The 672648-nt window shown below is 62.8% G+C and carries 557 protein-coding genes, 7 tRNA genes, 4 rRNA genes, 3 pseudogenes and 1 riboswitch (2 of these 572 cut by a window edge); of the genes and pseudogenes, 298 read left to right on the plus strand and 273 right to left on the minus strand.

Features of this window, described 5'->3' with window-relative positions; all coding sequences use genetic code 11:
• Window positions 1-418 carry the end of an LLM class flavin-dependent oxidoreductase gene (locus V5F23_RS00520; RefSeq protein WP_123579328.1) on the plus strand. Its footprint begins 584 nt before the window's first position, so the window shows 418 of its 1002 coding nt (coding positions 585-1002); its start codon lies beyond the left edge, outside the window; its stop codon occupies window positions 416-418.
• A 53-nt stretch (window positions 419-471) separates the two neighbouring features.
• Here V5F23_RS00520 and V5F23_RS00525 read toward each other — a convergent pair whose 3' ends face one another.
• Both V5F23_RS00525 and V5F23_RS00530 read right to left on the minus strand, forming a co-directional pair.
• Window positions 472-696, minus strand: coding sequence for a DUF1161 domain-containing protein (locus tag V5F23_RS00525; protein WP_338497249.1), 225 nt, complete (start codon window positions 694-696; stop codon window positions 472-474).
• A 114-nt stretch (window positions 697-810) separates the two neighbouring features.
• A complete protein-coding gene (locus tag V5F23_RS00530) occupies window positions 811-1026 on the minus strand; it encodes a dodecin (RefSeq protein ID WP_042730551.1) in 216 nt (71 codons plus the stop codon).
• Window positions 1027-1179: 153 nt separating this feature from the next.
• Between V5F23_RS00530 and V5F23_RS00535 the strand changes: the two genes are divergently transcribed.
• Window positions 1180-1506, plus strand: coding sequence for a DUF883 family protein (locus tag V5F23_RS00535; RefSeq protein ID WP_042730550.1), 327 nt, complete (start codon window positions 1180-1182; stop codon window positions 1504-1506).
• Here V5F23_RS00535 and V5F23_RS00540 read toward each other — a convergent pair.
• Window positions 1479-2396, minus strand: a complete 918-nt coding sequence (locus tag V5F23_RS00540) for a LysR family transcriptional regulator (RefSeq protein ID WP_123579329.1) — start codon at window positions 2394-2396, stop codon at window positions 1479-1481. The two genes, V5F23_RS00535 and V5F23_RS00540, sit on opposite strands and share 28 nt — an antisense overlap.
• Before the next feature lie 113 nt (window positions 2397-2509).
• On the opposite strand from V5F23_RS00540, the gene trpB reads away from it, so the two are divergent.
• Window positions 2510-3742, plus strand: a complete 1233-nt coding sequence (gene trpB / locus V5F23_RS00545; protein ID WP_047739317.1) for a tryptophan synthase subunit beta — start codon at window positions 2510-2512, stop codon at window positions 3740-3742.
• A complete protein-coding gene (gene trpA / locus V5F23_RS00550) occupies window positions 3742-4548 on the plus strand; it encodes a tryptophan synthase subunit alpha (RefSeq protein ID WP_042730547.1) in 807 nt (268 codons plus the stop codon). Before trpB ends, trpA begins: the two co-directional genes overlap by 1 nt.
• Before the next feature lie 87 nt (window positions 4549-4635).
• Here the strand turns inward: trpA and V5F23_RS00555 are convergent, their stop codons facing one another.
• From V5F23_RS00555 to V5F23_RS00600, 10 genes are all read right to left on the minus strand, one after another.
• Complete coding sequence (locus tag V5F23_RS00555; protein ID WP_042730546.1) at window positions 4636-6597, minus strand: DUF4105 domain-containing protein; 1962 nt, start codon at window positions 6595-6597, stop codon at window positions 4636-4638.
• The gene (locus V5F23_RS00560; protein WP_003187020.1) at window positions 6594-6914 is read right to left on the minus strand and encodes a DUF2388 domain-containing protein; all 321 of its coding nucleotides are present in this window, start codon (window positions 6912-6914) and stop codon (window positions 6594-6596) included. The genes V5F23_RS00555 and V5F23_RS00560 overlap by 4 nt, the downstream gene beginning before the upstream one ends.
• Before the next feature lie 26 nt (window positions 6915-6940).
• Entirely contained in the window at window positions 6941-7249 is a 309-nt protein-coding gene (locus tag V5F23_RS00565) for a DUF2388 domain-containing protein (RefSeq protein ID WP_212803230.1), read from the minus strand.
• Window positions 7250-7355: 106 nt separating this feature from the next.
• A complete protein-coding gene (locus V5F23_RS00570) occupies window positions 7356-7673 on the minus strand; it encodes a DUF2388 domain-containing protein (protein WP_042730544.1) in 318 nt (105 codons plus the stop codon).
• 337 nt (window positions 7674-8010) lie between these two features.
• Window positions 8011-8226: a DUF1127 domain-containing protein gene (locus V5F23_RS00575; protein WP_042730562.1), complete on the minus strand. Its 216-nt coding sequence runs from the start codon at window positions 8224-8226 to the stop codon at window positions 8011-8013.
• A gap of 318 nt (window positions 8227-8544) precedes the next feature.
• On the minus strand, window positions 8545-10038 hold the full coding sequence (locus V5F23_RS00580) for an acetyl-CoA hydrolase/transferase family protein (RefSeq protein ID WP_042731841.1): 1494 nt from the start codon (window positions 10036-10038) through the stop codon (window positions 8545-8547).
• Between the two features lie 201 nt (window positions 10039-10239).
• Window positions 10240-11676 (minus strand): NAD(P)(+) transhydrogenase (Re/Si-specific) subunit beta, encoded by a 1437-nt coding sequence (locus tag V5F23_RS00585; protein WP_042731840.1) that lies wholly within the window; start codon window positions 11674-11676, stop codon window positions 10240-10242.
• A complete protein-coding gene (locus tag V5F23_RS00590; protein ID WP_003187010.1) occupies window positions 11676-11999 on the minus strand; it encodes an NAD(P) transhydrogenase subunit alpha in 324 nt (107 codons plus the stop codon). The genes V5F23_RS00585 and V5F23_RS00590 overlap by 1 nt, the downstream gene beginning before the upstream one ends.
• A gap of 15 nt (window positions 12000-12014) precedes the next feature.
• The gene (locus V5F23_RS00595) at window positions 12015-13136 is read right to left on the minus strand and encodes a Re/Si-specific NAD(P)(+) transhydrogenase subunit alpha (protein WP_042731839.1); all 1122 of its coding nucleotides are present in this window, start codon (window positions 13134-13136) and stop codon (window positions 12015-12017) included.
• 430 nt (window positions 13137-13566) lie between these two features.
• On the minus strand, window positions 13567-14466 hold the full coding sequence (locus tag V5F23_RS00600) for a LysR family transcriptional regulator (protein ID WP_123579331.1): 900 nt from the start codon (window positions 14464-14466) through the stop codon (window positions 13567-13569).
• Window positions 14467-14622: 156 nt separating this feature from the next.
• On the opposite strand from V5F23_RS00600, the gene V5F23_RS00605 reads away from it, so the two are divergent.
• The 15 genes from V5F23_RS00605 to pgaD all read left to right on the plus strand — a co-directional run bounded on the left by V5F23_RS00605 (window position 14623) and on the right by pgaD (window position 32193).
• The gene (locus V5F23_RS00605; protein ID WP_039593369.1) at window positions 14623-15804 is read left to right on the plus strand and encodes an acyl-CoA dehydrogenase; all 1182 of its coding nucleotides are present in this window, start codon (window positions 14623-14625) and stop codon (window positions 15802-15804) included.
• Window positions 15805-15817: 13 nt separating this feature from the next.
• Entirely contained in the window at window positions 15818-17038 is a 1221-nt protein-coding gene (locus V5F23_RS00610; RefSeq protein WP_212803231.1) for a CaiB/BaiF CoA-transferase family protein, read from the plus strand.
• A 146-nt stretch (window positions 17039-17184) separates the two neighbouring features.
• Window positions 17185-17364, plus strand: coding sequence for a hypothetical protein (locus V5F23_RS00615; RefSeq protein WP_212803232.1), 180 nt, complete (start codon window positions 17185-17187; stop codon window positions 17362-17364).
• 300 nt (window positions 17365-17664) lie between these two features.
• Window positions 17665-19201 (plus strand): 16S ribosomal RNA (locus V5F23_RS00620).
• 123 nt (window positions 19202-19324) lie between these two features.
• Window positions 19325-19401: transfer RNA gene (locus V5F23_RS00625), tRNA-Ile, on the plus strand.
• Window positions 19402-19431: 30 nt separating this feature from the next.
• A tRNA-Ala gene (locus tag V5F23_RS00630) sits at window positions 19432-19507 on the plus strand.
• A gap of 246 nt (window positions 19508-19753) precedes the next feature.
• Window positions 19754-22645: ribosomal RNA gene (locus V5F23_RS00635) — 23S ribosomal RNA — on the plus strand.
• 137 nt (window positions 22646-22782) lie between these two features.
• A 5S ribosomal RNA gene (gene rrf, locus V5F23_RS00640) occupies window positions 22783-22898 on the plus strand.
• Between the two features lie 105 nt (window positions 22899-23003).
• Window positions 23004-23119 (plus strand): 5S ribosomal RNA (rrf, locus tag V5F23_RS00645).
• The 16S, 23S and 5S rRNA genes sit together here with 2 tRNA genes alongside, the layout of an rRNA operon.
• A gap of 183 nt (window positions 23120-23302) precedes the next feature.
• A complete protein-coding gene (locus V5F23_RS00650; RefSeq protein WP_042728961.1) occupies window positions 23303-23938 on the plus strand; it encodes a hypothetical protein in 636 nt (211 codons plus the stop codon).
• Window positions 23939-24096: 158 nt separating this feature from the next.
• Window positions 24097-25602 (plus strand): YdgA family protein, encoded by a 1506-nt coding sequence (locus tag V5F23_RS00655; RefSeq protein WP_042728962.1) that lies wholly within the window; start codon window positions 24097-24099, stop codon window positions 25600-25602.
• Between the two features lie 240 nt (window positions 25603-25842).
• Entirely contained in the window at window positions 25843-28323 is a 2481-nt protein-coding gene (gene pgaA, locus V5F23_RS00660; RefSeq protein ID WP_123579719.1) for a poly-beta-1,6 N-acetyl-D-glucosamine export porin PgaA, read from the plus strand.
• 12 nt (window positions 28324-28335) lie between these two features.
• A complete protein-coding gene (gene pgaB / locus V5F23_RS00665; RefSeq protein ID WP_047736264.1) occupies window positions 28336-30333 on the plus strand; it encodes a poly-beta-1,6-N-acetyl-D-glucosamine N-deacetylase PgaB in 1998 nt (665 codons plus the stop codon).
• A gap of 1 nt (window position 30334) precedes the next feature.
• Window positions 30335-31690 (plus strand): poly-beta-1,6-N-acetyl-D-glucosamine synthase, encoded by a 1356-nt coding sequence (gene pgaC, locus V5F23_RS00670; RefSeq protein WP_047736263.1) that lies wholly within the window; start codon window positions 30335-30337, stop codon window positions 31688-31690.
• A complete protein-coding gene (gene pgaD, locus V5F23_RS00675; protein WP_042728966.1) occupies window positions 31687-32193 on the plus strand; it encodes a poly-beta-1,6-N-acetyl-D-glucosamine biosynthesis protein PgaD in 507 nt (168 codons plus the stop codon). The genes pgaC and pgaD overlap by 4 nt, the downstream gene beginning before the upstream one ends.
• Window positions 32194-32322: 129 nt before the next feature.
• Here the strand turns inward: pgaD and V5F23_RS00680 are convergent, their stop codons facing one another.
• Entirely contained in the window at window positions 32323-33855 is a 1533-nt protein-coding gene (locus V5F23_RS00680) for an FAD-dependent oxidoreductase (protein ID WP_212803234.1), read from the minus strand.
• Between the two features lie 138 nt (window positions 33856-33993).
• On the opposite strand from V5F23_RS00680, the gene V5F23_RS00685 reads away from it, so the two are divergent.
• From V5F23_RS00685 to V5F23_RS00695, 3 genes are all read left to right on the plus strand, one after another.
• The gene (locus V5F23_RS00685) at window positions 33994-34554 is read left to right on the plus strand and encodes a YbhB/YbcL family Raf kinase inhibitor-like protein (RefSeq protein WP_042728968.1); all 561 of its coding nucleotides are present in this window, start codon (window positions 33994-33996) and stop codon (window positions 34552-34554) included.
• Window positions 34555-34685: 131 nt separating this feature from the next.
• Complete coding sequence (locus V5F23_RS00690) at window positions 34686-34853, plus strand: hypothetical protein (protein WP_199925084.1); 168 nt, start codon at window positions 34686-34688, stop codon at window positions 34851-34853.
• Window positions 34854-34887: 34 nt separating this feature from the next.
• Window positions 34888-36201, plus strand: coding sequence for an MFS transporter (locus V5F23_RS00695; RefSeq protein ID WP_042728969.1), 1314 nt, complete (start codon window positions 34888-34890; stop codon window positions 36199-36201).
• Between the two features lie 35 nt (window positions 36202-36236).
• Here the strand turns inward: V5F23_RS00695 and V5F23_RS00700 are convergent, their stop codons facing one another.
• Window positions 36237-37115, minus strand: a complete 879-nt coding sequence (locus V5F23_RS00700; RefSeq protein WP_338497262.1) for a LysR family transcriptional regulator — start codon at window positions 37113-37115, stop codon at window positions 36237-36239.
• 107 nt (window positions 37116-37222) lie between these two features.
• On the opposite strand from V5F23_RS00700, the gene V5F23_RS00705 reads away from it, so the two are divergent.
• From V5F23_RS00705 to V5F23_RS00725, 5 genes are all read left to right on the plus strand, one after another.
• A complete protein-coding gene (locus V5F23_RS00705; RefSeq protein ID WP_338497265.1) occupies window positions 37223-38224 on the plus strand; it encodes a zinc-dependent alcohol dehydrogenase family protein in 1002 nt (333 codons plus the stop codon).
• A gap of 176 nt (window positions 38225-38400) precedes the next feature.
• Window positions 38401-38982: a hypothetical protein gene (locus V5F23_RS00710; RefSeq protein ID WP_338497268.1), complete on the plus strand. Its 582-nt coding sequence runs from the start codon at window positions 38401-38403 to the stop codon at window positions 38980-38982.
• 140 nt (window positions 38983-39122) lie between these two features.
• A complete protein-coding gene (locus tag V5F23_RS00715) occupies window positions 39123-40793 on the plus strand; it encodes a VWA domain-containing protein (protein ID WP_338497269.1) in 1671 nt (556 codons plus the stop codon).
• Window positions 40794-40897: 104 nt separating this feature from the next.
• Window positions 40898-41470, plus strand: a complete 573-nt coding sequence (locus tag V5F23_RS00720; RefSeq protein ID WP_123579724.1) for an RNA polymerase sigma factor — start codon at window positions 40898-40900, stop codon at window positions 41468-41470.
• Window positions 41467-42081 carry a hypothetical protein gene (locus V5F23_RS00725; RefSeq protein WP_123579725.1) on the plus strand — a complete coding sequence of 205 codons (615 nt, stop codon included), beginning with the start codon at window positions 41467-41469 and terminating at the stop codon, window positions 42079-42081. Before V5F23_RS00720 ends, V5F23_RS00725 begins: the two co-directional genes overlap by 4 nt.
• Window positions 42082-42144: 63 nt before the next feature.
• Here the strand turns inward: V5F23_RS00725 and V5F23_RS00730 are convergent.
• Window positions 42145-42221, minus strand: a tRNA-Arg gene (locus tag V5F23_RS00730).
• Window positions 42222-42570: 349 nt separating this feature from the next.
• On the opposite strand from V5F23_RS00730, the gene gabD reads away from it, so the two are divergent.
• The 3 genes from gabD (at window position 42571) to V5F23_RS00745 (ending at window position 46806) form a co-directional block, all read left to right on the plus strand.
• A complete protein-coding gene (gabD, locus tag V5F23_RS00735) occupies window positions 42571-44013 on the plus strand; it encodes an NADP-dependent succinate-semialdehyde dehydrogenase (protein WP_042731650.1) in 1443 nt (480 codons plus the stop codon).
• Between the two features lie 171 nt (window positions 44014-44184).
• Window positions 44185-45462, plus strand: a complete 1278-nt coding sequence (gene gabT / locus V5F23_RS00740) for a 4-aminobutyrate--2-oxoglutarate transaminase (RefSeq protein ID WP_042731651.1) — start codon at window positions 44185-44187, stop codon at window positions 45460-45462.
• Between the two features lie 129 nt (window positions 45463-45591).
• Window positions 45592-46806 carry an HDOD domain-containing protein gene (locus tag V5F23_RS00745; RefSeq protein ID WP_042731652.1) on the plus strand — a complete coding sequence of 405 codons (1215 nt, stop codon included), beginning with the start codon at window positions 45592-45594 and terminating at the stop codon, window positions 46804-46806.
• 23 nt (window positions 46807-46829) lie between these two features.
• Here the strand turns inward: V5F23_RS00745 and V5F23_RS00750 are convergent, their stop codons facing one another.
• Complete coding sequence (locus tag V5F23_RS00750; RefSeq protein WP_042731653.1) at window positions 46830-47819, minus strand: sensor domain-containing diguanylate cyclase; 990 nt, start codon at window positions 47817-47819, stop codon at window positions 46830-46832.
• A 319-nt stretch (window positions 47820-48138) separates the two neighbouring features.
• The gene (desA, locus tag V5F23_RS00755; protein WP_338497273.1) at window positions 48139-49323 is read right to left on the minus strand and encodes a delta-9 fatty acid desaturase DesA; all 1185 of its coding nucleotides are present in this window, start codon (window positions 49321-49323) and stop codon (window positions 48139-48141) included.
• A gap of 146 nt (window positions 49324-49469) precedes the next feature.
• On the opposite strand from desA, the gene dibA reads away from it, so the two are divergent.
• From dibA to V5F23_RS00790, 7 genes are all read left to right on the plus strand, one after another.
• A complete protein-coding gene (dibA, locus tag V5F23_RS00760; RefSeq protein WP_047736257.1) occupies window positions 49470-51377 on the plus strand; it encodes a phosphodiesterase DibA in 1908 nt (635 codons plus the stop codon).
• Window positions 51378-51616: 239 nt separating this feature from the next.
• Window positions 51617-51799: a sulfur starvation response protein OscA gene (gene oscA, locus V5F23_RS00765; protein WP_042732574.1), complete on the plus strand. Its 183-nt coding sequence runs from the start codon at window positions 51617-51619 to the stop codon at window positions 51797-51799.
• A 108-nt stretch (window positions 51800-51907) separates the two neighbouring features.
• The gene (locus V5F23_RS00770) at window positions 51908-52921 is read left to right on the plus strand and encodes a sulfate ABC transporter substrate-binding protein (RefSeq protein ID WP_042732573.1); all 1014 of its coding nucleotides are present in this window, start codon (window positions 51908-51910) and stop codon (window positions 52919-52921) included.
• A 146-nt stretch (window positions 52922-53067) separates the two neighbouring features.
• The gene (gene cysT / locus V5F23_RS00775) at window positions 53068-53886 is read left to right on the plus strand and encodes a sulfate ABC transporter permease subunit CysT (protein ID WP_013692011.1); all 819 of its coding nucleotides are present in this window, start codon (window positions 53068-53070) and stop codon (window positions 53884-53886) included.
• 12 nt (window positions 53887-53898) lie between these two features.
• Window positions 53899-54768 carry a sulfate ABC transporter permease subunit CysW gene (gene cysW, locus V5F23_RS00780; protein ID WP_123579732.1) on the plus strand — a complete coding sequence of 290 codons (870 nt, stop codon included), beginning with the start codon at window positions 53899-53901 and terminating at the stop codon, window positions 54766-54768.
• Between the two features lie 3 nt (window positions 54769-54771).
• Window positions 54772-55761 carry a sulfate ABC transporter ATP-binding protein gene (locus tag V5F23_RS00785; RefSeq protein ID WP_042732007.1) on the plus strand — a complete coding sequence of 330 codons (990 nt, stop codon included), beginning with the start codon at window positions 54772-54774 and terminating at the stop codon, window positions 55759-55761.
• Between the two features lie 271 nt (window positions 55762-56032).
• Complete coding sequence (locus V5F23_RS00790; protein WP_042732006.1) at window positions 56033-56551, plus strand: hypothetical protein; 519 nt, start codon at window positions 56033-56035, stop codon at window positions 56549-56551.
• 10 nt (window positions 56552-56561) lie between these two features.
• On the opposite strand, the gene V5F23_RS00795 is transcribed toward V5F23_RS00790, so the two are convergent.
• Window positions 56562-57086, minus strand: a complete 525-nt coding sequence (locus V5F23_RS00795) for an Mpo1-like protein (protein ID WP_042732005.1) — start codon at window positions 57084-57086, stop codon at window positions 56562-56564.
• An 87-nt stretch (window positions 57087-57173) separates the two neighbouring features.
• Between V5F23_RS00795 and V5F23_RS00800 the strand changes: the two genes are divergently transcribed.
• Window positions 57174-57860, plus strand: a complete 687-nt coding sequence (locus V5F23_RS00800; RefSeq protein WP_042732004.1) for a Crp/Fnr family transcriptional regulator — start codon at window positions 57174-57176, stop codon at window positions 57858-57860.
• Window positions 57861-57993: 133 nt separating this feature from the next.
• Here V5F23_RS00800 and V5F23_RS00805 read toward each other — a convergent pair whose 3' ends face one another.
• Window positions 57994-58998, minus strand: coding sequence for an AraC family transcriptional regulator (locus tag V5F23_RS00805; protein ID WP_212803238.1), 1005 nt, complete (start codon window positions 58996-58998; stop codon window positions 57994-57996).
• Between the two features lie 101 nt (window positions 58999-59099).
• Here V5F23_RS00805 and V5F23_RS00810 point away from each other — a divergent pair, with 101 nt between their 5' ends.
• Entirely contained in the window at window positions 59100-60173 is a 1074-nt protein-coding gene (locus V5F23_RS00810) for a fatty acid desaturase (protein ID WP_042732002.1), read from the plus strand.
• A 192-nt stretch (window positions 60174-60365) separates the two neighbouring features.
• Here the strand turns inward: V5F23_RS00810 and V5F23_RS00815 are convergent, their stop codons facing one another.
• From V5F23_RS00815 to V5F23_RS00825, 3 genes are all read right to left on the minus strand, one after another.
• Window positions 60366-62870: a TonB-dependent siderophore receptor gene (locus V5F23_RS00815; RefSeq protein WP_042732816.1), complete on the minus strand. Its 2505-nt coding sequence runs from the start codon at window positions 62868-62870 to the stop codon at window positions 60366-60368.
• An 86-nt stretch (window positions 62871-62956) separates the two neighbouring features.
• On the minus strand, window positions 62957-63952 hold the full coding sequence (locus V5F23_RS00820; RefSeq protein ID WP_338497279.1) for a FecR family protein: 996 nt from the start codon (window positions 63950-63952) through the stop codon (window positions 62957-62959).
• Window positions 63942-64442, minus strand: coding sequence for a sigma-70 family RNA polymerase sigma factor (locus V5F23_RS00825; protein WP_053148977.1), 501 nt, complete (start codon window positions 64440-64442; stop codon window positions 63942-63944). The genes V5F23_RS00820 and V5F23_RS00825 overlap by 11 nt, the downstream gene beginning before the upstream one ends.
• A gap of 254 nt (window positions 64443-64696) precedes the next feature.
• On the opposite strand from V5F23_RS00825, the gene V5F23_RS00830 reads away from it, so the two are divergent.
• The gene (locus tag V5F23_RS00830) at window positions 64697-66577 is read left to right on the plus strand and encodes a methyl-accepting chemotaxis protein (RefSeq protein ID WP_047736252.1); all 1881 of its coding nucleotides are present in this window, start codon (window positions 64697-64699) and stop codon (window positions 66575-66577) included.
• 234 nt (window positions 66578-66811) lie between these two features.
• On the opposite strand, the gene V5F23_RS00835 is transcribed toward V5F23_RS00830, so the two are convergent.
• From V5F23_RS00835 to V5F23_RS00855, 5 genes are all read right to left on the minus strand, one after another.
• The gene (locus tag V5F23_RS00835; RefSeq protein ID WP_338497284.1) at window positions 66812-67276 is read right to left on the minus strand and encodes an SRPBCC family protein; all 465 of its coding nucleotides are present in this window, start codon (window positions 67274-67276) and stop codon (window positions 66812-66814) included.
• Window positions 67277-67306: 30 nt separating this feature from the next.
• Entirely contained in the window at window positions 67307-70843 is a 3537-nt protein-coding gene (locus tag V5F23_RS00840; RefSeq protein WP_123579736.1) for a non-ribosomal peptide synthetase, read from the minus strand.
• Window positions 70844-70853: 10 nt separating this feature from the next.
• Entirely contained in the window at window positions 70854-71786 is a 933-nt protein-coding gene (locus V5F23_RS00845) for a diiron oxygenase (protein ID WP_042730637.1), read from the minus strand.
• Window positions 71783-72559: a DUF3050 domain-containing protein gene (locus V5F23_RS00850; protein ID WP_042730636.1), complete on the minus strand. Its 777-nt coding sequence runs from the start codon at window positions 72557-72559 to the stop codon at window positions 71783-71785. The genes V5F23_RS00845 and V5F23_RS00850 overlap by 4 nt, the downstream gene beginning before the upstream one ends.
• Window positions 72560-73246: 687 nt before the next feature.
• A complete protein-coding gene (locus V5F23_RS00855; protein WP_042730635.1) occupies window positions 73247-73939 on the minus strand; it encodes a GntR family transcriptional regulator in 693 nt (230 codons plus the stop codon).
• A 200-nt stretch (window positions 73940-74139) separates the two neighbouring features.
• On the opposite strand from V5F23_RS00855, the gene lapG reads away from it, so the two are divergent.
• The 3 genes from lapG to V5F23_RS00870 all read left to right on the plus strand — a co-directional run bounded on the left by lapG (window position 74140) and on the right by V5F23_RS00870 (window position 77906).
• Window positions 74140-74832: a cysteine protease LapG gene (gene lapG, locus V5F23_RS00860; protein WP_042730634.1), complete on the plus strand. Its 693-nt coding sequence runs from the start codon at window positions 74140-74142 to the stop codon at window positions 74830-74832.
• 14 nt (window positions 74833-74846) lie between these two features.
• Window positions 74847-76796 carry a cyclic di-GMP receptor LapD gene (lapD, locus tag V5F23_RS00865; protein WP_338497289.1) on the plus strand — a complete coding sequence of 650 codons (1950 nt, stop codon included), beginning with the start codon at window positions 74847-74849 and terminating at the stop codon, window positions 76794-76796.
• Between the two features lie 756 nt (window positions 76797-77552).
• Window positions 77553-77906, plus strand: coding sequence for a DUF6124 family protein (locus V5F23_RS00870; protein WP_123579738.1), 354 nt, complete (start codon window positions 77553-77555; stop codon window positions 77904-77906).
• A 221-nt stretch (window positions 77907-78127) separates the two neighbouring features.
• On the opposite strand, the gene V5F23_RS00875 is transcribed toward V5F23_RS00870, so the two are convergent.
• Window positions 78128-78466 carry a hypothetical protein gene (locus V5F23_RS00875; protein ID WP_042730632.1) on the minus strand — a complete coding sequence of 113 codons (339 nt, stop codon included), beginning with the start codon at window positions 78464-78466 and terminating at the stop codon, window positions 78128-78130.
• Between the two features lie 118 nt (window positions 78467-78584).
• Window positions 78585-95126 (minus strand): immunoglobulin-like domain-containing protein, encoded by a 16542-nt coding sequence (locus tag V5F23_RS00880; RefSeq protein ID WP_338497294.1) that lies wholly within the window; start codon window positions 95124-95126, stop codon window positions 78585-78587.
• Between the two features lie 361 nt (window positions 95127-95487).
• Between V5F23_RS00880 and V5F23_RS00885 the strand changes: the two genes are divergently transcribed.
• From V5F23_RS00885 to V5F23_RS00945, 13 genes are all read left to right on the plus strand, one after another.
• Window positions 95488-96837: a TolC family outer membrane protein gene (locus V5F23_RS00885; protein WP_047736250.1), complete on the plus strand. Its 1350-nt coding sequence runs from the start codon at window positions 95488-95490 to the stop codon at window positions 96835-96837.
• Window positions 96838-96873: 36 nt separating this feature from the next.
• The gene (locus V5F23_RS00890; RefSeq protein WP_042729578.1) at window positions 96874-99030 is read left to right on the plus strand and encodes a type I secretion system permease/ATPase; all 2157 of its coding nucleotides are present in this window, start codon (window positions 96874-96876) and stop codon (window positions 99028-99030) included.
• Window positions 99020-100387, plus strand: coding sequence for an HlyD family type I secretion periplasmic adaptor subunit (locus V5F23_RS00895; RefSeq protein WP_042729577.1), 1368 nt, complete (start codon window positions 99020-99022; stop codon window positions 100385-100387). The genes V5F23_RS00890 and V5F23_RS00895 overlap by 11 nt, the downstream gene beginning before the upstream one ends.
• Before the next feature lie 352 nt (window positions 100388-100739).
• Window positions 100740-101651: a TauD/TfdA family dioxygenase gene (locus tag V5F23_RS00900; RefSeq protein ID WP_047736248.1), complete on the plus strand. Its 912-nt coding sequence runs from the start codon at window positions 100740-100742 to the stop codon at window positions 101649-101651.
• Between the two features lie 37 nt (window positions 101652-101688).
• Window positions 101689-102714: an ABC transporter substrate-binding protein gene (locus V5F23_RS00905; RefSeq protein ID WP_047736247.1), complete on the plus strand. Its 1026-nt coding sequence runs from the start codon at window positions 101689-101691 to the stop codon at window positions 102712-102714.
• Window positions 102715-102719: 5 nt separating this feature from the next.
• Entirely contained in the window at window positions 102720-103580 is an 861-nt protein-coding gene (locus V5F23_RS00910; RefSeq protein WP_042729581.1) for an ABC transporter ATP-binding protein, read from the plus strand.
• Window positions 103581-103591: 11 nt separating this feature from the next.
• Window positions 103592-104458 (plus strand): ABC transporter permease, encoded by an 867-nt coding sequence (locus V5F23_RS00915; protein WP_042729574.1) that lies wholly within the window; start codon window positions 103592-103594, stop codon window positions 104456-104458.
• Window positions 104459-104608: 150 nt separating this feature from the next.
• Window positions 104609-105085: a cell division protein gene (locus V5F23_RS00920; RefSeq protein ID WP_338497297.1), complete on the plus strand. Its 477-nt coding sequence runs from the start codon at window positions 104609-104611 to the stop codon at window positions 105083-105085.
• A complete protein-coding gene (locus tag V5F23_RS00925; protein ID WP_338497299.1) occupies window positions 105078-107552 on the plus strand; it encodes an alpha/beta hydrolase in 2475 nt (824 codons plus the stop codon). Before V5F23_RS00920 ends, V5F23_RS00925 begins: the two co-directional genes overlap by 8 nt.
• A 50-nt stretch (window positions 107553-107602) precedes the next feature.
• Window positions 107603-108523 carry a LysR family transcriptional regulator gene (locus V5F23_RS00930; RefSeq protein ID WP_042729571.1) on the plus strand — a complete coding sequence of 307 codons (921 nt, stop codon included), beginning with the start codon at window positions 107603-107605 and terminating at the stop codon, window positions 108521-108523.
• Window positions 108524-108662: 139 nt separating this feature from the next.
• On the plus strand, window positions 108663-110186 hold the full coding sequence (locus tag V5F23_RS00935; protein ID WP_338474103.1) for an MFS transporter: 1524 nt from the start codon (window positions 108663-108665) through the stop codon (window positions 110184-110186).
• Window positions 110187-110201: 15 nt separating this feature from the next.
• The gene (locus V5F23_RS00940) at window positions 110202-111272 is read left to right on the plus strand and encodes an HlyD family secretion protein (protein ID WP_338498842.1); all 1071 of its coding nucleotides are present in this window, start codon (window positions 110202-110204) and stop codon (window positions 111270-111272) included.
• A complete protein-coding gene (locus V5F23_RS00945; RefSeq protein ID WP_338497302.1) occupies window positions 111269-112762 on the plus strand; it encodes an efflux transporter outer membrane subunit in 1494 nt (497 codons plus the stop codon). The genes V5F23_RS00940 and V5F23_RS00945 overlap by 4 nt, the downstream gene beginning before the upstream one ends.
• Here V5F23_RS00945 and V5F23_RS00950 read toward each other — a convergent pair.
• Window positions 112743-113432 carry an NYN domain-containing protein gene (locus V5F23_RS00950; protein WP_338497304.1) on the minus strand — a complete coding sequence of 230 codons (690 nt, stop codon included), beginning with the start codon at window positions 113430-113432 and terminating at the stop codon, window positions 112743-112745. The two genes, V5F23_RS00945 and V5F23_RS00950, sit on opposite strands and share 20 nt — an antisense overlap.
• A 439-nt stretch (window positions 113433-113871) precedes the next feature.
• On the opposite strand from V5F23_RS00950, the gene V5F23_RS00955 reads away from it, so the two are divergent.
• Genes V5F23_RS00955 through V5F23_RS00970 form a run of 4 tightly spaced genes read left to right on the plus strand, consistent with a single transcriptional unit; the run spans window position 113872 to window position 118566 of the window.
• The gene (locus tag V5F23_RS00955; RefSeq protein ID WP_042729566.1) at window positions 113872-114651 is read left to right on the plus strand and encodes an efflux RND transporter periplasmic adaptor subunit; all 780 of its coding nucleotides are present in this window, start codon (window positions 113872-113874) and stop codon (window positions 114649-114651) included.
• On the plus strand, window positions 114648-115967 hold the full coding sequence (locus tag V5F23_RS00960) for an HlyD family efflux transporter periplasmic adaptor subunit (RefSeq protein ID WP_338497306.1): 1320 nt from the start codon (window positions 114648-114650) through the stop codon (window positions 115965-115967). The genes V5F23_RS00955 and V5F23_RS00960 overlap by 4 nt, the downstream gene beginning before the upstream one ends.
• A 1-nt stretch (window position 115968) precedes the next feature.
• On the plus strand, window positions 115969-118065 hold the full coding sequence (locus V5F23_RS00965) for a biotin/lipoyl-binding protein (RefSeq protein WP_338474106.1): 2097 nt from the start codon (window positions 115969-115971) through the stop codon (window positions 118063-118065).
• Window positions 118066-118074: 9 nt separating this feature from the next.
• Window positions 118075-118566: a GNAT family N-acetyltransferase gene (locus tag V5F23_RS00970; RefSeq protein WP_042732400.1), complete on the plus strand. Its 492-nt coding sequence runs from the start codon at window positions 118075-118077 to the stop codon at window positions 118564-118566.
• A 128-nt stretch (window positions 118567-118694) separates the two neighbouring features.
• On the opposite strand, the gene V5F23_RS00975 is transcribed toward V5F23_RS00970, so the two are convergent.
• From V5F23_RS00975 to V5F23_RS00985, 3 genes are all read right to left on the minus strand, one after another.
• Window positions 118695-119282, minus strand: a complete 588-nt coding sequence (locus V5F23_RS00975) for a tail fiber protein (RefSeq protein ID WP_042732399.1) — start codon at window positions 119280-119282, stop codon at window positions 118695-118697.
• A 240-nt stretch (window positions 119283-119522) separates the two neighbouring features.
• A complete protein-coding gene (locus V5F23_RS00980; RefSeq protein WP_042732398.1) occupies window positions 119523-119834 on the minus strand; it encodes a hypothetical protein in 312 nt (103 codons plus the stop codon).
• A 46-nt stretch (window positions 119835-119880) separates the two neighbouring features.
• Window positions 119881-120468 (minus strand): tail fiber protein, encoded by a 588-nt coding sequence (locus V5F23_RS00985; RefSeq protein WP_047736239.1) that lies wholly within the window; start codon window positions 120466-120468, stop codon window positions 119881-119883.
• Window positions 120469-120767: 299 nt separating this feature from the next.
• Here V5F23_RS00985 and V5F23_RS00990 point away from each other — a divergent pair, with 299 nt between their 5' ends.
• From V5F23_RS00990 to V5F23_RS01010, 5 genes are read left to right on the plus strand one after another with little or no spacing between them, the layout of a single operon-like run.
• The gene (locus V5F23_RS00990) at window positions 120768-121613 is read left to right on the plus strand and encodes a sulfotransferase (protein WP_042732396.1); all 846 of its coding nucleotides are present in this window, start codon (window positions 120768-120770) and stop codon (window positions 121611-121613) included.
• A 52-nt stretch (window positions 121614-121665) separates the two neighbouring features.
• Window positions 121666-128904 (plus strand): Ig-like domain-containing protein, encoded by a 7239-nt coding sequence (locus V5F23_RS00995; RefSeq protein WP_338497310.1) that lies wholly within the window; start codon window positions 121666-121668, stop codon window positions 128902-128904.
• A 40-nt stretch (window positions 128905-128944) separates the two neighbouring features.
• Window positions 128945-130456: a TolC family protein gene (locus V5F23_RS01000; protein ID WP_042731897.1), complete on the plus strand. Its 1512-nt coding sequence runs from the start codon at window positions 128945-128947 to the stop codon at window positions 130454-130456.
• 15 nt (window positions 130457-130471) lie between these two features.
• Complete coding sequence (locus V5F23_RS01005; protein WP_042731898.1) at window positions 130472-131254, plus strand: aspartyl/asparaginyl beta-hydroxylase domain-containing protein; 783 nt, start codon at window positions 130472-130474, stop codon at window positions 131252-131254.
• On the plus strand, window positions 131242-132183 hold the full coding sequence (locus V5F23_RS01010) for a sulfotransferase family protein (RefSeq protein ID WP_123578500.1): 942 nt from the start codon (window positions 131242-131244) through the stop codon (window positions 132181-132183). Before V5F23_RS01005 ends, V5F23_RS01010 begins: the two co-directional genes overlap by 13 nt.
• A 172-nt stretch (window positions 132184-132355) precedes the next feature.
• Here the strand turns inward: V5F23_RS01010 and V5F23_RS01015 are convergent, their stop codons facing one another.
• Both V5F23_RS01015 and V5F23_RS01020 read right to left on the minus strand, forming a co-directional pair.
• Complete coding sequence (locus V5F23_RS01015) at window positions 132356-133117, minus strand: slipin family protein (RefSeq protein WP_042730291.1); 762 nt, start codon at window positions 133115-133117, stop codon at window positions 132356-132358.
• A gap of 1 nt (window position 133118) precedes the next feature.
• Window positions 133119-133643, minus strand: a complete 525-nt coding sequence (locus tag V5F23_RS01020) for an NfeD family protein (protein WP_042730290.1) — start codon at window positions 133641-133643, stop codon at window positions 133119-133121.
• A gap of 148 nt (window positions 133644-133791) precedes the next feature.
• On the opposite strand from V5F23_RS01020, the gene V5F23_RS01025 reads away from it, so the two are divergent.
• The 4 genes from V5F23_RS01025 (at window position 133792) to V5F23_RS01040 (ending at window position 136814) form a co-directional block, all read left to right on the plus strand.
• Window positions 133792-134037, plus strand: coding sequence for a DUF2789 domain-containing protein (locus tag V5F23_RS01025; protein WP_042730289.1), 246 nt, complete (start codon window positions 133792-133794; stop codon window positions 134035-134037).
• Between the two features lie 126 nt (window positions 134038-134163).
• On the plus strand, window positions 134164-134745 hold the full coding sequence (locus V5F23_RS01030) for an alpha/beta hydrolase (protein ID WP_042730288.1): 582 nt from the start codon (window positions 134164-134166) through the stop codon (window positions 134743-134745).
• 70 nt (window positions 134746-134815) lie between these two features.
• Window positions 134816-135751 carry a sigma 54-interacting transcriptional regulator gene (locus V5F23_RS01035; RefSeq protein WP_053148900.1) on the plus strand — a complete coding sequence of 312 codons (936 nt, stop codon included), beginning with the start codon at window positions 134816-134818 and terminating at the stop codon, window positions 135749-135751.
• A 280-nt stretch (window positions 135752-136031) separates the two neighbouring features.
• Window positions 136032-136814: a MetQ/NlpA family ABC transporter substrate-binding protein gene (locus tag V5F23_RS01040; RefSeq protein WP_042730286.1), complete on the plus strand. Its 783-nt coding sequence runs from the start codon at window positions 136032-136034 to the stop codon at window positions 136812-136814.
• A gap of 294 nt (window positions 136815-137108) precedes the next feature.
• Here V5F23_RS01040 and V5F23_RS01045 read toward each other — a convergent pair whose 3' ends face one another.
• Window positions 137109-138269 (minus strand): AAA family ATPase, encoded by a 1161-nt coding sequence (locus V5F23_RS01045; protein ID WP_042730285.1) that lies wholly within the window; start codon window positions 138267-138269, stop codon window positions 137109-137111.
• Window positions 138270-138374: 105 nt separating this feature from the next.
• On the opposite strand from V5F23_RS01045, the gene V5F23_RS01050 reads away from it, so the two are divergent.
• The 3 genes from V5F23_RS01050 to V5F23_RS01060 are packed head-to-tail and all read left to right on the plus strand — an operon-like array spanning window position 138375 to window position 143583.
• Window positions 138375-139478: an efflux RND transporter periplasmic adaptor subunit gene (locus tag V5F23_RS01050; RefSeq protein ID WP_042730284.1), complete on the plus strand. Its 1104-nt coding sequence runs from the start codon at window positions 138375-138377 to the stop codon at window positions 139476-139478.
• Complete coding sequence (locus tag V5F23_RS01055; protein ID WP_042730283.1) at window positions 139475-140539, plus strand: efflux RND transporter periplasmic adaptor subunit; 1065 nt, start codon at window positions 139475-139477, stop codon at window positions 140537-140539. Before V5F23_RS01050 ends, V5F23_RS01055 begins: the two co-directional genes overlap by 4 nt.
• Complete coding sequence (locus tag V5F23_RS01060; protein WP_212803251.1) at window positions 140536-143583, plus strand: efflux RND transporter permease subunit; 3048 nt, start codon at window positions 140536-140538, stop codon at window positions 143581-143583. Before V5F23_RS01055 ends, V5F23_RS01060 begins: the two co-directional genes overlap by 4 nt.
• Window positions 143584-143840: 257 nt before the next feature.
• Here V5F23_RS01060 and V5F23_RS01065 read toward each other — a convergent pair whose 3' ends face one another.
• On the minus strand, window positions 143841-146060 hold the full coding sequence (locus V5F23_RS01065) for a heavy metal translocating P-type ATPase (RefSeq protein WP_212803252.1): 2220 nt from the start codon (window positions 146058-146060) through the stop codon (window positions 143841-143843).
• Window positions 146061-146146: 86 nt separating this feature from the next.
• Here V5F23_RS01065 and cadR point away from each other — a divergent pair, with 86 nt between their 5' ends.
• Window positions 146147-146593: a Cd(II)/Pb(II)-responsive transcriptional regulator gene (cadR, locus tag V5F23_RS01070; RefSeq protein WP_042730280.1), complete on the plus strand. Its 447-nt coding sequence runs from the start codon at window positions 146147-146149 to the stop codon at window positions 146591-146593.
• 126 nt (window positions 146594-146719) lie between these two features.
• Here the strand turns inward: cadR and V5F23_RS01075 are convergent, their stop codons facing one another.
• From V5F23_RS01075 to V5F23_RS01085, 3 genes are all read right to left on the minus strand, one after another.
• Window positions 146720-147691, minus strand: coding sequence for a thymidylate synthase (locus V5F23_RS01075; protein ID WP_042730279.1), 972 nt, complete (start codon window positions 147689-147691; stop codon window positions 146720-146722).
• A 50-nt stretch (window positions 147692-147741) separates the two neighbouring features.
• Complete coding sequence (lgt, locus tag V5F23_RS01080; RefSeq protein WP_042730278.1) at window positions 147742-148551, minus strand: prolipoprotein diacylglyceryl transferase; 810 nt, start codon at window positions 148549-148551, stop codon at window positions 147742-147744.
• A 68-nt stretch (window positions 148552-148619) separates the two neighbouring features.
• Complete coding sequence (locus V5F23_RS01085; protein WP_042730292.1) at window positions 148620-149402, minus strand: sulfite exporter TauE/SafE family protein; 783 nt, start codon at window positions 149400-149402, stop codon at window positions 148620-148622.
• A 263-nt stretch (window positions 149403-149665) separates the two neighbouring features.
• On the opposite strand from V5F23_RS01085, the gene V5F23_RS01090 reads away from it, so the two are divergent.
• Entirely contained in the window at window positions 149666-150418 is a 753-nt protein-coding gene (locus V5F23_RS01090; protein WP_047736230.1) for an NRDE family protein, read from the plus strand.
• Between the two features lie 237 nt (window positions 150419-150655).
• Here V5F23_RS01090 and ptsP read toward each other — a convergent pair whose 3' ends face one another.
• Together ptsP and V5F23_RS01100 are read right to left on the minus strand one after the other, a co-directional pair.
• On the minus strand, window positions 150656-152935 hold the full coding sequence (gene ptsP, locus V5F23_RS01095) for a phosphoenolpyruvate--protein phosphotransferase (RefSeq protein ID WP_042732692.1): 2280 nt from the start codon (window positions 152933-152935) through the stop codon (window positions 150656-150658).
• A 22-nt stretch (window positions 152936-152957) separates the two neighbouring features.
• Window positions 152958-153437 carry an RNA pyrophosphohydrolase gene (locus V5F23_RS01100; RefSeq protein WP_003186867.1) on the minus strand — a complete coding sequence of 160 codons (480 nt, stop codon included), beginning with the start codon at window positions 153435-153437 and terminating at the stop codon, window positions 152958-152960.
• Between the two features lie 143 nt (window positions 153438-153580).
• On the opposite strand from V5F23_RS01100, the gene V5F23_RS01105 reads away from it, so the two are divergent.
• Window positions 153581-154237, plus strand: coding sequence for an HAD family hydrolase (locus V5F23_RS01105; protein WP_042732691.1), 657 nt, complete (start codon window positions 153581-153583; stop codon window positions 154235-154237).
• Window positions 154238-154330: 93 nt separating this feature from the next.
• Here V5F23_RS01105 and V5F23_RS01110 read toward each other — a convergent pair whose 3' ends face one another.
• Complete coding sequence (locus tag V5F23_RS01110) at window positions 154331-154759, minus strand: DUF2269 family protein (RefSeq protein ID WP_042732690.1); 429 nt, start codon at window positions 154757-154759, stop codon at window positions 154331-154333.
• Window positions 154760-154931: 172 nt separating this feature from the next.
• Window positions 154932-156446, minus strand: coding sequence for a threonine ammonia-lyase, biosynthetic (gene ilvA / locus V5F23_RS01115; protein WP_047736228.1), 1515 nt, complete (start codon window positions 156444-156446; stop codon window positions 154932-154934).
• Window positions 156447-156715: 269 nt separating this feature from the next.
• Here ilvA and rpiA point away from each other — a divergent pair, with 269 nt between their 5' ends.
• The gene (rpiA, locus tag V5F23_RS01120) at window positions 156716-157387 is read left to right on the plus strand and encodes a ribose-5-phosphate isomerase RpiA (RefSeq protein WP_047736227.1); all 672 of its coding nucleotides are present in this window, start codon (window positions 156716-156718) and stop codon (window positions 157385-157387) included.
• A 174-nt stretch (window positions 157388-157561) separates the two neighbouring features.
• Here the strand turns inward: rpiA and V5F23_RS01125 are convergent, their stop codons facing one another.
• From V5F23_RS01125 to V5F23_RS01140, 4 genes are all read right to left on the minus strand, one after another.
• Entirely contained in the window at window positions 157562-158479 is a 918-nt protein-coding gene (locus V5F23_RS01125; protein ID WP_212803255.1) for an SdiA-regulated domain-containing protein, read from the minus strand.
• Between the two features lie 112 nt (window positions 158480-158591).
• The gene (locus tag V5F23_RS01130) at window positions 158592-159524 is read right to left on the minus strand and encodes an SdiA-regulated domain-containing protein (RefSeq protein ID WP_047736225.1); all 933 of its coding nucleotides are present in this window, start codon (window positions 159522-159524) and stop codon (window positions 158592-158594) included.
• A 172-nt stretch (window positions 159525-159696) separates the two neighbouring features.
• Entirely contained in the window at window positions 159697-160362 is a 666-nt protein-coding gene (locus V5F23_RS01135; protein WP_053148856.1) for a fumarylacetoacetate hydrolase family protein, read from the minus strand.
• Between the two features lie 38 nt (window positions 160363-160400).
• A complete protein-coding gene (locus V5F23_RS01140) occupies window positions 160401-161795 on the minus strand; it encodes an FAD-binding oxidoreductase (protein WP_042731435.1) in 1395 nt (464 codons plus the stop codon).
• Window positions 161796-161996: 201 nt separating this feature from the next.
• Between V5F23_RS01140 and serA the strand changes: the two genes are divergently transcribed.
• On the plus strand, window positions 161997-163226 hold the full coding sequence (serA, locus tag V5F23_RS01145; RefSeq protein ID WP_042731434.1) for a phosphoglycerate dehydrogenase: 1230 nt from the start codon (window positions 161997-161999) through the stop codon (window positions 163224-163226).
• A gap of 131 nt (window positions 163227-163357) precedes the next feature.
• Here serA and V5F23_RS01150 read toward each other — a convergent pair whose 3' ends face one another.
• Window positions 163358-163783 carry a DUF4399 domain-containing protein gene (locus tag V5F23_RS01150; protein ID WP_042731433.1) on the minus strand — a complete coding sequence of 142 codons (426 nt, stop codon included), beginning with the start codon at window positions 163781-163783 and terminating at the stop codon, window positions 163358-163360.
• 133 nt (window positions 163784-163916) lie between these two features.
• Between V5F23_RS01150 and V5F23_RS01155 the strand changes: the two genes are divergently transcribed.
• Window positions 163917-164483, plus strand: a complete 567-nt coding sequence (locus tag V5F23_RS01155; RefSeq protein WP_042731432.1) for a transporter substrate-binding domain-containing protein — start codon at window positions 163917-163919, stop codon at window positions 164481-164483.
• A gap of 39 nt (window positions 164484-164522) precedes the next feature.
• Here the strand turns inward: V5F23_RS01155 and V5F23_RS01160 are convergent, their stop codons facing one another.
• The 12 genes from V5F23_RS01160 to V5F23_RS01215 all read right to left on the minus strand — a co-directional run bounded on the left by V5F23_RS01160 (window position 164523) and on the right by V5F23_RS01215 (window position 176895).
• Window positions 164523-165149, minus strand: a complete 627-nt coding sequence (locus V5F23_RS01160; protein ID WP_042731431.1) for a class I SAM-dependent methyltransferase — start codon at window positions 165147-165149, stop codon at window positions 164523-164525.
• A 121-nt stretch (window positions 165150-165270) separates the two neighbouring features.
• The gene (locus V5F23_RS01165; RefSeq protein WP_042731430.1) at window positions 165271-165915 is read right to left on the minus strand and encodes a methionine ABC transporter permease; all 645 of its coding nucleotides are present in this window, start codon (window positions 165913-165915) and stop codon (window positions 165271-165273) included.
• Window positions 165905-167029 (minus strand): ATP-binding cassette domain-containing protein, encoded by a 1125-nt coding sequence (locus V5F23_RS01170; protein ID WP_338497313.1) that lies wholly within the window; start codon window positions 167027-167029, stop codon window positions 165905-165907. The genes V5F23_RS01165 and V5F23_RS01170 overlap by 11 nt, the downstream gene beginning before the upstream one ends.
• A gap of 2 nt (window positions 167030-167031) precedes the next feature.
• Window positions 167032-167841, minus strand: coding sequence for a MetQ/NlpA family ABC transporter substrate-binding protein (locus V5F23_RS01175; RefSeq protein WP_338497315.1), 810 nt, complete (start codon window positions 167839-167841; stop codon window positions 167032-167034).
• Between the two features lie 175 nt (window positions 167842-168016).
• Window positions 168017-169375 carry an LLM class flavin-dependent oxidoreductase gene (locus V5F23_RS01180; RefSeq protein WP_338474112.1) on the minus strand — a complete coding sequence of 453 codons (1359 nt, stop codon included), beginning with the start codon at window positions 169373-169375 and terminating at the stop codon, window positions 168017-168019.
• Window positions 169375-170568, minus strand: coding sequence for an SfnB family sulfur acquisition oxidoreductase (locus tag V5F23_RS01185; RefSeq protein WP_047736218.1), 1194 nt, complete (start codon window positions 170566-170568; stop codon window positions 169375-169377). The genes V5F23_RS01180 and V5F23_RS01185 overlap by 1 nt, the downstream gene beginning before the upstream one ends.
• A gap of 24 nt (window positions 170569-170592) precedes the next feature.
• Window positions 170593-171834 carry an SfnB family sulfur acquisition oxidoreductase gene (locus tag V5F23_RS01190; RefSeq protein WP_123578511.1) on the minus strand — a complete coding sequence of 414 codons (1242 nt, stop codon included), beginning with the start codon at window positions 171832-171834 and terminating at the stop codon, window positions 170593-170595.
• 331 nt (window positions 171835-172165) lie between these two features.
• Window positions 172166-172936 carry a hypothetical protein gene (locus tag V5F23_RS01195; protein WP_042731574.1) on the minus strand — a complete coding sequence of 257 codons (771 nt, stop codon included), beginning with the start codon at window positions 172934-172936 and terminating at the stop codon, window positions 172166-172168.
• Between the two features lie 492 nt (window positions 172937-173428).
• A complete protein-coding gene (tcyN, locus tag V5F23_RS01200) occupies window positions 173429-174190 on the minus strand; it encodes an L-cystine ABC transporter ATP-binding protein TcyN (protein WP_042731573.1) in 762 nt (253 codons plus the stop codon).
• A gap of 3 nt (window positions 174191-174193) precedes the next feature.
• On the minus strand, window positions 174194-174859 hold the full coding sequence (gene tcyL, locus V5F23_RS01205) for a cystine ABC transporter permease (RefSeq protein ID WP_042731572.1): 666 nt from the start codon (window positions 174857-174859) through the stop codon (window positions 174194-174196).
• Window positions 174859-175659 carry a cystine ABC transporter substrate-binding protein gene (gene tcyJ / locus V5F23_RS01210; protein WP_003196665.1) on the minus strand — a complete coding sequence of 267 codons (801 nt, stop codon included), beginning with the start codon at window positions 175657-175659 and terminating at the stop codon, window positions 174859-174861. Before tcyJ ends, tcyL begins: the two co-directional genes overlap by 1 nt.
• Window positions 175660-175902: 243 nt before the next feature.
• Complete coding sequence (locus V5F23_RS01215; RefSeq protein ID WP_042731571.1) at window positions 175903-176895, minus strand: D-cysteine desulfhydrase; 993 nt, start codon at window positions 176893-176895, stop codon at window positions 175903-175905.
• A 350-nt stretch (window positions 176896-177245) separates the two neighbouring features.
• Here V5F23_RS01215 and betT point away from each other — a divergent pair, with 350 nt between their 5' ends.
• Window positions 177246-179207, plus strand: a complete 1962-nt coding sequence (gene betT / locus V5F23_RS01220; RefSeq protein WP_185057646.1) for a choline transporter BetT — start codon at window positions 177246-177248, stop codon at window positions 179205-179207.
• A gap of 141 nt (window positions 179208-179348) precedes the next feature.
• Here the strand turns inward: betT and V5F23_RS01225 are convergent, their stop codons facing one another.
• Window positions 179349-180089, minus strand: a complete 741-nt coding sequence (locus V5F23_RS01225; protein ID WP_338497323.1) for an SDR family oxidoreductase — start codon at window positions 180087-180089, stop codon at window positions 179349-179351.
• A gap of 123 nt (window positions 180090-180212) precedes the next feature.
• On the opposite strand from V5F23_RS01225, the gene V5F23_RS01230 reads away from it, so the two are divergent.
• Entirely contained in the window at window positions 180213-181103 is an 891-nt protein-coding gene (locus tag V5F23_RS01230) for a LysR family transcriptional regulator (RefSeq protein WP_042731568.1), read from the plus strand.
• Window positions 181104-181219: 116 nt separating this feature from the next.
• Window positions 181220-182257 (plus strand): L-glyceraldehyde 3-phosphate reductase, encoded by a 1038-nt coding sequence (gene mgrA, locus V5F23_RS01235; protein ID WP_042732959.1) that lies wholly within the window; start codon window positions 181220-181222, stop codon window positions 182255-182257.
• A gap of 59 nt (window positions 182258-182316) precedes the next feature.
• Here mgrA and tauD read toward each other — a convergent pair whose 3' ends face one another.
• The 7 genes from tauD to V5F23_RS01270 form a co-directional block, all read right to left on the minus strand.
• Window positions 182317-183159, minus strand: coding sequence for a taurine dioxygenase (tauD, locus tag V5F23_RS01240; RefSeq protein WP_042732960.1), 843 nt, complete (start codon window positions 183157-183159; stop codon window positions 182317-182319).
• 49 nt (window positions 183160-183208) lie between these two features.
• Entirely contained in the window at window positions 183209-184048 is an 840-nt protein-coding gene (gene tauC / locus V5F23_RS01245; RefSeq protein ID WP_047736214.1) for a taurine ABC transporter permease TauC, read from the minus strand.
• Complete coding sequence (gene tauB, locus V5F23_RS01250) at window positions 184045-184839, minus strand: taurine ABC transporter ATP-binding subunit (protein WP_042732974.1); 795 nt, start codon at window positions 184837-184839, stop codon at window positions 184045-184047. The genes tauC and tauB overlap by 4 nt, the downstream gene beginning before the upstream one ends.
• A gap of 21 nt (window positions 184840-184860) precedes the next feature.
• Window positions 184861-185838 carry a taurine ABC transporter substrate-binding protein gene (gene tauA, locus V5F23_RS01255; protein ID WP_123578513.1) on the minus strand — a complete coding sequence of 326 codons (978 nt, stop codon included), beginning with the start codon at window positions 185836-185838 and terminating at the stop codon, window positions 184861-184863.
• A 305-nt stretch (window positions 185839-186143) separates the two neighbouring features.
• The gene (gene gshA / locus V5F23_RS01260) at window positions 186144-187727 is read right to left on the minus strand and encodes a glutamate--cysteine ligase (RefSeq protein ID WP_123578514.1); all 1584 of its coding nucleotides are present in this window, start codon (window positions 187725-187727) and stop codon (window positions 186144-186146) included.
• A 272-nt stretch (window positions 187728-187999) separates the two neighbouring features.
• A complete protein-coding gene (locus V5F23_RS01265; protein ID WP_047736211.1) occupies window positions 188000-188383 on the minus strand; it encodes a PaaI family thioesterase in 384 nt (127 codons plus the stop codon).
• On the minus strand, window positions 188383-190707 hold the full coding sequence (locus V5F23_RS01270) for a Tex family protein (RefSeq protein ID WP_042729418.1): 2325 nt from the start codon (window positions 190705-190707) through the stop codon (window positions 188383-188385). The genes V5F23_RS01265 and V5F23_RS01270 overlap by 1 nt, the downstream gene beginning before the upstream one ends.
• Window positions 190708-191066: 359 nt before the next feature.
• On the opposite strand from V5F23_RS01270, the gene ompR reads away from it, so the two are divergent.
• Window positions 191067-191807, plus strand: coding sequence for a two-component system response regulator OmpR (gene ompR, locus V5F23_RS01275; protein ID WP_047736209.1), 741 nt, complete (start codon window positions 191067-191069; stop codon window positions 191805-191807).
• 113 nt (window positions 191808-191920) lie between these two features.
• Window positions 191921-193234 carry an ATP-binding protein gene (locus tag V5F23_RS01280; RefSeq protein ID WP_042729420.1) on the plus strand — a complete coding sequence of 438 codons (1314 nt, stop codon included), beginning with the start codon at window positions 191921-191923 and terminating at the stop codon, window positions 193232-193234.
• A gap of 132 nt (window positions 193235-193366) precedes the next feature.
• Here V5F23_RS01280 and rimK read toward each other — a convergent pair whose 3' ends face one another.
• Complete coding sequence (rimK, locus tag V5F23_RS01285) at window positions 193367-194272, minus strand: 30S ribosomal protein S6--L-glutamate ligase (RefSeq protein ID WP_042729421.1); 906 nt, start codon at window positions 194270-194272, stop codon at window positions 193367-193369.
• A complete protein-coding gene (locus V5F23_RS01290) occupies window positions 194269-194691 on the minus strand; it encodes an ATP-dependent zinc protease (protein ID WP_234408002.1) in 423 nt (140 codons plus the stop codon). The genes rimK and V5F23_RS01290 overlap by 4 nt, the downstream gene beginning before the upstream one ends.
• Window positions 194692-194977: 286 nt before the next feature.
• Here V5F23_RS01290 and V5F23_RS01295 point away from each other — a divergent pair, with 286 nt between their 5' ends.
• The 3 genes from V5F23_RS01295 to V5F23_RS01305 all read left to right on the plus strand — a co-directional run bounded on the left by V5F23_RS01295 (window position 194978) and on the right by V5F23_RS01305 (window position 198330).
• On the plus strand, window positions 194978-195382 hold the full coding sequence (locus tag V5F23_RS01295) for a S4 domain-containing protein (protein ID WP_047736208.1): 405 nt from the start codon (window positions 194978-194980) through the stop codon (window positions 195380-195382).
• A gap of 322 nt (window positions 195383-195704) precedes the next feature.
• Entirely contained in the window at window positions 195705-196607 is a 903-nt protein-coding gene (hslO, locus tag V5F23_RS01300) for an Hsp33 family molecular chaperone HslO (protein WP_042729424.1), read from the plus strand.
• Window positions 196608-196785: 178 nt separating this feature from the next.
• Window positions 196786-198330 carry a phosphoenolpyruvate carboxykinase gene (locus tag V5F23_RS01305; RefSeq protein WP_053148785.1) on the plus strand — a complete coding sequence of 515 codons (1545 nt, stop codon included), beginning with the start codon at window positions 196786-196788 and terminating at the stop codon, window positions 198328-198330.
• 175 nt (window positions 198331-198505) lie between these two features.
• On the opposite strand, the gene V5F23_RS01310 is transcribed toward V5F23_RS01305, so the two are convergent.
• Together V5F23_RS01310 and V5F23_RS01315 are read right to left on the minus strand one after the other, a co-directional pair.
• Complete coding sequence (locus V5F23_RS01310) at window positions 198506-198634, minus strand: hypothetical protein (RefSeq protein WP_272913997.1); 129 nt, start codon at window positions 198632-198634, stop codon at window positions 198506-198508.
• An 84-nt stretch (window positions 198635-198718) separates the two neighbouring features.
• A complete protein-coding gene (locus V5F23_RS01315; RefSeq protein WP_338497328.1) occupies window positions 198719-199783 on the minus strand; it encodes a S8 family peptidase in 1065 nt (354 codons plus the stop codon).
• 371 nt (window positions 199784-200154) lie between these two features.
• Between V5F23_RS01315 and V5F23_RS01320 the strand changes: the two genes are divergently transcribed.
• From V5F23_RS01320 to V5F23_RS01335, 4 genes are all read left to right on the plus strand, one after another.
• Window positions 200155-201465, plus strand: a complete 1311-nt coding sequence (locus V5F23_RS01320; protein WP_123578518.1) for a colicin E3/pyocin S6 family cytotoxin — start codon at window positions 200155-200157, stop codon at window positions 201463-201465.
• Window positions 201413-201667 (plus strand): colicin E3-like toxin immunity protein, encoded by a 255-nt coding sequence (locus V5F23_RS01325; RefSeq protein WP_338497331.1) that lies wholly within the window; start codon window positions 201413-201415, stop codon window positions 201665-201667. The genes V5F23_RS01320 and V5F23_RS01325 overlap by 53 nt, the downstream gene beginning before the upstream one ends.
• Window positions 201668-202445: 778 nt before the next feature.
• Window positions 202446-203672, plus strand: coding sequence for a 3-hydroxyacyl-CoA dehydrogenase (locus V5F23_RS01330; protein ID WP_047736204.1), 1227 nt, complete (start codon window positions 202446-202448; stop codon window positions 203670-203672).
• 44 nt (window positions 203673-203716) lie between these two features.
• Window positions 203717-204136: a thioesterase family protein gene (locus V5F23_RS01335; protein ID WP_338497334.1), complete on the plus strand. Its 420-nt coding sequence runs from the start codon at window positions 203717-203719 to the stop codon at window positions 204134-204136.
• A 79-nt stretch (window positions 204137-204215) separates the two neighbouring features.
• On the opposite strand, the gene V5F23_RS01340 is transcribed toward V5F23_RS01335, so the two are convergent.
• From V5F23_RS01340 to V5F23_RS01355, 4 genes are all read right to left on the minus strand, one after another.
• Window positions 204216-204692, minus strand: a complete 477-nt coding sequence (locus V5F23_RS01340; RefSeq protein ID WP_042729430.1) for a glycine zipper domain-containing protein — start codon at window positions 204690-204692, stop codon at window positions 204216-204218.
• Window positions 204693-204936: 244 nt separating this feature from the next.
• Window positions 204937-207285 carry an FdhF/YdeP family oxidoreductase gene (locus tag V5F23_RS01345; RefSeq protein ID WP_338497336.1) on the minus strand — a complete coding sequence of 783 codons (2349 nt, stop codon included), beginning with the start codon at window positions 207283-207285 and terminating at the stop codon, window positions 204937-204939.
• Complete coding sequence (fdhD, locus tag V5F23_RS01350; RefSeq protein WP_123578520.1) at window positions 207282-208121, minus strand: formate dehydrogenase accessory sulfurtransferase FdhD; 840 nt, start codon at window positions 208119-208121, stop codon at window positions 207282-207284. Before fdhD ends, V5F23_RS01345 begins: the two co-directional genes overlap by 4 nt.
• Before the next feature lie 92 nt (window positions 208122-208213).
• Complete coding sequence (locus V5F23_RS01355) at window positions 208214-209101, minus strand: LysR family transcriptional regulator (RefSeq protein WP_042729433.1); 888 nt, start codon at window positions 209099-209101, stop codon at window positions 208214-208216.
• A gap of 133 nt (window positions 209102-209234) precedes the next feature.
• Here V5F23_RS01355 and lysM point away from each other — a divergent pair, with 133 nt between their 5' ends.
• The gene (gene lysM, locus V5F23_RS01360) at window positions 209235-209675 is read left to right on the plus strand and encodes a peptidoglycan-binding protein LysM (protein WP_047736200.1); all 441 of its coding nucleotides are present in this window, start codon (window positions 209235-209237) and stop codon (window positions 209673-209675) included.
• A gap of 126 nt (window positions 209676-209801) precedes the next feature.
• On the opposite strand, the gene yrfG is transcribed toward lysM, so the two are convergent.
• A complete protein-coding gene (yrfG, locus tag V5F23_RS01365) occupies window positions 209802-210464 on the minus strand; it encodes a GMP/IMP nucleotidase (RefSeq protein WP_042729435.1) in 663 nt (220 codons plus the stop codon).
• 88 nt (window positions 210465-210552) lie between these two features.
• Here yrfG and nudE point away from each other — a divergent pair, with 88 nt between their 5' ends.
• Together nudE and cysQ are read left to right on the plus strand one after the other, a co-directional pair.
• Window positions 210553-211119: an ADP compounds hydrolase NudE gene (nudE, locus tag V5F23_RS01370; RefSeq protein ID WP_212803263.1), complete on the plus strand. Its 567-nt coding sequence runs from the start codon at window positions 210553-210555 to the stop codon at window positions 211117-211119.
• A complete protein-coding gene (gene cysQ / locus V5F23_RS01375) occupies window positions 211116-211943 on the plus strand; it encodes a 3'(2'),5'-bisphosphate nucleotidase CysQ (protein WP_212803264.1) in 828 nt (275 codons plus the stop codon). Before nudE ends, cysQ begins: the two co-directional genes overlap by 4 nt.
• Window positions 211944-212069: 126 nt before the next feature.
• Here the strand turns inward: cysQ and V5F23_RS01380 are convergent, their stop codons facing one another.
• Genes V5F23_RS01380 through V5F23_RS01390 form a run of 3 tightly spaced genes read right to left on the minus strand, consistent with a single transcriptional unit; the run spans window position 212070 to window position 215768 of the window.
• On the minus strand, window positions 212070-212525 hold the full coding sequence (locus tag V5F23_RS01380; protein ID WP_123578524.1) for a YiiD C-terminal domain-containing protein: 456 nt from the start codon (window positions 212523-212525) through the stop codon (window positions 212070-212072).
• A gap of 46 nt (window positions 212526-212571) precedes the next feature.
• Entirely contained in the window at window positions 212572-213963 is a 1392-nt protein-coding gene (locus V5F23_RS01385) for a sigma-54 dependent transcriptional regulator (RefSeq protein ID WP_047736196.1), read from the minus strand.
• The gene (locus V5F23_RS01390) at window positions 213960-215768 is read right to left on the minus strand and encodes a cache domain-containing protein (RefSeq protein ID WP_042730491.1); all 1809 of its coding nucleotides are present in this window, start codon (window positions 215766-215768) and stop codon (window positions 213960-213962) included. Before V5F23_RS01390 ends, V5F23_RS01385 begins: the two co-directional genes overlap by 4 nt.
• A gap of 229 nt (window positions 215769-215997) precedes the next feature.
• Here V5F23_RS01390 and V5F23_RS01395 point away from each other — a divergent pair, with 229 nt between their 5' ends.
• From V5F23_RS01395 to V5F23_RS01435, 9 genes are all read left to right on the plus strand, one after another.
• Complete coding sequence (locus tag V5F23_RS01395; RefSeq protein ID WP_338497344.1) at window positions 215998-218910, plus strand: aminotransferase; 2913 nt, start codon at window positions 215998-216000, stop codon at window positions 218908-218910.
• A 218-nt stretch (window positions 218911-219128) separates the two neighbouring features.
• Window positions 219129-220235, plus strand: a complete 1107-nt coding sequence (gene aguA / locus V5F23_RS01400) for an agmatine deiminase (RefSeq protein WP_047736194.1) — start codon at window positions 219129-219131, stop codon at window positions 220233-220235.
• A gap of 243 nt (window positions 220236-220478) precedes the next feature.
• Window positions 220479-220679, plus strand: coding sequence for a hypothetical protein (locus V5F23_RS01405; RefSeq protein WP_047736193.1), 201 nt, complete (start codon window positions 220479-220481; stop codon window positions 220677-220679).
• Window positions 220680-220880: 201 nt separating this feature from the next.
• Window positions 220881-221552, plus strand: a complete 672-nt coding sequence (locus V5F23_RS01410) for a DsbA family protein (RefSeq protein ID WP_338497347.1) — start codon at window positions 220881-220883, stop codon at window positions 221550-221552.
• Window positions 221553-221802: 250 nt separating this feature from the next.
• A complete protein-coding gene (locus V5F23_RS01415; protein ID WP_053148739.1) occupies window positions 221803-223089 on the plus strand; it encodes an OprD family porin in 1287 nt (428 codons plus the stop codon).
• 338 nt (window positions 223090-223427) lie between these two features.
• A complete protein-coding gene (locus V5F23_RS01420) occupies window positions 223428-224174 on the plus strand; it encodes a 2OG-Fe dioxygenase family protein (protein WP_042730486.1) in 747 nt (248 codons plus the stop codon).
• A 13-nt stretch (window positions 224175-224187) separates the two neighbouring features.
• A complete protein-coding gene (locus V5F23_RS01425; RefSeq protein ID WP_172679742.1) occupies window positions 224188-224625 on the plus strand; it encodes a GNAT family N-acetyltransferase in 438 nt (145 codons plus the stop codon).
• Complete coding sequence (locus V5F23_RS01430; protein ID WP_042730487.1) at window positions 224622-225335, plus strand: AzlC family ABC transporter permease; 714 nt, start codon at window positions 224622-224624, stop codon at window positions 225333-225335. The genes V5F23_RS01425 and V5F23_RS01430 overlap by 4 nt, the downstream gene beginning before the upstream one ends.
• Window positions 225314-225631, plus strand: coding sequence for an AzlD domain-containing protein (locus V5F23_RS01435; RefSeq protein ID WP_042730488.1), 318 nt, complete (start codon window positions 225314-225316; stop codon window positions 225629-225631). The genes V5F23_RS01430 and V5F23_RS01435 overlap by 22 nt, the downstream gene beginning before the upstream one ends.
• Here V5F23_RS01435 and V5F23_RS01440 read toward each other — a convergent pair.
• Both V5F23_RS01440 and V5F23_RS01445 read right to left on the minus strand, forming a co-directional pair.
• Window positions 225548-226474 carry a LysR family transcriptional regulator gene (locus tag V5F23_RS01440; protein WP_042730489.1) on the minus strand — a complete coding sequence of 309 codons (927 nt, stop codon included), beginning with the start codon at window positions 226472-226474 and terminating at the stop codon, window positions 225548-225550. The genes V5F23_RS01435 and V5F23_RS01440 overlap by 84 nt on opposite strands.
• 323 nt (window positions 226475-226797) lie before the next feature.
• Entirely contained in the window at window positions 226798-228405 is a 1608-nt protein-coding gene (locus tag V5F23_RS01445; RefSeq protein ID WP_338497349.1) for a methyl-accepting chemotaxis protein, read from the minus strand.
• A 592-nt stretch (window positions 228406-228997) separates the two neighbouring features.
• On the opposite strand from V5F23_RS01445, the gene V5F23_RS01450 reads away from it, so the two are divergent.
• Entirely contained in the window at window positions 228998-229873 is an 876-nt protein-coding gene (locus V5F23_RS01450) for an alpha/beta hydrolase (protein ID WP_237614159.1), read from the plus strand.
• A 74-nt stretch (window positions 229874-229947) separates the two neighbouring features.
• Window positions 229948-230895 (plus strand): ADP-ribosylglycohydrolase family protein, encoded by a 948-nt coding sequence (locus V5F23_RS01455; RefSeq protein ID WP_042730243.1) that lies wholly within the window; start codon window positions 229948-229950, stop codon window positions 230893-230895.
• Window positions 230896-231017: 122 nt separating this feature from the next.
• Here V5F23_RS01455 and V5F23_RS01460 read toward each other — a convergent pair whose 3' ends face one another.
• Genes V5F23_RS01460 through V5F23_RS01470 form a run of 3 tightly spaced genes read right to left on the minus strand, consistent with a single transcriptional unit; the run spans window position 231018 to window position 233459 of the window.
• On the minus strand, window positions 231018-231533 hold the full coding sequence (locus V5F23_RS01460; protein WP_123578530.1) for an SMP-30/gluconolactonase/LRE family protein: 516 nt from the start codon (window positions 231531-231533) through the stop codon (window positions 231018-231020).
• A 40-nt stretch (window positions 231534-231573) separates the two neighbouring features.
• Window positions 231574-232047, minus strand: a complete 474-nt coding sequence (locus V5F23_RS01465) for a DMT family transporter (protein WP_212803268.1) — start codon at window positions 232045-232047, stop codon at window positions 231574-231576.
• Window positions 232048-232058: 11 nt separating this feature from the next.
• A complete protein-coding gene (locus V5F23_RS01470) occupies window positions 232059-233459 on the minus strand; it encodes an amidohydrolase family protein (RefSeq protein WP_123578532.1) in 1401 nt (466 codons plus the stop codon).
• 143 nt (window positions 233460-233602) lie between these two features.
• Here V5F23_RS01470 and V5F23_RS01475 point away from each other — a divergent pair, with 143 nt between their 5' ends.
• The 3 genes from V5F23_RS01475 (at window position 233603) to V5F23_RS01485 (ending at window position 237335) form a co-directional block, all read left to right on the plus strand.
• Window positions 233603-234496, plus strand: a complete 894-nt coding sequence (locus tag V5F23_RS01475) for a LysR family transcriptional regulator (RefSeq protein WP_123578533.1) — start codon at window positions 233603-233605, stop codon at window positions 234494-234496.
• Window positions 234497-234647: 151 nt separating this feature from the next.
• Window positions 234648-236021 carry a transposase gene (locus V5F23_RS01480; RefSeq protein WP_123578534.1) on the plus strand — a complete coding sequence of 458 codons (1374 nt, stop codon included), beginning with the start codon at window positions 234648-234650 and terminating at the stop codon, window positions 236019-236021.
• A 381-nt stretch (window positions 236022-236402) separates the two neighbouring features.
• Window positions 236403-237335, plus strand: a complete 933-nt coding sequence (locus V5F23_RS01485) for a LysR family transcriptional regulator (RefSeq protein ID WP_123578535.1) — start codon at window positions 236403-236405, stop codon at window positions 237333-237335.
• Window positions 237336-237354: 19 nt separating this feature from the next.
• Here the strand turns inward: V5F23_RS01485 and V5F23_RS01490 are convergent, their stop codons facing one another.
• A complete protein-coding gene (locus V5F23_RS01490; protein WP_047736185.1) occupies window positions 237355-237816 on the minus strand; it encodes a Rid family hydrolase in 462 nt (153 codons plus the stop codon).
• Window positions 237817-238089: 273 nt separating this feature from the next.
• Between V5F23_RS01490 and V5F23_RS01495 the strand changes: the two genes are divergently transcribed.
• Window positions 238090-238776 carry a hydrolase gene (locus V5F23_RS01495; RefSeq protein ID WP_042730239.1) on the plus strand — a complete coding sequence of 229 codons (687 nt, stop codon included), beginning with the start codon at window positions 238090-238092 and terminating at the stop codon, window positions 238774-238776.
• Window positions 238777-238960: 184 nt separating this feature from the next.
• A complete protein-coding gene (locus tag V5F23_RS01500; RefSeq protein ID WP_259697625.1) occupies window positions 238961-239449 on the plus strand; it encodes an NAD-dependent DNA ligase in 489 nt (162 codons plus the stop codon).
• Window positions 239450-240012: 563 nt separating this feature from the next.
• Here the strand turns inward: V5F23_RS01500 and V5F23_RS01505 are convergent.
• From V5F23_RS01505 to V5F23_RS01525, 5 genes are all read right to left on the minus strand, one after another.
• Window positions 240013-240813, minus strand: a complete 801-nt coding sequence (locus V5F23_RS01505; protein WP_338497362.1) for a hypothetical protein — start codon at window positions 240811-240813, stop codon at window positions 240013-240015.
• The gene (locus V5F23_RS01510; RefSeq protein ID WP_338497363.1) at window positions 240810-243803 is read right to left on the minus strand and encodes an N-6 DNA methylase; all 2994 of its coding nucleotides are present in this window, start codon (window positions 243801-243803) and stop codon (window positions 240810-240812) included. Before V5F23_RS01510 ends, V5F23_RS01505 begins: the two co-directional genes overlap by 4 nt.
• Window positions 243800-244255, minus strand: coding sequence for a DNA-binding protein (locus V5F23_RS01515; RefSeq protein WP_338497364.1), 456 nt, complete (start codon window positions 244253-244255; stop codon window positions 243800-243802). The genes V5F23_RS01510 and V5F23_RS01515 overlap by 4 nt, the downstream gene beginning before the upstream one ends.
• Window positions 244256-244544: 289 nt before the next feature.
• Entirely contained in the window at window positions 244545-244820 is a 276-nt protein-coding gene (locus V5F23_RS01520) for a hypothetical protein (protein WP_338497367.1), read from the minus strand.
• Complete coding sequence (locus V5F23_RS01525; RefSeq protein WP_338497369.1) at window positions 244817-245797, minus strand: integrase domain-containing protein; 981 nt, start codon at window positions 245795-245797, stop codon at window positions 244817-244819. Before V5F23_RS01525 ends, V5F23_RS01520 begins: the two co-directional genes overlap by 4 nt.
• Before the next feature lie 1127 nt (window positions 245798-246924).
• Between V5F23_RS01525 and V5F23_RS01530 the strand changes: the two genes are divergently transcribed.
• From V5F23_RS01530 to V5F23_RS01540, 3 genes are read left to right on the plus strand one after another with little or no spacing between them, the layout of a single operon-like run.
• Window positions 246925-248403 (plus strand): GNAT family N-acetyltransferase, encoded by a 1479-nt coding sequence (locus tag V5F23_RS01530; protein WP_338497372.1) that lies wholly within the window; start codon window positions 246925-246927, stop codon window positions 248401-248403.
• A complete protein-coding gene (locus tag V5F23_RS01535; RefSeq protein WP_338497374.1) occupies window positions 248363-248830 on the plus strand; it encodes an ASCH domain-containing protein in 468 nt (155 codons plus the stop codon). The genes V5F23_RS01530 and V5F23_RS01535 overlap by 41 nt, the downstream gene beginning before the upstream one ends.
• Entirely contained in the window at window positions 248827-249363 is a 537-nt protein-coding gene (locus tag V5F23_RS01540) for an ATP-binding protein (protein ID WP_338497377.1), read from the plus strand. Before V5F23_RS01535 ends, V5F23_RS01540 begins: the two co-directional genes overlap by 4 nt.
• Before the next feature lie 182 nt (window positions 249364-249545).
• On the opposite strand, the gene V5F23_RS01545 is transcribed toward V5F23_RS01540, so the two are convergent.
• The 20 genes from V5F23_RS01545 to V5F23_RS01640 form a co-directional block, all read right to left on the minus strand.
• Window positions 249546-250868, minus strand: coding sequence for an integrase arm-type DNA-binding domain-containing protein (locus V5F23_RS01545; RefSeq protein ID WP_338497379.1), 1323 nt, complete (start codon window positions 250866-250868; stop codon window positions 249546-249548).
• Between the two features lie 172 nt (window positions 250869-251040).
• Window positions 251041-251116, minus strand: a tRNA-Thr gene (locus V5F23_RS01550).
• Between the two features lie 75 nt (window positions 251117-251191).
• Window positions 251192-252016 carry an FkbM family methyltransferase gene (locus V5F23_RS01555; RefSeq protein WP_047736180.1) on the minus strand — a complete coding sequence of 275 codons (825 nt, stop codon included), beginning with the start codon at window positions 252014-252016 and terminating at the stop codon, window positions 251192-251194.
• A 332-nt stretch (window positions 252017-252348) separates the two neighbouring features.
• Window positions 252349-253581, minus strand: a complete 1233-nt coding sequence (locus V5F23_RS01560; RefSeq protein WP_338497382.1) for a methyltransferase — start codon at window positions 253579-253581, stop codon at window positions 252349-252351.
• Window positions 253562-254251: an ABC transporter permease gene (locus V5F23_RS01565; RefSeq protein WP_123579377.1), complete on the minus strand. Its 690-nt coding sequence runs from the start codon at window positions 254249-254251 to the stop codon at window positions 253562-253564. The genes V5F23_RS01560 and V5F23_RS01565 overlap by 20 nt, the downstream gene beginning before the upstream one ends.
• Window positions 254248-254943 carry an ABC transporter permease gene (locus V5F23_RS01570; protein WP_123579378.1) on the minus strand — a complete coding sequence of 232 codons (696 nt, stop codon included), beginning with the start codon at window positions 254941-254943 and terminating at the stop codon, window positions 254248-254250. The genes V5F23_RS01565 and V5F23_RS01570 overlap by 4 nt, the downstream gene beginning before the upstream one ends.
• 78 nt (window positions 254944-255021) lie before the next feature.
• Window positions 255022-255777, minus strand: a complete 756-nt coding sequence (locus tag V5F23_RS01575) for an ABC transporter substrate-binding protein (RefSeq protein ID WP_042728138.1) — start codon at window positions 255775-255777, stop codon at window positions 255022-255024.
• 13 nt (window positions 255778-255790) lie between these two features.
• Window positions 255791-256564 carry an ABC transporter ATP-binding protein gene (locus tag V5F23_RS01580; RefSeq protein ID WP_042728139.1) on the minus strand — a complete coding sequence of 258 codons (774 nt, stop codon included), beginning with the start codon at window positions 256562-256564 and terminating at the stop codon, window positions 255791-255793.
• Window positions 256565-257030: 466 nt separating this feature from the next.
• Window positions 257031-257435: a tRNA(fMet)-specific endonuclease VapC gene (gene vapC / locus V5F23_RS01585; RefSeq protein ID WP_042728141.1), complete on the minus strand. Its 405-nt coding sequence runs from the start codon at window positions 257433-257435 to the stop codon at window positions 257031-257033.
• A complete protein-coding gene (gene vapB, locus V5F23_RS01590) occupies window positions 257435-257665 on the minus strand; it encodes a type II toxin-antitoxin system VapB family antitoxin (protein ID WP_047736177.1) in 231 nt (76 codons plus the stop codon). Before vapB ends, vapC begins: the two co-directional genes overlap by 1 nt.
• 89 nt (window positions 257666-257754) lie before the next feature.
• Complete coding sequence (locus V5F23_RS01595) at window positions 257755-258201, minus strand: hypothetical protein (RefSeq protein WP_042728143.1); 447 nt, start codon at window positions 258199-258201, stop codon at window positions 257755-257757.
• Window positions 258202-258241: 40 nt separating this feature from the next.
• Window positions 258242-260476 carry an ATP-binding protein gene (locus V5F23_RS01600; RefSeq protein WP_123579379.1) on the minus strand — a complete coding sequence of 745 codons (2235 nt, stop codon included), beginning with the start codon at window positions 260474-260476 and terminating at the stop codon, window positions 258242-258244.
• Window positions 260473-261078: a biliverdin-producing heme oxygenase gene (locus tag V5F23_RS01605; RefSeq protein WP_042728145.1), complete on the minus strand. Its 606-nt coding sequence runs from the start codon at window positions 261076-261078 to the stop codon at window positions 260473-260475. Before V5F23_RS01605 ends, V5F23_RS01600 begins: the two co-directional genes overlap by 4 nt.
• Window positions 261079-261151: 73 nt before the next feature.
• The gene (locus V5F23_RS01610; RefSeq protein WP_047736174.1) at window positions 261152-262210 is read right to left on the minus strand and encodes a PDDEXK nuclease domain-containing protein; all 1059 of its coding nucleotides are present in this window, start codon (window positions 262208-262210) and stop codon (window positions 261152-261154) included.
• Window positions 262211-262462: 252 nt separating this feature from the next.
• Window positions 262463-262870 (minus strand): hypothetical protein, encoded by a 408-nt coding sequence (locus tag V5F23_RS01615; RefSeq protein ID WP_042728147.1) that lies wholly within the window; start codon window positions 262868-262870, stop codon window positions 262463-262465.
• Window positions 262871-262934: 64 nt separating this feature from the next.
• The gene (locus V5F23_RS01620) at window positions 262935-263264 is read right to left on the minus strand and encodes a DHCW motif cupin fold protein (protein ID WP_042728148.1); all 330 of its coding nucleotides are present in this window, start codon (window positions 263262-263264) and stop codon (window positions 262935-262937) included.
• 126 nt (window positions 263265-263390) lie between these two features.
• Window positions 263391-263466, minus strand: a tRNA-Phe gene (locus V5F23_RS01625).
• 102 nt (window positions 263467-263568) lie between these two features.
• Complete coding sequence (locus tag V5F23_RS01630) at window positions 263569-263841, minus strand: oxidative damage protection protein (RefSeq protein WP_042728149.1); 273 nt, start codon at window positions 263839-263841, stop codon at window positions 263569-263571.
• Window positions 263838-264905 carry an A/G-specific adenine glycosylase gene (mutY, locus tag V5F23_RS01635; RefSeq protein ID WP_042728150.1) on the minus strand — a complete coding sequence of 356 codons (1068 nt, stop codon included), beginning with the start codon at window positions 264903-264905 and terminating at the stop codon, window positions 263838-263840. The genes V5F23_RS01630 and mutY overlap by 4 nt, the downstream gene beginning before the upstream one ends.
• Window positions 264902-267130, minus strand: a complete 2229-nt coding sequence (locus tag V5F23_RS01640; RefSeq protein ID WP_338497389.1) for an AsmA family protein — start codon at window positions 267128-267130, stop codon at window positions 264902-264904. The genes mutY and V5F23_RS01640 overlap by 4 nt, the downstream gene beginning before the upstream one ends.
• 371 nt (window positions 267131-267501) lie before the next feature.
• Between V5F23_RS01640 and V5F23_RS01645 the strand changes: the two genes are divergently transcribed.
• From V5F23_RS01645 to V5F23_RS01675, 7 genes are all read left to right on the plus strand, one after another.
• Entirely contained in the window at window positions 267502-269163 is a 1662-nt protein-coding gene (locus V5F23_RS01645; protein ID WP_042728152.1) for an OFA family MFS transporter, read from the plus strand.
• 294 nt (window positions 269164-269457) lie between these two features.
• A complete protein-coding gene (hisB, locus tag V5F23_RS01650; RefSeq protein ID WP_024778052.1) occupies window positions 269458-270051 on the plus strand; it encodes an imidazoleglycerol-phosphate dehydratase HisB in 594 nt (197 codons plus the stop codon).
• Entirely contained in the window at window positions 270051-270689 is a 639-nt protein-coding gene (gene hisH / locus V5F23_RS01655; RefSeq protein WP_212803287.1) for an imidazole glycerol phosphate synthase subunit HisH, read from the plus strand. The genes hisB and hisH overlap by 1 nt, the downstream gene beginning before the upstream one ends.
• On the plus strand, window positions 270689-270943 hold the full coding sequence (locus V5F23_RS01660; RefSeq protein ID WP_042728153.1) for a DUF2164 domain-containing protein: 255 nt from the start codon (window positions 270689-270691) through the stop codon (window positions 270941-270943). Before hisH ends, V5F23_RS01660 begins: the two co-directional genes overlap by 1 nt.
• A 42-nt stretch (window positions 270944-270985) precedes the next feature.
• Window positions 270986-271723 (plus strand): 1-(5-phosphoribosyl)-5-[(5-phosphoribosylamino)methylideneamino]imidazole-4-carboxamide isomerase, encoded by a 738-nt coding sequence (gene hisA, locus V5F23_RS01665; protein ID WP_047736169.1) that lies wholly within the window; start codon window positions 270986-270988, stop codon window positions 271721-271723.
• Between the two features lie 9 nt (window positions 271724-271732).
• Window positions 271733-272503: an imidazole glycerol phosphate synthase subunit HisF gene (hisF, locus tag V5F23_RS01670; protein WP_042728155.1), complete on the plus strand. Its 771-nt coding sequence runs from the start codon at window positions 271733-271735 to the stop codon at window positions 272501-272503.
• 224 nt (window positions 272504-272727) lie between these two features.
• Window positions 272728-273474, plus strand: coding sequence for an ABC transporter substrate-binding protein (locus V5F23_RS01675; RefSeq protein WP_042728156.1), 747 nt, complete (start codon window positions 272728-272730; stop codon window positions 273472-273474).
• Between the two features lie 193 nt (window positions 273475-273667).
• Here V5F23_RS01675 and V5F23_RS01680 read toward each other — a convergent pair whose 3' ends face one another.
• From V5F23_RS01680 to gpmI, 4 genes are all read right to left on the minus strand, one after another.
• The gene (locus V5F23_RS01680) at window positions 273668-274450 is read right to left on the minus strand and encodes a divergent polysaccharide deacetylase family protein (RefSeq protein WP_042728157.1); all 783 of its coding nucleotides are present in this window, start codon (window positions 274448-274450) and stop codon (window positions 273668-273670) included.
• Between the two features lies 1 nt (window position 274451).
• Window positions 274452-275768, minus strand: coding sequence for a S41 family peptidase (locus V5F23_RS01685; RefSeq protein WP_042728158.1), 1317 nt, complete (start codon window positions 275766-275768; stop codon window positions 274452-274454).
• Between the two features lie 32 nt (window positions 275769-275800).
• Entirely contained in the window at window positions 275801-277087 is a 1287-nt protein-coding gene (locus tag V5F23_RS01690) for a murein hydrolase activator EnvC (protein ID WP_047736166.1), read from the minus strand.
• A gap of 262 nt (window positions 277088-277349) precedes the next feature.
• Window positions 277350-278879: a 2,3-bisphosphoglycerate-independent phosphoglycerate mutase gene (gene gpmI, locus V5F23_RS01695; protein WP_042728160.1), complete on the minus strand. Its 1530-nt coding sequence runs from the start codon at window positions 278877-278879 to the stop codon at window positions 277350-277352.
• A gap of 151 nt (window positions 278880-279030) precedes the next feature.
• On the opposite strand from gpmI, the gene V5F23_RS01700 reads away from it, so the two are divergent.
• The 3 genes from V5F23_RS01700 to secB are packed head-to-tail and all read left to right on the plus strand — an operon-like array spanning window position 279031 to window position 280219.
• Window positions 279031-279444, plus strand: a complete 414-nt coding sequence (locus V5F23_RS01700; protein WP_042728161.1) for a rhodanese-like domain-containing protein — start codon at window positions 279031-279033, stop codon at window positions 279442-279444.
• A gap of 1 nt (window position 279445) precedes the next feature.
• Window positions 279446-279700 carry a glutaredoxin 3 gene (gene grxC / locus V5F23_RS01705; RefSeq protein WP_042728162.1) on the plus strand — a complete coding sequence of 85 codons (255 nt, stop codon included), beginning with the start codon at window positions 279446-279448 and terminating at the stop codon, window positions 279698-279700.
• Between the two features lie 39 nt (window positions 279701-279739).
• A complete protein-coding gene (gene secB, locus V5F23_RS01710) occupies window positions 279740-280219 on the plus strand; it encodes a protein-export chaperone SecB (RefSeq protein ID WP_042728163.1) in 480 nt (159 codons plus the stop codon).
• Between the two features lie 123 nt (window positions 280220-280342).
• On the opposite strand, the gene V5F23_RS01715 is transcribed toward secB, so the two are convergent.
• Window positions 280343-280798, minus strand: coding sequence for a tRNA (cytidine(34)-2'-O)-methyltransferase (locus V5F23_RS01715; protein ID WP_338497390.1), 456 nt, complete (start codon window positions 280796-280798; stop codon window positions 280343-280345).
• On the opposite strand from V5F23_RS01715, the gene V5F23_RS01720 reads away from it, so the two are divergent.
• Complete coding sequence (locus V5F23_RS01720) at window positions 280797-281237, plus strand: hypothetical protein (RefSeq protein WP_080964290.1); 441 nt, start codon at window positions 280797-280799, stop codon at window positions 281235-281237. The two genes, V5F23_RS01715 and V5F23_RS01720, sit on opposite strands and share 2 nt — an antisense overlap.
• A 548-nt stretch (window positions 281238-281785) precedes the next feature.
• Here V5F23_RS01720 and ntrC read toward each other — a convergent pair.
• The 6 genes from ntrC to glnA form a co-directional block, all read right to left on the minus strand.
• A complete protein-coding gene (gene ntrC / locus V5F23_RS01725; RefSeq protein WP_042731317.1) occupies window positions 281786-283222 on the minus strand; it encodes a nitrogen regulation protein NR(I) in 1437 nt (478 codons plus the stop codon).
• Window positions 283219-284304 (minus strand): nitrogen regulation protein NR(II), encoded by a 1086-nt coding sequence (glnL, locus tag V5F23_RS01730; protein ID WP_042731316.1) that lies wholly within the window; start codon window positions 284302-284304, stop codon window positions 283219-283221. The genes ntrC and glnL overlap by 4 nt, the downstream gene beginning before the upstream one ends.
• 231 nt (window positions 284305-284535) lie before the next feature.
• Window positions 284536-285156 carry a DUF4124 domain-containing protein gene (locus V5F23_RS01735; protein ID WP_338497392.1) on the minus strand — a complete coding sequence of 207 codons (621 nt, stop codon included), beginning with the start codon at window positions 285154-285156 and terminating at the stop codon, window positions 284536-284538.
• Window positions 285153-285671 carry a DUF4124 domain-containing protein gene (locus tag V5F23_RS01740; RefSeq protein ID WP_042731314.1) on the minus strand — a complete coding sequence of 173 codons (519 nt, stop codon included), beginning with the start codon at window positions 285669-285671 and terminating at the stop codon, window positions 285153-285155. The genes V5F23_RS01735 and V5F23_RS01740 overlap by 4 nt, the downstream gene beginning before the upstream one ends.
• A gap of 185 nt (window positions 285672-285856) precedes the next feature.
• Window positions 285857-286414: a chorismate mutase gene (locus tag V5F23_RS01745; RefSeq protein WP_042731313.1), complete on the minus strand. Its 558-nt coding sequence runs from the start codon at window positions 286412-286414 to the stop codon at window positions 285857-285859.
• Between the two features lie 120 nt (window positions 286415-286534).
• Window positions 286535-287941 (minus strand): glutamate--ammonia ligase, encoded by a 1407-nt coding sequence (gene glnA, locus V5F23_RS01750; RefSeq protein ID WP_024778072.1) that lies wholly within the window; start codon window positions 287939-287941, stop codon window positions 286535-286537.
• A 329-nt stretch (window positions 287942-288270) separates the two neighbouring features.
• On the opposite strand from glnA, the gene thiI reads away from it, so the two are divergent.
• Both thiI and typA read left to right on the plus strand, forming a co-directional pair.
• The gene (gene thiI / locus V5F23_RS01755; protein WP_042731311.1) at window positions 288271-289725 is read left to right on the plus strand and encodes a tRNA uracil 4-sulfurtransferase ThiI; all 1455 of its coding nucleotides are present in this window, start codon (window positions 288271-288273) and stop codon (window positions 289723-289725) included.
• Window positions 289726-289863: 138 nt separating this feature from the next.
• On the plus strand, window positions 289864-291684 hold the full coding sequence (gene typA / locus V5F23_RS01760) for a translational GTPase TypA (RefSeq protein WP_042731310.1): 1821 nt from the start codon (window positions 289864-289866) through the stop codon (window positions 291682-291684).
• A gap of 192 nt (window positions 291685-291876) precedes the next feature.
• Here the strand turns inward: typA and V5F23_RS01765 are convergent, their stop codons facing one another.
• Window positions 291877-292314 (minus strand): YkgJ family cysteine cluster protein, encoded by a 438-nt coding sequence (locus V5F23_RS01765; protein WP_042731318.1) that lies wholly within the window; start codon window positions 292312-292314, stop codon window positions 291877-291879.
• A gap of 254 nt (window positions 292315-292568) precedes the next feature.
• Between V5F23_RS01765 and V5F23_RS01770 the strand changes: the two genes are divergently transcribed.
• From V5F23_RS01770 to V5F23_RS01790, 5 genes are all read left to right on the plus strand, one after another.
• Window positions 292569-295019, plus strand: a complete 2451-nt coding sequence (locus tag V5F23_RS01770) for a glycogen/starch/alpha-glucan phosphorylase (protein WP_047736161.1) — start codon at window positions 292569-292571, stop codon at window positions 295017-295019.
• Window positions 295020-295312: 293 nt separating this feature from the next.
• Complete coding sequence (locus tag V5F23_RS01775) at window positions 295313-298942, plus strand: DUF2339 domain-containing protein (RefSeq protein WP_123579386.1); 3630 nt, start codon at window positions 295313-295315, stop codon at window positions 298940-298942.
• The gene (locus V5F23_RS01780; protein ID WP_042730855.1) at window positions 298939-300315 is read left to right on the plus strand and encodes a DUF3999 domain-containing protein; all 1377 of its coding nucleotides are present in this window, start codon (window positions 298939-298941) and stop codon (window positions 300313-300315) included. Before V5F23_RS01775 ends, V5F23_RS01780 begins: the two co-directional genes overlap by 4 nt.
• A 258-nt stretch (window positions 300316-300573) precedes the next feature.
• Window positions 300574-301584, plus strand: coding sequence for a class 1 fructose-bisphosphatase (locus V5F23_RS01785; RefSeq protein ID WP_042730856.1), 1011 nt, complete (start codon window positions 300574-300576; stop codon window positions 301582-301584).
• Window positions 301585-301587: 3 nt separating this feature from the next.
• Window positions 301588-302184, plus strand: coding sequence for a DUF924 family protein (locus V5F23_RS01790; protein WP_042730857.1), 597 nt, complete (start codon window positions 301588-301590; stop codon window positions 302182-302184).
• Window positions 302185-302307: 123 nt separating this feature from the next.
• Here the strand turns inward: V5F23_RS01790 and V5F23_RS01795 are convergent, their stop codons facing one another.
• A complete protein-coding gene (locus V5F23_RS01795) occupies window positions 302308-304200 on the minus strand; it encodes a methyl-accepting chemotaxis protein (protein ID WP_199925083.1) in 1893 nt (630 codons plus the stop codon).
• Window positions 304201-304483: 283 nt separating this feature from the next.
• Between V5F23_RS01795 and V5F23_RS01800 the strand changes: the two genes are divergently transcribed.
• Window positions 304484-304738: a lipoprotein gene (locus V5F23_RS01800; RefSeq protein WP_042730859.1), complete on the plus strand. Its 255-nt coding sequence runs from the start codon at window positions 304484-304486 to the stop codon at window positions 304736-304738.
• A 48-nt stretch (window positions 304739-304786) separates the two neighbouring features.
• Window positions 304787-305356 carry a lipocalin family protein gene (locus V5F23_RS01805; protein WP_042730860.1) on the plus strand — a complete coding sequence of 190 codons (570 nt, stop codon included), beginning with the start codon at window positions 304787-304789 and terminating at the stop codon, window positions 305354-305356.
• Window positions 305357-305476: 120 nt separating this feature from the next.
• Here the strand turns inward: V5F23_RS01805 and V5F23_RS01810 are convergent, their stop codons facing one another.
• On the minus strand, window positions 305477-306841 hold the full coding sequence (locus tag V5F23_RS01810; protein WP_338497396.1) for a formimidoylglutamate deiminase: 1365 nt from the start codon (window positions 306839-306841) through the stop codon (window positions 305477-305479).
• A gap of 143 nt (window positions 306842-306984) precedes the next feature.
• Between V5F23_RS01810 and hutC the strand changes: the two genes are divergently transcribed.
• The 16 genes and pseudogenes from hutC to mdoH all read left to right on the plus strand — a co-directional run bounded on the left by hutC (window position 306985) and on the right by mdoH (window position 326712).
• Entirely contained in the window at window positions 306985-307695 is a 711-nt protein-coding gene (gene hutC / locus V5F23_RS01815; protein ID WP_172679745.1) for a histidine utilization repressor, read from the plus strand.
• A complete protein-coding gene (locus V5F23_RS01820; RefSeq protein WP_338497398.1) occupies window positions 307692-308261 on the plus strand; it encodes a HutD family protein in 570 nt (189 codons plus the stop codon). The genes hutC and V5F23_RS01820 overlap by 4 nt, the downstream gene beginning before the upstream one ends.
• 438 nt (window positions 308262-308699) lie before the next feature.
• A complete protein-coding gene (gene hutU / locus V5F23_RS01825; protein ID WP_042732200.1) occupies window positions 308700-310388 on the plus strand; it encodes a urocanate hydratase in 1689 nt (562 codons plus the stop codon).
• 12 nt (window positions 310389-310400) lie between these two features.
• A pseudogene (locus tag V5F23_RS01830) lies at window positions 310401-310490 on the plus strand (metal ABC transporter ATP-binding protein); the annotation flags it as partial.
• Between the two features lie 46 nt (window positions 310491-310536).
• Window positions 310537-312003 (plus strand): cytosine permease, encoded by a 1467-nt coding sequence (locus tag V5F23_RS01835; protein ID WP_042732199.1) that lies wholly within the window; start codon window positions 310537-310539, stop codon window positions 312001-312003.
• Between the two features lie 70 nt (window positions 312004-312073).
• Window positions 312074-313042 (plus strand): ABC transporter substrate-binding protein, encoded by a 969-nt coding sequence (locus tag V5F23_RS01840; RefSeq protein WP_053148595.1) that lies wholly within the window; start codon window positions 312074-312076, stop codon window positions 313040-313042.
• 71 nt (window positions 313043-313113) lie between these two features.
• Window positions 313114-313965 (plus strand): proline/glycine betaine ABC transporter permease, encoded by an 852-nt coding sequence (locus V5F23_RS01845; protein ID WP_042732197.1) that lies wholly within the window; start codon window positions 313114-313116, stop codon window positions 313963-313965.
• Entirely contained in the window at window positions 313962-314792 is an 831-nt protein-coding gene (locus V5F23_RS01850; protein WP_052497403.1) for a glycine betaine/L-proline ABC transporter ATP-binding protein, read from the plus strand. The genes V5F23_RS01845 and V5F23_RS01850 overlap by 4 nt, the downstream gene beginning before the upstream one ends.
• 200 nt (window positions 314793-314992) lie before the next feature.
• Entirely contained in the window at window positions 314993-316516 is a 1524-nt protein-coding gene (gene hutH, locus V5F23_RS01855) for a histidine ammonia-lyase (protein ID WP_338497403.1), read from the plus strand.
• Between the two features lie 126 nt (window positions 316517-316642).
• Window positions 316643-318175 (plus strand): histidine ammonia-lyase, encoded by a 1533-nt coding sequence (hutH, locus tag V5F23_RS01860; RefSeq protein ID WP_042732475.1) that lies wholly within the window; start codon window positions 316643-316645, stop codon window positions 318173-318175.
• A gap of 207 nt (window positions 318176-318382) precedes the next feature.
• Window positions 318383-319585, plus strand: a complete 1203-nt coding sequence (hutI, locus tag V5F23_RS01865; protein WP_042732474.1) for an imidazolonepropionase — start codon at window positions 318383-318385, stop codon at window positions 319583-319585.
• Between the two features lie 11 nt (window positions 319586-319596).
• On the plus strand, window positions 319597-320400 hold the full coding sequence (gene hutG, locus V5F23_RS01870; RefSeq protein WP_338474152.1) for an N-formylglutamate deformylase: 804 nt from the start codon (window positions 319597-319599) through the stop codon (window positions 320398-320400).
• Window positions 320401-320652: 252 nt separating this feature from the next.
• Complete coding sequence (pip, locus tag V5F23_RS01875) at window positions 320653-321624, plus strand: prolyl aminopeptidase (RefSeq protein WP_042732670.1); 972 nt, start codon at window positions 320653-320655, stop codon at window positions 321622-321624.
• The gene (gene dtd / locus V5F23_RS01880; RefSeq protein WP_047736147.1) at window positions 321621-322058 is read left to right on the plus strand and encodes a D-aminoacyl-tRNA deacylase; all 438 of its coding nucleotides are present in this window, start codon (window positions 321621-321623) and stop codon (window positions 322056-322058) included. The genes pip and dtd overlap by 4 nt, the downstream gene beginning before the upstream one ends.
• Before the next feature lie 351 nt (window positions 322059-322409).
• On the plus strand, window positions 322410-324149 hold the full coding sequence (locus V5F23_RS01885) for a glucan biosynthesis protein G (RefSeq protein ID WP_244868258.1): 1740 nt from the start codon (window positions 322410-322412) through the stop codon (window positions 324147-324149).
• Window positions 324142-326712, plus strand: a complete 2571-nt coding sequence (mdoH, locus tag V5F23_RS01890; protein ID WP_212803296.1) for a glucans biosynthesis glucosyltransferase MdoH — start codon at window positions 324142-324144, stop codon at window positions 326710-326712. The genes V5F23_RS01885 and mdoH overlap by 8 nt, the downstream gene beginning before the upstream one ends.
• Before the next feature lie 335 nt (window positions 326713-327047).
• On the opposite strand, the gene V5F23_RS01895 is transcribed toward mdoH, so the two are convergent.
• The 13 genes from V5F23_RS01895 to ubiE all read right to left on the minus strand — a co-directional run bounded on the left by V5F23_RS01895 (window position 327048) and on the right by ubiE (window position 338511).
• Entirely contained in the window at window positions 327048-327230 is a 183-nt protein-coding gene (locus tag V5F23_RS01895; protein ID WP_338497409.1) for a hypothetical protein, read from the minus strand.
• A gap of 47 nt (window positions 327231-327277) precedes the next feature.
• Window positions 327278-327619 carry a DUF6124 family protein gene (locus V5F23_RS01900; RefSeq protein WP_123579398.1) on the minus strand — a complete coding sequence of 114 codons (342 nt, stop codon included), beginning with the start codon at window positions 327617-327619 and terminating at the stop codon, window positions 327278-327280.
• Window positions 327620-328361: 742 nt separating this feature from the next.
• Window positions 328362-330278: a methyl-accepting chemotaxis protein gene (locus tag V5F23_RS01905; protein ID WP_338497410.1), complete on the minus strand. Its 1917-nt coding sequence runs from the start codon at window positions 330276-330278 to the stop codon at window positions 328362-328364.
• Between the two features lie 133 nt (window positions 330279-330411).
• Window positions 330412-332328 carry a methyl-accepting chemotaxis protein gene (locus V5F23_RS01910; RefSeq protein ID WP_338497412.1) on the minus strand — a complete coding sequence of 639 codons (1917 nt, stop codon included), beginning with the start codon at window positions 332326-332328 and terminating at the stop codon, window positions 330412-330414.
• A gap of 145 nt (window positions 332329-332473) precedes the next feature.
• Window positions 332474-333181, minus strand: coding sequence for a 16S rRNA (uracil(1498)-N(3))-methyltransferase (locus V5F23_RS01915; RefSeq protein WP_338497414.1), 708 nt, complete (start codon window positions 333179-333181; stop codon window positions 332474-332476).
• A complete protein-coding gene (gene tatC, locus V5F23_RS01920) occupies window positions 333178-333972 on the minus strand; it encodes a twin-arginine translocase subunit TatC (RefSeq protein ID WP_042730521.1) in 795 nt (264 codons plus the stop codon). Before tatC ends, V5F23_RS01915 begins: the two co-directional genes overlap by 4 nt.
• Complete coding sequence (gene tatB, locus V5F23_RS01925) at window positions 333969-334388, minus strand: Sec-independent protein translocase protein TatB (protein ID WP_338497416.1); 420 nt, start codon at window positions 334386-334388, stop codon at window positions 333969-333971. The genes tatC and tatB overlap by 4 nt, the downstream gene beginning before the upstream one ends.
• A gap of 10 nt (window positions 334389-334398) precedes the next feature.
• On the minus strand, window positions 334399-334686 hold the full coding sequence (locus tag V5F23_RS01930; protein ID WP_042730519.1) for a twin-arginine translocase TatA/TatE family subunit: 288 nt from the start codon (window positions 334684-334686) through the stop codon (window positions 334399-334401).
• Window positions 334687-334710: 24 nt separating this feature from the next.
• Window positions 334711-335043, minus strand: coding sequence for a phosphoribosyl-ATP diphosphatase (locus V5F23_RS01935; RefSeq protein ID WP_003186671.1), 333 nt, complete (start codon window positions 335041-335043; stop codon window positions 334711-334713).
• On the minus strand, window positions 335036-335434 hold the full coding sequence (gene hisI / locus V5F23_RS01940) for a phosphoribosyl-AMP cyclohydrolase (RefSeq protein WP_042730518.1): 399 nt from the start codon (window positions 335432-335434) through the stop codon (window positions 335036-335038). Before hisI ends, V5F23_RS01935 begins: the two co-directional genes overlap by 8 nt.
• An 81-nt stretch (window positions 335435-335515) precedes the next feature.
• A complete protein-coding gene (gene ubiB / locus V5F23_RS01945; protein WP_338497422.1) occupies window positions 335516-337120 on the minus strand; it encodes a ubiquinone biosynthesis regulatory protein kinase UbiB in 1605 nt (534 codons plus the stop codon).
• A gap of 3 nt (window positions 337121-337123) precedes the next feature.
• A complete protein-coding gene (locus tag V5F23_RS01950) occupies window positions 337124-337741 on the minus strand; it encodes an SCP2 sterol-binding domain-containing protein (RefSeq protein WP_123579403.1) in 618 nt (205 codons plus the stop codon).
• A complete protein-coding gene (gene ubiE, locus V5F23_RS01955) occupies window positions 337741-338511 on the minus strand; it encodes a bifunctional demethylmenaquinone methyltransferase/2-methoxy-6-polyprenyl-1,4-benzoquinol methylase UbiE (RefSeq protein WP_042730516.1) in 771 nt (256 codons plus the stop codon). The genes V5F23_RS01950 and ubiE overlap by 1 nt, the downstream gene beginning before the upstream one ends.
• Before the next feature lie 155 nt (window positions 338512-338666).
• On the opposite strand from ubiE, the gene V5F23_RS01960 reads away from it, so the two are divergent.
• From V5F23_RS01960 to V5F23_RS01970, 3 genes are all read left to right on the plus strand, one after another.
• The gene (locus tag V5F23_RS01960) at window positions 338667-338942 is read left to right on the plus strand and encodes a polyhydroxyalkanoic acid system family protein (RefSeq protein WP_338497425.1); all 276 of its coding nucleotides are present in this window, start codon (window positions 338667-338669) and stop codon (window positions 338940-338942) included.
• A 260-nt stretch (window positions 338943-339202) separates the two neighbouring features.
• Window positions 339203-339625 carry a phasin family protein gene (locus tag V5F23_RS01965; protein ID WP_047736138.1) on the plus strand — a complete coding sequence of 141 codons (423 nt, stop codon included), beginning with the start codon at window positions 339203-339205 and terminating at the stop codon, window positions 339623-339625.
• A 10-nt stretch (window positions 339626-339635) separates the two neighbouring features.
• Window positions 339636-340541, plus strand: coding sequence for a phasin family protein (locus V5F23_RS01970; RefSeq protein ID WP_042730513.1), 906 nt, complete (start codon window positions 339636-339638; stop codon window positions 340539-340541).
• 165 nt (window positions 340542-340706) lie between these two features.
• On the opposite strand, the gene V5F23_RS01975 is transcribed toward V5F23_RS01970, so the two are convergent.
• From V5F23_RS01975 to V5F23_RS02020, 10 genes are all read right to left on the minus strand, one after another.
• The gene (locus V5F23_RS01975; RefSeq protein WP_042730512.1) at window positions 340707-341327 is read right to left on the minus strand and encodes a TetR/AcrR family transcriptional regulator; all 621 of its coding nucleotides are present in this window, start codon (window positions 341325-341327) and stop codon (window positions 340707-340709) included.
• Between the two features lie 60 nt (window positions 341328-341387).
• Window positions 341388-343070, minus strand: coding sequence for a class II poly(R)-hydroxyalkanoic acid synthase (phaC, locus tag V5F23_RS01980; RefSeq protein WP_042730511.1), 1683 nt, complete (start codon window positions 343068-343070; stop codon window positions 341388-341390).
• 112 nt (window positions 343071-343182) lie between these two features.
• A complete protein-coding gene (gene phaZ, locus V5F23_RS01985; protein WP_042730510.1) occupies window positions 343183-344040 on the minus strand; it encodes a poly(3-hydroxyalkanoate) depolymerase in 858 nt (285 codons plus the stop codon).
• A 258-nt stretch (window positions 344041-344298) separates the two neighbouring features.
• A complete protein-coding gene (phaC, locus tag V5F23_RS01990; protein WP_042730509.1) occupies window positions 344299-345978 on the minus strand; it encodes a class II poly(R)-hydroxyalkanoic acid synthase in 1680 nt (559 codons plus the stop codon).
• Between the two features lie 270 nt (window positions 345979-346248).
• Window positions 346249-346626 carry a DUF971 domain-containing protein gene (locus tag V5F23_RS01995; RefSeq protein WP_042730508.1) on the minus strand — a complete coding sequence of 126 codons (378 nt, stop codon included), beginning with the start codon at window positions 346624-346626 and terminating at the stop codon, window positions 346249-346251.
• Between the two features lie 88 nt (window positions 346627-346714).
• Window positions 346715-348052 carry an ATP-dependent protease ATPase subunit HslU gene (hslU, locus tag V5F23_RS02000; protein ID WP_047736137.1) on the minus strand — a complete coding sequence of 446 codons (1338 nt, stop codon included), beginning with the start codon at window positions 348050-348052 and terminating at the stop codon, window positions 346715-346717.
• A 54-nt stretch (window positions 348053-348106) separates the two neighbouring features.
• The gene (gene hslV, locus V5F23_RS02005) at window positions 348107-348637 is read right to left on the minus strand and encodes an ATP-dependent protease subunit HslV (RefSeq protein WP_007968352.1); all 531 of its coding nucleotides are present in this window, start codon (window positions 348635-348637) and stop codon (window positions 348107-348109) included.
• A gap of 270 nt (window positions 348638-348907) precedes the next feature.
• On the minus strand, window positions 348908-349603 hold the full coding sequence (locus V5F23_RS02010) for an SPOR domain-containing protein (protein ID WP_042731501.1): 696 nt from the start codon (window positions 349601-349603) through the stop codon (window positions 348908-348910).
• Between the two features lies 1 nt (window position 349604).
• Complete coding sequence (gene argS / locus V5F23_RS02015) at window positions 349605-351341, minus strand: arginine--tRNA ligase (protein ID WP_042731500.1); 1737 nt, start codon at window positions 351339-351341, stop codon at window positions 349605-349607.
• Between the two features lie 269 nt (window positions 351342-351610).
• Entirely contained in the window at window positions 351611-353830 is a 2220-nt protein-coding gene (locus tag V5F23_RS02020; protein ID WP_042731499.1) for a primosomal protein N', read from the minus strand.
• 288 nt (window positions 353831-354118) lie between these two features.
• Between V5F23_RS02020 and rpmE the strand changes: the two genes are divergently transcribed.
• The 3 genes from rpmE to V5F23_RS02035 all read left to right on the plus strand — a co-directional run bounded on the left by rpmE (window position 354119) and on the right by V5F23_RS02035 (window position 356616).
• Window positions 354119-354340, plus strand: coding sequence for a 50S ribosomal protein L31 (rpmE, locus tag V5F23_RS02025; protein WP_042731498.1), 222 nt, complete (start codon window positions 354119-354121; stop codon window positions 354338-354340).
• 41 nt (window positions 354341-354381) lie between these two features.
• A complete protein-coding gene (locus V5F23_RS02030; protein ID WP_047736136.1) occupies window positions 354382-355167 on the plus strand; it encodes a thermonuclease family protein in 786 nt (261 codons plus the stop codon).
• Between the two features lie 180 nt (window positions 355168-355347).
• Window positions 355348-356616, plus strand: coding sequence for a malic enzyme-like NAD(P)-binding protein (locus V5F23_RS02035; RefSeq protein WP_042731496.1), 1269 nt, complete (start codon window positions 355348-355350; stop codon window positions 356614-356616).
• Window positions 356617-356757: 141 nt separating this feature from the next.
• Here V5F23_RS02035 and V5F23_RS02040 read toward each other — a convergent pair whose 3' ends face one another.
• Window positions 356758-359205, minus strand: a complete 2448-nt coding sequence (locus tag V5F23_RS02040; RefSeq protein ID WP_042731495.1) for a penicillin-binding protein 1A — start codon at window positions 359203-359205, stop codon at window positions 356758-356760.
• 204 nt (window positions 359206-359409) lie between these two features.
• Here V5F23_RS02040 and V5F23_RS02045 point away from each other — a divergent pair, with 204 nt between their 5' ends.
• The 24 genes from V5F23_RS02045 to gspM all read left to right on the plus strand — a co-directional run bounded on the left by V5F23_RS02045 (window position 359410) and on the right by gspM (window position 386989).
• Window positions 359410-360474, plus strand: a complete 1065-nt coding sequence (locus V5F23_RS02045; protein ID WP_123579405.1) for a pilus assembly protein PilM — start codon at window positions 359410-359412, stop codon at window positions 360472-360474.
• On the plus strand, window positions 360474-361040 hold the full coding sequence (locus V5F23_RS02050) for a PilN domain-containing protein (RefSeq protein ID WP_042731989.1): 567 nt from the start codon (window positions 360474-360476) through the stop codon (window positions 361038-361040). Before V5F23_RS02045 ends, V5F23_RS02050 begins: the two co-directional genes overlap by 1 nt.
• Entirely contained in the window at window positions 361037-361660 is a 624-nt protein-coding gene (gene pilO, locus V5F23_RS02055; protein WP_042731988.1) for a type 4a pilus biogenesis protein PilO, read from the plus strand. Before V5F23_RS02050 ends, pilO begins: the two co-directional genes overlap by 4 nt.
• The gene (locus V5F23_RS02060) at window positions 361657-362202 is read left to right on the plus strand and encodes a pilus assembly protein PilP (protein WP_047736133.1); all 546 of its coding nucleotides are present in this window, start codon (window positions 361657-361659) and stop codon (window positions 362200-362202) included. The genes pilO and V5F23_RS02060 overlap by 4 nt, the downstream gene beginning before the upstream one ends.
• Window positions 362199-364295, plus strand: coding sequence for a type IV pilus secretin PilQ (gene pilQ, locus V5F23_RS02065; RefSeq protein ID WP_123579406.1), 2097 nt, complete (start codon window positions 362199-362201; stop codon window positions 364293-364295). The genes V5F23_RS02060 and pilQ overlap by 4 nt, the downstream gene beginning before the upstream one ends.
• Window positions 364296-364299: 4 nt before the next feature.
• Window positions 364300-364818 (plus strand): shikimate kinase AroK, encoded by a 519-nt coding sequence (gene aroK, locus V5F23_RS02070; protein ID WP_042731985.1) that lies wholly within the window; start codon window positions 364300-364302, stop codon window positions 364816-364818.
• Between the two features lie 144 nt (window positions 364819-364962).
• Complete coding sequence (gene aroB, locus V5F23_RS02075) at window positions 364963-366063, plus strand: 3-dehydroquinate synthase (protein ID WP_042731984.1); 1101 nt, start codon at window positions 364963-364965, stop codon at window positions 366061-366063.
• Window positions 366064-366073: 10 nt separating this feature from the next.
• Window positions 366074-367651: an AAA family ATPase gene (locus V5F23_RS02080; RefSeq protein WP_212803300.1), complete on the plus strand. Its 1578-nt coding sequence runs from the start codon at window positions 366074-366076 to the stop codon at window positions 367649-367651.
• A gap of 351 nt (window positions 367652-368002) precedes the next feature.
• Window positions 368003-372451, plus strand: a complete 4449-nt coding sequence (gene gltB, locus V5F23_RS02085; RefSeq protein ID WP_042731562.1) for a glutamate synthase large subunit — start codon at window positions 368003-368005, stop codon at window positions 372449-372451.
• A 33-nt stretch (window positions 372452-372484) separates the two neighbouring features.
• Window positions 372485-373903 (plus strand): FAD-dependent oxidoreductase, encoded by a 1419-nt coding sequence (locus tag V5F23_RS02090; RefSeq protein ID WP_338497433.1) that lies wholly within the window; start codon window positions 372485-372487, stop codon window positions 373901-373903.
• A gap of 246 nt (window positions 373904-374149) precedes the next feature.
• Window positions 374150-375217, plus strand: a complete 1068-nt coding sequence (gene hemE / locus V5F23_RS02095) for a uroporphyrinogen decarboxylase (protein WP_047736129.1) — start codon at window positions 374150-374152, stop codon at window positions 375215-375217.
• 336 nt (window positions 375218-375553) lie between these two features.
• Window positions 375554-377020 carry an N-acetylglucosamine-binding protein GbpA gene (gbpA, locus tag V5F23_RS02100; protein ID WP_042731565.1) on the plus strand — a complete coding sequence of 489 codons (1467 nt, stop codon included), beginning with the start codon at window positions 375554-375556 and terminating at the stop codon, window positions 377018-377020.
• 64 nt (window positions 377021-377084) lie between these two features.
• A complete protein-coding gene (locus tag V5F23_RS02105; RefSeq protein ID WP_311197327.1) occupies window positions 377085-377636 on the plus strand; it encodes a cytochrome b/b6 domain-containing protein in 552 nt (183 codons plus the stop codon).
• Window positions 377633-378154 carry a type II secretion system protein N gene (locus V5F23_RS02110; RefSeq protein ID WP_212803301.1) on the plus strand — a complete coding sequence of 174 codons (522 nt, stop codon included), beginning with the start codon at window positions 377633-377635 and terminating at the stop codon, window positions 378152-378154. The genes V5F23_RS02105 and V5F23_RS02110 overlap by 4 nt, the downstream gene beginning before the upstream one ends.
• An 8-nt stretch (window positions 378155-378162) precedes the next feature.
• Entirely contained in the window at window positions 378163-380079 is a 1917-nt protein-coding gene (gspD, locus tag V5F23_RS02115) for a type II secretion system secretin GspD (RefSeq protein WP_042731802.1), read from the plus strand.
• Window positions 380076-381548, plus strand: coding sequence for a type II secretion system ATPase GspE (gspE, locus tag V5F23_RS02120; protein WP_042731801.1), 1473 nt, complete (start codon window positions 380076-380078; stop codon window positions 381546-381548). Before gspD ends, gspE begins: the two co-directional genes overlap by 4 nt.
• 4 nt (window positions 381549-381552) lie before the next feature.
• A complete protein-coding gene (gene gspF, locus V5F23_RS02125) occupies window positions 381553-382761 on the plus strand; it encodes a type II secretion system inner membrane protein GspF (protein WP_042731800.1) in 1209 nt (402 codons plus the stop codon).
• Window positions 382762-382764: 3 nt separating this feature from the next.
• Entirely contained in the window at window positions 382765-383220 is a 456-nt protein-coding gene (gspG, locus tag V5F23_RS02130) for a type II secretion system major pseudopilin GspG (RefSeq protein WP_042731799.1), read from the plus strand.
• Between the two features lie 2 nt (window positions 383221-383222).
• On the plus strand, window positions 383223-383690 hold the full coding sequence (gspH, locus tag V5F23_RS02135; RefSeq protein ID WP_338497443.1) for a type II secretion system minor pseudopilin GspH: 468 nt from the start codon (window positions 383223-383225) through the stop codon (window positions 383688-383690).
• Window positions 383683-384069: a type II secretion system minor pseudopilin GspI gene (gspI, locus tag V5F23_RS02140; protein ID WP_042731797.1), complete on the plus strand. Its 387-nt coding sequence runs from the start codon at window positions 383683-383685 to the stop codon at window positions 384067-384069. The genes gspH and gspI overlap by 8 nt, the downstream gene beginning before the upstream one ends.
• Entirely contained in the window at window positions 384062-384595 is a 534-nt protein-coding gene (locus tag V5F23_RS02145; RefSeq protein WP_042731796.1) for a type II secretion system protein GspJ, read from the plus strand. The genes gspI and V5F23_RS02145 overlap by 8 nt, the downstream gene beginning before the upstream one ends.
• On the plus strand, window positions 384592-385437 hold the full coding sequence (locus V5F23_RS02150; protein WP_042731795.1) for a type II secretion system protein GspK: 846 nt from the start codon (window positions 384592-384594) through the stop codon (window positions 385435-385437). The genes V5F23_RS02145 and V5F23_RS02150 overlap by 4 nt, the downstream gene beginning before the upstream one ends.
• The gene (gene gspL, locus V5F23_RS02155; RefSeq protein WP_042731794.1) at window positions 385437-386543 is read left to right on the plus strand and encodes a type II secretion system protein GspL; all 1107 of its coding nucleotides are present in this window, start codon (window positions 385437-385439) and stop codon (window positions 386541-386543) included. Before V5F23_RS02150 ends, gspL begins: the two co-directional genes overlap by 1 nt.
• Window positions 386540-386989, plus strand: a complete 450-nt coding sequence (gene gspM / locus V5F23_RS02160) for a type II secretion system protein GspM (protein ID WP_042731793.1) — start codon at window positions 386540-386542, stop codon at window positions 386987-386989. Before gspL ends, gspM begins: the two co-directional genes overlap by 4 nt.
• 162 nt (window positions 386990-387151) lie before the next feature.
• Here the strand turns inward: gspM and V5F23_RS02165 are convergent, their stop codons facing one another.
• Window positions 387152-388327 carry an MFS transporter gene (locus V5F23_RS02165; protein ID WP_212803304.1) on the minus strand — a complete coding sequence of 392 codons (1176 nt, stop codon included), beginning with the start codon at window positions 388325-388327 and terminating at the stop codon, window positions 387152-387154.
• Window positions 388328-388548: 221 nt separating this feature from the next.
• On the opposite strand from V5F23_RS02165, the gene V5F23_RS02170 reads away from it, so the two are divergent.
• Window positions 388549-389454: a LysR family transcriptional regulator gene (locus V5F23_RS02170; protein ID WP_042727944.1), complete on the plus strand. Its 906-nt coding sequence runs from the start codon at window positions 388549-388551 to the stop codon at window positions 389452-389454.
• A 55-nt stretch (window positions 389455-389509) separates the two neighbouring features.
• Here V5F23_RS02170 and V5F23_RS02175 read toward each other — a convergent pair whose 3' ends face one another.
• From V5F23_RS02175 to V5F23_RS02280, 22 genes are all read right to left on the minus strand, one after another.
• Window positions 389510-393508 (minus strand): DUF6543 domain-containing protein, encoded by a 3999-nt coding sequence (locus tag V5F23_RS02175; protein ID WP_338497452.1) that lies wholly within the window; start codon window positions 393506-393508, stop codon window positions 389510-389512.
• A gap of 151 nt (window positions 393509-393659) precedes the next feature.
• The gene (locus V5F23_RS02180) at window positions 393660-394106 is read right to left on the minus strand and encodes an excinuclease (RefSeq protein WP_338497455.1); all 447 of its coding nucleotides are present in this window, start codon (window positions 394104-394106) and stop codon (window positions 393660-393662) included.
• 41 nt (window positions 394107-394147) lie between these two features.
• Window positions 394148-395374 (minus strand): beta-ketoacyl-ACP synthase, encoded by a 1227-nt coding sequence (locus V5F23_RS02185; RefSeq protein WP_042727941.1) that lies wholly within the window; start codon window positions 395372-395374, stop codon window positions 394148-394150.
• On the minus strand, window positions 395374-396102 hold the full coding sequence (fabG, locus tag V5F23_RS02190; RefSeq protein WP_042727940.1) for a 3-oxoacyl-ACP reductase FabG: 729 nt from the start codon (window positions 396100-396102) through the stop codon (window positions 395374-395376). Before fabG ends, V5F23_RS02185 begins: the two co-directional genes overlap by 1 nt.
• Entirely contained in the window at window positions 396099-396566 is a 468-nt protein-coding gene (locus tag V5F23_RS02195; protein ID WP_042727939.1) for a hotdog family protein, read from the minus strand. Before V5F23_RS02195 ends, fabG begins: the two co-directional genes overlap by 4 nt.
• Complete coding sequence (locus V5F23_RS02200; protein WP_042727938.1) at window positions 396563-397759, minus strand: beta-ketoacyl-[acyl-carrier-protein] synthase family protein; 1197 nt, start codon at window positions 397757-397759, stop codon at window positions 396563-396565. Before V5F23_RS02200 ends, V5F23_RS02195 begins: the two co-directional genes overlap by 4 nt.
• Complete coding sequence (locus V5F23_RS02205) at window positions 397756-398253, minus strand: hypothetical protein (RefSeq protein ID WP_042727937.1); 498 nt, start codon at window positions 398251-398253, stop codon at window positions 397756-397758. The genes V5F23_RS02200 and V5F23_RS02205 overlap by 4 nt, the downstream gene beginning before the upstream one ends.
• Window positions 398250-398978 carry a class I SAM-dependent methyltransferase gene (locus V5F23_RS02210; RefSeq protein WP_042727936.1) on the minus strand — a complete coding sequence of 243 codons (729 nt, stop codon included), beginning with the start codon at window positions 398976-398978 and terminating at the stop codon, window positions 398250-398252. The genes V5F23_RS02205 and V5F23_RS02210 overlap by 4 nt, the downstream gene beginning before the upstream one ends.
• Window positions 398975-400222: an NAD(P)/FAD-dependent oxidoreductase gene (locus V5F23_RS02215; RefSeq protein WP_042727935.1), complete on the minus strand. Its 1248-nt coding sequence runs from the start codon at window positions 400220-400222 to the stop codon at window positions 398975-398977. The genes V5F23_RS02210 and V5F23_RS02215 overlap by 4 nt, the downstream gene beginning before the upstream one ends.
• The gene (locus V5F23_RS02220) at window positions 400209-401366 is read right to left on the minus strand and encodes a hypothetical protein (RefSeq protein ID WP_042727934.1); all 1158 of its coding nucleotides are present in this window, start codon (window positions 401364-401366) and stop codon (window positions 400209-400211) included. Before V5F23_RS02220 ends, V5F23_RS02215 begins: the two co-directional genes overlap by 14 nt.
• Window positions 401363-403699: a hypothetical protein gene (locus tag V5F23_RS02225; protein ID WP_338497460.1), complete on the minus strand. Its 2337-nt coding sequence runs from the start codon at window positions 403697-403699 to the stop codon at window positions 401363-401365. Before V5F23_RS02225 ends, V5F23_RS02220 begins: the two co-directional genes overlap by 4 nt.
• Window positions 403683-404276 carry an outer membrane lipoprotein carrier protein LolA gene (locus V5F23_RS02230; protein WP_042727932.1) on the minus strand — a complete coding sequence of 198 codons (594 nt, stop codon included), beginning with the start codon at window positions 404274-404276 and terminating at the stop codon, window positions 403683-403685. The genes V5F23_RS02225 and V5F23_RS02230 overlap by 17 nt, the downstream gene beginning before the upstream one ends.
• The gene (locus V5F23_RS02235) at window positions 404273-404698 is read right to left on the minus strand and encodes an acyl-CoA thioesterase (RefSeq protein WP_053148485.1); all 426 of its coding nucleotides are present in this window, start codon (window positions 404696-404698) and stop codon (window positions 404273-404275) included. The genes V5F23_RS02230 and V5F23_RS02235 overlap by 4 nt, the downstream gene beginning before the upstream one ends.
• Window positions 404691-406235 (minus strand): aromatic amino acid ammonia-lyase, encoded by a 1545-nt coding sequence (locus V5F23_RS02240; RefSeq protein ID WP_042727930.1) that lies wholly within the window; start codon window positions 406233-406235, stop codon window positions 404691-404693. Before V5F23_RS02240 ends, V5F23_RS02235 begins: the two co-directional genes overlap by 8 nt.
• Complete coding sequence (locus V5F23_RS02245) at window positions 406216-407160, minus strand: glycosyl transferase (protein ID WP_042727929.1); 945 nt, start codon at window positions 407158-407160, stop codon at window positions 406216-406218. Before V5F23_RS02245 ends, V5F23_RS02240 begins: the two co-directional genes overlap by 20 nt.
• Window positions 407157-407891, minus strand: coding sequence for a glycosyltransferase family 2 protein (locus tag V5F23_RS02250; protein ID WP_042727928.1), 735 nt, complete (start codon window positions 407889-407891; stop codon window positions 407157-407159). The genes V5F23_RS02245 and V5F23_RS02250 overlap by 4 nt, the downstream gene beginning before the upstream one ends.
• A 161-nt stretch (window positions 407892-408052) precedes the next feature.
• Complete coding sequence (locus tag V5F23_RS02255) at window positions 408053-409732, minus strand: AMP-binding protein (RefSeq protein WP_042727927.1); 1680 nt, start codon at window positions 409730-409732, stop codon at window positions 408053-408055.
• Window positions 409729-410274, minus strand: coding sequence for a membrane protein (locus V5F23_RS02260; protein ID WP_042727926.1), 546 nt, complete (start codon window positions 410272-410274; stop codon window positions 409729-409731). Before V5F23_RS02260 ends, V5F23_RS02255 begins: the two co-directional genes overlap by 4 nt.
• Window positions 410271-410525, minus strand: a complete 255-nt coding sequence (locus V5F23_RS02265; protein WP_030140951.1) for an acyl carrier protein — start codon at window positions 410523-410525, stop codon at window positions 410271-410273. The genes V5F23_RS02260 and V5F23_RS02265 overlap by 4 nt, the downstream gene beginning before the upstream one ends.
• Before the next feature lie 9 nt (window positions 410526-410534).
• Window positions 410535-410792 (minus strand): phosphopantetheine-binding protein, encoded by a 258-nt coding sequence (locus tag V5F23_RS02270; protein WP_042727925.1) that lies wholly within the window; start codon window positions 410790-410792, stop codon window positions 410535-410537.
• Window positions 410773-411582 (minus strand): lysophospholipid acyltransferase family protein, encoded by an 810-nt coding sequence (locus V5F23_RS02275; protein WP_042727924.1) that lies wholly within the window; start codon window positions 411580-411582, stop codon window positions 410773-410775. Before V5F23_RS02275 ends, V5F23_RS02270 begins: the two co-directional genes overlap by 20 nt.
• Window positions 411558-412277, minus strand: coding sequence for a beta-ketoacyl synthase chain length factor (locus V5F23_RS02280; protein ID WP_042727923.1), 720 nt, complete (start codon window positions 412275-412277; stop codon window positions 411558-411560). Before V5F23_RS02280 ends, V5F23_RS02275 begins: the two co-directional genes overlap by 25 nt.
• A gap of 361 nt (window positions 412278-412638) precedes the next feature.
• Here V5F23_RS02280 and V5F23_RS02285 point away from each other — a divergent pair, with 361 nt between their 5' ends.
• Window positions 412639-413409 carry a ParA family protein gene (locus V5F23_RS02285; protein ID WP_042727922.1) on the plus strand — a complete coding sequence of 257 codons (771 nt, stop codon included), beginning with the start codon at window positions 412639-412641 and terminating at the stop codon, window positions 413407-413409.
• A gap of 117 nt (window positions 413410-413526) precedes the next feature.
• Here V5F23_RS02285 and trxC read toward each other — a convergent pair whose 3' ends face one another.
• Together trxC and ycaC are read right to left on the minus strand one after the other, a co-directional pair.
• The gene (gene trxC / locus V5F23_RS02290) at window positions 413527-413949 is read right to left on the minus strand and encodes a thioredoxin TrxC (protein ID WP_042727921.1); all 423 of its coding nucleotides are present in this window, start codon (window positions 413947-413949) and stop codon (window positions 413527-413529) included.
• A 173-nt stretch (window positions 413950-414122) separates the two neighbouring features.
• Complete coding sequence (gene ycaC, locus V5F23_RS02295) at window positions 414123-414749, minus strand: isochorismate family cysteine hydrolase YcaC (RefSeq protein ID WP_042727920.1); 627 nt, start codon at window positions 414747-414749, stop codon at window positions 414123-414125.
• A 149-nt stretch (window positions 414750-414898) separates the two neighbouring features.
• Between ycaC and V5F23_RS02300 the strand changes: the two genes are divergently transcribed.
• The 3 genes from V5F23_RS02300 (at window position 414899) to V5F23_RS02310 (ending at window position 416702) form a co-directional block, all read left to right on the plus strand.
• Complete coding sequence (locus V5F23_RS02300; protein ID WP_202595557.1) at window positions 414899-415804, plus strand: LysR family transcriptional regulator; 906 nt, start codon at window positions 414899-414901, stop codon at window positions 415802-415804.
• 203 nt (window positions 415805-416007) lie between these two features.
• Window positions 416008-416304 (plus strand): type II toxin-antitoxin system HigB family toxin, encoded by a 297-nt coding sequence (locus tag V5F23_RS02305; protein ID WP_047736099.1) that lies wholly within the window; start codon window positions 416008-416010, stop codon window positions 416302-416304.
• Window positions 416301-416702 (plus strand): transcriptional regulator, encoded by a 402-nt coding sequence (locus V5F23_RS02310; protein WP_042727917.1) that lies wholly within the window; start codon window positions 416301-416303, stop codon window positions 416700-416702. The genes V5F23_RS02305 and V5F23_RS02310 overlap by 4 nt, the downstream gene beginning before the upstream one ends.
• 37 nt (window positions 416703-416739) lie before the next feature.
• On the opposite strand, the gene V5F23_RS02315 is transcribed toward V5F23_RS02310, so the two are convergent.
• The 4 genes from V5F23_RS02315 to V5F23_RS02330 all read right to left on the minus strand — a co-directional run bounded on the left by V5F23_RS02315 (window position 416740) and on the right by V5F23_RS02330 (window position 425316).
• Window positions 416740-418203 (minus strand): YdiU family protein, encoded by a 1464-nt coding sequence (locus V5F23_RS02315; RefSeq protein WP_042727916.1) that lies wholly within the window; start codon window positions 418201-418203, stop codon window positions 416740-416742.
• 37 nt (window positions 418204-418240) lie between these two features.
• Window positions 418241-421603, minus strand: coding sequence for a mechanosensitive channel MscK (gene mscK, locus V5F23_RS02320; protein ID WP_042727915.1), 3363 nt, complete (start codon window positions 421601-421603; stop codon window positions 418241-418243).
• 34 nt (window positions 421604-421637) lie between these two features.
• A complete protein-coding gene (locus V5F23_RS02325; RefSeq protein WP_042727914.1) occupies window positions 421638-423380 on the minus strand; it encodes a potassium/proton antiporter in 1743 nt (580 codons plus the stop codon).
• 310 nt (window positions 423381-423690) lie between these two features.
• Window positions 423691-425316: a methyl-accepting chemotaxis protein gene (locus V5F23_RS02330; RefSeq protein ID WP_042727913.1), complete on the minus strand. Its 1626-nt coding sequence runs from the start codon at window positions 425314-425316 to the stop codon at window positions 423691-423693.
• 255 nt (window positions 425317-425571) lie between these two features.
• Here V5F23_RS02330 and V5F23_RS02335 point away from each other — a divergent pair, with 255 nt between their 5' ends.
• Window positions 425572-425802 carry a hypothetical protein gene (locus V5F23_RS02335; protein WP_042727912.1) on the plus strand — a complete coding sequence of 77 codons (231 nt, stop codon included), beginning with the start codon at window positions 425572-425574 and terminating at the stop codon, window positions 425800-425802.
• On the plus strand, window positions 425799-426101 hold the full coding sequence (locus V5F23_RS02340) for a cell division protein ZapA (RefSeq protein WP_042727911.1): 303 nt from the start codon (window positions 425799-425801) through the stop codon (window positions 426099-426101). The genes V5F23_RS02335 and V5F23_RS02340 overlap by 4 nt, the downstream gene beginning before the upstream one ends.
• 135 nt (window positions 426102-426236) lie before the next feature.
• On the opposite strand, the gene V5F23_RS02345 is transcribed toward V5F23_RS02340, so the two are convergent.
• Both V5F23_RS02345 and putA read right to left on the minus strand, forming a co-directional pair.
• A complete protein-coding gene (locus V5F23_RS02345; RefSeq protein WP_123579425.1) occupies window positions 426237-428039 on the minus strand; it encodes an acyl-CoA dehydrogenase in 1803 nt (600 codons plus the stop codon).
• Window positions 428040-428282: 243 nt separating this feature from the next.
• A complete protein-coding gene (putA, locus tag V5F23_RS02350; RefSeq protein ID WP_338497475.1) occupies window positions 428283-432236 on the minus strand; it encodes a trifunctional transcriptional regulator/proline dehydrogenase/L-glutamate gamma-semialdehyde dehydrogenase in 3954 nt (1317 codons plus the stop codon).
• Window positions 432237-432696: 460 nt separating this feature from the next.
• On the opposite strand from putA, the gene putP reads away from it, so the two are divergent.
• The 4 genes from putP (at window position 432697) to rlmJ (ending at window position 438164) form a co-directional block, all read left to right on the plus strand.
• Window positions 432697-434181: a sodium/proline symporter PutP gene (gene putP / locus V5F23_RS02355; RefSeq protein WP_042727908.1), complete on the plus strand. Its 1485-nt coding sequence runs from the start codon at window positions 432697-432699 to the stop codon at window positions 434179-434181.
• A gap of 303 nt (window positions 434182-434484) precedes the next feature.
• Entirely contained in the window at window positions 434485-436542 is a 2058-nt protein-coding gene (locus V5F23_RS02360; protein WP_123579427.1) for a type VI secretion system tip protein VgrG, read from the plus strand.
• Window positions 436539-437276, plus strand: coding sequence for a DUF4123 domain-containing protein (locus tag V5F23_RS02365; RefSeq protein ID WP_042730819.1), 738 nt, complete (start codon window positions 436539-436541; stop codon window positions 437274-437276). The genes V5F23_RS02360 and V5F23_RS02365 overlap by 4 nt, the downstream gene beginning before the upstream one ends.
• A gap of 48 nt (window positions 437277-437324) precedes the next feature.
• Window positions 437325-438164 carry a 23S rRNA (adenine(2030)-N(6))-methyltransferase RlmJ gene (gene rlmJ / locus V5F23_RS02370; RefSeq protein ID WP_123579428.1) on the plus strand — a complete coding sequence of 280 codons (840 nt, stop codon included), beginning with the start codon at window positions 437325-437327 and terminating at the stop codon, window positions 438162-438164.
• 75 nt (window positions 438165-438239) lie between these two features.
• On the opposite strand, the gene V5F23_RS02375 is transcribed toward rlmJ, so the two are convergent.
• From V5F23_RS02375 to aceE, 7 genes are all read right to left on the minus strand, one after another.
• Window positions 438240-438932 carry an RES family NAD+ phosphorylase gene (locus tag V5F23_RS02375; protein ID WP_123579429.1) on the minus strand — a complete coding sequence of 231 codons (693 nt, stop codon included), beginning with the start codon at window positions 438930-438932 and terminating at the stop codon, window positions 438240-438242.
• Window positions 438926-439330, minus strand: coding sequence for an antitoxin Xre-like helix-turn-helix domain-containing protein (locus V5F23_RS02380; RefSeq protein ID WP_047736091.1), 405 nt, complete (start codon window positions 439328-439330; stop codon window positions 438926-438928). The genes V5F23_RS02375 and V5F23_RS02380 overlap by 7 nt, the downstream gene beginning before the upstream one ends.
• A gap of 124 nt (window positions 439331-439454) precedes the next feature.
• On the minus strand, window positions 439455-440117 hold the full coding sequence (msrA, locus tag V5F23_RS02385) for a peptide-methionine (S)-S-oxide reductase MsrA (protein WP_042730827.1): 663 nt from the start codon (window positions 440115-440117) through the stop codon (window positions 439455-439457).
• 78 nt (window positions 440118-440195) lie between these two features.
• Window positions 440196-442889: a GGDEF and EAL domain-containing protein gene (locus V5F23_RS02390; protein WP_042730823.1), complete on the minus strand. Its 2694-nt coding sequence runs from the start codon at window positions 442887-442889 to the stop codon at window positions 440196-440198.
• 194 nt (window positions 442890-443083) lie between these two features.
• Window positions 443084-444475, minus strand: coding sequence for an alkaline phosphatase D family protein (locus V5F23_RS02395; RefSeq protein WP_338497477.1), 1392 nt, complete (start codon window positions 444473-444475; stop codon window positions 443084-443086).
• A 316-nt stretch (window positions 444476-444791) separates the two neighbouring features.
• Window positions 444792-446435: a dihydrolipoyllysine-residue acetyltransferase gene (gene aceF, locus V5F23_RS02400; protein ID WP_338497479.1), complete on the minus strand. Its 1644-nt coding sequence runs from the start codon at window positions 446433-446435 to the stop codon at window positions 444792-444794.
• Between the two features lie 11 nt (window positions 446436-446446).
• Entirely contained in the window at window positions 446447-449092 is a 2646-nt protein-coding gene (gene aceE, locus V5F23_RS02405; protein ID WP_047736087.1) for a pyruvate dehydrogenase (acetyl-transferring), homodimeric type, read from the minus strand.
• Window positions 449093-449474: 382 nt separating this feature from the next.
• Between aceE and glnE the strand changes: the two genes are divergently transcribed.
• The 15 genes and pseudogenes from glnE (at window position 449475) to V5F23_RS02480 (ending at window position 467751) form a co-directional block, all read left to right on the plus strand.
• A complete protein-coding gene (gene glnE / locus V5F23_RS02410; protein WP_338497481.1) occupies window positions 449475-452414 on the plus strand; it encodes a bifunctional [glutamate--ammonia ligase]-adenylyl-L-tyrosine phosphorylase/[glutamate--ammonia-ligase] adenylyltransferase in 2940 nt (979 codons plus the stop codon).
• Window positions 452415-452714: 300 nt separating this feature from the next.
• A complete protein-coding gene (gene waaF, locus V5F23_RS02415) occupies window positions 452715-453749 on the plus strand; it encodes a lipopolysaccharide heptosyltransferase II (RefSeq protein WP_042731221.1) in 1035 nt (344 codons plus the stop codon).
• Between the two features lies 1 nt (window position 453750).
• Window positions 453751-454809 carry a lipopolysaccharide heptosyltransferase I gene (gene waaC / locus V5F23_RS02420; RefSeq protein ID WP_042731222.1) on the plus strand — a complete coding sequence of 353 codons (1059 nt, stop codon included), beginning with the start codon at window positions 453751-453753 and terminating at the stop codon, window positions 454807-454809.
• Entirely contained in the window at window positions 454809-455933 is a 1125-nt protein-coding gene (locus tag V5F23_RS02425; RefSeq protein WP_042731223.1) for a glycosyltransferase family 4 protein, read from the plus strand. The genes waaC and V5F23_RS02425 overlap by 1 nt, the downstream gene beginning before the upstream one ends.
• Entirely contained in the window at window positions 455930-456736 is an 807-nt protein-coding gene (gene rfaP / locus V5F23_RS02430) for a lipopolysaccharide core heptose(I) kinase RfaP (protein WP_042731224.1), read from the plus strand. The genes V5F23_RS02425 and rfaP overlap by 4 nt, the downstream gene beginning before the upstream one ends.
• Window positions 456736-457470, plus strand: a complete 735-nt coding sequence (locus tag V5F23_RS02435; RefSeq protein ID WP_047736085.1) for a lipopolysaccharide kinase InaA family protein — start codon at window positions 456736-456738, stop codon at window positions 457468-457470. Before rfaP ends, V5F23_RS02435 begins: the two co-directional genes overlap by 1 nt.
• The gene (locus tag V5F23_RS02440; RefSeq protein WP_042731226.1) at window positions 457467-458219 is read left to right on the plus strand and encodes a lipopolysaccharide kinase InaA family protein; all 753 of its coding nucleotides are present in this window, start codon (window positions 457467-457469) and stop codon (window positions 458217-458219) included. The genes V5F23_RS02435 and V5F23_RS02440 overlap by 4 nt, the downstream gene beginning before the upstream one ends.
• Complete coding sequence (locus V5F23_RS02445; protein WP_047736083.1) at window positions 458219-459679, plus strand: lipopolysaccharide kinase InaA family protein; 1461 nt, start codon at window positions 458219-458221, stop codon at window positions 459677-459679. Before V5F23_RS02440 ends, V5F23_RS02445 begins: the two co-directional genes overlap by 1 nt.
• Before the next feature lie 327 nt (window positions 459680-460006).
• The gene (locus V5F23_RS02450) at window positions 460007-461764 is read left to right on the plus strand and encodes a carbamoyltransferase (RefSeq protein WP_338497483.1); all 1758 of its coding nucleotides are present in this window, start codon (window positions 460007-460009) and stop codon (window positions 461762-461764) included.
• Window positions 461748-462878, plus strand: coding sequence for a glycosyltransferase (locus V5F23_RS02455; protein ID WP_042731096.1), 1131 nt, complete (start codon window positions 461748-461750; stop codon window positions 462876-462878). The genes V5F23_RS02450 and V5F23_RS02455 overlap by 17 nt, the downstream gene beginning before the upstream one ends.
• A complete protein-coding gene (locus tag V5F23_RS02460) occupies window positions 462878-463774 on the plus strand; it encodes an antimicrobial resistance protein Mig-14 (protein ID WP_042731095.1) in 897 nt (298 codons plus the stop codon). Before V5F23_RS02455 ends, V5F23_RS02460 begins: the two co-directional genes overlap by 1 nt.
• An 8-nt stretch (window positions 463775-463782) precedes the next feature.
• Entirely contained in the window at window positions 463783-465186 is a 1404-nt protein-coding gene (locus tag V5F23_RS02465; RefSeq protein ID WP_042731098.1) for a PIG-L family deacetylase, read from the plus strand.
• An 84-nt stretch (window positions 465187-465270) separates the two neighbouring features.
• The gene (locus V5F23_RS02470; RefSeq protein ID WP_042731094.1) at window positions 465271-466227 is read left to right on the plus strand and encodes a glycosyltransferase; all 957 of its coding nucleotides are present in this window, start codon (window positions 465271-465273) and stop codon (window positions 466225-466227) included.
• 128 nt (window positions 466228-466355) lie between these two features.
• A pseudogene (locus V5F23_RS02475) lies at window positions 466356-466599 on the plus strand (glycosyltransferase family 2 protein); the annotation flags it as partial.
• A 48-nt stretch (window positions 466600-466647) separates the two neighbouring features.
• Window positions 466648-467751 carry a glycosyltransferase gene (locus tag V5F23_RS02480; RefSeq protein WP_042731093.1) on the plus strand — a complete coding sequence of 368 codons (1104 nt, stop codon included), beginning with the start codon at window positions 466648-466650 and terminating at the stop codon, window positions 467749-467751.
• On the opposite strand, the gene V5F23_RS02485 is transcribed toward V5F23_RS02480, so the two are convergent.
• Window positions 467737-468342 (minus strand): toluene tolerance protein, encoded by a 606-nt coding sequence (locus V5F23_RS02485; protein WP_042731092.1) that lies wholly within the window; start codon window positions 468340-468342, stop codon window positions 467737-467739. The two genes, V5F23_RS02480 and V5F23_RS02485, sit on opposite strands and share 15 nt — an antisense overlap.
• Window positions 468343-468449: 107 nt before the next feature.
• Between V5F23_RS02485 and V5F23_RS02490 the strand changes: the two genes are divergently transcribed.
• The 5 genes from V5F23_RS02490 (at window position 468450) to hldE (ending at window position 474519) form a co-directional block, all read left to right on the plus strand.
• A complete protein-coding gene (locus V5F23_RS02490; protein ID WP_047736078.1) occupies window positions 468450-469622 on the plus strand; it encodes an O-antigen ligase family protein in 1173 nt (390 codons plus the stop codon).
• Window positions 469623-469637: 15 nt separating this feature from the next.
• Window positions 469638-471443, plus strand: coding sequence for a lipid A export permease/ATP-binding protein MsbA (gene msbA / locus V5F23_RS02495; protein WP_042731090.1), 1806 nt, complete (start codon window positions 469638-469640; stop codon window positions 471441-471443).
• Window positions 471444-471653: 210 nt separating this feature from the next.
• Window positions 471654-472358: a sulfotransferase family 2 domain-containing protein gene (locus tag V5F23_RS02500; RefSeq protein WP_047736077.1), complete on the plus strand. Its 705-nt coding sequence runs from the start codon at window positions 471654-471656 to the stop codon at window positions 472356-472358.
• Complete coding sequence (gene cysC / locus V5F23_RS02505; RefSeq protein WP_042732487.1) at window positions 472351-472953, plus strand: adenylyl-sulfate kinase; 603 nt, start codon at window positions 472351-472353, stop codon at window positions 472951-472953. The genes V5F23_RS02500 and cysC overlap by 8 nt, the downstream gene beginning before the upstream one ends.
• 144 nt (window positions 472954-473097) lie before the next feature.
• Window positions 473098-474519 carry a bifunctional D-glycero-beta-D-manno-heptose-7-phosphate kinase/D-glycero-beta-D-manno-heptose 1-phosphate adenylyltransferase HldE gene (hldE, locus tag V5F23_RS02510; RefSeq protein WP_042732486.1) on the plus strand — a complete coding sequence of 474 codons (1422 nt, stop codon included), beginning with the start codon at window positions 473098-473100 and terminating at the stop codon, window positions 474517-474519.
• A gap of 147 nt (window positions 474520-474666) precedes the next feature.
• Here hldE and V5F23_RS02515 read toward each other — a convergent pair whose 3' ends face one another.
• From V5F23_RS02515 to V5F23_RS02530, 4 genes are all read right to left on the minus strand, one after another.
• Window positions 474667-475632 carry a hypothetical protein gene (locus V5F23_RS02515; RefSeq protein WP_042732485.1) on the minus strand — a complete coding sequence of 322 codons (966 nt, stop codon included), beginning with the start codon at window positions 475630-475632 and terminating at the stop codon, window positions 474667-474669.
• A 33-nt stretch (window positions 475633-475665) separates the two neighbouring features.
• On the minus strand, window positions 475666-476478 hold the full coding sequence (locus V5F23_RS02520) for an aldo/keto reductase (protein ID WP_042732484.1): 813 nt from the start codon (window positions 476476-476478) through the stop codon (window positions 475666-475668).
• Entirely contained in the window at window positions 476475-477650 is a 1176-nt protein-coding gene (locus tag V5F23_RS02525) for an FAD-dependent oxidoreductase (RefSeq protein ID WP_338497484.1), read from the minus strand. Before V5F23_RS02525 ends, V5F23_RS02520 begins: the two co-directional genes overlap by 4 nt.
• 207 nt (window positions 477651-477857) lie before the next feature.
• Window positions 477858-478190 (minus strand): multidrug efflux SMR transporter, encoded by a 333-nt coding sequence (locus tag V5F23_RS02530; RefSeq protein WP_047736074.1) that lies wholly within the window; start codon window positions 478188-478190, stop codon window positions 477858-477860.
• Window positions 478191-478292: 102 nt separating this feature from the next.
• Between V5F23_RS02530 and V5F23_RS02535 the strand changes: the two genes are divergently transcribed.
• Window positions 478293-479183, plus strand: coding sequence for a LysR family transcriptional regulator (locus V5F23_RS02535; RefSeq protein ID WP_338497486.1), 891 nt, complete (start codon window positions 478293-478295; stop codon window positions 479181-479183).
• A gap of 22 nt (window positions 479184-479205) precedes the next feature.
• Window positions 479206-480486, plus strand: coding sequence for a lipid IV(A) 3-deoxy-D-manno-octulosonic acid transferase (waaA, locus tag V5F23_RS02540; RefSeq protein ID WP_042731419.1), 1281 nt, complete (start codon window positions 479206-479208; stop codon window positions 480484-480486).
• Between the two features lie 159 nt (window positions 480487-480645).
• On the opposite strand, the gene V5F23_RS02545 is transcribed toward waaA, so the two are convergent.
• Window positions 480646-482085 (minus strand): TolC family outer membrane protein, encoded by a 1440-nt coding sequence (locus V5F23_RS02545; RefSeq protein ID WP_047736072.1) that lies wholly within the window; start codon window positions 482083-482085, stop codon window positions 480646-480648.
• A gap of 156 nt (window positions 482086-482241) precedes the next feature.
• Window positions 482242-482347: riboswitch (TPP riboswitch) on the plus strand.
• A gap of 174 nt (window positions 482348-482521) precedes the next feature.
• Here V5F23_RS02545 and thiC point away from each other — a divergent pair.
• On the plus strand, window positions 482522-484411 hold the full coding sequence (gene thiC / locus V5F23_RS02550; RefSeq protein WP_338497487.1) for a phosphomethylpyrimidine synthase ThiC: 1890 nt from the start codon (window positions 482522-482524) through the stop codon (window positions 484409-484411).
• Window positions 484412-484581: 170 nt separating this feature from the next.
• Window positions 484582-485874: a putative hydroxymethylpyrimidine transporter CytX gene (gene cytX, locus V5F23_RS02555; RefSeq protein WP_042731422.1), complete on the plus strand. Its 1293-nt coding sequence runs from the start codon at window positions 484582-484584 to the stop codon at window positions 485872-485874.
• Here the strand turns inward: cytX and V5F23_RS02560 are convergent.
• On the minus strand, window positions 485843-486589 hold the full coding sequence (locus tag V5F23_RS02560) for a DUF3298 domain-containing protein (protein ID WP_212803319.1): 747 nt from the start codon (window positions 486587-486589) through the stop codon (window positions 485843-485845). The genes cytX and V5F23_RS02560 overlap by 32 nt on opposite strands.
• 213 nt (window positions 486590-486802) lie before the next feature.
• Here V5F23_RS02560 and V5F23_RS02565 point away from each other — a divergent pair, with 213 nt between their 5' ends.
• The 10 genes from V5F23_RS02565 to V5F23_RS02610 all read left to right on the plus strand — a co-directional run bounded on the left by V5F23_RS02565 (window position 486803) and on the right by V5F23_RS02610 (window position 497631).
• Window positions 486803-487420, plus strand: a complete 618-nt coding sequence (locus V5F23_RS02565; protein ID WP_042731424.1) for an NUDIX domain-containing protein — start codon at window positions 486803-486805, stop codon at window positions 487418-487420.
• Window positions 487411-487863 (plus strand): DUF1249 domain-containing protein, encoded by a 453-nt coding sequence (locus tag V5F23_RS02570; RefSeq protein WP_338497490.1) that lies wholly within the window; start codon window positions 487411-487413, stop codon window positions 487861-487863. The genes V5F23_RS02565 and V5F23_RS02570 overlap by 10 nt, the downstream gene beginning before the upstream one ends.
• A gap of 110 nt (window positions 487864-487973) precedes the next feature.
• Complete coding sequence (gene cpdA, locus V5F23_RS02575) at window positions 487974-488789, plus strand: 3',5'-cyclic-AMP phosphodiesterase (protein WP_338497492.1); 816 nt, start codon at window positions 487974-487976, stop codon at window positions 488787-488789.
• Between the two features lie 790 nt (window positions 488790-489579).
• Window positions 489580-489936, plus strand: coding sequence for a DUF6124 family protein (locus V5F23_RS02580; RefSeq protein WP_042732741.1), 357 nt, complete (start codon window positions 489580-489582; stop codon window positions 489934-489936).
• Between the two features lie 473 nt (window positions 489937-490409).
• On the plus strand, window positions 490410-491018 hold the full coding sequence (locus V5F23_RS02585) for a YqiA/YcfP family alpha/beta fold hydrolase (RefSeq protein ID WP_042732742.1): 609 nt from the start codon (window positions 490410-490412) through the stop codon (window positions 491016-491018).
• Window positions 491019-491060: 42 nt separating this feature from the next.
• On the plus strand, window positions 491061-492965 hold the full coding sequence (gene parE / locus V5F23_RS02590) for a DNA topoisomerase IV subunit B (RefSeq protein ID WP_047736068.1): 1905 nt from the start codon (window positions 491061-491063) through the stop codon (window positions 492963-492965).
• Complete coding sequence (locus V5F23_RS02595; RefSeq protein ID WP_042730542.1) at window positions 492965-493951, plus strand: esterase-like activity of phytase family protein; 987 nt, start codon at window positions 492965-492967, stop codon at window positions 493949-493951. Before parE ends, V5F23_RS02595 begins: the two co-directional genes overlap by 1 nt.
• Window positions 493948-494469 carry a TIGR02281 family clan AA aspartic protease gene (locus tag V5F23_RS02600; protein ID WP_047736066.1) on the plus strand — a complete coding sequence of 174 codons (522 nt, stop codon included), beginning with the start codon at window positions 493948-493950 and terminating at the stop codon, window positions 494467-494469. Before V5F23_RS02595 ends, V5F23_RS02600 begins: the two co-directional genes overlap by 4 nt.
• Before the next feature lie 10 nt (window positions 494470-494479).
• Complete coding sequence (gene parC / locus V5F23_RS02605) at window positions 494480-496744, plus strand: DNA topoisomerase IV subunit A (protein WP_042730540.1); 2265 nt, start codon at window positions 494480-494482, stop codon at window positions 496742-496744.
• 179 nt (window positions 496745-496923) lie between these two features.
• Window positions 496924-497631 carry a PqiC family protein gene (locus V5F23_RS02610; protein ID WP_042730539.1) on the plus strand — a complete coding sequence of 236 codons (708 nt, stop codon included), beginning with the start codon at window positions 496924-496926 and terminating at the stop codon, window positions 497629-497631.
• 252 nt (window positions 497632-497883) lie between these two features.
• Here V5F23_RS02610 and V5F23_RS02615 read toward each other — a convergent pair whose 3' ends face one another.
• The gene (locus V5F23_RS02615) at window positions 497884-499401 is read right to left on the minus strand and encodes an AhpA/YtjB family protein (protein ID WP_042730538.1); all 1518 of its coding nucleotides are present in this window, start codon (window positions 499399-499401) and stop codon (window positions 497884-497886) included.
• 133 nt (window positions 499402-499534) lie between these two features.
• Here V5F23_RS02615 and serB point away from each other — a divergent pair, with 133 nt between their 5' ends.
• Window positions 499535-500749, plus strand: a complete 1215-nt coding sequence (serB, locus tag V5F23_RS02620) for a phosphoserine phosphatase SerB (protein WP_042730537.1) — start codon at window positions 499535-499537, stop codon at window positions 500747-500749.
• An 85-nt stretch (window positions 500750-500834) separates the two neighbouring features.
• Here serB and V5F23_RS02625 read toward each other — a convergent pair whose 3' ends face one another.
• From V5F23_RS02625 to V5F23_RS02640, 4 genes are all read right to left on the minus strand, one after another.
• Entirely contained in the window at window positions 500835-502595 is a 1761-nt protein-coding gene (locus V5F23_RS02625) for a hypothetical protein (RefSeq protein ID WP_042730536.1), read from the minus strand.
• A 192-nt stretch (window positions 502596-502787) separates the two neighbouring features.
• Window positions 502788-503648: an archaetidylserine decarboxylase gene (gene asd, locus V5F23_RS02630; RefSeq protein ID WP_042730535.1), complete on the minus strand. Its 861-nt coding sequence runs from the start codon at window positions 503646-503648 to the stop codon at window positions 502788-502790.
• A 19-nt stretch (window positions 503649-503667) separates the two neighbouring features.
• Window positions 503668-504483, minus strand: a complete 816-nt coding sequence (locus tag V5F23_RS02635) for a rhodanese-like domain-containing protein (RefSeq protein ID WP_042730534.1) — start codon at window positions 504481-504483, stop codon at window positions 503668-503670.
• Between the two features lie 42 nt (window positions 504484-504525).
• Window positions 504526-506064 (minus strand): HDOD domain-containing protein, encoded by a 1539-nt coding sequence (locus V5F23_RS02640; protein ID WP_042730533.1) that lies wholly within the window; start codon window positions 506062-506064, stop codon window positions 504526-504528.
• Between the two features lie 166 nt (window positions 506065-506230).
• Here V5F23_RS02640 and motA point away from each other — a divergent pair, with 166 nt between their 5' ends.
• The gene (motA, locus tag V5F23_RS02645) at window positions 506231-507082 is read left to right on the plus strand and encodes a flagellar motor stator protein MotA (RefSeq protein WP_042730532.1); all 852 of its coding nucleotides are present in this window, start codon (window positions 506231-506233) and stop codon (window positions 507080-507082) included.
• Window position 507083: 1 nt separating this feature from the next.
• Complete coding sequence (gene motB / locus V5F23_RS02650; protein ID WP_042730531.1) at window positions 507084-508124, plus strand: flagellar motor protein MotB; 1041 nt, start codon at window positions 507084-507086, stop codon at window positions 508122-508124.
• A gap of 162 nt (window positions 508125-508286) precedes the next feature.
• On the opposite strand, the gene rsgA is transcribed toward motB, so the two are convergent.
• The gene (gene rsgA, locus V5F23_RS02655) at window positions 508287-509318 is read right to left on the minus strand and encodes a small ribosomal subunit biogenesis GTPase RsgA (RefSeq protein WP_047736061.1); all 1032 of its coding nucleotides are present in this window, start codon (window positions 509316-509318) and stop codon (window positions 508287-508289) included.
• A 107-nt stretch (window positions 509319-509425) separates the two neighbouring features.
• Between rsgA and orn the strand changes: the two genes are divergently transcribed.
• Window positions 509426-509968, plus strand: coding sequence for an oligoribonuclease (orn, locus tag V5F23_RS02660; protein ID WP_047736060.1), 543 nt, complete (start codon window positions 509426-509428; stop codon window positions 509966-509968).
• A 266-nt stretch (window positions 509969-510234) separates the two neighbouring features.
• Complete coding sequence (locus tag V5F23_RS02665) at window positions 510235-510849, plus strand: trimeric intracellular cation channel family protein (RefSeq protein WP_172679744.1); 615 nt, start codon at window positions 510235-510237, stop codon at window positions 510847-510849.
• Here the strand turns inward: V5F23_RS02665 and queG are convergent.
• On the minus strand, window positions 510831-511910 hold the full coding sequence (gene queG, locus V5F23_RS02670) for a tRNA epoxyqueuosine(34) reductase QueG (protein WP_042732965.1): 1080 nt from the start codon (window positions 511908-511910) through the stop codon (window positions 510831-510833). The two genes, V5F23_RS02665 and queG, sit on opposite strands and share 19 nt — an antisense overlap.
• A 63-nt stretch (window positions 511911-511973) precedes the next feature.
• On the opposite strand from queG, the gene V5F23_RS02675 reads away from it, so the two are divergent.
• The 12 genes from V5F23_RS02675 to V5F23_RS02730 all read left to right on the plus strand — a co-directional run bounded on the left by V5F23_RS02675 (window position 511974) and on the right by V5F23_RS02730 (window position 527061).
• Window positions 511974-513473: an NAD(P)H-hydrate dehydratase gene (locus V5F23_RS02675; RefSeq protein ID WP_338497496.1), complete on the plus strand. Its 1500-nt coding sequence runs from the start codon at window positions 511974-511976 to the stop codon at window positions 513471-513473.
• The gene (gene tsaE / locus V5F23_RS02680) at window positions 513461-513931 is read left to right on the plus strand and encodes a tRNA (adenosine(37)-N6)-threonylcarbamoyltransferase complex ATPase subunit type 1 TsaE (protein WP_042729511.1); all 471 of its coding nucleotides are present in this window, start codon (window positions 513461-513463) and stop codon (window positions 513929-513931) included. Before V5F23_RS02675 ends, tsaE begins: the two co-directional genes overlap by 13 nt.
• The gene (locus tag V5F23_RS02685) at window positions 513931-515361 is read left to right on the plus strand and encodes an N-acetylmuramoyl-L-alanine amidase (RefSeq protein WP_042729512.1); all 1431 of its coding nucleotides are present in this window, start codon (window positions 513931-513933) and stop codon (window positions 515359-515361) included. Before tsaE ends, V5F23_RS02685 begins: the two co-directional genes overlap by 1 nt.
• The gene (mutL, locus tag V5F23_RS02690) at window positions 515358-517271 is read left to right on the plus strand and encodes a DNA mismatch repair endonuclease MutL (protein ID WP_042729513.1); all 1914 of its coding nucleotides are present in this window, start codon (window positions 515358-515360) and stop codon (window positions 517269-517271) included. The genes V5F23_RS02685 and mutL overlap by 4 nt, the downstream gene beginning before the upstream one ends.
• Window positions 517271-518242 carry a tRNA (adenosine(37)-N6)-dimethylallyltransferase MiaA gene (miaA, locus tag V5F23_RS02695; protein ID WP_338497497.1) on the plus strand — a complete coding sequence of 324 codons (972 nt, stop codon included), beginning with the start codon at window positions 517271-517273 and terminating at the stop codon, window positions 518240-518242. The genes mutL and miaA overlap by 1 nt, the downstream gene beginning before the upstream one ends.
• Before the next feature lie 91 nt (window positions 518243-518333).
• Window positions 518334-518594, plus strand: a complete 261-nt coding sequence (gene hfq / locus V5F23_RS02700; protein ID WP_003186419.1) for an RNA chaperone Hfq — start codon at window positions 518334-518336, stop codon at window positions 518592-518594.
• A 12-nt stretch (window positions 518595-518606) separates the two neighbouring features.
• The gene (hflX, locus tag V5F23_RS02705; RefSeq protein ID WP_042729515.1) at window positions 518607-519908 is read left to right on the plus strand and encodes a ribosome rescue GTPase HflX; all 1302 of its coding nucleotides are present in this window, start codon (window positions 518607-518609) and stop codon (window positions 519906-519908) included.
• Window positions 519909-519993: 85 nt separating this feature from the next.
• Window positions 519994-521172, plus strand: coding sequence for an FtsH protease activity modulator HflK (gene hflK / locus V5F23_RS02710; protein WP_042729516.1), 1179 nt, complete (start codon window positions 519994-519996; stop codon window positions 521170-521172).
• Window positions 521172-522041, plus strand: coding sequence for a protease modulator HflC (hflC, locus tag V5F23_RS02715; RefSeq protein ID WP_042729517.1), 870 nt, complete (start codon window positions 521172-521174; stop codon window positions 522039-522041). Before hflK ends, hflC begins: the two co-directional genes overlap by 1 nt.
• A gap of 401 nt (window positions 522042-522442) precedes the next feature.
• Window positions 522443-523630 carry an ATP phosphoribosyltransferase regulatory subunit gene (locus V5F23_RS02720; protein WP_042729518.1) on the plus strand — a complete coding sequence of 396 codons (1188 nt, stop codon included), beginning with the start codon at window positions 522443-522445 and terminating at the stop codon, window positions 523628-523630.
• 54 nt (window positions 523631-523684) lie between these two features.
• A complete protein-coding gene (locus tag V5F23_RS02725; RefSeq protein WP_042729519.1) occupies window positions 523685-524977 on the plus strand; it encodes an adenylosuccinate synthase in 1293 nt (430 codons plus the stop codon).
• A gap of 149 nt (window positions 524978-525126) precedes the next feature.
• Entirely contained in the window at window positions 525127-527061 is a 1935-nt protein-coding gene (locus tag V5F23_RS02730) for a methyl-accepting chemotaxis protein (RefSeq protein ID WP_042729520.1), read from the plus strand.
• A gap of 194 nt (window positions 527062-527255) precedes the next feature.
• Here V5F23_RS02730 and V5F23_RS02735 read toward each other — a convergent pair.
• A tRNA-Leu gene (locus V5F23_RS02735) sits at window positions 527256-527342 on the minus strand.
• Between the two features lie 177 nt (window positions 527343-527519).
• Window positions 527520-527606, minus strand: a tRNA-Leu gene (locus V5F23_RS02740).
• A gap of 227 nt (window positions 527607-527833) precedes the next feature.
• On the opposite strand from V5F23_RS02740, the gene rnr reads away from it, so the two are divergent.
• The 14 genes from rnr to V5F23_RS02810 all read left to right on the plus strand — a co-directional run bounded on the left by rnr (window position 527834) and on the right by V5F23_RS02810 (window position 546801).
• On the plus strand, window positions 527834-530443 hold the full coding sequence (gene rnr / locus V5F23_RS02745) for a ribonuclease R (protein ID WP_042729521.1): 2610 nt from the start codon (window positions 527834-527836) through the stop codon (window positions 530441-530443).
• The gene (gene rlmB, locus V5F23_RS02750) at window positions 530440-531201 is read left to right on the plus strand and encodes a 23S rRNA (guanosine(2251)-2'-O)-methyltransferase RlmB (RefSeq protein ID WP_042729522.1); all 762 of its coding nucleotides are present in this window, start codon (window positions 530440-530442) and stop codon (window positions 531199-531201) included. Before rnr ends, rlmB begins: the two co-directional genes overlap by 4 nt.
• Window positions 531202-531492: 291 nt before the next feature.
• Window positions 531493-531921 (plus strand): 30S ribosomal protein S6, encoded by a 429-nt coding sequence (gene rpsF / locus V5F23_RS02755; RefSeq protein ID WP_003186395.1) that lies wholly within the window; start codon window positions 531493-531495, stop codon window positions 531919-531921.
• 28 nt (window positions 531922-531949) lie between these two features.
• Window positions 531950-532180 (plus strand): 30S ribosomal protein S18, encoded by a 231-nt coding sequence (gene rpsR, locus V5F23_RS02760; RefSeq protein ID WP_002551829.1) that lies wholly within the window; start codon window positions 531950-531952, stop codon window positions 532178-532180.
• A 37-nt stretch (window positions 532181-532217) separates the two neighbouring features.
• Entirely contained in the window at window positions 532218-533108 is an 891-nt protein-coding gene (locus tag V5F23_RS02765; RefSeq protein WP_042729523.1) for a hypothetical protein, read from the plus strand.
• Between the two features lie 18 nt (window positions 533109-533126).
• On the plus strand, window positions 533127-533573 hold the full coding sequence (rplI, locus tag V5F23_RS02770; protein WP_003186385.1) for a 50S ribosomal protein L9: 447 nt from the start codon (window positions 533127-533129) through the stop codon (window positions 533571-533573).
• Between the two features lie 133 nt (window positions 533574-533706).
• The gene (gene dnaB / locus V5F23_RS02775) at window positions 533707-535104 is read left to right on the plus strand and encodes a replicative DNA helicase (protein ID WP_042729524.1); all 1398 of its coding nucleotides are present in this window, start codon (window positions 533707-533709) and stop codon (window positions 535102-535104) included.
• Between the two features lie 232 nt (window positions 535105-535336).
• On the plus strand, window positions 535337-537637 hold the full coding sequence (locus V5F23_RS02780) for a YgiQ family radical SAM protein (protein ID WP_047736052.1): 2301 nt from the start codon (window positions 535337-535339) through the stop codon (window positions 537635-537637).
• A 202-nt stretch (window positions 537638-537839) separates the two neighbouring features.
• On the plus strand, window positions 537840-538769 hold the full coding sequence (locus V5F23_RS02785) for a hypothetical protein (RefSeq protein WP_042732909.1): 930 nt from the start codon (window positions 537840-537842) through the stop codon (window positions 538767-538769).
• On the plus strand, window positions 538766-539227 hold the full coding sequence (locus tag V5F23_RS02790) for a hypothetical protein (protein WP_047736050.1): 462 nt from the start codon (window positions 538766-538768) through the stop codon (window positions 539225-539227). Before V5F23_RS02785 ends, V5F23_RS02790 begins: the two co-directional genes overlap by 4 nt.
• 167 nt (window positions 539228-539394) lie before the next feature.
• The gene (locus tag V5F23_RS02795) at window positions 539395-542688 is read left to right on the plus strand and encodes a transglutaminase family protein (protein ID WP_338497499.1); all 3294 of its coding nucleotides are present in this window, start codon (window positions 539395-539397) and stop codon (window positions 542686-542688) included.
• A gap of 225 nt (window positions 542689-542913) precedes the next feature.
• Entirely contained in the window at window positions 542914-545400 is a 2487-nt protein-coding gene (locus tag V5F23_RS02800; protein ID WP_042731292.1) for a circularly permuted type 2 ATP-grasp protein, read from the plus strand.
• A complete protein-coding gene (locus V5F23_RS02805) occupies window positions 545400-546293 on the plus strand; it encodes a transglutaminase family protein (RefSeq protein ID WP_042731291.1) in 894 nt (297 codons plus the stop codon). Before V5F23_RS02800 ends, V5F23_RS02805 begins: the two co-directional genes overlap by 1 nt.
• A 130-nt stretch (window positions 546294-546423) precedes the next feature.
• Window positions 546424-546801, plus strand: coding sequence for an NUDIX domain-containing protein (locus V5F23_RS02810; protein WP_042731290.1), 378 nt, complete (start codon window positions 546424-546426; stop codon window positions 546799-546801).
• Between the two features lie 53 nt (window positions 546802-546854).
• On the opposite strand, the gene V5F23_RS02815 is transcribed toward V5F23_RS02810, so the two are convergent.
• Together V5F23_RS02815 and V5F23_RS02820 are read right to left on the minus strand one after the other, a co-directional pair.
• Window positions 546855-547037 (minus strand): hypothetical protein, encoded by a 183-nt coding sequence (locus V5F23_RS02815; protein ID WP_042731289.1) that lies wholly within the window; start codon window positions 547035-547037, stop codon window positions 546855-546857.
• Between the two features lie 67 nt (window positions 547038-547104).
• The gene (locus V5F23_RS02820) at window positions 547105-547692 is read right to left on the minus strand and encodes a TIGR00730 family Rossman fold protein (RefSeq protein WP_042731288.1); all 588 of its coding nucleotides are present in this window, start codon (window positions 547690-547692) and stop codon (window positions 547105-547107) included.
• Window positions 547693-548042: 350 nt separating this feature from the next.
• On the opposite strand from V5F23_RS02820, the gene azu reads away from it, so the two are divergent.
• Window positions 548043-548489, plus strand: a complete 447-nt coding sequence (gene azu, locus V5F23_RS02825) for an azurin (RefSeq protein ID WP_042731287.1) — start codon at window positions 548043-548045, stop codon at window positions 548487-548489.
• Between the two features lie 230 nt (window positions 548490-548719).
• Here azu and nadE read toward each other — a convergent pair whose 3' ends face one another.
• The 3 genes from nadE to gcvA form a co-directional block, all read right to left on the minus strand.
• Window positions 548720-549547: an ammonia-dependent NAD(+) synthetase gene (nadE, locus tag V5F23_RS02830; protein WP_042731286.1), complete on the minus strand. Its 828-nt coding sequence runs from the start codon at window positions 549545-549547 to the stop codon at window positions 548720-548722.
• Window positions 549548-549551: 4 nt separating this feature from the next.
• The gene (gene pncB / locus V5F23_RS02835; RefSeq protein ID WP_042731285.1) at window positions 549552-550778 is read right to left on the minus strand and encodes a nicotinate phosphoribosyltransferase; all 1227 of its coding nucleotides are present in this window, start codon (window positions 550776-550778) and stop codon (window positions 549552-549554) included.
• Between the two features lie 133 nt (window positions 550779-550911).
• Complete coding sequence (gene gcvA / locus V5F23_RS02840; RefSeq protein WP_042732627.1) at window positions 550912-551820, minus strand: LysR family transcriptional regulator; 909 nt, start codon at window positions 551818-551820, stop codon at window positions 550912-550914.
• A 166-nt stretch (window positions 551821-551986) separates the two neighbouring features.
• On the opposite strand from gcvA, the gene V5F23_RS02845 reads away from it, so the two are divergent.
• The 8 genes from V5F23_RS02845 (at window position 551987) to V5F23_RS02880 (ending at window position 562018) form a co-directional block, all read left to right on the plus strand.
• Window positions 551987-553477 (plus strand): aldehyde dehydrogenase family protein, encoded by a 1491-nt coding sequence (locus V5F23_RS02845; RefSeq protein WP_338497502.1) that lies wholly within the window; start codon window positions 551987-551989, stop codon window positions 553475-553477.
• Window positions 553478-553646: 169 nt separating this feature from the next.
• Window positions 553647-554930, plus strand: a complete 1284-nt coding sequence (locus V5F23_RS02850; protein ID WP_123579452.1) for an FAD-binding oxidoreductase — start codon at window positions 553647-553649, stop codon at window positions 554928-554930.
• A gap of 370 nt (window positions 554931-555300) precedes the next feature.
• The gene (locus V5F23_RS02855; protein ID WP_047736046.1) at window positions 555301-556437 is read left to right on the plus strand and encodes a branched-chain amino acid ABC transporter substrate-binding protein; all 1137 of its coding nucleotides are present in this window, start codon (window positions 555301-555303) and stop codon (window positions 556435-556437) included.
• Between the two features lie 180 nt (window positions 556438-556617).
• Entirely contained in the window at window positions 556618-557532 is a 915-nt protein-coding gene (locus tag V5F23_RS02860; RefSeq protein ID WP_042732182.1) for a branched-chain amino acid ABC transporter permease, read from the plus strand.
• Window positions 557533-557534: 2 nt separating this feature from the next.
• Complete coding sequence (gene livM, locus V5F23_RS02865) at window positions 557535-558815, plus strand: high-affinity branched-chain amino acid ABC transporter permease LivM (protein ID WP_042732181.1); 1281 nt, start codon at window positions 557535-557537, stop codon at window positions 558813-558815.
• Window positions 558812-559684, plus strand: a complete 873-nt coding sequence (locus tag V5F23_RS02870; protein WP_042732180.1) for an ATP-binding cassette domain-containing protein — start codon at window positions 558812-558814, stop codon at window positions 559682-559684. Before livM ends, V5F23_RS02870 begins: the two co-directional genes overlap by 4 nt.
• On the plus strand, window positions 559681-560397 hold the full coding sequence (locus V5F23_RS02875; protein ID WP_338497503.1) for an ABC transporter ATP-binding protein: 717 nt from the start codon (window positions 559681-559683) through the stop codon (window positions 560395-560397). The genes V5F23_RS02870 and V5F23_RS02875 overlap by 4 nt, the downstream gene beginning before the upstream one ends.
• Before the next feature lie 856 nt (window positions 560398-561253).
• Window positions 561254-562018: an SDR family oxidoreductase gene (locus tag V5F23_RS02880; protein ID WP_042732178.1), complete on the plus strand. Its 765-nt coding sequence runs from the start codon at window positions 561254-561256 to the stop codon at window positions 562016-562018.
• 132 nt (window positions 562019-562150) lie between these two features.
• On the opposite strand, the gene V5F23_RS02885 is transcribed toward V5F23_RS02880, so the two are convergent.
• The 7 genes from V5F23_RS02885 to V5F23_RS02915 form a co-directional block, all read right to left on the minus strand.
• Window positions 562151-563284 carry an AGE family epimerase/isomerase gene (locus tag V5F23_RS02885; RefSeq protein WP_042732587.1) on the minus strand — a complete coding sequence of 378 codons (1134 nt, stop codon included), beginning with the start codon at window positions 563282-563284 and terminating at the stop codon, window positions 562151-562153.
• Window positions 563285-563463: 179 nt separating this feature from the next.
• The gene (locus V5F23_RS02890; RefSeq protein ID WP_042732586.1) at window positions 563464-564036 is read right to left on the minus strand and encodes a HupE/UreJ family protein; all 573 of its coding nucleotides are present in this window, start codon (window positions 564034-564036) and stop codon (window positions 563464-563466) included.
• A 31-nt stretch (window positions 564037-564067) separates the two neighbouring features.
• Window positions 564068-564682 (minus strand): urease accessory protein UreG, encoded by a 615-nt coding sequence (gene ureG, locus V5F23_RS02895; protein ID WP_042732585.1) that lies wholly within the window; start codon window positions 564680-564682, stop codon window positions 564068-564070.
• A gap of 9 nt (window positions 564683-564691) precedes the next feature.
• A complete protein-coding gene (locus tag V5F23_RS02900) occupies window positions 564692-565366 on the minus strand; it encodes an urease accessory protein UreF (RefSeq protein WP_042732584.1) in 675 nt (224 codons plus the stop codon).
• A complete protein-coding gene (gene ureE / locus V5F23_RS02905; RefSeq protein WP_042732583.1) occupies window positions 565363-565863 on the minus strand; it encodes an urease accessory protein UreE in 501 nt (166 codons plus the stop codon). The genes V5F23_RS02900 and ureE overlap by 4 nt, the downstream gene beginning before the upstream one ends.
• Before the next feature lie 270 nt (window positions 565864-566133).
• Window positions 566134-566766, minus strand: a complete 633-nt coding sequence (locus tag V5F23_RS02910; RefSeq protein WP_042732582.1) for a TetR family transcriptional regulator — start codon at window positions 566764-566766, stop codon at window positions 566134-566136.
• Window positions 566767-566921: 155 nt separating this feature from the next.
• Window positions 566922-567431 (minus strand): hypothetical protein, encoded by a 510-nt coding sequence (locus tag V5F23_RS02915; RefSeq protein ID WP_047739447.1) that lies wholly within the window; start codon window positions 567429-567431, stop codon window positions 566922-566924.
• A gap of 385 nt (window positions 567432-567816) precedes the next feature.
• Between V5F23_RS02915 and V5F23_RS02920 the strand changes: the two genes are divergently transcribed.
• Window positions 567817-569892 carry an AsmA family protein gene (locus V5F23_RS02920; protein ID WP_338497504.1) on the plus strand — a complete coding sequence of 692 codons (2076 nt, stop codon included), beginning with the start codon at window positions 567817-567819 and terminating at the stop codon, window positions 569890-569892.
• 129 nt (window positions 569893-570021) lie between these two features.
• Here V5F23_RS02920 and V5F23_RS02925 read toward each other — a convergent pair whose 3' ends face one another.
• Entirely contained in the window at window positions 570022-570552 is a 531-nt protein-coding gene (locus tag V5F23_RS02925) for a ferritin-like domain-containing protein (protein ID WP_042731809.1), read from the minus strand.
• A gap of 190 nt (window positions 570553-570742) precedes the next feature.
• On the opposite strand from V5F23_RS02925, the gene V5F23_RS02930 reads away from it, so the two are divergent.
• The 3 genes from V5F23_RS02930 (at window position 570743) to V5F23_RS02940 (ending at window position 573213) form a co-directional block, all read left to right on the plus strand.
• Window positions 570743-571633 (plus strand): triacylglycerol lipase, encoded by an 891-nt coding sequence (locus V5F23_RS02930; RefSeq protein ID WP_042731808.1) that lies wholly within the window; start codon window positions 570743-570745, stop codon window positions 571631-571633.
• Window positions 571634-571698: 65 nt separating this feature from the next.
• Entirely contained in the window at window positions 571699-571980 is a 282-nt protein-coding gene (locus V5F23_RS02935) for a PsiF family protein (protein WP_042731807.1), read from the plus strand.
• Window positions 571981-572199: 219 nt separating this feature from the next.
• A complete protein-coding gene (locus V5F23_RS02940; RefSeq protein ID WP_042731806.1) occupies window positions 572200-573213 on the plus strand; it encodes an AI-2E family transporter in 1014 nt (337 codons plus the stop codon).
• Window positions 573214-573315: 102 nt separating this feature from the next.
• On the opposite strand, the gene V5F23_RS02945 is transcribed toward V5F23_RS02940, so the two are convergent.
• Window positions 573316-574581, minus strand: a complete 1266-nt coding sequence (locus V5F23_RS02945) for an Hsp70 family protein (protein ID WP_042731805.1) — start codon at window positions 574579-574581, stop codon at window positions 573316-573318.
• Between the two features lie 295 nt (window positions 574582-574876).
• Here V5F23_RS02945 and V5F23_RS02950 point away from each other — a divergent pair, with 295 nt between their 5' ends.
• A complete protein-coding gene (locus V5F23_RS02950; protein ID WP_042731804.1) occupies window positions 574877-575815 on the plus strand; it encodes a DnaJ C-terminal domain-containing protein in 939 nt (312 codons plus the stop codon).
• 107 nt (window positions 575816-575922) lie between these two features.
• Entirely contained in the window at window positions 575923-576222 is a 300-nt protein-coding gene (locus V5F23_RS02955) for a chaperone modulator CbpM (protein WP_042731803.1), read from the plus strand.
• A 149-nt stretch (window positions 576223-576371) separates the two neighbouring features.
• On the opposite strand, the gene ureC is transcribed toward V5F23_RS02955, so the two are convergent.
• The 23 genes and pseudogenes from ureC to cbiE form a co-directional block, all read right to left on the minus strand.
• The gene (gene ureC / locus V5F23_RS02960) at window positions 576372-578072 is read right to left on the minus strand and encodes an urease subunit alpha (RefSeq protein WP_042730007.1); all 1701 of its coding nucleotides are present in this window, start codon (window positions 578070-578072) and stop codon (window positions 576372-576374) included.
• A 124-nt stretch (window positions 578073-578196) separates the two neighbouring features.
• A complete protein-coding gene (locus tag V5F23_RS02965; RefSeq protein ID WP_042730008.1) occupies window positions 578197-578502 on the minus strand; it encodes an urease subunit beta in 306 nt (101 codons plus the stop codon).
• Complete coding sequence (locus V5F23_RS02970; RefSeq protein ID WP_338497506.1) at window positions 578499-579032, minus strand: GNAT family N-acetyltransferase; 534 nt, start codon at window positions 579030-579032, stop codon at window positions 578499-578501. The genes V5F23_RS02965 and V5F23_RS02970 overlap by 4 nt, the downstream gene beginning before the upstream one ends.
• Before the next feature lie 6 nt (window positions 579033-579038).
• Complete coding sequence (locus tag V5F23_RS02975; protein ID WP_042730010.1) at window positions 579039-579572, minus strand: GNAT family N-acetyltransferase; 534 nt, start codon at window positions 579570-579572, stop codon at window positions 579039-579041.
• Between the two features lie 8 nt (window positions 579573-579580).
• The gene (gene ureA / locus V5F23_RS02980; RefSeq protein WP_042730011.1) at window positions 579581-579883 is read right to left on the minus strand and encodes an urease subunit gamma; all 303 of its coding nucleotides are present in this window, start codon (window positions 579881-579883) and stop codon (window positions 579581-579583) included.
• A gap of 145 nt (window positions 579884-580028) precedes the next feature.
• A complete protein-coding gene (locus V5F23_RS02985; RefSeq protein WP_338497508.1) occupies window positions 580029-580871 on the minus strand; it encodes an urease accessory protein UreD in 843 nt (280 codons plus the stop codon).
• Between the two features lie 30 nt (window positions 580872-580901).
• Window positions 580902-581600 (minus strand): urea ABC transporter ATP-binding subunit UrtE, encoded by a 699-nt coding sequence (urtE, locus tag V5F23_RS02990; protein ID WP_047736036.1) that lies wholly within the window; start codon window positions 581598-581600, stop codon window positions 580902-580904.
• 115 nt (window positions 581601-581715) lie between these two features.
• A complete protein-coding gene (gene urtD / locus V5F23_RS02995; RefSeq protein WP_338497510.1) occupies window positions 581716-582588 on the minus strand; it encodes an urea ABC transporter ATP-binding protein UrtD in 873 nt (290 codons plus the stop codon).
• A complete protein-coding gene (urtC, locus tag V5F23_RS03000) occupies window positions 582585-583664 on the minus strand; it encodes an urea ABC transporter permease subunit UrtC (protein ID WP_338497512.1) in 1080 nt (359 codons plus the stop codon). Before urtC ends, urtD begins: the two co-directional genes overlap by 4 nt.
• Complete coding sequence (gene urtB / locus V5F23_RS03005; protein WP_123579458.1) at window positions 583664-585166, minus strand: urea ABC transporter permease subunit UrtB; 1503 nt, start codon at window positions 585164-585166, stop codon at window positions 583664-583666. The genes urtC and urtB overlap by 1 nt, the downstream gene beginning before the upstream one ends.
• A 158-nt stretch (window positions 585167-585324) precedes the next feature.
• A complete protein-coding gene (gene urtA / locus V5F23_RS03010; RefSeq protein WP_047736032.1) occupies window positions 585325-586590 on the minus strand; it encodes an urea ABC transporter substrate-binding protein in 1266 nt (421 codons plus the stop codon).
• 327 nt (window positions 586591-586917) lie between these two features.
• Window positions 586918-587928 (minus strand): iron ABC transporter permease, encoded by a 1011-nt coding sequence (locus V5F23_RS03015; protein WP_123579459.1) that lies wholly within the window; start codon window positions 587926-587928, stop codon window positions 586918-586920.
• Window positions 587925-588872 carry an ABC transporter substrate-binding protein gene (locus V5F23_RS03020; protein ID WP_338497515.1) on the minus strand — a complete coding sequence of 316 codons (948 nt, stop codon included), beginning with the start codon at window positions 588870-588872 and terminating at the stop codon, window positions 587925-587927. The genes V5F23_RS03015 and V5F23_RS03020 overlap by 4 nt, the downstream gene beginning before the upstream one ends.
• The gene (locus tag V5F23_RS03025; RefSeq protein ID WP_042730020.1) at window positions 588869-589657 is read right to left on the minus strand and encodes an ABC transporter ATP-binding protein; all 789 of its coding nucleotides are present in this window, start codon (window positions 589655-589657) and stop codon (window positions 588869-588871) included. The genes V5F23_RS03020 and V5F23_RS03025 overlap by 4 nt, the downstream gene beginning before the upstream one ends.
• Before the next feature lie 200 nt (window positions 589658-589857).
• Window positions 589858-591237 (minus strand): PepSY domain-containing protein, encoded by a 1380-nt coding sequence (locus V5F23_RS03030; RefSeq protein ID WP_042730021.1) that lies wholly within the window; start codon window positions 591235-591237, stop codon window positions 589858-589860.
• Between the two features lie 191 nt (window positions 591238-591428).
• Window positions 591429-593555, minus strand: a complete 2127-nt coding sequence (locus V5F23_RS03035; RefSeq protein ID WP_338497517.1) for a TonB-dependent copper receptor — start codon at window positions 593553-593555, stop codon at window positions 591429-591431.
• Window positions 593556-593635: 80 nt separating this feature from the next.
• Entirely contained in the window at window positions 593636-594034 is a 399-nt protein-coding gene (locus tag V5F23_RS03040) for a DUF2946 domain-containing protein (RefSeq protein ID WP_338498849.1), read from the minus strand.
• A gap of 56 nt (window positions 594035-594090) precedes the next feature.
• Window positions 594091-594570 (minus strand): copper chaperone PCu(A)C, encoded by a 480-nt coding sequence (locus tag V5F23_RS03045; protein ID WP_338474198.1) that lies wholly within the window; start codon window positions 594568-594570, stop codon window positions 594091-594093.
• Window positions 594571-594618: 48 nt separating this feature from the next.
• On the minus strand, window positions 594619-595017 hold the full coding sequence (locus V5F23_RS03050; protein WP_123579462.1) for a DUF2946 domain-containing protein: 399 nt from the start codon (window positions 595015-595017) through the stop codon (window positions 594619-594621).
• Window positions 595018-595309: 292 nt separating this feature from the next.
• A pseudogene (locus V5F23_RS03055) lies at window positions 595310-595437 on the minus strand (addiction module antidote protein); the annotation flags it as partial.
• Window positions 595421-596149: a cobalt-precorrin-6A reductase gene (locus V5F23_RS03060; protein ID WP_042730470.1), complete on the minus strand. Its 729-nt coding sequence runs from the start codon at window positions 596147-596149 to the stop codon at window positions 595421-595423. The gene V5F23_RS03060 and the pseudogene V5F23_RS03055, both read right to left, overlap by 17 nt.
• Entirely contained in the window at window positions 596146-597243 is a 1098-nt protein-coding gene (locus V5F23_RS03065; RefSeq protein ID WP_042730471.1) for a cobalt-precorrin-5B (C(1))-methyltransferase, read from the minus strand. Before V5F23_RS03065 ends, V5F23_RS03060 begins: the two co-directional genes overlap by 4 nt.
• Window positions 597236-598447, minus strand: coding sequence for a precorrin-6y C5,15-methyltransferase (decarboxylating) subunit CbiE (cbiE, locus tag V5F23_RS03070; RefSeq protein ID WP_338474199.1), 1212 nt, complete (start codon window positions 598445-598447; stop codon window positions 597236-597238). The genes V5F23_RS03065 and cbiE overlap by 8 nt, the downstream gene beginning before the upstream one ends.
• Window positions 598448-598946: 499 nt before the next feature.
• Here cbiE and cobG point away from each other — a divergent pair, with 499 nt between their 5' ends.
• Genes cobG through cobJ form a run of 4 tightly spaced genes read left to right on the plus strand, consistent with a single transcriptional unit; the run spans window position 598947 to window position 603340 of the window.
• Window positions 598947-600296, plus strand: a complete 1350-nt coding sequence (gene cobG, locus V5F23_RS03075) for a precorrin-3B synthase (protein ID WP_338474200.1) — start codon at window positions 598947-598949, stop codon at window positions 600294-600296.
• Window positions 600289-600915 (plus strand): precorrin-8X methylmutase, encoded by a 627-nt coding sequence (locus V5F23_RS03080; protein WP_338497519.1) that lies wholly within the window; start codon window positions 600289-600291, stop codon window positions 600913-600915. Before cobG ends, V5F23_RS03080 begins: the two co-directional genes overlap by 8 nt.
• Window positions 600912-601646 (plus strand): precorrin-2 C(20)-methyltransferase, encoded by a 735-nt coding sequence (locus V5F23_RS03085; protein WP_185057686.1) that lies wholly within the window; start codon window positions 600912-600914, stop codon window positions 601644-601646. Before V5F23_RS03080 ends, V5F23_RS03085 begins: the two co-directional genes overlap by 4 nt.
• On the plus strand, window positions 601646-603340 hold the full coding sequence (gene cobJ / locus V5F23_RS03090) for a precorrin-3B C(17)-methyltransferase (RefSeq protein ID WP_338497521.1): 1695 nt from the start codon (window positions 601646-601648) through the stop codon (window positions 603338-603340). The genes V5F23_RS03085 and cobJ overlap by 1 nt, the downstream gene beginning before the upstream one ends.
• 37 nt (window positions 603341-603377) lie before the next feature.
• Here cobJ and V5F23_RS03095 read toward each other — a convergent pair whose 3' ends face one another.
• Entirely contained in the window at window positions 603378-604028 is a 651-nt protein-coding gene (locus V5F23_RS03095) for a hypothetical protein (protein ID WP_047736022.1), read from the minus strand.
• Between the two features lie 231 nt (window positions 604029-604259).
• Between V5F23_RS03095 and V5F23_RS03100 the strand changes: the two genes are divergently transcribed.
• Together V5F23_RS03100 and V5F23_RS03105 are read left to right on the plus strand one after the other, a co-directional pair.
• Window positions 604260-605084, plus strand: coding sequence for a hypothetical protein (locus tag V5F23_RS03100; protein ID WP_047736021.1), 825 nt, complete (start codon window positions 604260-604262; stop codon window positions 605082-605084).
• A gap of 119 nt (window positions 605085-605203) precedes the next feature.
• Window positions 605204-612283 (plus strand): TcdA/TcdB pore-forming domain-containing protein, encoded by a 7080-nt coding sequence (locus V5F23_RS03105; protein ID WP_338497524.1) that lies wholly within the window; start codon window positions 605204-605206, stop codon window positions 612281-612283.
• A gap of 21 nt (window positions 612284-612304) precedes the next feature.
• On the opposite strand, the gene V5F23_RS03110 is transcribed toward V5F23_RS03105, so the two are convergent.
• The 8 genes from V5F23_RS03110 to prmA form a co-directional block, all read right to left on the minus strand.
• Window positions 612305-612901 (minus strand): MarC family protein, encoded by a 597-nt coding sequence (locus V5F23_RS03110; RefSeq protein WP_014336378.1) that lies wholly within the window; start codon window positions 612899-612901, stop codon window positions 612305-612307.
• Between the two features lie 61 nt (window positions 612902-612962).
• A complete protein-coding gene (locus V5F23_RS03115; protein WP_042729019.1) occupies window positions 612963-615737 on the minus strand; it encodes a hybrid sensor histidine kinase/response regulator in 2775 nt (924 codons plus the stop codon).
• A gap of 99 nt (window positions 615738-615836) precedes the next feature.
• Window positions 615837-617132 carry a phosphoribosylamine--glycine ligase gene (purD, locus tag V5F23_RS03120; protein ID WP_042729018.1) on the minus strand — a complete coding sequence of 432 codons (1296 nt, stop codon included), beginning with the start codon at window positions 617130-617132 and terminating at the stop codon, window positions 615837-615839.
• Window positions 617133-617287: 155 nt separating this feature from the next.
• Window positions 617288-618895, minus strand: coding sequence for a bifunctional phosphoribosylaminoimidazolecarboxamide formyltransferase/IMP cyclohydrolase (gene purH, locus V5F23_RS03125; RefSeq protein WP_042729017.1), 1608 nt, complete (start codon window positions 618893-618895; stop codon window positions 617288-617290).
• A gap of 83 nt (window positions 618896-618978) precedes the next feature.
• Window positions 618979-619299 (minus strand): DNA-binding transcriptional regulator Fis, encoded by a 321-nt coding sequence (fis, locus tag V5F23_RS03130; RefSeq protein WP_003186237.1) that lies wholly within the window; start codon window positions 619297-619299, stop codon window positions 618979-618981.
• Entirely contained in the window at window positions 619296-620303 is a 1008-nt protein-coding gene (dusB, locus tag V5F23_RS03135; protein WP_042729016.1) for a tRNA dihydrouridine synthase DusB, read from the minus strand. Before dusB ends, fis begins: the two co-directional genes overlap by 4 nt.
• A 186-nt stretch (window positions 620304-620489) precedes the next feature.
• Window positions 620490-621728 carry a DUF3426 domain-containing protein gene (locus V5F23_RS03140; protein WP_047736017.1) on the minus strand — a complete coding sequence of 413 codons (1239 nt, stop codon included), beginning with the start codon at window positions 621726-621728 and terminating at the stop codon, window positions 620490-620492.
• Between the two features lie 30 nt (window positions 621729-621758).
• Window positions 621759-622637 (minus strand): 50S ribosomal protein L11 methyltransferase, encoded by an 879-nt coding sequence (gene prmA, locus V5F23_RS03145; protein ID WP_042729014.1) that lies wholly within the window; start codon window positions 622635-622637, stop codon window positions 621759-621761.
• A 191-nt stretch (window positions 622638-622828) separates the two neighbouring features.
• On the opposite strand from prmA, the gene V5F23_RS03150 reads away from it, so the two are divergent.
• Window positions 622829-626779 (plus strand): DUF6543 domain-containing protein, encoded by a 3951-nt coding sequence (locus V5F23_RS03150; protein ID WP_338497528.1) that lies wholly within the window; start codon window positions 622829-622831, stop codon window positions 626777-626779.
• 63 nt (window positions 626780-626842) lie between these two features.
• Here the strand turns inward: V5F23_RS03150 and accC are convergent, their stop codons facing one another.
• From accC to V5F23_RS03175, 5 genes are all read right to left on the minus strand, one after another.
• Window positions 626843-628198: an acetyl-CoA carboxylase biotin carboxylase subunit gene (accC, locus tag V5F23_RS03155; protein ID WP_042729012.1), complete on the minus strand. Its 1356-nt coding sequence runs from the start codon at window positions 628196-628198 to the stop codon at window positions 626843-626845.
• Between the two features lie 17 nt (window positions 628199-628215).
• Window positions 628216-628683, minus strand: coding sequence for an acetyl-CoA carboxylase biotin carboxyl carrier protein (gene accB / locus V5F23_RS03160; protein WP_042729011.1), 468 nt, complete (start codon window positions 628681-628683; stop codon window positions 628216-628218).
• Between the two features lie 24 nt (window positions 628684-628707).
• Window positions 628708-629163, minus strand: coding sequence for a type II 3-dehydroquinate dehydratase (aroQ, locus tag V5F23_RS03165; protein WP_042729010.1), 456 nt, complete (start codon window positions 629161-629163; stop codon window positions 628708-628710).
• 591 nt (window positions 629164-629754) lie between these two features.
• Window positions 629755-631701, minus strand: coding sequence for a methyl-accepting chemotaxis protein (locus V5F23_RS03170; protein WP_338497532.1), 1947 nt, complete (start codon window positions 631699-631701; stop codon window positions 629755-629757).
• Window positions 631702-631753: 52 nt separating this feature from the next.
• Window positions 631754-633415, minus strand: coding sequence for a PleD family two-component system response regulator (locus V5F23_RS03175; RefSeq protein ID WP_047736014.1), 1662 nt, complete (start codon window positions 633413-633415; stop codon window positions 631754-631756).
• Between the two features lie 286 nt (window positions 633416-633701).
• Between V5F23_RS03175 and V5F23_RS03180 the strand changes: the two genes are divergently transcribed.
• From V5F23_RS03180 to V5F23_RS03205, 6 genes are all read left to right on the plus strand, one after another.
• Complete coding sequence (locus V5F23_RS03180; protein ID WP_042729007.1) at window positions 633702-634769, plus strand: DUF2333 family protein; 1068 nt, start codon at window positions 633702-633704, stop codon at window positions 634767-634769.
• A gap of 3 nt (window positions 634770-634772) precedes the next feature.
• Complete coding sequence (locus V5F23_RS03185) at window positions 634773-635330, plus strand: NUDIX hydrolase (RefSeq protein WP_212803352.1); 558 nt, start codon at window positions 634773-634775, stop codon at window positions 635328-635330.
• Window positions 635331-635498: 168 nt separating this feature from the next.
• Entirely contained in the window at window positions 635499-635870 is a 372-nt protein-coding gene (locus V5F23_RS03190) for a translation initiation factor Sui1 (protein ID WP_024781395.1), read from the plus strand.
• A 211-nt stretch (window positions 635871-636081) separates the two neighbouring features.
• A complete protein-coding gene (gene speA / locus V5F23_RS03195; RefSeq protein WP_042729005.1) occupies window positions 636082-637995 on the plus strand; it encodes an arginine decarboxylase in 1914 nt (637 codons plus the stop codon).
• Window positions 637996-638407: 412 nt separating this feature from the next.
• Window positions 638408-639721, plus strand: a complete 1314-nt coding sequence (locus tag V5F23_RS03200; protein ID WP_338497533.1) for a contractile injection system protein, VgrG/Pvc8 family — start codon at window positions 638408-638410, stop codon at window positions 639719-639721.
• Window positions 639718-640509 (plus strand): DUF4123 domain-containing protein, encoded by a 792-nt coding sequence (locus tag V5F23_RS03205; RefSeq protein ID WP_338497534.1) that lies wholly within the window; start codon window positions 639718-639720, stop codon window positions 640507-640509. Before V5F23_RS03200 ends, V5F23_RS03205 begins: the two co-directional genes overlap by 4 nt.
• 4 nt (window positions 640510-640513) lie before the next feature.
• Here V5F23_RS03205 and V5F23_RS03210 read toward each other — a convergent pair whose 3' ends face one another.
• Window positions 640514-641863, minus strand: a complete 1350-nt coding sequence (locus V5F23_RS03210) for an MATE family efflux transporter (RefSeq protein WP_338497535.1) — start codon at window positions 641861-641863, stop codon at window positions 640514-640516.
• A gap of 255 nt (window positions 641864-642118) precedes the next feature.
• Window positions 642119-642412, minus strand: a complete 294-nt coding sequence (locus V5F23_RS03215; RefSeq protein ID WP_042732630.1) for a hypothetical protein — start codon at window positions 642410-642412, stop codon at window positions 642119-642121.
• A 158-nt stretch (window positions 642413-642570) separates the two neighbouring features.
• On the opposite strand from V5F23_RS03215, the gene V5F23_RS03220 reads away from it, so the two are divergent.
• Genes V5F23_RS03220 through V5F23_RS03235 form a run of 4 tightly spaced genes read left to right on the plus strand, consistent with a single transcriptional unit; the run spans window position 642571 to window position 644843 of the window.
• Window positions 642571-642876, plus strand: coding sequence for a MazG-like family protein (locus V5F23_RS03220; RefSeq protein ID WP_338497537.1), 306 nt, complete (start codon window positions 642571-642573; stop codon window positions 642874-642876).
• Window positions 642873-643622 (plus strand): methyltransferase domain-containing protein, encoded by a 750-nt coding sequence (locus V5F23_RS03225; RefSeq protein WP_338497539.1) that lies wholly within the window; start codon window positions 642873-642875, stop codon window positions 643620-643622. Before V5F23_RS03220 ends, V5F23_RS03225 begins: the two co-directional genes overlap by 4 nt.
• A gap of 22 nt (window positions 643623-643644) precedes the next feature.
• Window positions 643645-644265 carry a DUF4136 domain-containing protein gene (locus tag V5F23_RS03230; RefSeq protein WP_338497541.1) on the plus strand — a complete coding sequence of 207 codons (621 nt, stop codon included), beginning with the start codon at window positions 643645-643647 and terminating at the stop codon, window positions 644263-644265.
• 20 nt (window positions 644266-644285) lie between these two features.
• Window positions 644286-644843 carry a DUF4136 domain-containing protein gene (locus V5F23_RS03235; protein ID WP_053147914.1) on the plus strand — a complete coding sequence of 186 codons (558 nt, stop codon included), beginning with the start codon at window positions 644286-644288 and terminating at the stop codon, window positions 644841-644843.
• Window positions 644844-645042: 199 nt separating this feature from the next.
• On the opposite strand, the gene V5F23_RS03240 is transcribed toward V5F23_RS03235, so the two are convergent.
• Both V5F23_RS03240 and V5F23_RS03245 read right to left on the minus strand, forming a co-directional pair.
• Window positions 645043-645897 (minus strand): MaoC/PaaZ C-terminal domain-containing protein, encoded by an 855-nt coding sequence (locus V5F23_RS03240; protein ID WP_338497543.1) that lies wholly within the window; start codon window positions 645895-645897, stop codon window positions 645043-645045.
• 1 nt (window position 645898) lies between these two features.
• Window positions 645899-647251, minus strand: a complete 1353-nt coding sequence (locus V5F23_RS03245; protein ID WP_212803354.1) for a 3-oxoacyl-ACP reductase — start codon at window positions 647249-647251, stop codon at window positions 645899-645901.
• Window positions 647252-647396: 145 nt separating this feature from the next.
• Here V5F23_RS03245 and V5F23_RS03250 point away from each other — a divergent pair, with 145 nt between their 5' ends.
• A complete protein-coding gene (locus V5F23_RS03250; protein ID WP_212803355.1) occupies window positions 647397-648674 on the plus strand; it encodes an acetyl-CoA C-acetyltransferase in 1278 nt (425 codons plus the stop codon).
• Here V5F23_RS03250 and V5F23_RS03255 read toward each other — a convergent pair.
• Window positions 648661-649689, minus strand: coding sequence for a bile acid:sodium symporter family protein (locus V5F23_RS03255; RefSeq protein WP_338474206.1), 1029 nt, complete (start codon window positions 649687-649689; stop codon window positions 648661-648663). The two genes, V5F23_RS03250 and V5F23_RS03255, sit on opposite strands and share 14 nt — an antisense overlap.
• 79 nt (window positions 649690-649768) lie before the next feature.
• Between V5F23_RS03255 and V5F23_RS03260 the strand changes: the two genes are divergently transcribed.
• Both V5F23_RS03260 and V5F23_RS03265 read left to right on the plus strand, forming a co-directional pair.
• Window positions 649769-650560 carry a helix-turn-helix transcriptional regulator gene (locus V5F23_RS03260; RefSeq protein WP_047736003.1) on the plus strand — a complete coding sequence of 264 codons (792 nt, stop codon included), beginning with the start codon at window positions 649769-649771 and terminating at the stop codon, window positions 650558-650560.
• Window positions 650561-650789: 229 nt separating this feature from the next.
• Window positions 650790-651683 carry a PA4780 family RIO1-like protein kinase gene (locus tag V5F23_RS03265; RefSeq protein WP_338497548.1) on the plus strand — a complete coding sequence of 298 codons (894 nt, stop codon included), beginning with the start codon at window positions 650790-650792 and terminating at the stop codon, window positions 651681-651683.
• 297 nt (window positions 651684-651980) lie between these two features.
• Here V5F23_RS03265 and cueR read toward each other — a convergent pair whose 3' ends face one another.
• From cueR to V5F23_RS03280, 3 genes are all read right to left on the minus strand, one after another.
• The gene (gene cueR, locus V5F23_RS03270; protein ID WP_042730142.1) at window positions 651981-652388 is read right to left on the minus strand and encodes a Cu(I)-responsive transcriptional regulator; all 408 of its coding nucleotides are present in this window, start codon (window positions 652386-652388) and stop codon (window positions 651981-651983) included.
• Window positions 652385-654580, minus strand: coding sequence for a heavy metal translocating P-type ATPase (locus tag V5F23_RS03275; protein WP_338497549.1), 2196 nt, complete (start codon window positions 654578-654580; stop codon window positions 652385-652387). The genes cueR and V5F23_RS03275 overlap by 4 nt, the downstream gene beginning before the upstream one ends.
• A gap of 104 nt (window positions 654581-654684) precedes the next feature.
• Entirely contained in the window at window positions 654685-655062 is a 378-nt protein-coding gene (locus V5F23_RS03280; RefSeq protein WP_047736000.1) for a hypothetical protein, read from the minus strand.
• Window positions 655063-655209: 147 nt separating this feature from the next.
• On the opposite strand from V5F23_RS03280, the gene V5F23_RS03285 reads away from it, so the two are divergent.
• Window positions 655210-655407, plus strand: a complete 198-nt coding sequence (locus V5F23_RS03285; protein WP_338497552.1) for a cation transporter — start codon at window positions 655210-655212, stop codon at window positions 655405-655407.
• A 95-nt stretch (window positions 655408-655502) separates the two neighbouring features.
• Window positions 655503-656705 carry a multidrug effflux MFS transporter gene (locus V5F23_RS03290; RefSeq protein WP_338497554.1) on the plus strand — a complete coding sequence of 401 codons (1203 nt, stop codon included), beginning with the start codon at window positions 655503-655505 and terminating at the stop codon, window positions 656703-656705.
• A gap of 1 nt (window position 656706) precedes the next feature.
• Here V5F23_RS03290 and V5F23_RS03295 read toward each other — a convergent pair whose 3' ends face one another.
• On the minus strand, window positions 656707-656877 hold the full coding sequence (locus V5F23_RS03295; RefSeq protein ID WP_172679735.1) for a hypothetical protein: 171 nt from the start codon (window positions 656875-656877) through the stop codon (window positions 656707-656709).
• 156 nt (window positions 656878-657033) lie between these two features.
• Window positions 657034-658047: a zinc-binding alcohol dehydrogenase family protein gene (locus V5F23_RS03300; protein ID WP_338497556.1), complete on the minus strand. Its 1014-nt coding sequence runs from the start codon at window positions 658045-658047 to the stop codon at window positions 657034-657036.
• A 112-nt stretch (window positions 658048-658159) separates the two neighbouring features.
• Here V5F23_RS03300 and V5F23_RS03305 point away from each other — a divergent pair, with 112 nt between their 5' ends.
• The 3 genes from V5F23_RS03305 (at window position 658160) to V5F23_RS03315 (ending at window position 661506) form a co-directional block, all read left to right on the plus strand.
• Window positions 658160-659089, plus strand: coding sequence for a LysR family transcriptional regulator (locus V5F23_RS03305; protein ID WP_042730136.1), 930 nt, complete (start codon window positions 658160-658162; stop codon window positions 659087-659089).
• Window positions 659090-659281: 192 nt separating this feature from the next.
• Window positions 659282-660016 carry a helix-turn-helix transcriptional regulator gene (locus V5F23_RS03310; protein ID WP_047735996.1) on the plus strand — a complete coding sequence of 245 codons (735 nt, stop codon included), beginning with the start codon at window positions 659282-659284 and terminating at the stop codon, window positions 660014-660016.
• 110 nt (window positions 660017-660126) lie between these two features.
• Window positions 660127-661506: an MFS transporter gene (locus V5F23_RS03315; RefSeq protein ID WP_338497558.1), complete on the plus strand. Its 1380-nt coding sequence runs from the start codon at window positions 660127-660129 to the stop codon at window positions 661504-661506.
• 120 nt (window positions 661507-661626) lie between these two features.
• Here the strand turns inward: V5F23_RS03315 and V5F23_RS03320 are convergent, their stop codons facing one another.
• The gene (locus V5F23_RS03320) at window positions 661627-662580 is read right to left on the minus strand and encodes an adenosine deaminase (protein WP_042730133.1); all 954 of its coding nucleotides are present in this window, start codon (window positions 662578-662580) and stop codon (window positions 661627-661629) included.
• 180 nt (window positions 662581-662760) lie between these two features.
• On the opposite strand from V5F23_RS03320, the gene V5F23_RS03325 reads away from it, so the two are divergent.
• The gene (locus V5F23_RS03325) at window positions 662761-663852 is read left to right on the plus strand and encodes a calcium:proton antiporter (protein ID WP_047735994.1); all 1092 of its coding nucleotides are present in this window, start codon (window positions 662761-662763) and stop codon (window positions 663850-663852) included.
• A gap of 124 nt (window positions 663853-663976) precedes the next feature.
• On the opposite strand, the gene V5F23_RS03330 is transcribed toward V5F23_RS03325, so the two are convergent.
• The 3 genes from V5F23_RS03330 to V5F23_RS03340 all read right to left on the minus strand — a co-directional run bounded on the left by V5F23_RS03330 (window position 663977) and on the right by V5F23_RS03340 (window position 666571).
• Window positions 663977-665335 (minus strand): 8-oxoguanine deaminase, encoded by a 1359-nt coding sequence (locus V5F23_RS03330; protein ID WP_047735993.1) that lies wholly within the window; start codon window positions 665333-665335, stop codon window positions 663977-663979.
• Window positions 665336-665508: 173 nt separating this feature from the next.
• Window positions 665509-666195, minus strand: coding sequence for an SDR family oxidoreductase (locus tag V5F23_RS03335; protein ID WP_042732590.1), 687 nt, complete (start codon window positions 666193-666195; stop codon window positions 665509-665511).
• A 25-nt stretch (window positions 666196-666220) separates the two neighbouring features.
• Window positions 666221-666571, minus strand: coding sequence for a MerR family transcriptional regulator (locus V5F23_RS03340; protein WP_042732592.1), 351 nt, complete (start codon window positions 666569-666571; stop codon window positions 666221-666223).
• An 80-nt stretch (window positions 666572-666651) separates the two neighbouring features.
• Here V5F23_RS03340 and V5F23_RS03345 point away from each other — a divergent pair, with 80 nt between their 5' ends.
• Window positions 666652-667098, plus strand: coding sequence for a hypothetical protein (locus tag V5F23_RS03345; RefSeq protein ID WP_042732589.1), 447 nt, complete (start codon window positions 666652-666654; stop codon window positions 667096-667098).
• A gap of 282 nt (window positions 667099-667380) precedes the next feature.
• On the opposite strand, the gene V5F23_RS03350 is transcribed toward V5F23_RS03345, so the two are convergent.
• The 3 genes from V5F23_RS03350 to V5F23_RS03360 form a co-directional block, all read right to left on the minus strand.
• Entirely contained in the window at window positions 667381-667962 is a 582-nt protein-coding gene (locus V5F23_RS03350; protein WP_047735991.1) for a YigZ family protein, read from the minus strand.
• Window positions 667963-667970: 8 nt separating this feature from the next.
• Window positions 667971-668621, minus strand: coding sequence for a TetR/AcrR family transcriptional regulator (locus tag V5F23_RS03355; protein WP_042732597.1), 651 nt, complete (start codon window positions 668619-668621; stop codon window positions 667971-667973).
• 105 nt (window positions 668622-668726) lie between these two features.
• The gene (locus tag V5F23_RS03360) at window positions 668727-669647 is read right to left on the minus strand and encodes a LysR family transcriptional regulator (protein ID WP_042732596.1); all 921 of its coding nucleotides are present in this window, start codon (window positions 669645-669647) and stop codon (window positions 668727-668729) included.
• Window positions 669648-669769: 122 nt separating this feature from the next.
• Between V5F23_RS03360 and V5F23_RS03365 the strand changes: the two genes are divergently transcribed.
• Window positions 669770-671119: an aspartate aminotransferase family protein gene (locus V5F23_RS03365; RefSeq protein ID WP_042732595.1), complete on the plus strand. Its 1350-nt coding sequence runs from the start codon at window positions 669770-669772 to the stop codon at window positions 671117-671119.
• 73 nt (window positions 671120-671192) lie between these two features.
• Window positions 671193-672648 carry the 5' portion of a CoA-acylating methylmalonate-semialdehyde dehydrogenase gene (locus V5F23_RS03370; RefSeq protein ID WP_042732594.1) on the plus strand. It continues 38 nt past the right edge of the window, so only the first 1456 of its 1494 coding nucleotides appear in the window; the start codon lies at window positions 671193-671195; its stop codon lies off the right edge, out of view.

Consider the following 672648-nt stretch of genomic DNA (forward strand, 5'->3'; position numbering starts at 1 on the left):
GCCGCGCTTCATGCACGAGGCGATTCGCATCTACCGCAACCACTTCAAACCGTCCGCGGTGCTCGACAAGCCTTACGTGATGCTCGGCGTGCCACTGGTGGCCGCCGACACGGATGAGCGGGCCGATTATCTGGCGACGTCGGTGTACCAGCGGATCCTGGCATTGATGCGTGGGCAGAGCCTGGTGCAGCGCCCGCCGGTGGAGTCCATGAACGGGCTCTGGCTACCTCATGAGAAAGAAGCGGTTGGCGACTTCCTTGGCCTGGCCATGGTCGGTGGCCCGCAGAAGATTCGCGCCAAGCTGGACGTGTTGATCGAACAAACCCAGGCCGATGAGCTGATTTTCACCAGCGACCTGTATGAACATGCCGATCGCCTGCACTCGTATGAGCTGCTGGCCCAGGTCATGAAAGGCTGAATTGCAGCCATGAAAAAGCCGACGCATTGCGTCGGCTTTTCGTATGCATCAGATCAACCGCGTTTGTAGGTAATCACCTTACTGCCGGCTTCGCAGGTGCCGACGACCTTGGCGTCAGCCGCTGCGCTTTTTTCGACAATTTCAAGGGTATAACCTGACACGCCCTTGGCATCCAGCTTCGCTGCGATTTCGCTTTTCAGCTCTTCGCAAGGCTTGCCGGCCGCAAATGCGCCACCCGCAAGGCTCAGCAAACCCACGGCCACCATTAACTTTTTCATCGCTTGCACTCCTTGGTCGGATCAAATAGGGCAGGTATTGGAAAGACGTGACACGCAGACAATAGCGCATCGCCAGTCCCTATGGCACTCCGCCAGCGCGCAAGTTCATTGTCCTCAGCTGTTGGCGATGCGGAATCCGACCTTGATGGTCACTTGAAAGTGCGCGGCCCGGCCGTTTTCGATGTGTCCGCGGGTTTCCGTGACTTCAAACCATTCCAGGTGCTTGAGGCTTTTGCTGGCCTCGGCGAGGGCGTTGTTGATGGCGTCCTCGATGCTGGTGGGAGACGAGCCGACCAGCTCGACTTTCTTGTACGTGTGATGATCAGTCATGACGTTCTCCTGTAGGGGTCTTTAACAGCCTAGCAGCGATTTTTCGCCTTACATCTGGCGCCGCTTGCCCCTGGAAAGTTCAGATTTACTGCACTTTCAGAAATGGCTGGAGTCCCAATTCACACCACTCAACCACTGCAGGAGAGAGCCACCATGGCCAGCAATTCGTTACGTAAAGCCTCGTTGCAAAGCATGGAAGCGGAGATCGAGAGTCTGCTCAAGTCGTTGGAAAGCTTGAAGGACGACGCCTCTGATGAGTCGCGCAAGACCCTCAAGACGCTCAAGGCGAATGCCGAAAGTGCGTTGAAACATTCTCGGCACCTGCTCAGCGATGCGTATGAAGAGGTCAAGGTGAAAACCCGCGAAACCGGGCTCGCCACTCGCGATTACGCGCAAGAGCACCCTTGGACCACGGCCGGTGTCGCGGTGGGGGCCATTGGCCTGCTGGCCGCTTACCTGTTGTGCAAACGCGGTGACTGAGCCGGTTGGCCCAACTCATGCCTGAGCCACTGGGCCAATTGACGAGCGCGCCCGTCCGCGGCGCGCTTGGGTAGCCACAACGCCAGTCGCGCCGGGGTTTCACCGAAGCCCCAGGGCGCGACCAGCCGCCCGGCACGTACGTCCTCGGCCACCAACGGCTCGGGGGCGATAGCGACGCCCAGTCCGGCGACGGCGGCCTCCAGCAAATAATACAAATGTTCGAAGCCTTGCCCGAATGTCAGTGCCCGGGATTCGAGGGCGTTTTGCTGTGCCCAGGTCGGCCACGCCTGGGGGCGGGACGTGGTGTGCAGCAGCGGCTCATCCAGCAGCGCATTGGCCGGGGCACCTTGCAGCCGGGCGAACCCGGCGTAGTGCGGGCTTATCACCGGGCCGATGCGTTCGACCGCCAGCTCATACACCTGCATGTCGGCTGGCCAGGGCGGTTCGGCGAAGACCAGCAAGGCGTCCAGGCCCGGTCGCCTGGGGTCCAGGTCGCCTTCACCGGCGGACAGGTGCAGGCGCAGGTCCGGCAAGTCGGCATTGAGCCGGCCCAGGCGGGGAATGAACCAGCGCGCCAGCAGGCTGCCCGAGCAACCCAGTACGAACGGAGCATCCGCCGTGCTTTGGGTCAGTTCCGCGCACACGCTGCGCAGGCGTTCGAAGGCGTCGCTGCTGGCGTCGCGCAGACGTGCGCCCGCATCTGTGAGTTTCAAGCCGCGCCCATCCTTGACGAACAGACTCACGCCCAAGTGTTCCTCCAGTGCTTTGAGCTGGCGACTGACCGCACCGTGGGTCACGTGCAGTTGTTCGGCCGCCTGGCTTACGCTGTTGAGTCGGGCGGTGGCCTCGAAGGCGCGCAGGGCGTTGAGCGGAGGAAGATCGTGACGCATTTTATCTGTGAGTTTTCCTGACAGGTTGTGGCGATCTTATCGGTTTTCAGCGGGCAATGTCAGGGGTAGAGTGAGCCTCATTGTCTCTCTACACATTTGCCTGGAGCGCCCCGATGACCCAGCCTACGACCCCTTTCAACCTGCGCAGTGGCCCCGACGCCAATGGCCTGTTCGGTGCATTCGGCGGCCGCTATGTGGCCGAAACCCTGATGCCGCTGATCCTGGACCTGGCCCGTGAATACGAAGCGGCGAAGGAAGATCCTGCGTTTATCGAGGAGCTGGCCTACTTCCAGCGCGATTACGTCGGGCGTCCGAGCCCACTCTATTTCGCCGAACGCCTGACCGAATACTGCGGCGGCGCCAAGATCTACCTCAAGCGCGAGGAGCTGAACCACACCGGCGCCCACAAGATCAACAACTGCATCGGCCAGATCCTGCTGGCGCGGCGCATGGGTAAAAAACGCATCATCGCCGAGACCGGCGCTGGCATGCACGGCGTGGCCACTGCCACCGTGGCCGCACGGTTCGGGCTCGATTGCGTGATCTACATGGGCACCACCGACATCGAACGCCAGCAGGCCAACGTGTTCCGCATGAAGCTGCTGGGCGCTGAGGTGATCCCGGTGGTGGCTGGCACGGGCACCTTGAAAGACGCGATGAACGAAGCGCTGCGCGATTGGGTGACCAACGTCGACAGCACGTTCTACCTGATCGGCACGGTGGCAGGCCCGCACCCTTACCCAGCCATGGTGCGCGACTTCCAGGCCGTCATTGGCAAGGAAACCCGCGATCAACTGCAAGCCCAGGAAGGCCGCCTGCCGGACAGCCTGGTGGCGTGCATCGGTGGCGGCTCCAATGCCATGGGCCTGTTTCACCCGTTCCTGGACGACAAGAGCGTCGACATCATCGGCGTCGAGGCCGCCGGCTATGGCATCGAGACCGGTAAACATGCGGCGAGTCTGAACGGCGGCGTGCCGGGTGTGCTGCACGGCAATCGCACCTTCCTGTTGCAGGACGACGACGGCCAGATCATCGACGCTCATTCGATTTCCGCCGGCCTCGATTATCCGGGTATCGGCCCGGAGCACGCCTGGTTGCACGACATCGGCCGCGTCCAGTACACCTCGGTCACCGATGCCGAAGCCCTGGAAGCGTTCCACAAGTGCTGCCGCCTGGAAGGGATCATTCCTGCGCTGGAAAGCGCCCACGCCCTGGCTGAAGTGTTCAAGCGCGCGCCCAACCTGCCCAAGGATCACCTGATGGTGGTCAACCTGTCCGGCCGTGGCGACAAAGACATGCAAACCGTGATGCACCACATGGAACAGTCCCAGCAGGAGAAACACTGATGAGCCGCCTGCAAACCCGTTTTGCCGAACTCAAGCAACTGAACCGCGCTGCCCTGGTGACGTTCGTCACGGCCGGTGATCCGGACTACGACACGTCGCTGGCGATCCTCAAGGGCCTGCCGGCGGCCGGTGCCGACGTGATCGAGTTGGGAATGCCGTTCACCGACCCGATGGCTGACGGCCCGGCGATCCAGTTGGCGAACATCCGTGCCTTGGGCGCCCAGCAGAACCTGGCGAAAACCCTGCAGATGGTGCGCGAGTTCCGCAAGGACAATAACCAGACGCCGCTGGTGCTGATGGGCTACTTCAACCCGATCCATCGCTATGGCGTTCAGCGTTTCATCGGCGAGGCGCTGGATTCTGGCGTTGATGGCCTGATCGTGGTCGACATGCCGCCAGAGCACAACGCTGAGCTGTGCGATCCGGCCCAGGCAGCGGGGCTGGACTTCATCCGCCTGACGACGCCCACCACCGACGATGTGCGGCTGCCCACCGTACTCAACGGCAGCTCGGGCTTCGTCTACTACGTATCGGTAGCGGGCGTGACCGGTGCTGGCGCCGCCACCCTGGAGCACGTCGAAGAAGCCGTGACCCGCCTGCGTCGTCATACCGATTTGCCCATCAGCATTGGTTTTGGCATCCGCACACCGGAGCAGGCCGCGGCGATCGCACGATTGGCCGATGGCGTGGTGGTCGGCTCGGCGTTGATCGATCATATCGCCAGCGCCGATACCCCGGCCCAGGCAATCGATGGTGTACTGAGTTTGTGTGCCGCATTGGCCGAGGGTGTGCGTAACGCGCGCTGAGTGTTTCAGCCAGCGGGATACGAAAAAGGGTTCAGAACCAGGTTCTGAACCCTTTTTTGTTGTGCATGACGTGGTCGGTGGCTGGCGTCAGGGCAACTCCAACCCTCCGCCTGCCTTGTGCAGTTTTCGCAGGTGCTCGCCGATCTCTTTGACGTTGGCCTCGCTCGCTGCAATTTCGGCGGCGCGGCTTGGCTCCAGTAATGCCCGGACTTCCTTGTCCAGGTCGCCGGTCAGCGTTTGCAACTGTTTCTGTCGCAAGTTGCTCTCCGATTCCAGGCGCTGCCACTCACTGGGTTGGGGCAGTCCGTAGCCGCTTGTGCCCAGCAACTCGGCGGGGCGGCTCAGAAAACCGCTGTTGGCGAGAATCTGTTGCAGCGTGGCATTCGCCCTTTCCATGCCGCCGTTTTGCAGCTCGCGGGCTCCGAGGTAGCGTTGCTTGACCTCGTCCTGGGCCAGCAGCAACTGCCGGCGGTAGCTGGCCTGCTCCAGCAACAGCAATGCCGCGCTGGTGCGCAGATCGGCCTGCTCGAACCAGACGCGGCGCTCGGCGGCATCCAGGGCCAGCCAGTCTTCCACGGTTTGTTGCTTGATGGGCAGGTACTTTTTCAGCACGTTGAACATGGCCTGGTAGCGTTCGCGGAACGAGTCGAAGCGGTAGCCCAGGCGCAAGGCTTCCTTGGGGTCGTCCAGCACGCTGGTGTCGGCCAGGCCCCGACCCTTGAGCACTTCCAGCAAACCATTGGGCATGATGCTGTCCAGGCCGGTGAGTTGCTGGTTGTTACTGCCGCTGCGCAGCAGTTTCAAGCTCTCGACTGCGCAGTTATTGGACAGGAAGTAATAGTTGCCGTCATAGCTCCAGTGCATTTCGGCGGCGTGTTCGACGGTTTCCTCGATTTCGCGGCGTGACAGCTTCAGTGGCACCGACGCCAGGCTGCGTAGTTCGGTCTTGGTGTACTCGTCGATCACCTGGGACAACGGCAATACGAACAGGCGCGACGGGTATTTGCCCACCAGGCCGTCCCAACTGGACAACTGCACATCGCCCACGAAAGCGCGATACGACAGCACCAGGTGTTGGTCCAGGTCCAGCCGGCAGTCGGGGCCACGGGGGCGGCCTGGAGCACAGATCACCAGTCGCAGCATGCTGTGGCCCCAGCGGCTGACCCAGTTCTGATTGGCTTCGGCCAGCAGATAATCGATGGCGTAGACTCGCTCCGGGTCGACCTTGCCCAGCGGGGTCTTCGCGAAGTCGTTGCCGGCGTTGAGGAAGGCGAACGACTTGGCGCAGGCGTCCTTGGCAGCGGGAGCCCAGCCGAAGTGTTCCTGATAATAACGGTACAGGGCGGGTCGGCGGCAGGCATAGCTGGAGTCCAGGAGGAAGTACTCCATGTTGACCGCGACGAATTCCTTGGGGCTGCTTGTTTCGTAGAGGTCCGGGCTGCGGGCGACCTGGCGATTGTGTTGTTCCCGTTCGCCGCGCCGACCTACGTACTGCGGCCAGCCGGCGAGGTCCAGCAAGCGTGGATCATCGCTGAGGGTAAAGCGGCGGCCGTTCTGACCGCGGCATTCGTCTGGAAGGCCGATCAGCCCGGCGCTGTCGTTGCGTCGGGTGCAGCGCTGGATCAGCGCGCGTTCGGCATCAGGCCATAGACGCGAACGGTCATAGATGTGGGTCAGTTCATGGAGCACCGTGGCGAGCATCTCTCGCCGCACAGTGCCGTGGGGGCGGTGGGTCTTTTGGGTCGCGGCGCTGCCGTCGGTGAGGCTGTCGAGCAGGTTGCTGTTGAGGTCCAGTTGCGACACCAGCGAAGCCTGGCCGTAAGCATTGGCTGGCATCTGGTCGGTCCAGCCGACATCGATGCGTCGGTCCAGACGTTCGATGAAGCGCGGCGGCAGGGCCTGCATGGCCTCATCGAGCAGCGCCTGGCTGGCCTGCTGTTGTGCGGGGCTGAGCCCTTCGGTGTTGAGGTGCAGTTGCAGGCCGGCCTGGGCCGTGCTGCCCATGAGCAACAGGACCCCGGCCGTCAGCCAGGCGGCGAGCCGCCTCACAATGCGAGGATGGCTTCGGCGAGAACCTGGTCGCTGGCGTCACGCGCTTCCGGCACGCGGGTGCGCAAGGTGTCGAAGGCTGCCTCGAGATGAGCGCCACGGATCTCGCCATTGCTGGCGACAAAACTAGCGGCATCGTCGTGGGCTTCGCGGACGATTTTCGAATCGCGGATCGACGTGGTGGTGTCGGAAGTGAAATCGATCGTGCGCTGGGAGGCGCGGACGATGATGTTACTGGTGGCTACCAGGGTATGTGCCTGGGCCACATCGGCCAGTACCAGCAGGCCTAGGGCGGCAGCAATCAGCGGGCTACGCATGGAACGACTCCGGAGAATAAAGATAACTATTGGACGAGAATTGCTTGTGCCAGTTCAAGGTCGCTGACGTGAAGGTTTGGTTGGGTCCGGCGCAGGTAGTCCAGGGCCGATTCCAGTTGTGCACCTCGCAGCTGTCCGTCACTGGCGACAAACGCCGCGGCGTCATCGTGAGCGGCGACGATCAGTTTATGGTCGAAGGGCGCAGAGGTCACCATGCTCGTGGCATAGCCGCTGGCCACCACTTGCTGCGTGGACACATCGAAGGCATGGGCCGGAACAGACCAGCACGCCGCTACACAGGCAATTGCTAAGAACAGATCTGAGTAAAAACGCATGGGGCTCGACGGTTGACGGTGGACCTGAAGGCTAGCGCAAACCCCCGGCCCAGAGCCAGCGTTGAAACATCGGAACATATTTTGAAGCCCGATGTTTCATGTTGCATCAGATAACCAGGATGGCCTGGGCCAACTGCGCGTCGGTGGCGTTCAACTGAGGTGCCTGGTGGCGGATGTAGTCCAGGGCGCTTTCCAGCTTCACGCCGCGAATGGCACCTTCGCTGGCCACGAAGCTGGCGGCGTCGTCACGGGCCGCCTGGACGATTTTGTTGTCCCGCAGTGACGAAGTGGCATCGGAGGTCGCGTCGGAAGTGGCCTTCAATGCGCCGACGAGGGAATCGGTCGTGACGATGAAGCTGCTGGCGTTGGACTGGGCGGCTACGGCCAGCAAGGCAACTGCGCTAAGCAGACGAAGACGGGTCATGATGGAACTCCTTGGGCATTGAGGTGATGTCGGTGCGTGTAGCTGGAGAGGAGACGCATGCTCGACTCGCTTCGCCACGGTTGCACCGATATTAGGGCAGAACGAGTCGGCTGGCAGCCCTGCATGACTGATCAGTTCTGATGTCATTGATTCAGTGCCGCCTCCAACATAACTGTGCTGGTAGATTTTTATTAATCTATAAACTGTTATGGTGCCGCTTTTTTACCCTATCGAGGACCTGAAACGACAAGACCCGTCGTGGTTTCCCACGACGGGTCTTGTTTGTTCAATTCAGTGCTGGCGGTGGACCCGGAGGGTCAGGGCCAGCGACGCTGAGTTAGCGCCAGAACGGCTTGCTCAGCTCTTCGTAGCGTTGTGCTTCGCTGATACCGGCGTCAGCCAGCAGGCGCGAATCCAGACGAGCCAGTTGATGGCGGCTGGCGATGCGGCGCTGCCACAGCATCAGGTTGGCAATAACGCGAAGAGGCAGGGAAGCCTGGTTTTTTGCAGCGTTGTCTTCGAAGAACAGCTCGGAACTGAGTGTACGTTCCATGGTGACATCCTTCCGCTTGTGGCGGGATTAGGTAGTGGTTTGACTGGTGCCCATGATCCTCTCGTTTGGCCAGTCTCTCTAGATACAGTTCACCTGTATTGTGAGAGACCAGTTAACTGTTAAACAGCGGTGTACTGGTCGATATTGAGGCAACTGTACCTATGTGCTCCAACTTGGTGCGAAACTGGAGGTCTGGCAAGTGTTTCTAGGAAAAGACTGTAAGAAAACACCGGTACAGCAGTACAGTTTTTGACGAGAGTGAGCTGAGTTGCCGAGCATGGCCAAAACTGTAATTGCCAATAGGCCGATCCAACTGTGTCAAACCGCCAACATGCGACCGGTTTCTTCCAGGTTCACGTGCCAACTCAGTGCATCACGCAGAATGTGCGGGGTATGGCCTCCCAGTTTGCATGCTGCTTCGAAATACTGGTTCAAGGCCTCGCGATAGCTAGGGTGCACACACTTGTCGATGACCACGCGTGCCCGTTCCCTTGGAGCCAGGCCCCGAAGGTCGGCGAGGCCGATCTCGGTCACCAGGATGTCGACATCATGCTCGGTATGGTCCACATGGCTGACCATTGGCACGACGCTGGAAATCGCACCGCCCTTGGCAATCGACTTGGTGACGAAAATGGACAGGTGCGCATTACGGGCAAAGTCCCCCGAGCCGCCGATGCCGTTCATCATCCGTGTGCCACAGACGTGGGTAGAGTTGACGTTGCCATACAGGTCGAACTCCAGCGCAGTGTTGATACCAATGATGCCCAGGCGGCGCACCACCTCGGGATGGTTGGAAATTTCCTGTGGGCGCAGGACCAGTTTGTCCTGGTAGCGCTCCAGGTTCCCGAACACATCGGCATTGCGCCGGCTCGACAGCGTGATGGAGCTGCCCGAGGCGAAGCTCAGTTTGCCGGCGTCGATCAAATCGAACGTGGAGTCCTGCAGGACTTCGGAATACATGGTCAGGTCTTCGAACGGAGAGTCGATCAACCCGCACATCACCGCGTTGGCAATATTGCCGATGCCGGCCTGCAGCGGGCCGAGCTTGTTGGTCAGGCGCCCAGCCGCCACTTCCTGCTTGAAGAACTCGATCAGGTGATCTGCAATGGCCTGGGTGTCGTTATCCGGTGGCGTGACGGTCGAGGGTGAATCGCCCTGATGGGTGATGACGATGGCGGCGATTTTTTCCGGCGGGATCGGGATCGCGGTACTGCCAATGCGGTCGTCGACCTTCACCAGCGGTATTGGCGTGCGGGTCGGCCGATAGGTCGGAATATAGATGTCATGCAACCCTTCCAGGTTCGGATTGTGGGCCAGGTTGATTTCCACGATCACCTGTCGGGCAAAGATGGCGAAGCTGGCGGAGTTGCCCACCGACGTGGTCGGTACGATGTGGCCTTGCTCGGTGATGGCGACGGCTTCGATCACGGCAACATCGGGCAGCTTGAGTTGGGCGTTGCGCAGTTGCTCGACGGTTTCCGAAAGATGCTGGTCGATGAACATCACTTCGCCTGCGTTGATCGCCTTGCGCAGCGTGCTATCGACCTGGAAGGGCATACGCCGGGCCAGTACGCCGGCTTCGGTGAGCTCTTTGTCGAGGTCGTTCCCCAGGCTCGCACCGGTCATCAGGCTGATCTTCAGCGGAGTGACCTTGGCGCGTTGGGCCAGCGCGTGAGGTACCGCTTTCGCTTCGCCGGCACGGGTGAAACCGCTCATGCCGACGGTCATCCCGTCCTGGATCAGCAGGGCGGCTTGCTCGGCGCTCATCACTTTGTTCAACAACGAAGGCAGGCGGATGCGATCACGGTACATGGTGTGTTATCTCGGGCTGGAAGCAAGGAGTGCGCAGTCTAGTGAATTCGCGCCATGCCCGACCCGCTACAAAAGTCGCATTTAAGGCGTCTATTACGGGGGTTTCAGGCAAAACATTATTACCGGATCGGTAACGCTGGGCCTTGATACAAATCAAAACGCCCCGACGAGGCGGGGCGTTTTGACGAAGCGAGGGAGTGTTTATTCCACGGCTTTGACCATGTCTTCGATGACCTTCTTGGCGTCACCGAAGACCATCATGGTCTTGTCGAGGTAGAACAGTTCGTTATCCAGGCCGGCGTAGCCGCTGGCCATGGAGCGCTTGTTGACGATGATGGTCTTGGCCTTGAAGGCCTCGAGGATCGGCATGCCGGCAATCGGCGATTTCGGATCGTTCTTCGCCGCCGGGTTGACCACGTCGTTGGCGCCGAGCACCAGCACCACATCGGCCTGGCCGAACTCGGAGTTGATGTCCTCCATCTCGAACACCTGGTCATAAGGCACTTCGGCCTCGGCCAGCAGTACGTTCATGTGCCCGGGCATGCGGCCCGCCACCGGGTGGATCGCGTATTTCACCGTTACGCCGTGGTGGGTCAGCTTCTCGGTCAGCTCTTTCAACGCGTGTTGTGCGCGTGCCACCGCCAGGCCGTAGCCCGGAACGATGATGACCGTGTCGGCGTTGGTCAGCAGGAACGTCGCATCGTCCGCCGAACCGGACTTCACCGGACGGGCCTCTTGCGAACCGGCCGGGCCTGCCGCGTCGGCGCTGTTGCCGAAGCCGCCCAGCAGCACGTTGAAGAACGAACGGTTCATCGCCTTGCACATGATGTACGACAGGATCGCACCGCTCGAACCCACCAGGGAGCCGGCGATGATCAGCATCGAGTTGTTCAGCGAGAAGCCAATGCCCGCGGCTGCCCAACCCGAATAACTGTTGAGCATCGACACCACCACCGGCATGTCGGCGCCACCGATCGGGATAATGATCAACACGCCCAGCACGAACGCCAGGGCCAGCATCAAGGCGAATGCGCCGAGGTTGCCAGTGAACATGAAGGTCAGGCCCAGGCCCAGCGTGGCCAGGCCCAGGATCAGGTTGAGCTTGTGCTGGCCACCGAACTGTACGGGTGCGCCCTGGAACAGGCGGAACTTGTACTTGCCGGACAGCTTGCCGAAGGCGATCACCGAGCCGGAGAAGGTGATTGCACCAATTGCCGCGCCGAGGAACAGCTCTAGGCGGTTACCGGCCGGAATCGAATCGCCCAGTTGCTTGACGATGCCCAGCGATTGCGGCTCGACGACGGCGGCAATGGCGATGAACACCGCTGCCAGGCCGATCATGCTGTGCATGAAAGCGACCAGTTCCGGCATCTTGGTCATCTCGACGCGTTTGGCCATGATCGAGCCGGCGGTACCGCCGATCAGCAGGCCGACGATGACGTAGCCGATGCCGGCGGTTGCCAGCTCAGCGCCCAGCTTATAAATGAGGCCGACGGTGGTGAGGACCGCCAGCGCCATGCCGAGCATGCCGAACAGGTTGCCGCGACGGGACGTGGTCGGGTGCGACAGGCCTTTGAGGGCCTGGATGAAGCAGATCGACGCGATCAGGTAGAGCGTCGTTACCAGGTTCATGCTCATTACTTGGGCGCCTCTTCTTTTACGGCTTTCGGGGCTTTTTTCTTGAACATTTCAAGCATGCGGCGCGTCACCAGGAAGCCACCGAACACGTTCACGGCGGCCAGGGCCACAGCGAGGGTGCCCATGGTTTTGCCCAGGGGCGTGACCGTCAGCGCGGCGGCGAGCATGGCGCCGACGATCACGATGGCCGAAATGGCGTTGGTCACCGCCATCAATGGCGTGTGCAGCGCAGGTGTGACGTTCCAGACCACGTGGTAACCGACATAAATAGCCAGCACGAAGATGATCAGGTTGTAGATACCGGGGGAGATAAGCTCTTCCATTGTCTGAATCCCTGCTTAGGCGTTTTTGCGGATGACCTGGCCATCGCGGCACATCAGGCACGCGGCGACGATGTCGTCTTCCAGGTTCACGTCGAACTGACCTTCCTTGGTGAAGACCAGCTTCAGGAAGTCCAGCAGGTTGCGGGCATACAGCGCCGACGCGTCAGCGGCGACCTCACCGGCCAGGTTGGTCGGGCCGACGATGGTCACGCCATGCTCGACCACCACTTGATCGGCCACGGTCAGCGGGCAGTTGCCGCCCTGGGCTGCGGCGAGGTCGATGACCACCGAGCCGGGTTTCATCTGCGCGACGGTGTCGGCGCTCAGCAGGGTCGGAGCCTTGCGGCCCGGGATCAACGCGGTGGTGATGACGATGTCGGCCTGTTTGGCGCGCTCATGCACGGCTTGCGCCTGGCGCTGCATCCAACTGGCGGGCATTGGCCGGGCGTAACCGCCCACGCCAACGGCGCACTCACGCTCCTCGTCGGTTTCGTAAGGCACGTCTACGAACTTGGCGCCGAGGGACTCGATCTGTTCCTTCACAGCCGGACGCACATCCGAAGCCTCGATCACTGCACCCAGGCGCTTAGCCGTGGCAATCGCCTGCAACCCGGCCACACCCGCGCCGAGAATCAGCACGCGCGCCGCTTTCACGGTACCCGCCGCGGTCATCAGCATCGGCATGAAGCGTGGGTAGTAGTGGGCAGCCAACAGCACGGCCTTGTAGCCGGCAATGTTCGCTTGAGATGACAGCACATCCAGGCTTTGCGCGCGCGAGGTGCGCGGCGCGGCCTCCAGGGCGAACGCGGTAATGCCGCACTCGGCCAGCTTGGCGATGGTTTCGTTGTTGAACGGGTTGAGCATGCCTACCAGAACGGTGCCGCGTTTGATCAACGTCAGTTCGCTGTCGTTGGGGGCGACCACCTTGAGAATCAGCTCGGCGCCGAATGCCTCGCTGGCGCTGCCAATGGTGGCGCCTGCTGCCTCGTAAGCACTGTCGATAACGCTGGCCTTGATGCCGGCGCCGCTCTGGACGGTGACTTTGTGGCCTTGGCCGATCAGCTTCTTGATGGTTTCCGGGGTAGCAGCAACCCGTGTTTCACCCGGTTGGGTTTCGAGGGGAACACCAATGTGCACGTCAAATCTCCTGCGTGATCTTATTGAGTAAACCCATGCACTTCGGATGGTGCGGTTGGGGCGGCGGATCAGCACGGCCCCACTGATTCAGGCGGGGCGCGGCATTTTGCAGGCGAAAATTCAGGCCTTCAAGGGATTATGACGTGTGACGGAAAATTAACTACAAGTCACCCTGTGACCGAATGTCGCAAGCGCCCCTGGACGTTCCTCTGAAACCCTTGCCCCGTAAGGCTTCAGGGGGTTTTCAAAGGTTTTGCCATGAATCAGGTGAATATGCATTGGTGAATATGGCGATATGGCTCAAAGCCACGTATTTAAACGCTTTCGAGACTACCGTACTGATTTCCAACAGATTGACTGAAAGCGACAAAAACTTATATCTGTAGCGCTTTTTATTAGCTGACTACCGGAGTCGGTTATCGATTTATGGCTATTTTTCAAGGTGATAGTCCTTGGCCTGATCCACCAGCCAATCACGAAAAGCACGGAGCGACGCCGACTCCACCTTGCGTTCCGGGATCATCAGGTAATAAGCCTTGATGCTCGACAGCGCGCTGCGATTGGCAATGACCAGGCGCTTTTCCGCCAGTTCGCGCTGGATCAGAAACGGCGGGATCAGGGCAATGCCCATGTCGTGCATGGCCGCTTGGGCCAGCATGGAGAATAGTTCATAACGCGGGCCTGTCAGGTCGCGAGCGATGTTCAGGTTCTGGGCGTTGAACCATTGGCGCCATGCATAAGGACGAGTGGTCTGCTGGAGCAGGGGGAGTTCGGCGATGGCTTCTGGCGTCAGACCTTTGCGGCCATCCAGTAGTGCTGGGCTGCACACCGGCATCGGATTCTCACCCATCAGTTTGTGGGACTCGGTCCCGGACCAGTCCGCATCACCGAAATAGATGGCGGCGTCAAATTCCGTGTCTGCAAAGAGAAAGGGTCGTGTGCGGTTCGTCAGGTTAACGGTGACCTCCGGGTGCTGCTGTTGGAAATCCTTGAGGCGGGGCAGCAGCCATTGGGTACCGAACGTCGGGACCACAGCCAGCTCGATCACGTTCGCACCGGTATGCCCCATCACTGACAGCGCATCTCGCTCAACGGCATCCAATTGAGCGGCCACCCGCCGACTGTAGGAAAGGCCTGCCTCGGTCAATTTGACTCCTCGCCGTGAACGTCGAAAAAGCTCGACGCTGAGGAAGTCTTCCAGGCCCGCGATCTGTCGGCAGATGGCACCTTGGGTCAGGGAAAGTTCTTGAGCGGCCTTGGTGAAGCTCTCATGCCGGGCGGCGGCCTCGAAGCTGATCAGGGCGGCGGTACTGGGGATTTTGCGGCGCATGTACGGCTACCTCACTCATTACCGTTGTAAACAGGGTATACGGCATTTACGGAGTGAGAAATTAGCACAAGAGGATGCGTAATCCTCGTTTGCCCTTGTAGGAAACCGCGCCTAGGATCAACCCACGATTTTCATCTAATTGGCGAGGACTCTTTCATGGCCGGTAAAGCGAGCTTCAACTGGATCGATCCATTGTTGCTGGACCAGCAACTCACCGAAGAAGAGCGCATGATCCGCGACACTGCCGAGCAGTTTGCCCAGCAGAAGCTGGCGCCGCGGGTGCTGGAAGCTTTCCGTCATGAAAAGACCGACCCGGCGATCTTTCGCGAGATGGGCGAAGTGGGGCTGCTGGGTGCAACCATTCCCGAACAATACGGTGGCAGCGGGCTGAACTATGTCAGCTATGGCCTGATTGCGCGTGAAGTGGAGCGTGTCGATTCCGGCTATCGCTCGATGATGAGCGTCCAATCCTCCTTGGTCATGGTGCCGATCAATGAATTTGGCACCGAAGCACAGAAGCAGAAGTACTTGCCCAAGCTGGCCTCCGGTGAATGGATCGGCTGCTTTGGCCTGACGGAGCCGAACCACGGTTCCGACCCTGGCGCGATGATTACTCGTGCGCGCAAGGTGGAAGGCGGCTACAGCCTGACGGGCAGCAAGATGTGGATCACCAACAGCCCGATAGCCGACGTGTTTGTCGTCTGGGGTAAGGATGACGCGGGCGATATCCGCGGCTTCGTTCTCGAAAAAGGCTGGAAAGGCCTGAGCGCTCCGGCCATCCATGGCAAGGTTGGTTTGCGTGCGTCGATCACCGGCGAGATCGTCATGGATAACGTGTTTGTCCCCGAAGAAAACATCTTCCCGGATGTGCGTGGCCTGAAGGGGCCGTTCACTTGCTTGAACTCGGCACGCTATGGCATTTCCTGGGGCGCGTTGGGTGCTGCTGAATTCTGCTGGCACACCGCTCGCCAGTACACGCTGGATCGCCAGCAGTTTGGCCGTCCTCTGGCGGCTAATCAGCTGATCCAGAAGAAACTGGCCGACATGCAGACAGAAATCACGCTGGCCTTGCAGGGTTGCCTGCGCCTGGGCCGTATGAAGGATGAGGGTTCGGCTGCGGTCGAAATCACGTCGATCATGAAGCGCAACTCCTGCGGTAAATCCCTGGATATCGCCCGCATGGCGCGGGACATGCTGGGCGGCAACGGCATATCCGATGAGTTTGGTATCGCGCGTCATTTGGTGAACCTGGAAGTCGTGAACACCTATGAAGGTACCCACGACGTTCATGCGCTGATCCTGGGGCGTGCGCAAACCGGTATCCAGGCGTTCTATTAATAGGAGAGCTGTCATGGGCGCGCTTTCGCATCTGCGGGTGCTGGACTTATCGAGAGTATTGGCCGGGCCGTGGGCCGGACAGATCCTGGCGGACCTGGGGGCGGAGGTTATCAAGGTCGAGCGCCCTGGCAATGGTGACGACACGCGTGCCTGGGGCCCGCCGTTCCTGAAGGATGCGTCTGGCGAGAATACGACCGAAGCGGCTTATTACCTGTCGGCCAATCGCAACAAGCAATCGGTAACGATCGACCTCACGCGCCCGGAAGGGCAGCAACTGGTTCGGGAGCTTGCGGCCAAGTCCGACATCCTGATCGAGAATTTCAAGGTGGGCGGGCTGGCGGCTTATGGCCTGGACTATGACTCGCTGAAAGCGATCAATCCGCAACTGATCTATTGCTCGATTACCGGCTTTGGCCAGACTGGACCTTATGCCAAGCGTGCCGGGTATGACTTCATGATCCAGGGGCTCGGCGGCCTGATGAGTCTTACCGGTCGGCCTGAAGGTGACGAGGGGGCGGGCCCGGTGAAGGTCGGGGTGGCGCTGACGGATATCCTTACGGGCCTGTATTCGACCGTTGCGATTCTGGCGGCGTTGGCTCATCGCGATCAGGTGGGTGGCGGGCAGCACATTGATATGGCCCTGCTGGACGTCCAGGTGGCTTGTTTGGCCAACCAGGCGATGAACTACCTGACCACGGGGCAGGCGCCGAAGCGGTTGGGCAACGCTCATCCGAATATCGTGCCTTATCAGGATTTTCCTACGGCTGATGGCGACTTCATTCTCACCGTGGGTAATGACAGCCAGTTCCGCAAATTCGCCGAGGTGGCCGGGCAACCTCAGTGGGCCGATGATCCACGGTTTGCGACGAATAAACTGCGGGTGGCGAACCGGACGGTGCTGATCCCCTTGATTCGCCAGGCGACGGTGTTCAAGACCACGGCGCAATGGGTGGCTCAGTTGGAGCAGGCGGGTGTGCCGTGTGGGCCGATCAATGATCTGGCGCAGGTGTTCGCGGATCCACAGGTGCAGGCCCGAGGGCTGGCGGTGGAGCTGCCTCATGCGCTGGCCGGCAAAGTACCTCAAGTGGCTAGTCCGATTCGTCTGTCCGAGACGCCCGTTGAATACCGCAGCGCGCCGCCTTTGCTGGGGGAACATACCCAGGAAGTGCTCCGGCGCGTGCTGGGGTTGGACGAGGCCGCGGTGACCGCACTCAAGGAAGCTGGCGTTCTTTGAAACCGTCCTTCTATATAGATAGGCCCCAATAAGGGTTTTCCGGGCTCACTTAACTTATTGATAGGAAAGTGAAATTAAGTGTTGACGGCAGATTCCAGACGTCTATAATTCGCCCCACTTCCGGCGCAGTCGAAACGAAAAACTCCTTGAGTTTCAATGAGTTAAACGATTTTAGGCAGTGCAGGGCTTCAGTTCATCGAAGTCCGGAAGCCGTGGATAAGGCGCTGTCGTTTGGCTTTATCAACGGTTCGATCCTCTCGATCGAAAGCGGTGAAAAAGAGGTGTTGACAGCAGCGAACAACGCTGTAGAATTCGCCTCCCGCTAACGAGAGATCGAAAGCGCAAGTGGTTGAAGTTGTTAGTGTTTCCCACGGGAAGCTTTGAAAAACTTCTTAAATAACCGCTTGACAGCAACACCAGGCGCTGTAGAATGCGCGCCTCGGTTGAGACGAAAGAATCAACCACCGCTCTTTAACAACTGAATCAAGCAATTCGTGTGGGTGCTTGTGGAGTCAGACTGCTAGTCAACAGATTATCAGCATCACAAGTTACTCCGCGAGAAATCAAAGATGTAACCAACGATTGCTGAGCCAAGTTTAGGGTTTTCTCAAAACCCAAAGATGTTTGAACTGAAGAGTTTGATCATGGCTCAGATTGAACGCTGGCGGCAGGCCTAACACATGCAAGTCGAGCGGTAGAGAGGTGCTTGCACCTCTTGAGAGCGGCGGACGGGTGAGTAATGCCTAGGAATCTGCCTGGTAGTGGGGGATAACGTTCGGAAACGAACGCTAATACCGCATACGTCCTACGGGAGAAAGCAGGGGACCTTCGGGCCTTGCGCTATCAGATGAGCCTAGGTCGGATTAGCTAGTTGGTGAGGTAATGGCTCACCAAGGCGACGATCCGTAACTGGTCTGAGAGGATGATCAGTCACACTGGAACTGAGACACGGTCCAGACTCCTACGGGAGGCAGCAGTGGGGAATATTGGACAATGGGCGAAAGCCTGATCCAGCCATGCCGCGTGTGTGAAGAAGGTCTTCGGATTGTAAAGCACTTTAAGTTGGGAGGAAGGGTTGTAGATTAATACTCTGCAATTTTGACGTTACCGACAGAATAAGCACCGGCTAACTCTGTGCCAGCAGCCGCGGTAATACAGAGGGTGCAAGCGTTAATCGGAATTACTGGGCGTAAAGCGCGCGTAGGTGGTTCGTTAAGTTGGATGTGAAAGCCCCGGGCTCAACCTGGGAACTGCATTCAAAACTGTCGAGCTAGAGTATGGTAGAGGGTGGTGGAATTTCCTGTGTAGCGGTGAAATGCGTAGATATAGGAAGGAACACCAGTGGCGAAGGCGACCACCTGGACTGATACTGACACTGAGGTGCGAAAGCGTGGGGAGCAAACAGGATTAGATACCCTGGTAGTCCACGCCGTAAACGATGTCAACTAGCCGTTGGGAGCCTTGAGCTCTTAGTGGCGCAGCTAACGCATTAAGTTGACCGCCTGGGGAGTACGGCCGCAAGGTTAAAACTCAAATGAATTGACGGGGGCCCGCACAAGCGGTGGAGCATGTGGTTTAATTCGAAGCAACGCGAAGAACCTTACCAGGCCTTGACATCCAATGAACTTTCCAGAGATGGATTGGTGCCTTCGGGAGCATTGAGACAGGTGCTGCATGGCTGTCGTCAGCTCGTGTCGTGAGATGTTGGGTTAAGTCCCGTAACGAGCGCAACCCTTGTCCTTAGTTACCAGCACGTTATGGTGGGCACTCTAAGGAGACTGCCGGTGACAAACCGGAGGAAGGTGGGGATGACGTCAAGTCATCATGGCCCTTACGGCCTGGGCTACACACGTGCTACAATGGTCGGTACAGAGGGTTGCCAAGCCGCGAGGTGGAGCTAATCCCATAAAACCGATCGTAGTCCGGATCGCAGTCTGCAACTCGACTGCGTGAAGTCGGAATCGCTAGTAATCGCGAATCAGAATGTCGCGGTGAATACGTTCCCGGGCCTTGTACACACCGCCCGTCACACCATGGGAGTGGGTTGCACCAGAAGTAGCTAGTCTAACCTTCGGGGGGACGGTTACCACGGTGTGATTCATGACTGGGGTGAAGTCGTAACAAGGTAGCCGTAGGGGAACCTGCGGCTGGATCACCTCCTTAATCGACGACAGCAGCGGCTCCATGAGCTCCCACACGAATTGCTTGATTCATTGAAGAAGACGATTAGAAGCAGCTTTAAGCTCCAAGCTGATAGCGCACGCTAACAGTTACAAGCTCGAAATTGGGTCTGTAGCTCAGTTGGTTAGAGCGCACCCCTGATAAGGGTGAGGTCGGCAGTTCGAATCTGCCCAGACCCACCAATTTTGTGTGGGAAACGCCTGTAGAAATACGGGGCCATAGCTCAGCTGGGAGAGCGCCTGCCTTGCACGCAGGAGGTCAGCGGTTCGATCCCGCTTGGCTCCACCACTACTGCTTCTGAGACTGAAAGCTTAGAAATGAGCATTCCATCGACGTGATGGTGAATGTTGATTTCTGGTCTTTTGACTGGATCGTTCTTTAAAAATTTGGGTATGTGATAGAAAGATAGACTGAACGTTACTTTCACTGGTAACGGATCAGGCTAAGGTAAAATTTGTGAGCGTTCTTAATTGAACATGCAAATTTTCGGCGAATGTCGTCTTCACAGTATAACCAGATTGCTTGGGGTTATATGGTCAAGTGAAGAAGCGCATACGGTGGATGCCTTGGCAGTCAGAGGCGATGAAAGACGTGGTAGCCTGCGAAAAGCTTCGGGGAGTCGGCAAACAGACTGTGATCCGGAGATGTCTGAATGGGGGAACCCAGCCATCATAAGATGGTTATCTTGCACTGAATACATAGGTGCAAGAGGCGAACCAGGGGAACTGAAACATCTAAGTACCCTGAGGAAAAGAAATCAACCGAGATTCCCTTAGTAGTGGCGAGCGAACGGGGACTAGCCCTTAAGCTTCTTTGATTTTAGCGGAACGCTCTGGAAAGTGCGGCCATAGTGGGTGATAGCCCTGTACGCGAAAGGATCTTAGAAGTGAAATCGAGTAGGACGGAGCACGAGAAACTTTGTCTGAATATGGGGGGACCATCCTCCAAGGCTAAATACTACTGACTGACCGATAGTGAACTAGTACCGTGAGGGAAAGGCGAAAAGAACCCCGGAGAGGGGAGTGAAATAGATCCTGAAACCGTATGCGTACAAGCAGTGGGAGCAGACTTTGTTCTGTGACTGCGTACCTTTTGTATAATGGGTCAGCGACTTATTTTCAGTGGCGAGCTTAACCGAATAGGGGAGGCGTAGCGAAAGCGAGTCTTAATAGGGCGTCTAGTCGCTGGGAATAGACCCGAAACCGGGCGATCTATCCATGGGCAGGTTGAAGGTTAGGTAACACTGACTGGAGGACCGAACCGACTACCGTTGAAAAGTTAGCGGATGACCTGTGGATCGGAGTGAAAGGCTAATCAAGCTCGGAGATAGCTGGTTCTCCTCGAAAGCTATTTAGGTAGCGCCTCATGTATCACTGTAGGGGGTAGAGCACTGTTTCGGCTAGGGGGTCATCCCGACTTACCAAACCGATGCAAACTCCGAATACCTACAAGTGCCGAGCATGGGAGACACACGGCGGGTGCTAACGTCCGTCGTGAAAAGGGAAACAACCCAGACCGTCAGCTAAGGTCCCAAAGTTATGGTTAAGTGGGAAACGATGTGGGAAGGCTTAGACAGCTAGGAGGTTGGCTTAGAAGCAGCCACCCTTTAAAGAAAGCGTAATAGCTCACTAGTCGAGTCGGCCTGCGCGGAAGATGTAACGGGGCTCAAACCATACACCGAAGCTACGGGTATCACGTAAGTGATGCGGTAGAGGAGCGTTCTGTAAGCCTGTGAAGGTGAGTTGAGAAGCTTGCTGGAGGTATCAGAAGTGCGAATGCTGACATGAGTAACGACAATGGGTGTGAAAAACACCCACGCCGAAAGACCAAGGTTTCCTGCGCAACGTTAATCGACGCAGGGTTAGTCGGTCCCTAAGGCGAGGCTGAAAAGCGTAGTCGATGGAAAACAGGTTAATATTCCTGTACTTCTGGTTATTGCGATGGAGGGACGGAGAAGGCTAGGCCAGCTTGGCGTTGGTTGTCCAAGTTTAAGGTGGTAGGCTGAAATCTTAGGTAAATCCGGGGTTTCAAGGCCGAGAGCTGATGACGAGTTACCCTTTGGGTGACGAAGTGGTTGATGCCATGCTTCCAAGAAAAGCTTCTAAGCTTCAGGTAACCAGGAACCGTACCCCAAACCGACACAGGTGGTTGGGTAGAGAATACCAAGGCGCTTGAGAGAACTCGGGTGAAGGAACTAGGCAAAATGGCACCGTAACTTCGGGAGAAGGTGCGCCGGTGAGGGTGAAGCACTTGCTGCGTAAGCCCACGCCGGTCGAAGATACCAGGCCGCTGCGACTGTTTATTAAAAACACAGCACTCTGCAAACACGAAAGTGGACGTATAGGGTGTGACGCCTGCCCGGTGCCGGAAGGTTAATTGATGGGGTTAGCTAACGCGAAGCTCTTGATCGAAGCCCCGGTAAACGGCGGCCGTAACTATAACGGTCCTAAGGTAGCGAAATTCCTTGTCGGGTAAGTTCCGACCTGCACGAATGGCGTAACGATGGCGGCGCTGTCTCCACCCGAGACTCAGTGAAATTGAAATCGCTGTGAAGATGCAGTGTATCCGCGGCTAGACGGAAAGACCCCGTGAACCTTTACTATAGCTTTGCACTGGACTTTGAATTTGCTTGTGTAGGATAGGTGGGAGGCTTTGAAGCGTGGACGCCAGTCTGCGTGGAGCCATCCTTGAAATACCACCCTGGCAACTTTGAGGTTCTAACTCAGGTCCGTTATCCGGATCGAGGACAGTGTATGGTGGGTAGTTTGACTGGGGCGGTCTCCTCCTAAAGAGTAACGGAGGAGTACGAAGGTGCGCTCAGACCGGTCGGAAATCGGTCGTAGAGTATAAAGGCAAAAGCGCGCTTGACTGCGAGACAGACACGTCGAGCAGGTACGAAAGTAGGTCTTAGTGATCCGGTGGTTCTGTATGGAAGGGCCATCGCTCAACGGATAAAAGGTACTCCGGGGATAACAGGCTGATACCGCCCAAGAGTTCATATCGACGGCGGTGTTTGGCACCTCGATGTCGGCTCATCACATCCTGGGGCTGAAGCCGGTCCCAAGGGTATGGCTGTTCGCCATTTAAAGTGGTACGCGAGCTGGGTTTAGAACGTCGTGAGACAGTTCGGTCCCTATCTGCCGTGGACGTTTGAGATTTGAGAGGGGCTGCTCCTAGTACGAGAGGACCGGAGTGGACGAACCTCTGGTGTTCCGGTTGTCACGCCAGTGGCATTGCCGGGTAGCTATGTTCGGAAAAGATAACCGCTGAAAGCATCTAAGCGGGAAACTTGCCTCAAGATGAGATCTCACTGGAGCCTTGAGCTCCCTGAAGGGCCGTCGAAGACTACGACGTTGATAGGCAGGGTGTGTAAGCGCTGTGAGGCGTTGAGCTAACCTGTACTAATTGCCCGTGAGGCTTGACCATATAACACCCAAGCAATTTGCGCTTAGAAAGCCAGATTGCGGTGTGGTGAAGACGAAACAAACCGAAAGTTTGCGGCTCACACCCGATCACATACCCGATTTGCTGGAACGCTGAAAAGCGCGCTGGCTCAAGAATTTCTTGACGACCATAGAGCATTGGAACCACCTGATCCCATCCCGAACTCAGAAGTGAAACGATGCATCGCCGATGGTAGTGTGGGGTTTCCCCATGTGAGAGTAGGTCATCGTCAAGATTAAATTCCGAAACCCCAATTGCGAAAGCAGTTGGGGTTTTGTTTTAGTAGAAGTTATCGATTTTCTCCGGCTCGTTGTTGTTGAACGGGCGGGACACAGAATTTCTTGACGACCATAGAGCATTGGAACCACCTGATCCCATCCCGAACTCAGCAGTGAAACGATGCATCGCCGATGGTAGTTTGGGGTTTCCCCATGTGAGAGTAGGTCATCGTCAAGATTGAATTCCCAAAACCCCTGTCTGCTGACGCAGACAGGGGTTTTGTCGTTTTGGGCCGGTAATCGGATCAAGCGTTGATTGTCCGTGATGCCCCGGCAAACCCCGTTGCCGTTGCTATGCTGTGATAGTCGGGGTACCTCGAACCAAGGGCCCGCGACGTCACTGGTCATGGGGATTCCAATAATGAAAAACCCTTATGCTCCTGGCTTCTGGTGCGCGATTGCGGCGTTGTTGCTGCTCTCGGCCACCTACTTCTATGGCGTCATGCTCACTCACCAGATCGACAAGGCGCTGCTCTTCCTGGACAGCGCGGCGGCGTTGATCGGTGTGATCTCCATCGCAACCGTGGCCTGGGCATCCTTGCAAGGCCAACGCATCAAGAAAAAACACCTTGAGCAAGGCAAGACCCTGGTGCTGATCTGGGACACCAAGGTGGCGCTGCGGCGAGTGGAAACAGTGTTCGACCGATACTTCTGGGGCAGCTACTGGCAGCCGGGCCGCACTTTTCAGGAGGTCATGGGAGAGCTCACCGGCACTCCGCTGGAAAAGAGTCTCGAAGCCCTGAAGGTCCAATGCGCCGCCTTGGACAAGCAAGTCACCCAGGACGGTTGGCATTGGCTCAATAACGCGCGTGAGCTGTGTGATGTCGCTAACGCCATGGCCCGGGAGCGCTACCAGCTGGATTTCTGCGATTCGCGGGCTGACTCATCTGGCGCCGCGGTGATCAACCGTGATTTCGAAGTGCTGGTCTACACATGGAGCGCCCGGCTCAAGACCTTCGACCATCAACTCGACGAAATTGAAGTCCAATATTCGTAGACCACCTCTCAAGAACAGGTTTTTACCCCTTTAAACATTGGGCCCGAAGGCCTGCGTGATGGTAATCTCCCCTCCACTTCACGGCGTCGAGCCACACCCCTTTGCGGGTCAGGGAAGACGACGGCTTTCTTCAACCATGGATATCAATCGGGTCACTCATGAATAAATCAGCAAGCGTACTTCTGGGTATCGTCGTGGCGGTCGGTGCGATCAGCGCGGGAGGCGCGTGGTACACCGGCACCAAGCTCGAAGGCGTGCTGCAAAAAGCGATTGTCGACAGCAACAAGCAAATGCAAACGGCCATGGCAGGTTCCAATAGCACCGCCGTCCTGGAGCTGGTTTCCATGGAACGTGGCACGTTCAGCAGCACCGCTCACTATCGTCTCAAGGGTGAGGGCGAGGTGTTTGGTGGTGAGCCGGTCGAGCTGCTGCTCGTCGACAAGATCGAACACGGTCCAATCCCGTTCTCGCGTTTGGTAACGCTCAAGTGGTTGCCAGTCATGGCCACCAGCCATACCGAGCTGGAGCCCAACCCGCTGACTGAAAAGTGGTTCGCTGCCACCCAGGGCAAGTCGCCGCTCAAGGGCGTGACCAACCTGGGTTATGACGAGTCCTTCAACGGCACCTATGAACTGTTGCCGCTGGACACCAAGCTGGATGAGAAAACCCAGCTGATCTTCTCTGGCCTGAAAATCGATATGGCCGCCAGTGCCCAAGGGCAGAAGGTCAAGGCTGACGGCTACATGGACAGCATCAAGCTGACCACGGTCAGCGAAGACCAGACACCGGTGCACGTCGAGGTAAACGGCCTGACGCTGGCCAGCAATCTGAGCAAAAGCACCTATGGCTACTACATGGGTGACAACACCGTATTGCTGAGCAACATCAAGTCCACCTTTGGCGAGCCGAAGTCGGTGCTGGGCCTGAAAAACCTGGAGATGAAGAACAGCAGCTCCGAAAACGGCACCAGTGCCTCCGGGCGCGCCGACTACAAGATCGGTGAGCTGTCGTACAACGACAAGACCATCGGTGCTGCGCAGATGGCTGTGAGCCTGAAGAACCTGGACATTCCGGCCACGATGTCGCTGATGCAGATCTACCAGACCAAGCTGCAACCCTACGAGAAAGCCGCCGCTGAAGCCGCTGCTGCCGGCGAGCCAACGCCTGAGTTGAACCTGACTGAAGCCGAGGAAGCGCAGGTCAAAGCCGATCTGGAGAAGATCCTGGCCGGCGCCCCGCAAATCGCTTTGGAGAACCTGTCGTTCAGTACCGCCAACGGTGAAAGCCGTGCGAGCCTGGTCGTCGACCTGGCCAAGCCGCAATCCATGGACCTGCCGCCTGATGAGCTGGGCCGCCAACTGCTCGCCCTGCTGGAGTTCAACCTCAAGGTGTCCAAGCCGATGCTGGCGGACCTGATCACTGTTCAGGCCCAGATGGAAGGCCAGACGGATGCCAAGATGATCGCCGACCAGGCCACCGCCACCAGCGATATGTTCAGTGCCATGGCCGTTGGCACGCAGCTGGCGACGCTTGATGGCAATGACGTGGTGACCAAGCTGCACTACGCCAACAATCAGGTTGATTTCAACGGTCAGAAGATGACAGTGGAGCAATTCACCGCGTTTGTGATGAATCAGATTGGCGGTGGCGTCGCGGTCCAGTAAACCGCCTCGCGCTGCATCCAGGCCGGCCCGTGCACTGCGCACGGGCCGGTTTTTTTTCGCCCGCGAAACCTTCGTTGAAATCTGTATCGATTCTGAAGAATTGTGGCGTTGCGAAAGATGACCGCTCGGACAGTGCAAAACTAAGCCCATTAGAGCTTGGCTGGATTCCTTTGATCCGGCTTCCTGTTTGATGGGCAAGGGGGCACTGCGACCCGGCTGGCCATGTAAGGATGCTGACGAATGCCGCGTACCGTGGGTCCCTTTATTCAACGTGGTTTACGCCCGCTGTTTCGCATGGCGCTGTGCGGTCAATTGTGCTGGCCGATGCTCGCGTTTGCCGACACGGCTTATGACCAGAAGGTGCTCGATGCCCGAGCGGGTCACTACACGCCCGCCTTGACCGTGTTGCGCCAGGTTCCGGCCGGCCAGGCCAGCGCCGGGCAAATCAGTGATCATCTGCAGATCGCCAGTTGGGCCGGCCTCGATGCCGAGGTGGTCGACGTCTATGAAACCCAAGGTCGTTATCGCGACCTGCCGGTCCAGGCACTGAGCGCAACGGCCCGCGCCTATCGCAATCTCAAACGCTGGGACGCGGCGGCGCAGGTGTATCGCCAGGCGTTGCGGATCGACCCACAGAACCCGGACCTGCAACTGGGCCTGGCCCTGACCCAGGCCGATGGCGGCAAACCCGATGAAGCCGTCAGCCGCGCCCGGGCTCTGGTCCAAGCGAAGCCAGCGGACCCGATGCGCCGAATGGCCCTGGGCTACGCCCTGACCCGGGCCAACAATCCCCACGAGGCGTTGTTCGAGTACGATCAGGCCTTCGCGCGCGCCGGCCACAACCCCGAAGTCGCCCGCGAATACATCGTCGCCCTGCAACGGGCGCGTTTGCCCGAGCCGGCGCTGCGCCTGGCCCGCCTGCAACCAGGGTTGATCGACCGGGGCATACAGCGCCGCCTGGAAGGCGATGTGGCGGCCGAACGGGTACGCCTGTCGGACATGACCAGCCGCGGCGAACAGGAACGCTTCGTCATTGCCGACCGCGCCCTGGCCGACTACGACAAGCTGCTCGCCACCTGGACCCCGGTGGCGGAGGCCCATGACGACGTGGTGCGTTGGCGGATCGACCGCATGGGCGCCCTCAATGCCCGTGCCCGCCGTGCTGAAGTCATTACCGAATACCAGAAGCTGCTCGCCGAAGGGGTGGGCATTCCGACTTATGCCCTGCGTTGGGTGGCCTCCTCGTACCTGGAGCAGCGGGAGCCGGAGATCGCCGTCGACCTGTACCGACGGATACTCGCGGCGCCGGATGCCGATCCGGCGGACCGCTTCGAAGACAGCACCGCGCTCTACTACGCGCTGCTGGAAAGTGAGCAGTCCGAAGAAGCCCGCGCCTTGGCCGAAGACATGGCCAAGTCCCAACGCCCGCGCATCGAGCTCAAGGGCTTGCCGATCGGCAACCCCAACGACGAATGGATGGACGCCCAGCAGTTGGCTGCCCAGGCCGGAACCTACGGGGCTGATCTGCCCTCGGCCGAGACTCGCCTGGAAAACCTGGTCAGCCAGGGCCCCGGCAACACCGGCATGCGCCTGGCCCAGGCCGATCTGTACCAGGCCCGTGACTGGCCACGCCGTTCGGAAAGCCTTCTCAAGGAAATCGAGGCGACGATCCCGCGCAACCGTGACCTGGAAATTGCCCAGGCCCGTGCCGCGATGGATTTGCAGGAGTGGCGGCAGTTGGATGCGCTGACCGACGACGTGGTCGCGCGCTACCCCGAAAACGCCCACGTCAAACGCCTGCAACGCCAGCGCGAAGTGCATGACATGGCCGAGCTGCGTATCGAAGCCTACACCGGCAAGAGTTATGGCGGCGGCAACGGTGACGCGGGGGCCGTCACCGGTAGCCGGGACTTTGGTATCGAAACGCTGCTCTACAGCCCGCCGATCGACGAAGACTGGCGGCTGTTCGGCGGCACCGGCTACGCCACCGGTGATTTCGAGGAAGGCACCGGCCATCACCGCTGGCAACGCCTGGGCGTGGAGCGGCGCGCGCGTGACATGACGCTGGAAGCCGAGGTGTCCAACCACGACTACGGCTCCGGCGACAAACAGGGCGCGCGCCTGGCGATGGCCCTGGACGTCAATGATCATTGGCAGTACGGCGGCGGCCTGGACTACCTCTCGGCGAACACCCCGTTGCGAGCGCTCAACAGCGGCGTCCGGGCCAATGGCGGCAGTGGTTTCGTGCGTTGGCGGGCCAATGAAAGCCGCGAGTGGCGACTGACCGTCAGCCCGTCTCATTTCAGCGATGGCAATAACCGCCTCGAGACCCAGTTGACTGGTCGCGAGGGCCTCTACAGCGCGCCGCGCCTGCAAGTGGAACTGGGCCTGGAGGTGGCGGCCAGCCGCAACAGTGGTTCCAACGAAGTGCCCTACTTCAACCCCAAGTCGGACTTGAGCGTCATGCCGACGGTGCTCGCCAACCATGTGCTGTATCGCCGTTACGAAACCACCTGGAGTCAGCAATTTCAGGTCGGCGCGGGGGCCTACAGCCAGCGTGACTACAGCACCGCTGCCACGGGATTGCTCAGCTACGGCCAGCGTTTCATCTGGAACGACGTGGTCGAGGCCGGTGCCGCTCTGAGCTGGCTCAACCGCCCTTACGACGGCGATCGCGAAAGCGACCTGCGCCTGCTTGTCGACCTCACCTACCGCTTCTAGAAGAGTTTGAAGATGCCTGTCATTTCGCGATTCATCCTTCTGCTGGGGGTCTTGCTGATCAGCGCTTGTGCCCAGCAGGCCCCGGCCTTCACGCCGCCCGCGCAACGTCCCGTGGCCGCCAACGATGCGCCGTGGCCGAAGAACCACGTGCTCGGCATCGCTTACCACGACGTCGAGGACCTCGACCCGGACCAGGCCCTGGTGGCGGTGCGCACCGAGCGACTGATCGAGCAACTGGCCTGGCTGCGGGAAAACAACTACCAGCCGGTGACCGTGGACCAGATCATCACCGCTCGCAATGGTGGCCCTGAACTGCCGCCGCGTGCGGTACTGCTGAGTTTCGACGACGGTTACTCGAGTTTCTACACCCGCGTCATGCCCATTTTGCGCGCCTACAACTGGCCGGCGATCCTGGCCCCGGTCGGCAGCTGGGTCGACACACCGCTGGATCAACCGGTGGATTTCGCCGGGGTGCCGCGCAAGCGTTCCGAGTTCCTGACCTGGGAGCAGATTCGCGAAGTGTCGAAGTCGGGCCTGGTGGAAATCGCCGCCCACACCGACGCCAACCACAAGGGCGTACTCGCCAACCCGCAAGGCAACCAGCAACCGGCGGCGACCACCCGCCGCTACGATCCAGCCACCGGTCGCTATGAAACCGAGGCCGATTTCCAGGCGCGCTTGCGCAAGGACGTCGTGGCCATTTCCGAAAAAATCCGCAAGGTCACCGGCTATAGCCCACGGGTCTGGGTCTGGCCTTACGGGGAAGCAGACGGCACTGCGTTGCAGGTGATTGGCAGCGAGGGCTATCAGATGGCCCTGACCCTGGAGGACGGACTCGACAGCCTCGATAACCTGATGAGCGGCCCGCGCTTTTTGGTGGCTTCCGACCCGGATGGCGCCCATTTCGCCGAGAGCGTGGTGTCCGTGCAGACGATGGACCCGATGCGTGTGGTCCATGTCGACCTCGATTACGTCTACGACCCGGACCCGGTGCAGCAGGAAGCCAACGTCGGCAAGTTGATCCAGCGCATTTCCGACTTGGGCGCCAACACGGTGTTTCTGCAGGCCTTCGCCGATCCGAAGGGCGACGGCCTGGTGCATTCGCTGTACTTCCCCAACCGTCACCTGCCGGTGCGGGCCGATCTGTTCGACCGGGTGGCCTGGCAACTGCGCACCCGGGCCAATGCCAAGGTCTACGCCTGGATGCCGGTGCTCAGTTTCGCCCTGGACGCGAAACTGCCGCGGGTGCAGCGTTGGAATCCCGAGACCGGCAAGACCGAGGTCGCTGCGGACCAGTACGTACGGTTGTCGCCGTTCGACCCGGCGGTGCGCAAAGTCATTGGCGAAATCTACGAAGACCTGGCGCGGATGAGCTCGTTGGATGGGGTCCTGTATCACGACGACGCGGTGTTCTCCGACTTCGAGGACGCCGGCCCCGCTGCGCTGAAAGTCTACGCGGCCAACGGCTTGCCGACGTCCATGGCGGCCCTGCGGGACGACCCGGCGACGATGCAGCGCTGGACTCGTTTCAAGAGCCGTTACCTGATCGACTTCACCCATGAACTCACCGCCAAGGTCCGGGCGATTCGAGGCCCGCAGGTTCTGACGGCGCGCAATATCTTTGCCGAGCCGATGCTCAACCCTTCGAGCGAAGCCTGGTTTGCCCAGAACCTCGACGACTTCCTCAATGCCTACGACTGGACGGCGCCGATGGCCATGCCGTTGATGGAAAAACAGACGCGCCAGCAATCCGGCCCCTGGCTGGAGCGCCTGGTCCAGACCGTCAAGTCCCGCCCCGGAGCCCTCAAGCGCACCGTGTTCGAATTGCAGGCGCGTGACTGGGACAGCCAGCCGGTGGCCGACATCGACGGCGAACTGCTCGCCGACTGGATGGGGCGCCTCAAGCGCCAGGGCGTGACCAGTTTCGGCTACTACCCGGACAACTTCATCGAAGACCAGCCCGCTGTGAAAACCGTGCGGCCGGCGCTCTCCAACAAGTGGAATCCTTGACATGCTCGACAGACTGCTCGCCCTGCTGGTGCTGGCGATCGTCCTTGGGGTGCCCCTGGGCCTGATCTTCCTGGTCACCGGGCAATTCCTGATGGACTTCGTGTTCTTCTATCCGTTGTTCATGTCCGGGCTGTGGATCGCCGGCGGCCTGTATTTCTGGCTGCACTGGGAGCGCCACTGGCCCTGGCAGGACGACACCTTGCCGCCGCCCCTGGCCGGCGAGCCGCTGATCAGCATCCTGATCCCGTGCTTCAACGAAGGTGACAACGTCGCCGACACGATTCACGCTGCGCTGGGCCAGCATTATCCGAACATCGAAGTCATCGCCATCAACGACGGCTCGAAGGACAACACCGCCCAGATGCTCGACCAACTGGCCGCCGAGGACCCGCGCCTGCGCGTGCTGCACCTGGCGGAAAACCAGGGCAAGGCCGTGGCACTGCGCATGGGGGCCATCGCGGCGCGCAGTGAGTACCTGGTGTGCATCGACGGTGACGCGTTGCTGGCGCCCAACACCTGCGCCTACCTCGTGGCACCGATGTTGGAGAACGCCCGCCTTGGCGCGGTGACCGGCAACCCGCGTATCCGCACCCGCTCGACCTTGATCGGCCGGGTCCAGGTTGGTGAGTTCTCCTCGATCATCGGCTTGATCAAGCGCACCCAGCGGGTTTTCGGGCGGATCTTCACCGTCTCCGGCGTGATCGTCGCCTTCCGTCGCACGGCCCTGCACCGGGTCGGCTACTGGAGCCCGGACATGATCACCGAAGACATCGACATCAGTTGGAAGCTGCAACTGGACCACTGGAGCATCTTCTACGAACCCCGTGCGCTGTGCTGGATCCTCATGCCCGAAACCCTGCGCGGCCTGTGGCGGCAGCGCCTGCGCTGGGCCCAGGGTGGTGCCGAAGTGCTGTTCAAGAACATCCGTGGCATCTGGCAGTACCGGCACCGTTACCTGTGGCCGTTGCTGTTCGAATACTGCCTGTCCACCGGTTGGGCCTTCACGTTCCTGTTGTCGGTGATCTTCTGGGGCGTTGGCAAGTTCGTGGCGTTGCCGGCGGCCATTGCCGTCGATCACCTCATGCCGCCAGCCTTCACCGGGCTGCTGCTGGCGGTGGTGTGCCTGATGCAATTCGGAGTGAGCATCCTGATCGATCGTCGTTACGAAAAAGGCCTTTGGCACATCATGTTCTGGGTGGTCTGGTACCCGTTGGTGTTCTGGCTGATCAGCCTGTTCACGACCTTGGTGAGCTTTCCGAAAGTGCTGTTCGGCCAGCATCAGAAGCGGGCGCGCTGGGTCAGCCCGGACCGCGGTATCAAGCCGTTCGATGATCAGGAAGAGGAAGTGATCCGATGAAAATTATCAGGACCCGACAGCGACCTTTTCTGGTGCTCATCGATGCGTTCATTACCGTGCTGGCGTGGGTCGGGCTGTTGTACCTGCTGGTCAACGGGCTCTGGCCGCTGTTCGACAGCCACGCCGGCCCGCGCCTGGGCGGCTCGCTGGTCGATACCCTCGCGACCTTGCAGGTGTATGGCTGGATCGCACTGGTCAACGCGGTGCTGCTGATCGCCTGGGCGCGGTATCAGCAGCGCAAGAGCCGCAGTTTTGCCCAGCGGCGGCTGCCGGCGCCGGTGGTGGACGACCAAGGCCTGAGCGACAGCTTCAAGTTGACTGACGAACGCCTGGAAACGCTGCGCCAGCCGGGCTCGAAGATCATCCACAACAATCAGGACGGCGATATCAGCCATGTCGTGCCGCATTTCCACCTGCTCGGCCCTGACCTGCAACCACCGCCCCTGGCCCCGCCGGAACGGCCGCGGGTCATTCACCTGCCGGCCGATCAGTCAGTGCACTGATACACGCTACAAAACGGTGGGCGCGAGCTTGCTCGCGATGGGGACGGCTCATCGATATTGACGTCCGCTGACCCACCGCTATCGCGAGCAAGCTCGCTCCCACAGGGATTGGGGTGGATGTGGGCAGGCCTACGACGAAAAATCCCGCACCAGTCGCCAGGCCTCGTCCACCGGCAACGGTTGTTTCATGCGTTGTGCCAATGCCGCCATGGCCCGGCCTTCGTCGCACGCCACGGCGGCGGCCACGAGGCCGTTCTTGCCCAACAGGGCGATGAAGGGGGGATGTTCCGGCGTGCCCTTGAATTCCACCTCGTCCCAGTGTTCGGCGTGGCCGAGGTAGTCATAGCGTTTGCCGAAGTGATAGGTCCAGAAGAACGGCACGTCCAGATAATGCTCGTCGCCACCGAGCATGTTCGCGGCAGCGATGCGCGCGTGCTGCTGGGCCAGCCGCCAGTGCTCGATGCGTTGGGGCTGACCGCTGAGAGGAAAGGTCGCGATATCACCGACGGCCCACAATCCGTCCGTCACCCGCATGCCCGCGTCAACGCTCAGTGACAGGTCCTGTTGCCGTGGCAGGTCGGCAAACGGTTCGGTAGCGGGGCGTACGCCGACACCGATGATCACCAGGTCGGCGGCCAGGCGCTGGCCGTTATCCAGCACCACGGCTTCGACCTTGTGCGCGCCCTCGATTCCGGCCGCTTCGCCGTCGGTACGATACACCACGCCATTGGCCTGGTGCAGGGCGAGGATCGCCTTGCCGACGCTTTCGCCCAACTGTGCGGCAAAGGGCACCGGATGCCGGGCCAGGACGGTGACCTCCAATTCGCGTTTGCGCAGGGCGGAGGCGACCTCCATGGCAATGAAACTGTCGCCGATGATCACCGCCCGCTGCCCGGGTCGGACTGTGTCGAGAATCTGCCGGGCGTGGGCGATCGAGCGCAGCACGAACACCTGCGGCAGATCGATGCCGGGCAGCGCGGGCGTCTTCGGCTCCCCGCCCGTGGCAATGAGCGCGGCATCGTAGTCCAGGCGCCGGCCGTCTGCGAGCTGGATCTGTCGGGCATGGGGGTCAAGATGGGTGACCTCGCCATGGAGCCGTTCGATGCGTTGCTGCGTGAAGTAAGTTTCATCGCGCAGCGGCACTGTCTCGTTGACGGCCATGTCGCCGGCCAACACGTACTTGCTCAGTACCGTGCGGTCGTAGCTGGCTTCGGCCTCTCGGTCGATCAACAGGATTCGGCCGCCAAATCCCTTCTCCCGCAACGCCGCCGCGCCTGCCGTGCCGGCTGCACCGGCGCCGATGATGACGAAGGTGCGAGGGTCGTCGGCGGGCGGAGTTTTATCGGCCGGCAGCGGTTGGTCGTCGACCCAGACATCGGCGCCGCGCACCTCGACGTGATAACGGGCCAGGCTGTCGAGGGCCGGCGGTTCGCACAGGGCGCCGTCTTCGAGGCGAAACGCCGCCTTGTGCCAAGGGCAGATCAGCCTTCCATGGCACACCGCACCTTTGGCCAGCGGTGCGCCGGCGTGCGGGCATTTGCCCTGGAAAGCCCGCACCTGATCGCCTGAGCGCAGCAGCAGGATGGATGTTTCTCCGAGTTTGACTTCGAGGCCGCGGTCTTCGCGCACATCGGCGAAGCGGGCGACTTGATGCATAGGCATGGTCGTTCTCCGGCAGGCATTTGCCGTTGGAGTCTCAGGATCTGAACGAGGTTCAGCGTAATTGTCACTGCAACCGGATGGGCGCTGCGGCTATAGTTCGCAGGCCGTCCATGGCCTGATCCGCATAAGGTGCCCGGTATGACCCGATTGAACTCCCTGACTCCCTGGCTGGCGGCCGTCGCCCTGGTGCTGTGCGCACAAGGCGTTGCCCAGGCCGAAGAGCGCTTCACGCTCAACATCCCCGGTGTGTCGGACGACCGCCTCTTCACCGCCGCCGCGGCCAGTGACGCCAACAACTGTGGCGGAAAGAACATTTCCCCGGCCCTGAGCTGGAACGCCGGCCCGCCCGGTACCCTCAGCTATGCCATCGTCATGTTGGACCCGGACGGTCAACGTGGCCAGGGCGTCGACCATTGGGTCCATTACGGCATCAAGGCCTCCACGCGGCAGATTCCGGCCGGCGCCGGCACCAAGGCCACGCTGGAAGGCATGAGCGGCATCAACAGCAAGAACACCCGTGGCTACATCGGTCCGTGCCCACCCATTGGTGACAGCGCGCATCATTACCTGATCCAGCTCTTCGCCCTGGACTTGCCGCCGGATGCCTTGCCCGCGGGCCTGACGCGCGCCCAGTTGATGGAAAAAATCAACGGCCATGTCCTGCGCAACAGCAGCGTCGTGCGGCGCTACCACCGCTGATCAGCCCGCACGAACCCTGTGGCGAGGGAGTTTACCGTGGGGCCAGAGCGGCCCCCCGAACCTCAACATTGGCATCACGGGCCAAAAGCGAGCACTATCGAGGCCCTGTTCACTCATGCCGGAGGATGGCGATGACGCAGAAACCCGACGGCATCGCCCGCCTCAAGAACTGCCCTACCAAGGGCGATGAAATACGCCGGGCCATCGCCCAGAGCCGCAAGGACTTCCTGCCCGCCGATGAGGCCGACGAAGTCGAAGAGGCCGCGCCGGCCCAACCCGTGGACCCTCGCGACAGCTGAGCCGTCGCCCTTTCCCAACTGTTCAAATCTGCCCATGACTGCCAACACTCATTTACCAGGCGAGCGATTCAGCCGATCCGACTACAAGACCCTAGGCCTCGCGGCCCTGGGCGGGGCGCTGGAAATCTACGACTTCATCATTTTCGTGTTCTTCGCCCTGACCCTCAGCCAGTTGTTCTTTCCCCCGGAAATGCCCGATTGGCTGCGCTTGCTGCAAAGCTTCGGGATCTTTGCCACCGGCTACCTGGCCCGGCCCCTGGGCGGCATTCTCATGGCGCACTTCGCTGATCGGCTGGGGCGCAAGCGGGTGTTCAGCCTGAGCATCCTGATGATGGCCTTGCCCTGCCTGCTCATCGGGGTGATGCCGACCTACGCGCAAATCGGCTATTTCGCCCCGTTGCTATTGTTGGCGTTGCGTATCCTGCAGGGCGCCGCGGTGGGCGGCGAAGTTCCCAGCGCCTGGGTGTTCGTGGCCGAGCACGCGCCGCTGCATCATCGCGGTTACGCGCTGGGCTTCCTCCAGGCGGGGCTGACGTTCGGTTACTTGCTGGGCGCCCTGACGGCCACCGCGCTGGCGCGGATCTACACACCGCAGGAGATTCTCGATTACGCCTGGCGTCTGCCGTTCCTGCTGGGCGGCCTCTTTGGCGTGATCGGCGTCTGGCTGCGCCGCTGGCTGAGCGAAACGCCAATCTTCATGGCGTTGCAGGCCAATCGCGAAGGGTCGGCTGAACTGCCGTTGCGCACGGTCCTGCGTGAGCACCGCCAGGCCTTGCTGCCCGCTGTCATCCTGACCTGCGTGCTGACGTCCGCCGTGGTGGTATTCGTGGTCATCACCCCCACCGTGATGCAGAAAAGCTTCGGCCTGACCCCCGGCCACACCTTCGCCCTGAGCAGCCTGGGCATCGTCTTCCTGAACATCGGCTGCGTCCTGGCCGGGCTCATCGTCGACCGCATCGGTGCCTGGCGCACCGTCATGCTCTACAGCCTGTTGCTGCCCCTGGGCATCGCCGTGCTCTACGCCAGCCTGATCAGCGGCAGCGCCTGGCTGGGCCTGGCGTACGCCATCGCCGGCCTGGGCTGTGGCGTGGTCGGTGCGGTGCCTTCGGTGATGGTCAGCCTGTTCCCGGCGAACATCCGTGTGTCCGGTATTTCGTTCACCTACAACATCGCCTATGCGTTGTGGGCCAGCATGACGCCGTTGCTGCTGATTGCGCTGGTGCCGTGGAGCCCGTGGGTATGCGTGGGGTATAGCGTGGTGATGGGGGCGGTGGGCGTCGCGGCGGCGATGTATTTCTCGCGCCGTCCCATGACGTCGGCGCAGCCCTCATTGGCCTGTGATGCCTAGTTTGCCCAGGTGCCTGCAGGTTGGGTGGCCGTCCTTCAAAGGCGTTCACGCAAGAAGTCCACGAAAGCCCGGGTGCGTGCCGAGCGGCGTCGATCCTGGCTGAAGACGGCATGGATGGGCAATGCCATTGGCAGATAATGGGTAAGCACGTTGGTCACGGTTCCCTGGCGAACGTCGGCGGCGAACAACCAGTGTGGCGAAAGCGAAAGCCCTAGCCCGGCAAGCACCATTTCCCGGATCGCTTCGCTGCTGTTGCTGGTGACGTTGCCCTTGATCGTCACGTGATGGGGCTCGCCAAGGTGGTCGAACTGCCAGACGTCATAATGCTCCAGCAGGGTAAACCCCAGACAGTTATGGCGGCTCAGGTCGGACGGTTCGAGTGGCGTGCCGTGCCGTTGCAAATAGGTGGGGGAGGCATACACCTGGCGCGCGCTCTCGCCGAGCTTCACGGCGACCAGCCCTTCGTGTTTGACCTGGCCGATACGAATGGCCACGTCGATATTTTCCTTCAGCACGTCCTCCTGTTGATCGCTCAGCCTCAGGTCGACCCGAACCTGTGGATGACGTGCCAGGAAGTCACCGATCAAAGGTGCAATGCATAACCGTCCGAAACTCACCGGCGCCGCCACGCGCAGCGGGCCGGCGACCTGCTCCTGTCCGCTGGCGAAACTGAGCCGGGCAGTGTCCAGGCTGGCGAGGATTTCCTTGCTTTGGGCATAGAAGCGCTGGCCTTGGTCGGTCAGCGCCAGATGGCGGGTGCTGCGAGCAAACAGCGCCCCACCCAGGTGTTTCTCCAATCCGCGGATCTGCTTGCTCACCGCCGGTTGACCCAGGTTCAGCTCCCTGGCGACGGCCGAGAACGAGCCGCGTTCCACCACCCGTATGAACACCCGCATTGCCTCGAACAGATCCATGGGATTTGGCCTTTATGAGGAATAAATCCTATCCATTATTGCTTACTTATCGGAATGCTTCGGCGCTCGCACTATAAACCTACCCACTCATTGGAGGTTTACCCGTCATGAACAACACCATGTCTGCTGCCATTGCCGAAGTTGCCCAGGCGCCGCTGGTCGTGCGCTCCATTCCCCGGCCTGTTCCGGGTAATGGACAGGTCCTGATCAAGGTTCAAGCTGTAGGAATAAATCCGCTGGACACCAAGATCGCGACAGGCGGTGGTGCCCATGCTCGTCAGCCGCTGCCCGCTGTGTTGGGAATTGACCTGGCCGGGACGGTGCTGGAGCTGGGCGAGGGCGTGGATGACTTTCTTCCCGGCCAGGAGGTCTTCGGCATGGCGGGCGGTATCGGTGGTGCCCAGGGTGCCCTGGCCGAATACATTGTCGTCGATGCTCGCCTGATCGCCCCCAAACCCGCTTCACTGAGCATGCGGGAAGCAGCGGCACTGCCGCTGGTCTTCATCACGGCTTGGGAAGGGCTGGTGGATCGTGCCAACGTCCGGGCCGGCCAGCAAGTACTGATTCATGGTGGCGCGGGAGGTGTCGGTCAAATGGCTGTGCAGATTGCCAGGGCGCGAGGTGCGCAGGTGTATGCCACCGGTTCGATCGGCAGCCTGGATTTCATTCGCGAGCTGGGTGCGACGGCCATTGACTACCGATCCGAGGACACCGACAGCTACGTACGCCTGCACACCAATGGCGAAGGCTTCGACATCGTGTATGACACGGTCGGCGGCTCGACCCTGGACGCGTCGTTCAACGCGGTGAAGACCTACACCGGCCATGTCCTCAGTTGCCTGGGCTGGGGACAACATAGCCTGGCGCCATTGTCGTTTCGTGGCGCGAGCTATTCCGGCGTCTTCACCTTGATGCCCTTGCTGACCGGCAAAGGCCGCGAGCACCATGGCCAGATTTTGCGGGAGGCGGCAAAGCTGGTTGAGGCCGGGAAGCTGCGGATCAAGGTCGATCCACGGCGGTTTGGCCTGGGCCAAGTCAATGACGCGTTTGCGCAAGTGGCCGAAGGGCGCGGGCAAGGGAAAACGGTGGTGGAAATCGACGCCGAATGATTGGCTCTCCCGTTGCGGGTCATGTGCCAGGAAAAGCTCCGGTCCCTGACGACCGGGGCCCTGGCCTCTGGGGAGGAGCGTCTTGGCAACACAGTCCGGTAAACAGCTTGAGAAGCCCTCCAGACTCCGTAGAATCCGCCGCGTTTACAATCCACTCTTCAAGGACGAGTCCTGATATGCGTTTTCTCGCCACATTCCTGGCCCTCTGCTTCCTGGCGGGCTGTGCCTCCACGCCTGATTACTACATTTCTCCCGCGCCGGTCGCGATCCCCAAGACAGCCACCTACTGGATCGACACCTTCAACGTTGAAGTCGTCGGCAGGAATGAACGCTTCCTGCCTGACGAAACCGTTCGCGAGCAATTGAACAGCGATCTGGTCCTGCGCCTGCTCGATGCCAATCGCTATGCCTCCAGCCGGGAAACAGCGGACTATCTGCTGGACGTGAACACCGTTTACGCGCGCCGCATCCAGGACACCCAGGGCGGCTTCATGAACAAGATCGTTGCCGACGGTACGTACCTTGCCAGCGTTGATTTCAGCTATCAGGTCAAGGTGAAGAAGGACGGCGCCGAGGTGTTGCACTTTGCCCAGGCCCGTGAGGGACTGATGCCGGCCGGGGCGATGGGGCAAATGCAAAACATGAAGAGCATGCTGGGCGCGCTGACCAACAAGGGGAACTCCGATGTAGAGGGGTACTATACCGGCGTGTTGAGCCGCTTTATCGTCGATGATCTGCAAGCCATTCCGTCTCGCTAGCCGCGTCTTGCGCCTGGACATCCTGGGTGACCAGGCGCTGCTGTTTCACCCCACAAAAAAATTTTGCCGTCCTTAACCCGAACCGAAAATCCTCCTCGTCTGAGCTTGTGAACGGATTATCCACTCACGAGGTTCTGCCCATGTCCCGTCCATTCCCCTTCCTGCGTCCTGCTGCCCAGGGCTTCGCCGTGACCTTATTGGTTTCGCTGGCCGGTTGTGGGTTGTCGTCACGGGAGAGCGCCGGCCCCATCTCCGCGGCCGACAAGCCCGAGCTGCAACGCGAGGCCGCCGCCGTGCAGCCCTCCGTGGCCAAGTACAGGATCGCGCCAGCCCCGATGCCTTCGCCGATGGTGGCGAGTGATGCCATGTCCCCGGACTACCGCAGCGAGCCGCGCGAACAGTATGAAAAACTGCCGGACAACCCGGTCCACAGCGTCGCCGAAACGCCGGTCTCGACCTTCAGCGTGGATGTCGACACTGGCAGCTACGCCAATGTGCGCCGTTTCCTCAACCAGGGCAGCCTGCCGCCGGAAGGGGCGGTGCGGCTGGAGGAAATGGTCAACTACTTTCCCTACACCTACGCGCTGCCCACCGATGGTTCGCCTTTTGGCGTGACCACCGAAGTGGCTCCGTCGCCGTGGAACCCGCACACCCGGCTGCTGCGCATTGGCATCAAGGCATCCGACCGCGCCGTGGCTGACCTGGCGCCGGCCAACCTGGTGTTCCTGGTGGACGTTTCCGGCTCCATGGACCGCCGCGAAGGCTTGCCGCTGGTCAAGAGCACGCTGAAGCTGTTGGTGGATCAACTGCGCGACCAGGACCGGGTCTCTCTGGTGGTGTATGCCGGCGAATCCCGAGTGGTGCTCAAGCCCACGTCGGGTCGTGAAAAGGCCACCCTCCGCAACGCCATCGACCAATTGAACGCCGGCGGTTCAACCGCAGGGGGCTCGGGCATCGAGCTGGCCTACCAGATGGCGCGGGAGAGCTTCATCGACAACGGCATCAATCGCATCCTGCTGGCCACTGACGGTGACTTCAACGTTGGCATCAGCGACTTCGACAGCCTCAAGCAGATGGCCGTGGACCAGCGCAAGAGCGGTATTTCCCTCACCACGCTGGGTTTCGGCGTGGACAACTACAACGAGCACCTGATGGAGCAACTGGCGGATGCGGGGGATGGTAACTACGCCTACATCGATAACCTGCTCGAAGCGCGCAAGGTGTTGGTGGACCAGCTCAGCTCGACCCTGGCCGTGGTGGCCCGGGATGTGAAGTTGCAGGTGGAGTTCAACCCCGCCCAAGTCAGCGAGTACCGCTTGCTGGGCTATGAGAACCGGGCGCTCAAGCGTGAGGATTTCAACAACGACAAGGTCGATGCCGGTGAGATCGGTGCCGGGCATACGGTCACGGCGCTCTACGAAATCGTGCCCAAGGGCGAGAAGGGCTGGTTGGAACCGCTGCGCTATGCCAACCCGCAGGCAAAGAAGGAAGGCACGGCCGGGGAAATGGCGATGTTGCGTGTGCGCTACAAGCCCGCTGAGGGCGGCAGCAGCCGGCTGATCGAGCACCCGATCGCCAGCGCGCAGGCCGAAGACAAGGCCAGCGATGACCTGCGGTTCGCGGCGGCCGTGGCGGCGTTTGCGCAGCAGCTCAAGGGAGATGGGCGCTACACTGGGCCGATGAGTTTGAAGGACACCGCGCAGCTGGCCCGTGCTGCCCGCGGTGACGACCCGTTCGGGTTGCGCGCCGAGTTCGTGCAACTGGTCGAGCTCGCCCAGAGCCTCAAGCCCGAGGTCAAGCGCGGCTCCTGAAGAGTCATGGTATCAACCTGTAGAAGCCGGGCTTGTCCGGCTTCTACAAAGGATCGGTGTTGTTTGCAGGATCGCATTTCAATTGGAAGGAGTCCGCCGCCCAAATGCCCACCCCGATCGACTCAGTCAGCGACGAATCGTTGCTGACCCGCTACCGCAACGGTGATGGCGCCAGTTTTGAGATCCTGTATGCGCGGCATCGGCAGGGGCTGTACCGTTTCCTCGTATCCTTGAGCAACAAGGCCGAACTGGCCGAGGAAGTGTTCCAGGACACCTGGCTCAGCCTGATTCGCAGCGCGACCCAGCCACAGGGCCGGGCGAGTTTTCGTACCTGGTTGTTCCAGATTGCCCGTAATCGCCTGATCGATCACTGGCGCAAGCATGGCGTTCATAATCCACTGCATGACAGCTACGACGAACAGCTACACGTCCAGCCCGACGACACCGCCAGCCCCGAGCGACAGTTGAGCCTGAGTCGCGACCAGGCGCGCCTGGAGGCCGCTTTGCAAGCCTTGCCCGAGGACCAGCGCGAGGTCTTCCTGCTGCGCCTGCATGGCGACCTTGAGTTGCCGCAGATCGCCGCCCTGACCGGCGTCCCGTTGGAAACGGTAAAGAGCCGTTTGCGTTACGCCCAGCAGAAGTTGCAGCGACTGCTGGCCGAGGAGGTACCCGCATGATCGATTCCCGACAGACCCCGGATCCCGCCGACGAAGCGCTGATCGAGCATTTCCGCCAACACACCCGCGGCGAGCCGCCCGCGTCCCTGGACGCCTTCATCCTGGCCACCGCCCAGCGCGAAGCCCCCGCGCCCCGGCCTGGTTTGTGGAAGCGCTGGTGGCTGGCCTGCCAACGACCGCGCTGGCAGATGGCGTTCGCCACGGTGGCAGGTGTCGCGCTGATGATCGGCCTGGTGCTGCGCTCGCCGGTACCCCAGCAAGAACTGGCCGCGCCGGCCTCGCTGGACGAGTCCGCAAGCCAGGCACCCGTCGTGGCCGCAGCGCCCGCGAAGCCGGCCCCCGCGCCGATGGCCCGCATCGCCCCCCAGGCAGAAATGGCCCTGGCACCAGCGCCGGCGAGCCCTGTGCAATCGCTGGCGGACGAGCCCAAGGCCCGGATGAGCAAGTCCGCGGCCGTTGCCCTACCGTCCCTGGAGCAAGGCCTGCAGGAAATACTGCGCCTGCGTCAGGCAGGGGACACCAAGGTGGCGGATGAGAAGCTGCTGGCACTGCACAAGCGCTTCCCCAAGGAAGACTTGCCGGCCCGGCTGGAGGCGTTGCAAAAGCGTTGAGTGACCCAAACGCCCACAAAAAAAGCCCCACGTCTTGCGACGTGGGGCTTTTGATCATCTGTATGGTGCACCAGGCGGGATTCGAACCCACGACCCCTGCCTTCGGAGGGCAGTACTCTATCCAGCTGAGCTACTGGTGCAGCGCGGGCGCCATGATACTCATATGCTGGGCGGGCGTCCATGCTGCTGATTTGCCGTTGTTTTCCCAAGGCTGCTCGGGCGTCGGCTACGCTGATCAGAAAAAACGGGCAAATGGCGGTTTTTCGTTCTTTTTTTCGAACAGCCTATTGTCCTCTCCCCCTATCGGCCCTAGGATTCGTTTGAGATTTCAAACGCTCTTGTCTGGGTGCTGAACCGCACGTCTATGCTTATGTGCGTTATTTCTGTGCTTCAGCCCGGTGGATGATTTCCCTGACGGCAGCCCATAAGGCGCCTTTCTACAACTCTAATTCGCTCCGCGTGCGCGCGGTGCTGTTAAGGAAAGCCGACATGCAGCTTAAAGACACCCAGTTGTTCCGCCAGCAAGCCTTTATCGATGGCGCTTGGGTCGATGCGGACAATGGTCAGACGATCAAGGTCACCAACCCGGCAACGGGCGAAGTGCTGGGCACGGTGCCGAAAATGGGCGCTGCCGAAACCCGCCGCGCGATCGAAGCCGCCGACAAGGCGCTGCCGGCCTGGCGTGCGCTGACCGCCAAGGAGCGCGCCAACAAGCTGCGCCGCTGGTACGAATTGCTGATCGAAAACCAGGACGACCTGGGTCGCCTGATGACCCTGGAGCAGGGCAAGCCCCTGGCCGAAGCCAAGGGTGAGATCGTCTATGCCGCGTCCTTCATCGAGTGGTTCGCCGAAGAGGCCAAGCGCATCTACGGTGACGTGATTCCTGGCCACCAGCCCGACAAGCGCCTGATCGTGATCAAGCAGCCGATCGGCGTGACCGCGGCCATTACCCCGTGGAACTTCCCGGCGGCGATGATCACCCGCAAGGCCGGCCCAGCCCTGGCCGCCGGCTGCACCATGGTCATCAAACCGGCTTCGCAAACTCCGTTCTCGGCCCTGGCCCTGGTGGAGCTGGCGCACCGTGCCGGCATTCCGCAAGGCGTGCTGAGCGTGGTCACCGGCAGTGCCGGCGACATCGGCGGCGAGCTGACCAGCAACCCGATCGTGCGCAAACTGTCCTTCACCGGTTCGACCGAGATCGGTCGCCAACTGATGGCCGAATGCGCCCAGGACATCAAGAAAGTGTCCCTGGAGCTGGGCGGCAACGCACCGTTCATCGTGTTCGACGACGCGGACCTGGATAAGGCCGTCGAGGGCGCGATCATTTCCAAGTACCGCAACAACGGCCAGACCTGCGTCTGCGCCAACCGCCTGTACATCCAGGATTCGGTGTACGACGCGTTCGCCGAGAAACTCAAGGCCGCGGTGGCCAAGCTCAAGATCGGCAACGGTCTGGAAGACGGCACCACCACCGGTCCGTTGATCGACGAGAAAGCCGTCGCCAAGGTCCAGGAGCACATCGCCGATGCTGTCGGCAAAGGCGCGACCGTACTGGCCGGTGGCAAGGCGATGGAAGGCAACTTCTTCGAGCCGACCATCCTGACCAACGTCCCGAAAACCGCTGCCGTGGCCAAGGAAGAGACCTTCGGCCCGCTGGCGCCGCTGTTCCGCTTCAAAGACGAAGCCGAAGTGATCGCGATGTCCAACGACACCGAGTTCGGCCTGGCCTCTTACTTCTATGCCCGTGACCTGGGCCGTGTGTTCCGCGTGGCCGAGGCTCTGGAATACGGCATGGTCGGCGTCAACACCGGGTTGATTTCCAACGAAGTCGCGCCGTTCGGCGGCATCAAGGCTTCGGGCCTGGGCCGTGAAGGCTCCAAGTACGGCATCGAGGATTACCTGGAAATCAAATACCTCTGCCTGGGTATCTGATCCTGCTGCAAGCGCAAAGGGCACGAGAGCGCTGTCCTTTGCGTGTTCCACCTGTTCTGTTTCTTGTGGCCGGAACGCTGCGGCAGTCGATCATCGCATGCTGTCGCAGTTGCCTCCCCGCCATGTATTCCTTGGACTACGCCGACCGATGAGCGGCGAATGAGGACTGTAATGAGCAAGACTAACGCTGACCTGATGGCCCGTCGTACCGCTGCCGTTCCACGTGGCGTCGGCCAGATCCACCCGATCTTCGCTGAATCGGCGAAGAACGCCACGGTAACCGACGTTGAAGGCCGTGAATTCATCGACTTCGCCGGCGGTATCGCCGTGCTCAACACCGGTCACGTGCACCCGAAAATCATCGCCGCCGTGACCGACCAGCTGAACAAGCTGACCCACACCTGCTTCCAGGTCCTGGCCTACGAGCCGTACGTGGAACTGTGCGAAAAAATCAACGCCAAGGTGCCCGGCGATTTCGCCAAGAAAACCCTGTTGGTGACCACCGGTTCCGAAGCGGTGGAGAACGCCGTGAAGATCGCCCGCGCCGCCACCGGTCGTGCCGGCGTGATTGCCTTCACCGGCGCTTACCACGGCCGCACCATGATGACCCTGGGCCTGACCGGCAAGGTTGTACCGTATTCGGCCGGCATGGGCCTGATGCCTGGCGGCATTTTCCGCGCGTTGTACCCGAACGAACTGCACGGCGTGAGCATCGACGACTCCATCGCCAGCATCGAGCGCATCTTCAAGAACGACGCCGAGCCGCGTGACATCGCTGCGATCATCATCGAGCCGGTGCAGGGCGAGGGTGGTTTCTATGTCGCGCCGAAGGAATTCATGAAGCGCCTGCGCGCCCTGTGCGACCAGCACGGCATCCTGCTGATCGCTGACGAAGTGCAGACCGGCGCCGGCCGTACCGGCACCTTCTTCGCCATGGAGCAGATGGGCGTTGCGGCTGACCTGACCACGTTCGCCAAGTCCATTGCCGGCGGCTTCCCACTGGCCGGCGTTTGCGGCAAGGCCGAGTACATGGACGCCATCGCCCCGGGCGGCCTGGGCGGTACCTATGCCGGTAGCCCGATCGCCTGTGCGGCGGCGCTGGCGGTGATGCAAGTGTTCGAAGAAGAACACCTGCTGGACCGCTGCAAGGCCGTGGGCGAGCGCCTGGTGACTAGCCTCAAGGCAATGCAGAAGAAATACCCGGTCATCGGTGAAGTGCGTGCACTGGGGGCGATGATCGCTGTGGAGCTGTTCGAGGACGGCGATTCCCACAAGCCGAACGCCGCCGCTGTGGCCCAGGTCGTGGCCAAGGCCCGGGACAAGGGCTTGATCCTGTTGTCCTGCGGCACCTACGGCAACGTCCTGCGGGTGCTGGTGCCGCTGACCTCGCCGGATGAGCAACTGGACAAAGGCCTGGCAATCATCGAAGAGTGCTTGCGCGAACTCTGATTGTGGCTTGATTCACAAAAAACCCGCTTCGGCGGGTTTTTTCATGCCCGCTAAACGGTGTGGCCGCTTTTGAGCTGTCTGGAACGGCCGTCATTGGCTAAGGTGAAAGTATGGCAAGGGAGATGCGCAATGACTGCTGTGGTGTTACCCGCTGTACCGCGAGTGTTGATTGCCGAGGCTGATCCAGCCTCCCGGGAGTTGTTGGAGGAGGTGTTGTCACACGTGCGCTGTGACGCCCAGGTGGACAGCTGTAGCGATGGCCGTGAGGCGTTGGAGCTGCTGGGGCGCAATCCTTACGACTTGGTGGTAGCCGACTGGGAGTTGCCGGGCGTCGATGGCCTGAGCCTCTTGCGCGGCCTTCGTCAGCAACCCCGTACGCCCGTGCTGCCGTTCATCCTGATGAGTCGGCGCAATGACAGCGCCAGTGTGCGTGAGGTCTTGCCGCTGGCACCGACGGCCTACCTGAGCAAACCCCTGAACCGGGAAAACCTGATCCAGCGTTTGCAGGGATTGCTGCTGGGCGGCCCTGAAGCGGCGGACGCCGCGCCCACCCTGGAACCGGGCCTGACCCTGGCTGCCTTTCTCGAGCGTCGCCGGGACCAGTCCCAAGGCGCGCCATTGATGACCGACGTGCAAGTGGCGGTCAAGCGCAGCCTCAACCCCAAGGGGTTGGACCTGAAACTGCTGGAAGAAGAGATCCGCACGGATCCGCAGATCACCGCCGCGCTGATCGCGGCGGCCAACAGCGCGGCCCAGCATCAGAGTGGCGGCCCGGTGCAGACCGTGGCCCAGGCGCTGCACCAGCTGGGCAGCGGCCCGAGCATGAACCTGATCCTCGGCTTGACCCTCAAGCGTTGCGCCCGGCTCAGCGTTCCCGGCCTGGCGCATTACGCCGAGCGCTACTGGCAATTGTCGCTGTACACGGCCGAATACGCCCGGACGATCGCGCGATTGCTGGATTTGGAGCAGGAGCGCTGCTATTGCGCCGGGCTCTTGCATCGCTTGGGTGACCTGGCGGTGCTGCGTTGCCTGGAGGAATGGAAGCAGGCTGGCGGCGAGTTGGACGAGCCGGAGGAAGTGGGGGATTGCCTGGAACGGTTCGGTGCCGGCTTTGGCTCGGCGCTGCGGACCCGTTGGCGCCTGCCGCTGGAATTGCGCGAGTTGATCGCAGCGGTCTACGGATTGGGAGGCGGGGTGTATTCGCGCGAGGCGCTGGTGATGAACATGGCCGCGCAAATGGCCCGCCTGCCCGCGCACGAAGGGCTTGAGGAACTGGCACGGGGGCGCACGGCGCGTTTGCTGAAGGTCGGTTTGCCGGAGCTGACGCGCTTGCGCAAAAAGTAGCCCGCCGGCTCGCTCCCACAGGGTCAGGCGGCGATGATGCGGTTCTTGCCCTGGTGCTTGGCTTCGTACATGGCGGCGTCGGCGCGGGCGAACAGGCTGTCGAGGCTCTGGTCTTCGGCCGTGATGCTGGTCAGGCCCTGGCTGACGGTGATGCCGAAGCTCTGCTCGCCGCTGCGGAACGTCAGGCGCTGGATTTCCCGTTGCAACCGCTCGGCCACCTGCAACGCCATGTCCGGGGCGCAGCCGGGAAACACAGCGGCGAACTCTTCTCCGCCGATCCGGCCGAACAGATCGCCACGGCGCAGCACGGAACGACCGCTCTCGGCGATTCGCTGCAGCACCGTGTCGCCTTCCTGGTGGCCGTAGGTATCGTTGATCACCTTGAAGTCATCGATATCCAGTAGCAGGAACGCCATGGGGATTCCCTGGAGCCGGGCCTGCTCGAACTCGCGGTGGGCACATTCGAAGAAGTGCCGGCGATTGCTGCTCTGGGTCAGCACATCGGTGGTCGCCAGGCGCTGCAGCTCACTTTCCAGCAACTTCTTTTCAGTGATGTCTTCGGCGATGCCGACCACGATCACCGGTTGCCCCGGTTCGGCCTGGCGACTGATGAAGCATTTGTCGCTCAACCAGCGAATTTGGCCATCGCCGGCGATGATCCGGTATTCGCGGTCCTCGACGGCGCCCTTGACCAGCACTTCGGCCAGGCTTCGCTCGGCGTATTCCAGGTCGTCGGGATAGATCGCGTCGCGCCATTCGTTGAAATCGGCCAGGACCAGGCCGGCTGGGCGGCCGAAGATCCGTTCGTAGGCGGGGCTGACGTACAGCACTTGCCGGGTTTCCCAATTGAACGCCCAAAGCACGGCATTGACGCTGACCAACAGCGAACTGAACAACTGCTCACGTTCGCTCAAGCGCGCCACTTCACCCTGGGCGTGCATCAGCGCCATGAGCGTCTGGGCCGCCTCGGGCCAGTGAGGTAGGGATGAATCCTGTAGGTTCTTGTCGACCATCGGCACAAATCTCAAAGAGCGTGCACTGCTGAAGGTTCGCACGCGCTTTCTCCAAAGCCCGCCTGGATGGCGAAGTGCTCTTTGAGATAGGGGATTGTGGTCGAAGTTCCTTTTCAGGCGACGAAGGGCGGGGTGTCGGGGCCAAATCTGTGGCGAGGGGATTTATCCCCGCTGGGCTGCGGAGCAGCCCCGAATCTCGACTGCGGTGCATCTGGCTCACCGAGTTGATTTCGTGGGGTCGCTTCGCAACCCAGCGGGGATAAATCCCCTCGCCACAACAAGCTCCTTGCTACTTCAGCAAGCGCTTACGGTTTGAATGTCAGGCCGTGGCAGGCCGCAGCGAATAGGTCTTGAGTTGGTCGGCAAAGTCGCGCAGGGACTGGATGCCGCTGGCCTCGGCTTCGTGGACCCAATCCTTGATGGCGGCGAGAATGTCGTGCCCGTTGCTGCTGGTCTTGATCCAGATCTGTTGCAGGGCCAAGCGTTTCTCGTAGATCACCTTCAACGCCTGGCTGTGTTCGAGCATGTTCTGGATGCGCAGGTGATGGCGGTCGTCCAGCAGGCTGGTTTCCCGCGACAGCAGGCGCTTGGCCCGGTGGAACTGGTGGCGCACGGAATGATCGACCTTTTCCAGCTCCTGCTTGACCAGCGGCGCGATGACCAGGCGACGGTACTGCGCCATGATCTGGAAGCGGTTATTGAGGATCGCCATGGCCGTGTCCATGTCCAGGTGCCCCTTGCCCTCGACCCGGTGGGCGATCGGCGCGACACGCTGGACCTTGGCCAGGCGCAGGAAACTGAAGACCTGGATCCAGGCCCAGCCCAGGTCGAACTCCCATTTGCGAACCGACAGCTTGGCCGAGTTGGGGTAGGTGTGGTGGTTGTTGTGCAGCTCTTCGCCGCCGATCAGGATGCCCCAGGGCACCAGGTTGGTCGCCGCGTCGCGGCATTCGAAGTTGCGGTAGCCCACGGCGTGGCCCAGGCCGTTGACCACGCCGGCGGCCCAGACCGGAATCCACATCATCTGGATGGCCCAGATGGTGATGCCGATAGTGCCGAACAGCAGCAGGTCGATGACGCCCATGATCGCCACACCCAGCAGCGGGAAGCGGCTGTAGAGATTGCGCTCGATCCAGTCGTCCGGGCAGTTCTTGCCGTAGATGCGCAGGGTTTCCGGGTTCTCGGCTTCGGCGCGGTACAGCTCGGCGCCCTTGCGCAGCACGGTGGACAAGCCCTTGATGACCGGACTGTGGGGGTCATCGACGGTTTCGCACTTGGCGTGGTGCTTGCGGTGGATGGCGGTCCACTCGCGGGTGTTCTGGGCCGTGGTCAGCCACAGCCAGAAACGGAAGAAATGCTTGAGGCCGGCGTTCAGCTCCAGGGAGCGATGCGCCGAATAACGGTGCAGGTAGACCGTGACGGCAATGATCGTGACATGGGTCATCAGCAGGGTGACTGCCACCAGCGACCAGGCTGACAAGCCAAGAAAACCTTCGTACCACATAGGCTGTAGGGCCCTCGATAAAGATAGAAGCAGCCGTTGCATTATCACCGGCCCCACGGATAAAACCAGTCGGCCTTTCAGATAAGAGTGGCAGGATGTTTCTTCCTCTATAATTCCCGCCTCTCTGTAGGGACATGGACGACCGAATGACTGCCCATCAACGCGGTGCCTTGCGTACGGCGCTGCTTTATCTCCTGTTTTCAGTCATCTGGTTGCAGCTCGTTGGTTATTTATTGAGCAGTTTCTTCGATAAATTCGTCGACAAGCAGCACTGGCTCCTGATCAACGGTTACGCCTGGGTACTGGTCAGCGCCGGGCTGATCTTCCTGGCGCGGGTGCGCATTGCGCGCTGTTTTGCAAAGACCGGGCAAAGCGCCGACCGCGAGCGCCTGCGCCAGGCCGCGGCGGTCTTCGACTGCACTCGCGAAGGGGTGCTGGTGACGGACCGTAACGGCCTGATCGTGCACGTGAACCGCGCCTTCATGGCGATCACCGGTTACGAGGAGGACGAGGTCCTGGGCCAGCGTCCCAATCTGTTCAAGTCCGGCCGCCATGGTGCGGATTTCTACCGCGCCATGTTCACCGCCCTGGCAGAGGTGGGCGAATGGAGTGGCGAGATCTGGAATCGGCGCAAAAGCGGCGAGATCTACCCGCAATGGCAGACGATCCGCGTGATTCGCGACGATGACGCCAAGGTCAGCCATTACGTCGCGGTGTTTTCGGACATCAGTGCGATCAAGGATTCCGAACACGAACTGGCGCACCTGGCCCATCACGACCCGCTGACCGGCTTGCCCAACCGCCTGCTGTTTTCCGATCGCACGGAACAGGCCCTGGCCTCGGCGCAACTTCACAAGCGCGGCTGCGCCCTGTTGCTGGTGGACCTGGATCATTTCAAGAACATCAACGACAGCCTGGGCCACAACGTCGGCGATGAGTTGCTCAAGCGCGTGGCCGAACGGTTTCGCGGGCTGTTCGCGCCGGGCGTGACCCTGGCTCGGTTGGGCGGTGACGAGTTCGCGGTCCTGGTGGAAAACTGCTCGCAACCCGGCCAGGCGGCGGTATTGGCGCGCCGGATCCTCGACGCCTTGAAAGAGCCGCTGCGGTTCGACGACCACGCCTTGTTCATCAATGCGAGCGTGGGCATCAGCCTGTTTCCCGGCGACGCCCGCAGCGCCGGGCAATTGCTGCGCAACGCCGATTCGGCGCTGTTCAAGGCCAAGAGCGCCGGGCGTGATGGCTACGCCCTGTACACCGAAGAGCTCACGGCCCACGCCCAGCAGCGGGTCGAAATCGCTTTCGAACTGCGCCGCGCCCTTGAGCAGCAAGAGTTGCGCGTCTATTACCAGCCGGTACACGACCTGGCGAGCAGCCGTCTGGTCGGGGTCGAGGCACTGGTGCGTTGGCAGCACCCCTCCCGTGGGCTGGTCTCGCCTGCCGAGTTCATTCCCATCGCCGAGCGTACTGGGTTGATCGCCCGGATCGATGCCTGGGTCATGGACCAGGCCTGTCGGCAGATGTGCCGCTGGCAACAGGCCGGCGTGGCGCTGGAGTTTGTCGCGGTCAACGTTTCGAGCCGGCTGTTCGCTCATCGCGAGCTGTACGACGAAGTCGCCCGGGTGTTGCATGACACGGGGCTGGACCCAGCTTGCCTGGAGCTTGAGGTGACCGAAAGTGCGGTGATGGAAGACCCGGAGGTGGCACTGGAGCAGATGTACCGCCTGCGGGAATTGGGTGTGCGGCTGGCCATTGATGATTTCGGCACCGGCTATTCGTCGCTGCTGCGCCTCAAGCGCCTGCCGGTGCAGAAGCTCAAGATCGACCAGGGTTTTGTCGCCGGGCTGCCATGGGACGAGGACGACGTGGCGATCGTCCGCGTAATTGTGGCCCTGGCCCGCAGCATGGGCATGCAGGTGCACGCCGAGGGCATCGAGCAGCGCGAGCAGGCGGCTTTCCTGCTCGAACAGGCCTGCGAGCTGGGGCAGGGCTACTGGTTTGGACGGCCGGTGCCGGCGCCGCAACTGGACTGGGCGCATGCCCCTGCAATCACCTGATGGTAAACCGTCGTGGAAATGAGCCTGCTCGCGATGGGGCTACCCTGATGAAAAGCCGGCTGCGCGGCGGTTTTCGCGAGCAGGCTCGCCTCGACGGAGACCAGCACCGATCGAATGTTATTTTGGTTATATAAAAATTCTTAAATAGTCTTTTTAAGAATATCTGGCTTTATCTAGTATTGCTCCCACGCCGCAAGCAGTGCCGCCCACTGCCAGGCATTCATTCAAGGAGCAGCAGCATGAGCGCATCCCTACGTAGCGTTGACGGCCAGGACGAAGCAACCATCTTGCGTGAAATCCAGAGCGCCTTGCGCGATCTGCGTTTCGGCGCGGTGGAAATCACCGTGCACAACGCCCAGGTGGTCCAGATCGAGCGAAAGGAAAAATTCCGCTTGCAGCAGCCGAGCCATAAACCGGGCTGAAGAACCGTTGGGGCTGTGGGAGCAAGCCTTGCTCCCACAGGGCGGGGATTTTTCAGGGCCGTTTGATTCTTGAAGCCATAAGAAACCAGAATTCCAGGAGCTTTCACCATGTCGTCGATTCGCCGTTATGCCTTGGCCGCCCTGGCCAGTGCTGTTTTTGCAGGTTCCGCGGTTGCCAAGGATTACGAACTGCTCAACGTGTCCTACGACCCGACCCGCGAGCTGTATCAGGACTACAACGCCGAATTCACGAATTTCTGGAAGCAGTCGCACCCAGGCGACAGTGTGAAGATCCAGCAGTCCCATGGCGGCTCGGGCAAGCAGGGCCGGGCGGTGATCGACGGCCTGCGTGCCGACGTGGTGACCCTGGCGTTGGCCGGTGACATCGATGAAATCGCCAAACTGGGTAAAACCTTGCCGGTGGATTGGCAGAAGCGCCTGCCGGACGCCAGCACCCCCTACACCTCGACCATCGTGTTCCTGGTGCGCAAGGGCAACCCCAAGGGCATCAAGGATTGGGGCGATTTGATCAAGGACGACGTGTCGGTCATCACGCCGAACCCGAAGACGTCCGGCGGTGCTCGCTGGAACTTCCTGGCCGCCTGGGCCTATGGCCTGAAAGCCAACGGCGGTGACGAAGCCAAGGCCAAGGCGTATGTGCAAACGCTGTTCAAGCACGTGCCGATCCTCGACACCGGTGCCCGTGGCTCGACCATTACGTTCGTCAACAACGGTCAGGGCGACGTGTTGCTGGCCTGGGAAAACGAGGCGTTCCTGGCGCTGAAGGAAGACGGTGGCGCCGACAAGTTCGACATCGTCGTGCCGTCGCTGTCGATCCTGGCCGAACCGCCGGTGGCGGTGGTGGACAAGAATGCCGAGAAGAAGGGCAACGCCGAGATCGCCGAAGCCTACCTCAAGCACCTGTACAGCCCGGCTGGACAGGAAATTGCCGCGAAGAACTTCTACCGTCCGCGTGACAAGGACGTGGCCGCCAAGTACGCCCAGCAGTTCCCGAAACTGGAGCTGGTGACCATCGACAAGGACTTCGGCGGCTGGAAAAGCGCCCAGCCGAAATTCTTCAACGATGGCGGCGTGTTCGACCAGATCTATCAGGCGCAGTAAGCTGGAGCGGGCCTGAACGGGGCTGATGTCAGTCGCGGATAAATCCCTTCGCCACAGGTTTTGTGGTGGGCTTTTAATGACTGGTATTGGCCTAACGGCCCCGATCCATCGTCGGGGCTTTTGCGCGTTTTCAACCAAGGACTTCTATGTCGCGTCGCATCTCACCCGTCATACCCGGCTTCGGGCTGACGCTGGGCTACACCCTGGTGTACCTCAGTCTGATTGTGCTTATACCCCTGGCGGCCATGTTCGTGCATGCCGCCCAGCTCACCTGGGAACAGTTCTGGGCGATCATTTCGGCGCCGCGAGTGCTGGCGGCCCTGAAGCTCAGCTTTGGCACCGCGCTGTACGCCGCGATCATCAACGGGGTGATCGGGACGTTGCTGGCCTGGGTGCTGGTGCGGTACACCTTCCCCGGTCGCAAGATCATCGACGCGATGATCGACCTGCCCTTCGCCCTGCCCACCGCCGTGGCCGGTATCGCCTTGACGGCGTTATACGCGCCGACCGGCCTGGTCGGCCAGTTCGCCACCGACCTGGGTTTCAAGATCGCCTACACCCCTTTGGGCATCACCCTGGCGCTGACCTTCGTGACGTTGCCGTTCGTGGTGCGCACGGTGCAGCCGGTGCTCGCCGATATTCCCCGTGAAGTCGAAGAAGCCGCCGCGTGCCTGGGGGCCAAGCCGTGGCAGGTGTTTCGCCACATCCTCGTCCCGGCGTTGCTGCCGGCTTGGTTGACCGGCTTCGCGCTGGCGTTTGCCCGTGGCGTCGGCGAGTACGGCTCGGTGATTTTCATCGCCGGCAACATGCCCATGAAAACCGAGATCCTGCCGCTGTTGATCATGGTCAAGCTCGACCAGTACGACTACACCGGCGCCACGTCCATCGGCGTGCTGATGCTGGTGGTGTCCTTCGTCCTGTTGCTGCTGATCAATTTGCTGCAGCGGCGCATTGAAACCCCATAAGGAGGCGCGAACATGTCCCAATCGTCCATTGCCGCCGCTTCCACCAATGCGGCCCGTCGCGGCAGCGCGAGCTCGCGGCGAATCCTGATTGGCCTTGGCTGGCTGATTTTTGCACTGTTCCTGCTGCTGCCCCTGTTCATCGTGGTGTCCCAGGGCCTGAAGCTCGGCCTAGGGGCCTTTTTCAGCGCGATCTTCGAGCCCGACGCGCTGTCGGCGCTCAAGCTCACGGTGATCGCCGTGCTGATCTCGGTGCCGCTGAACCTGGTGTTCGGCGTCAGCGCCGCGTGGTGCGTGAGCAAGTATTCGTTCCGTGGCAAAAGCATGCTGGTGACGCTGATCGACCTGCCGTTCTCGGTGTCGCCGGTGATCGCCGGCCTGGTCTATGTGTTGATGTTCGGCGCCCAGGGCCTGTTCGGACCGTGGCTGTCGGATCACGACATCCAGATCGTGTTCGCGCTGCCGGGCATTGTCCTGGCGACCATCTTCGTCACCGTGCCGTTCGTGGCCCGGGAACTGATCCCGTTGATGCAGGAACAGGGCACCCAGGAAGAGGAAGCCGCGCGCCTGCTGGGCGCCAATGGCTGGCAGATGTTCTGGCATGTCACCGTGCCGAACATCAAGTGGGGGCTGATCTATGGCGTGGTGCTGTGTACCGCCCGGGCCATGGGCGAGTTCGGCGCGGTGTCGGTGGTGTCCGGGCACATTCGCGGGGTGACCAACACCCTGCCGTTGCACGTCGAGATCCTCTACAACGAATACAACCACGTGGCCGCGTTCGCCGTGGCGAGCCTGTTGCTGATCCTGGCGCTCTTCATCCTGCTGCTCAAGCAGTGGAGCGAAAACCGAATCAACCGCCTGCGCGCCAGCGCCGCGGAGGAATAAGTCATGTCGATCGAAGTTCGTAACGTCAGCAAGAATTTCAACGCGTTCAGGGCACTGGACGACATCAGCCTGGACATCCAGAGCGGTGAGCTGGTGGCGCTGTTGGGCCCGTCGGGTTGTGGCAAAACCACGCTGCTGCGGATCATCGCCGGCCTCGAGACCCCGGACCAGGGCAACATCGTGTTTCACGGCGAGGACGTTTCCGGCCACGACGTGCGTGATCGCAATGTCGGTTTCGTGTTCCAGCACTACGCCTTGTTCCGCCACATGACGGTGTTCGACAACGTCGCCTTCGGCCTGCGCATGAAAGCCAAGGGCCAGCGCCCGACCGAAAGCCAGATCGCGACCAAGGTCCATGAGTTGCTGAACATGGTGCAACTGGATTGGCTCGCCGACCGCTACCCCGAGCAACTGTCGGGCGGCCAGCGCCAGCGTATCGCCCTGGCCCGCGCCCTGGCCGTGGAACCCAAGGTGCTGTTGCTCGACGAGCCCTTCGGCGCGCTCGACGCCAAGGTTCGCAAGGAGCTGCGCCGCTGGCTGGCGCGGCTGCACGAGGACATCAACCTGACGTCGGTGTTCGTGACCCACGACCAGGAAGAAGCCATGGAAGTCGCCGATCGGATCGTGGTGATGAACAAGGGCGTGATCGAGCAGATCGGTTCGCCAGGCGACGTCTACGAGAACCCGGCCAGCGATTTCGTCTATCACTTCCTCGGTGATTCGAATCGCCTGCACTTGGGTGAGGACCAGCACGTGCTGTTCCGCCCCCATGAGGTTTCGCTGTCGCGTTCGGAACTGGAAGACCATCACGCCGCCGAGGTGCGCGATATCCGGCCACTGGGCGCCACCACGCGGGTGACCTTGAAGGTGGAAGGCCAGAGCGAGCTGATCGAAGCCGAAGTGGTCAAGGACCACGACAGCCTGGTGGGCCTGGCGAAGGGCGAGACGTTGTTCTTCAAGCCGAAGGTCTGGCAGAAAGTCGCCAGCCTTTAAGCGCTTGGCGAGCAAGCTCGCTCCCACGATGGACCTGAGGTGGCCGCTCATTGCGCCGTCACCACAGTTTCCTCTATGGGCGCGAGCTTGCTCGCGAAGACGACCTCACCTTCACCCCATTCAAATCTGAATAACCGCGCGCAGTCTTGCGCCGATCGGTTCTACCCCCAGGCGTCTCCCTACCTAGACTCTGATGGGCCAGGAGGCGTTGTAAAGGTCCAATGACGGGCCGGTGTTATCTCCTGGTGTCTTGATGCCAAGGAGAGAAAGCATGAACAGTGACCTGGATAACTTCATCGGCCTGTCATCGGCCCTGACCGGTATTCCTTGCGAGCGATTGGCGCCGGCGATCGACCCGATGGGCCTGCCGCGTATCTTCCTCGAGTTCATCACCCCACGCGTCACGCCTGAAGTGCTCGACACCCTGTTGACGCAGTACGCCCGGATGGCGGCCGAACGCCGGCCGGCGGGTCAGATTGCCCAGGCCGTGTTGATGAACGGATCGCGCCCGGCCGTCACCCGGCCCGCACAGGCCGCGCGTTCGATCATGAAGTTGTGGCTGCTGGGCGTCTGGTACCAGCCTTATGCGGCCGGGCTCCACCAGCCGACCGATTCGACGGTGGTGTCCGACCAGGCGTACATCCAGAGCTGGGCCTGGAAAATTGCCCAGGCCCGTCCCAGGGATTACCGCGAGGTCACGCTCGGCCGCTGGGACCTGCCGTCGGCCCATCGACCCTCGCGCGCAGGCCTTGTACCCCGCGACCCCGAGCCTGGCCTCGGCCAGCGCTAAGGGTTGGGCCTCAGGCGGCCGAACGTTGCTGACGCACGGCCACCGGCCCGGCACGTTTCTCGATGGCGTGTTTCAGGTCATGCCTCAACCCCAGCAGGAACCCTGCCTCCGCGACCACGAACAACGGTCCGACGATCAACCCGGTGAGGTCATCGACGAACGCCGGTTTGCGGCCCTCGTAGTAATGGCCGACGAACTGGATCACCCAGCCCACCACGAACATTCCCAGGCCACTGGCCAACCACACCGAGGTGCTCTGGGCGGCCAGGAATTGGCCGAACCATACCGCCAGGCCCAGCAGCACGGTCATCAGCACCCCCAGGCGCAGTTCCAGGCGCAGGTAGAACCAGGCACTGGCGATGGCCACCAGCAGCGCCGGCGAGACCAGGACCGCACCCACTGGCCAGCCTGGCCGCGACAGCAGCACGGCCACGGCGACGAAGATCAGCGGAATGCCAATGAAATGGCTGGCGATGTTGCGCGGGTCGCGGTGGTAGGCGGCGTATTGACTGAGATGATCGACGAGGCTTTTCATTGTTGTTCCTCTTGAGGTGATGCCTGCATGATGCCCAGGTTCGACGCGGCGTTCTGTCAGCTAGCCGACACTTGTCCCGGAGTCTCCATGAATTCGCATCCCTGGCACTCGCACCTGATGGCCGGCCACTGGTACAGCCATCTGCCCGTCGAGTTGCAGCATAGCCTGCTGGACATGTCGCGGGTGCGTCGCGTGCCGGCGGGGCATGCGTTGTTCCGGCGCGGCGACCCGCCCTGCGGGTTGTACGCCGTGCTGGAAGGCGCGGTGCGGGTCGGCTCGGTGAGCGAGCAGGGCAAGGAAGCGCTGCTGAGCGTTATAGAGGCGCCCCATTGGTTCGGCGAGATCTGCCTGTTCGACGGTCAGCCACGCACCCACGACGCGGTCGGTGTCGGGCACTGTACGCTGCTGCATTTGCCTCAGGCACCATTGCTGGCGTTCCTGCAGGCACAACCGATGTATTGGCGGCACCTGGCACTGCTGATGAGCCACAAGTTGCGCCTGACTTTCATCAACCTCGAACACCTGAGCCTGATGCCCGCCCCGGCCCGCGTGGCCCATCGCCTGCTGCTGATCGCCGAAGGCTACGGCGAAATCGAACCGGCCCGCCGGGTCCTGCAACTGCCCCAGGAACAACTGGCGCTGATGCTCTCGCTGTCGCGCCAGACCACCAACCAGATCCTCAAGGACCTGCAGGTCCAGGGCATTCTTCACCTCGGTTATGGCGAGATCGAAATCCTCGACATCGAACGGTTGCGGGCGCTGACGGCGCCTTGAACGCCGCCCTGTCTGTTGACGGGCCTGGCCCCTTCGCGAGCAAGCCCGCTTCCACAGGGGGATCTGTGCCTGGCAAAAATCTCATGTGGGAGCGGGCTTGCCCGCGAAGGGGCCAGATCAATCGCCGCAAACGCTAGCGCAACCCCTCTCGAAACTGCCCGGGCGTCATCCCGGTCCAGCGTTTGAATGCTCGGCTGAAGCTGCTGGTGTCGGCAAAGCCGAGCAGGTAGCTGACTTCGCTCAGCGAGCAATGCGGGTCGCGCAGGTGCAGCAGCGCCAGGTTTTCGCGGCATTCGTTGAGCAGCGCGTCGAAGCGGCAGCCTTCGTCGGCCAGGTGCCGTTGCAGGCTGCGCAGGCTCAGGTGCATGGCTTGGGCGATGCGTTCGGCGCTGGGTTCGCCTTCGGGCAACTGGGCCTCGATGGCCGCACGCACCTTGCGCTCCCACGTCAGTGGCTTGAGCTGGGCAAGGGTGCGTTCAAGCACCGCTTCGTTGTGTTCGGCCAGCTCCGGATTGGCGTCGTCCAGGTGGCTGTCGAAATCATTGAGGTCGAACTCCAGGCAATCCTGGGCGGCGGCGAAGTGCACGGGGCAACGCAAGACCTTGTGCCAGGGGCCAGGGTCTGCCGGTTCCGGGCGCCGCAGGTACACCGCCAGCGGTGCGTAGTCGCGGCCCAGTCGGTTGCGGCAGGTGCGCACATAGATCGCGACGAACGCGTCGATGGCTTCGTAGGCCGGCGCCGGATTGCACGCTGGCACATCGAGGCTGAAGCGGTAGCGGTCTTCGCCGCGGCTCAATTGCAGGGTCAGGGCGTCGCTGACCACCGGGTGATAGCGCACGATCCGCTCGAACACTTCCCGCAGGCTGCCGCTGGCGACCAGGGCATAACCCAGGGCGTGAAACGTGGTGGGGCTGACAAAGCGCGACACGCGCAGGCCGATCGCCGGGTCGCCACTGGCCTGCACCGCCAACGTCCACAAGCGTGTTGTTGCCGAGAGCGGGTAACGGGCGTTCGGGTCGTCCATCAACTGCGGGTCGAGGCCGGCCTCCAGGCACAAGGCATGGCTGTCCAGGCCCAAGGCATCGAGCTGTTTGCGCAGGGCGCGGGTCCAGCTGGCGAGTGAGGTCGGTTCAGGCATGACGATTGGCGCTTGCGGTCAACAGGTTGGCGTATACGGCTACCACCCCATGGGACAACGCCCGGCAGGATGAGCACATCGATAACTAGAGGATGTAAGCCATGCACGGCCGTTGCGCAAGTCCCGAGCGATTGAATGCACAAGAACGATCCGCCCATATTCGCCAGGTGGTGTTGGCCCATGGCGAGCACTTGCGCCAGCGTTACCCGATCCTGCGGCACCAGGATGCGATCGGCGCGGGCATCCTGGCGTTCGCCCTGGCGGGAATGATCGGTTCGGCGCTGCTCTATCTCAACGGGGCGCTGCCCGGATGGGCGTGCCTGCTGCTCAATGCGTTCTTCGCTTCGCTGACCCACGAGCTGGAGCATGACCTGATCCACAGCATGTACTTTCGCAAGCAACGCCTGCCTCACAACCTGATGATGGGCCTGGTGTGGCTGGCGCGTCCGAGCACCATCAACCCGTGGATCCGTCGCCACCTGCACCTGAACCATCACAAGGTGTCCGGCAGCGAGGCCGACCTCGAGGAGCGCGCGATCACCAACGGCGAGCCCTGGGGCTTGGCGCGGTTGCTGATGGTCGGCGACAACGTGATGTCGGCCTTCATCCGGCTGTTGCGGGCCAAGAGCTGGGCTCACAAGCGCGGCATCCTCAAGCGCACGCTGAAGGTCTATTTTCCGTTGGCGCTGCTGCATTGGGGCGCCTGGTACGTGTTCCTCGGCTTTCACGGGGCCAATGCCGTTGCGGGCCTGCTCGGCGCCTCGATCGACTGGTCGGCGGACACGCTGGCGGTGATGCGGGTGATCGACATCGCGGCAGTGGTGATCATCGGCCCCAATGTGCTGCGCACCTTCTGCCTGCACTTCATCAGTTCGAACATGCATTACTACGGCGACGTCGAGCCAGGCAACGTCATCCAACAGACCCAGGTGCTCAATCCCTGGTGGCTGTGGCCGTTGCAGGCGTTCTGCTTCAATTTCGGCAGCAGCCACGGGATCCATCATTTCGTGGTGAAAGAGCCGTTCTACATTCGCCAGCTCACCGTGCCGGTGGCCCACAAGGTGATGCGCGAGATGGGCGTACGGTTCAATGATTTCGGCACCTTTGGCCGGGCGAACCGGTTTGTGCGGGAAGAGGGTGTGGCGCGGGAGAAGGTGAGTGCGGCCCAGGTTTGAGACGCACCACTTCAGGGACAAACACAGAACCTGTGGCGAGGGGATTTATCCCCGCTGGGCTGCGCAGCAGCCCCTTTGAGCTGCCGTCTCGTAATGTCAGGCTTGATTGCGTTCAACCTCTTTGGGGCCGCTGCGCGACCCAGCGGGGATAAATCCCCTCGCCACAGGTGCATGTAGGGCCTGAAGAATGAGTTAGAACCGATAACTCACCGTCGCCGCCACATTGCGCTCCTCACCCAGGTAGCAATAGCTCAGGCTGGCGCACGAGGCGACGTAGTTTTCGTTCGTCAGGTTGTTCGCATTCAGGCGCACATCGACCCCTTTGAGCCCGACCTTGCCCAGGTCATACCCCACCGAGGCATCGAACAGCGTATAGGACGGCACCTTCGTGGTGTTCTCCGCGTCGGCCCAGCTGTAGCCGACATAGCGCACGCCACCGCCCAGGCGCAGGCCGTCGAGCGCGCCGCTGTCGAACCGGTAGTCGGCCCAGAGCGAGGCCATGTGCCGCGGCGCTTGGGTCGGTGAGTTGCCTTTGTTTTCGATGATGTCGGTGGCGCTGCTGAGGGTGCTGATCATCGACTTCGAGTATTCGATATCGGTAAAGGTGTAGCTGCCCAGCACCTTGAGCTGCTCGGTCAGTTGCAGGTGCGCTTCCAGCTCCAGGCCCTGGGAGCGCACGGCCCCGACGGCGCGGTAGAAGTTTTCCTGGGGCAGCTTGGTCGCCAGGTTCTCCTGGTCGATGCGAAACAGCGAGGCCGTGTACAGGTCATCGGTGCCCGGCGGCTGGTATTTCAAGCCCAGCTCCCATTGCTTGCCGTCAGTGGGTGGCAGTGGGTTGCCGGCGCTGTCGGCGTAGGAGTTGGGGTTGAACGACTCCGAATAGCTGATGTACGGGGCCAGGCCGTTGTCGAACAGGTACAGCGCGCCGGCGCGACCGGTGAGCTTGGTGCGCTTGTCGTTGATCTCGGTGCCTTGCGGGCGACCGGATTCGGCGATGCGGTTTTCATCGGAGGTTTCGACCCAGTCCTGGCGCAGGCCCAGGGAAAAGCGCCACTGGTCCATTTCGATCAGGTCTTGCAGGTAGACGCCGGTCTGCTCCAGGCGCCGCAGGTAGCTGGTGGGACTGAAATAGGTAATGGCGGCGTTGCCGTAGGTCGGATCGAAGGCGTTGATCGGGGCCAGGCTGCCGCTGGTCCAGTCGACCACGGTCTTGCGGCGTTGGTAGTCGGCACCCATCAGCACGGTGTGTTTCGTCGCGCCGGTAAAGAACTCGGCTTGCAGCATGTTATCGACGATGAAGGCGTGGAGTTTTTCCTCGGCGCCGCTGTAGTAGCGGTTCAGCTCGTTGCTGGTGGGGGTGGTCCAGCCGTAGGCGTAGACCTGGTCGTTCTTGACCTCCGAATCCAGGTATCGGAAGTTCTGCCGCGCCGTGAAGACGTCGTTGAAGCGATGTTCGAACTGGTAGCCGAACGACTGCTGGTCCCGTTCATACCCATCGATGCCCGGCTCGCCCTCGAAAAAATGTTCGGAAATCCGCCGGCCGTTGCGCGAGTGCAATGTGCCGTCGGCCGGCATGCCGCCGTGGTAGCCGCCCTCCGGGTCATGCTGCAGGTAGGCCTGGAGTGTCAGCGAGGTGTCTTCGCTGAAGTCGATGTTCACCGTGGGGGCGAGGGCGAAGCGCTTTTCCTTGTTGTGGTCGAACTGGGTGTCGGAGGTGTCCGCCAGGCCGACCAGGCGATAAGTGATGCGTTTGTCGTCATCCACTGGTCCGGTGAAGTCAAAGCCCATGCCGCGCTGGCCCTGGGTGCCGACCGTGGCCTGGACCTGGCGATAGGCTTCGTACAAGGGTTTCTTGCTGGTGAGGGCCACCAGGCCACCGGGGGAGCTGCGGCCATAGAGCACCGAGGACGGTCCCTTGAGGATATCGACCCGCTCCAGGAAATACGGGTCGATCTGTATGGAACTGTAGGTCCCGCTGTCGCCCATGGATTTGAGGCCGTCGAGGTAGATGTTGTCTACCGAGCCGTCGTTGAAACCGCGCATGGCCACGTAGTCGTAGCGATGAGTCGCACCGTAGGGGTTGGTCAGTACGCCGGGGCTATAACGCATGGCCTGGGACACGGTTTGCGCGCCCTGGTCGTCCATTTGTTCGCGGGTAACCACGGACACGCTTTGCGAGGTTTCCCGCAGGGCGGCGCTGGTTTTGGTGGCAACCTGGCTGTGGGTGGCGTTGTAGCCTTCCATGCTGCCCAAGGCGTTGCCCAGCGCGAAACCCTTGATGTCCGTGGTGGGCAGTTCCAGGGCGTTGTCGGCGGGCGCGGCTTGCAGCACGTAGCTGCTGCCGTCCTGGCTGACCGCAACCAGGCCCGTTCCGCTGAGCAGGTGGCTCAGGGCCTGGTCGGGCGAATAGTCGCCCTTGAGTCCGGGCGATTGGACGCCGCTGGTGTGGGTCGGCGTGCTGGCCAGGGTGATGCCGGCCTGGCGGGCGAATTGATTCAAGACCTCGCTCAGCGGGCCAGCCGCGATGTTGTAGCGCTGATGGCTGGCCGTCACGCCATGGTCGGCGGCGACCGCCAGCAGCGGCAGGGCGCCGACGCCCAGCACGGTGCAGAACAGCGCGGCGTGGACCGCCTGGCACAACAGGCCCGGTTGCGCGCGCAGGCCTAAGGAATTGCGGTGAAGTAAGCGCTCAGTCATTGTGGGTTCCATTGGAGTCGCTGAAGGCAGATAAGCGTTGCTTACTGTCCTAGCCGGACACCGGCCCGAAACCCGCCAAAAAAAAATCAAGCCAGCCGTTCCACCGTGACCCACCACCGGGTTCGGTAGCGTATCTGCACCGGCAGCGTACGGGGCAGGACCGCCAGCAATGTGTCGGTGTCCTCCAGGCGAAACACCCCTGACAGGCGCAGGTCGGCGATGGACGCCGCGCACTTCAGCAAGCCCGGGCGGTAGCGGCCCACCTCACTGAGAAAGTCCTCCAGGCGCATGTCGCGCGTGACGATCAAGCCGTCCGCCCAGGCACTGGTGTCCATGTCCAGCGAGGCCGCCAGCGTCGTGGTCGACGGGGTGAGCACATAGCTTTGCCCGGCAGTCACCTGGAGGGGCGCACCACTGCCGCTGGAGTGGGAACGGATCGCCACCGTGCCGCGGGTGACGCTCAAGCGCGTGCAGTCGCTGTCCTGGCGCACGACGAAGCGCCCCTCGACGGTCTCGAACAGGCCGTGTCGGCTTTGTACCCGCAAGGGCCGCGCGGTGTCGCGGTTGCAGGTGAGCATGATTTCCCCGCGCACCAGGGTCACCCAGCGATGGTCGGCGTTGAAATCCAGGTTGGCGGCGCTGTGGGTATTGAGTTCGAGGCGGGAGCCGTCCGGCAGCTGGAAGCCGCGGCGTTCGCCCGTGGCGGTGGCGAAGTCGGCGCTCCAGGGTTGCCATGGCGACGTTTTGCCCAGCCAGGCGACACCACCCACCAGCACGAGGCCCGATAGCAGCTTCAGGGCCTGGCGGCGAGCGAGGCGCTGGGCGCTGTTTTCCAGGGTGTCGAGGGCCGTGTGGACGCCGGGCACTGCCCGCAGGTTCGTGGTCAGTTCGCTGTGCAGCGATTGCACCCGTTGCCAGGCCCGTTCGTGCGCCGGGTCGGTAGCGCGCCAGGCGTCGCATTGTTGGCTCAGGACAGGATCGGGGGCGTGGTTGCGCAGGCGTAGCAACCAGTTGATCGCTTGCCTGACGACCTGTTGCGACGGATCACTGGGGCGGGGGGTGTCCAGGGGTTCAGCTTTCATAGCGCAACACATAGCAGTGGTACAGCGCATCGGCGACATGACGCTCCACCGATCGCAACGAGATCCCCATCTGTTCGGCGATCTGTTTGTAGGTCAGGCCCTCGCACTGGGCCAGCAAAAAGGCCTTGCGCACTTTTGGCTTGAGGCCTTCGAGCATCCGTGCGATGGCTTCCAGCAGTTCCAGAATCAAGGCCTGGGCTTCGGCCCCCGGGGTTTCGGCGGGCGGCAGGTGGGCAATGGTTTCAAGGTAGGCGCGCTCGATTTCTTCCCGGCGCCAATGATCGATTACCAGGCCATGGGCGATGGTGCGCAGAAACGCCCGCGGGGCCTTGAGCTCCAGGCGTTCGCTGCGTTGCAGTAGGCGCACGAACGTGTCCTGGGCCAGGTCCGCCGCATCGGCGGCATTGCCCAACCGGGTGCGCAACCAGGTGTTGAGCCAGCCGTGATGATTGCTGTAGAGCGCCTGAACTGCAAACTCGGGAGACGACATGAACGCGACGGGCCTGGTATCACAAATGATAATAGGTCGCATTGTCATCATGGTCCGATGAATTTGCAACCACCGTTCGCCCCGCCATGGCCTTCCGTCGCCCATTTCTGTTAAGCGCTCATTTTTTTCAGGCGTTGGCCGACAGCCTGATATGTGTGCACCAAAGTGGAGCGGGCCACCTGTCCTGCCCGCGCTGTTACATGGATTGTTGCAACCGGAATGCACCCCCACTCCCTGCATAAGAAGCCTCGTCGATGAATCTGAAGTTCAGCCACAAAATCCTTCTAGCCGCCTCCGGTGTGGTGGTGCTGGCGTTTGCCCTGTTCACGTTCTACAACGACTATCTGCAGCGCAACACCATCGGCCGCAGCCTCGAGTCCTCCATCGCACAATCCGGCGACCTCACGGCCAGCAGCGTCCAGAACTGGATGAGCGGGCGCGTGCTGGTGCTGGAGAACCTGGGGCAGAACATCGCGCACCAGGGGGCTGCCGCCGACCTGGCGGGGCTGGTTGACCAACCGGCGCTGACTTCCAATTTCCAGTTCACCTATGTGGGCCAGGCCAACGGGGTCTTCACCCAGCGGCCCGACGCCAAAATGCCTGACGGCTACGACCCGCGCCAGCGCCCTTGGTACAAGCAGGCGGTGACCAGCGATAAAACCATGCTGACCCCGCCGTACTCGGCCGCCGTCGGTGGCCTGGTGGTGACCATTGCCCTGCCGGTGAAGAAAAACGGTGAACTGCTGGGCGTGGTGGGCGGCGACCTGAGCCTCGATACCCTGGTGAAGATCATCAATTCGGTGGATTTCGGCGGTATCGGCCATGCGTTCCTGGTCAGCGGCGACGGTCAAGTGATCGTCAGCCCGGACAAGGACCAGGTGATGAAGAACCTCAAGGACATCTACCCAGGCACCCCGGTGCGCATCGGCAAGGGCATCCAGGAAGTCGAGCTGAACGGGCAGGACCGGATTCTCTCGTTCACCCCAGTCACCGGCCTGCCGGGCGCCGAGTGGTACATTGGCCTGTCGATCGACAAGGCCAAGGCCTACGCGCCGCTGAGCCAGTTCCGTACCTCCGCATTGATCGCGATGTTTGTCGCGGTGGCGGCCATCGCCTTGCTGCTGAGCCTGCTGATCCAGGTGCTGATGCGTCCATTGACCACCATGGGCCGCGCCATGCAGGACATCGCCCAGGGTGAAGGCGACCTGACTCGCCGGCTGGTCGTGCAGGGCAAGGATGAGTTCGCGGTACTGGGGGGCTCGTTCAACCAGTTCGTCGAGCGTATCCATGCCTCGATTAGCGAAGTGTCTTCCGCTACCCGCCAGGTGCACGACCTGTCGCAGCGAGTGATGAGCTCGTCCAACGCTTCACTCGTGGATTCGGATGAGCAGAGTGCTCGCACCAACAGCGTGGCGGCGGCCATCAACCAGTTGGGCGCCGCCACCCAGGAAATCGCCCGCAACGCCGCCGATGCCTCGCAGCAGGCCAGTGGTGCCAGCGAACAGGCCGACGATGGTCGCCAGGTGGTGGAAAAAACCATCCAGGCCATGACCGAGCTGTCGCAGAAGATCAGCCTGTCGTGCACCCAGATCGAAACCCTGAACGCCAGCACCGACAACATCGGCCACATCCTGGACGTGATCAAGGGCATTTCCCAGCAAACCAACCTGCTGGCCCTGAACGCGGCCATCGAAGCGGCCCGTGCCGGTGAAGCCGGGCGTGGTTTTGCGGTGGTGGCCGACGAGGTGCGCAACCTGGCGCACCGCACCCAGGAGTCGGCGGAAGAGATCCACAAGATGATCACCTCGCTGCAAGTGGGCTCCCGCGAAGCGGTGACCACCATGAACGCCAGCCAGGCCTCCAGTGAAGAAAGCGTCGAAGTTGCCAACCAGGCCGGCCTGCGGCTGGTCAGCGTGACGCAGCGCATCGGCGAGATCGACGGCATGAATCAATCGGTCGCCGCCGCGACCGAGGAACAGACCGCCGTGGTGGAAACCCTCAACATGGACGTCAGCCACATCAACCTGCTGAACCAGCAAAGCGTGGCCAACCTCAATGAAACCCTGAGGGACTGCGACGCCCTGTCCCAACAGGCCAATCGCCTGAAACAGCTGGTGGACAGCTTCAAGATCTGATCCGGCCCTGTGGAGCGAGCCTGCAGGCGAAAGCGCAGTGTCAGCAAATGATTTGCTGACTGACACACGGCCTTCGCGAGCAAGCCCGCTCCCACAGTGGGATTGGGGTGAGTCTTTTTTTGCAGCCGCCCGTTAGCTTCTGTGGGAGCGGGCTTGCCCGCGAAGGCGTCAGCCCAGGCAACATCGCTGTCTCTGACGCACGGCTATCGCGAGCAGGCTCCCACAGAGAGGTACTTAGACGAACAGCCTCTGCACATTCCCCATCGCCTCGTCGGCGAAGCCTTGCAGGAAGTCCCTGAAGCCCGACGGGGTGTGGGCGTCAGTATGGTCGGCGATGATGGTCCAGGTGGCGCGGCAGCGGTTGTCCGCCAGGGGTTCGACGCGCATCGCCGCCCACAGGTTGTCGATGCCCAGGGTGTTGTAGATCAGTGTCCAGGTCATGTGCATGGCCTGGTCGTCGCGGCTGTTGAGCTGCTCCACCACCAGGTTCTGCCCATCGGCGAAGAACTTCTTGCGCAACGACCTCTCGCCCTCGCCCGTCATTTCGATGCGCGCCAGCGCCGGGATGAAACGGTTGAAGCCGCCAAAATCACCTACCACGTCCCACACTTGAGCGGCAGGGGCCGCTACGTCCACCGAGGTTTCGACCTGGCAGGCGTGGGGGTTCTTGATCAGGGTGTCGGGTTGTAATGCAGTCATGGTCTTGCTCCTTGCGTGAGTGAGGGTGGTTCAAATGAAATCGATGGCCTTGAGGTACTCGGCGCCGCGCCGTAGCAGGGCCGGGGATTTTTCCGGGTAGCGCGCGCCCATCTGCCGCACACCGGTGCGGGCGTTGTCGTGGCGGATCAGCGAGATATCGCCGATGTCTTCCTCGAACCCGTTGAGGTAGAACCCCAGTACGCCGAACAGCGCGTTGTCGGCATCGACCCGGCCCAGTTGCCGTTGCCAGTCGGTGACGCTCACCAGGGAAAACTCCCGGCCGCTGTCGCGGAACGACGCCACGTAGGCATCCCAGCTCAACGGCTCGGGGTTGTGCAGGTTGAACACCGCTTGCGCCGGCTGGTAGCGGCTGGCGTGGAAAGCGATGAAACGGGCCAGGAAGTCCACCGGCATCAGGTCGAAATTGAGCGATAGGTCGGGCACCTGGCCGAGCTGGATCGAACCCTTGAGCATCAGCATCAGGCGGTTTTTGTGGGGCTGGCAGACCCCGGTCAGGCTGTTGAAGCTGATGTTGCCGGGGCGAAACAGGTTGACCCACACCCCACGATCCCGGGCCCGTTGCAGGATCCGTTCGCCGACCCACTTGGACAGGTTGTAGCCGTTCTTGATGTAGATCGGCGGCGTGGGCGCGGCGGGTTGTTCCAGCACCTGGCCGTTGGCATCCAGGGCGCTGGACGCCGACAGCGTGGAAACGAAGTTGAAGATTTTCTTACTGCGCCCCTCGCACAGGCGCAGGCATTCGAAAATCGGCTCCACGTTGTCCCGCGCCAACGACTCGTAGTCGAGCACGTGGTTGACGTGGGCGGCGTTGTGCACCAGCGCGCCGAACGTGCGGTCGATGCGGGCGTAGACGTCGTCCGCCAGGCCCAGTTGCGGTTGGGTGATGTCGGCGGCGTAGACGCTGACGCGGCTCAGGTCCAGGTGGGTCAGGCGGTTGTCCTGCAAGGCCTGGGAAAAACGTTGCGCCGCACTTTGCCCGGCAGACGCGCGCACAAGGCAGGCGACTTCGGTGGCGCCCCAGGCCAGCAAGGCTTCGACGATGTGCACCCCGAGAAAACTGTTGGCGCCGGTCACCACGACTTTGTGCACGTCACCGCACTGGCTGATGGGCAGCGGGTCGAGGTTGAGCTCGGCTTCGGCGTCAATGAACGCCTGGGGACTGAGGGTCGACGTCTCGTGTTGTTCGGGGCTGTCGAGCAATTTTGCCAAGGTCAGCAAGGTGGGTGCCTCGATGAACCGGTTGATCGACAGGCTGCGCCCGAACGTCTGGCGAATGCTCAGCAACAGTTGCGACAGCAGGATCGAATGCCCGCCCAGGTTGAAGAAACTCTCATCCGTCGCGATGTCCTCGGCCGGCACCTCCAGCAGCTCGGCCCACAGTTGGCGCAACTGCGTTTGCAGCGGGGTCTGAGGTTGTCGTCGCTGGCCGCCGACCTGGACCTGCACCGACATCGCGAGCAAGGCGCGGCGATCCACCTTGCCGTTGCTGGTGTAAGGCAGGCTCGGCAGTTCAACGTAGGCCGCCGGGTGCATGTAGCTGGGCAGCGAGTCTTGCACATGTTCGCGCAGGGCCTGGAGCGCGGCGCCGGGGCGGTCCTCCTCGGGATGAACCAGGAAGGCCAGGATCCGTCGCCGCTCATCCACGCCCACCGCCACCTGGCGAAACAACTGGCGCTCGCGCAGGCAGTGTTCGATTTCCTCTGGCTCGACCCTGAAGCCGCGAATCTTCACCTGGTTGTCCCGGCGGCCGCAGAGCTCGATGCCGGCGGCGGTCCACTGAGCGATATCACCGGTGCGATAGACCCGCACCGTTTGCCCGCCGGGCAGCGCCAGGTCGAGGTAACGGGCGGCGGTCAGCGTCGGATCGTTGAGATAACCCAGGCCGACCCCCGGCCCGGCGATGTAGAGCTCGCCGGGCGTATCCTGGGGTACCGGTTGCAGCTGCTCGTCCAGGATCAGCACCCGAGCGTTGGCGATGGGCACGCCCAGGTTGCGGTTGCTGTCGCCGACCGCGAATGGCCGGGTGGTCACCAGCACCGTGGTTTCGGTCGGGCCATAGATGTTGTGGAACGCACATTGTGGGGCGAGACGTTCGATCACGAACGGCTCACAGACATCGCCGCCGGTGATCAGGTGCGACAGGCCCAGGGGCTCGTCGAGGGGCATCACGCTCAACAGCGCCGGCGGCAGGAAGGCATGGGTGACCTGCCGGGCGTGCATCAGCATGACCAACTGCTGCGGATCGCGGCGTTGGTCTTCGCTGGGCACCACCAGCAGGGCGCCGCGGATGAACGTTGGCAGGATATCCAGCAGCGATGCGTCAAAGTTGATGGTGGAAAACTGCAACGCCCGGCTGTCGCGCTGCAACCCGACGTAATCGCCGTACCAGGCACAGAAATGGCTGAGGTTGCGATGGCTGAGCAAGACGCCCTTGGGCTGGCCGGTGGTGCCGGAGGTGTAGATCGCAACGGCCGGCTCGTCGCCGTCCACCACGCGGCGGATCAGCGAGGTCGGCAAGCCTGGCTTGAGTGCCGGCAAGCGCAGCACATCCAGCGTCGGCAGCGCGAGCTCGCCCAGGTCACTGTCGCCGGCGTGCAACAGCAGGTCTGCCTGGGCGTTCTCCAGGATGAAGCGCCGACGTTGTGCCGGGTGTTGCGGGTCCAGTGGCAAGTACACCGCGCCGCAACCCAGCACCGCCAGAATCGCTGCATACAGGTGTGCGGATTTGGGCAGACATACCGCAATCACCTTTTGCGAGCTAGGCTGGTGAGAGCAAGGCTTGCCCGCGATAAACGATGACTTGGTCTGGTTGGGTACCGCTGTGTCTGTATCGCGGGCAAGCTTTGCTCCCACAGGGCTGGATTGCCCTGGGTCTGCATGTTCCAACCGCTCCAGCAGCGCCTGCTGCAGCCTCAGCGTCAGGCCGCGCAAGGCCTTGTAGTCGATGCATTGCCCATCGACCCACAGGGCCGGTTGCGTCACGTCGTCGAGCATGCGCTGTTCGATGTCGTGCATCACCGGCACGTCGGCGGCGGCCAGCAGCCAGGGCACCGGCGGCCGATTGAAAGGGTGCTCGAAAGCCAGCGGCTCCAACGCATCGAGCCCGTGCAGCGGCTCGGCAACTGCGTTGTCCTGCACCATGGGCCAATGCTCGAAGCAGGTTTCATCCCGCGAGAACTGACTGACCAGCTGCGCCAACTGCTCGACCACCACCGCCTGCGTGCGCAGCCGTAATGACTGGCCATTGCCGCAGCGTTGCGGGGCGATTGTCTCCTGGCATAACACCCTCTGGTCGCCGTCGCGAATAATCACGGTCGGTTGCGGCAAGGGTTCGCCGGGCAGCGTGCGCAGTGCCACGCGCACCTCAAGACGCATACGGGTTTGAACGGCGCACGGCTGCGTACCGTCGTCAATCAACAGGTCGAGCGCGGCAGGGACGGCCGATGTGTGCAGATCCACCACACCATGGCCGTGCAGTTCCAGTTCCTTGGCCAGTTCGGCCATGGCCTGGCTGCTGCCAGGCACTGCAATGTCGAGGCGTCTCATGGAAAGCTCCTCATGGGGTCAGGTAATCGGCGAGGGCATCGCGCACGCAGGGGGACGCGAGCATCGAGCTGCCGCGAAAGAACCGCGTGATGTTGCCCACCAGTGGATGGAAGCGATTGATGGGGTAGGCCAGTGCACTGGCGTCCTCACGCAGTGCCTGGCGTACCGACTCGTCGACGGGCAGGTGGGCGATCAGCTCGAAATCGAACGCCTGCTGCAGGTCGCTCGCCAGGTACTCGGCAATGAAGCCGGGCATCAAATGCGCGATCGCTTCGCGGTCTTCCTCGGGCGCGGTGCGCCAGTACATCTGCACCAGCCGTGTCCAGAACCCCGAGTGCCGGCCCTCATCGAGCAAGTGGTCGGCCATCAGCCCCTTGATCGAAGCCTTCACCGAATCGTCCCGGGCGAAGGCCGCGACTTCGTTGGTCACCGTGTTTTCGGCAATGGCGATGCAGATCAGCTCCACGGCGCTGAGCAAATGTTCCGGCGCCCGGGCCAGGGTCGCCGGTATCGCCCGGCTCAGCTCGATCTGCCCCGGCAACGGGATCGGCGCGATGCCGGTCATGTCGATGGTCTGTTGCATGAAGTCCATCGCCACCAGCGCGTGATAATCCTCGTCCACCACCACGGTCATCGCGTCGTAGCGGCACGGGAACGGGAACTCGATGCCGAAGCGATTCTTGGCGATGCGCCGGGCGGTGTGGTCCACAAGCTCGGTCTCGAAAATCACCACGTCGTTGATGAACTTGTACAGGCTCTGCACCAGCACGAAATCGCGCAGGGGCGCACAGTGGCTGAGAAAGGTCTGGCTGTGCACCAGCGGTTGGCGGCTCATGGGGAAGATCAGCTTGTCGTCGTCCTCGACCCGCCGGCGTGGCCGCGTGCGGATCGTGGCGCGGCTTTCCCAGGCGTCGGCGAACGATTGGTAGGCGAGGGCGTTCATAGGGTCACCTGCGCGGCCGGTTGGCTCATGCTTTCGCGCAGGCCGTCCCACAGGGCCGCGCGGCTGTGCACGGCGGCGAGTGCGGCGGCCAGCACTTCGGTTTCGCGCTGCGGATCGCCGTCGATCAGCCGCGCCAGCAGCTTCTCCGCGGCCGGGCCGTGGTCTTCGGAGTCGACCTCGATGTGGCGTTGCAGGTAGTAGCGAAAGGTGGGTGCCTGGTCCAGGCCAATGCCCCAGGCGTCCAGCATGCGTTGGAACATCTGCGGGATGACGCTCTCGCGGCCATGCACGAATGCGGCGGCCACACTGTGGGCCGGCGCATGCAGGGCGGTGTGCAGGGTCTGGCGAACGAACCGTGCCGCCGCCGGTTCCACTTCGACGCTTTCCAGCGCGGTTTCGGGGCTGACGCCTTCCTGTTGCAGGGTGATGAATCGCTCGATCGCCCGGGTGTCCGCGCCCACTTCGCGCATGGCGTCCAGGTACAGTTCGAAATGGCTGCAATAGCCCGCTCCAGGCCGATCATCCGACTCTTCGCCCAAGACGATTTCGTTGATCAGGCGAGCCGAATGTGGGTCGGCCGGCGGCAGCCAGGGCAGATGCACGCAGGTCAGTTCCCGTTGCAGGCGCTTGGTCAGGGACATGAAGTCCCACACGGCAAATACGTGGCTTTCCATAAACCGGCGCAGCAGATCAATTGATGTTATTTCGGAAAAAACCGGGTGTTGGCCAAGTTCGTGTTTTTTCAGAGATAGTTGTTCTTTGGTTGGCTGCATTGGAACGTCCTCATCAATGATATTTGTCCGGCAGGTGGCTCGAGTTTTTATATAGGCGAGCGGGTGCCTGAACCGGAATCCATGAATTACCCAAGTGGCTCAAGCATTCGCTTAATGTGCGTGTTTCGAGTCTGCGGTGCCTGTATTCAGGCGTTGTTGCGCTCTTTAAACAGCCGGTAACAATCCGGCGAATAAAAAACTAATACACGTATCAAGCGGGCGGCAAGTTATTTTTTAATTATTTAAAGTTGGGTATTTATTGGGCGCGAAGGAAGTTATTAAAACTTCTGGAGTAAGTTTTATTGAGGCGAAGAAGCTCCTTCCGATGGATAAGGATCAGAATCGAATCAGTCGAGTGAATGCCTCACTCGGAGCACTTCAGGGATCGGGAAGTTAAGAAGTCTTATGTTTAGGGGAGAGACGTCGGTCGGACATCCGATCATCCCGCCGGTTGGACGACGCTCCTTGCGTGTGGGCTTCGATTCGCCTGGTTTCAGCCAGGCACTGACTGCGACAGGTCTGTTTTTTCAATCGACAAGCGCAAGAGTGGGCCCAAATCGATGGCAGTGCCATTGGGCTTATGGGGCGGGGCGTCGCGGCCACGGCCGCGCCGCGCCGGGCAGGTAATTCGCTGGGTAGGCAGGATATGTAAGAAATTGATACGCCGGCCCGGACGCCGGCGCGAGGTCAGCGTTTCGACGTTTGTTCCAGGTATCGGCGTATGGTGACCGAGGCTTTTTCCAGGTGGTGTTCCAGCAGGGCAACGGCCTTATCGATGTCTCTGGTCGTCGCGGCTTCCAGCAGGGCGCGATGGTCGTCCTGGGTCAGCTTGCCCAGGCCCATGGACGATAGATGAAAACGCAGGAAGCGCTCTTCTTCGTTGAGTTCGCGTTCGATCAGGTCCAGCAGCTTGGCGTTGGGCGCCTTGTGGTAAAGCGACATGTGAAACAGCCGGTTGAGCTTGCCGATCTGGGCATGGTCGGTTTGCGCTTCCAACTGCTCGATATACTGGGCGGCGTGCGCCAGGTCGTCGTCGTCCAGCAACGGAATGGACAGGCGCAAGGCGAAGGACTCCAGGACCGAGCGCAGGGCGTAGGTCTCGACCGCGTTGTTGGTGATCAGTGGCGCCACCACCGCGCCCTTGTGCTGGACCACGTTGAGCAGTGATTGCGCTTCGAGCTGGCGCAGCGCCTCGCGCACCGGCATGCGGCTCACGCCGAACAGATCGGCCAATTCCTGTTGGCGCAGGGCCGTGCCACTGGGCAGGCGCCCGTCGAGAATGGCTTCGCGCAGGGATTCTTCGATGATCGAACGTGCCCGGTCAGCGGGAATGGGTCCGTTGACCTGGATGGTGCTGAGCGGTCTGGGCTTCTGGGTCACGACAACGCATCCTGACGAGTAGTAGAAAATGGATCCAGGCGAACATTAGTAACAGCTTTACGGGCCGTCAAAGACTTGTGGTGTCGGATCCTGAACTACAGTTTAGTCTGCTTGGAGTGATTGCATCCTGCCATTGTCTTTTGCCGGGCCAGGCTTCACCATCCAACGATTTCCAACGGCCCTTTTCGGACGTATTTCCCTTGGCTGCACCTTTCCCTGTTCCCAGGCCCTTGCGTTGGTTGTGTTCGGCAGTGTTGCTGGCCGGCCTCATGCTGGGCGGCCTGCAGGCCGACTGGGACTTCGCGCAGATCAGCCGACGGGCCCAGGCGCTCTACGGGCCCCTGGGGCAGGGGCAGCAGCGAATCGATGCCTGGCAGCAATTGCTGGCGACCCAGAAACAGATTCCCGAGCTGGAACAACTCAAGGTGGTGAACCTGTTCTTCAACAAACAGGTGCGCTACGTGGAAGACATCGACCTGTGGCACGAGGTGGACTACTGGGAAACCCCGATCCAGGCCCTGTGGAAAGGAGCCGGCGATTGCGAGGACTATGCCATCGCCAAGTACTTCAGCCTGCGCCATCTCGGGGTCTCCAGTGACAAGTTGCGCATCACCTACGTCAAGGCGTTGCGGCAGAACCGTGCGCACATGGTGCTGACCTACTACGCCACGCCCGAGGCGATGCCGTTGGTGCTCGACAGCCTGGTCGACGGCATCCTGCCGGCCAGCCAGCGAACCGACCTGTTGCCGGTCTACTCTTTCAATGCCGAAGGGTTGTGGCTGCCGGGCGCCAAGGGCAACAAGAAAGTGGGTGATACCAAGCGCCTGTCACGGTGGCAGGATGTGTTGAAAAAAATGCAGGCCGAAGGTTTTCCGGTCGAGACGACTAACTAGGAGCGCGCGCTCAGATGTCCTTGTTCAAACAGCTGTTGATCGCTATCTGTCTGTTCCTGGTGGTTGCCTTCAGCGGCAGCTTCATGGTCAGCCTCGAGAGCTCGCGGACCCAGTACGTCAACCAGTTGCGCTCCCATGCCCAGGACGCGGCCACGGCGTTGGCGCTGTCGCTGACACCGAACATCGACGATCCGGCGATGGTGGAGTTGATGGTCAGCTCGATCTTCGACAGTGGCTACTACGCCAGCATCCGGGTAGTCGATGTGGCCACCGACAAGACCCTGGTCGAGCGCACCGGCACGCCGGACGCCGGCAGCGTGCCGCAGTGGTTCGTCAAACTCATCGGCCTGGAGCCGGCCGGTGGCGATGCGATCGTCAATCGCGGCTGGGAGCAGGCGGCGCGGGTCGAAGTGGTCAGCCACCCGATGTTCGCCCTCGCCAAGCTGTGGCAGAGCGCGTTGGGCAGCCTGGGTTGGTTGCTGTTGTGCGGCGCTGTCAGCGCGGTGCTGGGGGCCTTGCTGCTGCGGCGTCAGCTCAAACCGCTGGATTACATGGTGCACCAGTCCCACGCCATCGCCCGGCGCGAGTTCCTCAGCTTGCCGGAGCTGCCGCGCACCCCTGAGCTGCGTCGCGTGGTCCAGGCGATGAACCAGATGGTCGAGAAGCTCAAGGCGCTGTTCCAGGAGCAGGCCGAGCGCAGCGAGAAACTGCGCGTGGAGTCTTATCAGGACAACCTCACGGGGCTGGCTAACCGGCGCTATTTCGAAATGCAGCTCAACGCCCGGGTGAGCAACCCGGAGCAGGCCAGCTCCGGTTACCTGTTGCTGTTGCGGGTCAAGGACCTGGCCGGTTTGAACCAGCGCTTGGGCGGCCAGCGCACGGACCAATTGCTTAAGGCGGTGGGCGAGCAGTTGCTGCGTGAAAGCGCGCGCTACCCGGAAACCCAGAACCTGGTGACGCGTATTCGGGGTGGCGAATTTGCTGTGTTGGCGCCGGGCCTGGTGCGTGAGGAAGCGCTGCAACTGGCACAGAACCTTGAAAACGCGCTGGCCAGCCTGCATGCCACCGGCGCGACCGACGTGGCGTCGGTGGCTTCCATCGGCCTGGCGCCCTTCGTCCATGGCGACTCACCGCAAGCAGTGCTCCAGCTCGGCGACCAGGCCCTGGCCCAGGCCGAAAGCCAAGGCGAACCGAGCTGGGCCTGCCTTGACCACAGTGCGGTCAAGCGTGTGGCCGACGATCACCATGCCTGGCATACGATGCTCGACCAGGCCCTGAACCAGCAGCGTTTCGAGTTGTACTTCCAACCGGTGGTAGCAGCCCAGGACACCGCCATGGTGCTGCATTACAAGGTCTTGTCGCGGCTGCTCGACGAGCAAGGCCAGACCATCCCCGCCGGGCGTTTCCTGCCCTGGCTGGAGCGTTTCGGCTGGACGGCGCGGCTGGACCGCCTGATGCTCGAACAGGTGCTCAGGCAAATGGCCGGGCACGATCAATCCCTGGCGCTGAACCTCTCTTCCGCCACCCTGGGCGACCCACAGGCGTTGAACAAGGTCTTCGAGATCCTGCGGGCCCACTCCAACTTCGGGCCGCGCCTGACCCTGGAGATCGGCGAGGAACAGTTGCCTGAGCAAGCGGTGCTGGAGCAACTGACCCGGCAACTGCGCGAGCTGGGGTTCTCGTTGAGCCTGCAGCGCTTTGGTGGGCGGTTCAGCATGATCGGTAACCTGTCGCGGTTGGGGTTGGCTTATCTGAAAATCGATGGCGGCTACATTCGCGCCATCGACCAGGAGAGTGACAAGCGCCTGTTCATCGAGGCGATCCAGCGTGCTGCCCACAGTATCGACTTGCCGTTGATTGCCGAGCGGGTGGAGACCGAGGGGGAGTTGGCGGTGATTCGGGAGATGGGGTTGTTTGGGGTGCAGGGGCGGTTGGTTGGGGAGCCTGGGCGTTGGGGGAATTGAATTGAGTGCATATCCGTTGCTGCGGTAACGGCGGCTTATGGTTCCGCCCTTACGGCGGCTCACTTTTTTTCAGGCGCCAAAAAAAGTAAGCAAAAAAGGCTTGCCCCACCACTCGGCACCTCGCTTGGGCGAGGTGTTCCCTCACTCCGGCATTGCTCCGTGGGCCCGCCGCGAAGGGCCATCCATGGCCCAGCGCGGCTAACCCGGCATCCATGCCGGGTTGCCCACTGCGCAATGCCTGCGTTCGGCCAGCGTGGTTAACGGGGCCTCAAGATCAAAAGCCAAAGCCAAAGCCAAAGCCAAAGCCAAAGCCAAAGCGAGGCGGTTTTACGGCCGACTTGTCTCTCTCGGGTGTAAGCCGATCCATTGTGGGAGCGGGCTTGCCCGCGAAGGCGGCGGCCCAGGCAATCCAGCTCTTGAAGATGCATAAAGCCAGCAAGTCCTAGGAGATTTCCTTCAAGTTGTAGCGAATTTGGTGAACTTGTCCGGTACCGGACTCGTGGCTAGTCTGGGTTTGTCACTGAAAAAACGGTGACACGGACGTGCAAGTCCGAACAAACTGTTTAGGATGCGACGCTACATCGCTCAGGGGCTTTTTTCTGCTCACTGGCTTTATGGCGGCTGCACGCAGGAGATCCTTGGATCTGCTGGGTGTCCTAAACAGGCCCGGTCTTGCACACCTGCGTACGGCCGCCACCCTCATTCGCGTGCAAGCGAACGGTGACGGTTTCCACTTAACTGTTTAGGAAATCTCTAATGTTCAAAGTAACTCCGAATCCGCCAGGAAGTCCTGGCAACGCCTCCAAAAAACTCGACGAAGCCGCCGAGCGCGCCCTCGACTACTACCTCAACCCCAAACCTACTGATGAAGCCTCGGGAAAACCCTCAACCGCCCAGCTCTTCATGGTCTCCCCAGACATCGACACCGAAACCCTCCTGGCCAACGCCTCCGAAGACTTGCTGTCCATCAGCGCCATTGCCGCCGACCTGGCCGATGACGTCGACGGCTCACGCCGCAGCGTGATCCTGGCGATCAGCCGAATGGCCGATGGGGTGCATTTGTTGGTGGAGCGGGCGATGGATCGGCTGGAAGCGCAAGCGCCGAGCTGACAGGTCTGTGGTGGATTGAAAACCGCCTTCGTCGGATCAGACACACCCCAAAGACCGTGGCGAGGGAGCTTGCTCCCGCTCGGCTGCGCAGCAGTCGCAAGATCGGACAGTGCGGTCTGCCTGGAGAAATGCCGGGGCCTGCTTCGCAGGCCAGCGGGAGCAAGCTCCCTCGCCACAGAGGCTGTGTACTGCCTGGAATGGCGTCAGCCTGAGAGTCAGGGCTAGATCAACCCCTTCTCATCATCATCGATCAACCGGCTCAACCCTCCCAATGCGACCCGTGCCTGGTTGCGGTCCATCAGTTTGGCCTGGGCCGCCGGTGGCAGGTCGGTGACGCGGATGACGCCTTTGCTGGTCAGCACCTGGATCAAGTCGTCGAGTACCCGGATCATCTCCAGGTCGCTCTGCTTGAGCTGCTTGAGACTGTTTTCCACCGCCTGGTTGGCAAACCAGTCCTGGATCTCGTGGTTGTCGGCCGGCAGGGTTTCGGTGGCTTCGGCATAGGCGATGGCTTCTACGCGCACCAGCAAGCCTTGTGCATCGCGTTGCACATAAAACATCGGGCATCCCTCATGTATGAAGCGGCGTCATGCTGGGCAGCATAGGCCAACTCTGCGGGAGTATGAACACTTATTGTGGCGAGGGAGCTTGCTCCCTCGCCACCGGTTTGTGTCAGGTTCAGCTGTTGTTGTGATCGATCTTGATGGTCGGGTCGCTGCCGGCGATCAACGAGTTCAGGTTGACGCTCGACCAGTTGTTGCCTTCCAGCTTGATCGTTACGTCCGGCGTCGCCGCGGCGTTGCCGGTGTTGAACTGGCCGGAGCTGCTCACTTGCAGCGACGACACGCCATCGACCGTGCTGATTTTCAGGAAGTGGTCGATGGTGCTGCCGCTTTCGCCCTGCAATAGATCCCGCAGGTCGATCCGGTCACCTTCAGCGGCCTTGAAGTCCTTGATCACGTCAGTGCCGGTGTCACCGGACTTCCAGACAAAGGTATCGCCGCCCAAGCCACCGATCAGGGTGTCATTGCCCTGGCCGCCAATCAGCGTGTCGTTGCCGGTGCCACCGAGCAGGATGTCGTTGCCCTTGCCACCGTCGAGCAGGTCGTTGCCGCCCTGGCCAAAGATGATGTCGTTGCCGGCGCCGCCGAGCAGGGTGTCATTGCCATCGTGGGCACCCGACACATCGAACGCGGTGTAGTGTTCGGTGATGTACTGGTGCACGTTGCTGGTGGTGACTTTGCTCACGTCCACGCCGTTCTGCTGGGCAACGAACGCCTGGATGGCCTGGTAACCCTCGCCGGCAATGCCGTTGAAGCTCACCAGGTCGCCGAACAGGATGTCGTGGCCATCGCCGCCATTGACGGTGTCGGCCCCCGGCAGGGTCGCTTCGGTGTGGCCGATGATCGAGTTGGCCAGGTTTTTCGGGTCGATGTTGGTCTGCGGCGTCTGGTCCGAGTCGTAGGGCTTGAGGTCGGCCAGGGTCACGCCCTGGTTCAGGCCGATGGCTTCCACGCCGGACACCGAGCTGAGCAGCGCAAAGGCACTCAGGGAGTTGCTGCTGGTGGCCGAGTCGGTGCTGTTGCCGGTGCCGCTGAGGTAGGACAGTTCATAGGTGCCGTCCCCTTGGGCGTGCAGGGTGCCCAGTTCCTCGCTGCTCCAGTAGCCGCCCCACGACTTCTGCCAGGTCTGCAGCGTGACGTTGCCGCTGCTATCGACCTGCACGCGGTGCTTGCTGTCCAGATCGGCGCTGAAGGTTTGCCCAAGCTTGTAGTTGTTGGTGGTGATGAGGCTGTCCAGCTTCACATCGCCATACAGGGTCGGGTTCGTCTGCTCGCCGGCCTGGTAGAACGTCGGCTGGCCGTCGGTGATGAAGTACGTCAGGTTCTTCGCGCCGGTGTTGGCCATGGCCTCGGTGCTCTTGAACCAGTTGGCCGTGGTCTTGAACACGTCCTCGTAGTTGGTGCCGCCGCCGGAAACCATGGAGTTCAGCACGCCCTTGAGCAGTGTCAGGGCATTCGGGTCGTTGAGGTTCACCGAAACGGTCTTGTTCACCTGGGCGTCGAAGTCGGCCAGGAAGATGTTCACCGTGCCGGAGTTGCTGCCCAGGCTTTGCTTGAGGGTGTTGAACACCGACGTCAGCGAATCCTTGGCCGCGGTGATGGACGAGGAACTCATGCTGCCGGAGCTGTCGACCATGAAGGCGATGTTGTAGTTGACGCCCGGTACCACGGTCAGGCCGCCGATGTCGGCGACAATGATGTCGTTGGCGTCGGTACCGACGACGTTGTCACTGGCGGAGGTCGCGGTGGTGGCGTTGTAGACGGCCGGGTACACGGTGACAGGGATCTGGGCCGTGGTGACTGCCGAGCCTCCCAGGGCCTCGGTGGCCGTCGACGTCACGGTCACGTTGAACTTGCCGTTGTAGTACGCCGGTGGCGTCAAGGTCAGGCTGCCCAGGTTCCAGCCGGTGATCGAGGCTTCGCCGCTGCTGCCCACGGTCGCGGTGTGGCCCGCGCCATCGGTCAGCACGCTGCCTTCAGGGATACCGCCGACTTTCACGCTCAGGCTTTCGGAGCCGTCGGTGTCGGTCAGGGCGGTGGTGATCTTCGACAGGTGCACGCTGGAGCCTTCGGCGCCTTCGTTGAGCTTGTAGCCGTCGTAGTAACCCTCGCCATTGCTGCCGTGCAGGTCGGAGACCGTCACGCCGGCATTCGCCAGGTCAGCCACGCCGGTGTACAGCGGTACGCCAGCACTGCTCAGGTCGACCGCCGTGCCGCCGTTGACCGACAGGTTCACGTCATAGCTGCCCGGACCGGTCTGGTTGTGGTGGTAGATGTCCAGGGTGTAGTAGCCGCTGGTGGTCGGCGTGAACGAGCCGTTCAGCTTGCCGCCCGCGCCCCAGGTAATCGCCGCCACGTCCTTGCCGCCGACGGTCACCAACAGGCTGTCGTCGCCGGTGCCGCTGAAGGTGTAGGTCTTGCCGGCTTCGAGGTAAATCAGACCGGAAGTTTTCGACGCCGTGCCAGGGTTCACGTTGCTGTCGGACTGCACGTTGGTCACGGTGCTGCTGCTGTTCGGCGTACCGGCAGCATCGATCACCGACTTGAGGGTGCCGGACGGCGCGCCGCTGCCATCGGTGCCCAGGCCAGACAGGCCGGTCCAGACTTCCTTGATCAGGCCGGTGGAGGTCACGCTGTTGCCGGCCACGTTGAGGGTCGGGGCGTCGGCAACGGGTGTGATGTCGATCTTCACGGTGCCGGTAGTGCCCAGCGCCTGGCCGTCGGTGGGCTGGAAGCTGATCTGTGCGTAATCGGCCTTTTGATCGCCCACGCCGGCCGGGTTGCCGTTGGCACCGGATTCGTTGGCGTCCGGCGTGAAGCGCAGCTTGCCGGCATCGATGTCAGCCTTGGTGAAGGTCTGGTTGTTGGCCACGTCCTTCCAGGTTGCGCCATCAAGGTACTGCAACTTGCCGTCGCTGGGCAGGCCGGTGATTTTCACACCCAGGCTTGCTGCCGGGCTGTCCAGGTCGCTGACGCCGAAGGTCGACCAGCCGAGGACCAGCGAAGTGTCCTCGGTACCGGTCACCGCACCGCCGGCGGCCACCGGTGCATCGTTGACCCCGACCACGTTCACGGTGGTGGTGGCGGTGTTGGAGTAACTGGTGCCGTCGGTCACGGTCACGGTGATGATGCGCGGGACGGTGCTTGGGTCATCGCTGCTGTTGGTGAAGCTGATGTTCTTGATCTGCTGCATGTAGTCGGCGAGCGTCGCGTTGCCGGACAGGGTCAGCGTGACCGTACCGTTGGTGCTGTTGGCGTTGATGCTGATGCCATTGACGCTGTTGCCCAGGTTCAGCGCATCGCCGGGCTGACGGTTGGTCAGCACGATGGTGGCGCCGGTCAGCATGGTGCTGTCCGGGTCGGTGATTTTCAGGTCAGTGTCGCCAATCGACACGCCCTGGCCAGGGGTGCCTTCGGTGAAGGTCACCTGATAGTCAGCGCCGGTCTTGCCGCTGGAGTTGTTGGCATCCAGGTCGAGTACCGGTGGCGCATCGTTGTCGATGATCGAGGTGCTGACGCTGCCATTGGTGCCGCTGATTGCCAGGTTCTCGAAGTTGCCGCCGGTGGCCGAGTCGATCTTGACCACGAAGTTTTCCGTGCCTTCGGTGATCTTGTCGTCCAGCGTGGCCACGTTGAAGGTGGCGCTGGTGCCGTTGGCCGGGATCTTCACGGTGTAGACGCCGGTGAAGTCCGAGCCGTCGGCGGCGGTGCCGCTGTAGACGATCTTGAGCGTCACCTCGGTTTGCGCCGGGTTCGTCAGGCTGACGGTGTACGTAGCGGTCTGGCCTTCGGTGACCGACGTGCTGCCGCTGATGCTGACAGTACTGGTGTCGATGGTGTCGGTGACATTGGTCACAGCTGGAGTGGTACTTGGCACCAGGTGCTCGAAGTTACCGCCTGTTGCTTTATCGATACTGACTTCGACCTTGCCGGCGTCTTTGTAGACGTCGTCTTTAGGCGCGTCGACAGTGACGGTGCCGGTGGTTTTGCCGGCGTCGATGTGAATGACGGCGCCATTGCTCAGGGTAACGTCGACAGGTGTACCGGCTGCGTTGGTCAGGGTCGCGGTGTAGGTGATCTGACCACCCTCGGCCACGGTACCGGTAGCGCTCAGGCTCAGGCCGGTGGTGTCCTGGGTATCGGTAACGGTGGTGTCAGCGGTTTTGCCGTCGATGGCGAGTTTTTCGTAGTTGCCGCCCTGTGCGTCATCGATCTTGACGCTCAGGTGGTTGCCGCCGGCGAGGGCGTCGTTTGGCGCAACGAAGTTCACCGACGCGGAGCTTGCGCCCACGGGAATGGTGATGGTCTGGCCGTTGCTCAGCGTGACGACCAGCGGCGCGTTGGTGACCGGGGCGTTGACCGAGGCGGTGTAGACCACGGTGCCGCCTTCGGCGACGGTCGAAGTGGCGGACAGGCTGACGGTCGATGTGTCGATGGTGTCGGTGACATTGGTCACGGCTGGAGTAGTGCTCGGAACGAGGTTCTCGAAGTTACCGCCAACCGCCTTATCGATGCTGACTTCAACTTTGCCAGCATCTTTATAGACGTCATCCTTCGGCGCGTCGACGGTCACAGTGCCGGTGGTTGCACCGGCGGCGATGTTGATGACCGCACCATTGCTCAGTGTCACAGTCACTGGCGTGCCAGCGGCGTTGGTCAGGGTTGCGGTGTAAACGATCGAGCCACCTTCGGCCACGGTGTCAGTGGCGCTCAGGCTAAGACCGGTGGTGTCCTGGGTGTCGGTAACGGTGGTGTCAGCGGTTTTGCCGTCGATGGCGAGTTTTTCGTAGTTGCCGCCCTGTGCGTCATCGATCTTGACGCTCAGGTGGTTGCCGCCGGCGAGGGCGTCGTTTGGCGCAACGAAGTTCACCGACGCGGAGCTTGCGCCCACGGGAATGGTGATGGTCTGGCCGTTGCTCAGCGTGACGACCAACGGCGCGTTGGTGACCGGGGCGTTGACCGAGGCGGTGTAGACCACGGTGCCGCCTTCGGCGACGGTCGAAGTGGCGGACAGGCTGACGGTCGACGTGTCGATGGTGTCGGTGACATTGGTCACGGCTGGAGTGGTACTTGGCACCAGGTGCTCGAAGTTGCCACCCGTGGCCTTGTCGATGCTGACTTCAACTTTGCCGGCGTCTTTGTAGACGTCGTCCTTCGGTGCGTCGACGGTCACAGTGCCGGTGGTCGCACCGGCCGCGATGTTGATCACCGCGCCATTGCTCAACGTGACGGTCACTGGGGTGCCGGCTGCATTAGTCAGGGTCGCGGTGTAAACGATCGAGCCACCTTCGGCGACGGTGCCGGTAGCGCTCAGGCTAAGACCGGTGGTGTCCTGTACGTCAGTCACCGAGGTTTCAGCTGGGGTTTTATCTGCAACCAGATTTTCGTAGTTGCCGCCCTGAGCGTCGTCAATTTTGACGCTCAAGTTGTCGCCGCCGGCGAGGGCATCGTTTGGCGCAACGAAGTTTACCGACGCGGAGCTTGCGCCCACGGGGATAGTGATGGTCTGGCCGTTGCTCAGTGTTACAACCAGCGGAGCATCAGTCACCGGGGCATTAACCGAGGCGGTATAAACCACGATGCCACCTTCAGCCACGGTCGACGTGGCGGTCAGGCTGACGGTCGACGTATCGATGGTGTCGGTGACATCCGTGACAGCCGGAGTAGTGCTCGGCACCAGGTTTTCGAAGTTACCGCCAGTGGCTTTATCGATGCTAACTTCAACCTTGCCGGCATCCTTGTAGACGTCGTCTTTAGGCGCGTCGACAGTGACGGTGCCAGTGGTTGCACCAGCCGCGATGTTGATCACCGCGCCATTGCTCAGCGTCACAGTCACTGGGGTGCCGGCGGCGTTGGTCAGAGTTGCGGTGTAAACGATCGAGCGGCCCTCAGCCACAGTGTCGGTTGCAGAAAGCGTCAGGCCGGTGGTGTCTTGAGTATCGGTAACCGTGGTGTCAGCGGTTTTGCCATCGATGGCGAGTTTTTCGTAGTTGCCGCCCTGAGCGTCATCAATCTTGACGCTCAGGTTATCGCCGCCAGCGAGGGCATCGTTCGGTGCAACGAAGTTCACCGAAGCAGAGCTTGCGCCGACCGGAATGGTGATGGTTTGGCCATTCGACAAGGTGACGACCAATGGCGCGTCAGTGACTGGAGCGTTGACCGAAGCGGTGTAAACGACAGTGCCACCTTCGGCCACAGTCGACGTCGCCGTGAGCGAAACGGTGCTGGTGTCGATGGTGTCGGTAACATCAGTCACTGCCTGAGCGGTGCTCGGAACCAGGTTTTCGAAGTTACCGCCCGTGGCCTTGTCGATGCTGACTTCAACTTTGCCAGCGTCTTTGTAGACGTCGTCTTTAGGCGCATCGACAGTGACAGTGCCAGTGGTCGCACCGGCCGCGATGTTAATCACGGCGCCGTTGCTCAGCGTGACGGTCACTGGTGTGCCAGCCGCATTGGTCAGGGTCGCGGTGTAAACAATCGAACCGCCTTCAGCAACAGTGTCGGTTGCGGAAAGCGTCAGACCGGTAGTGTCTTGGGTGTCTGTAACCGTAGTTTCGGCTGGAGTTTTATCTGCAACCAGATTTTCGTAGTTGCCGCCCTTGGCATCGTCGATCTTGACGCTCAAGTTGTCGCCGCCGGCGAGGGCGTCGTTTGGTGCAACGAAGTTCACCGAAGCAGAACTTGCGCCGACCGGGATGGTGATGGTCTGGCCATTCGACAAAGTGACGACCAACGGAGCGTCAGTCACTGGGGCATTAACCGAAGCGGTGTAAACGACAGTGCCACCTTCGGCCACCGTCGAAGTCGCGGTGAGCGAAACGGTACTGGTGTCGATGGTGTCAGTGACATCTGTTACCGCTGGAGTGGTGCTCGGCACCAAATTCTCGAAGTTGCCGCCTGTGGCTTTATCGATGCTGACTTCAACTTTGCCCGCGTCTTTGTAGACGTCGTCTTTAGGCGCATCAACGGTGACGGTGCCAGTGGTTGCACCAGCCGCGATGTTGATCACCGCGCCATTGCTCAGTGTCACAGTCACTGGCGTGCCGGCGGCGTTGGTCAGGGTTGCGGTGTAAACGATCGAGCCGCCTTCAGCGACAGTGTCGGTTGCGGAAAGCGTCAGACCGGTAGTGTCTTGGGTATCCGTAACGGTGGTGTCAGCGGTTTTGCCATCGATGGCAAGTTTTTCGTAGTTGCCGCCCTGGGCATCGTCGATCTTGACGCTCAAGTTGTCGCCGCCGGCGAGGGCGTCGTTTGGTGCAACGAAGTTCACCGAAGCAGAACTTGCGCCGACCGGGATGGTGATGGTCTGGCCATTCGACAAAGTGACGACCAACGGAGCGTCAGTCACTGGGGCATTAACCGAAGCGGTGTAAACGACAGTGCCACCTTCGGCCACCGTCGAAGTCGCGGTGAGCGAAACGGTACTGGTGTCGATGGTGTCAGTGACATCTGTTACCGCTGGAGTGGTGCTCGGCACCAAATTCTCGAAGTTGCCGCCTGTGGCTTTATCGATGCTGACTTCAACTTTGCCCGCGTCTTTGTAGACGTCGTCTTTAGGCGCATCAACGGTGACGGTGCCAGTGGTTGCACCAGCCGCGATGTTGATCACCGCGCCATTGCTCAGTGTCACAGTCACTGGCGTGCCGGCGGCGTTGGTCAGGGTTGCGGTGTAAACGATCGAGCCGCCTTCAGCGACAGTGTCGGTTGCGGAAAGCGTCAGACCGGTAGTGTCTTGGGTATCCGTAACGGTGGTGTCAGCGGTTTTGCCATCGATGGCAAGTTTTTCGTAGTTGCCGCCCTGGGCATCGTCGATCTTGACGCTCAAGTTGTCGCCGCCGGCGAGGGCGTCGTTTGGTGCAACGAAGTTCACCGAAGCAGAACTTGCGCCGACCGGGATGGTGATGGTCTGGCCATTCGACAAAGTGACGACCAACGGAGCGTCAGTCACTGGGGCATTAACCGAAGCGGTGTAAACGACAGTGCCACCTTCGGCCACCGTCGAAGTCGCGGTGAGCGAAACGGTACTGGTGTCGATGGTGTCAGTGACATCTGTTACCGCTGGAGTGGTGCTCGGCACCAAATTCTCGAAGTTGCCGCCTGTGGCTTTATCGATGCTGACTTCAACTTTGCCCGCGTCTTTGTAGACGTCGTCTTTAGGCGCATCAACGGTGACGGTGCCAGTGGTTGCACCAGCCGCGATGTTGATCACCGCGCCATTGCTCAGTGTCACAGTCACTGGCGTGCCGGCGGCGTTGGTCAGGGTTGCGGTGTAAACGATCGAGCCGCCTTCAGCGACAGTGTCGGTTGCGGAAAGCGTCAGACCGGTAGTGTCTTGGGTATCCGTAACGGTGGTGTCAGCGGTTTTGCCATCGATGGCAAGTTTTTCGTAGTTGCCGCCCTGGGCATCGTCGATCTTGACGCTCAAGTTGTCGCCGCCGGCGAGGGCGTCGTTTGGTGCAACGAAGTTCACCGAAGCAGAACTTGCGCCGACCGGGATGGTGATGGTCTGGCCATTCGACAAAGTGACGACCAACGGAGCGTCAGTCACTGGGGCATTAACTGAAGCGGTGTAAACGACAGTGCCACCTTCGGCCACCGTCGAAGTCGCAGTAAGTGAAACGGTGCTGGTGTCGATGGTATCGGTAACGTCAGTGACAGCCGGAGTGGTGCTCGGAACCAGGTTTTCGAAGTTACCGCCTGAGGCCTTGTCGATGCTGACTTCGACCTTGCCAGCATCTTTGTAGACGTCATCCTTCGGCGCGTCGACAGTTACGGTACCGGTGGTCGCACCAGCGGCGATGTTGATCACGGCGCCGTTGCTCAACGTGACGGTCACTGGGGTGCCGGCGGCGTTGGTCAGGGTTGCGGTGTAAACGATCGAGCCACCTTCAGCAACCGAATCAGTCGCACTCAAGGTCAGGCCTGTAGTGTCTTGGGTATCGGTAACGGTGGTGTCAGCGGTTTTGCCATCGATGGCGAGTTTTTCGTAGTTACCGCCTTGGGCGTCATCAATCTTGACGCTCAGATTATCGCCGCCGGCGAGGGCGTCGTTTGGCGCAACGAAGTTCACCGAAGCGGAGCTTGCGCCAACCGGGATGGTGATGATTTGGCCATTGCTCAGCGTGACAACCAACGGAGTGTCAGTCACGGGGGCATTAACCGAGGCGGTATAAACCACGGTGCCACCTTCAGCCACGGTCGAGGTGGCCGACAGGCTGACGGTCGATGTATCGATGGTGTCGGTAACGTCAGTCACAGCAGGGGTAGTGCTCGGAACCAGGTTCTCGAAGTTACCGCCTGTGGCCTTGTCGATGCTGACTTCAACCTTGCCGGCGTCCTTATAGACGTCATCCTTCGGTGCATCGACGGTGACGGTGCCGGTGGTCGCACCAGCCGCGATGTTGATCACCGCGCCATTGCTCAGCGTCACAGTGACTGGCGAGCCTGCAGCATTAGTCAGGGTCGCGGTGTAAACGATCGAACCGCCCTCGGCCACATTGTCAGTTGCGGAAAGCGTCAGCCCTGTAGTGTCCTGTGTATCGGTAACCGTGGTGTCAGCAGTTTTACCGTCGATGGCGAGCTTTTCGTAGTTGCCGCCCTGGGCATCGTCAATTTTGACGCTCAGGTTATCGCCGCCAGAGAGTGCATCGTTTGGCGCAACGAAGTTTACCGACGCGGAGCTTGCGCCCACGGGGATAGTGATGGTCTGGCCGTTGCTCAGTGTTACAACCAGCGGAGCATCAGTGACCGGGGCGTTGACCGAGGCGGTATAAACAACGGTTCCGCCTTCAGCCACGGTCGAGGTGGCCGTCAGGCTGACGGTCGACGTATCGATAGTATCGGTAACGTCAGTGACCGCTGGAGTAGTGCTCGGAACGAGGTTCTCGAAGTTGCCACCCGTGGCTTTGTCGATGCTGACTTCGACCTTGCCGGCGTCTTTGTAGACGTCGTCTTTCGGCGCGTCGACAGTGACGGTGCCAGTGGTTGCACCAGCCGCGATGTTGATCACCGCGCCATTGCTCAGCGTCACAGTCACTGGCGTGCCGGCGGCGTTGGTCAGGGTCGCGGTGTAGACGATTGAGCCACCTTCAGCAACCGAATCAGTCGCACTCAAGGTCAGGCCTGTAGTGTCCTGGGTGTCGGTAACGGTGGTGTCAGCGGTTTTGCCATCGATGGCGAGTTTTTCGTAGTTACCGCCCTGTGCGTCATCGATCTTGACGCTCAGGTTATCGCCACCTGCGAGTGCATCGTTCGGCGCAACGAAGTTCACCGACGCAGAGCTTGCGCCCACGGGAATGGTGATGGTCTGGCCATTCGACAAGGTGACGACCAATGGCGCGTCAGTGACTGGCGCGTTGACCGAAGCGGTGTAAACGACGGTGCCACCTTCGGCCACAGTCGAAGTCGCAGTAAGCGAAACGGTGCTGGTGTCGATGGTATCGGTAACGTCAGTCACCGCTGGCGTGGTGCTAGGCACCAAGTTTTCGAAGTTGCCACCCGTGGCTTTGTCGATGCTGACTTCGACCTTGCCGGCGTCTTTGTAGACGTCGTCTTTTGGCGCGTCGACAGTGACGGTACCGGTGGTTGCACCAGCGGCGATGTTGATGACTGCGCCGTTGCTCAGCGTGACGGTCACTGGTGTGCCGGCTGCATTGGTCAGAGTAGCGGTGTAAACGATCGAACCGCCCTCGGCCACTGTGTCAGTTGCGGAAAGCGTCAGACCGGTAGTGTCTTGGGTGTCTGTAACCGTAGTTTCAGCTGGAGTTTTATCTGCAACCAGATTTTCGTAGTTGCCGCCCTGGGCGTCGTCAATCTTGACGCTCAAGTTGTCGCCGCCAGCGAGTGCGTCGTTTGGTGCAACGAAGTTCACCGACGCGGAGCTTGCGCCCACGGGGATAGTGATGGTCTGGCCGTTGCTCAGTGTTACAACCAGCGGCGCTTCAGTGACCGGGGCGTTTACCGAAGCGGTGTAGACCACGGTACCGCCTTCAGCGACGGTCGAAGTCGCCGTGAGTGAAACGGTGCTGGTGTCGATGGTATCGGTAACGTCAGTGACCGCTGGAGTAGTGCTCGGAACGAGGTTCTCGAAGTTACCACCAACCGCTTTATCAATGCTGACTTCAACTTTGCCGGCGTCTTTGTAGACGTCATCTTTCGGTGCGTCGACGGTCACAGTGCCGGTGGTTGCACCAGCCGCGATGTTGATCACCGCGCCATTGCTCAGCGTCACGGTCACAGGGGTGCCGGCGGCGTTGGTCAGGGTTGCGGTGTAAACAATCGAACCGCCTTCAGCAACCGAATCAGTCGCACTCAAGGTCAGGCCTGTAGTGTCCTGCGTGTCGGTAACGGTGGTGTCAGCAGTTTTACCGTCGATGGCGAGTTTTTCGTAGTTACCGCCCTGGGCGTCATCGATCTTGACGCTCAAGTTGTCGCCGCCAGTGAGGGCGTCGTTTGGTGCAACGAAGTTCACCGAAGCAGAGCTTGCGCCCACTGGGATGGTGATGGTTTGGCCATTCGACAAAGTGATGACCAACGGAGCGTCAGTCACCGGGGCATTAACCGAGGCGGTATAAACCACGGTGCCACCTTCGGCCACGGTCGAAGTCGCAGTAAGCGAAACGGTGCTGGTGTCGATGGTGTCGGTAACATCAGTCACTGCTGGGGCAGTGCTCGGAACTAGGTTTTCGAAGTTGCCGCCAGTGGCTTTATCGATGCTGACTTCGACCTTGCCGGCGTCTTTGTAGACGTCGTCTTTTGGCGCGTCGACAGTGACGGTACCGGTGGTCGCACCAGCGGCGATGTTGATCACGGCGCCATTGCTCAACGTGACGGTCACTGGGGTGCCGGCTGCATTGGTCAGAGTAGCGGTGTAAACGATTGAGCCGCCCTCAGCCACAGTGTCGGTTGCGGAAAGCGTCAGGCCGGTGGTGTCCTGGGTATCGGTAACGGTGGTGTCAGCGGTTTTGCCATCGATGGCGAGTTTTTCGTAGTTGCCGCCCTGGGCGTCATCGATCTTGACGCTCAAGTTATCGCCGCCGGCGAGGGCGTCGTTCGGTGCAACGAAGTTCACCGAAGCGGAGCTTGCGCCGACCGGAATGGTGATGGTTTGACCGTTGCTCAGCGTGACGACCAACGGAGCGTCAGTGACCGGGGCGTTGACCGAGGCGGTATAAACCACGGTTCCGCCTTCAGCCACGGTCGAGGTGGCCGTCAGGCTGACGGTCGACGTATCGATAGTATCGGTAACGTCAGTGACCGCTGGAGTAGTGCTCGGAACGAGGTTCTCGAAGTTGCCCCCCGTGGCTTTGTCGATGCTGACTTCGACCTTGCCGGCGTCTTTGTAGACGTCGTCTTTCAGCGCGTCGACGGTCACAGTGCCGGTGGTTGCACCTGCCGCGATGTTGATCACGGCGCCGTTGCTCAGTGTGACGGTCACTGGCGTACCGGCCGCATTGGTCAGGGTCGCGGTGTAAACGATCGAGCCACCTTCAGCCACTGTGTCAGTTGCGGAAAGCGTCAGGCCGGTAGTGTCTTGGGTGTCTGTAACCGTAGTTTCAGCTGGAGTTTTATCTGCAACCAGATTTTCGTAGTTGCCGCCCTGGGCGTCATCGATCTTGACGCTCAGGTTATCGCCGCCAGTGAGTGCATCATTCGGTGCAACGAAGTTCACCGAAGCAGAGCTTGCGCCCACTGGGATGGTGATGGTCTGGCCATTCGACAAAGTGACGACCAACGGAGCGTCAGTCACTGGGGCGTTGACCGATGCGGTGTAGACCACGGTACCGCCTTCAGCGACGGTCGAAGTCGCCGTGAGCGAAACAGTGCTGGTGTCGATGGTGTCGGTGACATCAGTCACCGCTGGCGTGGTGCTCGGCACCAAGTTTTCGAAGTTACCGCCAACGGCTTTATCGATGCTGACTTCAACTTTGCCGGCGTCCTTGTAGACGTCGTCCTTCGGTGCGTCGACGGTCACAGTGCCGGTGGTTGCACCGGCCGCGATGTTGATCACGGCGCCGTTGCTCAACGTGACGGTCACTGGGGTGCCGGCTGCATTAGTCAGGGTCGCGGTGTAAACGATCGAGCCACCTTCGGCGACGGTGCCGGTAGCGCTCAGGCTAAGACCGGTGGTGTCCTGTACGTCAGTCACCGAGGTTTCAGCTGGGGTTTTATCTGCAACCAGATTTTCGTAGTTGCCGCCCTGAGCGTCGTCAATTTTGACGCTCAAGTTGTCGCCGCCGGCGAGGGCATCGTTTGGCGCAACGAAGTTTACCGACGCGGAGCTTGCGCCCACGGGGATAGTGATGGTCTGGCCGTTGCTCAGTGTTACAACCAGCGGAGCATCAGTCACCGGGGCATTAACCGAAGCGGTGTAAACGACGGTGCCGCCTTCGGCCACCGTCGACGTCGCCGTGAGCGAGACAGTGCTGGTGTCGATGGTGTCGGTGACATCAGTCACTGCTGGGGCAGTGTTCGGAACCAGGTTTTCGAAGTTACCGCCAACGGCTTTATCGATGCTGACTTCGACCTTGCCGGCGTCCTTGTAGACGTCGTCTTTTGGCGCGTCCACAGCCACGGAACCAGTGGTTGCACCGGCCGCGATGTTGATCACGGCGCCGTTGCTCAGCGTCACGGTGACTGGGGTACCGGCAGGGTTGGTCAGTGTCGCGGTGTAGAGGATCTGACCGCCCTCTGCCACTTCGGTGGATGCCGACAGACTCAGATCGGTAGTGTCCGTCGAATCGGTAATCGTCGTGACCGCTGGCGTGGTGCTCGGAACCAGGTTCTCAAAGTTGCCGCCGGTGGCACCGGTAATGGTGGTGCTGACGGTGCTGCCATTGTTGTAGACGTCGTTAGCCGGGGTGTCGACGGTGACGGTGCCGGCGGTCTGGCCCGCAGCGATGGTGATGACCGAGCCATTGCTCAGGGTCACGGTCACCGGCGTTTGAGCGGCATTGGTCAGGGTGGCGGTGTAGGTGATCTGGCCGCCTTCGGTGATGGTGTTGTTGGCGGACAGGGTCAGGCCGGTGGTATCGGCCGAATCGGTAATCGTCGTGACCGCTGGCGTGGTGCTTGGCACCAGGTTCTCGAAGTTGCCACCGGTGGCACCGGTAATAGTGGTGCTGACGGTGCTGCCATTGTTGTAGACGTCGTTAGCCGGGGTATCGACGGTGACGGTGCCGGCGGTCTGACCTGCCGCGATGGTGATGACCGAGCCATTGCTCAGGGTCACGGTCACTGGGGTCTGTGCCGGGTTGGTCAAGGTGGCGGTGTAGGTGATCTGGCCGCCTTCGGTGATGGTGTTGCTGGCGGACAGGGTCAGGCCAGTGGTATCAGCCGAATCGGTAATCGTAGTGACTGCTGGCGTGGTGCTTGGCACCAGGTTTTCAAAGTTGCCGCCAGTAGCCCCGGTAATGGTGGTGCTGACGGTGCTGCCATTGTTGTAGACGTCGTTGGCCGGGGTATCGACGGTGACGGTGCCGGCGGTCTGGCCCGCAGCGATGGTGATGACCGAGCCATTGCTCAAGGTCACGGTCACCGGGGTTTGAGCGGCGTTGGTCAAGGTGGCGGTGTAGGTGATCTGGCCGCCTTCGGTGATGGTGTTGCTGGCGGACAGGGTCAGGCCAGTGGTATCAGCCGAATCGGTAATCGTAGTGACCGCTGGCGTGGTGCTCGGAACCAGGTTCTCAAAGTTGCCGCCGGTGGCACCGGTAATGGTGGTGCTGACGGTGCTGCCATTGTTGTAGACGTCATTGGCCGGGGTATCAACGGTGACGGTGCCCGCAGTCTGACCTGCCGCGATGGTGATGACCGAGCCATTGCTCAAGGTCACGGTCACCGGGGTTTGAGCGGCATTGGTCAAGGTCGCGGTGTAGGTGATCTGGCCGCCTTCGGTGATGGTGTTGCTGGCGGACAGGGTCAGGCCAGTGGTATCAGCCGAATCGGTAATCGTAGTGACTGCTGGCGTGGTGCTCGGAACCAGGTTCTCGAAGTTGCCGCCAGTGGCCCCGGCAATGGTGGTGCTGACGGTGCTGCCATTGTTGTAGACGTCATTGGCCGGGGTATCAACGGTGACGGTGCCCGCAGTCTGACCTGCCGCGATGGTGATGACCGAGCCATTGCTCAAGGTCACGGTCACTGGGGTCTGTGCCGGGTTGGTCAGGGTGGCGGTGTAGGTGATCTGACCGCCTTCGGTGATGGTGTTGCTGGCGGACAGGGTCAGGCCAGTGGTATCAGCCGAATCGGTAATCGTAGTGACTGCTGGCGTGGTGCTTGGCACCAGGTTTTCAAAGTTGCCGCCAGTAGCCCCGGTAATGGTGGTGCTGACGGTGCTGCCATTGTTGTAGACGTCGTTGGCCGGGGTATCGACGGTGACGGTGCCGGCGGTCTGGCCCGCAGCGATGGTGATGACCGAGCCATTGCTCAAGGTCACGGTCACTGGAGTTTGAGCCGGGTTGGTCAGGGTCGCGGTGTAGGTGATCTGGCCGCCTTCGGTGATGGTGTTGCTGGCGGACAGGGTCAGGCGAGTGGTATCAGCCGAATCGGTAATCGTAGTGACTGCTGGCGTGGTGCTTGGCACCAGGTTTTCGAAGTTGCCACCGGTGGCACCGGTAATAGTGGTGCTGACGGTGCTGCCGTTGTTGTAGACGTCGTTAGCCGGGGTGTCGACGGTGACGGTGCCGGCGGTCTGACCTGCCGCGATGGTGATGACCGAGCCATTGCTCAGGGTCACGGTCACTGGAGTTTGAGCCGGGTTGGTCAGTGTGGCGGTGTAGGTGATCTGGCCGCCTTCAGTCACCGTGTTGCCTGCGGTCAGGGTGACGTTGGTGGTGTCGATGGTGTCGGTGATCTGGGTCACGGCTGGCGTGGTAGGCAGGGTCACGGCGATGCCGGTACCGCCCGTGGTGCCAGTAACGGTCACGCTGATTTGGGTGGGGTCGTTGTAGACCGTGTCGTTCGGCGCCAGCGGAACGTTGACGGTGCCGGTTGTCTGGCCCGCTGGAATCACGATCACGGAGCCGTTGGACAGTGTCACGGTCAGGGCGGTCTGTGGCGCCTGGGTCACGGTTGCGGTGTAGACCAACACACCACCAGCCTCTGTCAGGGTCGGCGTGGCGCTCAGGGTCATCGTCGCGTTGACCACCGCGTTGGCGGTGGTATTGGCATTGGCGTTGGTATCCAGGCCAGTGAGGTCGGTGGTGGTGGCGGCGGCCGTGCTCAGGCCTTCCGTTGGAAAACCGACGGTAGGGTCGACGCTGCCAGCGGTGGCGTCCAGCGCCACGAAGGTGTGACCGCCACCGGCGGCACCGCCCGTCCCCGCGGCGGTGGCGCCGGCAGCGGTGGCTTCCAGGGCTGTCGTCGGGTCGGCACCGGCGGCGATGGCCTGCTGCAGTTCTTCTACCGACGGCGCGGCCTGGGCAGTGGCGGCGGCGAGATCGGTGGAAGAGTCGGGTGCATTGGCGCTCCACTGGGTGTCGCGGCCCAGGTCGAGCGTGCGGCCGTCGGCCAATTCCAACGTGACGGCGCCCGCAGGGCCGGTGTCCAACTGGTCGCCCGTGTACAGGCGATCACCTTCAATGAGTACACGCCGAATGCCCTCGGGGGATACGACGAAAACCTGACCAACAATGCTTTTGACAACGGCAATAACACTGCTCATTGAAGACTTCTCCGGGTGCCACGCTCAGTAGACTTCCATGGACCCGACAGCCTGTAAGGCAGCAGCGGTCTGGACGTTCTTGTTTCGCAAATAGGGGTTGTTTTGACGCTCTACTATGTCAATATTTTGGCTGGTTTTTTCGAGCTTTTTGTTTATGCCAAACTATTGACCTTATGCCGGCCATCCTAAACAATCGCTTCGGTAATGTCACATTGATATTTAAGCGGCGACCTGTTAATTCGGTGCACGATTCGTTTCCTGTTTCGAACTTTCCGACATACGGTCATTCCGGTTGCCATCATCCGATGCAGCGCCACGTTTCGCTGTGATCCACGACAAGAGTTTCAGGAAAAATCCCACCATGCGTTCGCCTCTGTTCAAGGCTTTACCCTTCGCCCTCGCCGCCAGTTTCGTACAAGCACAAACCTTGCCGCAGGCCATGCAACAGGCGCTGGATGTTCATCCTGAAATTCAGGCTGGCGTTAACAGTCGTCTTGCGGCGGACTATCAACTCAAGGCGGCCAAGGGCGGCTACCTGCCTAGAGTGGACCTTGCAGCCGGGTACGGTCGCGAAGGCACCGACAGCGTCACCACCCGCTCGGGCAGCAACAATCACTGGGAAACCCTGAACCGTAGCGAGTCGAGCCTGCGCCTGACGCAAATGGTTTTTGACGGTTTTGCGACGTCCAGCGAAGTGGGGCGTCAACAAGCCACCGTCAACGCCCGCGCGTATTCGCTGCTGGACACCTCCGAGCGCACCGGCCTGACCGTCGCCCAGGTGTACCTGGACGTGCTGACCCGCCGCGAATTCGTGCGCCTGGCCGAGGAAAACCTCAAGAGCCATGAGCGCATCTTCGACCAGATCAAGCTGCGCACCAGCCGTGGCGTAGGCAGTGGCGCCGACCTCGACCAGGCGGAAGCGCGCATGGCCCAGGCCCGCAACAACCTGATCACCGAGCAGACCAACCTGGCCGACGCCGAGACCAACTACCTCAGCGCCGTGGGCCAACTGCCCGACCAACTGGAGCGCCCCGCCGATTTTATGGCGCTGCTGCCGGCCAACCTCAACGAAGCCCGCAATCAGATGTTGGAAAACAGCCCGGTGCTGCGTTCGGCCGAGGCGGACATCGTTGCCACCGAGAAGCAGTACGAAGCCGCCAAGTCGAGCTTCTACCCTCGCTTCGACGCTGAGCTGGGCCGCACCGCCGACAACGACCTGGACGGCCAGAACGGCCACAACAATGAATGGCAGGCCATGCTGCGCATGCGCTTCAACCTGTATGCCGGCGGCAGCAACAAGGCTGACCTGGAATCCAAGTCGTACCTGTCCAACCAGGCCTTGGACATCCGCAACAACGCCCTGCGCCAGCTCAACGAAGAGTTGGGCCTGGCCTGGAACGCCATGAACAACGCCAATGCCCAGGTGCCGATCGCCCAGCAGTACGTGGACCGCAGCACCAGCGTGCGCACCGCCTATCAGAAGCAGTTCAGCCTCGGCGAGCGGACCCTGCTCGACTTGCTCGACAGCGAAAACGAGCTGTTCACCGCCTCCCGGCGCCTGGTGGAAATCAAGAACGTGCAGCTGTTCACCCAGTACCGGATCAAGGCGACCATGGGCCAGTTGCTCAAAAGTCAGGGGGTCGTCGCGCCGTTGGCATCGGTTGTGCAGAACGACGTGAAACCCAAGGTCCAGTTGCCTGGGATGAATTAAGCTCCCCATCCGTTTTAACCAGCAAGAGTGCCGAGCGTGGAATCAGAAGTCAGTCGAGTCGAACTCAGCCATGATCCGCGCACGCTGCACGATGACCCGTTGCTGGACGGTCTGCTGGCGCTTTGCATGCTGCACCAGAAGCCGGCCAGCGCGGCGATGCTCACCACCGGCTTGCCGTTGCCCAAGCAGCGCTTGAGCGTCGAATTATTGTCGCGCGCGGCGGCCCGTGCCGGTCTGCAAGGACGGGTGCTGCAACGCAAGCTCGACCAGATTCCGACCATTGCCATGCCGGCCCTGTTGTTGCTCAAGGACGGTCGAAGTGCCGTGCTGCTGGGCTGGGTCGGTGATGACCAGGCGCGCTTGCTGCTCAGCGAAAGCGATGGCGGCGAAGTGACCATCAGCCGCGAACTGCTGGCGGACGACTACAGCGGCAAGGTCTTCTTCGCGCAGCCGCAACATAAATTTGACGTGAACCACGGCACGCTGATCCCTCGGGCACGCTCCTGGTTTCGCGACACCCTCAAGCGATCCCGCTGGCTGTACGCCGATGCTATCGCCGCCAGCCTGCTGATCAACATCATTGCCATGGCCGCGCCGCTGTTCGTGATGAACGTCTACGACCGCGTCGTGCCGAACCAGGCCGAATCGACCCTGTGGGTACTGGCCGTGGGTATCACCGGCGCCTATCTGTTCGACCTGATCCTCAAGATGCTGCGCAGTTTGTGCCTGGACCTGGCCGGCAAGAAAACCGACCTGATCATCTCGGCCACGCTGTTCGAGCGCATCGTCGGCATGGCCATGAAATACCGCCCGGCGCGCGTCGGCAGCTTTGCCCAGAACATCCATGAGTTCCAGAGCCTGCGGGACTTCTTGGCCTCGCTGACGCTGACCAGCCTGATCGATTTGCCGTTCACCCTGCTGATCTTCCTGGTCATTGCGATTCTCGGCGGGCACCTGGTGTGGATCCCGGTGCTGGCGTTCCCGATTGCCCTGTTGATCGGCTATGCGTTGCAGAAGCCGCTGGTGGCGACCATGGAGCGGACCATGGCCCTGGGCGCCGAGCGTCAGTCCAGCCTGATCGAAACCCTGGCCGGCCTGGACGCCGTGAAGGTCAACAACGCCGAGAGCGAGCGCCAGTACCAGTGGGAACAGACCATCGGAACCCTGAGCCGCCTCGAACTGCGGGTGAAGATGCTGTCCGGCCTGGCGATGAACATCACCTTGCTGATCCAGCAACTGGCCGGTGTGATCATGATCATCTTCGGCGTCTACCAGATCATCGCCGGCAACCTGAGCATGGGCGGCCTGATCGCCTGCTACATGCTCAGCGGCCGCGCCCTCAGCCCGCTGGCGTCGTTGTCGGGCCTGCTGACCCGCTACCAGCAGGCGCGGGTCACCATGACCTCGGTCGACCAGATGATGGAGCTGCCCCAGGAGCGCAATTTCGAAGAGCGGCCGCTGAGCCGCAAGGTCCTGCAGGGCGCCATCGAATGCCGCCAACTGGATTTCACCTACCCGAACCAGCAGAACCCGGCGCTGAAGAACATTAACCTGGTGATCAAGCCCGGCGAGAAGATCGGCATCATCGGCCGCAGCGGCTCGGGCAAGAGTTCCCTGGCGAAGTTGCTGGTGGGCCTGTACCAGCCCGATGCCGGTGCGTTGCTGGTGGACGGCGTGGACATCCGCCAGATCGACGTCAGTGAGCTGCGCTACAACGTCGGCTACGTGCCCCAGGACATCCAGTTATTGGCCGGCACCCTGCGTGACAACCTGACCTCCGGCGCCCGCTACGTGGAAGACGAGCTGGTGCTGCAGGCCGCCGAGCTGGCGGGCGTGCACGAGTTCGCGCGCCTGCATCCGCAGGGCTACGAGCTGCAAGTGGGGGAGCGCGGGCAGAACCTGTCCGGCGGCCAGCGCCAGAACGTCGCCCTGGCTCGGGCGTTGCTGCTCAACCCGCCCATCCTGCTGTTGGACGAACCCACCAGTGCCATGGACAACACCGGTGAAGAACGCCTCAAGCAGCGTCTGGCCGCCGTGGTGGAAAACAAGACGGTGCTGCTGGTCACGCACCGGGCATCGCTGCTGTCGCTGGTGGATCGCCTGTTGGTGATCGACCGCGGGCAGATCCTGGCCGACGGCCCGAAAGCGGTCGTGATGGAAGCGTTGAAGAAGGGGCAGATCAGTGTTGCTTAAATCGGGTTTCAAGGAGTCTGTCGGCCGTTACTTCAAAGGCTCGGCGTCGTTGCAGGGCCAGCCTCTGCCGGAGGTCAACAAGGCCCTGATCGAAGACGCCCCGCGGGTGGTGCGCCTGACGATCTGGGGGATCATCGGCTTCTTCGTGTTCCTGATGGTGTGGGCCAACTTCGCCGTGCTCGACGAGGTGACCAAGGGCGACGGCAAGGCGATTCCGTCGTCCAAGATCCAGAAAATCCAGAACCTGGAGGGCGGTATTGTCGCCGAGCTGTTCGTCAAGGAAGGGCAGATCGTCGAGGCCGGCGCGCCGTTGATTCGCCTGGATGACACACGGTTTGTCTCCAACGTCGGGGAAACCGAGGCCGATCGCTTGTCCATGCTGCTGCGGGTCGAGCGCTTGAGCGCCGAAGTCGACGACCGACCGCTGAATTTCCCGGCCGATGTGCTCAAGGCCGTGCCCGGCCAGGCCGCCAGTGAGGAGTCGCTGTACATCAGTCGGCGCCAACAGTTGCACGACGAGATCGGCGGCTTGCAGGAACAGCTGGTCCAGCGCCAACAGGAGCTGCGCGAGTTCGTGTCCAAGCAGGCCCAGTACCGCTCCGGCCTGGCGCTGCAACGCCAGGAAATCAACATGTCCGAGCCGCTGGTGGCCCAGGGCGCGGTCTCCCCGGTGGAAGTGCTGCGGCTCAAGCGTGCGGAAGTCGAAACCCGTGGGCAACTGGACGCGACGACGCTGGCGATCCCCCGTGCCGAATCGGCGATCAAGGAAGTGCAGCGCAAGATCGACGAGACCCGCGGCAAATTCCGCAGTGAGGCCCTGACCCAGCTCAACGAGGCGCGCACCGACCTGAACAAGGCCCAGGCCACCGGCAAGGCACTGGAGGACCGGGTCAGCCGGACCCTGGTCACCTCGCCTGTGCGGGGCATCGTCAACAAGATGCTGGTGAACACCATCGGTGGGGTGATCCAGCCCGGCAGCGACCTGGTGGAAATCGTGCCGCTGGACGACACCATCCTGGTGGAAGCGAAAATCCGTCCCCAAGACATCGCCTTCCTGCACCCCGGCCAGGACGCCACGGTGAAATTCACCGCCTACGACTACACCATCTACGGCGGCCTGAAAGCCAAGCTGGAACAGATCGGTGCCGACACCATCACCGATGAAGACAAGAAAACCACCTACTACATCATCAAGCTGCGCACCGAACGCAGCCACCTGGGCACCGATGAAAAGCCCCTGCTGATCATCCCCGGCATGGTGGCCTCGGTGGACATCATCACCGGCAAGAAAACCGTGCTCAGCTACCTGCTCAAGCCCATCATCAAGGCCCGGGCCGAGGCGTTGCACGAGCGATAGACGCTTGTCTGTCTGGATGAAGGCAGGATCGCTTTTTGTGGCGTCCACTTCTGAGTAGCTCCACATTCTTGTGGGAGCGGGCTTGCTCGCGAATGCGGTGTATCAGTCGACATAGATGTCACCGGCAGATTGCGTTCGCGAGCGAGCCCGCTCCCACAGGTTTTATGTGTTAACCAAAACTCCATATCGTTATTCGTTAACGGTATTTAAATTTCAATTCTTATAGCTATAAAGTCACTCCCCTGCGTACCTGCCGACCAATCGGCGCGCCGCACGACACGAACCGACACGGCAACGCCGTGAGTTTTGATCGACGCGCGCCATTGAAGCGCGCTGTGCGTGGGAGTGATGTATGCCAGCCGTTTCCTATTCTCCGGATCACCTTGCTTCAAGTGCCGCCGACATCGCGCCGCAGGCCTTCGATATCCGCCCGTTCGGCGACAGCGTCGGGGCCGAAATCGTCGGCCTGGACCTGTCCCGGCCGCTCAACGACCGCGACTTTGCCCGCATCCATCGCGCCCACCTGGATCACCACGTGGTGGTGTTTCGCGACCAGCACATCACCCCCGAACAACACATCGCCTTCAGCCGTCGCTTTGGCGTGCTGCAGATCCATGTGCTCAAGCAGTTTTTACTGGCCGGGCACCCGGAAATCCTGATCGTCTCCAACATCATCGAAAACGGCCAATCCATCGGCCTCGGCGATGCCGGCAAGTTCTGGCATTCCGACCTCTCTTATAAAGAACTGCCCAGCCTGGGCTCGATGCTGCATGCCCAGGAATTGCCGAGCGAGGGCGGCGACACGTTGTTCGCCGACATGCACAAAGCCTGGGAGGGCTTGCCCGAGGCCTTGCGCAAGGCCGTGGAAGGCCGTTCGGCGGCGCACTCCTACACGGCGCGCTACAGCGAGAGCAAGTTCGAAGGCAACTGGCGCCCGACGCTCACCCCGGAACAACTGGCCCAGGTCGCCGAAGTGGTGCACCCCATCGTGCGCACCCACCCGGAAACCGGGCGCAAGGCGTTGTTCGTCAGCGAGGGCTTCACCACCCGTATCGTCGGCCTGCCGGAGGATGAAAGCGCCGCGCTGCTGGCCGAACTGTATGCCCACAGCGTGCGGCCCCAGAACATCTATCGCCACCAATGGCAGCCCCATGACCTGGTGTTCTGGGACAACCGTTCGCTGATTCATCTGGCCGCCGGTTGCCCGAGCCATCTGCGTCGCAAGTTGTACCGCACCACCATCCAGGGCGATGCCCCTTTCTGATCGGCCGCGCCTCGCGCAAACAGCCCGGAGAATCACCATGTCCAAACGCATTGCCTTTGCACCGCTGGCCGCCGCCATCGGCCTGGGTTTCAGCCTGCTGGCCGGCAGCCTGGTGGCGCCCGCCAGCGCCCAGGCCGAGGGCGAGATTCGCATCGCCGAGCAGTTCGGCATCGTTTACCTGCTGCTGAACGTGGTCCGCGATCAGCAGTTGATCGAGAAGTACGGCAAGCAGGAAGGCCTCGACATCAAGGTCGATTGGACCCAGTTGTCCGGCGGCGCGGCGGTCAACGACGCGTTGCTGTCGGGCTCCATCGACATCGCCGGGGCTGGCGTCGGGCCGCTGCTGACGATCTGGGACCGCACGCGCGGCAAGCAGAACGTCAAGGCCGTGGCTTCGCTGGGCAACTTTCCCTATTACCTGTTGAGCAACAACCCCAAGGTCAAGACCATCGCCGACTTCACCGAGCACGACCGCATCGCGGTGCCGGCGGTGGGGGTGTCGGTGCAGTCGCGCTTCCTGCAATACGCCGCCGCCAAGCAATGGGGCGACAAGGAGTTCAATCGCCTCGACAAGTACACCCTGGCCGTGCCGCACCCGGACGCCACGGCGGCGCTGATTGCCGGCGGGACGGAATTGACCGGGCACTTCTCCAACCCGCCGTTCCAGGACCAGGCCCTGCAGAACCCCAATGTTCACGTGGTGCTCAATTCCTATGATGTGCTCGGGCCGAACTCGCCCACCGTGCTGTTCGCCACGGAAAAATTCCGCGATGAAAACCCCAAGACCTACAAGGCGTTTATCCAGGCCCTGACGGAAGCGGCGGCGTTCGCCCAGAAGGATAAAGAGGGGGCGGCGGATACGTATCTGCGCGTCACCCAGGCCAAGATCGACCGGGCCACGTTGCTGAAGATCATCGAGAATCCGCAGATCGAATTCACCGTCACGCCGAAGAACACCTACCCGCTGGCGGAGTTCCTCTACCGTGTCGGCGCGATCAAGCACAAGCCGGCGTCGTGGGAAGACTACTTCTTCCAGGACGCCCAGCCGTTGCAAGGGAGTTGATGGTCATGAACGCCCCCCTGCAAGGCCACGCGGCCAGCAACCTCAGTCGCACCGATGCGGCATTGCTCTCGGTGGACAGCGTCAGCCTCGAATACCGCACGCCACAACGGGTGGTGCGGGCGACGCACCAGGTGAGTTTCGAGGTCGACCCGGCGGACCGGTTCGTCCTGCTCGGCCCGTCCGGTTGCGGCAAGTCCACGCTGCTCAAGGCCGTTGGCGGCTTCATCGCGCCTTGCGAGGGCGAGATTCGCTTGCAGGGGCAACGCGTCAGCGCTCCGGGGCCGGATCGAATCGTGGTGTTCCAGGAGTTCGACCAGTTGCCGCCGTGGAAAACCGTCAAGCAGAACGTGATGTTCGCGTTGCTGGCGTCCCATACCCTCAAGCGCCGCGAGGCCGAGGAGCGAGCGTTGCACTATCTGGACAAGGTCGGGCTGGCGGCATTCGCTGATGCCTACCCACATACGTTGTCCGGGGGCATGAAAGCCCGGGTCGCCATTGCCCGGGCATTGGCGATGCAACCGAAAATCCTGCTGATGGACGAGCCCTTCGCCGCCCTCGATGCCCTGACCCGACGCAAGATGCAGGAAGAATTGCTGCTGCTCTGGGAGGAGGTGCGTTTCACCCTGCTGTTCGTTACGCATTCGATCGAGGAAGCGCTGGTGGTGGGCAACCGGATCCTGTTGTTGTCGCCCCATCCGGGCCGCGTACGGGCAGAAATCCACAGCCATCAGTACGACCTGCACAGCCTCGGGGGTGGGGCGTTCCAGCACACGGCGCGGCGGATCCACTCGCTGTTGTTCGAACCGGGCCAGTCGCCGCAGACCGAGCGTGAGCTGGATTTCGCCGACATTCGCATCGCGTACTGAGGGAAGCGTCCATGAACCATCTATCGCCTGTGCGCGAAGAATACGAAGTCGACCTGCAACCCTTGACCCACATCCCGCTGGAGCGGGCCTTGCCGTTGAGGCAGCGCCTCTGGCAGCAGGGGTGGTTGCGCAAAAGCCTGATTTTGCTGTTGCTGGCGGTGCTCTGGGAAAGCGTGGCCCGCTACCAGAACAACGACCTGCTGCTGCCGGGGTTCCTGCAAACCGCCAGCGCGCTGTACGGGGGCCTGGTCAGCGGCGAGCTGCTGGGCAAGGTCTGGATTTCCCTGGTGGTACTGCTCAAGGGCTATCTGCTGGGCATTGTCCTGGCGTTCGGCCTGACCACCCTGGCGGTGTCGACTCAACTGGGCCGCGACCTGCTCAGCACGTTGACGTCGATGTTCAACCCGCTGCCGGCCATTGCCCTGTTGCCATTGGCGTTGCTGTGGTTTGGCCTGGGGCAGAACAGCCTGATTTTCGTCCTGGTGCACTCGGTGCTGTGGGCGTTGGCGGTGAACATGTACGCAGGCTTTCTCGGGGTGTCCGACACCTTGCGCATGGCCGGGCGCAACTATGGGCTCAAGGGTCTGCGCTTCGTGCTGTTCATCCTGATTCCGGCGGCGCTGCCGTCGATCCTCGCCGGGTTGAAGATCGGCTGGGCCTTCGCCTGGCGCACGCTGATCGCCGCCGAACTGGTGTTCGGCGCCACCAGCGGCAAGGGCGGCCTGGGCTGGTACATCTTCCAGAACCGTAACGAGCTGTACACCGACAAGGTCTTCGCCGGGCTGGCGGTGGTGATCCTGATCGGCTTGCTGGTGGAAAACCTGGTCTTCGACAGCTTGGAACGGGTGACGGTCAAGCGTTGGGGGATGCAGCGTTGAGCGGTGCTGGCGAGCTGTTCGGATAAGCATTCCGGGCTTGGGCGACCGCCTTCGCACAGGTTTATTTATCGGCCGCCCCCCGTCGGCCGGGTAAAGCCCCGGCCTTTTCCTTTAGACTTGCAGCCCTCAAGCACGCCTTCGGGACACGGAATGCCAAGCCCTCGCCACACCCTTCGCAAAGCCCTGATCGCCTGGCTGTATGCCTTGGCGCTGTTGCATCTGCTCGCCGGTTTCATGCTGAGTTGGGCCGGGCATTCGGGCGTGTTCGATGACTATTTGCTCACCCTCGAACAAGCGTTCTGGGCCTCTGACGCGGCGCCTGCGGCGGCCAGGGCGCAGCAGGTCTGGTGGCTGGCGTTGTTCGGCGCGACGTTGCAGAGCTATGCCCTGTACATGCTCGCCCTGGTGCACATCGGCCATCGCATGAAACGCGCCGCGCCCTGGGGCTGGATCATCGCCGGCATCCTGCTCTGGGCGCCCCAGGACATGTTGATCTCCGCCCAGGCACGGATGTGGTCGCACCTGTGGCTCGATGGCGTGGCATTGCTCCTGCTGCTGCCGCCGCTGCTCTGGCTTTATCGCCACGACGGCAACGGCTGTGCAGCCCGGGAGGCCAGCCATGGTTGATCTGGCATCCGCAGGCAAGCCGTTGATGTACCTGCTGGCGGGTAACGGCAGCGCCGCCGATTGGTGGGATGACGTGCTCCCGTATTTTGCGCACTACCAGGTGGTGCCGCTGGAGTTGCCCGGTTTCGGTGACAACCCACAGGCGCCCTGCGAAGACCTGGCCGCCTACGCCGAGGCTTTGTTGGCGATGACGGCCAGGGGCAGCGCGATCACCGCGGTCGGGGTGAATGCGTTGTTGGTGCTGCACGCCTTGCAACGTCAGCCCGGGCACTTCCAGCGCAGCGTATTGCTGGCGCCGGTGGGGGCGTTCCTGTGGCAACGGCGCCTGCCGGCACTGATGTCGCCATTGCCGGTGCGCAAAACCATCCATTGGTTGCTGGCGAACAAACCGACGCTGTTTGCACGCAAATTCTCCAACCGGCCCTGGACGCCTGCGCAATACCGACGCATGGGCGCTGGCTACGCCCGCTGCCGAGCCTTCGTGCCGCACTGGGACCTGGTGCGGGCGGACACCGCGTTGCCGCTGCTGGAATGGATCACCGACCCGGTCGAGTTGGTCTGGGGCGACCAGGACAACATGCTGGGTGTCGAGCAGGCGGCGGCCTGGTCGGCGATTCTCGCCCGCGCCGACCTGACCATCAGCCTGAAGCCAGGCTGGGGCCATTACCCCTGGATCGACGCGCCGGCCGATTTCGCCGCCTGGCTGGAGTCGGGCGCCCGTGGGTTTGTCGCGCACACCAAGGGCGGGCGTTTGCGCCTGGCTGCGTTGGCCGGGCAAGCGGTGCCGCCAGCGCTGACCCTCAATGAGTGCCACGACCCGCGCCTGCCGGCGTTTCTGGCCAGCCAAGCGCACGCCACGTGGGCGGTCCGCTCGTCCAGTTATGGCGAGGATCAAGCCGATGCGGCGAACGCCGGCCTGAGCAGTACGTTCCTGCGCGAGCCGGCGAGCCAGGTGCCGGGGCGCATCGCTGAGTTGACGGCGATGGGCGTCGAGGAAGTGGTGGTGCAACGCTTCATCACGCCGCAGCTGTCCGGAATCGCTTTCGTGCGTCACCTGGCGGTCGAGCTGGAGTGGGTCGAGGGGCATCTCGAGTCGTTGGCCGATGGTCAGGTGAGCCCCCGGCGTGCAGTCATTTCCCGCCTGGGAGCGGCCTGGAACTGCGGTGCGTTCGAGCCCACCCACGGTCTTGACGCCGACCTGTTGTGGCGCTTCCTGCAAGGTGTGCTGCGGGTTTTCCACTACGTGCCCGGTGACATCGAATGGGCCTGGGACGGCCAGCAACTCTGGCTGTTGCAATACCGCCCGATCAGTGATTACGGCTGGCGTCGGCACCTGACCGCGGCCAACATCGCCGAAATTCTGCCGCCCCAACCCAGCGTGTTGGTGGAGTATGCCCAGCGTCGTGCGGCGGCGAGCATCCCGGCGATCATGGCGCGTTGGGATGCACGGGTGTTGCAAGACAACGAGCCTTTCACGGCCGTGTTTGGCGGCGCGTCGTACATCAACAATGACTTGTTTCTCGCCCGACTGGCCGACTGGGGTATCCGTTCCAGCAGCTACGCGGGGGAGGTCGGCGGGGCGACCCCGCGGTTGTCCTGGCGACCGGTGCGCCTGGTCCGATCACTGCCGTTGTTCCTGCGCATGCAGCACGTGGCCCGTGGGCACCTGTTGACGCTCGAAGCCGGTTTGCGCCGTTTCGATCATGAGCTTGCGCAACTGGCCGGGCAGGGCGCCGGAGGTCAGTCACTGGCCGATTGGTTCACCCGCTTCTATGTGTTCGTGGTGCAGGGCAACCTGTGCATCGCCACGGCATTGGCCAGCAGCGGTGGCGCCTGGCTCGGCCGGCCACCCACCGCCTATGACAACCTCGAGTCCGCCCCGCATCGGTTGCCCTGGGAAACCGACCCGGCCACGCCGCGTCCGGCCCCGACCGAGCTGCCCTTGCAAGCCTTTCCCCATTGGTCCCTGCCCGTACGCCTGGCGCATTCGGCGGGGCTGCCGGGGTTGCGTGGCTACTATCTGCAAGTGCGCGAATGGTACCGCGACAACCTGATGCGAATGTTCTTTCGCCTGCACCACGCCATGCCGCTGGCTGACCGCGCCCATTGGTTCGCGCCGCACCCGGACATTCGCAGTCGTGACGGCAGTTTTTGGCAGGACGGTCGCGAGGGCACCGAGCAGGCAGCGGGCTTCTTGATCTACCCGGGCCAGGCACAAGGCATCCTGGGCGCGGACATCCTGCTGGAAGACACCCTGGACCCCGGTCGCCACGCGCACTATCAGCGTGCCCGGGCCGTGATCGCGCGCATGGGCGGTCGCCTGTCCCACGGTTCGACCTTGTTGCGCGAACTGCGCAAGCCTTCGGCGGTACTGCCTCAGGTGGATGCCACGTGGCTCGGGCGGGAGGTGGTGTACCGCGACGGTGAGTTGACCTTGTTGGACGAGTCGCCAGCGGCCGGGGGGTGATCTGCTAGCATTGCGTCTGGATCAATGTTGATCTGTCACGAGTGCTCAGCATGCAACTCCCGGACATGAACCTGCTGGTCGCCCTCGATGCCCTGCTCGACGAGGGCAGCGTGGTCGGTGCGGCGCGACGGATGAACCTGAGCCCTGCCGCCATGAGCCGTACCTTGACGCGAATCCGCGAGGCCGTGGGTGACCCGATCCTGGTGCGCGCCGGCCGTGGGCTGGTGCCGACACCCAAGGCCCAGGCCCTGCGCGAGCAGGTGCGTGACGTGGTGGAGCAGGCGGCGCTGGTCTTCCGTTCGGCCGATGCGGTGGACCTGAGCACCTTGCGGCGGCGTTTCAATGTCCGGGCCAACGACTTCTTCGTCGGCGTCTATGGCGGCAAGTTGTTCGACACCCTCGAACGCAAGGCCCCGCATTGCGAGCTGCGCTATGTCCCGGAAGGCGACGGCGATGATGAGGCGCTGCGTGAGGGGCGGATCGACCTGAGCATCAGCAACACCCGGCCAGTGATGCCGGAAGTGAAGGTGCAGAACCTGTTTTCCACCCACTTCGTGGGCCTGGTGCGCGAAGACCATCCCTTGCTCGATGGCGAGATCACCGCTGAGCGGTTCGCCGGGTTTTCCCACATCAGCACCTCCCGCCGCGGCATTGCCCGCGGCCCCATCGACACCGCGCTCAACGCGTTGGGGCTGGAGCGGCGGGTGGCGGTCATCGCGCCGAGCTTTCATGCGGCCATGTTCGCCTTGCCCGATTCGGACCTGATCCTGCCGGTGCCCAAGGAAGCGTTGCTGAGCGTCAGGCGCCTGGGGCTGCACCTGCGCTCCTTCACGCTGCCGGTCCCGTTGCCCACGCTCATGCTGACCCAGGCCTGGCACCCGCGCTACGATAACGACCCGGCCCACCGCTGGCTGCGCGAAACCCTCAAGGCCTGTTGCGACGAGACCTGGCTGGAAGCGCAGACGGGTTGATCGCCAGGCTTTGACTTTGGTGGCAGAGGGTTTCAATTGCTGCGTTAAACGCACTTATAAACTGCCAATAAGTCACTTTTTGTCAGCACTGCGGCTTTTTAAACTGCTCCGGTATTTCTCACTGGAGTGTTAACCCCCAATGACATCCCTCACAACCACGGCGCTACCGACGGCAGCGGCCGCGCCGCCGGCGTTCGGCCCGAGGATCGTCATCGGCCTGGTGGGCGTGTTGCTGGCGGTGCTGGTGTCGGGGCTGAACGAGATGGTCACCAAGGTGGCCCTGGCCGATATCCGCGGAGCCATGGCCATCGGGTATGACGAAGGCACCTGGGTGGTGGCGTGCTACGCCGCGACGTCAGTGGCCGCCATGGCCTTCGCGCCCTGGTGCTCGGTGACCTTCTCGCTGCGCCGTTTCACGCTGTGGGCCATCAGCCTGTTCACCCTGCTGGGTGCGCTGTGCCCGTTTGCGCCGGACTACGAAAGCCTGCTGGTGATGCGCACCCTGCAAGGGCTGGCCGGCGGTGCATTGCCACCCATGCTGATGACCGTCGCCCTGCGCTTTCTGCCGCCGGGCGTGAAGCTCTACGGCCTGGCCGGCTACGCCTTGACCGCCACGTTCGGACCTGGCCTGGGCACGCCCTTGGCCGGCCTGTGGACCGAGTACCTCGGCTGGCAATGGACCTTCTGGCAGATCATCGTGCCTTGCCTGATTGCCATGGCCGCGGTGGCCTATGGTTTGCCCCAGGACCCGCCGCGCCTGGAGCGCCTCAAGCAATTCAACTGGCGAGGCCTGCTACTGGGTTTTCCGGCGATCTGCATGCTGGTGATCGGCATCCTGCAGGGCAACCGGCTCGACTGGTTCGAGTCGAGCCTGATCTGCACCTTGCTCGGTGGCGGGCTGGTGTTGCTGGTGCTGTTCCTGGTCAACGAGTGGTCGCAGCCGGTGCCGTTCTTCAAGTTGCAGATGCTCGGCATCCGCAACCTGGCCTTCGCCCTGATGACCCTGGCGGGTGTGTTGGTGGTGCTGCTGGCGGTGATCATCATTCCGTCCAGCTACCTGGCCCAGGTCCAGGGCTATCGTCCGGTCCAGACCGCTCCGGTGATGTTGTTGATGGCGCTGCCGCAGTTGCTCGCACTGCCGTTGGTGGCGGCGCTGTGCAATCTTCGCTGGGTCGATTGCCGCTGGGTGTTGGGCCTGGGCCTGGGCCTGTTGGCACTGTCCTGCCTGGGGGGTTCGCAGCTGACGTCGGCCTGGATCCGTGACGATTTCTACGTCTTGCAACTGTTGCAGATCTTCGGCCAGCCCATGGCGGTGCTGCCGCTGCTGATGCTGTCCACCGGGAGTATTTCTCCCCTCGAAGGCCCGTTCGCTTCGGCGTGGTTCAACACGGTCAAGGGCCTGGCGGCGGTGATCGCCACGGGCGTGTTGGACGCGTTGACCACCGCACGCCTGCATTTTCATTCGACGATGCTGGTGGACAGCCTCGGCAACGCCCCGCTGGTGGACAACGACAGCGCCGGGCTTGCCCATCGCCTGCACCAGCAGGCGGTGGTGCTGACCTCTTCCGATCTTTACCTGTGCATGGCGGGCGTCGCGCTCGCCTTGATCCTGCTTATTTTCTGGTTGCCGACGCGGATCTATCCGCCTCGTGCGCCGCGCTGAATCCTGAAGGTTTCCATCATGACTCAACTGAAAAAGCCCATAGCCCTGACCCTCGCGGCAACCCTCGTGCTCGGCGGGCTGACTTATCTGCTGGCACCGGGGCTGTTCGGTAAACGCGTGCAGCAGAGCACCAACGATGCCTTTGTTTCGGCGGACTACACCCTGGTGGTGCCGCGCGTTGCCGGTTTCATCAAAGAAGTGCTGGTGCAAGACAATCAGCAGGTCAAGGCCGGGCAACTGTTGGCCCTGATCGACGACCGCGACTTGCACGCCGCTGCCCAGGCCGCCGACGCGCAGACCCTGGTTGCCCGCGCCCAGCTGGAAAACGCGCGGGCGACACTGGAGCGCCAGGCGTCGGTGATTGCCCAGGCCCAAGCCAATGTGGTCGCGGCCAAGGCGCAGATGGCCTTTGCCGAACATGAGCGCAATCGTTATCAACACCTGGCCGGCGTAGGGGCCGGTACCGTGCAGAACGCCCAACAGGCCCAGACCCGGATCGACCAGGCCACCGCGCAGTTGGCGAGAGCCACGGCGGTGTTGGCGGCCGAACGCAAGCAGGTGGAGATTCTCACGGCCCAGCGTGACGCCGCCGAAGGTGGGTTGAAACGCGCCCAGGCGGCGTTGGAAATCGCCAGTTTTGAACTGTCGTACACCCGCATCGTGGCGCCCCAGGACGGCATGGTCGGCGAACGCGCGGTGCGGGTTGGTGCCTACGTGACGCCGGGCAGCAAGCTGTTGGCGGTGGTGCCGCTGGCCCAGGCCTATGTGGTGGGCAACTTCCAGGAAACCCAGCTCACCGATGTGCAGCCGGGCCAGCGGGTGAGCGTGCGGGTCGACAGCTTCGGCGGGCAAGCGTTGCTGGGCCGTGTGCAGAGCATTGCCCCGGCGACCGGCGTGACGTTCGCGGCGGTCAAGCCGGACAACGCCACCGGCAACTTCACCAAGGTGGTCCAGCGCATCCCGGTAAAGATTGTCCTGGACCCGGACCAGCCGCTGGCGCAGCGGTTGCGGGTGGGCATGTCGGTGGAAGCGAGTATCGATACCGCCCGTTCGGAGGGTGATGGGCGGGAGGTGGCGCAGCGATGAAATCGAGCCCCTTAGTCGCCCTGTGGCGAGGGAGCAAGCTCCCTCGCCACACAGGCCTGCTGGTCTGTGTGGCATCGGCGCTATGCGCCTGCACTGTCGGCCCGGACTTCCAGCGCCCCGTGGCACCCTCGCCGTCTCAATGGGCAACGCCGGCCAACGCCGCTGCCAGCCAGGTGGTCACCACGGACATGAGCGAGCGTTGGTGGGAGGTCTTCGATGACCCGGTGCTGTCGGCGCTAACCCGTCGTGCCGTGGCCGATAACCTCGACCTGAAACTTGCCGGCAGTCGCTTGCAGCAGAGTCGCGCGGCCCGCCAGGTCATCACCTCGGCGCAGTACCCCAACACCGCCGCCACCGGCAGTTATGGCCGTAAACGCAACAGCGGTGAAGGGCTCAATGACCCGTCGGGCCACAACGGCGATTCGGCTTTCAACCTGTGGGACGCGGGCTTTTCCGCGGCGTGGGAGCTGGATGTGTGGGGCCGGGTACGGCGTGAGGCCGAAGCGGCGGATGCCAACCTGGAGGTCGCGCGGGACGACCGTCGCGGTGTGCTGTTGGCGGTACTCGCCGAAACGGCTCACGACTACCTGCAACTGCGGGGTGTGCAGAGCACCCGGGCGGTCACCGAGCAGAACCTCGACGTGGCCCGCCACAGCCTGAAGCTCACCCAATTGCGCCTGGCCGATGGGGTCGCCACGGATCTGGACGTGGCCGAAGCGGCGGCCCAGGTCGCGGCCATCGAAGCGCGGCTGCCGACGTTGCAGCAGCGCCAAGCTCAACTGATCAATGCTCTCAGCCTGTTGATGGGCCAGCCTCCGCAAGCGTTGCAGGCCGAACTCGCCGCCGACGCACCGGTGCCCCAGGCGCCTCGCCAGGTCGCCATCGGCCTGCCCTCCCAGTTGGCTGAGCGGCGCCCGGACATCCGCCAGGCCGAGGCCCGGCTGCATGCCGCCACCGCAAGCATTGGCGTGGCCAAGGGCGATTTCTACCCGCGCATCACCTTGTCGGGCAACCTGGGCTCCCAAGCCATGCAACTCAGTGATTTCGGTTCCTGGGGCTCCCGTGCGTTCGGCATCGGCCCGCAGTTCAACCTGCCGTTGTTCGACGGTGGACGCCTGCGCGGCATGCTGCAGTTGCGCGAGGCCCAGCAGCAGGAAGCGGCGGTCGCCTACCAGCAGACCGTGCTCAAGGCCTGGCATGAAATCGATGACCAACTGAGCGCCTACAACGCCAGCCAGCTGCGTCGCGACAGCCTCGCCGAAGCCGTGCGCCAGAACCAGATCGCCTTGCGCACCGCGCAGCAGCAATACGTGGAAGGCGTGGTGGACTTCGTCACCGTCCTCACGGTCCAGGGCGCGCTGTTGGCCACCCAGGAGCAACTGGTGGAAAGCGCCACGGGCGTGTCGTTGGCGATGGTCGGGTTGTACAAGGCGCTGGGTGGGGGATGGGAGTCGGTGTATCCGGCGGGCGCTACCAATAATCCGGCTTGATGGCCGGCGCCTTGCGCGTGGGGACCCGGTCGGGGAACTGGTGGGATTGAAGCTCGTCGCAAGTGACGACGCGGCGCATCCAGTGGGCGTGTTCTCTCAAGGAGCCTGGCGCAAGGCGCTTGGAGCCGGTTCGGTAGGGAAGCACGACGCCGACTCTCAAATGGGGAAAGTCTTCTCGAATAGCTCGCAGTGCGGGCGCCATATCAGTGTCGCCCGATACCAGCACAAGCTGTTCGATACGCTGGTGCTTGGGCAGTGCTTTTTGTCTGGATGCCGTGCGATACATGCTGATTGCGATGTGGACATCGGTTTCCTTTTCTTCAAGCTTCCAGATAGCAACGGTGTCTTGGCGTGAAGCACTGATCTTTTTGCTGACGAAGCGGGGGGCGTTGGCACGCTCGAGCTGGTGACGTCCATAGTGGACAGTAACCTGATTGGCCTTTAATGCGCGGACATAAGCGTCCTGAGCCTCTTTGGATACGATTCCACGCGTTGCCAGTTCCGGTTTGACGGAGGACGTGAAGTAGTCGAGTGAAGAAAATGAACTGTGTGGATTCTCGACGCGGGCTATGTGTATCAGTAGCTGCGTAAGGTTCAGCCATTTATAGGGCGTACCGGCGAGCAGCCCATAAAAAACGTTATAGCCGTCAACAAAAAAAGCGGTACGCACAAGCTCAATCCCCAGAAACGAAAAAACCGGCCGAAGCCGGTGTTTTCACCCCAACGGCCAGCGAATTTAATCGCTGCGTACGAGGTTGAGCAGTGGACGAATCCTAATCCCAGGGTGTTCGTGCGTCAACCGTGGATAGGAAAGCTGCGGCACCGGCGGTTTGAGAGTTGTGTGCTTTTATGGCTTGAGGGCAAGGCGTTTTTGAACCGATTTGGCTAAGTGTATTTCAGGGCTTTTCCGTGTAAGTGACAGTGGCTGATGATTTGAGTAGTCCATCCTGCCTGGCTGATTTTGAGGAGTGTATCTGCCTAAATCCTTGTGGGGTTTGATACCTGCCGGTGTCAGTAAAAAAGCCGGCACCTTTTATCCCCAACTCCAGCCTTTTTGAAACCAGAGATTTCTTCTAGACTCCGCCCATCCGTCAGGGAGTAAAACGGTCATGCGGCGTTTGAGTAGTTGGGTTGTGGGATTGACCTTTGTAGCGTGCGGCGTTCAGGCGCAGACGCCTGATGCAGGCGATCCGTTGCTCGAGAGCAACGCGGCGGCCAGTGCACCGGCTGGCAATGAGGCGCGTGGGGTGCTTCGGGCGCGGGATCAGGCGGTGCTGGCGAGTGAATTGGCCGGGCGTATTGTCGAGTTGCCATTCAGTGAGGGCGAGTCGTTCAAGAAGGGCGATACCCTGGCGCGGTTCGATTGCTCGGCCTATCAGGCCCAGCTCAATGCGGCCCAGGCGGCCAGCCGTGGGGCCAACGAAGAGTTGGCGCATAACCGGCAACTGGAGGCATTGAAGTCGGTCGGGCGTTTCGAAGTGTCGCGGGCCGAGGCCCGGGTCAGCGAGGCGCAGGCGCAGTCCCAGGTGTACCAGGTACAGGTCAAGCGTTGCAGTGTCATCGCACCGTTCGACGGCCAGGTGGTGACGCGCAAGGTCCAGCGTTATGAAAGCGTGGCGGCCGGCGCGCCGTTGCTGGATGTGGTCGACAACCGCACCCTGGAAATCCATCTGCTGGTGCCGTCGCGCTGGATGGACCGGCTCAAGCCCGGCCAGCCGTTCACCTTCATCCCCGATGAAACCGGCAAGCCGTTGCAGGCCACGGTCAAGCGCCTGGGCGCGCGCATCGACGAGGGCAGCCAGACCTTGCTGTTGGTGGCGAGCGTGCCGGATGCCAGCGGCTTATTGTCCGGCATGAGCGGTACGGCGCGTTTTGCGGAGCCCAAGTGAACGCGCCGATAACGGGCAGCACCGAGCAGGTGTTCGCCCGCTTTCTCGACCTTGAGCGCCAGACGCGGGCAGCCCGCACCCCGGCGCAGTTGAGCTACAGCCTGGTCAACGACGGCCAGGCGTTGTTCGGGTTTCGCCATGCCGCGCTCTTGATTGCCGGCAAGGTGCACGCGGTGACGGGCGTCAGTGCCGTGGAGCCCAACGCGCCGTTCGTGGCGTTCGTCGAGCAGGCGGTGGCCCAGTTGTTCAAGCAGGGGCTACTGAACCAGGCCCGGGTGATCGCCGCCGACGGTGTCAGTGAATCCATCCGCGCGGATTGGCGCAGCCTGTCGGCCGGGCAGGTGTTCTGGCTGCCGTTGGTCGATCATCAGGGCCAGGTGTTCGGCGGCTTGTGGCTGGCCCGCGACTTGCCGTGGACCCCGTCTGAACAAGTGCTCTTGTCGCAACTGGGCGACACCTACAGCCATGCCTGGCTGGCTTTGCAACCGCGCAAGCCGTGGCGCCTGCGCTGGACGCGCAAGCGCCAGGTGGCGCTGGTCGCGGTGCTGTTGCTGGGCCTGCTGATCCCGGTGCGCCAATCGGTCCTGGCCCCGGCCGAAGTGGTGCCGCTGGGCGGACAAGTGGTGGCGGCACCGTTGGACGGCGTGATCGCCGAGTTCATGGTCAAGCCCAACCAGGCCGTGAAGAATGGCGACCTGTTGTTGCGTTTCGAAAGCACCAGCCTCAAGGCCCAGGCCGATGTTGCCGAGCGGGCATTGGGGGTGGCCGAAGCGGAGCTCAAGGCCAATTCCCAGCGCTCGTTTGCCGATGCAGAGTCCAGTTCCAAGGTGGACCTGTTGGCCGCCCGTGTCGAACAGAAACGGGCCGAACGCAACTATGCGATGGAGCTGCTCAAGCGCAGCGAGGTACGTGCCGAGCGCGACGGTATTGCCGTGTTTGCCGATGCCGAGCGCTGGCTCGGCAAGCCGGTGCAGACCGGCGAGCGGCTGATGGAAATTGCCGATCCGAACCAGGCCGAGTTGCGCATCGAGCTGGCGGTGGGCGATGCGATTGCCTTGGAGCCCGGCGCACAAGTGGCGCTGTTTCTCGACAGCGATCCGTTGCAGCGGCACCTGGCCTGGCTCGAGCGTTCGGCCTATGAAGCGCAGCCCACGGCGGGCGGCCAACTGGCTTACCGACTGGATGCGCGCTTCGACGCCACGGCGCCGCGCATCGGCCTGCGGGGTACGGCCAAGGTCTTTGGCGAACGCGCCCCGTTGGCCTTGTACCTGTTGCGTCGACCACTGGCCGGGCTGCGCCAGGGCGTAGGCCTGTAGCATGGACCTGCCGAGCCTGCGGCCAGACTTGCAATTGTCCCCGGCGGCTCCAGACCCTGACGGTTCGCCGCAATGGACCCTGGCCGACCCGGTGCGTGGGCGTTATTTCAAGCTGGGTGCGGCGGCGATGCGCATGTTGCGGCATTGGTCCCTGGGCGACCCGGAGCGGGTGCTGCAAGCGGCGAATCGCGAGCCGGGCCTGCCCCTCAACGGTGAGTCGCTGGAACAGTTGCTGGGTTTTCTGCGGGGCCATGATCTGATCAGCGCGATGGACCCGCAACAGCGCGACAGCTACCTGTTCAAGACAGCGGCCCGGCGCCAGAGCCTGTGGCAGGTGCTGCTGCACCAATACCTGTTTTTCCGGATTCCGCTGTGGCGCCCGGACGCCTTCCTCAATCGTGCCTGGCCCTGGCTGGCACGCTTTGGGCCCAAGCTCTTGCGTTATGGGCTGCCGCTGACCCTGGGGCTGGGCATTTTCCTGGTGTCGCGCGATTGGCAGCGGTTCCTGGCGACCTTTCCGCACCTGTTCAGCCTGGGCGGCGCATTGGCGTTCGGCGCGGCGTTGTTTTTTGCCAAGCTGTGCCATGAGTTCGGCCATGCGTTCATGGCCAAGCGCGCCGGTTGTCGGGTGCAGAGCATGGGCGTGGCGTTCATGGTGCTGTTGCCGATGTTCTATACCGATGTCAGCGACGCCTGGCGGATCAATGACCGGCGGGCGCGGTTGTTGATCGGCGCCGGTGGCGTATTGGCCGAATTGCTGCTGGCGTGCATCGCCCTGCTGGCCTGGTCGCTGTTGCCCGACGGGCCGGCACGCACCGCCGCGTTCATGTTGGCCAGCGCCACCTGGATCACCACGCTGGTGATCAACTTGAATCCCTTCATGCGCTTCGACGGGTATTTCCTGCTCAGTGATTTCTGGGCGGTGGATAATCTCCAGGGGCGTGCATTCGCCCTGTGTCGCTGGCGCTTGCGCGAAGCCTTGTTCGGCTATGGCGTGGCGGCCCCGGAACCCTGGTCGCCGAAGATGCGCCGTCGCTTGCTGGTCTGGGGATATGGCTCGTGGTTATGGCGGGCGGCGTTGTTTTTCGGCATTGCCCTGGCGGTCTATCACCTGTTTTTCAAGGTGCTGGGCATTTTCCTGATGATGGTGGAATTGGTCTGGTTCATTTTTATGCCCATCGTGAATGAGTGGCGGCAATGGTGGAGTCGCCGTGAACAGGCCCACGGGCCGCGGGTGCTATTGAGCGGCCTGGTCTTGCTCGCGCTGGTGCTGGCGTTGCTGCTGCCCTGGCGCAGCGCCGTGGAGGTGCCGGCGATGCTCGAAGCCGGGCGCGCCAGTGCGTTGTATGCGCCGGTGGCGGCGCGGGTCAAACAGGTGAATGTGCGCGACGGCCAGACCGTGGCCCAAGGCGACGTGCTGATTGAACTGGAGTCGCCGGACATGGCTTCGCGCCTGGTCATCGTGCGTCGGGAAATCGAGATCCAGCAGTTGCAGATGCGTCGTCAGGCCGGACGCAGCGAGACCGCCGCCGATGCCGGCATCGTCGAGCAGCAGTTGGCCGAAGCGGTGGCGGAGTACCGGGGCCTGGTCGCCCAGCGCGAGCGCCTGTTGCTGCGTGCGCCTCATGCCGGCCAGGTGCGCGACCTGCTGCCGCAACTTTCGGTGGGGCGCTGGCTGTCGCCCACGCAACCGCTGGCGCGGGTGGTGCAGACCGATTCTCGCTTGCGTGGGTACCTGACCGAGGCCGAGCTGTGGCGAGTCAGTGCCGGTGCCACGGGGCGGTTCATTGCCGACGATCCGATGCACCCTTCAATTGCCGTGCAACTGGATGAGATCGACACCAATGGCGTGGCCTGGGTCGAGCAGCAGGCGCTGACCTCCGATCATCACGGACCGATTGCGGTGCGCCGTGATTCGCAGCAGCGGGCCGAGCCAGTGCAGGCCCAGTACGGCGTGCGCTTGAGCGCGGTCGAGGACGGGGTTGCGCCGCTGCAACCGCTGCGTGGCGTGGTGGTGTTGCAGGGGCATGGCGAGTCGGTGCTGGGAGCGGCTTGGCGCCGGTTGGCGGCGCTGGGTGTGAGGGAAAGCGGATTTTAAGGAGCGAACATGAATTCAGTGGCGGCAGACGGATTGGTGGTGCGGCCATCGCGGGTCAGCGATGGTCCGTTCCTGCAGCGTCTTTACCAGGCGGCGCGTCCGGATTTGCAATGGATCGACGGCGAGCACGAGCAAGTGCAGCAGGTGATCGCCCAGCAGTTCCAGGTGCAGGAACAGGGCCTGGGGGAGAACTTTCCCAATGCCATGCATTACGTGGTGGAGAAGCTCGGCACCGCCATCGGCGCCCTGAGCACGGATTTTGGCCCGAATGAAATCCGCGTGCTGTACCTGGCCTTCATCCCCCAGGCGCGGGGGCAGGGTTACGGCAGGACGGTGCTGCAAGGGGTGCAGAAAGCCGCGCAACACATCCGCTGCCCGGTGGCCACCGTGGTCTGGACCAGCAACCCCCATGCCCGGCGGCACTACCTGGCGCTGGGCTTCGAGGTGCAAGAGCGCAGCCCGGCGGCTGAGCGGCTGGTGTGGTATCCGAAAGGCGACTGACAAAAACACCGACTTCTGTGGGAGCGGGCTTGCTCGCGAAAGCGGAGTGTCAGTCACCAGATTTTTATCTGAACCACCGCATTCGCGAGCAAGCCCGTTCCCACAAAAAGCACAGCTTTGCGGCGGCCTCAGTTACGCGAAGGGAAGAGCCCGTTCAAGGCGATGCTGAAGTTGATGGCCAGGAACGGGTTCATGATCGCCATCGGCAGGCCATTGCCCGTCGGGGCCACCGTTCCGCTGACCGTGGTGGTCACGCCTTTGAGCGGCACCGGTGTGGCGCCGACCTGGTCGGAATAGATATTCGCCGCACCCGGCCCGGTGCCCGAGGTGCCAATGAACGAATTGGTGGGCGTGGGCGCGTTCGCCGGGTTGCTGGCCGGGTTCGCCAACTGCACGGTGGTGGCAGCGGTGATGCCCGTGAGGGTGTGGGTGTGGGTGGGCAGGTTGTTCAGGGTCGCGGTGACGTTTTCGGTGCCGGAGACCTCGCCGATGACCCGCGGGGTCAGGCCCAGCCCGTTGCCCTGGCCCATCGGCAGGCGACCTTGCAGGTTGGGGAGCATGAAGTTGGTCTGGCCGTTGCCGCCGTAATAGGTGCCCAGCAGCGAGAACAGCGCCTGGTACTGCGAAATGGCGAGCGTCTGTCCATTGCACAACGCCCAGCCACTGGGTGCGAAGTTAAAGGCAAAAGACTGGATAGTGCCCATGAATACTTCCATAAATTCCTCATCCCTCAGGTTATTGGTCTGGTGTGGCCAGAGAAGAAGATTGCGTTCAGCCCGATTCCCTGTTCCCTGGCCTGATCACGCACGGCTTAGCGTAGACGCGGTTGTGGCACTCTGCCGGCGGCCTTGGCGGATCGCTGCAAGACCTGTGTACACCACAGATCCCACAGGGTTGCCCCCAACGCTAGTGGCCTGTGTGGCTAATTCGTTTACTCAAATTAACCGTACAGGCCACTAGTTGAACGCGATGTAGTAATAGCCCCGCGTGGGGTCACGGCCCATGGGGGGCACCCGTGACACGAACACCCCTTCGAGCCGGCCCAGTTCGGGCACGTCCAGCGCACACAGGCCATCGACGAACTCGGTGGCTTCCAGGCTGTTGAACGCCACGCTGAACGGCATGCGCTCGGTGTTCGGCATCTTGGCCCTGGGGGTTTGATCGAGGGTCTCGAACTGTATGGGCAGGCAACTGCCGTCGGGCAGGGTCAGGCGGCTGGTCTGGCCCAGCAAGGGTTGGAAATGGTGGCTATGAACCGCTTGCAGCATGTCGATACTCCAACGGACCGCCGGGCCATGGCCCGGCGGTAGGTCATCAATTGCGGGACGGGAAGTAACCTTGGAGGGCGATGCTGAAGTTGATCGCCAGGAACGGGTTCATGATCGCCATCGGCAGGCCATTGCCCGTCGGGGCCACCGTTCCGCTGACCGTGGTGGTCACGCCTTTGAGCGGTACCGGTGAGGCGCCGACCTGGTCGGAATAGATATTCGCCGCGCCGGGCCCGGTGCCCGAGGTGCCAATGAACGAATTGGTGGCCGTCGGCGTGTTCGCCGGGTTGCTGGCCGGGTTCGCCAGTTGCACGGTGGTGGCGGCGGTGATGGCCGTGAGGGCGTGGGTGTGGTTGGGCAGGTTGTTCAGAGTCGCCGTGACATTCTCGGTGCCGGCGATGGTGCCGATGACCCGTGGCGTCAGGCCCAGGCCATTGCCCTGGCCCATGGGCAGGCGGCCTTGCAGGTTGGGCAACTGGAAGGTGGTCTGGCCATTCCCCCCGTACGTCACGCCGATCAGGGCAAACAGTGTCTGGTACTGGGCCAGACTGAGCGTCTGCCCGTTGCACAGGGCCCAGTCCCTGGGGGCGAAGTTAAAAGCGAAGGGTTGGATAGTCCCGATGAATACTTCCATAAATGCCTCATTCCTCAGGTGATTGGTCTGGCGTGTGCCCGCCAGGCTGGGGAAGGGAGCGATCAGCCCGACGCCTCCATTCCCTGGCCTGTCAACGCACGGCTGAGCGTAGACGGGGATGTCTGATTTTGCCGGGGGAGGCACGAGGAAAATTCTCCTGGATCGGCTAAAACGATTCAGTGGCGCCAGCGCCTCTACCGCCCATCTTTTTTGTAGGACAAAGTTAATTTGATATCAAAGTACTACTAGGCGGCGTTTGTTTCCTAAGCTACGCTTCGGACACAAAAGGACTACACACGGTGAAGGGATTGTCGCAGTTTCACTTTATTTCCGGCCTGCCGCGCTCAGGCTCGACCCTGCTGTCGGCGATTCTGCTGCAGAACCCGCGCTTTCACGCCGGCATGACCAGCCCCGTCGGTTCGCTGTTCAGCAGTGTGCTGCAACAATGCAGCGCCGGCAGCGAGTTTGGTTCGGTGATCGACACGGACCTGCGCCGCCGCCTGTTGCGCGGGCTGTTCGACTCCTACTACGCCGACAAGGCCGACAAACCCGTCATCTTCGACACCAATCGCCAGTGGTGCGCGCGCCTGCCGGCCCTGCAAGACCTGTTTCCCCAAGCCAAGACCATCGCCTGCGTGCGCAACGTCGCCTGGGTGCTCGACAGCCTGGAGCGGCTGTATCGCGCCAATCCCTTCGAGAACACCAAGCTGTTCAACGACGATGACGAACGCAACACCGTCTACAGCCGGTGCGAAACCCTGGCCCAGCGCAACCGCCTGGTGGGGTTTGCCTGGACAGCGCTCAAGGAAGCCTATTACGGCGAGCACGCCGAGTCGCTGTTGATCGTCGATTACGACCTGCTGAGCCAGGCGCCCGAGCGGGTGATGCGGCTGGTCTACGAGTTCATCGGCGAGCCCTGGTTCGAGCACGACTTCAATCACTTGACCTACGACGCACCGGCCTTCGACCAGGCCTTGGGCGTTGCCGGCCTGCACAAGGTCAAGCCCCAGGTCGCGCCGCAAGTGCGGCGGACCCTCCTGCCGCCGGACCTGTTCGAAAGATTTTCCGAGTTGTCGTTCTGGCGCGATGGGTCTGCCAGCGCGGCCAATGTCATCCGTATGAAAACCGACGCCGCGCTCAGCTGATCGCGGTTTTTTTCATTTGCGTGTTCAAGCAGTTCGAGTCCAGGTGAACGTCATGTGGTGGAGCAAAGGTAAATCGCGGGTAATCGAGGGCACCCAGGCCCTGGCATCGCCAATGATCATGTCGCTGGAGCCGCGCATGCTGTTCGACGGCGCGGTGGCCGCGACCGTGGCCGAAGCCGCGCAGCCGGAGGCCCATCCCACGGCTGACGCCGCCAAGGCGCCGACGGCCGACCAGCCTGCCGATACCCACGCGCCCCAGGGCCAGGTGGATGCCACCGAGGCGGCCGTTCCGGGCAAGTCCGTGGTGTTCATCGATTCGCGGGTCAAGGATGCGGCCAGTCTGCTCGATGGCGTCGCGGCCGGTACCCAGGTGGTGCAGCTCGATGCGACCAAGGACGGCCTGCAACAGATTGCCGACTACCTGGACAGCCACCAGGGCGTGAGCTCGGTGCAAATCATCGCCCACGGCAACGCCGGCGACTTGTGGTTGGGCAACGCCTACCTGTCGGCGGACAACGTGCAGGCCCGCAGCGAAGTGCTGGCGCAGATCGGCCAGGACATGAACGTCGGTGGCGACATCCTGATCTACGGCTGCTACACCGCCGAGGGCGACCGGGGCCTGGCGCTGGTCGATTCGCTGGCGCAGTTGACCGGCCGCGACGTGGCGGCCTCCAATGATCGCACAGGCCTGGGCGGCGACTGGGACCTGGAAATCGCCACCGGCACTATCGAAAGCACCAACGTGCTGTCCGCCAGCGCGATGAGCCAATACCAGTGGGGCCTCGCCACCTGGACCGCCACCAATAACGCCAACACCGGCGTGGGTTCGTTGCGTGCGGCCCTGGCTTCGGCGCAGAACGGTGACATCGTGACCTTCAGCAGCGGCATGACCGTCGCGCTGACCCAGGTGCTGGTGGTCAACAAGAACGTGACCATCGACGGCGACCTCAATAACGACAACGTGGCCGATGTCACCCTCGATGGGCAGTTCCGCACCCAGGTCCTCAACGTGACGTCCGGTACGACGGCGACCCTCGATGGCCTGGTGATTACCCGCGGCATGGTGGCGGGCGACGGGGGCAATGGCGGCGTCGATGCGGCGGTCGCCAAGGCCGGCGGGATCTACAACGCCGGGACCCTGACCATGCGCAACGTCACGGTCACCGCGAACGCTGCGTCGGGCGGTGGCGGCGGTGGCGGCGTGACGCCGCAATATGCCGGTGGTGGCGGCGGTGGTGGCGGGGCGGTCGGCAGCGGAACGGGTGGTCGGGGCGGCGATACGATCAATGCCACAGGCTCCGTTGGGTCGACCGGACAGGGCGGCGCCGGCGGTGGCTTCTTCAATATGGGCGGGCGGGGCGGCAATTCCACCGGTGGCGCCGGTGGTGCGGCGTATCCGGGCTACAGCACCGGATCGGCCGGCGGCACGGCGGCCAGCGCAGGCCTGTCCATTGGCGGCGGCGGTGGCGGTGACGGCTACAACGCCGTGGGCGGTGCGGGTGGCGGCGCGGTCGGTGGTATCTACAACGACACCGGCGCGACCCTGCGCATCATCGGCAACTCGGTGATCTCCAACAACATCGGCGCCGGTGGCGGCGGCGGTGGCGGTGGCGCCGGCGGTGGCTACACCCACACCGGTGGTGCGGGCGGCGTCGGCGTTGGCGCCATCTGGAACAAAGGCTCGATCCTGATCACCGCCGCCAACTTCGCGGCGCTGTCGGGTAACGTCGGCGGCAGCGGTACCGGCGGTGGCAGTGCCGGCTCTGCGGGTACTTCGCCGGCCTCGGTGGCGAACGTCTATGGCGATGGCGGGACCATCAACACCAACTATGTGCCGGACGTCACGCCACCGACCGCGACTGTCGTGGTGGCCAACCCCAACCTGAACTCCGGTGGCACGTCGCTGGTGACCATCACCTTCTCCGAAGCCGTGACGGGCCTCACCGCGTCCGACCTGACGGTGCAGAACGGCACCGTAGGCACCTTGAGCAGCAGCGACGGCGGCATCACCTGGACCGGCACGTTGACGGCGGCCAGCAACATTGCCGACACCACCAACGTGATCACCCTGGACAACACCGGCGTCGCCGACCTGGCCGGCAACGCCGGCGTGGGGACCACCACCTCGAACAACTACGTGGTCAACGACACCGTAGCGCCGACCGCGACCATCGTGGTGGCCGATACCACGCTCACCAGCGGCGAAACCTCGGCCGTGACCATCACCTTCAGCGAGGCGGTGACCGGCTTCACCGCTGCCGACCTGACGGTGGCGAACGGCACGATCACCGGCCTGAACAGCGCGGACGGCGGCATCACCTGGACCGCGACCCTGACGCCGACCGCCGATATCACCGATACCACTAACCTGGTGGTGCTGGACAAGACCGGTGTCGCCGACCTGTCCGGCAACGCCGGCGTGGGCACCACCAACTCCAACAACTACGCCATCGATACCCTGCGCCCGACCGCCACCATCGTGGTGGCCGATCCGTCGCTGAGCATCGGTGAAACGTCCCTGGTGACCATTACGTTCAATGAAGCGGTGACCAGTTTCACCACCGCCGACCTGACCGTCGCCAACGGCACGGTGACCGGGTTGAGCAGCAGCGACGGTGGCATCACCTGGACCGCGACCTTGACGCCGACCGCCAGCGTCAGTGACACCACCAACGTGATCACGCTCAACAGTGGCGCCGTTGTCGACCTGTCCGGCAACGCCAATCTGGGCACTGTCGACTCCAATAACTATGCGATCGACACGGCGCGTCCGACCGCCACCATCGTGGTGGCCGACCCTACACTGTCGGCCGGCGAAACTTCACTGGTGACCATTACCTTCAGCGAGGCCGTGAGCGGCTTTACCCTGGCCGACCTGACGGTCGCCAACGGCTCTCTGAGTGGCCTGAACAGCAGTGACGGCGGCATTACCTGGACCGCGACGCTCACACCGACCGCCAGCATCACCGACGCCACCAACCTGATCGTGCTGGCGAACACAGGCGTGTCCGACGCCGCCGGTAATGCCGGCAGCGGTACCACCAGTTCCAACAACTACGCCATCGACACCCAGCGCCCAACCGCCAGCATCGTCGTGGCCGATTCGGCGCTTAGCATTGGCGAAACGTCGTTGGTGACCATCACCTTCAACGAGGCGGTGACCGGCCTCACCACGGCCGACCTGACCGTGGCCAATGGCACCGTGTCCGCGCTGAGCAGCAGTGACGGCGGCATCACCTGGACCGGCACGCTGACCCCGACCGCCAGCATCAGTGACGCCAGCAACGTCATCACCCTGGACAACACCGGCGTGAGCGATGCCGCGGGCAACGCTGGCACCGGTACCACCAGCTCCAACAACTACGCCATCGACAACGTGCGGCCTACCGCGACGATCGTGGTCGCCGACAGCACCTTGAGCATCGGCGAGACGTCCCTGGTGACCATCACCTTCAGCGAAGCGGTGACGGGCTTCTCCCTGGCCGACCTGACGGCGGCGAACGGTGTCTTGAGCGGCCTGAGCACCAGCGACAACATCACCTACATCGCGACCTTCACCCCAAGCGCGAGCATCAGTGACACCACTAACCTGATCACCCTGGATAACACCGGTGTCGTGGACGGGGCGGGCAACGCCGGCACCGGCACCACCGATTCGAACAACTACGCCGTCGATACCCTGCGCCCGACCGCCACGATTGTGGTGGCGGACAACGCGCTGAGCGTTGGCGAAACGTCCCTGGTGACCATCACCTTCTCCGAAGCGGTCACAGGTTTCGACAACTCGGACCTGATCGTGGCCAACGGCACGCTCAGCGCGGTCAGCAGCAGCGACGGCGGCTTCACCTGGACCGCCACCCTGACCCCGAACCTGGGCGTCAGCGACGCCAGCAACCTGATCACCCTGAACAACACCGGTATCAGCGATGCGGCGGGCAATACCGGCAGCGGCACCACCAACTCCAACAACTACCAGGTCGACACCAACGTGCCCACGGCGACCATCGTGGTGGCCGATACGTCGCTGAGCATTGGTGAAACGTCCCTGGTGACCATCACCTTCAACGACGCCGTGAATGGCTTCGACAACAGCGACCTGACCATCAGCAACGGCACCCTGAGCAGTGTGAGCAGCTCTGACGGTGGCGTGACCTGGACCGCGACGTTCACCCCGAGCGTCGGCATTTCCGACACCAGCAATCTGATCACCCTGGACAACACCGGCGTGCGCAATGGCGCGAACAACGCCGGGGTCGGCACCACCGATTCGAACAACTATGCCATCGACACCGTGCGCCCAACGGCGACCATCGTCGTGGCCGACACGGCCATTGCCGCTGGCCAGACCTCACAGGTAACCATCACCTTCAACGAGGCGGTGACCGCGTTCACCAGCGCCGACCTGACGGTTGCCAACGGTGTGATCTCCGGCCTGAGCAGCAGTGACGGCGGCATCACCTGGACCGCGACCTTCACCCCGACCGCGGGCGTCACGGACACCAGCAACGTCATTTCGCTCAACAGCGGCGCCATCGCTGACTTGGCCGGCAACGTCAACGTCGGCACCACCGACTCGAACAACTACGGCGTCGATACGCTGCGCCCGACCGCCACCATTGTGGTGGCGGACAACGCGCTGAGCGTTGGCGAAACGTCCCTGGTGACCATCACCTTCTCCGAAGCGGTCACAGGTTTCGACAACTCGGACCTGAGCGTGGCCAACGGTACCCTGAGCGCGGTCAGCAGCAGCGATGGCGGTATCACTTGGACCGCGGTGTTCACCCCGGCCCTAGGCATCCGGGACACGACCAACCTCATCGTGCTGGACAACACCAGCTTGAGCGATGGGGCGGGCAATGCCGGAACCGGCGCGACCAGCTCCAATAACTACACCATCGACACCCAGGTACCGACCGCCACCATCGTGGTGGCCGATCCGTCGCTGAGCATCGGTGAAACCAGCCAGGTGACCATCACCTTCAACGAAGCGGTGAGCGGTTTCGACAACAGCGACCTGACCATCAGCAATGGCACGCTGAGCAACGTGTCGTCTTCCGACGGTGGCGTTACCTGGACGGCTACGTTCACACCGAGCGCGAGTGTTTCCGATACCAGCAACCTGATCACCCTGGACAACACCGGTGTCGTCAACGTCTCGGGCAACGCTGGTGTAGGCACCACCGATTCCAACAACTACGCCATCGACACCGTGCGTCCGAGCGCCACCATCGTTGTCGCCGACACGACCCTCGCCGCGGGCGAGACGTCGCTGGTGACCATCACATTCAGCGAAGCCGTGAGCGGCTTTACCATTGCCGACCTGAGTGTGGCCAACGGTACGGTCAGCGGCCTGACCAGCAGCGATGGCGGCATCACCTGGACGGCGACCTTCACCCCGAGTGCCGGCATTTCCGATACCAGCAACCTGATCACCCTGGACAACACCGGCGTGGCCGACCTGGCGGGCAACGCGGGCAGCGGCACTACCGATTCCAACAACTACGCCGTCGACACCCAGTTGCCGACCGCCACGATCGTGCTCAGCGATACGACGCTCCGGCCGGGTGAAACCGCGCAGGTGACCATCACCTTCAGCGAGGCGGTGACCGGTTTCACCAACGCCGACCTGACGGTGGCCAACGGCACCTTGAGCGCCGTCAGCAGCAGCGACGGCGGCCTGACCTGGACCGCCACGTTCACCCCGACCCAGGGAGTGAGCGACGCCACCAACCTGATCACCCTGGACAACACCGGGGTGAGCGACGCGGCGGGCAACGCGGGCGCGGGCACCACCGATTCGGCCAACTACGCGGTCGAGACCCGCGTGCCCACCGCCACGATCGTGGTGGCCGACAACGCCCTCAGGGTCGGTGAGACCTCGCTGGTGACCATCACCTTCTCGGAAGCGGTCAGCGGCTTCGACAACAGCGACCTGAACGTGAGCAACGGCACCCTGAGCAACGTTTCGTCCAGCGATGGCGGCGTGACCTGGACCGCGACGTTCACGCCGGCGAGCAACATCACCGACACCAGCAACCTGATCAGCCTGGATACCGCCGGCGTGGTCAGCGTCTCGGGCAACAGTGGGGTCGGGGTGGTGAACTCCAACAACTATGCGATCGACACGGTGCGCCCAGGCGCCACCATTACTCTGGCCGATACCCGCCTGGGCATCGGCCAGACCACCACCGTGACCATCAGCTTCACTGAAGCGGTGACCGGTTTCGACCTGTCGGACCTCAGCGTCGCCAATGGCGTGCTGTCCAACCTTGCCAGCAGCGACGGCGGCCTGACCTGGACCGCGACCCTGACGCCTACCGCGGGCGTCAACGATGCCACCAACCTGATCCTGCTGGACGCCAGCACGGTGCAGGACATTGCCGGCAACGCCGGTGTGGGCGTCGCGATCTCCAGCAACTACGCCCTCGACGCGACCCGGCCGACCGCGACCATCGTCGTGGCCGACTCGAACCTGACCGTGGGCGAGACGACCCAGGTGACGTTCACCTTCAGCGAAGCAGTGACCAATTTCGACCTGTCGGACCTCAGCGTCACCAACGGTGAACTGACCAACCTGACCACCAGCGATGGCGGCAGGACCTGGACGGCGACGTTCACGCCGACGGTGAACCTCACCGACCCGAGCAACTTCATCGCCCTGGACACCAGCAACGTCAGTGACCAGTCCGGCAACGCCGGGGCCAGCGTGGCGGTGTCCAACAACTACGCGATCGACACCGTGGTGCCCAACGATGTGAAGCCGCCACCGGAGTTTCTGGTGTCGGACCCGGTCACCGTGGTGCCTCCGACCGAGGTGCCGTTGCAACCGGTGGTCTTCACCCCGCCCACCGGCAACCTGGGCTCGCCGCTGGGCTTCCCGCCGCTGTTCGAACAGCGGGATGTGGGCGGTGGGCTGGATCCGATAGGCGATATCTTCATCAATCGCGGTGAACTGGCGCCGAGCTACATCGCCCAGGTCTTCAGCAGCGACGCTGCCGGCGATGGCTCGGGCCATGGGTTCCTGGGCTTTGGCGGTGGCGATGGCGGAGTGTTCGGCAGCAGCACGCTGGCGACGCTGTTCAACCACGACTCTGTGTCCGACAGCGAGTCGATGAACGCCTTCGGCAGCTCATCGATGCAGGGTGGCGATGTGTCCCAGGGGCTGCGTGGAATGTTTGGCGCACCGACCTTGGGCCAGCAACTGCAACACCTCAAGGACACAGAACAACGTCAGGTGGATAGCCTGGCAATGGCTTTGCAACAGGTCGGCATCAGCCAGGTGCAGGCCTGATAAAACTAAAAAATTGGGGCAGCCAGGGGCAATCCAGGGAATGAATAGAAGTCAGAAGTTATTCGCAGTCAGTGCGCTGGCGTTGGTGGTCAGCGGATGTGCCGTCACCAGTGAGCCGATCGATCGAAGCGTCAGCGAACAGCGCGCCCGAACCGATCTGCAGAACATGTACAAGGACCAGGAGCCCCTCAGTGGCCCGCTGACCCTGCACCAGGCCATGGCCCGTGCGGTGAAGTACAACCTTGAAGGCCGCTTGAAGATCATGGAGGAGGCCCTGGCCAAGCGGCAGCTGGACCTCGCCAGTTTCGACATGCTGCCGCGCATGGCACTGGATGCCGGCTATGTGGGCCGCAACAATGTCAGCGCCTCCAGTAGCCAGAGCGTCGAAACCGGTACCCAGTCCCTGGAACCGTCGACCTCCCAGGACCGCGACCGTGAGGTGGCGGACCTGACCATGGTCTGGAACGTGCTCGACTTCGGCGTGAGCTACATCAGCGCCAAGCAGGCCGGCGACCAGCGCCTGATCGTCCAGGAACGCCGGCGCAAGGTGATCAACACCATCGTCCAGGACGTGCGCTCGGCCTACTGGCGCGCCATGGCCGCCGAACGGCTGCTCAAACAGATCGACAGCCTGATGGCGCGGGTCGAGTCGGCGCGCGGCAACAGCCAGAGCATGAGCGAGCAACGCATCGGTGACCCGGTGCAGGCCCTGGGTTACCAGCGCTCGCTGATCCAGGCGACCCGCCAGCTCGAAGAGCAGCGCCGGGCGCTGTCGTTGGCCAAGACCGAACTGGCAACCTTGATCAACCTGCCCCTGGGCACCGAGCTGACCCTGGCGACCCAGGATGAGTACGAGATTCCGGAGCTCAAGGTCGACCTGTCCCGTCTCGAACAGGAAGCCCTGGCCAGCCGCCCGGAACTGCGCGAGCAGGACTACCAGACGCGCATCACCGCCGCTGAAACCCGCAAGGCCATGCTGCGCCTGTTGCCTGGGCTGGAGTTCTCCGCCGGCGGGCACTACGACAGCAACTCGTTCCTGGTGGAACAGGGCTGGGCCGACTACGGCGTGAAGGTCACCTGGAACCTGTTCAACGTGATCTCTGCCCCGGCGGCCATCGACGTCGCCAAGGCGGGCGAGGAAGTCGCTTCGGCGCGGCGCCAGGCAATGTCGATCGCGGTGCTGGCGCAGTTGTACGTGGCCAACGCCAACTATCGCGAGGCCCTGCGACAGTTCAAGACCAGCCAGCAGCTGTCGGACATCGACGGGCAGATCGTCGGCCAATTGCGCAGCCGTCACCAGGCCGCGGGCATTGGCGAGCTGGACCTGATCCAAGGTGAATTGAACACCTTGCAAGCTGATCTGCGCCGGGACCTGGCCTATGCCGACCTGCGCAACGCCTACGGCCAGATATTCGCCAGCGCCGGCCTCGACCCACTGCCCAACGAAGTGCAATCGACTGAGGTCCAGTCGATTGCCACGGCGTTGGCCAGCCGTGAAGCGGCGTGGGCCCAGGGCAATATCGCCGTACCGACGGCCGCGGTGCCCAAGTAACGGCGCGCGCCCAGGATGCGCCCGGCGTTTTCCCGGCTGCCGCTGACGGTTGACCTGCCATTGCTGTTGCAAGCCTTGGCAGGTGTTGCCGAGACGCGCTGGCAGGGCCATTTCAACAGCGCTTACTACAGCGGTGACTGGAGTGGCGTGGCGCTGATTACGCCGGCGGATGCCTTGACCGAATTGTCGCCGGGGCGCGGCCAGCCTGTGATCCGCGAGCCGTGGTCCAGGGATGAGCGATGGCAGGCGGCGCTGGGCGATTGGCCGCTTCAGATCGTATCGGCCCGGTTGTTGCGACTGGGGCCCGGTGGCTGCATCCACGAACATCGCGATTATGACCTGGGCGGGCCGGACGCCGACCTGCGCCTGCATGTGCCGTTGCTCAGCGCGCCGGGCGTGGACTTCTGGCTGGAGGGGCAAATCATTCCGATGGCGGCGGGCGAGTGCTGGTTTCTCGACCTGGCGCGTCCTCATCGGGTGGTCAATCGCAGCGCTTGGCCGCGGGTTCACCTGGTGCTCGATTGTCGCCCCGGCCCCTGGCTGGAGCAGCAGATTGCCGATGGGCTGCCCACCACGCCCGTGCCGGGCAACGGGCCAAGCGACCTGGCCCGGTTCCAGCAATGCGTGGCGGGCGACCCGAACCTCGCCCAGGCCCTGCAAGGCGTGCAGGACGTCGAGGCGTTCATCGAATGCGCCCTCGCCCTGGGTGCCCGGCAAGGCTTGCACTTCTCCCGAGAAGAATTGCGCACGGCCATGCGCCACGGTCGACGGCAGTGGAGCGATCAATGGAAGGCCTGAACCTGCAAGGCTGGCTGCCGATCCGCGTGTGGCAAGAGGCCGGGCAGTGGTGGGTCGACTGGTGCTGGTTCGGCGACAAGCCCTTGTCGCAACCTTTCTTTGGCGATGCCGTGGAAGACGCCTTGCGCCTGCCCTTCAACCAGGCGTTCCGGCGCCAGACTCCCTTGCACGCACTCGCCCAGTGGCAGCACCAGAGCCCGGGCCTCGCCCCCAGTGCGTTCATCTTCCATGCCTCGCGCTGCGGCTCGACGCTGATCAGCCAGATGCTGGCGCAGTTGGACGATCACATCGTCATCTCCGAACCGCCACCGCTGGATCGGTTGCTGCGCAGTGACCTGCCTGCCGCCGAACGTTGCGCGGCGCTCAAGGGCTTGCTGTCGGCCTACGGGCAGCCTCGACGCGGTGTGGAGCGACGATTGGTGATCAAGCTCGACGCCTGGAACATTGGTGAGCTGTCGCGGCTGCGGGAATGTTTTCCCGACACGCCCTGGCTGTTCGTGTACCGCGATCCGCTGGAAATCGCCGTGTCTCACCTGCGCCGCCCCGGCATGCACATGGTGCCGGGGATGATCGGCCCGAGCGTGCTGGACGACGGCGTGCTGTACACCAGCCCGGAAGATTTCATTGCGCGCAGGGTCGGGAAATTGCTGCAGGTTGGGCTTGAGCAGTGCCAGGCATTGGCCGCAGTGGCCGTGAACTACACCGAGTTGCCCGAGGCCATGGCGGGGAGGCTGGCGGATTTTTTCCAGCTTGATGAGGCGCAGCGCAGGCAAGCGTTCGCCACCGTGGGGCGACACGCCAAGCAGCCGGCGCAGGGGTTTACCGGGGATAGCGAAGAGAAGCGCCGGGAAGCGTCGGCGCTGTTGCGCGAGCTGGTCATGCGCTGGGCGCAGGGGCCCTATGAAGCGTTGAAGTCACTGCCCCCGTAGCGGGGAATCAAACCCGCTTTTGTGGCGAGGGGATTTATCCCCGTTGGGCTGCGAAGCAGCCCTAAAGCAGCGAACTCAATCTTCCTGGCACACCGAGCTGGCCGATTCGGGGCCGCTTCGCAGCCCAGCGGGGATAAATCCCCTCGCCACAGGGGGATGCTTGCTCTGTGGGTCAAGGCTTGTTCGGTGACAACTCAGCCATGCCCTTGAGCAACTCGATCGGCAGGGGGAAGACGATGGTGGAGGATTTGTCCCCGGCGATCGACCCCAGCGTCTGCATGTAGCGCAGCTGCATGGCACCCGGTTGGCGCCCGAGCATTTCAGCGGCCTGCATGAGTTTTTCCGAGGCTTGCAGCTCACCTTCGGCATGGATCACCTTGGCCCGGCGTTCCCGTTCGGCCTCGGCCTGGCGGGCGATGGCGCGGATCATCGACTCGTTGAGGTCCACGTGCTTGATCTCGACGTTCGCCACCTTGATGCCCCAGGCGTCGGTCTGGGCATCGAGCACTTGCTGGATGTCGCTGTTCAACTGCTCGCGCTCGGCCAGCAACTGGTCCAGGTCGTGTTTACCAAGGACCGCGCGCAACGTGGTCTGGGCCAGTTGGCTGGTGGCCATGAGGAAATTCTCGACCTGGATGATTGCCTTCTGTGGGTCGAGCACGCGGAAGTACAGCACCGCGTTGACCTTCACCGACACGTTGTCCCGGGTGATCACGTCCTGGGGCGGCACGTCGAGCACAATCGTGCGCAGGTCGACGCGGATCATCTGCTGCACCACCGGAATCAGCAGGATCAGCCCCGGCCCCTTGACCTGCCAGAACCGGCCCAGTTGGAACACCACTGCGCGTTCGTATTCGCGCAGGATCCGGAAGGTCGAGGCCGCCAGTGCGATGACCAGCAACAGCAGCAGCGTAAAACCGATCTGCATACCCATCTCATGCTCCTTGTGAATCAGCCGGGGCCACTTCCAGCAGCAGGCCTTTGCGGGCCATGACCCGCACCGCCTGCCCGGTTCGCAGCGGCGTGACGCAGTTCACCTGCCAGCGTTCGCCTTCCAGCTGGACCCAGCCATGATGGTGGTTGCCGGCCTGCAACGCGGTCACCGTCGTGACGTTGCCCAGCAGCGCAGCATCGCCGGTGACCGCTTGGCGTGGTCGGGTTTTCAGCGCCCGGATCACCAGCGCCACCAAGAGCAGGGCGCTGATCACGCCCAGGCCCATCATCAAGGGCACCGGGACCTCGGCGTTGGTCAGGATCACCGCGCCGATCACGCACAAGACAATCCCGCCCAGTCCGGCAATGCCGTAGTTGGGCAGCGCCGCCTCGGCGGCCAGCAAGGCCACGCCCACTGCGATCAGCCAGAAGCCCAGTGGATCGATCCCCGACGGCACCAGGCCATCGGCACCGAACGCGGGCCCGCTGATCGCCAGCAGCGCAACCGTCAACCAGTGAATGTTCACGGGATCCTCCGCAACGTGTCGTTGTCGGGATGTTTATTCAAAGTCTAGTCGAGTCGGGGCTGATTGAATTTTGATCAGTCTGGCGGTCGGCGAGGGGCTAGACTGCGAAGAAACACCCCGCCATCCCCATGATGTTCAGGAGGCCCGTATGCACACCCCAATTCACCCTCTTTCCTCATTATTCAAGCAACTGGGCTTGCCCGATGACGCTCAGGGTATTGATCAATTTATAACCAGCCATTCACCCCTCAAGCCTGAGCTGCACCTGGCCGATGCGTTTTTCTGGAGCGAGGGTCAGCGGCAGATGCTGCGCGACGAGCTCCTCGAGGATGCGGACTGGGCGGAAGTGATAGACCAGTTGGATGTGTTATTGCGCAAGGGGCGCAGCGAGTGATGCAGAAAACCTGTGGGAAATGACAATTATTCTTTATGGTTATTAATAAATAGCTTCTTATTCCTTAAATAATATAACTCTCCTCCCTATACTCGTCCGGGAACAGACACGCAGGAGAGCATCCCCATGCGCAACGAATCGATTCGCTACCTGATTGTGCCGGGCTGGCAAGGATCGCCGGAAAACCATTGGCAAACCCACTGGCAGAACAGCCTGCCCAACAGCGCCAGGGTCGAGCAGGCCGATTGGTTGACGCCTCGGCGCGAGGACTGGGTCGCGGCGCTGGCCGAGGCCATCGCCAGCGACAGCACGCCGGTCATCCTGATTGCCCACAGCCTGGGCTGCATCACGGTCGCCCATTGGGCCGCCACCGCGCCAGCGCAGTACCTGCGGCAAGTGCGCGGGGCGTTGCTGGTGGCCCCGGCGGATGTCGAGCGGCCGGCCTGCACCCCGGCGTTGCGCAATTTCGCGCCGATCCCCATGGACCTGCTGCCGTTTCCCAGCCAGGTGGTGGGCTCTGACAACGACCCTGCCGTGAGTGCCTCGCGGGCCCTGGAACTGGCGCGCCACTGGGGCGCCGAAGCCGGGATCCTGGGCGGGGCCGGGCACATCAATGTGAAGTCCGGCCACCAGCGCTGGGAGCAGGGTTTCGCCTATCTCTATCGCCTGCAGAACCGCATGGAGCATCACGCCCTGCGTCGCGCCTGACGCTGCGTTGTATCTGCCCTGAATTCAAGAGTGCCCCTCCGTCTGCCGGCGGTATGGCGCGGAGACTGCCATGAGTTTGCATGAAACCTTCGGTCAGCCATTGCTGACCTTTCCCGAGGCGGAAAAAAGCCCCCTGAGCATCCGCGCCAAGGCGCTGGTGTTCGTCGATCCACGTTCGCGCCAGTTGCGCCAGGCCCTGGAGCAACTGGCGCCGCGGGCGATCTCGGTGCTGATACGCGGTGAAACCGGCACCGGCAAGGAGTTGCTGGCCCGGCACATCCATCGCGAAAGCGAGCGCGGCGGGTTGTTCGTGTCCGTCAACTGCGGCGCCATCAGCCCGACCTACGCCGATGCCGAACTGTTCGGCTATGCCGCCGGCAGCTACAGCGGTTCGGCCAGCAGCCGGGCCGGTTGGTTCGGTTCGGCCAACGGCGGCACCCTGTACCTGGATGAGATCGGCGATTTGCCGCTGCCGATCCAGGTCAAGTTGCTCGCCGCCCTGGAAAACCATGAAGTCACTCGCGTCGGTGCGCACCAACCCAGCCCGGTGGACGTACGCCTGGTCGCGGCCACCAGCATCGACCTGGCGCAGGCGGTGGAGGCCGGGAAATTTCATCAGCGGCTCTACCATTACCTCAGCGAAGGGCACCTGGAACTGCCGGCCCTGCGCGAACGGGTGGGCGATATCCTGTCCCTGGCCGAGTACTTCCTGGGCATCTACAGCCAGCGCCTTGGCCTGGCGGTGCCGCTGATCAGCGAGGCAGCCCAGCGCGCGCTGGAGCGACACAGTTGGCCGGGGAACACCCGCGAGCTGGAGAACGTCATTCATTTTGCGTTGCTGGTCAGCACCGGGGAGGAGATCCTGCCGGAACATTTGAACCTGCCGGCGCAGCCATCGGTGCTGGCGCTGATCGAGCAGCAGGTGGCGCAGGTCATTGCTCGTGGTACCGACACTGAACGCACGGCGCTCAAAGCGCTGCTCGCCCGGCTGGACCAAGCGTTATAAAACCTGTGGCGAGGGCGCTGGCGCCCGCTCGGTTGCGCAGCAGCCATAATATTTTCAGGGCCGCTTCGCCCCAGACGTCGGACCGTCCCAGCGGGAGCAAGCTCCCTCGCCACGGTCGGTTATTTATATGAGCAAAATGAATATGAACTTGAATAAAAGATATTGTTAAGGCATAAAAAATATCGGTATTGTCCGTCTCACGCCAGCGATAGCACTTCGCTGGCACTCTCACTTTCTGGCTGTCGCCGCGGGCGACGGTGATTCTCGATAAGGACACTGCATGAAAAAGGTTCTGTTGTTTACCGCATTGGCGGCAGCCCTGACTTCGGGCCTGGCCCAGGCGGCGGAAAAACTGGTCGTGGCCGCCACCCCGGTGCCCCACGCCGAGATCCTCGAACTGATCAAGCCGGCCCTGGCCAAGGAAGGCGTGGACCTGCAAATCAAGGTCTTCACCGACTACGTGCAACCCAACGTACAGGTCGACCAGAAGCGCCTGGACGCCAACTACTTCCAGACCCTGCCGTACCTCAAGAGCTTCAACGAAGGCAAAGGCACCAACCTGGTGACCGTTATCGGCGTGCACGTCGAACCCTTCGGCGGCTACTCGAAGAAAGTCAAAAGCCTGGCCGAGCTCAAAGACGGCGCCACCATTGCCATCCCCAACGAAGGCAGCAACAGCGGTCGCGCCTTGATCCTGCTGCAGAAGGCGGGCCTGATCGAGCTCAAGGATCCGAAGAACGCCCTGGCCACGCCGAAAGACATCGCCAAGAACCCGCACAACTTCAAGTTCAAGGAGCTGGAATCGGCCATGCTGCCGCGTGTGCTGGACCAGGTCGACCTGGACATGATCAACACCAACTACGCCCTGGAAGCGGGTCTGAACCCGGCCAAGGATGCTTTGGTGATCGAAGGTTCGGATTCGCCTTACGTGAACTTCCTGGTGGCACGTCCTGACAACAAGGACAGCCCGGCCATCCAGAAACTGGCCAAGGCCCTGACCAGCCCTGAAGTGAAGGCGTTCATCGAGCAGAAATACAGCGGCGCGGTATTGCCGGCGTTCTGATCGAGCCAAGCTGACGCGTTTGTGGCGAGGGGATTGATCCGCTCGCCACAATGGCACATCGATTCTGCTGCGCTACGCAGCTCTGTTCTTCAGCGCTCGGCGCAGGGCCACGAGCAGTTTGACCACGTCTTGCGGGGCGAGTGGTTGGGGGGCTTTCACGTTGGCCATTCAATTCTCCTTGTGTGTGTCGCCAGAGAAACTGGCGGTTGGCTGCGTTTCCTTGGCGGGCGATCAAACCCGTCCTGCAGCGCAAGGAAAATAGTCCCCCTGCAACGCTTGTGCAAATCCTGCCGGTCAATCCGGCCAGTTCCAGGCCGGCATATCCAGCATTCCCTGGCCCACCACTGCGGTCTGTCCCAGGTCTTTTTCCAGCACGATGCAATTGCAGTCCTCGTCTTGTTGCAAGGCGGCGATCAGGCGCGTGGCATGGGACACGACCCAGATCTGGCAATTGGCCGAGGCGCGGATGATCAAGCGTGCCAGGGCCGGTAGCAGATCGGGGTGCAGGCTGGTTTCAGGTTCGTTGAGCACCATCAGCGACGGCGGTCGCGGTGTGAGCAGGGCGGCGACCAGCAACAGGTAGCGCAGGGTGCCGTCCGACAGTTCGGCGGCGGACAGCGGACGCAGCAGGCCGTGCTGCTGGAACGCGATCGCGAAACGCCCACCTTGGAGTTTTTCGATGTGCAGCCGGGCGCCAGGGAACGCATCGCCAATGGTGGCGTGCAACGCCTCGACGTCGCCGATCTCAAGGATGGTCTGCAGGGCGGCGGCCAGGTCGCGGCCGTCGTGGTGCAGCACCGGCGTGCGAGTGCCCAGTTGTGGCTGGCGTACCGGGGCGTCGGCGTCGCTGCGAAAGTGGTCGTAGAAGCGCCAGCGTCGGATGAATTCGCGCATCTGGAACACCTCCGGCGAGGAGCGCAAGCTGCCGACCTGATCGAACAGGCTGTCGAAGGTGGGCGTGTGCTGGGCCAGTACATCCCAGGCGCGGCCTTCGCGGGCACGGATCATTGGCCCGTTGCGGTCCACCAGCAGGCTGGCGGGACGAAAGACCGGGCCGGCCCAGATGCATTCGCGCTTGATTTCAGGGTCCAGTGAAAACGCCGAGAGGCTGGGCTCCGGCAGGCCCAGGGCGATCGAATAGCTGAAGTCTTCCCCGGCAAAGCCCAGGCGCAGGCGCTTGGTGCCCTGGCGCACGATGCCCTGCACAGGCACATCGCCGCTGCGCATGCGTCGGCTGATTTCCTCCGGCCCGGCCCAGAAGGTCGAGTCCAGGCCACCTTCGCGGGCCAGGGCGTTGACCACGCCACCCTGCGCGGTTTCAGCCAGCAGGCGCAGGGCGCGGTACAGATTGGACTTGCCGCTGCCATTGGGGCCGGTGATCAGGTTCAGCCGCCCCAAGGGGATCACCAGCTTGTTGATGGAGCGGTAGTTGGCCACCGCGAGTGTTCTGAGCATGGGCGATTTCCTGCTGTCGGGTTAGCGTCTGTGCATCCGTGGAACCCTGTTCTAAGCTCACAGTCGTATCGTCACTGGCACGTTCGTGCAATGCAAGGAGTCTGCATGGCTGGTCCTCGAATCAAACGGGTTGTTGGCTTGGCCTTGTGTGCGTTGTTGGCGGGATGCGGTGATGAAAAACCTGTTGAAAAAGCCTTGCCACGGGTCTTCGTGCAGCAGGTCGTGCCCAGCGAATATGCGGCCTCGGTGACGCTGACCGGTGATGTCCAGGCGCGGGTGCAGACCGACCTTTCGTTTCGCGTTGGCGGCAAGATCATCGAGCGCAAGGTGGATGTCGGCGACCGGGTTTCGGCACGACAAGTGCTCGCCCGCCTCGATCCGCGGGACTTGCAGACCAACGTCGACTCCGCCGAGGCCCAGGTGGCCGCCGAGCAGGCGCGGGTCAAGCAGAGTGCGGCAGCGTTCGTGCGCCAGCAGAAACTCTTGCCCAAGGGCTACACCAGCCAGAGCGAATACGACGCGGCCCAGGCGCAGTTGCGCAGCAGCCAGAGTGCCTTGACCGCGGCCCAGGCCCAGTTGGCCAATGCCCGCGAACAGTTGAGCTACACCGCGCTGGTCGCCGAGGCGCCGGGCATCATCACGGCGCGCCAGGCCGAGGTGGGGCAGGTGGTGCAGGCCACCGAGCCGATTTTCAGCCTGGCCCAGGACGGCGCGCGCGACGCGGTGTTCAACATCTACGAATCGCTGTTGCGTGAACCACCCTCGGATCCGGCGATTGTCATCAGCCTGCTGGACAACCCGGCCGTCCAGACCACGGGCAAGGTGCGCGAAATCACTCCGGCGGTGTCCGCCCAGACCGGCACGGTGCAGGTCAAGGTCACCCTCGATGACCTGCCCGAAGGCATGCGCCTGGGGTCGGTGGTCAGCGCCACGGCCAAATCCGCGGGCCAGACCGCCGTCGAGCTGCCCTGGTCGGCGTTGACCAAGAACCTCAGCGAGCCGGCCGTGTGGCTGGTGGACGGCGAGGGCAAGGCGCAACTGCATTCGGTCACCGTCGGTCGTTACCTGACCGGCAAGGTCATCATCAGCGACGGGCTCAAGGGCGGCGAGAACGTCGTCACTGCCGGCGGGCAGTTGCTGCACCCCGGCGTTCGCGTCGAGATCGCTGAAAACACCGCCGCGAAACCCCCGACAGGAGCCCAGCCATGAAAGGTCCATGGACGCTCCTGATGACGCTGCTGCTGGTCGCCTGTTCGAAGGAAGAAGCCCCGCCCGAGCCGGTACGCCCGGTGCTGTCCGTTGAAGTGCAGGCCCTGGACCAACAGGCTCTCGGACGCTTTGCCGGGAACATCCAGGCGCGCTACGAGACCAACGTGGGTTTCCGCGTGCCCGGGCGAATCGCCAGGCGCAATGTCGATGTCGGCGCCGAAGTGAAGAAGGGCGACCTGCTCGCCACCCTCGACCCCACCGACCAGCAGAACCAGTTGCTTGCCGCCCAGGGCGACTTGGCGCGGATCGAGGCGCAGTACATCAATGCCCAGGCCAATGCCCGCCGCCAGCAGCAATTGTTCGACCGTGGCGTCGGTGCCCAGGCGCAACTGGACATCGCCCAGACCGACCTGAAGACCACCGGGGCCTCGCTAGAACAGGCCAAGGCAGCGGTGCAACAGGCCCGTGATCAACTCAACTACAGCGAGCTGCACACCGATCACGATGCGGTGGTCACGGCCTGGAATGCCGAAGCCGGGCAGGTGGTCACCGCCGGCCAGCAAGTGGTGACCCTGGCTCGCCCGGACATCAAGGAAGCGGTGATCGACCTGCCGGCCGACTTGGTCGACCGGCTGCCCGCCGGCGTCGTATTCGAAGTTGCCGCGCAGCTGGATCCGGCCACCCGCACCACCGCCACCGTCCGCGAGATCGAACCCCAGGCCCAGAGTGCAACGCGCACGCGTCGCGCGCGACTGACGCTGGCCGAGACGCCGCCGGGCTTTCGCCTGGGCACGGCCATCAGCGTCACCCTGAGTTCGGCCATTGAACCGCGGATCGAGCTGCCCCTCAGTGCGCTGCAAGAGGTCGATGGCAAGGCCCGGATCTGGCTGATCGACCCGCAGAACCAAACGGTCTCGCCTCGCGACGTGCGGATCATCGAGCGTTCGGCGGACTCGGTGCTGGTCGCCAATGGCATCAAGCCGGGCGACCGCGTGGTCAGCGCCGGCGTGAACAGCCTCAAGCCGGGGCAGAAAGTGAAACTCGACGAGGACGCACGATGAAAGGGCCTTTCAACTTATCCGAATGGGCCCTGCGGCATCAGTCGTTCGTCTGGTACCTGATGTTCGTCGCGTTGCTGATGGGGGTGTTTTCCTACCTTAACCTGGGGCGCGAAGAAGACCCTTCGTTCACCATCAAGACCATGGTCATCCAGACCCGTTGGCCCGGTGCGACCCAGGAAGAAACCCTCAAGCAGGTCACCGACCGCATCGAGAAGAAACTCGAAGAGCTCGACTCCCTCGACTACGTCAAGAGCTACACCCGTCCGGGGGAATCGACGGTGTTCGTGTACCTGCGCGATACCACCAGTGCCAAGGACATTCCCGAGATCTGGTACCAGGTGCGCAAGAAGATCAACGACATTCGTGGCGACTTCCCCGAAGGCCTGCAAGGCCCGGGGTTCAACGACGAGTTCGGTGACGTGTACGGTTCGGTGTATGCCTTCACCGGCGACGGCTTGTCGATGCGCCAGTTGCGCGACTACGTGGAGCAGGTCCGTGCCGAAATCCGCGACGTGCCAGGCCTGGGCAAGGTGGAGATGATCGGCGAGCAGGACGAAGTGCTGTACCTGAACTTCTCCACGCGCAAACTCGCCGCACTGGGCATCGACCAGCGCCAGGTGGTGCAGAGCCTGCAATCGCAGAACGCGGTGACGCCCGCCGGGGTGATCGACGCCGGTCCCGAGCGGATTTCCGTGCGCACGTCGGGGCAGTTCCAATCGGAAAAAGACCTGGCCAACGTCAACCTGCGGCTCAACGACCGGTTCTACCGCCTGGCTGACGTCGCCGACATCAGTCGCGGCTACGTCGACCCGGCCACGCCGATGTTCCGCTTCAACGGCACGCCAGCCATCGGCCTGGCCATCGCCATGAAGAAGGGCGGCAATATCCAGGCATTCGGCAAGGCCCTGCATGCGCGCATGAACGAACTGACGGCCGACCTGCCGGTCGGCGTCGGCGTGCACACCGTGTCGGACCAGGCCGAAGTGGTGGAGGAGGCCGTCGGCGGCTTCACCAGCGCGTTGTTCGAGGCGGTGATCATCGTGCTGGTGGTCAGTTTCATCAGCCTGGGCATACGCGCCGGACTGGTGGTGGCCTGCTCGATCCCGCTGGTGCTGGCGATGGTCTTCCTCTTCATGGAGTACAGCGGCATTACCATGCAGCGGATCTCCCTCGGGGCGTTGATCATCGCCCTGGGGCTGCTGGTGGACGACGCCATGATCACCGTGGAGATGATGGTCACGCGTCTGGAGAAAGGCGACAGCAAGGACCAGGCCGCCACCTTCGCCTATACCTCCACTGCGTTCCCGATGCTCACCGGGACCCTGGTGACCGTGGCCGGTTTCGTGCCCATCGGCCTGAACGCCAGCTCCGCCGGCGAGTACACCTTCACCCTGTTCGCGGTCATCGCCGTGGCGATGCTGGTGTCCTGGATCGTCGCGGTACTGTTCGCCCCGGTGATCGGCGTGCACATCCTGAGCACCAACGTGAAGCCCCACAGCGCCGAGCCGGGCCGGATCGGCCGGGCGTTCAACGGCGGCCTGTTGTGGGCGATGCGCAATCGCTGGTGGGCCATCGGCATTACGGTGCTGTTGTTCGTGCTGGCGGTGTTTTGCATGCGCTTCGTGCAGAACCAGTTCTTCCCGTCCTCGGACCGGCCGGAAATCCTGGTGGACCTGAACTTGCCGCAAAATGCCTCGATGGACGAGACGCGCCGGGCGGTCGATCGCCTGGAAGCGAGCCTCAAGGGCGACCCGGACATCGAGCGCTGGAGCACCTACATCGGCGAAGGCGCGATTCGCTTCTACCTGCCCCTGGACCAGCAGTTGCAGAACCCGTACTACGCGCAGCTGGTGATCGTCAGCAAGGGCCTGGAGTCGCGCACGGCCCTCACCGAGCGCCTGCAAAAGCGCTTGCGCGAGGACTTCGTCGGCATCGGCAGCTACGTGCAAGCCCTGGAAATGGGCCCGCCGGTGGGCCGGCCGATCCAGTACCGGGTCAGCGGCAAGGACATCGACCAGGTGCGCAAACACGCCATCGAACTGGCCACCGAACTGGACAAGAACTCGCACATCGGCGAGATCATTTACGACTGGAACGAGCCGGGCAAGGTGCTGCGCATCGACATTGCCCAGGACAAGGCGCGGCAACTCGGCTTGTCCTCCGATGACGTCGCCCGGCTGATGAACAGCATCGTCAGTGGCTCGCCCGTGACCCAGGTCGACGACGATATCTACCTGATCGACGTGGTGGGGCGTGCCGTCGACGCCGAGCGCGGTTCGCCGGAAACCTTGCAGAACCTGCAGATTGTCACCCCCGGCGGCGCCTCGATCCCGCTGTTGGCGTTCGCCACCGTGCGCTATGAGCTGGAGCAGCCACTGGTGTGGCGGCGCGACCGCAAGCCGACCATCACCATTAAGGCCGCGGTGCGCGACGAAATCCAGCCCACTGACCTGGTCAAGCAACTGCAGCCGGACATCGACAAGTTCGCCGCCGGCTTGCCAGCGGGCTACAAAGTCGCCACGGGCGGTACGGTGGAGGAAAGCAGCAAGGCCCAGGGGCCGATTGCCAGTGTCGTGCCGCTGATGCTGTTCCTGATGGCGACTTTCCTGATGATCCAGCTGCACAGCGTGCAGAAGCTGTTCCTGGTGGCGAGCGTGGCGCCCCTGGGCCTGATCGGCGTGGTCCTGGCGCTGGTGCCGACGGGCACGCCCATGGGCTTCGTGGCGATCCTGGGGATCCTGGCGCTGATCGGCATCATCATCCGCAACTCGGTGATCCTGGTGACCCAGATCGATGAGTATGAGCGCGACGGCTACGAGCCCTGGGATGCCGTGGTGGAGGCCACCGAGCACCGGCGCCGGCCGATCCTGCTCACGGCCGCTGCCGCCAGCCTGGGGATGATCCCGATTGCCCGCGAAGTGTTCTGGGGGCCGATGGCCTACGCGATGATCGGCGGGATCATCATCGCCACGCTGCTGACGCTGTTGTTCCTGCCGGCGCTGTATGTGGCCTGGTACAAGATCCGCGAGCCCAAGCGCGATTGAAGGGGCTGTTCTCGGCCCTTGTGGCGAGGGAGCTTGCTCGCGCTGGGCCTTCGCGCTGTAGGCAACTCGGAAAACTGTGGGAGCGAGCTTGCTCGCGAAGAGGGCGGGGCTGACAAATGGATGCTGACTGTCCGACGCCTGCGCGGGTAAACCCGCTCCCACAGGGGGCGCGGGCGGATGCAGAATCTGTATTCACACCACCGCCTTTGTGGGAGCGGGTTTACCCGCGAAGGCGTCCGCCCAGCCGACCGTGACCTTTACTTACGCAACAACCGCAACCCATTGAACACCACCAGCAAGCTCACCCCCATGTCGGCGAAAACCGCCATCCACATGGTGGCGAGGCCGGCGAAGGTCACGCCGAGGAAAATCGCCTTGATGACCAGCGCCAGGGCGATGTTCTGTTTCAGGATGCTGGAGGTTTGCCGCGACAGGCGGATGAAGGCCGGGATCTTGCGCAGGTCGTCGTCCATCAAGGCGACGTCGGCGGTTTCGATGGCCGTGTCGGTCCCGGCCGCTGCCATGGCGAAGCCGATTTCCGCGCGAGCCAGGGCCGGCGCGTCGTTGATGCCGTCACCCACCATGCCCACCCGGTGCCCCTTGGCGTACAGCGCTTCGATGGCTTGCAGCTTGTCGTTCGGCAACAGGTCGCCTCGGGCCTGGTCCATGCCCACCTGGGTCGCAATCGCTTCGGCGGTGTGAACGTTGTCGCCGGTGAGCATCAGGGTCTTGATGCCCAGCTCATGCAATTGCCGGATGGCTTCGCGGCTGGACTCCTTCACGGTGTCGGCCACGGCGAACAGCGCCAGGGGGCCCTTGGCATCGAGCAACAGCACCACCGACTTGCCTTGTTTTTCCAGGGCGAAGAGTTGCTCCTCCAGCGCCGGTGAGCACAGGCCCAGGTCTTCCACCAGGCGATGATTGCCCAGGTGGTAGGTCTGGCCGTCGATGTCGCCACGCACCCCTCGTCCCGCCAGGGCTTGGAAGTTATCCACAGGCTGCGCCGCCCGTTGCTTGTCCGTCGCCGCCTCGGCGATGGCGCGCGACACCGGGTGGTCGGAACGGGCGGCCAGGCTCGCGGCCAAGGCCGGGGCGGTGGTTTCCACGGTGGGGTCCAACACCACGCAGTCGGTCTGCACCGGTTTGCCGTGGGTAATCGTGCCGGTCTTGTCCAAGGCCAGGTAGTCGAGCTTGTAGCCAGCCTCCAGGTACACGCCGCCCTTGACCAGGATACCTCGGCGCGCCGCTGCCGCCAGGCCGCTGACGATGGTCACCGGCGTGGAGATCACCAGCGCACAAGGGCACGCCACCACCAGCAGCACCAACGCCCGGTAGATCCAGTCGAACCACGCCGCGCCCATGAACAGCGGCGGGATGACGGCCACGGCGAGGGCCAGGGCGAATACCACCGGGGTGTAATAGGTTGAAAATTGATCGACGAAACGCTGAGTGGGTGCCCGCGAACCCTGGGCCTGTTCCACGGCGTGGATAATGCGCGCCAGGGTGGACTGGTCCGCCGCGGCGGTGACGGTGTACTCCAGCTCGCCGGCCTGGTTGATGGTGCCGGCAAACACCTTGTCGCCGACGGTTTTCTCCACCGGCAGGCTTTCGCCGGTGATCGGTGCCTGGTCGATGGTCGAGCGCCCGGCTACCACGTCTCCGTCCAGGGCGACGCGCTCGCCGGGGCGAACCCGGACTCGCGCGCCCAGGGCGATGGCCTTGACCTCCTGCACCTGCCAGCTACCGTCGGGCTGTTGCACGGTGGCCTGTTCCGGGGCCATCTGCATCAGGCCGCTGATGGCATTGCGTGCCCGGTCCAGGGATTTGGCCTCGATCAGTTCGGCCACGGTGAACAGGAACATCACCATTGCCGCTTCCGGCCATTGGCCGATCAGCACGGCGCCGGTCACGGCGATGCTCATCAGCGCGTTGATGTTCAGGTTGCGGTTCTTCAGGGCGATCCAGCCTTTTTTGTAGGTGCCAAGGCCGCCGCTGAGGATCGACACCAGCGCCACCACGGCCACCACCCAGGTGGGGGCGGCGTTGGTGAAATGGATCACCTCGGCGCCCAGGGCCGTGACGCCGGACAACGCCAGCGGCCACCAGGGCTTGGCGGGGGCGGGTTGTGGGTTGGCAGGTTTCTCCTGACCCGGTGTCAGCGGCTCGGCCTGCATGCCCAGGGACTGGATCGCGCGGATGATCGGTGCGTCGTCGGGCAAGTCATGGGTGACGCCCAGCACGCGGTTGATCAGGTTGAATTCCAGCTGCTGCACGCCTTCAAGCTTGCCGAGCTTGTTCTGGATCAGCGTCTGTTCGGTGGGGCAGTCCATCGCCTCGATGCGAAAACTGCTCAACCGCGCGCCGTCCGTCGGTGCGTGGCCGAGGTTGACCACCGACGGCGCCGCTTCCGAGGCGCAGCAGGAATGCCCGTGGTCATGGCCATGGTTGGGCTTGTGGATGTGAAGGGAATCGCTCATCGGGTGACGTCCATGAAAAGTGCCTGTTGCACAGTAAAGACCCTGTAGCCACTATAGGGTCAAGCACCTATTTGGGAGACACCGCCATGAAGATCGGCGAACTGGCGAAAATCACCGACTGCCAGGTCGAAACCATCCGCTACTACGAGCGCGAAGGCCTGTTGCCGGAGCCGGCCCGCAGCGACGGCAACTACCGCGTCTATACCCAGGCCCATGCCGAGCGGCTGACGTTCATCCGCAACTGCCGCACCCTGGACATGACCCTGGAGGAAATTCGCAGCCTGCTGACCCTGCGCGACAGCCCCCAGGACCAATGCGAAAGCGTCAATGCCCTGATCGATGAGCACATCCACCACGTCAAGGCGCGGATCGATGGCCTGCTGGCCTTGCAGGCGCAACTGATCGACCTGCGCCATCGCTGTGGCGAAGGGCCGGACCTGGAGCAATGTGGGATTTTGCAGCGGCTGGAGGTCAGCGGAGCGGTGGTGCCGGAGACGGAGCCTTCGCATGTGGGGCGCAGTCATGGGCATTGAAGGTCATGAAGATCCAATGTGGGAGCGGGCTTGCCCGCGAAGGCGGTACATCAGACAAGATTCCTTTATCTGATAGGCCGCCTTCGCGAGCAAGCCCGCTCCCACAGGGATGGACAGTGGTGTGCTTCAGACCGCCATCGGCGCGGTCATCGGCGCATGGTGCTGGTAGCCTTCGAGGCTGAAGTCGCCCGGCTCCACGAGCTCCAGCCACTCCGGCTGGTACACGCCGGTCTTGGCGAACTCCGGCACGCGCTCGGAAATCACCAGCCTCGGCATCGGGAACGGCTCGCGGGTGAGCTGTTCGTTGAGCATGTCCAGGTGGTTTTCGTAGACGTGCGCGTCGCCGATGAAATAGGTGAACCAACGCGGGGTATAGCCGGTCAGGCGGCCGATCAGGCTCAGCAGCGCGGCGCCCTCGGTGAGGTTGAACGGCGTACCCAGCCCCAGGTCGTTGGAGCGGATGTAGAGGGTCAGGGAGATTTCCTTGGTCTCGACATTCGGGTGGAACTGGTAGAGCAGATGGCACGGCGGCAGGGCCATCTCATCGAGCTGGGCGCAGTTCCAGCCGTGGAACAGAATGCGCCGGCTGCCCGGGTCCTTGATGATGGTGTCGACGCACTGGCGGACCTGGTCGATGGCTTTGTACAGCACCACGTAGGCCTGGCCGTTCTCTTCGCCTTCGGCGATCTGCCGGTAGCCCTGGGCCAGGGTCTGCTCGATGGCCGCCCGGTTGGTCACCGGGATCTGCTTGTAGGCCGGCCACTTGCGCCATTGCACGCCATAGATCTCGCCCAGGTCGTCTTCGCCCTGGCGGAATGGGTTGGCCAGCCATTGGGCGTTTTCATTGGCGTTCTGATCCCAGACCTTGCAGCCCAACGCCCGGAATTCGGCAGCATTGTTGACGCCGCGCAGGAACCCGCACATCTCGCCGATGGCCGACTTGAACGCCATCTTGCGGGTGGTGATGGCCGGGAAACCGTCCTTGAGGTCATAGCGCAGCATCGCACCGGGGAAACTGATGGTGTTCACGCCCGTGCGGTTGGCTTGCTTGGTGCCGTTCTTGATGACGTGGGCCACCAGATCGAGATATTGCTTCATGGGTTACCTGTGTCCTTGAACCCGAGGCCGGGCCCCGGGGTTCGAATTTTTTAAGCCTTGGCCGCCGCAGCCGGCGCACGATGATAAGCCAGCCAGATCAGCACCAGGCCACCGACGATCATCGGCAGGCACAGCACCTGGCCCATGGTCAGCCAGTTCCAAGCCAGGTAGCCGAGCTGGGCGTCCGGTACACGGACGAACTCGACGATGAAGCGGAAGATTCCGTAGAACAGCGCGAACATGCCCGACACGGCCATGGTTGGCCGCGGCTTGCGCGAGAACAGCCAGAGAATCAGGAACAGCGCCACGCCTTCGAGGGCGAACTGGTACAACTGCGACGGGTGGCGCGGCAACTGCGCCGGGTCGCTGAACGGCGGGAAGACCATCGCCCACGGCACGTCGGTCGGCTTGCCCCACAATTCGGCGTTGATGAAGTTGCCGATGCGCCCGGCGCCCAGGCCGATCGGCACCATCGGCGCGACGAAGTCCATCAGCTCGAAAAACGACTTGTTGTTGCGCTTGCCGAACCACACCGCCGCGAGCATCACGCCGATGAAGCCACCGTGGAACGACATGCCGCCCTTCCAGACCTCGAAGATCAGCGTCGGGTTGGCCAGGTAGGCGCTCAGGTCGTAGAACAGCACGTAGCCCAAGCGCCCGCCGACAATCACCCCCATGGACAGCCAGAACACCAGGTCGGAGAGTTTTTCCTTGTTCCAGGTCGGGTCGAAGCGGTTGAGCCGGCGCGACGCCAACAGCCAGGCGCCGCCGATGCCGACCAGGTACATCAGGCCGTACCAGTGGATTTTCAGCGGGCCGATGGCCAGGGCCACCGGATCGATCTGCGGGTAAGGCAGCATTGATATTCCTCGTAAACGTCAAAAATACCCGGGCGACGCTGCCACCTCGGGATTAAGCCAGGATTGCGTCAGAGCAGGAAACTTGCGCCCACGCAGAACAGCAAAGCGGCGAACAGCCGTTTGAGCAAGCGCGGCGACAGGCGATGGGCCAGTCGCGCGCCGAAGCGGGCGAAGACCATGCTGGTCAGGGCGATGCCCAACAACGCCGGCAAATACACAAAACCGAGACTATGGGCTGGGAGCAGCGGATCGTGCCAGCCCAAAATCATGAAACTTAAAGCACTGGCCAGGGCAATCGGCAGGCCACAGGCCGATGACGTCGCCACCGCCTGCTGCATCGGCACGCTGCGCCAGGTCAGGAACGGTACGGTCAGCGAACCGCCGCCGATGCCGAAAATCGCCGACGCCCAGCCGATCACCGTGCCGGCCAGGGTCAGCCCGGCCTTGCCCGGCACCGTGCGGCTGGCCTTGGGCTTGAAGTCCAGGGCCAGTTGCAGCGCGACGACCATGGCGAACACGCCGATGATCTTTTGCAGGTTCGGGCCGGAAATCGCCTCGGCGGTGACCGCTCCGACGCCAGCCCCGACCAGGATCCCGACGGTCATCCAGGCGAAGATCGGCCAGCGCACCGCGCCCTTGCGCTGGTGCTCGCGCACGGCATTGACCGAGGTGAAGATGATCGACGCCAGGGAGGTGCCCACGGCCAGGTGGGTCAGGACCTGCGGGTCGAAACCCTGCAAGGTGAAACTGAACACCAGGACGGGAACGATGATCATCCCGCCGCCCACGCCGAACAGCCCGGCCAGCACACCGGCGCAGGCGCCGAGCAGCAGATAGAGCACAAATTCCACCAGCGTCTCCCCAGCCATCCCCGAAACAAGAGCGGCATGGTAACGGATCCATGGCCCCGGGCTCCACTGAAGGCGATGGATGCGAGGGCGATGTGTGGGTAGAGTGGGTTCGAACACCGATCGCTTTTGTGGCGAGGGAGCTTGCTCCCGTTGGGCTACGCAGTAGCCCAAAAATCGCCGGGGAGTGCTGCGCCCTCCAGCGGGAGCAAGCTCCCTCGCCACGGGTCTTCGCTAAATCCGTCTAACTGGCTGGGGACTACCTGATGTGCCTGATCGTATTTGCCTGGCGACCTGGCCACGCTTGGCCGTTGATCGTGGCGGCCAACCGCGATGAATTCTACGCCCGGCCGACCTTGCCCCTGGCTCAGTGGCCGGATGCACCCCATGTCCATGCCGGTCGTGATCTGGAGGCCGGTGGCACCTGGCTGGGCATCGGCGCCGACGGTCGCTTCGCCGCCCTGACCAACATCCGCGACCCGGGCCAGGGCCCGGCCTTCAAGTCGCGGGGAGAGCTGGTGGCGCGCTTTTTGGGCGGGAGCCTGTCGATTGCCGATTATTTCAGCGAAGTCGTGCCCCGTGCCGGCGAGTATGGCGGGTTCAACCTGTTGCTTGGCGACGGCGCTGAGCTCTGGCACTTCAACGCTCGCGACGCCCGTCCGCAATGCCTGGCGGAGGGCCTTTACGGGGTGTCGAACGCCGGGCTGAACACGCCCTGGCCCAAGCTTCTCAAGGCCCGGGCCGCGCTCGCCGAGGTGCTGGATGACCCGCATCCCCAGGCCTTGCTGGCACTGCTCAACGACCCGGAGCCGGCCCCGGTGGCCGATTTGCCGGACACCGGCGTGGGCCTGGCGACCGAGCGGCTGTTGTCGAGTGTCTTCATTGCCAGCCCCGCCTACGGGACGCGAGCGAGCACGGCGTTGATCGTCCATGCCGATGGGACACGGCACCTGGTCGAACGCAGCTTCGGGCCCCATGGGGGGCATTTGGGGGAGGTGGAGGTGGAGGTGCGAGCCTGAAGGGGTAGCGTCAACCCGTGGCGAGGGAGCTTGCTCCCGCTGGAGTGCAAGGCACTCCCGATTGCGGGGATATCGATAAGAACAGTGTCAGGGGGAGCTTGCGACTGCTTCGCAGCCGAGCGGGAGCAAGCTCCCTCGCCACAGATGCGGCGACTAGGCTCTGCCCGAAAAGCCTTGATACTCGGTGATGCTGCGTTAAAAACCGCCTCACTTCGTCTCAAGACTTTCAAACAGAACCTAGAGCGTCTTGTTCGAAGCCGGATTGATCATCCGCGCCAACCCGAGGTTCTTCAGCGCCAGTTGCAGGGAGCTGTGGATCACTTGCGGGTTGTCGATGGTCATGACTTCCGCCAGCAGTTCCTGGGCCTTGCTGAGGTTGATCTGGCGCAGCATCCACTTCACTTTCGGCAAGTTGGTGGCGTTCATCGACAGGCTGTCAAAACCCATCGCCATCAACAGGACGGCGGCTGCCGGGTCGCCGGCCATTTCGCCGCAGATGCTCACCGGCTTGCCTTCGGCATGGGCGTCGCGCACCACGGTCTGCAACGCTTGCAGCACGGCGGGGTGCAGATAGTCGTACAGGTCGGCCACCCGTGGGTTGTTGCGGTCCACGGCCAGCAGGTATTGCGTCAGGTCGTTGGAGCCCACCGACAGGAAGTCCACCTGGCGCGCCAGTTCCTTGGTCTGGTACACCGCTGCCGGGATCTCGATCATCACGCCCACCGGCGGCATCGGTACGTCGGTGCCTTCGTCGCGTACTTCGCCCCAGGCCCGGTGAATCAGGTGCAGGGCTTCTTCCAGCTCGTGGGTGCCGGAGATCATCGGCAACAGGATGCGCAGGTTGTTCAGGCCTTCGCTGGCCTTGAGCATGGCGCGTGCCTGGACCAGGAAGATTTCCGGGTGGTCGAGGGTCACGCGGATGCCGCGCCAGCCGAGGAACGGGTTGTCTTCCTTGATCGGGAAGTAAGACAGGGATTTGTCGCCGCCAATGTCCAGGCTGCGCATGGTCACCGGCTGCGGATGGAAGGCGGCCAGTTGTTCACGGTAGATCGCCAGCTGTTCCTTCTCGCTGGGGAAGCGCTGGTTGATCATGAATGGCACTTCGGTGCGGTACAGGCCTACGCCCTCGGCGCCGCGCTTCTGCGCCCGGGCCACGTCGGCCAGCAGGCCGGTGTTGACCCACAGCGGCATGCGATGGCCGTCCAGCGTCACGCAAGGCAGGTCCCGCAGCGCATCCAGGCCCAGGGCCAGTTGCTTTTCTTCTTCCACCACATCGGCGAACTGCTTGCGCAGCACGTCGCTGGGGTTGGTGTAGACCTCGCCGTGGTAGCCGTCGACGATCATCTGGATGCCGTCGACCTTGGAGTACGGCAGGTCCACCAGGCCCATCACCGTCGGGATGCCCATGGCCCGGGCCAGGATCGCCACGTGGGAGTTGCCCGAACCCAGCACCGACACCAGCCCCGCCAGCTTGCCTTCGGGCACTTCGCCGAGCATGGCCGGGGTCAGCTCCTCGCTGACCAGGATGGTGTTGTCGGGGTAGACCAGGGTCTGCTGGCGTTCCTGCTGCAGGTAGGCCAGCAGCCGGCGGCCGAGGTCCTTGACGTCGGAGGCGCGCTCGCGCAGGTAGGCGTCGTCCATCAGTTCGAAACGGTTGACGTGGTCGGTCACCACCTGGCGCAACGCGCCCTGGGCCCACTGGCCGGTCTTGATGACCGTGGTCACCTCGCTGCCCAGGGAGGCGTCGTCGAGCATCATCAGATAAACGTCGAACAGCGCACGCTCTTCGGGGCGCAGTTGCGTCGCCAGTTTGGCCGAGAGGGCGCGCATGTCGGCGCGCACGCCTTCGATGGCGGTCTTGAACAGCCCCAGCTCGGCGTCGATGTCGGTGATGGTCTTGTCCGGCACCACGTCGAGGTCGGCCGGCGGCAGCATGACCACCGCGGTACCCACGGCCGCTCCCGGTGAACCCGGCACGCCGACGAACTTGGCTTCCTGGATGCCCTTGCCCTGGCGACCCAGGCCGCTGATCGAGCCGGTGGCCTCGGCGTGGGCGATGACCCCGGCCAGTTGCGCGCTCATCGTCACGAGGAAGGCTTCTTCACCTTCGTCGAACTGGCGGCGCTCCTTTTGCTGGATGACCAGCACGCCGACGACGCGGCGGTGGTGAATGATCGGTGCGCCGAGGAACGAGGCGTAACGCTCTTCGCCGGTTTCGGCGAAGTAGCGGTAGCGCGGGTGGTCCGCGGCGTTCTCGAGGTTCAGGGGTTCTTCGCGCGTGCCGACCAGGCCGACCAGACCTTCATTGGGCGCCATGCTGACCTTGCCGATCGAGCGCTTGTTCAAGCCCTCGGTGGCCATCAGCACGAAACGGTTGGTCTCGGGGTCCAGCAGGTAGACCGAGCAGACCTGGCTGCCCATGGCCTCTTTGACGCGCAATACAATAATCCCCAACGCCGCCTTGAGATCCTTGGCGGAGTTAACTTCCTGGACGATCTTGCGCAGCGTATTGAGCATGGCTCGGGGTCGAACTCCGTCGTCAGTCGCGCGTCAGCAGGCGCGGGGCAAGCTCTTTGAGAGCGCGTCGATACACCTCGCGCTTGAATGTCACCACCTGGCCCAACGGATACCAATAGCTGACCCAGCGCCAGCCATCGAACTCCGGTTTACCGGTCAAATCCATCCGCACCCGCTGCTCGTTGGAGATCAGGCGCAGGAGAAACCATTTCTGTTTCTGGCCGATGCACAGCGGTTGGCTGTGCGTGCGGACCAGGCGCTGCGGCAAACGATAGCGCAACCAGCCGCGGGTGCAGGCGAGTATTTCGACATCTTCTCGCTCAAGCCCCACTTCTTCGTTCAACTCGCGGTACAAGGCCTCTTCCGGCGTCTCCTGGGGGTTGATCCCGCCCTGGGGAAACTGCCAGGCGTCTTGATTGATACGGCGAGCCCATAGCACCTGCCCTGCATCATTCGTCAGAATGATCCCCACATTGGGGCGGAAACCATCGGGGTCGATCACGGCAACAACCTCGCAAACGCATGTCGCCGCATTGTTCCACAAAGGTTGTGAAAGCAGCAACGCGCCGGCCTACCTTATGTGCACTCTTGTGAAAAGTCCGTATTCTGGACGCCTTTCTTCAGATTTTTCAGCGAGTAACTGCAATGCGGCTGGCTTTATTCGACTTGGACAACACCTTGCTGGGCGGCGACAGCGACCACGCGTGGGGCGATTACCTGTGTGAGCGCGGCTTTCTCGACGCCGTCTCCTACAAGGCGCGCAACGACGCGTTCTACCAGGATTACCTGGCCGGCAAGCTGGACAACGCCGAGTACCTGAATTTTTGCCTGGAAATCCTCGGCCGTACCGAGATGGACGTGCTGGCCCAGTGGCATCTGGACTACATGCGCGATTGCATCGAGCCGATCGTGTTGCCCCAGGCCCTCGACCTGTTGAAAAAACACCGCGATGCCGGCGACAAGCTGGTGATCATCACCGCCACCAACCGTTTCGTCACCGCCCCGATTGCCGAGCGCCTGGGGGTCGAGACCCTGATCGCCACCGAGTGCGAGATGGTCGACGGGCGCTACAGCGGCCGCAGCACCGACATCCCGTGCTTTCGCGAAGGCAAGGTGACCCGGCTGAACCGCTGGCTGGAAGAAACCGGGCATTCGCTTGAGGACAGCTATTTCTACAGCGACTCGATGAATGACTTGCCGTTGCTGGAGGCGGTGACGCACCCGGTGGCCGTGGACCCGGACCCGAACTTGCGGGCCGAGGCGCAGAAGCGGGGCTGGCCGGTGATTTCGTTACGCGGCTGAAACCGCTTTCGCGAGCAAGCCCGCTCCCACATGGGCGTGCACAACCCTGTGGGAGCGGGCTTGCTCGCGAATGGGGCCGCTCGGTCTCAAGGCTTAGACCGGCTTGGCCCCCATCAACCCGGCAATGGCGATAAAACAGACCACACCGAACAGCGCCAGGGCAAAGGTGAACCTGCCGTTGCCCGCCGTCGGTGCCTTGCGCGCTTTGTTCAGCCGTACCAACAGCCAGAACCCCGCCAGCGCCGCCAGGGTGTAGAGCACGCTGGAAGCCAGCAGCCAGGTCTGCCCCAGTGGCCAGCCGACCTGATGCACCATCCACCAGCCGGTAAACGGCAGGCTCGCCAGGGACAGGCCCATCACCAGCCAGACAAACAGCCGAGGGCGTTGCAGCGTGCGCGCCGCAGCCGTGGCATCGCCGTTACGGCGTGTCCGCCAGACCCAGATAGCCAGGCCCAGGACGCCTGCCAGCAGCAGTACCGTGGCAATGACGTGAGCGACTTTCAGGATGGTCAAGGTTTCCATGGTTCGATTTCCTTATGACTTGTCCAGCACAGCTTAGACCCCTCTGTGGCGAGGGAGCTTGCTCCCGCTGGGTCGCGAAGCGGCCCCAAAAAAGCAGTGAGCGCTTCGCATTCAAGCGGGAGCAAGCTCCCTCGCCACAGGTCCACCCAGTCCCCAGTCCAAACCGCGGGATTCACCCCAGAAACAGTTGATACGCCGGGTTATCGCTTTCATCCCAGTACGGGTAACCGATTTCCTCCAGCGCCGCCGGCACCAGATGGCGTTCATCGTGTGGCACCTGTAGCCCCGCGACCACCCGGCCGTCCGCCGCGCCGTGGTTGCGGTAGTGGAACATCGAGATATTCCAGCGCCCGCCCAGCTTGTTGAGGAAGTTGAACAGCGCGCCCGGGCGCTCCGGGAACTCGAAGCGCAGCACCACTTCGTCGATGACATGGGCCGCGTGGCCACCCACCATGTGGCGGATGTGCAACTTGGCCAGTTCGTTGTCGGTCAGGTCCAGCACCGGGAAGCCTTGCGCGGTCAGGCTGGCGATCAGCGCCGTGCGCGGGTCGTTCTCCGGGTGGGTCTGCACGCCAACAAAGATGTGGGCTTCGCTGCCGGTGTTGTAGCGGTAGTTGAATTCGGTGATCTGGCGCTTGCCGATGGCTTCGCAGAAGGCCTTGAAGCTGCCCGGTTTCTCGGGGATGGTCACCGCGATGATCGCTTCGCGACCTTCGCCCAGTTCGGCGCGCTCGGCCACGTGGCGCAAGCGGTCGAAGTTGACGTTGGCGCCGGAGTCGATGGCTACGAGGGTCTGGCCGCTGGTGGCGCGCGTTTCGACGTACTTCTTGATCCCGGCCACGCCCAAGGCGCCGGCAGGTTCGGTGATCGAGCGGGTATCGTCGTAGATATCCTTGATCGCGGCGCAGATCTCGTCGGTGCTGACGGTGATCACCTCATCCACGTAGTGCTTGCAGATATCGAAGGTGTGCTGGCCGATCTGCGCCACGGCGACGCCGTCGGCAAACAGCCCCACCGTTGGCAGCACCACGCGCTCGCCCGCCGCCAGGGCCGCTTGCAGGCAATTGGAGTCGTCCGGCTCGACGCCGATGACCTTGATGTCCGGGCGCAGGTATTTCACGTAGGCGGCGATCCCGGCGATCAGCCCGCCACCGCCCACCGGGACAAATATCGCATCCAGGCGCCCCGGGTGCTGGCGCAGGATTTCCATCGCCACCGTGCCCTGCCCGGCAATGGTATGGGGATCGTCATACGGGTGGATGTAGACGTAGCCCTTTTCGTCGACCAGTTTCAGCGAGTAGGCCAGGGCTTCAGGGAACGAGTCGCCGTGCAGCACCACCTTGCCGCCACGCGAGCGCACGCCCTCGACCTTGATTTCCGGGGTGGTCTTGGGCATCACGATGGTGGCCTTCACGCCCAGCACCTTGGCCGCCAGGGCGAGGCCCTGGGCGTGGTTGCCTGCCGACGCCGTGACCACGCCGCGGGCGCGTTCTTCGTCGCTGAGTTGGGTCAGCTTGTTGTAGGCCCCGCGAATCTTGAACGAGAACACCGGCTGCAAGTCTTCGCGCTTGAGCCAGATGTCGTTGCCCAGCCGTTCGGACAGCTGGCGAGCGGTCTGCAGTGGGGTTTCTACGGCAACGTCGTAAACGCGCGAGGTGAGGATCTTTTTGACGTACTGTTCAAGCATCGGAAAGCATCACTGGGCGGGTTGGGCAGGGCCAAGGAGTCTAACCCGGCTTTTGGCCGGGCGACCATACGAATTAAAGGGTTTCAAGGTACAAGGCCCCCTGTGGCGAGGGCGCTTGCTGTGGCGAGGGAGCTTGCTCCCGCTGGACTGCGAAGCAGGCCCAAGATTCTGCGACGGCTGCGCCATCGAGCGGGAGCAAGCTCCCTCGCCACGGTTTCTACGCCTATAATGCCGGCCTTTCGTTCACTCTCGGCACCTTCGGAGCCCGCATGACCCAGGATCAACTCAAACAGGCCGTGGCCCAGGCCGCCGTCGACCTCATCCTTGCGAAACTGGATGACAAGAGCATCGTCGGGGTCGGCACCGGCTCCACGGCCAATTGCTTCATCGACGCGTTGGCAAAACACAAGGGCGCCTTCGACGGCGCGGTTGCCAGTTCCGAAGCCACCGCTGCGCGGCTCAAGGGGCATGGGATTCCGGTCTACGAGCTCAACACCGTGAGCGACCTGGAGTTCTACATCGACGGCGCCGACGAAAGTGATGCGCACCTGAACCTGATCAAGGGCGGCGGCGCGGCCCTGACGCGCGAGAAAATCGTCGCCGCCGTGGCCAAGACATTCATCTGCATCGCCGATGCCAGCAAACTGGTGCCGGTGCTCGGCGCTTTCCCGCTGCCGGTGGAAGTCATCCCGATGGCTCGCAGCCACGTCGCCCGCCAGTTGGTCAAGCTGGGCGGCGACCCGGTGTACCGCGAAGGCGTGCTGACCGACAACGGCAACATCATCCTGGACGTGCACAACCTGCAGATCACCCACCCGGTAGAGCTGGAACGCCAGATCAACGCCATCGTCGGCGTGGTCACCAATGGCCTGTTCGCGGCGCGTCCGGCGGACGTGCTGTTGCTCGGGACGGCTGAAGGGGTGAAGACCCTCAAGGCTTGATCCGATGTGGTGACTGGCACTCTTGTGGCGAGGGGATTTATCCCCGTTGGGCTGCGAAGCAGCCCTAAAACCTGAGTTGATCGGTGTGCCAGATAGATTGAGTTCGTTGCTTTTGGGGGCTGCTACGCAGCCCAGCGGGGATAAATCCCCTCGCCACAGGATTTTTGATTCTTATCAATCGGGCTGCGGCTTCTTGAACACGTAGAACAGATTCGGCTCACTCACCAGGTACAGGGTGCCGTCGTCGTCCATGGCGAGGCCTTCGGCCTGGGGGACGGTCTGCTGCAAGCCCTGGCTGCCCTTGCTCAAGGACAGCGTGCTCAGCGGCCGGCCATTGATGTCCAACTCGATGATCAACCGCGATTCCTCGGACAGCGCCAGCAGATGGCCGCTGCGTTCATCGTATTGCAGGCTCGAAAGGTCGCGCACGAACAGCCCGGCATCACGCTTGGGGTTGTTGATGACATGGACCGCGTAGGACTTTTCTGGATTCTGATGGGGAAACCCATGCACTTCATAAATCAGCATCGGGTCGCGTTCCTTGGCCACGAATAGCCGTTTGCCTACCGAGTCGTAGGCGAGCCCTTCGAACCCCTTGTTGCTGCTCATGTGCACGCCAAGCGTCATCTGCTCGGCGTCGGCGGCGTCGAGGAACCGGGTGTCCTGGTCCAGATGGATCTTGATCAGTCGCTGCTGGCGCTCGTCGGTGATGACGTAAGTGTCTTCGCTGATGAATTCCACCGCTTCCGGGTCGCCGAAGCCCACCAGGGCGATGCGCCGCAGGATCCTGCCTTCGAGTGACAGCTCGACCAGCTCCGGATTCTGGTTGGTGACGGTGAACAGGCTCTTGCGTATAGGATCGAAGGTCAGCGCCGAGACATCGTCGGCCAGGCCGTCGATCGCCTGCGCTTCGACCGTGACCCGGTACTGGTCCAGCGCAATGGCCTGCTCGTGGGCGGGATTCCAGAAGCTGTTGACGTTGAACCAGGCGCGCTCGAACAGGCGCAGGCGCTGTCCCATTGTGATCGAAGCGATCAGGGCGATGGCCAGCAACATCAGGATCAGAGGTTTGGGACGGGCGAGTCGACGCATGTTGGGGGTGGGCTCGGATAAGAACAGGTGGCTGAAATATCACGACTACCTGAACTGAAGCTTAATGGCCGTGTGCCACACCCTACAGCGAAGGAGGAATAATCCTACAAGGTCAGCGTTGTTTTTCGAAACGATAGAACAGATTCGGTTCGCTGACCATGTACAGGTTGCCGGCCTCGTCGACGGTAACGCCCTCGGCACGCGGTATCGTGTCCTTCAGGCCGTTGAAGCCGCCCAGCAGGGTCATGAAGCTGACCTGCTCGCCTTTTTCGTCCAGCTCCAGCAGCAAGTGGGAGTCGGCCGAAAGCACCAGCATGTGACCGGTGCGAGGGTCGACGGCCAGCGCCGAGAGGTTGCGCAGGTCCAGCTCATTGCTGACATGGATCTGCTTGTCGCCCTTGAGCAGCTGGCTGCCGTCGCTTTTCCAGGTGTACAGCGCCGGCGGGCGTTCTTCACCCAGCACCAGCTGCTGGTTGCGCGGATCCCAGACGATGCCTTCGAAACCCTTGTTCTGGTTTTTCGATGCGCCAAGGTCATAACGAGGGAAGGCGGCGCTGTTCAGCTCGCGGGTGTTGGCATCCACCTGGATGATCGACAGGCTGTGATCGCGTTCATCGGTAATCGCCAGCAGGCCGTTTTCCATGTAGGTCACGCCCTCCGGATTGCTCCAGCCCACCAGCGGCATCTTGCGCAGGACCTCGCCCTGCAGGGTCAGCTCAACCAGGAACGGGTTTTTGCCCATGACGGCGAACAAGGTTTTGGTCTGCGGGTTGTAGGTCACATCGGAGGCTTCGTCCTTCTCCATGCCCGGCAGCGGCTTGGCGTCGATCACGGCATGGTAGTCCGGCAGCCAGACACTCTCCTGGCGCTGGGCCGGGCTTTGGAAGCGTTCCGATAGCCAGAGCAGGCCACGGTCGTCCCAGTGCATCGCGAACGCCAGGCCATAAGCGGCGGCCACGGCCAGCAGTGACCAGGCATACCAGGGCAGGGCAAAGCGAGAGCGGCGGGCGGATTTGGCAGGGGACAGCGCGTGGGGTTTGGCCATGGGGAGAATGCGTTCCAGGAAATTCGGGCTAAGGGAATGGCTGGCTCAGATGCCGCATTCGCCGGAATTATCCGGATGGCATGTGAAAAAAACGATAAATCACGGGATGGACTGCTCCCAAATCCTCTGTAGGAGCGAGCTTGCTCGCTCCTACAGAGGATGATGGCAGCTTTTAGCGAACGCTGCTTTCGAAGCGGCTCGCGCCCGGCAATTCCAGGACCAGTTCATCGCCGGCATTCAGCGGCCCGACGCCGGCCGGGGTGCCAGTGAGGATGACGTCGCCGGCCTGCAGCGAGAAGCAGCCGGCCATGTACTGGATCATCGGCACGATGGGGTTGAGCATCAGGCGGCTGTTGCCGTCCTGGCGCACCTCACCGTTGATGGTCAGGCGCACCGGGATGTCGGCCAGGTCGGTAAACGTGCTGCCTGGCACGAACGGGGCGATGACGGCCGCGCCGTCGAACGACTTGGCCACTTCCCACGGCAGGCCCTTAGCCTTGAGCTCGGCCTGCTTGTCCCGAAGGGTCAGGTCCAGGGCCGGGGCGAAGCCGGAGATGGCGTCCAGGATTTCCTCGGCGCTGGGCCGGGTCGACAGCGGCTTGCCGATCAGCACGGCGATCTCCGCCTCGTAGTGCACCGAGCCGCGCTCGGCCGGAATGCTGAACCCGCCCTCCAGCGGCACCACGCAACTGCCCGGCTTGATGAACAACAGCGGTTCGGTGGGCACCGGGTTGTCCAGTTCCTTGGCATGTTCGGCGTAGTTGCGGCCAATGCACACCACTTTGCCCACCGGGAAGTGGATGCGTGTACCGTCGACATACTGGTGCTGATAGCTCATTACCGACTCCTGTTCTGGGATTGGGGTGATTAAAGGGTTCAAACCGCGAAGATCTTGCCCGGGTTCATGATGCCGTTCGGGTCGAAGACCGCCTTCACGGCCTTCATGTATTCGATTTCCACTGGCGAACGACTATAGGCCAGGTAGTCGCGCTTGGTCATGCCCACGCCATGTTCGGCCGATATCGAGCCGTTGTACTTCTCGACGATCTCGAACACCCATTTGTTCACCGTGGCGCACTTGGCGAAGAACTCGTCCTTGCTCAGGTTTTGCGGCTTGAGAATGTTCAGGTGCAGGTTGCCATCGCCGATGTGGCCGTACCAGACGACTTCGAAGTCGGGATAGTGTTTGCCGACGATCGCGTCTATTTCCCTGAGGAAGTCCGGGACTTTGGAGACCGTCACCGAAATGTCGTTCTTGTACGGCGTCCAGTGGGAGATGGTTTCGGAAATGTACTCGCGCAGTTTCCACAGGTTCTGCAACTGGGTTTGACTCTGGCTCATCACGCCGTCCAGCACCCAGCCCTGTTCCACGCAGTGCTCGAAGGTTTCCAGCGCCTGGTTGGCCACGTCTTCGGTGGTGGCTTCGAATTCCAGCAGGGCATAGAACGGACAATCGGTCTCGAATGGCGCCGGTACGTCACCGCGCCCGAGGATCTTGGCCAGGGCCTTGTCGGAGAAGAATTCGAACGCGGTCAGGTCGAGCTTGCCCTGGAACGCATGCAGCACGGGCATGATCGAGGCGAAGTCCGGCGTGCCGAGCACCATCGCCGTGAGGTTTTTCGGCGCCCGGTCCAAGCGCATCGTGGCCTCGACCACGAAGCCGAGCGTGCCTTCGGCGCCGATGAACAACTGGCGCAAATCGTAGCCGGTGGCGTTCTTGATCAGGTCCTTGTTCAGCTCCAGCAGGTCGCCCTTGCCGGTGACGACCTTCATGCCCGCCACCCAGTTGCGGGTCATTCCGTAGCGAATGACCTTGATCCCGCCGGCATTAGTGCCGATGTTGCCACCAATCTGGCTGGAACCGGCCGATGCGAAGTCCACCGGGTAGTACAGCCCGTGTTCCTCGGCCTTGTTCTGCAATTGTTCGGTGATCACGCCCGGCTGGCACACGGCGGTGCGGTCGGTGAGGTTCACGTCGAGGATCTGGTTCATGTAGTCGAACGACACCACCACCTCGCCATGGGCGGCCACGGCGGCGGCGGAAAGCCCGGTGCGCCCGCCCGACGGCACCAGCGCGACCTTGCGGGTATTGGCCCAACGCACGATGGCCTGCACCTGCTCAATGCTCTTGGGAAAGACGATGGCGCTTGGCGCGGGGGCGAAATGACGGGTCCAGTCCTTGCCGTAAGCGTCCAGGGAGTCGGCATCGGTCAGGACCTTGCCCGGCTCGACCAGGGTCTTCAACTCAGCGATCAGTTCAGCAGTAGTCATCGACAGAACTCTCGAACAATTCATGGTCACCCTGAAGACGCTTCACGTCGCAGAATGAGTGTTTGAAGGTCGCATATGCTAGCATACGCCCCCCGCAGAGGCGTTCTAACAGGCCACGCTGCGGGCCGGCGACTACGCCGTGTGGGCAGCCTGACGTTGCCCATTTCCCTGCCATTTTTCTCCGGGACACAGGTTACGCAGATGAGCAAGACTTCTCTCGATAAGAGCAAGATCAAGTTCCTTCTTCTCGAAGGCGTCCACCAATCGGCTGTCGACGTCCTCAAGTCGGCGGGCTACACCAGCATTGAGTACATCACCAGTTCTCTGCCGGAAGCCCAGCTCAAGGAAAAGATCGCCGATGCTCACTTCATCGGCATTCGCTCCCGTACCCAATTGACCGAAGAGATCTTCGACCACGCCAAGAAACTGGTCGCGGTCGGCTGCTTCTGCATCGGCACCAACCAGGTCGACCTCGACGCGGCGCGCGAGCGCGGCATCGCGGTGTTCAACGCACCGTACTCCAACACCCGTTCCGTTGCCGAACTGGTGCTGGCCGAAGCGATCCTGCTGTTGCGCGGTATCCCCGAGAAGAACGCATCCTGCCACCGTGGCGGCTGGATCAAGAGTGCGGCCAACTCCTTTGAAATCCGCGGCAAGAAGCTGGGGATCGTCGGCTACGGCTCGATCGGCACCCAACTGTCGGTCCTGGCCGAGGGCCTGGGCATGCAGGTCTACTTCTACGACACCGTGACCAAGCTGCCGCTGGGCAACGCCACCCAGGTCAATGACCTGCACGAGCTGCTGGGCATGTCCGATATCGTGACCCTGCACGTGCCGGAAACCGCTGCCACCCAGTGGATGATCGGCGAGAAGGAAATCCGCGCCATCAAGAAGGGCGGGATCCTGATCAACGCCGCCCGTGGCACCGTGGTCAGGCTCGAAGCCCTGGCCGAAGCGATCAAGGACAAGCACCTGATCGGCGCCGCCATTGACGTGTTCCCGGTGGAGCCGCGCTCCAACGACGACATCTTCGAAAGCCCGCTGCGTGGCCTGGACAACGTGATCCTGACCCCGCACATCGGTGGCTCCACCGCTGAAGCCCAAGCCAACATCGGCCTGGAAGTGGCGGAAAAACTGGTCAAGTACAGCGACAATGGTACTTCGGTATCGTCCGTGAATTTCCCGGAAGTGGCCCTGCCGGCTCACCCTGGCAAGCACCGCCTGCTGCACATCCACGAGAACATCCCGGGTGTGATGAGCGAGATCAACAAGGTCTTCGCCGAAAACGGCATCAACATTTCCGGTCAGTTCCTGCAGACCAACGAGAAGGTCGGCTACGTCGTGATCGACGTCGATGCCGAATACTCGGACCTGGCGCAAGAGAAGCTGCAGCACATCAAGGGCACCATTCGGTCCCGCGTGCTGTTCTAAGCCGCGAGGCTGGCTGGCAATGAAAAACGGGAGCCCGAAAAGGCTCCCGTTTTTTGTGCCTGATATGATGCTGCACCTGTGGGGGCGGGCTTGCTCCCACAAGGGCCTATGTTCCGTCACCCCAGGCGGTGTTATTTCACGTTTACCGTGATTTTCTTGGAGACAATCGGCGGATCGAACGGCATGTGGCCACTGTCGCCCAGTTCCAGCTGCAAGGTGTGCTTGCCTGGGGCCAGCTTGATGGTGGCCTCGGTCTGCGCCTTGCCGAAGTGCATGTGGTTGGCGTCGGTCGGGATCGGTGCGCCCGCGGCAGGCAATTGGTCGACATCGATCAGCAGATGGTGATGTCCGGTATTCTTGGTCACGTCACCCGCCGGAGCCAGGGCGATACCCTTGACGCCGAACTGGACCTTGAATTCCTGGGCGACAGTGGCTCCGTCGGCCGGGGAAACGATGAATGCTTCTGCGCCCTTGGGTGCAGGGGTTGCGGCGGTTGCCAGCATCGAAGTGCCGAGCAACAGGCCGGCCAACGCGGCACGAGACATAACGCTTTTCATTTTTTTCTCCAGTTTTTTCATGAAATCCGCCCGGTCATGACAACTTCATGACCAATCGTTGTCGAAGCCTGCAACAACCATAGCAAAGCGAGCCTGAAACGAGCGTCGCTTGTATCGATACCAAGGAGTGACCATGCGTTTCCTGCCTGGCCTGATCTGCCTGCTACCCCTTTTGAGCCCTTTGGCCCATGCCGAATTGATCGATGACATCAACGACCGTGGTGAGCTGCGCATCGCCCTGGAGGCCAATACCGCGCCGTTCAACTTCAAGGAAGACGGCAAGCTCACCGGGTTCGAAGTGGAGCTGGGCCAGATGCTCGCCAGTGAACTCGATGTACGCGCCGACTTCGTGGTCACCGATGCTGCGGACCTGCTGACCGGTGTGGAGAGCGGCAAGTACGACGTTGCCATCAACCACATAGCAATGACCCCGGAACTGGCCGAACGTTTCGACACCAGTGCCGCTTACAGTCAACCGGATGCGCAATTGTTGGCGAAAAAGGATGAAACCCAGCGCCCGCTGATGATGGCGCAGTCTTTCCAGCCGGAAGAAAAGAGCGGCCCGGCGCCGCACCTGGTGATCCCCTTCCAGAAAGGCAACCCGGCGTTCAAGGCCAGCCTGGACAACGCCCTGACGCGGATCAAGGATGACGGGCGGCTGGAGCAGTTGTCCCAGAAGTGGTTGGGCAAGCAGCAATAGCGGGGTGAGCGCAGCTTTTGTGGTGAGGATTGCTGGGCTTCAAATCTTGCGCCAGACACTCGCCAACCACGGCTGCTGCTCGCGCGGCCGTCCCGCCGGTCGGTAGTAATGCTCCAGCTCCACGAAGCCGGCGTCGGTGAGCAACGCGCGCCAGGCCGCCAGGTCGTGGTAGGCGCCGAAACGCTGGCCGTTCCAGCCCTCCTGATTCTCGCCCCGGGGGTTGGAGCTGAACAACACGCCGTCAGCCTTGAGGGTGGCGTGCAGTTGCCTGAGCACCCGCGGCAACTCCTGTCGCGGAACGTGAAACAGCACGGCGTTGGCGAAGATCCCGTCGAAGCGTTGCGCCGGCAGGTCGAGTTCCAGGAAGTCCTGTTGCCACACCTCGCAGCCGCTGTCCTGGCGTGCCATGCGGACGAACTCGGCTGAGCCGTCCAGGCCGATCGCGACGTGGCCCAAGGCGGTGAACGCGCGCAAGTCCCGGCCCGGGCCGCAACCCAGGTCCAGGATGTGCAGCGGTGCGCTGGTCCGGATATGGCGCAGCAATGCGTCGATGTTCTGGCTCACATCATGGTCGCGGGTGCCTTCGCGAAAGTCTTCGGCGACGGCGTTGTAGTTGCCCAGGGTGGTGGCGGTGATGGCTTGCAAGTCTTCGGGGGAGTGTTTCATGGTCGTGGGCTTGGGTAGGGAGCGTGGGCGGACTATAGCGCACATCCCCAGCCTGGCCGTTCACTTAAGGACGACACGTGATAAACCTCAAGTGAACAGCACTGCCACAAGGGCCGGCCTGTCAGCGTTTGTTCAGCCCCCGCGCCAGGCGGTCCCCGCCGAGCTGAATCACCGCCACCAGCGCCACCAGCAGAACGATCACCGTGAGCATGATCTGGCTGTCGAAACGCTGGTAGCCGTAACGGTAGGCGATGTCGCCCAGGCCACCGGCACCGATGGCCCCGGCCATCGCCGAGGAGTTGATCATGGTCACCAGGGTGATGGTGAAACCGCCGACGATGCCCGGCAGCGCTTCGGGCAGCAGCACGTGCCAGACAATGTGCCAGCGCCGGCAACCCATGGCCTGGGCCGCCTCGATCAACCCATGGTCGACCTCCCGCAGGCTGACCTCGGCGATGCGGGCGAAGAACGGCGTGGCGGCGATGGTCAACGGCACCACCGCCGCCCAGACGCCGTACGTGGTGCCGACGATCAGCCGGGTGAACGGGATCAGCGCCACCATCAGGATCAGGAACGGGATCGAGCGGAACAGGTTCACGAACGCGCCCAGGGCCTTGTTCAAGGCGGGCGCCTCAAAGATGCCACCCTTACCGCTGGTCACCAGGATTACCGCCAGCGGTATGCCCGCCAGCAATGCGATCAACGACGACACCCCCACCATCAGGAAGGTGTCGATAAAGCCCTGCAACAACCGATCAAACCACATAGCCCAGCACCTCCACCCGTTGTGCCCAATCGCCTGCCCGTTGCCGCAGTTCCTCGGCGCCCCACGACGAGCCGCTTACCGCCAACAATAATTGCCCCAGCCCGTGGCCCTGGATCCGTTCGATGCCGCCATGGAGCAGCCGCACCCGTCCGCCGAGGGCGCTGAACAAGGCGGCGAGGTCGGGTTCGTCCTGCCCCGTGCCGGTGAACTGCAAGCGCAACACAGTGGCGGCCTCGGCTGAGGCCGGTTGCGCCTGCAAACGGCTTTTCAGTTCGTCGGGCAACGCGTGCTGCAACGGCGCGAGCAGGGTTCGGCTCACCGCGTGTTGCGGGTTGCCGAACACTTCCCAGACCGGTCCCTGCTCGACGATCCGTCCTTGTTCGAGTACCACCACCCGGTCGCAGACTTCGCGAATCACTGCCATTTCGTGGGTGATCAGGACGATGGTCAGGCCCAGGCGCTGGTTGATCTCGCGTAGCAGCCCGAGGATCGACTGGGTCGTCTCCGGGTCCAGGGCCGAGGTGGCTTCGTCGCACAGCAGTATCTGGGGATCATGGACCAGGGCCCGGGCGATCCCGACGCGTTGCTTTTGCCCGCCCGAGAGCTGCGCCGGATAAGCCTGGTGCTTGCCTTGCAGGCCGACCAGCTCAAGCAGCTCACGAACCTTTTGCTCGCGCTGCGCCTTGGGCACGCCGGCCACTTTCAGCGGCAGTTCGACGTTCTGCCACACAGTCTTGGCCGACATCAGATTGAAGTGCTGGAAGATCATGCCGATCCGTCGGCGCAGCTGCACCAACTGGTCTTCATCGAATTGGCCGATGTCCACCTGGTCGATCAGCACTCGCCCGCAGGTGGGCTGCTCAAGGCGATTGATGGTGCGGATCAGCGACGACTTGCCCGCGCCACTGCGGCCGATGATGCCGAACACCTCGCCGCGCTGGATCGCCAGGTCGATGCCTTGCAGGGCGGCCACCGGGCCTTGGGCGCCAGTGTAGGTCTTGCCCAGGCCGATGAAGCGCACGTGTGCGCGGTTCAGGTCCGGGTGCAGTTCGGTCGGGTCGGCGCCCTGGGGCGCGGCGGCTTCCTGTCGGAGCCTGGCGTTGACGGCGTTCATGATCAACCTTCCCAACCGGCCTGGTAGAGCTTGCCGTGGGCCTTGTCGAGGGCGGCACGGACGACGGGCGAATGCTGGTAGATGTCGACGAACTTGATCAGCCGTGGGTCATGCTGGCTCTTGGGCTGGATCACGAACTGAATCACGTATTCCTTGTGGTCCAGGCCGTCGAACAGCAGGGCCGAGCCGGCGTCGAAGGTCTTGGCCAGGCGGATGTAGGCGGGGTAGCCCTGCACCAGGTCGGCGTCATCGTAGGCGCGCACCAGTTGCACGGCCTCGACCTGGAGGATCTTCAGTTTTTTCGGGTTGGCCACGATGTCGTCTTCGGTGGCCTGGTAGCCCACCCCTGGCTTGAGGCTGATCAGCCCGGCCTTGGCCAGCAGTTGCAGGCCGCGACCGCTGTTGATCGGGTCGTTGGCGATGGCGACGCTCGCCCCTTCGGGCAACTCATCGAAGCTTTTGTACTTTTTCGAGTAGAGGCCGACGTTGTTGATAATTCCCGGTGCAAACGGCACCAGGTCAAACCCGGCGGCGGCCTTGGCGTTTTCCAGGAACGGGATGTGCTGGAAGTAGTTCACGTCGATGTCACCGGAGGCCAGGCTGACATTCGGTGCGATCCAGTCGCTGAACTCCACCAGCTCGACTTTCAGGCCTTGCTTGCCAGCCTCTTCGACGGCGGCTTCCAGGGGTATGGCGAAGGCGGCCGTGGTGCCGATCTTCAAGGGAGCATCGGCGGCGAACAGGGCCGAGCTGAACAGGCCGAGGGTCAGGGCCAGGGCTTTGACTGGCGAGGAAAGGGAGTATTTGGTCATAAAGTTCTTCCAGTCATTCATGGTCGGGTGCGTGTTTTTGTGGCGAGGGGATTTATCCCCGCTGGGCTGCGTAGCAGCCCCAAAGCAGTCAACTCCATCAGCCCGGGTGTACCGCGGCGTCAGATTCAAGGACCGCTGCGCGGCCCAACGGGGATAAATCCCCTCGCCACAGGGGTCAGTGTCGGTAGGTCGAACCAGTGTGTTGTTCGGGTAAATGAGCCGCTGCGCGAAACAGCTTTTCGCGCAGGGTGCCCTGGTCGTATTCGGTCTTGTACACACCGCGCTTCTGCAGTTCGGGGATCACCAGGTCGATGAAGTCCGCGTAGCTCTGGGGTGTCACGATGCGGGTCAGGTTGAAGCCATCGAGGCCGGTTTCGGCGATCCACGACTCCAACTCGTCGGCCACCTGCTCGGGCGAGCCGACCACGGTGATGTAGCGCCCGCCCAAAGCGTGCTGTTCGAGCAATTTGCGGCGCGTCCAGTCGTTGTTCTGCAGGGTCTTGGTCGCAGACTGGATGGCGTTGCTTTTCACGTACTGGATCGGCTCGTCCAAGTCGTACTCGGAAAAATCGATCCCTGTGGACGCGGAAAAGTGCGCCACCCCGGCCTCGGCGCTGGCGTAGCTCAGGTACTCGGCATGCTTGGCCCAGGCGGCGGCTTCGGTTTCGCCGACGATCACGTTCAGGCCCATGAACACCTTGATGTCGCCTGGGTTGCGTCCGGCCTCGACAGCGCTGGCGCGGACCTTGTCCACCTGGCGCTTGGTCGCCGGTTTGTTCTGGCCGCTGATGAACACGCATTCGGCATGCCGCCCGGCAAACTGTAGGCCACGCTCCGAACTGCCGGCCTGGAACAGCACCGGTGTGCGCTGGGGCGACGGTTCGCAGAGGTGATAACCCTCGACCTGGTAGAACTCGCCGTGGTGCCGGACCTTGTGCACCTTCTCCGGTTGCGCGTAGATCCGCTGCTCGCGGTCGTTGAGCACTGCATCGTCTTCCCAACTGCCCTCCCACAGTTTGTAGAGCACTTGCAGGTATTCGTCGGCCTGGTCGTAGCGCCGGTCATGTTCGACCTGCGCGCTCAAGCCCATGGCCTTGGCGGCGCTGTCCAGGTAGCCGGTGACGATGTTCCAACCCACCCGGCCGCGACTCAGGTGGTCGAGGGTGCTCATGCGCCGGGCGAACAGGTACGGTGGTTCGTAGGTCAGGTTCGCGGTGAGGCCGAAGCCCAGGTGCCGGGTGACGGCGGCCATCGCCGAGACCAGCAGCAGCGGGTCGTTGACCGGCAACTGGATCGACTCTTTCAGCGTGACGTCCACCGACTGCTGGTAGACGTCATAGACGCCGACGATATCGGCGATGAACAACCCGTCGAAGAGCCCGCGCTCAAGCAACCGCGCCAGGTCGGTCCAGTATTCCAGGGTGTTGTACTGGGTCGAGGTGTCTTGGGGATGGGTCCACAGGCCATGGTTGATGTGCCCGATGCAGTTCATGTTGAACGCATTGAGCAGGATCTTTTTCTTGCCGGCCGCCATCAGATCGTCCCCCGCAATGGCGGCTTCTCGTCGTTGAGATAGAAGTTGCCCACCGCGTGGTACTTCCAGCGCACCGGGTCGTGCAGGGTATGCACGCGGGCATTGCGCCAGTGACGATCGAGGCCGTGTTCGGCGAGTGTCGCCTGGCTGCCGGCCAGTTCGAACAGGGTGCTGCCGGTGGCCAGGGAAATATCGGTGCTGATGGCGCGCGCTTCGGCCACGGCGATCGAGGCAGCGGCGACGGTGTCGGCGTCAGGGGCGGCCTGGGCCTGGTCGAGAAACTCGCCGGCCCGCTCCAGCAGGGCTTCGGCGGCGTGCAGGCGCACGCTCAATTGGCCGAAGCGCTTGAGGGTGAGCGGGTCTTCGGTGGCGACGTCGCTGGTGGCGTCGATCCAGGGCCGGGTCTTGCTGCGGACGAACTGCAGGGCGTCTTCATAGGCCGCGCGAGCAATGCCGGTGTCGATGGCGGCGTGGAGAATCTGCGCCAGCGGCCCCACCGGGGTCGGGCGCTCGAAGGCGCTCTGGAACGGTACGATGTCTTCGGCGCCGACGTAAACGTCTTCGAACACCACCGAGCCGCTGCCGGTGGTGCGCTGGCCGAAGCCGCTCCAGTCGTCGATCACCGTCAGACCCTTGCTGTCGCGAGGCACGAACGCCAGTTGCTGCACACCGTTTTCATCCACCACCGAGGTGGGAATGCGCTGGGCGTAGAGAGCCCCGGTGGCGTAGAACTTGCGGCCGTTGATGCGATACCCCGCGCCGTCACGGCGCAGTTGGGTGGTGCGGTCGTGGGCGGTCTTGGTGCCCAACTCGGCCAGCGCGTTGCCAAAGCGCTGGCCGGCCAGCACCTCGGCGTACAACCGTTGTTTCTGCGCCTCGCTGCCGTTTACCCGCAGCACTTCCAAGGCGTAGTAATGGTTTTGCGGAATCTGTCCGAGAGAGCCGTCGGCCTGGGCGATCAGCGCAATGACCTTGGCCAGGGTGACATTGGAAACCCCGGCGCCGCCGTAGGCCTTCGGTACGCTGATGCCCCACAGGCCGGAACGGGAGAAGGCGTCCAGCTCCGGGTGCGGCAGGCGGCGCTCACGGTCGCGCAGGGCGCTGTCGCGCTTGAAGTCATCGGCCAGGTCGCTGGCCACGATCAGGGCTTGTTCATCGCTGGTGATCACCGCGACGTGTTGGGAAAGCGTCATGTGCTGCTCCAGAAAATCGGCGGGTCAGATCCAGGAATGCCGGGCCGGCAGGGTGCCGTTCAACCGGTAGGCGCCGATGGCGTGGTACTTCCAGCGCACCGGATCGTGCAGGGTATGGACGCGTGCGTTGCGCCAGTGGCGGTCGAGGTTGAACTCGGCCAGGGTGGCGCGGCTGCCGGCCAGTTCGAAGAGTTTTTCGCTGGCTTGCAGGGCGATCTCGGTGGTCAAGGCCTTGGCCTCGGCCACGACGATCGAGGCGTGGGCGGCCGATTGCGCGGTGATGGGGGCGGCCGTGACCTGGTCCAGTACCCGTCCGGCCTTGCGCAGCAGTGCTTCGGCCGCGTGCAATTCGATCTTCAGTTTGCCGATGTCGGCGATCACGTAGAGGTCGTCGCTGGCGCGCTCGACCTTGGCATCGATCCAGGGCCGAGCCCGCTCGCGAACGAAGGCGATGGCATCGTCGATGGCGCCCCGGGCGATTCCCGCATCGATCGCGGCCTGGATCAGCTGCGAAATCGCGCCCTGGACGTTCGGCACGTCGTTGATGCGCCAGTTGTCCAGGACGAGTTCGGCATCGACCCGCACATTGTTCAGCAGTACCGTGCCGCTGGCGGTCGTACGCTGGCCAAAGCCCGACCAGTCGTCGACGATGCGCAGGCCCGGTGTGCCGCGCCGTACGAACGCCAGCACCTGCCGGCCCTGGTCATTCAGCGCCTTGACCGCCACCCAATGGGCAAACAGCGCGCCGGTCGAATAGAACTTCTGGCCATTGATGACGTAGTCGTCGCCGTCGGCGGTGATCCGTGCCTTGAGTTCAAGGGTATTGCGAACGCCACGTTCCGGCCCGGCGTTACCGATGCGCGCGCCTTCGAGCACGCTTTGCAGCAGTATCTGTTTTTGCCGTTCGGTGCCCGTGCCGAGAATCAGCTGGAGCACGCCGAACTGGTTTTGTGGAATCTGCCCCAAGGCCGGGTCCGCAGCGGAGATGATCGCGAACACCTCGGCGAGGGTGACGAAGGATACCTGTGGGCCGCCGTATGCCCGGGGGATGGCGATGCTGCCCAGGCCACTGCGGGTGAACTGTTCGATTTCCGACCATGGCAGCTTGCGCTGCTGATCGCGGCGCGCGGCCTGCTGGCGGGCGACTTGCGCCAGTTCATGAGCGGCTTTGATCGCTTCGGCATCGTTGCGCAGCACTTGGGCGGGCAGCAACAGCGGGGCGATGTCCAGGTCGCTGTGGACGTTTGCCTGGGCCAGATCCGACATTACAGCCACTCCGTGGCTGCAGGCAGTGCCTTGGCGCACTGCGCTGGGGTGTTTGTGTTCCGTACCATACCCACCTCACCTGTGAAGAAAAAATCAGGAAATGTCCGGTGGTCCGGTGTATATACCCTAAACGCGTATAAATAATTTTCAAACTAACTTTTGGGAATATAAATAGAGAGATTTTTCCAGCGGGCTGTTGTGGCGAGGGGATTCATCCCCGATGGGGCACGGAGCGGCCCTGAAGTTTTGGGGCCGCTTCGCCCGAGACATCGGACCGTCCCAGCGGGAGCAAGCTCCCTCGCCACGGATAGATCCATTACCCGCGTATTTCTCAACGTATTTCGCGGCTGGGCTCGGCAGCCATGAGCGCCTCTCTCGGCGGGGTTTTCAGGTAGGGATTGGCGCAACCGATCTTCAGTGTCCGTGGTGGCGCCCATTGGGAGTTGTTGCCCACTCGGTCGAGGATGCAGTAGCTCACTTCCAGGCGCAGGTCCTCGCCGGCTTCCAGGATGAGCTGCGGCGGCACCCAGACATTGATCGGCTGGCCGACCTCGTTCGGCTTGATCCGCGGCAGGTCCATGCGTACGTCGCCCCAGCGCAGGGTGATCGCGTCGTCGGGGGCCATGTTCAGGTAGGGTTCGATTGTCAACGGCACGCCGCGTTTGATCTGGCTAGGGTTGACGCCCTTGCGGCGGATGGTCTCGGGGATACGCACCGGCGCCAGGCCCTGGTTTTCATCGCCGCTCAGGGCTGACGGCTGGCCGCCGGGGCAGTCGAGCTTCACCTGTATCCGGCGCGTGGCCGACAGCGCCGGCCCGCGCCCGACCTGCATCACCCGGTAGTGCAGGCACGCGGTGCCGTTGACGATGAAACTCTCCGGCACTCGCAGCGTGACGCTGCTTTGCACGTCCTCCGGCGACAGCAGGCGCGAGCCGACGTAGCAGTTGTCCCAGAACAGTTCGATCAGGTCGCCGGCGTCCATGCCGGGGTAGGGGGCTATGGCGACCTCCAGGCGGGCGGCGCTGGTGATATTGATGCCGGCGGGGTGGGCATTGGCCAGGGTCGGTGCGGCCAGCCCGGGAAGATTCGACGTACAGGTCATGGTGTTCTCCTTGATGCTTAAAACGAAGTCCGTTTCGGGAAGATCAAAGGCGCTTGTGTTCGCGACATACTTTTATGGGCGCTGTCATTGAAGTTAATGACGGTTAATCGCCGTGCAGAATTAAAAAAGTGTGCCTCGCCTGTGAGACAGGGCACTAGATAAGGGTTCATCAGTTTCAGTGTCAATAGAGGCACTTGCCTAATAAAACATTCAGTCAGGCTTCAGAATGTTCCTACGAACTGAAGTTAGGAATGCTCCACGGAAAATGCACTTTTCCTCGGTTTGTCGTGTTATGAGGCCTGAATGTCGGGGGCTGCGGGTTTCAATGATTGGCAACGGACCGAAAGGGAATATGTCACTGGGATGGGGCTGAGCGTCGCGGTGAATCCGCGTGAAAGTTGCAAGTTGTATCGGGTTAATACATTCAGAGACGGTGTGTAATTGTGCGGTTGTCACACTTCCTTCCCTGGAAGTGTGGAGAGGATGATTAACTTAGTGGCTGTCGTGTCCGGCGGAAAGGAACTTGCTGAGGAACTGCCGAGTGCGTTCTTCCCGGGGCGCTGCAAACAAGGCCTTGGCTTCGCCTTGCTCGACGATGACGCCCTTGTCGAAAAACACCACGCGGTTCGCCACGTCGCGGGCAAAACCCATTTCGTGGGTCACGATGACCATGGTGCGTTTTTCTTCGGCCAGGCCGCGAATGGTCGCCAGTACCTCACCCACCAGTTCCGGATCGAGGGCCGAGGTCGGCTCGTCGAACAGGATGACCGCAGGCTCCATCGCCAGCGCCCGGGCAATCGCCACGCGCTGCTGCTGGCCGCCAGACAGGCGCCGTGGGTAGGCGTCTTCCTTGCCGGCCAGGCCGACCTTGGCCAAAAGCTTGCGCCCCAGGGCCTCGGCGTCGGCCCGGGGTGTTTTCTTCACCACGATCGGACCTTCGGTGACGTTTTCCAGGGCGGTACGATGAGGGAAGAGGTTGAAGTTCTGGAACACGAAACCCACCTGCTGGCGCAAACGGCGCACCAGGCCTTGCTGCTGGTTCAGCGGGCGGCTGCCATCGATTTCGATGTCGCCGACCTTGATCCGGCCGCTGCTGGGCTCCTCGAGGAAGTTCAGGCAACGCAGGAAGGTGGTCTTGCCCGAGCCGCTGGGGCCGATGATCGCCACCACTTCGCCTTCTTCGATCTTCAGGTCGATGCCGTTGAGCACCACCTGACCCTTGAACTGCTTCGTCAGTTTTTCCACGACAATCATGGGTCAGGACTCCTGGTCATGCCGATTGACCCGGGCTTCCAGGACGTTCTGCAAGTGCGCGAGCACGCTCGCCAGAATCCAGTAGATCAGCGCGGCGGCAAGGTACATGGTGAAGATTTCGAAGGTTCGCGCGGTAATCAACTGCGCCTGGCGGAACAGCTCCGGCACCTGGATGGTCGCCGCCAGCGCGGTGTCCTTGACCAGGGAAATGAAGCTGTTGCCCAGCGGCGGCAGGGCCGTGCGCGCGGCTTGCGGCAGGATGGCCCGGCGCAGGGTCTGCGCGCGGGTCATGCCGATACTTGCCGCGGCTTCCCACTGGCCGCGCTCGATGGAGCTGATGGCGGCCCGCAGGATTTCACACGCATAGGCCGCCATGTTCAGCGAGAAGCCGATCAGGGCCGCCGGCAGTGGGTCCAGCTCGACGCCCAGTTGCGGCAATCCGTAATAGATTACGAACAACTGCACCAGCAACGGCGTGCCGCGAAAGAACGACACGTAGATGCGGGCGATCCAGCTCACCAGTTTGACGTGCGACAGGCGCATGAGCGCCAGGCCGAAGCCCAGCAGCAAACCGAAGAACATGCCACCCAGGCTGAGGAAGATCGTGTAGTACGCGCCCTTGAGCAGGAAGGGCGCGGAATCCAGTGCGAGTTGAAGAGCTGCTTCCATTATTGGGTAACGTCAGCGCTGAAGTATTTCTCCGAGAGCTTCTTCAGCGTACCGTCGGCGCGCAGTTTTTCGATGGCCTTGTTCACGGCCGCCAACAGCTCAGGCTCGCCTTTGCGCAGGGCAATGCCGGACTCCTGGCGCGAAAAGGCCTCGCTGGTGACGGTGGTGTCCTTGGCTTTCTTGGCGTATTCCAGCGCGGCCAGGCGGTCGATCAGGATGGTGTCGATACGGCCGACACGCAGGTCCTGGAACTTGGTGGGATCGTCATCGTAGGTCTTGACCTGGGCGCCCGGCACTTCTGCCTTGACCCACTGCTCGTAGTTGGTGCCCAGGCCCACGCCGACTTTCTTGCCGTCCAGGTCCGCGGCCTTCTTGATGTTCAACTCGTCGGCTTTCTTGGTCAGTACCAGTGCCTGGATCCCGGAAACGGTGTACGGCTCGGAGAAGTCGTATTTTTTCTTGCGCTCCTCGGAGATGGTCACCTGGTTGACCACGGCGTCCAGACGCTTGGATTCCAGCGCCGCGAGGATACCGGCCCATGGGGTGGTCTGCAGCTTGACCTTCACACCCAGCTCCTTGGCCAGGGCTTCGGAGAACTCCACTTCGAAGCCGGTCAGCTTGCCGCTGTCATCGACGAAGCTGAACGGTGGGTAGGTGCCTTCCAGGCCAATCTTGATTTCACCGGCATCCTTGATTTTCTGCAGTTGCTCACCGGCAACCGCTTGCCCCAACAGGCCGGCGCTCAATGCCAGGCCCAGCGAACCTACCAACAGGTTGCGACGTAGTGCGGAAAAATTCATGACAAGCCCCTGTGTTTTCTTATGAAGACATCAATCTGGATGGGAAAGGCGTAGACGCGATCCGAAAAGATTGCCACATCCTGCCCTAAAAGCAGCCCGGACGTCTCGCGGCAAATACGCCTGCGGCGGGACTATAGGGCGACCCTGTTAGATTGGAAAATAATATTAAATTAAACACATATATCTATTTGGAATGAGCTCTTGTGGGAGCAAGCTTGCTCCCACAAGGGATCTTCAGTAACCCTAAAATGCCCCGTCATAGGCAAACAACGCCGGGGCGCCGCCGGTGTGCAGGAACAGGATCGGACCTTCGTCGAAGCGGTCGCGACCGATGCCGTCGAGCAGGCCGGCCATGGCCTTGCCCGTGTAGACCGGATCGAGCAGCAGGCCTTCGAGGCTCGCCAGCAACTTGACCGCCGCCAGTGTCCCGGCGTTGGGCTCGCCGTAGCGGGGGGCAAAGTACTCGTCCCACAGGTTCACCTTGAAGGCCTGCGCAAGCGCCACGCCCAGCAGTTCGGCGGTGCGCTCGGCCAGGCCCTGGACTTTCGGGAACTGGTCTTCTTCGCTGCGCGAAACCGTTACGCCGATGACCGGCAGGCGGGGCAGTGCCTCGCTCAACGCCAGCGCCAGGCCGCTGTGGGTGCCGGCACTGCCCGAGGCCAGTACGACGGCGGCGAAATCGAGCCCGGTGTCGTTGATCTGCCCGGCCAGCTCCAGGCCTGCCCGGACATAGCCCAGCGCGCCCAAGGCGTTCGAACCGCCAATCGGCACCAGGTAAGGTTTTTTCCCGTTGCTGCGCAGGCGAGCGGCGAGGGCCTGCAGTTGCTCATCAGCGTTGTCCAGGTTGGCGACCAGCTCGACCTTGGCGTCGAACAATTCCAGCAACAGCCGGTTGCCGTTGCCCAGGTAATTGCTGTCCTCGGTGCCGATCGGGTTTTCCAGCAACGCCACGCAACCCAGGCCCAGTTTCGCGGCCAGGGCGGCGGTCTGGCGCACGTGGTTGGATTGGATCGCGCCGGCGGTGATCAGGGTGTCGGCGCCTTGGGCGATGGCATCGGCCGCCAGGTATTCGAGCTTGCGCAGTTTGTTGCCACCCAGTGCCAGGGGTGTCAGGTCGTCGCGCTTGATATAGACGTCGCGACCGAGCCAAGCGGAGAGACGCTCGAGTTTTTCCAGCGGTGTGGGGTGGCCGAGTAGTTCAAGGCGGTTAAAGCGGGCCAACTGTTGTTTGATCATTGCGCCGTACTGATTGCAGGAGATGCCTGGACTATAGGCATACCGATATTCAGGGGCAATCGCCAATCTGCCCGGTGTGTTGTTCGGGAGCGCTGAACGAATGTAGGTCAATCAGCGTCATACCCTCCCGTAGGCTAGTGTAGGAAACGTGCCGTCGGGCCGTGCGATTAGTTCTTAGCACCCTATTCATGTTTAACTTGAACGTTCATTCAAGTTAAACCGTCGGTTTGCTGCCCGCTCACAACAGGAGGCTTTCCTTTGCCGAGTCCGTTTTCGACCTTCGCTTTTTCGCCCTGCGGGACGCTCCGCCCATGAGCGCCTCGTCCCCTCCTTCCAGCGGCCTGGTCCGCGTGAATCCGCCGGTCTTTTACTTCGCCGCGACCGTCATCCTGCTGTTCGGCCTGGTGGTAATTACCCTGCCCGAGCAGGCCGGCGCCTGGTTGCTGGCGGCGCAGAACTGGGCGGCCAATACGGTCGGCTGGTACTACATGCTGGCGATGACCCTGTACCTGATCTTCGTGGTGGTGACGGCCTTGTCCGGCTACGGCAAGATCAAGCTCGGTGCCGATCACGACGAGCCCGAGTTCAGCTACCTGTCCTGGGCCGGCATGCTGTTCGCCGCCGGGATCAGCATCACACTGTTTTTCTTCTGCGTCTCCGAGCCGCTGACCCATCTGGTACAGCCGCCCCAAGGGGAAGCGGGCACCGCGGATGCGGCGCGCCAGGCCATGCAGATCCTCTTCCTGCACTGGGGCCTGCACGGCTGGGGCGTGTTCGCCTTCGTCGGCATGGCCCTGGCGTACTTCGCCTACCGACACAACTTGCCGCTGGCCCTGCGCTCAGCGCTGTACCCGCTGATCGGTAAACGCATCAACGGCCCCATCGGCTACGCCGTGGACGGCTTCGGCATCATCGCCACGGTGTTCGGCCTCGGCGCGGACATGGGCTTCGGTGTACTGCACCTCAACTCCGGTCTGGATTACCTGTTCGGCATTGCCCACACCCAGTGGATCCAGGTCGGCCTGATCGTGTTGATGATGGGCGCGGCGATCCTCGTGGCGGTGGCCGGCGTCGACAAGGGCGTGCGGGTCATGTCCGACATCAACATGCTGCTGGCCTGTGCCTTGCTGCTGTTCGTCCTGTTCGCCGGCCCGACCCAGCACCTGCTCAATACCCTCATCCAGAACCTGGGGGACTACCTCGGCGCCTTGCCGATGAAGAGTTTCGACCTCTATGCCTACAACAAACCCAGCGACTGGCTGGGCGGCTGGACGGTGTTCTATTGGGCCTGGTGGATCGCCTGGTCGCCGTTCGTGGGGTTGTTCATTGCGCGGATTTCCCGCGGCCGCACCATTCGCGAATTCGTGTTTGGCGTGCTGCTGATTCCCCTGGGATTCACCCTGGCGTGGATGTCGATTTTCGGCAACAGCGCCATCGACCAGGTGTTGAACCACGGCATGAGTGCCCTGGGCATGTCCGCCCTGGAAAACCCGTCGATGAGCCTTTACCTGCTGCTGCAAACCTACCCCTGGAGCAAGACGGTGATCGCCGTCACCGTGTTCATCAGCTTCGTGTTCTTCGTCACGTCCGCCGACTCCGGCACCGTGGTGCTGTCGACCTTGTCGGCCAAGGGCGGGAGCCCCGACGAAGACGGGCCGAAATGGCTGCGGGTGTTCTGGGGCGCGATGACGGCGCTGGTGACCAGTGCGTTGCTGTTTTCCGGCAGCATCGATGCCCTGAAGTCGGCGGTGGTGCTCACGTCCTTGCCGTTCTCGATGATCCTGCTGTTGATGATGTGGGGGCTGCATAAGGCGTTCTATCTGGAGTCCCAGAAGCAGATCGCGCAGTTGTATTCCCTGGCGCCGGTGTCGGGTGCACGCCGGGGCAAGGGGGGGTGGCGCCAGCGCTTGAGCCAGGCGGTGCACTTCCCGTCCCGGGACGAGGTGTACCGCTTCCTCGACAGCACGGTGCGTCCGGCCGTCGAGGAAGTGAAGGCGGTGTTCGCCGAAAAAGGCCTGGCGGTCGTGACACAGCCAGACCCGGCCAACGACAGTGTCAGCCTGGAAATCGGCCATGGCGAGCAGCATCCGTTCATCTACCAGGTGCAGATGCGTGGCTACTTCACGCCGTCTTTCGCCCGCGGTGGCATGGGGTCCAAGGAGCTCAACAACCGTCGCTACTACCGCGCCGAGGTGCACTTGAGTGAGGGCAGTCAGGATTACGATCTGGTGGGCTACACCAAGGAGCAGGTGATCAACGACATCCTCGACCAGTACGAGCGGCACATGCAGTTTTTGCATTTGGTGCGTTGATCGTCTTCGTGGGGGTGTATCGTGGGATTGCTGTTTTTTGTGGGAGCGGGCTTGCCCGCGAAGGCGGCCTGACAGCCAACCTGACTCTCGCGGTAGCCCCCAATCCAGCGGGTGATCGCGCCTGCCCGCGAAGGCGGTGGCTCAGACCAGTCCGCCGTTGGCCCGCAGGATCTGCCCATTCACCCAAGCGGCAGCCGGGCTTACCAGGAAGGCGATGATGTGGGCGATGTCCTCCGGCTGGCCGAGGCGTTCCAGGGGCGGCATCTTGGCGAAGTTCTGGATCTGTTCTTCGCTCTTGCCGTGCAGGAACAGTTCGGTCGCGACCGGCCCGGGGGCCACGGCATTGACTGTGATCTGGCGGCCGCGCAGTTCTTTGGCAAACACCTGGGTCAAGGATTCCACCGCAGCCTTGCTGGCGATGTACACCGAGTAGCCGGGCAGGTTCAGGCCCACGGTGCTGCTGGAGAAGTTCACGATCCGCCCACCGTCGTTCAGGCGCGTCGCGGCTTCGCGCAGGGTGTTGAAGGTGCCACGGGTGTTGATGGCGAAGGTCTGCTCGAACAGCTCGTCGCTGTGCTCCACGAGGGGCATTACCTTGAGAATGCCGGCGTTGTTGATCAACACATCGACCTTGCCCAACTGCGCTTCGGCTTCATCGAACATCCGACGCACATCGCTGGCCGAAGACACGTCGGCCTTGATCGCTATGGCTCGGTGACCGGCCTGGCGCAATTGCACCACCAGCTTCGAGGCTTCGGTGTCGCTGCTGGCGAAATTGATCGCCACGGCAAAGCCTTCGCGCGCCAACTGCTTGGCGATTTCGGCGCCGATGCCACGCGAGGCACCGGTGACAATGGCAACTTTGGAGGTTTGGGTCGTCATGGTGAGGTCCTTTGAAGTGGAGGTGCGTTAGGGTGACGCCAGACTCACATGTTTACTCCGGGCGATAAATATTCGAGAGTTGCCTTGGCTGTTCAATAATCACCAACAATCAGGGCATGTGGAATGGACCAGGTCAAGGCAATGAAAGTGTTCGTGCGCATCTACGAACGCAGCAGCTTCACCCTGGCGGCCGAAGACTTGAACCTGCCGCGTGCAACGTTGACCCACACCCTCAATCAATTCGAAGCCTGGCTCGGCGTGCGCTTACTGGAGCGCAGCACCCGCAAGGTGCGGCCGACCCTCGACGGCGAAGCCTACTACCCGCGTTGCGTGCACTTGCTGGCGGAACTCGAAGAGGCCGAGCTGGCGTTTCGCAGCGTAGCGCCCAAGGGACGCCTGCGCGTCGACATGCACGGCACCCTGGCCCGACACTTCGTGATCCCGGCATTGCCGCAGTTCATGGCGCGCTACCCGGACATCGAACTGTCCATCAGCGAGGCCGACCGCTACGTCGACCTGATCGCCGAGGGCGTCGATTGCGTGGTGCGCGCCGGCACGCTGGGGGACTCTTCGTTGATCGGCCGACGCGTCGCCAACCTGCGGCAGATCACCTGTGCCAGCCCCGCCTACCTGCGCCAGTACGGTGAACCGAAGACCCTCGCCGACCTGCATCACCACCGGGCGGTGAACTACGTCTCGCGGACCACGGCCAAGCTGTACCCCTTTGAGTTCATGGTCGATGGCGAGCTCGAGGAAGTCGCCATCGAAGGCGCGCTCTCGGTATTTGGCGCCGAAATCTACGCCGCCTCGGCCATCGCCGGCCTTGGCCTGATCCAATGCCCACAGTACCGGATGCAGACGCAGATCCAGCAAGGCCTGATCCAGGAAGTCCTGCCCGCCACCCCACCACCGCCCATGCCGGTCTCGGTGCTCTACCCGCACAACCGCCACCTGTCGCCACGGGTTCGGGTGTTTGTGGATTGGTTGGCGCAGGTGTTCGAGGGCGCGCGTTGAAAGGACGGATGGATGAATGGGCGGATAAGATGTGCGCGAACTTTCCACCTGAACGGCGCGTCTGTGAAGTGTCAGCTTCGCCATCCGCACCCGCCGTTCGCACAAGAGAGCTTTCCATGACCTACACCGCTGCCGAAAACCGCTACGAGTCCATTCCCTACCGCCGCGTCGGTCGCAGCGGGTTGGTGCTGCCGGCGCTGTCGCTGGGGTTGTGGCACAACTTTGGCGACAGTACGCCGATCGACACCCAGCGCTCGCTGCTGCGCACGGCGTTCGACCTGGGCATCAACCACTTCGACCTGGCGAACAACTATGGCCCTCCTTACGGCAGTGCCGAGATCAACTTTGGCCGGTTGTTACGTGAAGACTTCAAGCACTATCGCGACGAGTTGATCATCTCCAGCAAGGCCGGCTGGGACATGTGGCCCGGCCCGTATGGCCAGGGCGGTGGGTCGCGCAAATATGTGCTGGCCAGCCTGGACCAGAGCCTGCAACGCCTGGGGCTGGACTACGTCGACATCTTTTATTCCCACCGTTTCGACGCCGATACGCCCCTGGAAGAGACCGCCAGCGCATTGGCCACCGCGGTGACGCAGGGCAAGGCGTTGTACGTCGGCATTTCTTCGTATTCCGGAGTGAAGACCCGGGAAATGGCGGCGTTGCTCAAGGAGTGGAAGGTGCCGTTGCTGATCCACCAACCGGCCTACAACCTGCTTAACCGCTGGGTGGAAAAAGACCTGCTGGACGCCACCGAGGCACTGGGGACGGGCGTGATCGCGTTTACGCCGCTGGCCCAGGGCCTGTTGACCGACAAGTACCTCAAGGGCATCCCGGCCGATGCGCGGGTCAACCGTCCCGGCGGCGGTTCGTTGCAGGCTTCGCACTTGTCGCCGCAGAACATCGCCCACGTGCGCGCCCTCAATGAGATCGCCCAGCAGCGGGGTCAGAGCCTGGCCCAGATGGCCTTGGCCTGGACCCTGCGTGATCCGCGGGTCACCTCCGCCCTGATCGGCGCCAGCCGTCCCGAGCAGATCATCGAGAACGTCGGAGCGTTGAAGAACCTGGCGTTCAGTGCCGAGGAACTGGCACAAATCGACCAGTTTGCCCTGGAGGGCGGGATCAATCTCTGGGAGAAACCGTCGACGGCGGAGTAACGCCTAGCGGTTACGCAATACCCGTGGCTAGGGCGCTGGCGCCCTAGTCACGGGTGACCTTACTTGAAGAACGGTACGTCCCCCAGCACCGTTGCCCGGTGCATCACCCGCCGCGCAGGGCGGTAGTCGTCTACGGCGAAATGCTGGGTCACGCGGTTGTCCCAGAACGCCACGTCATTGGCCTGCCAGCGCCAGCGCACGGTGAACTCGGGGCGGGTCGCGTGGGCGAACAGCAATTTCAGGATCACCTCGCTTTCGGTTTCCGACAGCTCGTTGATGCGGGTGGTGAAACCTTCATTGACGAACAGCGAGCGCCGCCCGCTCACCGGATGGGTGCGGATCACCGGATGAGACAGCGGCGGGTTTTTCCGGCGTGCCTGTTCCCAGCGCGCCAGGTCTTCGGCGGTGTTGCCGAAGCGCTCCAAGGGGAAGGAACGCGTGAAATCGTGGGTTGCGGTCAGGCCTTCCAGTAGGCGTTTGATGGGCGTCGACAAGGCCTCGTAAGCCGCGATGCCGCTGGCCCACAATGTGTCACCACCGAACGCCGGCAAGGACTTGGCGCTGAGCACCGCGCCCAGGGCCGGCGTTGGCAGGAAGGTCACGTCGGTGTGCCACACGGCGTTGTCGCGAACATCGGTGACGGCCGTGTCGAGCACCAGCACCTCGGGTTGCTCCGGCACGTTGGGGTAGATCGGATGAATATGCAGGTCGCCAAAATACGCGGCGAAACGCGCCTGTTGTTGCGGCTCGATCGGCTGGTCGCGGAAAAACAGCACCTGATGCTCCAGCAGGGCCTGCTCGATGAGCTCGCGGTGTTCCGGGGTCAATGGCTGGCTGATATCGATCCCGTCAATCTGCGCGCCGAGGGCGATGCTCAAGGGAGTAATGGTCGGACGGCTCATCGGTAGATTCTCGAATTCGGGCGCCGAAGGGTCGGCGTGGTCGTTGGTTTCAGCGGGCCTGGCCGTGCCATGGCACCAGTTTGCGTTGCAGGGCGCGCAGGCTCAGCTCCATGGCGAAGGCGATCAGGGCGATGACCAGGATCCCCAGCACCACGACGTCGGTCACCAGAAACTGGGCCGCCGACTGCACCATGAACCCCAGGCCGCTGGTGGCGGCGATCAGTTCGGCAGCCACCAGCGTCGACCAACCCACGCCCAGGCCGATACGTATACCGGTGAGGATGTCCGGCAGGGCACTGGGCACGATGACATGACGAATCAACTGGGCCCGCGTGGCCCCCAGCGACTGTGCGGCCCGCAGTTTGGCCGGGTCGACGGTGCGCACGCCGGTGGCCGTGGCGATGGCAATCGGGGCGAAGATGGCCAGGTAGATCAGCAGCACTTTCGACAACTCGCCGATGCCACACCAGATCACGATCAGCGGCAGATAGGCCAACGGCGGGATCGGCCGGTAGAACTCGATCAACGGGTCCAGCACGCCACGGGCAACGCGGTTGGCACCGATGGCAATGCCCACCGGCACGGCCGTCAACACCGCGAACAACAGGCCCAGGCCGATTCGTCCGAGGCTGGCGCCCAGGTGCTGCCAAAGGGTCGCGTCCATGTAGCCACTGGTTGCCAGCAGCCAGCCTTTTTGCAGCACTGCGGACGGCGAGGGCAGGAACAACGGCTCGATCAGGCCGCTGGCGGTAATGGCCCACCAGGCGGCGAGCAACACGACCAGGGTCAAGCCGCTGATCCATCGGATACTCAGGTTGAACTTAGGGGCGATCGCCGGGCGCCTGGCTTCAGGCGTGCGGATCGCCGCTGGCACTTCATAACTGCTCATGGGCGCTCCTGTGTTCGAGTGGCGCTGCGCTGAGAGAACACCCTGGCAAGCACATGCTCGCGGGTTTCGATAAAACGTGGATCGGACTTGATCGACCGTGCCGACTCCCCGGCCCCGTAGCGCCGGCCGAAGTCCAGGCTGAGGCGTTCGACGACCTGGCCGGGGTCGGGCGCCAACAGAATCAGGTCGGTGGCGAGGAACACCGCCTCCTCGATATCGTGGGTGATCAGGAACACGGGCTTGGCGGTGCGTTGCCAGACTTGCAGCAGCAGCTCCTGCATCTGTTCGCGGGTGAAGGCGTCCAGCGCACCGAAGGGTTCGTCCATCAGCAGTACGCGTGGATCGGCCGCCAGTGCCCGGGCCAGGCCGACACGCTGCTTCTGGCCACCGGAGAGCTGCCAGACGCGGCGTTTCTCGAAACCGGCCAGGTCCACCAGGGCCAGCATTTCCCGGGCACGGGCTTCGCGCTTGTCCTTGGGGACGCCCGCCAGTTCCAGGCCGAAGCCGACGTTCGCCAGCACATCCTGCCAGGGCAGCAGGGCGTCGTCCTGGAACACCACGCCGCGCTCGGCCCCCGGCCCCAGGACCGGCACGCCGTCCAGGGTGATCTGCCCGGCACTGGGCTCGACGAACCCGGCGATCAGGTTAAGCAGCGAGGTCTTGCCGCTGCCGGACGGACCGAGGGCAACCAGCAATTGCCGTGGCCCCAGGGTCAGTGAAATATCCGCCAGCACGGGCGCCGGCGCGCCGGGGTACTGTGTGCTGATGCGCTCCAGCTGTAGCAAGGCCATCGCGGGGTCTCCCAAGGTTCTTCAGCGAGTGATGTACTGGGCGCTGACGTAAGGCGCGTAGTCCGGCAGCACGGCGTCGACCTTGCCTTGCTCCTTGAGGAACGCGGCGGTGTCGGTGATGGCCCGGGTGGTCGGCGCGCCGAGGCTCACGACCTGGTCGGCGGCCAGGGGAAAGACGTTGCCTTGCAGCAACAGCGGGATATCGCTGGCCTTGGCGCCGGAAAGTTTCACCAGCTTGTCGATGTTGGAGGCGTCGGCGATCCAGGCTTGTGGGTCCTTGCGGTACTGGGCGTAGGCATCCAGGGTGACCTTGGCGAAGGCCGTGACGATTTCAGGGTGCTTCTGGGCGAAATCCTTGCGCACGATCCAGGCGTCGAAGGTCGGCGCGCCGAACTGGGCGAGCTCCGCGGAGGTGATCAGCACCTTGCCGTTTTCCTTGGCCACGCCCAGGGCCGGGTCCCAGACGTAGGTGGCGTCGATGTCGCCGCGTTTCCAGGCGGCGATAATGGCTGGCGGCGCCAGGTTGAGTACGGTGACTTTCGACGGGTCGATGTTCCAGTGCTTCAACGCGGCCAACAGGCTGTAATGGCCGGTGGAAACGAACGGCACGGCGATTTTCTTGCCGATCAGGTCTTGTGGGGTCTTGATGCCGGAGCCGTCGCGGGCCACCAGCGCCTCGGCGGCACCGATCTGCGTGGCGATGAGGAACGTTTCCACCGGCACCTTGCGGGTGATGGCGGCGGTCAGCGGGCTGGAGCCGAGGTAACCGATCTGCACGTCGCCCGAGGCGATGGCGGTGATGACATCGGCGCCGTTGTCGAATTTGCGCCAGGCGATACTGGCCTGGGTGGCTTTTTCATAAGCGCCGTCGGCCTGGGCCACCTTGGCCGGATCGACGGTGGTCTGGTAGGCGACGGTCAGGTCGGCCGCCTGGGCAAACAGGCTGGTCGCGGCCAGCGTGGCGGCCGCGAGAAGGCGAAGGGAAACACGCAAAGTCATGGGAAAGCTCCTCAACAGGCCGCCGGATGTGTGGCGTGGGAGGAGACTAAATGATCTAAGAATTCAAAAATAAATAACTTTTTCGCATGAGCTTATCAGCGAAATTTTTTGCTCACTGGGTAGCTGGTGGCACCTGCGCCTTGTGGCGAGGGGATTTATCCCCGTTGGGTTGCGAAGCGACCCTAACAGATGACTGGCTGCGAAATCAGCTGAACAGGCACAGGGCTGCTTCGCAGCCCAACGGGGATAAATCCCCTCGCCACAACATCATTCCCAAATTAAGGGTGGGAATGATCAGGAAGTGATCAGTTGCTGATCGCCAGAATACTCGCCTGATAGGCGCCCACGAACACGTCGAAATCCCCCACTTCGTTCTGCTCCAGATCGGCTTGCTGGACCAGGGACTCGCGCGCGGCCGTTTCGAAGGCGACCTGTTCCTGGGCAGGCAAAGGCTCGGCACGGAAGTATTGAGCGTGAGCCTTGCTTTGGCGCAGGGAGAACTCGGCGAAGCTTTCCTGATGTTCGGCCATGGCGGCCAGCACCCGGGCTGAAGGGGTCAAGGATGGATCACGGACTTTCGCCCGTTGCGCGTCCAGTGCCTGGCGATGCGCGTCGCCTCCCTGGCTCTGGTCAAGCAGCGCGGCCAGTGGAGCGATTTTTTCCAGCAGCTCCATGGCCCAGGCCTGCATGTCCACCGATTGGCCCCGGCGCTGCAACTGCAGGCCTGGCTTGCGGCCTTCCTTGACCACGGTCAGGAAGTTGCTCGTGGCGTTGCCGCATTCGTTGTTTTCCAGTTGCGGGCTGTCATTGAGGCCGCAATACAGCAGGAATGCATCGAGGAACCGCGCTTCGGTGAGGTCGATGCCCATCGGCAGGAAGGGGTTGATGTCCAGGCAGCGCACTTCGATGTACTGGATACCCCGCGCCATCAATGCCTGGATCGGGCGCTCGCCGGTGTAGGTCACGCGTTTGGGGCGGATGTTGGAGTAGTACTCGTTTTCGATCTGCAGGATGTTGGTGTTGAGTTGCACCCATTCGCCGTTCTGATGGGTGCCGACTTCGACGTAGGGCGCGTAGGGGGTCGCCACCGCTTTGCGCAGGCTGTCGGTATAGCTTGCCAGGTCGTTGTAACACGGCGTGAGGCCGGCCTGGGCGTTGCTCTGGTAACCCAGATCACTCATGCGCAGGCTGGTGGCGTAGGGCAGGTACAGGGTGTTCGGGTCCAGTTGTTCCAACTGATGCGGGCGGCCGCGCAGGAAGCCTGCGTCCAGGGCCGGCGAGGCGCCGAACAGGTACATCAGCAACCAACTGTAGCGGCGGAAGTTACGGATCAGCGCGATGTAGGCCGAGGACTGGAAGTCGCGGTCGCTCACGTCGGCGGCTTCGGTCTGCCGCAGCAGCGGCCAGAGTTTTTCCGGCAGGGAAAAGTTGTAGTGAATCCCGGCAATGCATTGCATGGTTTTGCCGTAGCGCAGGGCCAGGCCCTTGCGGTAGACGTACTTGAGCCGACCGATATTCGAGGTGCCGTAGTAGGCGATCGGGATGTCCTCTTCCGCCGGCAACGGGCACGGCATCGAGGGGCTCCACAGGTACTCGTCGCCGAGCTTGCTGTAGGCGAACCGGTGGATCTTGTCGAGGCTGGCCAGGGTGTCGGCCGGGTTGGCCAATGCCGGGGTGATGAACTCCAGCAGCGACTCGGAATAGTCGGTGGTGATCTGTTCGTTGGTCAGCGCCGACCCCAACGCCTCGGGATGCGGGGTTTGGGCCAGGTGCCCGTTCTCCGTGACGCGCAGGCATTCACGCTCGATGCCATGCAGGCACTGTTCGAGCAGGGAGAGGTTGGCGCGCTCGCCGAGCAGGGCCAGGCGGCGGTTTAAAAGGTCGCTCAAGTTGAATTCCTTCACGCGTCAGTCGCCCCAATATGGGGGTGGGCAAGACGGTCTACAAGGGTGAAGTTAAAACTGGCGTTTTCGCCTGGTTTTTATGCTGTCATGGACTGATCACCGCAATGTCCTGTGGGAGCGAGCTTGCTCGCGATAGGGCAGTGTCAGTCAACACTCAGGTGACTGATCCGTCGCTATCGCGAGCAAGCTCGCTCCCACAAGGGGATTTCGTCGCCGCATTTGCAGCGCCGAAATTAACCCAAATCGATGACAGGGAGCTATAGCACAGCGAAGGTGCCTTGCGCTTTTGCGACCAACTTGTCGCCCTGGGTAACCTCGGCTTCGACCACCAGGGTGCGTCGCCCTGGATGGATGACCCGGGCGGTGCACATCACTTCGCCGTCGGAGACGGCGCGAATGTAGTTGATCTTGCACTCGATGGTCGCGCTCTGCTGGTCAAAGCCGTGAACACTGGAACAGGCCAGGCCCATGGCAATGTCCACCAGGCTGAACAGCGCGCCGCCGTGCAGTTTGCCGCCGCGATTGCGCAACGGCGGCTCAAGGTTCAGGGCGACCTGCGACACGCCGTCCCCGAGGCTGTGCAGACGGCAGCCGAGCAGTTTGAAAAACCCGCTTTCCACCAACCCGGCCGGCACGTCCATCAGCGTTTCTTCAATTGCTTGGCGTTGGCGAACAGCGAGGCCATGGCGTTGTTCGCCGGGGCGGCCGTGGCGGTTTCCTTGCGCGGTGCGGTGTTCTGCGACTGGCGCGGCGCCGAGCCCGGACGCGCGCCACGGGCCCCATCGATTTTCTCGCCCGGGGTGTCGCTCATGCGCATCGACAGGCCGACGCGTTTGCGCGGGATGTCGACTTCCATGACTTTCACTTTCACCACGTCACCGGCTTTCACGGCCTCGCGCGGGTCCTTGATGAACTTCTCGGACAGGGCCGAGATGTGCACCAGGCCGTCCTGGTGCACGCCGATGTCGACGAAGGCGCCGAAGTTGGTGACGTTGGTCACCACGCCTTCGAGGATCATGCCCGGTTGCAGGTCCTTGAGGTCTTCGACGCCTTCCTGGAACTCGGCGGTCTTGAATTCAGGACGTGGGTCGCGGCCGGGTTTCTCCAGTTCCTGAAGGATGTCGGTCACGGTGGGCAGGCCGAAGGTCTCGTCGGTGAACTTCTTTGGATCCAGGCGCTTGAGGAACGCGGCGTCGCCGATCAGCGAGCGGATGTCGCGATCGGTCTGCGCGGCGATCCGCTGCACCAGTGGATAGGCCTCGGGGTGAACCGCGGACGAGTCCAGCGGATTGTCACCGTTCATGACGCGCAGGAAGCCGGCGGCCTGTTCGAAGGTTTTTTCACCCAGGCGTGGGACTTTCTTCAATGCCGCGCGGGTCTTGAAGGCGCCGTGCTCGTCGCGGTGGGTAACGATGTTCTGCGCCAGGGTCGCGTTGAGCCCCGAGATACGTGCCAACAGCGCCACCGACGCGGTGTTCACGTCCACGCCCACGGCGTTCACGCAGTCTTCCACCACGGCGTCCAGGCCGCGGGCCAGTTTCAGCTGGGACACGTCGTGCTGGTACTGGCCGACACCGATGGATTTCGGATCGATCTTCACCAGTTCCGCCAGCGGGTCCTGCAGGCGCCGGGCAATGGACACCGCGCCACGGATCGACACGTCCAGGTCGGGGAATTCCTTGGAGGCCAGCTCCGATGCCGAGTAAACCGATGCGCCAGCCTCGGAGACCATGACCTTGGTCATTTTCATCGCCGGGTACTTCTTGATCAGTTCGGCGGCCAGCTTGTCGGTCTCGCGGCTGGCGGTGCCGTTGCCGATGGCGATCAAGTCCACCGAATGCTTGGCACACAGCGCGGCCAGCACGGCCAGGGTCTGGTCCCACTTGTTGTGTGGCACGTGGGGGTAGACGGTGGTGTGGTCCAGCAGCTTGCCGGTGGAGTCCACCACGGCCACCTTGCAACCGGTGCGCAGGCCCGGGTCCAGGCCCAGGGTGGCGCGCGGGCCGGCCGGGGCGGCCAGCAGCAGGTCGTGCAGGTTGTGGGCGAATACGTTGATCGCCTCGGTTTCGGCGTTGTCGCGCAGTTCACCCAGCAGGTCGGTTTCCAGGTGGGTATAGAGCTTGACCTTCCAGGTCCAGCGCACCACTTCGGCCAGCCATTTGTCGGCGGCGCGGTTCTGGTTCTGGATGCCGAATTGCTGGCCGATCATGCCTTCGCACGGGTGCATGGTGCCGGGCAACTCATCGCCGACTTTCAGCGCGGAGCTGAGGATACCTTCGTTGCGGCCTCGGAAAATCGCCAGGGCACGGTGCGAAGGCACGCTCTTGAGAGATTCGTCGTGTTCGAAGTAATCGCGGAACTTCGCGCCTTCCTCTTCCTTGCCGGCGATCACACGGGCGCTGAGGATGGCTTCCTGCTTGAGGAAGTTGCGCAGTTTTTCCAGCAGGTTGGCGTCTTCGGCGAAGCGCTCCATGAGGATGTACTTCGCGCCTTCCAGCGCGGCCTTGACGTCGGCCACGCCTTTTTCGGCGTTGACGAAACGCGCCGCTTCGGTTTCCGGCGCCAGGGTCGGGTCGTTGAACAGGCCATCGGCCAGCTCGCCGAGGCCGGCTTCCAGGGCGATCTGGCCCTTGGTGCGGCGCTTCTGCTTGTAGGGCAGGTACAAGTCTTCGAGGCGGGTCTTGGTGTCGGCCAGCTTGATATCGCGTTCGAGCTGCGGGGTCAGCTTGCCTTGTTCCTGGATGCTGGCCAGGATGCTGACGCGCCGCTCGTCGAGTTCGCGCAGGTAGCGCAGGCGCTCTTCCAGATGACGTAACTGGGTGTCATCGAGGCTGCCGGTGACTTCTTTTCGGTAACGGGCGATGAAAGGCACCGTGGAGCCCTCATCGAGTAGCGCGACGGCCGCTTCGACCTGTTGCGGGCGGACGCCGAGTTCCTCGGCGATGCGGCTGTTGATGCTGTCCATAAAACCACCTGACAAATGTGTGAAATCAGGCTCGCCACCACAGAGGTCGGGCTTGGCGAGACTGGTTGAGCGGGCGGGTGCGCGCCGCTGCCTGGGTCAAAAGGCTGCCTGTTGACCCGCGAAATTCAAAAAGTGCTGCCTGAGCCAGGGAAAAAATGAGTCGCCAGGCCATGATCCGGCCTGTCCTGGCACAAAAGGGCCGCGCATTATAACCAGCGTTCCAGGCTTGGGGGTGCGTCATGGTCTGTAGGCTTGTTGCCCGAATTTCTGTAGGCAGAGGAAAAATCTGCTAACAATGCACACGGGTGCGTATAACGGCAGCTAGGCCATAATGCGCGCCGAGATCAAAGGAGCTTCCTATGAGCAGCACCGCACAAACTGCTGAAGGCGAAAAAATTCTGATTGTTGACGACGATCCCGGGCTGAGCAGCCTGCTGGAGCGCTTTTTCGTCAGCAAGGGCTATCGCGCCCGCACCGTACCCAACACCGAGCAGATGGACCGTCTGCTGGCCCGCGAAGTGTTCAACCTGGTGGTGCTGGACCTGATGCTGCCCGGCGAGGATGGCCTGACCGCTTGCCGCCGCCTGCGCAGCGCCAACAACCAGATCCCGATCATCATGCTCACCGCCAAGGGCGACGAGCTGAGTCGCATCAAGGGCCTTGAACTGGGCGCCGACGACTACCTGGCCAAGCCGTTCAACCCGGACGAGCTGATGGCCCGCGTCAAGGCCGTGCTGCGCCGCCAATCGGCGCCAGTGCCAGGCGCGCCGGGCAGCGAAGACGAGAGCGTGACCTTCGGGGACTACGAACTGTCCCTGGCCACGCGCGAGCTCAAGCGCGGCGAAGAAGTCCACATGCTCACCACCGGCGAGTTCGCCGTGCTCAAGGCGCTGGTGATGAATGCCCGCCAACCGCTGACCCGCGACAAGCTGATGAACCTGGCCCGTGGCCGTGAATGGGACGCGCTGGAGCGTTCCATCGACGTGCAGATTTCCCGTCTGCGCCGGATGATCGAGCCCGACCCTTCCAAGCCGCGTTACATCCAGACCGTCTGGGGTGTGGGTTATGTCTTCGTGCCGGATGGTGCCGCCAGCAAGTGATCGGCGATTTGTAGGAGCGGGTGGCCTGGCGGGTTGAATGTATTCTTCCAGGCGACTCGCGGTCCGTCATTGTGCGAGCATCGCTCGCTCCTGCAAGTGTGTAGCGGTTATTCATGAAAACCCCCGTTTGGTTCCCCCAGAGTTTCTTTTCCCGCACCCTCTGGCTGGTGCTCATCGTCGTGCTCTTCTCCAAGGCGCTGACGCTGGTGTACCTGTTGATGAACGAAGACGTTCTGGTGGACCGGCAGTACAGTCACGGCGTGGCCTTGACCCTGCGGGCCTATTGGGCGGCGGACGAGACCAATCGAACCAAGATCGCTGAAGCGGCGACGCTGATCCGTGTCGTTGGTGCCGGTGTGCCGGAGGGCGAACAGCATTGGCCCTACAGCGAGATCTACCAGCGCCAGATGCAGGCTGAGCTGGGCGCCGATACCGAGGTCCGCTTGCGCATGCACTCGCCTCCGGCGCTGTGGGTGCGCGCTCCGAGCCTGGGGGATGGCTGGCTGAAAGTGCCGCTGTACCCGCATCCGCTACGCGGCCAGAAGATCTGGAACGTTCTTGGCTGGTTCCTGGCCATCGGCCTGCTGTCGACGGCCTCGGCCTGGATTTTCGTCAGCCAGCTCAACCAGCCGTTGAAGCGCCTGGTCTACGCGGCGCGCCAACTGGGCCAGGGTCGCAGCGTACGACTGCCCATCAGCGACACGCCCAGCGAAATGACCGAGGTCTACCGGGCGTTCAACCAGATGGCCGAGGATGTCGAGCAGGCCGGGCGCGAGCGCGAACTGATGCTCGCCGGCGTCTCCCACGACCTGCGCACGCCGTTGACCCGGCTGCGGCTGTCCCTGGAGCTGATGGGCGAGCACACCGACCTGACCGATGAAATGGTCCGCGACATCGAGGACATGGACGCGATTCTCGACCAGTTCCTGGCGTTCATTCGCGACGGTCGGGACGAGTCGGTGGAAGAGGTGGACCTGACCGAGCTGGTGCGCGAAGTCGCCGCTCCCTATAACCAGGCCGATGAGAAGGTGCATCTGCGCCTGGAGCCGATCCAGCCGTTCCCGCTGCGCCGGGTATCGATGAAGCGGCTGCTGAACAACCTGATCGGCAATGCCCTGAACCATGCCGGCACCGGCGTCGAAGTGGCGGCGTATGTCTCTGGCGACACCAATGCGCCTTACGTGGTGCTGAGCGTCATGGACCGTGGCGCCGGCATCGATCCGTCGGAGTTGGAAGCTATTTTCAACCCCTTCACCCGTGGTGACCGCGCCCGCGGTGGCAAGGGCACGGGCCTGGGCCTGGCCATCGTCAAGCGTATCGCCTCGATGCATGGCGGCAACGTCGAGCTGCGCAATCGCGCCGGCGGTGGGTTGGAAGCACGGGTGCGCTTGCCGTTGGGCTTGATGCTGCCTCGGGATGCGGTATAGCCATCTCTCTCAAGTAGGACAGATAGCTTGTGGGAGCGAGCTTGCTCGCGATGACGGTGTTTCAGTCAACATCAATGTGGCTGAGCCGACGCCATCGCGAGCAAGCTCGCTCCCACAGGGTTTTGTGTTGAGTTAACCCTTGCCCTTGGTGCGGGTCATGTTCGGCCCGCCATTCTTTTCCAGATGCTCGATGATGATGCCGGCCACGTTCTTGCCCGTGGTCGTCTCGATCCCTTCCAGGCCCGGCGAGGAATTGACCTCCATCACCAGCGGCCCGTGATTGGAGCGCAGGATGTCCACGCCCGCGACAGCCAGGCCCATGACCTTGGCGGCGCGCAGGGCGGTCATGCGTTCTTCCGGGGTGATCTTGATCAGGCTCGCGCTGCCGCCGCGATGCAGGTTGGAGCGGAACTCCCCGGGCCTGGCCTGGCGCTTCATCGAGGCGATCACCTTGTCGCCGACCACGAAGCAGCGAATGTCCGCGCCGCCGGCTTCCTTGATGTACTCCTGCACCATGATGTTCTGCTTCAGGCCCATGAACGCCTCGATCACCGACTCCGCCGCCGTCGCGGTTTCACACAGCACCACGCCGATGCCCTGGGTGCCTTCCAGCACCTTGATCACCAGCGGCGCACCGTTGACCATCGCGATCAGGTCGGGAATGTCGTCGGGGGAGTGGGCAAAGCCGGTCACCGGCAAGCCGATACCGCGCCGCGACAGTAGTTGCAGCGAGCGCAATTTGTCCCGGGACCGGGCGATGGCCACGGATTCGTTCAGGGGATACACCCCCATCATTTCGAACTGGCGCAACACCGCGCAGCCATAGAAGGTCACCGAGGCACCGATGCGCGGGATCACCGCATCGAAGCCTTCCAGCGGCTTGCCGCGGTAATGGATCTGCGGCTTGTGGCTGGCGATGTTCATGTAGGCGCGCAGGGTGTCGATCACCACCATTTCATGGCCACGTTCGGTGCCGGCTTCAACCAGGCGGCGAGTGGAATACAGACGCGGATTACGCGACAGCACAGCGATCTTCATGCAACACCTGTGGCAGAGGTAGTGGACACCGGGAATGCCGGCTTGTCTTGAACGTATTTGGTACCTGGATTGACCACCAACTGGCCGTCGATCAAGGCTTTGGAACCCAGCAGCAGGCGATAGCGCATGGATTTGCGGCAGGCCAGGGTGAACTCGACCCGCCAGACCCGATCACCCAGCGCCAACGTGGTGCTGATCACGTAGCGGACCTGGGCGTGGCCGTTGGAACTCTTGATGGTCTTGCGCGCCACCAGCGGGGCTTCGCAGCGGCGATGGCGCAACTGCACCACCGTGCCGAGGTGTGCGGTGAAACGCACCCACTTCTCGCCATCGCGCTCGAACGGTTCGATGTCCGTGGCGTGCAGGCTGGAGGTGCTGGCACCGGTGTCGATTTTTGCCCGAAGGCCCGCGACTCCCAGATCCGGGAGCGCGACCCACTCGCGCAGACCGACGACGGTCAAATGGTCAAAAGTCTTCAATAAAACAACCTGCGGTCAGTACATCGAATCGTGGACTCCGCGAATCGCGGTATTCACGCAGAATAATCACAAAATGGCGACAGTTATCTACCCGCCTGCGCGCTCACCGATTTATACATCCCGTCCGATGGAGCGGTCTGGCAGCATTCTATCCGTCGGGCCGGATTCGTGCGTCCGTCAAAAACGGTAGTACAGTTCTGACCATTGGCAGTGGAGAGGAATTGCAGTGGCACAAAAAAAGGAAGAGGACGACAAGGTCCGTCTCGATAAATGGTTGTGGGCGGCACGTTTCTACAAGACGCGCGCGCTCGCCAAGGCCGCGATTGAAAGCGGCAAGGTCCATCACCGCGGGGAGCGTTGCAAGCCGGGCAAGGAACCGCGTGTCGGCGATGAATTTGTCATCCGCACCGGGTTCGATGAGAAAACCGTGGTGGTCGAAGCCTTGTCGATCGTGCGTCGCGGGGCACCGGAGGCCCAGGCGCTGTATCACGAAACCGAAGCGAGCATCGCCAAGCGCGAAGCCGCGGCTGCGCAACGCAAGGCGGGGGCTCTGGGTGTCAGCACCGATGGCAAGCCAAGCAAGAAGCAGCGTCGGGACCTGTTCAAGTTTCGGGGCGACAATAGCGAGTAAGCACTGATGGGGTGCCAATCAGTGATGCGAATGGAGTGCAGATTGTGGCGAGGGGATTTATCCCCGTTGGACTGCGCAGCAGTCCGTTACATTTTTCGTCTGTTTGCCTGTTTGCGCTTGTTCCATTTTTGGGGCTGCTACGCAGCCCAGCGGGGATAAATCCCCTCGCCACAGGAGCGGGAGCAAGCTTCCTCGCCACGATGCTTATCAGCGATTGCGCCGACCTCTTCCCGTCAGCCAGGTCCTCACCTTGCTTGGAACCCACCCTGATTGCCCATAAAATGCCTGTCATCCATTGTCATCACCTCAGATACCAGACTCTATGACTGATTTACCGGACACCGATTACACCCAACGTTTCATCTTTGATGACAGCGACGCCCGCGGCGAGCTGGTGGCGTTGGAGCGTAGCTACGCCGAAGTCCTTGCCAAGCACCCCTATCCAGAGCCGGTCGCGCAACTGCTCGGCGAACTGATGGCAGCGGCGGCGTTGCTGGTCGGCACCCTGAAGTTCGATGGCCTGCTGATTCTCCAGGCCCGTTCCGAAGGCCCTGTGCCGCTGCTGATGATCGAGTGTTCCAGTGAGCGCGAGATCCGCGGCCTGGCGCGCTATGACGCCGAGCAGATCGCGCCCGACGCGACCCTGGCCGACCTGATGCCCAATGGCGTGCTGGCCCTCACGGTCGATCCGACCCAGGGCAAGCGCTACCAAGGTATTGTCGATCTCGACGGCGCGACCCTGGCCGAATGCTTCACCAACTACTTCGTCATGTCCCAGCAGACCAACACCCGTTTCTGGTTGTACGCCGACGGGCGGCGTGCCCGCGGCCTGCTGCTGCAACAATTGCCTGCCGACCGCATTCGTGACCCCGAGGAACGCGACGCCAGCTGGCAGCACATCACCGCGCTGGCCAGCACCTTGAGCGCCGATGAACTGCTCGGCCTGGACAACGAAACCGTGCTTCATCGCCTTTACCACGAAGAGGCCGTGCGCCTGTTCGACGGCCAGCCGTTGCGCTTCCAATGCAGTTGCTCCCGTGAACGTTCCGGCAATGCGCTGGTCAGTCTGGGTCTGGAAGATGCGCAGCAGTTGGTGATCGAGCACGGTGGCGCCATCGAAATCGATTGCCAGTTCTGCAACGAGCGCTACCTGTTCGACGCGGCGGACATTGCTCAATTGTTCGCCGGTGCGGGTGTCGACACACCGTCAGATACTCGTCACTAAAACGGTTCAGCGCAGGTAAATCTCCTGGCAAACGCCGGATTTACGCCGTACTGACGGGAGGGCCCTACTCTTTTTGGGCATTTCTGGCATAATCCGGCCCACTTTTTTCGGGTAGTAGTGCGCGACTTCCTACTACAAAACGTTTGGAGCACTCGGCCACGGGCCGACGGGGAATCTCATGACGCAAGCCAATAACGCCGTGTACACCGATCTGAGTGTCGATGAACTGGTCAAAGAAGCCCTGAATCGCGGTGAAGGCGAGCTTGCCGATACCGGCGCACTGGTTGTTCGTACCGGTCATCGTACCGGCCGTTCGCCAGTCGACCGTTTCATTGTTGAAGAGCCAACCACCCAGGACGCCATTGCCTGGGGCCCGATCAACCGCAAGTTCCCGGCCGACAAGTTCGATGCCCTGTGGAACCGTGTCGAGGCCTACCTGGGCGAGCGCGAGCGTTTTGTCTCCCACGTGCATGTAGGTTCCGATCCTGCGCACTACCTGCCGGTCAAGATGACCACCGAGACCGCCTGGCACAACCTGTTCGGCCGCTGCCTGTTCATCAACCCCGAGCAGTACAACGCCGGTGGCAAGGATGAGTGGCAGATCCTCAACGCGCCAAACTTTGTCTGCGAGCCTGAGCGTGACGGCACCAACTCCGATGGCACCGTGATCATCAATTTCGCGGCCAAGAAAGTGCTGATCGCCGGCATGCGCTACGCCGGTGAAATGAAAAAAGCCCTGTTCTCCGTACAGAACTTCCTGCTGCCGGCTGCTGACGTGCTGCCGATGCACTGCGCCGCCAACATGGGCGAAGAGGGCGATGTGACCCTGTTCTTCGGCCTGTCGGGCACTGGCAAGACCACCCTTTCCGCCGACGAAAGCCGTTACCTGATCGGCGACGACGAGCACGGCTGGGGCGTGGGCGTGGTCTTCAATATCGAAGGCGGTTGCTATGCCAAGTGCATCGACCTGTCCGAGAAGAACGAGCCGGTGATCTGGAAAGCCATCCAGCACGGCGCCGTACTGGAAAACGTGGTCCTGGACCCGGTCACCAAGAAAGCCGACTACGCCGACGACAGCCTGACCCAGAACAGCCGCGCAGCCTACCCGCGTGAACTGATCGAAAAACGCGCACCGAAGAACCTCGGTGGCGAGCCAAACGCCGTGATCTTCCTGACCTGCGACCTGACCGGCGTACTGCCACCAGTGTCGATCCTCAGCGAAGAGCAAGCCGCCTACCACTTCCTGTCCGGCTACACCGCACTGGTGGGTTCGACCGAAATGGGTTCGGGCAGCGGCATCAAGTCGACCTTCTCCACCTGCTTCGGCGCCCCGTTCTTCCCGCGTCCTGCCGGTGAATACGCTGAACTGCTGATCAAGCGTATCCGTGGTTTCGGCTCCAAGGTCTACCTGGTCAACACCGGCTGGACCGGTGGTGGCTACGGCGTTGGCAAGCGCTTTAACATCCCGACCACCCGTGCGGTGATCGCGGCCATCCAGAGCGGCGCGCTGATCGGTGCTGAAACCGAACACCTGGACATCATCAACCTGGACGTGCCGCTGGCGGTTCCAGGCGTCGAAACTGGCTTGCTGAACCCACGCAACACCTGGGCTGACAAGGCTGCCTACGACGAAGCGGCCAAGGCACTGGCCGGTCTGTTCACCGAGAACTTCAAGAAGTTCGACGTGAGCGACGCCATCAAGGCCGCTGGCCCGCAGCTGTAAGGCTCGGACAGCGTAAAAAAACCGCCCTTCGGGGCGGTTTTTTCATGGGGGTGATTTGTTCGAGAAGTGAAAGGCGGGCGCCATGGTTTCCTGCTCGCGCCTGGACAGTCCCAGGAAACCGCTGCGATAAAGCCTTCACCGACTTTCGAGCATCCTGGAAAAGTTAATCAGACTGTCAGGATGTTGCAGGTCCAGCCACTGGGGTTTCGATAGCCAGAATGGGCGGCTCTTCCGGGATTTCCATGCATCCGCCCAGCAGCAGGCACAGGATCAGGGTGGTGGGTAAGGCGAGTTTGTACGACATGGTCATTTCCTTTTTTCCAAGTTTGCGAGCCAAAGGCGTCTTGCCGTTGGCGGTTTCGGTGCAATGTGTTTGCTGGGTTTTTGTTCAGTCCGTCATGTGTTCAGGCCGGCGTAACGAGGCTGCCTCAAGGTCCATCAACCCTCTGCCATAGGCTTCGCTGTTGGCATAGATACCCGAGCGGTTGGCCGTCGCCAGGAGGTGCTCACGGACTTGTTGCGGGCTGAGTGCTGGATACAGGCCTTGTAGCGCCGCGAGCGCGCCACTGACTAACGCGGCGGCCGGCGATGTGCCGGCGGTTTGCACGTAGCGACCGTCCTTGCCTACGGTGAGCAGCCCGGCCTCTGCGCCTGTGTCGCCGCCGGGGACCGCGATGCACCAGGCGGCTGCAACGCCGCAATAGTTGGATTTTCCATTGATGGCACTGCCGTCGTTTTTCAATGCAACGACCGCGATCCAACCCTTCTCCAGTTCGGGGAGCGCCCGCGGCAATCCAGGTTCGGCAAGGGGCTCACGCTTGAGTTCGTTACCCGTCGGGAAGATAAATACGGCACCGTCGGATACCAGTTTCCGGGCGACCGCCAAGGCGTCGGGCATCACCTGGTTGTAGCGTGCCTCAGTGATTTCGGTTGCCGGGATGGCATTGGCCCAGGAGTTGTTGAACAGGCGAGCACCTTTGTCGAATCCGCTTTGCCAGGATTGGGCAATGTTGTTATCGAAGAAAAACGGCTCGTTGTCGTCGCCGAAACGAAAGGGTACCAACCGGGCATTGAAGGCGATGCCATGCATGCCTTGGCCATCCTTGTTGGCGGCGAGGATGCCGGCCATTTGCGTGCCGTGGCCGACTCGGTCAAGCGTGCCGGCGCGCCCCTCGACATAGTCGAACCCGGGGTCGGCCAGCCTGCCTTCGAACTCCTTCAGGTGGGTGTTGAGCCCCGAGTCGACCAGCGCCACCACGACGTCCTGGCCGGTGCCGCCGCGGGCGTATAAAGCCGAGGCCTTTACCACTGCCAAGCCTTGTTGGGCGAAATATTCCGGTGTTTCGAACGTGGTCGGCTCCGCGCCAGATCGTGCGGGAAGGGTCAGGCAACCGGCCAACAGCGAGGCCGACGCAAGCATAAGCGCGCGTAATGCGGTAGATGGATGTGGCATGGTTCAGTCCTTGAACAGAGTTCTGGGCGCCAAGCTTCCTGGCCCGACGCAACGTATGTAGACGGCGACCTTAACGCGCAAACGGAACGGGAGCGAAGCATCAAAATGCCCGAACTTGTAACGCCTCATGGCGAGGCGGAAGGCCCCTCACGCGGTATCTCCAGTAGCGTTTCTGCCCCCGACCTATTCTCGAGTCGCCGCTTTGTCCCGCAGGCTGAGGCAGCACGGCCGTCAAATTGCTGTTCATTGCAATAAGGAGGAACGATCCCACAACAGTCTAGGAAGCGTCTGCTAAGCGTTCTCTCGGTTGCTCGGTAAGGTTCGTCACACCCTTTCAAATCCGGGTAGATACGGCCGGGCAAGGACGAACGATGAGTAAAGGAAAACCCGGTGAGCCCCAGGTCTGGGAGCGCCATGGTGGCGACTGGGGCTATAGGAGGCTGCGGGATATGACCCCAGCCGAGCTGGCCAAGCGCGAAGTCGATCAACAACGCCACGACGCCATGCTCGGCAGGCAGGACGCTTACATGAAGGCGCGTCTGGCCCAACTACACCAAGAGCACGCTCCCGCCATACGAGGCTGCGTATTCACCAAATCCTGCAAGTTGCCCGATGCGGTTATCGACTACTGCAATCCAACCGGCTACATCCCTACGGAGCTTGTGAAAGAGTACGGCACGGTGACGCTGCTGGGTGGGCGCCAGGTAGATGAGTCGGGACGCGTACCGCTGAAAAGAATCACCGGTGCGTTGCCGGCCAGCTTCGGAACGTTCGCCTTGGGCGGGACGGCATTGAGCGCAATCGGTACAGGCACCAGTGCCGCTGTCGGCGCGATCTCCGCACCTGTGGCGGCGGGTACGCTGCTGGGCCTGGTGGGCTTGCTGGCGCCTACCAGCCTGGGTGACGGCTCACTCTACACCGAAGATCAATTGCGCTCCTTGGAACAAGCTCGCACCCGTGTGCGCTTGCATATCGAAACCCGAGCCGACGGGACGTTGAAAGGGTATGGCTACAACACCCAGGCGCGGCCCGACTGGGAAATGATTCCGGTGGTGACTTTCCAGGTTCGCGGCGACCTCTATGTCGCGGACTTTGGCGATGGGGTCGAATTGATCTGGACGCCAGCGCAGGATCCTTCGGCGACGCTGGGAATACCGGCCTTGGAGGCCGCTCCCCAGGCCCCACCTATCTGGATCTTTCCACCGACTCCTGCGGCGGACAGCATTATCGTCAATCCGATTTATCCACCGGAGTACAAGGATTTCATTCTTGTGTTTCCAGCGGATTCCGGGGTTTCGCCGCTGTACATAGTTTTTAGTGTTCGGCGTAAAGGGTTGCCGGACGTAGGGCATGATTACCATGTCGCACCCAAGGTGACGGAGATTGCAGGGTTCCCAGACTTAAGAGTTGTTAAAAAGAAGACTCCTCGCCAGGGAGGCGGCGGCTTTCGAGAGCGGTGGGCCGATAAAAAAGGCAGAATAATTTATGAGTGGGATTTCATGCACGGCGAACTTGAGGCATACCGTGCGAGCGATGGAAGTCATTTGGGGGCCTATGATTATTTAACGGGCGAGCAAATTGATGGTCCCAAACCAGATCGTAATATCAAAAAATATTTGTGGGGGAATGATGGGTTTAAAACTCAAATTGGATTGGTACGACAAGGAAACCGAGCTTGGTGAGGGGCGTGAGTACACCAAGGATTTTGGCGATGATCCTTGGGTGATGGATGCTCTCGGTGTTCCGGTCGAGGATAATATAAATGTAGGCGGTTTTAACGTGATTGACGAGTGGGTCGCAATATTGCAACCCCATTTTGAACACGTTCTTGATTTGTCTGGCTACGACTATCAAATGTCATTTGATTATCGGGATGTTTGGTGAGCATAAATTAAACTCTGTTCAGCTTGTTTGCATCACACGCTGTAAACAAACCAAGTTCACATTAAACCTGGGGCGTCGGGCCATGCTCTACACAGTTGAAGCTTTTTACAATAATACTGGGTTGCTCGCTTTTGAAGAGAGGGTTCCCGAGGGTTATGACGAGGTTCTGAGGGGGATTATGGGCTGGGCTACTGATCAGCAAGGGTGGGAGGGCTATGATTTGACAAGGTATCAGCTTGAAAGCTTAGAAACGATATTGGGGAAAAGTATTTATGATCCTGTTCTTCTTTTTCAAATGAGTTGTAGTTGTCATGCTTAGTAAGCTGCATGGTTGATGTTTTTTAAGGGATTAAGTGTCTGCTGAAAAGCTTTAGCAGATTAGGCGGGTGATGAAAATGGAAGAGAAGTTGGGGAGTGGGGAAAATTTCAGTGTGCTGGGTTTTTTCCAGGTAAGGAGGGTGTGGTATTTGAGCAATGCATCCACTTGTCGGTGGAACAGCTTATGCCTGTGATGCAATGGGGAGTTGCCGAAAATCACGTTGGCGCGGACTTTAAGCTTTCTGCAAAGCAAGTGTTGGAAAGTGAAACGGTTGGGAAGGATAACCTTCTCCAAGGAATTGGATCTTTACTTAACGTCGTATGGTTGACTATCTTCTGGTTATGGTAAAGCGAGGGTATCCATCTGATGAATGCCCGCCATCACACGAATAAATTTCAAAAAAAGTCTCACGCTGACTAAGGTGAAGGCTGTCTTTGGATCGCCAACAAGAGAGCAAACATGAGCCAGACACCCTTCGATATTCAGCGCGCCGCCGTGGTCGGTGCAGGCACCATGGGGCGGGGCATTGTGATGTGCCTGGCCAATGCCGGAGTGGCGGTGCAGTGGGTTGACAACAATCCACAGATGCTTGAGCAGGCTCTGGTCGCGGTGGCGGAGACCTACGCCCATGGTGTGCGTCAGGGACGTATTGACCAGGGCGAAGCCGATGCCCGGATCGCGCGGGTCACCCGCGCAGACGACTACACGGCAATCCGCGACGTGGACCTGGTGATCGAGGCGGTGTACGAAAACCTTGATCTCAAGCAAAGCATCTTCCGTGAGCTCGATAGCCTGCTCAAACCCGAGGCGATCCTGGCAAGCAACACCTCGGCGCTGGACATCGACGCCATCGCGGCCGTCACCGGCCGCCCCGGCCAAGTCCTGGGGCTGCACTTCTTCAGTCCGGCGCACATCATGAAACTGCTGGAAGTCGTTCGCGGTGCCCAAACGTCCCAGGCCGTGCTGGAGGCGGCGCTGGCGTTGGGCAAGCGCATGGGCAAGGTCAGCGTGGTCTCGGGCAATTGCCACGGTTTCATCGGTAACCGGATGCTCCACCCTTATGTGCTGGAGGCTCGCAAGATGCTGCTGGAGGGCGCATTCCCTCATCAAGTGGATGCGGCCTTGCAAGGCTTCGGCTTTGCCATGGGCCCGTTCCGCATGTATGACGTGGTTGGCATCGACCTGGAATGGCGGGCTCGCGAGTTGGCGGGCAAAGGTCAGGATGCGCCCGAGGTGCAAGTGGACAACCGCTTGTGCGAGCTGGGCCGGTTCGGCCAGAAAAGCGGCAATGGGTACTATCACTATGAACCTGGCAGCCGTCAGGCCGAACAGGATGTTGAGGTCGACGCGCTGGTGCAGGAGGTCAGCGAAGCACTGGGTTTCCAGCGTCGCGAGATCAGCCACGAGGAAATCCTGGAGCGCTGCTTGCTGGCGTTGGTCAACGAAGGGGCGAAGATCCTGCAGGAAGGCATTGCCGCGTCGGCCCACGACATAGACCTGGTTTACCTCAACGGCTATGGCTTTCCCGCAGACAAGGGCGGGCCGATGGCCTGGGCGGACAGCCAAGGGCTTGAAGACATTCATGCTCGCCTGCTGGCGCTCGAGACGAGGCAGGGCGACCATTGGCAGCCTGCACGCCTGATCGGCGAACTGGCCATGCAGGGCAAGGGTTTTGCCCAACGCTAGGCCGCCGCTCCCGTGAACCCTTCGACAATCGCAAAGGACACCTGATGCCGCAACGTAGCGAATACCCGCATCTGCAAGCCATCACCACGCGCTGGCACGACAATGATGTGTACGGTCACGTCAACAACGTCACCTACTACAGCTTCTTCGACACGGCGGTGAACACCTACCTGATCGAAGTGGGCGGCCTGGATATCCATGAAGGGGACGTGGTGGGGTTCGTGGTGAGTTCGGCCTGCGATTACTTTGCGTCGGTCGCCTTTCCAGACCGGATCGAAATCGGCTTGCGGGTGGGCAAGCTGGGCAGCAGTTCAGTGCAGTATGAATTGGCGGTCTTCAAGGTGGGCGAGGAGGAGGCCTGTGCGGCGGGGCGCTTTGTCCACGTGTTCGTGGACCGGGTGTCGAATCGCCCCGTGGCCATTCCAGACCGGTTACGCGGGGCGATGGAGCGACTGCTGGTCTGAAACGAAAAATCGCAGCGTGCGATCAGGCGCTGGGGGGCGCTGCGCAGGCTGCGATTTTTATCGCTGTAGCAATCAGCGATCAGTCGCGGTAGTGGTGGCGATGCTTGCGATGCCCGTAGGCATGGCCGCGGCCGGGGTGACCGTCACGGTAGTAGCGGCGATCGCCACGGCGCCCTTCATAGCGACGATCATCGTCGTCGTCCTTGCCCATGTAGTTACCCAGCGCGCCGCCGGCGCCACCGCCCGCTGCCGCGCCGATCAGGCTGCCGGTGCTGCCGCCGACACTGCGACCAACCACGTTACCGCCGGCTGCGCCCAGTGCGCCGCCGATGGCTGCTTCGCCACGGCTGTGTTTGTCTGCGCCAACTGCACTACCACCCGCGCCGCCCAGGGCTGCGCCGATAGTGGAGCCGGTGTTGCCGCCCAGGGACTGGCCGACGACCGAACCCAAAACCCCGCCCAATGCGCCGCCAACGCCTGCTTCGGCAGTACCGCCAGCAGAAGCGATGCCACTGACCAGGCCAAGGGACAACAAGAGAATGGAGGAGAACTTCATAGAGGAGCCTCAAAGGGATGACGGCGCGATCCTGAGGCTGGCTTCGCTGGGTGACAATCGAAATCCGACGAGTAGCACGACTTGTGCACAATTCTCTAAGTTATTGTTTTTAGGGCGGAACTTAAGGTGTTTTGGCCGGTCTTTAGCTACTTCGGACAGGCCGTTTTCTTAGGAAAACGGCCTTTTTCGTGGGCGCTGGAAAATTCCAGTGGCAAGGTCGCAGGCGCCCTCGCCATCGGTATGATCAGGCCGACTTGGCCAGGATCAGGCCATTCTCGCTCGCCGCTTCCAGGCGGATCGCCACGAACTTCGACGTCGGCGTGTGGCTGTCGTCACCGGTGCTTTCCAGCGGCACCAGGGGGTTCACTTCCGGGTAATAGGCCGCGGCCTGCCCGGCAGGAATGTCGAACGCGAGCAGGGTGAAGCCTTTGACCCGACGCTCGCGGCCATCATCCCAGAGCGAGACGATATCGGCCTTCTGCCCTGGCTTGAAGCCCAGGCGAATGATGTCTGCCTCGTTGACGAACAACACGTCCCGCTGGCCCTTCACGCCACGATAACGGTCGTCGAGGCCGTAGATGGTGGTGTTGTACTGATCGTGGGAGCGCATCGATTGCATGATCAGGTCGGGCTGTTGGCCGGTGGAGCGAGTGCGTTCATGCACCAGGTCGGCCGGCAGCAGGTTGGGTTTGAAATTGGCCCGGCCCGAGGCAGTGTTCCAGCGACGCGCGCCGGCGCTGTTACCCAGGTAGAAACCACCGGGGTTCTGCAGCTTTTCGTTGAAGTCCTTGAAGCCCGGCACCGTGTCGGCGATCAGCTCGCGAATGCGGTTGTAGTCGGCCGCCAGCCAGTTCCAGTCCACCGGACGGCTGCCCAGCGTGGCGGCGGCGATGCCGGCAATGATCCAGGGTTCGGAGCGCATCTGGTTGGACAATGGCTGCAACTGGCCCTTGGAGGCGTGGACCATGCTGAAGGAGTCTTCGACGGTGACCGCTTGCGCGCCTTCGGTTTGCAGGTCGATGTCGGTGCGGCCCAGACACGGCAGGATCAGCGCTTCTTTCCCGTGGGCCAGGTGGCTGCGGTTGAGCTTGGTGCTGATCTGCACGGTCAGGTCGCAGTTGGCCAGGGCCTCGAAGGTCCGATGGCTGTCCGGCGTAGCCTGGGCAAAGTTGCCGCCCAGGGCGATGAAGACTTTCGCCTCGCCGTTGGCCATGGCGTGGATCGCCTCGACCACGTTGTGGCCATACTCGCGCGGTACCTTGAACTGGAAGCGCCGCTCCAGCGCGTCGAGGAAGGCCGTCGGCGGGCGTTCGTTGATGCCCATGGTGCGGTCGCCCTGGACGTTGCTGTGGCCGCGTACCGGGCACAGGCCAGCGCCTGGCCGGCCGATGTTGCCGCGCAGCATCATCAGGTTGGCGATTTCCTGGATGGTCGCTACCGAATGGCGATGCTGGGTGATCCCCATCGCCCAGCACATGATCACGTTCTTGCTCTTGGCGTACATGCGCGCCGCTTGCTCGATTTCCACCAGGGACAGGCCCGATTGCTCGACGATCTGTTCCCACGGTGTGTCGTCGACCACGGCCAGGTAATCCAGCACGTTGAAGCTGTGTTCATTGAGGAACGCGTGGTCGAACACCGCTGGAGCGCCAGCCTTCTGGGCGTCACGCTCCCATTGCAGCAGGAACTTCGCCATGCCGCGCAGGATCGCCATGTCGCCACCCAACGCCGGGCGGAAATAGGCGGTGTTAGTCGGCTTGTCGCCGTTGGTGAGCATTTCGAACGGGTGCTGCGGATGCTGGAAACGCTCCAGGCCGCGCTCCTTGAGCGGGTTGATGCACACCACCTGGGCGCCGCGCTTTACTGCCTCGCGCAGCGGTTCGAGCATCCGTGGGTGGTTGGTGCCGGGGTTCTGGCCCCAGACGAAAATGGCGTCGGCGTGCTCGAAGTCATCGAAGGTCACCGTGCCCTTGCCCACGCCTACGCTCTGGGACAGCGCCACGCCGCTGGCTTCGTGGCACATGTTCGAGCAGTCGGGGAAGTTGTTGGTGCCGTAGGCGCGGACGAACAATTGATACAGGTAGGCCGCTTCGTTGCTGGCCCGGCCCGAAGTGTAGAACTCGGCCTGGTTCGGGTTGGAAAGCCCTTGCAGGTGCTTGCCGATCAGGGCGAACGCCGCTTCCCAGCCGATGGGCGTGTAGCGATCGGTCTCGGCGTCGTAGCGCATCGGCTCGGTCAGGCGGCCCTGGTATTCGAGCCAGTAGTCACTTTGCTCCAACAGCGAGGTCACGCTGTGCTTGGCGAAGAAGGCCGCATCGACGCGGCGCTTGGTGGCTTCCCAGTTCACCGCCTTGGCACCGTTCTCGCAAAACTTGACCATGCCGCTTTCCGGCGAGTCACCCCATGCGCAGCCCGGGCAGTCGAAACCACCGTTCTGGTTGGTCTTGAGCATCATGCGGATATTTTTCAGCGCGTTATCGCTGGTCAACCAGGCTTGGGCGACGCTGATCAGCGCGCCCCAACCACCGGCCGGGCCCTTGTAGGGCTTGTAGCGCGGAACGGGTTTCTGGTCGGCTTGTTGATGATTGCTCACGCGTGATTCTCCATCGCAGGGCTGTAGACCCGCGGCGCACTTTTTTGCGGCAGGTGGATAAGGTTGAGGTTGTGTTGACGGGCCCATTGCACGGCAAGGCCGGTGGGCGACGACAGGCTGACTAGGGTCTGGATGCCGGCACGCAGCACTTTCTGGATCAGCTCGAGGCTGCAACGGCTGGTGACGATCGCCACGCCACCGGTGACCTGGATCCGTTGCCGGACCAGGGCACCGATCAGCTTGTCGAGGGCGTTGTGCCGGCCAATGTCTTCACGGCCCAGCAGCAGTTCGCCCTGGGCGTTCATGAACAGCGCGGCGTGAACCGCACCGCAGTATTGGCCCAGTGGCTGGAACTGGCCGATGCGCTGACGCAGGCCTTCGAGCCATGGCGCGGGCGGCAACGCGGCGCCGGGCAAGGCCTTGAGGTTCGGCAGCGCCTGTTCCAGCGCTTCCACGCCGCATAATCCGCAGCCGCTGGTGCCCGCCAACTGCCGGCGTTGCTGCTTGAGATTCCAGAACGCGCGGTTGGCGATGGTCACCTGGGCAGACTGGGCCGAACCACTGCCGCTCAGTTGCAGGTCGTAGATGTCGGATGCGTCTTCGATGATGCCGCTGCCCAGGCTGAAACCGACGATGAAGTCTTCCAGGTCGGTGGGGGTGACCAGCATCACGGCCTGGCTGATGCCGTTATAGGCGATCGCCAACGCCACTTCCTCGGCCAGCGCGGCGCTGTCGGCTTGGGAGTGGTCCAGGTTGACGTATTGATAGCTCTGGCTCGCGGTGGGCACGGGTGCTTGCACCGCGGGCACCGGGCAGGCCGGAGGCTTGGTTTTCATGACATCACCGATGTGTGGAATAGTGACAAGACTAAATGCGGCAATCTGCCACGTCTAATCGCTATTACTGATCTATCAATAGATGACGTCGATCAAGAAGCTGTCGCTGATTTCTGATAGAGCGCGAAACAGGCTTCCGCCAGCGCCGAGCGGGGGGCGCCACGCCGCATGATCATCCCCAGCGGCACCAGGGTGTGCGCGCTGTCGATGGGTTGGATGCGCAAGTCTTCGGTGAGGACGTCCAGGCCGCTGTCCAGCGGCATTACCGCGCAGCACAGCCCGCCGTGCACCGCTTGCAACAATTGATGCACGGCGTCGGTTTGCAGCAGCGGTTGCGGCGTGAGGCCCCGGCTGTGGAAGTGGTAGTCGATGGACTGGCGAAAATGCATGCCGCTGGTGAGCATGCCCAACGGCAGTTCAATCAACGCTTGCCAGCTCAGCGCCTGTTCGCCGAAGAAGAAATACCGCTGGTCATACAGCAGGCCCATGCGGGTCTGGCTGAAGGGCAAGGCCTCGAAGCGTTCGTTGTCCAGGCGTTCCAGGTAGGAAATGCCCAGGTCGATGCGGTTGTTCGCCAGTTGTTCGAGAATCTGTTCGGAGCTCAGGGACGACAATTCGAAACGCAGGTTGGGGTGCTCGTCGTGCAGGCGCTGCATCATCGACAGCGGGTCGAAGTCCGACAACGGCACCACGCCCAGGCGCAGCGTACCCGCCAGGTTGCCGCGACAGGCCGCCGCCTCCGCCAGCAGGCCGTCATGGGCGGCCAGCACCGTGCGCGCCCAGGCCAGCACCCGCTCTCCCGGGGCGGTGAAGCCTTCGAAGCGCTGGCCGCGGTTGACCAGTGGCAGGCCGAGTTCTTCCTCGAGGCTGCGCAGGCGCATCGACAGGGTGGGCTGGGTGATGTGGCAGCGGGCGGCGGCTTGGCCGAAATGACGGGTTTCATCCAGGGCGATGAGAAATTTCAGCTGCTTGATGTCCATCTTCGCTCCAGCGCGCGGGAAGATTCGGATTCTAGCGCTTGTGCGTGACGGGGTCATTGGTCGGCTTGGCGTCGGGTTCGCCTGGCTTGGTCTAGTCTTTGGCGTCTGGATACCTAATCAAGGAGCGTGTGCCATGAGTCTTTTTAGCTTTGTGAAGGAAGCAGGTGAAAAGCTGATCGACCTGCTGACGCCTGGCAATGCTGATGCGAGCGAGCAGTTGAAAGAACACATCAACAAGGTCGGTCTCGGTAATCCGAATGTGCATGCCACCATCGAAGGCGATACCGTCACCGTCACCGGTGAAGTGGCAAGCCAGGAAGAGAAGGAAAAAATCCTGTTGGCGGTGGGCAATATCGCCGGTGTCGGCAGTGTCGACGACCAGATCACCGTTACCGGTCCGGTGGCCCAGGCGGCACGTTTCGTCACGGTGAAAAAAGGTGACACCCTCAGTGCGATCGCCAAGGCCGAGTACGGGGATGCGAACAAGTACAACAAGATCTTCGAAGCCAACAAACCGCTGCTGTCGCACCCGGACAAGATCTATCCGGGGCAGGTGTTGCGTATTCCTGAGTAACCGATACCTGTGGCGAGGGCGCTTGCTCCCGCTCGGCTGCGTAGCAGTCGCATTTTTGGAGAGCGCTGCGCATTGGAGCGCCAGCCCGGTCCAGCGGGAGCAAGCGCCCTCGCCACATTGATCGCGTCAGAGCCCTTCGATGAGCGTTCGGTAATCCACCAACGCCGCGAATTCACCCGTGTCCTTCGGCCCTTTGCGGCTGTCCGGTTCGCTGACGGCCAGCAGGTGCGCCACGCCGAAATCCCGGGCGCTTCGCAGCACCGGCAAGGTGTCGTCGATGAACAGGCTGCGGGCCGGGTCGAAGTTCAGGTCGGCTTGCAAGGCGTCCCAAAATTGCCGGTTTTCCTTGGGGAAGCCGTAGTCGTGTGAGCTGATCAGGCGCTCGAAGTAGGGCGCCAACTCGATGCGTTCCAACTTCAGGGACAGCGAGTCGCGGTGGGCATTGGTGATCATCACCACCCGCTTGCCCGCCTGCTTGATGGCCGCCAGGAAGGTATCGGCGTCCGGACGCAAGGCTATCAGGTGAGCGGTTTCCAGCTTCAATTCGCGCACCGGCAATTTCAGCTCGGTACTCCAGAAATCCAGGCAATACCACTGCAACTGGCCAGCGTTGCGCTCGAACAGCGGTTGCAGCTCCATCTCGGCCATCGCCCGGCTCACACCGTGCAGTTCGGCGTAGCGCTGGGGCAGGTGTTCCATCCAGAAATGGTTGTCGTAATGCAGGTCCAGCAAGGTGCCGTCCATGTCCAGCAGCACCGTGTCGATCTCGTGCCAGGGCAGCAAGGCCATAAAACTTCTCCAGCGGTAATCGGATATCCGACACAAACAATCAGAATAGGCCGGGTATAGTAGCCCGCTATCGCCCAGGGAGCCGTATATGCGCCAGAAACCCACCATACTCGATCGCCGCATCGTCGCCACCAGCCGTCTGTTCTGTGTGGAAGAGCTGAAGCTGCGTTTTTCCAACGGCGTGGAGCGCACCTACGAACGCCTGGCGAGCAAGGGTGCGGGTTACGGCGCGGTGATGATCGTGGCGATGCTCGACGCCGACCATGCGGTGTTGGTGGAAGAGTATTGCGGTGGCACCGATGCCTATGAGCTGTCCCTGCCCAAGGGCTTGATCGAGCCGGGTGAGGACGTGCTGGCGGCGGCCGAGCGCGAGCTCAAGGAAGAGGCTGGCTTTGGCGCGCGTCAGTTGGAACACCTGACCGAACTGTCGCTGTCGCCGGGCTACATGAGCCAGAAGATCCAGGTGGTGTTGGCGACCGACCTGTACGAAGAACGGCTGGAGGGCGATGAGCCCGAGCCGATGCGCGTGGACAAGGTCAACCTGCATGAACTCTCGGCCCTGGCGCAAAACCCGCAATTCACCGAGGGGCGTGCCCTGGCGGCGCTGTACCTGGCCCGTGACCTGCTGACCCAACGCGGAGCCTTTTTGTCATGAATTTCCCTCATCCCCTGATGGCTCCCGTGGTGGCGCTGGCGCTCAAGGCCGGCGAGGCGATCCTGCCGTTCTGGCGCGCTGACGTGCAAGTCACCCAGAAGGCCGACGAGTCGCCGGTGACCGCCGCCGACATGGCTGCCCACGATGTGATCGTCGCCGGGCTGGCGGCGTTGGCCCCGGACATTGCGATCTTGTCCGAGGAGGACGCCAATATCGCCCAGGATGTGCGCGCCGGTTGGCAACGCTGGTGGCTGGTGGACCCGCTGGATGGCACCAAGGAATTCATTTCCGGTAGCGAGGAGTTCACCGTCAACATCGCCCTGGTTGAGCAAGGGCGTGTGGTGTTTGGCGTGGTGTCGATGCCCACCACCGGCCGCTACTACGCAGGTGGCGCGGGCCTCGGGGCCTGGCGCGGCGACAAGGGCGATGACCCCGTGCCTGTCGCGGTGCGCAACTCGCTGGCGCCGGGCGAGGCCTTTACCGTGGTCGCCAGTCGTCGCCATAGCAGTCCGGAGCAGGAGCGCCTGTTGCAAGGCCTGAGTGCCAGCCTGGGTGAGTTGCAATTGACCAGCATCGGCAGTTCGTTGAAGTTCTGCCTGGTGGCCGAAGGCGCGGCGGATTGCTATCCACGCCTGGCGCCGACCTCTCAATGGGACACCGCCGCCGCCCAGGGTGTACTGGAAGGTGCCGGTGGCGAGGTGCTGGACTTGAGTGGCGAGCCGTTCTGCTACCCACCGCGGGAGTCGCTGCTCAATGCATCGTTCCTGGCGTTGCCGGCAAAGGCGGCCTGGCGGGCTAAATTGTTGGAGTTGGCGCGTTCCTAGCCGCTTCCATTCTTTGTGGCGAGGGGATTTATCCCCGTTGGACTGCGCAGCAGTCCCAAAAAGCAGGGCCGCTTCGCGCCCCAACGGGGATAAATCCCCTCACCACAGGGTTGCAGGGTGCCAAAGTCAGCGATGCAACACGTACTGCCCCTCGAACTGCACCGCCGGGTCCTTGCTCGCGGTGTTCAGCACCCGCGTCTGCAAGGCGATGCGCGCCCGGCCATGGCGGCGGTAGGTGGCGAGGAAGCGTTTCCAGGTGTTTTCCTGCGGCGCGTCGCAAATCACGCTCGCATCGCCGGTGACCGGCAGCGGATAGCTGATCTGCCCTTCCTGGATCACGATATGCCCGTCCTCGATGCCTTCCTCGCGCAGGGCCAGGTGCAGCCAGCCCCAGCCGCCGAGCACCGCGCCGCAATACAGGCTGCCGCCGAACATGGTGCTCTTGTGATTGACGTTGGCGTCCAGTGGCAGGAACAACCGCAGTTGCCGGGCCTGCCAATCGACGACTTCCAGGCCCATGTCCCGTGTCAGCGGGATGTCGTGGTGCAGAATCGATTCCAGGTAACGCGTGTCGCGGTTCATCGAGGGGCCTCTGGCGGGACAGGAAGGTGGCGGTAACGCCGATGTCTCAATCGGCTTCGTCGGCGGCGCCGTGGCTAGTGTCGCCGAAGCTCAACCCGTGCTTGCGCAGCTTGTCGTGCAAGGTCTTGCGCGGGATGCCCAGGGCTTCGGCGAGGCTGCGGACCGAGCTGTGGGGACGCGCCAGCTCGGCGGCGATCAGGGTCTTCTCGAAGTTTTCCACCTGTTCGCTCAAGCCGCCACTGACCATCGCGACCGGTTCGCCGGGACTGCCGTCCGGCGCGCTGTTGTCCAGGGCCAGTTCCAGGCCCAGGGCAAAGCGTTCGGCGGCGTTCTGCAGTTCGCGCACGTTGCCTGGCCAACTGTGACGCAGCAGCAGCGCCCGCTGCGCCGGCTGCAATTCGTGGGGCGGCAGGCCGTGGCGGGCGCTGGCCTCGTTGGCAAAGTGCTGGAACAGCACCAGGGCATCTTCGCCTCGCTCGCGCAGCGGTGGAATGCGCAGCGGCGCGACGTTCAAGCGGTAGTACAGGTCGGCGCGAAAACGTCCCTGGTCAGCGGCTTGGCGCAGGTCTTCCTTGGTGGCGGCGATAACGCGGATATCCAGCGGGATCTGCTGATTGCCCCCCAACCGCTCCACCATGCGTTCTTGCAGCAGGCGCAGCAGCTTGACCTGGACGTCCAGGCTCATGCTTTCGATTTCGTCGAGAAACAGCGTGCCGCCGTTGGCGAATTCAAACTTGCCGATGCGGCGTTTCTGCGCGCCGGTGAACGCGCCGGGCTCGTGGCCGAACAATTCGCTCTCCACCACCGATTCGGCCAGGGCTCCGGCGTTGATCGCCACGAAGGGGCCGTTGCGGCGTGCCGAGAGGTCGTGCAGAGCGCGGGCGACCACTTCCTTGCCGGCGCCGGTTTCACCCAGGATCAGCACGTCGGCGCGGGTGGCCGCCAATGCGCCGATCTGTTCGCGCAGGCGCAATATGGGCGTCGACTGGCCCACCAGCCGGGCGCTGAGCTCGTGCCGATCGCTCAGGGCCAGGCGCAGGCTACGGTTTTCCAGTACCAGCCGACGCAAGGACAGGGCACGGCGCACGCTGTCGAGCAGGTGGTCGCTGGCGAAGGGTTTCTCCAGGAAGTCGTAGGCCCCGGCACGCATCGCCTGCACCGCCAGCGGCACGTCGCCGTGGCCGGTGATCAGCAGCACCGGCAGCTCCGGATCCTGGGCGTGCAGCTCGCTCAGCAGTTCGAGGCCGTCCATGCCCGGCATGCGGATATCGCTGACCACCACGCCAGGCCAATCACGGGGCAATTGCCCGGCCACGCCCTTGGCCTCGGCCAGGGGCAAAATCTTCAGTCCGGCCAGGTCGAGGGTCTGGCTCAAGGCCTGGCGCAGGTGGGGATCGTCGTCGATCAGCACCACCTCAATCCGGTTATCGATGGTCATACACTACGGTCCTCGGACGGTTGCAGGCTCACTCCGGGCGCGCCGGCGCGCAGCTTCAGGGTGATCAAGGCGCCGCCCTCCTTGTGGTTGGCGAACGACAGTTCGCCCCCGAAGGCGCGCATCAAGGTGTCGCAGATTGCCAGCCCCAGGCCAAGGCCCTGGGTCCGGGTCTTGGTGGTATAGAAGGGTTCGCCGGCGCGGCCCAGGGCTTCCATGCAGAACCCCGGGCCGTTATCGCGGATGTACAGGTTGACGCCGGTTTCGGTGGCCTGTGCACTGAGCCAAAGTTTGCGCGGCGGGCCTTTCTCGGTGAGGGCGTCGAGAGCGTTGGCCAACAGGTTGCCCAGGACCTGGCGCAGGCGGGTTTCCCCGGCCTCGACCCAGAGCGTCGCGGCCGGCAAGTCGCGAATCAACTCCACCTCCATGCTGCGGCGGCGCTTGGCGAGCAGCGCCAGCGCGTCGTCCAGCGCCGGCTGCAAGGCAACGCTTTCCGGGGCGTGGCGGTCGCGGCGGGCGAACGCGCGCAGGTGCGCGATGATCGAGGCCATGCGCCCGGTCAGCTCGCTGATCAGCTTGAGGTTGCCCCGGGCGTCGTCGGTGCGCTGGTGGTCGAGCAGGATCTCGGCGTTTTCGGCGTAGCTGCGGATCGCCGCCAGCGGTTGGTTGAGTTCGTGGCTGATGCTCGCCGACATGGTGCCCAGGGCCGACAATTTGCCGGCCTGCACCAGGTCATCCTGGGCCCGCACCAGCTCCTGCTGGGCCTGCTCGCGCTCCAGCACTTCCTGCTTGAGCCGCCGGTTCAGGCCTTCCAGGTCGCTGGTGCGCTCGGCGACCCGACCTTCCAGTTGGTGACGCGCCTTGGCTTCGAAGGCGATCCGGTCCAGATAATGGCGCCGACGCTGCATCATCAGCCCAAGCAGCAGCATCAACACCAGCAGCGCCGCACCGCCGATCGTGAGCACTGTGCGCACCGGTCGGTCGATCAACGTGCGCGGGGCGAGGATGCTCACGCTCCAGCCCGTCTCCTCGATGGACTGGGTCTGGGTCAGCCAGGCGTTGTCATCCAGGTTCAGTGGTTTGGGATCGCGGGTCGGATAGGGCTGCACGGCGCTGATGGCCTTGCGTTCGTCCTCGCTCAAGGGACGCGTCGCGCGAAAGCGCCAGTCTTGCCGCGACGTGAGAATGACCACGCCGTTGTGATCGGTAACCAAGAGTTGTTCCGGGGTTTTGCCCCACAGGCTTTCGGTGTGGTCCAGGTCGACCTTGACCACCAGCACGCCAATGACTTTTTCGCGATCGCGCACCGCGGCGGCGAAGAAGTAACCGCGCTTGGCCGAGGTGGTGCCCAGGCCGAAGAAGCGCCCCAGGCGTCCGGCCATGGCCTCGATGTAGTACGGGCGGAACGCGAAGTTGCGGCCGACGAAGCTGTCGTGCTTATCCCAGTTCGAAGCCGCCAGGGTCTTGCCGTTGGCGTCCATCAGGTACATGACTTCGGCGCCGGTCTGGGTGCTGATGTTTTTCAGCAGCCGGTTGGCATTGCCTTGGGTGACCCCGTCGTCCGGGGCCGACAGCGCGGCGCGCAACGCCGGCAGGTCGGCGAGGATCTGCGGCAGTACCTCGTAGCGGTGCAGGGTGCCCAGCAGGTTGGCGACGTAGAGGTCCAGGGTCTGGCGGTTCTGCCCGGCCAGTTCGCTGCGGTAATAACGCTCGGCCAGATGCTCCAGCGGCCACAACAACGGCGCCAGGCACAGCGCAAGCAAGGCCAGGCTGCGCCAACGGGGTCTGCGGGGAAGGGTGGAGTTCATGAGCATCAGGCGCCTGTGGGGACAAGCGCATTATGCCTACGGTTGTCCAGCAAGACACTGTTGCAACGCGCTACGTCGCGCTCCCCCGGACATTCGCCTGGAGCGGGCGCCAGTCGTGAGGGGCTCTCGGGGCCTGGGAGCGCCGTCGCTTCAAATGCGATAGGGGTTGCTTATCCCCCGACTCAGTGGCGTGATAGGCATCCGATAAAACCACCTAAGGGGTTGTTGTATGCCGCTCGCTACGTTGGTTCACCGTGCCAGTTTGCCAAGCCCACAGATCAGCGCCGCACAAGTGTCGGTGCTGTTGCGCGCAAATTATGGACTCAGCGGTGACCTGCGACCCCTTGGCAGCCAGCAAGACCTCAATTACCGCGTCGACACCGGGCACGGGCGGTTCGTGCTGAAGATCTGCCACGGTGACTACGCGGTGCGGGAGCTTGAGGCCCAACACGCGGCGCTCAGGCATCTGGCCGACCACGGCGCGGTGAAAGTGCCGCAGGTGATTGCCGCCAACAATGGCCAGGACCTCCTGACGCTCGACGTCGAGGGGCAAGGGGTGCATGTCCGGTTGCTGGAATACATCGACGGCCAGCCACTGACGCAGTTCAAGCACCTGGAGCCCGGCTTGGTGAAAGGGCTGGGGCGTTTGTGTGCACAGATCGACCAGGCCCTGGCCACGTTCGACCACGCCGGCCTGGAGCGCACCCTGCAATGGGACGCCCGCCACGCCCACACGCTGATCGAACACCTGTTGCCGGTGATCCAGGATGACGCGCAGCGCAGCCTGATTGCCGACATCGCGCAACAGGCCGAGCGTCGCTTGCAACCGCTCAAGGCCAGCCTGCCGGTGCAGGCGATCCACATGGATATTACCGATGACAACGTGGTCTGGCAGCGGGATGCCCAGCGCCAGTGGCAATTGCAGGGCGTCATCGACTTTGGCGACCTGGTCCGCACCTGGCGCATCACGGACCTGTCGGTGACCTGTGCGGCCCTGCTGCACCACGCCGATGGCGATCCGTTTTTCATCCTGCCAGCGATCCAGGCTTATCACGCGGTCAACCCGTTGCAGCGCGAAGAACTGTTGGCGTTGTGGCCGTTGATCGTCTCGCGAGCAGCCGTCCTGGTGCTCAGTGGTGAACAGCAGGTCGCCATCGATCCGGGTAACCAATACAGCCGCGACAACCTGGCCCATGAGTGGGAAATTTTCCGCGTCGCCCACTCGGTGCCCCTCGACCTGATGGAGGCGGCGATTCTCAGCGCCGTTGGCCACAACCTGGCGCCCATCGCCAGCGAAGGCTTTGCGCCGTTGCTGCCGACCCTGGTGGGGCGTGAATTCGCGCTGATCGACCTGGGCGTGCTGAGCCCGCATTTCGAGGCGGGCAACTGGGAGCAACCGGGCATCGACCAGCGCCTGTTGAGCGAGGCTGCCGCTGTTCATGGGCTGGCTGCCAGCCGCTACGGCCAGTATCGGTTGTCCCGCACGCGGCCCGACAGCGCCGTCGAGCCGGATACGTATCCGTTGCACGTGGAGCTGAATGTCCCGCAGGGCTCGTCGCTAGAATCGCCGTTCGCCGGGGTCGTGCACCTCGGCGCCGACGGCCTCCTGCAATTGGACGGTGCATCGTTGAGCCTGCGGCTGTGGGGCGTGACCTCGCCGCTGCATGCCGGCGCGGCGCTGGTCAAGGGCCAGGTGCTGGGCGAGGTGAGCGGACCGTTGCGGGTGCAGTTGTGTCGGGGCGCCGGGTTGAATCCACCGCTGTTCTGCACGCCCTCCAGGGCGGCGGCCTGGCAGGCGTTGTGTCCTTCGCCGGCGGCGCTGCTGGGGCTGGCTTGCGATGCCGAGCCGGAGATCGATCCCGAAGCACTGCTGGCTCGCCGGGACGCCAGCTTCGCCCGTTCGCAAAAGCATTATTACGTCGACCCACCGCGCATCGAGCGCGGCTGGCGCAACCACTTGATCGACATGCAGGGGCGTTCCTACCTCGACATGCTCAACAACGTCGCGGTGCTGGGGCACGGTCACCCACGCATGGCGGCGGAGGCCGCGCGGCAGTGGTCGCTGCTCAACACCAACTCGCGCTTTCACTATGCGGCGATTGCCGAGTTTTCCGAGCGCCTGCTGGCGTTGGCGCCCTCGAACATGGACCGGGTGTTCCTGGTCAACAGCGGTACCGAGGCCAATGACCTGGCGATCCGCCTGGCTTGGGCCTACAGCGGCGGGCGCGACATGCTCAGCGTGCTGGAGGCCTATCACGGCTGGTCGGTGGCGGCCGATGCGGTGTCGACGTCCATCGCCGACAACCCCCAGGCCTTGAGCAGCCGCCCGGACTGGGTGCACCCGGTCACCGCGCCGAACACCTATCGCGGTGAGTTCCGGGGCCCTGACAGTGCGCCGGACTACGTACGCAGCGTCGAGCACAACCTGGCGAAAATCGCCGAAAGCCGGCGCCAATTGGCCGGTTTCATCTGTGAGCCGGTCTACGGGAACGCCGGCGGCATTGCCCTTCCGCCCGGCTACCTGAAGCGCGTCTACGAGTTGGTGCGCGAGCGCGGCGGGGTGTGCATCGCTGACGAGGTGCAGGTCGGCTATGGGCGCATGGGCGAGTTTTTCTGGGGCTTCGAAGAGCAGGGCGTGGTGCCCGACATCATCACCATGGCCAAGGGCATGGGGAACGGCCAGCCGCTGGGCGCGGTCATCACCCGCCGGGAAATCGCCGAGGCGTTGGAGGTCGAGGGTTATTTCTTCTCATCCGCCGGCGGCAGCCCTGTCAGTTGCCGCATCGGCATGGCCGTCCTGGACGTGATGGAAGAGGAAGACCTCTGGGAAAACGCACGGATGGTCGGCGGGCATTTCAAGGCGCGCCTCGAAGCCTTGATCGAGCGCTATCCGTTGGTCGGCGCGGTGCACGGCTCGGGGTTCTACCTGGGCGTGGAACTGATCCGCAACCGCGCCACCCTGGAACCGGCCACCGAAGAAACCACGGCGCTGTGCAACCGCCTGCGCGAGTTGGGAATCTTCATGCAACCGACCGGCGACTACTTGAATATCCTCAAGATCAAGCCGCCCATGGTGACCACCCGTCAGAGCGTGGATTTCTTCGTCGACATGCTGGAGAAGGTGCTGGATGAAGGGCTCTAGGCGAGTACGCCGGTAACCCTTGTGGGCGCGAGCCCGCTCGCGAAGGCAGCGCTTTTGCGAGCCGGCTCGCTCCCATGGGGTTTTCAGTTATTTATCGATTTTTGTCGACATTGAGTTGCGTTTATTTTGATATTTCAGATGGCTTACGCTTTTAAAGCCGATTTTTATCGTCTATAAAGTCCCCCATTGCCCTCGATGACTCAGCGGAGTCCTGATTCATGACAACTTTGCACAGCACGCCTCGCGCGGATGGTTTCCACATGCCGGCCGAGTGGGCGACCCAGACCCAGGTCTGGATGATCTGGCCCGAGCGCCCGGACAACTGGCGCCTGGGCGGCAAGCCCGCACAGGCGGCTCACATCGCGGTGGCCAAGGCGATCGCCCGTTTCGAGCCGGTGACCGTGGCGGTATCCGCGGCCCAGTACGAAAATGCCCGGGCGCGCCTCGACGTGCCGAATATCCGCCTGGTGGAAATGTCCAGCGACGATGCCTGGATTCGCGATACCGGCCCGACGTTCGTCATCAACGACAGCGGTGAAGTGCGCGGCGTCGACTGGGACTTCAACGCCTGGGGCGGCTTCGACGGTGGCCTGTACGCGCCGTGGAACCGTGACGCGCAAGTGGCCAGCAAGGTCCTGGAGATCGAACGCAGCCCGCGCTATCGCACCGAAGGGTTTGTCCTGGAAGGCGGTTCGATCCACGTCGATGGCGAAGGCACGTTGATCACCACCGAGGAATGCCTGCTCAACCGCAATCGCAACCCGCACTTGAGCCGCGAGGAAATCGAGGCGGTGCTCAGTGCGCAACTGGCTGTGGACAAGATCATCTGGCTGCCCGACGGCTTGTTCAACGACGAGACCGACGGCCATGTGGATAACTTCTGCTGCTACGTGCGCCCCGGCGAAGTGTTGCTCGCCTGGACCGACGACCCGCAGGACCCGAACTACAGCCGCTGCCACGCCGCCATGAATGTGCTGCAAGACAGCACGGACGCCAAGGGGCGCCCGTTCATCGTGCACAAGATGCCGATCCCTGGCCCGCTGTATGCCACCGAAGAAGAGTGCGCTGGCGTGGACGCGGCGCAAGGCTCCCAGGAACGCAACCCGACGGTGCGGCTGGCCGGTTCCTACGTGAACTTCCTGATCGTCAACGGCGGCATCATTGCGCCGAGTTTTGACGATCCGCAGGATGCCCCGGCCCGGGAGCTCCTGCAGAAGCTGTTTCCGCAGCACGAAGTTGTCATGGTGCCAGGGCGCGAACTGTTACTGGGGGGCGGGAATATTCATTGCCTTACCCAACAACAGCCCGCTGCGCGGACAAAATGAGTGGCGATGTAACAGCGCGGTGACATCCACCGCGCCGGCTCTAGACCGGCGCTTTTGGATCCATCCCGGCAAGCCCGCGGCCCGATTGGGGGCGCGGGCTTTTTTGTGCCTGTTTATTGGCACCGCGGATACATTGGCATACCTCTTGTATCAGTGCTCTCGCAGTTCTGGGGAGAGAACTGAGTTGTTTTGTCATAAACCTTGGATAAATTGGCCGCTCATCAACCAGGAGAGGGCGCTGGAATGAATATGATAAGCGAGCGCACATGCCATCCCTTGGCCGTCAATGGTGAGTCGCTTCAAGCGTTGGCGCAGTGGTTGAAGTCCAACGGAACGCGTCAGGTCAGGGAACCTGATCCACGCCGAATGATCGTGGAGCGCTACCCGGCCGGGCTTTTCAGCGAGGCCGAGCTGCAAGCGCTGTGGGATGTCATGCAAGGATAGAATTCGAAGGATTGATAAAAAGCGCTGGCCGGGATGGCAGCGCTTTTTTTGTGCCCGCCGTTTTTTACCCCACCACAGGTATCAGTGGATGGGGGGATTCGACCGATTCGTGAAACACACTGAAAGCCGTTTCGGCGTTTTTCCGCGAGGCGGTCCAGATTACGCTGCGGTCATTGAAACCACCCGTTGCGCGGAGTTGCCATGACCACCCTTCATTACCTTTACGACCCGTTGTGCGGCTGGTGTTACGGCGCCAAGCCGCTGGTGCAGGCGGCCCAGGCCGTGCTGCCGGTGATCGCCCATGGCGGCGGGATGATGACCGGTGCCAATCGCCAGCGGGTCTCGCCGCAGTTGCGCAATTATGTGATGCCCCATGACCGACGCATCGCCGAGTACACCGGGCAACCGTTTGGCGAGGCCTATTTCGAAGGCTTGCTACGCGACAGCAGCGCGGTGTTCGATTCCGCCCCGCCGACCGCCGCCATTCTCGCCGCGCAACAGCTGGAAGGCCGCGGCCTGGAACTGCTCGGACGGCTGCAAACCGCCCACTACGTCGAAGGCTTGCGCATTGCCGATGAGACTGTGCTGCTGGCGCTCGCTCAATCCATGGGGCTGGCCGCGCAGGCGTTCGAGGCGGCGTTTCATGACGTCGATGTGCAAGGGCATATCGAGGCCAGCCGAGCCTTGCTCGCCCAGGTCGGTGGCCAGGGGTTCCCGACCTTCGCCCTGGAGCAGGAGGGCCGCTTCACGGTGATCGACACCAGCCCCTGGCTCGGCAAGCCCGAGGCCTTTGGCCAGTGGCTCAAGCAAACCGTGCCAGCCCAGTCGGCGACTTCGGCACTGGTCTGCGGTCTGGACGGCTGTTCACCTTGAGTGGTTCTTAGACATTTTTTGCCTAATGACAGACGATTCACGAAATTGACACGTTGTCGAGGGCGCGACTAGGATTCGCCCCACGCCTGTGGCTAACAGCCATGACTCTTAAATAATAAAAAGGCCCGACACGTTGACGCGTGGGCGGGCCTTTTCATTATTTCAGGAGCAAGAGTCCGAAAAAGAGCGCAAAAAGCGCCGTTTCGGCTGCCGGTCGCAGTGCGTATCAACCCATACAAGGAAAATAATCATGTTGAACACGCGCATCGGTTTGATCGCACTGGGGATTTTGAGCACGACGCAGGCCATGGCCAACGACCAGGCCGAGTCCAAGGGGTTCGTCGAAGACAGCAGCCTGAAAGTGCTGCTGCGCAACGCCTACATCAACCGCGACTATAAGAACGGCAACCAGGACAAGGCCGAATGGGGCCAAGGGGTCATCGGTACGTTCTCGTCCGGTTTCACCCAGGGCACCGTGGGAGTCGGCGTCGATGCATTCGGCCTGTACGCCTTGCGCCTGGACGGCGGCAAGGGGCGCAGCGGCGCACAGGGCATCGACTTCTTCAAGCAGGGCGACAGCGGCAACGCCGCCGATGACCTGTCCAAGTTCGGTGCCGCGGTCAAATTCCGCGTCTCCAACACCGTGCTGGCCTACGGCGACCAGATGCCGGCCCTGCCGGTGCTGAGCTACGACAACGGGCGCCTGCTGCCGGAAAGCTACACCGGTACATTGATCACCTCCAAGGAGATCAAAGGCCTGGAACTCAATGCCGGCCGTTTCACCGCCGAGTCGCGCAAGAGCGCCGAAGGCCGCGACAGTGGCGGCTTGAAGTCGATCAACGTCTTGGGCGGCAGCTATCAGTTCACCGAACAGTTCAAGGCATCGCTCTACGCCTCGGACGTCGAGGACGTGTTGAAGAAGCAGTACGTGAACGCCAACTACGTGTTCCCGCTGGCCAAGGATCAGTCCCTGACCCTGGACTTCAACGGTTACCGCACCAAGTTGGACAACAGCTACGTGCGTGAAAACAACGTCACGGGCGATGACAACAAGATCTGGAGCCTGGCCGCCACTTTCGCCACTGGCCCGCACAGCTTCACCCTCGCTCACCAGCGCAGCACCGGCGACAGCAACCTCGGCTACGCCTATGGCGGCTACCAGCGCGGCCAGAACCGCGTGGGCGACGGCGGCAATACCATCTACCTGGCGAACTCCTACTGGTCCGACTTCAACGCCGAAGACGAACGCAGCTGGCAGTTGGGCTACGGCCTGGACTTCACCACCTTCGGTGTACCGGGCCTGAGCTACAACGTCGCCTACGTGCGTGGCGACAACATCACCACGTCCACCAGCGAAGGCGGCACCGAGCGCGAGATCTTCAACCAGTTCAAGTACGTGGTCCAAAGTGGCCCGGCCAAGGACCTGAGCGTGCGCTTGCGCAGCTCGGTGCTGCGCGTGTCGCAGAAGTCCAGCGAATACAACGTCAGCGGCAACGAGCTGCGGGTGTTCGTGGATTACCCGATCAACGTCTTCTGATGGCGTGACAAGGGCCTGATACCTGGGCCCGTAGCGTGGCGAGGGAGCGTGTTCCCGCCGATTTGCATCACCACCCCGTCTGGGGCGTCGTGCAGGCAGGCGGGAGCACGCTCCCTCGTCATTTTTATGGGTAAGCCCATTGTCGGGTTCGGGTGTTTTTGGGTGGGATCGGGTTAAAAAAACCCTTTAAAAGCGCTTTTTACCCGAGAAAAAGTCCTACTAATTTCATTTCTGCCTTCGTTTCAAGCACGGCTTGAAATGCCTCAAATTCTTTCTCATGGACGTAAATCCTGCACCTACTAGATTAGGCCGCTCAATGCAGTGGAGACCTATGAAAAATGATCGTTCTGAACAGGGAAGTGGGCGAAGCGCTAAGACGTGACAAATACGTCAATGTTCGCGGTGGCGACTTCAACCTCTACGGTCATTTCGGCGATTTTGTCCGGCTGACCAAAAGCTGGGAAAACATGGAGCCCGACAGCTACTACGGCCAGGCCGAGTCAGGCATGCGTTTTCGCCGCTACAGTGACTTTGAATACAACCCCACCACCCGCGAGCTCAAGCAGCTCGAGCACCGGGCTTATATCCAGTCCAAGGCCAACAACAGCTACGTCGGCGGCTTGGAGCGGCATTTCCAGGACTTCTCCAATGAAGTCATCAACTCGCCGGTGATGCGCAGCCTGATCGACACGGACTTCGAGGTGTACAAGAACGTCCTGCCCCCGGAGCTGCACGATGAAATCTGGCAATGCCAGATCCATCAGATCCGCATCGAGATCAAGCCGGGCAAGCAACTGGAAATCACCCCCGAAGGCATCCACTGCGACGGCTATCCGTTCAGCGGCGTGCACTTCTGGGGCCGGAACAATGTAGCGGGCGCCGAAAGCCGTCTGTACACCGCCCAGCAAGAACAACTGGCGGCGACGACCTACGAGGACATCCTCGACACGACGTTCTTCCTCGATCGCGACATGCGCCATTACGTGACCCCGGCCCGTAACGTCCACAGCCATGAAATGGCCTACCGGCAGATCCTGGCGATTTCCTTCTCGCGGCCCGGGACCGCTTTCGACATTGTTCGCTGAATGGCTGGAACCCATGGAGGATCCGGCGCAGCAGGTCCTGTTGCGCCGGGCCATGGTCAGGGATGCCGAACGAATGGAGCGGTTTTTTCGCGGGTTCGATGAAGTGTCGTTCTGCGAATGGCAGGATGCCCGGTTCCTGCGGGGGGTATTGCTGCAGGAAACCACCACCGCGTACCTGGCCGTCGATACGGCCGGCGAGGTCGTGGGCGCGGTGATCGGCGGCATGCTGGGCACCCGTGGCACGATCAATCACCTGGCGGTCAGCCCGTTGCATCGCACCAAGGGCCTGGGCCAGCGCCTGGTGGAAGCGGCTTCGGCCGACATGAAGCGGGTCGGCGTGCTGCGCATGTTCCTTTTTGTCGACGATGCTAATCTGGCCGGCAAGCGTTTCTGGGCGGCCCAGGGTTTTTGCGAACCCCGGGGCGAGATCACCTTCGAGAGGGATTTATGAACAAGACTTCCAGCCAGCCGCTGGCGGTCGAACCACAAGCCTCGCGTACCTTTGCTGAAGCCAGTCCGGTGGTAGCGGGTTATTTTACGGTTTCGTTTGTGTTCGGTCTGATGGCGGTCAACGCCGGCTTACCCTTGTGGCTGCCGGTGGCGATGTGCCTGTTCGTCTACGCTGGCGCGTCGCAATTTGCCGCGTTGGCCCTGATTTCCAGCGGTGCGTCACTCACCACCATCGTGCTCACCACCTTCCTGATCAACGCCCGGCACATGCTGATGTCGGTGTACATGGCCAAGGCGTTGCGTGCGCTGGGGCTGAGCCGTTTCGAGCGCTGGTGCTACGCGGCGGGGCTGACGGACGAATCGTTCGCCTTCCACAGCGTCAAGCTGGGCAGCGGGGCGCCGGTCAGCTTGCGCTACCTGATTGGCTTCAACCTGTTTTGCCACACCTCCTGGGTGTTGGGCGGCCTGTTGGGAGCCGTGTGCGCGCAGTACGCGGCGCATCTGATCAAGTACCAGCTCGACTATGCCCTGACCGCGATGATGCTCTACGTCCTGGTCTCGCTGTGCAACACCCGTAACAAGCTGATCGCTGCCCTGGCCGCCGTGGCCTGCATGGGCGTGCTGAGCCTGCTGGGCAGTTCGCCGTTCAATGTCTTCATTGCCACGTTCGTTGGCTGCGGGGTGGGCGTATGCCTGACCAAACGTTCCTGATCCTGGTCGTGGCGCTGATGATGGCCGTGACCTTCCTGCCGCGCGCACTGCCGTTGCAGGTCAATACCGAGCACTGGCCACCGTTCATCGCCCGTGCCCTTGAGTACCTGCCGGTGGCGATCGTCGCTGCCATCAGCCTCACCCCGCTGTTGATCAAGGATCAGCAGATACAACTCGACCGCCCGGAGTTCTACGCCGCGATTCCGACGCTGTTATGTGCGTACTTCAGCCGCAACCTGTTTCTCAGTGTGGCGGTGGGCACGGCGGCGTACATCGCGCTCGGTTCGTTCCTGTAGCGTCAGGTCGACCACGTCATGCAGCGCCTGGCCAGACAACTCGGGATTGTTCACCGCCAGGCGCACCTCGAGGAAATCCTCGAAGTCCGGGAAAATCGCCAGGCCATTGCGCAGCGCCGCTTCCCGGGACACCAGCCCCAGCCCATCCAACTGGGTGATCAACGACAGGGTCAGTGTTTCACTGCAGGAGTAGACCATGCGCTGGCTCGTCCCGTATTCGCCCAGGCCCGCGTCGAGAAAGCGCAGGAAACTGTGGGAATAGGGGCATTCTTCGGCCGGACGCACCTGAAACTTGTCGCCGAGCAAGCCAAGGGAGTCGTCTTCGTCGCCACAATGGGCGCCGACCACCCGCACCTGCACGTCCGGCATGGCGATGGTCGAGAAGCTGCTCTGTTGCGCGCCGATCAGGATCGCCAGGTCAAAATCCTCGTTCTTGAGCTTGCTCAGGTTCTCCATCGACTCCGCGTAGCTGAATTCCAGTTGGTACTGGGGGAACACGGCGATCAACCGGTCGATCATCCGCCGGTTGAATTCCGCCGGCAGGGTGGTATTCAGCGCCACTTTCAGCGTGCGTTGCCGGGGTTTTTTCAGTGCCGCGACCTTTTCCTCCAGCTGGCGCGTGGCCACCAGTACCTGATCCATGAAGGGGGTGAGTTCCGAGCCTTGGCTGGTCAACGTCAGGCCCTTGTTCGAGCGCCGGAACAAGCGGAAGCCAAATTGCTCCTCGACCTTGTTCAACTGCGCCGCCAGGGCCTGCACCGTGAGGCACGAATGTTCGGCCGCTGCCGACAACGAGCCGGTCTGCACGATGCGCATGAGGTTGCGTAGGGTTCTGCTATCCATGAGGTAATGCCCTCTGCTTAAGTGGGCTCGCTATTGTTGTGCACTCGGCCCGGGACAGGCAGTGCCTGCGGCGATCACCGCCTACCTTGCCACGGTTATCGCGGTTTTGCAGGGCAAGCCTGTGCCAGGCAATGGATAGAAGCTTACGCAGGATTTGGGTTTTTTGCCCGGATGATAGTGGGCGAGGCCAATAAATACGGTGGTGTGCCCTTGGTGCGACGAAACGTCCTGCGCTTGTTTCGTCGCGCTCCCAATGAGCGGGTTGATTGCTCCGATGTCCAACCCTGGGAAACCGGATGAAATGCAGCGATGGCCGCGAATGCTCAGATCTTGAACTGCTGCACCGAAGACTGCATCGACCCCGCGGCGTTGTTCAACTGATCTGCCGTTTGTGTCAGGTTGTGGATCGAACGGGTGTTTTCCCGGGACTGCTCGGCAATCGACTCCACTCGCTGGGCCATCTCGTCGCTGGCTTTGGATTGCTCGGCGATGGTCTGGGAAATCTCTTCCACCACCTCGGCGGCATGCCGGGCGCCGGTGCGGATCTCGCTGATGGACACCCCGGCCTGTTGTGCCAGGTTCACGCCCTCGTCCACGCGGCTCACGCACGCCTGCATGTTCGCCACGGCATCCCGGGCGCTGGACTGGATGCGCTCGATCATCGCCGTGATTTCCTGGGTGGATTGGGTGGTGCGCGCCGCCAGGTTACGCACTTCGTCGGCCACCACCGCAAAGCCGCGCCCGGCCTCGCCGGCCCGGGCGGCTTCGATGGCGGCGTTGAGCGCCAGCAGGTTGGTCTGCTCGGCAATGCTCTTGATCACCTGGATGATGGAGTGAATGTCTTCGGATGAAGCATCCAGCGCGGTGATCTTGCTGGAAGACTGGTTCACCACCTCGGCGATCCGGCTCATGCCTTCCACCACGCCCAGGATCACCTGCCCGCCACTGCTCGCCAGTTGTTCGGACTGCGCCGAAATCGTCCGCGCGCTGTCGGCATGTTGGTGAATCTGGCTGATGTTGGCCATCATCTGCTCCATGCTCGCGGCCATGCTGGTGGCGCTCAGGGCCTGTTGGTCGGCGCTGGAGACGATCTGCCGCGCCGTATCGCCCAAGGTCCGTGACGTGCCGTGCAGCTCGTCGCTCTGGTTGCGGATGGTGGCGATCATCTGCCGCAGGTTGATCTGCATCTGCTCGATCACCCCTTGCAACTGGCCGAGCTCATCCTTGCTTTGCGCGCCCATGGAGCGCTGCAAGTCCCCTTGGGAAATCGCCTGGGTGTTGAGAATGATCTTGTTCAGCGGCGTCAGCACCGCCTTTAGCAGGTTCCACGACAGCAGCGCCAGCGCCACGCAGGTGGCCAGCACGGTCATGATCAGCCAGTAGCCCGAAGACTGAATACTGTCATCCTGACGCTCACGCGCGTTCTGGGCCTGGTTCTCGATCAGCTCGCTGACGGCCTCGTTGCGCTCCTCCAGCACCGAAAACGCGGCGTTGAACTCCGTCCGCAACGCTTGCACATCCTGGGCACCACCCAGCACCTTGCCGATGATCTGCTTGGCCTTATCGATGTAGGTATCGACTTGGGGTTTCAACTCGACGATCGCCTTGGCGATATCCGCGGGCAAGTTCGCCTCGGCGTTCTCGGCAATCACCTTGCGCATCCGCTGCGAATGCTCGTCAAACCCTTCCAGGACCTCCTTGGCCCCCTGCGCATCCCCCGGCGCCACCAGCAACGCGGCCAGCACATCGGCACGAATGGCGTCATGCATCATGTCCGCCTCCATGTGCTTGCGCATGGCGGAAATACTGGTCTCGTTCTCCGCCAGGGACTCGGTCATGGAGTGATGTCCCCACAAACCGATACCGCCGAGCAACAACGCAAAAGAGAGACTGACCAACCCCGAACCTATGACCTTGGTGCGGATCTTCATCGCTAACTGCTCCTGGAGCGGGGATTTCTGGGCAAGTGTAGTCGAGCGCCAGCGGGGCCTAGGGCCAGACGAGGCTGTTATTAAAGGCTATCGGCGGGAGGAATGATTAGATGAGAGGACGCTGCATTGGGGAGAGCGCGCTTGGTCAGGCGAGGCCCCAATCGGTCCGAAGCCGCCATCGAGAGTGAACATAATCTGCCTGAAGTTAAGGAATTAACTCCAACTTTTTGCACACGGCTGTAAATACTCTTAGCCAGACTAACTTCTACCCATTCCGGTATGAGGCCTATCCCCCTGGCTGGAGTGATTATGTACACCATGTTCTTGTTTGGAAACGATACCCCTGCCGACAGTAAGACCCATGTCTGGTTGATGACGATCGGTAACGTCTCCTACTTCATACCTCGTCGATGATCTCAGTCTCCGACGGTCCTCGGGCCGTCGGAGCAACTGACGCTTCTTTGCCTTTCAGGCCACGACAGCGTTTGCCGATATCCGCTCGTCGCCCCTGTCAGCCCTGACAGTGGCGAGACTGTCGCAGATACGCCCACGCTAGCTGAAACGCCTGACCCTATTCATGGAGGGGTGCAACATGGTCATCGATGGTGAAGTGTTCAGAAGCGAATACGCGAATGTGAACGGCATTCGCATGCACTACCTGATCGGCGGCAACGGTGCGAAGCCGGTGCTCCTGGTACATGGCTTTCCGGGGAGCTGGAGGAGTTGGGAGCCCTTGATGGGACGGCTACTGCGTGCGGGGTACACCCCGGTCGTTCCTGACTATCGGGGCGCTGGAGAAACAGATATTGCGGCCACGGGTTATGACAAAAAGAACATGGCGCTGGATTTGCGCGAGCTGCTTAGATATTTGAATTTGAATCGGGTTGATATTGTCGGTCATGACATGGGATTGATCATCGCCTACGCCTACGGTGCGCTTTACCCCTCCGAAACCAAACACATGATTTTGATGGACGGATTCATCCCTGGCATTCCAGGCTGGGAGATCCCTTATAACGGCAACCCCTCAACCGGAGTTTCGAGCAAGTGGCATTTCCGCTTCTATGGCGCCACCGCTGCAAAAATGATTAAAGACAAAGAAAAAATCTACCTGGATATGTTTTTCGATGAGTTCGTCTACCCAGGTAACCATAAAGTGCCGACAGAAGTACGCGAGGCCCTGGTGAGCGACTACTCTCGCTCCGGCCGCATGGACGCGGCGTTCAAGCTCTACTCAGCCTGGATAGAGCAGGACGCCAATGACAACCAGGCCTTCGCTGCAAATAAACTGACTCTCCCGGTGCTCACCATTGGCGGAGACCATTCAAGGGGCAAGACATTGTCCGAGCAGGTGCAGCACATCACTTCACGCCCCCACTCCTTGATCTTGCAAAACACCGGGCATTGGGTGCTTGAGGAGAAGATGGAAGCGACTAGCCAGGCTATTTTGGACTTTTTACAGACGTGAGGAGGCAAAGGGGAGGCCGACCTCCGCCGTATACTGCACACTCCTGAATATTGGAAATGCTTCGGAGGTAGCCATTGACCCCAGAGAACAATCTGCTGGACCGTTATATCGGATGCCTACTAGGCCTGGCTTGTGGCGATGCTGTCGGCACCACCCTGGAATTTAGCGACCGCGACACCTTGAGCCCCATCACCGATATGGTCGGCGGCGGACCTTTCGCTTTGGCCCCCGGCCAGTGGACAGATGACACCTCGATGGCACTTTGTCTAGCTGAAAGCCTGCTCTCGAAGAACGGCTTCGATGCCAGAGACCAGATGACGCGGTATCTCAATTGGTGGCATTGGGGTTACTGGAGTGCGACGGGGCAATGCTTCGATATCGGGACGACAGTGAGACGGGCGTTAATGACCTTTCAAGAAACTGGGGAGCCGTTCGCCGGTTCCATTGATCCGGAAACGGCCGGGAACGGTTCGATCATGCGCCTGGCGCCGGTCATCCTTTTCTACTTTCCGGACCAGAGCTCGATGGCATGGGCCACCAAGCAAAGTTCCCGCACAACCCATGGCGCCCCCGAGGCAATCGAGTCGTGTCAGTTGTTGGCAGAGGTGGTTTCCAAGGCATTGGCAGGTCATAAGAAAGACGACGTGCTTGCTCTTTCTCCGACACAGTATTGTGAGCCGGCAATCAAAGAACTCGCTTCTGGCAGCTTCAAGCACAAGCACCGTGACCAGATCAGAGGAACCGGGTACTGCATTGCCTCGCTCGAGGCCGCACTCTGGTGCTTCTGGTCCACTGACTCCTTTGAGGCAGCAGTGCTGCAAGCCGCCAACCTGGGTGACGATGCCGACACCACCGCTGCAATCGTTGGCCAGATAGCCGGTGCGTTCTATTCGAAACAGGGTATTCCATCTCGATGGCTGGACAAGTTGCATCAGGTTTCGGACATTGAAGACATCGCCATCGCGCTGTTCAAGTCAGCCCGGTCCCGAATCACGGAAAGCCCGGACAGTCGAAACGAGTGAGCTTCAGTACGAAAAGTGGATATTGCCACCAACGACGAGCAGTCGAATGCTGAAAATCTCGGCTCCGTGGCGAGGGAGCTTGCTCCCGCTTCAGAACGATGTGCCAGACTAGAACCTGCTATTCAGTTCAGACGCCCCGAAAATCGCTCTTCAGGAAGTCCCACAGCGACAATAGCTTCGGCTTTCATCAGCGTGCCATCCGAATCTGTTGGCTTGACCAGCCCTATCCTTGCGCTAGTGCTGTAAAGCGTTTCATAACGAGGGCCTGCAAACACCGGGCAAGTGGTTTGTACGCAGGGGGACTCTATTACGCGGTCAACTTTGCCGTCAGGCGCGTAGCGCACCACTCTGCTGCCGCCCCATTCCGCATTCCAGAGAAAACCCTGCGCATCAATGCAAGAACCGTCTGGAGCTCCCTTGCCATCGACCAATCCCATCAGCAGCACGTCTTCGTCTGCCGTGAGGGCAAATGAGCATAGAGACTCGGGCAACGACCAGCGCTGCACTTCACCGCTTGCCGGGGCCAGGGCACGCAACTCGCAGCCGGGAATATCTGTCCAGAACAGGCGTTCGGTTCTTTCACACCATACGGGGCACTCGCCAAGAAGACTGGTGGTGTCGGTTAGGGCTTTAAACATGTTGGTGTCCTACGAAACAGGATGGGTGTAAACAAAGCAGTCAGTTGGATAAAGGCGCTGACCACCAATCACCGAACAGGGCAATGGCCAGGCCTGCGAGCATCACTATTGCCCCAGCCAACTTGACGAGAGACACCGGCTTTTCCAATGCCCCCATCAATCCGAAGTGATCGATAACCAATGACGAAATGATCTGCCCAGCGATAGCGAGGCCAAGCAGTGCCGACAGACCGATTTTGGGCGCAAGCACCACATAGCTGAGCAACGCACCGGCACCTAGCAGACCGCCCAGCAGGCTCCACAAGGGCTGGGTAGGGATTGCCGCGAGTGAGGCCGCTATCCCACCACGCATCAATGAAAAGATGCCCAGGCAGACCGCGCCAGCAGTGAAAGAGAAAAGCGCCGCCGCTACGGAGTCGCCCCCCACACCTTTAGCGAGCTGACCATTCAGCGTGGTCTGCAGGGTGATGCCAAGACCTGCTGCAATGGCCAGCAGGTAGTAGGTTACGTTCATCTCGAGCCTCCTTACTTGGCTAACTCAAGCGGCAGGAATGTCTCGGCAAAGATGTCCGGCTGGTAGCCTGCTGCAGAAAACAAATGCTCACGGGACTCGTCGATTGCCGCACGCAGTAGCTCGCTGTCTACGCCCAGTAACTTGCCACCCCGCTTGACGATGCGCCCGCCAATCATGACCGTATCGACATTACTGCGTTCGGCCGCATGTACCACGGTGCCGAAGGCGTTGCCTGACGGGTAAAGGTTGATGTCCTGCGCGTTGATAAGGATCAGATCCGCCTGTTTGCCGGGAACTAGGCTGCCGACTTTGTCCTGCAAGCCGGCGCAGGTGGCACCGTCAACAGTCGCGGCTTTGAGCAGGCCATGGGCAGGCAGGGTGACCATCGGACGATGGCCTTCGCCGCAGCAGCGCTGCTGGTGCATGCCCATGACGCGCTGCAGGTAGAACGCCACCCGCATCTCCATGAACATGTCGCCGCTGTAGGAGGTTTCGTTATCGACACTCAGCCCCGGGCTGATTCCGTGGCGCTGGGCCGACTGCATGGCGAACATTCCATCCTCAATGCCGTAGTGGGCATCTGAACGCGGGCATACGTTTACCCGCACGCCAGCCTCGCGAAGAATTTTCCAGCCTGAGTCCGGCAGCGCGGTACAGTGGTTAAAGATGTTGTCGGAGCGGAGCAGCCCCTCGTGATGCAATCCTTCCAACTCTGCCGCCATGTCTCCGCCAAAAAACTCAGTGATGATAGGAAGCCCTAGGCGTCGGGCCTCAGCCCACAGCTCAGGTTCCAACTGCGCCATCATCGCCAGTGAGAGCAGCGGGTTATCGCCGTTCTTGATGTATTTTTCCTGCAGGCGCTTCAGATTGCCCGGCCAGTGGGCTTTGTCCCACTCACCAGCAACCGGCGCCCCCGAGGCGTGTACGGCACGTATGCCTGCATCGAGCAGCGCTTCGATAGCTGCATCGGAGTGCTCACCGGTGCGGCTGTTATGCGAGTTGTCCACCAGGGTCGTGATACCGGCATCGATGCAGCCCAACGCGCTCAGGAGGTTGCCGATATACATGTCCGCTGGGCGATAGTATTTGGCGAACGAGAAGTGGGTCGCGTTGCAGTAATCCTCCAAGGTTTCGGCGTTCGGATTGATTCTCCGTAGTTGCCCCTCCCAGGAGTGGCGGTGCGTGTCGACCATGCCGGGCATGGCAATCATCCCGGATGCGTCAATCACTACAGCGTCGCCGGCCTCAAGGTTTTCACCAATGGCCGAGATGGTGCTGCCTTCGATAAGGATATCGCCGCGCGCCAGATTTCCGATGTCGCCGTCCATGCTAAGTACAGTGGCCCCGCGGATAAGTGTGCGGGCGGCCGAATCGGCCGGGGCATGCAGGATGCTGCGGTTGTATTCAGACATTTCAGTACACCTCTTCAAATTTCGTTGGAAGAAATGTACGTAGGGCGATACTGCGGGAAAAAGATGGTAAAACTGTTTTTATTATTCAAATTTTACGAATAGTAAATTCTTTACCTATCACTTCTTTGAGGCTGCCAGTAGTCATGGATCGTATTCAATCTATGCAGATCTTTGTCCGTGTGGCTGAGGCAGCAAGCTTCATCCAAGCGGCGCAGACGCTCGCTTTGCCAGCCTCGACGGTCACCAGCAGCGTTAAGAATCTAGAGAAATACCTGCAGGTGCGCCTACTGAACAGAACCACGCGGCGGGTCAGCCTGACGCCTGAGGGCGCTCGATATCTTGCGCAATGCCGGGAAATACTTGAACTGATCGAACACACGGAGACCAGCCTGACGGATTCCGTAAAACGACCTCAGGGGCGTTTGCGGGTCGATATGCCAGGCGGAATTGCACACTTCATCGTCATGCCAAACCTGCACGACTTTTACAAGCGCTACCCGGATATCTACCTGATGATCGGCGTCAACGATCGGCAGGTTGATTTGATTCAGGAGGGCGTCGATTGCGTTATTCGCACAGGTGAGCTAGGCAACTCAACGCTCGTTGCGCGCCCACTGGGCCGGTTTCGCTGGGTGACCTGTGCGTCTGCCGCCTATCTCGAAGAAAACGGTACTCCGCAAACACCACAGGATTTGTCGCACCACCAGGCCATCCATTACTTTTCGGGCCGCGCAAGACAAGCGGACGAAATGCAATTTGCACGCGGTACTGAAAAGATCTCAGTCCCGGTTAACGGTAGAGCCGCCGCCAACGAGACTGGGCTCTACATCAAAATGAGCCTTGATGGTTTCGGGTTGATTCAGCTTGCTGAGAACGTGGTCAGCGATCACCTGCTGGAGGGGCGGTTGGTCGAAGTGCTTGCTGACTGGCAGCCTGCCTCAGTTCCTGTTCACTTGCTATATCCGCATCAGCGCTTTCTTTCACCGGCTGTGAGCGCATTTGCTGATTGGGTAGCAGGGCTTGTCCGAGATGAGTAATCGAGAAAAAATCGTGAGTCCGCGCCCGTCTTCGCAGCCCATTACCGAAGGCTTTCTAAACGTCCGCTTCTGGCCGATTTTGTTGAAAAAGTAGCTCCCCTGTATGGCCTGCGGCAAAATCTCTGCATTGGCCAGCAGGGAAGCACACAGCATGATGGGACAGTTATCGAGTGGGCAGGATCGACTGTTTTACTCGTTCAACCTTGAAGATCACATCCCAGCCAATCACCTTCTGCGCAGCATTGATCAGTGTCTCGATCTGAACGACCTGCGCCATTACCTCGCCGATTTTTATAGCCCGATCGGGCGTCCGTCGATTGATCCTGAACTGATGATCCGCATGCTGATCGTGGGCTATTGCTACGGCATTCGCTCCGAACGGCGGTTGTGCGAAGAGGCCCATTTGAACCTGGCGTATCGCTGGTTCTGCCGGTTGAGCCTTGAAGATGAAGTCCCCAATCACTCGACCTTTTCCAAAAATCGACACGGCCGTTTTCGGGACAGCGATCTGTTTCGCTGGTTGTTCAACGAGGTGCTGCGTCGTTGCATGGATGCTGGCCTGGTCAAAGGCGAAGGATTTGCTGTGGACGCCAGCATCATCAAAGCGGATGCGAGTCGGCAGCGCGGCGTACCGGGTGATGAACAGGTCAACTGGAGCGATCCGGCCCTGAGCACCCGCGCCGTGCGTGAGTACCTTGAAGCCCTCGATGAAGAGGCTTTGGCCGAAACGCTACCGAAGCGTTTATCACTGACTGATCCACAGGCTCGCTGGACCGCTGCTCCAGGCGGCCCCGCGTTCTACGCTTACTCGACGAATTATCTGATCGATACCGAACACGGCGTCATCGTGGATGTGGAGCCTACACCCGCTCATCGAACGGCCGAAGTCGAGAGCACCAAGACGATGATCGATCGCGTTGAAGCGCAGTTCGACATCAAGCCGGAACGCCTCATCGGCGATACCGCGTACGGTACAGCGCCGATGTTGGCCTGGATGGTGGAGGAAAAAGACATCGAACCTCACGTGCCGGTGTGGGACAAAACCGAGCGCAAGAACGACAGTTTTTCGAGCAACGATTTCCACTGGAATGAAGAGATTGAGGAATACCGCTGCCCGGCCGGCAAGGCATTGCGCAGTGAATGGCGAGCCTTCAAGAACGAGCGTTCACACGTCACCAAGGCCAACACCATCATCTTCCGATCCCGGCAGACCGACTGCGCAACGTGTCCGATGAAAGCCAAGTGCTGCCCGAACACTGCGTTCCGCAAGATCGCTCGCAGCGTCCATGAGGCCGCTCGTGATGTGGCGCGGCGCATTGCAGCAACGCCGGCATATCAGCGCTCTCGCCACGAACGTAAAAAGGTCGAAATGTTGTTTGCCCACCTCAAGCGAATCCTGAAACTGGACCGCTTGCGACTACGTGGCATGAGCGGCGCGACCGATGAGTTCACGCTGGCCGCTGCGGTGCAGAACCTGCGCCGGCTGGCCAAATTTACCTCTCAAGGTCCACCGGTCACGGGATAGGTGCGCCTGCACTAAGCAAAAAACCTCAAACTAACCCACTAACTGAGCGGCAACGGTCAACGAAGGGCCGAAAAACCACTCAATGTGGTGAGTAGGTTCTCCAGTGGTAGTCGTGCCTGAGTTCAGGCGATCTGAAAAACCGACTTTTTCAACAGAATCGGCCAAAAGCGGACACTCTTGAATGACCGAAAGCAAGTCGTCATCGCTAGGTTATTTCGAAACGTGTTGCTTGCGTGCTACGGCTTGCGAACGATCCAAACGAATCCCAGCCCAATTACTTTGTTCCCCATTAGCCTTTTCGTATGATGAGCGAACATGCTATTTGGAATATCTCGCGTGAATACACCACCTAACATCGGTTCATCACGCCAGGCAGTGCAAATGGGGGGCAGATCGGATTTCAGTGATGCTGTGGCCCAGCTCTCATGGGACGACTTGCGCATTATCAAAGCGCTTAGTGAATGCGCCAATCGCACTGATGCTGCCAAAAAACTGGGGATCAACATATCCACGGTATCGCGCCGAGTGGCCCAGCTTGAGAAAACACTTGGAGTTGCACTCTTCGATCACCGCCGCTCGGGATACATGCTCACAGCGGAAGGCGTAGAGCTGCGAGAGCTCGCCGAGCGAGTCGAACTGGATATCGTTAGTGTTGCACGGCGTGTGTCACGGGCGGGTCAGGGGCCACTCGGAAAACTGCGCATCACCACCAGCGATTCGCTGCTGTTGTACTTCCTCACACCTATCATTGCGCAATTCAAAGCTCTGAATGAAGGGATAGCGATTGAAGTACTTGTAGGCAATCAGACATTGAGTCTTGCCCGCGATGAGTCGGATATTGCGGTGAGAGCGACCAATAAACCAGCTGAAAGTCTGGTTGGGCGCAAACTCGCGTCTATTGCCTGGGCGCCATACGGCAGCGATAAAAACGCACCGACCTCGACACCTTTCGCGGAAGGCCAGCCGTGGGTATCTTACTCGGCAGCTTTATGCGGCCTCAAAGCAACGAGCTACGTTGATAGCAGAGTTCACCCCGATTGCATTTCGTATCGTACCGACTCCGTCGCCGCTGCAAGCGCTGCGATTGTAGCGGGACTTGGTTTTGGGTTCCTTCCCTGCATGCTGGGTGACATTACGCCGGGATTGGTGCGTGTCGGCCCGGTTGTGCCTGAACTTCAGGATGGCCTTTGGCTGCTGACTCACCAGGACATTCGAAAGTCATGGCGAGTCAAGGCGTTCATGACGTTTTGCGCAGCGGCGGTTGCCGAACTCAAGCCTTTGGTCGAAGGCCAGCGAGCTCTCCCGGTTTCGTAGACGAAACCGGGAGCACGTCTTAACGGGTGCCGGAGCCAATGACCGCCTTGCAGACAATTTCGATCAACTGCGACCGCTGTGCGAGCCTCGATACGCCGATTATGTTGCTCGCGCACTGGGGCCGCTCGGTGCCAAACGCAGCCTTGCGAACATTGCCTACCACGGCAAACGCCGCGTCCATGTCCAGCACATAAAGCGTCTCTTCGACCACGTCTTCAAGCGTTGCACCATACAGTGCAAGCAACTTGGAGATGTTGTCGTATGAAGCGCGCATTTGCTCTCCCATCGAAGAGAAATCACTGGGCTTGCCTTCGCTATCGAGTGGGGCAGGAGCTACCAGGTTGCCTTCTTCATCATGGTTGAATTGGCCGGATATATAGATGTCGTTCCCGACTTGTCTGGCCTGCGGGTAGCCATAGCTTTCTTCCCATGCGACCCCCCAGTAAGCGGTTTTCTTTCCGAACGGTTGCGAAGCTGACATTGCATTCTCCTGGCGTAGAACAGACTGCTCGCACAGCGGCAGTCCAAGTTGTGGGAAGCCAGAGACTAGCACCGCAAATGATTTTATAAGGGCGCATTAATGCGCCTCTGGAGACGCATTAATACGCCCCTAAAATCGTGAGCGATCGGTTACCTTGAACTCGAAATCGGTGCCGCACCTACCGCCAAAAACCTTCCGTGATTTTCAGCGGACAAAAGATTGGCCGGCCCGCAAAGAGATTAAAAGACCATCATTTCACTAAAGGGAACCACCATGAACAATCCAAAAACCGAAGTCCTGACCCCTCAAAACAGCCAACTGATTTTCATTGATCAGCAGCCGCAGATGGCCTTCGGTGTGCAAAGCATCGACCGCCAGACGCTGAAGAACAACACGGTCGCTTTGGCGAAGGCCGCAAAAATTTTCAACGTGCCAACCACTATCACCACCGTCGAAACCAATAGCTTCTCCGGCCACACATATCCTGAATTACTCGCTGTGTTTCCTGACGCGCCTCTGCTGGAGCGCACCTCGATGAACTCGTGGGACGACCAGAAAGTACGTGACGCTCTGAAAGCCAATGGCCGCAATAAAATCATCGTCTCTGGCCTTTGGACTGAAGTGTGCAATACCACATTTGCACTTTCCGCCATGCACGATGCCGGCTACGAGATCTACATGGTCGCCGATGCTTCCGGTGGCACAACGAAGGAGGCTCACGATTACGCCATGCAGCGCATGATTCAGGCCGGCGTGGTGCCGGTCACCTGGCAGCAGGTGCTGCTGGAGTGGCAGCGTGACTGGAACAACCGCGACACCTACGACGCCGTCATGAATCTGGTGAAGGAGCACTCCGGTGCTTACGGCATGGGCGTGGACTATGCCTACACCATGGTGCACAAGGCTCCCGAGCGTGTAGACCACGGCCCGACCCTGGCACCTGTGGCCGCCTCTGTCTGAGCCTCACTGGCCCTCATCAAATGGGGGGCCAGTCCCTGAGGGATGCTGAAAAAGAGGACGAATTTATTTTCTTGACCCAAAAAAGATGACTCGTGCTCGGAAATGCTACGTTTCAATACAGCATCCACTTAGCCAGCAGTGTTCGTATCAACCCGAACCCCACCCCAAGGAGTGCCCTCCTGTAATGGACCTACACAACGAATTCGAAAACAGCAAATTCTTCCACCGCTCACGCATTGATCGGCGCGCCGCCGATGCCTTGGTGGGGCTGGCGGCTGGGATTACGGCGGACGGTGTCGTGAACACCGGCGAAGCGATTTTTCTTAAGCGATGGTTGGAGAGCAACCTCGTCCACCTGAATGACCCGGTGATCAATCTGCTGTATTCGCGTTTGGCATCCATGCTTCAAGACGATGCCCTGGACCCGGACGAGGCTCTTGAGCTGCTTAATATCCTGCGTAGTTTTTCTGGCGTGGATATTGAGAACTCGAAGGTTGGCGGGACTGTTGTCGTTGCGCCAACGGACCTGCCCTTCAATTCACCGGCGCCCGATTTGGTGTGGGATGGTCGGATGTTTGTCTTTACGGGCGTTATGGCCTTTGGGCCGCGTAAAGATTGCCAGGCATTGGTGGAGGAGCGTGGTGGTGAGGTAGAAAGGGCTGCGCTGTTCTGACTGGCAGATCGTCGGTGGAATTGGCGGCCTCATCGCGAGCAAGCTCGCTCCTACAGGTTTTCAGGGTGTAGGCGAAAAGTGGGTACCCCGGAAACAACAAAGCCCCGCATTTCTGCGGGGGCTTTGTTTTGTATGGTGCGGCACCAGGAGTCGAAGCAGATCCTAGTGAATTGATTTATACATAATTTTATATAATATGGCTATCCTCTTATCCCTATTTCTACCCTTTTGATTTGAAATGCCGATAAGGGCGCATGGGCTAAGAGATGGGCTATCTAGAATTGAAGTGCGTCAGTTTATAAATCAAAAAATTTGACTTAGTGTTTATAGCTGACGGTGTAGCAAAAAGTGTTGACGGACAGAATGGGCGTGGCTCCGATGCAGGCGGCATTTTGAATGCGAGCTCATAAATCAATGGTTAAAACGAATTTAGGTCTGAGTTGCAAGGCAGCATAGTTACGGCGCTTTCGTCAGATGGTGGCTTTGAGTATTGGGGCATGGAGCAGTTACAATATGACCTTCAATATAGAAGGTTTAACAACTGGACAGGAGAGCTGTGAGGTTCAGCTTGTCGATACATCTGCAGTTAGCGCTTTTGAGTGGCTTAATACTACTCTGCACCTGGAGCTTTCACATGGCTCTTCAGGATGGAGCCATAGGTGATTGATGTGAATTTCACCGGCTGCGCTGCTTGTACCTGGCAATACGAAGGCCCGCTTATGAGTTGACTGACAGACAATATCCCCCAATGCGCTGTTTGGCAGGGGGGCAAGCTTGCCACTTGAACCAAGCTCACTACTGAGTGCTGGATCTGCCAGAGCAGCAGCAAGTCCGTCTGGTAAAACGCATATGTTGCGTACGTAACCAACCATCATTGCGCGGTTAACAGCCCATGCATAGTCACCATTTACGAAGCGGATGAGTCCGGCTCGGCAGTACGTACTTGGTACTGGGTGGGTAGAATCGACAGGCTTGCACTCTATGAAAATTGCAGTTGGGACAGAGTTATTGGAGGGGATCTGACCCTTGATGGGGCGAAATGTAAGGTCAGGTTGCTTGTCCAAGTGCTCGCCATCAAAACTCCGGATGTTGCCCTCTCGAACTGGGGTTTGAAGTAGAGATAGTCCGGGAATCGCATCATCGTCTGCGGCATCTAATTCACCGAGGATCATATATAGCTTTTCGGTGATTTCATCTTCGGTGGAATGACAAATTGAGAAGTTACCCTCTCGGACTTCGTCTAGAAGATACTGCCATGCTAAAGATATCGCATTCTGGACAACGACTATGAGTGCTGTCGGAATTGCTTTTGGCAATTGGTCTGCAGGTGCTCTGCACCTGGCACGGGTCATCAGGCCGCTCATCGCTTGGATCGCTCCTCCAGCAATGCTCCGTGTTGCCAAATAATATCGGAAGCAAGAAGGCGAGCTTGAGTCTGGGTCCAGTAGCGATATCTATCTAATAAGCCAATAGTTATTGAGGCCTTTTGCTCGTCAATGATTGTCAATCGGCTGACTGCGAGATTATCTGCTTGATCTATCCAATCTGATGGCAGGGTGGGCAAACTTTCTTCACATAGAGAAATTGCTATAAACTTCCAAGGGAGCTTTGTTTTATTTGGTAGAAGTTTTACGCTGACTTTTTTATCGTTGGTTCCTAGCACATTGGCCAACTCATTCTCTACTCGAGTGCAAAAAAGTTTTCCCTGCTCAGCAGAGGCTGGAGTGAGAGCAATTTTCTTTGAAATTGGGAATGGAGATCGTGTGGACAAAGTGTCTCTGATCACCTCGGCATCACGTGTCCCAAGTCCGTATAGCGTTAGCACAGCTTTATCGAGTTCGTCCCAATTTGGCTGATCAATAGTCAAATTAGAGGCAGCGCTCTCAATCGAAGCACGTACAGCTTGGGACAAATTTTCTGGAGGGACAAATGGAAACTCCTCCACGTCTCGAACTTGGAGGGCCTCTCGTTCCAGGCCAAATTTCCCGCTCGCCATCAGGGTGAAGTATTCAAAAACTTGGCTATGAATCAAAACCAAGAGATATTGAGTCAGAAATTCGCCTTGTTCATGACCGGCGGCCGAGAAGCCATAATAGGACTCTGAGTAGGCGAGGTCTGTGTCAGATATTAATGCTCGCCCCCGCGATCGGTCTGCTCGATTGCCCTCTCGGACCAGTACGAGTGGTGCGCGATAAATTTCGGGCTGACGAGGCCGATGCAACCCGCTGGGTTGATAGGAAGGCAGTTCCAGTGTTTTAACAACAAAAGGGTGTCTTGAATAATGTGCGCCTATGTTAGGAAGATCCTTTAGGAAGGCGTCATCGTTTGAGCGGCTAGCAACCTGGTAGCCCTGACTGGAGTATAGGCCGCATTCGGAACTCCAATATTCTCCGATAGTGATTTTTGTATATTCGCGTATGCGCCGGATGATAGAGACATCCAGTGTTGATCCACGGTATAGAGTTTTGATGAGGTCAGGCTGTTCAGCAGCCAAGCTCAGCGAAACAGGTTCCGCATCATTTGCATCAATACGCATACGCCCTTTTGCATTGAGCTCAGGGTCCTCATCTGGGCTAACTAAAATAAACTGGTCGTCTATTTCGGCCAGCCGATTATCCGCAAATAATAGGCAAAAGGGCTGATCTACGTTTGGCCAAACTCTACTTTGTCGAAGGGATGCACCGTTAAGTATTCCTGTGACAGCCAGAGAATTGAAAATGGCCTTGCGAGCGGCGAAGCCTGCCGGGGACATCTTGAAGAGCCAGCGTCCTGCTAGGGCAAGGGCTATCCGACCCCCGGGTTTAGCCCAGTCCATTGCTCCCCAAACGAAGGGGAGGTCGGGGACACGATCTGGGTTCCGATATTTTTGAGCAATGTCAACTAACCCACGACGCAGAGCAATCTCTCGGCAGCGCTCGGTGAAGATATGATCAACTTCTTTGTAAGCAGGCGTAAGGCTAGTCCAAGGCGGGTTGCCAACGACAAGGTCAAATGCACCCCGGTAAATTTCTGGTACATGTTTCCCAAGACTACCAGCCATCGGCCTTATGGTTACAGTGTCAGCCTCTGGATCGGCGACATCAATTAGAACCCGGCCCTCTAGTTTCTCAAAGGTTAGTGCTTCTACTGGAGTAGGGGCGGGATCGAGCTCGAGTGCAGTTAGATAAAGAGCTAGGGCAGCGAGGGTTCTCGCGTGGGTATTTATGTCGAATCCGACTAACTGGTTGTTAAGTATTTCCCTCAGCACACGGCGGTCTGGGCGCGAGCCTGTCTCAGCAAAACGCTTTTCAGCTAGTTGACGGAAAGCCGCTACTAGGAAAACACCAGCTCCACATGCAGGATCCAGAACTCGTGCATGAGATCCTTTGCTATGGCCGTATAGAGCTTCCGTGACCATGTACTCGGCGATGTGGGACGGTGTGTAGTACACACTTGTATTGCGTCTAGCCTCAGCATCGAAGCGGTACATCAGTTCTTCGTAGGTTTCGCTGAGTAGTCCTACAGGAACGTGATCGAAATCCAGATCCCCCCAATTTAACGGTATTTGAGAGGCTCCAGGTCCGATAGGTAGGTCTAGCCCTAGGATTGCCTCAAGGGGGCGAACAGTCCTATTACCGAGTCGCTGTATTAGATCTCTGAAGTACTCAGGGTAGTTACGGGTAGGGAGCTTCAGAATATCGCCGTTGAATGTCCGATCTAGCCACGCATTTGTCTCAGCGAGACTCTCCGCACTACTGAAACATGCCTCTAGGGTCCGAGCGTTCAGAGATATATGAGGTAAATGGCGCTCATCAATGATTTTCCTTCCCATGAGGTAACGGAAAAAAAGAGCCCGTCCAGTTAGCGCAATGCTTTCATCAGTTGTAAGGCCGAGGTCTTTTAGCTCTTGTCCTGCGTCTGTCATAAGCCCAAACAGCACGTCTCGCAAGAGAATGCGGGAGGGCGTCGCTAGGTCCTCGCCTTGCGCAAGCCTTGGTAGCACGCTGATGGATTCTGGTTGTTCGACGCAGAAGATGGTCGGCTCAAGGTCAGGTGTTGGTCGTAGATCGGTCGAATAAATATCCAGTCTGCCAGGAGACAGGATGCCAAGCCAGGCAGGGTCGCCACGCATTGCCAGCTTTCGGCGAAGCTCAGCAATTTTTCCAATGGACTTGCGAGGGCCGGACAGACGAGTTGCGTCAATTACATACAGAAGAGGTTGCGACTGTTCCTCGACGATAGTATCGACCATCGGCATGCCGCCGTGACGTACAAGATCGACATAGCGCAGTACACGAGGATCATCTACCTGAGAAAGCTCAACGCAGTCGGCAGTTCTAGCGCCAAATTCGACCAAGCGCTCGGAAGTGCTCATCGGATTTTGGCCGACATGCTACCGACCAATGCCAGTTGACGCTGTGGGGGGGCAACTCCGAGAAAGACACTGATCCGTTCACGCTCTTCAGCTAGGTCGAGGACCAAGCCAGGTTCGCTAATCGTGGTAGAGGGCAGGCTACATACCGAACCATCTTTGAGTCTGATGAAGACCAGATCGTCCGTGCCGATTACTTTGGGCTCAATCAAATACCTGTGAATGCCAGCAGAGAGTTTAGACAACTCACGGCTTTTGATTCCGTAAATATCTTCTAACTTTTGCAATGTCGCCATGGTTAGAAGGTCGGCTACATTGAATCGACGGGCACTTCTTTCGGATGTTTCGATCAACGAAAATGGCGGCAGCCGAGTCCAGGCATGCACGCGCGAACGGCAAATCCCGCCCAGTGCTTGGCAGATGTCCTTGACTGTGAAGGAGATTGCGCCGGTCACAACTGCCTCAAAAAAAAACAAATCTGTTCTGATTCTAAGACAGATTGATCAGATTTCATAGAGAAGAATCCCCTAACCATCTGATGACTAGACTCTCTTGTATTTTCCTCAGCGCTCACTAGCCGCATGTCCACGCGCCGAGGTTTCGTAGAGTTCGCATTCTTAGACGCCGTGGTCGAGTTCAGGCAGCTCACCGACTGATTGCAATACGCTCTCTCTGGGTAGCTCCGGCGCTGGACCTTCCCACACTCACCTCGGATGCCCGCTCTAGGTTGATAGCTAAGTTCTCCTAACGCCTGAACTGCCAGGGTTTCCCTAAGCGAAGAGCGAGCAAGTTCATGGTCAGTTGATAGTAATAGCGTGTCGATTCCGCGTGATGGTTGACGTGCTGATTTAGAAACCAGTCAAGATGCTTTTGCTGCCATGCCCATGGATTATCTCGCTGCCAGCGTTCAGCGATTGCTGATTGGATAGCCTTCGCCTGACGCAGGTGGCGTTGGCGTGTGGTATGAGATCCACTCAGGACGCCGGCCAGAAACAGCTCCATATCGAATGCCTTACTCATGCTCGGGCCCCGATGTAAGCCGAAACTACATCGATACGACCGTGCCCCAGCTCATAGCTGATTTGTGCTCGGGCCTCCTGATCGAGGTGTCTGTCGAGCGGGTAGCAACTGCCGCCGTTGATGGGCGCAAGATGCTGGGTGATTTGCTCATAGCGTTCGCACGCATAGGTCGCCCGCAATTCGTGGAAACCCTTGAGGTTGTGCGTGTGGAGAATCTCCCGTGCGGGGCGAACGATTACTTGTTGGAAATCGAGGTAGCGTTCATTCGCTGCAAGCAGGTTGCGGCTACCGTCAGGCGAGACTTGAAGGGCGAATACCAGTGCGTCGCGGATGTGATCGTCTACCGTTATCCATCGAGGGGCCGAGGACCCCGAGCGGCCACCTTTGGTGCCGTCTTGGATGTTGATTCTCCCGAGTTGCTCGGCTTCCCGTTGCAGCCGAGGAAGGTCGGCTAAAATCGCCTCGCGTAAGCGCATGCCGGTAGCTCGGGCCAACTGCACGATTGCAGCCGCGCGCGGCAGTTGGTGTTCGTAAAGCGCCTCGACGATCCGCTTAACTTGTTCACGATCCTGGCCTTGCGGGGCTGCTGTGCGGACGGTTGTGCGCTGCATTCCCAGCGCCTTACTCGGGCTCTGCACTTTCACATACTGATCACCGCGAAGCGCGGCCATGGTGCGATTCACACTGGACAACCGGTTTTGCGCAGTGGCGATGGCCAGCTCACCTTGTTCAACTTGTTTGCGTAGATGTCCGGCGTAGTCCAGCAAGGTCTGCCAATTAATCTGCCGCGCATCGTTAAACCCCGGCCCATCCTCCGAGTGACACCAGCGCACAAACGCCTGCCAGCGGTCACTGTGTGCTCTGACCGTGCCGTAATGCCCGCCGCCAAATAGGTCGCGCAATGCCTGCGGCCCGGCATAGCTCAGTTGCCGGCCATAGCCAAAATTGCGCCCATCCCGCCTACCTACCAATGCCATGATCAAACTCCTCTTGAGGCCAAAACTTTTAAAACTTTCCCCACGTCATCCCGCCAAGAATGTTGAGTGTTATCAGGGATCAAGGTCCCTGCGACCTGTGAGGGTTGTCCACTAACGCGGGACTGACGGCTCTTTACGACCGGGAGCTTGGGCATCTCATGATCTGGCCTCCTGAACACTTCCGCAGAAGTGGGCGGGTGGAGGCTGCGCTGGCTGACGAGACCAATGCTGCGAGATCCTGAGTCGGGTGAAGGCAGTAAAGCGATGACCGGGGCATGCCTGACTGTCAGTCAGGTGCAGTCCATTCCGTGGGCTGCGGCACCATCATCTGCATCGCTGTTGCTGGTGACTTCGGTGTTTGTCACGCCGATTGTCACGAGGGGGAATGCCGCAAAGCCTTGTACGAGTTGGGCTGCAGCAGCGGTTGGAGCGCCCGTCTCTTTCCGGGAGAAAGAGACGGGCGCAGGTTGGCCCAATGAAATGGCCAAGCGGATAGGTTGCTGCAGGGCAGCTATGAAAGGGGATGAGTTGCCACAGTGGGCACACTGATAAAAGTAGGCATCCATCACATCACTGTGACCGTGCGAGCCACCGGATGCTAATCGCACTTTGGGAGAACCACCACGGTGTGGCGTAGCCTTAAAGGTTCTGGCTACCTGGGGTTGCTGTCAACGACAGCGCTTTGCCCGATCTTTTCTACGCCTGTGGATAATTCGGGTCAAGGCTCGAGTTCTCGGGAATTCTGCGGCTGTGGATGAATTTATCCACCGGTGGAAATCTGTGGTTTTCCACAGACAGTTGCATGGGCTTTAGATTTTTTAAGTGAGGTCCATCCAAGCAGGGCGGCTTTGCAGCCCTGTTTGGATGGACCCGCGTGGACAAGCGGATCATCTAGATTTCGAACGCTGTGTTATCCCGCCCCATCTGATCGGCTGCTTGTATTTTCTCTATTCAGGGCTCGGCAGCGATGTGCGTTGCGGTTTACCGGCTGTCTGCCTAGACTCCGTGGCTAAATAACATCAGTCCATCAGCAATGTCTTGGGTTGAGTGGCGAGAGTAGTCAACGGGCGTAACCTCGTGTTCGACAGCTAATGTCGTGCATTAGACCGCGCCACCTGGAGGGATCCTTGGCATTGCGTCTTCGTTTCTTGTTAGACACCAACATCCTGATCCCGCTTCAGGACTCCATGGTGGTACTGCAGCCCAGCCTTACAAACTTCGTGAGGTTGTGCAGTGCGCACGGCTACCAACTGCTTTACCACCCTGCGTCAGCCGCGGACATCAGGCGTGACACTGATGAGGCTCGGCGCGAGCGTACCCTGGCCAGGCTCGGTCAATACACTCAACTGCAGGCTGGGCCGGCTTGTCCATGGAACTCGCCAGAAACTTCGGTAAACGACGCTTGTGACAATGAAATTCTCTACGCGTTAGAGAATGATGCTGCGCACGTTTTGGTGACCGAGGATCAGGGGTTGCACCGTAAGGCGCGGGCACGCGGACTGAGTAGCCGCGTGTACTTCATTCAGACTGCCGACGACTGGCTGCGCCGGCTCCATGAGCCTGGTGAGGTGCGACTCCCACACATTGAAGACGTTGAAACCCATACGTTGACCCACCAACTGGCTGGGCCATTCTTCGACAGTATCCGTGCGGGCTACGATGGTTTTAACGATTGGTTTCGTCGTAAGGCCATGGAGGGGCGTCGAGCTTGGGTCTATCGTGAAGACGCTCATCAGGCTATAGCGGCTATCTGTATTTACGCTGTTCAGGCCGACCAGGCTGTAACGGACGATGGTGAGGTGCTTGTCGGCAGGGCATTGAAGCTCTGTACGTTCAAGGTCGGAGAAACCGTTCGGGGAAGGAAACTCGGAGAGCTGTTTCTCCGGGCTGCCTTTAAGTACGCGACAAACCACCAATGTGAGTCGATTTTCCTGCACGCTAACAACGTCCAGCAATCGCAACTGATCACTTTGATTGAAGACTTCGGTTTTCGCTACGAGGGGCTATACCAAGGGGACGCAGTTTACGTAAAAGCGCATCCTGTCGCCCCGCCTCCGCTACAGATGGACGCGTTCCAGTACGTCCAGCTCTATTATCCGCATTACATGGGCGGTGATGATGTCCATAAATTTATAGTGCCAATTCAGCCTCAGTACCATGACATTTTGTTCCCGGACTATCAGCGTCCAGGGCATGCATTGCCTGATAACCATCCGCAAAGGCATGTCAGCAATGCGATCAAACTCGCTTACCTTTGCCATACTCCCAGCAAACAGCCGCGTCCGGGCGATGTCGTAATGTTCTATCGCAGTGGCGACATGCGCGCGTTGACGACGCTGGGTGTTGTTGAGCGATATGAGTGGTCAGAAGCCGCCGACGAGATCGCTCAGATCGTGAGCCGTAGAACCGTGTACTCTGACCAGCAAATAGTGGAAATGGCCAGGGCTGAGACCAAGGTGATGCTGTTCCGTTTGATATGCCACTTCGAGCCCCCCCTTGATTATGCGCACCTTAAGCGCTTGCGGATTGTCAGAGGGCCTATTCAATCGATCACGAAAATAACTGATGAGTCTTTTTCCCGAATCATTCGAGCAACCCAGCGGTAGGGCGGTTCTGCTTTCGATTAAGCCCAAATACGCTGACCTGATCCTTGCAGGAACAAAGCGTGTTGAGTTGCGTCGCAGCTGGCCGTCCAACGATATTGGCGTCATGGTGTTGTATTCGTCAGCACCAAAGCAGAGGTTGGTAGGGGTAGCCTTTATCGACCGGGTCGAGGAGTGTGATTTCGAGAGTCTCTGGACCGTGGCGGATGCCAACGGGGGCGGCGTGACCTATGACGAACTCAAGGCTTATGTCAAAGGAAAGAAGACTGCGTTCGGTGTGATGATCCAGCGCATAAAGATCGCCGAAGTTCAGGTCGATCCAAAGGATCTTTTCGCGAACTTCACACCACCTCAGTCCTTTCTCTATCTAGGTCCAAACGATTTTCCACGCGTAATGCGCGCCATGTTTCCATCGGAGGGATCTGTATGAACATATTCGTCGCAGGTGTACACGGTGTTGGTAAGACTTTCCTAGCTTCTCAACTTCCTAAGGCTTTAGGTCTAACGCAAACCTCAGCCAGTAAGCTGATCAAGGAGGAGCGCGCGTTACCTGACTGGGGGACGGATAAACGGGTCGGTGATGTGGACGCCAATCAGATAGCACTGGCGAATGCTGTCACTCGTCACAATGAGGCTGGCACTCGGTTACTGCTGGACGGGCATTTTGTGTTGCTGGATGCTCAGGGTGAGTTCTCACCTTTGGCCGCGGACGTCTTCAAGGCTCTTCGTCTCGATGGCGTTTTGCTGCTGGAAACGGACGCTAATACAATTGCGACTCGCATACGAGAACGTGATAGCCGGGAAGTGGATATTGACCACACTATCAAGTTCTTGGCCGCGGAGCGCGCTCAGGCGGAGTTAGTGTGCAATGAACTCGGAATACCTCTTCACATTCTGGAGGCATGTGGCCCTGATACCTTCGCCGCAGCGGTCGCAGCAGTAACTTTGAATGCCGGACAGTAAGCAATTCTGCTCAAGTGATAAGGCGGGACGACGTGCACGATCCGGCCTATGTTGTGGGGATGCGTACGTTGGCTTCACTTCGACCGGCTAGGGGCGAATGAAGCCAGTCGCCAAAGGTCTTGAAGCGGTAATCAATAAAACCCCATATTCCTTGTGCGGAGTTGTGGACCGGAGCCGAGCGCTTAGTCTGTTGCGCCAAGTTTTGTCCTCAGCCGAGTGACATTTGTGCCGGTCTGGTTCGCAAATTCGTGCGGAGTGACATGCTCCTGCCGGTTGGCCTCCAGATACCGGCTCCACCAGTTCATGATCAGTCTGCGCTCCTCAATGAACTCGGCCTTGTGGATGTAAGCGGCGCGGACGTTGTTGCGCTCCTTGTGGCTCATCTGCCGTTCAATGGCTGTCCCCGACCACAATCCTGACTCGATCAGTGCGCTGCAGGCCATCGAACGAAAGCCATGGCCGCAGATTTCGGTTTTGGTGTCGTAGCCCATCTTTCGAAGCGCGCTGTTCACCGTGTTTTCAGACATGGGTTTCCAGGGCTTGGTATCGCCTGCAAACACCAGGTCGAATTTACCGGTGAGGACGTGGATCTGTTCGAGCAGGGCCACGGCTTGCGGCGATAAGGGTACAAGATGGATATCCCCGGCCATTTTTGTACCCCTTGTGGAAAAGGGGACGCCGTCCAACGCGGGACGGGTGTCGGGAATCTCCCAGGTGCCGCGCTTGAGGTCGAATTCGTTCCAACGGGCAAAGCGCAGTTCACTGGAGCGGACAAACACATGCAGCGAGAGCATGGCCGTCAGCCGGGTAAGTACGCGGCCGTTATAACCCTCAATGCGCTCCTGCAATTCAGGCAGACGCGATAAGGGTAACGCTGGGCGGTGAACAACCCTCGGGGCTTTGATCAAACCTTCAAGGTCGGAGGCAGGGTTTGCCGCGATCTGTCGAGCACGCTTCGCCTCGCGCATGATGCTTTGCAGGTAGTTTTGTACCCTTAAAGCTACGTCAATTGTGCCGCGCTCCTGGATCGCTTCCAGAGGTTGCATCAGGTCATGGGTGTCCAAATCGACAATGGAGCGAGCACCGATCAGTGGAAAGACATGGGTTTTGAGGCGGCTCAGAACCGTCTTGGCATGGCCCGGTGCCCATTTGGCAGACATCGCTTTGTGCCAGTCTAGGGCCGCGCTTTCAAAGGTTCTGCCTTGGATTGCGGCCTGCGTCTTAGCTTGGTGTTTGGACTCTATTGGGTCGATGCCTTCCGCTAGCATCCGCTTCACCTCCAGGCGCTTATGGCGCGCATCGGCGAGACCGACCACGGGGTAGTTGCCGAACGAAGTCAGTCCTTCGCGTCCATCAGGTTTGACATACCTGAGACGCCAGCCTTTACGGCCATTGGGTTGGACTAGGAGGTAGAGACCGTCGCCGTCGAAAAGCTTGTAGGCGCGGTCGGTGGGCTTGGCTGCGCGGCAAGCCGAATCGGAGAGTGGGGCAGTGGTGCGCGACATAAGGGTACTCCTCCCTTTATCGAATGACCTTACCCCTATATCTATCCCTAAAACGGTCGGTTTCCAACAGATTTTGACGGAATCCGACGGAACGCCAAAACGAAAAAACCCGCCAGAAGGCGGGTTTTTCGGGGGGTTCAGAGATTTTGAAAGCCTTCTCTGGAACCTTGGATGGTGCCGGCACCAGGAATCGAACCCGGGACCTACTGATTACAAGTCAGTTGCTCTACCAACTGAGCTATACCGGCGTGTGGGCGACGATTATAGCGGTTGGGCGCGTTCTGTAAACCCCTGAATTCTGACTATTTTTGCGCGAGGTTGGCTCAGGTGCGGTGCAGCACGTTGCGCAGTTTCTGCAAGGCTCGCCAGGTACGGCTGTTTTGGATGGCGTGGAGTTGGGCCTCGGCCTGTTCGGCGCGTTGCAGGGCGGCGGTCAGTTGGGCGTCGGTGTCGTCCAGGGGGTGGCTGAAGGGGTGGCCTTTGCGCAGTTGGAAGCCGTCGAGGTTGCAGGGTGGGATGTCGAAGGCCGGCTTGAGGGCCAGGTGTTCTTCGGCGAGGTAGTAGGTGTTGATGCCGTCGAACAGGATGGACTGGTAGCCGGCGCCGGTCACCAGGGCTTCCCAGGCCTGGTCGCGGGCCCATGGGGTTTCGATGAGGATGATCCAGGGGCGCCAGCGGCTGAAGTCCATGCCGCGCAGCACGGTTTCTTCGTGGCCTTCCACGTCGATTTTCAAGAAGTGGATGGGGCGGTCCTGCACATGCTCTTCGCAGATCGAGGCCAGGGTGCGGGATTGGACGGTTTGGGTGCGCACGTCCATGCCGGCGTCGCGGTGCTGTTGGGCGACGTTGGGTTCGACGGTGGACAGCCCGGTGTCGGCGATGGTGTAGAAGGTCAGGCTGTCGGCGTTGTCGCCGGCCACGCATTGCAGGTTGATGTCTCGGGGACGCTCCTGGCAGAGCGCGGCGTAGTAGGCCTGCACCGGTTCGATGTTGATACCCTGCCAGCCGTGGTCGTAGAAAGCCCGGGTAACGGAATCATCGGTCGGATGGTTGGCGCCGACGTCGAGGTAAAAGCCGTTCTCCACCTGTTGAAGGGCGCGCCACAGGCGTATGTCTTCGAAGTTTTGTGCGTAGGAAATGAACGTCACGACCAATCCTTGAATGTGTCGGCGGGGTGTCAATCAGGATACGTTCGGTTGTTGTATAGCACCGCCAGGCCGGGTGCAATGAGTGCTGTAAGGCAGCACTGAATTCGGCGGTTATGTCGTTTTGCTTAGATGCTTATGCACAACGGGATGGATGCAGCCGCTTGAACCTTGCCATTTTGTGAACACGTTCTCATTGGGTCGCAAATAGCTGTTTTCATGGTTTTTTATCCATGTGAACAAAAAATGAACACAGTGAATTCGGTCAACAAATCGCGGTTCCGTTGGATCCAGGCAGATTCCATCAACAGAGTTATCCACAGGCTGCGAGGGATTTAATGACGCTCTGCCAGCAGCATCAGGTTTCGCGGCGTCAGGGGTGTTTCGCAGAAGGTGCCGAGGCGCACGGTGTAGCCTTTGTGGCTGAGGAAAAGTGCCCGGTCCAGTACCAGCCAAAGCTCCAGCGGGCGTCGGAAAAGACCACGCACCAGTTCCAGGTTGCGCACTTCGGCCAGGCGTTGCTGGCCCGCGGCTTCCAGTGCGGCCCAATCGGGCCTGCCGACTGTGGATAGGTCTTTGAGGGCCGCCAGATCGATGCAGTACTGGGCGAAGGATTTTTCCAGCCAGGCGCTGGGCAAGGACGGGGTTGGCAGGTAGTCGTCGCACCCTCGGATTTGCCGTTGCAGCAGGTCGAAGCCCAGGCGGCGGGCCATGGACTGGTCTCGTTGCCTTCGCACCCGGGCGCCAGCGGTCACGGTTTCGGTCAGCGGCAGGCCGAGATCGTCGAGAGAAAGCTGTAGGGCGGAACTCTTGGCCGCGTCGGACAGCGGCTGATAGTGCTCGGCGCTGATGCGGTTGTAGCAACACGGGGCGATGGCCAGCTGCGCACACCCGGCCGCGCTGGCCAAGTGGAGCAAGCGCACATGCAGGTCGCCGCAGGCATGCAGGGCCACCGGTGTGTGTTCAGGGGCGATTGCCTGGGCGGCGTCTGCCGCTAGCACGTCTTGGCGCAGGTGCATGGCAGGCAAGTGGTGACGCTGGCTCAACTGCTGGCCGCTATCGACCAGCGTGGGGTCGTATTCCAGGCAGGTCAGGCGTTGCTCGCCGTGCAGCAGGCGGCGGCCGAGATGGCCTTTGCCGGCGCACCAGTCCAGCCAATGGCTGGGTTCGCTGGCAAAGCGCAGGCGGCTGGCGAAGGCTTCGATCTGCTGCCATTTACGCCCGGGCACCTCGACATTGAGGCGATGGGCTGGTGCGTCCAGCGTTCGTGCGGGCAGGGGGGCAACTGAACTCAAGGTGCGGGAAGCGGCCGCCAGTTCCGCAAAGGGAGCCGGCGCGTGCTCGATCAGCCAGGGCTGGTGATGGTCGTGTTCGGCGGCTTCCAAGGAGCGCTGGCGTAGCCAATGGGCCATCTGTGGGTAAGACGTTTCCCAGGGGAGCTGCAGATGGGTGAACGGCCGCGGTTTCCACAAGGCCTGGTGTGCGGTGAGAAACCCATCCAGCGCCGTGAAACGGGCGAGCAGCGCTTCGCCCGTCAGCACGCCGCCGTCAGCGTCCTTGGCAGGCATCGACGCGTAACCAGCGCTCCAGCTGCTTGAAGCCTTGCACCAGCAGGAACGCCATCAACAGGTAGAACATGCCGGCCGCGAAGAAGATCTCCACCGGCAGGTAAGTCCGGGCAATGATGGTACGGGCCATGCCGGTGAGTTCCAGCAGGGTCACGGTGCTGGCCAGGGCGCTGGCCTTGAGCATCAGGATCACTTCGTTGCTGTAGGCCGGCAGGCCGATGCGCGCGGCACGGGGCAGCATGATGTAGAACAGCGCCTTGGGCCGCGACATGCCCAGGGCCCGGGCGGCTTCGACCTCGCCACGCGGAATGGCCTGGATCGCGCCACGCAGGATCTCGGCGATGTAGGCGGCGGTGTGCAGGGTCATGGTTACCGTCGCGCACCAGAACGGATCGCGCAGGTACGGCCACAACGCGCTGCTGCGCACGGCATCGAACTGCGCCAGGCCGTAATACACCAGGAACAACTGGACCAATAACGGCGTGCCACGGAAAAAGAAGATGTAGGCGTAGGGTAACGCCCGCACGTACCACAGGCGTGAAGAGCGGGCGATCCCCAGCGGAATGGCCAGCAACAGCCCGGCGATCACGGCGATGGCCACCAGTTCCAGGGTCAGCGTCGCGCCCTGGGCCAGTTTTGGCAGCCACTTGATGATGACTTCCCAGTTCATTGGGTGCTCCTGATAAAGCCGCGCGCGGCGCGTCGTTCCAGCAGGTGCATGCCGGTCATGGCGAGTACGGTCAGGCCCAGGTACATGAACGCGGCCACCATGTAGAAGGTGAATGGCTGCTTGGATACGGTCACGCCGATCTGTGCGTGACGCATGATTTCTTCCAGCCCGATCACCGAGACCAGCGCGGTGTCCTTCATCAGGATCATGAACAGGTTGCCCAGGCCCGGCAGGGCGATGCGCCACATCTGCGGCATGATCAACCGGGTGAAGATCCGCCATTTCGACAGGCCCAGGGCGACGCCGGCTTCACGATGCCCCTTGGGAATCGCCAGGATCGCCCCGCGAAACACTTCCGTCGCATAGGCGCCAAAGCACAGGCCCAGGGCGATGACGCCGGCGGCGAAGGCGTCGAGGGCCAGGTCGGGATTGCCCAGGTACTCGCCCAGTGCACGCATCAGGTTGACGGTGCCGAAGTAGATCAGCAGCACCCAGAGCAATTCCGGAATACCGCGGACCAGTGTCGAGTAAGTGCCGCCAAGCCATTGCAGCGGCTTGTACGGCGAGGTCTTGGCCAAGGCGCCGAGCAGGCCCAGCACCAGCCCCAGGCACAAGGCCGAGAGTGCCAGTTTGACGGTCATCAGCGCGCCGGCGGCGAGCGCCGGGCCGAATCCGTAGAGGTCGATCATCATGGGTGTGTGTTCATATCGCGGCAGGCTTTGCAAAGGGCCGGCGCTGCGGTGCCGCAGCGTCGGCCACGCACGTCAGCATCAATAGATGTTGAACGGGAAGTACTTGTCGTTGATTTTCTTGTAGGTGCCGTCGGCGACGATTTCCTTGAGCGCGGCGTTCAGCTTGTTGCGCAGCTCGTCGTCACCCTTGCGCACGGCGATGCCGATCTTGTCGCTTTCCACCACCGGGTCGCCCTTGAATTCGTAGGCGCGGCCGGCGTCGGTTTTCAGCCAGTCATAGTTGACGTACTTGTCTGCCAGGATCGCATCGACGCGGCCGGAGGTCAGGTCCAGGTAGGCGTTTTCCTGGGTGTCGTAGAGCTTGGCGGTGATGTCGCTGCCCAGTTCGTCTTCCAGCCAGGTGCCGGCCAGGGTCGCCCGTTGTGCACCGATGACCTTGCCTTTGAGCGAGTCCTTATCGGTTTTGAAGTCGACGTTTTTCGGCGCGATGAACTGCAGCTTGTTGGAGTAGTACGGGTCGGTGAAGTCCACCGCCTGCTTGCGTTCCTCGGTGATCGACAGCGAGGAGATCAGGAAGTCGAACTTCTTGGCGTTCAAGGCCGGGATGATGCCGTCCCAATCGGAGGTGACCACTTCGCACTCGACTTTCATCTTGGCGCACAGGGCGTCGCCGATGTCCTTGTCGAAGCCCACGACCTGGCCGCTGGCGTCCTTGTTGTTGAACGGCGGGTAGGCCGCTTCGATGCCCATCTTCAGCTTTTCGGCCGCCATGGCATTGGCCGAGAGCACCAGGCTGGCGGCAGCGGCCAAAAGGAATTTCTTGTAGATCTGCATATGTACTGCTCCGTTAGCGGTTGCTGGACATGAATTGTTTGCAGCGCGCCGAAAGCGGGTTTTCGAAGACCTGCTGTGGCGATCCTTGCTCCTCGACCAGGCCCTGATGAAGGAACACCACTTCGCTGGAGACCTGGCGGGCGAAACCCATTTCGTGGGTCACCAGCAGCATGGTGCGGCCTTCTTCGGCCAGGGCGCGGATCACACTAAGTACTTCCTGGACCATTTCCGGGTCAAGGGCGGAGGTCGGCTCGTCGAACAGAATCACCTTGGGTTGCATCGCCAGCGTGCGGGCGATGGCGGCGCGCTGTTGCTGGCCGCCGGAGAGTTCGGCGGGGTAGGCGTGGCGCTTGTCGGCAATGCCGACCTTGGCCAACAAGGCTTCGGCGACTTCGATGGCCTCGGCCTTGCTCTGGCCGAGCACCCGGCGTGGGGCTTCGATGATGTTGTCGAGGATGCTCATGTGCGGCCAGAGATTAAAGTTTTGAAACACAAAACCAATCTCACTGCGCATGCGGTTGATCTGTTTGCCGTCGGCGGCCACCAACTCGCCGTTTTTCGCGGCCTTGAGCTTGAGCGCTTCGCCGGCCACCAGGATTTCACCCTGGTTGGGGTTTTCCAGCAGGTTGATGCAACGCAGGAATGTCGACTTGCCGGAACCGGAGGAACCCAGGATCGAGATCACATCGCCGTCGCGGGCGGTCAGCGAGACGCCTTTGAGCACCTCTAACTGTCCGTAGCGTTTATGCAGGTTGCGGATTTCAAGCGCGGGCGTGGCCTGGGCCATGTGCGGTCCTCATGGTGTGTGCTCCCTTGCTGTTGGCTGCCTTCCGTGGCGAGGCGGCCAAGCTAGCATGCGTCCGAATGGTCGCCAACAGCGCTACGGGGGGTAAATCGGTGATGTGCGGCAGGTTGTCGCATCGCCGCAGCAGACTGTCGCGCCATCAACAACCGAACGGCCGTTTGAACCGTGTCTACCGCTAAAAATCCCGGGGGAGTCGCGTAAAAAAAGGCGCGATGGTGCCAGCTTTGGACAGGGGTTGGAAGGGTTAATCGGATGAGCGTTACCGCAATCAGAAGTAACTTCGGGTTATTCGGGAGCGTCCTCAAGATCCCACAATATTTTGAGGACCTCTCTGAAGCTGGCGCGTGCTGTTTCGAAATCCGCCTGTACTTCAGGGCTGTGAAGCCAATGTTCCGCTGTTTCCTGAACAGGAGTTTTGATGGAGCTTTTTAACTTCAGGCAACCGAAGTTACATCCCTGTCCAATCCTCGATGCGCAGTCCGGGGACTCTTTCGAATTCTTTCAGATTATTGGTGACTACGATCAACCCGAGGGAGCGGGCATGGCCGGCAATCATCTGGTCGTAGGGGCCGATTGGCCTGCCAATCTTTGCCAGCTCTGCCCGGATCATGCCGGTATGGGCTGCGGCGTCATAACCGAAAGGTAAAACCTCAAGTCGGGCACAGAACCCTTCGATGACGCCGAGATTTTTCTCTGGGGCGGATGACTTTTCTGCGCCGTAGATCAACTCCATCAGTGTGACGGCGCTGATGCAGAGCTGGCCGTGATGACGATTGAAAGCTTCTCTGACGATCTGGGGCTTGTTCTTGATGGTGAAAATACAGACGTTGGTATCGAGCATGAACTTGATCATCAGAAAGACTCACGCTCCTGATCGGCAGGCTGTTCACGCTCTGCCATGAAGTCTGCCGTGGCGTTATCGCCATCGAACCAGCTATCCCAGGCTTCGCCAGCCGGCGTGATAATGCGCGTTCTGCCTATGGCGATCACGTCTACACGCTTTACGTCGCTTGGCATCGCCACTGCCTTGGGTAGCCGGACCGCTTGGCTGCGGTTGCTCATGAAAAGGGTGGTTTGTTCCATGTGCCGTCCTCCATTGGATGCAGTTGAAGCATAGGATAATGGAGGGATATGTCAATGGGATATACCACGGTGACGAATAGCCGGCCGGTTTATTCGCTGGCGGGTTCTTCCATCGACTGGCGATACCGATCCAGCGCCTCGCTGAAGTCCTTGATGAACTCCGGGGTGCTGAGCCAGCGTTGCGCCGCTTCACGGTCCATGTCGTCGGCCCACATGCGGTAGTCCACCAGCATGTCGGCGGCCAGGTTGGTGGCCGCCATGCTTTCGTTTTCGGCATTTTTCAGGTCGAGCAGGCCTGGACGTTCGCTGATCATCCCGCTCAGGGAGGAAAGCAGCGTGTCGAGCAGTTCGGCACGGCTGACGGCCTCGGCTTCGCGCAGCTTGGCGAACAGCTCCAGCACATACACCGGCGGTTGAGCGGTGGCGTAGGCGGGGTCGCCATACATCGGGATGGATTTACGCCCGCTCATGCGGATCTGCTTGGCTTTGTCCTTGGCGCGCTTGGCGCGTTTTTGCTGCTTGTTCAGTGAGGCCATTGGGCTTTCGGTTTCCAATTAGTCAGGGGATATGCCCGGCTCAGTCGATTTTTGGCACGGTAAAGGTGAACTCGCTGCCTTTGCCTGGCTGGCTTTCGGCGTGCAGTTTACCGCCATGGGCCTGGACAATCCCCCTGGAGATGTACAGCCCCAAGCCGGTGCCGTTCGGGTTGCCCTCCTTGATTGTCCAGTAGCGGTCGAACACGTGAGGCAACTGCTCTGCGGTAATGCCTTCGCCGGTGTCGCGAACACTGAACACGATCTCATTGCCTACCGACATCGCGCTGATGCCCACGCGGCCTTTCTGCGGCGTGAACTTGATGGCGTTGCCGATCAGGTTCGACAGCACCTGGAACAGGCGCTCGGGATCGGCGTTGATCTTCAGGTTGGGTTCGGCCTGGAAGGACATGTCGATGGCCTTGGCGATAGCCAGCGGCGACAACAGCGAGAAGGCGTCTTCGAAGATCTGGCTGACGGCGATCGGCTGGGGATTGATGGTGTAGCGTCCGGCGTCGATCTTCGAGGTGTCGAGCAAGTCTTCCAGCAGCGCGTTCATACGGCTGGTGGCTTGTTGCATGGTGTCGATGGCCGAGGAAATGCGCTTGGAGCTGTGGGAGCCATCGGAGCTGAAGGCCTTTTGCATCATGCCGCAGAGCATGGAAATGACCGTCATGGGGCTGCGCAGGTCATGGGAGACCACCGCCACCAGCTCGTCGCGAGCCTGCACGGCCAGGCGCTCCTTGTGGACTTGGCGGGCCAGGTCGTTCTCCAGGGCCGAGCGCCGCAGGTCATTGGCCGCGAACAGGTCGCCATGGCTCCATTTGGTGCTGATGCCGGCCATTTCGACTTTCCAGATTTCGAAAGACGTCCGGGGCCGCAGGCGCAGGCCGGTCTCGCTGTTCTCCAGGTCCAGGGGCTTTTGCGGATCGCCGCTCCACTGGAGGGTTTGCTTCACCTCGGGGCGGAACCACAGCACGCCATTTTCCACCGGCTTGGGCAGGTGGATCGCCAGTACGCCGCTGGCCACCTCCTGGTAAGCCTGGGCCGGCGCGAAAACGCTGCCCAGGTTGTGGTGGGCGAACACCGGCTGGCCGGTTTCCAGGATCCATTTGTGCAATTCGCGGATCTGCTCCGGTTCCGGGCATTGGCCTTGGCGGTGCAGCTTGTTGTCCTCCAGAATCGCCACGCCGCAGGCGTCGGCCAGGCCCATCAGCCGTTGCGGCTCGTGGGACAAGCCGTCAAACACGTTATGGGTGGACTCGGCCATGGCGGCGGCGAGCACCTTCAGGTTCGCAAGCTTGGCATCTCGTTGGCGCGTCAGTTCCAGGGCTTCCATGGCACTGATCTGCAACGACAGCACTTGGCCGATGGTCTGGCAGGCCATGCGCATTTCATGGGGGACCAGCAGCGGCTCGCGGTTGCCGCAACTGATCAGCCCCCACAAGCGCTCGCCCTCCATCAGCGAGATGCTCATGGACGACAGCACACCCATGTTCTTCATGTATTGGCGGTGGATCGGCGAGACGCTGCGCAGCGTGGCGAAGCTCAGGTCCAGGGGCGCCCCGGTATCGGGTCGTAACTCGGGGACCAAAGGAACCGGCGCATAGTCGGCGTGGGGGATGATGCGCAACCAGTTGGTGCGGTACAGCTCGCGAGCCTGCTCGGGAATGTCCGAGGCCGGGAAGAACAGGCCTTTGTAGAGCTCCATCGACGGCGCGCTGGCTTCGGCGATCACCTGGCCGTGGCCTTCTTCTTCGAAGCGATAGATCAATACGCGGTCGTAACCGGTCATCGCCTGGATTTCCCGCACGCTGATTTCGTACAGGGCCTGAAGGGTCTTCGCACTTTGCAGGCGTTGCAGCATGCGGCCCATGTTGGCCTCGCCGCTGACGCCTTCGGGGCGGTAGTCGCTCAGGTGCTGTTCCAGCTCGACGATCAGGGCGCCTTGATGGCGATGCACCAGGGCGTCGAAGCGCAACTGGTTCACGACGATAGCCACGGGCACGTTGTCGCTTTCAGGAGCGGCACGGCAGGCGACAAGAATGGCTTCGGCCTGCTCCAGCCCGAACAGGGCGTCCAGGGTCTTGCCCAGCAGCCGGTCGGGGTCGTGGCCCATCAGTTGCAGCACGTTGGCGCTGACCTGGCGGATCACAAAGTCAGGCTCAGACAGCATCAGCAGAACGCCATGAGGCTGGATGGCCCCGGGGAAGCGAATCGGTTCGTCTGCGCAATTGGCCAACAGTTCTTCGAAGGCTTCTTGGTTATCCGGGTTCATAACAGGACCTCCTGGCTGTCCAGCCAGTGTTCAAAATAGGTAAACGTCGCCTTGGCAGCGTTTGTGACTTCGAGCGTTTGGGCTTGGCCAAGGTTCCTGTCGTCCAGGTATTGGAGGAAGTCCTTCCAGCGTCGGCCGGTGAACTCACCATAAACGTTGAGAAACGCCGCGCCGCTGGAAGCATCGAGCCCCAGCTGCTCAGCCACCCGGCGCCGCAGAATCTGCCCGCCAAGGGTCGCGCCTTCCAGCACATAGGAAACACCCAGCGCCGCGGCGCGCGAGTCGATCCGGGGAAGCGCCTGGCAAGTCGGCAGGGCGTCGATTGCGGCGTCATCCAGGCCCAGCGCCGTGAGGTCCGCCCGCAGCACCGGGAGCTTGACACGCAGGGATTGGTCCAGCCCGGTCGGTATCAGCGCAAGCACATGAAGCCGTTGCTCCAGCGGCTGGTAAAAACCGTAGTAGGCCGCCATCAAGCGCCGATACAGCGCGAGATCCAGGCGCTCGGAGAAAAACGGCAGGCGTTTCTCCAAGGCAATGTGCAGGGTGGCGGTTTCGGTCCGCAATGCCTGGATCAGGGAAGGGTGGGGTGCGGCCGATGACATGCAGGAAAGAGCTCTTTGGTGGCGTGTTACGGAAAAAAATCCGCGTCAATGGTACACAGGATTTCTGAAAGGGTTATCCGCTTTTATCGCCCGTCTGGCGGTTGGCTTCTTCAAGCCGCGCCCGCTCGCGATCCAGGGCCTGGCGCAATTCTTCTTCCGATGGAAGGACGAGCTGATACTGGCTGGCAAACAGCTGTTCGTTACCGTGCAAGACGGAGTAGCGCACCACGGATTCGTCCTTCTGGGCGCAGAGGATGATGCCGACGGTGGGTTTGTCGCCGGGCCCGCGCTTCAGCTCGTCATAGAGGCGCACGTACATGTCCATTTGCCCGATGTCCTGATGGCTCAGCTCACCGCGCTTGAGGTCGACAATCACGAAGCACTTGAGCAGGTAGTTGTAGAACACCAGGTCCAGGTAGAAGTCCTTGCTTTCGGTGCTGATGCGCTGTTGGCGCGCAACGAAGGCGAAGCCCTTGCCCAGCTCAAGGAGAAAGCCTTGTAGTTGGTCGATCAAGGCCTGTTCCAGGTTGGTTTCCAACAAGGTGCCGGCATTCGGCAGCCCTAGGAACTCCAGGACGACAGGGTCTCTGACAATGTCCCTGGGGCCCAGGTCAATCTCCTTGAGCTTGGCCGCCGCTTCCTCTTTCACCGCAGGCTGGTCACGGCTTGCCAGCAGGCGTTCGTAGTAGAAGGTACCGATCTGACGCTCCAGGGCCCGGGTTGACCAGCCTTGTGTGGTGGCTTCGTGCATGTACCACTGGCGAGCTGCGTCGTTTTCTACGCGCAGGAGCGTGCGGTAGTGGGTCCAGCTTAATTCGGTACGCACTGCGTTCCAAATTTGGAATGTCTGATAAAAGTCGCGCATGTGCCGCAAATTTCTTTCATCAAACCCTTTTCCGAACTTCGTCGTAAGCTCGATGGCCAATGTCGGCAGCAATCGCGCGCCATAAGCAGCCCGCTCGGCACCGCCCTGTTCGAACTCGACGATATGCCGGCCGATCTGCCAGCAGGTTTGCACTTGAAGGGTATCAACGGCGCGCAGCACCTTCTGTCGTGCCTGCCGGATCAGGTCACCCAGCTCGCTGATCAGTGGGGCCAGTGTCGGGTCATCCTGGGGGAGAAGGGAGCTCATCGAATGTCTGCCAAAGGAGTGGGCGGACCGAAAGGATGCGCCACGCGGCGTTTCGATGATGCCGGACGAAGCTGATTGATCGGGAGGAAAAGAGTGGGAGTCACGCCAGACCGATTTGAGGACTGGCTAGGCCACGTGTCGCCGACATGTAGGACCTATCCGAGAAAGCTGTAGGCACACCAATAGAGGCGAATACGTGACGAAGAGGCTGCCCACCCGGCGTGAACAGCCTCTCATTGACCAGGCGCGAAATTAATCAGGATGCTGCGTCAGCGCCTGGGAGGCGGCGACATAGTCAGCCTGGAATTGCGGGCTTTCGACCCAGTCCAGGGCCGCTTGCTCATCGACACCGGTGGTCAGGCGCCGGTATTCGATCAGCGCGGTAAAGATGAAGTCAGTGGCTTCTTCCTCGCCCTCCTGCTCCAGGACGAGGGCCAGCAACGGATGCGCCAGGAAGACCGAGCACATGGCCTGCTGGCTGACCTTTTCGGCGGCGCGCATGGATTCGAACAGTTCCGACAGGTCTACCGTCTCCAGGTCGATGCGCTCATCGTTCGGGTCCAGAAAGTCGTTTGGTGCCGCGGCACGCTGGATGCGGTTCTTCTTGGCTTTCGCCTTGGCGCGCTGGGTGCGCTTTTGCTGCTTGTTCACCGATGCCATGGGCCGGGCTCCTGACGTAAAAATAAGGCTGCCCATGCTACAGCTTCGAGGCGCTCGCTTCGAATCAATCCACCACGAACAGCGTGGCACCTTGGGCGGTGGAAGAACGATGCGGTTCGGCCTGATCGGCCACCTGGTAGCTCATGCCGGGCTTGAGCACAAATTGCCGGCCGTCCTCCAGTTCGGTGTTCAACTCGCCTTTCAGGCAAAACAGGATATGGCCCTTGGTGCACCAGTGATCAGCCAGGTAGCCCGCCGTGTACTCCACCATCCGCACCCGGATGTTCCCGAACTGCCGGGTGCGCCAATACGCCGTTCCGGTAACGCCTTTGTGTACGGTGGGTTCGATGGTTGACCAATCGGTGGTGCCAAAGGGGATGCCGGTGATGTCCATGTCGACTCGTTTATTGGGGGAGGTGGAATGACGAGGGTCGAATGTAACGGAGTCGGTTGGGTGGGGGGAAGAAACCCCAGGCAATAAAAAACCCCGATCAATCACTTGATCGGGGTTTTCGGTATTTGGTGCCCAGAGACGGAATCGAACCGCCGACACGGGGATTTTCAATCCCCTGCTCTACCGACTGAGCTATCTGGGCAACGGGGCGCATTAAACGGGTTTTTCAGGGGGGCGTCAAGCACGTTATCAAAAAATATTTAATTATTACCGTCGCTTACGATTCGCCCCCGGTCGCTACAGCTTATTCGGACGGCGGTACGTAGCCTTCGGCCTTGGCGTAATCTTCGCCGGAAAAGAACTTGTCCATTTCGCCCTGAAGGTACTTGCGGTCTTCAGCGTTCATCATGTTCAGGCGTTTTTCGTTGATCAGCAGGGTCTGGTGTTTTTGCCAGTCGCCCCAGGCCTTGGCCGAGACGTGGTCGTAGATGTCCTGGCCCTTGGCGCCCGGGAACGGCGCACGTTCCAGGCCTTCGAGTTCTTCTTTGTACTTGCGGCACATGATGGTGCGGGTCATTGCAACTCTCCTGCGTTCAATACGGCGGCCGCGCGTTCGAGCAAGGTCTTGACCGGAGCGGCGAGGCCCAGGCGCGGCGGGGTGGCGAGGTTATACCAGAGCCAGTCGGCCTCGGCCACGTGATGGCCGGTTTCCCGGACCTGGACCAGCCACGGCTCGATGGCCAGCTGGAAATGGCTGAAAGTGTGCACCAGGCTCGGCAATTGCTGCTGGTTGCCCAGCTCCAGCGAGTGTTGCAGGGCCAAATGTTGCAAATCATCGAGGTCGTCGAGTTCCGGCAGGCTCCACAGGCCGCCCCACAGGCCGGTGGAAGGACGACGGTAAAGCAGGATCGCGCCTTCATGGTTGGCCAGCATCGGCATCAAGGTGCGTTTCTTGGGCACCTCTTTGCGTGGCTTGGGTATCGGGTAGCGAGTTTCCAGGCCCAGCATGTGCGCTTCGCAGCCCTTTTTCAGTGGGCAGAGCAGGCAACTGGGCTTGCTGCGAGTACAGAGGGTGGCTCCCAGGTCCATCATCGCCTGGGTGTAGGCGTTGACCCGGTCCTGCGGCGTGAAGCGCTCGGCGGTGGCCCAGAGCTGTTTCGCCACCTTGGGTTCGCCTGGGTAACCTTCCTGGGCGGTGAAGCGCGCCAGCACCCGCTTGACGTTGCCATCGAGGATCGGCGCGCGCAGGCCCATGCTGATACTGGCGATGGCGCCAGCAGTGGACAGGCCGATGCCCGGCAACTCGGTCAGTTTCTCCACATCCCGGGGAAACTCGCCCCCATACTGGTCGACGACGATCTTCGCGGTTTTCTGCAGGTTGCGCGCACGGGTGTAGTAGCCCAGCCCGGTCCACAGGTGCAGGACTTCATCTTCCGGCGCGGCGGCCAGGGCCTGGACCGTGGGCAGCGAGGCCATGAAGCGGTCGAAGTAACCGAGTACGGTGCTGACCTGGGTCTGCTGCAGCATGATCTCCGACACCCACACCCGATACGGCGTGATGCCCTGTTGCCAGGGCAGGTCGTGGCGTCCGTGGCGGTCGAACCAGTCCAGCACGGCGCTGGAAAATTGCTCGGCGGTCATCGCTTGAACAGCCCCTTGAGCGCGTTTTTCACCTCGGGGCTGACTTTGTCGCCCAGCTTTTCGTCGATCTTGTCTTCGAGGCGGTCACCGGCCAGTTTCGCCGCGACCTTGCCCATCCCTTCGCTGTCCAGGCGGCATGCCTTGGCGCCCAGTTCCAGCGGGCCACGGCAGCGCAACGGCCATTCGATGTCGACATAGCGCTCGTTGACCTGGCAGGCCGGGTCGGGCATGTCGCTCTTGTCGCCTTCGACGATGATCCCGACGCGATAGTCCATGCCCAGCACCCGCAGGTCGATATCGCCGTTGCCGTTGACCGTCATGCCGGGGATGCGCACCTTCAGGTCGGGGTTGCTGGCCACGCCGTTGTGGAACGTCAGGTTGCCGTTGAGCTGCTGGAACGGCGTGTCCTTGCCCCGGGGCTCGCCGCTGAGCGCCTTGCGATTGAGGGTGGCGATGCCCTTGCACAGCTGCTGTTCGAGATTGGCATTGAGCAGCACGCCATCGTTGATGACGAATCCGGCGTTGCCGTTGAGGCTCTCGATCAGGGCTTTCTGGCTGTTGCCGCTGGCGGTCACCGCGCTGTTGAGCGTCACCAGCCCCTTGACGGGCGCAGCCTTGCCCTGGCTTTCGATGATCTTCTCGGCCGGCACCCGGTTGATGCGGGTTTGCAGGTTCAATTGTGGCGTCGGCTGGCGCACGTCCAGGGTGCCCTTGGCCTCGAAGCTGCCGTTGTACAGATCGCCACGCAGGTTCTCCAAGGTCAGCAGCCCGCCCAGGCCTGTGGCCTTGAGTGTGGCGTTCTGGATCGGCAGCTTGTCGAGGGTCAGTTGGCCGAAGGTCAGGTCGGCGTCGAGGTCCAGCTTGCCCAGGCGTTCCACCGGAAACAGCCGGTCGTTGCTCCAGGCGCCCTGGGTCGGTGCATTCGGCAGCGGAGTGGTGCCGGCGCCCGCCATGGCACTGGCCTCGGTGCTGCTGACTTCGGCTTCGCGGGCGGCCTTGGAACTGTCGGCCTCGGCGGATTTGGGCGGCAGGTAGCGGTCGACGTTGAACGTGTCGGCCTTGAGCTGTGCACGCAGGGATTGCTTGGCGAAATCCTCCACGGCAATGCGGCCGCTGAAGCTGCTGTCGTCGACTTTCAGGTTGATATTGTTGAACTCGACACTGGTCGGCGTGCCGGCGACACGGCTGACCAGTTCGACCTTGCTCAAGCTGCCTTCGGCCATGGCCGGCAGTTTCTGCCCGACGCTGTCGACGAACTTCGCCAGGTCGAACTGGGCAATCGACAGGCCGCCATTGAGCTGCGGGGTCTTGTCGAGGTCGTTGACCTTCAGTTCGCCCAGGGCGCGCAGTTGGTTGAGCGACAGCTTGATGCCGGTCCACTCGGCAACGTTCGCTGCCTTGTCGAGGAACAGTTGGCCTTGGGCGGCAAAGTTCAGGGTCTTGCCCTGCAAGGGGTCGCCTGTGACTTCGCCGGACAGTTTCAGGTCTTCGAACTTGTAGCGCTGCAGGGCGCGTTCGAAACGCAGCTCGCCGGTGACCTCGGTGCGCACGCGCACGGCCGGCTGGTTGCTGGACAGGAACGCGGTGAGAGTGACCGGGATGTTGGTCGAGTCGTGGACCGCGCCGGTGCTCAGCTGGATGCTTTCGGCAGTGAATTGCTTGCCGGTCTGCTCATCGGTGTACTCGACCCGGGCGTTGTTCACGGTCAGGCTGTCGATGTCCAGGCGGGTCGGCTGGGCCGGTTTTTCGGGCGTGGTGCTGGCCGGCGTCGACGGCTGTTCGGTCGGTGCCGGAGTCGGCGCGCTCGCTGTCGTCGTGGCAGGCGCCTTGCCGATGTCTTCCCAGTTGCCGTGGCCGTTTTTGTCGCGGTTCAGGCGCAGGTTCAGGCCTTCGACCCGCACGTCGCTCATCTGCACTTCGCGGCGCAGCAGTGGCATCACCCGCACCGACAGGCCAAGCATCTGCAGGTCGGCGAACGGTTGTGTCGGGTTGGCCAGGGTCGCCACGCTGGCCTCGTGCAGTTCCAGACCCAGCCATGGAAACAGGCTCCAGCCGATGTCGCCATTGAGGGTCAGCTCAATGTGGGCTTTGTCGCGGGCTATCTGGCGGATTTCTTCCTTGTAGTCGTTGGGATCGAAGAGGTGGGTCAGGGCGAAGCCCAGGGCCACAATGATCAGCAACAGCCCGAGAAGTACCAGACCCAGGATTTTGCCGAACGCTTTCATGGGCGAATCCTTATAGGTTGAGTTCAAAATTTAGCCTGGGAGTATAACGCCGTGAGTGACGGCGCGTTGGCCGATCATGGGTGACGCCCGGCGCCCCAGCCCCTCAAGAAGGGGCGTGAAAAAAAATAAATGGTTAGCCCCCTACAGAAACCTGGCATCGGCGCGATAAGACAGATGACATGAAAAAGGTGATGTCACTTTGGTTTTTCTGTCACCTGCAAGTGGTAACCTTTCGTCCGTTCGCCGTCCTTCTGCGACTTGATGTCGCACTACTATGGAGCTTCACCAGAAAATACAGCCATGCCTGCGTGCAATGAAGGCTGAGGGTGATGCGTGGCTGGTGAACCATTCTAATAATTGGGGGATACACAATGAGCACGAGCATCACGGCCGGCGGCGTTGCCGACCAGCCTGCGTTCCTCTCCAAGGAACGCATCATCGCCAAGCCCGGTTTCAACCGTTGGCTGGTTCCACCGGCCGCGCTGGCCATCCACCTGTGCATCGGCATGGCCTATGGCTTCTCGGTGTTCTGGTTGCCACTGTCCAAGGCCCTGGGTATCACCAAACCGGTGGCCTGTGCGCCGGACATGAGCTTCATCTCGCAAGTCTTCTCGTCCCAATGCGACTGGCCGATCTCGATGCTCGGCTGGATCTACACCCTGTTCTTCATCTTCCTGGGTTGCTCGGCAGCCATCTGGGGTGGCTGGCTGGAACACGCCGGTCCACGCAAGGCCGGCGTCGTGTCGGCATTGTGCTGGTGCGGTGGCCTGCTGATTTCCGCGTTGGGTATCTATACCCATCAGATCTGGCTGATGTGGGTCGGTTCCGGGGTAATCGGTGGTATCGGCCTGGGCCTGGGCTACATCTCCCCCGTGTCCACGCTGATCAAGTGGTTCCCGGACAAGCGCGGCATGGCGACCGGCATGGCGATCATGGGCTTTGGTGGCGGTGCGATGGTGGGTGCACCACTGGCCGCGGCGCTGATGAACCATTTCGCTTCGCCAACCGGCGTGGGCGTGTGGCAGAGCTTCCTGGTCATGGCCGCGATCTACTTCGTGTTCATGATCGGTGGCGCCCTGTCGTACCGCGTGCCGCCGACCGGCTGGAAGCCTGAAGGCTGGACCCCGGCACCGAAGAAAGCCGCGAACGCGATGATCACCCATCGTCACGTGCACGTGAACGTGGCCTGGAAAACCCCTCAGTTCCGTCTGGTATGGCTGGTGCTGTGCCTGAACGTCTCCGCCGGTATCGGCATCCTGGGCATGGCGTCGCCCCTGTTGCAGGAAGTGTTCGGCGGCAAACTGCTCGGCAACGACCTGCCGTTTGGTCAACTGGACGCTGGCCAACTGGCCCAGATCGCGGCCATCGCCGCCGGTTTCACCGGTCTGTTGAGCCTGTTCAACATCGGCGGCCGGTTCTTCTGGGCATCGTTCTCGGATTACCTGGGTCGCAAGAACACCTATTTCGTGTTCTTCGCCCTGGGCTTTGCCTTGTATGCGCTGATCCCGAACCTGGGCCACCTGGGCAACATCGCGCTGTTCGTGGCGGCGTTCTGCATCATCCTGTCGATGTACGGCGGTGGTTTCGCCACCGTGCCGGCCTACCTGGCGGACCTGTTCGGTACGCAAATGGTCGGCGCGATCCATGGTCGCCTGTTGACCGCCTGGGCCGCTGCCGGCGTGCTGGGCCCGGTGCTGGTGAACTACCTGCGTGAGTATCAGTTGAGCATCGGCGTTGAACGTGCCGCGGCCTACGACATCACCCTGTACATCCTCGCCGGCCTGCTGGTGCTGGGCTTCCTGTGCAACCTGATGGTTCGCCCGGTCGCCGACAAGTACTTCATGACCGACGCCGAGCTGGCCGCCGAACAGGCGCTGGGTCATGACAAGGGCGCCGACAGCACCACTTCGCTGGAATGGAAAGCTGCACCAGGCACCAAGCTGCTGGCGCTCGCCGCCTGGCTGGTGGTGGGCATTCCGTTGGCGTGGGGTGTTTGGGTGACCCTGCAGAAGACGGCAGTGTTGTTCCACTAAGAGGGTTGTCTGAACCTTCAAGGTAAAGTCGATCTTTGTGGGAGCGGGCTTGCCCGCGAAGGCGGTGGGTCAGAAGCATTTATGTTTACTGACACACCCTCTTCGCGGGCAAGCCCGCTCCCACATTTGTGTCTGGGTGATGGCAAACATTTGCGTCCATGGCTTGTATGGACATGTCTAACCCCGACAGGACGGGCAACAACCCGTCAGCGATATCACCTCCCGTGTTTCTGTTTGCCGCTCACGCCCCTATAATGGCTGCCTTTTTCGCCCAATGATTTTGCGGAGCTGGTGATGGCCGAACGTAAGGCGTCTGTCGAGCGCGACACTCTGGAAACCCAGATCAAAGCCTCGATCAACCTGGATGGCACCGGAAAGGCCCGGTTTGATATCGGCGTGCCTTTTCTTGAGCACATGCTGGACCAGATCGCCCGTCACGGGCTGATCGACCTGGACATCGTCAGCAAGGGCGACCTGCATATCGACGACCACCACACGGTGGAAGACGTCGGTATCACCCTGGGGCAAGCGTTCACCCAAGCCATCGGCGACAAAAAAGGCATCCGTCGCTACGGCCACGCCTATGTCCCGCTCGATGAAGCGCTGTCGCGAGTGGTCATCGACTTCTCCGGCCGTCCTGGCCTACAGATGCACGTGCCGTATACCCGTGCCACCGTCGGCGGCTTCGACGTCGACCTGTTCCAGGAGTTTTTCCAGGGTTTCGTCAACCACGCCAACGTGACGCTGCACATCGACAACCTGCGCGGGCACAACACCCACCACCAGATCGAGACCGTGTTCAAGGCGTTCGGCCGCGCACTGCGCATGGCCGTGGAGCTCGATGACCGCATGGCCGGGCAGATGCCTTCGACCAAGGGCGTCCTGTAATGCAGACGGTCGCGGTTATCGATTACGGCATGGGCAACCTGCACTCGGTGGCCAAGGCCCTCGAACACGTGGGTGCCGGCAAGGTGCTGATCACCAGTGACGCCGATGTGATTCGCGAAGCCGACCGGGTGGTCTTCCCTGGCGTGGGCGCGATTCGCGATTGCATGGCCGAGATCCGTCGTCTGGGCTTCGACAAGCTGGTGCACGAAGTCAGTCAGGACCGTCCGTTCCTCGGCATCTGCGTGGGCATGCAGGCCTTGCTCGAACGCAGCGAAGAGAACGACGGCGTCGATTGCATCTCCCTGTTCCCGGGCCAGGTGAAGTTCTTTGGCAAGGGCCTGCATGAAGACGGCGAGCACCTGAAGGTCCCGCACATGGGCTGGAACGAAGTGAAGCAGACGGTGGACCACCCGCTGTGGCACAGCATCCCGGACCTGGCGCGCTTCTATTTCGTGCACAGCTACTACATCGCGGCCGGCAATGCCCGGCAGGTGGTGGGCAGCGGTCACTATGGCGTCGACTTCGCCGCGGCGCTGGCCGACGGCTCGCGATTCGCCGTGCAGTTTCACCCCGAAAAGAGCCATACCCATGGCCTGCAACTGTTGCAGAACTTCGCGGCGTGGGACGGCCGTTGGTAATGGCGCGCAAGAAACCGCCGATCCTCACCCTCACGCCTGAACAGGAGAGTGAGGCGAACCGCAAGATCCAGCGGTTCATGGAGGAGCGTTTCGAACTGGACCTGGGTTCGTTCGAGGCGGCGGAAATTCTTGAGCTGTTTACCCGCGAAATTGCTCCGCACTATTACAACAGGGCGATTTTCGATGTGCAGGCGCACCTTAAAGAAAGGTTCGAAAGCATTGAAAGCGACTTGTGGGCGCTCGAGAAAAACTGATTTTCGAGCCAAGCTGAATATTCGTATTTGAAGGTTTGCCAGATGCTGATTATCCCCGCTATCGATCTCAAGGACGGCGCTTGCGTACGTCTGCGCCAGGGCCGGATGGAAGATTCCACGGTGTTCTCCGATGACCCGGTGAGCATGGCCGCCAAGTGGGTGGAGGGCGGCTGCCGGCGCCTGCATCTGGTGGACCTGAACGGCGCCTTCGAAGGCCAGCCGGTCAATGGCGAAGTGGTGACCGCCATTGCCAAGCGCTATCCGAACCTGCCGATCCAGATCGGCGGCGGCATTCGCTCCCTGGAAACCATCGAGCACTACGTCAAGGCTGGCGTGAGCTACGTGATCATCGGCACCAAGGCCGTGAAGGAGCCCGAATTCGTCGCCGAAGCCTGCCGCGCGTTCCCGGGCAAGGTCATCGTGGGCCTGGATGCCAAGGACGGTTTTGTCGCCACCGACGGTTGGGCTGAAGTCAGCACTGTGCAGGTGATCGACCTGGCCAAGCGTTTCGAAGCCGACGGCGTGTCGGCCATCGTCTACACCGACATCGCCAAGGACGGCATGATGCAGGGCTGCAACGTGCCGTTCACGGCGGCCCTGGCGGCGGCCACGAAAATCCCGGTCATCGCCTCCGGCGGTATCCACAACCTGGGCGACATCAAGACACTGCTCGACGCCAAGGCGCCGGGCATCATCGGGGCGATCACCGGTCGCGCGATCTACGAAGGCACCCTGGATGTCGCCGAGGCCCAGGCCTTCTGCGACGCCTACAAAGGCTGAGGACTGACCATGGCGCTGGCCAAACGCATCATCCCTTGCCTGGACGTGGACAACGGCCGAGTGGTCAAGGGCGTCAAGTTCGAGAACATCCGTGATGCCGGCGACCCGGTGGAAATCGCCCGTCGCTACGACGAACAGGGTGCGGACGAGATCACCTTCCTCGACATCACCGCCAGCGTCGACGGCCGCGACACCACCTTGCATACCGTCGAGCGCATGGCCAGCCAGGTGTTCATCCCGCTGACCGTGGGCGGTGGCGTGCGCACCGTGCAGGATATCCGCAACCTGCTCAACGCCGGGGCGGACAAGGTGTCCATCAACACGGCGGCGGTGTTCAACCCGGAGTTCGTCGGCGAAGCGGCCCAGCATTTCGGCTCGCAGTGCATCGTCGTCGCCATCGACGCGAAGAAGGTGTCCGGTCCGGGCGAAACCCCGCGCTGGGAAATCTTCACCCACGGCGGCCGCAAGCCCACCGGCCTGGATGCCGTTGAGTGGGCCAGGAAGATGGAGGGCCTTGGTGCCGGTGAGATCCTGCTGACCAGCATGGACCAGGACGGCATGAAGAACGGCTTCGACCTGGGCGTGACCCGTGCCATCAGCGATGCCCTGGGCATTCCCGTGATCGCCTCCGGCGGTGTCGGCAACCTGCAACACCTGGCCGATGGCATCCTGGAAGGCCACGCCAGCGCGGTGCTGGCGGCGAGCATCTTCCACTTTGGCGAATACACGGTGCCGGAGGCCAAGGCCTACATGGCACAGCGCGGTATCTGCATTCGCTGACCGCTGGACACCATGGCGGGCCCAAGGCACTCTTGGGCACACCATGGATTGCGGTAGCTAGTGGCCTGTACGGTTAATTCGGGTGCTCAAGTTCGAGTGCCAGGACTTGCCAGGCAAGGCGCCATGACGAGTCGTAGCCCAGCTACGGCGAGGAATGGCAACGCAGCTTGGCGAGCACTGGCGCCGAACTTGAGTGCACGAATTAGCCACACAGGCCACTATACATGCTCAAACGCCTTGTTCTTGCCCTTGCCGGCGCCACTTTGCTGCTTGCAGGCACGGCCCGCGCCGCCGACACCTCGCTGGTGCTGCTGACGGAAAACTTCCCCCCGTACAACATGGCCAAGAACGGCAAGAACTTCGCTCAGGACGAGAACATCCAGGGCATTGCCGTGGACATCGTCCGCGAGATTTTCAAACGCGCCGACATCACCTACAGCCTGACGCTGCGTTTCCCCTGGGAGCGGATCTATAAGCTCGCCCTGGAGAATCCCGGCTACGGCGTCTTCGTCATGGCGCGGCTGCCGGAACGTGAAAAGCTGTTCAAATGGGTCGGCCCCATCGGCCCGGACGACTGGATCATGCTCGCCAAGGCGGACAGCACGATTGCCCTCGACTCCTTGGAGCAGGCGCGCAAATACCGGATCGGCGCCTACAAGGGCGACGCCATTGCCGAAACCCTGGGCAAGCAGGGGCTGAATCCCATTGTGGTGCTGCGTGACCAGGACAACGCGAGGAAGCTGGTCAACGGTCAGATCGACCTGTGGGCCACCGGCGACCCGGCCGGCCGCTACCTGGCCCGCCAGGAAGGTGTGAGCGACCTCAAGACTGTGCTGCGTTTCAACAGCGCCGAGCTGTACCTGGCGTTGAACAAGAACGTGCCTGACGAGGTGGTCGCGCGGCTACAGAAAGCCCTGGATGAGTTGCGCCGGGAAGGAGCGGTCGACGCGATCATGGCACGGTATCTCTGACCGCTGGAACAAACCTGTGGGAGCGGGCTTGCTCGCGAAAGCGGTGGGTCAGCTTGTAGAGATGTTGAATGTGTCGCCGTCATCGCGAGCAAGCTCGCTCCCACAGGGGGTCTGCTGTGAACGCCAATCTTGTGCCCGATGCAGAACCGTTGTGGGAGCGAGCTTGCTCGCGATGGCGGCGTCGCGGCTACCGCTATCGGTAGAGCCCATCCTTCCCATGCCCGGCCATCGCCCGGTTGCTGCGCAGGCTGATCATCGACTTGATGTCGATCCATTCGATGCCTTGGCCTTTGAGCCGTGGCAGTTCGCGTTCGAGCACGGCCAGGGTCTGCGGGTAGGGATGGCCGATCATCACCGCCGAGCCCTGGCGTCGGGCCAGGTCGATGGCGGTCTGGAGCTGGTGGGCGATGGCAGTTTCCGTGCGCTCGTCATCGAGGAATACATCCCGTGACACACTGGCCAGGCCGATCTTCTGCGCCTCGGCGGCCGCGACGGTCTGGGCGCTGGTGCGGCTGTCGACGAAAAACTTGTGCCGCTGCTGCAGGTTCGCCATCAGCCACGCCATGGCCTGGGGTTGGGCGGTCATGCGGCTGCCCATGTGGTTGTTGATCCCGCTGGTGTAGGGCACGGCCGCGAAGGCGGCGTCGAGGCGTTTGCCGAGCTCTTCGATGGGCAGGTCCGGATGCCAGGCGAACGGCCCGGTGGCGGGGTCCATGGGCATGTGCAACATCACGAGCTTGCCGGCGCGATGGGCTTCGCGGGCGAATTCGGCGGCATGGGGCGTGTCGGGCATGATCGCGGCGGTGACAGGGCCGGGGAGGGCCAGTACCTGGCGATCCCGGGGCAGGTTCTGCCCCAGGTCGTCGATGATCAGGCTCAGGTAGGCCTTGTGCGGTGAAGCGGCGGGCGTGGCGGGCGCGGCAAAGGCAACGCTCGCCAGGCAGCACACCAGGCCGAGGATCAAGCGCCGGCGCATCTCAGCGGCCGGAGGTGATGTTCAGTCCTTTGAGCAGGCTCAGGGCCTGGGCTAACTGATAATCGTCATCCTGCGGCATCGGCTTGGCCTTGGCACCGGAGCCGGTCGGTTTGTCGGCGCCACCGTTGCCGTTGCCCAGGTGGCCTTGCAGGTCGGCTTCCTTGAAGTATTCGCTGTCCTGCTCGTTGGTGATCTTGGCCTTGCGCACCTCGATGTCCGGAACGATGCCCTGGGCCTGGATGGAGCGGCCGTTGGGGGTGAAGTACAGCGCGGTGGTGATCTTCAGGGCGCGATCATTGTTCAGTGGCAGCACGGTCTGCACCGAGCCCTTGCCGAAACTGGTGGTGCCCATGACCACGCCGCGTTTCTGGTCCTGCAGGGCACCGGCGACGATCTCCGACGCCGAGGCGCTGCCGCCGTTGATCAACACCACCAGTGGCACGGCGTCGCTCAGGTCGTTGCCGGTGGCCGAGAAGCGCAGCTCGGAGTTGGCGATGCGGCCCTTGGTGTAGACGATCAGGCCCTTGGTGATGAAGTGATCCACCACTTCCACCGCCGATTGCAGCACGCCGCCGGGGTTGTTGCGCAGGTCCAGGACCAGGCCGTTGAGTTTCTTGCCGTTGTCCTTGCGCAGCTTGGCCAGGGCCTTGGCGACTTCTTCGCCAGTCTTGACCTGGAACTGGGTGATACGGATATAGCCGTAGCCCGACTCCAGCAACTGGCTCTTCACGCTCTTGACCTGGATGACCGCCCGCGTGAGGGTCACGTCGAACGGCGTGCCGCCGTCGCGCACCAGGGTCAGGGTGATCTTCTGGCCGATCTTGCCGCGCATTTTGTCCACGGCTTCGGTCATGCTCTGGCCGCGGGTCGGCTGGCCGTTGATCTTGACGATGAAGTCGCCCGCCTGGATGCCAGCCTTGGAGGCGGGCGTGTCGTCGATTGGCGAGACCACTTTGACGAAGCCGTCTTCGCTGCCGACCTCGATGCCCAGGCCGCCGAACTCGCCGCTGGTGCTTTCCTGCAGCTCGGCAAAATCTTCCGGCCCCAGGTAGGCCGAGTGCGGGTCCAGGTTGCTGAGCATGCCCTTGATGGCGTTCTCCAGCAGCATCTTGTCGTCCACCGGCTCGACATAGGCGGCCTTGATCCGGTCCATGACTTCGGCAAACGTGCGCAGCTCGTCCAGCGGCAACGGCGCCTTGGTGGTCGCCGCCGTGGTGGCGGGGGCCGAGGGGGCCGGTTCAGCGGCGAAAGCCAGGGGCGCGCCGATCACGAGGGCGATCGTCAGGGCCAGCGAGGTGAGACGGGACAAATGCAGCATGTCGAACGAACTCCTTAAGTGGATGGGTGCGCTTATCCTTGCGCACGACACCATTGGGCCGGGTCACTGGGGCGACCCTGCTGACGAATAGCGAAATACAGGGCTGGCGTATCCTGCCCACCACTGTTGCCGACCGTGGAGATGGACTCGCCGGCCTTGACCACATCCCCCGCCGACTTGAGCAGCGTCTGGTTGTGGCCATACAGACTCAGGTACCCGTTGCCGTGATCCAGGATCACCAGCAGGCCGGCGCCGCGCAGCCAATCGGCGAACACCACGCGCCCGCCATGCACGGCGTGCACCTGGCTGCCGGCGGAAGCGCTGATCATCACCCCATCCCACTTGGTGCGGGTGTCGTCGCCACGGGTTTCACCAAAGCGTGCCAGTAATCGACCATTGACCGGCCATGGAAGTTTGCCGCGCGCCGAAGCAAATGCGCCGCCGAAGGTTTCACCGTCACTGGAAACCAGCGCGCCGGGGCTGGATTTGGTCGCCTTGCGGGGCGCCTCGTCCGAGTCCGCCTCGGCCTCACGCAAGCGCTTTTTTTCGGCTTCCTGCTGGGCGATCAGCGCTTGCTGCCGCGCTTGCTCTGCCTCTCGCGCCTGGCGGGCCAGGGTTTCCTCGATGGTCTTGAGTACGTTTGCCAGCTCGGCCTGGTCTTGTTCACGGGCCTTGAGCTTGCTGTCGCGGGCCTTCACATCGTCATTGAGCTTGGCCAGGGCCACCTGGCGTTCCTTGCGAACCTTGTCGAGTTCATCGCGCTGGCTGTCGAGGCTGCTTTTCTGTACCAGCAACTGGGCCTGCTGCAATTCGATGTCCTTCTCGACGTTGGCGAGCTGGCGCAGGGTTTCGTTGAAGTTCTTCAGTTGCTCCAGGCGGGCCTGGCTCAGGTAATCGTAATAGGTGAGCGTGCGGGCGAATTTCTCGGGGTTCTGCTGGTTGAGCAGCAGCTTGAGGTACTCCTGGCGGCCGTTCTGGTAGGCGGCGCGGGCCTGGATGGCGATCAGGTGTTGCTGTTCAGTGCGCGCGCTCTGGAGTTTTTTTTTCTCACCATCGAGTCGCTGCAGCTCGGATTCGCTTTTCTTCAGCTCTTTCTGCAGGGCGTCCACCTGCTTCTCCAGCTTGCCCATCTCGGTCTCGGTGCCGCGCAGGTCTTTCTGGACGCTGGATTTCTCTTCCTGCAGCTTGCCCAGCAGTTTCTTCAGCTCGGCAATGTCCTGGCGCGTGGCCTCCAACTGTTGTTGGGTTTGCGCGCGCTCGTCGGCAAAGGCCGGTTGGAGCAGGCAGGTCAGAACGAGGGCTATCAGGACGCGAAGCATAGAGGCGGGTGATACCAGGGAAAGGGACGGCCTAGTATGCCCGCCCCACGCGGCAAAAAAAACGCCCATTTGGGGCTGTGTGATAACTGGCCGGCAAAACACTGAAAGCCGCCAGCCTGCCGTGGCGAGGGAGCTTGCTCCCGCTGGGCTGCGAAGCAGCCCCTCGACAGTTGAGCAAGCCAGGGCCCCTGCGATGGCTGCGCCATCGGGTGGGAGCAAGCTCCCTCGCCACAACAAGCCAATGCTCCGTGACTACGTGTCGTCACACCAGAATCGAAGTCCCGGTCATCTCCGCCGGTTTTTCCATGCCCAGCAGCATCAGCATGGTCGGTGCCACGTCAGCCAGCACGCCGCCTTCGCGGACCTTGAGGTCACGCTTGCCGACATAGATGAACGGCACCGGCTCAGTGGTGTGGGCCGTGTGGGCCTGGCCGGTGGATTCGTCGGACATCTGTTCGACGTTGCCGTGGTCGGCGGTGATCAGTGCTTCGCCGCCGACCTTTTCCAGGGCCTCGACGATGCGACCCACGCAGGTGTCCAGGCATTCCACGGCCTTGACCGCCGCCTCGAACACGCCGCTGTGGCCGACCATGTCGCCGTTGGCGTAGTTGACCACGATCACGTCGTAACGCTGGTTTTCAATGGCATCGACGATGCGGTCGGTCACTTCGGGGGCGCTCATCTCCGGCTGCAGGTCGTAGGTGGCGACTTTCGGTGAGGGGATCAGGATGCGTTCTTCGCCCGGGAAGGGCTCTTCGCGCCCGCCCGAGAAAAAGAACGTCACGTGGGCGTACTTCTCGGTTTCGGCGATGCGCAGCTGGGTCTTGCCGTTTTTCGCCAGGTAGTCGCCGAGCACGTTTTCCAGGCTGCCGGCGGCGAAGGCCGACGGGGCCGGGATGCTGGCGGCATATTGGGTCAGCATCACGAAGCCGGCCAGTTTTGGCTGGCGGGCGCGTTCGAATTCCTTGAAGTCGTCTTCGACAAACACGCGGGTCAGCTCGCGAGCCCGGTCGGCACGGAAGTTCATGAACACCACGGCGTCGCCGTCTTCGACCTTGACCGGTTCACCGATGGTGGTGGCCTTGACGAACTCGTCGCTTTCGCCGCGCTCGTAGGCGGCGTTCAGGCCTTCCTGGGCGGTGGCGGCGCTGAACTCGGCCTGGCCGTCGACGATCAGGTTGTAGGCCTGGGAGACGCGGTCCCAACGGTTGTCGCGGTCCATGGCGTAGTAGCGGCCGACGAGGCTGGCGATGCGGCCTTTGCCCAGGGCCTGGAAGGTGGCGTCCAGCAATTCGATCGAGGAGGCGGCGCTTTTCGGCGGGGTGTCGCGGCCATCGAGGAATGCGTGCAGGTAGATCTTCTCGGCGCCGCGCTTGAAGGCCAGTTCGGCCATGGCAACCAGGTGGTCCTGGTGGCTGTGCACGCCACCGTCCGACAGCAGGCCCATGAGGTGTACGGCCTTGCCGGCGGCCACGGCTTTATCCACGGCCGCGCAGATGGTCGGGTTCTCGAAGAACTCGCCGTCGCGAATCGACTTGGTCACGCGGGTGAAGTCCTGATACACCACGCGGCCTGCGCCGAGGTTCATGTGGCCGACTTCGGAGTTGCCCATCTGCCCGTCCGGCAGGCCGACGTCCATGCCGCTGCCGGAAATCAGGCCGTTCGGCACGGTGGCCCACAGACGGTCCAGGACAGGCTTTTTGGCCGAATACACGGCGTTGGATTCGTGGCTGTCACTGTGACCGAAGCCGTCGAGAATCATCAGGACCAAAGGTTTAGGCGTGGTAGTCATGGAATCCACTCGTGGCGGTTAAAAGAAGACGATGCAAAAGGGACGAGCAGTTTAAAGGTAAGTTCCGGTGGCGTCACCGCCGGGCGGGGTTTGGCCGGCCTTGCGTGCTGTGTATACTGGCCGACATTTTAACGCCCTGGAACCTCCTTCGATGGTTGCTCACCTGATTGAATTTGCCACTAACCACTACATTCTCGTCGGTATCTTCGTCGTACTGCTGGCATTGCTGGTGGCCCACACGATGCAGGGCGGCGGGCGCAGCCTGAGCACTGGCGAGCTGACCGCGCTGGTCAACAAGGATGCCGGCGTGGTGGTGGATATCCGTCCGAGCAAGGAATACGCCACCGGTCACATTGTCGGGGCGGTGAACATCCCCCAGGACAAACTGATCGCACGTATCGGCGAGCTGGAAAAACACAAGGCCAAGACCATCATCCTGGTCGATGCCCAGGGCCAGCACGCCGGCACCCATGCCCGTGAACTGATGAAGTCCGGCTTCACCGCGGCCAAGCTCTCCGGCGGCGTGGCCAGTTGGAAAGCCGACAACTTGCCCCTGGTGAAGTGAGATGACCCACGTCGTTGTCTATTCCAGCGATTACTGCCCTTATTGCTCGCGAGCCAAGTTCCTGCTCCAGAACAAAGGGGTGGCGTTCGAAGAGATCAAGGTCGACGGCAAGCCGCAACTGCGCGCCGAAATGTCCCGGAAGGCTGGGCGTACGTCCGTCCCGCAGATCTGGATCGGCAGCACCCACGTGGGCGGTTGTGATGATCTGTTCGCCCTGGAGCGCGCCGGCAAGCTCGACGCGATGCTCAAGGCCTGAATTCCCTACTCAAGAACCTGAAAGTAAGAAGGATCTGCGATGACTGACCAACAAAACACAGCTGCCAGCGAAGAAGAAGCCGCACCGCAATTCTCCTTGCAGCGCATTTATGTCCGCGACCTGTCCTTTGAAGCCCCGAAAAGCCCGGCGATCTTTCGCCAGCAGTGGGAACCGAGCGTCGGCCTGGACCTGAACACCCGTCAGAAAGCCCTGGAAGACGACTTCCATGAAGTGGTGCTGACCCTGTCGGTGACCGTGAAGAACGGTGAAGAAGTGGCGTTCATCGCCGAGGTGCAACAGGCCGGGATCTTCCTGATCAAGAACCTCGATGCAGCGTCCATGAGCCACACCCTGGGCGCGTTCTGCCCGAACATTCTGTTCCCGTACGCCCGTGAAACCCTGGACAGCCTGGTGACTCGCGGTTCGTTCCCGGCCCTGATGCTGGCACCGGTGAACTTCGATGCCCTGTACGCGCAAGAACTGCAGCGCATGCAGCAAGAAGGCGCGACCGTTCAGTAAGTCGGTCGACGCAAGTCCAATGTGGGAGCGGGCTTGCTCGCGAAAGCAGTGTGTCAGTTGACATCAATGTTGCCTGACACTCCGCTTTCGCGAGCAAGCCCGCTCCCACATTTGTTATGGGGGCTATTGAAAGCCATTCTGCCGCCAAGCCTCATAGACCGCCACCGCCACGGTGTTGGACAGGTTCAGGCTGCGACAGCCTTCGCGCATCGGCAGGCGCAGGCGTTGGTCCGATGGCAGGGCGTCGAGCACGTCGGCGGGCAGGCCACGGCTTTCGGGCCCGAACAGGAAGGCATCGCCGGCCACGAACCGGGCGTCATGGAAGGGCCGCGACCCCTTGGTGGTGAAGGCGAACAGGCGTGGATGCCCCAGGCTTTCCAGACAACTGGCAAGGTCGGCGTGGCGCTGCAAGGTGGCATACTCGTGGTAGTCGAGGCCGGCGCGGCGCAGGCGCTTGTCGTCCATTTCGAAGCCCAGCGGTTCGATCAGATGCAGGTGGCAGCCACTGTTGGCGCACAGCCTGATGACATTGCCGGTATTCGGCGGAATTTCCGGTTGAAAAAGGATGACGTAAAACATGCACGGCTCCGCAGATAAAGATGAGCAGCATTCTACGCCGCAAACCGATCGACGTTCGAAGCTAATGCCTCGGGTGATGGGTTCCCTGGCGATTTTCGGCATGATGGTCGGGCTGATGATCGGGCGCCTGACCACGCCCGAGCCGAATGTGCTGCAACGAATCGAGGTGAGCGAGGGGGCGTTGGTGGCCTGGTTCGACAGTGAGCCGAAACTGCACGGCGAAGTCATCGACGGTTCGGTAGCGCTGCTGTTCGAAGCCGAGGGAAGGTCGCAGAATGGCCAGCTCAAGCTCAATGGCAAGGATGTGAACTGGCGGGTGCGCTTGAGCGACAAGGGCTTGTTGCTGACGTTGGTGGCGGCGCGACCGTTGCGCGGGGAGTGGGCCGGCGGCGAAGTGGATGATCGCTGGCGGCTGGAGGTCCGTCTCCAGGAGCAATAAAAGAGGGAATCCCCGGCCTGCCTGTACCAGGGTCCCCAAAACGGGAGGGCGACTGCAAGCGTCAGCCCAGGGTGTAAAGAAGGGAAACCTTGACCTGCCTGTATCAAGGCCCCCAAAACGGTGGGCTCATCGAGCCCGGTAGAAAATGGGGAATCCCCGGCCTGCCTGTACCAAGGTCCCCGAAACTGGGTAGTGATGAAGTTATTGCAGGGCGCGTGCCAGCTTTAATGGTTTGTCACAAAAAAACTGCTGATGAGACGCAAAGCCCCGTATTCCGGGGCTTTTGCTTTTTTATGGCGGGTTTTTTCGAGGTGAATCGATCGGCCTGGGCTGGTATGACGCGCGCAGTTGCGGTTCGTGGTGCATTGGTGTGGTGCACGCAACTGAAGGATTTCAACCGGCGAGCTCATGCGACAGGCGCTGCAGCGTGACTTGTGGGAGCGGGCTTGCCCGCGAAGGCGGCATGTCAGCCAGCATTTAATTGGCTGATATACCGCTTTCGCGAGCAAGCCCGCTCCCACATGGGTTTTAAGCTGGGTTAAGGCTGCTCAGCCCTCATCCCCTTCATCATCATCCCCGCCATCAACCTTCATCCCCAGTTCCTTGATCTTGCGGGTCAGGGTGTTGCGGCCCCAGCCCAGCAGTACCGCGGCGTCGCGGCGGCGGCCGGCGGTGTGCTTGAGGGCGGTTTCGATCATGATGCGTTCGAAACTCGGGACGGCGCTGTCCAGCAGGTTGGACTGACCGCGGGCCAGGGCCTGGTCTGCCCATTGGCGCAAGGCCTGTTCCCAGTTGGTCACCGGGGCCGAATCTTGTGGCAGGCTCAACAGTTCCGGTGGCAGGTCGCTGATATGCACTTCGCGACCGGACGCCATGACCGTGATCCAGCGGCAGGTGTTTTCCAGCTGGCGCACGTTGCCGGGCCACGGCAGGTTCTTGAGGTATTCCTCGGTTTCGCTCTTGAGCAGCTTGGGCTCCACCGCCAGCTCCTGGGCGGCGCGGCTGAGGAAGTGCCGGGCCAGTGTCGGGATGTCTTCGCGACGGTCCGCCAGGCGCGGGATATGGATGCGAATCACATTCAGGCGGTGGAACAGGTCTTCGCGGAACTTGCCGGCGTGGACCAGGGTTTCCAGGTTCTGGTGGGTCGCGGCGATGATGCGCACGTCCACCTTGACCGGCGTATGCCCGCCCACCCGATAGAACTCGCCATCGGCCAGCACCCGCAGCAGGCGAGTCTGGGTGTCGGCCGGCATGTCGCCGATTTCATCGAGGAACAAGGTGCCGCCGTCGGCCTGCTCGAAGCGTCCGCGCCGCAGGTTGGCCGCGCCGGTGAACGCGCCTTTCTCGTGGCCGAACAGCTCCGATTCCATCAGGTCCTTGGGAATCGCCGCCATGTTCAAGGCAATGAACGGCGACGCGGCCCGTGGGCTGTGGCGGTGCAATGCGTGGGCCACCAGTTCTTTACCGGTACCGGATTCGCCGTTGATCAACACGGTGATGTTGGAGTGGCTCAGGCGCCCGATGGCGCGAAACACTTCCTGCATCGCCGGTGCTTCGCCGATGATTTCCGGGGTGCGGGCCAGGGCCGGCACCTCTTCCAGGCCTTGCTGCTCCTGGGCGTGCTGGTTGGCGCGCTTGACCAGCGAGACGGCTTCATCGACGTCGAACGGTTTGGGCAGGTATTCGAAGGCGCCGCCCTGGTAGGACGCCACTGCGCTGTCCAGGTCCGAGTGGGCGGTCATGATGATCACCGGCAGCCGTGGGTGTTGTTCACGGATGCGCGCCAACAGGTCGAGGCCACTGGCGCCCGGCATGCGGATGTCGGAGATGATGACGTCCGGTTGCTGACGCGCCAGGCGACTCATCACCCCGTCGGCGCTGTCGAAGCTCTGGGTGGTCATGCCTTCCTGTTGCAAGGCTTTTTCCAGGACCCAACGGATAGAACGGTCGTCATCGACGATCCACACAGTTTCACTACGGCTCATGTCGATGTGGCTCCTTGTTCCAGTGGCAGGAAGATCGAGAAGGTGGTGTGGCCGGGGTGGCTCTCACACTCGATCAAGCCCTGATGCTGACTGATGATGTTCTGGGTAATGGCCAGGCCCAGTCCGGTACCGTCCGGGCGGCCGCTGACCATGGGAAAGAAGATGGTTTCCTGCAGTTCAGCAGGGATGCCCGGGCCGTTGTCGATGATCTCGATCTTGGTCACCAGGCGGTGGCGCACATGGCCGATGGTGAACTGGCGCATGGCGCGGGTGCGCAGGGTGATGCGGCCCAGGCGCAGTTCGTTCTGGCTGCCGATGGCCTGCATCGCGTTGCGCACGATGTTCAGCACCGCCTGGATCATCTGCTCGCGGTCGATCAGGACGTCGGGAATGCTCGGGTCGTAGTCGCGCACCAAAGTGATGCAGCCCTGGGCTTCGGCTTCCACCAGGCTGCTGACGCGCTCCAGCACTTCGTGGACGTTGCACATCGCCAGGGACGGCAGCTTGTTCGAGCCGAGCATGCGGTCCACCAGGTTTCGCAGGCGGTCGGCTTCCTCGATGATGACGTTGGTGTAGTCCTTGAGGCTTTCTTCCGGCAGTTCCCGGGCCAGCAATTGCGCGGCGCCACGAATGCCGCCGAGAGGGTTCTTGATCTCGTGGGCGAGGCCGCGCACCAGCATCTTGCTGGTTTCCTGCTTGGATAACTGGGCCTCTTCCTTGGTGATGCGCAGCAGGCGATCACGGGGATGGACTTCCAGCAGCAACAGGGTGGCGCCGTTATTCAGGATCGGGGTGACCGCGTAGTCCACGGTCAGGGTCTGGCCGGTCAGTGCGGTCAGCATTGCCTCGCGCTTGGTGAACGGGTGTGCCTGCTCCACCGCCTGGCGCAGGGAATTGAGCGCTTCGGCCGATTCGGTGAACAACTCGCTGATGAACTGCCCATGGCTGCGCTGGCCGCTGACAGCCAGCAGCATTTCCGCCGCCGGGTTCATGTACTCGAGGCGCAATTCGGCGTCGAGCAGGATGGTCGCGGTGGTGAGGTTGTCGAGTAGCAAGCGGTGTAGTGCATCGCTGATGGTCATCGGGACCTCTTTTGGAGCGTAGCAGGCACGCGTATGACGCGCCGGTACGAGGAAAATGCAAAAACCAAACCAAGGCTCTGAAAAGAAGCGTTTAGAGCCCTAAAGAGGCCTTTTTGCGCCCTCTTGCGTGGCGTTCTGCCAGCTTCTACGGGTACTTTCGAACCAAAATGGGCTGGAATCCGGGAAGCGGGCAGATTGACGCACCAATATAGTGCGCCAACCTGAACGAGGTTAGAAGAACGGCAGGATGCTGCTTTCTTCTTCGGGTTTTTCGGCGAGCGGGCATTCCGGGCGTTGACCGTAGTCGGCCATGACGCACGGCTTGATGCGGCGCTTTTGCGCCAGGGACATGCGCTGCATGTGGAAAGGCTGGTTGGCCGTGCGTTCGAGGATGCGGTCTTGCTCGTCGAGGATCTCTACCGCCAGGTGATGGGTGCCGCGATCGACATTGTCCAGGGCGAACACCGGGCTCGTACCCGCGGCCCCGGTGGGCTGGCCGTCGAGCAGCAGGCGGTAGCGATGGCCTTTCTTCAAGCCGGGTTCGCTGGTGACGCTGACGATTAGCGCCCCTTCAGTGCTGCGTATCGTGGCGTCCGGCTCGGGGATCAGCAGGCGGAGCATTTCGTAATGAAACAGCGGCTCGGGCGAGGCTTCTTTGGCGGGCATCGCGGGCGTGCCCTTGGGTGGCGTGGGCATTCGGTTGCCGGGCGAGAGCTCGACTTTCCGGGCATTGCCGGGGCGGGGCTGGTCAGTGAAGACACGATTGCCTTGGGCGTCGACGTAGGTATAGACCTGCGCCATCCCCGGCAACGCGGCCAGCGCCAGGCCCAACGTGAGCCAGCCGCGAATCATGGCTGGTGAACCCGCTGCACAGTGAAGGTGACGGTGTCGCTCTGCTGCACGAGGTTGTCCCCGTCGATGACTTGCACCGCCAGGCTGTGCTCGCCCCGGTCGATGTTCACCACTTGCAGGCGTGGCACGTTGGTGGGCTGGCCATAGGGTTGGCCGTCCACCAGCAGTCGAAACAGATGCGGGCTTTGCAGCCTTGGCTGCGTCCGCACGCCCACGGTAAAGGTGCCGTTGTTGGCGCGCAGGGCCTCCTCGCTGGGGATGTCCGTCAGTTCAAGCATCTCGTAGGCATTGCGTGGCTCATTCCTCTGCGCTGGGGCTGGCGGTGTGTCCGGGCTGGCGGCGGGCTGGCGCTCGATGCTGTTGAGCGGCGGCAGTTCCACCGTCTGGGCCGGTACGCCTTGGGGCGGCTGGTTGCTGTAGGCGGTGTTGCCCTCGGCGTCGGTATATTTATAAATCTGCCCGACCGCCGGCAGTGTCAGCAGCCACAACAGCATTCCTGAAAAAACGCGCCCCATAAAACCAACCGAGAATTGAATATGTCGGTTAGCAGCATAGGTCAGGGAGGGCGGATGGCCCAAGTTGTTGTAGAGCCCTTGTGGGAGCGGGCTTGCTCGCGAAGGTGCAGTGTCAGGCAACGTGGATGTCAACTGACACACTGCTTTCGCGAGCAAGCCCGCTCCCACAGGGTAAGGGGTGTGTTTCAGGCTTTTGGGGCTGTACACAGCTCCCCGGTCGCCCGGATCAGGGCGAGTCGGTGCACTGGGTGCTGTTTGTCATTGTGGGTGGCGCGGGCCAGCCATTGCGGGCACTGCGGGTCGGTGCGGTAGGGGGCGAAGTCAGCCAGTTGTTGCAGCAGGCGCTTTTGCAGTCGATCGAGTTGCGGGCGGATCTCTCCCACCAGGTCAGGGCGCGGCAGGTCCGGTGCCTTGCCTGCCAGGGCCCAGTCGGACAGGTCGATGTATTGCACCATTTTGTTGGCTTCTATCTGGGCACTGAAGAACGCTTCCACGGTGTCGGCCGTGAGCTTGTAGGCCGGTGCCTGGGCGACGGCGGCGGCAATGACCTCGCGCTCGCGCTGGCGGTCTTCCACGGGTTTATGAGTGTCCCATTTGCTCAGCGCTACCTGATCGGCGATGGCGATGCGTTCGCCTATGGCATTGAGCAGCGGTGTAAGAGCATCCGGGGCGGGAGCGGCTTGGGCGGTGCTGGCCAGCACCACGGCGCAAAGGGCAAGGCCAAGCGTGAAGCGCAGCGTCATGGGCAGTCTCGTCTTGGAGGAGGGAGGTCAGCCATCATGCCCGTAATCTGCGCCCATAAAAAAGGCCTCCCGGAAGGAGGCCTCTTTTTATTTCACGCCGCGTGGGGCGACGCTACCGGATCAGCAGCTGTAGTACAGCTCGTATTCCAGTGGGTGTACGAAGGTGCGAACCTTGATTTCTTCTTCGCTTTTCAGTGCGATGTAAGCGTCGATGAAGTCGTCGCTGAATACGCCGCCCTTGGTCAGGAACGCGCGGCCCTTGTCCAGCTCTTCCAGGGCTTCTTTCAGGCTGCCACACACCTGTGGGATTTCCTTGGCCTCTTCAGGCGGCAGGTCATACAGGTTCTTGTCGGCGGCATCGCCAGGGTGGATCTTGTTCTGGATACCGTCCAGGCCGGCCATCATCAGTGCAGCGAAGGCCAGGTATGGGTTGGCAGCCGGATCCGGGAAGCGGGCTTCGATGCGGCGGGCTTTAGGGCTGTTCACGTATGGGATACGGATCGAGGCGGAACGGTTGCGAGCCGAGTAGGCCAGCATGACCGGTGCTTCGAAGCCTGGGACCAGACGCTTGTAGGAGTTGGTCGACGGGTTGGTGAAGCCGTTCAGAGCCTTACCGTGCTTGATGATACCGCCGATGAAGTACAGGGCGGTGTCCGACAGGCCGGCATAGCCTTCGCCAGCGAAGGTGTTCTTGCCGTCTTTGGAGATCGACACGTGGACGTGCATGCCCGAACCGTTGTCGCCGTACAGAGGCTTGGGCATGAAGGTCGCGGTGCGGCCGTAGGCGTCGGCTACGTTGTGGACGACATACTTGAGGGTCTGGACTTCGTCAGCCTTCTTGACCAGCGTGTTGAATTTCACGCCGATTTCGTTCTGGCCGGCAGTCGCCACTTCGTGGTGGTGAACTTCGACGGTCTGGCCCATTTCTTCCAGTGCGTTGCACATGGAGGTACGGATTTCGTGGTCGAAGTCGAACGGTGGTACTGGGAAGTAGCCGCCTTTCACGCCTGGACGGTGGCCTTTGTTGCCGCCTTCCACGTCCTGGTCGGACATCCACGAACCTTGTTCGGAGAAGATCTTGAACATGGAACCGGAGATGTCGGACTTGAATTTGACCGAGTCGAAAATGAAGAACTCAGGCTCCGGACCGAAGAAAGCGGTGTCGCCGATACCGGTGGACTTCAGGTATTCCTCGGCGCGGTGGGCGATGGCGCGAGGGTCGCGGTCATAGCCTTGCATGGTCGAAGGCTCGATGATGTCGCAAACCAGGATCAGGGTCGGCTCTTCGGTGAATGGATCCAGGACGGCGGTTTCGTCGTCCGGCATCAGGATCATGTCGGAGGCTTCGATGCCTTTCCAGCCGGAGATGGAGGAACCGTCGAACATCTTGCCGATTTCGAAGAAATCGTCGTCCAGGGCATCACGGGCCGGCATGGTCACGTGATGTTGAGTGCCTTTGGTGTCAGTGAAGCGCAGATCAATCCACTTGACGTCATGATCTTTGATGAGTTGAACCGACTTCGACATATGTCCTCCGGGTGGCTTCGGGCGGGTAATGGTGTGCCCTAAGATATGGGTGATGCCGGCGCGAATACTCTGCCAAGGCAACCTGCCTCACAAGGGAGCAATTTGCATGCCAGTGCCCCAGCAATGGGTTTTTTGCACCAAATCCACGCTTTTCCAGCCAGAAACCGCAGATTGTCCGACAATGATGCACCGCAAAGTGGCGTTTTAAGGAGGGCTTGACCTGTTTTGGTGCATGCAAAACCATCTTCACATTAACTGGTTAAACCTTGAGCAATTTCCGCTATAATCCGCGCCCCCCTTTTTCGGCTGGCCGTTCGCGCGCTGTTTTCATGAAACTAATCGTAAAAGTCTTCCCCGAAATCACCATCAAGAGCCGCCCGGTCCGGATGCGTTTCATCCGCCAGTTGGCCAAGAACATCCGTGCCGTGCTCCGTGACCTGGATCCGGCTGTGGTGGTGAATGGCGTGTGGGACAACCTCGAGCTGGAAACCCGTGTCAGCGAACCCAAGATCCTGAAGGAGATGACCGAGCGTCTGAGCTGCATGCCGGGCATCGCGCATTTCCTGCAGGTGGACGAATACCCGCTGGGGGATTTCGACGACATCCTCGCCAAGTGCAAGCTCCATTACGGTGATGCGCTGGCCGGCAAGATTTTCTCGGTGCGTTGCAAGCGTGCCGGCAAGCACCCGTTCAGTTCGATGGACGTGGAGAAGTACGTGGGCAGCCAGTTGCGCCAGCAGTGCGGCGCCGCCGGTATTTCATTGAAGGACCCGCAGGTCGAAGTGCGCATCGAGATTCGCGACCAGCGGCTGTTCGTCATCCACAGCCAGCACGACAGCATTGGCGGTTACCCGCTGGGTTCGCTGGAGCAGACCCTGGTGCTGATGTCCGGCGGTTTCGACTCCACGGTCGCCGCCTACCAGATCATGCGTCGCGGCTTGATGGGGCATTTCTGCTTCTTCAACCTGGGCGGACGTGCCCATGAGCTGGGCGTGATGGAAGTGGCGCACTTCATCTGGAAGAAGTACGGCAGCTCCCAGCGTGTGCTATTTGTGAGCGTGCCATTCGAAGAAGTGCTGGGCGAGATTCTCGGTAAAGTCGACAACAGTCATATGGGCGTCATTTTGAAGCGTATGATGTTGCGTGCCGCGTCGAGCATCGCCGACCGCCTGCACATCGATGCGCTGGTCACGGGCGAGGCGATCTCCCAGGTCTCCAGCCAGACGCTGCCGAACCTGTCGGTGATCGACTGCGTCACCGAAAAACTCGTGCTGCGCCCGCTGATCGCCAGCCACAAGCAGGACATCATCGACACGGCCATCGAGATCGGCACCGCCGATTTCGCCCGGCACATGCCGGAGTACTGCGGGGTCATCTCGGTCAACCCGAAGACGGCGGCCAAGCGCGGGCGGGTGGAGCATGAAGAGAAAGAATTCGACATGGCGATTCTCGAGCGTGCGCTCGAAAATGCCAGGCTGGTGCCGATCGATCGCGTGATCGATGAACTGGGCCAGGACATTCAGGTTGAAGAAGTCGGCGAAGCGCTGGCCGGTCAGATCATCATCGACATCCGTCACCCGGATGACGCTGAAGACGACCCGCTGGAGATCGCCGGCATCGAGGTACAAACGATGCCGTTCTATGCAGTGAACGCGCGTTTCAAGGAACTGGACCCTACTCGCCAGTACCTGCTGTATTGCGACAAAGGCGTGATGAGTCGCCTGCATGCCCACCATTTGCTCAGTGAGGGGCATGCCAATGTGCGCGTTTATCGACCGAGCTAAGTGCCCGGGGCTGTTTGCCTGTGGCCTGCGTCACCGGCCCCCCGACGCCGCCGGCAAGCTGTAACGGCTTTGTCGGACTCAACGTAAATCGCTGTCACGTCCTGTCAGCACACCGAATCCTCTGATCGAGATACACAAGTGATCGAAAATCTACGCAACATCGCCATCATTGCCCACGTTGACCATGGTAAGACCACCCTGGTAGACAAACTCTTGCGTCAATCCGGCACCCTGGAGCGCAACGAGCTCAACGACGAGCGCGTGATGGACTCCAACGACCAGGAAAAAGAGCGCGGTATTACCATCCTGGCGAAAAACACCGCCATCAACTGGAATGGCTACCACATCAACATCGTGGACACCCCGGGCCACGCCGACTTCGGCGGTGAAGTAGAGCGCGTGATGTCGATGGTCGACTCCGTACTGCTGCTGGTCGATGCCCAGGACGGCCCGATGCCGCAAACCCGCTTCGTGACCAAGAAGGCGTTCGAAGCCGGTCTGAAGCCAATCGTCGTGATCAACAAGGTCGACCGTCCGGGCGCGCGTCCTGACTGGGTCCTGGACCAGATCTTCGACCTGTTCGACAACCTCGGTGCCACCGACGAACAACTGGACTTCCAGGTCGTCTACGCCTCGGCCCTGAACGGCATTGCCGGTCTGGACCACACCGCCATGGCTGAAGACATGACCCCGCTGTACCAGTCGATCGTCGACAACGTACCGGCCCCTGCCGTTGACCGTGACGGTCCGTTCCAGATGCAGATCTCTGCCCTGGACTACAACAGCTTCCTGGGTGTGATCGGTGTTGGCCGTATCGCCCGCGGTCGTATCAAGCCGAACACCCCGGTCGTCGCCATCGACACCGAAGGCAAGAAGCGCAACGGCCGTATCCTGAAGCTGATGGGCCACCACGGCCTGCACCGTGTGGACGTCGAAGAAGCAGCCGCCGGCGACATCGTCTGCATCAGCGGCTTCGAAGAGCTGTTCATCTCCGACACCCTGTGCGACCCGACCGCTGTCGAAGCGATGAAGCCGCTGACCGTCGACGAGCCAACCGTTTCCATGACCTTCCAGGTCAACGACTCGCCATTCTGCGGTAAGGAAGGCAAGTTCGTGACCAGCCGTAACATCAAGGAGCGTCTGGACAAGGAGCTGCTCTACAACGTGGCACTGCGCGTTGAAGAAGGCGACTCGGCCGACAAGTTCAAGGTTTCCGGTCGTGGTGAGCTGCACCTGTCGGTACTGATCGAAACCATGCGTCGCGAAGGCTTCGAAATGGCCGTGGGCCGTCCTGAAGTGATCATCCGCGAAGTCAACGGCACCAAGCAGGAACCGTTCGAGAACGTCACCATCGACATCCCTGAAGAATCCCAGGGCAAGGTCATGGAAGAAATGGGCCTGCGTAAGGGCGACCTGACCAACATGTCCCCGGATGGCAAGGGCCGTGTACGCCTGGAATACAACATCCCTGCTCGTGGCCTGATCGGTTTCCGTAACCAGTTCCTGACCCTGACCAACGGTGCTGGCATCCTGACCTCGATCTTCGACCGCTACGACACCATGAAGTCCGGCCACATGTCCGGCCGTCAGAACGGTGTACTGGTCTCGGTAGAAACCGGCAAGGCGCTGACCTACTCCCTGGAAACCCTCCAGGCGCGTGGCAAGCTGTTCGTCGAACACGGCCAGGAAATCTACAACGGCCAGATCGTTGGCCTGAACAGCCGTGACAACGACCTGGGCGTCAACCCTACCAAGGGCAAGAAGCTCGACAACATGCGTGCTTCGGGTAAAGACGAAACCATCGCCCTGGTTCCACCTGTTCGCTTCACCCTGGAACAGGCCCTGGAATTCATCCAGGACGACGAGCTGTGCGAAGTGACGCCGAAGTCGATTCGCCTGCGCAAGAAGATCCTGGACGAAGGCGAGCGTACCCGCGCTGCCAAGAAAGCCAAGAACTGATCTTTTAGCCTCGGCTGAATGAAAAACGCCCCCGGTCGTGAGATCGGGGGCGTTTTTTTATGCCTGTGATTTTTTAGCGCCTATTCGGCCTCATCGCGAGCAAGCTCGCTCCCACAGGGTTCAGCGCTGTCCAGGTGGGAGCGAGCTTGCTCGCGATAGCGTCAGCCCAGGCACCGCTGAAACATCAGCGGATCAAAACCGATCCAGCGTCCGCGGATTACGCTCGCGCTCCACTTCCTTGGGCTTGTACGCGCAGTAACCTGGCCGTGGCCCGATCCGCGGATGGTTGCGGCAAGTGTCCGGGCGCTTGTCATAAATGGTGCACAGGCGGCTCTTGCGGTCCAGATAAAGGCAATCGTTGTTGCTCATGCGCTGGAGCGTGAAGATTTCCGATTTCTGGTTGTAGCGCTCGACGATCCCTTCCTTTTGCAGGCGTTTGGCGATGTTCTTCGGCGGATCGCCGAGCTCGAACTCGTCGACGATGCCAATCCGGATCAGGTCCTTGATCTTGACCTCCACCGGCAGCGTGCAGCAGCTCGATACGCAGGAACCGCACATCGGGGCGGAATACTTGGCCCAGGTATCGAGTCGGTCGATCTCCGCGGCGGCGATCAGGTTGGGCTTCATCATGAGGGTGTACCGGCGTGTATCAGGGCGCGCGATCATACCGGGACTGGTGAAATTTTGAACGACCATCTGCCGGTTTTTTTTCATTCGAGACGAGGCGCCCCAGACCGGCACGGCCCCTGCATTCATTCGTCCATCCGGCAATTCTCTGGCGGCGATTCTCCGGCACGGGAGGAAAAACCACCGAACCTGCGCCTGTGCCGTCTGTCAGACCGACTAGGCTCAGACAATTCCCTGCTCGTTCGAGGTCTTCATCAATGACTCAAGAACCACTTGTTCGCGAAGCCGAAGTGGCTGCATTTCGCGATGCCGTATTGACCAAACTCACTTACGCCGTCGGCAAGGACCCGGATCACGCGTTTGATCATGACTGGTTCGAAGCCATTGCCCTTGCCGCCCGCGACCACATGGTCGACCACTGGATGGACCATACGCGACAGATCTATCGCAAGGGCCAGAAGCGGGTCTATTACCTCTCCCTGGAATTCCTCATCGGCCGCTTGCTCTACGACAGCCTGAGCAACCTTGGTCTGCTGGACACCGCGCGTGAGGCCCTGACCGAGCTGGGCGTGGATCTGGAGCGCATCCGCCTGCTGGAGCCCGATGCGGCGCTGGGCAACGGTGGCCTGGGGCGCTTGGCGGCGTGCTTCATGGAAAGCATGTCGACCCTGGGCATCGCCGGCCATGGCTACGGTATTCGTTATGAGCACGGCCTGTTCCGCCAGGCGATGGTGGATGGCTGGCAGCAGGAACAGACGGAACATTGGCTGGATTTCGGCAACCCGTGGGAGTTCGAGCGGCCTGAGGTGGTCTATCCAATCGGTTTTGGCGGCAGCGTCGAGACCGTGACCGACGACACCGGCAAGACCCGGCAAGTCTGGTCCCCGGCCGAAACCGTGCGGGCCATTGCCTATGACACGCCGGTGGTCGGCTGGCGTGGCGCCAGCGTCAACACCCTGCGCCTGTGGCGGGCCCGCGCCATGGAAGACCTGCACCTGGAGCGCTTCAACGCCGGCGACCACCTGGGCGCGGTGGCGGAAGTGGCTCGGGCCGAAAGTATCTCCCGCGTGCTGTACCCCGCCGACAGCACCGAGGCCGGCCAGGAACTGCGCCTGCGCCAGGAATACTTCTTTGTCGCGGCATCGTTGCAGGATTTGCTGCGCCGTCATCGCAACATGCACACCTCGGTGCTGACCCTGGGCGACCACGCGGCGATCCAGCTCAACGACACCCACCCGTCGATCGCCGTGGCGGAGTTGATGCGCCAATTGGTGGACGTCTACGACGTGGCGTGGGACGCGGCCTGGCAAGTCACCCAGGACACGCTGTCCTACACCAACCACACACTGCTGCCCGAAGCCCTGGAAACCTGGCCGGTCGGGTTGATGGAGCGCATGCTGCCCCGGCACATGCAGATCATCTACCTGATCAATGCCCAGCACATCGATTCGCTGCGGGCCAAGGGCGTGCATGACTTCGATGTGCTGCGCTCGGTGTCGCTGATCGAAGAGGACAATGGTCGGCGGGTGCGCATGGGCAACCTGGCGTTCCTCGGTTCCCACAGCGTCAACGGGGTGTCCGGCTTGCACACCCAACTGATGCGCAGCACGGTGTTCTCCGAGCTGCACAAGCTTTACCCCGAACGGATCAATAACAAGACCAACGGCATCACCTTCCGCCGTTGGCTATTCCAGGCCAACGCCGAATTGACCTCGATGATGGTCGATGCCCTCGGCCCGAGCGTGCTCGACAACCCCGAGGAGCGCTTGATCGAACTGGAGCCGTTTGCCGATAAGCCGGCGTTCCGCAAGCAGTTCGCCGAGCAGCGCCTGCACAGTAAGAAGGCTCTGGCCTACCTGATCCACGAGCGACTGGGTATCGCCGTGAACCCGGCGGCGATGTTCGACGTGCAGGTCAAGCGCATCCACGAGTACAAGCGCCAGTTGCTCAACCTGCTGCACACCGTGGCGCTTTACCAGGCCATCCGCGCCGAGCCGGAAGTGGATTGGGTACCTCGGGTGAAGATCTTCGCCGGCAAGGCCGCTGCCAGTTACCACCAGGCCAAGCTGATCATCAAGCTCACCAACGACATCGCCCGGGTGGTGAACAACGATCCGACCGTGCGCGGCCTGCTCAAGGTGGTGTTCTTGCCCAACTACAACGTCAGCCTGGCCGAAAGCATCATTCCCGCGGCGGATTTGTCGGAGCAGATCTCCACCGCCGGTTTCGAGGCGTCGGGCACCAGTAACATGAAGTTCGGCCTCAACGGGGCGTTGACCATCGGCACCATGGACGGCGCCAATGTGGAGATGCATGAGCGGGTGGGGGGTGAGCACATGTTCATCTTCGGCCTGACGGCCGAGCAGGTGGAAGCGCGCAAGCGCAATGGCGAATTCAGCGCCGCGCCGGACATCGCCGCGTCCCATCGCCTCAACGATGTGCTGCAGGCGATTCGTGGCGGGGTGTTCTCGCCGGACGATCCGATGCGCTACACCGGGCTGGTGGATTCGCTGATCGACTACGACCGCTTCCTGGTCTGCGCCGATTTCGATGCCTATTGGGATGCCCAGGCCAAGGTCGAAGAGCGCTGGCACGACTCCAAACAGTGGTGGCGCTCGGCGGTGCTCAACACCGCGCGCATGGGCTGGTTCTCCTCGGACCGGACCATCCGTGAGTACGCCACCGACATCTGGAAAGCCCTGGAGTAGCGTTTGCTGTAAGAAATGTGAGCGAAGCCCAACGGCGACTGGGCTTCGTCGATATACTAGGCGCCAGTTTCGCCGGGCTGTGTGACTGGGCTCATCTATTGCAGTGTCACCCATCCAATGTGGGAGCGGGCTTGCTCGCGAAGGCGGTATGCCAGGCAACATCGTCATTGCCTGACACACCCCCTTCGCGAGCAAGCCCGCTCCCACATGAGATGGTGTGGTTTTCACTGGACTGAGCCAGGCACCGCATCGCCCCGGTTATGCCCGCAACGGGCCGCTTAGGGATATCGACCATGCAATGGATCTTGACGCTGTTAGGCCTGGCACTCGGCTGGGTGGTGGATGAGTCGTTCGCCGACGCGCTGATAGGCGCGCTGGTGGGGCTCGGCATTGCCCAGGGGTTTCGCCTGAGCCGCCTGGCAGCCCAGGCGGCCGAACAGCAGAACCTGCTGCGCAAGACCCAGCAGGCCCTCGACACGCTGGAGCAGCGCCTGGCCCTGTTCGAGCACCATCGCGCCCCGGGGCCGAGCGAACCGGCCACGGTGCCGGCGCCGGAAATCATCGTGGCCCGGGCACCGGAGCCCGAGGTTAAGGCCGAACCGGAACTGGTCTGGGAACTGCCGGCTGATCTCGAACCCATTTCCGCTCCCGCGATGGCTGCCGAGGCCAGCCAGCCGTTGCCCGACGATGTCTGGGCGCCTGCGCCCGTCAGTCGGCGGCAAGACCGCCCAGTGGCGTCCGAGCCCGTGGAGCCGGTCATCGCGCAACCGGCGGCGCCCCGTGGGCCGAATCTCATCGAGCGGGCCTTGGCGGGCGCGCGCAACTGGCTGTTCGGCGGCAACACGGTGCTGCGGGTTGGCGTGGTGCTGTTGTTCCTCGGCCTGGCGTTCCTGCTGCGCTATGCCACCGAAGGCATGGTGGTGCCCATCGAGCTGCGGTATGCCGGCGTTGCCGCCAGTGCCCTGGGCCTGCTGGGCCTGGGCTGGTGGTTGCGCCAACGCAACAATGGCTATGCGTTGATGCTGCAAGGCACCGGGATCGCGGTGCTCTACCTCACGGTGTTCGCCGCCATGCGCTTGCACCCGCTGCTCGACGCCAAGGCGGCCCTGGGCCTGTTGGTGGCGGTCACGGTGTTCTCGGCGATCCTGGCGGTGACCCAGAACGCCTTGGGCCTGGCGGCCGCCGCCGCGCTGGGCGGGTTTGCCGCACCGATCCTGACATCTACCGGCAGCGGCAATCACGTCGCACTGTTCAGTTATTTCATCCTGCTCAATGCCGGCATCCTGGCGATCGCCTGGTTCAAGGCCTGGCGCCTGCTCAACCTGATCGGTTTTGTCGGCACGTTCGGCATCGGCATCGCCTGGGGGCTGCGCTCCTATACACCGGAACTGCTCTTGAGCACCGAGCCGTTCCTGGTTGTCTTCTTCCTCATGTACCTGGCGATCGGCTTGCTGTTCACCCGGCGCAAACTCCTGGAGATGAGCGACGCCCCCGCTGACGGCAGCCGTGAAGCGTTGCTGCGCTGGTCGGCGCACAAGGGCGATTACGTCGATGGCACGATGCTGTTCGGCCCGCCGCTGGTGGGCTTCGGCCTGCAATTCGTGCTGGTCCAGCACCTGGAATTCGCCGCCGCTTTCAGTGCCCTGGCCCTGGGCATGATCTACATGGGCCTGGCGCGTGTCCTGATGGGCGGCCGGGCCTTGTTGCTGGCCGAGACGTGCCTGGCCCTGGGGGTGATCTTTGCCAGCCTGGCCATTCCCCTGGGCCTCGATGCCCGTTGGACATCGGCGGCCTGGGCGGTGGAGGGCGCGGGGATCTTCTGGTTGGGCCTGCGTCAGCAACGACCCGTCGCCCGTGCCTTCGCCGTGTTGTTGCAACTGGGCGCGGCGCTGGCGTTCGTCAGTGAACTGCGCGTCGGCGCAAGCAGCCTGCTCGACGGCGCGCCGTTGGGCGCCCTGATGTTGGGCGCTGCGTTGCTGTTTACCTTCTACCAATTGCGCCAGGCCGAACCACAGCAGGCCTCGCCCTGGGAGCGTCGAGGCTTGCCGGTGCTGGCCGTGCTGGGGCTGTCTTTCCTCTATCTGTTAGCGCCGCTGTTTTTCTTTGCCCACGGCACGGCCATCGCCTGGGCCCTGGCGGGGCTGGCAACGTTGTTCGTGGGCTTGCGCCTGCACTCGCGCAGCTTCCTGTTCACCGCGTTTGCCGTGCAACTGCTGGGCGGTGCGCTGTTCCTGATGCGCCTGCAAGGCGCCGAGGGTGATTCAACGGCGGTGTTCAGTGCCGGCTGGAGTGGTTTGCTCAGCGCCTCACTGATCGGCCTGGCCTTGATTGGCGGCATGTTGCTGGCGGCGCGTGACGACATGGTGCGCAACGATGTACGCCTGCTGCGTGGGTTGTCGGTGGTGTTGTTGGCAGGGTTGGTGTTGATCAACCTCGCCGTGCTGTTCGTCCTGCCGTGGCGAACGGCGAGCGGTGTGTGGGCCGCCAGTGGCCTGTTGATCATCTGGCTGAGCCTGTACCTGAAGCAGCGCGCCAGCTTTGTCTTCGGCCTGTTGTTGCAATTGCTCGGTGGCGCGGCGTTTCTCACGGCGGGGCCGGCATTGCTCGGGCCGCTCGACGCCGAGGGCCTGCGTCCCCTGGCCCATGGCGGGTTCTGGACGCCGCTGGTATTAGGGTTGGCGGCGCTGGTCGGCGCCTGGCGCTTGCAGCGAGGGCAAGCGGCGGCGGTGTTCGAAGCCTTGAGCCTGCGGCGTTTGTCCGAGCTGCTGCTGGTCTGGGGCGCCGGTTGGTGGGCGTTGGCTTGGGTCAGCGAAGTGCTGCGGTTCGCCCCGGCGCACCTGTCGGGCAACCTGCTGCTGGTGGTCGCGGCTGCCAGTGTCGCGGTGTGGGCCTTGTTGTCGCTGCGCTTGAAGTGGCCGGCGCTGGGCGTGCTCTGCACCTTGCTGATTCCGGCGGCGGGCTGTGTGCTGGTGGCGAGCTGGCACAACCGCTATCACCCAGCCGCGGAGTTTGGCTGGCTGGCCTGGCTGGCGGTGTTCGCCGTGCATTTCCTGTCTCTCAAGCGTCTGGCGCCGACGCTGCCGGCCCAGGTTCGCAGCACCGCCCATGTGCTCGGCGCCTGGCTGCTGATCGGCGTGCTGGCGCTGGAGTTGCGCTACGGTCTGCTGTTGCTCTCCGAAGCGTACAACGCCTGGCGTTGGCTGGGCTGGGCGATCCTGCCGAGCCTGTATCTGGTGCTGATGGCCTCGCCGCGGGCCTGGCCATGGCCGGTGGCGGCCCAGCCGCGTGAATATCGTCTCTATGCGGCGGCGCCCCTGGCGCTGTTGATGCTCGGTTGGTTCTGGCTGGCGAACACCTTCAGCGATGGTACGGCGCAGCCCTTGCCTTATGTGCCGCTGCTCAATCCGTTGGAACTGGGCCTGCTGTTTGCCTTGTTCGGGGTCTACGTGTGGGCGCGCAGCGCGGTGGCGCAATTGAAGCTTCGTTGGGCCCATGCCGAGCATGTCGCTCAGTTGCTCGCCGGGCTGTCGCTGTTCGCGTTCTTCACCGCCGTGGTGATGCGCAGCGCTCACCACTGGATCGGCGTACCGTTCGAACTGGACGCCCTGCTCGACTCCATGTTCGTGCAGGCCGGGCTGTCCATCGTCTGGACCCTGATTGCCCTGGGTCTGATGATCGGCGGGCACCTGCGGCATCGTCGCGAGGTCTGGCTGGTCGGCGCGGCGTTGATCGCGGTGGTGGTCGCCAAGTTGTTCTTTGTCGAGTTGAGTAACCGCGGCGGTCTGGCGCGGATCGTGTCGTTCATCGGTGTGGGCGTGTTGCTGTTGGTGGTCGGCTACTTCGCGCCGCTGCCACCCAAACGCTCGGAAGCGGTCGAATCGACCGAACCGCCAATACCTGTCAGTGAGGGAGTGTCATCTTGAGTCGCACGTTGAATCGGATCGGGCTGGGTGTGGTGGGGTTGTGGGTGGCCTTGTCGGCCACCGCCCAGGAGCAACCGGCGGATTTTGCCCACCAGGTGCCCTTGGCCTTGAGCGGTGAGGGGCCGTGGTATCGCCTGTCATTGCCCTTGGACGTGCAACTGCAGGCGCGGCAGGCCGACTTGAGCGACTTGCGGGTGTTCAACGCCGCCGGGCAGCCCCAGGCTTATGCCTTGGTGCGCGAGTCGGCCCAAAGCCGGGAAAACCGCACCCTCACCGACGTAAAGTGGTTCCCCCTGTACAACGCCGCCGATGACAACGAGCGCGCCCCCAGCGTGCGGGTGCAATCGAATGCCAATGGCACGCTGGTAGAAGTCCAGCCATCCAGCCGCCTTGAAGCCGGTGAGGAAGAACTGCGTGGCTGGCTGTTGGACGCCAGTGCGATCAAGGCACCGTTGCAGCAGTTGATCCTCGACTGGACCAGCGAGCGCGACGGTTTCCAGCGCTTCACCATCGAGGCCAGCGACGACTTGCAGCACTGGCAGTCCTGGGGTGATGGCCAGGTGGCGCGCCTGACCTTTGCCGATGAGCGGGTCGAACAGCATGAGGTCAACCTGCCGGGGCAACCGGCGCGTTACCTGCGCCTGTTGTGGGATTCACCGTCCTCCGCACCGGTGCTGACGTCGGCCCAGTTGCAGAGCACCCGCCACGAGAGCCTGCCGTTGCCATTGGTCTGGTCGCAGCCTTTGGCCGGCACCACCCTCAAGGCCGGTGAATACACCTGGCAACTGCCCATGGGGTTGGAGATCGAGGAGGTGCAGGTCGAGCTGAGCCAGGCCAACAGCCTGGCGCCGGTGACCCTGGCGGGGCGGCGTGAAAGCAGCCAGCCGTGGCAACCGATGGGCAGTGGCCTGCTGTATCGCCTGACCCAGAACGGCCAGGATGTGCAGCAGAACCAGTTGCAGTTCTCTGGCCAGACCGTGCAGCAATTGAAGCTGACGGTGGACGAGCGGGGCGGAGGCCTCGGCACCGAAGCGCCGGCCCTGCGTTTTGCCGTGCGCCCGACCCAGGTGGTGTTCCTGGCGCGTGGCGAGGGGCCCTACAGCCTGGCTCTGGGCAGTGCGACGGTGAAGGCCGCGAGCCTGCCGCTGACCACCCTGGTGCCGGATTATCGCCCCGCGCGCTTGGCCGCCCTGGGTTCGGCGACCGTGAGCGCAGTGACCACCTCCACCACGGTGGCCGCACCGGCCGCCGCGCCTGCGCCAGTCGACCCCTCCTGGAAGAAAATCGGCTTGTGGGCGGTGTTGCTGCTCAGTGTGTTGTTCCTCGGGGCGATGGCGTTCAGCTTGCTGCGCAAGCCGCCGGTCAAGTCCTGAGGATGGGCATGACTGAGCACCGAGTCGCCTGATTCGCGAGCGAGCCCGCCCTACATTTGGCCCTGTTCGACAGGACAATTGGGTCGCCTGTGGGAGCGGGCTCGCTCGCGAAGGTGCTCGCCCCGGCAGGCAGGCGATCTGCAAGCCATCGTCACCCTGTGAACTCAATCCTCCTTATCCCGTCTCATAGGAGGAATTAAGTCCCGACTCGCGCTAAACTGCGCTGGTTTTTCCGCCCCCTATTCTTCGGAGCCGTCCATGTCCCGCGTTACCTTGAGTCGCTATTTGATTGAGCAGACCCGCAGCAACAATACCCCTGCCGATCTGCGCTTTTTGATCGAAGTGGTGGCGCGTGCGTGCAAGGAGATCAGCCACGCCGTCTCCAAAGGCGCCCTGGGTGGTGTCCTGGGCAGCATGGGCACCGAAAACGTGCAGGGTGAAGTGCAGAAGAAGCTCGACGTGCTCTCCAACGAGATCCTGCTCGAAGCCAACGAATGGGGCGGTCACCTGGCCGGCATGGCGTCCGAGGAAATGGACAACGCCTACCAGATCCCGGGCAAATACCCCAAGGGTGCCTACCTGCTGGTGTTCGACCCGCTGGACGGTTCGTCGAACATCGACATCAACGCGCCGGTCGGCACCATCTTCTCGGTACTGCGTTGCCCGAACGAATACCTGAGCCAGAACGAAGCCCTGAATGAAAAGGCGTTCCTGCAACCCGGCACCCAGCAGGTCGCTGCCGGCTATGCCATCTACGGGCCGCAGACCATGCTGGTGCTGACCCTGGGCGACGGCGTCAAGGGTTTCACCCTGGATCGCGAAATGGGCAGCTTCGTACTGACCCACGAAGACATCACCATTCCTGAATCCACCCAGGAATTCGCCATCAACATGTCCAACCAGCGCCACTGGGAAGCCCCGGTGCAACGCTACGTCAGCGAATTGCTGGCTGGCGAGGAAGGTCCGCTGAAAAAGAACTACAACATGCGCTGGGTCGCCGCGATGGTCGCCGACGTCCACCGTATCCTGACCCGCGGTGGCCTGTTCATGTACCCGCGCGACAGCCGCGAGCCGTCCAAACCGGGCAAACTGCGCCTGATGTACGAAGCCAACCCGATGTCGTTCCTGGTGGAGCAGGCCGGCGGCGCTTCCACCGACGGCCACCAGCGGATCCTCGACATCAAGCCTGAAGGCCTGCACCAGCGCGTGGCGGTGTTCCTCGGTTCGAAGGAAGAAGTCGCCCGCGCCACGGCGTACCACAAGGAGTAAATCATGGCCGAGCCTTGGCAGCCGTTACTCGATTGGTGGTTTGGTTCAGCCCAGACGCCGGACGAAATAGCGGCTGACAAGGGCAAGCTGTGGTTTGGCAAAGGCCATGATCGCCAGGCGCAAGAGCGCTTCGGCGATCAGGTCGAGCAGGCACTGGCCGGCGGATTGGTCGACTGGGCGCAACGCCCGGAAGGTTGGCTGGCCCTGGTACTGCTACTGGATCAACTCCCGCGGATGATCTATCGCGACACCCCTAAAAGCTTTTCCGGCGATCTGCGTGCCCAAGCACTGGTAGCCCAAGGCCTGGCGGCGGGGTTCGACCGACAACTCAAGTCGATCCAGCGCGTATTCATCTATCTCGTACTCGAACACTGCGAAAACCTCGCGGTGCAGAACGAAGCCGTGTCACGGTTTATCGACCTGGTTCGAGAACAGCCTGAAGCGCAGCGGGCGGTGTTTGAAGACAACCTGGATTATGCCGAGCGGCACCAGAGGATCATTGCCCGGTTTGGACGGTTTCCCCATCGCAATGGGGTGTTGGGAAGAGAATCTACGGCTGAGGAAGTGGCGTTTCTGAAAGAGCCGGGGTCAAAATTCTGATTTTGCGGTGAGGCGGATGCCGCCTTCGCGAGCAAGCCCGTTCCTACAACTGATTGCGTTTCCTCTGACGGAACACGGTCAACTGTGGGAGCGGGCTTGCTCGCGAAAGGGCCCGCAAGAGCGCTAGATCCGGAAACTGCCCACCAACTGCTTGAGCCGCGCCGCCTGCTGTTCGAGGTCGGTGCAGGCCCGCAACGTGGCTTGCAGGTTTTCCACGCCTTCCTGGTTCAGCGTATTGATCTCGGAAATGTCGACGTTGATCGACTCCACCACCGCGGTCTGTTCTTCGGTGGCGGTGGCGACGGACTGGTTCATGCCGTCGATTTCACCGATACGCTGGGTCACGCTGCCCAGGCGTTCGCCGGCCTGGTTGGCGATGCCGACGCTGCTTTCGCTCTGGCGCTGGCTGTCGGTCATGGTCAGCACCGCCTCGCGCGCGCCGACTTGCAGTTCTTCGATCATCTTCTGGACTTGCTGCGCCGAGTCCTGGGTGCGGTGAGCCAGGTTGCGCACTTCGTCGGCCACCACTGCAAAGCCTCGACCGGCTTCTCCGGCCCGGGCGGCCTCGATGGCGGCGTTCAGGGCCAGCAGGTTGGTTTGCTGGGAAATGCTGGTGATCACCTCGAGGATTTGGCCGATGTTCACTGTGTTGCTGTTCAGGGTCTCGATGTTGCCGCACGAATCGCTGATCTTGGCGGACAACTGCTGCATGGCGGTGATGGTCTTGTCCACCACATGCTGGCCTTCTTCAGCCAGGTTGCGCGCGTCGCTGGAATGCTGCGAAGCGAGCGCGGCGTTCTGGGCGATTTCCTGGGCGGCGGCGCCGAGCTGGTTGATGGCCGCGGCGACGCTGCTGGTGCGCGAAGCCTGCTGGTCGGAGTTGAACATCGAGGAATTGGACGCACTGACCACGCGCAGGGCAACTTCGTTGACCTGGCCGGTGGCCGACGCCACTTCGCGGATCGAGGTATGGATGCGCTCGACGAAACGGTTGAACGACACGCCCAGTGCACCGAATTCATCGTGGCCGTGGATGGTCAGGCGCCGGGTCAGGTCGCCTTCGCCTTCGGCGATGTCATGCATGGCGCGACCCATGGTCAGCAGCGGTTGCATCAACACACGGATCAGCATGCCCAGCAGGGCGATGATGAACACCACGGCGATGGCCATGGCGATCAGCGCCGAGGTGCGGAACTCACTGAGCATCGCCAGGGCGGTGTCCTTGTCCAGTACCAGCGCCACGTACCAGTCTGCGCCCGGCACGCCATTGACGCGGGTGAAGGAGATGAACTGGGTCTTGCCGTCGAGTTCGACCTCCTTCATGCCGGGGCTGACTTGCGGTGCACCGTTAGGGTAGGCCTCGGCCAGGGTCTTGAGTACACGCTTGCTGTCCGGGTGGATCAGGATCTTGCCTTCGGCGCTGACGATGAACGCATGACCGTGGCCGCCGAAGTTCAGCGAGTTGATGATGGCGCTGACGCTGGACAGGTCGATGTCCGCCCCGGCCACGCCGATCATCTGGTTCTGGCGCTGCACCGGAGTGGCGACGGTGATCACCAGCTTGCCCGACGAGGCGGCGATGTAGGGTTCGGTGACGATGGTCTGCTGGGCGCTGTTGGCGGCCTTGTACCAGCCACGGGCGCGAGGGTCGTAGTCGGCGGGACGGTTGCCGGCCGGGACCGAGAACATCACGCCGTCGGTGCCGCCGAAATAGCTGAGCTGGAAGTTGCCCGTGTAGGCCGGCAGGTCGACGGCGCGCTTGAGGCTGGCGGCGCTGTTGCCGTCGATGGCTATCTGCTGGGCCAGCGATTGCAGCAACTGGATGCGTCCTTCGACCCAGGTCTGGATGTTGCGACTGGTCAGGCTGCCGAGTTCCTGCATGGTGGTTTCGGTGCTGCTGTTCAGGCTCTGGCGCTGACGGTAGTCGTTGAACAGGATGAAACAGGCGAATGCAACGGCTACCACGAGGGCGGCAGCCAGCAGGATTTTGTGGCTGAATTTCATGTTTCTGGTCATTAAGAGCGCTACCGCAGAGGAGCTGGTCAGGAAGGGAGGCAATTTGCCATAACGCAGGGCTTTGCGCTGCTCTTTTTATCGGCCGGCGGGCGCTAAGGATCAGCGCCCGGTGCCGCGATCCCGACGAAATGGCCAACACCGTCACAAACTGATTGATTTACCGACGAAACGGCGCATCCGAGGCCAATAAATACTGGGGTTGTCGGGGAACCAGAAGAGGGTTTTCTCTTCTAAGGTTCTGGTTGGCACCCTAGCCACCCCCTTCCGTTCCAGGAGTTACACCATGTCACTGCGCTCTATCGCCCTGTTGTTCGTGTGCGTCGTATTGACGGCATGCAGCAAGGTCAACCAGGAAAACTATTCGAAGCTGTCAGCCGGCATGCCCAAGGCCGAAGTCGAAGCGTTGCTGGGGAAACCGACCGATTGCTCGGGCGCGCTTGGCATGTCCAGTTGCACCTGGGGCGACCAGAAAAGCTTTATCAGCGTGCAGTACGCCGGTGACAAAGTGTTGATGTTTTCCGGCCAAGGCCTGAAGTAAACCGGGGCTAGTGGCCTGTGTCGGCCGCTAGGTGCCTGCGGGAGAAAAATAATGCGGTTATTGTTAGTACTTTTAGCCGGTCTGGTTTTGGCTGGCTGTGCCACTTCTGGCGAAGACCCGTTGGCGCCCAAGACTGTCCACAGCGTCAACCTCAAGCGTTACCAAGGGACCTGGTACGAGTTGGCCCGCCTGCCGATGTATTTCCAGCGCAACTGTGCGCAATCCGAAGCCCATTACACCCTCAAGCCTGACGGCAACGTGGGCGTGCTCAATCGCTGCCTGACCTCGGACTGGCAGTGGGAAGAAGCCCGTGGCACCGCCACGCCGCAGGTGCAGGGCAAGACCGACAAGCTCTGGGTCCAATTCGACAACTGGTTCTCGCGGATCGTGCCGGGCGTGGCGAAAGGGCAGTATTGGGTGTTGTACGTCAGCGACGACTACAAGACCGCCATCGTCGGCGACCCGAGCCGCCGCTACATGTGGTTGCTGTCCCGCACACCCACCGTCAACAGCGTCGTGCGCGAAGAGCTGCTGAGCAAGGCGCGCCAGCAGGGCTATGACACGACACGGTTGATCTGGCGAGCGTCGGATCGGCAGATGGCCAAGACGTCGGATTAACTGCTTCCGAATAGCCAATGTGGGAGCGGGCTTGCTCGCGAAGGCGGTGTATCAGTCAACGGTTATGTCGACTGATACACCGCCTTCGCGAGCAAGCCCGCTCCCACATGTTTATCCGTGTCAGCCCAGCAGGTCGCGTAACACCTGGGTAAACGCCTGGGCGCTGTCCTCTTGGGCGGCGTGACGACCGTCGCGCACCACCCATTTCCCGCCCACCATTACATCGCGAACCTGGCGATCCCCGCCGGCAAACAGCCACCGATTGAGGATCCCGTCGCCCTGCGCGGTGGCGAGATACGGGTCCTGGCCATCGAGTACCAGCCAGTCGGCACGCTTGCCGACTTCGAGGGCGCCGATCGGTTGCCCCAGCGCCTCGGCGCCGCCTTCCAGCGCGGCATCGAACAAAGTCCGCCCGACCATCGGCTGATCCGTCCGATACAAGCGGTTGCGCCGTTGATCCCGCAGGCGCTGGCCATATTCCAGCCAACGCAGTTCTTCCACCACGCTCAATGACACATGGCTGTCGGAACCGATGCCCAGCCGGCCGCCCTGGGCGAGGAAGTCCACGGCCGGAAAAATCCCGTCGCCCAGGTTGGCCTCGGTGGTCAGGCACAGGCCGGCAATCGCCTGGCTCCTGGCCATGAGGCTGACCTCGTGGGCGTTGGCGTGGGTGGCATGGACCAGGCACCAACGCCGGTCCACCTCGACGTTTTCGTACAGCCATTGCAATGGCCGGGCGCCGCTCCAGCTCAGGCAGTCGTCGACTTCCTTCTGCTGCTCGGCGATGTGGATATGCACCGGGCACTGGCGATCGCTCGCCGCCAGCACGTCGCGGATCTGCTCAGGTGTCACCGCACGCAGGGAGTGGAAGCACAAACCCAGGGCCTGGGTGGGTTGCCCGGCCAGGATCGGCTGCAAGCGTGACTGGAGTTTGAGGTAGTTCTCGGTACTGTTGATGAAGCGCCGCTGCCCGTCATTGGGCGCCTGGCCGCCGAAACCGGAATGGCTGTAGAGCACCGGCAACAACGTCAGGCCGATCCCGGCATCGCTGGCGGCCTGGCTGATGCGCAAGGCCAGTTCCGCCGGGTCGGCGTAAGGCGTGCCGTCGGTATCGTGGTGCACATAATGGAATTCGGCGACCGAGGTGTAGCCGGCCTTGAGCATTTCGATATACAGCTGCCGGGCGATGATGCCGAGCTGGTCGGGGCTGATTTTTCCGACGAGCCGGTACATCAGGTCGCGCCATGTCCAGAAACTGTCGTTGGGGTTGCCCGCCACTTCCGCCAGGCCGGCCATGGCGCGCTGGAACGCATGGGAGTGCAGGTTCGGCATGCCCGGCAGCAGCGGCCCCGCCAGGCGTTCGGCGCCGTCTGCGTGGGAATCGGCCTGGATATGGGTCAGCACGCCTGCCGCGTTGACCTCAAGGCGTACATCGTTGGCCCATCCACTAGGCAGCAGCGCGCGTTCGGCAAAGAAGGCGGACATGGTTCAACCTCATCGTGCGTAATTTGTATATACATATACAGACGTTTGCCTGGCCGGTAAACTCCGGCAAGCTAGCCTTCTTATTTGCAGAACAGGGAACCGCCGTGCCGACTCCGCCTGCCAAACCGCCGCTGGCCGCAACCATGGGTGACAGCCCGGCGCCCTTGTATGCCCGCGTGAAACAGATGATCACCCAGCAGATCGACAGTGGAAACTGGCCGCCGCACTACCGCGTGCCGTCGGAAAGCGAGCTGGTCAGCCAGTTGGGTTTCAGCCGCATGACCATCAACCGGGCCTTGCGGGAGATGACCGCCGACGGCCTGTTGGTGCGCATGCAGGGCGTCGGCACGTTCGTGGCCGAACCCAAGAGCCAGTCTGCCTTGTTCGAAGTGCACAACATCGCCGACGAGATCGCCTCCCGTGGGCATCGCCACACCTGCAAGGTCATCACCCTGGAAGAAGAGGCCGCCGGTTCCGAGCGGGCCCTGGCGCTGGACATGCGTGAAGGCCAGAAGGTGTTCCATTCGTTGATCGTGCATTTCGAAAACGATATCCCCGTGCAAATCGAGGACCGTTTCGTCAACGCGCTGGTGGCGCCGGAATACCTCAAGCAGGACTTCACCCTGCAAACGCCCTACGCCTACCTGAACCAGGTCGCGCCGCTGACTGAAGGCGAGCACGTGGTCGAGGCGATTCTCGCCGAGCCGAATGAGTGCAAGTTGCTGCAGATCGAAAAGGGCGAGCCGTGCCTGTTGATCCGCCGTCGTACCTGGTCGGGGCGTCAGCCGGTGACCGCGGCACGGCTGATTCATCCCGGTTCCCGTCACAGTCTGGAAGGGCGGTTTCATAAGTGAGCGACTTGAAGATCCTGCGCGCGGCGGATTATCCGCGCATGCCGTGGAAGAACGGCGGTGGCAGCACCGAGGAAATCACCCGCGATGCCGGCACCGGCCTGGAAGGTTTCGGCTGGCGCCTCTCGATTGCCGATATTGGCGAGTCTGGCGGTTTTTCCACGTTCGCCGGTTACGAGCGGATTATCAGTGTCTTGCAGGGTGACGGCATGACGCTGAGCGTCGATGGCCAGGCCACGCGGCCACTGCGGCCGCTGGATCCCTTTGCGTTCAGTGGCGAGAGCCATGTGCATTGCACCTTGCTCGGCGGGCCGATTCGCGACTTCAACCTGATCTACGCGCCACAGCGTTACCGCGCACGGCTGCAATGGCTGGGCGGCCAGCAACGGTTTTTCAGCGAGGCGCAGACGCTGCTGATATTCAGTGCGGCCCCGGGGCTGACGCTCAAAGTGGGCGAAACCACTGCGGGCCTGGGTCTTTACGACTGTTTGCAACTGAGCGGTAACACTGGGCTGATGGATGTCACTGTCCACGGCCAATGCTGCGTGATTGAGCTGACAGCTCACTGACATATCTTGCGACAGGGCTTTGGTGGCGAGGGAGCTTGCTCCCGCTGGGGCGCGTAGCGGCCCTGTTTTTTTTGGGTCTGCTGCGCAGCCCAGCGGGAGCAAGCTCCCTCGCCACAAAAAGCGTGTCTTCTGTGTGCACCAACTTGTTACCGAATGCCCCAGCGTGGCGCAATACCATGCCTGTATACCCACTGCTTTCCCGCCTGAAAACGCCCGGCCGAAAATTTAATCTGCCTTGGCAGCCCTTCAAATTCGCGCTTCCCAGCCATTTCTCAAAAGATTCCTGAACAGGCCCTGGATAAGTTGGCCGCTTGATTGCATATGCTTGTACATACAAGTAAAGACGTATGCGTATGAGTGACGACATTCAACGCGACGTTCGCAAAATCGCTGCCCGCTGCCGGGCTGGTCTGGATTGATCGCTGAGGAGTTTTTGCTGTGACCGACGCTACCCGCAAACCTGAAAAATACCGTGACGTTGAAATTCGCGCCCCTCGCGGTAACACGCTGACCGCCAAGAGCTGGCTGACCGAAGCGCCGCTGCGCATGCTGATGAACAACCTCGACCCGCAAGTGGCCGAGAACCCCAAGGAACTGGTGGTCTACGGTGGCATCGGCCGCGCGGCACGCAACTGGGAGTGCTACGACAAGATCGTCGAAAGCCTCACCCATCTGAATGACGACGAAACCCTGCTGGTGCAGTCCGGCAAGCCAGTGGGCGTGTTCAAGACCCACAGCAATGCCCCGCGCGTACTGATCGCCAACTCCAACCTCGTGCCGCACTGGGCCACCTGGGAACACTTCAACGAACTCGACGCCAAGGGTCTGGCGATGTACGGCCAGATGACCGCTGGCAGCTGGATCTACATCGGCAGCCAGGGCATCGTGCAAGGCACCTACGAAACCTTCGTCGAAGCCGGTCGCCAGCATTACGACGCCAACCTCAAGGGCCGCTGGGTCCTGACCGCCGGCCTGGGCGGCATGGGCGGCGCGCAGCCGTTGGCCGCGACCTTGGCCGGTGCCTGCTCGCTGAACATCGAGTGCCAGCAGGTGAGTATCGATTTCCGTCTCAAGACCCGCTACGTCGACGAGCAGGCCACCGACCTCGACGACGCCCTGGCCCGTATCGAGAAATACACCGCCGAAGGCAAGGCGATTTCCATTGCGCTGTGTGGGAACGCGGCTGAAATCCTGCCGGAATTGGTCCGTCGCGGAGTGCGCCCCGACATGGTCACCGACCAGACCAGCGCCCACGACCCGCTCAACGGTTACCTGCCGGCCGGCTGGACCTGGGACGAATACCGCGCCCGTGCCAAGACCGAACCTGCCGCCGTGGTGAAAGCCGCCAAGCAATCGATGGCCGTCCACGTCAAAGCCATGCTGGCCTTCCAGAAAATGGGCGTGCCGACCTTCGACTACGGCAACAACATCCGCCAGATGGCCCAGGAAGAAGGTGTCGAGAATGCCTTCGACTTCCCCGGTTTCGTCCCGGCCTATATCCGTCCGCTGTTCTGCCGCGGCATCGGCCCGTTCCGTTGGGCGGCGCTGTCGGGTGACCCGCAAGACATCTACAAGACCGACGCCAAGGTCAAGGAACTGATCCCTGACGACGCCCACCTGCACAACTGGCTGGACATGGCGCGCGAGCGCATCAGCTTCCAGGGTCTGCCGGCGCGTATCTGCTGGGTCGGCCTGGGTCAGCGCGCCAAGTTGGGCCTGGCGTTCAACGAAATGGTGCGCAGCGGTGAGCTGTCCGCGCCGATCGTGATTGGCCGCGACCACCTGGACTCCGGTTCCGTGTCCAGCCCCAACCGCGAAACCGAATCCATGCAGGACGGCTCCGACGCTGTCTCCGACTGGCCGCTGCTCAATGCGTTGCTCAACACCGCCAGCGGCGCGACCTGGGTATCGCTGCACCACGGTGGCGGTGTGGGCATGGGCTTCTCCCAGCATTCGGGCATGGTGATTGTCTGCGACGGCACCGATGAAGCCGCCGAGCGTATCGCCCGCGTGCTGCACAACGACCCGGGCACCGGCGTGATGCGTCATGCCGACGCCGGTTACCAGATCGCGATCGATTGCGCCAAGGAGCAGGGGCTGAATCTGCCGATGATTACCGGCAAGTAACGCAGGCTCCCTGTGGGAGCGGGCTTGCTCGCGAAGGCGTCATCAGATTCGACACCGGCATCGGCTGATACACCGCTATCGCGAGCAAACTCGCTCCCACAGGAAGCAGGCTCCACAGGATCTCAGAACAATCCACAGAGGTTGAACCATGGCCACCAGCAGCACAGGTGCAAGCAGCAAGCCGTTGATCGAGAAACGCTCGATCGACTACATCCCGGAAGCGGAGAGGCATGGTCGATTGTTGAGCCAGTTCACCCTCTGGATGGGGGCCAACCTGCAAATCACGGCGATTGTCACCGGTGCCTTGGCGGTGGTGCTGGGCGGTGATGTGTTCTGGTCGTTGATCGGGCTGCTGATCGGCCAACTGCTGGGCGGTGGCGTCATGGCGTTGCATGCCGCGCAAGGTCCCAGGCTCGGCCTGCCGCAGATGATCTCCAGCCGGGTGCAGTTCGGCGTCTATGGCGCTGCCATCCCGATCGTGCTGGTGTGCCTGATGTACCTGGGTTTCACCGCAACCGGAACCGTGCTGTCCGGCCAGGCGCTGGGCCAGTTGTTTGGCGTCAGCGACAGTGTCGGCATCCTCATTTTCGCCAGTGTCATCGTGCTGGTCACGGTGCTGGGCTATCGGGTGATCCATTTCATCGGCCGTGTCGCCAGCGTGATTGGCGTGATTGCCTTTGTGTACCTGTTCGCTCGCCTGATCAGCCAGGTGGACGTGGGTGCACTCTTGCAAATCCGTCATTTCAGCTGGAGCAGCTTCCTGCTGGCGGTGTCGCTCGCGGCGTCCTGGCAGATCGCCTTCGGCCCCTACGTGGCCGACTATTCGCGCTACCTGCCGAGCAAGACGTCCTCGGTGAAAACCTTTTTCGCCGCGGGCGCCGGCTCGGTCATCGGCGCGCAGGTGGCGATGATCCTCGGCGTGTTTGCCGCCGCTTCGGCCAACGGGCAGTTCGCGGGTCACGAAGTGGCCTACATCGTGGGCCTGGGCGGTGCTGGCGCCACGGCTGCGCTGCTGTACTTCAGCATCGCGTTCGGCAAGGTCACCATTTCCACGCTGAACTCCTACGGCAGCTTCATGTGCATCGCGACCATCATCAGCGGCTTTCGTGGCCACCTGAACGTAACGCGCTTGCAGCGCCTGGTTTTCGTGCTGGTCATCGTCGGCGCCGCGACCCTGATCGCGTTGCTCGGCCAGCACTCGTTCCTGGGTGCCTTCAAGTCGTTCATCCTGTTCTTGCTGGCGTTCTTCACGCCTTGGAGCGCGATCAACCTGGTGGACTACTACTGCATCACGCGCGAGCGCTATGACGTGCCGGCGCTGGCTGATCCAAACGGTCGCTACGGTCGCTGGAACGCCTTGGGTATCAGCGTCTATGCCTTGGGTGTACTGGTCCAGTTGCCGTTCATTTCTACCAAGTTCTTTACCGGCCCGCTGGTGGCCGCGATGGGGGGCGTGGACATCTCGTGGATCATCGGCCTGGTGGTCCCGGCGGCGCTGTACTACGTCCTCGCCAAGCGGTGGCACAGCGCAGTACCCGATCAATTGATCCTGCCGGTCGAGCAGGACGCGGTTGACGCACAACCGAGCAGGGCGGGCCGCGTTCACGCGGCCTGATGGGACGTTGACAGGGCTGGATGCCTCTTGACTGCCGTAAGCCAACTCAAATGATTAGGAGCGTCACACAATGAAATCGAACAAGACCCTGCTGACCACGTTGCTTTCCATGGGCCTGCTGGCCAGTGCCGGCGCCACGCAAGCGGCGGGTTGGTGCGAGTCGGGCAAACCGGTGAAGTTCGCCGGCCTGAACTGGGAAAGCGGCATGCTGCTGACCGACGTCCTGCAAGTGGTGTTGGAAAAAGGCTACGGCTGCAAGACCGACAGCCTGCCGGGTAACTCCATCACCATGGAAAACGCCCTGAGCAGCAACGACATCCAGGTGTTTGCCGAAGAGTGGGTCGGCCGCAGCGAGGTCTGGAACAAGGCCGAGAAGGCCGGCAAGGTGGTCGGCGTCGGGGCGCCGGTGGTGGGCGCCATCGAGGGTTGGTACGTGCCGCGCTACGTGGTGGAAGGCGATGCCAAGCGCAAGCTCGAAGCCAAGGCACCGGGCCTGAAGAACATTGCCGACCTGGGCCAGTACGCCGCCGTGTTCAAGGACCCGGAAGAACCGTCCAAGGGCCGCTTCTACAATTGCCCGGCCGGTTGGACCTGCGAGCTGGACAACAGCGAAATGCTGAAAAGCTATGGCCTGGAAAATACCTACACCAACTTCCGCCCTGGTACCGGCCCGGCGCTGGATGCCGCCGTGCTGTCGAGCTACAAGCGTGGCGAGCCGATCCTGTTCTACTACTGGTCGCCCACGCCGCTGATGGGCCAGGTGGACCTGGTAAAACTGGAAGAAAAACCGGGCGTGGACAAGAGCGTGAGCATCAAGGTCGGCCTGTCCAAGACGTTCCACGACGAGGCACCGGAACTGGTCGCGGTACTGGAAAAGGTCAACCTGCCCATCGATATCCTGAACCAGAACCTGGGGCGCATGGCCAAAGAGCGGATCGAGTCGCCAAAACTGGCGAAGATCTTCCTGAAGGAACATCCTGAAGTCTGGCACGCCTGGGTCAGTGAAGACGCTGCCAAGAAAATCGACGCGGCTCTGTAGGTCGAATTCTTCCCGGCCAACCATAGGGCTGGCCGGGACGTTCACCGCATCCCTTTGATCGAGAGTCTCTTATGTTTCCCGAAAGCTTTACCTTTTCCATCGCCGACTGGGTCAACGGTTGGGTCGATTCGCTGGTGACCAACTATGGCGATGTGTTCCGGCACATCTCCGACACGTTGCTGTGGGCCATCGTCAACCTCGAAGGCCTGCTGCGCCTGGCGCCGTGGTGGATGATGCTGGCCATCGTCGGTGGCATTGCCTGGCACGCCACGCGCAAGGTCGTGGCCACGGCGGTGATCGTCGGCCTGTTGTTCCTGGTGGGCGCGGTGGGCCTGTGGGACAAACTGATGCAGACCCTCGCGTTGATGCTGGTCGCGACGCTGATCTCGGTGTTGATCGGCATTCCGCTGGGCATCCTCTCGGCGCGCAGCAACCGCCTGCGCTCGGTGCTGATGCCGTTGCTGGACATCATGCAGACCATGCCCAGCTTCGTGTACCTGATTCCGGTGTTGATGCTGTTCGGCCTGGGCAAGGTCCCGGCGATCTTCGCCACGGTGATCTATGCCGCGCCGCCCCTGATTCGCCTGACAGACCTGGGCATCCGCCAGGTGGACGGCGAAGTGATGGAAGCCATCAATGCCTTCGGCGCCAACCGCTGGCAACAGCTGTTCGGCGTGCAACTGCCCCTGGCCCTGCCGAGCATCATGGCCGGGATCAACCAGACCACCATGATGGCCCTGTCGATGGTGGTCATCGCCTCGATGATCGGTGCCCGTGGCTTGGGCGAAGACGTGCTGGTGGGCATCCAGACCCTCAACGTCGGACGCGGCCTGGAAGCCGGCCTGGCCATCGTGATTCTCGCCGTGGTCATCGACCGCATTACCCAGGCCTATGGTCGCCCTCGGCATGAGGTGAGCAAATGAACAACACCGCCATCAGCAAAATCGAAGTCAAGAACGTCTTCAAGATCTTCGGCAATCGCCCCAAGGACGCCCTGGACCTGATCCGCCAGAACAAGACCAAGGACCAAGTGCTGGCCGAAACCGGTTGCGTGGTCGGGGTTAACGACCTGTCGCTGAGCATCGGCACCGGCGAAATCTTCGTGATCATGGGCCTGTCCGGCTCGGGCAAGTCCACCCTGGTGCGCCATTTCAACCGGCTGATCGACCCCACCAGCGGCGCGATCCTGGTGGACGGCGAGGACATCCTGCAACTGGACATGGACGCCCTGCGCGAATTTCGCCGGCACAAGATCAGCATGGTGTTCCAGAGCTTCGGCCTGCTGCCCCACAAGAGCGTGCTGGACAACGTCGCCTACGGCTTGAAGGTGCGCGGCGAAAGCAAGCAAGTCTGTACCGAGCGGGCGCTGCACTGGATCAACACCGTGGGCCTGAAGGGCTACGAGAACAAATACCCGCACCAGCTCTCCGGCGGCATGCGCCAGCGCGTGGGCCTGGCCCGAGCGTTGGCGGCGGACACCGACATTATCCTGATGGACGAGGCCTTCAGCGCCCTTGACCCGCTGATCCGCGCGGAAATGCAGGACCAGTTGCTGGAGCTGCAAAAGACCCTGCACAAGACCATCGTGTTCATCACCCACGACCTCGACGAAGCCGTGCGCATCGGCAACCGCATCGCGATCCTCAAGGACGGCAAGCTGATCCAGGTCGGCACGCCGCGAGAGATCCTGCACTCGCCGGCGGATGAGTATGTCGATCGGTTCGTGCAGCGCCGGGCGGCGGTGGTTTGAGGCTGTGCACTGATTTGCAGGTTGGTGTTGTTGTGGCGAGGGGATTTATCCCCGCTGGGCTGCGTAGCAGCCCCGACTATCTGTAACTCAGTTGTATCAGGTTGACTTCATTGCTTGGTTTGGGGCTGCTACGCAGCCCAGCGGGGATAAATCCCCTCGCCACAAATGTTATTGGCAACTTTATGTGTATGAGGCTTTAGATGTCCCAGGCTGAAAAAATCATCATCGCCGATGCCCCCCTGCGTTGGCAGGACGTGGTCGCCGTCGCTCGTTTCGGCGCTCCGCTCGAGCTGTCGGCCCAGGCCTGGGCGCGGATCGAAAATGCCCAGGCCATCGTGCAGCGCATCGTCGAAAGCGGCGAGCGCGCCTATGGCGTCAACACCGGCCTGGGGGCCTTGTGCAATGTCTCGCTCAAGGACGAACAACTCAGCCAGCTGTCGCGCAACACCTTGCTCAGCCATGCCTGTGGCGTCGGCGCGCCGCTGGCCGATGAGCAGGCGCGGGCGATTCTCTGCGCCGCCATCCTCAACTACAGCCAGGGCAAGTCCGGTATTCATCGCCGGGTGGTCGAAGCGTTGCTGGCGTTGCTCAATCGCGGCATCACCCCGCAAGTGCCGTCTCAGGGGTCGGTGGGTTACCTGACCCACATGGCCCACATCAGCATTGCCCTGCTGGGTGTTGGGCAGGTCAGCTACCGCGGGCAAATCGTTCCGGCGCAACAGGCCCTGGCTGCCGAAGGCCTGCAACCGGTGCAACTGGGGGCCAAGGACGGTTTGTGCCTGGTCAACGGCACGCCATGCATGACCGGCTTGAGTTGCCTGGCCCTGGCCGATGCGACGCGCCTGGTGCAATGGGCCGATGTCGTCGGCGCCATGAGCTTCGAGGCCCAGCGCGGACAGATTGCCGCGTTCGACGCCGAGATCATCGCCCTCAAGCCGCACCCCGGCATGCAGCAGGTCGGGGCCAATTTGCGCGCCTTGCTCGACGGCAGCGAAGTGATTGCCTCGAGCCTGGGCATTCGCACCCAGGATGCCTTGAGCATCCGCTCGATCCCCCAGGTGCACGGGGCCGCTCGCGACCAGTTGGCGCATGCCCGGCAGCAGATCGAAACCGAACTCAACGCGGTCACCGATAACCCGCTGTTGCTGGGTACGCCGGAAAACTTCCGGGTCATGTCCCAGGCCAACCCCCACGGCCAATCGGTGGCCTTGGCGGCGGACCTGCTGGCGATTGCCATGGCGGAAATCGGCTCCATCGCCGAGCGCCGCCTCGACCGCTTGATCAACCCACACGTCAGCGGCCTGCCGGCGTTCCTGGTGGCCAACCCCGGCGTGAACTCGGGGATGATGATCGTGCAGTACGTCGCCGCCTCTTTGTGTGCGCAGAACCGTCAGTTGGCGCAACCGACAGTACTCGATAACTACGTGACCTCGGGTTTGCAGGAAGATCACCTGAGCATGGGCACCAACGCGGCCTTGAAGCTGCACGGCGTATTGGAAAACTGCACCCAGATCCTTGCCATCGAGTACCTGCTGGCGGCCCAGGCCTTCGAATTTCTCAAGGGGCAACGCTTCGGCGCCGGCACCGGCGTTGCCTGGCAACTGCTGCGTGAACGGGTTCCGCCCTACGATCAGGACCGCTGGTTGGCGCCCGACATCGCCAGTGCCGCCGCGTTGCTGAAGGACCCCTACGTGCTGCATGACGCGTTACCGAATCTGAATTGAACACAACCGCCAGCGTGCCAAGGCACCTCTTGCCCACAAGGCATCGCCCACAAAGCGAAGGTGACGGATAACGGAACATTCCGGAGCGACTGGCGGATACATAAAAACTCTCAAAAGGAGCAGGAAATGACAGCGTTGAACTTGATCCCCGGCCAACTGAGCCTGGCTCAATTGCGTGACATCTATCAGCAGCCGGTGACACTGAGCCTCGACGCCAGTGCTTCGGCGCAAATCGAAGCCAGCGTGGCGTGCGTGGAGCAGATCCTCGCCGAGAACCGCACCGCCTACGGCATCAACACCGGTTTCGGCCTGCTGGCCTCGACCCGCATTGCCAGCGAAGATCTGGAAAACCTGCAGCGCTCGCTGGTGCTGTCCCATGCCGCCGGTGTGGGCGAGCCGATCAGCGATGCGCTGGTGCGGTTGATCATGGTGCTCAAGGTCAACAGCCTGAGCCGGGGTTTTTCCGGCATTCGCCGGCAGGTGATCGATGCGCTGATCGCGCTGGTCAATGCCCAGGTGTATCCGCACATCCCGCTCAAGGGTTCGGTCGGGGCTTCCGGTGACCTGGCGCCGCTGGCTCATATGTCCCTGGTGCTGCTGGGCGAAGGTAAGGCCCGTTATAAAGGCGAATGGCTGCCGGCCGTCGAGGCCTTGAAAGTTGCCGGTCTCGCACCGCTGACCCTGGCCGCGAAAGAAGGCCTGGCGCTGCTCAATGGCACTCAGGTGTCCACCGCGTTCGCCCTGCGTGGCCTGTTCGAAGGCGAAGACCTGTTCGCCGGCGCCCTGGCCCTGGGCAGCCTGACCGTGGAAGCGGTGCTCGGTTCGCGCTCGCCGTTCGATGCCCGCATTCATGCCGCCCGTGGCCAGAAAGGCCAGATCGACGCCGCCGCGGCCTACCGCGACTTGCTGGGCGAGCGCAGCGAAATCTCCGCCTCGCACCAGAACTGCGACAAGGTCCAGGACCCATACTCCCTGCGCTGCCAACCGCAAGTGATGGGCGCGTGCCTGACCCAGTTCCGCCAGGCCGCCGAGGTGCTGGTGATCGAAGCCAACGCCGTGTCGGACAACCCGCTGGTGTTCGCCGCCGAAGGTGACGTGATTTCCGGCGGCAACTTCCACGCCGAACCGGTGGCCATGGCCGCCGACAACATGGCCCTGGCGATCGCGGAAATCGGCTCGCTCAGCGAGCGCCGCATTTCGCTGATGATGGACAAGCACATGTCGCAGTTGCCGCCGTTCCTGGTGGGCAATGGCGGGGTCAACTCCGGCTTCATGATTGCCCAGGTCACCGCGGCGGCCCTGGCGAGCGAGAACAAGGCGCTGTCCCATCCTCATTCGGTGGACAGCCTGCCGACCTCGGCCAACCAGGAAGACCACGTTTCCATGGCCCCGGCCGCTGGCAAGCGTCTTTGGGAGATGGCTGAGAACACCCGCGGGATTCTCGCGGTGGAATGGCTGGCGGCGTGCCAGGGCCTGGACCTGCGCGGCGGCCTGAAGACCTCGCCGAAGCTGGAGCAGGCCCGTGGCCTGCTGCGTGCAGAAGTGCCGTTTTATGAGAAGGACCGGTTCTTTGCGCCGGACATCAATGCCGCCAGTGAACTGTTGGCGAGTCGTTGCCTGAACGAGTTGGTCACGGCGCAGTTGTTGCCGAGCCTGTAAGGACACCATCGCGAGCAAGCACACATGATGTTGATCCTACTCGATACCTGTGGGAGCGGGCTTGCTCGCGAAAGCGCAGGATCAGCTTGCATCAATGTCGAATGTGCCGCCGTCTTCGCGAGCAAGCCCGCTCCCACAGGTTCTGTGCAGTCCTTGTGGGAGCGAGCCTGCTCGCGAATCGATCTTGAATAATTCGAGGAAACCGGGATGAAAACCCTCTGGCAAAACTGCCACGCCGCGACCATGGCCCAGGGCGTCTACGCGATCATCGAAGACGCCGCCATCGTCACCCAGGGCGAACACATTCATTGGATCGGCCCGCGCGCAGAACTGCCGGCCGGCGACTATCCGGCGGTCAACGACCTCAAGGGCGCCTGGGTCACGCCGGGACTGATCGACTGCCACACCCACACGGTGTTCGGCGGCAACCGCAGCGGTGAGTTCGAGCAGCGCCTGCAAGGGGTCAGCTACGCCGACATCGCCGCGGCCGGTGGTGGCATCGCCAGCACCGTGCGCGCGACCCGCGCCGCCAGCGAAGAGGAACTGTTCGCCAGCGCCGCCAAGCGCCTGAAGAGCCTGCTGCGCGACGGCGTGACCACGGTGGAAATCAAGTCCGGTTACGGCCTGGACCTGGCCAGCGAGCGCAAGATCCTGCGGGTCATTCGTCGCCTGGGCGCCGAGTTGCCGGTGAGCGTGCGCAGCACCTGCCTGGCGGCCCATGCCTTGCCACCGGAATACAAAGATCGCGCCGATGACTACATCGAGCACATCTGCACCGTCATGCTCCCGGCCCTGGCGGCCGAGGGGCTGGTGGATGCGGTGGATGCCTTTTGCGAGTACCTGGCGTTTTCCCCGGCGCAGGTAGAGCGGGTGTTCATTACCGCGCAACAACTGGGGCTGCCGGTGAAGCTGCATGCCGAGCAGTTGTCGTCGTTGCACGGTTCGAGCCTGGCGGCCCGTTACCAGGCGCTGTCGGCCGATCACCTGGAGTTCATGACCGAGGACGACGCCATCGCCATGGCCGAATCCGGCACGGTAGCGGTGTTGTTGCCGGGGGCGTTCTATTTCCTGCGTGAAACCCAACTGCCGCCGATGGATGCCCTGCGCCGGCACGGCGTGAAGATCGCCGTGGCCAGCGATCTCAACCCTGGCACCTCGCCGGCGCTGTCGGTGCGCCTGATGTTGAACATGGCCTGCACCTGCTTTCGGATGACCCCGGAAGAAGCCCTGGCCGGCGTGACGATTCACGCCGCCCAGGCCTTGGGCATGGCCCGGACCCACGGTTCGCTGGAAGCCGGCAAGGTGGCCGACTTCGTCGCCTGGCACATCGATCGCCCGGCCGACCTGTCGTACTGGCTCGGGGGCGAACTGGAAAAACGCGTCGTGCGTCACGGCGTTGAAATCGATTGAGGAGAACGCTTGTGGAAAAGGTCCTGAATTTCACCCAGGGGCGCGTGCCGCTGTTGATCAGCATGCCCCACGCGGGCTTGCGCCTGACGCCGGCGGTGGAGGCCGGGTTGATCGCCGAGGCCCGGAGCCTGCCGGACACCGACTGGCACATCCCCAGGCTCTACGACTTTGCCGCCGAACTGGGCGCCAGCACCCTGGCTGGCGAGTATTCGCGTTTTGTCATCGACCTGAACCGTCCCGCCGACGACAAGCCGATGTACGTTGGCGCCACCACGGGGCTGTACCCGGCGACGCTGTTCGATGGCGTGCCGTTGTTCCGTGAAGGGCAGGAACCGTCCGCCGAGGAGCGGGCCCGGTACCTGGAGCAGGTCTGGATGCCTTATCACCAGGCCTTGCAACAGGAGCTGGCGCGGCTCAAGGCCGAGTTCGGCTACGCGTTGCTGTTCGACGCCCACTCGATCCGCTCGGTGATCCCGCACCTGTTCGACGGCAAGCTGCCGGACTTCAACCTCGGCACCTTCAACGGCGCCAGTTGCGACCCGAGGCTGGCCAGCCAGCTCGAAGCCATCTGCGCTCGTCATGACGCGTTCACCCACGTGCTCAACGGGCGCTTCAAGGGCGGGCACATCACCCGGCACTACGGTAACCCGGCCGAAAACATCCACGCCGTGCAACTGGAACTGTGCCAGAGCACCTACATGGAAGAGTTCGAGCCGTTCAGCTATCGGGCCGACCTCGCGGCGCCGACCCGGGTGGTCATCCGGGAGTTGCTCGAGGGCCTACTGGCTTGGGGGCGGGAGACTTATAAAAAATAAAGGTTATCGCGCTGCCTGTGTGGCGAGGGGATTCATCCCCGTTGGACTGCGCAGCAGTCCCAAATGGTGGGTGCGGCTCGTGCATTGTCGGGGCCGCTTCGCGACCCAGCGGGGATGAATCCCCTCGCCACAAGGTTCTCTATTGTTTGGGGCAGGGGGCATGCTCATTAAGGTCATTCGGGTTTATGATGCCGGACGGCAGACTAAATAGAAGTCCCCACAGGGATGACTCGACCCCTTACGGAGCGCGCAATGCAGACTTTGTACCCGCAGATCAAACCCCATGCCCGGCACGATCTGGCTGTCGATGAAACCCACACGCTCTATGTCGATGAAAGCGGCTCTGCCGAAGGCCTGCCGGTGGTGTTCATTCACGGTGGCCCGGGTGCCGGCTGCGATGCCCAGAGTCGTCGCTATTTCGACCCGAACCTGTACCGCATCGTCACCTTCGACCAGCGTGGCTGCGGGCGCTCCACGCCCCATGCCAGCTTGGAAAACAACACCACCTGGGACCTGGTCGAAGACCTCGAGCGCATTCGCAAGCACCTGGGCATCGAGAAGTGGGTGCTGTTCGGCGGCTCCTGGGGCTCGACGCTGGCCCTGGCCTACGCCCAGACGCATCCGGAGCGGGTCCATGGCCTGATCCTGCGTGGGATCTTCCTGTGCCGCCCGCAGGAAATCGAGTGGTTCTACCAGGCCGGTGCCAGTCGCCTGTTCCCCGACTACTGGCAGGACTACATCGCGCCGATCCCGCTGGACGAGCGCGACGACCTGCTGGGCGCCTTCCACAAGCGCCTGACCGGTAACGACCAGATCGCCCAGATGCACGCCGCCAAGGCCTGGTCCATCTGGGAGGGTCGTACCGCGACCCTGCGCCCGAACCCGTTGGTGGTCGATCGCTTCTCCGAGCCGCAACGCGCGCTGTCGATCGCCCGGATCGAATGCCACTACTTCACCAACAACGCCTTCCTGGAGCCCAACCAGTTGATCCGCGACATGGGCAAGATCGCGCATTTGCCGGGCGTGATCGTGCACGGTCGCTACGACGTCATCTGCCCGCTGGACAACGCCTGGGAACTGCACCAGAACTGGCCCAACAGCGAACTGCAGGTGATCCGCGATGCCGGGCACGCCGCTTCGGAGCCGGGCATTACCGATGCGCTGGTGCGCGCCGCCGGGCAGATGGCCCGGCGCCTGCTCGACCTGCCGCCCGAAGAAGCATGAAGGGGCTGTTGCAACGGGTTCGCGGCGCTCGGGTCGAAGTCGCCGGCGAGGTGGTAGGTGCCGTGGACCAAGGCTTGCTCGTGCTGGTGGCGGTCGAGCCTGAAGATACCCAGGCCAGTGCCGACAAACTGCTGCATAAGCTGCTTAACTATCGGGTGTTCAGTGACGCCGACGGCAAGATGAACCTGTCCTTGGCCGACGTGGGAGGTGGTTTGCTGCTGGTGTCGCAGTTCACGCTGGCGGCGGACACCAAGAGCGGTTTGCGCCCGAGCTTCTCGACGGCCGCGCCTCCCGCCCAGGGGGAAGCACTGTTCAAGTATCTGGTCACGCAGGCGAAACAGGTGCATGGCACTGTGGCATCAGGTAGATTCGGCGCCGACATGCAGGTCCATCTGGTCAACGATGGTCCGGTAACGTTCCTGTTACAGGTCTGAAAGCGTTTGAAACATCTTTTCAGGCCTTTTTCCAGGAAAAACTAGGAGTTTTCTCGATAAATACTTTGTTGCCCCTGATGCGTTGTCACGCGGCCTACTAGATAATCGCGCGCTACGGGGGACCGGCATTCGCTGGTCCATTTGACTTAGGTAGAGACTTGTCCTGGACCGTTTGGGGAATCATTTTCTTCCATCGGAGTCGGAACAATGCTCGCCAACTTGGCAGGAGTGGTCCGCGAGGTCGGTTTTTTCAAAGCCGATACCCAGCAGATACTTTATCTGGCCGTTGGTTTTTTGATCTGTTTTCGGCGAGGGTTGCTCGTGATTGTTAGTCCCTGTAATGCACCAAAAATGTCTGCCAAACGGTTTAGAAACGCTCTGGTAGCGGGCTCGGCCCTGTTGTGCCTGTTCGGCGCGGGCCAACTGTGGGCATTCAGCCTGGATGATGTATCGGCGAAGGCTCAAGAACTGGCCGGGCAAAAATATGAAGCCCCGCGCAGCAATCTGCCGAACGAATTCCGCGAAATGAAATTCGCTGACTATCAAAAAATCCGTTTCCGCACCGAAAAAGCCGAATGGGCCGACCAGAAGACGCCGTTCCGGCTGTCGTTCTATCACCAGGGCATGCATTTCGACACGCCGGTGAAAATCAACGAAATCACCGCCACGAACGTCGAAGAGATCAAATACGATCCTTCGCGCTTCGATTTCGGCGATGTCAAATTCGATCCAAAGGCCACCGAGCAGTTGGGCTATGCGGGTTTCCGCGTGCTGTACCCGATCAACAAGGCCGACAAGCAAGACGAAATCATGACCATGCTGGGCGCGAGCTACTTCCGCGTCATCGGCAAGGGCCAGGTCTATGGCTTGTCCGCCCGTGGCATGGCCATCGACACGGCACTGCCTTCCGGTGAAGAATTCCCGCGCTTTCGCGAGTTCTGGATCCAGCGCCCGAAACCGACCGACAAGCACCTGGTGATCTTTGCCCTGCTGGATTCGCCACGGGCCACGGGTGCCTACCGCCTGACCCTGCGTCCGGGCACCGACACCGTGGTCGACGTGAAGTCGCGCATGTTCCTGCGTGATCGCGTGACCAAGCTGGGCGTTGCCCCGTTGACCAGCATGTACCTGTTCGGCGCCAACCAGCCGTCCAAGGTGCTCAACTACCGTCGCGAGCTGCACGACTCCAGCGGCCTGTCGATCCATGCCGGCAACGGCGAGTGGATCTGGCGTCCGCTGAACAACCCGAAACACCTGGCCGTGAGCAATTTCTCGGTGGAGAACCCACGCGGTTTCGGCCTGTTGCAACGTGGCCGCGATTTCAGCCACTACGAAGACCTGGATGACCGCTACGACAAGCGTCCAAGTGCCTGGATCGAGCCGAAAGGCGATTGGGGCAAGGGCACTGTCGACCTGGTGGAAATCCCCACCGCCGACGAAACCAACGACAACATCGTTGCGTTCTGGAGCCCGGAAAAACTGCCTGAGCCCGGCCAACCGCTGGACTTCAGCTACCGCCTGCACTGGACCCTCGACGAAGCCAGCCTGCATTCGCCGGACAGCGCCTGGGTCAAGCAGACCCTGCGTTCCACCGGTGACGTGAAGCAATCCAACCTGATCCGCCAGCCGGATGGCAGCGTGGCCTACCTGGTGGATTTCGAAGGTCCTTCGTTGCAGGCCCTGCCGGAAGACGCCGAGGTGCGTAGCCAGGTCAGCGTCGGCGACAACGCCGAGATCGTCGAGAACAGCGTGCGTTACAACCCGGAAACCAAGGGCTGGCGCCTGACCCTGCGCATGAAGATCAAGGACGCCAAGCAGGCCACCGAGATGCGCGCAGCGCTGGTACGTCCGTTGACGCCTGTCGAGGCGCCGGCCGCGGCGCACACCGTCACCACGACGCTGGCCAAGGCTGACAAGGTCGCCAGGCAGCAGAGCGAAAAAGAAACCGCCAAGGAAAAAGGGCAGGAGGAAACCAAGGCCGTCAAGTCTGCTTCCGCTGCCGTTGAAGCGACCCCAACCCCGCAGGAACCGGAAGCGACTGAACAAGTCCTGACCGAGACCTGGAGCTATCAGTTGCCAGCCGATGAGTAATACGCCAGTCAAGCCAGAGTCACTCAGCGAGTACCTGGCTCATTTGCCCATGACCGACGAGCAGCGCGCCGAACTGGCGGGCTGCAAGTCCTTCAGCGAACTGCACGAGCGCCTTTCGTCGTCGACGTTCGACGCCCCTGAAGAGGCGGCGCAGGCTTCGGTGGGTCGTCGCTTGACCCTGAGCACCGCCGAGGAGCTTGCCGACGCCGAAATGCTGGGGCTCGACGCCAGCGGCCGGGTGTGCCTCAAGGCGACGCCGCCGATTCGTCGGACCAAGGTCGTGCCGGAACCCTGGCGCACCAACATCCTGGTGCGCGGCTGGCGGCGCCTGACCGGCCGGACCAACCCGCCGAAGCCGCCCAAGGACGAGCGTGTGCTGCCACACGCCCGTTGGCGTACGGTGGGGTCGATCCGTCGTTATATCCTGCTGATCCTGATGCTCGGCCAGACCATCGTCGCCGGCTGGTACATGAAAGGCATCATGCCGTACCAGGGCTGGTCGTTGGTGGACCTGGACGAAGTCCTGCATCAACCGCTGTCCCAGACCGCTACGCAGGTGCTGCCGTATGCCCTGCAAACCAGCATCCTGATCCTGTTCGGGATCCTGTTCTGCTGGGTGTCGGCGGGTTTCTGGACCGCATTGATGGGCTTTCTTGAGCTGCTCACCGGCCACGACAAGTACCGTATCTCCGGTGCCAGTGCCGGCAACGAGCCGATTCCCAAGGACGCCCGCACCGCCCTGGTGATGCCGATCTGCAACGAAGACGTGCCGCGGGTTTTCGCCGGCTTGCGCGCGACCTTCGAGTCGGTGGCCGCCACCGGCGACCTGGACCGCTTCGACTTCTTCGTGCTCAGCGACAGTAACGAAACCGATATCTGTGTCGCCGAGCAGCAGGCCTGGCTGGACGTCTGCCGTGAAGCCGGGGGCTTCGGCAAGATTTTCTACCGTCGCCGTCGCCGTCGCGTGAAGCGCAAGAGCGGTAACCTCGACGACTTCTGCCGTCGCTGGGGCAGTGACTACAAGTACATGGTCGTGCTCGACGCCGACAGCGTCATGAGCGGCGAGTGCCTGACCAGCCTTGTGCGCCTGATGGAAGCGACGCCGGACGCCGGCATCATCCAGACCGCGCCGAAGGCCTCGGGCATGGACACGCTGTATGCGCGCATGCAGCAGTTCGCCACCCGGGTGTACGGTCCGCTGTTCACGGCCGGCCTGCACTTCTGGCAGCTGGGCGAATCCCACTACTGGGGCCATAATGCGATCATCCGCATGAAGCCGTTCATCGAGCACTGCGCCCTGGCGCCACTGCCCGGTAAAGGCGCGTTCGCCGGGGCGATCCTGTCCCACGACTTCGTCGAAGCCGCGTTGATGCGTCGTGCCGGCTGGGGCGTCTGGATTGCCTATGACCTGCCAGGCAGCTACGAAGAGTTGCCGCCGAACCTGCTGGACGAACTCAAGCGTGACCGTCGCTGGTGCCACGGCAACCTGATGAACTTCCGGCTGTTCCTGGTCAAGGGCATGCACCCGGTGCACCGTGCGGTGTTCCTGACCGGCGTGATGTCGTACCTGTCGGCGCCGCTGTGGTTCTTCTTCCTGGTGCTGTCCACCGCGCTGCTGGCGGTGAACACGCTGATGGAGCCGCAGTACTTCCTCGAACCGCGCCAGCTCTATCCGCTGTGGCCGCAGTGGCATCCGGACAAGGCCATCGCCCTGTTCTCGACCACCATCGTGCTGTTGTTCCTGCCCAAGCTGCTGAGCATCGTGCTGATCTGGGCCAAGGGCGCGAAAGAGTTTGGTGGCAAGTTCAAGGTGACCTTGTCGATGCTGCTGGAGATGCTGTTCTCCATGCTGCTGGCGCCGGTGCGGATGATCTTCCACACCCGTTTCGTGCTCGCCGCGTTCCTTGGCTGGGCCGCGACCTGGAACTCGCCCAAGCGTGACGACGATTCCACGCCGTGGAGCGAAGCGGTCAAGCGCCACGGCCCGCAAACCCTGCTGGGCTTCTTCTGGGCCTTGCTGGTGATCTGGCTGAACCCGAGCTTCCTGTGGTGGCTGGTGCCGATCGTCGGTTCGCTGATGCTGTCGATCCCGGTGTCGGTGATCTCCAGCCGCGTCGGCCTGGGCCTGAAGTCCCGTGACGAAAACCTGTTCCTGATCCCTGAGGAATACGCGCCGCCACAGGAACTGGTGTCGACTGACCAGTACACCCATGAAAACCGTTGGCACGCGCTGAACGACGGCTTCATCCGGGCGGTGGTCGATCCACAACAGAACGCCCTGGCCTATGCGCTGGCCACCTCGCGGCACGGCAAGGCCGAGCCGATCGAGTGGCTGCGAGTCGAACGCGTGCGCCATGCCCTCAAGGTCGGCCCGTCGGGGCTGAACAACGGCGAGCGCCTGGCACTGTTGAGCGACCCGGTGGCCCTGTCCCGCCTGCATCAGCAGGTTTGGAGCGAGGCTCATCCGGAGTGGCTGGCAGCGTGGCGTGCATCGGTGAAGGCCGATCCTCATGCGCCGTTGCTACCGCTTCAGCCGTTGAGCACGCAGCCTCAATTGGCCTGATCCGCAAAAAGCCCCGCTTCTGCAAAGATTCGGGGCTTTTTGTTGGTCTGGGTATTTGGGGGATATCCGTTGCTGCGGTTACGGCGGCTTGGGGTTCCGCCCTTACGGCGGCTTACTTTTGAAAAGCGCAAAAGTAAGCAAAACGCTCTTGCCCCACCACTGGGCACCTCGCTTAGGCGAGGTGTTCCCTCACTCCGGCATTGCTCCGTGGGCCCGCCGCGAAGGGCCATCCATGGCCCAGCGCGGCTAACCCGGCATCCATGCCGGGTTGCCCACTACGCAATGCCTGCGTTCGGCCCTTGTGGTTAATGGGGCGCTCAAGATCAAGATCAAGATCAAGATCCAAAGCCAAAGCCAAAGCCAAAGCCAAAGCCAAAGCCAAAGCCAAAGCCAAAGCCAAAGCCAAAGCCAAAGCCAAAGCCAACGGCAACGGCTTTGGTATGGAAACAGGCTGCCCGTGGCGAGGGAGCTTGCTCCCGCTGGGTGGCGCAGCCGCCCCTTTTTTTATTGACGTCCACTGCGCGGTCGAGCGGGAGCAAGCTGCTTCGCCACGTTTTAGGTGCGCTCAAGGTTGTGTATTGAGTTCGTCCAGCATTCGATTCGTCAACAAACCGCCCAGCTCAATCAGTTGCTGAATGCCTAGGGCAAAATGACGCCGCGAACCATCCAGGTCGAATGCAAGGTTGTTGATCATGGTATTCGCTGAAGCCAGGGTTTCGCTTAGGTTGGCCAGCATGCTCTCAGTATCGACGCCGTCAACGACAGTAAATAACTGGCCCGAAGTCTGTTCGTCCTCGGGCTTGGTCTGTTTTGGGTTCAGGTAGTCATCGAGCGCACGATCAGTGGCTTCCTGAAGTTTTTTGGTATCGGTTTCTGGTTCTGGTGGGTTAGGTGTGACCTTGTACATGCTTGACGCTCCTAGGGTAATGGAGTCGCCAGACATCGCTGCTAAACGAGAAGGGTGGCGACTGTACGCGGGTTAGCAGACCGGGACCCTAGAACCCGGCAGACTCGAAAGTCTCCCACGCACAACCGCCATGACATAAATGAGTAGGCACCGAAGCCTGCTCACGCATGTGGAGAGCGCACGTCTAGGATTGTCCAGGCTGCTAAACCCGATCGCTAAGCCGATAGCGACCCGCAGACATTAGGCCTGGGGGGCCGAGACGCACAAGCCGGCGGATTCTGGCGTAGCTGTAGGCAATGGCGCAAGGCTGCGTAGCCTCGAGCTGACGGATTGTTGGCCTGGATATTGGCTGGGCCCGCTATGGGACCAGAGCTGGCTCGCAAGCCGGCTGTTAAGCCGCCTCGCTTTTGCTTTTGATCCTGCTTTTGATCTTGGGGCCCCATCAACCACAAGGGCCGAACGCAGGCATTGCGTAGTGGGTATCCCGGCATGGATGCCGGGATAGCCGCGCTGGGCCATGGATGGCCCTTCGCGGCGGGCCCACGGAGCAATGCCGGAGTGAGGGAACACCTCGCCTAAGCGAGGTGCCCAGTGGTGGGGCAAGGCGCTTTTGGTTACTTTTGGCGCCTTATCCAAAAGTGACCCGCCGTAAGGGCGGAACCGCCAGCGGCCGTAACCGCAGCAACGGATATACACACCACCCAGAGAGCACCACCCAGGGAGCACCACCAACAAGATCAAGCTAAACCCTGAACCGCCCCACCAACGTCTGCAAATGCACCCCCAACCGCGCCAGTTCAGCACTCGAAGCCGCAGTCTCTTCACTGGCCGCAGAAGTCTGCTCCGACACATCCCGCACATTCAGCACGCTACGGTTGATCTCCTCGGCCGTGGCGCTTTGCTGCTCGGCGGCCGCGGCGATCTGTTGGTTCATCGACTGGATCGCCGAGACGGTACGGGTGATGTTTTCCAACGAACCGCCAGCACGGCGTGTCAGTTCGACGCTGCTGTCGGTCAGGCCGCGGCTGTTGTCCATGATCGTGGCGACCTGTTGGGTGCCGTTCTGCAGGCCCAGGATCAGTTCCTCGATTTCCTCGGTGGACTTCTGGGTGCGTTGGGCCAGGCTGCGGACTTCATCGGCCACTACCGCGAAGCCACGTCCGGCCTCACCGGCGCGGGCGGCCTCAATGGCGGCGTTGAGGGCCAGCAGGTTGGTTTGCTGGGCCACGGACTTGATCACGTCGAGCACGCTGCCGATCTTGTCGCTTTCGCGCTTGAGGTCGCTCATGGCGGTGGTGGAGTGGCCGACTTCCTCGGCCAGGCGTTCGATCTGCGCGATGGCTTCGCCCACCACCCGCTCACCCTCGCGGGCCTGCTGGTCGGCGGCGACGGCGGCTTCGGACGCTTCCTCGGCATTACGTGCCACTTCCTGCACCGTGGCAGTCATTTCGTGCATGGCGGTGGCGACCTGATCGGTTTCCACTTTCTGGTTGTTGACCCCGGCGCTGGTCTGTTCGGTGACGGCGGAGAGTTGTTCGGCGGCGCTGGCGATCTGCGTGACGCCTTCGCCGATGCCGCCGATCAGTTGCCGCAGGCTGACCACCATCCGTTGCAGGCTGCTTTGCAACTGCCCCATCTCATCGCGGCGACGAACCTCGAGGTTCTGGCTCAGGTCGCCGGAGGCCACCCGTTCCAGTGCCACCAGGGTCTGTTGCAGCGGCACGACGATCTGCCGGGTGATGAGCCAGGCGGCCAGCAGGCCAAACGCCAGCGCCAGTACGGTGACGATGATCAGCGTGCTTTTTGCGCTGGCCGTTTCTTCATTGCGTTTCTCGGTCTGCGAGGTCGTCAACTGATTGCTCAGGTCATTCAGGCGGGTCTCCTCTTGTGTCATTTTCTTCAGAGCCGAGGCGGTGGCGACCTGGGAATCGCGGAACTGGCTGACCGCCGCGCGATAGGCTTTCATCGATTCGGTGGCCTGTTGCAGGTTGGCGGTGTGTTGCTCCGGCAGTTTGCCTGGCAAGCCTTCCAGGTTTTTCAGGACGTTGTCGATGGCGTCCAACGCCGGCTGTTCGGCATCGGCCTTGCCGCTGTAGGTGTAGCCGCGGACCTGGTAGCGGGCCTGCTGGATCAGCTTGCTCAACTCGACCACGTCGTTGAACGGGGCAATGCTATCGCCTTGGTGCAAGGCGTTCTCGACTTCAGTAACCTTGGCCACGGCATTGTCGGCGTTGGCGCCCAACTTGGATCGGGCCGACTCGCGATCCTGCGTCGCCTGGGTCATGTCGGCAAAAGCGCGCTTGTATTCGTCGAGGTTGGCCAACTGTTGGTTGAGCAGGTCGCGGTCCGCTGGTCGCACGAATCGATCGAGGGCCGCCTGGAGGCTCCCTTGAAGCTTGGCCAGGTAGTCGCTCACGGCTGCCGGCCCTTGTTCGCCGCGACGCATCTCGTAGTCGAGGCGGGCGACTCGAAGGTCCTTGGCCAACTCGTTGAGGCTGGAGATGGAGGCCTGCTTGTCTGCGCGGCTGATCACGCTGCTCAGGCTGTTCCAGCCGGCGAGGGTGCTCAGGAGGGTCATGAACAGCACCAGGCCAAAACCGACGCCCAGTTTGCGATTGACGCTTACATTTCCCAGCTTCTCGGTCAGCCAACTGAACATGTTGATACTCCCCTCGAACCGTTTTATAGGCCTTATGAGGAGAGTATCGACCATAGACGAGCGATCTGTAGGAAATAGGCCGGCGTATTTCCAGGGCGAAGCAATCCGTGCCCCGCCCTGGCTGTTGCCGGTGCTAGACCTTGAACCGACCCACCAACGTCTGCAAGTGAACGCCCAGGCGGGCCAGCTCGGCGCTGGAGGTGGCGGTTTCTTCGCTGGCGGCCGAGGTTTGTTCGGAGACGTCGCGCACATTCAGCACGCTGCGGTTGATCTCCTCGGCCGTGGCGCTCTGCTGTTCGGCGGCCGCAGCGATCTGTTGGTTCATCGACTGGATCGCCGAGACGGTGCGGGTGATGTTTTCCAGGGAACCGCCGGCGCGGCGCGTCAGTTCGACGCTGCTGTCGGTCAGGCCGCGGCTGTTGTCCATGATCGTGGCGACCTGTTGGGTGCCGTTCTGCAGGCCCAGGATCAGCTCTTCGATCTCTTCGGTGGACTTCTGGGTGCGCTGGGCCAGGCTGCGGACTTCATCGGCCACCACGGCGAAGCCACGGCCCGCCTCGCCGGCACGGGCGGCCTCGATGGCGGCGTTGAGGGCCAGCAGGTTGGTTTGCTGGGCCACGGACTTGATCACGTCGAGCACGCTGCCGATCTTGTCGCTTTCGCGCTTGAGGTCGCCCATCGCCGCGGTGGAGTTACCCACTTCGAGTGCCAGGCGTTCGATCTGGGAGATGGCTTCGCTCACCACCCGCTCACCCTCGCGGGCCTGCTGGTCGGCGGCGACGGCGGCTTCGGACGCTTCCTCGGCATTACGTGCCACTTCCTGCACCGTGGCGGTCATTTCATGCATGGCGGTGGCGACCTGGTCGGTTTCCACCTTCTGGCTGTTGACCCCGGCACTGGTCTGTTCGGTGACGGCGGAGAGTTGTTCGGCGGCGCTGGCGATCTGCGTGACGCCTTCGCCGATGCCACCGATCAACTGGCGCAGGCCCACGGTCATGCTGTGCATGGCGCGTTGCAGTTGGCCCAGTTCGTCGCGCCGATCTGAGGTGAGGTTATAGGTCAGGTCGCCAGCGGCTACGCGTTCGGCCACCGTCAAGGTCTGGCCGAGAGGGCCGACGATCTGACGGGTGATGAACAAAGCGGCGACCACACCCAACAGCAGCGCCAGCGCGGCGGCGACGATCAGGACGGTCTTGGCCTGGGCGGCGTCACGGTCACGCACGGCGGTCTGGGAGACGGTCAGTTTCTGGCTGGCGTCCATCAACACCTGGCCTTGCTCGGTCATGCGCTGGAGCGCCGCGGCGTTGTCGATCTGCGAGTCTCGGAACTGGCTGACAGCCGCGCGATAGAGGTTGAACGAGTCGTTGGCCTGTTGCAGGTTGGCCTGATATTCCTCAGGCAACTGCTCGGGCAAACGAGCCAGCAGCTTGAGTACGTTATCGATGGCCTCGAGGGCGGGTTGCTGGGCATCGCTCTTACCGCTGTAGGTATAACCGCGCACCTGATAACGCGCTTGCTGGACCGCTTTACTCAGGGTCACGATGCTGTTGAAGGACGAGATATCGCCCGATTGCAGCAGCGCCTTTTCAACGTCGGCGACGCGGGCCACGGCATTGTCGGCGTTGGCGCCCAGCTTGCTGCGGGCATCTTCGCGGCTGACGGTGGCGCGGGTCATCTGGGCAAAGGCGCCTTTGTATTCCGTGACGGCGGCCAGTTGTTTATCGATCAGCGCCACATCGGCCGGTTGTTCAATCAACTGGCGAGCGGTATTGAGCCCGGCTTCGAGTCGGCCAAGCAGGTCGTTGACCGGTTGTGGTCCTTTCTCGCCGCGTGTGGTGTTGTACTCGATGCTTGCCAGATTCAGGTCCTGGCTCAAGTCGTTGAGACTGGCGATGAACCCCAGCTTGTCGCCCCGGCTGATGACATTGCCCAGGCCGGACCAGCCGGTGAACGCGATCATCACTGTGAGAAACAGCACCAGGCCGAAGCCTGCACCGAGTTTGCGATTAACGCTTACGTTTCCCAGACCCTGGGCAAGCCATCGGAACATGCTGATACTCCCTTGGAGCGTTGAATTGGACTTGTGGGCGCTGTATCGGCGGCTCGGGTGGGATCTGTAGCCATGACGCTGACGAACTTAAGCGTGTGGGGCTTGTGGCGGGGCTCGCCACAGGACGTCAATCAACCGCAGGGCATCAGAACAGCCGTGCAAGCAGCGCCGTGACCGCGGTCTCGACCCGAAGGATCCGCTCGCCCAACTGCACCGGTTGCAGGCCTGCCTTGCTCAGCAGGTCGATCTCGTAGGGGATCCAGCCACCCTCCGGGCCGATGGCCAGTGTCACCGCCTCCGTCAGCGCCCGAGGGCAGGGCGGATGGTTGCCCGGGTGGCCCACCAGGCCGAGGGTGCCTTGGGTGATGGCTGGCAGACGGTCTTCGACGAAGGGCTTGAAGCGTTTTTCGATGATGATCTCCGGCAGCACGCTGTCCCGGGCCTGCTCCAGGCCGAGGATCAATTGCTCGCGAATGGCCTCGGGTTCGAGGAACGGCGTCTGCCAGAAGCTCTTTTCCACCCGGTAGCTGTTGACCAGCACCACCCGCGGTACACCCATGGTGGCGACGGTCTGGAACACCCGCCGGAGCATCTTGGGGCGGGGCAGGGCCAGCACCAGCGTCAACGGCAGCTTGGCCGGCGGCGGCTGGTCGAGGCTCACCTGCAGCTCGGCCTCGCGGGCTTCCAGGCGCAGTACCTGAGCCGTGCCCATCAAGCCGCCGAGGCGCCCGACCCGCAGGCTGTCGCCGACGGCGCTGCGGTGGACTTCCTGCATGTGGGTCAGCCGGCGATCACTCAGGATCACCCGGTCCGGCCCGATGAAGTCAGCCTCTTCGAGCAGCAACAGGTTCACGCTTGGGTCGCAGGCGGTTGGTCGTTGTGGTCGTCAACCGTCTCGTCTTCCGGGTGTTCGCTGCGCTTGCGCACCAGGCCGCCGAACAGCACGCCGATCTCGAACAGCAACCACATCGGCACGGCCAGCAGGGTCTGGGAAAAGATGTCCGGCGGGGTCAGGATCATGCCGACCACGAAGCAGCCGATGATCACGTACGGACGGATCTTCTTCAGGTACTCGACGTCAACGACGCCGATCCACACCAGCAGCACCACCGCCACGGGGATTTCGAACGCCACGCCGAAGGCGAAGAACAGCGTCATGACGAAATCCAGGTAGCTGGTGATGTCGGTCATCATCTCCACGCCCGCCGGAGTGGCGGCGGCGAAGAACTTGAAGATCAGCGGGAACACCAGGAAATAGGCGAAGGCCATGCCGGTGTAGAACAGCAGGATGCTGGACACCAGTAGCGGCACGGCGATGCGTTTTTCGTGCTTGTACAGGCCGGGCGCAATGAAGCCCCAGATCTGGTGCAGGATCACTGGGATCGCCAGGAACAGCGAGACCATCATCGTCAGCTTCAGGGGCGTCAGGAACGGTGACGACACGTCGGTGGCGATCATCGTCGCGCCGGCCGGCAGGTACTGGCGCAGCGGCGTGGAGACGAAGGTGTAGATCTGCTGGGTGAAGGCGAACAGCCCGGCAAAGATAATGAAGACCGCCGCGACGCAACGCAGCAGGCGCGTGCGCAGCTCGGTGAGGTGCGATACCAGCGGCATCGGCTGGTCATGCTCTGGGATATTGCTCATGGGGCTCGCGGCGGCAATGTAGGGTCGTTGGGAGCGGCTGGGGGCGTGGCCGTCGGGGCCGGCTCCACTGGTTTGGCTGGTTCGGCCGGTGCCTGCAACGAATCGGTCGCCGGCGCTTGCGGGGCAATCGTCGGCTCGACCGCAGGGGCGACCGGCGTCGGCTCCTGCTGGGTCGGCGTGAGGATTTTGCGCGCTTCCTGCTCCAGGGACAGGATGTGTTCGTTGTGCAGTTGCCGACGGATGTCGTCGGCACCGATTTCACGTTCAACTTCCTGTTTGATCGCGTTGAAGCTGCGCTTCAGGCGCCCGATCCACAGACCGGCGGTGCGCGCAGCACCCGGCAGGCGCTCGGGGCCCAGGACCAGCAGGGCAACGAGGCCGACGAGCAGCAGTTCAGTGAAGCTGATCCCAAACATTAGTCAGTGCTCACGAGTCTTTGCGGGTCGGCTCTTCGACTTTCTGGGCCTGCACGTCGATGGTGTGCGGCGCACTCACAGGCTGGGTCGCCTGGGGATGGACAGGTTGGGCCGGTGGAACCGGTTGGGCCGGTGCCGCGCTCGGGTCGGCGGGTTTTTCGTCATCGTTCATGGCCTTGCGAAAGCCCTTGATCGACTCGCCGACATCGGTGCCGAGGTTCTTCAGCTTCTTGGTGCCGAACACCAGCACCACGACGACCAGGATGACGATCCAGTGTTTCCAGTCAAAAATACCCATGTGGCTATTCCTCTCAAGAGTTGATCAGGCGGACGGACGCGAGGCTTTCTCGACATGCCCGGACAGACCGAAGCGACGGTCCAGTTCATCCAGTACGGCCTGTGGATGCTGCCCCAGTTGGGCCAGCATGACCAGGCTGTGGAACCACAGGTCGGCGGTCTCGTAGATCACGTCGCTGCAGTCACCGCTGATGGCGGCGTCCTTGGCGGCGATGATGGTCTCGACCGACTCTTCGCCGACTTTTTCCAGAATCTTGTTCAAACCCTTGTGGTACAGGCTGGCGACATAGGAGCTGTCGGCCGCGGCGCCCTTGCGCTCTTCCAGCACCTGGGCCAGGCGGGTCAGGGTATCACTCATGGGGATGTCCTGAATAAATGGCATGCGGGTCCTTGAGCACCGGGTCGACGGTTTTCCAGTCGCCGTTCTCGAAGACGCGATAGAAGCAGCTTTGACGGCCGGTGTGGCAGGCGATCTCGCCGACCTGTTCGACCATCAGGATGATGACGTCGCCGTCGCAGTCCAGGCGCATCTCATGCAGGTGCTGGACATGCCCGGACTCTTCACCCTTGCGCCACAGCTTGCCACGCGAACGTGACCAATAGATGGCGCGGTTCTCGGCGGCGGTCAGGGACAACGCCTCGCGGTTCATCCAGGCCATCATCAATACGCGCCCGGTCTTGTGATCCTGGGCGATGGCCGGCACCAGGCCGTCAGCGTCCCACTTGATCTCGTCCTGCCAGTTTTTCATCTTCGACTCCGACAATGGGCCGCGCACTTGGCGTCGGCGGGCCCAGCGTTGAAACAGTGTGCCAGTGCGAACCGGTGCTGGCTATCGGCGAACGACCAGATACAGACCCACCGCAACCATGACACCGGCCGGCCAGTGGCCCAGTTGGCTCAACGGCCCGCCGCTGGCCAGCACCGCGCCACCGCCCAGGTGGGCCGCGCCGAGCAGGCGCAGGAACCAGTCGTCCTTGCGTTTGTGCCAAGGCGGTGGCGGATCCTGGGCATGGGGCTGGGACATGCGTTCCAGCAGGTCGCGGGTCATGTTGGCCAGGTGCGGGATCTGCTCGAACTGGCTCTGCACGTTGCCCAGCAAGGTGCGCGGGCTGACGCGCTCGCGCATCCAGCGTTCGAGGAAGGGCTGGGCGGTGTTCCATAGGTCCAGGTCCGGGTACAGCTGGCGACCGAGGCCTTCGATGTTCAGCAGGGTCTTTTGCAGCAGCACCAGTTGCGGCTGGACTTCCATGTTGAAGCGGCGTGCGGTCTGGAACAGGCGCATCAGCACCTGGCCGAAGGAAATATCCTTTAACGGTTTTTCGAAGATCGGTTCGCACACGGTGCGGATCGCCGCTTCGAATTCGTTGAGCTTGGTCTCGGCCGGCACCCAGCCAGAGTCGATGTGCAACTGGGCTACCCGACGGTAGTCGCGCTTGAAGAAGGCGAACAGGTTGCGGGCCAGGTAGTCCTGGTCTTCCGGGGTGAGGCTGCCGACGATGCCGCAGTCGATGGCAATGTACTGTGGGCTCCACGGCTGCACGGTGCTGACGAAGATGTTGCCCGGGTGCATGTCGGCGTGGAAGAAACTGTCGCGGAACACCTGGGTGAAGAAAATTTCCACGCCGCGTTCGGCGAGCATCTTCATGTCGGTGCGCTGGTCGGCCAGGGTCGCCAGGTCGGTGACCTGAATGCCGTAGATGCGCTCCATCACCAGCACTTTCGGCCGGCACCAGTCCCAGTAGACTTGCGGCACGTAGAGCAGGGGCGAGCCTTCGAAGTTGCGGCGCAACTGGCTGGCGTTGGCCGCCTCGCGTAGCAGGTCGAGTTCGTCGTAGATGGTTTTCTCGTAGTCCTGGACCACGTCCACCGGGTGCAGCAGGCGTGCATCGGCCGACAGCCGCTCGGCGGCGCGGGCGAGGATGAACAGCCACGCCAGGTCCTGGGCGATGATCGGCTTGAGGCCCGGGCGGATCACCTTGACCACCACTTCTTCGCCGCTCTTGAGTTGCGCGGCGTGCACCTGGGCCACGGAGGCCGAGGCCAGGGGCTCGACGTCGAAGCGGCTGAAGACTTCGCTGATCTGCTTGCCCAACTGCCCTTCGATCAGTGCCACCGACACCTTGGAGTCGAACGGCGGCACGCGGTCTTGCAGCAGCATCAGCTCATCGGCGATGTCTTCGGGCAACAGGTCGCGACGGGTCGAGAGGATCTGCCCGAACTTGATGAAGATCGGCCCCAGGTCCTGCAAGGCCAGGCGCAGGCGTGCGCCGCGACTCAGGTCCAGGGTGCGCCGGGGCAGCCAGCGCCACGGCAGCACGAAGCGCAGCGCCAGGAGAAACCAGGGCAACGGCAGGGCGAACAGCAGGTCATCGAGGCGGTAGCGAATCACGACGCGCTGGATGCGCAACAAACGGCGGACGGCAAGCAGCTTCATGCGTTATCGCTTGGTTTCAAGGGATCGGGAAAGGCGCTCGAAACGCGCCTCGAGTCGTTCCAGGTCAAGCTTGACCTGGTCCAGTTCATTAAAGCGGGCCTGGGCTTCGCGTTGGCCGACGAGCGTACGCGATTCCTCGGCCAGGTACTCGCTCAGGTTCTGTCCCAGGCTGGCGAACCCTTGGCGGTACCAGCGGGCGCGGCTGCGCAGGTGGCCGCCGAGCAGTGGGGTGGCCACCGGGCCGAGCCATCGGGACACTTCATACTCCCAGTCCAGCTCCAGGTCCTGGAGGACCGCCGCCAGCTCCAGCAGCACGCCGCTGTCGCCGTCGAGCTCGACGTCGGGGCGGTGCAGGACCGCGGTCTTGTCCTTGCTCAAGGCCAGGCTCAACAGGCTCGACGCCGGGGCCCGCAGCGTACAGTCCGCCTCGGCTTCCCAGTGCGCGGCGAGCATCAGGCCTTCGTCGCTGGGCAGGAGGAACAGTTGCAGCGCCGGGCTGCGGCAGTCGACGGCAATCACCTTGCCGCTCAAGGGCGCCAGGCGCGCGAGCGCCGTGCTGTCCAGGCGCAGGACGCGGTTGATACCGAGTTCGACGCTGGCGAGCAGGCCGGTGAGCAGCATCAGGGCTTGATACCGCGGTGCAGGGCGACGATGCCGGCCGTCATGTTGTGGTAGGTCACGCGGTCGAAGCCGGCGTCCACCATCATCGACTTCAGGGTTTCCTGGTTGGGGTGCATGCGGATCGATTCGGCCAGGTAGCGATAGCTTTCCGAGTCGTTGGTGATCAGCTTGCCCATCAGCGGCATGAAGGCGAACGAGTAGGCGTCGTAGGCCTTGGACATCAGCGCGTTGGTCGGCTTGGAGAACTCCAGCACCAGCAGGCGTCCGCCGGGCTTGAGCACCCGCAGCATCGAGCGCAGGGCGTCTTCCTTGTGGGTGACGTTGCGCAGGCCGAAGGCGATGGTCACGCAGTCGAAGTGGTTGTCCGGGAATGGCAGCTTCTCGGCGTCGGCCTGGACGAACTCGACATTGCCGGCCACCCCCAGGTCCAGCAGGCGGTCACGGCCGACCTTGAGCATGGATTCGTTGATGTCGGCGAGCACCACCTGGCCGGTCGGCCCGACGATATGAGAGAACTTCTTCGTCAGGTCGCCGGTGCCGCCCGCGATGTCCAGCACGCGGTTGCCGCTGCGCACGCCCGACAGTTCGATCGCAAAGCGCTTCCACAGGCGGTGCATGCCGCCCGAGAGCAGGTCGTTCATCAAGTCATACTTGGCGGCCACCGAGTGGAAAACCTCAGCGACTTTTTCCGCCTTCTGGCTTTCCGGCACGTTCTTGAAGCCGAAGTGAGTGGTGGGTTCGGCATCGCTGCCTTTGCGCGGGTCAGTCATATCGCTGTCACCAAAAAAGAATGCGGGACATTCTAATCCCGGTGGAGGGCTTTGTCTTGGCAAGGCTGAAGGTAAGATGAGCCACCGCCAGGACGTTTTGACGCAGCCAGGGTCTGAAACGTTCAGGCAAGTCCCGATAAAACAGGAGTCACCCGATGGCCCGTATTACTGTTGAACGTGCCCATGACCTGGGCAAGGAAGCGGCCCGTGCCAAGGCCGACAAGATGGCGCAGAAGTTGTCCGAGAGCTACGGCCTGGAGCCGCAATGGGTCGGTGACACGCTCAAACTCAAGCGCTCCGGGGTCAAGGGCGAAGTGCTGGTCGGTGAGGACTCGATCCGTATCGACGTGGAACTGGGCATGTTGATGTCGGCGATGAGCGGGACGATCAAGACTGAGATTGAAAAGGCGCTGGATAAAGCGTTGGCCTGATTGATCGCAAGGAGGATACCGCCTCAAGTTCACCACCAAACGCTGTGGGAGCGGGCTTGCTCGCGAATGCGGTATGACATTCAGTATTGATGTTGACTGATCCACCGCATTCGCGAGCAAGCCCGCTCCCACCCGTGGTCAATCATCGCCCACTCTGTGTCAGTTGTTAGGGTGCCCTTTCTAATTATTGTCACTACTTTGTGCCTGAGCCCGTCCGTGTGCGGGCAGTTCCTCAAACCCATCTGCGAGTGAGGTGCACCATGGCCAAAGTTGTCCTGAAGAAAAAAACCGACGTTGAATCTTCCACGCTAAGCGACGTGAAAACGTACGCGCGCAAGATCTGGCTGGCTGGCCTGGGCGCCTACGCGAAGGTTGGACAGGAAGGCAGCGAATACTTCCAGGAATTGATCAAGGCTGGCGAAGTTGTTGAAACCAAAGGCAAAAAGAGCGTTGCCGGAAAACTTGAAGCCGCCAACAGTGAGTTGATGGAAGTCAAGTCCGACGTTAATACGTTCAAGGCCAGGGTTGAAGTTCAGCTCGATAAAGTAGAAAAGGTATTTGATGCTCGTGTTGCAAGTGCCTTGAATCGTATCGGCATTCCGTCTAAACATGACGTTGAGGCACTCTCTGTCAAGCTCGATGAGCTGACGGCATTGCTCGAGCGTGTTGCGCGTAAACATTAAGGAGAACGGGATGGCTGGTAAAAAAAGCACAGAAAAAGAAGGCAGCTCGTGGGCCGGGACGATTGAAAAGTACTCCCGCAAAATCTGGCTGGCTGGTTTAGGCGTGTACTCGAAGATCGACTCTGACGGCAGCAAACTCTTCGAGTCCCTGGTAAAGGACGGCGAGAAGGCCGAAAAACTCACCAAGACGGCGGTCAGCAAGCAGGTCGATGCCGCCAAGGGCTCTGCCGAGTCCGCCAAGTCGCGCATCGGCGGCGTGAAGGATCGGGCACTGGGCAAGTGGGACGAACTGGAAGGGGCTTTCGACAAGCGCCTGAACAGCGCGATCTCCCGTCTGGGTGTACCAAGCCGCAATGAAGTGAAGGCGTTGCACAGCAAGGTCGACACCCTGACCAAGCAGATCGAAAAACTCACCGGTGCCAAGGTGACCCCGGTGGCAGCCAAGCCTGCGGCGAGCAAGACTGCTGCGGCCAAGCCGGCCAGCAAGACAGCGGCCAAGCCTCTGGTCAAGGCCGCGGCCAAAACCGCTGCCAAGCCGGCGGCCAAACCAGCGGCGAAAACCGCGGCGGCCAAGCCTGCTGCCAAGGCTGCGGCTAAACCGGTAGCGGCCAAGACCACCGCGGCAAAGGCTCCAGCCAAGCCAGCGGCCAAGCCGGCGGCGAAAACCGCAGCGGCCAAACCTGCTGCCACCAAGACAGCCGCGAAGCCGGCCGCCAAGCCTGCGACCAAACCCGCGGCGGCGAAGAAACCTGCCGTGAAAAAACCAGCCGCACCGAAAGCCGCAGCCCCCAAGGCACCGACGGCGGCCGCCAAGCCAGCCCCTGTGGCGAGCACGGCGAACTCCGCCTCGGCACCGGCTCCGGTGGCCAACCCGACGCCAGCGCCGGCTCCAACGACGCCTACCAGTCAGTCCTGATTTACAGGGCAAATCAAAACGCCCGGCCTGTGAAGGTCGGGCGTTTTTGTTTGCGTTGCCACCCATCCAATGTGGGAGCGGGCTTGCCCGCGAATTCGATGGATCAGCCAGCATCGATGCTGAATGCCGCACCGCATTCGCGAGCAAGCCCGCTCCCACAGGTTGCTAATCGTGGTCTTCCAGGTATTGGAGCGCCAACTGTTCGGTGGCGGCTTTCACCTGCGGCAGCAAGTGCGCCGCCACCAGCATCATGATCTGGTAGACCACCAGCCGGACCTCGCCCTCGCGAGCGAGAATGCGTTGGTAATCCAGCGAGAACAGCAAGGTCATGGTGATCTGCTCCACCAGTTGCCCCAGGGCCTGGGTATCGCTGACCAGCAGTCCCTGGGCCTTCAGTTGCGCCAGCAGCGACGCGAGGGTGCGCTTGAGGGCGTTGAGCAACTGGCGGATGCCCTTGGCCAGTTTCGGCAGGCGCCCGGCCAGGTTCGACAGGTCCTGGAACAGGAACCGGTACTGGGCCAGGCGCTCGACGATCAGGTGCAGGAACAGCCAGTAGTCCTCCGGTGCCAACCGCACTTGTGCCGGTGGGTCCAGCAGCGGCGCCAGTTCACCCTGGAATCGCTCGAACAGGCCGAGGACCAGTGGCTCCTTGCCGTGGAAATGGTAGTAGAGGTTGCCGGGGCTGATGCCCATTTCATTGGCCACTTCCAGGGTGGAAACGTTCGGCTCGCCCTTTTCGTTGAACAATTGCAGGGCGCATTCAAGGATGCGGTCGCGGGTTTTCATCCGGTCTTCTTAATTGATCAAGTCGTGCCACGGCCATTGGTCGGCCGTGGCGTTGGGGCCTCAGCGCACGCGGACATAGGTACCGGGGGCCGCCTCCAGGGGCGGATAGTTCGCGTTGCCCAGGGTCATCAGGGTTTCGCGCTGGGCGCCGGAGCGTTCCTGGATCCAGCCCAGCCATTGCGTCCACCAGCTGCCTTCGACGTGCTGGGCGTCGTAGTACCAGGCCCGGGGATCGCTGCTCAGTTTCGGGCTCTCGATGTAGTTGGCCTTGGGGTTACCCGGTGGGTTGAGGATGCTCTGGACGTGGCCGCTGTTGGACAGCACGAAGCGTCGGTCGCCCCCCAGCAGCAGGGTCGAGCGGTACACCGCATCCCATGGCGTGATGTGGTCGTTTATTCCGCCGACGCTGAAGCTGTCCACCGTCACTTTCTGCAGGTCGATGGGCGTGCCGCACACCTCCAGGCCGCCGGGATGGGTCAGCGGGTTGTGCTTGAAGAAGTCCAGCAGGTCGCCGTGGTAGGCCGCCGGCAGCCGGGTGTGGTCGTTGTTCCAGTAGAGGATGTCGAACGCCGGCGGCTCCTTGCCCAGCAGGTAGTTGTTGATGAAATAGCTCCAGATCAGGTCGTTGGGGCGCATCCAGGCGAACACCCGGGCCATGTCACGACCGTCGAGGATGCCCCTCTGGTAGGAGCGGCGCTTCGCGGCTTCGAGGGTTTGCTCGTCGATGAACAGCGCGGCCGGGCTGTCCATCTGGCTATCCAGCAGGCTCACCAGGTAGGTGGCACTGGCGACCCGGCGCAGCTGGCGCTTGGCTTGCAGGTGGCCTTGCAGGGCGGCGATGGTCATGCCGCCGGCGCAGGCACCCATCAGGTTGACCTCGCGGGCGCCGGTGATGGCCCGGCAGACGTTCATGGCTTCTTCCGTGGCCTCGACGTAGCTGGACAGCCCCCATTCCCGGTGGCGGACGTCGGGGTTGCGCCAACTGATGATGAACACCTGCAAGCCGTTCTTCAGGGCGTACTGGACGAAGCTGTTGGAGGGGCTCAGGTCGAAGATGTAGAACTTGTTGATCTGCGGCGGCACGATCAGCAACGGCTTGGCGTACTGTTTTTCGCTCATGGGCCGGTACTGGATCAGTTCCAGCAGGTCGTTGCGAAACACCACCGAGCCGGGCGTGGTGGCCAGGGTCTTGCCGACCTCGAAGGCGTGGGGCGTGCTTTGCCGTGGCAAACCGTCGTTGTGCAGCAGGTCGTCCACCAGGTGGCTGATCCCGCGGACCAGGCTGCTGCCGCCGGAGTTGAACAGTTCCTTGACCGCCAGCGGGTTGAGCAAGGTATTGGACGGCGACACGGCGTCGTTGAGCAGGGCGAAGGCGAAGTGGGCGCGAGCCTGGTCATCCGGGTCCATGGTGCTCTCGTCGATCCAGCTCTTGACCTGTTTTTGCCAGCTCAGGTACGCCTGCAGGCTGCGCCGATAGAACGGATTGAGCTGCCAGGTGGGATCGGCGAAGCGCGGGTCGTTGGGGTTGGCGGCGTGCAGGGTTTCACCCAGCAACACGCGTCCCAGCTGGCCGCCCAGCCGCAACGCATGCCGGGCGCTGTGCACCGGGTTGCGCAGACCGTGGGCGGCCACGCTGCGCAAGGTGGACAGCAAGTCCCTGCCACGCAAGCCGGTGACCGCGCTCTGGGCGTTGATGAAGCTGGCAGGGGCGGGCATGGAATCCTTTGCCGGCTTGTCGCGCATGAGTCAACTCCTTCGTCATCAGGCTAAAAACAAACGCACCGAACCAGACAACATAGTCGCTGTTTCGGGTAGTTGCGCGATCCGGCGTCCTGCCAGGCGCTAATGGGCTGCGTCAGCCGCCGCCCAGCGGCGACGGATGCGGATGCATCACCGCGCGCTGACGTTCCTCCTGCAGGAACTTCATGATGATCGGCGCCACCGCCTCGGCCCGGGTGATCAGGAACAGATGGCCGTCATCGATGATGTGCAACTGGGCGTTGGGGATGCGCCAGGCCAGCATGCGCATGTTGATCAGTGGGATCAGCGGGTCGTCGTCGCCGGCCAGCACCAGGGTCGGCTGGTGGATCTTGTGCAGCCAGTGGATGCTGGTCCAGCCGAGGCCGGCGAACAGTTGCCAGTAGTACCCCAGCTTGCCGGCCGAGCGCACCTTGGCCGCGTGGCTGGCCGCCAGCCCCGGGTCGCGACGGAACGAGCCACCATAGATCAGCGGGGCAATGCGCATCACATGGGAGGGCTGCACGTAGCGTCGCGGGCTGGCCATCATCCACAGCACTTTCGGTTTGCCCGGCACCATCACCGCGCCGGCCGCCGTGGCCGCCAGCACCAGTTTCTTGCACCGCTCGGGGTAGTCGTAGGCGAACTGCTGGGCCAGTGCGCCCCCCCAGGACACGCCAATCGCGTTGACCTGGCCGTAGTCGAGGTAATCGAGCATCCGCGCGGTGAGCTTCGCCAGGCCCGGAAAACGATACGGCCGGCTGGGCGTCGATGAGCCGCCGACACCCGGCACATCGAAGGCGATGACTTCCAGGTCCGGGTCCAGGGCCTGGATGAACGGGAACACCAGCTCAAGGTTGGCGCCGATGCCATTGAAGATCAGCAGGGGCGTCAAGTGAGGCTTGCCGGGACGTACCGCGGTGCGCAAGGTCTGGCCATCCAGATCGACGGTACGGAAGATGTACGGTTGCGGCATGCTTCAAGCCCTGTGGGTTATGTCGCGATCTTTCATTTTTCCCGATTCCCTGTGGGAGCGAGCTTGCTCGCGATGACGGCGGCACATCCAACAGCCATGTAGGCTGACACACCGTCATCGCGAGCAAGCTCGCTCCCACATGGGATCCGCTGTGAACATGAGCTTTATGTTCGCCGGCGGTGCGGGCCTTGCATTAATGTCGGCTGGCGGGATGTATTCGTGAGCAGGTCCACTTCCGCGTCAGACGAGTTGCATCCATTACCGCTCATGCACATAAGTGCCGGGCGCCGCTTCGCCGGCCACATAGGTCTTGTTGCCCAGCACCGTGGGCGCCTTTTTCAGTTTGCCCGAGCGTTCGGCCTGCCAGGCTTGCCAGTGCAGCCACCAGGAGTCGGTGTGCTTGGTGGAGTTCTCCTGCCAGTCCTCGGCCTTGGCGGGCAGGTCATCGCCGGTCATGTAGCGCGCCTTCGGGTTGCCCGGTGGGTTGAGGATGCTCTGGATGTGGCCGCTGCTCGACAGCACGAACTCCACCTTGCCGCCAAACAACTGGGCCGACTTGTAGCAGGACTTCCACGGGGTAATGTGGTCGTTGGTGCCGGCCAGGGCGAAGATGTCGGCCGTGACCCGCTTGAGGTCGATGGGGGTGCCGCACACTTCCAGCGCGTTGGGCCGGGTCAGCGGGTTGCTCTTGAACATCTCGATCAGGTCGCCGTGGAACGCCGCCGGCAAGCGCGTGGTGTCGTTGTTCCAGAACAGGATGTCGAACACGGGCGGTTCGTTGCCCAGCAGGTAGTTGTTGACCCAGTAGTTCCAGATCAGGTCGTTGGGGCGCATCCAGGCGAAGACCTTGGCCATGTCGCGGCCTTCGAGCACACCGGCCTGGTAGGAATGGCGCTTGGCTGTTTCCAGGGTCTGCTCGTCGACGAACAGCGCCACGTCGGTGTCCAGGGTGGTGTCGAGCACGCTCACCAGCAGGGTCATGGCGTTGACCTTCTTCTCGCCGAGGGCCGCGTAGTGGCCCAGCAGCGCGGTGCAGGTGATGCCGCCCGAGCAGGCGCCGAGCATGTTCACGTCCTTGCTGCCGGTGATGGCCGTGACCACGTCCACCGCTTCCTTGAGCGCCTCGATGTAGGTTGAAAGGCCCCACTCGCGCTGTTCCTTGGTGGGGTTGCGCCAACTGATGATGAAGGTCTGCACGTTGCTGCGCAGGCAGAAGCGCGCCAGGCTCTTGTCCGGGCTCAGGTCGAATACGTAGAACTTGTTGATCTGCGGCGGTACCACCAGCAGCGGCCGCTCATGGACCTGCTCGGTGATGGGGCGGTACTGGATCAGCTCCAGCACGTCGTTGCGAAACACCACCGCGCCTTCGGTCACGCCCAGGCTCTTGCCGACCTCGAACGCGCCCATGTTGACCTGGCTCGGCATCCCGCCGTTATGCACCAGGTCCTTGGCCAGGTGGGACAGGCCGTCCAGCAGGCTCTTGCCGCCGGTTTCGAAGAAGCGCTTGACCGCGGCGGGGTTGGCCGCCGAGTTGGTCGGCGACATGGCTTCGGTCATCAGGTTGATCACGAAATGCCCGCGGCTGATGTCCTGGGGCGCGAGGTTGCTGTCGTCGATCCAGGCGTGCAATTCCTTGCGCCAGGCCAGGTAGGTTTGCATGTAGCGTTTGTAGAGAGGGTTCTGGCTCCAGGCCGGATCGTTGAAGCGACGGTCGTCGCTGGCCGGTTGCAACTCGGATTTGCCGAACAGGACGTTCTTGAGCTCGGCACCGAAGTGGGCGACGTGCTTGGCGCTGTGCAACGGTTGCTTGAGGGTCTGGGTCAGCACCATTCGAGCAGAGGCCAGCAGGTCTTTCCTGCGCAGGCCGACGACAGGATTCAACCCCAGGGTATTTTCCGAGGCCTGGTACTTCAGGTCATCGTTGTTCTTGTTGCTCATCTACGACGCTCCATTGTCAGACGAGTACCGGCGCCGTGCCGCAAGCCACAGCCAATACCAGTACGCTGCTCGGGTGACCGTTAATTCCGCATCGTGACCAATGAGGAAACATGTGCAAGGGAACTCGCCCGTTCCTTTGCAGGGAACTTGCCAGCTCCATTGGTTACCCGAGTTTAATTTTTTTCGCAAGCAGGCCAGTCATTGACCTCGCCGGGCGGACATTCAAGCAGATGAGTCTAGAAAATTCGCCCTAAAGCGCCAGCCCTTGAGCTAGAGCATCAGCTTGACGACGCAAGTGTTCGGGTCGCGGGTTTTTCCGGCGGCCTTGAGTTCGCCAAGATAATCGTTCCACAGGTCTTCCTGGCGCACCGCCAACTGGTAGAGGTAGTCCCAGGTGAACAGTCCGCTGTCATGGCCGTCGTCGAAGGTCAGTTTTAGTGCGTACTGGCCGGCCGGCTCGATCTTGGTCAGGCCGACGCCGAGCTTGCCGTATTGCAGGATGGGCTTGCCGTGGCCCTGGACCTCGGCGGAAGGCGAGTGCACCCGCAGGAACTCGGCGCTCAGGTGGTACTCCTCATCCGGCGCGTATTTCAGCGTCAGGGTCTTGGAGGCTTTGTGCAGGTTGATGGCGGTGGGGAGTTTGGTCATACAAGCAGCTTACAAGCTACAAGCTACAAGCTACAAGCTACAAGCTGGAGGTGACCTGCTTGCAGCTCGCAGCTTGAGGCTCGAAGCTCTAGAGGATATACCGCGACAGGTCTTCGTTCTGCGCCAGTTCGCCCAGGTGGCTGTTGACGTACTCGGCATCGATCAGGATCGGCGCTTCGTCGTGGGTGCTGGCCAGGTCGCCGGCGCTGAACGACACTTCCTCGAGCAAGCGTTCGAGCAGGGTGTGCAGGCGACGGGCGCCGATGTTCTCGGTCTTCTCGTTGACCTGCCAGGCAATCTGCGCCAGGCGCTTGATACCTTCGGGCGTGAACTCGATGTTCAGGCCTTCGGTCTTGAGCAGCGCGCAATACTGTTCCGTCAGGGACGCATGGGGCTCGCTGAGGATGCGTTCGAAGTCTTCCGGCGACAGTGCCTTGAGCTCGACACGAATCGGCAGGCGGCCTTGCAGTTCAGGTACCAGGTCGCTTGGCTTGCTCAGGTGGAACGCACCGGAGGCGATGAACAGGATGTGGTCGGTCTTGACCATGCCCAGCTTGGTGTTGACCGTGCAGCCCTCGATCAGCGGCAGCAGGTCGCGCTGCACACCTTCGCGGGACACATCGGCGCCGCCGACGTTGCCGCGCTTGGCCACCTTGTCGATCTCGTCGATGAACACGATACCGTGCTGCTCGACGGCCTCCAGGGCCTTGGCCTTCAACTCTTCTTCGTTGACCAGGCGGCTGGCCTCTTCCTCGCGCACCAGCTTGAGCGCTTCCTTGACCTTGAGCTTGCGGCTTTTCTTCTTGCCCTTGCCCATGTTGGCGAACAGGCTCTGCAACTGGTTGGTCATCTCTTCCATGCCCGGCGGCGCGGAAATGTCGACGCCGACCATCTCGGCAACTTCGATCTCGATTTCCTTGTCGTCCAACTGGCCCTCACGCAGGCGCTTGCGGAACAGTTGGCGGGTATTGGAATCCTGGGTCGCGGCGGAGTCGGCGTTGAAACCCATGCGCGCCGGCGGCAGCAGGGCATCGAGGATGCGCTCTTCGGCGGCGTCTTCGGCGCGGTGGCGGACCTTGGTGATCTCCTGTTCGCGCAAAAGCTTGATCGCGGCGTCGGCCAGGTCGCGGATGATCGATTCGACATCGCGGCCGACGTAGCCGACTTCAGTGAACTTGGTCGCCTCGACCTTGATGAATGGTGCATTGGCGAGCTTGGCCAGGCGGCGGGCGATTTCGGTTTTACCGACGCCGGTCGGGCCGATCATCAGGATGTTCTTGGGCGTCACTTCGACACGCAGCTCTTCAGGCAGCTGCATGCGGCGCCAGCGGTTGCGCAGGGCGATGGCGACGGCGCGCTTGGCATCGTCCTGGCCGATGATATGGCGGTTGAGTTCGTGGACGATTTCGCGGGGAGTCATGGACATAGTAATTGGCGGTCCTCAAGCAAAAATGAGCCGTGGCACGGGGCCGGGACAGGCTTATTCCGCGAGATCCTGCTCCTCAATGGTTTGGGTGTGGTTGGTGAAGACACAGATGTCGCCGGCAATGCCCAGGGCAGTCTCGACGATTTCGCGCGCCGACAGGTCGGTTTTTTTCAACAGGGCGCTGGCCGCTGCCTGGGCGTAGGCACCGCCGGAACCCATGGCGATCAGGCCGTCCTCGGGCTCGACGACGTCACCGTTGCCGGTGATGATCAGCGAAGCGTCCTTGTTGGCGACCGCGAGCATGGCTTCGAGGCGGCTCAGGGAGCGGTCGGTGCGCCATTCCTTGGCCAGTTCCACGGCGGCGCGGATCAGGTGGCCCTGGTGTTTTTCCAGTTGGCCTTCGAAACGTTCGAACAGGGTGAAGGCGTCGGCGGTGGCCCCGGCGAAGCCGGCGATGACCTGACCGTGATAGAGGCGGCGGACTTTCTTCGCGTTGCCTTTCATCACGGTGTTGCCCAGTGAAACCTGGCCGTCGCCGCCCATGACGACTTTGCCATGACGGCGGACTGAAACGATGGTGGTCAAGGGAAGAGTCTCCACGCAGCGGGGCGAAAATGCCCGGATGGAACTCATATGGGGGTGAGGTGGGGTTTTTCAACTGCGGGGTGAGGCAATGGACGAGTGGTGCGGTGGATGCTCAGCGCTCCTGTGGCGAGGGGATTTATCCCCGTTGGGCCGCGCAGCGGCCCCAAAGCTTGTCATCGGAGTGTCAGGCTAATTGCTTCAAGCTTTTGGGGCTGCTGCGCAGCCCAGCGGGGATAAATCCCCTCGCCACAGAGGTTGGTGTCGCCTGGTTCAGCGGCTCTGGCGTTGTTGTAACAACAGGTTGCTAAACCCGCTGCCAGCCAGTTGCTTCTGGGCCTTGGTCAGCTCTTCCCGGTTGCTGTACGGGCCTACCAATACCCGGTACCAGGTCTCGTCCTTCACGGTCCCCGATTCCACCGACACGGACTGGCCCAGCAGGATGATCTGCGCCCGGACCTTGTCGGCGTCGGCTTCCTTGCGGAACGAGCCGGCCTGCAGGAAGAACTTGGTCACCGGCGCGGCTTTCTGCACGGGCGGGGCCGGCGGTGGCGTGATGCCGGCCAGTGCCGCCTGGGCGCGAGCGGTGTCGATCTTTGCCGCTTCGGCCGGGGTCACCGGCGTCGTCGGCACTTGCGGCGTCGGCAGGGTTTTTTCCGGCACGGCGTCTGGCGGCACGATGACTTCCGATTCCGGCAGCAAGGTGTAGAAGTCGTATTTCGGCTTCACCGGTTGCGTCGGGCTCGGCGGGGTCTTGTTGGCCTCGGCGATGCGCGTGGCTTTCTGCTGCTCCTGGCGGACGCGCTTGACGTCATCGCCCTGGCCCGGCTCCAGCTTCATCAGGAACACAATGAACGCGCCGACGCTCAGGCCGATGGCCATCCACAACCAGCCTGGAATCGGCTTCTTGGCAGGAGGCTGGTAACGACTGGCGCCGCGTTTGGGTGCAGGTTTTTTCTTGGCGGCCAACTTACATGCGCTCCAGGGTTTCCAGGCCCAGCAATTCCAGGCCTTGCTTGAGCGTACGCCCGGTCAGCGCGGCGAGGCGCAGGCGGCTCTGCATTTGCTCCGGGGTCTGTGCGCTGAGGATCGGACAGTTCTCGTAGAAGCTGGAGAACAACCCGGCCACATCGTACAGGTAGGCGCACAGGGTGTGGGGCGTGCCCTTGTCGGCGACGTTGTTCAGCACTTCGCCGAACTGCGCCAGTTTCGCCGCCAGCTCCTGTTCGTGGGCGGCTTCAAGCACGATGCGGCCGTCCACTTCCTCGAAGCGTTTGCCCAGTTTGCGGAACACGCCGGCCACGCGGGTATAGGCGTAAAGCAGGTACGGCGCGGTGTTGCCTTCGAAGTTGAGCATCAGGTCGAAGTTGAAGCTGTAGTCGCTGGTGCGGTGCTTGGACAGGTCGGCGTATTTCACCGCATCGATGCCCACGACCTTGGCGATCTTGCGCAGCTCGTCTTCGGCCAGGTCCGGGTTCTTGCCCTTGACCAGTGTGTAGGCACGGTCCTGGGCTTCGGTCAGCAGGTCGATCAGCTTCACCGTGCCGCCATCGCGGGTCTTGAATGGGCGGCCGTCGGCGCCGTTCATGGTGCCGAAGCCCATGTGCTCCATCTCCATCGGGCGGGTCACGAAGCCGGCCTGGCGCGCCACTTCGAACACCTGCTGGAAGTGCAGTGCCTGGCGTTGGTCGACGAAGTACAGGACCCGATCGGCCTCGAGCACGCGGTTGCGATAGCGCACGGCGGCGAGGTCAGTGGTGGCGTAGAGATAGCCGCCGTCGGCCTTGACGATGATCACCGGCAGCGGTTCGCCGTCGGCGGTCTTGAACTGGTCGAGGAACACGCACTGGGCGCCGTTGCTTTCCACCAGCATGCCCTTGGCCCGCAGGTCGTTGACCACGTTGATCAGGTCATCGTTGTAGGCGCTTTCGCCCATCACGTCGGCCATGGTCAGTTTGACGTTCAGCAGTTCGTAGATTTTCTGACAGTGGGACAGGGAAATGTCCTTGAACCGGGTCCACAGCGCCAGGCACTCGGCATCGCCGGCCTGCAATTTGACCACCAGGCCACGGGCGCGGTCGGCGAATTCCGGCGACTCATCGAAGCGTTGCTTGGCGGCGCGGTAGAAGTTTTCCAAGTCCGACAGCTCATCGCTGGTGATGGGGTTTTCCTGCAGGTAGGCCATCAGCATGCCGAACTGGGTGCCCCAGTCGCCGACGTGGTTCTGGCGGATCACCGTGTCGCCGAGAAACTCCAGGACCCGGGCCACGCCGTCGCCAATGATGGTCGAGCGCAGGTGGCCGACGTGCATTTCCTTGGCGAGGTTGGGGGCCGACAGGTCGACCACGGTGCGCTGCAGCGGGCCGGCCTTGCGCACGCCGATGCGTTCGTCGGCCAGGGCGGCGTCCAGGCGCGAGGCCAGGGCCTGGGTGTTCTGGAAGAAGTTGATGAAGCCGGGGCCGGCAATGTCGGCCTTGCTGACGTTTTCATCGGCCGGCAGTGCGGCGATGATTTTCTCCGCCAGGTCCCGCGGTTTCATGCCGGCCGGCTTGGCCAGCATCATCGCGATGTTGCTGGCGAAATCGCCATGGGTCTTGTCGCGGGTGTTTTCGACCTGAATCGCCGGCGACAGGCCTTCTGGCAACACACCTTCAGTGACGAGTCGGGCGATGGCTTGCTGGATGAGCTGGCGAATGGTGTCTTTCATGGTCTTCTCTATCAACCGCAGGCGCGGCGGCGCTTCGAGGCGCAGGTGGAAAAACTGGGCATTATCCGTGGCCCAGGCGAGCTTGCCAACTGTAGCGGGTCGGTTGGGGCTGTGTGGTGACTATTCTTGCTGGCCTGGATGCACTCGGTCCACCTGTGGGAGCGGGCTTGCTCGCGAAAGCGGCGGCACAGCCAACATCACCACAACTGACCCACCGCTTTCGCGAGCAAGCCCGCTCCCACAGGGGGCAAAGCTTGCGATCTGCTCAATCAATACAAATCCACCGGGTCCACATCCAATGACCAGCGCACCGCGCGCCCGCTGGGCATCTGTTCCAGCGCCAGCAGCCAGGCACTCAGCAGGCGATGCAGCGGTGCCCGGGCATTAGCCTGTAATAAAAGCTGTGCCCGATAACGCCCAGCCCGCCGTTCCATCGGAGCGGGCACCGGGCCCAATAGTTCGATCCCGGTGAGATTCTGCTGCGCCAGCAGGTGCTCCGCCTCGCTGCAGGCTTCGTCGAGGAAGCCTTCGGCCTGCCCGGGCTTGTGGGCTTCGGCGCGCAACAGCGCGAGGTGGGCGAACGGCGGCAGGCCGGCACTGCGCCGTTCGCTCAAGGCTTGTTCAGCGAAGGCGAAGTAGCCTTGTTCGGTCAGTTGGATCAGCAGCGGATGGTCCGCCAGGTGCGTCTGGATGATGACCTTGCCTGGCTCTTCCGCCCGCCCGGCGCGCCCGGCGACCTGGACAATCAACTGTGCCATGCGCTCGCTGGCGCGAAAATCACCGGAGAACAGCCCGCCATCGGCATCGAGGATCGACACCAGGGTCACCCGTGGAAAGTGGTGGCCTTTGGCAAGCATCTGCGTGCCTACCAAAATGCACGGCTGGCCCTTCTGGATCGTGGCGAACAATTGATTCATCGCGTCCTTGCGCGACGTGCTGTCGCGATCCACCCGCAGTACCGGGTAATCGGGAAACAGGATGCCCAGGCGTTCCTCGGCGCGTTCGGTGCCGGCGCCCACCGGACGCAAGTCCACCCGGCCGCACTGCGGACAATGCCGGGGCACCCGTTCGCAGTGGCCGCAATGATGACAACGCAGTTCGCCAGAGCGCTGGTGCACGGTCATTCGCGCGTCGCAGCGCTCACAGCCGGACATCCAGCCGCAGTCGTGGCACAGCAGCGTCGGGGCGAACCCGCGGCGGTTGAGGAACACCAAAACCTGCTGGCCGGCGGCAAGCGTCTGGCCGATGGCTTGCTGCATGGGGCCGGAAATACCGCTGTCCAGCGGACGGCTTTTCACGTCCAGGCGCAGGAAACGCGGCTGTTTGGCGCCGCCGGCCCGTTCGTTCAGGCGCAGCAGGCCGTAGCGGCCGGTGTAGGCGTTGTGCAGGCTTTCCAGGGACGGCGTCGCGGAACCGAGGACAATCGGGATGTTTTCCTGGCGGGCGCGTACCAGCGCCAGGTCGCGGGCGTGGTAGCGCAGGCCTTCCTGCTGTTTATAGGAGCCGTCGTGTTCTTCGTCGATGATGATCAGGCCGGGGTTTTTCATCGGCGTGAACAGGGCCGAGCGGGTGCCGATGATGATGTCGGCCTCGCCATCCCGGGCGGCGAGCCACGCGTCCAGGCGTTCGCGGTCATTGACCGCCGAGTGCACCAGGGCGATCCGGGCGTTGAAGCGTTGCTCGAAGCGCGCCAGGGTTTGCGGGCCGAGATTGATTTCCGGAATCAGCACCAGGGCCTGCTTGCCGGCTTCAAGGGCCTGGCGGATCAGTTGCAGATAGACCTCGGTCTTGCCGCTGCCGGTGACGCCCGCCAGGAGAAAGGCATGGTAGCTGTCGAAGCCTGCGCGGATCGCCTCGCAAGCGGCCCGTTGCTCGGTGTTGAGCGGCAGTTCCGGCTGGGCTAGCCAGTGCTCATGGCGCAGGCCCGGGGCATGCCGGCGAACGTCTACCTGGACCAGGTCCTTGGCCAGCAACAGGTCGAGGCTGTCCTTGCTGAGCATCAGTTTGCTCAGCAATTGATGCGCCACGCCGTGGGGGTGCTGGGCCAGGGTCGCCAAGGCCTCGCGCTGGCGCGGCGCGCGGGCGATGCGTGGATCGTCCAGGCTCGCGCCCGGCGCCACCGACCAGAACCGCTCCTGGCGCGCCTCGGCCGGCTCACCCTGGCGCAACAGCACCGGCAATGCCCAGCTCAAGGTATCGCCGAGGCTGTGCTGGTAATACTGGGCAGTCCACAGGCACAGCTTGAACAGCGAGGCCGGCAGCGGCGGCGTGGCGTCGAGCAGCGCCAGGGCCGGCTTGAGCTTGTCGGCCGGTACTTCGCTGTGGTCGGTGACCTCCACCAGGATCCCGATCATCTCCCGTCGGCCGAACGGCACCCGCAGGCGCATGCCCGGCTGCAACTGGGCGCGCGGGACCCCGGCCGGAGCGCGGTAGTCGAACAGGCGGCGCAGGGGCGAAGGCAGGGCAAGGCGCAGAATGGCGTTGGGCACGCGGGGATCTCAATGACAGGCATGTTCAAAAGGCTGGGCGCAATTCCTGTGGGAGCGGGCTTGCCCGCGAAAGCGGTGGCACAGTCGGCATTACCGCAAACTGATTCACCGCCTTCGCGGGCAAGCCCGCTCCCACATTGGTATCGTGCATGAGGCCGGGAGCCTAGCAGACGGTTGGTACAAGGCATAGCTTGCGTGATTGGCGATGTCTGGTAGAATCCGCGGCCTAATTACGTGCGGTATTCAACAATAGTGTTGGGTGGCGGCACGCTAGCCTGAGGAAACACCATGAAAACCGATATCCATCCGGAATACCCAGAAATTGCCGTGACTTGCAGCTGCGGCAACAAGTTCGAAACCCGTTCGACCTACGGCAAAGCCCTGGCGATCGACGTTTGCAACGAATGCCACCCGTTCTACACCGGTAAGCAAAAGACTCTGGATACCGGCGGCCGCGTTCAGAAGTTCGCCGATCGTTTCGGCGCTTTCGGCGCTACCAAAAAGGCCTGAGGCTGATCATTTTGGAGGTTCGTCTCGACGGCTCCAGACTGATGAAAAAGGCGTCCCTTGCGGGCGCCTTTTTTGTGTCCGCGATTTGGCTGGGGCAAGCCCAGGCGTTCTGTCCGGCACCGGCGGGCCTTGCCCAGGCGACGGTCCAGCGCGTGGTGGACGGCGACACCCTGCGCCTGAGCGATGGCCGCCATGTACGCATGATCGGCCTCAACAGCCCCGAGCTGGGGCGGCAGGGGCGTTCCGACGAGCCCTTTGCCGTGGCGGCCCGGCGTCGGCTCGAAGCCCTGGTGGCCGCCAGCGATGGGCGCGTGGCCTTGCAGCCCGGCAAGGAAGGCAAGGACCGCTACGGCCGTACCCTGGCCCATGTCTACGGGGCCGATGGCCAGAACCTTGAAGCGCAGTTGCTCGCCGAAGGCTTGGGGTTCTACGTGGCGGTGGCGCCGAATGTGGACCTTGTGGCCTGTCAGCGTGCGGCCGAACGCCAGGCGCGTGAGGCAGGACTTGGTCTGTGGAAGCGCTCGCCGGTGCTCAAGCCGCAGCAAATCCAGGCGCCGGGCTTCGCCGTACTGAGCGGACGGGTGAGTGATGTCAGGCGCAATCGCGGCGGGATTTGGATCGAATTGCAGGATTCGGTTGTGCTGCGCGTTGCGCCCAATCTGCTGGGGCAATTCGACACGGCGAGCCTTGAACGGCTCAAGGGCCGGCAGGTCGAGGCGCGGGGCTGGGTGGTCGACCGTTCACGACGGGGCGGGCGCGAGCCCGGACAAGCCCGTTGGATGCTGCCGCTGACCGACCCGGCCATGCTGAACGTGACGACCGAATAAAAATTGTAGACATTTTTCGCGCTGATTGTATGCAGCTAGCCCTTATGTTTCGCGGCTCTTGGCCCAAAGTCGTAGGGCAGGGCGCTTGACAGGGGTGACCGGTCAGTCTTGTAGGGACTTTGCGAGGCGCGTATCCTCGGCGGTCCGTCTGTCCAACACAGTAAAAAGCGGAATGCCCACATGTCTGATCTGAAAACTGCCGCTCTCGAATATCACGCTAATCCTCGTCCAGGGAAGCTGAGTGTCGAGCTCACCAAGGCCACCGCTACTGCCCGCGACCTGTCGCTGGCCTACAGCCCCGGCGTAGCCGAACCAGTGCGCGAAATTGCCCGCGACCCTGAACTGGCCTACAAGTACACCGGCAAGGGCAACCTGGTTGCAGTCATTTCCGATGGCACCGCGATTCTCGGCCTGGGTGACCTGGGGCCACTGGCTTCCAAGCCGGTCATGGAAGGCAAGGGCGTGCTGTTCAAGCGCTTCGCCGGTATCGACGTGTTCGACATCGAAGTCGACTCCGAGAGCCCGCAAGCCTTCATCGACACCGTCAAGCGCATCTCCATCACCTTCGGCGGCATCAACCTGGAAGACATCAAGGCGCCTGAGTGCTTTGAGATCGAACGCACCCTGATCGAACAGTGCGACATTCCGGTGTTCCACGACGACCAGCACGGCACCGCCATCGTGACCGCGGCCGGCATGATCAATGCCCTGGAAATCGCCGGCAAGACCCTGCCGGAAGCCAAGATCGTCTGCCTGGGCGCTGGCGCTGCCGCCATCTCCTGCATGAAGTTGCTGGTGAGCATGGGCGCGAAGATCGAAAACATCTTCATGGTCGACCGTACCGGCGTGATCCACTCCGGCCGCGACGACCTGAACCAGTACAAGGCCGTGTTCGCCCACGCCACCGACAAGCGCACCCTGGCTGAAGCGCTGGACGGTGCCGACGTTTTCGTCGGTCTGTCCGGTCCTAACCTGCTGAGCCCGGAAAACCTGCTGCGCATGGCGCCGAACCCGATCGTGTTCGCCTGCTCCAACCCGGATCCGGAAATCTCCCCGGAGCTGGCCCACGCGACTCGTAGCGACGTAATCATGGCCACCGGCCGTTCGGACTACCCAAACCAGGTCAACAACGTATTGGGCTTCCCGTTCATTTTCCGCGGTGCCCTGGACGTTCGCGCCAAGCGCATCAACGAAGAGATGAAAGTCGCGGCGGCCAACGCCCTGCGCGAACTGGCCAAGCTGCCCGTACCTCAGGAAGTGTGCGACGCCTACGGCGGCATCAAGCTGGAATTCGGTCGTGAGTACATCATTCCGAAACCTATGGATGCTCGCCTGATTACCCTGATCTCCGACGCCGTGGCCAAGGCTGCGATCGAGACGGGCGTGGCGACCCTGCCGTATCCGAAGAACTACCCGCTCAAGAGCGTGGATGACGTGTTCAACGGTTAACAGCAGTCGCTCATAAAAAAACCTGGCCTCGGCCAGGTTTTTTTATGAGCTTCGAGCGGCAAGCTTCAAGCTGCAAGTAGAGGCGAAGCCTACCGTGCTTGCTTTGGCTTTACTTGAAGCTTGCGGCTCGCCGCTGCTTTCCTAGAACAGATCGATAGGCGCCGCTTCGTCCGCCGGCAGCGGGCTGCCCGGTGCAACGCCATTGCCCAGTTCGTTGACCGACGGCGGGATGTCTTCGCTCTTGAACAGCTCGAAGTAGGCCCCCGGGGTGCCCGGGGTGGCGGCACGGCCGCTGACCGGGTCGACGCGCAGGCTGAGGATGCCTTCGGGTTCCGGTTGGGTGTGGGGCGGCTTGTCCTTCAGGGCGGCGCCCATGTAGCTCATCCAGATCGGCAACGCCACGGTGCCGCCGAACTCGCGGCGACCGAGGCTTTCCGGCTGGTCGAAACCAGTCCAGACGGTGGTCACGTAATCGGCGTTGTAGCCGGAGAACCAGGCGTCCTTGGACTCGTTGGTGGTGCCGGTCTTGCCCGCCAGGTCGGTACGCCCCAAGGCCAAGGCGCGACGGCCAGTGCCGAGCTTAATCACGTCCTGCAGCATGCTGTTGAGGATGTAGGTGGTGCGTCCGTCGACGATGCGCTCGGCGACGGCCGGTGCTTGCGGCACCCCTGGGGCGGTCGTGGCTTCGCCCGGCAGGGCGTTGACCGTGAACGTCTCGGTGGACGGAGCGGCCAGTCCATCACTGGCCTGCTCGCCCGTGGGCACGCGTGGCGGGTTAGCCACGAACAGCGTCTCGCCGTTGCGGCTCTCGATCTTGTCGATGATGTACGGCGTGATCTTGTACCCGCCGTTGGCGAAGGTGCTCCAGCCCGTGGCGATTTCCATCGGGGTCAGGGTCGCGGTGCCCAGGGCCAGGGACAGGTTGCGTGGCAGGTCCTGCTTGTTGAAGCCGAACTTGCTGATGTAGTCGATGGTGCGGTCCACGCCGAGCGCTTGCAGCAAGCGGATCGACACCAGGTTGCGCGACTTGTACAGCGCTTCGCGCAGGCGGATCGGCCCGAGGAACGTGTTGGTGTCGTTCTTCGGCCGCCAGACCTTGTCCAGGTACTCGTCGACGAACACGATCGGCGCATCGTTCACCAGGCTGGCGGCGGTGTAGCCGTTATCCAGGGCAGCGCTGTAGACGAACGGCTTGAAGCTCGAACCCGGCTGGCGCTTGGCCTGCAATGCGCGGTTGTAATTGCTCTGCTCGAACGCGAAGCCCCCCACCAGCGAACGGATGGCACCGTCCTGTGGGTCGAGGGACACCAGCGCGCCCTGGGCGGCCGGGATCTGGCTGAACTTGAGGGTATTGTCCGCCTGGCGCTGCACCCGGATCAGGTCGCCGACCTGGGCCACGTCCGACGGCTGGCGAGGGTTGGCGCCCATGCTGTTGGTGTTCAGGAACGGCCGGGCCCATTTCATGCTGTCCCAGCCGACATGCTCTTGCTGCTCGCCGTTGCGGGTCAGGACTTTGAGCCCGTCCTTGTCCACCGAGGTGACGATGGCCGGCTCCAGGCCGCTGATGGTGCGTTGCTTGGTCAGCTCCAGGGCCCAGGCTTCCTGGGTCTTGCCGGGCAAGCGCGATTCCGGGCCGCGGTAGCCGTGGCGCTGATCGTAGGTCATCAGGCCTTCGTGCAGGGCGGTGTTGGCCATTTCCTGCAAGTTGCTGGGCACCGTGGTGGTGACGCGGAAGCCTTCGGTATAGGCGTCGCTGCCATAGCGGCCGACCATTTCGGCACGGGCCATCTCGGCGATGTAGGGCGCGTTCACCTCGGGGGTCGGCACGTGATAGCTGGCGTTCAAGGGCTCGTTGATCGCGGCGGTGTAGTCGCTTTCGCTGATCTTGCCGAGCTTGTACATGCGCCCCAGGATCCAGTCGCGCCGCTCCTTGCTGCGTGCCGGGTTGGCCAGTGGGTTGAAGCGCGACGGGGCCTTGGGCAGGCCGGCGATCATCGCCATCTGCGCCAGGCTCACATCGCGGATCGACTTGCCGTAGTACACCTGCGCCGCCGCCTCGATGCCGTAGGCGCGGTTACCCAGGTAGATCTTGTTCACATACAGCTCGAGGATCTCGTCCTTGGTCAACTGCCGCTCGATCTGCAAGGCCAGGAGGATCTCGGTGGTCTTGCGCGAGAAGCTGCGCTCGCTGGTCAGGAAGAAGTTCTTGGCCACCTGCATGGTGATGGTGCTGCCGCCGGACTGGATGTGTCCGCTCTTGACCAGTTGGCTGGCTGCGCGCATCAGGCTGCCGGGATCGACGCCGTAGTGGTTGGCGAAATTGTCGTCTTCAGCACTTAGTAACGCATTGATGAAATTGGGGGGAATGTCGGCGAAACGGATCGGTGTGCGGCGCATTTCGCCAAATTCGGCGATCAACTTGTTGTCGCTGCTGTAGACCCGCAGGGGAATCTGCAACTGAATACTTCTCAGAGCCTCCACGGACGGCAAACCCGGACTAAGGTAAAGAAACGCACCGCTCAGACCCAGGAGCAGTCCGCAGAAAACGGCGATGATGGACCATCCGAAAAATTTCAGCAGACGAATCAAGGCTTTTGGATATCCAGGCAAAGAATGAAAAAGGCGCCAGGTGCAGGGAAGGCCCCGTGCTTGCAACAAAGCGAAAAAAACGCTGGGCATTATAAGCATTTTTTTTCGCCAGGAATGCCATCCGGACGTCCGTCGGACCGGAGTGATTGAACGCAACGCATATTAGAGAGTCCGTAACTCACGGATAGTCATAGGGAATTGGTAGTGCTACGACTCTTCAATAAAAAAACCCATGCACTTCTGGGGATCGACATCAGTTCAACGTCGGTGAAGCTGCTGGAGTTGAGCCGCCAGGGCGAGCGCTACCGCGTCGAGTCCTACGCGGTGGAACCGCTGCCGGCCAATGCCGTGGTCGAGAAGAACATCGCCGAACTCGAAGGCGTAGGCCTGGCGTTGTCACGGGTTCTGGTCAAGGCCAGGACGCCCGTGCGCAGCGTGGCGGTGGCCGTGGCGGGGTCGGCGGTGATCACCAAGACCATCGAGATGGACGCCGGCCTGTCCGACGACGACATGGAAAACCAGCTCAAGATCGAGGCCGACCAATACATTCCCTATCCGCTGGATGAAGTGGCCATCGACTTCGAGGTCCAGGGCGTGTCGCCGCGCAGTGACGAGCGGGTCGAAGTGCTGCTGGCGGCCTGTCGCAAGGAAAACGTCGAGGTCCGCGAGGCCGCGCTGGCGCTGGCCGGGCTGACGGCCCGGGTGGTGGACGTGGAGGCCTATGCGCTGGAGCGTTCGTTCGGCCTGCTCGCCACGCAACTGGCTGCCTCCCAGGAGCGCCTGACCGTGGCGGTGGTCGACATCGGCGCGACCATGACCACCCTGAGCGTCCTGCACAACGGGCGCATCATCTATACCCGCGAACAATTGTTCGGTGGCCGCCAGCTCACCGAGGAAATCCAGCGCCGCTATGGCCTGACGCCCGAGCAAGCCGGCCTGGCGAAGAAGCAGGGCGGCCTGCCCGACGATTATGTCGGCGAGGTGCTGCAACCCTTTCGCGAGGCGCTGGTGCAGCAGGTGTCGCGTTCCTTGCAGTTTTTCTTCGCCTCGGGCCAGTACAACGCGGTGGACCATATCCTGCTGGCCGGCGGCACGGCCTCGGTCACCGGTCTGGACCGACTGATCGAACAGCGCCTGGGCACGCCGACCCAGGTGGCCAACCCGTTCACCAACATGGCCCTGAGCAGCAAGGTCAATGCCGGTGCGCTGGCCAGTGACGCGCCGGCACTCATGATCGCGTGCGGGCTGGCCCTCAGGAGTTTCGACTGATGGCGCGGATCAACCTCCTTCCCTGGCGCGAGGAACTGCGCGAGGAACGGCGCAAGCGTTTCCTGCTGGCGTTGGTCGGTGCGCTGGTCGGCGCGGTCGGCGTGACGCTGATTGCCGTGCAATACATCGACAGCGCCATCGACCATCAGGTGGCCCGCAACACCCATCTTTCGGAACAGATCGCCGTGCTGGACGAGCGCATCAAACAGATCGGCGACCTCAAGGCCCGTCGCCAGCAGTTGCTGGAACGCATGCGCATCATCCAGGACCTGCAAGGCAACCGGCCCGTCAGCGGGCGCATCTTCGACCAATTGACCAGGACGCTGCCGGACGGGGTTTACTTCACCGAAGTGAAGATGGAAGACGGCACGCTTTCCATCAAGGGGGCCGCCGAGTCCAACAACCGGGTCTCGGACCTGATGCGCAACCTCGATTCATCGGACCTGTTCGATACCCCCAGCCTGACCGAGGTCAAGGCCACCACGGCCGGTCAGCTTGACCAGGCCAACGTTTTCCAGCTGACGGTCCGCCAGACCCGTCCAGTCGATGCGGAGGACGCCCAATGAAGCCGGGGGAATGGCTGGAGGCCCTGCGCAAGGTCGATTTGCGCGAGCTCGACACCAATAACGTCGGTTCCTGGCCGGCACCGATCAAATGGCTGGCGGGCATCCTGCTGGTGGCCATGGTGCTGGGGTTGGGCTACAACTTTGCCTTGAGTGACCTGGAGAACCAGCTGCAGCAGGTGCGCGAGGAAGAAAACACCCTCAAGGAACAATTCGCGGGCAAGGCCCACATGGCGGCGAACCTTGAGCGTTACACCGAGCAGATGAAGCAGATGGAAGCGTCTTTCGGCGTGCTGTTGCGACAGTTGCCCAGCGACACCGAAGTGCCGGGCCTGCTGGAAGACATCACTCGCACCGGCCTGGGCAGCGGTCTGGAGTTCGAGGAAATCAAGCTGCTGCCGGAAGTCACCCAGCCGTTCTACATCGAGTTGCCGATCCAGATCACCGTCACCGGCGGCTACCATGACCTGGCGACGTTCGTCAGCGGCGTGGCCGGGTTGCCCCGGATCGTCACGCTGCACGATTTCGAGATCGCGCCCATGGAGCCCGAGGCGGGCGCCAAGCTGCGCATGAGCATCCAGGCCAAGACCTACCGCTATAACGAGCAGGAGGCGCAGCCATGAGCACGGCGTCTCGCGTTTGCCTGCTGGCGGGCCTGCTGGCATTGACGGGCTGCAACAACGACGACGGTTTCAGCGACCTGGATGCCTACATGAACGAAGTGCGCCTGCGTCCGCCCGGAAAGATCGAGCCGACGCCGACGTTCAAGCCTGCGCAAACCTTCACCTACAGCGCCGCCAACCTGCGCAGCCCGTTTTCCCGACAGATCCGGGTGGACCAGGCGGGCCGCCAGCAGGGCTCGCGCAACGTCCGGCCCGATCCCAACCGGGTCAAGCAGTACCTGGAAGGCTTCAATATCGAGCAATTCGAAATGGTCGGCACGATCTCCAATGCCAGCGGTTCCTTCGCGCTGCTGCGCGGCGCCAGCGGGGTGCATCGGCTAAAGGTTGGTGACTACCTGGGGCGCAACGACGGACGGATCGTCGCCATTACCGCCACTGAGGTCGATGTGATCGAAATCGTTCCCGATGGCGAGGGCGCCTGGCTGGAGCGACCACGGACCATTCCCTTGAAAGAGCACTCATTAGTGGAAACCCAACAATGAACAGGATTTTTTCAGCCTTTGGTGTTTCGCTAGGGATAGCGCTCTTATCACCGATGGTTCATGGGGCCGGCCTGAAGACCCTGGACGTGGCGGCGCTGCCGGGCGACCGCGTCGAATTGAAACTCTCCTTCGACGGGCCGCCGCCGACGCCGCGGGGCTACACCACCGAACAGCCGGCGCGGATCGCCCTGGACCTGCCGGGCGTCACCAATCAACTGGCGAGCAAGAGCCATGACCTGGGCGGCGGCAATGCCCGCAGCGCCACCGTGGTCGAAGCAGGGGATCGCACCCGGCTGATCATAGGGCTGACTCAGTTGGCGCCGTATAACACCCGCATCGAGGGTAACAACCTGTTCGTGGTGGTGGGCAAGGGCGCGGTTCCTGCGATAACCCCTGCGACAGTCCCCGCGCCGGCCGCCGCGGCGCCGCGCCCGGCGCTGGCCAGTGCGGCCCCGGTGAAGGCCCGCGCGCCGGCGGGCAAGGCGATTCGCGGGGTGGACTTCCAGCGCGGCACCCAGGGCGAGGGCAATGTCGTGATCGACTTGTCCGACCCCGCCATCGCGCCGGATATCCAGGAGCGTGAAGGCAAGATCATCCTCAATTTCGCCCGCACGCAGCTGCCCGAACCCCTGCGGGTGCGCCTGGATGTGAAGGATTTCGCCACCCCGGTGCAGTTCGTCAATGCCAGTGCCGGCACCGACCGGGCGACGATCAGCATCGAGCCCAGTGGCACCTTCGATTATTCGACCTACCAGACCGACAACAAGCTCACCGTCAGCGTTCGGCCCATGACCGTCGAGGACTTGCAAAAGCGCAATGCCGATCGCGCTGCCTACAGTGGTGAAAAGCTTTCCCTCAACTTCCAGGACATCGAGGTGCGCTCGGTCCTGCAACTGATTGCCGATTTCACCAACCTGAACCTGGTGGCGAGCGACACGGTGCAGGGTGGCATCACCCTGCGGTTGCAGAATGTGCCGTGGGACCAGGCGCTGGACCTGGTGCTCAAGACCAAGGGCCTGGACAAGCGCAAGGTCGGCAACGTGCTGCTGGTGGCGCCGGCCGACGAGATTGCGGCGCGTGAGCGCCAGGAGCTCGAATCCCAGAAGCAGATTGCCGACCTGGCGCCGCTGCGCCGGGAGCTGCTGCAGGTCAACTATGCCAAGGCCGCGGACATCGCCAAGCTGTTCCAGTCGGTGACCAGCGCCGAGGCCAAGGCCGATGAGCGTGGCACGATCACGGTCGATGAGCGCACCAACAACATCATTGCCTACCAGACCCAGGACCGGCTCGACGAGTTGCGTCGGATCGTCGCGCAGTTGGATATCCCGGTGCGTCAGGTAATGATCGAGGCCCGGATCGTCGAGGCCAACGTCGACTACGACAAGAACCTGGGCGTTCGCTGGGGCGGTTCGATACAGAACCAGGGCAACTGGAACTCTTCCGGGGTCACGTCCGGGACTTCCACGACCATCGGCACGCCGGGGAGTACGGGCACCAACCAGCCGTTCGTCGACATGGGTGTGTCAGGCAACACCTCGGGGATCGGCATTGCGTTCATCACCGACAACGTCCTGCTGGACCTGGAATTGACGGCGATGGAGAAAACCGGCAACGGCGAAATCGTTTCCCAGCCCAAGGTCGTGACCTCCGACAAGGAGACGGCGAAGATCCTCAAGGGCACGGAAATTCCCTACCAGGAAGCCAGCTCCAGTGGTGCTACCTCGGTGTCGTTCAAGGAGGCCTCGCTATCGCTGGAAGTCACTCCGCAGATCACGCCGGACAACCGCATCATCATGGAGGTCAAGGTCACCAAGGATGAGCCCGACTACCTGAACAAGGTGCAGGAGGTGCCGCCGATCAAGAAAAACGAGGTCAATGCCAAGGTGCTGGTCAACGACGGCGAGACCATTGTGATTGGCGGGGTTTTCTCGAATACTCAGAGCAAGGTTGTAGATAAGGTGCCATTTCTTGGCGATGTGCCGTATCTTGGCCGCCTTTTCCGGCGTGATGTGGTCTCGGAGAAAAAATCCGAGCTGCTGGTGTTCCTCACTCCGCGTATCATGAACAACCAGGCGATTGCTGTGAGTCGTTGATTCTGTGCGAAATTTGATTCTTGTAGGGCCGATGGGGGCTGGAAAAAGCACCATCGGCCGTTTGCTGGCCAAAGAGCTGCGCCTGCCGTTCAAAGATTCCGACAAGGAAATTGAATTGCGCACGGGCGCCAATATCCCATGGATCTTCGACAAGGAAGGCGAACCGGGCTTTCGTGACCGTGAGCAGGCGATGATCGCCGAGCTGTGCGCGTTCGAGGGCGTGGTGCTGGCCACCGGTGGCGGCGCGGTCATGCGCGAAGCCAATCGTCGGGCGCTGCATGCCGGCGGACGGGTGGTCTACCTGCACGCGTCGGTCGAACAGCAGGTCGGTCGCACGGCACGCGACCGAAACCGGCCGTTGTTGCGCACCGCCGATCCGGCCAAGACCCTGCGCGACCTGCTGGAGTTGCGTGATCCGCTGTACCGGGAGATCGCCGACCTGGTGGTGGAAACCGATGAACGGCCGCCGCGGATGGTGGTGCTGGACATCCTTGAGCGCTTGCAGCAACTGCCTCCCCGTTAATGCGCCTGGCGAAATGCGCTATCCTCGACGTCCCGTCGTGGCCCGCTTGGGGCGTGGCGTATGGCCATCGGGCGGCGTCGTATCACCGTGGACTTTCGTTAATTGCAGGCAGGACGCCTGATTCCATCTTCACTGTGGGGACACATGCAGACACTTAAGGTCGACCTGGGCGAGCGCAGCTACCCGATTCACATTGGCGAAGGTTTGCTGGACCAGCCTGAACTGCTGGCGCCGCATATCGCCGGGCGACAAGTGGCGATCATCTCCAACGAAACCGTCGCCCCCTTGTACCTGGAACGCCTGGCTCGCACCTTGTCGGCCTATTCGGTCATTTCCGTGGTACTGCCCGACGGCGAAGCGTTCAAGAACTGGGAAACCCTGCAACTGATCTTCGATGGCCTGCTGAGCGCGCGGCACGACCGCCGCACCACGGTCGTGGCCCTGGGGGGCGGTGTGATCGGCGACATGGCCGGCTTTGCCGCCGCCTGCTACCAGCGCGGCGTCGATTTCATCCAGATCCCTACCACGCTGCTGTCCCAGGTCGACTCCTCGGTGGGCGGCAAGACCGGCATCAACCATCCGCTGGGCAAGAACATGGTCGGTGCGTTCTATCAGCCCAACGTGGTGCTGATCGACACGGCCACCCTCAACACCCTGTCGGCCCGCGAGCTGTCCGCCGGGTTGGCGGAAGTCATCAAGTACGGGCTGATCTGCGACGAGCCGTTCCTGGGCTGGCTTGAAGAGAATGTCGACCGCCTGCGAGCCCTGGATCAGACGGCCCTGACCTACGCCATCGAGCGCTCCTGCGCCGCCAAGGCCGCGGTGGTCGGTGCCGACGAACGGGAGTCGGGCGTGCGTGCCACGCTCAACCTGGGTCACACGTTCGGCCACGCCATCGAAACCCACATGGGCTATGGTGTCTGGCTGCATGGCGAGGCCGTGGCGGCGGGGACGGTCATGGCCCTGGAGATGTCCGCGCGGCTGGGCTGGATCAGCGAGCAGGAGCGTGATCGCGGCATTCGCCTGTTCCAGCGTGCCGGGCTGCCGGTGATCCCGCCCGAGGAAATGACCGAGGCGGATTTCCTCGAACACATGGCAATCGACAAGAAAGTGATCGACGGTCGTCTGCGTCTGGTGCTGCTGCGCCGCATGGGCGAAGCGGTAGTGACCGACGATTATCCGAAAGAGGTTCTACAGGCCACGCTGGGAGCGGACTACCGCGCCCTGGCTCAGCTTAAAGGTTAATAAGATTCCGATGACTAGTTTGCATGCCGACGAGGCGTTCCTCGGCCATTTCCAGTTGAGTCACGACCCTTTTGCGCCACGGGTCCCGGGCTTCAAGTTCTTCCCTGCCCAGCGCAAGCCGGTGCTGGGCCAGTTGCATCACCTGGCGCGTTACAGCCAGTTGCTGCTGGTGGTCACCGGTCCCCAGGGCAGCGGCAAGACCTTGCTGCGCCAGGCCCTGGTGGCCAGCACCAACAAGCAGTCCGTGCAGAGCGTGGTGGTGTCTGCCCGCGGCGCCGGCGATGCCGCGGGTGTGTTGCGCCAGGTGGCCGAGGCGCTGAATGTGGCCCAGGCCGAAATCGGTGCGATTCTCGACCAGATCGTGCAACTGGCGCTGACCGGGCAGGAAGTCTACCTGCTGGTGGACGACGCCGAGCAACTTGACGAGTCGGCCCTCGAAGCCCTGCTGGCCCTGGCGGCCGGCGCGCCGGAAGGCCGTCCCCATGTGTTCCTGTTCGGCGAGTCGTCGCTGATCGCCGAGCTGGATCAGCTGAGCCTCGAGGAAGAGCGGTTCCACGTCATCGAACTGGCGCCCTACACCGAGGAAGAGACCCGTGAATACCTGGCCCAGCGTCTTGAGGGGGCTGGCCGGGGTATCGAACTTTTTACCGCCGATCAGATCTCTGAGATTCACCAAAGCGCCGACGGCTGGCCTGGCAACATCAACCAGGTTGCCCGCGATGCTCTGATCGAAGTCATGATCGCCAGCCGCTCCGCGGTGAAGCGTCCAAGTATGGGGTTCAACATGCCGAAGAAACACGTATTGGCGATTTCCGCCGTGGTCGTGGTCGCGGTCGCTGCCGCCTGGCTGATGCCAGGGCGCAACAAGGCGCCTACCACGGGCACACCTGCCAACGAACAGGCACAACTGCCCCTCGGCCAGGGCACGCCACAACCTAACGGCGGCGCACCGGCGGTGGAATTTGCCGGCAACACCCAGCCAATGCCGCTGCCGCTGGTCGGCCAGTCGCAACCGGTCATGCGTGGGCCCCTGGCCGAAGCCGCCGGCGGAATCACCGAGGGTGACGATGGCGCGGCACCGCCGATCGACGACAGCAGCGACACGCCGCCGACCGTGACCACCACCGCGCCGCCAGCCGGCGTGCCGGCCGGTCCGGCCCCGACGCCAGTACCGACCCCGGCCGCCAAGCCAACCCCGGCCCCGACCCAGGTGGCCACCGCCAAGCCCGCGCCGACGCCGGCCCCGGCCGCCAAGCCCGCCGCGCCGGCGGCCAAGCCTGCGGCACCGGCCAAGGCCGCTGGCGGCAACTGGTACGCCGGCCAGGCACCGAGCAACTACGTGGTGCAGATCCTTGGCACCAGCTCGGAAGCCACCGCCCAGAACTTCGTCAAGGAGCAGGGCGGCGAGTACCGCTATTTCAAGAAAGTGCTCAACGGCAAGCCGCTGTATGTCATCACCTATGGCAGCTTTGCCAACCGTGATGCGGCTGTTTCCGCCATCAAGGCCTTGCCAGCGAAGGTCCAGGCTGGTAAACCTTGGCCTCGCACTGTCGCCAGTGTCCAACAGGAACTGGCTGCAACTCGCTGAAGATTCGGCGGCCTTACCCAGGCCGCCTCTCCCGGCAACCTCAACATTTCCACAAGGGCGAGCGACCTTTCGGGCCGCGCGCCTTGTGGTGTCTGCGTCACAGTAGCGTTTGAGTCGTCGCGGTCGGAACCCAAAAAAGTTTTGACTAGCACAGCATATAGCTTTAAACCTTTCACAAATGCGACATGAATTTGCGACAGTTCGTCCTCAAATTTGTGGGGCTTCGTGTCGGTGTGTACAATGACCTCCCTTTTGCCCCCGCAAAGCTGGCGTACGTTCGGCGCGGCATGCAACTGGTTGAATTGAAAAGAAATTTGCCTCGATTAGAGGCAGCCTGGTGAGAAAGTGTCTATGAAAGCAGGTCTGTACCAACCAGATGAATTCAAGGATAACTGCGGTTTCGGCCTGATAGCCCATATGCAGGGCGAGCCCAGCCATACCCTTTTGCAAACGGCCATTGAGGCCCTGACCTGCATGACCCACCGCGGTGGGATCAACGCCGACGGCAAGACCGGTGACGGTTGCGGCTTGCTGATTCAAAAGCCTGATGAGTTCCTGCGTGCCATTGCCCAGGAAACGTTTGGCGTGACCCTGCCCAAGCAATACGCCGTGGGCATGGTGTTCTTCAACCAGGATCCGGTGAAGGCACAGGCTGCTCGCGAGAACATGAACCGCGAGATCCTGGCCGCCGGCCTGCAACTGGTTGGCTGGCGCAAAGTGCCGATCGACACCAGCGTCCTCGGCCGCCTGGCCCTGGAGCGCCTGCCGCAGATCGAACAGGTGTTCATCGCCGGCGATGGCCTGAGCGACCAAGAAATGTCGATCAAGCTGTTCAGCTCCCGTCGTCGCTCGTCCGTGGCCAATGCCGCCGACACCGATCACTACATCTGCAGCTTTTCCCACAAGACCATCATCTACAAAGGCCTGATGATGCCGGCGGACCTTACCGCCTTCTATCCGGACCTGAGCGACGAGCGCCTGAAAACCGCGATCTGCGTGTTCCACCAGCGCTTCTCCACCAACACCTTGCCGAAATGGCCGCTGGCCCAGCCATTCCGCTTCCTCGCCCACAACGGCGAGATCAACACCATCACCGGCAACCGCAACTGGGCCCTGGCCCGTCGCACCAAGTTCGCCAACGACCTGATGCCGGACCTCGAAGAGCTCGGCCCGCTGGTCAACCGCGTCGGTTCCGACTCCTCCAGCATGGACAACATGCTGGAACTGATGGTGACCGGTGGCATCGACCTGTTCCGCGGCGTGCGCATGCTGGTGCCGCCGGCGTGGCAGAACGTCGAGACCATGGACCCGGACCTGCGGGCCTTCTACGAATACAACTCCATGCACATGGAACCGTGGGACGGCCCGGCCGGGATCGTCATGACCGACGGTCGCTACGCCGTGTGCCTGTTGGACCGTAACGGCCTGCGCCCGGCGCGCTGGGTCACCACCACCAACGGTTTCATCACCCTGGCATCGGAAATCGGCGTCTGGAACTACCAGCCGGCGGACGTTATCGCCAAGGGCCGCGTGGGCCCGGGCCAGATCTTCGCCGTGGACACCGAGACCGGCCAGATCCTCGACACCGACGCCATCGACAACCGGCTCAAGTCCCGTCATCCGTACAAGCAATGGCTGCGCAAGAATGCCCTGCGCATCCAGGCGACCATGGAAGACAACGACCATGGTTCGGCGTTCTACGACGTCGACCAGCTCAAGCAATACATGAAGATGTACCAGGTGACGTTCGAAGAGCGTGACCAGGTGCTGCGTCCGTTGGGCGAGCAGGGCTACGAAGCGGTCGGTTCCATGGGTGACGACACGCCGATGGCCGTGCTGTCGCAGCGCGTGCGTACGCCGTACGATTATTTCCGCCAGCAGTTCGCCCAGGTCACCAACCCGCCGATCGACCCGCTGCGTGAAGCGATCGTGATGTCGTTGGAAATCTGCCTGGGCGCCGAGCGCAACATCTTCCAGGAATCGCCGGAGCACGCGTCGCGCGTGATCCTCAGCTCGCCGGTCATTTCCCCGGCCAAATGGCGCTCGCTGACCAACCTCGACCGTCCGGGCTTCGAGCGTCAGGTCATCGACCTGAACTACGACGAAAGCATCGGCCTCGAAGCGGCGATCCGCAATGTGGCCGACCAGGCTGAAGAAGCCGCGCGTGCCGGGCGCACCCAGATCGTGCTGAGCGACCGTCACATCGCTCCGGGCAAATTGCCGATCCACGCCTCGCTGGCGACCGGCGCGGTGCACCATCGCCTGACCGAAAAAGGCCTGCGCTGCGACTCCAACATCCTGGTGGAAACCGCCACCGCCCGCGACCCGCATCACTTCGCGGTGCTGATCGGCTTCGGTGCCTCGGCGGTGTACCCGTTCCTGGCCTACGAAGTGCTGGGCGACCTGATCCGGACCGGTGAAGTACTGGGCGACCTCTACGAGGTGTTCAAGAACTACCGCCGCGGCATCACCAAGGGCCTGCTCAAGATCCTCTCGAAGATGGGCATCTCGACCATCGCGTCGTACCGTGGCGCGCAATTGTTCGAAGCCATCGGCCTGTCCGAAGAAGTCTGCGAACTGAGCTTCCGTGGCGTACCAAGCCGCATCAAGGGCGCACGCTTCGTCGACATCGAGGCCGAACAGAAAGCCCTTGCGGCCGAAGCCTGGAGCCCGCGCAAGCCGATCCAGCAGGGCGGCCTGCTGAAGTTCGTCCACGGCGGCGAATACCACGCCTACAACCCGGACGTGGTCAACACCCTGCAAGCGGCCGTGCAACAGGGCGACTACAGCAAGTTCAAGGAATACACCGCACTGGTGGACAACCGTCCGGTGTCGATGATCCGCGACCTGCTCAAGGTCAAGACGCTCGAGGCGCCGCTGGACGTCAGCGAAGTGGAGCCACTGGAATCGGTGCTCAAGCGCTTCGACTCCGCCGGTATTTCCCTGGGCGCCCTGTCTCCGGAAGCGCACGAAGCCCTGGCTGAAGCCATGAACCGCCTCGGTGCGCGTTCCAACTCCGGCGAAGGCGGCGAAGACCCGGCGCGCTACGGCACCCTTAAGAGTTCGAAAATCAAGCAGGTCGCCACCGGCCGTTTCGGTGTGACACCCGAATACCTGGTCAACGCCGAAGTGCTGCAGATCAAGGTGGCCCAGGGCGCCAAGCCCGGCGAAGGCGGCCAGCTGCCCGGCGGCAAGGTCAACGGCCTGATCGCCAAGCTGCGCTACGCGGTGCCTGGCGTGACCCTGATCTCGCCGCCACCGCACCACGACATCTACTCGATCGAAGACCTGTCGCAACTGATCTTCGACCTCAAGCAGGTGAACCCGCAGGCGCTGGTTTCGGTGAAACTGGTGGCGGAAGCCGGCGTGGGCACCATCGCCGCTGGCGTGGCCAAGGCCTATGCCGACCTGATCACCATCTCCGGCTACGATGGCGGCACCGGCGCATCGCCGCTGACCTCGATCAAGTACGCTGGCGCGCCATGGGAGCTGGGCCTGGCCGAAACTCACCAGACCCTGCGCGGCAACGACTTGCGCGGCAAGGTCCGGGTGCAGACCGATGGCGGCCTGAAAACCGGCCTGGACGTGATCAAGGCCGCGATCCTCGGCGCCGAGAGCTTCGGCTTCGGCACCGCGCCGATGATCGCCCTGGGTTGCAAATACCTGCGCATCTGCCACCTGAACAACTGCGCCACCGGCGTGGCGACCCAGAACGACAAGCTGCGCAAGGACCACTACATCGGCACCGTCGACATGGTGGTGAACTTCTTCACCTACGTGGCCGAAGAAACCCGTGAGTGGCTGGCGAAGCTGGGCGTGCGCTCGCTTGAGGAACTGATCGGTCGTACCGACCTGCTGGAAGTGATCGAAGGCCAGACCGCCAAGCAGCATCACCTGGACCTGAGCCCGTTGCTGGGCAGCGACCTCATCCCGGCGGACAAGCCTCAGTTCTGCCAGGTCGATCGCAACCCGCCGTTCGACAAGGGTGAGTTGGCCGAGAAAATGGTCGAGATGGCCGCTTCGGCGATCAACGACCTGAGCGGTGCCGAATTCGCCCTGGATATCTGCAACTGCGACCGTTCCATCGGCGCGCGGATCTCCGGCGAAATTGCCCGCAAGCACGGCAACCAGGGCATGGCCAAGGCACCGGTGACCTTCCGCTTCAAGGGCACCGCCGGCCAGAGTTTCGGCGTCTGGAACGCCGGCGGCCTGAACATGTACCTCGAAGGCGACGCCAACGACTACGTGGGCAAGGGCATGACCGGCGGCAAGCTGGTCATCGTTCCGCCCAAGGGCAGCGTCTACCGGACCCAGGACAGTGCCATCATCGGCAACACCTGCCTGTACGGCGCCACGGGAGGCAAGCTGTTCGCCGCCGGCACCGCGGGCGAGCGCTTCGCCGTGCGTAACTCCGGTGCCCACACCGTGGTGGAAGGCACCGGGGATCACTGCTGCGAGTACATGACCGGCGGTTTCGTCTGCGTACTGGGCAAGACCGGTTACAACTTCGGCTCTGGCATGACCGGTGGTTTCGCCTACGTGCTCGACCAGGACAACACCTTCGTTGACCGGGTCAACCACGAACTGGTGGAAATCCAGCGGATCAGCGGCGAGGCGATGGAAGCCTACCGCAGCCACCTGCAACGCGTACTGGACGAGTACGTCGAGGAAACCGACAGCGAGTGGGGTCGTGAACTCGCCGAGAACCTCGATGACTACGTGCGCCGCTTCTGGCTGGTCAAGCCGAAGGCTGCCAACCTGAAGTCGTTGCTTTCCAGCACCCGTGCCAACCCGCAGTGATATGCGCCTGAAGAGTTTGATGAGGTTTTAACAATGGCTGAACGTCTGAATAACGACTTCCAGTTCATCGATGTCGGGCGCAAGGATCCGAAGAAGAAACTGTTGCGTCAACGCAAGAAAGAGTTCGTGGAAATCTACGAGCCTTTCAAACCCCAGCAGTCGGCCGACCAGGCCCACCGCTGCCTGGGTTGCGGTAACCCGTACTGCGAATGGAAGTGCCCGGTGCACAACTTCATTCCCAACTGGCTGAAGCTGGTGGCCGAGGGCAACATACTCCAGGCCGCCGAGCTGTCGCACCAGACCAACACCCTGCCGGAAGTCTGCGGCCGGGTGTGCCCGCAGGACCGCCTGTGCGAGGGTGCCTGCACCCTGAACGACGGTTTTGGCGCGGTGACCATCGGTTCGGTGGAGAAGTACATCACCGACACTGCGTTCGCCATGGGCTGGCGCCCGGACATGTCCAAGGTCAAGCCGACCGGCAAGCGCGTGGCCATCATCGGCGCGGGCCCGGCGGGCCTGGGGTGTGCCGACGTGCTGGTGCGCGGCGGGGTAACCCCCGTGGTGTTCGACAAGAACCCGGAAATCGGCGGCCTGCTGACCTTCGGCATTCCCGAGTTCAAGCTGGAAAAGACCGTGCTGAGCAATCGTCGCGAAGTCTTCACCGGCATGGGCATCGAGTTCCGCCTGAACACCGAGGTGGGCAAGGACGTGACCATGGAGCAACTGCTGGCCGAGTACGATGCGGTCTTCATGGGCATGGGCACCTACACCTACATGAAGGGCGGCTTTGCCGGCGAGGACCTGCCGGGCGTGTACGACGCGCTGGATTTCCTGATCGCCAACGTCAACCGCAACCTGGGCTTTGAAAAGTCGCCGGAAGACTTCGTCGACATGAAGGGCAAGAAGGTCGTGGTACTGGGTGGCGGCGACACGGCGATGGACTGTAACCGCACGTCGATTCGTCAAGGCGCCAAGTCGGTGACCTGCGCCTACCGTCGTGACGAGGCCAACATGCCCGGCTCGCGCAAAGAGGTGAAGAACGCCAAGGAAGAAGGCGTGAAATTCCTCTATAACCGCCAGCCGATTGCGATTGTCGGCGAAGACAAGGTCGAAGGCGTGAAGGTGGTCGAGACCCGTCTCGGCGAACCCGACGCCCGCGGTCGCCGCAGCCCCGAGCCGATCCCCGGATCCGAAGAAATCATCCCGGCCGACGCCGTGGTCATCGCCTTCGGCTTCCGTCCGAGCCCGGCGCCGTGGTTCGAGCAGTTCAGCATCCAGACCGACAGCCAGGGCCGGGTCATGGCGCCGGAGCAAGGCCAGTACAAGCACCAGACCAGCAACCCGAAGATCTTCGCCGGTGGCGACATGGTCCGTGGTTCCGACCTGGTGGTGACGGCGATCTTCGAAGGCCGTAATGCGGCTGAAGGGATCCTGGATTACCTGCAAGTCTGACCTCGGGTTGGCGTACAGTTAAACCTGTGGGAGCGGGCTTGCTCGCGAATACGGTGTATCAGTTGACAGAAATGTTGCCTGACTCACCGCATTCGCGAGCAAGCCCGCTCCCACAGTCGCTCTGTGGTGTAGGGAATACCAAGTCCACCGCGACAAATTGACCCGATAGACAAAAGGCTGACCTGCATCCGTGCCTTTTGCGTCGCGCTCTGAGAAAATGCCCGCACTTTTTTTCCGGATGCCGACATGACTGCCCTGAAGAACGACCGTTTCCTTCGCGCCCTGCTCAAGCAACCCGTAGACGTCACCCCGGTGTGGATGATGCGCCAGGCGGGTCGCTACCTGCCGGAGTACCGCGCCAGTCGCGCCAAGGCCGGCGACTTCATGAGCCTGTGCATGAACCCGCAGTTCGCCTGCGAAGTCACGTTGCAACCGCTGGACCGTTACCCGCAGCTGGACGCGGCGATCCTGTTCTCCGACATCCTCACCATTCCCGATGCCATGGGCCAGGGCCTGTACTTCGAGACCGGCGAAGGCCCGCGCTTCAAGAAAGTCGTCAGCACCCTGGCCGACATCGAAGCGCTGCCGATTCCCGACCCGCAGAAAGACCTGGGCTACGTCATGGACGCGGTCAGCACCATTCGCCGTGAACTCAACGGCCGTGTGCCGCTGATCGGTTTCTCCGGCAGCCCGTGGACCCTGGCCACCTACATGGTCGAAGGCGGTTCGTCGAAGGACTTCCGCAAGACCAAGGCCATGCTCTACGACAACCCGCAAGCCATGCACCTGCTGCTGGATAAACTGGCGCAGTCGGTGACGTCCTACCTCAATGGCCAGATCCTGGCCGGCGCGCAAGCGGTGCAGATCTTCGACACCTGGGGCGGCAACCTGTCGGCGGCGGCTTACCAGGAGTTCTCCCTGGCCTACATGCGCAAGATCGTCAGCGGCCTGATCCGCGAGCACGAGGGCCGCAAGGTCCCGGTGATCCTGTTTACCAAGAACGGCGGCCTGTGGCTGGAAAGCATCGCCGATGTTGGCGCCGATGCCCTTGGCCTGGACTGGACCTGCGACATCGGCAACGCCCGTGAGCGCGTCGGTCACAAGGTCGCCCTGCAAGGCAACATGGACCCGACCGTGCTGTATGCCAAGCCCGAGGCCATCCGTGCCGAAGTCGCACGTATCCTCGCCAGCTACGGCAGCGGCAGTGGCCACGTGTTCAACCTCGGCCATGGCATCACCCCGGAAGTCGATCCGGAACACGCCGGTGCCTTCCTGAGGGCGGTGCACGAGTTGTCGGCGCAATACCACCCGTAACAGTTGCAACGTTGACCCCAGCCTGTCCGGACCCGTGTCGGACAGGCTTTTTATTGCCCGTTGTTTATCCACTCAACATCAAACTCATTCACGTCTGATGTTTCTGTTTGTTTATGTTGGGTGGCTGTTTCTATGGGTAAGAGATTTCTTTTGTCATGTAAGGGGAAATCGATTCAGAGATCATTCCTTCCCCCTTGGGAGATTTGCCCTACATAGCGAGGTTTCGATTTTCTATAAGGTTTCGGCGCTTGCGAGGTGCGGCGCCAAACGATCCGGCGTGCCTTTCAAGATGACGGTTATACGTCTTTAAATCTCGATGACTAGTCTGGAACTTATATGAAAAACAATTTCAAAACGCGCAGCACATTAACGGGGTGTGCGTCGTCATTGGTTCTATTGTCGGCACTGGCCGCGTCCCAGGGCGTACTTGCCCACGGTTTTCTTGAAGTACCGCCTTCGCGTGCATTTTTGTGCCAGAAAGGTGAAAACAATCATTGTGGTGGCGCGCAATACGAACCTCACAGCACCGGTGAGACGTTCAAGGGTTTCCCGAATGGCGCAGGCGGTGGTCCGCTGCAAGGCCCCATCGACGGCAAGATCGCCAGCGGCGGCAATTCGCTGTTTTCCGCCCTGGATGCGCAGTCTGCTTCTCGCTGGCAACTGACCGAAATCAGGGATCGGGAGATCGACTTCCAATGGCAATACTCCGCCCCGCACCCGGCGACCAAGCACGAATATTTCATCACTCGCGACGGCTGGAACCCGAACGAGCCGCTCAAGCGTGCGTCGTTCGACAGCGCTCCATTCTGCACGATCGATGGCGCTCATCAGGTTCCAGTGAGTGGCACCAAGCACCACTGTGTGATTCCCGACAGCAAGTCGGGGCATCACGTCATCCTCGCGGTGTGGACGGTGGGCGATACCGACAACGCGTTCTACAACCCGGCGGATGTGAACATCCTCGCCGAAGCGGCATTGCCGGGCGGCTGGTCGCCGGTGGGCAGCATCGCGCCGTCGACCTCGCTGCTGGCGGGTGACAAGGTCAAGGCCCGAGCCTTTTCCGCGACCGGCGAAAACCCGCAGTACAGCGTCGAGATCAGCATCGACAACGCTGAAGAAGGCAAGCCTGAGAACTGGTCGTTCAAACTGGCCGAAGCCATCAACCAGGCCCATGCCCAGATTCGTGCCGGTATCCGCGATGAGGACGGCAACATCACGCCAGTCCAGGGCACCAACAAGCTGTACGCCCAGAAAGAAAGCGGCGTGAGCCGTTACGAAGTGCAACTGGACATGAAGGAAGACGCCAGCGCGAGCATGGCCATCGCGGGCTTGCAGCCGGAGTACGTCCTCGACAACGGGCGGGTCGGCATGACGTTCGCTGCGCAGACCAACCGCAGGATGAACGTCGAAGCCACGTTGTTCGACGAGAACAACAAGCAGGTCGGTGTCGTGAGCCAGACCGTTGGCGAAGGCAACACCGAGCTGCGTATCGACGTGCGCAGCGCGCCGGGCGCCCACACCCTGACGCTGGTGGGCACCACCGAAGACGGCCGGACCACTCGCCAGCAGACCCAGCCTGTCACCCTCGGCGGTGAAGGCGCGGGCATCGAGTACGACTTCGTCTTCCCGGAAGGCCTCAGTGACTACGCCGCCGGCACGAAAGTGCTGCAGCCGAAAACCGATGAAGTCTTCGAATGCAAGCCGTTCCCGGCCTCCGGCTACTGCAAGCAGTACACGCCGACGGCCAACGGTTTCGAGCCGGGTGTCGGTGCTTCCTGGCAAAGCGCCTGGGACAAGCTGTAAGTCCCGACAGGCATGGCCCCAGGCAATCCGGATGGGCTGCCTGGGGCCTTCAAGCGAGAACGCGATGATGCATTCCTCTCATTACTGTGCACGGCGGGTGCTGCTGCACTGGCTGTCCGCGGTCATCATTCTATGGGCGTTGGTGTCGGGCTTTTACGTGGCGTATTACCCGGTGTCGGCGGCCACCGAACATTGGGTCGGCTCGCTCAATGTGTCGCTGACCACGCTGTTCATCCCGTTGTTTGCCTGGCGCCTCTGGCTGTTTGTCGGCGCGCTGCAAACCCGGGAACCGACGCCTTCGGCGATCCACCGGCTGGCCCTGGCGGTGCATGCCTCGATCTACCTGGTCATCGGCGTCGTGCTGGTGACCGGGGTACTGATGATGAAAAGCGCCATCAGTGTGTTCGGGCTTTTCCAGCTCCCTCAGCCGCTGGACGATCCGGCGCTGATCGACTGGGCGAACGCGGCCCATGTCGTGTCCTGCGCGGTGTTGTCGCTGCTCATCGTGCTGCATCTTTGCGCCGTGGCCTGGCATGAATTTTCCGGGCGTCGGGTGGTGCGGCGCATGTCCTTTGCACGGCAGCCGGACGCGCCCGTGCAGCGGTCGCCGCGGTGAGCCTTGCCCGTTGGGCCGGCAGCCGTTCAGCGACGGCCTTGCTGGTGCTCGTGCCGCTGCTGTACGCAGGCTGGCTGGTGGAGCGCGAGTGGCGTTTTCGCCAGGCGCTGGGTCGGGATATGCCGGTGGTGGCTGCCGCGCCGGCCACTCGCGGCTTGCCCAACGTGCAGGCGGTGGCGACCGTGCTTGGCCTGGCCCCCGAAGGTGCCCACGCAGCCAGCGCGGAACCGATGACGTTGCAGGCCAGCTTCGTGGTCGACCAGGGCCTGTCGCGGGCGTTGCTGGCGGATGCGGCGGGGCCGCGCATCTACCAGGTGGGCGAACGCTTGCCCGGTGGCAGCGTGTTGCGCCGGGTCGAACCCGGCCACGTGATGTTGTGGCGCAACGGGCGCGAAGAACGCCTGGCCCTGCAACCGGCGACCCCGCCGCTGTTGCGCCAGGTGGCTGCCGAACCGCCGCGCCAGGCCACGCTGCCTTCCTCGCAATACCTACGCCCGGTCGTCGGGCAAACAGAGTGATCGAATTGATGAACAGTTTTATCCGGGGCCCCGTATCGCGCGTCCTGTTCTGCCTTGCCGTGTGCGGCCCGCTGGCCTTTGCCGGCTCATTGCGGGCCGAGGAAACCCATTGGCAACTGGCGATGAACAATGCCGAATTGCGTGACGTGGTCGAGGAAATCTCGGCAATCCTGGGCAAGACCGTGGTGCTTGATCCCAGAGTGTCCGGGCGCATTACCGTCATGTCGCGCCAGGCACTGGACCGCGAAGGCGTGCGCCGGTTGTTCTATTCGGTGCTCGATGCACACAACTTCACGGTGATCGATGAAGGTGAGCGGATCCTGATCACCCCGGTCGCCGAGGCCAAGACCCGGGCCGGCGCCAGCGACGCCAACAGCGCCACGCCATCGCAATTCGTGACCCGGGTCCTGGACTTGCATTCGAGCATTGCCGCCGATGTCGCCGGGTTGGTCCGGCCGCTGGTGTCGGTCAATGGCTACGTCGGGCCTTCGGTTTCCTCCAACGCGCTGGTGGTCACCGACACCGCCGCCAACGTCCAGCGCATTGCCGGGGTCGTGGCGCAGTTGGACGCCGGGCGTAACCGCAATCACGTGGTGCTGCCCCTGCGCCATGCCCAGGCCGTGGACATCGCGCCGGTAATGGAAGCCGCCACCGGCAAGCGCGACGGCGACACGGCGGGCCTGGTGATTGCCGACGCGCGCAGCAATCGCCTGGTGATCATCGGCGCGCCGGCGGTGCGCCAGCGCCTGGCGGACCTGGCCCGGACCCTCGACGTGCCAGCGGCCGCCTCCCAGGGCAACGCGCGGGTCATCCGCCTGCGCCACAGCGATGCCAAGCAACTGGCCCAGGTGCTGGAAGCGGTCGGCCAGGACCGGAAAACCACGCCCGCTCTGGCCGGCCAGCGGGAAAGCGCCGTCAACGGTGGCTTCATGATCAAGGCCGACGAAAGCCAGAACGCCTTGGTGCTGCTCGCCGAGCCGGCCCAGGTGCGCACGGTGGAAAACATCGTCCGGGAACTGGATCAACCGCGCGCCCAGGTGCTCATCCACGCGGCCATCGTCGAGATCACCGGGGACATCGCTGAGGCCCTGGGGGTGCAATGGGGCCTCAAGAGCGGCAGTGCCACAGGCTTCATCAATTTTCCCGGCACCAAGGTGCCGATCTTCGGCGGGCTGGATGCCGATGCACTGAAAAGCGCGCCAGAAGGCGCGGTCCTGCAGTTGGGGAGTGATCGCTTCGGCGCACTGGTCTCGGCATTGGCGAGCAATACCCACAGCAACCTGCTGTCCACGCCCAGCCTGTTGACCCTGGATAACCAGGAGGCGGAAATCATCGTCGGCCAGAACGTCCCCTTCAAGACGGGCTCCTACGCCACCAGCGGCAACGGCGCCGACAACCCGTTCACCACCGTGGAGCGCAAGGACGTCGGCATCAGCCTCAAGGTCAAGCCGTACATCAACGAAGGTTCCACCCTGCGCCTGGAGGTCCAGCAGGAAGTCTCGGACATCGCCCCCTCGGTCACCGGCGTGGACTCATCCGACCTGATCACCAACAAGCGCGCCTTGAAGAGCACGATCCTGGCGGACGACGGCGAGATCATCGTCATTGGCGGGCTGATCCGCGACAGCGTACGTACCGAGGAAAGCGGCGTGCCGTTGCTGCGCAGCATTCCGTACCTGGGCGCGCTGTTTCGCTGGACCCGCGACACCCAGACCAAAAGCAACCTGATGGTCTTCCTGCGTCCCACCATCGTGCGTAACAACGAAGACCTGGCCGATGTCAGCCGGCAGCGCTACGACGCGTTGCGTGAGCTGAGCAAGCCCGGCTCGCGGCAGAACAATTCGCTGTTGCTGCCCCGGGACGCGCGCCAGTTGTTCGAGGCGTCGGAGACGGCCGCGGGCACCGCGCAGGCGGGTGACTTGTGAGTGACCCGCAGGCCGTGTTGCCCTTTGGTTTCGCCAGGCGCTTCGGCGTGCTGCTGGAAGGCGCGGGGCCGACCTTGAGCCTGGTGATGCGCCGCGATGCGGCGCTGACCGCGATTGCCGAAGTGCGGCGCCTGTGTGGTCGGGAATTGCCGATCCAGGTGCTTGAGCCCGCACTGTTCGCGGTGCGCCTGGCCAGTGTCTACCGCCAGGGCCAGAGCGCCGCCGAGCAGGTTGCCCAAGGCCTGGACGAAGAACTGGACCTGCTCAGCCTGGCCGACCAGGTGCCACAGACCACCGACCTGCTGGAGCAACAGGGCGATGCGCCGATCATCCGGCTGATCAATGCCTTGCTCAGCGAGGCGGTTCGCGAGCACGCCTCGGACGTGCACCTGGAGACGTTCGAGCAATACCTGTCGGTGCGCATGCGCATCGACGGTCAGTTGCAGGAAATGCTGCGCCCGCGCCGGGAGCTGGCGAGCCTGCTGGTGTCGCGGATCAAGGTCATGGCCCGGTTGGACATCGCCGAGAAACGTGTGCCCCAGGACGGACGCATCGCCTTGCGCCTGGCCGGGCACGAAGTCGATGTGCGGGTCTCGACCCTGCCCTCGGCCCACGGCGAGCGCGTGGTGCTGCGCCTGCTCGACAAGCAGGCCGGACGCCTGGACGTGCTGCGCCTGGGCCTGCCCGACGACACCCTGGCGAGCCTGCGGCAATTGCTCGGCAAGCCCCATGGCATCGTGTTGGTCACCGGCCCCACCGGGTCGGGGAAAACCACCAGCCTGTACGCCGCGTTGAGCAGCCTCAACGACCAGAGCCGCAACATCCTCACCGTCGAAGACCCGATCGAATATCACCTGCCGGGCATCGGCCAGATGCCGGTCAACCCGAAGGTCGACATGACCTTCGCCCGTGGCTTGCGGGCGATCCTGCGCCAGGACCCGGACGTGGTGATGGTTGGCGAAATACGCGACCGCGAGACCGCCGAAATTGCCGTCCAGGCCTCCCTGACCGGGCACCTGGTGCTCTCCACGCTGCACACCAACACCGCCGTCGGTGCGGTCACGCGGCTGGTGGACATGGGGGTGGACGCCTACCTGCTGGCATCGTCCCTGGCCGGCATCGTCGCCCAGCGCTTGCTGCGCAGGTTATGCCCGTCCTGCAAGGTGCCCTACGTGGCCGATGCCGCCACCTGCCAGCGCCTGGGGCTGGCTGCAACGGCCGCGCCCCGGCTGTTCAAGGCCCGGGGCTGCGAGCAATGCCAGAAAGGCTATCGCGGCCGTTTCGGTATCTATGAGCTGGTGACGGTGAGCAGCCCGTTTTCGCAACTGATTCACCAGGGCGCCACCGAGCAAGCGCTGGCGAGTGAGGCGCGCAAGACCTCCCGCAGCTTGTTCCAGGACGGCCGCCAACGGGTCCTGGAAGGCCTGACCAGCGTCGATGAACTGCTGCGCGTCACCCAGGAGGATTAGCCCGATGCCGACCTTCGATTATCGGGCCGAAGATGCCCAGGGCCGACGCTGCAAGGGCCGAGTGGAGGCTGACAGCGCCCGTCAGGCCCGGCAGTTGTTGCGCGAACGCGGCTTGCTGCCCTGGGAACTGCACGAAGGCGGGGAACGGCGAACCTTGCGCAGCCGTTATGCCGGATCGCGCTTGAGCCCGGCCGAGCTGGCCTTGCTGACATTGCAACTGTCCACCTTGATCCAGGCCGGCCTGCCCCTTGAAGAGTCGCTGGCGGCGGTGGCGCAACAGAACCAGAAACGTCGTGTTGTCCAACTGCTGTCGGCGGTGCGTGGCCGGGTGATGGAAGGGCATGCGCTGGCGACGGCCCTGCGGGCGTTTCCCCAGGCGTTTCCCGAGCTGTTCTGCGCCACGGTGGCGGCGGGCGAGCAGTCCGGTCATCTCGGCCAGGTGCTGGAGCAACTGGCGAGCTACACCCAGGCGCGCCAGGCGTCGCGCCAGCGCATTCAACTGGCGTTGGTGTACCCGCTGATCCTGCTGCTGGCCTGCGTCGCGATCGTCGCCTTCCTGCTGGGCTACGTGGTGCCGGACGTGGTGAAGATCTTCATCGACAGCGGCCAGCCGCTGCCCTGGCTGACCCAGGCGCTGATCGCCGTGAGCGATGGCTTGCGCCGCCACGGCCTGTGGCTGTTCGCGGCGTTGCTCGGGCTCGTGGCGGTGTGGCGCTGGAGCTTGCGTCAACCGGCGTGGCGCCTGCGCTGGCATCGGTTGCTGTTGCGGCTGCCGTTGTTGGGCGAGGTGTTGCGGGCGATGGAAGCGGCGCGGTTCGCCAGCACCCTGGCGATCCTCAGTAAGAGCGCGGTGCCCCTGGTTGACGCCTTGCACATTGCCGCGCAGGTCATCGGCAACCTGACGATTCGCGCGCGCATTGCCGACGTCGCCCGCTCGGTCCGCGAGGGTGGGACGCTGACCCGCGGCCTGGAACGCGGCGGCGATATCCCGCCGCTGATGCTGCACATGATCGCCAGCGGCGAGCGGGCCGGTGAGCTCGACAGCATGCTGGCCCGCGCCGCCGAGCAACAGGAAGCCAGCCTCGCGGCGCGGATTGCCCTGGTGGTGAGCCTTTTCGAACCGGCCATGTTGGTGTTGATGGGCGGCGTCGTGCTGCTGATCGTCATGGCCATCCTCCTGCCTATCTTGAGCCTCAACCAATTGGTGAATTGACCCATGCACTCTCCAGACAACCGAGCGGTACCTCTTCAACGTGGCTTCACCCTGATTGAAATCATGGTGGTGGTGGTCATCATCGGCGTGCTCGGCGCCATCGTGGTGCCGCAGTTCATGAGCCGCCCCGACCAGGCCAAGGCCACGGCGGCGCGGACCGACATCCAGGCCATCGCCACGGCGCTGGAAATGTACCGGCTCGACAACTTCCAGTACCCCTCGACCCAACAGGGCCTCGAAGCGCTGAGCAAGCGTCCGGGAGGCACGCCCGCGCCGCGGAACTGGAACCCCCAGGGGTATCTGAAGAGCCTGCCGATCGATCCGTGGGGCACGCCTTACCAGTACCTCAGTCCGGGCCTCAGGTCGTTGGACGGCAGCTATGACCTGTATTCGCTGGGCGCCGATGGCGCACCGGGTGGCGATGGGCTGGCGGCCGACATCGGCAACTGGACCGAATGAACATGCGCGCCCGTGACCGGGGTTTTACCCTGCTGGAACTGATGGTGGTCGTCGTCCTGATCGCGATCGCGGCCGGCATGGTCAGCCTCGCCGTGGGCCCGAACCCGGCCAGGGAAGCGCGGCAGCAAGCCGGGGCGTTCATCCGGGTGGTGCAGCAGTTGCGCGAGCGGGCGGTGCTGGAGAGCGAGGAATATGGACTGCGCATCCACAAGCACGGTTATCAGGCGCTGCGCCTCGACGCCCAGGGCTGGACCGCGGTGGCGACCTTGCAACGCTTGCCGCAGCCACTGTCCCTTGGCCTGGAGCAGGACGGCCACGCCGTGGTCCTCGATGACACGTCGGGCGCGCCGCAGTTGCTGATGCTCAGCAGCGATGAAATCAGCCCGTTTCGCCTGTCTGTCCAGGTCGCCGGCCAGCGCTTGTCCGCGGTGTCGAGCGATGGCCTGTCGGAGCCCTCGATCGATGAGTAAGGCGAGCAGGCTGGCGGTCGATAGCCGCGGCTTCACCCTGCTGGAAGTCATGATCGCCTTGGCGATTTTTGCCACGGTGTCGGCAGCGGTGCTTTCGGCCAGCCAGTTCGTGCTCAAGCAGGGCGCCGGGCTGGAGGAGCGGCTGTTCGGCGCGTGGCTGGCGGACAATCAGTTGAGCGAGCTGCGCCTGCACCCGACCCCGGCGCCTGGGCAGCAACGGCTGGACCTGCGCCTGGGGCGTCGCGACTGGACGCTGCAACAGCGTATCGCCGCGGCCCATGATCCGCGCCTGCTCCAGGTCGAGATCCAGGTCAGCCGAGCCGGCAGTCCGGCGGTTGTGCACCGCACCCTGGGGTGGATCCGCCAGCGTGATGAATAGACAGTCGGGTTTCACCTTGTTGGAACTGGTCATCGCCATTGCCATTTTCGCCTTGCTCGGCCTGGCCAGTTGGCGGCTGTTCGACGGCGTCGTGCGAGCCCAGCAAGGCGCCGGTCATCACGAGCGAGACATCCGCGCCTTGCAACGGGCCGTGGGGGTGATCGAGCGCGATGCCTGGCAGGCCGTCCTTGGCTCGGTCGTGCTCGCGCCGACGGGCCTGCAATTGCAGCGCAGCCATTGGCGCAACCCACAGGATCTGCCGCGCAGCGAGCGGCAGGCGGTGGCTTATCGACTCGAAGACCGCGTGCTGTGGCGCGACAGTCGCGCAGAAGGCAGCACCGTTGTGCAGCAGCAGAAATTGCTCGACGAGGTGCGCGGCCTGAGCTGGCGGGTGTTCGATCCGCAGCGCGGCTGGCGCAGCGAAACCGTGCGTGAGGTCGCGCCGCTGGCACTGGAACTGGTGGTGTCGACCGGGCGTTTCGAACAGGTCCGTCGGGTGCTGCTGTTGCCGGGAGCGTTGCCGTGAGTCGACAGCGAGGGGTAGCGCTGATCAGCGTGCTGCTGGTGCTGAGCCTGGCGTTGCTGGTGATCGGTGGCATGTTGCACAGCCATCGCCTGTTGTTGCACAGCAGCGCTCAGCCGCTGCAACAGGTCCAGCTGCGCCAGCTCGGGCTGGCCGGGGAAGCCTGGGCGCAGGCGGTGCTGCAAGAGAGCGTGGCCGCGTCGTCCGGGGTCGTTGACCTGAGCCAGGACTGGGCGCGGCGCGAACCGGCCTGGGCGCTGGACGACGCCCAGGTCCACGTCGCGATCGAGGATTTGTCTGCGCGGCTGAACCTCACCCCGTTGTTGGCCCAGGGGCAAGTCGACCAGGTGACCCTGGGGCGATGGGCCCGATTGCTTGCCTTGCTGGATCTGCCGTCGATGTCGTTGCCTCAGGTCGGAGTGGTGCACGAGTTGAGCCAACTGCGCCTGTTGCCTGGCATCGATGGCCCGATGCTGCGGCGCCTGGCGCCTTGGGTGGTGCTGCTGCCCAAGGAGGCCCGGCTGAACGTCAACACCGCGCCGCCGCTGTTGCTGATGACCCTCGACGGCATGGAGGACGAGCCGGCCAGGGCGTTGGCCCAGCGCCGCCGGCAAACGCCCTACGCCAGTGTGCAGGCGTTTACCAATGATCCGCTGGTGACCGGCCTGGGCCTCAGCAGCCATGGCCTGGGCGTGACCAGTCGCTGGTTCCGCATCACCGTGAGCGTGACCCGCGCCGGCAACCGTCTGCGCCTGGCCTCGGACCTCGAGCGTGATGCCACGACCGGACGCTGGACCGTGCGCCAGCGTCGTTTCTTACCCTTCAGCCCTGGTGAGCTCCCCTGATGAAAACCTGGCTTTACCTGACCGCCGAAGGCCTGGGCGCGCCCTCTGCCAACTGGCCCTGCTGCATATGGTCGCCGACGGGCGAGCGACGCTGCTTGCCCCTGCACGAAGCGGCCCGTGAACTGCTCGGGCGTGAGGTCGTCGTGCTGTTGCCGATGGAACTGTGCAGTTGGGTGCGCAGCGACCCCTGGCCCTCTCGCCGCCCGCCGCGACCCCAGGCGTTGGCATTCGCCATCGAAGAGCAACTGAGTGAAAACCTGGAAGTGCTGCACATCGCCGTCGGCGCCCGGGACCGGCAGCACCGTTACCCGCTGCTGGTGACGCAACGGGACCGGTTCCGGGCGTTACTGGCCTTGCTCGACGAACAGGGTGTCGCCGTGCGGGCGGTGCACGTCGATGCCGACCTGTTGGCCGGTGACCAGGCGTTTGGCGTGCGCTGGTTCGGCCGCTGGTTGCTGGGCGGCGCGCTGGCGGCACGGGTGGCATTGTCGGGCCCGGCCCTGACGGTGCTCAAGCCGAGTCTTGGCGAGGACATCCACTGGCTGGACGAGGCCCGCGACCGTCCGGGCATCGATGAGTGGTTGCTGAGCGCGGGCGGACACCCCGTTGACTTGTTGCAAGGCGAGTTCCGGCGCCGCCGCCAGCGCTTGCCATGGCGCGGTGCGATGGCCGCGGCGCTGGGTGTGTTGGTGCTGAGCTGGGTGTTCAGCGAAGCCCGCGTGCGCTTTCTGGAAGGCGAAACGCGACGGCTGTACAGCCAAAGCGAGCAGCGGTTCCGGGCGCTGTACCCCGGACAAAGCCGCATCGTCGACCTGGCCGCGCAGTTCCAGGCCATGCAGGGGCGCGGCGGACAGGACCAGGACACCCAGGTGGCGCGCCTGGTTCATCTGGTGGAGCGTGTCGTCGGCGCCAGTCATGTCGAGGTGCAGCGCATCGACTTTCGCGCAGGCGAGGGCTGGAAGCTCCAACTGACGGCCAACAGTTTTGTCGAGCTGGAACAACTGCGCGAACGCGGCCAACAGAACGGTCTGCCCCTGATCCTGGGCAGTGCGAGCAAACAAGGCAATCGCGTGCAGGCCATCCTGACGCTGGAGAACGGTGGATGAACGTCAAGGCACTACAGAGGCTGAAACAAGCCTGGGCAGGCGTGTCGCGCCGTGAGCAAGGGTTGTTGCTGGGGACGGCCGGGCTGGTGCTGGTGACCGTGGGCTACACCTCGATCGGGCGCCCCATGGCGCAACGGCTTGAAGTCGCCGAGCGGCAGTACCGCCAACAGGCCGAACTGAGCGTGCGGATCCAGCGCGCGGCACCGGCCCGGGACACCGCGGACCGACCCTTGTCGGTGCGCGTCAATGACAGCGCCACGGCGGCAGGGCTAGACATCGCCGAGATGGAGGTCGATGGCGATGCGCTGCGACTCATGGTCACCGGTGACGCCAACCCATTGCTGCACTGGCTGGACCGCCACGAACGCGACGGCGCGGTGCTGCACGCGCTGACCCTGGAGGTGCGGGGGAAGGTGTTGGAGGCGCGGGTGGTGTTGGCACAATGATTGGTTGGAAAGAGGCGCCTGTGGCGAGGGGATTTATCCCCGTTCGAGTGCGAAGCGCTCGCCATTGGACTGCACTGCGGCGTAGAAACCGAGGCCGCTTCGCAGCCTGACGGGGATAAATCCCCTCGCCACAGGGACTGGGCCGATCCTGGCGGTGTCTGTCTAAACCGCCAGGTTACCTGGCAACACCGGCAACTTCGCCAGCTTCACCGCCACCCACAAGGCCACCACCAGCAACGCGCCGATGAACAGGCCGACCCCGTTCCAACCCCCCACGTGCCAGGCCACGCCGCCCGCCGTGCCGGCCACGCTCGACCCGGCGTAATAGCTGAACAGGTAAAGCGAGGAGGCCTGCCCCTTGGCGGTGAGGGCGCGGCGGCCGATCCAACTGCTGGCGACCGAATGCGCGCCGAAGAAGCCGAAGGTGAACACCAGCATGCCCGGGATCACCAGCATCAGCGACGTGGCCATCGTCAGTGCGAGGCCGGCCAGCATCAGCGCGATGGTTGCCCAGAGCATCTTGCGCCGCCCCAGCTTGTCCGCCAGCGCGCCGACTTTTGCCGAGCTGTAGATACCCGACAGGTACACCACCGACAGCAGTCCGACGAAGGCCTGGTCCAGGTGATAAGGCTCGGCCAGCAGGCGGTAGCCGATGTAGTTGAACAGGGTCACGAAGGCGCCCATCAGGACGAAGGCTTCAAGGAACAGCAGCGGCAGGCCGGCGTCACGAAAGTGCTGGGTGAAGCCGTCGAGCAGGCTGCGCGGGTGCAGCGAGCGGGGCCGGAAATTGCGCGACTCCGGCAGGATCCGCCAGAAGACCGCCGCGGCGATCAGGGCCAGGCCGCCAATCACCAGCATCGCGGTGTGCCAACTGACGAAGTCGATCAGCACGCCGGTGATCAAGCGTCCGCTCATGCCACCGATGGCATTGCCGGCGATGTACAGCCCCATCGCCAGGCCGATGTGCTTGGGGTGGATCTCTTCGCTCAGGTACGTCATCGCCACCGCGGCCAGCCCGCTCAGCGACAGCCCCACCAGCGCACGCAGCAGCAGGACGCCGTGCCAGGTCGGCATCATGGCGCTGGCTAGGGTGCACAGGGCGGCGGCGAACAGGGCGGCGACCATCACCGGCTTGCGGCCGATGCGGTCGGAAATCGGGCCGGTGATCAACAGGCCGATGGCGAGCAGGCCGGTCGCCACCGAAAGGATCAGGCTGCTTTGCGCCGCGTTGACGGCAAACTCCTTGGACAACAACGGCATCATCGGCTGCACGCAGTACAACAGGGCGAACGTCGCGAAGCCGCCGCAAAACAGCGCCAGCACCGTGCGCATGAACATCGGCGTGCCTTTCTCGATGTAGATGTCCTTCAGTTCAGTGACGACGTCATCCTGTACGCGGGGGGGAATTTCATGGGCCAGTGGCGCGACAGCAGTTTTCACGGTGGACCTCGCAGGAGCACGATCAGGCAGGCAGTGAAAAAAGCATATAGCCGGCTAATGTTTCTATCCAATATATTGTTCGACCTGTTTAAGACGTTTTGCGACTTGTTAGGTGGACCATGGAACTGCGTCACCTGCGTTACTTCATCGCCGTGGCCGAAGAACTGCATTTCGGCCGTGCCGCCTTGGCCCTCGGCATCTCCCAACCACCCCTGAGCCAGCAGATCCAGGCGCTGGAGCAGGAAGTCGGTGCGCGTTTGTTCGAGCGCACCAATCGCCGGGTCGAGTTGAGCGAGGCCGGCCGATTGTTCCTCGACGAGGCGCGGCGGGTGCTGGCCCAGGTCGACAAGGCCGCCGACGTGGCCCGTCGCGCGCAGTTAGGCGAGCTGGGCGAACTGAAGATCGGCTTCACCTCCTCGGCGCCGTTCAACTCGACGATCCCCCAGGCGCTGTTCACGTTCCGCCAGCGCTTTCCCGCCGTGCACCTGAACCTGCGGGAAATGAGCAGCACCCAGGTGGCCGACGGTTTGATGGAGGGGGAGATCGAGGTGGGCATCATGCGACCGTTGCCGCTGCCCGAGTCCCTGAGCGAGATCGAACTCAGCCGCGAGCCGCTGGTGGCCGTGCTCAGCTCCAAGCACCCGCTGGCCCAGGGCAGCGATGCCGGGCTGTTCCTGTCGGCGCTGGCCCAGGAGCCGTTCGTGTTCTTTCCTCGCAGCTACGGCAGCGGTCTCTACGCGCAATTGCTGAGCCTGGCCCGCGACGCCGGTTTCAGCCCGCACTTCGCCCAGGAAGCCGGCGAGGCGATGACCATCATCGGTCTGGTGGCAGCGGGGCTGGGCGTTTCGGTCTTGCCCGCCTCCTACCAGCGCATGCGCATTGACGGCGTCGTCTACCGCCCGCTGCTCGATCCGGCGGCGGTGTCGGCGGTGTGGCTGGTGCAACGCAAGGACCAGCGCTCGCCGATGGCGCGGGCGTTCGTGGCGTTGTTATGTGGCGATGCTGACAGCGGCCAGGCCCGCTAGAGCAAGTAAAGTCGACGGCCGTGGCGAGGCAGCAAGCTCCCTCGCCACGCATTGACTAGCCTTCCCAGACCGTCGCAGGTCCGTTGACGTGGTAGTCGTAGAACCCCTGGAGTGTCCAGGTATCGCCCTTGCGTTCAAACGCGGCGCGCCAGGCGCCCTTGCCGCCGCCCGGGGTCAGCTGGGCCATGGTGTACCAGTAGTAGCGGTTGATCTTCTTGGTGGTGATCCGTCCCGCACGAATATCTTCCGTGATGACGTTCACCCTGGTTTGAGCGGCCTGCGAGAAGGTGGCGTACGCCATCTGGGCTTCAGCCAATGGGCTGTTGGTGACGGTGAACTTGTCCGGTGCCGGCGACGGGGCGGGCAAGGCCGTGGAGGGCTCGGCGGACGTTGTGCCTTCCACTTTGTGGCTTCGGGCCTGGGTCACGAGCTCGATGTCGAAGGGTTCGTAGTTGGCCAGTGTCCGGCTGAAGTTGGTGATGTCTTCCCCGGTGAGCAGTGTGACGTCGCGTTGTGCCTGGCCTTTGTTGGCGATGATGTAGGGCACTCGATTGTTGCGGATCTCGGTCAGTAGCCCGGGCTTGTGCCTGCGCTGCTTTTCTTCGCGCAGGGCGGTGATCAGCTCGTTGTAGTATTGCGCCGAGTTCGTGTAGCTGTCCCGGGCCGACTGTGCTTCTGGATTATTGCCGGGCAATCGCGCCTGCACGTGGGCCTCCAGCCTGGCTTCCACGGCATTCAGCATCTCCCGGGTGTCGTTCGCGATCTTGTCCATGGCCGCTTTCTTCTTTCCGCCTTTGGAGGTGAACGTCATGAAGATGGCGCCGGTGATGTTGTCGGTGATGACCGTTGTATGGACCTGGATCCGGTCTTCGGTGAAGAAGATATTCTTGTGCGTCATTATCGTGTCGTAGATTTTTATTTTCTGGGCTTCGCTCAGGGTAACGCTGGAGACGTTGGTCTCGATGCTCTCGCAACTGAGCACGACGATGCTCCAGGTGTTCATCTTGTCCAGCAGGTCCCGCAGGCTGGCCCTGCGTTTGGCCAGATCACCCTGGCCGCGGGTCCAGTCGGTTATCTGGGTACGGTAAGCGTTGATGTCGGCGACACCGACGTCCGCCATGCTCTCGCGGAGTATGCGTTCGGCCAGCGCTTCGGGCATCGAGTCGAAAATGGCCTTTGCGGTGCTGACGGCTTCACGGGTGGGGTAGCGATTCATCACCAGTACGGCCTCCACCAAGGCGGCGCATGTACGCTGCTGCGGTGTTTCCGGCGGACGCCCGAACAGGCTCAGGAGCGGGCCGCCGCCCCTGAGCCGATCGCGCTCCACCACGCGCCAGCGGTCATTTTCCCAAACGACCGTTCGCTGATTCGAGCGGTTGTCCGGCGCATAGATGATCCGTTCGCCGGCCTGGACCGCCGTTTTGTAATAGCCATCCCCCAGCATCAGGTAGCCCTGGCCATCAGCGCCCCTGTACCGGTGGCGCCCCTCGGCAATCAACCCGTGCCCGTCGAAGCCGTTGAGGCGGAAGGGTTCCAGCTCCGGATCCGGTAGCCGCGGCAGGGACGACAGCGTCGGGCGTGCCTGCCGACGGCGCCCGGCGCGGGCCATGATCAGGTCCTGGCCGGCTTCGGCGATGACCTCGCCCAGCCCCGCGATAAAGTCAGTGGTCCATTGGTGAACGCTACCGCCTTCGTCATCGATGGCCGACACCGCGGCACCGCCCACCATGGTTGGCAGGATCGCGCGACCCAACAGACCGCCGAGCCGTCCCACCGGGAACATCGACATGGCGCCCGTCAGCAGCATGACGGCGTTCCGACGCCCTTGCTGTGCAAACGCGCTGTCGCGCTCGGCATTGCTCACCGTCAGCATCTGCGTGGTCTTGATCGCGTGGGTGATCTGCGTTTCGTGCAGCACCTTGAACAGGTCGGCCTCCACCGTGGGGGCGGCGATTTTCTTCGCGAAGTCATTCTGTGCCCGGTCCTTCGTCCAAGCGAAGACAGAGCGCGTGACTGTCTTGATTTTTTGCTCGAACGTCAGGTTTTCCGACAGCGGCACCAGGCTGGCAAGCTGCTCGGCCTGGTCCAGTAACGGCAACTGCGCAATCAGCCAGCGGGTCATCTGCGGTGTGGCGGTGAGGGTCTGCACCACGCTCGCTTCCAGCGTCCGGCTGCTCGCCGCGTCGACGTCCCTGAACACCTTGCCGTCGGGAGCGCCCGGTGTGTAGAGCGTCAGCGAAGGGCGACTGGCGAGTGACTTGACCCCGAACGCCAACACGTCTTTCAAGACGCTGTCGCCCCACTGCAGTTGACGAACCACCGCCTCATGCCCGCCGACCTTGCCACGGCCTTTCGCCGTGGGGCTGTCCAGCGCCGCCAGCACCAAATGGAGTCCGGTGTTGTCGCGGTCATGCCGCAGGTCGCCGGAAATGTGCGCCGCCCACACCTGTGCGCGCATCTGCTGCGCTTTCAGGGCCATCCAGGGCGCCTGGGTCTGCCAGGCGGCCACTTGCACTTCGGTCGGCAGGCGGGCGCCCACATTGGCCCTTTCGATGACCTCGACAATCTGCGCGAAGCTCAGCGGCCCATCCACGGTGGTGTGAGGCGCATTGCGTTCTTCCAGCGTCAGGTTGGACATTGCCCATTGCGTCAAGGAGCGACGATCATCGACGACGCCCCTGACACTGCCTTGGGATACTCCGGACCCAAACGGTGAGCCGCCGGTCGGGGCGTGGGGGTCGATCATCTCTTTGCGGATGCTCAGCGACACGTCGTCGGGGTCGACCGGCGAGTATTTCTCGCGAATGAAACCGGCCAGCAGGGCGCGGGTGCGGGCGCGAAGGGCATCCGGAGTGGCCAGTGCCACCGGGTCTGGCGCGGGCGGTTTGTCCGCCAGGGTGGTTTGCACGGCTTGGGTCGCTTCCCACCACGCCAGGCGATCGCCGCCGGTGACGTGAGGGTTGCCGTGCAACCAGTCGTCGAGCTTGTTCAGCCCCAGCCGCAATTCGCGTTCGTCCATGGCCGCGGCCAGGTCCAGCCGATTGCCCAGTTGCGCGGCGGCGTCCAGCCTGCCCAACCAGGTGCCGATCTCCTGTGTTTGTTCCGGGCCGCCGAGGAACACGCTGGCGACGGCGCTCTTTTGATCTGTCCGCAGTTCGCTGACCAGGCGGGCCAGGAAATTTTCGGTGATGGGGGCCGTTTCGATCTCGTCTCCGGGGTTGCCGTCTTCCTTCAGGCTGGCCTTGAGCGCCGCCAGGTCGTCGTGGATGTGCAGCGGCTCGCCGGGACGGTACAGCAGCGCGCCGCCCGACTCGTTGGGGTCTGCATGTTGGGTCAGCACCACGGCCATGGGCACCGGCACGCTGACCGCCCACCCGGACGGGATCACGCTCAGACTGTGGACGCCGGGACGTTGGTGTTCCGGCATCCGTGCCCGCGACGCTGCGTCCGGTGCCGGCAGCGTGCGCTCCGTCAACGCCTTGTACATCGACGGGCGCAACGTTGCGTCCAACTGGTGCAGGTCTGCCTGGGCCCTGAGTTGCAGGGCCAGCTCGGTGGCCAGCCATTGGCTGATGCTCAGGCCCTGGCTGAAATCGGCGGAGCTGGCCCAGAAGTCGTCCAAGGCCTGGGTCAGCAGTTGAATGCACGACGCCGGGGGTAGGCTGATCAGGTGCTTGAGGTCGGCCAGGGCTTGGGAGGTGGGCCGGGTGTGATGCTGATCGATGACGAGTTCGATGTCGCTGGCTTCGTCGAAGAATGCGCGCGTATCCAAGCGCCCGGCAATCGCCCGCTCGAACAGCGTATCGAGGCGGACCGTGGTCTTGATCCCGTCCTGCTGCCGGCAGACGAACAGGTCCTGGGCGGTGAGGTGCTCGGACAGCGTGGGCATTGCGCTGCGCAAACCGTCATCCAGGTGCCGGGCCAGCACTGTCGAGGCGCGTGGCGTGGCATTGTTCAGGCGGATCATCCGCTGCTGCGAGGTCTCCAGCAGGCTGGTCAACGGGGCGCTTGGGTCTGTCGGGCTATCGGCCCGCGAGGGGGTGGTGTCCTGCATGGGTTCTTCCTGAAATATGTTCGGAAGAACAACCTATTGAAGCGGGGGGCAAGCCGGGCGGTAGATAGATACCGCCCGGGGCGGCGCCAGGCAGGCTAGCAAGGGTCTTTGATCATTCCCACGCTCCTGCGTGGGAATGATCAAGGCTGGCTTACTGGACTTTTGCCAGGTCTCCTTTCAGCGCGACCCCGGCCATGATTGCGCCGGTGTGGCATTCGTAGGTCGTCGGGTCCTTGCGTTCGTTGCTCTTGTAGAAGCTGACGATGTTGGTCACGGCGTTGGCGCCAGCGTTCTTGGCCGCCTGGTGCAGGCTGATCAGGGCCGATTGCAGGACCCATTCGCACGCCACTTCGTCGGACTTGTTGAAGGCGTTGGTCTTCTTGTTGGTCACGGCACCGGGGCTGATCACGGTGACGTTGCCGGCCGGCTTGTTACCCGCCAGGTAGAACTTCACGCTGCCGTCGATCTTGCCGGTGCGGATGGCTTCGGCGACAACCTTGTCGAACGGCAGGAACAACGCGGTATCACGGGCCTGGCTGATGGCCGGCAGGGTGCTGAGCAATAGGGCGGCGGTAACGGCGATTTTCTTCAGCGACATCATGGTCTCCTTGACGGGGGTAACGGGAAGTTGAATCCGATTCAGCGCCAGCGGCGGAAAATCAGCGAAGTATTGACCCCGCCAAAGGCGAAGTTGTTGTTCATCACGTATTCATGGCTCATCGGCCGGAACGCGTCGCGCAGATAATCAAGCTTGCCGCATTCGGGATCAACCTCGTCGAGGTTGAAGGTGTGTACGTAGAGGTCGCGGTTGAGCATTTCGATGCTGAACCACGATTCCAGCGCGCCGCAGGCGCCCAGGGTGTGGCCGAGGAAGCTTTTCTGCGAGCTGATGGGCATGCGTTCGCCAAACAGGCTGCTGGTGGCCAGGGTTTCGGCGATGTCGCCCTGTTCGGTCGCGGTGCCGTGACCGTTGACGTAGCCGATGGCAGCAGGCGCCAGGCCCGCGTCTTCCAGGGCCAGTTCCATGGCCCGGCGCATGGTGCTCAGTTCGGGACGGGTGGCGTGCTGGCCGTCGGCGTTGCTGCCGAAGCCGACGATCTCGGCGTGGATCCGCGCGCCCCGGGCCAAGGCGTGCTCCAGTTCTTCGAGCACCAGCATGCCGGCGCCTTCGCCGATCACCAAACCATCGCGGCCCTTGTCGTAGGGGCGCGGGCTGGTTTGCGGCGCGTCGTTTTTCAGGCTGGTGGCGTAGAGCGCGTCGAAGACCATCGCTTCGGTCGGGCACAGTTCTTCGGCGCCGCCGGCGAGCATCAGTGGCAGGCGTCCGAACTTGATCGCCTCATAGGCATAGCCGATGCCATGGCTGCCACTGGTGCAGGCACTGGACGTGGGGATCAGGCGCCCGGTCAGGCCGAAGAAAATGCTGATGTTGGCCGCCGTGGTGTGGGGCATCATCCGCACGTAGGAGTTGGCATTCAGGCCTTCGGCCACGCTGTTGAGCAGCATGTTGCCAAACGCCTTGATCTCGTCGGTGCTGCCGGTGGACGAGCCGCAGGACACGCCCATGCGCCCGTCCTTGATCGACTCGTCGCCCAACAGGCCCGCATCGGCCAGGGCCTGTTCCGCCGCGGCCACCGCCAGGCGTGAAACCCGGCCCATGCTGCGCAGTTGCTTGCGCGTCCAGTGGGCCGGGACCTGGAAGTCGTCGATCGGCCCGGCCAGGCGGGTGTTCAGTTCGGTGAAGCGGTCCCACTCTTCCATGTGCCGGATGCCGCTGCGGTTGGCGGCGAAGTTGGCGGCGATGGTTTCCCAATCGCTGCCCACGGAGGTGATGCCGGCCATGCCGGTGACAACGACGCGCTTCATCAGCACAAGCCTCCGTTGACGGCCAGGACCTGCCGGGTGATGTAGCCGGCTTCGGCGGACATCAGGAAATTCACCGCGCCAGCCACTTCTTCCGGGGTGCCCATGCGCTGGGCGGGGATCATCTTCATCAGTTCTTCCACGGGTACGTTTTCATCGAGCATGGCCGTGTCGATCAGCCCGGGCGCGACGCAATTGACGGTGATCTTGCGCTTGGCCAGTTCGATTGCCAACGCCTTGGCCGCGCCGATCAAGCCGGCCTTGGAGGCGCTGTAGTTGACCTGGCCGCGATTGCCGATCAGCCCCGATACCGAGGTCATGCACACGATCCGCCCGGCAGCGCGCCGACGGATCATCGGCATCATCACCGGGTGCAGCACATTGTAGAAACCGTCGAGGTTGGTGCGCATCACCGTGTCCCAGTCGTCTTCGCTCAGGGCCGGGAAGGCGCCGTCGCGGGTCAGCCCGGCGTTGAGCACCACGCCGTAGTAGGCGCCGTGGGCCTCGACATCGGCCTCCAGGATGGCCTTGCAGGCGGCGCGGTCGCTGACGTCGAATTGCAGCACCCGCGCCTGGCGGCCCAGTGCCTGGATGTCGGCCTGGACGGCTTCGGCCTCGGCGCGGCCGCTGCGGCAATGCAGCACGATGTCGTGCCCGGCCTGGGCCAGGCGCAGGGCGATGGCGCGGCCGATGCCACGGCTGGAGCCGGTGACCAGTACGGATTCAGTCATGGCAGGTTTCCTGTTGCGGACGGTTCGTTGAGGTAATGGGCGGCCTGGGGTGGGCGGAACACGTTCAAGCGGGCGGTGGCATGGATGCCGGGCGCATGGATATGGCATTCGAACACGCCCATGCCGTTGTCGTCTTCCAGCGAGCGCACACCGTGGATGGCCAACTCGGTGCCGGCTGGAAAGTGCTCGACGTTGCACTCGAACTTGCGGGTGCCGAGCAGGAAGCCCAGCGCCACGGCATCGCCGCGCTGGCGCGCATGGCAGCCGGCAAACGCGGCCACGCTCTGGGCCATCAGTTCGATGCCGACCCAGGCCGGCAAGGCGCCGTCGTCGCGACTGAACAGGCCGCCAGGCTTGACCAGGGTACGGGTATGGATCTGCTCGTCATCGAAGGCGACGACCCGGTCGATCAGGATCATGTCGCCGGCGTGGGGCAGCAGTTCGGCGAGCGGCCAGTCAATCATGGGGCGTCTCCGATAATCAGGCTGACGTTGTTGCCACCGAAGGCGAATGAGTTGCTCATCAGGCGGCGCGGGAAAGTCGGGTTGAGGCGGCTGTCGGCCTGGGCCAGGTCCAGCGCCGGCAGCTCGGGATCGGCCTGGCCGTCCCAGACGTGCGGTGGCAGGGCCTGGGCGGTGTTGTCGGCGCTCAGGGCCAGCCAGCAGAACGCCGCTTCCAGGGCCCCGGCGGCGCCGAGGGTGTGGCCGGTCAGGGGCTTGGTGGACGAGCAGGGCACGCCTGCCGGAAACAGCCCGGCCACGGCCTGGCTCTCCATGGCGTCGTTGTGTTGGGTGGCAGTGCCGTGCAGGTTCAGATAGTCGATCTGGCCGGCGTCGAGGCCGGCGCTGCGCAGGGCTTTTTCCATGGCCTGGCGGGCACCGCGGCCGCTGGGCTCCGGGGCGGAAATATGGTGGGCATCGGAACTGGCGCCATCGCCCAGCAGGGCAATCGAGGGGCCAGCGCCGGGCGTCCTGCTCATCAGGAACAGCACTGCCGCTTCGCCAATGTTGATGCCGCTGCGGTTCACCGAAAACGGATTGCAGCGCTCGCTCGACACCGCTTCGAGCGCCGAAAAGCCGTTGAGGGTCAGCTTGCACAAGCTGTCGACCCCGCCGCAGATCACCGCATCGCACAGGCCCAGGTCCAGCAGGCGGCGCGCGCTCATCAAGGCGCGGGCACTGGAGGTGCAGGCGGTGGAAATCACGTAGGACGGACCGCCCAGGTCGAGCCAGTCGGACAGGAAATTGGCCGGCGCGCTGAGTTCCTGTTGCTGGTAGTCGTAGCCCTCTGGAAAGCGCTGCTCGCGCAGGTAATGGGCGATGCCCTGGCTGGCTTCGTCGATGCCCGAGGTGCTGGTGCCCAGCACAATGCCGATGCGCGCGCGACCGTAGGCCTCGATGGCCCGGTCGATGTCAGGGCGGATCTGCAAGCCAGCTTCCAGCAGCAGCTGATTGTTGCGGCTGTTTTGCGCGGCCAGTGCCGGGGGGATGGCCGCGAGCTCGCCCGTCACCGCGGCGACCGGCAATGCCCGTTCAGCGACCCAGCCGGCTTCGACGCGCACGCCCGAGCAGTCGCCGGCAAACAGGTTGCGCGCCACGGTGCGCTTGTCGCGGCCCAGGGCGCAGATCACGCCCAGGGCATTCAAATAGGCGGTCATGGCGCGTTCTCGGTCAACGGTGTGATGCGGTAGTGCAGGCCTTGGGGCAGGCTCAGGTCAAAAGCCTGCGGCTGCTGGTAGCGCACCTGCCAGCGAGGGTCGAGGCTGCGTTGCGCTCCCTGCTGCCGGGCGCTCGGGTAGTTGCCGGCCAACTCGGCGGCAGGCGTCAGGGCGAACAACAGGGCGGCGAACAGCTCGCGGGCCTCGGCGTTGGGCGGCAGCAGGCCGTCGGCTTGCCACGCGCCATCGACCAGGCGCTGACGGGCCACCGGAATGCCCAGCGGGTCCATCATCGACCAGCGAATGCCGGTGCCTTCGCGCTGGATCACCAGCAACCAGTCCAGGCGTTGCCCGGCCAGTTGCTGTTCGATGTGCAATTGCATCGGGAGGGCCAGGGTTGGCGTCTGCTCGGGCAGCGGCACACGGCTGGCGCAGGCGCCGAGCAACAGCAGGCAGCCGACCAGCAGGCCGTGGCGAAAGGCGGTGCGGATCATTCGCCGGCCCCTCCGAGCGGCTTGCGGGCTACCACGTTGACCAGGGTTTCCTCACGCTCGCCGAACGGCTTGGGGCGGCGCAGGCCAAAGCGCTCCAGCAGGCCGAAGTCCTTGGCGCGACTCCACCACAGGTACGGGTAGGAGACGTTGGCTGGCTCGAACTGGAAACCCTGGTGGCGGATCATGTCCAGGTATTGCGCGGCGCTTTTCTGCACGTGCATGGGGTGCCGGAACAACCAGCGGATCACCCAGGTGTCGATGTAGGCTTCGGTGGATTCGGCGAACATCAGGTAGCCGCCGGGCTTGAGCACCCGATGGAACTCGGCGAGGGCCTTTTCCTGTTCCACCAGGTGGTGGAAGGTCTGGTGGCAGAACAGCAGGTCGACGCTGGCATCCGGCACCGCCAGTTGCGCGCAGTCGCTGCCGATCAGCTCCACGGCCATGCCCTGGCGCGCGGCTTCCTCGGCACTCAGTGCCAGGCTGTGGGGGTCGGCGTCGACGCCGATCAGGCGCTGCGGCGCGAAGGCCTGGCGCAGGTACTGGAACGACTTGCCCTGGCCGCAGCCGGCGTCCAACAGCACCGGGGCGGTTGGCAGCGGACTGTTGAACAGGCCGCGCAGGTCATTGATCGCCACCCGCAGCACGTGGTGTTGCCAGGTGTGGCTGCGCAGGAACCAGAACCCGAAGCGGGTCTCTTCTACGTAGTTGTCGCTCAGGTAGTTCATGGTGTCGGGCTCGCGCAGATTTCCGAGAGCATGCGCAGGCGGCGCTTGGGCTCGCTGACGAACGGGTTGCGCTCATCCCAGGCATAGCCGGCCAGGATCGAGCTGATCATGCGGCGGATGTCGGCCGAGCCTTCGGTGTAGAAAATCACGTCCTGGAAGGTGCCGGCGTACCAGCCCTCGACATAGCAGCGGAAGGTGTCGACGCCGCGCTTGAGGGGCTCGGCGAATTCGCCTTGCCAGTCCACGGTTTCGCCTTGCAACTGGCGATGCAGCACGTCGGCGGCCATGCTCGCCGAACGCATGGCGATGGTCACCCCGGAGGAAAACACCGGGTCGAGGAATTCCGCCGCGTTGCCCAGCAGGGCGAAGCCCGGGCCGTGCAGGGCTTTGACATTGGCCGAGTAGCCGCCGATGGTCCGCGCCGGGGTGTCCCACACCGCGTTGTGCAACACGCCGGCCAGGCTCGGGGTTTCGTCGATGAAACCGCGCAGGCAAGCATCGAGGTCGTCGGTGCGGCCGGCGAAATGCTCCGCGGCCGCCACCACGCCCACCGAGCAGCGTCCTCCGCTGAACGGAATGGTCCAGAACCACACGTCGCGCTGGGTGGGGTGGGTGGTGATCAGGATCTTTTCCCGGTCGAACGTCGGCGCGTCGATGCGATCCTCGATGTGGGTGAACACCGCTTGGCGCACCGGGAAGTTCGACGGCGCTTCCAGGTCCAGCAGGCGTGGCAGGACCCGGCCGTAGCCACTGGCGTCGAGGACAAAATCGGCCTGCACCCGGTACTCGCTGCCGTCTTCGCGCTGCACCGCCAGTTGTGGCCGGTCGAGGCTGAAATCGGCCTGGGTGATGGCTTGGCCATAGCGGATCTCCACCCCTTGCAGCGCGGCCTGGTCGGCCAGCAACTTGTCGAAGTCGGCGCGTTGCACCTGGAAGGTCGTGGGTTTGCCGTCGCTGAACGTGTCACCGAAATCGAAGGCGCTGTAGCGCTCGCCCCAGGCGAATGCCGCGCCATTCTTGCGCTGGAACCCGGCGGCATTGACCGCCTCGAGCATGCCGGCTTCCTCGACGAAATCCAGGCAGTGGGACAGCAGGCTCTCGCCAATGGAGAAGCGTGGGAAATGCTGGCGCTCGATGACCAGCACGTCGTGGCCCTTGCGCTTGAGCAAGGCGCCGGCGATGGCGCCGGAAGGGCCTGCGCCGATGATGACGACCTGTCGACGTTCCATTTCAACTGTTGGCACGGGGGCTCCTGGCCGGGGCGGCAATCGAGGGTAGACGGTGGAAGCCGGCGACGGCCGGCAGCAATGTCGCGATCAGCCCCATCAGCATCAGCGTGAAGTACAACGCCGGGCTGATGAGCTGTTGTTGCAAGAGCAGGTTGAGGAACACGATTTCACTCAAGCCGCGGATATTCAGCAAGACGCTTTCACGCCAGCGACTGGCACCGGCGAACGACGCGCCGGCCCATCCCAGCCCCAGCCAGTTGCCCAACAGTTTGCTGGCAATCGGCAACAGCAGCAACGCCGCCAGTTGCAGGGCGCCGAGGCTGTCGAGGACGCTGTGGACGTTGATCTGGACGATGCCGAACGTAAGGATCAGCGGGATGGCCAGGTAGGTCTGCAAGCCCTGCATCCAGGCCGCGTTGAGCGGCAGCACCAGCGGCACCTTGAGCGCGGCCATGCACAGCAGGTAGCCGATGCCGACGATCAGCGCGTTGAGCCGGTAATGCTCAGCCACCACCAACAGCGCGAAGAACAGGCCGCTGTGCAGCAACGGCTGGCGCAAGCCCAGCAGGCGCAACACCAGCGGCAGGCAGGCACCGGCCAGAGGCAGCAACAGGCTGCCCAAGTGCAGGCTACCCTGGGCCAGGCCGAACAGGCTCCAGCAGGCCAGGTCGATGAGGATCGCCGTTTGCACCAGCCGCCGGGTGGCGGCAGGCGGGTAGTCGATGTGGCGCAGGTACAGATACAACACGGGGATCGCGGTGATTGCGAACAGCAGGCCCACGGCCAGGGAACTGATCCAGGGCTGGGGCGGCAATAGCCAGAGCGCCGTCGCCAGGCCGCAGGCAAACGGCACGGCGAAGCTCGGCAGGGCGATCTTCACGCTCTGACGGTCCAGGCGCAGGTCGATCACGTCGCTGAGGATGTGCCCCAGCAACACGGCAAACGCGAGGCTGTAGAGGTTCTTCAGCCACAACGGCGACACCAGTTGTGCGCCGCTGAGTTGCCAGCCGGGCTCGACCCAGAAATACATCAGCAACGGCAGGCCAAGGCTTGCCAGCAGCAACTGGCTGACGATCGGGATCAGCCCGAACCGCCGGCCCAGGCGCGTGGCGGCGGCAAACAAACCCAGGGCCATGAGCCAGAACAGCAGGATCATCATGACGCGGGCTCCAGGACGGCATCGTGGGCCCGGTGCCCGGCCCATGGCGCGAGCATGAAGCTGAAGGCCAGCCCCAGGCTTACCGCCAAGCCGAAATTGCTCACCGCCGGGGTGCTGGACAGCGCCAGCAGGCCGAACGACAGCCAGGTGGTGACCGCCGCCAGCAGGGTGCCCAGCAGGCTCACGGCGGCGCCACCAATCTGTTCGCGCATCAGGATTGCGTAGTCGACGCCGATGGCCGTCACCAGCAACAGGCCGAACAAGCTGAACAGGGTCAGCGGCTGCCCCAGCCAGCCGAGGCTCGCCAGGCTGCACAACGCCGCCAGCAGCGGCAGGGCGACGATGCGCAAGGCTGCGCCAAGGCCGAAGGGCCAGATCAGCACCAGCACGATCAGCGCGCAGGAGGCCAGTTTCAGCTCGGCGGCGCTGATCTGCGTGGCGGCAAAGACCCTATTCAGGTCGCCCAGGCGATCCACCAGTTGCACGCCGGGCAGGTCCACGGCCTGTACCCGCAACAGCGCGGCGTCGTTCAAGCCTTGCAGGCTGATCATGGCCGCCACGCCTTGGGCGGCCGGGCCGAGCCAGAGGGTGCGGTACGGCTCGGCCAACGGTCCGGTCAGCGCGGCGTCGATGTCTTGCACTGGCAGCGCCTGCAATTGCGCCAGCTCCGCCTGCAGTGCCGCGACCGGCACGCCGAGGTCCAGCAACGGTTGCCAGAACGCCGGCAGCCGGGCCAGGGCCTCGCGGACTCTCTGCTGTTCGGCCGGCGGGCTGACCAGTTGGTTGAGCGACAGGTAGCCCTGGAGTTTTTCCAGGCCGACGAGCTGGTCCAGCCGCTCATTGAGGGCGGTCTGGCGCTCCAGCAACTGGGCCTGGTTGTCGGCGCGAATCAGGAAGAACTGGCTGGTGGGTTGGAACCCGGTGATGCGCGCCACCTCGCGGGCCTCGTCAGTGAGGTGCTGGGGCGTGCCGATCCACTGGCGAATGTCGTTTTTCGTCGACAGGTGCCAGAGGCCGCCGGCACAAAAGACCAGCAGCAGCCCCAGCAGAATGGGCGTGGCTACCCGCGCCAGCAAGGCTTCGCGGGCCTGGAGCAGGCACTCGCACAGCCGCAGCGGCCATTGGGCGGGGCGCAGGTCGGCGCCCTTGAGCAGCGCGGGCAGCAGGCACACCGCGCTCAAGTAGGCACCGAGCAGCCCGGCGGCGGAAAACAGGGCGATCTGGGTCAGGGCCGGGAACGGTGTCCAGGCCAGGGCCAGGTAGCCGATGCAGGTGGTGATCAGGCTCAGGCTCAACCCTGGCAGGGTCAGGCGCAGGGCCGGCCAACTGCGCCATGGCTTGAGGCTCCAGCTCTTGGACAGGTAGTGCAGCGGGTAGTCGACCGCCACGCCGATCAAGCTGGAACCCAGCACCAGGGTCATGACGTGCATGCGGCCGAACAGCGCCACGCACGCCACGGTGCCGAACAGCATGCCCACCAGCACCGGCACGAACGCCAGCCACACCCGCAGGCGTCCGAAGGCGAGCAACAGCAGCAACAGGATGCCCACCGTGGCGCCACCACCGACCCAGGTGATTTCCCGGGAGGCCTGTTGCTGGCCGGCGGCGGCATACAGCAGGCCGCTGGCCGCCAGCAGTTGGCCCTGGGCCTGGGTCGCCTGGTCGCGGCTGCGTTGCAGCAGGTCGGCCACTTGCAACGGCAGGTTCATGTCGAAGGCGTTGCCGCGGGTGCGGGCCCGCAGCATCACCCAGCTTTTGCCGTCCGCATCGGCGACCAGCGCGCCGCTGCCCACGTCCAGTTGGATGGCGCCGCGCTGGGGTTGGCTGTTCTGGATACGGCCGGTCAGGCCCAGCCAATCGTCCTGGCTGGGCACCAGGCTGAAGCCGCTGAACGGGTCGAACAACGCCTGCACCCGTTGCTGGATGAACGCCTGGGGTTGGTCGATCAGTTGCTGCCGGTCCGCCGTCGACAGCATCGCCAGGCGTCCGTCCAGCAACTGTGTGCGCAGCGCAGGCAGGTCGGCCTGCAACGTCCACTGGACCTTGTCGAACAGGTCGCTGGCCTGCCACTGCTGGCCGAGCGCTTGCGCCAGGGCGATGGCGTGCGGGCGGTCAGCGTGACCGACCAGCACCAGCACTTCGCGGTTCAGCGGTTCTTGCATGCGTTGCTCGGCGACGAGCTCCAAGGCATCGGGCGAAACGCCCGGCACCAGTTCCATCAGGTTGGCCGACAGCGGCGCGCCGTGGCGCCATTGCCAACCGGCAAGCGCCAGCACCGCCAGCAGCAGGATCAGGAACAGCCTTGGAAGCCTGCGTTCACTTCGCAAAATCATGTTGCTCCGCTTCGCTCAAGGGTTGCGTGGCGACGCTGTCCTGCATGCGCAGCACCGTGCGGTCGCCCTGGGTCTCCATCAGCTCGATGCGCTGTACCAGTTCGCCGCCTTCGATGTTGATCTGGTTGAACACCTGCTTGAGCAACACCGAACGCGGGGTCAGGGTGAGCTTCCATTGCTGCGGCTCGCCCGCCAGGCTCAGTTCGAAATCTCGCAGCAGGCCACTGCTGTCGCCCTGCAGGACCGCCAGGAACAGCCGGTTCTGTTCGGCGCCAGCGCTCTTGTTTGGCAGCATCTGCCAGGCATTGCCGTCTCGTCGGGCGATGCCTTGGGCGGTGATGCGGTAGTCCTGTTGCAGCGGGGTTTGCAGCAGCCAGAGCAGGCCGTGGTTTTTCGCCAGGACGAAGCGGCCCTTGCTGATCAGCGGCTGGGGCAGGGCGCGCAGGTGTTTTTCCTGGATGAACGGGCCGTGGATTACTTCCGGGCGGGCCAGTTGCTCGCTCAACTGTTGCAGGTCGAACGCCTGGGCCAAAGGCGACAGGCAGCACAGCAACAACCAGGTGCACAGGCGTTTCATGGCAGCATCCTTTCAACGGCTTCGACGAAGACCCGCGGCGAGGCCAGCAGCATTTCACGGCTGGCGATCTCCACCGCCACCTGCACCGAACTGGCCCGCGTCAGGCGTTCGCCGGTGCTGGCGTCGCTGATCAGGTAATTGATCTTCAGACGGTTTTCCCATTCCACCAGGCTGGCGCGTACGGTCAGCGTCTGGCCGAACACCGCGCTGCGCACGTAGCGCAGTTGCAGGTCGATCACCGGCCACGCATGGCCGGATTCGAGCATGTCGTTGTAGTTGTGGCCGATCTGGTCGAGCAAGGCGCAACGGGCCACTTCCAGGTATTTGACGTAGTGGCCGTGCCAGACCACGTTCATCGAGTCGACGTCGAAAAACGGCACGACGACCTGTGTCTCTACGTGCAACACACCCTGACTACGCATGCAGCCTCCAGTGTTGCTCGGCGATGCGTTGCAGGCACAGGCGCAGTTCACCTTCCAGGGCACGGTCTTCAATCACCGGGGCGAAATCCTCGGCCAGTTCGGCGTGCATGGCGGCCAGGGCCGGCGGCAGCGGTCGTGCGTCTTCGGCACGGCTGCGCAGCCACACGCCTTGGTGGGCCGCCAGCAGCGTGGCGGCGGCGACCTGTTCGGTCAGTTCCAGTACCCGGATCGCGTCCCGGGCGGCGATGGTGCCCATGCTCACCTTGTCCTGGTTGTGGCATTCGGTGGAGCGCGAGAACACGCTGGCCGGCAGGGTGTTCTTCAAGGCTTCGGCGGTCCAGGCGCTGGTGCCGATCTGCACAGCCTTGAAGCCATGGTTGAGCATCGCCCGGTCGGCGCTGGCGCCCGACAGGTTGCTCGGCAGGCCATGGTTGTAGCGCTCGTCCACCAGCAGGGCGAGTTGCCGGTCGAGCAGGTCGGCGACGTTGGCCACCAGGTTCTTCAGGCTGTCCATGGCGAAGGCAATGTGACCGCCGTAGAAATGCCCGCCGTGCAGCACCCGCTCGGCTTCGGCGTCGATGATCGGGTTGTCGTTGGCGCTGTTGAGTTCGGTCTCGATGAACGCGCGCAGCCAGTTCAGGCTGTCGGCCAGCACGCCGAGCACGTGGGGCGCGCAGCGCAGGGAGTAGCGGTCTTGCAGGCGATGCAGCGGCGCGGTCGGTGCGTCGATCGCCAGGTCCTGGCGCAGCCACGCGGCGACCTGCATCTGCCCCGGGTGCGGCTTGGCGGCGAACAGGCGTTCGTCGAAGTGCTCCGGGTTGCCTTGCAGGGCGACGACGTTCAACGCGGTGATGCGGGTGGCCAGTTGCAGCAGGTAATCGGCCCGGGCGAAAGCCAGGCACGCTAGCCCGGTCATCACGGCAGTGCCGTTCATCAGCGCCAGGGCTTCCTTGGGGCGCAACACCAGTGGGGTCCAGCCCAGTTCGCGGTGCACATCGGCGGCCTGCCGACGTTCGCCCCGGAACATCACCTCGCGTTCGCCGGAGAGCGTCGCGGCCACGTAGGACAGTGGCGTGAGGTCGCCGCTGGCACCGACCGAGCCCTCTTCCGGAATCAGCGGCAGGATGTCGTGTTCGAGAAAGGCCTGGAGGCGCTCCAGCAATTCGATCCGCACCCCGGACACGCCGTGGCACAGCGACTGCAAGCGCGCGGCCAGCACCGCGCGGGTGGCCTGGGCGTCCAGCAGCTTGCCCAGGCCGCAGCCGTGGAACGTGTAGAGGTGACGCGGCAGGGCCTCGACGTGGTGCAGCGGCACCGCCACCACGCAGGAATCGCCGTAGCCGGTGGTCACGCCATAAATCACGCCTTCCTTGTCCAGCAGGGAGTCGAGGAACTGCGCGCCCTTGGCGATGCGCTGGCGGAACGCCGGGTCGTCCTGCAACTGCGTCGGCGCCTGACGGTTGGCCAGGGCCAGCACCTCTTCGATGCGCAAGGGGCGTTCGCCAAAGATTACCGGCTCAAGAGTGGGCATCGTCATCGGTCTTCCAGAAAGGGTAAAAGTTGAACCACTGTTGGGGCCCCTGGAGGCAGAATTGCGCCAGGCGCTCGGCGTAGCGGCCGGCCCAGTGGGCGATCACTTGCTCGCGTTCGCTGCGTTTCCACACCACGGCGTCGGCGAAAGGTTCGAGGGTGACGCGGTAACGCCCCTCGTGCTTGAGGCACATCAGCAGGTTGACCGGGCATTTGAGCAGGCCGGCCATCAGCCACGGTCCCTGGGGAAAGGCGGCCGGGTGGCCCATGAAGTCCACGGTCACGCTGCGTCCGCCGTGCAGGGGCACGCGGTCGCCGGCAATCGCCAGCCACTCGCCGCGCTCCAGGCGCTCGCTCAGTTGCAGCATCACGGCCGGGTCCAGCTCGCTGACCTGGATCAGGCGCAGGTGCGTGGCGCCGGCTTCGCCCAGCAAACGGTTGAATTGCTCGGCGTGCTTGGTGTGCACCAGCACGTTCATGGTGACCTTCTCGCCCAGCTCGGCCAGGGCCCGGCACATTTCCAGGTTGCCCAGGTGCGCGCCCACCAGCATCTGCCCACGGGCGTCACGCAGGTGATTGCGCAGCAGCGCGGTGTCGACGATCTCGATCTGCTCGATGCTCAGCTTGCCGTTCCAGACATCGAGCTTGTCGAGCAGGGAGTCGGCGAACGCCATGAACTGCCCGAACACCCGCCGGCGGGTCGGACGCAGTTCGGGGCGCGCGCTCCATTCGGCCAGGCGTTGCTGGTATTGCCAGGCGGCCTGGCGAGCGCTGCGGCCGAAAATGAAGAAGTACAGCACGATGCCGTAGAGCACCGGCGTCAGCAGGCGCCGGCCCAGGACCTTGGCGGCGAACGCGGTGAGTTTCATCAGCCAGAAGCTGCCGCGCTCCTGGCGGTCGGCCCAGTGTTGTTTGTCCGCGTCGAGGCTCATGCCCGCCACCGTCGCCAGAGAATCAGCGGCAGGCGCACCAGCATGCCGAAGAACAACCGGGTATGCATGCTGGAGATCAGCACGTTGTCGTGGAACAGGCGAAAGTGCGAGACACCGTCCTGGGGGTAATGCACCCGGGTGTGCAGCCAGCGCATCGGTTGGTTGCGCCAGGCCAGGCGCACCAGGATGTCCGAATCGAAATCCATGCGCTTGCCGATGTTGGCCGAGCCGATCAGCGCCAGCGTCGGGGGCAGCGGGTAGACCCGGAAGCCGCACATGGAGTCGCGGATTTGCAGGGACAGGCTGTTGATCCAGACCATCACGTGGGTCAGGTAGCGCGCGTACAGCCGGCCTTTCGGCACGCTGGCGTCGTAGTGGGGGTAGCCGCAGATCAGGGCGTCGGGGTAGGCGCGGGACTGCTCGATGAAGGTGTTCACGTCGCCGAGGTCGTGCTGCCCGTCGGCATCCACCTGCAAGGCGTGGGTGAAGCCCAGGCGCGATGCTTCCCGCAGCCCGGTCATGACGGCGCCGCCCTTGCCCTGGTTGACCGCCAGCCTGACCAGATGCACCCGCTCATCCTCGGCCAGGCGTTCCAGCACCGCCGCGCAGGACGGGCTGCTGGCATCGTCCACCAACACGCAGGGCAGGCCATGGGCGAGCAACGCCTGGACCACCGCCGTGAGGGCGGTTTCGTGGTTGTAGACGGGGATGACGGCGCAGGGGTTATGCATGGTTCCTGGCCTCCGACGTTCCCCTGTGGCGAGGGGATTTATCCCCGTCCGAGTGCGAAGCACTCGCCAGCGATTTGTGCAGGAACGCAAATTTTGGGGTTGCTTCGCAACCCAACGGGGATAAATCCCCTCGCCACAGGGGGGGCGTTCGAGCAGGTGGATTACTCATCAGCCGCCCCCAACACAATCCGCCCGCTGGAGCACGCCGCCGTATCGTTGCGGTAGGCGAAGTACAGCTTGCCGCGTTCACCGTCGAAACGCAGGTGCAGCTGGAGTTCATCGCCGGGGCGCACCAGTTGCTGGAACTTGAGCACTTCCATGCCGGCGAACCGGGGTGGCAGGTCCAGCAGTTGCCGGCCCAGGCTCATGGCCCAATCGACCTGCACCACCCCCGGCAGTACCGGTGCGGTGGGGAAATGGCCGCTGAAGTAGGCCAGGTCCGGCGGCACCCGCAGTTGCAGGTTCCACTCACCGTCGCTTTCGACCTGGGCCAGTACTTCCGGGGCCTTGGAACGGGGTGCCAGCAGCAACGCTTCGACTTCGGCCTGGGGCAGCTTGCCCTGGGCATTGAGCGGCATCTGCCGCAGCCAGCGCCAGCGCCGTGGCAAGGCCAGGGTTTCGCAATGTTCGCCCAGGTGGCGGCGCAAGCCTTCGGTCACGGCGCGGCGGCCCTGGTTGCGCAAGGTGCGCAGGCCGGTTTCGCTCAACACCACCAACGCGCCGAGGGAGGCACGATTTTCCTGCACCACCCCCAGCCGGGCTTCGCTGACCCAGTCGTGGGCCACCAGTGCCTGTTCCAGCATCGGCAGGGAGATGCGTTTTTCTTCGAGCTTGACGATCCGGTCCAGCCGCCCGAGCAGCTCGAAGCGTCCATCCTCGGCGATTCGCGCCGCGTCGGCGCTGTGTTCCACGTGCCCGGCCGGCAAGTAGGGCGAGGCGATCAGCAGGGCGCCGTCACTGTCCTGGCTCAGTTCGACGTCGGCGAAGGGTTGCCACAGCTCAGCGCCCTGGCGCCAGGCGATGCCGCCGGTTTCAGAGCTGCCGAAGATTTCCGTCGGCCATTGTCCCAGGCGCTGTTGCAAGCTGTGTGCGGCGTCGGACGGCAGCGCGCCGCCGGAAGAAAACACCCGGCGCACGGCGCTCAGGGCTGTCCAGTCGAGGTTGTCGCCCATGCGCTTGAGCAGCGCCGGGCTGGCGACCCAGGCAAAAGCCGGATGCTCGCGGCTGGCGCGTTGCAGGTCTTCCGGGAACGCCAGCTGTCGACGCACGAACGTGCGCCCGGCGCACAGTGGCCACAGCACGCGGAACAGCAAACCATAGATATGCTGGGCGGCGACGCTGCCGATCATGCAGGCCGGGCCGAGCTCGGCGCCCCACAGTTGCTCCAGGGCGTGGACCTCGTTGCTCAACTGGCGCAGGGTTTTCTCGATGCGCTTGGGCTCGCCGCTGGAGCCGGAGGTGCACAGGCTCAGCCAGCAGCGGTCCAGGTCCAGCGGGGCGGCGGTCATCGGCGCCTGTTGCACGTCATCGGGGTGAGTGTCGCCGGGCTGGTCGGTTAGCCACAGGTCGACGTCCGCCGCCCAACGCTGGCGGGTCTGCGCTTGCAGGTCGGCGGGCAACAGCACGCGCACTCCGGCGCGCCAGGCACCGAGCAGGGTGATGGCGAGGTCGGCGGCGTCCTCCAGGTGGACGGCCGCATGTCGCACGCCCCGGGCTTGCAGGCCAGCGGCCAGGCGCAGCGCGGCGTCGCGCAGTTGCGCATGATCCAGTGCCGGGGCGACCGCGACGGCACGCTCCGGCTGAGCCTCGAGCAGCATCTGCTCAAGTGTTATCCAATTCATGGGCGGCCTCTTACCCGTTGTCGTATGAGCCATTCAATGGCAAACAGCAGCCCCATCAATCCGTAGGAAATCAGGCCGGTGTACAACATCCACCAGCTCAGCGGCGCCCAGAGGGTCAGGGCAGCGGCGAGCAAACCGTTACACAGGAAAAACACGCACCAGGCCCACGTGACCTGACGCGTATACACCACGGCCCGGGCTGGCAACTGCGGCTCGCGCAGGCGGGCCAGGCGTTCGATCATCGGCGGACCGTACTTCAGGCTCAGGGCGAACAGCCCCAGCATGAACGCGCTGATCAGTACCGGGTACCAACGCAGCAGGGCCGGGCTGTCGAACCACGCGAGCAAGGCACAGAAGCCGATCGCCGTGGCCGCCATCCAATGGCTGCCGGGCCCGCCCCTGCCGAGCAGGGCCCGGGCCAACCATAGGCTACCCAGCAGCAGTCCGAACTGCCATGGGGCGAAATGCTCCATGCCGAAATACACCGCAAAGGGGTACAGCAGGCCCGCCAGCAGCAGGCCGAGGCCAATCAGCCGGGTCATGCGGCCGGTTGGACCAGTCGATAGACCGCCTCGACCACGTCGTTGACGGTGCGCACCGACTTGAATTCCTCGGCGGCAATCTTCTTGCCGGTCTGGCGCTTGATGTGATCGATCAGGTCGACCGCGTCGATGCTGTCGATCTCCAGGTCCTGGTACAGGTTCGATTCCAGGGTCACGCGCTCGGGGTCCAGCTCGAACAGCTCGACCAGAGCATCGCGAAGGGTGTTGAAAATGTCGTCACGAGTTTGCATGGTCCGGTCTCAGGGGCGTTTTGCAGTGACGAAGGCCGCAAGGCTTGCCACATTGCTGAAATGGTTACGGGTGTCCTTGGCGTCGGCGTCGATCTTGATGCCGTACTGTTTCTGGATCGCCAGGCCAAGCTCCAGGGCATCTACCGAGTCCAGCCCCAGGCCTTCGCCGAACAGGGTCTGGTGGTCGCCAATGTCGTCGATGCCGATGTCTTCCAGGCCGAGGGCGTCGATGATCAGCTGTTTGATGTCACGGTGCAGATCGCTCATCTTCGGCGAGCTCCTTGATGAAATAGTGATGCAGAAAATCGTTGAGCCTGCGCGACGCTTGCGGCGGCGGGCCGAGCGCGGCGAATGCCTGTGGGTCTATATCGGCACCAACCCGGAAACTGAAATGCACGCGGCGCGCGGGAATGCGATACCAGGGTTCGGCCTTGGTCAGGGTGGTGGGGCTGACCTTGATGGTCACGGGCGTGAGGATTTTCGCACCCCGCAGCGCGATGGCGGCCGCGCCCCGATGAAATGCCGGCGCTTCGCCTGGCTGGGTGCGGGTGCCTTCGGGGAAGACGATCAGGGTCTGGCCCTCTTGCAGGGCGTTGCTGGCGGCATCGAGCATGTCCATGCTGCCGTCGTTGCTGATGTACTGGGTCGAGCGCAGCGGGCCGCGGGTGAAAGGGTTGTCCCACAGACTTTGCTTGACCACGCAGTTGGTGTCGCGCACCAGCCCGATCAGGAACACCACGTCGATCAGCGACGGGTGATTGGCGATGATCATCTGCCCGGGCCGGCCGAGTCGTTCGGCTCCGTCGATCTGGTAGGTGAGCACCCCGGTGCGGGCCATGAAGCGGATAAAGCACCAGAACAATCGCCCGACCGTGCGGCGGGCTCTGTGCCGGTGGGCCTGGGCATCGCCGGGCAGGCAGGCGAGCAACGGGAACACTAGCAGGCGCAGGCACAACCCGCCAAACCCGAACAGGGCAAAGCTTGCGGCGGTCGCGACCAGGCGCCAATAGTAGGCGTCGCGTTGTTTACCGGTCACCGGTTGCGTTGCCAGGTCCATAGACGATTCTTCCAGGCATGTTGGCAGGTGGTTTGGTGGTTCAGCAGCGTACGCACCAGGTCCAGGGCATGGGGCCACTCGCTGCCCGGCGGTTGTCCGTCCTGGGCGGCGAGGTCCAGTTGCCAGTCGTCGCCGCGGGTCAGCAGCAGTGCCAGCGCGTAGGGGAACGGTACGTCGTCGACCCACGGCGCATAGACCTGCGGCGGTTGTTCTTCGGTGATCACCAGCAATACCGCCGGCGCCCCTTCGTTCAGCAACGCGGCGGCTTCCAGCACGCCGTGCTCCAGCCCGTCGCCAGTGGCGGCCAGGGCAGTCATTTCGCTGGTTTCGCCCCGCATGATCGACCACAGCCCGATCACGGCGTTGTGCACCGACAAGCTGAACTGGGTCGGCGACAAGGGTTGGTCGGCCGCCAGGTCCTTGAGAATCTCAAATGTGCGTGGGGTTTCGCCGTGGCGGGAAATAAAGACCAACGGCAGGTCCGGCCGGTCTTCGGCCAGGGGCCAGCCGACACTGAAGGCCATCCGCGCCAGGCGGCTGAGGCGCCGGCGCTGCATGGCGGGCAGGAACGACACGTCCGGGGCGGCATCGCTGGCGGCCAGCACGACCGGCTGTCGGCTCCACGCCTGCCAATCGTCCACGCTTTCGAGCCCAGGGGCCCACGCGCGCCATTGGGCGATGTTGAAGTTGATCAAAAGCGTTCACCCCACCCCTGCGGGCTTTTTATTTGTCACGGTCAGCGATCTGACCCGCGTCCAACCCTGCACGGTCCTGCGACCCAAGTGGCGCGCATTATCCCGGTGCGGTTGGCTTGTAGCAAATACTGGTTACATTTTGCCCAGCAAAATGTACCGGTTGGTCCGCTTAATGTGAGGGACGGCTCATTCTGGTGATCGGAGCCCGCCTGTCTGCCGGTGTTTTCTGTCATTCCCGGCGCTTATGGACGTCGCCTTGTTGGAAAAAGCCACTGATGCTGTAGTCCTTCTACGTAGAAGGTAGCGAAGCGGGGCTGCGGCCAACTACACTCGGGAATCTTTGATACACGGAGGTCTTGTCATGCGGCGTGTGGTGTTCAATCAGAAAGGTGGCGTGGGCAAGTCCAGCATCGCCTGCAATCTGGCGGCGGTCAGCGCCAGCGAGGGTTATCGCACGCTGTTGGTGGACCTGGATGCCCAGGCCAACTCCACCCAATACCTGACCGGCCTGACGGGCGACGACATTCCCATGGGCATCGCCGACTTCTTCAAGCAGACCCTGTCGTCCGGGCCCTTCTCGAAAAAGAACAAGGTGGACATCTACGAAACCCCGTTCGACAACCTGCACGTCATCACCGCCACCTCTGAGCTGACGGACTTGCAGCCCAAGCTCGAGGCGAAACACAAGATCAACAAGTTGCGCAAACTGCTCGAAGAGTTGGAGGAGGACTACGACCGGATTTACCTGGATACGCCGCCGGCGTTGAACTTCTATGCGGTTTCTGCGTTGATTGCCGCCGATCGTGTATTGATACCCTTCGACTGCGACAGCTTCTCCCGGCAGGCCTTGTATGGCCTGCTGGCGGAAATCGAAGAGCTCAAGGACGACCACAACGAGGGCTTGGAAGTCGAAGGCATCGTGGTGAACCAATTCCAGGCCCGCGCCAGCCTGCCCCAGCAGATCCTGGACGAACTGATTGCCGAGGGCCTGCCGGTGCTGCCGGTGTACCTGAGCAGTTCGGTGCGGATGCGCGAGTCCCACCAGGCCAGCCTGCCGCTGATCCACCTGGACCCACGGCACAAGCTGACCCAGCAGTTCGTCGAGTTGCATGGGATGCTGGAAAGCGCCTGAATCCGAGCATAACCCTCTGTGGGAGCGGGCTTGCTCGCGAATGCGGTGTATCAGCCACCCAAGCTTTGGATGACATAGCGTATTCGCGAGCAAGCCCGCTCCCACAATGAGGTGGCTTCAAATCCCCTGGCTGCGCAACCAGGCCATCAGTTGCGGCAACGGGAACGCCCCGCTCTGGCGCGCCACTTCCCGACCGTCCTTGAACAGAATCAGGCTGGGAATCGAGCGGATTCCCAATTGCGCCGATAACGCCTGGTTGGCCTCACTGTCGAGCTTGGCCAGCCGGCATTTGCCCACCAGTTGCGCGGCGGCTTGCTCGAACACGGGGGCGAAGGCCTTGCACGGCCCACACCAGTCGGCCCACACATCCACCAACAACGGCAGGTCGCCCTTGATCTGGCTGGCATAATCGCCTTGCTTGAGTTCGAACGGTTCGCTCGATAGCACGGGGGCCTTGCACCGCCCGCATTTGGGCTGGTCGCCGAGGCGTTCGGCGGGTATGCGGTTGAGCCCGTTGCAGTGGGGGCAGGGGATCAGCATCAGGTCAGTCTCCCGGAAAAATCATTGGCACAGATTGAACACTATATAGAAACCACCGAAAACCCATGTGGGAGCGGGCTTGCTCGCGAAGGCGATGTATCAGACACCTGGATGTCGACTGATACACCGCCTTCGCGAGCAAGCCCGCTCCCACATTGTGTACGACGTCGCTGTTATTTAGCGTTGGTCAGTGTGTTGTAGCTGGTCATCAGGTTGCGGTAGTCCGGGATGTGGTTGGAGAACAACGTCGCCAGCCCTTCCACGTCGTTGCGCCAGTCGCGATGCAGCTCGCAGGCCAGGCCGAACCAGGTCATCAATTGAGCGCCGGCGGTGGACATGCGGTCCCAGGCCGAGTCACGGGTCAGCTCGTTGAACGTGCCGGAGGCATCGGTGACCACGAACACCTCGAAACCTTCGGCCAGGGCCGACAGCGCCGGGAAGGCCACGCAGACTTCGGTGACGACGCCGGCGATGATCAGTTGTTTCTTGCCGGTGGCCTTGATCGCCTTGACGAAATCTTCGTTGTCCCAGGCGTTGATCTGGCCGGGGCGGGCGATGTACGGCGCATCCGGGAACAGGTTCTTGAGTTCAGGCATCAGCGGGCCGTTGGGGCCGGTTTCGAAGCTGGTGGTAAGGATGGTCGGCAGCTCGAAGTACTTCGCCAGGTCGGCCAGGGCCAGCACGTTGTTCTTGAAGCGGTCCGGGTCGATGTCGCGCACCAGCGACAGCAGGCCGGCCTGGTGGTCCACCAGCAGAACGGCGGCGTTGTCTTTGTCCAGGCGGTTGTAGGAAGTGGTCATGGTGAATCCTCTCAAGTTTGGGTGCCGATCGGTTCGGCGTGATTAACGGGTGTGAAGGTGTTCCTAAGCGATGGATATAGATTAAAAGCGACACCTTTGATGCGCTAGACTGCAAAAATCCGCCTTAGCGTTCTATTTGGAGAACGATCATCGAAGACCTCAACACGCTGTACTACTTCACCCAAGTGGTGGAGCACGGTGGTTTCGCCGCCGCTGGCCGGGCGCTGGACATGCCCAAGTCGAAGCTCAGCCGGCGTATTGCCCAATTGGAGGAGCGGCTCGGCGTGCGGTTGATCCACCGCACCAGCCGCCACTGCACGCTGACGGAGATCGGCCAGGCCTATTACCAGCGTTGCCTGGCAATGCGGGTCGAGGCCGAGAGCGCGGCCGAAGTGATCGAGCGCAACCGCTCCGAGCCCCAGGGCCTGGTGCGCATCAGTTGCCCGACGGCGCTGCTCAACAGCTGGGTCGGGCCGATGCTGACCCGCTATATGCTTCAGTACCCGCGGGTGGAGCTGTTCATCGAGAGCACCAACCGCCGGGTCGACCTGATCCACGAAGGGTTCGACATTGCCCTGCGGGTGCGCTTCCCGCCGCTGGAAAACACTGACATGGTCATGAAGGTGCTGGGCAACAGCACCCAATGCCTGGTGGGCAGCCCGATGTACCGCGAGCGCTTGTCGTCACCCGCTTCCCCGGCGGACCTCAACGGGCTGCCCAGCGTGCATTGGGGCTCGGCGCAGCGGGAATACCAGTGGGAGCTGTTCGGCCCGGACGGCGCCAGTGCGTTGATTCGTCACGCACCGCGCATGGTCACCGACGACCTGCTGGCCCTGCGTCACGCCGTGCTGGCGGGCGTCGGCATCGCCCACCTGCCCAACGTGGTGGTGCGCGAGGACCTGGCGGCCGGTCGCCTGGTGGAACTGGTGCCGGGTTGGACGCCCAAATGCGGGATCGTCCACGCGATCTTCGCCTCACGGCGCGGGTTGCTGCCGTCGGTGCGTACGCTGATTGACTTCCTGGCCGAGGAATTCAGTCGCAGTGACATGGCCTAGCGCAGAACACAGGGCGTGTTCGATGGGTTGCAGGTGTGCGCAAGTCTCACACCTGCTCACATTTTCAGCCGGAGGGTGGCGTCTGCGGTCGCTAGGCTGAAGTTGCACTTTGGCAACCGCTTGTCTACTCGGGATTATCGCGATTTGCGATGAGCTCGATCTATGTTTAACTCCTCTATAGCAAAGTGCGATAAGGACATTGCATGCATGTGATAACTGAGAAGCGTATCTGGGAGGCCAAGGAGCGATGGCCACATTCAGCCAGCGCGTTGGATCAATGGTATCGGTTGATCAAGCGCAACAATCCGATCGATTTTGCAGCGATGAAGTCGATTTTTCCTGCCATCGACAAAGTCGGGCCGCTCCATGTGTTCGACATCGGTGGCAATAAATTGCGATTGATCGCCGTGGTTCGCTATCGGGCCCGGCGTTTGTACATCAAGAGCGTGTTGGACCATCAAGCGTACGATAAAGGTAAGTGGAAGGAGGAAAAGGGATGAGTGCACTGATTGAGCAAGTCGCCGCCCATTGGGAGTTTGTGTCGCCTCTGCTGCGCAAACCCAGGAGTGAAGACGATTACGATCGGCTGGCCGGGGCCTTGGATGAATTATTGGAGCGGATCGGCGAAGACGAAACCCATCCACTTATGAGCCTGGTGGACATCATCGGCGAATGGATCGAGGCATGGGATCATCAGCATCGTCCCATGCCCAAGGCCAGCGGCGTCGAGACGTTGCGTTATCTGATGCGTGAACATGGGCTGAACCAGAGCGACCTGCCTGGGGTAGGTACCCAATCGGTGGTGTCGGAGGTGCTGAGCGGCAAGCGCCAACTCAACGTGCGGCAGATCCGTTGGTTGGCCGAGCGTTTCGGCGTCTCGGTGGAAACCTTTATCTGACGGGGTTATGTGATGCCGTTGCTACTGTGGAACGGCATCACGAAGAGCAACTGATCTCCAGGTGCTTGCCCCACTCCGGCGGACGTTGCGCGTAGCGGTCCATGCCCGGTTGTGCTTCGAACGGTTTGCTCAGCACCGTGTGCAGGCGGCGGACTTCGTCGTAGTCGCCGGCCTCGGCGGCATCGATGGCGTTTTGCGCCAGGTAGTTGCGCAGCACATACAGCGGGTTCACCGCGTGCATGCGGGCCTGGCGCTGGGCCTGGTCCGCCGCACCGTCACGGCCGACGCGGGCGACGTACAGTTCGCCCCAGGCGTCGAAGCCCTTGAGGTCGACGAAGTCATCACGCAACTGCGCGATGGCCTGTTCGGGGGCGTGCTCACCCAGTCGGCGGAAGAACAGGCTGTAGTCAACGCCGCTGTTCTGCATCAATTGCAGCAGGCGCTCCACCAGCGTCTGGTCGTCCTCTTCGGCGCAGGTCAGGCCCAGGCGGCGGCGCATCAGGTCCAGGTAGTGGGCCTGGTACAGCGGCAGGAACAGGCCAAGGGTTTCGCGCAGGGCTTCGACGCTGATGAAAGGCGTCAGGGCCTGGGCCAGGGCGCTGAGGTTCCACTGGCCGATGGGCACCTGGTTGCTGAATGAATAGCGGCCCTGGTCATCGGAATGGTTGCAGATGAAGTGGGCGTCGAAGTCATCGAGGAAGGCGAACGGCCCGAAATCGAAGGTGATGCCCAGGATCGACATGTTGTCGGTGTTCATCACGCCATGGCAGAAGCCGTAGGCCTGCCATTTGGCAATCAGCTCGGCGTTGCGCTCGACGATTTCGCGGAACATCGCCAGGTACGGCTCCGGCTGTTCACGGCATTCGGCAAAGTGCAGGTTCAGCACGTGCTCGGCGAGGGCCGCCTGTAACTCGGGCTTCTTGGTGTAGTAGAAATACTCGAAGTGACCAAAGCGCACATGGCTGGGGGCCAGGCGCAGGACCATGGCGGCGCGCTCCTGTTTTTCGCGCCAGACCGGGGTGTCCGAGCCAATCACGCACAGCGCGCGGGTGGTGGGGATGCCCAAGGCGTGCAGGGCTTCGGAGGCGAGGAATTCGCGGATCGACGAACGCAGCACCGCGCGGCCATCGCCCATCCGCGAGAAAGGGGTCTGGCCGGCGCCCTTGAGGTGCAGGTCCCAATGCTCGCCGGCTTCGTTGTACACCTCACCCAGCAGCAGCCCGCGGCCATCGCCCAGTTGCGGGTTGTAATGGCCGAACTGGTGCCCCGAATACACCATCGCCCGAGGCTCGGTCTCGGCCCAGAGCTTGTGCCCGCCGAACAGCTCGGCGAACAACGGTGACTGGGCTTCGGCCGGGTCCAGGTCGAGCAACGCCATGGCGGCCGGGCTGGCGACGACCAGCCGGGGATTGTCGATCGGCTCGGGCAGCACATGGGCCGAGAAACCGTCGCCCAGGCGGGCGAAGCGGTTGTCGAAGGTCAGGGTTTCCAGCGTTTTCATGGCCGTCTCCGGCGCGATGCCTCAAGGCACCCCGCGATCAGTCGAGTGTCTGTTGCGGTGGTTCGGGGACCGGCTTGATGCTGGCGACGGTCGAAGGCACGGGCGAAAGCGTCTTGTTGTCGGGCTCGGCCGGGACCAGCTTGTACTCCTGGCCGTGCAGGTTCTTCAGGTAGATCTCCATCTGCCGGAACGAAATGTTGATGTGCTCTTTCTTGAATTCGCGGTTGATGAAGCGGTTGATCTCGTCCAGCACCGGGTTGCGGTCACCGAGGTCGCGCACGTGCATGCGCAACTCGTGGTCCAGGGTGCTTTCACCGAAGTTCAGGAAGTACACGATCGGTTCCGGCTCCTTGAGCACCCGTGGGTTTTCGCGGGCGGCCTTGAGCAGCAGTTCGCGGACACGGTCCAGGTCCGAGCCGTAGTCGACGCCCAGTTTCAGGGTTACCCGGGTGACGGTGTCGGTCAGCGACCAGTTGATCAGTTGCCCGGTGATGAAGGTCTTGTTCGGGACAATGATGTCCTTGCGGTCGAAGTCGGTGATGGTGGTGGCGCGAATGCGGATCTTGCTGACCGTGCCCGACAGGTTGCCGATGGTGATGGTGTCGCCGATGCGCACCGGGCGCTCGAACAGGATCATGATCCCGGAAATGAAGTTGGCGAAGATTTCCTGCATGCCGAAGCCCAGGCCCACCGACAGCGCGGCCACCAGCCATTGCAGTTTGTCCCAGCTCACGCCGAGGGTGGAGAGGGTGGTGACGAAACCGACACCGGCGATCACATAGGACAGCAGCGTGGTGGTGGCATAGGCGCTGCCCTGGGCCAGGTTCAGCTTCGACAGCACGAAGACTTCCAACAGGCCCGGCAGGTTGCGGGCCAGGGCGAACGTGATGCCGATGATGATCAGGGCGCCGAGCATGTCGCCGATGCTGATGGGCACCATGCTCATGTTGGCGCCGGTGCCGCTGGTGTATTCGTAGAGGGTGATGTTGTCCAGGTACGAGAACACGCTGATCAGGTCCGACCAGACCCAGTACAGCGCGGCCATGAAACCGCCCAGCAGAGCCAGGCGAATCAGGCGCAGGGACTGTTCGTTGACCTTTTCGATGTCCAGCGTCGGTTCCTCGACCACCGCCTCGCCGTCGCCGGCTTCCTTGGCGGCCTGGCGCTTGGCCAGGGCGCGCTGGTAGGCCAGGCGCCGCGCCGCCACCGACAGGCCGCGCACGAACGTGGCTTCGATCACCAGCCAGAACATCAGCAGGTACAGGGTGTTGATCAAGCGGTCGCTGAGCTTCAGCGCGGTGTAGTAGTAGCCGAAGCACACGGCCACGAACAGCGCGATCGGCAAGGCCGTGAACATCACCCCGACGGCCTTGCGAAACAGCGAGGTGTTCTTGTGCGTCGGGCTGCTGAGTAGCAAGCGGCTGAGCAGCCACGCCATCAGCGCGTAGCAGGTCAGCACCACCGGCATGCCCAGCACGTCGTCGGCCAGGGCCGCCGGTTGCAACTCGGCCACCGCCACCACGGCCACTAGCGCCAGCACCACCAGCCCGAGGCGGCGGATCCAGCCTTGCAGGAATTCGACCTGGGGTTTCTCCCAGCGGAAATGCAGCTCGGCTACGCCGCCCGGCGCCAGCACTCGATAGGCGGTGTAGAACACCAGCCAGGCCTGGCCGATCTGCAACAGCGCCGCGCCAAGGTTGGCGTTCTGGCCGCGGGCGTCGATCTGCAGGGCGTAGCCGCACAGCGCCAGTGCCAGAGCCACCGGCATTGCCAGCAGAATGTTGATCAGGATCGCCTGGGGGGTATGCAGTTGGCTGTCGCGCTTGAAGTGGCCGACGTCCTGGTGAACCTTGTTCAGGCGCGCGTACAGGCTCTTGCGCCGCCACAGCAGGGCACCGATCAGCAACGCCAGGGGCAGGAACAGCAGCGGCCGTTGAGTCAGGCCGTCGGCCAGTTCGCTGAGGCTCGAGGCCCAGGGCAACGAATCGACCTGTTTTTCCAGCCGCGCCGGCACTGCGCGCAACCATTCCAGGTCCAGCGGCTTGTTGCTGGGGATCCAGAACATCTGCTCTTCGAGGGTGGCCCGCAGGTTCTGGGCGGTGCTGAGCAGTTGCTTCTGGTTGAGCTGCAAGGTGATGGATTCGTTGAGGACCGCGCTCAGCTCACGGTTCAGTCGCTCCAGCAGGTCCACGCGGGTCAGGGCCAGGTCCAGCAGGGTCTTGCGCAGTTGCGGCGTGACCTGCTCCGACGGTTGCGACGCCAGCAGGCTGTCGACATAGGCGCTGGGGTTGTTCAGCAACTCGCGCTGCTGGCTGACTTCGAACTGGTACAGGCGGATGTCGGCGATCTGGTCGGCCAGGTTCTGATCCAGCTTCAGCCGGGGCAGGGTCTGGCGCTGCTTGTAGAGAATCTTGGAGAGCAGCAGGCTGCCCTTGAGTACGCTGATCTGCTCGTCCAGGGCTGCGTCGGTCTGGGTGACACTGTCGAGCAGTTGCTTGGTTTGCAGGTTCTGCTGGGTGACTTCGTTGAGGCGGTCGGTGCTCTTGAGCAGGTAGTCGGAAAGCTTCAGGTTGGCGGCGCTTTCGGTGGCCAGCAGGCTGCTGCTCCCGGCTTTCTGGGCCTCGATGGATTGCTGGGTCACCGTCTCCTGGGATTGGGCCAGGCGCTTCTGGTTGATCAGGTTTTGCAGGTCCTGGATTTCCTGCTCCATGCGGTCGATCTTTTCCGTGAGCAAGTCATGCTGGCCGTTGCCCAGGTCCTGCAACTGGCTATTGCCGGCCAGTTCCTGGCGGCGCAACGGGATCAGGGCGTTGAGCGCGGCCAGTTCGGCATTGAGTTGGTCGCGCTGTTCGCCGCTCAGGGGCTTGCCGGCGTCCCGGCCGGCCTTGAGGATGGCGTTGATTTGCTGGATGCGGGTCTGGCTGCTGGAAATTTCAGCCTGGGCGCGCTCGGGGCGGGTCTGGGCGGTGATGATCAGGCTGTTGGCGTCGGCCAGGGCTTTTTGCAGATCGCCCTGCTGGGTGGAGCGCTCCGCGAGCATCTGTTCGAGTTGGGGGATCGGCAGGTTGGCGTAGCGTTGCGCCACCGGCACCACGCTGGTGCCCTTGAGCCGGGCCAGTTCGCGCTGGTTTTCGATGTTCTGTTTCGGCGCGTTGGCCAGTTGTTGCTTGAGGGCGTGCAGCTTCTGTTCGTAGTCCGCCTTGTTGTTCAGCTGGGTCAGGGTGCCTTGCAGCACCGCTTGCAAGGCCTTCTGGTCGGCTTCCGGCAGCTTGCGGTCGGCGATCTTGTCCAGGTTGGCCTGCACCGACTCACGGGCGGGCACTTCGGCAGCTTGCAGGGTGCAGACGGAGAGACTCAGGCCCAGCAGGGCGGCGGCGAAAAAGGAGCGCAGGGTAGGCATAGAGACCGGTCGAGCAAGTGAGAGTGGGAGCAGTTTAGAGGAACAAGCCGGGACCCGGGCGACTTCCTTCGGGGAATCTGACGCCCACTTTGCCGATCTTGTTCCCGTCCATGGCCGCGACGGTCCACAGGGTATTGTTCCAGTCCACCTGGTCGCCGACCACCGGCGCGCCGCCGACTTTCTGGGCAATGAAACGGCCCAGGGACATGTCCGGATCGATGCCGTCGAGCTTCAGCCCGTACAGCGCCGCAACCGCAGCCAACTGGGCATCTCCTTCCAGTACGAAGTCGCCGAAAAAGCGCAGATCCAGGCCCCGTTGCGGTGCCTGGCTGAACAGTTTGCCAAGGGCCGGCAAGTCGTGTTCGTGGCCGATGACACACAGCAAATCACCGACTTCCAACACCGTGCTACCCGACGGATGGAGCAGTTGCTGGCCGCGAAACAGCGCTGCGATGCGGGTGCCTTCGGGCATTTTCAGGTCTCGCAGGGGCGAGCCGATGCACCATTTTTCCTTGCCCAGGCGGTAGATGAACAGCTCCCACTCGCTGGTGACGTGGACTTCCAGTGCGGCCCGGGAAATCGGCAGCGGCTCGGGTGGGACAGTGACATGCAACAACTTGGCGACCCATGGCAGGCTGGTGCCCTGCACCAGCAGCGACACCAGCACGATGAAGAACGCCAGGTTGAAGTACAGCTGGGCGTGGGGCAGGCCGGCCATCAATGGGAACACCGCCAGGATGATCGGCACCGCGCCGCGCAGGCCGACCCAGGAAATGAACGCTTTCTCGCGACCGTGGAACGCCCTGAACGGCAGCAGGCCCACCATCACCGACAACGGGCGGGCGAACAGGATCATCCACAGGGCCAGGCCCAGGGCGGGCAGGGCGATCGGCAGCAGGTCGTGGGGCGTGACCAGCAACCCCAGCACCAGGAACATGCCGATCTGGGCCAGCCAGGCCATGCCGTCGAGCATGTGCAGGATGCCGTGGCGGCTGCGCACCGGGCGGTTGCCCAGCACCAGGCCACACAGGTACACCGCGAGGAAACCGCTGCCGTGCAAGGCGTTGGTCAGGGCGAATACGGCCAGGCCGCCGCTGATCACCAGGATCGGGTAGAGACCGTTGGCCAGGTGGATACGGTTGACCAATTGCAGCATCAACCAGCCACCGCCCAGGCCGAGTACCGCACCGATGCCGAACTCGCGCACCAAGTGTCCGAGCAGGCTCCAGTGCAGGCCGGTTTCGCCGCTGGCGAGCATGCCGATCAGGGTGACGGTCAGGAACACCGCCATGGGGTCGTTGCTGCCAGACTCGATCTCGAGGGTGGCGCTGACCCGCTCGTTCAGGCCCTTGCCGCCCAGCAGCGAGAACACCGCCGCGGCGTCGGTCGAGCCGACGATGGCGCCGATCAGCAAGCCTTGGATCAGGTTGAGGTTGAACAGCCACGCCGCCGCCAGGCCGGTCAGCCCGGTGGTAATCAGCACGCCCACCGTGGCCAGCGACAACGCTGGCCAGAGCGCCACGCGAAAGCTCGAGACCCGGGTGCGCAAACCGCCGTCCAGCAGGATGACAGCCAGGGCGAGGTTGCCGACCAGGTAGGCCGTGGCGTAGTTGTCGAACAGAATACCGGCGCCGTCGATACCGGCTGCCATGCCCACGGCCAGGATGATCACCAGGATCGGGATGCCCAGGCGGGACGAAAGAGAACTGACCAGAATGCTCGCACTCACCAGCAACGCGCCGATCAAGAACAGGCTGTTGATGGTCGTCGCAGTCAAAGGCAGTACTCCGGAAAAGCTTAAGGGCGGACACAGACTGACCATGCAGTCTGCGTGCCAGCGATTCTAACCTGTTGAAATGCGCTGCTGTCAAAAAAGCTTTTGAACGAGGGAGCGATGAAACCTTGGATAGCCATCTGCGGCCATGGGATTGGTACTGCCCTTTGTGGCGAGGGGATTTATCCCCGTTGGGCTGCGAAGCAGCCCCAAAATCTTTGCTGCCATACAAATCGATGGCGAGCGCTTCGCACTCGATCGGGGATAAATCCCCTCGCCACAGGAAGCTCTCGCCACAAAGGCAGATAGGGTCTTAAAGACTGAAGCGCCCCACCATGCTGTTCAGGTCGACGGCCAGGCGCGACAGTTCGGCACTGGCGGCGCTGGTCTGGTTGGCGCCGGTGGCCGATTGCACCGACAGGTCGCGGATGTTCACCAGGTTGCGGTCGACTTCACGAGCTACTTGCGCCTGTTCTTCGGCGGCGCTGGCGATCACCAGGTTGCGTTCGTTGATCTCGACGATGGCGGTGTTGATCGTGTCCAGGGACAGGCCGGCGCCACGGGCGATGTTCAGGGTCGACTCGGCGCGCTCGGTGCTGTTGCGCATCGAATCCACGGCCTGTTCGGTGCCGTTCTGGATGCTGCCGATCATGCGTTCGATTTCGCTGGTCGACTGCTGGGTGCGATGCGCCAGGGCGCGCACTTCGTCCGCCACCACGGCGAAACCACGACCGGCTTCACCGGCACGGGCGGCTTCGATGGCCGCGTTGAGCGCCAGCAGGTTGGTCTGATCGGCCAGGCCGCGGATCACGTCCAGTACTTTGCCGATGTCCCGGGATTCGTCGGCCAGGTTGCCGATCAGCGTCGCGGTACTTTGCACATCGGCGCTCATGCGTTCGATGGCACCGACGGTTTCCTGCACCAGGTCGCGGCCATCGCCAGCGGAGGTGGTGGCGTTCTTCGAGGCCTCGGAGGTGCTGACCGCATTGCGGGCCACTTCTTCCACTGCACTGGTCATCTCGTTGACCGCGGTCGCGGCCTGCTCGATTTCGTTGTTTTGCAGGGTCAGGCCACGGGCGCTTTCGTCGGTGACGCTGTTGAGTTCTTCCGCGGCGGAGGCCAGTTGCGTGGCCGAGCCGGAGATGCGCTGCAAGGTGTCGCGCAGTTTGTCCTGCATGGTCGCCATCGCCCGCAGCAGGCGACCGGCTTCGTCGCTGCCATCGACCAGCACGGGCCGGGTCAGGTTGCCCTTGGCGATTTCTTCGGCGGCTTGCAGCGCGCTGCCAATCGGCCGGGTGATGCTGTTGGTCAGCAGCCAGGCGAACAGCAGGGTCAGGCCGGTGGCGATGACCAGCAGCGCGACGACCCAGGTGAACGCCGTTGAATACTGTTGCACAGCGCTCTGGTTGAGGTGCTCGGCCTGCTGGTTGTTGATCTCCATCAGGCGGTTGATCACCACGTTGATGGCATCGGAATTGGTCAGCAGCTCAGTGTTGAGCAGCGTGCGCAGCTCATCGATCTGGTTATTGCGCGACAGGGTCTTCATCCGCTCTTCGAGCTGACGGTATTGCCCCAGCAGTTGCACGTATTGCTCGTAGGCGGCCCGTTCTTCCGGGGCGCTGATGAGCTTTTCATAGGTGGCCTGGGCGGCCCGGATCTGCTGGTTGCGTTGTTCGAACAGCTCGTAGGTTTTTTGCTGGATGTCCGGTTCGCGGTTCACCAGCAGACGATAGGACAGCACCCGCAGGCGCAAGGTGAGCTGGGTGAACTCGTCCAGGGCCTTGATGCTGGGCACGCTGTTCTGGACGATGTTCTCGCCGGACGTGCGGATCTTGCTCATCTGGGCCAGGGCAAACACCCCGAGGATCAGCATCAGGGCGCCGATCAGGGCAAACCCCAGGAACGCCCGCGGGGCGATATTCATATTACGTAGAGACATGGAAAGTACCGGATGGAAGCGCTTCCGTGCGGGCTGTGACGGATATACCGGACTTATCGGTCATGCACCTGAAGTCTTGAGGGCGCTGCGGGCTTTTGTCGCGGCTCAAGGGCGGTGGCGCGACGAAGGGTAGGAACCAGATCCCTGAATCGCAGTCTCTAAAACTCGTCAGCGAAGCACCGCTGCCCGTAACCGTGGCGTCGCCGATGACTTTTCTTTATCGTACGCGCCCCCTGAAAAACCCTGGAAATCAATATGTTGGAAACATCCCTCAGCCAGCTGGAGCAACTGGTCAATGACCTGGTGCAACAGAATCGCCACCTCACTGGCCTGAACGAAACCCTGAGCGCGGACCTCGCCAGGGCCAAGGATGAAAACGAGAGTCTGCAACTGAGCCTGATGGAGCAGGAAGAACTGCACGGCACCGCCGCCGCCCGCATCCAGGCCTTGATCGAGCGCGCTAGCGCCGGTCCTGTCAGCGCATGAGGCACGGCGCCGAGGGGGTGACGGTCATCTCGATCCTGGGAGAGGATTATTCGATCAAGGCGCCGGCCGGGCAGGAGCAGGCCTTGCTGGACGCGGCCGCGATGCTCAAGGCTGCGCTGGCCGATACCAAGCGCAAATACCCGACGCTGATCGGTGATCGTTTGTTGGTCCTGGCGGCCATGAATCTGTGTTCGCAGCAGATCGATATGCAGAAGCAGCATCAGGCGGAGCTTGAGCGGTACCAGGAGCAGGTCAGTGCCACGGTGGATGTCATTTCCAAAACCATTCAGCAGGCCTGAAGGGTTCGATGATTCCTGTGGGAGCGGGCAAGCCTGCTCCCACAGGGGAAATGCGTTCACTCAAGAACAGGTTGGCTTTAAGGCCACCTTCGTGAGCAGGCTCACTCCCCAGAGAATTGGAAAGCGCCCCCAGCCTCAGAACCACTCATCCCGCATTTCCAGGCAAGTCCCATCCCGCGCTTCAAGCAACGCCAATTCATGATGACAACCCGGCACCTCCCACGTCAGGAAGTAGCGCGCCGCCTGCAGCTTGCCTTTATAGAAGTCCTGGTCCACCGCACTGCCCCTGGCCAGGCCTTCCTCGGCGCGAATTGCCTGTTCCAGCCAGCGCCAGCCGATCACCATATGGCCAAACACCTTGAGGTACAGCGCCGAGTTGGCCAGGCTGCTGTTGACCTTGCCCTGGGCCAGGTCTGTCAGCAGCCCGAGGGTGACGGTCTGCAGGCGCGCCACGAGGGCTTCCAGTGGTTGGTGCAACGGCGTCAGCGACGGGTGTGCCTGGGCGCGCTCGGTGGTGTCGGCCACCAGGCGGATCAACTGCTTGAGACCGGCGCCGCCGTTCTGCGCCAGTTTGCGCCCCAGCAGGTCCAGGGACTGAATGCCGTGGGTGCCTTCGTGGATCGGGTTCAAGCGGTTGTCGCGGTAATACTGTTCCACCGGGTATTCGCGGGTGTAGCCGTGGCCGCCAAGAATCTGGATCGCCAGTTCGTTGGCCTTCAGGCAAAACTCCGAGGGCCAGGATTTGACGATGGGCGTCAGCAGGTCCAGCAATTCATGGGCCTGCCGGCGCTCGACTTCGCTCTTGAGGGTGGTGGTGTCGTCGAACAGCCTCGCTGCGTACAGGCCCAGGTCGAACGAGCCTTCGACGTAGGCCTTCTGGGTCAGCAGCATGCGGCGCACGTCGGCGTGCTGGATGATCGCCACCGGGGCGGTGGTCGGGTCCTTGCTGTCGGGGACCCGGCCCTGCGGACGTTCGCGGGCGTATTCGAGGGAATACAGGTAGCCGGCGTAACCGAGCATGACCGCGCCCATGCCGACGCCGATCCGGGCCTCGTTCATCATCTGGAACATATAGCTCAGGCCGTGGTGCGGTTTCCCGACGAGGTAACCGACGCACTCGCCGTTGTCGCCGAAGTTCAGCGCCGTGGAGGTGGTGCCGCGCCAACCCATCTTGTGAAACAACCCGGCCAGCAGCACATCGTTGCGTTGGCCGAGGCTGCCGTCGTCATTGACCAGGAACTTGGGCACGATGAACAGCGAGATGCCCTTCACCCCCGGCGGGGCGTCCGGCAGTTTGGCCAGGACCATGTGCACGATGTTTTCCGACAACGGATGATCGCCGCCGGAAATGAAGATCTTGTTGCCTTTGAGCCGGTAGGTGCCGTCGGCTGCCGGCTCCGCTCGCGTGCGAATATCCGCCAGCGACGAGCCCGCATGGGGTTCGGTGAGGGCCATGGTGCCGAAGAAGCGGCCGTCGATCATCGGTTGCAGGAAGCGTTGCTTCTGCTCCTCGCTGCCGAAGCTCTCGATCAGGTTCGCCGCGCCCATGGTCAGGAACGGATAAGAAGTGGACGCGGCGTTGGCTGACTGGAAATGCGCGAAGCAGGCTTGCGAGAGCAACGTCGGCAATTGCATGCCGCCAGCGTCGAAGCTGCGTGCGGCGTTCAGAAAGCCCGCTTCCAGGAACGCGTCCACCGCCGGCTTCACCTCGGGAATCAGCACGGCCTGGCCGTTTTCGTAACGGGGTTCGTTTTCGTCGTTCTTGCGGTTGTGTGGCGCGAAGTACTTTTCGGCGATGCTGCGGGCCGTGCCGATGGCGGCGTCGAAGGTCTCGCGATTGTGTTCGGCGAACCGCTCGCGCTGGGTCAGGCCCTCGGCATCAAGGACTTCATACAGCTCGAAAGCCAGATTACGGGAACTGAGCAACGTCTCGGACATGGCGGCCTACCTTGTTTGGAATGGGCCGAGTCTAGGTGTGGGAATAGAGGTTGAACAGGATGATTGATGACAGTGATGGAGGGGCGAGGGGGACACTAATCCCTGGTGGGAGCAGGCTAGCTCGTGAAGATGGTGTATCAGACGGATAGATGTCGACTGATACACCGACTTCGCGAGCAAGCCCGCTCCCACAGGGGATTTCGATGGCCAGGCACCCATTGCGGGCGCCTGGCTTGCAGCGGCTTAACCGATGGTCATCAGGCTGGCGTTGCCGCCCGCCGCCGCGGTGTTAACGCTCAGGGCGCGTTCGATCACCAGGCGTTCCAGCGCGATGCCGGTTTCCCCTTGTGACAGGCCATGAACCCCGACGATGGCGCCGGCACGCTTGGCCACTTGCTGGCAAACGCTGCGCAGTTGATCCGAGTCACCGTGGTGCAGGACGGCGTCGAATACCACATCGTCCTTGGTCCAGTCGGAAACCCGCTGGATGCGCGCCTGAATGTCCTTCGGCAAGCGTGCGAACAAGGCCTTGCTCGTGTCGGTTTCCGGCCACACCGCCGAGCCGCCCACCGCCAGCACGGCCGCCAGCTGCGTCAGCAGGTCGCCTTCCACGTCGGCCAGGCACAGCACGTGTTCGCGCGGCAGGATCGCGTAGCTGTTGCGTTCGCCGGTCGGGCCGGTCAGCTGGCGGGTAATGCCGCTTTGCGACTGGGCCGCGAACTGCACGCACAGGGCGCTCAGTTCGGCGAGCTTGTGGCTATCGGCCCAGGCTTGCAGGGCGGTCAGCGGCTTGCTCATGGCGTCGCGCAGGCGCAGGTCCGGTGCATTGAGGGCATCGCTGCGTACGAAGGACTGTTGGATCGCGTCGGTAGGACGAGTCGACAACAGGCGGTACAGGTACAACGGACCACCGGCTTTCGGCCCAGTGCCCGACAGACCTTCGCCGCCGAATGGCTGCACGCCGACCACGGCACCGACGATGTTGCGGTTCACGTAGACGTTGCCGGCGTGGACGTTGTCGATCACCTTGGCGATGGTCTCGTCGATGCGGGTGTGTACGCCCAGGGTCAGGCCATAGCCGGAGGCGTTGATCTGGTTGATCAACTGGTCCAGCTCCTTGCGCTTGTAGCGCACCACGTGCAGCACTGGGCCAAAGATCTCGCGCTGCAATTCGTCGAAGCTTTCCAGCTCGATCAGGGTCGGCATGACAAAGGTGCCACGCTTGCACTCGTCGCTGTCGGCGAGTGCCATCTGGTACACCGTGCGGCCCTTGTCGCGCATGGCCTGGATGTGTTTCTCGATGCCGGCCTTGGCCTCGGCGTCGATCACCGGGCCGATATCCACGCACAGGCGCTCGGGGTTGCCCAGGCGCGACTCGGCCATCGCGCCCTTGAGCATTTCGATGACGCGGTCGGCGGAATCTTCCTGCAGGCACAGGACCCGCAGGGCCGAGCAGCGCTGGCCGGCGCTGTCGAAGGCCGAGGACACCACGTCGATGACCACTTGTTCGGTCAGGGCCGAGGAGTCGACGATCATCGCGTTCTGGCCGCCGGTTTCGGCGATCAGTGGAATCGGGCGACCCTGGTTGTCCAGGCGACCGGCAATGTTGCGTTGCAGCAGGCGAGCGACCTCGGTGGAACCGGTGAACATCACGCCTTTGACCCGCTCGTCGCCCACCAGGCCGGCGCCGACGGTTTCACCGCGGCCCGGCAGCAGTTGCAGGACGCCTTCGGGGATGCCGGCTTCGAGCAACAGGCGCACGGCCTGTGCCGCCACCAGTGGGGTTTGTTCGGCGGGCTTGGCCAGGACCGGGTTGCCCGCGGCCAAGGCGGCCGCCACCTGGCCGCTGAAGATGGCCAGGGGGAAGTTCCACGGGCTGATGCAGACCACCGGGCCCAATGGGCGGTGGGCGTCGTTGGTGAAATCGTTGCGCGCCTGCACCGCGTAGTAACGCAGGAAGTCCACCGCTTCACGCACTTCGGCGATGGCGTTGGCGAAGGTCTTGCCGGCCTCGCGGGCCAGCAGGCCCATCAATGGCTGGATCTCGCCTTCCATCAGGTCGGCGGCACGCTCCAGGATCGCGGCGCGTTCGGCCGGTGGCGTGGCCTGCCAGATCGGCGCGGCGTTGAGGGCGCATTGGATGGCGTTGTCGACATCGGCGACGGTGGCTTCCTGGACATGGCCAACCACGTCGCGATGATCGGACGGGTTCAGCACCGGTGCCGGGGTCTGCTCGCTGGCGGCGCAACCGAGCATCGGCGCGGCTTTCCAGTCGTTATGAGCGGTGGCCAGCAGCGCGCAGGACAGCGAAGCCAGGCGATGCTCGTTGGCCATGTCGATGCCACTGGAGTTGGCGCGTTCACTGCCGTACAAGTCACGCGGCAGGGGGATGCGCGGATGCGGCAGGCCGAAACCACCTTCCAGGGTCGCCATCTGCTCGATGCTGACGACCGGGTCGGCCACCAATTCCTGGATCGAGATGGACTGGTCGGCAATGCGGTTGACGAACGAGGTGTTGGCGCCGTTTTCCAGCAGGCGACGAACCAGGTAGGCCAGCAGTGTCTCGTGGGTGCCGACTGGAGCGTACACGCGGCACGGACGGTTCAGCTTGCCTTCGGAAACCTTGCCTACAACTTGCTCGTACAGCGGTTCACCCATGCCGTGCAGGCACTGGAACTCATACTGCCCCGGGTAATAGTTCTGTCCGGCGATGTGGTAGATGGCCGACAGGGTATGGGCGTTGTGGGTGGCGAACTGCGGGTAGATGACTTCCGGCACCGACAGCAGCTTGCGGGCACAGGCAATGTAGGAAACGTCGGTGTACACCTTGCGGGTGTACACCGGGTAGCCTTCCAGGCCTTCGACCTGGGCACGCTTGATCTCGCTGTCCCAGTAGGCGCCTTTTACCAGGCGGATCATCAGGCGGTGACGGCTGCGGCGGGCCAGGTCGATCACGTAGTCGATCACATACGGGCAGCGTTTCTGGTACGCCTGGATCACGAAGCCGATGCCGTTCCAGCCGGTCAGTTGCGGCTCGAAGCACAGGCGCTCGAGCAGGTCCAGGGACAGCTCCAGGCGGTCGGCTTCTTCGGCGTCGATGTTCAGGCCGATGTCGTATTGCTTGGCCAGCAGGGTCAGCGACAGCAGGCGCGGGTACAACTCGTCCATGACGCGTTCGTACTGGGCGCGGCTGTAGCGTGGGTGCAGGGCCGAGAGTTTGATGGAAATACCCGGGCCTTCATAAATCCCACGGCCGTGGGACGCCTTGCCGATCGAGTGGATGGCTTGTTCGTACGAGGCCAGGTACTTCTGGGCGTCGTGCTCGGTGAGTGCCGCTTCACCCAGCATGTCGTAGGAATAGCGGAAACCCTTGGTCTCGAACTTGTTGGCATTGGCCAGGGCTTCGGCAATGGTCTCGCCGGTGACGAACTGCTCGCCCATCAGGCGCATAGCCATGTCGACGCCCTTGCGGATCATCGGCTCGCCGCTTTTGCCAATGATGCGGCTCAGGGACGACGTCAGGCCTGCTTCATTATGGGTGGCGACCAGCTTGCCGGTCAGCAGCAAGCCCCAGGTGGCGGCGTTGACGAACAGCGAAGGACTGTTGCCCAGGTGCGGCTGCCAGTTGCCGGTGCTGATCTTGTCGCGGATCAGCGCGTCGCGGGTGCCTTTGTCGGGGATCCGCAACAGGGCTTCGGCCAGGCACATCAGTGCCACGCCTTCCTGGGACGACAGGGAAAATTCCTGCAGCAAGCCCTGAACAATCCCGGCACGTCCGCCGGCACTCTTCTGATTGCGCAGTTTTTCAGCAATCGACGCGGCCAGCTTGTTGGTGGCCTCGGCCATTTGCGCGGGGAGGCGGGCCTGCTCGATCAGCATGGGCACCACTTCCGGCTCGGGGCGACGGTAGGCGGCGGTGATGGACGCGCGCAGCACCGATTGCGGCAGGATGCTTTCGGCGAATTCGAGGAAGCATTGGTGGGCGTGGTCGGCCTGGACCTCACCGGCATCGTCGCTGTCGGCACGGGTCGAACCGTTCAGCTCGGTCAGGGTTGCACCACCCTCGAGTTTCTCCAGGTAATTGAAAATTGCCTGCTTGATCAGCCAATGGGGCGTGCGATCAATCGAGGTTGCGGCGGCCTTCAGGCGTTCGCGGGTCGGGTCGTCGAGTTTGACCCCGAGGGTAGTGGTAGCCATATTTTTATCCTCATGTTTGCCACGATCGCGTGGCATCAGCTGGCGGCAAGATTAGCTGCGCGCCGAATGAGGTGCAACCGGGTGCAACCCTTTTTTGGATGAAATACTCGGCAGCTCATCAGGAAAGAATCTCCGATTTGCTGGTGTTGCACTTTATTGGTGCCCGATGCTCCGATTGCGCCGTCGCCTTTGCACTAAAACGGCGCAAAACCTGGTGTTTTTCCGATAAAACCGATCAGGTGCAACTTATTCGAGCGAAACTGGTTGCACCTAATTTCGTTTCTTGAATAGGATTCGCCGCCAAGGTGCAACCGGTTTCGACCGAGGAGCATCCGCCGATGGCTTTCCTGGGGAAACATCGGTCATACATTCGCGGGCCTGCCAATCGTCGCCATACTGTTCGTGTGGTCGACGCCTGCCTCTGCCACCGCAACATAAAAACAAAGCCAGGGCGTTATTCATGAGTGTTAGCAATCCAACCCTGATCACGTTCGTGATCTATATCGCAGCCATGGTCCTGATCGGCCTGATGGCGTACCGCTCCACCAACAACCTTTCCGATTACATCCTGGGCGGTCGCAGCCTCGGCAGCGTGGTTACGGCCTTGTCTGCCGGTGCCTCCGACATGAGTGGCTGGTTGTTGATGGGCCTGCCGGGCGCCATCTACATGTCGGGCCTCTCGGAAAGCTGGATCGCCATCGGCCTGATCGTCGGTGCCTACCTGAACTGGCTGTTCGTGGCCGGGCGGCTGCGGGTACAGACCGAACACAACGGTGACGCGCTGACGCTGCCGGACTACTTCGCCAGCCGTTTCGAAGACAAGAGCGGCCTGCTGCGGATCATCTCCGCCGTGGTGATTCTGGTGTTCTTCACCATTTACTGCGCTTCCGGCATCGTCGCCGGTGCCCGTCTGTTCGAGAGCACCTTCGGCATGTCCTACGAGACCGCGCTGTGGGCCGGCGCTGCCGCGACCATTGCCTACACCTTCGTCGGCGGTTTCCTGGCCGTGAGCTGGACCGATACCGTCCAGGCCACCTTGATGATCTTCGCGCTGATTCTGACGCCGATCATCGTGCTGCTGGCCACCGGTGGCGTGGACACTACGTTCCTGGCCATCGAGGCGAAAGACCCTGCGTCCTTCGACATGCTGAAGAACACCACTTTCATCGGCATCATCTCGCTGATGGGCTGGGGCCTGGGTTACTTCGGCCAGCCGCACATCCTGGCGCGCTTCATGGCCGCTGATTCGGTCAAGTCGATCGCCAACGCCCGTCGCATCTCCATGACCTGGATGATCCTGTGCCTGGGTGGCACCGTGGCGGTCGGCTTCTTCGGGATTGCCTATTTCTCGGCTCACCCTGAAGTGGCCGGTCCTGTGACCGAGAACCACGAGCGCGTGTTCATCGAGCTGGCCAAGCTGTTGTTCAATCCATGGATCGCCGGTGTCCTGCTGTCCGCCATCCTGGCGGCGGTGATGAGTACCCTGAGCTGCCAGTTGCTGGTGTGCTCCAGCGCCCTGACCGAAGACTTCTACAAAACCTTCCTGCGCAAGGGCGCTTCCCAGCTGGAACTGGTCTGGGTCGGCCGCGCCATGGTGCTGTTGGTGGCGTTGGTCGCCATTGCCCTGGCGGCCAACCCGAATAACCGCGTGCTGGGCCTGGTGAGCTACGCCTGGGCCGGCTTCGGTGCCGCGTTCGGCCCGGTGGTGCTGATCTCGGTGATCTGGAAAAACATGACCCGTAACGGCGCATTGGCCGGCATCCTGGTGGGCGCGATTACCGTGATCGTCTGGAAGCACTTCGAGCTGCTGGGCCTGTACGAAATCATCCCAGGCTTCATTTTCGCCAGCCTGGCCATCTATTTCGTCAGCAAGATGGGCTCGCCTACCACCGGTATGCTGCAGCGCTTCGAAGCAGCCGAGAAAGATTTCCGCCTGAACCAGTAAGGCGTTCGGCGAAGCCTTGATGGCTGGCTGAAGGTTGTATCGCAAAACGGCCCGTCTCTTGTGGAGGCGGGCCGTTTTTTATGGCGGGTCCAGGGGCGGTGCATGGAGCCGGGTTGAAGGGGGCGCCGCTTTCGCGAGCAGGCTCGCTCCCACCGTTGAAGAATGTCTATCGGAAAATACTGCCTGTCTCGCGGCTTTTTCTACGTCTAGGTCGTAGGGCAAATCTGTTTTTCCGGGTGAGGGGGTTGTTCACCCGATGGTTCGTGCAGAATCGCCAGCCTTCATTCAGCAGAGGGACATCGGATGGTCGCACCTGCCCACTTGCCCCGTTTCACCCTGACGCTCGACGGCGTGCCCCATGCGCTCAAGGTGCTGGAATTCACAGGCAAGGAAGCCATCAGCCAGCCCTATCGCGTTGACCTGGAACTGGTCAGCGAGCGGCCCGACCTGGCCCTGGAAGAACTCCTGCACCGCCAGGCCTTCCTGGAGCTCGACGATCATGGCCGGGGTCTTCACGGCCAGGTCTACAGTGTGGCCCAGGGCGACTCGGGCAAGCGCCTGACCCGTTACCGGATCACGCTGGTGCCGCGCCTCGCCTACCTGCGTCACCGCATCAATCAACGGATTTTCCAGCACCTGAGCGTGCCGACGATCGTCGCCCGGATCCTCGGCGAGCACGGTATCCAGGGCGATGCATTCCAGTTCAGCCTCGGTGGCCAGTACCCCGAGCGTGAGTATTGCGTGCAGTACGCCGAGAGCGACCTGGCCTTCATCGAACGGCTCTGTGCCGAGGTGGGCATCCATTATCACTTCCGGCACAGCCCCGGCGGCCATCTGCTGGTGTTTGGCGACGATCAGACGGTGTTTCCCCGTTTGCCCGAGCCGACGCGCTATCTGCCGGGCAATGGCATGGCGGCCAGCGAGCCGACGATCATGCGCCTGGCGGTGCGGCTCGAAGCCCGGACCACTGCCGTGACGTTGCGCGACCACGACTTTCGCAAGCCCGGGCTGGTGCTGCAGGCTGACGTCGACAGCCAGCAACTGCCGGCGCTGGAGGACTATCGCTACCCCGGCCAGTTTGCCGATCGCGAGCAGGGCCGGCACCTGGCCCAGCGTGCACTTGAGCGCCACGGCACCGACTACCAACTGGCGCAAGGGCACAGTGACCAGCGAGCCCTGGCCAGCGGGCACTTCTTGCACATCCAGGGCCATCCTCGCGCGCCGTGGAACGATCTCTGGTTGCTCACGGCCATCACCCATCATGGCCGCCAGCCACAGGTGCTGGAGGACGCGAGCGATGACGGCCTGGAGGATTTCCAAGGCTACCGCAACACCTTCCATGCCACGCCCTGGGATGTGCTCTACCGTCCGCCCCTGGCGCAGGAAAAGCCCCGTGCCCACGGTTACCAGTCAGCCGTGGTGACCGGGCCTGTCGACAGCGAGATCCATTGCGATGCGTTCGGGCGGGTCAAGGTGCAACTGGTCTGGGACCGCGAAGGCCAGGGCGATGAGCATGCCAGTTGCTGGCTGCGCGTGGCCTCCGGCTGGGCCCATGATCGCTATGGCGGGGTGATGATCCCGCGGGTTGGCATGGAGGTGCTGGTTGGGTTCATCGACGGTGACGTGGACAAGCCCGTGGTGGTGGGTTGCCTGCCCAACGGCGCCAACCCGGTGCCGCTGGACCTGCCGGCGGACAAGACCCGCAGCATCCTGCGCAGCCAGAGCAGCCCGGGAGGCGGTGGTTACAACGAATTGCGTATCGAAGACCGCAAGGGCGCCGAGGAAATCTATCTGCGCGCCCAGCGCGACTGGACCCAGCACGTCTTGCATGACCAGCGGGTGCAAGTCGATCACGAGCGCAGCATCGTGGTCACGGGGGCGTCGCGGCACGAGCTCAAGGCTGATGAGCTGCGCACGACCCACGGCCGGCGCCAGGTTGAAGTCCGTCAGGACGATCACTTGCGGGTGATCGGCGAACGGCATATCCACGTGACCAGCCAGGCCCTCAGTGCTGCCCAGCAATACCATGTCGGTGCCGGCCAGCAGGTGGTGCTGGATGCCGGCGTCAGTGCGACGATCCAGGCCGGTGGTCATTGGATCAATATCGGTGCCGGCGGGATATTCAGTAGCGTGCCCATCGAAGTGGGCGGCGCGCCGATGGCCGTGATGGGCGCGGCGCCTGGCGTTTCCCGCGGCCCTGAGAGCCCGCTCGCCGCCGCGGCTCCTCGGCTGAGTCTTGGGCAAATCCTGAGCTTGCAAGGCCAGGCGCCGTTCTGTGAAGAATGTGAGCGATGCCGGATGGGCGTTTGCAGCATGCCGCCGGACCTTCATGGGCCCGCTGTTTTCCAGGTGCGCCCATGACGCCCCGTGCCTGGCTCCGAGACCACCCGTTGCGGGCATCCGAGCAACTGTTCGCCATCGTCAGCAACGCCAGCGGCGCAGGGCCGCTGTCTGCCTGGAAGCGCTCGATGACCACGCCGGCGAGCCCGATCTGGGCGGGCACGCCGTACGCCGAGTGGGAATCGGTCATGCCATATGTAGGGCTTGTCACCCCGGACAGTGAGTTTCTTGATTGGATAGCGACCACCGATGCGCTCGATTGGGGCTGGCTGGCGGTGTCTTCTGCCAGCCAGCAAAGGGTTGCCGAACATCTGTGCGGGTTGACACAGGTGTTGTTGCCCGACGCCAAGGCGGTATTTTTCCGCTTCTGGGATGGGCGCTTCGTGCGGCCGATCCTGCAATCGGCGCACGTTGATGCCGCCGTGTTGCTGCCGGTGCTCAGCCGCTGCCTGATCAATGGCCAGCCGCTGGCGCTGCAAGGCAATGCCCGGTGTGAGGCCCGGGCGTTCCCATGGTGGACGGTGCCGGAGGCGTTGCTCAGGTCATTGGCTGATGAGTCGAGCGATTGCCTGCTGGATAACCTGCTCAGGTGGCTGGATGAAGCGCACCCGGACCTGTTCGAGCAGGTTGACGAGCGCATCCTGCGGCGCAAGGTTGCGCATTTCCTCAAGGCGCCCGGGCAACCGCTGAAGGCGGCATTGCTGCAATTTTTGGCGCTCGAACTGGGGGACCGCCCACTCGGCTGCGAACCCTGACGTTCGGCGCACTTCAAGGTAAACTCGTCGCCCTTCGCAGGAGCCGCCATGAATTATCGCCATGCCTTCCACGCCGGCAATCACGCCGACGTGTTCAAACACCTGACCTTGACCCGCCTCATCGCGCTGATGTCGCGCAAGGAGCAGCCCTTCGCCTACCTCGACAGCCACGCGGGCATCGGGTTGTACGACTTGCAGGGCGACCAGGCCAATCGTACCGGTGAATACCTGGAAGGCATCGCGCGGTTATGGGGCCAGGATGACCTGCCGCCGCTGACCGCCGATTACATGAAAGTCCTGCACGACATGAACCCGGACGGGCAGTTGCGCTACTACCCCGGTTCCCCGGAATTGGCGCGGCGCCTGACCCGTGCGCAGGACCGCGTGCTGCTCAACGAGAAGCACCCCGAAGACGGCGTGCTGCTCAAGGACAACATGAAGGGCGACCGTCGCGTGGCGGTGCACTTGGGCGAAGGTTGGCATGTGCCTCGGGCGTTGCTACCGGTCCCGCAGAAGCGCGCCCTGATGTTGATCGACCCGCCTTTCGAACAGCTTGACGAGATGCAGCGCTGCGCCGCCTCCCTCAAGGAAGCCATCGGTCGGATGCGCCAGACGGTGGCGGCGATCTGGTACCCGGTGAAGGATCAGCGCCTGTTGCGCCGTTTCTACCAGGACCTGGCTGGCACCGGCGCGCCGAAATTGTTGCGCGTGGAGCTGTTGGTCCACCCGCTCGCCACTCCCAACAGCCTGAACGGCTCCGGCCTGGCCATTGCCAACCCGCCGTGGGGACTGGAGGAAGAGTTGCGCGATCTGCTGCCGTGGCTGTCGAAAAAGCTCGGGCAGACCCAGGGTGGCTGGCAGATGGATTGGTTGATCGCCGAGCATTGATTCGTGTTGACGAGGCGCCAGGGCGGGCGCTTTCGCGAGCAATCTCGCTCCCACAAGGCCTTCCTGAAGCCCGGCTCAAGCCCCGGTGATCAGGTTGACGCTGGTGATCCGGCCGTTCCAGATCATCTCGTAGTGAGCGGCCTGAAGAATCGATGACACCGGGCGCGGGGTCATCAGCGCCCAGCAATGGCTACCCGGGTTGCGTACCGATCGGTAGCGCAGCCCCGGACAACCTTCGCGCTTGATGGCCTTGCCCAGCAGATGGGCATGGCTGTAGTCATCCGGGTCATAGATGGGGTCTGTCATGGGCAAGATCAGCGCATCTTTCATCGCTGCGTCCGTGAAGTGGCAGGAAAGCTCGCGGAAGACAAAGCGTTCATAGTTGAGGCCCTGCACCTTCGACCAGTAGTGGTTCTGGTGGTACTGCACTTCGGCCAGCGCCGTTTCGGCGGTGTCGGCCAGGTACAACACGCCGAAGCTGCCGTCGCTGAACCGCGAACCGGCGGGATTGACGTGGGTGAACGGCGCCGTCGCGTAGGCGCAGCCCGGAATGCCGAAGGGGATTTCCTGGCGGGCGATCAGTTCCAGGCGTCCCACTTCGTTCTGCAGCCTGGGGTTGGTCAGGGCCTGGATCCGATAAAGGACTTCGAACTCATCAGCGTCGGCCACATCGTCGAACAGGGCGATGGGCGGGAATTTGGAGTTCACCAGCCTATGGGCCGTCAGGGGCTCGCCGGGCCGTTCGGGCAGATCGCCGGCCTTCACCATTGCGCGCCTCGCAACGCGTCGATCCTGCGAAACGTCTCGTAGAGGGAAATCATGTCGCCCCGGGCCATGATCTCCAGCGGGGCGTGCCCATTGAAAAACTCGTTCTCATTGGGCATCGCCGCAAAACCATAGACGTTTTCGGGGTTGTCGAAAATGAGGCGCAAGGCGCCGTGGATATTCAGCACCAGGCTGATGCGTTGCAACTGGTCGGAGTCCAGGCTGACGGACCAGTTGGTTTCACGTTGCTTGGCGCGTGTATAGGTGCTGCGGGAAATACGCAGGATCCGACAGGCCTGGTCACTGGTTGCCTGCCATTTTTCCAGGATGCCCAGCACCGTCCGAAGACCGGTCACGCACTCGTCCTTGGTCAAGGCTTGGGCTGAAAGAGCAGGGGTCATGACGATTACCTTTTGGGTCTGTAGAGCCAAAAGTAGCAATATGCAGTCTGTAGATCAAGTTTGCGGTCAAGTGCAAGGGAAGGGCGATGACCGGACACCTTCTTCCCTTGCATCGGGCTGGGGCTCAGTTACCCGCGAGGCTCGGCGGCATGCAGACGCCTGTGCCGCCAATCCCGCAGTAGCCCTCGGGGTTCTTCGCCAGGTATTGCTGGTGATACGCCTCGGCGTAGTAGAACGTCGGCGCCTCGTCGATCTCGGTGGTGATGTCCCCCAGGCCAGCCTTGGCCAGCTCTGCCTGGAACACTTGCTTGCTCTTCTTCGCGGCTTCCAGTTGCTCGGGCGTGGTGCAGTAGATCACCGAGCGGTACTGGGTGCCGATGTCGTTGCCCTGGCGCATGCCCTGGGTCGGGTTGTGCAGTTCCCAGAACATCGCCAGCAGGGCTTCGTAGCTGACCTTCTCCGGCTCGTAGACCACCAGCACCACTTCGCTGTGGCCGGTCAGGCCGGAGCAGACTTCTTCGTAAGTCGGGTTGGGGGTAAAGCCGCCGGCGTAGCCCACCGACGTGCTGTAGACGCCTTCGCGTTGCCAGAAGCGGCGTTCCGCACCCCAGAAGCAACCCAGGCCGAAGATGGCGAATTCGACGTTGCCCGGGAATGGGCCGAGCAGCGGATTGCCGTTGACGAAGTGCTCGTCCGGCACCTTGATCGGGGTTTCGCGGCCGGGCAGGGCTTGTTCTTGAGTAGGGAGCACGTTTTTGTTCACCAGGATTTCCGAGCGCAAGACCATCATCAGTCCTCTCAGTCAGATTGAGTTGAGCGAGTTCACGCAATAAGACTGTCAGTGTGCCCGAGTGTTACATCGCTGTCAGTCAATTGGTCCGCGCGGGTAGCGCTTGAGCTTCTCGACCAGCTCGGCGCCGGGGATCGGCCGGTCGAACAGGTAGCCTTGGCCGACGTCGCATCGGTGGCGCCGCAGGAAGGCCAGTTGCTGGGCGGTCTCGATGCCTTCGGCCACGACCTTGAGCTTGAGGTTGTGGGCCATGGCGATCACCGCCGAGGTGATTTCCATGTCGTCCTGGTTGTCCGGGATCTCATGGATGAAGCTGCGATCGATCTTGATGATGTCGATCGGGAATTTCTTCAGGTAACTCAGGGACGAATAACCGGTGCCGAAATCGTCCATCGCCAGGGTCAGGCCCAGGCGCTTGAGCTGGTCGAGCTGCAGGTGGGTGTCTTCGGTGGCTTCCAGCAGCAGGCCTTCGGTCAACTCCAGTTCCAGCAGCCGGGCGGGCAGTTGCTCCTCCTTGAGGATGCTGGCGATGGAGGCGACCAGGTCCGGGTCGGAGAACTGCTTGGGCGACAGGTTGATCGCCACTTGCAGGTTGCCCAGGCCGGCGGCGGTCAGTTGCTTGCTCATGCGGCAGGCCTGGCGGGCGATCCACTTGCCGATGGGGATGATCAGGCCGGTTTCTTCGGCCACGCTGATGAACTGGTCGGGACGGATCATGCCCTTTTCGGGATGGTTCCAGCGCAGCAGCGCTTCCATGCCCAGCAGTCGACCGCTGCGCAGGCATAGCTTGGGCTGGTAGAACACGTCCAGTTCGTTCTGGGTCAGGGCTCGGCGCAGGTTGTTTTCCACGAACAGCTTGTAGCTGGCCTCGGCGTTCAAGGCCTCGGTGAAGATCTGCACCTGATGCTTGCCGTTGGCCTTGGCCTTGTGCAGGGCGAGCCCGGCGTTGCGCATCAGGGTCTGGGGATCGCGACCGTGCAACGGTGCGCAGGCCAGGCCCACGGAGCCGGTCACGCTGATCAACTGGTTATCGACGAACATCGGTTTGTCGAGGGTCATCAGCAACTGGCTGGCGACCTGCTGGCCGGCTTCCAGGTCCGTGTCGTCCAGCAGCACGGCGAACTCGTTACTGGCGAACCGCGCCAGGCTGCCGCTGGGGCTCAGGCTGTTGCGCAAGCGCCGCGCCAGGCTGATCAGCAGCTTGTCGCCGGTCTGGTGGCCGAGGCTGTCGTTGATGCGCTTGAAGTTGTCGATGTCCACCAGCAGCAGGCTGATGGGCGAATCGCTGTCCCGGGCGAAGCGTTCATCGAGGTTGCGGATGAATGCCGGACGGTTGCCCAGGTTGGTCAGGTTGTCGGTGTAGGCTAGGCGTTCGATGCGCTGCTGGGCCAACTTGGTCTGGGTAATGTCTTCGTAGATGCCGATGTAATGGGTCAGTTCGCGATTGTCGCCATAGACCTTGGAAATCGACAGCTGGCCCCAGTAGGGTTCCAGGTTCTTACGCCGGCTCTTGAACTCGCCTTGCCAGCTGTTGCTCTGGGCCAGGGCGGACGGTGCGTCGAACAGCAGCTCGCTGAGATTCTCCAGGGCCGGCAGCTCGGACAGGCGCTGGCCGTGGACTTCCTCGGTGGAGTACTGGGTGATCGCCGTGAAGCTCGGGTTGACGTATTCCACCACCCCGTCGCAATTGACCAGCAGGAAGGCGTTGGCGCTCTGTTCCACGGCGCGCTGGAACAGGTGCAGGGCGCTGGTGGCGGTGCGTCGGTTGTGGTTGTTGATCACCTGGGCGAACTGGTCCGCCAGCTCACCGGCAAAGGCGATTTCGTCGGACTGCCAGGCGCGGGTGACGCCCACCTGTTCCAGGCACAGCACGCCCACCACCTGGCCGTCGATGCGCACGCTGGCGTCGAGGATGGCGTTGACGTCGCGGGCGCGCAGGTTCTCCGCCAGTTCCCGGGTGCGCGGGTCACGCATGGCGTTGTGGGCATCGATGGCACGACACGATTGCAGCGCTTCCATGTAGTTGGGGTAGTCGCTGGCGTCGATGGCCGCTGGCAGGAAGTGCGCTTGGGAGGCTCGGTTGAAGGCGGTGATCGGCACCAGCTTGCCGTCTTCAAGGTTCCAGAGGCTGGCGCTGTCGATCTGATAGATGTCACAGGCACTGCGGGTGATGAGTTCGGCGGCTTCGAGCAGGGAGTTGTTAGCGCTGTAGCGTTGTCGGGTCAGCAGCAGGATCAGGTCCTGCTGGGCGCGTACCCGGTCCAGGTGCTGGAGTTGCTCCTGCTGGGCGCGCTGGTTCAACTCCAAGGCAATCTGCAGGCGCGAGTTCTGGGTTTCCAGGTCGACGGCCGGCAGGGACGGCTCGTCTTGCAGCAGGCTGTCCACCACCAGCAGGTAGCCGCGCAACAACTGACGATTGTGCTGCTTATAGGCTTCGCCCGTTTCCAGCAGGTTCATCGGCCCCTTGGCGGTGTGCAGCGTATAGCGGATCTGGTAATGCGAGTCTTGAGCCAGTTGTTCCTGGATGGTGTCATGCAACTGGTAGCGCGCTTCGGGTTCCATCAGGCTGGCGTAGGGCGCGCTGACCAGCGAACAGAGCTCCACCGCCGGCAGGCCGAAGTAGCGCTCGCAATTGGGATCGAGGAACAGCAGCGCCCAGCTCGCTTCATTCAGCCGTTCGAAACGCAGCATACCGAGCCGCGAGGGCACCGGTAACTGCGTCACTACCTCGGCCGCCATACGGCTGGCGGCATCGGGTTGGCTTTTCATGGGGAAACTCGCTTCGAAAATGCTGATCGCGCCGGGCTGACGCCCTCGTTCTTACGGACTGCCGCAAGGTTGCATCATTGCGGCACTGGCTGACAAGAGACATGAAGGCCAAGTGCTATAAACCTTTTATCGGCCGACGAAGGGATTTCTCCAGTCGCCAGCCGATCAGAGGGCACGCCAGGTGATGCCGTCCGTCACCGCAAGGGAATATCGACGGTCTGCACCGGGTTGCCGTCACGGTCATGGAACGTGGCCTGGACGCTCTGGGCCGTGATGTCCAGGCGTGCGAAGTTATCCTGACTGAGGACTTTGCTGGTCAGTTCGTAGCGATATTCTCCGTCGTCCGTGCGGGCCATGGGCTGGTCGAAGATAAAATCCGTGGCCTTGGCATAAGGCAGCAGCTTGCTGTTGCAGAACGGCGAGGCCACCAGGGTGTTGACTTCGAAATCAGGATCCTCGCTGTGTCGCAGGCGGCTGGTCATGGCGCCATGGACATCGCCCGAGATGAAGATCACGTTCCTGACCCGATGCTTGCGCAGGGTTTCCAGCAGCCGCAGGCGCTGTTGCGGGAAGGCCTGCCAGGCATCTCCATCATTGCGCTTGCTGTCGGGGTAGAACAGCACGCTGGTCACCACGAACTTGACCCGGGCGGGGCTGCCAACGAGCCATTGGAGCAGGGCCTGCTCCTGCTCTTCATCCAGGAGGCGGCGGTCATCTGCCGACAGGTTGCGTTGGGTACGGCTGTCGGTGACGAACCATCCGACGTCGCCGTGGGCAAACCGGTACCAGTAGCGTTTGAGCGACTTATCCAGCGTGCCGTTGGCCAAGCGTTCATGGGCCGGGCCATGGCTGGCCTGGTAAAGCGCGTACGCACTCATGGCGTTGGCATAGAGCACCTCGTCGTTGCCGGACCTGTTGGCGGGCCAGTTGTCTTCGATTTCGTGGTCGTCGAGGATCATGTAGGTGGGCACCTGCGCCATCAGTCGCCGGATGTGCGGCTGGGAGAATGCCGTGCGGTACTTGAAGAGAATGTCCTTGTAGGTCCGGTCAGGGGCCACCACGTTCAGGTCGTCGAGGTAGACCTGGTCCCCGGTCATCAGGACCGCGCTGATCGGCGGGTCGGCCTGGGCCACGACGCGGTTGATGCCGGCAAAGGTGCGGTCCCCGAGCGCGGGTCGTGAAGGCACGCCGGCGGTGATCCGCAGGTAGCGGCAGGAGCCGACGATATAGGCGCGCGGCAGGCCGGGCTCGTTGGTTGGCGTGCGCAGGCGATAGGTGTTCCTGGGCCATTGCAGCGGCAGTTCCTCAACGGTCCCTACGGTGTGGGTCGGGCTTAGCGGGCTGAACCAGCCTGCCTGGTATTCATAGGCCGTACCGGGCTCAAGGCCATCGAGCACGATGACATCGGACATGTCGCGGTAGGCCTTCAACTGGACGAAATGGCCCTTCGACCAGTGGGCGTCGCCCAGGCGCCGGTAGCGAACACCGGCGAATACCAGGCTGTTGTCATGATCGCCGCGCAAGAATATCCGCGCGTGATCCGTCGTGGTGTGGCCAACGATCGGGCCGACGGTGGGTATGAACATATTCGAATCCATTCGAAATGCAGCGTTTCAGTTAAGGAGGGTACGAGCGCAAGGGTGTCGCGCTGTGCCGATGCTAAGGCGCGAGGCGGGACAAATATCGACAGGCGAGGGGACGCAGGATGTGGGCAATGACTAACAGAGGGCGTAGTCAGTCAGGCGGGGAAGGGTAGGAAAGTTTGCCGGTGTACGGCGTGGCGCTTCAGCCCTGACGGCCAGGCAAAAAAAGCCCCGTCAAATGGACGGGGTTGAGGTACGAGCGTGGCGCTCGGAAAACAGCGGTGCGAGTGGCCCTTCCCTGGGGAAGGGCCACTCGGCGTTACAGCAGGATGGTACGAATGTCGCCCAACAGATCGCTCAGACGCTTGGTGAAGCGTGCAGCAGCGGCACCGTTGATCACGCGGTGATCGTAGGACAGCGACAGTGGCAGCATCAGCTTCGGCTGGAAGGCTTTACCGTCCCAGACTGGCTGGATGGTGGCCTTGGAAACACCCAGGATCGCCACTTCCGGCGCGTTGACGATCGGCGTGAAGCCGGTGCCGCCAATGTGGCCGAGGCTGGAGATCGTGAAGCAGGCGCCCTGCATGTCGTCGGCGGTGAGCTTCTTGTTTCGGGCTTTTTCAGCCAGGGCAGCGGCTTCGCCAGCCAGTTGCAGCAGGCTCTTCTGGTCGACGTTGCGGATGACCGGTACCAGCAGGCCTTCCGGGGTGTCGACGGCGAAGCCGATGTGCACGTACTTCTTGCGGATCACAGCCTTGCCGCTTGGGGCCAGCGAACTGTTGAAGTCCGGCAGTTCCTTGAGCAGGTGCGCGCAAGCCTTGAGCAACAGGGGCAGCACGGTCAGCTTCACGCCGGCCTTTTCCGCCACGGCTTTCTGCGCCACGCGGAAAGCTTCCAGCTCGGTGATGTCGGCCTGGTCGAACTGGGTCACGTGCGGAATGTTCAGCCAGCTGCGGTGCAGGCTCGACGCGCCGATCTGCATCAGGCGGGTCATGGCTACTTCTTCGGTTTCGCCGAAGCGGCTGAAATCCACCGCCGGGATCGGCGGAATGCCCGCGCCACCCGAGGCGCCTTCGGCCGGTGCGTTCTTGGCCTTCTGCATCATGGCCTTGACGTACACCTGCACGTCTTCTTTCAGCACGCGGCCGTGTGGGCCGCTTGGGCTGACAGCCGACAGCTCGACGCCGAACTCACGAGCCAGTTGGCGCACTGCAGGGCCTGCGTGAACCTTGGCACCGCTTGGCGCAGGGGCCGCGGCAGGGGCCGGTGCTGGCGCAGCCTCGGCCTTGGCGGCAGGGGCAGCAGCGGGAGCGGCTTCGGCCTTGGCAGCCGGCGCGGCGGCTTGAGCAGGTGCTGGCGCGGCAGGAGCAGCAGCGCCGGCCACTTTCAGCTTCAGGATCAGGTCACCGGTCCCGACTTCGTCTTCCAGCTTGATCTCGACGCTCTCCACCACACCGGCGGCGGGCGATGGGATTTCCATGCTGGCCTTGTCGGATTCCAGGGTGATTAGCGACTGGTCGGCTTCGACGGTGTCGCCGACCTTGACCAGGACTTCGATGATCTTGGCCTTGCCCGACGAACCGATGTCCGGGACATGGATGTCCTGGACAGACGCTTCGGCTGGCGCGGCCGCCGGTGCTGGGGCTGCTTCGGCAGCCGGTGCGGCAGCAGGCTTTTCAGCGGCGGCCGGGGCCGCTGCCGGCGCGGCCGCTTCAGGCGCCGCGGCGGCGCCCTCGACTTCCAGCTCCAGCAGTTCGTCGCCTTCTTTCAGGCGATCGCCCAGCTTCACTTTCAGGCTCTTGATGACGCCGGCCTTCGGCGCAGGCACTTCCATGCTGGCCTTGTCCGACTCGAGCGTCAGGATGCTCTGGTCGGCTTCGATACGGTCGCCGACCTTCACAAACAGTTCGATTACTTCACCTTCACCGCTGCCGATGTCAGGTACGCGAATGAGTTCGCTCACGAAAATTCTCCTCAGCAGTCCAGTGGGTTGCGTTTTTCTGGATCGATGCCGAACTTGGCGATGGCTTCGGCCACCACTTTCGGTTCGATATCGCCGCGGTCAGCCAGGGCTTCCAGGGCTGCCAACACAACGAACTTACGGTCGACTTCGAAGAAGTGACGCAGCTTCTTGCGGCTGTCGCTACGGCCGAAACCGTCGGTGCCCAGCACTTTGAACTCCTTGGAAGGAACCCACTGGCGGATCTGCTCGGCGAACAGCTTCATGTAGTCGGTAGAGGCAATGACCGGACCCTTACGGCCGCTCAGGCACTCTTCGACATAGCTCAGCTTAGGCTTCTGGCCAGGGTGCAGACGATTGCTGCGCTCCACGGCCAGGCCGTCGCGACGCAGTTCGTTGAAGCTGGTGACGCTCCAGACATCGGCACCGATGTTGAATTCCTCGCGCAGGATCTTCGCCGCCTCACGCACTTCGCGCAGGATGGTGCCGGAGCCCATCAGCTGGACGTGGTGCGCGGCTTCGCGGGTGTCTTCCTCGAGCAGGTACATGCCCTTGACGATGCCTTCCTCCACGCCGGCCGGCATGGCTGGCTGCTGGTAGGACTCGTTCATCACGGTGATGTAGTAGAAGACGTCCTGTTGCTCTTCGGTCATCTTCTTCATGCCGTCCTGGATGATCACCGCCAGCTCGTAGCCGTAGGTTGGATCATAGGTGCGGCAGTTCGGGATGGTGCCGGCCAGCATGTGGCTGTGACCGTCTTCGTGCTGCAGGCCTTCACCGTTGAGGGTGGTACGGCCGGCGGTGCCGCCGATCAGGAAGCCACGGGTGCGGCTGTCGCCAGCGGCCCAGGCCAGGTCGCCGATCCGCTGGAAGCCGAACATCGAATAGAAGATGTAGAACGGCAGCATCGGCTGGTTGTGGCTGGAGTACGAGGTACCGGCGGCAATGAAGGAGCTCATGGCGCCCGCTTCGTTGATGCCTTCCTCGAGAATCTGGCCCTTCTTGTCCTCGCGGTAGAACATCACCTGGTCTTTATCGACTGGCTCGTAGAGCTGGCCGACGGACGAGTAGATGCCCAGTTGGCGGAACATGCCTTCCATACCGAAGGTACGGGCTTCGTCCGGGATGATCGGGACGATGCGCGAGCCGATTTCCTTGTCCTTGACCAGTTGCGCGAGGATCCGCACGAAGGCCATGGTGGTGGAGATTTCACGGTCGCCCGAGCCGTCCAGGATCGCCTTGAGGGTGTCCAGTGGCGGGGTCGGAACGCTGAAGCTCTTGGCGCGACGCTGTGGCACGAAACCACCCAGCGCGGCACGGCGCTCGGCCAGGTAACGGGCTTCGGCGCTGCCTTCTTCAGGTTTGAAGAACGGCAGGTTTTCCAGCTCGCTGTCCTTGACCGGGATGTCGAAGCGGTCGCGGAACAGCTTCAGGCTATCGACATCGACCTTCTTGGTGTTGTGCGCGGTGTTCTTCGCTTCGCCGGCGCCGGTGCCATAACCCTTGATGGTCTTGGCCAGGATGACGGTCGGCTGCTCTTTGTGGTTGACCGCTTCGTGGTACGCCGCGTAGACCTTGTACGGGTCGTGGCCGCCACGGTTGAGTTTCCAGATCTCGTCGTCGGACAGATCGGCAACCATCGCCTTGAGTTCAGGCGTGTTGAAGAAGTGCTCACGGACGAACGCGCCGTCCTTGGCCTTGTAGTTCTGGTACTCGCCGTCGATGACTTCGTCCATGCGGCGTTGCAGGATGCCGTCGACGTCCTTGGCCAGCAGTGGGTCCCAGAAACGGCCCCAGATGACTTTGTTGACGTTCCACTGGGCACCACGGAACACGCCTTCGAGTTCCTGGATGATCTTGCCGTTGCCGCGAACCGGGCCGTCGAGGCGCTGCAGGTTGCAGTTGATGACGAAGATCAGGTTGTCCAGCTTCTCGCGGCCGGCCAGGGAGATCGCGCCCAGGGATTCCGGCTCGTCGCACTCGCCGTCGCCCATGAAGCACCAGACTTTCTGCTTGCCCGGCTCGATGAAGCCACGGGCTTCCAGGTACTTCATGAAACGTGCCTGGTAGATCGCCTGGATCGGGCCCAGGCCCATGGAAACGGTCGGGAACTGCCAGAAGTCAGGCATCAGCCAAGGGTGCGGGTACGAGGACAGGCCGTTGCCGTCCACTTCCTGGCGGAAGTTGTTCATCTGGTCTTCGGAGATACGGCCTTCCATGAACGCACGGGCGTAGACGCCGGGCGATGCGTGACCCTGGAAGTAGATCAGGTCGCCGCCGTGTTCATCGGTCGGGGCCTGGAAGAAATAGTTGAAGCCGATGTCATACAGCGTCGCGCTGGAAGCGAAGCTGGAGATGTGACCGCCCAGGTCAGAATCTTTCAGGTTGGTGCGCATGACCATGGCCAACGCGTTCCAACGTACCAGCGAGCGAATGCGGCGTTCCATGAACAGGTCGCCAGGCATGCGTGCTTCGTGGGTCACGGGGATCGTGTTGCGGTACGGCGTGGTGATGGCGTAGGGCAGTTGCGAGCCGCTGCGGGTCGCGAGTTCACCCATACGGGTCATCAGATAATGAGCACGGTCTTCGCCTTCTTTGTCGAGAACCGATTCCAGGGCGTCCAGCCATTCCTGGGTTTCGACGGGATCGAGGTCTTGCATGGCTTGCTCCAGGGCGGAAAGGCTACCAGAATCGGTTGCCTGAGTTTGCGACTGGCCTTGTGGGCAGACGATATAAATTCTTGGATTGCCGAAGGTAGATTCGACGGCGTGTAGTTTTACTACAAATCGTTGGCCGTTTCAGCTTTTCGAATGTATAGACGAGTAGTAAAACTACACAAGAGCGGCTTATGGCCCCTCGTTTCGTTGTGAGAATAATCGTTACTGTTGGTCTTTACCCAACTCGAACAGGTAAAAACTTGATGTCGGCTGCCAATAAAATCAGATTTTCAGCTATTTATCATCTTTGTTCGACAGTCGATCAGGTAGTGGTTTTTGAAAAAACACTACATCCAGCCTTCCCCGCGCCGATCAAGGATAGACCATGAGCCTGCCCTCGCTTGCCGAAGTACCGGTCATTCTCCAGTCATTGGTCAGTCGGGCCGAGGAGTCGTTCCGTGCGGCGGTCGCTTCGCTCGACGACGACCACGGCCTGTCGAGCTGGACGCCGCAGCACTGGGAGGCATTCCGGCGCGTCGCTGCCGCCAGTGACTTTGTCATCGAGCAAAGTGTGCGTGACCCGGCGATGCTGTTGGCGCTGGTGCGCAGCGGCGAGCTGGACCGCGGCTTCGCCCCCGGCGAGATGCGTGCGCAGATTGGTGCCGCGGTCCAGGCTGCCGAGACCGAAGACGAACTGGGCCGCGTCCTGCGTCGCCAGCGCACGCGCCAGCAGGTGCGGATCATCTGGCGCGACCTGACCCGCCAGGCCGACCTGGTGCAAACCTGCCGCGATCTCTCCGACATGGCCGATACCTGCATCGACGAGGCCTACCATTGGTTGTACCAGCGCCTCGCCCAGCAGTTCGGCACCCCCACCGGGCGGCGCAGCGGCGAGCCGCAGCAGATGGTCATTCTCGGCATGGGCAAGCTGGGGGCGGTGGAGCTGAACCTGTCGTCGGACATCGACCTTATCTTTGCCTACCCGGAGGGGGGCGAAACCGTCGGCGTCAAGCGGCCGCTGGATAACCAGGAGTTCTTCATCCGGGTCGGCCAGCGCCTGATCAAGGCCCTGGACCCGATCACCGTCGACGGTTTCGTGTTCCGCGTGGACATGCGCCTGCGTCCTTATGGTTCGGCCGGCGCACTGGTGCTGAGCTTCAACGCCCTGGAGCAGTATTACCAGGACCAGGGACGCGACTGGGAACGCTACGCCATGATCAAGGCGCGCGTGGTCGCGGGTGACCAGGTGGCCGGTGCGCAGTTGCTCGACATGCTGCGTCCGTTCGTTTATCGCCGTTACCTGGACTTTTCCGCCATCGAAGCGCTGCGCACCATGAAGCAGCTGATCCAGCAGGAAGTGCGGCGCAAGGGCATGGCCGACAACATCAAGCTCGGGGCGGGCGGGATTCGCGAGGTGGAGTTCATCGCCCAGGCGTTCCAGCTGATCCACGGCGGTCGCGACCTGAGCCTGCAGCAGCGCCCGCTGCTCAAAGTGCTGGGCACTCTCGAAGGCCAGGGGTATCTGCCGACCAAGGTGGTCGACGAGTTGCGCCAGGGTTATGAATTCCTGCGTTATACCGAGCACGCGATCCAGGCCATCGGCGATCGCCAGACCCAGATGCTGCCGGACAGCCCGCAGGACCAGGCGCGGATTGCCTTCATGCTGGGGTTTGCGCACTGGCCGGCGTTCCATGAGCGGTTGATGTATTGGCGCGAGCGGGTGGCCTGGCACTTCGGCCAGGTCATTGCTGACCCCGACGAAGACGAGGGCAGTGAGAGCGAAGTGGTGGTGGGCGGCGAATGGCTGCCGTTGTGGGAAGACAGCCAGGATGAGGAGGCGGCCTGCCGCCAGTTGGAGGCGGGCGGTTTCAGCGATGCGGCCAAGGCCCTCAAGGCCCTGGCTGTCTTGCGCGGCAGCCCGCAATTGCGAGCGATGCAACGCCTGGGGCGCGAGCGTCTGGACGCCTTCATTCCGCGCTTGCTGGCCCAGGCGGTGGAGCATGCCAACCCGGACCTGGTGCTGGAGCGCGTATTGCCGCTGGTCGAAGCGGTTGCGCGCCGTTCGGCTTACCTGGTGCTGCTGACGGAAAACCCCGGCGCCCTGCGGCGCTTGCTGACCTTGTGCGCGGCGAGCCCGTGGATCGCCGAGCAGATCACGCGTTTTCCTTTATTACTCGATGAGCTGCTCAACGAGGGGCGCTTGTTCAAGCCGCCGCTGGCGCCGGAGCTGGCCGCCGAGTTGCGCGAGCGCCTGACGCGGATTCCCGAGGATGATCTTGAACAGCAGATGGAGGCGCTGCGGCATTTCAAGCTGGCGCACCGCCTGCGGGTGGCTGCATCGGAAATCGCCGGCAGCCTGCCGCTGATGAAAGTCAGCGACTACCTGACCTGGCTGGCCGAGGCGATTCTCGAACAAGTGCTGGCCCTGGCCTGGCGCCAGACGACCGCCAAGCATGGCGTGCCGTTGCGCACTGACGGCAGCTTGTGCGATCCGGGCTTCATCATTGTCGGTTATGGGAAAGTCGGCGGCCTTGAATTGGGGCATGGTTCCGACCTGGACCTGGTCTTCATCCATGACGGCGACCCGCAGGCCGAAACCGACGGGCCGAAGCCGATCGATGGCGCCCAGTTCTTCACCCGGCTTGGCCAGCGGATCATTCACTTGCTGACGGCCCAGACCAACTCCGGGCAGCTCTATGAAGTGGACATGCGCCTACGTCCGTCCGGGGCGTCGGGGTTACTGGTCAGCTCCCTCGGGGCGTTTGCCCGTTATCAGGAAAATGAAGCCTGGACGTGGGAGCATCAGGCACTGGTGCGGGCCCGGGTGCTGGTGGGCAGCCAGGACGTGGGCCTGGCATTTGAAAATGTCCGCGCCCAGGTCCTGGGGCGCAAGCGTGACTTGTCGATGTTGCGCCAGGAGGTCAGCGAGATGCGCGCCAAGATGCGCGATAACCTTGGCAGCAAGGCCACCGCTGCCGGAACCGCGGCAAATGCCTTCGAGGCCACGGCGCCGTTCGACCTCAAGCAGGACGCCGGAGGTATCGTCGATATTGAATTTATGGTGCAATACGCGGCCCTGGCGTGGTCCGAGGAACACCCGTCGTTGCTGCGCTACACCGATAACATCCGCATTCTGGAAGGGTTGCAGGAGGTCGGGTTGATGCCGGCCGAAGACGCCACCTTGTTGCGCGAGGCCTACAAAGCCTACCGCTCCGCCGCCCACCGCCAGACCCTGCAGAAAGAGGCCGGGGTGATTGCAGGCGACCAGTTCGTGGATGAACGCCGGCAGGTGCTGCGGATCTGGCGGACGTTGGGGTTGAATTGAGTACTGATTGATGTGGGAGCGGGCTTGCTCGCGAAGGCGGAGTGTCAGGCGAAGTAGAGGCTGCATGTGCCAGCCTCTTCGCGGGCAAGCCCGCTCCCACAGTTGGATTGGCGGTGCTTCACCGCACTTGAGGCGAATGAAGACCCCTTGTGGGAGCGGGCTTGCTCGCGAAAGCGCAGTGTCAGGCGAAATAGATGTTGGATGTGCCGGCCCTTTTGCGAGCAAGCCCGCTCCCACGGTGGATTGCAGTGTCTTTAGGCGGGGAGGCGTAGGCCTCCCCGTAGCGTTTTTGGAAACCACATGAATATTCTGATCGTTGGGCCCAGTTGGGTCGGTGACATGGTGATGGCGCAGACACTGTTCCAGTGCCTGAAGCAGCGCCACCCGCAGTGCGAAATCGACGTCCTGGCCCCCGAGTGGAGTCGGCCGATCCTGGAGCGCATGCCACAGGTACGCAAGGCCTTGAGCTTCCCGCTCGGCCACGGCGCGCTGGAGCTGGCGACCCGGCGGCGCATCGGCAAGTCCCTGGCCGGCCAGTACGACCAGGCGATCCTGCTGCCCAACTCGCTGAAGTCGGCGCTGGTGCCATTCTTTGCCGGCATCCCCAAGCGCACCGGCTGGCGCGGCGAGTTCCGCTACGGCTTGCTCAATGACGTGCGCACGCTGGACAAAGAGCGTTATCCGCTGATGATCGAGCGCTTCATGGCCCTGGCCTACGAGCGCGGGGCCGAGTTGCCCACGCCGTATCCGCGCCCCAGCCTGGCCATTGACCCGGTGAGTCGCGCGCAAGCCCTGGCCAAGTTCGGCCTGAGCCTGGACCGCCCGGTGCTGGCCCTGTGTCCGGGCGCCGAATTCGGCGAATCCAAGCGCTGGCCGGCCGAGCACTACGCCCAGGTCGCCGAGGCGAAGATTCGGGAAGGCTGGCAGGTCTGGCTGTTCGGCTCGAAAAAGGATCATCCGGTGGGCGAGGACATCCGTTCGCGGCTGATCCCGGGGCTGCGCGAAGAGTCGGTGAACCTCAGCGGCGACACGTCCCTGGCCGAAGCCATCGACCTGCTGTCCTGTGCCGATTCGGTGGTCTCCAACGACTCCGGCCTGATGCACGTGGCCGCGGCCTTGAATCGCCCGTTGGTGGCGGTCTACGGCTCCACCTCGCCGGGCTTCACCCCGCCGCTGGCCGACCAGGTCGAAATCGTGCGCCTGGGCCTGGAATGCAGCCCATGCTTTGACCGCACCTGCCGCTTCGGGCACTACAACTGCCTGCGCCAGCTCATGCCGCAGTCGGTGAACGAGGCCCTGGAGCGTTTGCAGGGCACACCCGTGGAGGTCGAGTAACTTGCGGGTATTGCTGATCAAGACCTCCTCGCTGGGGGATGTGGTCCACACGTTGCCAGCCCTGACCGATGCGGCGCGGGCGATCCCCGGGATCAAGTTCGATTGGGTGGTGGAAGAAGGCTTCGCCGAGATCCCGACCTGGCACCCGGCCGTGGGCAAGGTCATCGCGGTGGCGATCCGTCGCTGGCGCAAGAACCTCTGGCAAACGATCAAGAGCGGCGAGTGGCGACGCTTCAAGCAGAGCCTGCGCGCCGAAAAGTACGACCTGGTCATCGACGCCCAGGGCCTGTTGAAAAGTGCCTGGCTGACCCGTTACGTCAAGGCGCCGGTCGCCGGCCTGGACAAGGATTCGGCCCGCGAGCCCATCGCCGCGCGCTTCTACGATCGCCGCCTGGCGGTGGCCCGCGGTCAGCATGCGGTGGAGCGCGTGCGCCAGTTGTTCGCCGTGGCGCTGGGGTATGATTTGCCCCGGACCCAGGGCAGCTACGGCCTGAATGTCGATCGCCTGGTTGAATTGCCGCGCAAGTACCCTTATGTGGTGTTCCTGCACGGCACGACCTGGGAATCCAAGCACTGGCCCGAGCTGTATTGGCGCCAGCTCACCGAGCGCATGGGGCAGTTCGGCGTGGTGGTGAAGCTGCCGTGGGGCAACCCGTTGGAGAAGGCCCGGGCCGAGCGTATCGCCAAGGGCCTGCGCAATGTCGAAGTGTTGCCGAAGCTGAACCTGGGTGGCATGGGCAAGGTGCTTGCCGGCGCCCAGGCCTGCGTGGCAGTGGACACTGGTCTCGGGCACCTGGCTGCGGCCCTGGACGTGCCGACGATTTCGCTGCTGGGCCCCACCAACCCGATTCTGACCGGCGCCTATGGCAAGGGCCAGGTTCACCTCGCCAGCGATTTTCCCTGTGCACCCTGCATGCAGAAGCAGTGCACTTACCCGCCGACCGCCGAAGATGCCCGTCGGTTTGACCTGAAACGCGAGCAGCCCCTGTGCTTCACGCGTCTGAACCCCGAGCGTGTGGCCAGCCACCTGAGCACGTTATTGGCTGAGGAGCCGCGCTGATGCAATTGGCTTTTGTCCTTTACAAGTATTTCCCGTTCGGAGGCTTGCAGCGTGACTTCATGCGCATCGCCCTGGAATGCCAGCGGCGAGGTCACCAGATCCGCGTCTACACGCTGATCTGGGAAGGCGACGTCCCGCCGGGTTTCGAAGTGCTGGTGGCGCCGGTCAAGGCGTTGTTCAACCACCGGCGCAACGAAAAACTCAGTGCGTGGATGGAGGCCGACCTGGCCAAGCGCCCGGTGGACCGCTTGATCGGTTTCAACAAGATGCCCGGCCTGGACGTGTATTACGCCGCCGATGGCTGCTTCGAAGACAAGGCGCAGAACCTGCGCAATTCCCTGTATCGGCGTTGGGGCCGTTACCGGCATTTCGCCGAGTACGAGCGGGCGGTGTTCGCCAGGGATGCCAGGACCGAAGTGCTGATGATCTCCGAAGTCCAGCAGCCGTTGTTCATCAAGCACTACGGCACGCCATTGGAGCGCTTCCACTTGCTGCCGCCGGGCATCGCCCAGGACCGCCGCCGGCCCGCCGATGCCGATGAGATCCGCGCCGCGTTCAGGGCCGAGTTCGAGTTGGCCGATGATGAGCTGCTGCTGGTGCAGATCGGCTCCGGGTTCAAGACCAAGGGCGTGGACCGCAGCCTCAAGGCCCTGGCCGCGTTGCCTGCCGAGTTGAGAAAACGGACCCGGCTGTTTGTAATCGGCCAGGACGACCCCAAGGTATTTCAATTGCAGAGTGCCGCGCTGGGGCTCGGTGACAACGTACGGTTCCTCAAGGGCCGTAGCGACATCCCGCGTTTCCTGCTCGGGGCCGACCTGTTGATCCATCCTGCGTACAACGAAAACACCGGTACCGTGCTGCTCGAAGCGTTGGTGGCCGGGTTGCCGGTGCTGGTCAGCGCGGTGTGCGGGTACGCCCATTACATCGCCGAGGCCGACAGCGGCCTGGTGCTGGACGAGCCGTTCGAACAGGCGCAGCTCACCGAATACCTGGGGCGTATGCTCAGCGATGCCGACGCCCGGGCGGCGTGGAGCCGCAATGGCCTGGCCTTCGCCGAGACGGCTGACCTCTACAGCATGCCGCAGCACGCGGCCGATGTGATATTGGCGGAGCAAGCGCAATGAAACTGATGCTGGCCGAACCGTTCAAGCGCCTGTGGGCCGGGCGCGATGCGTTCGTCGAAGTCGAGGCGCTCCAGGGCGAGGTCTATCGTGAACTCGAAGCCCGGCGCACCTTGCGCACGGAGGTGGACGGCCACGGTTTTTTCGTCAAGATCCACCGTGGCATTGGCTGGGGCGAGATCTTCAAGAACCTGCTCACCGCCAAGTTGCCAGTGCTCGGTGCGGGGCAGGAGTGGGCCGCGATCCAGCGCCTGCAGGAAGTCGGCGTACCGACCATGACGGCCGTCGCCTACGGCGAGAAGGGCCGCAACCCGGCTGACCAGCACTCGTTCATCGTCACCGAAGAACTGGCGCCGACCATCAGCCTCGAAGATTTCAGCATCGACTGGGTCAAGCAGCCGCCGCAACCGGCCCTCAAGCGTGCCCTGATTGCCGAAGTGGCGCGCATGACCGGCATGATGCACCGCGCCGGGGTCAACCACCGGGACTGCTACATCTGCCACTTCCTGTTGCACACCGACAAGCCGGTGACCGCCCAGGACTTCAAGCTCTCGGTAATCGACCTGCACCGTGCCCAGACCCGCGCGGCGATCACCCGACGCTGGCGCAACAAGGACCTGGCCGCGCTGTATTTCTCGGCGCTGGACATCGGCCTGACCCGCCGCGACAAGCTGCGCTTTCTCAAGGGCTATTTCCAGCAGCCACTGCGCGAGATCCTCACGCAGGAGGCGGCCCTGCTGAGCTGGCTCGAAGGCAAGGCCAACAAGCTCTATGCCCGTAAGCAGCGGTATGGGGACGCGCTCTGATGTCGGGTTGGAAACTGGAACCTTCCTATGCCGAGCTGGCGCAGGACTTCGGCAGCCTCGACGCGGTGTTTGCCTTGCAAGGGGAGCGGCTGACCCGCGACCCGCTGTCGGAAGTGATCCGGGTGCAACGCAATGGCGTGAACTATTACGTCAAGCGCTACGTCGGGGCTGGCAAGGGCTTGCGTCGTTACCTGGGCAAGCCACGGGTCAAGTCCGAATGGCAGAACCTCAAGCGTTTCGCCAAGTGGGGGATTCCCACCGCCGAAATCGTGGGCTGGGGCCTGGAGCGACATGGCGCCACTTACGCCCGCGGTGCGATGATTACCCGCGAGCTGCCCCGCACCGAGGACCTCTCGGCCCTGGCCGAGCGGCATGATCCGCGGCTGGGCGACCGTGCCTGGGTCGACGGCGTGAGCCGGCAACTGGCCGCCTATACGCGGACCATGCACGATCATCGCTTTACCCACAACGACCTGAAGTGGCGCAACCTGCTGATCGATGACCGCTCGCGGCTGTTCCTGATCGACTGTCCGAACGGCGATTTCTGGCGCGGCTTCTGGCTCAAGTACCGTATCACCAAGGACCTGGCCTGCCTGGACAAAGTGGCCAAGTATCATCTGTCGGCGACCCAGCGGCTGCGCTTTTACCTGCAGTACCGCCAGCGTGACCGGCTCGACGCGTGCGACAAGAAGCGCATTCGTCACGTGGTGAGATTTTTCGAGGGGCGTGAATGACTGATTTCCTGGCCGCTGAAGACCGTGCGCTGCTGCAGCGTCACGGCCTGGACAGCTTTGATGCGCTTTGGGCGCGGCAACTGGACGCGGTGGACGAACCCAACACCTCGGGCGAGGGCTGGAGCAGCGTGTTCCGGCTGGACCTGGAGGGCCAGGGGTATTACCTCAAGCGTCAGAACAACTACCTGACGCGCACGCTGTCGCACCCGTTTGGCGAGCCGAGTTTCTCCCGGGAGTTTCGCAACATCAGTCGTTATCGCGAGTTGGGAATCCCGGCGTTGCAGGCGGTGTTCTACGGTCAGCGCAAGGTTGACGGCCAAGTGCGGGCGATCCTGCTGACGCGGGCCCTGGACGGCTGGGATGACCTGGATTCTCTCTTGCAACGCTGGCCGAGCCTCACGGCAGCGCAGCGCACCACCATCCTGCAGGCTTGCGGCCAATTGGCGCGGCGCCTGCACGGCATGCGCCAGGTGCATGGCTGCTTCTACCCCAAGCACATCTTCCTGCAAGCCACCGCCAGCGGCTATCAGGCGCAACTGATCGACCTGGAAAAGACCCGGCCGCTGCTGTTTGGCCTGCGCGATCGGGTCAAGGACCTCGAACCTTTGCTGCGGCGCGCGTCCGTCTGGAATGAAGGCGAAGTTCGCCAGTTGCTGTCCACTTACCTGGATCAGCCCCAGGACGCCGCGCTGGTGGACAATTGGTTGACCCGCCTGACCGCCCGGCGCAGCCACAAGGAAACCCGCTGATGCAGTTGTCCGAATTGAAGAGCGCCGGTCGCCGCCCAGCCCTGCCTTTGAGCCTGGAACTGGCCGATGCCGCCGGCCCGGCGCAATTGCAGTTGCTGTCGTTGTTGCGGGTGCTGCCGGGGCAGCGCTACGTCGGCGCCGGTATCTGGCGCGGTCGGCCGGTGCTGGCCAAGCTGCTGGTGGGCAGCAAGGCGCCCCGGCACTTCCAGCGGGAACTGCAAGGCGTGCGCTTGTTGGCCGAGCAGGGGTTGACGACGCCGTTGTTGTTGGCCGATGGCCTGAAGGACGGCGAGGGCGGCTGGCTGCTGTTCGAATTGCTCGAAGGCGCCGAGAGCCTGGGGGACGCCTGGAAACAGGTCGAGCCACTGCCCTTGCTGGCCGACGAACAGGCGACGGTACTGGCCGAGGCCCTGGGTGCGATTGCGCAACTGCACGGCAAAGGGCTGTGGCAGGAAGACCTGCACCTGGACAACCTGCTGCGCCACGGCGGCCAGCTCTACCTGATCGATGGCGCCGGCATCCGTGCCGAAACGCCCGGGCAGCCGTTGTCTCGGCAAAAAGTGCTGGAGAACCTGGGGGTGTTCTTCGCCCAGTTGCCCAAGTCCCTCGAACCGTTCACCGAAGAGCTGTTGGTGCATTACCTGCTGGGCAACGCCGAACACGCGCTGCCCATGGAAGCGCTGCAAAAACAGATCGACAAGGTGCAGGCCTGGCGCCTGAAAGACTTCCTGGACAAGGTCGGGCGCGAATGCAGCCTGTTCAGTGTGCAACGCGGGCCCTTCGGCCTGCGGGCGATCCGGCGAGACGAAGAGGCGGCGATGCTGCCGGTGTTGGAGCGCGCGGACGCCTTGCTTGACCAGGGCCACCTGTACAAGACCGGTGGGGCGGCGAGCGTCGGCAAGGTCGAAGTGGATGGCCGGGTCCTGGTGATCAAGCGCTACAACATCAAGAACCTGGCCCATTGGCTCAAGCGCTTCTGGCGCCCCAGCCGGGCCTGGCATTCCTGGCGCGAAGGCCATCGACTGGCCTTCCTCGGCATCGCTACGCCCAAGCCCCTGGCGTTGTTGGAGAAGCGTTTCCTGTGGCTGCGCCGGGGCGCTTACCTGGTGACCGAGCACCTGTCGGGACCAGACATCATCGAACGCTTCGCCCCGTACATCGACAACGGCGACGCGCCCGAGCCCGAGTTGCTGGCGCTGGACCAGTTGTTCGCCAGCCTGATCCGCGAGCGCATCAGCCACGGTGACCTCAAGGGGCATAACCTGTTCTGGCAGCACGACCGCTGGGCCCTGATCGACCTCGACTCGATGTGCCAGCACCGCACCCACGCCAGCTTCGCCCAGGCCTACGCCCGCGACCGCGCCCGCTTCATGCGCAATTGGCCGCAGGACAGTGCGTTGCATCGGCTGATCGACCAGCGGTTGCCGCAGACGATCGATAGCAGCTCGCCCGTTCTGTAAACCAATGAACCAGTCGGCGAACCCGTGGCGAGGGAGCTTGCTCCCGCTGGGTTGCGCAGCAGCCCCAAAGCCAGTCGGCACGGTGCGCCAGAAAAAACTGGGCAGACTCTACGACTGCTGCGCAGCCGAGCGGGAGCAAGCTCCCTCGCCACGGATGCGACGCTTAGCCAGCTCAATAGGCTGGATGGACGCCTGCCATTCACCGCTAGAGGCTTACCCGCGCTTTTACGCTATAATCCCGCCCTTTAGCTGCCCTACGCCCCGGCGAGCGGCACATTCATTTTTCGCGGCGCTTGTCGCCCGTATGCAGAAAAGAGGCTAGACCCTGTGGCATTGACGATTCTTGGCCTGTCCGGCGCCCTTAGCCATGATCCTTCCGCAGCGCTGTACATCGACGGCAAGCTGATCGCGGCGGCCGAGGAAGAGCGCTTCGTACGCGATAAACATGCAAAGAACCGCATGCCCTACGAGTCGGCGAAGTTCTGTCTGGAACAGGCCGGTATCAAACCGTCCGACGTCGATGTGGTGGCGATCCCCTTCGCCCCTATCAGCCTGTTCGGCGAAGCGCGCTGGCACTACGCCAAACGCTACTGGTACGCCCCGGACCGTGCCCTCGACGCGATCCTGATGGGTAACCGTCGCTACAAGCGCTATCGCCGCAAGATCGTCTGGTGCCTGGAGCAACTGGGCTTCGATCCGAAAAAGATCAAGATCGAGCCGGTCGAGCACCACCTGGCCCACGCTTCCAGCGCCTATCACTGCTCGGGTTTCCAGGAAAAAACCGCGATCCTGGGCATCGACGGCAAAGGCGAATACGCAACCACGTTCTTCGGCTACGGCGAAAACGGCAAGATCCACAAGATCAAGGAATTCTACGACCCGGATTCCCTCGGCGGCCTGTATGGCGCGATCACCGAATTCCTGGGCTTTGAAATGCTCGACGGTGAGTTCAAGGTCATGGGCATGGCGCCGTATGGCGACGCCACCAAGTACGATTTCTCGCGCCTGGCCTCGTTCGAGAATGGCGAGCTGGTGATCAACACCGACTACGCCAACGTGATCGGCCTGCGCCGCTATAAAGAGAAGGGCAAGGGCTTCTACTTCTCGCCGAAGCTGATCGAATGGCTCGGCCCGAAACGTGAAGGCGACATCGCCGACGAGCCATATATTCACTACGCTGCCAGCATGCAGGCGCTGTTCGAGAAGCTCGCGCTGCAGATGATCGACCACTACTTGGGCGACGTGCTCAAGGAAACCGGCAAGCTGGCGTTCGCTGGCGGCTGCGCGCTGAACGTCAAGCTCAACCAGAAGATCATCGCCCGCGACGACGTCAAGGAACTGTTCGTGCAACCGGCTTCCGGCGACGCCGGCACCGCGGTGGGCGCGGCGGCGTACGTGTCCCATGCCCGTGGCGTGCCGGTGGAGAAGATGGAACACGTCTACCTCGGCCCGGCCTACAGCAACGAAGACGTGATCGCCGCGTGCGCTCGTCATCCGAGCAAGCCGACATGGCGCAAGATCGACAACACCCCGGAGCGCATCGCCAAGATCATGGTCGACGGCAACCCGGTGGCCTGGTTCCAGGGGCGCATGGAGTTCGGTCCACGGGCCTTGGGCGGTCGTTCGATCATCGGTTGCCCAAGCGCCAGCGGCGTGGCCGACCGGATCAACGAGCAGATCAAGTTCCGCGAGCGCTGGAGGCCTTTCTGCCCGTCGATGCTCGACACCGTTGCACCGCAGATGATCAAGGTCGAGCACCCGGCGCCGTTCATGACCTTCACGTTCGAAGTGGCCGAGGAGTGGAAAACCCGCGTGCCGGAAGTCGTCCATGAAGACGGCACTTCCCGGGCCCAGGTGCTCAAGCGCGAATACAACCCGCGCTACTACGACATGATGAAGGCCCTGGAAGTGCTGACCGGCAACGGCGTTTCCCTGAACACCTCGCTCAACCGTCGTGGCGAGCCGATGATTTGCTCGCCGACCGATGCGTTGAACATGTTTTATGGTTCCGACCTGCAGTACCTGATCATGGAAGACATTCTGGTGGTCAAAGACGGCGTGGACGCTTATGACACGCTCGGCTGAGCGACATGTGCTGCAGTTCTGCCACGGCTATGACGGGCCGTTCCTCGACTGTGCCCGTCAATACGCCAGCTTGTTCGCCGGCACCGGCTATCGCGTGACCACGGTGTTTCTGACGGGGGCGGCGGATGCACAGGTCGCCACCGGTTGCGCCTCGGACGAGGTGCTGTTCATGGAGTACAGCTCCAGCGCTGTTCGCGGCCTGAAGCTGGGCGCCATCGCCGACCTGCGCAAGATCGCCGCGTCGCGCAATTTCAGTTTCTGCATTGCCCATCGCTTCAAACCCATTTACATCGCCCTACTGGGCACCCGCCTGCCGGTGATCGGCGTGCACCACGCCTTTGGTGACTACCAGCGGCGTACCCGCCGGCTGTTCGCCCATCTTTTCCGCAAGCGCCTGAGTCTGCTCGGGGTTTCCGATGCGGTGCGTGACGACATGCGCCGCTGCTTGCCGGCATGGCCGGCGGCCCGGATCCAGACCCTCTACAACCGCATCGACCTTCAAGCCTCACAGGCAGCCCTGCTTGCCCGGGATGACGCGCGGCAGACCCTGGGGCTGGACAAGGACGCCTGGATTGTCGGCAACGTCGGTCGCCTGCACCCGGACAAGGACCAGGCTACGTTGCTGCGTGGCTTTGCCGCCGCGCTGGCGTATCTGCCGGCCAACAGCCAGTTGGCGATCCTCGGCAAGGGCCGCCTGGAGCAGGACCTCCGGGCGCTGGCGCTGGAGTTGGGCATTGCCGACCGCGTGCTGCTGCTTGGCCAGGTGCCCGAGGCGCGGCGTTATTTCCGTGCGTTCGATGTGTTTGCCCTGAGTTCCGACCATGAGCCATTCGGCATGGTGCTGCTCGAAGCCATGGCCGCCGGCGTCCCGCTGCTGGCCACCGCGTGCGGCGGCGCGAAGGAAGTGGTCGAAGGCGTGGGCATCCTGTTCCCGTTGGGCGATGCCGAGCACATGGCCCAGGGGCTGCAACACCTGGCGGCCATGGACGAGCACCAGCGTCGCCAGTGTGCCGAGTTGATGTTCGACCGTTTGCGCGAACGCTTTTCGGACCGCGCCGTACGCGACACCTTCTGGCGCTTGCCTCAAGTCATCGAACTGGCGCCGAGGGCCTGATGCTCAACCGATTCCAAGGCTGGCGCGAGCGCGGCTGGACGGCTGTAGACGCGTCGATCTACGCCCAGGCCTGGCACCGTTACGGCGGCAGCGTCGCCACTCATCCACTCGTGGTCGAACGCCTGGCAGGCCTGGCCGGGATTGCCGTGCGCTACCTGGCCTACGAACACGATGGCGACCTCAAGGCGGCCATTGCGACCTGGGGGCAAGACCTGGCGTTGTCCAAGGACGTGCTCAAGCGCAACGGCAAAAAGGGCCTGTTCGACCTGGGCAACGCCGAGCTGATTCTGCCGGCGGCCCCTGATGCCCAGGCGCCCCTGCGCCATCGCGCGCGCTATTTGTCGGCGCTCAATGAGGGCCGCTTCAGTGGCTTGAAGTTGCAGTCGGAACAGCTGGCCATGGCGCGCACGCCGGAAGAGCTGTCCAAGAAATTTCGCTACAACCAGCGCCGTGAGCTGCGTCTGCTGGAAGAGGCGGGCGGTGTGGTACGACCTGTCGAAGCGTTTTCCAGTGCGGACCTGGCCTCGATCTATTGCGATCTGTTCCTGCGTCGCTGGGGCTTTGCGGCCACCGGGGCCGAGCGCATGGGCGAGGTGATCGAGTTATTGCGCGAGTGGCTGATCGGTTCGGTGATTTTCCTCAATGATGCGCCGATCGCCATTCAACTGGTGTACCGCGTGGAAGCACCCGAGTGGATCAGCGTCGAGTACATCAACGGTGGCGTCGATCCGCAGACCCGTGAATTCAGCCCCGGCAGCGTATTGAGCTTCCTCAACACCCAAAGTGCCTGGGAACATGCCCGGGCCGCGGGCAAGCCGTTGCGTTTTTCCTTCGGCCGCGCGGACCGCGAATACAAGGATCGCTGGTGCAACCCTGTGCCGGTCTTTACCGTATGAACCCACCGATGAGTCGCAAGCAGCAGTTGCTCAAGCGTCACCGCCGCAACAAGCGCGTGGGGTTGCTGCTTGCCCTGATGGTGCTGGTCCTGCTTGGCGTGCTGGTGGCCTGGTGGTTGCCGCTGGTGCTGGCGGTGCTGGGCTGGGTCGCCCATGAGGCCTGGTTCGCCGACCATCTGTTCTACTCGCCCAAGGACGACTACCAGTACAACTTCCCGCCGTTCACCCAGCAACCGAAGGTGCACCTGAACGCCGGTCGGCTTCGGCTGGATGACGGGGTTATCCTGGATGATGGCGCGACGCTGGTCCTCGGCTTGCAGGTCAAGAGTGCTTGGCTGGGGCGGTTTTTCGACCCGGTCGTCGAACTGTCGGGCGGCGACTGCCCGGATCGGCAAACGTTCGAGCGCGGCGTCAACGGCCTGCGCTACCTGAACCTCAGCGAGCAGGGCCCTGCGCTGTCCCGCGGCGAGTTGCGCCTGCGCGGGCGTTTCTGCCGCTTGCTGGGCGAACCGACGCTCTGGTCGTTCACGCCGCCCGAATTGAAGCACCGGCGTGTCATGGTCATCGCCCCTCATGCCGACGATGCGGAGCTGGCGGCCTATGGGTTGTACAGCCGGGCCGACGAAGCCTGGATCGTGACGTTGACCGCCGGCGAAATCGAAGCCGAGCATTATCAGCAGATGGGGCTGGACCGTGTCGAGGCGGCGCGGCTCAAGGGGCGCCTGCGGGCCTGGGATAGCATCGCCGTGCCGCGCTGGGCCGGGGTACCGCAAGAGCACTGCGTGCAATTGGGTTACTTCTGCCTGCAACTGGCGGCCATGCAGGCCGCGCCGAGCCAGCCCCAGGGGTCTCGTGAGGCAGACCTGAGCGATACGCGGCCGTTGCGCCAGCTCAACCCTGTTGTCCTGCCCGGCGATACCGACGGTGCACCGACCTGGAACAACCTGCTGGCCGACTTGCGCGCGTTGTTGCTGATGGCGCGGCCCGAGGTCATTGTGTTGCCGCACCCGACCCTGGACCCACACCCCGACCATCTCTGCGCCCATCATGCCGTCCGGCAAGCCCTTGAAGGCCTGGAGTGGCAGCCCGGCACCGTGTTGGGCTACGCCAATCACCTGCATGACAATGATCGCTGGCCCATGGGCGATGCCGGTAGCGGCATTGCATTGCCGCCGTGTTTCGAGTCAGCCGGGCCAATGGAACCGGTCAGCCTGCCGTTGGCGCTGGCCGACCAGCGCGACAAGGCCATGGCGCTGGGCATGATGCATGACCTGCAGCCACGCGCGCCGTTCAAGCGCCGCCTGCGTCGTGGCATCCAACGCCTGTTGGCGGGGCGCAAGGGCTCCGTGTATGGCGAGAACGAATTCTTTCGCAAGGCTGTGCGTCGCCATGAACTGTTCTGGCGACTGTAAGGGCCCAACGCGGGGTGCCCGTGCGCGATGGCGCGCCGGTGTCCCCGGTCATCCATCAAGTCGTTCGCTGCCGCAAGGAAGACGATGAAAGTTCTATTTCTGGTGCAGAAAGAGCAGCGGGCCATCCTGGACCGACTCTACGAAGGCGTGGCCGCTCATTGCGAGTGTGACCTGCGCTGGCTCGACAGCCAGGAGCAACGCAACCTGCGCAAATACTTCCGCCACCACGTGGAGGTGTCGCGCTATGACCGGATCGTGTTTTTCCTGCGCTTCAAGCAGGAAATCCGCCAGGTCGCCTTCATCCGCACGATCCCTAACCTGGTGATCCTCGAACACGACGCCTACCAGAACTACATCCCGTGCAAGTACACCGGCAAGTTCAGTGCGCATTACCGGCAACTGCCCTGGGTGCGAGTGATCAGTTCCGGCTTCATGGTCGCCGAACGCTTGCGTGGCGAAGGCTTCGACGCGGTGTTCGTGCCCAAGGGCTACGATCAGGCGTTGTTGCAGGACCGGGGCCGGGAGCGGGATATCGAGCTGGCCTTCGTCGGCAGCACCAACAGCGTCGCCTACAGTGGCCGCAAGGCGCTGCTTGATGAGCTGGGACGCGTCGAGCCGTTGGTGGTGACCCGGACCAAATCCGGCGAGGAGTACTGCGAGACCCTCAATCGCATCCGCTTTTTCGTCAGTGCCGATGTCGGCATGGGCGAGTTCATGATCAAGAACTTCGAGGCCATGGCCTGTGGCTGCGTGCTGCTGGCCTTTGACCAGGGCGCCGACGAGGCGCGCGCGCTGGGGTTACAAGACATGCACAACGTGGTCTTGTACAAGGACATCCCGCAGCTCCAGGAAAAGCTCGCCCGGCTGCGCGCCGATCCCGAGTTGGCGCAACGCGTGGCGCGCAATGGCCAGCAGTTGGCGCTGGACCAGTTCAGTTTTGCCCGCATAGGCCAGAAAATCGTTGAAACAATGGAGCCGCCCCTGCGGCCTCGTGCACCCTTGAGCATGCTGGCAAAATGGCGCCTGCGGCTGGGCATTTGAGGGTGCCCGTTCTGTCATCCGGTTCGGGGCCCGCTCGTCCAGCCACGGGCGGCTTGTCTCGCTGTTCGCCGATCTGCGGCCAGCTCCAATGGCCGGGCTTGTTCTTCAGCCGGGACCTGCGGTGGAAGGAAGATCGGCGTTGCGCCCCCTTTGCCGGCTTCGTCGGCGAAAAGCCTGCCCACTTCGCTATGTGCAGCCGAACTTGACGGCGGTCATGCTGGAAGGGGATGCTGTTTTACACACCGGATTCGGGGTTCACGTGGAGTGCCCGCGGAGCGTCAATGCAAGGCACATCGCCAGCGCCGCGAGCAAGTCAAGCTGTCCCTGGTTCTCTTGCTCGGAGTCTGCATTGGCTGGCTTATCAATTACTGAACGCTGCAAAGCTCGAATACCGGTCCGTGATAAAGGGTTTCCGGCTTGATGAGCATTATCAATGTCATGTGGGCGGGCGGCGCGCCGTTCGCTTCGGTACACAAGGTTCATCATCAGATCCTTTCGCGAATGGAGCCGGCGATGCCTGTCAAGACCTGGCTCTTGCAGGGGTCGGCAGCGGCCTGCCAGGTCGACGTCGGCCCGGCGCGTGAATGGAGGCTGACCTCTGCGCGGCTCAAGGGCCGCCATATCTGGCGCCTGTTCAAACCCCTGATGCACAGCCGTTTCCGCCAGGCATTGCTCGACAGCGATGCCCGGGTGGTGTTGCTCGACGGGGTGGGCGTGGCCCGGGCGCTGTTGCCGGTTCTCAAGGACATGCCGCAGATCCGTGTGGTGGTGATCTTCCACGGTGCGACGCGCCTGAGCATCGCGGCCCGGGAGCTGCTGCGCGGGTTCCCGGTTTCGCGCCTGACCCTGGCGGCGGTCTCCGAGACCCTGGCGACGTCGCTCCAGCAAACGTTGGGCATCCCGGTGACGGCGCTGCGCAGCGCCTTCGACCCGGCGGCCTTCCGGTCCGCGCTCCTGTCGCGCGAAGAGGCACGTGCTCGGCTGGGGTTGCCTGGCACCGGAGGGCGGGTGTTCGGTGCGGTGGGGCGGTTGGTGAGCAACAAAGGGTTCGCCAGCCTGCTCGAGGCCTTTGGCCGGGCGGCGGCCGACCATCCGGACTGGCGCCTGGTCATCGTTGGCGAAGGTCCCCGGCGCCCTGCGCTACAAGCGCGGATGGCCCAGCCGGACCTGGCTGGCAAGGTCTTGCTGACCGGGCATCTGGAAGACGTCGCCAGGCTCTACAAGGCCTTTGATTGGGTGCTGATCCCGTCCCTGGACGAGGGCCTCGGTCTGATTCTCCAGGAGGCGGTGCTGGCCGGCACGCCGGTTTTGGCCAGCGAACTGGCTGTTTTCCGGGAGCAGTTGGGCGACACCGGCTGGTATGCGCCGATCAACGACGAGGGCGGGTGGAGCGAGGCGATCACCCGGGCTGCGCAGGTTCCGGTCGATAAGGTCGCGGCGGCCCAATACCAGGCCCTGGCGCCAGAGGAGGCCTGGCTGAGTTTCAGCCAGACGGCCCGGCAATTGATCTCAGGCGGCCAATAGGGCGTTTTCCAATGCCTGCATTGGAAAGCTCCCGTTCAGGTTCTCTCGGGCAATATAACGCGCGAAATGCTGCAAGTTGCGCCGCGCCAGGTAGCGAGGCAACGGCGAGCGCAGGAAGCGCATGTCAGCCACGTCGATCAATCCCCATTCGTTTTCAGGCGTCACGACGATGTTGCCCAGGTGCAGCGAGCGAAAGTAGATGCCACTGGTGTGCAGGCGGCGGATCAACTCGACCAGCGCCGGCAGCGCTTGTTGCCAGTTGAAATTTTCCTGGTTCGACAATTGCCGCAGGGTTTTGCCCGGCAAGGGTCGGTACAGCACGGCCGTCATGCCGGGCTTGTCCAGAGTGTAGGAGGCCAGCACCTGAAGTGTCGGCACGCCGAGTTTTTGCAGGCGCACGGCGTTATTGATGAATCGCGTTGAATACGGCCGTAAAAGAGCCGAAGAAAAAAGCCGCTTGCGGCGGAACAATTTGAGAATATTCCCATCCTGCAGCAGATAGACTTTTGGGCCGTAGCTGTCGGCCTCCAGAATGCTGGCGCCTTCAATCAATTGATTCAAAGCGGCTTGGGGAAGCCGTGAGGATTGCATCGTAGGGAAACCTTGTTGATAGAACCGGTGCCGTGGCGGGCCATGATGCCCAAAAGTTCACGTTTTAACCATGCCGGTTTGGCCGGCGGACCGTTTAGGAGCGATAGATGCACACAACACGTTGGGCTCAGGGATGGCTGGCCCTTGGCTTGTTATGGTTTTTGCTGGCGATAGCCCTGGCACCGACCAATAAAGTCTATCAACAGGGGTTGGTTGCGTTCGTCTGGTTGCCGGCGATCGTCTTCGCCTGGCCGGCCCGTCACCGGTTGTTGGAGGTGTGGCGCGCGCAGCGCCTGATGTACACGGCATTGCTGGGATTGATGGCCTGGGCGTTGATCAGCCTGGCCTGGTCCGAGGCGGCGGAGCCGGTGCGGGAAGTCAAACGGTTGCTCTATATCCTGGTGTTCCTGCTGTTCTTTCCGATTCTTGCCGATGGCCGGCCTGAGCGAGTGATGCGCCTGATGCAATGGGGGGGCGTGGGGCTTGCGCTGACGGCTTTGATGGCCATCGTCCAGTTCTACGGTATCAAGCACAATCCATGGAATACCCGTCTGGAAGGGCTGGGGGAGTTGTCCCATCCGATCCTGGGCGGCTACGTGATCGGTTTGACGGCAGTCTGGATGCTCCACTGGGTGCCTCGGCGTATCGGGCTGCAGGTGCTGTGGGCGGTTGCCCTGGCTTTGCTCGGGGTGTTCGTGGTGATGAGCCAGAGCCGTGGTGCGGCGCTGGCGTTGCTGCTCAGCGTCCTGGCCATGCCGATCTACTGCCGTGACCAGCGCGCCCGGGTGATCGCGGCGGCAACCCTGGTGCTGGCAATGTTCACCTTCTGGCTGCTCGAGCCGCTGGTGATGGCGCGCGGCGCTTCCTATCGGCCCGAGATCTTCATGTCGAGCCTGCACATGATCGCTGAACACCCATGGGGTGGGCTGGGAGCGGGGGCGGACTACCGGGTGCTCAGCAACGGCATGACATTCGATCACGCCCATAACCTGTTCAGTCATATCGCCATCCTGCTCGGTTTGCCTGGGCTGCTGTTGTGGTGCATCGTCTGGTTCGCCGTGCTGCGTGAAGCCTGGCGAACCCGGGACAGCCTGCTGGGCCGGGGCGTGCTTGGCATGTGGGTGTTCTCGTTCCTGGCGATGCAATTCGATGCCTCGAGCCTCACCGGAACGCCACGCGCCGAATGGTTCATCAGCTGGCTGCCGATCGGCCTGGCCGGCGTTTTGACCTGGGCGCGGGCCAAGTCCGGCGGCTGTGATAAAATTCCGCGTTCTTCCTAACCAGTGAGCTCGACGATGAGTGACGCACCGCCCAAAGCGGAACAGGATTCCAGCCTGAAGATCTATTTTCGGCTGCTGGGATACGTCAAACCCTACGCGGGCATTTTCCTGCTGAGTATCGTGGGTTTCGTGATATTTGCTTCCACCCAGCCCATGCTGGCCGGGATCCTCAAATATTTCGTCGACGGCTTGAGCAACCCCGATGCGGTGCTCTTCCCTAACGTGCCCTACCTCAAGGACCTGAAACTGCTGATGGCGGTGCCGCTGCTGATCATCCTGATCGCGGCGTGGCAGGGCCTGGGGTCGTTCCTGGGCAACTACTACCTGGCCAGGGTGTCCCTGGGGCTGGTCCACGACTTGCGGGTCGAGTTGTTCAACAAGTTGCTGGTGTTGCCCAACCGCTATTTCGACACCCATAACTCCGGGCACCTGATTTCCCGCATCACGTTCAACGTGACGATGGTCACCGGGGCCGCCACCGACGCCATCAAGGTGGTGATTCGTGAAGGCCTCACCGTGGTGTTTCTCTTCATGTACCTCGTGTGGATGAACTGGAAACTGACGCTGGTGATGCTGGCGATCCTGCCGCTGATCGCGGTCATGGTCAGCAGCACCAGCAAGAAGTTTCGCAAGCAAAGCAAGAAGATCCAGGTGGCCATGGGCGACGTGACCCATGTCGCGTCCGAGACCATCCAGGGCTATCGCGTGGTGCGCAGCTTCGGTGGCGAGGCCTACGAGCAAGAACGCTTTGCCCGTGCCAGCCAGGGCAATACCGATAAGCAGTTGCGCATGACCCGCACCGGCGCGGTCTATACGCCGATGCTGCAACTGGTGATCTACACCGCCATGGCGGCGCTGATGTTCCTGGTGCTGTTCCTGCGCGGCGACGCCACGGCCGGTGACCTGGTGGCCTACATCACCGCCGCCGGCCTGCTGCCCAAGCCGATTCGCCAGCTCTCGGAAGTCAGCTCCACCATCCAGAAAGGCGTGGCCGGTGCCGAGAGCATCTTCGAGCAACTGGACGTCGAGCCGGAAATCGATTCCGGTACGGTCGAGCAGGAGCGTGTCAGCGGTCGCCTGGACGTGCGCAACCTGAGCTTCACCTACCCCGGTGCCGACCGTGAGGTGCTCAAGGACATCAGCTTCACTGCCGCCCCTGGGCAGATGATTGCGCTGGTGGGCCGTTCGGGCAGCGGCAAGTCGACCCTGGCGAGCCTGATCCCGCGTTTCTACCACCACGAGGTCGGCCAGATCCTGCTCGACGACGTGGAGATCGAAGACTATCGCCTGCGCAACCTGCGTCGGCACGTCGCCCAGGTGACCCAGCATGTCACGCTGTTCAACGACACGGTGGCCAACAACATCGCCTACGGCGACCTGGCGGGAGCGCCCCGGGCGGACATTGAAAAAGCCGCCGAGGATGCCTATGCGATGGACTTCATCGCCCAGTTGCCCAATGGCCTGGACACCGAAGTGGGTGAAAACGGCGTGCTGCTGTCGGGCGGCCAGCGCCAGCGCCTGGCGATTGCCCGGGCCCTGCTCAAGAATGCGCCGCTGCTGATTCTCGACGAGGCGACGTCGGCGCTGGATACCGAGTCCGAGCGGCATATCCAGGCCGCGTTGGACCAGGTGATGAAAGGCCGTACGACCCTGGTCATCGCGCACCGGCTGTCGACCATCGAGAAGGCCGACATGATCCTGGTGATGGACCAGGGCCGCATTGTCGAGCGCGGCACCCACGGCGAACTGCTGGCCCAGAACGGCTACTACGCGCGTCTTCACGCCATGGGGCTGGATGCGCCAGCCCATAATATTGCCTGACCCTCAGGCCCGCCCCGGTGCCGATGTCGGTTGGCACCGGCCCACGGTGTAAGGGCGGGCTTGCCCCCTCGGGTTTGTATCGAAGCCGTTACCAGGCTTGACCAAACCACCATAAAACGGCGACCCGCGCTTGGTAAGGTTTTGCCCACAGAACTTTCCTGAACGCACTTCAGCGATCGAGGGGGCCATCCTTCTCGCGTGGGTATCCGAATGCTGCAACGCTATCTCTGGAAGCTGCTGCCCAAGGCGCAGCGGTCCTTTCTGTTGGGGCGCCTGTCGGTGGTCGACCGCCAGGTCGTGAACAAGTCGATGTCGGCCAACTGCCATTTCCCCGAAATCTTCGCCGAGCGCGCCTGCCTGTTCATCCATGTGCCAAAATGCGCCGGTAGCAGTGTTTGCGCCGGCTTGTTCGAAGGCTATACCCCCGGACACCTGCCGTTGTACTGGTACGAGCAACAGTTTGCGCGGCAGTACGCCGACAGCTTCAAATTCGCTTTTGTGCGTGATCCGCTGGAGCGGGCATATTCAGCCTATGCTTTCCTGCGGGGCAATACGCTGGGGCAACGCGATCACGCGGCGCAGGCAATGGTGAGGCATTACCGCGATTTCGATGACTTCGTCGCCCGCTGGCTGCACCCGGAAAACATCACCCGGCAACTGCATTTCGCTGCCCAGACGGATTTTCTCACCGACTCCCTCGGCCATCTGGCGATGGATTTCATCGGTTATCAGGAACACCTGGGGCGCGATTATCGCCAGCTATACGAACGTCTCGGCGGCCGTGCGACCTTGCCCCATGTGAACCGCTCGCAGCAGCGCGCCGCGGTGCCGGTACGGGACCTGTGCTCGGTGCGCACGCGCCGCCTGGTGCGGCGGGTGTACCAACGTGACTATGAGATGCTCGGCTATGAATGAAACGTCAAAGGTATTGCAGGCGCAGATACGTCCTTGCGCGCCGGCGCTCACGCCCCAGGATCGGGCCGCGATCAAGGCCCAGCGTCCACGCTGCATCTGGCTGACCGGGCTGTCCGGGGCGGGCAAGTCGACGCTGGCCAATGCCTTGGAAGTACAGCTCAACCGGCAGGGCCTGCACACGGCCCTGCTCGATGGCGACAACCTGCGCCAAGGGTTGTGTCGAGGCCTGGGCATGGATGCCGAGTCACGCAAGGAAAACATCCGGCGCATCGGCGAGGTGGCGCGGTTGATGGTCGATGCCGGCCTGATCGTCATCGTCGCGGCGATCTCCCCGTTTCGCGCCGACCGCGAGACGGCCCGGCAGTTGTTCCCGGAAGGCACCTTCGTGGAGGTCTACGTCAGCACTCCCCTGGACGTCTGTGCCCAGCGCGACCCCAAGGGCTTGTACCGCGAAGCCCGCGCCGGGCGAATCAAGAACTTCACCGGGCTCGACAGTCCCTACGAAGTTCCGCTCGCCCCGGATTGCCAGATCGACACCAGTGAAACGGCGCTCGCCCAGGCCTGCGAGCGGTTGTCGGCGTTGCTGCAACGCTGATCGGGCGGGCAAACCTGCATCGCATCGCGCCTCCGAATGGGGGCGCGCATCGACGAGTGAAAGCAGTGGCACACAGCCATGAATCAGCCTTCACCAACCCTGTGCTAATATCGCGCCCCTGTTCATTTTGTATGTGGGATCTCCATGAAGTTGTCCATGCCGCGATTCGATCAAGCCCCTGTATTGGTGGTCGGCGATGTCATGCTCGACCGCTACTGGCATGGCGGTACCTCACGGATTTCCCCCGAGGCACCGGTACCGGTGGTGAAGGTCGAGAACATCGAGGACCGCCCCGGTGGTGCCGCCAACGTTGCCCTGAACATCGCCGCGCTGGGCGCACCGGCTTCACTGGTGGGCGTGACCGGCGACGATGAGGCCGCCGACAGCCTGACCAACAGCCTCAAGGGCGCGGGCGTGCGGGCGACCTTCCAGCGCATTGCGCACCAGCCGACCATCGTCAAGCTGCGGGTCATGAGCCGTCACCAGCAACTGCTGCGCATCGACTTCGAAGAGCCGTTTTCCACCGATCCCCTGGCCCTCGGCGGGGAAGTCGAGAGCCTGCTCGATGGGGTCAAGGTGCTGGTGTTGTCCGACTACGGCAAGGGTGCGTTGAAAAACCACCAGGTGCTGATCCAGGCCGCCCGTGCCCGCGGCATTCCGGTCCTGGCCGACCCCAAGGGCAAGGATTTCTCCATCTACCGTGGCGCCAGCCTGATCACGCCGAACCTCAGCGAGTTCGAAACCATCGTCGGCGGTTGCGTCGATGAGCACGAGTTGGTGAGCAAGGGCGCCCAACTGATGCAGGATCTGGACCTCGGCGCCTTGCTGGTGACCCGTGGCGAGCACGGCATGACCCTGCTGCGTCCCGATCATCCGGCGTTGCACCTGCCGGCCCGGGCCCGCGAAGTGTTCGACGTGACGGGCGCCGGCGACACCGTGATCTCCACCCTGGCGGCGGCCATCGCCGCGGGTGAGGAACTGCCCCATGCGGTGGCCCTGGCGAACCTGGCGGCGGGGATCGTGGTCGGCAAGCTGGGCACGGCGGCCATCAGCGCCCCGGAATTGCGGCGTGCCATCCAGCGCGAAGAAGGCTCCGAGCGCGGTGTGCTGGGCCTGGAGCAACTGCTGCTGGCGGTTGACGACGCCCGAGCCCATAACGAGAGAATCGTCTTCACCAATGGCTGCTTCGACATTCTTCACGCGGGCCATGTGACCTACCTGGAACAGGCCAGGGCCCAGGGCGATCGTCTGATCGTCGCGGTCAATGACGATGCCTCCGTGAGCCGTCTCAAGGGCCCGGGCCGGCCGATCAACAGCGTCGACCGGCGCATGGCGGTCCTGGCCGGGCTGGGGGCGGTGGACTGGGTGATCAGCTTCAGCGAAAGCACGCCGGAAAACCTGCTGCGCCAGGTCAAGCCGGATGTGCTGGTCAAGGGCGGTGACTATGGGATCGACCAGGTCGTGGGCGCGGACATCGTCGCGGCCTACGGCGGCACTGTGAAAGTGTTGGGGCTGGTGGAGAACAGCTCGACGACGGCGATCGTGGAGAAGATTCGCAACAACTGATGCGTCAGGCAAAGCGCAGAACCTGTGGGGGCGAGCTTGCTCGCGATTGCGTTGGATCATTCAGCCTCGATTAGGCTGACACACCGCTATCGCGAGCAAGCTCGCTCCCACAGGGCCCATTGTCCAGCCAGAAAATGGGCATCAGGCTTAGCGAGCCGTCTTGCGCGGCACGATCTTCTTGAACAATTGCCGGGCCTTGCCCTTCAGTCGGGTCAGTCCCGATTCCTTGCCCGGTGGCGCCAAGCCTTGCTGGCGCAACCAGTCCTTCCAGCGAATCCGCTCGTCACGCACCAGCCAGCCGTCCTGCCGGGCAAAACTTTCCGCCAGGTACAGCCCCCGGGTGCTGGCCGGGTATAACTGGTCCTTCTTCAAGGTATACAGCTCCGGCAGCGGTTGCCCATCCTGCAGCGGCATCAGGTACAGATCCGGCCTTTTGCGGTCCAGGCGCGCCACCAACTGGTCGCCCTCCAGGCGCTCATCCACATGGAACAGGCTCAGGGACTTGGCTTCCTTGGGCACGTCCAGGCGCAGGTCATAGATCAATTGCAGGGACGCCGTGGGCAGGTGCACATAGGCCCGAGGCCGTTCGATCAGTTGCAGGTTCGCGCTGCGCACCGGCCTCGCGGAGCCCGACAGCGGCGTCAGGCGGAACGGCAGGGCTTCGCGATAGTGCAAGGCACTGGCGTAAGGGGCCGGCAGCCAGGTGTCGTTGAAGCGTCCGCCGAGCCAGCCTTCCGGGGTTTCCAGCAGGCATTCCTCGGCGATTTCGCTGATGGCGGTGAGCAGTGGCAGGTTCAGCTCGTGGGCCGGGACGTAGCCGGAAATCAACTTGAGCACCACATCGCCACGGTCCTGCCGGCGCTGGCGCACCAACACCCAATAGTCACGATTCTGCCAATGCACGGTCAGGCGCACCGAAACGCCCAGGTTGGCCAGCTCCAGGGAAAAGCGTTCGGCGTCGGCCACGGTGACAGGACGGCGGCGCTGCAGGGTCTGGGCGAAATTCATCGGCATCCCGACGCTCTGGTAAGCCAGGCCTTCGGGCGTCGCTTCGACAAACAGGGGCAGGGTCTTGAAGTTGCTTGGGTTCTTGCGGATGAGCGTACGCGGCATGTCGACTCCTTCTTCATGCCGCGTCAAGCGGCGTCAGTTCTCACGCAGGACCTTGGCAACGGTCGCGACGTTATGGGCGAGGTGCAGCGGATTAATGGTGCCGACAATAGCACTGGCGACCCCAGGATGTTCAAACAACAGTTCGAAGCTGGCCCGGACCGGGTCCACGCCGGGGCTCAGGCAGACATGGCCGCTGGCCAGGGCTTTCTTGACCAGGATCGCCTTGCCGTGAGCGTTGGCGTAGTCAATGACCGCCTTCTCGGCCTGTTCGTTCAGATTGTAGGTGACCATCGCGCAATCGCCTTGCTCCAGGGCTTTCAAGCCGCCTTCGACGGTCTTGCCGGAAAAACCGAAGCCGCCGATCTTGCCTTCGCGCTTGAGCGCCGCCAGGGTCGGGTAAACCTCGCTGTCGTTGAGAATCGCCAGGTCATTGCCGTCGGAATGCACCAGCACCAGGTCGATGTAGTCGGTTTCCAGGCGCTTGAGGCTGCGTTCCACCGAGCGTCGGGTGTGGGCGGCGCTGAAGTCGTGGCGCGACTGGCCGTCGCTGAACTCCTCGCCGACCTTGCTGACAATCACCCAGTCCTGGCGCTGGCCGCGCAGCAACGGGCCGAGGCGTTCTTCGCTCTGGCCGTAGGCCGGCGCAGTGTCGATCAGGTTGATGCCCAGGTCGCGCGCCAGCTTGAGCAACATGCGTGCCGCCTCGTCATCGGGGATCTGGAAGCCGCTGGGGTACTTGACGCCCTGGTCGCGGCCGAGCTTGACCGTGCCCAGGCCCAGCGGCGAGACCTGGGGGCCGTTATGGCCCAACGGCCGGTAGAGGTCGTGCAGGGTCGGTTGGCTCATGGCAGCAGTTGCTCCCACGCCGGGACGCCCATGGGCGGTTTCGGCAACGCCGGCAACGGCGCCGCTTGATGGGGTTCGACACCGTCGCGTTGCAGCGCGCTGATCACCCGGTCGGCGAAGTCCGGGGCCAGGGCCAGCTTGGTCGGCCAGCCCACCAGCAGGCGATCCTGCTCGGCGAGAAAGGCGTTGTCCGGACGGGTCAGGCCGGTTTGCAACGGTTCGGCGCGGTCGACCCGCAATGTGGCCCATTGCGCGGTGCTGAGGTCGATCCAGGGCAGCAACTGGCCGAGCTCTTTCTGGGCGGCGGCGATCTGCGCGGCGGGCTCGCGGGCCACGCCATCGCCTTCGGCGAGGTCGCCTCCCAGGTACCAGACCCACTGGCCGTCGGCGGCCGGGTGGGTGGTTACGGTGACGCGCGGCTTCGGCCCGCCTCCCAGGCAGTGGGCGTAGAGTGGCTTGAGGCTCGGTCCCTTGACCAGGACCATGTGCAGCGGTCGGCGCTGCATGGCCGGCTGGTCCAGGCCCAGGGCGCCGAGCAGGTCGGCGGTGCCGCCGCCGGCGCTGAGGACAATGCGCTGGGCGCGGATCTCGCGGTCGTCCACCTTCAAGCCCACCAGTGCGCCGCCCTCGCGCAACGGCTCGATGCGCTGCCCGGCCAGCAAGCCGTCGCCGGCCAGCTCCGCCAGGCGCTCGATCAGGCTGGGAACGTCCACCACCAGTTCGGCCAGGCGATAGACCTTGCCCTTGAAGCGCTTGTCTTGCAGGGCCGGCGGCAGTTGTTCGCCCTTGACCTGGTCGACCCGGCCGCGCACGGCCTTGCTGGCGAAGAAACTGGTGAGGTTGCCGGCCAGGGTGCCGGGGGACCAGAGGTAATGGGCATCCGACAGCATGCGCACGCCGGAGAGGTCCAGCTCGCCTTCGCCCTTGAGGGCTTCACGCCAGCGGCGCGGCATGTCGGCGATGGCCTCCGAGGCACCGGTCAGGGCGCCGTGCAAGGCGTACTTGGCGCCGCCGTGGATGATGCCCTGGGATTTGACGCTCTGCCCGCCGCCGAGGCTAGCGCTCTCCACCAGCACGGTCGAAAAGCCCAGGCGACGCAGGCGTGCATTGAGCCAGAGGCCGGCGACTCCAGCGCCGACAATCAGAACGTCGGTGGAAATAACGGATGGCATGCAGCGACCTCAGTGAACAAGACGAAGGCGCAGTATACAGACTCGATGCTATTGGGATTTGTTGAGCATCAACATCAAAGGCGGCTGCCCGTGGCGAGGGAGCTTGCTCCCGCTTGGGTGCGAAGCGCCCACCAGGAGGACCGCGTTGCGGCCCAGCGGGAGCAAGCTCCCTCGCCACAAAAAGCTGGTCACCGCAGGTTTGTGTGTTCAGTGCCCGGCTGTCTTGGAGAACAGTTGAATCACCACCACCCCCAACACAATCAGCGCCATCCCCAGCATCGCCGGTACATCCAGCTTCTGCCCATAGATGAACAACGCCGCCACGCTGACCATGACGATTCCCATCCCGGCCCACACCGCGTACGCCACGCCCACCGGCACCGTGCGCACCACCAGAGTCAGCATCCAGAAGGCAATGCCGTAGCCGGCGATCACCAGGATCAGGGGTAGAGGTGTGCTCAGGCCTTTCACCGCTTTCATCGAAACGGTGGCGATCACTTCCGCGCAAATGGCGATAGCCAGGTAGTAGTAAGCGTTCATGGGCAGTCCTCGGTCAGCGTTGCGTCTTTCGATGGCGCCATTCTAGAACCTGGACAGATGCGGTAAAGTCATTACCTATCTGTCTAAGAGATAGGTTGCGTTATGTCTGTGCAGTGGAATCTGGAACAAATACAGTTATTCGTGGAAGTCGCCGAGAAGCGCTCGTTTTCTGCCGTGGCGCGGGACCGGCGCAAAGCCCAGTCGGCCATCAGCAGCGCGATCGCCTGGCTGGAAACCGACCTGGGAGTGAGCCTGTTCGAGCGCAGCAGTGGCCGGCAGCCGACGCTCACCGAGGCCGGCGATGTCTTGCTGGAGGAGGCTTGGGAGGTCTTGCGTCAGTGCGAGCGCCTCAACGGCCGGGCACTGGCGCTGATGCGTGGCCAGGAAGCCTCCCTGCGTCTGGCCCAGGACGAAGCCATGCCGTATCAACCGGTCATCGACAGCCTGGCGGCGCTGGCCGAGCAATTCCCTACCCTTGAGGTGCAACTGGCCAGCGCCGCCCAGGGCGACGTGGCGCGCAAACTGGTGGAGCGCCGCGCGGACCTGGGGTTGTTGTTCTACCACGACCAGATCCCCGAAGCCCTGGAACGTCGCGTGTTGGGCAGCGTCGAGATGGTCACCGTGTGCGGCAAGGGGCATCCGCTGGCCAGTCACGCCTATGTGTCCTGCCGAGAGATGGCCCGGCACCGGCAGTTGCTGATGGCGACCCAATCCAGTGTCTACCCCGGCAGCGAGCAGGCCAGCCCGCAGGTCTGGCGCGCCGACAGTTTCTATGTGTTGGCCGAATGGCTGAGAAGTGGCCTGGGGTGGGCCTGGTTGCCACGGCACGTCGTGCAGTACCCGGCGTATCTGGGCGACATGGTGGAGCTCAACAGCGAGTGGACCCCGCCGGCCCTGGTGGTGGAACTGGTCTGGCGCCGCGACGAACCTCTGGGGCCGGCCGCGCGCTGGCTGGCGGAACGTTTTGCCGTGCAGTTGCAGGCGATCGGCTGAAAAACCGATAAACTCCGCCGCCATGAACAGAACTCTCTATAGCGCATTGTTTTATCTGGGGCTGCCACTGGTAGCGATTCGGCTGTGGCTGCGGGCTCGCAAGGCGCCGGCGTATGCCCGGCGCATTGGCGAGCGTTTCTCTCGGGGGCTGCCGGCGATGGCGCCGGGAGGGATCTGGGTCCATGCCGTTTCGGTGGGCGAGAGCATTGCCGCCGCACCGATGATCCGCGCCTTGCTGCAACGTTATCCACAGTTGCCGATCACGGTCACCTGCATGACCCCGACGGGATCGGAGCGGATCCAGGCGTTGTTCGCCAACGAGCCGCGCATCCAGCACTGCTACCTGCCGTACGACTTGCCGTGCGCGGCCAGGCGTTTTCTCGACCAGGTGCGTCCGTGCCTGGCGGTGATCATGGAAACCGAGTTGTGGCCCAATCACATTCACCAGTGTGCTCGCCGGGGCATTCCCGTGGCGTTGGCGAATGCACGATTGTCGGAGCGTTCAGCCCGAGGCTATGCGCGCTTCCCCGGGCTCACTCGGCCGATGCTCGCCGAGATGAGCCTGTTCGCCGTCCAGACCGAAGCCGAGGCCGAACGTTTCCGGCAACTGGGCGCCCGGACGGAGACCGTCGAGGTCACGGGCTCGATCAAGTTCGACCTGGCCATCGACCCGCAACTGCTGGAAAACGCCGGCGCCTTGCGGCGTCAGTGGCAAGCCATGGAGCGCCCGGTGTGGATCGCTGCCAGTACCCATGAAGGGGAAGATGAGGTGGTGCTCGACGCCCACCGTCGGTTGCTCGACAGTTATCCCGATGCGTTGCTGATCCTAGTGCCGCGTCATCCCGAGCGCTTCGACGCCGTGCACCAGCTCTGTGAAAGCCAGGGCTTCGCCACGGTTCGGCGCTCCAGCGCGCAACCGATCACCGCCCAGGCTTCGGTCTTGCTCGGCGACACCATGGGCGAGCTGCTGTTTCTTTATGCGTTGGCCGACAGCGCGTTTGTCGGTGGCAGCCTGGTGGCCAACGGCGGGCACAACCTGCTTGAGCCGGCGGCGCTGGCGAAGCCGGTGCTCAGCGGGCCGCACCTGTTCAACTTCCTCGACATCGCCGCGCAACTGCGCAGCGCCGGTGCGTTGCAGGAGGTCGAGGATGCCGAGAGCCTGGCCTTGGCGGTGCAACGGCTGTTCGAGCTGCCCCGCGATGCCCAGCGCATGGCCGAGGCGGGATTGAAGGTGATGCGGGCCAACCAGGGTGCGTTGCAGCGGTTGCTGGACGGGTTGGGGCGGTTGATTTCCGACCGGTGATCGTTGCCTTTGTGGCGAGGGGATTTATCCCCGCTGGGGCGCGAAGCGCCCCCTTTCAAGCCATCTGACACACCGAGTTGTCAGGTTTGGGGCTGCTACGCAGCCCAACGGGGATAAATCCCCTCGCCACAGGGGAACCGTTGCCTGTTAAACGGGTGGTTACTGCGCCGGCCGTGAACGCAACTGCTGCGCCGCGGCCTGCGCCAGGTCCGGCGGCAGGAAGTCCTTGTCCGGGTTGTAGTCGGGCTTGAGGTAGCGCGACAGGTCTTGCAGGTCGGCCGGGCTCAAGGTGCCGGCGGCCTGCTTGAGGCGCAGGTTGTCGAGGATGTAGTCGTAGCGGGCGTTGTTGTAGTTGCGCACCGAGGTGTACAGCTGGCGCTGGGCATCCAGCACGTCGACGATGTTGCGCGTCCCCACCTGGTAGCCGATCTCGGTGGCTTCCACCGCGCTCTGGTTGGAAATGATCGACTGGCGCCGCGCCTGGACCTGTTCCACGTCGGTGTTCACCGCGCGATGCAGGTTGCGGGTGTTTTCCACCACCTGGCGGCGCAAGCCTTCGCGCTGCTGCTCGGTCTGGGTGAGTTGTGAGTAGGACTCGCGCACCTGGGAGCTGGTCAAGCCGCCGCTGTAGATCGGAATGTTCAGTTGCAACGCCAGGGTGCGCTGTTCGACGTCACCGCCGTACGGTTGGCCGAACGCGTTCGGGTTGCTGAAGCCCAAGGCATCGTTGTCGCCTTTTTCGTACCTTGCCACGGCGTCCAGGGTCGGTGCGTGGCCGGCCTTGCGCTGGCGCAAGGTGTCTTCGGCCGCGGTGACCGCATAGTTGCTGGCCAGCAGGTTGAGGTTCTGCTTGGCGGCCGTGTCGACCCAGGCCTTGGCATCGTTCGGTGCCGGCGGCAGGATCGGCAGCGTATGGACGATGCCCTGGATCGAGTTGTACTGGCGGTTGGTCAGGGTGATCAACGCCTCGAAGGCATCCTCGACCTGGCGCTGGGCAAGGATCCGGTTGGCGCGCGCAGTGTCGTAGCTGGCCTGGGATTGCAGGACGTCGGTCTTGTCCGACAGGCCCACGTCAAAGCGTTCGTTGGACTGGTCGAGCTGGCGCTTGAAGGCGGCTTCCTCGGCCTTGGTCGAGGCCAGGTTGTCCTGGCTGCGCAGCACGTTGAAATAGCTCTCGGCGCTTTGCAGAATCATGTTCTGCTCGGTGGCCGACAGTTGCAGCGAGGCCTGTTCATTCACCGACTTGGCGGCCTGGAACTGGAACCAGCGATCGGCCCGGAACAGCGGCTGGGACAGCGTGGCCTGATACGAGCGAGCGCTGCGGGTGGCGACGGCGGCCGGCTGGTCGATGTCGGTGCGCACGTTGGCCACTTCGGCGCCACCGGACAGGTTGGGCAGCAACCCGGCACGCGCCTGGGGCACCACTTCCTTCTGGGCGCCATACTGGGCGCGGGCGGCGGCCAGGTCGGCATTGTTGTCCACCGCTTCCTGATACACGCTCACCAGATCGGTTTTGGTGGTCAAGGGCGCTTCGGCAGCCCAGGCCAGTCCATTGGACGCACAAGACACGGCGAGGGCCAGTGAGAGTTTGCGCAGCATGAGGCGATCCCTATTTCACGGATGAGTGCGCACTAAAGAGGCGCGGCGTAGCGAGTGTAGTTGCGCGCACGCACGGCAACAATCCTGTATATGCGCCATTCATCACGGCTTTTGCCCAGGTGATGGCGTTCCGCGGGAGTTGTGTCTAGACTGGCCAGGTTCTTGTCGGGGTGCCTTGCTATGAGGCTGAGATCGAATAATTTCGGATCCCGTTGAACCTGATCAGGTTAACGCCTGCGTAGGGAACAAGATTTCTCGTCACCCGGCGAGTCCTCTTGTGCTTCGTCCGGGATGTGGTTCGATCATCGGCTTTCGATCTTCGAGCACGCTCCGCAGCAAGCACAGCATCCGCACCGTCGTGCGCGATTGCGTCCATTCGCTACAGGTTCGCTCCGACAAAAATCCACTGCCTGGATGTGTGTCTGGAGAGCCCGTGATGACGACAAAATCAAAAAACGCGATCAACCTCAGTGATTCGGCCCAGGTCGATCAGCAATCGGTTCAGCCCTTTACCCGCTCGCAAAAAATCTATGTCCAGGGCAGTCGCCCGGACATCCGCGTGCCCATGCGCGAAATCAGCCTCGACGTGACCCCGACCGACTTCGGCGGTGAGATCAACGCGCCGGTGACCGTGTACGACACCTCGGGCCCCTACACCGACCCGAACGTGATCATCGACGTGCGCAAAGGCCTGGCCGACGTGCGCTCGCCGTGGATCGAGGCCCGTGGTGACACCGAGCGCCTGGCCGGCCTGAGTTCCAACTTCGGCCAGCAACGCCTGGCCGATCCCGAGCTGACCCAACTGCGCTTCGCCCACGTCAACAACCCGCGCCGGGCCAAGCCGGGCGCCAACGTCAGCCAGATGCACTACGCGCGCAAAGGCATCATCACCGCCGAGATGGAATACGTCGCCATCCGCGAGAACATGAAGCTGGAAGTGGCCCGCGCAGCCGGACTGCTGGACCAGCAACACGCCGGCCACAGCTTCGGCGCCAGCGTGCCGAAAGTCATCACCCCGGAATTCGTCCGCGACGAAATCGCCCGTGGTCGCGCGATCATCCCGGCCAACATCAACCACACCGAACTGGAACCGATGATCATCGGCCGCAACTTCCTGGTGAAGATCAACGGCAACATCGGCAACAGCGCGCTGGGTTCGTCCATCGAAGAAGAAGTGGCGAAGCTGACCTGGGGCATCCGCTGGGGCTCGGACACGGTCATGGACCTGTCCACCGGCAAGCACATCCATGAAACCCGCGAGTGGATCATCCGCAACTCGCCGGTGCCGATCGGCACCGTGCCGATCTACCAGGCCCTGGAAAAAGTCGGCGGCGTGGCCGAGGACCTGACCTGGGAGTTGTTCCGCGACACGCTGATCGAACAGGCCGAGCAGGGCGTCGATTACTTCACCATCCACGCCGGCGTGCTGCTGCGCTATGTGCCGATGACCGCCAAGCGCGTCACCGGCATCGTCAGCCGTGGCGGCTCGATCATGGCCAAGTGGTGCCTGGCGCACCACAAGGAAAACTTCCTCTACACCCACTTCGAAGACATCTGCGAAATCATGAAGGCCTACGACGTCAGCTTCTCGCTGGGCGATGGCCTGCGTCCGGGCTCGATCGCCGACGCCAACGACGAAGCGCAGTTCGGTGAGCTGGAAACCCTCGGCGAGCTGACCAAGATCGCTTGGAAACACGATGTGCAATGCATGATCGAAGGCCCGGGTCACGTGCCGATGCAACTGATCAAGGAAAACATGGACAAGCAGCTCGAGTGCTGCGACGAGGCGCCGTTCTACACCCTCGGCCCGCTGACCACCGACATCGCGCCGGGCTACGACCACATCACCTCCGGCATCGGCGCGGCGATGATCGGCTGGTTCGGTTGCGCGATGCTTTGCTACGTGACCCCGAAGGAACACCTGGGCTTGCCGAACAAGGATGACGTGAAGACCGGGATCATCACCTACAAAATCGCTGCTCATGCGGCCGACCTTGCAAAAGGTCACCCCGGCGCGCAGCTCCGCGACAACGCCTTGAGCAAGGCACGCTTCGAGTTCCGCTGGGAAGACCAGTTCAACCTCGGCCTGGACCCGGACACCGCGCGTTCGTACCACGACGAAACCTTGCCGAAGGACTCGGCCAAGGTCGCGCATTTCTGCTCGATGTGCGGGCCGAAGTTCTGTTCGATGAAAATCACCCAGGAAGTGCGCGAGTACGCGGCCAACCAGCGCATCGAGGCGGTGGATGTGGAAGTCGCCCAAGGGATGGCGGAACAGGCCGAGCGGTTCAAGCAGGAAGGCAGTCAGCTTTACAAGAAAGTGTGATGTGAGCTGGAGGCGGTGGTGTCCTTGCCGCCGCCTTCGCGAGCAAGCTCGCTCCCACAGTGGATCACTGGTGCACACAGATTTTTGTGCTTACCCCGATCCCCTGTGGGAGCGAGCTTGCTCGCGAAAGCAATCGCCAGAACAACAAGTATTCATCTGAGATAGCACCTTTGAACATCCAACCCAGCACCTACTCCCCCGACATCGCCGTCCCCCTGGACAAACGCGTCTTCGGCGCCCGCGATCTGTTTTCCCTGTGGTTTTCCCTCGGCATCGGCCTGATGGTCTTGCAGGTCGGGGCCTTGCTGGCGCCGGGCCTGGGCCTGAGTGGTTCGTTGCTGGCGATTTTCCTTGGCACGCTGGCGGGCGTACTGCTGCTTGCGGCGGTTGGGGTGATCGGCAGCGACACCGGCCTGTCGGCCATGGCCGCCCTCAAGCTCAGCCTCGGCAGCAAGGGCGCAAGCGTGCCGGCGCTGTTGAACCTGTTGCAGTTGATCGGCTGGGGGTCGTTCGAAATCATCGTCATGCGCGACGCCGCCAGCCTGCTCGGCGCCCGGGCCTTCAGCGAAGGCAGCCTCGGGGCGAATCCGCTGCTGTGGACCTTGTTCTTCGGTGCCCTGGCAACCTTACTCGCGGTGAGCGGGCCGCTGACGTTCGTGCGCAAGGTCCTGCGCAAGTGGGGCATCTGGCTGTTGCTGGCGGCGTGCACCTGGTTGACCTGGAACCTGTTCGCCAAGGCCGACCTGGCGGCGCTGTGGGCCCGGCCCGGTGACGGCTCGATGCCGCTGGCCGTGGGGTTCGACATTGCGATCGCCATGCCGTTGTCGTGGCTGCCGCTGATCGCCGACTACTCACGCTTCGGCCAACGCGCCCGGAATGTCTTCGGCGGCACCGCCCTGGGCTTCTTCATCGGTAACTTTTGGCTAATGAGCCTGGGCGTCGCCTACACCCTGGCGTTCGCCCCGAGCGGTGAGGTCAATGCGCTGTTGCTGGCGCTGGCGGGTGCCGGATTGGGTATTCCATTGCTGCTGATTCTGCTGGACGAGTCGGAAAACGCCTTCGCCGACATCCATTCGGCGGCGGTGTCCAGCGGCATGTTGTCGGGGCTGAAGGTCGAGCACCTGGCGTTGGCGATTGGTCTGGTCTGTACCCTGATCGCCTGCTTCGCGCCGTTGGCCCAGTATCAGAATTTCCTGTTGCTGATCGGCTCGGTGTTCGCGCCGCTGTTCGGCGTGGTGCTGGTGGACCACTTCATCCTGCGCAAACGCAGCAGCCAGGTGGCATCGGCCGCGTTGCGCTGGCCGGCACTGTTGGCCTGGCTGGGTGGGGTGAGCACGTATCACCTGCTCGCCAATGTCTACCCGGACATCGGTGCGACCCTGCCGTCGCTCATGCTGGCAGGGCTGCTGCAACTGCTGCTGGGCCGGGCGTTCAGCTACGGCCGGGAAACAGCTCGGGCTTGAGGATGCCGTTGAGGCGCGGGTAGGCGATCTTCAGCTCGATGTGGCCCAGGGCGTAGGGCGCGATGGTGCTGGTTTCATACTTGAGGATCACCCCGCCATAGGTCAGGGCGATGTGCGGGGTTTTCTGGAAGGACCACTGTTTCAGGAAGTCCGGTTCCTGATCCAGCTTGGTGCTGATCAACCAGCTGTTGTGGGCGACCTGGGCGGCTTTCCAGAATGCTTCTTCCTGGCCCGGCAGCAGCATGTCTGCCAGGGTCAGCACTTTGTGCTGCTGGCGCGAATAGTTGATGAAGCCGCGTCCCGGCGTGCCGTGGGCGCCGCCGGTGTCCAGGTAGCTGGACAATTCGATGATCACCAAGCCGTCATGCTGCTCACGTACCTTGGCCTGCAAATAACTGCTGGTGCGCGGCGCCGCGGTGCGCAGGAACTGCTCGCGGTAGGCGGCCAGCGTGGGCGCGACCGGGGCGTCCGGGGTGGTGCGGGTCATTTGCAGCAGGCGTTTTTCAATGAGGCTGTCCAAGGCCGGCTCGGCAGGAAAATGCACGGTGTCGATGTTCACCAGCGGGCAGTCGGCGCTGGCGCAGCCCGGCTGCAATTGTTCCGAGGCGTCGCGGGTGGTTTCCAGCGGGGCGCGGTAGTTGGGTTGGAACAGGCTTTGGCAGGCCCCCAGCGTCAGGGCAATGGCGGCCAGCGAGACAATTCTGAAAAGCGACATGGGCGTCCTTCGTGGAACAGGGAAAGGCGAAAAGTTACCCGCTTCGACTGTCAGCAGGGCAATCAGTTCGCCACTAAGCTCATTAGAGTGATTTTGCGCCTGGCCGTCCATCCCGATGACGGGAAAGGGGCTGCATCAAAGGGTACGGGCGCGTTAGGATGGCGCGAAGCCGAGGTTGGAACCTCGTATTGATCACCGCAAACGAGGACAGTCATGACCGATTTCGCCAACACCACCCCGAGCGCCGTGGACATCGTCAAGCGCGAGAACTGCTTCCAGGGTTTCTACAAGCTCGATCGTGTCCGCTTGCGCCATGAGTTGTTCGCCGGTGGCATGAGCCGTGAAATCAGCCGTGAGTTGTTTGTGCGCCATGACGCGGTGTGCGTATTGCCATATGACCCGCTGCGCGATGAAGTGGTGTTGATCGAACAGTTTCGCGTTGGCGCCATGGACAAGGCCGCCAACCCCTGGCTGGTAGAGCTGGTGGCGGGCTTGATCGACAAGGACGAGCAACCGGAAGAAGTTGCTCATCGCGAAGCGCAGGAGGAAGCTGGGCTGGTCTTCGCGGCGTTGTGGCCAATGACCAAGTATTTTCCCTCGCCGGGCGGCAGTGATGAATTCGTGCATCTTTTCCTGGGGCGCTGCGACAGCACAGGGGCCGGCGGCCTGCATGGCCTGGAGGAAGAAGCCGAAGACATCCGCGTGAAAACCTGGGCTTTTGAAGACGCCTTGCAAGCGGTGCGCGACGGGCGTATCTGCAACGCAGCCAGCATCATTGCCCTGCAATGGCTGGCCTTGAACCGCGATGAAGTGAGGGGGCTATGGTCCTGAGCAAGCTGCGCGATCGTTATCGCGTCGACCTGATAGGGCTGCAAGCAGCCTGCGAGGCCAACTACGCCCGCCTGATGCGCCTGTTGCCCGACATGCGCAACGACCCGGCGCCGCGGCGTATCGCGGTGACCCATGGCGACCAGATGCTCGGCGTGCTGGCCCTCGAGGTGCTGCAAACCTGCCCCTACACCACCACGCTGCAGGTGCGCCAGGAGCACAGCCTGCCGTGGCTGCCGGTGCCGCAACTGGAGGTTCAGGTCTATCACGACGCGCGCATGGCCGAAGTCGTGAGCGCCGAGCATGCACGACGCTTTCGTGGCATCTATCCTTACCCCAATGCCTCGATGCACCAGCCGGATGAAAAAGCCCAGTTGAACCTGTTCCTGGGCGAGTGGCTGAGTCATTGCCTGGCGCTGGGTCACGAATTCGAAGTGGTTCGCTAGCGGGTGTCCTGTCTGTGAACCGGTTCCGGTTCGCGGGTTTCCCCTTTCGATCAACCCCAGCATAATTGCCACTTCAGCCAATGGCGTGATCGCGCCTGGGAGCGAGCGATTTGCCGAGCGTATCCACCCTGACCGCCACCGACCCGGTGATGCTGGTCCAACTGTCCGACAGCCACCTGTTCGCCGAGGCTGATGCCTCGTTGCTGGGCATGAACACCCGGGACAGCCTGCGGGCGGTCATCGACCTGGTGCTCGAACAGCAGCCGGAGATAGATCTGCTGCTTGCCACGGGTGACTTGTCTCAGGACGGTACGCTTCAATCCTACGAAGCATTCCGCCAGATGAGCGCGCGGATCGACGCGCCGGCGCGCTGGCTGCCGGGCAATCACGATGAGCCGCAGGTGATGCTCCAGGCGGCGGTCCAGAGCACATTGCTCGATCCGGTGGTGGACGTTGGCAACTGGCGCGTGACGATGCTCGACTCCGCCGTGCCCGGATCGGTGCCGGGGTTTTTAGCCGAAGAGCAACTGATTCTGCTGGCCAATGCCCTGAGTGAGGCGCCACAGCGGCATCATCTGGTGTGCCTGCATCATCATCCGGTTTCGATTGGGTGTGCGTGGATGGAGCCCATCGGGTTGCGTAATCCTGAGGCGCTGTTTGCGGTGTTGGATCGGTTTCCCCAGGTGCGGGCGGTGCTGTGGGGGCATGTGCATCAGGAGATTGATCAGGTGCGCAATGGGGTGCGGTTGTTGGCTTCGCCTTCGACCTGTATTCAGTTTGAGCCTGGTTCTGTGGATTTTGCGGTGGGGGAGCAGGCGCCGGGGTATCGGTGGTTGCGGCTTTTGGCGGATGGGCGGTTGGAGACGGGGGTTGAGCGGGTGGTTGGGTTTGAGTTTGCGGTCGACTATGGGGCCAATGGGTATTGAGTTTTTCTGTGGGAGCGGGCTTGCCCGCGAAGGCGGCCTTGTGATTGGCTTGGGTTTTGTTGATTGAGTACATATCCATTGCTGCGGTAACGGCCACTTAGGGTTCCGCCCTGACGGCGGCTCACTTTTTTTCAAACGCCAAAAAAAGTAAGCAAAAAAGGCTTGCCCCTCCACTCGGTGCCTCGCCTAGGCTCGGCATCCCCTCACTCCGGCATTGCTCCGTGGGCCCGCCGCGAAGGGCCATCCATGGCCCAGCGCGGCTAACCCGGCATCCATGCCGGGTTGCCCACTGCGCAATGCCTGCGTTCGGCCGTCGTGGTTAACGGGGCCTTCAAGATCAAAAGCAAAAAGCAAAAAGCAAAAGCAAAGCAAGGCGGCCTTGTGGCCGGCCTGTTCTTGCGGCTGACCTTGGTTCCCTGTGGGAGCGGGCTTGCCCGCGAAGGCGGCTTTACAGTCGACTTACATCTGTGGGAATGGTCGGACCTCCGCGCAGATTTTTCCGACGAGCTCTGGCGGTTGCCGGGTGGGAAGGGTTATCGCTAACCTTTTCCGGTCGCTGCAATCAGCGACCGGGCCTGGAAAACCCGAAGAGTAAAAGGCGTAACAGCGCACCACGTGAGATACTGCCGTGCTTTATCTGTGCAGTTCTGCGTTATGGCGGCTGTGCGTGGGAGACTTTCGAGTCTGCCGGGTTTTCCTTTTACCTCGGTTTTTCCAGCCCTCGCATAGCTGCCACCTCTCGACTGGAAAACGAGACGTGGCGGTTCCACTTGGTAAAAGGAACCTCACCATGTTCAAAGTTACCCCCAATCCCCCAAAAACCGATCCCACCGCACCCCACACCGGCCTCGACGCCAAAAAACTCGACGAAGCCGCCGAACGCGCCCTCAACTTCTACCTCGCCCCAGAACCCCAGGCCAAAAAGAAACCATCCCCCGGTCAGCTATTCACCGTCGTCGAAAACCTCGATAGCGAAACCCTCCTGGCCAACCTCAGCGAAACCCTGGCCTCGGCCAATGCGATGCTCAGCGACCTGGCCTTCAATCTGGAAGGCCCCAACCGGCATATAGCCTTCGGCGTCCAGCAGATGGTCGAACTGAGTGAGCTGCTGGCAAACCGAGCACTTGATGTCGTCGATCCCCGATAGGCCAGACAACATTTGCTTTTGCTTTTGCTTTTGCTTTTGATCTTGAACGCCCCATTAACCACAAGGGCCGAACGCAGGCGTTGCGTAGTGGGCATCCCGGCATGGATGCCGGGATAGCCGCGCTGGGCCATGGATGGCCCTTCGCGGCGGGCCCACGGAGCAATGCCGGAGTGAGGGCACGCCGAGCCTAGGCGAGGTGCCCAGTGGTGGGGCAAAGCGTTTTTGGTTACTTTTGGCGCTTTTCCAAAAGTGACCCGCCGTAAGGGCGGAACCCTAAGCCGCCGTTACCGCAGCAATGGATATATACCCGGAAATCCAGGTCGACCACGACACAGCCATCGCGAGCAAGCTCGCTCCCACAATTGGATCGGAGTACAGCTGATAGAGATGGGCCGACGATACGGCCAAATCCCCCCAAACCGCCACAAACTCCCTGTAAACTCCGGCCTTTGCCCTCGACACAGGAAGTTGGCATGTCCGCTTCGATCCTCTACATCCACGGCTTCAACAGCGCCCCAGCCTCGACCAAGGCCCGTCAACTCATCGACGTGATGACCCGCCTGGGCCTGGGCGATCAGTTGCAAGTGCCAGCCCTGCACCACCACCCCCGCGAAGCCATGGCCCAATTGGAGCAGGCAATTGCACAACTGGGCCGTCCGCTGCTGGTCGGCAGCTCGCTCGGCGGCTACTATGCGACTCACTTGGCCGAGCGCCACGGCCTCAAGGCATTGCTGATCAATCCGGCCGTCAGCCCCCATCGGATGTTCGATGGCTACCTGGGCACGCAGAAGAATTTGTACACCGATGAAACCTGGGAGTTGACCCACGACCACGTCACGACCCTGGCCGCGTTGGAGGTGCCGGCGCCCCAGGATCCGCAGCGGTATCAGGTATGGTTGCAAACCGGTGATGAAACGCTGGATTATCGCCACGCCCAACAGTATTACCGCGCCTGTGCGTTGCGCATCCAGGCCGGCGGCGACCACGGTTTCCAGGGGTTTGCCCAGCAGCTGCCGGCGCTGCTTGGTTTTGCCGGCATTGGCGCCGATTTGTACCAGGCGATCGACTTCACCTCGCTGTGAACCATCGCCCCTTTTTCATTTGAACACTGACGACGAGACCCCATGGCCACTCCCAGCGCTAGCTCTTATAACGCAGACGCCATCGAAGTCCTCTCGGGCCTCGACCCGGTGCGCAAGCGCCCCGGCATGTACACCGACACCAGTCGGCCGAACCACCTCGCCCAGGAAGTCATCGACAACAGCGTCGACGAAGCCTTGGCCGGGCACGCGAAATCGGTACAGGTCATCCTGCACGCCGACCATTCGCTGGAGGTCAGCGATGATGGCCGCGGCATGCCGGTGGACATCCACCCCGAAGAAGGCGTGTCGGGCGTCGAGCTGATCCTCACCAAGCTCCACGCCGGCGGCAAGTTTTCCAACAAGAACTACCAGTTCTCCGGCGGTCTGCACGGGGTGGGTATTTCCGTGGTCAACGCCTTGTCGACCCAGGTCCGGGTGCGGGTTAAGCGTGACGGTAACGAATACCAGATGACCTTCGCCGATGGCTTCAAGGCCACCGAGCTGGAAGTGGTCGGCAGCGTCGGCAAGCGCAACACCGGGACCAGCGTGTATTTCGCCCCGGACCCGAAGTATTTCGATTCGCCGAAGTTCTCTGTCAGCCGCCTCAAGCACGTGCTCAAGGCCAAGGCCGTATTGTGCCCAGGGTTGTTGGTCAGTTTCGAGGACAAGGCCAGCGGCGAGAAGGTCGAATGGCATTACGAAGACGGCCTGCGCTCTTACCTGGTGGACGCGGTCAACGGTTTCGAACGCCTGCCCGACGAGCCGTTCTGCGGCAGTCTGGCCGGTAACAAGGAAGCCGTGGACTGGGCGCTGCTGTGGCTGCCCGAGGGCGGCGAGAGTGTCCAGGAAAGCTACGTCAACCTGATCCCCACGGCCCAGGGCGGGACCCACGTCAACGGTTTGCGCCAGGGCCTGCTCGACGCCATGCGCGAGTTCTGCGAGTTCCGCAACCTGCTGCCCCGGGGCGTGAAGCTGGCGCCGGAAGACGTGTGGGAGCGCATCGCGTTCGTGCTGTCGATGAAGATGCAGGAACCGCAGTTCTCCGGCCAGACCAAGGAACGCCTGTCGTCTCGCGAAGCGGCGGCGTTTGTTTCCGGTGTGGTCAAGGATGCCTTCAGCCTGTGGCTTAACGCCAACCCGGAAACCGGCCTGGCGCTGGCGGAGTTGGCGATCAGCAACGCCGGTCGTCGCCTCAAGGCCAGCAAGAAGGTCGAGCGCAAGCGCATCACCCAGGGGCCGGCGTTGCCGGGCAAGCTCGCCGACTGCGCCGGGCAGGATCCGATGCGTTCCGAGCTGTTCCTGGTGGAAGGGGACTCCGCCGGCGGTTCGGCCAAGCAGGCGCGGGACAAGGAGTTCCAGGCGATCCTGCCGCTGCGGGGCAAGATCCTCAATACCTGGGAAGTGGACGGCAGCGAAGTGCTGGCCAGCCAGGAAGTGCACAACATCGCCGTGGCCATCGGCGTCGATCCGGGCGCCGAGGACATGAGCCAGTTGCGCTACGGCAAGATCTGCATCCTCGCCGACGCCGACTCCGACGGCCTGCACATCGCCACGCTGCTGTGCGCGCTGTTTGTCCAGCATTTCCGTCCGCTGGTGGACGCCGGGCATGTCTACGTCGCGATGCCGCCGCTGTACCGCATCGACCTGGGCAAGGACATTTATTACGCCCTGGACGAAGCCGAGCGCGACGGCATCCTCGATCGCCTGGTGGCCGAGAAGAAGCGCGGCAAGCCACAGGTCACCCGATTCAAGGGCCTGGGTGAGATGAACCCGCCGCAACTGCGCGAAACCACCATGGACCCGAACACCCGTCGCCTGGTGCAACTGACCCTGGATGATTTCGCGGCCACGACGGAAATCATGGACATGCTGCTGGCGAAGAAACGCGCTGGCGATCGCAAGTCCTGGCTCGAATCCAAGGGCGACCTGGCCGAGGTGCTGGCCTGATGCGCAGCGGTTTCGCCCTGGCGTTGTTGCTGTGGGCGGGGGCTGTGGTCGCAGAACCGGCACCGGAATTGAAGTTGCTGTCCGAGCACGCCGTCGAAGGCATGCGCGGCGGCAACCTGTCCGGGTTGGCCCTGTGTGGCAATGAAATGTGGACGGTGTCCGATCGCGACGATGACCGCATTTATCGCCTGGACACCTCCGATGGGAAGGTCTGGCAGGCCCAGGCGTTGACCATCGACGTGCCTGAGGTGCCCGACAACGGTTTGCCCTGGGGCTTGCGTTCGCGAACCTGGGCTGCATCGTTCCTGCGCGGTGGCGCGCTGGATTTCGAAGGCATCAGTTGCGACAGCGCCGGCAATCGCTACGTGGTCAGCGAGGCCTACGCGGCGGTATTGCAAGTGCCGCCGACCGGCGAGGCGTCCTGGTTGAAAATCGCCCCGACAATGATTCGCCAGGCCCGGGCCAGCGGCATGTTGTTGCATTTCAATGCGCTGTTCGAAGGTCTGGCGGTGAGCCCGGCCGGCGATCAGCTATGGCTGGCGGCCGAGCGTGAACGTCGTGGCCTGTTGCTGATCAAGCGCCAGCAAACGGTGTGGGATTGCGATGACAACTGCGTGTTGTTGAGCGAAGCGGGACTGGAGATGCAGCCGGCGCAGTTCCCCAAGGCCCGCCCGGTTTCCCGGGATTTCGCAGATATTTCATTGTTCAATGGCAAGCTGTTTACCCTGGAGCGCAACGCCTTCCAGGTCTGCCGGCGTGATCCGCAGAGCGCCAGGGTGGAGCGTTGCTGGTCGTTCGCCGCCGAGGCCTTGCAGGACAATCGCCGCTATTCTCAGGACTACGGTCTGGCCGAAGCGCTCGTGGTGGATGCCGAGGGCGCCTGGATCGGCCTGGACAACAACGACGGGCCACGGGCCGACGGCGAAGAGCGTCCGATTGTCTGGCGCTTTGCGGCGCCAGACGGCGGCTGGGATGCCGCGCCATGAGCCAACAGGCGCCGGGCAAGCGCGCCGGTCGGGTGTTGATGATCCTGGCCTGGTGCGCGGCCCTGTTCCTGGCGACACGCTTCTTTGCCCAGGTAGAGCAGCGTCAGCAGAACCCCAACACCCAGGTGTATTCGCAACGGGGCGAAGGGTTTATCGAAGTGAAGCTGGTGGGCAATACCCAGGGGCATTTCGTCGCCAGCGGCCATATCAACGGCCAGCCGGTGGATTTCATGCTCGACACCGGTGCCACGGATGTGGCGATTCCAGTGGAGTTGGCCGAGCGCCTCAAGCTGGAAAAAGGTTTCGGCGTGACGTTGAGTACCGCCAACGGTTTGAGCGAGGGCTATCGCACCCGCATCGACCGGCTGCAATTGGGTGACATCGTCTTGCGCGATGTCCGTGCCCTGGTGGCGCCAGGCCTGGGTGGCACGCAGGTGCTGCTGGGCATGAGCGCCCTGAACAAACTTGAATTTACCCAGCGCGACGGCACCATGCTGCTGCGCCAGACAACGAACTGATGAGGCCCGCATGAGCGACATTCTTGCAGACAGCTTAGACGGCGTAGAGCGCCGGTCGCTGGCTGACTTCACCGAAAATGCCTACCTCAATTACTCCATGTACGTGATCATGGACCGCGCCTTGCCGCACATCGGCGACGGCCTGAAGCCGGTCCAGCGGCGGATCGTCTATGCCATGAGTGAGCTGGGGCTGGACGCCGATTCCAAACACAAGAAGTCGGCGCGCACCGTCGGCGACGTGCTCGGCAAGTTCCACCCCCACGGCGACTCGGCCTGCTATGAAGCCATGGTGCTGATGGCCCAGCCGTTCAGCTACCGCTACACCCTGGTGGACGGCCAGGGCAACTGGGGGGCGCCGGACGATCCCAAGTCTTTCGCGGCCATGCGCTACACCGAGGCGCGGCTGTCGCGCTATTCCGAAGTGCTGCTCAGCGAACTGGGCCAGGGCACCGCGGACTGGGGGCCGAACTTCGACGGTACCCTCGATGAACCCCTGGTGTTGCCGGCCCGTTTGCCGAATATTCTCCTCAATGGCACCACCGGCATCGCCGTCGGCATGGCCACCGATGTGCCGCCGCACAACCTGCGGGAAGTCGCCACGGCATGCGTGCGCCTGCTGGACGAGCCCAAAGCCACGGTGGAGCAGCTCTGCGAGCACATCCAGGGTCCGGATTATCCGACCGAAGCGGAAATCATCACGCCGCGCGCCGACCTGTTGAAGATCTACGAGACCGGTCGCGGTTCGGTGCGCATGCGCGCCGTGTACCACATCGAGGACGGCGACATCATCGTCACCGCGCTGCCGCACCAGGTCTCCGGAGCCAAGGTGCTGGAGCAGATTGCCGCGATGATGCAGGCAAAACCGTCGAAAGCGCCGCAAGTGGCCGACCTGCGCGATGAATCCGACCACGAGAATCCTTGCCGCATCGTGATCATCCCGATCAACAGCCGGGTCGATCATGAGGCGCTGATGCAGCACCTGTTCGCCAGCACCGACCTGGAGACCAGCTACCGGGTCAACATCAACATCATTGGCCTGGACGGCAAGCCGCAGCTCAAGAACCTGCGGGCGTTGCTGGTGGAATGGCTGGAATTCCGGGTCAAGACCGTGCGTCGACGCCTGCAATTTCGCCTGGACAAGGTCGAGCGTCGCCTGCACCTGTTGGACGGCTTGCTGATCGCGTACCTCAACCTGGACGAAGTGATCCACATCATTCGCACCGAGGAACACCCGAAGGCCAGCTTGATCGCTCGCTTCGATCTGAGCGAAATCCAGGCCGACTACATCCTCGACACCCGCTTGCGGCAGTTGGCGCGGCTGGAAGAGATGAAACTGCGGGCCGAGCAGGACGAACTGCTCAAGGAACAAGCCAAGCTGCAAGCCCTGTTGGGCAGCGAAGCCAAGCTCAAGAAGCTGGTGCGCGCCGAATTGCTCAAGGACGCCGAGACCTACGGCGACGACCGCCGCTCGCCGATCGTCGAGCGCGCCGAAGCCAAAGCATTGACGGAGCACGACCTGCTGCCGAACGAGAAAGTGACCGTAGTGCTGTCGGAAAAAGGCTGGGTGCGCTCTGCCAAGGGGCATGACATCGATGCCACGGGGCTTTCCTATAAGGCCGGGGACGGTTTCAAGGCCTTGGCGGCCGGGCGGTCCAACCAGTTCGCGGTGTTTGTCGACTCCACCGGGCGCAGTTACTCGGTGCCGGCCCATACCCTGCCATCGGCGCGTGGCCAGGGCGAGCCGCTGACCGGTCGATTGACGCCCCCGCCGGGTGCAACTTTTGAATGCGTGCTGATGCCTGATGATGACGGGCTGTACGTGATTGCCTCGGACGCCGGGTACGGCTTCGTGGTCAAGGGCGAGGATCTGCAAGCCAAGAACAAGGCGGGCAAGGCGTTGTTGAGCCTGCCGAACAACGCCAAGGTCATCGCGCCCCGCCCCGTGGCCGATCGCGAGAACAACTGGTTGGCGTCGGTGACCACCGAGGGCCGACTGCTGGTCTTCAAAATCAGCGACCTGCCACAATTAGGTAAAGGCAAAGGCAATAAGATCATCGGGATTTCCGGCGAACGGGTGGCGAGCCGTGAGGAATATGTCACGGATATTGCAGTGTTGCCTGAGGGCGCCACGCTTGTGCTGCAGGCTGGAAAGCGTACGCTCTCGCTCAAGGCGGATGATCTTGAGCATTACAAGGGTGAACGCGGTCGGCGCGGCAACAAGCTTCCGAGAGGGTTTCAGCGGGTCGATGCACTGCTCGTCGAAAACTTGAATTAGGCGTACTAGAGGGCTCGGTCTGCGATTAAAAGGCGCAGACCGACGCTTTGGCGCTGGAGTCGGAACGCATATTCACGGATGATAGGCCCTTTCAAGCGCCGGCGTGGCCGAGCGTTCTTCATAATGACCGAGTATTTTTTCACTGTGGCAGGCCTTGTGGCCGCCACCTGGATGGAACGATGACTGCTCTGCGCCTTCCTATTTTATGGCTCGCCGGCCTGCTTGGCCTGGCGGGTTGCAGCGTCCATCAGCCGGTGTCGCTGTATCAACTCGACAGCGGGACGCCCGCCCAGCCTGCGCAAAGCACAGGCATGGCGGTATTGCTGGGGCCGGTATTGATCGCCGATTACCTGCAACGCGAAACCCTGTTGCAACGCCAGCCAGACGGCAGCCTGCAGGCTGCCACGGACGGCCGCTGGGCCGGTAGCCTGTCTTCGGACATCGACCAATTGCTGCTGCGCCAGGTCGCCGGGCAACTGGACAGCCAGCGCGTGGTGCTGGCGCCGGCCACCCAGGGTTTCACCCCGGATGTTCAGGTGCTGCTGTCGATCACCCGCCTGGACTCGGGCAAGAGCCAGCCGGCGGTGCTCGATGCCCAGTGGCGGTTGATCGACCGTCGGGGCAAGGTTCGCGAGAACCGTATCGTGCATCTGCAAGAGCAACACGCCGGGACCACCGCGGCACAAGTCCAGGCCCAAGGTGTGCTGCTGCAACGCCTGGCCGAGCAGTTGTCCGTGTCCCTCAAGCCGTTGGCCAACCAGCCTCCGATCGTCGATACGCCGCGTAAAACCGCACCGACCCAGGCCAAGCCCGCTGCGCCGGAAAAATCGCCGAAGATCCCGATGGCCCTGCCGATTCGCACGGACATGGAAGTGTTCAGGTTCTGATGGCTGGATAGCCGTGAAGCAAAGCCCGCGTTGATGCGGGCTTTGTTGTTTCTGGGGGAGGGTGCTTCCGCGCTTGTGCTGGCCCCTTCGCGGGCAAGCCCGCTCCCACAAGGTCCTTCATGACCACAGAACCTGATCCTGCCGAGGATTAAATGTGGGAGCGGGCTTGCCCGCGAAGAGGCCGGCGCGGCCCAAAAAAAAGCCCGCAGACAATCACTCATCTGCGGGCTTCGTCATTCCAAGCGGCCGGGGTTAGGCCTGGCGCTCGTGCATCCGCGCCAGTTGCCGCTCCAGCAGCGACGGGTAAGGCTCCATCAGCCGTTCCACGCAGCATGCGCCTTCAGGGCTGGCGATGGGGCGGATACGGGCGCGTTGGCGGATCAGCGCGTCGTCGTTGATCTTGCGCTCCACCAGCAGCAGGTTGCGGCTGTGTTGCGACAGCGCCAGGGCGTCCTGCGCGGTTTCGGTCAGCAGCAGGTCGATCTGGCTGAGGCCGAACAGGCCGTCACCCAGGGTCAGGCCCAATTGCAGTTGCAGGGTGATACCGCTGTCCGCGACCTCGATCTGCAACTGGTGGCCCAGCGCCCGCAGCAACTCACCGCAGCAGATGGCGTTGGTCAGGTAGTCGTCACCACTGTCCTCGGTGTGGAACAGCATCAACGTGCTGCCGTCGTTCAAGGTGTGCAGTTCGCCCTGGTAGAGCGAGGCGGCCTGGTCGAGGCAGTCACGGTAGCGTTCGAGCAACTCCTTCAGGCGTGCCTGGGGCAGGCGTCGCAGTTGATCCTGGGCGCCCAGTTGCACGGCCAGTACCGCGCTGTGCTGGGGCAGGTTCGAGACGACGGGCTTGACGAGCGGCTTCGCTTCGCCGCCGATCGAATCGTCACGCAGGTCGGTGAAGGCGTCGTCGTCTTCATCGTCTTCGACCGTGCGCACCACATGGCGGGGCGCCGGCCTGGCGGCGGGCATCGGCGGGCTCTCGTCGAAGCCGGGATCGCGCAGGTTACGCACTTCGAAGCCCGGCTCGGCCTCGTCTTCGTCGACGTAGTCGAGCGCTTCGGGCTCGGGCACGGGGGCCGGTTCCGGAGCGAAGCTGGCGTGCAGTTGCCGGGCCAGGTCGCCGATTTCGTCCTGGCGCTGGGTGGCCGGGGTGTGTTCGTCGATGTCCCGCAGCCAGACGCGCAATTGCAACAGCGGCGTGGAGATGTGCCGGCCCAGGCGCAGGCTCAAGGCCAGGGCCAGGGCCAGCAGTATCGCGCTGAGGATGCCCATGCTTTGCAGGCTGATGGTCATCGGTTGCTGGAACTGGTCCATGTCCAGGCTGATGCGCAGTTGCCCGGCCGTCACGTCCTGGAAGGTGATCTTGCTCTGGTACATGCCGCCGGACTCGCCCAAAAGGCCAGGCTTGGGCCGCTGGCCGGCCTCGGCGAGGATGCGGTTGTCGACGCTGTAGATGGCCGCGTGGGCCACCAGCTTGTTCTTGGTCAGGTTGTTGAGCAGCACGTTGAGGCTGAGGATGTCGTTGGACACCAGCAGCTCGGTGGCGGACGTGGCGGTCTGGGTGGTCAGGCTCTCACCCAGGGCATCGGCCTGCTCGTGCATCGCCTGCTTGAACTGCAAGCCCATCACGCAGGCATAGATGACCAGGGCCAGGGCGACCAGGATCACGTTATGGCTGGCAATGCGCAATGCAATCGGCACGCGACGGTGGCGCAGTGCACGGAAGATCAGCAGGAAGAAATTGTCGGTTTTGACTGGCGTGGGCCGGTTCACTGAGCTCGGCTCTTTGTCCGTGAAATTGACGCGCAGTATAGCGACAGCCCCATGACCGGCAAAGCACTGGCGGTGCCCGATGGTCACTGAATGTGGGTAGAATGCGGTTTTTTTCCACCTGCGGGGGTGCGCCTTGCGCGAAATCGTCCTGATAAACATCACTGGCAGCGACCGTCCGGGTCTGACTGCGGCCATTACCGGCGTTCTGGCCCAGGGTGGTGTGAACATTCTCGACATCGGTCAGGCGGTGATCCATGACACGCTGTCGTTCGGCATCCTGGTTGAAATCCCGGACGCCGAACACAGCAAGTCGGTGCTCAAGGACATCCTATTCACCGCCTACAAGCTTGACCAGCAGGTTCGCTTCACCCCGGTTTCCGAAGCCGATTACCAGCACTGGGTCGCCGGCCAGGGCAAGAAGCGCCACATCGTGACCCTGCTGACCCGCAAGGTCACCGCCGAGCAGTTGCAGCGCGTCAGCTCGATCACCGCCAAATATGACTTGAACATCGACCACATCGACCGTTTGTCCGGACGCATGCCCCTGGACACCCCGGACGACAAGGGCAAGGGTTGCATCGAGTTCTCCGTGCGCGGCGAACCGGCCGATCCCCAGGCGCTGCGGGCCGAGTTCCTCAGCGTGGCCCAGGAGCTGAACGTCGACATCGCCTTCCAGGAAGATTCGCTGTTCCGCCGTAACCGGCGCCTGGCGGTGTTCGACATGGACTCGACGCTGATCGAAGCCGAAGTCATCGATGAGCTGGCCAAGGCCGCAGGGGTGGGCGACAAGGTCTCGGCGATCACCGAGCGGGCGATGGCTGGCGAGCTGGATTTTCGCGCCAGCTTCAAGGAGCGCCTGGCACTGCTGCAAGGCCTGGACGTCAGCGTACTGGACGCCATCGGCGCCTCCCTGCGCCTGACCGAAGGCGCCGAGACGCTGTTCGCCGAACTCAAGCGCCTGGGCTACAAGACCGCTATCCTGTCGGGCGGTTTCACCTACTTCGCCAAGCAGTTGCAGGCCAAGCTCGGTATCGACTACGTGTTCGCCAACGAGCTGGAAGTGGTGGACGGCAAGGTGACCGGCGTGGCCGTTGAGCCGATCGTCGACGCCCAGCGCAAGGCGGACCTGTTGCGTGAGCTGGCGCAAAAGGAAGGCTTGCGCCTGGAACAGACCATTGCCGTGGGCGACGGCGCCAACGACCTGCCGATGCTGGCCATCGCGGGACTGGGCGTGGCGTTCCGCGCCAAGCCACTGGTCAAGCAATCGGCCCGTCAGGCCATCTCGACCCTGGGCCTGGATGGGGTGCTGTATCTGCTGGGCTTCCGGGATCGCGACGGGCAGCTTTGAGACGGCGCTACACTGTTCCTTGTGCTGAGAGGATTTATCTGTGGTGAGGGGATAAATCCCCTCGCCACAGGGGCTGTGTCTGGCCTTAGAGCGACTTCCACAACGAATCGAAATCCCCCTCCGCTTCGCCGCCGCCCTGGGTGTCGCCTGCGTTCTCCTGGTGATAGGAAAACTGATTGAAGCTGTGAGTGCTGGTGATCCGGCGGTCCAGCCCGGCGCGGTGCTCCTGGCCGTTGGTGTTGATCAGCACGCGCTGGCCCTCCTGGAAGGGCAGGCGCGGGGCAATCATGGTGGGGGGCAGGTCGACGGCGCTGATCTCCGGCAGCAGCAGCCCGCGCAGGTAGTGGCCGTGCTCGTTCTCTTCGCGCACCAGTTGCAGGCCGCAGGGCTGGGCATAAGGTGCCACCAGCTCGATACCCATTTGCATGGCGCCGTTGCGCACCTGTCGGATCCAGCGCACGACGGCGATGCTCCAGGATTGATCGCTGGCGTCCCGGATACCGATCATTTCCCCGGCTTGCAGTTGCTCCGGCACCTCTTTCGGCCAGCCTAGGCAATACCCACCCGGGCTGTGGTTGATGATCGGCAGGTCATAGGTGGGAAAATGATGCTGGCGGTCGGAACTGCTGCTGTCCTCATCGGATGGATTGGCCGGGTACTCGATTTCCTCATAGGGCAGCAGTTCGTTGTCTCCGTTGGGTGCGGCGTCGAAGGCCTGGCCCCAAGTGTCGCTGTGCTTGGTTGGCGCGGCTTCGAACCGGGCCTTGCGCGTGGTGGGTTTCTTCAGGATTTCGCTGAACGAGCGTTCACCGCCGAGGTAGTAGTGCAGCGCACTCATGCCCACGCACAGCGTCAATGTCCCGTTGCCTTCCATGCGCTGGAAGCTTCGCTCGGCCGCCTCGCCCCAGGCCGCCTGCAAGTGATTCAAGGTGTCGGTGTTCATCCCGGCCGGTACCGACAGGGCCGGGGCGGCCGGCTGTTCCAGGTGGGTGGCGATCATGCGCACCAATGGCTGCGGATCGAAGCCCTGCAATGTCGGTTGCTGCTCGGCCCTGAACTTGGAGCGGTAGCGTGGCCCGACATCCAGTTCCGCGGCGACGGCGAACAGGCTGGTGGCGTTGCTGGCAGGGTCGAGCCTGACCCACTGGCTCCAAGCCTCCAGGGCTTCGGCCAGTCGCGCGATCTGGCCCTGGCGCAGCTGATTGCTGCGTGAGGCGCCCAGCAACAGGGCGACGATGTAGGTTTGCTCGGGGCTCAACTGGTGAACCTGGCTGGCCAGTTCGTCGCTCACGCTTTGTTGTTGCAAGCGGTGCTGGCAGGCAATCCGGTATAACTGGTGCAAATCGAGCCACAAGCCTTCAGGCACAGGGCTGTAGAGCTGGCTGGCGCGAATCAGCGGGCCATCGAGGGCGTGCATGGCGCGCTGCAATGCGGTGCTGAGCAGGCGGGCGCGGTCCTTGGTGTATTTGGATGCGATGCGTGCCACGATCTGTTTGTAACCCATCGCCAGCTGGGTTTGCAGGGCCTGGCAGAGGTTGACGATCTTGCGCGAGCGGTCATCCAGCACGATGGCCTGTTGCAGGAAGTGCCGCTCCAGGTGCTTGCAGACGTAATACACCTCGGGGCGCAGCAATTCGAGCAATTGCAGGCGATTGTCGCTGGGCGTGAGCAACTGGTTGAGTTCGCCAAGGGCCTGGTACAACAGGCGGGCGGTTTCGCCGATGTTGGCCTTGGGCAGGTCGGCGATCCAGCGCTTGAGGTCGCGCGGCGTGGCTTCGCAGAACGACAGGCGCGATTGCGTCGGGGACAGGACACGCAGCAACTGGAGAGGGCTGGTCTCATTCATGCCGTGGACGGGCTCCGGCGGGAAACAAACGTGATGTTCCAACTCTAGCAGTTGTAGCCGAAGGAGGTGCGCTATCTATGCTGGATACCCTGTGGGAGCGAGCTTGCTCGCGATGACGCCAGGACAGTCGCCATCGAGGTGACTGTTATATCGCCATCGCGAGCAAGCTCGCTCCCACATTTGATCTTTTACTCAGGCCTTTGGCAATGCCAGCCCCTGGCCCATCTGCACCGGCGAACCGGCCACCAGGCTTTCAACCCATTTCACCTGGTTCGGCCCGAACAGCACGATGGCGGTGGAACCCAGCTTGAAGCGCCCCAGTTCGGCCCCTTTTTCCAGGTGGATCGGTGCACGGGCCGCTTCGTCGTAGCGGAACGTCTTCAGTTCACGCTTGGGCGGCGTGACCAAACCGGCCCAGACGGTCTCGATCGAGGCCACGATCATCGCTCCCACCAGCACCACGGCCATTGGCCCGCGTTCGGTGTCGAAGATGCACGCCACGCGTTCGTTGCGGGCGAACAGCTCCGGCACGTTTTCGGCCGTGGTCTGGTTCACCGAGAAAATCCGTCCGGGAATGTAGACCATCTCCCGCAGGGCGCCGGCCAGCGGCATGTGCACGCGGTGGTAGTCCTTCGGGGACAGGTAGATCGTGGCGAAATCACCGCCCATGAACGGCGCGGCATTGGCCGCATCGCCGCCCAGCAGCTCCAGCACGCTGAAGCTGTGGCCCTTGGCCTGGAACACCCGGCCATGCTCGATCGGGCCAAGCTGGCTGACCGCGCCGTCGGCCGGGCAGAGGATCGCGCCCGGGGTTTCGTCCAGCGGCCGCGCGCCGTCTTTCAGAGCGCGGGTGAAGAACGCGTTGAAGTGTTCGTAGGCGGTCAGGTCTTCCACCAGGGCCTGGGACATGTCCACTTGATAGCGCTTGGCGAACCACGCGGTGAAGGCATTCTTGAACCAGCGCACGCGGCATTCGGCAATGCAACCGGCCAGCCGCGACAGCAGGTGGTGGGGCAGCAGGTACTGAGAGAGGATGAACAAACGGTTTTTCATTAACGGTCCTTAAGAGCCTTCAACGTTCGATGGGGGTGTCGGGGTGGTTGCCCCATTCGCCCCAGGAACCGGCATAGCCTTTGACCCTCGGATAACCGAGCGCCTTGGCCACAAGATAGGTGAAGCCAGAACGATGGTGGGTCTGGCAGTGGGTGATGATTTCTTTGTCGGGCGTGATGCCCAGTTGTTCGAGGATCTGCGGCATATCCTTGCGGATGCGCAGGCTGCGGGCCTGGTCCATGCCGGCCGTCCATTCGAAATTGACTGCGCCGGGAATGTGCCCGCCCCTGGCCGCGACGACTTTCTCGCCGGAGTACTCCAGTGGGCCGCGCGCGTCCCAGATGGCCAGGTCGGCGGCGCCGAGGCGGCTTTGCAGGTATTCGCGGGTGGCGGTTGGCGCGTCGTGCAACGTGAGGCTCACCGGGCCGGCGCCGGGCGCGGGTGCGTCGGTGGACACCGGCAGGCCCTCGTCCAGCCAGGCCAGCAGGCCGCCGTCGAGGTAGTGGTAATTGCCGTGGCCGATCACGTCCAACAGCCAGATGAACCGTCCGGCCCAACCGCCGCCTTCATCGTCGTACACCACGTACACCGCGTCCGGGTGGTGCCCGAGTTCGCCGAACAGGGCCTCCAGGTCGGCTTTTGCCGGCAACAGACCCGGCGCCGGTGGCTGGCCCAGTTGCGTGCGCTTGGGGTCGACGAAGCGGGCGCCGGGAATGTACCCGGTGCTGTAGCGGGCGGCGCTGGTCAGGTCCACCAGGATCAGTTCGCGGGCGTCGAGGCGCGGCAGCAGCTCGCTCGGCTCGATCACCAGCGGCAAGCCAGAGAAGTCAGGCATGTGAGGTCTCCAGGGGCGCAAAGGGAAAGGATTGTAGCAAGTTCAACGGCCCCGGTTGGTAAAGGTGTGCAGGGCCCTTTCGATGCATTGCACGGTTTTGCCGAAGGCCTGCACGGTGACGTCCGAGAAAGGGCCGCCGCCCTGGTCCACGACGACGAGCATGATCACCCGGCCGTTGCAGGTCAGTGAGCGCAGCAGCAGGTGCTCGCCCTTGAACAGGGCGCGCAGGCCCGGCGGCAGTAACGCGGAGAACTGGGCATTGTTGTCCGGGTTCAGGCGTACCTGGGCCTGTTGGGCCAGCAACCGCTGCAAGACCTTGCTCTGGGCGATGGGGAAACTCATCGCCGCGACCTCTTTCGCCAGGCCGGCGGTTTGGTGCACGCGCACGCTGGTCTGGCTGCGGTCGGCCATCAGGATCATCACCCGGCGCATGCCGCAGGCCACCAGCACATCGCGAGCCGAACTGGTCAGGTGCATGGCGTTGCTGAACGGGCTCGGTTCCACCAGCAGGGCCGAGCATTGCTTGCGCCACTGGCTCAGGTCCGGGGCGCTGGGCGGGGGCGTCGACCGTTGGCCGGGCTGGACGCGGCGACTGCCCCAGGGCCAGATCAGGGCCTCGGCCGGGTGCCAGAGGTCTGGCATGGCGTGTTGCCGGGCGCTGTTGGCGGCTTGTTGGTGCAGTTGCTGCTGGACATCGTCCATTGAAATTTGCAGATACAAACTGGTGAGGTATTGCCAGCGGGCGATGTGGGGGGCGTCCCAGGCCTGGTGCGCGGAAAGGGCCAGGCCGTTGGCCAGCAGCACGGTGTTGGCCGGCTGATTGAGCCAGCGCCGCAGGGTCGGGTCATCGTCCAGGCGATTCTGCTGGCGCAACGGGTGCTCGCTGTCCCGAGCGATACGCAGCACTTTCACCAATTCGCGCCGTTCGTTGAGCAGCAAGCGGTAGCCTTGCACCACCCAGATCGGCAGGCGCCAGGCTTCGACCACGCCCAGGCAGATCTCCAGCAGGCCGACGCCGAACAGTTCGTGCTCGACCTGGCTGGCCGACTGGCCTTTATGGATGACCCGCAGCTCCCACTCCCCGAGCAGCCGCGGGTGCGTCAGGGCCAGGGGCCAGAGCGGCGAGAGGAACAGCAGGCTGCCCCAGTGGATGTCCTGCCACAACCGCGCCAGGCGGCTGGAGAAAAAACCGTTGGCCTGTTGCGTGGCGTGCTGGCTGATCAGTTGCAGTTGGCGCAGGGTCACGGGGATCTGCTGCTCGGGCAGCGAAGGCAGGCGCGCGAGCAATTGCTCGGTGCGCTTGAGGCCGAGGCGGTTGAGGGCGACTTCAAGGTTTTCCGCCGGTTCGGCGAGGCTGCCATGGGTGTGATGGTTGGCTTCGCGGATGACGCTCAGGGCCAGGGCTGGGCTTTCCTGCATCAGCTCGGCGATGTCGCGCAACGAGCGGCGGCTGTCGGCAAGCGCCTTGCAGACCAGGTCGTGGCTGGCCTGGGGCACCGGCAGGTGGACACCCTGGAGCAGCTTTACCCAGCCTTCGAGGGTGGACGGTCTTGGAGTCGGGACGTTCGATACATTAGCCATGGTTGGACGCGATCATCCCATGAATTATCTACGCCCGGAACGGGGCAAATTGGCTTTTCGCCGGAACTGGCTATAGTCTGGCGCAGTTTTGCCGATAAGTAGAAGAAGAGATTTTTCAGCTTCCGAATATGACCTTGAACCCGACTTAAATAAGTACTTTCTATCTATGGCTAAAATTATCGGCATCATTGTCGTGTTCGCGAGCGTGCTCGGCGGATACGTGCTCTCCCATGGCAAGATTGCCGCCCTGATCCAGCCCTTCGAGGTGATGATCATCGGCGGTGCGGCCTTTGGCGCTTTCCTGCAGGCCAACCCTGGCTATATGACCATGCACGTGATCAAGAAATCCTTGACCATGTTCAGCTCGCGCTTCACCCATACCTTCTACATCGAGGTGCTGGGGCTGGTGTACGAGATCCTCAACAAAAGCCGCCGCGAAGGCATGATGGCGATCGAAGGCGATATCGAAGACGCCGCCGCCAGCCCGATCTTCGCCAAGTACCCAGCCGTGCTCAAGGACGCCCGCATGACGGCGTTCATCTGCGATTACCTGCGGATCATGTCCTCGGGCAACATGGCGCCCCATGAGCTCGAAGGGCTGTTCGACATGGAGCTCTACAACCTGAAGGAAGACCTGGAACACCCATCCCACGCGGTCACCGGCATCGCTGATGGCATGCCCGGCTTCGGTATCGTTGCGGCGGTACTGGGGATCGTGGTGACCATGGCGTCCCTGGGCGAAGGCGACCAGGCGTCCATCGGCTTGCACGTGGGTGCGGCGCTGGTGGGGACCTTCTTCGGTATCCTGGCGGCGTATGGCTTCTTCGGTCCCCTGGCCCATTCCCTGGCCCATGACGCCAAGGAAGAACTGAACGTCTACGAGGCCATCAAGGCCTCCCTGGTAGCGTCTGCCTCGGGCATGCCGCCGTCGCTGGCGGTGGAGTTCGGCCGCAAGGTCCTGTACCCGGCGCACCGTCCAAGCTTCGCCGAGCTGGAACAAGCAGTTCGCGGTCGCTGATATGGAAAATAACCAGCCGATCATCATCAAGCGTGTCAAGCGCATCGCCGCTGGACACCACGGGGGTGCCTGGAAAATCGCCTTCGCCGACTTCGCGACGGCGATGATGGCGTTCTTCCTGGTGCTGTGGCTGCTGTCCACGGCCACCCCGGAGCAGAAAATCGCCATCGCCGGTTACTTCAAGGACCCAATCGGCTTCTCCGAAAGTGGCACGCCCTACATCATCGACCTGGGTGGTTCGCCGACCCTGGCGCCGGACAATACCCTCAACCCTGAAGTCAAGTCCCAGCCACAGCCCGACAAGGTGACGGTGGACACCGATCAGGTCGAGGGCATGGCCGAGCAGGTCGAGCGCGAGCGCCTGGAATTGCTGCTGCAGGAGTTGCAGAACAAGGTCGACGAGAACCCGCAATTGCAGAAGTTCAAGGACCAGATCCTGTTCGAGATCACGCCGAACGGCTTGCGCATCCAGATCACGGATGCCGAGAACCGGCCGATGTTCGACTCCGGCAGCGCGCGCCTGAAGCCTTATTTCGAGGACATCCTGCTGGCCATGGCCGACACCATCAAGGCGGTGCCGAACAAGATCAGCATCAGCGGCCATACCGACGCCAAGCCGTACGTCGGCAAGGGTGACTACGGTAACTGGGAGCTCTCTGCCAACCGCGCCAACGCCGCACGTCGCGCCCTGGTGGCTGGCAGTTATCCGGATGAGCAGGTGGCGCGGGTGGTCGGTTATGCCTCCTCGGCATTGTTCGACCGCAAGGACCCGTTCAACCCGATCAACCGGCGTATCGACATCGTGGTGCTGACCAAGAAGGCTCAAAAAGCCATCGAAGGTTCGCAAACCAACGACCCGGCGCCAGACCCTGTCCAGGGTCAGGGCGCCCCCGGTGAAGCCCCGGCAACGCCGTCAGGCGCGGCGGTGGACCCGAACGCGTTGCCGGCGGACCAGCAACCGGTGCCGGCCCACGAACTGCGCGAACGGTTGAACCTGTTTGACGATGCGGCGCCCAAACCGCCCGCAACGCCTGGGCAGTGACCCATGAAAAAGCCGACATGACTGTCGGCTTTTTTTTATCTTTCGCAATTCCCGTGGCGAGGGAGCTTGCTCCCGCCGGGCTGCAAAGCAGTCCTTTTGGTGAGCGCTTCGCGCTCAAGCGGGAGCAAGCTCCCTCGCCACGGAAATTGTGTATTCCTACAGTCAGTAACTGCTGTCCGGCAAGCTGGCGATGATCGAGCGGTAGCTGTTCATCCGTTGTTGGTGCACGCGGCCTTCTTCCAGGGCCTTGAGCAGGGCGCAACCGGGTTCGCGGTCGTGCTTGCAGTCGCGGAAGCGGCAGGTACCGATCAACTCGTTGAACTCGATGAAACCGGCTTCCACATCGGCCCGGCTGACGTGGCCCAGGCCGAATTCGCGGATGCCCGGCGAGTCGATCAGTTCACCGCCGCCGGGGAAGTGGAACAACCGCGCGGTGGTGGTGGTATGGGTGCCCTGGCCGGACAGTTCGGAAAGCGGCCCGACCCGGGTCTCGACCTCTGGCAGCAGGCTGTTGACCAGCGACGACTTGCCGACTCCGGACTGGCCGACGAACACACTGATGCGCCCGTCCAGTTGCCGTTGCAACTGCTCCATGCCGTTGCCGTGGTGGGCCGAGACTTCCAGCACCGGATAGCCCAGATCCCGGTAGACCGACAGCAGGGCGTTCAGCGCCGGGGCGTTGTGCGCGTCGATCAGGTCGAACTTGTTGAGCAGCAACAACGGGCGGATGCCGGCGTGTTCGGCGGCCACCAGGTAACGGTCGATCAGGTTGGCGTGGGGCTCGGGCAGCGGGGCGAACACGATGACGATCATGTCGACGTTGGCCGCCACCGGCTTGAGCTGGCCGCGGCTGTCCGGACGGCACAGCTCGGTGTGGCGCGGCAATTGCGCCACGATCACGCCGATGCCCTGGTTGCCGGCGCGCCAGACCACCTGGTCGCCGGTGACCAGTGCCGGCAGGTTGGCCCGCAGGTGGCAGCGGAACACCTGGCCGGCCAACTCGCCTTCGCGGGCCTCGACCTCGACCTGCACACCGAAGTGCGCGATCACCAGGCCGGTCTGTTCAGGGCCCAGGTCGCCACCCTCCAGGGCCTCGACAGCGCTGGATTCGCGCTTGGCGGCGCGGGCGGCGCGTTCGCCCTGGATCTTTTCGATGCGCCAGTTCTGACGACGATTGAGTTGGCGTTTGGCCATGGGTGTTCCGTATGAAGAAATGCAGCGATTAGGTAAAACGGCCGCGAGTTTAGCACGCCCGAGGGCCGGCCTAGGCTAAACTGCTGGGCTACGCCGAGGAGCCCCCCATGCAAAATCCGCAGAACCTGATCTGGATCGACCTGGAAATGACCGGTCTGAACCCTGACACCGACGTCATCATCGAAATGGCCACCATCGTCACCGACAGCGACCTCAACACCCTGGCCGAAGGCCCGGTGATTGCGATCCATCACAGCGACGAAATCCTCGCCGGCATGGACGAATGGAATACCCGCCAGCACGGCGGCTCGGGCCTGACCCAGCGAGTGCGCGACAGCAAGATCAGTATGGCCGAGGCCGAGGCCCAGACCATCGCCTTCCTGGAGCAGTGGGTGCCGAAAGGCAAGTCGCCGATCTGCGGCAATAGCATCTGCCAGGACCGCCGCTTCCTTTATACCCACATGAAATCCCTGGAAAGCTACTTCCATTACCGCAACCTGGACGTCTCCACCCTCAAGGAGTTGGCGGCCCGCTGGGCGCCGCACGTGCGTGACAGCTTCCAGAAGGGCGGCAGCCACCTGGCCCTGGACGACATCCGCGAGTCCATCGCCGAGTTGCAGCATTACCGCAAGCATTTCATCAAGTTCTGACCGGCCCCCAGCGGGATTGCTGTTGTGGCGAGGGAGCTTGCTCCGCTCTTGTGGCGAGGGGATTTATCCCCGTTGGGCTGCGTAGCAGCCCCAAAAACCTGATACCCCGTGTGTCAGGTCGCTTGGTCAGGCGTATCAGGGGCTGCTGCGCAGCCCAACGGGGATAAATCCCCTCGCCACGGGTTCCGTGTTGGGGATGTCGGAGCTGCCCTCTTTTGGTGCCTGTCCGAAATGGCTAGACTGCGCGCCCTCCTGCAAGGACCGCCATCATGTTGTTGATGCTTTACCTGATCGCCATCACCGCCGAAGCCATGACCGGCGCCCTGTCTGCCGGGCGTCGCGGCATGGACTGGTTTGGCGTGGTGCTGATTGCCTGCGTCACCGCGCTGGGTGGCGGCTCGGTGCGTGACGTGTTGCTCGGGCATTACCCGCTCACCTGGGTCAAACACCCGGAGTACCTGGTGCTGACCACCGCGGCGGCGATGCTGACGGTTTTCCTGGCGCGCTGGATGCGCCATCTGCGCTCGTTGTTCCTGGTGCTCGACGCCCTGGGTCTGGTGGCGTTCACCCTGATCGGCTGCATGACGGCCCTGGAAATGGGCCACGGCATGCTGGTGGCCTCGGTCAGCGGGGTGATCACCGGGGTGTTTGGCGGCATCCTGCGGGACATCTTCTGCAACGATATTCCACTGATCTTCCGTCGCGAGTTGTACGCCAGCGTCTCGTTTGCCGCGGCGTGGTGCTACCTGCTCTGTGTCTACCTGCAATTGCCGAGCGAACAGGCGATCCTCATCACCTTGTTCGGCGGTTTCCTGCTGCGGCTCCTGGCGATCCGCTTTCACTGGGAAATGCCCAAGTTCGTCTATAACGACGAGGTCTGACGTTGCGCATGCTGGCGCAGCGCCCATTCGACATGTTCGCGCACCAATTCCGAGGGGTAGTCGCGCCGCGCTTCCAGCGCCTGCAACACCGGGATGGTTGAGGGGGCGTTGCCCAGGCCGACCGCCAGGTTGCGCAGCCAGCGTTCGTAGCCGGCCCGCCGCAGCGGCGAGCCTTCGGTGCTGCTGAGGAACGTTTGCTCGTCCCACAGGAACAGCTCGGCCAGGCCGGCGTTGTCGAGGTTATGGCGAGGCTTGAAGTCGCTCTCGCCAGAGGGGCGGGCGAAGCGGTTCCAGGGGCAGACGATCTGGCAGTCGTCGCAACCGAACACTCGGTTGCCGATCAACGGTCGCAATGCCTCCGGAATGGCGCTTTTGAGCTCGATGGTCAGGTAGGAAATGCAGCGACGGGCATCCAGCACGTAGGGCCCGACGAAGGCGTTCGTCGGACAAATGTCCAGGCAGGCGGTGCATTTTCCACAATGCTCGCTGGCATGGGGTGGATCTGTCGGCAGCGGCAGGTCGACGAACAGCTCGCTCAGGAAGAAGTAACTGCCGGCCTTGCGGTTCAGTACCAGGGTGTTTTTACCGATCCAGCCAAGCCCGGCCTGTTCGGCGATGGCTTTCTCCAGGACCGGAGCGCTGTCGACGAAGGCGCGATAACCGAAGGGGCCGATGACGGCCTGGATTTTTTCGGCCAGTTGTTGCACGCGCTTGCGGATCAATTTGTGGTAATCGCGGCCCAATGCATAACGCGAGACGTAGGCTTTTTCCGGTTGGCCGAGCATTTGCGCCATCTGGGTGTCGCCCGGCAGGTAGTCCATGCGCAGGGACACCACCCGCAGGGTGCCGGGCACCAGCTCTTCGGGGTGCGAGCGCTTGCTGCCATGGGCGCCCATGTAGTCCATTTCGCCGTGGTAGCCCGCTTCGAGCCAGCGTTGCAGGTGCCGTTCATGCTCGGCGAGGTCCAGGCCGCTGATGCCGACCTGCTGGAAGCCCAGCTCGCGGCCCCACTCCTTGATGGATTGGGCGAGGGCGGGGAGGTCTGTGGGGATGGCGGGCATGAGGCGAGAGAAACCGGAGCTGAGATGCGTATAATTCTGCCAGACATCGGAGCCCGAAGACGCATGCCGCACACTAAAGATGATTTTCCCGACGCGCTGTACAGCGCCGCGCAAGTGCGGGCCCTCGACGCGCAACTGATCGCGGCAGGCACCACGGGCTTCGAATTGATGCAGCGCGCGGCCCGCGCCACCTGGCGCGCAATCGTCCGGCGCTGGCCCGATGCCCGTGAATTGACCGTACTTGCCGGTCACGGCAACAACGCCGGCGATGGCTACCTGGTTGCGACCCTGGCGCGCCGTGCGGGCTGGACGGTGCGGGTGCTGGCGGTGGGCGAGCCCCGGCGATTGCAGGGGGATGCCGCCAATGCCCACGCCGAAGCCATTGCCGTGGGTGTACCGGTGGAGCCGTGGTCGGACGAATCCGCATTGCGCGGCGTGCTGCTGGACGCATTGCTCGGCACTGGCCTGAACGGCGAGGTTCGCGAACCGTATGTGCGTGCCATTGACACCATTAACGTCAGTGGCCTGCCGGTGGCGGCGGTGGACATCCCCTCGGGCTTGTGTGCCGACACCGGAAGAGTGCTGGGCACGGCGGTGACGGCCGACCTGACCGTCACCTTCATCGGTCTGAAGCTGGGGCTGTTCACCGGCGAAGCGGCGGACCGGGTCGGTGAGCCGGTGTTCAACGACCTGCAGGCCGACCCGGATCTCGTCGAGTCGGCGCCGGTCAGCGCTCGACTGCTCTCGGCGCACAATCTGCCACGCCTGGCATCGCGCGCCGCCACCGCCCACAAGGGCAAGTTCGGCCATGTGTTGCTGATCGGCGGCGATCGGGGTTTTGGCGGCGCGATCCAGATGAGCGCCGAAAGCGCCCTGCGCTGCGGCGCGGGCATGGTGTCCATGGCCACCCGCAGCGAGCATGTAGCGTCGGCCTTGACGCGCTTGCCCGAGGTCATGGTGCAGGGCACGCATTCGGCCAACCAATTGATGGGCCTGCTTAAGCAAGCCAGTGTCGTGGTGGTCGGTCCGGGCCTGGGCCAGGCCGCGTGGGGGCGCAGCCTGTTGTCGGCGGCGGCCAATGCGCCGCTGCCGCAGGTCTGGGATGCCGATGCGCTGAACCTGCTGGGCAGCGGCGCTGTCAGTCTGCCGGGGGATTGTGTCATCACACCGCATCCGGGGGAGGCGGCGCGGTTGCTGGGGATATCCACGGCCCAGGCGCAGGCTGACCGTCCGGCGGCGGCCCGTGCGCTGAGCGAACAGTACGCCGCTACGGTCGTCCTCAAGGGCGCCGGCAGCCTGATTGCCAGCCCGGACGGTCGCCTGGCGGTGTGCTGCCAGGGCCATCCAGCCATGGCCACCGCCGGCCTGGGAGATGTCCTGGCCGGGGTGGTCGGTGCGTTGCTGGCCCAGGGCATGGAAGGGTTCGAGGCTGCCTGTCTGGCGGTATGGCTGCACGCCAATGCCGGTGCCCAGGCCGGTCAGTTGGGCCGGGGGGTGGCAGCGACCGACCTGATCCCGGCCATTCGTCAGTTGTTGGAGGAGCATTCACCGTGTCTGAAGTAACCCTGTACGTGGCGGACGAAGACGCCATGACGGAATTCGGTGCGCGCATCGCACGCACCACGGCGGGCCATGGCCTGATTTTTCTCGAAGGTGATCTTGGTGCGGGGAAAACCACCTTGTCCCGTGGCATCATTCGCGGCCTCGGCCACGTCGGCTCGGTAAAAAGCCCTACGTTCACCTTGGTCGAGCCCTACGAGATCGGCGACATACGCGCTTTTCATTTCGACCTGTATCGGTTGGTGGATCCGCAAGAGCTGGAATTTCTCGGTATCCGCGATTATTTCGAAGATGACGCCTTGTGCCTGATCGAATGGCCCGACAAGGGTGCAGGCTTTTTGCCAAAGCCTGACCTGACCATTACCATTGGCGCGCAGAATGGCGGGCGTTCGCTGAAACTGACGCCGCAAGGCTCGCGTGGCGAGTCGTGGTGTGCCGCGTTGGCATTGGAAAACTATTGATGATGGGGTTTGGTATGCGCTTTCGCGCGGTGGTTGCTGTCGTAGGACTGTTGCTTACGGCACTGGCCGTCGATGCTGTGGCCGAGACAAAGGTCAACAGCGTTCGCCTCTGGCGGGCGCCGGATAACACTCGACTGGTGTTCGACCTGACGGGGCCGGTGCAGCACAGCGTGTTCACCCTGACCGCCCCCGACCGCCTGGTGATCGACATCAATGGCGCCTCCCTGGGCGCGCCGCTGAACATCGCCACTGCCAATACGCCGATTACCGCGATGCGGTCGGCCCAGCGTACGCCCACCGACCTGCGGGTGGTCATCGACCTGAAAAAGGCCGTGACCCCGAAGAGCTTCACCCTGGCCCCCAATGCCCAGTACGGCAACCGGCTGGTGGTGGACCTGTTCGACAACCCGGCCGACGCCGCGCCGCCACCACCACCGCCGACCAATGTCGCCACGGTGCCTGCGGTGCCGGTGACCCCGGCCGAACCTGCAATCAAGCTACCACCGGCACCGGCCGGCAAGCGCGACATCATCGTGGTGATCGACGCTGGCCACGGCGGCGAGGACCCGGGCGCCTCGGGCTCCCGGGGGCAGCGTGAAAAAGACGTGGTGCTGTCCATCGCCCGTGAGCTGCAACGCCAAGTCAACGGCATGAAAGGTTTCCGCGCCGAGCTGACCCGTACCGGCGACTACTTCATTCCGTTGCGCGGGCGTACCGAAATCGCCCGCAAGAAAGGCGCCGACCTGTTCGTCTCCATCCACGCCGACGCCGCACCTTCCGCGGCGGCATTTGGGGCGTCGGTGTTTGCCTTGTCCGACCGGGGCGCCACGTCCGAGACCGCCCGCTGGCTGGCCGACAGTGAAAACCGCTCCGACCTGATCGGCGGTGCCGGCAACGTCAGCCTCGATGACAAGGACCGCATGCTCGCCGGCGTATTGCTCGACCTGTCGATGACCGCCTCGTTGACCTCCAGCCTGAACGTCGGCCAGAAGGTCCTGAGCAACATCGGTCGGGTCACGCCGCTGCACAAGCAGCGCGTCGAACAGGCCGGGTTCATGGTGCTCAAGTCGCCGGATATCCCCTCGATCCTGGTGGAAACCGGCTTCATCTCCAACTCCAACGAAGCGTCGAAGCTGTCGTCGGCCAGCCACCAGCAGGCGCTGGCCCGTTCCATCAGCAGCGGTGTGCGGCAGTTCTTCCAGCAGAACCCGCCACCGGGTACCTACATCGCCTGGCTGCGCGACTCCGGCAAGATCGCCCAGGGCCCGCGGGACCATCGGGTCAGCCCGGGCGAGACCCTGGCGATGATCGCGGTGCGCTACCAGGTGTCGCCCGCCGCGCTGCGCAGTGCCAACAACCTCAAGAGTGACGAACTGAAGATCGGCCAGACCCTGACCATTCCCGGCAACGAAGTGGCGTCCAAGCAATGAGCGATGAAGTGATCGGCAGCAACGCCCGCATCGAGCTGCTCAGCCCGCGATTGGCGAACCAGATCGCGGCCGGCGAGGTGGTCGAGCGCCCGGCGTCGGTGATCAAGGAATTGCTGGAAAACAGCCTCGACTCCGGCGCCAAGCGGATCGATGTGGATGTCGAGCAGGGTGGCGTCAAGCTGTTGCGGGTGCGCGATGACGGCGGCGGTATCTCCTCCGATGACCTGCCGCTGGCCCTGGCGCGCCACGCCACCAGCAAGATTCGCGACCTGGAAGACCTTGAACGGGTCATGAGCCTGGGGTTTCGCGGCGAGGCGCTGGCGTCCATCAGCTCGGTGTCGCGCTTGACCCTCACGTCCCGTACCCGCGACGCCGACCAGGCCTGGCAGGTCGAGACCGAAGGCCGGGACATGGCGTCCCGAGTCCAGCCGGCCGCCCATCCGGTGGGCACGTCGGTGGAAGTGCGCGACCTGTTTTTCAATACCCCGGCGCGGCGCAAGTTTCTCAAGGCCGAGAAAACCGAATTCGATCACCTGCAAGAAGTCATCAAGCGCCTGGCCCTGGCGCGTTTTGACGTGGCGTTCCATTTGCGCCACAACGGCAAGACCATCCTCAGCCTGCACGAGGCCCATGATGACGCGGCCCGCGCCCGGCGCGTGGGGGCGGTGTGCGGCGCGGGCTTCCTCGAACAGGCGTTGCCCATCGAGGTGGAGCGCAACGGTCTGCGGCTGTGGGGCTGGGTCGGGTTGCCGACCTTTTCCCGCAGTCAGGCCGACTTGCAGTATTTCTACGTGAACGGTCGGGCGGTGCGCGACAAGCTGGTGGCCCACGCGGTGCGCCAGGCGTATCGCGATGTGCTGTTCAACGGCCGGCACCCGACCTTCGTGCTGTTTTTCGAAGTCGACCCGGCGGTGGTGGACGTCAACGTGCACCCGACCAAGCACGAAGTGCGCTTCCGTGACGGCCGCATGGTCCACGATTTCCTGTATGGCACCTTGCACCGCGCCTTGGGCGATGTGCGGCCGGAAGACCAGCTCGCGGCGCCGGCCGCGGTGGGTGGCATGGTCCGGCCCACGGGGCTGGAGGCGGGCGAGTTCGGTCCCCAGGGCGAAATGCGCCTGGCGGCCAATGCGCTGCTGGAGCAGCCCCAGCCCCAGCCAAGCTACAACCCGGCCGGCAGCGGTGCCGGCAGCGGCTATCAATACCAATACACACCACGCCCGCAATCGACTGTACCGGCAGCCGAGGCCCAGGCGGCCTACCGCGAGTTTTTCAAGCCGCTGCCTGAAGCCGGTGCCACGGCCTTGCCCGACGGCCAGGGCGACATTCCGCCCTTGGGTTACGCCTTGGCGCAGCTCAAGGGCATCTACATCCTTTCGGAAAACGCCCAGGGCCTGGTCCTGGTGGACATGCATGCCGCCCACGAGCGGATCATGTACGAGCGGCTGAAAATCGCCATGGCCAGCGAAGGCCTCAGCGGCCAGCCACTGCTGGTGCCCGAATCCCTGGCCGTCAGCCAGCGTGAGGCCGATTGCGCCGAAGAGCACGTGGGCTGGTTCCAGCGCCTGGGCTTCGAATTGCAGCGCCTGGGCCCGGAAACCCTGGCGATCCGCCAGATTCCAGCTTTGCTGAAGCAGGCCGAGGCCAATCGGTTGGTCAGCGACGTGCTGGCGGACCTGATGGAGTACGGCACCAGCGACCGCATCCAGGCGCACCTGAACGAACTGCTCGGCACCATGGCCTGCCACGGCGCGATTCGCGCCAACCGGCGCCTGGCCCTGCCGGAAATGAACGGCCTGCTGCGGGATATGGAAAACACCGAGCGCAGCGGCCAATGCAACCATGGCCGGCCGACCTGGACCCAATTGGGCCTGGATGACCTGGACAAACTGTTCTTGCGCGGTCGTTGATGAGCCAGTTGCCACCCGCGATTTTCCTGATGGGGCCGACCGCCGCCGGCAAGACCGACCTGGCCATCGAACTGACCAAGGTCTTGCCCTGCGAGCTGATCAGCGTCGACTCGGCGCTGGTCTACCGAGGCATGGACATCGGCACCGCCAAGCCGTCCAAGGCGCTGCTGGCCGAATTTCCCCACCGCCTGATCGATATTCTCGACCCGGCCGAGGCCTATTCGGCGGCGGATTTTCGTCGCGACGCGCTCCAGGCCATGGCCGAGATCACCGCGCGCGGCAAGATCCCACTGCTGGTGGGCGGCACCATGCTGTATTACAAAGCCCTGGTGGACGGCCTGGCGGACATGCCGGCGGCCGATCCCGAGGTCCGCGCGCAGATCGAAGACGAGGCTGCGCGCCTTGGCTGGCAGGCCCTGCACGCGCAATTGGCGCTGATCGACCCGGAATCGGCCGCGCGCATTCATCCCAACGATCCGCAGCGGCTCAGCCGGGCGCTGGAGGTTTATCGGGTCAGTGGCCTGAGCATGACTGCCCTGCGCCAGCGACAATCTGCTAAAAGTACTGAAGCAGCCGCTTCGGGACTGCAACAATTGCCCTATACTGTCGCGAATCTGGCCATCGCTCCGGCGAGCCGGCAAGTGCTGCACCGGCGAATTGAACAAAGATTCACATTAATGTTGGAACAGGGATTCATCGACGAGGTCGTAGCCCTGCGTAAGCGAAGTGACCTGCATGCCGGGTTGCCGTCTATACGTGCTGTGGGTTACCGCCAGGTCTGGGATTACCTTGACGGCAAGCTGACGTCAGCCGAGATGCAGGAGCGTGGGATCATTGCCACGCGCCAATTGGCGAAACGCCAGTTCACCTGGCTGCGCAGCTGGACTGACCTGCATTGGCTCGACAGTCTCGATTGCGACAATCTGCCACGCGCCTTGAAATACCTCGGGACCATCTCCATATTGAGCTGAGTCCTTGCAATTGCCGTCTATCCTTGGGGGTGTGACGGCCCAAGCCATCTGATTCCGATTTTTATTATTGATCCTTAAAGGAGTGCGGCACATGTCAAAAGGGCATTCGCTACAAGACCCTTACTTGAACACTTTACGTAAAGAAAAAGTTGGGGTGTCCATCTATCTCGTCAACGGGATCAAACTGCAAGGCACGATCGAGTCTTTCGACCAGTTCGTCATCCTTCTGAAAAACACCGTCAGCCAGATGGTCTACAAGCACGCGATCTCCACCGTTGTGCCAGTTCGTCCAATTCGTCTGCCTAGCGCAACCGAATCCGAAGGCGGTGACGCTGAACCGGGTAACGCCTGATAGGAGCCTCCTTTGTTCTTTGAGCGCCACGGTGGTGGTGAACGGACCATTCTCGTTCACCTGGATGGACAGGACCCTGAGGCGCGCGAAGATCCGCAGGAGTTTCAGGAATTGGCACTTTCGGCCGGCGCCGAGACCGTCGCGTTCTTCAACGTGCCGCGTCATCGGCCAACCGCCAAGTTCCTGATCGGCAGTGGCAAGGTCGAGGAGTTGCGCGACCTGATCAAGGCCGAGCACGTCGATTTGGTGATTTTCAATCACATCCTCACGCCTAGCCAGGAACGCAACCTCGAACGTGTCTTCGAGTGTCGCGTGATCGACCGTACCGGTCTGATTCTCGATATCTTCGCCCAACGCGCCCGCACCCATGAGGGCAAGCTCCAGGTCGAACTGGCCCAGCTTGAGCACATGAGTACGCGGCTGGTTCGCGGCTGGACTCACCTTGAGCGGCAAAAGGGCGGTATCGGCCTGCGCGGCCCGGGTGAAACCCAGTTGGAAACCGACCGGCGCCTGTTGCGGGTTCGCCTGCGCCAGATCAAGGGGCGCCTGGAAAAGGTCCGCAGCCAACGCGAACAATCGCGACGCGGCCGCAAGCGCGCGGAGATCCCGACGGTTTCACTGGTGGGTTATACCAACGCCGGCAAATCGACCCTGTTCAACAACGTCACCCAATCCGACGTCTATGCCGCCGACCAGTTGTTCGCCACGCTCGACCCGACCCTGCGCCGGCTCGACCTGGACGACCTCGGGCCGATCGTGCTGGCCGACACCGTGGGCTTCATCCGTCACTTGCCGCACAAACTGGTCGAGGCTTTCCGGGCTACGCTCGAAGAGTCGAGCAACTCCGACCTGCTGCTGCACGTGATCGATGCCGCCGAGCCGGACCGGATGCTGCAGATCGAGCAGGTGATGGTGGTGCTGGGCGAGATCGGGGCCCAGGACTTGCCGATCCTCGAGGTATACAACAAACTCGATTTGCTCGAGGGCGTGGAGCCGCAGATCCAGCGCGATGCCGACGGCAAGCCGCAACGGGTCTGGTTGTCGGCCCGCGACGGCAGCGGCCTGGACCTGCTCAAGCAGGCCGTGGCCGAGCTGCTCGGCGACGATCTGTTCGTGGGGACCCTGAAGTTGCCGCAACGTTTCGCCCGGCTGCGTGCCCAGTTCTTCGAGCTGGGCGCGGTGCAGAAAGAAGAACACGACGACGAAGGCACCTGCCTGCTGGCGGTGCGCCTGCCTCGATCGGAGCTGAACCGTCTGGTCAGTCGCGAAGGACTGCAACCGATGGAATTCATCGAGCAACACACTTTGCAATAAAAGCCTGAGAAAGCGGTGTCAGGCATTCTGTAGCATTGGTCGGCGCGCCGTGGGTGCGTCTTTGCTTTATCAGATGGAGAGCGCTATGGCTTGGAATGAGCCGGGTGGCAACTCGAACAATCAGGATCCTTGGGGTGGCAAGCGTCGTAACAACGGCGACCGCAAGGGGCCGCCGGATCTCGACGAGGCCTTCCGAAAGCTGCAGGAAAGCCTGAACGGTTTGTTCGGTGGCGGTAAAAAACGTGGTGATGATGGCGGCGGCCGTCCGGGCAAGAGCGGCGGTTTCGGCCTGCTCGGCATCGGTCTCGTCGTGTTGGCGGCTGTCTGGCTTTACAGTGCGGTCTATGTCGTGGACGAGCAGGAGCAGGCCGTGGTGCTGCGCTTCGGCAAGTACTACGAGACCGTCGGCCCGGGCCTGAACATCTATTTCCCGCCGATCGACCAGAAGTACCTGGAAAACGTCACGCGTGAACGTGCGTACAGCAAGCAGGGCCAGATGCTCACCGAAGACGAGAACATCGTCGAAGTGCCGCTGACCGTGCAGTACAAGATCACCAACCTGCAAGACTTCGTACTGAATGTCGACCAGCCGGAAGTCAGCCTGCAGCACGCGACCGAAAGTGCCCTGCGCCATGTGGTGGGTTCCACCGCCATGGACCAGGTCCTGACCGAAGGCCGCGAGCTGATGGCCAGCGAGATCAAGGAGCGCCTGCAACGGTTCCTCGATACCTATCGCACCGGTATCACGGTGACCCAGGTCAACGTGCAGAGCGCCGCGGCGCCGCGTGAAGTCCAGGAAGCCTTCGATGACGTGATCCGTGCCCGTGAAGACGAGCAGCGTTCGCGCAACCAGGCCGAAACCTATGCCAACGGCGTCGTGCCGGAAGCACGTGGCCAGGCCCAGCGCATCATCGAAGATGCCAACGGTTACCGCGATGAAGTGGTTTCCCGCGCCAAGGGTGAGGCCGATCGTTTCACCAAGCTGGTGGCCGAGTATCGCAAGGCCCCTGAGGTGACCCGTCAGCGCCTGTACCTGGACACCATGCAGGAAGTCTTCAGCAACACCAGCAAGGTCCTCGTGACCGGCAACAAGAATGGCCAGAGCAACCTGCTGTACCTGCCGCTGGACAAGATGGTCGAAGGGGGACGCAGCAGCGTCACCGCGCCACCTGTCGGCAGCACGTCGGCCGCCAGCAATGAAGCCAATGCCCGCGCGGCGGCGGACCTGCAGCAACAGCAAGCACGTACCAGGGAGAGTCGCTGATGAGCAATAAATCGCTGATCGCCCTTATTGTCGGTGTCGTCGTGGCGATCGCTGCCTGGAACTGCTTCTACATCGTGGCTCAGACCGAGCGTGCGGTGTTGCTGCAATTCGGTCGCGTGGTCCAGGCTGATGTCCAGCCGGGGCTGCATGTGAAAGTGCCGTACGTCAACAAGGTGCGCAAGTTCGACGCCCGCCTGATGACGCTGGATGCGCCGACGCAACGCTTCCTGACGCTGGAAAAGAAAGCCGTGATGGTGGATGCCTACGCCAAGTGGCGCGTGAAGGACGCCGAGCGTTTCTACACCGCGACCTCCGGCCTCAAGCAGATCGCCGACGAACGTCTGTCCCGTCGTTTGGAATCGGGCCTGCGTGACCAGTTCGGCAAGCGCACGCTGCATGAAGTGGTGTCCGGTGAGCGTGATGCGCTCATGGCCGACATCACCCGTTCGCTGAACTCGATGGCGGAAAAGGAGCTGGGTATCGAGGTGATCGATGTCCGGGTCAAGGCCATCGACCTGCCGAAGGAAGTCAACCGCAGCGTGTTCGAGCGGATGAGCACCGAGCGTGAGCGTGAGGCGCGTGAGCACCGTGCCAAGGGTAACGAGCTGGCGGAAGGCATTCGTGCCGACGCCGATCGTCAGCGTCGCGTGTTGCTGGCCGAAGCCTATCGTGAATCGGAAGAGGTTCGCGGTGATGGCGACGCCCAGGCGGCTGCGATCTACGCCAAGGCCTACGGCCAGGACCAGGAGTTCTACGGGTTCTACCGTAGCCTGCGTGCCTACCGTGAAAGCTTTGCGAACAAATCCGACGTCATGGTCCTGGACCCAAGCAGCGACTTCTTCCACTACCTGGAGAAGGCCAAGCCTTGATTCGACGTTGACCTGGGGGCTCCGCCCGGCGGCTAAAGCGTCGGGCGGGGTGATCCTTTGGGAAAACGTGTGTATGATGCGGCAGCCGGGAAATTCCCGGCTTTTTTGCGTCTGCACGTTCGATTGCGGTTTGAAGTGCAGGCGTCGGGTTGAACGACTCGACAGGTTTTTCGAGGAAAGTGCCGGACGAGGCTGCAATGCCGTTCATTCCAGGCGTCGATTAAAGTTCTGTGGCAAGGGAGCAAGCTCCCTCGCCACAGGATTCAATTGACCTTGACTGAGCGGCACGGCGCCATTCGTCACGTCGCCCTTGCGCGTGTTTTGCGCGCGGGCGGGGCATTTTCTGCTTCACTCAAGGCTTGCCCGAAGGCTGGCCGCCCGGACCATAGGGGAATGGCGTAATGGCAACGGTAGACCGCTGGCTGCTGCCAGATGGCATCGAAGAAGTACTGCCACCGGAAGCTGCGCGTATCGAAGTAGCGCGTCGGCAGGTGTTGGATCTGTTCCAGAGCTGGGGTTACGAGTTTGTCGTCACCCCGCATATCGAGTACCTGGAATCCCTGCTGACCGGCGCGGGCCAGGACCTGGATCTGCGCACCTTCAAGGTTATCGACCCTCAATCGGGCCGTCAGATGGGTTTTCGGGCCGACATCACGCCGCAAGTGGCGCGTATCGATGCCCACACCCTGCGCCGCGAAGGCCCCAGCCGCCTGTGCTATGCCGGCAGCGTGCTGCACGCCCAGCCACGTGCCTTGTCATCCTCGCGCAGCCCGATCCAGTTGGGTGCCGAGTTGTATGGCGATGCCAGCCCGAGCAGCGACGTGGAAGTCATCAGCCTGATGTTGGCCATGTTGCAACTGGCCGACGTGCCGGATGTCCACATGGACTTGGGGCATGTCGGTATTTATCGCGGCCTGGCCCGTGCGGCCGGCCTGTCTGGCGAAGTGGAGCAGCAGTTGTTCGATGCGCTGCAACGCAAGGCCATCGACGAAGTCATCAGCCTGACCGAAGGCCTGCCGGCCGATCTGTCAGGCATGCTGCGGGCGCTGGTGGACTTGTGCGGTGGTCGTGAGGTGCTGGCCGCGGCTCGCGAGCGCCTGGCCCACGCGCCGGCGCCGGTGTTGGCGGCGCTCGACGACCTGCTGGCGATTGCCGAGCGTCTGTCGGTGCGTTTCCCTGACCTGCCGCTGTATTTCGACCTGGGTGAGCTGCGCGGTTATCACTACCACACCGGTGTCGTGTTTGCCGTATTCGTGCCGGGTGTTGGCCAGTCCATCGCCCAGGGCGGGCGCTATGACGACATCGGTGCCGACTTCGGTCGCGCCCGTCCGGCGACCGGCTTCTCTACCGATTTGAAAACCCTGGTGACCCTGGGGCGTGCTGAGATCGAGCTACCGTCTGGCGGTATCTGGATGCCTGACAGTACGGATGCGGCACTCTGGCAGGCCGTCTGCCAGTTGCGCAGCGAGGGTCAGCGTGTCGTCCAGGCCTTGCCTGGGCAACCTGTGGCCGCCGCCCGTGAAGCGGACTGCGACCGGCAATTGATTCAGCAGAATGGGCTTTGGCAAGTATTGCCGCTGGCTTCTTGAGTTTTCTCGCCGGCCGCGGCCGGCACCAAGTTTGCGCGAATGAGGACAAGTGTTATGGGTAAGAATGTCGTAGTCCTGGGCACCCAGTGGGGTGATGAGGGCAAAGGCAAGATCGTTGATCTGCTGACCGAACATGCTGCCGCCGTAGTGCGCTACCAGGGTGGCCACAACGCAGGTCACACCTTGGTGATCGACGGTGAGAAGACCGTCCTGCACCTGATTCCCTCGGGCGTGCTGCGCGAAGGCGTCCAGTGCCTGATCGGCAACGGTGTGGTGGTTGCGCCCGACGCCCTGCTGCGGGAAATCATCAAGCTGGAAGAGAAAGGCGTACCGGTGCGTGAGCGCCTGCGTATCAGCCCGTCCTGCCCGCTGATCCTGTCCTACCACGTTGCACTGGACCAGGCCCGTGAAAAGGCTCGTGGCGAGCTGAAGATCGGCACCACCGGTCGCGGTATCGGCCCGGCCTACGAAGACAAGGTCGCGCGTCGCGGCCTGCGTATCGGTGACCTGTTCCATCGTGAGCGTTTCGCCGCCAAGCTGGGTGAGTTGCTGGACTACCACAACTTTGTCCTGGTCAATTACTACAAAGAGCCGGCCATCGACTTCCAGAAGACCCTGGATGAGTGCATGGAGTACGCCGAGCTGCTCAAGCCGATGATGCTCGACGTCACGGCCGAACTGCACGAGCTGCGTCGCGCCGGCAAGGACATCATGTTCGAAGGCGCCCAGGGTTCGCTGCTGGACATCGACCACGGCACCTATCCGTACGTCACCAGCTCCAACACCACCGCCGGCGGTATCGCCACTGGTTCGGGTTTCGGTCCGATGTACGTGGACTACATCCTGGGCATCACCAAGGCTTACACCACGCGCGTCGGTTCGGGTCCGTTCCCGACCGAACTGTTCGACGATGTCGGTGCCTTCCTGGCCAAGCGTGGCCATGAATTCGGTGCGACCACCGGTCGTGCCCGTCGTTGTGGCTGGTTCGATGCGGTCATCCTGCGTCGCGCCATCGACGTCAACAGCATCTCGGGCCTGTGCCTGACCAAGCTGGACGTGCTGGACGGCCTGGAAACCATCAATATCTGCGTGGGCTACAAGAACCAGGACGGCGCTGTCATCGACGCCCCGACCGACGCCGACAGCTACATCGGCCTGGAGCCAGTGTACGAGCAGATGCCGGGTTGGGCTGAATCGACCGTAGGCGCCAAGACCCTGGAAGAGCTGCCAGCGGCGGCCCGTAATTACATCAAGCGTGTCGAAGAGCTGGTCGGTGCGCCGATCGACATTATTTCGACGGGGCCTGACCGTAACGAAACCATCGTTCTGCGTCATCCTTTCGGCTGATAACTCGTTGATGTAAAAAGCAAAGGACCCTCATTTGGGTCCTTTGTCGTTTCTGCTGCCGGGCGGCATGACACTTGCTATGCAACTCCATTACAGGCAGCTCTTGATGAGTGCCATCAAATTAATGGCGTTTGGTAGAGGGATTTCACGTGTCGGCCGTTCTCTCACTGTTACAAAGCCGTTTACTGCGGCCCGTGTTCGTTACCCTCGGTATCGCCCTTTTGGTGCAGGTACTGGTGGCCGTCGCGCTGACCCGGAGCACTGTCACGGCGCTGGAAGCCGATCTCGGCGCACGGTTGGGCGTAGACAGCCAGAAACTTTCGGCAGAACTGGAGCAGGCCGGGCGTGAGGTCACGTCGAGCCTGGACAGCCTGTCCGCCAACACTCGCCAACGGTTGAATGCCGGGCTGTCCGCGCGTCTGAAGGACGAGCAGGCGCAACTGCGTGGGACGTTGGAGAAAGACTTGCGCGATTCCGCCAATGATATGGCGCAACTCCTGGCTTCTGTCGCGCCCCGCGCCATGTGGGACAGCGATGTGCCGACCCTTTCCGAATTCGCTCGCCGGGCCCAGCGCAACCCCAATGTTTTGTTCGTCATTTACGACGACGCTGCCGGTGAACACCTGACTCGCTACTTGAACCGGGAAAACCCGATCAACAAGGCGTTGCTGGAGAAGGGCAAGGGCGAGCGGGCGCTGGACAAGGTGTTGGATGCGGCGAAGAGCGATCCTTCGGTGTATTACCTCGAAGCGTCTATCAACCCCAATGGCGTGGAGATCGGCAAGGTATTGATGGGGGTTTCCACCGCGTCCGTCGAAACCGACCTGAAGGCGCTGGACCAGCGCTTTTCGGCGTTGATCGCCAGCAGTGACCAGTTGGTGGGCGATAGCCTGAAGGGCGCGGCGGCCGACAGTGCCACCGCCATGCGCGGTCGGTTGCAATCGGCCCAGGCCACGGCCACGCAAATGCAGACCAACACTTCCAGTACGGTGCAGGAAGCGGCAAGCACCTTGCGCTGGCGCATCGGTCTCGGCCTGGCGTTGGTGGGCGCTGGTGTCCTGTTGCTGCTGGCCGTGGTGCTGGGGCGTCGGGTGGTCAATCGCCTCAAGCTGCTGATCGCGGCGATGAATGACCTGGCGGCGGGCGAGGGCGACCTGACCAAGCGTGTGCAAATCAACAGCAAGGATGAGATCGGCGACATGGCCTCGGCGGTCAATCGCTTTGTGGATAAGTTGCAACCCATCGTGCGCGAGGCCGGCGACGTGGCCCAGCGTACCGGCGTGGAAATCGGTGCGATGACCTTGCGCAACTCCGGCGCCGATGCGGCAGCCGGGATGCAGCGTGATGAGGTGGCCGAGAGCTTGCGGGCGCTGTCGCAAATGGCCGACGAAGCTCAATCGGAAAGCCAGGCGATGCAGGCGGCCTTGCAGCAGGTGGTGGAGATTCGCCAGGCCACGGACGAAAACACGCGCACCTCGGCGAAGGTCAGCGGTTTGATCGAGGCGCTGGCCGGGCAAGTGGACACCGGGGCGAAGGTGATCGAGCGGCTGGCGCAGCAGAGCGAGCAGATCGAGGTGGTGCTGACGGTGATCCATGGCATTGCCGAGCAGACCAACCTGCTGGCCTTGAACGCGGCGATCGAAGCGGCCCGGGCCGGCGAGACCGGGCGCGGGTTTGCGGTGGTGGCGGATGAAGTGCGGGCGCTGGCGAGCAAGACCCAGAGCTCGACGGGTGATATTCAGGCGCACATCGTGGCGTTGCAGCAGGGTGCTCGTGAGGCCGTGGCGGCGATTGGTCTGGCGGGACGTCAGGCCAGCGAGGGGTTGTTGGTGTTGCGTGACAGTGCGCGCTTGCAGCAGACGGTGCAAACCTCTGTGGAGCAGGTGCATGCGGCCATTGGCCTGGCGACTCAGGCCGCAGCTCATCAGGCCCAGGGCGCGCAAGCGGTGCGCGGGCGCGTGGAAACCATCCATGTCCAGGCCGAGAAGGCGGCCCAGGCCGTGGTGGAGACCACCGCCAGCGGCAAGGTGCTCGACAGCCTGGCTGCGCAGTTGAAGGCAAGCCTGGGGCAGTTCCGGGCCTGATCTCGCGGCTGGGCTGGCCTCATCGCGAGCAAGCTCGCTCCCACAAGGATCGCAGTGAACAGAGATCCACTGTGGGAGCGAGCTTGCTCGCGATAGCGATTTCAGTGACTCGGATATTTCCAGGGCCCAGAAACGCAAAAACCCGCTTTCGCGGGTTTCTGTGAGGTTCAAGGCCATGACCTTGAAACTTGAATTGGTGCCCAGAAGAAGACTCGAACTTCCACGACCTTGCGGTCACCAGCACCTGAAGCTGGCGTGTCTACCAATTTCACCATCTGGGCAGCATCTTCAGCGTTGCCGCTGTTGATGTGGCGCACTATACGGAGCGCGTTTTGATCTGTAAACCCCTGTTTTTGTTTTAGTAATTGCCAGGGCGAATTTCAGGAGGGCAGAAATGCAAAAACCCGCTTTCGCGGGTTTTAGTGAAGCTTGCAGGCTGTTGGTCTGCAGCTTGAAATTGGTGCCCAGAAGAAGACTCGAACTTCCACGACCTTGCGGTCACCAGCACCTGAAGCTGGCGTGTCTACCAATTTCACCATCTGGGCAATATCGGCAACGTGTGTGCGTCGTCGATGGCGCGCACTATACGGAGCGTGTTTTTAACTGTAAACCCCCCTTGGTAAAAAAACCTGGAAATTTCACGAATGGCACGATCCTAAGCTGCAGCGCAGGGTCGAACGGCGTCGGAAACAGGATTCAGGTGCCTGAAATTTCCCGTTTCATTAAGCCTATGCCAAACTAACCCGCATATAGACAAGGTGAAAATTCTCTAATGGCCGATTGGCAGTCCCTCGATCCCGAGGCCGCTCGTGAAGCGGAAAAATATGAAAACCCTATTCCTAGCCGCGAACTGATCCTGGCGCATCTCGCCGATCGGGGTTCGCCCGCCAGCCGCGAGCAATTGGTCGAAGAATTCGGGCTGACCACCGAGGACCAGCTCGAAGCCCTGCGCCGCCGCTTGCGCGCCATGGAGCGCGACGCCCAGTTGATCTACACCCGCCGCGGCACTTATGCGCCGGTGGACAAGCTCGACCTGATTCTGGGCCGCATCGCCGGCCATCGCGACGGCTTTGGGTTCCTGATCCCGGACGACGGCAGCGACGACCTGTTCATGAGCCCGGCGCAGATGCGCCTGGTGTTCGACGGTGACCGGGCCCTGGCTCGCGTCTCCGGCCTGGACCGCCGCGGTCGTCGTGAAGGCGTGATCGTCGAAGTGGTGTCCCGCGCCCACGAAAGCATCGTCGGTCGTTATTTCGAAGAAGGCGGCATCGGTTTCGTCGTCGCCGACAACCCGAAGATTCAGCAGGAAGTGCTGGTTACCCCGGGCCGCAATGCCGATGCCAAGGTCGGTCAGTTCGTCGAAGTGAAGATCACCCACTGGCCTACCCCGCGCTTCCAGCCCCAAGGGGACGTGGTGGAAGTGGTCGGCAACTACATGGCCCCGGGCATGGAGATCGACGTCGCCCTGCGCACCTACGACATCCCACACGTCTGGCCCGATGCGGTCATGAAGGAAGCCTCCAAGCTCAAGCCGGAAGTCGAAGAGAAGGACAAGGAAAAACGCATCGACCTGCGTCACCTACCGTTTGTCACCATCGACGGTGAGGATGCCCGGGACTTCGACGACGCGGTCTACTGCGAAGCCCGGCCCGGCAAGCTGCGCCTATTCTCCGGCGGTTGGAAGCTGTACGTGGCCATCGCCGACGTTTCCAGCTACGTGAAGCTCGGTTCGGCGCTGGACGCCGAAGCGCAGGTGCGCGGCAACTCGGTGTACTTCCCCGAGCGCGTGGTGCCGATGCTGCCTGAGCAACTGTCCAACGGTCTGTGCTCGCTCAACCCGCACGTCGATCGCCTGGCCATGGTTTGCGAGATGACCATCTCCAAGTCCGGCGAAATGACCGACTACTGCTTCTACGAAGCGGTCATCCATTCCCACGCGCGGCTGACCTACAACAAGGTCAGCGCGATGCTGGAGACGCCGAAACTGGCCGAGTCGCGCAAGTTGCGCGGTGAGTACAGCGAAGTGTTGCCCGATCTCAAGCAGCTTTATGCGCTGTACAAGGTGCTGCTGGCGGCGCGCCATGTGCGCGGTGCAATCGATTTTGAAACCCAGGAAACCCGGATCATCTTCGGTTCCGAGCGCAAGATCGCCGAAATCCGCCCGACTGTTCGCAACGATGCGCACAAGCTGATCGAGGAATGCATGCTGGCGGCCAACGTCGCCACCGCCGAATTCCTGAAGAAGCACGAGATTCCCGCGTTGTACCGGGTCCACGACGGCCCGCCGCCGGAGCGTCTGGAAAAACTGCGGGCGTTCCTCGGCGAGCTCGGCCTTTCCTTGCACAAAGGCAAGGAAGGTCCGACACCCAAGGATTACCAGGCCCTGCTGGCCAGCATCAAGGATCGCCCGGATTTCCATCTGATCCAGACCGTGATGCTGCGTTCGTTGAGCCAGGCGGTGTACAGCGCCGATAACCAAGGCCACTTCGGCCTGAATTACGAAGCCTACACCCACTTCACGTCGCCGATCCGCCGTTACCCCGACCTGCTCACGCACCGGGCCATTCGCAGCGTGATCCATTCGAAGATGAACACTCCGCACGTCAAGCGTGCCGGTGCGATGACGATTCCGAAGGCGCGCATCTACCCGTACGACGAAGCCGCCCTCGAGCAGCTCGGCGAACAATGCTCGATGAGCGAGCGTCGTGCCGACGAAGCGACCCGTGACGTGGTGAACTGGCTCAAGTGCGAATACATGAAGGATCGCGTCGGTGAGTCGTTCCCGGGCGTGATCACGGCCGTGACCGGTTTCGGCCTGTTCGTCGAGCTGACCGATATCTACGTCGAGGGCCTGGTGCACGTCACTGCGCTGCCGGCGGACTACTATCACTTCGACCCCGTGCATCACCGCCTGGCGGGCGAGCGCACCGGTCGCAGCTTCCGCCTGGGTGATACCGTTGAAGTGCGGGTCATGCGCGTCGACCTCGACGAGCGCAAGATCGACTTCGAGATGGCGGAAAAGACCATCAGCGCGCCGATTGGCCGCAAGAAACGCGGTGCCGAAACCTCCGCGCCTGCTGCCAAGGCCGCCGAGCCGGCATCGTCCCGCTCCGGGCGCGGGTCGGCCAAGGAAAAAGCCAGCGAGGCCTATCGTCCGAGCGATGCGGCGGCGAAAAACGCCGAAGTGCGCAAAAGCCGTGAAATGAAGCAGGCGTTGCTGGCTGAAGCCAAGAACGGTGGCAAAGGAGCGTCGGGTAAGGCTGGGCGTTCGGCACCGGACAAGGCCGCCAGCAAACCGAGCAAACACCGTAAAGGCCCGCCAAAAGCGGGCTCGGCCCCGGCCAAGAGTGGCGGGGCGCGTAAACCCAAGGCCAAGTCATGAGTCAGTTGGAAAAAATCTACGGCGTGCATGCCGTGGAAGCGCTGTTGCGTCATCACCCCAAGCGGGTCAAGCAGATCTGGCTGGCGGAAAGCCGCAGCGAGCCTCGGGTGCAAACCCTGGTCGAGCTGGCCAACGAAAACCGCGTGGCAGTCGGCCAGGCCGAGCGGCGCGAGATGGACGCCTGGGTGGAAGGCGTTCACCAGGGCGTCGTGGCCGAGGTCAGCCCGAGCCAGGTCTGGGGTGAGGCCATGCTCGAAGAGCTGCTCGATCGCACCGAAGGCGCGCCACTGTTGCTGGTACTGGACGGCGTGACCGACCCGCATAACCTGGGCGCCTGCCTGCGTTCGGCGGATGCCGCCGGCGCGCTGGCGGTGATCGTGCCCAAGGACAAGTCGGCTACATTGACCCCGGCGGTCCGAAAAGTCGCCTGCGGCGCCGCGGAGGTGATTCCTCTGGTGGCCGTGACCAACCTGGCGCGCACCCTGGAGAAACTCCAGCAGCGCGGCCTGTGGGTGGTCGGCACGGCGGGCGAGGCCGAGCAGGACCTCTACCAGCAGGACCTGACCGGCCCGACGATCCTCATCATGGGCGCCGAAGGCAAGGGCATGCGTCGCCTGACCCGCGAGCATTGCGACTACCTGGTGAAATTGCCGATGGCCGGTAGCGTCAGCAGCCTCAACGTCTCGGTCGCCACCGGGGTCTGCCTGTTCGAGGCGCTGCGCCAGCGTAGCGTCAAGGCGGCTGCTAAGAAGTCTTGATTCAAACCCGAGCCTGAATGTGGGAGCGGGCTTGCTCGCGAATGCGGTCTGACAGTCGACAGTGATGTGTCAGCGACACCGCTTCGCGAGCAAGCCCGCTCCCACATTGGTTTTGCGGTGTTGTTCAAATAATCACCAATTGCCTTGCGCCGCCCTCGACCCTTCTCTACAATTGCGCCCCTTGCTGTGATGGCAGGCACTTATGTGTCTAGCGTCCACAAGTCCATAAGTGTCATTCACTCCTTGTCTGACCGTTTTTGAGCGGCAGGCTACAACCCGTAAGGAGCATTCATGCGTCATTACGAAATCATCTTTTTGGTCCACCCGGATCAAAGCGAGCAAGTCGGCGGCATGGTTGAGCGTTACACCAAGCTGATCGAAGAAGACGGCGGCAAAATCCACCGTCTGGAAGACTGGGGCCGTCGTCAACTGGCCTACGCAATCAACAATGTTCACAAGGCTCACTACGTGATGCTGAACGTTGAGTGCACCGGCAAGGCCCTGGCCGAGCTGGAAGACAACTTCCGCTACAACGATGCAGTGATCCGTAACCTGGTCATCCGTCGCGAAGAAGCCGTTACCGGCCAATCCGAGATGCTCAAGGCTGAAGAAAACCGCAGTGAGCGCCGTGAGCGTCGCGACCGTCCTGAGCACTCTGACAGCGCCGATGGCGATGACAGCGATAGCGACAGCGACAACAGCGATAACGCTGACGAGTAATCCACGGACCTTTTAAGGAGCCAATCACATGGCACGTTTCTTCCGTCGTCGTAAATTCTGCCGCTTCACCGCTGAAGACGTGAAAGAGATCGACTACAAAGATCTCAACACCCTGAAAGCCTACGTATCCGAGACCGGCAAAATCGTTCCAAGCCGTATCACCGGTACCAAAGCTCGTTATCAGCGTCAGCTGGCCACCGCTATCAAGCGCGCCCGCTTCCTGGCCCTGCTGGCCTACACCGACAGCCACGGCCGCTGAGACCAGGTTCGTCGACGAGTAGTAAGGGATTGAATGCATGCGCGCCTTAGCTGACTTCATCATGCGGGGACGTGTGCAGGCCACGCTGGTCGTGGCCGGATCCGCGGCATTGCCGCTGTTGTTCTGGTTGAGTGCCGCCGCCGGATGCCTTGTGCTCCTGCGGCGCGGTTCGGACGCCTTGAGCGTCCTGGGTATCGGGTTGTTGTCGGCGTTGGTGAGCTGGCATTTCCTGAAGGACCCGACAACGCTCCTGGTGTTGATCGGGGCTTGCAGCCTGGCGTTGATTTTGCGCGCCGGGCATACCTGGAACCGCGTGCTGCTGTGCAGCGTGGCCGTGGGGTTGTTGTGTGCGGTGAGCCTGGGGACTGTGTTCAGTTCCATCATCGAATCGCTGGCGCAGACGTTCAAGGACGTGTTGCCGCTGGCGATGGGTGGGGTCTACGAGACATTCTCGGCAGACCAAAAGGCGTTTGTCACCGCCATGACTGCTCCGCTGATGATCATTTCGATAGCGTCTTCGTTGCAGATCTTTAGCGTGCTGTGCCTGATGCTTGGGCGCTACTGGCAAGCTTCGTTGTACAACCCCGGTGGTTTCGGTCGCGAGTTTCGCGCCGTCCGATTCCCCAAAAGCGTGGCGCTGTCACTGCTGGCCGTCATGTGTGTGGCTCCGTTCTTCGGGCTGCATGCACTGATCCTGTTGCCGTTGTGCAGTGTGCCGCTGATCTTCGCCGGTCTGGCTCTGGTTCATGGGCTGGTGGCGCAGAAACGACTGGCCAGTTTCTGGCTGGTGGGGATGTACGTGACGTTGTTTCCTTTCATGCACTTGCTCGGTCCGTTGCTCGTGGTCCTGGCCATCGTTGACAGCCTGATTGATTTTCGCGGTCGGATGGCGTCGAAAGACGCCGACAACGCGAACGGTGAAGGTTAAAAGTTAGAGGATTTTCACATGCAACTGATCCTTCTGGAAAAAATCGCCAACCTGGGCAACCTGGGCGACAAAGTAAACGTTAAGGCCGGCTACGGTCGTAACTACCTGCTGCCTTTCGGCAAAGCCACCGCTGCGACCGCTGCCAACCTGGCTGCGTTCGAAGAGCGTCGCGCTGAGCTGGAAAAAGCCGCCGCAGACCGTAAGGCATCGGCTGAAAGCCGTGCTGCCCAACTGGCCGAGCTGGAAGTGACCATCACTGCCACCGCTGGCGACGAAGGCAAGCTGTTCGGTTCGATCGGTACTCACGACATCGCTGACGCACTGACCGCCTCCGGCGTTGAAGTCGCGAAAAGCGAAGTTCGTCTGCCGAACGGCACCATCCGCAACGTGGGTGAATTCGACGTCGCCGTGCACCTGCACGCTGAAGTTGAAGCCACCGTACGCGTTGTCGTGGTAGCAGCTTAAGCAGTACCTCTCGGCTGGCACCCTTGGGTACTAGCCGGTAACATCGGGCACGATCCTGTCTACAGGTCGTGCCCTTTGTCTTTCTGCAAGTCCGATTTTCATCACCCCTGCGTTTCCAAAGAATCAAGTGGCCATGAACGAAATCACCGCTCCCGAGCAATACGATCTGCAAACCGCTGCCCTGAAGGTGCCGCCGCACTCCATCGAGGCCGAACAGGCCGTGCTCGGTGGCTTGATGCTGGACAACAACGCCTGGGAACGCGTGCTCGATCAAGTCTCCGACGGCGATTTCTACCGGCATGACCACCGCCTGATTTTCCGGGCGATCGCCAAGCTGGCCGATCAGAACATGCCGATCGACGTCGTGACCCTGGCCGAACAACTGGACAAGGAAGGGCAGACGTCCCAGGTGGGCGGCCTCGGTTACCTCGGCGAACTGGCGAAAAACACGCCGTCTGTCGCCAACATCAAGGCCTATGCGCAGATCGTCCGCCAGCGCGCGACCCTGCGCCAACTGATCGGCATCAGCAACGAGATCGCCGACAGCGCCTTCAACCCGGAAGGGCGTACCGCCGAAGAGATCCTCGATGAAGCCGAACGGCAGATCTTCCAGATCGCCGAGGCGCGGCCAAAGACCGGCGGTCCGGTCAGCGTCAACGACTTGCTGACCAAGGCCATCGACCGGATCGATACCCTGTTCAACACCGACAACGCCATCACCGGGCTGTCCACCGGCTACACCGACCTCGACGAGAAGACCAGCGGCTTGCAGCCGTCCGACCTGATCATCGTCGCCGGCCGTCCGTCCATGGGTAAGACCACCTTCGCGATGAACCTGGTGGAAAACGCCGTGTTGCGCAGCGACAAGGCGGTGCTGGTGTATTCCCTCGAGATGCCAGGCGAATCGCTGATCATGCGTATGCTGTCGTCCCTGGGGCGCATCGACCAGACCAAGGTCCGTTCCGGCCAACTGGAAGATGACGACTGGCCGCGCCTGACGTCGGCGGTCAACCTGCTCAATGACCGCAAGCTGTTCATCGACGACACCGCCGGCATCAGCCCGTCGGAAATGCGCGCCCGGACCCGTCGCCTGGTACGCGAGCACGGTGACATTGCGCTGATCATGATCGACTACCTGCAATTGATGCAGATTCCCGGCTCCAGCGGCGACAACCGGACCAACGAGATTTCCGAGATCTCCCGCTCCCTCAAGGCCCTGGCCAAGGAGTTCAACTGCCCGGTGGTGGCGCTCTCCCAGTTGAACCGCTCCCTGGAACAGCGTCCCAACAAGCGCCCGGTGAACTCCGACTTGCGGGAATCCGGAGCGATCGAGCAGGACGCCGACGTCATCATGTTCGTGTACCGGGACGAGGTGTATCACCCCGAGACGGAGCACAAGGGCATCGCCGAGATCATCATCGGCAAGCAGCGGAACGGCCCGATCGGCTTCATCCGCCTGGCGTTCATCGGTAAATACACCCGGTTCGAGAACCTGGCGCCGGGTAGCTATAACTTCGACGATGATGAGTAAGACCTTCTTTTTTTGAAGGGCTGCAATACTCCTTGTGGGAGCGGGCTTGCTCGCGAAAGCGGTGGCTCAGGAGACATTGATGCTGAACGTCCGTCCGCTTTCGCGAGCAAGCCCGCTCCAACATTGGTTTTGCGATAAGCCCGACCATTTCCGACCATAGCCGTCGGACTTGATCATTTTTTGTGCTATATTTCGCCCCCGCGATTTTTCACCTTTTATACCGGTCATCGACATGCAAGCAGCCAAGCCGTTATTTGACTATCCCAAGTACTGGGCCGAATGTTTCGGCCCGGCGCCATTCCTGCCCATGAGCAGGGAGGAGATGGATCAGCTCGGCTGGGATTCGTGCGACATCATCATCGTGACCGGTGATGCCTACGTCGACCACCCGTCGTTCGGCATGGCGATCATTGGTCGTTTGCTGGAAGCCCAGGGCTTTCGCGTGGGGATCATTGCCCAGCCGAACTGGCAGTCCAAAGACGACTTTATGAAGCTCGGCGAGCCCAACCTGTTCTTCGGCGTCGCGGCCGGCAACATGGACTCGATGATCAACCGCTACACCGCCGACAAGAAGATCCGTTCCGATGACGCCTATACCCCCGGCGGCCTGGCGGGCAAGCGTCCGGACCGTGCGAGCCTGGTCTACAGCCAGCGCTGCAAGGAAGCCTATAAGCATGTGCCCATCGTGCTCGGCGGCATCGAAGCGTCCCTGCGACGCATTGCTCATTACGATTACTGGCAGGACCGGGTGCGCAACTCGATCCTGATCGACGCCAGCGCCGACATCCTGCTCTACGGCAACGCCGAGCGGGCCATCGTCGAGGTCGCCCAGCGCCTGTCCTATGGCCACAAGATCGAAGACATCACCGATGTGCGCGGCACTGCGTTCATTCGCCGTGACACGCCCAAGGACTGGTACGAAGTCGATTCCACGCGCATCGACCGTCCGGGCAAGATCGACAAGATCATCAACCCGTACGTGAACACCCAGGACACTGCGGCCTGCGCCATCGAGCAGGAGAAGGGTCCGGTTGAGGACCCCAGCGAAGCCAAGGTCGTACAGATCCTGGCCAGTCCGAAGATGACCCGCGACAAGACCGTGATCCGCCTGCCTTCGGTGGAGAAGGTGCGCAACGACGCGGTGCTCTATGCCCACGCCAACCGCGTGCTTCACCTGGAAACCAACCCGGGCAATGCCCGCGCCCTGGTGCAGAAGCACGGCGACGTCGATGTCTGGTTCAACCCGCCGCCCATTCCGATGACCACCGAGGAAATGGACTACGTGTTCGGCATGCCCTACGCACGTGTCCCGCACCCGGCCTACGGCAAGGAAAAGATTCCGGCCTACGAGATGATCCGGTTCTCGGTGAACATCATGCGCGGCTGCTTCGGCGGCTGCACGTTCTGCTCGATCACCGAGCACGAAGGCCGGATCATCCAGAACCGTTCCGAAGAGTCGATCATTCGCGAGATCGAAGAGATCCGCGACAAGGTCCCGGGCTTTACCGGGGTGATTTCCGACCTCGGCGGCCCGACCGCGAACATGTACCGCATTGCCTGCAAGAGCCCGGAGATCGAATCCGCGTGCCGCAAGCCTTCTTGCGTGTTCCCCGGCATCTGCCCGAACCTGAACACCGACCATTCCTCGCTGATCCAGCTGTACCGCAGCGCGCGGGCATTGCCTGGGGTGAAGAAGATCCTGATCGCTTCCGGCCTGCGCTACGACCTGGCGGTCGAGTCGCCGGAGTACGTCAAGGAGCTGGTGACCCACCACGTCGGCGGTTACCTGAAGATCGCCCCGGAGCACACCGAGGAAGGGCCGCTCAACCAGATGATGAAGCCGGGCATCGGCACCTATGACCGGTTCAAGCGGATGTTCGAGAAGTACACCAAGGAAGCCGGGAAAGAGCAGTACCTGATTCCGTACTTCATCGCCGCCCACCCGGGCACCACCGACGAAGACATGATGAACTTGGCGCTTTGGCTCAAGGGCAACGGCTTCCGGGCCGACCAGGTGCAGGCGTTCTACCCGTCGCCGATGGCCACCGCCACGGCCATGTATCACTCGGGCAAGAACCCGCTGCGCAAGGTCACCTACAAGAGTGACGGGGTGACCATCGTCAAGAGCGAAGAGCAGCGCCGTTTGCACAAGGCGTTCCTGCGCTACCACGACCCCAAGGGCTGGCCGATGCTGCGCGAAGCGCTGACGCGCATGGGTCGGGCGGACCTGATCGGGCCGGGCAAGCATCAGTTGATCCCGCTGCACCAGCCGGCCACCGACAGCTACCAGAGCGCCCGTCGCAAGAACTCGACGCCGGCCGGCAGCCACAAGGTGGGCAAGGACACCACCCGGATCCTGACCCAGCACACCGGCCTGCCACCGCGCGCCAGCGACGGCGGCAACTCGTGGGACAAGCGCGAGCAAGCCAAGGCCGCCGCGTTCGCCCGCAACCAGCAGGCCGCCAAGGAGCGCAAGGACGCGGCCAAGGGCAAGGGGCCGAAGCCGGCACGCAAGCCGGTCGTGCCACGCTGATCGCCACGTTGCACCGCAAACGCCAGCCTAAGTGCTGGCGTTTTGCTTTCTAGCGGCTGTGCTGCCCATTTGCTATCGTGGCCGCCGCCCCTGTTCCGGGCCATGAAGCCGGGTGATGCGCCGCGCCACAAGGTCTGTGCCGATCTTGCACAGAGGCTGTGTCGATAAGGCGCTCCCCCTCCGATCCTCAAGGACGATTCCCATGAGCAGCCCCTCAACCCCCGCCATTGGCATGGACTTCACGTTCTCCCAGTACATGGCCCGCCAACGCATCGAAGCCCAGATCAACCTGCCGCGCCTGTTCGCGGCCATCGATGCGGACCCCAATATCGCCGGCGCAGGGGTGGTGTATATCGACTCTGAGTACAACGTGGTGACCCTGCGCGAGTTCAAGCCGATCTGCAGCATCGCGCCCAAGCGCGTGATTTTGCGCGAGGCCAAGAAGTACATCGCCCCGCAGCAGTTCATCGACCAGGTGAAAAGCAGCCCGCGGGAGTCGAAGCTCGGGGTGGAGGCGACCAATGCCGGCTTGTCCTGCGTCGCCGCCGTCATCGGTTGGGTGGTGGTGTTCAGTGGCAGCGTCGCCGTGCCCTTTACCGCTGGAGCCAGTGCCTGGGTGGTGGCCCTGGGCGTAGCTGCCGCGACGGCGAGTACCGCTCAATGTGTGATTGGCGGCGCGCGGGTCGCCAACGAACTGAACAACCCCACCGGCAATGATGAGATGAACGACGCCGACTGGTACAACATCGTCTCGCCGATCCTGGATGCGGTGTCCCTGGTGGGCGTGGGTGGCTCGGCCCTGACCACGGTTCGCCTGCTCAAGGCCAACAAGGCAGCCGCTACCGGAAAGAGCTGGTACCAGTTGCTCAAGGGGTTGAGCCGGCAGGAACGCAGCAAATTGACCAAGGAGTTGCTGACGCTCAAGGACCCGAGCCTGACCGCCAAGCTGCTCAAGTTGCAGCAGCGGGCCGGGGCCCTGCCCAAACGTTATTCGTCCGCCGAAATCAGACACGCGACGCTGACCCAGATCAAGGACGCCTTGGGGGGTGCCTTGGGTGTCATCGGGAGTTACACCAGCGACGGCCATGTGAAAACCGTGGCTGTCGGCCTGTACGAGGAGTTCACCGAATGATCGGCGGCGGATCGCTGAAGGGCTTCCTGGCCCGCTACTTCCCGGTGTTCATGGGCACCCTTTTGCTGGGCTGCTTTTGCGGGTCGATGCTGCTCTCGCTGGCCGGGACGACCTACTGGCGGGCCTTGGAACCCTCCACCAGGGCTGACTATGTCGGGTTCGGGACATTGGCCCTGGTGCTCGTCCTGGTGGGGGCCAATCTCCTGATCGTACGTGGGCGGGCCTGGGCCGTCTGGGGGGTCGCGGGGTATTTCCTGGCGTGCCTGGCCGCCGTGCTGCCGATGTTTGCCTACCGGCCGCACCAAGGCGTCTACCTGTTCGCCGTGCTACTGCCTCTACTGGGGTTGTTGTTGCTCAACAGCCAGCGCCACCGGGAAATGCGCCGCAAGCTGGTGGAGATTCGCCGCCAGCGCGAGTTGATCATCCAGGCCGCCAAGGGCCCGCGCTCCCGCCGCTGAGCCCACGTCCTCGCCACATTTATGTGCGGCCCTTTGCGCGAGAAAGCGGGCAACGTTCGGTTTTAGTGCTCTACTGCCTTGAGTAGACGAAGAAAGTGTCCGGCCTGCCTGCATGGCATAAGTCTTGCGCCGCTTTCGATAACGCCCAGGCTCGCAGGAGACACGCCGTGTCGATCCATGTTGCTTTGCACCACGTCACGCATTACCGCTACGACCGCGCCGTCGAGCTCGGGCCGCAGATCGTTCGCCTGCGCCCGGCGCCCCATAGCCGTACGCGGATTCTTTCCTATGCGCTGAAGGTCTCGCCCGACCAGCACTTCATCAACTGGCAGCAGGACCCCCAGGGCAATTACCTGGCGCGGCTGGTGTTTCCCGAGAAAACCGAGGAGCTGCGGATCGAGGTCGACCTGCTGGCGGAAATGGCGGTGTTCAACCCCTTCGACTTTTTCCTCGAGCCTTATGCCGAGAAGATCCCCTTCAGCTACGCCGCCGATGAGCGCAAGGAGCTGGCCCCGTACCTGGAAACCCTGCCGCTGACGCCGCGGTTGCAGGCTTACCTGGAGGGCATCGACCGCACGCCGCTGCCGGCGGTGGATTTCCTGGTGGCGCTCAACCAGCGCCTGAGCGAAGACATCAACTACCTGATCCGCATGGAGCCCGGCGTCCAGACTCCGGAGCACACCCTGGAGCAGGCCTCCGGTTCTTGCCGCGACTCGGCCTGGTTGCTGGTGCAACTGTTGCGCAACCTCGGCCTGGCGGCGCGGTTCGTGTCCGGTTACCTGATCCAGTTGACGGCCGATGTGAAAAGCCTCGACGGCCCGTCCGGGACCGAGGTGGACTTCACCGACCTGCATGCCTGGTGCGAGGTCTACCTGCCGGGCGCGGGCTGGATCGGCCTGGATGCGACGTCGGGGTTGTTCGCTGGCGAAGGGCATATCCCGCTGGCGTGCAGCCCCGATCCGTCCTCGGCGGCACCGATCAGTGGCCTGGTGGAACCGTGCGAGTGCGCGTTCAGCCACACCATGTCGGTCGAGCGCGTCTGGGAAGCGCCGCGGGTGACCAAGCCGTACACCGACGCGCAATGGCTGGCGATCCAGGCCCTGGGCCGGCAGATTGACGTGGATCTGCTGGAGGGTGATGTGCGCCTGACCATGGGCGGCGAGCCAACGTTCGTGTCCATCGACGACCCGGATGGCGCCGAGTGGAACACCGCGGCGCTCGGGCCGGACAAGCGCAGGCTGTCTGCCGAGCTGTTCGCTCGGATGCGCGACCACTATGCCCCCAAGGGCCTGGTGCATTTCGGCCAGGGCAAGTGGTACCCCGGCGAACAACTGCCGCGCTGGTCGCTCAATTGCTATTGGCGCCGTGATGGTGTGCCGATCTGGCACAACAGCGCACTGATCGCCGACGAGCAGCAGGACTACCAGGCTGACGGCGAGCTGGCGGGGCGCTTCCTGACCCGCGTCGCCGAGCGCCTGAACATTCCCGCGCGATTCGTGTTCCCGGCCTACGAAGACAATTTCTATTACCTGTGGCGCGAAGGCGCGCTGCCTTCGAATGTCACGGCCCAGGACCCACGCCTGGAAGAGCCTTTGGAGCGCGCGCGGCTGCGCAAGGTCTTCAGCCAGGGCCTGGACAAGGTGATCGGTCAGGTCCTGCCGTTAGCCCGTACCGCCAAGGGCGATCAATGGCAAAGCGGCCGCTGGTACCTGCGGGATGAGCACTGCCGGCTGGTGCCGGGGGATTCGCCCCTGGGCTATCGCCTGCCGTTGGCGTCGCAGCCCTGGGTCAAGGCGGCTGAGTTCCCGTTCATCCACCCCACCGATCCGAACCAGGATTTTCCTGAGTTGCCCGACACTGAACGGTTGGCGCTGCACGGCGAAGCGGCCGTCGAACCGGATCGTGCGCCGCCGGTCGATGTCTCGGCCGATTGGCTGACCCGTACCGCCCTCTGTGCCGAGGCCCGCGACGGCCGGCTGTACCTGTTCATGCCACCGCTGGAGCGGGCCGAGGATTACCTGGAGCTGGTCAGCGCCATCGAGGCGACGGCGCAGGCACTGCACTGCCCGGTGTTGCTGGAAGGCTATGAGCCGCCGAGCGACCCGCGCCTGGGCAATTTGCGCATCACTCCCGACCCGGGCGTGATCGAGGTCAACGTGCAACCCTCGGCCTCATGGGACGAGTTGGTCGAGCGCACCGAGTTCCTCTATGAGCAAGCGCGGCAGACCCGCTTGACCACCGAGAAATTCATGATCGACGGCCGGCACACCGGCACTGGTGGCGGTAACCATTTCGTACTGGGCGGCGCGACACCGGCTGACTCACCTTTCCTACGGCGTCCTGATCTGCTGCGCAGCCTGATCAGCTACTGGCATAACCACCCGTCGTTGTCCTACTTGTTTTCCGGATTGTTCATCGGCCCGACGTCCCAGGCGCCGCGGGTGGACGAGGCGCGCAACGACGCGTTGTACGAGTTGGAAATCGCTTTTGCGCAGATGCCCCAGCCGGGGGAGGAATGCCCGCCCTGGCTGGTTGACCGGTTGTTGCGCAACCTGTTGATCGACGTGACTGGCAATACCCACCGCGCCGAATTCTGCATCGACAAGCTCTATTCCCCGGACGGTGCCACCGGCCGTCTCGGCCTGCTAGAGCTGCGCGCTTTCGAGATGCCGCCTCACGCCCGCATGAGCCTGGTCCAGCAACTGTTGCTGCGGGCATTGGTGGCGCGGTTCTGGCGCGAGCCCTATGCGCCGACGAGACTGGCGCGCTGGGGCACCGAACTGCATGACCGATTCCTGTTGCCGCACTTCATCGAGCAGGATTTTGCCGACGTCATCAATGAGCTGAACGCTGCCGGCTACCCGTTGCGCGCCGAGTGGTTCGCCGCTCACCTGGAGTTCCGTTTCCCCAAGGTTGGCGATTACGCGGTCAATGGCATCGAGTTGCAGTTGCGCCAGGCCCTCGAACCCTGGCATGTGCTCGGGGAGGAGGGCGCGGCGGGCGGCACTGTGCGTTATGTGGATTCCTCCCTGGAGCGCTTGCAGGTCAAGCTCAATGGCCTGGCACCGCAACGTTATGTGTTGACCTGCAACGGCGTGCCGGTGCCGCTGCACCCCACCGGTCGGGTCGGCGAGTTCGTCGCCGGGGTGCGTTTTCGCGCCTGGCAACCGGCCAACTGCCTGCAACCGACCATTCCGGTGCAGGCGCCGCTGGTCTTCGATGTGCTCGACACCTGGACGCAGCGTTCCCTGGGCGGCTGCCAGTATCACGTGGCGCATCCTGGCGGGCGCAACTACGAGAGCCTGCCGGTCAATGCCAACGAAGCTGAGAGCCGGCGGATGGCGCGCTTTTTCCGGCTCGGGCACACGCCCGGGAAAATTCCGATACCGAGCCTGGCCGTGGATGACGAATTTCCGCTCACGCTTGATCTGCGGCGTTTCCATGGGGCCCCGAAAATGTAACGCACATCTCCTGTGGCGAGGGAGCTTGCTCCCGCTGGCTGCGAAGCAGCCCCTTTTTTGTGAGCGCTTCGCACGGGTGCGCCAGCCCGGTCAAGCGGGAGCAAGCTCCCTCGCCACGATGGTTCAAGGCTGAAATAGGTTGCCTGGCCCAAGGCAACACACATCTATCCGCGCGTCATCTGCTTGCGCTAGTCTGATCCTTCATTGCCGTCTGCCGAGCTTTCCATGCCTGACCTGCTTGACCGTTACCCGCTGACGACGGGCACCTATCACGAATTGCTGGACGACAGCGGTGCGGTGCGCCCGCACTGGCGACGGCTGCTCGACCAATTGCAACGCAGCACGCCGGCCCAGTTGATCCAGCGCCAGGCCCTGCTGGCGCGGCAGATCCAGGAAAACGGCGTGACCTACAACGTCTACGCGGACCCCAAGGGTGCGGATCGGCCGTGGGAACTGGACCTGCTGCCGCACGTCATCGATGCCCAGGAGTGGAAGCACCTGTCGGCCGGCATCGCCCAGCGCGGCCGCCTGCTCAACGCCGTGCTGGCGGATCTGTACGGGCCACAGCGGCTGATCAGCGAGGGCCTGTTGCCGGCGGAACTGGTGTTCGGGCACAACAATTTCCTCTGGCCCTGCCAGGGCATTGCCCAGCCGGGCGCCAACTTCCTGCACCTGTACGCGGTAGACCTGGCGCGCACACCCGATGGCCGCTGGTGGGTCACGGCGGATCGGACCCAGGCGCCGTCGGGGGCCGGGTATGCGCTGGAAAACCGCATGATCGTTTCCCGCGCGTTTCCTGAGTTGTACCGTGACCTCAAGGTGCGGCACCTGTCCGGCTTCTTCCGGACCCTGCAGGAAACCCTGGCACGCCAGGCGCCCAGCGATGGCGAGGCGCCGTTGGTGGTGCTGCTGACGCCGGGGCGGTTCAACGAAAGCTATTTCGAACACCTGTACCTGGCGCGCCAGCTGGGTTATCCGCTGGTGGAAGGCAGCGACCTGACCGTCCGGGACGCCACGGTCTACCTCAAGACCCTCAGCGGCCTGCGCCGGGTCCACGCCATCATGCGTCGGCTCGACGATGATTTCTGTGACCCGCTGGAACTGCGCACCGATTCGGCCTTGGGCGTGCCGGGGTTGCTGGAGGCGGTGCGCCAAGGCCGGGTGCTGGTGGCCAATGCCTTGGGCAGCGGCGTGCTGGAGTCGCCAGGGTTGTTGGGCTTTTTGCCGCAAATCAACCAGTACCTGTTCGGCGAAGCGTTGTTGCTGCCGTCGATCGCCACCTGGTGGTGCGGTGAGCCACCGGTGCTGGCCCAGGCCTTGGAGAAGTTGCCTGAACTGCTGATCAAGCCGGCGTTCCCCTCGCAGAGCTTCAACCCGGTGTTCGGCCGCGACCTGAGCGAACAGCAGCGTAGCCAACTGGCGGCGCGCATGCAGGCGCGTCCCTACGCGTACGTCGCCCAGGAGCTGGCGCAACTGTCCCAGGCTCCGGTCTGGCAGGCCGAGGACGGGCAGATCCAGCCCCGGGCCATTGGCATGCGCGTGTATGCGGTGGCCGGGAAGGATGATTATCGGGTGCTGTCCGGTGGCCTGACGCGCGTGGCCGCCGAGGCCGACGCCGAGGTGGTGTCGATGCAGCGCGGTGGCGCCAGCAAGGACACCTGGGTGCTGGCGGAGCAGGCACCGGGCGGCGAGCAGTGGGCCGCCCAGCGGACCGTAGGCGTCCACGACCTGGTTCGCCGTGACCCGTACCTGCCGTCGCGGGTGGTGGAAAACCTGTTCTGGTTCGGCCGCTACTGCGAGCGCTGCGACGACAGCGCGCGGCTGTTGCGGATCATGCTCGCGCGCTACGTCGACGGCGATGATCCGCAGGCCTTGCAGTCGGCGGTGGCCCTGGGCGAAAGCCTGATGTTGCTGCCCGACGAGGGCCAATTGCCCGAGCGGCTGCTGGCGGCCCTGCTGGGCGAGGACTGGTCGTTCAGCCTGCGCTCCAACCTGCAGCGCTTGCAGTGGGCGGCGTCCCAGGTGCGTGGGAAGTTGTCGCGGGAGAACTGGCAGGCGCTGGTTGAGCTGCAGCGCGAGGCCATGGAACTGGACACCGCCGAGCCGGATTTCGGCGAACTGCTGGACTTCCTCAACCGGCTGGTGATGTCCCTGGCGGCGTTGTCCGGTTTTGCCCTGGACGACATGACCCGCGACGAGGGCTGGCGCTTCCTGATGATCGGCCGGCGTCTGGAGCGCCTGCAATTTCTCAGCAGCAGCCTGGCGGCATTCCTGCGGGGCGAGGCCGTGTTCGATCAGGCCGGGCTGGAATGGTTGCTGGAGTTGGGTAACAGCAGCATCACCTACCGCTCGCGCTATTTGGCGGTGGCGCAACTGATCCCGGTGCTCGACCTGCTGTTGCTGGACGAGCAGAACCCCCATGCGGTGCTCTTTCAGTTGAAACTGGTGGCCCGCACCCTCAAGCGTCTCAACGATGACTTCGGCGCGCCCCGTGACGTTGCCTTGCCGGACCTGGTGACGCGCCTTTCACGCTTCGATTTGCGTTGCCTGGAAAACCCGTTGTTCGGCGAAACCAGCCTGCGCGCGGCGCTCGACGGGTTGGCCGACCTGCTCCAGGAAGTGGCCGATGTCAGCGGTCAGGTGTCCGATCGCCTGGCCTTGCGTCACTTTGCCCATGTCGATGATGTCAGCCAGCGCACGGTGTCCGTCTGATGAGCGCCCATTACCAGATTTTCCACGACACCCATTACCACTACGATAGTCCGGTTTCCCTGGCCCAGCAGCTCGCGCACCTGTGGCCACGGCCGTGTGAGTGGCAACGTTGTACCGAGCAGCAGTTGTTGATCAGCCCGGAACCGACCACCCGCCGCGATGAGCAGGACGTGTTCGGCAACCCGCTGACCCGGCTGGCTTTCGAGCGACCGCACGATGAGTTACAGGTCAACGCACGGTTGAGCGTCGAAGTGCTGGCCCGTCCTGAGCTGGATTTCAATATGTCCCCGGCCTGGGAGTCGACCTGCCAGGCCCTGAGCTACAGTGGCCGGCCGCTCACGGCCCCGGTGCTGGAGGCGTGCCGTTACCGCTTCGAGTCGCCCTATGTGCACCTCAAGCGCAGTTTCGTCGAGTTTTCCGCAAGCTGTTTCCCGCCGGGCCGGCCGTTGATGCTCGGGGTCCGGGCGTTGATGGAAAAGATTTTCCAGGAATTCACCTTCGACGCCGAAGCGACCCAGGTGGCGACGCCGTTGGTGGAGGTGCTGGAGCGGCGGCGGGGCGTGTGCCAGGACTTTGCCCACCTGATGCTGGCCAGTCTGCGCTCACGCGGGCTGGCGGCGCGTTACGTCAGTGGCTACCTGCTGACCCAGCCGCCACCCGGCCAGCCCCGCCTGATCGGCGCCGACGCGTCTCACGCCTGGGTGTCGGTGTATTGCCCGGTGCTGGGCTGGGTGGATTTTGATCCGACCAACAATGTGCAGCCGGCCCTGGAGCACATCACCTTGGCCTGGGGCCGCGACTTTTCCGATGTGTCGCCGTTGCGCGGGGTGATCCTGGGCGGCGGCAACCACGATCCCGAGGTGCGGGTGACGGTGATGCCGGTTGAGTCATAGGACGATCACTGTGTGGGAGCGGGCTTGCTCGCGCAAGCGGGTTGTCAGTCGATGACGAGGTCGCTGGCACACCGCCTTCGCGAGCAAGCCCGCTCCCACAGGCAAGGTATTCAATCGCGAGGAAAGCGTCATGTTCCCGGTTTCCATCAAAGGCGTCCTGCAATCCCCCGAAGGCCTGGTCGTGCTGATGCTCAATGAGCGAGACGAGTGGGAATTGCCCGGTGGGCGGATCGAGCTGGGCGAGACGGCGCCGCAATGCCTGGCGCGGGAGATCGCCGAGGAGCTGGCGGTCGATGTGAGCGTGGGCGAGCCGCTGGACACGTACCTGTTCGAGGTGATTCCCGGCAAGCACGTGTTCATCGCCACCTATCGCTGCCAGCTACAGGGTGGTTTCGTGCCGACGATCAGCCATGAACACAAGGAGATTGGTCTGTTCGAGCCGAGCCGGTTGCCGGCCAACCTGCCGCAGGGCTATCGCCAGTCGATTGGCCGGGCATTGGGTTCGTAAGGCCGGCAGCGGGGCTGCCGACCCAGGACACAGGACCGGCGGGCCAGGAGGGATCAGGCGTCAGACGCCGGGTCTTTCGGTGCGTCACCTTCGTCGGTGGTCATGTCGCTTTCGGCGTCGTGGCTCAGTGCCGCTTCTTCAGCCGAGGCTTTCTTGCGCTGCAGCTTTTCCTCTTTCTTCTGCTCCTTGGCCAGGTCTCTCTGACGTTTGGCGAAGGAATAATTGGGTTTGGCCATGGGCGTTCCTCTGGGGTCGAAGGGAGGTAGAGCGGCGCGTATTCTGCCCTGTATCGGGGCCGAGCCGTTAGCGGGGTTTTTGTTCGGCCCACTTCGGCTGCACCGAGGGTTGCCATTCGTCCAGCGCGTCGAGCAGGTCATGGGCCGATTCGCTCACTTGCAGCATGTCACGATGCGGCGCCCGGACGAAGCCTTCGCCGACGATGTGGTCGAGGAAACCGGTCAGTTTGCTGTAGAACCCGTTCACTTCCAGCAGGCCCAGCGGTTTGCCGTGATAGCCGAGCTGGCCCCAGGTCCAGACCTCGAACAACTCTTCCAGCGTGCCGAGGCCGCCGGGCAGGGCGATGAAGGCATCGCTGAGTTCGGCCATGCGCGCCTTGCGGGCATGCATGCCGTCCACCACCTCCAGGCGGGTCAGGCCGGCGTGGCCGATCTCCTTGTCCTTCAGGCTTTGGGGAATGATGCCAATGACTTCACCGCCGGCCGCCAGGGCCGCGTCGGCAACGATGCCCATCAGGCCGACGGCACCGCCGCCATAGACCAGTGTCAGCTTGCGCTCGGCCAACGCCTTTCCCAGGGCCTGCGCCGCTTCACGGTAGGCGAGATGGCTGCCGGTGCTGGCGCCGCAAAATACACAAACAGATGCAATGGACATGCTTTACTCCGTGGGTCGATGACCGTTGCAGAGTAAAGCCTCGTCACGGGTGTGCAAAGGCGCTTAAGGTCTTAGCCTTCGCGCTGGGGTTTTTCGTAGGTGCCACTGGCGCCGCAGGCGTAGGCGGCGAGCAAGCTGCACAACAGGCTGTTGAGGTTCATGGTGGACGCTCCAGAGGTTGATGGAGCCGATCATAGGGCTGGCTCGTGCATCTGGCTGGTTGATTGTGTCCATCAGGCTGATAGCCTTAAGTTGTATACAATGTTTGATTCAGGTCATAGGAACTTGTCTGAAATTAAGGCAGTCTTCCCCTTTGAAGGAATTTTCTAACCATGCCTTGGAGATTCACGATGTTTGCCAAACTTGTTGCGGTATCCCTGTTGACGCTGGCCAGCAGCCAACTGATGGCAGCGGAGTGCAAGACCACGATCGATTCCACCGACCAGATGTCCTTCAGCAACAAGGCCATCGAAATCGACAAGAGCTGCAAGACATTCACCGTTGAACTGACCCATTCGGGCAGCCTGCCGAAAAACGTCATGGGCCATAACTGGGTCCTGAGCAAGGAAGCCGACATGCAGCCGATCGCGACCGATGGCCTGGGGGCTGGCATCGACAAGAACTACCTGAAAGACGGTGACGCCCGCGTCATTGCCCATACCAAAGTGATCGGTGCCGGTGAAACAGACTCGGTGACCTTCGACGTGTCGAAGCTCGATGCGGCTGAAAAATATGGTTTCTTCTGCTCGTTCCCGGGCCACATTTCGATGATGAAAGGTACTGTTACCCTGAAATAATTTCTGTGGGAGCGGGCTTGCTCGCGAAGGCGGCCGGACATTCAACATAGATGCCACAGATACACCGCCTTCGCGGGCAAGCCCGCTCCCACAAGGGATTGGCAGTGAACACAAATGCTGTGCACGCCGCAGCTTCCATGTGGGAGCGAGCTCGCTCGCGAAGACGGCGGCGCCATCACCGGGTGGTTGGCTGACCGCCCGCTGTCACGAGCAGGCTCGCTTTCACGCGATCATGGCGCGTACGGCAGAACCCGTTTGTGCTCGGTCTTGCGGTAGGTTTCGCAGATGATCCGGGCGGCGTCTTCGCGGATGGTCTTGCCATGCAGGAAGGCGTCGATCTCGCCGTAAGTCACGCCGTGGGCGGCTTCGTCGGGTTTGCCGGGGGAGAGGTCCTCGAGGTCGGCCGTGGGGACTTTCTCCACCAGCGATTCCGGCGCGCCGAAGTCACGGGCGATGGCCCGGACCTGGTTTTTCACCAGGCCGCTCAGCGGGGCCAGGTCGCAGGCGCCGTCACCGAACTTGGTGAAGAACCCCATCACGGCTTCGGCCGCGTGGTCGGTGCCGATCACCAGGCCATGTTCGGCACCGGCGATGGTGTACTGCGCCACCATGCGCATCCGCGCCTTGGTATTGCCCAGCACGAAATCCCGCGAGCCCGGTGCCTTGCCTTCGAAGGCCAGCACCTCTTTGGCCAGCGCCTTGACCGCCGGGCCGATGTTGACGGTGTGGCGTTCGTCCGGTTCGATGAAGTCCACGCAGGCTTGTGCTTCGTGCTCGTCGAACTGGGTTTCGTAGGGCAGGCGCACGGCGATGAACTTGTAGGCCGGGTTGCCGGTTTTCTCCCGCAGTTCACGCACCGCCCGTTGGGCCAGCAATCCGGCGGTCAGCGAATCGACTCCGCCGCTGATGCCCAGCACGAGGGACTTGAGCCCGGAATTGACCAGGCAATCCTGGATGAAGCCCACCCGCCGTGCGATTTCAGCCTTGAGGGCCGCGTCATCGGCGAACGGTGGCTGGACGTTGAGTTGTTCAGCAATCTCACGCTGTACGGCTTGCATGAATTCACTCCTTGCTAGAGGGGTCGATAAGGTCGGCAGGTACTTGGAAAACATGTCGCATGTAGGCGACGAAATTGGGGTCCTTGCAGTGGGTCTTGCCGGGCTCGTCGGAAATCTTGGCCACGGGTTGCCCGTCACAACTGATCATTTTAAGTACGATGCTCATTGGCTCTACACCTGCAATGTCGCAGGTCAGGTTGGTGCCAATACCGAAGCTGACATTAATGCGACCACGCAATGCGCGGAAAATCTCCAGGCATTTGGGCAGGTTCAGGCTGTCGGAGAACACCAGGGTCTTGCTCATCGGGTCGATGCCCAGCTTGTGGTAGTGGGCGATGGCCTTTTCGGCCCAGATCACCGGGTCGCCGGAGTCATGGCGCAGGCCGTCGAACAGCTTGGCGAAGAACAGGTCGAAATCCGCCAGGAATGCGTCCATGGTGATGCAATCGGTCAGCGCGATCCCCAGCAGGCCCCGGTACTCGCGCACCCAGCAGTCGAGGGCGGCGATCTGGCTGTCGATCAGCCGCGGGCCCAGTTGCTGGTGCGCCATGATCCATTCGTGGGCCATGGTACCCAAGGGTTTCATGTCCAGCTCCCGGGACAGGTGCACGTTGCTGGTGCCGACGAAACGTCCGGGGAAATCATGCTTGAGCACGTTCACCACTTCTTCCTGGACGCGGTAGGAAAAGCGTCGCCGGGTGCCGAAGTCCGCGACCTGCAGTTCGGACAACTCGTCGGCGCTGGCATTGGCGGTCAGCCAGTCGAACTTGCGGTACAGCTGCTCCCGCGCCTGTTCCAGGACTATTTCCCGGTAGCGATAGCGGTTGCGCACTTCGCTGACGATGGCCAGCAGCGGTACTTCGAACAGGATCACGTGCAGCCACGGCCCCCGCAGGCGGATGAACAGCTCGCCGTTGTCGATGCCGGTGTGCACGTACCGCAGGTTAAAGCGAAACAGGCCCAGGAAGCGCAGGAAGTCCGGCTTGAGAAAGCTGATGCGTTCCAGGAACCCCAATTGATCGGCGCTCAGGCTCAACTCGGCCAGGCGCTCGATCTGGAAGCGGATCTCCGCCAGGTAGGGGCGCAAGTCTTCGCTGTTGCGGCAACGAAACTCCCATTCGACTTCAACGTTGGGGTAGTTGTGCAGCACCGCCTGCATCATCGTCAGTTTGTAGAAGTCGGTGTCGAGCAGGTTCTGCACGATACGATCGGCAAATACACTCTCGCTCATGGCGGGTCTCCAGGCAGGTCGCTGCGTCGGGCAGCGGGGTGCAGCGGTTTGTTGAAAAGGTTAGTGGCGCATAACCTGGATGGGTATTGCCAGTGTTTTTTAGTCCCGCAGATCTTTGTGGCGAGGGATGCAGTTAATGTGGCAGATCCGGGTTGCCGATCTGTTCAAGCATCCATTCCACAAACGACTTCACCTTGGGCACCTCCGCCGAGTGCTCGGGGTAGGCCAGGTAATAGGCGCTGGTGCTGGGCATCGCGTGTTGCCAGGGGATGACCAGTTTGCCGTCGGCCAGTTCTTCTTCCACCAGAAAACGCGGCAGCAGCGCCACACCGCAGCCGACCTGGGCGGCGCGGATGCACATGTAGAAGGTTTCGAAGCGTGGCCCGTGATAGCTGTGTTCGGTGTGGTAGCCCTGGCTGTCGAACCAGTCGTGCCAGGCCTGTGGGCGGGAGGCGTTCTGCAGCAGGACCAGGTCGGCCAGTTGGGTCGGGTCGCTGAAGGGCCGTTCGGGCAGGCTGCCGGGGGCGCAGACCGGTACCAGTTCTTCGCTGAACAGTTTCAGGGATTCGGAACCGGGTCGTGAGCCCTGGCCGAAATAAAAGGCCAGGTCGCTGCGTCCTTGCAGCAGGTCGTCGGCTTCCTGTTCGCTGCACAGGTCCAGATGAATCGTCGGATGGCGCAGCCGCCAGCCCTTCAGGCGCGGGACCAGCCAGCGAGCACCGAAGGTCGGAGGCGTGGAAACCCGCAGGACTTCAGTGTCGCCGCCGTAGGAACGCAGGTAATGGGTGGACATCTCCACCTGCGTGAGGATTTTTCGCACTTCACCCAGGTACAACTCGCCGGCCGGCGTGAGTTGCAGGCGGCGGCGGACGCGCCGGAACAGCAAGTGTTGCAACAGTTCTTCCAGTTGCGCGACCTGCTTGCTGACGGCGCTCTGGGTCAGGTGCAGTTCTTCGGCGGCGCGGGTGAAACTCAAGTGCCGCGTCACCGCTTCGAAGCATTGCAGCGCCGTGATCGATGGCAAATAGCGTTTGTTGAGCATGGTGAGGCCTTGTTTCCGGTCGCTCTGCCTGGGCAGCATGAATAAACGGAATGATATCTCGCTTAATGGTCGTTTGTTGCCAAGTCTCGCGCCAGCTACAACTACAGTCCTGATCAGCCGTCTTCGTCCGGTTGCCGCCTATTGTCTTTTGCGTGAGGAATTTTCCATGGTTGCTGCATTGCTTGATCGTCTCGGTGTCGACTCGGCCCTGTACCAGAACGGCACCCAGCCGGTGCATTCACCTATCGACGGCAGCCGCATCGGCGCCGTGAACTGGGAAGGTGCCGCTGAAGTCGAGCAGCAGGTCAGCCGTGCCGAGCATGCCTTTGACCTGTGGCGCCAGGTGCCGGCGCCGCGCCGTGGCGAACTGGTGCGTCAATTCGGCGACCTGTTGCGCCAGTACAAGGCCGACCTTGGCGAACTGGTGTCGTGGGAAGCCGGCAAGATCACCCAGGAAGGCCTGGGTGAAGTGCAAGAGATGATCGACATCTGCGACTTCGCCGTCGGCCTGTCCCGCCAGTTGTACGGCCTGACCATCGCCTCCGAGCGCCCGGGCCACCACATGCGTGAATCCTGGCACCCGCTGGGCGTGGTCGGGGTCATCAGCGCGTTCAACTTCCCGGTGGCGGTCTGGGCCTGGAACACCACCCTGGCCCTGGTGTGCGGCAACGCGGTGATCTGGAAACCTTCGGAAAAGACCCCGCTCACCGCCCTGGCCTGCCAGGCGCTGTTCGAGCGCGTGCTGAAGAACTTCAGCGATGCGCCGCCGTACCTGAGCCAGGTGATCATCGGCGGCCGCGACGCCGGTGAAGCGTTGGTGGACGATCCTCGCGTGGCGTTGATCAGTGCCACCGGCAGCACCCGCATGGGCCGCGAAGTCGCGCCGAAAGTCGCCGCGCGCTTTGCCCGCAGCATCCTCGAACTGGGCGGCAACAACGCCATGATCCTCGCGCCGAGCGCCGACCTGGACATGGCCGTGCGCGCGATCCTGTTCAGCGCCGTCGGCACCGCCGGCCAGCGTTGCACCACGTTGCGCCGGTTGATCGCCCACGAGTCGGTGAAGGATGAAATCGTCACCCGCCTCAAGGCCGCCTATTCGAAAGTGCGCATCGGCCATCCGCTGGAAGGCAACCTGGTCGGGCCGCTGATCGACCAGCACAGCTTCGACAACATGCAGGATGCGCTGGAGCAGGCCCTGAGCGAAGGCGGGCGGGTGTTCGGCGGCAAGCGCCAGCTCGAAGACCAGTTTCCGAATGCCTATTACGTGTCGCCCGCCATCGTCGAGATGCCGGAGCAGAGCGACGTCGTGCGCCACGAAACCTTCGCGCCGATCCTGTACGTGGTCGGCTACAAGGACTTCGCCGAGGCCCTGCACCTGAACAACGCCGTGCCCCAGGGCCTGTCGTCCTGCATCTTCACCACTGACGTGCGTGAAGCCGAACAGTTCATGTCGGCGGTGGGCAGCGACTGTGGCATCGCCAACGTCAACATCGGCCCGAGTGGCGCGGAAATCGGCGGCGCCTTCGGTGGCGAGAAAGAAACCGGCGGCGGTCGCGAATCCGGTTCCGACGCCTGGCGCGGCTACATGCGCCGCCAGACCAATACCGTGAACTACTCGCTGGAGCTGCCGTTGGCCCAAGGGATTACCTTCGACTGAGGTTGTTAGGGGCGGATTTTCAATTCGTGGAGATCCTTTGTGGGAGCGAGCTTGCTCGCGATAGCGGTGCGTCAGTCACATAGCCGTTGAATGTGCCGCCGCTTTCGCGAGCAAGCCCGCTCCCACAGCTGAATGTGTAGGGGTTGGGTTTCTTTTTCGGAGTCTGGCAATGCCGTTACGCGAAGAATGTCTGTGGGAAAAACTGACGCCGCAAAGGCCTGAAAATACTTCGCTCACCGGGGAGATCACAGCCGATGTCTGCGTGATCGGCGCCGGCTTCACCGGGCTGTCGGCAGCCGTGCATTTGCTGGAGCAGGGCAAGCGCGTTGCGTTGCTGGAGGCCCATCGGGCCGGGCATGGAGGCTCGGGGCGCAACGTCGGGCTGGTGAACGCCGGCCTGTGGATCCCGCCGGACGAGATCGAGGCCGGGTTCGGCGAAGCGGTGGGCAGCCAGCTCAATCGCATGCTGGGGGCCGCGCCAGCCCTGGTGTTCAGCCTCGTCGACAAATACAACATCGACTGCCAGTTGCGCCGCGAAGGCACCCTGCACATGGCCCATAACGCCCGGGGCGAGGCTGACCTGCGCAGTCGCGAAGCCCAATGGAAGCGCCGTGGCGCCCCAGTGGAGCTGCTCACCGGGCAAGCCTGCGTCGAGGCCACGGGCACCTCGAAAATCGCCGCCGCCTTGCTCGACCGACGCGCCGGCACGCTCAACCCCATGGCTTACGCCAGCGGCCTGGCCAAGACGGCCAGGGACCTTGGCGGGCAGTTGTTCGATCACTCCCCGGTCACCCGCCTGGAGCGCCAAGGCCAGCGCTGGTCGGTGCAAACGGCCCAGGGCTCGGTGCTGGCCGAGCAGGTGGTGATCGCGTCCAACGCCTACACCGAAGGCGACTGGACCGAGCTGCGGCGCAACTTTTTCCCAGGCTATTACTACCAGGTCGCCTCGGTCCCGCTGACCGACGACGCGGCCCGGCGCATCCTGCCGGGCGGACAGGGTTCGTGGGACACCCGCCAGGTCTTGAGCAGCATTCGCCGGGACAAGGACGGTCGCTTGTTGCTCGGCAGCCTGGGCAATGGCAACCGCAAGCCGACCTGGTTCCTCAAGGCGTGGGCCGACCGGGTACAGCGCCACTATTTTCCCTATCTCAAGCCCGTGGAGTGGGAATGCACCTGGACCGGGTGCATTGCCTTTACCCCGGATCACCTGATGCGCCTGTTCGAGCCGGCTCCTGGGCTGGTGGCCGTGACGGGCTACAACGGGCGCGGGGTGACCACCGGGACGGTGGTCGGCAAGGCCTTCGCCGACTACCTTTGCCAGGGCGACGCGAAGGCGCTGCCGATCCCCTTCGCGCCCATGCAGCCGCTGGCCGGCGTGGGGTTGCGCAGTTGCCTGTACGAGGCGGGTTTTTCGCTGTATCACGCGGGCCAGTGCCTGCGGATCGTCATCTGAGTGTAGAAAAATGTTACCGCGCGCCGCGTTTTCCGGCGCAGCGGCTAGCCTGTTATGGTGCGGGTTGTAGCAGTTGCGCACCGCCAGTGTGCAGTTCGGTGACGCAGGATGTTACAGCGTGGTTGCACGTCGTTTCGTACGATGGTTGCAATGATGGCTCATGGAGGGTTTCACCCACATAAATGCAAGGTTGCACCTTGTGCGGTTTAGACGGTTGCACGCCCTATGAAAAAGGGCCCGAAACAGTCGAAATAACAATAAAGCAGCGACTTTTTTCAGAATAAAAAACCGATGGCACGGCCCTTGCTCTGAGCTTCTCAGTGAAATGAAGTCGCAGTGCCAACTAAAAAAAACCTTGGAGCACCACCTCATGTCCCAGACGTTTTACAAGAAAGGCTTCCTGGCCCTCGCAGTGGCAGCTGCGCTGGGTGTGTCCGCGTTTGCGCAGGCTGATGTGAAATTCGGTGTGGCGGGGCCAATGACGGGGGCCAATGCGGCCTTCGGCGAGCAATACATGAAAGGTGCCCAGGCGGCCGCTGATGTCATCAACAAGGCCGGTGGCGTCAACGGTGAGAAAATCGTCCTGGTCGCCGGCGACGACGCCTGCGAACCCAAGCAGGCCGTGGCCGTGGCCAACCGCCTGGTGGACCAGGACAAGGTGATTGGCGTGGTCGGGCACTTCTGCTCGTCCAACACCATCCCGGCCTCCGAGGTCTATGACGAGGCGGGTGTCATCGCCATCACCCCAGGCTCGACCAACCCGGCAGTGACCGAGCGCGGCCTGAGCGCGATGTTCCGCATGTGCGGGCGTGACGACCAGCAGGGCATCGTGGCCGGCGACTACATCGTCGACGTGCTCAAGGGCAAGAAAGTCGTCGTGCTGCACGACAAGGACACCTACGGCCAGGGCCTGGCGGATGCCACCAAGGCACAGCTGGAGAAGCGTGGCGTGAAGGCCGTGCTGTATGAAGGCCTGACCCGTGGCGAGAAAGACTTCAGCGCCGTGGTCACCAAGATCCGGGCGGCCGGTGCCGACGTGGTCTACTTCGGTGGCCTGCACCCGGAAGCCGGCCCGCTGGTTCGCCAACTGCGTGAACAAGGCCTCAAGGACGTGAAATTCATGTCCGACGATGGCATCGTCACCGACGAACTGGTCACCACCGCCGGCGGCGCGCAATACGTCGATGGCGTGTACATGACCTTCGGCGCCGATCCGCGCCTGCTGCCAGACAGCAAGGCCGTGGTGGACGCTTTCCGGGCCCAGGGCGTCGAGCCTGAAGGCTACACCCTGTACGCCTACGCGTCGGTCCAGGCGCTGGCCGCCGGTTTCAACGGTGCCAAGTCCAACAAGGGCGAGGACGCGGCCAAGTGGCTCAAGGCCAATCCGGTGCAGACCGTCATGGGCAAGAAAGAGTGGGACGCCAAGGGTGACCTGAAGGTCTCCGACTACGTGGTCTACCAGTGGGACAAGGACGGCAAATACCATCAGTTGGAAAAACAGAAATAATTGAAGGGATAACGGCTTGTGGCGAGGGAGCTTGCTCCCTCACCACGATCGTCCTTCCCGGGCTAAGACCCACCTGTCTTTTCTCTCGAAAGCTGCGCACACATCGTGCCGCGTCGGCGGCTGAACCCCGGTCCGTCGCCGCGTTGTGCGTGCAGCCTTTCAAATGCGTGAGATCGCGTTATGGATGGTATTTTCCTGCAGCAACTGATCAACGGCCTGACCCTCGGGTCGGTCTATGGTCTGATCGCCATCGGCTACACAATGGTCTACGGCATCATCGGCATGATCAACTTCGCCCACGGCGAGGTTTACATGATTTCCGCTTACCTCGCGGCAATCAGTCTGGCTCTGCTGGCTTACTTCGGTATCGAATCCTTCCCGCTGATGATCCTCGGCACCCTGGTATTCACAGTCGTGGTCACCGGGGTCTACGGCTGGGTCATCGAACGCGTCGCCTACAAACCCCTGCGCAACTCCACCCGCCTGGCACCGCTGATCAGTGCCATCGGTATCTCGCTGATCCTGCAGAATTACGCCCAGATCAGCCAGGGCGCCCGCCAGCAGGGCGTGCCGACACTGCTCGAAGGCGCCATGCGCGTCGACATCGGCAGTGGTTTCGTGCAACTGACCTACACCAAGATCTTCATCCTGGTGGCGGCGTTTGCCGGGATGGCCCTGCTGACCTACATCATCAAGTACACCAAGCTGGGGCGCATGTGCCGCGCCACCCAGCAAGACCGCAAGATGGCCTCGATCCTGGGGATCAACACCGACCGGGTGATTTCCTACGTGTTCATCATCGGTGCCGCCATGGCGGCCCTGGCCGGCGTGCTGATCACCATGAACTACGGCACGTTCGACTTCTATGCCGGCTTCATCATCGGCATCAAGGCGTTCACCGCGGCGGTGCTCGGCGGCATTGGCTCCCTGCCTGGGGCGATGCTCGGCGGAATCATCCTCGGGATCTCCGAGTCGCTGTTCTCCGGTCTGATCAACTCTGACTATAAAGACGTGTTCAGTTTCTCGCTGCTGGTGCTGATTCTGATTTTCCGTCCCCAAGGCCTGTTGGGTCGCCCACTCGTGGCGAAGGTATAAGTATGTCTGCTGCCAATAAACCGATTGATATCAAACAGAGCGTCATCGACGCGATCCTGGCCGGGCTGATCTCGCTGATCGTGTTCGGGCCGATTGTCGGCGTGGTGCTCGACGGCTACAGCTTCAACCTGCAACCGGCCCGCGTCGGCTGGCTGGTGGCGATCGTGATGATCGGGCGCTTTGCCTTGAGCCTGTTCCTGCAAACGCCTCGGGGCCTGAAGGTGCTCCAGGGTTTCGAAAGCTCCGGCTCCGGCGTGCACGTCCTGCCACCGGACTACAAGTCGCGCCTGCGCTGGATCATCCCGGCACTGATCGTGATCGCCATCGTGTTTCCGTTCTTCGCCAACAAATACGTGCTCACGGTGGTCATCCTCGGGTTGATCTACGTGTTACTGGGCCTGGGCCTGAATATCGTGGTCGGCCTGGCGGGGCTGCTCGACCTGGGCTACGTGGCGTTCTACGCCATCGGCGCCTATGGCCTGGCGCTGGGTTACCAGTACCTGGGCCTGGGTTTCTGGACGGTGCTGCCCCTGGCGGCGATTGCGGCGGCGATGGCCGGCTGCATATTGGGGTTCCCGGTGTTGCGAATGCACGGTGACTACCTGGCGATCGTGACCCTGGGCTTTGGCGAGATCATCCGGCTGGTGCTCAACAACTGGCTGTCGTTCACGGGCGGGCCCAATGGCATGCCAGTGCCGTCGCCGACGTTCTTCGGCCTGGAGTTCGGGCGAAGGGCGAAGGACGGCGGGGTGCCGTTCCATGAGTTCTTCGGTATCGATTACAACCCCAACCTGAAATTCCTGTTCATCTACATCGTGCTGTTCATCGTCGTGATGCTGGTGCTCTACATCAAGCATCGCCTGACCCGCATGCCGGTCGGGCGTGCCTGGGAAGCCCTGCGCGAAGATGAAATCGCCTGCCGCTCCATGGGCCTGAACCACGTGCTGGTCAAGCTATCGGCGTTCACCATTGGCGCCTCCACGGCCGGCCTGGCCGGGGTGTTCTTCGCCAGCTACCAGGGGTTCGTCAACCCATCGTCGTTCACCTTCTTCGAGTCGGCGCTGATCCTGGCGATCGTCGTGCTCGGTGGCATGGGCTCGACCGTGGGCGTGGTGATCGCGGCGTTCGTGCTCACTGTGGCGCCGGAGTTGCTGCGCAGTTTCTCCGAGTACCGGGTGCTGCTGTTCGGCGTGTTGATGGTGTTGATGATGATCTGGCGACCTCGCGGCCTGATTCGTATCAGCCGTACCGGTGTGACGCCGCGCAAGGGGGTAGCGCCATGAGCGAAGTCGTACTTTCCGTTGAAAACCTGATGATGCAGTTCGGTGGCATCAAGGCCCTCAGCGACGTCAGCCTGCAGGTCAAGCGCAACTCGATCTTCGCCCTGATTGGCCCCAACGGCGCGGGCAAGACCACGGTGTTCAACTGCCTGACCGGCTTCTACAAAGCTTCGGGCGGCAGGATCGAGCTCAACGTGCGTGGCGAGCGGACCAACGTCATCAAGCTGTTGGGCGAGGCCTTCCGGCCGACCGACTTCGTGTCGCCGAAATCCTTCGCCAGCCGGCTGTACTACAAGATGTTCGGCGGGACCCACCTGGTGAACCGCGCCGGCCTGGCCCGGACGTTCCAGAACATCCGCTTGTTCAAGGAAATGTCGGTGCTGGAAAACCTGTTGGTGGCCCAGCACATGTGGGTCAACCGCAGCCTGTTGGCCGGCATCCTCAACACCAAGGGCTACCGCAAGGCTGAAAGCGATGCCCTGGACCACGCCTTCTACTGGTTGGAAGTGGTGGACCTGGTGGATTGCGCCAACCGCCTGGCGGGCGAGCTTTCCTACGGCCAGCAACGGCGCCTGGAAATTGCCCGGGCCATGTGCACCCGTCCGCAGATCATCTGCCTGGACGAGCCGGCGGCCGGCCTCAACCCTCAGGAAACCGAAGCGCTGAGCGCGATGATCCGGCTGCTGCGCGACGAGCATGATCTGACCGTGGTGCTGATCGAACACGACATGGGCATGGTAATGAGTATTTCCGACCACATCGTGGTGCTGGACCACGGCAACGTCATCGCCGAGGGCGGTCCGGAGGCGATTCGCAACGATCCGAAAGTGATCGCGGCCTACCTGGGCGCCGATGAAGAGGAACTGGTATGAGTACACCGATCCTCGAACTCAAGGAACTGGACGTGTTCTACGGGCCGATCCAGGCCCTGAAGAAAGTCTCGATGCACATTGGCGAAGGCGAGACCGTGAGCCTGATTGGCTCCAACGGTGCCGGCAAGTCCACGCTGTTGATGTCGATCTTCGGCCAGCCGCGCGCAGCCGGCGGGCAGATCATCTACCAGGGCGTGGACATCACCCACAAGTCGTCCCACTACATCGCGTCCAACGGCATTGCGCAGTCGCCGGAGGGGCGCAGGGTGTTCCCCGACATGACCGTCGAGGAAAACCTGCTGATGGGCACCATTCCCATCGGTGACAAGTACGCCAGCGAAGACATGCAGCGCATGTTCGAGCTGTTCCCGCGGCTCAAGGAGCGGCGCAACCAGCGGGCCATGACCATGTCCGGCGGCGAGCAGCAAATGCTCGCCATCGCCCGGGCACTGATGAGCCGGCCGAAGTTGTTGCTGCTCGACGAGCCGAGCCTGGGGCTGGCGCCGATCGTGGTGAAGCAGATCTTCTCCACCCTGCGGGAGCTGGCATCCACGGGGATGACCATCTTCCTGGTGGAGCAGAACGCCAATCACGCCCTCAAGCTGTCGGACCGGGCCTACGTGATGGTCAACGGTGAAATCCGCCTGACCGGCACCGGCAAGGAACTGTTCGCCAACGAAGAGGTGCGCAACGCGTACCTGGGCGGGCATTGAGGCAGGGATTGCAATGAGGAAACCCGGCGCAATCGCCGGGTTTTTTTATCTTTCCAGTTCACCGCAAACACTGTGGGAGCGGGCTTGCTCGCGAAAGCGGTTTCCCATCCAGCACCCTATCGGCTGACTCGCCGCATTCGCGAGCGAGCCCGCTCCCACAATGGGATGTTCGGTCTGTCGGGCAATTGTGGAAAACCATTCTGAACCCTTGCCAAACCGCGACATAAAGTCGCCGCAAACAGTTGTTTTGTCACACTTTTGACTTGTCCCCGTTTGCTGTGGAACTGGCTGTGGGTAACGTGGGAGTAGCTGGCTGAAAGCCTTTGATTACGCGGCCTACAGGGCGATGGTTAATTTCTGATCAGGTGTTTTTTATGGCGCGGCGGTGGCAGTTGTCAACACTTTTATGCGCTTGGGCGAGGGTGCGCAAAACGCTGGACAAGCCTGTGGATAAGTCTGTGACTAAACTCTGGAAAGACCGCGCGAAGGGCCGTAGTTACTGGCTTGGAGCCATCGCCTAGTTGGCCGCTGGCTTATAGCAGAGATCCTGAACTGCACAACCGTTGTTGCGGGGTCAAGCGAAAAAAATTTCCAAACACCCCGCAAAGCCTTGTGCACAGCGTCCTGGCGCTTGTGCAGTTGCCCCCGGTTACTGTGGACGTGCCTGTGGATAAGGTGCGGGCAACCGGCTGTAGCCCTTATTCTGCGAGGCTTGGCGCCAGTTGGTTGTTTTATGATCAATGTTGAGGGCGGTCGACGGGGTTTCACAAGCCTTGCCCCTGCCATGTCGGGGCGGGCATGCTGTGGGCCGATTTCCATTTCAATGAGCGGTTCAAGCCCAAGCAAGGAGAACACGATGTCCAACACCCTGTTTATCACCGGCGCGACGTCCGGTTTTGGTGAAGCCTGCGCCCGTCGTTTTGCCGAGGCCGGTTGGAAACTGGTGCTGACCGGTCGTCGTGAAGAACGCCTCAATGCCCTCTGCGCCGAGTTGTCGAAGCAGACCGAGGTCCACGGCCTGGTGCTCGACGTACGAGACCGCAAGGCCATGGAGGAAGCCATCGCCAACCTGCCGCCGTCGTTCGCCACGCTGCGCGGGCTGATCAACAACGCCGGCCTGGCCCTGGGCGTCGACCCGGCCCCCAAGTGCGACCTCGATGACTGGGACACCATGGTCGACACCAACGTCAAAGGGCTGCTCTACAGCACTCGCTTGCTGCTGCCGCGCCTGATCGCCCATGGCCGTGGCGCCGGAATCATCAACCTGGGCTCCATCGCCGGTAACTACCCGTACCCGGGCAGCCACGTGTACGGCGCGAGCAAGGCGTTCGTCAAACAGTTTTCCCTGAACCTGCGTTGCGACTTGCAAGGCACGGGCGTGCGGGTGAGCAATATCGAGCCGGGCCTGTGCGAAAGCGAGTTCTCGCTGGTGCGCTTCGGTGGTGACCAGGACCGCTATAACGCCACCTACGCCGGGGCCGATCCGATCCAGCCGCAGGATATCGCCGAAACGATTTACTGGGTGCTCAACACGCCGGCGCACATCAACATCAACAGCCTGGAGTTGATGCCGGTGAGCCAGACCTGGGCCGGGTTTGCCATCGAGCGCAACAAGGCCTGACCGCTGAGTTGGGGGGGCGGTTGATGGAAACCTGTGGCGAGGGAGCTTGCTCCCGCTGGACTGCGAAGCAGGCCCAGGATTTTGCGACTGCTTCGCAGCCGAGCGGGAGCAAGCTCCCTCGCCACAAACGCATTACGCCAGGCAGTCGGCCAACCCGAGATAGCAGGTCATGAGGTGATAGGGCGTGGTGGACGGCATGTCCCGCCGGCTGACGATGCCATCGGCATCCAGGCATTCGTTCCAGCCCTTGGCATGTAGGAAGTGTTGCTGCAGGGCCTTTAGCTGCGGCAGCAAAGCCTGCTGACCGTCCGCACGTAAGGTCAGTGCGCGCAGGTATTCGGCCTGGGCCCAGATGCGCTGGGTCGCGTCCCGCGGGGCGGCATGCGGCTCTAGGCTCAGCATCGCGCAAACCGCGCCGGACTTTCGGTCTACGCCACGTTGCTCGCTGTATTCGAAGCTTCGTTCAAGGGCCTTGCGCAGCTTGCCGTCACGCAACAAGGGCGACGATGCGAGTAAGTAATACCATTCGAACTGGTGCCCTGGTTCGAACCAGTTATCCACAGACTTGAGCGGTTTCTCCATCATCACGCCCAGCGTCGGTTCGATGAAGCGCTTGAGCATCCCGTCGCACAGGCTCGACAACGCTTGCTGCACATGGGCGTCTTCGCGAACCGAAAGGGTGGCAAGAAACGCTTCGGCCAAGTGCATCAATGGGTTTTGCAGCGGACCCGATTCCAGGGTTGACCAGTCGCGCCCGAGGCTGGCTTCGTAGAGGCCGTCGCCGGTGGCAAAGCGTCGGGCGATGACCTCCAGGGCGGCGTTGAGCACCGACTCCACCAGTGGCTCGCGCACCTTGTCCCAGTAGTGGGCGCAGGCGAACAGGATAAAGGCGTGGGTGTAGAGATCCTTGCCGGTGTCCAGCGGCGCCCCTTGCGGGTCGATGCTGTAGAACCAGCCGCCGTGCTCGGCATCGTGGAAGTGCCGCTGCAGCGAACGAAACAGCGCGCTGGCCCGTTCCTCGGCCTGGGGCACTTCGCCAATCAGGCTGGCAAACACGTACAACTGGCGTGCACAGGCCATGGCGCGGTAGCGCTGGGGCGGCAGTGGCACATGGTGGGCGTCCAGGGATTCATAAGGCAATGCCAGTTCGCTGTTCCAGCCCGGGCCTTGCCACATGGGCACGATCACCTCGTGAAAATGCCGGCGCACCGTGGCGAACAGGGTGATCAATTCAGGCGGCAGGGCAGGGCGGGAAGCATCAGGCATTGGCGAGCGTCGTCACGGCTGGGGGCGATTGCGCGACATGGTAGCAGAGTGGCAGGGGCGAGCGATGCAGTGCCTTCAAGGGCCCCTTCGCGGGCAAGCCCGCTCCCACGATTCGACCGGCGTACGCGGACCTGTGGGAGCGGGCTTGCCCGCGAAAGCGGCCGTGAAGGCCCAGCCAGTCAACCTGCCAGTAGCCAGACCCCAGCCCCCGCCGAAGCGGCTCCGGCCAGTCGCACCAGTGGCGCTGCTGCCCGTGGCAATACACGCACCACCGCGAAACCGGCGCCATGCAGTACCGCCGTGGCTGCGACGAACCCTGCCGCGTAGGCCCAAGGGCTCGACATGTCTGGCAGCTCCAGTCCATGGGCCACGCCATGGAACAACGCAAACAGCGCCGTTGCCGCCATCGCCAGGCTCAGGGGTGGGCGCACTGCCAAGGCCACCGCCAGCCCGAGGGCCAGGACCGAAGCGGCGATTCCGCTTTCCATGGCCGGCAGCTCCAGCCCTTCAAAACCCAGCAAGCCACCGATCAGCATCGTGCCGACGAACGTGCACGGCAGTGCCCAGCGTGCCGCGCCCTGTTGTTGGGCCGCCCACAAACCGACCGCCAGCATGGCCAGCAGATGGTCGAGCCCGCCAATGGGGTGGCCGAGGCCGGCGATCAGGCCATTGTCGCCATGGCCGGGGTGGGCGAAGGCCAGCGCTGGCGCCAGCATCAGGGCAAGGGTGGCGAGGATGCGTTTGAATGTCATGAAGCGGCTTCCTTGTTGAAAAGTCGAAGAATCAGGCGGCCGTCAGCAGGCCTTGGCGTTCGATGAAAGCGATGATTTCGTCCAGGCCCTGGCCGGTTTTCTGGTTGCTGAACACAAAGGGGTTGCCGTTGCGCATCCGCCGAGTGTCGCTGTCCATCATCTCCAGGGATGCGCCCACCAGCGGCGCCAGGTCGATCTTGTTGATCACCAGCAGGTCGGATTTGCAGATGCCCGGCCCGCCCTTGCGCGGCAGCTTGTCCCCGGCCGAGACGTCGATCACGTAGATGGTCAGGTCCGACAGCTCCGGGCTGAAGGTCGCCGAGAGGTTGTCGCCGCCCGATTCCACCAGGATCAGGTCCAGGCCCGGAAAACGCCGGTTCAACTGGTCCACCGCCTCCAGGTTGATCGAGGCGTCTTCGCGAATTGCCGTGTGCGGGCAGCCGCCGGTTTCCACGCCGATGATCCGCTCCGGCGCCAGGGCTTCGTTGCGCACCAGGAAATCGGCGTCTTCGCGGGTGTAGATGTCGTTGGTGACCACCGCCAGGTTGTAGCGCTCGCGTAGCGCCAGGCACAGGGCCAGGGTCAGGGCGGTCTTGCCGGAACCCACCGGGCCGCCGATGCCGACGCGCAAAGGTTGTGTATTCATGTGTGTCTCCTAGGAACGGAACAGACGGCTGTACTGGCGCTCATGGGCCATGCACGCCAGGGACAGGCCAAACGCGGCGCTGCCGTGGTGATCGGGGTCGATGCTTGAAGCGGTGTGCTGGGCCTGTTGCAGCAGCGGCAGCAGTTCGCTGGTCAGGCGCTGGGCGGCTTGCTGGCCCAGCGGCAGGGTTTTCATCAGCACCGCCAATTGGTTCTCCAGCCAGCTCCACAGCCACGCGGCGAGCGCGTCCTGGGGCGCGATGTGCCAGGCGCGGGCTGCAAGGGCCCAGCACAGGGCCAGGTGCGGTTCACTGTGGGCGTCGAGAAATTGCCGCGCGGCGTCATCGAGTTCCGGCAAGCCGTTGAGCAACTGCTGCAGCGAGTAGCCCATCTGCCGGCTCTCTTGATACAGCTCACGGGTTTCCCGGCTGGCGCGGTGTTGGCCGCTGTGGTGCTGCAAGGCCTCCCAGTCGTCGGCGGCCGCCGCGGTGCAGTGGGCCAGCAGCAACGGCGCTTCGAAGCGGGCCAGATTGAGCAGCAATTGGTCGCTGATCCAGCGCCGCGCGGCGTCGGGCGTGTCGACCTGGCCGTTATCCACCGCCATCTCCAGACCCTGGGAATAGCTGTAGCCACCGATGGGCAACTGCGGGCTGGCCAGGCGCAGCAGCGCCCAGGCCGGGTTCATGTGCGCACGCCGAACTGATGCAGGCGCGGCGCATAGTTGAACGCTTCGTCGCCATGCCGGGAATGGTGATGGCCGCCGCCATAGGCGCCATGTTCCGGCTGGAATGGCGCTTCGATGGCTTCGGCGCTGGCGCCCAGTTGTTCGAGCATCGCCTTGAGTACGTAGTCGTCCAGCAGGCGCAACCAGCCGTCGCCCACTTGCAGTGCGACATGGCGATTGCCCAGGTGATAGGCGGCGCGGGTCAGTTCAAAGGCGTTGGCGCAGGTCACGTGCAGCAATTGTTCGGGGCGGGCGCAGACGCGCACGATGCGCCCGTCTTCGGCCTGCAGGCATTCACCGTCGTACAACGGCGGCTGGCCGCGCTCCAGAAACAACCCCACGTCTTCGCCCTCGGCACTGAAACAGCGCAGGCGGCTTTTGCTGCGGGCGTCATAGGTCAGGTGCAGCTCGGCGTCCCAGTGGGGTTGAGGGTCGATTCTGCGATGAATCACCAGCATCGGTGTGCTTCCAGCAATGAGCGATGTGGTGTTTAGAGCAAGGGGCTTGCCAATCGAAGAGGGTGTAGGAAATAGCCGGGGGCGTTGGGCTAACGCTTTACCGTGGGCGATGTTTTGTTCCGGATTGGTGCGCGTCATGAGTGGGGCGCACTATTTTGTGGCGAGCGGCAAACCTGTGGGAGCGGGCTTGCTCGCGAAGGCGGCGTGTCAGTCGACGTCCATGTAGCTGAACCACCGCCTTCGCGAGCAAGCCCGCTCCCACAATGAGGATTATTCGGTGCTGCCCAAGCCTTGCCAGTGCTTGAGGCCGATGAAGATGAACCGCAATTGCTGGGTGATCTTGGCCTGGGGCGTGAGGTGTTCGGGTGGTGCTTCGACGGGTGGGTCGATGATGTCCGGCAGGGTGGCGAACACGCTCTTGACGATGAGGTCGGCCATCACGCTCAGCGCGGCGGTGTTCAGGTGTTGCAGCTTGGGCATGAGCACCAAGTCGGCGGCAAGGTCGGAACTGATGTCCTCGCGCAGCCGTGCGATGGCCTGGCGCACGGGCAGGGAGCCGCCATATTGCTCGCGGGCGAGGAACAGGAACTGCGAGCGGTTGGCTTGTACCACGTCGAGGAAGATTCGCACCGACGCGTCGATGATGCCGCCCATGACGAACTCGTTGTGGCGCACCAGGCGAATGGTTTCGCGGAAGGTCTGGCCGACTTCGCAGACCAGTGCCAGGCCCAGTTGGTCCATGTCGTCGAAGTGCCGGTAGAAGCCGGTGGGCACGATGCCTGCCGTCCTGGCGACTTCCCGCAGGCTCAGGCTGCCAAATCCCCGGCCGCACTCCATCAGGTGACGGGCAGCGTCCATCAGGGCAATTCGGGTCTGTTGTTTCTGTTCGGCGCGGGGCAGCATCGCAGGACTGACTTCCGAGTCATGGGAGCGACGCACTCTAGCAAATCGGCTTTGCCGACGTCGAACGATAGAAGGGGTTAACGCGGGGAAACGAGGGCTTTGAAAATCAAAAGCCCGATTGCAGGAATCGGGCTTTTTTCAAGGCCGCCATGGGCTTAGCTCACGGAGCCGTTGCGTTCGATCACACGGTCACCGCCGTCGGAAGCGAGGGCTTCACCCAGTGGAGTGCGGTCGGAACCGTCGGCTGCCAGGCTTTCACCCAGTGGGGTGCGGTCGGAACCATCGGCTGCGAGGCTTTCACCCAGTGGAGTGCGGTCGGAACCGTCGGCTGCCAGGCTTTCACCCAGTGGAGTGCGGTCGGAACCATCGGCTGCGAGGCTTTCACCCAGTGGAGTGCGGTCGGAACCGTCGGCTGCGAGGCTTTCACCCAGTGGGGTGCGATCGGAACCATCGGCTGCCAGGGACTGACCTTGTGGAGTGCGGTCGCCACCGTCCTGGACCAGGCCTTTTTCTTCCAGGCGATCCCGGCCACCTTCAGCGACTGTCTGGCTATAGACCGAGTGGCTGTCCTTGACTTGCGGAGTGGCCTGTTCGGAGGCTGGCAGTGCAAAAGCAGTCGAGGCCAGCAGTGAAAGGGACAAGCTCATCAGTAATTGGCGTTTCATGATCATTGCTCCTTGGGAGGGCGATAAAGTGGGTACGAGGGCAATGCTACTCTCGATAAGTCGATATAAAAGTTCATAAACGCAATGGTAATAATCAACGGAATTGATTGTTCTGGGCGAGGGCTCTAGGACGGGCGTTTCCAGGGTGCGATTTTGCACCGCAGTGGGTATTTTGTACCCACTGGCGCATCACGAATGTGCGGATGCGGTAACAGGTTGCTGACGGATCGGTCAGCAAATCGAGGTTTTTTTAGGCCGACTGCGGCAGCGGTGTTAAACCTGTTGGCCGTTTTGCCAGTCTGACCTTTTATAACGAACAGGCTAAGGTTCGTCTTTTTTTCAGGCGCCGCCGTTCGGACGCCGACTTGTATCAGGAGCCCCGTGCATGACGCGCACCTCGAAAATCCTTGCCTGGAGTGTTGCCAGCCTTGTCGTCCTGCTGGCCGTGTTGGTGCTGGTGATCGTGTTCTTCGATTGGAACCGGATCAAACCCACGCTCAACGCCAAGGTGTCCGAGGAGCTGCATCGCCCGTTCGCCGTCAACGGCAACCTGGCGGTGGTCTGGCAGCGTGAGCCGGAGGAAGGAGGCTGGCGCGCCTGGCTGCCGTGGCCCCATGTGGTGGCCGAGGATTTGAGCCTGGGTAACCCGGACTGGTCGAAAACCCCGCAGATGGCCACGCTCAAGCGCGTGGAATTGCGTATTTCACCCTTGGCGCTGCTGGGCCGGCGGGTGGTGATTCCGCGTATCGACCTGACGGAGCCCAATGCCAGCCTGCAGCGCCTGGCCGATGGGCGCGCCAACTGGACGTTCCAATTCGATCCAAAGGACCCGGACGCCGAGCCGTCCAGCTGGACGGTGGACATCGGCGCCATCGGCTTCGACAAGGGCCACGTCACCCTCGACGACCAGACGCTCAAGACCCGCCTCGACGTGTTGATCGATCCGTTGGGCAAGCCCATCCCGTTCAGCGAGATCGTCGGCGACAAGGCCGCCAGGAAAGCCCAGGACCAGGGGGCAGTGCCGCAGGACTACGCGTTTGCCTTCAAGGTCGACGGGCACTATCACGGGCAGGCGCTCAGTGGTTCCGGCAAGGTCGGCGGCCTGCTGGCGTTGCAGGATGCCGCGCGACCTTTCCCGTTGCAGGCCCAGGCCAGGATCGCCGATACCCGCGTCGAGCTGGCCGGCACGCTGACTGACCCGATGAACCTGGGGGCACTCGATCTGCGATTGAAACTGGCCGGTAAAAGCCTTGCCCATCTCTATCCACTGACCGGCGTGACCCTGCCGGATTCACCGCCCTACGCCACCGACGGTCGCCTGATTGCCAAGCTCCACGAGCCGGGCGGGGCGCTGTTTCGCTACGAAGACTTCAACGGCAAGATCGGCGACAGCGACATCCACGGCAACCTCGCCTACGTCGCCGGCCAGCCACGGCCCAAGCTCAGCGGCGCGCTGGTGTCCAACCAGCTGCTGTTCAGCGACCTGGCGCCGCTGATCGGTGCCGACTCCAACGCCGAGCAAAAGGCCCGGGGAGGCGCCAGCAAACAGCCGGCCGACAAGGTCTTGCCGGTGGAAGAATTCCGCACCGAGCGCTGGAGCGCGATGGACGCCGACGTGGAGTTCACCGGTAAACGCATTGTCCACAGCTCCCAGTTGCCGTTCACCGACCTCTACACCCACCTGGTGCTCAACGACGGCCAGTTGAGCCTCGAACCGCTGCGCTTCGGCGTGGCGGGTGGTCGACTCGATGCCCAGATCCGTCTCAATGGCCACACCCATCCCCTTGAGGGCCAGGCGAAGTTGACCGCGCGAGGCTTCAAGCTCAAGCAGTTGTTCCCCGGTTTCGAACCGATGAAAACCAGCTTCGGCGAGCTGAACGGCGACGCCGATATCAGCGGTCGCGGCAATTCGGTGGCGGCGTTGCTGGGCACCGCCAACGGCACGCTGAAAATGCTCATCAACGATGGCGCCATCAGTCGCGAGTTGATGGAGCTGGCGGGGTTGAACGTCGGTAACTACGTGGTGGGGAAAATCTTTGGCGACAAGGAAGTGAAGATCAACTGCGCGGCGGCGGATTTCGACATCAAGACCGGCCTGGCGACCACCCGCCTGTTCGTGTTCGACACCGAGAACGCGATCATCTACATCGATGGCACGGCGAACATGGCCACCGAGCAACTGGACCTGACCATTTCGCCGGAGTCCAAGGGCTGGCGGCTGATTTCCCTGCGCTCGCCGTTGTATGTGCGCGGCCCTTTCGCCAAGCCTTCGGCCGGCGTCAAGGCGGTGCCACTGATGTTGCGTGGTGCCGGGATGGTGGCGTTGGGCGTGATCGCGGCTCCGGCCGCCGGCCTGCTGGCGCTGGTGGCTCCCAGCGGTGGTGAGCCGAACCAGTGTGCGCCGTTGCTGGAGCAGATGAAGGCGGGCAAGGCGCCGGTGACGGTGAAGCCAACGCGCTAACCCGTGGCTTTTGTGGTGGGGCCTAGGGCGTCTTCGCGGGCAAGCCCGCTCCCACAGTTGACCGAGTTCATTCAGAAGGAATGCGCTCGAATGTGGGAGCGGGCTTGCCCGCGAAGGGGCCGGTAAGGCTTACAGATCGGCCAGGATATCGGCCATGTCGTCGGCGTGCTCCTCTTCCTGGGCCAGGATGTCTTCGAAGATGCGCCGGGTGGTAGGGTCTTTTTCACCGATGTACTGGATGATCTCGCGATAGCTGTCGATGGCGATGCGCTCGGCCACCAGGTCCTCGTACACCATCTCCTTGAGGGTGTTGCCCGCCACATATTGGGCGTGGGAATTGCGGCTCAACAGGTCGGGGTTGAACTCCGGTTCGCCGCCCAATTGCACGATGCGTTCGGCCAGCTTGTCGGCGTGTTCGGCTTCCTGGTTGGCGTGTTCGAGGAATTCGCTGGCTGCCAGGCTCGCCTTGAGGCCGGTGGCCATGTAGTAGTGGCGCTTGTAACGCAGCACGCACACCAGTTCCGTGGCCAGCGCCTCGTTGAGCAGGCGGATGACTTGCTGGCGATCGGCGCTGTAGCCCTCGGTCACGGCGCCGTTCTCTACGTTCTGCCGTGCACGTTCGCGCAGGGTGGTTACATCGGATAAGTGCATGTCGCTCATCTCGTTCTCCTGGAGGCTGATCCGGTTGGGAGCGTCACGCTCTCGGGGCGTGATCGCTTACAGGCTTGGGAGTGATGAGCGGGGCAAAAAGTTTTATGAAATGTGCCAACGCCTACAATCACGGTGATGCGTCATGAAGCACGCATAGACTGACCTTCCCCTCCATCGCTGAGCACAAGGATGTCCGCCCATGTCGCAACGCTGCGCCACTCGTTACCCGTTGGTACTGGTCCCGGGCATGCTCGGGTTCATTCGGCTGGTGCTGTACCCGTACTGGTACGGGATTGTCTCGGCGTTGCGCCGCGAAGGGGCCGTGGTCGTCGCGGTGAAGGTGTCGCCGCTGCATTCATCCGAGGTGCGTGGCGAGCAACTGCTGGCGCGAATCGATGAAATCCTGCGCCAGACCGGTGCGCAGAAGGTCAATCTGATCGGCCACAGCCAGGGCAGCCTCACGGCCCGCTACGCCGCCGCCAAGCGCCCGGACCTGGTGGCCTCGGTCACGTCGGTGGCTGGCGCCAACCATGGCTCGGAACTGGCCGACTACCTGCAACGGCATTACCCCGCCGACAGCGCCAGGGGCCGTGTGCTCAGTGCGCTGCTGCGGCTGGTCAACGCCCTGATGAGCCTGCTGGAGACCGCCTACCATGGACCCAGGCTGCCGGTGGACATTGACGCGTCCCATGCCTCCCTCACGACGGCGGGCGTGGCCCTGTTCAACCAGCGTTATCCACAAGGGCTGCCGCCAACCTGGGGGGGGCACGGCCCCGAAGAGGTCAACGGGGTGCGCTATTACTCCTGGTCGGGCACCTTGCAACCGGGCAAGACCGACAAGGGGCGCAACCTGTTCGATGGCACCCACCGCAGTTGTCGCCTGTTCGCCCGCACCTTCGTGCGCGAGGCCGGCCAATGCGACGGCATGGTCGGGCGCTACAGTTCGCACCTGGGCACGGTGATCCGCGATGACTACCCGCTGGACCACCTCGACATCGTCAACCAGTCGCTGGGGCTGGTCGGCAAGGGCGCCGAGCCGATCCGCCTGTTCGTCGAGCATGCCGAGCGCTTGAAAGCGGCCGGTGTCTAGCGGCCCGGGTTGTCTACACTGGATGCATCGCCGTCACGCTTGTGCGGCATTCAGGAGAAGACGTCATGAAAATGCTGCGTGTTCCTTTGTTGATGATCGGTTTGCTGCTGTGCTCCCAGGGCTTCGCCGCTACGGCGCAGCAGAACAAGATGACCACCTGCAACGCCGACGCCAGCGCCAAGGCGCTCAAGGGTGACGAGCGCAAGGCGTTCATGAGCACCTGCCTGAAGGCCGACTCGAGCACCCCGCAGGAGCGCATGAAAACCTGCAACGCCACGGCCACCACCCAGGCCCTGAAGGGCGATGCCCGCAAGGCATTCATGAGTGACTGCCTGAAGAAAAAATAGGCGCGGGGCCTGCGGGGCCTCTTCGCGAGCAGGTTCGCTCCCCGGCAGGTTTGCGTTGTGTGGCCCATTGTGGGGAGCGAGCCTGCTCGCGATGGGCCATCGAAGACGCAGCAAAAAATCCCCTGAACCTCGACCCGAATCGGCCGATACAATGCCTAGTGCTGTCGGCGGAAGGCTGGCAGACTGCCAATCCTTTCACGCCGTTTGCTTTGAGGCTGTATGCCAACGTTTTCTCAGCGTCATGTGTTGTTGGTGATCAGTTGGGTGATCATCTTCGGTGGGTTGTTGCTGGTGCTGCCGCTGCGCCTGTTGCCGAGCCTGCTGGCCGGGTTGCTGGTGTTCGAGCTCGTCAACATGCTCACCCCGCAGTTGCAACGGCTGATCGAGGGTCGGCGTGCCCGCTGGCTGGCGGTGGCGTTGCTGGGCACGCTGGTGGTCAGCGTGCTGACGTTGATTTTCGCCGGGGCCATCAGTTTCCTGCTCCATGAAGCGGAAAATCCGGGCGCCTCCCTGGACAAGTTCATGGCGGTGGTCGACCGCGCCCGCGGGCAGTTGCCGCCGTTCATCGACGCCTACCTGCCGGCCAGCGCCGCCGAGTTCCGAGTGGCGATCGGCGCGTGGATGAGCAAGCACCTGAGCGAGCTGCAGCTGGTGGGCAAGGACGCGGCCCACATGTTCGTGACGTTGCTGATCGGCATGGTGCTGGGGGCCATCGTCGCCTTGCAGCGCATCCCCGACCTGACCAAGCGCAAACCCCTGGCGGCGGCGTTGTTCGATCGCCTGAACCTGCTGGTCAAGGCGTTTCGCAACATCGTTTTCGCCCAGATCAAGATTTCCCTGCTCAACACCTTCTTCACCGGGATCTTCCTGGCGGTGGTGCTGCCGCTGTTCGGCATCAAGCTGCCGCTGACCAAGACCCTGATCGTGATGACCTTCCTGCTGGGGCTGCTGCCGGTCATCGGCAACCTGATGTCCAACACCCTGATCACCATCGTCGGCCTGTCGCTGTCGATCTGGGTCGCCGTGGCGGCGCTGGGTTACCTGATCGTGATCCACAAACTCGAATACTTTCTCAACGCCCGGATCGTGGGCGGGCAGATCAGCGCCAAGTCCTGGGAATTGCTCATGGCAATGCTGGTGTTCGAAGCCGCGTTCGGCCTGCCGGGGGTGGTGGCGGGGCCGATCTACTATGCGTACCTCAAGAGCGAGTTGAAGCAGATCGGGATGGTCTAGGACAGGAGTTACGAGCTGCAAGCTGCAAGCTGCAAGTAAAAGCCAGTCGTGCCGCATTACTGCTGTTACTTGGAGCTTGAAGCTCGAAGCTTGCAACTGGCTTTAGCCGTAACGCTTCATCGCCTCGATCGCCAACCCACTGCCAATGCTGCCGAAGATGTTGCCTTCGACATGCTTGGCCTGGGGCAGCATCGCCGAGACGCTGTTGCGCAGCGCCGGAATGCCGCTGGAGCCGCCGGTAAAGAACACCGTGTCGACCTGCTCGACGCCGACGTTGGCATCGCCGAGCAGCTGCGTGACGCTGGCGCGCACCCGCTCCAACAGCCCGTCGATGGCTGATTCGAACAGTGCCCGGCTCAGGTCCACGCTCAGGCCCGGCTCGATCCGGTCCAGGGCCACATGGCGTTGATCGGTGTGGGTCAGCTGGATCTTGGTTTCCTCGACTTCCATGGCCAGCCAGTGCCCGGCGCGCTGTTCGATCAACTTGAACAGGCGGTCGATGCCGCCGGTGTCCTCGATGTCGTAGCGCATGCTGTTCAGGGCGAGGGTGGATTTCTGCGCGTACACCGCGTTGATGGTGTGCCAGGTCGCCAGGTTCATGTGGTGGCTGGTGGGCATGTAGGCACCGCTTTTCATCCGGCTGCCGTAGCCGAACAGCGGCATCAGGCCCTGCAAGCTCAACTGCTTGTCGAAGTCGGTCCCGCCGATGTGCACGCCGCCGGTGGCGAGGATGTCGGCATGACGGTTGTCGTGGTTACGCCGTTGCGGTGACAGGCGCACCAGGGAGAAGTCCGAGGTACCGCCGCCGATGTCGACGATCAGCACCAGTTCTTCTTTCGCGATGGTCGATTCATAGTCGAAGGCGGCCGCGATGGGCTCGTACTGGAACGACACCTCCTTGAAACCAATCGCCCGGGCGACGTCCGCCAGGGTGTTCTCGGCTTCCTGGTCGGCCAGTTCATCGTCATCGACGAAAAACACCGGACGGCCCAGCACCACTTCTTCGAATTCCCGACCCGCGGCGGCTTCGGCGCGTTGCTTCAGTTGGCCGATGAACAGCCCCAGCAGGTCCTTGAATGGCATGGCCGTGCCCAGCACGCTGGTGTCGTGCTTGATCAGCTTGGAACCCAGCAGGCTCTTGAGCGAGCGCATCAGCCGGCCTTCGTAGCCTTCCAGGTACTCGTGCAGGGCCAGGCGGCCATACACGGGCCGACGTTCCTCAAGATTGAAAAAGACCACCGACGGCAGGGTGATCTTGCCGTCCTCCAGCGCGATCAACGTTTCCATGCCGGGGCGCAGCCAGCCGACGGTGGAGTTGGACGTGCCGAAGTCGATACCGCAGGCACGGGCCGGGGATGCGTTTTTCATGTCTTTGCGGTTCCAGCTAAAAAAACGGCCGCGCAGTGTATGCCAGTGCGGCCCGGATTCGAAGGCCGGTTATCCGCTAATTTGCAAACGCTGGCCTTGAAAGACCGCGCAATCCCCCCAAACTTGCTGGCATGGGCCTGGCAGCCACAGGGCGAGTACAAGAACCGCCACCGGCTGCCGATAAACTTCTGATGCGCCGCCCGGTCCCAATCTTGAGATCGGTCAATCCGCTGCCCGGTCATTCGGGCAGGCTGTGCGTGGCGGTGCGACATCGATAACGGATGGTGATGCTTAGATGGACTTCAAAGACTATTACAAGATCCTGGGTGTGGAGCCGACGGCGGACGATGCCACGATCAAGGCCGCCTACCGCAAGCTGGCGCGCAAGTACCACCCGGATGTGAGCAAGGAAAAGGACGCCGAGACCAAGTTCAAGGACGTTTCCGAAGCCTATGAAGCGCTGAAAAGCGCCGACAAGCGCGCGGAATACGACGACCTGCGCCGCTATGGCCAGCACGGCCAGCCGTTCCAGGGCCCGCCAGGCTGGCAGAGCCGTGGCGGCTTCGGTGGCCAGGACACCGGCGATTTCTCGGACTTCTTCAGTTCGATCTTCGGTAATCGCGGATCAGGTTTCGGTGGCGGACAATCAGGTCGCAGCGCCGGCCGTCGGGGACAAGACGTGGAATTGGAATTACCGATCTTCCTGGAAGAAACCCTCTCGACCGAGTCGAAGAAAGTCAGCTACCAGGTGCCGCAATACAACGCGGCGGGCCAGCACGTGAGCAACACCAGCAAGAGCCTGAACGTGAAGATTCCGCTGGGGGTGACCGACGGCGAGCGCATCCGCCTCAAGGGCCAGGGCGCGCCGGGCATCGGCGGCGGTGCCAATGGCGATTTGTACCTGACCATCCGCTTCGCCCCGCACCCCAAGTTCGACGTCGAGGGCCAGGACTTGATCATCACCTTGCCCCTGGCCCCGTGGGAACTGGCGCTGGGCACCGAAGTGGCGGTCCCGACCCTCACCGGCAAGATCAACCTCAAGGTCCCGGCCGGCAGCCAGAACGGCCAGCGCATGCGCGCCAAGGGCCACGGCCTGCGCAACAAGGCCGGCGAGCGCGGCTACCTGTTCGTGCAGCTCAAGGCGGTGATGCCCAAGGCCAGCGACGAGGCGGTCAAGGCCTTGTGGGCGGAGCTGGCGAAAAAGGCCGCGTTCGATCCGCGAGAGAATTTCTGACCGGCTCAATATAAAACCTGTGCCGAGGGAGCAAACGCCCTCGCCACAGTCAGATTTGTCATAAGCCTGGCTAGACTCGACAGTTGAAGCATTGGGAGAAGCAGACCATGAACAACCCGATCATTGAACTGAACCTGAAGGAATTCTGCGAGGCCGCGGCGTTGGCGGATGTCCATGTGATCGAAATCGTCGCCCATGGCATCCTCGAACCTCACGGCGCGGCACCGACCGACTGGCGTTTCACCGACTACGAACTGGTCCTGGCGCGGCGCGCGGCCAAGCTGCGGCGCGAGTTGGAACTGGAATGGGAAGGCGTCGCCCTGGCGCTGGACCTGCTGGAAGAAGTGCAACTGCTGCGCAACGAAAACCGCATGCTCAAACAGCGGTTGGGGCGGTTGGTGGAGTGATGCACACATTCCTGAGCCAGGTGTAAACCTTGTGGCGAGGGGATTTATCCCCGTTGGGCTGCGTAGCAGCCCCATTTTTTGCGGTCGCTGCGCAACCGAACGGGGATAAATCCCCTCGCCACAGGGTTATGGTGCTTCAGTCATTCAAGTCAAAACAGAAAATACCGCTGCGCCATCGGCAGGACGTCCGCCGGCTCGCACCACAGCAGCACGCCGTCGGCCTTGACCTGGTAGGTTTGCGGGTCGACGTCGATGTTCGGCAGGTAGTCGTTGTGGATCAGGTCAGTCTTCTGCACGTCGCGGCAGCCTTTGACCACGGCGATTTTCTTCTTCAACCCGAGCTGTTCCGGCAACCCGGCCTCGACGGCGGCCTGGCTGAGGAAGGTCAGGCTGGTGGCATGACGCGAGCCGCCAAAGCTTGCGAACATCGGCCGGTAGTGCACCGGTTGCGGCGTCGGGATCGAGGCGTTGGCGTCGCCCATCAGGCTGGCGGCGATCGCCCCGCCCTTGAGGATCAGCGTCGGCTTGACCCCGAAGAACGCCGGGCGCCACAGCACCAGGTCGGCCCACTTGCCCACTTCGATGGAGCCCACTTCGTGGCTGATGCCATGGGTGATCGCCGGGTTGATGGTGTACTTGGCGATGTAGCGCTTGATACGGAAGTTGTCGTTGCCTTCACCGTCGCCGGGCAGGGCCCCGCGTTGGCGCTTCATCTTGTCGGCGGTCTGCCAGGTGCGGGTGATGACCTCGCCGACGCGGCCCATGGCCTGGCTGTCGGAACTGATCATCGAGAACGCGCCGAGGTCGTGGAGGATGTCTTCGGCGGCGATGGTCTCGCGGCGAATGCGGCTCTCGGCGAACGCCACGTCTTCGGCGATGCTCGGGTCCAGGTGATGGCAGACCATCAGCATGTCCAGGTGTTCGTCGATGGTGTTGCGGGTGAACGGTCGGGTTGGGTTGGTGGAGCTGGGCAGTACGTTGGCGAAGCCGCAAGCCTTGATGATGTCTGGCGCATGGCCGCCGCCAGCGCCTTCGGTGTGGTAGGTGTGGATGGTCCTGCCTTTGAAAGCACCGAGGGTGGTTTCGACGAAGCCCGATTCGTTCAGGGTGTCGGTGTGGATCGCCACTTGTACGTCGTACTGGTCGGCCACGCTCAGGCAGTTGTCGATGGACGCCGGCGTGGTGCCCCAGTCTTCGTGCAGCTTCAGGCCGATGGCGCCGGCCTTGACCTGCTCGATCAACGGCTCCGGCAGGCTGGCGTTGCCCTTGCCGGTCAAACCGATGTTCATGGGGAAGGCATCGGCAGCCTGGAGCATGCGCGCCAAATGCCACGGTCCGGACGTGCAGGTGGTGGCGTTGGTCCCGGTGGCCGGGCCCGTGCCGCCACCGATCATGGTGGTGACGCCGCTCATCAGGGCCTCTTCGATCTGCTGTGGGCAGATGAAATGGATGTGGGTGTCGATGCCGCCGGCCGTGAGGATCATGCCTTCGCCGGCGATCACTTCGGTGCTGGCGCCGATGGCGATGGTCACGTCGGGCTGGATGTCCGGGTTGCCGGCCTTGCCGATGGCCGCGATGCGCCCGTCCTTGAGGCCGACATCGGCCTTGACGATGCCCCAGTGGTCGATGATCAGGGCGTTGGTGATCAGCGTGTCCACGACATCGGCGGCCAACAACTGGCCCTGGCCCATGCCATCACGAATCACCTTGCCGCCGCCGAATTTCACTTCTTCGCCGTAGGTGGTGAAGTCCTTCTCCACTTCGATCCACAGCTCGGTGTCGGCCAGGCGGACCTTGTCCCCGACGGTGGGGCCGAACATGTCAGCATATGCCTGACGACTTATTTTCATCTCATGGTTCCTCGGAACTGAGCCGCAAGCTTCAAGCTGCAAGCCTCAAGTAAAAACAAAGCGAAGGGGAGCGCCGCAAACCGCTGTTTCTTGCAGCTTGCAGCTAGAGACTTGCAGCTGAAGTCTACAAGTCGCCCATGATTCGTCCCGCGAACCCGTAAACTCGCCGCAACCCAGCCAGATCGACAAGCTCGACTTCCCGACTCTGCCCCGGCTCGAAGCGCACGGCGGTGCCGGCCGGGATGTTCAGGCGCATGCCGCGGCTGGCGGCGCGGTCGAAGGTCAGGGCGTCATTGGTTTCGAAAAAATGGTAGTGCGAGCCGACCTGGATCGGCCGGTCACCGCTGTTGGCGACGGTCAGCGTCAGCGTGCGGCGGCCGACGTTGAGTTCGATGTCGCCGGGCTGGACCTGGTATTGGCCTGGAATCATTGCGGTTGTCCCAACGTCTTGAAGTAAATGGCGGTCGGCGAATAGGTGCCGTCCGGGGTCTGGCAGTAATCGGGCAGCTCGCCGACGCGGGTGTAGCCCATGGCACGGTAGAAGGCTTCAGCCTCTGAGCCCGCCGCGGTGTCGAGGTACAGCAAGCCGCGCTTGTACTGGCGCGCGCCGAGCTCCAGGGCATTCATCAACTGCTGGCCGAGGCCGCGGCGACGGGCCTCGCCGCGCACGAGCAGCTTCTGCACCTCGGCGCGGTTCAGCCCGTTGGGTTTCTGGCACAGGGCCAGTTGGACACTGGCCTGCACCTGCTCGTCCTTGACCACCACCCACAGCAGCAGGCTGCCCTGGTTGAGGCTGGCCTGGACCTCATCGAAATAGGCACGGGCCTGGGCGGCATCCAGGTCGGCCATGAACCCCACGCTGGCGCCATGGCCGACGGCGTCGAGCAACAGATCGATCAGGCCCTGGCGATAATGCGCAAAGCTTTCAGCGTGGACTCGACGCAACTGGGCGGCGTTCATCGGGGTTCACTCCTTGTTGGCAGCCGGCGCGGGCGCTCCGGGATTGAGGTTCAACTGCATGAAGGTCAGGTCCAGCCAGTGGCCGAACTTGGTGCCCACCTGGGGCATTTGCCCGGTGATGACGAAACCGGCCCGCTCATGCAGGCGGATCGAGGCGCCATTACCGCTTTCGATGGCGGCGACCATGATGTGCTTGCCGCAGGCCTTTGCGCGCTCGATCAGTGCGCTCATCAGCAGCGGGCCCAGGCCTTGGCCGCGCTGGTCGCTGCGCACGTACACCGAGTGCTCCACGGTGTGGCGGAAACCGTCGAACGGCCGCCAGTCGCCGAATGACGCGTAGCCGAGCACATTGGCCTCGCCGTCGACGGCTACCAGCACCGGATAGCCCTGGGCGTGCCGGGCGGCGAACCAGGCCTGGCGATTGTCCAGGTCGACGGGCGCATCGTTCCAGATCGCGGTGGTGTTGAGCACGGCGTCGTTGTAGATATCGCGGATCGCCGGCAGGTCGGTGGGTTGGGCATCACGAACGTGGCTAGTCATGGCGGGCCTCAGGCGATGGGCTGGTGGACGGTGACCAACTTGGTGCCGTCGGGAAACGTCGCTTCGACCTGGATCTCCGGGATCATCTCTGCAATGCCGTCCATCACCTGCTCGCGGCTCAGCAACGTCGTGCCGTAATGCATCAGTTCGGCCACGGTCTGGCCGTCACGGGCGCCTTCGAGCAGGGCGGCGGAAATGTAGGCCATGGCCTCCGGGTAGTTGAGCTTCAAGCCACGGGCCAGCCGTCGTTCGGCGACGAGGCCGGCGGTGAAGATCAGCAACTTGTCTTTTTCGCGTGGGGTCAGGTCCATGTGCAATCCATAAGGGCAGATAAATAATTTGGGGCGGGATACTCATCCCTTGTGGGAGCGGGCTTGCTCGCGAAGGCGGACTCACATTCAACATTTGAGTTGGCTGACACGCCGTCTTCGCGAGCAAGCCCGCTCCCACAGGATCTCATGTGCTCCAGATCCGAGGGGGTACGGCTTCTCGTCCCAGCAATGCAGGCCTGAGCAACCGCCACAGCTCAATCAACCAGCCCCGCGCCAGCAACGCCTCGCTCGCCAGGCACCGCGCCACGACCAGCCCAGGCAATTGCGTCAGGTCGCCACGCACGGCGTGGCCCAGGGAGCGGCACTGTTCCAGCAAGTCGCCATCGATCTCACCGGTCACCAACAACGTGGCAAACACTGGATCGCCGCCGAGCCCGATGGGCGAGTCGAGCAAACCATCGCCGCCGACGATGCGCTGGCGCTCGTGCCAGAGCAAGCGGCCGTCGCGACGGATGTCCAGGTGCGATTGAAAATGCCCGAGGTCAAAACGCTCTCCGCTGGCCGGTCGGCCGAGGGCAACCATGTCCCAGTAGAACAAGCGCCCGTCGCCCTGCAGGTCGACGGTGGTGCTGAGTTCGGCCTGGGCCGCGCTGAATACGATGGTTTCCTGGGGCAACCATTCCAGCGTTGCCCCGGCATCGACACTCAGCGCCAGGTGCTGGTACGCCGGGCTCGCGGCGCGGTACCACTTGGCCGCGCCTGGGCTGGTCAGTTGCGCCCAGGCGCCGGGGCCGACGTGGGCCCCGATGTCCAGGCGGTCGCCGCCGGCTATGCCGCCGGGCGGGTGGACGATGATGTGCTGGCACACCTCGGGGCCTTCGGCGTACAGGTGCTTCTGCACTCGCAACGGGCCGTGATGGCGGCGTTGCACCGGGCGTGTGCTGTCGCCGAAGCGGGCATAGCCCAGGTCCAGCTCGGCATGCCAATGGGGGGTGAACAGGGCGGGCGCGGATACGGGTAGGTTCATGATTTCTGATTATCGTCAGGACGCTACAGACTAGATCGTAACCAGTCCGCGCACACCCTCGGCTTCCATGTTTTCTCCGCGGCCCTGCTGCACGATCTCGCCCCTGGACATCACCAGGTACTGATCGGCCAGCTCGGCGGCGAAGTCGTAGAACTGTTCCACCAGCAAGATTGCCATGTCGCCGCGGGCGGCCAGTTTCTTGATGACCGCGCCGATCTCCTTGATCACCGAGGGCTGGATGCCTTCGGTGGGCTCGTCGAGGATCAACAGGCGCGGCCGGCTGGCCAGGGCCCGGCCGATGGCGAGCTGCTGTTGCTGGCCGCCCGACAGGTCGCCGCCACGGCGGTGTTTCATTTGCAGCAGCACCGGGAACAGCTCATAGATGAACGCCGGCACTTCCCGGGCCTCGGCGCCGGGAAAGCGCGACAGGCCCATGAGCAGGTTTTCTTCCACGGTCAGCCGGCCGAAAATCTCCCGGCCCTGGGGCACATAGGCGATGCCGGCGTGAACCCGCTGGTGCGGCTTGAACGCGGTGATGGTTTTGCCTTCCCAATTCACCGCGCCTTCCTTGGCCGGGAGCAGGCCCATCAGGCATTTGAGCAGGGTGGTCTTGCCCACGCCATTGCGTCCCAGCAGGCACGTCACCTCGCCGACCTTCACGTCGAACGACAGGCCCCGCAGGATGTGGCTACCGCCGTAGTACTGGTGAAGGTGTTGGACCTGTAACATTTGAACTCCGTTCGTAGGGCTTCAAGCGGCAAGCTTCAAGCTTCAAGTAAGAGCGGGACGGTGTAGGACTTGCTTTCACTTGCCGCTTGAAGCTTGCGGCTCGAAGCTGGCCGATTCATCTTCCCAAATAAACTTCAACGACCCGTTCATCGGCCTGCACCTGCGCCAGCGACCCTTCGGCCAGCACGCTGCCCTGGTGCAATACCGTCACGTGGTCGGCGATGCTGCCGACGAAGCCCATGTCGTGTTCCACCACCATCAACGAGTGCTTGCCCGCCAAGGACTTGAACAGCTCGGCGGTGAAGTCGGTCTCGGCGTCGGTCATGCCCGCCACGGGTTCGTCCAGCAACAACAGTTGCGGGTCCTGGACCAGCAACATGCCGATCTCCAGGAACTGCTTCTGCCCGTGGGACAGCAACCCGGCCGCGCGATGCAACGACGGGGCGAGGCGAACGGTGTCGAGCACTTCGCGGATACGGTCGTGCTGCTCGCCGTTGAGTGTCGCCCGCAGGCTGGCCCACACCGACTTGTCGGCCTTGAGGGCCAGCTCCAGGTTCTCGAACACACTCAAGGCTTCGAACACCGTCGGTTTCTGGAACTTGCGCCCGATGCCGGCCTGGGCGATCTGCACTTCGCTCATGTGGGTCAGGTCGAGGGTTTCGCCGAACCAGGCATTGCCATGGCTGGGCCGGGTCTTGCCGGTGATCACGTCCATCAACGTGGTCTTGCCTGCGCCGTTGGGGCCGATGATGCAGCGCAGCTCGCCGACGCCGATGTACAGGTTCAGGTCGTTCAGGGCCTTGAAGCCGTCGAAGCTGACGCTGATGTCTTCCAGGGTCAGGATCGTCCCGTGGCGGGTGTTCAGGCCCTTGCCGGCGGCCTGGCCGAGGCCGATGGCGTCACGGCTGCTGCCCGAGTCCCGGTTGGCATCGAGCGAGGGGTCGAGGACGGGTTCGAGCATGAATTCGGCCGAGGGTGTGATTCTCATGATTCGCCCCTTTTCTTCAGCAACCCGATTACGCCCTTGGGCAGATACAGGGTTACCAGGATGAACAGCGCACCGAGGAAGAACAGCCAGTATTCGGGGAACGCCACCGTGAACCAGCTCTTCATGCCATTGACCACGCCGGCGCCCAGCAACGGACCGATCAGCGTGCCCCGGCCGCCGAGGGCGACCCACACGGCGGCTTCGATGGAGTTGGTCGGGGACATTTCGCTGGGGTTGATGATGCCCACCTGGGGCACGTACAGCGCACCGGCCAGGCCGCACAGCACCGCGCTCAGCACCCAGACGAACAGCTTGAAGCCGCGGGGATCGTAGCCGCAGAACATCAGGCGGTTCTCGGCGTCCCGCAGGGCCGTCAGCACCCGGCCGAACTTGCTGCGGGCCAGGCGCCAGCCGATGAACAGGCTGGCCACCAGCAACAGCACGGTGGCCAGGAATAGCACTGCCCGGGTTCCCGGTTCGGTGATGCCAAAGCCCAGGATCGTGCGAAAGTTGGTGAAGCCGTTGTTGCCGCCAAAACCCGTTTCGTTGCGGAAAAACAGCAGCATTCCGGCGAACGTCAGCGCCTGGGTCATGATCGAGAAGTACACGCCCTTGATCCGCGAACGAAAGGCGAAGAAGCCGAACACCAACGCCAGCAGGCCCGGCGCTAGCACCACCAGGCACAGGGCCCAGAGGAAGCTGTCGGTGCCGGCCCAGTACCAGGGCAGTTCGTTCCACGACAGGAACGTCATGAAGGCCGGCAAGCCGTCGCCGGCGGCCTGGCGCATCAGGTACATGCCCATGGCATAGCCGCCCAGGGCGAAGAACAGGCCGTGGCCCAGGGACAGCAGGCCGGCATAGCCCCAGACCAGGTCCAGCGCCAGGGCGACGATGGCGTAGCAGAGGATCTTGCCCACCAGCGTCAGGGTATAGGCCGAGACGTGCAACGGGTGGTCCGCCGCCAGCAGCGATAACAGCGGCAGGCTCAACAGGAGCGCGAGGATCAACGCGCCGAGGGCCAGGGTGACTTTGGGGCCGGCCTTTTGCGCGGCCGTGAGCATCAGGGGCTGGTTCATCAGTCGATTACCCGTCCTTTGAGCGCGAAGAGGCCTTGCGGACGCTTCTGGATGAACAGAATGATCAACGCCAGGATGAGGATCTTGCCGAGCACGGCGCCGATCTGCGGTTCGAGAATCTTGTTGGCGATGCCCAGGCCGAACGCGGCGAATACGCTACCGGCCAACTGGCCGACACCGCCGAGCACCACCACCAGGAACGAGTCGATGATGTAGCCCTGGCCCAGGTCCGGGCCGACGTTGCCGATCTGGCTCAGGGCCACGCCACCGAGTCCGGCGATGCCCGAGCCGAGGCCAAAGGCGAGCATGTCCACGCGGCCGGTGGGCACGCCGCAGCAAGCGGCCATGTTGCGGTTCTGGGTTACGGCGCGCACGTTCAGGCCCAGGCGTGTCTTGTTCAACAGCAGCCAGGTCAGCGCCACCACGAACAGCGCGAAGGCGATGATCACGATGCGGTTGTACGGCAGCACCAGGTTCGGCAACACCTGGATCCCGCCCGACAGCCAGGCCGGGTTGGCCACTTCGACGTTCTGCGCGCCGAACACCAGGCGCACCAGTTGGATCAGCATCAGGCTGATGCCCCAAGTGGCGAGCAGGGTCTCCAGTGGGCGCCCATAGAGGTGGCGGATCACCGTGCGCTCCAGTGCCATGCCGATGGCGGCGGTGATGAAGAACGCCACCGGCAGGGCGATCAGCGGGTAGAACTCGATGGCATTGGGGGCGAAGCGCTGGAACAGAATCTGCACCACGTAGGTGGAATAGGCGCCGAGCATCAGCATCTCGCCGTGGGCCATGTTGATCACCCCCAGCAGGCCGAAGGTGATCGCCAGACCGAGGGCGGCGAGCAGCAGGATCGAGCCCAGGGACATGCCGCTGAACGCCTGGCCCAGCAGCTCGCCCACCAGCAGCTTGCGCTTGACCTGGGCCAGGCTGGTTTCGGCGGCGGTGCGCACGTTGGCATCGGTTTCGACGCCTGGCTCCAGCAGCCCTTCGAGCCGCGTGCGGGCCAGCGGGTCGCCGGTTTCACCCAGCAGCCGGACGGCGGCCAGGCGCACGTTCGGGTTGGCGTCCACCAGTTGCAGGTTCGCCAGGGCCAGGCTCAGGGCGGCGTGCACCGCTTCGTCCTGCTCGCCGGCCAGTTGCCGGTCGAGAAACGCCAGTTGGGCAGGGCGCGCGCTTTTTTGCAGTTGTTGGGCGGCGCCCAGGCGCAGGCGTGCATCGGTGGCCAACAGTTGATGGCTGGCCAGGGCGGTTTCGATCAGCCCGCGCAAGCGGTTGTTCAGGCGCAGGGTCTTGGGCTGGCCGTCGATCGTCAACTGGCCTTGCGCCAAGGCGTTGATCAACTCGACGCGTCCGGGCGCGGGTTGTGCGGCCCAGTCTTCCAGGAGCCTGGCCTGCTGGGTCGGGTTGGCGGCGACGAAGTCTTCGGCGTCACCGGCGTGGGCGGCCATCGGTAACAGTAGTGCGATGGCGAGAATGAGGCGGTACAGGGCAGTGGGCATATGCTAGGCCTTGCGCAGTGCTTTTTGTGGGAGCGAGCTTGCTCGCGATAGCGGTGTGTCAGTCACTGTTCTTCTGGCTGATCCATCGCTATCGCGAGCAAGCTCGCTCCCACAGGGGTTGTGTGTCGGCCCGGGGATTGGGGCCGACACCCATGGGCTCAGTTACTCTTCACCGCATAGTCGGGCTTCTTGTCGTTGCCGGGGATGAACGGGCTCCACGGTTGGGCGCGGATCGGGCCTTCGGTCTGCCAGACCACGTTGAACTGACCGTCGGCCTGGATCTCGCCGATCATCACCGGCTTGTGCAGGTGGTGGTTGGTCTTGTCCATGGTCAGGGTGTAGCCCGACGGGGCGGCGAAGGTCTGGCCGGCCAGGGCTTCACGCACTTTGTCGACATCGGTGGACTTGGCTTTTTCCACCGCTTGGGCCCACATGTGAATGCCGACGTAAGTGGCTTCCATCGGGTCGTTGGTCACCGCCTTGTCGGCGCCCGGCAGGTTCTTGGCCTTGGCGTAGGCTTTCCAGGCTTCGACGAATTTCTTGTTCGCCGGGTTATCCACGGATTCGAAGTAGTTCCACGCGGCCAGGTTGCCCACCAACGGCTTGGTGTCGATGCCGCGCAGTTCTTCCTCGCCCACCGAGAACGCGACGACCGGCACGTCGGTGGCCTTCAGGCCCTGGTTCGCCAGTTCCTTGTAGAAGGGCACGTTGGAGTCGCCATTGACCGTGGAGATGACGGCGGTCTTGCCGCCGGCCGAGAATTTCTTGATGTTGGCGACGATGGTCTGGTAGTCGCTGTGGCCGAACGGGGTGTAGACCTCTTCGATGTCCTTGTCCGCCACACCCTTGGAATGCAGGAACGCGCGCAGGATCTTGTTGGTGGTGCGCGGGTAGACGTAGTCGGTGCCCAACAGGAAGTAGCGCTTGGCGCTGCCGCCTTCTTCGCTCATCAGGTATTCCACGGCCGGAATCGCCTGCTGGTTCGGCGCGGCGCCGGTGTAGAACACGTTCGGCGACATCTCTTCGCCTTCGTACTGCACGGGGTAGAACAGCAGGCCGTTGAGCTCCTCGAACACCGGCAACACCGATTTGCGCGATACCGAGGTCCAGCAGCCGAACACCACGGCGACCTTGTCCTGGGTCAGCAACTGGCGGCCCTTTTCCGCGAACAGCGGCCAGTTCGACGCCGGGTCTACCACCACCGCCTCGAGCTTCTTGCCGTTGACTCCACCCTTGGCGTTGATCTCGTCGATGGTCATCAGGGCCATGTCCTTGAGGGACGTCTCGGAGATCGCCATGGTGCCGGACAGCGAATGCAGGATGCCGACCTTGATGGTCTCGGCGGCCTGGACGGTCCAGGCCATGCCCATAGCGGCAATGCTTGCCGAGAGTGTAAAAGCCTTGATCAAGCTACGACGCTTCATGGTGCGATCTCCGTGGACTTATGGATTTTCTTGGTTGGCAGATGCGGACGCTGAAGGTGCTTTTGCAAGGGGTGTGCCCGGTCGGGAAAAGGCTTGGGAATACGGGGCGGTGCAGAGGGAAAAATGAGCGGGCGCACCACGAATGAGCGCTGTGTGGACGCGGGTGCGATCAGATGCGCCACGTTGGGGCGAAGGATTGCAGCCTTTGTGGGAGCGAGCTTGCTCGCGATAGCGGAGTGTCAGTCACATCTCTGCTAGCTGATCCACCGCCATCGCGAGCAAGCTCGCTCCCACAGGTCACTGTGCAAGCCGGGGAAGGAGGAGGGTTCAGCGCCGGCGCATCAACCCAATGAAGAACAGCCCGCCGATGGCCGCGGTGGCAACGCCGATCGGCAGGTCCTCGGGGGCGATCAAGGTGCGGGCGGCCACGTCCACCCACACCAGGAACAGGCTGCCCAGCAGCACGCAAGCGGGCAGCAGGCGGCGATGCTCGGCGCCGACCAGGCGCCGGGCGATGTGCGGGACCATCAGCCCGACGAAGCCAATCGAACCGCTGATGGACACCAGCACCCCGGTCATCAGCGAGGCGATCAGGAAAATCCACAGTCGCACTTTCGCGGCGTTCAGGCCCAGGGTCACGGCGGTCTGTTCGCCGGCCATCAGTGCGTTCAGCGGTCGGGCCATGCCCAGCAGCAACACCAGCCCCAGCAGCACGCTGGCGGCCGGCACGGCGAGCAGTTCCCAGCGTGCCAGGCCCAGGCCGCCGAGCATCCAGAACATCACCGCGGAACTGGCGCGGTGGTCACCCAGGAACAGCAGCAGGTTGGCCGCCGCCATCATCACGAAGGACACGGCCACGCCGCACAGCAGCAGGCGATCGCTTTCCAGGCGCCCCTGTCGGCTGGCGATCGCCAGCACCAGCAGCATGCTCAGCAACGCGCCGATGAACGCGGCAAGGGGCAAGGTCAACAGGCCGATGAGTTCACCGACATGCAGCACGACGATGACCGCCCCCAGGGTCGCCCCGGACGTGACCCCCAGCAGGTGCGGGTCGGCCAGCGGGTTGCGCGTGACCGCTTGCAGCACCGCGCCGATCAACGCCAGCCCCGCGCCCACCAGGGCGCCGAGCAGCAGGCGCGGCACGCGGATCAGCCAGACGATGTGTTCCTGGCCAGCGGTCCAATGCACGCTGCCCACGCCAAAGACCTTGTTCAGCAGGATGTCCCAGACCACCGCCACGGGCACCCGCGCCGGGCCGAAGCCCAGGGACACCACGCACGACACCAGCAGCAGCGCGCCGAGGGCGATCAGCAGCGCGCCATAGCGACGGCTGTTCATTGGGCGTGAAAGCCCTGCGCCAGGGTTCGTACCGCCAGCACGTTATCGATGCCCGGCGTGGCCTGGACGTAGGGGATCACGATGAAGCGCCGCTGCTTGATGGCGTCCACCGATTGCAGGGCCGGGTGGTTCAGCAGGAACTGTTCCTTCTGCTGCGCGCTGACTTCGCCGTAGTCGACGATCACGATGACCTCGGGGTTGTGCTCGACCACGTTCTCCCAGTTCACCCGGGTCCAACTGGTCTCCAGGTCGTCGAGGATGTTGCGCCCGCCGGCCGCGTCGATCAGCGCCTGGGGCATGCCCAGGCGCCCGGAGGTCATGGCTCGGTCTTCGCCGCTGTCGTACAGGAACACACGGGGTTGCCGAGCGGGCAGGTGCTGGCGGATGTCGGCCACCTGGGCCTGCATCGAGGCGATCAATTGGTTGGCGCGATCCTGTACGTCGAAGATCCTGCCCAGATTGCGCAGGTCGTTGTAGGTGTCGTCCAACGACGCGGCGGGGCGCTTCATCACGAACGCGCAGGACTCGGTCAGCTCGTACACGTTGATGCCCAGCGGTTGCAGCGTCTGCGGCGTCAGGTCGCCGCCCACGCGCATGCCGTAGTCCCAGCCGGCGAAAAAGAAATCCACGTCGGCATTGAGCAGGGTTTCCACCGACGGGTACTTGGCCGCCAGTTCCGGCAGGCCGTCGAGGATCTTCGCCATTTCGGGGGTCACCGACTTCCAGCCGCTGATACCGCTGTAGCCGACCATGCGGGGCTTGAGGCCCAGGGCGAGCATCATCTGGGTCATGTTGATGTCGTGGCTGACGGCATGCCGGGGGGCTTGGTCGAACACCACCTGGCGGTCGCAACTCTGGATCGTCAACGGGTAGTGGGTGGCGTCGGCCAGGGCCGGGGCGCTGCCCAGCAGCAGCGCGAGCAACAGCAGAAAACGCGAGGTCATGGTTGGGTTATCCAAGTGATTCGTGGGTAGCCGGACAAAGGGTGTTCGTCCACCAGGGCGTCGATGCCGAACACGTCGCGCAGTAGCTCCACGGTCAGCACTTGTGCGGGTGTGCCGCTGGCGACGACGCGACCGTGATCGATCACGTACAGCCGGTCGCAGAACGCGGCGGCCAGGTTCAGGTCATGGAGGCTGGCGAGGGTGCCGATGCCCAGCCCCTTGATCAGTTGCAGCAATTGCAGTTGGTAATGCGGGTCGAGGTGGTTGGTCGGCTCATCGAGGATCAGCAGTTGCGGCTGCTGGGCCAGGGCGCGGGCCAGGATCACCCGCTGCTTTTCACCGCCCGACAGCGTGGCGAATCCGTGGTCCTCGAAGCCTTCGAGCCCCGCCGAGGCCAGCGCGGCGAGGACCAGGCGCCGATCCTCGTGGCTGTCGCCGTCGAACAGGCCCTTGTGGGGCATGCGGCCCATGGCGACGACTTCCGCCACGCTCAGGCCGAAGGCGTCGGGAAACTCTTGCAGCACCACGGCGATGCGTTGGGCGCACCAGCGTGAGGATTGCTGCCAGACGTTGTGATGCGCCAGCGTGACCTCGCCGTGTTCCGGCCGACTGAAGCGATACGCGCAGCGCAGCAGGCTGGTCTTGCCGCTGCCGTTGGGCCCGATCAAGCCGACGAACTCCCCGGCCGCCACGTGCAACGTGACGTCACGCAGCTGGAACTGGTGATGGCAGTGGCCATGGCCCAGGGGCGTCCAGGCGAGGTGGGAGAGGGTCAGCGAGGTCATTTGTTCACTCGAAGTTTTGGGGGCGACACCGTTCCATTGTGGGAGCGAGCTTGCTCGCGAAGACGTCGGTACATTCAACATTGATATGACAGACACAAAGCCTTCGCGAGCAAGCCCGCTCCCACAGTTGACCTGTGTTCAGCTTGGACAGGCGGCGCGATTGTAGAGGTTTCGCGCCGCCTTCCGTTAACGCGGTGTCTTCAACTTGAAGATGAAGCCACCTCAGCCCGGCGATTGGCGCGCACCACCAGCCGATCCAGCAGCCACACCACCACCAGCGAGGCGCCCACCAGCGGAAACACCACCGCCAGGGCGAGCATGATGAAGACCCCGGTCTTCCAGGTCGGCAGCTCGTGACGCAAGGGCGGCACGCCGAACTTGCCCTGTGGCCGGCGCTTCCACCAGATCACCAGGCCACTGACGGCACTGAGCAGGATCATCAGGCAAATCAGCAGCACGAGGATCTGGTTCACCGGGCCGAACATCTTGCCCTCGTGCAGCATCACGCCGGTCTCGGTGGCGCGGGCGACCACGCTGTAGTGGGCCCAGCGCACATCGGCCAAGACCTTGCCGGTGTATTGGTCGACATGCAGCGTCGCGTCGTTGCGCGGGTCATCGGCGAACACGGCGATGGTGAACACGCCGGTCGATGTGGTCGGCAGGGTGATGCTGTAGCCCGGTTCCACGTTGCGCTCGCGGGCGATGTCCTGCACCGCTTGCAGGCTGACGGTCGGTGCGGCGGGGCCTTCGTGGGCGCCGCCGTGGTTCATGTGTTCGGCGTGGTCGCCGGACATCGGCATCGGGGTGTTTTCCATGGCCCAGGGCACGGTCTGGCGGTGGGCGTTGTTGAGGCTGCCCGCCTCGACGTCGGACTTGGGGACGTCGTTCCACATCGCCGCCGGGAAGCGGTTCCAGAGATCGGCGTATTGCTTGCCCCAGAAGCCGGTCCAGGTCATGCCGCTGAGCAGCATCACCAACAGCAAGGCCGCGCCCCAGAAACCGATGACCACATGCAGGTCGCGCCAGAACAAGCGGCCGCGGGCGTTCCAGCGAGGCCACAGCACCCCGGCCGACGACTGCCCGCGCGGCCACCACAGGAACAAGCCCGAGACCACCAGCACCACCCCCCAGCCGGCGGCCATTTCCACCAGACGGTCACCGACGGTGCCGATCAGCAACTCGCCGTGAATGGCCCGCGCCATGGCCTGCAGGTTGTTCTTGGCATCCTGTTCGCCGAGGACGTCGCCATGGTAAGGGTCGATGAACACGTTCAGTTCGCGGCCCTTGTCGATCACCACGAATTGCGCGCTGCGCTCGGCGTTGATCGGTGGCAGGTACTGTTTGACCTGGCCCTCGGGGTAGGCCTGGCGAACCTGCTTGAGCAGGTCATCCGCCGCCAGGGTGTGGTGTCCGGCCGGCACGTTCAACAGGCTGCCGTACATCAGTGGATCGAGTTGTGGCTTGAACAGGTAAATGATGCCGGTCAGGGCCAGCATCACCATGAACGGCGCCACGAACAGCCCGGCATAGAAATGCCAGCGCCAGGCCAGGTTGTAGAAATTCGGTTTCGGTTGGCTCATGAAAAAGCGCTCCGCAGGGCAAATTGGATTGTTATGTAGTGCGGTCAGTCAAGGTGGAAACGAACCCCGTGGGAGCGAGCTTGCTCGCGATTAGCAATGGTTCAGCTTGCATCGATGTTGGATGTGCCTTCGCTATCGCGAGCAAGCTCGCTCCCACAGTGGTGTCCTTGCTGACAGATCTCCGGTGCTGGTTAGAAACTCATATCCACCTTGGTCCAGAGCGTGCGCCCCGGTTCGTTGATGGCTTGCGGGTCGCTGGCCGGGTAGCCGAACCCGGCGTTGCCGGCCAGGTTCAGGTGCTCGGCATAGGCTTTGCCGAACAGGTTGTCGACGCCGCTGCTGACCTTCCAGTGTTGATTGATGCGATAGGCGCCGTTTAGGGAGAAGACCCCAAACCCTGAGCTGGTGCCGTAGTCCTTGCCCACCACGTTGCCCTTGTTCTCATCGACCCGGTGCTGCGCCGCCACCACGCGCCACAGCGCACCGGCGCTCCAGCGGTCGGCGCTGTAGGTCAGGCCCAGGCGGGCATCCAACGGCGGCATTTGCGCCAAGGCACTGCCGTCGCTGCTGTTCTTGCCCCAGGCGTAGGCCAGCGTCGCATCGGCCTTCCAGCGCTCGGTCAACTGATAGGCCGCGCCGAGCTCACCGCCCATGATCCGCGCGTCGATGTTCTCGGCCCGGGAGGTGCTGCCCATCATGCCGGGCGTGTAGTCGAACAGGATGTAGTCGCGCACCTGCCCGACATACGCCGAGGCCCAGGCTTCGAGGGTCTCGGTCTTGTATTGCAGGCCGACATCCAGTTGGGTGGTCTTCTCCGGCTTGATCGCGTCGAAGGCGTTGCGTGAACCGCTGGGGCCGGCGTTCGCCGAGAACAGCTCCCAGTAGTCCGGGAAACGCTGTGCATGCCCCAGGCCGGCGTAAACCGTCGTCGGGCTGTCCGCCAGGTCGTGCTCGTAGCGGACGAAGCCGCTGGGCAGGGTGTCGGCGCGGGTGTCGTCGGCGGTGGGATTGGGCCGGGCCATCATGCCGGAGCCGATGCTCTGCCGGTAATCCTTGGCCGAGGCCCGGTCAAGGCGGGCGCCGGTGACCAGCCTGTCGCGGTCGGCGGCGTACCAGGTCAGCTCGCTGAACGCGCCGTAGTTGTGGAAGTCGGCGTCCTTGGTGCGTGGTAGCTCTTTGTAGGTGTCGACGCCCATGCTGCTGCGTTGGCGATGTTCGTTGACCTGGGCGTCGAGGCCGCTGATCAGTTGCACATCGGCCCAGCGCCAGGTGGCCTTGATGCGCGCGCCGAGGGTGCGCCGGTCGACGTTGGAGGCCATGGGCCCGGCCATCATCCCGGTGCCGGACGGCGTGCGCAGCGTGTAGTTGTCCATCACATGGTCGGCGTAGTTGTAGTAGACCTGGGCGTCGACCTTGTCCAGCACCTCGCCCAGGTTCGAGCGTTCGAAACGCAGCCCGAGGCTTTCGCGCTTGAACTGCGAGCCATCCATGCCGCGCCCGGCGTAGCGGGCTTCACCGTCGCCCTTGCCGGCGGTCAGCTCCAGCAGGGTATCGGCGTCGGGTGTCCAGCCCAGGGTGACGTCGCCGTTCCACTTGTCGTAGCGCGACGGCACCGTGTCGTTGTTGCCATCGCGGTAGTCGTCCGAATGGGCGGTGTTGCCGATCACCCGTACGTAGCCCAGCGACCCGCCCGCCGCGGCGTCCAGCACTTTGTCGAAGCGACCGTTGGAACCGGCCAGCACGCTGGCGTTGACCCGGGTGCCCAGTTCGCCGAACTGCTCCGGCTCGCGGTCGAACAGGATGGTCCCGGCGGACGAACCAGGGCCCCAGAGCACCGTCTGCGGGCCCTTGATCACTGTGAGCTTGTCGTAGGTTTCCGGCGAGATGTAGGACGTCGGCGCGTCCATCCGACCGGGGCAGGCCCCCAGCAGCATGCTGCCGTTGGTGAGGATATTCAGCCGTGAGCCGAACATGCCGCGCAACACTGGGTCACCGTTGGTGCCGCCGTTGCGCACCAGGGCGAAGCCGGGAATGGTCTTGAGGTAGTCACCGCCGTCGCTGGCCGGTACGGGCTGGCGTGGGTCCTTGGGGTTGGTGACGACGGTCAGGGGCGAGCTGGGCGCAATGGCGGTGATGACCGTCGGGCTCAGTTCTTCAACCTGGCCTTGATGATGATCGTGCTCATCGGCCAGGGCGTGAGGGGTCAGTAGCAAGCCGCACAGGGCGGCGACTGTGGAGGGTAAACGAACCCGTGGCTCATTCGGGGGGCAGTTGGCCTGGGCGGAGCCCAAAGCGATGCCGGCAGAAAACCTGGACATGATGATTCCATCGAACAGACGTAGACGACACGGTCGAGTGGCCTGTGGCTCTTGTGCGACCGGTTGGTGAGGTGTCGGGCTTACGCTGCGAGGGGTGGTGCGCGGGTGCGAGCACCCGGGAAGAACGACGGCCGGGCGTGACCCAGGCGGGGGGACGGGCTGGTGAAGGTCAGGGCCGGCGGCGTGTCGAAGACGCTGAGGCCGTGGCCGCCAGGCAGCGCCGGGCAGTTGGACAGCAGGTTGCAATAGCCGCATTTCTCCCACAGCGCGTGATGCTCGCTTTGCGGCGGGCAGTGTTCGGCGGCGGGGGCTTCATGCCCGGCGTGGGCGCTCGCCGACATCTCCATGTCCATGGTCATGCTCATGGCCATGGACGAAGGCATGCGCTGATCCATCGGCATCGACTGGGAAACCAGTGGACCGATAAAGATCATCAGCATGGCGAACAGGCTGATCCAGCTGCCGCGTGTCAGGCTCATGGGCTGACGACGGGGCATGTGATGCCTGGCGCGGGACAAGGGCATGGGCGGTGCGATCAGTGCGTGTGGGCTTCGGTTTTAGTCCCGTCCGGGGCTTTCTTCTGCACCGCCACGTCGACCGTGACATCCCCGGCTTTCTCGAAATGCAGGGTCATGGCAAAGCGTTTGCCGTCAGTCAGCAGGCTGCGGTCCTTCAGGTCCAGCAGCATCACGTGATAAGCCATCGGGGCGAACGTGACGGTCGCGCCAGGGGCAATCGTGACAGTGGGCACCGGTTGCATCTTCATCAGGTCGTCTTGCTTCACATGCTCGTGAAGTTCGGCCTTGCCGGCGATCGGCGAGTCGACGCCCAGCAGGGTGTCCGCGCTTGCGCCTGCGTTGTGGATCACGAAATACGCGGCCACGGTCGGCGCGTTGGGCGGCAGTTCCTGGGACCAGGGGTGGGCGATCTCGAGTTCGCCAGCCTTGTATTGATGAGCCTGGGCAAGGCCAACGGGAAGCAGCAGGGCAGCCAGCAGGATAAGACGGTTCAACATGGTGATTCTCCGGAATGATTCAGGACACGGTGTTGTCGTGCACAGCCATCACACCAGGGGTGAAGCGCGGGGGTTGAGGTTCGGCCATTGCTGGCGCGGCGTGGGGCTGTCGAGCGGGCGTTGGGAGGCGGTGCGGTGGGCCGGTTGCGCGTCCAGGTACAACTGCGGGACATGCCCGCTCAGAGCCGTCAGGACCGTCGAACCTGCGCAGCACCAGCAATGCTGCATGGTGGAGTGATCATCGTTGCGGGGTGTGCCCTGTTCAAGCTTGCCCAGGGAAATCGCCATCATCTTCGTGCCGCTGGAGGAGCAGAAGCTGCCCCACAACAGCTGCTCGACCGGGGCCTCCGCTTTCGCCCCCGCATTGCCGGAAAGCGGCATGGCAAGCATGTTGAACAGCACTGCGAAGCAGGCGATCCAGGCAAATGCAAGCCGTTGTCGGGACATGGGCGAATCCGCTCGGTTGGGCGATCAGGTGGCGGTATTTAGCCTGATCGGGGGGGATAAGTAAAAAAGCCATGTGCGGTGTAGGGTCGCAGGGTTTGCATTAACAGTAGCAATAGTTTTGTAAGTGCATGCTGTTGTGGCGAGGGAGCTTGCTCCCGCTGGGGCGCGAAGCGGCCCTGAAATTGAACACCGCGGTCTATCAGGAAAAGAACGTTCGCCTGCTTGGGGCTGCTGCGCAGCCCAGCGGGAGCAAGCTCCCTCGCCACAGGGTTCAGATAGCAATGAAGACATTGCGAAGGATCATCCTCGCCATCTCCTGCTCTCCGTTCAAAAATAGAGTAGCGGCTTCATCCAGCAGAATTTTCGCGAACTCCGGATCACACTTGGCGCGACAATTGTGTGTTTATAGTCCGACCAAATGCCGCAGCCCCTGCAGCACCTGATCTGCCGTCTCGAACACCCGATCCACCTCCGGCAACACCGGCCGCTTCAACACCAGCACCGGCACTCCACGCTCGCGCGCCACTTCCAGCTTGGGTTCGGTGGCGGTGCTGCCGCTGTTCTTGCTGACCAGTACATCAATCTGCCGTCGCTCGAACAGTTCGCGCTCGCCTTGAATGTGGAACGGCCCGCGGGCGCCGATGACTTCGCAGCGTTCGTTGCCGGGGTACATGTCCAGGGCGCGCAGGGTCCAGAATTGTCCGGGGGGAATTTCGTGCAGATGTTGCAGCGGTTCGCGGCCGAGGGTGAACAGCGGGCGCAGGAAGGGTTGCAGGGCCTGGGTCAGTTCGGCCCAGTCGGCCACTTCGCGCCAGTCATCGCCGGCCTGGGGTTGCCAGGCCGGACGGCGCAGGGCCCAGCACGCAATGGCGCAGGTGCGTGCCGCCTGGGCGGCGTTGTGGCTGATTTGTGCGGCGTAGGGGTGCGTCGCATCCAGCAACAGGTCGATACCTTGCTCGCGGATGAATTGCGCCAGGCCTTGCGCACCGCCGTAGCCGCCGACACGTACCTGGCACGCCAGGTCGGTGGGCACGCGACCCACGCCCGCCAGGCTGTAAATGTGGGACGGGCCGAGGGTGCGAGCGATCGCCAGGGCTTCGGTGACGCCGCCCAGCAGCAGGATGCGTTTCATGTAAAGGCTCCGGCGTGGCCGACGATCCCGCCCTGGCGATCGATGGCAAAGACTTCGACTTGAACCTGCGCCGGCACCACGCTGCGGGCGAAGGCCAGGGCGTGTTCGCACACGGCGTCGCCAAGGGCGATGCCGGCCGCGCTGGCCATCGCCAGGGCTTGCTGGCTGGTGTTGGCGGCGCGGATGCCCTGCTGCAAGGCCTCGTCGGCACCGATCGCCGCGGCCCAACCCGCCAGTTGCGGCAGGTCGATGCTCGAATGACGGCTGTGCAGGTCCATGTGGCCGGCGGCGAGTTTGCTGATTTTGCCAAAGCCGCCGCAGAGGCTGAGCCTGTCCACCGGGACCTTGCGCACGTGCTTGAGCACCGCGCCGACGAAATCGCCCATTTCGATCAGGGCGATTTCCGGCAACTGGTAGACCCGGCGCATGGTGTCTTCGCTGGCATTGCCGGTGCAGGCGGCGATGTGCAGGTAGCCGTTGGTCTTCGCCACGTCGATGCCCTGGTGGATCGAGGCGATGTAGGCCGCGCAGGAGAACGGCCGGACGATGCCGCTGGTGCCGAGGATCGACAGGCCGCCCAGGATCCCCAGCCGCGGGTTCATGGTTTTCAGCGCCAGGGCTTCACCGCCCTCGACATTGACCGTGACTTCGAAACCGGCGGTGTAGCCGGTCTCTTCGGCCAGTCGGCCGAGGTGATCGCTGATCATTTTGCGCGGCACCGGGTTGATCGCCGGCTCCCCGACGGCCAGCACCAGCCCCGGCCGCGTCACGGTGCCGACGCCGCGGCCGGCGATGAAACGTACACCGGGCTCGGCGATCAAGCGCACCTGGGAAAACAACAGGGCGCCGTGGGTCACGTCCGGGTCATCGCCGGCGTCCTTGATCGTCCCGGCTTCGGCGCCTTGTTCGGTCAGCCGGCAGAACTCCAGGCGCATCTGCACCTGCTTGCCCTTGGGCAGTACGATGTCCACGGCATCGGCTTCGGTGCCGCGCAGCAGTAATCGAGCGGCCGCCAGGCTGGTGGCCGTGGCGCAACTGCCGGTGGTCAGGCCGCTGCGCAGGGGCGCGGGTTGTTCGGCGGTTTCGTCACGCATCGAGGGGTTTCGTCAGGTCCAGCAAGGTAATCGGCAACGCCTGGCGCCAGGTGTCGAACTCGCCCAGTGGCTGGGCCTGGGCGATGTGGAGCCGGGTCAGTTCGCCGCCGTGGCGTTCACGAAAGTCCATGAGGGTCATCTCGCTTTGCAGCGTCACGGCGTTCGCCACGAGCCGACCGCCGGGCTTGAGTTGCGCCCAGCAGGCATCGAGCACGCCTTCGCGGGTGACACCGCCGCCGATGAACACCGCGTCCGGGCGCTCCAGTCCTTCCAGCGCTTGCGGGGCCCGGCCGCGGATCAGGTGCAGGCCCGGCACGCCGAGGCGGTCGCGGTTGCGTTCGATCAAGCCTTGGCGGCCTTCGTCGGCTTCAATCGCCAGGGCCCGACAGCTGGGGTGGGCGCGCATCCATTCGATACCGATGGAACCGCTGCCGGCGCCGACATCCCAGAGCAACTCACCCGGCGTGGGGGCCAGGCGTGCCAGGGTCACGGCGCGCACATCACGCTTGGTCAACTGGCCGTCGTGCTCGAAGGCGCTGTCCGGCAACCCGGCCAGGCGCGACAGGCGCAACGCCGACGGCTCTGCCTGGCATTCGAGGGCGATCAGGTTGAGGTCTGCAACCGCCGCGTCGGGCCATTGCTCGGCAGTGGCGTCGATGCGTCGTTCCGCCGTGCCGCCGAGGTGTTCCAGCACGCTCATGCGGCTGGCGCCGAACCCACGCTCGCGCAGCAAGGCCGCCACGGCGGCGGGGCTGTGGCGGTCATTGCTCAGCAGCAGCAGCCTGACGCCGGTGGACAGGTGCGCATTGAGCGCCGCCAGGGGCCGCGCCACCAGCGACAGGGTGACCACCTCTTGCAGCGGCCAACCCATGCGCGCCGCCGCCAGTGAGCAGGAAGACGGTGCCGGGATGATCAACATCTGGTCCCCCGGGACCTGCCTGGACAGGCTGGCGCCGACGCCATAGAACATGGGGTCGCCACTGGCGAGCACGCACACCGGCTCGCCCCGTCGCGCCAGCAGTGGGTCCAGGGAAAACGGGTTGGGCCACGATGCCCGTTCGCCGCGGATGCACACCGGCAACAGCGCCAGCTGGCGAGGGCTGCCGACAATGTGCGAAGCCCGCAGCAGCGCATGGCGAGCCGTGCGGCCCAGGCCCTTGAAGCCGTCTTCACCGATGCCCACTACGGTCAGCCAGGGGGTCATCTCTGTTCCTCGAATCAGGTGGATGGGGTCGGCGAAGTCTCGCCCCCGCAAACCGGGCCGCCATCATACCGCGCGCCCTGATCAGCATGCGAACCCGTGGGAGCAAGGCTTGCCATCCGACATCAGCGTCTCAGCCAGCCCGCCTTCGCGAGCAAGCTCGCTCCCACACGGGATCTGTGGTGGGCATACATCTCGAGTCTGCCAAATAACACTGTGGGGGTGCGCTTGCCCGCGAAGGCGGAGGGTCAGTCAACCTCTTCATCGACTGACCCACCCTCTTCGCGAGCAAGCTCGCTCCCACAGGGGATCTGTGGCGGACACACACATATCGAGCCTGCCAAATAACATTGTGGGAGCGGGCTTGCCCGCGAAGACGGCGGCACCTTCAACCGCGATGCCCCAGCCCGAACGCCCGGATTCTTGACGCCGCGGCGCACAATCCGACCGGCAAGCTTTTCATGCCCCCCGGCAAAGCAGGCATAATGGCGCTCCTTCGCCGATGCGGCGTGTCTCATTGACCGGTTGTCCCTTGAACGAACATCCATCCTCCAGCGTCATGCGTCCCTCGGGTTGTCCGGGGTTGCTGCGCGTCGTCCAGGCGCTGGACGGTGGAATCTGCCGGATCAAGCTCGACGGCGGCGCCATCCAGGCCGACCAGGCCGAGGCCGTGGCGGCGGCGGCCGAGCGGTTCGCCGGTGGGGTGATCGAGGCGACCAACCGGGCCAACCTGCAGATCCGCGGGATCGGTGCCGAGCACGCCGCCCTGATCGAGTGCTTGCTCGCCGCCGGCCTTGGCCCACGCAAACCGGCCGGCGACGACGTGCGCAACCTGATGCTCAGCCCCACGGCCGGCATCGATCGACAGGCGCTGTTCGATACCCGTGCGCTGGCCGCCGAGATTCTCGTCACCCTGCAAACCCACGAACGCTTCCCGGAGCTGTCGGCCAAGTTCGCCGTGCAACTGGACGGCGGCGAGGCGCTGGCGATGCTCGATCACCACCATGACCTGTGGCTGTCGGCCTGGGTACGCGGCGACGAACCTTGGCTGGCGTTCGGGCTGGCCGGTTCGCCCCGGGACGAACCGGCCGGCGCCGTGCCCCTGGCCGAAGGGCACGGCCTGGTGGTGGCGGTGCTGGAGCTGTTCCTCGACCTGGCGCGCCCGGACCAGATACGCATGCGTCATCTGCTGGCCGAATGTCCCCACGCTGAATTCATCCAGCGACTGGCTCGCCGCATCTCGTTGCACCCGTGCAGCGGCTGGCGGCGAGGGGCGTCCAGCGATGGCCTGCACATCGGCATTCACGCCCAGCACGACGAACGCTGCTATGTCGGCGCTGCAGCGCCCCTCGGCCGGCTCGACGCCGGCATGTTGCGCGGCGCGGCGCAATTGGCCCGGGAGCGAGGGGACGGCACGCTGCGCTTCACGCCCTGGCAAAGCCTGCTGCTGCCCAATGTCCGTCGCCAGGACGCGGACGAGGTGCTGGCGCGTCTCGCAGGGTTGGGCCTGCTGAACGCGGTGGACCAACCCCTGGCACAACTGATCGCCTGCACCGGTTCCAGCGGCTGCGGCAAGGCGTTGGCCGACACCAAGGACGATGCCCGGCAGTTGGCCGGGTGGCTGCAACACCATGGCCGGGGCTTGAAGGTTCACCTGTCCGGGTGCCCGCGCTCCTGCGCGGCGGCCCACACCGCGCCCGTCACCTTGCTGGCGGTCGCCCCCGGTCGCTACGACCTGTATCTTCGCGACGCCACGCTGCCGGGTTTCGGCGCGTTGCAGGCGCACAATCTGACTATTGAAGCGGTCGGCCACTGGCTCGCCGCTCGCCCCCGGAGCCCCCTTGATGCTTGATTACATCCGCGACGGTCAGGAGATCTATCGCAACTCCTTCGCGATCATCCGCGCCGAGGCCAACCTGGCGCGCATTCCGGCCGACCTGGAGAAACTCGCGGTGCGGGTGATCCACGCCTGCGGCATGGTCGAAGCCGTCGACGGTCTGCAGTTTTCCGAAGGTGCCGGCACGGCCGGACGCCAGGCGCTGGCCGCCGGTGCGCCGATCCTCTGCGATGCGCGGATGGTCAGCGAAGGCGTGACCCGTGCCCGCCTGCCCGCCAACAACCCGGTGATCTGCACCTTGCGTGACGAACGCGTGCCGGCGCTGGCCCTCGAACTGGGCAACACCCGGTCTGCCGCCGCCCTGGAACTGTGGCGGCCGCATCTGGAAGGCAGCGTCGTGGTCATCGGCAATGCGCCGACCGCGCTGTTCTACCTGTTGGAAATGCTCGACGCCGACGCCCCGAAACCGGCGCTGATCCTGGGCTTCCCGGTGGGCTTCGTCGGCGCTGCCGAGTCCAAGGCGATGCTGGCGGCCAACAGTCGCGGCGTACCGTTCGTGATCATGCAGGGCCGGCTGGGCGGCAGCGCCATGGCCGCGGCCGCCGTCAACGCCCTCGCCACGGAGGTTGAATGATGCAGCAGCCTGGACGTCTGATCGGCCTCGGCGTGGGGCCCGGTGACCCGGAACTGATTACCGTCAAGGCCCTGCGCCTGCTGCGCGAGTCGCCGGTGGTGGCGTACTTCGTCGCCAAGGGCAAGAAAGGCAACGCCTTCGGCATCATCGAAGCCCATTTGCAGGACGCGCAAACCCTGCTGCCGCTGGTCTACCCGGTGACCACCGAAGCGTTGCCGGCGCCGCTGTCCTACGAGCAGGTCATCGCCGACTTCTACGACACCGCCGCTGAACAGCTGGCCGTGCACTTGGATGCCGGCCGCGACGTGGCGGTGATCTGCGAGGGCGATCCGTTCTTCTACGGCTCCTACATGTACCTGCACGATCGCCTGGCCGAGCGCTACGACGCCGAGGTCATTCCGGGCGTGTGCTCGATGCTGGGTGGTGCCTCGGTGCTCGGCGCGCCGCTGGTGTACCGCAACCAGAGCCTGTCGGTGCTCTCCGGCGTGTTGCCCCATGAAGAACTCAAGCGCCGCTTGGCCGACGCCGATGCGGCGGTGATCATGAAGCTGGGGCGCAACTTCCCCAAGGTCCGCCAGGTGCTCCAGGAACTGGGCCTCGATGGGCGGGCGCTGTATGTCGAGCGGGCGACCATGGCCAACCAGAAGATCGTGCCGCTGGATGACGTCGAACCGATGTCCTCGCCGTACTTCTCGTTGATCATCGTGCCGGGCGAACGGTGGCAGGGTTGATGACGTCCAGCGCTCCCGCCATCGTCATCCTGGGGCCGGGCAGCCTCGCCACGGCCCGGCGTCTGCAGCAGTGCTACCCGCACGCCCTGATCCATGGCCTGGCCGGGCGGGTCGAAGGGGCGGACCGTTCCTACGCCGAGTTCGGCGCGACCCTGCGCGCGTTCTATCGACAGGGCACGCCGATCATCGCCCTGTGCGCCGCCGGCATCGTCATTCGCACCCTGGCGCCGCTGCTGCTGGAAAAAGGCCAGGAGCCGCCCGTGCTGGCGGTGGCCGAGGATGGCAGTGCCGTGGTGCCACTGTTGGGTGGCCTGGGCGGGGTCAATGTCATGGCCCGGGAAATCGCCCAGGCGCTGCAAGTGGCACCGGCGATCACCACCAGCGGCGAACTGCGTTTCGGCACCTGCCTGCTCAATCCGCCAAGCGGCTATCACCTCGGCGACCTGGAGCAGGGCAAGCGCTTCGTGTCCGACCTGCTGGCGGGGGCGTCGGTGCGTATCGACGGGGCCGCGCCGTGGCTGGACCCGGCACAGTTGCCCCAGCACCCACAGGCACGGTTGGCGATTCGCGTCGACAGCGCCGCGGGCATGCCGGCGGCGGACGAGTTGCGCATCTACCCGCGCACGGTCGTGGTCGCGCTGGCGGCGGGCGCGTCACCGGACATCGCCGAGACCTTGGAGGAGGCCGGCCTGGCGGTGCAGTCACTGGCCTGCCTGCTGGCGGCGGACAGCGACATGGCTCGCGGCGAATTGCATGACGCGGCGGCAGCCTTGAATGTACCGCTTCGGTTTGCGCCGGCCGAGGGCGATATTGGCCCATGGCTGGGGGCAACCGTCGGTCAGCCGGCGTCGGTCCGGGTGTGGGGCGAACGTGCCGTCGCGGTGGCCGAGCAGCCCGTCGACCCGCAGCGAATCGGCCGCCCGCGCGGGCGTCTGGCGGTGATCGGCCTGGGCCCCGGCGCCGCCGAGTTGATGGTGCCGGCGGTGCGCGCCGAGCTCGATCGCGCCACCGATGTGCTGGGCTACGAAACCTATGTGCGCATGGCCGGCCCTTTCCGGGCCGACCAGGTGCAGCACTGCACCGACAACCGCGAAGAAATGCAGCGCGCCCGCCATGCCTTCGAACTGGCGGCCCAGGGGCGTAGCGTGGTGGTGGTGTCCTCCGGCGACCCGGGCGTGTTCGCCATGGCCGCCGCCGTCCTCGAAGCGCTGCACGAGGCAACGGATGCCCGCTGGCACGCGGTCGACCTGCAGATCCTTCCCGGGGTCTCGGCCTCGCTGGCGACGGCCGCCCAGGCGGGCGCGCCGCTGGGCCATGACTTCTGCGTGATGTCGCTGTCGGACAACCTCAAGCCGTGGTCGATCATCGAAAAGCGCCTGGACCTGGCGGCCGAAGCGGACCTGGCCCTGGCGTTCTACAACCCGATTTCCCGATCTCGGCCCTGGCAACTGGGACGGGCGCTGGAGATCGTCGCGCAGCACCGCACCGCGCAGACGCCGGTGGTGTTGGGCCGTGACATCGGCCGCCCGGGCCAGACCCTGCGGGTCACGACGCTGGGGCAGTTGACCCCGGACCAGGTGGACATGCGCACCATGGTGCTGATCGGTTCCTCCACCACCTGTGTGTTCCCGCGCAGCGGGGGCGGCGAATGGGTGTACACGCCGCGCTGGTATGGCGAAAAGCCCGGCGCGTGAGCCAATGGCCGGCGCAATCGCTTGATGCCCGGCCGCTTCATGGGGCGGTTTTCTTCAAGGTAAACCGGCGCATGCGGTGGGCCTCCAGGTGCTTTTTCATCAAGGTCCGCTTGGCCTCGAATTCGCGCCTGTCCAGTTGCAGGAAGGCCCGTTGCTGGACGATCGTTGCCGAGCGTTTCTCCCATTGCCAGAACAGGAACCGGCTGCGCCTGGTTTCAACCTTCAGTTCGAGTTTGTAAAGGGCGATGTTCAGGTGGCCCTGTGCGTCGTATCGCGCCGGGATGACCTGGAAGGTTTCTCCCTGGCGGGTTTCGCCGTCGAAGGATGACAGGGCCCCGTGATCGGACTGCAAGTTGTCCAGCGTGTCGATCATCGCATTCGCCTGGCGTACATCTTTCATCGCGGCCGCGCTCTGTACCAGGAAGTCCGCCACGGAACCGGCGACGACATGGGCCGTGCGGGTGTTGATGGCGTCGCCGTACAGCGACCACCCGAGGAACCAGAGGGTGCGCACGTATTCTTCGAACCAGTCTTTGGCGGCGAGATAGCGGTGGTGGGCCAGGTCCGCCGATTTCGTCGCGATATTGTGGCAGTCGGCAAGGTCATCGTGCTCTTGCAGGTGCAAAGCGCCGATATAAGAAAATAAGTTCGGGCCTGTGACCAGTCCCGAGAAAGTTGCAGGGCTCATGAAGTTTGCTCCAGTACAAATAACAACGTGAGTAGGTTGCGATGTTTTTTATAGCGCAGCCTCCGCATTGTTTGAATCGATGGGAGGGTTTTATTTGAGAGTAAATATGAGCGGTCAAAACAATAATTGATCTACATACGTTGTAATCAGCTGGAGTTGTGGTTTTTTAAATGACTGAACTAGATTGTCGCTGAACCGCAGGAGCGGTCATCAACTCAATAAGGATATTGTATGAATACGTTGGAAAGTGAACTCGACATTGCCCATAGCATTGAATTGATCAGGGGCCGCTTGAACCGGCGCAAACCCCTGGCTTCCACCAGCCGACGCATGCGTCGCAGCGTCGGCGTGCAGCACGATGACAACCCGACCCGGGCGCTGGATGCGCTGATGCTGGGCGACGCGCTACTGGGCTATGGCCACAACATGTCGCTCAACAACATGGCGATCATGGAGAACCTGATGACCATGGCAATCATGGAAGCCAACTATGAAGTCCCCACCGGCAAGAACACCCTGGCCTGGTATGACGCTTTCATCCAGTGCCTGCGCGACCTCGGCTGCTTCATCGCCGATGACGGCTATACCCGCTACTCCGAGCGTTCGACCCGGGTGGACATGGATTACGTGATCAGCGATATCGTCAAGGGCATCATCGATGGCGTGAAGGCCAGCGTCCCGGCGGTCTCGGTGCTCGGTGCCGTGGTGGACACCACCCTCGAAGGCCTGAAGAAAGACGACAAGACCCTTGCCTTGTACAACGGCCAGGTCAAGACCGCCGAAGGCGCGCGCTTGTCGGTCATCCCCTGCGAACAATTGGCCAATGGCGTGCTCATTGCCTCGTCGACGTCGATACGCCAGCACGGCACTTCCAGCAACGGCGGTGTTCTTTTTGTGAATTGGCAGGCTTCGGCGCGGGATATTTTTCGCGGCAAGTCGTTCGTGACATTCAATCCGGCCCGCTATGAAGAGTTTCGGGGCGAGATCGAAGAGTATCTTGGCGAACATCGTCGGCAAGTCTTGCGTCAACGGTTCAGTCGGCGCCGGTTGGCCTGATCATCCTCGCACTTCATAACTAACAGTTTTGCGTCGGTCTTGAATAACCGCTTGTTCATGCAGGCGGTTGTTCAATGGCGTCTGGCCGTGGATGAACGATACAGGGAAGTATTTACTTTATGAGTGGCGCCAATGATTCAATGGCCGAGGATTTTGTCAGTTTCCTGAATGTGTTCAAGTTGAAAGACCTTGAACACGCCTTGGCGGCCTACCAGGGCACCGATCAATATGATGCCGTGTTGCGTTATTACACCGGTTGCATCGCTTCGCTGGACAGCCCGCAGATGCTCGAGCCCTTGGGGTTGCTCAAGCAGGCGCTGGGCGCGTTGGGCGGCAACCGTCGCCAGCGCCGGGCCTCGGAGCCGTCGCCGCCGGCGAGCGCGGATGAAAACCTCGACAGCCTGACGCACATCTACCGCCGTGTGGAAGGTTTCGAGGCGCGCCTGCACAGCAGCCTGGAACAGTTGAAACAGCCCGCCACCGAGGTGCCGAAGCACCTGCATTTTGCCTGGCTGGGGGGCGGCGTCGGTGCCATCCAGCGCGACTACATCAACCTCTGGCAGCAGGTGATGACGCCCCAGGGGCACTCGCTCAGGCTCTGGTACGACAGCGATGCATTGCTGGCCTATGAAACCAACCGGATCATCGTCGAAGCGGCCAAGGCCCATGCCATGCTCGATGGCGGGGACTTGATTACCAATGCGATCGAACTGGGTGATCGCTATGAAGAACGCGCCATCGTCCTCAAGCAGCAGATGTACGCACATATCACCCAAGCGGTGGCAAAGGGCGGCAGCGCCGACGCTGCGCGCATCGATTTGCTGGTTCGCGCCTATGGCCAGGATGAAGCACGATTGCGTGCCTTGAAGCGTGCCAATCAACAGAGTGTGGCGGCTTTGGGCGAAAGCGGCGTGATCTTGCGTGACCTGGGCAGTGGTGAGGTGTCGCTGCAACTGGACGCGCTCTACCAGCGTGAGATCAGCCTGCGCGGTAATTTCGCGGCAGCCTCCGATATCGTGCGGGTCGAGGCGTTGTTCATCGAAGGGGGGCGATACGCCGACGTCGATAGCCTGCCGCCGCTGCTGGATCAACTCGGCGAGGTGGACATCCGGGCGTTCAAGACCGACGCGCGCCTGGGGCTGTTGCAGCTGTTGCTGGATCGCAACCCCGAGTGGATGCCGGGCCGCCAGGCCATACGCGATCGCTACACCGGCTATTCCAACCAGATTCCGGCGCAGCACCGTGCCGCACTGGAACGGTTTGCCGCCAGCCGACCCGAGCTCAAGCAGGTGTTCCGCGCTCCGCTGGAGCGCCTGGCGCCCCTGGACGGGCTGCGGGCGGTCGCCCAGCGACACACCCTGAGCAATGCGTTCCTGATGGCCCACCCTGGCTCGGCCATGCTCGAAGCGGTGATCGAGCGGTTCCGGCTCAACTATGAAATCGTCGAGGCCACCGCGCGCCTGGCCGATGAACAGAACACCGGCCTGACCGATGTCGAGGGCTTGATCGCACTGGCGACTCAGGTGGCGACACAGGTGTTCGGCCCCTTGCATGAGCTGACGGCGGAAGATGAGTTGGCGGTGTCGCTCCTGGCTCACGCCGCCGCCACCTACTACAGCGATGGTCTCCGCCCGCAGAGCGAGGTGACGATCTACCTCACCGGGCCGGCCGCCATGCGCGACGGCATGGCGGACTACGAGCGAACGAACCTGACCCCGCGAACGGCCCTGGAGTGGCGCAGGCAGATGACCATCGACGCCGCCGACACGGTCAACCTGGCCACCGAGGAAGAGCTGGACCATTCCTGGAAAGAGAACCAGAACGACACCGTGCAATGGCTTGCCGATGAACAACAGCGCTGGCAGGACGGGCGATTCAAGGCCCGCTATCAGGGGGACCTCAAGCAACTGCTGCAGCACCGGACGCTGGAGTTCGACGATGGCTGGCCGCTGGTCGAGGGCCGGCACGTGTTATCGACCGAGCTGTTGCAGCACCTGGCCGATGAGTTGGGCGAGCCGTTCATGAACAGGCTGAGCCAGGGCTATGACGGCGCGGTGACGTTCAACAAGGCCATCCCCCTTAGCTTCGATGAGCGCCAGGCGATCCGGGCCCAGGACGCGGGTGTATTGCCCCCCGCCTCGTTGGGCGATTCGCAGACCCGCCAGTTGTCCATCGACGAACTGCTGGCGCGGTTTGCCAAAGGAGCTTTCGAATTCGCCCAGTTGAGCCCGCTGCAACGCTTGCAGCTCGGTGCATTGGTGGGGGCCAAATCCCTGGACAACCGCAGCTTCGACGCGCTGCGGCCGCAGGTCGAGAACCTGGCCAACAGCCTCGTCGAACTGGGCACCGCCGGCCGTTACGCGACGATCGAGCGCCTGCTGTACCAGCACCAGGCGCCGGCATTTCTGGCCGGGCTGGGCCACCCGGTGGATCCGCCGGCCCATGGTGAAACGGCCTTGGACTTGAAGAAAAACGCCCTGGAGCAACCGATGACGTTGCGCCAGTGGGGCCGCCTGGCGGCACGGATCCAGCAGGTGGCCAAGCTGGAATATCGCGATCGGATCGCCGAGCGCCTGGGCAACGTCCTCGATGTTTTCGACAACGCCGCGATCAAGCTCGTGCCTCAGGACCTGCTGCTCCAGGGCTCGGGCGATCGGGTGGGCGGGCGGTGCTACCCCTTGGCCCTGGCCATGGCTGCCGCCCTGACAGAAGGCGCGTCGGCGGCCTATACCTTGCGCGGGCGGTTCTACCTCGGGGTGCTCGAACCCGAGGGCAGCGACTCGGTGACCTTCCTCAACAGCCTGGAGTCCTTGCGCGACGTACAGGTCGGCGACGTCGGCAGCGCCCTGGCGCGTTCGAGCCTGGACGAGGTGGTGCGGATCCTCAAGGCCCGCACCGCCACCAGCACGTTGATGCTCAATTCCGATAATCACGCGATGCTGGTGGCCAAAACCTTCGAGGGTGAGCAAGGCACTTATCACTTCTACGATCCCAATTTTGGCGTGTTCGAGTTCGAGCACCCGGCGCGGTTCGGGCAGGCGTTGAACCGGTTCTTCGTCCAACAGGGCATGGCCGGCCAATACGCGGCCTATGGCGATGCAGCATTGCCGACGTTCGACCTGATCGAGCTGGATGGCGCACGGGTGTCCAGGCTGGCATTGCCGGGGGCGGTGCGGGTTGTCGACCTGCTGCAGCCGGGCGGTTTGCCGGAGCAGTTGAAACGCCCGGTCAGGCAGCGGCTGGCCTCGGCCCGTGGGCAATCGCTGATGAGCAACCCGCGCCTGGGCAGTTGCCTGTTGGCGCTGGACGGTCACGGCTGGGCGCGGCAGATGGCACAGGTGACGGCCGACCTGCGGCAGGCCAATCGCTTGGCGCCCGGGCTGGTGCCGCTGTTCGACACCCTGGAGGTGACGACGGTGGGCGCCTATCGCATGAGTTTCATCGATCCGTCGAGCGCCGAGCACCTGGTGCAGGTCCGCACGGAGGACGCTCGCCTGCCGCGGATCAAACAGTATCTGGCGGAATGTTTTACCTCCCTGGCCAACCGGCCCGCCGTGCCGGTCGATCCCACCGAAGTGGGCGGCGTCCACACCCTGAACGCCGGCTTCGCCGTGCAGGCGCTGATGAACGCGCTGAGGGCCCAGGAAGGGCCCGACCGGCCGCTGTCCCTGGCGGTTCGCCTGCATGCCTATGTCAACTATGCGCAACTGGTGCACGGTAATGTGGCTGACATCGCCGGCCTCGTCGGCCTGGTCCGGCAGGCACTGGCCGAGGATCGGTTGATCGCCGACACCGTGGCGCCTGTGGTCAAGGCCGCCGTGGGCGGCAGCATCAGTGAAGCGACCAGTGGGCTGCTGCAACTGGCGAATGTCGGCTTCGACATCTACCAGTTGGTCACCGCCCAGGACGAGGTGGCCCGTGCCCAGTTCGGCACGCAACTGGCGTTCGACTCCGCCGGGCTGCTGTTGTCGGTGGGGGCTTATGCCGCCGGTGCCACCGCTGGCGCGGTGCTCGGTGGCACCGCCGTCATCCTGGGTGGCCTGGCGGTGGGCGTGGCCGCACTGGCCCAGGGCTTCGCCGGCATTGCCGAAGAGGCCCGGCAGGTCGGGCTGTTTTTCGATGACGTGGCGAAGGCCCATCTCCAGGCCTATCGGTACGAGGCGACCCACCGTGCCTGGCTGCCGCGGGCGTCGCTGATCGTCCAGGCGCTGGACCTGGCGAGCGGCGAACTGAGGCTGGACGGCCCGAAACTGTACCCGCTGCGAGACCATTTCGGTGTGCCGACGTTTGATGCCGATTACGCGCGGGCGATCGACATTCGCCGAGAACTGGCACTGCCGGAGCGCGTCCCGTTCACGGTGCCGGCCGGACAAGCCCTGGTCCTGCCGTGCACGCCGCAAACTTGCTACGGCTATGAATACAAGGCGCTGCCTTTCGCCACGCTGCGCCATGACCTCGGGTTCGATGTGGCGCGGCGCCTGGAGAAAAAGAACGCTGAGGGGCAATGGCTGTTCCTGTTTTCCTTCTATTCGTTTCCCAGCGAGTACATCCTCCATCGCCTGACGGTGCCGGCCTACCGGCCTACGGTGATCGACGTGCTGCTCGACGCCGTCGAGCGCTCGCTGGCGGTGCCGGTCATCCCGCCGGCCTGGCGCGACACTGTGACCTACCGGATCCAGGGGGGCGGCCAGCGGTGTACCGTGGCGCTCAATCCCGGCGTGATCCTGACCCTCGAGTCGCCAGGGGCCCGCACCTCGAGTTGGGTGCTCGAGGCAGTCTGGGCCGAGGAAAGCGACGTACGCATCGAGCCTTCCGGGAAACTGTTCGTGGGGGGCGTATCGGTCACGTTCTCCGGGGCCGGTCGTCACCAGACGTTGCTGCGACTGCGCAACGACCAGGTGTTCCAGTTTGTGCTGGGCGAGCGTGAACTGGCCTTGGTGGAACAGGACGTGCCGCCGGGCATGGACCGGCAGGCGTTGCAGGCGCACCTCAAGGCCATGGCCCGCGCCCATCGCCTGGTGATGCCGTACACGCAGGTGCGCCATTACCCGATTCCGTTCGAGAAACCCGACGAACCGCGCACCACCACGGCCTGGTACGACGCAGGGCAGGACCGTTTCCTCTACATCCGCGACGAGGATGTGCTGGAGGCCGAGGACGCGTTGCTGGGCGCGGTGGCAGGCGGCTACGCCTGGTTCTACGAGCCGGAGAACTTCCTAATATGGCAGGTCGATGCCGCGACCGGGCTGCTCAGCCACCGGTATCGTTTGCTGGTCAATACCGGCGTGGCCGCCGGCGCCATGCGGATCACCCGCATCGAGGCTGACGCCCAGGGGGTGATTCACGTGGAGCAGCAAATCACCCGCCAGGACCGGGCCAGCGATGTGCTGGTCTACGTGATTCATGACGGGCAACTGGTGCTGAGCTCGATCATCCGCGACCGGGACAACGAACTGGAAGCGCTGCTCAGCGCCCGTGACACGCTGGCCGACTGGTCGCAGGTGCTCGGCAGCTATCACGCCTTCGCGCCGGACAACGGTGACCAAGCATTCGTGAATGTCGACTGGCAGCCGGCGGCGTTCGTGTCGGTGTGCTGGAAAATCCGCACCCATTGGCGCGACATGGCCTGGGTGCGCCGCAGCGACCGGTTGATCATCCGTCCCTCGACGAGCCCCGGGCACCGCTATCGCGGCTGGAACGACTCAATCAAGCACATGACCGACATGACCCTGCTCACGCCGGCCGGCGACGATGACGTGTTTGTCATCTACTACGCGCTCGACCAGACGCTGTGCCGCCAGCAGCGCTCGGCGACGGGGCAGTGGTCGCAGGCCTGGATACAGCCGGAAAACCTCGAACATGTCGTCGCCGTCGAGAGCGGCTACGTGGCGCTGACCTCGCAGGGCCTGTTCTTCAACCTGACGGAACAGGGCCAACTGGCGTTGGGCGGTGTCAGCGATGCGTGGCTCAAGGACCACCCGCGTTGGTGGCAGGCCTTGGCGCCGCTGGCCCGGCACTACGCGGCCGAACGCCTGGCCATCGTCGGGTTGCGCAACGCCAGCGGCGACGCGGCGTTGTGCGCCTGGTACCTCGCTGGTCGGCTGTTGCTGGCCGATCTGGGCTCGGGCCGGGAGGTGCGCCTGTTGGGCATGACCCCGGACAGCGAGGCGGCCTGGTTATTCGACGTGGCCAGTGGCGAAGTCCAGCGCCAGGGCTTTATCGACCCGCAGGGCCTGGAGGTCGCGTTTGCCGAAGGGGCGAAGCTGTTGCAGGCGGGCGCGCTGCCCGTGGCAACGCGCGAATGGGCGCCGTGTCAGTTTGCCGGGCTCACCGTCGAGGGAACGGGGTTGCGGGGTGTCACATTCGACGGCGTGGTGATGCGTTTGCGTGACCGGGAGCCGGCGATGATCTGCGGCGTCACCCAGGCCTGGGTCGCCACCCAGGTGGGCGAGCTGTCCGCAAACCTCAGGCGATTGGTGGACGGCCAGCCCCACGCCGCGCTGTTGTCGATCGAGACTGACGACAGCCTGAAGTGGCTGGTGGTTGAAACCGGCCGGATGATCCGCGTGCCGCGGGCCGCGATACCCGAGTCGTTTGCCGTGCTGGGCACTCGTCAGCGGCGCAACGTATTGCTGCACGAAGACAAGGATCGCCGGTTGTTGACCTATCCCGACCGGGCGAGCGCCGGACCGCTCGATTATGTCCAGCGCAATGCCGAGGTGTTGGTCGTCGAGGGGGCGATGAAGGTCGATGAGGTTTTGCCGCTGTTGCCGGACGATGTCACTACCCTGGTCTTGCGCATGGGGCAGGGGGCGACCGGTTGCCGGTTGACCAAGGCGCTCTGGTTGAAACTCGAGTCAGTCATCCTCGACGGCTGGCATTTGCCGGATACCCCGGCGAAGCGTCCCGTCAGCCTGGTCTGGGAGGTGGATGAGCCGGACAGGCTGATGCTGAGCCTGGTCGAGGAACACCTGGTGATCATTGATCCTGACAGCGGGCACAGCGTGATTCTGCGTGACGCGAACGCTCGCGATGCCTCCGTGCGCAATAACCTGCAACTGGCGTTCGCAGAGGCGCGAAGGTATGCCGTCTCGACGTTGGTGCAGGTATTGCTCGCCTGGCGGGACCCCCAGGGCAGTGCAACGCTCAAGGCCCTGGCCAGCGCCTCGAAGGTGGTGGCCACTCAACCGGTGGATTGATCGCTTGCGCGGGCGCGGCCGTCAGGGGACCAGATAGCCCCTGACGCCGGTGAAGATAATCTGCGCGGCCAACGCACAAACGAACAAGCCCATCAGGCGGCTGACGATTTGCAGGCCCTGGTCGCCGAGGATCCGCTCGATGCGGCTGGACAGGTAAAGCACGACGCCGACGGTGAAACTGGCCAGGGCGATGCTGATGATGGCCATGAGTTTGTCGTCCCAGTGCGGCTGGCTCACGCCCATCACCAGCAGGGCGCCGATGGTGCCGGGGCCGACGGTCAATGGAATGGTCAGCGGGACGATGGTCACGTCCTGCTGGACATTGTCGGTCTGCACCGCCGATTTGCCCTGGGCCATGCCCAGCGCCGAGATGAACAGCACGCTGCCGGCGCCGATACGGAACGCATCCACGGTGATGCCGAAGACACTGAAGATCACTCGCCCGAACAGGTACAGCAACACACTGGATACCAACGTCGCGGTCGCGACTTTCCAGGCCAGGCGCCGCTGTTCCTTGCGCGAATAGCCACGCGTCAAGCCGATGAAGCACGAGAGCACGAAGAAGGGGCTGTAGAGCACCAGCATCTTCAGGTAAACGCTGAACAGCACGTGGAGCATGGTCGAGGCTCAGGCGAAGGGAGACGACGCGAGTCTAACAGGCGTTTTGCCGTCTGTCGGCTCAGGTCGTCTGCGCCGTGCGGTTCTGTTGGTCGCGCTGGGCCACCCAGTGCTCGATCAACTCGCGCAACTGCGATAGTTCCACCGGCTTGGCCATGTGCCCGTCCATCCCGGCCTGGCGCGCGCGTTCCTTGTGTTCGGCGAGGATGTGCGCGGTGAGCGCCACCACCGGCGTGCGGGTCCGCTGGTTGCCGACTTCCCAGGCGCGCAGCTGCTGGGTGGCGGAGAACCCGTCGAGGATCGGCATTTCGCAGTCCATCAGGACCAGGTCGTAGCGCTGCGCCTTCATGGCCTTGAGGGCTTCCTCGCCATTGCTGGCGGTGTCGGGTTGCAGGTTGAGCTTGCCGAGCATGCCCCGGATGACCTTGGTGGAAATACTGTTGTCCTCGGCCACCAGGATACGGAAGTCGCTGGGTACGATCACCGGCGCGGTAGGGCCGGTGTTGGCTGGCGGGTGCGTCGCCTGGCCCCGGTTGCGCTGGTTCAGTTCGTCGGCCAGGGTGGTCTTGAGGGTGTAGCCGGCCACCGGTTTGGCGAGGATGCGCTTGACCCCGCTGTTGCGCGCCACGATCTTGCTCGGTGCGTTGCTGATGCCGGTGAGCATGATCAGCAGGATGTCGTGGTTCAGGCTCGGGTCTTCCTTGATCTTGGCCGCCAGTTGCATGCCGGTCATGCCCGGCATGTTCTGGTCCAGCAGCACCACGTCGAAATAGTCGCGCAGGTGCGCCTTGGTGCGCAGCAGTGCCAGGGCTTCCTTGCCCGATGGCACGGCGCTGACGTTCAGGCCCCAGGCGCTGCACTGCTGCACCAGCACCTTGCGGCAGGTGTCGTTGTCGTCGACGATCAGCACCCGGGCCCCTTGCAGCGGGCCGTCGAGGTCGGACGTCGGGTGTTCGAGGCGATCAGGGTCCAGCGGCAAGGTCAGCCACAAGGTGCTGCCCTGGTTGCTGCCGCTTTTGATGCCGAACTCGCCGTGCATCAGGATGATCAACTGGCGCGCGATCACCAGGCCCAGGTTGCCGCCCAGGCGCGTGGCCGAGAGGAAGTTCTTGCTGTGCAATTCGGCGTGCATCAGCGTGTCGCGCTCTTGGGCGTCCATGGGCGAGCCGCTGTCTTGCACTGCAATGCGCAGGCGCGGTTGGTCGCTGCGCTCGTCGAGGGCCACGACGATCAAGACTTCGCCCTCGTCGGTCTTTTTCAAGGCGTTTTCCAACAGGCTCAGCAGCGCCTGGCGCAACCGCGTCGGGTCGCCGCTGATCACGCGTGGCACCTGGGGCTGGATGAAGCTGATCAGCTCGACATTCTGCTGTTCGGCCTTGGCGCGGAAGATGCTCAGGCAATCCTCGATCAGCGCGTTGAGGTCGAACTGCACGTCATCCAGTTCGATTTGCCCGGATTCGAGGCGGGAGATGTCGAGGATCTCGTTGATCAGGGTCAGCAGCTCGTTACCGGCGCTGTGGATCGTCTGCACGTAGTCGCGCTGCTTGACCGACAGCGGCGTGCCCAGCAGCAGCTCGGTCATGCCGAGCACGCCGTTCATGGGCGTGCGGATCTCGTGGCTGATCTTCGCCAGGAACTCGGCCTTGGCGTTGATCTCGGCGTTGCTGGCCGCCAGGTCGCGGCTGATGCTGAAGCGGCTTTCGTTGATCGAACGCTGGCGCTCGCCCAGGGCGACGCTCATCAACAGGCCGCTGATGCAGATGAAGACCAGCAGGGTGATGATCAGGCCCTGGGGCGGGACTTCCGTGAGCCCTTGCAGCGCCGGGAGGATGATCAGCGTGCCCAGGTTGAAGACCACCATGGCCGCGACGAACAGCCGGGCCGGCCGGTAGCCCTTCTGCCAGTGCCAGGCGCTGACGAACAGCATGCTCAGGCCGGCCAGGGCCACCAGCCCGTAGGTCATGATATTGAGCGGCAGCGTGTTGACGAACAGCAGCAACAGGCTGCACAGCACGGTGAACACGATGTCGCCCAGCAGCAGCCGATTCAACGGATGCGGCCCTAATGGGGCGAAGAACCGGTAGGCGAACATCAGCCCGCAAGGGGCGGTCAGCAGCAAGGCCAGGTAGGCCCCCGGGGTCTGGACCTCCGGCCAGTCCGGCAGCCACGGCCCGGCCAGGTTCAGCAACAGCAACAGGCTGAGCATCAGCAGGCCTTCGCACGCGGCCAGCCACAGGCAACTGCGCGAACGGGTGTAGGCGTACCGGGTGAGGTTATGCAGGATCAGCATGGCGATGCAGCCGAACAGCAAGCCATAGATCAGCGTCTGGTTCTGGTCGGCCGCGGCCAGGACGGCCGGTTGCAGGGTGACGTAGGGGCGCAGCTCATGGCGCGAAGCCAGGCGCAGGTAGACGTCCAGGGGCTTGTCGCTGTGGGGCAGCGCCAGCATGAAATCGCTGCTGGGCACGGGGTGTTCGTTGCGCGGCAGCTCATTGCCGGTGGTTTGTTGGTCCACCAGGGTGTCGCCGTCGAGCACGTAGAGATTGAGGCGCGACAGGTCGGGGGCGAAGACTCGCAGGATCTGTTCGTGCTTGTCGGGGGCCAGGCGGAAGCGCAGCCACAATGCCCCGCCGGCTTCGGCGGCCTTGAGGCGGTCGAGGTCGATGGGACTGAATTGATTGGTGTAGCGGGCAGAGCGGATGTCGCTCAGCTTGAGGTCGCCCTGTTCGTCGAGCAATACCGCCCATCCACTGCCTGGCGCGGCCTGGGCCGGGAGCATGCAGAGCAGTGTCAGCAGGGTGACGGTAAAGCCTATGGCAATCCTGAGCCAGCGCACGGCGAAATCCCTTCGTAGGTTGATGCCAGATTATAACTATGCGCGGCGCCGGAACAGTCCGGCAAGGGCCACAGACCCTTGCCGGACTCAATAGCCGGGTTATTCCAGATTTTCGCCACGCTCGCGGGCAATGGCACGGTAGCCAATGTCCTTGCGGTAGAAGCAACCTTCCCAGTCGATCTCGGCGGCCAGGCGGTAAGCCTGCTGCTGAGCGTCGTCGACACTGGCGCCCATGGCGGTGGCGCACAGGACGCGACCGCCGGCGGTGACCACCTGGCCATCCTTCAGCGCCGTGCCAGCGTGGAAGACCTTGCCTTCCAACCGGGCGGCGGCGTCCAGGCCCTGGATGGCGCTGCTCTTGGCGTAGTCGCCCGGGTAACCGCCGGCGGCCAGCACGACACCCACGCTCGGGCGTGGATCCCACTGGGCTTCGACCTTGTCCAGCGCCTGGGCCAGCGCGGCTTCGACCAGCAGCACCAGGCTCGATTGCAGGCGCAACATCACCGGTTGGGTCTCAGGATCGCCGAAACGGCAGTTGAATTCGATGACTTTTGGGTTACCAGCCTTGTCGATCATCAGGCCGGCATAGAGGAAACCTGTGTAGACATTGCCTTCCTCGGCCATGCCGCGCACGGTCGGCCAGATCACCTGGTCCATGACGCGCTGGTGCACTTGGGCGGTGACCACCGGGGCCGGGGAGTAGGCGCCCATGCCACCGGTGTTCGGGCCGCTGTCGCCATCGCCGACACGCTTGTGGTCCTGGCTGGTGGCCATGGGCAAGACGTTCTTGCCGTCGACCATGACGATGAAGCTGGCTTCCTCGCCGTCGAGGAACTCTTCGATCACCACGCGGGAACCGGCGTCGCCGAAGGCGTTGCCGGCCAACATGTCGCGCACGGCGTCTTCGGCTTCGCCCAGGGTCATGGCAACGATCACACCTTTACCGGCGGCCAGGCCATCGGCCTTGATCACGATCGGCGCGCCTTTCTCGCGCAGGTACGCCAGGGCCGGTTCGATCTCGGTGAAGTTCTGGTAGTCGGCGGTCGGGATCTTGTGACGCGCCAGGAAATCCTTGGTGAACGCTTTGGAGCCTTCCAGCTGGGCGGCGCCCGCGGTCGGGCCGAAGCAGTCCAGGCCGCGAGCGCGGAACAGATCGACCACACCGGCGACCAGTGGCACTTCCGGGCCGACGATGGTCAGCGCTACGTTCTTCTCGGCGAAATCGGCCAGTTGTTCCAGGGCCAGCACGTCGATGGCGACGTTTTCGCACTTGGCTTCGATGGCGGTGCCGGCGTTGCCCGGCGCCACGAACACCTTCTGCACGCGGGGATCCTGGGCCACTTTCCAGGCCAGGGCGTGTTCACGGCCACCGCTGCCGATGATCAAAACATTCATTTCAAAAACCTCGGATGAAGCTGATTCTGTGGAGCACCGCAGAGATGCTTTTCTGTGGGAGCGGGCTTGCTCGCGAAAGCGATGTGTCAGTCAACTACAGCGTTACTGACAGATTGCATTCGCGAGCAAGCCCGCTCCCACAGTGGATCGGTGTATCAGTGACGGAAGTGGCGCATACCAGTAAAGACCATGGCGATGCCGGCTTCATCCGCCGCCGCAATCACTTCGTTGTCTCGCATCGAGCCACCCGGCTGGATTACGGCGGTGATACCGACCTTGGCCGCGTTGTCGATGCCGTCGCGGAACGGGAAGAATGCATCGGAGGCCATGACCGCGCCCTGGACCTGAAGGCCTGCGTGCTCGGCCTTGATCGCGGCGATGCGGGCCGAGTTCACGCGGCTCATCTGGCCGGCGCCGACACCGATGGTCTGGCGGTTCTTGGCGTAGACGATGGCGTTGGACTTGACGTACTTGGCCACTTTCCAGGCGAAGATCAGGTCGTTGATTTCCTGTTCGCTCGGCGCGCGCTGGGTCACGACCTTCAGGTCTGCGCTGCCGATCATGCCGATGTCACGGCTTTGCACCAGCAGGCCGCCGTTGACACGCTTGTAGTCCCAGGCTGGGGCGCGATCCGCCGACCATTGGCCGCAGGCCAGCAGGCGTACGTTGGCCTTGGCGGCCACGATGGCGCGTGCTTGCTCGCTCACCGACGGGGCGATGATCACTTCGACGAACTGGCGCTCGACGATGGCCTTGGCCGTCTCGGCGTCCAGTTCACGGTTGAAGGCGATGATGCCGCCGAAGGCCGACTCGGTGTCGGTGGCGTAGGCCAGTTCGTAGGCCTGGCGGATGCCGCCCTCGGCGTCCGGGCTCACGGCCACGCCGCACGGGTTGGCGTGCTTGACGATGACGCAGGCGGGCTTGACGAAGCTCTTCACGCATTCCAATGCGGCGTCGGTGTCGGCCACGTTGTTGAACGACAGTTCCTTGCCTTGCAACTGGGTCGCGGTGGCGATGCCGACTTCGGCAGGCTTGGCTTCCACGTAGAACGCCGCGCTCTGGTGCGGGTTCTCGCCGTAGCGCATTTCCTGGGCCTTGATGAACTGGGTGTTGAAGGTGCGCGGGAACTCGCTGCGACCGTCCGTGGAAAGGGTTTCAGCGGCCTGGTTCACGGTGCCCATGTAGTTGGCGATCATGCCGTCGTAGGCGGCGGTGTGTTCGAACGCCTTGAGCATCAGGTCGAAACGCTGGGCGTAGGTCAGGCCACCGGCCTTGAGGTTTTCCAGGACGCTGGCGTAATCGCTGGCGTTGACGACGATGGCGACGTCCTTGTGGTTCTTGGCCGCCGAGCGGACCATGGTCGGGCCGCCGATGTCGATGTTCTCGATGGCGGTCGGCAGGTCGCAGCCAGGCTTGTTGATGGTGGCTTCGAACGGGTAGAGGTTGACCGCCACCAGGTCGATCGGCTTGATGCCGTGCTCGTTCATGATGGCGTCGTCGATGCCGCGGCGGCCGAGGATCCCGCCGTGGATTTTCGGGTGCAGGGTCTTGACGCGACCGTCCATCATTTCCGCAAAACCGGTGTAGTCCGCGACTTCCACTGCGGCGACGCCGTTGTCCTGCAGCAGCTTGAAGGTCCCGCCGGTGGAAAGAATCTCGACGCCCAGCTGTTGCAGCTCGCGGGCGAATTCGAGGATCCCGGTCTTGTCGGAGACGCTGATCAAGGCGCGGCGGATCGGCAGGCGGGTGGTCTGGTCGGTCATTTCAATTTCCATCACAAGCAAGGGAAGTCAGCAAAAAAGGCGACCGTTTTTTACGCGGGCGCCTTTCTGGTTTGATTGAATGCTTACAGCAGATCGTACTGCTTGAGTTTCTTGCGCAGGGTGCCGCGGTTCAGTCCGAGCAGCTCGCTGGCCTTGGTCTGGTTGCCCTTGACGTAGTTCATCACGCTTTCGAGCAGCGGTGCCTCGACTTCGGAAAGCACCAGGTTATACACATCCGTGACGGCAGCGCCCTCAAGGTGGGCGAAATAATTGTGCAGCGCCTTCTCGACACTTCCGCGAAGGGTCTGGCCTTCTTCGCTGGGCGTGTTCAGGTGCTGTTTCAAATTCACGTTGTCGCTCACGGGTGTTGTTCCACTCACTAAAGTCTCGGTCATCATCGTCATGCGGCCACCCCTTCGTCCCCTGTCAGGCTCTTGTAACGCTCAGCGAAGAAAGCCTGAACGTCGGCGCATTGTGCTTGCGTACCATCCAAACGATTGAAGCGGGCGCGAAACTCCCTGGCGCCCGGCAGGGTTGCGAGATACCAGCCCACATGCTTGCGAGCGATGCGGACGCCCATGACTTCACCGTAGAAGGCATGCAGCGCGGCCAGATGCTCTAGCAGAATACGTTCCACCTCGGACAATTGCGGCGCAGCGAGCTTTTCGCCGGTGCGCAGGAAGTGTTCGATCTCACGAAAAATCCATGGCCGCCCTTGGGCGGCCCGGCCGATCAACAGGCCATCGGCACCGGTCGCGTCCAGCACGTACCGGGCCTTCTCGGGCGAATCGACATCGCCATTGGCAAAGACCGGTATCGACACCGCCTGCTTGATCGCGGCGATGGTGTCGTACTCGGCTTCGCCGGTGTACAGGTCGGCGCGTGTGCGGCCATGCACTGCCAGCGCCGTGATACCTGCCTGTTCGGCGATCTTCGCCACCGTCAGGCCGTTCTTGTTGTCCCGGTCCCACCCGGTACGGATCTTCAGGGTCACCGGCACATCGACTGCGCCGACAACGGCCTGCAGGATCTCGGTCACCAGGGCTTCATCCTTCAACAGCGCGGAACCGGCGGCCTTGTTGCAGACCTTCTTCGCCGGGCAGCCCATGTTGATGTCGATGATCTGCGCGCCCAGCGCCACGTTGGCCCGGGCCGCCTCCGCCAGCATCTGAGCGTCGCCACCGGCGATCTGTACCGAGCGGGGCTCGGGATCGCCTTCGTGGATCATGCGCAGACGCGATTTGCGGGTGTTCCACAAACTCATGTCGCTGGTGACCATTTCCGACACCACCAGGCCGGCACCCAGTCGCTTGCACAGCTGACGAAAGGGCTGGTCGGTGACGCCCGCCATCGGGGCGAGAACCAGGCCGTTCTGCAATGTATATGGGCCGATGCGTACCGCCGACATAGGACTTCCCTGAAGTGGGGCCGGATCATGAGACTTCGAAAAAGGGTTGGCATGATACCCGCTCTCGATGACTGGATAAAGATCGAATTGGATAAAATCTGAACAGCTATTTTGTTATCGCCAGCGGTTTGGTCTGGGTCGGTTGAGTCAGAAAGCTGCCGTCAATCGGCCGGCCCTGGCGCGGCTTCACTCGGGGGAATGGAAGCTCAGGCTGTAGTTCACCGCCTTGGATCCTGGGTCGAGGATGTCCAGCGCGATGTGGATGGGCGTCTGGGGCGGCATTTCGCCGCGGCCTTCGAGATCGCCGCCCAGGTATTCCCCCGGCTTGAAGCGGCGACTGGCGATCAGGTGCCCGTTCAGGTCGGCGAAACGCAGTTCCAGCAGCGGGAACGGCTGGGAGAAGGGCGCGCGATTGTAGATGATCGCGTCCACCACCAGGGCGCCGCTGAACTCCGGATGGCTGCGCACCACCAGGTTGCTGCTCTTGATCTTGGCGATGTCGACCTTGGACGGAACGTCGCAGCCCAGGGTCGGGCAGATTTGCAGGAACCATGGCCGGTACTGGTCCTGGCGGGCCAGTTCCTCGAAGTGATAGGCGATGTACTGGCCACCCAGGGCCGCGGCGGCCAGCAGGATCAGCAAGCCCCACAGCAGGCGTCGTCCCCACGGCGAGCGGCGCTTGCGCCAGTCCAGTTGCAACGGGTCGTCGTCCAGGTCCTGGAGGTCTTCGGCGCGTATGCCGGGCTCCTGGCGTTCGCGCGACTTGCGCAGCGGGACCGGTTGCGCCGGCTCTTCGTCGTGATCGTGATCGTGATCGTCGGTGGCGGACAGGCGCTCGAGGTGTTCCTCGGGCTCGTCGTGCGGCGCCAGGCGCAGGGGGGCGACGGGTTCGTCGTCCGGTTCCAGGGGTTCCAGCGCCAGGGACAGCGACGGTTCGGTGCGCGGCGGCCGGGCCGGCTCGTGGGGTTCGAAAGGCTCGGCAGGCGTCAGGAGCACGGCTTCGGCGCGCTCGTCGGGCGGATCGCTGTACAGGCTGTCGGACCAGTCGGCCTGTTCGTCGGCCAGCGGTTCGCGCTGCGCGCTCAGGTTGTCTTCGCGACGGCGTCCGGCGGTGCCCGGCGCCCGATTGTCGCGCCGCTCCAGGCGCGCCAGTTCCTTGTCCAGGTCATCGAGGTCGAGCTCGGCGGCGGTCCATTGTTTCTGGCTGATGGCTCGCGGCGGCGCTTCGGCGGCCGGCCTGGCGACCGGCACCAGGGGCGGCGCGGCTTCCCGGGCGGCCCGCTGTTCGAGCAACTGGCGAGCGGCATTGAACACTTGCAGGCACGAGCCACAGCGAACCACCCCGCGGGCCACGCTCAGTTGAGCATGGTTGACGCGAAAGCTGGTGTGGCAATGCGGACACTGGGTGACGAAGCTGTCAGTCATGCGGCAATCCGGTTGATACAGGCGGCCATTCTAGCGCCGACGTCCGGTGATGCGCACCCAGCCATCGCGATTGGCGATCGGGTCGAGGTCGAAGTCCTCGGCATAGGCGGCAGCGACTTCTTCGCCCTGTTCGGCGAGGATGCCCGACAGTGCCAGGCGTCCGCCCGGCTTGACCAGGCTCGACAGTTGCGGCGCCAGGGAGACCAGCGGTCCGGCCAGGATATTGGCCACCAGCACGTCGGCCTGCGCTGGCGGCAGGTCTTGCGGCAGGTACAGCGGGAACCGTTCTTCGGCAATGTGGTTGCGCCCGGCGTTGTCGCGGGACGCTTCCAGGGCCTGGACGTCGATGTCGGTACCGACCGCCTCACGGGCGCCCAGCAGCAGCGCGGCAATGGCCAGGATCCCCGAGCCGCAGCCGAAGTCGAGCACGTCGCAGCCCTTGAGGTCCTGGCCGTCGAGCCATTCCAGGCACAGCGCGGTGGTTGGGTGGGTGCCGGTACCGAACGCCAGGCCCGGGTCCAGCAGCAGGTTGACGGCGTCCGGTTGCGGCGCGGCATGCCAGCTGGGCACGATCCACAGGCGCTGGCCGAAGCGCATCGGCTGGAAGTTGTCCATCCAGCTGCGTTCCCAGTCCTGGTCCTCGATCACTTCGCTGTGATGCTCGGGCAACGGGCTGCCGGTCAGCAGTTCGAGGTGGGCCAGCACGCTGGCCGCCTCGGTGCCGCCTTCGAACAACGCCAGCAGGTGGGTGTGCGACCACAGCGGCGTGGTGTTGAGTTCCGGCTCGAAGATCGGCTGGTCTTCGGCGTCCATGAAGGTTACCGATACGGCGCCTACTTCGAGAAACGCGTCTTCGTAGGTTTCGGCTTGTTCCGGGCTGATGGCCAGGCGTACTTGCAGCCAAGGCATGGCGGGCACCTTTGGAAAAAAAATACAGGGGGCAGCGTGGGGCTGCAAAGGCGCGCAGTGTACGCCAGGTCGCCCCCAAAGTGGATAAGCGAGTCGAGCAGCGTCGGGTGGGTGTTTCGATATATATATGTATGCCCTGGGCGTCGGGTGCGGCGGATAAGGTGCCGGTCCACACAACAGGGAGGTCTGTGATGGACAACACCGCCAAGCGACAAAACACTGTGATCGGCGCGGGGCCGCTTTCTTCCCCGCCAGAGGCGGCGGCTCATGTCGTGCTGGAAAGACTGGCTCAATGGCAGGCCGTCATCGAGGCGCGACTGCAAGCCCGGATGGGCGTGCTGGACGTGCTGGAAGAGTACCTGCTGGTGCAACTGCGCACCCACTATCACGACGGCAATATCGACCCGCATTTCATCGACACCCTGATCGACACGGTGCTGCGACGGATGATCGAGGTGGTGCCCGTGGCCCCGGACGACGAGGCTGAGGCGCCGTACCGCTGGCCGGGTGGGGCCGACCGAGGATTTTCGGCCGAGCGCCAGGAACGGATCGCGCAAGTGATAGAGAGCGTCGCGTCGAGTTTCATCGCGCACTATCGGGATTATCTGCGCCGGCATTGGTCAATGGTCGGGGGCGATGAGCCCTTGGTGGCGGCGGTCAGGCAGCGGCTCGAGGGGCACCTGAGCGACGTCGAGGCGCTGTTGCAACCGCAGCCGTTGGCTGTCCTTGGCGTCGAAGCGTTGCGCGAAAGGCTCGAAGTGTTCGAGCAGGACTGGCGCCGGTTCGGCGAGCTGGCCGGGTTGGCGAGCGCCACGCAGCGTCAGCCGCTCGAGGCGCTCGCGCGTGCGCAACTGCCGGAGTGGTTGCGCGGGCTGGGCGAGGACGAGCGTCAGCGACTGGAGGCGCTTGAGGAGCAGACCTCCCAGGCCGAGGCGCTGGTGGATGGCTTGCTCGATGAACTGGGTTCGTTGCAAGCCTTCGCCCGGCGACTGGCCAAGGATTACGTCAGGCGTGAACTGGATATGACGGTCGAACCCGACAGCATTCGCGTGCAGGTGCAATGGCGAGGCGTGATGGGCCAGCCGGTGCGCGTCCACAGCCTCAGCCAGCTGCTGGCGTCGGGTCCGATCAGGCCGGACGCCGTCACGGTGTTCCTGGTGGAGAACGGCGCGATGCTGCGCAACCAGGCGCTGACGCCGTCGTTCATCAGCCAGTTGCTGGCGGACGTCGATGCACCTGCCGGGTATCGGCAAGCGCTGGTGGAGCGCCATGGACGAAGGGACCTGCAGGACGCTTTGTTCGATTGGGTCCTGGCGCGGCTGCAGCAAAGTGCGTTCGTTGCCCGCTGTGCCGGTCATTTGCAGGTGGCCAACCATGAAGCGGTCCAGGCCCTGTGGGGCCGCGAGACCGGCCCCCTGCGGGCGAGTGGCCTGGTGCTGCCCAATGCCTTGCGGTGTGACGATGTGCTCTTGTTTTATCGTCAGGACCTGCAAGGCGATGTGCTGTTGTACGCCCCCGGAAAACCGGACGGCCAGGAGTGGATCGAGCTGCCTTCGCTGTGGGCCGTGAGCGTCGATGTGGGGGCGTGGACGCGCGACGAGGCCGGCCGAGAGTACCTGTTGCAGAGGATCTCCCCGACGGATCGGGACGCGGCCCGCGAGTATTTCAGCCGCGTGATGGACAAGCCGACGGTCTGGGATTCAAGCCGCGACCCCAGGCGGGCGGTGAGCGGTCTCAGCGAATGCCTGCAAGACAGCGTCGCCAGGGGCGTGGACAACCACCTGGCCCAGGTGGAGCAGGACGAGTCGCCCCGTTGGTACGCGGCGATGTCGCTCGATTCCCGGCGCAACCTCAGCAGCTTGAACCAGGAGTTGCGGGTTCATCAGCGCGTGTTCATCGAGCAGATGGCCGGCTACGAAGTCTTCATGGACTTCGCCAAGCGGGTCGTCACCCAGGCGATTGCCCCGTACATGCGCAGCAAGGGCGTGCAGGCGCCGGTCGATCCGGCCACGGTGCTGATCGACTACAGGCCTGGGCTGACAGGTGCGACGAAAACCGCCAGTCTGCTGGACCTGGCCATCTACGGGTATGACGACAACGGCGGAATCGACGACCCTCGAAAAGGCGTGCGCTCATCGGTCGGCCAGGACCTGCGGCAAGTGCGCAGCGCGGACCTGGCGGTTTACCTGCGTGGGGCGTATGTGGGGGAGCACTATGGGCGGGACACCCGCGCCCGGTTTCTCGATACCGAGGCGGCGCAATACACCGCCCGCCGCATGGCCTACCGCAATTTGCTGCTGACCCGAATGGACCGCGACCTGCGTGTCGCCATGGGACAGTCCCAGTTGAATGCCGAGCAATTCTGGTGGCTCACCCGGCAGGTCAGTCGGCTGGGCGAGCCGGCGCCGGCGGTCGGTCCGGGGTATTCGGGGGCCGCCGTGCAGCAGGAGGGGATGATCCGGTTTACCCTCGGCGGGCAGGTCGTGATCGGCGTGTATGTGTTCGCCTATTTCCAGCCAAGGGGCGTGTATTGGCTGTACACGCCGGATTCTGCGGACGGTATCGCGTTCCGTCGTTACCAGGATTTCTCCGGTGCCGTCGTTGCCCGCCTGCACGATTACTTGCTGGAGCGGGTTGCCCTCGGCGCCCGCGCTGCGGTCAGGCGCACCCTGGTGGCGTTGGCGGCGGGCACCGTGAGCGTGGATACATTGCGCGAGTTCAATCGGGTAAGCGATGTCCGGACGGAGTTCGATGCCTGCATCGAGCGTGCTGTCGCCGATGTGGAAGCGGTCACCCGCAGTCGCGCCGAGGTGATCCGGCAACAGGTCATCAAGGGATTGCTGTTCGTGTCGGCGCCTATGTGCCTGGTGTACCCACCTTTGGGCTTGCTGTTGGATGCAGTCGTGATCGCCAGCAGCGTCAAGCAGGCAGCCGAGTCCCACGGGCAAGGGGATACGGAACGGGCGTTGGGCCATTGGTTGATGGCCTCCTGGGGCGCCTTGTTCGCCGCCTTGGGCGTTACAACCCTGGTGGCATTGCTGGGGCGGGCGGCCAGCAGCCTCCAGCGGGTGGTCAGGCCGCTGTCACTGTCCGCCCAGCGCCTGGCGGGCTTGCCCCCGCGGATTGCCAGGGACGCCGGGCCGGTGCTCCAGCCCATCCGCTTCAAGCCGAAACAGGCGGTGGGCAAGGCCCCTGACCACCTGGAGTACGTGACCAAGGAGGGAATTTTCAACGGGACCTATCGCAGCCCGGCCAGCGCCTCGCAGCCGCGCAGCCTCTACTACGTGCGCCATCAGGGTCGGTACTATCAGGTGAAGGAAAATACCTACTTCGGCGGTTTGTGCCTGGTGGACGCCCGCCGCCCCGGCGCCTTGTACAACGTGCCCATCCGACGGCTGGGGAGCGGTAAATGGGTACGTAACGAAGTCGGCCTACGTGGGGGTAATGATGAGGTGCTTGTCCTCGGGCACGTGAGGGATTTGCGCGAGGCGTTTCCCGGTCATGTCTTCCCGGATGTCTCAAGGGGGGCGTTGCAGGGCGAGGCGCTGGTGGCGCGCTACAGCGAGGCGGTCGCGGACAATTATCTGTTCTCGTTGAACGCGCAGACCTGCGTGATCGCGGCGTTGTACAGCCCGGCCACCCGGACCGGAGCCGTCATTCACTTCGATCACAACATCCGCGCGCTGATCGAGCGCAGCCTGCGGGACGTCATGCAGCGCCTGGACACGACGGCGCAAGAGGTTCGTGCCACCCTGGTGGGCGGGGATTGGCTGACCGGCACTGACATTGGCGGGCGGGTCCGGTCGGCGATGCGGCGCGAAGGCCTGCAACCGACGTGGGATCACTGGTCGTACTCGTCCTGTTTTGGCAACACTTACGGTCTGGCGCTGGACCTGCGCAATGGCGTGACATCGGTCTTCAAGACCTCGCGCGGCCAGGTCGAGCGTTACTACATCCCGGTGCTGGCGCGGGCGAAGAAGAGCGCCGATCCGGTTTCGGCGCGAGCCCGCGGGTTCATGCGGCGCGTGCGCAACGAACCCCTGGTCGCCAATCCCAGCGGTGCCATCAGCACGGGGCAGGGGCGGCTGGCGACGCCGGCGGAAGTCGAAGCGCAGGCCTTCGCGACGGTGCTGCTGAGCTGAGCGATCGGCAGGCAAAAAAAGACCCCGGCCAATGGGCCGGGGTCCTTTACATCACTCGAAGCATCAAGCCTGGTGGGCCAGCTTGTGTTCCAGGTAATGGATGTTGACGCCGCCTTCGCAGAAGCCTTCGTCACGGACCAGATCACGGTGCAGCGGGATGTTGGTCTTGATCCCGTCCACCACGATTTCGTCCAGGGCATTGCGCATGCGCGCCATGGCTTCGTCGCGGGTCGCACCGTAGGTGATCAGCTTACCGATCAACGAATCGTAGTTCGGCGGAACGGCATAACCGCTGTACAGGTGCGAGTCGACGCGAACGCCATTGCCGCCCGGGGCGTGGAAATGCTTGACCGTGCCTGGGCTTGGCATGAAGGTTTTCGGGTCTTCGGCGTTGATCCGGCATTCCAGTGCGTGACCGCGGATGACCACGTCATCCTGGGTGAACGACAGCTTGTTGCCGGCGGCAATGCTGAGCATTTCCTTGACGATGTCGATACCGGTGACCATCTCCGAAACCGGGTGCTCCACCTGAACACGGGTGTTCATTTCGATGAAGTAGAAACGACCGTTCTCGTAGAGGAACTCGAAGGTGCCGGCGCCGCGGTAGCCGATGTCGATGCAGGCCTTGACGCAACGGGCCAGGACTTCCTGGCGCGCCTGCTCGTCGATGCCCGGTGCTGGCGCTTCTTCGAGTACCTTCTGGTGACGACGTTGCAGCGAGCAATCGCGGTCCCCCAGGTGGATGGCCTGGCCTTGGCCGTCGGACAACACCTGGACTTCGACGTGGCGTGGGTTGGTGAGGAATTTTTCCAGGTAGACCATCGGGTTGCCGAACGCCGCGCCGGCTTCGGAGCGGGTCAGTTTCGCCGAGGAAATCAGGTCTTCTTCCTTGTGTACCACGCGCATGCCGCGACCACCGCCGCCGCCAGCGGCCTTGATGATCACCGGGTAGCCCACTTCACGACCGATGCGCAGAGCGGTTTCTTCGTCTTCAGGCAACGGGCCGTCGGAACCCGGAACGGTCGGTACGCCGGCAGCGATCATGGCGTGCTTGGCCGATACCTTGTCGCCCATCAGGCGGATGGTGTCGGCTTTCGGACCGATGAAGGCAAAACCGGAGTTCTCGACCTGTTCGGCGAAGTCGGCGTTTTCCGCCAGGAAGCCGTAGCCTGGGTGAATGGCGGTGGCGCCGGTCACTTCGGCAGCGGCGATGATCGCCGGGATGTGCAGGTAGGAGTGCGCAGCCGACGCCGGACCGATGCAGACGGATTCGTCTGCCAGGCCCAGGTGCATCAGTTCTTTGTCGGCCTTGGAGTAAACGGCGACGGTCTTGATGCCCATCTCCTTGCAGGCTCGCAGAATCCGCAGGGCGATCTCACCGCGGTTTGCGATCAGGACTTTTTCCAACTTCGCAGTCATCAAAGGCTCTCCGCGGTTCAAACGATGGTGAACAGCGGTTGGTCGTACTCAACCGGCTGGCCGTCTTCGACGAGGATGGACTCGATCACACCGCTGGTTTCAGCTTCGATGTGGTTCATCATCTTCATGGCTTCGACGATGCACAGGGTGTCGCCTTTCTTCACGGTCTGGCCCACTTCAACGAAGGACGGCGAGGTTGGCGAAGACTTGCGGTAGAACGTGCCTACCATGGGCGAACGAGCGACGGTGCCGTTGAGTGCCGGAGCGGCGGCAGCGGCTGGAGCAGCGGCGGTGGCGGCTGCCGGTGCGGCTGGCGCAGGGGCGGCGGCGGGTGCTTGCATCGGTGCCGGGGCATAGAACTGCTGGGCTGGCGTCTTGCTGTGGCGGCTGATGCGTACGGACTCTTCGCCTTCCTTGATCTCCAGCTCGTCGATGCCGGACTCTTCCAGCAATTCGATCAGTTTCTTAACTTTACGGATATCCATGAATCATCAACTCCCAAGGGTCGGTCAGGGGCGTGTAGCTTGTTGTTCAAGCTGCTCCAGGGCAGCCTCCAGGGCCAATCGGTAACCGCTGGCGCCAAGGCCGCAGATCACTCCCACCGCTACATCGGAGAAGTAAGAGTGATGGCGGAAAGGTTCGCGTTTATGCACGTTGGACAAATGCACTTCGATGAATGGGATGCTCACCGCCAGCAGCGCGTCACGTAATGCGACACTTGTGTGTGTAAAAGCTGCTGGATTGATCAGAATGAAGTCCACGCCTTCGCCACGCGCGGCATGGATGCGATCGATCAATTCATATTCGGCATTGCTTTGCAGGTAGAGCAGATGATGGCCGGCGGCGCGGGCCCGCTGCTCCAGGTCCTGGTTGATCTGCGCCAGTGTCACGGCGCCGTAGACGCCAGGTTCGCGGGTGCCAAGCAGGTTCAGGTTGGGTCCGTGCAGGACCAAAAGGGTTGCCATCTGCTGTTCCTTGTTATCCGTGCGCAGGTGTCAGAACCCGGCGACTATGCCGCAAAGCCTTAATGACTGTCCAGTTCTCTGCAATAGCCAGCACGATGACCGATGTTTGCGCGAAATTTATGACCATGCCCCAGGATCCGGTCATCTGCAGCCGGAAAACCCGCACTGAACCTTGGGGGAGCGGGCTTGCCCGCGAAGGGGCCGGTACATCCAATATCGTCGCAAGCTGACCCAGCGCTTTCGCGGGCAAGCCCGCTCCCACAGTGGGTGTTGTGGTGGATGTTAATCCTGCGACCAACCCGAATGATTGTGGGAGCGGGCTTGCCCGCGAAGGGGGCGGTACATTCGACATCGTTGCAAGCTGACCCAGCGCTTTCGCGGGCAAGCCCGCTCCCACAGTGGGTGTTGTGGTGAATGTTAATCCTGCGACCAACCCGAATGATTGTGGGAGCGGGCTTGCCCGCGAAGGGCGCGGTACATCCGACATCGTTGCAAGCTGACCCAGCGCTTTCGCGGGCAAGCCCGCTCCCACAGTGGGTTGGTGGCGGACGTTAATTCTGGGGCCAACCTGAATGATTGTGGGATAGGGGGTTAGACCCGGAATGCTTGCACCGCCGTGTGCAAGCGTCCGCCCAGTACCAGCAGGTTGTCGCCTTGTTCCCGGCCCTGGCCGATGCGCAGCAGGTTGTCGCCGCCCAGTTGGTGGATGCGTTCGCTGTGGTCGCGGATTTCGCTGACGGCGCCGCTCTGCTGGGCGGTGACGTCAGCGATGCGCACGGCGGTGTCGGCGATGGTCTGGATGGCGCCGACGATTTCATCCAGCGCACCGTCGGCGGCCTGGGCCTGGTTGGCGGTGGCTTCGGCGTGTTCGACCTGGGCGCGCATGCCGTCCACCGACTGGCGCGCGGCCTGTTGCAGGCGGGCGATCAGCGTCTGGATCTCGGCGGTGGCGCCGGCCGTGCGTTGGGCCAGGGAGCGAACCTCTTCGGCCACCACTGCGAAGCCGCGGCCCATTTCCCCGGCGCGGGCCGCTTCGATGGCGGCGTTGAGGGCCAGCAGGTTGGTCTGGTCGGCGATGGAGCGAATCACCGTCAGCACGCCGCCGATGGTGGCCGACTCCTCGGCCAGTTGCTCGATCATTTGCGCGTTGTCCTGCACTTCCCCCACCAGCGCATGCAAACCGGTGAGGCTCAGGCCGATGACTTTCTGTCCTTGTTCCACCGCGTGGCCGGCGCTACGGCTGGCGTCGGCGGCCTGGCTAGCGTCGCCAGCGACTTGCTGGATCGTCGCCTCCAATTCGCTGAGGGAGTCACGGATCAGCGCCGTGTCGTCGGCCTGGTCCTCGGCGCCGCTGTGCAGCTCGCCGCTCAGTTCCGCCAGGGTCCGGCTGCTGCCGGCCACTTGTTCGGCATTCACGCGAATGGTGCCCACCAGGTCCACCAGGTAGGCGCGCAGGCGATTGAGCGACGCTTCGATGTCCTGCAGTTCGCGGTTGCTGGCGCCCACCCGGATGTCGCGGCTGAAATCGCCCTCCGCCCAGGTCGACAAGGCGGGCGCCAGGTGGGTCAGGGTCCGGGCGAGACGTCGCTGCAAGGTGTCGATGAGCAACGCGATCAGCAGGATCAGGCCGATCATCACGCCCTGGATCAAGCGCACCTCGCCCTGGATCCGCCCGTGTTGGGCCCGCACCGCAGGCTCCATGGCATCGATGGCCTGCTGCACGTCAGCGGTCTTGAGGTGCGTGACGTTGCTCAACTCGGTGCGTTTCTGGATCAGTTCCCGAGTGCGCGACAGCTCCGCTGGGTAGCGGCCAAGCAGGCTGTTGAGTTCGCGTTTGAGAGCGATGCCGGCATCTTCGGCGGCGGTTTTTTCCTGGGTTTCCAGGCCCATCAGCGCAGCGAAATCATCGCCGGCGGTTTCGCTACTGGCCGTCACGCCGAGCAGTGGCAAGCCATCGAGCTGGGCGGCCTGGGTGCGGATGCTCTGCAGTTCCCGTTCGACGTCGGCGGCCATTTCACTGCGACCGCTGCTGACCAGCTTGTCCCGGGTGAGGGACAGCCGGCCCAGGTGCTGCGACGCGGCGAACAGCGGTGGCAGGTAGGCCGGCGCGCCTTGGGCGTATTGGGCGAGCTGGTCGAGGTTGGCGCTCAATTCACGTTCGGCCTGGAGCAACAGGGCCTGGGGGTCGCCGGCCAGCTTGCCGGCGCCCAGCAGGTCGGTCTTGCTGAAGCTGTCGAGGTTGGACAGGCTCGGGCGCAGGGTCTGGGCCAGCTCCGGCGGGAACGCATCGAGTTCCTTTTGCAGGGTTTCCAAGGCCTGGGTCGCGGCGCTCAGGCGCAAGGCATCGCCGCTGTTCAGGTACTCCTCGATATTGCGTGTCACCTCGCCCTGAAACTGCCGCGACAGGCCCAGGTAGCGTTCCATCAACAGATAGGGGCGTTCCAGGGCGATCTGCGACCACCACAACGTGGCACCCAGGCCCAGGCACACGGCAACTAAAAGAAGGGTATTGAGATTGGTCAGCAGCTTCAGGCGCATCAAGGGTCTACCAAGGGCAGAATCGTAAGTGCCTGAAGTTATTGCGTTTGAGTTACAGGTTTATGACTGAATCGGTGGATTCCGATGAAAAAGTGGCACTTTGCCTGGCCGCCTGCACGCGGTTGCGTCCGGCGTGCTTGGCCCGGTACAGCGCCTCGTCCGCCTGGCTCGCCATCATCAGGCTGTCGGAGTCATCGCTCATCTCCACCACGCCGGCGCTGAAGGTGCACCACAAGTCATGGGGCTGGGCCGGGTAGTGGATTTCGGCAAAGCGCTGGCGGATTTCATCCAGCACCTTGCAGGCCGCCTCGATGTCGGTGTCGGGCATGACGATGGCGAACTCTTCGCCCCCGTAGCGGCCGATGAAATCGGTCTTGCGCAGACGCTGCTTGAGAAACAGCGCCAGGCTCTTGATCACCCGGTCACCCATGGGGTGGCCATGGCTGTCATTGACCCGCTTGAAGTGGTCGATGTCGAGCATGGCGAAACTCAGCGGCTTGCCTTCCCGGCGGGCGCGGAAACTGCAATCTTCGAGCAACTGCAGGATGTGCGTGTGGTTGTACAGCCCGGTGAGGCTGTCGCGCACCATCCGCGCCTTGAGGTTGCGCGCCCGTGCCGCGCGGTTGCGCACGGTGGTGATCAGGTGGCGGGGCTTGATCGGTTTGGTCAGGAAGTCGTCGCCGCCTTCGCTCATGGCATCGAGCTGCTTGTCCAGGTCGTCTTCGGCGGACAGGTAGATGATCGGCACGCTGACGTAGCGGTCGTTGTGGCGGATCACCTTGGCCAACTCGGTGCCGGTGCAGGCGGGCATGTACATGTCGAGGATGATCAGGTCGGGCTGGAAGTCCGCCAGCTCGGCCATGGCCTGGATCGGCTCGATCAGCGTGCGGGTGACGATGCCGGCACTGTTGAGCAGGCGCTCGGTGTGCAGGGCCTGGGCGCGGGAGTCATCGATGATCAGCACTTTGTAGGGCTCGTACTGGGCGACGCAGGTCAGCACTTCGATTTTTTCCAGCAGGCTCGAGGCTTCGAGCGTGCCGGTGAGGAACTCCTGCCCGCCGGCCCGCACGGCCGCCAGGCGTGTCGGCGTGTCGGTTTCCAGCAAACTGAAGAACAGCAGCGGCAGCGGCTGGTCCAGGCCTTCCTGGGCTTCGGCGGCCAGTTTCAGGCCGGCGCCGGGGCCGCTGAAATCCACGTCCATGACAATCGCCGCCGGCAGGCGCTCGACCATCGTCGCCCGAAATGCCGCGACGCTGTCCAGGGCCTGGGCACTGAGACCGAAGAATTCCAATTGCTTGGCCAGGCGCTCGGCGCGGTCGTGGTCTTGCAGCAGTACATAGATGGGTTTGCGCAGCGGCGGCAGGAAGGTCTGTTCGAGTTGGTCGCCATGGCGCAGGCCGGTGCGCGACAGGCGCTGCATCAGGCGGTTGATTTCGGTGATCAGGTGGCTGCTCAGGCGTCCGCGGTTGGCGTCCACTGCCTGCAACGACTGACTGATGCCTTGGGCGAGCTGGGTGTGTTCGGGTTGTTCGAAGCGTTCGGCAAAACGCAGCAGCCGCAGATTGGCTTCGCTGAGCTCGGAAAGATCGGTGCTGGACCACTCGCTGCGCTGCAGGCGCTGCCAGATCTCCAGGATCTGACGAGCCTGGTGAATTACCCGCTGGGCAAAGTGATGCTTGAGGCGCTCGCGGCTGGGGTCTTCTGGCTCGGTCATATCCTGACTACTAGTTAGGCTGCATGCTGAGGTCGACTGGTGGCTCTATGCTAGCACCTCTTTTCCCTTGCATCAGTGTCATACGTCAATAATCTGTCCAACCGCGACATTCAGTTAATGACCGGCCAGTTTCGAAGACCGACGGCGGCGCTTCATTTATAGTGGCTGCTCGACGACCCTGCCAGGGCAGGCCTGATTGGCCGCCACATTATCGCGTTTCAAATCAGGCACGATGGCGTAGGGTTGTGGTCGAACCGAGAACTCAAGTGATTGAAGGGATATCGCCATGCTGGACTGGAAAAACCGCGCGGGCAGCGCGCCTGAACGTGCCGCCGAACCGAAATCGGACACCCGCAGCTACCTGGGTGGGCTGTTGTTCAGTCGGGCATTGGCGACGCTGGTCGGCCTGTACTTGCTGGTGACCATCGCCCTGGGTTGGTATTGGAGCCAGGAGCCGGCGCTGTTCCCGGTGCAGCAGAACGCCCAGGCGGCAGCCGAGCGGGACGGCCGGCAAATGGTGGTGGGCTACACCACCGTCGAGACCCTCAAGACCGTGGCCGGCACCTTGCTGACCAAACCGGGCGGCTACATTTCCAACGACCGTTTCCCGCCGGGCCTGTGGATGGACAACATGCCGAGCTGGGAATACGGCGTGCTGGTGCAGGTTCGCGACCTGAGCCGCGCCTTGCGCAAGGACTTCGCCCGTTCCCAGTCACAGTCCGCCGAAGACGCCGATCTGGCCAAGGCCGAGCCGCGCTTCAACTTCGATAACCGCAGTTGGGTGCTGCCCTCCAGTGAGTCGGAGTACCAGGAAGGCATCAATTCCCTGAGCCGCTACCAGGCACGCCTGTCCGATCCGGCCCAGAAGAGCGCGCTGTTCTACGCCCGTGCCGACAACCTGAACAACTGGCTGGGGGATGTCGGCACTCGCCTGGGTTCGTTGTCCCAGCGCCTGTCGGCCAGCGTGGGCCGGGTCAAGCTCAACACGTCGCTGAAAACCGAAATTCCGGCGCCGGGCCAGGTGCCGCAGGTGGATGAAGAAGTCGTCGAGACCCCATGGATGCAAATCGACAACGTGTTCTACGAGGCGCGCGGCCAGGCATGGGCGCTGTCGCATTTGCTGCGGGCCATCGAGGTGGACTTCGCCGACGTGCTGGCGAAGAAGAACGCCACCGTCAGCGTCCGGCAGATCATTCGTGAACTGGAAGCGTCCCAGGAACCGGTCTGGAGCCCGATGATCCTCAATGGCAGCGGCTTCGGCGTGTTGGCGAACCATTCGCTGGTGATGGCCAACTACATTTCCCGGGCCAACGCAGCGGTCATCGACCTGCGGCAACTGCTGAACCAGGGCTGATCGATGAGCGAAAGCGCCCGGGAGGTCGCCCACCGAGCGGCCTCGGATGCCGAGCTGATCGCCTGGGTCGATGAACACGACAACCTGCTGGGCAGCCTGGTGCGCTCGGACCTGCGTGAGCGCGGGCTGATCGGGCGCGGCACCTACATCCTGTTGTTCAACTCGGCCGGTGAACTGTGTGTTCACCGGCGCACGTTGAGCAAGGCGATCTACCCGGGGTTCTGGGACGTGGCGGCGGGCGGCATGGTGCAGGCCCACGAGACCTACACCGAATCGGCCGCCCGGGAGCTGGCCGAGGAACTGGGCGTGAGCGGCGTCGCGCTGACCGCCCACGACCACTTCTATTTCGAGGACACCGGCAGCCGGCTGTGGTGCTCGGCGTTCTCGGCGGTGTGGGACGGCCCCCTGGTGCTGCAACCGGAAGAAGTGCTCGAAGCGCGGTTTATGCCCATCGACCAGGTGCTGGATGAAATCCGCCGCAAGCCTTACTGCCCGGACTCGCTGGCGGCGTTGGAGCGCTATTTGCGCGCCCACGGCGATGGCGTCGCAAAGAAGCTATAAATTGGCGCCGATTGGCCCTTAGCAAGTCGGCTTTTTGCCGTTACACTGCGCGACTTTTCAAGCTGAACCGACGTCTGCGGTCCAGTAGCGCTGCCCCTGCCTGAGTGGGGCTTCGCGGTCGAGGCATTGCTCTCTCGACCAGTCTTTGTCCTCCCGAGAGGATTGCCGGTGGCCAAAAAAGCCGCATCCTTCGCCGCCTTGGGCGGCCTGGTATTTTCTACCGACGCCGGTCGTCATTGCCCTGATTGCCGTCAACCGGTGGATGCCTGCATCTGCAAACAGACCGTCATCCCTGCCGGTGATGGCATTGCCCGCGTGCGCCGCGAAAGCAAGGGTCGCGGCGGCAAGACGGTGACCACGATCACCGGTGTGCCGTTGGCCGAAGACGCGCTCAAGGAATTGGCGACGACGTTGAAGAAACGCTGTGGCACCGGTGGCGCGTTGAAGGACGGCGTCATCGAGATCCAGGGCGATCACGTCGAGCTGTTGCTGGCCGAATTGGTCAAGCACGGTTTCAAGGCCAAGAAATCCGGCGGCTAGCAGCCTCTGTGAAAACCACCCTCGGCTTGATCCGAACGTACGGTTCGCGGTCGCCCGCATGGTTTTCACAGAGCCTGTTCTGAACGGGTTTCTAAACTCAGCGCTGCCAGCAGGGTCTACCCTGCTGACAGACAATTCGTCATTCTCACTCTCTAGACTGCCCCAGCCTCCGACCGGATGGTGCATTTTGACTTCTTTATAGGGGACTTCGATGTCCGTACGACGCACACGCAAAGACGATGGCAGCCAATGGACAGTTGCGGACAGCCGCAGTGTTTACGGGATTCGCCATTGGGGGGCCGGGTATTTCGCGATCAATGACGCCGGTCGCGTCGAAGTCCGTCCGAACGGTCCCGGCAGCTCGCCCATCGACCTGTTCGAGCAAGTCGAGCAACTGCGCCAGAGCGGCCTGTCGCTGCCCTTGCTGGTGCGCTTCCCCGACATTCTGCAAGACCGCGTGCGCCAGCTCACCGGTGCGTTCGACAGCAACATCGCGCGTCTGGAATACCAGAGCCAATACACCGCGCTCTACCCGATCAAGGTCAACCAGCAGGAAGCGGTGATCGAGAACATCATCGCCACCCAGAACGTTTCCATCGGCCTGGAAGCCGGTTCCAAGCCGGAGCTGCTGGCGGTGCTGGCGCTGGCGCCGAAGGGCGGGACTATCGTCTGCAACGGCTACAAGGACCGTGAGTTCATCCGCCTGGCGCTGATGGGCCAGAAACTGGGCCACAACGTTTTCATCGTCATCGAGAAAGAGTCCGAAGTCGGCCTGGTGATCGAAGAGGCGACCTCGCTCAAGGTCAAGCCACAGGTCGGCCTGCGGGTGCGCCTGTCGTCCCTGGCATCGAGCAAGTGGGCCGATACCGGCGGCGAGAAATCCAAGTTCGGCCTGTCGGCCGCGCAACTGTTGTCGGTGGTCGAGCGCTTCCGCGCCGCGGGCCTGGACCAGGGCATCCGTCTGTTGCACTTCCACATGGGTTCGCAAATCGCCAACCTGGCGGACTACCAGCACGGCTTCAAGGAAGCGATCCGCTACTACGGCGAGCTGCGCAACCTTGGCCTGCCGGTGGACCACATCGACGTGGGCGGTGGTCTGGGCGTGGACTACGACGGCACCCACTCGCGCAATGCCAGTTCGATCAACTACGACATGGACGACTACGCCGGTGTCGTGGTCGGCATGCTCAAGGAGTTCTGCGACGCCCAGGGCCTGCCGCATCCGCACATTTTCTCCGAAAGCGGCCGGTCGCTGACCGCCCACCACGCCATGCTGGTGGTGCAGGTGACCGACGTCGAGAAGCACAACGACGACGTGCCGGTGATCGACAACAAGCTGGAGCTGCCGGAAACCGTGCAATGGCTGGTGGACCTGTTGGGGCCGACTGACATCGAGATGGTCACCGAGACCTACTGGCGTGCCACCCACTACATGAGTGACGTGGCCGCGCAGTACGCCGACGGCAAGTTGACCCTGGCCGAGAAAGCCCTGGCCGAGCAGTGCTACTTCGCCGTTTGCCGGCGCCTGCACAATTCGCTGAAGGCTCGCCAGCGGTCCCACCGCCAGGTGCTGGACGAACTCAACGACAAGCTGGCCGACAAGTACATCTGCAACTTCTCGGTGTTCCAGAGCCTGCCGGACACCTGGGCCATCGGCCAGGTATTGCCGATCCTGCCGTTGCATCGCCTCGACGAAGAGCCGATGCGCCGTGCCGTGCTGCAAGATCTGACCTGCGACTCCGATGGCAAGATCAAGCAGTACGTCGACGAGCAGAGCATCGAGACCAGCCTGCCGGTGCATGCCCTCAACACGGGCGAAGACTACCTGCTGGGCATCTTCCTGGTGGGCGCCTACCAGGAAATCCTGGGCGACATGCACAACCTGTTCGGTGACACCGACTCGGTGAACATTTACCAGAACGCCGACGGCAGTGTGTACCACGCCGGTATCGAGACCCACGACACCATCGAGGACATGCTGCGCTACGTGCACCTGTCGCCGGAAGAGTTGATGACTCACTACCGCGACAAGTGCGCCAGCGCCCGGATCAGCGCTGCCGAGCGCACCCAGTTCCTGGACGCCTTGCGCCTGGGCCTGACGCGTTCGTCGTATCTGTCTTCTTGATGGGGGCCTGAGCGTCCACCGAACCTGTGGCGAGGGGATTTATCCCCGTTCGGCTGCGAAGCAGCCGTAAAACCGGCTAACGAGATTTGCCTGTTGCTCCACAGACTGGGTTCTGGGGCCGCTTCGCAGCCCAACGGGGATAAATCCCCTCGCCACAGGGGCTCCGGCGCCATTTTCAACTGGACGGCAAATGCCCTTCGCTCTGTCAGAAACTGCATCGCATACTGCGGGAGTTTTCGGACAGTCCTGAAGGGCATTTTTGTTTGTGCCGGTGTTATTTCCGCGCATCGGCGCACATAACCGGCGTAGTCCTAATTTCGTGTAGTCCCTTTCCTAACTTGTACTTCAGCCCTCTACTCGGCCATGGCTCTCGGCGAGAATCCTCGGCCGCCCCTCCTGTAGAGAAACGCCGATGTCCGATCCAGCCCGCGAGTCAGCCTTTCGTCTGGAGATAGCCGGTCTGCCCGAACCCTTGGTCGTCGTGGCCTTCACGGGCAGCGAAGCCATCAGCGAACCCTTCGCCTATGAGGCGCAATTGTTGCTCCCCGACGCCCCCGTGGACTTGGCCGGGCTGCTGTACCGCAACGTGTGGCTGAGCTTCGGCGCGCCGGGTCGAGGCATTCATGGGCAATTGCACGAACTGCTCGAGCAGCCTCCGGGCGCCGGCTGCCGGGTGCGTATCGGGCCGAAGCTGGCTTGCCTGGCGCAGCGCTTCAGCCAACGGGTGTTCGCTGCTCGCTCGGTGCCGCAGATCCTGCGCCAGGTGCTCCGGGAACATGGCATCGGCGGCCGGCACCTGTGCCTGGACCTGAGCGGCGATTACCCTGCGCAAGACTTCTGCACCCAATACCGGGAGTCGGACCTGCAATTTCTCCAACGGCTGTGCGCGCAAGCCGGCATCCATTTTCATTTCGAACAGACCCCGGACGGACATTGCCTGGTTTTCACCGACAGTCCAGACCGTTTCCCGTTGGTGGGCGAGGCGGTTTATGGCGACCACCGGCCAGCGCCGGGCGTCCGGGCCTTCAGTGTGCAGAGCACGCTGCCGGGCGCACAGGTTGCCCGGGGGCGCAGCGACCTGAAGAACCTGCACGTTGGCCGAGCGGTGACGCTGGCAGCGCATCCCCTGGAGGGCTGGAACCGCTGCTGGCTGCTGACCGGCGTCGAGCACCGCGGCCAGGCGGGGGTGTATGGCAACCAGTTCAAGGCCATCCCCCAGGGCGCGCCGTGGCAGACGGTCCCGCGGGCGACGAAGCCGCGCATGGCGAGCCGGCAACGGGGTTGGGTGGTCGCGGTGGATGAGCCGGCGATGCAAGAAGCTGGGCGTGTGGCGGTGCAGTTCGACTGGGTCTACCAGGGCGAGGGCGCCCGTTCCAGCCATTGTTGGCTGCCGTTGGCGCCCGAGTTGCTGGCGGGGGCGGACGAGTTGCGCGAGGGCACCGAGGTGTTGGTGAGCTTTATCGAAGGCGATCCGGATCGTCCGCTGATCAGTGCCTTTCTCGACGGGCCCGCGTTGGCTGCGCCGGCTGAGCCGGCGGCCGCCCCGATCGCCCACCGCGCACCGGGGCCGGCGGTTGCCGACCCGATGCTCCTGTCGGCGATCCGCAGTGCCGAGCCGCTGGTCTTGTTGTGCCTGCTACCCGGCGGCGGCAGTTTCAGCCATTGCGCCGAGGCGTTGTGCACCTGCCGGTTGCTCACCCAGCCCGGCGCGGGTATCGCGCCGTGAGCGCCGGCACCCTGGCCGGGTCCCATTGGTTGCTGCTCGACGTACCGAGTGCGCCCGACGCGACGTGGCGCCTGCAAGAACAGTTCGCGGGGGTTCAGGCCGAGGTGCTGTTCGACGACACCGAGTTGCACGGCCTCGGGGAGCACAGCCCACTGTTGCTGGATCTTCGGCGAGCGGGTGGGTTGGTCAGTCTCTGTCATCTGGATCCGCAGGCCTGGCCGGGGCTGGTGTTGATCAGCAGTGCGTCGGCGGAACAACTGCTGGCGCATCTGCGGCGAATGCTGACGGTGACCTTGGGCCTGCACCACAAAGCGTTGCTGAACTATTACAACCCGCACACCGCCAGCTATTTTTTCGACGGTTGCGACCCGCAGGAACTCAGTTGCTGGCTGGGGCCCATCAGCCAGGTGCGCTGGTTCGGTGGCACCTGGGCCGACCGCGCCATCGGCAGCCTGGGCTGGCAGCAACTGACCAATCCCGGGTTGCCGGTGACGGCGCTGGAGAACGAACACAGCCTCAGTGATCGGCAGCAACGCCAACTCCAGCAATGCCTGCTGGAGCGCCACGCCTGGCGCTGGTCGCGCGCCATCGGGCGTGATTATCACTTGCTCTGGAAGCGCTTTCAGGAGGGGCTGGGGCTGGGGTTCACCGAACAGGCGTTGCTCGATGACTGGTTGTGGCTTCGCCTGCAACACCCCGATGCCCGGCCGGTGCCGAAGTTGGAAGGCCGGTCGCCACGGGAATACCTCGATCAGCTACGCCGGGCATGGCAGGGCGGTCCGGGGTGAGATGTCATGGGCCGGGGCTGCCCAGCCATTGATCGCGCCGCTGCAGATGCCAGGCGATGGCCCCGAGGGTCAGGCTGCGCAAGGCCATGAACAGCAGGAAGGTGATCCACAACCCGTGGTTGCCCAAGCCTTGCAGCGCCCAGGCGACAGGCAGTACCAGCAACAGCGTCAGCAGCATGCCGTTGCGCATTTCCCGGGCGCGGGTGGCGCCGATGAACAGCCCGTCGAGCAGGTAGCTCCAGACCGCAATCAGCGGCAGGGCCGCCAGGTAAGGCAGATACTGGTCGGCGGTGGCGCGCACGTCGGGAATGTCGGTTTGCATCGCGATGAACAGGTGGCCGGCGAGCAGGAACAGCAGCGCGAACCCAAGGCTTGCAATCAGCGACCAGCCGCAGGCCACCACCAGCGAACGGCGCAGGGCGAGGCGATCGCGGGCGCCGATGGCATGCCCGCACAAAGCTTCCACCGCGTGGGCGAGGCCGTCCAGGGCGTGGGCGGTCAGCAGCAGGCCGTTGAGCAGCAGGGCATTGGCTGCCACGGTCGCGTCCCCTAGCCGCGCGCCTTGCACGGTGATCAGGAAGAACACCGCTTGCAGCGCCAGGCTGCGAATGAAAATGTCCCGGTTCACCGCCAGCAGTGGGCGCCAGCTCTGCCACCGCCCCAAGGCTGCCCAGGCCACCTGTCCGGGCCAGGCCCGCAGAGTCTTGCGTGCCAGGGCCAGGCCGACCAGCGCACCGGTCCACTCGGCAATCACCGAGGCCCGGGCCGAACCGGCCACGCCCCAGTCCAGGCCGATCACGAACCACAGGTTCAGGGCGATGTTCACCAGGTTGGTCACCAGCAGGATCGCCAGCGGCGCTCGGGCATTCTGGGCACCGAGGAACCAGCCCACCAATGCATAGCTGGCCAGCGCCGCCGGTAGGCCGAAGAGCCGGGTGTGGAAAAAGTCGCGGGTCAATTGGTCGAGTTCGGCCGATGGCTGCATGAAGTGCAACGCCACGCCACTCAGCGGTACGCCGACGGCGCCGAGCACCACCGCCAGCCCCATCGCCAGCAACAGGCCTTGCACCAGCACCTGCCGCAGCGCCGCGCCATCGCCACGTCCGGCGGCCTGGGCGGCGAACCCGGTGGAGCCCATGCGCAGGAAACCCATGGCCCACGCCAGCACGGTATACAGACTCGCCCCGACCGCCACCGCGCCCAGCTGATGGGCATGGGGCAAATGGCCGATGACCGTACTGTCCACCAGCGCCACCAGCGGCACGGAAATGTTCGAGAGAATCATCGGCGCCGCCAGCGCCCAGACCCGGCGATGGGTAAGGCGGTCGCGCCAGTCGGTGATCAGGTGGGACATGCGGGCTCCTTGATGGAGCGCAATTGTAGCGGGTTCTCTGGATGATCGTTTCCAGTCCCTGCGAAGCACGCCGCACTTCGCAGGCCCGTTTTTTGTGGCGAGGGGATTTATCCCCGTTCGGCTGCGAAGCAGTCGTAAATCCGACTAACGCGGTTTACCTGATGTACCGCATGGCCTGGGTTTGGGGCTGCTGCGCAGCCCAGCGGGGATAAATCCCCTCGCCACAACTGTGCTCCTGCATAGGCTCGTGCGACCTCAGTGAATGATCCAACTCAACAACCACAACCCCAATACCAACCAGATAATCCCCATGATGATCGAGGCCCGCATAAAGGCGCGGATCGCCGAATACAGCATCATCAACCCGATGATCAGCGCGATGATGCTGATGATCGAGGTGTCCATGCCCAAGGTGCGCGCCAGGCCGTCGACGAAGTTGCCGCCGGCGTGGGCCAGGGTGTTGAACAGGCCGCTGAGCAGGTCGACGATGAAGCGGATCACCGAACCGAGCGCTTGGCCGAGCCATTCGAAAAAGCTTTCTACCTGCATGTGTGCATCCTGATGAGGGGGATCCGGGTTGAACTGTGTCTGATTGTAGGAGCTGTTGGCGTCGCGATGGTTCGATTATGGGGCAAATTGCCACGCGCACCGAGAGGCTTGCCTTCCCCGGTCATCCCCCCGAAGCTATGCGCATTCAGGAGAGCCCGATGAACCTTGTTGAACTGACCGAACGCCTGCACGCCATTCGTGACCGTAACGATTGGCGGCGCTTCCACAGCCCGAAGAACCTCGCCATGGCCGCCTGCGTGGAAATGGCCGAGCTGGTGGAGATTTTCCAGTGGCTGACCGAGGATCAGTCCCGCCAGTTGCCGGCAGACACCCTGGCCCATGCCGGGCAGGAAGTCGGTGACATCGTGTTGTACCTGTTGCTGTTGTGCAGCGAATTGGGCCTGGACATGGACGCCGTGGTGCGCAGCAAGCTGGCCGACAGCGAGCGGCGGTTCGGCCAATGAGCGACCGTCATTTCGACCAGTTGGCCACGCGGTTTGCCGAGAAAATCTACGGCGGGGCCAAGGGCGCGATCCGCCTGGCGGTGCTTCAGGCCGATCTGTTGGAAACCTTGCCGGATCGCCCGCTGCGGGTGCTGGATATCGGCGCGGGTCTGGGCCATATGTCGCTGTGGCTGGCCGAGCGCGGTCACCAGGTGACCCTCGCCGAGCCGGCCGAGCCCATGCTCGAAGGTGCCCGCCAACGCTTCGCCGTGGCGGGGCAGCAGGCAACGTTCATCCAGGCGCCGTGGCAGGATCTGCTTGGCCAGCTCACCGAGCCCTACGACATGGTGCTGTGCCATGCGGTGCTCGAATGGCTGGCCGAGCCCCATGCCATCCTGCCGGTGCTGCATCAGCTCACGGCGCCGGGCGGCTGGTTGTCCCTGGCGTTCTACAACCGCGATGCGCTGGTCTATCGCAACCTGCTCAAGGGGCATTTCCGCAAGTTGCGCAAAAATGACATGGCCGGCGAAAAACAGAGCCTGACACCGCAACAACCCCTTGATCCGCGCGCGTTGGCGGCGCAACTTGAAGGCCTGTGGCAGGTCGAAAACCAGAGTGGCGTGCGGGTTTTCCATGACTACATGCCCGTGGAATTCCAAGGGCGCGTGGAGCTGGCGCAGTTGCTGGAGATGGAGCTGGCCCACCGTCGCCATCCCGCGTTTGCCGGATTGGGACGTTATCTGCACTGGATCTGCCGTCCTCGCTGATCCAGCGGCACTGGAGAGCAACATGAAAGGTCGTTCAGGGGTATTGGTGCTGTGCCTGGGGCTTTCGGCCTGCCAGGGCAGCAACCCGTATGTCGCCACTTCCAACCCGCTGCCGCCGGCACCACCGGAAGCCGCCCAGGTGTTCGACCGCAGTGCGTACCCCGCGCCGCCTCGAGACTACGGGCGCTACCGCAGTTGGGCCTGGCGCAACGGGCAACTGCCGCCGGGCACTGCGTGGGCGGACTCGGCCCAGGTGGCCGAGGCAGTGAGTAACGCGCTGGACCAGCGCGGCCTGCGCCCGCTGCACGACAATCGGCCGGCCGACCTCTTCGTCAGCGCCGACCTGCGCCTGGAAACCCGCCTGCGCCAGGTGCGCGATGACTACGACACCGGCTACTACGGCGGCTACAACCGCTACGGCCCCGGCTATGGCCCTGGGTACGGCATGTATCACACGGTGCCGGTGGTGCGCACGTACCAGGAGCAGGTGGTGGTCGTGCGTGTCGAGCTGTTCGACGCGCGCAATGGCCAGCCGGTCTGGAGCGCCAGCGCCGAAACCAGCCAGCGCGGCAGCCAGGGTGCACGCACGGACGCTATCCGCGAAGCGGTGGAAAAAGCCATGTCGGCGTATCCGCCCAGTTGATCCTGCAACGGAGAAAAACCATGTTGCGCCGTCTTGCCTTACTGTCTTTTGCGCTGCTGCTGGGCGCCTGTGCCTCCAACCAGGTCAATCACGACTTCGACACCAGCCGCGATTTCGCGGCGTACCGCAGTTGGAGTTGGAAAGAGCCGGCGCTGCAATACCGTCCCGATGACCCGCGCATCAAGAGCGACCTGACCGAACAACGCATCCGTCAGGCCGTTGCCGATCAACTCGACCAACGCGGCCTGCGCCCGGTGGCGGCGGGTGGTCGGGCGGATGTGTTGGTCCAGGCTTACCTGATCGTCGAGGATCGCCAGCAGCAGGTGACCACGAACTATGGCGGTGGTTGGGGCGGTCCCTGGAACGGCTATTGGGGCGGGCCGATGTACAACGAAACCCGCAACATCAGCTACAAGGTCGGCACCGTGCAGATCGACCTGCTCGATGGCAAGGACGGCAAGCTGGTGTGGCGGGGCAGTGATGAGCAGATCCTGAGCGACTCGCCGAACCCGACGGACCGTAACACCGCGGTACGGGAGACGGTGGGGCGGATCCTGTCGACCTATCCGCCGCGATAGCCAGTTTGGCGCCGTCCATTTCTGGGCGCGGGCCTGCCTGAGGCGTTGACGTTGGATGGGCCGACGTCTTCGCGAGCACGTTCGCTTCCACAGGAGGATGAATGCCAGCCGCAGAATCCCGGACAGCCTCCGTCCCATGTGGGAGCGGGCTTGCTCGCGAAGGCGGTCCCGCGGCCACTGCATTGCTCGCGGTCACCTTTCAGCCCGCCGGCCGCCAGCCTCCCACCATGTGTTCCAGATCCCCTGCCCCCATCAACCGCAAGTCCCCGCTGGACCCTGCCGCACTCGCCAGCAGTGTCACTTCACTGGGCAGGCGTACGGGTTTTTTGAAGGCCACCTCGATCTCGAGGTTGGCCTCGGGCAGGTGTTGATCCAGGGCGGCCAGGGTCCTGGCTTTGTTCCACAGGCCATGGGCGATGGCAGTCGGGAAGCCGAACAGTTTGGCGCTGGCGGCGCTCAGGTGAATCGGGTTGTAGTCGCCCGACACCTTGGCGTACTGCCGGCCAATGTCGGCCGGCGCGCGCCAGTGCGCCACCTCCATCAATGCCAGGCTGTTGGCGGGCGTGTCGGCCAGCGGTGTCCCATCCAGTTCGACACCCCTGCACAGCATCTGGCTGTGGGCTTGCCACAATAGCCCCAGTTGATCCTCCAGGCGGGTGACCAGGTCGAACACCGCGCCTTTGGGGTGAGGTTGCAGGTTCTCGACATTGACGCTGGCCCGCACCTGGTTGACGCCGCCCATGGGCCGCAGCACACGGATGCGGTTGGTCAAATGGATCAAGCCCAACAACGGAAACGGAAAGTCCCGGTCGGTAAGCAACTGCATTTGCAGGGCGAACGCCAGGACGTGGGGATAGGTCGGCGGCAGCAACCCGTTCTCGGCGAAGCCGCAGACCTTGCGATAGGCTGCCAGTCGCTGCGGGTCGACCTGGAGCACCTGGCGCAGCCCTTGTTCCGGCAAGGTCTTGCCGCTGATCTTGCGCCGCGTCGCCGCTTTCACGTAGAGCGCGGTCATCGACGGTGCGCCGCTGACCTCGTGCCATTGGATCGTCATGTCATGCTCCCAGCAGGCTTTGCCCACACACCCGCACGGCCTGCCCAGTGACGGCGCCCGTGCCGGGTTGCGCCAGCCACGCCACGGTTTCGGCGACATCCTGGGGCAGGCCGCCCTGGCCCAGGGAGCTCATGCGTCGCCCGGCTTCGCGCAGGGTGAAAGGAATCTCGGCGGTCATGCGCGTTTCAATGAAGCCCGGTGCCACGGCATTGATGCTGATACCGCGCGCCTGCAGCGTTGGCGCCCAGGCCTGCGCCAGGCCGATCAGGCCGGCCTTGCTCGCGGCATAGTTGGTCTGCCCGCGATTGCCGGCAATGCCGCTGATAGACGCCAGCAGGATGACCCGGCCATTGTCCCGCAGGGTGCCGCTGTCGAGCAGGGCCTTGGTCAGCACCTGCGGAGCGTTGAGGTTGACGGCCAGGACCGCGTCCCAGAATTCCGGGGTCATGTTGGCGAGGGTCTTGTCGCGGGTAATGCCGGCGTTGTGCACCACGATGTCGACGCCGTCGGGCAAGTGTTCGATCAATTGCGAAGGCGCGTCTTCGGCGCAGATATCCAGGGTCAGGCTGCGCCCGCTCAGACGTGCGGCCAGGGCGTCGAGATCGGCCTTGGCCTGCGGCACGTCCAGCAGGATCACGTCGGCGCCATCGCGGGCCAGGGTTTCGGCGATGGCGGCGCCGATCCCGCGGGCAGCCCCGGTGACCAGTGCCTTGAGCCCGGTGAGCGGCCTTGTCCAATCCTGGACCTGGGTGTCGCAAGCATTGAGGCGAACGACCTGCCCGGACACGAAGGCACTCTTGGGCGACAGGAAGAAGCGCAACGCACCTTCTAGCTGTGCCTCGGCCCCGTCGCCAACGTACAGCAGTTGCAGTGTCCCGCCGTGGCGCAACTCCTTGGCCAGGGACCGGCTGAAACCCTCCAGCGCACGCTGGGCACTGGCGGCGAACGGGTCGCTGAGCCGTTCCGGGGCGCGACCGAGGATGACTACGTGGGCGCTGCGGTCGAGATTTTTCATCAAGGGCTGGAAAAATTCGCGCAGTTGCTTGAGCTGGTCGGCCTGCACCAGGTGGCTGGCGTCATACACCACCGCCTTGATTTTCGGGCCGTGGCCGGGGATCCACTCGGTGGCCAGGCTCGGTTCGCCACCGTAGACGAAAATGGCGTCGGTCAGGCGTTTGGCGAACGTGCCGACCTGCTCGGTCAACGGCCCGCCGCCCAGCAGCAACGCGCCCTCGATCGGTCGCAGCCGCCCAGCCTGCCAGCGCTCCAGGCGCACCGGCGAGGGCAGGCCGAGGGCCCCGACCAGACGCAGGCCAACAGGTGAATTGGCGAAGTCGATATAGCGGTCAGACATGGAACACACTCCGGCTGATGAGGTTCCAAGTGTGGACCATGATTGGCAATCAGTCGTTCGATCGCCGAGATAAAGCCTAAGCTTGCGCAGGGAGCGGCGTTTTTTCAGGCCATTTGCGCATTCGAACCTACACGGGGAGTTCTTCATGACACAGCTACGCCGCGTCGCGATTATCGGTGGTAACCGCATTCCGTTCGCCCGCTCCAATGGGCCCTATGCCACCGCCAGCAACCAGGCGATGCTGACCGCCGCGCTCGAGGGACTGATCGAGCGCTACAACCTGCATGGCCTGCACATTGGCGAAGTCGCCGCCGGCGCGGTGCTCAAGCATTCCCGGGACATGAACCTGACCCGCGAATGCGTGCTGGGCTCGCGGCTGTCGCCCACCACGCCGGCCTACGATGTACAGCAGGCCTGCGGCACCGGCCTGGAAACGGTGTTGCTGGTGGCCAACAAGATTGCCCTCGGACAGATCGACAGCGCCATTGCCGGCGGCGTGGACACCACCTCCGACGCTCCGATTGCGGTCAATGAGGGGCTGCGCAGGATCCTGCTGCAAGCCAATCGTGCCAAGACCACCGCCGATAAGATCAAGGCCTTCCTGCAAGTGCGGCCCCAGCACCTGCTGCCCGACCTGCCGCGCATCAACGAACCGCGCACCGGCCTGAGCATGGGCGAGCACTGCGAGTTGATGGCCCAGACCTGGCAGATCCCTCGGGAGGCGCAGGATCAGTTGGCCCTGGAAAGCCATCAGAAAATGGCCGCGTCCTACGCCGAAGGTTGGCAAAACGACTTGATGACGCCGTTTCTCGGCCTGACCCGGGACAACAACCTGCGCCCCGACCTGACCCCGGAAAAACTCGCCTCGCTCAAACCGGCTTTCGAGAAGAGCGCCAAGGGCACCCTGACAGCAGGCAATTCCACGCCGTTGACCGATGGCGCCTCGCTGGTGCTGTTGGGAAGCGAAGAATGGGCCAAGGCGCAGGGCCTGCCGATCCTGGCGTACCTGCGCGATGGCGAAACGGCTGCGGTGGATTTCGTCCATGGTGCCGAAGGGTTGTTGATGGCGCCGGTCTACGCGGTGCCGCGGTTGCTGGCGCGCAACGGCCTGACCCTGCAGGATTTCGATTACTACGAGATCCATGAAGCATTCGCCGCCCAGGTGTTGTGCACCTTGAAGGCCTGGGAAGACCCGGACTACTGCAAGAGCCGCCTGGGCCTCGACGCCCCGCTGGGCGCCATCGACCGCAGCCGCTTGAACGTGAAGGGCAGCTCATTGGCCGCCGGGCATCCGTTCGCCGCCACGGGTGGACGCATCGTCGCCAACCTCGCCAAGTTGCTGGATGCCGCCGGGCGCGGCCGCGGGCTGATCTCCATCTGCGCGGCGGCCGGCCAGGGGGTGACGGCGATCATCGAGCGCTGAGGGCCGCCTCGTTCGCCTGGACGACCTGCGCCCGTCGGCGGCTGGCGTAGCGCTCGGCGAGGATCGAGCAGACGATCAACTGCAGCGGGTGGTAGATCATGATCGGCAGCAGGATCAGGCCCAGGCCGGGGTTGTTGCCAAAGATCAACGCGGCCATTGGCACCCCGGCGGCGAGGGATTTTTTGCTGGCGCAGAACACCGCGGCAATTTCATCGGCATTGCTGAACCGTAAGGCGCGTGCGGTGCGGGTGGTCATCCACAGGATGATCGCCAGCAGGATGGCGCTGCCCAGTGCCGCGCTGAGCAGCAGGCCGTTGCCTTGCTGCTGCCAGATTCCGGAGACCATCGAGTTGCAGAACGCCGCGTACACCAGCAGCAGGATCACCAGTTTGTCGATGACGTTGGTGTAGCGTTTGTAGCGGCCAAAGAACCCCGCCAGCCAACGCCGCAGGACCTGCCCGAGCACCAGCGGCAGCAGCAACATCAGGCACAGGTCGAGCAGGGTCGAGCCGAGGTCGATGCCCCCGGCGCCGCGCCCAACCACCAGGCTGACTAGCAAGGGCGTCAGCACCACCCCCAGTACGCTGGACAGGCTCGCGTTGAGAATCGCCGCGGGCACGTTGCCGCCGGCGCTACCGGTCAGGGCCACCGACGAGGAAATGGTCGAGGGCAGGGCGCACAGGTACAGGAAGCCCAGCATCAGCAGCGCCGGGACGTGACTGCCCACCAGCCAGTGACTGATCAGCCAGATCAGCGGGAACACGCCAAAGGTAAAACCTTGCACCATCAGATGCAGCCGGGTGTTTTTCAGGCCGTGGCGGATCTGCTCGCCGGACAGGTTGACCCCATGCAGGAAAAACACCACGAAGATGCCGATGTTGACGACCCATTCGGCATGCATGGCGCCGCCGGTGGCACCGAACGTAGGAAAGAAATAGGCCAGCAGCGTGGCGAGGACCATGCCGCAGAGGAACCAGTCGGTCACTATCCGTTTGAGGTGTCGGAAAATATGCATAGGGCACCGCAAGTTGTAAGAAAAGACGACTTAGCCTAACGTCGTCGCAAACAGTCGTCTTGCGACATAAGGCCAATCAATGCCGACTAACGGACACCAGCAACTCGAGCGCCGCATCCCCGACCTGACTCAACTGCCGCGGCCACTCTATGCCCGTGTCGAAAGCTTGAGCGCGGGGTCCTGGACCCAGGCCCATCGGCATGACTGGGTGCAGTTTTCCTACGCCATCAGTGGTGTTCTTGGCGTGCACACGGCCGCGGGCAGTTTCTTCGCGCCACCCCAGCGGGGCATCTGGATCCCGGCCGATCTGGAGCACCAGGTGGTGACGTCCACTCGGGCGGAAATGCGCAGCCTGTATGTCCATCGCCAGGCCTGCCCCTGGGCGGACGGGCGTTGCCGGGTCTTGGAGGTCACGCCGCTGGCGCGGGAGTTGATCAAGGTGTTCTGTCAGTTTCCGGCCGATTACCCCCAGGGCGATAGCCAGGAAGAACGCCTGGTGCAGGTGTTGCTCGACCAGTTGGCGACGCTGCCGGAAGTGGGGTTTTCCCTGCCGTTGCCCCGTCATGCCCGCCTGTTGGCGCTGTGCAACGAACTGATCGAGCAGCCCGAGCAAGGCGTCACGCTGCAAGCCTGGGCGGAACGCCTGGGGACGTCGGAAAAAACCCTGATGCGTTTGTTCCAGCGGGAAACCGGCCTGAGTTTCCGTGCCTGGCGCCAGCGCATGCGCTTGCTGTCGTCCCTGGGGGCGCTGGAGAAAGGCGACAGTGTCACCAGCGCGGCATTGTCCTGTGGCTATGATTCGACCTCCGCCTTCATTGCCGCCTTCAAGGGAATGTTTGGTTTCACCCCCGGGGAGTTGTTCAAGCATTGACGCCGGTGCTGGCCATGGATGCGGTTGTCAGCGCTTGTAGCAAATACCTTCGCCTCCCGTTACCGGCGCCGCGCTCGGCGTCGGCTATGATTCGGCACGTTCGATGCGATCCGGCACAGTGTGTGCATCGCAGGTTCATAGGTCGGCAACCCCTCCCCGTGGAGCGAGGATTGCCGTATAACGACTGTCATTCGCGTGTTCGGTAATAAAGGACCCACAATAAAAGCTGATGAAGACTCCAAAACGCATTGAACCCCTGATCGAGGACGGTCTGGTCGACGAAGTGCTGCGCCCACTCATGAGTGGTAAAGAAGCAGCTGTTTATGTGGTGCGCTGCGGCAACGAGTTACGTTGCGCCAAAGTCTACAAGGAGGCGAACAAGCGAAGTTTTCGTCAGGCGGCCGAATACCAGGAAGGCCGCAAGGTGCGTAACAGCCGGCAGGCCAGGGCCATGGCCAAGGGCTCGAAGTTCGGGCGCAAGGAGACCGAGGACGCCTGGCAGAACGCCGAGGTGGCGGCGCTGTTCCGGCTGGCGGGCGCCGGTGTGCGAGTCCCCAAGCCGTATGACTTTCTCGAAGGCGTGCTGCTGATGGAGCTGGTGGCCGATGAGTACGGCGATGCGGCGCCACGTTTGAACGATGTGGTGCTGGAGCCGGATCAGGCCCGTGAGTATCACGCGTTCCTGATTTCCCAGATCGTGCTGATGTTGTGTACCGGGCTGGTGCACGGTGACCTGTCCGAGTTCAACGTGCTGCTCACGCCGACCGGGCCTGTGATCATCGACCTGCCGCAGGCCGTGGATGCCGCGGGCAACAACCATGCTTTCAGCATGCTGGAGCGAGACGTGGGCAACATGGCGTCCTACTTCGGCCGGTTCGCCCCGGAACTCAAGCGCACCCGATACGCGAAGGAGATGTGGGCGTTGTATGAGTCTGGCACCTTGCACCCGGCCAGCGTGTTGACCGGCGAGTTCGACGAGCCTGAAGAACTGGCGGATGTGGGCGGGGTCATGCGCGAGATCGAGGCCGCCCGCCTGGATGAGCAACGCCGCCAGGCCGCCCGCACCGCCGACGATGCCCCCCCCGGCAAAACCGAAGAACCGCCTCCGCCCTGGATGCAATAAGCCCGGCCCGGTGAGTGAACCCTGTGGGAGCGGGCTTGCCCTGCGAAAGCGCTGTGCCAGGCGATAGGTGAGCTGGCTGGAATGGCGCCTTCGCGGGCAAGCCCGCTCCCACAAGGAACGGTGTGCCGAGCGCAATTCTTCCGTCCCCCGAAGACCCACTGTGGGAGCGGGCTTGCCCGCGAAAGCGCTGTGCCAGGCGACAGGTGAGCTGGCTGGAATGACGCCTTCGCGGGCGAGCCCGCTCCCACAAGGAACGGTGTGCCGAGGGCAATTTTTCCATTCCCCGGGGGCGGGCACTCAGGCGGGTCGGGCGCAGCACCCCGACGCCAGTTCCTTGAGGATCGGGCAGTCCGGGCGGTGGTCGCCGTGGCAGTGGTCCACCAGGTCCTGGAGGGTGTCGCGCAGTTCGGCCAGTTCGCGGATTTTCTGGTTCAGTTCGTCGATGTGCTGCCGGGCCAGGGCCTTCACATCAGCGCTGGCCCGTTGGCGGTCCTGCCAGAGGGTCAGCAGTTTGCCGACCTCTTCCAGTGAAAACCCCAGGTCCCGCGAGCGCTTGATGAACGCCAGCGTATGCAGGTCTTCGGCGCCGTAGATCCGGTAGCCACTGTCGGTACGATGGGCCGCCTTGAGCAGGCCGATGGATTCGTAGTACCGGATCATCTTCGCACTCAGGCCGCTCTGCCGGGCTGCTTGGCCGATGTTCATCGCTTGTCCTCCAACGGCTCGGGTCTCCAGAATTTCAACAGTAACGCATTGCTCACCACGCTGACGCTCGACAGTGCCATCGCCGCGCCGGCCAGCACCGGGTTGAGCAGGCCGAATGCCGCCAGGGGAATGCCGATCAGGTTGTAGACGAACGCCCAGAACAGGTTCTGGCGGATCTTGGCGTAGGTCTTGCGGCTGATGTCCAGCGCTGCCGGCACCAGTCGCGGGTCGCCGCGCATCAGGGTGATGCCAGCCGCGTGCATGGCCACATCGGTGCCGCCACCCATGGCAATGCCGATGTCCGCGGCGGCCAGCGCAGGGGCGTCGTTGATGCCGTCGCCGACCATTGCCACCACCGAACGGTCTTTCAATTGTTGGACGATGGCGGATTTGTCCGCCGGCAGCACCTCGGCATGCACGTTGGCGATGCCCAGCGCTTGAGCCACCACCCGGGCGCTGCCCTGGTTGTCACCGGTGAGCAGGTGGCTGGCGATGTGGCGCTTAACCAGGGCCTGGACGGCAGCCAGGGCGCCGGGCTTGAGCGAGTCGCCGAAGGCGAACAGGCCCAATACCCGTGGCGTCGGGGCTTGCTCGATCAGCCAGGACAACGTGCGGCCTTCGTTTTCCCACGCTTGCGCCGACTCGGCCAGCGTGCCGGGGTCCAGGCCCAGTTCTTCCAGCAGGCGCCGGTTACCCAATGCCAGGCGACGTCCGTCGAGGCTTCCGGCAATGCCGCGGCCGGTCAGGGACTGGCTGTCGTTGATGTCCGGCACGCTCAAGTCGCGTTCGCCGCAGGCGTCCAGCACCGCCTTGGCCAGGGGATGCTCGCTGCCGCGTTGCAACGCGCCGGCCCACTGCAGCAGCGTGTCTTCGTTACCCTCCAGGGCACTGAAGTGCACGATGCGTGGGGTGCCCGAGGTCAGGGTGCCGGTCTTGTCGAACACCACGGTGTCGACTTCGTGGGCACGCTCCAACGCTTCGGCATCCTTGATCAGGATCCCGTGGCGCGCAGCCACGCCGGTGCCGGCCATGATCGCGGTCGGCGTCGCCAGGCCCAGGGCACAGGGACAGGCGATCACCAGCACTGCCACGGCATTGATCACGGCGACTTCCAGCGGCGCACCGTACCACCACCAGCCGACCAGCGTGACCAAGGCCAGCACCAGCACCACCGGCACGAAGACCTGGCTGACCTTGTCCACCAGTTTCTGGATCGGTGCCTTGGCGGCCTGGGCGTCCTCCACCAGGCGAATGATGCGCGCCAGGACGGTTTCGGCACCCAGTGCCTGGGTGCGCACCAACAGTCGGCCCTCGCCATTGATGGCGCCACCGGTGACCTTGTCGCCGGGCTGTTTGGGCACCGGCAGGCTCTCACCGCTGATCAGGGCTTCGTCGGCGTGACTCTGGCCTTGCAGCACTTCACCGTCCACCGGGAAGCGCTCGCCGGGCTTGACCAGCACCAGGTCATTCAAGCGCAAGGCGTTGATGGCGACGTCGCGCTCCTGGCCGTCGACCACCTGGATCGCCCGCTCCGGTCGCAAGGCTTCGAGTGCGCGGATGGCGCTGGCGGTCTGTCGCTTGGCGCGGCTTTCCAGGTACTTGCCCAGCAGTACCAGGGCGATCACCACCGCCGAGGCTTCGAAGTACAGGTGCGGCAGGCTGCCGGGGCGGGCGCTGGCCCACTCGTAAAGGCTCAAGCCGTAGCCGGCGCTGGTGCCCAGGGCGACCAGCAGGTCCATGTTGCCGGCGCCGGCGCGCACGGCCTTGAAGGCGGCGACATAAAAACGCGCCCCGAAGATGAACTGGACCGGGGTCGCCAGGGCGAACTGCACCCAGGCCGGCAACATCCAGTGCACGCCAAGCGGCTGCAGCAACATCGGCAACACCAGCGGCAAGGCCAGCAGGATCGCCAGCACCAATGCCAGGCGTTCATGGTCCAGGCGTTGGCGTTGCACTTCGGCGGATGGCTCGACGGGCCTGACCTCGGCCTCATAGCCGGCACGCCTGACCGCATCGACGAGGATCTGCGGGTCAACCTGGCCGTTCAATTCGAGATGGGCGCGTTCGTTGGCGAGGTTGACGCTGACGCTGTTCACGCCCGCCACCTTGCTCAAGGCCCGCTCGACCCGCCCGGCGCAACTGGCGCAGGTCATGCCGCTGATCGGCAAGTCGAAGGTGCTGGATTCGGACATCGGTCTGGCTCCCTGTAGTGAATGACTACAGGATCAACCTTGCCATGCTGGCAAGGTCAAGCGCCACCGAAATGCAGCCCTGCTCAGGTGGGCGCGATGACGGCTCAGTAACCCAACGCGGCCTGCTTGAGGTACATGCCTTGCTCGTTCATGGCGATGCGGTACTTGAGGATGTCGCCGGCCTTGAGCACGATTTCCTGGGAGCCCGGCGCGAGCATGCCCGGGTTGCACCCCGGTGCCTGGCCTGGCAGCAGTTTCAGGCGCAGGGAGAATCGGCCGGCCGGCAGGTTGAACGAGGTGCTTTGTTCCTGGAACAGTCGAGCCGAGAGCTGATCCTGGATATAGATACCGATTTCGCAGGACGTCGCCACTTCCAGGCGCTCGCGGGAAATGATCAGCACGCCGTAGTCGTCGGCCGATGCCTGGGGCACCACCGCTGAAAAACCGAGCATGCAAAACAGGCTGAACGCTGACCAGCGCATGGCTGAACCTCCGGTGTGGAATCCTTGATGTGTGCAGCTTGGCTGAGGCCGTTGCCGATTGCCAGCCCGGCAGTTTTCCCTGGAACTTGACCTTGCCATGAGGGCAAGCTTGAAACTGCTGGCAACCTCAATCCAAGGAGTCATCCCATGCAAGTATTCAATGTCCAGGGCATGTCCTGCGGCCACTGTGTCAAAGCCATCACTCAGGCTGTGCAGGCCCGCGATCCGGCCGCCGACGTGCAGGTCGACCTGAGCGCGAAGACGGTCCAGGTCCAGAGTTCGCTGCCAGCCGCCACGGTGGTCGAGGCCATCAAGGAGGAGGGGTACGAGGTCAGTGCCGCCTGAAGTTTTTTAATCGTTAGTGACCTATCGGAATGTTCAAGCGCGCCCGGCAGGGCTAAACTGTCGGGCTGCCGACTGACGCCTGACCTGGACGCCCGATGAACCTTCGCATCATTCTGATTCTTGGCGCCTTGAGCGCTTTCGGTCCCTTGGCGATCGACTTTTACCTGCCCGCCTTCCCGGCCATGGCGACCGCCTTCGGTACGGACGAAAAACACATTCAACTGACCTTGGCCGCCTATTTCCTTGGGTTGTCCATCGGGCAACTGGGCTATGGCCCGGTGGCGGATCGCTTCGGGCGACGCATTCCCCTGCTGGCCGGCGTCGGCTTGTTCACCCTGGCGTCCCTGGCGTGTGCCTATGCGCCGAACCTCGAATGGCTGATCGCTGCCCGTTTCGTCCAGGCCCTGGGCGGTTGCGCCGGCATGGTGATTTCCCGGGCGGTGGTGAGCGACAAATGCGACGCGGTGGGCTCGGCCAAGGTGTTCTCGCAACTGATGCTGGTGATGGGCCTGGCGCCGATCCTGGCGCCGATGCTCGGCGGCTTGCTGGTGAACCTGCATGGCTGGCAATCGATCTTCATCGCCCTGACTCTGTTCAGCGCGCTGGCGGCGACGGCCGTGGCCTTGTGGTTGCCGGAAAGCCTGCCGGACCATGTGCCTCGACAACCGCTGTCAGGGGCACTGCGCCAATACATGCGGCTGCTGACCGACCCGATCTACTTGGGTCATGCCTTGACGGGTGGGATCGCCATCGCTGGGATGTTTGCCTACATCGCCGGCTCGCCGTTCGTTTTCATCAAGTTGTATGGGGTGCCTGCCGAACACTTCGGCTGGCTGTTCGGCACCAATGCGGCCGGCTTCATCCTGGTCGCCCAGGTCAACGCCCGGTTGTTGGCCAAGCGCGGCCCGGCGTTCTTGCTGGCCCGCGCCGTATGGGTTTACCTGTTGGCGGGGTTGAGCCTGCTGGCGGTGAGCGCGTTGCAGCCCGAGCAGTTGTGGCCCCTGCTGATCCCACAGTTCATCTGCATCGCCAGCCTGGGGTGCATCCTACCCAATGCCTCGGCCTGCGCCATGACCGGGCAGGGCGCCCGGGCCGGCAGCGCTTCGGCTCTGTTAGGCTGCCTGCAGTTTTCCGTGGCAGCCGGGTCTGCCGCGCTGGTGGCGGCGCTGCATGACGGCACCGCCGTGCCCATGGCATTGGTGATCAGCCTTTGCGGGCTGTTGGTGGTCAGCGCAGCCATGCTGACCCGGCGCCTGCAAAATACCCGGGCACTGGCCCAGGCCGCCGGCAAGGTCTGATTCAGCCGGCCGCGCGTTGCTGCTGTTCGGGGAAATGATGCGGCGCGTGGATTCGCGCTTGCAGGGTATTGGCGAAGGCCTGGGCTTCGGCCTCGGTGCGGAACGTCACGACGTGCTGGTCGAGGCGCACCTGCCATTGGGATTTTGCCACTTCTTTTATCAGGATCTTCATTGCTGACCTCCTCACGTAAAAGATTGCGTTGCAAAGGCCTCGAGTGTAGACCGGAATGCGATCGCAAATGTGACAACGGTCAAGTCTCGGACTGACGGCACGATGAAGGGAGGGTGGCGAGGGCATTCGCTCCCTCGCCACCCCAGGCCCGCGCGGTCAGAACCCTTCGAGTACGATCTTGCCCTTGGACTTGCCGCTCTCCAGCAACCCATGGGCGCGCCGCAGGTTCTCGGCGTTGATGGTGCCGAAATGTTCGCCGACGGTGGTCTTCAGCGTGCCGGCATCGATCAGCTCGGCGACCCGGTTGAGCAGCGAGTGTTGTTCGATCATGTCGGGCGTCTCGAACAGCGAACGGGTGTACATGAACTCCCAATGCAGTGACAGGCTCTTGCGCTTGAGCTTGGTCACGTCCAGTGCCTTGGGATCATCGATCAGCGCCAGTTTGCCCTGGGGCGCCAGTGCGTCGACCAACTGGTCCAGGTGCTGGTCGGTCTGGGTCAGGCTGGCGACGTGGGTCACTGGTCCGTGGCCGGCCTTCTTCAATTCCTCGCTCAGCGGCTGGCTGTGGTCGATCACCAGGTCGGCGCCCAGGTCCCGTACCCACGCTTGAGTCTGTGGGCGGGACGCGGTGCCGATGACCTTCAGCCCGGTGAGTTGATGGGCCAGTTGGGTCAGGATCGAACCCACCCCGCCCGCCGCGCCAACGATCAGCAGGCTCTGGCCCTGATCGTCCTGGCCTTGGGGGATGTGCAGTCGTTCGAACAGCAACTCCCAGGCGGTAATCGCGGTCAGGGGCAAGGCGGCCGCTTCGGCGAAACCGAGGGTCTTGGGCATGTGGCCGACGATGCGCTCATCCACTGCGTGCAACTCGCTGTTGCCGCCGGCCCGGGCGATGGAGCCGGCGTAGAAGACCTTGTCGCCCACCTTGAACAACGTGACCTCGCTGCCCACGGCCGTGACCACGCCGGCCACATCCCAGCCCAGCACCTTGGCCTCGCCGCCTTCGGGCTGGACGTTCTGGCGAACCTTGGTGTCCACCGGGTTGACCGAGATGGCCTTCACTTCCACCAACAGGTCCCGGGGCCCGGCGACGGGGGCCGGCAGCTCGATGTCCTGCAGCGATTGAGGGTCGGTGAAGGGCAACGAATGGTAGTAGGCAATGGCTTTCATGAGCGGCTCCGTGAGGTCAGTGACAATGCAGCCATGGTTAGCTATTTATCGGCGAGATAAAACCGGCTAAAAGAACAGGGTCTTTCAATGATTTTTTGATAATGGAGCCGTCATGCTTCGATTCGATGACTTGCAGCTGTTTGTCCGTGCAGCGGACTTGGGCAGCCTTTCTGCGGCGGCCCGGGTCATGGACCTGTCGGCGGCCGTGGCCAGCGCCGCGTTGAAGCGAATCGAGCAGCACCTGGGCGCGCGGTTGCTGGCCCGTTCCACCCGCAGCCTGCGCCTGACTGCCGAAGGGGAAGGTTTTCTCGAATACGCCCGCGCGGCCTTGAGCAGCCTCGACGAAGGACGACGGCTGTTGACCAGCGGCCAGGATCAGGTCAGCGGAGTGTTGCAGTTGTCCGCGCCCTCGGACCTGGGCCGCAACCTGCTGCTGCCGTGGCTGGATGCCTTCCAGCGTGAGCACCCGGGGCTGACAGTGCGGCTGTTGTTGGGCGATCGCATTGCCGACCTGTTCAAGCAACCGGTGGACATCGCGCTGCGCTATGGCGAGCCGGAGGATTCGAGCCTGGTGGCGCTGCCCGTCGCACCGGAAAACCGTCGGGTGCTCTGCGCTTCCCCAGACTACCTGGCGCGCGCGGGGGAACCCCAGCACCTGGAGCAACTGGCCCAGCACAACTGCCTGCTGTACATGCTTGGCACCCGCGTCCATGACCACTGGTGCTTTCATGACGGCAAGCGGGACGTGAGCCTCACGGTCAGCGGCGACCGCTTCAGCGATGACGCCGATGTGGTGCGGCGCTGGGCCGTGGCGGGTGCCGGGATCGCCTATAAGTCGTGGCTGGATGTTTCCACCGACGTGCTGTCCGGGCGCCTGAAAATCCTCCTGCCGCACCTGCAATGCGAACGGGCTCCGCTCAATCTGCTGTGTGCCCACCGGGCGCAGTTGAGCAAACCCATCAACCTTTTGCGAGAGATGCTCCAGGCCCGCTGCGGCCGGGTGACGGCACAATTCCCACACGCGTCAGGGGCGAACCAATAGTCGCGGGCAAATAGAGACATTTCCCGCATGCTCAATCGCCTCCAAAGGTTTCCGGAGGGCAGGAAACCTCGATCGCCACGCTTATACTAGCGGCCGCCCGAGCCGGCGCCGTATCGCGCCGCTTGCAGTGGTCCCATTGCTGGTCGATAGGCGCCAGAGCAGTAGACGAATGATTCAACAGGGAGTGAATACATGGAACATGCACCTTGCATCAGCCACATCGCCACGCTGCTGGCCGACCCCAAGCGCAGCGCAATGATGTGGGCCTTGATGGACGGCACGGCCCGGCAGGCCGAAGAATTGGCCTTGCTCGCCGGACTGTCGCCGTCCTCGGCCAGTGCTCATCTGGGGCGCCTGTGCGCCGGTGGCCTGCTGAACGTCGAGGTTCGCGGTCGCAAACGATTCTTTCGCCTGGCTGCGCCCGAGATCGGTGCGGCCGTCGAAGCCCTGGCCAGCGCGACCCTGGTCAGTACGCCACGGCAGATCCCGGAGGTCTTCAAGCGTGGCGTCAAGCTGACCCAGGCGCCGTCGGCGCCCGTCTCGCTGATGCGCGCCCGGCTGTGTGACGATCACCTGGGCGGCACCCTGGCAGCCGACCTGTACCAGCGCCTGCTGGATGACGGTTGGGTCGAGCAGTGCGACCAGCGGGTGACGGTCACCCTCAAGGGCGCCAATCAACTGGCCGGCCGCGGCCTGTTCATCCAGGCGCTGGCCCATCGCAACGCCCACATCGCCTGCGCCTGCCCCGATTGGAGCGAGCGTCGCCCGCACCTGGGGGGCGCATTGGGGGCGGCCTTGCTGCAACTGTTCATGCAATCGGGCTGGCTGAGCCTGCCCAACGATTCGCGCGCGTTGCACGTGACTGCGCTCGGCCAGCAGGAGATCCACCGGTTCGCCAAGCAGGAAAGCCTGGAAATGGCGCTCTAGGAGCGCCGCCGGCAAGTCGCTCAGGGCTGCTGGCAGGTCGCATCCAGCCGTCGCTTCGCGCAGGGTTCGCGCACACTCGGTCCGGGGAATCATCGGATTGGAGAGGCAGCATGGACATTCAAGGTTACAGCGCGGCGGAACGCCTGGAGCGGTTACCCATCAGTGGTTATCACCGGGTGATCTTCATCATCATTGCCCTGGCGTTTTTCTTCGACTCCATGGACCTGGCGATGATGACGTTCCTGCTCGGCTCGATCAAAACCGAGTTCGGCCTGAGCACGGCCCAGGCCGGCCTGCTCGCCAGTTCGAGTTTCTTCGGCATGGTGGTGGGGGCGTCGTTGTCGGGGATGCTGGCCGACCGGTTCGGGCGCAAGCCGGTGTTCCAGTGGAGCATCGTGTTGTGGGGTGTCGCCAGTTACCTGTGCTCCACGGCCCAGGACATCGAGACGCTGACGCTGTTTCGCGTGCTGTTGGGCATTGGCATGGGCATGGAGTTTCCGATTGCCCAGTCGATGCTTTCCGAGCTGATCCCGGCCCAGCGCCGAGGGCGCTACATCGCCTTGATGGATGGCTTCTGGCCGCTGGGCTTCGTGGCGGCGGGTGTGCTGTCGTACTTCCTGTTGCCGGTGATCGGCTGGCGCGACATCTTCCTGGTGCTGGCGATACCGGCAGTGTTCGTCCTGGCGATCCGCTTCTTCATACCCGAATCTCCGCGCTGGCTGGAGCAGGCCGGTCGGGGTGCTGAAGCGGACGCGGTCCTGCGGCGGATCGAAGACAAGGTCCGGGCCTCGCTGGGGCGCGCGGACCTGCCGGCGCCCATCCGACTGCCCAGGCAGGTGAGCGTGCCGGGCGGTTTTTTCTCGGCCCTGGCACAGATCTGGTCGCCGCAGTATCGCCAACGCACGATGATGATCTGGAGCGTCTGGTTCTTTGCCCTGCTTGGTTTCTATGGCCTGACGTCCTGGCTCAGCGCGCTGTTGCATCAGTCGGGGTTCGCAGTGACCCAGTCGGTGTATTACACCGTGCTGATTTCCCTGGGCGGGATTCCCGGTTTTCTCGTCGCGGCATGGCTGGTGGAGCGTTGGGGACGCAAGCCCGTGTGCGTTATCACATTGCTGGGCGGCGGGGCGATGGCGTTTCTCTATGGCCAGAGCGCGGTGTTTGGCGGCAACGTCGGGCTGCTGATCGGGACGGGGCTGCTGATGCAGTTTTTCCTGTTCGGCATGTGGGCGGTGCTCTACACCTACACCCCGGAGCTATACCCCACCTCGGCACGGGCCACGGGCTCGGGCTTTGCCTCGGCGATCGGTCGTATCGGTTCGTTGCTGGGGCCGTTGGTGACCGGCCTGGTATTCCCCATCACCGGCCAGGGCGGCGTCTTCGCCCTGGGCGCCTTGTGTTTCGCCGTGGCGGCCGCAGTGGTCTGGCTGTTCGGAATGGAAACCCGAGGCAAGACATTGGAGGAGTTGAGCGAGGGTTCAGCAGGTTAAGCCATCGTTTCCCTGTGGGAGCGGGCTTGCCCGCGAATGCGCAGTGTCAGCAAACACCTATGTCGCTGACAAAGCGCATTCGCGAGCAAGCCCGCTCCCACAGGAGGCGAGGCGTCAGGCTTAAGGTTTGATCAACCGCGCGTCCAGGCTGTTTTGCGCCAGGCGAGTGGCCTGGTCCTGGGTCATGCCCAGGTGGGTGTGCAGCGCGTGGAAGTTCTCGGTGACGTAGCCACCGAAGTACGCCGGGTCGTCGGAGTTCACCGTCACCTTCACGCCCCGCTCGAGCATGTCGAGGATGTTGTGCTGCGACATGTCGTCGAACACGCACAACTTGGTGTTGGACAATGGGCATACCGTCAGCGGGATCTGCTCGTCGATGATCCGTTGCATCAGCCGCTCATCCTCGATGGCCCGCACACCATGGTCGATGCGCTGGATCTTCAACAGGTCCAGGGCTTCCCAGATGTACTCGGGCGGGCCTTCTTCACCGGCATGGGCGACGGTCAGGAAGCCTTCGTGGCGAGCCCGGTCGAAGACCCGCTGGAACTTGCTCGGCGGATGGCCCATTTCCGAACTGTCCAGGCCCACGGCGACGAAGGCGTCGCGAAACGGCAGCGCCTGGTCGAGGGTTTTTTGCGCTTGTTCTTCACTGAGGTGGCGCAGGAAGCTCAGGATCAGGCCGCTGGTGATCCCCAGTTGCTGCTCACCGTCCTTGAGGGCGGCGGCGATGCCGTTGAGCACCACTTCGAACGGGACGCCGCGGTCGGTGTGGGTCTGCGGATCGAAGAACGGTTCGGTGTGGATCACGTTCTGCGCCTTGCAACGCAGCAGGTAGGCCCACGTCAGGTCGTAGAAGTCCTGGGACGTGCGCAGCACATCGGCGCCCTGGTAATACAGGTCGAGAAACTCCTGCAGATTGTTGAAGGCATAGGCCTTGCGCAAGGTGTCCACGTCGCTCCAAGGCAGGGCGATCTTGTTGCGTTCGGCCAGGGCGAACAGCAGCTCGGGCTCCAACGAGCCTTCCAGGTGCAGGTGCAGTTCAGCCTTGGGCAAGGCATTGAGCCAGTCGTACATGGTTTTGTCTCATCAGCGAATCAATGGCGGCATTCTACAGGGGCCGGGTGCAATGTCGGCTAAAACCTGACCGGGTGATCCACTGTGCGGCAATATTCGCCGTCGTCACACCCCAAGGAAACGTTCATCGCCCCCGACAGTCTAGTAGCTCATGACCCCGTGCACGATGAAAGGCCAGCGATGCTCACGTTGATCAAGCAAGAAAAACTCCTGCTGCTGGCGTTGCTTGCCGCGTTCGTGGCTTATCCGCTGGAGCATTGGCTGCTGGGCAGCGGGCAGATGGTGGCATTGATCGGCGCATTGGCGCTGATCGGCTTCATCGTCGCCGCGTCCATGCGCGTGGCCCATCACGCCGAGCTGTTGGCGGAAAAGGTCGGTGACCCCTACGGCACGATGATCCTGACGTTATCGGCGGTGCTGGTGGAAGTGGTGATCCTGGCGATCATGATGAGCAACCAGGCTTCGCCGACGCTGGTGCGGGACACGATCTACTCGGCAGTGATGCTCGACATCAACGGTATCCTCGGGCTCGCGGCACTGATGGGCGGGATCAAGCATGGCGAGCAGGTCTACAACGACGACTCGGCGCGCACCTACAGCGTGATGATCCTCACCGCCATGGGCGTGTCGATGGTGGTGCCGGAGTTCATCCCCCGGGAAAGCTGGAAGACTTATTCGGCCTTTACCATTGGCGCGATGCTGGTGTTGTACACCTTGTTCCTGCGCATGCAGGTCGGCCCCCACAGTTACTTCTTCAGCTACAGCTACCCGGAAAAACGCCGCCGGAAAGAGCCGGTGGAAGATGAACCGAAACCCGTCAGCCTGGCGTTCTCCATCGCGGCGCTGGTGTTTGGTGTGGTGGTGATCGGCGCGCTGGCGGAAGTCATGTCCAAGGCCATCGACCTGGGGTTGGAAGGGACCGGAGCGCCGCCGGTGGTCACGGCCATCCTGGTGGCCGCCATCTCCGCCGCACCGGAAATTCTCACTGCCCTGCGCGCGGCGCTCGCCAATCGCATGCAGTCGGTGGTGAACATCGCCCTGGGGGCTTCGCTGTCCACGGTGATTCTCACGGTGCCGGTGATGGAGGCCATGGCCCTCTACACCGGCCAGCCCTTCCAGATGGCAATGACTCCGGTGCAGACGGTGATGATCTTCATCACCCTGATCGTCAGCGCTATCAACCTCAACGATGGCGAAACCAATGCCATCGAAGGCATGACCCACTTCGTGCTGTTCGCGACGTTTGTGATGTTGTCGTTGCTCGGTCTGTAAATCGTGCGTAGCGCCAGAGGTAGGAGCGGGCTTGCTCGCGAAAGCGTCGGTGCCGCCAGCATCGATGTCGACTGACCGACCGCTATCGCGAGCAAGCCCGCTCCTACATGGGAGGGGCGTCTGGTCAGCTTCCCGCAATCAGCTCCCGCGCCGCTTGGCTGTGATCGGCGATCAACCCCTTCAGGTCCAGCCCCTCGACTTGGCCATCGATGACCCGCCAACGGCCGGCGATCATCACTCGATCGGCCCGGTCGGCACCGCACAGCAGCAGGGCCGAGATCGGGTCGTGGCTGCCGGAGAAACGCAACTCATCGAGCTTGAACAGCGCCAGGTCGGCCTGCTTGCCGACGGCCAACTCGCCGATGTCGCTGCGTCCGAGCAATTGCGCCGAGCCACGGGTGGCCCAGCCGAGGACGCGCTCGGGTGTGATCGCCGGCGCGCCGTAGCGCAGGCGCTGGATGTACAGCGCCTGGCGGGCTTCGAGCAGCATGTTCGAGGCATCGTTGGACGCCGAACCGTCGACCCCCAGGCCCAGCGGAGCGCCGGCGGCGGTCAGTTCCAGGGTGGGACAGATGCCCGACGCCAGGCGCATGTTGGAGCTTGGGCAATGGCAGATGCCGGTGCCGGCGGCGCCGAGACGGGCGACCTCATCCGGGTTGAAATGAATGCCGTGGGCCAGCCAGGTGCGCGGGCCGAGCCAGCCGACACTGTCCAGGTAATCCACCGTGCGCAGGCCGAAACGTTGCAGGCAGAACGCTTCTTCGTCGAGGGTTTCGGCCAGGTGCGTGTGCAGGCGCACGTCGAGCTTTTCCGCCATCTCGGCGCTGGCGCGCATGATGTCGGGTGTGACCGAGAACGGCGAGCAGGGCGCCAGGGCAATCTGGATCTGCGCGCCGTCGTTGCGTTCGTGGTAGCGATCGATCAGGCGCTGGCTGTCTTCGAGAATGACCTCGCCCTGCTGCACGGTCTGTTGCGGCGGCAGGCCACCGTCGGCTTCGCCCAGGCTCATGGAACCGCGCGTGAGCATGGCGCGCATGCCCAGTTCGCGCACGCTCTGCACTTGCACGTCGATGGCGTTTTCCAGGCCGTCGGGAAACAGGTAGTGATGGTCGGCGGCGGTGGTGCAGCCTGACAGCAGCAGCTCGGCCAGCGCCACTTTGCTTGCCAGGGCGAGTTTTTCCGGGGTCAGCCTCGCCCACACCGGGTAGAGGGTCTTCAACCATGGAAACAACGGCTGGTTCACCACCGGCGCCCAGGCCCGTGTCAGCGTCTGATAGAAGTGGTGATGGGTGTTGATCAGGCCGGGCAGGATCACGTGCTCGCGAGCGTCGAAGACCGTGTCACAGGGTTGGGCGGGCTGCTGGCCGAGGCCCAGCCGTTCGACGATCACACCGTCCTGCAGGACGAGGCCGCCACGGGCATCGAGGTCGTTGGCCGTAAAAATGGCGAGGGGGTTTTTTAACCAGGTACGGGTCGCAGGCATGGTGGCCGGCTCCTCTGAAAGTGGGTTCAGGTTAGCCAGCTCAGTGATGCCCTGTCTGCTGATCCAGGGTCGCCGTCGGGGGCGATGTGGGGAGTTTACTCAGGTTCAGTCGTCCGTGACCAGTGCCTTACCCCGGCCCCTTGTGGGAGCGAGCAAGCTCGCTCCCACAAGGTTTACCAGGGAATCGTCTCGCCCTTGTAGTTGACGAAGTGATGCCCGCCCTTGCCGGCGAAGGCGTTGACCTGGTCGATCAAGCCGCGGGTGCTGGTCTGGACATCGATGTCTGCCCCTTCACCGCCCATGTCGGTCTTCACCCAGCCAGGGTGCAGCGACAGTACGGTCAACGTCTGGTCGCCCAGTTGGCTGACAAAGCTGTTGGTCATGGAGTTGAGAGCCGCCTTGCTGGCCTTGTACAGCGCCAGTTCCGGGGCGTCGGGCATGGTCACGCTGCCCAGCACCGAACTCATGAACGCCAGCACGCCGCTGCCATCGCGGATCTGGCCGACGAAGCGCTGCGCCAGGTTGATCGGTGCCACCGCGTTGGTGAAGAACAACTGGCCGACTTCAGCCAGCGTCGCGCCGCCGGGGCTCTGGTTGTCCGGGCCCTTGACGCCGGCATTGACGAACAGCAGGTCGAAGGTTTCACCCTTGAGCTGCTGGCTCAGGGCGATGACCGCTTGCTGGTCGTCCATGTCGAGTTTTTCGATCCGAACCGGACCCAACGCCTTCAACGCCCCGGCGTTCTGCGGGTTGCGCACGGTGGCGGTCACGTTCCAGCCATCGTCCAGCAACACCTTCACCAGGCCGAGGCCCAAGCCCCGGGAGGCACCGATGATCAATGCGTTTTTTGCCGAATTCATGAGGGCATCCTTGAAAGAAAAAAGGTCACGGATTTAATGGACAACGTTGCCCGAGCCGTTGTTTCAGCTCGTGACGCAACGCGTCGAGTTCGGTCATGCGGGTTTCGATCAGGGTCAGTTTGTCCTGTAGCAATTGCGTGATGGCGTTGCCCGGATCCGGTACGCGCCACAGGGCGGCGACGCTATGGCCGATCTCGCCCAGAGTAAAGCCCAGGCGCTGGGCCGTCTTGATGTAGAGCACCAGTTGCACCATGTCGTCGGGATAATCGCGATAACCATTGGCGCTGCGGCCCGCCGCGATCAGGCCGCGCTGCTCATAGAAGCGCAGCGTATCGCGGCTGACGGCGCAGGCCTGGGCGAGTTCACCGATGCGCATGAGGGTCTCCAGAAGGGCTTGACCCTGGAGCATACCCCAAGCTTTAGCCTGTTCGCTCCTTGATTATCTGGAGCATTGTTATGTGGACCCCAACGCAGTACCGCCGCGTGGTGCGCGGCGGCGCCTGGTACGACCTGATCGTGACCGCCGCCTTCGCCACGCCCTGGACGTTTGCCATCCTGCATGGCGCGCTGACGAGCCTCGCCCAGGCACTCGATCTGCCAGGTGAGTTGCCGGCGTTTGCGCCCGCGCATCTGTTGATGGCGAACCTGCTGGGTTCGATTGTCTGTGTGTGGTCGGTGTTGCGGATCCGCGACCCGCAGTCGACGTATGGGCGGTATGACGCGGCGGGGCGGTTGCTGTTTGCAACGTGGATGCTTTATGCACTGCTCCATGGGGCCAGTGCCATCGTCTGGGTATTTCTGTTCTTTGAACTGGCATGGGGCCTGATGCAGGTCTTGCCTATTCGTGGCCAGTGGTTAAAAAATGATCAAGCCCCTGCGAGCCATGCCGTTATTGGCACCTGAAGACCCATGAACGGGTTATCCACAGCTTGCTCCACAGTAATTGTGCGCAAGCGAGACGCGCGGGCATAAGCGCCGCGCGGCTTTCTCCCAAAGGTGATAAACCACCGCAAGCAACTGTTTTGCTGGCGGATTTATCAACTGGATGAAGGGTTGGACAAAAACTGAGCAACCCTCTAAAACCCGCGTGACAGAAGGGTTACAGAGGGATGTGCTCAGGTTATCCACAGTCGGATGCACAGTGGATGTGGGCAAGTTTTTGCGGCGGGGGATTCGCCTTCGTGCTCAACGCTCCAGCAGAATCCGTCCACGGCTCAGGTCCGCCAATTGCTTTTGCAATAGCGGGATCTGCGCTTCGCCGACGGCCAGTTGCAGGGCCACGCCGTTGGCGGTGAATTGCTCCTCGGTCACCAGCCCGCCGCACTCGGCGACCCGCAGCTTCACCAAGGGCAATTCTGCAAAGCCGCAGGCGCAGCGCAGCGCCACGCGGCTGATCAGTTCGATCTTGTCAGCGTTTTGCAAACACTTGTTGGCGCCACCACCGTACGCCCGCGCCAGTCCGCCGGTGCCCAGTTGGATCCCGCCGTACCAGCGGATGACCAGCACCACCACCTGATCGCAAGCTTGCGCTTCGATGGCGGCCAATATCGGCCGCCCGGCCGTACCGCCTGGTTCGCCGTCGTCGTTGCTGCGGTATTGATCGCCGAGCTTCCAGGCCCAGCAGTTGTGCGTGGCGTCCAAGTCGCTGTGCTGCTCGATAAAGGCCTGGGCATCGGCGGGGCAGGTGATGGGGGCGGCGAAGGTGATGAAGCGGCTCTTGCGAATTTCTTCGCGGTATTCGCAAAAACCGGCAAGGGTAAAAGGCATGGGCAATCTTAAATGGCTGGTGTCAGGCCGCAGCCCTTGAGAATGATACGGATCAGGTTGTCGCCAGCTTCGATCATGTCCTGCTTGGTCAATTTGCTGCGCCCGGTCACGCGGCAGATCTGGGTGGCGAAGTCGGCGTAATGCTGGGTACTGCCCCACAGCAGGAAAATGAGGTGCACCGGGTCGACGGGGTCCATCTTGCCGGCGTCGATCCAGGCCTGGAACACGGCAGCGCGGCCGCCGAACCAGGCGCGATAATCCTGGTTGAAGTACTCGGTCAGACACTCGCCACCGCTGATCACCTCCATGGCAAACAGGCGCGAGGCTTGGGGCTGGCGACGGGAGAACTCCATCTTGGCGCGAATGTAGCGGGTCAAGGCCTCGGCCGGATCATCTTCGGCGGTGAGGTGATTGAAGGTGCTGTCCCACAATTCGATGATGTTGCTCAGCACCGCCACGTACAGGCCAAGTTTATTGGTGAAGTAATAATGCAGGTTTGCCTTGGGCAGCCCGGCCTTCAAGGCAATGGCATTCATGCTGGTGCCCTTGAACCCGTGGCGGGCGAATTCATCTTCGGCGGCCTTGAGAATGGTCTCTTCGTTCTTCTGACGAATGCGACTGGTGGGCTTGCCACCGTGAGCGGGGACTTCAAAGGTCATGGACGTTTCCGGGCTGGGTCTGTGGGGCAAGCAAATGCGTTGATAACGCACCGGCGGCGATCCGACAAGTGCCACCCTCATTTAAAGCCGTTTGGCGATCCAGGCTCAGCGCGTCGCTGCCAGGCTTTCGAGAAAACTCTCCAGCACCAGATGAGGCCGCCGCCCCTTGCGCGTGACCGACGCCAGGCTCAGGTCATAGAAGCGGGTTTTAGCTTTCAGGGCTCGCAACCGACCTTGCTGGACCCAGAGGTTGGCGTAGTGATCCGGCAGGTAGCCGATGTAGCGTCCGGTCAGGATCAGGAACGCCATGCCTTCGCGATCCGACGCACTGGCCGTGCAGTTGAGCGCCTGGTAGTGAGCCTGGATGTCGGCCGGCAGGCGGAAGGTGGGCGCGATGGCGTCCTGGCTGTTGAGGCGAGTGTCGTCGAGCTGCTTGTCATCCACATAGAACAACGGATGCCCCACGGCGCAATACAGCAGCGACCGTTCGCTGTAGAGCGGCTGATATTCCAACCCGGACAGGGCGCTGGCCTGGGGAACCACGCCGACGTGCAGGCGACCGTCGAGTACGCCTTGCTCGACTTCATTCGGGGCGATCATGCGAATCTGGATCTGCACGTCGGGCCCGCGTTCTTTCAATTGGGCCAATGCATGGGTGATACGCATGTGGGGCAGGGTGACGAGGTTGTCGGTCAGTCCGATGGTCAGTTCGCCACGCAGGTGCTGGTGCAGGCCGTTGACCTCGGTGCGGAAGCTTTCCAGCGCACTTAATAGCTGCAACGCCGACTGATACACCTCGCGGCCTTCTTCCGTCAGCGAAAAACCCGCGCGCCCACGCTGGCACAGACGCAGGCCCAGGCGCTGCTCCAGGTCGCTCATCTGTTGGCTGATGGCCGAGCGGCCAATGCCAAGCACCGTTTCGGCGGCGGAGAAACCGCCGCACTCCACCACGCTGCGAAAAATGCGCAACAGGCGGATGTCGAAGTCGCTGACCTGGGCCAGTGGGTCGGGGCGGCGGACGCTCATAGTTTAGTAGTCTTCTGACTGAAGGTTAGAAAAGTTGCATTTCACCGACTTTATCGCCGTGGCAACTTAGCCGCAAGAACGCCTTTTGATCCCTGTCGCCTTTGTCCTGAGAGGTTTTGTCGATGAACATGCCCGAACACGCAGCCGGTTCCCTGGCCAGTCAGCTCAAGCTCGATGCCCACTGGATGCCCTACACCGCCAACCGTAACTTCCAGCGCGACCCTCGCCTGATCGTGGCGGCTGAGGGCAGTTGGCTGGTCGATGACAAGGGCCGCAAGGTCTACGACTCGCTGTCGGGCCTGTGGACCTGCGGTGCCGGGCACACCCGCAAGGAAATCCAGGACGCGGTCGCCAAACAACTGGGCACCCTCGATTACTCGCCGGGTTTCCAGTACGGCCACCCGCTGTCGTTTCAGTTGGCGGAAAAAATCACCAGCCTGACCCCCGGCAACCTCAACCATGTGTTCTTTACCGACTCCGGTTCGGAGTGCGCCGACACCGCGGTGAAAATGGTCCGGGCCTACTGGCGCCTCAAGGGGCAAGCCACCAAGACCAAGATGATCGGCCGTGCCCGTGGCTATCACGGCGTGAACATCGCCGGCACCAGCCTCGGCGGTGTCAGCGGCAACCGCAAGCTGTTCGGCCAGGCAATGATCGACGTCGATCACCTGCCGCACACCCTGCTGGCCAGCAATGCCTATTCCCGTGGCATGCCCAAGGAGGGCGGTGTCGCCCTGGCCGATGAGCTGCTGAAACTGATCGAATTGCATGACGCTTCCAACATTGCGGCGGTGTTCGTCGAGCCAATGGCGGGTTCGGCTGGCGTGTTGGTGCCGCCTGAGGGTTACCTCAAGCGTCTGCGGGAAATCTGCGACCAGCACAGCATTCTGCTGGTGTTCGACGAAGTGATCACTGGCTTCGGCCGCACCGGTTCGATGTTCGGCGCCGACAGCTTTGGCGTGACGCCGGACCTGATGTGCATCGCCAAACAAGTCACCAACGGCGCCATTCCCATGGGCGCGGTGATTGCCAGTTCCGAGATCTACCAGACCTTCATGAATCAGCCGACGCCCGAGTACGCCGTGGAATTCCCCCATGGCTACACCTACTCGGCGCATCCGGTGGCCTGCGCGGCCGGCCTGGCGGCGCTGGACCTGCTGCAGAAGGAAAACCTGGTGCAGAGCGTGGCCGAGGTCGCACCGCATTTCGAGAACGCACTGCATGGGGTGAAAGGGGCGAAGAACGTCATCGACATTCGCAACTATGGCCTGGCCGGGGCGATCCAGATCGCCGCGCGGGACGGCGATGCGATCGTGCGTCCGTTCGAGGCCGGCATGGCGTTGTGGAAGGCCGGTTTCTATGTGCGGTTTGGTGGCGACACCTTGCAGTTCGGGCCGACGTTCAACAGCAAGCCGCAGGACCTGGACCGTTTGTTCGATGCGGTCGGCGAAGTGCTGAACAAGCTCGACTGACCCACCCTTTCCTAATCGCTTTCAACAACGGGCGTCCGGTGACGGGCGCCTGTGGATAAATTCTGGAGTCCCCATGAGCCTCATCCCGCATTTGATCAATGGCGAACTGCTGAGTGACAGCGCTCGCACGGCCGACGTGTTCAACCCGTCCACCGGCCAGGCGATCCATAAGGTGCCCTTGGCTGATCGCGCGACCATTCAACAGGCCATCGACGCGGCCAAGGCGGCTTTCCCGGCCTGGCGCAGCACGCCGCCGGCCAAGCGCGCGCAGGTGATGTTTCGTTTCAAGCAATTGCTGGAGCAGAACGAATCGCGCATTGCCCAGTTGATCAGCGAAGAACACGGCAAGACCCTGGAAGACGCGGCTGGTGAGCTCAAGCGTGGCATCGAAAACGTCGAGTTCGCCTGCGCCGCGCCGGAAATCCTGAAGGGCGAATACAGCCGTAACGTAGGACCGAATATCGACGCCTGGTCAGACTTTCAACCCTTGGGTGTCGTTGCGGGCATCACGCCGTTCAACTTCCCGGCGATGGTGCCGCTGTGGATGTACCCGTTGGCGATCGTTTGCGGTAACTGTTTCATTCTCAAGCCGTCCGAGCGCGACCCGAGCTCGACCTTGCTGATTGCCCAGTTATTGTTGGAGGCGGGGTTGCCCAAGGGCGTATTGAGCGTGGTGCATGGCGACAAGGCGGCGGTGGATGCGTTGATCGAAGCGCCGGAAGTGAAGGCCTTGAGTTTTGTCGGCTCGACGCCGATTGCCGAATACATCTATGCCGAAGGCACCCGACGCGGCAAACGCGTCCAGGCGCTGGGCGGGGCGAAGAACCATGCGGTCCTGATGCCGGATGCCGATCTGGACAATGCGGTCAGCGCACTGATGGGCGCGGCATACGGTTCGTGCGGCGAGCGTTGCATGGCGATTTCGGTGGCGGTCTGTGTCGGCGACCAGGTGGCCGACGCACTGGTGTCCAAGCTGGTGCCGCAGATCAAGGCGTTGAAAATCGGTGCGGGGACTTCTTGCGGACTGGACATGGGGCCACTCGTGACCGGTCAGCATCGGGACAAGGTCAGTGGTTATATAGAAGATGGCGTCTCGGCGGGGGCTTCGCTGATCGTCGACGGTCGCGGCTTGAGCGTCGCCGGGCATGAGGAAGGCTTCTTCCTGGGCGGCTGCCTGTTTGATCGCGTGACACCCGAGATGCGCATCTATAAGGAAGAGATCTTCGGGCCGGTGCTGTGCATCGTCCGGGTCAACAGCCTGGAAGAGGCGATGCAACTGATCAACGATCACGAATATGGCAACGGCACCTGTATCTTCACCCGCGATGGTGAAGCGGCGCGGTTGTTCTGCGATGAGATCGAAGTCGGCATGGTGGGCGTCAACGTTCCACTGCCGGTGCCTGTTGCATATCACAGCTTTGGCGGCTGGAAGCGTTCGTTGTTCGGCGACCTGCATGCCTATGGTCCTGACGGCGTGCGTTTCTATACGCGACGCAAGGCGATTACCCAACGCTGGCCGCAGCGTGCCA

The sequence above is a fragment of the Pseudomonas sp. WP18 genome, assembly GCF_036689585.1.
GTDB classification, from domain to species: Bacteria; Pseudomonadota; Gammaproteobacteria; order Pseudomonadales; family Pseudomonadaceae; genus Aquipseudomonas; species Aquipseudomonas chlororaphis_E.

Bases quoted from the DNA above. Each gene is read 5' to 3' on its own strand.
- V5F23_RS01835 (WP_042732199.1), top strand. From the start codon at position 310,537: ATGGCCACCAGCAGCACAGGTGCAAGCAGCAAGCCGTTGATCGAGAAA.
- V5F23_RS01160 (WP_042731431.1), bottom strand. From the start codon at position 165,149: ATGAAACACTCCCCCGAAGACTTGCAAGCCATCACCGCCACCACCCTG.
- V5F23_RS02570 (WP_338497490.1), top strand. From the start codon at position 487,411: ATGGTCCTGAGCAAGCTGCGCGATCGTTATCGCGTCGACCTGATAGGG.
- pilQ (WP_123579406.1), top strand. From the start codon at position 362,199: ATGAACAGGATTTTTTCAGCCTTTGGTGTTTCGCTAGGGATAGCGCTC.
- V5F23_RS03295 (WP_172679735.1), bottom strand. From the start codon at position 656,877: ATGAAGATCCTGATAAAAGAAGTGGCAAAATCCCAATGGCAGGTGCGC.
- gspL (WP_042731794.1), top strand. From the start codon at position 385,437: ATGAAAACCTGGCTTTACCTGACCGCCGAAGGCCTGGGCGCGCCCTCT.
- gspG (WP_042731799.1), top strand. From the start codon at position 382,765: ATGCACTCTCCAGACAACCGAGCGGTACCTCTTCAACGTGGCTTCACC.
- V5F23_RS01965 (WP_047736138.1), top strand. From the start codon at position 339,203: ATGGCCAAAGTTGTCCTGAAGAAAAAAACCGACGTTGAATCTTCCACG.
- V5F23_RS02780 (WP_047736052.1), top strand. From the start codon at position 535,337: ATGCAAGCAGCCAAGCCGTTATTTGACTATCCCAAGTACTGGGCCGAA.
- V5F23_RS03320 (WP_042730133.1), bottom strand. From the start codon at position 662,580: ATGTACGACTGGCTCAATGCCTTGCCCAAGGCTGAACTGCACCTGCAC.
- V5F23_RS03175 (WP_047736014.1), bottom strand. From the start codon at position 633,415: ATGACCGAGCCAGAAGACCCCAGCCGCGAGCGCCTCAAGCATCACTTT.
- V5F23_RS00945 (WP_338497302.1), top strand. From the start codon at position 111,269: ATGAAATCGAGCCCCTTAGTCGCCCTGTGGCGAGGGAGCAAGCTCCCT.
- V5F23_RS01330 (WP_047736204.1), top strand. From the start codon at position 202,446: ATGAGCCAGACACCCTTCGATATTCAGCGCGCCGCCGTGGTCGGTGCA.
- V5F23_RS02180 (WP_338497455.1), bottom strand. From the start codon at position 394,106: ATGTCGCTGAAGAAAATCGCCGTTACCGCCGCCCTATTGCTCAGCACC.
- V5F23_RS00785 (WP_042732007.1), top strand. From the start codon at position 54,772: ATGTCGATCGAAGTTCGTAACGTCAGCAAGAATTTCAACGCGTTCAGG.
- V5F23_RS02940 (WP_042731806.1), top strand. From the start codon at position 572,200: ATGCCAACGTTTTCTCAGCGTCATGTGTTGTTGGTGATCAGTTGGGTG.
- glnL (WP_042731316.1), bottom strand. From the start codon at position 284,304: ATGACCATCAGCGATGCACTACACCGCTTGCTACTCGACAACCTCACC.
- urtD (WP_338497510.1), bottom strand. From the start codon at position 582,588: ATGAGAATCACACCCTCGGCCGAATTCATGCTCGAACCCGTCCTCGAC.
- V5F23_RS00795 (WP_042732005.1), bottom strand. From the start codon at position 57,086: ATGAAAAGCCTCGTCGATCATCTCAGTCAATACGCCGCCTACCACCGC.
- V5F23_RS02965 (WP_042730008.1), bottom strand. From the start codon at position 578,502: ATGATTCCAGGCCAATACCAGGTCCAGCCCGGCGACATCGAACTCAAC.
- V5F23_RS01465 (WP_212803268.1), bottom strand. From the start codon at position 232,047: ATGAACGTAACCTACTACCTGCTGGCCATTGCAGCAGGTCTTGGCATC.
- V5F23_RS01430 (WP_042730487.1), top strand. From the start codon at position 224,622: ATGAACAAGACTTCCAGCCAGCCGCTGGCGGTCGAACCACAAGCCTCG.
- ycaC (WP_042727920.1), bottom strand. From the start codon at position 414,749: ATGACCACTTCCTACAACCGCCTGGACAAAGACAACGCCGCCGTTCTG.
- V5F23_RS03300 (WP_338497556.1), bottom strand. From the start codon at position 658,047: ATGAAAGCCATTGCCTACTACCATTCGTTGCCCTTCACCGACCCTCAA.
- gspH (WP_338497443.1), top strand. From the start codon at position 383,223: ATGCGCGCCCGTGACCGGGGTTTTACCCTGCTGGAACTGATGGTGGTC.
- V5F23_RS00540 (WP_123579329.1), bottom strand. From the start codon at position 2,396: ATGCGTCACGATCTTCCTCCGCTCAACGCCCTGCGCGCCTTCGAGGCC.
- V5F23_RS02920 (WP_338497504.1), top strand. From the start codon at position 567,817: ATGACGCGCACCTCGAAAATCCTTGCCTGGAGTGTTGCCAGCCTTGTC.
- V5F23_RS01840 (WP_053148595.1), top strand. From the start codon at position 312,074: ATGAAATCGAACAAGACCCTGCTGACCACGTTGCTTTCCATGGGCCTG.
- V5F23_RS01500 (WP_259697625.1), top strand. From the start codon at position 238,961: ATGGACCTACACAACGAATTCGAAAACAGCAAATTCTTCCACCGCTCA.
- V5F23_RS00535 (WP_042730550.1), top strand. From the start codon at position 1,180: ATGGCCAGCAATTCGTTACGTAAAGCCTCGTTGCAAAGCATGGAAGCG.
- V5F23_RS02500 (WP_047736077.1), top strand. From the start codon at position 471,654: ATGCTGCAACGCTATCTCTGGAAGCTGCTGCCCAAGGCGCAGCGGTCC.
- V5F23_RS02360 (WP_123579427.1), top strand. From the start codon at position 434,485: ATGGTCGCACCTGCCCACTTGCCCCGTTTCACCCTGACGCTCGACGGC.
- V5F23_RS01795 (WP_199925083.1), bottom strand. From the start codon at position 304,200: ATGACCAGAAACATGAAATTCAGCCACAAAATCCTGCTGGCTGCCGCC.
- phaZ (WP_042730510.1), bottom strand. From the start codon at position 344,040: ATGCCGCAACCGTACATCTTCCGTACCGTCGATCTGGATGGCCAGACC.
- dnaB (WP_042729524.1), top strand. From the start codon at position 533,707: ATGAACGAAATCACCGCTCCCGAGCAATACGATCTGCAAACCGCTGCC.
- V5F23_RS01640 (WP_338497389.1), bottom strand. From the start codon at position 267,130: ATGAAAGCGTTCGGCAAAATCCTGGGTCTGGTACTTCTCGGGCTGTTG.
- V5F23_RS01105 (WP_042732691.1), top strand. From the start codon at position 153,581: ATGCGGCTGGCTTTATTCGACTTGGACAACACCTTGCTGGGCGGCGAC.
- V5F23_RS01735 (WP_338497392.1), bottom strand. From the start codon at position 285,156: ATGATTCGCGGCTGGCTCACGTTGGGCCTGGCGCTGGCCGCGTTGCCG.
- V5F23_RS00805 (WP_212803238.1), bottom strand. From the start codon at position 58,998: ATGCCTGAACCGACCTCACTCGCCAGCTGGACCCGCGCCCTGCGCAAA.
- V5F23_RS00750 (WP_042731653.1), bottom strand. From the start codon at position 47,819: ATGGTCGACAAGAACCTACAGGATTCATCCCTACCTCACTGGCCCGAG.
- phaC (WP_042730509.1), bottom strand. From the start codon at position 345,978: ATGAGCAACAAGAACAACGATGACCTGAAGTACCAGGCCTCGGAAAAT.
- V5F23_RS01175 (WP_338497315.1), bottom strand. From the start codon at position 167,841: ATGACCAAATACTCCCTTTCCTCGCCAGTCAAAGCCCTGGCCCTGACC.
- V5F23_RS01505 (WP_338497362.1), bottom strand. From the start codon at position 240,813: ATGAGCGGCCTGATGACCCGTGCCAGGTGCAGAGCACCTGCAGACCAA.
- V5F23_RS02395 (WP_338497477.1), bottom strand. From the start codon at position 444,475: ATGTTCATACCCACCGTCGGCCCGATCGTTGGCCACACCACGACGGAT.
- V5F23_RS01770 (WP_047736161.1), top strand. From the start codon at position 292,569: ATGACTCAAGAACCACTTGTTCGCGAAGCCGAAGTGGCTGCATTTCGC.
- V5F23_RS02425 (WP_042731223.1), top strand. From the start codon at position 454,809: ATGCAATTGGCTTTTGTCCTTTACAAGTATTTCCCGTTCGGAGGCTTG.
- V5F23_RS01335 (WP_338497334.1), top strand. From the start codon at position 203,717: ATGCCGCAACGTAGCGAATACCCGCATCTGCAAGCCATCACCACGCGC.
- V5F23_RS00705 (WP_338497265.1), top strand. From the start codon at position 37,223: ATGAACAACACCATGTCTGCTGCCATTGCCGAAGTTGCCCAGGCGCCG.
- tcyL (WP_042731572.1), bottom strand. From the start codon at position 174,859: ATGGAAGCAGCTCTTCAACTCGCACTGGATTCCGCGCCCTTCCTGCTC.
- V5F23_RS02560 (WP_212803319.1), bottom strand. From the start codon at position 486,589: ATGTCGCTTTTCAGAATTGTCTCGCTGGCCGCCATTGCCCTGACGCTG.
- V5F23_RS01075 (WP_042730279.1), bottom strand. From the start codon at position 147,691: ATGAAGCAATATCTCGATCTGGTGGCCCACGTCATCAAGAACGGCACC.
- V5F23_RS00685 (WP_042728968.1), top strand. From the start codon at position 33,994: ATGACCCGATTGAACTCCCTGACTCCCTGGCTGGCGGCCGTCGCCCTG.
- V5F23_RS01950 (WP_123579403.1), bottom strand. From the start codon at position 337,741: ATGCTGCTCACCGGCCTGCTCGCCAGCGTCGAACTCGGTATCAACCGC.
- V5F23_RS02595 (WP_042730542.1), top strand. From the start codon at position 492,965: ATGCGCAGCGGTTTCGCCCTGGCGTTGTTGCTGTGGGCGGGGGCTGTG.
- V5F23_RS01970 (WP_042730513.1), top strand. From the start codon at position 339,636: ATGGCTGGTAAAAAAAGCACAGAAAAAGAAGGCAGCTCGTGGGCCGGG.
- V5F23_RS01035 (WP_053148900.1), top strand. From the start codon at position 134,816: ATGAGTTTGCATGAAACCTTCGGTCAGCCATTGCTGACCTTTCCCGAG.
- V5F23_RS00715 (WP_338497269.1), top strand. From the start codon at position 39,123: ATGTCCCGTCCATTCCCCTTCCTGCGTCCTGCTGCCCAGGGCTTCGCC.
- V5F23_RS01450 (WP_237614159.1), top strand. From the start codon at position 228,998: ATGGTCATCGATGGTGAAGTGTTCAGAAGCGAATACGCGAATGTGAAC.
- V5F23_RS00825 (WP_053148977.1), bottom strand. From the start codon at position 64,442: ATGTCGTCTCCCGAGTTTGCAGTTCAGGCGCTCTACAGCAATCATCAC.
- V5F23_RS01560 (WP_338497382.1), bottom strand. From the start codon at position 253,581: ATGCCTGCCAAGGACGCTGACGGCGGCGTGCTGACGGGCGAAGCGCTG.
- V5F23_RS03360 (WP_042732596.1), bottom strand. From the start codon at position 669,647: ATGAGCGTCCGCCGCCCCGACCCACTGGCCCAGGTCAGCGACTTCGAC.
- V5F23_RS03170 (WP_338497532.1), bottom strand. From the start codon at position 631,701: ATGCGCCTGAAGCTGCTGACCAATCTCAATACCCTTCTTTTAGTTGCC.
- V5F23_RS00720 (WP_123579724.1), top strand. From the start codon at position 40,898: ATGCCCACCCCGATCGACTCAGTCAGCGACGAATCGTTGCTGACCCGC.
- V5F23_RS02520 (WP_042732484.1), bottom strand. From the start codon at position 476,478: ATGAGCCAACCGACCCTGCACGACCTCTACCGGCCGTTGGGCCATAAC.
- serA (WP_042731434.1), top strand. From the start codon at position 161,997: ATGAGCAAGACTTCTCTCGATAAGAGCAAGATCAAGTTCCTTCTTCTC.
- V5F23_RS01040 (WP_042730286.1), top strand. From the start codon at position 136,032: ATGAAAAAGGTTCTGTTGTTTACCGCATTGGCGGCAGCCCTGACTTCG.
- V5F23_RS01060 (WP_212803251.1), top strand. From the start codon at position 140,536: ATGAAAGGGCCTTTCAACTTATCCGAATGGGCCCTGCGGCATCAGTCG.
- pip (WP_042732670.1), top strand. From the start codon at position 320,653: ATGCAGACTTTGTACCCGCAGATCAAACCCCATGCCCGGCACGATCTG.
- V5F23_RS02675 (WP_338497496.1), top strand. From the start codon at position 511,974: ATGCCGCACACTAAAGATGATTTTCCCGACGCGCTGTACAGCGCCGCG.
- V5F23_RS00570 (WP_042730544.1), bottom strand. From the start codon at position 7,673: ATGACCCGTCTTCGTCTGCTTAGCGCAGTTGCCTTGCTGGCCGTAGCC.
- V5F23_RS00610 (WP_212803231.1), top strand. From the start codon at position 15,818: ATGGGCGCGCTTTCGCATCTGCGGGTGCTGGACTTATCGAGAGTATTG.
- trxC (WP_042727921.1), bottom strand. From the start codon at position 413,949: ATGCTGATCCCCTGCCCCCACTGCAACGGGCTCAACCGCATACCCGCC.
- rlmJ (WP_123579428.1), top strand. From the start codon at position 437,325: ATGAATTATCGCCATGCCTTCCACGCCGGCAATCACGCCGACGTGTTC.
- V5F23_RS01775 (WP_123579386.1), top strand. From the start codon at position 295,313: ATGCAATGGATCTTGACGCTGTTAGGCCTGGCACTCGGCTGGGTGGTG.
- V5F23_RS00690 (WP_199925084.1), top strand. From the start codon at position 34,686: ATGACGCAGAAACCCGACGGCATCGCCCGCCTCAAGAACTGCCCTACC.
- V5F23_RS03255 (WP_338474206.1), bottom strand. From the start codon at position 649,689: ATGCATATTTTCCGACACCTCAAACGGATAGTGACCGACTGGTTCCTC.
- asd (WP_042730535.1), bottom strand. From the start codon at position 503,648: ATGAAAAACCGTTTGTTCATCCTCTCTCAGTACCTGCTGCCCCACCAC.
- V5F23_RS01715 (WP_338497390.1), bottom strand. From the start codon at position 280,798: ATGTTTTACGTCATCCTTTTTCAACCGGAAATTCCGCCGAATACCGGC.
- ureG (WP_042732585.1), bottom strand. From the start codon at position 564,682: ATGAATACACAACCTTTGCGCGTCGGCATCGGCGGCCCGGTGGGTTCC.
- mdoH (WP_212803296.1), top strand. From the start codon at position 324,142: ATGAGTAATACGCCAGTCAAGCCAGAGTCACTCAGCGAGTACCTGGCT.
- V5F23_RS00875 (WP_042730632.1), bottom strand. From the start codon at position 78,466: ATGTTTTATGTGCAACGCGATGCACAAGGCTTGCTGGTGCGCGTAGAA.
- V5F23_RS03355 (WP_042732597.1), bottom strand. From the start codon at position 668,621: ATGACCTTTGAAGTCCCCGCTCACGGTGGCAAGCCCACCAGTCGCATT.
- V5F23_RS01765 (WP_042731318.1), bottom strand. From the start codon at position 292,314: ATGATGAAGCCCAACCTGATCGCCGCCGCGGAGATCGACCGACTCGAT.
- V5F23_RS03020 (WP_338497515.1), bottom strand. From the start codon at position 588,872: ATGACCTCGCGTTTTCTGCTGTTGCTCGCGCTGCTGCTGGGCAGCGCC.
- V5F23_RS02515 (WP_042732485.1), bottom strand. From the start codon at position 475,632: ATGCCGCGTACGCTCATCCGCAAGAACCCAAGCAACTTCAAGACCCTG.
- V5F23_RS02635 (WP_042730534.1), bottom strand. From the start codon at position 504,483: ATGCCTGACTTCTCTGGCTTGCCGCTGGTGATCGAGCCGAGCGAGCTG.
- V5F23_RS00900 (WP_047736248.1), top strand. From the start codon at position 100,740: ATGCCAGCCGTTTCCTATTCTCCGGATCACCTTGCTTCAAGTGCCGCC.
- V5F23_RS01600 (WP_123579379.1), bottom strand. From the start codon at position 260,476: ATGAACCCGGATAACCAAGAAGCCTTCGAAGAACTGTTGGCCAATTGC.
- mutL (WP_042729513.1), top strand. From the start codon at position 515,358: ATGAGCGATGAAGTGATCGGCAGCAACGCCCGCATCGAGCTGCTCAGC.
- V5F23_RS03220 (WP_338497537.1), top strand. From the start codon at position 642,571: ATGAACCTTGTTGAACTGACCGAACGCCTGCACGCCATTCGTGACCGT.
- V5F23_RS01700 (WP_042728161.1), top strand. From the start codon at position 279,031: ATGGTTGCTCACCTGATTGAATTTGCCACTAACCACTACATTCTCGTC.
- queG (WP_042732965.1), bottom strand. From the start codon at position 511,910: ATGCCCGCCATCCCCACAGACCTCCCCGCCCTCGCCCAATCCATCAAG.
- V5F23_RS02195 (WP_042727939.1), bottom strand. From the start codon at position 396,566: ATGATTGACTGGCCGCTCGCCGAACTGCTGCCCCACGCCGGCGACATG.
- lgt (WP_042730278.1), bottom strand. From the start codon at position 148,551: ATGCTGCCTTACCCGCAGATCGATCCGGTGGCCCTGGCCATCGGCCCG.
- V5F23_RS00955 (WP_042729566.1), top strand. From the start codon at position 113,872: ATGCGGCGTTTGAGTAGTTGGGTTGTGGGATTGACCTTTGTAGCGTGC.
- waaF (WP_042731221.1), top strand. From the start codon at position 452,715: ATGAATATTCTGATCGTTGGGCCCAGTTGGGTCGGTGACATGGTGATG.
- V5F23_RS01155 (WP_042731432.1), top strand. From the start codon at position 163,917: ATGCGTTTCCTGCCTGGCCTGATCTGCCTGCTACCCCTTTTGAGCCCT.
- V5F23_RS01620 (WP_042728148.1), bottom strand. From the start codon at position 263,264: ATGGACATCACCGGCATCCCCTTTGGCACCACCGATTGGTCAACCATC.
- V5F23_RS02950 (WP_042731804.1), top strand. From the start codon at position 574,877: ATGGACTTCAAAGACTATTACAAGATCCTGGGTGTGGAGCCGACGGCG.
- V5F23_RS01960 (WP_338497425.1), top strand. From the start codon at position 338,667: ATGGCCCGTATTACTGTTGAACGTGCCCATGACCTGGGCAAGGAAGCG.
- V5F23_RS02145 (WP_042731796.1), top strand. From the start codon at position 384,062: ATGAATAGACAGTCGGGTTTCACCTTGTTGGAACTGGTCATCGCCATT.
- V5F23_RS02455 (WP_042731096.1), top strand. From the start codon at position 461,748: ATGACACGCTCGGCTGAGCGACATGTGCTGCAGTTCTGCCACGGCTAT.
- tcyJ (WP_003196665.1), bottom strand. From the start codon at position 175,659: ATGAATTTTTCCGCACTACGTCGCAACCTGTTGGTAGGTTCGCTGGGC.
- V5F23_RS02390 (WP_042730823.1), bottom strand. From the start codon at position 442,889: ATGAAAAGCCAACCCGATGCCGCCAGCCGTATGGCGGCCGAGGTAGTG.
- orn (WP_047736060.1), top strand. From the start codon at position 509,426: ATGCAAAATCCGCAGAACCTGATCTGGATCGACCTGGAAATGACCGGT.
- vapB (WP_047736177.1), bottom strand. From the start codon at position 257,665: ATGGAACAAACCACCCTTTTCATGAGCAACCGCAGCCAAGCGGTCCGG.
- pgaC (WP_047736263.1), top strand. From the start codon at position 30,335: ATGCTCGACAGACTGCTCGCCCTGCTGGTGCTGGCGATCGTCCTTGGG.
- hflC (WP_042729517.1), top strand. From the start codon at position 521,172: ATGAGCAATAAATCGCTGATCGCCCTTATTGTCGGTGTCGTCGTGGCG.
- V5F23_RS03305 (WP_042730136.1), top strand. From the start codon at position 658,160: ATGCTTCGATTCGATGACTTGCAGCTGTTTGTCCGTGCAGCGGACTTG.
- aguA (WP_047736194.1), top strand. From the start codon at position 219,129: ATGACAACTTTGCACAGCACGCCTCGCGCGGATGGTTTCCACATGCCG.
- V5F23_RS01995 (WP_042730508.1), bottom strand. From the start codon at position 346,626: ATGACCAAACTCCCCACCGCCATCAACCTGCACAAAGCCTCCAAGACC.
- V5F23_RS02245 (WP_042727929.1), bottom strand. From the start codon at position 407,160: ATGAGCCTCGACGCGGACAAACAACACTGGGCCGACCGCCAGGAGCGC.
- V5F23_RS02875 (WP_338497503.1), top strand. From the start codon at position 559,681: ATGAGTACACCGATCCTCGAACTCAAGGAACTGGACGTGTTCTACGGG.
- V5F23_RS01610 (WP_047736174.1), bottom strand. From the start codon at position 262,210: ATGAGCTCCCTTCTCCCCCAGGATGACCCGACACTGGCCCCACTGATC.
- V5F23_RS02525 (WP_338497484.1), bottom strand. From the start codon at position 477,650: ATGCCATCCGTTATTTCCACCGACGTTCTGATTGTCGGCGCTGGAGTC.
- V5F23_RS01800 (WP_042730859.1), top strand. From the start codon at position 304,484: ATGTCACTGCGCTCTATCGCCCTGTTGTTCGTGTGCGTCGTATTGACG.
- V5F23_RS03250 (WP_212803355.1), top strand. From the start codon at position 647,397: ATGACACAGCTACGCCGCGTCGCGATTATCGGTGGTAACCGCATTCCG.
- V5F23_RS01010 (WP_123578500.1), top strand. From the start codon at position 131,242: ATGGAAGGCCTGAACCTGCAAGGCTGGCTGCCGATCCGCGTGTGGCAA.
- V5F23_RS00590 (WP_003187010.1), bottom strand. From the start codon at position 11,999: ATGGAAGAGCTTATCTCCCCCGGTATCTACAACCTGATCATCTTCGTG.
- V5F23_RS00910 (WP_042729581.1), top strand. From the start codon at position 102,720: ATGAACGCCCCCCTGCAAGGCCACGCGGCCAGCAACCTCAGTCGCACC.
- V5F23_RS01030 (WP_042730288.1), top strand. From the start codon at position 134,164: ATGCGCAACGAATCGATTCGCTACCTGATTGTGCCGGGCTGGCAAGGA.
- tcyN (WP_042731573.1), bottom strand. From the start codon at position 174,190: ATGATTGTCGTGGAAAAACTGACGAAGCAGTTCAAGGGTCAGGTGGTG.
- V5F23_RS00585 (WP_042731840.1), bottom strand. From the start codon at position 11,676: ATGAGCATGAACCTGGTAACGACGCTCTACCTGATCGCGTCGATCTGC.
- V5F23_RS00560 (WP_003187020.1), bottom strand. From the start codon at position 6,914: ATGCGTAGCCCGCTGATTGCTGCCGCCCTAGGCCTGCTGGTACTGGCC.
- V5F23_RS03290 (WP_338497554.1), top strand. From the start codon at position 655,503: ATGAACCTTCGCATCATTCTGATTCTTGGCGCCTTGAGCGCTTTCGGT.
- V5F23_RS01385 (WP_047736196.1), bottom strand. From the start codon at position 213,963: ATGACCATCGATAACCGGATTGAGGTGGTGCTGATCGACGACGATCCC.
- argS (WP_042731500.1), bottom strand. From the start codon at position 351,341: ATGAAAGACACCATTCGCCAGCTCATCCAGCAAGCCATCGCCCGACTC.
- V5F23_RS03015 (WP_123579459.1), bottom strand. From the start codon at position 587,928: ATGAACAGCCGTCGCTATGGCGCGCTGCTGATCGCCCTCGGCGCGCTG.
- V5F23_RS01390 (WP_042730491.1), bottom strand. From the start codon at position 215,768: ATGAACTCCACCCTTCCCCGCAGACCCCGTTGGCGCAGCCTGGCCTTG.
- fis (WP_003186237.1), bottom strand. From the start codon at position 619,299: ATGACGATGATGACCGAGACTTTAGTGAGTGGAACAACACCCGTGAGC.
- msrA (WP_042730827.1), bottom strand. From the start codon at position 440,117: ATGGTCTTGCGCTCGGAAATCCTGGTGAACAAAAACGTGCTCCCTACT.
- V5F23_RS01935 (WP_003186671.1), bottom strand. From the start codon at position 335,043: ATGAGTGATACCCTGACCCGCCTGGCCCAGGTGCTGGAAGAGCGCAAG.
- nadE (WP_042731286.1), bottom strand. From the start codon at position 549,547: ATGCAAGCCGTACAGCGTGAGATTGCTGAACAACTCAACGTCCAGCCA.
- pncB (WP_042731285.1), bottom strand. From the start codon at position 550,778: ATGAGCGAGAGTGTATTTGCCGATCGTATCGTGCAGAACCTGCTCGAC.
- V5F23_RS00840 (WP_123579736.1), bottom strand. From the start codon at position 70,843: ATGAGACGCCTCGACATTGCAGTGCCTGGCAGCAGCCAGGCCATGGCC.
- V5F23_RS01270 (WP_042729418.1), bottom strand. From the start codon at position 190,707: ATGGACAGCATCAACAGCCGCATCGCCGAGGAACTCGGCGTCCGCCCG.
- V5F23_RS00965 (WP_338474106.1), top strand. From the start codon at position 115,969: ATGGACCTGCCGAGCCTGCGGCCAGACTTGCAATTGTCCCCGGCGGCT.
- aceE (WP_047736087.1), bottom strand. From the start codon at position 449,092: ATGCAAGACCTCGATCCCGTCGAAACCCAGGAATGGCTGGACGCCCTG.
- V5F23_RS01605 (WP_042728145.1), bottom strand. From the start codon at position 261,078: ATGTCATCGGCCGCACCCCACCCTTCCCTGATCCAGGCATTGCGGACC.
- V5F23_RS01475 (WP_123578533.1), top strand. From the start codon at position 233,603: ATGGATCGTATTCAATCTATGCAGATCTTTGTCCGTGTGGCTGAGGCA.
- V5F23_RS01140 (WP_042731435.1), bottom strand. From the start codon at position 161,795: ATGACTACTGCTGAACTGATCGCTGAGTTGAAGACCCTGGTCGAGCCG.
- V5F23_RS01025 (WP_042730289.1), top strand. From the start codon at position 133,792: ATGCACACCCCAATTCACCCTCTTTCCTCATTATTCAAGCAACTGGGC.
- V5F23_RS02860 (WP_042732182.1), top strand. From the start codon at position 556,618: ATGGATGGTATTTTCCTGCAGCAACTGATCAACGGCCTGACCCTCGGG.
- V5F23_RS00525 (WP_338497249.1), bottom strand. From the start codon at position 696: ATGAAAAAGTTAATGGTGGCCGTGGGTTTGCTGAGCCTTGCGGGTGGC.
- V5F23_RS02330 (WP_042727913.1), bottom strand. From the start codon at position 425,316: ATGTCTCTACGTAATATGAATATCGCCCCGCGGGCGTTCCTGGGGTTT.
- pgaD (WP_042728966.1), top strand. From the start codon at position 31,687: ATGAAAATTATCAGGACCCGACAGCGACCTTTTCTGGTGCTCATCGAT.
- V5F23_RS01150 (WP_042731433.1), bottom strand. From the start codon at position 163,783: ATGAAAAGCGTTATGTCTCGTGCCGCGTTGGCCGGCCTGTTGCTCGGC.
- rpsF (WP_003186395.1), top strand. From the start codon at position 531,493: ATGCGTCATTACGAAATCATCTTTTTGGTCCACCCGGATCAAAGCGAG.
- glnE (WP_338497481.1), top strand. From the start codon at position 449,475: ATGAGCCTGCCCTCGCTTGCCGAAGTACCGGTCATTCTCCAGTCATTG.
- V5F23_RS03050 (WP_123579462.1), bottom strand. From the start codon at position 595,017: ATGTCCCGACAACGGCTTGCATTTGCCTGGATCGCCTGCTTCGCAGTG.
- V5F23_RS00930 (WP_042729571.1), top strand. From the start codon at position 107,603: ATGCAACTCCCGGACATGAACCTGCTGGTCGCCCTCGATGCCCTGCTC.
- V5F23_RS02265 (WP_030140951.1), bottom strand. From the start codon at position 410,525: ATGCAAACTCGTGACGACATTTTCAACACCCTTCGCGATGCTCTGGTC.
- hisB (WP_024778052.1), top strand. From the start codon at position 269,458: ATGGCCGAACGTAAGGCGTCTGTCGAGCGCGACACTCTGGAAACCCAG.
- ureA (WP_042730011.1), bottom strand. From the start codon at position 579,883: ATGGACCTGACCCCACGCGAAAAAGACAAGTTGCTGATCTTCACCGCC.
- V5F23_RS00565 (WP_212803230.1), bottom strand. From the start codon at position 7,249: ATGCGTTTTTACTCAGATCTGTTCTTAGCAATTGCCTGTGTAGCGGCG.
- V5F23_RS02580 (WP_042732741.1), top strand. From the start codon at position 489,580: ATGTTCAAAGTTACCCCCAATCCCCCAAAAACCGATCCCACCGCACCC.
- urtE (WP_047736036.1), bottom strand. From the start codon at position 581,600: ATGTTACAGGTCCAACACCTTCACCAGTACTACGGCGGTAGCCACATC.
- V5F23_RS03030 (WP_042730021.1), bottom strand. From the start codon at position 591,237: ATGAGCCAACCGAAACCGAATTTCTACAACCTGGCCTGGCGCTGGCAT.
- V5F23_RS00790 (WP_042732006.1), top strand. From the start codon at position 56,033: ATGAACAGTGACCTGGATAACTTCATCGGCCTGTCATCGGCCCTGACC.
- V5F23_RS01125 (WP_212803255.1), bottom strand. From the start codon at position 158,479: ATGCGTCGACTCGCCCGTCCCAAACCTCTGATCCTGATGTTGCTGGCC.
- V5F23_RS02970 (WP_338497506.1), bottom strand. From the start codon at position 579,032: ATGAACGCCGCCCAGTTGCGTCGAGTCCACGCTGAAAGCTTTGCGCAT.
- ubiB (WP_338497422.1), bottom strand. From the start codon at position 337,120: ATGAAGCTGCTTGCCGTCCGCCGTTTGTTGCGCATCCAGCGCGTCGTG.
- V5F23_RS01975 (WP_042730512.1), bottom strand. From the start codon at position 341,327: ATGAAAACCCGCGACCGCATCCTTGAATGCGCCCTGCAATTGTTCAAC.
- V5F23_RS02800 (WP_042731292.1), top strand. From the start codon at position 542,914: ATGCCTGACCTGCTTGACCGTTACCCGCTGACGACGGGCACCTATCAC.
- gabT (WP_042731651.1), top strand. From the start codon at position 44,185: ATGAGCAAGACTAACGCTGACCTGATGGCCCGTCGTACCGCTGCCGTT.
- V5F23_RS01050 (WP_042730284.1), top strand. From the start codon at position 138,375: ATGGCTGGTCCTCGAATCAAACGGGTTGTTGGCTTGGCCTTGTGTGCG.
- V5F23_RS02930 (WP_042731808.1), top strand. From the start codon at position 570,743: ATGTCGCAACGCTGCGCCACTCGTTACCCGTTGGTACTGGTCCCGGGC.
- V5F23_RS02060 (WP_047736133.1), top strand. From the start codon at position 361,657: ATGAGCACGGCGTCTCGCGTTTGCCTGCTGGCGGGCCTGCTGGCATTG.
- V5F23_RS02460 (WP_042731095.1), top strand. From the start codon at position 462,878: ATGCTCAACCGATTCCAAGGCTGGCGCGAGCGCGGCTGGACGGCTGTA.
- V5F23_RS02090 (WP_338497433.1), top strand. From the start codon at position 372,485: ATGGCTGAACGTCTGAATAACGACTTCCAGTTCATCGATGTCGGGCGC.
- V5F23_RS00710 (WP_338497268.1), top strand. From the start codon at position 38,401: ATGCGTTTTCTCGCCACATTCCTGGCCCTCTGCTTCCTGGCGGGCTGT.
- dibA (WP_047736257.1), top strand. From the start codon at position 49,470: ATGACTGCCCATCAACGCGGTGCCTTGCGTACGGCGCTGCTTTATCTC.
- V5F23_RS01405 (WP_047736193.1), top strand. From the start codon at position 220,479: ATGAATATGATAAGCGAGCGCACATGCCATCCCTTGGCCGTCAATGGT.
- V5F23_RS03325 (WP_047735994.1), top strand. From the start codon at position 662,761: ATGCTCACGTTGATCAAGCAAGAAAAACTCCTGCTGCTGGCGTTGCTT.
- V5F23_RS01015 (WP_042730291.1), bottom strand. From the start codon at position 133,117: ATGGGTATGCAGATCGGTTTTACGCTGCTGCTGTTGCTGGTCATCGCA.
- V5F23_RS03315 (WP_338497558.1), top strand. From the start codon at position 660,127: ATGGACATTCAAGGTTACAGCGCGGCGGAACGCCTGGAGCGGTTACCC.
- V5F23_RS02725 (WP_042729519.1), top strand. From the start codon at position 523,685: ATGGGTAAGAATGTCGTAGTCCTGGGCACCCAGTGGGGTGATGAGGGC.
- V5F23_RS03215 (WP_042732630.1), bottom strand. From the start codon at position 642,412: ATGCAGGTAGAAAGCTTTTTCGAATGGCTCGGCCAAGCGCTCGGTTCG.
- V5F23_RS01165 (WP_042731430.1), bottom strand. From the start codon at position 165,915: ATGTGGTTTGATCGGTTGTTGCAGGGCTTTATCGACACCTTCCTGATG.
- V5F23_RS02440 (WP_042731226.1), top strand. From the start codon at position 457,467: ATGACTGATTTCCTGGCCGCTGAAGACCGTGCGCTGCTGCAGCGTCAC.
- V5F23_RS03040 (WP_338498849.1), bottom strand. From the start codon at position 594,034: ATGAGCCTGACACGCGGCAGCTGGATCAGCCTGTTCGCCATGCTGATG.
- V5F23_RS02225 (WP_338497460.1), bottom strand. From the start codon at position 403,699: ATGATTTTGCGAAGTGAACGCAGGCTTCCAAGGCTGTTCCTGATCCTG.
- V5F23_RS01380 (WP_123578524.1), bottom strand. From the start codon at position 212,525: ATGAACCGCGACACGCGTTACCTGGAATCGATTCTGCACCACGACATC.
- cysQ (WP_212803264.1), top strand. From the start codon at position 211,116: ATGAATTTCCCTCATCCCCTGATGGCTCCCGTGGTGGCGCTGGCGCTC.
- lysM (WP_047736200.1), top strand. From the start codon at position 209,235: ATGAGTCTTTTTAGCTTTGTGAAGGAAGCAGGTGAAAAGCTGATCGAC.
- V5F23_RS01905 (WP_338497410.1), bottom strand. From the start codon at position 330,278: ATGTTCAGTTGGCTGACCGAGAAGCTGGGAAATGTAAGCGTCAATCGC.
- V5F23_RS02165 (WP_212803304.1), bottom strand. From the start codon at position 388,327: ATGTTCATGCGCACGGTGCTGGCGCTGTTTTGCGGCGGCTTCGCGACG.
- V5F23_RS02685 (WP_042729512.1), top strand. From the start codon at position 513,931: ATGATGGGGTTTGGTATGCGCTTTCGCGCGGTGGTTGCTGTCGTAGGA.
- hisF (WP_042728155.1), top strand. From the start codon at position 271,733: ATGGCGCTGGCCAAACGCATCATCCCTTGCCTGGACGTGGACAACGGC.
- V5F23_RS02470 (WP_042731094.1), top strand. From the start codon at position 465,271: ATGAAAGTTCTATTTCTGGTGCAGAAAGAGCAGCGGGCCATCCTGGAC.
- V5F23_RS01575 (WP_042728138.1), bottom strand. From the start codon at position 255,777: ATGCAGATCTACAAGAAATTCCTTTTGGCCGCTGCCGCCAGCCTGGTG.
- desA (WP_338497273.1), bottom strand. From the start codon at position 49,323: ATGTGGTACGAAGGTTTTCTTGGCTTGTCAGCCTGGTCGCTGGTGGCA.
- V5F23_RS02485 (WP_042731092.1), bottom strand. From the start codon at position 468,342: ATGCAATCCTCACGGCTTCCCCAAGCCGCTTTGAATCAATTGATTGAA.
- V5F23_RS02805 (WP_042731291.1), top strand. From the start codon at position 545,400: ATGAGCGCCCATTACCAGATTTTCCACGACACCCATTACCACTACGAT.
- grxC (WP_042728162.1), top strand. From the start codon at position 279,446: ATGACCCACGTCGTTGTCTATTCCAGCGATTACTGCCCTTATTGCTCG.
- V5F23_RS02815 (WP_042731289.1), bottom strand. From the start codon at position 547,037: ATGGCCAAACCCAATTATTCCTTCGCCAAACGTCAGAGAGACCTGGCC.
- gpmI (WP_042728160.1), bottom strand. From the start codon at position 278,879: ATGACTACCACGCCTAAACCTTTGGTCCTGATGATTCTCGACGGCTTC.
- V5F23_RS01090 (WP_047736230.1), top strand. From the start codon at position 149,666: ATGTGCCTGATCGTATTTGCCTGGCGACCTGGCCACGCTTGGCCGTTG.
- V5F23_RS02640 (WP_042730533.1), bottom strand. From the start codon at position 506,064: ATGGCTAATGTATCGAACGTCCCGACTCCAAGACCGTCCACCCTCGAA.
- V5F23_RS02260 (WP_042727926.1), bottom strand. From the start codon at position 410,274: ATGACCCGGCTGATTGGCCTCGGCCTGCTGCTGGCGGGCCTGCTGTAC.
- V5F23_RS00605 (WP_039593369.1), top strand. From the start codon at position 14,623: ATGGCCGGTAAAGCGAGCTTCAACTGGATCGATCCATTGTTGCTGGAC.
- rsgA (WP_047736061.1), bottom strand. From the start codon at position 509,318: ATGGCCAAACGCCAACTCAATCGTCGTCAGAACTGGCGCATCGAAAAG.
- hflK (WP_042729516.1), top strand. From the start codon at position 519,994: ATGGCTTGGAATGAGCCGGGTGGCAACTCGAACAATCAGGATCCTTGG.
- V5F23_RS01900 (WP_123579398.1), bottom strand. From the start codon at position 327,619: ATGTACAAGGTCACACCTAACCCACCAGAACCAGAAACCGATACCAAA.
- V5F23_RS02585 (WP_042732742.1), top strand. From the start codon at position 490,410: ATGTCCGCTTCGATCCTCTACATCCACGGCTTCAACAGCGCCCCAGCC.
- V5F23_RS00830 (WP_047736252.1), top strand. From the start codon at position 64,697: ATGAATCTGAAGTTCAGCCACAAAATCCTTCTAGCCGCCTCCGGTGTG.
- gspF (WP_042731800.1), top strand. From the start codon at position 381,553: ATGCCGACCTTCGATTATCGGGCCGAAGATGCCCAGGGCCGACGCTGC.
- V5F23_RS02050 (WP_042731989.1), top strand. From the start codon at position 360,474: ATGGCGCGGATCAACCTCCTTCCCTGGCGCGAGGAACTGCGCGAGGAA.
- V5F23_RS01170 (WP_338497313.1), bottom strand. From the start codon at position 167,029: ATGAACGCCGTCAACGCCAGGCTCCGACAGGAAGCCGCCGCGCCCCAG.
- motB (WP_042730531.1), top strand. From the start codon at position 507,084: ATGGAAAATAACCAGCCGATCATCATCAAGCGTGTCAAGCGCATCGCC.
- V5F23_RS01310 (WP_272913997.1), bottom strand. From the start codon at position 198,634: ATGTCGTACAAACTCGCCTTACCCACCACCCTGATCCTGTGCCTGCTG.
- putP (WP_042727908.1), top strand. From the start codon at position 432,697: ATGAGTGTTAGCAATCCAACCCTGATCACGTTCGTGATCTATATCGCA.
- rpmE (WP_042731498.1), top strand. From the start codon at position 354,119: ATGAAAACCGATATCCATCCGGAATACCCAGAAATTGCCGTGACTTGC.
- lapD (WP_338497289.1), top strand. From the start codon at position 74,847: ATGTCCTTGTTCAAACAGCTGTTGATCGCTATCTGTCTGTTCCTGGTG.
- V5F23_RS02335 (WP_042727912.1), top strand. From the start codon at position 425,572: ATGTTGGAAACATCCCTCAGCCAGCTGGAGCAACTGGTCAATGACCTG.
- cysC (WP_042732487.1), top strand. From the start codon at position 472,351: ATGAATGAAACGTCAAAGGTATTGCAGGCGCAGATACGTCCTTGCGCG.
- ntrC (WP_042731317.1), bottom strand. From the start codon at position 283,222: ATGAGCCGTAGTGAAACTGTGTGGATCGTCGATGACGACCGTTCTATC.
- V5F23_RS02175 (WP_338497452.1), bottom strand. From the start codon at position 393,508: ATGCAGGACACCACCCCCTCGCGGGCCGATAGCCCGACAGACCCAAGC.
- V5F23_RS00915 (WP_042729574.1), top strand. From the start codon at position 103,592: ATGAACCATCTATCGCCTGTGCGCGAAGAATACGAAGTCGACCTGCAA.
- V5F23_RS03260 (WP_047736003.1), top strand. From the start codon at position 649,769: ATGCCGACTAACGGACACCAGCAACTCGAGCGCCGCATCCCCGACCTG.
- trpB (WP_047739317.1), top strand. From the start codon at position 2,510: ATGACCCAGCCTACGACCCCTTTCAACCTGCGCAGTGGCCCCGACGCC.
- V5F23_RS03035 (WP_338497517.1), bottom strand. From the start codon at position 593,555: ATGTCCAGGTTTTCTGCCGGCATCGCTTTGGGCTCCGCCCAGGCCAAC.
- V5F23_RS02925 (WP_042731809.1), bottom strand. From the start codon at position 570,552: ATGAGCGACATGCACTTATCCGATGTAACCACCCTGCGCGAACGTGCA.
- V5F23_RS01130 (WP_047736225.1), bottom strand. From the start codon at position 159,524: ATGGCCAAACCCCACGCGCTGTCCCCTGCCAAATCCGCCCGCCGCTCT.
- gbpA (WP_042731565.1), top strand. From the start codon at position 375,554: ATGAAAAACAATTTCAAAACGCGCAGCACATTAACGGGGTGTGCGTCG.
- V5F23_RS01570 (WP_123579378.1), bottom strand. From the start codon at position 254,943: ATGATGATCGACCTCTACGGATTCGGCCCGGCGCTCGCCGCCGGCGCG.
- V5F23_RS03045 (WP_338474198.1), bottom strand. From the start codon at position 594,570: ATGTTGAACCGTCTTATCCTGCTGGCTGCCCTGCTGCTTCCCGTTGGC.
- V5F23_RS01525 (WP_338497369.1), bottom strand. From the start codon at position 245,797: ATGGCATTGGTAGGTAGGCGGGATGGGCGCAATTTTGGCTATGGCCGG.
- V5F23_RS01000 (WP_042731897.1), top strand. From the start codon at position 128,945: ATGAATAGAAGTCAGAAGTTATTCGCAGTCAGTGCGCTGGCGTTGGTG.
- V5F23_RS01280 (WP_042729420.1), top strand. From the start codon at position 191,921: ATGAAAACCCCCGTTTGGTTCCCCCAGAGTTTCTTTTCCCGCACCCTC.
- V5F23_RS01580 (WP_042728139.1), bottom strand. From the start codon at position 256,564: ATGGCCCAGGCCACGCCCGCGCTTGAAATCCGCAACCTGCATAAACGC.
- ompR (WP_047736209.1), top strand. From the start codon at position 191,067: ATGAGCAGCACCGCACAAACTGCTGAAGGCGAAAAAATTCTGATTGTT.
- V5F23_RS03345 (WP_042732589.1), top strand. From the start codon at position 666,652: ATGTGGACCCCAACGCAGTACCGCCGCGTGGTGCGCGGCGGCGCCTGG.
- cysW (WP_123579732.1), top strand. From the start codon at position 53,899: ATGTCCCAATCGTCCATTGCCGCCGCTTCCACCAATGCGGCCCGTCGC.
- V5F23_RS02845 (WP_338497502.1), top strand. From the start codon at position 551,987: ATGGTTGCTGCATTGCTTGATCGTCTCGGTGTCGACTCGGCCCTGTAC.
- gcvA (WP_042732627.1), bottom strand. From the start codon at position 551,820: ATGCTCAACAAACGCTATTTGCCATCGATCACGGCGCTGCAATGCTTC.
- hslU (WP_047736137.1), bottom strand. From the start codon at position 348,052: ATGTCCATGACTCCCCGCGAAATCGTCCACGAACTCAACCGCCATATC.
- V5F23_RS02855 (WP_047736046.1), top strand. From the start codon at position 555,301: ATGTCCCAGACGTTTTACAAGAAAGGCTTCCTGGCCCTCGCAGTGGCA.
- V5F23_RS01470 (WP_123578532.1), bottom strand. From the start codon at position 233,459: ATGTCTGAATACAACCGCAGCATCCTGCATGCCCCGGCCGATTCGGCC.
- V5F23_RS02255 (WP_042727927.1), bottom strand. From the start codon at position 409,732: ATGAATTGGATAACACTTGAGCAGATGCTGCTCGAGGCTCAGCCGGAG.
- V5F23_RS02435 (WP_047736085.1), top strand. From the start codon at position 456,736: ATGTCGGGTTGGAAACTGGAACCTTCCTATGCCGAGCTGGCGCAGGAC.
- V5F23_RS01545 (WP_338497379.1), bottom strand. From the start codon at position 250,868: ATGTCGCGCACCACTGCCCCACTCTCCGATTCGGCTTGCCGCGCAGCC.
- V5F23_RS02810 (WP_042731290.1), top strand. From the start codon at position 546,424: ATGTTCCCGGTTTCCATCAAAGGCGTCCTGCAATCCCCCGAAGGCCTG.
- tauA (WP_123578513.1), bottom strand. From the start codon at position 185,838: ATGACTTTGCGTGTTTCCCTTCGCCTTCTCGCGGCCGCCACGCTGGCC.
- V5F23_RS01045 (WP_042730285.1), bottom strand. From the start codon at position 138,269: ATGCTCAGAACACTCGCGGTGGCCAACTACCGCTCCATCAACAAGCTG.
- V5F23_RS02490 (WP_047736078.1), top strand. From the start codon at position 468,450: ATGCACACAACACGTTGGGCTCAGGGATGGCTGGCCCTTGGCTTGTTA.
- V5F23_RS02480 (WP_042731093.1), top strand. From the start codon at position 466,648: ATGAGCATTATCAATGTCATGTGGGCGGGCGGCGCGCCGTTCGCTTCG.
- V5F23_RS02030 (WP_047736136.1), top strand. From the start codon at position 354,382: ATGAAAAAGGCGTCCCTTGCGGGCGCCTTTTTTGTGTCCGCGATTTGG.
- V5F23_RS02985 (WP_338497508.1), bottom strand. From the start codon at position 580,871: ATGAACCTACCCGTATCCGCGCCCGCCCTGTTCACCCCCCATTGGCAT.
- V5F23_RS02565 (WP_042731424.1), top strand. From the start codon at position 486,803: ATGACCGATTTCGCCAACACCACCCCGAGCGCCGTGGACATCGTCAAG.
- V5F23_RS00700 (WP_338497262.1), bottom strand. From the start codon at position 37,115: ATGGATCTGTTCGAGGCAATGCGGGTGTTCATACGGGTGGTGGAACGC.
- V5F23_RS01490 (WP_047736185.1), bottom strand. From the start codon at position 237,816: ATGTCAGCTTCGCAACCGTTCGGAAAGAAAACCGCTTACTGGGGGGTC.
- V5F23_RS02465 (WP_042731098.1), top strand. From the start codon at position 463,783: ATGAGTCGCAAGCAGCAGTTGCTCAAGCGTCACCGCCGCAACAAGCGC.
- V5F23_RS02235 (WP_053148485.1), bottom strand. From the start codon at position 404,698: ATGCGTAGTCAGGGTGTGTTGCACGTAGAGACACAGGTCGTCGTGCCG.
- urtA (WP_047736032.1), bottom strand. From the start codon at position 586,590: ATGAAGCGTCGTAGCTTGATCAAGGCTTTTACACTCTCGGCAAGCATT.
- V5F23_RS02185 (WP_042727941.1), bottom strand. From the start codon at position 395,374: ATGAAGCGCGTCGTTGTCACCGGCATGGCCGGCATCACCTCCGTGGGC.
- cobG (WP_338474200.1), top strand. From the start codon at position 598,947: ATGCGGCGTGTCTCATTGACCGGTTGTCCCTTGAACGAACATCCATCC.
- purD (WP_042729018.1), bottom strand. From the start codon at position 617,132: ATGAATGTTTTGATCATCGGCAGCGGTGGCCGTGAACACGCCCTGGCC.
- tatB (WP_338497416.1), bottom strand. From the start codon at position 334,388: ATGTTTGGGATCAGCTTCACTGAACTGCTGCTCGTCGGCCTCGTTGCC.
- V5F23_RS03350 (WP_047735991.1), bottom strand. From the start codon at position 667,962: ATGCCTTTTACCCTTGCCGGTTTTTGCGAATACCGCGAAGAAATTCGC.
- V5F23_RS03230 (WP_338497541.1), top strand. From the start codon at position 643,645: ATGAAAGGTCGTTCAGGGGTATTGGTGCTGTGCCTGGGGCTTTCGGCC.
- rpiA (WP_047736227.1), top strand. From the start codon at position 156,716: ATGACCCAGGATCAACTCAAACAGGCCGTGGCCCAGGCCGCCGTCGAC.
- V5F23_RS00695 (WP_042728969.1), top strand. From the start codon at position 34,888: ATGACTGCCAACACTCATTTACCAGGCGAGCGATTCAGCCGATCCGAC.
- V5F23_RS03110 (WP_014336378.1), bottom strand. From the start codon at position 612,901: ATGCTCCACGTGCTGTTCAGCGTTTACCTGAAGATGCTGGTGCTCTAC.
- V5F23_RS02250 (WP_042727928.1), bottom strand. From the start codon at position 407,891: ATGCATAACCCCTGCGCCGTCATCCCCGTCTACAACCACGAAACCGCC.
- V5F23_RS03225 (WP_338497539.1), top strand. From the start codon at position 642,873: ATGAGCGACCGTCATTTCGACCAGTTGGCCACGCGGTTTGCCGAGAAA.
- V5F23_RS03080 (WP_338497519.1), top strand. From the start codon at position 600,289: ATGCTTGATTACATCCGCGACGGTCAGGAGATCTATCGCAACTCCTTC.
- dtd (WP_047736147.1), top strand. From the start codon at position 321,621: ATGAAGGGGCTGTTGCAACGGGTTCGCGGCGCTCGGGTCGAAGTCGCC.
- V5F23_RS03335 (WP_042732590.1), bottom strand. From the start codon at position 666,195: ATGAATTCGGCAAAAAACGCATTGATCATCGGTGCCTCCCGGGGCTTG.
- V5F23_RS02105 (WP_311197327.1), top strand. From the start codon at position 377,085: ATGATGCATTCCTCTCATTACTGTGCACGGCGGGTGCTGCTGCACTGG.
- V5F23_RS02305 (WP_047736099.1), top strand. From the start codon at position 416,008: ATGCATGTGATAACTGAGAAGCGTATCTGGGAGGCCAAGGAGCGATGG.
- tauD (WP_042732960.1), bottom strand. From the start codon at position 183,159: ATGAGCCGTCCGACCATTACTCCCTTGAGCATCGCCCTCGGCGCGCAG.
- V5F23_RS01325 (WP_338497331.1), top strand. From the start codon at position 201,413: ATGGGTTTAAAACTCAAATTGGATTGGTACGACAAGGAAACCGAGCTT.
- mscK (WP_042727915.1), bottom strand. From the start codon at position 421,603: ATGCCTACCCTGCGCTCCTTTTTCGCCGCCGCCCTGCTGGGCCTGAGT.
- V5F23_RS00935 (WP_338474103.1), top strand. From the start codon at position 108,663: ATGACATCCCTCACAACCACGGCGCTACCGACGGCAGCGGCCGCGCCG.
- V5F23_RS01645 (WP_042728152.1), top strand. From the start codon at position 267,502: ATGAGCACGAGCATCACGGCCGGCGGCGTTGCCGACCAGCCTGCGTTC.
- V5F23_RS00770 (WP_042732573.1), top strand. From the start codon at position 51,908: ATGTCGTCGATTCGCCGTTATGCCTTGGCCGCCCTGGCCAGTGCTGTT.
- V5F23_RS01135 (WP_053148856.1), bottom strand. From the start codon at position 160,362: ATGAGCTATCAGCACCAGTATGTCGACGGTACACGCATCCACTTCCCG.
- V5F23_RS01845 (WP_042732197.1), top strand. From the start codon at position 313,114: ATGTTTCCCGAAAGCTTTACCTTTTCCATCGCCGACTGGGTCAACGGT.
- V5F23_RS01460 (WP_123578530.1), bottom strand. From the start codon at position 231,533: ATGTTTAAAGCCCTAACCGACACCACCAGTCTTCTTGGCGAGTGCCCC.
- V5F23_RS01685 (WP_042728158.1), bottom strand. From the start codon at position 275,768: ATGCTGCATTTGTCCCGTCTCACCTCGCTGGCCCTGACGATCGCCCTC.
- V5F23_RS03065 (WP_042730471.1), bottom strand. From the start codon at position 597,243: ATGCGTGACGAAACCGCCGAACAACCCGCGCCCCTGCGCAGCGGCCTG.
- accB (WP_042729011.1), bottom strand. From the start codon at position 628,683: ATGGATATCCGTAAAGTTAAGAAACTGATCGAATTGCTGGAAGAGTCC.
- V5F23_RS02870 (WP_042732180.1), top strand. From the start codon at position 558,812: ATGAGCGAAGTCGTACTTTCCGTTGAAAACCTGATGATGCAGTTCGGT.
- gltB (WP_042731562.1), top strand. From the start codon at position 368,003: ATGAAAGCAGGTCTGTACCAACCAGATGAATTCAAGGATAACTGCGGT.
- V5F23_RS02765 (WP_042729523.1), top strand. From the start codon at position 532,218: ATGCGCGCCTTAGCTGACTTCATCATGCGGGGACGTGTGCAGGCCACG.
- V5F23_RS02240 (WP_042727930.1), bottom strand. From the start codon at position 406,235: ATGACGATGCCCACTCTTGAGCCGGTAATCTTTGGCGAACGCCCCTTG.
- V5F23_RS01305 (WP_053148785.1), top strand. From the start codon at position 196,786: ATGACGCAAGCCAATAACGCCGTGTACACCGATCTGAGTGTCGATGAA.
- fabG (WP_042727940.1), bottom strand. From the start codon at position 396,102: ATGACTGAATCCGTACTGGTCACCGGCTCCAGCCGTGGCATCGGCCGC.
- V5F23_RS03275 (WP_338497549.1), bottom strand. From the start codon at position 654,580: ATGTCCGAATCCAGCACCTTCGACTTGCCGATCAGCGGCATGACCTGC.
- hutC (WP_172679745.1), top strand. From the start codon at position 306,985: ATGGGTGACAGCCCGGCGCCCTTGTATGCCCGCGTGAAACAGATGATC.
- vapC (WP_042728141.1), bottom strand. From the start codon at position 257,435: ATGATCAAGTTCATGCTCGATACCAACGTCTGTATTTTCACCATCAAG.
- V5F23_RS03095 (WP_047736022.1), bottom strand. From the start codon at position 604,028: ATGAGCCCTGCAACTTTCTCGGGACTGGTCACAGGCCCGAACTTATTT.
- V5F23_RS01930 (WP_042730519.1), bottom strand. From the start codon at position 334,686: ATGGGTATTTTTGACTGGAAACACTGGATCGTCATCCTGGTCGTCGTG.
- V5F23_RS01520 (WP_338497367.1), bottom strand. From the start codon at position 244,820: ATGAGTAAGGCATTCGATATGGAGCTGTTTCTGGCCGGCGTCCTGAGT.
- phaC (WP_042730511.1), bottom strand. From the start codon at position 343,070: ATGCGCGACAAGCCGGCAAAGGATTCCATGCCCGCCCCTGCCAGCTTC.
- V5F23_RS01340 (WP_042729430.1), bottom strand. From the start codon at position 204,692: ATGAAGTTCTCCTCCATTCTCTTGTTGTCCCTTGGCCTGGTCAGTGGC.
- hfq (WP_003186419.1), top strand. From the start codon at position 518,334: ATGTCAAAAGGGCATTCGCTACAAGACCCTTACTTGAACACTTTACGT.
- hldE (WP_042732486.1), top strand. From the start codon at position 473,098: ATGAAGTTGTCCATGCCGCGATTCGATCAAGCCCCTGTATTGGTGGTC.
- V5F23_RS03180 (WP_042729007.1), top strand. From the start codon at position 633,702: ATGCTGGACTGGAAAAACCGCGCGGGCAGCGCGCCTGAACGTGCCGCC.
- purH (WP_042729017.1), bottom strand. From the start codon at position 618,895: ATGACCGACCAGACCACCCGCCTGCCGATCCGCCGCGCCTTGATCAGC.
- V5F23_RS02535 (WP_338497486.1), top strand. From the start codon at position 478,293: ATGTCTGTGCAGTGGAATCTGGAACAAATACAGTTATTCGTGGAAGTC.
- V5F23_RS01535 (WP_338497374.1), top strand. From the start codon at position 248,363: ATGAGTCTTTTTCCCGAATCATTCGAGCAACCCAGCGGTAGGGCGGTT.
- V5F23_RS02365 (WP_042730819.1), top strand. From the start codon at position 436,539: ATGACGCCCCGTGCCTGGCTCCGAGACCACCCGTTGCGGGCATCCGAG.
- V5F23_RS02545 (WP_047736072.1), bottom strand. From the start codon at position 482,085: ATGCTGCGCAAACTCTCACTGGCCCTCGCCGTGTCTTGTGCGTCCAAT.
- hutI (WP_042732474.1), top strand. From the start codon at position 318,383: ATGAAAACCCTCTGGCAAAACTGCCACGCCGCGACCATGGCCCAGGGC.
- V5F23_RS01720 (WP_080964290.1), top strand. From the start codon at position 280,797: ATGCACGGCTCCGCAGATAAAGATGAGCAGCATTCTACGCCGCAAACC.
- V5F23_RS01495 (WP_042730239.1), top strand. From the start codon at position 238,090: ATGAACAATCCAAAAACCGAAGTCCTGACCCCTCAAAACAGCCAACTG.
- V5F23_RS01425 (WP_172679742.1), top strand. From the start codon at position 224,188: ATGGAGGATCCGGCGCAGCAGGTCCTGTTGCGCCGGGCCATGGTCAGG.
- V5F23_RS02610 (WP_042730539.1), top strand. From the start codon at position 496,924: ATGACTGCTCTGCGCCTTCCTATTTTATGGCTCGCCGGCCTGCTTGGC.
- V5F23_RS00655 (WP_042728962.1), top strand. From the start codon at position 24,097: ATGAATAAATCAGCAAGCGTACTTCTGGGTATCGTCGTGGCGGTCGGT.
- putA (WP_338497475.1), bottom strand. From the start codon at position 432,236: ATGGCTACCACTACCCTCGGGGTCAAACTCGACGACCCGACCCGCGAA.
- V5F23_RS01745 (WP_042731313.1), bottom strand. From the start codon at position 286,414: ATGACGCTGCGCTTCACGCTTGGCCTTGCCCTTTGCGCCGTGGTGCTG.
- prmA (WP_042729014.1), bottom strand. From the start codon at position 622,637: ATGCCTTGGCTGCAAGTACGCCTGGCCATCAGCCCGGAACAAGCCGAA.
- cbiE (WP_338474199.1), bottom strand. From the start codon at position 598,447: ATGACCCCCTGGCTGACCGTAGTGGGCATCGGTGAAGACGGCTTCAAG.
- V5F23_RS01885 (WP_244868258.1), top strand. From the start codon at position 322,410: ATGTCTGCCAAACGGTTTAGAAACGCTCTGGTAGCGGGCTCGGCCCTG.
- V5F23_RS02785 (WP_042732909.1), top strand. From the start codon at position 537,840: ATGAGCAGCCCCTCAACCCCCGCCATTGGCATGGACTTCACGTTCTCC.
- V5F23_RS01055 (WP_042730283.1), top strand. From the start codon at position 139,475: ATGAAAGGTCCATGGACGCTCCTGATGACGCTGCTGCTGGTCGCCTGT.
- yrfG (WP_042729435.1), bottom strand. From the start codon at position 210,464: ATGGCCTTGCTGCCCTGGCACGAGATCGACACGGTGCTGCTGGACATG.
- V5F23_RS01740 (WP_042731314.1), bottom strand. From the start codon at position 285,671: ATGGGGCGCGTTTTTTCAGGAATGCTGTTGTGGCTGCTGACACTGCCG.
- V5F23_RS01435 (WP_042730488.1), top strand. From the start codon at position 225,314: ATGCCTGACCAAACGTTCCTGATCCTGGTCGTGGCGCTGATGATGGCC.
- gspI (WP_042731797.1), top strand. From the start codon at position 383,683: ATGAGTAAGGCGAGCAGGCTGGCGGTCGATAGCCGCGGCTTCACCCTG.
- V5F23_RS01445 (WP_338497349.1), bottom strand. From the start codon at position 228,405: ATGAAGATCCGCACCAAGGTCATAGGTTCGGGGTTGGTCAGTCTCTCT.
- V5F23_RS01190 (WP_123578511.1), bottom strand. From the start codon at position 171,834: ATGTCGGATCTGGCCCAGGCAAACGTCCACAGCGACCTGGACATCGCC.
- aroQ (WP_042729010.1), bottom strand. From the start codon at position 629,163: ATGGCAACCCTTTTGGTCCTGCACGGACCCAACCTGAACCTGCTTGGC.
- V5F23_RS01420 (WP_042730486.1), top strand. From the start codon at position 223,428: ATGATCGTTCTGAACAGGGAAGTGGGCGAAGCGCTAAGACGTGACAAA.
- V5F23_RS02080 (WP_212803300.1), top strand. From the start codon at position 366,074: ATGACTAGTTTGCATGCCGACGAGGCGTTCCTCGGCCATTTCCAGTTG.
- fdhD (WP_123578520.1), bottom strand. From the start codon at position 208,121: ATGAAAACCAAGCCTCCGGCCTGCCCGGTGCCCGCGGTGCAAGCACCC.
- V5F23_RS02170 (WP_042727944.1), top strand. From the start codon at position 388,549: ATGGAACTGCGTCACCTGCGTTACTTCATCGCCGTGGCCGAAGAACTG.
- V5F23_RS00725 (WP_123579725.1), top strand. From the start codon at position 41,467: ATGATCGATTCCCGACAGACCCCGGATCCCGCCGACGAAGCGCTGATC.
- hutH (WP_338497403.1), top strand. From the start codon at position 314,993: ATGTCCCAGGCTGAAAAAATCATCATCGCCGATGCCCCCCTGCGTTGG.
- V5F23_RS00870 (WP_123579738.1), top strand. From the start codon at position 77,553: ATGTTCAAAGTAACTCCGAATCCGCCAGGAAGTCCTGGCAACGCCTCC.
- V5F23_RS03235 (WP_053147914.1), top strand. From the start codon at position 644,286: ATGTTGCGCCGTCTTGCCTTACTGTCTTTTGCGCTGCTGCTGGGCGCC.
- V5F23_RS01595 (WP_042728143.1), bottom strand. From the start codon at position 258,201: ATGGCCTCACTGAACAAGCAGCAAAAACGCGCCAAGCGCGCCAAGGAC.
- V5F23_RS01265 (WP_047736211.1), bottom strand. From the start codon at position 188,383: ATGGACGTGCCGGCCGGGTTGGTGGAAAGCGGGTTTTTCAAACTGCTC.
- hisA (WP_047736169.1), top strand. From the start codon at position 270,986: ATGCTGATTATCCCCGCTATCGATCTCAAGGACGGCGCTTGCGTACGT.
- parE (WP_047736068.1), top strand. From the start codon at position 491,061: ATGGCCACTCCCAGCGCTAGCTCTTATAACGCAGACGCCATCGAAGTC.
- V5F23_RS01180 (WP_338474112.1), bottom strand. From the start codon at position 169,375: ATGGCGGCCGGCAAGAAAAAGATCCTGCTCAATGCGTTCAACATGAAC.
- hisI (WP_042730518.1), bottom strand. From the start codon at position 335,434: ATGAAAAACTGGCAGGACGAGATCAAGTGGGACGCTGACGGCCTGGTG.
- V5F23_RS00800 (WP_042732004.1), top strand. From the start codon at position 57,174: ATGAATTCGCATCCCTGGCACTCGCACCTGATGGCCGGCCACTGGTAC.
- cadR (WP_042730280.1), top strand. From the start codon at position 146,147: ATGAAGATCGGCGAACTGGCGAAAATCACCGACTGCCAGGTCGAAACC.
- V5F23_RS02315 (WP_042727916.1), bottom strand. From the start codon at position 418,203: ATGAAAACGCTGGAAACCCTGACCTTCGACAACCGCTTCGCCCGCCTG.
- ureC (WP_042730007.1), bottom strand. From the start codon at position 578,072: ATGAAAATAAGTCGTCAGGCATATGCTGACATGTTCGGCCCCACCGTC.
- mgrA (WP_042732959.1), top strand. From the start codon at position 181,220: ATGACCTACACCGCTGCCGAAAACCGCTACGAGTCCATTCCCTACCGC.
- V5F23_RS02955 (WP_042731803.1), top strand. From the start codon at position 575,923: ATGAACAACCCGATCATTGAACTGAACCTGAAGGAATTCTGCGAGGCC.
- hutH (WP_042732475.1), top strand. From the start codon at position 316,643: ATGACAGCGTTGAACTTGATCCCCGGCCAACTGAGCCTGGCTCAATTG.
- waaA (WP_042731419.1), top strand. From the start codon at position 479,206: ATGAACAGAACTCTCTATAGCGCATTGTTTTATCTGGGGCTGCCACTG.
- V5F23_RS02890 (WP_042732586.1), bottom strand. From the start codon at position 564,036: ATGACATTCAAACGCATCCTCGCCACCCTTGCCCTGATGCTGGCGCCA.
- V5F23_RS01440 (WP_042730489.1), bottom strand. From the start codon at position 226,474: ATGGATAGCAGAACCCTACGCAACCTCATGCGCATCGTGCAGACCGGC.
- V5F23_RS01110 (WP_042732690.1), bottom strand. From the start codon at position 154,759: ATGGAAACCTTGACCATCCTGAAAGTCGCTCACGTCATTGCCACGGTA.
- V5F23_RS01540 (WP_338497377.1), top strand. From the start codon at position 248,827: ATGAACATATTCGTCGCAGGTGTACACGGTGTTGGTAAGACTTTCCTA.
- V5F23_RS01415 (WP_053148739.1), top strand. From the start codon at position 221,803: ATGTTGAACACGCGCATCGGTTTGATCGCACTGGGGATTTTGAGCACG.
- V5F23_RS02340 (WP_042727911.1), top strand. From the start codon at position 425,799: ATGAGGCACGGCGCCGAGGGGGTGACGGTCATCTCGATCCTGGGAGAG.
- ureE (WP_042732583.1), bottom strand. From the start codon at position 565,863: ATGCTGGTGATTCATCGCAGAATCGACCCTCAACCCCACTGGGACGCC.
- V5F23_RS02935 (WP_042731807.1), top strand. From the start codon at position 571,699: ATGAAAATGCTGCGTGTTCCTTTGTTGATGATCGGTTTGCTGCTGTGC.
- V5F23_RS01395 (WP_338497344.1), top strand. From the start codon at position 215,998: ATGCCGCTCGCTACGTTGGTTCACCGTGCCAGTTTGCCAAGCCCACAG.
- V5F23_RS00815 (WP_042732816.1), bottom strand. From the start codon at position 62,870: ATGACTGAGCGCTTACTTCACCGCAATTCCTTAGGCCTGCGCGCGCAA.
- V5F23_RS03330 (WP_047735993.1), bottom strand. From the start codon at position 665,335: ATGCCTGCGACCCGTACCTGGTTAAAAAACCCCCTCGCCATTTTTACG.
- V5F23_RS01690 (WP_047736166.1), bottom strand. From the start codon at position 277,087: ATGCTTCGCGTCCTGATAGCCCTCGTTCTGACCTGCCTGCTCCAACCG.
- V5F23_RS02230 (WP_042727932.1), bottom strand. From the start codon at position 404,276: ATGAAACGCCTGTGCACCTGGTTGTTGCTGTGCTGCCTGTCGCCTTTG.
- parC (WP_042730540.1), top strand. From the start codon at position 494,480: ATGAGCGACATTCTTGCAGACAGCTTAGACGGCGTAGAGCGCCGGTCG.
- V5F23_RS02445 (WP_047736083.1), top strand. From the start codon at position 458,219: ATGCAGTTGTCCGAATTGAAGAGCGCCGGTCGCCGCCCAGCCCTGCCT.
- rplI (WP_003186385.1), top strand. From the start codon at position 533,127: ATGCAACTGATCCTTCTGGAAAAAATCGCCAACCTGGGCAACCTGGGC.
- V5F23_RS00650 (WP_042728961.1), top strand. From the start codon at position 23,303: ATGAAAAACCCTTATGCTCCTGGCTTCTGGTGCGCGATTGCGGCGTTG.
- dusB (WP_042729016.1), bottom strand. From the start codon at position 620,303: ATGTCGGCGGTACGCATCGGCCCATATACATTGCAGAACGGCCTGGTT.
- V5F23_RS01185 (WP_047736218.1), bottom strand. From the start codon at position 170,568: ATGACGCTTTCCCAACACGTCGCGGTGATCACCAGCGATGAACAAGCC.
- azu (WP_042731287.1), top strand. From the start codon at position 548,043: ATGTTTGCCAAACTTGTTGCGGTATCCCTGTTGACGCTGGCCAGCAGC.
- V5F23_RS00850 (WP_042730636.1), bottom strand. From the start codon at position 72,559: ATGCAGCCAACCAAAGAACAACTATCTCTGAAAAAACACGAACTTGGC.
- tatC (WP_042730521.1), bottom strand. From the start codon at position 333,972: ATGAGCAATATCCCAGAGCATGACCAGCCGATGCCGCTGGTATCGCAC.
- hisH (WP_212803287.1), top strand. From the start codon at position 270,051: ATGCAGACGGTCGCGGTTATCGATTACGGCATGGGCAACCTGCACTCG.
- trpA (WP_042730547.1), top strand. From the start codon at position 3,742: ATGAGCCGCCTGCAAACCCGTTTTGCCGAACTCAAGCAACTGAACCGC.
- V5F23_RS00975 (WP_042732399.1), bottom strand. From the start codon at position 119,282: ATGGAAGTATTCATGGGCACTATCCAGTCTTTTGCCTTTAACTTCGCA.
- hslO (WP_042729424.1), top strand. From the start codon at position 195,705: ATGACTGATTTACCGGACACCGATTACACCCAACGTTTCATCTTTGAT.
- V5F23_RS01785 (WP_042730856.1), top strand. From the start codon at position 300,574: ATGTCCCGCGTTACCTTGAGTCGCTATTTGATTGAGCAGACCCGCAGC.
- thiC (WP_338497487.1), top strand. From the start codon at position 482,522: ATGACGACAAAATCAAAAAACGCGATCAACCTCAGTGATTCGGCCCAG.
- ubiE (WP_042730516.1), bottom strand. From the start codon at position 338,511: ATGACTGACCCGCGCAAAGGCAGCGATGCCGAACCCACCACTCACTTC.
- V5F23_RS00920 (WP_338497297.1), top strand. From the start codon at position 104,609: ATGCCAAGCCCTCGCCACACCCTTCGCAAAGCCCTGATCGCCTGGCTG.
- V5F23_RS00835 (WP_338497284.1), bottom strand. From the start codon at position 67,276: ATGACTGCATTACAACCCGACACCCTGATCAAGAACCCCCACGCCTGC.
- V5F23_RS00575 (WP_042730562.1), bottom strand. From the start codon at position 8,226: ATGGAACGTACACTCAGTTCCGAGCTGTTCTTCGAAGACAACGCTGCA.
- V5F23_RS02375 (WP_123579429.1), bottom strand. From the start codon at position 438,932: ATGGTGAAGGCCGGCGATCTGCCCGAACGGCCCGGCGAGCCCCTGACG.
- V5F23_RS01225 (WP_338497323.1), bottom strand. From the start codon at position 180,089: ATGACGACCCAAACCTCCAAAGTTGCCATTGTCACCGGTGCCTCGCGT.
- V5F23_RS00745 (WP_042731652.1), top strand. From the start codon at position 45,592: ATGACTGCTGTGGTGTTACCCGCTGTACCGCGAGTGTTGATTGCCGAG.
- pilO (WP_042731988.1), top strand. From the start codon at position 361,037: ATGAAGCCGGGGGAATGGCTGGAGGCCCTGCGCAAGGTCGATTTGCGC.
- V5F23_RS02200 (WP_042727938.1), bottom strand. From the start codon at position 397,759: ATGACCGCCTATTTGAATGCCCTGGGCGTGATCTGCGCCCTGGGCCGC.
- hemE (WP_047736129.1), top strand. From the start codon at position 374,150: ATGACTGCCCTGAAGAACGACCGTTTCCTTCGCGCCCTGCTCAAGCAA.
- V5F23_RS02285 (WP_042727922.1), top strand. From the start codon at position 412,639: ATGCGGCGTGTGGTGTTCAATCAGAAAGGTGGCGTGGGCAAGTCCAGC.
- V5F23_RS01510 (WP_338497363.1), bottom strand. From the start codon at position 243,803: ATGAGCACTTCCGAGCGCTTGGTCGAATTTGGCGCTAGAACTGCCGAC.
- V5F23_RS02220 (WP_042727934.1), bottom strand. From the start codon at position 401,366: ATGATGATCCTGCTGTTCTGGCTCATGGCCCTGGGTTTGTTTGCCGCC.
- V5F23_RS03285 (WP_338497552.1), top strand. From the start codon at position 655,210: ATGCAAGTATTCAATGTCCAGGGCATGTCCTGCGGCCACTGTGTCAAA.
- V5F23_RS02910 (WP_042732582.1), bottom strand. From the start codon at position 566,766: ATGCTGCCCCGCGCCGAACAGAAACAACAGACCCGAATTGCCCTGATG.
- V5F23_RS02900 (WP_042732584.1), bottom strand. From the start codon at position 565,366: ATGAACCCGGCCTGGGCGCTGCTGCGCCTGGCCAGCCCGCAGTTGCCC.
- V5F23_RS01680 (WP_042728157.1), bottom strand. From the start codon at position 274,450: ATGCGCCGGCGCTTGATCCTCGGCCTGGTGTGCTGCCTGGCGAGCGTT.
- V5F23_RS00905 (WP_047736247.1), top strand. From the start codon at position 101,689: ATGTCCAAACGCATTGCCTTTGCACCGCTGGCCGCCGCCATCGGCCTG.
- V5F23_RS02975 (WP_042730010.1), bottom strand. From the start codon at position 579,572: ATGACTAGCCACGTTCGTGATGCCCAACCCACCGACCTGCCGGCGATC.
- nudE (WP_212803263.1), top strand. From the start codon at position 210,553: ATGCGCCAGAAACCCACCATACTCGATCGCCGCATCGTCGCCACCAGC.
- V5F23_RS03105 (WP_338497524.1), top strand. From the start codon at position 605,204: ATGAGTGGCGCCAATGATTCAATGGCCGAGGATTTTGTCAGTTTCCTG.
- V5F23_RS00925 (WP_338497299.1), top strand. From the start codon at position 105,078: ATGGTTGATCTGGCATCCGCAGGCAAGCCGTTGATGTACCTGCTGGCG.
- V5F23_RS00600 (WP_123579331.1), bottom strand. From the start codon at position 14,466: ATGCGCCGCAAAATCCCCAGTACCGCCGCCCTGATCAGCTTCGAGGCC.
- V5F23_RS01065 (WP_212803252.1), bottom strand. From the start codon at position 146,060: ATGAGCGATTCCCTTCACATCCACAAGCCCAACCATGGCCATGACCAC.
- V5F23_RS00680 (WP_212803234.1), bottom strand. From the start codon at position 33,855: ATGCCTATGCATCAAGTCGCCCGCTTCGCCGATGTGCGCGAAGACCGC.
- V5F23_RS02820 (WP_042731288.1), bottom strand. From the start codon at position 547,692: ATGTCCATTGCATCTGTTTGTGTATTTTGCGGCGCCAGCACCGGCAGC.
- V5F23_RS00885 (WP_047736250.1), top strand. From the start codon at position 95,488: ATGCGTTCGCCTCTGTTCAAGGCTTTACCCTTCGCCCTCGCCGCCAGT.
- rnr (WP_042729521.1), top strand. From the start codon at position 527,834: ATGGCCGATTGGCAGTCCCTCGATCCCGAGGCCGCTCGTGAAGCGGAA.
- oscA (WP_042732574.1), top strand. From the start codon at position 51,617: ATGAGCGCATCCCTACGTAGCGTTGACGGCCAGGACGAAGCAACCATC.
- V5F23_RS02885 (WP_042732587.1), bottom strand. From the start codon at position 563,284: ATGCCTGATGCTTCCCGCCCTGCCCTGCCGCCTGAATTGATCACCCTG.
- V5F23_RS01230 (WP_042731568.1), top strand. From the start codon at position 180,213: ATGGACCAGGTCAAGGCAATGAAAGTGTTCGTGCGCATCTACGAACGC.
- V5F23_RS01910 (WP_338497412.1), bottom strand. From the start codon at position 332,328: ATGTTCCGATGGCTTGCCCAGGGTCTGGGAAACGTAAGCGTTAATCGC.
- V5F23_RS03365 (WP_042732595.1), top strand. From the start codon at position 669,770: ATGAACATGCCCGAACACGCAGCCGGTTCCCTGGCCAGTCAGCTCAAG.
- cysT (WP_013692011.1), top strand. From the start codon at position 53,068: ATGTCGCGTCGCATCTCACCCGTCATACCCGGCTTCGGGCTGACGCTG.
- V5F23_RS00995 (WP_338497310.1), top strand. From the start codon at position 121,666: ATGTGGTGGAGCAAAGGTAAATCGCGGGTAATCGAGGGCACCCAGGCC.
- V5F23_RS02850 (WP_123579452.1), top strand. From the start codon at position 553,647: ATGCCGTTACGCGAAGAATGTCTGTGGGAAAAACTGACGCCGCAAAGG.
- rimK (WP_042729421.1), bottom strand. From the start codon at position 194,272: ATGAAGATCGCTGTGCTGTCGCGTAATCCGCGTCTGTATTCCACTCGC.
- V5F23_RS01485 (WP_123578535.1), top strand. From the start codon at position 236,403: ATGGGGGGCAGATCGGATTTCAGTGATGCTGTGGCCCAGCTCTCATGG.
- V5F23_RS00980 (WP_042732398.1), bottom strand. From the start codon at position 119,834: ATGCTGCAAGCGGTTCATAGCCACCATTTCCAACCCTTGCTGGGCCAG.
- cobJ (WP_338497521.1), top strand. From the start codon at position 601,646: ATGACGTCCAGCGCTCCCGCCATCGTCATCCTGGGGCCGGGCAGCCTC.
- glnA (WP_024778072.1), bottom strand. From the start codon at position 287,941: ATGTCGAAGTCGGTTCAACTCATCAAAGATCATGACGTCAAGTGGATT.
- V5F23_RS02380 (WP_047736091.1), bottom strand. From the start codon at position 439,330: ATGACCCCTGCTCTTTCAGCCCAAGCCTTGACCAAGGACGAGTGCGTG.
- rlmB (WP_042729522.1), top strand. From the start codon at position 530,440: ATGAGTCAGTTGGAAAAAATCTACGGCGTGCATGCCGTGGAAGCGCTG.
- V5F23_RS00970 (WP_042732400.1), top strand. From the start codon at position 118,075: ATGAATTCAGTGGCGGCAGACGGATTGGTGGTGCGGCCATCGCGGGTC.
- V5F23_RS01195 (WP_042731574.1), bottom strand. From the start codon at position 172,936: ATGACCTGTACGTCGAATCTTCCCGGGCTGGCCGCACCGACCCTGGCC.
- secB (WP_042728163.1), top strand. From the start codon at position 279,740: ATGACTGACCAACAAAACACAGCTGCCAGCGAAGAAGAAGCCGCACCG.
- tauC (WP_047736214.1), bottom strand. From the start codon at position 184,048: ATGAGCAGTTATGAAGTGCCAGCGGCGATCCGCACGCCTGAAGCCAGG.
- gspM (WP_042731793.1), top strand. From the start codon at position 386,540: ATGAACGTCAAGGCACTACAGAGGCTGAAACAAGCCTGGGCAGGCGTG.
- V5F23_RS01675 (WP_042728156.1), top strand. From the start codon at position 272,728: ATGCTCAAACGCCTTGTTCTTGCCCTTGCCGGCGCCACTTTGCTGCTT.
- V5F23_RS00810 (WP_042732002.1), top strand. From the start codon at position 59,100: ATGCACGGCCGTTGCGCAAGTCCCGAGCGATTGAATGCACAAGAACGA.
- V5F23_RS00845 (WP_042730637.1), bottom strand. From the start codon at position 71,786: ATGAACGCCCTCGCCTACCAATCGTTCGCCGACGCCTGGGAAAGCCGC.
- V5F23_RS01320 (WP_123578518.1), top strand. From the start codon at position 200,155: ATGAGTAAAGGAAAACCCGGTGAGCCCCAGGTCTGGGAGCGCCATGGT.
- V5F23_RS01660 (WP_042728153.1), top strand. From the start codon at position 270,689: ATGGCGCGCAAGAAACCGCCGATCCTCACCCTCACGCCTGAACAGGAG.
- V5F23_RS01005 (WP_042731898.1), top strand. From the start codon at position 130,472: ATGCGCCCGGCGTTTTCCCGGCTGCCGCTGACGGTTGACCTGCCATTG.
- V5F23_RS02945 (WP_042731805.1), bottom strand. From the start codon at position 574,581: ATGAAAAACGCATCCCCGGCCCGTGCCTGCGGTATCGACTTCGGCACG.
- aroB (WP_042731984.1), top strand. From the start codon at position 364,963: ATGCAGACACTTAAGGTCGACCTGGGCGAGCGCAGCTACCCGATTCAC.
- V5F23_RS01215 (WP_042731571.1), bottom strand. From the start codon at position 176,895: ATGATCAAACAACAGTTGGCCCGCTTTAACCGCCTTGAACTACTCGGC.
- V5F23_RS02035 (WP_042731496.1), top strand. From the start codon at position 355,348: ATGTCTGATCTGAAAACTGCCGCTCTCGAATATCACGCTAATCCTCGT.
- V5F23_RS02530 (WP_047736074.1), bottom strand. From the start codon at position 478,190: ATGAACGCTTACTACTACCTGGCTATCGCCATTTGCGCGGAAGTGATC.
- V5F23_RS01790 (WP_042730857.1), top strand. From the start codon at position 301,588: ATGGCCGAGCCTTGGCAGCCGTTACTCGATTGGTGGTTTGGTTCAGCC.
- gabD (WP_042731650.1), top strand. From the start codon at position 42,571: ATGCAGCTTAAAGACACCCAGTTGTTCCGCCAGCAAGCCTTTATCGAT.
- V5F23_RS03210 (WP_338497535.1), bottom strand. From the start codon at position 641,863: ATGTCCCACCTGATCACCGACTGGCGCGACCGCCTTACCCATCGCCGG.
- urtB (WP_123579458.1), bottom strand. From the start codon at position 585,166: ATGCCCACTGCCCTGTACCGCCTCATTCTCGCCATCGCACTACTGTTA.
- V5F23_RS01615 (WP_042728147.1), bottom strand. From the start codon at position 262,870: ATGGCATCGGTGAACAAGCAGCAAAAGCGCACCCAGCGCGCCAAGGCG.
- V5F23_RS03025 (WP_042730020.1), bottom strand. From the start codon at position 589,657: ATGACCTCGCTGACCCTCTCCCACCTCGCCTGGACGCCCCTGGGCCAT.
- V5F23_RS01850 (WP_052497403.1), top strand. From the start codon at position 313,962: ATGAACAACACCGCCATCAGCAAAATCGAAGTCAAGAACGTCTTCAAG.
- V5F23_RS01315 (WP_338497328.1), bottom strand. From the start codon at position 199,783: ATGCCACATCCATCTACCGCATTACGCGCGCTTATGCTTGCGTCGGCC.
- V5F23_RS00880 (WP_338497294.1), bottom strand. From the start codon at position 95,126: ATGAGCAGTGTTATTGCCGTTGTCAAAAGCATTGTTGGTCAGGTTTTC.
- V5F23_RS03085 (WP_185057686.1), top strand. From the start codon at position 600,912: ATGATGCAGCAGCCTGGACGTCTGATCGGCCTCGGCGTGGGGCCCGGT.
- V5F23_RS02880 (WP_042732178.1), top strand. From the start codon at position 561,254: ATGTCCAACACCCTGTTTATCACCGGCGCGACGTCCGGTTTTGGTGAA.
- V5F23_RS03060 (WP_042730470.1), bottom strand. From the start codon at position 596,149: ATGAAACGCATCCTGCTGCTGGGCGGCGTCACCGAAGCCCTGGCGATC.
- V5F23_RS02600 (WP_047736066.1), top strand. From the start codon at position 493,948: ATGAGCCAACAGGCGCCGGGCAAGCGCGCCGGTCGGGTGTTGATGATC.
- V5F23_RS02625 (WP_042730536.1), bottom strand. From the start codon at position 502,595: ATGAATGAGACCAGCCCTCTCCAGTTGCTGCGTGTCCTGTCCCCGACG.
- V5F23_RS01480 (WP_123578534.1), top strand. From the start codon at position 234,648: ATGATGGGACAGTTATCGAGTGGGCAGGATCGACTGTTTTACTCGTTC.
- V5F23_RS02915 (WP_047739447.1), bottom strand. From the start codon at position 567,431: ATGAAACGCCAATTACTGATGAGCTTGTCCCTTTCACTGCTGGCCTCG.
- rpsR (WP_002551829.1), top strand. From the start codon at position 531,950: ATGGCACGTTTCTTCCGTCGTCGTAAATTCTGCCGCTTCACCGCTGAA.
- V5F23_RS01630 (WP_042728149.1), bottom strand. From the start codon at position 263,841: ATGACCCGCACCATCATGTGCCGCAAGTACAAAGAAGAACTCGAAGGC.
- V5F23_RS03340 (WP_042732592.1), bottom strand. From the start codon at position 666,571: ATGCGCATCGGTGAACTCGCCCAGGCCTGCGCCGTCAGCCGCGATACG.
- V5F23_RS03280 (WP_047736000.1), bottom strand. From the start codon at position 655,062: ATGCGCTGGTCAGCGTTCAGCCTGTTTTGCATGCTCGGTTTTTCAGCG.
- V5F23_RS03185 (WP_212803352.1), top strand. From the start codon at position 634,773: ATGAGCGAAAGCGCCCGGGAGGTCGCCCACCGAGCGGCCTCGGATGCC.
- cueR (WP_042730142.1), bottom strand. From the start codon at position 652,388: ATGAACATCGGCCAAGCAGCCCGGCAGAGCGGCCTGAGTGCGAAGATG.
- V5F23_RS02210 (WP_042727936.1), bottom strand. From the start codon at position 398,978: ATGAACTACCTGAGCGACAACTACGTAGAAGAGACCCGCTTCGGGTTC.
- accC (WP_042729012.1), bottom strand. From the start codon at position 628,198: ATGACTGCGAAGTTGGAAAAAGTCCTGATCGCAAACCGCGGTGAGATC.
- V5F23_RS03150 (WP_338497528.1), top strand. From the start codon at position 622,829: ATGGACAACACCGCCAAGCGACAAAACACTGTGATCGGCGCGGGGCCG.
- ptsP (WP_042732692.1), bottom strand. From the start codon at position 152,935: ATGCTCAATACGCTGCGCAAGATCGTCCAGGAAGTTAACTCCGCCAAG.
- V5F23_RS03245 (WP_212803354.1), bottom strand. From the start codon at position 647,251: ATGTCTGACCGCTATATCGACTTCGCCAATTCACCTGTTGGCCTGCGT.
- V5F23_RS02275 (WP_042727924.1), bottom strand. From the start codon at position 411,582: ATGGACCTGGCAACGCAACCGGTGACCGGTAAACAACGCGACGCCTAC.
- pgaA (WP_123579719.1), top strand. From the start codon at position 25,843: ATGCCGCGTACCGTGGGTCCCTTTATTCAACGTGGTTTACGCCCGCTG.
- V5F23_RS02720 (WP_042729518.1), top strand. From the start codon at position 522,443: ATGGCAACGGTAGACCGCTGGCTGCTGCCAGATGGCATCGAAGAAGTA.
- V5F23_RS03140 (WP_047736017.1), bottom strand. From the start codon at position 621,728: ATGACTGACAGCTTCGTCACCCAGTGTCCGCATTGCCACACCAGCTTT.
- miaA (WP_338497497.1), top strand. From the start codon at position 517,271: ATGAGCCAGTTGCCACCCGCGATTTTCCTGATGGGGCCGACCGCCGCC.
- mutY (WP_042728150.1), bottom strand. From the start codon at position 264,905: ATGACCGCCGAGCAATTTTCCAGCGCCGTGCTGGACTGGTTCGACCGC.
- V5F23_RS03200 (WP_338497533.1), top strand. From the start codon at position 638,408: ATGTCCGATCCAGCCCGCGAGTCAGCCTTTCGTCTGGAGATAGCCGGT.
- V5F23_RS03240 (WP_338497543.1), bottom strand. From the start codon at position 645,897: ATGACGATCCAATGGCACGAGGTCAGCGGCGCACCGTCGATGACCGCG.
- V5F23_RS00985 (WP_047736239.1), bottom strand. From the start codon at position 120,468: ATGGAAGTATTCATCGGGACTATCCAACCCTTCGCTTTTAACTTCGCC.
- urtC (WP_338497512.1), bottom strand. From the start codon at position 583,664: ATGAACCAGCCCCTGATGCTCACGGCCGCGCAAAAGGCCGGCCCCAAA.
- msbA (WP_042731090.1), top strand. From the start codon at position 469,638: ATGAGTGACGCACCGCCCAAAGCGGAACAGGATTCCAGCCTGAAGATC.
- V5F23_RS00530 (WP_042730551.1), bottom strand. From the start codon at position 1,026: ATGACTGATCATCACACGTACAAGAAAGTCGAGCTGGTCGGCTCGTCT.
- V5F23_RS03265 (WP_338497548.1), top strand. From the start codon at position 650,790: ATGAAGACTCCAAAACGCATTGAACCCCTGATCGAGGACGGTCTGGTC.
- thiI (WP_042731311.1), top strand. From the start codon at position 288,271: ATGAAACTAATCGTAAAAGTCTTCCCCGAAATCACCATCAAGAGCCGC.
- V5F23_RS02270 (WP_042727925.1), bottom strand. From the start codon at position 410,792: ATGAGCGATCTGCACCGTGACATCAAACAGCTGATCATCGACGCCCTC.
- V5F23_RS01410 (WP_338497347.1), top strand. From the start codon at position 220,881: ATGACCACCCTTCATTACCTTTACGACCCGTTGTGCGGCTGGTGTTAC.
- V5F23_RS00820 (WP_338497279.1), bottom strand. From the start codon at position 63,952: ATGAAAGCTGAACCCCTGGACACCCCCCGCCCCAGTGATCCGTCGCAA.
- V5F23_RS02790 (WP_047736050.1), top strand. From the start codon at position 538,766: ATGATCGGCGGCGGATCGCTGAAGGGCTTCCTGGCCCGCTACTTCCCG.
- tauB (WP_042732974.1), bottom strand. From the start codon at position 184,839: ATGGCCTTGCTACAGCTGGAGCGCATCAGCACACAGTACCCCGGCGCG.
- pgaB (WP_047736264.1), top strand. From the start codon at position 28,336: ATGCCTGTCATTTCGCGATTCATCCTTCTGCTGGGGGTCTTGCTGATC.
- speA (WP_042729005.1), top strand. From the start codon at position 636,082: ATGTCCGTACGACGCACACGCAAAGACGATGGCAGCCAATGGACAGTT.
- V5F23_RS03310 (WP_047735996.1), top strand. From the start codon at position 659,282: ATGGAACATGCACCTTGCATCAGCCACATCGCCACGCTGCTGGCCGAC.
- V5F23_RS01355 (WP_042729433.1), bottom strand. From the start codon at position 209,101: ATGGACATCAAGCAGCTGAAATTTCTCATCGCCCTGGATGAAACCCGT.
- livM (WP_042732181.1), top strand. From the start codon at position 557,535: ATGTCTGCTGCCAATAAACCGATTGATATCAAACAGAGCGTCATCGAC.
- V5F23_RS01565 (WP_123579377.1), bottom strand. From the start codon at position 254,251: ATGAACTGGGAAGTCATCATCAAGTGGCTGCCAAAACTGGCCCAGGGC.
- V5F23_RS02345 (WP_123579425.1), bottom strand. From the start codon at position 428,039: ATGTCCGAGACGTTGCTCAGTTCCCGTAATCTGGCTTTCGAGCTGTAT.
- V5F23_RS03100 (WP_047736021.1), top strand. From the start codon at position 604,260: ATGAATACGTTGGAAAGTGAACTCGACATTGCCCATAGCATTGAATTG.
- gspD (WP_042731802.1), top strand. From the start codon at position 378,163: ATGAACAGTTTTATCCGGGGCCCCGTATCGCGCGTCCTGTTCTGCCTT.
- V5F23_RS02205 (WP_042727937.1), bottom strand. From the start codon at position 398,253: ATGATCCGCACCGCCTTTCGCCACGGCCTGCTGGTCGGCTGCCTGCTG.
- ilvA (WP_047736228.1), bottom strand. From the start codon at position 156,446: ATGCTTGAACAGTACGTCAAAAAGATCCTCACCTCGCGCGTTTACGAC.
- rfaP (WP_042731224.1), top strand. From the start codon at position 455,930: ATGAAACTGATGCTGGCCGAACCGTTCAAGCGCCTGTGGGCCGGGCGC.
- motA (WP_042730532.1), top strand. From the start codon at position 506,231: ATGGCTAAAATTATCGGCATCATTGTCGTGTTCGCGAGCGTGCTCGGC.
- V5F23_RS00580 (WP_042731841.1), bottom strand. From the start codon at position 10,038: ATGTACCGTGATCGCATCCGCCTGCCTTCGTTGTTGAACAAAGTGATG.
- V5F23_RS01810 (WP_338497396.1), bottom strand. From the start codon at position 306,841: ATGTCCGCCTTCTTTGCCGAACGCGCGCTGCTGCCTAGTGGATGGGCC.
- V5F23_RS02310 (WP_042727917.1), top strand. From the start codon at position 416,301: ATGAGTGCACTGATTGAGCAAGTCGCCGCCCATTGGGAGTTTGTGTCG.